This window comes from Thiohalobacter thiocyanaticus (genome assembly GCF_002356355.1).
GTDB classification, from domain to species: Bacteria; Pseudomonadota; Gammaproteobacteria; order Thiohalobacterales; family Thiohalobacteraceae; genus Thiohalobacter; species Thiohalobacter thiocyanaticus_A.
The window spans coordinates 967,357-1,890,102 of record NZ_AP018052.1 but is presented as its reverse complement, the minus strand read 5'-3'; the positions used below and the strand labels follow the sequence as shown (position 1 = coordinate 1,890,102).

General features: G+C 63.7%; 822 protein-coding genes, 15 tRNA genes, 2 other RNA genes, 3 pseudogenes, 1 CRISPR repeat array and 1 riboswitch (2 of these 844 cut by a window edge). Of the genes and pseudogenes, 279 read left to right on the top strand and 563 right to left on the bottom strand.

Annotation, left to right across the window (positions count from 1 at the left end; all coding sequences use genetic code 11):
• The 4 genes from mrcB to CFK21_RS08670 form a co-directional block, all read right to left on the bottom strand.
• Positions 1-1,707, bottom strand: the 5' portion of a protein-coding gene (mrcB, locus tag CFK21_RS08685) for a penicillin-binding protein 1B (RefSeq protein ID WP_096366290.1). The gene continues 627 nt to the left of window position 1, outside the view; only the first 1,707 of its 2,334 coding nucleotides appear in the window; its start codon is at positions 1,705-1,707; its stop codon lies beyond the left edge, outside the window.
• An 82-nt stretch (positions 1,708-1,789) separates the two neighbouring features.
• Complete coding sequence (locus tag CFK21_RS08680; protein ID WP_157745548.1) at positions 1,790-3,352, bottom strand: hypothetical protein; 1,563 nt, start codon at positions 3,350-3,352, stop codon at positions 1,790-1,792.
• A 22-nt stretch (positions 3,353-3,374) separates the two neighbouring features.
• Entirely contained in the window at positions 3,375-5,093 is a 1,719-nt protein-coding gene (locus tag CFK21_RS08675) for a vWA domain-containing protein (RefSeq protein ID WP_096366288.1), read from the bottom strand.
• 193 nt (positions 5,094-5,286) lie between these two features.
• Positions 5,287-5,943 (bottom strand): thiopurine S-methyltransferase, encoded by a 657-nt coding sequence (locus CFK21_RS08670; protein ID WP_096366287.1) that lies wholly within the window; start codon positions 5,941-5,943, stop codon positions 5,287-5,289.
• Between the two features lie 159 nt (positions 5,944-6,102).
• Between CFK21_RS08670 and CFK21_RS08665 the strand changes: the two genes are divergently transcribed.
• From CFK21_RS08665 to CFK21_RS08640, 6 genes are all read left to right on the top strand, one after another.
• Positions 6,103-7,584 carry an FAD-linked oxidase C-terminal domain-containing protein gene (locus CFK21_RS08665; protein WP_096366286.1) on the top strand — a complete coding sequence of 494 codons (1,482 nt, stop codon included), beginning with the start codon at positions 6,103-6,105 and terminating at the stop codon, positions 7,582-7,584.
• The gene (gene glcE / locus CFK21_RS08660) at positions 7,584-8,642 is read left to right on the top strand and encodes a glycolate oxidase subunit GlcE (protein WP_096366285.1); all 1,059 of its coding nucleotides are present in this window, start codon (positions 7,584-7,586) and stop codon (positions 8,640-8,642) included. Before CFK21_RS08665 ends, glcE begins: the two co-directional genes overlap by 1 nt.
• Positions 8,642-9,859, top strand: a complete 1,218-nt coding sequence (gene glcF, locus CFK21_RS08655) for a glycolate oxidase subunit GlcF (RefSeq protein WP_096366284.1) — start codon at positions 8,642-8,644, stop codon at positions 9,857-9,859. The genes glcE and glcF overlap by 1 nt, the downstream gene beginning before the upstream one ends.
• A 102-nt stretch (positions 9,860-9,961) precedes the next feature.
• Entirely contained in the window at positions 9,962-11,311 is a 1,350-nt protein-coding gene (locus CFK21_RS08650) for an FAD-dependent oxidoreductase (protein WP_096366283.1), read from the top strand.
• The gene (locus CFK21_RS08645; protein WP_096366282.1) at positions 11,298-11,861 is read left to right on the top strand and encodes a L,D-transpeptidase family protein; all 564 of its coding nucleotides are present in this window, start codon (positions 11,298-11,300) and stop codon (positions 11,859-11,861) included. Before CFK21_RS08650 ends, CFK21_RS08645 begins: the two co-directional genes overlap by 14 nt.
• Positions 11,862-11,948: 87 nt before the next feature.
• Entirely contained in the window at positions 11,949-12,230 is a 282-nt protein-coding gene (locus CFK21_RS08640; protein ID WP_096366281.1) for an Lpp/OprI family alanine-zipper lipoprotein, read from the top strand.
• 39 nt (positions 12,231-12,269) lie between these two features.
• Here the strand turns inward: CFK21_RS08640 and CFK21_RS08635 are convergent, their stop codons facing one another.
• The 6 genes from CFK21_RS08635 to smc all read right to left on the bottom strand — a co-directional run bounded on the left by CFK21_RS08635 (position 12,270) and on the right by smc (position 22,480).
• Entirely contained in the window at positions 12,270-13,187 is a 918-nt protein-coding gene (locus CFK21_RS08635; RefSeq protein ID WP_197702933.1) for a L,D-transpeptidase family protein, read from the bottom strand.
• 45 nt (positions 13,188-13,232) lie between these two features.
• Positions 13,233-13,565, bottom strand: a complete 333-nt coding sequence (locus CFK21_RS08630) for a PilZ domain-containing protein (protein WP_096366279.1) — start codon at positions 13,563-13,565, stop codon at positions 13,233-13,235.
• Between the two features lie 22 nt (positions 13,566-13,587).
• Positions 13,588-15,942 carry a DUF1631 family protein gene (locus CFK21_RS08625; RefSeq protein WP_157745545.1) on the bottom strand — a complete coding sequence of 785 codons (2,355 nt, stop codon included), beginning with the start codon at positions 15,940-15,942 and terminating at the stop codon, positions 13,588-13,590.
• Between the two features lie 224 nt (positions 15,943-16,166).
• The gene (gene ligA, locus CFK21_RS08620) at positions 16,167-18,200 is read right to left on the bottom strand and encodes an NAD-dependent DNA ligase LigA (RefSeq protein WP_096366277.1); all 2,034 of its coding nucleotides are present in this window, start codon (positions 18,198-18,200) and stop codon (positions 16,167-16,169) included.
• The gene (gene zipA, locus CFK21_RS08615; protein WP_096366276.1) at positions 18,197-18,955 is read right to left on the bottom strand and encodes a cell division protein ZipA; all 759 of its coding nucleotides are present in this window, start codon (positions 18,953-18,955) and stop codon (positions 18,197-18,199) included. The genes ligA and zipA overlap by 4 nt, the downstream gene beginning before the upstream one ends.
• A gap of 18 nt (positions 18,956-18,973) precedes the next feature.
• Complete coding sequence (smc, locus tag CFK21_RS08610; protein ID WP_096366275.1) at positions 18,974-22,480, bottom strand: chromosome segregation protein SMC; 3,507 nt, start codon at positions 22,478-22,480, stop codon at positions 18,974-18,976.
• Positions 22,481-22,712: 232 nt separating this feature from the next.
• Between smc and queF the strand changes: the two genes are divergently transcribed.
• Genes queF through cysZ form a run of 3 tightly spaced genes read left to right on the top strand, consistent with a single transcriptional unit; the run spans position 22,713 to position 25,129 of the window.
• Positions 22,713-23,102 (top strand): preQ(1) synthase, encoded by a 390-nt coding sequence (gene queF / locus CFK21_RS08605; RefSeq protein WP_096366274.1) that lies wholly within the window; start codon positions 22,713-22,715, stop codon positions 23,100-23,102.
• Between the two features lie 4 nt (positions 23,103-23,106).
• Positions 23,107-24,372 (top strand): FGGY-family carbohydrate kinase, encoded by a 1,266-nt coding sequence (locus CFK21_RS08600; RefSeq protein WP_096366273.1) that lies wholly within the window; start codon positions 23,107-23,109, stop codon positions 24,370-24,372.
• 13 nt (positions 24,373-24,385) lie between these two features.
• Positions 24,386-25,129, top strand: coding sequence for a sulfate transporter CysZ (gene cysZ, locus CFK21_RS08595; protein ID WP_096366272.1), 744 nt, complete (start codon positions 24,386-24,388; stop codon positions 25,127-25,129).
• An 85-nt stretch (positions 25,130-25,214) separates the two neighbouring features.
• On the opposite strand, the gene CFK21_RS08590 is transcribed toward cysZ, so the two are convergent.
• Together CFK21_RS08590 and CFK21_RS08585 are read right to left on the bottom strand one after the other, a co-directional pair.
• Positions 25,215-26,384: a pyridoxal phosphate-dependent aminotransferase gene (locus CFK21_RS08590; protein WP_172844326.1), complete on the bottom strand. Its 1,170-nt coding sequence runs from the start codon at positions 26,382-26,384 to the stop codon at positions 25,215-25,217.
• Positions 26,381-27,175: an HAD-IA family hydrolase gene (locus tag CFK21_RS08585; protein ID WP_096366270.1), complete on the bottom strand. Its 795-nt coding sequence runs from the start codon at positions 27,173-27,175 to the stop codon at positions 26,381-26,383. The genes CFK21_RS08590 and CFK21_RS08585 overlap by 4 nt, the downstream gene beginning before the upstream one ends.
• A gap of 217 nt (positions 27,176-27,392) precedes the next feature.
• Here CFK21_RS08585 and dksA point away from each other — a divergent pair, with 217 nt between their 5' ends.
• On the top strand, positions 27,393-28,094 hold the full coding sequence (gene dksA, locus CFK21_RS08580; protein WP_096366269.1) for an RNA polymerase-binding protein DksA: 702 nt from the start codon (positions 27,393-27,395) through the stop codon (positions 28,092-28,094).
• A 115-nt stretch (positions 28,095-28,209) separates the two neighbouring features.
• Positions 28,210-29,118, top strand: a complete 909-nt coding sequence (gluQRS, locus tag CFK21_RS08575; protein WP_096366268.1) for a tRNA glutamyl-Q(34) synthetase GluQRS — start codon at positions 28,210-28,212, stop codon at positions 29,116-29,118.
• Between the two features lie 28 nt (positions 29,119-29,146).
• Here gluQRS and CFK21_RS08570 read toward each other — a convergent pair whose 3' ends face one another.
• Positions 29,147-29,620 carry a DsrE family protein gene (locus tag CFK21_RS08570; protein WP_096366267.1) on the bottom strand — a complete coding sequence of 158 codons (474 nt, stop codon included), beginning with the start codon at positions 29,618-29,620 and terminating at the stop codon, positions 29,147-29,149.
• Between the two features lie 254 nt (positions 29,621-29,874).
• Between CFK21_RS08570 and acs the strand changes: the two genes are divergently transcribed.
• The 3 genes from acs (at position 29,875) to CFK21_RS08555 (ending at position 34,405) form a co-directional block, all read left to right on the top strand.
• Positions 29,875-31,812, top strand: coding sequence for an acetate--CoA ligase (gene acs, locus CFK21_RS08565; RefSeq protein ID WP_096366266.1), 1,938 nt, complete (start codon positions 29,875-29,877; stop codon positions 31,810-31,812).
• 33 nt (positions 31,813-31,845) lie between these two features.
• Entirely contained in the window at positions 31,846-32,631 is a 786-nt protein-coding gene (locus tag CFK21_RS08560; protein ID WP_096366265.1) for a response regulator, read from the top strand.
• Positions 32,632-33,037: 406 nt separating this feature from the next.
• Positions 33,038-34,405, top strand: coding sequence for a WD40 repeat domain-containing protein (locus CFK21_RS08555; RefSeq protein ID WP_096366264.1), 1,368 nt, complete (start codon positions 33,038-33,040; stop codon positions 34,403-34,405).
• Between the two features lie 72 nt (positions 34,406-34,477).
• Here the strand turns inward: CFK21_RS08555 and CFK21_RS08550 are convergent, their stop codons facing one another.
• From CFK21_RS08550 to rimP, 8 genes are all read right to left on the bottom strand, one after another.
• A complete protein-coding gene (locus tag CFK21_RS08550; RefSeq protein ID WP_096366263.1) occupies positions 34,478-35,104 on the bottom strand; it encodes a putative ABC transporter permease in 627 nt (208 codons plus the stop codon).
• A gap of 176 nt (positions 35,105-35,280) precedes the next feature.
• Positions 35,281-37,368 carry a polyribonucleotide nucleotidyltransferase gene (gene pnp, locus CFK21_RS08545; protein ID WP_096366262.1) on the bottom strand — a complete coding sequence of 696 codons (2,088 nt, stop codon included), beginning with the start codon at positions 37,366-37,368 and terminating at the stop codon, positions 35,281-35,283.
• A gap of 58 nt (positions 37,369-37,426) precedes the next feature.
• Positions 37,427-37,699: a 30S ribosomal protein S15 gene (gene rpsO / locus CFK21_RS08540; protein ID WP_096366261.1), complete on the bottom strand. Its 273-nt coding sequence runs from the start codon at positions 37,697-37,699 to the stop codon at positions 37,427-37,429.
• Between the two features lie 114 nt (positions 37,700-37,813).
• A complete protein-coding gene (gene truB, locus CFK21_RS08535; protein ID WP_096366260.1) occupies positions 37,814-38,731 on the bottom strand; it encodes a tRNA pseudouridine(55) synthase TruB in 918 nt (305 codons plus the stop codon).
• A gap of 163 nt (positions 38,732-38,894) precedes the next feature.
• Entirely contained in the window at positions 38,895-39,266 is a 372-nt protein-coding gene (gene rbfA, locus CFK21_RS08530; protein WP_096366259.1) for a 30S ribosome-binding factor RbfA, read from the bottom strand.
• Between the two features lie 37 nt (positions 39,267-39,303).
• Entirely contained in the window at positions 39,304-41,841 is a 2,538-nt protein-coding gene (infB, locus tag CFK21_RS08525) for a translation initiation factor IF-2 (RefSeq protein WP_096366258.1), read from the bottom strand.
• Between the two features lie 113 nt (positions 41,842-41,954).
• On the bottom strand, positions 41,955-43,460 hold the full coding sequence (gene nusA / locus CFK21_RS08520) for a transcription termination factor NusA (RefSeq protein ID WP_096366257.1): 1,506 nt from the start codon (positions 43,458-43,460) through the stop codon (positions 41,955-41,957).
• Positions 43,461-43,498: 38 nt separating this feature from the next.
• Positions 43,499-43,963, bottom strand: a complete 465-nt coding sequence (gene rimP / locus CFK21_RS08515) for a ribosome maturation factor RimP (protein WP_096366256.1) — start codon at positions 43,961-43,963, stop codon at positions 43,499-43,501.
• Positions 43,964-44,574: 611 nt separating this feature from the next.
• Here rimP and CFK21_RS08510 point away from each other — a divergent pair.
• The gene (locus tag CFK21_RS08510) at positions 44,575-45,162 is read left to right on the top strand and encodes an AP2 domain-containing protein (RefSeq protein WP_096366255.1); all 588 of its coding nucleotides are present in this window, start codon (positions 44,575-44,577) and stop codon (positions 45,160-45,162) included.
• A 164-nt stretch (positions 45,163-45,326) separates the two neighbouring features.
• Here CFK21_RS08510 and CFK21_RS08505 read toward each other — a convergent pair whose 3' ends face one another.
• Both CFK21_RS08505 and CFK21_RS08500 read right to left on the bottom strand, forming a co-directional pair.
• Complete coding sequence (locus CFK21_RS08505; RefSeq protein WP_096366254.1) at positions 45,327-48,425, bottom strand: efflux RND transporter permease subunit; 3,099 nt, start codon at positions 48,423-48,425, stop codon at positions 45,327-45,329.
• Entirely contained in the window at positions 48,422-49,519 is a 1,098-nt protein-coding gene (locus CFK21_RS08500) for an efflux RND transporter periplasmic adaptor subunit (RefSeq protein ID WP_096366253.1), read from the bottom strand. The genes CFK21_RS08505 and CFK21_RS08500 overlap by 4 nt, the downstream gene beginning before the upstream one ends.
• Positions 49,520-49,663: 144 nt before the next feature.
• On the opposite strand from CFK21_RS08500, the gene CFK21_RS08495 reads away from it, so the two are divergent.
• Positions 49,664-50,296 carry a TetR/AcrR family transcriptional regulator gene (locus CFK21_RS08495; protein ID WP_096366252.1) on the top strand — a complete coding sequence of 211 codons (633 nt, stop codon included), beginning with the start codon at positions 49,664-49,666 and terminating at the stop codon, positions 50,294-50,296.
• 115 nt (positions 50,297-50,411) lie between these two features.
• Positions 50,412-52,376, top strand: a complete 1,965-nt coding sequence (locus tag CFK21_RS08490) for an SLC13 family permease (RefSeq protein ID WP_096367554.1) — start codon at positions 50,412-50,414, stop codon at positions 52,374-52,376.
• Positions 52,377-52,503: 127 nt separating this feature from the next.
• Here the strand turns inward: CFK21_RS08490 and CFK21_RS08485 are convergent, their stop codons facing one another.
• Genes CFK21_RS08485 through CFK21_RS08475 form a run of 3 tightly spaced genes read right to left on the bottom strand, consistent with a single transcriptional unit; the run spans position 52,504 to position 54,019 of the window.
• Entirely contained in the window at positions 52,504-52,803 is a 300-nt protein-coding gene (locus tag CFK21_RS08485) for a tetratricopeptide repeat protein (protein ID WP_096366251.1), read from the bottom strand.
• A gap of 11 nt (positions 52,804-52,814) precedes the next feature.
• Positions 52,815-53,258: a nuclear transport factor 2 family protein gene (locus CFK21_RS08480; RefSeq protein ID WP_096366250.1), complete on the bottom strand. Its 444-nt coding sequence runs from the start codon at positions 53,256-53,258 to the stop codon at positions 52,815-52,817.
• 2 nt (positions 53,259-53,260) lie between these two features.
• Positions 53,261-54,019 (bottom strand): SDR family NAD(P)-dependent oxidoreductase, encoded by a 759-nt coding sequence (locus tag CFK21_RS08475; protein ID WP_096366249.1) that lies wholly within the window; start codon positions 54,017-54,019, stop codon positions 53,261-53,263.
• Between the two features lie 83 nt (positions 54,020-54,102).
• Here CFK21_RS08475 and CFK21_RS08470 point away from each other — a divergent pair, with 83 nt between their 5' ends.
• The 7 genes from CFK21_RS08470 to CFK21_RS08440 all read left to right on the top strand — a co-directional run bounded on the left by CFK21_RS08470 (position 54,103) and on the right by CFK21_RS08440 (position 60,879).
• Positions 54,103-55,008 (top strand): MerR family transcriptional regulator, encoded by a 906-nt coding sequence (locus tag CFK21_RS08470; protein ID WP_096366248.1) that lies wholly within the window; start codon positions 54,103-54,105, stop codon positions 55,006-55,008.
• Between the two features lie 172 nt (positions 55,009-55,180).
• Positions 55,181-56,473, top strand: a complete 1,293-nt coding sequence (locus tag CFK21_RS08465; protein ID WP_096366247.1) for an NAD(P)/FAD-dependent oxidoreductase — start codon at positions 55,181-55,183, stop codon at positions 56,471-56,473.
• Between the two features lie 40 nt (positions 56,474-56,513).
• On the top strand, positions 56,514-57,245 hold the full coding sequence (locus CFK21_RS08460) for a DUF1365 domain-containing protein (protein WP_369801192.1): 732 nt from the start codon (positions 56,514-56,516) through the stop codon (positions 57,243-57,245).
• Entirely contained in the window at positions 57,242-58,468 is a 1,227-nt protein-coding gene (locus CFK21_RS08455; RefSeq protein ID WP_096366245.1) for an SAM-dependent methyltransferase, read from the top strand. Before CFK21_RS08460 ends, CFK21_RS08455 begins: the two co-directional genes overlap by 4 nt.
• Positions 58,465-59,835, top strand: coding sequence for an MFS transporter (locus CFK21_RS08450; RefSeq protein ID WP_369801264.1), 1,371 nt, complete (start codon positions 58,465-58,467; stop codon positions 59,833-59,835). The genes CFK21_RS08455 and CFK21_RS08450 overlap by 4 nt, the downstream gene beginning before the upstream one ends.
• Complete coding sequence (locus CFK21_RS08445; protein WP_096366244.1) at positions 59,774-60,328, top strand: DUF3833 domain-containing protein; 555 nt, start codon at positions 59,774-59,776, stop codon at positions 60,326-60,328. Before CFK21_RS08450 ends, CFK21_RS08445 begins: the two co-directional genes overlap by 62 nt.
• The gene (locus CFK21_RS08440) at positions 60,325-60,879 is read left to right on the top strand and encodes a chalcone isomerase family protein (RefSeq protein WP_157745542.1); all 555 of its coding nucleotides are present in this window, start codon (positions 60,325-60,327) and stop codon (positions 60,877-60,879) included. The genes CFK21_RS08445 and CFK21_RS08440 overlap by 4 nt, the downstream gene beginning before the upstream one ends.
• A 211-nt stretch (positions 60,880-61,090) precedes the next feature.
• On the opposite strand, the gene CFK21_RS08435 is transcribed toward CFK21_RS08440, so the two are convergent.
• The 3 genes from CFK21_RS08435 to CFK21_RS08425 form a co-directional block, all read right to left on the bottom strand.
• The gene (locus CFK21_RS08435; RefSeq protein ID WP_096366242.1) at positions 61,091-64,843 is read right to left on the bottom strand and encodes a translocation/assembly module TamB domain-containing protein; all 3,753 of its coding nucleotides are present in this window, start codon (positions 64,841-64,843) and stop codon (positions 61,091-61,093) included.
• The gene (locus CFK21_RS08430) at positions 64,840-66,573 is read right to left on the bottom strand and encodes an autotransporter assembly complex protein TamA (RefSeq protein WP_172844279.1); all 1,734 of its coding nucleotides are present in this window, start codon (positions 66,571-66,573) and stop codon (positions 64,840-64,842) included. Before CFK21_RS08430 ends, CFK21_RS08435 begins: the two co-directional genes overlap by 4 nt.
• A 94-nt stretch (positions 66,574-66,667) precedes the next feature.
• Positions 66,668-67,309, bottom strand: a complete 642-nt coding sequence (locus CFK21_RS08425) for an adenylate kinase (RefSeq protein ID WP_096366240.1) — start codon at positions 67,307-67,309, stop codon at positions 66,668-66,670.
• A gap of 175 nt (positions 67,310-67,484) precedes the next feature.
• On the opposite strand from CFK21_RS08425, the gene CFK21_RS08420 reads away from it, so the two are divergent.
• The 3 genes from CFK21_RS08420 (at position 67,485) to CFK21_RS08410 (ending at position 72,107) form a co-directional block, all read left to right on the top strand.
• Positions 67,485-68,156, top strand: a complete 672-nt coding sequence (locus CFK21_RS08420) for a TVP38/TMEM64 family protein (RefSeq protein ID WP_096366239.1) — start codon at positions 67,485-67,487, stop codon at positions 68,154-68,156.
• A 118-nt stretch (positions 68,157-68,274) separates the two neighbouring features.
• On the top strand, positions 68,275-70,998 hold the full coding sequence (locus tag CFK21_RS08415) for a cation-transporting P-type ATPase (RefSeq protein ID WP_096366238.1): 2,724 nt from the start codon (positions 68,275-68,277) through the stop codon (positions 70,996-70,998).
• Complete coding sequence (locus CFK21_RS08410; RefSeq protein ID WP_157745539.1) at positions 70,995-72,107, top strand: acetate/propionate family kinase; 1,113 nt, start codon at positions 70,995-70,997, stop codon at positions 72,105-72,107. The genes CFK21_RS08415 and CFK21_RS08410 overlap by 4 nt, the downstream gene beginning before the upstream one ends.
• Positions 72,108-72,336: 229 nt before the next feature.
• Here CFK21_RS08410 and CFK21_RS08405 read toward each other — a convergent pair whose 3' ends face one another.
• On the bottom strand, positions 72,337-74,727 hold the full coding sequence (locus CFK21_RS08405) for a phosphoketolase family protein (protein ID WP_096366236.1): 2,391 nt from the start codon (positions 74,725-74,727) through the stop codon (positions 72,337-72,339).
• 183 nt (positions 74,728-74,910) lie between these two features.
• Here CFK21_RS08405 and CFK21_RS08400 point away from each other — a divergent pair, with 183 nt between their 5' ends.
• Positions 74,911-75,561 carry an MlaC/ttg2D family ABC transporter substrate-binding protein gene (locus tag CFK21_RS08400; RefSeq protein ID WP_157745536.1) on the top strand — a complete coding sequence of 217 codons (651 nt, stop codon included), beginning with the start codon at positions 74,911-74,913 and terminating at the stop codon, positions 75,559-75,561.
• A gap of 17 nt (positions 75,562-75,578) precedes the next feature.
• Positions 75,579-75,899: a hypothetical protein gene (locus tag CFK21_RS08395; RefSeq protein ID WP_096366234.1), complete on the top strand. Its 321-nt coding sequence runs from the start codon at positions 75,579-75,581 to the stop codon at positions 75,897-75,899.
• 58 nt (positions 75,900-75,957) lie between these two features.
• Here the strand turns inward: CFK21_RS08395 and CFK21_RS08390 are convergent.
• The 23 genes from CFK21_RS08390 to rlmE all read right to left on the bottom strand — a co-directional run bounded on the left by CFK21_RS08390 (position 75,958) and on the right by rlmE (position 98,535).
• Positions 75,958-76,034, bottom strand: a tRNA-Met gene (locus CFK21_RS08390).
• 54 nt (positions 76,035-76,088) lie between these two features.
• Positions 76,089-76,421, bottom strand: a complete 333-nt coding sequence (locus tag CFK21_RS08385; protein ID WP_096366233.1) for a DUF2818 family protein — start codon at positions 76,419-76,421, stop codon at positions 76,089-76,091.
• A 69-nt stretch (positions 76,422-76,490) separates the two neighbouring features.
• Entirely contained in the window at positions 76,491-77,930 is a 1,440-nt protein-coding gene (gene nuoN / locus CFK21_RS08380) for an NADH-quinone oxidoreductase subunit NuoN (RefSeq protein WP_096366232.1), read from the bottom strand.
• Between the two features lie 93 nt (positions 77,931-78,023).
• Positions 78,024-79,538, bottom strand: coding sequence for an NADH-quinone oxidoreductase subunit M (locus tag CFK21_RS08375; protein ID WP_096366231.1), 1,515 nt, complete (start codon positions 79,536-79,538; stop codon positions 78,024-78,026).
• 39 nt (positions 79,539-79,577) lie between these two features.
• Entirely contained in the window at positions 79,578-81,566 is a 1,989-nt protein-coding gene (gene nuoL / locus CFK21_RS08370; RefSeq protein WP_096366230.1) for an NADH-quinone oxidoreductase subunit L, read from the bottom strand.
• Between the two features lie 3 nt (positions 81,567-81,569).
• Positions 81,570-81,875 (bottom strand): NADH-quinone oxidoreductase subunit NuoK, encoded by a 306-nt coding sequence (gene nuoK, locus CFK21_RS08365; RefSeq protein WP_096366229.1) that lies wholly within the window; start codon positions 81,873-81,875, stop codon positions 81,570-81,572.
• Between the two features lie 189 nt (positions 81,876-82,064).
• Complete coding sequence (locus CFK21_RS08360; RefSeq protein ID WP_096366228.1) at positions 82,065-82,670, bottom strand: NADH-quinone oxidoreductase subunit J; 606 nt, start codon at positions 82,668-82,670, stop codon at positions 82,065-82,067.
• A gap of 63 nt (positions 82,671-82,733) precedes the next feature.
• Positions 82,734-83,222, bottom strand: coding sequence for an NADH-quinone oxidoreductase subunit NuoI (gene nuoI, locus CFK21_RS08355; protein ID WP_096366227.1), 489 nt, complete (start codon positions 83,220-83,222; stop codon positions 82,734-82,736).
• A gap of 18 nt (positions 83,223-83,240) precedes the next feature.
• Positions 83,241-84,251, bottom strand: a complete 1,011-nt coding sequence (gene nuoH / locus CFK21_RS08350; RefSeq protein ID WP_096366226.1) for an NADH-quinone oxidoreductase subunit NuoH — start codon at positions 84,249-84,251, stop codon at positions 83,241-83,243.
• A 7-nt stretch (positions 84,252-84,258) separates the two neighbouring features.
• Positions 84,259-86,655: an NADH-quinone oxidoreductase subunit NuoG gene (gene nuoG, locus CFK21_RS08345; protein ID WP_096366225.1), complete on the bottom strand. Its 2,397-nt coding sequence runs from the start codon at positions 86,653-86,655 to the stop codon at positions 84,259-84,261.
• Positions 86,652-87,944, bottom strand: a complete 1,293-nt coding sequence (gene nuoF, locus CFK21_RS08340) for an NADH-quinone oxidoreductase subunit NuoF (protein WP_096366224.1) — start codon at positions 87,942-87,944, stop codon at positions 86,652-86,654. The genes nuoG and nuoF overlap by 4 nt, the downstream gene beginning before the upstream one ends.
• A 106-nt stretch (positions 87,945-88,050) precedes the next feature.
• Positions 88,051-88,557 carry an NADH-quinone oxidoreductase subunit NuoE gene (gene nuoE, locus CFK21_RS08335; RefSeq protein ID WP_096366223.1) on the bottom strand — a complete coding sequence of 169 codons (507 nt, stop codon included), beginning with the start codon at positions 88,555-88,557 and terminating at the stop codon, positions 88,051-88,053.
• Positions 88,558-88,688: 131 nt separating this feature from the next.
• Positions 88,689-89,942, bottom strand: a complete 1,254-nt coding sequence (locus tag CFK21_RS08330; protein WP_096366222.1) for an NADH-quinone oxidoreductase subunit D — start codon at positions 89,940-89,942, stop codon at positions 88,689-88,691.
• Between the two features lie 100 nt (positions 89,943-90,042).
• The gene (locus tag CFK21_RS08325; protein ID WP_096366221.1) at positions 90,043-90,792 is read right to left on the bottom strand and encodes an NADH-quinone oxidoreductase subunit C; all 750 of its coding nucleotides are present in this window, start codon (positions 90,790-90,792) and stop codon (positions 90,043-90,045) included.
• A gap of 25 nt (positions 90,793-90,817) precedes the next feature.
• On the bottom strand, positions 90,818-91,294 hold the full coding sequence (locus CFK21_RS08320; RefSeq protein WP_096366220.1) for a NuoB/complex I 20 kDa subunit family protein: 477 nt from the start codon (positions 91,292-91,294) through the stop codon (positions 90,818-90,820).
• Between the two features lie 40 nt (positions 91,295-91,334).
• Positions 91,335-91,691 (bottom strand): NADH-quinone oxidoreductase subunit A, encoded by a 357-nt coding sequence (locus tag CFK21_RS08315; RefSeq protein ID WP_096366219.1) that lies wholly within the window; start codon positions 91,689-91,691, stop codon positions 91,335-91,337.
• Between the two features lie 365 nt (positions 91,692-92,056).
• Positions 92,057-92,141 (bottom strand) — tRNA-Leu (locus tag CFK21_RS08310).
• Between the two features lie 32 nt (positions 92,142-92,173).
• Positions 92,174-92,587 carry a preprotein translocase subunit SecG gene (gene secG / locus CFK21_RS08305; RefSeq protein WP_096366218.1) on the bottom strand — a complete coding sequence of 138 codons (414 nt, stop codon included), beginning with the start codon at positions 92,585-92,587 and terminating at the stop codon, positions 92,174-92,176.
• A gap of 10 nt (positions 92,588-92,597) precedes the next feature.
• Positions 92,598-93,356, bottom strand: a complete 759-nt coding sequence (gene tpiA, locus CFK21_RS08300; protein ID WP_096366217.1) for a triose-phosphate isomerase — start codon at positions 93,354-93,356, stop codon at positions 92,598-92,600.
• Positions 93,357-93,492: 136 nt separating this feature from the next.
• Entirely contained in the window at positions 93,493-94,845 is a 1,353-nt protein-coding gene (gene glmM / locus CFK21_RS08295; RefSeq protein ID WP_096366216.1) for a phosphoglucosamine mutase, read from the bottom strand.
• Between the two features lie 13 nt (positions 94,846-94,858).
• Complete coding sequence (gene folP, locus CFK21_RS08290; RefSeq protein ID WP_096366215.1) at positions 94,859-95,689, bottom strand: dihydropteroate synthase; 831 nt, start codon at positions 95,687-95,689, stop codon at positions 94,859-94,861.
• 203 nt (positions 95,690-95,892) lie between these two features.
• Entirely contained in the window at positions 95,893-97,815 is a 1,923-nt protein-coding gene (ftsH, locus tag CFK21_RS08285; protein WP_096366214.1) for an ATP-dependent zinc metalloprotease FtsH, read from the bottom strand.
• A 99-nt stretch (positions 97,816-97,914) separates the two neighbouring features.
• Entirely contained in the window at positions 97,915-98,535 is a 621-nt protein-coding gene (gene rlmE / locus CFK21_RS08280) for a 23S rRNA (uridine(2552)-2'-O)-methyltransferase RlmE (protein ID WP_096366213.1), read from the bottom strand.
• Between the two features lie 152 nt (positions 98,536-98,687).
• Here rlmE and CFK21_RS08275 point away from each other — a divergent pair, with 152 nt between their 5' ends.
• Positions 98,688-98,984, top strand: a complete 297-nt coding sequence (locus CFK21_RS08275) for a YhbY family RNA-binding protein (protein ID WP_096366212.1) — start codon at positions 98,688-98,690, stop codon at positions 98,982-98,984.
• A gap of 4 nt (positions 98,985-98,988) precedes the next feature.
• Here CFK21_RS08275 and CFK21_RS08270 read toward each other — a convergent pair whose 3' ends face one another.
• The 9 genes from CFK21_RS08270 to hrcA form a co-directional block, all read right to left on the bottom strand.
• Entirely contained in the window at positions 98,989-99,456 is a 468-nt protein-coding gene (locus CFK21_RS08270; RefSeq protein ID WP_197702932.1) for a DUF4149 domain-containing protein, read from the bottom strand.
• Positions 99,457-99,481: 25 nt separating this feature from the next.
• Positions 99,482-99,958 carry a transcription elongation factor GreA gene (greA, locus tag CFK21_RS08265; RefSeq protein WP_096366210.1) on the bottom strand — a complete coding sequence of 159 codons (477 nt, stop codon included), beginning with the start codon at positions 99,956-99,958 and terminating at the stop codon, positions 99,482-99,484.
• On the bottom strand, positions 99,955-103,182 hold the full coding sequence (gene carB / locus CFK21_RS08260; protein WP_096366209.1) for a carbamoyl-phosphate synthase large subunit: 3,228 nt from the start codon (positions 103,180-103,182) through the stop codon (positions 99,955-99,957). Before carB ends, greA begins: the two co-directional genes overlap by 4 nt.
• Positions 103,183-103,372: 190 nt before the next feature.
• Entirely contained in the window at positions 103,373-104,515 is a 1,143-nt protein-coding gene (carA, locus tag CFK21_RS08255; RefSeq protein ID WP_096366208.1) for a glutamine-hydrolyzing carbamoyl-phosphate synthase small subunit, read from the bottom strand.
• A gap of 308 nt (positions 104,516-104,823) precedes the next feature.
• Positions 104,824-105,633 (bottom strand): 4-hydroxy-tetrahydrodipicolinate reductase, encoded by an 810-nt coding sequence (dapB, locus tag CFK21_RS08250; RefSeq protein ID WP_096366207.1) that lies wholly within the window; start codon positions 105,631-105,633, stop codon positions 104,824-104,826.
• Between the two features lie 162 nt (positions 105,634-105,795).
• On the bottom strand, positions 105,796-106,947 hold the full coding sequence (gene dnaJ / locus CFK21_RS08245) for a molecular chaperone DnaJ (RefSeq protein WP_096366206.1): 1,152 nt from the start codon (positions 106,945-106,947) through the stop codon (positions 105,796-105,798).
• Positions 106,948-107,203: 256 nt separating this feature from the next.
• Complete coding sequence (dnaK, locus tag CFK21_RS08240; protein ID WP_096366205.1) at positions 107,204-109,141, bottom strand: molecular chaperone DnaK; 1,938 nt, start codon at positions 109,139-109,141, stop codon at positions 107,204-107,206.
• Positions 109,142-109,230: 89 nt separating this feature from the next.
• Entirely contained in the window at positions 109,231-109,833 is a 603-nt protein-coding gene (gene grpE, locus CFK21_RS08235) for a nucleotide exchange factor GrpE (protein ID WP_096366204.1), read from the bottom strand.
• Between the two features lie 190 nt (positions 109,834-110,023).
• Positions 110,024-111,082 carry a heat-inducible transcriptional repressor HrcA gene (hrcA, locus tag CFK21_RS08230; RefSeq protein WP_096366203.1) on the bottom strand — a complete coding sequence of 353 codons (1,059 nt, stop codon included), beginning with the start codon at positions 111,080-111,082 and terminating at the stop codon, positions 110,024-110,026.
• Positions 111,083-111,289: 207 nt separating this feature from the next.
• Here hrcA and CFK21_RS08225 point away from each other — a divergent pair, with 207 nt between their 5' ends.
• Positions 111,290-112,165, top strand: coding sequence for an NAD(+) kinase (locus CFK21_RS08225; RefSeq protein WP_096366202.1), 876 nt, complete (start codon positions 111,290-111,292; stop codon positions 112,163-112,165).
• A gap of 142 nt (positions 112,166-112,307) precedes the next feature.
• On the top strand, positions 112,308-113,957 hold the full coding sequence (gene recN, locus CFK21_RS08220; RefSeq protein WP_369801190.1) for a DNA repair protein RecN: 1,650 nt from the start codon (positions 112,308-112,310) through the stop codon (positions 113,955-113,957).
• Positions 113,958-114,133: 176 nt separating this feature from the next.
• Here the strand turns inward: recN and fur are convergent, their stop codons facing one another.
• Positions 114,134-114,499 carry a ferric iron uptake transcriptional regulator gene (fur, locus tag CFK21_RS08215; protein ID WP_231971596.1) on the bottom strand — a complete coding sequence of 122 codons (366 nt, stop codon included), beginning with the start codon at positions 114,497-114,499 and terminating at the stop codon, positions 114,134-114,136.
• 175 nt (positions 114,500-114,674) lie between these two features.
• On the opposite strand from fur, the gene CFK21_RS08210 reads away from it, so the two are divergent.
• On the top strand, positions 114,675-115,112 hold the full coding sequence (locus CFK21_RS08210; protein ID WP_157745530.1) for an outer membrane protein assembly factor BamE: 438 nt from the start codon (positions 114,675-114,677) through the stop codon (positions 115,110-115,112).
• A gap of 263 nt (positions 115,113-115,375) precedes the next feature.
• Here the strand turns inward: CFK21_RS08210 and CFK21_RS08205 are convergent, their stop codons facing one another.
• Genes CFK21_RS08205 through CFK21_RS08195 form a run of 3 tightly spaced genes read right to left on the bottom strand, consistent with a single transcriptional unit; the run spans position 115,376 to position 117,536 of the window.
• Complete coding sequence (locus CFK21_RS08205) at positions 115,376-115,705, bottom strand: RnfH family protein (protein WP_096366199.1); 330 nt, start codon at positions 115,703-115,705, stop codon at positions 115,376-115,378.
• Positions 115,692-116,135, bottom strand: coding sequence for a type II toxin-antitoxin system RatA family toxin (locus CFK21_RS08200; protein ID WP_096366198.1), 444 nt, complete (start codon positions 116,133-116,135; stop codon positions 115,692-115,694). The genes CFK21_RS08205 and CFK21_RS08200 overlap by 14 nt, the downstream gene beginning before the upstream one ends.
• Before the next feature lie 24 nt (positions 116,136-116,159).
• Complete coding sequence (locus CFK21_RS08195) at positions 116,160-117,536, bottom strand: sodium-dependent transporter (protein ID WP_096366197.1); 1,377 nt, start codon at positions 117,534-117,536, stop codon at positions 116,160-116,162.
• A gap of 118 nt (positions 117,537-117,654) precedes the next feature.
• Here CFK21_RS08195 and smpB point away from each other — a divergent pair, with 118 nt between their 5' ends.
• The 3 genes from smpB to CFK21_RS08180 all read left to right on the top strand — a co-directional run bounded on the left by smpB (position 117,655) and on the right by CFK21_RS08180 (position 120,019).
• Complete coding sequence (smpB, locus tag CFK21_RS08190) at positions 117,655-118,143, top strand: SsrA-binding protein SmpB (protein WP_096367552.1); 489 nt, start codon at positions 117,655-117,657, stop codon at positions 118,141-118,143.
• Positions 118,144-118,246: 103 nt separating this feature from the next.
• Positions 118,247-118,638: a transfer-messenger RNA gene (gene ssrA / locus CFK21_RS08185) on the top strand.
• Positions 118,639-118,801: 163 nt separating this feature from the next.
• The gene (locus CFK21_RS08180; protein ID WP_096366196.1) at positions 118,802-120,019 is read left to right on the top strand and encodes a tyrosine-type recombinase/integrase; all 1,218 of its coding nucleotides are present in this window, start codon (positions 118,802-118,804) and stop codon (positions 120,017-120,019) included.
• A gap of 715 nt (positions 120,020-120,734) precedes the next feature.
• Here the strand turns inward: CFK21_RS08180 and CFK21_RS08175 are convergent.
• The 5 genes from CFK21_RS08175 to CFK21_RS08155 are packed head-to-tail and all read right to left on the bottom strand — an operon-like array spanning position 120,735 to position 130,080.
• A complete protein-coding gene (locus CFK21_RS08175) occupies positions 120,735-123,836 on the bottom strand; it encodes a type III restriction-modification system endonuclease (protein ID WP_096366195.1) in 3,102 nt (1,033 codons plus the stop codon).
• 19 nt (positions 123,837-123,855) lie between these two features.
• Positions 123,856-125,850: a site-specific DNA-methyltransferase gene (locus CFK21_RS08170; RefSeq protein ID WP_096366194.1), complete on the bottom strand. Its 1,995-nt coding sequence runs from the start codon at positions 125,848-125,850 to the stop codon at positions 123,856-123,858.
• Complete coding sequence (locus tag CFK21_RS08165) at positions 125,843-126,586, bottom strand: DUF4391 domain-containing protein (protein ID WP_096366193.1); 744 nt, start codon at positions 126,584-126,586, stop codon at positions 125,843-125,845. Before CFK21_RS08165 ends, CFK21_RS08170 begins: the two co-directional genes overlap by 8 nt.
• The gene (locus CFK21_RS08160; RefSeq protein ID WP_096366192.1) at positions 126,583-129,855 is read right to left on the bottom strand and encodes a helicase-related protein; all 3,273 of its coding nucleotides are present in this window, start codon (positions 129,853-129,855) and stop codon (positions 126,583-126,585) included. Before CFK21_RS08160 ends, CFK21_RS08165 begins: the two co-directional genes overlap by 4 nt.
• A 30-nt stretch (positions 129,856-129,885) precedes the next feature.
• On the bottom strand, positions 129,886-130,080 hold the full coding sequence (locus CFK21_RS08155) for a ribbon-helix-helix protein, CopG family (RefSeq protein WP_096366191.1): 195 nt from the start codon (positions 130,078-130,080) through the stop codon (positions 129,886-129,888).
• A 206-nt stretch (positions 130,081-130,286) separates the two neighbouring features.
• On the opposite strand from CFK21_RS08155, the gene CFK21_RS08150 reads away from it, so the two are divergent.
• The 8 genes from CFK21_RS08150 (at position 130,287) to CFK21_RS15355 (ending at position 137,571) form a co-directional block, all read left to right on the top strand.
• On the top strand, positions 130,287-131,414 hold the full coding sequence (locus CFK21_RS08150) for a hypothetical protein (RefSeq protein ID WP_231971482.1): 1,128 nt from the start codon (positions 130,287-130,289) through the stop codon (positions 131,412-131,414).
• Positions 131,411-132,178 carry a hypothetical protein gene (locus CFK21_RS08145; protein ID WP_096366189.1) on the top strand — a complete coding sequence of 256 codons (768 nt, stop codon included), beginning with the start codon at positions 131,411-131,413 and terminating at the stop codon, positions 132,176-132,178. Before CFK21_RS08150 ends, CFK21_RS08145 begins: the two co-directional genes overlap by 4 nt.
• A gap of 143 nt (positions 132,179-132,321) precedes the next feature.
• Positions 132,322-132,519: a helix-turn-helix transcriptional regulator gene (locus tag CFK21_RS08140; protein WP_096366188.1), complete on the top strand. Its 198-nt coding sequence runs from the start codon at positions 132,322-132,324 to the stop codon at positions 132,517-132,519.
• 196 nt (positions 132,520-132,715) lie between these two features.
• Positions 132,716-133,603, top strand: coding sequence for a toprim domain-containing protein (locus tag CFK21_RS08135; RefSeq protein ID WP_096366187.1), 888 nt, complete (start codon positions 132,716-132,718; stop codon positions 133,601-133,603).
• Positions 133,600-135,123, top strand: a complete 1,524-nt coding sequence (locus CFK21_RS08130; protein ID WP_096366186.1) for a YfjI family protein — start codon at positions 133,600-133,602, stop codon at positions 135,121-135,123. Before CFK21_RS08135 ends, CFK21_RS08130 begins: the two co-directional genes overlap by 4 nt.
• Positions 135,124-135,797: 674 nt before the next feature.
• Positions 135,798-136,433: a hypothetical protein gene (locus tag CFK21_RS08125; RefSeq protein ID WP_231971481.1), complete on the top strand. Its 636-nt coding sequence runs from the start codon at positions 135,798-135,800 to the stop codon at positions 136,431-136,433.
• A 42-nt stretch (positions 136,434-136,475) separates the two neighbouring features.
• Positions 136,476-137,090 (top strand): hypothetical protein, encoded by a 615-nt coding sequence (locus CFK21_RS08120; RefSeq protein ID WP_096366185.1) that lies wholly within the window; start codon positions 136,476-136,478, stop codon positions 137,088-137,090.
• Between the two features lie 319 nt (positions 137,091-137,409).
• A complete protein-coding gene (locus CFK21_RS15355) occupies positions 137,410-137,571 on the top strand; it encodes a hypothetical protein (protein WP_172844278.1) in 162 nt (53 codons plus the stop codon).
• Between the two features lie 103 nt (positions 137,572-137,674).
• Here CFK21_RS15355 and CFK21_RS08115 read toward each other — a convergent pair whose 3' ends face one another.
• From CFK21_RS08115 to sbcB, 6 genes are all read right to left on the bottom strand, one after another.
• Entirely contained in the window at positions 137,675-138,199 is a 525-nt protein-coding gene (locus CFK21_RS08115; RefSeq protein WP_096366184.1) for an FKBP-type peptidyl-prolyl cis-trans isomerase, read from the bottom strand.
• A gap of 27 nt (positions 138,200-138,226) precedes the next feature.
• Positions 138,227-138,619, bottom strand: coding sequence for a hypothetical protein (locus CFK21_RS08110; RefSeq protein ID WP_369801189.1), 393 nt, complete (start codon positions 138,617-138,619; stop codon positions 138,227-138,229).
• Positions 138,620-138,763: 144 nt separating this feature from the next.
• On the bottom strand, positions 138,764-140,632 hold the full coding sequence (gene aprA, locus CFK21_RS08105; RefSeq protein ID WP_096366183.1) for an adenylyl-sulfate reductase subunit alpha: 1,869 nt from the start codon (positions 140,630-140,632) through the stop codon (positions 138,764-138,766).
• Positions 140,632-141,114 (bottom strand): adenylyl-sulfate reductase subunit beta, encoded by a 483-nt coding sequence (gene aprB, locus CFK21_RS08100; RefSeq protein ID WP_096366182.1) that lies wholly within the window; start codon positions 141,112-141,114, stop codon positions 140,632-140,634. The genes aprA and aprB overlap by 1 nt, the downstream gene beginning before the upstream one ends.
• Positions 141,115-141,141: 27 nt before the next feature.
• The gene (locus CFK21_RS08095) at positions 141,142-141,930 is read right to left on the bottom strand and encodes an adenylyl-sulfate reductase (protein ID WP_096366181.1); all 789 of its coding nucleotides are present in this window, start codon (positions 141,928-141,930) and stop codon (positions 141,142-141,144) included.
• A 558-nt stretch (positions 141,931-142,488) separates the two neighbouring features.
• Positions 142,489-143,946 carry an exodeoxyribonuclease I gene (sbcB, locus tag CFK21_RS08090; protein WP_096366180.1) on the bottom strand — a complete coding sequence of 486 codons (1,458 nt, stop codon included), beginning with the start codon at positions 143,944-143,946 and terminating at the stop codon, positions 142,489-142,491.
• 161 nt (positions 143,947-144,107) lie between these two features.
• On the opposite strand from sbcB, the gene CFK21_RS08085 reads away from it, so the two are divergent.
• Complete coding sequence (locus CFK21_RS08085) at positions 144,108-145,769, top strand: sensor domain-containing diguanylate cyclase (protein WP_172844277.1); 1,662 nt, start codon at positions 144,108-144,110, stop codon at positions 145,767-145,769.
• 99 nt (positions 145,770-145,868) lie between these two features.
• Here the strand turns inward: CFK21_RS08085 and CFK21_RS08080 are convergent, their stop codons facing one another.
• Positions 145,869-148,103: an NADP-dependent isocitrate dehydrogenase gene (locus tag CFK21_RS08080; RefSeq protein ID WP_369801188.1), complete on the bottom strand. Its 2,235-nt coding sequence runs from the start codon at positions 148,101-148,103 to the stop codon at positions 145,869-145,871.
• 221 nt (positions 148,104-148,324) lie between these two features.
• Between CFK21_RS08080 and CFK21_RS08075 the strand changes: the two genes are divergently transcribed.
• The 6 genes from CFK21_RS08075 (at position 148,325) to CFK21_RS08050 (ending at position 152,939) form a co-directional block, all read left to right on the top strand.
• A complete protein-coding gene (locus CFK21_RS08075; protein WP_096366177.1) occupies positions 148,325-149,290 on the top strand; it encodes a calcium/sodium antiporter in 966 nt (321 codons plus the stop codon).
• A 171-nt stretch (positions 149,291-149,461) separates the two neighbouring features.
• Positions 149,462-150,481 (top strand): sodium:calcium antiporter, encoded by a 1,020-nt coding sequence (locus CFK21_RS08070; protein WP_096366176.1) that lies wholly within the window; start codon positions 149,462-149,464, stop codon positions 150,479-150,481.
• Between the two features lie 134 nt (positions 150,482-150,615).
• Positions 150,616-150,819 (top strand): YgaP family membrane protein, encoded by a 204-nt coding sequence (locus tag CFK21_RS08065; protein ID WP_096366175.1) that lies wholly within the window; start codon positions 150,616-150,618, stop codon positions 150,817-150,819.
• Between the two features lie 69 nt (positions 150,820-150,888).
• The gene (locus tag CFK21_RS08060; protein ID WP_096366174.1) at positions 150,889-151,386 is read left to right on the top strand and encodes a ferritin-like domain-containing protein; all 498 of its coding nucleotides are present in this window, start codon (positions 150,889-150,891) and stop codon (positions 151,384-151,386) included.
• 87 nt (positions 151,387-151,473) lie between these two features.
• Positions 151,474-152,127: a peroxiredoxin gene (locus tag CFK21_RS08055; RefSeq protein WP_096366173.1), complete on the top strand. Its 654-nt coding sequence runs from the start codon at positions 151,474-151,476 to the stop codon at positions 152,125-152,127.
• Between the two features lie 77 nt (positions 152,128-152,204).
• The gene (locus CFK21_RS08050; RefSeq protein WP_096366172.1) at positions 152,205-152,939 is read left to right on the top strand and encodes a ZIP family metal transporter; all 735 of its coding nucleotides are present in this window, start codon (positions 152,205-152,207) and stop codon (positions 152,937-152,939) included.
• 176 nt (positions 152,940-153,115) lie between these two features.
• On the opposite strand, the gene CFK21_RS08045 is transcribed toward CFK21_RS08050, so the two are convergent.
• Positions 153,116-153,685 carry a MarR family winged helix-turn-helix transcriptional regulator gene (locus CFK21_RS08045; RefSeq protein ID WP_231971480.1) on the bottom strand — a complete coding sequence of 190 codons (570 nt, stop codon included), beginning with the start codon at positions 153,683-153,685 and terminating at the stop codon, positions 153,116-153,118.
• 137 nt (positions 153,686-153,822) lie between these two features.
• On the opposite strand from CFK21_RS08045, the gene CFK21_RS08040 reads away from it, so the two are divergent.
• A complete protein-coding gene (locus tag CFK21_RS08040; protein WP_096366170.1) occupies positions 153,823-154,305 on the top strand; it encodes a cytochrome P460 family protein in 483 nt (160 codons plus the stop codon).
• 51 nt (positions 154,306-154,356) lie between these two features.
• Here CFK21_RS08040 and CFK21_RS08035 read toward each other — a convergent pair whose 3' ends face one another.
• From CFK21_RS08035 to CFK21_RS07995, 9 genes are all read right to left on the bottom strand, one after another.
• Positions 154,357-155,943 (bottom strand): inorganic phosphate transporter, encoded by a 1,587-nt coding sequence (locus tag CFK21_RS08035; protein WP_231971479.1) that lies wholly within the window; start codon positions 155,941-155,943, stop codon positions 154,357-154,359.
• Between the two features lie 85 nt (positions 155,944-156,028).
• Complete coding sequence (locus CFK21_RS08030) at positions 156,029-159,265, bottom strand: bifunctional diguanylate cyclase/phosphodiesterase (protein WP_096366168.1); 3,237 nt, start codon at positions 159,263-159,265, stop codon at positions 156,029-156,031.
• Between the two features lie 252 nt (positions 159,266-159,517).
• Positions 159,518-159,958, bottom strand: a complete 441-nt coding sequence (trxC, locus tag CFK21_RS08025) for a thioredoxin TrxC (protein WP_096366167.1) — start codon at positions 159,956-159,958, stop codon at positions 159,518-159,520.
• 58 nt (positions 159,959-160,016) lie between these two features.
• On the bottom strand, positions 160,017-160,847 hold the full coding sequence (locus tag CFK21_RS08020) for an arsenite methyltransferase (RefSeq protein ID WP_096367549.1): 831 nt from the start codon (positions 160,845-160,847) through the stop codon (positions 160,017-160,019).
• A 126-nt stretch (positions 160,848-160,973) separates the two neighbouring features.
• Entirely contained in the window at positions 160,974-161,627 is a 654-nt protein-coding gene (locus tag CFK21_RS08015; protein ID WP_096366166.1) for a TIGR04282 family arsenosugar biosynthesis glycosyltransferase, read from the bottom strand.
• A gap of 204 nt (positions 161,628-161,831) precedes the next feature.
• The gene (locus CFK21_RS08010; protein ID WP_096366165.1) at positions 161,832-162,560 is read right to left on the bottom strand and encodes a TIGR04283 family arsenosugar biosynthesis glycosyltransferase; all 729 of its coding nucleotides are present in this window, start codon (positions 162,558-162,560) and stop codon (positions 161,832-161,834) included.
• A complete protein-coding gene (gene arsS / locus CFK21_RS08005; RefSeq protein ID WP_096366164.1) occupies positions 162,508-163,467 on the bottom strand; it encodes an arsenosugar biosynthesis radical SAM (seleno)protein ArsS in 960 nt (319 codons plus the stop codon). The genes CFK21_RS08010 and arsS overlap by 53 nt, the downstream gene beginning before the upstream one ends.
• 209 nt (positions 163,468-163,676) lie before the next feature.
• Positions 163,677-164,639: a VTT domain-containing protein gene (locus tag CFK21_RS08000; protein WP_096366163.1), complete on the bottom strand. Its 963-nt coding sequence runs from the start codon at positions 164,637-164,639 to the stop codon at positions 163,677-163,679.
• Positions 164,636-165,493 (bottom strand): sterol desaturase family protein, encoded by an 858-nt coding sequence (locus CFK21_RS07995; RefSeq protein WP_096366162.1) that lies wholly within the window; start codon positions 165,491-165,493, stop codon positions 164,636-164,638. Before CFK21_RS07995 ends, CFK21_RS08000 begins: the two co-directional genes overlap by 4 nt.
• Positions 165,494-165,595: 102 nt before the next feature.
• Between CFK21_RS07995 and CFK21_RS07990 the strand changes: the two genes are divergently transcribed.
• From CFK21_RS07990 to CFK21_RS07980, 3 genes are all read left to right on the top strand, one after another.
• The gene (locus CFK21_RS07990) at positions 165,596-166,261 is read left to right on the top strand and encodes an ArsR/SmtB family transcription factor (RefSeq protein ID WP_096366161.1); all 666 of its coding nucleotides are present in this window, start codon (positions 165,596-165,598) and stop codon (positions 166,259-166,261) included.
• 42 nt (positions 166,262-166,303) lie between these two features.
• Positions 166,304-166,690, top strand: coding sequence for a hypothetical protein (locus CFK21_RS07985; protein WP_096366160.1), 387 nt, complete (start codon positions 166,304-166,306; stop codon positions 166,688-166,690).
• Positions 166,691-166,944: 254 nt separating this feature from the next.
• Positions 166,945-167,424, top strand: coding sequence for a DUF411 domain-containing protein (locus CFK21_RS07980; RefSeq protein WP_096366159.1), 480 nt, complete (start codon positions 166,945-166,947; stop codon positions 167,422-167,424).
• Positions 167,425-167,514: 90 nt separating this feature from the next.
• On the opposite strand, the gene CFK21_RS07975 is transcribed toward CFK21_RS07980, so the two are convergent.
• The 5 genes from CFK21_RS07975 to katG (CFK21_RS07955) form a co-directional block, all read right to left on the bottom strand.
• A complete protein-coding gene (locus CFK21_RS07975; RefSeq protein ID WP_157745528.1) occupies positions 167,515-169,359 on the bottom strand; it encodes a hypothetical protein in 1,845 nt (614 codons plus the stop codon).
• Between the two features lie 319 nt (positions 169,360-169,678).
• Positions 169,679-170,716 (bottom strand): DUF2235 domain-containing protein, encoded by a 1,038-nt coding sequence (locus CFK21_RS07970; protein ID WP_096366157.1) that lies wholly within the window; start codon positions 170,714-170,716, stop codon positions 169,679-169,681.
• Positions 170,717-170,822: 106 nt separating this feature from the next.
• Positions 170,823-171,209 carry a hypothetical protein gene (locus CFK21_RS07965; RefSeq protein ID WP_096366156.1) on the bottom strand — a complete coding sequence of 129 codons (387 nt, stop codon included), beginning with the start codon at positions 171,207-171,209 and terminating at the stop codon, positions 170,823-170,825.
• A 64-nt stretch (positions 171,210-171,273) separates the two neighbouring features.
• On the bottom strand, positions 171,274-172,677 hold the full coding sequence (locus tag CFK21_RS07960) for a hypothetical protein (RefSeq protein WP_157745525.1): 1,404 nt from the start codon (positions 172,675-172,677) through the stop codon (positions 171,274-171,276).
• Between the two features lie 263 nt (positions 172,678-172,940).
• Entirely contained in the window at positions 172,941-175,097 is a 2,157-nt protein-coding gene (gene katG / locus CFK21_RS07955) for a catalase/peroxidase HPI (RefSeq protein WP_096366154.1), read from the bottom strand.
• A 267-nt stretch (positions 175,098-175,364) separates the two neighbouring features.
• Here katG (CFK21_RS07955) and CFK21_RS07950 point away from each other — a divergent pair, with 267 nt between their 5' ends.
• The gene (locus CFK21_RS07950; RefSeq protein ID WP_096366153.1) at positions 175,365-176,090 is read left to right on the top strand and encodes a glutathione S-transferase; all 726 of its coding nucleotides are present in this window, start codon (positions 175,365-175,367) and stop codon (positions 176,088-176,090) included.
• A 60-nt stretch (positions 176,091-176,150) separates the two neighbouring features.
• Here the strand turns inward: CFK21_RS07950 and CFK21_RS07945 are convergent, their stop codons facing one another.
• The 3 genes from CFK21_RS07945 to uvrA form a co-directional block, all read right to left on the bottom strand.
• A complete protein-coding gene (locus CFK21_RS07945; RefSeq protein WP_157745522.1) occupies positions 176,151-176,855 on the bottom strand; it encodes a hypothetical protein in 705 nt (234 codons plus the stop codon).
• A gap of 114 nt (positions 176,856-176,969) precedes the next feature.
• Positions 176,970-177,209 (bottom strand): hypothetical protein, encoded by a 240-nt coding sequence (locus tag CFK21_RS07940; RefSeq protein ID WP_197702931.1) that lies wholly within the window; start codon positions 177,207-177,209, stop codon positions 176,970-176,972.
• 46 nt (positions 177,210-177,255) lie between these two features.
• Complete coding sequence (gene uvrA, locus CFK21_RS07935) at positions 177,256-182,931, bottom strand: excinuclease ABC subunit UvrA (RefSeq protein ID WP_096366150.1); 5,676 nt, start codon at positions 182,929-182,931, stop codon at positions 177,256-177,258.
• Positions 182,932-183,216: 285 nt separating this feature from the next.
• Here uvrA and CFK21_RS07930 point away from each other — a divergent pair, with 285 nt between their 5' ends.
• Together CFK21_RS07930 and CFK21_RS07925 are read left to right on the top strand one after the other, a co-directional pair.
• Complete coding sequence (locus CFK21_RS07930) at positions 183,217-183,606, top strand: hypothetical protein (protein WP_096366149.1); 390 nt, start codon at positions 183,217-183,219, stop codon at positions 183,604-183,606.
• 228 nt (positions 183,607-183,834) lie between these two features.
• On the top strand, positions 183,835-184,785 hold the full coding sequence (locus tag CFK21_RS07925) for a PDC sensor domain-containing protein (RefSeq protein WP_096366148.1): 951 nt from the start codon (positions 183,835-183,837) through the stop codon (positions 184,783-184,785).
• An 8-nt stretch (positions 184,786-184,793) separates the two neighbouring features.
• Here the strand turns inward: CFK21_RS07925 and CFK21_RS07920 are convergent, their stop codons facing one another.
• The 3 genes from CFK21_RS07920 to CFK21_RS07910 all read right to left on the bottom strand — a co-directional run bounded on the left by CFK21_RS07920 (position 184,794) and on the right by CFK21_RS07910 (position 187,984).
• Entirely contained in the window at positions 184,794-185,921 is a 1,128-nt protein-coding gene (locus CFK21_RS07920) for an NAD(P)/FAD-dependent oxidoreductase (RefSeq protein WP_096366147.1), read from the bottom strand.
• On the bottom strand, positions 185,918-187,210 hold the full coding sequence (locus tag CFK21_RS07915) for an SAM-dependent methyltransferase (RefSeq protein ID WP_096366146.1): 1,293 nt from the start codon (positions 187,208-187,210) through the stop codon (positions 185,918-185,920). Before CFK21_RS07915 ends, CFK21_RS07920 begins: the two co-directional genes overlap by 4 nt.
• A gap of 93 nt (positions 187,211-187,303) precedes the next feature.
• Entirely contained in the window at positions 187,304-187,984 is a 681-nt protein-coding gene (locus tag CFK21_RS07910; protein WP_231971477.1) for a class I SAM-dependent methyltransferase, read from the bottom strand.
• Between the two features lie 132 nt (positions 187,985-188,116).
• On the opposite strand from CFK21_RS07910, the gene ahcY reads away from it, so the two are divergent.
• The 3 genes from ahcY to CFK21_RS07895 all read left to right on the top strand — a co-directional run bounded on the left by ahcY (position 188,117) and on the right by CFK21_RS07895 (position 191,203).
• The gene (gene ahcY, locus CFK21_RS07905; protein WP_231971476.1) at positions 188,117-189,370 is read left to right on the top strand and encodes an adenosylhomocysteinase; all 1,254 of its coding nucleotides are present in this window, start codon (positions 188,117-188,119) and stop codon (positions 189,368-189,370) included.
• Between the two features lie 126 nt (positions 189,371-189,496).
• The gene (locus CFK21_RS07900; RefSeq protein ID WP_157745519.1) at positions 189,497-190,009 is read left to right on the top strand and encodes a GNAT family N-acetyltransferase; all 513 of its coding nucleotides are present in this window, start codon (positions 189,497-189,499) and stop codon (positions 190,007-190,009) included.
• 30 nt (positions 190,010-190,039) lie between these two features.
• Positions 190,040-191,203, top strand: a complete 1,164-nt coding sequence (locus CFK21_RS07895) for a M20 family metallopeptidase (protein WP_096366143.1) — start codon at positions 190,040-190,042, stop codon at positions 191,201-191,203.
• A 56-nt stretch (positions 191,204-191,259) separates the two neighbouring features.
• Here CFK21_RS07895 and CFK21_RS07890 read toward each other — a convergent pair whose 3' ends face one another.
• From CFK21_RS07890 to prsT, 4 genes are all read right to left on the bottom strand, one after another.
• A complete protein-coding gene (locus tag CFK21_RS07890) occupies positions 191,260-192,210 on the bottom strand; it encodes a glycosyltransferase family 2 protein (RefSeq protein WP_096367547.1) in 951 nt (316 codons plus the stop codon).
• 21 nt (positions 192,211-192,231) lie between these two features.
• Positions 192,232-193,083: a sulfotransferase family protein gene (locus CFK21_RS07885; protein WP_096366142.1), complete on the bottom strand. Its 852-nt coding sequence runs from the start codon at positions 193,081-193,083 to the stop codon at positions 192,232-192,234.
• Positions 193,084-193,272: 189 nt separating this feature from the next.
• The gene (gene xdp1 / locus CFK21_RS07880) at positions 193,273-194,001 is read right to left on the bottom strand and encodes an exosortase-dependent surface protein XDP1 (RefSeq protein WP_157745516.1); all 729 of its coding nucleotides are present in this window, start codon (positions 193,999-194,001) and stop codon (positions 193,273-193,275) included.
• A 242-nt stretch (positions 194,002-194,243) separates the two neighbouring features.
• Positions 194,244-197,039, bottom strand: a complete 2,796-nt coding sequence (prsT, locus tag CFK21_RS07875) for an XrtA/PEP-CTERM system TPR-repeat protein PrsT (protein WP_096366140.1) — start codon at positions 197,037-197,039, stop codon at positions 194,244-194,246.
• Between the two features lie 323 nt (positions 197,040-197,362).
• Here prsT and CFK21_RS07870 point away from each other — a divergent pair, with 323 nt between their 5' ends.
• From CFK21_RS07870 to CFK21_RS07860, 3 genes are all read left to right on the top strand, one after another.
• Positions 197,363-197,587, top strand: a complete 225-nt coding sequence (locus tag CFK21_RS07870; protein ID WP_096366139.1) for a DUF2970 domain-containing protein — start codon at positions 197,363-197,365, stop codon at positions 197,585-197,587.
• Between the two features lie 202 nt (positions 197,588-197,789).
• A complete protein-coding gene (locus tag CFK21_RS07865) occupies positions 197,790-198,116 on the top strand; it encodes a c-type cytochrome (protein WP_096366138.1) in 327 nt (108 codons plus the stop codon).
• Between the two features lie 26 nt (positions 198,117-198,142).
• Positions 198,143-198,490 carry a c-type cytochrome gene (locus tag CFK21_RS07860; protein WP_096366137.1) on the top strand — a complete coding sequence of 116 codons (348 nt, stop codon included), beginning with the start codon at positions 198,143-198,145 and terminating at the stop codon, positions 198,488-198,490.
• Between the two features lie 68 nt (positions 198,491-198,558).
• Here CFK21_RS07860 and CFK21_RS07855 read toward each other — a convergent pair whose 3' ends face one another.
• The 6 genes and pseudogenes from CFK21_RS07855 to CFK21_RS07830 all read right to left on the bottom strand — a co-directional run bounded on the left by CFK21_RS07855 (position 198,559) and on the right by CFK21_RS07830 (position 204,175).
• Positions 198,559-199,062, bottom strand: coding sequence for a DUF1269 domain-containing protein (locus tag CFK21_RS07855; protein ID WP_096366136.1), 504 nt, complete (start codon positions 199,060-199,062; stop codon positions 198,559-198,561).
• A 120-nt stretch (positions 199,063-199,182) separates the two neighbouring features.
• Positions 199,183-201,022: pseudogene (recQ, locus tag CFK21_RS07850) on the bottom strand (DNA helicase RecQ).
• Positions 201,023-201,056: 34 nt separating this feature from the next.
• The gene (gene egtD / locus CFK21_RS07845; protein WP_096366135.1) at positions 201,057-202,028 is read right to left on the bottom strand and encodes an L-histidine N(alpha)-methyltransferase; all 972 of its coding nucleotides are present in this window, start codon (positions 202,026-202,028) and stop codon (positions 201,057-201,059) included.
• Positions 202,025-203,323 carry an ergothioneine biosynthesis protein EgtB gene (egtB, locus tag CFK21_RS07840; RefSeq protein ID WP_096366134.1) on the bottom strand — a complete coding sequence of 433 codons (1,299 nt, stop codon included), beginning with the start codon at positions 203,321-203,323 and terminating at the stop codon, positions 202,025-202,027. Before egtB ends, egtD begins: the two co-directional genes overlap by 4 nt.
• A 167-nt stretch (positions 203,324-203,490) precedes the next feature.
• Complete coding sequence (gene arfB / locus CFK21_RS07835; protein WP_096366133.1) at positions 203,491-203,907, bottom strand: alternative ribosome rescue aminoacyl-tRNA hydrolase ArfB; 417 nt, start codon at positions 203,905-203,907, stop codon at positions 203,491-203,493.
• 19 nt (positions 203,908-203,926) lie between these two features.
• On the bottom strand, positions 203,927-204,175 hold the full coding sequence (locus CFK21_RS07830; protein WP_096366132.1) for a hypothetical protein: 249 nt from the start codon (positions 204,173-204,175) through the stop codon (positions 203,927-203,929).
• 74 nt (positions 204,176-204,249) lie between these two features.
• Between CFK21_RS07830 and CFK21_RS07825 the strand changes: the two genes are divergently transcribed.
• From CFK21_RS07825 to CFK21_RS07815, 3 genes are all read left to right on the top strand, one after another.
• Positions 204,250-204,663 carry a hypothetical protein gene (locus CFK21_RS07825; protein WP_096366131.1) on the top strand — a complete coding sequence of 138 codons (414 nt, stop codon included), beginning with the start codon at positions 204,250-204,252 and terminating at the stop codon, positions 204,661-204,663.
• Between the two features lie 185 nt (positions 204,664-204,848).
• Complete coding sequence (cspE, locus tag CFK21_RS07820; protein WP_096366130.1) at positions 204,849-205,055, top strand: transcription antiterminator/RNA stability regulator CspE; 207 nt, start codon at positions 204,849-204,851, stop codon at positions 205,053-205,055.
• Between the two features lie 145 nt (positions 205,056-205,200).
• A complete protein-coding gene (locus tag CFK21_RS07815; RefSeq protein ID WP_096366129.1) occupies positions 205,201-205,680 on the top strand; it encodes a DsrE family protein in 480 nt (159 codons plus the stop codon).
• 1 nt (position 205,681) lies between these two features.
• Here the strand turns inward: CFK21_RS07815 and CFK21_RS07810 are convergent, their stop codons facing one another.
• Together CFK21_RS07810 and CFK21_RS07805 are read right to left on the bottom strand one after the other, a co-directional pair.
• The gene (locus tag CFK21_RS07810) at positions 205,682-206,530 is read right to left on the bottom strand and encodes a DUF3014 domain-containing protein (RefSeq protein ID WP_096366128.1); all 849 of its coding nucleotides are present in this window, start codon (positions 206,528-206,530) and stop codon (positions 205,682-205,684) included.
• A gap of 65 nt (positions 206,531-206,595) precedes the next feature.
• Positions 206,596-206,844, bottom strand: coding sequence for a hypothetical protein (locus tag CFK21_RS07805; RefSeq protein ID WP_197702930.1), 249 nt, complete (start codon positions 206,842-206,844; stop codon positions 206,596-206,598).
• A gap of 161 nt (positions 206,845-207,005) precedes the next feature.
• Here CFK21_RS07805 and CFK21_RS07800 point away from each other — a divergent pair, with 161 nt between their 5' ends.
• The gene (locus tag CFK21_RS07800; RefSeq protein WP_096366127.1) at positions 207,006-207,299 is read left to right on the top strand and encodes a hypothetical protein; all 294 of its coding nucleotides are present in this window, start codon (positions 207,006-207,008) and stop codon (positions 207,297-207,299) included.
• Between the two features lie 3 nt (positions 207,300-207,302).
• On the opposite strand, the gene CFK21_RS07795 is transcribed toward CFK21_RS07800, so the two are convergent.
• From CFK21_RS07795 to CFK21_RS07760, 8 genes are all read right to left on the bottom strand, one after another.
• Positions 207,303-208,292 carry a hydrolase gene (locus CFK21_RS07795; protein ID WP_096366126.1) on the bottom strand — a complete coding sequence of 330 codons (990 nt, stop codon included), beginning with the start codon at positions 208,290-208,292 and terminating at the stop codon, positions 207,303-207,305.
• Between the two features lie 22 nt (positions 208,293-208,314).
• A complete protein-coding gene (locus tag CFK21_RS07790) occupies positions 208,315-208,944 on the bottom strand; it encodes a hypothetical protein (RefSeq protein ID WP_096366125.1) in 630 nt (209 codons plus the stop codon).
• A 145-nt stretch (positions 208,945-209,089) separates the two neighbouring features.
• Complete coding sequence (locus CFK21_RS07785) at positions 209,090-210,274, bottom strand: pyridoxal-phosphate-dependent aminotransferase family protein (protein ID WP_096366124.1); 1,185 nt, start codon at positions 210,272-210,274, stop codon at positions 209,090-209,092.
• A gap of 80 nt (positions 210,275-210,354) precedes the next feature.
• Positions 210,355-211,845, bottom strand: coding sequence for a S8 family peptidase (locus tag CFK21_RS07780; RefSeq protein ID WP_096366123.1), 1,491 nt, complete (start codon positions 211,843-211,845; stop codon positions 210,355-210,357).
• Positions 211,846-211,982: 137 nt separating this feature from the next.
• A complete protein-coding gene (locus tag CFK21_RS07775) occupies positions 211,983-213,989 on the bottom strand; it encodes an ABC transporter ATP-binding protein (protein ID WP_096366122.1) in 2,007 nt (668 codons plus the stop codon).
• A gap of 302 nt (positions 213,990-214,291) precedes the next feature.
• Positions 214,292-215,704, bottom strand: coding sequence for an ABC transporter permease (locus CFK21_RS07770; protein WP_096366121.1), 1,413 nt, complete (start codon positions 215,702-215,704; stop codon positions 214,292-214,294).
• On the bottom strand, positions 215,701-216,678 hold the full coding sequence (locus tag CFK21_RS07765) for an ABC transporter permease (protein WP_096366120.1): 978 nt from the start codon (positions 216,676-216,678) through the stop codon (positions 215,701-215,703). The genes CFK21_RS07770 and CFK21_RS07765 overlap by 4 nt, the downstream gene beginning before the upstream one ends.
• Positions 216,678-218,867: an ABC transporter substrate-binding protein gene (locus CFK21_RS07760; protein WP_096366119.1), complete on the bottom strand. Its 2,190-nt coding sequence runs from the start codon at positions 218,865-218,867 to the stop codon at positions 216,678-216,680. Before CFK21_RS07760 ends, CFK21_RS07765 begins: the two co-directional genes overlap by 1 nt.
• A gap of 132 nt (positions 218,868-218,999) precedes the next feature.
• On the opposite strand from CFK21_RS07760, the gene CFK21_RS07755 reads away from it, so the two are divergent.
• Complete coding sequence (locus CFK21_RS07755) at positions 219,000-219,785, top strand: enoyl-ACP reductase FabI (RefSeq protein ID WP_096366118.1); 786 nt, start codon at positions 219,000-219,002, stop codon at positions 219,783-219,785.
• A gap of 232 nt (positions 219,786-220,017) precedes the next feature.
• On the opposite strand, the gene CFK21_RS07750 is transcribed toward CFK21_RS07755, so the two are convergent.
• The 14 genes from CFK21_RS07750 to CFK21_RS07685 form a co-directional block, all read right to left on the bottom strand.
• Positions 220,018-221,313, bottom strand: a complete 1,296-nt coding sequence (locus tag CFK21_RS07750; protein ID WP_096366117.1) for a dicarboxylate/amino acid:cation symporter — start codon at positions 221,311-221,313, stop codon at positions 220,018-220,020.
• A gap of 8 nt (positions 221,314-221,321) precedes the next feature.
• The gene (locus CFK21_RS07745) at positions 221,322-223,241 is read right to left on the bottom strand and encodes a SurA N-terminal domain-containing protein (RefSeq protein ID WP_096366116.1); all 1,920 of its coding nucleotides are present in this window, start codon (positions 223,239-223,241) and stop codon (positions 221,322-221,324) included.
• A 432-nt stretch (positions 223,242-223,673) separates the two neighbouring features.
• Positions 223,674-223,750, bottom strand: a tRNA-Asp gene (locus CFK21_RS07740).
• A gap of 6 nt (positions 223,751-223,756) precedes the next feature.
• Positions 223,757-223,832: transfer RNA gene (locus CFK21_RS07735), tRNA-Val, on the bottom strand.
• Positions 223,833-224,109: 277 nt separating this feature from the next.
• Positions 224,110-224,382 carry an HU family DNA-binding protein gene (locus CFK21_RS07730; protein WP_096366115.1) on the bottom strand — a complete coding sequence of 91 codons (273 nt, stop codon included), beginning with the start codon at positions 224,380-224,382 and terminating at the stop codon, positions 224,110-224,112.
• Between the two features lie 463 nt (positions 224,383-224,845).
• A complete protein-coding gene (gene lon, locus CFK21_RS07725) occupies positions 224,846-227,293 on the bottom strand; it encodes an endopeptidase La (RefSeq protein ID WP_096366114.1) in 2,448 nt (815 codons plus the stop codon).
• 284 nt (positions 227,294-227,577) lie between these two features.
• Complete coding sequence (clpX, locus tag CFK21_RS07720; protein ID WP_096366113.1) at positions 227,578-228,849, bottom strand: ATP-dependent Clp protease ATP-binding subunit ClpX; 1,272 nt, start codon at positions 228,847-228,849, stop codon at positions 227,578-227,580.
• 116 nt (positions 228,850-228,965) lie between these two features.
• Complete coding sequence (clpP, locus tag CFK21_RS07715) at positions 228,966-229,604, bottom strand: ATP-dependent Clp endopeptidase proteolytic subunit ClpP (protein WP_096366112.1); 639 nt, start codon at positions 229,602-229,604, stop codon at positions 228,966-228,968.
• A gap of 14 nt (positions 229,605-229,618) precedes the next feature.
• Entirely contained in the window at positions 229,619-230,926 is a 1,308-nt protein-coding gene (gene tig, locus CFK21_RS07710) for a trigger factor (protein ID WP_096366111.1), read from the bottom strand.
• 114 nt (positions 230,927-231,040) lie between these two features.
• Positions 231,041-231,125: transfer RNA gene (locus CFK21_RS07705), tRNA-Leu, on the bottom strand.
• A gap of 150 nt (positions 231,126-231,275) precedes the next feature.
• Positions 231,276-231,351: transfer RNA gene (locus CFK21_RS07700), tRNA-Lys, on the bottom strand.
• A 94-nt stretch (positions 231,352-231,445) separates the two neighbouring features.
• Positions 231,446-231,521 (bottom strand) — tRNA-His (locus tag CFK21_RS07695).
• A 65-nt stretch (positions 231,522-231,586) separates the two neighbouring features.
• Positions 231,587-231,663: transfer RNA gene (locus CFK21_RS07690), tRNA-Arg, on the bottom strand.
• 5 nt (positions 231,664-231,668) lie between these two features.
• Positions 231,669-231,745 (bottom strand) — tRNA-Pro (locus CFK21_RS07685).
• Between the two features lie 215 nt (positions 231,746-231,960).
• On the opposite strand from CFK21_RS07685, the gene folD reads away from it, so the two are divergent.
• The gene (folD, locus tag CFK21_RS07680; protein WP_096367545.1) at positions 231,961-232,821 is read left to right on the top strand and encodes a bifunctional methylenetetrahydrofolate dehydrogenase/methenyltetrahydrofolate cyclohydrolase FolD; all 861 of its coding nucleotides are present in this window, start codon (positions 231,961-231,963) and stop codon (positions 232,819-232,821) included.
• Positions 232,822-232,973: 152 nt separating this feature from the next.
• Here folD and CFK21_RS07675 read toward each other — a convergent pair whose 3' ends face one another.
• From CFK21_RS07675 to gltX, 4 genes are all read right to left on the bottom strand, one after another.
• Positions 232,974-235,397, bottom strand: coding sequence for an EAL domain-containing protein (locus CFK21_RS07675; RefSeq protein ID WP_157745513.1), 2,424 nt, complete (start codon positions 235,395-235,397; stop codon positions 232,974-232,976).
• Between the two features lie 97 nt (positions 235,398-235,494).
• Positions 235,495-235,893 (bottom strand): DUF2892 domain-containing protein, encoded by a 399-nt coding sequence (locus CFK21_RS07670; protein WP_096366110.1) that lies wholly within the window; start codon positions 235,891-235,893, stop codon positions 235,495-235,497.
• Between the two features lie 190 nt (positions 235,894-236,083).
• The gene (gene cysS, locus CFK21_RS07665; protein ID WP_096366109.1) at positions 236,084-237,469 is read right to left on the bottom strand and encodes a cysteine--tRNA ligase; all 1,386 of its coding nucleotides are present in this window, start codon (positions 237,467-237,469) and stop codon (positions 236,084-236,086) included.
• 22 nt (positions 237,470-237,491) lie between these two features.
• The gene (gene gltX / locus CFK21_RS07660; protein ID WP_096367543.1) at positions 237,492-238,967 is read right to left on the bottom strand and encodes a glutamate--tRNA ligase; all 1,476 of its coding nucleotides are present in this window, start codon (positions 238,965-238,967) and stop codon (positions 237,492-237,494) included.
• Between the two features lie 283 nt (positions 238,968-239,250).
• Here gltX and CFK21_RS07655 point away from each other — a divergent pair, with 283 nt between their 5' ends.
• The 3 genes from CFK21_RS07655 (at position 239,251) to CFK21_RS07645 (ending at position 241,290) form a co-directional block, all read left to right on the top strand.
• On the top strand, positions 239,251-239,736 hold the full coding sequence (locus CFK21_RS07655; RefSeq protein ID WP_096367542.1) for a peptidylprolyl isomerase: 486 nt from the start codon (positions 239,251-239,253) through the stop codon (positions 239,734-239,736).
• A gap of 42 nt (positions 239,737-239,778) precedes the next feature.
• Positions 239,779-240,504, top strand: coding sequence for a UDP-2,3-diacylglucosamine diphosphatase (locus CFK21_RS07650; protein ID WP_096366108.1), 726 nt, complete (start codon positions 239,779-239,781; stop codon positions 240,502-240,504).
• Positions 240,505-240,582: 78 nt separating this feature from the next.
• Positions 240,583-241,290, top strand: a complete 708-nt coding sequence (locus CFK21_RS07645; protein WP_157745510.1) for a thioredoxin family protein — start codon at positions 240,583-240,585, stop codon at positions 241,288-241,290.
• 111 nt (positions 241,291-241,401) lie between these two features.
• On the opposite strand, the gene CFK21_RS07640 is transcribed toward CFK21_RS07645, so the two are convergent.
• From CFK21_RS07640 to CFK21_RS07630, 3 genes are all read right to left on the bottom strand, one after another.
• Entirely contained in the window at positions 241,402-242,100 is a 699-nt protein-coding gene (locus CFK21_RS07640) for a hypothetical protein (protein ID WP_157745507.1), read from the bottom strand.
• Entirely contained in the window at positions 242,097-242,912 is an 816-nt protein-coding gene (locus tag CFK21_RS07635; RefSeq protein ID WP_096366106.1) for a ferritin-like domain-containing protein, read from the bottom strand. The genes CFK21_RS07640 and CFK21_RS07635 overlap by 4 nt, the downstream gene beginning before the upstream one ends.
• A 92-nt stretch (positions 242,913-243,004) precedes the next feature.
• A complete protein-coding gene (locus CFK21_RS07630) occupies positions 243,005-244,228 on the bottom strand; it encodes a glycerate kinase type-2 family protein (RefSeq protein WP_231971475.1) in 1,224 nt (407 codons plus the stop codon).
• Positions 244,229-244,395: 167 nt separating this feature from the next.
• On the opposite strand from CFK21_RS07630, the gene CFK21_RS07625 reads away from it, so the two are divergent.
• On the top strand, positions 244,396-244,755 hold the full coding sequence (locus CFK21_RS07625; RefSeq protein ID WP_096366104.1) for a hypothetical protein: 360 nt from the start codon (positions 244,396-244,398) through the stop codon (positions 244,753-244,755).
• A 111-nt stretch (positions 244,756-244,866) separates the two neighbouring features.
• Here CFK21_RS07625 and CFK21_RS07620 read toward each other — a convergent pair whose 3' ends face one another.
• The 11 genes from CFK21_RS07620 to CFK21_RS07570 all read right to left on the bottom strand — a co-directional run bounded on the left by CFK21_RS07620 (position 244,867) and on the right by CFK21_RS07570 (position 255,862).
• Positions 244,867-246,084 carry an O-succinylhomoserine sulfhydrylase gene (locus CFK21_RS07620; RefSeq protein ID WP_096366103.1) on the bottom strand — a complete coding sequence of 406 codons (1,218 nt, stop codon included), beginning with the start codon at positions 246,082-246,084 and terminating at the stop codon, positions 244,867-244,869.
• Positions 246,085-246,330: 246 nt separating this feature from the next.
• On the bottom strand, positions 246,331-247,845 hold the full coding sequence (gene purF / locus CFK21_RS07615; RefSeq protein ID WP_096366102.1) for an amidophosphoribosyltransferase: 1,515 nt from the start codon (positions 247,843-247,845) through the stop codon (positions 246,331-246,333).
• Between the two features lie 14 nt (positions 247,846-247,859).
• On the bottom strand, positions 247,860-248,351 hold the full coding sequence (locus tag CFK21_RS07610; protein ID WP_369801184.1) for a CvpA family protein: 492 nt from the start codon (positions 248,349-248,351) through the stop codon (positions 247,860-247,862).
• A gap of 97 nt (positions 248,352-248,448) precedes the next feature.
• Positions 248,449-249,069, bottom strand: a complete 621-nt coding sequence (locus tag CFK21_RS07605; protein WP_096366101.1) for an SPOR domain-containing protein — start codon at positions 249,067-249,069, stop codon at positions 248,449-248,451.
• A 3-nt stretch (positions 249,070-249,072) separates the two neighbouring features.
• Positions 249,073-250,350 carry a bifunctional tetrahydrofolate synthase/dihydrofolate synthase gene (gene folC / locus CFK21_RS07600; RefSeq protein WP_096366100.1) on the bottom strand — a complete coding sequence of 426 codons (1,278 nt, stop codon included), beginning with the start codon at positions 250,348-250,350 and terminating at the stop codon, positions 249,073-249,075.
• 177 nt (positions 250,351-250,527) lie between these two features.
• Entirely contained in the window at positions 250,528-251,388 is an 861-nt protein-coding gene (accD, locus tag CFK21_RS07595) for an acetyl-CoA carboxylase, carboxyltransferase subunit beta (RefSeq protein ID WP_096366099.1), read from the bottom strand.
• 74 nt (positions 251,389-251,462) lie between these two features.
• Positions 251,463-252,290 carry a tryptophan synthase subunit alpha gene (trpA, locus tag CFK21_RS07590; RefSeq protein WP_096366098.1) on the bottom strand — a complete coding sequence of 276 codons (828 nt, stop codon included), beginning with the start codon at positions 252,288-252,290 and terminating at the stop codon, positions 251,463-251,465.
• The gene (gene trpB / locus CFK21_RS07585; protein ID WP_096366097.1) at positions 252,287-253,495 is read right to left on the bottom strand and encodes a tryptophan synthase subunit beta; all 1,209 of its coding nucleotides are present in this window, start codon (positions 253,493-253,495) and stop codon (positions 252,287-252,289) included. The genes trpA and trpB overlap by 4 nt, the downstream gene beginning before the upstream one ends.
• A 4-nt stretch (positions 253,496-253,499) precedes the next feature.
• The gene (locus CFK21_RS07580; protein WP_096366096.1) at positions 253,500-254,126 is read right to left on the bottom strand and encodes a phosphoribosylanthranilate isomerase; all 627 of its coding nucleotides are present in this window, start codon (positions 254,124-254,126) and stop codon (positions 253,500-253,502) included.
• 112 nt (positions 254,127-254,238) lie between these two features.
• Positions 254,239-255,018, bottom strand: a complete 780-nt coding sequence (gene truA / locus CFK21_RS07575) for a tRNA pseudouridine(38-40) synthase TruA (RefSeq protein WP_172844275.1) — start codon at positions 255,016-255,018, stop codon at positions 254,239-254,241.
• Positions 255,019-255,151: 133 nt separating this feature from the next.
• Complete coding sequence (locus tag CFK21_RS07570) at positions 255,152-255,862, bottom strand: hypothetical protein (protein WP_157745504.1); 711 nt, start codon at positions 255,860-255,862, stop codon at positions 255,152-255,154.
• 108 nt (positions 255,863-255,970) lie between these two features.
• On the opposite strand from CFK21_RS07570, the gene CFK21_RS07565 reads away from it, so the two are divergent.
• A complete protein-coding gene (locus CFK21_RS07565; RefSeq protein ID WP_096366094.1) occupies positions 255,971-256,732 on the top strand; it encodes a class I SAM-dependent methyltransferase in 762 nt (253 codons plus the stop codon).
• Between the two features lie 5 nt (positions 256,733-256,737).
• On the top strand, positions 256,738-257,130 hold the full coding sequence (locus tag CFK21_RS07560; RefSeq protein ID WP_096366093.1) for a hypothetical protein: 393 nt from the start codon (positions 256,738-256,740) through the stop codon (positions 257,128-257,130).
• 113 nt (positions 257,131-257,243) lie between these two features.
• Here CFK21_RS07560 and CFK21_RS07555 read toward each other — a convergent pair whose 3' ends face one another.
• From CFK21_RS07555 to leuC, 6 genes are all read right to left on the bottom strand, one after another.
• Positions 257,244-257,456 (bottom strand): hypothetical protein, encoded by a 213-nt coding sequence (locus CFK21_RS07555; RefSeq protein ID WP_096366092.1) that lies wholly within the window; start codon positions 257,454-257,456, stop codon positions 257,244-257,246.
• Between the two features lie 188 nt (positions 257,457-257,644).
• Entirely contained in the window at positions 257,645-260,146 is a 2,502-nt protein-coding gene (locus tag CFK21_RS07550; RefSeq protein WP_172844274.1) for a FimV/HubP family polar landmark protein, read from the bottom strand.
• Positions 260,147-260,271: 125 nt separating this feature from the next.
• Positions 260,272-261,294 (bottom strand): aspartate-semialdehyde dehydrogenase, encoded by a 1,023-nt coding sequence (locus CFK21_RS07545; RefSeq protein ID WP_096366090.1) that lies wholly within the window; start codon positions 261,292-261,294, stop codon positions 260,272-260,274.
• A gap of 144 nt (positions 261,295-261,438) precedes the next feature.
• Positions 261,439-262,515: a 3-isopropylmalate dehydrogenase gene (gene leuB, locus CFK21_RS07540; RefSeq protein ID WP_096366089.1), complete on the bottom strand. Its 1,077-nt coding sequence runs from the start codon at positions 262,513-262,515 to the stop codon at positions 261,439-261,441.
• 139 nt (positions 262,516-262,654) lie between these two features.
• Positions 262,655-263,296, bottom strand: a complete 642-nt coding sequence (gene leuD, locus CFK21_RS07535; RefSeq protein WP_096366088.1) for a 3-isopropylmalate dehydratase small subunit — start codon at positions 263,294-263,296, stop codon at positions 262,655-262,657.
• Between the two features lie 139 nt (positions 263,297-263,435).
• The gene (gene leuC / locus CFK21_RS07530) at positions 263,436-264,836 is read right to left on the bottom strand and encodes a 3-isopropylmalate dehydratase large subunit (RefSeq protein ID WP_096367538.1); all 1,401 of its coding nucleotides are present in this window, start codon (positions 264,834-264,836) and stop codon (positions 263,436-263,438) included.
• A 105-nt stretch (positions 264,837-264,941) separates the two neighbouring features.
• Here leuC and CFK21_RS07525 point away from each other — a divergent pair, with 105 nt between their 5' ends.
• From CFK21_RS07525 to CFK21_RS07510, 4 genes are all read left to right on the top strand, one after another.
• Positions 264,942-265,817, top strand: a complete 876-nt coding sequence (locus CFK21_RS07525; protein WP_096367537.1) for a LysR family transcriptional regulator — start codon at positions 264,942-264,944, stop codon at positions 265,815-265,817.
• Positions 265,818-265,890: 73 nt separating this feature from the next.
• Positions 265,891-266,736, top strand: coding sequence for a phosphate/phosphite/phosphonate ABC transporter substrate-binding protein (locus tag CFK21_RS07520; protein WP_157745501.1), 846 nt, complete (start codon positions 265,891-265,893; stop codon positions 266,734-266,736).
• Positions 266,733-269,192 carry an EAL domain-containing protein gene (locus CFK21_RS07515; RefSeq protein WP_096366086.1) on the top strand — a complete coding sequence of 820 codons (2,460 nt, stop codon included), beginning with the start codon at positions 266,733-266,735 and terminating at the stop codon, positions 269,190-269,192. Before CFK21_RS07520 ends, CFK21_RS07515 begins: the two co-directional genes overlap by 4 nt.
• A 97-nt stretch (positions 269,193-269,289) precedes the next feature.
• Positions 269,290-270,342 (top strand): class I fructose-bisphosphate aldolase, encoded by a 1,053-nt coding sequence (locus tag CFK21_RS07510; protein WP_096366085.1) that lies wholly within the window; start codon positions 269,290-269,292, stop codon positions 270,340-270,342.
• A 218-nt stretch (positions 270,343-270,560) separates the two neighbouring features.
• Here CFK21_RS07510 and CFK21_RS07505 read toward each other — a convergent pair whose 3' ends face one another.
• The 3 genes from CFK21_RS07505 to aroC all read right to left on the bottom strand — a co-directional run bounded on the left by CFK21_RS07505 (position 270,561) and on the right by aroC (position 273,319).
• Entirely contained in the window at positions 270,561-271,727 is a 1,167-nt protein-coding gene (locus CFK21_RS07505; RefSeq protein ID WP_231971473.1) for an MFS transporter, read from the bottom strand.
• Positions 271,728-271,809: 82 nt separating this feature from the next.
• Positions 271,810-272,196 (bottom strand): response regulator, encoded by a 387-nt coding sequence (locus CFK21_RS07500; RefSeq protein WP_096366083.1) that lies wholly within the window; start codon positions 272,194-272,196, stop codon positions 271,810-271,812.
• A gap of 19 nt (positions 272,197-272,215) precedes the next feature.
• Complete coding sequence (gene aroC / locus CFK21_RS07495; protein WP_096366082.1) at positions 272,216-273,319, bottom strand: chorismate synthase; 1,104 nt, start codon at positions 273,317-273,319, stop codon at positions 272,216-272,218.
• A 274-nt stretch (positions 273,320-273,593) separates the two neighbouring features.
• On the opposite strand from aroC, the gene CFK21_RS07490 reads away from it, so the two are divergent.
• Positions 273,594-273,794, top strand: a complete 201-nt coding sequence (locus CFK21_RS07490; RefSeq protein WP_096366081.1) for a hypothetical protein — start codon at positions 273,594-273,596, stop codon at positions 273,792-273,794.
• A gap of 151 nt (positions 273,795-273,945) precedes the next feature.
• Here CFK21_RS07490 and hemN read toward each other — a convergent pair whose 3' ends face one another.
• The gene (gene hemN, locus CFK21_RS07485) at positions 273,946-275,334 is read right to left on the bottom strand and encodes an oxygen-independent coproporphyrinogen III oxidase (protein WP_096366080.1); all 1,389 of its coding nucleotides are present in this window, start codon (positions 275,332-275,334) and stop codon (positions 273,946-273,948) included.
• A 312-nt stretch (positions 275,335-275,646) separates the two neighbouring features.
• On the bottom strand, positions 275,647-276,576 hold the full coding sequence (gene prmB, locus CFK21_RS07480; RefSeq protein ID WP_096366079.1) for a 50S ribosomal protein L3 N(5)-glutamine methyltransferase: 930 nt from the start codon (positions 276,574-276,576) through the stop codon (positions 275,647-275,649).
• 106 nt (positions 276,577-276,682) lie between these two features.
• On the opposite strand from prmB, the gene CFK21_RS07475 reads away from it, so the two are divergent.
• The 7 genes from CFK21_RS07475 (at position 276,683) to CFK21_RS07445 (ending at position 281,289) form a co-directional block, all read left to right on the top strand.
• Positions 276,683-277,345 carry an SCO family protein gene (locus CFK21_RS07475; RefSeq protein ID WP_157745498.1) on the top strand — a complete coding sequence of 221 codons (663 nt, stop codon included), beginning with the start codon at positions 276,683-276,685 and terminating at the stop codon, positions 277,343-277,345.
• Positions 277,342-277,809 carry a copper chaperone PCu(A)C gene (locus CFK21_RS07470; RefSeq protein WP_096366077.1) on the top strand — a complete coding sequence of 156 codons (468 nt, stop codon included), beginning with the start codon at positions 277,342-277,344 and terminating at the stop codon, positions 277,807-277,809. Before CFK21_RS07475 ends, CFK21_RS07470 begins: the two co-directional genes overlap by 4 nt.
• A complete protein-coding gene (asd, locus tag CFK21_RS07465; RefSeq protein WP_096366076.1) occupies positions 277,809-278,693 on the top strand; it encodes an archaetidylserine decarboxylase in 885 nt (294 codons plus the stop codon). The genes CFK21_RS07470 and asd overlap by 1 nt, the downstream gene beginning before the upstream one ends.
• A 55-nt stretch (positions 278,694-278,748) precedes the next feature.
• Positions 278,749-279,549, top strand: a complete 801-nt coding sequence (gene suhB / locus CFK21_RS07460; protein ID WP_096366075.1) for an inositol-1-monophosphatase — start codon at positions 278,749-278,751, stop codon at positions 279,547-279,549.
• A gap of 288 nt (positions 279,550-279,837) precedes the next feature.
• The gene (locus CFK21_RS07455; RefSeq protein WP_096366074.1) at positions 279,838-280,071 is read left to right on the top strand and encodes a hypothetical protein; all 234 of its coding nucleotides are present in this window, start codon (positions 279,838-279,840) and stop codon (positions 280,069-280,071) included.
• Positions 280,072-280,235: 164 nt separating this feature from the next.
• A complete protein-coding gene (locus CFK21_RS07450) occupies positions 280,236-280,571 on the top strand; it encodes a hypothetical protein (protein ID WP_096366073.1) in 336 nt (111 codons plus the stop codon).
• A 103-nt stretch (positions 280,572-280,674) separates the two neighbouring features.
• Complete coding sequence (locus tag CFK21_RS07445) at positions 280,675-281,289, top strand: cation transporter (RefSeq protein WP_096366072.1); 615 nt, start codon at positions 280,675-280,677, stop codon at positions 281,287-281,289.
• 215 nt (positions 281,290-281,504) lie between these two features.
• Here CFK21_RS07445 and secF read toward each other — a convergent pair whose 3' ends face one another.
• The 5 genes from secF to queA all read right to left on the bottom strand — a co-directional run bounded on the left by secF (position 281,505) and on the right by queA (position 287,298).
• Complete coding sequence (secF, locus tag CFK21_RS07440; RefSeq protein ID WP_096366071.1) at positions 281,505-282,437, bottom strand: protein translocase subunit SecF; 933 nt, start codon at positions 282,435-282,437, stop codon at positions 281,505-281,507.
• Positions 282,438-282,446: 9 nt separating this feature from the next.
• Positions 282,447-284,312: a protein translocase subunit SecD gene (gene secD, locus CFK21_RS07435; protein WP_096366070.1), complete on the bottom strand. Its 1,866-nt coding sequence runs from the start codon at positions 284,310-284,312 to the stop codon at positions 282,447-282,449.
• A 215-nt stretch (positions 284,313-284,527) separates the two neighbouring features.
• Positions 284,528-284,869, bottom strand: coding sequence for a preprotein translocase subunit YajC (yajC, locus tag CFK21_RS07430; RefSeq protein ID WP_096366069.1), 342 nt, complete (start codon positions 284,867-284,869; stop codon positions 284,528-284,530).
• Positions 284,870-284,933: 64 nt separating this feature from the next.
• Positions 284,934-286,049 carry a tRNA guanosine(34) transglycosylase Tgt gene (tgt, locus tag CFK21_RS07425; RefSeq protein WP_096366068.1) on the bottom strand — a complete coding sequence of 372 codons (1,116 nt, stop codon included), beginning with the start codon at positions 286,047-286,049 and terminating at the stop codon, positions 284,934-284,936.
• 196 nt (positions 286,050-286,245) lie between these two features.
• Positions 286,246-287,298: a tRNA preQ1(34) S-adenosylmethionine ribosyltransferase-isomerase QueA gene (queA, locus tag CFK21_RS07420; protein ID WP_096366067.1), complete on the bottom strand. Its 1,053-nt coding sequence runs from the start codon at positions 287,296-287,298 to the stop codon at positions 286,246-286,248.
• Between the two features lie 140 nt (positions 287,299-287,438).
• On the opposite strand from queA, the gene CFK21_RS07415 reads away from it, so the two are divergent.
• Both CFK21_RS07415 and glgP read left to right on the top strand, forming a co-directional pair.
• Positions 287,439-287,525, top strand: a tRNA-Leu gene (locus CFK21_RS07415).
• Between the two features lie 142 nt (positions 287,526-287,667).
• Positions 287,668-290,229 (top strand): alpha-glucan family phosphorylase, encoded by a 2,562-nt coding sequence (gene glgP / locus CFK21_RS07410; protein ID WP_096366066.1) that lies wholly within the window; start codon positions 287,668-287,670, stop codon positions 290,227-290,229.
• Between the two features lie 195 nt (positions 290,230-290,424).
• Here glgP and malQ read toward each other — a convergent pair whose 3' ends face one another.
• The 3 genes from malQ to glgC are packed head-to-tail and all read right to left on the bottom strand — an operon-like array spanning position 290,425 to position 294,898.
• Positions 290,425-291,906 carry a 4-alpha-glucanotransferase gene (malQ, locus tag CFK21_RS07405; protein WP_096366065.1) on the bottom strand — a complete coding sequence of 494 codons (1,482 nt, stop codon included), beginning with the start codon at positions 291,904-291,906 and terminating at the stop codon, positions 290,425-290,427.
• A gap of 15 nt (positions 291,907-291,921) precedes the next feature.
• Complete coding sequence (locus CFK21_RS07400) at positions 291,922-293,640, bottom strand: glycoside hydrolase family 57 protein (RefSeq protein WP_096366064.1); 1,719 nt, start codon at positions 293,638-293,640, stop codon at positions 291,922-291,924.
• Positions 293,630-294,898, bottom strand: coding sequence for a glucose-1-phosphate adenylyltransferase (gene glgC, locus CFK21_RS07395; protein ID WP_096366063.1), 1,269 nt, complete (start codon positions 294,896-294,898; stop codon positions 293,630-293,632). The genes CFK21_RS07400 and glgC overlap by 11 nt, the downstream gene beginning before the upstream one ends.
• A gap of 189 nt (positions 294,899-295,087) precedes the next feature.
• Here glgC and glgB point away from each other — a divergent pair, with 189 nt between their 5' ends.
• The 3 genes from glgB to CFK21_RS15205 all read left to right on the top strand — a co-directional run bounded on the left by glgB (position 295,088) and on the right by CFK21_RS15205 (position 298,611).
• A complete protein-coding gene (gene glgB, locus CFK21_RS07390; RefSeq protein WP_096367536.1) occupies positions 295,088-297,271 on the top strand; it encodes a 1,4-alpha-glucan branching protein GlgB in 2,184 nt (727 codons plus the stop codon).
• A 351-nt stretch (positions 297,272-297,622) separates the two neighbouring features.
• On the top strand, positions 297,623-298,417 hold the full coding sequence (locus CFK21_RS07385; protein WP_096366062.1) for a DUF3108 domain-containing protein: 795 nt from the start codon (positions 297,623-297,625) through the stop codon (positions 298,415-298,417).
• Positions 298,418-298,449: 32 nt separating this feature from the next.
• Complete coding sequence (locus CFK21_RS15205) at positions 298,450-298,611, top strand: hypothetical protein (protein WP_157745495.1); 162 nt, start codon at positions 298,450-298,452, stop codon at positions 298,609-298,611.
• Positions 298,612-298,753: 142 nt separating this feature from the next.
• Here CFK21_RS15205 and amrS read toward each other — a convergent pair whose 3' ends face one another.
• Positions 298,754-299,848 carry an AmmeMemoRadiSam system radical SAM enzyme gene (gene amrS / locus CFK21_RS07380; protein WP_096366061.1) on the bottom strand — a complete coding sequence of 365 codons (1,095 nt, stop codon included), beginning with the start codon at positions 299,846-299,848 and terminating at the stop codon, positions 298,754-298,756.
• A gap of 138 nt (positions 299,849-299,986) precedes the next feature.
• Here amrS and amrB point away from each other — a divergent pair, with 138 nt between their 5' ends.
• Both amrB and amrA read left to right on the top strand, forming a co-directional pair.
• Positions 299,987-300,778, top strand: a complete 792-nt coding sequence (amrB, locus tag CFK21_RS07375; protein ID WP_096367535.1) for an AmmeMemoRadiSam system protein B — start codon at positions 299,987-299,989, stop codon at positions 300,776-300,778.
• A complete protein-coding gene (gene amrA, locus CFK21_RS07370; protein WP_096366060.1) occupies positions 300,765-301,337 on the top strand; it encodes an AmmeMemoRadiSam system protein A in 573 nt (190 codons plus the stop codon). Before amrB ends, amrA begins: the two co-directional genes overlap by 14 nt.
• A 19-nt stretch (positions 301,338-301,356) precedes the next feature.
• Here the strand turns inward: amrA and CFK21_RS07365 are convergent, their stop codons facing one another.
• The 4 genes from CFK21_RS07365 to CFK21_RS07350 form a co-directional block, all read right to left on the bottom strand.
• Entirely contained in the window at positions 301,357-301,917 is a 561-nt protein-coding gene (locus tag CFK21_RS07365) for a carboxymuconolactone decarboxylase family protein (RefSeq protein ID WP_096366059.1), read from the bottom strand.
• Positions 301,918-302,141: 224 nt separating this feature from the next.
• On the bottom strand, positions 302,142-302,729 hold the full coding sequence (locus CFK21_RS07360; protein WP_096366058.1) for a TetR/AcrR family transcriptional regulator: 588 nt from the start codon (positions 302,727-302,729) through the stop codon (positions 302,142-302,144).
• A gap of 32 nt (positions 302,730-302,761) precedes the next feature.
• A complete protein-coding gene (locus tag CFK21_RS07355; RefSeq protein WP_096366057.1) occupies positions 302,762-303,337 on the bottom strand; it encodes a DUF2452 domain-containing protein in 576 nt (191 codons plus the stop codon).
• 195 nt (positions 303,338-303,532) lie between these two features.
• Complete coding sequence (locus CFK21_RS07350; protein ID WP_096366056.1) at positions 303,533-303,958, bottom strand: hypothetical protein; 426 nt, start codon at positions 303,956-303,958, stop codon at positions 303,533-303,535.
• Between the two features lie 91 nt (positions 303,959-304,049).
• Between CFK21_RS07350 and fliK the strand changes: the two genes are divergently transcribed.
• The 3 genes from fliK to CFK21_RS07335 all read left to right on the top strand — a co-directional run bounded on the left by fliK (position 304,050) and on the right by CFK21_RS07335 (position 306,316).
• Positions 304,050-305,399, top strand: a complete 1,350-nt coding sequence (gene fliK / locus CFK21_RS07345; protein WP_157745492.1) for a flagellar hook-length control protein FliK — start codon at positions 304,050-304,052, stop codon at positions 305,397-305,399.
• On the top strand, positions 305,396-305,674 hold the full coding sequence (locus CFK21_RS07340) for an EscU/YscU/HrcU family type III secretion system export apparatus switch protein (protein ID WP_096366054.1): 279 nt from the start codon (positions 305,396-305,398) through the stop codon (positions 305,672-305,674). The genes fliK and CFK21_RS07340 overlap by 4 nt, the downstream gene beginning before the upstream one ends.
• A gap of 156 nt (positions 305,675-305,830) precedes the next feature.
• Positions 305,831-306,316 (top strand): DNA polymerase ligase N-terminal domain-containing protein, encoded by a 486-nt coding sequence (locus CFK21_RS07335; protein WP_157745489.1) that lies wholly within the window; start codon positions 305,831-305,833, stop codon positions 306,314-306,316.
• A gap of 164 nt (positions 306,317-306,480) precedes the next feature.
• Here CFK21_RS07335 and CFK21_RS07330 read toward each other — a convergent pair whose 3' ends face one another.
• The 38 genes from CFK21_RS07330 to CFK21_RS07145 all read right to left on the bottom strand — a co-directional run bounded on the left by CFK21_RS07330 (position 306,481) and on the right by CFK21_RS07145 (position 347,149).
• Complete coding sequence (locus tag CFK21_RS07330) at positions 306,481-306,885, bottom strand: DUF2802 domain-containing protein (protein ID WP_096366052.1); 405 nt, start codon at positions 306,883-306,885, stop codon at positions 306,481-306,483.
• On the bottom strand, positions 306,882-307,067 hold the full coding sequence (locus tag CFK21_RS07325; RefSeq protein ID WP_096366051.1) for a hypothetical protein: 186 nt from the start codon (positions 307,065-307,067) through the stop codon (positions 306,882-306,884). The genes CFK21_RS07330 and CFK21_RS07325 overlap by 4 nt, the downstream gene beginning before the upstream one ends.
• A gap of 10 nt (positions 307,068-307,077) precedes the next feature.
• Positions 307,078-307,554: a chemotaxis protein CheW gene (locus CFK21_RS07320; protein WP_096366050.1), complete on the bottom strand. Its 477-nt coding sequence runs from the start codon at positions 307,552-307,554 to the stop codon at positions 307,078-307,080.
• 273 nt (positions 307,555-307,827) lie between these two features.
• Positions 307,828-308,574 carry a chemotaxis protein CheW gene (locus tag CFK21_RS07315; protein WP_157745486.1) on the bottom strand — a complete coding sequence of 249 codons (747 nt, stop codon included), beginning with the start codon at positions 308,572-308,574 and terminating at the stop codon, positions 307,828-307,830.
• Positions 308,571-309,395, bottom strand: coding sequence for a ParA family protein (locus tag CFK21_RS07310; RefSeq protein WP_096366048.1), 825 nt, complete (start codon positions 309,393-309,395; stop codon positions 308,571-308,573). Before CFK21_RS07310 ends, CFK21_RS07315 begins: the two co-directional genes overlap by 4 nt.
• A 162-nt stretch (positions 309,396-309,557) precedes the next feature.
• Positions 309,558-310,643 (bottom strand): protein-glutamate methylesterase/protein-glutamine glutaminase, encoded by a 1,086-nt coding sequence (locus CFK21_RS07305; protein ID WP_231971578.1) that lies wholly within the window; start codon positions 310,641-310,643, stop codon positions 309,558-309,560.
• 17 nt (positions 310,644-310,660) lie between these two features.
• Positions 310,661-312,766: a chemotaxis protein CheA gene (locus CFK21_RS07300; protein WP_096366047.1), complete on the bottom strand. Its 2,106-nt coding sequence runs from the start codon at positions 312,764-312,766 to the stop codon at positions 310,661-310,663.
• Between the two features lie 40 nt (positions 312,767-312,806).
• Positions 312,807-313,562 carry a protein phosphatase CheZ gene (locus tag CFK21_RS07295; RefSeq protein ID WP_096366046.1) on the bottom strand — a complete coding sequence of 252 codons (756 nt, stop codon included), beginning with the start codon at positions 313,560-313,562 and terminating at the stop codon, positions 312,807-312,809.
• A gap of 21 nt (positions 313,563-313,583) precedes the next feature.
• A complete protein-coding gene (gene cheY, locus CFK21_RS07290) occupies positions 313,584-313,976 on the bottom strand; it encodes a chemotaxis response regulator CheY (protein WP_096366045.1) in 393 nt (130 codons plus the stop codon).
• A gap of 265 nt (positions 313,977-314,241) precedes the next feature.
• Positions 314,242-314,970 (bottom strand): RNA polymerase sigma factor FliA, encoded by a 729-nt coding sequence (locus CFK21_RS07285; protein WP_096366044.1) that lies wholly within the window; start codon positions 314,968-314,970, stop codon positions 314,242-314,244.
• Positions 314,967-315,806, bottom strand: a complete 840-nt coding sequence (locus CFK21_RS07280) for a MinD/ParA family protein (protein ID WP_197703026.1) — start codon at positions 315,804-315,806, stop codon at positions 314,967-314,969. The genes CFK21_RS07285 and CFK21_RS07280 overlap by 4 nt, the downstream gene beginning before the upstream one ends.
• A 28-nt stretch (positions 315,807-315,834) precedes the next feature.
• Positions 315,835-317,133 carry a flagellar biosynthesis protein FlhF gene (gene flhF / locus CFK21_RS07275; protein ID WP_096366042.1) on the bottom strand — a complete coding sequence of 433 codons (1,299 nt, stop codon included), beginning with the start codon at positions 317,131-317,133 and terminating at the stop codon, positions 315,835-315,837.
• A 45-nt stretch (positions 317,134-317,178) separates the two neighbouring features.
• Positions 317,179-319,287, bottom strand: a complete 2,109-nt coding sequence (gene flhA, locus CFK21_RS07270) for a flagellar biosynthesis protein FlhA (RefSeq protein WP_096366041.1) — start codon at positions 319,285-319,287, stop codon at positions 317,179-317,181.
• Positions 319,288-319,461: 174 nt separating this feature from the next.
• Complete coding sequence (gene flhB, locus CFK21_RS07265; protein WP_096366040.1) at positions 319,462-320,604, bottom strand: flagellar biosynthesis protein FlhB; 1,143 nt, start codon at positions 320,602-320,604, stop codon at positions 319,462-319,464.
• A complete protein-coding gene (gene fliR, locus CFK21_RS07260; RefSeq protein WP_096366039.1) occupies positions 320,604-321,389 on the bottom strand; it encodes a flagellar biosynthetic protein FliR in 786 nt (261 codons plus the stop codon). Before fliR ends, flhB begins: the two co-directional genes overlap by 1 nt.
• 9 nt (positions 321,390-321,398) lie before the next feature.
• Positions 321,399-321,668 carry a flagellar biosynthesis protein FliQ gene (gene fliQ, locus CFK21_RS07255; protein WP_096366038.1) on the bottom strand — a complete coding sequence of 90 codons (270 nt, stop codon included), beginning with the start codon at positions 321,666-321,668 and terminating at the stop codon, positions 321,399-321,401.
• A 9-nt stretch (positions 321,669-321,677) separates the two neighbouring features.
• Complete coding sequence (gene fliP / locus CFK21_RS07250; RefSeq protein WP_096366037.1) at positions 321,678-322,424, bottom strand: flagellar type III secretion system pore protein FliP; 747 nt, start codon at positions 322,422-322,424, stop codon at positions 321,678-321,680.
• Positions 322,421-322,861 carry a flagellar biosynthetic protein FliO gene (gene fliO / locus CFK21_RS07245; RefSeq protein WP_096366036.1) on the bottom strand — a complete coding sequence of 147 codons (441 nt, stop codon included), beginning with the start codon at positions 322,859-322,861 and terminating at the stop codon, positions 322,421-322,423. The genes fliP and fliO overlap by 4 nt, the downstream gene beginning before the upstream one ends.
• On the bottom strand, positions 322,858-323,292 hold the full coding sequence (gene fliN / locus CFK21_RS07240; RefSeq protein ID WP_096366035.1) for a flagellar motor switch protein FliN: 435 nt from the start codon (positions 323,290-323,292) through the stop codon (positions 322,858-322,860). The genes fliO and fliN overlap by 4 nt, the downstream gene beginning before the upstream one ends.
• A gap of 20 nt (positions 323,293-323,312) precedes the next feature.
• Positions 323,313-324,320 carry a flagellar motor switch protein FliM gene (gene fliM / locus CFK21_RS07235; protein ID WP_096366034.1) on the bottom strand — a complete coding sequence of 336 codons (1,008 nt, stop codon included), beginning with the start codon at positions 324,318-324,320 and terminating at the stop codon, positions 323,313-323,315.
• A 9-nt stretch (positions 324,321-324,329) separates the two neighbouring features.
• Positions 324,330-324,878: a flagellar basal body-associated FliL family protein gene (locus CFK21_RS07230; RefSeq protein WP_096366033.1), complete on the bottom strand. Its 549-nt coding sequence runs from the start codon at positions 324,876-324,878 to the stop codon at positions 324,330-324,332.
• A 292-nt stretch (positions 324,879-325,170) separates the two neighbouring features.
• Positions 325,171-325,719 carry a DUF2058 domain-containing protein gene (locus tag CFK21_RS07225; protein ID WP_096366032.1) on the bottom strand — a complete coding sequence of 183 codons (549 nt, stop codon included), beginning with the start codon at positions 325,717-325,719 and terminating at the stop codon, positions 325,171-325,173.
• A 61-nt stretch (positions 325,720-325,780) separates the two neighbouring features.
• Positions 325,781-326,458: a spermidine synthase gene (locus CFK21_RS07220; RefSeq protein WP_096366031.1), complete on the bottom strand. Its 678-nt coding sequence runs from the start codon at positions 326,456-326,458 to the stop codon at positions 325,781-325,783.
• Positions 326,459-326,473: 15 nt separating this feature from the next.
• Positions 326,474-327,787, bottom strand: a complete 1,314-nt coding sequence (locus tag CFK21_RS07215) for a DEAD/DEAH box helicase (protein WP_096366030.1) — start codon at positions 327,785-327,787, stop codon at positions 326,474-326,476.
• Positions 327,788-328,085: 298 nt separating this feature from the next.
• Entirely contained in the window at positions 328,086-329,906 is a 1,821-nt protein-coding gene (locus CFK21_RS07210; protein WP_096366029.1) for an AAA family ATPase, read from the bottom strand.
• Between the two features lie 143 nt (positions 329,907-330,049).
• Positions 330,050-331,477, bottom strand: a complete 1,428-nt coding sequence (locus CFK21_RS07205; protein ID WP_096366028.1) for a P-loop ATPase, Sll1717 family — start codon at positions 331,475-331,477, stop codon at positions 330,050-330,052.
• A gap of 414 nt (positions 331,478-331,891) precedes the next feature.
• Positions 331,892-332,536 (bottom strand): DUF6338 family protein, encoded by a 645-nt coding sequence (locus CFK21_RS15200; protein WP_157745483.1) that lies wholly within the window; start codon positions 332,534-332,536, stop codon positions 331,892-331,894.
• Positions 332,537-332,913: 377 nt separating this feature from the next.
• Positions 332,914-335,040 carry a putative bifunctional diguanylate cyclase/phosphodiesterase gene (locus CFK21_RS07195; protein ID WP_172844273.1) on the bottom strand — a complete coding sequence of 709 codons (2,127 nt, stop codon included), beginning with the start codon at positions 335,038-335,040 and terminating at the stop codon, positions 332,914-332,916.
• A 246-nt stretch (positions 335,041-335,286) separates the two neighbouring features.
• Positions 335,287-336,513 carry a flagellar hook-length control protein FliK gene (locus CFK21_RS07190; RefSeq protein ID WP_096366025.1) on the bottom strand — a complete coding sequence of 409 codons (1,227 nt, stop codon included), beginning with the start codon at positions 336,511-336,513 and terminating at the stop codon, positions 335,287-335,289.
• Between the two features lie 207 nt (positions 336,514-336,720).
• Positions 336,721-337,176 carry a flagellar export protein FliJ gene (fliJ, locus tag CFK21_RS07185; RefSeq protein ID WP_096366024.1) on the bottom strand — a complete coding sequence of 152 codons (456 nt, stop codon included), beginning with the start codon at positions 337,174-337,176 and terminating at the stop codon, positions 336,721-336,723.
• A gap of 176 nt (positions 337,177-337,352) precedes the next feature.
• The gene (gene fliI, locus CFK21_RS07180) at positions 337,353-338,726 is read right to left on the bottom strand and encodes a flagellar protein export ATPase FliI (protein WP_096366023.1); all 1,374 of its coding nucleotides are present in this window, start codon (positions 338,724-338,726) and stop codon (positions 337,353-337,355) included.
• Between the two features lies 1 nt (position 338,727).
• Positions 338,728-339,360, bottom strand: coding sequence for a flagellar assembly protein FliH (locus CFK21_RS07175; protein ID WP_096366022.1), 633 nt, complete (start codon positions 339,358-339,360; stop codon positions 338,728-338,730).
• 114 nt (positions 339,361-339,474) lie between these two features.
• Entirely contained in the window at positions 339,475-340,491 is a 1,017-nt protein-coding gene (gene fliG / locus CFK21_RS07170; protein WP_096366021.1) for a flagellar motor switch protein FliG, read from the bottom strand.
• Entirely contained in the window at positions 340,484-342,076 is a 1,593-nt protein-coding gene (gene fliF / locus CFK21_RS07165) for a flagellar basal-body MS-ring/collar protein FliF (protein WP_096366020.1), read from the bottom strand. The genes fliG and fliF overlap by 8 nt, the downstream gene beginning before the upstream one ends.
• A 133-nt stretch (positions 342,077-342,209) precedes the next feature.
• Positions 342,210-342,557: a flagellar hook-basal body complex protein FliE gene (gene fliE / locus CFK21_RS07160; protein WP_096366019.1), complete on the bottom strand. Its 348-nt coding sequence runs from the start codon at positions 342,555-342,557 to the stop codon at positions 342,210-342,212.
• Positions 342,558-342,636: 79 nt separating this feature from the next.
• The gene (locus CFK21_RS07155; protein ID WP_096366018.1) at positions 342,637-344,013 is read right to left on the bottom strand and encodes a sigma-54-dependent transcriptional regulator; all 1,377 of its coding nucleotides are present in this window, start codon (positions 344,011-344,013) and stop codon (positions 342,637-342,639) included.
• Positions 344,010-345,206, bottom strand: coding sequence for a sensor histidine kinase (locus CFK21_RS07150; protein ID WP_172844272.1), 1,197 nt, complete (start codon positions 345,204-345,206; stop codon positions 344,010-344,012). The genes CFK21_RS07155 and CFK21_RS07150 overlap by 4 nt, the downstream gene beginning before the upstream one ends.
• A gap of 485 nt (positions 345,207-345,691) precedes the next feature.
• Positions 345,692-347,149, bottom strand: coding sequence for a sigma-54 dependent transcriptional regulator (locus CFK21_RS07145; protein WP_096366016.1), 1,458 nt, complete (start codon positions 347,147-347,149; stop codon positions 345,692-345,694).
• Here CFK21_RS07145 and CFK21_RS15350 point away from each other — a divergent pair.
• Positions 347,063-347,425 carry a hypothetical protein gene (locus CFK21_RS15350; RefSeq protein ID WP_172844219.1) on the top strand — a complete coding sequence of 121 codons (363 nt, stop codon included), beginning with the start codon at positions 347,063-347,065 and terminating at the stop codon, positions 347,423-347,425. The two genes, CFK21_RS07145 and CFK21_RS15350, sit on opposite strands and share 87 nt — an antisense overlap.
• Before the next feature lie 74 nt (positions 347,426-347,499).
• On the opposite strand, the gene CFK21_RS07140 is transcribed toward CFK21_RS15350, so the two are convergent.
• The 19 genes from CFK21_RS07140 to CFK21_RS07050 all read right to left on the bottom strand — a co-directional run bounded on the left by CFK21_RS07140 (position 347,500) and on the right by CFK21_RS07050 (position 368,792).
• Positions 347,500-347,802 (bottom strand): flagellar protein FliT, encoded by a 303-nt coding sequence (locus tag CFK21_RS07140; protein WP_096366015.1) that lies wholly within the window; start codon positions 347,800-347,802, stop codon positions 347,500-347,502.
• Positions 347,803-347,980: 178 nt separating this feature from the next.
• The gene (gene fliS / locus CFK21_RS07135) at positions 347,981-348,394 is read right to left on the bottom strand and encodes a flagellar export chaperone FliS (protein WP_096366014.1); all 414 of its coding nucleotides are present in this window, start codon (positions 348,392-348,394) and stop codon (positions 347,981-347,983) included.
• Positions 348,395-348,485: 91 nt separating this feature from the next.
• A complete protein-coding gene (gene fliD / locus CFK21_RS07130; protein WP_096366013.1) occupies positions 348,486-350,513 on the bottom strand; it encodes a flagellar filament capping protein FliD in 2,028 nt (675 codons plus the stop codon).
• Between the two features lie 234 nt (positions 350,514-350,747).
• Entirely contained in the window at positions 350,748-351,170 is a 423-nt protein-coding gene (locus tag CFK21_RS07125) for a flagellar protein FlaG (RefSeq protein WP_231971577.1), read from the bottom strand.
• 72 nt (positions 351,171-351,242) lie between these two features.
• Entirely contained in the window at positions 351,243-352,697 is a 1,455-nt protein-coding gene (locus tag CFK21_RS07120; RefSeq protein ID WP_096366011.1) for a flagellin N-terminal helical domain-containing protein, read from the bottom strand.
• A gap of 397 nt (positions 352,698-353,094) precedes the next feature.
• Positions 353,095-355,650, bottom strand: coding sequence for an EAL domain-containing protein (locus CFK21_RS15585; RefSeq protein ID WP_172844271.1), 2,556 nt, complete (start codon positions 355,648-355,650; stop codon positions 353,095-353,097).
• A gap of 402 nt (positions 355,651-356,052) precedes the next feature.
• Entirely contained in the window at positions 356,053-356,973 is a 921-nt protein-coding gene (flgL, locus tag CFK21_RS07110) for a flagellar hook-associated protein FlgL (protein WP_096366009.1), read from the bottom strand.
• Between the two features lie 6 nt (positions 356,974-356,979).
• Positions 356,980-358,935: a flagellar hook-associated protein FlgK gene (flgK, locus tag CFK21_RS07105; RefSeq protein ID WP_096366008.1), complete on the bottom strand. Its 1,956-nt coding sequence runs from the start codon at positions 358,933-358,935 to the stop codon at positions 356,980-356,982.
• A gap of 3 nt (positions 358,936-358,938) precedes the next feature.
• Entirely contained in the window at positions 358,939-360,036 is a 1,098-nt protein-coding gene (flgJ, locus tag CFK21_RS07100) for a flagellar assembly peptidoglycan hydrolase FlgJ (protein ID WP_096366007.1), read from the bottom strand.
• A gap of 117 nt (positions 360,037-360,153) precedes the next feature.
• Positions 360,154-361,284: a flagellar basal body P-ring protein FlgI gene (locus tag CFK21_RS07095; protein ID WP_096366006.1), complete on the bottom strand. Its 1,131-nt coding sequence runs from the start codon at positions 361,282-361,284 to the stop codon at positions 360,154-360,156.
• 144 nt (positions 361,285-361,428) lie between these two features.
• A complete protein-coding gene (gene flgH, locus CFK21_RS07090) occupies positions 361,429-362,097 on the bottom strand; it encodes a flagellar basal body L-ring protein FlgH (protein ID WP_096366005.1) in 669 nt (222 codons plus the stop codon).
• A 145-nt stretch (positions 362,098-362,242) separates the two neighbouring features.
• The gene (gene flgG / locus CFK21_RS07085) at positions 362,243-363,028 is read right to left on the bottom strand and encodes a flagellar basal-body rod protein FlgG (protein ID WP_096366004.1); all 786 of its coding nucleotides are present in this window, start codon (positions 363,026-363,028) and stop codon (positions 362,243-362,245) included.
• 13 nt (positions 363,029-363,041) lie between these two features.
• Positions 363,042-363,782, bottom strand: a complete 741-nt coding sequence (gene flgF / locus CFK21_RS07080) for a flagellar basal-body rod protein FlgF (RefSeq protein ID WP_096366003.1) — start codon at positions 363,780-363,782, stop codon at positions 363,042-363,044.
• Positions 363,783-363,796: 14 nt separating this feature from the next.
• Positions 363,797-365,050: a flagellar hook protein FlgE gene (flgE, locus tag CFK21_RS07075; protein WP_096366002.1), complete on the bottom strand. Its 1,254-nt coding sequence runs from the start codon at positions 365,048-365,050 to the stop codon at positions 363,797-363,799.
• A gap of 13 nt (positions 365,051-365,063) precedes the next feature.
• Positions 365,064-365,750, bottom strand: a complete 687-nt coding sequence (locus tag CFK21_RS07070) for a flagellar hook assembly protein FlgD (protein WP_096366001.1) — start codon at positions 365,748-365,750, stop codon at positions 365,064-365,066.
• A gap of 28 nt (positions 365,751-365,778) precedes the next feature.
• Positions 365,779-366,195, bottom strand: coding sequence for a flagellar basal body rod protein FlgC (flgC, locus tag CFK21_RS07065; protein ID WP_096367533.1), 417 nt, complete (start codon positions 366,193-366,195; stop codon positions 365,779-365,781).
• Positions 366,196-366,197: 2 nt separating this feature from the next.
• Positions 366,198-366,593 carry a flagellar basal body rod protein FlgB gene (gene flgB / locus CFK21_RS07060; RefSeq protein WP_096366000.1) on the bottom strand — a complete coding sequence of 132 codons (396 nt, stop codon included), beginning with the start codon at positions 366,591-366,593 and terminating at the stop codon, positions 366,198-366,200.
• A 300-nt stretch (positions 366,594-366,893) separates the two neighbouring features.
• The gene (locus CFK21_RS07055) at positions 366,894-367,754 is read right to left on the bottom strand and encodes a CheR family methyltransferase (protein ID WP_231971576.1); all 861 of its coding nucleotides are present in this window, start codon (positions 367,752-367,754) and stop codon (positions 366,894-366,896) included.
• 81 nt (positions 367,755-367,835) lie between these two features.
• Positions 367,836-368,792 carry a chemotaxis protein CheV gene (locus tag CFK21_RS07050; protein WP_096365998.1) on the bottom strand — a complete coding sequence of 319 codons (957 nt, stop codon included), beginning with the start codon at positions 368,790-368,792 and terminating at the stop codon, positions 367,836-367,838.
• A 142-nt stretch (positions 368,793-368,934) separates the two neighbouring features.
• Here CFK21_RS07050 and flgA point away from each other — a divergent pair, with 142 nt between their 5' ends.
• From flgA to CFK21_RS07020, 6 genes are all read left to right on the top strand, one after another.
• Positions 368,935-369,639 carry a flagellar basal body P-ring formation chaperone FlgA gene (gene flgA, locus CFK21_RS07045; RefSeq protein WP_157745481.1) on the top strand — a complete coding sequence of 235 codons (705 nt, stop codon included), beginning with the start codon at positions 368,935-368,937 and terminating at the stop codon, positions 369,637-369,639.
• 102 nt (positions 369,640-369,741) lie between these two features.
• Positions 369,742-370,056 (top strand): flagellar biosynthesis anti-sigma factor FlgM, encoded by a 315-nt coding sequence (flgM, locus tag CFK21_RS07040; protein WP_096365996.1) that lies wholly within the window; start codon positions 369,742-369,744, stop codon positions 370,054-370,056.
• Between the two features lie 16 nt (positions 370,057-370,072).
• Positions 370,073-370,555 (top strand): flagella synthesis protein FlgN, encoded by a 483-nt coding sequence (locus tag CFK21_RS07035; protein WP_096365995.1) that lies wholly within the window; start codon positions 370,073-370,075, stop codon positions 370,553-370,555.
• 50 nt (positions 370,556-370,605) lie between these two features.
• On the top strand, positions 370,606-371,352 hold the full coding sequence (locus tag CFK21_RS07030; RefSeq protein ID WP_096365994.1) for a flagellar brake protein: 747 nt from the start codon (positions 370,606-370,608) through the stop codon (positions 371,350-371,352).
• Between the two features lie 73 nt (positions 371,353-371,425).
• Positions 371,426-371,502 (top strand) — tRNA-Arg (locus tag CFK21_RS07025).
• A gap of 71 nt (positions 371,503-371,573) precedes the next feature.
• Complete coding sequence (locus CFK21_RS07020; RefSeq protein ID WP_096365993.1) at positions 371,574-373,301, top strand: chloride channel protein; 1,728 nt, start codon at positions 371,574-371,576, stop codon at positions 373,299-373,301.
• Between the two features lie 31 nt (positions 373,302-373,332).
• On the opposite strand, the gene CFK21_RS07015 is transcribed toward CFK21_RS07020, so the two are convergent.
• The 12 genes from CFK21_RS07015 to CFK21_RS06960 all read right to left on the bottom strand — a co-directional run bounded on the left by CFK21_RS07015 (position 373,333) and on the right by CFK21_RS06960 (position 385,357).
• Complete coding sequence (locus tag CFK21_RS07015) at positions 373,333-373,701, bottom strand: response regulator (RefSeq protein ID WP_096365992.1); 369 nt, start codon at positions 373,699-373,701, stop codon at positions 373,333-373,335.
• Positions 373,679-375,571, bottom strand: coding sequence for an ATP-binding response regulator (locus CFK21_RS07010; RefSeq protein WP_096365991.1), 1,893 nt, complete (start codon positions 375,569-375,571; stop codon positions 373,679-373,681). Before CFK21_RS07010 ends, CFK21_RS07015 begins: the two co-directional genes overlap by 23 nt.
• Before the next feature lie 89 nt (positions 375,572-375,660).
• On the bottom strand, positions 375,661-376,041 hold the full coding sequence (locus CFK21_RS07005) for a YgaP family membrane protein (protein ID WP_096365990.1): 381 nt from the start codon (positions 376,039-376,041) through the stop codon (positions 375,661-375,663).
• Positions 376,042-376,151: 110 nt separating this feature from the next.
• Positions 376,152-378,350 carry a GTP diphosphokinase gene (gene relA, locus CFK21_RS07000; RefSeq protein WP_096365989.1) on the bottom strand — a complete coding sequence of 733 codons (2,199 nt, stop codon included), beginning with the start codon at positions 378,348-378,350 and terminating at the stop codon, positions 376,152-376,154.
• 195 nt (positions 378,351-378,545) lie between these two features.
• On the bottom strand, positions 378,546-379,469 hold the full coding sequence (locus CFK21_RS06995) for an AEC family transporter (RefSeq protein ID WP_096365988.1): 924 nt from the start codon (positions 379,467-379,469) through the stop codon (positions 378,546-378,548).
• A gap of 34 nt (positions 379,470-379,503) precedes the next feature.
• Complete coding sequence (locus tag CFK21_RS06990; RefSeq protein ID WP_096365987.1) at positions 379,504-380,118, bottom strand: ABC-type transport auxiliary lipoprotein family protein; 615 nt, start codon at positions 380,116-380,118, stop codon at positions 379,504-379,506.
• A gap of 2 nt (positions 380,119-380,120) precedes the next feature.
• Positions 380,121-381,056 (bottom strand): MlaD family protein, encoded by a 936-nt coding sequence (locus tag CFK21_RS06985; RefSeq protein ID WP_096365986.1) that lies wholly within the window; start codon positions 381,054-381,056, stop codon positions 380,121-380,123.
• Between the two features lie 9 nt (positions 381,057-381,065).
• Complete coding sequence (locus tag CFK21_RS06980; protein WP_096365985.1) at positions 381,066-381,896, bottom strand: ABC transporter ATP-binding protein; 831 nt, start codon at positions 381,894-381,896, stop codon at positions 381,066-381,068.
• Between the two features lies 1 nt (position 381,897).
• Positions 381,898-382,686 carry an MlaE family ABC transporter permease gene (locus CFK21_RS06975; RefSeq protein ID WP_096365984.1) on the bottom strand — a complete coding sequence of 263 codons (789 nt, stop codon included), beginning with the start codon at positions 382,684-382,686 and terminating at the stop codon, positions 381,898-381,900.
• 210 nt (positions 382,687-382,896) lie between these two features.
• Positions 382,897-383,226, bottom strand: a complete 330-nt coding sequence (locus CFK21_RS06970) for an STAS domain-containing protein (protein WP_096365983.1) — start codon at positions 383,224-383,226, stop codon at positions 382,897-382,899.
• Positions 383,223-383,651, bottom strand: coding sequence for an ATP-binding protein (locus CFK21_RS06965; RefSeq protein WP_096365982.1), 429 nt, complete (start codon positions 383,649-383,651; stop codon positions 383,223-383,225). Before CFK21_RS06965 ends, CFK21_RS06970 begins: the two co-directional genes overlap by 4 nt.
• The gene (locus CFK21_RS06960; protein WP_096365981.1) at positions 383,648-385,357 is read right to left on the bottom strand and encodes an HDOD domain-containing protein; all 1,710 of its coding nucleotides are present in this window, start codon (positions 385,355-385,357) and stop codon (positions 383,648-383,650) included. Before CFK21_RS06960 ends, CFK21_RS06965 begins: the two co-directional genes overlap by 4 nt.
• 186 nt (positions 385,358-385,543) lie before the next feature.
• Between CFK21_RS06960 and CFK21_RS06955 the strand changes: the two genes are divergently transcribed.
• Complete coding sequence (locus tag CFK21_RS06955) at positions 385,544-386,038, top strand: CDP-archaeol synthase (protein ID WP_197703025.1); 495 nt, start codon at positions 385,544-385,546, stop codon at positions 386,036-386,038.
• A gap of 85 nt (positions 386,039-386,123) precedes the next feature.
• Here the strand turns inward: CFK21_RS06955 and CFK21_RS06950 are convergent, their stop codons facing one another.
• The 5 genes from CFK21_RS06950 to CFK21_RS06930 form a co-directional block, all read right to left on the bottom strand.
• Positions 386,124-387,110, bottom strand: coding sequence for a metallophosphoesterase (locus tag CFK21_RS06950; RefSeq protein ID WP_197703024.1), 987 nt, complete (start codon positions 387,108-387,110; stop codon positions 386,124-386,126).
• Between the two features lie 3 nt (positions 387,111-387,113).
• Positions 387,114-387,806, bottom strand: a complete 693-nt coding sequence (locus CFK21_RS06945; RefSeq protein ID WP_096365980.1) for a rhomboid family intramembrane serine protease — start codon at positions 387,804-387,806, stop codon at positions 387,114-387,116.
• A gap of 13 nt (positions 387,807-387,819) precedes the next feature.
• A complete protein-coding gene (locus tag CFK21_RS06940) occupies positions 387,820-388,230 on the bottom strand; it encodes a CDGSH iron-sulfur domain-containing protein (protein WP_096365979.1) in 411 nt (136 codons plus the stop codon).
• A gap of 149 nt (positions 388,231-388,379) precedes the next feature.
• Complete coding sequence (locus CFK21_RS06935) at positions 388,380-389,456, bottom strand: PA0069 family radical SAM protein (RefSeq protein ID WP_096365978.1); 1,077 nt, start codon at positions 389,454-389,456, stop codon at positions 388,380-388,382.
• 133 nt (positions 389,457-389,589) lie between these two features.
• Positions 389,590-390,369: a response regulator gene (locus tag CFK21_RS06930; RefSeq protein ID WP_096365977.1), complete on the bottom strand. Its 780-nt coding sequence runs from the start codon at positions 390,367-390,369 to the stop codon at positions 389,590-389,592.
• A gap of 209 nt (positions 390,370-390,578) precedes the next feature.
• Here CFK21_RS06930 and CFK21_RS06925 point away from each other — a divergent pair, with 209 nt between their 5' ends.
• Together CFK21_RS06925 and CFK21_RS06920 are read left to right on the top strand one after the other, a co-directional pair.
• Positions 390,579-390,962 carry a DUF6394 family protein gene (locus CFK21_RS06925; protein WP_096365976.1) on the top strand — a complete coding sequence of 128 codons (384 nt, stop codon included), beginning with the start codon at positions 390,579-390,581 and terminating at the stop codon, positions 390,960-390,962.
• A gap of 10 nt (positions 390,963-390,972) precedes the next feature.
• Positions 390,973-392,691, top strand: a complete 1,719-nt coding sequence (locus tag CFK21_RS06920) for a potassium channel family protein (RefSeq protein ID WP_096365975.1) — start codon at positions 390,973-390,975, stop codon at positions 392,689-392,691.
• A gap of 6 nt (positions 392,692-392,697) precedes the next feature.
• Here the strand turns inward: CFK21_RS06920 and CFK21_RS06915 are convergent, their stop codons facing one another.
• The 3 genes from CFK21_RS06915 to msrA are packed head-to-tail and all read right to left on the bottom strand — an operon-like array spanning position 392,698 to position 394,339.
• The gene (locus CFK21_RS06915) at positions 392,698-393,153 is read right to left on the bottom strand and encodes a putative signal transducing protein (protein WP_096365974.1); all 456 of its coding nucleotides are present in this window, start codon (positions 393,151-393,153) and stop codon (positions 392,698-392,700) included.
• Complete coding sequence (locus tag CFK21_RS06910; RefSeq protein WP_157745475.1) at positions 393,153-393,689, bottom strand: DUF488 domain-containing protein; 537 nt, start codon at positions 393,687-393,689, stop codon at positions 393,153-393,155. Before CFK21_RS06910 ends, CFK21_RS06915 begins: the two co-directional genes overlap by 1 nt.
• Positions 393,686-394,339 (bottom strand): peptide-methionine (S)-S-oxide reductase MsrA, encoded by a 654-nt coding sequence (gene msrA / locus CFK21_RS06905; protein ID WP_096365972.1) that lies wholly within the window; start codon positions 394,337-394,339, stop codon positions 393,686-393,688. Before msrA ends, CFK21_RS06910 begins: the two co-directional genes overlap by 4 nt.
• 145 nt (positions 394,340-394,484) lie before the next feature.
• Here msrA and CFK21_RS06900 point away from each other — a divergent pair, with 145 nt between their 5' ends.
• The 3 genes from CFK21_RS06900 (at position 394,485) to CFK21_RS06890 (ending at position 397,519) form a co-directional block, all read left to right on the top strand.
• Positions 394,485-395,147: a HEAT repeat domain-containing protein gene (locus CFK21_RS06900; protein WP_096365971.1), complete on the top strand. Its 663-nt coding sequence runs from the start codon at positions 394,485-394,487 to the stop codon at positions 395,145-395,147.
• Positions 395,125-396,600 (top strand): cryptochrome/photolyase family protein, encoded by a 1,476-nt coding sequence (locus CFK21_RS06895; protein ID WP_096365970.1) that lies wholly within the window; start codon positions 395,125-395,127, stop codon positions 396,598-396,600. The genes CFK21_RS06900 and CFK21_RS06895 overlap by 23 nt, the downstream gene beginning before the upstream one ends.
• Before the next feature lie 175 nt (positions 396,601-396,775).
• Positions 396,776-397,519 (top strand): ferredoxin--NADP reductase, encoded by a 744-nt coding sequence (locus CFK21_RS06890; protein WP_096365969.1) that lies wholly within the window; start codon positions 396,776-396,778, stop codon positions 397,517-397,519.
• Between the two features lie 99 nt (positions 397,520-397,618).
• On the opposite strand, the gene CFK21_RS06885 is transcribed toward CFK21_RS06890, so the two are convergent.
• The 5 genes from CFK21_RS06885 to rtcA all read right to left on the bottom strand — a co-directional run bounded on the left by CFK21_RS06885 (position 397,619) and on the right by rtcA (position 400,907).
• Positions 397,619-398,362, bottom strand: a complete 744-nt coding sequence (locus CFK21_RS06885; protein ID WP_157745472.1) for a spermidine synthase — start codon at positions 398,360-398,362, stop codon at positions 397,619-397,621.
• 4 nt (positions 398,363-398,366) lie between these two features.
• On the bottom strand, positions 398,367-399,188 hold the full coding sequence (tcdA, locus tag CFK21_RS06880; RefSeq protein ID WP_096365967.1) for a tRNA cyclic N6-threonylcarbamoyladenosine(37) synthase TcdA: 822 nt from the start codon (positions 399,186-399,188) through the stop codon (positions 398,367-398,369).
• 18 nt (positions 399,189-399,206) lie between these two features.
• Positions 399,207-399,404, bottom strand: a complete 198-nt coding sequence (locus CFK21_RS06875) for a hypothetical protein (RefSeq protein ID WP_096365966.1) — start codon at positions 399,402-399,404, stop codon at positions 399,207-399,209.
• 125 nt (positions 399,405-399,529) lie between these two features.
• Positions 399,530-399,736, bottom strand: a complete 207-nt coding sequence (locus CFK21_RS06870) for a hypothetical protein (protein WP_096365965.1) — start codon at positions 399,734-399,736, stop codon at positions 399,530-399,532.
• A gap of 130 nt (positions 399,737-399,866) precedes the next feature.
• Entirely contained in the window at positions 399,867-400,907 is a 1,041-nt protein-coding gene (gene rtcA, locus CFK21_RS06865) for an RNA 3'-terminal phosphate cyclase (protein WP_096365964.1), read from the bottom strand.
• Positions 400,908-400,996: 89 nt separating this feature from the next.
• Here rtcA and greB point away from each other — a divergent pair, with 89 nt between their 5' ends.
• Positions 400,997-401,497 carry a transcription elongation factor GreB gene (gene greB / locus CFK21_RS06860; RefSeq protein ID WP_096365963.1) on the top strand — a complete coding sequence of 167 codons (501 nt, stop codon included), beginning with the start codon at positions 400,997-400,999 and terminating at the stop codon, positions 401,495-401,497.
• 3 nt (positions 401,498-401,500) lie between these two features.
• Here the strand turns inward: greB and CFK21_RS06855 are convergent, their stop codons facing one another.
• On the bottom strand, positions 401,501-402,355 hold the full coding sequence (locus tag CFK21_RS06855; protein ID WP_157745468.1) for a hypothetical protein: 855 nt from the start codon (positions 402,353-402,355) through the stop codon (positions 401,501-401,503).
• A gap of 138 nt (positions 402,356-402,493) precedes the next feature.
• On the opposite strand from CFK21_RS06855, the gene CFK21_RS06850 reads away from it, so the two are divergent.
• The 3 genes from CFK21_RS06850 to CFK21_RS06840 all read left to right on the top strand — a co-directional run bounded on the left by CFK21_RS06850 (position 402,494) and on the right by CFK21_RS06840 (position 404,952).
• Positions 402,494-403,429, top strand: coding sequence for an ATP-binding cassette domain-containing protein (locus tag CFK21_RS06850; protein WP_197703023.1), 936 nt, complete (start codon positions 402,494-402,496; stop codon positions 403,427-403,429).
• A 1-nt stretch (position 403,430) separates the two neighbouring features.
• Positions 403,431-404,210, top strand: a complete 780-nt coding sequence (locus CFK21_RS06845) for an ABC transporter permease (protein WP_096365961.1) — start codon at positions 403,431-403,433, stop codon at positions 404,208-404,210.
• A gap of 322 nt (positions 404,211-404,532) precedes the next feature.
• Positions 404,533-404,952, top strand: a complete 420-nt coding sequence (locus CFK21_RS06840) for an NUDIX domain-containing protein (protein ID WP_096365960.1) — start codon at positions 404,533-404,535, stop codon at positions 404,950-404,952.
• A gap of 50 nt (positions 404,953-405,002) precedes the next feature.
• Here the strand turns inward: CFK21_RS06840 and CFK21_RS06835 are convergent, their stop codons facing one another.
• Both CFK21_RS06835 and CFK21_RS06830 read right to left on the bottom strand, forming a co-directional pair.
• Complete coding sequence (locus tag CFK21_RS06835; RefSeq protein WP_096367529.1) at positions 405,003-405,923, bottom strand: alpha-E domain-containing protein; 921 nt, start codon at positions 405,921-405,923, stop codon at positions 405,003-405,005.
• 2 nt (positions 405,924-405,925) lie between these two features.
• A complete protein-coding gene (locus tag CFK21_RS06830; protein WP_096365959.1) occupies positions 405,926-407,383 on the bottom strand; it encodes a circularly permuted type 2 ATP-grasp protein in 1,458 nt (485 codons plus the stop codon).
• Positions 407,384-407,509: 126 nt separating this feature from the next.
• Here CFK21_RS06830 and CFK21_RS06825 point away from each other — a divergent pair, with 126 nt between their 5' ends.
• On the top strand, positions 407,510-408,247 hold the full coding sequence (locus tag CFK21_RS06825; RefSeq protein ID WP_096365958.1) for a peptidase: 738 nt from the start codon (positions 407,510-407,512) through the stop codon (positions 408,245-408,247).
• Between the two features lie 15 nt (positions 408,248-408,262).
• Here CFK21_RS06825 and CFK21_RS06820 read toward each other — a convergent pair whose 3' ends face one another.
• Positions 408,263-409,312: a zinc-binding metallopeptidase family protein gene (locus tag CFK21_RS06820; RefSeq protein ID WP_096365957.1), complete on the bottom strand. Its 1,050-nt coding sequence runs from the start codon at positions 409,310-409,312 to the stop codon at positions 408,263-408,265.
• Between the two features lie 189 nt (positions 409,313-409,501).
• Here CFK21_RS06820 and CFK21_RS06815 point away from each other — a divergent pair, with 189 nt between their 5' ends.
• On the top strand, positions 409,502-409,705 hold the full coding sequence (locus tag CFK21_RS06815) for a hypothetical protein (protein WP_096365956.1): 204 nt from the start codon (positions 409,502-409,504) through the stop codon (positions 409,703-409,705).
• Positions 409,706-409,811: 106 nt separating this feature from the next.
• Positions 409,812-409,888 (top strand) — tRNA-Arg (locus tag CFK21_RS06810).
• A gap of 4 nt (positions 409,889-409,892) precedes the next feature.
• Here the strand turns inward: CFK21_RS06810 and CFK21_RS06805 are convergent.
• Complete coding sequence (locus CFK21_RS06805; protein ID WP_096365955.1) at positions 409,893-411,113, bottom strand: tyrosine-type recombinase/integrase; 1,221 nt, start codon at positions 411,111-411,113, stop codon at positions 409,893-409,895.
• Between the two features lie 401 nt (positions 411,114-411,514).
• Between CFK21_RS06805 and CFK21_RS06800 the strand changes: the two genes are divergently transcribed.
• Together CFK21_RS06800 and CFK21_RS06795 are read left to right on the top strand one after the other, a co-directional pair.
• Complete coding sequence (locus CFK21_RS06800) at positions 411,515-412,399, top strand: hypothetical protein (RefSeq protein WP_096365954.1); 885 nt, start codon at positions 411,515-411,517, stop codon at positions 412,397-412,399.
• Positions 412,400-412,422: 23 nt separating this feature from the next.
• Positions 412,423-413,457, top strand: a complete 1,035-nt coding sequence (locus tag CFK21_RS06795; RefSeq protein ID WP_096365953.1) for a DUF4236 domain-containing protein — start codon at positions 412,423-412,425, stop codon at positions 413,455-413,457.
• A gap of 22 nt (positions 413,458-413,479) precedes the next feature.
• Here CFK21_RS06795 and CFK21_RS06790 read toward each other — a convergent pair whose 3' ends face one another.
• Positions 413,480-414,316, bottom strand: a complete 837-nt coding sequence (locus CFK21_RS06790) for a hypothetical protein (RefSeq protein WP_157745465.1) — start codon at positions 414,314-414,316, stop codon at positions 413,480-413,482.
• A 206-nt stretch (positions 414,317-414,522) separates the two neighbouring features.
• Between CFK21_RS06790 and CFK21_RS06785 the strand changes: the two genes are divergently transcribed.
• From CFK21_RS06785 to CFK21_RS06735, 11 genes are read left to right on the top strand one after another with little or no spacing between them, the layout of a single operon-like run.
• Complete coding sequence (locus CFK21_RS06785) at positions 414,523-415,539, top strand: PP2C family serine/threonine-protein phosphatase (RefSeq protein WP_096365951.1); 1,017 nt, start codon at positions 414,523-414,525, stop codon at positions 415,537-415,539.
• 3 nt (positions 415,540-415,542) lie between these two features.
• The gene (locus tag CFK21_RS06780; protein ID WP_096365950.1) at positions 415,543-416,868 is read left to right on the top strand and encodes a hypothetical protein; all 1,326 of its coding nucleotides are present in this window, start codon (positions 415,543-415,545) and stop codon (positions 416,866-416,868) included.
• On the top strand, positions 416,865-417,950 hold the full coding sequence (locus tag CFK21_RS06775; protein WP_096365949.1) for a protein phosphatase 2C domain-containing protein: 1,086 nt from the start codon (positions 416,865-416,867) through the stop codon (positions 417,948-417,950). Before CFK21_RS06780 ends, CFK21_RS06775 begins: the two co-directional genes overlap by 4 nt.
• On the top strand, positions 417,947-419,260 hold the full coding sequence (locus CFK21_RS06770; protein ID WP_096365948.1) for a PP2C family serine/threonine-protein phosphatase: 1,314 nt from the start codon (positions 417,947-417,949) through the stop codon (positions 419,258-419,260). Before CFK21_RS06775 ends, CFK21_RS06770 begins: the two co-directional genes overlap by 4 nt.
• Before the next feature lie 5 nt (positions 419,261-419,265).
• Complete coding sequence (locus CFK21_RS06765; RefSeq protein ID WP_096367528.1) at positions 419,266-419,847, top strand: 3'-5' exonuclease; 582 nt, start codon at positions 419,266-419,268, stop codon at positions 419,845-419,847.
• A complete protein-coding gene (locus tag CFK21_RS06760) occupies positions 419,844-420,353 on the top strand; it encodes a hypothetical protein (protein WP_096365947.1) in 510 nt (169 codons plus the stop codon). The genes CFK21_RS06765 and CFK21_RS06760 overlap by 4 nt, the downstream gene beginning before the upstream one ends.
• A complete protein-coding gene (locus CFK21_RS06755; protein WP_096365946.1) occupies positions 420,350-420,619 on the top strand; it encodes a hypothetical protein in 270 nt (89 codons plus the stop codon). The genes CFK21_RS06760 and CFK21_RS06755 overlap by 4 nt, the downstream gene beginning before the upstream one ends.
• Positions 420,616-421,140 carry a hypothetical protein gene (locus CFK21_RS06750; RefSeq protein ID WP_096365945.1) on the top strand — a complete coding sequence of 175 codons (525 nt, stop codon included), beginning with the start codon at positions 420,616-420,618 and terminating at the stop codon, positions 421,138-421,140. The genes CFK21_RS06755 and CFK21_RS06750 overlap by 4 nt, the downstream gene beginning before the upstream one ends.
• Positions 421,137-421,592 carry a hypothetical protein gene (locus CFK21_RS06745; protein WP_096365944.1) on the top strand — a complete coding sequence of 152 codons (456 nt, stop codon included), beginning with the start codon at positions 421,137-421,139 and terminating at the stop codon, positions 421,590-421,592. Before CFK21_RS06750 ends, CFK21_RS06745 begins: the two co-directional genes overlap by 4 nt.
• Before the next feature lie 7 nt (positions 421,593-421,599).
• Positions 421,600-422,379 carry a metallophosphoesterase gene (locus CFK21_RS06740; RefSeq protein ID WP_096365943.1) on the top strand — a complete coding sequence of 260 codons (780 nt, stop codon included), beginning with the start codon at positions 421,600-421,602 and terminating at the stop codon, positions 422,377-422,379.
• 8 nt (positions 422,380-422,387) lie between these two features.
• Positions 422,388-422,840: a GNAT family N-acetyltransferase gene (locus CFK21_RS06735; RefSeq protein ID WP_197703022.1), complete on the top strand. Its 453-nt coding sequence runs from the start codon at positions 422,388-422,390 to the stop codon at positions 422,838-422,840.
• 87 nt (positions 422,841-422,927) lie between these two features.
• Here CFK21_RS06735 and CFK21_RS06730 read toward each other — a convergent pair whose 3' ends face one another.
• The gene (locus tag CFK21_RS06730) at positions 422,928-424,424 is read right to left on the bottom strand and encodes a hypothetical protein (RefSeq protein WP_096365941.1); all 1,497 of its coding nucleotides are present in this window, start codon (positions 424,422-424,424) and stop codon (positions 422,928-422,930) included.
• A 417-nt stretch (positions 424,425-424,841) separates the two neighbouring features.
• On the bottom strand, positions 424,842-425,315 hold the full coding sequence (locus tag CFK21_RS06720; protein ID WP_157745462.1) for an MbcA/ParS/Xre antitoxin family protein: 474 nt from the start codon (positions 425,313-425,315) through the stop codon (positions 424,842-424,844).
• Between the two features lie 235 nt (positions 425,316-425,550).
• Here CFK21_RS06720 and CFK21_RS06715 point away from each other — a divergent pair, with 235 nt between their 5' ends.
• The 4 genes from CFK21_RS06715 to CFK21_RS06700 all read left to right on the top strand — a co-directional run bounded on the left by CFK21_RS06715 (position 425,551) and on the right by CFK21_RS06700 (position 427,711).
• Positions 425,551-425,877 carry a hypothetical protein gene (locus tag CFK21_RS06715; protein WP_096365938.1) on the top strand — a complete coding sequence of 109 codons (327 nt, stop codon included), beginning with the start codon at positions 425,551-425,553 and terminating at the stop codon, positions 425,875-425,877.
• Positions 425,878-425,882: 5 nt separating this feature from the next.
• The gene (locus CFK21_RS06710) at positions 425,883-426,236 is read left to right on the top strand and encodes a helix-turn-helix domain-containing protein (RefSeq protein ID WP_096365937.1); all 354 of its coding nucleotides are present in this window, start codon (positions 425,883-425,885) and stop codon (positions 426,234-426,236) included.
• Positions 426,236-426,565: a hypothetical protein gene (locus CFK21_RS06705; protein WP_096365936.1), complete on the top strand. Its 330-nt coding sequence runs from the start codon at positions 426,236-426,238 to the stop codon at positions 426,563-426,565. The genes CFK21_RS06710 and CFK21_RS06705 overlap by 1 nt, the downstream gene beginning before the upstream one ends.
• A gap of 81 nt (positions 426,566-426,646) precedes the next feature.
• Positions 426,647-427,711, top strand: a complete 1,065-nt coding sequence (locus tag CFK21_RS06700) for a GIY-YIG nuclease family protein (RefSeq protein ID WP_096365935.1) — start codon at positions 426,647-426,649, stop codon at positions 427,709-427,711.
• Positions 427,712-427,760: 49 nt separating this feature from the next.
• Here CFK21_RS06700 and CFK21_RS06695 read toward each other — a convergent pair whose 3' ends face one another.
• The 9 genes from CFK21_RS06695 to CFK21_RS06660 all read right to left on the bottom strand — a co-directional run bounded on the left by CFK21_RS06695 (position 427,761) and on the right by CFK21_RS06660 (position 435,762).
• The gene (locus CFK21_RS06695) at positions 427,761-428,357 is read right to left on the bottom strand and encodes an MbcA/ParS/Xre antitoxin family protein (RefSeq protein ID WP_197703021.1); all 597 of its coding nucleotides are present in this window, start codon (positions 428,355-428,357) and stop codon (positions 427,761-427,763) included.
• A gap of 63 nt (positions 428,358-428,420) precedes the next feature.
• A complete protein-coding gene (locus CFK21_RS06690) occupies positions 428,421-428,804 on the bottom strand; it encodes a type II toxin-antitoxin system death-on-curing family toxin (protein WP_096365934.1) in 384 nt (127 codons plus the stop codon).
• 6 nt (positions 428,805-428,810) lie between these two features.
• Positions 428,811-429,620, bottom strand: a complete 810-nt coding sequence (locus CFK21_RS06685) for an antitoxin Xre/MbcA/ParS toxin-binding domain-containing protein (protein ID WP_096365933.1) — start codon at positions 429,618-429,620, stop codon at positions 428,811-428,813.
• Positions 429,621-429,628: 8 nt separating this feature from the next.
• Positions 429,629-429,832 (bottom strand): antitoxin Xre/MbcA/ParS toxin-binding domain-containing protein, encoded by a 204-nt coding sequence (locus CFK21_RS15645; RefSeq protein ID WP_096365932.1) that lies wholly within the window; start codon positions 429,830-429,832, stop codon positions 429,629-429,631.
• A gap of 123 nt (positions 429,833-429,955) precedes the next feature.
• The gene (locus tag CFK21_RS06675; protein WP_096365931.1) at positions 429,956-430,180 is read right to left on the bottom strand and encodes a hypothetical protein; all 225 of its coding nucleotides are present in this window, start codon (positions 430,178-430,180) and stop codon (positions 429,956-429,958) included.
• Between the two features lie 239 nt (positions 430,181-430,419).
• Complete coding sequence (locus CFK21_RS15195; protein ID WP_157745459.1) at positions 430,420-430,782, bottom strand: DUF7673 family protein; 363 nt, start codon at positions 430,780-430,782, stop codon at positions 430,420-430,422.
• A gap of 1,265 nt (positions 430,783-432,047) precedes the next feature.
• Entirely contained in the window at positions 432,048-433,346 is a 1,299-nt protein-coding gene (locus CFK21_RS06670; protein WP_096365930.1) for a site-specific integrase, read from the bottom strand.
• A gap of 892 nt (positions 433,347-434,238) precedes the next feature.
• Positions 434,239-434,508, bottom strand: a complete 270-nt coding sequence (locus CFK21_RS06665; RefSeq protein WP_096365929.1) for a hypothetical protein — start codon at positions 434,506-434,508, stop codon at positions 434,239-434,241.
• Between the two features lie 579 nt (positions 434,509-435,087).
• Entirely contained in the window at positions 435,088-435,762 is a 675-nt protein-coding gene (locus CFK21_RS06660; protein WP_096365928.1) for an SOS response-associated peptidase, read from the bottom strand.
• Between the two features lie 180 nt (positions 435,763-435,942).
• On the opposite strand from CFK21_RS06660, the gene CFK21_RS06655 reads away from it, so the two are divergent.
• Positions 435,943-436,281, top strand: a complete 339-nt coding sequence (locus CFK21_RS06655) for a hypothetical protein (RefSeq protein WP_157745456.1) — start codon at positions 435,943-435,945, stop codon at positions 436,279-436,281.
• Positions 436,282-437,250: 969 nt separating this feature from the next.
• Here the strand turns inward: CFK21_RS06655 and CFK21_RS15190 are convergent.
• From CFK21_RS15190 to CFK21_RS15185, 8 genes are all read right to left on the bottom strand, one after another.
• Positions 437,251-438,672, bottom strand: a complete 1,422-nt coding sequence (locus CFK21_RS15190; protein WP_157745453.1) for a HEPN domain-containing protein — start codon at positions 438,670-438,672, stop codon at positions 437,251-437,253.
• A 96-nt stretch (positions 438,673-438,768) separates the two neighbouring features.
• Positions 438,769-440,088, bottom strand: a complete 1,320-nt coding sequence (locus CFK21_RS06650) for a TRAFs-binding domain-containing protein (protein WP_096365926.1) — start codon at positions 440,086-440,088, stop codon at positions 438,769-438,771.
• A gap of 12 nt (positions 440,089-440,100) precedes the next feature.
• Positions 440,101-440,493 carry a TIR domain-containing protein gene (locus tag CFK21_RS06645; RefSeq protein ID WP_096365925.1) on the bottom strand — a complete coding sequence of 131 codons (393 nt, stop codon included), beginning with the start codon at positions 440,491-440,493 and terminating at the stop codon, positions 440,101-440,103.
• 131 nt (positions 440,494-440,624) lie between these two features.
• On the bottom strand, positions 440,625-441,500 hold the full coding sequence (locus CFK21_RS06640; protein ID WP_197703020.1) for a DUF4231 domain-containing protein: 876 nt from the start codon (positions 441,498-441,500) through the stop codon (positions 440,625-440,627).
• Between the two features lie 20 nt (positions 441,501-441,520).
• A complete protein-coding gene (locus CFK21_RS06635; RefSeq protein WP_096365923.1) occupies positions 441,521-442,120 on the bottom strand; it encodes a TIR domain-containing protein in 600 nt (199 codons plus the stop codon).
• A 348-nt stretch (positions 442,121-442,468) separates the two neighbouring features.
• Positions 442,469-443,140: an endonuclease I family protein gene (locus tag CFK21_RS06630; protein WP_096365922.1), complete on the bottom strand. Its 672-nt coding sequence runs from the start codon at positions 443,138-443,140 to the stop codon at positions 442,469-442,471.
• 570 nt (positions 443,141-443,710) lie between these two features.
• Positions 443,711-444,277, bottom strand: coding sequence for an SOS response-associated peptidase (locus tag CFK21_RS06625; RefSeq protein ID WP_096365921.1), 567 nt, complete (start codon positions 444,275-444,277; stop codon positions 443,711-443,713).
• A 209-nt stretch (positions 444,278-444,486) separates the two neighbouring features.
• Positions 444,487-444,657 carry a ribbon-helix-helix protein, CopG family gene (locus CFK21_RS15185; protein ID WP_157745450.1) on the bottom strand — a complete coding sequence of 57 codons (171 nt, stop codon included), beginning with the start codon at positions 444,655-444,657 and terminating at the stop codon, positions 444,487-444,489.
• 128 nt (positions 444,658-444,785) lie between these two features.
• Here CFK21_RS15185 and CFK21_RS15180 point away from each other — a divergent pair, with 128 nt between their 5' ends.
• Positions 444,786-445,700: a hypothetical protein gene (locus CFK21_RS15180; protein WP_157745447.1), complete on the top strand. Its 915-nt coding sequence runs from the start codon at positions 444,786-444,788 to the stop codon at positions 445,698-445,700.
• 197 nt (positions 445,701-445,897) lie between these two features.
• Here CFK21_RS15180 and CFK21_RS06620 read toward each other — a convergent pair whose 3' ends face one another.
• From CFK21_RS06620 to CFK21_RS06560, 15 genes are all read right to left on the bottom strand, one after another.
• Positions 445,898-448,741, bottom strand: coding sequence for a DEAD/DEAH box helicase (locus tag CFK21_RS06620; protein ID WP_096365920.1), 2,844 nt, complete (start codon positions 448,739-448,741; stop codon positions 445,898-445,900).
• A 3-nt stretch (positions 448,742-448,744) separates the two neighbouring features.
• Positions 448,745-450,175, bottom strand: a complete 1,431-nt coding sequence (locus tag CFK21_RS06615) for an EH signature domain-containing protein (protein WP_157745444.1) — start codon at positions 450,173-450,175, stop codon at positions 448,745-448,747.
• On the bottom strand, positions 450,175-450,951 hold the full coding sequence (locus tag CFK21_RS06610; RefSeq protein ID WP_197703019.1) for an OmpA/MotB family protein: 777 nt from the start codon (positions 450,949-450,951) through the stop codon (positions 450,175-450,177). The genes CFK21_RS06615 and CFK21_RS06610 overlap by 1 nt, the downstream gene beginning before the upstream one ends.
• Positions 450,935-452,443, bottom strand: coding sequence for an anti-phage ZorAB system protein ZorA (gene zorA / locus CFK21_RS06605; RefSeq protein WP_096365918.1), 1,509 nt, complete (start codon positions 452,441-452,443; stop codon positions 450,935-450,937). The genes CFK21_RS06610 and zorA overlap by 17 nt, the downstream gene beginning before the upstream one ends.
• A gap of 72 nt (positions 452,444-452,515) precedes the next feature.
• A complete protein-coding gene (locus CFK21_RS06600) occupies positions 452,516-453,571 on the bottom strand; it encodes a hypothetical protein (protein ID WP_096365917.1) in 1,056 nt (351 codons plus the stop codon).
• A 3-nt stretch (positions 453,572-453,574) separates the two neighbouring features.
• Entirely contained in the window at positions 453,575-454,525 is a 951-nt protein-coding gene (locus CFK21_RS06595; RefSeq protein ID WP_096365916.1) for a 5'-nucleotidase, read from the bottom strand.
• 2 nt (positions 454,526-454,527) lie between these two features.
• Entirely contained in the window at positions 454,528-455,571 is a 1,044-nt protein-coding gene (locus tag CFK21_RS06590; protein ID WP_172844269.1) for a restriction endonuclease subunit S, read from the bottom strand.
• Positions 455,572-455,636: 65 nt separating this feature from the next.
• On the bottom strand, positions 455,637-457,229 hold the full coding sequence (locus CFK21_RS06585) for a type I restriction-modification system subunit M (RefSeq protein ID WP_096365914.1): 1,593 nt from the start codon (positions 457,227-457,229) through the stop codon (positions 455,637-455,639).
• Positions 457,229-458,890 (bottom strand): DNA recombination protein RmuC, encoded by a 1,662-nt coding sequence (gene rmuC, locus CFK21_RS06580; RefSeq protein WP_096365913.1) that lies wholly within the window; start codon positions 458,888-458,890, stop codon positions 457,229-457,231. Before rmuC ends, CFK21_RS06585 begins: the two co-directional genes overlap by 1 nt.
• A 135-nt stretch (positions 458,891-459,025) precedes the next feature.
• The gene (locus CFK21_RS15395; RefSeq protein ID WP_197703018.1) at positions 459,026-459,898 is read right to left on the bottom strand and encodes a type I restriction-modification enzyme R subunit C-terminal domain-containing protein; all 873 of its coding nucleotides are present in this window, start codon (positions 459,896-459,898) and stop codon (positions 459,026-459,028) included.
• Positions 459,899-459,909: 11 nt separating this feature from the next.
• Positions 459,910-462,417: a type I restriction endonuclease subunit R gene (locus CFK21_RS06575; protein ID WP_197703017.1), complete on the bottom strand. Its 2,508-nt coding sequence runs from the start codon at positions 462,415-462,417 to the stop codon at positions 459,910-459,912.
• 52 nt (positions 462,418-462,469) lie between these two features.
• Entirely contained in the window at positions 462,470-463,987 is a 1,518-nt protein-coding gene (locus tag CFK21_RS06570; RefSeq protein ID WP_096365912.1) for a sigma-54 interaction domain-containing protein, read from the bottom strand.
• 119 nt (positions 463,988-464,106) lie between these two features.
• Complete coding sequence (locus tag CFK21_RS15175; RefSeq protein WP_157745441.1) at positions 464,107-464,928, bottom strand: hypothetical protein; 822 nt, start codon at positions 464,926-464,928, stop codon at positions 464,107-464,109.
• Positions 464,916-466,862: a DUF2779 domain-containing protein gene (locus tag CFK21_RS06565; protein ID WP_096365911.1), complete on the bottom strand. Its 1,947-nt coding sequence runs from the start codon at positions 466,860-466,862 to the stop codon at positions 464,916-464,918. Before CFK21_RS06565 ends, CFK21_RS15175 begins: the two co-directional genes overlap by 13 nt.
• Before the next feature lie 121 nt (positions 466,863-466,983).
• Positions 466,984-468,000, bottom strand: coding sequence for a helix-turn-helix transcriptional regulator (locus CFK21_RS06560; protein ID WP_096365910.1), 1,017 nt, complete (start codon positions 467,998-468,000; stop codon positions 466,984-466,986).
• Between the two features lie 104 nt (positions 468,001-468,104).
• On the opposite strand from CFK21_RS06560, the gene CFK21_RS06555 reads away from it, so the two are divergent.
• From CFK21_RS06555 to CFK21_RS06540, 5 genes are all read left to right on the top strand, one after another.
• Positions 468,105-468,494, top strand: a complete 390-nt coding sequence (locus tag CFK21_RS06555) for a hypothetical protein (protein ID WP_096365909.1) — start codon at positions 468,105-468,107, stop codon at positions 468,492-468,494.
• Positions 468,495-468,618: 124 nt separating this feature from the next.
• Positions 468,619-469,542: a hypothetical protein gene (locus tag CFK21_RS06550; RefSeq protein WP_096365908.1), complete on the top strand. Its 924-nt coding sequence runs from the start codon at positions 468,619-468,621 to the stop codon at positions 469,540-469,542.
• Positions 469,520-469,945, top strand: coding sequence for a hypothetical protein (locus CFK21_RS15170; protein ID WP_157745438.1), 426 nt, complete (start codon positions 469,520-469,522; stop codon positions 469,943-469,945). The genes CFK21_RS06550 and CFK21_RS15170 overlap by 23 nt, the downstream gene beginning before the upstream one ends.
• 104 nt (positions 469,946-470,049) lie before the next feature.
• A complete protein-coding gene (locus CFK21_RS06545; RefSeq protein WP_172844268.1) occupies positions 470,050-472,176 on the top strand; it encodes an AAA family ATPase in 2,127 nt (708 codons plus the stop codon).
• 941 nt (positions 472,177-473,117) lie between these two features.
• Positions 473,118-474,107 (top strand): protein phosphatase 2C domain-containing protein, encoded by a 990-nt coding sequence (locus tag CFK21_RS06540; protein ID WP_157745435.1) that lies wholly within the window; start codon positions 473,118-473,120, stop codon positions 474,105-474,107.
• Between the two features lie 54 nt (positions 474,108-474,161).
• Here CFK21_RS06540 and CFK21_RS06535 read toward each other — a convergent pair whose 3' ends face one another.
• The 7 genes from CFK21_RS06535 to CFK21_RS06505 form a co-directional block, all read right to left on the bottom strand.
• Entirely contained in the window at positions 474,162-475,367 is a 1,206-nt protein-coding gene (locus tag CFK21_RS06535) for a DUF4268 domain-containing protein (RefSeq protein WP_096365903.1), read from the bottom strand.
• A 556-nt stretch (positions 475,368-475,923) separates the two neighbouring features.
• A complete protein-coding gene (locus CFK21_RS06530; protein WP_096365902.1) occupies positions 475,924-476,598 on the bottom strand; it encodes an SOS response-associated peptidase in 675 nt (224 codons plus the stop codon).
• Positions 476,599-476,997: 399 nt separating this feature from the next.
• Positions 476,998-482,789: direct repeats of the CRISPR family, unit length 28 nt; unit sequence TTTCTAAGCCGCCTACGCGGCGGCGAAC.
• 97 nt (positions 482,790-482,886) lie between these two features.
• Positions 482,887-483,825: a type I-F CRISPR-associated endonuclease Cas1f gene (cas1f, locus tag CFK21_RS06525; RefSeq protein WP_172844321.1), complete on the bottom strand. Its 939-nt coding sequence runs from the start codon at positions 483,823-483,825 to the stop codon at positions 482,887-482,889.
• Positions 483,822-484,418, bottom strand: coding sequence for a type I-F CRISPR-associated endoribonuclease Cas6/Csy4 (cas6f, locus tag CFK21_RS06520; RefSeq protein ID WP_096365900.1), 597 nt, complete (start codon positions 484,416-484,418; stop codon positions 483,822-483,824). Before cas6f ends, cas1f begins: the two co-directional genes overlap by 4 nt.
• On the bottom strand, positions 484,418-485,554 hold the full coding sequence (gene csy3, locus CFK21_RS06515) for a type I-F CRISPR-associated protein Csy3 (RefSeq protein ID WP_096365898.1): 1,137 nt from the start codon (positions 485,552-485,554) through the stop codon (positions 484,418-484,420). Before csy3 ends, cas6f begins: the two co-directional genes overlap by 1 nt.
• 29 nt (positions 485,555-485,583) lie before the next feature.
• Positions 485,584-486,579, bottom strand: coding sequence for a hypothetical protein (locus tag CFK21_RS06510; protein WP_096365896.1), 996 nt, complete (start codon positions 486,577-486,579; stop codon positions 485,584-485,586).
• Positions 486,579-488,000 (bottom strand): hypothetical protein, encoded by a 1,422-nt coding sequence (locus tag CFK21_RS06505; protein WP_096365894.1) that lies wholly within the window; start codon positions 487,998-488,000, stop codon positions 486,579-486,581. Before CFK21_RS06505 ends, CFK21_RS06510 begins: the two co-directional genes overlap by 1 nt.
• Positions 488,001-488,145: 145 nt before the next feature.
• On the opposite strand from CFK21_RS06505, the gene CFK21_RS06500 reads away from it, so the two are divergent.
• Positions 488,146-488,979, top strand: coding sequence for a WYL domain-containing protein (locus CFK21_RS06500; RefSeq protein WP_096365892.1), 834 nt, complete (start codon positions 488,146-488,148; stop codon positions 488,977-488,979).
• Positions 488,980-488,983: 4 nt separating this feature from the next.
• Positions 488,984-492,160, top strand: a complete 3,177-nt coding sequence (gene cas3f, locus CFK21_RS06495) for a type I-F CRISPR-associated helicase Cas3f (protein ID WP_096365890.1) — start codon at positions 488,984-488,986, stop codon at positions 492,158-492,160.
• 850 nt (positions 492,161-493,010) lie between these two features.
• Here cas3f and CFK21_RS06490 read toward each other — a convergent pair.
• The 4 genes from CFK21_RS06490 to CFK21_RS06475 are packed head-to-tail and all read right to left on the bottom strand — an operon-like array spanning position 493,011 to position 498,430.
• Positions 493,011-493,670, bottom strand: coding sequence for a DUF6064 family protein (locus CFK21_RS06490; RefSeq protein ID WP_157745432.1), 660 nt, complete (start codon positions 493,668-493,670; stop codon positions 493,011-493,013).
• 16 nt (positions 493,671-493,686) lie between these two features.
• Positions 493,687-494,046 (bottom strand): DUF3147 family protein, encoded by a 360-nt coding sequence (locus CFK21_RS06485; RefSeq protein WP_096365886.1) that lies wholly within the window; start codon positions 494,044-494,046, stop codon positions 493,687-493,689.
• Between the two features lie 52 nt (positions 494,047-494,098).
• Positions 494,099-497,206, bottom strand: coding sequence for an efflux RND transporter permease subunit (locus CFK21_RS06480; RefSeq protein ID WP_096365884.1), 3,108 nt, complete (start codon positions 497,204-497,206; stop codon positions 494,099-494,101).
• A gap of 12 nt (positions 497,207-497,218) precedes the next feature.
• On the bottom strand, positions 497,219-498,430 hold the full coding sequence (locus tag CFK21_RS06475) for an efflux RND transporter periplasmic adaptor subunit (RefSeq protein WP_157745429.1): 1,212 nt from the start codon (positions 498,428-498,430) through the stop codon (positions 497,219-497,221).
• Between the two features lie 60 nt (positions 498,431-498,490).
• Here CFK21_RS06475 and CFK21_RS15165 point away from each other — a divergent pair, with 60 nt between their 5' ends.
• Positions 498,491-498,724 (top strand): hypothetical protein, encoded by a 234-nt coding sequence (locus tag CFK21_RS15165; RefSeq protein ID WP_157745426.1) that lies wholly within the window; start codon positions 498,491-498,493, stop codon positions 498,722-498,724.
• 68 nt (positions 498,725-498,792) lie between these two features.
• Here the strand turns inward: CFK21_RS15165 and CFK21_RS06470 are convergent, their stop codons facing one another.
• A complete protein-coding gene (locus tag CFK21_RS06470; protein ID WP_096365880.1) occupies positions 498,793-500,010 on the bottom strand; it encodes a TolC family protein in 1,218 nt (405 codons plus the stop codon).
• 122 nt (positions 500,011-500,132) lie between these two features.
• Positions 500,133-500,507, bottom strand: coding sequence for a hypothetical protein (locus CFK21_RS15160; protein ID WP_157745423.1), 375 nt, complete (start codon positions 500,505-500,507; stop codon positions 500,133-500,135).
• A 402-nt stretch (positions 500,508-500,909) separates the two neighbouring features.
• On the opposite strand from CFK21_RS15160, the gene CFK21_RS06460 reads away from it, so the two are divergent.
• The 3 genes from CFK21_RS06460 (at position 500,910) to CFK21_RS06450 (ending at position 504,245) form a co-directional block, all read left to right on the top strand.
• On the top strand, positions 500,910-501,794 hold the full coding sequence (locus tag CFK21_RS06460) for a chromate resistance protein ChrB domain-containing protein (RefSeq protein ID WP_231971574.1): 885 nt from the start codon (positions 500,910-500,912) through the stop codon (positions 501,792-501,794).
• A 44-nt stretch (positions 501,795-501,838) separates the two neighbouring features.
• Positions 501,839-503,221: a chromate efflux transporter gene (chrA, locus tag CFK21_RS06455; protein ID WP_096365874.1), complete on the top strand. Its 1,383-nt coding sequence runs from the start codon at positions 501,839-501,841 to the stop codon at positions 503,219-503,221.
• Between the two features lie 85 nt (positions 503,222-503,306).
• Entirely contained in the window at positions 503,307-504,245 is a 939-nt protein-coding gene (locus CFK21_RS06450) for an MBL fold metallo-hydrolase (protein WP_096365872.1), read from the top strand.
• 73 nt (positions 504,246-504,318) lie between these two features.
• On the opposite strand, the gene CFK21_RS06445 is transcribed toward CFK21_RS06450, so the two are convergent.
• From CFK21_RS06445 to dsrA, 5 genes are all read right to left on the bottom strand, one after another.
• Complete coding sequence (locus tag CFK21_RS06445; protein ID WP_096365870.1) at positions 504,319-504,735, bottom strand: type II toxin-antitoxin system VapC family toxin; 417 nt, start codon at positions 504,733-504,735, stop codon at positions 504,319-504,321.
• Complete coding sequence (locus tag CFK21_RS06440; RefSeq protein ID WP_096365868.1) at positions 504,722-504,958, bottom strand: FitA-like ribbon-helix-helix domain-containing protein; 237 nt, start codon at positions 504,956-504,958, stop codon at positions 504,722-504,724. Before CFK21_RS06440 ends, CFK21_RS06445 begins: the two co-directional genes overlap by 14 nt.
• Before the next feature lie 848 nt (positions 504,959-505,806).
• The gene (cfa, locus tag CFK21_RS06435; RefSeq protein ID WP_096365866.1) at positions 505,807-506,988 is read right to left on the bottom strand and encodes a cyclopropane fatty acyl phospholipid synthase; all 1,182 of its coding nucleotides are present in this window, start codon (positions 506,986-506,988) and stop codon (positions 505,807-505,809) included.
• Positions 506,989-507,278: 290 nt separating this feature from the next.
• The gene (dsrB, locus tag CFK21_RS06430; RefSeq protein WP_096365864.1) at positions 507,279-508,352 is read right to left on the bottom strand and encodes a dissimilatory-type sulfite reductase subunit beta; all 1,074 of its coding nucleotides are present in this window, start codon (positions 508,350-508,352) and stop codon (positions 507,279-507,281) included.
• Positions 508,353-508,405: 53 nt separating this feature from the next.
• Positions 508,406-509,644 carry a dissimilatory-type sulfite reductase subunit alpha gene (gene dsrA, locus CFK21_RS06425; RefSeq protein ID WP_096365862.1) on the bottom strand — a complete coding sequence of 413 codons (1,239 nt, stop codon included), beginning with the start codon at positions 509,642-509,644 and terminating at the stop codon, positions 508,406-508,408.
• Between the two features lie 681 nt (positions 509,645-510,325).
• Here dsrA and CFK21_RS06420 point away from each other — a divergent pair.
• Positions 510,326-510,949 carry a CBS domain-containing protein gene (locus CFK21_RS06420; RefSeq protein WP_172844267.1) on the top strand — a complete coding sequence of 208 codons (624 nt, stop codon included), beginning with the start codon at positions 510,326-510,328 and terminating at the stop codon, positions 510,947-510,949.
• 71 nt (positions 510,950-511,020) lie between these two features.
• On the opposite strand, the gene CFK21_RS06415 is transcribed toward CFK21_RS06420, so the two are convergent.
• On the bottom strand, positions 511,021-511,809 hold the full coding sequence (locus tag CFK21_RS06415) for a DUF3050 domain-containing protein (protein WP_096365858.1): 789 nt from the start codon (positions 511,807-511,809) through the stop codon (positions 511,021-511,023).
• 200 nt (positions 511,810-512,009) lie between these two features.
• Here CFK21_RS06415 and CFK21_RS06410 point away from each other — a divergent pair, with 200 nt between their 5' ends.
• Both CFK21_RS06410 and CFK21_RS06405 read left to right on the top strand, forming a co-directional pair.
• On the top strand, positions 512,010-512,666 hold the full coding sequence (locus CFK21_RS06410) for a c-type cytochrome (RefSeq protein WP_096365856.1): 657 nt from the start codon (positions 512,010-512,012) through the stop codon (positions 512,664-512,666).
• Entirely contained in the window at positions 512,663-513,580 is a 918-nt protein-coding gene (locus CFK21_RS06405) for a c-type cytochrome (protein WP_096365854.1), read from the top strand. Before CFK21_RS06410 ends, CFK21_RS06405 begins: the two co-directional genes overlap by 4 nt.
• Before the next feature lie 18 nt (positions 513,581-513,598).
• Here the strand turns inward: CFK21_RS06405 and CFK21_RS06400 are convergent, their stop codons facing one another.
• Positions 513,599-514,450: a class I SAM-dependent DNA methyltransferase gene (locus CFK21_RS06400; protein ID WP_096365852.1), complete on the bottom strand. Its 852-nt coding sequence runs from the start codon at positions 514,448-514,450 to the stop codon at positions 513,599-513,601.
• Positions 514,451-514,642: 192 nt separating this feature from the next.
• On the bottom strand, positions 514,643-515,389 hold the full coding sequence (locus CFK21_RS06395) for a TylF/MycF/NovP-related O-methyltransferase (RefSeq protein WP_096365850.1): 747 nt from the start codon (positions 515,387-515,389) through the stop codon (positions 514,643-514,645).
• A gap of 231 nt (positions 515,390-515,620) precedes the next feature.
• Here CFK21_RS06395 and CFK21_RS06390 point away from each other — a divergent pair, with 231 nt between their 5' ends.
• Positions 515,621-516,514 carry a sulfotransferase domain-containing protein gene (locus CFK21_RS06390; RefSeq protein ID WP_096365848.1) on the top strand — a complete coding sequence of 298 codons (894 nt, stop codon included), beginning with the start codon at positions 515,621-515,623 and terminating at the stop codon, positions 516,512-516,514.
• Here CFK21_RS06390 and CFK21_RS06385 read toward each other — a convergent pair.
• Entirely contained in the window at positions 516,508-517,770 is a 1,263-nt protein-coding gene (locus CFK21_RS06385) for an O-antigen ligase family protein (RefSeq protein ID WP_157745420.1), read from the bottom strand. The two genes, CFK21_RS06390 and CFK21_RS06385, sit on opposite strands and share 7 nt — an antisense overlap.
• 224 nt (positions 517,771-517,994) lie before the next feature.
• Here CFK21_RS06385 and CFK21_RS06380 point away from each other — a divergent pair, with 224 nt between their 5' ends.
• Entirely contained in the window at positions 517,995-518,969 is a 975-nt protein-coding gene (locus CFK21_RS06380) for a sulfotransferase domain-containing protein (protein WP_096365844.1), read from the top strand.
• 268 nt (positions 518,970-519,237) lie between these two features.
• Here the strand turns inward: CFK21_RS06380 and CFK21_RS06375 are convergent, their stop codons facing one another.
• Both CFK21_RS06375 and CFK21_RS06370 read right to left on the bottom strand, forming a co-directional pair.
• Positions 519,238-519,609, bottom strand: a complete 372-nt coding sequence (locus CFK21_RS06375) for a DUF6746 family protein (protein ID WP_172844266.1) — start codon at positions 519,607-519,609, stop codon at positions 519,238-519,240.
• Between the two features lie 130 nt (positions 519,610-519,739).
• Complete coding sequence (locus CFK21_RS06370) at positions 519,740-521,872, bottom strand: TonB-dependent receptor family protein (protein WP_096365842.1); 2,133 nt, start codon at positions 521,870-521,872, stop codon at positions 519,740-519,742.
• 237 nt (positions 521,873-522,109) lie between these two features.
• On the opposite strand from CFK21_RS06370, the gene CFK21_RS06365 reads away from it, so the two are divergent.
• The 4 genes from CFK21_RS06365 to CFK21_RS06350 are packed head-to-tail and all read left to right on the top strand — an operon-like array spanning position 522,110 to position 524,430.
• Positions 522,110-522,826 (top strand): MotA/TolQ/ExbB proton channel family protein, encoded by a 717-nt coding sequence (locus tag CFK21_RS06365; protein ID WP_096367524.1) that lies wholly within the window; start codon positions 522,110-522,112, stop codon positions 522,824-522,826.
• Complete coding sequence (locus tag CFK21_RS06360; protein ID WP_096365840.1) at positions 522,780-523,211, top strand: ExbD/TolR family protein; 432 nt, start codon at positions 522,780-522,782, stop codon at positions 523,209-523,211. The genes CFK21_RS06365 and CFK21_RS06360 overlap by 47 nt, the downstream gene beginning before the upstream one ends.
• A 5-nt stretch (positions 523,212-523,216) precedes the next feature.
• Positions 523,217-523,618, top strand: a complete 402-nt coding sequence (locus CFK21_RS06355; RefSeq protein WP_096365838.1) for an ExbD/TolR family protein — start codon at positions 523,217-523,219, stop codon at positions 523,616-523,618.
• On the top strand, positions 523,618-524,430 hold the full coding sequence (locus CFK21_RS06350; protein WP_096365836.1) for an energy transducer TonB: 813 nt from the start codon (positions 523,618-523,620) through the stop codon (positions 524,428-524,430). The genes CFK21_RS06355 and CFK21_RS06350 overlap by 1 nt, the downstream gene beginning before the upstream one ends.
• A 46-nt stretch (positions 524,431-524,476) precedes the next feature.
• Here the strand turns inward: CFK21_RS06350 and CFK21_RS06345 are convergent, their stop codons facing one another.
• Entirely contained in the window at positions 524,477-525,418 is a 942-nt protein-coding gene (locus tag CFK21_RS06345; protein ID WP_197703016.1) for a hypothetical protein, read from the bottom strand.
• A 154-nt stretch (positions 525,419-525,572) separates the two neighbouring features.
• Between CFK21_RS06345 and CFK21_RS06340 the strand changes: the two genes are divergently transcribed.
• The 6 genes from CFK21_RS06340 (at position 525,573) to CFK21_RS06315 (ending at position 532,172) form a co-directional block, all read left to right on the top strand.
• Positions 525,573-526,574: a sulfotransferase domain-containing protein gene (locus CFK21_RS06340; protein WP_096365832.1), complete on the top strand. Its 1,002-nt coding sequence runs from the start codon at positions 525,573-525,575 to the stop codon at positions 526,572-526,574.
• A gap of 4 nt (positions 526,575-526,578) precedes the next feature.
• Positions 526,579-527,727: a mitochondrial fission ELM1 family protein gene (locus tag CFK21_RS06335; RefSeq protein ID WP_096365830.1), complete on the top strand. Its 1,149-nt coding sequence runs from the start codon at positions 526,579-526,581 to the stop codon at positions 527,725-527,727.
• A 173-nt stretch (positions 527,728-527,900) separates the two neighbouring features.
• Complete coding sequence (locus tag CFK21_RS06330) at positions 527,901-528,872, top strand: hypothetical protein (protein ID WP_096365828.1); 972 nt, start codon at positions 527,901-527,903, stop codon at positions 528,870-528,872.
• Positions 528,869-529,846, top strand: coding sequence for a diacylglycerol/lipid kinase family protein (locus CFK21_RS06325; RefSeq protein ID WP_197703015.1), 978 nt, complete (start codon positions 528,869-528,871; stop codon positions 529,844-529,846). The genes CFK21_RS06330 and CFK21_RS06325 overlap by 4 nt, the downstream gene beginning before the upstream one ends.
• 223 nt (positions 529,847-530,069) lie before the next feature.
• Positions 530,070-531,035, top strand: a complete 966-nt coding sequence (locus CFK21_RS06320; protein ID WP_096365826.1) for a hypothetical protein — start codon at positions 530,070-530,072, stop codon at positions 531,033-531,035.
• A gap of 192 nt (positions 531,036-531,227) precedes the next feature.
• Positions 531,228-532,172: a hypothetical protein gene (locus CFK21_RS06315; protein ID WP_096365824.1), complete on the top strand. Its 945-nt coding sequence runs from the start codon at positions 531,228-531,230 to the stop codon at positions 532,170-532,172.
• A gap of 114 nt (positions 532,173-532,286) precedes the next feature.
• Here CFK21_RS06315 and CFK21_RS06310 read toward each other — a convergent pair whose 3' ends face one another.
• Positions 532,287-533,372, bottom strand: coding sequence for a mitochondrial fission ELM1 family protein (locus CFK21_RS06310; RefSeq protein ID WP_197703014.1), 1,086 nt, complete (start codon positions 533,370-533,372; stop codon positions 532,287-532,289).
• 131 nt (positions 533,373-533,503) lie between these two features.
• Between CFK21_RS06310 and CFK21_RS06305 the strand changes: the two genes are divergently transcribed.
• Positions 533,504-534,424 carry a sulfotransferase domain-containing protein gene (locus CFK21_RS06305; RefSeq protein ID WP_197703013.1) on the top strand — a complete coding sequence of 307 codons (921 nt, stop codon included), beginning with the start codon at positions 533,504-533,506 and terminating at the stop codon, positions 534,422-534,424.
• A gap of 92 nt (positions 534,425-534,516) precedes the next feature.
• Here the strand turns inward: CFK21_RS06305 and CFK21_RS06300 are convergent, their stop codons facing one another.
• From CFK21_RS06300 to CFK21_RS06290, 3 genes are read right to left on the bottom strand one after another with little or no spacing between them, the layout of a single operon-like run.
• Positions 534,517-535,182, bottom strand: coding sequence for a 2OG-Fe(II) oxygenase (locus tag CFK21_RS06300; protein ID WP_096365820.1), 666 nt, complete (start codon positions 535,180-535,182; stop codon positions 534,517-534,519).
• A 31-nt stretch (positions 535,183-535,213) separates the two neighbouring features.
• Complete coding sequence (locus CFK21_RS06295; RefSeq protein WP_197703012.1) at positions 535,214-536,104, bottom strand: nucleotidyltransferase family protein; 891 nt, start codon at positions 536,102-536,104, stop codon at positions 535,214-535,216.
• A 7-nt stretch (positions 536,105-536,111) separates the two neighbouring features.
• Positions 536,112-537,260 carry an N-acetyltransferase gene (locus tag CFK21_RS06290; protein ID WP_172844265.1) on the bottom strand — a complete coding sequence of 383 codons (1,149 nt, stop codon included), beginning with the start codon at positions 537,258-537,260 and terminating at the stop codon, positions 536,112-536,114.
• Between the two features lie 195 nt (positions 537,261-537,455).
• Between CFK21_RS06290 and CFK21_RS06285 the strand changes: the two genes are divergently transcribed.
• From CFK21_RS06285 to CFK21_RS06270, 4 genes are read left to right on the top strand one after another with little or no spacing between them, the layout of a single operon-like run.
• Complete coding sequence (locus CFK21_RS06285; RefSeq protein ID WP_096365816.1) at positions 537,456-538,457, top strand: lysophospholipid acyltransferase family protein; 1,002 nt, start codon at positions 537,456-537,458, stop codon at positions 538,455-538,457.
• Positions 538,458-538,464: 7 nt separating this feature from the next.
• On the top strand, positions 538,465-539,100 hold the full coding sequence (locus tag CFK21_RS06280) for a sterol desaturase family protein (protein ID WP_096365814.1): 636 nt from the start codon (positions 538,465-538,467) through the stop codon (positions 539,098-539,100).
• Positions 539,101-539,153: 53 nt separating this feature from the next.
• Positions 539,154-540,101 (top strand): lysophospholipid acyltransferase family protein, encoded by a 948-nt coding sequence (locus tag CFK21_RS06275; RefSeq protein ID WP_096365812.1) that lies wholly within the window; start codon positions 539,154-539,156, stop codon positions 540,099-540,101.
• A complete protein-coding gene (locus CFK21_RS06270) occupies positions 540,098-541,234 on the top strand; it encodes a mitochondrial fission ELM1 family protein (protein WP_096365809.1) in 1,137 nt (378 codons plus the stop codon). Before CFK21_RS06275 ends, CFK21_RS06270 begins: the two co-directional genes overlap by 4 nt.
• Before the next feature lie 292 nt (positions 541,235-541,526).
• Here CFK21_RS06270 and CFK21_RS06265 read toward each other — a convergent pair whose 3' ends face one another.
• From CFK21_RS06265 to CFK21_RS06230, 8 genes are all read right to left on the bottom strand, one after another.
• The gene (locus CFK21_RS06265; protein ID WP_096365807.1) at positions 541,527-543,236 is read right to left on the bottom strand and encodes an ABC transporter ATP-binding protein; all 1,710 of its coding nucleotides are present in this window, start codon (positions 543,234-543,236) and stop codon (positions 541,527-541,529) included.
• A 282-nt stretch (positions 543,237-543,518) separates the two neighbouring features.
• Positions 543,519-544,586: an LPS export ABC transporter permease LptG gene (lptG, locus tag CFK21_RS06260; RefSeq protein WP_096365805.1), complete on the bottom strand. Its 1,068-nt coding sequence runs from the start codon at positions 544,584-544,586 to the stop codon at positions 543,519-543,521.
• 3 nt (positions 544,587-544,589) lie between these two features.
• Positions 544,590-545,696 (bottom strand): LPS export ABC transporter permease LptF, encoded by a 1,107-nt coding sequence (gene lptF / locus CFK21_RS06255; RefSeq protein WP_096365803.1) that lies wholly within the window; start codon positions 545,694-545,696, stop codon positions 544,590-544,592.
• A gap of 64 nt (positions 545,697-545,760) precedes the next feature.
• Positions 545,761-546,729 (bottom strand): metallophosphoesterase family protein, encoded by a 969-nt coding sequence (locus CFK21_RS06250; RefSeq protein ID WP_096365801.1) that lies wholly within the window; start codon positions 546,727-546,729, stop codon positions 545,761-545,763.
• Positions 546,730-546,789: 60 nt separating this feature from the next.
• Complete coding sequence (spt, locus tag CFK21_RS06245; protein WP_096365799.1) at positions 546,790-548,004, bottom strand: serine palmitoyltransferase; 1,215 nt, start codon at positions 548,002-548,004, stop codon at positions 546,790-546,792.
• A complete protein-coding gene (locus CFK21_RS06240) occupies positions 548,001-548,267 on the bottom strand; it encodes an acyl carrier protein (RefSeq protein ID WP_096365797.1) in 267 nt (88 codons plus the stop codon). Before CFK21_RS06240 ends, spt begins: the two co-directional genes overlap by 4 nt.
• Positions 548,257-549,222, bottom strand: a complete 966-nt coding sequence (locus CFK21_RS06235; RefSeq protein ID WP_096365795.1) for an NAD-dependent epimerase/dehydratase family protein — start codon at positions 549,220-549,222, stop codon at positions 548,257-548,259. Before CFK21_RS06235 ends, CFK21_RS06240 begins: the two co-directional genes overlap by 11 nt.
• Positions 549,219-551,009, bottom strand: a complete 1,791-nt coding sequence (locus tag CFK21_RS06230) for a fatty acyl-AMP ligase (protein ID WP_231971572.1) — start codon at positions 551,007-551,009, stop codon at positions 549,219-549,221. The genes CFK21_RS06235 and CFK21_RS06230 overlap by 4 nt, the downstream gene beginning before the upstream one ends.
• A 436-nt stretch (positions 551,010-551,445) precedes the next feature.
• On the opposite strand from CFK21_RS06230, the gene CFK21_RS06225 reads away from it, so the two are divergent.
• Entirely contained in the window at positions 551,446-555,051 is a 3,606-nt protein-coding gene (locus CFK21_RS06225; protein ID WP_096365791.1) for a S8 family serine peptidase, read from the top strand.
• 52 nt (positions 555,052-555,103) lie between these two features.
• On the opposite strand, the gene CFK21_RS06220 is transcribed toward CFK21_RS06225, so the two are convergent.
• Positions 555,104-555,844 (bottom strand): hypothetical protein, encoded by a 741-nt coding sequence (locus CFK21_RS06220; protein WP_096365789.1) that lies wholly within the window; start codon positions 555,842-555,844, stop codon positions 555,104-555,106.
• Positions 555,845-555,972: 128 nt separating this feature from the next.
• On the opposite strand from CFK21_RS06220, the gene CFK21_RS06215 reads away from it, so the two are divergent.
• Positions 555,973-556,839 (top strand): LysR family transcriptional regulator, encoded by an 867-nt coding sequence (locus CFK21_RS06215; protein WP_096365787.1) that lies wholly within the window; start codon positions 555,973-555,975, stop codon positions 556,837-556,839.
• A gap of 134 nt (positions 556,840-556,973) precedes the next feature.
• Here the strand turns inward: CFK21_RS06215 and CFK21_RS06210 are convergent, their stop codons facing one another.
• Positions 556,974-557,291 (bottom strand): TusE/DsrC/DsvC family sulfur relay protein, encoded by a 318-nt coding sequence (locus tag CFK21_RS06210; RefSeq protein WP_096365785.1) that lies wholly within the window; start codon positions 557,289-557,291, stop codon positions 556,974-556,976.
• Between the two features lie 311 nt (positions 557,292-557,602).
• On the opposite strand from CFK21_RS06210, the gene CFK21_RS06205 reads away from it, so the two are divergent.
• Positions 557,603-558,211, top strand: a complete 609-nt coding sequence (locus CFK21_RS06205; protein WP_096365783.1) for a CBS domain-containing protein — start codon at positions 557,603-557,605, stop codon at positions 558,209-558,211.
• 168 nt (positions 558,212-558,379) lie between these two features.
• Here CFK21_RS06205 and CFK21_RS06200 read toward each other — a convergent pair.
• Positions 558,380-558,470, bottom strand: a tRNA-Ser gene (locus CFK21_RS06200).
• Between the two features lie 315 nt (positions 558,471-558,785).
• Here CFK21_RS06200 and mltF point away from each other — a divergent pair.
• Positions 558,786-560,183: a membrane-bound lytic murein transglycosylase MltF gene (mltF, locus tag CFK21_RS06195; RefSeq protein ID WP_096365781.1), complete on the top strand. Its 1,398-nt coding sequence runs from the start codon at positions 558,786-558,788 to the stop codon at positions 560,181-560,183.
• Here mltF and tadA read toward each other — a convergent pair.
• The 3 genes from tadA to CFK21_RS06180 all read right to left on the bottom strand — a co-directional run bounded on the left by tadA (position 560,180) and on the right by CFK21_RS06180 (position 561,889).
• Positions 560,180-560,653 (bottom strand): tRNA adenosine(34) deaminase TadA, encoded by a 474-nt coding sequence (gene tadA, locus CFK21_RS06190; RefSeq protein ID WP_096365779.1) that lies wholly within the window; start codon positions 560,651-560,653, stop codon positions 560,180-560,182. The genes mltF and tadA overlap by 4 nt on opposite strands.
• A 278-nt stretch (positions 560,654-560,931) precedes the next feature.
• Positions 560,932-561,453 carry a hypothetical protein gene (locus CFK21_RS06185; RefSeq protein WP_096365777.1) on the bottom strand — a complete coding sequence of 174 codons (522 nt, stop codon included), beginning with the start codon at positions 561,451-561,453 and terminating at the stop codon, positions 560,932-560,934.
• 7 nt (positions 561,454-561,460) lie between these two features.
• Positions 561,461-561,889, bottom strand: coding sequence for a hypothetical protein (locus CFK21_RS06180; protein WP_157745416.1), 429 nt, complete (start codon positions 561,887-561,889; stop codon positions 561,461-561,463).
• 92 nt (positions 561,890-561,981) lie between these two features.
• Here CFK21_RS06180 and CFK21_RS06175 point away from each other — a divergent pair, with 92 nt between their 5' ends.
• The 4 genes from CFK21_RS06175 to CFK21_RS06160 all read left to right on the top strand — a co-directional run bounded on the left by CFK21_RS06175 (position 561,982) and on the right by CFK21_RS06160 (position 564,681).
• Positions 561,982-562,797, top strand: a complete 816-nt coding sequence (locus tag CFK21_RS06175; protein WP_096365773.1) for an MBL fold metallo-hydrolase — start codon at positions 561,982-561,984, stop codon at positions 562,795-562,797.
• Positions 562,798-562,939: 142 nt separating this feature from the next.
• Positions 562,940-563,419, top strand: coding sequence for a DUF302 domain-containing protein (locus tag CFK21_RS06170; protein WP_157745413.1), 480 nt, complete (start codon positions 562,940-562,942; stop codon positions 563,417-563,419).
• A gap of 24 nt (positions 563,420-563,443) precedes the next feature.
• Positions 563,444-564,046, top strand: a complete 603-nt coding sequence (locus tag CFK21_RS06165) for an aminotransferase class I/II-fold pyridoxal phosphate-dependent enzyme (RefSeq protein ID WP_096365769.1) — start codon at positions 563,444-563,446, stop codon at positions 564,044-564,046.
• Between the two features lie 2 nt (positions 564,047-564,048).
• Complete coding sequence (locus CFK21_RS06160) at positions 564,049-564,681, top strand: class I SAM-dependent methyltransferase (RefSeq protein WP_096365767.1); 633 nt, start codon at positions 564,049-564,051, stop codon at positions 564,679-564,681.
• Between the two features lie 50 nt (positions 564,682-564,731).
• Here the strand turns inward: CFK21_RS06160 and CFK21_RS06155 are convergent, their stop codons facing one another.
• Together CFK21_RS06155 and CFK21_RS06145 are read right to left on the bottom strand one after the other, a co-directional pair.
• Positions 564,732-565,673, bottom strand: coding sequence for an MBL fold metallo-hydrolase (locus tag CFK21_RS06155; protein ID WP_096367520.1), 942 nt, complete (start codon positions 565,671-565,673; stop codon positions 564,732-564,734).
• Positions 565,674-566,019: 346 nt separating this feature from the next.
• Complete coding sequence (locus tag CFK21_RS06145; protein ID WP_096365765.1) at positions 566,020-566,466, bottom strand: hypothetical protein; 447 nt, start codon at positions 566,464-566,466, stop codon at positions 566,020-566,022.
• A gap of 83 nt (positions 566,467-566,549) precedes the next feature.
• On the opposite strand from CFK21_RS06145, the gene speD reads away from it, so the two are divergent.
• Positions 566,550-567,365, top strand: coding sequence for an adenosylmethionine decarboxylase (speD, locus tag CFK21_RS06140; protein ID WP_096365763.1), 816 nt, complete (start codon positions 566,550-566,552; stop codon positions 567,363-567,365).
• 305 nt (positions 567,366-567,670) lie between these two features.
• Here the strand turns inward: speD and guaA are convergent, their stop codons facing one another.
• A complete protein-coding gene (gene guaA, locus CFK21_RS06135; RefSeq protein WP_096365761.1) occupies positions 567,671-569,248 on the bottom strand; it encodes a glutamine-hydrolyzing GMP synthase in 1,578 nt (525 codons plus the stop codon).
• 236 nt (positions 569,249-569,484) lie between these two features.
• Positions 569,485-570,945 carry an IMP dehydrogenase gene (gene guaB, locus CFK21_RS06130; RefSeq protein ID WP_096367519.1) on the bottom strand — a complete coding sequence of 487 codons (1,461 nt, stop codon included), beginning with the start codon at positions 570,943-570,945 and terminating at the stop codon, positions 569,485-569,487.
• Positions 570,946-571,108: 163 nt separating this feature from the next.
• Here guaB and xseA point away from each other — a divergent pair, with 163 nt between their 5' ends.
• From xseA to CFK21_RS06115, 3 genes are all read left to right on the top strand, one after another.
• Positions 571,109-572,500, top strand: coding sequence for an exodeoxyribonuclease VII large subunit (gene xseA / locus CFK21_RS06125; RefSeq protein ID WP_096365759.1), 1,392 nt, complete (start codon positions 571,109-571,111; stop codon positions 572,498-572,500).
• A gap of 147 nt (positions 572,501-572,647) precedes the next feature.
• Positions 572,648-573,478 (top strand): peptidoglycan DD-metalloendopeptidase family protein, encoded by an 831-nt coding sequence (locus CFK21_RS06120; protein WP_096365757.1) that lies wholly within the window; start codon positions 572,648-572,650, stop codon positions 573,476-573,478.
• A gap of 130 nt (positions 573,479-573,608) precedes the next feature.
• Positions 573,609-576,863, top strand: coding sequence for a sensor domain-containing protein (locus CFK21_RS06115; protein WP_096365755.1), 3,255 nt, complete (start codon positions 573,609-573,611; stop codon positions 576,861-576,863).
• 115 nt (positions 576,864-576,978) lie between these two features.
• Here the strand turns inward: CFK21_RS06115 and CFK21_RS06110 are convergent, their stop codons facing one another.
• The 3 genes from CFK21_RS06110 to CFK21_RS06100 form a co-directional block, all read right to left on the bottom strand.
• Complete coding sequence (locus CFK21_RS06110) at positions 576,979-577,992, bottom strand: dihydroorotate dehydrogenase-like protein (RefSeq protein ID WP_096365752.1); 1,014 nt, start codon at positions 577,990-577,992, stop codon at positions 576,979-576,981.
• Position 577,993: 1 nt separating this feature from the next.
• Positions 577,994-581,614 (bottom strand): pyruvate:ferredoxin (flavodoxin) oxidoreductase, encoded by a 3,621-nt coding sequence (gene nifJ, locus CFK21_RS06105; RefSeq protein ID WP_096365750.1) that lies wholly within the window; start codon positions 581,612-581,614, stop codon positions 577,994-577,996.
• A gap of 90 nt (positions 581,615-581,704) precedes the next feature.
• Positions 581,705-582,352 (bottom strand): arylesterase, encoded by a 648-nt coding sequence (locus tag CFK21_RS06100; RefSeq protein ID WP_096365748.1) that lies wholly within the window; start codon positions 582,350-582,352, stop codon positions 581,705-581,707.
• Here CFK21_RS06100 and CFK21_RS06095 point away from each other — a divergent pair.
• Together CFK21_RS06095 and CFK21_RS06090 are read left to right on the top strand one after the other, a co-directional pair.
• Complete coding sequence (locus CFK21_RS06095) at positions 582,351-583,040, top strand: ABC transporter ATP-binding protein (RefSeq protein WP_096365746.1); 690 nt, start codon at positions 582,351-582,353, stop codon at positions 583,038-583,040. The two genes, CFK21_RS06100 and CFK21_RS06095, sit on opposite strands and share 2 nt — an antisense overlap.
• Positions 583,040-585,538: an ABC transporter permease gene (locus CFK21_RS06090; RefSeq protein ID WP_096365744.1), complete on the top strand. Its 2,499-nt coding sequence runs from the start codon at positions 583,040-583,042 to the stop codon at positions 585,536-585,538. Before CFK21_RS06095 ends, CFK21_RS06090 begins: the two co-directional genes overlap by 1 nt.
• A 104-nt stretch (positions 585,539-585,642) precedes the next feature.
• Here CFK21_RS06090 and dauA read toward each other — a convergent pair whose 3' ends face one another.
• The 19 genes from dauA to efp all read right to left on the bottom strand — a co-directional run bounded on the left by dauA (position 585,643) and on the right by efp (position 603,580).
• A complete protein-coding gene (gene dauA / locus CFK21_RS06085) occupies positions 585,643-587,355 on the bottom strand; it encodes a C4-dicarboxylic acid transporter DauA (protein WP_096365742.1) in 1,713 nt (570 codons plus the stop codon).
• Positions 587,356-587,402: 47 nt separating this feature from the next.
• On the bottom strand, positions 587,403-588,821 hold the full coding sequence (gene der, locus CFK21_RS06080) for a ribosome biogenesis GTPase Der (protein ID WP_096365740.1): 1,419 nt from the start codon (positions 588,819-588,821) through the stop codon (positions 587,403-587,405).
• A gap of 131 nt (positions 588,822-588,952) precedes the next feature.
• Positions 588,953-590,101, bottom strand: coding sequence for an outer membrane protein assembly factor BamB (gene bamB, locus CFK21_RS06075; protein WP_096365738.1), 1,149 nt, complete (start codon positions 590,099-590,101; stop codon positions 588,953-588,955).
• Positions 590,101-590,757 carry a YfgM family protein gene (locus CFK21_RS06070; RefSeq protein WP_096365735.1) on the bottom strand — a complete coding sequence of 219 codons (657 nt, stop codon included), beginning with the start codon at positions 590,755-590,757 and terminating at the stop codon, positions 590,101-590,103. The genes bamB and CFK21_RS06070 overlap by 1 nt, the downstream gene beginning before the upstream one ends.
• Positions 590,758-590,767: 10 nt before the next feature.
• Entirely contained in the window at positions 590,768-592,048 is a 1,281-nt protein-coding gene (hisS, locus tag CFK21_RS06065) for a histidine--tRNA ligase (protein WP_096365733.1), read from the bottom strand.
• 39 nt (positions 592,049-592,087) lie between these two features.
• Positions 592,088-593,086, bottom strand: a complete 999-nt coding sequence (locus tag CFK21_RS06060) for a helix-turn-helix domain-containing protein (RefSeq protein ID WP_096365731.1) — start codon at positions 593,084-593,086, stop codon at positions 592,088-592,090.
• A 7-nt stretch (positions 593,087-593,093) separates the two neighbouring features.
• The gene (pilW, locus tag CFK21_RS06055; RefSeq protein ID WP_096365729.1) at positions 593,094-593,837 is read right to left on the bottom strand and encodes a type IV pilus biogenesis/stability protein PilW; all 744 of its coding nucleotides are present in this window, start codon (positions 593,835-593,837) and stop codon (positions 593,094-593,096) included.
• Complete coding sequence (gene rlmN, locus CFK21_RS06050) at positions 593,834-594,943, bottom strand: 23S rRNA (adenine(2503)-C(2))-methyltransferase RlmN (RefSeq protein ID WP_096367518.1); 1,110 nt, start codon at positions 594,941-594,943, stop codon at positions 593,834-593,836. The genes pilW and rlmN overlap by 4 nt, the downstream gene beginning before the upstream one ends.
• A gap of 51 nt (positions 594,944-594,994) precedes the next feature.
• Positions 594,995-595,426 (bottom strand): nucleoside-diphosphate kinase, encoded by a 432-nt coding sequence (ndk, locus tag CFK21_RS06045; protein ID WP_096365727.1) that lies wholly within the window; start codon positions 595,424-595,426, stop codon positions 594,995-594,997.
• A gap of 120 nt (positions 595,427-595,546) precedes the next feature.
• Positions 595,547-595,747, bottom strand: coding sequence for a Fe-S cluster assembly protein IscX (iscX, locus tag CFK21_RS06040; protein WP_096367517.1), 201 nt, complete (start codon positions 595,745-595,747; stop codon positions 595,547-595,549).
• 86 nt (positions 595,748-595,833) lie between these two features.
• On the bottom strand, positions 595,834-596,325 hold the full coding sequence (locus CFK21_RS06035; RefSeq protein WP_096365725.1) for a Fe-S cluster assembly transcription factor: 492 nt from the start codon (positions 596,323-596,325) through the stop codon (positions 595,834-595,836).
• A gap of 66 nt (positions 596,326-596,391) precedes the next feature.
• Entirely contained in the window at positions 596,392-597,219 is an 828-nt protein-coding gene (gene cysE / locus CFK21_RS06030; RefSeq protein ID WP_096365723.1) for a serine O-acetyltransferase, read from the bottom strand.
• Between the two features lie 72 nt (positions 597,220-597,291).
• Positions 597,292-598,032 carry a tRNA (cytosine(32)/uridine(32)-2'-O)-methyltransferase TrmJ gene (gene trmJ, locus CFK21_RS06025; protein WP_096365721.1) on the bottom strand — a complete coding sequence of 247 codons (741 nt, stop codon included), beginning with the start codon at positions 598,030-598,032 and terminating at the stop codon, positions 597,292-597,294.
• A complete protein-coding gene (locus CFK21_RS06020; protein WP_096365719.1) occupies positions 598,025-598,654 on the bottom strand; it encodes an ABC-type transport auxiliary lipoprotein family protein in 630 nt (209 codons plus the stop codon). Before CFK21_RS06020 ends, trmJ begins: the two co-directional genes overlap by 8 nt.
• Positions 598,651-599,583, bottom strand: coding sequence for an MlaD family protein (locus CFK21_RS06015; RefSeq protein WP_096365717.1), 933 nt, complete (start codon positions 599,581-599,583; stop codon positions 598,651-598,653). Before CFK21_RS06015 ends, CFK21_RS06020 begins: the two co-directional genes overlap by 4 nt.
• 11 nt (positions 599,584-599,594) lie before the next feature.
• Positions 599,595-600,368 carry an ABC transporter ATP-binding protein gene (locus tag CFK21_RS06010; RefSeq protein WP_096365715.1) on the bottom strand — a complete coding sequence of 258 codons (774 nt, stop codon included), beginning with the start codon at positions 600,366-600,368 and terminating at the stop codon, positions 599,595-599,597.
• Positions 600,368-601,495 (bottom strand): ABC transporter permease, encoded by a 1,128-nt coding sequence (locus tag CFK21_RS06005; protein WP_096365713.1) that lies wholly within the window; start codon positions 601,493-601,495, stop codon positions 600,368-600,370. Before CFK21_RS06005 ends, CFK21_RS06010 begins: the two co-directional genes overlap by 1 nt.
• 329 nt (positions 601,496-601,824) lie before the next feature.
• The gene (epmA, locus tag CFK21_RS06000; RefSeq protein ID WP_096365711.1) at positions 601,825-602,793 is read right to left on the bottom strand and encodes an EF-P lysine aminoacylase EpmA; all 969 of its coding nucleotides are present in this window, start codon (positions 602,791-602,793) and stop codon (positions 601,825-601,827) included.
• A 217-nt stretch (positions 602,794-603,010) separates the two neighbouring features.
• The gene (gene efp, locus CFK21_RS05995) at positions 603,011-603,580 is read right to left on the bottom strand and encodes an elongation factor P (protein WP_096365709.1); all 570 of its coding nucleotides are present in this window, start codon (positions 603,578-603,580) and stop codon (positions 603,011-603,013) included.
• A gap of 34 nt (positions 603,581-603,614) precedes the next feature.
• Between efp and epmB the strand changes: the two genes are divergently transcribed.
• Together epmB and CFK21_RS05985 are read left to right on the top strand one after the other, a co-directional pair.
• A complete protein-coding gene (gene epmB, locus CFK21_RS05990) occupies positions 603,615-604,628 on the top strand; it encodes an EF-P beta-lysylation protein EpmB (protein WP_096365707.1) in 1,014 nt (337 codons plus the stop codon).
• Between the two features lie 155 nt (positions 604,629-604,783).
• Complete coding sequence (locus CFK21_RS05985) at positions 604,784-606,583, top strand: hypothetical protein (RefSeq protein WP_096365705.1); 1,800 nt, start codon at positions 604,784-604,786, stop codon at positions 606,581-606,583.
• A gap of 142 nt (positions 606,584-606,725) precedes the next feature.
• Here CFK21_RS05985 and CFK21_RS05980 read toward each other — a convergent pair whose 3' ends face one another.
• A complete protein-coding gene (locus CFK21_RS05980; protein ID WP_096365703.1) occupies positions 606,726-607,247 on the bottom strand; it encodes a GNAT family N-acetyltransferase in 522 nt (173 codons plus the stop codon).
• Between the two features lie 191 nt (positions 607,248-607,438).
• Here CFK21_RS05980 and CFK21_RS05975 point away from each other — a divergent pair, with 191 nt between their 5' ends.
• The gene (locus CFK21_RS05975) at positions 607,439-609,529 is read left to right on the top strand and encodes an EAL domain-containing protein (RefSeq protein ID WP_096365701.1); all 2,091 of its coding nucleotides are present in this window, start codon (positions 607,439-607,441) and stop codon (positions 609,527-609,529) included.
• 248 nt (positions 609,530-609,777) lie between these two features.
• Here CFK21_RS05975 and CFK21_RS05970 read toward each other — a convergent pair whose 3' ends face one another.
• Both CFK21_RS05970 and htpX read right to left on the bottom strand, forming a co-directional pair.
• Complete coding sequence (locus tag CFK21_RS05970; protein WP_096365699.1) at positions 609,778-611,025, bottom strand: DUF1015 domain-containing protein; 1,248 nt, start codon at positions 611,023-611,025, stop codon at positions 609,778-609,780.
• Positions 611,026-611,105: 80 nt separating this feature from the next.
• Positions 611,106-611,993, bottom strand: a complete 888-nt coding sequence (gene htpX / locus CFK21_RS05965; RefSeq protein WP_096365697.1) for a protease HtpX — start codon at positions 611,991-611,993, stop codon at positions 611,106-611,108.
• A gap of 163 nt (positions 611,994-612,156) precedes the next feature.
• On the opposite strand from htpX, the gene CFK21_RS05960 reads away from it, so the two are divergent.
• Genes CFK21_RS05960 through CFK21_RS05950 form a run of 3 tightly spaced genes read left to right on the top strand, consistent with a single transcriptional unit; the run spans position 612,157 to position 618,261 of the window.
• Positions 612,157-613,692 (top strand): adenylate/guanylate cyclase domain-containing protein, encoded by a 1,536-nt coding sequence (locus CFK21_RS05960; protein WP_096365695.1) that lies wholly within the window; start codon positions 612,157-612,159, stop codon positions 613,690-613,692.
• Positions 613,689-614,744: a tetratricopeptide repeat protein gene (locus tag CFK21_RS05955; protein ID WP_096365693.1), complete on the top strand. Its 1,056-nt coding sequence runs from the start codon at positions 613,689-613,691 to the stop codon at positions 614,742-614,744. The genes CFK21_RS05960 and CFK21_RS05955 overlap by 4 nt, the downstream gene beginning before the upstream one ends.
• A gap of 13 nt (positions 614,745-614,757) precedes the next feature.
• Positions 614,758-618,261, top strand: a complete 3,504-nt coding sequence (locus tag CFK21_RS05950) for an EAL domain-containing protein (protein WP_096365691.1) — start codon at positions 614,758-614,760, stop codon at positions 618,259-618,261.
• A 358-nt stretch (positions 618,262-618,619) separates the two neighbouring features.
• Here the strand turns inward: CFK21_RS05950 and CFK21_RS05945 are convergent, their stop codons facing one another.
• From CFK21_RS05945 to CFK21_RS05885, 13 genes are all read right to left on the bottom strand, one after another.
• On the bottom strand, positions 618,620-623,212 hold the full coding sequence (locus CFK21_RS05945; protein ID WP_096365689.1) for an RHS repeat-associated core domain-containing protein: 4,593 nt from the start codon (positions 623,210-623,212) through the stop codon (positions 618,620-618,622).
• Positions 623,213-623,448: 236 nt separating this feature from the next.
• The gene (locus CFK21_RS05940) at positions 623,449-623,685 is read right to left on the bottom strand and encodes a hypothetical protein (protein ID WP_096365687.1); all 237 of its coding nucleotides are present in this window, start codon (positions 623,683-623,685) and stop codon (positions 623,449-623,451) included.
• A 72-nt stretch (positions 623,686-623,757) separates the two neighbouring features.
• Positions 623,758-626,010, bottom strand: a complete 2,253-nt coding sequence (gene parC, locus CFK21_RS05935) for a DNA topoisomerase IV subunit A (protein ID WP_096365685.1) — start codon at positions 626,008-626,010, stop codon at positions 623,758-623,760.
• Between the two features lie 247 nt (positions 626,011-626,257).
• Positions 626,258-628,150, bottom strand: coding sequence for a DNA topoisomerase IV subunit B (gene parE, locus CFK21_RS05930; protein ID WP_096365683.1), 1,893 nt, complete (start codon positions 628,148-628,150; stop codon positions 626,258-626,260).
• 24 nt (positions 628,151-628,174) lie between these two features.
• Complete coding sequence (locus CFK21_RS05925) at positions 628,175-628,747, bottom strand: CNP1-like family protein (protein WP_157745410.1); 573 nt, start codon at positions 628,745-628,747, stop codon at positions 628,175-628,177.
• 79 nt (positions 628,748-628,826) lie between these two features.
• A complete protein-coding gene (locus CFK21_RS05920) occupies positions 628,827-629,408 on the bottom strand; it encodes a DUF3501 family protein (protein WP_096367516.1) in 582 nt (193 codons plus the stop codon).
• 236 nt (positions 629,409-629,644) lie between these two features.
• The gene (locus CFK21_RS05915) at positions 629,645-630,988 is read right to left on the bottom strand and encodes a heterodisulfide reductase-related iron-sulfur binding cluster (protein WP_096365679.1); all 1,344 of its coding nucleotides are present in this window, start codon (positions 630,986-630,988) and stop codon (positions 629,645-629,647) included.
• 272 nt (positions 630,989-631,260) lie between these two features.
• The gene (locus CFK21_RS05910) at positions 631,261-631,680 is read right to left on the bottom strand and encodes a rubrerythrin family protein (RefSeq protein WP_096365677.1); all 420 of its coding nucleotides are present in this window, start codon (positions 631,678-631,680) and stop codon (positions 631,261-631,263) included.
• A gap of 166 nt (positions 631,681-631,846) precedes the next feature.
• Complete coding sequence (gene katG, locus CFK21_RS05905; RefSeq protein ID WP_231971571.1) at positions 631,847-634,108, bottom strand: catalase/peroxidase HPI; 2,262 nt, start codon at positions 634,106-634,108, stop codon at positions 631,847-631,849.
• Between the two features lie 311 nt (positions 634,109-634,419).
• Positions 634,420-638,751 (bottom strand): calcium-binding protein, encoded by a 4,332-nt coding sequence (locus tag CFK21_RS05900; protein ID WP_096365672.1) that lies wholly within the window; start codon positions 638,749-638,751, stop codon positions 634,420-634,422.
• Between the two features lie 25 nt (positions 638,752-638,776).
• Complete coding sequence (locus CFK21_RS05895) at positions 638,777-639,208, bottom strand: hypothetical protein (RefSeq protein ID WP_157745407.1); 432 nt, start codon at positions 639,206-639,208, stop codon at positions 638,777-638,779.
• A 167-nt stretch (positions 639,209-639,375) separates the two neighbouring features.
• Positions 639,376-640,653 (bottom strand): HlyD family type I secretion periplasmic adaptor subunit, encoded by a 1,278-nt coding sequence (locus CFK21_RS05890; RefSeq protein WP_172844262.1) that lies wholly within the window; start codon positions 640,651-640,653, stop codon positions 639,376-639,378.
• A gap of 31 nt (positions 640,654-640,684) precedes the next feature.
• The gene (locus CFK21_RS05885; RefSeq protein WP_096365666.1) at positions 640,685-642,847 is read right to left on the bottom strand and encodes a type I secretion system permease/ATPase; all 2,163 of its coding nucleotides are present in this window, start codon (positions 642,845-642,847) and stop codon (positions 640,685-640,687) included.
• A gap of 282 nt (positions 642,848-643,129) precedes the next feature.
• Between CFK21_RS05885 and CFK21_RS05880 the strand changes: the two are divergent.
• The 7 genes and pseudogenes from CFK21_RS05880 (at position 643,130) to folE2 (ending at position 648,087) form a co-directional block, all read left to right on the top strand.
• Positions 643,130-643,397, top strand: a pseudogene (locus CFK21_RS05880) (BrnT family toxin).
• Positions 643,387-643,617, top strand: a complete 231-nt coding sequence (brnA, locus tag CFK21_RS05875; protein ID WP_096365664.1) for a type II toxin-antitoxin system BrnA family antitoxin — start codon at positions 643,387-643,389, stop codon at positions 643,615-643,617. Before CFK21_RS05880 ends, brnA begins: the two are co-directional and overlap by 11 nt.
• A 104-nt stretch (positions 643,618-643,721) precedes the next feature.
• Positions 643,722-643,955, top strand: a complete 234-nt coding sequence (locus tag CFK21_RS05870) for an exodeoxyribonuclease VII small subunit (RefSeq protein WP_096365662.1) — start codon at positions 643,722-643,724, stop codon at positions 643,953-643,955.
• Positions 643,942-644,847, top strand: coding sequence for a (2E,6E)-farnesyl diphosphate synthase (gene ispA / locus CFK21_RS05865; protein ID WP_096365660.1), 906 nt, complete (start codon positions 643,942-643,944; stop codon positions 644,845-644,847). Before CFK21_RS05870 ends, ispA begins: the two co-directional genes overlap by 14 nt.
• A 76-nt stretch (positions 644,848-644,923) precedes the next feature.
• The gene (gene dxs / locus CFK21_RS05860; RefSeq protein ID WP_096365658.1) at positions 644,924-646,825 is read left to right on the top strand and encodes a 1-deoxy-D-xylulose-5-phosphate synthase; all 1,902 of its coding nucleotides are present in this window, start codon (positions 644,924-644,926) and stop codon (positions 646,823-646,825) included.
• A 46-nt stretch (positions 646,826-646,871) separates the two neighbouring features.
• On the top strand, positions 646,872-647,255 hold the full coding sequence (queD, locus tag CFK21_RS05855) for a 6-carboxytetrahydropterin synthase QueD (protein ID WP_096365656.1): 384 nt from the start codon (positions 646,872-646,874) through the stop codon (positions 647,253-647,255).
• Positions 647,256-647,268: 13 nt separating this feature from the next.
• Positions 647,269-648,087 carry a GTP cyclohydrolase FolE2 gene (gene folE2 / locus CFK21_RS05850; protein WP_096367515.1) on the top strand — a complete coding sequence of 273 codons (819 nt, stop codon included), beginning with the start codon at positions 647,269-647,271 and terminating at the stop codon, positions 648,085-648,087.
• A gap of 90 nt (positions 648,088-648,177) precedes the next feature.
• On the opposite strand, the gene CFK21_RS05845 is transcribed toward folE2, so the two are convergent.
• The 11 genes from CFK21_RS05845 to CFK21_RS05795 form a co-directional block, all read right to left on the bottom strand.
• Complete coding sequence (locus CFK21_RS05845) at positions 648,178-648,864, bottom strand: flagellar brake protein (protein ID WP_172844260.1); 687 nt, start codon at positions 648,862-648,864, stop codon at positions 648,178-648,180.
• A 58-nt stretch (positions 648,865-648,922) separates the two neighbouring features.
• Positions 648,923-649,438, bottom strand: coding sequence for a phosphatidylglycerophosphatase A family protein (locus tag CFK21_RS05840; RefSeq protein WP_096365652.1), 516 nt, complete (start codon positions 649,436-649,438; stop codon positions 648,923-648,925).
• Between the two features lie 128 nt (positions 649,439-649,566).
• A complete protein-coding gene (gene thiL / locus CFK21_RS05835; RefSeq protein ID WP_096365650.1) occupies positions 649,567-650,544 on the bottom strand; it encodes a thiamine-phosphate kinase in 978 nt (325 codons plus the stop codon).
• 7 nt (positions 650,545-650,551) lie between these two features.
• Positions 650,552-651,052 (bottom strand): transcription antitermination factor NusB, encoded by a 501-nt coding sequence (nusB, locus tag CFK21_RS05830; RefSeq protein ID WP_096365648.1) that lies wholly within the window; start codon positions 651,050-651,052, stop codon positions 650,552-650,554.
• A gap of 1 nt (position 651,053) precedes the next feature.
• The gene (gene ribH / locus CFK21_RS05825; protein ID WP_096365646.1) at positions 651,054-651,530 is read right to left on the bottom strand and encodes a 6,7-dimethyl-8-ribityllumazine synthase; all 477 of its coding nucleotides are present in this window, start codon (positions 651,528-651,530) and stop codon (positions 651,054-651,056) included.
• Positions 651,531-651,594: 64 nt separating this feature from the next.
• A complete protein-coding gene (gene ribBA / locus CFK21_RS05820) occupies positions 651,595-652,698 on the bottom strand; it encodes a bifunctional 3,4-dihydroxy-2-butanone-4-phosphate synthase/GTP cyclohydrolase II (RefSeq protein ID WP_096367514.1) in 1,104 nt (367 codons plus the stop codon).
• A 74-nt stretch (positions 652,699-652,772) separates the two neighbouring features.
• Positions 652,773-653,429, bottom strand: a complete 657-nt coding sequence (locus CFK21_RS05815; RefSeq protein WP_096365644.1) for a riboflavin synthase — start codon at positions 653,427-653,429, stop codon at positions 652,773-652,775.
• Positions 653,430-653,748: 319 nt separating this feature from the next.
• Positions 653,749-654,822, bottom strand: coding sequence for a bifunctional diaminohydroxyphosphoribosylaminopyrimidine deaminase/5-amino-6-(5-phosphoribosylamino)uracil reductase RibD (gene ribD, locus CFK21_RS05810; protein WP_096367513.1), 1,074 nt, complete (start codon positions 654,820-654,822; stop codon positions 653,749-653,751).
• Positions 654,823-654,871: 49 nt separating this feature from the next.
• Positions 654,872-655,375: a transcriptional regulator NrdR gene (gene nrdR / locus CFK21_RS05805; protein WP_096365642.1), complete on the bottom strand. Its 504-nt coding sequence runs from the start codon at positions 655,373-655,375 to the stop codon at positions 654,872-654,874.
• Between the two features lie 78 nt (positions 655,376-655,453).
• The gene (gene glyA, locus CFK21_RS05800; protein ID WP_096365640.1) at positions 655,454-656,710 is read right to left on the bottom strand and encodes a serine hydroxymethyltransferase; all 1,257 of its coding nucleotides are present in this window, start codon (positions 656,708-656,710) and stop codon (positions 655,454-655,456) included.
• Positions 656,711-657,104: 394 nt separating this feature from the next.
• On the bottom strand, positions 657,105-657,566 hold the full coding sequence (locus CFK21_RS05795) for a DUF5615 family PIN-like protein (RefSeq protein WP_096365638.1): 462 nt from the start codon (positions 657,564-657,566) through the stop codon (positions 657,105-657,107).
• A 76-nt stretch (positions 657,567-657,642) separates the two neighbouring features.
• Here CFK21_RS05795 and ettA point away from each other — a divergent pair, with 76 nt between their 5' ends.
• Positions 657,643-659,307 (top strand): energy-dependent translational throttle protein EttA, encoded by a 1,665-nt coding sequence (ettA, locus tag CFK21_RS05790; RefSeq protein WP_096365636.1) that lies wholly within the window; start codon positions 657,643-657,645, stop codon positions 659,305-659,307.
• A gap of 404 nt (positions 659,308-659,711) precedes the next feature.
• On the top strand, positions 659,712-660,560 hold the full coding sequence (locus CFK21_RS05785; protein WP_096365634.1) for a LysR family transcriptional regulator: 849 nt from the start codon (positions 659,712-659,714) through the stop codon (positions 660,558-660,560).
• A gap of 11 nt (positions 660,561-660,571) precedes the next feature.
• Here CFK21_RS05785 and CFK21_RS05780 read toward each other — a convergent pair whose 3' ends face one another.
• From CFK21_RS05780 to dapA, 8 genes are all read right to left on the bottom strand, one after another.
• On the bottom strand, positions 660,572-660,748 hold the full coding sequence (locus tag CFK21_RS05780; protein ID WP_157745404.1) for a PA3496 family putative envelope integrity protein: 177 nt from the start codon (positions 660,746-660,748) through the stop codon (positions 660,572-660,574).
• A gap of 74 nt (positions 660,749-660,822) precedes the next feature.
• Positions 660,823-661,464 carry a sulfite oxidase heme-binding subunit YedZ gene (locus CFK21_RS05775; protein ID WP_096365630.1) on the bottom strand — a complete coding sequence of 214 codons (642 nt, stop codon included), beginning with the start codon at positions 661,462-661,464 and terminating at the stop codon, positions 660,823-660,825.
• A complete protein-coding gene (locus CFK21_RS15510; protein ID WP_096367512.1) occupies positions 661,442-661,666 on the bottom strand; it encodes a GDCCVxC domain-containing (seleno)protein in 225 nt (74 codons plus the stop codon). The genes CFK21_RS05775 and CFK21_RS15510 overlap by 23 nt, the downstream gene beginning before the upstream one ends.
• Positions 661,666-662,598, bottom strand: coding sequence for a protein-methionine-sulfoxide reductase catalytic subunit MsrP (gene msrP / locus CFK21_RS05765; RefSeq protein ID WP_096365628.1), 933 nt, complete (start codon positions 662,596-662,598; stop codon positions 661,666-661,668). The genes CFK21_RS15510 and msrP overlap by 1 nt, the downstream gene beginning before the upstream one ends.
• Before the next feature lie 280 nt (positions 662,599-662,878).
• Positions 662,879-666,775: a phosphoribosylformylglycinamidine synthase gene (purL, locus tag CFK21_RS05760; RefSeq protein ID WP_096365626.1), complete on the bottom strand. Its 3,897-nt coding sequence runs from the start codon at positions 666,773-666,775 to the stop codon at positions 662,879-662,881.
• Positions 666,776-666,965: 190 nt separating this feature from the next.
• Complete coding sequence (locus CFK21_RS05755; protein WP_096365624.1) at positions 666,966-667,721, bottom strand: MBL fold metallo-hydrolase; 756 nt, start codon at positions 667,719-667,721, stop codon at positions 666,966-666,968.
• 22 nt (positions 667,722-667,743) lie between these two features.
• Complete coding sequence (gene bamC / locus CFK21_RS05750; protein ID WP_197703009.1) at positions 667,744-668,871, bottom strand: outer membrane protein assembly factor BamC; 1,128 nt, start codon at positions 668,869-668,871, stop codon at positions 667,744-667,746.
• 33 nt (positions 668,872-668,904) lie between these two features.
• On the bottom strand, positions 668,905-669,783 hold the full coding sequence (dapA, locus tag CFK21_RS05745) for a 4-hydroxy-tetrahydrodipicolinate synthase (protein ID WP_096365622.1): 879 nt from the start codon (positions 669,781-669,783) through the stop codon (positions 668,905-668,907).
• A gap of 155 nt (positions 669,784-669,938) precedes the next feature.
• On the opposite strand from dapA, the gene CFK21_RS05740 reads away from it, so the two are divergent.
• The 4 genes from CFK21_RS05740 (at position 669,939) to CFK21_RS05725 (ending at position 673,603) form a co-directional block, all read left to right on the top strand.
• Positions 669,939-671,024, top strand: coding sequence for a galactose-1-phosphate uridylyltransferase (locus CFK21_RS05740; RefSeq protein ID WP_096365620.1), 1,086 nt, complete (start codon positions 669,939-669,941; stop codon positions 671,022-671,024).
• Positions 671,021-671,551: a glycine cleavage system protein R gene (locus CFK21_RS05735; protein WP_096365618.1), complete on the top strand. Its 531-nt coding sequence runs from the start codon at positions 671,021-671,023 to the stop codon at positions 671,549-671,551. Before CFK21_RS05740 ends, CFK21_RS05735 begins: the two co-directional genes overlap by 4 nt.
• 10 nt (positions 671,552-671,561) lie before the next feature.
• Positions 671,562-672,026 (top strand): peroxiredoxin, encoded by a 465-nt coding sequence (locus CFK21_RS05730; RefSeq protein WP_096365616.1) that lies wholly within the window; start codon positions 671,562-671,564, stop codon positions 672,024-672,026.
• 173 nt (positions 672,027-672,199) lie between these two features.
• Complete coding sequence (locus CFK21_RS05725; protein ID WP_096365614.1) at positions 672,200-673,603, top strand: PhoH family protein; 1,404 nt, start codon at positions 672,200-672,202, stop codon at positions 673,601-673,603.
• 178 nt (positions 673,604-673,781) lie between these two features.
• Here CFK21_RS05725 and CFK21_RS05720 read toward each other — a convergent pair whose 3' ends face one another.
• From CFK21_RS05720 to CFK21_RS05680, 9 genes are all read right to left on the bottom strand, one after another.
• Positions 673,782-674,858 carry an AI-2E family transporter gene (locus tag CFK21_RS05720; RefSeq protein WP_096365612.1) on the bottom strand — a complete coding sequence of 359 codons (1,077 nt, stop codon included), beginning with the start codon at positions 674,856-674,858 and terminating at the stop codon, positions 673,782-673,784.
• Between the two features lie 10 nt (positions 674,859-674,868).
• Positions 674,869-675,249: a Crp/Fnr family transcriptional regulator gene (locus tag CFK21_RS05715; RefSeq protein WP_096365610.1), complete on the bottom strand. Its 381-nt coding sequence runs from the start codon at positions 675,247-675,249 to the stop codon at positions 674,869-674,871.
• A gap of 120 nt (positions 675,250-675,369) precedes the next feature.
• The gene (locus CFK21_RS05710) at positions 675,370-676,281 is read right to left on the bottom strand and encodes a selenium metabolism-associated LysR family transcriptional regulator (RefSeq protein WP_096365608.1); all 912 of its coding nucleotides are present in this window, start codon (positions 676,279-676,281) and stop codon (positions 675,370-675,372) included.
• A gap of 203 nt (positions 676,282-676,484) precedes the next feature.
• Entirely contained in the window at positions 676,485-679,700 is a 3,216-nt protein-coding gene (locus CFK21_RS05705) for an efflux RND transporter permease subunit (RefSeq protein ID WP_096365607.1), read from the bottom strand.
• Positions 679,697-680,725 carry an efflux RND transporter periplasmic adaptor subunit gene (locus tag CFK21_RS05700; RefSeq protein WP_231971569.1) on the bottom strand — a complete coding sequence of 343 codons (1,029 nt, stop codon included), beginning with the start codon at positions 680,723-680,725 and terminating at the stop codon, positions 679,697-679,699. The genes CFK21_RS05705 and CFK21_RS05700 overlap by 4 nt, the downstream gene beginning before the upstream one ends.
• Positions 680,726-680,930: 205 nt before the next feature.
• Positions 680,931-682,109 carry a methyl-accepting chemotaxis protein gene (locus tag CFK21_RS05695; protein WP_096365603.1) on the bottom strand — a complete coding sequence of 393 codons (1,179 nt, stop codon included), beginning with the start codon at positions 682,107-682,109 and terminating at the stop codon, positions 680,931-680,933.
• A gap of 183 nt (positions 682,110-682,292) precedes the next feature.
• Complete coding sequence (locus CFK21_RS15580) at positions 682,293-683,057, bottom strand: methyl-accepting chemotaxis protein (RefSeq protein WP_255534312.1); 765 nt, start codon at positions 683,055-683,057, stop codon at positions 682,293-682,295.
• Positions 683,058-683,608: 551 nt separating this feature from the next.
• Positions 683,609-684,520, bottom strand: coding sequence for a hypothetical protein (locus CFK21_RS05685; RefSeq protein ID WP_096365599.1), 912 nt, complete (start codon positions 684,518-684,520; stop codon positions 683,609-683,611).
• A 174-nt stretch (positions 684,521-684,694) separates the two neighbouring features.
• On the bottom strand, positions 684,695-686,137 hold the full coding sequence (locus tag CFK21_RS05680) for an OmpP1/FadL family transporter (protein ID WP_096365597.1): 1,443 nt from the start codon (positions 686,135-686,137) through the stop codon (positions 684,695-684,697).
• 267 nt (positions 686,138-686,404) lie between these two features.
• Here CFK21_RS05680 and CFK21_RS05675 point away from each other — a divergent pair, with 267 nt between their 5' ends.
• Complete coding sequence (locus CFK21_RS05675) at positions 686,405-687,796, top strand: OmpP1/FadL family transporter (RefSeq protein ID WP_096365595.1); 1,392 nt, start codon at positions 686,405-686,407, stop codon at positions 687,794-687,796.
• 174 nt (positions 687,797-687,970) lie between these two features.
• Here CFK21_RS05675 and CFK21_RS05670 read toward each other — a convergent pair whose 3' ends face one another.
• Positions 687,971-688,201 (bottom strand): sulfurtransferase TusA family protein, encoded by a 231-nt coding sequence (locus CFK21_RS05670; protein ID WP_096365593.1) that lies wholly within the window; start codon positions 688,199-688,201, stop codon positions 687,971-687,973.
• 211 nt (positions 688,202-688,412) lie between these two features.
• Positions 688,413-688,766: a rhodanese-like domain-containing protein gene (locus CFK21_RS05665; RefSeq protein ID WP_096365591.1), complete on the bottom strand. Its 354-nt coding sequence runs from the start codon at positions 688,764-688,766 to the stop codon at positions 688,413-688,415.
• Positions 688,767-688,924: 158 nt separating this feature from the next.
• Between CFK21_RS05665 and CFK21_RS05660 the strand changes: the two genes are divergently transcribed.
• The 7 genes from CFK21_RS05660 to CFK21_RS05630 all read left to right on the top strand — a co-directional run bounded on the left by CFK21_RS05660 (position 688,925) and on the right by CFK21_RS05630 (position 696,242).
• Entirely contained in the window at positions 688,925-690,367 is a 1,443-nt protein-coding gene (locus CFK21_RS05660; RefSeq protein ID WP_096365589.1) for a M48 family metalloprotease, read from the top strand.
• A gap of 373 nt (positions 690,368-690,740) precedes the next feature.
• On the top strand, positions 690,741-691,115 hold the full coding sequence (gene soxX, locus CFK21_RS05655; protein ID WP_172844258.1) for a sulfur oxidation c-type cytochrome SoxX: 375 nt from the start codon (positions 690,741-690,743) through the stop codon (positions 691,113-691,115).
• 38 nt (positions 691,116-691,153) lie between these two features.
• Positions 691,154-691,618 (top strand): thiosulfate oxidation carrier protein SoxY, encoded by a 465-nt coding sequence (soxY, locus tag CFK21_RS05650; RefSeq protein ID WP_369801248.1) that lies wholly within the window; start codon positions 691,154-691,156, stop codon positions 691,616-691,618.
• A 49-nt stretch (positions 691,619-691,667) separates the two neighbouring features.
• Positions 691,668-691,982: a thiosulfate oxidation carrier complex protein SoxZ gene (gene soxZ / locus CFK21_RS05645; RefSeq protein WP_096365583.1), complete on the top strand. Its 315-nt coding sequence runs from the start codon at positions 691,668-691,670 to the stop codon at positions 691,980-691,982.
• Between the two features lie 59 nt (positions 691,983-692,041).
• A complete protein-coding gene (soxA, locus tag CFK21_RS05640) occupies positions 692,042-692,878 on the top strand; it encodes a sulfur oxidation c-type cytochrome SoxA (RefSeq protein WP_096365582.1) in 837 nt (278 codons plus the stop codon).
• A gap of 206 nt (positions 692,879-693,084) precedes the next feature.
• Entirely contained in the window at positions 693,085-694,848 is a 1,764-nt protein-coding gene (gene soxB / locus CFK21_RS05635) for a thiosulfohydrolase SoxB (RefSeq protein WP_096365581.1), read from the top strand.
• A 296-nt stretch (positions 694,849-695,144) separates the two neighbouring features.
• Positions 695,145-696,242 carry an MBL fold metallo-hydrolase gene (locus CFK21_RS05630; RefSeq protein ID WP_157745401.1) on the top strand — a complete coding sequence of 366 codons (1,098 nt, stop codon included), beginning with the start codon at positions 695,145-695,147 and terminating at the stop codon, positions 696,240-696,242.
• A gap of 252 nt (positions 696,243-696,494) precedes the next feature.
• On the opposite strand, the gene CFK21_RS05625 is transcribed toward CFK21_RS05630, so the two are convergent.
• From CFK21_RS05625 to metE, 9 genes are all read right to left on the bottom strand, one after another.
• A complete protein-coding gene (locus CFK21_RS05625) occupies positions 696,495-697,007 on the bottom strand; it encodes a hypothetical protein (RefSeq protein ID WP_096365579.1) in 513 nt (170 codons plus the stop codon).
• Positions 697,007-699,073, bottom strand: coding sequence for a TonB-dependent receptor (locus tag CFK21_RS05620; protein ID WP_197703008.1), 2,067 nt, complete (start codon positions 699,071-699,073; stop codon positions 697,007-697,009). Before CFK21_RS05620 ends, CFK21_RS05625 begins: the two co-directional genes overlap by 1 nt.
• Positions 699,074-699,366: 293 nt before the next feature.
• Complete coding sequence (locus tag CFK21_RS05615; protein WP_096365578.1) at positions 699,367-699,678, bottom strand: DUF3325 domain-containing protein; 312 nt, start codon at positions 699,676-699,678, stop codon at positions 699,367-699,369.
• A complete protein-coding gene (locus tag CFK21_RS05610; protein ID WP_096365576.1) occupies positions 699,671-701,218 on the bottom strand; it encodes a PepSY-associated TM helix domain-containing protein in 1,548 nt (515 codons plus the stop codon). Before CFK21_RS05610 ends, CFK21_RS05615 begins: the two co-directional genes overlap by 8 nt.
• Before the next feature lie 7 nt (positions 701,219-701,225).
• Positions 701,226-701,498 (bottom strand): hypothetical protein, encoded by a 273-nt coding sequence (locus CFK21_RS05605; RefSeq protein WP_096365574.1) that lies wholly within the window; start codon positions 701,496-701,498, stop codon positions 701,226-701,228.
• Positions 701,499-701,667: 169 nt separating this feature from the next.
• Positions 701,668-704,067, bottom strand: coding sequence for a TonB-dependent receptor domain-containing protein (locus CFK21_RS05600; RefSeq protein WP_096365572.1), 2,400 nt, complete (start codon positions 704,065-704,067; stop codon positions 701,668-701,670).
• Between the two features lie 257 nt (positions 704,068-704,324).
• A complete protein-coding gene (locus CFK21_RS05595; protein ID WP_197703007.1) occupies positions 704,325-705,281 on the bottom strand; it encodes a FecR domain-containing protein in 957 nt (318 codons plus the stop codon).
• The gene (locus CFK21_RS05590; RefSeq protein WP_096365568.1) at positions 705,278-705,790 is read right to left on the bottom strand and encodes a sigma-70 family RNA polymerase sigma factor; all 513 of its coding nucleotides are present in this window, start codon (positions 705,788-705,790) and stop codon (positions 705,278-705,280) included. The genes CFK21_RS05595 and CFK21_RS05590 overlap by 4 nt, the downstream gene beginning before the upstream one ends.
• A 253-nt stretch (positions 705,791-706,043) precedes the next feature.
• On the bottom strand, positions 706,044-708,350 hold the full coding sequence (gene metE / locus CFK21_RS05585) for a 5-methyltetrahydropteroyltriglutamate--homocysteine S-methyltransferase (protein WP_096365566.1): 2,307 nt from the start codon (positions 708,348-708,350) through the stop codon (positions 706,044-706,046).
• A gap of 101 nt (positions 708,351-708,451) precedes the next feature.
• Between metE and CFK21_RS05580 the strand changes: the two genes are divergently transcribed.
• The 3 genes from CFK21_RS05580 (at position 708,452) to CFK21_RS05570 (ending at position 713,897) form a co-directional block, all read left to right on the top strand.
• Positions 708,452-709,342: a LysR family transcriptional regulator gene (locus CFK21_RS05580; protein WP_096365564.1), complete on the top strand. Its 891-nt coding sequence runs from the start codon at positions 708,452-708,454 to the stop codon at positions 709,340-709,342.
• Between the two features lie 36 nt (positions 709,343-709,378).
• A riboswitch (cobalamin riboswitch) is annotated at positions 709,379-709,599 on the top strand.
• A gap of 139 nt (positions 709,600-709,738) precedes the next feature.
• The gene (locus CFK21_RS05575; protein WP_369801261.1) at positions 709,739-712,591 is read left to right on the top strand and encodes a ribonucleoside-diphosphate reductase subunit alpha; all 2,853 of its coding nucleotides are present in this window, start codon (positions 709,739-709,741) and stop codon (positions 712,589-712,591) included.
• Between the two features lie 109 nt (positions 712,592-712,700).
• Positions 712,701-713,897 carry a ribonucleotide-diphosphate reductase subunit beta gene (locus CFK21_RS05570; RefSeq protein ID WP_096365560.1) on the top strand — a complete coding sequence of 399 codons (1,197 nt, stop codon included), beginning with the start codon at positions 712,701-712,703 and terminating at the stop codon, positions 713,895-713,897.
• Between the two features lie 63 nt (positions 713,898-713,960).
• Here the strand turns inward: CFK21_RS05570 and CFK21_RS05565 are convergent, their stop codons facing one another.
• The 10 genes from CFK21_RS05565 to CFK21_RS15390 form a co-directional block, all read right to left on the bottom strand.
• Positions 713,961-715,748, bottom strand: coding sequence for an ABC transporter ATP-binding protein (locus CFK21_RS05565; protein WP_096365558.1), 1,788 nt, complete (start codon positions 715,746-715,748; stop codon positions 713,961-713,963).
• A 62-nt stretch (positions 715,749-715,810) separates the two neighbouring features.
• Positions 715,811-716,134, bottom strand: coding sequence for a DUF2470 domain-containing protein (locus CFK21_RS05560; protein ID WP_096365556.1), 324 nt, complete (start codon positions 716,132-716,134; stop codon positions 715,811-715,813).
• A gap of 22 nt (positions 716,135-716,156) precedes the next feature.
• Positions 716,157-717,005, bottom strand: a complete 849-nt coding sequence (locus tag CFK21_RS05555) for a heme ABC transporter ATP-binding protein (RefSeq protein WP_096365554.1) — start codon at positions 717,003-717,005, stop codon at positions 716,157-716,159.
• Entirely contained in the window at positions 717,002-718,129 is a 1,128-nt protein-coding gene (locus tag CFK21_RS05550) for a FecCD family ABC transporter permease (RefSeq protein WP_096365552.1), read from the bottom strand. The genes CFK21_RS05555 and CFK21_RS05550 overlap by 4 nt, the downstream gene beginning before the upstream one ends.
• Complete coding sequence (locus CFK21_RS05545) at positions 718,122-719,012, bottom strand: heme/hemin ABC transporter substrate-binding protein (protein ID WP_157745398.1); 891 nt, start codon at positions 719,010-719,012, stop codon at positions 718,122-718,124. Before CFK21_RS05545 ends, CFK21_RS05550 begins: the two co-directional genes overlap by 8 nt.
• Positions 719,013-719,047: 35 nt before the next feature.
• The gene (locus tag CFK21_RS05540) at positions 719,048-719,626 is read right to left on the bottom strand and encodes a HugZ family pyridoxamine 5'-phosphate oxidase (protein WP_096365547.1); all 579 of its coding nucleotides are present in this window, start codon (positions 719,624-719,626) and stop codon (positions 719,048-719,050) included.
• An 18-nt stretch (positions 719,627-719,644) separates the two neighbouring features.
• Positions 719,645-720,571, bottom strand: a complete 927-nt coding sequence (locus tag CFK21_RS05535; protein ID WP_197703006.1) for a hypothetical protein — start codon at positions 720,569-720,571, stop codon at positions 719,645-719,647.
• An 83-nt stretch (positions 720,572-720,654) separates the two neighbouring features.
• Positions 720,655-722,697 carry a TonB-dependent hemoglobin/transferrin/lactoferrin family receptor gene (locus CFK21_RS05530; RefSeq protein ID WP_096365544.1) on the bottom strand — a complete coding sequence of 681 codons (2,043 nt, stop codon included), beginning with the start codon at positions 722,695-722,697 and terminating at the stop codon, positions 720,655-720,657.
• Positions 722,698-722,708: 11 nt separating this feature from the next.
• Positions 722,709-724,952, bottom strand: a complete 2,244-nt coding sequence (locus CFK21_RS05525) for a PKD domain-containing protein (RefSeq protein ID WP_172844257.1) — start codon at positions 724,950-724,952, stop codon at positions 722,709-722,711.
• A gap of 146 nt (positions 724,953-725,098) precedes the next feature.
• Positions 725,099-725,818: a DNRLRE domain-containing protein gene (locus CFK21_RS15390; RefSeq protein ID WP_096365540.1), complete on the bottom strand. Its 720-nt coding sequence runs from the start codon at positions 725,816-725,818 to the stop codon at positions 725,099-725,101.
• Positions 725,819-726,443: 625 nt separating this feature from the next.
• Here CFK21_RS15390 and hemP point away from each other — a divergent pair.
• The 3 genes from hemP to CFK21_RS05505 all read left to right on the top strand — a co-directional run bounded on the left by hemP (position 726,444) and on the right by CFK21_RS05505 (position 728,041).
• Complete coding sequence (gene hemP, locus CFK21_RS15150; protein ID WP_157745395.1) at positions 726,444-726,629, top strand: hemin uptake protein HemP; 186 nt, start codon at positions 726,444-726,446, stop codon at positions 726,627-726,629.
• A gap of 131 nt (positions 726,630-726,760) precedes the next feature.
• On the top strand, positions 726,761-727,738 hold the full coding sequence (locus CFK21_RS05510; protein WP_096365536.1) for a ChuX/HutX family heme-like substrate-binding protein: 978 nt from the start codon (positions 726,761-726,763) through the stop codon (positions 727,736-727,738).
• A gap of 15 nt (positions 727,739-727,753) precedes the next feature.
• Positions 727,754-728,041, top strand: a complete 288-nt coding sequence (locus tag CFK21_RS05505; RefSeq protein ID WP_096365534.1) for a hypothetical protein — start codon at positions 727,754-727,756, stop codon at positions 728,039-728,041.
• 371 nt (positions 728,042-728,412) lie between these two features.
• Here the strand turns inward: CFK21_RS05505 and CFK21_RS05500 are convergent, their stop codons facing one another.
• Both CFK21_RS05500 and CFK21_RS05495 read right to left on the bottom strand, forming a co-directional pair.
• Positions 728,413-728,883, bottom strand: coding sequence for a Dps family protein (locus CFK21_RS05500; RefSeq protein WP_096365532.1), 471 nt, complete (start codon positions 728,881-728,883; stop codon positions 728,413-728,415).
• A gap of 35 nt (positions 728,884-728,918) precedes the next feature.
• Positions 728,919-729,626: a 2,3-bisphosphoglycerate-dependent phosphoglycerate mutase gene (locus tag CFK21_RS05495; protein ID WP_157745392.1), complete on the bottom strand. Its 708-nt coding sequence runs from the start codon at positions 729,624-729,626 to the stop codon at positions 728,919-728,921.
• Positions 729,627-729,756: 130 nt separating this feature from the next.
• Between CFK21_RS05495 and CFK21_RS05490 the strand changes: the two genes are divergently transcribed.
• From CFK21_RS05490 to CFK21_RS05480, 3 genes are all read left to right on the top strand, one after another.
• A complete protein-coding gene (locus tag CFK21_RS05490; protein ID WP_096365528.1) occupies positions 729,757-730,716 on the top strand; it encodes a LysR substrate-binding domain-containing protein in 960 nt (319 codons plus the stop codon).
• A 124-nt stretch (positions 730,717-730,840) separates the two neighbouring features.
• On the top strand, positions 730,841-731,056 hold the full coding sequence (locus CFK21_RS05485) for a DUF2061 domain-containing protein (RefSeq protein ID WP_096365526.1): 216 nt from the start codon (positions 730,841-730,843) through the stop codon (positions 731,054-731,056).
• A gap of 122 nt (positions 731,057-731,178) precedes the next feature.
• On the top strand, positions 731,179-731,454 hold the full coding sequence (locus tag CFK21_RS05480) for a hypothetical protein (protein WP_157745389.1): 276 nt from the start codon (positions 731,179-731,181) through the stop codon (positions 731,452-731,454).
• Between the two features lie 71 nt (positions 731,455-731,525).
• On the opposite strand, the gene CFK21_RS05475 is transcribed toward CFK21_RS05480, so the two are convergent.
• The 13 genes from CFK21_RS05475 to CFK21_RS15145 all read right to left on the bottom strand — a co-directional run bounded on the left by CFK21_RS05475 (position 731,526) and on the right by CFK21_RS15145 (position 740,940).
• A complete protein-coding gene (locus tag CFK21_RS05475) occupies positions 731,526-731,942 on the bottom strand; it encodes a glutamate-ammonia-ligase adenylyltransferase (protein ID WP_096365522.1) in 417 nt (138 codons plus the stop codon).
• Positions 731,943-732,014: 72 nt separating this feature from the next.
• Positions 732,015-732,596 carry a rhodanese-like domain-containing protein gene (locus CFK21_RS05470; RefSeq protein ID WP_096365520.1) on the bottom strand — a complete coding sequence of 194 codons (582 nt, stop codon included), beginning with the start codon at positions 732,594-732,596 and terminating at the stop codon, positions 732,015-732,017.
• Positions 732,597-732,660: 64 nt separating this feature from the next.
• Positions 732,661-733,278: a cytochrome b/b6 domain-containing protein gene (locus CFK21_RS05465; RefSeq protein WP_096365518.1), complete on the bottom strand. Its 618-nt coding sequence runs from the start codon at positions 733,276-733,278 to the stop codon at positions 732,661-732,663.
• Complete coding sequence (locus CFK21_RS05460) at positions 733,275-734,957, bottom strand: tetrathionate reductase family octaheme c-type cytochrome (protein ID WP_157745386.1); 1,683 nt, start codon at positions 734,955-734,957, stop codon at positions 733,275-733,277. The genes CFK21_RS05465 and CFK21_RS05460 overlap by 4 nt, the downstream gene beginning before the upstream one ends.
• Positions 734,957-735,913 (bottom strand): SLAC1 anion channel family protein, encoded by a 957-nt coding sequence (locus CFK21_RS05455; RefSeq protein WP_096365514.1) that lies wholly within the window; start codon positions 735,911-735,913, stop codon positions 734,957-734,959. The genes CFK21_RS05460 and CFK21_RS05455 overlap by 1 nt, the downstream gene beginning before the upstream one ends.
• A 31-nt stretch (positions 735,914-735,944) precedes the next feature.
• Entirely contained in the window at positions 735,945-736,238 is a 294-nt protein-coding gene (locus tag CFK21_RS05450) for a cyd operon YbgE family protein (protein WP_197703005.1), read from the bottom strand.
• Positions 736,239-736,254: 16 nt separating this feature from the next.
• Positions 736,255-736,371: a cytochrome bd-I oxidase subunit CydX gene (cydX, locus tag CFK21_RS05445; RefSeq protein WP_096365512.1), complete on the bottom strand. Its 117-nt coding sequence runs from the start codon at positions 736,369-736,371 to the stop codon at positions 736,255-736,257.
• Between the two features lie 16 nt (positions 736,372-736,387).
• The gene (gene cydB, locus CFK21_RS05440) at positions 736,388-737,530 is read right to left on the bottom strand and encodes a cytochrome d ubiquinol oxidase subunit II (protein ID WP_096365510.1); all 1,143 of its coding nucleotides are present in this window, start codon (positions 737,528-737,530) and stop codon (positions 736,388-736,390) included.
• A 12-nt stretch (positions 737,531-737,542) separates the two neighbouring features.
• Positions 737,543-739,147, bottom strand: a complete 1,605-nt coding sequence (locus tag CFK21_RS05435) for a cytochrome ubiquinol oxidase subunit I (RefSeq protein ID WP_096365507.1) — start codon at positions 739,145-739,147, stop codon at positions 737,543-737,545.
• 10 nt (positions 739,148-739,157) lie between these two features.
• On the bottom strand, positions 739,158-739,361 hold the full coding sequence (cydP, locus tag CFK21_RS05430) for a cytochrome oxidase putative small subunit CydP (protein ID WP_096365505.1): 204 nt from the start codon (positions 739,359-739,361) through the stop codon (positions 739,158-739,160).
• An 18-nt stretch (positions 739,362-739,379) separates the two neighbouring features.
• Complete coding sequence (locus tag CFK21_RS05425) at positions 739,380-739,586, bottom strand: hypothetical protein (RefSeq protein ID WP_096365503.1); 207 nt, start codon at positions 739,584-739,586, stop codon at positions 739,380-739,382.
• A 30-nt stretch (positions 739,587-739,616) separates the two neighbouring features.
• The gene (locus tag CFK21_RS05420; protein WP_157745381.1) at positions 739,617-740,210 is read right to left on the bottom strand and encodes a Tll0287-like domain-containing protein; all 594 of its coding nucleotides are present in this window, start codon (positions 740,208-740,210) and stop codon (positions 739,617-739,619) included.
• Positions 740,197-740,940 carry an MBL fold metallo-hydrolase gene (locus CFK21_RS15145; RefSeq protein ID WP_157745380.1) on the bottom strand — a complete coding sequence of 248 codons (744 nt, stop codon included), beginning with the start codon at positions 740,938-740,940 and terminating at the stop codon, positions 740,197-740,199. Before CFK21_RS15145 ends, CFK21_RS05420 begins: the two co-directional genes overlap by 14 nt.
• A gap of 200 nt (positions 740,941-741,140) precedes the next feature.
• Here CFK21_RS15145 and CFK21_RS05415 point away from each other — a divergent pair, with 200 nt between their 5' ends.
• A complete protein-coding gene (locus CFK21_RS05415; protein WP_096365499.1) occupies positions 741,141-742,478 on the top strand; it encodes a sigma-54 interaction domain-containing protein in 1,338 nt (445 codons plus the stop codon).
• An 83-nt stretch (positions 742,479-742,561) separates the two neighbouring features.
• Here CFK21_RS05415 and CFK21_RS05410 read toward each other — a convergent pair.
• The 17 genes from CFK21_RS05410 to nudB all read right to left on the bottom strand — a co-directional run bounded on the left by CFK21_RS05410 (position 742,562) and on the right by nudB (position 756,053).
• Positions 742,562-742,637, bottom strand: a tRNA-Lys gene (locus CFK21_RS05410).
• Positions 742,638-742,693: 56 nt separating this feature from the next.
• Complete coding sequence (locus tag CFK21_RS05405; RefSeq protein WP_096365496.1) at positions 742,694-743,920, bottom strand: YeeE/YedE family protein; 1,227 nt, start codon at positions 743,918-743,920, stop codon at positions 742,694-742,696.
• Between the two features lie 70 nt (positions 743,921-743,990).
• Positions 743,991-744,680, bottom strand: coding sequence for a 7-cyano-7-deazaguanine synthase QueC (gene queC / locus CFK21_RS05400; RefSeq protein WP_096365494.1), 690 nt, complete (start codon positions 744,678-744,680; stop codon positions 743,991-743,993).
• Between the two features lie 5 nt (positions 744,681-744,685).
• A complete protein-coding gene (gene queE / locus CFK21_RS05395; RefSeq protein WP_096365492.1) occupies positions 744,686-745,366 on the bottom strand; it encodes a 7-carboxy-7-deazaguanine synthase QueE in 681 nt (226 codons plus the stop codon).
• Positions 745,367-745,426: 60 nt separating this feature from the next.
• A complete protein-coding gene (ybgF, locus tag CFK21_RS05390) occupies positions 745,427-746,218 on the bottom strand; it encodes a tol-pal system protein YbgF (protein ID WP_231971568.1) in 792 nt (263 codons plus the stop codon).
• Positions 746,218-746,760, bottom strand: a complete 543-nt coding sequence (pal, locus tag CFK21_RS05385; RefSeq protein ID WP_096365490.1) for a peptidoglycan-associated lipoprotein Pal — start codon at positions 746,758-746,760, stop codon at positions 746,218-746,220. Before pal ends, ybgF begins: the two co-directional genes overlap by 1 nt.
• 45 nt (positions 746,761-746,805) lie before the next feature.
• A complete protein-coding gene (gene tolB, locus CFK21_RS05380; RefSeq protein ID WP_096367506.1) occupies positions 746,806-748,104 on the bottom strand; it encodes a Tol-Pal system beta propeller repeat protein TolB in 1,299 nt (432 codons plus the stop codon).
• Between the two features lie 15 nt (positions 748,105-748,119).
• Positions 748,120-749,133: a cell envelope integrity protein TolA gene (tolA, locus tag CFK21_RS05375; protein WP_231971567.1), complete on the bottom strand. Its 1,014-nt coding sequence runs from the start codon at positions 749,131-749,133 to the stop codon at positions 748,120-748,122.
• A complete protein-coding gene (gene tolR / locus CFK21_RS05370) occupies positions 749,130-749,564 on the bottom strand; it encodes a protein TolR (RefSeq protein ID WP_096365488.1) in 435 nt (144 codons plus the stop codon). Before tolR ends, tolA begins: the two co-directional genes overlap by 4 nt.
• Before the next feature lies 1 nt (position 749,565).
• Positions 749,566-750,252, bottom strand: a complete 687-nt coding sequence (tolQ, locus tag CFK21_RS05365) for a protein TolQ (RefSeq protein ID WP_096365486.1) — start codon at positions 750,250-750,252, stop codon at positions 749,566-749,568.
• A complete protein-coding gene (gene ybgC / locus CFK21_RS05360) occupies positions 750,253-750,672 on the bottom strand; it encodes a tol-pal system-associated acyl-CoA thioesterase (RefSeq protein ID WP_096365484.1) in 420 nt (139 codons plus the stop codon). It abuts the gene before it with no gap.
• A 122-nt stretch (positions 750,673-750,794) separates the two neighbouring features.
• Positions 750,795-751,853 (bottom strand): Holliday junction branch migration DNA helicase RuvB, encoded by a 1,059-nt coding sequence (gene ruvB, locus CFK21_RS05355; protein WP_096365482.1) that lies wholly within the window; start codon positions 751,851-751,853, stop codon positions 750,795-750,797.
• A 207-nt stretch (positions 751,854-752,060) separates the two neighbouring features.
• Positions 752,061-752,672: a Holliday junction branch migration protein RuvA gene (gene ruvA / locus CFK21_RS05350; RefSeq protein ID WP_096365480.1), complete on the bottom strand. Its 612-nt coding sequence runs from the start codon at positions 752,670-752,672 to the stop codon at positions 752,061-752,063.
• Entirely contained in the window at positions 752,669-753,184 is a 516-nt protein-coding gene (gene ruvC, locus CFK21_RS05345) for a crossover junction endodeoxyribonuclease RuvC (protein ID WP_096365478.1), read from the bottom strand. The genes ruvA and ruvC overlap by 4 nt, the downstream gene beginning before the upstream one ends.
• A gap of 17 nt (positions 753,185-753,201) precedes the next feature.
• Complete coding sequence (locus CFK21_RS05340) at positions 753,202-753,957, bottom strand: YebC/PmpR family DNA-binding transcriptional regulator (protein WP_096365476.1); 756 nt, start codon at positions 753,955-753,957, stop codon at positions 753,202-753,204.
• Positions 753,958-754,064: 107 nt separating this feature from the next.
• A complete protein-coding gene (locus tag CFK21_RS05335) occupies positions 754,065-755,489 on the bottom strand; it encodes an OmpP1/FadL family transporter (RefSeq protein ID WP_096365474.1) in 1,425 nt (474 codons plus the stop codon).
• Positions 755,490-755,606: 117 nt separating this feature from the next.
• Entirely contained in the window at positions 755,607-756,053 is a 447-nt protein-coding gene (gene nudB, locus CFK21_RS05330) for a dihydroneopterin triphosphate diphosphatase (protein ID WP_096365472.1), read from the bottom strand.
• A gap of 197 nt (positions 756,054-756,250) precedes the next feature.
• On the opposite strand from nudB, the gene CFK21_RS05325 reads away from it, so the two are divergent.
• The 5 genes from CFK21_RS05325 (at position 756,251) to CFK21_RS05305 (ending at position 763,057) form a co-directional block, all read left to right on the top strand.
• On the top strand, positions 756,251-756,838 hold the full coding sequence (locus CFK21_RS05325) for a lytic transglycosylase domain-containing protein (RefSeq protein WP_096365470.1): 588 nt from the start codon (positions 756,251-756,253) through the stop codon (positions 756,836-756,838).
• Between the two features lie 319 nt (positions 756,839-757,157).
• Positions 757,158-758,840, top strand: coding sequence for an NADH-quinone oxidoreductase subunit 5 family protein (locus CFK21_RS05320; RefSeq protein ID WP_096365468.1), 1,683 nt, complete (start codon positions 757,158-757,160; stop codon positions 758,838-758,840).
• 1 nt (position 758,841) lies between these two features.
• The gene (locus tag CFK21_RS05315; protein WP_096365466.1) at positions 758,842-759,594 is read left to right on the top strand and encodes a hypothetical protein; all 753 of its coding nucleotides are present in this window, start codon (positions 758,842-758,844) and stop codon (positions 759,592-759,594) included.
• On the top strand, positions 759,591-762,707 hold the full coding sequence (locus tag CFK21_RS05310; RefSeq protein WP_096365464.1) for a DUF2309 domain-containing protein: 3,117 nt from the start codon (positions 759,591-759,593) through the stop codon (positions 762,705-762,707). Before CFK21_RS05315 ends, CFK21_RS05310 begins: the two co-directional genes overlap by 4 nt.
• Positions 762,704-763,057 carry a P-II family nitrogen regulator gene (locus CFK21_RS05305; protein WP_096365462.1) on the top strand — a complete coding sequence of 118 codons (354 nt, stop codon included), beginning with the start codon at positions 762,704-762,706 and terminating at the stop codon, positions 763,055-763,057. The genes CFK21_RS05310 and CFK21_RS05305 overlap by 4 nt, the downstream gene beginning before the upstream one ends.
• 211 nt (positions 763,058-763,268) lie before the next feature.
• On the opposite strand, the gene rlmD is transcribed toward CFK21_RS05305, so the two are convergent.
• From rlmD to cysM, 5 genes are all read right to left on the bottom strand, one after another.
• Complete coding sequence (gene rlmD, locus CFK21_RS05300) at positions 763,269-764,609, bottom strand: 23S rRNA (uracil(1939)-C(5))-methyltransferase RlmD (RefSeq protein ID WP_096365460.1); 1,341 nt, start codon at positions 764,607-764,609, stop codon at positions 763,269-763,271.
• A 5-nt stretch (positions 764,610-764,614) separates the two neighbouring features.
• A complete protein-coding gene (locus CFK21_RS05295) occupies positions 764,615-765,391 on the bottom strand; it encodes a 3'-5' exonuclease (RefSeq protein WP_096365458.1) in 777 nt (258 codons plus the stop codon).
• Positions 765,392-765,500: 109 nt separating this feature from the next.
• Positions 765,501-766,076 carry a YdbL family protein gene (locus tag CFK21_RS05290; protein WP_096367504.1) on the bottom strand — a complete coding sequence of 192 codons (576 nt, stop codon included), beginning with the start codon at positions 766,074-766,076 and terminating at the stop codon, positions 765,501-765,503.
• 54 nt (positions 766,077-766,130) lie between these two features.
• Positions 766,131-768,149: a hypothetical protein gene (locus CFK21_RS05285; protein WP_157745377.1), complete on the bottom strand. Its 2,019-nt coding sequence runs from the start codon at positions 768,147-768,149 to the stop codon at positions 766,131-766,133.
• 53 nt (positions 768,150-768,202) lie between these two features.
• A complete protein-coding gene (cysM, locus tag CFK21_RS05280; RefSeq protein WP_096365454.1) occupies positions 768,203-769,093 on the bottom strand; it encodes a cysteine synthase CysM in 891 nt (296 codons plus the stop codon).
• Between the two features lie 116 nt (positions 769,094-769,209).
• Between cysM and CFK21_RS05275 the strand changes: the two genes are divergently transcribed.
• From CFK21_RS05275 to CFK21_RS05265, 3 genes are read left to right on the top strand one after another with little or no spacing between them, the layout of a single operon-like run.
• Positions 769,210-771,258, top strand: coding sequence for a TonB-dependent receptor plug domain-containing protein (locus tag CFK21_RS05275; RefSeq protein WP_096365452.1), 2,049 nt, complete (start codon positions 769,210-769,212; stop codon positions 771,256-771,258).
• A 21-nt stretch (positions 771,259-771,279) separates the two neighbouring features.
• The gene (locus CFK21_RS05270) at positions 771,280-772,194 is read left to right on the top strand and encodes an ABC transporter substrate-binding protein (protein ID WP_096365450.1); all 915 of its coding nucleotides are present in this window, start codon (positions 771,280-771,282) and stop codon (positions 772,192-772,194) included.
• A complete protein-coding gene (locus CFK21_RS05265; protein WP_096365448.1) occupies positions 772,191-774,878 on the top strand; it encodes an ATP-binding protein in 2,688 nt (895 codons plus the stop codon). The genes CFK21_RS05270 and CFK21_RS05265 overlap by 4 nt, the downstream gene beginning before the upstream one ends.
• A gap of 85 nt (positions 774,879-774,963) precedes the next feature.
• Here the strand turns inward: CFK21_RS05265 and acpS are convergent, their stop codons facing one another.
• The 15 genes and pseudogenes from acpS to rpoE all read right to left on the bottom strand — a co-directional run bounded on the left by acpS (position 774,964) and on the right by rpoE (position 786,473).
• The gene (gene acpS / locus CFK21_RS05260; RefSeq protein WP_197703003.1) at positions 774,964-775,356 is read right to left on the bottom strand and encodes a holo-ACP synthase; all 393 of its coding nucleotides are present in this window, start codon (positions 775,354-775,356) and stop codon (positions 774,964-774,966) included.
• A 5-nt stretch (positions 775,357-775,361) separates the two neighbouring features.
• The gene (pdxJ, locus tag CFK21_RS05255; RefSeq protein ID WP_096365446.1) at positions 775,362-776,102 is read right to left on the bottom strand and encodes a pyridoxine 5'-phosphate synthase; all 741 of its coding nucleotides are present in this window, start codon (positions 776,100-776,102) and stop codon (positions 775,362-775,364) included.
• The gene (gene recO, locus CFK21_RS05250) at positions 776,095-776,607 is read right to left on the bottom strand and encodes a DNA repair protein RecO (protein ID WP_096365444.1); all 513 of its coding nucleotides are present in this window, start codon (positions 776,605-776,607) and stop codon (positions 776,095-776,097) included. Before recO ends, pdxJ begins: the two co-directional genes overlap by 8 nt.
• A 71-nt stretch (positions 776,608-776,678) precedes the next feature.
• Positions 776,679-776,813: pseudogene (locus CFK21_RS15640) on the bottom strand (recombination protein O N-terminal domain-containing protein); the annotation flags it as partial.
• A gap of 200 nt (positions 776,814-777,013) precedes the next feature.
• Positions 777,014-777,916 (bottom strand): GTPase Era, encoded by a 903-nt coding sequence (gene era / locus CFK21_RS05240; protein ID WP_096367502.1) that lies wholly within the window; start codon positions 777,914-777,916, stop codon positions 777,014-777,016.
• A gap of 16 nt (positions 777,917-777,932) precedes the next feature.
• The gene (rnc, locus tag CFK21_RS05235) at positions 777,933-778,634 is read right to left on the bottom strand and encodes a ribonuclease III (RefSeq protein WP_096365442.1); all 702 of its coding nucleotides are present in this window, start codon (positions 778,632-778,634) and stop codon (positions 777,933-777,935) included.
• A complete protein-coding gene (locus CFK21_RS05230; protein WP_096365440.1) occupies positions 778,631-779,005 on the bottom strand; it encodes a DUF4845 domain-containing protein in 375 nt (124 codons plus the stop codon). Before CFK21_RS05230 ends, rnc begins: the two co-directional genes overlap by 4 nt.
• 21 nt (positions 779,006-779,026) lie before the next feature.
• The gene (gene lepB, locus CFK21_RS05225; RefSeq protein ID WP_096365438.1) at positions 779,027-779,836 is read right to left on the bottom strand and encodes a signal peptidase I; all 810 of its coding nucleotides are present in this window, start codon (positions 779,834-779,836) and stop codon (positions 779,027-779,029) included.
• Positions 779,837-780,068: 232 nt separating this feature from the next.
• Positions 780,069-781,874: a translation elongation factor 4 gene (gene lepA, locus CFK21_RS05220; RefSeq protein WP_096365436.1), complete on the bottom strand. Its 1,806-nt coding sequence runs from the start codon at positions 781,872-781,874 to the stop codon at positions 780,069-780,071.
• A gap of 96 nt (positions 781,875-781,970) precedes the next feature.
• Entirely contained in the window at positions 781,971-782,222 is a 252-nt protein-coding gene (locus CFK21_RS05215) for a glutaredoxin family protein (protein WP_096365434.1), read from the bottom strand.
• Positions 782,223-782,274: 52 nt separating this feature from the next.
• Positions 782,275-783,708 (bottom strand): DegQ family serine endoprotease, encoded by a 1,434-nt coding sequence (locus CFK21_RS05210; RefSeq protein WP_096365432.1) that lies wholly within the window; start codon positions 783,706-783,708, stop codon positions 782,275-782,277.
• An 82-nt stretch (positions 783,709-783,790) separates the two neighbouring features.
• Complete coding sequence (locus CFK21_RS05205; protein WP_096365430.1) at positions 783,791-784,294, bottom strand: SoxR reducing system RseC family protein; 504 nt, start codon at positions 784,292-784,294, stop codon at positions 783,791-783,793.
• A gap of 18 nt (positions 784,295-784,312) precedes the next feature.
• Positions 784,313-785,317 carry a MucB/RseB C-terminal domain-containing protein gene (locus tag CFK21_RS05200; RefSeq protein ID WP_096365428.1) on the bottom strand — a complete coding sequence of 335 codons (1,005 nt, stop codon included), beginning with the start codon at positions 785,315-785,317 and terminating at the stop codon, positions 784,313-784,315.
• 3 nt (positions 785,318-785,320) lie between these two features.
• The gene (locus CFK21_RS05195; protein WP_157745374.1) at positions 785,321-785,878 is read right to left on the bottom strand and encodes a sigma-E factor negative regulatory protein; all 558 of its coding nucleotides are present in this window, start codon (positions 785,876-785,878) and stop codon (positions 785,321-785,323) included.
• Between the two features lie 19 nt (positions 785,879-785,897).
• Positions 785,898-786,473, bottom strand: coding sequence for an RNA polymerase sigma factor RpoE (rpoE, locus tag CFK21_RS05190; protein ID WP_096365424.1), 576 nt, complete (start codon positions 786,471-786,473; stop codon positions 785,898-785,900).
• Between the two features lie 184 nt (positions 786,474-786,657).
• On the opposite strand from rpoE, the gene nadB reads away from it, so the two are divergent.
• A complete protein-coding gene (nadB, locus tag CFK21_RS05185; protein WP_096365422.1) occupies positions 786,658-788,292 on the top strand; it encodes an L-aspartate oxidase in 1,635 nt (544 codons plus the stop codon).
• A gap of 72 nt (positions 788,293-788,364) precedes the next feature.
• Here nadB and CFK21_RS05180 read toward each other — a convergent pair whose 3' ends face one another.
• From CFK21_RS05180 to CFK21_RS05160, 5 genes are all read right to left on the bottom strand, one after another.
• Positions 788,365-788,631 (bottom strand): acylphosphatase, encoded by a 267-nt coding sequence (locus CFK21_RS05180; protein ID WP_369801260.1) that lies wholly within the window; start codon positions 788,629-788,631, stop codon positions 788,365-788,367.
• Positions 788,631-789,356: an efflux RND transporter periplasmic adaptor subunit gene (locus CFK21_RS05175; RefSeq protein ID WP_096365418.1), complete on the bottom strand. Its 726-nt coding sequence runs from the start codon at positions 789,354-789,356 to the stop codon at positions 788,631-788,633. The genes CFK21_RS05180 and CFK21_RS05175 overlap by 1 nt, the downstream gene beginning before the upstream one ends.
• A gap of 2 nt (positions 789,357-789,358) precedes the next feature.
• On the bottom strand, positions 789,359-790,690 hold the full coding sequence (locus CFK21_RS05170) for a TolC family protein (RefSeq protein ID WP_096365416.1): 1,332 nt from the start codon (positions 790,688-790,690) through the stop codon (positions 789,359-789,361).
• Positions 790,691-790,784: 94 nt separating this feature from the next.
• Positions 790,785-791,342: a thioredoxin family protein gene (locus CFK21_RS05165; protein ID WP_096365414.1), complete on the bottom strand. Its 558-nt coding sequence runs from the start codon at positions 791,340-791,342 to the stop codon at positions 790,785-790,787.
• A gap of 11 nt (positions 791,343-791,353) precedes the next feature.
• Positions 791,354-791,818: a TlpA family protein disulfide reductase gene (locus CFK21_RS05160; RefSeq protein ID WP_197703002.1), complete on the bottom strand. Its 465-nt coding sequence runs from the start codon at positions 791,816-791,818 to the stop codon at positions 791,354-791,356.
• 224 nt (positions 791,819-792,042) lie between these two features.
• Here CFK21_RS05160 and CFK21_RS05155 point away from each other — a divergent pair, with 224 nt between their 5' ends.
• On the top strand, positions 792,043-793,641 hold the full coding sequence (locus tag CFK21_RS05155; protein ID WP_096365410.1) for a PilZ domain-containing protein: 1,599 nt from the start codon (positions 792,043-792,045) through the stop codon (positions 793,639-793,641).
• A gap of 49 nt (positions 793,642-793,690) precedes the next feature.
• Here CFK21_RS05155 and CFK21_RS15500 read toward each other — a convergent pair whose 3' ends face one another.
• Positions 793,691-794,434 (bottom strand): LysM peptidoglycan-binding domain-containing protein, encoded by a 744-nt coding sequence (locus CFK21_RS15500; protein WP_231971566.1) that lies wholly within the window; start codon positions 794,432-794,434, stop codon positions 793,691-793,693.
• Positions 794,435-794,612: 178 nt separating this feature from the next.
• The gene (locus CFK21_RS05145; RefSeq protein ID WP_231971565.1) at positions 794,613-794,936 is read right to left on the bottom strand and encodes a DUF4398 domain-containing protein; all 324 of its coding nucleotides are present in this window, start codon (positions 794,934-794,936) and stop codon (positions 794,613-794,615) included.
• A 194-nt stretch (positions 794,937-795,130) separates the two neighbouring features.
• Between CFK21_RS05145 and arsC the strand changes: the two genes are divergently transcribed.
• From arsC to CFK21_RS05130, 3 genes are read left to right on the top strand one after another with little or no spacing between them, the layout of a single operon-like run.
• Positions 795,131-795,484: an arsenate reductase (glutaredoxin) gene (arsC, locus tag CFK21_RS05140; protein ID WP_096365406.1), complete on the top strand. Its 354-nt coding sequence runs from the start codon at positions 795,131-795,133 to the stop codon at positions 795,482-795,484.
• Complete coding sequence (gene wrbA / locus CFK21_RS05135) at positions 795,484-796,083, top strand: NAD(P)H:quinone oxidoreductase (RefSeq protein WP_096365404.1); 600 nt, start codon at positions 795,484-795,486, stop codon at positions 796,081-796,083. The genes arsC and wrbA overlap by 1 nt, the downstream gene beginning before the upstream one ends.
• A 2-nt stretch (positions 796,084-796,085) precedes the next feature.
• Positions 796,086-796,433 (top strand): DUF2069 domain-containing protein, encoded by a 348-nt coding sequence (locus tag CFK21_RS05130; RefSeq protein ID WP_096365402.1) that lies wholly within the window; start codon positions 796,086-796,088, stop codon positions 796,431-796,433.
• A 100-nt stretch (positions 796,434-796,533) separates the two neighbouring features.
• On the opposite strand, the gene hda is transcribed toward CFK21_RS05130, so the two are convergent.
• From hda to CFK21_RS05110, 4 genes are read right to left on the bottom strand one after another with little or no spacing between them, the layout of a single operon-like run.
• Positions 796,534-797,244 carry a DnaA regulatory inactivator Hda gene (gene hda, locus CFK21_RS05125; protein ID WP_197703001.1) on the bottom strand — a complete coding sequence of 237 codons (711 nt, stop codon included), beginning with the start codon at positions 797,242-797,244 and terminating at the stop codon, positions 796,534-796,536.
• Positions 797,244-798,299, bottom strand: a complete 1,056-nt coding sequence (locus CFK21_RS05120) for an AI-2E family transporter (protein ID WP_096365400.1) — start codon at positions 798,297-798,299, stop codon at positions 797,244-797,246. The genes hda and CFK21_RS05120 overlap by 1 nt, the downstream gene beginning before the upstream one ends.
• The gene (locus tag CFK21_RS05115; RefSeq protein WP_096365398.1) at positions 798,296-798,859 is read right to left on the bottom strand and encodes a CDP-alcohol phosphatidyltransferase family protein; all 564 of its coding nucleotides are present in this window, start codon (positions 798,857-798,859) and stop codon (positions 798,296-798,298) included. Before CFK21_RS05115 ends, CFK21_RS05120 begins: the two co-directional genes overlap by 4 nt.
• An 8-nt stretch (positions 798,860-798,867) precedes the next feature.
• Positions 798,868-799,920 carry a DUF2066 domain-containing protein gene (locus CFK21_RS05110; protein WP_096365396.1) on the bottom strand — a complete coding sequence of 351 codons (1,053 nt, stop codon included), beginning with the start codon at positions 799,918-799,920 and terminating at the stop codon, positions 798,868-798,870.
• Positions 799,921-800,037: 117 nt separating this feature from the next.
• On the opposite strand from CFK21_RS05110, the gene purM reads away from it, so the two are divergent.
• The 3 genes from purM to CFK21_RS05095 all read left to right on the top strand — a co-directional run bounded on the left by purM (position 800,038) and on the right by CFK21_RS05095 (position 802,928).
• Positions 800,038-801,087, top strand: coding sequence for a phosphoribosylformylglycinamidine cyclo-ligase (gene purM / locus CFK21_RS05105; RefSeq protein ID WP_197703000.1), 1,050 nt, complete (start codon positions 800,038-800,040; stop codon positions 801,085-801,087).
• Between the two features lie 15 nt (positions 801,088-801,102).
• Complete coding sequence (gene purN / locus CFK21_RS05100) at positions 801,103-801,759, top strand: phosphoribosylglycinamide formyltransferase (protein WP_096365394.1); 657 nt, start codon at positions 801,103-801,105, stop codon at positions 801,757-801,759.
• A 371-nt stretch (positions 801,760-802,130) separates the two neighbouring features.
• Complete coding sequence (locus tag CFK21_RS05095; protein ID WP_096365392.1) at positions 802,131-802,928, top strand: DUF3108 domain-containing protein; 798 nt, start codon at positions 802,131-802,133, stop codon at positions 802,926-802,928.
• Positions 802,929-803,016: 88 nt separating this feature from the next.
• On the opposite strand, the gene hisC is transcribed toward CFK21_RS05095, so the two are convergent.
• The 9 genes from hisC to CFK21_RS05050 form a co-directional block, all read right to left on the bottom strand.
• Positions 803,017-804,108: a histidinol-phosphate transaminase gene (gene hisC / locus CFK21_RS05090; protein ID WP_096365390.1), complete on the bottom strand. Its 1,092-nt coding sequence runs from the start codon at positions 804,106-804,108 to the stop codon at positions 803,017-803,019.
• 11 nt (positions 804,109-804,119) lie between these two features.
• The gene (gene hisD / locus CFK21_RS05085; RefSeq protein ID WP_096365388.1) at positions 804,120-805,421 is read right to left on the bottom strand and encodes a histidinol dehydrogenase; all 1,302 of its coding nucleotides are present in this window, start codon (positions 805,419-805,421) and stop codon (positions 804,120-804,122) included.
• 196 nt (positions 805,422-805,617) lie between these two features.
• On the bottom strand, positions 805,618-806,259 hold the full coding sequence (gene hisG / locus CFK21_RS05080; protein ID WP_096365386.1) for an ATP phosphoribosyltransferase: 642 nt from the start codon (positions 806,257-806,259) through the stop codon (positions 805,618-805,620).
• Positions 806,260-806,347: 88 nt separating this feature from the next.
• Positions 806,348-807,607 carry a UDP-N-acetylglucosamine 1-carboxyvinyltransferase gene (gene murA, locus CFK21_RS05075; RefSeq protein WP_096365384.1) on the bottom strand — a complete coding sequence of 420 codons (1,260 nt, stop codon included), beginning with the start codon at positions 807,605-807,607 and terminating at the stop codon, positions 806,348-806,350.
• Between the two features lie 6 nt (positions 807,608-807,613).
• Entirely contained in the window at positions 807,614-807,859 is a 246-nt protein-coding gene (locus tag CFK21_RS05070) for a BolA family protein (protein ID WP_096365382.1), read from the bottom strand.
• Between the two features lie 88 nt (positions 807,860-807,947).
• A complete protein-coding gene (locus tag CFK21_RS05065; protein ID WP_197702999.1) occupies positions 807,948-808,253 on the bottom strand; it encodes an STAS domain-containing protein in 306 nt (101 codons plus the stop codon).
• A complete protein-coding gene (gene mlaD, locus CFK21_RS05060; protein ID WP_096365380.1) occupies positions 808,250-808,726 on the bottom strand; it encodes an outer membrane lipid asymmetry maintenance protein MlaD in 477 nt (158 codons plus the stop codon). The genes CFK21_RS05065 and mlaD overlap by 4 nt, the downstream gene beginning before the upstream one ends.
• A 1-nt stretch (position 808,727) precedes the next feature.
• Positions 808,728-809,510, bottom strand: a complete 783-nt coding sequence (mlaE, locus tag CFK21_RS05055) for a lipid asymmetry maintenance ABC transporter permease subunit MlaE (RefSeq protein ID WP_096367497.1) — start codon at positions 809,508-809,510, stop codon at positions 808,728-808,730.
• Positions 809,511-809,523: 13 nt separating this feature from the next.
• Positions 809,524-810,357: an ABC transporter ATP-binding protein gene (locus tag CFK21_RS05050; RefSeq protein ID WP_197702998.1), complete on the bottom strand. Its 834-nt coding sequence runs from the start codon at positions 810,355-810,357 to the stop codon at positions 809,524-809,526.
• A 163-nt stretch (positions 810,358-810,520) separates the two neighbouring features.
• On the opposite strand from CFK21_RS05050, the gene CFK21_RS05045 reads away from it, so the two are divergent.
• The 17 genes from CFK21_RS05045 to mgtE all read left to right on the top strand — a co-directional run bounded on the left by CFK21_RS05045 (position 810,521) and on the right by mgtE (position 823,654).
• The gene (locus tag CFK21_RS05045) at positions 810,521-810,706 is read left to right on the top strand and encodes a hypothetical protein (RefSeq protein WP_096365378.1); all 186 of its coding nucleotides are present in this window, start codon (positions 810,521-810,523) and stop codon (positions 810,704-810,706) included.
• A 42-nt stretch (positions 810,707-810,748) separates the two neighbouring features.
• Positions 810,749-811,735, top strand: coding sequence for a calcium/sodium antiporter (locus tag CFK21_RS05040; protein ID WP_096367495.1), 987 nt, complete (start codon positions 810,749-810,751; stop codon positions 811,733-811,735).
• 12 nt (positions 811,736-811,747) lie between these two features.
• Positions 811,748-811,942: a heavy-metal-associated domain-containing protein gene (locus tag CFK21_RS05035; protein WP_096365376.1), complete on the top strand. Its 195-nt coding sequence runs from the start codon at positions 811,748-811,750 to the stop codon at positions 811,940-811,942.
• Entirely contained in the window at positions 811,942-812,913 is a 972-nt protein-coding gene (locus CFK21_RS05030; RefSeq protein ID WP_096365374.1) for a KpsF/GutQ family sugar-phosphate isomerase, read from the top strand. Before CFK21_RS05035 ends, CFK21_RS05030 begins: the two co-directional genes overlap by 1 nt.
• A 219-nt stretch (positions 812,914-813,132) precedes the next feature.
• Positions 813,133-813,654 carry a 3-deoxy-manno-octulosonate-8-phosphatase KdsC gene (gene kdsC / locus CFK21_RS05025; protein ID WP_096365372.1) on the top strand — a complete coding sequence of 174 codons (522 nt, stop codon included), beginning with the start codon at positions 813,133-813,135 and terminating at the stop codon, positions 813,652-813,654.
• Positions 813,651-814,229, top strand: coding sequence for an LPS export ABC transporter periplasmic protein LptC (gene lptC / locus CFK21_RS05020; RefSeq protein WP_096365370.1), 579 nt, complete (start codon positions 813,651-813,653; stop codon positions 814,227-814,229). Before kdsC ends, lptC begins: the two co-directional genes overlap by 4 nt.
• A gap of 64 nt (positions 814,230-814,293) precedes the next feature.
• Positions 814,294-814,749 (top strand): lipopolysaccharide transport periplasmic protein LptA, encoded by a 456-nt coding sequence (gene lptA, locus CFK21_RS05015; protein ID WP_157745370.1) that lies wholly within the window; start codon positions 814,294-814,296, stop codon positions 814,747-814,749.
• Between the two features lie 5 nt (positions 814,750-814,754).
• A complete protein-coding gene (lptB, locus tag CFK21_RS05010; RefSeq protein ID WP_096365366.1) occupies positions 814,755-815,480 on the top strand; it encodes an LPS export ABC transporter ATP-binding protein in 726 nt (241 codons plus the stop codon).
• Between the two features lie 94 nt (positions 815,481-815,574).
• Positions 815,575-817,095 (top strand): RNA polymerase factor sigma-54, encoded by a 1,521-nt coding sequence (locus CFK21_RS05005; RefSeq protein WP_096365364.1) that lies wholly within the window; start codon positions 815,575-815,577, stop codon positions 817,093-817,095.
• Between the two features lie 38 nt (positions 817,096-817,133).
• The gene (gene hpf, locus CFK21_RS05000; RefSeq protein WP_096365362.1) at positions 817,134-817,463 is read left to right on the top strand and encodes a ribosome hibernation promoting factor; all 330 of its coding nucleotides are present in this window, start codon (positions 817,134-817,136) and stop codon (positions 817,461-817,463) included.
• Between the two features lie 47 nt (positions 817,464-817,510).
• Positions 817,511-817,984 carry a PTS IIA-like nitrogen regulatory protein PtsN gene (gene ptsN, locus CFK21_RS04995; protein WP_096367494.1) on the top strand — a complete coding sequence of 158 codons (474 nt, stop codon included), beginning with the start codon at positions 817,511-817,513 and terminating at the stop codon, positions 817,982-817,984.
• A complete protein-coding gene (gene hprK, locus CFK21_RS04990; protein ID WP_096365360.1) occupies positions 817,981-818,913 on the top strand; it encodes an HPr(Ser) kinase/phosphatase in 933 nt (310 codons plus the stop codon). The genes ptsN and hprK overlap by 4 nt, the downstream gene beginning before the upstream one ends.
• A complete protein-coding gene (gene rapZ / locus CFK21_RS04985) occupies positions 818,910-819,758 on the top strand; it encodes an RNase adapter RapZ (protein WP_096365358.1) in 849 nt (282 codons plus the stop codon). Before hprK ends, rapZ begins: the two co-directional genes overlap by 4 nt.
• Positions 819,755-820,153 (top strand): PTS sugar transporter subunit IIA, encoded by a 399-nt coding sequence (locus CFK21_RS04980; RefSeq protein WP_096365356.1) that lies wholly within the window; start codon positions 819,755-819,757, stop codon positions 820,151-820,153. The genes rapZ and CFK21_RS04980 overlap by 4 nt, the downstream gene beginning before the upstream one ends.
• Before the next feature lie 15 nt (positions 820,154-820,168).
• On the top strand, positions 820,169-820,438 hold the full coding sequence (locus tag CFK21_RS04975; RefSeq protein ID WP_096365354.1) for an HPr family phosphocarrier protein: 270 nt from the start codon (positions 820,169-820,171) through the stop codon (positions 820,436-820,438).
• Between the two features lie 13 nt (positions 820,439-820,451).
• Positions 820,452-822,194 carry a phosphoenolpyruvate--protein phosphotransferase gene (ptsP, locus tag CFK21_RS04970; protein ID WP_096365352.1) on the top strand — a complete coding sequence of 581 codons (1,743 nt, stop codon included), beginning with the start codon at positions 820,452-820,454 and terminating at the stop codon, positions 822,192-822,194.
• 98 nt (positions 822,195-822,292) lie between these two features.
• Positions 822,293-823,654: a magnesium transporter gene (gene mgtE, locus CFK21_RS04965; RefSeq protein ID WP_096365350.1), complete on the top strand. Its 1,362-nt coding sequence runs from the start codon at positions 822,293-822,295 to the stop codon at positions 823,652-823,654.
• 153 nt (positions 823,655-823,807) lie between these two features.
• Here mgtE and CFK21_RS04960 read toward each other — a convergent pair whose 3' ends face one another.
• Together CFK21_RS04960 and CFK21_RS04955 are read right to left on the bottom strand one after the other, a co-directional pair.
• Entirely contained in the window at positions 823,808-824,314 is a 507-nt protein-coding gene (locus CFK21_RS04960) for a DUF302 domain-containing protein (RefSeq protein WP_096365348.1), read from the bottom strand.
• 82 nt (positions 824,315-824,396) lie between these two features.
• A complete protein-coding gene (locus CFK21_RS04955; protein WP_096365346.1) occupies positions 824,397-825,149 on the bottom strand; it encodes an MBL fold metallo-hydrolase in 753 nt (250 codons plus the stop codon).
• A gap of 190 nt (positions 825,150-825,339) precedes the next feature.
• On the opposite strand from CFK21_RS04955, the gene CFK21_RS04950 reads away from it, so the two are divergent.
• Positions 825,340-826,689, top strand: coding sequence for a TrpB-like pyridoxal phosphate-dependent enzyme (locus CFK21_RS04950; RefSeq protein WP_096365344.1), 1,350 nt, complete (start codon positions 825,340-825,342; stop codon positions 826,687-826,689).
• Positions 826,690-826,823: 134 nt separating this feature from the next.
• On the opposite strand, the gene CFK21_RS04945 is transcribed toward CFK21_RS04950, so the two are convergent.
• Together CFK21_RS04945 and pmbA are read right to left on the bottom strand one after the other, a co-directional pair.
• Positions 826,824-827,150, bottom strand: coding sequence for a glucosamine--fructose-6-phosphate aminotransferase (locus CFK21_RS04945; RefSeq protein WP_096365342.1), 327 nt, complete (start codon positions 827,148-827,150; stop codon positions 826,824-826,826).
• Positions 827,147-828,511 (bottom strand): metalloprotease PmbA, encoded by a 1,365-nt coding sequence (gene pmbA, locus CFK21_RS04940; RefSeq protein WP_172844256.1) that lies wholly within the window; start codon positions 828,509-828,511, stop codon positions 827,147-827,149. The genes CFK21_RS04945 and pmbA overlap by 4 nt, the downstream gene beginning before the upstream one ends.
• Positions 828,512-828,613: 102 nt before the next feature.
• Between pmbA and yjgA the strand changes: the two genes are divergently transcribed.
• Positions 828,614-829,183, top strand: a complete 570-nt coding sequence (yjgA, locus tag CFK21_RS04935) for a ribosome biogenesis factor YjgA (protein ID WP_157745368.1) — start codon at positions 828,614-828,616, stop codon at positions 829,181-829,183.
• Between the two features lie 52 nt (positions 829,184-829,235).
• Here yjgA and CFK21_RS04930 read toward each other — a convergent pair whose 3' ends face one another.
• The 19 genes from CFK21_RS04930 to leuS form a co-directional block, all read right to left on the bottom strand.
• Positions 829,236-829,568 carry a hypothetical protein gene (locus CFK21_RS04930; protein ID WP_096365338.1) on the bottom strand — a complete coding sequence of 111 codons (333 nt, stop codon included), beginning with the start codon at positions 829,566-829,568 and terminating at the stop codon, positions 829,236-829,238.
• A 148-nt stretch (positions 829,569-829,716) separates the two neighbouring features.
• Positions 829,717-832,431: a cation-transporting P-type ATPase gene (locus CFK21_RS04925; protein ID WP_096365336.1), complete on the bottom strand. Its 2,715-nt coding sequence runs from the start codon at positions 832,429-832,431 to the stop codon at positions 829,717-829,719.
• 245 nt (positions 832,432-832,676) lie between these two features.
• Positions 832,677-833,180, bottom strand: a complete 504-nt coding sequence (locus CFK21_RS04920; protein WP_096365334.1) for a cytochrome P460 family protein — start codon at positions 833,178-833,180, stop codon at positions 832,677-832,679.
• 78 nt (positions 833,181-833,258) lie between these two features.
• Entirely contained in the window at positions 833,259-833,777 is a 519-nt protein-coding gene (locus CFK21_RS04915; RefSeq protein WP_096365332.1) for an ion transporter, read from the bottom strand.
• A 77-nt stretch (positions 833,778-833,854) separates the two neighbouring features.
• Entirely contained in the window at positions 833,855-834,259 is a 405-nt protein-coding gene (locus CFK21_RS04910) for a hypothetical protein (RefSeq protein WP_197702997.1), read from the bottom strand.
• Between the two features lie 629 nt (positions 834,260-834,888).
• Positions 834,889-835,374, bottom strand: a complete 486-nt coding sequence (locus CFK21_RS04905) for a PEP-CTERM sorting domain-containing protein (RefSeq protein ID WP_096365330.1) — start codon at positions 835,372-835,374, stop codon at positions 834,889-834,891.
• A 362-nt stretch (positions 835,375-835,736) separates the two neighbouring features.
• Positions 835,737-837,185, bottom strand: coding sequence for a metalloprotease TldD (gene tldD, locus CFK21_RS04900; RefSeq protein WP_096365328.1), 1,449 nt, complete (start codon positions 837,183-837,185; stop codon positions 835,737-835,739).
• 202 nt (positions 837,186-837,387) lie between these two features.
• Positions 837,388-838,188, bottom strand: a complete 801-nt coding sequence (locus tag CFK21_RS04895) for a carbon-nitrogen hydrolase family protein (RefSeq protein ID WP_172844320.1) — start codon at positions 838,186-838,188, stop codon at positions 837,388-837,390.
• Between the two features lie 20 nt (positions 838,189-838,208).
• Positions 838,209-838,481, bottom strand: coding sequence for a hypothetical protein (locus CFK21_RS04890; protein ID WP_096365324.1), 273 nt, complete (start codon positions 838,479-838,481; stop codon positions 838,209-838,211).
• 124 nt (positions 838,482-838,605) lie between these two features.
• Positions 838,606-842,409 carry a YhdP family protein gene (locus tag CFK21_RS04885; protein ID WP_096365322.1) on the bottom strand — a complete coding sequence of 1,268 codons (3,804 nt, stop codon included), beginning with the start codon at positions 842,407-842,409 and terminating at the stop codon, positions 838,606-838,608.
• A 33-nt stretch (positions 842,410-842,442) separates the two neighbouring features.
• The gene (gene rng / locus CFK21_RS04880; RefSeq protein WP_096365320.1) at positions 842,443-843,894 is read right to left on the bottom strand and encodes a ribonuclease G; all 1,452 of its coding nucleotides are present in this window, start codon (positions 843,892-843,894) and stop codon (positions 842,443-842,445) included.
• A gap of 222 nt (positions 843,895-844,116) precedes the next feature.
• The gene (locus CFK21_RS04875; protein WP_096365318.1) at positions 844,117-844,698 is read right to left on the bottom strand and encodes a Maf family protein; all 582 of its coding nucleotides are present in this window, start codon (positions 844,696-844,698) and stop codon (positions 844,117-844,119) included.
• Between the two features lie 12 nt (positions 844,699-844,710).
• On the bottom strand, positions 844,711-845,181 hold the full coding sequence (gene rlmH / locus CFK21_RS04870; protein WP_096365316.1) for a 23S rRNA (pseudouridine(1915)-N(3))-methyltransferase RlmH: 471 nt from the start codon (positions 845,179-845,181) through the stop codon (positions 844,711-844,713).
• Between the two features lie 14 nt (positions 845,182-845,195).
• Positions 845,196-845,516, bottom strand: coding sequence for a ribosome silencing factor (gene rsfS / locus CFK21_RS04865; RefSeq protein ID WP_231971589.1), 321 nt, complete (start codon positions 845,514-845,516; stop codon positions 845,196-845,198).
• 76 nt (positions 845,517-845,592) lie between these two features.
• Positions 845,593-846,216: a nicotinate-nucleotide adenylyltransferase gene (gene nadD / locus CFK21_RS04860; RefSeq protein ID WP_096365312.1), complete on the bottom strand. Its 624-nt coding sequence runs from the start codon at positions 846,214-846,216 to the stop codon at positions 845,593-845,595.
• A gap of 34 nt (positions 846,217-846,250) precedes the next feature.
• On the bottom strand, positions 846,251-847,534 hold the full coding sequence (locus CFK21_RS04855) for a glutamate-5-semialdehyde dehydrogenase (RefSeq protein WP_096365310.1): 1,284 nt from the start codon (positions 847,532-847,534) through the stop codon (positions 846,251-846,253).
• 201 nt (positions 847,535-847,735) lie between these two features.
• The gene (gene holA, locus CFK21_RS04850; RefSeq protein ID WP_096365308.1) at positions 847,736-848,770 is read right to left on the bottom strand and encodes a DNA polymerase III subunit delta; all 1,035 of its coding nucleotides are present in this window, start codon (positions 848,768-848,770) and stop codon (positions 847,736-847,738) included.
• A gap of 2 nt (positions 848,771-848,772) precedes the next feature.
• Positions 848,773-849,282 (bottom strand): LPS-assembly lipoprotein LptE, encoded by a 510-nt coding sequence (locus CFK21_RS04845; RefSeq protein WP_096365306.1) that lies wholly within the window; start codon positions 849,280-849,282, stop codon positions 848,773-848,775.
• Positions 849,283-849,357: 75 nt separating this feature from the next.
• The gene (gene leuS / locus CFK21_RS04840; protein WP_096365304.1) at positions 849,358-851,982 is read right to left on the bottom strand and encodes a leucine--tRNA ligase; all 2,625 of its coding nucleotides are present in this window, start codon (positions 851,980-851,982) and stop codon (positions 849,358-849,360) included.
• A 268-nt stretch (positions 851,983-852,250) separates the two neighbouring features.
• Between leuS and CFK21_RS04835 the strand changes: the two genes are divergently transcribed.
• Positions 852,251-852,772, top strand: a complete 522-nt coding sequence (locus CFK21_RS04835) for a zinc ribbon-containing protein (RefSeq protein ID WP_096365302.1) — start codon at positions 852,251-852,253, stop codon at positions 852,770-852,772.
• 116 nt (positions 852,773-852,888) lie between these two features.
• On the opposite strand, the gene CFK21_RS04830 is transcribed toward CFK21_RS04835, so the two are convergent.
• From CFK21_RS04830 to gnd, 11 genes are all read right to left on the bottom strand, one after another.
• Positions 852,889-853,926 carry a hypothetical protein gene (locus tag CFK21_RS04830; RefSeq protein WP_096365300.1) on the bottom strand — a complete coding sequence of 346 codons (1,038 nt, stop codon included), beginning with the start codon at positions 853,924-853,926 and terminating at the stop codon, positions 852,889-852,891.
• Entirely contained in the window at positions 853,923-855,434 is a 1,512-nt protein-coding gene (gene lnt / locus CFK21_RS04825) for an apolipoprotein N-acyltransferase (RefSeq protein ID WP_096365298.1), read from the bottom strand. Before lnt ends, CFK21_RS04830 begins: the two co-directional genes overlap by 4 nt.
• A 53-nt stretch (positions 855,435-855,487) precedes the next feature.
• On the bottom strand, positions 855,488-856,366 hold the full coding sequence (locus tag CFK21_RS04820) for an HlyC/CorC family transporter (RefSeq protein WP_096365296.1): 879 nt from the start codon (positions 856,364-856,366) through the stop codon (positions 855,488-855,490).
• A gap of 263 nt (positions 856,367-856,629) precedes the next feature.
• Positions 856,630-857,112 carry an rRNA maturation RNase YbeY gene (gene ybeY, locus CFK21_RS04815; protein WP_096365294.1) on the bottom strand — a complete coding sequence of 161 codons (483 nt, stop codon included), beginning with the start codon at positions 857,110-857,112 and terminating at the stop codon, positions 856,630-856,632.
• The gene (locus tag CFK21_RS04810; RefSeq protein ID WP_096365292.1) at positions 857,109-858,092 is read right to left on the bottom strand and encodes a PhoH family protein; all 984 of its coding nucleotides are present in this window, start codon (positions 858,090-858,092) and stop codon (positions 857,109-857,111) included. The genes ybeY and CFK21_RS04810 overlap by 4 nt, the downstream gene beginning before the upstream one ends.
• 35 nt (positions 858,093-858,127) lie before the next feature.
• Positions 858,128-859,492 carry a tRNA (N6-isopentenyl adenosine(37)-C2)-methylthiotransferase MiaB gene (gene miaB, locus CFK21_RS04805; RefSeq protein WP_096365290.1) on the bottom strand — a complete coding sequence of 455 codons (1,365 nt, stop codon included), beginning with the start codon at positions 859,490-859,492 and terminating at the stop codon, positions 858,128-858,130.
• A gap of 129 nt (positions 859,493-859,621) precedes the next feature.
• Positions 859,622-859,972: RNase P RNA component class A (gene rnpB, locus CFK21_RS04800), an RNA gene on the bottom strand.
• Positions 859,973-859,986: 14 nt separating this feature from the next.
• Entirely contained in the window at positions 859,987-860,493 is a 507-nt protein-coding gene (locus CFK21_RS04795) for a hypothetical protein (RefSeq protein ID WP_096365288.1), read from the bottom strand.
• A gap of 43 nt (positions 860,494-860,536) precedes the next feature.
• Entirely contained in the window at positions 860,537-862,180 is a 1,644-nt protein-coding gene (pgi, locus tag CFK21_RS04790) for a glucose-6-phosphate isomerase (protein WP_096365286.1), read from the bottom strand.
• 129 nt (positions 862,181-862,309) lie between these two features.
• Complete coding sequence (gene zwf, locus CFK21_RS04785) at positions 862,310-863,791, bottom strand: glucose-6-phosphate dehydrogenase (protein WP_096365284.1); 1,482 nt, start codon at positions 863,789-863,791, stop codon at positions 862,310-862,312.
• Between the two features lie 30 nt (positions 863,792-863,821).
• Positions 863,822-864,730: a phosphogluconate dehydrogenase (NAD(+)-dependent, decarboxylating) gene (gnd, locus tag CFK21_RS04780; protein ID WP_096365282.1), complete on the bottom strand. Its 909-nt coding sequence runs from the start codon at positions 864,728-864,730 to the stop codon at positions 863,822-863,824.
• A gap of 71 nt (positions 864,731-864,801) precedes the next feature.
• Here gnd and glgA point away from each other — a divergent pair, with 71 nt between their 5' ends.
• From glgA to CFK21_RS04765, 3 genes are all read left to right on the top strand, one after another.
• Positions 864,802-866,253, top strand: a complete 1,452-nt coding sequence (gene glgA, locus CFK21_RS04775) for a glycogen synthase GlgA (RefSeq protein WP_096365280.1) — start codon at positions 864,802-864,804, stop codon at positions 866,251-866,253.
• 304 nt (positions 866,254-866,557) lie between these two features.
• Entirely contained in the window at positions 866,558-869,365 is a 2,808-nt protein-coding gene (gene ppc / locus CFK21_RS04770) for a phosphoenolpyruvate carboxylase (RefSeq protein WP_096367491.1), read from the top strand.
• Between the two features lie 185 nt (positions 869,366-869,550).
• Positions 869,551-870,702, top strand: coding sequence for a hypothetical protein (locus tag CFK21_RS04765; protein ID WP_096365278.1), 1,152 nt, complete (start codon positions 869,551-869,553; stop codon positions 870,700-870,702).
• A gap of 193 nt (positions 870,703-870,895) precedes the next feature.
• Here the strand turns inward: CFK21_RS04765 and dcd are convergent, their stop codons facing one another.
• Complete coding sequence (gene dcd / locus CFK21_RS04760; RefSeq protein ID WP_096365276.1) at positions 870,896-871,462, bottom strand: dCTP deaminase; 567 nt, start codon at positions 871,460-871,462, stop codon at positions 870,896-870,898.
• A 97-nt stretch (positions 871,463-871,559) separates the two neighbouring features.
• Positions 871,560-872,651: an iron-sulfur cluster carrier protein ApbC gene (apbC, locus tag CFK21_RS04755; protein ID WP_096365274.1), complete on the bottom strand. Its 1,092-nt coding sequence runs from the start codon at positions 872,649-872,651 to the stop codon at positions 871,560-871,562.
• Between the two features lie 249 nt (positions 872,652-872,900).
• On the opposite strand from apbC, the gene metG reads away from it, so the two are divergent.
• The 7 genes from metG (at position 872,901) to CFK21_RS04720 (ending at position 880,247) form a co-directional block, all read left to right on the top strand.
• Positions 872,901-874,958, top strand: coding sequence for a methionine--tRNA ligase (gene metG, locus CFK21_RS04750; protein WP_096365272.1), 2,058 nt, complete (start codon positions 872,901-872,903; stop codon positions 874,956-874,958).
• Between the two features lie 149 nt (positions 874,959-875,107).
• Positions 875,108-875,686, top strand: coding sequence for an electron transport complex subunit RsxA (rsxA, locus tag CFK21_RS04745; protein WP_096365270.1), 579 nt, complete (start codon positions 875,108-875,110; stop codon positions 875,684-875,686).
• Between the two features lie 5 nt (positions 875,687-875,691).
• The gene (gene rsxB / locus CFK21_RS04740) at positions 875,692-876,267 is read left to right on the top strand and encodes an electron transport complex subunit RsxB (RefSeq protein ID WP_096367490.1); all 576 of its coding nucleotides are present in this window, start codon (positions 875,692-875,694) and stop codon (positions 876,265-876,267) included.
• Entirely contained in the window at positions 876,260-877,876 is a 1,617-nt protein-coding gene (gene rsxC / locus CFK21_RS04735) for an electron transport complex subunit RsxC (protein WP_096365268.1), read from the top strand. Before rsxB ends, rsxC begins: the two co-directional genes overlap by 8 nt.
• Before the next feature lie 4 nt (positions 877,877-877,880).
• A complete protein-coding gene (rsxD, locus tag CFK21_RS04730) occupies positions 877,881-878,915 on the top strand; it encodes an electron transport complex subunit RsxD (RefSeq protein ID WP_096365266.1) in 1,035 nt (344 codons plus the stop codon).
• Positions 878,912-879,571: an electron transport complex subunit RsxG gene (rsxG, locus tag CFK21_RS04725; RefSeq protein WP_231971564.1), complete on the top strand. Its 660-nt coding sequence runs from the start codon at positions 878,912-878,914 to the stop codon at positions 879,569-879,571. The genes rsxD and rsxG overlap by 4 nt, the downstream gene beginning before the upstream one ends.
• Positions 879,564-880,247 carry an electron transport complex subunit E gene (locus tag CFK21_RS04720; protein ID WP_096365264.1) on the top strand — a complete coding sequence of 228 codons (684 nt, stop codon included), beginning with the start codon at positions 879,564-879,566 and terminating at the stop codon, positions 880,245-880,247. Before rsxG ends, CFK21_RS04720 begins: the two co-directional genes overlap by 8 nt.
• Positions 880,248-880,257: 10 nt before the next feature.
• Here CFK21_RS04720 and CFK21_RS04715 read toward each other — a convergent pair whose 3' ends face one another.
• The gene (locus CFK21_RS04715; RefSeq protein ID WP_172844255.1) at positions 880,258-883,110 is read right to left on the bottom strand and encodes an EAL domain-containing protein; all 2,853 of its coding nucleotides are present in this window, start codon (positions 883,108-883,110) and stop codon (positions 880,258-880,260) included.
• A gap of 182 nt (positions 883,111-883,292) precedes the next feature.
• Here CFK21_RS04715 and nth point away from each other — a divergent pair, with 182 nt between their 5' ends.
• From nth to CFK21_RS04690, 5 genes are all read left to right on the top strand, one after another.
• On the top strand, positions 883,293-883,940 hold the full coding sequence (gene nth / locus CFK21_RS04710; protein WP_096365260.1) for an endonuclease III: 648 nt from the start codon (positions 883,293-883,295) through the stop codon (positions 883,938-883,940).
• 197 nt (positions 883,941-884,137) lie between these two features.
• Positions 884,138-884,458 (top strand): HvfA family oxazolone/thioamide-modified RiPP metallophore, encoded by a 321-nt coding sequence (locus CFK21_RS04705; protein WP_096365258.1) that lies wholly within the window; start codon positions 884,138-884,140, stop codon positions 884,456-884,458.
• A gap of 69 nt (positions 884,459-884,527) precedes the next feature.
• Positions 884,528-885,340 carry an HvfB family MNIO-type RiPP peptide maturase gene (locus CFK21_RS04700; RefSeq protein ID WP_231971563.1) on the top strand — a complete coding sequence of 271 codons (813 nt, stop codon included), beginning with the start codon at positions 884,528-884,530 and terminating at the stop codon, positions 885,338-885,340.
• The gene (locus CFK21_RS04695; protein WP_096365254.1) at positions 885,333-886,112 is read left to right on the top strand and encodes an HvfC family RiPP maturation protein; all 780 of its coding nucleotides are present in this window, start codon (positions 885,333-885,335) and stop codon (positions 886,110-886,112) included. The genes CFK21_RS04700 and CFK21_RS04695 overlap by 8 nt, the downstream gene beginning before the upstream one ends.
• Before the next feature lie 130 nt (positions 886,113-886,242).
• On the top strand, positions 886,243-886,836 hold the full coding sequence (locus tag CFK21_RS04690; RefSeq protein WP_096365252.1) for an HvfX family Cu-binding RiPP maturation protein: 594 nt from the start codon (positions 886,243-886,245) through the stop codon (positions 886,834-886,836).
• A 65-nt stretch (positions 886,837-886,901) separates the two neighbouring features.
• Here the strand turns inward: CFK21_RS04690 and ppx are convergent, their stop codons facing one another.
• Complete coding sequence (gene ppx, locus CFK21_RS04685) at positions 886,902-888,413, bottom strand: exopolyphosphatase (protein ID WP_096365250.1); 1,512 nt, start codon at positions 888,411-888,413, stop codon at positions 886,902-886,904.
• Positions 888,414-888,706: 293 nt separating this feature from the next.
• Here ppx and CFK21_RS04680 point away from each other — a divergent pair, with 293 nt between their 5' ends.
• Positions 888,707-889,024: a PilZ domain-containing protein gene (locus tag CFK21_RS04680; RefSeq protein WP_096365248.1), complete on the top strand. Its 318-nt coding sequence runs from the start codon at positions 888,707-888,709 to the stop codon at positions 889,022-889,024.
• Positions 889,025-889,088: 64 nt separating this feature from the next.
• Here CFK21_RS04680 and CFK21_RS04675 read toward each other — a convergent pair whose 3' ends face one another.
• The 7 genes from CFK21_RS04675 to CFK21_RS15490 all read right to left on the bottom strand — a co-directional run bounded on the left by CFK21_RS04675 (position 889,089) and on the right by CFK21_RS15490 (position 894,765).
• Positions 889,089-890,060, bottom strand: coding sequence for a PstS family phosphate ABC transporter substrate-binding protein (locus CFK21_RS04675; RefSeq protein WP_096365247.1), 972 nt, complete (start codon positions 890,058-890,060; stop codon positions 889,089-889,091).
• Positions 890,061-890,177: 117 nt separating this feature from the next.
• The gene (gene phoR / locus CFK21_RS04670; protein ID WP_096365245.1) at positions 890,178-891,512 is read right to left on the bottom strand and encodes a phosphate regulon sensor histidine kinase PhoR; all 1,335 of its coding nucleotides are present in this window, start codon (positions 891,510-891,512) and stop codon (positions 890,178-890,180) included.
• A 3-nt stretch (positions 891,513-891,515) separates the two neighbouring features.
• Positions 891,516-892,205, bottom strand: coding sequence for a phosphate regulon transcriptional regulator PhoB (gene phoB, locus CFK21_RS04665; RefSeq protein ID WP_096365243.1), 690 nt, complete (start codon positions 892,203-892,205; stop codon positions 891,516-891,518).
• Between the two features lie 270 nt (positions 892,206-892,475).
• Complete coding sequence (locus CFK21_RS04660; protein WP_096365241.1) at positions 892,476-892,883, bottom strand: CBS domain-containing protein; 408 nt, start codon at positions 892,881-892,883, stop codon at positions 892,476-892,478.
• Positions 892,880-893,230 carry a P-II family nitrogen regulator gene (locus tag CFK21_RS04655; RefSeq protein ID WP_096365239.1) on the bottom strand — a complete coding sequence of 117 codons (351 nt, stop codon included), beginning with the start codon at positions 893,228-893,230 and terminating at the stop codon, positions 892,880-892,882. Before CFK21_RS04655 ends, CFK21_RS04660 begins: the two co-directional genes overlap by 4 nt.
• A gap of 3 nt (positions 893,231-893,233) precedes the next feature.
• Positions 893,234-894,028 (bottom strand): DUF1538 domain-containing protein, encoded by a 795-nt coding sequence (locus tag CFK21_RS15495; RefSeq protein ID WP_096365237.1) that lies wholly within the window; start codon positions 894,026-894,028, stop codon positions 893,234-893,236.
• Positions 894,025-894,765, bottom strand: a complete 741-nt coding sequence (locus tag CFK21_RS15490) for a DUF1538 domain-containing protein (protein ID WP_096365235.1) — start codon at positions 894,763-894,765, stop codon at positions 894,025-894,027. The genes CFK21_RS15495 and CFK21_RS15490 overlap by 4 nt, the downstream gene beginning before the upstream one ends.
• A 240-nt stretch (positions 894,766-895,005) precedes the next feature.
• Between CFK21_RS15490 and CFK21_RS04640 the strand changes: the two genes are divergently transcribed.
• The 3 genes from CFK21_RS04640 (at position 895,006) to nadC (ending at position 898,237) form a co-directional block, all read left to right on the top strand.
• Positions 895,006-895,533: a retropepsin-like aspartic protease family protein gene (locus CFK21_RS04640; RefSeq protein WP_096367488.1), complete on the top strand. Its 528-nt coding sequence runs from the start codon at positions 895,006-895,008 to the stop codon at positions 895,531-895,533.
• Between the two features lie 267 nt (positions 895,534-895,800).
• The gene (locus CFK21_RS04635; RefSeq protein WP_096365233.1) at positions 895,801-897,162 is read left to right on the top strand and encodes an alanine/glycine:cation symporter family protein; all 1,362 of its coding nucleotides are present in this window, start codon (positions 895,801-895,803) and stop codon (positions 897,160-897,162) included.
• 238 nt (positions 897,163-897,400) lie between these two features.
• Positions 897,401-898,237, top strand: a complete 837-nt coding sequence (gene nadC, locus CFK21_RS04630; protein WP_096365231.1) for a carboxylating nicotinate-nucleotide diphosphorylase — start codon at positions 897,401-897,403, stop codon at positions 898,235-898,237.
• An 87-nt stretch (positions 898,238-898,324) separates the two neighbouring features.
• Here the strand turns inward: nadC and CFK21_RS04625 are convergent, their stop codons facing one another.
• A complete protein-coding gene (locus tag CFK21_RS04625) occupies positions 898,325-899,710 on the bottom strand; it encodes an MBL fold metallo-hydrolase RNA specificity domain-containing protein (RefSeq protein ID WP_096365229.1) in 1,386 nt (461 codons plus the stop codon).
• A 143-nt stretch (positions 899,711-899,853) separates the two neighbouring features.
• Between CFK21_RS04625 and CFK21_RS04620 the strand changes: the two genes are divergently transcribed.
• Together CFK21_RS04620 and CFK21_RS04615 are read left to right on the top strand one after the other, a co-directional pair.
• Positions 899,854-900,741 carry an HDOD domain-containing protein gene (locus CFK21_RS04620; RefSeq protein ID WP_096365227.1) on the top strand — a complete coding sequence of 296 codons (888 nt, stop codon included), beginning with the start codon at positions 899,854-899,856 and terminating at the stop codon, positions 900,739-900,741.
• 17 nt (positions 900,742-900,758) lie between these two features.
• A complete protein-coding gene (locus tag CFK21_RS04615) occupies positions 900,759-901,934 on the top strand; it encodes a sensor domain-containing diguanylate cyclase (protein WP_096365225.1) in 1,176 nt (391 codons plus the stop codon).
• A 145-nt stretch (positions 901,935-902,079) separates the two neighbouring features.
• Here the strand turns inward: CFK21_RS04615 and CFK21_RS04610 are convergent, their stop codons facing one another.
• The 11 genes from CFK21_RS04610 to CFK21_RS04560 all read right to left on the bottom strand — a co-directional run bounded on the left by CFK21_RS04610 (position 902,080) and on the right by CFK21_RS04560 (position 915,571).
• Entirely contained in the window at positions 902,080-902,826 is a 747-nt protein-coding gene (locus CFK21_RS04610; protein WP_157745365.1) for a VPLPA-CTERM sorting domain-containing protein, read from the bottom strand.
• Between the two features lie 259 nt (positions 902,827-903,085).
• On the bottom strand, positions 903,086-906,175 hold the full coding sequence (locus tag CFK21_RS04605) for an efflux RND transporter permease subunit (protein WP_096365221.1): 3,090 nt from the start codon (positions 906,173-906,175) through the stop codon (positions 903,086-903,088).
• On the bottom strand, positions 906,172-907,356 hold the full coding sequence (locus CFK21_RS04600; protein ID WP_096365219.1) for an efflux RND transporter periplasmic adaptor subunit: 1,185 nt from the start codon (positions 907,354-907,356) through the stop codon (positions 906,172-906,174). Before CFK21_RS04600 ends, CFK21_RS04605 begins: the two co-directional genes overlap by 4 nt.
• Positions 907,357-907,586: 230 nt before the next feature.
• The gene (locus CFK21_RS04595) at positions 907,587-909,179 is read right to left on the bottom strand and encodes a sigma 54-interacting transcriptional regulator (protein ID WP_231971561.1); all 1,593 of its coding nucleotides are present in this window, start codon (positions 909,177-909,179) and stop codon (positions 907,587-907,589) included.
• 98 nt (positions 909,180-909,277) lie between these two features.
• Positions 909,278-909,499 carry an FmdB family zinc ribbon protein gene (locus CFK21_RS15635; RefSeq protein WP_096365217.1) on the bottom strand — a complete coding sequence of 74 codons (222 nt, stop codon included), beginning with the start codon at positions 909,497-909,499 and terminating at the stop codon, positions 909,278-909,280.
• Positions 909,500-909,531: 32 nt separating this feature from the next.
• Positions 909,532-910,185, bottom strand: coding sequence for a beta-class carbonic anhydrase (locus CFK21_RS04585; RefSeq protein ID WP_096365215.1), 654 nt, complete (start codon positions 910,183-910,185; stop codon positions 909,532-909,534).
• A 271-nt stretch (positions 910,186-910,456) separates the two neighbouring features.
• Positions 910,457-911,677 (bottom strand): alginate export family protein, encoded by a 1,221-nt coding sequence (locus CFK21_RS04580; RefSeq protein ID WP_096365213.1) that lies wholly within the window; start codon positions 911,675-911,677, stop codon positions 910,457-910,459.
• A gap of 187 nt (positions 911,678-911,864) precedes the next feature.
• Complete coding sequence (cynS, locus tag CFK21_RS04575; protein ID WP_096365211.1) at positions 911,865-912,305, bottom strand: cyanase; 441 nt, start codon at positions 912,303-912,305, stop codon at positions 911,865-911,867.
• A gap of 50 nt (positions 912,306-912,355) precedes the next feature.
• On the bottom strand, positions 912,356-913,279 hold the full coding sequence (locus CFK21_RS04570) for an ABC transporter ATP-binding protein (RefSeq protein WP_096365209.1): 924 nt from the start codon (positions 913,277-913,279) through the stop codon (positions 912,356-912,358).
• 10 nt (positions 913,280-913,289) lie between these two features.
• A complete protein-coding gene (ntrB, locus tag CFK21_RS04565; RefSeq protein WP_172844254.1) occupies positions 913,290-914,120 on the bottom strand; it encodes a nitrate ABC transporter permease in 831 nt (276 codons plus the stop codon).
• Positions 914,120-915,571, bottom strand: a complete 1,452-nt coding sequence (locus CFK21_RS04560) for an ABC transporter substrate-binding protein (protein WP_096365205.1) — start codon at positions 915,569-915,571, stop codon at positions 914,120-914,122. The genes ntrB and CFK21_RS04560 overlap by 1 nt, the downstream gene beginning before the upstream one ends.
• Positions 915,572-916,116: 545 nt before the next feature.
• Here CFK21_RS04560 and CFK21_RS04555 point away from each other — a divergent pair.
• The 3 genes from CFK21_RS04555 (at position 916,117) to CFK21_RS04545 (ending at position 919,119) form a co-directional block, all read left to right on the top strand.
• Complete coding sequence (locus CFK21_RS04555) at positions 916,117-918,003, top strand: sigma 54-interacting transcriptional regulator (RefSeq protein ID WP_197702996.1); 1,887 nt, start codon at positions 916,117-916,119, stop codon at positions 918,001-918,003.
• A 67-nt stretch (positions 918,004-918,070) separates the two neighbouring features.
• Complete coding sequence (locus tag CFK21_RS04550) at positions 918,071-918,619, top strand: ferritin-like domain-containing protein (RefSeq protein WP_096365200.1); 549 nt, start codon at positions 918,071-918,073, stop codon at positions 918,617-918,619.
• A 167-nt stretch (positions 918,620-918,786) separates the two neighbouring features.
• Positions 918,787-919,119, top strand: a complete 333-nt coding sequence (locus CFK21_RS04545) for a YegP family protein (RefSeq protein ID WP_096365198.1) — start codon at positions 918,787-918,789, stop codon at positions 919,117-919,119.
• A gap of 100 nt (positions 919,120-919,219) precedes the next feature.
• On the opposite strand, the gene CFK21_RS04540 is transcribed toward CFK21_RS04545, so the two are convergent.
• The 3 genes from CFK21_RS04540 to CFK21_RS04530 all read right to left on the bottom strand — a co-directional run.
• Positions 919,220-919,295: transfer RNA gene (locus tag CFK21_RS04540), tRNA-Thr, on the bottom strand.
• Positions 919,296-919,498: 203 nt separating this feature from the next.
• Complete coding sequence (asnB, locus tag CFK21_RS04535) at positions 919,499-921,523, bottom strand: asparagine synthase (glutamine-hydrolyzing) (RefSeq protein WP_096365196.1); 2,025 nt, start codon at positions 921,521-921,523, stop codon at positions 919,499-919,501.
• A 245-nt stretch (positions 921,524-921,768) separates the two neighbouring features.
• Positions 921,769-922,746, bottom strand: the 3' portion of a protein-coding gene (locus CFK21_RS04530; protein ID WP_096365194.1) for an aspartate/ornithine carbamoyltransferase family protein. 99 nt of this gene lie beyond the right edge of the window; only the last 978 of its 1,077 coding nucleotides appear in the window; its start codon lies beyond the right edge, outside the window; its stop codon occupies positions 921,769-921,771.

Genomic DNA, 922,746 nt, shown 5'->3' with positions numbered 1-922,746 from the left:
CAGCAGCGAGGGCAGCGGCCGGATGTCGTCCGGATAGCCCATCCGCCGCAGGGTCTGGATGATCGGTTCCAGCCCGATGTCCAGCCCCATCCGGGCGGTGGGTACGTTCAGTGATTCCACCAGGGCATCGATCAGCAGCACCTCGCCGCGGAACTGCTTGTCGTAGTTGCGCGGCTGCCAGGCATCGCCCACCGGCATGTCCAGGGTGAGGGGGGCATCCTGCAACCGGCTGGCCAGGCTGTAGGCGCGTGAATCCAGCGCGGTCAGGTAGACGAAGGGCTTGATCAGGGACCCCACCTGGCGCCGTGCCTCCAGTGCCCGGTTGAAGCCGGCGGCGTGCGGGTCGCGGTCGCCGAGCAGGGCCAGCACCTCGCCGTTCTGGTAGCGGGTCACGATCACCGCGGTCTGCAGGGCCCCGGCCTCGATCCGGTAGCCGCGCTCCAGCTGCCCCAGCCGGGCCTCGGCCTGAGTCTCGACCGTACGCTGCAGCAGCGGATCCAGGGTGGTGAAGATGCGCAGACCCTCGGAACGCAGATCCTCCTCGCGGTAGTCGCGCTGCAGCTGGTGGCGCACCAGTTCCAGGAAGGCGGGATGGGCGTTGCTGGCCAGGCGGCGTTTCTCCACCACGCCGAGCGGCCGGGCCTTGAGCCGGGCGGCCTCGGCGGGTTCGAACCGGCCCTGTTCGGCCAGCAGGTCCAGCACCAGGTTGCGCCGCTCCCGAGCCCGCTGTGGATGGCGACGCGGGTCGTAATAGGACGGCCCCTTGACCATCCCCACCAGCAACGCCATCTGCTCCGGGGCCAGCGCCTCCAGCGCGCGACCGAAATAGAAGCGACTGGCCAGACCGAAGCCGTGGATGCTGCGCGCCCCGTCCTGGCCCAGGTAGACCTCGTTGAGATAGGCCTCGAGGATTTCATTCTTGTCGTAATGCAACTCCAGCAGCAGGGCCATCAGGGCCTCGTTGCCCTTGCGCACCAGGGTCCGTTCCCGGGTGAGGAAGAAGTTCTTGACCAGTTGCTGGGTCAGGGTGCTGCCGCCCTGCACCACTCCGCCGGCGCGGATATTGGCGAACAGGGCGCGGGCGATGCCGCGCAGCGAGATGCCGCTGTGCTCGTAGAAACCGCGGTCCTCGGTCACGATCAGGGCAGCGGTGAGGAACTCCGGCACCGCGTCCAGACTGACCAGGATTCGGTCCTCGCCGTGGGTGGGGTAGATGCTCGCGATCTGCTCAGGTTCCAGGCGGACGATCGGCACCGCCCGACCGCCGGCCAGTTCATTGATGCCACTGATGCGGTCGCCGGCGAAATCGATGCGCAGGCGCCGCGCCGGCTCTTCGGCATCCCAGAAGCGGAAGCGTTGGGTATGCAGGTGAAACCGGCTGCGGTCGCGCGAGAACTCGCCCGGATGGCGCAGGGCCGGCACCTGCTGGTAACCCACGCGTTCCAACGCGGCGGCAAACCGTGCCGGGCTCAGTTCCAGACCGGCATACAGTTCCAGCGGCTGGGCATAGACACGCGCCGGCAGCGCCCAGCGCTGGCCCTCGAACTTGGCCCGGATGGTCGCATCCAGATAGACGCCATACCCCGCCGCCACCACCAGTACTGCCAGCAGCAGCCGGAACCAGGGAAAACTGCGCTGCGGGCGCTTCTTGCGGGATCGGGATGCGGAACCTTTGCGGGAGGATGTTTTCTTGCGGCGGCTTGCCATGCCTGCTGATCCGTCTTGCAACAGCGGGCAAGGGTACGTCAGGCGCAATCCGATTGCCAGATTGACTCGCCGGTGCTGAGACTCAGTTCTGTTTCCGGCCCGACAGCAGGGCGTCGATGTCCTCGTCGCTCAGGGTCGCGTCCCCGTCGCTGTCGAGGTCGATGTCCTTCAGGGTATTGATACCGGCGTGGTTACCTTCCTCGTCGGATGCGCCGGTATCGTCTGCTGTACCGCTTGCCGTGCCCGGCGCCGGCGACTGTTCCGGCGGCGGTTCGTCGGCTGTGGACGCGGTGGCTTCCAGCAGGGCGTCGATATCCTCGACCGCTGCCGTTTCGGGCTCTGCCTGCGGTTCAGCAGCGGTTGCGGGCGCGGCATCCATGTCATTCAATCTCTCATCCGCGTCAACGGTCTCGATCCCGTCCCCGGCCGCCATCGCTGCGATATCGGGATCTGCGTGCGTCTGCACCTGCGTGTCATCGACGGGTTCGGGATCGGGGCTCGGCTCGCTTGCCGTTGCTGCGGCCTCCGACTCTGCATTCAGCACGTCTTCTTCCTGCGCCGCTTCGACACCGGCCCCGGGCTGCGACTCGCGCTCGGCGTCGGCGGTCGTATCCTGCACCCCCAGAAAGTCATCCAGCTGCGACTGCAGCGACTGGATCTGGTCACGCAGCATGCTGTTCTCGTCCTCGAGCACCATGACGCAGGTGCCCAGTTCCTGGTTCGAGCGCTGGATCTTTTCCATGGCGTCGCGCAACTCCACCGAGGTTTCCTTTTCGCCGACGGACTGTTTGAGCATGGTCTGCAGCCGGCTGATGGTCTGCTGCTGGCTGCCGACCAGATTACGCAGCATGTCGGAATCCGGACTGGACTGATAACCGCCCGCCTCCGTTCCCGATGCTGTCGACTTGCCCATCACTTCGAGCGAACGTTCGAGTTCGAGACTGCTGGCCTCGGCGTCCTGGAGCCTGGCGATGATCTCGCGCATCTCCTCGGACTCGCCCATTTCCTGCTCCAGCAGCTGGCGCAGTTCGCGCATCACGTCCTGCTGGTTGCCGACCACGGTGCGCAGGTGCGACAGCTGGCTTTCCAACTGCTGTTCGCGTGCCAGTGCGTCGCTGTCGGCATCCGGTTCGCTGACGGGCTCCGTTTCCGCCGTCCCGACTGCGGCCGGGGTGAAGGTCGCCAGCAGGCTATGCATCTGCTCCACGATATGCCGGCGCCGCGCCTGCGGATCCTGGCGCATGTCCTGGGTATCCAGTTCCAGTTGCAGGAACTGGTGGCGCGCAGCCAGCATCTGGCGCACCTGCGCCTGCTCGTCAGCGGAATCGGACTCGGGGTCGGCTGCGCTGCCGGACTCCGGCGCTGCATCCGAGCCCAGCATGACGCTGGAGGCATCCAACTCCTCACGCAGGAAATCGGAAAAGCTCCGGCTCTGGTCAACGGCGGCGGCGTGTGTGGACGCTGCATCTGCAACCGGTGGCTCGGACGCGGTGGCCGGTTCGCCGCGCTGCTGCAGCGAGGCAGTGAGGTGGGCAATGGTGCGGTTGTTCCGGCGGTTGCGCACATACAGCCAGCCGGCCACGACGGAGACCAGCAGCAGGACCTCCAGGATGGCGAGCATGCCGTATATGTGCAGTTGTATCATGGCATCGGCCTGTTGCGATCAGTCAGTCCTTTGCAGGACCCTCGTCCTGTTCGTCCGCGTCTGTGTCTGACTCGGTATCCGCCTCGCCGCGGGCGGCGGCCTTGCGGCGACGGCGTCTGCGCCACCAGATGAAACCGCCGATCGCCGCGCCAATGATGACATTGGCCAGGACGAACAGACCCAGAATCAGGCCCAGGCCGGGCCCGGTCTGTGTCTCCGCCTTGTCTTCCGCTTCGGGTGCCGGATCGATGATCTCCTCCTGCAGGGCCGGCGGGATTCCGGCCTCCGGCTCCGGTTCCGGTTCCGGCTCGGCCTGAGATTCAGGTTCAGGCTCGGGTTCGGGCTCGGCGGCAGGCTCGGGCTCTGCCTCGACGGCGGGCTCGGATTCGGGCTCGACTGCGGCTTCCGGTTCAGGCGTCGACGACGTTGCCCCTTCCGGCAACGGCGGCACCTCCACGAACAGGGATTTCTCCCGCGTGAACGTCTGGCCGCTGGCAATCAGCCGGATGCGATGCGAGCCCGGCCGGGTGAATTCGAAGTCCTGCAGGAAACGGCCCGGATCGGCTGCTGCATCGGCAGCGAGCGACAGGTGCCGCGACTCCCCTTCGGGCGGAATGATCTCCATCCGGAAGGTGGTGTGATCGAGGATCTCGGCCGCCGTGATCGGCTCGCCGCCCTGCTCCAGCCAGGCCCGGGCCTGCATCTGTTCACCGATGGCGGGCTCAGTGACATCGAGCCGGCCTTCCAGACGCATGTCGGTCACCACGTAGGCGCGGTTGTCGGCGCCGTCGGAGACCAGCCGCCAGGTACCGGCCGGCGGCTGGTCGATGGTGATCATGTCGAAGCCGTCGGATTCATGCCAGCGCACGGCCGGGCCTGCGACCTCGGGCCGGATGACACGCGCATCGGGCATGATCAACTTGATCTCGGAGCCCGGCGTGTGCTTCGAGGCCACCACGGTGACCTCCTCGATGGCGTCGTCGACCAGGAATTCGCCGCCCTCGATCGGCAGCATGTCGGGTTTCTTCGCACTCTCGAACAGGGTACTGAAGACGCGGTGCAGTTCGCGGTCATTCGAGGCCAGGCGTGAAATGCCGTCGGTGCCGCTGGCGATGGTACGCAGCAGGGGCATGTCCGAGGCCTCGGTGAAGGCCAGGGTGTAGACCTCGATGCCGGCTGCGCGCAATTCGCCGATCATGTCCTCTTCGATGGCACGGGTGAGCGCCTGGTCCTGGTCGAAGTCGCCCGTGTCCATCCTGCCGTCGGACATCAGCAGCAGCAGGCGCCGCCGATCCTCGCCGTCCGCCGCGTCCAGCATCCGGCGGCCGGTTTCCAGTGCGGCATGCAGGTTGGTATAGGCGCCGAGGGCGGAGACCTTGTCGACGGCCGCGAACAGCTGCCGGTGATTGGCCTCGGTAGCCGGTGTGAGGTGGGCGACCGGGTAGCCCTTGTCGCTGAAGCTGATCACCCCCACCCGGTCGTCATCGCCCAGCAGGGAGATGAACATGCGCGCGGCGGGAACCCGCATGCGCCGGGGATCGGTCTCCTTCATGCTGCCGGAACTGTCGATGATCAACACTGCATCGACGCCGGCGCTCGACCCGGCGGCCACGAAATCGCTGTCGGCGGCCGAGGCCGTCATCGCCAGCAGCCACAGACCAGCCGCCAGCAGCAGGGCGCCGGCGCGGCGGCGGAACGGGGACGGGGCAGCGGCCGGACGGCCGCTCAGGCTGCGCTCCATAATCTCGATCCTTTCTCTATCCCTGACGTAACACCATGTTTTACAGACTATTCGACCCTTTCCAGCAGCGGCCGGATCCAGCCGGCCGTCGCTGCGGACGGGACTAATGCCTATAACGGCCGTTAGCTGTCAGAACTTAGCAGAAAGGCAATACAACGGGCTGTTTTCGTGAGAAAAGCGCAGAGGCCGGCTGTCAGGCGAGGGGCGCCAGCCGATAGACGCGCTCCTCCAACCGGGTCAGACCGCGTTCGCGGAAGCGGGCGTTTTCGGCCAGCACATCCAGCACGTCCAGCGGACTGATCCGGTGGCTGGCCGCGTAGAGTTGTTCGACCTCCCCGGCACTGACGGCGAAGGGCGGTCCGTCCATTTCGTCCTGATCATAGTCCAGTGTGACCAGCAGCACGGGACAGGCCGGGGCCAGCCGTTGCAGCTGGCGGGCATAGCCCGGACGCATGGCCGGCGGCAGGGCAATGAGTGAAGCACGGTCGAACACGGCATCCAGCGGGCCGAGTTCCTCCGGTATCAGATCGAAATAGTCGCCTTCCATGAGGGTGATCTCACCGGCCTGCCACAGGCGGAAGCCGTCCGTGTCACGGACCTGCGGCGTCAGGTCGTTCTCGTCGAAGAAGGCGCGCACGGCCCGTTCGCTGATCTCGACCCCGGTCACCCGGTGGCCCTGAGCGGCCAGCCACAGCAGGTCCAGCGTCTTGCCGGCCAGCGGCACGAACACATGACTGTCCGGCGCCAGGCCGAGTTGCGGCCAGAAACGCTGCAGGTGCGTGTTGATCTCGTCCTGATGAAAACCGATCTGGTTGTTGTCCCAGCGCTCGAGCCAGAATTGAGGGTCCATGTGACGTCCTGTGTCCGCTCAGTGAAATGATGATGCATTGTCCGGCGCCGCGCATGCCGGGGCAAGCCTGCGGCCCGGCAATAACCCGGACCGCCGAAGGTTAATCTCCCGGACATAAATGTTAAAGTTGCATGTATCCCGACCGGATCAGCAGAGCCGATGTCCACAGCCGCCAGCACAGTTGAACGTCCTTCCCGCGCCCGCATCATCGCCGATCTGCAGGCGCTGCTGGGCGATGCCGGTCTGCTGCACCTGCCCGAGGACCTGCATCCCTACGAGTGCGACGGCCTGTCCGCCTACCGGCAACTGCCGCTGGCAGTGGCGCTGCCGGAGACGGTGGAGCAGGTCCGGGCCGTGCTCGGCTATGCCAGCAGACATGCCATCCCGGTGGTGGCGCGCGGTGCCGGCACCGGCCTGTCGGGCGGTGCCCTGCCCCACACCGAGGGGATCCTGCTCAGCCTGGCGAAATTCAACCGCATCCTCGACATCGACCCGCGCAACCGCACCGCGCGGGTCCAGCCCGGGGTGCGCAACCTGGCCATTTCCGAGGCGGCGAAACCCTATGGTCTCTACTATGCGCCCGATCCCTCCTCCCAGATCGCCTGCAGCATCGGCGGCAATGTGGCGGAGAATTCCGGCGGCGTGCACTGCCTCAAGTACGGCCTGACCGTGCACAACCTGGTCGAACTGGAAATACTCACCATCGACGGCGAGCGGCTGCGCATCGGCAATGCCGCACCCGATGCGCCCGGTTACGACCTGCTGGCGCTGATGACCGGCTCGGAGGGCATGCTCGGGGTCATCACCGAGGTCACCGTCAAGCTGCTGCCGATTCCCGAACGCGCCCAGGTCATCCTGGCCGCCTTCGACGACGTCGCCCGGGCCGGCCATGCGGTCGGCGCGATCATTGCCGCCGGCATCATTCCGGCCGGACTGGAGATGATGGACCGGCTGGCCATCCGCGCCGCCGAGGACTTCGTGCATGCCGGCTATCCCGAGGTCGAGGCCATCCTGCTGTGCGAACTGGACGGCACCAACGAGGAGGTCTCCGAACATATCAGCCAGGTGCGCCGGCTGTTGCAGACGCATGGTGCGGTGGAAGTACGTACCGCCACCGACGAGGCCGAGCGCGCCCGCTTCTGGCAGGGGCGCAAGGCCGCCTTCCCGGCCGTGGGCCGGATCTCGCCGGACTACTACTGCATGGATGGCACCATCCCGCGCAGCCGCCTGGCCGAGGTGCTCACCCGCATCGGCGAATTGTCACGTGAGTACGACCTCGCCGTGGCCAACGTCTTTCACGCCGGCGACGGCAACCTGCATCCGCTCATCCTCTACGATGCCAACAACCCGGGCGAGCTCGAACGCACCGAAGAATTCGGCGGCCGCATCCTGGAGTTGTGCGTCGAGGTCGGCGGCACCATCACCGGCGAGCATGGCGTGGGCATGGAGAAGATCGACCAGATGTGCGTCCAGTTCCGGCCGCTGGAGCTGGCGCAGTTCCACGCCATCAAAGCGGCCTTCGATCCGGCCGGCCTGCTCAATCCCGGCAAGGCCGTGCCCACCCTGCACCGCTGCGCCGAGTTCGGCGCCATGCATGTGCATCAGGGCCAGCTGCCGCACCCGGAACTGGAGCGCTTCTGATGTGCGACATGACGGTCGAACTGGCAGAGCGGGTGCGGACTGCCGCCGACAGCGGCATGCCACTCCACCTCCATGGCGGCAACACCAAGGCCTTTCTCGGCCATCCGGTCAGGGGCGAAGCCCTGTCGCTGCACGATCACAGCGGTGTCCTGCACTACGAGCCGAGCGAACTGGTCATCACCGCCCGCGCCGGCACGCCGTTGCGCGAGATCGAGGACCTGCTCGCCGCCGAGGGCCAGATGCTGGCCTTCGAGCCGCCGCATTACGGTGACACCGCCACGCTGGGCGGCACCCTGGCCGCCGGCCTGTCCGGCCCGCGCCGGCCCTGGGCCGGGGCGGCGCGTGATTTCATGCTGGGCTGCCGGCTGCTCAATGGCCGCGGCGAGGACCTGCACTTTGGCGGCGAGGTGATGAAGAACGTCGCCGGTTACGATCTCTCGCGGCTGCAGGTCGGCGCCCACGGCACCCTGGGCGTGATCCTCGAAGCCAGCCTCAAGGTGCTGCCGCGGCCCGAGACGGAACAGACCCTGGTGCAGGAACGCAGCGAGGCCGAGGCCATCGAACTGATGAACGACTGGGGCGGCGATCCCCTGCCCCTGTCGGGCGCCTGCTACGACGGCGATCATCTGTACCTGCGTCTGAGCGGCGCCGAGACCGCGGTGAAGGCGGCGAGCCGGAAGCTCGGCGGCGAGGCGCATCCCGATCCCGACCGCTTCTGGCGCCGACTGCGCGAGCAGGAACTGAGCTTCTTCCGCCATCAGGCACCACTGTGGCGCTGCGCGGTGGCACCGGCGAGTCCGCCGCTGGGCCTGGACGCGGCCCAACTGATCGACTGGGGCGGCGGTCTGCGCTGGCTGGCCAGCCGCCAGCCGGCCGAGCGCATCCGCCGTCAGGCAGCCGAGGCCGGCGGCCACGCCACCCTGTATCGTCACGGTGATGAGGCGACAGCGCGCTTTCATCCGCTGCCACCGCCCATGCTGGCCCTGCACCAGCGCATCAAGCGTTCGCTGGACCCGCAGGGCATTCTCAATCCCGGCCGCATGTACCCGGAACTCTGATGCAGACGCGCCTGCCCGAAACCCTGCTCGCCACCGCCGCCGGCCAGGAGGCCGATCGCATCCTGCGCAGCTGTGTGCACTGCGGCTTCTGCACCGCCACCTGCCCGACCTATCAGTTGCTGGGCGACGAGCTGGACAGTCCGCGCGGCCGCATCTATCTCATCAAACAGATGCTGGAAGGCAACGAGCCCGGCAGCCATACCCGCCTGCACCTGGACCGCTGCCTGACCTGCCGCGCCTGCGAGACCACCTGCCCCTCGGGGGTGAACTATCACCGCCTGCTCGACATCGGTCGCGAGGAGCTGGACCGGCGGCTGCCGCGGCCTGCCGCTGAGCGGCTGCTGCAACGCGCCCTGCGCCTGGTTCTGCCTTATCCCAGACGCTTCCGCCCCCTGCTCGGACTCGGCCGGGGCTTCGCCCGGCTGCTGCCGTCCGGACTGCGGCACAAGCTGCCGCCGGCACAGGCCGTGCCCGCCTGGCCGACCGTCACCCATTCGCGCCGCATGCTGGCCCTGGCCGGCTGCGTGCAGTCGGTCGCGACCCCGGCCACCAATGCGGTCACCGCCCGGGTGCTGGACCGGCTCGGCATTCAGCTCATCGAAGCACCGGCGGCGGGCTGCTGCGGCGCCATGAGCCATCACTTCGCCGCCGCCGACGAGGCACGCGCCATGATGCGGCGCAACATCGATGCCTGGTGGGCGGACATCGAACAGGGCGCCGAGGCGATCCTGGTCACCGCCAGCGGCTGCGGGGTCTTCGTCAAGGAATACGGCAAGCTGCTGGCCGACGATCCGGCATATGCCGAGAAAGCGGTCCGGGTCAGTGAACTGGCAAAGGATCCGGCCGAGGTGTTGCAACAGGAGGATATCGGGGCATTGGACATTGACGGCGGCGGCCGCCGGGTGGCCTATCATCCGCCCTGCACCCTGCAGCACGGCCAGCAGCTGCCGGAGATCGTCGAGGGCATCCTCACCCGGCTGGGCTACCAGCTCACGCCGGTGGCGGACAAACACCTGTGCTGCGGCTCGGCCGGCACCTACTCCATCACCCAGCCCGAACTGGCCGCGCGGCTGCGCGACAACAAGCTGGCCGCGCTCGGAGCCGGCCGGCCCGAGCTCATCGCCACCGCCAACGTCGGCTGCCAGCTGCATCTGCAGACCGAATCTGAGCAGCCGGTGCGACATTGGATCGAATTGCTGGATGCCGATGCGGGCTGATTCAGCATCCGGATCCGCATTGGTCAGGGATTGCCGCGGCGCTGCGCGCCTCGCAATGACGCCACATTTGGAATTTTTCCAATAACCATATCCAGGCAACGCATGTCCAACGATCAATACGACCTGCTCATCATCGGTGCCGGCATCTCCGGCACCGCCCTGCTGTACCTGGCGGCCCGCTACAGCGATATCGAGCGCATCGGCATCCTGGAGAAGTATGCCGCCCCGGCGCAGGTCAACACCCTCTCCAGCAACAACAGCCAGACCCTGCACTGCGGCGACATCGAGACCAACTACAGCCTGGACAAGGCGCTCAAGGTGCAGCAGGCCGCGCGCAAGCTGGCCAACTACTGTCTTGCCCAGCCGGACCGCGAGCATCTGATCTTCAAGTATCCCAAGATGGTGCTGGGCGTCGGCGAGACCGAGTGCGCGGGGCTGCGCAAACGCTTCGACAGCCTCAGCCCGCACTATCCCGCGCTGCGGCTGCTGGAGAAGCAGGACATCGCCCGCATCGAGCCGGCCGTGGCCACCGGCGCCGACGGGCACCTGCGTCCGGAACCGCTGCTGGCGCTGGGGTCGACCGATGAATACACGGCGGTGGACTTCGGCGCCGTATCGCGCTCCTTCCTGCGCCAGGCCCGGGCCGTGCCCGGCAAGCAGGTGGATGTGCGCTACAACGAACCGGTCACGCAGATCGTCATCGAAGACGGCGGCCTGCGGGTGGACAGCGGCCAGGCCTGCTACCGCACCCGCGCGCTGGTGGTCTGCGCCGGCGGCCACAGCCTCAAGCTGGCGCAGGATCTGGGCTATGGCCTGGAGTATTCCTGCCTGCCGGTGGCCGGCAGCTATTACTTCACCCCGCAGATCCTCAACGGCAAGGTCTATACCGTGCAGAACGACAAGCTGCCCTTTGCCGCCATCCACGGCGATCCCGACGTGATGGTGCCGGGCAAGACCCGCTTCGGCCCCACCGCGCTCATCCTGCCCATCCTGGAGCGCTACAACTACCGCACCCTGCCGGATTTCCTGCGCGTGCTGCGCTTCGACCGCCGGGTGGCCCAGGTGCTGTGGGATCTGCTCAAGGTCCGCGATATCCGCCACTACATGGCCAAGAACCTGCTGTTCGAGGTGCCGGTGCTGCGCAAGGGGCTGTTCCTGCGGGACGTGCGCAAGATCGTGCCGGGTCTGCGCTATGGCGATCTCAGCTTCGCCCGCCGTTTCGGCGGCATCCGCCCGCAGCTGATCGACAAGCCCAATGCGAAGCTGTTGATGGGCGAGGCCAAGATCGACACCGGCCAGGGCGCGATCTTCAACATGACGCCCTCGCCCGGCGGCACCTCCTGCCTGGACAATGCCGAGAAGGACCTGCGCAGCCTGGCGGACTTTCTGGGGGCGGCGATCGACGCCACGGCCCTGACCGCCGAACTGGACGCCCCGGGTGAGCCGGCTTAGGCGCGGCTGCGCGGGGCTGCTCTGCCTGCTGCTGACCGGCCTGGCCGCGGCCGAAGCGCCGGAGCGGCCGCCGGTCTGGCTGCGGGTGGATACCGACCGCCTGGAACTCCATGTCATGCACAATGGTGAGCGGCTGCGCACCTACGACAATATCGCCATCGGCCGTTACGGCACCACCACGGCCAAGCGTGCCGGCGACGGCATGACCCCGCTGGGCGAGTTCCACATCGTGCGCATCGCCCCGCGCACCGACTTCCACCGCTTCTACGGCCTGGATTATCCCAACCTCGCCCATGCCCGCGCCGGGCTGCAGGCAGGCCGTATCACAGCGACGCAGTTCGAGCGCATCCGCCAGGCCCTGCAGCGGGGCATCGAGCCGCCGCAGCATACGGCCCTGGGCGGTTACATCGGCATTCACGGGCTGGGGGATGGCGACCCGGCGGTGCATGCCGATTTCAACTGGACCGAGGGCTGCATCGCCCTGACCAACGAACAGGTGGATGATCTGGCTCAATGGATCGACAAAGGCGTGAGGGTGGTCATTGAATAGCCACGGGGCTTGGATATACTGCGATGTGAGACCCGTTCACCACAGAAGGTTTCTTTCACCCACCCCTCGTCACAGGGAGACGCGACAATGAAACAAACGACACGAACCGGCGCCATCCTGCTCCTCGGCGCCTTCGCCCTCGGCGGCTGCGCCAGCACCGGCGAAATCGATCAGCTGCGTTCCGATATCGAACGGGCGCAGAGTACCGCGGACGCCGCCGCCGCCGAGGCCGCCGCGGCCAGGAGCGATGCGGCCGCCGCCCGCACCCTGGCCGAAGAGGCCCAGGACGACGCGGCCGCCGCCAAGGCCAAGGCCGAGGAGACCGACGCCAAGATCGACCGCATGTTCAAGAAGTCCATGTACAAGTAAGACGGACCGCCGCCCTGCCGGCCTGTGCAGGGCGGCGCCTCATTCCGGGAGCGAGACCGCGACCGGATAGCCGCTCGGATTCTCCACCGCCTGTTTGATCCGCCTGCCGCTCAGGCGCACCGGCGGGCGCCCCTCGGTCGCCGCCTCGATGGCATCCAGGGCAATGGACAGCAGCTGATCACGCCCGGGCCGGTCCTCCTCCAGCGGGGGATGCACCTCCAGGTACAGGGTTCCCAGCAGCCACCCCGCCTTCACCGTCTGGTTGACGATCCGCACCGGCGTGCCGACCGGCACCTGTTCATACAGGACAGCAACATCCTCCGGGTACATGCGGATACAGCCGTGTGTGACCCGCATACCGATGCCCCAGGGCTTGTTGGTGCCGTGGATGAGATAGCCCGGCACGCTCAGGCGCAGCGCATGCTGGCCGAGCGGGTTGTCGGGCCCTGCCGGCACCACCTCCGGCAGCGGTTCGCCGCGGGCCGCGGCCTCCTCGCGGATCGAAGCGGGCGGATACCAGGCCGGATCGGTCTGTTTGCGGATGATCTTCCAGCTGCCCAGCGGGGTGTTCCAGTCCATGCGCCCGACGCTGACCGGCCAGGTCCGCACTACCCGCCTTTCACCGCCGGCTGCCGGTGGATAATAGTAAAGGCGCATTTCGGGCACATTCAGTACCAGACCTTCGCGCTCGCCGGCCGGCAGGATGAAACGGGTCGGCAGGGTAACCGCAGTGCCGTCTCCCGGCAGCCAGCGGTCCACGCCGGGATTGGCCAGCAGGATCTCGTCGTGGCCGAGTTGATGTCGGCGGGCGATATCCAGGAGGGTATCCTCATGGGCAGCCTCGATCACCTGGACCCGGCCGACCAGATCCACGTCCTGCGGCGGCAGGGGGAAATCCTGAGCGCGCCCCATCAGCGGCGACAGCAGGAGCAGGGAAAACAGCAGCAAACCTTTCATGTTCGACAGCATAGCGGGACACATGCCTGCGCACGCGCATGCACGTCAGAGTTCGTCCAGGTAGCGCTCCAGGCTGGCGCTGTGGCCGGGCTCGATATCGATGATCCGCAGTCCGGCCCACCAGGCCCCCGGCTGTTCCGAGGCCTGGCACCAGAGGGATTCCACCCCGAGGCGCAGTGGTTCCCCGCTCCGGGCGGCAGCGCCGAGTTCCAGTTCGCACTGGTAGACGGCATTGGCCGGCAGCGGCTGCTCGCAGAAGATCATCATGCCGCTGGTCGAGAGGTTCAGCAGGGTGCCGAGTTCCTGGCCGGTATTCAGGTCACGGACCCGGACCCCGGCGGGAACGGCCTTGCGGGCATGTTGGCGTTTCTCTTCCATTAACGGCTCCGTCAGCCAGATTTCATCGATTGGTCGGGTTCTTATCGGCGATCCAGGACAGGACCGTATCCATGACCCGGTCGACGAAGGCCCGGGTGTCCTGCTGCACGATCCGGGCGGTGTCCGCGGCCAACCGCCGCGCCAACTGGTCGCGCGAATACTCGGCGGCCTTCACCCCCATGGGATCGACGAACAGGTAGCGTTTGCTGAGCTTGCTGTACCAGGCCAGACGCAGTCGCCGCGGCCGGCTGTCCGGCTCGATGAACTGGAACCAGGTGCCGTAATCGATCTGCTCCAGGTGCTCGGCATGGGTCTGCTCCAGGGCCGAGAGCCGGGTTTCGGGCGAGTCCGTCCCGGCCTGCTCGGGCAGGGTGAGATCCAGCACCTCCAGCCGGACCGGCGTGGTTGCGGGAGCGGCCTGGGGATCGCAGGCCGCCTCCTGCCAGGCCTGGATGCGTTTCATCAGTTCCGGCGTATCCTTGCGCCCGTATTCGCTCAGTTCACCCAGCGAGTCGCGGATCGCCGTCTGCATTCGCGGCAGCCGTGCCCGACGGCGTTCGCACTCGGCCTCGGATTCGGGGGGTTCGATACTGTCGACGATATCCTGCAGCACCCGGGTGGCCAGCTTCCAGGCCGGGTTGGCCTCGCCGTCATGCTCGCGCAGGAGGATGAACATCAGCTTCTCCGCCCAGACCTGGGTCAGATGAACGGCGGCCTCCTCGGGCAGATGGCGTTCGGCGACGATGCGGGCGATCTCGGCGTGCGCGCGCCGCCGTGCCTGCCCCAGCCGCTCCTGGCCGTTGGCCGCCTCCACGGCGCGGCTCTCGATGATCCCGGTCTTGTGTTCGAGTTCCTCGATGTGCGAACCAAGCCCCTGCTCCAGGTCCTGGAACAGCTGTGGGTCCTGCGCGTAGTCCTGCATGATCCGCTCCACGGTTTCGCGCAGGCAGGGAAAGATACCGCGCTGCAGATCATCTTCGACCACCCAGTGGGCGCCGGCATCGACCATCCGGTCCAGCAGTCGCCGCGCCGGATGCTCGTTGCGCATGAAGAAGGCCTTGTCCAGCAGTCCGATCTTGAGATAAGGCGTGTGCAGCCGACTGAGCAGCGCCTTGACCGCATTGGGTAGACGCTCCTCGGCCAGCATGCGCTCGAACAGCAGTCCGACCAGGTCGATGATGTCGGCGTCCTCGGGATCCAGCGCCGCCTGGTCCACTGCGCTTTCGATCTGGCGCCGCTCGGTGTCGATGACCGTCTGCAGATGGCCGAGCAGATCGGCATCCACTTCCAGGTTGGTGATCAGCTGGTCCAGATCCTGGGCCGCGCCACCCCCCTCGGCATAGGTCTCCTGGATGCTCTGGGCCGACTGCACGATGCGGCGGCGGCTGGATTCGCGCTGTTCCGGCGGCAGCTGCCGGCTGTCCGGTTCTGCCTCGCCGCGATGCGAGGCCACGCCACGGCGCAGATCGGTGAGCAGATCCAGTTCCTCATCGGAAAGCATCGCATTGCCCGTGCCGCCGCCGGACCCGCCGTGACCGGCCGACCCGCGGCTGGCAGGTGGGTGCATGCTCTCCTCGCCGGCGGCACCCGCCGGGGCGTCCACCACCGAGAAACCGCTGTCGGCGCCGCGGCCACCCTGCGCCTCGCTGGCTGCGGGCGGCGCTGTCGGCCGCGCCTGTCGGGCATCATGATGCTTGCGGATCTCGTAGCGCAGGTTGGGCAGGATGCCGGCGCCGACCAGCCGCCGGTTGTATTCCTCGTAATAGGCCTGCAGTTCGCGGATGACATGGCGGTCATAGAGTGCGAACAGGATCAGCAGGACGGGTTTTTCCATCTCGATATCCTGCAGCGCGTCGGCGAAGGCCTGGGCCAGCTGCATCGGTCCGCCGGGCTGGACCGGCTCCGCCACCCGGTCACCGCCATTGACGACGGCCAGGCGCTGGTCGAGGCCGTAGAGGGCATCGGCATAGGCGGCATTGGCCTTGGCGACGAGGTTCCTGACCGGCAGTTCGTATTCGATGGCCTGCTTGTCCACCAGTGCCAGCTGCTGCATCTTCAGGCCGGCCAGGCCGCTGCCGCCGGTGGCCGGCAACCGTCCCTGGATGAAATTCTCGAAGCCGGCATCGACCGCCTGCAGGTAGCGCTCGGCGAGCCGGTCCTGGTTGCGCTTGACCAGGTTCATGGTGTCGAAATACTGCAGCTGCTTCTGGTTGTCACCGGCCTTGTCGGCGGCTTCCAGCAATGCGATTTCCGCCTGCTCGAGCAGGGCGTGGATGAGCGGCGCGAGATGCGAGCGGGTCATGCGCCGGCAGCTTTCCATCAGCTTGCCGAACTTGCCGCCGAGCGGAGTGGTGCGCCCCTGTGCTGTACTTGTCATTATTCGTCCGGTTCCATTCATGCGTGGCGGGCATCCCGGCCCTGATCGTCATCCTACATATTATGCGCCCCCGGCCCTGGCGGGCCAATGGCAGGATCATCCGGGGGGTGCAACGGGTTCCGGGCCCGGGCAGAGGCCGGAGGCTGCCAGCGGCCGGGGAGCGATCCGCACGGCACGAACCGCCGCTGCCCCTTCGCGTGCGGAGATGCGCAGGCGCGGTGTGCTCACCTGCCCTGTTCCAGTTCCTCCAGCCGTTTCAGGAAGGCGGCCTCAGCCAGCACCTCGACCCCCAACTGCTCGGCCTTCGTGAGTTTGGAGCCCGCCTCGCTGCCGGCGACAACATAGTCGGTTTTCTTCGACACGCTGCCGGTCACCTTCGCGCCCAGCGCCTCCAGCCGCTCCTTCGCCTGGTCACGGGTCATGGACTCGAGCGCGCCGGTCAACACCCAGGTCTGCCCCTTGATCGGCAGTTCTGCCCGGCGCTTGATCTTCTGCGCCGGCGGTTCGATCCCGTGGCGGCGCAGTTTGTCGATCACCTGGCGGTTATGTTTCTGATTGAAGAAAGTGGCGATCTCGCGCGCCACCACCGGGCCGACATCCGGCACCTCCTGCAGTGCCGCTTCATCGGCCTCCATCAGGCCATCCAGACTGCCGAAGTGCGCGGCCAGGCCCTTGGCGGTGGCTTCTCCGACCTCTGGGATACCCAGTGCATGGATGAAGCGCGGCAGCGAGACCGTCTTGCTCCTGTCCAGGGCCTGGATCAGGTTCTGCGCCGACTTCTCGGCCATGCGATCCAGGCCGGCGAGCTGCGCCTGTGTAAGCGCATACAGATCGGCGGCATCCTGCACCAGGTCGCGCTCGACCAGCTGCTCGATCAGTTTGTCGCCCAGGCCGTCGATGTCCATGGCGCGGCGCGAGGCGAAGTGGATCAGTCCGGCCTTGCGCTGGGCCGGGCAATGCAGTCCGCCACTGCAGCGCAGGGCGGCGGCGCCCTCGTCGCGCACCACATCGGAGTGACACACGGGGCATCGCTTCGGCAGGCTGATGCGCTTCGCACCCCTGGGGCGTCTGGCCTTGACCACGGCAACCACCTGCGGAATCACGTCACCGGCGCGACGCACCACCACGGTATCGCCCAGGCGGATATCCTTGCGCTCGATCTCGTCCGGGTTGTGCAGGGTGGCGTTGGTGACCGTCACCCCGCCGACGAATACCGGCTCCAGCCGCGCCACCGGCGTCAGTACGCCGGTGCGCCCGACCTGCCATTCCACCTCGCGCAGCACAGTGTTGACCTCCTGGGCCGGGAACTTGCGGGCAATGGCCCAGCGCGGGGCGCGGGAAACGAAACCGAGCCGTTCCTGCAGGTCGCGGCGATCGACCTTGAACACGACGCCGTCGATATCGAAGTCCAGGGATTCGCGCCGGCGCTCCATATCCTGATAGTACTCGTGACAGCCATCCAGCCCCTTGACCCGGCGGATCTCGGGATAGATGCGCTGACCCCAGGCCTTCAGCTGCTCCAGCACATCGATGTGGCGGTCGGGCAGTTCGGCACCCTCGACCCGTCCGGCGCCATAGCAGAAGAATTCCAGCGGCCGCTTCGCCGTGACCTTCGGATCGAGCTGGCGCAGGCTGCCGGCCGCGGCATTGCGGGGGTTGACGAAGGTCTTGCCGCCTTCCCGTTCCGCCGCTTCGTTGAGCCGCCTGAAGCCGGCGTGGGTCATGTAGACCTCGCCCCGTACCTCCAGGCGTTCCGGATAATCCCTGCCGACCAGCTTCAGGGGGATGGAGGCGATGGTGCGCACGTTGGCGGTGATGTCCTCGCCGGTGGCGCCGTCGCCGCGGGTCGCGCCGCGCACCAGACGGCCCTTTTCGTACAGCAGGCTCACGGCCAGCCCGTCCAGCTTGGGCTCGGCGGCGTATTCGATCGCCTCCTCGGTTTTCAGGCGCTCATGGATGCGGCGATCGAAGTCCTCGAGCTCCTGGTCGGAGAAGGCGTTGTCCAACGACAGCATGGGCAGTTCGTGGCGCACCGTGCCGAAGGCGGCCACCGGTTCGGCGCCGACCCGCTGGGTGGGCGAATCCGCGGTGACCAGTTCGGGGTGGTCGGACTCCAGTTCCTGCAGTTCGCGCAGGAGAGCGTCGTATTCGGCGTCAGATATCTCGGGGGCGTCGAGGGCATAGTAGAGATAGTTGTGGTGACGAATCTGCTCGCGCAGCCGCTCGACCCGTTCCCGCAGCTTGTTCGAGGCGCTCATCGGCCGGCGTGCTTGAGTTTCTGCCGGCGCTCGAACTCGGCCACCTCCTCGCGCAGGTTGTCGATGCGCTGGCGACTCAGGGGACTGCGGGTCTCGTCGCGCAACTCGCCGCCGAGGATGTCGGCAAGCCTGTGCGCGGTGTCGTCCAGATCGTCAAAGGCCTTGAGCGAATCGATGGGAGCCGGCAGCTGCAGGAACAGGCTCAGGCCCGGGGTGGTGAAGTGCCCCAGCGCGGCGGGATCGAAGGTGCCGGGCTCGGTGAGATTGGCGATGCTGAACACCGGTCGGCGGAAGCTGCCGGGCGCCATGCGGTGATAGATCTGCATGTCGCCGTACTCCAGCCCCAGTTCGGTGAAGGCGCGGTCCATGTCGTTGCCGCTGAAGGGCTCGCCGCGCGGGGCAATGAGATAGAAGACGATGATCTTCTCCACCGCGTCGGGCGGGTGCGCCGGCGCCGCAGCCGGGCCGCCCTGACGTTCTTCCTTGATGGCGGCGCTCAGTTCCTCCAGCTCCTGGTCGATCGCATCCGGCCAGGCCCGGGGTTCCGACTCCGCCGGGGGCGGCTCGACCTGGCTGAAGGTTTCGGATTCCAGCGCGGAATCGCCGCCGATATCGAAATCACCGGGCTCGGGCTGGGTATCGGGTTCGACCCGGGGCTCGACCCGCGGCGTCCGGGTGGGGCGACGCGACCAGAGGTAGACCCCTCCGATCACCAGCACTCCCACCCCCAGCAGTATCCAGCGCAAGGATTCCATGCACTACCCCTTCCGGACTCACATGGCCGCCATCTGCGCGGCCTCGTCGATGTCGACCGCCACCAGGCGCGAGACGCCCGGCTCGTTCATGGTCACGCCGATCAGCTGGTTCGACAACTCCATGGTGATCTTGTTGTGGGTGATGAAGATGAACTGCACCCGCTCGGCCATCTCCCGCACCATGTCGCAGAAGCGCCCGACATTGGCGTCGTCCAGCGGCGCATCCACCTCGTCGAGCATGCAGAAGGGCGAGGGGTTGAGTTCGAAGATGGCGAACACCAGCGCCACGGCGGTCAGCGCCTTCTCGCCGCCGGAGAGCAGGTGGATGGTGCTGTTGCGCTTGCCCGGCGGCCGGGCCATGACCGCCACACCGGTATCCAGCAGATCCTCGCCGGTCAATTCCAGGTAGGCGTGACCGCCGCCGAACAGGCGCGGGAACATGGCCTGCAGTCCGGTGTTGACCTTGTCGAAGGTCTCCTTGAACCGGGTGCGGGTCTCGCGGTCGATCTTGCGAATGGCATTCTCCAGCGTCTCCAGCGCATCGGTCAGATCCTTGTGCTGGGCATCCAGATACTCCTTGCGCTTGGACTGCTCCTCGAATTCCTCGATTGCCGCCAGGTTGATCGGCCCCAGCCGCTGGATGCGGGTCTCGAGCTTCTCCAGCTCGTCTGACCAGGCTTCGATGCTGGCCTGCTCCGACAACTCCTGCCTGAGGGTTTCCAGCTCGTAGCCGGTCTCGTTCAGTTGCTCCAGCAGGGTCTGGCTGCGGGTCTTGAGTTCCTGCCAGGCCATGCGCTGCTGGCCCAGTTCCTCGCGCAGGCGCTGGCTGTCCTGTTCCTTGCGCTGGCGGTTCTGTTCCCGGCTGCGCAGGTTGTGCTCGATCTCCTCCACGGAGCGGCGGGCGGCCTGCAGTTCCTTCTCCACCTCGCTGCGCTGCGCCAGCAGCCGTTCCAGTTCCTGCTCCTGCTCGCGCAGCGGCGCCTCGCCGGCGGCGATGGCCTGCTGCAGTTCCTCGGTGCGCTGGCGCAGGTGGGTCTGCTGGCCCTGCATGCGTTCCAGGTTCTCGCGGGTGCTCTTGAGCGCGGTGCGCATGGACTCGACCTGGATCGCCAGGCCATGGGCCTCGTCACGGTCGGTCTGGGCCTGCTGGCGCGCCGTCTGCAGGGCTTGGCGGTAACGCTCGCGGTCGGCCTCGCGCTGCTCGCGTTCGCGCGCCAGGGTATCCATCTGCGCCATGGCCTCGTGCAGGCGGCTGCGGGCCGAGCCGTGGGTGTCGGTGTCGTTCTGCTGCTGGCCGCGGATCTCGCCGGCTTCCTTGTCCAGGGCTTCGCGTCGATTGTGGATCTGTTCCTGGCGCGAGCGCTTGGAACTCAACTGGGCGCGCAGATCGCTGTGGGCGCGGTGCGCCTGGTTGACCCCGGTCTGCAGTTCGTCGCGCTGCTGTTCCAGGCCGTGCAGTTCGTCGCGGGCCTGCTGCAGAGCGGTCTGCTTGTGCTCTATTTCCTCAACCAGAGTCTCAAGAGTCTTTGACAGATCATTGATTTCCTTCTCTCTTTCCAGGACACCCGCCTGGGCATCCTGATCCCGGCTCAGGCGCAGCCAGCGCGCGCCCAGCCAGATGCCGTCACGGGTGATGACCGACTGATCCGGACCAAGCTGCGAGCGCAGCGCCAGGGCCTCGGGGAGACTGTCCACGGCCTGCACCCCATCGAACAGGCCATCCAGGGCCCAGGGCGCACTGACCCTGGCCACCAGCGCCCGGTCACCGGCGGGCGCGGTGCCGGTGTTCACCGAGGTGTCGAACAGCGTCAGGGAACCTTCGCCCAATTCCTCCAGCGCCTGGGCCGGTCGGGCAAGGTCGTCCACGCACACGGCCTCCAGATAAGCCCCCAGCACCGTCTCGACCGCGCGCTCCCAGCCGGGCTCGACCTGCAGCTGCTCGGCCAGGCGTGGCGCCTCATGCAGGCCGCGCGACTCCAGCCAGGCTGCGACCGCACCGCCCTCCTTGCCCAGGGCCGCCTTCTGCAGCGCCTCCAGCGACACCAGCCGGCCGCGGGTCTCCTGCTGACGGCTGTGCAGGGATTCCAACTCCTGCTGACGACCTTGAAGTTGTTCTCTTAGCTCGTTGATTCGGCTGCGCGCTGAATCGAGTTCCGCCTGTTTCGTTTCGACCGCCCCGGCATGCTCCGCCTCTTGGCTCGAAATAGCATCAATTTCATGCTGTAACTGACTGTCATAAAGACGGTTTTTCTCTTCCTCAATCCGGGAAAGGCGCTGTTCGTACTGGGTCAGTTGGCGCTCCAGCTGATCGATGCGGGCGCGCTCCACCTGGGCCGTCTGCTGCGGCTCGGCGGCACGCTGGTTGAAGTCTTCCCACTCGGTCTGCCACTGCTGCATCGCCTGCTCGGCCTGCTGCAGCGCCTCGCGCGATGTCTCCGCCCTGGCCTGAAGCTGTTCCAGTACCGGCTGCTTTTCGGTGAGTTCGGCGTCCAACTCCTCCAGGCGCCTGCTGTCGACGCTGATGTGGGCCTCGACCTCGTTCCAGGCCTGCTCGGCCTTCTTCAGTTCCTCCTGCTGGCGCTGGCGGCTTTCCTTGCTGTGCTGGATGGCCTGTTCCAGCCGGGCGATCTCGGCACCCAGGCCATAATAGCGGCCCTGCACCTCGTTGAAGGTCTCGTTGGCCTCGACCAGGGCTTCACGCGATTTCTCGATCTCGGCCTCGATGTGACGCTGCTCGGCGACCACGCCTTCCAGGGCCGTCTCCTGCTCCTTGATGGCGCGCTCCTTGTCGGCGAATTCATGATGCAGGGCCGAGTACTTCAGCGTCAGCAGTTCCGCCCGCAGCCGGCGTTCCTGCTGCTTGAGCTCCTTGTAGCGTTCGGCGGTGCGCGCCTGGCGCTGCAGCTTATCCAGATATTTCTCAATTTCCTCACGCAAGTCATTGAGTCTACCCAGGTTTTCATGCGTATGCCGGATCCGGTTCTCGGTCTCGCGGCGGCGCTCCTTGTACTTGGAGATACCGGCGGCCTCTTCCAGGAAGATACGCAGTTCCTCCGGCTTGGCCTCGATCAGGCGCGAGATCATACCCTGTTCGATGATGGAGTAGCTGCGCGGCCCCAGGCCGGTGCCGAGGAAGATATCGGTGATGTCGCGACGCCGGCAGCGGGTGCCGTTGAGATAGTAGTTGGACTGGCCGTCGCGCGAGACCTGACGCTTGATCGAGATCTCGTTGTAGTGCGCGTACTGGCCGGTGACCTTGCCCTCGCTGTTGTCGAAGATCAGTTCGACGCTGGCATGCCCCACCGGCTTGCGGGCGTTGGAGCCGTTGAAGATGACATCCGCCATGGAGTCGCCGCGCAAATGCTTGGCCGAGGATTCGCCCATGACCCAGCGCACGGCGTCGATGGTGTTGGATTTGCCGCAGCCGTTGGGGCCGACGATGCCGACCAGGTTGGTCGGGATATGGATGGTGGTGGGGTCGACGAAGGACTTGAAACCGGCCAGTTTTATTTTGGTCAGACGCATCGGGGCAAGATACAGGATTCAGGATTCTGGATACAAGCTGACCCGGCACGGTCCGGGACTCCTTCCCGACGGTGGCGGCATCAGCACGGAATGGCGGGCAAACAGTCTGGAGCCCCGCCGCGCAAGTGCGGTATCCTACCACAATCGTCGGGGCCGGAACCGTGCACCGTCGAGCCCTGATCACCCCGGAGCCAGGCTCCGGCCACAGCAACCCGATCCCGTATCCCGACCCATGCCGTCCCAGCCCAGTAAAGACCTCGAAACCTTCGATAACCCACAGCCCGAACGCGACTACACCATCCGCATCCGGGTGCCCGAGTTCACCTGTCTGTGCCCCAAGACCGGTCAGCCGGACTTCGCCACCCTGGACCTGGAATACGTGCCCGAGCACAAATGCGTCGAGCTGAAATCACTCAAGCTCTATGTCTGGTCCTTCCGTGACGAGGGCGCCTTCCACGAGGCGGTGACCAATCGCATCCTCGACGATCTGGTGGCGGCCATCCAGCCGCGCTTCATGCGACTCACCGCCGAGTTCAACGTGCGCGGCGGCATCTATACCACCGTGGTGGCCGAATACCGCGCCGAGTACTGGCAGCCCGCCCCGCCCGTCAGCCTGCCCTGATCCGATGCCCCATGCCCTGGGCATCGACTTCGGCACCTCAGGTGTGCGCGCCTGCGCAATCGATTCTGATGGCAGCATCCTGGCCGAGGCGCGGACCGGCCTGCCCGCGCCGCAGCGCGCCGGCACGGCTGTGTCACAGGATCCCGGCCAGTGGTGGCAGGCCCTGGAGCGGGTACTCGATGAACTCGCGGCCCGCAGCGCCCTCGCGCGGGTCGAGCGGGTCGCCGTGGACGGCACCGCCGCCACCCTGCTGCTGTGCGCCCCCGACGGCACACCACTGACCCCGGCCCTGATGTACAACGATGCCCGTGCGGCCGACCCGCTGGCACACATCGCCGCCGCCGCACCGCCCGAGGCTCCGGTACACAGCGCCAGTTCGAGCCTGGCCAAGCTGCTGTGGCTGCGTGAGCGGTATCCAGTGCAGGGAGCACGCGCCCTGCACCAGGCCGAGTGGATTGCAGGGCGGCTGAGCGGGCGTTTCGATCAGGGCGACGAGAACAACGCGCTGAAACTGGGCTACGATCCGGTGCGGCGGCGCTGGCCGGAATGGCTGCAGCGGCTGGGGTTGGACGCCGGGCTGCTGCCGGCGATCCAGCCCGCCGGGACGCCGCTGAGGCCGCTGCTGCCGGACCTGGCCCGACGCTGGGGATTTCCGACGGCGGCGACCATATGCGCCGGCACCACCGACAGCACGGCCGCCGTGATCGCCACCGGCGCCAGCCGTCCCGGCCAGGCAGTGACAGTGCTGGGCTCGACCCTTGTGCTCAAGGTGCTGTCCCCGCAGCCGGTATTCGCCCCGGACTATGGCATCTACAGCCACCGGCTGGGTCAACTCTGGCTGGCGGGCGGCGCGTCCAATGCCGGCGGCGCAGTGCTGCGGCAGCACTTCAGCGAAGCCGATCTGGCTGCATTGACCCCGCGCCTGCGACCCGATCGCCCCACCTGTCTCGAATACTATCCTCTCCCCGCCCCCGGCGAGCGTTTCCCCTGGAACGATCCCGGACGCATGCCCAAGCTGCATCCGCGGCCGACGTCGGATCTGAAATTCTTCCAGGGCATACTGGAAGGGCTGGCGCGCATCGAACGCAGCGGCTATCGGCGACTGCGCGACCTGGGCGCCCCCTGGCCGACGCAGGTGCTGAGCAGTGGCGGCGGGGCGGGCAATGCACCCTGGCGGGCCATCCGGGCGCGACTGCTGCAATGTCAGGTGAGCCTGGCCCCGCAGCAGGAGGCCGCCTACGGCAGTGCCCGGCTGGCACAGGGACTGTAAACGGAGCGACACCATGACCGACTTCCCCCGCGGCTTCGCCTTCATGCTCGAAGGCCTGCGCCTGATCCAGCGTCCGCGCCTGCGCCGCTTCGTGCTGGTGCCGCTGCTGGTCAATCTGCTGCTGTTCGCCGGACTGCTCTACGCGGCCTATGGCTGGTTTCAGCAGTTGATGGCAATGGTGACGGGCTGGCTGCCGGCCTGGCTGGACTGGCTGCAGTACCTGCTGTGGCCGCTGCTGGCCATCAGCGCCCTGTTGATCATCTTCTACAGCTTCACCCTGGTGGCCAACCTGATCGCCGCCCCCTTCAACGGCCTGCTGGCCGAGGCGGTGGAGAAGCACCTGACCGATCAGCCCCTGCCCGGTGGCGAGAGTTGGAAACAGTTGCTGAAGGAACTGCCGGCCACCCTGCTGGCGGAGGTGCAGAAGCTGCTGTATTTCGTGCTCTGGGCCATCCCGGTGGGGCTGACCTTCCTGATCCCCGGGCTCAACCTGTTCGCGCCCTTTCTGTGGGCCCTGTTCAGCGCCTGGATGCTGGCCCTGGAATACCTGGATCCGCCGCTCGGCAACCATGGCCTGCTGTTCAAGGCGCAGCGGGCGCGCGCCCGCGAGCGGCGACTGCTGACCCTCGGCTTCGGCACCGGGGCGATGCTGATGACCATGATCCCGGTGCTGAACTTCATCGCCATGCCGGCGGCGGTGGCGGGGGCGACGGCGTTGTGGGTGAAGGGGATGAAAGATCTGGATCAGGCGGAGTAGGATGGGTGGAGCGCAGCGCAACCCATCATCGCAGGGCCGGGCCAGGGACCATGATGGGTTGCGGCGCGAAGCGCCTCCACCCATCCTACGCCTGTCCGCAGAGAAACCGCCGCAGCCGCTCAACCCCCTCCTCCAGCGCCTCCAGCGAGGTGGTGTAGGCGAAGCGCACATGCTCACCGGCGCGGTGATCGCCGAAGTCGATCCCGGGCGTGAGGGCCACGCCGGCCTCCTCCAGCAGCCGCTGCGAGAATTCGAAGCTGTTCCCGGTCAATGCCCTGCAGTTGGCATAGAGATAGAAGGCACCTTCGGGGGTGACTGGAATATCGAAACCCAGTTCACGCAGCGCGGGCAGCAGGAAATCGCGCCGTTGTCGGAAGGTCTCCCGGCGCTGTTCCAGGATTGCCCGCGTCTCGGGTGAGAAGGCGGCGAGTGCGGCGTGCTGGGAGAGGGTCCCGGCCGCCAGAAACAGATTCTGCGCCAGTACGTCCAGGTCGGCGGCATAATCGGCCGGGACGACCAGCCAGCCCAGGCGCCAGCCGGTCATGCCGAAGAATTTGGAGAAACTGTTGATGACGAAGATGTCCTCGCCGAACGCGAGCGCGGTGATGTCCTCGGCGTCATAGGTCAGGCCCTGGTAGATCTCGTCCACGATCAGGGCCGCGCCGCGGTTCCGGCACAGTTCGGCCAGTTCCGCCAGGGCGGCACGCGACAGCAGCGTACCGGAAGGATTGGCCGGCGTGGCGACCAGCAGTGCGGCCGTGTCGGCGCGCCAATGTGCCGCAGCCAGTTCCGGGGTGAGCTGATAGCCATCGGCCGCCCCCACCGGCACCGCCCGCACCACGCCCTCGACCAGCCGCACCAGGTTGCGGTTGCAGGGATAACCGGGGTCGGAGAGCATCACGCCCATGCCCGGATCGACCAGCGCCGCCAATGCCAGTTGCAGCGCACCCGAGGCACCCGGCGTGATCAGGATGCGGTTCGGATCGACGTCGACGCCGTAGCGCTCGCGATAATACCCGCTAACTGCCTGCCGCAGCGTGGCCAGCCCGCGTGCGGGCGTATAGTGCACCCGTCCGTCCTCCAGGGCCTGACGCCCGGCTGCGACAATCGGCTGCGGCGTGGCGAAATCCGGCTCACCGATCTCCAGATGCACGATATTCCGACCGCTCGCCTCCAGTTCACGCGCTCGCTCCAGCAGGCGCATGACATGAAACGGGCGGATGTCCCCCAGGCGTGCGGCCCGCGGCGGCATCAGGGGGCCTCGGCGCGTCCCGGCGCAGCGCTCCGGCAGGCGCGGTGCAGTCGCCGCAGCAGGGCGACATCGACACAGTCGGCCTCGCCCGCCTCGCCTGCCAGCAGCCGGAACGGCTGACCGGGTTCGCCCAGCTGATCCACCACTAGGGCGGCGCCGCTGAAATCCTGCCCCCGGGTGTAATGGCTGACCGTGATCAGGGTGGGGATGTCGGCCGCCAGTGCCGAAATCAGGCCGTTGTGCGAGTCCTCCAGGGCCAGACAGGCCTGCGGGCTCAGTTGCATGGCCTCGAGGGTATAGTGATAGATATCCGGGGCGGGCTTCTTGCTGGGAACGATGCCACCCGCCGCGATCAACTCGAACCAGTCCTCCGCATCCGGTGCGAGACTCGCCTTGAGCAGAGCGATGACGTTATCCGGTGTGGTCGTGGTGGCGATGGCCAGCCGCAGTCCGGCGGCGCGGGCCTCCTCCAGCAGCCGCCGCACCCCGGGGCGCAGCGGCACCCCGCCCCCGGCAACACGTTCGGTATAGATGCGGGTCTTGGCCTTGTGCAGATCGGCGATCCAGGCATCCAGGTCGGCGGGCGGACTGAAGGCAGGCCGGTATTTCTCCAGGAAGAAACGGATACGCTCGCGCCCGCCGGTCACGCCCAGCAGATCACCATAGGTGGCCTGATCCCAGTGCCAGTCCAGTCCGGCCGCGGCGAACGCGGCGTTGAAGGCCTCACGGTGGACCTCCTCGGTCTCGGCCAGGGTTCCGTCCACATCAAACAGCAATGCCTGTAATTCCGTCATCGAATGGGCTTCTCCAGGATATGAAGGCGGCCAAGCTTACCCGAGCCGGGGCCGGTTTTCATCGTCACGGCCCTGCAGGCGGGAAAATCGCCCGTCTGCGGGCTTGACTCGGGCTCCCTGTATCCCGAAACTTACCCGCTTGTAGTTTTTCGCCGTGACGGTCCGTCGGCGTTGAACCGGGACAATCCGCAGTCACCGATCCATGTAGGAGAGCTGGATGGCTACCAAGAAAAAGGCCACCGCCAAGAAGAAGGCGGTTGCAAAGAAGGCAGCGAAAACCGCAGTCAAGAAAAAGGCCGCGCCCGCCAAGAAGGCCGCGGTGAAGAAAAAAGCAGCGGTCAAGAAAGCTGCCGCCGGGAAAACGGCTGCCAAAAAGAGCGCAGGCAAGAAGACGACGGCAAAGAAAGCCACGGTGAAGAAAAAGGCCGCGGTGAAGAAGGCTGCGGCGAAAAAACCGGCAGCCAGAAAGGCGCCCGCGGCAGACAAGGTCGGCGGCAAGGGTACCACGCTGATCGAAGAGATCGCGCCCTACCAGGAAGCGGCCGGCGAGGAGTACATGAACGAGGACCAGAAGTCGCACTTCCGCGACCTGCTCTGGGCCTGGAAACGTGAACTGATGGAAGAGGTCGACCGGACCGTGCATCACATGCAGGACGAGGCGGCCAACTTCCCCGACCCCAACGACCGTGCGACCCAGGAATCCGAGTTCAGTCTCGAGCTGCGCACCCGCGACCGCGAGCGCAAACTGATCAAGAAGATCGACGAGGCGCTGGACAAGCTGGATCATGACGAGTACGGCTACTGCGAATCCTGCGGCATCGAGATCGGCATCCGCCGACTGGAGGCCCGTCCCACTGCGACGCTGTGCATCGACTGCAAGACCCTCGACGAGATCCGCGAGAAGCACATGGGCAAATAGGTCCGCAGGCGCGTATGCTGGTTCCGGAATCGTCCCTGTTCCGTCCGGACAGGGACGGACCGGAGCGGCCCGGCGTCAGTTCCCTCCCTTCGCATGGGTTGGATAGAATCCCCCCATGAACCACATCCCCTATCGCGGCCGCTTCGCACCCTCTCCCACCGGGCCGCTGCATATCGGCTCCCTGATCGCCGCCATGGCGAGTTATCTGGATGCCCGCAGCCGGAGCGGACACTGGCTGGTGCGCATGGAGGACCTGGATCCGCCGCGCGAGATGCCGGGGGCGGCCGACAGCATCCTGCACACCCTTGACCGGTTCGGTTTCGAATGGGACGGGCCGGTCTGGTATCAGAGCCGGCGCAGCGAGGTCTATCAGGCGGAACTCGAGCGGCTGCTCGCCGGCGGGCAGGCCTTTCACTGCGGCTGCAGCCGACAGGACATCCTGCAGGACGCCCGTTTCGGTGCCGAGGGGCCGATCTATCCGGGAACCTGCCGCGAGGGCCTGCCGTCAGGCAAAAGGCCGCGGGCGGTGAGGCTGCGGGTTGCGGATGCGGAAATCGGCCTGCAGGACCGGCTGCAGGGGCGCATCTGCCAGAACCTCGGCCGGGAGTTGGGTGACTTCGTCATCCGCCGTGCCGATGGCCTGTTTGCCTACCAGCTCGCCGTGGTCATCGACGACGCCGACCAGGGCATTACCGATGTGGTGCGCGGCAGTGACCTGCTGGGCTCGACGCCGCGCCAGTGCTGGCTGCAGACCCAACTCGGCCTGCCGCGGCCCAACTACATGCACGTTCCCGTCGCGGTCAATGCCGCGGGTGACAAGCTGAGCAAACAGACCCATGCGCCGGGACTGGAGGACGCCGATCCCGTGGAAATGCTGTGGCGGGCCGCCGCCTTTCTGGAACTCAGCCCGCCTGAGCGGCTGCGGGCAGCGTCGCTGAGCAGTTTCTGGGACTGGGCCCTGAATCACTGGCAGGTGGACAGGCTCAGGGGAATCCTGACAAAGCCGGCGCCGGATCAGATCTGATCCGGGCGTCGGACCGGCAGCCCACCGCTCAGGGTTTGATATAGGTAAAACCCTGTTGCTGCAGATGTGATACCTCGGCCACGCCGCTGGGCACGATATCCTCTTCGTTGACGTAATGCAGATCGGCGGCAATATCCACGTTGCGTCCGCGCACGGTGTTGTTGCAGACGTTGAATTTCACCCCCTGGCCGCGCAGCCCATCGATACGCGCTGCCATCTTCTGATCGGCGTTGCCGATTCTGAACTTTTCCAGCCGTTCGCCGGCTTCGGGGGTCAGCAGCAAACTCAGGCCATTGCCGTGCATCACGACACGCACATCCAGATTTTCAGCGCCAACCGCATTGATGTGGTTCTGGATATTGCGCATGGCAGCTGTCTGCAGCTTTGGATCATCATAATTGATGTGATAGACCACCTTCTGCTTTTCATAGTCCCCGGCCAGGCCTGCTGTGGAAAGCATCCCCAACAGGCCGGCCAGCACGGCGGCAATGATGTGTTTCATGATCTCGTTCCTCCTGACGCGGTGTAGATGAATCTGTTTTCGATGTTGCCGGCACTCCCTCACTAGAGATCCGGCAGCCGGTTTTTATTCCGGCTGCGTGTTCGCGTTGTCGTGCAGCCTCACCGCCATGACTCCACATGTACGGCCGCTCTGGGCTAGAATGGTGGCCTGCCCGTCGCGCGCGGGACTGGAAGCGGCCGCCGCGCCCTGATCAAGCGGCCGGCGCAGGCAACCCATCGGCACCAGGAGGCTCTATGTCGGATATCAAGGTCCATCCCGTTCCGGATGACTTCGCGGCCAACGCCCTGATCGACACGGCGCAGTACGACAGCATGTACCGCCGTTCGATCGAGGATCCCGAGGGCTTCTGGTCCGAACAGGCCGAACAGTTCCTGACCTGGTTCAAGCCCTGGGACAAGGTGTTGGAATGGGACTATCACCAGGCGCATATCCGCTGGTTCGAGGGCGGCAGGCTCAATGCCTGCTACAACTGCCTTGACCGCCACCTGGACAGCCGCGGCAACCAGACCGCCCTGATCTGGGAAGGCGACGATCCCGCCATGGACAAGACGCTGAGCTATCGCGAACTCCACACAGCCGTGTGCAGGTTCGCCAATGCGCTCAAATCGCGGGGAGTGAAAAAGGGCGACCGTGTCTGCATCTACATGCCCATGATCCCCGAGGCCTGCATCGCCATGCTCGCCTGTGCGCGCATCGGGGCGGTGCATTCGGTGGTCTTCGGCGGCTTCTCGCCGGAATCGCTCAAGGACCGCATTCTGGATTCGGACTGCCGGGTCGTTGTGACCGCCGACGAGGGTGTGCGCGGCGGGCGCCACGTGCCGCTCAAGGCCAACGCCGACAAGGCGCTCAACGCATGCCCCGATGTGCACACGGTATTCACCGTCAAGCGTACCGGCGGCAATGTGGACTGGCATCCGGAACGTGACGTCTGGTACCACGAGGAAGTGGCCGAGGCCTCCGCCGACTGTCCGGCCGAGGAAATGGATGCCGAGGATCCGCTGTTCATCCTCTATACCTCGGGTTCCACCGGCAAGCCCAAGGGCGTGCTTCACACCACCGGCGGCTACCTGCTCTATTGCGCCATCACCCACAAGTACACCTTCGATTACCATGACGGCGATATCTACTGGTGCACCGCCGATGTGGGGTGGATCACGGGCCATTCCTACATCGTCTACGGTCCGCTGGCCAATGGCGCCATCAGCCTCGTATTCGAAGGTGTTCCCACCTGGCCGGATGCCTCGCGTTTCTGGCAGGTGGTGGACAAGCACCGGGTCAACACCTTCTATACCGCGCCAACCGCCATCCGCGCCCTGATGCGCGAGGGCGAGGCGCCGGTGCAGGCAACCGAGCGCAGTTCGCTCAAGCTGCTCGGGACCGTGGGCGAACCCATCAACCCGGAGGCCTGGGAATGGTATTACAACGTGGTGGGCGACGGCCGCTGCCCGATCGTGGATACCTGGTGGCAGACCGAGACCGGCGGCCACATGATCACCTCCCTGCCCGGTGCCATCCCGATGAAACCCGGCTCGGCCACCCGCCCCTTCTTCGGCGTCGTGCCGGGTATCGTCGACAACGAGGGTAAACTGCTCGAAGGCGAATGTGAGGGCAGCCTGGTCATCACCCGCCCCTGGCCCGGCCAGATGCGCACCGTCTACGGTGACCACCAGCGCTTCATCGACACCTATTTCAAGGCCTTTCCGGGCTACTACTTCTCCGGCGACGGTGCCCGCCGCGACGCCGACGGCGACTACTGGATCACCGGCCGGGTGGACGATGTGCTCAATGTCTCCGGCCACCGGCTGGGCACAGCCGAGGTGGAAAGCGCACTGGTGCTGCACAAGGCGGTAGCCGAGGCCGCGGTGGTCGGTTATCCCCACGATGTCAAGGGTCAGGGCATCTACGCCTATGTCACCCTGGTCAAGGATATCGAGCCCAGTGACGAACTGCGTCAGGAACTGGTGGACCTGGTCCGCGAGGAAATCGGCCCCATCGCCAAGCCTGATGTCATTCAATGGGCGCCGGCCCTGCCCAAGACCCGTTCGGGCAAGATCATGCGCCGCATCCTGCGCAAGATCGCCGCCAATGAACTGGACACGCTGGGGGATACCTCCACCCTGGCCGATCCGGGCGTGGTCGACGAGTTGACCGCAAACCGCGCCAATCAGTAGCTGACAGATCAACCACCCGGAAAGGGCCGCTGCATGGATATTACCCAGCTGTATGTACTGCTGGTCGAGCCATCCACCACCCAGCAACGCATCGTTCGCGACTGGCTTCAGGATTTCGGTATCGAACACCTGAGTTGCGCAGGCACGGCCGGCGAGGCGCTTACCCAGATCCAGGCAAAACGCCCCGATCTCGTCGTCAGCGCCATGCATCTGGCCGACCGGACCGGCACCGAACTGCTGCAGGAGATGCGTGGACTGTCCGCTGCGGAAGAGATCGGCTTCATCCTCATCTCCAGCGAGACCGGGTTTCGCTACCTGGAACCGCTGCGCCAGGCCGGTGTGACCGCCATCCTGCCCAAGCCCTTCGACCAGGAACAGCTCAAGCGCGCACTCTACTCCACCCTGGACTACCTGGAGCCTGGCACACTGCAACTGGGACACTACAGTGCCGAGGAGCTCAATCTCCTCCTGGTCGACGACATGCAGACCGGCCGGCGCTTCATGCGGCACATTCTTGAGCGGCTCGGCATCGAAAAAATCGACGAGGCCGCCAACGGCCGCGAGGCACGCGAACTCATCGACCACAATTTCTACGACCTGATCATCAGCGACTATTACATGCCCGAGATGGACGGCCAGGCACTGGTCGATTACATCCGCAACCAGAGCAGCCAGCCGGGCGTGCCGGTACTCATGGTCAGTTCACGCACCGATGAAAGCCGTATCGCCGCACTGCAGCAGAGCGGCGTATCGGCCGTATTCGACAAGCCCTTCGATGTCGAGACCCTGCGCCGCATGATCGAGACCGTGCTGGCCTGATCCCCGTCCGGGGCCTGCCCGACGAAATTTTGATGCCTGTCCGGACTGACCTCCAGGCTCAGCTTCAGCCGCCCCCGCTCGCCCTCTCCCACCATCCCTGCCCTGCCCGTGGTCCTGCCCGGATCGGAACGGCTGCAGGGTGGAAAAAACATAACACTCTGTTTATTAGAAATTAATCCTAACTCTGCGGCGCCTGCAACAGGGGCGTTGCAGCGCCCTGCCTGTCCTGTGTTCAAGTCGTCAGGAGAAATGCCGCTACCTGAACTAGAATCAGATGTCAAGGATTTGGCGCTCAAATCGCCCCGGCCGGGACAACCTGAAGGAAGTGTCAGTGCCGAGCACAACAACAACCGGAACTCAACGCACACGGGACCCACGGGCCCCTCGACCAGAGCGAGCTTTTATTATGAATGGCCTGAAATCTCTCTTTATTGTCAGCTTCGCCTTCGTCAGCCATCTCAGCCTCAATCAGGCCCATGCCGGCGCCGAGGACATTTATGCCGTACAGTTCTCCGCCGATGGCAGGCATCTGGTGACGGGTGGCTCCGGCGGCAACAGCCTCGAATATGACGAGAATTTCAGTGGCGGCATCAAGCTGTGGGATGTAAGCAGCGGCAAGCTGGTCAAGGCCTTCGGTCAGCAGGCGGATATACAGACCATCTTCGGTGAGCAGCACGGCCGGGTCGGCAAACGCCGCTGGAACATCCACAGCTTCAAGGACATCGTCGTCTCCGGCAACTATCCGGACGGCAAGGTGGTACTGCTGCCGAGCTCGCTGGGCCGGATCCAGGATCGCACCGACGTACAGCTGCCGGATCTGATCGGCGGTTATTTCAATCTTGACAGCAGGCAGCCGGCCCGCATCCCCTTGAGTGCCAAGCATCAGGCCAGCGGCTGCGATGCGGAAAACGCCTATGAATTCGTCGGCCCCGTCGCCGCCTCTGACAACGGCCGTTATGCCGCCGTCGTCGTCAACACCTGTAAGTCCGAAAACGACCGTCCGGTGCCCATCGCCCAGTACGATTCCACCCTGCATATCGTCGACCTGCAGGACATGAGCATCAAACGCACAGTGGAAAAGCTGGACTCGGGGATCTACGCCATCGGCGTGGCGAATCACGGCGAGCGTGTCGCCTACGTGGGTCGCGACCAGTTCGCCGTACTCGACCTGAAAGATCAGGACAAGCGCGTCATCGAGGAATATCCCGATGCGGTGTATCAGGTACCACGCCAGTTCAGCACCCTTTACTTCAATGAAGAGGCCACCCGTCTGGTGTCCCTGCACTTCATCTATGACATCGAAACCGGTAACGAGAAAGAGCTGGCCTGGAGTGAGAATTCGGCCGTCAACAAGGGCCGCACTTCCTCTGTCAGTGTCTCGCCCGATCTCAACTATTTCGTGCTGGTCAAGCCCAAGCGCTCCTTCATCACTTTCGACGAGAAGGGTCTGCCGCGCTCCTACGGCAAGGCCGACAAGGTCTTCGTGGTGGACGTCCAGACCGGCGAAGAGCGGGAACTGCAGGTAACCGACGCCCGCACCGAGGGCAAGCGCTGCGCCACCGATGTCTCGCCTGACAGCCGCCGCGTCGCCGTGGCCTGTGCCGGCGGTCTGATCAAGGTCTTCGACGCCAGTTCCGGAAACCTGGTGTGGGAACAGCGCAACGTAGGCTACAAGCGCCATGATCTGGACAAGAACCTGATCAAGGTACAGCATGATGCGCCGGCCCGGCCGCTGTATTCATACATCCAGACGATGCACACCCGGATGAACTGATCCCGGCGGTTCGCGGGGAACCGAAAATGCGGCTGATCGCTCAGCCGCATTTATTATTGCTGCGTTTTCGCCCTACCAGGCATAGGCACTGGATACCACCAACAGCCCCATTAAATACACAATCCAGGGCCACCGGTAGAACCGAACCCGCATGAACCAATCCAGAATCTTCATCCCCAGATAAATGAATACCATATATATCGGAATGACCTGAACCGATGTCAGGTGGAATAATTCGCCCGGAAGATAGTAGGCGTAGTATTCGCCCAGAAGCAGGAGAAACAGAAGATTGCCGCAGACTTCGTAGAACAGGGGGGCGTCAAGGCCTATCACGATCGCATAGATGCGGTCTCTGTTGAATTGCTTCGGCAAGCGTTTTGCCAGCACCTGCCGAAAAAAATACAGATGCACACCATAGACAGGCCAGATGATGAATGCCAGCAGGGAGATGTCGCCGTCATACAGGGGGAGGATCCGGTATTCCCACAGTTTGCGGCCAACCAGGGCTTCATAACCGGAATTAACCAGAATTTCGCAAGTTACCGCAACAAGAAACACGGTAGCGGCATACAAGCCGACTTCCAGTGCATCGATACGAAAGGGGCCGCGCATCAAGCGCCGGTTCAACACCCAGGAAAACCCGAGAAAGATCAGGCCGCACAGGATACCGATCAGGAATACATGGGTATCAGTCTGCATTTTTGTTACCCCGGTTCACACAGAAAAAGGGGACCTGAGGGCCCCCTTTCCTGAGACAGCGATCGCCTTACCGACGTCATTCAGACAAAGCGCGTCAACTCCGATATTTCGAATACACCGTTGGGAGATAGCCGCGGCGCTGTCATGCGCTGCGCAATGACGCAGTCCCGCTTATATTACTCGTTGACGGCCTTCATGCTCAGGCGGATGCGGCCCTGCTTGTCCACTTCCAGCACCTTGACCCTGACCACGTCGCCCTCACTCAGCTTGTCGCTGACGTTCTGCACGCGCTCCTCGCAGATCTGGGAGATGTGCACCAGGCCGTCCTTGCCGGGCAGGATGGTCACGAATGCGCCGAAGTCCATCAGCTTGACCACCTTGCCCTCGTAGATCTTGCCCACCTCGACGTCGGCGGTCAGCTGTTCGATGCGCTTGCGCGCTTCCTCACCGGCGGTGGCATCGATGGAGGCGATCTTCACGTTGCCATTGTCGTCGATGTCGACGCTGGTGCCGGTCTCCTCGGTGATGGCGCGGATGGTGGCACCGCCCTTGCCGATCACGTCGCGGATCTTGTCCGGATTGATCTTCATGGTGATGTAGCGCGGCGCGAACTTGGACATGTCCTCGCGCGGCGCGGAGATGACCTTGTTCATCTCGCCCAGGATGTGCAGCCGGCCCTGATGGGCCTGTTCCAGCGCCACCTCCATGATCTCGCGTGTGATGCCGTCGATCTTGATGTCCATCTGCAGCGCGGTCACGCCATCGCTGGTGCCGGCCACCTTGAAGTCCATGTCGCCGAGATGATCCTCGTCGCCCATGATGTCGGTCAGCACGGCATAGTTGTCACCTTCCTTGATCAGGCCCATGGCCACACCCGCCACCGGCGCCTTGATCGGCACCCCGGCGTCCATCATCGCCAGGCTGCTGCCGCACACGCTGGCCATGGAACTGGAGCCGTTGGATTCGGTGATCTCGGAGACCACGCGGATGCTGTAGGGGAAGCCTTCCTGGGGCGGCATCACTGCGGCCACGCCGCGCTTGGCCAGCCGGCCGTGGCCGATCTCGCGGCGCTTGGGCGAGCCCACGCGGCCGGTCTCGCCCACGCAGTAAGGCGGAAAATTGTAATGCAGCATGAAGTGCTCACGGCGCTCGCCCTGAATGGCGTCGATGATCTGGGCGTCGCGAGCCGTGCCCAGGGTAGTGACCACCAGGGCCTGGGTCTCGCCGCGGGTGAACAGGGCCGAGCCGTGAACGCGGGGCAGCACGCCGGTGCGGATGGTGATCGGGCGTACAGTCTTAGTGTCGCGGCCGTCGATGCGCTTCTCACCCGCCAGGATGCGATCACGTACGATGCGTTTTTCCAGCTTCTCGATGGCGGACTGCACGGCGGCCTCATCGAAGGCCGGATCGGCACCCTCGCCGCACAGCTTCTGGACGATCTCCTCGCGCACGGCATCCAGACGGCCGTAGCGATCCATTTTCTCGGCGATCTGGTAGGCCTCGGTCAGCGCCTCCCTGCCGGCGGCGGCCACGGCATCGGCCACGTCGGTATCGGTAGCGGCCGCGGTCAGTTCCCAGACCGGCTTGCCGGCCTCGGCCTTGAGCTCGTTGATGGCGTTGATGGCCGCCTGGAACTGTTCGTGGCCGTACATGACCGCCCCGAGCATGGTCTCCTCGGACAACTCCCTGGCTTCGGACTCGACCATCAGCACGGCATTGGCCGTGCCGGCCACCACCAGGTCGAGTTGGGACTCTTCCAGCTGGCTATGGGTCGGGTTGAGTACGTAGTTGCCGTCGATGTAGCCGACCCGGGCGGCACCGATGGGGCCGTTGAAGGGCAGACCGGAGATGCTGAGCGCGGCGGAGGTGCCGATCAGGGAAGGTATATCCGGGTCGACTTCGGGATTCAGGGAGAGAACAGTGGCGACGACCTGGACTTCGTTGGTGAAACCTTTGGGAAAGAGCGGACGGATCGGGCGGTCAATGAGGCGGGATACCAGAGTCTCGTTCTCGCTCGGCCTGCCCTCGCGCCGGAAGAAACCGCCCGGGATCTTGCCCGCCGAATAGGTACGTTCCTGGTAGTCCACCGTCAGCGGGAAGAAGTCGCGCCCTTCCATCGCCTTCTTGTTGCCGACCACGGTGACCAGCACCACGGTCTCGTCCATGTTGACCATCACGGCCCCGGTGGCCTGGCGGGCGATCTCGCCGGTCTCCAGGGTTACGTTGTGCTCACCGAACTGAAAGCTCTTTTTGACTAAACTCACGGGCAGATCCTGTTTTGGCGGTTGTTCGCTGGTATCGCGCTGTTGTTCCAGTGGACGGTCAGCGACGCAGACCCAGACGACTGATCAGGTCCTGGTAACGCTTGGTGTCCTTGCGCTTGAGGTAATCCAGCAGCTTGCGGCGCTGATTGACCATGCGCAGCAGACCGCGGCGGGAATGGTGATCCTGCTTGTGAGCGGAGAAGTGGTCCTGCAGGTGGGTGATGCGCGCGGACAGCAGCGCAACCTGCACCTCGGGCGAACCGGTATCTTCCGGCGCCTGCTGGAAATCCTTGACGATTTCGCTCTTCTGTTCAGCCGACAGTGATGACATCTGTTTACTCTCTCCCAAAAATACGGATGTATCGAAGCCGCGTATTGTAACTTCCCCCCAGAGGGGCCACAAGTTCCAATCGCGGCAGAAACTTAGCCCACTCCGGAGGGCAGTTCAGCGGGCACCCATCAAGCGGCGGGGGGCGACCCGGCCGTCATCCAGGATCTGGCCCATGCCGAGGAAGCGGTCGCCATTCTGGTACATGCGCACCCATCCGCTGGTGGGGGCATGCGGCACCTGCACCGGCTGGCCCTGACGCACATAGTAGGCGGCATCGTCATTGAGCCGGACATCCGGCCACTGGGCCAGGGCGCTCTCGATCGGTAGCAGGAGCGCGTCCAGATCCTCGAAACCATCTTCAGACAGTTCCTTAAGCTTTTCCAAAGTCACCATTTTTTCGCTGTCATACGGCCCCACGCCCAGGCGCCTCAGGGCGGCGACGTGGGCGCCGCAGCCGAGCGCCTCACCGATATCCTCGGCCAGGGTGCGCACATAGGTGCCCTTGGTGCAGTGGACATCGAGGTCGAAGAAAGGCAGATCCATCGATTCGAGGATCAGCTTGTGAATGGTCACATGCCGGGGTTCACGTTCGACCTCCACCCCCTGACGGGCCAGCTTGTACAGCCGCTGCCCCTGGTGCTTGACGGCCGAGTACATGGGCGGAATCTGGACGATCTCGCCGCGGAAGCCGGCCAGCACTGACTCAAGGCGGGCAGCGTCGATGCCCTCGACCGGCCGGGTCTCGGTCACCTCGCCCTCGGCATCGCCGGTGGCGGTCTTCTCGCCCAGCTTGCAGCGCACCTGATAGTGCTTGTCGGCGTCCAGCAGAAAGCCTGAGGCCTTGGTCGCCTCGCCCAGGCAGATGGGCAGCAGGCCGCTGGCAAGCGGATCCAGGCTGCCGGTATGCCCGGCCTTGCGGGCCTTGAACAGTCGTTTGACGCTCTGCAACGCCTCGTTGGATGTGATACCGGTGGGCTTGTCCAGCAACAGGATGCCGTTGACGTTTCTGCCCTTGGGACGATGACGCGCCATCGTTGTCTCTACCTCGGCTGTGAATGATTCATGAAACTTGATCGTAGGTCGGGTTAGCACAGCGTAACCCGACATTTCTGCGGCCAACGTCGGATTACGCCCTGCGGGCTGATCCGACCTACGCTACTTTGGTGGATTACGTGGCGATTTCCCACAGGCCCTGCTAGTCCCGGTGCCGGGCCTTGTCCTCGGTCACGGCCTGCTCGATCAGCGCATCCAGGCGGCTGCCGCGTTCGATGGACTCGTCATAGACGAAATGCAGTTCGGGAACGGTGCGGGTCAGCATGCGCCGGCCCAGTTCCCGACGCAGGAAACCGGCGGCCCGTCGCAGCACCTCCAGCGACTGACGCTGCACCTCGGCATCACCCAGTACCGTTATGTAGACCTTGGCATGGCTGAAATCGCGCGACACATGGACTGCCGAGACGGTGGTCATACCCAGGCGCGGATCCTTGATCTCCTCGCGCACGAGCATGGCCAGTTCTCGCTGGATCTGTTCGCCGACACGGCGGGTTCGTGGATAGTCTTTGGGCATAGGCGTACAACGGGCACCGGCGGCGGCCGCGGACGGATCAGACCGTGCGGCTCACCTCGGTACGCTCGAAGACCTCGATCTGGTCGCCGGGCTTGACATCATTGTAGTCCTTCACGCCGATGCCGCACTCGGTGCCGGCCCGCACCTCGCTGACATCGTCCTTGTGGCGGCGCAGGGACTCCAGCTCGCCCTCGTAGACGACCACGTTGTCGCGCAGCACGCGGATGGGCGCGCTGCGCCGGACCACACCCTCGACCACCATGGAACCGGCGATGGCACCGAACTTGGAGGAACGGAACACGTCCTTGACCTCGGCCAGGCCGATGATCTCCTCGCGGATCTCGGGCGAAAGCAGTCCGCTGATGGCCTTCTTGACCTCGTCGATAGCGTCGTAGATGACACTGTAATAGTGCAGGTCGACGCCCTGCTCCTCGACCAGCCTGCGGGCGGCGGCATCGGCACGGACATTGAAGCCGATCATGATGGCGCCGGAGGCGGCGGCCAGGTTGACGTCGGACTCGTTGATGCCGCCGACGCCCCCGGAGACCACCTTGACCCGGACCTCGTCGTTGGACAGTTTGGTCAAGGCATCGCGTAGCGCCTCCAGGCTGCCCTGAACGTCGGCCTTGAGCACCAGGTTGACGTCGCTGACCTCGCCCTCGCTCATCTGATTGAAGACCTCGTCCAGACGCGCCTGCTTCTGGCGGGCCAGGCGGGTGTCGCGGGACTTGTCCTGGCGGAAGCTGGCCACTTCGCGCGCCTTGCGCTCGTCCTTGACCACCATGACATCATCGCCGGCGTTGGGGGTGCCGGACAAACCCAGCACCAGCGCCGGAATGGTCGGACCGGCCTCTTCGATCTGCTCACCCTTCTCGTCGAACATGGCACGCACGCGGCCATACTCACTGCCGCTCAGGATCACGTCGCCCTTGTGCAGAATGCCGTTGCGCACCAGCACGGTGGCGACCGGACCGCGCCCGCGGTCAAGGCTGGATTCGATGATCACGCCATTGGCCGGGCAGTCGATGACCGCCTTGAGTTCCATCACTTCGGCCTGCAGCAGCACCGCCTCGAGCAGCTGGTCGACGCCCTCGCCGGTGTGGGCGGAGACATTGACGAACTGGGTGTCGCCGCCCCAGTCCTCGGGAATGACCTCGTGCTGGGCGAGTTCGTTCTTGACCCGGTCCGGATCGGCCTCGGGCTTGTCGATCTTGTTCACCGCCACCACCAGCGGCACGCCGGCGGCCCTGGCGTGCTGGATGGCCTCCTCGGTCTGCGGCATGACGCCGTCATCGGCAGCCACCACCAGGATGACGATATCCGTGATCTGGGCACCGCGGGCGCGCATGGCGGTAAAGGCCGCATGGCCCGGTGTATCCAGGAAGGAGATGCTGCCCTTGTCGGTGTCGACGTGATAGGCACCGATGTGCTGAGTGATCCCGCCGGCCTCGCCCGCAGCCACCTTGGTACGGCGGATGTAGTCGAGCAGCGAGGTCTTGCCGTGATCGACGTGGCCCATGATGGTCACGACCGGAGCGCGGGAAACCCGTTCGCCCTCGACCTCGGTCTGCACCAGTTCCTCCTCGATCTCGTTCTCGCTGAGCAGCTTGGGCTTGTGGCCCATTTCCTCGACGATGAGCTGAGCGGTTTCCTGGTCAAGCACCTCGTTGATGGTCGCCATCACGCCCATCTTCATGAGTACCTTGATCAGCTCGGCGGCCTTGACCGACATCTTCTGCGCCAGTTCGGCGACCGTGATGCTCTCGGGGATGCCGACCTCACGCACAATCGGCGCGGTCGGCTTCTCGAAGCCGTGCTTGTCGGAACTGCTGAGGGAAACCGACCTCTGGCGCGATTTCTTGCGCCGCTTGCCGCTCTTGTCGGCGGAGACGTGCAATTCCTCGCGGCCGTACTTGCGGCTCTGCTTGCGGTCTTCATCCGCGGCCGGCTCGGCATGGCGCTTGTGCTTGGGCTGCTTCTTGCCCTTGCCCTTGTCGGCTTCCGGCGCGGCCCCCGGCTTGGCCTCGGCGGCCTGCTGGCGCGCCTGTTCCTCGACAATGCGCTGAGCCTCGGCCTCGCGCGCGGCCGCTTCCTCGGCCTGCTTGCGCTCGGCCTCCTCACGGGCCTGGCGCTCGGCCTCTTCCTTCGCCTTGCGTTCTTCCTCGGCCTTGCGTGCGGCGGCCTCCTCGGCCTCCTGACGGGCGCGTTCCTCGGCCTCGGCCTGCAGCCGCTTCTCCTCTTCCTCCAGGATGTCGCTGCGCTTGACGTAGGTGCGCTTCTTGCGCACTTCGACCGTGACCGTCTTGGTCGTGGTGGTGCGACCCTGGGCCGAGGGGACCTTCAGTTCACTGTGGGTCTTGCGCTTGAGCGTGATCTTCTTCGGCCCGGACTCTTCCTGCTTGCCCAGCTTGCCGTGGCTCTTGCGCAGATAGGCCAACAATTCCATCTTCTCGTCGTCGGAGATGGTGTCGTCCGCGCCACCCACACTGATCCCGGCGTTGCCGAGCTGGGTGAGCAGGCGGTCGACCGGAATCCCGACGACTTCAGCGAATTGTTTGACTGTGACTTCCGACATAATTTCTCTCTTCTCCCGAACGGTCATGGCGCCATGACCGGCTCCCTCACCCCGACCCTCTCCCTGAGGGAGAGGGGGACAGAGAGCGCGCTGCGCGCGGTTCTATTGCCTGGTTAACCCTGCTGCTCTTCCGCGAACCAGGGAGCGCGCGCGGCCATGATCAGGGCACCGGCGCGATCTTCGTCCATATCCTCTGCGATTTCCTGCAACTCGTCGACGGCAAGCTCGGCCAGGTCCTCCTGGGTGCACACACCCTTGGCCGCCAGCTTGTAGGCCAGATCCTGATCCATGCCCTCCAGATCGAGCAGATCCTGAGCCGGCTCGGTGTCCGGCATCTGCTCCTCGCTCTGGATCGCCTTGGTCAGGAGCACGTCACGGGCACGCCCGCGCAGCTCCTCGACGATCTCCTCGTCGAACTCCTCGACCTGAACCAGCTCCGAGGCCGGCACATAGGCGATCTCGTCGATGCTGGAAAAGCCTTCCTGCACCAGGATGGCGGCGATCTCCTCGTCGACGTCCAGCTGCTCCATGAACATCTGCTGCAGCTGCTGGGCCTCCTGCTCGCTCTTCTGCTCGGCGTCTTCCACCGTCATCACGTTGAGCTCCCAGCCGGAAAGCTGGCTGGCCAGGCGCACGTTCTGGCCGCCGCGGCCGATGGCCTGCGAGAGCTGCTCCTCGGCCACCGCGATGTCCATGCTGTGGGTATCCTCGTCCACCACGATCGAGACCACCTCGGCCGGCGACATGGCGTTGATGACGAACTGGGCCGGATTCTCGTCCCAGAGAATGATGTCGACACGCTCGCCGGCCAGTTCATTGGACACGGCCTGCACGCGCGAGCCGCGCATGCCCACGCAGGCGCCGACCGGATCGATGCGCGGATCCAGCGAGCGCACCGCGATCTTGGCGCGCAGGCCGGGATCGCGCGCCGCGCCCAGGATTTCGATCAGTTCCTGGCCGATCTCCGGCACCTCGATAGTGAACAGTTCGATCAGAAACTGCGGCGCGACGCGGCTGACGAACAGCTGCGGGCCGCGCGGCTCGGAACGCACATCGACCAGGAAGCCGCGCAGGCGGTCACCCGGGCGAACCGACTCGCGCGGGATCATCCACTCGCGCGGGATGAAGGCCTCAACGCCCTCGCCCAGATCCAGGTGGACATTGCCACGCTCGACCCGCTTGACGGTGCCGTTGACCAACGTGCCCTTCTTGTCCTCGTAGGCCTCCACCACCTGCGCCCGCTCGGCCTCGCGCACCTTCTGCACGATGACCTGCTTGGCGGTCTGGGCGGCGATGCGGCCGAATTCCTCGGACTCGATCGGCTCTTCTATATAGTCGCCCACCTCGATGCCCGGCTGCAGCTGCTGCGCGCGGGTGTAGAGCACCTGGTAGTCGGGGGATTCGAAATTCTCATCCTCGTCGTCGACGACCAGCCAGCGGCGGAAGGTCTCGTAGTCCCCCGTCCTGCGGTCGATTGCCACGCGCGCATCGATGCCGCCGCCGTGACGCTTCTTCGTGGCGGACGCCAGCGCCGCTTCGATGGCCTGGAAGATGATTTCTTTATCGACGCCCTTCTCGTTCGAGACGGCGTCGACCACCATTAAAATGTCTTTGCTCATGACTGCCTGTCTCCGACTGGCTACCCGAGTCGAAAAAATTACCCCTGAAATTCAGGGACCAATCGTGCCTGCTCGATCTGATCCAGCGGTAGGCACACTTCATTGCCCTTGTCGTCGACGATGACGACATCCTCCTGCCGCAGTCCCTGCAGCAGGCCGGTGAACTTGCGCTGCCCGCCCACCGGCAGACGCGTACGCAGCTTTACCCTGTTGCCCCGGAAGCGCTCAAAGTCCGCGGCCTGGAACAGCGGCCGGTCAAGCCCCGGGGAGGAAATCTCCAGGCTGTACTGGCCCGGCACCGGATCCTCCACGTCGAGGATGCCGCTGACCTGATGACTCACCGCGGTGCAGTCGTCCAGCGTAATGCCGGCCTCACTGTCTATATATATACGCAGCACGCTGTGTTTGCCGCTGGGGTGATACTCGATCCCCACCAGCTCGTAACCCAGTGCGCGCACCGCAGGTTCCAGCAGTTCCCGCAGCTTGAACGGATCATTGCGCATCTTTTCGCCGTGGTCGCCTTGCCCTGTCCGCACCGTTCAACCGGCACACCGCTGTCGCAAACAAAAAATGGGCCTACGGCCCACTCCAGGTGCCGGCCTGTTCCTGAATACAAGATAGCAGGCGCGGATATGAAAAGACCCCGAGAACGGGGCCACCTTTCACCTCAATCCCGGCTGCCAGGCTCGACAACCAACGCGGATTATAAAAGTCTCTGCAATGACTTGCAAGACAACAGCTTAGGATAATCATCCCGGCCCGGGCGTCGGGCACGACCCCAGCCGGTGCGGTTTATACCAATACAATCATGGCGTTATGGATCCTGACGGCCGCCCCGGGCGGGGGCGTCGTGGATACACCGTCCCCACGCCCGGCGACACGGCGGCGACATGTCCGGTCACAGCGGCCGCGTCGACGGCACATCCCTCCACCCATGCATGCGACACGCATGACATGAGCGCAAGTTACATCATTACCCATATCCTGTTATAATTGAGCGCTTTCACTCTAACAACAATAAATTGATCCCGATGCGGGTGCGCACGGGGCACAGGGATGGAGACAGAAAGAATATTTTGCAGTTGTCAAATCAATTCAAGAGGCCGACAAATCCATGCCTTCAATCAATACCGTCATCAAGCAACTCGGAGACACCTACCTCACCATCGCCGACTACCACAACTCCAAGGGTGTCTGGGTACGCATCGTCAAGAATGGTGAGCTGCTCGAACCGGCGTTCTTTTCCCTGGCCCAGTATGGCTCGTTCGACAAGGCCAAAAAGGCCGCCATCCGCTACCGCAACCAGCTGGTGCGCAAGTACAACGTGATTCCGCGCAAGCTGCGCGCGGCCGGGCCCTATGCCAACTATCGCGAAACCGATCCGCGCAACTTCACCGGCGTTGTGGGTGTAGGTCTGCAGCTGCACGAGAAGGACGGTTACTACCATGCGACCTGGAAGGCCCAGTGGTACCGCAAGGACACCGGCCTCAAGACCCGCAGCCTGTCGATCGCCAAGCACGGTTACAAGACAGCCTTCCGCACCCTGGTCAGGAAGCGGTTCGAGGAAACCGGCCAGGACGTCAAGCGCCTGCCGAGCGCCCCCGATCGCAAGGCGATGGCGGCGCACCTGAAGGAGCGCCTGGGTCCGAAATGGCGCAGTCTGATCAGCCCCAAATGGGACCAGTGGTGGGACGGGCGTTGAGCGCGTTCTGACATCCCGTGATAAAAAACGGCCCGTCATTCGACGGGCCGTTTTTTTGTGGAGCGGTTTTGGCTGTTTTCAAGCGTAGGATGGGTGGAGGCGCCTGCGCCGCAACCCATCAATTTCAACCGCACTGCGATGGGTTGCGCGTCGCTCCACCCATCCTACGATTCCTGCGTCTGCTCATCCGGCAACGTCTCGGCGGCCTCCTTTTTCGCCGCGGCCTGGTGGTCGCGCGCCAGCAGCAGGTAGACCGCCGGCACCACGTACAGGGTGAACAGGGTGCCGATGCCCAGGCCGGTGGCGATCACCAGGCCGATGTGCAGGCGGCTGACCGCACCGGGACCGGTGGCGAACAGCAGCGGCAGCATGGCCATGACCATGGCCAGGGTGGTCATGATGATGGGCCGCAGGCGGATGGCGGCGGCCTGCTCCACCGCCGCGCGCCGCGACAGCTTGTCGCGGATCTGCAGCTGGTTGGCAAATTCCACGATCAGGATGCCGTTCTTGGCGATCAGGCCGATCAGGGTAATCAGACCCACCTGGGTGTAGATGTTCACCGTCGCCCCGCCCACACCCAGAGTCATGAAGATCAGGGCGCCGGCAATGGACATGGGCACCGACACCAGGATGATCACCGGATCACGCCAGCTCTCGAACTGGGCGGCCAACACCAGGTAGATCACCAGGATGGACATGAAGAAGGTCAGGATCAGCGCGCTGCCCTGCTGGGTGAACTGGCGCGACATGCCGGTGTAGTCCCAGCCGAAGTTGCGCGGGAATTCCTCGGCGGCGATGGTCTCGAGACGGTTCAGCGCATCGCCCAGGGTCACGCCGCCGGCCATCACGCCCTGCACGGTCACGGCATTGAGCTGCTGGTGCTGGGTGCGCTGACTGGGCTCGACCTGCTCGCTCAGGCTGGCAAAGGAGGCCAGCGGCACCATGTCGCCGGAGGCCGTGGGTATGTAGTACTGCTTTAGGTCCTCCGGCTCGAGGCGGAACTCGCGCGCCACCTGGGGGATGACCTTGTAGCTGCGCCCCTCCAGATTGAAGCGATTGACATAGCCGCCGCCGAGCATGGAGCCGAGATTGGCGGCGATGTCCTGCATGCGGATGCCCAGGTCCGCCGCCCGGTCGCGGTCGATGACCAGGTTGACGCGTGGCCGGCTGAACTCCACCGTCTTCTGCAGGAAGATGAAATCGCCCGATTGCATGGCCCGGCCGATCAGCGTATCGGCCACCTGGTCCAGCTGCTCGTAGCCGGCATCGGTGGTGATGACGAACTGCACCGGCAGGCCGCCGCCCGAGCCGGGCAGGCTGGGCCGCGGGAAGACCGCGGTCTGGAACCCGGCGATGCCCGCCAGCTTGCCCTGCACCTCCGGCTGGACCTGCATCTGCGAGCGCTCGCGCCGGGTCGGGGGTTCCATCTTGAAGCCGCCGAACACGGTGCTGGCATCGCGCCCGAAGCCGAGGATCAGGAAGCTCTCGTGATACTCCGGAACGGACTCGAAGGCCTCCAGGATCTGGCGGGTGTAGATCTCGTTGTACTCCAGCGTGGCGGTCTGGGGGGCACGGGCCTGGAAGAACAGGATGCTCTGGTCCTCGGTGGGCGCCAGTTCGTTGGGCGTGGTGACGAACATGAAATAGATGCTCGCCAGGATCACGCCGGCGAAGGTCAGCACCACCGGCAGATAACTCAGCGCACCGTGCAGGCTGCGCTGGTAGCTGTCGGCCAGCCAGTTAAAGAAGCGCTCCACGCGCTGTTCGAAGCGCCCGGACTGGCCGTGGGGCTTGAGCACACGCGAGGAGACCATGGGCGAGAGCGTCAACGCGACCACGCCGGAAATGAGCACCGCCCCGGCCAGGGCGAAGGCGAACTCGGTGAACAGGGTGCCCACCAGTCCGCCCATGAAGCCGATCGGTGCGTACACCGCCACCAGGGTGGTGGTCATGGCGATGATGGGCAGGGCCAGCTCGCGCGCCCCCTTGAGTGCGGCTTCGATCCGACCCGACCCCTCCTCGATGTGGCGGTGCACGTTCTCCACCACGATGATGGCATCGTCGACCACCAGGCCGATGGCCAGCACCAGCGCCAGCAGGGTCAGCAGGTTCACCGAAAAGCCCAGCATCAGCATGATGATGCCGGCGCCGATCAGCGACAGTGGCACGGCGATGGCCGGGACGATGGCCGCCCGGATCGAGCCCAGGGTCAGGTAGATGACCACCAGTACGATCAGCACCGCCTCGCCGATGGTCTTGAACACCTCGTTGATGGAATCCTCGATGAAGACACTGGCATCGTAGGGGATGTGGGCCTGCAGGCCCTCGGGCATCTGACTGCGGATCTCCGGCATGACATCACGCACCAGGCGGGCCACATCCAGCGGGTTGGCCCCGGGCGCCTGTTCGATGCCGATGAAGATGGCCGGCTTGCCCTTGTACCAGTTGGTCGAATCGTAGTCCTCGGCACCCAGTTCGGGGACGGCGATGTCGCCCAGCCGCACCAGGCTGCCGTCCTCGGAACGCACCACCAGATCGCGGAAGTCCTGCGCCCGGCTGATGTCGGTGTTGGCGCCCAGATCGATGGCCACATAGGCGCCCTTGGACTGACCGACCGCCGCCAGGTAGTTGTTCTCGCGCAGCACCTCGGCGACCGTCCGGGCCGAAACCCCGAGCGCGGCCATGCGCTGCGGATCCAGCCAGATGCGCATGGCGAATATCTTGTTGCCGAGCAGTTCCGCCTTGGCCACGCCCGGCAGCGCCTGCAGCTTGGGCTGCACCACCCGCAGCAGATAGTCGGTGATCTGCGAGGGTGACATCTCTTCGCTGTAGTAGGCCATGTACATCAGCGCGGTGGTGTCGCCGGTGGTGGAGTCGATCACCGGATCCTCGGCCTCGGCCGGGAGCACATTGCGCTGGCTGGCCACCTTGGCCTGGATCTCGGCCACAGCGGCGTTGGCGTCGTAGTTCAGCTCCATGTGGGCCTCGATCACCGAACTCCCCTGGGTACTGCGGGCGAACAGATAGTCAATGCCGTTGGCCTCGGCAATGGCCTGCTGCAGCGGGGTGGTGATGAAGCCCTTGACCAGTTCGGAACTCGCACCGGGATAGGTGGTGGTCACGGTGACCACGGTGTTCTCGGTCTCGGGATACTGGCGTACCTCGAGCAGCCCGAGTGAGCGCAGGCCGATGACCAGGATCAGCAGGCTGACCACGCTGGCCAGCACCGGACGATGGACGAAGATATCGGTGAAGCGCTTCATTTACCGAACTCACCGGTCATTTCGGCCGAATTGTCGATGGTCACGGCCTGGCCGTTGCGCAGTTTGACCTGGCCGGCGCTGACCACCCGGTCACCGGCTTCCAGACCGCGGGTGATGCTGATGCGGCCGTCGCGCACCTCGCCGGTCTGCACCTGGCGGGTCTGGACGGTCAGGCTGCCGTCCTCCTGTTCCTGGATCAGAAACACGCTGCTGCCGTAGGGGTTGTAGACCACGGCCTGGCGCGGCAGGGTCAGGACCTCCTCGATCTCGGGCAGCCAGACCTCCACCTCGGCGAACATGCCGGGACGCAGGCGCTGATCGGGATTGGGCAGGGTGGCGCGTACCCGGATCTGGCGCGAACCCTGATCGATGCGCGACTCGAGCGCGCTGAGTGTGCCCTCGAAGGTCGCGTCGGGATAGGCCTGCACCGAGAGGGTCACGGTCTGGCCGGGTTCGAGATCGTCCAGGTAGCGTTCCGGCAGACTGAAATCGGCGTAGACCGGATCCAGCGCCTGCAGACTCACCACCGGATCTCCGGGGGTGAGGTACTGGCCCGGGTCGATCCGGCGGATACCCAGGCGGCCGGCAAAGGGCGCGCGCAGGGTCATCTTGTCCAGCCGCGCCCGCTGGGCGGCAACCGCGGCGGTGGCCTCGTCCAGGCTGGCGCGGGCCGCGTCCAGGTCGGACTGGGAGACGCTGTTCTCGCGCCGCAGTCGCTGGTTGCGCTCGAACTGCAGTTGCGCCAGTTTGCGCTGTGCCACCAGCCCCTCGAGCACAGCGCGGTCCACGCTGGCATCGAGTTGCAGCAGGACCTGGTCGGCCACGGCCGCCTGGCCCGAATCGAACCCCAGCGACTCCACCACGCCGGCAAGCTCCAGGGTCAGGTCGATGCCCTGGGATGCCGTCAGGCTGCCCACGGCCTGCAACTTCGGCTGCCAGCGCTGACGCTCGACCTCGGCGGCGGCCACGGTCGCCGGCGGCGGCGGCTGGGTCGCCTGCTCGATCATTTTCTGCATCTGCAGGTATTTCCAGCCGAAGATGCCGCCGAACAGGACGGCCAGCAACAGCAGGACGATGATCAGTCGCTTGATCACGGCATCACCTCATTTCCATTACAGGGCGCGGCGGCCGGGGCGGCCACGCATGAACGCGTATTCTGGACGACTTGGACTGGACGGTCCAGTCCAAATCTGTAAAAATTCCTGCCAACTTCATTGCCCACTCGATTGTGTCTCCCGATGTCCCGTACCCCTGCCCTCCAGTGCTCTCCACCGGCCGCCACCGAAAAACAGCTGGCCATCATCCAGGCGGCCACGCAGATATTCCTGGAACAGGGCTACGACCAGGCCAGCATGGAACGCATCGCCCGCGCGGCAGGGGTATCGAAGCAGACCATCTACAACCAGTTCGGCAACAAGGAGGCCCTGTTCCGGGCCATCATCACCCAGCGCTGCAGTGAACTGCTGGACACACTGCTGTCCTCCTCACCCGACGAGGACGGCATCGAGCGGATCCTGACCCGATTCGCCACCCTCCTGCTCGACAGCCTGCTGGAACCCTCGGCCCTGGCCCTGCACCGGCTGATCGTGGCCGAGAGCCGGCGCCTGCCGCGGGTCGGCCGGCTCTATTACGAATCCGGCCCCGAACGCGGCAACCGGCGGCTGGCCGAATACCTGCAGACCCTGTGCGAGCGCGGAATGCTCGACATCGAGGACCCTGACCTGGCCGCCCAGCAGTTCACCGGCGCCCTGCTCGGCTCGCTGCGCACCCGCGCCCTGGTCCTTGAGGAAGCGATCCCGCAGGCCGAGATCGATCGGGTGGTGCGGCACACGGTGCAGTGCTTTCTGGCCCTGCACCGGCCCTGCCGCTGATCCCGAACAGGCGCCACATCTGTCATTCCACGTTCCGGCTGGTAGAATTACGCACCTTTGCGCAGGCTCCACCCCGGTCGCCGGCGCCTAACCAGCCCAATCCCAAGGTGTGAACGTGAGTGAAAGCCTCAGTCTGAACAAGAAACAGATCATCGCCGCTGTCCTGTTCCTGGCGGCGGGTGTCTATATCGCCGGCGCGGTGCCCTCGGTGGAAATCGCCTGGGTCTGCGCCTTCCTGCTGCTGACCATCTTTCTGTTCGCCTTCGAAGTGGTCGGTGTGGACGTGGCCGCCGTCTGCGTCATGGTACTGCTGGGTCTGAGTTCACTGTTCGCCCCCCTGATGGGTCTGGAGCAGGGCCTGGTCGACCCGAATAAGCTGTTCACCGGCTTTGCCAGTAATGCGGTCATCTCCATCATCGCGGTCATGATCATCGGGGCAGGCCTGGACCGCACCGGCATCATGACCCAGGTGGCCGGCTTCATCCTGCGCGTCGGCGGTTCCACCGAGGCCCGCGTGATCCCGCTGATCTCGGGCACGGTCGGGATCATTTCCAGCTTCATGCAGAATGTGGGCGCGGCCGCTCTGTTCCTGCCGGTGGTCTCACGCATCTCGGCCCGCACCGGCCTGCCCATGTCGCGTCTGCTCATGCCCATGGGCTTCTGCGCCATCCTCGGCGGCACCATGACCATGGTCGGCTCCAGTCCAGTGATCCTGCTCAACGACCTGCTGCTCACCTCCAACAAGGGCCTGCCGCCGGACCAGCAGATGGAGACCTTCGGGCTGTTCGCCATCACCCCCATCGGCATCGCCCTGGTCACCACCGGCGTACTCTATTTCATCCTGGCCGGGCGCTTCGTGCTGCCCTCGGACAGCGCTGCCGGCGAGGAAGGTCGCAGTCGCGGCGAGGACACCAAGCGCTATTTCCAGGAAGTCTACGGGGTGGGCTACGACATCGTGGAGGCAGAGGTGCCCGCCAACTGCCCGCTGGTGGGACACGACCTGGACCAGATGGAACACGACTACCGGGTAAGGGTGATCGCCCTCGACAAGGGCGACGGCATCCGCGTCGGCGCCGCCGGCGTGGACCGCAGCCTGGGCATCGAACCCGGCACCCGGTTGGCCCTGCTCGGCACGCGCGAGGCGCTGGACAGTTTTGCCGGCAAGCATCAACTGCGGGTGCGGGCGGATCTGGACCGTTTCAGCGAGGTGCTGGTGCCGACCAAGGCGGGTATCGCCGAGATCGTCATTCCGCCCGGCTCCAAACTGATCGGTCAATCTGCCCGGGAGCTGTGGCTGCGCAAGACCTACGGCCTGTCACTGCTGGCCATCCACCGCGGCGGCAAGACCCTGAGCCGCGAAGGCGAAGGCGTACGCGACATTGCGTTTGAGTCCGGCGACACCCTGGTGGTACACACCACCTGGGCGGATCTGGCGCGACTGGAGCGGGATCGCAACTTCGTTATCGTCACCACCGAGTATCCGCACGAGGAGGAACGTCCGCACAAGGTGCCGCACGCCCTGCTGTTCTTTGCCATCACGCTGGGACTGGTCCTGTTCACCGACCTGCGGCTGTCGGTGGCGCTGTTGACCGGGGCCATGGGTATGGTGCTCTCCGGCGTGCTGTCGATCGACGAGGCCTACCGCGCGGTGAGTTGGAAGACGGTGTTCCTGCTCGCTTCGCTGATCCCGCTGGGGCTGGCAGTGGAGACCAGCGGCACCGCCCGCTACATCGCCGAGGAGGTGGTGGCCCGGGTCGGCGAGGCCGCGCCCTGGATCATCCAGGCCGCCATCGCCGTGCTGGCGACCTTCTTCACCCTGGTGATGTCCAACGTCGGCGCCACCGTGCTGCTGGTGCCGCTGGCGGTCAATATCGCCGTCCAGGTCGGCGCCGATCCGGCCATCTACGCCCTGACCGTGGCCATCGCCACCTCCAACTCCTTCCTCATCCCCACCCACCAGGTCAATGCCCTGATCATGGGGCCGGGCGGCTACCGGGTACCGGACTTCATGCGCGCCGGCGGCATCATGACGGTGCTGTTCCTGGTGGTGTCGCTGACCATGCTGAATGTGGTCTTCTGACAGATGTGATATCAACGCAGAGGGCGCAGAGACACAGAGGCGCAAAGGACTATAAATCATAAAACCTCTGCGACTTTGCGTTCTCCGCGCTTGAGTCGCACCATCTGCACATACCCGCCAAACCGGCTCAGAATTCGATCCGCCGAATGTAATCGGGCGTGTCGCACAGGCGCCGGGCCTGCTGGAAATCCGTCTCCGACATGTCGCGCGCGACGATGTTGCGCAGGATGTTCGCCTCGGCATCACCCTGAGCGCAGGCCTGGCTGAGCCAGAAGTAGGACTTGGCTTCGTTGATCGCCACGCCCCGACCCTCGGCGTAGCTCAGGCCCAGCGCATACTGGGCATCCACATCGCCCGTCCTCGCCCGCTCGAACAGGCGGCGGGCGTCGTCGGGATCGTTGCGCAGCAGTGACATGCGTTCCAGCATCGTGATGCCTCTCAGGTGGTTGCGCTCAACCGGCGCTGCAGCAGGGCCAGCAGCCCACGCAGCACGGGTATGTGGCGATAGATGGCAGCCGGATCCCAGTAATCGTGATGGGCCGCCACGCGTCCGGCAGCGTCGAAACGGACGCGGGACATGCCCTCGACCTCGAGCGGCCGTCCGCCGGCCAGGCGGCGGGCGGAAAAGCGGAACCGCCACAGGATACAGGCCCAGTCGTCCCGGCAGGCCCAATGCAGGACCTCGAAGCGGGGGTTATCCAGCTGTGCGAACATGTGCCGGTAGATCGCGCGGATCGCCGGTGTGCCACGCACGTCGTTGAAGGGATCCCGGAAGTGGGCGTCCGGGGCGTAGAACTCGTCCACACGCTCCAGATCGGCCGGGGCAAGCTCCGCATAGAACTCAGCCAGGGCAGCAGTCAGGTGCTCGATGTCCTGTGCCATGTCTACACCAGCCTGCGCGTCAGCGCGAAGAACAGACGATACGGCAGCATCCGCAGCAGGCCCAGCATCAAGGCCAGACGCCGCGGAAACCGGATCTCGAAGCCCGGGTCGTCGAGATGTTCAAGGATGGCTGCCGCGGCGGTGGCCGGTTCCAGCAGCTGTGGCATGGTGAATTCGTTCTTTTCAGTCAGACGCGTTCTGACGAAACCGTGATTGATGACGCCGAGATGGATTCCCGCCCGGGCCAGTTCCGGGTGCAGCGATTCGGCCAGATTGATCAGGGCCGCCTTGGTCGGGCCGTAGGCCGCGGCATGCGGCAGTCCCGCATAGCCCGACAGGCTGGCATTGATCAGGATGCGGCCACCGCCGCTGGCGCGCATCATCGGTACCACGGCGGCCAGGCAGTTGACCGCGCCGAGGTAATTGATACGGGTGATGCGCTCGAACACGGCAGGGTCGAGCTGATCCATGCCGGCGGGTTCGTAGTCGCCCACATTGTAGATGACCAGGTCGGGTACGCCGACCTGGTGCGCGATGTCCTGCGCGGCCGCAGCGACGGCATCAGCCTCGACCACGTCCACCGGCAGCACCCGGACATCCCCGCCCCGCTCCGACAGCGTGTCCCGCACCGCCTCCAGGCGCTCGCGCCGCCGCGCCGAGATCACCAGCCGCTCGCAGCGGGCCAGCAGCCCCGGCGCCAGTTCCGCCCCAATGCCGGAACTGGCGCCCAGCAGCCAGATTGTCGAACAGGTGTTGGCCATGCCGGTCGCTCCTTGGCACTGTGCAAAACTGGTGTATAATTATCGTACAAGTATTGTACAAGTCAACCGGCACGGGACACGGCATGGAAACCCAAGCGCACTACTACCCAATCCGCAATGTGGCCGAGATCACCGGCGTCAACCCCGTCACCCTGCGCGCCTGGGAGCGCCGTTACGGCCTGTTGCAACCGCACCGTACCGACAGCGGACATCGCCTCTACAGCGACGATGACATCCGTCTCATCCAGCAGGTGACGACACTGCTGAACGAGGGTCAGTCCATCAGCCAGGTGGTACGCAGCCTCAAACAGGGCGCTCCCGAAGCGGCCGGCATACGCGAGGACAACGCCGACATCTGGGAGACGCACCGCGCCCGGATGCTTGAGGCGATCGGCCGCTTTGACGAACGCACCCTGGAACAGGCGTACCAGGAAATCCTCGGCCTCTACCCCATCGATACCGTCAATACCCTGCTCATCCGCCCACTGTTGCAGCATCTGGGCAACTGCTGGAAGCAATCGGATACCGGCATTGCCCAGGAACATTTCTTCACCGCCTACCTGCGCAAGAAGCTAGGCGCCCGGCTGCATCACAGCAACCTGCAGAGCCATGGTCCGCGACTGATCCTGTGCAGTCCCTCGGGTGAGCACCATGAGCTGGGTATGCTGCTGTTCGCGGTCACCGCGGTCAGTCACGGCCTGCGGCTGGTCATGCTGGGACCGGACATGCCGCTGTCGGAACTGACCGCGGTGGCCGACGCGACCGCAGCAGAAGGCGTGATCCTGTCCATGTCCACACGCCCGTCGAAGAAGGTCGTCGAGCAGGAACTCCCGGCCCTGATCGGGGCATTGGACATTCCCCTGTTCATCGGCGGTCAGTATGCGGTCACCCATGCCCGTGAACTGGCCGCTGCCGGCGCGGTGCCGGTCGGCACCGATGCCCTGCCGGCACTGCGCAGCATCCGCGCCGGGCTCCACTCCGGCACCTGAGCGTCTCCGCCAGGAAAATCACCACATAAACAACAAGCAGAAGGCTGAATACCGATTGTGTTGAAAACGTGACATTTCCCCGCCCCTGAATCCGTTGCATCCCGGCAATATCTGTACAATACTTGTACAAAGACTTCGTATTTAGTCAAATACTTGTACAGGTGCAAGTGCAATGAAGGATCGGATTGCGGTGATCGGCGCCGGTGTGGCGGGTCTGAGCACAGCCTGGCTGCTACGGGAGCGCTACGATGTCACCCTGGTGGAGCGCAATGCCTACATCGGTGGCCACACCCATACCGTGGAGGTGGACAGCAAGGCGGGCAGCGTGCCCGTGGACACCGGTTTCATTGTCTACAATGAGCCGAACTACCCCCTCCTGACCCGGCTGTTCGACTGGCTGGGGGTGGACACCCAGCCCACGGACATGTCCTTCTCGGCGTCCATCGACGCCGGCAGCATCGAATACGCCGGTAGCAGTCTGCAGACGCTGTTCGCCCGCCCCGGCAGCCTGACCGATCCGCGCCATCTGCGCATGCTGCGCGAGATCCTCGACTTCAACCGCCGGGCCACCCGCCAGCTGCAGCAGACCTCGTCCCTGACCCTGGGCGGTTTCCTCGAACACCAAGGTTACGGTCGCGAACTGCGTGACCACTATCTGCTGCCGATGGCGGCGGCGATCTGGTCCTGCCCGCTGGAAGCCATGCTGGCCTATCCCATGCACAGCTTCAGCCGCTTCTTCGCCAATCACGGCCTGCTCAGCCTGCGCAACCGGCCGCAGTGGCGCACGGTGAGCGGCGGCAGTTATCTCTACGTCAAGGCCATGCTGCGGGATCTCGGGCAGCGGGCCGTGCGGGACTGCCCGGTGGAACAGATCCGGCGCGGCGATGACGGGCGCTGGTCCCTGCACACCGCCGACGGCGAACTCGGCAACTTCGATCAGGTCGTGCTGGCCTGTCACGCCGACGAGGCCTGGGCCATGCTCTCCCCCGGGTTGCGCGCCGCGCGTGCGCCGCTGGCCGGCTTCCGCTATCAGGAGAACCAGGCGGTGCTGCACAGCGACAGTCGCCTGATGCCGCGGTTGCGCCGGGTCTGGTCGGCCTGGAACTACCGTTCCGAAGTTGACACCTCCGGCAGCCGCGCAGTCTGCGTGACCTACTGGATGAACCGGCTGCAGCGACTCGACAACCCACAGCCGTATTTCGTCACCCTCAACCCGCTGCAGGAGCCGGCGCCGGACACCGTGCATGCCCGCATGGTCTATCACCATCCGGTCTATGACAGCGAGGCCCTGCGCCGGCAGCCGCAACTGCAATCGCTGCAGGGCCGTGACGGCCTGTGGCTGTGCGGCTCCTACTTCGGCTACGGCTTTCATGAGGACGCCCTGCGCTCGGCGGTGGAGGTCGCCGACCGGCTGGGTGTGCAGCCGCCCTGGGTGACCGGGCTTGATCGTCGAGGCGCGGCCTGACATGGTGACCGCGGCGGGGTGCATCTATGCGGGCGAGGTCATGCACCGACGTTGTTTTCCCGCGGCCTACCGGTTCCGCTACCGGGTGTTCAGTCTCTACATCGACGTCGATCGCATCGACGCGGCGGCCGCGCACTGTCGGCTGTTCTCGCACAATCGCTTCAATCTGTTCAGTTTCCACGACCGCGATCACGGTCCGCGCGACGGCAGCAGCCTGCGCGCCTGGGCCGAACGCCTGCTGGACGCTGCCGGTCTGCCGTCTGCCGGCACCCGCATCCACCTGCTGTGCTTCCCCCGGCTGCTGGGCTATGGCTTCAATCCGCTCAGCCTGTGGTATGTCGAAGCCGCCGACGGCGGGCTGATCGCCATCCTGTGCGAGGTGCACAACACCTTCGGCGAGTCCCATACCTACATCCTGCATGCACAGGGAGCGCAGCTCGCCTGGCCGGTCACGGGCGAGCACGACAAGCGGTTTCATGTCTCGCCCTTCATCGACATGCAGGCGCGCTACCACTTCCGGCTGTCGCGCCCGGACGCGCGCCTGCAGTACGTCATCCGGGAATATCAGCAGGGCCGGCTGCTGCTGGCCGCGGTGCAGACCGGCCGGCGCCGCCCGCTCAGCGACCGCACCTGGCTGGCACTCGCCCTGCGCATGCCGCTGATGACCTTCAAGATCATGGCCATGATCCACTGGCAGGCCCTGAAGCTGTGGCTGCGACGGGTGCCCTTCCATCCCAAACCCTCACCGCCCCGCAAGGAGTTCAGTTCATGACCACAGAAAAGGTGCTGCGTCTCGAACCGCAGCTGCAACAGCTTCCCGTCGCATTGCGGCTGCTGCTGCCCCTGCTGCGCGCCATCCGCATCGGTTCCCTGCGTCTGGAACTGGCCGACGGCCGCCGGTTCGATTTCATCGGTGAGCAGGAAGGACCCGCCGGCGTGATGCGACTGCAGCGTCCGGCGCGTTTCAGCCTGCGGCTGATCGCCAATGCCGGCATGGGCCTGGCACAGGCCTATCTGCGCGGCGACTGGTCCAGCACCCGGCTGGCGGACACCCTGCAGGTCCTGGCGCTCAATGAACGTCACATGCGCGCGGCCTTCCCGGGGCGCCAGACGCTGGCGGGGCTGGACCGGCTGCAGCACCGGCTGCGCGCCAACACCCGGCGCGGCAGCCGCCGCAACATCCGCCGGCACTACGACCTGGGCAACGACTTCTACCGGCTCTGGCTTGATCCCGGCATGACCTACTCCGGTGCCCGCTTCGCCCGGCCCGACGAGGCGCTGGAGGCGGCCCAGACGCGCAAGTACGCCGAGTTGCTGGACTCGCTGCACGCCGCACCCGGCGATCACATCCTCGAGATCGGCTGTGGCTGGGGCGGCTTTGTCGAGTACGCCGGCCGCCGCGGCCACCGCGTCACCGGCATCACCCTGTCGCCGGCCCAGTATGAGTATGCCCGCGCGCGCATCGCGGCCGCCGGCCTGAACACGCGCGTCGAGCTGCGGCTGCAGGACTACCGGGATGTACGCGGCCGCTTCGATCATGTGGTTTCGATCGAGATGTTCGAGGCCGTCGGCACCGAGTACTGGCCGGATTTCTTCACTTCAGTGTTCAACTGCCTGCGCCCCGGCGGCCGTGCGGCTCTGCAGGTCATCACCATCGACCCGGCCGTCTTCGCGCGCTATGTGCGGCGCGCCGACTTCATCCAGAAATACATCTTCCCCGGCGGCATGCTGCCCTCGGTACCGGTGTTCGCCGCCCACGCCGCCCGCGCCGGGTTCCAGATCAGCCGCTGCGAGTTCCGGGGCGAGGACTATGCCCGCACCCTGCGCCACTGGGACCACCGCTTCATGCTCAACCGCAACCGGGTCCGGGAACAGGGCTTCGACGATCGGTTTGTCCGCCTCTGGCACTACTACCTGGCCTATTGCGAGGCCGGCTTCATGACCGGACGCATCGATCTGATGCAGACCACCCTGATCCGGCCGCCGTGCCCCTGACCCTGCCGCACTGGCAGCGCACCCTGCTGGCCTACGGCGTGACCGGGCTGCCGCTGGCCGCGCTCGGGCTGCCGCTGTACGTGTTCCTGCCCGCATTCTACGCCGGCCTGCCGGAGGTGGGACTGGCGGCGGCGGGCATTGCCATCCTGCTGGCGCGCTCGCTGGATGTGTTCACCGATCCATTGATCGGCTACTGGTGCGACCGCAGTTCCCAGGGTTCGCGCCTGCTGCGGCCGCTGATGCTGGCCGGCACCCTGCTGCTGCTGTTCGGCATCAGCCGTCTGTTCATGCCGCCGGCCGATGTCGGCGGCGCCTACCTGTTCCTGTGGAGCCTGGTCAGTTACACCGGCTGGACCCTGATCACCGTGCCCTACCTGGCCTGGGGCGCGGAGTTGACCCAGGCCTATCATGCACGCACCAGTGTGACCGTCGCGCGCGAGGCCTTCACCATCCTCGGCACGATGCTGATGATCGCCCTGCCCCTGCTGACCGGACACACGGATCAGCTGGCCCGGTTGATGCAGAACGCGGCCTGGCTGCTGTACCTCCTGCTGCCGACGGCGGTGCTGGTCACGCTGGCGGGCACACCGGCACCGGGACCGCGACGGGCCACCGCGCCCGGTTATCTGCGGGCACTGATGGAGGATCCCCTGCTGCGGCGGCTGTCGCTGGCCTTCTTCAGCAACAGCATGGCCAACGCCATCCCCGCCTCGCTGATCATTCTGTATGTGGAAACGGTGCTGCAGGCCGGGGCTTCGCTGCCGCTGTTTCTCGGCGCCTACTTCTTCAGCGGCCTGGTCGCCCTGCCCCTGTGGCAGGCGCTGGCGCGCCGCCTGGGCAAGGCCCGCACCTGGGCCCTGTCCATGCTGCTGGCCAGTCTCGCCTTCCTCGGCGTGCTCGTGCTGGGGCCGGGGGACGTCGCCGCCTTCACCCTCATCTGCCTGCTCACCGGCGCCAGCCTGGGCATCGACATGGCGCTGCCGGCCTCGATCCAGGCCGATGTCGCCGAACAGCAGCGGCTGGTGTCCGGTCAGCACCGCACCGGCACCCTCTTCGGTCTGTGGAGCCTGCTCACCAAGCTGGCGCTGGCGATGGCCGTGGGCATCGCCTTCCCCCTGCTATCGCTGTCCGGATTCGAATCGGGACAGCCCGCGACAGCGACACAGACACTGTGGCTGACGCTGCTCTATGCCCTGCTGCCGGTGATCATCAAGCTCTACGCCACCTGGCTGGTGTGGCGGCTGCCGTTGACCGAGACCAATTTGCTCACCCTGCGCGACAGCGCCCGTTCCCGGGAGGAGACCGATGACAAGATTGCCCGTACTGATTCTGATCGCCTGCAGCCTGCTGCTGAGCGCCGGTTGTAGTCACATGCAGGCACAGGACTATCAGGGTCAGCAGCCGCCGCTGGTGCTGGAGGAGTATTTCCTGGGCGAGCTGCAGGCCTGGGGCATGTTCCAGAACCGGCGCGGCGAAGTGAAGCGCCGCTTTCGCGTCGATATCGACGGCCGTATGGAAGGCGACGAACTGGTGCTGCAGGAGGACTTCGTCTATGCCGACGGCGAGCGCCAGCAGCGCATCTGGCGCATTCACCGGCTGGATGAACATCATTACGAGGGCCGGGCCGACGACGTGGTCGGGGTCGCCCGCGGGGCCCAGTACGGCAATGCGCTGAACTGGGAATACAAACTGCGGCTGGAAGTGGGCGGGAAACACTATGTCGTGCACTTCGACGACTGGATGTTCCTGCAGGACGAGCGGGTGATGATCAACCGGGCCACCATGCGCAAATGGGGTATCCGGCTGGGCGAGGTCACCCTGGTGTTCGTGAAGACCGATCCCGGGACGACCGCACCATGAAAACTGTCGCCATGTTGTATCTGTGTCGTCTCCGGACCTGGCTGGCCGGTCTGCTGCTGGCCCTGGCGACACCGGCGCAGGCGGAGGCGCCATTGCCGGTCGCGGTCGAGGTCGGGGAGGATCGCCTGTCACTGATCCGGCAGGATACCATCCGTTATGCCGGCCTGTTCCGGGTCTACAGTCTCGGTGTCTACGCCCCCGCGCCACAGCCGCTGCCGCAGCTGCTAGCCGCCGATGCCAGCACCTGCATCGAGGCCCGCTACCATCGCGACCTGGAGCGGGAAATCCTGATCGAGGCGGCACACCATATCCTGGAACGGCAGCACCCGACGCCTCGACTGCAGGCGTTCAGTGACGGACTGGCGCGGTTGCACGCGGCCTATGTCGATATCCGGGCCGGCGACCGCTACCGTCTGTGCCGCCTCCGGGACAGCGGCCTGACACTCGACCACAACGGCCGGCAGGTGCTGTTCCAGCCCGACCCGGAACTGGCCCGACTGTATCTGGGCATCTGGTTGGGGCCGGGCGGGATTCTGGACGACAATGGCTGATATCCAGCCGGGGGGCAGCGGTCACTGCTGAAACTGATGCTATAAACGCAGAGGGCGCAGAGGCGCTGAGACGCTGAGCATTATGAAATGGAATGAAGCCCAACCTACGTCTGCCGGAAATGCTGGCTTATCCCGGCCTACCCTTTATTTTATGACCTTTGCGTCTCCGCGCCTCTGCGCCCTCTGCGTTGCTCTCTCCTAACGTCAAGGATCAGCGTTCGATGTTGAACAGCAGGTCCACCCCGGACTCCACCCCGAGCTCGCTTTCCAGGGACCAGCGCCGGCTGAGTTCATAGCGCAGGTTCAGCGTGCTCAGGTGCTCGAACAGGCCCACGCTGTAGTTCACGTACAATCGCGGCGAGAGATACTTGCCCAGCACCAGCGAGGTGTCCTCCGCCGTTCCCCCGCTGCCACCGCCGCTGACGCTGACCTCGTCCAGCCCCAGGGTCTCGCCGATCTGCCCGGCCAGGGCGTTACCGCCCTTCACCCCCATGGCGGTGGCGGCCCGCATCAACAGCTGACCCTCGGCGCCGCTCGCCCCGGCCATGGGCCGGCCCAGCATCAGATAGGACAGGACATCGCCCTCGGCCATGGCCGGACGTGAAAACAGTTCCAGCTGCGGATCCTGCAGGAAGCCTCCGAGCCGCAGGCCGGCGGTGACCTCGTCGATCTGGCGCACGGCGGTGGCGTCCAGCGCCGGATTGTCCACCGGTCCCCCGCTGTAGATGACCCGGCCCTGGGTGATGTCGAGCGTCTGGCCGTAGGCCGCATAACTGCCGTCGACCACCTGCAGTTCACCCCGGGCGCGGGTCAGCTGGCCCGGCTCGTCGATCAACTCGATCCGGCCGGCGAGGCGGCCGGTCAGGCCGTAGCCCTCGAACATGACCGCCTCACCCAGACTCAGCGTCACCCGCGTATGTACCGACCAGCGCGGCGTCTGCTGTGCCTCGCCTGTGACCACAACCACGTCGCGTGACGGTCCGACCGCGCCGCTGAAATCACGCGGTGCCAGCCGCGCCTCGGGGACGTGGACACGGCCAGCAAGATCGATTCGCGGCGGCTGCACCTTCAGCTCCAGATCAGGTGAGACCGGCAACCGCGCCTCCGGAATATCCAGCACCAGGAAGTCCTCGCCCTGAACGCCAAGCTGCAACCGCCAGTCCGGCAACCGGGTCAGATCCAGAGTGCCGTCGAGCCCGATGCGGCCCGCGCCGGAACGCGCCCCGCCCCGCAACCGCAGCTGTCCGTCGGCAGCCGAGTCCAGTTGCAGCCCGATGTCCTCGAGATGAATGCCGGCCGCCGGCACCCACAGGGCGGCCTCATGCAGCCGCGCGCCGAGTTGCAGTTCCGGGGCGAGCAGACGGCCGGCGATGCGGCTGTCGATGTCCAGCTGTCCCTGCACCCGGGTCAGGGCGGGAACGAAGAGTTCGATCACCTCGAGCCGGCGGACCTCACCCTGCAGGCGGCCCGCCATGCGCTGCTGATCCAGCGCCGCCCCCGGCCGGAAACCGGGCAGGGTCACCTCGGCGGTCAGACGATCCTGTTCCAGCAGTCCGAGCCGGGCATCGGCCTGCAGACCCGCGGCATCCAGCCGCCAGTCCACGGTAGCCGCGCCGTGCGGGAGTTGTTGTCGGCCCTCGCCCTCACCCCAGGCCACCGTCCCGGCCGGCAGATCAAATCTGCCCTCGCTGCGCAGCCGGCCCTCCGTCTGCTGCGCAGACAGCCGCGCCGACAGGGTCGAATCGAACACGACCCCGACCGGCAGCCAGGGCTGCAGCCGGTTCAGGGGCAGACCGTCCAGGCGCACATCGGCCTGCCAGTCGCTCCAGGCCTGCGCGGCATGGCCTTCCAGGCACAGCGCGGCCGCCGCCTGCTGCCAGCAGACGGGATCGACCCGGGCGGCCTCGGGCCCCAGGGTCATGGCCACGGCCTCTTGCAGCGTCCAGGTGCCGGTCTCCGGCAGGGTCCAGTCGAACCGGGCGATGCGCCCGCTCCAGTCCGGTGCCTGCCAGTTGCCATTCAGCGTCAGTTGCAGGCCATGCGACGGTCCGTCCGCCTCCAGTTGCAGGCGGTGATCGGCCAGACTGCCACTGAGTTCGGCGCTGACACTGGCCAGTTCGCGCGCCTGCCACTGCCAGTCCCGGCCCTGGAGCTGGAACTGCAGGGGTGCATCCGGACTGCCCAGTCCGGCGTCGAAGCCGAGCTCGGCCTGCGCCATCATCAGGTCGGCGCGCTCCAGCGCCTCCAGTCGCAACTCACCCGTGAGCCGGCTCTGCGGCCAGACACCCCGCAACCGGCCCTGACCCGCCACCGCACCCCGGATGCCCGGCAGGGTGTCGGCCAGTTCGGGGAAGTCCAGCCACCAGCGCATCCCGTCCGCCTCGTGCGGTCCACCGTTCAGGGTCAGCCGGTTCTCGCCCGTGCGCAATGCGAGATCGGCGAAGCGCCAACCGTCGGGGCCGAGGGCAAGGCTGCCGCTTCCGACCAGCGGCAGGCCGCGCAACTCGCCGTCCAGTTGCTGCAGCGCCACGTTGGCTGTCAGCGCCTCACCGCGTACCTCGCCGCCGGACTCCAGCGTTGCCGACAGCCGTCCCGGCCAGTCCGGCCAGTGGCGGCCGGGGTCGATGTCCTGTGCGCTGAGGCGCAGGCGCCAGTCCAGCGCATCGGCCCAGCCGATACGACCCTCCCCCTGCACCTGACCGTCCAACAGCCCGGCGCGGAAACGGTCCAGGGAAAATCCCTCTGCATCGCCACGCCCCTGCAGGGCGAGTTGCGCCGCCGGCACGGCCTGTCCGGCCAGAGCCGTCTGCAGTTCGAGCGTGAAATCCTGCACGCCGCCTTGCCAGACCAGCCGGCCGTCGGCAGCGCTGAACACCGGGGTCAGCGGTGGCCAGGCCAGGGTCGGCCAATCCAGTTCCAGCCGGCCGCTGGCAGTATCGAGCGTCCAGTCGGCGTTGACCTGCAGCCGGCTCCCGGCCAGCTGGAGTTCGGCCGTCTCCAGGTGGTAATGGTTCCAGTCGCTGTGGCGCAACCGGCCCTTGAGACTCAACGGTTGCTCCTGCAGATCGGGATGATCGCTGACCAGACTGGCTTCAAAACGCGCCGCGGAGAGATCGCCACCGGCCTGCAGCGTCAGGCCCAGGGCATGTGCAGGCAGCCCCGGGGCGAAACGCTGCAATGCTGTCATCGGCAGGGACAGATCCAGCGTCCAGTCTGGAGCACGCAGGGGCTGACGGATCTGAAGTGCAAGCCCGGCCGGGGCCGGCTGCTCCAGGCGATGCGTCAGCACCAGCAGCTCCGGAGTGCCGCGCAACGCGCCGGCACCGGCATAGGCAGGCAAATCCGGCAGGGCCGCGTGCCACTGGAAATCGAGTTGGGTCTGACTGCCGGAGTCCAGGGCAATGCGGCCGCTGGCCTGCACCGTCACGCCGGACAGCGCCAGTTCCAGCTGCTGCAACGTCACCCTGCTGCCGGCAGCGTCTGCGCTGAACTGCAGCCGTTCAATACGTTGCCCCGCGCCGTCGGCCGGTATGAACTCCATGCCGTTGAGTTGCACATCGCGTAGCCTGATGCGCAGCGGCAGCCGGATATCGGGCAATGCGGATTGTTCCGCAGCGGCAGAGGGCGTTCCGGGCGTGAGCGCCGGGGCCAGGCGTAATCCGTCCAGATGCAGCCGTTCCACAGCCAGGGTCATGTCGGCCAGGGCCGTGGGCGACCAGTCGAAATCGAGCCGTTGCAGGCGATAATCACCGGCGGCGCCGCGGAAGTGCAGACCATGGATCTGCAGCGGTCCGGCCAGGCGGCCGCTCACCTCCTTCCAGCCTAGTTCACCCGGCACCAGCCGGGCCGTCAGCGCCAGGCCGGTGCGCAGACCGCTGGGGGTCAGGGTCAGCCACAGCAATGCCAGCAGCAGCAGGAGCAGCAGACCGCCGACGAGCCAGCCGATGCGACGCAGTGCCGTCACAGGTCCGGCCCCAGGGTGATGTGCAGGCGCAGCGGGTTGTCCGGACGGCTGACCGCCGAAGCGATGTCGACGCGCAGCAGGCCCACGGGTGATTCCCAGCGCACGCCGATGCCGGCGCCGGTTTCCAGTTCATCACCGAAATCGTCGAAGGCGTTGCCGGTATCGACGAACACCGCGGCACGCCACTTGCCCTTGATTCTGTGCTCGTATTCCAGGCTGCCGATCAGCAGGTGCCGGCCGCCGACCACTTCTCCGCTGGCATCGGTCGGACCCAGCTTCTGATAATCGAAACCGCGCACGCTGCGGTCGCCGCCGGCGAAGAAACGTACCGAGGCCGGCAGCACATCGAAGTCCGACATCCAGGTGGTGCCGAGCTGGCCGCGGGTGAGAATGCGTCCGCGTGAACCGAGGGGAAGGATGTACTTGGCGCCGACGACGAGTTGCAGGAAGCGGGTCTCGGAGATGATTTCCGGGGTCGCCCCGCGCAGTTCCAGCTGCGCCCGCCAACCATGCCGGGTGATCAGGGGATCGTCGGCCTTGATGTAGGTCCAGGCCACGCCGGGCATCAGCAACCGGGTACTGCCCTTCTGATCGCCCAGGCGGAAATCCTCATCCAGGAAGGTCAGCGACAGATTCTCGCGCAGTCGTCCCCGGACCCGGCTCAGATTCGCCGCCAGGGTGCGGGAGTCACTCTCGATCGTCGCGCTGTCCTCCTGCTGGACCGCGGCGGCGAAGCTCAGACGGTCGGTGCGTGGATTGCGCACCGGAATACCGTATTCGACATGCGCCCCCTGACGGATCTCGGAGGCCCGCAGTTCGCTGGACAGGGTGTGGCCGCGGCTGTTGATGCGTCGCACCTCCCAGCCCAGCTTGCCACGCACGCCTGTATCGGTACCGAAACCGATGCCCGCGGTATAACGGTGGCGCTTGCGCGGCTCCAGGCGGACTTCGATCGGAATGGCGTAATCCTGCGCGGCCTCGCGCTGATCGACTACACTGACCGATTCGAAGTAGTCACTGTCGAGCAGGGCACGCTGCAACTCGAGCAGCTTGCGGTCCGAATAGGGCTCACCCGGAGCAAAGCTGAGATACCGGCGCAACAGGGTTTCGCGCAGCCCGGCCGCCTCGAAGCTGATCTCACCGAAGCGATAGCGCCGGCCGGTGTCCAGCTGCAGCAGCACCGTCGCGCTGCCGGCGGCCGGATCGATGCGCAACTCGTGACGGGTATAGGCGGCGTCCAGATAACCCAGTTCCAGTGCCTTGCCGAGCAGGGATTTCTTCAAGGCCTCGTAGCGGGCATGCACGGCCACCTCGCCCAGGCCGAGCAGCGGGTCATCGATCAGCGCCTGCAGATCCTGTGCTTCGCGGCCCGGCCCCTGCAGTTCCAGCGCCAGTTCACGCACCCGGACCGGTTCGCCCGGATCGATGCCGAAGCTGGCCTGCCAGCCCGCCTCGGTACGCCGCAAACGGGACTCGATCCGCGGACGGTAATAACCGAAGGGTTCCAGCGCGGTCCGGATCTCCCGTTCGGCCAGGTTGAAATAGCGCCGCACCCGCACCTCGGAGGGTGCCTCGCGGTCCTTCAGTGTGGTCAGCGACAGCAGTGCCAGGACGTTGGCGCGCAGGCTGTCCTGTTCCAGGCCCTCGATACGTATATCGATTTCCGCGGCCGGCAGCAGTTGCGGACACAGCATCAGGAGCAGGAGGATGAAAAACCGGCGCACGGACATGGGCCGGATTATACTGGATGCGGTATTGCGGGCACCTCGGGAAACAAAAACCCCCGCATCAGGGCGGGGGTTTTGAGACAGCCGGAAGCGGGAATCAGCCGGCGAGCCTGGCCTTGATGGTCTTGACCACCTCATCGCTGGAAGTGGCGTTCACATCCAGCAGCAGGCCTTCGTTGCGGTAGAACTCGACCAGCGGGGCGGTCTTCTCGTTGTAGACGTCGAGGCGGTTGGAAATGGCCTCCTCGGTCTCGTCGTCACGCTGCACTACGCTGCCGCCGCACTTGTCGCACACGCCTTCGACCTTGGGCGGTGCGCTCTTGACGTTGTAGATGGCACCGCAATTGGTGCAGGTGCGCCGGGTGGTCAGACGATCGAGGATGACCTCGCGCGGCACTTCCAGATTGACGGCCATGTCCAGCTTGATCCCCAGCTTGTCCATCAGCGCCTTGAGCTGCTCGGCCTGGGGAATGGTGCGCGGGAAGCCATCGAGCAGAAAGCCGTTGGCGCAGTCCGGTTCCTGCAGGCGCTGTTCCATGATACCCATGATGAGTTCATCCGGGACCAGGTCGCCCGCCTTCATGTAGGCCTCGGCCTGCTTGCCCAACTCGGTGCCCTCCTTCACGGCGGCGCGCAGGATGTCGCCAGTGGAGATCTGCACCGAACCGTCGATGTCGGTCAGCATCTTGGCGACCGTGCCCTTGCCCGCACCGGGCGCGCCCAAAAGAATCAGCTTCACGGAATTCCTCCTTCAACCTGTCGAATCGTTTCCCCGGGCAGGCGCCCGGCGTGGGCGGCAATTGTGCGCGACTCGCCCGGCAGGTTCAATCCATGAGCATTTCTTTAGCAGGCATAGAAGATATTGATGGCCCGGGCCTGTATACTGAGCCGCCCGAATTCGCCTGCGAGGCCGCATGCCGCTACGCCATTCCCATCGCTGGCTGATCCTGGGCCTGGTGCTGCTGGCACTGGTCCTGGCCTGGCGCCTGACACCGCTGTCGGAGTGGGCCGATCCGCAGCGCCTGCTCGGTACGCTGGAGGCGGTGCGCAACTTCGGCTACGGGCCGCTGGTGGTGATCGTGCTGTTCGTGATCGGCGGTCTGCTGATCATGCCGATTACGGCCCTGATCGTGGCGACCATACTGACCTACGGCGCCCTGGCCGGCTTTGTCTATGCCCTGCTGGGCGTGATCGCCAACGCCGCGTCCGGCTACGCCGTCGGTGCCCACCTGGGCCGGCGCGGCATCCGCCAGTTGGCCGGGGACCGCATCAACCGGGTCAGCGCCCGACTCGGGGAGCGCGGTATCCTGACCGTGTTTCTGCTGCGGGTGGTCCCGGTCGCCCCCTTCAGCATCATCAACCTGGTGGCCGGCGCCTCCCATGTCACTTTCAGGGACTATCTGCTCGGCACGCTGCTCGGCATGACGCCGGGCATGCTGGCGATCGCCCTGCTGATCGATCGCATCCTGGCCATTATCCGCAATCCCACGCCGCGCACCCTGGTCGTGTTCGTCGCAGTGGTGGCCATACTCGCCGTGGCGGCGCTGCTGCTGTCGCGCTGGGCGCATCGGCACCGCAAGCCCTGACTCCGCCCGGCGTCGAGCTCCGTCCGGGGCGCGGAAGCCGACGGTTCACCGCCCGTATTATATTGGTTAGACTGCATGCGGAATGACTCCATTCCGTCAGCAGGGAACCAATCCACGCATGGCCGAGCCCGCCTCCCCCACCACCGACTGGCATGCCCGCGAGCCGCAGGCCGCCTTCGAACATTTCCGCTCTGACCCCGCCGGTCTGGACGCGCAGACGGCGCAGACACGACTGGAGGAATACGGCCGCAACGAGCTGCGCCCGCCCGAGAAGCAGAGCCGGGTGCAACGCTTTCTGCTGCAGTTCCACAATCTGCTGATCTATGTGCTGCTGGCGGCGGCCCTGGTCACCCTGCTGCTGCAGCACTGGGTGGACAGCGGCGTGATCCTGGGGGTGGTGCTCATCAACGCCCTGATCGGCCACATCCAGGAAGGCAAGGCGGAAAAGGCCCTGGATGCCATCCGGCGCATGCTGTCGCAGCAGGCCATGGTCAAACGCGGCAATGCCTTCATCACCCTGCCCGCCACCGAGGTCGTGCCCGGCGACATCATCAGCCTGCAGTCCGGCGACAAGGTCCCGGCCGATGTACGCCTGTTCAAGGTCAAGGATCTGCGCATCGACGAGGCGATCCTCACCGGCGAATCGGAGGCAGTGGAAAAGAACACCGGGGCGGTGGCGGAGACAGCGGTGCTGGGCGACCGCAGTTGCATGGCCTATTCCGGCACCCTGGTCACCTACGGCCACGGTCAGGGCCTGGTGGTCGCCACCGGCGAGCGGACCGAGATCGGCCGCATCAGCGGCATGCTGGGACAGGTCGAATCGCTGACCACGCCCCTGCTGCGGCAGATGGCGCAGTTCGCGCGCTGGCTGACCGGCGCCATCCTGGTGCTGGCCACGGCCACCTTCGTCTACGGCGTCGGCTTCCAGGCCTATTCCGCCGCCGACATGTTCCTGGCCGCGGTCGGCCTGGCCGTGGCCGCCATCCCGGAGGGCCTGCCGGCCATCATGACCATCACCCTGGCCATCGGCGTGCAGCGCATGGCCCGGCGCAATGCCATCATTCGCCGGCTGCCGGCGGTCGAGACCCTGGGCTCGGTCACGGTGATCTGCTCCGACAAGACCGGAACGCTCACCCACAACGAGATGATGGTCCAGGAGATCGTCTGCGACAACAAACGCTTCGAGGTCAGCGGCTCGGGTTACGACCCGCACGGCGGCTTCAGTCTGGACGAGGCGACGGTCGACCCCGACGCCGAGGCCGAGCTCAGGGAACTCATGCGGGCCGGCATCCTGTGCAACGACAGCAGCCTGACCCGGGACGAGCAGGGCTGGCACATTCACGGCGATCCCACCGAGGGCGCCCTGCTCACCCTCGGCCGCAAGGGCGGGCTGGATCCGGCGTATCAGCATGAACAGTGGCCGCGCACCGACGTGATCCCGTTTGAATCCATGCACAAGTTCATGGCGACCCTGCACCACGACCACGCCGGCCACGCCTTCATCTATCTCAAGGGCGCGCCGGAGCGGGTGCTGGAGATGTGCACCTGCCAGCGGGTCCGGGGTGAGGACATCCCGCTGGACCACGACGAGTGGGCCCGCCGCACGCACGCCATGGCCGCACGCGGCCAGCGGCTGCTGGCACTGGCATACCGCGGCGCCGCGCCCGAGCAGCGCGAGTTGCGCTTCGAGGACGTCGACGGCGGCCTCACCCTGCTCGGGGTGGTCGGCCTGATCGACCCACCGCGCGAGGACGCCATCCGCGCCATCCGGACCTGCCGCAGCGCGGGCATCAGGGTGAAGATGATCACCGGCGATCATGCCGTCACGGCGAAGAGCATCGGCGAACAGATGGGGATCGGCGACGACATCCAGGCGATCAGCGGCGCGGACCTGGACCAGTACGACGACGCCCAGCTGCAGCGGACAGCGATTGAAGCCAGCGTGTTCGCGCGCACCAGCCCGGAGCACAAGCTGCGCCTGGTCTCCACGCTGCAGGCCGACGGTGCGGTGGTGGCCATGACCGGCGACGGTGTGAACGACGCCCCGGCCCTGAAACGGGCCGACGTCGGTATCGCCATGGGCATGAAGGGCACCGAGGTCTCCAAGGAGGCCTCCGAGATGGTCCTGGCCGACGACAATTTCGCCTCCATCGCCCATGCCGTGGAGGAAGGCCGCACCGTCTACGACAACCTGAAGAAATCCATCCTGTTCATTCTGCCCACCAACGGCGGCCAGGCCCTGGCCATCATCGCCGCCATCCTGGGCGGCTACATGCTGCCGATCACGCCGGTACAGATCCTGTGGGTGAATATGGTCACGGCCGTGACGCTGGCCCTGGCCCTGGCCTTCGAGCCGGCGGAGAAGGACGTCATGCAGCGGCCGCCGCGGGATGCGCGCGAGCCGCTGCTCACAGGCTTTCTCATCTGGCGCATCCTGCTGGTGTCGGTGATCCTGGTCAGCGGCAGCTTCGGCCTGTTCATCCTGGAACGCAATGCCGGCGTGCCGATCGACACCGCCCGCACCATCGCGGTCAACACCCTGGTCAGCTTCGAGATCTTCTATCTGTTCTGCGCCCGCTATCTGCTGGCGCCCTCGCTCAACTGGGAGGGGCTGACCGGCAATCGCTATGTGCTGATCGCCGTGGGCGTGCTGATCCTGCTGCAACTGGCCTTCACCTATCTGCCCCCGATGCAGTACCTCTTCGGCACCGCCCCCATCGATCCGGGCACCTGGGGTCGGATCCTGCTCATTGCACTGAGCGTGGTGGTGATCGTGGAACTGGAGAAATGGATCATCCGCCGCTACCTGAGCCGCCGGCAGCGGCGCACGCCAGCAGCATGAGTCGGATACTGGCCTTCAATGCCGGCAGTTCCTCGCTGCGCAGCGCCCTGTACCGGATCGAGGCCGGAACCGCGCACTGCCTGTGGCAGGATCACCGGGAGCAGCCGCCCGAGCAGCTGGGGCAACAGCTGGACAGCCTGCTGGCGGCAATCCCCCTGCCGGTGGACGCCGCGGTCCACCGGGTGGTGCACGGCGGCCCGCAGCTGTGGCAGCCGGCCCGCATCTCGGCCCGGGTCGAACAGGCCATCGAACAGGCCGGCGAACTGGCGCCGCTGCACAATCCGCACGCCCTGGACCTGCTGCGCCGGGTGCGTGCGCAGCTCGAGCCGGAACTGCCGCACATCGCCTGCTTCGACACCGGCTTCTATCACGACCTGCCGGCCGTGGCCGCGACCTACCCGCTGCCGCATGGGATCAGCGCGGAGCAGGGGCTGCGCCGTTACGGCTTTCACGGACTCGCGCACCAGTCCATGCTGGCCGGACTGTCCGCCTGCCACAGCGCGGCATCCATGCCGCGACGGGTCATTTCGCTGCAGCTCGGCGGCGGCTGTTCCGTCACCGCTTCGCTGGACGGCCGGGCACTCGATACCTCCATGGGCTTCACCCCGCTGGAGGGCCTGATGATGCGCACACGCTGCGGCGATATCGACCCCGGTCTGCTGTTCCATCTCAAGCGCAGTCTGGGCCTGTCGGACGCCGGCCTGGAATCCCTGCTCAATCACGACAGCGGCCTGCTCGGCGTCTCGGGCCGCAGCGGCGACATGAAGACCCTGCTGCAGGCGGACGACGCCCCGTCGCGCCTGGCGGTGGATCTGTTCTGCTACCGCGCCCGCAAGTATGTCGCCGCCTACACCGCCGTGCTGAGCGGCGTGGATGCCATCATGTTCGGCGGCGGCGTGGGCGAGAACGCCGCGCCGGTGCGCACCGGCATCCTGGAAGGCCTGGAGTATCTGGGCATCCGGCTGGATCCGGACCTCAATTCAGCCGCACTGGGTGAACGCCGGCGCATCAGCGCCGACGACAGCCGGGTCGAAGCGTGGGTCATGCCCGTCGACGAGGAGGCGTTGATGGCGCGGCAGGCGGCGGAGTTGCTGGATCAGGGAATATGAGCCGCGAATGAACACAAATACACGAAGAAAACTCTGATTATTACCCTTTCCGTCATTCCCGCGCAGGCGGGCATGACGAATCAATCAGAGGTTCCTTGCATCAATGAAAGCAGCACGCAGGTCGGGTTAGCGTAGCGCAACCTGACAACCCGCAGCATGTTGGGTTACGCCCTGCGGGCTAACCCAACCTACAAGACTTGCATCCTGCAATCTGTCTCTTGCATCCCCGTCAATACGGCCACTCCCACTCCAGCACCTCGGGCAGGTCCTGGCCGTAACGCCGGATGTATTCCCGGTGCTCGATCAGCTTGTCGCGGATCACCTGCCTGGCATGGGCGGCCAGGTAACCCAGTCGCGGCACCCGGTCGATCACGTCACTGGCCAGATGGAACCGGTCGATGTCGTTGCGCACCGCCATGTCGAAGGGCGTGGTGGTGGTGCCCTCCTCCTTGTAGCCGCGCACGTGCAGGTTGGCGTGATTGGTGCGCCGGTAGGTCAGCCGGTGGATCAGCCAGGGATAGCCGTGATAGGCGAAGATGACCGGCTTGTCGGTGGTGAACAGGGTGTCGAATTCCCGGTCGTTCAGGCCGTGGGGATGCTCGGTGTGATGCTGCAGCGTCATCAGGTCCACCACGTTGATCACGCGGATCTTCAGGTCCGGCACCAGTTCGCGCAGATAGGCCACCGCCGCCAGGGTCTCCAGCGTGGGCACATCGCCGGCGCAGGCCATGACCACGTCCGGCTCCGCGCCCTGATCGTTGCTGGCCCACTGCCAGATACCCACGCCGGCGCTGCAGTGCTTGATGGCGGCGTCCATGTCCAGCCACTGCGGCTGTGGCTGTTTGCCGGCGACGATCACGTTGATGAAATTGCGTGAGCGCAGGCACGTGTCGGTGACATGGAGCAGCGTGTTGGCATCCGGCGGCAGGTACACGCGGATGACATCGGCCTTCTTGTTGACCACATGGTCGATGAAGCCCGGGTCCTGGTGCGAGAAACCGTTGTGGTCCTGGCGCCAGACATGGGAGGTGAGCAGATAATTCAGTGAGGCGATGGGGCGGCGCCAGGGGATCTCGCTGCCGGCAACCTTGAGCCACTTGGCGTGCTGGTTGAACATGGAATCGACAATGTGGATGAAGGCCTCGTAGCAGGAGAACAGACCGTGGCGGCCGGTGAGCAGATAGCCTTCCAGCCAGCCCTGGCAGGTATGCTCGCTCAGGATCTCCATCACCCGCCCGTCGGGCGCGAGATGCTCGTCCTCCGGCAGGCGCGGCTCCATCCAGGTGCGGGCGGTTTCCTCGAACAGGGCATCCAGCCGGTTGGAACTGGTCTCGTCGGGGCCGAAGACGCGGAAGTTGGCGCGCTTGCGGTTGGCGCGCATCACGTCCCGCAGCAGCTGTCCCATCACCCGGGTGGCCTCGGCCCGGGTCCGGCCGGGTTCCTCCACCATCACGGCATAATCCCGGTAATCCGGCAGGCTCAGGTCCCGCAGCAGGCTGCCGCCGTTGGCATGGGGGTTGGCCCCCATGCGCCGCTCGCCGGCCGGCGCCAGTGCGGCCAGTTCCGGCAGCAGTTCGCCCTGCTCCGTGAACAGTTCCCGCGGCCGGTAGCTCAGCATCCAGTCCTCGAGCAGCTGCAGGCGTTCCGGATGCCGGTCCAGACCGGTGATAGGCACCTGGTGGGCACGCCAGAAATCCTCGACCTTCCTGCCCTCGACCTCCTTCGGCCCGGTCCAGCCCTTGGGACTGCGCAGAATGATCAGAGGCCAGCGGGCACGCCCCCGCTCGCCACCATCGCGGGCCTGCTGGCGGATCTGCCGGATCCGCTCCACGGCCGCGTCCATGGCGGCGGCCATGGACTGATGCATCGGCTCCGGCTCGCAGCCCTCGACAAACAAAGGCTCGTAGCCATAGCCGGTGAACAGGCTGGCAAGCTCGTCGCGGCCCATGCGGGCGAACAGGCTGGGATTGGCGATCTTGTAGCCGTTCAGATGCAGAACCGGCAGTACGGCGCCGTCCCGTGCGGGATTGAGGAACTTGGTCGAATGCCAGGCCGCGGCCAGCGGGCCGGTCTCAGCCTCGCCGTCGCCCACCACGCAACAGGCGATAAGTTCGGGGTTGTCGAACACCGCACCGAAGGCATGCGCGAGCGAGTATCCCAACTCACCGCCCTCGTGGATCGAGCCGGGTATTTCGGGCGCGACATGACTGGGAATGCCGCCCGGAAAGGAGAACTGCCGGAACAACTTGCGCATACCGTCGGCATCGGGGGTGACATCGGGATAGAACTCGCTGTAGCTGCCCTCCAGCCAGGTGTTGGCCACCAGCGCCGGCCCGCCGTGGCCCGGGCCCGTGATGAAGATCATGTCCAGATCATCGCGCTGGATGACCCGGTTGCAGTGCAGATAGATGAAATTCAACCCGGGTGTCGTCCCCCAGTGGCCGAGCAGGCGCGGCTTGACGTCCTTCAGTTCCAGGCTGCGGGCCAGCAGGGGGTTGTCGAGCAGATAGATCTGGCCGACCGACAGATAATTCGCCGCCCGCCAGTAGGCATCCAGACGGCCCAGTTCCACGCCCCCCAGCGGGCGGGTTTCAATAGTTGCGTACGCGGGGATGGACATGTCGGCTCCTGTCAGGGCCCGTTGGCACTGCCGCGGGGATGGATGCGGCAGGACTACCAGAAAGATAACCGCTGTCCGGGTGATTGCAAGCGCCCCGCCGGACGCTCGCGGGCGCTATCCAGTCCGGCCCGGGACAGGTACACTGGCCACGCAGTATTGGAATCACGAGGGGATGAAACATCCATGACAGGGCTTGCTGCCGCCATGAAATATCCGGGTACTCTCATCATACTGCTCGCTGGACTGCTGCTGTACCAGGCACCGGCGGGTGCCGCCGAGGCCGAACTCCGGAACGAGCAGGATCCGCGCGAACTGGTAATCCGCGTATCCAACAGGATGGTCGATGCCCTGCGCGAGCAGCGCGAGGCCATTCGCCAGGACGACGCCATCGCCTATCGGCTGGCCGACCAGATCGTGGTGCCCCATATCGATTTCGAGCGCATCGCACGCTGGGTGCTGGGCAAGCACTGGCGCAGCGCCAGCGAAGCGCAGCGGGCGGCCTTCATGGAAGGTTTCAGGCAGCACCTGATGCGCACCTATGTCAGTTCCATGATCACCTATACCGACGAGATTCTCGCGCACGCCGACGAGGTCAGCTACCCTCCCCTGCGCAATCCGAACGGCAGCGATCAGGTGACGGTACGCAGTCGCATTTCCCTGCCCAAGGGAGGCACTGCCCAGGTCGACTACACCATGGTCAAAACCGCAGCGAGCTGGAAAATCGCGGACCTGGCCATCGACGGCATCAGCCTGGCACTCACCTATCGCAAGGAATTTTCGGCCCAAATCAGCCGCAACGGGCTGGATGCCCTGATCGCGGATCTGAAGCAATAGACAGGGAGAGGACACACATGCCCGCTCACCCCGCCATACTTATCTGGGAAGGCAAGGAGACAATTCGGGAAACGCTGGGATTGATCGACCAGCGGACCCCGCTGGAACTGCAGTTGCCGCCCGATACGCACTTCGCCCTGTGCAGTCACCTGGCACCCGCGGGAAGCCGGGCGGAATCGCTTGACCTGGACGGCGGCCACGAACTGGTGGAGCGGGCTGCACAAGTCGGCGTCCTGGCGGCGCTCGCCGAACTCATCGAGCCGTTGCGAGAGGCCGACGCCACGGTGCATATCGTCAGCCCGAGCCCTGCGATTCAGATCGATTTTCCCGAGGACTGAACAGACGGCTGCCGGCCGCAGCTGTGCGGCGGAACCAGAACGGGCAAGAAAGGGAAAGTGGTAGCGGGGGCAGGATTTGAACCTGCGACCTTCGGGTTATGAGCCCGACGAGCTGCCAGACTGCTCCACCCCGCAACAGAGACAACGCATTCTAATGACAAGGCCGATGCTTTGCAAGCCCGCCGCAGATTATCGCCGCCTGCGCCTGGCCTTTTCCAGATGCGCCTTCAGGTCATAGCGGTAGATGAAACCCGGCAGCGCGAACACCATGAACAGGCACAGGGTCACCACGTAGAATTCCCAGTCCTGGACGTGGATACCCCCGGTGCTCTTCTGTTCCAGTCCCAGGGCGATGCCCCCGGCAACAAAATACAGCACCAGCCACTCCATTAAACAGAACCAGGCCGGCTTGGTCTGGGGTCCTGCGGGCAGCAGGAAGAATCGGCGTTCTGTCAGCCAGGGGAGATTTGCCGCCAGGAAGGCGACCAGGATGAGCAGCCAGGAGAAATGAATATCAGACATGCGGGTTCCGGCAGGCTATTTGCGCTGTGGGAGATTGTACCGGAAACCGGCGGCCCGCGGCAGACCCTGTCAGCCCGCCATTGCGGCCATGCAGGCACCCATCAGAGCACCGGGAAACAACCCCAGCAGGAGTATGGCCAGACCATTGACGCTGATGGCCACATGCATGTCGGTCCCGTATTGCAGCGGCTGGGTATCCACCGGCTCATCGAAATACATCAGCTTGACCACCCGCAGGTAGTAGAAGGCACCGATGATGGAGAAGAACACCGCGGCCAACGCCAGCCACAGCAGGTCGACACCAACCACCGCCTGAATCACGGCCAGCTTGGCGTAGAAACCCACGGTCGGCGGCACACCCGCCATGGAGAACATCACCAGCAGCATCAGAAAGGCATGCCAGGGGCTGCGGGTATTCAGGCCCTTGAAGTCCTCCAGGGCGTCGGCCTCGAAACCGCTGCGGCTGAGCAGGATGATCATCCCGAAGGCCGCCGCTGCCATGATGGCGTAGGTGATGGCGTAGAACAGCGCCGAGGCATAGCCCTCCACCGTACCGGAGAGAATGCCCAGCAGCAGAAAGCCCACATGCGAGATGGTCGAATAGGCCAGCATGCGTTTGAGATTGGCCTGGGCGATGGCAATGATATTGCCCACGGCCAGGGACAGCACCGCCAGGATGGCCAGCATCCCGCTCCAGTCGGCCTGCACCCCGCCCAGGGACTCGGCCAGCAGGCGCATCGCCATGGCGAAGGCGGCGATCTTGGGTGCACTGCCGATAAAGAGAGTCACACAGGTTGGCGCTCCATGGTAGACATCCGGAATCCACATATGGAACGGCACGGCTCCCAGCTTGAAGGCCAGACCCAGGACGACGAACGACAGGGCGAAGATCAGCGCCAGATCCAGTTCCGCCATGGCACGGATATTGGAGGCCACCTCGGCGATGTTCAGACTGCCGGTGATGCCATAGAGCAGCGACATGCCGTAAAGCAGCATGCCGGAGGCCAGCGCGCCGAGAACGAAATACTTCATCGCCGCCTCGGAGGCGACGCCGGAATCGCGGTGCAGGGCCACCATGGCATAGAGTGACAGCGAGAGCAGTTCCAGGCCCAGATACAGAGTCAGATAACTGTGGGCGGAAATCATGATCATCATGCCCAGTACGCCGAACAGGCCGAGTACGTAATACTCGCCCTTGAACAGGTCGCGTTGGCGCAGATAATCCTTGGAATAAAGGAATACCGCGAATACCACGATCATCACAAAGGCCTTGGCCAGCGACGCCATCGGATCAGCCACGTAGGTGCCGAACATGGCCGTACGCGATTCGCCGTCCGCCAGCGCAATCACCAGCGCCAGGGCGCCGAACAGGGTCAGCTGCGACAGGCCATAGGTGATAACCCGGTTGCGCTCATGGATGAACAGGTCCAGCACCAGCACGATGCAGGCCATGCTGAGCACGAAAATCTCCGGCAGCAGCAGTTGAAAATCCATTGGTTCTATTGGCATACCCTGTTCCAGTCAGAATGGCCGCATGACATCGGCATCATCGTTACACAATATACTTTGCGTGCTTGTTCGCGTTTGCGGTTGAAGCGTTTATTACAGCTTCGACACCATCACATGCGCCAGCAGGTTCTCCAGCGTGGCATGCATCAAATCCACCAGCGGCGCCGGCCACAGGCCCAACAGGAGCACGGCCGCGGCCAGCACCCCGAGGATGAAAAATTCACGCCGGTTCACGTCCTGCAGCTCGGCGACCCGCTTGTTACCCACCTCGCCGAACACCACCCGCTTGACCAGCCACAGACTGTAGGCCGCGCCCAGGATCAGGGTGGTGGCCGCCAGGAAGGCGTACCAGAAATTCGCCTTGAAGCTCGCCAGGATCACCATGAACTCCCCGATGAAGCCGGAGGTGCCCGGCAGACCGGAGTTGGCCATGGCGAACAGCACCATGAAACCGCCGAAGATCGGCATGGTATTCACCACCCCGCCGTAGTCGGCAATCTCGCGCGAGTGCATACGGTCATAGAGCACGCCCACGCACAGAAACAGCGCCCCGGAAATAAAGCCGTGCGATACCATCTGCACCATGCCGCCTTCCAGTCCCAGCAACGCGCCCTGTACCGTGCCGGTGTTCTCGAGAATGCCAAAGATCAGGAAGAAGCCCAGGGTGGCGAAGCCCATGTGGGCGATGGAGGAATAGGCGATTAGCTTCTTCATGTCCTGCTGCACGATGGCGACAAAGCCGATATAGACCACCGCGATCAGCGACAGACCGATGATGAGCCAGTCCAGTTGCTGGCTGGCATCAGGCGTGATCGGCAGACTGAAGCGCAGGAAACCGTAGCCGCCGATCTTGAGCATGATGGCCGCCAGGATCACCGAACCGCCGGTGGGCGCCTCGACGTGCGCATCCGGCAGCCAGGTATGCACCGGCCACATCGGCACCTTGACCGCGAAGGCCAGCAGAAAGGCGATGAAGATCAGGATCTGCTCGGTTATACCCAGCGGCAGCAGGTGGAAATCCAGAATACCGAAGCTGCCGGACTGGATGTACATGTAGATCAGGGCGACCAGCATGAATACCGAGCCGAAGAAGGTATAGAGGAAGAACTTGATGGTGGCATAGACCCGGCGCGGCCCGCCCCAGATACCGATAATGAGGAACATCGGGATCAGCATGCCTTCCCAGAACACATAGAACAGCACCGCATCGAGAGCCGCGAACACACCGATCATCAGGCCTTCCATGATCAGGAAGGCGGCCATGTACTGGGCCACGCGCTTCTGGATGACCTCCCAGCCGGCCAGCACCACCAGTACGGTGGTGAAGGTGGTGAGGATGATCAGGGGGACCGAGATCCCGTCCACGCCCAGGTGATAATTGACGTTGAAGGCCGGGATCCAGGGCCTGAGCTCTTCGAACTGCATCGCCGCCGTACCGGTCTCGAAACCGGTGAACAGGGGGATGCTGAGCAGGAAGGTCAGCAGTGATGCGACCAGCGCCAGGCTCCGCGCACCCCAGGGTTCCCGGTCGCCGGCCGCGAGCACGGCAATGCCGCCCAGGATGGGCACCCAGATCAACAGGCTCAGTAATGGCAGTTCTGACAACATTCAGGTTTCCTTGATTCTTCTTCTGCCGGCGGCCGGCACTCAGCGCATGAATACCGTCCAGCTGATCAGGGCCAGCAGGCCCAGGATCATGGCGAAGGCATAGTGGTACAGGTAACCGGTCTGCACATGGCGCGTGAAGGCGGCAACCCAGCCCACCACGCGGGCACTGCCGTTGACGATCAGGCCGTCGATGATGATGCGGTCACCCAGGTGCCACAGGGCATGGCCGATGCCGCGTGTCCCGCCCGCGAACACGGTCTGGTTGAAATCGTCGGCATAGTATTTGTTGACCAGCAGCCGGTGGAGCCAGGAAAAATTGCGCTGCGCGCGGTCGGCGAGCCCGGGATTGATCATATAGATGTACCAGGCCGTCAGCACCCCGGCCAGCGCCAGGTAGAAGGCCGGATTGGCGAACGCATGCAGCGCGAAAGCGACGGTGCCGTGGAAATGTTCGCCCAGTTGCGCGAGGCCATCATGCGCGGGCGCCACATGGATCACCCCGTCGAAATAGCTCCCGAACAGAATCGGTTCCATCCAGTAGCCGGCAAAGATGGAGGGAATAGCCAGCAGCACCAGCGGCAGGGTCACCACCCAGGGTGTCTCGTGCAGGTGCTCGCGGGTATGCGAGTCCATCCGTGGCTTGCCGTGAAACACCAGGAAATACATGCGGAAGCTGTACAGGGCGGTGACGAATACCCCGGCCAGCACGGCAACATAGGCAAAATCAGAGCCGGGGATCTGGGACAGGTGAACCGCCTCGATGATGCTGTCCTTGGAAAAATAGCCCGAGAAGAACGGCGTGCCGATCAGCGCCAGCGAACCGATCAGCGAGGTCAGCCAGGTAATGGGCATGTACTTGCGCAGCCCCCCCATATTGCGCATGTCCTGGTCGTGGTGCATGGCGATGATGACCGACCCCGCCCCCAGGAACAGCAGCGCCTTGAAGAAGGCGTGGGTCATGAGATGGAAGATGCCGGCGGCATAGGCCGAGGCGCCGAGCGCGACCGTCATGTAGCCGAGCTGCGACAGGGTGGAATAGGCCACCACCCGCTTGATGTCGTTCTGCACCAGGCCCAGAAAGCCCATGAACAGAGCGGTAATGGCGCCGATCACCAGCACGAAGCTCAATGCCGCCTCGGACAGTTCGAACAGGGGCGACATGCGCGCCACCATGAAGATGCCGGCCGTGACCATGGTGGCGGCATGGATCAGGGCCGAAATGGGTGTCGGGCCTTCCATGGAATCGGGCAGCCACACGTGCAGCGGCACCTGGGCCGACTTGCCCATGGCACCGATGAACAGCAGGATGCAGATCACCGACATCAGTGACCAGGCATGGCCGTCGAAGATCTCGATATTGACGTCGGCCAGCGCCGGCGCAGCGGCGAATACATCCCAGTAGTCCAGACTGTTGAAATACATCAGGATGGCGGCGATACCCAGCAGGAAACCGAAATCGCCCACGCGGTTTACCAGGAACGCCTTGAGGTTGGCGAAGATGGCGCTCGGCCGGTTCGACCAGAAGCCGATCAGCAGATAGGAGACCAGCCCGACCGCCTCCCAGCCGAAGAACAGCTGCAGGAAATTGTTGGACATCACCAGCATCAGCATGGCGAAGGTGAACAGGGCGATATAGCTGAAGAAACGCTGGTAGCTGTTGCGCCCCGCCAGGCTTTCCCTGGGCCAGTTGTGGGCGTCGTCGGCCATGTAGCCGATGGTGTAGATGTGCACCATCAGCGAGACGAAGGTGACGACATTGATCATCAGCACGGTCAGGTTGTCGACCAGAAAGCCGATCTCGAAGCGGATGCCGTCGGAAACCATCCAGGTATAGACGCTGTCGTTGAAGGCAGCGGCACCGTCGATGACATGATGCTTGAGCACGACCAGCGACAGCAGGAAGGCGATGCCCACACCGCCGATGGTCACACTGTGGGCGCCGGCACGGCCCAACCGGCCGCCGAACAGCCCGGCCAGGATGGCCCCGATGAGCGGTGCGAGCGGTATGGCGAGATAAACGAGTTCCATGCCCTACCCCTTCATGCTGTCGAGGTCATCGACATTGATGGTCTGACGATTGCGGAACAGCACCACCAGGATGGCCAGCCCGATTGCCGCCTCCGCAGCCGCCACGGTGAGAATGAAGAATACGAACACCTGCCCTGCCGTGTCGCCGAGGAAATACGAGAAGGCAACGAAGTTCATGTTCACCGCCAGCAGCATCAACTCGATGGCCATAAGCAGGATGATGACGTTTTTGCGGTTGAGGAAGATCCCCGCCACGCTCAGGCTGAACAGGATCGCCCCCAGAACCAGATAGTCAGATAATTCAATCATTTTTCGTATTCAGACCATTAAACCGCTAAGGCGCGCCAAGGCGCTCGAAGTCATTGTTTGCTGCATAACTTTTTGATGCCGTCTTGCATATACTGATCATTCAAATTCAGCTGACAGCCATCTCCGGAGCCCCCGCCTCAAACAGGGCCAGGTCCATCCGTACACGCCGCATCTGCGTCTGCAAGCCAATCAATCCCTGGATTCCGATTTCATCTTCACCACCCGCACCCGGTCCTCGCGCCGGACCTTGATCTGATCGGCAGGATTGAGGTACTTGGTATCCGGCCGCCGACGCAGGGTCAGCGCGATGGCGGCGACGATTGCGACCAACAGGATGACCGCGGCGATTTCGAACGGATACACATAATCGGTATAGAGCACGCTGCCCAGTTCTCGGGTATTGCTGTAATCGGCACCATGGCGCGACGGCGCCGGCATGCGCTCGTCGCTGAAGTAGTGGGAGCCGACGACGAGCAGCATCTCGACCAGCATCAGGATCGCCACCGGCAACGCCACCGGCAGATAGCGGGCGAAGCCTTCCTTGAGCGGCGCGACATTGATATCCAGCATCATGACCACGAACAGGAACAGCACCATCACCGCGCCGACATAGACCAGCACCAGGGTGATGGCGAGGAACTCCGCCTCCAGCAGCAGCCACAGGCCGGCGGTGGTGAAGAAGGCCAGCACCAGGTGCAGCGCGGCATGCACCGGGTTGCGCACCGTGATCACGCGTACCGCCGCGAACACCAGGATCGCGGCGAATACATAAAAGATGAACTTCTCGAATGTCATAGTGGGTTTATTGCCTTATTGTTACCTTCGCGCGCCTTATTCGCCTTCGCGTTTCAACGCCTGTCACCGATACAACGCGTCCGCCGTCCGATCGGCGGCAATCTGGTCCTCGTACTTATCGCCGATGGCCAGCAGCTTTTCCTTGGTCATGATCTGCTCGCCGCGGTTTTCGAAGTGGTATTCGAAAATGCGCGTCTCGACGATGGAATCCACCGGGCAGGACTCTTCGCAGAAACCGCAGAAGATACACTTGAACAGATCGATGTCGTAGCGGGTGGTGCGCCGGGTACCGTCCTCGCGCGGCGCGGCCTCGATGGTGATGGCCAGCGCCGGACAGACCGCCTCGCACAGTTTGCAGGCGATGCAGCGCTCCTCGCCGTTGGGATAGCGGCGCAGGGCATGCAGGCCGCGGAAGCGCGGCGACTGCGGAGTCTTCTCCTCCGGGTACTGGACCGTAATCTTGCGCGCGAACAGATAGCGCCCGGTCAGTCGCAGGCCCATCAGGAGTTCCCACAGGAACAGACTCTTGACGTAATGTTTCAGGGCTTGCATATCAGGTCACCATTCATATCAATCGAACCAGGGCCCGACGCCGGCGACGATCGCCGCCCCCTCCACCAGCAACCAGATGATGGTGATGGGAATAAACACCTTCCAGCCCAGCCGCATGATCTGGTCGTAGCGGTAGCGGGGAAAGGTGGCGCGGAACCACAGGAAGAAGAACAGGAACACGGCCGTCTTGGCCAGGAACCAGATGATGCTCGGTTCGCCGATGACCGGCAGCGGCTGGAACGGCGACAGCCAGCCGCCCATGAACAGCAGCGCGGCCAGCGCCGAGATCAGGATCATGTTGGCGTACTCGGCCAGGAAGAACACCGCGAAGGCCATACCGGAGTACTCGACGTGGAAGCCGGCCACGATCTCGGACTCGCCCTCGGCCACGTCGAAGGGCGCGCGGTTGGTCTCGGCCACGCCGGAGATGAAATAGATCAGAAACAGCGGCAGCAGCGGCAGCCAGAACCAGTGCAGGATGCTGCCGCTCTGGGCCAGCACGATGTCGTTGAGATTGAGGCTGCCGCCGGCCATCAGTACCCCGACCAGGGCAAAACCCATGGCGATTTCGTAGGCCACGATCTGGGCCGCAGAGCGCATGGCACCGAGGAAGGCGTATTTGGAGTTGGAGGCCCAACCGGCAATGATCACACCGTAGACTCCTACCGAGGTCAGCGCCAGTACGTACAGCAGGCCGGCATCGATATCGGCCAGCACCATGCCGTTGTCGAAGGGAATGACCGCCCAGGCCGCCAGCGCCGGTCCGATGGACAGAATGGGCGCGATCACGAACAGGAAGCGGTTGGCATGGGTGGGGAGAATGATCTCCTTGAACAACAGTTTCACCGCATCGGCAATCGGCTGCAGCCAGCCGCCGGGACCGACCCGGTTGGGGCCGATGCGGACCTGGATCGCACCGATGATCTTGCGTTCGGCGAAGGTCAGATAGGCCACGCACAGCATCAGCGGCGTGACGATGCCGCCGATGAGGAACAGGATCCAGCTGACTTCCTTGATTGCTTCCATCATTAACCGATCACACCCAGTTCAGTTTAACGCCGCCGAAATTCGCCCCCAGCTCGCGCGTAGCCGGACAGCCGGCCGGAATCCAGGCCGCACCCTCGGGCACCTGCTCATCCAGCACCAGCTGCAGTACGGCCTGCGCCTCGCCCTGCTCCACCCTGACCTGGGTGGCGGAGCCTAGATTCAGCCTCGCGGCCTGCGCAGGGTTGAGCCGCAGTTGGGCGTCGCCACCGTCGGTCGCCGCCTGCAGCGCGGGCGCCCGCCGCACAATGCCGTCGACGGCATAGATGGGCACATCGCCGATGCGCTGCAGGCCGTCCGGCGCTGGTGCCAGCACCATCTCGCCCGGCACCCGCTCGTTGCGCGGCCGGCGGTCTGCCGCCTGGCTGCGCAATTCGTCGCGCACTTCCTCGGAAGACATGTAGTCGAAGTCCTTCAACCCCAGCAGATTGCCCAGTACCCGCACGACCTTCCAGCCCGGCCGGGCCTGACCGCGCGGCGCCACAGCACCGGCGAAGCTCTGCCAGCGCCCTTCCACATTGACGTAGGTGCCTGAGGTCTCGCTGTAGGGGCTGATCGGCAGGAGCACCCGCGCGCATTCGCGCAGGCTGTCGGAGACATAGGCCGTGAAGGCAACCACTGTCTCGGCCTGAGCGAACGCCCCGCGGGCCTGCTGCGCATCGGCAAAATCGAACTCCGGCTCGCAGCCGTACAGCACATAGGCCGAGCGCGGCGTCTCCAGCATGCCCCGCGCATCGAGACCGGTGCTGTCACGGTCACTGCCGGCCGGACCGCGGTGCGGCAGCACCCCGGCGAGCCAGCCTCCGGCGCCGTTGCCGCCGTCCGAGAGCAGGCTCAGGGTCGCGCCGCTCAGTTCACAGATGAAGCCCGCCAGCGCCCGCAGGGCATTGGCCGAAGGATGTGCAGCGGCAGTCGAGCCCAGCATAACGGTGGCCGGCCGAACCTCGCTCAGGCGTTCGGCGATGCGCTGATGGACTTCGGCCGGGCTGGCCTGGGCGATCACGCCATGCAGTTCGGACGGGGCCGCCTCCTGTTTGAGGGTCAGCAGGGCAGCGGCCACACCGGCCAGGTCATCGACCATCGCATGCGGGGCATGGATCAGTTTTTCCACCAGATCGAAATTGAAATCATAATCGACCGGATTGATGGCCATAATGCCGGCGCCATTGAGACAGGCCTTGCGCAGGCGATGGCCGAGAATCGGCTGCTCCTTGCGGATATTGGAACCGACCAACAGCACCGCCTGCTGTTGCTCCAACTCCTCGATGCGCTGGCCCAGCCAGGGGAACAGGGGCAGGCGATCCTGGTCGCTGAAATCGCTCTGGCGCAGGCGGTGATCGATATTACTGCACTCGAGCTGTTCACTCAGGCGGTTGAGCAGATACATCTCTTCCACTGTGGCCGTCGGCGAAACCAGCACCCCGAGCTGCGCGGCGCGTTCGCCGCTGTAGACCCGCAGCATATCGGCGACTGCCTGCAGGGCGGTCTCCCAGTCGGTCTCCTGCCAGTCGCCGTCGCGCCTGATCATGGGCCGTTCCAGGCGCTCCGGACTGTTCAGGCCCGCGTAGCCGAAGCGGTCACGATCCGACAGCCAGACCTCGTTTATCTCCTCGTTCTCACGCGGCACCACGCGGAGCACATCGCCGCGGCGGGCGTGCAGATAGAGATTGGAACCGACGCAGTCGTGGGGTGCCACACTGGCGTGCTGGGTAAGTTCCCAGGCCCGGGCGCGGAAACGGAACGGCTTGGAGGTCAGCGCCCCCACCGGGCAGACGTCGATGACATTACCCGACATCTCGGAACTGACACCCTGCCCCACATAGGCGCGGATGGCCATGTTCTCGCCGCGGCCCACGCCGCCGAGTTCCTTGAAGCCGCCGATGACATCCAGGAAACGCACACAGCGGGTGCAGTGGATGCAGCGGGTCATATCGGTGGCGATCAGTGAGCCCAGATCCTCGTCCTTGACCACGCGCTTCTTCTCGGTGAAGCGCGACACGCTGCGGCCGTAGCCCAGGGCGACGTCCTGCAGTTCGCACTCTCCGCCCTGATCGCAGATCGGGCAGTCCAGCGGATGATTGATCAGCAGGAACTCCATCACCGACTTCTGCGCCTCGCGGGCGTAGTCGGAGTCGGTCCAGATCTTCATGCCGTCGGCAACCGGGGTGGCACAGGCCGGCAGCGGCTTGGGCGCCTTCTCCACCTGCACCAGGCACATGCGGCAGTTGGCGGCGATGGGCAGCTTCTTGTGGTAGCAGAAGCGCGGCACGGTGATGCCGTGTTCATCGGTGATCTCGATGATCATCTGGCCCTTGCGCGCCGGATAGGTCTCGCCGTTGATCTCGACGTTGATGGCGTCCTCGGGCGGGATCTCGGGCTTCGCGCTCATGCCGCCTCTCCCGTGGTGTCGGTTACCATGGAGCGCTTGTGTTCGATCATGTAGGCGAACTCATGGCGGAAATGCTTGAGAAAACTCTGCACCGGCCAGGCCGCGGCGTCGCCGAAGGCACAGATGGTGCGGCCCTCGATCTGGCCGGCAGCGGCGTCCAGAAGTTCCAGGTCCTCCGGCCGGCCCTTGCCCGCGTAGATCCGCTGAATCACCCGGTGCATCCAGCCGGTGCCTTCGCGGCAGGGAGTGCACTGGCCGCAGGACTCGGCATAGTAGAAGCGCGAGATACGCAGCAGCGCCTTGACCATGCAGGTGGAGTCATCCATCACGATCATGCCGCCCGAGCCCAGGGCCGAGCCGTGCTGGGCCAGCGAGTCGTAATCCATGGTGCACTGGGTGATGATCTCCGCCGGCAGCACCGGCATGGAGGAGCCGCCAGGGATCACCGCCTTGAGTGCGTGCCCGGTGCGCACGCCTCCGGCCATTTCCAGCAGATCGTTGAAGGGGATGCCCAACGGCACCTCGTAGTTGCCGGGTCTGTTTACATGGCCGGAGACGCTGAACAGCTTCTCGCCGCCGTTGTTGGGCTTGCCCAGGTTCAGGAACCACTCCGCGCCGTTGCGCACGATGGCCGGCACCGAGGCCAGGCTCTCGGTGTTGTTGATGGTGGTGGGCCGGCCGTAGAGGCCGAAGTTGGCCGGGAACGGCGGCTTGAAGCGCGGCTGGCCCTTCTTGCCCTCCAGGGATTCCAGCAGTGCGGTCTCCTCGCCGCAGATATAGGCACCGGCGCCGATATGGGAATAGAGATCGAAGTCGAAGTCCGAACCGAGAATGCCTCGGCCGAGATAACCCGCCTCATAGGCTTCCTTCAATGCGGCCTCGAAGCGCTCGTAGGGTTCGTGATGGAACTCGCCGCGCATGTAGTTGTAGCCCACACTGGCCCCGATGCAGTAGCCGGCGATCGCCATGCCCTCGATCAGGGAATGCGGGTTGTAGCGCAGGATATCGCGATCCTTGCAGGTGCCGGGCTCGGATTCGTCCGAATTGCAGACGATGTATTTCTGCACCGGGGCATTGCGGGGCATGAAGCTCCACTTCACCCCGGTGGGGAAGCCGGCGCCGCCGCGTCCGCGCAGGGCGGATTGCTTGATCTGCTCAATCACGTCCTCGGGCGGGGTCTTCTCGCGGAGTATCTTCTGCAGCGCCTCGTAACCCCCGACCCTGAGATAGTTCTCCAGCGTCCAGGGCTCGTCGAATTGCAGCGTCGTGAAACAAACCTGGTTGACCATAATCAGATCTCTATCCCCGCGAAAAACACGGATCTGCCATATGCAGTCATGCTTTTCTGCATTTCTGGTGCCTGTCCGTGCTTTCCGTGTATTCCGTGGCCATCAATCATTCGAGTTCATCCAGAATCCGGTCGATCTTCTCGACCGTCAGATTCTCGTGATAATGCCCGTTCACCGCCATCATCGGGCCGCCGGCGCAGGCCGCCAGGCATTCCTCTTCCAGCTTCAGGTAGATACGCCCGTCCGGGGTGGACTCACCGCGCCGGATGCCCAGCTTCTGCTCCACATGGGCGATCAGGTCATCGGCGCCGCACAGCATGCAGGAGATGTTGGCGCAGATGGCCACCGTGTTGCGGCCCACCTCACGGGTCTCGATCATGGAATAGAAGCTGGCCACTTCGTAGACCGACACCGGCGCCATGTCCAGATAGGCCGCCACTGCGTCCATGTGTTCGGGCCGGATCCAGCCCTCGCGCGCCTGTACCGCATGCAGCGCAGAAAGCACCGCGGAGCGCTTCTGGTCCGGCGGGTATTTCGCCAGCCAGTGGTCGATCTCCGCCCTGATCTCTGGGGGGATTTCGTATTCCGCTTTGTTGGTTTCAGTCACAGTCATAAAAGCATCTGTAGCATTGTAGGTCGGGTTAGCCCGATAGGGCGTAACCCGACGTTTCCGCCGTGGTTGTCGGATTACGCTGCGCTAATCCGACCTACAAGGCTGCGTCTCTGCGTTGAACATATCAACTCTCACCGGTCAATTTCACCGAACACGATGTCCTGGGTGCCGATGATGGCCACCACGTCGGCCAGCATGTGCCCGCAGGCCATTTCATCCAATCCGGCCAGGTGCGCGAAACCGGGGGCACGGATCTTGACCCGGAACGGCTTGTTGGCGCCGTCGGAGATCATATAGACGCCGAACTCGCCCTTGGGATGTTCGATGGCGGCATAGGCCTCGCCCGCCGGCACGCAGAACCCTTCCGTAAACAGCTTGAAGTGATGAATCAGGGCCTCCATGTCCGCCTTCATCTCCTCGCGGTGCGGCGGGATGATCTTGTAGTCGTCGATGATCACCGGACCGGGATTCTCGCGCAGCCATCGGATGCACTGGCGGATGATGTGATTGGACTGGCGCATCTCCTCGATGCGCACCAGGTAGCGGTCATAGGAGTCGCCGCGCACACCCACCGGGATATCGAAATCCATCCGGTCATAGACTTCATAGGGCTGCTTCTTGCGCAAATCCCACTCGATGCCGGAGCCGCGCAGCATCGGACCGGTGAAGCCCAGTTGCAGAGCACGCTCGGGCGAGACTACGCCGATGCCGACCGTACGCTGCTTCCAGATACGGTTGTCGGTAAGCAGGGTCTCGTACTCATCCACGCACTTCGGGAAACGCTCGGTGAAATCCTCGAGGAAGTCCAGCAGCGAGCCCTGGCGGGTCTCGTTCATCTTCCTGACTTCGGCCTCACTGTGCCACTTGGAGGCCTGGTACTGCGGCATGCGATCCGGCAGGTCGCGGTACACCCCGCCCGGACGGTAGTAGGTCGCATGCATGCGCGCGCCGGAGACCGCCTCGTAGCAGTCCATCAGGTCCTCGCGCTCGCGGAAGGCGTAGAGGAACATGGTCATGGCGCCGATATCCAGCGCGTGCGCCCCGATCCACAACAGGTGGTTGAGGATGCGGGTGACCTCGTCGAACATCACCCGGATGTACTGGGCCCGTTCCGGCGCCTCGATGCCGAGCAGCTTTTCGATGGCCAGCACGTAACCATGCTCGTTGCACATCATGGACACGTAATCGAGCCGGTCCATGTAGCCGATGCTCTGGTTGTAGGGCTTGCTCTCGGCCAGCTTCTCGGTGGCACGATGCAGCAGGCCGATGTGCGGATCGGCCCGCTCGATGACCTCGCCGTCCATCTCCAGCACCAGGCGCAGCACGCCGTGCGCCGCCGGGTGCTGGGGACCGAAGTTCAGGGTGTAGTTGCGTATTTCAGGCATTTGCTATCGCTTCGCAAAGTCGCAGGATACAAGTGACAAGATACAAACCGCTTTCATGACCTGTCTCCCACATCCTGTATCTTGTATCTGCATCACCGGACTATACCGATTCCGCCTCCGGTTCCGAATCCTCTGCAGGTGGCTCATTCCGCCTGCGTGTCTCTGTACGGATCACCTTCGGTACCAGCACCCGCGGTTCGATGCTGACCGGCTCGTAGACCACCCGCTGCTTCTCGGCGTCGTAGCGCACCTCGACGTTGCCGCTGAGCGGGAAATCCTTGCGGAAGGGATGACCGATGAAGCCGTAGTCGGTGAGGATCCGGCGCAGGTCCGGGTGGCCCTCGAAAATGATGCCGTACAGATCGAAGGCCTCGCGCTCGAACCAGTTGGCGCTGCTCCAGATGTCGATCACGGACGGGATCACCGGCAGGCCGTCGTCGGGGGCGAAGCAGCGGATGCGCAGGCGCTGATTCTTGCTCACCGACAGCAGTTGGTAGACGGCGGCGAAGCGCCGCCCCCCCGAATCCTCGACGGTGTCGACCGACAGTTCCTGGTGCAGGAAGGCCAGCCGTCCGGCGGTGGAGGCATCGACGCCACGGCTGAAGCCGTGGCCGCTTGCCTCGCGGGTCTCCCACTCGGCATCGCCATAGCCGAGATAGTCCACGCCGCAGACGTCGATCAGCTGCTCAAACCGCAAGTCCGCCTCGTCGCGCAGCGCGGCGCAGACCTCGAGCAGGTCTCCGGGGGCGACCTCCAGCGTCAATTCATCCAGATCGAGGATGGATGACTCCAGCCGATCGCCGAAGCGTTCGTCGATCTGCTGTTTCAATGTCTCGATGCGTCCGGCCATGCCATGCACTCGTCATGGATCGCGCTCAGCGCGCGATCGTGTTGGTCCGCTTGATCTTGTTCTGCAGCTGAATGATGCCGTAGAGCAACGCCTCGGCCGTGGGCGGACAGCCCGGCACATAGATGTCCACCGGCACGATGCGGTCGCAGCCACGGGTGACGGAATAGGAATAGTGGTAATAGCCACCGCCATTGGCGCAGGAGCCCATGGAGATCACCCAGCGCGGCTCCGACATCTGGTCGTAGACCTTGCGTAGGGCCGGGGCCATCTTGTTGACCAGGGTGCCGGCCACGATCATCACGTCCGACTGGCGCGGACTGGGCCGGAACACCACGCCGAAACGGTCCAGGTCGTAGCGCGAGGCACCGGCCTGCATCATCTCCACCGCGCAGCAGGCCAGACCGAAGGTCATGGGCCAGAGCGAGCCGGTACGGGCCCAGTTGATGAGCGCGTCCGCCGTGGTGGTGACCACGCCCTGCTTGAGAATGCCTTCGATGCTCATGATTGCACCCGCCTCATCGAATCAAGCCACCCATAACCGCCTATTCCCACTCCAGCGCCCCCTTCTTCCATTCATAGATGAAGCCGATGACCAGGATGCCGAGAAACACCGCCATGGCGAGGAAACCGAACAGGCCGATGTCCTCAAGTACGATGGCCCAGGGAAACAGGAAGGCGATTTCCAGGTCGAAGATGATGAACAGGATGGCAACCAGGTAGTAGCGCACGTCGAACTTCATGCGCGAGTCCTCGAAGGCCTCGAAGCCACACTCGTAGGGGGAATTCTTCTCGCTGTCAGGCTTGTGGGGACCGAGCAGGAAACCGACCGCGATGGCGATGGCACCGATCACGACACCGATACCGATAAAGACGAGTATCGGTAGATAGTTTTCCAGCATCGCCTGCCTCCGACTGTCTCAACTTTTTGCTTGCCGACGCGATTGTCTGTTGTTGTTACCGCAGTAGCACCGACCCGGGAGGCCAGCGCCATGCATGCGCCGTTACAAAAGAATGGCTAGGCAGTCTAGGCAGATTACCCAGGAGTGTCAAGCAAGGAAAACGCCGAAAATATTTTCAATATTAACCAGTTATACCAAAAAATTAATTTTGGCTGGCATAAGTCGGGGCGGTTTGTAATAAATCCCGTCAGTTGGCAGCAGGTTTTGTCACAAGGACATGTCAGCGCTGCTCCGCCATGGACGGCCCGCAACGCAGCAGGCCCCGCATAAACGGGGCCTGTCACGATTCATCAACATGGATTATATGGTGCCGAAGGCCGGACTCGAACCGGCACGGCTTGCGCCACTACCCCCTCAAGATAGCGTGTCTACCAATTCCACCACTTCGGCAATGATTGCTGCGCCGTCCGCAAACGGCATTGTTACTGCGGCAGATCGTCGGCCGTCTGCTCTCCCTGCGCGGGCATGTCCATGGCCGGGACATCGGCCGGCGCGCTTTCCTGCGGCTGCGACTGTTCCATCGGGGGCAGATCCTCAGGTGCTGCCTCCCCGGCGGCAGGGACGGGGCTGACCTGCTCTGCCACGCTGGAAGGTTCGCGCTCGCCCATCACGAAACCCGTGGACAGGGCGAGGCTGTTGAGGAAGAACAGGGTCGCCAGCACGGCGGTGATCCGGGTCAGAAAGGACGCCGAGCCCTGGGAACCGAATACCGTTGAGGAGGCCCCGCTGCCGAAGGCCGCGCCGGCATCGGCGCCCTTGCCATGCTGGAGCAGGATCAGTACGACCAGCCCGATGGCAATCAACACCTGGACAATAATAAGAATGGTATACATCAATATTCCTGAATCAAATCTTATCCGGCGCGGTGCAGATGCCGAGGAATTCCCCGGCCTGCAGGGAAGCGCCGCCGATCAGGCCGCCGTCGATGTCTGCCATGGCGAACAGTTCGGCGGCATTGGCGGCCTTCACGCTGCCGCCATAGAGAATCCGGATCTTGTCAGCCACACCGGCATCCAGTCCGGCCAGCTTGGCGCGGATGAAGGCGTGCACCTCCTGGGCCTGTTCCGGGCTGGCGGTCTTGCCGGTGCCGATGGCCCAGACCGGCTCGTAGGCGATGACGGCCTCGCCCAGGGCGGCGATACCCTCGAGTTCGATGACGGCATCCAGCTGGCGTCCGACCACGGCTTCGGTGGTGCCGGCCTCGCGCTCCTCCAGCAGTTCGCCCACGCACAAAATCGGGGTGAGGCCGAACCTGCGGGCGGCGGCGAACTTGCGAGCGGTGAACTCATCGCTCTCGCCATAGATACTGCGGCGCTCGGAGTGGCCCACGATGGCATAGCTGCAGCCGACGTCGCGCAGCATCGGGCCGGCCACCTCGCCGGTGAAGGCGCCGGACTCCTCGTCGCTGATGTCCTGGGAGCCGACGGCCACCGGGCTGTCGGACAGCATCTGCACAACCTGCGGAATGTAGACGAAGGGCGGGCAGACGGCGACCTCGGCGGTCCTGACCTCGCCCAGACCGGCCTTGATGCCCTCGACCAGCGTGGTGATGCTGTCGAGGTTGCCGTTCATCTTCCAGTTCCCTGCCACCAGCGGTTGCCGCATGCCGTGCCTCCGATACCTTTACCTGACAAAACGGGGCGCTAGCTTAGCGACAGACCGGGAGAAAATCAATTAAAAACGCGGGCTACGGACCTGCCATCGCGGCGGAATCAGCGGGTTTCGCGGCCCTGGCCGAGACTCAACTCGCCCGGGCCTTGCCCAGGACATCGGCAACCACCTCGGCCAGGACCCGGGCCTCGTGCGCCACCAGTTCGGGGTCCTCGCCCTCGACCATCACGCGGATGACCGGTTCGGTGCCAGAGGGCCGCAGCAGCACCCGGCCGCGTTCGGCCAGACGGGCCTCGGCCGCCCGCACCGCGGACTGTACCGCTTCCGAATGATCGGGATTGGCCTTGTGACTGATGGGCACATTGATCATGTGCTGCGGGTACTTGGTCAGGTCCGCGCGCAGTTCGGCCAGGGCGCGGCCGCTGCGCACCATTTCGTAGAGCACCTGCAGGGCCGAGACGATACCGTCGCCGGTGCTGGTACGGTCCAGGCAGATGATGTGGCCGGAAGACTCGCCGCCCAGCACCCAACCCTGCTGCTGCAGCAGTTCCAGCACATAGCGGTCGCCGACACGGGCGCGCTGCAGCGGGATGCCGATGGCCTGCAGGGCGTGTTCCATGCCGAGATTGGTCATCAGGGTGCCGACCACGCCGCCATTGAGATTGCCGGCCTCGTGGCGTGACCGGGCGATGATGTAGAGCAGTTCATCGCCGTCGAGCTCCGTGCCGGTATGGTCGACCATGATCACCCGGTCGCCGTCGCCGTCGAAGGCGATACCCAGGTCCGCCCCCTCCTCCCGCACGGTGCGGATCAGCTGCTCGGGCCGGGTAGAACCGCAGTCACGGTTGATGTTCAGGCCGTCCGGTGTATCGCCGATGGCGATGACGTCCGCACCCAGTTCGTCGAACACTGCCGGCGCGACATGGTAGGTGGCGCCGTTGGCGCAGTCGACCACCAGCCTGAGCCCGCGCAGGCTCATGCTCATGGGCACGGTGCTCTTGCAGAACTCGATGTAGCGACCGGAGGCGTCGCTGACCCGCTCGGCCTTGCCCAGCCGGTCGGAACTGACCGTGGCCATCGGCTTGTCCAGCTGGGCCTCGATCTCCAGTTCGATGGCGTCCGGCAGCTTGGTGCCCTCGGCGGAGAAGAATTTCACCCCATTGTCGTAGTAGGCATTGTGCGAGGCGCTGATGACGATGCCCGCACAGCAGTGCAGGGTGCGGGTGAGATAGGCGATGGCCGGGGTGGGCATGGGCCCGAGCAGGCGGATGTCCATGCCGGCCGCCGACAGGCCCGCCTCCAGGGCGGACTCGAACATGTAGCCGGAGATACGCGTATCCTTGCCGATCAGCACGCTGTCGCAGCCGTCGCGGCCCAGCACCCGGCCCACGGCCCAGCCCAGCTTGAGCATGAACTCGGCGGTGATCGGCGCCTCGCCGACCCGCCCCCGGATTCCGTCGGTACCAAAATACTTGCGTGACATCCCCTGCTCCTTGTTATTCGGCCTGCTCGACGGCGGCGCACATCGCCAGCGCCTGCACCGTGGGCGCCACATCGTGCACCCGCACGATGCGCGCCCCCTGCATCACGGCGATCACGGCCAGCGCCACGCTGGGCTGCAGGCGCCGCTCCACCGGCAGGTCGAGCAGCTTGCCGATCATGGACTTGCGCGACAGCCCGACCAGTACCGGTACCCCTGAATCGACCAGGTCGGGCAGGTGCTTTAGCAGACTGAGATTATGCGCCAGCGTTTTGCCGAAACCGAAGCCCGGATCGACCAGCAGCCGCGCGCGGGCCATGCCCGCGGCCTCCGCGGCCGCAACACGTTGGCGCAGAAATCCGGCCACGTCCGTGACCACGTTCTCATAGCGGGGATCTGCCTGCATGGTGCGTGGCTCACCCTGCATATGCATCAGGCACACCGCCGCCCCGCCCTCGGCGGCCGCTTCCAGTGCGCCCGGGGCCTGCAGGGCACAGACATCGTTGATGATGTCCGCCCCGGCGGCCACCGCGGCCCGCATCACCTCCGGCTTGCTGGTATCGACCGACAGCAGGGCATCGACCTGTCCGTGCAGGGCCTCGATGACCGGGATCACCCGCGTCAGTTCATCCTCGATGCTGACCGGATCGGCCCCCGGGCGGGTGGATTCGCCGCCGATGTCGATGATGTCCGCGCCCTCGGCGACCATCTCCCGGGCCCGGGCCACGGCCTGTCCGGCGGCCAGAAACGCGCCGCCGTCGGAGAAGGAATCGGGCGTGACGTTCAGAACCCCCATCACCCGCGGCCGGCTCAGGTCCAGCCGGCGGTTTCCGCACTCAAGCTGCATGGAAGTTTACCAATAATTTATTCAACGCAAAGACGCAGGGACGCAGAGGGCGCAAAGTTACAAAAAATATAATTCTACATGAATTCATTGCGCTCTCTGCGACTTCGCACCCTAAGGACATAAACGCCTCTGCGTTTAAAAGATTGATGCAGTTAAAATAAAACGCCCCGCCAAAGCGGGGCGTGATGCGGGTGGCAGGGGCCTCAGTGCTGGCCGGCGGGATCGCCGATCGGGCCGCCGCTGTCCTTGCGGCCCTTCTCCGGCTCGTCGCCGGTGGCCGTACCCGTACCCGCTGAGGGCGGCGGGTTGTCCGACCATTCACGCGGCGGACGCACCTCGCGCCGTGCCATCAGATCGTCGATCTGGTTGGCGTCGATGGTCTCGTACTTGATCAGCGCCTGGGCCATGGCATGGAGGATGTCCATGTTCTCGGTCAGGATGGACTCGGCCCGCTTGTAGTTGTTGTCGATGATGGAACGGATCTCCATGTCGATGGCATGCGCCGTGTCATCGGAGATGTTCTTGTGCTGGGTGACCGAATGGCCCAGAAAGACCTCGTTCTCCTCCTCGCCATAGGACAGCGGTCCCAGCCGATCGGACAGACCCCAGCGGGTGACCATGTTGCGCGCCAGCTCGGTCGCACGCTGGATGTCATTGGAGGCGCCGGTGGTGACCTTGTCGGCGCCGAAGATGAGAAACTCGGCCAGGCGGCCGCCGAACAGGCTGGAGATCTGGCTCTCCAGGCGCTGCTTGGTAAAGCTGTGGCGGTCATCCTCGGGCAGGAACAGGGTCACGCCCAGGGCGCGTCCGCGCGGGATGATCGAGACCTTGTGCACCGGGTCGTGCTCCGGCACCAGACGGCCGACGATGGCGTGGCCGGCCTCGTGATAGGCGGTCAGACGCTTCTCCTCCTCGCTCATCACCATGGAGCGGCGTTCGGCGCCCATCATGATCTTGTCCTTGGCCTTCTCGAAGTCCTCCATGTCCACCACGCGCTTGTTGGCGCGGGCGGCGAACAGCGAGGCCTCGTTGACCAGGTTGGCCAGATCGGCGCCGGAGAAACCCGGGGTGCCGCGGGCAATGATCATGGGCTCGACGTCGTCGGCCGCGGGCACCTTGCGCATGTGCACCTGCAGGATCTGGGCGCGGCCGCGCACATCGGGCAGCGGCACCACCACCTGGCGGTCGAAGCGGCCGGGGCGCAGCAGCGCCGGGTCGAGCACGTCGGGCCGGTTGGTGGCGGCGATGACGATCACGCCCTCGTTGCCCTCGAAGCCGTCCATTTCCACCAGCAGCTGGTTCAGCGTCTGCTCGCGCTCGTCGTGGCCGCCGCCCAGACCGGCGCCGCGGTGACGGCCCACGGCATCGATCTCATCGATGAAGATGATGCAGGGGGCGTGCTTCTTGGCCTGCTCGAACATGTCGCGCACGCGCGAGGCGCCCACGCCGACGAACATCTCGACGAAGTCGGAACCGGAGATGGTGAAGAACGGCACCTTGGCCTCGCCGGCGATGGCCTTGGCCAGCAGCGTCTTGCCGGTGCCCGGCGAGCCGACCATCAGCACGCCCTTGGGAATCTTGCCGCCGAGCTTCTGGAACTTGCCCGGGTCGCGCAGGAACTCGACCAGCTCCTCAACCTCTTCCTTGGCCTCCTCCACGCCGGCGACATCGCTGAAGGTGACCTTGATCTGATCCTCGCCCAGCATGCGCGCCCGGCTCTTGCCGAAGGACATGGCCCCGCGGCCGCCCGCACCGCCCTGCATCTGGCGCATGAAGAAGATCCACACCGCGATCAGCAGCAGCATGGGGAACCAGGAAATGAAGATCTGGGTCAGCACGCCCTGCTGCTCCGGAGGCTTGGCCTCGACGGTGACGTTGTTGGCCAGCAGGTCGTCGATCAGCTTGGGATCATCGGGGGCGTAGGTGGTGAAGCTCTCGCCGCTGGCGAGCTTGCCCTTGACGGTATGGTTCTGGATGACCACGTTCTGGACCTGGCCGGATTTCACCTGGGCGATGAATTCAGAATAGCCGATGCTGTTGGTCTGCTGGGTCGGCGGGCCGAAGTTGTTGAACACCGCCATCAGGACCACGGCGATGACGACCCAGAGCAGAAGATTCTTGGCCATGTCGTTCAAAGTGGATTACCTCGACTCATCTCAGCTGGCCCCTGAAACCCCGGCAGCCACCCGGGTTAATCGGACCATAAAACAATGGGTTTGACCTTACTACAGTTTCCGGCCTGCGGCCAGCAGATAGACCTCGCGCGAACGCGGCCGTGAAGCCTTCGGCTTGCGCACGATCACCTTGCTGTATCGACCCCGCAATCCGCGCACAAGTTCATCGAACCCTTCGCCCTGGAACACCTTGGCCAGGAAGGTGCCGCCTTCGCGCAGCGTCTGCTCGGCGAAATCGACTGCCAGTTCAACCAGATACATTGCACGGGGCTGATCCACGGCCTCCATCCCGGAGATATTGGGGGCGATGTCCGACATTACAAGGTCCACCGGCGTGTTTCCGACCAGTTCCAGAAACCGCGCATACACCTCGTCATCGCGAAAATCGCCCTGCAGAAAATCCACGCCGGCGATGGGTTCGACGGGCAGGAGGTCCATGGCCACGACCCGGCCCGTTTTCCCCACTTTCTGCACGGCATACTGCGACCAGGCCCCGGGCGCCGCCCCCAGGTCCACCACCGTCATACCCGGCTTGAACAGACGGTACTTCTCGTCCAGTTCCTGCAGTTTGTAGACGGCGCGCGAGCGCCAGCCCTCGCGCTGGGCGCGCAGCACGTATTCATCGTCGAAATGTTCCTTCAGCCAGCGGCGGCTGCTCTTGGTGCGGGACATGACTACAGGTTCCAGGCACAGGCTTCATGGACCGGGGTATCGACAGCAAAGCCCTCGAAATTGGCGGATGCCGCATGCATCCATGTTCATCCGTATGCGTCCGCGGCTATAATGCCGCCCCAGACATAGAATCCGACACAGGCAGACAGTCCATGCATCTCACCCAGTCCCAGCTGCGCCATCTGCGCGGCCTCGGCCACAAGCTCAAGCCCGTGGTCACCGTCGCCGGCAGGGGGCTGACCGAAAGCGTGATCGAGGAGATCGATTCCTCGGTCGCGCACCACGAGCTGATGAAGATCAAGCTCAATGTCGGCGATCGCGAACTGCGCGACCAGTTGCTGGAGGAACTGTGCCAGCGGCTGAAACTGCGGCTGGTTCAGCGGGTCGGCAACACCGCGCTGGTGTTCCGCCGCAATCCCCAGCGCCCGCGGGTGGAACTGGGGAAGTAATCCCCTATCCGCGCCGTATGCCGAACACAACCAGCCCCAGCCCCAGCAGCGACTGGATCAGATAGAGAAAGGACGACAGTCCGTGCAGACGGCCAAAGCGTGCCGCCGCCTCGCTGCCCGCCACCAGACCGCCGGCCTTGAGCTCCTGCATCAGCGGACTGATGGCGAAGGCATTGACCAGAATCAGCGCCAGCATCAACACCAGGGTTAGCGCCCGCCAGTCCAGTCCCGGGCGCGCCTGCATCCGGTTCGATATCAGCAGCAGCGCACCCGCCGCCAGCCCGAACCAGTTCAGCGCCCGGAACATCTCTCCCGCCAGCTGCCCGGCCAGGCGGGTGTCATCGAGTTGATGAAACAGGAGCGGCACGGCCAGGTAGCCGATCATCCACAGGCCGCCGACCCACAGGGTCAGGATGATGCGTTCGGCGATGGCGATCTTGGCCTGCATGGGAGCGGAGGGATTGGCTGTCACGCGCAGCAGCGGGCCGCACTAGATCTCAGACATACCGCACTTCGAGGATCTCGTAGTTGCGCTCGCCGCCGGGGGTGGAGACGGTGACCACATCGCCTTCCTGCTTGCCGATCAGTGCCCGGGCGATGGGCGAATTGACCGACAGCAGACCGGACTTGATGTCGGCCTCGTCCTCGCCGACGATCCGGTAGGAGAATTCCTCGCCGCTGTCCTCGTCGGCCAGGTCCACGGTGGTACCGAAGATCACCTTGCCGGTATTTTCCATGCTGGTGACATCGATCACCTGGGCGTGGCTGAGCTTGCCCTCGATCTCCTTGATCCGGCCCTCGATGAAACTCTGCTGCTCGCGCGCGGCGTGATACTCGGCGTTCTCCTTGAGGTCACCGTGCGAACGCGCCTCGGCGATGGCCTCGATCACCCGGGGGCGCTCCACGTTCTTGAGTTGCTTGAGTTCCTCACGCAGCTTCTCGGCACCGCGTTTGGTCAGTGGCACCTTGCTCATTCGATCATCCCCAGTTCCCTGTGCAGATCCTGCAGCCGGTTGACCTCGGCATTGTCGATGGCGTCCAACGCCATGACGATGGCCTCGGCATGGGCCATGGTCGTGCTGACATGCACCTTATGATGCAACGCCGTGCGGCGGATGGTAAAGGAGTCGGCGATGGCCTGCTTGCCCTCGGTGGTGTTGACCACGTAGCTGATCTGGTCATTCTTGATCATGTCCACGATGTGCGGCCGGCCCTCGATCACCTTGTTGACGATCTCGCAGTTGATGCCGGCGGCGGTGATCTCGCGGGCCGTACCGCGGGTGGCCACCAGGGAGAAGCCCTTGTCGGCGAAGCCCCTGGCGAGCGCCACCACGTCGGGCTTGTCGGTATCGCGCACACTGATGAAGATCTTGCCGCTGCGCGGCAGCACCACGCCGGCGCCGAGCTGGGCCCGGCCGAAGGCCGCGCCGAAGGTGCGGCCCACACCCATGACCTCGCCGGTGGACTTCATCTCCGGGCCGAGGATCGGATCCACGCCCGGGAACTTGATGAAGGGGAACACCGCCTCCTTGACCGAGAAATAGGTCGGCACGGTCTCCACCAGCGCGTCCTGATCGGCCAGCGAGCGGCCGGCCATGCAGCGGGCGGCGATCTTGGCCAGCGGCCTGCCGGTGACCTTGGAGACATAGGGCACGGTGCGCGAGGCGCGCGGATTGACCTCGATGATGTAGATCTCCTCGCCCTTGATGGCGAACTGGGTGTTCATCAGGCCGATCACCTTCAGTTCGCGCGCCATGGCTGCGACCTGTTCGCGCATGCGCTCCTGGGCTTCCAGGCTCAGGGTATAGGGCGGCAGCGAACAGGCGGAGTCGCCCGAGTGCACGCCGGCCTGCTCGATGTGTTCCATGATGCCGCCGATGAGCACATCCTTGCCGTCGCAGATGGCGTCCACGTCCACCTCCACGGCATCGTCCAGGAAGCGGTCCAGCAGCACGGGGGAGTCGTTGGAGACCTTGACCGCGTCGTTCATGTAGCGGGCCAGGTCCTCCTCCTGATAGACGATCTCCATGGCCCGGCCGCCCAGTACGTAGGACGGGCGCACCACCAGCGGATAGCCGATCTCGGCGGCCAGCCGGAGCGCCTCTTCCTCGGTGCGCGCGGTGCGGTTGGGCGGCTGCTTGAGGCCGAGCCGGTTGATCATGTCCTGGAAGCGCTCACGGTCCTCGGCCAGATCGATGGAATCCGGCGAGGTGCCGATGATGGGCGCGCCGGCCGCTTCCAGGTCGCGCGCCAGCTTGAGCGGCGTCTGGCCGCCGTACTGCACGATCACGCCCTCGGGCTGCTCCTTCTCGATGATCTCCAGCACGTCCTCCAGGGTCAGCGGCTCGAAGTACAGCCGGTCGGAGGTGTCGTAGTCGGTGGAGACCGTCTCCGGGTTGCAGTTGACCATGATGGTCTCGTAACCGTCCTCGCGCATGGCGAAGGCGGCGTGCACGCAGCAGTAGTCGAACTCGATGCCCTGGCCGATGCGGTTGGGGCCGCCGCCCAGCACCATGATCTTCTTCCTGTCCGTCGGCTCGGCCTCGCACTCCTCCTCGTAGGTGGAGTACATGTAGGCGGTGCCGGTGGCGAACTCGGCGGCGCAGGTATCCACCCGCTTGAACGCCGGGCGCAGACCGTGCTGGTGGCGCAGTTCGCGCACCGCGGATTCCTTCACCCGGGCCAGATGCGCCAGCCGGCTGTCGGCGAAGCCCTTGCGCTTGAGCCGCCACAGGGTGTCGCGGTCGAGGCCGTCGATGCCCTTGTCCTGCACCATCGCTTCCAGCTGGATGATCTCCTCGATCTGCTCCAGGAACCAGGGATCGATGGCGGTGTATTCATGCACCTCGTCCAGCGACATGCCGAAGCGGAAGGCGTCGCCCAGGTACAGGATGCGTTCCGGGCCCGGCTGCTTGAGTTCGCTGCGCAGTCTGTCCTTGGTGTCCTCGTGTGCCAGATCGAGCTTCTCGCTCAGGCCGTCGATGCCGGTCTCCAGGCCGCGCAGGGCCTTCTGGAAGGATTCCTGGAAATTGCGCCCGATGGCCATGACTTCGCCCACCGACTTCATCTGGGTGGTGAGATAGGCCTGGGCCTGCGAGAACTTCTCGAAGGTGAAGCGCGGGATCTTGGTTACCACATAGTCGATCGAGGGCTCGAACGAGGCCGGGGTGGCGCCGCCGGTGATCTCGTTCTGCAGCTCGTCCAGCGTATAGCCCACGGCCAGCTTGGCGGCGACCTTGGCGATGGGGAAACCGGTCGCCTTGGAGGCCAGCGCCGAGGAACGCGATACGCGCGGGTTCATCTCGATGATGATCATGCGGCCGTTGTCGGGATTGATGGCGAACTGCACGTTGGAGCCGCCGGTCTCCACCCCGATCTCGCGCAGCACCGCCAGGGAGGCGTCGCGCATGATCTGGTATTCCTTGTCGGTGAGCGTCTGCGCCGGGGCGACGGTGATGGAGTCGCCGGTGTGGATGCCCATGGGATCCAGATTCTCGATCGAGCAGACGATGATGCAGTTGTCCTTTCTGTCCCGCACCACCTCCATCTCGTATTCCTTCCAGCCGAGCGCGGATTCCTCGATCAGCAGCTCGTTGGTCGGGGACAGATCCAGGCCGCGCTCGCAGATCTCAATGAACTCTTCCTTGTTGTAGGCGATGCCGCCGCCGCTGCCGCCCAGGGTGAAGGAGGGCCGGATGATGGTCGGGAAGCCGATCTTCTCCTGCACCTGCATGGCCTCTTCCATGCTGTGGGCCATCTCCGAGGTCGGGAAGTCCAGGCCGATTCTGCGCATGGCCTGACGGAAGCGGTCGCGGTCCTCGGCCTTGTCGATGGCGTCCTTGCTGGCGCCGATCATCTCCACGCCGTACTTCTCCAGGATGCCTTCGCGGTCCAGGTCCAGGGCGCAGTTGAGCGCCGTCTGCCCGCCCATGGTGGGCAGCAGGGCGTCCGGACGCTCCTTTTCGATGATCTTCTCCACCGTGCGCCAGTCCACCGCCTCGATGTAGGTGGCACCGGACATCTCCGGGTCGGTCATGATGGTGGCCGGATTGGAATTGACCAGGATGACCCGGTAGCCCTCCTCGCGCAGGGCCTTGCAGGCCTGGGCCCCGGAGTAGTCGAACTCGCAGGCCTGGCCGATCACGATGGGGCCGGCGCCGAGGATGAGAATGCTTTCTATGTCGGTACGTTTGGGCATAGTTCAAATCAACCGCCAAGGCGCCAAGTACGCCAAGGACATATAGGGTTAAAAATCGTGTTCGTCAGCCGGCGCAGCGTCATTCCCGCGCAGGCGGGAATCCATATACCGCCGCGGTTACTGGATCCCCGCCTGCGCGGGGATGACGGCGTCTTTGGTGCAATAGCCAATATTCCTGACCGTTGTGTAATCACTTGGCGCCTTGGCGGTTCGATTCAATCAGTTCAATGAAATGATCGAACAGTGGAGCAACGTCGTGCGGGCCGGGACTGGCCTCCGGGTGGCCCTGGAAACTGAACGCCGGCTTGTCGGTGCGCTGGATGCCCTGCAGGCTGCCGTCGAACAGGGAGCGATGGGTCGCCTTGAGGTTGTCCGGCAGGGTCTGGTCGTCGACCGCGAAGCCGTGGTTCTGGCTGCTGATCATGACCGTACCGGCCTCGAGATCCTGCACCGGATGATTGGCGCCGTGGTGGCCGAACTTCATCTTGGTCGTCTTCGCCCCGCTGGCCAGGGCCAGCAGCTGGTGGCCGAGGCAGATGCCGAACAGCGGCACATCGGCGTCGAGCAGCTCGCGGATGGCGCCGATGGCATAGTCGCAGGGCTCGGGATCACCGGGGCCGTTGGACAGGAACACGCCGTCGGGCTTGAGCGCCATCACCTCGGCGGCCGGGGTCTGCGCCGGCACCACCGTCAGGCGGCAGCCGCGGTCGGCCAGCATGCGCAGGATGTTGCGCTTGACGCCGAAATCATAGGCCACCACATGATGCGGCAGATCCGCGGCCGGGGCCGGCAGACCGTCCTCCAGGCTCCAGGTGCCCTGGGCCCATTCGTAGCGCTCGGCAGTGGTGACCTCGCGCGCCAGGTCCATCCCCTTCAGCCCCGGGAAGCCCTTCGCCGCCTCCAGGGCGGCGGCCTCGTCGGGCTGGTCACCGGCGATGATGCAGCCGTTCTGGGCGCCCTTCTCGCGCAGGATGCGGGTCAGTCGCCGGGTGTCGATGTCGGCGATGCCGACCACGCCGCTCTCACGCAGATAATCGCCCAGTGAGCGCTGCGCACGCCAGTTGCTGTAGCGGGTCGGCAGGTCGCGCACCACCAGCCCGGCGCTCTGGATGCGCGCCGATTCCTCGTCCTCGTCATTGATCCCGGTGTTGCCGATGTGGGGATAGGTCAGCGTGACGATCTGGCGGGAATAGGAAGGGTCGGTCAGGATTTCCTGATAGCCGGTCATGGCGGTGTTGAAGACCACCTCGCCCACGGTCTGGCCGTCGGCGCCAATGGATTCGCCCCGGAAGACACTGCCGTCTTCGAGAACCAGTATGGCGGGTTTCCTCAAGGAAGCCTCCGTTCCTGTGGCGTGGATATGGAAAGCGGGAGCACTCCCCGAGCCTCCCGCTGGCAATCATTTCGTGTTGCAGTCACCGGACCAGAACAGCCGGCTGGAATTGAGACCACATTTTAGCCGATGCCCTCTCAACTGTCTAATCGAGTGGGGTTATTTCCCGCCCCGGTGTGGTGTGCGGACAGTGGCGGGATGCACGCAGAGGACGCAGAGGCACAGAGGCGCAAAGATCTTGAAAAAAATATAACAACTCTGCGCCTTAGCGTCTCTGCGTCCTCTGCGTTCCCATCACTGAACGGAACTCAGTCCTTCAATCCCAGCACGTCCTGCATGTCGTACAGCCCGGCCGGGCGGTCGGCCAGCCAGGCCGCGGCGCGCACCGCACCGCTGGCGAAGGTCATGCGGCTGGAGGCCTTGTGGGTGATCTCCACCCGTTCGCCTTCGCCCGCGAACATGACAGTGTGCTCGCCGACGATGTCGCCGGCGCGGATGGTCTCGAAGCCGATGGTGCGGCGGTCGCGCTCGCCGGTGCGGCCCTCGCGGCCGTAGACGGCGCATTCCTTCAGATCCCGCCCCAATGCTTCGGCCACCACCTCCCCCATGCGCAGGGCGGTGCCGGAGGGGGCGTCGATCTTGTGTCGGTGATGGGCCTCGATGACCTCGATGTCGACCGTATCGCCCAGCACCCGGGCGGCCAGGTCCAGCAGCTTGAGACAGAGATTCACCCCGACGCTCATGTTGGGGGCGAAGACAACGGGGATGTCCCGGGCGGCCCCGGCCAGTTCGGATTTCTGATCATCGCTCAGGCCGGTGGTGCCGATGACGATGGCCCGGCCGGCCGCGCGGCAGGCACGGACATTGGCCAGGGTCGCCTCGGGTATGGTGAAGTCGATCAGGACATCGAAGCGCTCCGCCTGCGCGACCAGGTCGTCGGTCACGTTCACCCCGAGTTCACCGACGCCGGCCAGCACGCCGGCATCCGAGCCCAGGCTGGGGTGGCCGGGCGCCTCCAGGGCGACGGCGGGCTGCGTGCCCTCGGTGTTGTGGGCGGCCTCGATCAGGTGCCGGCCCATGCGGCCGGCGGCGCCGGCGATTGCGATTCTTGTTGTCATTTAACCACCTGGATCCTTCCGTCAATTGCGATGCCCAGACCCGAAGGGTGGGGTACCCATGATGAAACCCGAAGGGTTTCTATGGGTCAGGCGAAGCAATCTCGCGACGCTACCGCCGCGGTTGATTTCAGAGATTGCTTCGCATGCGCTCGCAATGACAACTTACAGTTTGATGCCCTCGAAGAACTTCTTCACCCCGTCCAGCCAGGAGTGCGACTGCGGGTTGTGGTGGCTGTCGCCCTTCTCGTCCATGGTGGACTCGAAATCGCGCAGCATCTGCTTCTGCTTTTCGTTGAGATTGACCGGTGTCTCCACCATCACCCGGCACATCAGATCGCCCACGGGACCGCCGCGTACCGGCTTCACGCCCTTGCCGCGCAGCCGGAACAGCTTGCCGGACTGAGTCTCGGTCGGGATCTTGAGCTTGACCTTGCCTTCCAGGGTCGGCACCTCGAGTTCACCGCCCAGCGCCGCGGTGACGAACGGGATCGGCACCTCGCAGAACAGGTGGTTGTCGTCACGGGTGAAGATGGGATGTTCCTTGACCCGGATCTGGACATACAGATCGCCGGGCGGCCCCCCGTTCTCCCCGGCCTCGCCCTCGCCGGCCAGGCGGATGCGGTCGCCGGTGTCGACACCGGGCGGCACCTTCACCGACAGGGTCTTGTTCTCCTGCACCCGGCCGTGGCCCTGGCAGGCGGTGCAGGGGTCGCTGACGATGGAGCCGCTGCCGTGACAGCGCGGGCAGGTCTGCTGCACCGAGAAGAAGCCCTGCTGCATACGCACCTGACCGACACCGCCGCAGGTGGTGCAGGTCTCGGGCTTGCTGCCCGGCTTGGCCCCGTTGCCGCCGCACACCGTGCAGCCGACCATGGCCGGCACCCGGATCTTGACCGTGGTGCCGGCAACGGCCTCCTCCAGGGTCAGATCCAGGTTGTAGCGCAGGTCGGCGCCGCGGTAGACCCGCTGGCCGCCGGGGCCGCGACCGGCGCCGCCGCCGAAGATGTCGCCGAACACGTCGCCAAAGATATCGGAGAAGGAGGCACCGCCGCCGCCGAAGCCGCCGCCCGCACCGCCGCCCATGTTGGGATCGACGCCGGCGTGGCCGAACTGGTCATAGGCGGCACGCTTGCGTGCATCGCTCAGAACCTCGTAGGCCTCCTTGACCTCCTTGAAGCGATTCAGCGCCTCCTCGTCGTCGGGATTGCGATCGGGATGAAACTTCTGGGCCATGCGCCGATAGGCCTTCTTGATGTCGGCCTCGCTGGCGTTCTTCTGCACACCCAGAATTTCGTAGAAATCTTTTTTTGCCATTATTCAGAGACTCGAAGTTTGGAGTCCGGGAACAGAAAATCCCTGTCATCCCGACGCAGGCCGGGTTCCAGTAATCGCTGCGGCACCTGGATTCCGGCCTGCGCCGGAATGACGGCCGGGAAGTCGTGGCTGTCACTCATATGCAAAACCCGAATATTTCAGCATCCCCTCTCGGGGAAACAAACACAAACGGGACCGGTGAGCCGACACAGCCAAGGTCTCGACTCTCCAGTCCCATTACCCCCTAACCCGGGGATTACTTGTTGTCTTCCTTGACCTCTTCGAACTCGGCGTCGACCACATCGTCGCCGGACTCAGCGCCGCCCTGGGCCTGCTCGCCCGCGGCCTCGGCGCCGGCCGCGCCGGCCTGACCGCCCTGCTCCTGGTAGACACGCTGAGCGAGTTTACCAGAGACCTCGGCCAGTGCGGCGGTCTTCTGCTCGATGGCCTCCTTGTCGTCGCCGTTCATGACCTCCTCGACCGCCTTGATCGCGTTCTCGACCTCGGTCTTCTCCTCGTCCGTGACCTTGTCGCCGAGATCCTTCAGCGACTTGCGGGTCGCATGGATCATGTTGTCGGCCTGGTTGCGGGCATCGACCATCTCGTGGAACCTGCGGTCCTCTTCCTTGTGCGCCTCGGCGTCCTTGACCATGCGATCGATCTCGTCGTCGTTGAGACCGCTGGAGGCCTTGATGACGATGTTCTGTTCCTTACCGGTGCCCTTGTCCTTGGCCGAGACGTTGAGGATGCCGTTGGCGTCGATGTCGAAGGCGACCTCGATCTGCGGCACGCCGCGCGGCGCCGGCGGGATGTCGCTCAGGTCGAAGCGGCCCAGCGACTTGTTGTCGGCGGCGCGGTCGCGCTCGCCCTGCAGCACGTGCACGGTCACCGCGGTCTGGTTGTCGTCGGCGGTGGAGAACACCTGCGTGGCCTTGGTCGGGATGGTGGTGTTGCGCTCGATCAGCTTGGTCATCACGCCGCCCAGGGTCTCGATGCCCAGCGACAGCGGGGTGACGTCGAGCAGCAGCACGTCCTTGACCTCGCCGCCCAGCACGCCGCCCTGGATGGCCGCGCCCACGGCCACGGCCTCGTCCGGGTTGACGTCCTTGCGCGGCTCCTTGCCGAAGAAGTCCTTCACCGCCTCCTGCACCTTGGGCATGCGGGTCATGCCGCCGACCAGGATGACGTCATTGATATCGCCGACCGACTCGCCGGCATCCTGCAGTGCCTTCCTGCACGGCTCGATGGTGCGGGCGATCAGATCCTCGACCAGCGATTCGAACTTGGCCCGGGTCACCTTGACGTTGAGGTGCTTGGGTCCCGAGGCATCCGCCGTGATGTACGGCAGGTTGATGTCGGTCTGCTGGCTGGAGGACAGTTCGATCTTGGCCTTCTCGGCAGCCTCCTTGAGACGCTGCATGGCCAGCGCGTCGCCGCGCAGGTCGATGCCGCTGTCCTTCTTGAACTGCTCGGCCAGATAGTCGATCAGACGCTTGTCGAAGTCCTCGCCGCCGAGGAAGGTGTCGCCGTTGGTGGACAGCACCTCGAACTGGTGCTCGCCGTCGACGTCGGCGATCTCGATGATGGAGATATCGAAGGTGCCGCCGCCCAGGTCGTAGACCGCGATCTTGCGATCGCCCTGGGCCTTGTCCATGCCATAGGCCAGCGCGGCCGCGGTCGGCTCGTTGATGATGCGCTTGACCTCCAGACCGGCGATCTTGCCGGCGTCCTTGGTGGCCTGGCGCTGGGAATCATTGAAATAGGCCGGCACGGTGATGACCGCCTCGGTCACGGCTTCGCCCAGGTAGTCCTCGGCGGTCTTCTTCATCTTCTGCAGCACGCGCGCGGAAACCTCGGGCGGGGCCATCTTCTTGCCCTTGACCTCGACCCAGGCGTCGCCGTTGTCGGCCTTCATGATCTTGTAGGGGACCAGATCGATGTCCTTCTGGACCTCGTCGTCCTGGAAGCGGCGGCCGATCAGGCGCTTGATGGCGAACAGGGTATTGGTCGGGTTGGTCACCGCCTGGCGTTTGGCCGCCTGGCCGACCAGGACCTCGCCGTCCTCGGCATAGGCGACAATGGACGGCGTGGTGCGGTCACCCTCGCTGTTCTCGATGACGCGGGCCTTGCCGCCCTCCATCACCGCCACGCAGGAGTTGGTGGTGCCCAGATCGATTCCGATGATTTTTCCCATAGCTGTTCTCCAAATGGATCTTGTCTGTGTTCCCTGATTGCTCAGTTATCCGATGTCTGCCCCACTAGATGTGGGCGATTCCCGTCGTTTCAAGCACGTTCATCGATTTGCGGCGAATCCTGGGCCGGGGCCCGCGACACCATCACCATGGCCGGGCGGATCAGCCGGTCGTTGAGGGTGTAGCCCTTCTGGATGACGGTGACCACGGTGTTGGGCTCGACATCGCTGCGTTCCTGCATCGACATGGCCTCGTGGTATTCGGGATTGAACTTCTGGCCCTGGGGATCGATCTGCTGGATCCCGAACCGGGCCATGCTGTCGGCCAGCATCTTCAGGGTGAGCTCGGAACCCTCCCTCAGCTTGACCGGGTCGACCTCGTTGCCCTCGCCGGCGGCGGCTATACCCATCTCCAGGCTGTCCCTGACCGGCAGCAGGTCGTTGGCGAATTTCTCCAGGGCGAACTTGTGGGCATTGGCCACGTCGCGCTCGGCGCGCTTGCGCAGGTTGTCCAGTTCGGCCTGCAGGCGGATGCACTGATTCCAGTGTTCGTCGGCCTTGTTGCGGGCATCCTCGAGCAGGGCCTGCATCTCCTCGGGCCGGGCCCCGGCGTCGCCCGGCGCCGCGGCCGCAGGTGCCTCCTCGTCGCCTGCGTCCGCATTGGCCTCGGTCGTCACCTTCTCCTGGTCGGACATAAATAATCTCCGTAATTCAGATTGTTAAATAATATTCGTGAAATTCTACATTAAATTAGGATGCCGACGACAGCCACGCCGTCTGCCGAAACTGCGGGCCCCTCAGCGCAGCCCTTCTATGCCCCTCGGGTACTCACACAAGGGAGGGGCAAAATGCCTCGCTGCGCGGGCTTTGCGTCCTATTTGGGGATCAGTTCCTGGAATTCAAGGCCGCGCCCAGGAGACGGGCGGTGGCGTCGACGATGGGGATGATGCGGTCGTAGGCCATGCGGGTGGGCCCGATCACGCCCAGCACCCCGATGACCTCGCCCTCGACCGAATAGGGGGCGGTCACCAGGCTGCACTCGTCCAGCACCTGGTAACCGGACTCCTCACCGATGAACAGCTGCACCCCGTTGGCGCAGATGCACTTATCCAGCAGGTGCAGGATGTCACGTTTGCGGTTGAAGGCCTCGAACAACTCGCGCAGCTTCTCCACGTCGGACAGCTCGCGGAACTGCATCAGGTTGGTCTGGCCGGCCAGGACATAGTCCTCCTCGTCGCTGTCCTCGCCGGAGAACACCTTTTCGGCCACCGAGACCACCGACATCATCAGGTCGTTCATGTCCTGGCGCGCCTGCTGCATCTCGTCGATCAGGTGGGTGCGCACTGCGTGGATGTCCTTGCCGGCGAAGTGGGCATTGAGGAAATTGGAAATGGTCTCCAGTTCCGAGGCACTGAAGGTGCGCTCGGTCTGGATGATGCGGTTCTGGACCTCCTTCTCGTTGATCACCAGGATCACCAGGATCCGGTTCTGCGACAGCGGCAGGAAGTCGATCCGCCGCAGCGCGACGTGCTCGCGCCGCGGCAGGGTCACCACCCCGGCCATCCGGGTGATGTCCGAGAGCAGGTTGGAGGCGGTCTCGATCAGGCGCCCGGAATCGGTCTCCTCGGCCCACAGTTCCTGGCGCAGCTGCTCGACCTGCACCGAGTCCAGCGGCTGGATGTTGAGCAGGCTGTCGACGAACAGGCGGTAGCCCTGCACCGTCGGGATGCGGCCGGCCGAGGTATGCGGCGCGGCGACGAAGCCCATCTCCTCCAGGTCGGACATGACGTTGCGCACCGTGGCCGGACTCAGGTCCAGACGCGAGTCCCGCGCCAGGGTACGCGAGCCGACCGGCTCACCCTCACGGATATAACGGTCGATCAGCACCCGCAGCAGGTGCTGGGCGCGTTCGTTCATCAACTCGGTGGGAGGCTGCCTGCTCATGTGTGGTCAGGGGGTGGCTAGGGTTGGATTCGATCTTAGCACTCAATGAAAAGGAGTGCTAAGTCCTTGACAGGCTAGCAACCCGCTGCGCCCGGGTCAAGCCGGGACAATGGCGAAAATTTCAACATGATTAGGATGTTGGCGCCGGCGAGCATTGCCGCTGGCGGGGTGCTCGTGCTACTGTCGCCAGCATTCAAGGGGGAAGCAATGCACAACGAATTTTCCCGGATCGGCCTGATCAGCAAAACCGGCGACCCGCGGGTGCGCGACACCCTGCACCGGCTCATCACCTACCTGCGCGGACGCGGGCTGGAGATCCTGCTGGAGGCCGACATGCGCGAACGCATCGACACCGGCGACCTGCCGCTGCTGGAGCGCCCGGCCCTGGCCGGCGCCTGCGACCTGGCCATCGTGGTCGGGGGCGACGGCACCATGCTCAACGCCGCCCGCGACCTGGCCCCGGCCGGCGTGGCCCTGATCGGCATCAACCTGGGACGGCTGGGCTTCATGACCGACATCCTGCCCGAGGACATGACGGATGATCTGGACCGGATCCTCAGCGGCCAGTACCGCGAGGAATCCCGCACCCTGCTGCATGCCCGCGTCCTGCGCGGGGACCAGGTGGTCAACGCAAGCGATGCACTGAACGACGTGGTGGTGCACAAGTGGGATATCGCCCGCATGATCGAACTGGAGGTGCACATCGACGGCAACCTGCTCAGCACCCAGCGCGCCGATGGTCTGATCGTGTGCACCCCCACCGGATCGACCGCCTATGCCCTGTCCGGCGGCGGGCCCATCCTGCACCCGCGGCTGGATGCCTTCGGTCTGGTGCCCATCTGTCCGCACAGCCTGAACAACCGCCCCATTGTCATCGACGATGCCGCCATCATCGATATCGGTCTGCACGGGGACGATACCCAGGCCCAGGTCACCTGCGACGGCCAGGTCAATTTCACCCTGATGCCAGGCGATCGGGTACGGGTATGCCGACACGAACACCAGCTGCGCCTGATCCATACGCCGGGCTATGATTATTTCGGCATCCTGCAGCGCAAGTTCGGCTGGGGCGTGCATTCGTGAGTGTTTGCAATCACCCAGTGAAAGAATCACGTCATTGCGAGGAACAAAGTGACGAAGCAATCTCCAGACGTTACAGCCGACGTAAAGGGATTGCCGCGCTGCGCTCGCAATGACGAACGCTGAGCACGCTTCTGTGACGCCTATGCTGACCCACATCCACATCCGCGACTTTGTCATCGTCGACGAACTGGAACTCGATTTCCGTGCCGGCATGACCGTGCTGACCGGCGAGACCGGTGCGGGCAAGTCCATCCTGATCGACGCTCTGGGCCTGGCACTGGGCGACCGTGCCGACACCGGCGTCATCCGCCACGGCTGCGACCGGGCCGAGGTGGCGGTGCTGTTCGACCTCGGCGCCCTGCCTGCACTCCAGCAGACGCTGGAGGAAATGGATCTCGCCGCCGGCGGCGAATGCCAGCTGCGCCGGGTGATTCTGCGCGAGGGCCGCTCGCGCGCCTATATCAACGGCAGCCCGGTGCCGGTACAGCAACTCAGGGCCATCGGCGACCGTCTGGTCGATATCCACGGCCAGCACGAACACCAGTCGCTCATGCAGCGCGACACCCAGCGCAGGCTGCTGGACAGCTACGCCGGCCACACCGACGCCATCAGTCGGCTGGCCGCGGCCTACCGCCAGTGGCGCGAGCGCAGACAGGCCCTGGATGAACTGCAGGACGCCGCCCGTCAGCGCGACGATCGGCTGGACCTGCTGCGCTTCCACCTCGACGAGCTCGAACGCCTGGCGCCCGCCCCCGGCGAGTGGGAGGCGATCGAGGCCGAGCACCGGCGCCTGGCGCATGCCGGCGAACTGATCGAACGCTGCAACCAGACCCTGGGCTGGCTCTATGACGACGAACTCAGCGCCGACGGCCTGCTCAGCCAGGGCGTGGATGCGCTGGAACGCTTCGAGACCGTCGATGACCGGCTGAAAGGCGTACTGGAACTGCTGGGCACGGCTCAGGTCCAGACACGCGAGGCGGCCGACGAACTGCGCCGCTTCCTGGACCGGCTGGAGCTGGACCCGGAGCGGCTGCAGTATCTGGAGAGCCGCATCGCCGCCCTGCAGCAGCTGGCACGCAAGCACCGGATCGAGCCGGCGGCGCTGCCACAGCTGCTGGAGGATACCCGCACCGAACTGGCCCGCCTGGAACAGGCCGACCAGAACCGCGACGCCATGGCACAGGAAATCACCGCACTGGAGCAGGCCTGGCGCGAGCAGGCCCTGGGGGTGCGCAGGCAGCGGCGCAAGGCGGCCGCCGATCTGGGCCAGGCCATTACCGAGGGGATGCAGGAACTGGGCATGCCGGGTGGGCGCTTCGAGGTGCAGGTCGAAGCGCTCGAGGACGAGCAGCCGAGCCGACATGGCCTGGACCGGATCGAGTTCCGGGTCAGCGCCAACCCGGGCCAGCCGCCGCAAGCCCTGGCCAGGGTCGCTTCAGGCGGCGAACTCTCCCGCATCAGCCTCGCCATCCAGGTGGTGGCCAAGGATGCCGCCACGACCCCCACGCTGGTATTCGATGAGGTCGACAGCGGCATCGGCGGCGCCATTGCAGAGGTGGTGGGCCGCCAGCTGCGCGGCCTGGGCGAACGCAGCCAGGTGCTGTGCGTGACCCATCTGCCGCAGGTCGCCGCCCAGGCCCACCAGCACTACCAGGTGCACAAGCTCACCGGCGACGACAGCACCCGCACCCGCATCCGTGCGCTCAGCGACACCGAGCGCAGCGACGAGATCGCCCGCATGCTGGGGGGATGGAGATCACCGATTCCACCCGCCGGCACGCCGAGGAGATGATCGCGCGGGCGCAGCAGGGAGAAGCGAAGAAAAAGAAGGGAAAGAAGAAAACGGCGCAGCGGAAATAACAATCCTCGTCATTGCGAGGCGCGAAGCGCCGTGGCAATCTCGTTCGGGCTACCGCCACCGTTAGGAGATTGCTTCGCGTTGCTCGCAATGACGAGGGAGCAAGGAGTTTAACCCTCCTTGCGGCACTTCTCGCACACCCCGTAGATGTACAGGCTGTGGTCGGTCATTTCGTAACCGGCCTTCTCGGCGATCTTGTGCTGGCGTTCCTCGATGACCTCGTCGACGAACTCGTCCACCCGGCCGCATTTGACGCACAGGATATGGTCATGATGCTCGCCCTGGGACAACTCGAACACCGAATGCCCGCCCTCGAAGTGATGGCGCGTGACCAGGCCGGCGGTCTCGAACTGGGTCAGAACCCGGTAGACCGTGGCCAGGCCGATATCCTCTCCGGCCTCCAGCAGGGCCTTGTAGACATCCTCGGCACTGAGGTGACGCTGCTCGTTCTGTTCCAGAATTTCCAGGATCTTCATCCTGGGCAGGGTGACCTTCAAACCGACTTTGCGCAGATCCTGTGATTCCACCTGGCTGTCCTCATGCCGTGTCCGTGAATCGCCGCCACAATTGGGTTATCATGCCGCGCACAACGCCCAGACGTGACCGGTATTTTTGATACTTATGCGAAAGCTTCTCATTTCTTCAACCGTTTTGACAAGCCTGCTGATCAGTGGCTGCGCCGGCGTCGAGCGCCTGCCGTTCGTGCACCGCGTCGACGTCCAGCAGGGCAACGTGGTCGAACAGTACGACCTGAACCGGCTGGAGCCGGGCATGGACAAGCGCCAGGTCCAGCTGATCCTGGGCACGCCGATGGTCGACGACACCTTCCACGCCGACCGCTGGGATTATGTCTACTGGATGCAGCCGGGTCGGGGTGAACGCGAGAGCTACCACGTGAGCCTGCGGTTCGAGAACGACCGGTTGAGCGAGATCACCGGCGACCTGCGGCCGGATCCCGATGCCCCCGGCGCCGAACCGCCGCAGAGCACCACGGTCACGGTACCGCCGCAGCAGCGCAAGCCGCGCGGGCTGCTGTCGCGCCTGTGGCAGTGGATCACCTTCAGCCAGGACGACGAACTGCCGCGCTAGCAAAACAGGCGAAGTCCTGATGGCGCCTGCTCAAGGGTATAACACCGTCATCCCGGCGCAGGCCGGGACCCGGAAACCGCCGCGGCCCATGGATTCCCGCCTGCGCGGGAATGACGGTGGATAGGTCGCAGGCTGGAATGAGGACCGCCAGGCCCGTTTCCGGCAGCCACCGGGATTGCCTGGAACGCTGCGCTTAGCCCGGTCTGCGAACTTCCATCCCACCTCCCCTGGCGGGAGAGGGCCAGGGTCAGGGGATATGAAAATCACCCTTCCTTGTCCAGATCCCCGCCGCCCTTCTTCATCTTCTTGCCCGCCGCCGCGCGCTGTTTGCGCACCTCCTTGGGATCGGCGATCAGCGATCGGTAGATCTCCACCCGGTCGCCCTCGCGCAGTTCGGTGTCCGGCTTGTTGAGCTTGCCGAAAATACCCAGCTGCTGCTGTTCCAGGTCGATCTCGGGGAACTGTTCCAGGATGCCGGACTGCTCGATGGCCTGGCGCAGCGTGGTCCCGCGCGCCACCTCCAGCGGCAGAATCACCTGCTGGTCCGGGCGGGCATAGGCCACCTCCACCTGGATGCGGTCAGCGCTTTCCATAGACCTGCCGTGCGCGTTCATGGAAGGCATCCACCAGGGTATTGGCGATCTGGTTGAACACCGGCCCCACCATCATCGACAGCATCCGGTTGGCGAACTCGAACTCCAGGTCCAGCGACACCTTGCAGGCGGTCTCACCCATGGGGTCGAACTGCCAGAACCCCTCCAGACGCTTGAACGGGCCCTCCACCAGCCGCATCTCGATGCACTTGTCCTGCTGGTGGCGGTTATGGGTGGTGAAGGCCTTGTGGAGGCCGCCTTTGCTGATCTCGACCCGGGCCTTGAGCTGGTCCTCGTCCGGACGCTCCAGCACCCGCGAGGCGCTGCACCAGGGCAGGAAATCGGCATAGGTGTCGATATCGCTGACCAGGGCGAACATCTCGGCCGGGGTATAGGGCACCAGGGCACTGCGTTGAATGGAGGTTGTCATGCGAACGGCTGAATCTGCTTGTGCTCAGGGTGTAAGGATACCTGTTTTGTTCAGCAGAATCAGTCCGATCGCCACCGGTGTGACATAGCGCACCAGCACCCGCCACAGGGTATAGCCCATGCCGTTGGCCAGACCCAGTTCGCCGCGGCTGGACTCGCGGGTCATGATCCAGGCCGCGAACACCGAGATCAGCAGCCCGCCCAATGGCAGCATCACATTGGAGGTCACCCAGTCGAACAGATCCAGGAAGCCCTTGTCGAAGAAGGTGAAGCGCGCATCGCCCGACCACAGGTTGAGTGACAGCAGCGCCAGGATGCCGCACAGCCAGGCCATCAGTCCGGTCAGCGCCGCGGCCTTGACCCGCTGCATGCCGCGGTTCTCCACCAGCCAGGCCACCACCGGCTCGACCAGGGAGATGGCCGAGGTCCAGGCCGCGAACACCAGCAGCACGAAGAACAGGAAACCGACCAGCGCTCCGCCCGGCATCTGGCCGAAGGCGATGGGCAGGGTCTGGAAGATCAGCCCCGGCCCGGCCGAGGGCGCGAGTCCGTACTCGAACACCAGCGGGAAGATGGCCAGCCCGGCCAGGATCGCCACCAGGGTGTCCATCAGGGCAATGATGGCCGCCGTGCGCGGGATGGAGGCTGTGTGCGAGAGGTAGGAGCCGTAGATCATGATCGCGCCCATGCCCAGGCTGAGGCTGAAGAAGGCCTGGCCCATGGCGTTCAGTACCACGCCGCTGGTGATCTTGCTGAAATCGGGCGTGAACAGGTAGTTCACCGCCTGCTCGAACTGGCCGGTGTTCATGGCATAGCCGACCATCACCACCAGCAGCACGAACAGCGCCGGCATCAGGTAGCGCACCGCCTGCTCCAGGCCGCTTTTCACCCCGCGCGAGACCACGATGGTGGTCATCACCATGAAGATGGTATGCCAGGCCAGCAGCCGCTCGGGATCGCTGATGAATTCTTCGAAGATGGCCGCCACACCCTCCGCGGTCGCCCCGTTGAACACGCCGCTGACGGTGCGCAGCGCATAGGCCAGAGTCCAGCCGGCGATCACGCTGTAGAAGGACAGGATCAGGAAACCCGCCGCCATGCCCAGCCAGCCCACGTACTGCCAGGCCGGGCTGCGCCCCTCTTCCCGGGCCAGGGTACGCATGGTGTTGATCGGGCTCTGGCGGCCGCGCCGGCCCAGCATGATTTCGGCCATCATCACCGGCAGGCCGATGGCGGCCACGCAGACCAGATAGAGGATCACGAAGGCACCGCCGCCGCTCTCGCCGGTCACGTAGGGGAAGCGCCAGATGTTGCCCAGTCCCACTGCCGAACCGGTCGCGGCCAGAATGAAGGCCAGGCGCGATGACCACTCTCCGTGGATCGACGTACGGCGTGCAGGCATGGACTTCCCCCTTGGATGTATTGTTTCCGGCAATTGTCCGGAAAAACGGCCGCTTACACAATAGACCGGGCTATGATTCTCATGGCCGGCGCCCGCGCCTGCCCGTATAATGCGCGTCATGGCCAAGAGTAAATCCAACAAAACAGGCAGCGGCGGCAGCACCATCGCCCTGAACAAGAAGGCGCGCCACGACTATCACATCGAGGAGCGCTTCGAGGCCGGCCTGGCCCTGGAGGGCTGGGAGGTCAAGAGCCTGCGTGCCGGCAAGGTGCAGCTGACCGAGAGCTATGTCATCGTCAAGGACGGCGAGGCCTTTCTCTTCGGCTGCCTGATCACCCCGCTGCTGACCGCCTCCACCCACATCCATCCGGATCCCACCCGCACCCGCAAGCTGCTGCTGCACCGCGAGGAACTGGACAAGCTGATCGGCGCCGTGGAGCGCAAGGGCTACGCCCTGATACCGCTGGCCATGTACTGGAAGCGCGGCCGGGCCAAGCTGGAGATCGGCCTGGCCAAGGGCAAGAAGGCCCACGACAAGCGCGCCGCCATCAAGGAGCGCGACTGGGCCCGGGAGAAGCAGCGGATCATGAAATCCGGTGCCAGGTAAGGGAACTTTCCCGGCAAACCCCTGTCTTATGTTCTGAATGCGGCAGATCCGGCCTTGAAAAACCCGCTGATTGGCCGCATATTAGGGAAGACACACCGAAATCGGGGGCGACCTGGTTTCGACGTGGGTTACAAAACCTGAGGTGCATGCCGAGGATACAGATTCCCTCGTAAATCCATCTGTACAATCATAGTTGCCAACGACGACAACTACGCACTCGCCGCTTAAAAACCGGTAGAATGCCGTCTGACTGGAGCCGTGCCTGTGCGTCCAGAGTCCTTTATACCTTCGGGTAGACGGGACATTCAGGCGTCGATTCTCACAGGATCGCGATGAAGCTCGTCCGGGGCAGATTCGTTAAACTCCAACCGGAATCGCTGTTGGTCTTCCCTGCCCGTCGGGTAGCCGGCAGTTAAATACAAAGGCGCGGATAAGCATGTAGAGCCGATGGCGGAGGACCTGCGGACGCGAGTTCGATTCTCGCCGCCTCCACCAATTCAACATCCAAAGCCGTCCTAGGACGGCTTTTTTATTGCCTGATTTCAACGAATTACCTGCAATTCCGGTCCATGGAGGCCCTACAGCATCCATTGACATCCGGGGGCAACTGGGGGCAGCATTAGGGGCAACAGCACAACAAGCACAGGGAGTTGCCCCCATGCCCCTCACCGATACCGCCATCCGCAACGCCAAAGCCGGCGATAAGGCCCGGAAGCTCTTTGACGGCGGCGGGCTGTATCTGGAAGTTGCCCCCAGCGGGGGCAAGTGGTGGCGGCTGAAGTACCGATATGGGGGCAAGGAGAAGCGGCTCTCCCTGGGTGTCTATCCCGATGTATCCCTGAAGGATGCCCGTGATCGGCGGGACGAGGCGCGCAAGCTGCTGGCCAATGACATCGACCCCAGCGAAAACCGCAAGGCCACCAAGGCCGCGAAGGTGGAGCGAGCGGCCAACAGCTTCGAGGCGGTCGCCCGCGAATGGTACGCCAAGCACTCCCCCAACTGGTCAGCCAATCACGGCGACCGAATCATCCGCCGCCTGGAGCGCGACATCTTCCCGTGGCTCGGCGGCAAGCCCGTCGCCGACATCACCGCCCCGCAACTGCTGGAAGTCATTCGTCGAATTGAGCAGCGCGGCGCCCTGGAAACCGCGCATCGTGCCCTTGGCAATTGTGGCCAGGTGTTCCGCTATGCCGTGGCGACCGGCCGGGCCGAACGTGACCCCACCGGCGATCTGCGCGGCGCGTTGCCACCGGTCAAGGGAACGCATTTCGCCTCCGTCACCGAGCCCAAGAAAGTAGCCGAGGTATTACGCGCTCTGGATGGGTATGAAGGCACCCTCCCCGTGCGCTGCGCCCTGCGCCTTGCGCCGCTGGTGTTCGTCCGCCCCGGCGAACTGCGCCATGCCGAATGGGCCGACATCGATCTGGATGCAGCGGAGTGGCGCTATACGGTGAAGAAGACCAATACACCGCATATCGTCCCCCTCTCCCGCCAGGCCATGGACATCCTCCGCGAGCTGCATCCCCTCACAGGCAACGGCCGATACGTTTTCCCCAGCGCCCGGAATCCCAGGGGCGACAAGCCCATGAGCGATAACGCCATCCTCGCAGCCATGCGACGCATGGGAATCAGCAAGGAAGAAATGAGCGGCCACGGCTTCCGGGCGATGGCGCGTACCATCCTGGATGAAGTACTGGGCTTTCGGCCTGACTTCATCGAGCACCAGCTCGCCCACGCCGTGCGCGATCCGAACGGACGCGCCTACAACCGCACGGCCCACCTACGGGAGCGGCGGAAGATGATGCAGAAGTGGGCGGACTACCTCGACAAGCTGAAAGCCGGCGCCGAAGTCATTCCGATGAATCAGAGCGCCTGAGCGAAGCCCCCAGGGAGCCCCTTGGGGGCGGACGGGCAGGCGGGCGGGGGGTCAAGAACAGGCGGAGGCAACTTACACATAATGCAAATTATGCGGCGAAGCGGACAGCACGCCTTTTGTGCTGCGCATAATTCCCAGCATTATGTTCAGTTGCCGACACCGACCCTGGCTGGGCAGGGCGCACCGAACCTTTACCGAAGCCTGAGATAATTGCGGGCGGGAAAGCGCAGCGCCGTGCGGGGGCGCGGCAGGCCGGGCGAATGCCGGGCCTGCCAGTGCCACCGCGCAAGCGGCAACGAAGGGAACCAACGAAGGGAACCAACGAAGGGAACCAACGCTGACCGAAGCCACCGAGCCGGTTGCAAAGCATCCGGCAGCGGTAAATCCCGGCACGGCGCAGCCCGCTGCGGAGCCGCAAGCCCTTGGCCCCGTCTTTTGGGGCGAAGGGTGCCGTGGCGGAGTGCGGGCGGGAACGAAGGGGCCAGGCGTCGAACGAAGCCACGGAGCCAGTCTGCCGGAGCTTGCGGAGGCAGTCTGGCGGCCCCGAATCCTGGCACGACGCAGCCCGGCGCGGCGCTTGCCGCGTAGCTTGCAAGCGGCGTGACGGGCGGTCCGAAGCCCTTAACCCCGGCCTGATGATCTGTGCGCCGGGCAACTGAATGTTCGATGCCGGATCGGACGGAGGTTCCGTTCACCGGCGAAGCGAAACCCTCGATCAGGTACTGGCAACCCGTCCAACCACATCCATCAGCCTTGCGTAATCCGTGACGACGTCATACTTGACGCGGTCTTCAGTGATCCTCTGACTGATTTCGGTGAAGAATTTACGGGCGCATTCGATCTTCGTTTTCTCGATCTCACGCAGCTTCATCGAGGACATCGTCCCCTTAGTCTCTGCCACAAAGTAGATGTGCCTCACAGTGCCGGCCTTGAAGGATATGGCCCAATCTGGGTTGTAATCACCGACCGGGGTTGGAATCAGAAAGCCGCGCGGCAGCTTGGCGTAGACGACGACTTCGCTACTCGTATCCAGCTCTTTGACGAATTCCCTTTCCACGTCAGAGTCCGTGATCGCGTAGTCGTAGACGTGGTTCTTGAGTTTCGCCGTAGCGCGCGAAAAGTCCTGCGCGGTCTGGTTAGCGGTAAAGATGTCAGCGTCATAGCGCTCATCCACCTCATCGTAGGCCAAACGTTCGATAACCATGGATGCCTTCTGCTCAGCAATGATACGCGAGGCCTCGGAAATAAACTGTTCGGGGTTTTGTTTGAACTGTCCGAACACTGCGGTCTGAATCCGGCCCAGGATCGTCGCGGCCGTGTCTCGAGTGAGCTCCGCATTCGCTGCAACTTTGCCGATCAGGTCGTACCTCACGACAGAATGAATTGAGTCTCCGTACTCGGTCGTGGTCTCTTGCACCTCAAATCCGTCACCACGCCGCAGCTGCTCATCAGTCAAGCCATCGTTCTGAACACCTGCCTGCACGGTGTATTGTAGAGGGGTGACGCGCAGCTCCTTGTCCAGCGCACTGACGCACTTCCTGATCAGTTCCGCTGAATCGAACTCGACCCGGTACACCGCCTTGCGATTGATCCGCGCCCACAGCTCCTGGAACTCTTTCTTCTCGAAGTTCGTATTGAGAGGGTTGGTTTTGGGTTTACGCCCGTCATCCACCTTCGGAATTTGCGCGTCGCTGAACACGCTGTCGATCAGTTGGAAGACCTGCTCCGCGTGGGGCTTCAGCTCTTCGGGCAGCTCCGCAAGCGTCCCGGCGGCCTTGGCATCATGGTAGGCACTGACGATATGGTCGGCATCGTCCGTGTAGTCATTCTTCAGAAGATAGCGATAGATCTGCTTCGCCATCGCGGCGGTTACTTCGGTCGTTCCCTGGTCCGTGGTAATCGTCTTACCCGTAAAATAGGCTTCCGTCGCCTGGCGCGGACGCGATGACAAAGTCTCCGAAATCTCTTGCTGCAGTCCCGCCACAAAGTCCTTGTAGCTTTCGCTCGCCACCACCGTCAGCACATTGATGTCGTGCACAACGGCCGGATGGTCCATACGATCGCCGTGCTGGTCGACGCTCAGGCGCAGCCCCCGGCCAACTTCCTGGCGACGGGAAATGGTGTTGTCGCTGTGCTTGAGCATGCACATGACGAACACGTTTGGATTGTCCCAGCCCTCGCGCAACGCGGAATGGGAGAAGATGAACCGGGTCGGCTCGGCAAAGTCCAGCAGGCGTTCCTTGTCCTTCAGGATCAGGTCGTAGGCGTCAACATCATCGGAATCGACCGAGCGAGCGCCGACCGCCGGGTCCTTGAGCCGGTTGGTTTTCTTGTCGATCGAGAAGTAGCCGTTGTGCGTGCTGCCCGGTTCGATGTTATCCAGGTACTTCCGATACGTTTCGTTGTCGATCGTCAGCTCCGACAGATACTCATCCTTGAGCAGGGCGTACTCCTCCTCGAAGACCCGGGCGTACTCACCTTTCTCATCGGCCTGGTCATAGTCGCGGTACTTGGCCACCTCATCGATAAAGAACAACGACAGCACCTTGATGCCCTGGGCGAAGAGCTGCTTTTCCTTGTCCAGGTGCGCCTTGATGGTCTCGCGGATCTGGATGCGCCGGATGTCGCGCTCGGTGACATCGCCGCTGGCCTCGCCGGCCTTCAATACAGCGCCATTGGTGAACTCCACCGTATCGTTGACCGCATCGATCTGGCTGATGGTGAATCCCCGGTACTGATCCAGTTCGCCCGATTCGACGAACAGGTCATCACGGAATTCCAGTCGGCGCAGCTGCCGCTTGATCTCGCCCGACTTCAGTTTCACTTCCAGCTCGACACGGGCCACGGGGGCCTTCTTCGAGATGTCGATGCCCTCCAGATAGAGGTAGGCATTGGTCCCGGCCAGGCCACGAGTCTGAATGCCCCGCACCGCGATTTTCTTCACCAGCTTTTGGTTGTAGGCATCGAGGGCGTCCAGCCGGTGCACACGGTTATGCTGGGCGCGGTGTGTGGCCGAGTAGCGCAGGATGAACAGCGGCTTGAACTTGGGCAGGGCCTCCATGGTGGCCTTGCCCTCCATTTTCTGGGGCTCATCCAGAATGAGGATCGGGCGGTTGGAGGCGATCACATCAATGGGCTTGCGCGACTGGAAGTCGTCCAGCTCATCGTAGATCCGGCGGTTGTCCTTGCCGCGCGCGTTGAACGCCTGGATGTTCATGATCATCACGTTGATCCCGGCATCCGAGGAGAAGCTCTCCACCTCATGCAGGCGCTTGGAGTTGTAGATGAAGAATCGCGCCTTCTTGCCGTAGCTCTCGGTAAAATGCTCGGCGGTCACCTGGAAGGACTTGTACACCCCTTCACGAATGGCGATCGACGGTACTATGATGATGAACTTCGACCAGCCATAGCTCTTGTTCATCTCGAAAATGGACTTGATGTAGCAGTAGGTCTTCCCCGTGCCGGTCTCCATCTCCACATCGAGATGAACGCGAGTGGCGGCCAGCGCGTCCTTCTTGTAGGCCGCTGGCGCCGCCACTCGCTCGCCCTTTTTGTTGAAGGTCGTGAAATCGGTCAAGGACGACGATACCGACAGGTTCTGCCGCCGCTGGACCTTCTGGATGTTCTCCAGAATTTGTGCCTCGGACAGCGCAATATCGGCATTCTTGAACCCTTCCTCGAAGGCGCTCGCCTGCGCCGTGCGGCCCGGGTCGATGCGGTAGCTCAACCCCGACGTCATGGGCTGGCCGGCGAAACAGCCCACCACATCGTTAACGGCGTTGGTCTGGTAGGGCTGGACCTTGAACTTAAACTTCATAATTATTCCCTCGCCGCCCTCAAATCGACTTGACTTCGGTAGTGGGCGAGAGCTGGCGGAAGACCTGCTCCACATTGATCTTGACTGCGTCCGAGACGAAACCGTTGTCGCGGAAGACCACGCGCAGGGGCTCGTGGCCGGCCAGTTCTTTCACCAGTTCTTCCGTGACGCCCTGGTCAAAGCAGGCGACCAGGGCGTTGTCGTCGACGAAGAATACGGTCTTGCCCTGCACCGTCTCCCGGCGAACGGGCAGCGTCAGGTCCACGCCCCAATCAACCAAGACCTGGAACAGCAGGTCCTCGGCGGTGCGGTCCTCCTTCACGTTATCGACCATATCGAGCAGGTCGGACTGCTTCAGCTCGTCGGGGCGATAGTAGACGTCCTTCATGTTGGAGGTATCTATCTTGAGCACCCGGAAGCCGACATCGCGGTTCCAGTCGGCGTGGCAGTCGCCGCCCTCAATTATTCTCTTGCCGGCGCGGCGGATGCGTTCGCGGCTGACCTCGGGAATGGTCTTGAAGCCGGCTTTGTATGCTTCAGACTTATCGTCCGCGGTCTCATCGAGCTGAACCATGATGAACCTGCGGTTGCCACCGTCGGCGGCGTTCTGAAGCATGACTGAATGGGCTGTAGTTGAAGAGCCGGCAAAGAAATCCAGAATGATGTCATCTCCCTCAGTCATCATCTCGATGACTTCTTGTAGCACCAGTTCATCCTTGGGGAAGTTAAACAGGTCGCCCCCCATCAGTGCGCGCAGGCGTTTCGAAGCGGCCCGACCGTCCTGATAGAACACGCTGTAAGGCGTCTGGTACTCACTGTCCTTGAGGTATTTCTTTATGCAGGGTACCGACTCCTCGGTTTCGCCGAAGTGCACCCTATTATCGCGAATCCACTCTTCCATCTTATTAGAATCAGGCGTCATCCAGCCCCGCGCTGGAACTTTTACAGGTCGCTTGGTAACCGGATGCATAACCTCATACTTGGGGCCGCCGCCACCGGGCCAAGAGATATCAGCCGCAAAGTAAATTCCACGATTATCAATATTGCTATAGTGCTTATGCGCCTTGGCGGGATGGCCATCCGCAAGCTGCCGATACCATTCTTTCAATCCCTCAGTCATCGCTTGGTAATCGTTGCCATGCCGCCGCTTCAGCCGCTCATACTGAGCATAGATTTCATCCAGCCCCTTTTTGCGTTGGCGCCATACGACTTTGTTTTCCCGTAGGTACTCCGCGTCACGCGCATAGCAAACGATGTACTCGTGAGAGACTGACACAAGCCGCGAATCATTCTTTCGCCCAGCCGCCCATACCATATCGGCCACGAAGTTGGCCTGGCCGAATATCTCGTCCATAATCAAACGCAGGCGTGGCTGCTCACCTTCGTCGCAGGAAACAAAAATGGCTCCATCGCGCTTCAGGAGGTTCCGGGCTAGCCTTAGGCGCGGCGCCATCATCGTCAGCCAGCTGGAGTGAAACCGCCCATTTCCTTCCGGATTTGCTACCAAGCGGGCTCCCTCCTCGCTCCGCTCACCTGCAGCAAGCTCCTGCGTCACCTGGTCAGAAGCAAAGCTATCGCGATAGAGGAAGTCTTTTCCCGTGTTATAGGGTGGGTCGATATAGATAAGCTTAATCTGCCCAAGATAGGTGTCCTGAATCAACTTGAGCGCGGTAAGGTTGTCGCCCTCAACAAACAAGTTTTTGGTGGCTTCGAACTGTAAACTTTCCTCCGGAGCTGGCCGCAGCGCTTGGTCAATCGGCGCATTCGCCAGCGCCAGCGCCTCTCGCTTCCCCGGCCAGTCCAATCGATACCGCTCCTGCCCCCCCTCCACGATATGGTCGCTCAGTTCCTGACGCAGGTGATCAAAATCCACCGCCAGACGCAGCTTCCCGGTCACCTCGTCCCGGGCCTCGGTTACGCAGCCGGGGAACAGCTCGCGAATCTTGGCGATGTTGTCCTGACTCAGATCGGGGCTGTGCATTTTCAGCTTGTCGAGGGTCGGTTCTTCAGCCATGTTGCTTATTTCCTTCGATGGTCGTTTCTCGCAAGGTGTCGAGTTCCGCCTTCAACGCCCGTAGCTGGCGGTTGAGCTCGACCTTGCGGTTGAATTGTTTTTCCCGCTGAATGCGGGCTTCCAGTCGCCGGCACTCGCGTTGCTTTGCTGTAATGCGGCTGTGGCGCTCCATAAGGGCCACCATAGACTCGCCCGGCCGAGCCTGGATGGGGAGCAGTTCGCGCAGAAGCTGCTCATAAAGCCGGGACAAATCCAGCGCCACCGGCAGCGGTGTTCGGAGTGTGTCCGCCGGAAGCCAGTCAGTGGCAAAGTAGTCGTCAAGCACCCACTTGCTGGCATCGGCCTCACTGGGCCGCTTGTAGGTGGCCGCTACCCGGATAGCATCACGGGTTGCGCCGTCCTCGCGGCTGCTGGTCAGCTCAAAGATGATGGGAAAGCCAATAGCACGGTCGATGCACTTCAACACATCCACCGGCAACTCATCGGTGACACCGGCCGGCTTCAGCGCTACACGGAATATCTGAATTTCCGGCACTGCCTTGCTGCCCTTCAGGTTCAGCGTTTCCTGTGCCAACTTGTACTGCCAGGTGATTCGGGCCACCTGGCTGGTGAGCTTATCGCGCACGCGCCGACCCGGCGCACCAGACACCACGATGCGATTCTTGGGCACCACCCGGCCCACCCGCGCGCGCTCGGGGTAGTCGATGAGTGCCGGATGGCCTGTTTGCTCGGTCATCGCGCCTCCTGCACCACGATGAAAGACAGCAGTTCGAAGTCATCCAGCCCGGCAATGGGGTTGGTGAGAGCGCTGGTGCGTGATCCGGTGAACAGGCTGTCCAGGTCCTTTTCATCCTGCACCTGAACGATGCTGCGGATGGCCTGGTCCAGCAGGTCGGAATAGAAGCCCATGTTGCGGCCGTCGTCGGTGGCCTGGTTAAAGGGTTGGCAGGCGGCCTGGATGGGGTCACCCCGCCCCCGGCACGCGGCGCGGGCCAGGTCCAGCAGAGGCTTTACTTCGGTATGGTTGGCGATAATTTCGCCGTCATTGGCGATATAGACCAGGTAGAACGGGTGCAAGCGGTTCTGCTGCTGGATGTTCACCGCATGGTTGCGGTTACGCAGGGTGAAGATTACCCCCGGCACCAGGCCACGGTCGCTGTCCGCAGGGACCGCGGCGTGCAGGCCGCTGGGCAGGTTAGCCAGCTCGCCGTGGGTCTTGATGTAATTGAGCAGGTCCATGCGGAAGTCGTTGAGCCCCAGGTCGGTGATGGAAACGCCGGTCTTGACGTCTTCCATGTCGATCACCTCTTCCTGGAGGCGGCGGAGCTGCTCCTTGCGGTAGGCGATTTCACTGGCCTCGGTATCGAGCAGATTGTCGTCACCCGTCGCGGTGGCATCGACGATGACCATGCGGTTTTCGACCCGTTCCTTGAGGTTGATGTACTCGTCCAGGCTGATGTCCGGCCAGTAGTTGACCAGCTGGATGCTGGCGTTGGGGGAGCCGATGCGGTCGATGCGCCCAAAGCGCTGGATGATGCGCACCGGGTTCCAGTGGATGTCGTAGTTGATCAGGTAATCGCAGTCCTGAAGGTTCTGCCCTTCGGAAATGCAGTCGGTGGCGATCAGGAGGTCGATCTCGTTGGACTCGTCCGGCAAGACATAGTGTTTGTCCTTGGCATTGGGCGCGAACAGGGTCAGCAGGGACTGGAAGTCGTAGCCCCTGCCCAGCGTTGATTTGGGCGCATCAGAGCCCGTCACGATGGCGCTGTGCAGGCCGTGCGCTTCGAGAACCCCGGGCACCAGGTGGCGGTAGAGGTAATGGGCGGTATCCGCGAAGGCCGTGAAGATGATGACCTTGCGATTGCCGGGATTGATGGGCGCGTTGATCTTGTCGTTGATGTGCGCCTTGATGTGTTGCAGCTTGGTGTCGTCCTCCGGGGTGACTTTTTGCATCTCGGCCAGCAAGGCCGCAATGATGCTCAGATCCGCCTCAAGGTCCCGCTCCCAGGACGGCAGATCCATGTCGGCCAGGCTGATGCGCACCTTGCCGCCGATGGACTCATCGTCTGCGGCCAGGAATTCTTCGTCCTCCGGTTCTGCATCCGCAAAGCCGGCCGTGACATCCGCAAAGCCAGGGTCGCGGCCGGTTTTCTTGTAGGTCGCGATTTTCTCCAGGGTGCGGGTGTGGTTGTCCTGGAGCTTTTGCAGGGTGATGCGGAAGGCTTCTACCGAGCTTTCCAGACGTTTGAGCAGGTTGGTGGTCATTAGCGCCTGGAGGCTGCGCTCACGGTCGGCCTGCTTTAGCCGACCACCGCCGCTGGAGACCTCGGTATCGTAGAGCGCCTCGTACTTCGCCAAGCGGCTAGGCAGGATGTAATTCACCGGGGCATAGACGGCGAGCTTGACCGTGGACAGCTGCGTGTAGATCTCGTTGAACCCGATCACGTCGCTGCGCTGTGTCAATGGCGGGTGAAAGGCCAGCGGTTTGAGACGCTCCGGGAAGGTGCCGATTTCCGTCGTGTCGTAGAACTGCTCGATGTGCTTCCTGGAGCGGGCGATGGTGACGCTGTCCAGCAACTCGAAGAAGTCAAAGTCCAGCGCATCCAGAATGGCGTCTGCCGTGCGCTCATCCGGCGGCAACCGGGACCAGGCGTTGAAGGCGGTCTGGGCGCGGCGGAAGATTTCCTCGATGTCGGTCTCCGTCCTCAGCTTGGCGCTAAGCGCATCGGATTCGCCTTCATAGGCCAACGCGAGCTGATTGCGCAGGTCGGTAAAGCGATTGTTGACCGGCGTTGCGGAGAGCATCAGGACCTTGGTCTTGACCCCTTCACGAATCACCTTGTTCATCAGCTTCTGGTAGCGGGTCTCCCGATCCTTGAAGACGTCGTTGTTGCGGAAGTTGTGTGATTCGTCGATCACCACCAGGTCGTAATTGCCCCAGTTGACCCGATCCAGGCGGGTGCCGAAGGATTCTCCGCTGGTGCGCTGAAGGTCCGTATGGCAGAGGACCTCGTAGTTGAACCGATCCTTCGCCAGTGGATTGGTGGTGAGGTTCCGGTTGTAGTTGAGCCAGTTGTCCGCCAGCTTCTTGGGGCAGAGCACCAGCACGGAACGATTGCGCAGCTCGTAATACTTGATAACGGCCAACGCCGTAAACGTTTTGCCAAGGCCCACGCTGTCAGCCAGGATGCAGCCGTTGTAGGTTTCCAGTTTGTTGATAATGCCAGTCGCCCCGTCCCGCTGGAAGCTGTAGAGCCTGTTCCAGATCAGGCTGTCCTGATAGCCGGTGCGGTCGTTCGGCAGGACGTCCTCGCTGATGTCTTCCAGAAATTCGTTGAAGATGTTGTAGAGCATCAGAAAGTAGATGCGCTCCGGTGAATTTTCCTGGTAGACGGAAGCAATGTGGTCGCAAAGCCTCTCGGTCACGTCCTCGATTTTTTCCGGATCGTTCCAGATCTGATCGAATAGCCGAAGAAAATTTCCGGTGTAAGTGGGATCGTCGAACCTGTTCACGAAATTCGAAACTGCGTCGCCTTGCTGGTAACCCAGGTCGACGGCGGTGAAACCATAAAGAGGTTGATAGACGGCTTCTCCGTTTCCCGTGTTGACGCAGGCGAACTGTTGCATCGGTGCTTTACTACGATTGGAGCGGAAGGCTGCCTTGCGCCGCATCCAATCGGCGCACTCCCTGGCGATAGCCCGCTGCGTCAGCTTGTTCTTTAACTGTATCTCGAACTCGCTACCGTAGAAGCTCCGTTCCCGCTCTGCCTTGGGGATATGAAACTCGCGCCGAACCTTGCGACCGCTATCCGTCACTTCATCCGGGACGAAGGTCGGTGATGTAAAAATGAACTCCAGGGATTCGATGGATTCCAGCTGCTCCTTCAGCTCTGCGAATGCGTAGATTGAGAAACAGGACGCGGCGATCTTGAGCTTCGCGCCGGGCTTAATGGTCCGCCGCAGATCATCCCCGAGAAGCTCATTGATATTGTCGATCAGTTTCATGGCAGGCATCTCCCGGCGGCGGTTGCGCTTTTAATCCTTGCCGCTATCACGAAGCAGTTCTCGCTGCTCCGGAATAGTGATGCCATTGCGCCCGCAATAGTCCCGGATTAGCACTTCCACCATGTTGGCGATGGAACGATGCTCACGGTTCGCAGCCTCGCGCAGCGCCTCTTTCAGGCCCGGCTCGATGCGGAAGGTCAGGGTCGTAGTCTTGGCGGTGGCCATCTTCGCCCTCGGATTGGTAGACTGAGAATGTACTGCAATGTACAGTAAAATCCAGCATAATCCAATGGGTGTGGCCACAACCCGCAGGAGGCGTCTCGATGACCCGGCATTACTCGACCCGCAGCTTCTTCCGGCAGGTGCCCAATGCCTTGCTGGCCCGGTACTTCCAGGGCCGAGGGCTCCTAGCCGACCTGGACTTTGGCGCCATGAAGGAGACCAAGCCGGATGCGCTGTTCGACGCCTGGCTGGTGCTGCCCGAGGATGAACGCAAGGCCATGGATGCCGAGTTCCAGGACATCTTTGAACTGGGCTGCGAGAAGGGTTTCCGGGCCATCATCGACGAGGCGCGCTGGCAGATGCAGGCGGAGCAGGACAAGCTGATGGATTTCATCGAAACCCTGTCGGCGCTGCCCAATCACTACCATCGGGCGATGGTGACCTACCTGGACCATGGCGAGTGCTGGAAAGGGGCCACCCGCTTCTATCACGCCGACACCCTGCCCTACTGGCGCAAGCGCAAGAACATGGGCCACAAGCCGGCGGCGGTGGACGAGGCCAGCCTCCGCCAACTGGCCGACCAGATCCGCAACTACTTCCACCATACCGAAGGCCGGGGCAACAACTGCGTGGTGGAGCCCTACCGCCGGGGCGACCTGGATTACTTCTTCGCCTATCCCGAGGACTACTCCCAGCAAAGCATCGAGTGGGTGGACGGCGAATTTGGCCGCCGCCCGCACAACCCCGCCTTTGAGGTGATCTTCGTTTACTCTCAGAAGGAAGGCACGCTGGACCTGAACTTCCGTGGCCCGAAGAAGGCGGTGGAGCCGTTGCAGGGAATGTTCGCCACGGCGATCCTGAAACTGGACCAGTTGCCACCCGACCCGAAGGACGAGCGCGTCTACGACCTGAGCCCTCTGCTCCACAAGAGCTTTGATTTCACCTACGCGGTGGGTAGTGGCATTGAAAGCGTCGCGGTGAAAAAGCTGCGGCTCTCCTCACGGGTGAACAAGGGCGACCGCATCACGCTGGAGGCGGATGCCTCCCAGGACCCGGATGCTGTCTATACCTTGCTCGACAAGGTTGGAAAGTCCGTGCCGCTGCATCTATATAACGTCACCCAGGTGGAGCTGTCGGCCTCGGTGGTCGTAGACAACGACAAGCCCGCCAAGTCGGTCACCATTCGCATCACCCACCCCAATTCCTGCTCCCTCAAGTATGACGAACTGGACCTGAAGCTGCGCGACATGCTGGAAGCCTCCGGGATCGAGCCCAAAGAACCGGAGCAAGAAGAAGCGGCGGAAGCGGCTGAAGCGCTTGTGCCCGGTGGGGTATGAGCCCGGAATCCGTCCTGGTCGAACTCCTTGGGCGCGTCGGCGCGCAGAATGGCGCGGCGATCCTCATCAGCGATCATGAGCTGAACGGCTGGCCGGCCGAGGCCGTTAAGGCGATGACGAATAGCGGCTTGATGAAGAAAGCCCGCCCGGCCACTAGTGTGGCATGTCCCGGCTGCGAGCGGGAATGCATCATGCCCGTGCATGTCCTGACGAATCCAGGAAACGATCCGCGTGCATTCATCGTTTGCGACAAGCGCAGCGATATAAACCGCGTGCCGGTGCCAGCAGGCGACTTGGCGCAATGGCAGGTATCCGCCGAATCGATCGCCGCCGTGGTGGCAAACCTGCTTGACCTGCATCGCTCCGGAACCGGCGACACCGATGCCGCCCGCTGGGAAGTCGGGTTACTCAAGGGAAAGAAGCACGCCAGCCACGTTGTGTTGACGACCGAAGGCGCGCTCACCCTGAACCTGGCCGGTCATTCCATCGAGCTCACCGAAGTGCTCACACTTGAGGGCAATAACTTCAAGGTGGACAAGCGGCGGCTGACCCGATTGGTCGATCAACCCGTCGCCGGGGCCGGGGATACCGAATCGGCAACCCAACGCCGGGAACGTCTCAAGAGGCGCGTGGACGAACTCAAGGCCAAGGGCGTCAAGGCATTCCTGAAGACCGTCGCCGAAGAGGAAGGGATTTCCGTCACCCGCGTGAAACAGCTTTTACAGGAGGAAACCGAGCCAAAGAAACCCAGCCTGGGCTGGTAACGCCGACAGGGGCTAGCTCGTACTGTCGCTGAAATCGCGCTGCACTGCGGCCTGGGGCGGCATTCCACGAGACAGCTTGAAGGACAGTCCCCTAGCTCGTTCGCAATGGAGCCATGTTCAACAACGCCTCAGGAGGCGCAAACATGGCTACCGCAATCCTCAGACTTCCCGCCGTCAAGGCTCGCACCGGCCTTTCTCGCTCCACCATCTATCTGCGTATTTCGGAAGGCAGCTTCCCGAAGCCCGTCTCCCTCGGCGGCCGTGCCGTGGGTTGGGTAGAGGCGGAGGTGAATGCCTGGCTGAACCGGCAGATCGAGGCCAGCCGTAAGGCTGCACGGTAAGGGGAGGCCAGAGCGATGACCAGAAACAGAAAGGGCCGCGCTGGCTGGCACCAGGCGACCCTGAAGACTTCTAAGCACACCTGTCATTCTACCGGCATCGGTTGCCGCGTAAAAGCGGCCGTCGTCACCCTGGCCGTTTGGGGCTGGTTCCCCATCGGACTGGCGCAGCGGATCAACCGCATGGGAGGTACGCACGATGAATAATGCGATCTCCCAATTCCGCGACGCTATGCGATCCGCCGGGCTGGAGCCGCCGGACGTTCTGGAAGCGGGCAAGCTGTATCGCTTCCCCGGCGCCGGTAAACGCCCGGCCAACCGGGCGGGCTGGTGCCTGTTGTTCGATGACGGGCTGGGTGGTTGCTTCGGAGACTGGTCCTCCGGTCTCTCGAACACCTGGCAGGCGAAGCGCAACAAACCCTTTTCACGGGCCGAACGGACCGCATTCGCGCGCCGGGTGGAAGCCGCGAAACAACAGACCGAGGCTGAGCAGCGCGCCCGGCAGACCGAGGCGGCGAAACGTGCCGCTGCAATCTGGAACGCGGCAACCCCCACCCCAAAGACGCACCCCTATCTTGCCCGCAAGTGCATCCAGCCGCACGGCGCGAGGATTCACAAAGGCGCGTTGACGCTGCCGGTAATGGACTTCACTGGGAAGCTGACCAGCCTGCAATTCATCGCCACCGATGGCGGTAAGTTGCTGCTCTCCGGCGGGCGCAAACGGGGCTGCTTCATTCCCGTGGCAGGTGAGATGGGAAACCCCGCCCGTGTCCTCATCTGCGAGGGCTGGGCCACCGGCTGCACCCTGGCCGAGGACGAACCCACCGCGCTGGTACTGGCGGCCATCGACGCGGGCAACCTGGAACCGGTTGCAATGGCTGCCCGCCGCCGTTGGCCATCCGCCGAACTGGTGATTGCGGGGGACGATGACCGGCTGACGGCGGGGAATCCCGGCGCCACCAAGGCCAAGGCCGCCGCTATTGCATCGGATGCGCTGCTCGCCCTGCCCCAGTGGCCGAAAGACGCACCCGAGCACCTGACGGACTTCAACGATCTGGCCGTGTGGCTGGCGCGAGGTGAAGCATGAGCGCCGACCTGCTGAAGACCGCCGCGCCACCGCCCGAGGATTGGCCGGAACTGGTGCCGCTGGATGCGCCCAATCTTCCCCGCCTCGATCTCGTACACCTGCCCGGCTGGGCCGGCGACTACGCCCGCGCCATTGCGACCGATACCGAGACGCCACCGGAACTGGCGGCCGGGATGGTCCTGGTCGCCTGTGCCACCGCTGCCGCCCGCCGTCTGCGGGTGATGGTGAAGCCGGGTTACTTTGAGCCCTGCAACCTGTGGGCCGTGGTGGCCCTGCCGCCTGGCAACCGCAAGAGCGCGGTGCAGTCCGCCGCGACCGCGCCGCTGGTCGCCTGGGAAAGGGATCAGGCTGCCATCCTTGAGCCTGAGATCAAGCGCATCACCAGCGAACGCAAGACCTTGGAAGCCCGCGCCAAAGAGAAGCGCAACAAGGCCGCCAAGGAGAAAGACAACGGCAAGGCGGCGGAGCTTGCGCGGGAGGCGGCCGACATCGAGGCCGAACTTCCCGACATCCCCATGCAGCCGCAGATTTGGACATCAGACGCCACCCCGGAGCGACTGGGCGCACTGCTGGCCGAGCATGGCGAGTGCATGGCCTGGCTGTCGTCGGAGGGCGGCGTCTTCGATCTACTGCAAGGCCGCTACTCCAACGGCATCCCCAACCTGGACCTGGTGTTGAAAGCCCATAGCGGGGACGCGGAACGCGTGGACCGGGGGAGCCGTCCGCCGGTCTTCCTGAAAGGCCCGCGCCTGAGTATCGGCCTAAGCCCACAGCCGGATGTGTTGCGGGGACTGGCGGCTAAACCGGGATTCCGGGGCCGGGGACTGTTGGGGCGGTTTCTTTATCTGCTACCGCCATCCCCGCTGGGCTATCGCGCCTTGCAGTCCAAGCCCGTTCCGGAAGGCGTGCGCGACGCCTATGCGGCCGGCCTCCGCGCCATGCTCGATTGGGAACCCGTCACTGACGAACATGGCGAGCAACGCTCCCACCTGCTGCGCCTGAGTGATGAAGCTTATGCGGAGTGGTACGCCTTCGCTCAAGCCATCGAGGTGCAGATGCAACCGGGTCGGGAGTTGGAGCACTTCACCGATTGGGCAGGCAAGGCACCGGGCGCGGCGGCACGGCTGGCCGGGGTATTGCACGGCATCAAGCACGCCCACGGCACACCATGGGAGGCCGCCATCACCGCTGAAACCATGACCGCCGCGTTGGAGATCATGGCCGTTATCACCCGTCACAGTCTGGCGGCACTGGACATGATGGGCGCCGATCCCACCATTGCCGCCGCCCGCCTGGTGTGGGACTGGATCGAACGGGGCCGGTTGGACCGCTTCACCGTGCGCGAAGCCTTCAACGCCCTGCGCGGCACCTTCCCCCGCGTCGCCATGCTACGCGAAGCCCTGGATGCGCTGGAAGAGCGTGGCTACCTGGAGGTAACCGAACCACTGCGAGACGGACCGGGCCGCCCGCCCTCGCCCATAGTGCGGGTCAGGCCAGAGATTGCGAGGGCTTGGCGATGAGCTGGCGCGAAACCCTCGGTGTTCCCGCTTCAACGGAAACCCTCTATACGCACAATTCGCAGAATGCGCAGAACCCCACCGAGCAGGGCAATTGTGCGGATAGTGCGGATTCTGCGTATAGGGATTCAGAACAGGAAAACTCCAAGCTACTGGAGGCACTGGCCGACGCCTGCAACGGACTCGACATCACGCCCCCGAGGTAAAGGAAGCACTCGCAGCGGAAGACATCGAGGACTGGGGTAAAGGCGCGGTCAGTGCCGACACGCTCGCCGCATTCGCCCGCTCACTTGTGCAGCGCCGGGAAATGGATCAGGACAAACGCCCGGAGCACTACACCGAACAGGCCACCTGCAAGCACTGCGGCCCGATCTGGTTGTGGTTCTCCGGCGAAGTGCTGGGCTGCCCCTGGTGCTGGAATCGGGCAGCGGATAAACCGATACAGCGACCCTGCTCCGTCCGCTGCGCCGACTGCATCCACTTTGAGCGAATCGACCATCCGCACCTTGGCCACTGCGCCAAAGGCGAGCCGGAGGCTATCGCCGGATTGTGGGACACGGACCGGCGATATTGCGAACGCTTTTTACCAAGGCCACAGCAAACCCGTGACGACCAACCAAGGCCCACAAGGGCCGAAACAAAAAGGTGAATTTCCCAAATGATTTCGGTTAAAAAATATGGAGGTGAACATGGGTGGCATGGGTAGCGGACGGCATTGGTACTGGGGAGCAAAGGACACCACCGACGATTACCGCTCCATCGACGTGCGGCGTTGGAAACGGGATGGCCTGCTCGTGCCGCACCAATCCTTCGGCTGGCAGTGGTCGCGCCTTGGCGAAGTAGTCGCCTCCATCCGCGTGCTCACCGAACCGGGCCGCGTGATCCTCAACTACCGGCACCGAAGCGGCGGCGAGGACTGGAAAGACGAAAGCTACCCCGTCTATCTCGACTGGACCGCCTGCCACCTTGGCGGGAAACGACCCTGGTTCCTCTGCCCTGCCCGTGGTTGCGGTCGGCGCGTGGCGATCCTCTACGGCGGCGGCATTTTCGCTTGTCGTCACTGTTACCAATTGGCCTATCCCAGTCAGCGGGAAACCTGGGACGACCGAGCGGTAAGGCGTGCCGACCGCATCCGCGACAAGCTGGGATGGGAGCCGGGCATCCTCAATGGCGAAGGCTGGAAGCCCAAGGGGATGCACTGGAACACCTTCGAGCGGTTGACCGCGCAGCACGATGCGTTTGTGCAGATTTCGCTGGCCGGCATGGCGGCGCGGCTGAATCTGCTGGGCGAATCGTCAGATGATTGGGTGTAAACTCGACTGAGAATTTGTTGCATTTACCCGACGGTCAGAGACATGGCAAAGCGTAAATCGTTCGAAGACATTCTGACGACTGAATTCCGGTGGCCCACAGCAGGCGACAAGCCGTTTGTCGTTGCCGACGATCCGTTCGACAACGCGAATATTGCAGATAATGAATTCACCCGATTGGTGCTCATGATGACGGGCTACAAGGAGGCAGCCGACTTGATGGTGGAGAGGTCAGCGAACGATCGCCCGGCGCGGGACACACTCGTCTTTCCAATCATTTTCAACTATCGGCAGTTTTTAGAACTTACCTTGAAATACCAGTTGGCGACATATGGTCCAGCGGTCGGTATACGCGCCAATTGGGAAACCCATGACCTTGCTGCCCTCTGGAGCGAATTCTTGGCGATGCTGGAACGCTACGGCACCGAAGATCCGGATGAAGCTGATCCGGTAGTCGGTGAAATTATCCTCGAATTCGCAAAGATCGACCCTCGCTCGTACTCCTACCGATACCCAGTCGATCGCAAAGGCAACCCCGTTCCAGTGGCTTATAGCGATCTGCACCTACCAACGCTTGCGGACGTCATGAAGGCAGTGGATGGCTACTTTACTGGGTGCGATGGCTACCTGGACCAACTGCGCGCCGCCAGTCCCTCCTAGCCTTGCTCTCGTAGGCGTAGATGTCCCTCGGTAACCGATGACCCTGGGGGCAGCTTTGGGGGCATCTTCATAATTGCAATCATATAGTTATTCATTAAAACAATATGTTATGCGACGTTTTCGGTAGTCGCCGCCCACCAAACACAAAGGGCCACCCGAAAGGGTGGCCCTTTTGCTTTCGCTGAATATCAGTGGGCTGGAATTGCCGGCAGGATACGCACTGTAGACATTGGCAAATGATGCATGCTGCGGTAGAATTGGGAGTTTGAGATAAGTGGTTTATTCAACTGCCGTTTCTACTGCCCAGAGGAGATGAATTATGAGCGACGCACCCAAGACCCGACCCAAGGTTCCCGAAGGCAAGTCCCGTTATCTGATCACCCGTCAGAAAGAGCCGAATGAAAAGGGTTACGTGGGCTACGACACCATCTGGGAATCGTTCCAGAAAGAGCAGGCATACCAGACCCCGAAGCGCCCCTGAAACGAAGCGCCGCGCGACCCCTTACGGGCGCGCGGCCACTCGTTCTTTCACTTCCTCAATCTCTACCGTCCCCCGGCAACCGATCAGGCAGCCATAGACGACTTCAGATCGGCACCTGCTTGCCGGCCCCGGACAGATCCGGCCCCTTTTCCACCTTACCGCCGAACTCGATCTCTTCCTCAGTCGCGTCGCGGACTGTCAGGACCTCGAGCTTGAAAATCACCTGCCGCCCACACAGGGGATTGTTGCCGTCGATGGTAATGTAATCGCCGGCGATACGCGTCACCAGGAAGCTCTTGGTCTGCCCCCTGTCATTCTCCATCAGGATGGCCGTACCGACCTCGCGGTACTCCTCAGGGACGTTATTGATGTTTTCGGTAATGACCAGGGATTCATCTCTGGGGCCGTAGAGCTGATTGCAGTCGATCGGCACCTCGATCGTGTCGCCTGCCGCCCTGCCTTCCAGCTTCTGCATGACGGCCGGGGCCAGTACCTCATTGACGCCCTGCACGTAGCCCAGAGGGTACTCGATTTCGGTTAAAACACTGTCGGTCTTGACGTCGATGACCTTGTATTTAAGTTCGACGTATTTACCGTCCGTGATGATGTCCTTGCTGATCTCGGTCATGATGGTCTCGATAAAGCTGGTAACATTCTAGAAGATGGAGGCACCGAAAATTCTGACTTCGCCGTCCTCGTAGCCGAGCACCATACGCCCCAGCCACTCACCTTCCTTCTTGGTGCTTCTGACACGGTACAGACATGTGACATGCTCGCCGCGGCGGATAAAGCCCAGGAAGTCATAATTCGGATCCAGGCTGCGCGTCAGTTCACTCTTGACAAACTGCTTGCCCACCTCGACTTCGTTCAGGCCGAACAGCAGGTTGTAGGAAAACTTCTTGATGAATTTACCGTACTGTCCCTTGTTCGAATACTCGATCAGTTCTTCCCACATGGGATGAGCGATCGCCTGCAGTTCCTCATCGGTATGGTCCAGGATATTTTTGAAGTCCTGTCCTTCTGTGGATGCTTCAGTCGTCATATTCATCTGTCCACCGAGTCAATAGATCGTTGTCGCCGTAATAACGAAAAAAGATCAACAGCTGTTGATCTTTTCAGGTCCGGCCGGAAAACCGAGGGATCTCTACCGTTCGTAGAGATCCCTCGCATTACATCCCTGTCGTATGTGTGACTACTCGTCCTCACCCACCAGGTGATAACAAGGCGCCTTCTCCATGGTGTATTCCCCGGTCTTCGGGTCGCGACGGGAAACGGTCAACACGTGCCAGTTCTCGTCATCCACCTTGAGTGCGTCGCCGCGGTAGTAGTAGCCGGGCCAGCGGGTTTCCTTACGGAACAGGGTATGCTGCATGACGGCCTCGGAGGTGAGAAGACGATGCTTCAGCTCCCATGCACGCAGCAGTTCATGGACATCCTCTGCAGCGATCTTCTCAAGATCCTCTTCCAGAATCTTGAGCTTCTTGAGGCCGATGTGCAGCAGCTTCTCGTTGGTCATGTAGTTGACCGTTACGCCGCCGGCATACTCATCCATCAGCTTCTGCAGGCGATCCAGGCCCTGACGCGGATTGATGTAGTTGGGATTGACCGTACCCGCAGTGATCTCGTTGCGGTAGATACGGTAATGCTCCATCGGCTTGTAGATCTCTTTCCTGCGATCTTCGATCTGCTTCTCGGACACGACGATACCTTCAGCCTTACCGTCGTCGATGTACCTGCAGGCAGCCTTGGCGGCCAGACGGCCTTCGGTGAAGGAACCCGAGGAGAACGCGTGCGGAGTACCGCCGACGGCGTCACCGGCACCGAACAAACCTTCGACCGTGGTCATGCGGTTATAGCCCCAGAAGTACTCCTCCGGAGAGATATCTTCCGGACCTGAGCACCAGGCGCCGCAACCGGTGGCGTGCGAACCCATGACATAGGGCTCGGAGGTCGTCAGTTCCGGGTTCTCGTTCTTCGGATCCACGTCGGTGGCCGCCCAGAGCACTGCCTGACCGACGGTCATACCCAGGAAGTTGTGCCAGCCGATTTCTTCCAGATGCGGGTCCTGGAAGGCTTCCATGGTCACCATGTGAATCGGACCACGACCGGCGTTGACCTCGCTGATCAGCGCATGGTTACGCAGGCAGGTCGGGATCGGGCGGTGGGTCCGGTGAGACGCTTCCGGATCCAGATATTCCTTGCCGACCATCTCCTGCAGCTGCGGCCACCACTTGGATTCGTACTCTTCACCCAGGCAGTTCTGGGTGTAGGTCTTGAGGTGCAGGAAGTAGGCACCCACCGGACCGTAACCGTCCTTGAAGCGAGCCAGTACGATGCGGTTCTCCATCTGGGTCATCTTGGCGCCGGCGCCGATCAGCAGGCCGTAGGCCGAACCCGAGGACCAGGGGGCGTACCAGACACGGCCGGCACCCTCACCGACTGAACGCGGCTTGTAGATGTTGGAGGCGCCACCGGCGGCGACGATAACGGTCTTGGACTTGAACACGTGGTAGTTACCGGTGCGGACGTTGAATCCGACAGCACCAGCGACACGGTTGTCCTTGGACTCGTCCATCAGCAGATGGGTGACGCAGATACGGTTGAACACCTTGTCGGCCGACTTCTTCGCGGCTTCCGCGACGATCGGCTTATAGGACTCACCGTGAATCATGATCTGCCAACGGCCTTCACGCTGATAGGCACCGGTCTTGGGATCGCGCATCAGGGGCAGACCCCACTCTTCGAACTGGTGCACGGCGGAGTCCACGTGACGCGCCATGTCGAACAGCAGATCCTCACGCACCATGCCCATCAGGTCGATGCGCGCATAGCGGACGTGATCTTCCGGGTTGTTCTCCCCGAAACGGGTTCCCATGTAGCAGTTGATGGCGTACAGCCCCTGCGCTACAGCACCGGAACGATCGATGTTTGCCTTCTCGGCGATGACGATCTTCTTGTTCTGTCCCCAGTACCTGGCTTCCCATGCAGCACCGGTACCACCGAGGCCTGCGCCGCAGACCAGGATATCGATATTGTCTTCAACGATTGTTTCGTAAGCCATCAGTAGTACACCCCTGCTTTCATTTTCAGGCCATTTGACTTGAGGGTGTGTATATCACCATCGTCGAGCCGTATGTATTTGGGTTCGTTGAACAGCAGCTGGCTGTCGCGCTGCTCCTGTGTAGGCGCCGACACATCGGCAAGCTGAGGGATACAGGTTCCCCAGGGCTTGGTCGTGATGGGCGCCAGCAGATCGATGTCTTTCTGGCCGTTGCGGAACTTGATGCGCCAGGCGATAACGCCCTTCTCCTCGTCACGCTTCACTCGGACCGAGTGACCCAGCGGGGCGAAGTCTGCATAGCCCCGAACGTCGATTGCCTGATGCGGGCAGGCCTTGACGCAGGAGTAGCACTCCCAGCACATATTGGGTTCGATGTTGTAGGCGCGACGGGTGACCTTGTCGATGTGCATGATGTCTGACGGGCAGATATCGACACAATGACCACAACCGTCACAACGAGTCATATATACAAAAGTTGGCATGAAATACTCCTTACTTTTGAAAATTAATTAGTAGTGACGAGGGGGTTCGCGGTTGATACCGAGCCCCATATTGGGCGGGTTGCTGCCCATGTATTCCGGGATATCAGGATACCGTTTCTGGACGGCGGGATCCGACAGATCATAGTCATCAGGCAGATTCTCACGCGAACCGTCCGCCTTGATGCACTTCTTCTGGTAAGCCGCAGCAGGCTTGAAGAACATGTGCGCGAACTTGGACCAGTAGACGCTGCCGAACAGTACCGTGGCGCTGGCGATGAACAGCACGAAGAACAGCGTATTCACTGCGCCGCCGCCCATGGTGAAGGACCAGAGCAGTGCGAAGGTCGAGGTGGCGAGCAGGCCGACAATGAAGATGTCGCCGCGACCGTTGAAGTTGTACCACTTCACGCCTTCAGAGAAGAGATCGACACGGATGGCGAACCAGAACCAGTAACCGCCGACGGCGAGGGACAGCGCGCCCAGGTGCCACAGCAGCGGCCAGATGCCGGCCTCGGCCGACGTTGCATAGCCGAAGATCAGGACGGCGGTGCTGACGACAAAGACGATGAAACCCCACATGGTGAGCAGGTGCGAGGCACGACGACGGGGATTCTTGAACTCCGACGAGGTCAGGACTTCGCTGGCGACAGTCTGCATCGCGAGCGAGGCCTTCTCGCCTCCGCTCAGGGTGCGCTTGGCACTTTTCTCTGCCTGCTTGGCATTCTCGAAGAAGTACTGGGCACTCTTCTTGTGCATCATGTCAAGAATGGTGCCAACGGCAACCAGAATGACCATCAGGATGACGTACCCCTGCATGATGGAAGGAGAAATAAATGCCGAAACTTGCGCAAGTTCGGCGAAGGGGTTGTTCGCGATCATGGACTCGAGTCTCCTCAGCTTATGTTTCTGTGGCCCGGAGTGTGAATGGATTTAAACGCCATTACAACAAGTTAAGATTTCTGGGACCATAAGTATTTCTGATTACAGGCCCAGCTGTATGTTGTCATCTGCAGGCATTGACGGCCTCGGCCATGCCGATTCCGTAACCCGATGTGATCCGAAAAACGCTGCAGCGACGCTGCGCACGTGCCGTGGAACCATCGCGGCGGTCAGAGAGCGCCCCAAATGATAACTGTTTTCATTTCCTGATCGGCTGCTCTGCCTGCCGCCGCCTGGCATTCCAGGCAGAAAAGTCCGGATCCGCAAAGTGTAGTCCGCCCCACCTGTATCAGCGAAGGAATCCACACTAAGCCGCGCATTTTAACAGCGACCACGCCGGATGACTATGGGTAAAATCGATCAAAAATAGCATATTAAATTTACTTTGCCCTCCCATGAATTACGATTATGGGAAGTCGGCGCGAACCGCCGGCCTCAGACCCGGCCCTGGACGAAGCGTTCGAGTTCCCGACCGAAGGCCGCCACCTCGTCGAGCAGCGCCTGCTTGCCGGCATCATCTGTCAGTTCGGCGCGCAGCTGATCCAGTTCCTCGCGAAAGCCGCTGAAACTCAGATGCCCCGCCTCGCCCTCCAGCAGACGGGCACGGCAATGCGCCAGCCAACGGTCCTGGTCCTCGGGCCCGAGTGTTTCGGGATAATTGCGGGCACGATAGCGAAACAGCATCTCGCCCAGACGTTCATCGCTGAAGTTCCAGCCCTGACCATCAAGCTGATCGGGTGGCGTCTGGTGGACCCGCTCCATCAGGGCCTTGTCCTTGTCGTCGAAGAAGCCGCCGGCATAGATCATCAGATCGGGATCACTGACAGGCTCGAACTCGCGCGGTTCGAAGATCTTCGCCAGCTTCTTCTGTACCTCCTTACGCGCGTCCAGCAGCCGCTGGCGGTTCCGGCGGCAGGCCATGAGGTCGATGTTGAGCCGTGCCGCGGCCTCGCCGGTCAGGGTCGAGGTGGGTGCGATCACCGGGCACTTGTTCACCAGCAGCTGCTTGAGCGCGGGCCGCTCCACCCCCTCGGGCAGATCCTCGCTGGCGGTATACAGGCGCTCGGTCAGCGTCTTCACTCCATGATCGAGCAGCAGCGAGGGATCCTGCGACAGATCGAATACGATGATGCTGTTCTTGTTCACCGGGTGAGCGGCGACGGGTACCACCATGCGGGTATTGCCGTGGTCGCTGCCGTACATGCCCGAGGTGTGCAGGATAGGTGTCATCTCCTTGAGATCGATGTACTTGAGTACTGCCTGCTTGCGCCGCAGCTGATAGAGAAAGTCATACAGCTTCGGCTGTTTGTTCCGGATCAGCTGCGCCATGGCCAGGGTGGCATGAACATCGGCCAGGGCATCGTGCGCCTGTTCATGGGCGATGCCGTTGGCGACCGTGAGTTCCTCCAGCTTGTAGCTGGGGCGGGCGGCATCCTCGCGTTGCGGCCAGACGATGCCCTCCGGTCGCAGGTCATGACAGGCACGCACCACGTCGATCAGATCCCAGCGCGAGTTGCCGTTCTGCCACTCGCGGCCATAGGGATCGTAGAGGTTCCGGTAGAGGGTATTGCGGGTGACCTCGTCATCGAAGCGCATGGAGTTGTAACCCACGCCGCAGGTGCCGGGCTGCGCGAGTTCGGCCAGGATGCGGGCGATGAACTCCGCCTCGGGCAGGCCCTGCTCCAGTGCCTGCTGCGGGGTGATGCCGGTGATGAGCGAGGAGATCGGGTGCGGCAGGCTGTCCGGTGCCGGCCGGGCGAGGATATTGAGCGGTTCGCCGATGATGTTCAGTTCTTCGTCGGTACGGATGCCGGCGAACTGCACCGGGCGGTCGCGCCTGGGATCCAGACCGAAGGTTTCGTAGTCGTGCCAATAGAGAGTGTTCTGGGTCATGAAACTGCCTTGATGAAAGCCGGGGCGACCTTAGCACGGCGCCTGACCGGGGAACCAGCCTGTGCGGAAAGATGTACCCGGCCATTATCCACAAAAGCAATGCGTATTACAGACCGTTGTCTGGTCCGCCATCGGTACACCGGCTAGAATGGACAGACATAATGCGTAACATAATTGCAAGACCCGCCGCATTGTGCGTATCACTGCTCCTCCTCGTCGCTGCAAGCCACGCCATACCTGCAGTTGCCGAATCACAAGCCCCGGCCCAGCCGATCGAAACCGTCGAGGTCACGCCGCCCTGGGTGGTGTCCCTGCAGTTCGCACTGGGACTGCTGCTGGCAGCGATCTTCCTGGCCGTGTATCTGCGTGCCCTGCGCAGCGAACGCACCCTGCTCGCGGCCCGGCTCAGGACCCGCACCCGGGAACTGGAGGGACGCGGCCGACAGTACCAGGCCCTGTTCGACAATGCCGCCGTATCGGTCATGGTCCATGATCCGGACAGCATGGAAGTCCTGCAGGCCAGTGAAAAGGCCCTGGCCAGCTACGGCGTGGACAGTGTCGAGGCGCTGAACCATGCGGCCTTCGTGAGCCGCGCCATCTGGTCGGAACCGCCCTATTCGCTGCAGGAGGCCAGGGAACTGTTCCAGCGCACACGCGAGGCAGGGCCGCAGCGCTTCGAATGGCGTACCCGGCGCCTCGACGGCAGCGAGATCTGGGAAGACGTCTTTCTGCAGCTGGTGCCGGTGGGCGGCCGCGAGCGGATTGTCTCCACCGCGGTCGATATCACGGCCCGCAAACGGGCCGAGGCGAAGCTGGTGCGGCAATTGGAAATGGAGGGACAGGTACGCGAAATCTCGCTCCGGCTGCTCAACTGCGGCGTGGGAGGCACCGGTGACGGTATTACCAACGCCATCACCCGGCTGGGCGAGAACATGGCAGCCAGCCGCTGCAGCCTGCTGGATTACAGCGACGAGACCGGCGGCTTCGACCTGTTTCTGCAGTGGTGCGCCCCCGGCACTGGGCCACTGAAGGCCGACTTCCATATCCCGGCCGTGGTGGTCGCGCCCTATCAGACCCGGCTCATTCGCGGTGAGGCCGTGATCGTCAGCCGCGACCGGGCCGGCAGGGACAGCATCGAATACTCGCTGCTGGAGGCCGGCGGCGCTCAATCGGTGCTGTGCCTGCCCATACTGCGGGACGGTACGCTGGAAGGGATACTGATCCTGTCCTTCCCCGAACCGCGGCCGAGCCTGCGACCCGCCGAGATCAGACCGCTGCAGGTGAGCGCGGATCTCATCGGCGCAGCGCTGGCGCGCAAGCGCCTGGCCGGGGAACTGGAGCATCAGGCCAGTCACGACGTACTGACCGGCCTGAACAACCGGCGCAAGTTCGAGGAACTGCTGCTCCAGGAGATCGAGCGCACCAACCGTTACCAGCGGCCCTTTGCCGTGATCATGTTCGATATCGATCACTTCAAGCGCATCAACGACCGCCACGGCCATGATGTCGGCGACGCCGTGCTGAGCGAACTGGCCGCCATCGTCAGGGAGCAGGTCCGGGACACCGACATCCCGGCCCGCTGGGGCGGTGAGGAGTTCATCGTCCTGTTGCCCGAAACCGGGATCGAGGGCGCGGGCCGGGCCGCAGAGGGACTGCGCCGACGCATCGCCGGAACACTGTTCACCGGCGCCGGCCGCGTCACCATCAGCCTCGGGGTCACCCAGTACCAGCCCGGCGACAGCCTCGACAGCCTGGTCAAGCGCGCCGACGAGGCGCTGTACCGGGCCAAGGAGGAAGGGCGGAATCGCGTGGTAGTGACTTAGCTGTCATCGCGAGCGCAGCGTGGCAATCCCACACCGCAGTATCAGCCGGCAGGAGATTGCTGCGTCACTTCGTTCCTCACAATGACGGACGTGTAACTGTCATTTAAGTTGATCGATAACGGTATTGAGCGTCGCACTGGGCCGCATCACCGCCGCGGTCTTTGCCCTGTCGGGATGATAATACCCCCCCAGATCCGCCGGCGTTCCCTGCACTGCGTTCAGCTCATCGAGAATCGTCTGCTCGGCTTCCTGCAGCCGCTGCGCCACCGGAGCGAAGATCTCCTTCAGCCCGGCATCCTCGTCCTGCGCCGCCAGCGCCCGGGCCCAGTACAGGGTCAGGTAATAATGACTGGCCCGGGTGTCCGGTTCGCCGACCTTGCGCGAGGGCGACTTGTTGTTGTTGAGGTAGTCGCTGTTGGCCTGATGCAGGGCCCGGGCGATCACACCGGCGCGGGCATTGTCCTGCTTGCGGCCGTACTCCTCCAGCGCCACCGCCAGGGCCAGGAACTCGCCCAGCGAATCCCAGCGCAGGTGATTCTGCTCCAGCAGTTGCTGCACGTGCTTGGGCGCAGAGCCGCCGGCGCCGGTCTCGTACAGACCGCCGCCGGCCAGCAGCGGCACGATGGAAAGCATCTTGGCGCTGGTGCCCAACTCCAGGATGGGGAACAGGTCGGTGAGATAGTCGCGCAGCACGTTGCCGGTGACCGAGATGGTGTCCTCGCCGCGCCGCATCCGCTCCAGGGTGTAGCGGGTGGCCTCGGCCGGCGTCATGATGCGGATCTCCAGCCCGTCGGTGTCGTGCTCCTGAAGATACGCCTCGACCCTGGCGATCAGATTGGCGTCGTGGGCGCGCTCCGGGTCCAGCCAGAACACCGCCGGCTGACCGGTGAGCCGGGCGCGGGTCACGGCCAGCTTGACCCAGTCGCGGATGGGCAGGTCCTTCGTCTGGCACATGCGCCAGATGTCGCCGGCCTCGACCGCATGCTCGAGCAGCACCCTGCCCTGCGTATCGATCACGCGCACCGTGCCGGCGGCCGGGATCTCGAAGGTCTTGTCGTGCGAGCCGTACTCCTCGGCCTTCTGCGCCATCAGACCCACATTGCTGACACTGCCCATGGTGGCGGGATCGAAGGCGCCGTGCTGTTTGCAGAAGTCGATGGTGGCCTGGTAGACGCCGGCATAGTTGCGGTCCGGGATCATGGCCAGGGTGTCATGCTGGCCGTCGTCCGGTCCCCACATCTTCCCGCCGGCGCGGATGGCCGCGGGCATGGAGGCATCGATGATGACGTCGCTGGGCACATGCAGGTTGGTGATGCCGCGACTGGAATCAACCATGGCCAGCTCGGGCCGGCTTTCATACACCGCCTGGATGTCGGCCTCGATCGCCTGACGCCGGTCCTCGGGCAGTTCCTGCAGTCGGGTATACAGGTCCGCCATGCCGTAGCGTGGATCGACGCCGAGCTGTTTGAAGGTCTCGGCATGCTTGTCGAACACTTCCCTGAAATAGACGCTCACCGCATGGCCGAAGATGATGGGGTCGGAAACCTTCATCATGGTGGCCTTGAGATGCAGCGACAGCAGCACGCCGTCCCGTTTCGCCTGTTCGGCAGCCTGTTCGAAGAACTCACGCAGGGTGCCGCAGTTCATGACCGAGGCGTCGATGACCTCGCCCGCGCCCACTGCGACCTTCTCCTTCAGCACCTGCGTGCCGCCGTCCTCGCCGACCAGTTCGATCTTCACCCCGCCGGCGGTGTCGATGACCGCGGACTGTTCGCTGCCGTGGAAATCCCCACTCTCCATCGAGGCCACGCGGGTCTTCGAGTCCGCGGACCATGCGCCCATGCGATGCGGATGCCGGCGGGCATATTCCTTCACCGCCCCGGCCACGCGCCGGTCCGAGTTGCCCTCGCGCAGCACCGGATTGACCGCGCTGCCCAGCACCTTCGCGTAGCGCGCCTTGATCTGCTCCTCTTCGGCATCGACCGGTTCGTGCGGATAGTCCGGCAGGTCATAACCCTGCGCCTGCAGTTCGCGGATGGCGGCATTGAGCTGAGGGATGGAGGCACTGATGTTGGGCAGCTTGATGATGCTGGCTTCCGGCGTCTTTGCCAGTTCACCCAGTTCGGCCAGGGCATCGGGACGGCGCTGGGCCTCGGTCAGCCGCTCGGGGAAGGCGGCGATGATGCGCCCGGCCAGCGAAATGTCGCGGGTCTCGACCCGGATGCCGGCCGCCGATGTGAAGGCCTGCACCATGGGCAGGAAGGAATGGGTCGCCAGGGCCGGGGCTTCGTCGGTCTCGGTGTAGATGATGCTGGGATCGGACATTGAGGGCATTCCTGATTACGGGTGAATGGTGGGGCGGACCCGGTGCAGCGCGCATTATATTTCAGCCTCGGTGGGTGCACTAGCCCGGATGGAGTTGTCGCCGAGACGGCAGCTGTTATGATGCAGCCTGGACTGCAGACACCGTCATTCCCGCGCAGGCGGGAATCCATCAGCCGCCGTGGTTGCTGGATCCCCGGCTACGCGGGGATGACGCCCTTGAGTGACCCTGTATGACTATCCCCCTGCTCGCCGTCATCGCCGGTTTCGCCCTGCTGATCTGGAGTGCCGATCGCTTCGTCGCCGGCGCCGCGGCCCTGGCCCGGCACTTCGGCATGCCGGCGCTGCTGATCGGCATGGTGGTGGTCGGCTTCGGCACCTCGGCCCCGGAGATGGTCGTCTCGGGCCTGGCCGCGGCCCAGGGCAATCCGGGCATCGCGCTGGGCAATGCCTACGGTTCCAACATCACCAACATCGCGCTGATCCTCGGCATCACCGCCCTGCTCAGTCCCATCGCCGTACATTCGCAGGTGCTGCGCAAGGAGCTGCCGCTGCTCGCCGCCGTGACCGCCCTGGCCGCCTGGCAGCTTCATGACGGCAGCGTGAGCCGGACGGACGCCCTGGCGCTGCTGGCGGTGTTCGTCCTCATCATGGGCTGGAGCATCCGCCAGGGGCTGCGCGGGCGCAGCGACGCGCTGGGTGCTGAAATGGATCAGGAACTGGCGGCCCACCCCATGCCCCTGCCACGGGCGCTGCTGTGGCTGGGCATCGGCCTGCTGGTGCTGATCGCCAGCTCCCGGCTGCTGGTCTGGGGCGCAGTGACCATCGCCCAGCAGCTCGGCGTGAGCGATCTCGTCATCGGCCTGACGGTGGTCGCCATCGGCACCTCGCTGCCGGAGCTGGCCTCCTCCATCATCGCGGCGCGCAAGGGCGAGCATGACCTGGCACTGGGCAACATCATCGGCTCCAACCTGTTCAACACCCTGGCCGTGGTCGGCATCGCCGGCGCCATCGCCCCGCTGGCGGCGGGACCGGAGGTGTTCTCCCGCGACATGCTGGTGATGGGCGTACTGACGCTGTCGCTGTTCGTGTTCGGTTACGGCTTCCGGGGACCGGGCCGGGTCAATCGCTTCGAAGGCGGCGTGCTGCTGGCCTGTTATATTGGGTATACCGGCTGGCTGGCGTATGGTCTGCTGTAGCGCCAATGATGGGTTGCAGGATGAGTGCAGTGCGGTAGGTCGGGTCAGCGGAGCGTAACCCGACAACGCGAAGTCGGATTACGGCCTGCGGCCTGATCCGACCTACGCAACTTCGCTCTGCTCAGCCCAGCCTACAATCAAAACACGACGCAATAAGCTGAGACCCCCCGGATGTTCGAATCCCTGACCGCCAGCATCATCGCCTTCAGCGCCGCCGCCCTGGTCATCGTCACCGCCGGCAGCCGGCTGGCGCGGGTGGCCGACGAGCTGGCCGACCGCACCGGTCTCGGCGAGGCCCTGTTCGGCATCTTCCTGCTCGCGGGCGTGACCTCGCTGCCTGACTTCGCCGCCACCCTGAGCGCGGCGCTGGACGCCCGGCCCGACCTGGCCATGAGCAATGTCATGGGCAGCATGGCGGTGAATCTGGTGTTTCTCGGCATTGCGGACGTGGTCTACCGCAAGGCCAACCTGGAACACGCGGCCGCCTCCCCCACCACCCTGATGCTGGCGGCACTGCTGATCGTGCTGCTGACCCTGCCGCTGCTCGCGATCGCCACGCCACCGGTGGCCCTGGGCGGTGTGCATCCGGTCACCCCCATTATCGTGGCCGCCTACCTGTTCGGCCTGCATCTGGTCATGCGGTCAGAGGAACGTCCCATGTGGTTCCCGCGGCACACCCGCCAGACCGTGCCGGACAAACCGGTACATCACCGCCGCGGCGGACTGAGCCTGGCCTGGCTCAGCTTCATCGTCCTGGCCGCGGTGACCGGCCTGGCCGGCTGGGTCCTGATGGAGGCCGCCAAGGTCATCAGCGATCAGTCCGGGTTGTCCGAAACCCTGGTCGGCGGCCTGTTCACCGCGGTGGCCACCTCCACGCCCGAACTGGTCACCACCATCGCGGCCATCCGGGCCGGCGCGCTCACGCTGGCGGTAAGCAACATCTTCGGTACCAACTGCTTCAACATGCTGGTCGTGGCCGCCGCCGACGCGGGCTACCCCGGCGGGCCCATCTATCACGACATGGCGCCGGTGCAGATGACCTGGGGCCTGGTCAGCATCCTGATGACCGGCATTCTGCTGCTGGGGCTGGTGCGGCGCGAGACCTATGGCATCGGCCGGATCGGCTTCGAGAGTGCGCTGATCCTGACCATTTACGCAGCTGCGCTGGCGATCATCATCGCGGGTGGCTGACCCCCCCGGAACAAGCAGCATCCGCGCCTGTCGGCACCGCCCCCCCCTGACAAGCCACCGGATATGGGCTATATCTCAGCCTACCGGATCGGCATGGCGGATCCGGATGGCTGTCTTAAGCAGGGAGAAACAGGATGTCAATCGACCGTATCGTGCTTGCCTTCGCCGGTGCAATGGTGCTGCTCAGCCTTGTCCTGGCCCAGTTGCACAGTCCGTACTGGCTGTGGCTGACCGCCTTCGTGGGCGCCAATCTGCTGCAGTCGGCCTTCACCGGCTTCTGTCCGCTGGCGCGCATCGTCAGGGCCCTGGGCGCGAAACCCGGGCAGGCCTTCCAGTAATCCGTCTCGGCAGGCGTTCAGCTGACGCAGGTCAGCGCATCTGCAGGCTGCAACGCCTATCCTGTATTCATGGATATCCTGACCGAAGCCGAAATCCGCACCCTCCACGAGGCACTCGACGATGAGTATCGCGCCTGGGCGACCTACGACCAGGTGATCCGGGATTTCGGCGAGGTCAGGCCGTTCAGCAACATTCGCGAGGCCGAGGCCCGTCACATTGAGGCCGTACGCTCCCTGTTCCTGAACCATGGCCTGCCGGTGCCCGCCAATCCCTGGCCGGGCCGGGTGGAACGCTACGCCAGCCTGCAGGAGGCCTGTGCCGCGGGCGTGGCCGCCGAGATCGCCAATGGCGAAATGTACGAGCGCCTGCTGCAGACCACCCACCGCGAGGACATACTTGCGGTGCTGCGCAATCTGCAGGCGGCCTCGCAGCAGCGTCATCTGCCGGCCTTCCGCCGCTGCGCAGCAACCGGCAACGGCCAGGGACATAGCCGGAACAGAAGCCACGGCCGCAGCGGATGTCGACAAGGCGACAACAATAGGTATCGCCTATCAGATAAATTGTAACAATCGATTTAACAGAAGTTCACGGCCGCTCTATAGTAGCAACCGTGTTCAACGAATCATGCAGTAATTCAGACAAGGAGACCCCTCATGAGCAATGACACCGAAACCCAGTCCTACGGCATGCCCCACATAAACGAACCGGCCCCGGACTTCGAGGCCAAGACCACCCACGGCGTGAAGAAGCTGTCCGATTACAAGGGCAAGTGGCTGGTGCTGTTCTCGCACCCGGCCGACTTCACCCCGGTGTGCACCACCGAGTTCATGGCCTTCGCCCAGGCCTATCCGGAGTTCCAGAAGCTGAACTGCGACCTGCTCGGCCTGTCCATCGACAGCTACTACTCGCACGTGGCCTGGGTGCGCAACATCAAGGAGAAGTTCGGAGTCGAGATCCCGTTCCCGATCATCGAGGACCTGAGCATGAAGGTGGCGAAGGCCTACGGCATGATCCATCCGGGGGCGGCCGACACCTCCGCGGTACGGGCGACCTTCATCATCGACGACAAGGGCATCCTGCGCGCCATGGTCTACTACCCGATGACCAACGGCCGCTCGATTCCGGAGTTCGTGCGCCTGGTGTCGGCCCTGCAGACCTCGGACCAGAACAAGGTCGCCACGCCGGAAGGCTGGCAGCCGGGCGATAAGGTCATCGTGCCGCCGCCCGGAACCGCGGATGATGCCGAGAAGCGCATGAACGAAGGCTACGAATGCACCGACTGGTACTTCTGCAAGAAGGCGATCTGATCCGCCACAACCAAGCCGCCCCGATCCGGGGCGGCTTTTTGATTTGCCGCCGCAGCCCGACACGATAAAGGCCAGTGATGGAAAACAGCTTCTGGACTGCCCTGATCGCAAGCAGCCTTGCCGCCCTGGTGACGAGCCTGGGCATCTATACCATCCGACGTTTCACCGCCTGGGGACATCGCAACACCACCTACTTCATGTGCTTCGCGGCGGGGGTGCTGGTATCAGCTTCCTTTCTGCACATCATCCCGAAATCCTTCTCAATGAATCCTCAGGCACCCTTCTGGCTGCTGGCCGGGTTCCTGGGACTGCACCTGTTCAATCGATTCGTCACTGCCTTCGTCTGCGAACGCGATCCCGAGCGGAAGGACTATGCCATCGGCCTGATCCCCATGCTCGGCATCGGTTTGCACTCCCTCATTGACGGCTTTATCTACTCCATCACCTTCACTGTCAGCATCCTCACGGGCTACCTGGCGACCCTGGGGATGGTGCTGCACGAATTTCCGGAAGGCATCATCACCTATCTGCTACTCGTACGCGGCGGCATCGCCGAGCGCAGGGCCGTGCTCCTGGCGTTCCTGGCGGCTGCGGCAACCACGCCGCTGGGCATGCTGGTCTCCTATCCCTTCATCAGCGCGATTGACCGGGATATGCTGGGCGCCCTGCTGTCGCTGTCCGCCGGCGCCCTGGTCTATGTCGGCGCCACCCACCTGCTGCCCCGGGCGGAACAGGAGCACAGGCGATACAGCCTGGTTGCCCTGGCCGGCGGTGTGTTCGTCGCAATGATCATCGTCGCGTCAAAAGCCTGAACGGGCGCCCTGGCGGAAACGGTTGCGACGCATATGGAAACCGTAGCGTTCTATTACCGGCAACTCGTCAGTCAGGAGGCAATCGCGCCCTGACTTAAACCAAACAGCCTCCGCGAAACCCGGGGCGGTTCATCACTCCTGTACGGACATGCGTCTGTCGCGCTGACCGCCCCGGTCTAGCTTTCCTGTCCACCCGCCTGCGACCACTCACGACACAACCGCCCGGTCTGCTCTTCGGCAAGGGGCTCACCGGTCAGGCCGCAGCTGGCATTCTCCGGGCTGCCCTGGAAATGCACACACTGACGACAGATACCGAAGGCCCGCTGGCCATTGAGGCGCTGCAGTTCTGCCAGCAGCGACCGCAGCCCGATCTCGAGCGCCTCGCCTCCGGCATCGGCCGCGGCCAGTGCCGCATCCAGCCGCTGCGCCCAGCTGCGCTCGAGCACCGCCCTGCCCGCCCGGGTCAGTTCCAGGTGGATGCGTCGGCCGTGTTTCGGGTCCGGCCGCTTGACCAGCAGGCCCTTGCGCTCCAGTACCGCCAGGGACTGGGACACGGTGCCGCGGGTAATACCGAAGTATTCGGCGATGGCAATGGGCAGATCGCTGTAGCGGTTGGCCTGGGCCAGGTAGCCGAGCACCTGCACATGGATGGGCAGCAGGCCGTGACGGGCGGCGTCCTCACGCACGGATTGATGGATCAATGCACCCAGGCGTTCGAGCAGTAAGGCAGAGAGGTTCATACTCATAATGTATCGCCTCAAAGCATTTATTGACAAGCAGGCGCGTCGGGTCAATACTTCATTTTGTATCGACTCGATTCATATAATCTGTATTAAGTTAATACTATAGTTAATTGTTTATTATATATAAAGGAGGGATTATCATGATCCGTACTGCACTCTCACTCGCCATCCTGGCCGGAATCAGTTCAGCCCCCATCCTCGCGGACGACAATGGCGTGCCCTATCCCGAGGACTACCGCGACTGGCACCACGTCAAGAGTATGGTGATCGAGGAAGGTCATGATCTGTACGAGGCCTTCGGCGGCATCCATCATCTGTACGCCAATGATGCGGCACTGGAGGGCTATCAGGCAGGCAGCTTCCCGGACGGCGCGGTCATCGTGTTCGATCTGCTCGAGGCCGAGCACGGGGGCAATGCGGTCACCGAGGGATCACGCAAGGTGCTGGGGGTGATGCACAAGGACAGCGGACGCTATGCCGAAACCGGCGGCTGGGGCTTCGAGGGCTTCGCCGAGGGCGACCGTGGGCGACGTGCCGTGGGAAAGGAGGCCGACACGGCCTGCTTCCAGTGCCACACCTCGCAGCGCGACCATGATTATGTGTTCAGCCGGCTGCGGAAGTGAGCCCTTTGCCGGACTGAAGCATCGGGGCGGCCCGGACGAATCTGTCGCGGGCTAGAGCCCCGGATCCCACCAGGTGGTGATCCGGAACAGCAGTGCGGCCAGCACGGCGGTGGCGGGGACGGTGATGACCCAGGCGGCGACGATGCGCAGCACCATGGAGCGCTTCACCAGTTCGCTCTTGTAGGCCTTCTTCATCGCCTTGCGTTCCTTCTTGGCAAAGACCAGTGCGTCCGGATCATTGGCCTTGGCGCGGCGCTTCATCTCCGCCAGCATCACCCGCTTCTCGGCCACCGGGGCCATCTCGAAGGCCTTCATATAGGCTTCGACCGCGGCCAGATCACTGCCCTTGTGGCCGGCATGGATGATCTTCTCCATCTTGGCGTAGTTGGTCTTGAGGTACTCGCGCAGGAAGCCCACGCCGAACAGGGCACCGATGGTGACATGGGTAGTGGAGACCGGCATACCGAGTTGGGCGGCCAGGATCACGGTCAGGGTTGCGGACAGTGCGATGGCAAAGGCGCGCATGCGGTCCAGTTCTGTGATCTCCTTGCCTACGGTCCGGATCAGTTTGGATCCGTACAGCGCCAGCCCCGCCGCCAGGCCAAGCGCGCCCAGCACCAGAATCCACAGCGGCGCCGGCGCCTTGCCCGCCACCTCGCCGGTGCGAATGGTCTCGTAGATGGCCGCCAGCGGGCCGATGGCGTTGGCTACGTCGTTCGCCCCATGGGCAAAACTCAGCAGCGCGGCGGCGAACACCAGCGGCCAGGTGAACAGCTGGTTGACCGCCTTCTTGTCATTGTTGCCGGCCGCGGCCGCCCGGCGCAGCGGCGTGCGAATCAGGGCAAATACCACAGCGGCCACCACCAGGCCAACACCCACGGCCTGGCCGATGGGCAGACGCAGGATCGCGCCGAGGCCCTTGATCAGCATGAAGGTCGTGAAGGCCCAGGCCATCAGGGCCACCAGCCAGGGCATGATGCGTCCCGCGGCCTGATTCATGTCACGCCGGTAGGTGATGCTGCGCTTGATGAAATACAGGATGGCCACGGCGATCACACCGCCCAGCAGCGGCGAAATCACCCAGCTGGCCACGATCTTGCCAATGGTGACCCAGTTGACCAGGCCCCAGCCGCCGGCCGCTACACCGGCGCCCATGACCGCACCGATGATGGAATGAGTGGTGGAGACCGGCGCGCCCAGGGCGGTGGCCAGGTTCAGCCACAGGGCCGCGCCCAGCAGCGCGGCCAGCATCAGCCAGGCGAAATCGGACACCTGGGCGATCTGGGACGGATCGATGATGCCGCCCTTGATGGTACTCACCACCTCGCCGCCGGCGATGATCGCGCCCAGGGCCTCGAACACAGCCGCGATCACAATCGCCCAGCCCATGCTCACGGCCTTCGAACCCACCGCCGGGCCCATGTTGTTGGCCACGTCGTTGGCGCCGATGTTCATGGCCATGTAGGCGCCGACGATGGCCGAGGCGACCAGCAGCAGCAGGCCGGTGCCGCTCAGCGTGGGCAGATGCCCGGCGTGCCAGATGCCGAAGGCGAACACGCCGATCATGAAGACCAGACCGGCGGTCAGCCGGAAGTATTCAGGACTGCGTATGGCAGCGACTTTGGTATTTGCTTTCAAACGCCTGCTCCCAGGAACGGTCGGGACACAGGCGCATATTACAGAATTATGGCAGTGAAGACACGGGGGTGGTCGCGGCGCCGGCCTAGTCCATCCGGGCGGCGGCAACGATGAAGCGGGACTCGAACTCGCGGGCAGCCATGGGACGGCCGAACAGATAGCCCTGGTAGGCATCGCAGCCGTAGCGCTCCAGGTAGACCTTCTGCTCGGCGGTCTCCACGCCCTCGGCGATGACGTGCAGGTTGAGCGAGTGCCCCATGGCGATGATGGCGCGCACGATGGCCAGATCGTTGGCCGAATGCGCCAGGTCGCGAACGAAGGAGGTGTCGATCTTGAGCTGGTCCAGCGGCAGGCGCTTGAGATAGGACAGCGATGAGTAGCCGGTACCGAAATCATCCATGGAAAAGCCCAGGCCGAGCCGGCGCAGACCGTCGATCTTCTCGATCACGCCGGCGATGTCGTCCAGGACCACAGACTCGGTGAGCTCCAGCTTCAGACCGCACGGATCCGCGCCGCTGCGTTCGATGATCTCCTGCAGCCGGCGGATGAAATCATGCTGGTGGAACTGCCGCGCGCTGATATTCACCGCCAGACTGAAACCCCGCTCCGGGCACTGCTGCTGCCAGGCTCGCAGCTGCAGACAGGCGGTTTCCAGCACCCAGTAGCCGAGCGGCACGATCAGCCCGGTATCCTCGGCCAGCGGAATGAACTCGGCCGGGGAGACCGGCTTGCCCGGTTCCGGGATCCAGCGCAGCAGTACCTCGGCGCCCAGCAGCCCACCCTCGCGGTCGATCTGCGGCTGGTAGTACAACTCGAACTCGCGCTGTTCCAGCGCCCGGGACAGCGCCGTCTCCATGCTGGCGCGCTGCTCGACCTTGTGCTGCATGTCGGGATTGAAGAAGCGGATGGCATTGCGCCCGGCCGACTTGCCCTCATAGAGGGCGACGTCGGCCTGCTTGAGCAGTTCCTCCTGGCTCGACTCCCGCCCCTGGAACAGGGTCACGCCCAGGCTGGCGGTGAGACGGTAGTCACTGATTCCGGCCAGGCTGTAGGGCTGGATCAGGCCTTCATGGATCTTGGACGCGACCTCGCTGACATAGCCCGCGGCCTGATCACGGTCCTCGGCCAGCGCTTCCAGCAGCACCACGAATTCATCGCCGCCCAGCCGCGCCACGGTATCGGAGTCCCGTACCTGGCGCCGGATGCGGCGACCGACCTCGATCAGCAGTTCGTCACCGGCATGGTGCCCCTGAGTGTCGTTGAGCAGCTTGAAGTGATCCAGGTCGAGGATCAGAACCGCCCCGTGCTGGCGGCTGCGCTCGCTGGTGGCCCGGGCGTGTTCGAGCCGGTCGAGGAACAGGCGTCGGTTGGCGAGCTGGGTCAGCGGATCATAGAAAGCCAGCTGATGGATGCGCTGCTCGGCCGCCTTGCGGTCCGAGATGTCGGTGAACGAGCCGATGTAGTGGGTCACCTCACCGGCCGTGTCGTGCACCACGCTGATGGTCAGCCATCCCGGATAGATCTCGCCGTCCTTCTTGCGGTTCCAGACCTCGCCCTGCCAGTAGCCCTGACGGAGGATGTCGCGCCACATCCGCACGTAGAAGCGTGCGCTGTGGCGGCCGGATTTGAGGAGCTCAGGCGTGGTGCCGATCGCCTCCTCTGCCGTATAGCCGGTAATGCGGGTGAAGGCCTGGTTGACCTGCTCGATGCGCAGATCCCGGTCCGTGATCATGATGCCGTTCTCGACCTCGAAGGCGGCCGCGGCGATGCGCAGCCGGTCCTCCGTGCGGCGGCGCTCGGTCACATCCCGGATCACTGCCGCATAGCCGAGCAGCTCGCCCTCCTCGCTGCGCAGCGGCGTGCCGATGGTCTCGCCGACGAAATCCGTACCATCCTGTTTCCGGTACACCATCTCGTAAGGGGATTGTCTCGTGTGCGCCCCGCTGTGGTAGTGCAGCCGCCCCTGCTCACTGAAATCGTTTTCGTCGGCATAGAGCATCCGGGTCGGTTGTCCCTGCAGTTCCTCCAGCCGGTAGCCGAAGGTCTGCTCGAATCCCGGGTTGATCCACTCGATGCGCCGTTCGGGATCGGCCAGCACGATGGCGTCGGGGAAGCCGTCGGCAATGGCATGGAAACGCGCCTCGCTGCGGATCTGGCGCAGCCGGCGGCGGTGGTTCTCCACCCCGAAGCCGATGTCGGCCGCCATCTCGTCGAGCAGTGTTATTTCGCGTTCCTTGAAATAACCGGGCGTGTCGGCGTAGATGTTGAACACCCCGAAGACCTCGCCCTCGCAGACCAGGGGAAAGGCGGCAGAGGCCCCGAAACCGACCTGCTCAGCCCGCTGCAGCCAGGGCCGGGTATCCCGGTTGGCGCTGAAGTTGTTGTTGATCTGATGTCGGCGTTCGCGGAAGGCGCAGCCGCTGGGGCCGCCGCCTTCGGGCCGGCCGGCATCGACCGAGACCTGCAATCCCTGGAGATAATCCAGTTCCCCGCTGGCGGCAGCCACCTGCAGCCAGCCGTCGGCATCGGGCAGGCCGATCCAGGCCAGTCGGAAGCCGCCGTACTTCGCCGCGATATCGCACACCTGCCGGAACAACTCATCCTGGTTGCTGAAGCGCACGATCGCCTGATTGGTCTCGCTGAGGGTGGCATACAGCCGGTTGGTATGGGCGATCTCGGCCTCGTTGCGCTTGCGCCGGCTGACATCGGTGTGGGTGCCGAGCATGCGCAGCGGCTGGCCCTGGTCGTCCCACTCCAGCACCCGGCCACGGTCATGAATCCAGATCCAGTGGCCGTCCCGGTGGCGCATCCGGTGTTCGATGTCGTAGTAATCCAGTTCGCCGCGCAGATGGCGCTGCAGGGCATTACGCGCCCGTGGCAGGTCTTCGGGGTGGACGCGGTCTTCCCAGGTCCTGATGGTGGTGGGCATCAACTCATCCAGGCGGTAGCCGATCAGCTCCGCCCAGCGCTCGTTGAACACGGTCCGGCCGCTGGGGATGTGCCACTCCCAGGTCCCGACCCGGGTGCCCTCGATGATCCCGGCCAGGCGCTCGCGCTCGGTGGTGAGCGCCTGGAGCACGCTGACGGTATTGCGGTTCTCGTGCCGGATCAGGGCATAGATCAGGAGTGCAGACAGCAGCACATAGGCCAGCCCCTTGAGGTTCTGCAGACTGTGCAACATGTCTGCATCCACGGCGATCAGGCGCACCAGCCAGTCGCTGGACAGGATCCAGGCAATGCCGAACAGGGCGTAATAGAAGGTCACCCGCAGGGCACTGCGGCTGCGGCTGAAGCGGCGCTGGTCGGTTGGCGGACTCTGCATATCGTGGCGCTCGCCGGTGCTCTGTCCCTGGCGGACATGATTTCCATAAAAATCAGTTCATTAACTTCCAGCACGGAGAGCCGGCCTGGGTGCCCGGCAGTGTCCGCCACGCCCCGCTGGAAATGCATCATACAGGGCGTCTGCATGTCATGTAACGGCCGGGATTTGTGGAATTTGATCCGCGTTTCGGAATGAAACCCGGCGATCGGACCGGTCCGGCGGGACAGTACCGACCGGGGCAGCGATCAGCTTTCAGCGGGGGAGGTGGTGTTTCACCCAGCGCACGATATCGGCCGCGCCCATCGCGCCGGGCTGGCGGGCCAGTTCGCGGCCCCGGGCGAACAGGGCCAGGGTGGGAATGCTGCGGATGCCGAAATGCGCGGCCAGTGACTGCTCGACCTCGGTGTTGACCTTGGCCAGCCGCAGCTGCGGTTCGAGCTGCCGCGCGGCCTGGGTGAACTGCGGCGCCATCATCTTGCACGGCCCGCACCAGGGGGCCCAGAAATCGACCAGCAGCGGGATGTCGCTGCGTTCGAACTGCTTCTGGAATCCGGCCTGGGTCAAGTCGACCGGTTCGCCGGTGAACAGCGGCCGGTGGCATTTACCGCATTTGGGCCCCTCGCCCAGGCGCATGGACGGGATGCGATTGACCGATTGGCAATGCGGACAGACGAGATGCAGTGCTTCAGGCATGGCGAAAATCCGCTGTCGATAACTCCATGCCGATCAGATGGGGATCGGCCTGTGATTTTCAAGATCCCTTCACCTGTCCGGCCTGGGGCTTGACTGCCTCGATGGTCGCGGACAGCACATAGTCCTCCACCCTGCTGCCGGGCACCCAGTCGCGGATGAACTCGCGCGACGCGTCCTTCGGCTCGATGCGGATGTCGGCGAAACCCGCCGCCGCCAGTATCGCGGTCAGTTCCGCGGCGGTGGAGGCGCCGGACACACAGGCCGAGTGCAGCTGCAGATCCTGTTGCATCGCCTCCGGCAACTCGGTGCCGGCCACCACGTCGGAGATGGCCAGACGCCCGCCCGGCCTCAGCACCCGGAAGGCCTCGCGAAAGACCTGCGCCTTGTCCGGTGACAGGTTGATCACGCAGTTGGAGATGATGACATCGACGCTGCCATCACTCACCGGCAGGTGCTCGATCTCGCCGAGGCGGAATTCGACCTGCGAATAGTTGCCCTTGCGGGCATTGGCGCGCGCCTTGGCCAGCATCTCGGGCGTCATGTCCACGCCGATCACCCGGCCGGAGGCACCGACCTCGGCCGCGGCCAGAAAGGCATCGAAGCCGCCGCCGCTGCCCAGGTCCAGTACCGTTTCGCCCGGCTGCAGACTGGCGATGGCGCGCGGGTTGCCGCAGCCCAGGCCCATGTCCGCGCCTTCCGGGACGCTCTCGAGGTCGGCCTGACTGTAGCCCAGTCGGGTCGAGATCAGGGCATTGATGGCGGCATCGTCGGACACCCCGCAGCAGCTCGACTCCACCCCGCAGCAGTCGCCGGCCTCGCTGGCCTCGGCCACGGCGGCATAGCTGCTGCGCACGGCGTTGCGGATATCATCGGATCGTTGTTCGCTCATGGCCATTACTCCTGTTCGGTATTAACAGAATGTAGGATGGGTGCAGGCGCAGGGCGCCGAAACCCATCGTCGGCAGTCTGCGCCATGATGGGTTACGCCTTGCTTCACCCATCCTACGTCACCCCGTTACCAGACCAGATTTCCGCACAATTCCGGCCTGTCGCGCTGCAGCCGCAGCCAGTCCTCACGGGTATCGATATCATACAATGCATCCAACTCCTCCCACGCCAGGCCGGCTGCGCGGCAGCGGTCGCGGGTCTGCGCCATGACTTCTGCCGTACCCCAGTCGATATTCCGGAAGGGCGCCGGATCGGCACGGCAGGTACCCACCAGACCGTAGCCACCGTCGATGGCCGGTCCGAACACCCAGGGCACGCCCGCCTGCAGCCGCGCGGCGGCAGCTTCAATATAGGCCGGATCGATACCGGGGCAGTCGCTGCCGATCAGGATCGCGAAATCGGCGTGTCGCAGTTCGGCCGCCAGGGCATTGCCCATGCGCTCGCCCAGGTCACTGCCCTGCTGCGCCCGGAGTTGCAGGGCATGACGTGCGGCCAGGTTCTGCAGCCAGGGTGAATCGACATCGGGCCAGGCATACAGGCAGGCCGGCATCAGGGCAGCCCCGCCTGCCATGCCGGCCAGGTACGCGGTCATGGCGCAATGAATGTCAAAGGCCGCCTGTTCGCCCATCTCGGCCGCCAGGCGGCGCTTGACCCGGCCGCGCACCGGGCTGCGTGCGAACAGCAGCAGGCGGGCACCCGGGTATCTGGCTGTACGACTCATTCCGGGCGACTCGCCTGACTGACCACCAAACCCGGGAAATCCACGAACCGTATTCCTCGAGGAAACTTCTGATTGATTCCTTCTTCGTCATCCCGGCGAAGGCCGGGATCCAGAGGCATCAGACACCTGGATGCCGGCCTTCGCCGGCATGACGGATTGATCAGAGCTTCCTTTGTGGATTCAGTGGGTTTCGCAGCCATATCCTCAAGTGTAAAGCCGGGCCAGGCGCTCGGGCGCCAGGCCCAGGAAATAACCCAGACGCAGGCTCCACATCAGCAGGATGATGCGGACCACTCCGCCCTGCTCCCAGCGCCGGCCGGAGGTTTCGATGCACTGACGCAGGCACAGCGGCGGACTGATGCGTTTAAGCGCCCGGCTCAGTTCGATGTCCTCCATCAGCGGCTGATCGGCATAGCCGCCGATGTCCAGAAACGCAGCGCGTCGCACAAAGATGCCCTGATCGCCGGTGGCAATGCCGGTCAGGCGCGAGCGCAGATTCATCATCCGGGCCACCCACCCCAGCAGAGGGGCACGGCCGTTGATGCGCACATCGAATCGTCCCCACGCCCGGTCCGGATCGGCTTGCATTGCCTGCAGCAGCGCCGCGGCATGCCCATGACCGAGCCGGGTATCCGCATGCACGAACCAGAGAATATCGCCGCCCGCCGCCCGCGCACCGGCGTTCATCTGCCGCGCCCGGCCCGGGGCGCTCTGCAGCGCCGCATCGATATACGGGCGGGCCAGTTCGAGCGTGGCATCCTGACTGCCGCCGTCGACCAGTATGACCTCATGGCCCTGCCCACGCAGCGGCTGCAGCGCATCGAGCAGACCGACGATACCCCCGGCCTCGTTCAGGGCCGGGATGATGATGGACAGCCGTTCAGCCACCCAGCGCCCCGCCGCAGCTGCTGCCCTGCCCTGCCGTGCAGCCATAGCAGTGATCGGCCACGGCAATGGGGCGGGCGTCAAGGTCCCGGCCGATCAGTTCGGACAGATGGGTCGGGCGATCGTCTCCCAGGGCGAGCCCGAGCATCTGGTTGAAATCGCAGTCGTAGACGTAACCCTGCCAGTCGACGCTGATCAGACTCCGGCACATCACCGTATTCAGGTTGTCCGGACAGTGCGCCGACTTGAGCAGGGCCATGTAATCCTCGAACCCGTCATGCGAGATCAGGGTGCTGCCGAAGCGGGCGATGGGCATGTTGGTCAGCGCATACAGGCGGTTGAATACCACGCCCTCGCGTTCAGCCAGTTCGCGCCGGTAATCGGCCTCCAGACCGGCCTGCGGCGGTGGCAGCCAGGGACCGACCGGGTTGTACATCAGATTGAGTTCCAGCCCGCTGTCGGGCTGCCCGTAGCCCAGGGCGTTCAACCGCCGCAGGCCGCGGATGCTGGCGCCATACACGCCCTTGCCGCGCTGGTTTTCCACGTTCTCTTCCAGATAGCAGGGCAGCGAGGCGATGATGCCGACCCGGTGTTCGGCCAGGAAGTCGGCCAGATCCTCCTGGCCGGGCTCCTCCAGGATGGTGAGGTTGCAGCGGTCGATGACCTCCACCTCCAGCGCGCGTGCCACACTGACCAGTTCGCGGAAGCGGGGATGCAGTTCGGGTGCGCCGCCGGTCAGATCCAGCTGCCGCACGCCGCTGGCCTGCAGGAAGGCCACCACCATCTGCAGAGTGGTACCGTCCATCATCTCGCTGCGGGTGGGACCGGCATTCACATGACAGTGCAGACAACTCTGGTTGCACTTGTAGCCGAGATTGACCTGCAGGGTCTGCAGCGGGCCGCGGCGGATGGGCGGGAAATCTGTTTCGCGCAGTAATGGCAGGGTGGCGTGCATGCCGGTCGGACTCCTGAAGGCTATGAGTTTGCGTGTTGGACAGTGGATTGTCAGTAAAGTGCCACCGTCTCTATACATCCATGCAGGTTGGGTTAGACGCGCAGCGTCGTAACCCAACACATCTCGCCGGTTGTCGGGTTACGCTTCGCTAACCCGACCTACATGCTGTCATTGCGAGAGCAACGTGACAATTTCATATGGACCAGCCATCACTTCTCCACAGGATAACCCTGCTGATTCCAGCTCACCATGCCCTTGCGCACCACATGCACATCGGCAAACCCCTGCTGGACCAGCAGCCGGGCCGCGGCGGCCGACATGCGGTCGGTGCGACACACGGTCGCCACCGGGCGCTCCTGGTACTCACCGAGCTCATCCAGACGCTGCGGCAGTTCCTCCAGCGGGATATTCACCGCACCGGAGATGTGGCCCAGCTCACCGTGATAATCCTCCGGTTTGCGCACATCCAGCAGCAGCAGATCCTCTCCGGCATCCAGCCGTCGCTTGAGTTCATCCGTGGGCAGCAGTTTGCCCTTGCGGATGATGGCGATCAGCCGCGGCAGGAAGGCCACCACCGCCAGCAGCGCCAGTGCCAGCAGCCCCTTCTGGATCAGGCCCTCGCCGCCGGCCACCGCCTCGCGCCCGGCATAGCCGAGGTAGGTATAGGCCAGCGCGCCCGGCAGCATGCAGATCCAGGTGGCAATGAGGTAATGCAGGAACCGGATGCGGGTCAGCCCCAGGGCGTAGTTGAGCAGGTTGAAGGGAAACAGCGGCACCAGGCGCACGAAGGCGACGAAGCGCCAGCCCTCGGCCTCCACGCCCTGGATCAACTGCTTCAGCCGGCCGCCGGTGCGCCGCGCCACCCAGTCCGAGGCCAGGTAGCGTGCCACCAGGAAGGCCAGGGCCGCGCCCAGGGTGGCGCCGGTCAGGTTGTAGAAGGTGCCCAGCACCGGCCCGAACAGGGCGCCGCCGGCCAGGGTCATCACCGAGCCGGGCAGGAACAGCACCGCGGCGATGGCATACAGGGCCATGAAGGCCAGCGGCGCGACCGCTCCGGCCTCGCCGATCCAGGCCTCCAGCGCGGCCACATCGAAGCGGTCGCGGTAGATCACTGCCAGGGCAATGCCGGCTGCCAGCAACGCCAGCAGCAGGAGACGGCCGGTGGACTTCATTCGCCCTCCCCCCACTTGCGCCGGTTGATGGCATAGCCGGCAGTGCCGCGGCTGAAGGGAATGCTCAGCAGCCCCGGCAGCCAGCTGCACCATTTGTCCTCGCGGAAGGTGCGGATACCGATGGTCATGCCCTCGTGGCCGGCGCGCGGCTGGTCGCGGTAGGTGCCCAGCAGCCGGTCCCACCAGGGCAGGTTGAAGCCGAAGTTGCTGTTGGTCTCGTCGTCCTCGATCGAATGATGCACCCGGTGCATGTCCGGCGTAACCACGAACCAGCGCAGTGCCCGGTCCAGCGCAACCGGGATGCGCACATTGCCGTGATTGAACATGGAGGTGGCGTTGAGCAGCACCTCGAACAGCACCACGGCCAGGACCGGCGGACCCAGCACGACGATCACGCCGAACTTGATCAGCATGGACAGCAGGATCTCCAGCGGATGGAAGCGCAGGCCGGTGGTGACGTCATAGTCCAGATCGGCATGATGCACCCGGTGCAGGCGCCACAGCGCCGGGACGGCATGCACCATCACATGCTGCAGCCAGATGAAGAAATCCAGCGCCACCACCGAGGCCAGCACTGCCAGCCAGAAGGGAACCTCCAGATAATTGAACATGCCCCAGCCCTGGGCCTGGGCGAAGGCCGCCATGCCCACGGCCGCGGCCGGGAACACCAGCCGCAACAGCACCGTGTTGAGCACCACCAGACCCAGATTGTTGGACCAGCGCACCGATTTGCTGTGGCCGGGCATGCGCCGCGGGGCCAGAATTTCCCACAGCGCCATCAAAGCGAACACACCGACGAAGAACCCGAGGCGTATCTGCGCCTCGTAGGCCAGTATCCAGCTTTCGCCTGCCATGGTCCGATCCTCTCGCTTGCATCCGGCCGGCGCCGGAGATATTCTGGTAATATTATTCAATTGATCTATTGAATACAATATACGCCACCCGGGATCGCGTCAATGAGCTTCAACGTCAAACATGCCCTGTTCACCCAGTTCGCCCGCGTCGGCAAGGTCCTGGGCAACGCCCACCGCCTGGCCCTGATTGAATACCTGGGCCAGGGCGAGCGCAGCGTGGAGGCACTGGCGCAGGTCGCGGGTCTCAGCGTGGCCAACACCTCGCAGCACCTGCAGCAACTGCGCCAGGCCGGGCTGGTGGAAACCCGCCGTGAAGGCCAGCGCATCTACTACAGGCTCTCCGGCGAGGACGTGGTCGCGCTGCTGGACGCCATGCGCCGTGTGGCCAACCGCCACCTGGCCGAGATCGACCAGCTGGTCGATACCTATCTCACCGTCAAGGACAGCATGGAACCGGTCGCGGCACAGGAACTCATGAAGCGGCTGAAACGCGGCGAGGTCACTGTGCTGGATGTACGGCCCGAGGAGGAATATGCGGCCGGCCATCTTCCAGGCGCGGTCAATATCCCCCTGGACTCGCTGGAAAAGCAACTCGCCGCCCTCCCCGCTGACCGGGAAGTCATCGCCTACTGCCGCGGTCCCTACTGCGTGCTCTCCTACGACGCCGTGGCCGAGTTGCGCCGGCGCGGCTACCAGGCCCGGCGGCTGGAGGAAGGCTATCCCGAATGGCGCAGTGCCGGTCTGCCGGTGGAGGAAACCCGGCACTGATTTCGTGGTCCAATCCGGTAATGACAGCCAGCGGAGGCGGCCATGCATCACTCAGCCGACAAACTGATCTTCGTCTACAACGCCGACAGCGGCCTGTTCAACACCGCCACCGACATCGCGCACAAGATCCTGTCGCCGCAGACCTATTCCTGCGACCTGTGCACCCTGACCCACGGGCATTTCCGGATCCGCAAGGAGTGGGTGGCCTTCCTGGAATCGCTGCCGCTCGAGCAGGAATTCCTGCACCGGGATGAATACCGGGCCCGCCACGGCGGGGCGGAATTGCAACCGCCGGCCGTGCTGCTGGATACCGGCGACGGCCCCGAACTGCTGCTGGACCGCCAGGCCATCGCTGCCTGCCGCGACCTGGCCGCGCTCAAGCAGCGCATCCGTGCCGGACTCGATGCGCAGCTGGCGGCGACCGCGTGAATGCATCGAGCCATACCCGGCCGTTCAGGCTGAGGCCTTCGCTTGCGTGATTCCTGGGCAGGCAGGACAAAAGCGCGCAGCGTGTTGAACGCCCGAAGGGCGGCCCTTTATGCCCTTCAGGGTAGTAGGGCGAGCGCAGCGAGTAATCCAGTCACCGCGGCGGCCTGGAATAACGACCGGGGCAGTACCGTCACAGACGCAACCGGATGACGCCAGCTTCGCTGGCTGATCAGAAAGCTGAAAGGAAACCCAATATGTCGACACCCATCCGAACCCTCGCCGCCCTGGCCCTGACCACCGCCCTCGCCTTCCATCCGGCACTGGCCGAACAACTGGACCGGCTGGTGGTGCACAAGAGCCCGACCTGCGGCTGCTGCGGCAAGTGGATCGATCACATGGAAGCCAACGGCTTCGCCGTCACCCCGATCGACGTGGCCGATCTCGGCCGGATCAAGCGCGAGCACGATATCTGGCCCGCCTACCGGTCCTGCCACACCGCCGTGGGCGAGCAGACCGGCTACATCTTCGAAGGCCATGTCCCGGCCCGGATCGTGGCCCGCTTCCTCGCCGATCCGCCGGCAGACGCCAAAGGCCTGAGCGTCCCGGCCATGCCGGTGGGCAGCCCCGGCATGGAGGTCGGTGACAAGTTCATGCCCTATGAAGTATTGCTGCTGCAGAAGGACGGCGGGAGCCGGGTCTATGCCCGGATCGATTCGCCCGACGATCAGTACTGAACCAGCCTGGCCCTGGAGCGGGAATGAGCCATGTCAGATTCACCACTTCCCAGTCCAGGGCCTTGCATACGGCAATCACGATCGACACAATCACCTTTCCGCCTGATCCTGTAATTCGAACACCAGATTCACCGCGGTTCCGGCTTCGTATTCCCACGAATACACACGATCGACCACGCCATCTCCATCGAAGTCCTGGCTCTCCGTCAACTGCATACCGTTCGCGTCATAGGTGCGGGTCAGGATATAATCCTTGTCGCCATCGGCATCGCGGTCCTCCGACTCCTCGATGAAGTTGCCAGCCGCATCGTATATATAAAACTCGACCGTCTCCAGCACACCGTCGGCATTCCCGTCATACTCCTCTCGCACCCGCCGCCCCTGGGCATCGTAGATGTAGCTATCGATCTCATCAGCCACGCCATCACCGTCATGATCCTCAGTGTAGGCGGTCACGCCCCGGGGATAAGAAGCATTGGCATACGCATATTCATCAATCCGCTCGGCCACGCCGTCGGCATCAGTATCGTCCGCGAACTTCATCAGGTTACCCAGGGCATCGTAATCATACCGGGCGATACGATCCACCTGTCCATCGCCATCATTGTCCTCCTCCAGACCTGTAGCGTACCCGGCATCGTCATAGAAATAATTAGCAATATAATCCCAGGCCCCATCAGCGCCTGAATCGTGCTTGTAAACACTGGTAGCCCCGGCCGCTGTCAGTATGACTGCTCCGATGAAGTTCCAGTCCCCGTCCGCATCCGTATCAATACGTTCTCCGGTCCGGGTGCGCGGATGGTCGCTGTCCGAGAACTCGTACACCTCGATGCGATCCCAGACACCGTCACCGTTCGAGTCAAGACGCTCACGGATCAGATTGCCGAAGGCGTCATAGGCAAAATCCTCTGCTCTTTGCGCAGTTCCGTCACAACCGTCATCGCGACTTTCACTTTCCAGCTTACCGTCCTCACCCCAGACGTAGAAGCGACACTGATCGTCTATGCCATCGCCTTCATAATCCTCGGCCGTTCTCACCAGGCGGTCCTGAGCATCATATTGGTAGGCCATCTTCCAGTCCCCGCGATCGCGTTCCAGAATCCGGCCGTTCTCGGCATAGGTGGTATTCATAATGGTGTCGAAGACACCGTCGCCGTCATTGTCATCGCGTTCTATAACGAGACGGCCATCCTCGTCATATTCATACTCTTCCCGCTTGTCTGCCACGCCGTCATTATCATCATCCTCCTCATAGGCAACAGGACGGGCAGCAGTGAAGCCCACCCCCTGGGCGGCGGAGAAATGGGCCAGAGCCTGAGCGGGAGAGGGAATCCGCGTGCTCGCAAGCAGACCGGCGCCCACCCCCATCTGGACAACGTGTTCGAGTTCGGAATCCCGGTGGAAATCATTCGGTGACTGCGCGAAGTCGATCTCGGTATGCTCTAGCAGTTCCAACATACCGGATTCGATGGATATCCCGTTCTCGGGATTGCCATCACTGTCCAGTGCCTGCAGGAGCACCAGCTGGTTGATCGCCTGGATGGCGCCGGGCACCAGCTGCTCCAGGGTTGCCCCTTCAGGTAGCCTGATTCGCGGGCCGCTATTTTCCGGGATCTGCCGCAATAGGGAATAGATCGCCTGTTGGCTGTCCGGCACGCTCGCATCGGGAAACAGATCAAAAGGTGTCATGGTGGCTCTGGCCTGACCACCACCCAGCACGACAGCGCCAAGGGTGAAGGTGATCTCCTCACCCGGCAGGTAGAGAAAGCTGCCGTCGGCGCCGGTCAGGCCGGACTGGGTTGCGGTGCTATAACCTACGCCTGCAACCGGAGAGTCAACGAAATAGCCGGTTGACGGACCGGAGGCATCGCCCCCACCACCACCGCAGCCAGCAAGCAGATACAAACACGGAAGGAATAGACGGTTTTTATTCATTTTTCACCACTGTGTATAGTCTGTTGGCTTATGTGGACATCAAAGCCCGACTGGAAGCCTCGGGTTCCAGGCTATTCGTACATCCCGAATAACACAGCAAAGCTGCAGACAGTATACCTCTTCAGTTGCTGATGCCCGGTTAGCGACCCCTTGAGAAATTACTTGAACTGAACCATATAATAATATTTGAAAAATATATTATATGTTCAGATGCCGGAAATAATCCGGAGGTGTCGTATCAGTTACTGACACGGGACAAACGGCGATTTCAGGGATATCTCCGTCACCGCCGAAGGCTACACGCCGGGACCAGGCAGGCTCATTCAGCCATCTCATCCGGCCAACCGAACTCGTCCAGGTACTCCACCAGGTTCTGCGGCCGGTAGTCGGGGTCACCCTCGTAGCGCTGGCGCACCGAACTGTGGATCAGCACCTCACCCTTGCCGTGGTCGATGGGACGCAGGTATTCCTGCCGCAGCCGGTAGAACTTGCGCCGGGAATCGTGCACCGTGGCGAACGGGCTGCCGTGGATCTGCTCGCCCAGGTGGGGTTCGACGCTGAGGCCGGCCTGGGTGGCCTCGTTCACCATCCACACCAGCGGGACATCGGACAACACCCTGCCGTCCGCATCCGGCTTGTAGCTGCCGCCGACATTGCTGTGCGCGCCGGCAAACCACACCTGCCGGATGTCGATATCGGCGCGCGGTTCCCAGACCGTGGGCATGAAATCGATGCGACGCTCGTCGATCGCCATGGCGTGGCGGGCCACGCGGACATTGCGGCCGAGCTTGGTGTCGTAAAATTCGTCCCTGTCGTCGAACAGGCCCAGGAAGGAGATCGGGATACCCATCGCCCCCACCGTGTCCCAGACGCCGACGAACTCCACCTCCCGGGAGGGGTGGGAATGCGCCTCCCGGAACTCGATCGATTTCTCGCCATCGGGCTTGTAGGCCCGGGCCGGATTCTTGTAGTGATCGAAGGCCTGCTGAATCAGGTGCGCCACCGGTCGGGTGACGATGCCGATATTGTTGATCAGACCGCACAGGCAGCGGACGGTGTAGGCGCCGCGGCTGAAGCCGAACAGGTACAATTCGTCACCGGGCTTGTAGTTCTGCACGATATAGCGGTAATCGTCCATGATGTTCTTGTGCAGGCCCTTGCCGGTGGCCCCGCCGACGACCGGGTCGTAGTAGGAGCCCACGCCCCAGTCGTAGAACACCTGCTGCGGCACGCCATCGGTGCCGACGGGCGCAATGGCCCGGGCGAGTTTCAACACATTGGTGGGAAAATCCTGGGCGAGGTCCTTCTCCGGACGGTTCCAGGTGCCGTCCGCGCAGATCACGATTCTCTTTTTCATTGCATCAATCCCTGATGGCCTTGCGACAATAGGCAGTGACCGGGGGATTAAAACCGAATCAGCACCGTTTGTCACCGCCCATACGGACCTTCCCTGCCCGCCGGACTCAGCCGCCGAGCCTGTTCAGCACATGGTCGATGACCCGGCCGTGCTCCTCCTGCGGGCTGAACATGACGATGTCGGTATCCTCCTCGGCGCGCACACTGTGGCCGGGCGGCCAGTAGAACAGATCCCCGGTCGTCGAGGTCTCCTCCTCGCCGTTCTGGTAGATGGCCGTGATGCGGCCGCCCACCACATAGCCCCAGTGCGGGGACTGACAGGCATCGCCCTCCAGACCGTGCAGCAGTTCGGTGATATCGGTGCCGGCGCCGAAGGAGAAATACTCCGCCCCCATCCGGCCGTAGCCGGACACATCGCCGAAATCGGTCTGCTGGCGCGCGGTCGCGCCCGGGACGTCGATCCGCACCGGTATGTCTTCGCGTGCTATGCGCATGCTTGCTCCTCCTTGCTGGTGTCGATTCATGTCAGCGTCAGCTTTTTCCGTGCCTGAGGCAGGGTCATTCCATGCATCTGGGCAGAGTCCCGCACAGCCAGGCCGAATAGCTGATTCGGGTATAGGGCACGTTGAGATTGCGCACAAGATCGGTGTACTGCGTCTGTTTGGCCTCGATGCGCAGCTGGGTGTCGTCGATGGTCTGCTTGTCCCGGTCCTGATGCCAGACCATGTACCAGCGAACGTCGGGATATCCCTCCAGCGTGTGCGGTTCACCCAGGCGCTCGAGCACATAGGCTTTCACAGCATCAGGGCCATCGAAGGTGCTCGCGCTGACGCTGATCCTGCCCACCCGCCCCTCGTAGGCCACCAGCGAAACTTTGCCTGACTGCACGCTCTGGATGCCGAGCCGGGTCTGGTAGGCCCGGGATTCCGCCGGCGTCATTGTGCCGGGAAAGGGTACGGTCTCGCCCTTCTCCAGTTCGGCGAAATCCAGCCAGTACTGGTACACCCCCAGCTTGTGCAGACTACCGCCCTTGTCCTTGAGCCGGAACCCCGCCTGCTGCACCGCCTCGATCGCGGCCTCCAGCGGCATGCCGAGGCGAACGCCCACCAGCCGCGTCTGCGTGACATCGGCGCCGCCCTGCAACGGAGGCGGCAGCAGTTCGATCTGCGAGATATCCGGCACGTCGAGGGACTGGGAAGCGACGACCCGGGACTCAGCCGGCGCAGAGGGCTCCGGCTGCTCCGTCGTCGTCGGCGGTGGAGTCGCCCGGCGATCCGGCGACTGCGATGCGACCGCACGGCTCTGCGCGTCCTTCTGCGCTTCGACATCCGCCCTACCCGGCACCCTGTCAGCACTGGTCCCGGCAACGCCCCCGCCGCTGCCCAGCTGCGCCTGCAGGGCCTCGATATCCCGCTGCGGCAGCAGGCCGTGGATATTGGTCAGCCCCATCAGCGGCCGCATGAACTCGCGCGGCACATTGCGCAGTTCACGCCGGATATTGGTTCCGCGCAGGGCCTGCTGTGCCAGTTCGATCGCCGCTGCCCTGCCTTGCGATTCGGGTGCGGCCAGGAGACCGGCGACGGCCTGCTCCGCCTCGCCGCGGCTACGGTCAAACTGCTGGACATAGCCGGTCAGCCGCATCATGGCCCCGCTGGCGGTCGCCAGGGTCCGGGCAGCGGCAGGGTCGCCGTCCTGCAGAAACTGCTGGCGGCACGTGCGCATCCACTGGCTGAGATTGCGGAAATCCTCCATCGACCAGCGGGTTACCGACTCGCCGAACAGCGGCATCAGGACCTCATCGCGGCTGATGCCGGGAAACTGATAACGGGGAGTGACCTGCCACTGCTGCTTCTGATCATGCTGCGCCGCCCACGACAGGAGTTGCGTGCAGTCCGGCTCGGTGATCCCGGCATGCAGGGGAATGCTGCACAGCAGCAGATACAGGCTGACGACATATTTCATGCTCACCGCCTCCTCGGCGCCATCCCGGGGTTGATTCAAGTATAGAAGCGGATTCCGAGGCTTCTACATTCAGGGGCGGCGGGCATCGGGTCATTCTGATGACCGGGCTGCGCCAAGGCAGGCTCCGGCCGGGATTCAGATGCATGTAAGAATCAAATATGGAGTGGGCGTCGAACCGCAATCATTATCATTCGTCGCCGCCCTTGTCCCTTCGAGACATCGCCGCGCCGCGATACGGTGCGGCACGGCGACGTTCAGCGGGCTCAGGCCAGATCGAAGCGATCTGCATTCATCACTTTGGTCCAGGCCTCGACAAAGTCCCGAACGAACTTCTCCTGGTTGTCGTCCTGCGCATAGACCTCGGCATAGGCACGCAGGATCGAGTTGGAGCCGAATATGAGATCCACCCGCGTGGCCGTCCATTTGACCTGATCCGTCCTGCGGTCACGAACTTCATACAGGTTATTGCCGGCCGGCTTCCAGGCGTAACTCATATCGGTCAGATTGACGAAGAAGTCATTTGTCAGAGCCCCTTCGCGATCGGTGAACACACCGTGGCGGCTGCCGCCGTGATTGGTGCCGAGCACCCGCATACCACCCACCAGCACGGTCATCTCCGGCGCGGTCAGGCCCATCAGCTGGGTGCGATCGAGCATCATTTCCTCGGCGCTGACGATATAGTCCTGCTTGAGCCAGTTGCGGTAACCGTCGTGGAGGGGTTCCAATGGCTCGAATGATTCGGCATCGGTCATCGCGTCAGTGGCATCACCGCGGCCGGGCGCGAAGGGAACGCTGATGTCGAAGCCGGCAGCCTTTGCCGCCTGCTCAATGCCAACGTTACCCGCGAGGACGATGACATCCGCCAGGCTGGCGCCACTGTCGGCCGCGATCGGTTCGAGCACATCCAGCACCCTGCTCAGGCGCTGGGGCTCATTACCTTCCCAGTCCTTCATCGGGGCCAGGCGGATGCGCGCGCCGTTGGCACCGCCGCGGTTGTCGGAACCACGGAAGGTTCTGGCGCTGTCCCAGGCAGTGGCAACCATGTCGCTGATGCTCAGACCGCAGGCGGCGATCCTGTCCTTCACGGCCTGGATATCGTAGTCCGTCCTGCCCGCCGGCACCGGATCCTGCCAGATCAGATCTTCATCGGGCACATCGGGACCGATATAGCGCGCCTTCGGCCCCATGTCGCGGTGCGTCAGTTTGAACCAGGCCCGCGCGAAGGCATCATTGAACGCAGCGGGATCCGCGCGGAATTTCTCCATGATCCCGCGGTAGACCGGGTCCATCTTCATCGCCATATCGGCATCGGTCATGATCGGTTTGCAGCGGATCGAAGGGTCTTCCACATCAACGGGCATGTCCTCTTCCCGGATGTCGACCGGTTCCCACTGCCAGGCGCCGGCAGGGCTCTTCACCGATTGCCACTCATGATCGAGCAGCATATCGAAGTAGCCCATGTCGAACCGGGTGGGGTCGGACGTCCAGGCCCCCTCAATGCCGCTGGTGACCGTATCGCGCCCGACGCCGCGCCGGGTGTGGTTGTTCCAGCCCAGGCCCTGCTCTTCCACATCGGCGGCTTCGGGTTCCGGACCCAGCAGCGCCGCATCGCCGTTGCCGTGAGTTTTACCCACGGTATGACCGCCGGCGGTCAGGGCAACGGTTTCCTCGTCGTTCATGGCCATGCGCTCAAAGGTAACGCGAACGTCATGGGCGGTCTTCAGCGGGTCAGGATTGCCGTCCACACCCTCGGGGTTGACGTAGATCAGCCCCATCATCACCGCGGCCAGCGGGTTTTCCAGATCGCGCTCGCCGGAATAGCGGCTGTGAGGATTATCGCTGGGGGCGAGCCATTCCTTCTCCGAGCCCCAGTAGGTGTCCTTTTCCGGGTGCCAGATGTCCTCTCGGCCAAAACCGAACCCGAAGGTCTTCAGGCCCATGGACTCATAGGCGATGGTGCCGGCATAGGCGATCAAATCGGCCCAACTCAGCTTGTTGCCATATTTCTTCTTGATCGGCCAGAGCAGACGCCGGGCCTTGTCCAGGTTGGCGTTGTCCGGCCAGGAGTTTAGCGGCGCAAAGCGCTGGTTGCCGGCACCGGCACCCCCGCGGCCATCCTGCATACGGTAGGAGCCGGCCGCGTGCCAGGACATGCGGATCATCAGGCCGCCATAGTGACCCCAGTCCGCCGGCCACCAGTCCTGGCTGTCGGTCATCAGGGCATGCAGGTCTTTCCTGAGGGCGTCAAAATCGAGTTTTCTGACCTCATCCCGATAGTTGAAGTCTGCCCCCATCGGGTTCGTCTTGCGGTCGTGCTGATGCAGGATGTCGAGGTTCAGCGCCCTGGGCCACCAGTCCATGTTCGACATGCCGATCTCCGTTGCGCCACCGTGCATCACCGGGCATTTGCTTTCAGACATTGGGCACCTCCTTATTGGGAATTTCGCTGTTTATTACCGGCCTGGCAGGCTGGCATGGCAGAGTGTGGACAGGATTCGATAAATTGACTCCGAATGAAACAGGCCGTTACTGCCCATTGCAGACGGCTGGCACGAAGGGTACGGCAATAACAAGAATGGCCGCGTGGCATGCCCCCCTGACTGTTGCCGGGATTAAGGAAAGTATAGAACCGGATCGCGGCTGATCTATATTCATGGATGCCACCCAGTCGGATTCAAGGAGACAGCATGCGCTACGAACTCTTCTACTGGCCCGCCATCCAGGGCCGCGGTGAATTCGTGCGGCTGGCACTGGAGACAGCCGGCGCCGACTATGTCGATGTGGCCCGCGAGGGCGCCGCCGGCATGCAGAGGATGCTGGACCTGATGCAGAGCCCGGAGTTGAAACACCCACCTTTCGCCCCGCCCTTCCTGCGGGCCGGCAGGCTGGTCATCGCTCAGACCGCCAATATCCTGCACTACCTGGGGCCGCGGCTGGGCCTGGCGCCCGATTCAGAGGCCGGCCGGCTGTGGGCACACCAGCTGCAGCTGACCGTGGAGGATTTTCTGGTGGATATCCACGACACCCACCATCCCATCGGCGCAAATCTCTACTACGAGGATCAGAAGCCCGAGTCACGGCGCCGGGCGAAATACTTCCGGGAGGAACGCGCCCCGGAACTGCTGGGCTATTTCGAGGGCGTACTCCAGCACAACGGCGGCCAACGCGGCTGGATGCTCGGCCGCAGTCTCAGCTACGTGGATCTGTCCATGTTCCAGCTCGTGGCCGGTCTGCGCTATGCCTTTCCGAAGCTGATGGCGGGGATCGAGCCGGATATCCCCGGCCTGGTCGCCCTGCATGACCGGGTGGCCGGACGACCGAATCCGGCGGCCTATCTCACCACGCAGCGGCGGCTGGCTTTCAACGAGGATGGGATCTTCCGGCATTATCCGGAACTGGATAAGCAGTCATGAAAACCGCTGGCCCATGTGCCCGCAAGATTTCCGCAGCCTGACTGCCTCCCTCGATCCGCCTTATTCGAATGGATTATCGGAAAACAGGATGCTGAGATATGGCGCATACGTCAGTACTGCACCCTGCATCCCCTTCAGGTCATTGAACGCGGCCGCCACCTGCACCAGACACGATTCATTCCGAGGCTCTGCTTTCAGTGCCTCCAGGGCAGAGAGCAGGGGTTTGATATCGTCGGCAACAAGATAGGTTTCCAGCATCTGAATCGCGTGCTCAATCCTCTCTGCATCAACAGCCTGCACCTTGACCCGCAGTCGAATATCATGGGATTCCTCGAATTCCGGCGGTTCATGATGATGATTCCCATCGAATTCGCCGGAATGAGAAGCTGCCTTTACCCCGGCGGCAACGCTGTATTCTTCCAGCACCCGCCGCTTCAGCGCCTCGACAAAGGCATCGAATTCCTCGGGGTTCGGCTGGTTCAGCAAAAGCGACAGCACCGGCTCGTTTGTATCGCGACCATGAAACTCAAGACATGCCTGGTTGACGACGGGGTTGGGGTTCAACATCGACAGCGACACCGTCAATTTTTCCTTATTGAATGGCGTCTTTATCCGCACATGAATGGCATCATCGATTATCTCGAATTCCCGGGTGCCTTTCAGAAAGCGTTTTTGTGTCAGCTTCATGCTCATGGTGATGTGATGATCTACCTGAATATCCGGTTCAATGGTGTCGGTTGAAATGACACAGGGGCGCGGCGGCAAAATGCAATCCCGATGATCCACCACCAGGCCCGCAGCTCGATAGCGACCGATTTCGGCAAATCGGAGATTGCCATGTCGCCGCGCTCCCCGCAATGACGGCCTGATGCTGATCGGCTATGTCTTCTGCTTCGCCACCCACTGCACGTGTCGCCTGATCTGGTCGTCCCGCTGCAACTTCTCCAGGGTGTTCAGTTCCTTCGCCAGCGTCATCTCGTCGTGGGCATTGTGGATGCCATTGTGACAGAGGCGGCAGACATGGATGCCCGCGGCGAGCTGCTCCCGGCTGTAGTGCCTGACGAAGTGATTGCGGCGGTGGACCTTGCGCGGGATGAGGTGATGGAAGGTCAGGGGCACGGCGCGGCCACAGAGGGTACAGGTTCTGGAGGAGTTGTGAAATGGCTTATCCACCCAGAAAATCCTTGAGGAAGCGGGCAGTGTGGGATTTCCTGCTGGCACTGAGGGATTCCGGTGTGCCCTGGGCAACGACGCGGCCGCCGCCCGCGCCGCCTTCCGGGCCCAGGTCGATGAGCCAGTCGGCCTCGGCGAGCACATCCAGGTTGTGTTCGATCACCACCACGGTGTGGCCGGCACCGACCAGGCGGTGCAGGACCTGGATGAGCTTTTCGACGTCGGCCATGTGCAGACCGACGGTGGGTTCGTCCAGGATGTAGAGGGTGCCGGGGCGGGTGGCCGGCTCGGCCGCGTCGGTTCTGGCCTTGGCCAGTTCACTGACCAGCTTGATGCGCTGGGCCTCGCCGCCGGACAGCGTCGGACTCTGCTGGCCCAGGGTGAGGTAGCCCAGGCCGACGTCGTCCAGCAGCTGCAGGGCACGGTGGATCTTCGGGTGGGCCTTGAAGAAATCCACGGCCTCGCGCACATCCATGGCCAGCACCTCGCCGATGCTCTTGTCCTTATAGAGGACCTCCAGCGTCTCGCGGTTGAAGCGGGCGCCATTGCACACCTCGCAGGGCACCTTCACGTCCGGCAGGAAACTCATCTCGACCTTCTTGAACCCCTGCCCCTCGCAGGCCTCGCAGCGCCCGCCCTTCACATTGAAGGAGAAACGGCCCGGGCCGTAGCCGCGCAGGCGTGCCTCGGGGGTGCCGGCGAACAGCCTGCGGATGTCGTCCCAGAAGCCGATGTAGGTGGCCGGGCAGGAGCGCGGGGTCTTGCCGATGGGAGTCTGGTCCACCTCGAGCACACGCTTGAGATGCTCGATGCCCTGTATATCCCTGCAGCCGATCAGTGCCGGCGTCTTTTTGCCTTTGGCTTTGCCGCGCTGCAGCAGGGCGTGCAGGTTGGTCTGCAGCACCTCGCGCACCAGGGTGGACTTGCCGGAGCCGGAGACACCGGATACGCCGATCAGCCGGCCCACGGGGAAGCGCACATCCAGGTTCTTCAGGTTGTGCAGGCGCGCGCCCTGGATCGCGATGAAGGCGTCGGCCCCCTTGCCCTTGATACGCACCGGGCGGCGTTCACTCAGCGGGTGCCTGAGCGGATGGGCGAGGAACCTGCCGGTGAGCGAGGCCGGATTTTTCATCAGCTGATTGACGGTGCCGGCGGCGACCACCTCGCCGCCCTGCACCCCGGCGCCGGGGCCGAGGTCGATGACATGCTCGGCGCGGCGGATGGTGTCCTCGTCGTGCTCCACCACCACAATGGTGTTGCCCTTGCCCTCCAGCCGGCCGAGGGTATCGAGCAGCATCTGATTATCGCGTGGATGCAGACCGATGGTGGGCTCGTCCAGGATGTAGCACACCCCGCGCAGGTTGGAGCCGAGCTGGGCGGCCAGGCGGATGCGCTGGGCCTCGCCGCCGGACAGGGTCGGCGCGGCGCGGTCCAGGGTGAGATAGCCCAGGCCCACGTCCTGCAGGAACCCCAGGCGGCTGCGCAGCTCGGGCAAGATGTCGCGGGCGATCTCGGCCTCCCGGCCCTTCGGGCGCAGCCGGTCGAAGTGCTTGCCGGCGTCACTGACGGTCAGACCGGCCAGTTCGGCGATGGAGCTGTCACGATAGTAGACCGCCAGCGCCACGGGGTTGAGCCGCTGGCCCTCGCAGGCGGGGCAGGCGCTCTCTTCGCCTTCCCACCAGTCGTTCCACCAGGTTTCTTCCCCGGTCTGTTCCGCGTCGAAGCCGGCCAGACGCAGGCCGGTGCCGTAGCAGGCCTGGCACCAGCCATGTTTGGAGTTGTAGGAGAACAGCCGCGGGTCCAGTTCGTCGAAGCTGCGGCCGCAGCCGGGGCAGGCGCGGTGGATGGAGAAGGTCACGCCCCTGCTGCTGCCGGGGCCGCTGTCGGGCAGCAGCTGGATGACGCCCTTGCCCAGGTCCAGGCCGAGCTGGATCAGCTCGCGCAGTCGGCCTTCCAGTTTGGGCGCCACCTTCACCTCGCCCACCGGCAGTTCGATGTCGTGCTCCTTGTAGCGATCCAGGCGCGGCCAGTCGGCGGTCGGAGTGAGTTCGCCATCGACGCGCAGGTGTTCATAGCCGCGCGCCAGCGCCCATTTGGCCAGGTCGGTGTAGTAGCCCTTGCGCGCCACCACCATTGGAGCGAGCACCCTGATCGATTTGTTGCGATAGTCGCGCATCACCCGGGCCAGGATGGAGGCCGGGGTCTGCGGCTCCACCGGGATCATGCAGTCGGGGCAGTACTGGGTGCCGAGCTTGACGAACAGCAGGCGCAGGAAGTGATGGATCTCGGTCAGCGTGGCCACGGTGGACTTGCGCCCGCCGCGGCTGGTGCGCTGCTCGATGGCCACGGTGGGCGGGATGCCGAGAATGGCGTCCACGTCGGCACGCGCCGCCGGCTGCACGAACTGGCGGGCATAGGCGTTGAGCGATTCCAGGTAACGGCGCTGGCCCTCGTTGAACAGGATGTCGAAGGCGAGCGTGGACTTGCCCGAGCCGGACACGCCGGTGATGACGGAGAACTTCCCGCGCGGGATGTCGACGGTGACGTTCTTCAGGTTGTGTTCGCGGGCATGGCGGATCTCGATGTGGCGGGAGGCGGCGGGCGCCGCTTTATTCGCCGTGGTTTCGAGGTCGGTCGGGACGCGGGCCTGGGCGAGGCTGGCGGCGTAGTCGAGTAAGGCCAGGCCGGTATGGCTGGCCACCCGTCCTTTCCCGTCATCCCCGCGCAGGCGGGGATCCAGGCTTCCGCAGTCTGTGGATCCCCGCCTGCGCGGGGATGACGGAGCATTGAGGTCAGCGGTCCTCATTAACGCCTGCGGCGTCCCGGCGAACACCAGCTCGCCGCCGCCCTCCCCGCCCTCGGGACCGATGTCGATCACCCAGTCGGCGGCGCCGATCACATCCAGGTTGTGTTCGATCACCACCAGCGAGTGGCCCTCGGCCTGCAGCCGGCGGAAGGCCTGCAGCAGCTTGTGGATATCGTCGAAGTGCAGGCCGGTGGTGGGCTCGTCGAACAGGAACAGGGTGCGCGGTGTACCTTTGCTCTTGTTCCTGCCCCTGCCCTTCGCCTTGCCGCCGGTCTTGGCCAGATGGCCGGCGAGCTTCAGGCGCTGGGCCTCGCCGCCGGACAGGGTCGGCACCGGCTGGCCCAGGGTGAGATAGTCCAGCCCCACGGCGGCCAGCGGCTCCAGCGCCTGCTGCACGGCGGCGTCCCCGGCGAAGAAGTCCAGCGCCTCGGTCACGGTCATGGCCAGCACATCGGCCACCGAGACCGCGCCTTCCCGGCTTCCGGCCGGCGGCGGCAGCCGGATCTCCAGCACCTCGGGGCGGTAGCGGCTGCCGTCGCAGTCGGGGCAGCGGATGTAGACGTCGCTCAGGAACTGCATCTCCACGTGTTCAAAACCGTTGCCGCCGCAGGTGGGGCAGCGGCCGTCGCCGGAGTTGAAGCTGAAGGTGCCGGGTTTGTAGCCGCGCTCGCGCGCCTCGGGATGAGCAGCGAAGCGTTCGCGGATGGCGTTCCAGGCCCCGACATAGCTGGCCGGGTTGGAGCGGGTGGTCTTGCCGATGGCGGACTGGTCCACCAGCACCACTGCATCGATATGCTCATGGCCGCTGATGGCCCGGTGCTCGCCGGGCGGGTCCACCGGGCTGCCCTTGAGCTTGCGCAGGCCGTTGTAGAGCACGGTCTGCATCAGGGTGGACTTGCCCGAGCCGGACACGCCGGTCACGCACACCAGCCGGTTGAGCGGCAGGCGCACGTCGATCTGTTTCAGATTATGCGCGGCGGCGCCCTGCACCTCGATGCAGGGGCCGTCCGGCTCCGGCGGCGACGCGGCGTCCTCGTCATCCACGACGGACTTCTCGCCGCGCAGGTATTGCGCGGTGAGCGAACGCCTGTTGCGCAGCAACTGTTTCGGCGTGCCGAAGAACACCGCCTCGCCGCCGCGCTCGCCCGGCCCCGGGCCCATGTCCAGGATGCGGTCGGCGGCGAGCATGATCTGCGGGTCGTGCTCGACCACCAGCAGGGTGTTGCCGGCATCGCGCAGCCGGCGCAGTACGCCGGTCATGCGGTCGATGTCGCGCGGGTGCAGGCCGATGCTGGGCTCGTCCAGCACGAACAGGGTATTGACCAGCGAGGTGCCAAGCGCGGTGGTGAGGTTGATGCGCTGCACCTCGCCACCGCTGAGGGTGCGTGACTGCCGATCCAGGGCGAGATACCCGAGGCCGACCTCGACCAGGTAGCCCAGGCGCGAACGGATCTCGGCCAGCAGCAACTCGGTGGCCTCGTCCAGTGGCTTCGGCAGTTGCAGCTGCTCGAACAGGCGCAGGACGCGGTCCAGCGGCAGCAGCATCAGGTCGTGGATGGTCAAGCCGGGCAGCTGTTCCAGCCGCTCGCGGGACAACTGCATGCCGGGCGGATAAAAGCGCTGATCAGGGGTGAGTGCGTTATCGGTATTGCCCCGTGTACCCAGCCGCCACAGCAGCGGTTCCGGCTTCAGGCGCGCGCCGCGACAGGCGGGGCACTCGTTGTAGGCCCGATAGCGCGACAGCAGCACCCGGATGTGCATCTTGTAGCTTTTGGTCTCCAGCCAGGCGAAGAAGCGCTGCACGCCGTACCAGACACCTTCGTCCCAGTCGCCCTCGCCCTCGATCACCCAGCGCTGCTGCTCCTCGGTCAGCTCCTGCCAGGGGATATCGGTGGGGATGCCGCGCCTGTGCGCGAAGCGCATCAGATCACCCTGGGCCTCGATGTAGCTGTCGGTCTGCCAGGGCTTGATCGCGCCGTCGGCCAGGCTGCGCGCGGGATCGGGGATGACCAGGTTGTAGTCGATGCCCTGGGTGCGGCCGAAACCGCGGCAGGTCTCGCAGGCGCCGACCGGGGAGTTGAAGGAGAAGCTGTTGGGGATCACCGGCGCATAGTGGATGTCGCAGTCGGCGCAGTGCAGTTCACTGGAATAGCGCCAGGCGGTCTGTGCATTACCCGCGTCATCCAGCGGCTGGATGTTCACATGCCCATGGCCGTGCTTGAGCGCGGCCTCCAGCGCCTCGGTGAGACGCTCGCGTTTTGCGGGCTCCAGCCGCAGCCTATCCTGCACCACCTCCAGGCGTTTGCCCTCAAGACGCTGGATGCGGGTATAGCCCTGCTGGCCGAGCAGGCCCTCGACCTCCTCCAGGCTGAAGTTGTCCGGAACCTGAATGGTGAAGCTGATGCTGGCGCGCGAGGCCGAGGCATCCGCGCGCTGCAGCAGGCTGTCGGCAATGCTCTGCGGCGTGTCGCGGCGCACCCGGGCACCGCAGCCGCGGCAGTACAGCTGCGCGGCGCGGGCGAACAGCAGCTTGAGGTGATCGTTCAGCTCGGTCATGGTGCCGACCGTGGAGCGCGAGGTGCGCACCGGGTTGGTCTGGTCGATGGCGATCGCCGGCGGGATGCCGTCGATGCGGTCGGCGCCGGGCTTGTCCATGCGGTCCAGGAACTGGCGCGCATAGGGCGAGAAGGTCTCCACATAGCGGCGCTGGCCCTCGGCATAGACGGTGTCGAAGGCGAGCGAGGACTTGCCCGAGCCGCTCACGCCGGTGACGACAATGAACTCGTTCAGAGGCAGGTCGAGGTCGAGATGCTTGAGGTTGTTCTGGCGCGCGCCGCGCACGCAGATGGCGGGTTTTGCCACGTCGGTGTCCGGTTGGTGGAGTGGGTATTGAGAGTCGGATTTTACCCGTTTTCAGAGCACAACGTCATCGCGGGCGGGGCGTGGCAAGCCCCCAACGCAGACTCGATCGGCAAGAGATTGCCGCGGCGCTTCGCGCCTCGCAATGACGATCAATTGACCAAACTACAGGGAACAGGGTCGGCGATAAACCGATACCGCGTGGGGTTATGGAACTTCCCTGTTGCCGAGGGCTTCTATACTCGTGAGACTGCAAGCGCAAAGCGGGTCCCCCGCGAGGAGGCTGTCATGGAGCACACCCCCGGTTATCGTGTTTTCGCCTACTGGATGCTGGCCGCAGGCGCGGTGCTGGCGTTCATCTCCGGCCTGGCGCCGCAACCGGCCATGGGCCATGAACTCTGGGTCAGCGTGATCCTGGCCGGCCTGGTACCCTATATCGTCTACGCCATGACCTTCCCGCATCTGCGCGGCTCCGCCCTGACCGTCCCCGGCGCCGCCCTGGTGCTGATTCATGCCGGACTGGTCGCCAACCAGCGTTTTCTCAACTTCAACGGCTACGAGGACGGCCTGATCTACACAGTACCGCTGGTGCTTGCCGTGATCATGGCGGGGCTGGTGGTGTGGGCGCTGCTGAACCGGGATCCGATGGGCCGGCCCTGGCATCCGCTGCATCACTGATGCCTGCCTCAGCGACAGAGGCGGCCGGGCGCACCGGCCGGCCTGAACAGCGATAAACGTCATTCCCTGCACAATCAGGGCGCATACCACGCCCTGATTGCACCTCTACCGTCCCGGCCTCCACACACCGAGTACTGCAGGCCCCTGTTTTTCCCCACAGTCGGGATCAGGCACGAATAGTGCCTGACAAATGCAGATTGTCACGGCGGCGGGGAGAAGCCAGACACCATGGACGAATTGAGGCAGGAGGTCTCGGCCAAGAAACGCGCCATAGCGGCATTGATTGATGCGCCCCTGAATCAGCTGGCCGATTGCTGCAGGCCGGTATGGGATGACAACGACGCGCTGGATCGGTGTCTGCATCAGGCTCTGGAATCACTGCCCTACTGCAATCATCTCTATGCCATCGCACCGGATCTGAAGCAGGTGTCCTCCAACGTCGGTCATGGCCGCATCGATTCGGACAAACGCGAGCAGGACCTGGCCGACCGCCCCTACCTGGAATCCACCCTGCCCTACCGCGGCTTCGTGTTGTCGAACATCTATCTCGACCGGCTCGACCACGAGCCCTGCATCACCGCCGTGCAGGCAGTGAGCGCGGATGAGCGGCTGCTGGGCTTCGTGCTGGCGGACTTCCGGCTGCGCGACCTGCCGTTGACCACACCCGTCACCGCGCTGCTCCGCCGGCAGCAGCAATTCAGGGGCGATCCGGCCATCCGCGGCGGGATCTTCGCTCAGGAACGCACGCAGAGTTTCCTGGATGAACACATTCAGGCCACCCACGCGATGGCACAGACGCTGATGCAGGGACACGGCGTCTTTCATCTCAAGCTGCACTACTCCAGTTCCCGGGTCACGCTCTGGCTGCTGAACGATCCCTGGTCCTATCGCGTGCACGGAGTGGAGGAGATCCTGGACCCGGAGATCTGCCTCGCCTATCCGCCCTGCAGCTATTCGCAACGGGCCAGTGTCGCGGCGGACCGGATCGAGGCGGTGTTCGAACAGTTCCGGGCACTGCGCACCCTGGACACCAACATCTATCTGCGCTCGGGCTCGCTGAACCTGATCAACGGCATGGTGGGGCTGACCTTTTCCTGCGACGGGTCGTATTACATCCCGGTGGATGAGTTCATTCGCCGGAGTCTGGGATTCTGGCTCGGGACGAGCCATGCGGGATAGGGCCTGGCTCAGGCCGCCGTGCGCAGCGGCGGCTGATGCACATGGAGGAACCAGCGATCCAGCACCACGTGGCGGGTAAACCAGCGGTTCTTCAGCAGCGGCGCGGCCAGACGCTGACGCAGGCCGTCGGGGATCATGCTGTAGTCATTCGTCTCCAGCGGTCCGAAACGGGCCTCCAGCCGCTGGCGATAGGGCGCGAGACGGGCGACGCTGTAATCGCCGTCGGCCTCGCGCAGGGTCTGCGCGGCCAGCACGGCGGACTCGATCGCCGGCCGGATGCCCTCCCCGCTCTGGGGATAGGCCAGGCCGGCGGCGTCGCCGATCAGCAGCACACCGTCGTCGATGAGCGGCCGGTTGCCGTGGGCATAGAGCAGGTAGGCATGACCCTTGAAGCGATGATCGATGTCCGCGGGAATGCGCCCGCTGGCCTTGAGCCAGTCCATGAAGGCGTCGATGTGCTCGGACAGCCGGTGATTGTCCTCACGGCCCAGGCCGATATTCAGGTAATCCCCCTTGCGGAAGATCCAGCCGTAGCCCTTGAGGTCACGGCAGAAGTACAACTCCGGCCGGCGCGCATCGACCCGACAGGCCTGACGCTGCGCCGGCGTCATCTCGAACTCGATCTCCTTGGCCGCGACCACCGGCTCACCGCTGCCGACGCGGGCGCCGAGTTGTTTCGCCACCGGGCAGAAGTGGCCGCCGGCTCCGATCACCAGCGGCGTGCGCAGACGGTCGTTGATGAGCCATTCACCCTCGCGGCGCTCCATTTGCTTCAGTGGCTCGCCGAGCAACAGTCGGGCATCGCTGCGCCGGAGCAGATAATCGTCGAACTCGCAGCGGCGGATGCCATAGCTGACCACCTCCGCATAGTCGACCTCCACCGCATCACCGCCGATCATGCCGCTGCGGAAACTGCTGATCGGCTGCAGTACCCGGCCGTCGGCATAGTCGTCGCGATCGATCTCCAGGGTCTGGAGCACCAGCGGTGTGACCCAGCCGGCGCACACCTTGTCCCGCGGGAAGGTCTTCTTGTCCAGGATGACGACATCCAGCCCGGCGCGGCGCAACTCGCGGGCGCAGGTCGCCCCGGACGGACCGCCGCCGACGATCAGGGCGTCGCAGCGTTCCCCGCTCATGCCGGCTCCCGGTAGATATAGTCGCGGGTCCAGGGCAGTTCGTTGCTGCCGTGGCGGTTGAACACCACCTGGAACAGCTGCAGGGCGCCGCTGGTGAAGGCGGCGATGGAGCCGGCCAGGTACAGCCGCCAGGCGCGGACGAAGGTGTCATCGAACATGTCGCGCACGCGGTCGGCGTTGGCATCGTAACGCTCCAGCCAGTGCTCCAGGGTGCGGGCGTAGTGCAGACGGATGTTCTCCACGTCCAGCACCGACAGCCCCCAGGGTTCGAGTATTTCGGTGATCTCGCTCAGGCTGGGAGGATAGGCGCCGGGGAAGATGCGCCGTTCGATCCATTCGTTCATGGGGCCGGGAGCGTCACGGCCGATGGTGTGGATCAGGCCGCGGCCATGGGGCGCCAGCACCCGATCGATGGTCTCGCCCAGGGCGCCGTAGTTGTCCACGCCCACGTGTTCCAGCATGCCCACCGAGACAAAGGCGTCGAATTCGCCCTGGATGGCACGGTAGTCGTCCTCGATGAATTCGACCCGGTCGTCCAGCCCTTCGGCGCGGGCCCGCTCGCGGGCAAAGGCCAGCTGTTCGCGGGAGATATTGTAGGCCTTGACGTGGACACCGTAGTGGCGCGCCATGTGCAGTGCCAGCGCGCCCCAGCCGCAGCCGGCCTCGGCCACCCGGTCGCCGGGCTGCAGCCGCAGCTTGCGGCAGACATGGTCCAGCTTAGCGGTCTGCGCCAGCTCCAGACCGGCTTCGGAATGCGGATAATAGGCACAGGTGTAGACCATGTTCTCATCCAGCCACAGCCGGTAGAAGTCGTTGCCGATGTCGTAGTGATGGGTGATGTTCTGGCGGGCGCGGTCCTCGGTATTGCCCTGACGCCGGGCCAGCAGGCGCACCAGCCGACCGCGCAGGCCGTCGCGGCGGACCTTGTGCAGATGGCGATAGACCACATCCAGAAACTCGGCCAGGTTGCCCTCCACCTCGATGCGCCCGGCGCTGTAGAGCTCGCCGAACTCGTAATGGGGGTTGCCCAGCAGCTTCTGCAGGGCACGACGGTCATGGATGTGCAGACGGGCGACCGGTTCGGTCCGGCTGGAGGCATACTCGGAGCCGTCCCACAGCCGGACCGCCACTGGCGGCTGTCCGGCCAGGTCGAACAGGCGTCGCACCAGCCAGTTGCCGGACTGGCGCGCACTCTCGCCGGCGTTGTCCACCTGAGTGATACGGGGACGTTCAGGGGTCCCGTTGCCGGCTGGGTAAGAATCCTGAGCCTGATCCCGCTTGTTCAACATATCGACTCCTCGACATCGTTTCCTTCCGGGTTTACCCAAAATCCGCTGCCGGTGCAAGTCCTCGCCGTTGCTCCGCTCCGCCGCCGCCGGGGTCTACTCGGCCCGTGCCGCGGTCTGTGACAGGGGCGCGGCCATCGACATCGGCATATCCATGCGGTTGCGCGCATGCAACAGCATCCAGTAGCCGAACAGGTTCACCGGAATACGTTCCACCAGATCGAGGCGGGTCTCCCACAGGAATTCCTCCAGCGAGAAATCCGGCCGCCAGCCCAGGCGCCGCGACAACGGCGCCAGCAGCCGCTCGATGCCGCCGAGCACCGGGTTGGCACTGGAGAAGTGGTTGAGAATGAACAGATCGCCCCCGGGCTTGCATACCCGCCCCATCTCCTCGATCAGGCGCGCCGGCCGGGGCGAGACGGTGGCGACGTACATGGCGGCCACCTTGTCGAAGCTGGCATCATCGAAGCTCATGTCCTCGGCATCCATCAGTTCCAGCCGGACCCGGGACTGCATGCCCAGGCGCCGGCAGCGCCGTTCGGCCCGCTCCAGCATCTCGGGCGAGAGATCGATGCCGACGATCTCCACGTCGGCGGGATACATCGGCAGCGACAGCCCCGTGCCCACGCCCACCTCCAGCACCCGGTCGCCCGGTTGCAGGTCCATGCGCTGGACCAGGGTGGTACGTCCGGCGTGAAATACCCCGCCGAACAGCAGATCGTAGCCGGCGGCGTAACGCTTGTAGCTTTTTCGTATCGCCTCGATATCCAATGTCATCCCCTTCCGCTAGCTGGCCAATTCAGGCGCGTGTCGTGTCTCCGGACAGACACCTGACGCAGTACATACTATCTTAACCTAAGAAAAAAATGGACAATCCGTCATTATTTCCAACCCACCATGGTGTCATACATGGCAGATATCAAGAACCCCGACCTGGCCGCCGGCGGCCGCGAGCGCATCGCCTGGGCCGCCCGGGAAATGCCGGTGCTGCGCCAGCTGAGTGAACGCCTGGGCCGCGAGCGCCCCCTGGCCGGGCTGCACATCAGCGGCTGCCTGCACATCACCACCGAGACCGCCAACCTGGCCCTGGCCCTGCAGGCCGCCGGCGCCGAGGTCGTGCTGTGCGCCAGCAATCCGCTGAGCACCCAGGACGACGTGGCCGCCGCCCTGGCCGGGGATCACGGCATCCCGGTGTTCGCCATCCGCGGCGAGTCCACCGAGACCTACTATGGCCATATCAATGCCGCGCTCGATCACCGCCCCGTCATCACCCTGGACGATGGTGCCGACCTGGTCAGCGAGATCCACAAACGCCGACGGGACCTGATCGACAGCATGCTCGGCGGCACCGAGGAAACCACCACCGGCGTCATCCGGCTGCGGGCGATGGCCGCCGAGGGCGCGCTGAGCTACCCGGTGATCGCGGTCAACGACGCCCAGACCAAGCACCTGTTCGACAACCGCTACGGCACCGGCCAGAGCACCCTGGACGGACTGATCCGGGCCACCAACATCCTGCTCGCCGGCAAGACCTTCGTGGTGTGCGGCTACGGCTGGTGCGGCCGCGGCATCGCCATGCGGGCAAAGGGCCATGGCGCGCATGTGATCGTCACCGAGGTCGAGCCGTTGCGGGCGCTGGAAGCGGCCATGGACGGCTTCCGCGTCCTGCCGCTGCGGGAGGCGGCGGCGATCGCCGATTTCATCGTCACTGCCACCGGTGACAAACACGTGGTGGACCGGACTCACTTCGAACGCATGAAGGACGGCTGCGTACTGGCCAACTCGGGCCACTTCAACGTGGAGATCAACATCCCCGCACTGGAGGCCCTGGCGGTCGAGCGGCGGCGGCCGCGGGCCTCGGTCGAGGAATTCTTGCTGGCCGACGGCCGGCGCCTGTGCCTGCTGGCCGAGGGCCGGCTGGTCAACCTGGCCGCGGCCGAAGGTCACCCCTCGGCGGTCATGGACATGAGCTTCGCCAACCAGCTGCTGGCAGTGGTGCACCTGGCGCAACACGGGCGCGAACTGGCAGCGCAGGTGCATCCGGTTCCCGCGGAGATCGACCGCGAGGTCGCCCGGCTCAAGCTGGCGGCCATGGGCATCGACATCGACAACCTGACCGGGGAACAGCGCGACTACCTGAGCTCCTGGCAGGAGGGAACCTGAAGCATCCTCCAGCATCGCGGGAGCGGGCGTGTCCACCTGGCCAGCCGGAACATCCATGCTGACAGAACTGCGGCCCTCAGGTAGGCTGCGACTGTCACTTCGAACCGCAACAAAGGCATCATGACCATGTCCACCGATCCCGCCGCCGCCCTCCATATCCGGGAAATGGAACTCGAGGATCTCTCCACCGTCTACGCCCTGGGCGAGCGTGTGTTCACCGCCGACAAATGGCCCAGCCTGTACCGGACCTGGGACGAGTACGAGGCGGTCGGGCTGTTCTCCTCTGATGGCGAGTACTGCCTGGTTGCCGAGCGTGACGACCGGGTGGTCGGCTTCGCGCTCGGCACCCTGATCAACAAGCGCAAGAGCGCCTGGACCTACGGCTACCTGATGTGGCTGGCGGTGGAGCCCGACCTCAAGCGCAGCGGCATCGCCTCGCAGCTGGTCGACGCCCTGACCGAGACCTTCATCCGGACCGGCGCCCGCATGATGATCGTGGACACCGACGCGGCCAACGCGGCCGCCATCGCCTTCTTCCACCGTCACGGCTTCGGCAACGAGGACAAGCACGTCTACCTGAGCAAGAACCTGACCAGTCACCCCGATTATCAGCGCCTGCGCGATGAAGGCCTGGACTGAAGCCGCCACCGGACAGCGAGACCCTGGATCATGACGCAGTCACTGAAAGACATACTGGAACAGATCAACGATGACCGCCTGGTCGAACTGCTGACCGAGGCCGTGGCCCAGTACAGCCCCTCCTTCGCCGAGGAGCCGGCCATGGAGGTGTTTGCCTCGCAGCTGGCGCAGGCCGGCATCAGCTACCTGCGTCAGCCGGTGGAAACCCCAGGCGGCACCATGGGCGATGCCCGCGCCAATCTGATCGTCCAGCTCGGCCCGACCCCGCCGGCCTTCATGTGGGTCGGGCATGTCGACACCGTACCCATGATCGACGAGGAGGAGCAGGCCCTGCGCCGCGAGGATGACGTCCTGCACGGCCTCGGCACGGCCGACATGAAGTCCGGCTGCGCCGCCATCGTCGAGGCGGTGACCGCGCTGCACGAGGCCGGCGCGGAATTCAAACACGGGCTGTGCATCGCCCTGGTGGTGGGCGAGGAGGAATACGGCGACGGCGCCGAGGCCCTGCTGCAGGCCCATACCGCGCCGCTGGTGGTCATCGGCGAACCCACCGGACTCACGCCCTGCATCAATCACTACAGCTACTACGAGTGCCGGCTGAGTGCGCGCGGCACCCGCGCCCATGCCGCACTGCCCGAGGTCGGCGCCAGCGCCATCCACGCCATGCTGGAATGGATGCAGCAGCTGCTCCAGGTCGGCAGCGAGGCCGAGTTCGCGCGCCAGCTCACCATCAATCCGCGCGAAATCCGCGGCGGCGCCGATCAGTTCGTGGTAGCCGAGGACTGCGAGGCCGCCATCGACATCCATGCCCCGCCGGGAGTGGACCGGACCGAGGTCGACGGTCTGATCGAGATGGCGATGCTGCGCGCCCGCGAGACGCACCCGACCTGCCGGCTGGAGTACGAGAACATCTTCTGGGGCCCCGGCTACGCCAATCCTGCCGACCATCCCCTGCTGACGCCGTTGAGCGCAGCCTATGGCGCCTGCGGACTGGCCTGGGAGCCGGTGGCCTTCCGCTCGCATTCCGACGGCAGCCTGTTCCACCAGAGCGGCGCGGTGCCGGTGATCTGCGGTCCGGGCCGGCTGGAGGTCGCCCACACCCGCGGCGAGCATGTGGCGCTGGAGGAAGTGCGCCGCGCTGCGCGGCTGTACACGGCCATGATCTACGAGGCCTGCGTGAAGCAGGAGGGGTGAAGCGCAGCGTAACCCATCATGCCGATTGCGATGGGTTGCGCTGCGCTTCACCCCTCCTACGCCCGGCCTTTGACGCCGCGCAGCACCGACAGCAGGTCACGCAGTGCCGTCGGACCGGGGGATTCGATCAACTCCGGCAGGATCGCCCTGATCGCCTCCGCGCGCCGCCCCTGGCGCAGCAGCGCCGTGGCCCAGTCGCGCCGTACCCGCCGCACCAGGGCCCTGAGCGCCCGGCCCACACCGGGATCCGCATCCCGCAGATCTGACCGCAGCCGGGTGAAGGTGACCACGGATTCGGCCTGCGCCCGCAGGCTGTCGGAACGGATCGCCCCGGTGTCATGTACGGTGTATACCGCCATCGGCGCGGTGATCACGCCGACGGCCCGGGCGCGGGCACACAGCTGGACGATGCAATAGACGTCCTCGCCCACCGCAATGCCCGCAGGGAAACCGCCGACCGCCTCCATCAGCGGCTTGGGTACGCTCAGGCAGCGGACGTCGGAGAACTGGTGCTCGATGAACTGCAGGATATCCTCGCCTTCCATGATGACTTCACGCCGGCCGCCGGCCTGCTCCAGCAGCCGCTGACCGACCGCGGTGCCTGCCATGCCGGTGCCGAGCGGCCTGCCGGTCTCATCGCGGTGTTCGAAGTTGCCGACGTAGAAATCCAGCCCCGGATTGCGTTGTATCCATTCGGCATGCCACCTCAGGCGGTCGGGCAGGTACAGATCGTCGGCATCCAGAAAGGCGAGCCAGTCGCCGCTCGCGGCGCGGATGCCATGATTGCGGGCGGCGGATACGCCGGCGTTGGACTGATGGATGTAGCGGACCCGTTCGCCATAGGCCAGGATGCGGTCGGCGGTAGCGTCGCTGGAGCCGTCGTCGACGATGATCAACTCGTGTGCCGGCCAGCTCTGCGCCAACACGGAATCGATGGCGGCAGCAATGGTCGCCTCGCTGTTGTAGGCGGGGATGATGACCGAGAACCGGGGGGAATGGTCGGGCATGGGCATGGGCATGCGCTCGGCTCAGCCGTAAAGGGTCTTCCACTCGGGGAAGTCGCAGCCGAGCAGTCGGCGGAGTTCCTCGGTCTGTTCACGCTGGATCGGACGCAGGTAGTCCACGGCCGCCCGGCGGTCGACGTCGGCGCGATCGACCTCCTTCTGGGACAGCCTGACACCGAGCCTGCGCACGCCCGCCGGGACCCAGGGGCCGACCCGGTCCCACAACCGGGAGTGGCGCAGCCGGTGCAGCAACCCCCTGCCGCTGACCTGCTGGACGCGTTCGGCAGTGACGTTTTCGCGCTTGGCCGGATCCGGCGGCACGAAATCGGGGTCCACGCCCAGCCAGGCGAATACCTGCTGCACCGTAGTGAGCGGATCCGACTGCAGCGCCTCGAAGGTCAGGGTGAGAATGCGCTCTCCCGTGAAGGCGTCGAGATAGGGCCGCAGCTGGCGGGCGTAATGGCTGACCTCGAGGTAGTGCGGCTCCTCGCGCAGCGCCGTGAGCATGTCCCGGCGCTCGGCCCGGTGCGTGACCATGTGCCAGTAATGGCTCAGGGTGCGCTCGACCGGATCGCGCATGATGTAGATGAAGCGCGCCTGCGGATTAAAGGCCCGGATCCTCTCCACCACGCCGGCAAACCGCGGCAGCTTGCTGTAGTCGGTACTGGATTCGCCGATGACGGGGACATCGCCGGCCGCGGCAAACAGCTTCAGGTAGGCCGCCTCGCTCTCCCAGTAGCGGCGCTCCCACATCTCCGGCCAGTAGCGCCTGAGCTGGTCCGGGTCCAGGAAATAGCACGGCTCCTTCGGCTCGCACATGAACACCTGGGGATGCATGGCGAGCAGCGCATGCAGGCTGGTGGTACCGGATTTCATCGCCCCGATCAGAAACAGGTTGGGCTGGACGGCACGAACAGCATCTGGGATGTTTGATATCACAATCAGGGATTTCTGCAGCAGGCAATCTGCCGGGAGTATAAACCGTTTGAGGGAGGAGATTCAGGTTTCCTGACAACAAAAAAAGAGGGCCGGAGGCCCTCTTTCACGACCGCTGCCGGTGCGCAGTCACATCACTCGACGGCGACGAGCACGCAGCATCAACGGCAGCCCCGCCATCAACAGCGCCAGGGTTGCCGGTTCCGACACGGTGCTCGGGGGCGTGGTGCCGGCCAGCGAGTAGATCTTGAAGTAGTCGTTGCCGATGTAATTGCTGCTGCCGCTCCAGAACGCCGGGTTGAGTGCGCCGATCAACCAGTAGCTGGACTTCACGGTCGTGGCGGCAAGGTTGTGGACATAGTGCTGGCCATCGTATGCCACCGACGGGCCGGTGGAATTCTGGACCAGGGTCCAGCCGCTGCTGGCCAATTCGCCGTATTCATAACCGGCCAGCCCCGGAGCCCCGGCACCGGTATAGGCAAGTACCGAAATATCGATGTCGCGATAGCTTCTGCCGCCCCAGCCGGTGACGTCGATCTGGCTCAGGGTCACTTCCTGGCCCTGGAAACTGAACAGGACCGAGTCGAAACGTCCGGAGTTGTCCACACCGTGCTGACCGTCACCATCGGCGTTGTACACGCCCAGGCCGTGACTGTAGTCGCGCAGACTGGCACCCGCCAGGTCGGTGTTGCCGCCGCCGGCCGTATTCGCCCAGGCGCTGACTTCGACCTGAGAGCCGTCCGAGCCCTGAAACATCATGCTGTTGCCATAGGCGGTACTGCCACAACCGCTGACGCAGTTGATACTGCCGCTGTGGTTGGCGAACTGCCACACCCCCGCCACAGCCTGTGCGCTCATCAGCGACAACACTGAACCCAGTACAGATGTCACGATCAAGGATTTGCGAAATGCCATGTTGGTCACCTGCTGCTGATTGATTGTGTCGGCATTCCTGTCCGGAAAAATGACATAAGGGCTCCATTCTTATGCTTTGAATATTTTTAAGCAATAATCCAGCCACATCTACTTCAGCTTGAATTTCAACTGGTTGAAGAATACCCCCCAGGAAGCACCGGGAGTATTGTTAAAATTACTGACACTCAGGAGTCAGCAGCATGATCAAGCGCCTGCAGCCGCATCCGGGCATCGTCGCGACCGGGAAAGGTTGCCGCGCCGGCGAGGGCCGCCTGGAACTCGCGCCGGGCTTCCCGATTTCTACCCTGCTGCTGCAGCGCCACGGCAATGTGGTAACGGATTTCGGGATTCCCGGCGGCACGGGCGTGCGCATGGCGCAGGTAGGGCAATGCCTCACCGGACTGCCCCCGGTTCACCAGGATCCAACCCAGTGTGTCATTGAGCATGGCGGAATCCGGATCGAGAGCATGGGCGCGTCTTGCCGTAGCCAGGGCCCGATCATCGCCGAGTTCGAGATAGGTGTTGGCGAGATTATTGAGCACCAGCGGCGGATTGAAGCCGTCCGCGACCAGGGTTTCATAGGCCGCAGCAGCCCGGGCATGGTCACCGAGCCGCAATAGTCCGTCAGCCAGCGCAAAGCGCACCAGGGAGGCCTGCGGCCGCCGTTGCAGCCAATCTTCCAGCAGCGCCACCCCGGCTTGCAACCGGTCCTGCGCCAGCAGCACCCGGTACTGCGCAACGACAAGGCGCGGGTCCTCTTCCCGCACCAACCCGGCACGATAGGATGCCAGTGCAGCTTCAACCTCACCACGGGCATGGTGAATATCGCCTGCCAGGCGGTAGCCCTCGCTGGAATCCGGGTTGGCCTGCTGCAGCGCCTGGGCCTGTTCCATCGCCAGTATGTATTTCCCGCCCTGAAGATAAAGTTCCGTCAGCATAACCCCGGCGCGGAGGAACTCAGGACGCTCCGCCAGGGCCTTGCGCAGGGAAAACATGGCCGCGGCCTCATCCTTCGCCTGCAATTGCAGTTGTGCAATACGGAACATCCAACCGCTGTCAAAACCCGCGAGCTTTGACATGCGGTCGAGATTCACTCTGGCCAGGTCTGCGCTCCCCTGGGCCAGGTGGCTACGCACCAGCGCCTGCAGCACCGGCAGGCTGTCCTCCATCTCGTCGGAAATCGCCGTTGCCACTTCGGTTGCCGCGTCGGCACGACCCAGTGAAAGGTAGAGTCCGACCAGTTCCAGTGCCCCGTCGATCGAGCGTCTGTCGTGCGCCACAGCCTTGCGCAGCCAGGCGATTGCCGCTTCGGATTGACCCATGGCGCGCTCCAGCCGCGCCATTTCGATCAGTGTCAGCGTATGCTCGGGGTCTGTCCGGAGAATATCCTCGAAAATCGACCGCGCCTGTTGATAGTTCTCCTTTCGCACCGCGAGCTTGCCCAGATTGATCCGGGCAGGCATGTACTTCGGGTCATGTTCGAGTATGGCGTTGAAAGTCGCACGCGCGTCCGTGAAACGGCCGGCTGCAAGTTGAGCGGCGCCCAGCAGGTTCCGCAAACGCTTGTCGTCAGGATCCTGCTGCAACAGCTGCTGCGCCAACCGGATCGCAGCCTGGGGGTCATTGCGCCGCAGATGCAGGACGACCAATGTCATACCAGCACTGCTCGCCAGGCCACCGTTGTCCAGCAGTTCCTGCAGGTTCGCCATCGCCTGCTCGTCGCGCCCGGTGGCAAGACTGACAAGCGCGTGCTGCATTCTTGCCTCTGCGCCTTCGTTGTCATGAGCCATCGCCTGCTCCAGGTATCGCTCAGCCTTGTCGTAGCGACCCGTCTTCACCAACGCTGTTCCCAGCATGGTCAGGCTCTGGTAATCCGCAGCACCGCTCATTATCAGAGGCTCCAGCACATCGATGGCTTGTGTGTACTCCTCGCGCTGAACGTGGATACGCGCCAGCAATTTGCGCGCGCTGGTCTGATCGGGATAGAGCTTGACCGTCTCGCTCAGATCACGATAGGCCTCTTCCCAGGCACCGCGGCTGAAGTTAACCAGGCCGGACAGGAGCAGACTGGCCCCGTCGCTGACAAGTTGCTCACGCGGCATCTGGTTGAGCACCTGCCCCGCATCGGCCAGGGCCTGCTGGGCCTCGCTCGCGTTGCCGAGTCTGCCATGGGCAACGGCCAGCATATAGTTCGCGCGAGGATCGTATGGATGCTGCTCGCGCAGGGTTTCGAGATCCTTCACGGCCGACGCGTAACGCTCGAGATCGATATAGACACCGGCCCGTCCCATCCGCGCCGCCAGATGGCCGGGCACATACTCCAAGGCACGGCCGTAATACTTCAATGCCTGTTCCAGCGCACCGGCGGCATACTCGATCGAGGCGCGTACCTGCCAAACGTCCGCGGCGCCGTCGTCGAGTTCGAGAGCACGCGCAACGTAGCCCCGCGCCTGCTCGACCTGACCCAGTTGCAGTTCGGCAAGGGCCTGGCCGAGCACAGGCTCTATAGCTTCGGGCTGCAGTCTTACAGCATCGGCGAAAACATCGCGGGCCGCCTCGGGCTGACGTGTTTCAAGATGGATATGGCCATGTACGACCAGCAGTTGCGCCTGCACTACAGCGGGGAACCGCTCCGGATCTGCAAGCCCCAATGCCTCCTGATATTCACGCTGTTGCTTCAGCGCGCGCGCCCACGCAACCGTGGTCAGAGACGGGTCCGCACCCAGACGATCCGCGATGCGGAGTTCCTTCTCCGCGCCGGCGGCATCACCGGTTTTCAGATAGGCCTTGCCAAGCAGCACATGGGCGGAAAGGTTGTCAGGGTGTTTCTGGAGAATATTCTTGAGCAGGATGACAGCGGTCTGTACATCATCGTTATTATAGGCCGATAGCGCTGCTTCATAATCGGCACCGACTGGAGCGACCTCAGCTGCGGCAGTCGCCAGCCAGCAAGCGGACAACAACGCCAGTAAGAAACGCATGTGGATATGCACTCCCGACTCTCCTCAAACCCGATTCAGAAAAACGTTGGCTTCTACCATACCTGATTTTCGGCCATCTCCGGGAATCTTGAATGCATGGCTGGCATTACCGGCCGCCCACTGCGAGCGCGGGCACAGTGCGACCATCAGACACTGCGCCTGCATGCGCCACAGAAATCAATAAGCATAATCTAATATTCCATCATGTCGCTGTAGTCCGCCTTCGGCGGACTTACATGAACTCCCCAAAGTCGATAGACTGAGCAGACGCATGCAGCGATTGACCACACAGCTTTGTGATGCGACTGCAATCAGGAGCCTTGATGTCCCGAACAGATGATCATGATTCAGATCCCCCGCCCCTGCGCCGCGTGGTGTTCAGCGTACTGGCGAGTTTCTTCGGCGTGCAGGGCAGCGGCCGGCACCAGGAGGATTTCACCCGCGGCCGCCCACTGGTCTACATCGCAGTGGGACTGGTGGCCACCCTGGCGTTCATTCTCACGATCTGGTTCGTCGTGCAGGGGGTGCTCAGCGCGGCGGGCGCATAACGCGACCCAAAACCTGGATTATGGGGCTACAAGCACCTGTTATCATCGCCGTGCAAAAGCGTGATATTGAGACGATTTTGTTTATAATCGGGCGAACACCGGCCGGAACCGAAACCAGAACAAGACGCCTTTCCGACGCGCCCGGTCCGAGCCTCACAAAATAAACACAAACCACCAACCCGTAACCACGAGAGCGAGGACTATGAAGACAAAGCATCTATCAGGGCTGCTGATGCTGGCTGCCGCCGGCTGCCTGCCGCTGGGTGCGGCCGCCGCGGGCGATCCGGTCGCCGGCAAGGACAAGGCCTTCACCTGCATGGGCTGCCACGGCGTTCCCAGCTACAACAACGCCTACCCCACCTTCCACGTGCCGAAACTCGGTGGCCAGCACGCGCAGTACATCGTCGACGCGCTGAAGGCCTATCAGGACGGCCAGCGCCCGCATGGCACCATGCACGCCCAGGCCGCGTCGCTGAGCGAGCAGGACATGCAGGATATCGCCGCCTATTTCTCCCAGCTTGGGAACTGATACCGATTGCACCGAGGAGTGAACCGATGAAAGCCCTGTCTTATATTGCATCCGCCTGCCTGCTGACCGTGGCAGGCGCCGCGCAGGCCGGCGGCGATCTGGAGCGCGGCCGGGAGATCGCGGAAAAGACCTGCCAGGCCTGCCACGGCGTGGACGGCAACAGCGACAATCCCATGTACCCGCGCCTGGCCGGTCAGCATGCCGACTACCTGGCCTACTCCCTGGCCCAGTACCAGAGCGGCGAGCGCAAAAACGCCATCATGGCGCCCATGGCCGCCGGCCTGTCCGAGGCCGACATCGAGGCCGTCGCGGCCTGGTATGCCACCCGCAGCGGACTGGTGGCACCGAAGGATCCGCGCACCCTGGAACGCTGATCCCGGCTCGGCCGCACCCGACGGGGCCCCGCCATGGCGGGGCCTTTTTTATGTGCTGCGTCGGAGAATCAGGGAAAGGCGGGAATGGTGGGCTCGGTACCGCCGTAGCCGGCCTCGGGATGATGCTTGCGCACCGATGCCTCGATCTCGTGCACACGGCCCTTGGGGACATCCACCATCAGCAGGATCTGTCCCTGCGCCAGCGGCTGTTCGAAGCGCCGCATCTGGCTGTTGGGCACATCCAGGCCGATCATGCCGCCCGCCCAGGCGCCCATGCCGGCACCGACCAGGCCCATGGCGAGGATCGCCCCGCCGGTGATCACCACCTCCGGCATCAGCAGGGCCACCAGTCCGGCGACGATGCCGGTCGCTCCGCCGAAGGTGATGCCGCGTTCAATGCCGGGAATGAAGTCGCTGCGCTGGGCCAGCGAGGCGCGGGGCAGGTCACCCAGTTCGCTGTCGTCCCGGGCCATGACATGTATATGACGATCGTCGATTCGCTGCAGCAGCAACTCCTCGACCGCCTTGTGAGTCACTTCCAGGTCAGGCAGGAGAAAATAGAGTCGTCTCATCGTCCACCTCCAGTAAGTGTGCGGACAGACAGATACGCCCGTTACCCCAAGCCTAGTTCAGAACAGCCGGCTGACAATGCCCGGCGCATGAATGATTGAATGACCGGTGATCATATTTTCTTATGACGTCTGCGCCTCACACCAGGCGCTGATCGTCTGCAGAAAGTCGCTGCCGTAACGCTCGAACTTGGTCTGGCCGACGCCGCTGATGGCCAGCAGCGCCTCGGCGTCACGGGGTTTGGCACGCGCCATCTGGATCAGGCTGGCGTCGCCGAAGATGATGTAGGGCGGCACGCCCTGGGCCTCGGCCAGGCGTTTGCGCAGGGCGCGCAGTTCCTCGAACAGGGCCTCGTCATAGGGACCTTCCGCGGCGGCGGCACGCGGACGCTTGCGGCTGCGTTCGCGCACCCGCGGCCGGGCCAGTTCCAGGTTCCGCTCACCGCGCAGCAGCGGCCGGGCACGTTCGGTGAGTTTCAATACCGAGTAGTTGGCGACGTCCTGGGTCAGGTAGCCCAGGTGGATCAGCTGGCGCACGATGGACACCCAGTCCTGTTCGCTGGTCTCGCTGCCGATGCCGTAGGTGGAGAGACGGTCATGACCGAGTCGGCGGATGCGTTCGTTGTCCAGTCCGCGCAATACATCGACCACATGCTTGATACCGAAGCGCTGGCCGACCCGGTACACGCACGACAGGGCCATCTGCGCCGGCACCGTGGCATCGAAGCGCTCGGGCGGATCCAGGCAGACATCGCAGTTGCCGCAGTCCTGCTCCAGGCTCTGGTCGAAGTAGTGCAGCAGGATACGCCGGCGGCACACGCCGCTTTCGGCGAAGTCCACCATGGCATTGAGCTTGTGCAGCTCGATGCGGCGCTGGTCGGGATCCTCGGTATTGTCCACCAGCCGACGGGCGGTGACGATATCCTGCTGGCCGTGCAGCAGCAGCGCCTCGGCCGGCAGGCCGTCGCGCCCTGCCCGCCCGGTCTCCTGATAATAGCCCTCGATGTTGCGCGGCAGGTCGTAATGGACGACGAAGCGCACATTGGGCTTGTCGATGCCCATGCCGAAGGCTACCGTGGCAACCACCAGGTCGAGCCGGTCGCGCAGGAAGTCCTCCTGCACCCGGCGGCGCTGCTCGCCCGGAAGGCCGGCGTGGTAGGCGGCGGCGCGCAGACCGCGCTCGGCCAGCCGCTGCGCCACCTCGTCGACCCGCTTGCGGCTCAGGGCATAGACGATGCCGGCCTGCTCCGGACGCGTCTCCAGAAAGGCCAGCAGCTGCTCGAAGGGCTTGTGCTTCTCCAGCACGGTGTAGCGGATGTTGGGCCGGTCGAAACCGGTGACGTGCTCGCGTGCGCCTGTCAGTCTGAGCACCCGCAGGATATCGGCGCGGGTCTGGACATCAGCGGTGGCGGTCAGCGCGATGCGCGCGCGGCACGTCCGGAAAATGCTCGGCCAGCCCGCCCAGGCGGGCATATTCAGGCCGGAAATCATGCCCCCACTGGGACACACAATGGGCTTCGTCGATGGCGATCAGGGCCAGCGGGATCTCCTGCAGGCGTTCCAGGAAGCCCTCGCTCAGCAGCCGTTCCGGGCTGACATAGAGCAGGTCCAGCTCACCGGCGTGCAGACGTGCCAGCACCTGGCGGGCGCTGTCACTGTCCAGGTTCGAGTTGTAGCCGGCCGCGGCCACGCCGTTGGCCTGCAGGGCGGCGACCTGATCCTGCATCAGTGAGATCAGGGGCGAGACCACCAGCGCCGTGCCGGATCGCAGCAGGGCTGGGATCTGGTAGCACAGGGACTTGCCGCCACCGGTGGGCATGAGTACGAAGGCGTCCTCGCCGACGGTGAGCTGCTCGATGATGCGCTGCTGGTGAGGACGGAAATCGGTGTAACCGAAGGTGTCACGCAGGACGCGGCGGGCCGCCTCGGCCGGATCGTCGCGGGTGTGGGGCTGCGGGTCCATCCGCCTCATTCTACCCGATCGGGATCGGCGCCGCTCAGGCGGCCACCTCCAGGCAGTGTACGCTGAACAACTGATCGCGATCGGTCCAGACCGCCAGCGGCGCGAAACCGGCCCGGGCCGCCAGGGTCTGAAAACCCTCCACGCTGTACTTGTAGGAGCATTCGGTATGGATGCCCTCGCCGGCCTCGAACCGGAAACGTTGACCGTCCAGCCGCACCTGCTGCAGGCAGTCGCTGATCAGGTGCATCTCGACCCGACCGTGCCCGGGGGCGTAGAAGGCCCGGTGGTGAAAGTGCGCCAGGTCGAAATCCGCGCCCAGCTCGCGGTTGATACGCACCAGCAGGTTGCGGTTGAAGGCAGCGGTCACACCGGTAGCATCGTTATAGGCGGCGTTGAGGATGGCCGGGTCCTTCTGCAGGTCCACGCCGATCAGCAGCCGGCCGCCCGGACCCAGGGCGCGGGTGACATGCGCGAGCAGCTGCCGGGCCTGGTCCGGCTCGAAGTTGCCGATGCTGGAGCCGGGGAAGAAAGCCGCGCGCGGCAGCCCTTCCGGCAGTGCGGGCAGCGCCAGGCCCTGTGAATAATCCACGCAGGCGGCGTGCACCCGGATAGCGGGATAGTCACGGGCCAGTTCACCGGCGGACAGCAGCAGGAACTCTCGTGAGATGTCCAGCGGCATGTAGAGTGCCGGCCGCAGGGCGTCGAGCAGCAGCCGGATCTTGCGGCTGCTGCCCGAGCCCAGTTCCAACAGCACACCGCCGCGGCCGAGCAGTTCCGCCATCGCCTCGCCGTGCGCCTCCAGCAAACCAAGTTCGGTGCGGGTGGGATAATACTCCGGGGTATCGGTGATGGCCTCGAACAACTCCGAGCCGCGCTGGTCATAGAAGAACTTGGGCGGAATACGCCGCGGGCGCTGTGCCAGGCCATGCAGCACCTCCGCACGCAGATCCTCTGCCGGCGGGTGCATATCATGGAATTGCACGGCAGATTCGTGCGGCGGATTCATTCCGCATCCTCCGCCAGTCTCAGCCCCATGAACTGCCAGCGGTCATGGGGATAGAAGAAATTGCGATAACTGGGCCGGACATGGTCTGCCGGTGTGACGCAGGAGCCGCCGCGCAGCACCTGCTGATTGCACATGAACTTGCCGTTGTATTCACCCAGTGCGCCGGCCGGGGCCCGGTAGCCGGGATAGGCCGTGTAGGGACTGGAGGTCCATTCCCACACATCGCCGTAGAGTTGCTGCAGACCCGGCGCCGTGGCGATGCCCGGATGCAGCCGGCCGGCCTCGCGCAGGTTGCCGGCCACGGGCCGCTGCGCCGCGGCGACCTCCCATTCCTGCTCGCCGGGCAGGCGCTTTCCGGCCCAGCGGGCAAAGGCATCGGCCTCGTAGTAGCTCACGTGACAGACCGTCTCATCGGGATTGAGCGGTCTGAGGCCGCCGAGCGTGTACTGCCACCAGTCGCCATCCTGCTGCAGCCAGTACAGCGGCGCCCGCCAGCCCAGACGCTGCACCGTCGCCCAACCGTCGGACAGCCACAGTTCGGGCCGGCGATAGCCGCCGGCATCCATGAAGGCGAGGTATTCGGCGTTGATCACCGGCCGGCTGGCCAGGCGCCAGGGCGCGATGTAGACCCGATGCCGGGGCCGTTCGTTGTCGAAGGCGTAGCCGTCGCCGCCGCAGCCGATCTCCTGCACGCCGCCCGGATATTCATGCCAGTCCAGCGGCGCGGCGCGGCCTTCGGACCGCGGCAGCTCCTCGCGATAGGCCGGCAGCAGCGGATTGACCCAGAAGTTGTGCTTGAGATCGGTCAGAATCAGTTCCTGGTGCTGCTGCTCGTGGTTGAGCCCGATGGCCAGCCGCAGCGCGATATCCGGCCAGTGTTCTGCCTCCGCCTGATCGATCAGGGCCTGCATGTGTTCATCGACCCAGGCCCGGTAGCGATACACCGTGTCCAGGTCCGGGCGCGACAACAGCCCGCGCCGCGCCCGCGGGTGGTAGCCGTCGAGTTGCTCGTAATAGGAATTGAACAGGTAGCGGAAGCGCGGATTGAAGGGCCGGTAGGCGGGCAGGTATTCCTGCAGCAGGAAGGTCTCGAAGAACCAGCTCACGTGCGCCAGGTGCCACTTGGGCGGGCTGGTCTCGGTAATGCTCTGCAGCAGACAGTCTTCCGGCTGCAGCGGCCGGCACAGGGTTTCGGTCATGGCCCGTACCGCGCCATAGTCGTGCCGTGCCTGTTGCCGATCCAGCAGGGGGAGGCTGCTGCCGGCATCGCGTTCCTGCGTCAGGGTCTGACTCATGCCCGTTCCTTCAGTCGTTTCCTGCAGCGCCGTGCGGGAATCACGACGCCGGGACTGTCCCGGAGAGTGCCATGACGCCATGGCGGCTGCAAACGCAGGCGCAGAAAAGACAGGGTTATTGCAGTCCGCGCAACAGGCGCCCGCATGCAGGCATGCATTGAGGATAGTTAAACATCCAGTTTGCGCCGCAGCGCCTTGTCCTGGCCCCGGCGTTTCTTGGCTTCCAGCCGGCGCTGGCGCGCACTGCGCGAGGGCTTGGTGGGGATTCGCCGTTTCGGCGGCGTGAGCGCGCTGCGAATCAACTCGCGCAGGCGCTCCAGGGCCTGGGCACGGTTGCGCTCCTGGGTGCGTGCGGCCTGGGCCTTGATCACGAGCACCCCGTCGCGGGTTATGCGGCGGTCGCGGCGGGCGAGCAACCGCTGTTTGCAGGTCTCGGGCAGCGAGGAGGCGGGGATATCGAAGCGCAGATGAATGGCCGTGGCCAGTTTGTTCACGTTCTGGCCGCCGGCGCCCTGGGCCCGCACCGCGCTGATCTCGAGTTCCTCCTCCGGCAATGTCAGCTCGGGCGTGATCTGCAGGTCCATGGCACAGCTGCGGCCGGACTCAGTCCTTCCGCGGCCCCCCTTCTGCCGGCAGCCCCTGCAACAGGCGCTCGACCTCCTCCAGTTCCTCGGCGGTGCTGCGGGCGATGGCCGCCAGCACTTCGGCGTTCTCCAGTTGCTGCGCACGCTCCCCCGAATCGGGATCCAGGCCGGCGGCATAATCCTGCTTTATCGCATCGAGACGCTCACGCAGGGCCTCCCTGCGCTGCAGCAGCCCGTCGCGGTCGGTGTCTTCGGGATCGATCGGCATGTTCCCCTCCCAGCCTGGCGTGCAAATCTGCTAGGCTGTTGTCCAACTGAAACCATCCATGAGGATAAGCGACCATGCAACAGGATGAAAGCCTCGACAGCCCGCAGATGGACGCCGCCGATCTGTATCGCGAGGAAGTGATCACCGACCGCCGGGTGGGCAGTATCCGGGTGCTGACTCCCGTCACCGCCGAGGGCGCCACCGATCCCGGACGCACAGTGGTCTATGTGGGACAGGCACAACTGATGACCCCTGCCGGGGCTCTGCCATTGAACTTCGAGATCCCTGCCGCCACCCTGGCTGAGGCCGTGGACAAGTTCAGCGAGGCGACCGAGCAGGCCGTGGAACGCACCATGCAGGAACTCGAGGAGATGCGCCGCGAGGCGGCTTCCTCCATTGTCCTTCCCAAAGGTGGCGGTGAGGGCATGGGCGGTCCCGGAGGCGGATTCGGCGGCGGCATGCCCGGCGGCGGCTTTCAGCTGCCCTGAATGCACATCCGGAGCGGATGACAGCAACATGACAAAACCGGCGCTTTTTTACTGTACATATGCGGATGCTGGGGTAAACTGAAATTGATTGCATGAACTCAGGTGTCTGGCTTGCGCCCTCCCCACGCCGTCTTCCTCGCATGCAATCTGTCATCATCGTCAGTCAAGTGCTAGAGGTATGTTTCATGGCTACAGGTACTGTGAAGTGGTTCAACGAATCCAAGGGCTTCGGCTTCATTACTCCCGAGGACGGCGGTTCGGATGTCTTCGTGCATTTCTCGGCGATCCAGGGCAAGGGCTTCAAGACCCTGCTCGAGGGTCAGTCCGTGACCTTCGATGTCGAACAGGGGCCCAAGGGACCGCAGGCCGCGAACGTCGTGGCCCAGGGCTGAGCTCGCTGCAGCGGCAATGAGCATGCAGACCCCGCGCTAAGGTGCGGGGTTTGTTTTTTCCGGCGTGGGAAATGCGGGGCATGCATTGAATTCCGGGGAGCGGTAATATGCGGGGTCTGACGACCCATCCGCACAAGGAGCTCACATGCGCGCCCTGATCCTGTTTCCCCTCCTGCTGATCTGCAACCTCGCCGTCGCCGCCGGCGACAATGCCCCCTGGGGCACGGCGGCCGATAACCAGCTCGAGATCGAGTATGCACCGCACAAGGTGCTCTACGATGTCAGCGCCGGCAGCATGGAACAGTTCGAGGGTGTGCTCGATCGTGCCAGTTATCTGAATAATGTCTACGGCGCCGATCCGTTCGATGCCTCCATCGTGCTGGTCCTGCACGGCGGCGAGATCGACTTCTTCGCCCTGGAGAATCACGACCGCTACCGGGAACTGATGCGCCGCGCCCAGAGCCTGACGGTCGGCGGAATCATCGAGTTCCGCATGTGCCGCATTGCCGCGCGGGGCCACGGCTATGCCCCGAAGGATATACACGGCTTCGTGCAGATGGTGCCGATGGCGGATGCCGAGATCGTGCGCCTGCAGCAGGAGGAAGGCTACGCCTACATGCGCTGATTCACTCGATCTCGAGCCGGGTCAGGCGCGCACGGATCTCGCGCAGTTTCACCTTCACCCGGCGGGCATTGTCCGGTCCGATACGGATCAGTGTCTTCTGCCCGGCTGACAGCGCCTCCAGTTCGGGATCGGCGTACTGATACAACACATGCGGGCGCGCCAGCCGGATCGGGTCGCTGACCTCGGGCGTGGCCAGCAGGTGATCGATCACTTCCACCAGGCGGTCGTTGAAGTAGGCGTCGGGATAGCCGAGTTCCTCGTAGGCGGCCTGGAACAGCGGGTAATAGCGGATATAGAGCCCGGCGAAGGTCGCGGTATCCAGGGATTCCAGCAGACGGACATGGGGGATGTAGCGGCGGTAGTTCTCCGGCCGGATGAAATATTCATCCTCGCCCGCGCCGGCCCGGACCAGAAACCGCTCCGGCGCGGTCTGTACCGCCAGCTGCTTCAGTGGCAACCTGGTCCGCGGCAGATTGTCGACGGTCACCACCAGACGCCGGATGAAACCGTCGATATTGAACAATCCCAGGGCATCGCCGGCGGTGAATACGGTCTGCAGGGCCTGGGCGGCCAGCGGATCGCTCTCGCCGAGTGCGGGCAGTGGCGGCGCGGGCTCCGGTCCCGGCGCCGGCGCGGCCCCCGGCGGCGGCTCCATCCCGCCGCCGTCACCGGCATCCAGGGCCGACGACGGCTCCGGCACCGGGTACTCTGGAGCCGGGGGTTCGGCTTCCTGTATGGAGCGGGCAGGTTCGGGAGCGGGGGTGAGCGTCTGCGGCGGCGGTTGCTGCCAGAAATACAGTGCGCCCAGCACCACCAATACCACCACAATCGCCAGGATTGTCCTGTTCATATACCCCCGCCGGCTGGATCCATGTCAGGGCATTGTGCCTGATCCATCGGCCGGGGAAAATCCCGCTAACTTGCACCCGCCTCCAGTTGGCGCAGGCAGTCCAGTATCTCGTCCAGCAGATCATCAGACTCGCCGGGCGCCGGCATGTTCTCCTCCTCGGCGATCTCCAGTTCGCGGGCATCGTATTCCCAACGCCGCAGGAGTTCGATCTTCTGTGCATCATTCAGATCGGCCCGCGCCATCAGTTCGCGGGGACGGCGAAAGACCGCGGTTGGATCGAGTCGGGCGGTTTCCCATTGAGCCGCATCCATCATGTCCACCTCCGTGATTGAAATGCATGTCAAGCATAGTCGAGTTTCCAGACTGGAGTCGGCGGCTGTCGGATTCAACCCGCCGCCGGACGGGGGCTTGAAATCGGCCCGTCTCGAACAATACTTCCGGTCAGGCAGCGTGCTGACAGGCAGAGGGAAGACACATGAACCACACCGACCAGCTGATCGAACAGCACATCCGGGAGTACGAGGCACGGCTCAAGCGCATTGACGAACTCATGGCCCGGGCCGGAAGCAAGGGCGTCACACCTGCCACACATGCAGAACTGGCCGAAATCCGGGACCAGCGCCAGGCGCTGGCGGGCAAGGTCGAAACACTCAGGCAGACGCCACAGGAGCAGTGGGAAAAGGACGAGATCCGTCAGGCCGGGCCGATGGCGGTCTGGGACGTGGTGGCGCAGAAGCTCGAGCACCTGCTCGAGCGGCTGGAGAAGTAAGCCTCAGGGCAGCAGCAGACGTGGGCGCAACCAGGCCAGGATACGCTGCTCGGCCCAGTAGACCGGCCGCCAGGGGAAGCGTCCGGCGACGAAGCCGACATGACCGCCGTGCGCGGACAGCGCCAGGGTCACGCCCGGCCCCAGATCGCCGGGGTCCGGCACCGTATCGGGATACATGAAGGGGTCGTCACGGGCATGCAGGATCAGGGTCGGTGTGACGATGGCACCGACAAAGCCGGCAGCGCTGCAGCGACGGTAGTAGTCAGCGGCATCGGCAAAGCCGTTGAGCGGGGCGGTGATGCGGTCGTCGAAGGCGCGGATACTGTCGATGCCATCCAGATCCACCTCCAGCACTGCCGCCCGGTGCCGGCAGCGGCGGCGATAGGAGAATTTCAAGCGATTGAGGAGATATCTTCCATATATCCTTGAAATCCCTTTATTCATTCGCTGTACCGCAGCCTCCAGCCGGAAGGGGACCGACACGGCCACGGCGCACTCCAGACCACTGTCCGCGCCGCTTTCGCCCAGGTGCTTGAGCAGCAGGTTTCCGCCCAGGGAGAAGCCCACCGCGGCCCGTGGCGCGCAATCACGCGCGCGCAGCCAGGCCAGCACCTCGCGCAGATCGTCGCTGGCGCCGGAATGGTAACTGCGGGCCAGGCGGTTCGGCTCCTCACTGCAGCCGCGCAGGTGCATGAACCGGGCGCGGCAGCCGGCCGCGGCCAGGGCATGCAGGAGGGGGGTGGCGTAGTGGGAGCTCAGCGAGCCTTCCAGCCCGTGGATGATCAGCACCCCCGGTCCGGATTCCGGACCGCAGGCGGCCAGATCGATGAAATCGCCATCGGCGAGTTCGACTCGCTCGCGGGCCAGCGCAAGGCGCCGGGGCCGGCGCGCCAGCACCGGCCACAGGGTCTGCAGATGTGGCGATGGCAGCCACCAGGCCGGCCGGAAATCGGCCTGGTGGCGTCCCGAGGCGGTCTCAGTCGACCGGTCCATGCCGGGACGGGGAGTTGCGTGCTTACTGCCCGCCCATGACCGAGTTGCGGATCTCCATCATCTGCTGCTGCTTGTTCTGCATATCCTGCAGCAGCGACTCGGTCCTGGAATCCTCGGATTTCATCGCGGTCAGCATGGCCTGGTTCAGTTCCTGGCGGGCCGACTGCACCTGTTCCTGCTGCATGACCTGCTGCTGGGCCTGCTGGAATTCCATCACCGCCTGGCGATATTCGTCGTAGTGACCGCGGCGCTGATCTTCGGACAGGTTCTGGTCCTGGACCTTTTCCTGCAGGGCCTGGATCTGTTCGAATTCCTGCTCGGGCTGATGGCCGTTGGCGCGCATCTGCTCCATCACCAGCTGCTCGAAATCCTCCTGCTGCTGCGCCAGTTCGGGCCGTGCCTCCAGGGTCTTCTCCTGGATCGCGCCGAGTTGCTGCTGCAGTCCCTGCAGTTCGGCCTGCAGTTGCTGGAAACGCTGCACCTGCTGAGTCTGTTCCGGGCTGAGTTGCTGTTGCTGTTGCTGCGCGCCCGGAGCCGGTGACTCGGCGCGCACACCGGCGCTGCCCAGCGCCCCCGCCAGCACCACGCCCGCGGCCAGGGCCGGCAGCAGTTTGCGCAGTGACTGACTGAAATCGGAAACAAATGCCATCATGCTCTACCTCATGGTCGATTACAGCCTGTCACTGTAACAGCCTGCCCGACCGGCTTGTCAAATGAATGGCTCACAGATCACGCGGCCGCGGATCCCGCCGTCGGCAGCCGGCGCCGGCGCCTGTAGGCCAGTGCCTCTCGCGGTGTCAGTCCTGCCCACGGTAACAGGCCATGGCCGCCTCGACCGCCCTGCCGGCGTCGATCTTCGCGCCCATATCGCTGAGCACGGCATCCATCGCGCCCAGGCAGGTCAGCACGTTGGTGCGGTTGCAGGCAAAGCCCATCAGCCCCACCCGCCAGACCTTGCCGGCCAGGGCCCCCAGGCCGGCGCCGATCTCCAGGTTGTACTCCGTCAGCAGGCGCGTGCGCACGGCGGCGTCTTCCACCCCCTCGGGAATGGTGACGGCATTGAGCTGGGGCAGGCGCTCGCCTTCCGGGACCACGAAGTTCAGTCCCATGGCCTCGAAACCGGCCTTGAGCGCCTCATGATGCTTGCGGTGGCGGGTCCAGGCATTCTCGATGCCCTCCTCCTGCAGCAGCACCAGGGCCTCGTGCAGGGCATACAGGGTGTTGACCGGTGCGGTGTGATGATAGGCACGTTTGCCGCCCGAGCCCCAGTAGCCCAGCACCAGGTTCAGATCCAGGAACCAGCTCTGCACCTTGTGCCGGCGGTTCTTTACCACCTCCAGGGCGCGCTCGCTGAAGGTGACCGGCGACAGGCCCGGCACGCAGGACAGGCATTTCTGAGTGCCGGAATAGACGGCGTCCAGCCCCCACTCCCCGACCTTGAGCTCGCAGCCGCCCAGCGAGGTGACGGTATCGACGATGGTCAGACAGTCATGCCGGCGGGCCAGTTCGGCCAGGGCCTTGGCGTCCGACATGGCGCCGGTGGAAGTTTCGGCGTGAACGAAGGCCAGGATCTTCGCATCCGGATTGGCCTTGAGCGCGTCCTCGACCTTGTGCACGTCCACCGCCCGGCCCCACTCGTCTTCCACCATCACGGGGGTGGCGCCGCAGCGTTCGACGTTCTCCTTCATGCGGCCGCCGAACACGCCATTCTGGCACACGATGACCTTGTCGCCCGGCTCGACCAGGTTGACGAAACAGGTCTCCATACCGGCCGAACCGGGCGCGGAGACCGGCATGGCCAGGTCATAGTCGGTCTGGAAGGCATAGCGCAGCAGGCCCTTCATCTCGTCCATCATCTGTACGAACATCGGATCCAGATGGCCGATGGTGGGCCGGCTCATGGCCTCCAGGATGCGCGGGTTCACATCGGACGGACCGGGACCCATCAGGGTACGAACGGGGGGATGAAAGGACTGCGTCATGGTGACCTCGACTGCTGGAATAATTGACTCAAAGGCTCGGGATTCTAGCACCCCGGGCCGGGGGAATACACACAGCGACGTTACGGATTGGAGGCACGCCGCCCGGCCAGACGGCCCACCAGCAGCAGCGTCAGCAGCAGTGTCAGCCCGAGGTCATGGCGATCCTGTCCTGCGAGCATGCAGCCCCCGCCGCCGCTGTCCACGGCGGCCGAGCCGGACTGCGCGACCTGCTGCAGGGCGGCATCCAGATCCAGGATGCCGGCCCCGCAGATCGTCGTGGCGCAGGTGCTGCCCCCGGGGAAGGGCTGCGCCGAGTTGATCAGCAGGCTGGTCACGGTCGCGGGTGAAACATCGCCATCCACGGCGCGCATCAGTGCCACCGCCGCACTGACCTGCGCCGCGGCCATGCTGGTACCGTTGAAGGCCGCGTAATCATCGAACTCCGCTGTGATATCGCCCGTGTTGTGAAGGGTCAGGATCGATTCGAATCCCTCCCCGCCGGGGGCGGAAATCTCGATCTCCGCGCCGTAATTCGAATACCCGGCCCGATCGCCGGTGCGGGTGGTGGCCGCCACCGCGATCACCCCCGTACAGTTGGCCGGCAGCACACTGCTCATATCCGGCATGCCCTCGTTGCCGGCCGCCGCCACCAGCACCACGCCGCGGGCCCGGATCTGGTCGATGATGTCCTGGATGACGGGATCGCAGGAGCCGCTGCCGGCAAAGCTGAGATTGATCACATCGGCCGGGTTGGGATTGTCGGGGATCGGGTTGTCCGCCTCGTCCGTGACCGGCAGCCCGGCCGCCCAGCTCATGCCGGTGAGGATGTCGACGAAGTCCCCGCCGCACCTGCCGAAGGCACGCACCGGCAGCAGCCGGGCGCGATGATCCACGCCGACCACGCCCAGGGTGTTGTCGGCCGTCGCCAGCATGATGCCGGCCACCAGCAGGCCGTGCCAGGAACTGTCTGCCGCATCGTTGCCGTTGCCGCATTCATCCTGGGCCACCGCGTCGCCGGGGTCGGTGGGGTCGGCGTCCATGCCGTCGCCGTCATTGGCCATGAAGGGGTCGGAGACGAAGTCGTATCCGGGTAGCACGCGGCCGCTGTCCAGATCCTCGTGGCCGAGGATGCCGGTGTCGACCTGGGCGATGACCACGCTGCTGCTGCCGCGCGTGCGATCCCAGGCCTCCTGGGCATTGATGCCGTAGGTATCGAACAGATGCCACTGATTGGGATAGAGGGCATCGTTGGGCACGAACTGCGGCTGCAGGCGGCCGCCCGGCAGCTGTGCATACATCACCTCCGGCAGTGAATCGACCTGCACTGCCAGATCCGCGGCCCCGGTGCGTGGCAGGGCGGGAGTGAAATTCAGCACCAGGGTATATCCGAGACGGCGCTGAATGACGAAATCGCGCGCGAAACGCTCGCCGATCCGCTGCAGGAATGCGGTCTCATCGACGCCCTCCTGCAATCGCAGCAGAAGCCGATCATGGGTCTCCGCGGCCAGGGCGGACAGGCTGAAGCCGGCCAGCAGTACCGGCAGCACCAGACGTTTCCAGATTTCAATCACAATGCTTCTCCGGGTTCAACGACATCAATCAACTCTGTGCATGTCGGGTACTGCGCGATCGTGTGACAGAGACAGCCCTGCTTGTGCGCCGGTTCGCGCACATCCGTAGTGTATATACCACCGGCGCCGGGTTGCGACTATTCCAGCAGCCAGCAGCGGGCCCAGTGCTCCGATCCCCGCTCGAAGCGCTCGGGATAGGCCCGGCGGCAGCGTTCCATGGCCTGCGGACAGCGGGGGTGGAAATGACAGCCGGCCGGCGGATTCGAGGGCGAGGGAATATCGCCTTCCAGCCGGATCACCTCGCGCCCGCCGCCGGCATCGAGGGTCGGTACAGCCGAGAGCAGCGCCTGGGTGTAGGGGTGCTGCGGATCGGTCAGCACCCGGTCGACCGGCCCCTCCTCCACGATGCGGCCCAGGTACATCACGGCCACGCGGTCGGCGAGATAGGCCACCACTGAGATGTTATGGGTGATGAACAGGTAGGCCAGGTCAAGTTCCAGCTGCAGTCGCTTGAGCAGATTCAGGATCTGCGCCTGGACCGAGACGTCCAGCGCGCTGGTGGGCTCGTCGCAGATGATCAGCCGAGGTTCCACCGCCAGGGCGCGCGCCACGCAGATGCGCTGACGCTGGCCACCCGAGAACTCGTGCGGATAGCGTCGGGCATGTTCGGGGCGCAGCCCGACCTGATCCAGCAGTTCAGCCACTCGCCGCTCGCGCGCAGCCGTATCCGGCAGCAGGCCCTGCGCCACCATGCCTTCCTCGATGATCTCCCCGACCTGCATGCGTGGGTTCATGGAGGAGAAGGGATCCTGGAAGATGATCTGGAATTCGCGGCGCCGGCGGCGCAACGCCTCGCCGCGCAGCCGGGTCAGTTCGTCGCCGTCGAACCGCACGCTGCCGGCGGTGGGACGCAGCAGCTGCAGAATGGACTTGCCCACCGTGGTCTTGCCGCAGCCCGACTCGCCCACCAGCGCCAGGGTGCAGCCGCTGGGGATACGGATATCGACATCGTCCACGGCATAGACATGCCCGACCGTGCGCTTGAACAGCCCCTTGTGGATGGGGAAATGCACCTTGAGTCCGCTCACGTCAAGGAGCTCGCGCGGCGCGGCCGTGCGCTTGCCCAGCTTTTCGGACGCGGCGACGGCTGCGGCCGCGGCCGGATGTGGATGGTTCGGATCGTACAGATGGCAGCGCACTCCCCGCCCGCCGGTATCCTCCAGCCAGGCGGGCTCGAGCTCGCGGCAGGTCTGCCAGGCGGATTCACAACGCTCGGCAAAGCGGCAGGCATGGAAACGCTGGTTCAGGGGCGGCACGGTGCCGGGAATCACGGTCAGCGGCCGGTCGCGCTTGTCCATATCCGGCAGGGCGGCGAACAGCTTGCGGCTGTAGGGATGGCGCGGTTCCTCGAAGAAGGCCCTGCGGTCGGCCTGCTCGACGATCTGGCCGGCATACATCACCGCCACCCGGTCGGCCATCCCGGCGACCACGCCCAGGTCATGGGTGATCAGCAGCATGGCCATACCGGTCTCACGCTGGATATCGCGCATCAGCTCCAGCACCTGGGCCTGGATGGTGACATCCAGTGCCGTGGTCGGCTCGTCGGCGATCAGCAGGTCCGGCTCGCCGGCCAGCGCCATGGCGATCATCACCCGCTGCTTCATGCCGCCGGAGAGCTGATGCGGGTATTCGTCCACCCGGCGGGCGGGATCGGGGATCCCGACCAGGTCCAGCAGCTCGACGGCCCGGGCCGTCGCCGCCCGTCCCTGCAGACCCTTGTGCGCGGCCAGCACCTCGCCGATCTGACGGCCGACCGTCATCACCGGGTTGAGCGAGGTCATGGGCTCCTGGAAGATCATGGCGATGCGCCCGCCGCGGATGCGGCGCATGCCCACCTCGGGCAGCGCCAGCAGATCCTGCCCCTCCAGCAGCACCTGCCCGCCGGCGATGTGCCCGGCCGGCTGCGGCAGCAGCCGCAGCAGCGCCAGCGCGGTCATGGATTTGCCGCAGCCGGATTCACCCAGCAGCGCCAGGGTCTCGCCGCGATCGATCTCCAGGCTGATCCCGTCGACGGCGCGCACCGCGCCCTCGCCCGCGCCGAAGCGCACCTGCAGATCCCGGACTGTGAGCAGCTTGTCGGACATTATTTACCCAGTAGTGAAAGGATTTCCATTACCACAAAGTGCACAAAGGACATCAGAATACATAAAGCCCGTTTTCCGTCTCCCCGTCATCCCGGCGCAGGCCGGACAAAAGCGCGGAGCGCGTTGAACGCCCGCAGGGCGGCCCGAAGGGCGAGCGAAGCGAGTAATCCAGTAACCGCAGCGGCATCTGGATTCCCGCCTGCGCGGGAATGACGGCTTCGTGAATTTTGCGATGAAATCAAGTAAAGCAGTGTCTTTGTTTCCTTCGTGCCCATTGCGTTCCCGTCACCAGGCCCCGGACATCACCCACGCTGCTCCCGCAGCCGCGGGTCGAAGGCATCGCGGACCACATCGGAAAACAGGTTCGCCGCCAGCACCAGGGTGAACATGAAAATGAAGGCGGCCAACAGCGACCACCAGACCATGGGTTCGCGCGCCATCTCCAGGCGGGCGCGGTTGATCATGTTGCCCCAGCTGTTCATGGTCGGATCCACGCCGACGCCGACATAGGACAGTACCGCCTCGGCCAGCACCAGGCCGCTGAAGTCCAGCACCACGGCGATCAGCACGATGTGCATCACATTGGGCAGGATGTGGCGCAGGATGACCACGAAATTCGGCACGCCGAAGGCGGTGGCGGCCTGGATATAGTCCAATTCGCGCAGTTTCAGGGTTTCTCCGCGCAGCATGCGGCACAGACCGGTCCAACTGGTCACGCCGAGTATGATGCACAGGAACAGCAGTCGCAGGTCGGCCCGCTCGGCCATGGTCTCGAACAACTCCGGATGGGTATCCATGTAGACCTGCATCATCAGCACCGCGGCGGCGATCAGCAGCACCCCGGGGATGGAATTCAGCGTGGTGTAGAGATACTGGATGACATCATCCACCCAGCCGCGGAAATAGCCGGCCATGATCCCGAGCAGGACGGCGAAGGGCAGCATGATGAGAGTGGTCAGGGTACCGATGACCAATCCGGTGCGGACGCTTTTCAGGGCCTGATAGAAGACATCCTGCCCCACCTTGTCAGTGCCGAAAACGTGGTAGGCCCCGGCCAGGTTGATGCTGGCGAACAACAGCCAGAGCAGCGCACCCAGGGTCAGCAGGAGTGTGGGCAGCGGCAGCGCCGTGCCGCCGCGCAGGCTTCTGCCCAGTGCCGGGCCCAGTCCCTGCCGGTAGCGCCTGGCCACCAGGGCGGAGGTGATGAGCAGCACCAGCCCCATGCCAGCCAGGGTCTGCAGCGTGGCCAGCCCGAGACGGCGGGCGATGTCCGGTCCCCGCTCGTTTACCGGGTCGGCCAGGTGCGCCGCGCCATATTCCAGCCGCGGGTAATCCCGGACCTGGCTGCCGTCGGGGCGCTCGATCATCTCCTTCATGTACAGCCAGGCCGAGAACGGCGCCGAATAGGTCTTCTCCACCTGGGTACGCAGCGGTCCGACCAGTTTGTCGAACAGGCTCAGCACCTCGCCGGAATAATGCACCTCCTCGCCCGCCGCCTGGTCCGGAAGGGCCTCGCGGAAATGCAGCGAGTCCAGCAGCCCGATCAGAACGAAGGCCAACAGCACCACCAGCGCGGACATGCCCATGCGGCTGCGGATCACCCGCTGCCAGGGCTCGCGCAGGTGGGGCTTGCGGCGCATGTAGAGACCCGTGAAGACGATGACCGCCACCAGCAGCCAGATCAGCGCATCGGTCCAGAGGATCACCGGCTTCATGACAGGCGTATCCTCGGGTCGACCAGGGTGTAGGAGATATCGGTCAGCAGCAGGCCGAGGATGTAGAGCACCGAGCCTAGGAAGACCATGGAACGCACGATGGCGAAATCCTGATTCTGGATGGCATCGATGGTGTAGCTGCCCAGGCCCGGGATACCGAAGAAGGACTCCATGATCAGACTGCCCATGAACAGCAGCGGCAGGATGACCACGATGTTGGTCAGCACCGGGATCATGGCGTTCTTGAGCACGTGGCGGAACATCAGGCGCGGCTCGCTGGTGCCCTTGGCGCGCGCCGTACGGACATAGTCGCGGCCCAGTTCCTCCAGGAAGATGGCACGGTAGAAGCGGCCATTGCTGCCGATGGCGGCGACCACGCCGATCAGCACCGGGAGAATGGTGAACTTGAGCGCCTGCCAGCCGGTATCGAAACCGGAAATCGGCACCAGGTGCAGCATCTTGCCCACCAGATACTGACCGCCGATGATATAGAACAGCGCCGAGATCGACATCAGGACAATGCACAACACCACGCCGCCGATGTCGATGTAGCTGCCGCGGAAAAAGGCCAGCAGCAGCGCGAAGCTCAGATAGACCGCCAGCCCGATCAGCAGGGTCGGCAGGGCGATCAGCAGGCTCGGCCACATGCGCTGGCGGATATCATGGCCGATGTCACGGCCGCTGTCGGACTGACCGAACTGGAAAGCGAACAGCTTGACCGACTTCTCAAAGAAGATGGTATCGGTCAGGCTATCGACCCCGTCCGCCGCCGCATTGTACAGCAGCGGCCGGTCATAGCCGTGTTCGGCCTTCCAGGATTCGATCGCCTCAGGCGTGACCCGCTTCATGCCCAGGTGCATGCGCGCCATGTCGTCGGGGGTGTTGACCACGAAGAACAGGGCGAAGGTGATCAGGTTGACCCCGATCAATATCGGCAGGGCGTAGAGGACGCGGCGGAAGATGTAGGCCAGCATCAGTCCTGCCTTCCGCGCATGTACATGCGCCGGCGGTAGCCGATCACAGCCGGCACGGTTGCCGCCACGAGCAGGATGCCAGCCAATACCAGCGGCCACAGCATCGGCGAGTTCCACTCCCGTCGCAGACGCTGGCGCAGTTCGGTGTCAATACGCTTGTACTTGAGTGTGTTGCGCGCCATCAGATTGGGTTTGTTGTTCTTCAGCCAGGCATGATGCAGACTGAAGCTCTTGGGATAAAAGCCCCAGAGCCAGGGACCGTCACGGCGGGCAATGGCCAGCATCTCGTCGATCAGCGCCTGACGCTGCGGACCATTGTCCATGTTCTTCATCCGTTCGAACAGCCGGTCGAATTCCCCGTTGCGGTAATTGGCCGCATTCTCGCCGTTCTTCTCCGCCTTGCTGTTCTCGCCATAGAGCAGGAACAGGAAGTTCTCCGGATCCGGGTAATCGGCATTCCAGCCCCACTGGAAGATCTGCGCCGTGCCGTTGCGCATCTTGTCCTGGAAGCGGTTGTAGTCGGTGGCGCGGATCACCAGCTGAATATCAAGTTTATCGAACTGCTTGCGCAGCCAGTCCATGCGCGCCTTGTCGTCCGGCCCGCCGCCGGTGGTGTCGAAATACAGCACCAGTGGGCTGCCGGTTTCGGCGTCGCGCCCTCCGGGATAGCCGGCCTCGGCCAGCAGGCGTCTGGCCGCCTCGATCGGTCTGCGCTGCGGCTCGCCGTCGATCCAGTCATAGACATGGGGATTGATGCCGGCCTCGCCGTCACGATGGCCGAAAATCCCCGGTGGGATCGGCCCCTGCGCCGGTACGCCGCGGCCATTGAGGAAGATGGAAATGAACTCCTCGTAATCCATGGCGATGGCAATGGCGCGGCGCAGTTTGCGGGCGCGTTCGCTGTCACCGCCCACCACCGGATCGAGCATGTTGAAGCCCATGTAGAAGATGGAAGTAGCCACCGCAGTCTGCAGCCTGATGCCCTTTTCCTGCATGTCCTGCGTAAGCCCGACCTCGCCGCCCTCGCCCACCTTGATGGCCTGGTCGAAACTGTCGGAACTGATGCCGGAACTGTCGTAATATCCCTGCAGGAACTTGTTCCAGTAGGGAATCTGTTCCTTCTCCAGCTTGAACACTGCCTTATCGATGAAGGGAATGGGCTTGCCGGTGTCCTGCAGCAGCCCCGCCTCGCGGTCGCCGGGCTCGCCCTCGGCAGGATAGGTCTCGCCGCGGAAATTGGGATTGCGCTCCAGCACCATTTCCAGGTTCGGGTTGTTCACGGTCAGGCGGTAGGGGCCGGTGCCCACCGGATACCAGTCGAGTGTCAGGTTGCGTGACTTCATACCGGGCTGGGAGAAGAAATAGTCCACCTCCCACGGCACCGGCGCAAAGAAGGGCATGGCCAGCCAGTAGACCATCTGCGGATAGCGTCCCTTGATGCGGATGCGATAGGTATAGCGGTCGATGGCCTCGACTCCCGGCAGCGGATGTTCGCGCAGGTCGAGATAGAGACCGTCATTGTTCCCGTTGCTCTGCTTGAGTTCATTCCAGACCCGCCCCAAGGTGTCGGCATAGTCGGCCAGACCCACGATGTACTCGCTCATCAGGCCCAGGATCGGCGAATGCAGCGCCGGGTGGGCAAGGCGCTTGATCTGGTAGACGAAATCCGACGCCACCAGTTCCCGGCTCCCGGTATGCGGGAAATCCTGCAGGGCGTGACGGCCTTCCATCTCGCCCGGGCTCAGTTCATGGTAGAGGTACTCGCCTGCCTCATTTGCGGCAAAGGCCGGGTGCGGTTGATAGCGTATCCCCGGCCGGATTCTGATGCGGTATTCACTGTAGGCCACGTCCCCGGCCGGCGCATCCGCGGGCAACTCATTGCCTGCAGCATCCAGATACACGGGTTCGGGAACGGTCTCGGCCGAGCGCGGGATCAGCTCGTAGGGACGCTTGAGATAGTGGTACTGCAGCGGCGGCTCATAGATCTGGCCCAGGAACACCACCTCGTTGGAACTGTAGGAACGGGCCGGGTCCAGGTGCTTGGGACGTTCCTCGAAGGAAGAGTAGAGAATGTTCTCGGCCTGCTCGCCGGCGGGATAGGGACTGTTCCAGGGCTGCTCATCGCAGCCGGACAGTAGCAGCCAGCAGAGTGCGAGCAGGCCACCGAGCTGTTTTATCGGTATTGTCATGGACTTGCATTATAGCGATGTGCCAACCGGATGCAGCAAGCGATTTTGCCTCCGGCATGACCGCCCTTTCCGTGACCGGCGTTTTTCGGTACCTTACCGGGTTTCCCACATGGACATACGAAGGACAGGGTTATGGGATTTCTCGCCGGAAAACGCGCACTCATCGTCGGCCTGGCCAGCAACCGCTCCATCGCCTGGGGCATCGCCCAGGCCATGCAGCGTGAAGGCGCGGAACTGGCCTTTACCTACCAGAACGAAAAGCTCCAGGGCCGGGTCGAGAAAATGGCTGGCGAACTGGGCTCGGACATCACCCTGCCGCTGGACGTGAGTTCGGATGAGCAGATCGACAAGGTCTTCACCGAACTGGGCAAGCGCTGGGACGGCCTGGATATCCTGGTCCATTCCGTGGCCTTTGCCCCCAAGGAGGCGCTGGAAGGCAGCTTCGTCGACAGCGTGACCCGCGACAACTTTGCCACCGCCCATGACATCAGTTCCTACAGCTTCGCCGCCCTGGCCAAGGCGGCGCGTCCGCTGATGGCCGGCCGCAACGGCGCCCTGCTCACCCTGAGCTACCTGGGGGCGGTGCGCGCCATGCCCAGCTACAACGTCATGGGTCTGGCCAAGGCCAGCCTGGAGGCCAACGTGCGCTTTCTGGCCTACAGCCTGGGCCCGGAAGGCACCCGGGTGAATGCCGTCTCGGCCGGCCCGATCCGCACCCTGGCCGCCTCCGGCATCGGCAACTTCCGCAAGCTGCTGGAGTATGGCGAGCAGAACGCCCCGCTGCGGCGCAATGTCAGCATCGAGGAAGTCGGCAACGCCGCCGCCTTCCTGTGCTCGGACCTGGCCAGCGGCATCACCGGCGAGATCACCTATGTCGACGGCGGCTACAACATCGTCGGCGCGCCGGAGATGGAATAGAGGGGTTGTGAACGATTGCGGCTTCAACGCAGAGGACGCAGAGACGCGAAGGCGCAGAGTTTTTCAAAGATAAAGGTACTTGCTTCAGCTGCGTCATCCCCGCGAAGGCGGGGATCCAGCGTCTGACTATCCTGCGCAATACTGGATTCCCGCCTTCGCGGGAATGACGGAAAGAGTAATTTTCAGAGTTTCCTTAACGGCATTTTATCTTTGCGCCTCCGCGTCCTCTGCGTTATGCCCGCCGTGCCTGACCGTCCTCATCCGCAAGAATCCCCTCCTCCCCTTCCAGCCGGCCGATCACCACCGCGGCGCAGGAATCGCTGAACACGTTCACGCTGGTGCGGCACATATCCAGGATGCGGTCCACGGCCAGGATCAGGCCGATGGCCTCGGCCGGCAGGCCGATGGCGGCGAGGATGATGGTGATGGCGACCAGGCTGGCGGCGGGGATGCCGGCCACACCGACCGAGGTCAGCAGCGCGATCACCACAATGGTGAACTGCTGGGCGAAACTCAGATCCAGTCCGTAGGCCTGGGCAATGAAGATGGCGGCGACGCATTCATAGAGGGCGGTGCCGTCCATGTTCACGGTCGCGCCCAGCGGCAGCACGAAGCTGCTGGTCCGCCGTGAGACCTTCGCATTGTCCTGCACGCACTCCATGGTAATGGGCAGGGTGGCCGAGGAGGAAGCGGTGGAGAAGGCGGTCAGCATGGCCGGCGCCACGGCCCGGTAGTGCCGGCCCGGGCGCACTCGGGCAATGAGCATCAGGATCAGCGGCAGGGCCACGAAGGCATGCAGCGCCAGCGCCGCCAGTACGGTCAGGGCGAAGCTGAGCAGCGGCACGAAGGCCCCCAGACCGGTATCGGCCATGACCCGGGCCACCAGGGCGAACACCCCGATCGGGGCAAAGCGCATCACCAGGTCGGTGATGCGCATCATCACCTCATAGACGCCCTGCCAGAAGGTATACAGGCTCTCGGCATAGGGCTCCTCGATGCGGGCCATGAAATACCCGAACAGCAGGCTGAAGAAGATCACACCCAGCATCTGGCCGTTGTTGGTGGCGGCATCGATGACGTTGGGTGGGACCATGCGCAGGAATACATCGGCAATATCCCCGGCACCCCTGCCGGTCACCTGCTCCAGTTCTGCATCCGCGGCCTGCAGGCCGATGATGTCGCGTGCCGGTTCGCCGTCGACGATCCCGGGAGTGATGAGATTGACCAGGGCCAGGCCGATGAGGATGGCGATCAGGCTGGAGGCGAGATAGTACAGGAGGGTGCGGCCGCCGAGCCGGCCGAGGCTGCCGCCCTGCCCCACTCCGGCGATGCCGGAGATGATCGAGGCCATGATCAGCGGCACGATCAGCATCTTCAGGGCATTGAGAAACAGCGTGCCCAGAAAATCATAGACGGCGTAGAAGCTGACGCCGGCGATGCCGGCCTCCGTGCCGCTGAGCTGCCCGGCGATCACCGCCAGGATCAGGGCGATGAGGATCTGCCAGTGCAGGGCGAGGCGGGTCGGCATTCAGGCGATCAGTCTTCGATCAGCTGCTCGTTGAGTTCGATCTCGGCCCCGGCCTTGAGCTGCTCGACCAGCGCCTGGGCCTCGACCGAGCCGTACAGCTGCAGCAGATTACGCCGGAATCCCTGACGCTCGTTTGCGCCCACCGCCTGCAGGTCGGGCTCCTGCACGTCCCGCAACTCCAGCACGATATAGTTGCCGCTGCTGTCGGCGAATCCCTCGCGGGTCACGCTGCCGTCGGCATGGCGCGGCAGCTTGAAGGCCCGGGCGGCAATAGTCGGATCCACCCGGGGATCGCCACGCCGGATCGCGCCCGGCGTCTCCAGGTCGACATCCGGCTGCGAGGCCAGAGACTCCAGATCGGCCTCGCCGCCTTCCAGCTGCCCCAGCAGGGCCTCGCCCCGCTCCTGCAGCTGCTCGGCGGCCTGCTCGCGCGCCAGGCGCTGACGGATATCATCCCTGACCGCTTCCAGCGGCTGCGGCTGCGACGGCTGGTGTTCGGCCACCCGCACCACCAGCACATGATTGGGTTCGACCTCCAGCGGCTGGCTGTTGTTGCGCTGATCCAGCACGTCCTCGCTGAAGGCGGCAGCCAGCACCTGCTCGTACTGCCCGATACCGGCGCCACCGGTCTCGGTGATCCAGTCGCTGGTCCGGATCTCCAGGCCCAGTTCGTCGGCGGCAGGCTGCAGTGAATCCGGAATCTCGAAGGTCAGCTGCGACAGCCGGTCGGCGATGTCATAGAAGCGCTGCTCGGCCTCGTCCTGGGTGGCGCGACGGTACAGTTCATCGCGCATTTCCTCGAAGCCCGGCACCTCCTTGGCACGCACGTCGGTCACCTCGATGACGTGAAAACCGAAGGGCGTGCGTACCGGTTCGCTGATCTGACCCGGTTCCAGCGCAAAGGCCGCCGTCTCGAACTCGGGCACCATGAAGCCGCGGCTGAAGAAACCCAGATCCCCGCCCTGGGCGGCGGAACCGGGATCGTCGGATTCGGCCCTGGCCAGTTCGGCAAAATCGGCGCCTTCCTGCAGCTGCTGACGGATGGCACGGGCACGGTCGCGCGCCGCGGCCTCGGCTGCCGCGCCGGCATCCTCGGGCAGTTCGATCAGGATATGCCGCGCACGCAGCTGTTCGTCGCCGGCAAGACGTTCCTTTTCTGCCTCGTACAGTTCGCGCAGACGGGTCTCGTCGATACTGATCTCCTCACGCAGACCTTCCAGCGTGAGTTCGATATAGCTCAATCGAACCCGTTGCGGTTCCACGAACTGCCCGCTGTTGTTCTCGTAATAGGCGGCAATCGCCTCCTCGCTGACCTCGACCTGCTCGAGCCGCGGTGCCAGCGACAGGCGCAGGAAGGCAATCTCGCGCATCTGGTTCTGCAGGCGCAGCCCCTGGGTGACGGCCGCATCCGTGACGATGCTGGAGGTGGAGACACTGTTGACCAGTTGGTTGATCAGCAGCGAGCGGCGCAGCTGGTGCTCGTACAGCGATGGCGACATGCCCTGCTGGGACAACAGGTTCTTGTAGCGTTCGGGATCGAATTCGCCGTCGACCTGGAAGCTGCTGTCGGCATGGATGCGGGCGGCAAGATAGCTGTCACTGATGCTCAGGCCGTAATCATCGGCAGCCTGCAGCAGCAGTTCCTCCTCGACCAGGCGGTCGAGCACGGCACGCTTGAACTCCGGGGTACTCAGGATGGCACGATCGAAGCGTTCGCCCAGCATGGCCTGCATGCGATTGGCCTGCTGGCGCAGCCCCAGACGGTACTGGTCGGTGCTGATCTCGGTATCATTGACCTTGGCCGCGTAGGTCTGGGCACCGCCGCGCAGATAGGAGTCCACCCCCCACAGGGCAAAGGTGACGGAGATCAGGCCGACGATGACCCAGGCGATGATGCCGGTAACGCGGTCGCGAATGGCTTGCAGCATGATGTATTCCCGGATTGATTATCCAAAAAAACATAATAGCCACGGAATACACGGAAAACACTGAAAAAATTAGCACTCCGTCATGCCCCTGGCGTCAAAGCCGGCATGGAGGTGGAACCATACTGGTTTGCGCAAAGGGCAGTATAAATCGCTGCGATCAGGCCTCTACGTCGTCCGTGAAAGAGGGAATCCAACCACGTCGGTTTCTGGATTACTCGCTGCGGGCGTTCAACACGCTACGCGTTTTTCCGGTCTGCGCCGGAACGACATGCAGCGGGCCAGACAGAGCCGCTATCTAAGTTTCTGCCCTTGTATTTCCGTGCTTTCCGTGTATTCCGTGGCCATCAATGATTTTCAGGCTTATAAAGCGGCACACGAAGTGGGCAACTGTACAAACAAAAAGGGCGCCTCGCAAGGCGCCCTTCGATGTAGTGGCGGACCGGACGGGACTCGAACCCGCGACCTCCGGCGTGACAGGCCGGCATTCTAACCAGCTGAACTACCGGTCCGCAGTTTGGTGGGTGCTGAGGGGATCGAACCCCCGACCCTCGCCTTGTAAGGGCGATGCTCTCCCGGCTGAGCTAAGCACCCTCAAAAGCAGATGGCACTCCGGTTCGCCCTATTTTGCTTTCTCAGAGCCCTCCCAATCAACCAAGGCAAGGCACAGTCCGCAGGGAATGGCTCATCCCTTTCCAAGGGCTGTAACACAGCCTTGGTTGATTGGGAGGGCTCCCTTCGGGCGACACGAGAAACGGCCATCTGCTGCGTTGCACACACTTGAAAGGGGATCCCCTTCCGGCGCGCGTGCGCCTTGCATCTCGCCGTTTCTCGTGTCGCTGAGAATGCAAAATAGGGCGAAACGAAGTGCTTAGTTTACGGCATCCTTCAGCGCTTTTCCAGCCTTGAATGCGGGCGCCTTGGAGGCGGCAATCTGGATGGTCGCGCCGGTCTGCGGATTGCGGCCCTGGCGGGCGGCGCGCTCGCGAACCTCGAAGGTACCGAAGCCGACCAGGCTGACCTGCTCCCCCTTCTTCAGGGCACCTGTCACGGAATCCAGCACGGCATCAACCGCGCGGGTGGCATCGGCCTTGGACAGGTTCGCGGCATCGGCAACGGCGTCAATCAGTTCAGCTTTATTCATAATCTACCATTCCCCCTTGGATTTGGGATGTGATGAGAAAGAAATCGAGAGCGGCCAGTTTTAGCCCGCATTTCTCACCGCTAATCTACTGCGACCGCCGATGCAGTTGTATCTGCAGCGCGTACTCGCTCCAGCCGGCTTGACGTAGTGTCAGCTACGCCGGCGCCGTCCTGCACTGCGTGCGCCCTGCATCTACAACTGCATCGACGCCCTCGCGACGATCCGCGGTAAGAAATCCGGACTTAGACTCGCAATCCGTAATCGGATATGCCGGAGTCGGATATAGTCGATATGAGATTACAAATATCGTGGCACGCGGCTTTTATACAAGGCCGCTTCGGAACTGTCAATAAAGGTATTCCCGTTTTCCGCTGCGGCGTTCGGTCTGTTGTGCAGGCGCAAAAGAGAAGCGCGTCGTCAAAAAGACAACGCGCTTCGTTTTACATTGACTTATCTACCGGAGTTAATGTGCCCTGACACGCGAGCCCTTGGGCTTGCTCTTGGACTTTTTCTTTTCCGGCAGCGTTTCCTGCTCGGCTTCCGTCTCGGAGGTGCGCGGAGTCGGCATGTGATGCAGCGCCACTTCCAACACCTCGTCGATCCACTTGACCGGAATGATCTCCAGTTTGTCCTTGACGTTTTTCGGAATCTCCGCCAGGTCCTTCTTGTTTTCCTCGGGAATCAGCACCGTGGTGATACCGCCGCGGTGTGCGGCCAGGAGCTTCTCCTTCAGACCGCCGATCGGCAGTACCTCGCCCCGCAGGGTGATCTCGCCGGTCATGGCGACATCGGCCCGCACCGGGATCTCGGTCAGCGCCGAGACCAGCGCGGTGCACATGCCGATACCGGCACTGGGACCGTCCTTGGGCGTGGCGCCCTCGGGCACGTGCACGTGGATATCGAATTTGTGGTAGAACTCGGGATCGATGTCCAGCATGTCGCAGCGGCTGCGCACCACCGTGGTGGCGGCCTGGATGGACTCCTTCATCACGTCGCCGAGCTGACCGGTATGGGTCCAGCGACCCTTGCCCGGCACGACCGCTGACTCGATGGTCAGCAGTTCGCCGCCGACCTCGGTCCAGGCCAGACCGGTGACCTGACCAACCTGATCGTTCTCCTCGGCCCGGCCGTAGCGGAACCGGCGCACGCCCAGGTACTTGTCCAGGTTCTTCGGCGTGACACTGACGGTCTTGTCGCCATCGCCCTTGAGCAGCAGCTCCTTGACCACCTTGCGGCAGATCTTGGCCACCTCACGCTCCAGGTTACGCACTCCGGCCTCGCGGGTGTAGTAGCGCACCGCGTCGCGCAGGGCCGCCTCGCTGACCTTGATCTCGTTCTCCTTGAGACCGTTGGCCTTGATCTGCTTGGGCAGCAGATAACGCCTGGCGATGTTGATCTTCTCGTCCTCGGTGTAGCCGGGGATGCGGATCACCTCCATGCGGTCGAGCAGCGGCCCCGGGATGTTCAGCGAATTGGCCGTGGCCACGAACATCACGTCCGACAGGTCGAAGTCGACCTCCAGGTAGTGATCGGCGAAGGTGTTGTTCTGCTCGGGATCCAGCACCTCCAGCAGTGCCGAACTGGGATCGCCGCGGAAGTCCATCGACATCTTGTCGATCTCATCCAGCAGGTACAGCGGGTTGCGCACGCCGACCTTGGACATGTTCTGCACCACCTTGCCCGGCAGCGAACCGATGTAGGTCCGCCGGTGGCCGCGGATCTCGGCCTCGTCGCGCACGCCGCCCAGCGAGGTGCGCACGAACTTGCGATTGGTGGCGCGGGCGATGGAGCGGCCGAGCGAGGTCTTGCCGACACCGGGCGGGCCCACCAGGCACAGGATCGGGCCTTTCAGCTTGCGCACGCGCTGCTGTACGGCGAGGTATTCAAGGATGCGTTCCTTGACCTTCTCCAGGCCGTAGTGATCCTCATCCAGGATCTTCTCGGCATTGGCCAGGTCATGACGGATCTTGGTCTTCTTCTTCCACGGCACCGAGACCAGCCAGTCGATGTAGTTGCGCACGACCGTGGCTTCGGCTGACATCGGCGACATCAGCTTGAGCTTGTTCAGTTCGGCCTCGGCCTTCTCGCGGGCTTCCTTGCTCATGCCCGCCTTTTCGATCTTGCGCTGCAGGTCCTCGATCTCGTTGGGCGCGTCCTCCAGTTCACCCAGCTCCTTCTGGATGGCCTTCATCTGCTCGTTGAGATAGTACTCGCGCTGGCTCTTCTCCATCTGCTGCTTGACGCGGCCGCGGATGCGCTTCTCGATCTGCATGATGTCGATTTCGCCCTCGATCAGCCCCATCAGATGCTCGAGGCGCTCGCGCACGGAATCGATCTCGAGGATCTTCTGCTTCTCCTCGAGCTTGAGCGACATGTGGGCGGCGATGGTATCGGCCAGGCGGCTGGCATCCTCGATCCCGGACAGGGAACTGAGGATCTCCGGCGGCACCTTCTTGTTCAATTTCACATACTGATCGAACAGGGTCATGAGCGAACGCATCAGGACCTCGACCTCGCGTTCGTCCTTGATGGTATCGCCGACCCGATCGATCGCGGCGGAGAAATATTCGTCGGTTTCGACAAAGGACTTCACCCGGGCGCGTTCGGCGCCCTCGACCAGCACCTTGACGGTGCCGTCGGGCAGCTTCAGCAGCTGCAGGATGCTCGACAGGGTCCCGATCTCGTGGATATCGTCGACCTGGGGATCATCGACCTCGGCGCTCTTCTGAGCGACCAGCAGGATCTTCTTGTCGCTCTGCATGGCCAGATCCAGCGCCTTGATCGATTTCTCGCGGCCCACGAACAGCGGAATCACCATGTGCGGATAGACCACGACGTCGCGCAGCGGCAGCACGGGAATCGCGGTAGTGGTGGATTCGCTCATCTCGGTTGTCTTGTCGTCTTGCTCCATGCTGGAGTTCCTCTCATCGGAGTGTGTCGTCACGTCCCTTTGCCCGGGTGGCCTTCCTGGCCGTCTGGATCAATATGCGGCCGGCGGGGGATGTATTCAATCCCGGCGCTCACAGGGAATTACGCAATATTCGCGCCAGACAGGGAAATGGGTGATTGGCCCCGGATGGGGCAGCGGCAGAGTCGAAAATGTGTGCCTTTTGAGCCACTTTCAGACGTGCCCTGGTGACTGCGGGTGAATGACGCGGCGCCGGAAGCCCGGCACCGCGCAAGGGTCAGGCGGTCTCAGTCGGAGACCGCGCGCTGCTCGGAGGAGTCGTAGACGATGTAGGGCTCGGAGTCACCGGTGATGACGCTCTCGTCGATGACGACCTTGCTGACGTTTTCCATCGACGGCAGGTCGTACATGATATCGAGCAGCACGCTCTCCAGGATGGTGCGCAGACCGCGGGCACCGGTCTTGCGCTCCATGGCCTTGCGCGCCACGGCCCGCAGGGCATCCTCACGGAACTCGATCTCCACGCCTTCCATGTCAAACAGCTTGTGGTACTGCTTGGTGATGGCGTTCTTGGGCTCGGTCAGGATGCGGATCAACGCGTCCTCGTCCAGTTCCTCCAGGGTGGCCACCACCGGCAGACGACCGACGAATTCCGGGATCAGGCCGTAGTGGATCAGATCCTCCGGTTCCACGTCGGAGAGGATCTCGCCGACGTTGCGACGGGTGTCCTTGCTCTTGACCGTGGCGGAAAAGCCGATGCCGCCCTTCTCGGAACGGTCCCGGATCACCTTGTCCAGGCCGGCGAAGGCGCCGCCGCAGATGAACAGGATGTTGCCGGTGTCGACCTGCAGGAACTCCTGCTGCGGATGCTTGCGTCCGCCCTGGGGCGGCACCGAGGCGATGGTGCCCTCGATCAGCTTCAGCAGGGCCTGCTGCACACCCTCGCCCGAGACGTCGCGAGTGATGGACGGATTGTCAGACTTGCGTGAGATCTTGTCGATCTCGTCGATGTAGACGATGCCGGTCTGGGCCTTGTCCACGTCGTAGTCGCACTTCTGCAGCAGCTTCTGAATGATGTTCTCGACATCCTCGCCGACATAGCCCGCCTCGGTGAGCGTGGTGGCATCGGCGATGGTGAAGGGGACGTTGAGCAGGCGCGCCAGGGTCTCGGCAAGCAGGGTCTTGCCCGAACCGGTGGGACCGATGAGCAGGATGTTGCTCTTGGACAGTTCCACCTCGTCCTTGCGCTGGCGGGCCTCCATGCGCTTGTAATGGTTGTAGACGGCGACCGAGAGCACCTTCTTGGCCCGTTCCTGACCGATGACGTACTCGTCGAGGACCTCATCGATCTCCTTGGGCTTGGGCAGCTTGCTGCCGCCCGTCGTGGATTTCTCCTGCATCTCCTCGCGAATGATGTCGTTGCACAGCTCGACACATTCGTCGCAGATGAAGACGGACGGCCCGGCAATCAGCTTGCGCACTTCATGCTGACTCTTCCCGCAGAAGGAACAGTACAGCAGCTTGCCATCATCCCCCTTGCCGGTTCGATCGTTGCTCATATTCGACCCTCTATACGCCCACGGCGTCGTTCAGTGCATCTCACAGGGACCATTCAACACCTTCTTGCCCGGTATGACAAGCAATCCCTGCGCCAGTTCAGGGTTTTTCCGCTGCCTCAGTCCTCGCTGGCACGGCGCTCCAGCACTTCGTCGATCAGGCCGTAGTCACGGGCCTGTTCGGCGCTCATGAAGCGGTCCCGGTCGGTATCCTGCTGGATCTGCTCGATCGGCTGGCCGGTATGGTCGGCCAGGATGCTGTTCAGACGCTCGCGCACCAGCAGGATCTCGCGGGCATGAATATCGATGTCGCTGGCCTGCCCCTGGAAGCCGCCCAGCGGCTGGTGGATCATGACCCGGGAATGCGGCAGGCAGTAGCGCTTGCCCTTGGCGCCGCCGGCCAGCAGCACCGCGCCCATGCTGGCCGCCTGGCCGATGCACATGGTGCTGACATCGTTCTTGATGAACTGCATGGTGTCGTAGATCGCCAAGCCCGCCGAGACCGAACCACCCGGAGAATTGATATAAATGTGGATATCCTTGTCGGGGTTTTCCGATTCCAGAAACAGCAGCTGTGCGACCACCACGTTGGCCATGTAGTCCTCGACCGGGCCGACGATGAAGACCACCCGCTCCTTGAGCAGACGCGAGTAGATGTCATAGGCGCGTTCCCCCCGCGCCGTCTGCTCGATCACCATCGGCACCAGATTCAGCGCCCGTGCATGCTGGGCGCCGCCGTTCATAGTCGTATCGGTCATGTGGAAGATTTCCTTTAGCTGTTCGCAGCCTGTCTGAGTTCGATCAGTTCCTCGAAAGAATAAGGCTTTTCAACGACTTTCGCCTGCTCCAGGATCCAGTCCATGACCTGCTCCTCAAGCACCAGGGTCTGGGCGCTGGACATGGCCTCCTGGTTGCCGTAGTACCACTGGATGACCTCCTGGGGGTCCTCGTAGCCGGCGGCGATGGTCTCGATCAGGCTGCGCATCCGGTCCTGATCGACCTGGATGTTGTTGGCCTTGACCACCTCGCCGATGAGCAGGCCCAGCAGCACCCGGCGTTTGGCCTTGTCCTGGAACAGTTCGCGCGGCAGGTTGAAATTCTGGCCCTGCTGGCCCAATTGCATCTGCATGTCCTGTGCCAGGCGGTCGGTCTCCTCCTCGATCAGCGCGGCGGGCACCTCGATCGGGTTCTTCTCGATCAGCGCCTCGAAGGCCCGATCCTTGAGCACCGCCTTGCGGGCATTCTCCAGTTCGCGCTCCATGTTCTTGCGCACTTCCTCACGCAGGCCCTCGACCCCGCCCTCGGTCACACCAAGCGTAGCGGCGAAGTCCTCATCGATCTCGGGCAGCTTCTGCGCCGAAACCTGCTTGACCTTGACGTCGAAGCTGACCGCCTTCCCGGCGAGCGCCTCGCTGTGGTAATCCTCGGGGAAGGTCAGATCGAGCTGCTTCTCCTCGCCCGGCTTGAGGCCGACGAGTCCGTCCTCGAATCCGGCGATCATGCGGCCGGAGCCGATCTCGATCGTCATGTCGCTGCCCTCGCCGCCCTCGAACGGCTCGCCGTCCAGGGTCCCCCTGAAATCGATCACCACCTGGTCGCCCTGCCCGGCGGCGCGCTCGACCGGCTCCCAGGTCGCGCGCTGACGGCGCAGCTTGTCCAGCATCGCGTCGACGTCGGCAGCGTTGATCTCGGTGGCCGGTTTCTCGATCTCCACCCCCTCGAGCGAGGCCAGTTCAACCTCGGGATAGACCTCGAACACAGCGGTGAATTCCAGGTTCCGGCCCGGCTCGATCTCGCCGGGTTCGATGCGCGGCCCGCCGGCCGGACGCAGCCCCTCCTGGTTCAGGGCCTCCTGGTAGCTGGAGTTCATCAACTCGCTGGCCACCTCCATCTGCACCTGACGGCCGTAGCGCTGGCGCACCACCTTGAACGGCACCTTGCCGGGGCGGAAACCGGAGATGCGTGCCGTCCGTGCCAGCGACTTGAGGCGACTCTCGATCTCCTGATCCAGCCGCTCGGCCGGCACCTCAACCTTCATCCGCCGTTCGAGCGGCCCTGAATTCTCGACTGAAACCTGCATTTTTTACCTCTATTATCAACCTGCCTCCCGGGCCGTACCGGACCGGGGGCAGTGTCTCTCAGATCCCGGCTCTGCGAGCCTGCCTTCTTTGCGGGACGTCACGTTCCGCCCATCTGGTGCGAAAGGAGAGACTCGAACTCTCACGGGTTACCCCACTGGAACCTAAATCCAGCGCGTCTACCAGTTCCGCCACTTTCGCGCAGACAGCCCCGGAACGGATCCCGGAACTGTTACCCTCAGACCGCGGATTATAGCGTGCCGGGCAGGCCGCGCGAACCCTATAAATATTGATGAGAATACGAAAAATTTCCGTGCGGGACGACACGCTGCGTGTCGGGGGAAGGGAAAATGGTGGGCCGTCAGGGACTCGAACCCCGGACCAAGTGATTAAGAGTCACCTGCTCTACCAACTGAGCTAACGGCCCAAATTCCGCTGGAATTATACCGGCGCGCACGCGCCCCGACCAGTCTTTCAATGAACTTTTTAATCGTTCCGGCCGGTATCGGCCGGTCTGATATTGGGGTGGACGATGGGAGTTGAACCCACGACCGCAGGAGTCACAATCCTGTGCTCTACCAACTGAGCTACGCCCACCATTGATCTGGCCCCGGTCCGACAACGGGATCGGCGGCCCTGCACCACCACACGGGTGTGGCAGATGGTACCCCGGGAGGGAATCGAACCCCCGACCTAGGGCTTAGAAGGCCCTTGCTCTATCCGACTGAGCTACCGGGGCGCTGTTGGTCGGGGTAGAGGGATTTGAACCCCCGACATCCTGCTCCCAAAGCAGGCGCGCTACCAGACTGCGCTATACCCCGGTAAGCCGGCTCTCCCGGCCTGTATCGCGAGTCCGGCCCGGCGGGCCTGCCTCCACTGACTGAATCCCGGCCGGGGCAAGGGCGCAGATAATACGCCGCCCCCACCATTGGCGTCAATTCGCCGACCGCGCCAGGGCAGGACTCTGCCTTGATGGCACGCGCGAGCGCGTGCGAGAATGCCCGGCTTTCCCGGCTGGTTGAACAAGGACACACCGATGGCTGCGCAGTTGATCGACGGCAAGGCGATTGCGGCAAGCGTTCGCGGCGACATCAAGTCGCGGATCGATGCCCGACTGGCCGCCGGCAAGCGCCGCCCGGGCCTGGCCGTGGTGCTGGTCGGCACCGACCCGGCCTCCCAGGTCTACGTGCGCAACAAGCGCCGGGCCTGCGAGGAGGCCGGCGTGCTGTCCCAGGGCCACGACCTGCCGGAGTCGACCACCGAGGCCGAGTTGCTGGCCCTGATCGACCGCCTGAACGCCGATCCCGAGATCGACGGCATCCTGGTCCAGCTGCCCCTGCCCCCGCACATCGACACCGAGACCGTGGTCGAGCGCATCCGCCCGGACAAGGATGTCGACGGCTTCCACCCCTACAACCTCGGCCGCCTGGCCCTGCGCATCCCCATCATGCGGCCCTGCACACCCTATGGCGTGATGACCCTGCTGCGCGAGATCAATGAGGGTTTCTATGGCCGTCGGGCCGTGGTGGTGGGCGCATCCAACCACGTGGGTCGGCCGATGGGGCTGGAACTGCTGCTGGCGGGCTGCACCGTCACCACCTGTCACCGCTTCACGCAGCACCTGGACTGGCACGTCGGCCAGGCCGACATCCTGGTGGTGGCCGTGGGCAAGCCGGGGCTGGTACAGGGGGAATGGATCAAGCCGGGGGCGACCGTGATCGATGTGGGCATCAACCGCACCGAGGACGGCAAACTGATCGGCGATGTCACCTTCGATGCGGCCTGCGAACGCGCCGCCTGGATCACCCCGGTGCCGGGCGGCGTGGGGCCGATGACCGTCGCCACCCTGCTGCAGAACACCCTGCTCGCCGCCGAGCGGTTCCACGACAGCGACTGAGTTGTTTCTCCTTCACCGCCGTAGGATGGGTGGAGCGTAGTGCACCCCATCGTTAACCGGCATGAAGATGGGTTACGTCGCAGGTTTTGTAGGATGGGTGAAGCGCAGCGTAACCCATCGGTACCCGACGTGAAGATGAGCGCCGCGCAGATTCAGCCGCAGTCGCGTGCCGCCACCTGGCTGAGCCCGCGCGAGGCCAGCAATTCGTCCAGGGGCCGCGGCCGGCCGATACCATAGCCCTGCGCATAATTCACACCCAGCGCCTGCAGCGATGCACGGATGGCGTCGTTCTCGACGAACTCGGCAATGGTCTGGATGTTCATTACATGGCCGACATTGTTGATGGCCTCGACCATGGCATGATCGATGGGATCCTCCACCATATCGCGCACGAAGCTGCCGTCGATCTTCAGGTAATCCACTTCCAGGTTCTTGAGATAGGCGAACGAACTCAGTCCGCTGCCGAAATCATCCAGCGCGAAGCGGCAGCCCAGCGTCTTGAGTTGCTTGATGAAGCGCGCGGCCCGGCGCAGATTGGCGATGGCCGCGGTCTCGGTGATCTCGAAGCAGAAACGGCTGGCGGGCACGGGGGAGTCGGCGATGCGGCGAAGCAGATAGCGCAGGAATTCATCCTCACCCAGCGAACGACCCGAGATATTGATGGTCCAGACCGCCTCGCGCAGCGGTCCGCGCTCAATGGTCGCGGCGGTATCCAGCACCCGGTCGATCACCCAGCGGTCGACCTCGGGCATCATGTTGTAGCGCTCGGCGGCGGGAATGAAGGCCATGGGCGGAACCTCCTCGCCGCTTTCGTCGCAGATGCGCAGCAGGATCTCGTAATGCACCGGCAACGAGGGATCGCTGACCGGCTCGATGACCTGGGAATAGAGCACGAAACGGTCTTCCTCGATGGCCTTGCGAATGCGGGCCACCCAGCGCATCTCGCCCTGACGGCGCTTGAGTTCGTGGTCGTCGGGCTTGTAGACGTGGATGCGGTTGCGGCCGCTGTCCTTGGCGGCATAACAGGCAACATCGGCAGCACTGTAGATCTCGGTCATGTTGTGAATCGAGGCATTGACCGTGACCACGCCGATGCTCACCCCGATCTCGAAGCTGTGTTCCTCATGCACGAAACGGAAGTCGCGCACCGTCTTGCGCAGATCCTCGGCAACCCGCCGTGCCTGTTCCAGCGTACAGTGCATCAGCAGTACGCCGAATTCATCGCCGCCGAGACGGGCGAGAATGTCGGCATCGCGGATGCGTGATTGCAGCAGGACGGCGATCTGGCGCAGCAGCTCATCGCCGGCGATATGGCCGCAGGTGTCGTTGACCAGCTTGAACTGATCGAGATCGAGGTAGCACAAAGCGTGCTCGTCCCCGCGCAGACGCGACTCCTCGATGGCCTCCTTCAACCGCTGCTCGAACTCGCGGCGGTTGTACAGACCGGTCAGCGCATCGTGAGTGGCCTGATAGGACAGCTGGCGCGCCAGCTTGCGGGCATGGCCGACGTCGTGGAACACCATCACCGCGCCGATGATCCCGCCACTGCGGTCACGGATCGGGGCTGCAGAGTCGGCAATCGCCACCTCCTCGCCGTCGGCACGCACCAGCACGGTATGATCGGCCAACTCCAGGATCTCGCCGCACTTCAGGCACTGATCCACGGGGTTTTCCACCGGTTGGCGGGTGTTCTCATTGATCAGCTGCATGATTTCGCTGAGCACCTTGCCCTGCACCTCGTGCAACTGGTAGCCGGTCAGACGCTCGGCCACCGGATTCAGATACTCGATGCAGCCGGCCTCGTCGGTGGTGATCACGGCATCGCCGATGGAATGCAGCGTGACCTCGACCCGCTCCTTTTCGTGGTACAGGGCCGATTCCGACTCGCGCACCCGCGCCAGCGCATCCTTGAGTTCGTCCTGCTGCACCAGCAGGTAATCCAGCGCCTTGTTGAAGAACTTGCCGAGAAAACCGAACTCGTCCTGACGGGTCTCGTCGAAGCGTGCCTGCTCGTCGCCGACGGTGAAGCGCTGGGCCGTGGTCACCATGCCGAGGAAGGGCTGAGTCAGCAGACGCTGGAGTATCCACTGGAGGATGAAGCCGAAGGCGGAGAACAGAACGCCCATGGTGATGAGCAGTTCCTTGCGCAGGCGTGCGACCTCGGCCTCGACCGACGGCAGGTACATCACCACACGCTGCAATCCGCTGCTGACGGGGATGCCGTCCGGGGTCTGCAGGGTCTGTTCATGGTAGTGGGACTCGCCGCTGATGCGGCCGAACCGCAGCAGCCGGTTCTCCAGAACGATCTCGGCACCCAGCAGGCCGTGCGCATCGATCAGCGTATCGATGCGGGGTGACAAGACCTCCGGCGAAGCCGCCTCCTGCCGGACCAGCAGGTCGGCCACCGCCTCGGTGAAGCGGTTGCTCTGCAGGGCATGGCGACCGCGGATGTTCTCCTCCAGCGTGCGCATCTGGAACAGGGTCAGAATCAGGCCGACAAAGACCGTGCCCCAGAACACGATACCGGTAATCTTGGTGGGAAGGCGCGCGCGCAGTTGTTGAGTCGTATCCTGCATGGTCTCTATCGCGGCCTCTCAGATCGTGGGCACGACTGCGCTCCGGAAAGCCGGGTGGGCGCGGACCTGTACAGCGAAGCGGACAGCGGCAGACGGCTCAACGAAAACCCGCGTATTTGAGCGAAATCAGCACCGGACACACCCCGCTGATCCCCGCCCCCAGGATGGCGAATCCCATGAACCAGGGAAAGAACCACAGCATTTCGGCGAACACGAAAACCGACAGGATCAGGAACAGCGAGACCACGATGCGCCAGGCCCGCTCGGCATCGAAGGGCAGCCGGCAGCGATGCTGGCTGGCCGCGAAGTCATCGCACTCGGACGCGCCGCTGCCGTCATTGCCGGCCAGGCGCCCCAGCACCAGCGGCAGCCGCAGGTTGGTCACCCCTTCCAGCAGCATCACCACGATGAGCGCCAGGATCAGCCCCTGGAACTCGAAGTACAGCGCCACCAGCAGCAGCGTGCCCAGCAGTGCACGATAGCTTCGATCGGTCATGTGCCTCCGCCTGCTCAATGCCCGGCCGATTCCCGGCTGGGCCCTGTGAATGTAACTTTATGTTTTTTTGGTATAAAGCTTCTATCTTTGTATAGCGGCGGGGGCCGGGAAATCTTGATGGAACGGGTCTAAATCAGAACGGGGGCGGGGAGCGCGCAACCGGACACTGTCGTGGCAATCGCCGCCCGGATCAGGCGCGGCGCCAGCTGGTGCCTTCAGGGCCATCCTCGAGCAGCACACCCCGGGCCTTGAGTTCATCTCGGATGCGGTCGGATTCGGCCCAGTCCTTCTCCGCCCGGGCCCGGCGGCGCTGCTCGATCAGTGCCTCGATCTGCCCGGCATCCAGTTCGTCCTCCCCCGTCGCGCCGGCCCCGCGCAGGTAGTCCTCCGGATCGGCCTGCAGCAGACCGATCACCCCGCCCAGGTGACGCAGGGTGGCAGCCAGCACGGCGGCGCGTTCGGGGGCCTCGCGCTTGGCCCGATTGAGCTCACGCGCCAGTTCGAACAGCTGGGCGATGGCCTCGGGGGTGTTGAAATCGTCGTCCATACGGGCACGAAAATCCGCCACTGCCTGTGCGCCCGGCCCGCCGGCCGGGCTGACGCCGCGCAGGGCGGTATACAGCCGGTCCAGGGCGCCCCGGGCCTTGTGCAGATTGTCCTCGGTGTAGTTCAGCGGACTGCGGTAGTGGCTGCTGAGGATGAAGAATCGCACCACCTCGGCCTGGAACTGTGACAGCACCTCGCGCACGGTGAAGAAGTTGCCCAGCGACTTGGACATCTTCTCCTCGTCGACCTGCACGAAGCCGTTGTGGATCCAGTAGTTGACGAAGTGGCAGCCGGTCGCCGCCTCGGACTGGGCGATCTCGTTCTCGTGATGCGGGAACTTGAGATCCATGCCGCCGCCATGGATATCGAAATGCGCACCCAGGCACTCGGTGGACATGGCCGAACATTCGATGTGCCAGCCCGGCCGGCCCGGTCCCCAGGGCGAGTCCCAGCTCGGTTCGTCCGGCTTGGCCGCCTTCCACAGCACGAAGTCCAGCGGATCGGCCTTGGCCTCTTCGACGTCGATGCGGGCACCGGCACGCAGCGAGTCAGGCTTCTCGCCGGACAGGCGGCCGTAGGTCTCGAACCGGCTGACATCATAGTAGACGTCGCCGTTGCCGGCCTGATAGGCATAGCCCTTCTCGACCAGGGTGGTGATCATGTCGATGATGCCCTGCATCGACGTGGTTGCGCGCGGCTCATGATCGGGCGGGAGCACGCCGAGGGCGGCACTGTCCTCGTGCATGGCGTCGATGAAGCGCCCGGTGAGATCCTGAATGGTCTCACCCTTGTCGTTGGCCCGCTGGATGATCTTGTCGTCGATGTCGGTGATGTTGCGCACATAGGTCAGCTCAAAGCCCAGTTCGCGCAGATAACGCGCGATCACATCGAACACCACCAGCACCCGGGCGTGGCCCAGATGACAGTAGTCGTAGACGGTCATACCGCAGACATACATGCGCACCCTGCCGGGCTCGATGGGCGTGAAGACCTCTTTCTCTCGGGTCAGGCTGTTGTAGATCTGCAGCATGCTGGTTCCTGTCGCTCCGGTGTCAGTCGTGATTGCACAGGGCCGCGGCCCGGCGCAGGCGGCGCTGGATGCGGGGCTTGCCCAGCAGCTCCCACAGCCGGCCAAGTTCGGGGCCGTTGCGCCAGACGCCGCCATGTTCGGGGTCATACAGTTCGCCGGTCATCGCCGCGCGCAGCGGCATGAACAGCTGTTTGCCCTTCACCCCGGCCGCCTGGCCCACGGCCTTGCTGTAGGTTCTGAAATCCTCATGGCCGGCGTTGATCTCGGCGTCGGCGGCCGCGAAGAAACCGCGTCCCGCGGCCTCGATGACCTGCTGCGCATCCGGATCATATTTGTCCGTTTCGGCGAACAGATTCGCGGCCCAGACAAAGGCATCGACCGGCATCTCGATATTGTCGCGGATCGCCTGCACGAAGGCGATGGTCTGCTCCTGCGGCACGAAATCGCCCAACGTCCTGCCGTGCAGGAAACGGTGCGTCTGCAGCCATTCCCACAGCTCGGCATCGGTCGCGTGCTGGATGGCCTCCTTCTGCCAGTGCAGCAGCTGCTGCGGATCGTGCCGGGCCGGGGCCCGGCCCAGGCGTTCCAGCGCAAAACCCGCCGCCAGTTCATCGAGGCTCAGATACCCATCCTGCTCATAGGTATGTCCGAGCCGGGCCAGGTGATTGCACAGGGCCTCGGGCAGGTAGCCGGTCTCGCGCAGCTGGCGCAGGCTCTGGCTGCCGTGGCGCTTGGACAGGGGCGCGCCGTCCTCGCCCACGATCATGGCGATGTGGCCATAGGCCGGTGCCGGCAGCTCCAGCACGTTCAGGAGCATGAGCTGGCGCGGCGTGTTGGTCAGATGATCCTCGCCGCGCAGCACATGCGTCACCCCCATCAGGGCATCATCGATGGCATTGCTGAAGAAGAAGGCCGCGCTGCCGTCGGCCCGGCGGATGATGAAATCCCCGATCTCCTCGCTGCGAAAGCGCTGCGCTCCCCGCACACTGTCATTGAATTCGATGGTCTGACCCGGCGGCACCCGGAAGCGCAGGGTCGGCCGCCTGCCCTCCCCCGCGCGGCGCGCGCGTTCGTCGGCACTGAGCCGGGCGCAGGTACCGGGGTAGCGCGGCGGCTGGCCGGCGGCCTGCTGCGCCTTGCGCGCGATGGCAAGCTCCTGTTCGCTGCAATAGCAGGGGTAGGCCAGATCGGCCGCAATCAGCCGGTCATAATAATGCTCATAGATCCCCGCCCGCTCGGACTGGACATAGGGCCCGGCCCCGCCTTCCACCCCCGGCCCTTCCTGCCAGTCCAGGCCCAGCCAGCGCAGATCACGCTGCAGCTGTTCGCTGTGCTCGGAACGACTGCGCTCGCGGTCCGTGTCCTCGATGCGCAGCAGGAAAACACCCCCGTGATGTCGGGCATAGAGCGCATTGAACAGGGCGGTGCGGGCGTTGCCCAGGTGCATCTCCCCCGTGGGGCTCGGGGCAAAACGGGTTTTGACGGCGGGCTGGCTCATGCGGCCGGAATCATAGCCCATATGAGGTTCCAGGTGCCAGATACCCGGTTCCCCGACCGGCACCAGTAATCTAGCCCCGCCACGGGTCCGTTTCCGCAGGCCTCCCTGGCTGTTCCGGGTTTTGCCCCGCCGGGAAAGCCGTTATCATCCCCCTTCCAACCGCCGCAACGAGCACGCCATCATGCTGAAACGACTGTTCCGATTCTGGCCGGCCCTGCTGCTGCTCGCCGGCTTCAACCTTCACGCCGCACCCGACCAAGGAGCCGAACCCGTGACCGTACGCATGCAGACCACCATGGGCGACATCGTCCTCGAACTCGACGCCGACAAGGCCCCCGTGACCGTGGAGAACTTCCTGGAATACGCCCGTGCCGGCTTCTACGACGGCACCATCTTCCACCGCGTCATCCCCGGTTTCATGATCCAGGGCGGCGGCTTCGAGCCCGGCATGACCCAGAAGCAGACCCGTCCCCCGATCAAGAACGAGGCCGACAACGGCCTGAAGAACGTCGAGGGCGCCATCGCCATGGCCCGCACCCCGGACCCGCATTCGGCCTCGGCACAGTTCTTCATCAATGTGAAGGACAACGACTTCCTCAACTTCACCTCGCCCACGCCGCAGGGCTGGGGCTACTGCGTGTTCGGCAGAGTGACCGAGGGCCTGGACGTGGTGCATGCCATCGAGCAGGTCGCCACCGGCAGCAAGGGCGGTCACCAGGACGTGCCGCAGGAAGACGTGGTGATCGAGAAGGTCACCGTCGAGGAATAGGCTCCACGCGGCCGCCGTGCGGCGGCCGCTCCCCTCTCCCACATGAACACCCTGTTCATCTCCGACCTGCATCTGGATCCGCAGCGCCCGGAGATCCTGGCGCTGTTCACCCGCTTTCTGGACGCACTGGACGCCAGCCAGACCGAGGCCCTGTATATCCTCGGCGATCTGTTCGAGGCCTGGATCGGCGACGACGAGGACGCAGCGGCCTGTCAGGCGATCAGCGACCGGCTGCGCTTGGTGAGCGAACGCGGCATCGTGCTGAACATCATGCACGGCAACCGTGACTTCCTGCTCGGCCCCGCCTTCGCCGAAGGCTGCGGCGCCCGGCTCATCGACGACCCCGCCCGCATCGACCTCTACGGCACCCCGACCCTGCTGATGCACGGGGACACCCTCTGCACCGATGACCTGGAATACCAGGCGTTCCGCCGCCAGGTGCGCGATCCCGACTGGCAGCGGCAATTCCTGGCCCTGCCCCTGGCCGAGCGCCGCCGCATGGCCGCCGGTCTGCGCGAGACCAGCCGCGAACAGACCGCCGCCAAGCGGCCCGAGATCATGGACGTCAATCCGGAGGCCGTCATCACGGCCATGCGCGAGGCCGGCGTGCAGACCCTGATCCACGGCCACACCCACCGTCCCGCCGTGCACGAATTCGAGCTCGACGGCCGCCCTGCCCGGCGCATCGTGCTGGGCGACTGGTATGACCAGGGCAGCGTATTGAAGGCTTCTCCGGCAGGCCGGGAACTGCTGACTTTGTTTGAATAACCGCTGTTTCAGGCACACAGAACCACGATGCGGACGCACGGCTGCGTTCAATTAACAATAAAGCACACACCCTTGCCCATGAAAATCACAAACAAATACATGGCCCTGGTCTTTCTGCTTCTGATCGCCAATTCAGCAATTGCCCAACCCCCCTCCTGGTCCGACTGGCGCCATGGCTACCTGGGGCATTCGCGGGCGCACGCTGCTGCCGAGCGCTCCAGCGCGCCGCTGGTGGTGTATTTCCATGCCGACTGGTGCGGCTGGTGCCGCAAGCTGAATACGCGCTATCTGCGCGAGGGCGAGGTGCGCAGCACCCTGTCGGGGATGCAGAAGGTGGAACTGGAGCCGGAAAAGGGGGCGAGCGAGAACAAGCTGTTCAGGCAGTATGGCGGGTCGGGATTCCCATCCTTCCATGTGCTGGTGCCGGCCAGCGGGGAAAGGCCGGTGAAGCTCTCCCCCTTCAAACGCTCCGGGGAGTGGTCGCCGGCCCGCTTCGCCCAGGCCATCCGCGAGGCCGCCAGCGGTCAGTACAATCGCTGGGCCCATCGATTGGAGCGCAACGGCGATCGGGACGGCGCCCTGAAGGTGCTGGAGGCCGCGCTCGAATACGATTCAGGCAATGCCTATGCCTTCTACCTGCAGGGACTGATTCATCACAAGACCGGCCATGAACAGCGGGATGTGGCGTCGCTGCGCCGGGCAAAGGCGGCCTACGAGCGGGCGCTGGCGCTGGATCCCGGCCATCGCGGCAGCCGGGAGGGGCTGGCGGCGCTGCGTGATCTGTAGTGACGCAGGCAGGCGTAAGCCTGAAATGCGTAACCCGGCACCATTGCGACCCGTCGGGTTACGCTGCGCCAACCCGACCAGCGTCGGACAGAGCCGCAGGAGCAGTCAGAGTCATTCCAACTCCACCCGCTGGTAATCTTCGGGCAGTGTAAACAATGAAGCCGGGACGGTCCGGTCCTGTTCGTAGTTGACCAGCACCTGGGTCCGCCCGCCCTCATGCGCCCACTGTACCGGCAGGCCCTCGTCCAGGTAGCGGGTCGCGCCGTGCACATAGTTGGCATAGAAACAGGGGCTGCGCATGGACTCGGGCGTCAGCTCCAGGTCGCGGAACTGACGCGCGGCCAGGATCTGCTGGTACTGGCGCAGCGCGGCGGTGACATCGGGCAGCAGGGCCGGCACCACATGGGCGGTCATGCACAGTTCATTGTCGGCGATGACATCGACCCGGCTGACCGACTCGCCGCCGATGCTCGGCGCCTCGGCATCCTTGCGGACCCGCACCTCGATCTGCGGCGAACCCTCGACCGCCGTGATCTCGCTGTCGGCGATGGTCAGGATATTCCGGCTCTGATGATTGACGTTGTGGAGCACGCCCGCCGCGCGGTCGACCAGCAGGAAATTACCCCCATCCTCACCGTCGTCCAGACGCAGAAAGGCCGGGGTGACCAGGATGCGCACCGGATAGGGCGCAATGCCCTGCTCGCTTTCCTGGTAGTGCAGAATGGTGGCGTTGTGAGTGGTCCCGGCGCCGGCCGGGAGCTGCCACAGAAGACCGGCGAGCATGCCACAGAGAAATACAGTTCGTTTCATGTGAAGATCCTGTCCAGCGCCTCCAGCCCGGCCAGTTCCGTGTCGCTGAAACCGGCCTGCCGGCGCGCCTCGAGATGAAAGGGGCCGCGCACCCCGCCGGGGATGTATTCACGGATCAGGGCCTGGAACCGGGCCTCGGGCTCGACCCCGCACCGGGCGCAGCAGTAACGGTACCAGCGGGTACCGATTTCAACATGCCCGATCTCGTCGTGCAAAATGATTTCCAGCAGCGCCACGGTGCGTTCGTCGCCGGCCTCGCGCAGGCGCTGCATCATGCCGGGCGTGACATCCAGCCCGCGCGCCTCCAGCACCCTCGGCACCAGCGCCATGCGCACCAGCACGTCGTGCGCGGTTGCCAGCGCCATGGACCAGAGGCCGTTGTGGGCCGGAAAATCGCCATAGTCATACCCCAGTTCCTGCAGCCGCTCGCGCAGCAGACCGAAATGGTATGCCTCCTCGGCGGCGACCCGGGCCCAGTCACGGTAATAATCCGGTGGCATGCCGGCAAAGCGGGCCACCGCGTCCCAGGCCAGGTTGATGGCATTGAACTCGATGTGGGCGATGGCATGCACGAGGGCGGCCTGGCCTTCGGGACTGCCCAGCCGACGCCGCGGCAGGTCGCGCGGCGGCACCAGTTCGGGTCGCGAGGGCCGACCGGGTGCATCCTGCGCCTGTCCCGCCGCCGCCGGCTCCACGGCCAGGCGGCCGGCCTGCAGGGCGTCGAAGGCGTCCCGGCTCAGACGGCACTTGGCGGCGGGATCGGACTCGGCCAGACAGGCGCGGGCGGCGGTGATCAGACAGGCATCGGGCATGCCGGCATTATATCAACAAGCAGGGTGCAATCCGTCACGACGCGGACCCCTCCGGGGCGGCGACGCGAATTGCTGCGGCACGCACTGATGAGTCAGCCGGCGGCGGCCCCCTTCCAACCGATCACCAGGTCCATGACGTTGGTCCCGGTGGGGCCGGTGACGATCAGATCGCCGCTGGCCTGCAGAAAGGTGCCGGCATCGGCGGCGGTCAGGGCCGCGTGCGCATCCAGGCCCTCGATTTCACCCCGCTCGACCGTCCAGCCATCGACCAGCGCGCCGGCGGCGTCAGTCGGCCCGTCGCTGCCGTCGGTGCCCGCGGCCAGCAGCAGGCAGTCGGGATGGCCGGCCAGTTCGAGCGCCGCCGCCAGGGCCAGGTGCTGGTTGCGTCCACCCGCCCCCGGTGAGGCCGGCAGTCGGACCCTGGTCTCGCCGCCCCAGACATGCAGCCCCGGCGGCCCTGAACACAGTTCCCGCGCCAGGCGGCGGCCGGTGTCGGCGGCCTCCCCCCTCAGACGTTCGGAATGCCGATGTACCGGCAGTCCCTGCCCCCGGGCAGTCTCGACCACCGCCGCCAGCGCAGCGTCCAACCGAGCCAGGATGCGGCAGTCAATGCCGGCGAAATCCCCCTCCCCGGCCATGGCCGGCGGCGTGGCCGGCAACCGGCCGCGCAGCGCCTCCGGCAGCGCGATGTCCTCCAGCCTCATACCCGCGGCCGGCGGCGGCACCAGCAGGCCCGAGCCGATGCTGGCCGGGTCGTCGTCCGGCACGTCACTGATCAGGCCGCAGGCCACGCGCCGCCCGCGCAGATGGGCGGCCAGTCGGCCGCCCTTGATCCGGGAAACGGATGCGCGCACCCGGTTCATGGCCGTGATGTCCAGGCCGCTGCCCAGCAGCCAGTCATTGAGCGCCACCAGATCCTCCAGGCTCACACCGGCGGCCGGCACTTCGACCAGGCTGGAGGTGCCGCCTGAAATCAGGAACACCCACGTCTGTTCGGCCGGCGCCTCGGCAATGAAGGTCAGCAGCCGCGCGCCCGCCGCCAGACTGGCGGCATCGGGCAGCGGATGGCCGGCCTCGCGGCATTCGATGCGCGGATCGGCGCAGTGCCCGCTGCCGCTGTAGCCATGTTTGGTAATGGACAGGGCCGCGGCCAGACGCCCACCCAGGGCCGCCACCGCGCCGTCCAGCATGGCCTCGGCGGCCTTGCCGATCGCCACCAGCCGCACCGGGGCCGTCGCCTCGAACCCGTCCAGCCAGCGCCGTGTTACGCCCTCGCCGCAGACCCGCTCCAGCCCGGCCCGGTAGCATTCGAGCAAATGCGTTCTGATATCTTTATCCCTTTTATTCAATATTTTAAAAAATATTATTAAAGTACTTTAAAGGAATTGAATCCGCGCTGCCACCGCCCCCTGTCGAAGCGCTTTGACAGCCGCACCGGCCTGGTGCAATCTGCAGAAAAATCGGATCACGGGGAGGCAGGGCCATGGCAGCGCAGGAACATCGGCTCGAAGTGTATGAACCCTACGATTACACCGGCACCAACCCCATGCCACTGTCCGGCGTCGGCACGCTGCGCGGCGGCAACGGCGCCTTCTATTATCTGCTGGAGCCGGCCGCCCCGCTGGAGTTGAACGGCGAGCGGATCGACCAGTTGCTGGTGCTCCCGCGCTATACCGGCGATCCCATGTGCAACATCGAGGAAGGCAGTTGCACGGTCAATATCGAATACGTCATCCCGGGCGCCCGGCTGCAACCCGACACCCCCTTCTCCTACAACGACATCAAGCACTGGGGTGTGGGCAAGATCACCCGGGCCAACGGAAACGGCAACGGCAAGGGCTGATCGACTTCACAGATCGGTCTGAAACGCTTAGCGTAGGATGGGTGAAGCGAAGCGCAACCCATCACAATCCGTCATGACGATGGGTTACGACGCTGCGCGCCTCCACCCATCCTACCCGGCCACTGCATCCAGCCCGCGGGCCAGATCGGCCTGGATGTCGGCGATCTCCTCCAGCCCCACTGCCACCCGGATCAGACCGTCGCCGATGCCGGCGTCATGCCGCGCCTCGGGGGTGAGACGGCCGTGGGTGGTGGTCGCCGGATGGGTGATGGTGGACTTGGTGTCGCCCAGGTTGGCGGTGATGGACAGCAACTCGGTGGCATCGATCACCTGCCAGGCCGCCTCGCGACCACCCTTCACATCGAAGCTCACGATGCCGCCGAAGTCCTGCTGCTGCGCGCGCGCCAGCGCGTGCTGGGGATGGGATTCCAACCCCGGATAGTAGACCCGTTCGATGGCCGGATGTGTCTCCAGCCAGCGCGCCAACTCAGCGGCATTGGCGCAGTGGGCCTGCATCCTCACCTTGAGCGTCTCCAGCCCCTTCAGGAACACCCAGGCGTTGAACGGGCTCATGGTCGGCCCGGCGGTGCGCAGAAACCCGAACACCTCCTGCCCCACCCGCTCGGCATCGCCCACCACGGCACCGCCGATGCAGCGACCCTGACCATCCAGGTACTTGGTGGCCGAATGAATGACGATGTCCGCGCCCTGATCGAGCGGGCGCTGCAGAATGGGCGTGCAGAAGCAGTTGTCCACTACCAGCAGGCAATCATGGGCATGGGCGATGTCGGCCAGCGCACGCACGTCCCCCAGTTCAGTGAGCGGGTTGGAGGGCGTCTCCAGAAACAGCATCCGGGTCTCGGGCCGGATGGCGGCCTCCCAGGCGGCGTTGTCCGAGAGTTCGACATAGCTCGTCTCGATGCCGCAGCGGGCCAGATAATTGTTGAACAACACCGTGGTGGTGCCGAAGATGCTGCGCGAGGAGACGATGTGATCGCCGGCCCGCAGCAGACCGAGACAAGTGGCCAGGATGGCCGCCATGCCCGAGGCCGTCGCCACACAGGCCTCCCCGCCCTCCATGGCCGCCAGCCGATCCTGGAAGGTGCGCACCGTGGGATTGGTGAAACGCGAGTAGATGTTGCCCGGCTCCTCCCCGGCGAAGCGGGCCGCGGCCTCGCGGGCGCTGCCGAAGACGTAGCTGGAGGTCGGAAAGATGGCTTCGGCATGCTCGCCCTCCGGCGTGCGCACCTGGCCGGCACGCACCGCCAGTGTGGCCAGGCCGTAATCCCTGTCCTTATCCTTATCCTTGTCGTTGTCATTATTGTTCATGGGCGTGCCCTGCAAGATCACATCCGTAGGTCGGGTTAGCGCAGCGTAACCCGACATATGTCTGCGTCGGGTTACGCCCTATCGGGCTAACCCGACCTACGCGCTTACTCAAGCCAGATAACGCTCGTCATTGCGAGGAACGAAGTGACGTGGCAATCTCCAACCGGTTGATTCTGCTGTACGAGATTGCCACGCTTCGCTCGCAATGATGACCTAGCAAGCGTCATTCCGTACTGTCCCCGCATTTCAACTGGTATTGCGCATTTCGATCACCTCGGCGTCATCGGCGTCGCGGCGTTCCTGCTTGGCCATGTCATTGCGCCGGCACTGCAGGTTCTCCAGGTACTCCGGGGTGACATCGCCGGTGACATACTCACCATTGAACACCGAGCAGTCGAACCGCGTCAGCCGTGGGTTGGTCTTGTTCACGGCCCGGATCAGGTCGTCCAGGTCCTGGAACACCAGCCGGTCGGCGCCGATCTCGCGCGCGACTTCCTCGTCGCTGCGGCCGTGAGCAACCAGCTCGTCAACCGTCGGCATGTCGATGCCATAGACGTTGGGAAAGCGCACCGCCGGTGAGGCCGAGGCGAAATAGACCTTGTTGGCGCCGGCTTCGCGCGCCATCTGGATGATCTGCTTGGAGGTGGTGCCGCGCACGATGGAGTCGTCCACCAGCAGCACGTTCTTGCCCTTGAACTCCAGCTCGATGGCATTGAGCTTCTGACGCACGGATTTCCTGCGCTGTTGCTGCCCCGGCATGATGAAGGTGCGGCCGATGTAGCGGTTCTTGATGAAGCCCTCGCGGTATTTCACCCCCAGGGTGTTGGCCATGTTCAGCGCCGAGGTGCGACTGGTATCCGGAATCGGGATGACCACGTCGATGTCATGATCGGTCCATTCACGCTGGATCTTGGCCGCCAGCCTGTCGCCCATGCGCAGCCGCGCCTTGTAGACAGAGACGTCGTCGATGATGGAGTCGGGCCGGGCCAGATAGACATACTCGAAGATGCAGGTGGCATAGTCGGTCTTCTCGGCGCACTGGCGGGTGAACAGCTGTCCATCCAGGGTGATGAACACGGCCTCGCCGGGCGCGACGTCGGCGATGACCTCGTAGCCGAGCACGTCCAGGGCCACGCTCTCCGAGGCGACCATGTACTCCACGCCCCGCTCGGTTTCGCGCTTGCCGTAGACCAGCGGGCGGATACCGTAGGGGTCGCGGAAGGCCACCACGCCGTAGCCGGTGATCATGGCCACGGCGGCATAGGCGCCCCTGCAGCGGCGGTGCACGCCGCGCACGGCCTCGAATACGTCGTTCTCGTCGATCTTCAGCCGCCCCTGGCTGTGCAGTTCGTGGGCGAAGACGTTGAGCAGGATCTCGGAGTCCGAGTCGGTGTTGATGTGGCGCAGGTCGTCCTCGAACAGATAGCGCTTGAGTTGTTCGGCATTGGTCAGATTGCCGTTGTGCGCCAGGCTGATGCCATAGGGCGAGTTGACATAGAAGGGCTGGGCCTCGGCACTGGACTCGCAGCCAGCCGTCGGATAGCGCACATGGCCGATGCCCATGTTGCCGAGCAGACGCAGCATGTGGCGGGTATGAAACACGTCGCGGACCAGACCGTTGTCCTTGCGCAGGTACAGCCGATGGTCATCACAGGTCATGATGCCGGCTGCGTCCTGGCCCCGGTGCTGCAGCACCGTGAGCCCGTCATAGAGGGCCTGGTTCACCCGTTCCCGGGCGACGATACCGATGATTCCACACATGTGACGCTCTCACCTCAGAACTGAATGTTGTCGGCGATGTCCGGCGGCAGGAACTGTCGCAGCCACAGGGCCAGGGTCTCGGCATGCGGCATCAGTACCGAGTCGTTCCACCAGGGATCCTGCGGCAGCATGGTCAGCCCACCCAGCAGCACCAGCACGGCGACGATCACCACGCCGCGCACCACGCCGAACACGACGCCGAGCATGCGGTCGGTGCCGGACAGGCCGGTCTTCTTCACCAGCTGGCTGACCAGGTAGCTGACCAGCGCGCCCAGCAGCAGCACGATCACCAGCAGGGCGACGAAGGCCAGGGCATGGCGGATGGAAGGCGTATCCACCCAGCGCGTCAGCCAGCCGGAGAACTCGGGGGCAAAGGCCAGCGCGATCCAGATGGCGGCCACCCACACGGCCAGCGACATGGCCTCTCTGACAAAGCCGCGCCACAGGCTGATGCCGGCCGACACGGCGACCACCACCAGCATGACCACATCCACCCAGGTCAGCACCGGCTGTCACCCCGCCTCAGGCAAATACCGGATTGTGCCGGGCGGCGGGACCGCCGGCGCTCAGGAACCGCTGTTCGCATCCGCGCATTCTAGCAAATCAGGGGTATTCTGCGACCAGTCCTTTCAGATCAAAGACCTTGGCAATTTCGCCCTGGAGTTTCTCGGCGGCGGGGCGCTCCGACACCGGGCCGACCCGCACCCGCCAGGTGGTACCCGCACCGGTACTGGCCGACTCGACAAAGGCCTTGTACCCCCTGGCCTGCAGTTGATCCCGCAGCCGTTCGGCATTGGCCTGCTGACTGAAACTGGCCACCTGCACCACCCAGCCGCTGGCCGGCGTCGATGCGGCGGCGGACGACGGGGCCGGCGACGGCTCGGCCGCAGGCGCGGGTTCGGGCGCTGGCTCGGGTTCGGGCGCTGGCTCGGGTTCAGGCGTCGGCTCAGGTTCCGGCTCGACCGGTGCGGGCGCAGCGGTCTCGGGCAGGGGCGCCTCCGGGACCTCGGCTGCTGCGGACGCGGAATCGGATTCGGCCGGCGGCGGCGGCAGCACCAGCGGCTCCAGCCGGTCCTTGACCTTGTATTCCGGTGCCGGCGGCAGATTACTGCCGATCGGCCCCATGCCGTCATCCGGTCCTTCCAGGATCATCGGGATGAAGATGGCCGCCAGCGCCACGATGACCGCCGCGCCCACCAGACGCTGTTTGAGTTTTTCATCCATGCCTTACCCCTTCAATGATTCAAGCAGCTTCAGTACCTCCCCCACGGTCAGGAAGGAACCGAATACCAGGATCCGGTCGTCCGGCCGGCTGTCGGCCCGCGCCGCGTGCCAGGCTGCAGCCACGTCATCATAGCCGGCGGCCGCCGCGTCGGCCTCCACCAGCAGCGGCAGTACACTGTCGGCGTGACGGGCCCGTGACCCGGACAGACTGCCAACATACCAGCAATCCACCCCCGGCAACAAAGGCGCAAGCACGCTGCGTACATCCTTGTCCGCGAGTCCGGCATAGACCGCCCGGGTACGGCCTGCGGCCGGATGCACCGCCAGCCAGTCCGCCAGCGCCGCTGCGGCCTCGGCGTTATGCGCCACGTCCAGCACCAGCTCGATGCCGTCCTGCGTCAGGTGCTGGCAGCGGCCGGCCAGTACGGCCGTAGCCAGCCCCCCGGCAATGGCCGCACGCGCTACCGGCAGTCGCGACTGCAGGCATTCCACGGCCATGAGCGCGGCAGCGGCATTGTGCAGCTGCACGCCCCCGCCCAGCGCCGGCAGCGGCAGTTCCTGCCAGGTGCACTGCAGCGACCACCAATCCCAGTAACCGTCGCGGGAGCGGCGGCTGCCGAAGGCCCGGTCCAGGGCATACCAGTGAGCACCACGCTCGGCCGCGGCCGCGGCCAGATCGGCTGGCGGGTCGGGGTCGCCGCAGATCGCAGGACGGCCAACGCGGAAAATGCCGGCCTTCTCGCGTGCGATCAGGTCGCGTGTCTCGCCCAGCCAGTCCATGTGATCCAGACCGATGGAGGTGACGACAGCGACATCGGCGTCCAGGATATTGACCGCATCCAGGCGCCCGCCGAGGCCGACTTCCAGCAGCGTGACATCGACCTGTGCCCGCGCGAACAGCCACAGCGCGGCCAGGGTGCCGAACTCGAAATAGGTCAGGCTGATGTCGCCACGCGCCGCATCGACGGCCGCGAACGCGGCCATGATGTCGGCATCCGCGGCCTCGCATTGTTCAATGCGGATACGTTCGTTGTAGCGGATCAGGTGAGGCGAGGTATAGAGCCCGGTGCGATAACCGGCGTGACTGTAGATGGCCTCGAGATATGCCAGCGTCGAGCCCTTGCCGTTGGTCCCGCCCACGGTAACCACCGGACATGCCGGTTGCAGCAGGTCCAGGCGATCGGCCACGGCGCGCACCCGGTCGAGTCCGAGTTCGATCTCGCGGGGGTGCAGGGTCTCCTGCCAGCGCAGCCAGTCGGCGAGGGAGTCGAAGCGCGTCACTGCGGTGCCTGGCCCCGGAGGGTGGGGTACCCGTAATGGAGCTCTGGGGGCTGGCTTGAGCGCAGCGCGGCAATCTCGTAACACCGCCTCATCCGTTGCGGGATTGCCACGTCGCTACGCGCCTCGCAATGACGTAAGACTTTCATTCAGGGGTGGAAGCGGCTGATGCAGGAGATTCTAGGATGCACTGCGATGCATAAAGATGGCCAGTAACCGGGCGACCCTGTCGCGCATCTCGCGCCGGTCAACGATCATGTCGATCGCCCCATGCTCCAGCAGGAATTCGCTGCGCTGAAAGCCTTCCGGCAGGGTCTCGCGCACGGTCTGCTCGATCACGCGCGGGCCGGCGAAGCCGATCAGCGCATTGGGTTCGGCAATGTGCACGTCGCCCAGCATGGCCAGGCTGGCGGACACGCCGCCCATGGTCGGGTCGGTCAGCACCGAGATGAAGGGCAGTCCGGCCTGCCGCATGCGTCCCAGCGCGGCACTGGTCTTGGCCATCTGCATCAGTGAGAACAGTGCCTCCTGCATGCGGGCGCCGCCGCTGGCGGAGAAGCACACCAGCGGCAGTTCGTTGTCCAGGCAGTGGTTCACGGCGCGCACGAAGCGCTCGCCCACCACCGAACCCATGGAACCGCCCATGAAGGCGAAGTCGAAGGCGCTGGCGACCAACGGCAGCCCCTGCACCTGACCCTGCATGACGATCAGCGCATCGGACTCACCAGTGGATTTCTGCGCCTGGTTGAGCCGATCGCGGTACTTCTTGCTGTCACGGAATTTCAGGATATCGACGGGTTCGATGCCGGCAAACAACTCCTCGCGCCCGGCCTCGTCCAGGAAGGTCTGCAGCCGGCGGCGGGCACGGATGCGCATGTGATGGCCGCACTTGGGGCAGACCTCCAGGTTGCGCTCCAGCTCGGCACGGTAGATCACCGAACTGCAGGCGTCACACTTGGTCCACAGCCCTTCCGGCACGGTACGCTTGTTACCGCCTTCGGTGCGGATGCGCGTGGGCATCAGTTTCTCGAACCAGCTCATGTATAACTCTCGATATCCAGTTGTCAGAGGTGCGGACGGCGCCCGGGACCGGCGGGGTCACGCAATCCCCGGCTTCACGAGACGGCAGCAGCCGGCTGCGTAGCGTCCATGGCAGCGCGCATGGCGCGCAGTTCTTCGGCCACCTTCTCCCTGATGACCTCGGGATGCCCGCTCGCCTCGGCGATGTGGCGCACCAGCGCACTGCCGACGATTACGGCATCCGCGGCCCGACTCACCCGTGCGGCCGATTCGGCATCGCGGATGCCGAAACCCACCCCGATGGGCAGCGCTGCGATGGATTTGAGATGGCCGACCTTCTCGGCCACCGCGTCCACGTCCAGCCGGGTGGCACCGGTCACGCCCTTGAACGAGACATAGTACAGAAAACCGCTGGCCTGCTCGGCGATGCGCGCCACGCGCGCATCGGTGGTGGTGGGCGAGAGCAGGAAGATGGGATCGATGCCATGGCCCTTGAGTTCGCCGGCCAGTTCCCCCGCCTCCTCCGGCGGCAGATCCACGGTCAGCACCCCGTCCACCCCCGCCTGCTGCGCGGCGGCGGCGAAGCCGGCGTAGCCCATGGCCTCGATGGGATTGAGATAGCCCATCAGCAGCACCGGGGTCTCGTCGTTGTCACGGCGGAACCCGGCCACCATTTCCAGTACCCGGCGCAGGCTCACATGATGCTTCAACGCCCGCTCGCAGGCGGCCTGAATGACCGGCCCGTCGGCCATGGGGTCGGAAAAGGGGACGCCCAGTTCGATGATGTCGGCGCCGGCCTCGACCATGGCATGCATCAACGGCACGGTGCTGTCGGGGTCGGGGTCACCGGCGGTGATATAGGGGATCAGCGCCTTCCTGCCGGTCTGGCGCAACGCCTCGAAGCGGCCCTCGATGCGGCTCATACCTCGATCCCCTCGTGCGCCGCGACGGTGTGTATGTCCTTGTCACCGCGCCCGGACAGATTGACGATGATGATCTGGTCCTGCGCCATGGTCGGCGCCAGCTTGGTGGCATAGGCCAGGGCATGACTGGATTCCAGCGCCGGGATGATGCCTTCCATGCGGGTCAGATCGTGGAAGCCCTGCAGCGCCTCGCTGTCGGTGACGGCCACATAACGGGCACGGCCGCTGTCCTTGAGCCAGGCATGCTCGGGGCCCACACCGGGGTAGTCCAGGCCGGCGGAGATGGAATGGGTTTCGGTGATCAGGCCGTCGTTGTCTTCCATCAGGTAGGTGCGGTTGCCGTGCAGCACGCCCGGACGGCCGGCGCACAGGGGCGCGGCATGGCGACCGGAGTCTAAGCCGTCGCCGCCGCCCTCGACCCCGTACAGGGCCACGTCCCTGTCATCGAGGAAGGGATGGAACAGCCCGATGGCGTTGGAGCCGCCGCCGACGCAGGCGATCAGGGCATCCGGCAGCCGGCCGGCCTGCGCCTGGATCTGTTGGCGCGCCTCACGGCCGATCACGGCCTGGAAGTCGCGCACCATGGCCGGATAGGGATGCGGCCCGGCGACGGTGCCGATGATATAGAAGGTGTTGTCGACATTGGTGACCCAGTCGCGCATGGCCTCGTTGAGTGCATCCTTGAGGGTCTTCGAGCCGGATTCCACGCCCACCACCTCGGCACCCAGCAGGCGCATGCGGTAGACGTTGCTGGACTGGCGCTTCATGTCCTCGGCGCCCATGTAGATGACGCATTCCATGCCCAGCCGCGCGGCGACGGTGGCGGTGGCCACGCCGTGCTGGCCGGCGCCGGTCTCGCCGATGATGCGGGTCTTGCCCATGTGGCGGGCCAGCAGGGCCTGGCCGACGGTGTTGTTGATCTTGTGCGCGCCGGTGTGGTTGAGATCCTCGCGCTTGAGGTAGATCTGCGCCCCGCCCAGGTGCCGGCTCCAGCGCTCGGCGTGATACAGCGGCGAGGGCCGGCCGACATAGTAATGCAGGTCGCGGTCCAGTTCGGCCTGGAAATCGGGATCGCTCTTCAGCGTTTCGTAGGCCTGGCGCAACTCCTCGATGGGCTCCATCAGGGTCTCGGCAACGAAGCGCCCGCCATAGGGCCCGAAGTGCCCGTTGGCATCGGGCAGGTCGGTGAAGTGCAGCGGCGCCATGGCCTCAGTCGGTGTTGACACGGTTGACTCCTTGGATGAAGGCGGCGATCTTCGCCGGATCTTTGATCCCCTTGTCCTGCTCCACGCCGCTGCTGACATCCACGGCATAGGGACGGGTGCTGCGCACGGCCTGCTCCACATTGCCGGCATCCAGCCCCCCGGCCAGGATCAGCGGTCGCGGCCGCTCGGGCGGAATGCGGGCCCAGTCGAAGCGCTCGCCGCTGCCGCCCGGCACGGCCGGGTGCCAGGCATCCAGCAGAATGCCGGCGGCCCCGCGCCAGGCCTGCATCGCCGCAGCCACATCCATCTCCGGGTGCATGCGCAGGGCCTTGATGTAGGGATGCCCCAGGCCATCACAGAACTCCGGCGTTTCGTCGCCGTGGAACTGCAGCAGGTCCAGCGGCAGTGCCTCGAGGTGTGCACGCACCGTCTCGGCAGCGGCATCCACGAACAACCCCACCTTGCACACGAATGGCGGCAGCGCCGCGATGACAGCCCGGGCCTGCTCGATGTCAACCGCGCGCGGGCTGCGCTCATAGAACACCAGCCCGATGGCATCGGCGCCGGCGGCCGCAGCGGCCACACCGTCGTCGGACCGGGTGATACCGCAGATTTTAACGCGCACGCGCATGCACAGGCTACCGGATTCTCGCTGGGGTGAAACCCGCAATCCTGTCACAACTGCAGGGGAATTGCAGCTTTTTGCAGCCCGCAGGCACGAAAGCATTCAGATGTGGGTCGGATCAGCCTATGTCCGGCAGCACCGCCTCCCCGGGCAGAGCGAACTCCGATGGATATGCCACCTTGACGAAATACAACCCACCGGCCGGCGCCGTGATGCCGCTGCGCGAGCGGTCGCGGCCGGCCAGCAGTCCGGCCAGCCAGTCCACCGGCTGCTCGCCCCGACCCACCGCAATCAGGCTGCCGGCGATGTTGCGCACCATATGGTGCAGGAAGGCATTGGCCTCGATGTCGAGCAGGATCAGGTCGCCCCGGCGCTGCAACTCCAGCCGGTGCAGGGTACGCACCGGGTGTCTGGCCTGGCAGGCCAGGGCCCGGAAGGCGGAGAAATCGTGCTCGCCCAGCAGCGGACGGGCGGCGGCCTGCATGGCCTCGACATCCAATGGACGATGCTCCCAGCACACCCGCTTACGCAGCAGGGCCGGGCGATGACCGCGGTTGAGGATGAGGTAGCGGTACTGGCGTGCCGTGGCCCTGAACCGGGCGTGGAAATCCTCGCTGATCGGCCGCACCCAGGTGATCGCGACCTCCGGCGGCAGATTGGAATTACCGCCCAGCAGCCAGGAGCGCATACTGCGCCCGGCATGGGTATCGAAGTGCACGACCTGGGCAGTGGCATGCACACCGGTGTCGGTACGCCCGGCACAGACCACGCTCACCGGATGATCCGCCACCTTCGACAGGGCCTGTTCCAGCGCGGCCTGTACGCTGGGGGCGTGGCTCTGGCGCTGCCAGCCGTTGAAGGCGCTGCCGTCGTATTCGATGCCCAGGGCGATGCGCATCAGGGTTTCTCTCCACGGCAGCGACGGGAACGCGGAGAACGCAAAGGCGCAGAGACACAGAGAAGTCCCTGTGGCGCTGTCTGCGAACCGGGGCGGGAAAATGCAACCAGAGGCTTGAGGGCGCTCATGCCATTCATTCCACTCCGACCCACCAGGGCATGAGCATGACCAGCGCGATCCCGGCCGGCCAGGCCCATTCCCACCAGGCCGGGCGCGCCTGCACCGGGATCTCCAGCGCCACCGGCGGGTCATTTTCCGCCGCCTTCAGCACCCGCTGCCACAGACCCGGCAGCGCCGCGGCGAAGGCACGCCACTGGCGCAGAGGCGGCAGTTCCGCCTGCCATGTCCGGATCAGCTCCTGCGCCTGCGGCACCCGCTGCAGGGTGAGCACGATGCGCACATTCAGCCGGCGGGCATCCAGCCCGAGGCGCTGCAGCGGCCGGGTGAGCCAGGCCAGCCCGGTCAACAGCTGTTCCCGCGGCGTCGTGGTGAGCAGCAGATAGACCGCCAGCACCATCCCCAGCAGAATCACCGCCCGCACCCCACCTGCGGCCAGTCCCTGCCAACTCGGCGACAAGGTCCCCAGTACCGGGATCAGCGCCTCACCCGGTGTGAGCCAGCCGTAGACGAACACCAGTGCGAGCAGCAGCCAGCGCAGCCGTCGCAGCGCCTGTCCGGCCCCGGGGATGCGCAGCGAACCGCGCGCCGGCCAGGACAGCAGCACGAACGCCGCCAGGCCGGCCAGACCCAGCAGCAGCGCCGGCCCGCGGGCATGCGCCAGCCCGGCAGCGAATGCCAGCAACGACAGAATACGGATGGCAGGGGACGGGGAGGCGATGGACATGAAGGAATTCTACCCGCACCGACCCTCCCTGGGCCATTATTCCCCCAGGTTGATTTCCAGCCGCAGGATCGGGAAGATCACGCTATTCCGAAGCAACTGAGACGAAGCATGAGCCAGTCGAAGATCAAGACCGACGAGAAGAAACAGCATTTTGACGATATCTACGTTGCCGAGACCCCCGTTCCCTTCAAGGAGCGCATTCTGGATGCGCTGGACTATATCTCGGACGACTTCAACCGCCGGATGTTCGACCGTCTGATCCTGCCCTGGGTGCAGGAAAAGGCCGGCCGCGGCGAGACGGTGCGCTATGTCGACCTGTGCGCCTGCTTCGGCAACACCACCATGGCCACCGTCTACGGCATGGACTACGAGGCCATCCGCCACAACTGGCGTGACACCGACGCCTGCCGGAGGATCGAGGCCGAGCGCCGCTTCCCGGCCCATACCACCGGCATCGACATCTCCGGCAACGCCATGGCCTACGGCCAGAGTTGCGGCCTGTTCGACGACACCGTGGTCGCCGATCTCAACGCCCCTTCCGCCGAGGCGAAACAGGCGGTGGATGCGGCGATGGAAAACGCCGACGTGGTGATCTCCACCGCCTCGCTGGTCTATCTCGAAACCGATGTCATCAAGGCGCTGATCGACGCCTTCGCCCGCGCTCCGCGTGAGGGCTACATGCTGGTCAACTTCCTCAATCCCTTCAGCCTGGACAAGGCGGACGAGACCAAGCGCCTGTTGCTGGAGCGCCTGGAGTTCGTCGGCAGCATGGCCACCCGCCACCGCCGCATGTCGCCGCTGGAGCAGGAGAACTACCCCGGTGAGGAGTGGTCGCTGCTGGAGATCTGGGTCCTGCGTCGCAGGCCCTGAGACCGATGACCGCCGGCAGAGAAGTCCTCTATTCCATTATCGAGTCGCCGGCGCACCCGGACTTCTCGCAGCTGTATCGCCGTCTCGGGATCGCGCAGATAAAGCTCAATTCCCAGCGCAAGGCGATCAACGAACTGAAGAAGAACCCGCCCGACTGGGTCGTGGCGGAGTTCTTCTACGGCTACGGCAACAACTACGCAGGCGTCAATGTCTGCAACCTGGATGTCTTTCTGTACAGCCTGCAGAAATATGCTCCGGAGGCGAAAGTGATCGTACTGGTGGAAAAGCCGGAGGCGCAGTATGTACCGCGGCTGGCCGAACTGTTTACGCTGCATGCGGTGCTGACATTGCCGGTGGAGGAAAAAGACATGCAGGCCGCACTCGATACATTCTCATAGGTTGTCAGGTCATACGCGGCATCGGGATGCACGCCAGCCAAAGCCGACAGCCACTGATCCCGGCATGAAAAACCCGGCCGGGGCCGGGTTTGGAAATCGGCAAACAAAGCCCGTCAGTTTTCGGTGGCTTCTTCCACCTTGTCGCCGGCCTCTTCCATGGCATCGCCCATTTCCTCGCCGGCTTCCTTGAGCTTTTCAGTGGTGGCTTCCATGGACTCGTCGATCTTCTCACCGGCCTGTTCCGCCGGACCCTGGCTCTCGCCGCAGCCGGCCAGGCTCAGGCCGAGGGCGATCATCAGCACGCTGAGCATATTCTTACTGTTCATGGGTGACTCTCCTTGTTTATTCATTTATGGGGTGAAGCGCGCAGAGTTTCGTAGCTGTTGCCGGGGAATGCAAGGGGCGGCATCACAATTTCCGCTCCGCCGCCGGTGCAGTCCGGCTGCAGAGGCTGGAAAAGAACAAAGCCCGGCGGGTGCCGGGCTTTGCTATCTACAGTGACCCGCCGTCGGCGTCAGACGACTTCCTTCATCAGTGTCTCCGCCTCGGACTTCTGGGCCTGGTTGCCCTCTTCCATAACTTCTTCCAGGATGCTGCGTGCACCTTCCGGATCGCCCATCTCGATATAGGCACGGGCAAGGTCGAGCTTGGTGGAGACCTCATCGCCGGCCTGCAGTTCACCCTCGCCGACTTCGACTTCCTCCTCGGCTTCACCGACCGGCGCGGCCGCCTCGTCAGTCTCGCTGAGATCGAACTCAAGCATGTTTTCGTCATCGTCGGCCAGACCCGGCACCTTCTCCTCGGCAGGTTCGACTCCTTCCGTTTCAGCCCTGTCTCCGGGAGCGAAGCTCTCCAACTCGCCCAGATCGAAATCGAGCGAGTTGTCCTCCTCGGCTCCCGCCTCGGATTCGGCAGTGGCCGTCCCGGCTTCGTCCAGGCCGGTATCGCTCGTGTCCATACCACCGAGGTCGGTCAGTTCCGGCTCGGCTGGCGCGGGCGCCTCGACCGCACCGCCGCCTGCCAGATACAGGCTGTTGCCGGGGTTGAGTTCGCGTCCCATCTCCACCACCCGCTGCCAGGCGGGATCCTCCTGGTTCTCCAACCGGGCCAGCAAGGCCTCGGCCTCGGTATCGAAGGCACTCTGGTTCCGGGCGGCATGGAAGACTTCCAGCAGCTTGAGCCGGTAGTCGGCGTTGTCGGGATCGTTGTCCAGCGCACCCCGGATCAGTTCCTCGGCCTGCTGGTAGCGGCCGTAGGCAAGGTAGACGTCCGCCTCGGCGATGGGATCGGCCTCGGCCTCGTTCTGCAGGGTACCCATATCGCTGACGGAAAAATCCGTGAACAGCGAGGAGTCAGACTGCGGCCCCCCGGAGGCCGCCGGCGCCGGCGCCTCTTCCTGCGGCTCGGCCGCCGCCGCCTCGGCTCCGCCGGCAGCGGCACCGACGGCAGTCGCCGCGGATGCACTTCCCGCGCCGCCCTTATCCCCGGGCTCGGCCAGAATGCTTTCCTTGAACTCGGTTGTGGCCATGCGGCGCTTGCGTGCCCCGAGCCAGGCCAGGATCAACAGCAGCAGGGCAACGGCACCGGCGCCGGCCTGCCACAGAGGATTGGTCAGGAAACGGCTGAGCAGGCCTTCTTCGGCCGGGGCCGGGGCGGGCTGGCGGATATCCTCCTGCAGGGCGGGCGGCGCGGGTTCGGCCTGGGCCTCCGGTGCCGCGTCAGCCGGCGCGGGTTCCACCGGCTCGGTCCCGGCGACCAGTTCATCCGGCGCCGCGGCAGCCGCGGTTTCATCCGTCATCTGTTCCTGCGCAGGCACGGGGGATTCCTCTCCCGCGTCAGCGGCAACTGCCTCTTCGCCGGCCAGCGAGCCCTGCATCCGGGCCAGTTCGTCATCACTGAGCTGGACCAGACGATGCAATTGGGCGATCTGCTGCTCCAGGTCGGCCAGCCGCTCATTGAGGTCCTGGTTCTGCTGACGCTGAGCTTCGAGTTCCTCCACGGCCAGTGCCAGTTCCGTACGCACCTGCTCCACTTCGGTGCCCGCGCCTGCCTCGCCCCCGGCACCGTCGGCAGCGGCGGCGGCATCGGCTGCATCGGGAGTGACCAGCTTGAGTTGGGCATCAGCGCCTGCGGTCGCGGCCGGGCCGGCCTCGTCGGCGGACACCGCCGGCTCCGCTGTTTCCGCGGCCGGTGCCTCGCGCTCGACCTTGCCGACGGCCGGTGCGGCGGCTGTCTCGTCACTGCGACCCTCGCGCCACAGCCGGTGATGCCGGCTGACCTCGGTCCGGGCCTCGGCCTGGCTGATGGAGGTAAACTCCTCCCGCGACGGTACGCGCAGAACATGTCCGGCCTTGAGACTGTTGACGTTGCCGTGCTGGAAAGCCTCCGGGTTGGCACGCACCAGGCCGAGCATGGTCTGCTGCATGCTCACCCCGGCATCGGGACGTACCTTCTCGGCGATGTTCCACAAAGTGTCGTTGCGCTGCACCGGTCCGTACTCGGAACCGGTGAAGATCGCTTCCCGGCGGCCTGAGTCGGCAGGCCGGGAAGGCGCCGGCGCCGGGACGGCCTGGCGGGCAGTGGTCGGCGCGGTGGCTGCCGGCGCCGGGGCCTCGGCGGGCATAAGTGCGGGCGGATCGATCAGCATGGTGTACTCGCGCACCAGCTGTCCGCTGGCCCAACTGGCCTGCACCATGAAATCGAGGTAGGGCTCGCGCACCGGCTCCTGACTGGTGACCTTGATCACGGCGGTGCCGTCGGGCCGGGTGGTGACAGCGAACTTCAGCCGGGTGTGCAGGTAGATGCGTTCGACCCCGGCCTGTGCATAGGCCTCGGGCGAAGCCAGCCGGACCTTGAGTTGATCGACCTCCTCCGGCGTGGCCGACAACAGGGTGATCTCGGCGTCCAGAGGCTGATGCAGGGCGGAGTTTAGCTTGATTTCACCCAGTCCCAGGGCGTAGGCATGACTGGCGAAGGCGCCCAGCATGGCCGTGACTAAGGCCGTTTTCCTAACCATTTTGCTTCCTCTCATGTGCCCGAGGACCCGTCCTGTGCTGGATCCCGTCGTTTTGGTGTTTGTGGAGAAATATCCTGCAACTAGTCGTTCTTTCTCGGAATTTCTTGAGTCCGCCCCACTATAGCCTAGAGGTGGTCTCTGACCAACAACTCCGCGATCTGGATGCTGTTCAGGGCGGCACCCTTGCGCACATTATCGGCGACCACCCACAAATCTAAACCGCGCGGATGCGAGATATCCTCACGGATACGCCCGACATAGACCGGGTCGTGATTGGCCCCTTCAGTGACCGCGGTGGGATAACCGCCGTCGGTGTGTTCGTCCAGCACCACGATGCCCGGCGCCTTGCCCAGCAGTTCGCGGGCCCGGGCGGCGGTGAGCTTGTCGCGGGTCTCGATGTGCACCGCCTCGGAGTGGCCATAGAAGACCGGCACCCGCACCGCGGTGGGATTCACCTGGATGTTCTCATCGCCCATGATTTTGCGGGTCTCCCACACCATCTTCATCTCTTCCTTGGTGTAGCCGTTGTCCATGAAGGCATCGATGTGCGGCAGGCAGTTGAAGGCGATCTGCTTGGGATAGACCCTGGCCTCGATGTCCTTGCCGTTGAGCAGCTGCGCGGTCTGGGTCGCCAGTTCCTCGATCGCCTCCTTGCCGGTGCCGGAGACGGCCTGGTAGGTGGCGACATTGATGCGCTCGATACGGGCGGCGTCATGCAGGGGCTTGAGCGCGACCAGCATCTGTATGGTGGAGCAATTGGGATTGGCGATGATGCCGCGATTGGTATAACCGGCCACGGCTTCGGGATTCACCTCGGGCACCACCAGCGGGATGTCGTCGTCATAGCGGAACTGGGAGGTGTTGTCGACCACCACACAGCCGGCGGCCGCCGCCTTGGGCGCATACTCCTTCGACACCGAGGCGCCGGGCGAGAACAGGCCGATCTGCACCTGCGAGAAATCGAACTCCGCCAGGTCCTGCACGGTGAGGTGCTTGTCGCCGAACCGCACCTTGCTGCCGGCCGAGCGGCTGCTGGCCAGGGCATACACCTCACCCACCGGGAACTTGCGCTCGGCCAGGATCTCCAGCATCACCTCGCCCACGGCACCGGTGGCACCGACGACAGCGACATCGAATGTCTTGCTCATGTTCTGACTCCTAAAAATACCTGATAGCCACGGAATACACGGAAAGCACGGAAAAATGTTTTTGTTCTCCGGCGCCGCGCGCAGCGCGTGCGCCGGCAAACAATCGTCCGTGTTTTCCGTGTATTCCGTGGCTATTGTTTGTATTCAATTCAACTCCGCAACCACGGCATCGCCCATCTCGGCCGTGCCCACCTGCTGCTTGCCGTCCTGTATGATGTCGGCGGTGCGCAGGCCCTGGTCCAGCACCCGGCCCACGGCGGTCTCGATGGCATCAGCCAGATCGCCCCGGTCCAGGCTGAAGCGCAGCATCATGGCCACCGACAGGATGGTCGCCAGCGGATTGGCGATATTCTGACCGGCGATATCCGGCGCCGAACCGTGGATCGGCTCGTACATGCCCTGGCCCTGCTCGTTGAGCGAGGCCGAGGGCAGCATGCCGATGGAACCGGTCAGCATGGCCGCCTCATCGGAGAGGATATCGCCGAACATGTTGGTGGTGACGATGACGTCGAACTGCTTGGGCGCCCGCACCAGCTGCATGGCGGCATTGTCGACATACATGTGGGAGAGTTCAATGTCGGGCCGGCCGGCAGCCTCCGCCGTCACCACTTCACGCCACAATTCTGTGCACTCGAGCACATTGGCCTTGTCCACGGAACAGACCCGGCCGGCACGTTTGGCGGCGATATCGAAGGCCACCCGGGCGATGCGCCGGATCTCGGACTCGGAATAGACCAGGGTATTGAAGCCCTCGCGCTCGCCGTTCTCCAGTTCACGCACGCCGCGCGGCTGGCCGAAGTAGATGCCGCCGGTCAGCTCGCGCACGATCATGATGTCCAGTCCGGCGACCACCTCGGGCCTGAGGCTGGAGGCCTCGGCCAGCTGGGGATACAGGATGGCCGGGCGCAGGTTGGCGAACAGTCCCAGCCCGGCGCGCAGCCCCAGCAGGCCCTTCTCCGGGCGCAGGGCGATCTCCAGCGGCTCCCACCTGGGCCCGCCGACCGCGCCCAGCAGGATGGCGTCGGCGGCTTTCGCCCTGTCCAGGGTCGCATCGGGCAGCGGCGTGCCGGCGGCCTCATAGGCCGCGCCGCCGACCAGCCCTTCCTCGATCTCAAGTTCCAGCCCGGCGGCGGTCCTGAGATGGTCGATGACCTTCATCGCCTCGGCGACGATCTCCGGGCCGATGCCGTCGCCCGGCAGTACCAGCAGTTTCTTCATGATCTATTTCCTGTGTTGGCCACGTTCGTAATGGCCACGGAAAACACGGAAAGCACGGACAGAGATTTTGTTCTCCGGCGCCGCGCATAGCGCGCGCGCCGGCAGGCAATTGTCCGTGTTTTCCGTGTATTCCGTGGCGCTCTTATGATTGAAACAACCAGGGCGCCTCCTGTCTGCGCCGCTCTTCATAGGCGCAGATCTCGTCGGCATGCTGCAGGGTCAGGCCGATGTCGTCCAGACCCTCCAGCAGGCAGTGCTTGCGGAAGGCATCGACCTCGAAGCCGAATTCATCCCCGTTCGGGGTGATCACCTTCTGCCCGGCCAGATCCACGGTCAACTCGTAGCCCGGCTGCGCCTCGGTCTCGCGGAACAGCCGGTCCACGGTCTCCCCCGGCAGGATGATGGGCAGGATGCCGTTCTTGAAGCAGTTGTTAAAGAAGATGTCGGCGTAGCTGGGCGCGATCACCACCCGGAAGCCGTAGTCCAGCAGCGCCCAGACCGCGTGCTCGCGCGAGGAGCCGCAGCCGAAGTTCTCCCGCGCCAGCAGGATGCGCGCACCCTTGTATCTGTCCTGATTGAGGACGAAGTCCGGATTCAGCGGCCGGTTGCTGTTGTCCTTTCCGGGCTCGCCGTGATCCAGATAGCGCCACTCGTCGAACAGGTTCGGCCCGAAGCCGGTGCGCTTGATCGACTTCAGGAACTGCTTGGGGATGATCGCGTCCGTGTCCACGTTGGAGCGGTCCAGCGGCGCGGCGATCGCGGTCAGTGTTTCGAATTTTTCCATGGTGCCAAACCTCTTTATAAGAGCGCCACGGAATACACGGAATGCACGGAAAAAGTTTTGTTCTCCGGCGCCGCGCGTAGCGCGTGCGCCGGTTAAGCAATTGTCCGTGTATTCCGTGTATTCCGTGGCGCTCTTGATCTCATGTCCGGATATCCACGAAGTGCCCGTGCACCGCCGCGGCCGCGGCCATGGCCGGGCTGACCAGGTGGGTGCGTCCGCCCTGGCCCTGGCGGCCCTCGAAGTTGCGGTTGGAGGTCGAGGCGCAGCGCTCGCCCGGCTCCAGCCGGTCGGCGTTCATTGCCAGGCACATGGAGCAGCCCGGCTCGCGCCATTCGAAGCCGGCCTCGAGGAATACCTTGTCCAGCCCCTCGGCCTCGGCCTGCTGCTTGACCAACCCGGAGCCCGGCACCACCAGCGCCTGCTTGATGTTGGCGGCCACCTTGCCGCCGCGGATGGCAGCGGCGGCCTCGCGCAGGTCCTCGATGCGGGAGTTGGTGCAGGAACCGATGAAGACGCGGTCGAGTTGAATATCCTGGATCGGGGTGCCCGGCTTGAGATCCATGTAGACCAGGGCCTTTTCCATGCCGCTGCGCTTGACCGCACTGTCGGCCTGCGCCGGGTCCGGCACCACGGCGTCGATGCCGACCACCATCTCGGGCGAGGTGCCCCAGGTAACCTGCGGCACCAGCCCGGCGGCATCCAGCACCAGGGTCTGATCGAATACAGCGTCCTCGTCCGAGACCAACTCGCGCCAGGCCGCCACGGCCCGGTCCCACAACTCGCCCTTCGGCGCAAAGGTGCGCCCGCGCATGTAGTCGATGGTGGCATCGTCCACCGACACCAGCCCGGCGCGGGCACCGGCCTCGATGGCCATGTTGCATACCGTCATGCGGCCCTCGACCGACAGGCTGTGGATGGCCTCGCCGCCGAACTCAATGGTGTGGCCGGTGCCGCCGGCGGTGCCGATGCGGCCGATGATGGCCAGCACGACGTCCTTGGCGGTCACCCCGGCTGGCAGCCGGCCGTCGACGCGGATCAGCAGGTTCTTCGCCTTGGTCTGGATCAGGCACTGGGTGGCCAGCACATGCTCGACCTCCGAGGTGCCGATGCCGAAGGCCAGGGCACCGAAGGCACCGTGGGTGGAGGTGTGCGAATCGCCGCAGACCACGGTCATGCCCGGCAGGGTCGCGCCCTGCTCCGGCCCGATCACATGGACGATGCCCTGGCGCGGGTCGTTCATGCGGAATTCCCGGATGCCGTATTCGGCGCAGTTGCTGTCCAGGGTCTCGACCTGGATGCGCGAGACCGGGTCACTGATGCCGCCGCTGCGGTTGGTGGTCGGGACATTGTGATCCGGCACCGCCAGCACCGAGCCGGTACGCCAGGGTTTGCGCCCGGCCAACCGCAGGCCTTCGAACGCCTGCGGCGAGGTGACTTCGTGAATGAGGTGGCGATCGATATAGAGGAGCGCCGTGCCATCCGCGTCCTGCCGCACCACATGCGCATCCCAGAGCTTGTCGTAGACTGTCTTGCCTGTCATGGCCATCTTTCTCCTGTGATGAGGCCGAGTCTAGGCAGGAATATGAGATAACACAAATTCATATTATTCATGTAAACTATTCCTATTTGGAATTAATATATGTCACTGGATATCGCCGGTCTGCGCGCCTTTCTGGCCGTGGCAGAACATGAATCCTTCTCCGCGGCGGCGGCCGAACTGCACCTGACTCAGCCGGCGGTGAGCAAGCGCGTCGCCGCCCTGGAAGCAGCGATGAAGGTGCGGCTGTTCGACCGCATCGGCCACCGGGTGCTGCTGTCCGAGGCCGGCGAGGCCCTGCTGCCGCGCGCCCGGCGCATTCTGCTCGATATCGAGGACAGCCAGCGCGCCATCGCCAACCTCTCCGGCCGGGTCGAGGGGCGACTCTACCTCGGCACCAGCCATCACATCGGTCTGCACCGCCTGCCGCCGGTACTGCGCGAGTTCATCGAGCACTACCCGGAGGTGCGGCTGGAACTGCGTTTCCTCGACTCGGAGGCGGTGTGTGCGGCCGTGGTCAGCGGCGAACTGGAACTGGGCGTGGTCACGCTCCCGGTCGAACCGCCGCCTGCACTGGCCCTGGAGCCGGTCTGGGACGATCCCCTGTCGGTGGTGGTCGGTCGTGACCATCCTCTGACCGGCCGGGACCGGGTGGACATGGCCCGGCTGGCGGCAACCCCGGCGATCCTGCCGGGCCCGGAAACCTTCACTCGCCAGATCATCGAATCCGGATTCGCCCGCCGCGGTCTCAGGATTGAGGCCGAACTGTCGACTAACTACCTGGAGACCATCAAGATGCTGGTGGCGGTCGGGCTGGGCTGGAGCCTGCTGCCGGACAGCATGCTGGACGACCAGCTCAGTGCCCTGACGGTCCCAGGACTGGCTCCGCATCGACGGCTGGGCATCATTCACCATCGTGAGCGTACCCTGTCCAATGCCGCGCGGGCCATGCGCGCGGCCGTCAGCCGTCACCGCGACCCCTGATCACGCCTCAGCGTGACGGGGGCTATACTGACTTGCATGGTTGTGTGTTCAGCTGCCCATGAGGTTCACAGGTATGCGTTTTCTGCTCATTGTGCTCGGCCTGGCCATGCTGGCCTGCCGACCGGCGGCGGCAGCCCCCGGCTACCAGTTGGCCATCGTCAACCCCGCCTCCCCTTCGCGCCTGCATGCGGTCTGGGAACCCCTGCGCCAACACCTGTCGCAGGAACTTGATGCGGAGATCGAGCTCGTCTTCCCCAAGGGCATCGATCAGGTGGAAAAGCTGCTTGGGCACAACGAGATCGATTTCGTCTATCTCAATTCCTATCTGTTCTACCTGCTCAAGGGCAAGGGCAAGCTCGCTGCCGTGGCCCAGATGCGCAACCTCGACGGGATGACCACCAGCCAGGGCAGCTTCATCGTCCGCGCTGACAGCGGCATCCGCAATGTGGACGATCTGCGCGGGCGCAAACTGGCGCTGATCAGCCCGCTCGGGGCCGGCGCCTACCTGGCGCCGCGCGCCTATCTGAGGGATTTCGGGATGGACATCCACACCGACCTGGATCTGGTATTCACCGGCGATCTCAAGAAATCCGTCTATGCGGTCCTGCTGGGTGATGCCGCCGCCACCACCATGTGCGCAGTCAGTTACAAGATTCTGGAGCACAAACTCAATTTCAAGGAACTGAGCATCATCGACAGCACCCGCCCCTTCCCGGAGCCGCTGGTCGCGGCTTCCACCCGGCTCGGGCCGGAACCCATCGAGGCCTGGCGCCGCGCGCTGCTGAAACTCTCCCAGACCGAGTCAGGGCGCGCCGCCCTGCAACCGCTGGCTGACATCAAGGTACGGGATTTCATCGAGTACGACCCGGCGCTCGAAACGCTGACCCGCAACCTGATGCAGTACACGCCGGCACCGTGACGCAGAAATACCGCTACAACCTGTTTCTCAGGCTCATTACCCCGATCGCCCTGCTCCTGCTGGTGATTGCGGCCGGGCTGACCGCAGCCGTGATCACGGAATCCAACCGCACCATCGAATCCTTCCGGGCACTGCAGGCCGCCTCGCACGCCCGCACCCTGGCCAGCGGCAGCATGGACGCCATCCTGACCCGCGACTACACCCTGCTGGAGAACTGGGTCCATGCCGCCATTCCGGGCGACGATTACGCCTACGCCTATATCGCCAATGACGGCGGCCTGATCCTGGCGCATACCAATTTCAGTTTCGTCGGCAAACGCATCACGCTGCAGCGGCCGGCCGCAATGCAGCAGATCGAGACCCGCTACGACGAACGTTCCGTCACCGAGATCGTCCAGCCGATCGAACTCGGTGCAGGCTTTCTCGGAACGGCCCATGTCGCCTATTACCAGAGTCACGGCCTGGCACTGCTGCCCAATCTCGCCAGCAACCTGCTGGCACCGCTGCTGGTCGCGCTGCTGCTGTTCGGTCTGGCACTGTATGCCATCGCCCGACGCACCACCGATCCGATCCACGTCCTGACCCGGACCATCGCTTCCAGTTCGCTGAACGACCTGAAGCCGATACCCGCCAGCATCACCACCCAGAAGAATGAGATCGGCGAACTGGCCTCGACCTTCCAGGACATGCAGTCCGACCTCAGGAACAGTTATGACCGGCTGCGGGATGCCCTCGAGCAACTGGACCGGCAGAAAACCCATCTGGAGACCATGCTTCATTCCATCGGCGATGCCGTAATCACCACCGACAACGCCGGCCGGGTGGAGTATCTCAACCCGGCCGGCGAGGCCCTGCTGGGCTGGCATCAGGACCAAGTCCAGGGTCAGCATATCGGCGAGATCTATCATGGCGAACAGGACCAGAGACAGCTATGGGAACTGCTCGAGGCCCAGTGTCTGAAGGGCGGTGCCGTCATGCCCCGCAGCGAGCAGCCGATCGTCAACCGCCAGGGCGAGCGCATCTTCATCGAACAGTCCGCCGCCCCGATCCGCGACGCTGCGGGGAACATCAACGGTCTGATCATCGTCGCCCACGACGTCACCCGTGAGCAGATCCTGCAGCAGGAACTGCTGTACAAGGCAAGCCATGACGACCTGACCGGACTGCGCAACCGGGTCGAGTTCAACCGCCAGCTGCAGGAGTTCATCAACAGCGCCAAACTGGACCACAAGGAACACGCCCTGCTGTTCCTGGATCTGGATCAGTTCAAGCTGGTCAACGACACCTGCGGCCATACCGCCGGCGATGAACTGCTGCGCCGCGTGGGCCACATTCTCTCCGGGGAAATCCGCCGCCACGACATCCTGGCCCGGCTCGGCGGGGACGAGTTCACCATCATCCTCGCCGACTGCAGCCTGGCGGAAGCCGAGCCCATCGCCGAAAAAATCCGCCGCGCCATCGAAAGCTTCATATTCATCTGGGACAACCAGCGTTTCAATATCACAACGAGTATCGGACTGGCGCCCATCACAGCCGACAACCTGAATCAGCAGAAGCTGCTGAGCCTGGCCGACGCAGCCTGCTATGCCGCCAAGCACAACGGCCGCAACCGTATCTACCGCTATGACGAAAACGATTCCCTGCTCAACCAACACTACGGCGAGGTGAACTGGATCAGCCGCATCAACCAGGCCATTGCCGAGGACCGCCTGGCACTGTATTTCCAGACCATCGAGCCGATCAACGCCCGGGACGCCGGGCAGCATCTGGAAATACTGGTACGACTGCAGGACGAAACCGGGCGGTTGATCCCGCCCTCGGCCTTCATCCCCGCCGCCGAACGTTACAACCTGATGCCCACGGTGGACCGCTGGGTGGTCTCCCGCACCTGTCACTGGTTCGCCCGCCATCCCGAAATCCTGGGGCAGGTCGGAGTGGTATCGGTCAACCTGTCGGGCGAAACCCTCAATGACAGCGGCTTCGCCGATTTCGTGCTCCAGCTGTTCGGCGAGTGCGGCATGGACGGCAGCAAGCTCTGCTTCGAGATCACCGAGACCACCGCCATCGGCAATCTCATCGTCGCCCAGGAATTCATGGCGCGCATGCAGGCGATCGGCTGCCGTTTCGCACTGGATGACTTCGGCACCGGCATGTCCTCCTTCGGCTATCTCAAGACCCTGCCGGTGGATTTCCTGAAGATCGATGGCATCTTCATTCAGAACATCGCCTCGGACCCGATCGATTACGCCATGGTCCGCTCCATCAACGATATCGGTCACCTGCTCGGTCAGCAGACCATCGCCGAATTCGTGGAAAACGCCGATATTCTGAAACGGCTGCAGGAGATCGGGATCGACTACGCCCAGGGGTATCATTTCTCCCGACCGGTACCCCTGGAGGATCTGCATCGGCTGGTCAGTCCGCTGCGGGCAGACACCGGGCGGCCGTCGTCCTGAAATCCGTGCGGCCGCCGTGATTGATCCACGTCAGCGACAACCGGCGCCAGGGCATGCCACAGTACTGTGACTGCACGCGCCGACAAGGAGGATCGAGATGAGCACGAATATCCAGGACATCCTGGCCGAAGAGGCCGAATCCCTGCTTGCCTACCGCTGCACCGGCATCCCGCGCGAGCGGCTGCATGTCCCGGGACCGGATTTTGTCGACCGCATCGTCAGCCTCAGCGACCGCAACCCGCGCGTGCTGCGCAACCTGCAGAGCCTGTTCAATCAGGGTCGCCTGGGCGGCACCGGCTACCTGTCGCTGCTGCCGGTGGACCAGGGCGTGGAGCACTCGGCCGGCGCCTCATTTGCCCCCAACCCGGACTTCTTCGACCCGGAGCACATCGTCGAACTGGCCATCGAGGGCGGCTGCAACGGTGTGGCCTCCACGCTCGGTGTGCTGGGCGCGGTGGCCAGGAAATACGCCCACAAAATCCCCTTCATCGTGAAGCTCAACCACAACGAACTGCTCAGCTATCCGAATCAGTACGATCAGACCCTGTTCGCCCAGGTCGACCAGGCCTTCGAACTGGGCGCGGTGGCGGTGGGCGCCACGGTGTACTTCGGTTCGGAGGAATCCCGGCGCCAGATCCTGGAGGTGAGCGAAGCCTTCGCCCATGCCCACGAACTGGGCCTGGTGTGCGTGCTCTGGGCCTACCTGCGCAACAGCGCCTTCAAGCACGAGGGTACCGACTACCACACCGCGGCCGACCTCACCGGCCAGGCCAATCACTTGGCGGCGACCATCGAGGCCGACATCATCAAGCAGAAGCAGGCCCTGGGCAACGGCGGCTACACGGCGCTGGACTTCGGCAAGACCCACCCGAAGGTCTATGACGAACTGACCAGCGAACACCCCATCGACCTGGTGCGCTACCAGGTAGCCAACTGCTACATGGGCCGGGTGGGCATGATCAACTCCGGCGGCCCCTCCGGCAAGGACGATCTGCACCAGGCCGTGCGTACCGCCGTGATCAACAAGCGGGCCGGCGGCATGGGCCTGATCTCCGGGCGCAAGGCCTTTCAGAAACCGGTGGCCGAGGGGGTGAAGCTGCTCAACGCCATCCAGGACGTGTATCTGTCGGATGAAGTCACGATCGCGTGACGAGTCTTAAACGAGAGTATATTTTTCGTCGTTGCGAGGCGCGCAGCGCCGCGGCACAAGCGAGCTTGCGAGCGAAGAACGCCCGTAGGGCGGCCCCGAAGGGGTGAGCGCAGCGAATAATCTCCGTCGGTTTACTGCTTCCGAACGAGATTGCTTCGCTACGCTCGCAATGACACGGTCATTTTTACCCATGAGTATCCGCTGCTGACTCCAGTCGCTCAGGTGATGTCCGCCTCGCGCCAGGTGGTGCGCAGTACGGCATAGCTGATCAGCACCGCCAGCAGGCTCATGCCGGCGGCGGCGATATAGGTGGACTGGGCGCTGACCCCGTCCCACAGATAGCCTGCGGCCAGGCTCCCCACCGCCCCGCCGGCACCGAAGCTGAGACTGCTGTACAGGGCCTGGCCGCGACCCTGACTGCGGCCGGTGAAGTACTGGTGAATCAGATGGATCGCCACGGCATGGTAGAGGCCGAAGCTGGCCGCATGCAGGGTCTGGGCGAACAGGATGATGCCGAGTCGCTCGGGGAAGAAGGCGATCAGGAGCCAGCGCAGTGTGGTCAACTGCAGGCCGACGAACAGCAGCCGCCAGGCACCGATGCGCGGCAGCCAGCGATGAATCATCAGGAACACCCCGATCTCGGCGATCACCCCCAGCGCCCACAGCTGGCCGATTACGCTGCGGCTGTAGCCGTAGTCCTCCAGGTAGAGGGTGAAGAAGGTGTAATAGGGCCCGTGGCTGGCCTGCATGAGAAAGCAGATCACCAGCAGGGCGAGTACGTCACCGCGCTTGAGAATCCGCCGCAGGCTGGTGGATTCATCGGCATGGGTTCGACCGCTGGCGTCGCGCGTGACCAGGCTGGACAGCCAGATCGCCACGAACAGCCCCATCACCACCAGCGGCATGATCCCGATCCCCTGGCTGTCGAGCAGCCGGCCGAGCAGGACCACGCTCAGGATGAAGCCGACCGACCCCCACAACCGGATCATGCTGTAACGGTGGGAGGCCGCCCCCAGGTGTGACAGGGTCACCGCCTCGAACTGCGGCAGCGAGGCGTTCCAGAAGAAGCTGAAGGCGATCATCACCAGCGCCAGCCACTGGAAGGACGACCCCAGAAATATGCCGGCAAAGCAGACGATGGACACAAGCGAGGCCGTGCGGATGATGCCCATGCGCCGGCCGGTGTGGTCGGCGATCCAGCCCCAGATGTTGGGTGCGATCAGCTTGGTGGCCATGAGGATGGCCATCAGTTCACCGATCTCGGTGGCGCTGAAGCCGAGCGACTTCAGATACAGCCCCCAGTAGGGCACCAGCGCGCCCAGCGAGGCGAAGTAGAACAGGTAGAAGCTGGAGAGCTGCCAGTAGTGTCCGGTCCGTGGCGTCACTGGCGACTGCGGTCCTGTGGTGGGCTGACGGGCATGGACGGGCATTATACCCAAAACACCCCCCGTCGCAGGGGGCCGGAAATCAGGCCTCGATCCAGAGTGTGCGGAGCTGGTCGGCCAGGGTCATGGGGTCGAAAGGCTTGGGCAGCAGACCGATCGCGCCCAGGCTGCGGTAGTGCTCCAGTTCCCGCGCCTGTACCCGCGCGGTCATGAACGCCACCGGGATATCGCGGGTGTCGGGCTGCTCGCGCAGCCGGCGCAGGGTTTCCGGACCGTCCATGCCGGGCAGCATCACGTCGAGCAGGATCAGGTCCGGCCCCCAGGCCGCAGCACGCGCCAGCGCCTCGTCTCCACTGCTGCACACTTCGACCTGGAAACCGCCGACCTGCTCCAGCGCCAGCCGGGCCACGGCCTGGATGTCGGGCTCGTCCTCCACGTAGAGGATGCGCTGCAGGGACTGGGGATCCATCAACGCGCCCGCGGCGGTCTCACTCGCTCCGACCGGCCGGAATGCGCGGCGTCTCCGAGGTCACGTCGGCATTCTGGGCCCGGTGGCGCAGGGCGTGATCCATGAGCACGATCGCCAGCATGGCCTCGGCAATCGGGGTGGCGCGGATACCCACGCAGGGATCGTGACGGCCGGTGGTCACCACCTCGATCGGCTCGCCGTGCACATTCACTGACCGGCCCGGCAGACGCAGACTGGAAGTGGGCTTCAATGCAATGCTGGCGACGATGTCCTGGCCGGAGGAAATCCCGCCCAGCACGCCGCCGGCGTGGTTGCTGAGAAACCCCTCGGGGGTGATCTCGTCGCGATGTTCGGTGCCCTTCTGCGCCACGCTGGCGAAGCCCGCGCCGATCTCCACGCCCTTGACGGCATTGATGCTCATCAGGGCATGGGCGATATCGGCGTCCAGCCGGTCGAACACCGGTTCGCCCAGGCCGGGCGGGACGTTGGCGGCCACCACCGTGACCTTGGCCCCCACTGAATCCCCTGACTTGCGCAGGGCATCCATGTAGGCCTCCAACTCCGGCACCATGTCCGCATCGGGCCAGAAGAAGGGATTGGTCTCGACAGCGTTCCAGTCGAAGGCGCGCGGAACATTCTCGCCCAGCTGACTGAGATGGCCGCGGATCTCGATGCCGTAGCGGCTGCGCAGGTAGCGCTTGGCGATGCCGCCGGCCGCCACCCGCATGGCGGTCTCGCGGGCAGAGGAACGGCCGCCGCCGCGGTAGTCGCGGATGCCGTACTTCTGCTGGTAGGTGTAGTCGGCATGCCCCGGACGGAACCGGTCCATGATGCCGGAGTAGTCCTTGGACCGCTGATCGGTGTTCTCGATCAGCAGGCCGATGGGCGTGCCCGTGGTCCTGCCCTCGAACACCCCGGAGAGGATGCGCACCGCATCGGCCTCGCGACGCTGGGTGGTGTGGCGCGAGGTACCGGGCTTGCGCCGGTCCAGATCATGCTGCAGGTCGGCCTCGGACAGTTCCAGCCCGGGCGGACAGCCGTCCACGATGGCGCCCAGCGCGGGCCCATGGCTCTCGCCGAAGCTGGTGACGGTGAAGAGTTTGCCAATGCTGTTTCCGGACATGGCGGTTATTGTAACGGCAAGTGCGGGCGGCGTCTCGGGTTTTGAATGAGCAGGCAATCCATTCCGGCCACGAAACCCACGAAATCCACGAAAAATGTGACGGGGAAATGCCCGGGCAACTCCCCTGCGACTCAAGCACTGGGCATTTACAGTCAGTTCCTGTTCGTGGGATTCGTGGCCATCAAGGGGGTTTACTCTAAAGCCACCCGCAACCGGGTCGATAGCCCATATGCAACAAAAACAAGATGACCCACCGATTCGAGGGAGGCACACAGTGACCTACAAGCATGCGCACTACGGCGAGCGTATCGGCAGTTACATGGGCGAGCCCATCTTTGCATTGATCGATGCGCCGGAAGGCCGCTTTGTATTCGACCGGCTCGCCCGCTATGTCGATGACGGCTACCCGCTGGACCAGCTGAGCCGTGGCGAGGTGATGTCACCGGCGGGGGTGGTGTACCGGCTGGCGGACTGAACCTGCAGGTCGGGGCAGCACCGTAGGATGGGTGGAGCGCATCGCAACCCGTCCATGTGATGGGTTGCGGCGCAAGCGCCTCCACCCATCCTACGCAGATGCCACCCGTAGGATGGGTGGAGCGTAGCGCAACCCATCGAGACGGGATGGTTCAGATCACTTTGGAATAGCGCCCGCCGCGGCTTTCGCGCAGGTAGCGGTCGAACTGCATGCAGATGTTGCGGATGAGCAGGCGGCCGCGCGGCAGGACCCGGATAGCGGCCGCATCCAGTTCGATCAGGCCGTCGCGGACAAAATCCCCCATGCCTTCCAGCTCCGCCGCGAAGTAGTCGCGGAAATCGATGCCGTGGTCGCGTTCCACCGCGGCGAACTCCAGTTCGAAGTGGCAGATCAGTTGGGTGATCACGGCCCGACGCAGCTTGTCGTCGGCGTCCAGCTCCACCCCGCGGAACACCGGCAGGTGACCGGCGTCGATGCGCGCGGCGTACGCCTCCAGGTCCTTCAGGTTCTGGCTGTAGCTGTCGCCGATCATGCTGATGGAGGTCGCCCCCATGGCCACCAGGTCGCACTCGGCATGGGTGGAATAGCCCTGGAAGTTGCGGTAGAGGGTACCGTTGCGCTGGGCCACGGCCAGCTCGTCATCCGGTTTGGCGAAATGATCCATGCCGATGAAGACATACCCCGCCTGCCCCAGCCGCTCGATGGTGTGACCCAGGATGGCGAGCTTCTCCTCGGACGAGGGCAGATCCCCGGCATTGATCTGGCGCTGGGTCTTGAACATCTCCGGCAGGTGGGCGTAGTTGAACACCGACAGCCGCGCCGGGTCCATGTCGATGACCTTGTCCAGGGTGGCGGCGAAGCTCGCCACGCTCTGGTGCGGCAGGCCGTAGATCAGGTCCACGCTGGTGGAGCGGAAGCCCTCGGCGCGCGCGGCCTCCAGCACGGCGCGGGTCTCGGCCTCGCTCTGGATGCGGTTGACCGCCTTCTGCACCGTCGGATCGAAGTCCTGCACCCCCAGGCTGATGCGATTGAAACCCAGCTCGCGCAGCACGCCGATGGTCTCGGCGTCGGCCTCGCGCGGATCGATCTCGATGGAGTACTCGCCGCTGTCGTCGTCCAGCAGCCGGAAGTGCTCGCCGGTGGCGCGCATCAGGTCGCGCATCTGCTCATGGCTGATGAAAGTGGGCGTACCCCCGCCCCAGTGCAGCTGCTGCACCGGGCGATCAGCATCGAACAGCGCCCCCTGCAGGGCGATTTCCCGGAACAGGTGCTCCAGATAGGGCACCGCGTGTTTGCGGTTCTTGGTGATGATCTTGTTGCAGGCGCAGTAGAAGCAGACCGTGTCGCAGAAGGGGATGTGGAAATACAGCGACAACGGCGGCTTCGGCCGCTCGGCATTGGTCGCCACCGCCCAGCGTTTGAAATCGGCCTCGGTAAAGGCCTCGGTGAACTGCACCGCCGTCGGGTAGGAGGTATAGCGCGGCCCGCTGGTGTCGTAGCGGCGGATCAGTTCGGAGTCGAATTCGAGTGTCTGTTCCATGGCGGCAAGTGTAGACGATCCCGGTTGCGGTGTGGGATGACCTTGATCAAATGCGGGCGCCTGACGTAGGTGGCAAGAACGCAGAGGGCGCAAAGGCGCGGAGGCGCAAAGACTGAATAATCATGAAAAACACACACCCATCCGGCTTTTTCATGTCATTGCGAGCGCAGCGCTGCAATCTCGTACCGATGAATCAGGCGGTTGGAGATTGCCACGGCGCTGTGCGCCTCGCAATGACGAATTGATCGGAGTTACTTTAATAACCTTGGCGTCTCTGCGCCTTTGCGTCCTCTGCGTTCCCACCACCGAACCTCAGGAAACCAGCGCGTCGAAGTCGGCCTGGTGCGCCTGCAACTGGGCGGCGTCGAGCAGGAACACGCCCTGGCCGCCGCGTTCGAATTCCAGCCAGGTGAAGGGGACCTGCGGCAGGATCTCGATCAGCGCCGGTTCGCTGTTGCCGACCTCGACGATCAGGATGCCCTGGTCGGTCAGGTGCCGGCGCGCCTCGCGCAGGATCCGCAGCACCAGGTCCAGACCGGTCTCGCCGCCGCTCAGGCCCAGGGCCGGCTCGTGGCGGTATTCCAGCGGCAGGCCGGCCATCTCCTCGGCATCCACATAGGGGGGGTTGCTGACGATGACATCGTAGACCTCGCCCTCCAGGGCGGCGAAGAGGTCGGACTGGATCACCCGCACGCGGTCCTGCAGGTGATGGCGTTCGACGTTGATGCGCGCGACCTCGAGTGCCTCGGCCGACAGGTCGGCGGCATCGACCCGGGCATCCTCGAGGTAATGGGCGCTGGCGATGGCAATGCAGCCGCTGCCGGTGCACAGGTCCAGGACCCGTTCGACCGACTCGGCCGGAATCCAGGGCTCGAAACCGGTCTCGATCAACTCGGCGATGGGTGAGCGCGGAATCAGTACCCGTTCGTCGACGTGGAAGGACAGGCCGGCGAACCAGGCCTGCTCCACCAGGTAGGGCACCGGGATGCGTTCGAGGTAACGCTTGCGCAGCAGCTCCAGGACCCGGTGGCGCTCATCCTCCGCCAGCACCGCATCCAGGTAGGCCGGCGGCAGGTCAGGCGGCAGCCGCAGGGCGTTGAGCACCAGGTAGGCGGCCTCGTCCAGGGCGTTGTCGGTCCCGTGGCCGAAGCACAACTCGTGCTCCTCGAAGCGGCTGGCAGCCCAGCGGATGTAGTCACGCACCCGGGTGAGGGTGGTGATAATGGATTCGGCGTTGTCCATGCCGGACCTCCCGGTGTCTCGATCAGGCCGCGATGATACCCCATGGCGAACGGCATTTCTCACTGCGCCTGTTCCCTTTTGGGGCCGCTGTGGGATAATTCCTGCCATGTCCGACTCCAATCCTGCACTGCACCACCGCCCGCTGTTCCTGTTGCTGCTCCTGGCCGTGCTGGCCGGCGGCCTGTACCTGGGCTGGCAGCAGTTCGCGCCGCCCGCCCCGCCCCGGCTCAGCGACCAGGTCACCCGCCTGCCGCAGCCGCGGCCGATCGCGGACTTTGCGCTGATCGATCATCATGAACGGCCCTTTACCCTGGCACGCTTCCAGGGCCAGTGGAGTTTCGTCTTCTTCGGCTATACCCACTGCCCGGATGTCTGCCCCACCGCCATGCTGGACCTGAAACGCACACTGGAAGCGGTGGCGGCCGCCGAACCGGCCGTGGAACCGCCGCAGGTGGTGTTCGTGACCGCCGACCCCGAGCGCGACACGCCGGCACAGCTGGCCCGCTTCGTGCCCTACTTCAATCCCGACTTCATCGGGGTGACCGGCCCGCAGGACCAGCTTGACCAGCTCAGCAGCCAACTCAGCAGCCTGGCGGTGAAGGTGCCCAACCCCGACAATCCGGACAATTATCTGGTCGATCACACGGCCTCGATCCTGCTGCTCAATCCCGACGGTCGGCTGGAGGCGATTTTCACATCGCCGCACAACCCCGACACCATGGCTGCGGACTACCGCGAGTTGGCCCGTTATTTCAAGGAAAGTTCATGAAGTCGCTGCTGCACTCCCTGGTTCTGCTGTGCCTGCTGGCCCCTGTCGCCGCCGTCCAGGCCGATCAACTGCGGGTGGAGGATCCGTGGGTTCGCGCCGGGCCGCCCACGGCACGGGTCATGGCCGGCTACATGACCCTGTACAACAGCGGCGCCCGCGAGCGCGAGATCGTGCGCGTCACCAGCCCGGCCTTCGCGCGGGTGGAACTGCACCTGAGCCGGATCGAGGATGGCATGGCACGCATGATCCCGCAGGAGGCGCTGCGGGTACCGGCCGGCGGCCGGCTGGAACTGACCCCGGGGGGCTACCACCTGATGCTGTTCGATCCGCTCGCCCCGCTGCAGCCCGGTGACCCGGTGGAGTTGAGTCTGCACGATGCGGCGGGCCAGGTCCTGAATGTCCGTGCCACGGTCCGCCTGCCGGGCGGCCGGGACGCCGACCACACGCACCATCATCACGACTGATGGCCAGGGACATCGACCGTCAGGCCGGCGCCTGGGACCATCTGCGCGCCCTGCCCCAGTACCTGCTGCCGCACCACGCGCTGTCACGGCTGATGCTACGCCTGACCCGGGTGCGCACGCCCTGGGTGAAGAACCTGATCATCAACCGCATGCGGCATCACTTCCGCATCGACATCCGGGACGCGGTCCAGCCCGACCCGTACGCCTATCCCAGCTTCAACGCCTTCTTCACCCGCGCCCTGCGTCCCGACGCCCGGCCGCTGGCGGGCGACGACGCCACCCTGATCTCCCCGGTCGACGGCACCGTCAGCCAGGCCGGGCGCATCGAGGTCAACCGGCTGCTCCAGGCCAAGGGCCGTCGCTTCACCCTGGAGACCCTGCTGGGCGGCGACATCGAACTGGCCCGGACCTTCGCCGATGGCGACTTCGCCACCCTGTATCTGTCACCGCGCGACTATCACCGCATCCACATGCCACTCGAGGGGCGTCTGCTGAGGACGATCTACGTCCCGGGTCGCCTGTTCAGTGTCGCCCCCTACACGGTGCGCAGCGTCCCGCGCCTGTTCGCCCGCAACGAGCGTCTGGTGTGCCTGTTCGACACCCCGGCCGGTCCGCTGGCCATGATCCTGGTCGGCGCCCTGTTCGTGGCCTGCATCGAGACCGTCTGGGCCGGCGTGGTCACACCGCCGCACGGCCACCGCATCCGTACCAAGCCGGCCCCGGACAACCCGCCGGTGGAACTGGCGCGCGGGGCCGAGATGGGCCGCTTCAACATGGGCTCGACCGTCATCCTCCTGTCTCCCCCGGGACGGATCGACTGGACCGCCGACCTCCGCCCCGGCCGGCACCTGCGCATGGGCGAGGCGCTCGGGCAGTTGCGGTAAAAATCTGGTATCCTGTGCCGCCACATCGAAACCGCACGCAACAGGCCCGGCAGTTATGCATCCCATGCTCAACATCGCGACGCGCGCAGCGCGCGCCGCCGGCGATATTATTGTTCGCTACGTCGACCGCCTGGATGAGCTCAACGTCGCCAGCAAGGAGCGCAACGACTACGTCTCCGAGGTCGACCGCCGGGCCGAGGACGCCATCATCCGCATCCTGCGCAAGGCCTATCCCGACCACGGCATCCTGGCCGAGGAGTCCGGAACCCAGGCCGGCAGCAATGACGAATACCAGTGGATCATCGACCCGCTGGACGGCACCACCAACTTCCTGCACGGCTTTCCCCAGTTTGCGGTCTCCATTGCCCTGAGCCACAAGGGCCGGCTGGAACAGGGCGTGGTCTACGACCCCCTGCGTCAGGAGCTGTTCACCGCCAGCCGCGGCAGCGGTGCCCAGCTCAACAACCGCCGCCTGCGCGTGGCCCAGCGCAAGGGCCTGGAAGGCGCCCTGCTCGGCACCGGCTTTCCGTTCAAGACCCACGAACATCTGGAGGCCTATCTGGGGATGTTCCGCGACCTGCTGCTGGAGACCTCCGGCATCCGCCGACCGGGCTCGGCCGCGCTGGACCTGGCCTATGTCGCCGCCGGCCGCCTGGACGGTTTCTGGGAACTCAAGCTCAATCCCTGGGACATGGCCGCCGGCGTGCTGCTGATCCAGGAGGCCGGCGGCATCGTCGGCGACTTCACCGGCGGGCACCGGTTCATGCAGAGCGGCAATGTGGTCGCGGGCAACCCCAAGGTCTTCGCCGCCATCGTCAAGAAGCTCCGGCCGCATCTGACCCCTGAAATGGGCTGAGGCCGGGGGCATAAGAGCTTAAGAGCGCCACGGAATACACGGAAAGCACGGACATGATTGAATCAAGGCTGAGCAATCCGTAGGTCGGGTTAGCGCAGCGTAACCCGACAGGTACGGCGCCAGTGTCGGGTTACGCCCTGCGGGCTAACCCGACCTACGGGTTGCCATCATCGAAATATCATTGTTCCGTGCTTTCCGTGTATTCCGTGGCGCTCTTGAAACATTCAAGTTCCGCCCGCTCGGGCCGATCTGAGGGACAAGTCCCGCAGACAATGGAAACCGGCCGCGATGAAAGTCTCCGTCTCCCCCCGCTACCATACCGATCCCCGGAACCTGGAACTGGAACTGACCCTGCGCGACATGTTGGCCGGCATGGAGGAGATCTACACCAGCGAGGCACTGGCTTTCAGCGACTGCGGCATGGAGATCCTGTCCATCGAGCCGCCCGCCGTGGAGGCCCAGGCTGCGACGGCCGAACCGGTAAACGCCCCCTGCATACTGCCCTTCCGCCGCAGCGCCTGAGTCGTCCCCTCAGCAGGGCCATCGCCCTGTCATCGCAATAACCCCATGTTTTATATGCCCGTTTCGCCTGCGGGTTTTTTGTGTTATACAGGTTGCAAGTGGATATCAATTCCCGTGCATGACACGGGATCAGCATATAAATCCACGCAACGCGAGGGGACACGATGAAAAAAACACTGCTGGTGCTGTTCACCCCACCCTTTGCCGCCTGCCGTTACGGCTGTGCCGGCTGCTGCGCCGCACCCATCGGCGTATTCTGGATCGCCGGCATCGTCGGCATTCTCTATGGCCTGATCTGGGGCGGGCCGACCGAGGGCAGCGGCGGCCAGACCGCCCTGCTCGGACTGGGCCTGTGGATACTGGCCTCGGTCTGGGCCGCGTTGACCATCCGCGGTGCCGACGAGGACAAGTGCCAGAATCGCAGCAGCACCCTGTGCAGCAAGATCCTGCCCGGCCTGGACGAACACGACCCCATGGACGAGGTGCGCAAGGCGCGCTGAGCCGGGCATCGTCCCCGGGACGGATTGCAACCGCCCCACCCTTCTGCCAACCTGCGGCCACACCCGGCAGGGATGCCTGCCGCTTGCCTGACCGTCCTGCACGATGAGTGGCTGCTGCGACAACGATTGTTCCCTGGATGCCCGACAGACACGGCAGCGCCGCACGCTGCGGATCGTGCTCGGCATCAATGCGCTGATGTTCCTGGTGATCGCGGGCGCCGCCCTGTATGGCGGCTCATCGGCACTGCTGGCTGACAGCCTGGACAACCTGGGTGACGCGCTGACCTACGGCCTGAGCCTGTATGCCGTCAGCCGCGGGGCGGCAACCAAGGCACGGGTGGCGCTGTTCAAGGGCTGGCTGATCGTGCTGGCGGGCGGCGTGGTGCTGGTCCAGGTTGTCTATCGCATCTTCGTTCCCGGTCTGCCCCTGTTCGAGGTCATGGGCGCCTTCAGCCTGCTGGGGCTGGCAGCCAACTCCCTGTGCCTGTACCTGCTCTGGCGTCACCGTCACGAGGACGTGAACATGAGTTCGGTGTGGGAATGCTCGCGCAACGACATCGTGTCCAACCTGTCGGTGTTCGCCGCCGCCGGCGGGGTCTGGCTCACCGGCACCGGTTGGCCGGACACACTGGTGGCACTCGCGCTGGTGATCTTTCTGCTGCGTTCGGGCTCGGGCGTGATCGCCTCGGCCCGGCGGGAACTGCACGCCGCGGCCTGAATCAGATACTGAAACATAGCCACGGAAAACACGGAAAGCACGGAAAATATAAGAGCAAGTGCGTAAAGCGGCTCCGCCTGGCTTGAGATCCGTCATTCCGGCCTTCGCCGGAATGAAGAAATATCATTAAAGAGGATCAGCCTTAGACAGAATAACGTCCGTGCTTTCCGTGTTTTCCGTGGCTATTTTTGTATAAATTCTATACTCAGGCCAGTCTACGGCTGGTCGTCGACCTGCGCGCCTTCCTTCTTGACCGGCATCAGGTCCTGCTTGCTCACCCCGAGCAGCAGGGCCACGGTACTGGCGACATAGATGGAGGAATAGGTACCGACGAGGATGCCCACCAGCAGCGCGAAGGCGAAGGCATGGATGACCTCGCCGCCCAGCACGAACAGGGCGACCACCACCAGCAGGGTGGTCAGCGAGGTCATCAGGGTGCGCGACAGGGTCTGGTTGATGGAGGTGTTCACCACCCCGGTCGGGCTCTGCTTGCGGATCTTGCGGAAGTTCTCGCGGATGCGGTCGAACACCACGATGGTGTCGTTGAGCGAGTAGCCGATGATGGCCAGCAGTGCGGCCAGCACGGTGAGATCGAACTCCATCTGCGTGACCGAGAACATGCCCAGGGTGATGGTCACGTCATGGATCAGCGCGACCACCGCGCCGACCGAGAAGCGGTACTCGAAGCGCAGGGTGACGTAGACCAGGATGCCGATCAGGGCATAGAGCATGGCCAGCCCCCCCTTCTCGATCAGTTCCTCGCCGACCTGGGCGCCGACGAACTCCACCCGGCGCATCTCCACCCCCGCATTGTGCTGCTGCAGCAGACCCAGCAGCCGGCTGCTCAGCTCGGCCTGGCTCTCCGCGCGCGGGGCCAGCCGGATCAGCACCTCGCGCGAGGAGCCGAAGTACTGCACCTGCGCGGCCTCGAAACCGCCCTCCTGCAGCACGCTGCGGATCGGCTCCAGTTCCTGGGGCTGGGGATAACCGACCTCGACCAGGGTGCCGCCGGTGAAGTCGATCCCGAGACTCAGCCCGCGGGTGGCGAGCGAGCCGATGGCCACCAGGATCAGCAGCAGCGAGAAGGCAAAGGCCAGCTTGCGCTTGCCCATGAAATCGATCTTTGTCTGTCCGCTCAACAGTCGCATGGCAATGCCTTATATGGAGAGTTTCTGCAGCCGGCGGCTGCCGTAGACCAGGTTGACCAGCGCCCGGGTGCCCATGATGGCCGTGAACATTGAGGTCACGATGCCGATGGACAGGGTCACGGCGAAGCCCTTCACCGGTCCGGTGCCGAAGCTGAACAGCACGATGGCCGCGATCAGGGTGGTGATGTTGGCATCGGCGATGGTCGAGAAGGCCTTCTCGTAGCCCGAGTGGATGCTGGACTGCGGGCTGTTGCCGTTGCGGATCTCCTCGCGGATGCGCTCGTAGATGAGCACGTTGGCGTCCACCGCCATGCCCACGGTGAGCACGATGCCGGCGATACCCGGCAGGGTCAGGGTGGCCTGCAGCATGGACAACACGGCCACGATCAGCACCAGGTTGAGCGTCAGGGCCACGTTGGCGACCAGGCCGAATGCCTTGTAGTAGATGGCCATGAAGATCAGCACACAGACAAAGCCGATCAGCACCGACAGCTGCCCCTGCTCGACGTTCTCGCGGCCCATGCTGGGGCCGACGGTGCGTTCCTCGATGATCTCGATGGGGGCGGCCAGCGCGCCGGCGCGCAGCAGCAGGGCCAGGTCGCGTGCCTCGTTGGTACTGTCCAGGCCGGTGATCTGGAAGCGGCGGCTGAGCTGGTCGCGAATGGTGGCGATATTGATCACTTCCTTGATGGTGCGCTTTTCCTTGACCAGTTCGCCGTCGACCTCGCGGGTATCGACCTTGTTCTCGATGAACAGCACCGCCATCGGCCGGCCGATGTTGTCGCGGGTGGCGGCCTGCATCTGGTTGGCGCCGGCGCCGTCCAGATTGATGAACACGGCCGAGCCGCCGGTATCCTGATCGAAGCCCGAGGAGGCGTTGGTGATGCGGTCGCCGGTGACGATCACGCGGCGTTCCAGCAGCACCGGCTGGCCGTCGCGGGTGCGGTAGAGTTCGGTGCCGATCGGCGCACGGCCGGTCTCGGCGGCATCGTAGGGATCGTGCTTCTCGTCCACCAGCCGGAATTCCAGGGTGGCGGTCGCGCCCAGGATCTCCTTGGCCCGGGCGGTGTCCTGCACGCCCGGCAGCTGCACCACGATGCGCCGGTCGCCCTGCTGCTGGATCACCGGCTCGGCCACGCCCAGTTCGTTGACGCGGTTGCGCAGGGTGGTGATGTTCTGCTGCAGGGCGAAATTGCGGATCTCGCGCAGCTGGGCCTCGGGAATGCGAGCCACCACCTGGTGGTCCTCGCCGCTGGTTTCGGCGGTGAAGTCCAGATCGCCGAACTCGTCCTCGAGTTCGCTCAGCGCGGCCTGCTGCTCCCCGGCCGTGCGGAAGCGCGCGACGATCGTATCGTCCTTGCGCCCGATGGTGATGTAGCGGATGGGGTCGTCGAGCCGGCGCAGGAAGCCGCGGAAATCGTCGACATAACGCTGCTCGGCCTGGGCCACGGCCGCCTCCATGTCCACTTCCAACAGGAAGTGGACACCGCCGCGCAGATCCAGCCCCAGGTACATGGGCTTGGCATTGAGCGCGGTCAGCCATTCCGGTTCCGCGCTGGCCAGATTCAACGCTACGACGAAATCACCGCCCAGCGCCACCTGCACCAGATCGGCCGCCTCCAGCTGCTCCTCGGTGCGGCGGAAGCGCACCAGCAGCCGCTCATCGAGCACCTCAACCGATTTGGGCTCGATGCCCTCCTCCCTGAGCGTGGTGCGCACCAGATCGGCAATGCCCGCATCCACCTGCTCGCTGCGGCTTGCGGAAACCTGGATCGCCGGATCCTCGCCATAGAGATTCGGCAGGGCGTAGATCACGCCCACCAGGGCGATGACCAGTATCAGCAGATACTTCCAGAGCGGATAGCGGTTAATCATGGAACAGGGTCATCCTCGGGAACTGCTTGCAGCGCAGTTGTATTATTGAGACTTGTATAAGTGCCTGGAGCCCCTCGTCATCCCGGTGAGTGCCGGGATCCGGAAACCACTGCGGTCCATGGATTCCGGCCAGCGCCGGAATGACAACCTGGGGAAATGATTATCAGGCACTGATCCGGATTTTTCTAAGTTGACAGTTCCGACACGGCACCGGATCAGGCGTCCTTAACAGTGCCCTTGGGCATCAGCGAGGCCACGGCATGACGCTGCACCTTGATCTCGACATTGTCGGCGATCTTCAGGGTGACGAAGTTGTCGCCCACCTCGGTGATCCTGCCCAGCACGCCGCCGTTGGTGACCACCTCGTCGCCCTTGCCCAGGGCCTCGACCATGGCCTTGTGTTCCTTGACCTTCTTCTGCTGCGGACGGATGAGCAGGAACCAGAACACCACGAAGATCAGGATCAGCGGCAGAAAGCTCATCAGGGGATCGGGCTGACCCGCCGGGGCCTCCTGGGCCCAGGCCGGGCTGATGAAGAAATCGAGCAGAGTATCCATCTGTAAATCCCTGTTGCGGTTATGAATCGGCTGCGCCCCCCCAAAGGGGACAAAACCGCGCGCATTATGCCATAGATGGCGCCGCCGGGTCGCGTCTGGCGTAGAAATCGGCCACGTAGGCCGCCAGTTCACCGGCCGCGACGGCCTCCCGCAGGCCACGCATGAGTGTCTGATAATAATACAGATTGTGGATGGTGTTCAGACGACTGCCGAGGATCTCGTTGCACTTGTCCAGGTGATGCAGGTAGGCGCGGCTGTAGTTGCGGCAGGTGTAGCAGCCGCAGTCCGGGTCCAGCGGGCCGGTGTCGCGGCGGCTGGCGCTGTTGCGGATCTTGACCGTGCCGCGGTGGGTGAACAGGTAGCCGTTGCGGGCATTGCGGGTGGGCAGTACGCAGTCGAACATGTCCACCCCGCGCCGCACCGCCTCGACGATATCCTCCGGCCGACCCACCCCCATCAGATACCGCGGCCGGTCGGTCGGCAGGATCGGGGCCAGCGCGTCGAGGATACGGATGCGTTCGGCCTCGGTCTCCCCCACCGACAGGCCGCCGATGGCATAACCGTCGAAGCCGATGCCCTGCAGCCCGGCCAGGGACTGCGCGCGCAGTTCCGGGTACATGCCGCCCTGAACGATGCCGAACAGCGCAGCCGGGTTGTCGCCGTGCGCCGCGCGCGAGCGCTCGGCCCAGCGCAGCGACAGTTCCATGGATTCACGCGCCTGCTTCTCGTCCGCCGGGTAGGGGGTGCATTCGTCGAAGATCATGACGATATCGGCCCCCAGCTCGCGCTGCACCCGCATGGACTCCTCCGGCCCCAGGAACACCTTGCTGCCGTCGACCGGCGACTGGAACTGAACACCCTGCTCGGTGATCTTTCTCATCTCGCCCAGGCTGAACACCTGGAAGCCGCCGGAGTCGGTCAGAATCGGCCCGTTCCAGTGCATGAAATCATGCAGGTCGCCGTGCCGGCGGATGATCTCGGTGCCGGGGCGCAGCATCAGGTGGAAGGTATTGCCGAGAATGATCTCGGCGCCTGTATCGCTGACCTCCTCCGGGGTCATCGCCTTGACCGTGCCGTAGGTGCCCACGGGCATGAAGGCCGGCGTCTCCACCGTGCCGCGGTCGAAGGTCAGCCGGCCGCGGCGGGCCTGGCCGTCGGTTGCGATCAGTTCAAACTGCATCGGATTACCTGATTCGGCTCATGAAAATCTTCGCCACCAAGGACACAGGGGCACGAAGAGAAAATTCCTGATTCATCCGTCATTGCGAGGCACGAAGTGCCGCGGCAATCTCGTTCGGCGTTCCGCGCTACGGAAAGAGATTGCTTCGCTTGCGCTCGCAATGACGGGCGTTGTTCTTCTCTGTGTCCTTCGCAGCTCATCTTTTTGAATGCTCCAGCGCCAGCCCCTCCCGGCTGAGCAGCATCGCATCGCCGTAGCTGAAGAAGCGGTACTCCTGTTCCACCGCATGGCGGTAGGCCTGCATCACGGGCTCATAGCCGGCGAAGGCGCATACCAGCATCAGCAGGGTCGACTCCGGCAGGTGAAAATTGGTCAGCAGCAGATCCACGACCTTGAATTCATAGCCCGGCGTGATGAACAGCCGGGTATCGCCGGCGAAGGGCTGCAGCTGCCCGCTCGCGGCCGCGGCCTCCAGGCTGCGCACCACAGTGGTGCCCACGGCCAGCACCCGGGCGCCGCGCGCATGCGCTGCCCGCACCTGGTCGACCGCCTCCTGCCCGACCTCGACATACTCGGCATGCATGTGGTGGCGACTGAGATCGTCGACCCGCACCGGCTGGAAGGTACCGGCCCCCACATGCAGCGTGACCCGCGCGGTCTCCACCCCGGCCCTGGCCAGGCGCTCCAGCATCGCCGCATCGAAGTGCAGGCCGGCCGTGGGCGCGGCCACCGCGCCGGGCACCCGCGCGAACAGGGTCTGGTAACGCTCGCGATCCTCGGCGGCATCGGGCCGCTGGATATAGGGCGGCAGCGGCACATGGCCATGGACCTCCAGCCACTCCATCACCGTGCGCCCGGTCGGGAAGCGCAACCGGAACAGTTCGCCCTCCCGGTCCAGCACCTCGACCTCCAGCCCCGCTTCCAGCTGCAGCCGTCCGCCCGGTTTCGGCGACTTGCTGGCCCGCACATGGGCCAGGGCGGTGCGGGCGTCAACCACGCGCTCGATCAGCACCTCCACCCGGCCGCCGCTGGCCTTGGTGCCGTGCAGCCGGGCCGGGATGACCCGGGTGTCATTGATCACCAGCAGGTCGCCCGGGCGCAGATAGTCCGGCAACCCGGCAAAACCGGCATCCCGGCAGCGGCCGCTGGCGCCATCGAGGACGAGCAGGCGACTGCCGCCGCGCTCGGCCAATGGCGACTGCGCGATCAGCTGGCTGGGGAGAAGGTAGTGGAAATCACTGCGTTGCATGGCGCGGCATGGTACCACAGCCCGTCGTTCTCCAGACCGACAGCAGCACGGTCTGTATGCCCGCAGCCCGGCTTCAGGCCGTGTTGCCCCGACTGGCCGATGCCGTATACTACGCCCTTCCGGCTAGCGCCGGACGCCCTGCCGGGATGGCGGAATTGGTAGACGCAGGGGACTCAAAATCCCCCGGTGGCAACACTGTGAGAGTTCGAGTCTCTCTCCCGGCACCACACCCCCCTTGCCAACCCTGACCCGATGCGGATCTGGCATAGTTGCTGCACATACCCAATAATCGTCACCGGAGCGACGCCTTTTTGCGCCACTTCGGTGCAGCCCATCGTCCCCGACCGATACAGGAACTGATACCAAGCCATGGCTGGAACGCGCTACTCGATCGAAGTCCAACCCACCCTGCCCAAACGCCTGGCGCGGCTGCAGGAGCTCGCCGACGATCTGTTCTACAGCTGGGACCGGCCGGTGCGCGGCCTGTACTACCGGCTGGATCCGCAGCTGTGGGATGACTGCGGCCACAACCCCAAGCTGTTCCTGCGCCGGGTGGCCCAGGAGCGCCTGGACGCCGCCGCCGAGGACCGGGTGTACATGGAGGACTATGCCCGCACCCTGTCGGCCTACGACAGCTACAACAGCGAGGCACCGCGCAAGGAGATCAAAAAGTACCTGGATCCGGAACAGAACGAACTGGTGGCCTATTTCTGCGCCGAGTTCGGGCTGCATGAGTCGCTGCCCATCTACTCCGGCGGCCTGGGCATCCTGGCCGGCGATCACTGCAAGGCCGCCAGCGACCTGGGCATCCCCTTCGTGGCGGTGGGCATGCTCTACCGCCAGGGCTACTTCAACCAGACCATCGACGCCCACGGCAACCAGATCGCCCACTACACCCCGACCCGGTTCGAGAACCTGCCGCTGCGCCCGGCCCTGGTCAACGCCCAGGAGCTGCATGTGTTCGTCGATCTGCCGGGGCGGCGGGTGATGCTCAAGGTGTGGGAGGCCAAGGCCGGTCACATCACCCTGTATCTGCTCGACTCCGACCTGCCGGAGAACCAGGAGGCCGACCGCGCCATCACCTACCAGCTCTACGGCGGCGACATCACCACCCGCATCCAGCAGGAGATCGTGCTGGGCATCGGCGGGGTGCGCGCGCTGCGCGCCCTGGATCTGCACCCGACGGTCTGGCACATCAACGAGGGCCATGCCGCCTTCCAGGTACTGGAACGCTGCCGGGAGATGACCCGTCAGAACGACATGGATTTCCACAGCGCACTGGAACAGGTCGCTGCCGGCACCGTGTTCACCACCCATACGCCGGTGCCGGCCGGGCACGACATCTTCGATCATCAGTTGATGAAGACCTACTTCAGCGACTATGTGAAGGACCTGGGCCTGAATCTGGACGAGTTTCTCGCCCTCGGCGACAGCCCCAACAACCACCACGGCTTCAACCAGACCGCGCTGGCGCTGCGCGCCTCGCGGTTCCACAACGGGGTCAGCCGCATTCACGGCGGCGTGGCCTCACACATGGAAAGCTACATCTGGCCCCAGGTGCCGCCGGCGGAAAGCCCGGTGCGCTACGTCACCAACGGCGTCCATGTCCCGACCTTCCTGGCCAGCGACTGGGCCAATCTCTACGATATGCGCTTCGGCCGCGGCTGGCGCAACGAACTGCTCAACGTGGACTACTGGGAACGCATCGACGCCATTCCCGACCACAGCTTCTGGAGCCTGCGCCAGAGCATGAAGTCGGAACTGATGAGCGACGTGCGCCGGCGCATGACCATCCAGCACAAGCGCAACGGCCTGTCCGACGCCCAGATCGATCGGCTGACCCAGTACCTGCTGCCGCAGGAAACGGATATCCTCACCATCGGCTTTGCCCGGCGCTTCGCCACCTACAAGCGCGCCGCCCTGCTGTTCTCCGATCCCGAGCGGCTGGCGCGCCTGCTCAACGATCCGCAGCGCCCGATGGTGCTGCTGTTCGCCGGCAAGGCACACCCCAACGATCAGCCGGGCCAGCACCTGATCCAGGTGATCAACGAGTTCTCGCGCCGGCCGGAGTTCGCCGGGCGCATCGTCATGGTCGAAGGCTACGATATGGCGCTGGCACGCAAACTGGTCACCGGGGTGGATGTCTGGTTGAACACCCCCGAGTATCCGATGGAGGCCAGCGGCACCTCGGGCCAGAAGGCCGGCATCAACGGCGTGATCAACCTGAGCGTGCTCGACGGCTGGTGGGGCGAGGGCTACAACGGCGAGAACGGCTGGGCCATCACACCGCACGGACCCCAGTACGACGCCGCCTATCGCGACCAGGAGGAAAGCAACGAGTTGCTGGACCTGCTGGAACACCAGGTCATTCCGCTCTACTACGCCCGCAACGGCCACGGCTATTCCGAGGGCTGGGTGCGGATGTCCAAGGCCTCGATCAAGTCCATCATGCCGCAGTTCAATTCCCAGCGCATGGTGATGGACTATGTGCGCGACTTCTACGCCCCGGCCGCGCGCCAGTGCCGCAAGCTCGCGGAAGAGGAGTTCAAGGGCGCGCGCGATCTCGCGGCCTGGAAGCAGAAGATCCTGTCACGCTGGGACAAGGTGGCCGCACGCCGCGTCGACGCGGCGGCCGAAGCCATCGCCTCCGGCGAGACCTGCGACATCAAGGTGGCGGTCAATCTCAACGGCCTGGCCCCCATCGACATCAAGGTCGAATGCGTGGTGGGCACCGAGGACGAGCACGGCGAGTTCAGCTCCTATGCCTGCTACGAGTTCGAGCCGGCAGGTGCCAACCAGCAGGGCGAGTCCGTGTTCAGCCTGAACTTCAAGCCGCCGCTGGCCGGGCTGCAGTTCTACAAGATCCGGCTCTATCCCTCGCACTGGCTGCTCAGTCATCCGTTGGAGGTGGGCCGGATGATCTGGTTGTAATCGTGCAGGATGGGTGCAGCGAAGCGCAACCCATCGCATCAGGATCCGCTGATGGGTTGCGGCGCAGGGCGCCTTCACCCATCCTACCTTCAGGTCTGGCCGTAATCGGGTAGGATGGGTGGAGCGCAGCGCAACCCATCGCACCGAGCCAGGCTGACGGGGTTCGGCGCAGTGCGCCCTCACCCATCCTTGCCCTCAGGCCCGGCCGTAGAGTTCCAGCAGCGCGCGGATGCGCCCCGGCAGTTCCGCGTCGATCCAGTCCCACTCGAAGCGCCACTGCCAGTTGCCTTCGCGCACACCGGGCTGATTCATGCGGTGCGCGCCGTCCAGACCCAGCCAGTCCTGCAGCGGAATCACACTCAAATGGGCCACCGAGGCTATCGCCGCCCGATTCAGCGCCCAGGGCATGTCCGTTGCCTCCGGCCCGAGATAAGCGGCCAGATGTTCATGCGCGTTCTCATCCAGACTGGCGTACCAGCCCAGGGTGGTGTCGTTGTCGTGAGTACCGGTGTAGACCAGACTGAGCGGAACATGGTTGTGCGGCAGGTAGGGATTATCCGCGCCGCCGCCGAAGGCGAACTGCAGGATCTTCATTCCCGGCAGATGGAAATCGTCACGCAGCCGCTCCACCGCCGCGTCGATGGTGCCCAGGTCCTCGGCCACCAGCGGCAGGTCGCCGAAGCGCGCCAGCATGTGCTCGAAGAACTCCGCCCCCGGCCCTTCCACCCAGCGGCCATCGATGGCGGTCTCGGCCGCGGCCGGGATCTCCCAGTAGGCTTCGAAGCCGCGGAAATGATCGATACGGATCAGGTCGAACAGATCCCGCTGGGTATGGATGCGTTCCCACCACCAACTGTAGCCGGTCGCAGCCATCTGCGCCCAGTCATACAGCGGATTGCCCCAGCGCTGTCCGGTCTCGGAGAAATAATCCGGCGGCACGCCGGCCACCACTCTCGGGTAACCGTCTTCCTGCAGCAGGAACCCCTCGCGGTTGGCCCAGACATCGGCGCTGTCGTGAGCAACGAAAATGGGAATATCGCCGAACAGCAGGATATCCCGCTCGTTGGCATAGCGGCGCAGATCGTGCCACTGGCGAAAGAAGACGAACTGCTCGAACACGACCTGGTCGATGGCCTCCCGGTGCTCGGCGCGAAACTGTTCCAATGCCCGCGGTTCACGATCACGCAGCGGCCCCGGCCAGTCCAGCCAGGCCGCCCCGTCCCGGGTGTCTTTAATGGCCTGATAGCAGGAGAAGTCGGGCAGCCAGGAGGCGTGGCCATCAACGAACTCGCGCAGCGCCTCCCGGTCGGCATCGCGGGCATGGCGCATAAAACCCGCGCGGGCCTGACGCAGGCATGCGAACCGATTGGCTTCGGGATCGACGGGATCGGCCTCGGGCGCCGCGTCCAGCCAGCCCCAGCGATACAGCAGTTCCAGGCTGATCAACTCCGGCGCCCCGGCATGCACCGAAGTGGTCTGGTAGGGTGAACGGTCCTCATGGGTCGGCCCCAGCGGCAGCACCTGCCACACCGACAGGCCGCAGTCGACCATGAAGTCGATGAAGTGAAAGGCCGCCGGGCCCAGATCGCCGGAACCGCTGCCGCCGGGCAGTGAGGTCGGATGCAGCAGCACGCCGGCGCGGCGGCGCGTTTCGATGGGATGCTGTATCTGTCTCATGCCCGGGCGTCGGCGTTACTGCTGGCCCTGGCGCATCACCCCGCCGCGGGCCGGGCCCTCGCCGTCGCGTGCACCGAAGGAAAAGGCATGGGCCAGGTACTCCGGCGGCGTCTCGCCCAGCAGCTGGTAGAGGTTGGCCAGCTGCAGCCGGAACAGGGAGTCGAAGTCCTGCACCGAGTCCGAGGGATTGTAGTCGCCGAACCACCAGAACCAGTCGGAACCCTCGCAGATCGCCAGTTGCAGTTCAATCTTCTCCCGCTGCTCCGGACTCGGCCCGCCCCCGGCCAGTACCCGGTCCACCGCCTCCTTGGCCTCGATCAGCATGTCCCAGCCGCGGTTCTTGTCCGGATCGCCGATCCAGGTGGAGAAACTGCCGTAGACCCAGCTGCCCGCCACCAGGGATTGCAGTTCGCTCACCTCGACATCGCGCTCCAGACAGTCGCTGAAGGTGGTCAGGTTGATGTCGGGATGCGCCGCCAGCTGCGAGTAGAGCGCATGGAGAAAGTAGAAACCGTTCTCCGGATAATATTCCCAGGCGTTCTCTCCATCGAGAATGATGCTGACCACATGCCGCTGCGGATCCGGGGAGGCGGCTGCGATGTTCTCCAGGTGATGGACCAGGTTGGCCACGGCATCATCGGCATGCCAGTCGGAATAATTGAAACCGACGGCATCCGACAGGCCGTCGTCACGGAAGAAACAGGCCAACTCGCCGTCGGGCAGACGCCAGGGCTGGAACAGGGCCGTCTCCCGGGTGTCCTCCCTGTGCTGGTCATCGTGCTGCAGGCTGTTGCGCAGAACCGACTCGCCGGTGGCGGCCCAGCGGATGCCCTCTCGCTCCAGCAGCCGCAGGGTGGCGTCACTGACACCGCCCTCTGAAGGCCAGCAGCCGGCGGGGACGAAGCCGAAGAAGCGTTCGAACACCTCCTTCCCCTTGCGGATATGCCAGACGGCACGCGCCTCGCCGCCGGGGTAGCCCTGGCCGTCGGGCAGCGGCGCCTCGGGCATCGCCTGGCGCGCCGACTCCATCTCCAGCAGCAGCGGCACGATGGGATGGGCATAGGGGCTGAAGGCAAGCTCCAACCGGCCGGCCTCGGCCAGTGCCCGGTAGCGCGGCAGCAGGCCGTCGAGGATCTCGCCGATGACCTGCATCAGTTCGCGCCGATCCTGCAGACTGAAATGATGGCCCTTGTCCTGCAGTCGCTGGATGCGCAGATCCTGGCGCCGCACCGTCTCGCCGGTCCAGGCCAGGTGGTACCAGACCAGCAGGTCGATCAGGAACTGGTCATCCAGATAACCCAGCGCGGCCGGATGCTTGAGCATCCAGCGGGCGACCCTGGCCAGCAGCTTGTAGGCCGGGAAGCGGTCGATCAGGCGCTCCTGGTTGGCCCGCAGACAGGCATGGATCAGCTGCATGCGGGCCTCCTCATCGGCCGGAAGGACGGTCGAACCCAGGGCTTCGAGCAGCGGATCGCTGATGCTCATGGCCGTACCGTCATTGAAGGCGGCGACCTGGCGCCGGTAGTCGTCGAGCTGCTCCAGCAGGATGGGGGCGAAATTGACCACGGCGCGCGCCGCGGGCACCTGCTCCAGGTGCGCGGCCATGTCGACATAGTCCTTGATGGCGTGCAGGTAGGTCCAGGGCTGGAAATAGCGGCCGCTGCCCAGATCGTGATACTGCGGCTGGTGCATGTGCCAGCAGATGACCACATTGATCGGTGCCTTATCTGACATGATGCAGCTCCTGCCCGAGCATGTCGGGCGTCACCAGAACCACGCCTTTCGGCGAGACATAAAAGCGTTCGGCATCGGCCTGGGGATCCTCCCCGATCACCATTCCGGGCGGAATGTTGCAGCCCTTGTCCACGACAGCCCGGGTGATGCGTGCCCCCTTGCCCACATCCACATCGGGCAGCACCACGGCGTCCTGCAGCATCGCGCCGGTGTGGACCTTGACATTGGAGAACAGCAGCGAGTGACGCACCTTCGCCCCGGAGATGATGCAGCCCCCCGAGACCATGGAATCGACCGCCATGCCGCGCCGGTCCTCGTCGTCGAACACGAACTTGGCCGGCGGCAGCTGTTCCTGGTAGGTCCAGATGGGCCAGTCCTCGTCGTAGAGATTGAGTTCGGGGGTGATACCGCACAGTTCCAGGTTGGCTTCCCAGAAGGCGTCCACCGTGCCCACGTCGCGCCAGTAGCCCTGCTTGCCGCTGGTCGGATCCCGGAACGGATACGCCAGCACCCGGTACTTGTCGATGACATAGGGAATGATGTTCTTGCCGAAATCGTGTTCGGAATCATCGGCATCAGCATCACGGATCAGCTGCTCAAAGAGAAACCGGGTATTGAAGACATAAATGCCCATCGAGGCCATCGCCCGCTCGGGCTGATCCGGCATGGGATCAGGGTGCTCGGGCTTTTCCGTAAAGTCCTTGATCCAGCCGGCCTCGTCGATGGACATCACGCCGAAGGATCTGGCCTCCTCCAGGCTCACCTCCAGACAGCCCACCGTCATGTCGGCCTTGCGCTCGACGTGCTCGGCGATCATGGGGCCGTAATCCATCTTGTAGACATGGTCGCCGGCCAGGATCAGCACATAATCCGGGGAATGGGCGCGCAGGATGTCCAGGTTCTGATAGACGGCGTCGGCCGTGCCCTGGTACCAGGAGGTCTCGATGCGCTGCTGCGCGGGCAGCAGTTCGACGAACTCGCCGAACTCGCCGCGCAGGAAGTTCCAGCCGCGGTAGATATGCTGGATCAGGGAATGGGCCTTGTACTGGGTCAGGACGCCGACGCTGCGGATGCCGGAATTCATGCAGTTGGACAAGGGAAAATCGATGATGCGGAACTTGCCACCGAAGGGTACGGCCGGCTTGGCCCGCCAGAGGGTGAGGAACTTCAGGCGCGAGCCGCGGCCGCCGGCCAGGATCAGGGCCAGCGTATTGCGCGTCAGACGGCTGACAAAACGACGCGTGGGCGCGGTGTACATAATCTCTCCTTGTTATTCGTCCTGTGCGGCCGTATCCGGCGAGGCGGCCACATGGGCAACTCCGCCCGCCCGGATACGACATACCCCGATCCAGCTGGTTCCATGTTAACATCGAATCTAAGTGGGAATAATGACATCCGTCACCCCGCGCCCCTGTCACTGAATCAAGTGTAGCTGCAGGTGAACACCATCGATATCACACGGTCTGCGGGACTCCCGTCCGCCGCCGAACTTGGCCGCATCGCCGAAGCCCGGCATCACGACCCCTTTGCCGTGCTCGGGCGGCATGGCGAGGGTGAACAGGCACGGGTTCTGGCCTACCTCCCCGGCGCCGCCGCCGCCCGGCTGGTCGAGGCGGATGCCCCGCTGCAGCCGCTGGACCGGGAAGGTTTTTTCCTCTGGCGCGGTGCGCCCGGCAGCCTGCCGGCCCATTACCGCATCGCCTGGCGGGACGCCGGCGGGCAGGAACACCTGGCGTACGATCCCTACTGCTTCGCCCCCCAGCTGGGCGATTTCGACCTGCACCTGTTCGGCGAGGGCCGCCACTGGCATGCCTATCGTTTCCTCGGCGCCCATCCGCACGAGGTCGACGGCATCCACGGACTGCGCTTCGCGGTCTGGGCGCCCAATGCCGAGCGCGTCAGCGTCATCGGCGATTTCAACCGCTGGGACGGCCGCCGTCATCCCATGCGGGCGCGCGGGGGCAGCGGGGTCTGGGAACTGTTCATCCCCGACCTGGCGCCCGGCGCCCTGTACAAGTACGAAATCCGCAACCGCGAACGCGGCAGCATCCACGTCAGGACCGACCCCTACGGCCAAGCCTTCGAACTGCGTCCCGGCACCGCCGCCCGGGCTTTGGAGACCAGCGGCTATGCCTGGGGCGACGGGGACTGGATGCAGCAGCGTCGCCAAGCCGACTGGCAGGCCGCGCCCATGGCCATCTACGAGGCCCACCTGGCCTCCTGGCAGCGCAGCGAGGACGGCGGCTTTCTCAGCTACGAGACGCTGGCCGAGCGGCTGATCCCCTACGTGGTCGAGCAGGGCTTTACCCATATCGAACTGCTGCCCGTCACCGAGCATCCGCTGGATGCCTCCTGGGGCTACCAGACCACCGGTTACTTCGCACCCACCAGCCGTTTCGGCGAGCCGGACGGCTTCCGCGCCTTCGTCGACCGCTGCCACCAGCACGGCATCGGGGTGATCCTCGACTGGGCCCCGGGGCACTTCCCCAAGGACGAGACCGCCCTGGCCCGCTTCGACGGCAGCCCCCTGTACGAACACGCGGACCCGCGCCGCGGCGAGCACCGCGACTGGGGCACCTACATCTTCAACTACGGCCGCAACGAGGTGAAGAACTTCCTGCTGGCCAGCGCCGTCTACTGGCTGGAGGAATTCCACATCGACGGCCTGCGGGTCGACGCCGTCGCCTCCATGCTGTACCTGAACTACTCGCGCGAGGAAGGCGACTGGATCCCCAACATCTACGGCGGCAACGAGAACCTGGAGGCGATCGACTTCCTGCGCGAGCTCAACCAGATCACCCATGGCCAGCACCCGGGCACCCTGATGATCGCCGAGGAATCCACCGCCTGGCCGCAGGTCACACGCCCGGTGTGGGTGGGCGGCCTGGGCTTTTCCATGAAGTGGAACATGGGCTGGATGCACGACACCCTGCTCTACATGAGTAAGGATCCGGTGCACCGCCACTTCCATCACGACCAGCTCACCTTCGGCCTGCTCTATGCCTTCACCGAGAACTTCGTCCTGCCCTTCTCCCATGACGAGGTGGTGCACGGCAAGGGCTCCATGCTGCACAAGCTGCCCGGCGACGAGTGGCAGCAGTTCGCCAACCTGCGTCTGCTCTACACCTACATGTGGAGCTATCCGGGCAAGAAGCTGCTGTTCATGGGTCAGGAGTTCGGTCAGCGCTCGGAATGGAAATTCGACGCCCCGCTGGAATGGAACGCGCTCGACTACCCACCGCATGCCGGCGTGCAGGCGCTGGTACGCGACCTCAATCATCTGTACCGCGAACTGCCCGCCCTGCATACCCACGAGTTCAGCGCCGACGGCTTCGACTGGATCGACTGTCACGACGCCGACCAGTCGGTGATCAGCTACCAGCGCCGCGCCGGCGAGGCCTTCGCCGTGGTGGTACTCAATTTCACCCCGCTGGTGCGCGAACGCTACCGGCTGGGCGTGCCCGAGCCCGGCTGGTACCGGGTGCGGCTGAATTCCGATTCGACCTTCTACGGCGGCAGCAACCTGGGCGAGGACGGCATGAGCGCCGAGGCCACCCCCTGGATGGGACATCCGTATTCCATCGAACTGACCCTGCCGCCGCTGGCCGGGCTGATCCTGGTGCGGGAGTAGAGTTCAAGAGCGCCACGGAATACACGGAATACACGGAAAACACGGAAAAAACTAAAAGTATGAAACAGGTTGTTGTTTCCCCGTATTTTCCCGTCATTCCCGCGCAGGCAGGACAAAAGCGCGGAGCGCGTTGAACGTCCGCAGGACGGCCCTTTATGCCCTATGGGTAGAAGGGCGAGCGAAGCGCGAGTGACCCAGAAGCCGCAGCGGTCACCTGGATCCCCGCCTGCGCGGGGATGACGAGAGGGCCGAACGGCAACAACCAGGTTTCTCGTTTTTATTTCCGTGCTTTCCGTGTATTCCGTGGCGCTCTTGATCTTTGACCCAATCGATTCAAACCGGAACGTTCGCATGAAACCGGCATTCCTCTGCCTGCTGCTATGCTGCCTGTGTATTACAGCCGCTCGCGCGGAATCCCGCGGCTGGGACGGGAGCTACGAACGCCTGCACTTCAGCATCCACTGGCTGTTCGTTCCGGCCGGCATGGCCATCCTCGAGGCCCGCAGCCCTGCGCCCGGGCGCGCGCGCTTCCGGCTCGAGGCCTGCTCCAACGCCGCCGTCGACCTGGTCTACCGGGTGCGCGACCTGATCCGGGTCGAAAGCCTGCGCACCGACCGCGGTCTGCAATCACTGGGCTACCGGTTCCGACAACACGAGGGCCGGCACCGCAACGCCCTGACATTGGATTTCCTGGAACCCGGCCGGGTACGGCTGACCGATCATCTGGCCACGACCACGCAGGCCTTCGAAGTCGCTCCCGGCACCCTGGACATGGTGTCTGCCTTCTTTACCACCCGCGCCCTGCCGCTGCACCCCGGCGAGACCTACCATCTGCCGGTGGTGGACAAGGACCGGCACTATACCCTCAGCATCGACGTGCTCGGGCGCGAGCGCCTGGACACCCTGCTCGGCGACGACACCCCGACGGTCAAGATCCACCCGCGCCTGCAAAGCGAGGGGGTATTCAAGCGCAGCGGCGAAATGTATCTCTGGCTCACTGACGATGCCCGTCATCTGCCGGTGCGCATGGAAAGCCGGGTCAGGTACGGCAAGGTCATCAGCGAACTCACCGGGATATACAACCAGGCCATCACCACGCCCAGCCGGGGACTGATGTGCGAACGACTGCAGGAAGGTTCACAATAGCGTCATATCCAAGCCGACCGAAGGGGGGGCGCGTGTTCACGGGTGAGGTTCGCTACTGGCCGCTGCTGATGGGCTGGACCATCGTGGTGCTGCTGTATCTGTACGGCTGGCGCCGCCAGGCATTGATCGCCACGGCGGGGATGGCGATCGTCACCTATGCGGTGGTCTCGGTGGGGTTGCGCGGGCATCTGTAGCTGATCAATCCACTCTCCAGTCGGCTGGACTGCAGGCCTTCCGTAGGATGGGTGAAGCGAAGCGCAACCCATCATGCCCGGGTTGACGATGGGTTACGGCGCGATCCGCCTCCACCCATCCTACACTCTGTCTCAGTCTGACTCAGGCATAATCGGCCAGCCGTACCGGCTGGCGACGCGAGCCCCAGTGACCCGGCCCGGCCTCGAACACGCCCGCCACCTTCGTGCCGCACTGATTGCAGTTCCCTTCGGGGGTGATGTTCCAGTCACTCAGCACATACCAGTCGCGTCCGATCAGCCGGTTGCCGCAACTGTGGCAGTAGGTGCTCTCGCCCTCCCTGTCATGCACATTGCCGGTGTAGGCATAGCGCACGCCGTTGTTCATGGCGATACGCCGCGCCCGTGTCAGGGTCTCCAGCGGCGTGGGCGGTACGTCCTGCATCTTCCAGTCCGGATGAAAGGCAGTGAAGTGCATGGGTACATCCGGGCCCAGGTTTTCCACCACCCAGCGGGTCATCTCGTCGAGTTCCCGATCGGAGTCATTGTGATCGGGTATCAGCAGCGTGGTGAGCTCGAACCAGACATCCGTCTCCTGCTTGAGATACAGCAGGGTATCGAGCACCGGCTGCAGGTGGCCGCCGGTGATCTTCCAGTAGAAATCCTCGGTGAAGGCCTTGAGGTCAACGTTGGCCGCGTCCATGTACTGGTAGAACTCCCGGCGCGGCTCGGCGGTGACATAGCCGGCAGTCACGGCCACCGATTTGATCCCGCGCTCGTGGCAGGCACGGGCCACGTCGATGGCATATTCATGGAAGATCACCGGATCATTGTAGGTATAGGCCACGCTACGGCAACCCAGTTCCTCCGCCGCGCGGGCAATGGTCTCGGGACTGGCCTGGTCGGCCAGGGTGTCGATCTCGCGCGACTTGCTGATATCCCAGTTCTGGCAGAATTTGCAGGCCAGGTTGCAGCCGGCGGTACCGAATGACAGCACCGGGGTCCCCGGCAGAAAGTGGTTCAACGGCTTCTTCTCGATCGGATCGATGCAGTAGCCGCTGGAGCGGCCATAGGTGGTCAGCACCACCTCGCCGCCCTGGTTGGCGCGCACGAAGCACAAACCTCGCTGGCCGTCCTTGAGTTTGCAGTAGCGCGGGCACAGATCGCACTGTACCCGGCCGTCTTCCAGGCGGTGCCAGTAGCGGGTCTTTACCACGCCGTCCTGTAATTGCTCCGACATTGTGTCCCTTGCATCCGGGTGCGTATCGTTTCTACTATTATTGTAGATAGTGTCCGCGCGAACGGAATGCAAGCATGCGCTTGCGTCAGTGCGAATGCGATGATCTGCATCAAGCCGGTTGCCGGGGAGGAAATTCCGATGCACAAGCTCCGAGAACCCGCCGTTGCCGGCATGTTCTATCCCGATGACCCGGCCACGCTGCGTCGGCAGATCCAGGCACTGCTGACCGAAGCCGAAGCCGCCGCCACCGGCCCCGCCCCCAAGGCGATCATCGCGCCCCATGCCGGTTATGTGTACTCCGGACCGGTGGCCGCCAGCGTCTACGGCCGGCTGGCGCCCGCCCGCGACCGCATCCGGCGGGTGGTGCTGCTCGGGCCTTCGCACCGGGTGCCCTTCCATGGGCTGGCCGCGCCCAGCAACGAGGCCTTCCGCACGCCCCTGGGCGACGTCCCGCTGGATACCGAGGCCATCGCCGGGCTGAGCGGATTTCCCCAGGTGCAGGTCCGTGACGACGCCCACGCCTGGGAGCACAGCCTGGAGGTACAGCTGCCCTTCCTGCAGACCGTGCTGGGTGAGTTCAAGCTGATCCCGCTGGTGGTGGGGGATGCCGGCTATGCCGAGGTGAGAGAGGTGCTGGACCACCTCTGGGGCGGGGACGAGACCCTGATCGTGATCAGTTCGGACCTCAGCCATTATCACGACTACGACACCGCCCGCGCCCTGGACCGGGCCACCTCGGTGGCCATCGAGGCGCTGGCCCCGGAACGCATCGACTACGACCACGCCTGCGGCCGCACCCCGGTCGGGGGGCTGCTGCTGGCCGCCCGCGCCCGTGGCCTGCACGCCCACACCCTGGACCTGCGCAACTCGGGAGATACCGCCGGACCGCGCAACCAGGTGGTCGGATACGGGGCCTATGCCATCGACTGAATCCCGCTTCAGCGCTGAGCAGCGCCGCGCCCTGATCGACCTGGCGCGGGCCTCCATCCGTCACGGGCTGGATCATGGCCGGCCGCTGCCGGTGGACCCGCAGAGCTTCGATCCTGACCTGCGCGAACCCGGGGCGGCCTTCGTCACCCTGCATCGTGACGCCGCCCTGCGCGGCTGCATCGGCAGCTTGGAGCCGCGCCAGCCGCTGGTCGAGGAAATCAGCCACAACGCCTACGCGGCGGCGTTCCGGGATCCGCGCTTCCCGCCGCTGACCCGGGGTGAATATCCGGACCTGGAAGTGTCCATTTCCGTGCTCGGCCCGAGCGAACCGCTGGAGTTCAGCCACGAGGCCGACCTGCTGCGCCAGCTGCGGCCGGGCATCGACGGCCTGATTCTGGAGGCGGATGGCCGCCGCGGCACCTTCCTGCCCACGGTCTGGGCGTCCCTGCCGGAACCGGCCGATTTTCTGGCCGAACTCAAGCGCAAGGCCGGGCTGCCGCCCGATTACTGGTCGGACCGGCTGCGGATCAGCCGCTACACCACCGAGAGCTTCGGCTGAACCGGCATTGCGCTGCACCTCAGCCCGTCGTCCGCCCCGGCTCCCACGCCTGGCCCGCGAAGGCCGTATCCAGCGGGGTTGCGGCGATGTGGTTGGTGTAGTTGCTCAAGGTCTTGAGCGCGACGATGGTGATCACATCCAGCACCTCCCGCTGCCCATAACCGGCGTCGTGAAACGCCTGCAACTCCGCCTCCGGTACCCAGCCGCGGTGCGACATGACCGCCAGGGTGAAGCGGCGCAGTGCCTCCAGCTTCGCATCGGGCAGTTCGCCTTGCGCACGCAGGGCTTCCAGCACTGCCGGGTCCATCTTCACCCTCTGCGCCAGCGCCGAGTGCGCCCCGACACAATAGGTACAGCCGTTGTCGGCGCTGACCGTGAGCATCACCACCTGCTGCTCCACTGGGTCCAGCCCGGCGTGCTGGAGGATATCGGTAACGGCCGCATAGGCCCGCAGCGCGGCCGGCGACTCGGCCAGCACTCCGAACAGGTTGGGCACGAAACCGTAGGCCTGTTCGGCCTGCTCCAGGATCCCGCGCGAGGCTTCCGGCGCAGTTTGCCTGTCGTGGAGGGTATAGCTCATGACGGATCTCCATGTTGGGTTGCTTCAAGAAAACTCTGATTGATTCCCTTTTGTCATACCGGCGAAGCCGGCATGACGGATTAACCAGGCATGGTCATTCCCGCGCAAGCGGGAATCCATGAACCGTCGAGGCTGCTGGATCACCGCCTGCGCGGTAACTGCAGCCATCGATTCCGGCCCCTGAGTAATATGGACCGTTCAGTCCATATTTGGCGAAAATTTTTTCAGCGCAGTGCCGACAGGGTCACGCCGGCAATGCGCCGGATCGCGGCTGCGCTGGCGCCGGCCTTGGTCAGGCTGCGCAGACCGCTCATGTTGGTGACCAGATAGTCGGCCAGCAGGCCGGCATCCCGCTCGGCGGGGATGTCGCCCTCGGCCTGCGCCCGCTTGATGGCCTGCAGGAACACCTTGCGAAAGCGTGCGGTTCCAGCCTTGACCCGCGCGGCCACTTCGGCATCGCTCTGCCCGAACTCGCTGGCGGTATTCATGACCAGGCAGCCACGGCGGGCATCCTCGCCCTGCACCTCCCCGGCCACCGAGTCGAGCATGCCGGCAATGAAGTCCCATGCCCGCGGCGCGGCCTCCAGCTGCTGCTGCATACCGCGCGCCAGACTGTCGCGGTAGTGATCGATGCAGCGGCCGAACAACGCATGTTTGCTGCCGAAGGCCTGATAGAAACTGCTTTTGGACAGCCGCATCTCGCGCAGCAGATCCTGCAGCGAAGTGGCTTCATAGCCCTGGCGCCAGAACAGCTGCATCGCCGCCTCCAGGGCGGCGTCGGGATCGAATTCAAGGGGTCTTCCGGCGGGCATGCGAAGAATACTGGACCGATCAGTCCCGTATGTCAATCGCGGGTATCGGCCTCGGGGGCGGCCAGCAGACCGCGGGCCTCGTCGTAGCTCAGACCCTCGATGCCGCTTTTCTGCATGGATACCCGCAGCGAGGCCGCCAGCGCGGAGGCGCACACCCGCTGATAGAAAGGCAGGGATGCATCGAACACCGGCAGGGCCTCATCGACCGTCCCGGCATTCTCCAGCCGCTGTTCGAAGGCCAGCTTCTTCGCCTCGATCAGGCGCAGCAGGGCCGTGTCCTGTGCCGCGGCCGCGTCCAGGGTCAGGGTCCAGGTGATGTCATCCTGCAGGGTGCACTCGCCGATCACCTGCCCGTGGGCGGCGGCCGACCACTCATGCGGGGCCAGCATGGACAACCAGAAGCGCTCGCCCTTGCGGTAGAGCCAGTAGCTGTGACCGACCACGGGCCGGAACTTGAAATCGCTTTCCAGCACGAACAGGGAAGTGAACAGTTCACTGGAGATCTGGTCGATGCGTTTGGGCGGCACCGCGATGGCGGCCCGGCTCGCCGCCAGGCTCTCGAGCACCGGCACCAGGCCCTTGCCCTGGGGATTGGGGGTCTTGTCCATGGTTACAGGATTGGGTAGTGGGAAAAATCAAATGCGCCACGGAATACACGGAAAGCACGGAAATCTTATTGTCATTGGGCATGGCGCTTCGCGCCAGCCAATGACAATGCCTGTAGTCATGGGTTTGTCCGTGTTTTCCGTGTATTCCGTGGCGCTCTTCAGGCTCTTTATCTTACCAAGCCGCCCGCCGACGGCTCAAACCAGCAGCAGCGCCAGTCCGGTCAGACCGAACATCAGGGCCGCGGTCGCCAGCGGCCGCCGCACGGCTCCGGCCTGTGGATGCATCAGCGGCATGACGACCCGGCGCTGGCCGTTGCGGCGCTCGATGCAGGGCGGATCCAGCCGCCGGGGCTGGACTCTGGCAGTGCTGCGTTCATCGGCCTCAGCCCGGGCCGCGGCCAGCCGCCGGCGTCCGGCCTCGCTGTCCGCGTCGCGCATCACCTCGGGGATCAGTTCAGGATGATCCCCCAGCTGCCGCCAGTGATGGCGGTCGGGGCTGATTTCGTCGGCCTCCCGCAGCCGGCCGAGCAGGATATAACGGCTGATTTCGCCCCCCTGATAGGGGCCCCGCACCTGGCCGGCACGGCGGGTGAACCAGAACTGTTCGGTGGACGCTGTCATCGGGGTAGGCTTACTCTCTGTTCCAGGGCCTGCTCCCCAATTTAGCGGGCCGCCGGCCGATATATTGAGACAGGCTTCAAGGAATCGACTTATGCAACCCACCGGCCCCGGACTCCCGCCCCTGCCCCCGGCCCCGTCGGGAACGAAGGCCGCCGCCACGGCCGCGACCTGGCGGGTCGGCCAGGTGCTGCAGGGCCTGGTGGTGCGCGAATCCAGCCAGGGCCAGACCCCGCTGCAGATCGGACGCCAGCTGGTCCAGGCGCGCACCGGCAGTCTGCAACTCAGTCCGGGCCAGCCGCTGCGCCTGGAAGTGGTCAGCCTGAGCCGCGACCTGCCGGTACTGCGCCTGCTCGACACCCTGCGTCAGGACACGGTCAGCCAGGCCCTGCGCCAGGCGCTGCCGGCCCAGCGGCCGCTGCCCCAGGCGCTGACACTGCTGAACCAGCTGGCGGCGCTGCCCGATGCTGCCCGCAGCGCACCGCAACTCTCCCGGCTGGTGCGCAGCGTCATCCAGCAGCTGCCCGACCCGGCCCGGGTCGGCACCCCCGAGGGCCTGCGCCAGGCCCTGACCAACAGCGGCCTGTTCCTGGAAGGCAAGCTGGCCCGCGCCGCCGCCCAGGCCGGCAATGCCCGCGCGGCCGCCGGGCAATCGCCACTGCCGGCGCAGACCGCCGTCCAGGGGGATTTCAAGGCCGGCCTGCTGCAGCTGGCCGCCGGGCTGCGCCAGGCCGCCGTTACCACCGGTTCAGCCCGCCCCCCTGCCGCTGCCGGCAGTCCGGCGCCCCCGGTATCGCCGCTGACGGCGGGTGCGCCGCCCCTGGCGGCGGCCCTGGCTGCGGCGGTCGGCAAGGCCGCGCCACTGCCGGCCCTGGAGAGCCTGGCGTCCCTGCGTCCCGGCATGCCGCCGCGGCCGCAGGCCGGGGTCGACGGCCGCACGCTGCGGCTGGACCTGGCCCAGCTGCTGCAGCGCGGGGGCTTGCTGCAGCAGGTGGAGTCGGCCCTGTCACGAGTCAAGCTCAACCAGCTGGCCTCGCTGCCGCAGGAACGCCAGCAGCCGCCGGAATGGCTGGTGGAACTGCCGGTGCGCCGTGGCGAGGATGCGATTGATGTCTGGGGCCTGCGCCTGCGCCGCGAGGGCGGCCGCAGCGACAGCGAGACTGCCCGGAACGGCGCCGGCTGGACCGTAATGCTGGCCTTCGACCTGCCCGGACTGGGGCCGGTGCAGGCCCGCGTCAGTCTGAGCGGGGAACGCCAAATCAGCACCCGCTTCCTGAGTGAACAGGGCGAGCCCCTGCGCCGGCTGAGCGAACACCTGCCCCGGCTGCGCGCCCGGCTGGAGCAATCCGGACTGGTGGTACAGGACCTGGACGTCAAGCGCGGCCGTCTGCGCGAACCACCGGCACCGCCACCTCGCGGCCCCATCCTGGACGACCAGGCATGAGCCGGGACGACACCACACCGAAACCGGAACTGGCTGTGGCCCTGCAGTACGACGGGGAGCGGGCGCCGCGGGTCACTGCCAAGGGCACTGGCGAACTGGCCGAGCAGATCATCGCCCTGGCGCGCGAGCATGAGGTGCCGCTGCAGGAGAACGCCCCCATGGTGGAGTTGCTGTCGAAACTGGAACTGGGTGAAGAGATCCCGCCGGCGCTGTATCTGGCCGTGGCCGAGATCATCGCCTTCGCCTATTACATCAGCGGCAAGGCACCCCAATAGTTGTCAGGCAGCGTGCGGGGAAGGCCGCGCTTATCGCGGTCTGCAGGCCGGCGCCTGCATTCACACTGGACAAGGCGGGCAGTGGATGAAAGAATCCGCCCTCTCGCGCATGCCCCGGGCATGCAGCCGCTTGACTCACTGACGGGGGGCCGCCGCATGAGGAACAAGCCGCTCAGGACCGAGCTTTCCCCACAGGCTCCCGCCACCTCCCCCGGCGAGCCGGGCGCCTCCGGTCTGCACCGCTTCATCGTCCAGCGCCATCCCGGCAGTCCCTGGCACTATGACCTGCGGCTGGAGATCGGCGACGTCATGGTCTCCTGGGCCGTGCCCAAAGGGGTGTCCACCGAACCCGACGACCGCCGCCTCGCCATCCAGACCGGAGATCAGCCGCTCGACCAGAGTGTGTTCCGCGGCCCCCTGCCCGCACCGGACACGCCGGACCCCGCAGTACTGGTGTGGGATACCGGCCATTACCGCAACCTGCGCAGCGACGGACGCTCCATGCGCCAGTCGGTGCAGGACGGGCTGGTGCAGATCTGGCTGGAAGGCGGCAAGCTGCAGGGCGGCTATGCGCTCAAGCGCACCTACCGCGGCCGCCATCCGGGCTGGCAGCTGTTCAAGCTGGACGACACGGCGGCCTGAGAGGCAGTCACGTAGGTCGGGTTAGCGAAGCGTAACCCGACAGTGCTGCAGATGATGTCGGGTTACGCCCTATCAGGCTAACCCGACCTACGGAACTGGATTCCGACCTGCGCCGGAATGACGTACAGGCGTTGCTGAACCCGGCAGGAGAGGTATGAGCGAGTTCAGCCGGCGCGGGCCACGCCGTGCAGCATCACGAGCAGATCGGCCTCGCCGCGGGTCAGACCGCACTGGCGGATCAGCGCCTCGGCATCGGCCCCGCCCTGCACCAGCTGGATGGCCTGCTGGTAGGGCCGGTCGCCGCCCGCGCGCATTTCGGTCTGGCTCTGACGCTCGCTCAACCGGCGGACCCGGTTCTCGACCTGCACCAGATGCTCGCCGGCACCGACCGAGGCGCGGGTCAGGGCGGCCAGATCACCCTGCAGCGCGCTCAGGTCGGATTCCCGCCCGGCCAGCCGTTCCTGCAGGGTCTGCAGTTCACGTCGCTGGCGCCGCTGGGCACGGATCAGCCCGATCAGGGAGACCGCCCAGAGCAGCGCGAGAATGCCGATGCCGATTTCGATGTTCATGCGTATTCGTCTATCCGGTGTCCGTCGTCGCCGTCGCGACGCCTGTCCTGTTTGTCCCGCGAACGGTTTGCGTTCTTGTCGCGGCGCTTGCCCGAGCCGTCACGTTCCTTGATCCGCTCGCCGGGCTGCACCCGCTCGAACGGCGACGGAGATGGAAGCCTTCCAATGTCCGCCATCTTCATTCATCCCGTGCTACAAGGCCATCAGCTCCATCCATTCCTCATCGGTCAGCAGCTTGTTCAGATCGATCAGGATGAGCAGGTTGCCATCGCGGCTGGCAACGCCCTGGATGTACTTGGAGCTCTCGTCATTGCCCACGTTGGGGGCCGAGTCGATTTCGGCGCTGTTCAGATCCATCACCTCGGCCACGGAATCGACCAGGATGCCGACCACCTGGCGCTCGGCCTCGATGATCACGATGCGCGAGGAGTCGTCGGGTTCGCGCGGCGGCAGGCCCAGGCGCAGGCGGGTATCGATAACGGTGACCACATTGCCGCGCAGGTTGATGATGCCCAGCACATAGTCCGGGGCACCGGGCACGGGCGCGATCTCAGTCCAGCGCAGGACCTCCTGGACCAGCATCACATTGATGCCATAGACCTCATCCGCCAGGCGGAAGGTCACACACTGGAAATGCTTGTCGTCAACGCTCTGAGCTGCCTGGTTCATGGTTCGCCTCTGATTCGGATTCCCCCGGGCGGGACCGGGGCTGTCAATCTTCAGTCGTCACAATTGACCCATAACTTGAATTTGCAGAAATCGTGCCAGCCACAGCCAACCTTACCTTCAATCACGTCATCCCCGCGCAGGCGGGGATCCAGCAGCCGCGGCGGTTTAAGGGTTCCCGCCTGCGCGGGAATGACGGCAAGGGTGCCCCGGAGCACCCCTGGCGTTCATTTTTTTCCGAGTAATTCCGTGCGTCTTCGTGGCCACACCCCGCAATCAGGCCGTCTCCGGCCCTTCCTCGGTCAGCATGCCCGCCAGGGCATCGGTATCCAGCAGGGCGCACATGTGCTCGATGACGGTTCCGGCCAGCCAGGGCCGCCTGCCGTTCCCGGTCCGCCACTTCACGTCGTCGCGGCTGAGTGTGATCACGTCGCCGACCGCGTCACAGGCCAGGCCCCAGCGGTTGTCGTCGATCATCACCACCTTGCCCAGGCGGCCGCTGTCCGCCGGCGCCAGCTGCGCATACTGCGCCGGCGGCAGGACGATGGCGGCCACGTCGACCAGCCGGGCCCGCAGGCCATGATACTCACGCAGGCCCAGGAACAAGGGACTGTGATTGGGCATTTCGGTCAGGGCCGCATCGTCCCAGGTCGCCACTCCGCTGAGACGGGCCAGCGGCACCGCCAGGGTCAGGCCGGCGACCTGGAACAGCAGACACTGGAACTCGCCCCCGGCCCAGTCGGGGTGCGCCGCTGCAGCGGGTTGCGCTGCGACTTCCGGAACGGGCGCCGGCTCGACCTCCGGCGCGGCCGGTGCGGGTGAAGGTGCGGCCGGCGCAGCGGGAGCCGGCGCCGGCACGGCGCGGGCCTCGGGCTGCGGTTGCGGCTCGGGTGCGGTTTCGACTTCGGGCGCCGGGGTCAGCAGCGCGTTCAGATAGGCCCCGAGCGCGAGTTGCTGGTCGAGCATGACCAGGTTCTCTTCCGCCGTACGGGTCCGGACCCGGCTCTGGGTGGATGGTTTCATGCCCATGCCTGGTCCTGTACCGGGGGATGGGGAACGGCCGCCTCGCCGTCGCGCTGCAGCAGATGATCCAGCAGCCGGACATAGGCGCGGGCGCCGCGGGCGCTGCGCTGGGACAATGACAACGGTTTGCCGGCCTTGCTGGCCTCGCGGAACTGGGTGTCGACCGGAATCACCTCCGACCACAACCGCTCGGGATAACGCTGGCGCAGTACGTCCAGGGCCTCGCCCGAGGCACGGGTGCGACGGTCGTACATGGTCGGCACGATCAGGTGCGCCGGGCTCTCGCCGCGGGCGCGGGCGATCATCTTGAGGGTATGCAGCATGCGCTCCAGCCCCTTCAGGGCCAGGAACTCGCACTGCACCGGGATGAGCAGCTGATCGCAGGCGGCCAGCGCATTGACCATCAGCACCCCCAGCATGGGCGGACAGTCCATGAACACGTAATCGAAACGCGCGTCCAGGTCCTGCAGGGCGCGGGCGATGACCAGGCCCATGCCCTCCTCCGCGCCGAGCTGCCGGTCCAGGGTGGCCAGGGCGGTCGATGCCGGCAGCAGGGAAAGATTCTCGAACCCGGTCTCGAGCAGCACCTGGTCGTAGCGCGGCTCGGGGCGCTTGTCGGCGCGATCCTTGAACAGGGTGTAGACCGACAACTCGATGCCGTCCGGGTCCTGCCCGAAATAGGTGGTCAGCGAGCCATGCGGGTCCAGATCGATGAGCAATACCCGCTCGCCCTCGCCGGACAGCTGTCCGGCCAGGGTGACGGCGGTGGTGGTCTTGCCCACCCCGCCCTTCTGATTGGCGACGGCCCAGATCTTTTTCATTGCCCTGGTTTCCAGTTGCCGGAATTTCGGAAAACCCGGTTGACGGTCATCCGACCTTTGAATTCTTCCGTCATTCCGGCGCAGGCCGGAATCCATCAACCACTGCGGTATCTGGATCCCGGCCTGCGCCGGGATGACGATGGCGCAAGGTCGACCCTTGCCTTATACAGAACTTGCAAGATGCGGACCGATCTGTCCCAGCGACAGTACCTCGTCGGCCAGGCCGGCATCGGCCACTGCGCCCGGCATGCCGTAGATAACGCAACTCGCCTCGTCCTGGGTCCAGACGCTGGCCCCGCCCTGCTTCAGCGCGCGCGCGCCCTCGCGACCGTCGGCACCCATGCCGGTCAGCACGATCGCCAGCGCCCTGGCGTGAAAGACCCGGGCCACGGATTCGAAGGCCAGGTCCACGCAGGGCCGGTAATGCTGAGCCGGGTCGTCATAGACCCGCAGGCAGACCCGCGGTCCCTGGCTCTCCACTGCCAGCTGCCGGCCGCCCGGGGCGAGATAGGCCACGCCCGGCTGCAGCGCCTCGCCGTCCTCGGCCTCCTTGACCTGGATACTGCACTGCTGGTTCAACCGCTCGGCGAAGGCCGGGGTGAAGCTGGCGGGCATGTGCTGGATCAGCAGCAGCGGCAGCGGAAAACTCGCGGGCAGACGACCCAGCACCTGCTGCAATGCCACCGGCCCGCCGGTCGAACTGCCGATGGCGATCAGCCGGAAGTCGCCCTTGCGCGCCGCAGGCTGCAGCCGCGGCGCGGCCGGCGCCGCCGGGCGGGCGACGGCCGGGCGTGCCGCCGGGGCCTGCTGCATGCGCAGCCCCTCCAGGCCGATGGCCCGCACCCGGTTGCGCAGGGTGCGCTTGGCCTCTTCCTTGTCCCGGGAGAATTCGTCGAAGCGCTTGGGCAGAAAATCCAGCGCACCGGCCTCGAGCGCATTCAGGGTGGCCTGGGCGCCCTCGTAAGTGAGCGAGGAGAACATCAGCACGGCGGTGGGCCGCAGCGCCATGATGCGCCGCACCGCCGTGATGCCGTCCATCACCGGCATCTCGATGTCCATGGTGACCACGTCGGGCTTGAGCGCCAGCACCTGGCGCACGGCCTCCTGGCCGTTGGCGGCAGTGCCGACGACCTCGAGCTTGGCATCCCCCTCCAGGATCTCCACGATGCGGCGGCGGAAGAAACCCGAGTCGTCCACCACCAGGACGCGCAGGCGGGAAGCGGTATTTTCCTTGTTGGCGAGCGACACCCTGTGCCTCCCCGGACTCAGAACCGGCTGGCGTATTTGCGCATCAGACTGGGCACATCCAGGATCAGGGCGATGCGGCCGTCGCCGGTGATGGTCGCACCGGCAAAGCCGGGCATACCGTTGAGCATGGCGGTCAGCGGCTTGATCACCACTTCCTCCTGACCGATGAGTTCATCGACGACAAAACCGACCCGCTGGCTGCCGACGTTGACCAGCACCACATGCCCCTGGCCCTTCTCCTCTTCACTCAGGCTGTAACAGTCCTTGACCAGCCAGGTACGCAGGTAGAACAGCGGGATGGCCTTCTCGCGCATGCGCACCACCAGCTGGCCGTCGACCACGTTGGTCTGCTTGATGTCCAGATCGAAGATCTCGATCACGCTGGCCAACGGCAGGGCGAAGGGCTGGTCGCCCAGCACCACCATCAGGGTCGGCATGATGGCCAGGGTCAGCGGTACCCGGATGCTCAGGCGCGAGCCGCGGCCCAGGCGCGAGTCGATCTCCACGCTGCCGTTGAGCTGGCCGATGCGGGTCTTGACGACGTCCATGCCCACGCCGCGGCCGGAGATATCGGAGATCTCGGTCTTGGTGGAGAAACCGGGGGCGAAGATCAGGTTGTAGGCCTCGTGGTCGTCCAGCCGGGCGGCCGCCTCCTCGTCCATCAGCCCCTTCTCCACCGCCTTGCGCCGCAGCGCGTCGGGGTCCATGCCCTTGCCGTCGTCCTCAATGGACAGCAGGATGTGGTCACCCTCCTGCTCGGCGGCCAGGATCACGGTGCCGGCGCGTGGCTTGCCGGCGGCCTCGCGCTCCTCTGGCGATTCGATGCCGTGGTCCACGGCGTTGCGCACCAGGTGCACCAGCGGATCGGCCAGGGCCTCGACCAGGTTCTTGTCCAGGTCGGTCTCCTCGCCCTGCATCTCCAGATTGATTTCCTTCTCCATGGCCCGGGCCAGGTCGCGCACCACGCGCGGGAAGCGGCCGAACACCTTCTTGATCGGCTGCATGCGGGTCTTCATCACCGAGGTCTGCAGATCGGCGGTGACCACGTCCAGATTGGCCACGGCCTTGCTGATCTCCTCGTTGCTGGCGGCCTTTTCCTGGCCCAGGTTCTGTTTGAGCGTGGCCAGGCGGTTGCGCACCAGCACCAGTTCGCCGACCAGATTCATGATCTCGTCCAGGCGGCGGGTGTCCACGCGCACCGAGGTCTCGGCCTGGGGCGCCGGGGCTTTGGCCGGCGCGGAACGCTCCTCGGCCTTCGCGGCAGGTGCCGGGCGCTCCTGTTTCGCTGCCGGGGCGGCAGCCGCCGGGGCGCTGGCCACGGCGGCATCGCCACCGCCGGCAGGGGCGGCGCCCTGGCCATGCAGCTGATCCAGCAGGGCCTCGAATTCATCGTCGGTAATCAGTTCCCCGCCGCCGGCAGGCGCAGCTTCACCGTCAGCACTGGCGGCAGCCGCAGGGGGCGCAGCCGGTGCCTGGCTTTCGCCCTTGCCCGGCGCGCCTTTGGCGCCGTGCAGCTGGTCCAGCAGGGCCTCGAATTCCTCTTCACTGATCTCGTCGCCGCCGGCGGTCTGCTCGCCGGCCGCCGGTTCGGCAGCAGCGGTCGTGTCAGACCCGGCCTCGGAACCGGCACGGGCGGCATCGAGCATGGCCTCGAACTCATCGTCCGCGGCATCGCCCCCGGCATCACTGACGCCGGCCGGGGCTGCGGGCGTCGACGGCGCGGCATCCTCGGACTGGGGCTTGGCATAGGAGTTGAGCAGCGTGACCAGCGCCGGGTCGGCGGCGCCCGGCTCCTCACCGCCCTGGATCTCGGCGAACATGCCGTTGACCACGTCCACGGCCTTGAGCACGGCATCCATCAGGGTGGCGTCGGCGATGCGCTCGCCGTTGCGCAGGATATTGAACACATCCTCCGAGGTGTGGCAGATGGTGACCAGGTTATCCAGACCGAGGAAACTCGCTCCGCCCTTGATGGTGTGAAAACTGCGGAACACCGCATTGAGCAGGTCCTTGTCCTGGGGACTGCGCTCGAGCTGGATCAGCTGCTCGTTGAGTTGTTCCAGCAGTTCGCCCGCCTCGACCAGGAAGTCCTGGAGTATGTCGTCGTTGGGATCGAGACTCATAGCAATATTCCTTCAGCCTTCCTGTCCTTGCACTGGCGGCTCAAAAGCCCAGGCTGGAGAGCAGTTCATCCACGTCATCCTGGCTGTTGACCACCTCCGTGCCGGCATCAACCCCGGGCACCTGCGGGCCATAGCCCCTGGACATGTCCTTGTCCCTGTCGGCCTCCTCGGGAACGGTGTCCTTGAAATGCTGGCCGGAGATACGGATCAGGTGGACCAGGTTGTCCTCCACCTCGGTGACCAGGTTGATCACCCGGCGGATGATCTGGCCGGTAAGATCCTGGAACCCCTGCGCCATCATTACTTCCGAGAGACTGGCGTTGAGCGTGCCGGCATGGCGATGGGTCAGTTCGAGGAAGCTGTCGATCTCCGGGACCAGGGCCCGGAACTCCTCCAACTCCATATTCTTCTGCCGGAACCGGCTCCACTTGTCATGCAGATCGGTGGCGCGCTGCTGCAGTTCCTCGGCGATCGGCAGGCTCTGATCGACGGCGTTGAGCGTCTTGTGCGCCGATTCCTCGGTCATGCTGATGACGTGATTGAGCCGTTCCTTGGCATCCGGGATGTCGGACTCGGTCAGACTCGCGATGCGCGAGTCGATCTGAAAGTTGTTAAGCGCCTCGTGCAGTTCGCGGGTCAGTTTGCCCAACTCCACGAACAACCCCTCTTCCCGCTTGCGCGACAGGGTATCCAGCAGGTCGTTGACCGCCAGTTCGTTGCCGGCCTCCAGTTCGCTGACCAGTTCGCGGGCCATGGCGATGGTTTCCGGATCGGCCATCATGTTCTGTTCTGTCATTTATATTCCCCGCCGATCTGCTCAGGCCGAAGTACCGAGGCGCTCGAAGATCTTCTCGATCTTCTCCTTGAGCGTCACGGCGGTGAAGGGCTTGACGATATAGCCGTTCACGCCGGCCTGGGCGGCCTCGACGATCTGCTCCTTCTTGGCCTCGGCCGTCACCATCAGCACCGGGAGGCTGGCGAGCTTGGGATCGGCGCGCACGGCCTTGAGCAGATCGATGCCGGTCATGCCCGGCATGTTCCAGTCGGTGATCAGGAATTCATAATCGCCCGACTGCAGCATGGGCAGCCCGGTGGTGCCATCGTCCGCCTCGTGGGTATTGTTGTACCCAAGATCCCGAAGCAGGTTCTTGATGATCCGTCGCATCGTGGAAAAATCGTCCACGATCAAGATCTTCATGTTCTTGTCCAACACGACCTCCCGATAGTCGTCCAGTTGCTGCCGGCGGCTGCCGCCGCCGCGGCATTCAGCCCGTTTTCATCCTGTTGGCCATAGCGGCCGGTACGGCGATTTGCTTAGTTACTCTCGTCATTGCGAGGCGCGAAGCGCCGCGGCAATCTCTTAACGCAGCCTGAGCCGTTTGGAGATTGCCACGCCCCATAGAATCCCTTCGGGCTTCATCATGGGTACCCCACCCTTCGGGTCTGGGCATCGCAATGACGGGCGCGCTGCGCCGTCAACTCTGAACCCACTCACCCATGCGGGCGCGCAGCCGGATCAGGGCCTGGCCGTGGATCTGGCACACGCGCGACTCGGACACCCCCAGCACCTCGCCGATCTCGCGCAGGTTCAGTTCCTCGTCGTAGTACAGCGACATCACCAGGCGCTCGCGCTCCGGCAGGCCGGCGATGGCGTCGGCCAGCGCGCCCTGGAAATCCTCGTGCTGCAGGTTGTCCAGCGGCTCGTTGGGCTGCTCCAGCCCGCGCACTTCCTGCTCGTCGCCGAGCGCGCCCGGGTCCTCGAAACTGAACATGCGTGCGCCGGTCGCGTCCTGCAGGATGCGGTGATACTCGTCCAGACCGATGCCCAGCGCCTGGGCCACCTCGTGATCGCGGGCATCGCGGCCCATGGCGTTCTCGATCTCGCGCACCGCCTCGGCCACCTGGCGCGCCTTGCGGTGCACCGAACGCGGGGTCCAGTCGGTACGGCGGATCTCGTCGAGCATGGCGCCGCGGATACGGATACCGGCATAGGTCTCGAAGCTCGCACCCTGCGAGGGGTCGTAGTTCTTGGCCGCCTCCAGCAGGCCGATCATGCCGGCCTGGATCAGGTCGTCGGCCTGCACGCTGGGCGGCAGCCGGCTCATCAGGTGATAGGCGATCCGTTTGACCAGGGGCGCATGCTGGGTGACCAGCTCGTCCTGTCCACGTTCCTGTGTTGTTGCGTACATGGCGGCTCCGTTCATGGCAGGACCTCCATCTGTCCACTGCTGGAGGTAATCAATCGTTCCACAAAGAACTCCAGATGGCCGGCCGCCCCGGTCGGGATCGGCCAGTTGTCAGCCTTCTGGGCGAGATTCTTGAAGGCCATCGCGGCGCGCGAACGCGGGTAGGCGTCCACCACCGGCTTCTGGCGCTTGATGGCCTTGCGCAGATAATCGTCGTAGGGCACCGCCCCCATGAACTCGAGGGTGACGTCGAGGTAGCGCTCGGTCACCCGCGAGATCTTGTTGAACAGGTCGCGGCCCTCCTGGGCGCTGTGCGCCATGTTGGCCAGCACCCGGAAGCGCTGGGCGCCGTGGTCGCGGTTGAGCACCTTGATCAGGGCATAGGCGTCGGTGATCGAGGCCGGTTCGTCGCACACCACCACGATCACCTCCTGCGAGGCGCGCACGAAGCTGACCACGCTGTCGGCGATGCCGGCGGCGGTATCCACGATCAGGGTATCCAGCGGCTGGCTCAGTTCGCTGAAGGCGCGGATCACGCCGGCATGCTCGGCCGGGCTGAGCTGGGCCATCTGCTGGGTACCGCTGGCCGCCGGCACGATCTGCAGCCCGGCCGGGCCGGGCACGATGACCTCTTCCAGGGTACGGCTGCCGTCGATGACATGGGAAAGATCGTATTCGGGATGCAGCCCGAGCATGACATCGACGTTGGCCAGACCCAGGTCGGCATCCATCAGCATCACGTTCCGGCCGCTGTCCGCCAGGGCCACGGCGAGGTTGACCGAGACATTGGTCTTGCCCACGCCGCCTTTGCCGCTGGTCACCGCAATCACCCGAACCGGTTTGGGCTGAGTCATACTGCGCAGTCCGGCCGCCTGATCCATTCTAGACACGGCCGCTGGCTGCGATAGCGCCGAAACGTTCTGCAAGGGTATCGTCATGGGTTTCCTGTCCGGCTTGTTGTTGGAGGGAAAGCGCACGGTTGACCAGGTTCTGGGCCCGTGCGGGGTGTAGATCCTCGGGCACGCGCTGACCGTCGCCGACATAGGCGAGCGGCAACTGGTGCCCGGCGATAATGGAAATTGCGCCGCCGAGGGCGGCGGCCTCGTCGACCTTGGTCAGGATGCAGCCATCCAGCCGGCCCTGATTGAAGGCGCGCACCGCCTCCTCCAGCACCCCGGCCTGGGTGGTGGCCGACATGACCAGGTAACTGCGGATCGGCAGACCGGCCTCGCGCAGGGTGGTGAACTGCTCGCTCAGGCGCAGATCGCGCTGGCTCATGCCGGCGGTATCGATCAGTACCAGACGCTTGTCGCGCAGGCTCTGCAGGGCGTTGTGCAGTTCGTTGTGATCGCCCGCCACCTGCACCGGTACGCCCAGGATGCGGCCGTAGGTGAACAGCTGCTCATGGGCCCCGATGCGATAGCTGTCGGTGGTCACCAGGGCCACGCTGCGTGGGCCGTGGCGCAGGGCATAGCGGGCGGCCAGCTTGGCCACGGTGGTGGTCTTGCCCACGCCGGTGGAGCCGACCAGGGCGACGATGCCGCCCTGGCTTAGAATGTCGTCGTCGGTCACCGGCAGGCGCTGGGCCAGCAGTGCGAGCGCCCGGCGCCAGCCCTGCTCCGGGTCGGCGGTCTCGCCGGCGGCCTGAGCCAGTTCGGTGCACAGTGCGGACGGCAGGCCCAGCGCACTCAGCCGGCGCAGGATACCGGCCTCGGCCGGACGCCGGCGGTTGAGTTCGCCCCAGGCCAGGTGCGCGAGTTGATTCTCCAACAGGCCACGCATCTCCTGAATCTCGCGCCGCATCTCGATGATGGCCGGGTCGTGGTCCCATTCGATGTCGGCCAGCGGGTTGCGGGCCCGGGTTTGGGATCCGGCGCTCGCCGTGGCCGGCTGCGCCGGTGCGTCAGCCTGCGCTTGAACGGGTGCCTCGCTGTAGCGGGCGCGGGCGTCATAGGTTCCGGCCGTCTCGGGTGCCGGGGCGCCAGGTTGTGCCGCAGCGGCCTCGGGCACCGCGTCGGCACCGCCGCCGACCAGCGATTCGTCGTAGTCGATGGCGGCGATGATCTCAATCCCCTGATCCAGCTTGCGGTTGGACAGGATGACGGCATCCGCGCCCAACTCCTCGCGCACCTTGCGGATGGCATGCCGCATGTCCTGAGCGAAGAATCGTTTTATCTTCATGTTGGTGTCCTCACGCCCGCTTTAAGTCTCTGTGCCGAACCGGTATCAGGCCGGTGCCGCCTGCTGCTGCAGTCCCGCCGGGGCCTGGCCCACGGTGGCGACCACCTTGATCTGCTTGTTGTCCGGCACCTCGTCATAGGCCAGCACATGCAGGCCCGGGATGCTGTGCCGGAACAGCCGCGCCAGCCAGTTGCGCACCGGCGGTGCCACCAGCAGCACGGCCGGCTGTCCGTTCATCTCCTGCTGCTGGGTCCGGTTGGCCAGGGCCTGGTGCAGGTGTTCCGCCAGTCCCGGCTCGAAACCGGCGCCCCCTTCCTGGGTGCCCTGAAGGGACTGTAGCAATATCTGTTCCAGCGAAGGATCCAGCGCAATCACTGGAAGTTCATGCTGCAATCCATTGATATGCTGGACGATGGAACGACCCAGGGCGACCCGCACCGAAGCTGTCAAATTACCGGCATCCTGGGTCCGGCCGGCATGCTCCGCCAGCGTCTCGGCGATGCTGCGCATGTCGCGAATGGGGATGCGCTCCTCGAGCAGGTTCTGCAGCACCTTGACCACCGTGCCCAGCGGCAGGGTGTTGGGCACCAGATCCTCGACCAGCTTGGGCGAGGTCCGGGCCAGGGTGTCGAGCAGCTGCTGCACCTCCTCGTGACCGAGCAGTTCGCTGGCATGCTGCTGCAGCAGGCTGCTGAGGTGGGTGGCCACCACGGTGCTGGCGTCGACCACGGTGTAGCCCAGGGTCTGGGCGTTGTCGTGCTGATCCGGGTCGATCCATACCGCCTCCAGACCGAAGGCCGGCTCGGTGGTGGCGGTGCCGGGCACACTGCCGTAGACCTGGCCCGGGTTGATGGCCAGTTCGCGTTCGGGCTGGATGTCGCCCTCGCCCACCGGCACGCCGTTGAGCGTGATGCGATAGGCGCTGGGGCCCAGATCCAGGTTGTCGCGGATATGCACGGGCTGAATCAGGAAGCCCAGTTCCTGCGACAGCTTCTTGCGCACGCCCTTGATGCGGTCCATGAGCTGTCCGCCCTGGTTGCGATCCACCAGCGGGATCAGGCGGTAGCCGACCTCAAGGCCGATGATGTCCACCGGGGCGACATCGTCCCAACTCAGGTCGCGCGCCTCCGGCGGCGTCTCGGGCTCCTCCGGCGGGGCCTCCTCGGCCACCGGCTGGCGCCGGCGCTGGCTCAGCCACCAGGTGGCGGCGCCGCCGATGGCCGCCAGGGTGAGGAAGGCGAAGTTGGGCATGCCCGGGATCAGGCCCAGCAGACCGATCACGGCGGAGGTCACGCCCAGCGAGGCCGGGTTCTCGAACAGTTGCGAGAGCACCTGGCTGCTCATGTTCTGCGAACTGTTGACCCGGGTGACGATGATGGCGGTGGCGGTGGACAGCACCAGCGAGGGGATCTGCGCGACCAGGCCGTCGCCGATGGTCAACAGGGTGTAGTTGCGCATGGCGTCAGCGAAAGCCATGTCGTGCTGGAGCATGCCGATACCCAGGCCGCCGAGGATGTTGATGAACAGGATCAGGATGCCGGCGATGGCATCCCCGCGGACGAACTTGCTGGCACCGTCCATGGAGCCGTAGAAATCGGCCTCGGCGGTGATCTCCTCGCGCTTGTTGCGGGCCTCGTCCTGACTGATCAGGCCGGCATTGAGATCGGCGTCGATGGCCATCTGCTTGCCGGGCATGGCGTCCAGGGTGAAGCGGGCGCTGACTTCGGAGACGCGCCCCGCGCCCTTGGTCACCACCACGAAGTTGATGATCACCAGGATGGCGAACACCACCAGACCGACGGCGTAGTTGCCGCCGATGACGAATTCGCCGAAGGCCTCGATGACCTTGCCCGCGGCGTCGGTGCCGGTGTGGCCTTCCAGCAGCACCACGCGGGTGGAGGCGATATTGAGCGCCAGGCGCATCAGGGTGGCGATCAGCAGCACCGTGGGAAAGATGCCGAAATCCAGCGGCCGCATGGCATAGATGGTGACCATCAGCACGATCAGCGACAGCGAGATGTTGAAGGTGAACAGCATGTCCAGCCCCAGCGGCGGCAGCGGTACCACCACCATGGCCAGCATCAGCACCAGCAGCACCGGCGCGCCCAGGCCGTTGCGGCCCAGTTCCTTCATCGTGTTCAGTACCTGTTCCATTGCGTCTCGCTGCGTCCGGTTTCAGTCGTTGACAGAAGGCTATGCAACCTTCTTACCAATTTGTCCAATCATTCGTCATTGCGAGCGCAGCGTGGCAATCTCGTAATGCACCGTTTGAGGTACGGGATTGCCACGGCGCTGCGCGCCTCGCAATGACGGAATCCACGGCCCCCATCACTCCGCCGGCGGATGGTAATACTCGTCCGGCACCTCGATATCGCCCGGCTTCGGCGGCCGCGCGCCGCCGTAGGCGGTCGCGGTGCGCAGCTGGAACACATAGGCGAGCACCTGGGCGACGGCGTAATACAGCCCGGCCGGGATCTCCCGGTCGAGATCGGTGCTGAAATAGAGCGCACGCGCCAGCGGCGGCGCCTGGAACAGGGCCACGTTGTGCTCCAGCGCACGCTTGCGGATCTCGGCGGCCACCACTCCACGGCCCTTGGCCACCACGCGCGGCGCCCGCATGGCCGAATCGTCGTACTTCAGGGCCACGGCGAAATGGGTCGGGTTGGTGATGACCACGTCGGCCTCCGGCACGGCCTCCATCATGCGGCGCGAGGCGATCTCGTACTGGGCCTGCTTGATGCGTCGCTTCACCTCGGGCTTGCCCTCGGTGTCCTTCATCTCGTCCTTGACCTCCTGCCTGGTCATCTTGAGCTGGCGCTTGTGATCCCAGAGCTGGAACGGCACATCGATGGCGGCGACGAAGATCAGCCCCAGGCTGAGAAACAGAAAACACCAGAGCAGGATCTCGCCGCCGTTGGCCATGGCCTGTTTCGGGGTCTGCCGGCCCAGGTAGAGCATCTCGTCGAAAAAGGCGTTGAACAGAATCAGCGCCACCAGGGTGACCAGCAGCAGCTTGCCCACGGCCTTGCCCAGTTCCACCAGGCCCTTGACCCCGAGCAGGCGCTTCATCCCCTTGATGGGATCGAGCTTCTCCAGCTTGGGGGTCATTGCCTCCAGGCTGAAGGACAGGCCGCCCAGGGCGATGGAGGAGGCGATCGCCGCCAGCAGGCTCACCAGCAGAAACGGCAGTACCAGGGTCAGTCCCGTGCCGAGCGCGACCTTCATGGCCTGGAACATGGCCTCGACGTTGAATACGTCGCGCCGTTCGAACGACAGCCCCATGTGCATGAGCTGGGAGAACTGATCGATCATGGTCTCGCCGATGATCAGGAAGGTCAGTGCGCCCAGCATCAGCATGGTCAGGGTATTGAGTTCGCGTGAACGCGGAATCTGGCCCTTGCGGCGGGCATCATCAAGCCGTTTGGTGGTCGGCTCTTCAGTGCGTTCCTGTCCGTTCTCGTTCTCCGCCATCAGTCCGCCCCCAGACTGCCCAGCAGGGTGAAGGCGTCATGCAGCAGCACCTGGAACTGCGGCACCAGGTTGGACAGGGTCAGGTAGATGACCACGAAGCCGAAGGTCAGCGTTACCGGGAAGCCCACGCCGAAGATATTGAGCTGCGGCGCGGCGCGCGAGACCACACCGAAGGCGATGTTGGTCAGCATCAGCGCAATCAACGCCGGCACTGCAATCAACACCCCGCCGGCGAACATCTGTGTGCCCCAGTGGGCCAGGGTCAGGAAGGTGTCGCGCGTCAGACCGTGGGCGGCGATGGGCAACTGGTGGAAACTCTCGGCCAGTACGCTGATCAGGATCAGGTGCCCGTCCAGCACCAGGAACAGCAGCGTGGCCAGGGTGACGTAGTACTGGCCGATCACCGGTACATTCACGCCATTCTGGGGGTCGACCATGGAGGCGAAGCCCAGGCCCATGCTCATGGCGATGGCGTGGCCGCCGATGACCAGGGCCCCGAAGACCAGCTGCAGCATGAATCCCATCACCATGCCGATGGCCAGCTGCTGGGCCGAGATCGCCACCGACTCGGCGCTGAGCGGGTCCACCGCCGGCACCGGCGGGATCACCGGCACCAGGATAGCGGCGATCACCACGGCAGTCAGGATCCGCACCCGCTCCGGCACCAGCCGACCGCCGAACACCGGCATCACCATCAGCATCATGCCGATGCGCATGAAGGGCCACATGAACTCGCCGACCCATCCGGCAATCTGACTGGTGGTGAGGAGCAGCGGCGTAGCCATGGTTGCGCCTCAGCCGATCAGGCCGGGGATGCTGGTATACAGGTTGATGGTGAAATCGAGCAGGCTGCGCAGCAGCCAGGGCCCGGCCAGCAGCAGCACCAGCACGATCGCGGCCAGCTTGGGGATGAAGGTGAGCGTCATCTCGTTGATCTGGGTCGCGGCCTGGAACATGGCGATGACCAGGCCCACCGCCAGCGAGGCGATCAGCAGCGGCCCGGCCAGCAGCACGGTGATGTACATGGCCTGCTCGCCGATGGTGATGACGGTATCGGGTGTCATGCGTGGCTCCTAACTCGCAATGTAGAAACTGGAGGCGAGCGTGCCCATGATCAGCGACCAGCCATCGACCAGCACGAACAGCATGATCTTGAACGGCAGCGATATGATCATGGGCGAGAGCATCATCATGCCCATGGACATCAGCAGGCTGGCGATGACCAGATCGATGACCAGGAACGGGATCATGATCAGAAACCCGATCTGGAAGGCCGTCTTCAGTTCGCTGGTGACGAACGAGGGCAGCAGCAGCGAGAAGGGAATGTCCTCGGCGCGTTCGACCGGCTCGGCCCGGGCAATGTCGGAGAAGGTCTCCAGATCGGATTCGCGCGTCTGCGCCAGCATGAAGGCATGGAACGGCTCGGCGGCGCGTGCCAGCGCCTCGTCCGGCGCCAGTTCCTCGTTGAGATAGGGCTTGACCGCCTCGGTGTAGACCTCGTCGAACACCGGCACCATGATGAAGAAGGTCAGGAACAGCGACAGACCGATCAGGATCTGGGTCGAAGGCGTCTGCATGGTGCCCAGCGCCTGGCGCAGGATGGACAGCACGATCAGGATGCGGGTGAAGGAGGTCATCATCATCAGCGCCGCCGGCAGGAAGGTGATCGCCGTCATGATGGCGAGCACCTGGATACTGATGGAATAGGTCTCGCTGCCGTCCGGATTGTTCTCCATGCGGAAGGCCGCAATGCCCGGTTCGGCCAGCGAGGCCACCGGCAGCAACAGCAGCAGCAGGCTGATCAGGCCGCGCAGTCTCATGACCTGTCTCCCCGGCTCAGTGCCTGCTGCAGATTGCGGGCGAAGCTGTTCATGCCGGCGCCCTCGCGCACCGGGGTCTCGATCTTCTCCTCCAGCACATGCAGGGTCTGGACCCGACCCGGCGCCACGCCCAGCACCAGCTGGGTCTCGCCGACCTGGATCAGCACCACCTTCTCGCGCGCGCCCATGGACAGGCCGCCGAGCACGCGCATGGCCCCGGGCACGCCGCCCTGGAAACCGGACATGCGCCGCATCAGCCAGGCAAAGATCAACATGAGGACGATCACCGCCACCAGGCCCAGCAGGACCTGCAGCAGGTTGGACCAGGCCATGGGATCGTTCAGGGACTCGGCGGCCTGCCGGCCCTCGGATGCCTGCAGCGTCAGCGGCCACAGCAGCGCCAGCGTCACCGTGATGCGTGCGGGAAACGACATCATTTCAGCTTCTTCACCCGTTCCGCCGGACTGACCACGTCGGTCAGGCGGATACCGAACTTCTCGTTGACCACCACCACCTCGCCGTGCGCCACCAGGGTGCCGTTGACCAGCACGTCCATCGGCTCCCCCGCCAGCCGGTCCAGTTCCACCACCGACCCCTGGTTGAGCTGCAGCAGGTTGCGGATACTGATCCGGGTGCGGCCGATTTCCATCGCGATGGTGACCGGGATGTCCAGGATCAGATCGAGATTGGCTTCATCGCTGCCGGCCGGCACCGTGGCGCTCTCGAACTGATCGAGTTCCGGCTTGGACACCTGAGCCGCAACTTCGGCCTGGCCGTCACCGCCGCCGGTGTCGTCCTGTTCGGCCAGGGCGGCGGCCCACTCGTCGGCCATCGCATCCTGGTCCAGGTTTTCCTGATCGTCACTCATTACTGTCTCCCGTCACGCACTCAGTTCTTTTCAATTACATTGGATAGGGGAACCATCGCGTTCTGGTTCACCTTGTCGATGATCTTGACTGCCTTGTTGCCATTGGCGCTGCCCAGCCGGCCGCGGAACAGCGGGATGTCCTGCGAACGCAGCAGAATGGTCTCCGGCATGTCGATGGGAATCACGTCCCCAATCTGCATTTCCATCAGCTCGCGGAAGGTGATGGTGGTCTCGGCCAGCTGCGAGGACAGCTCGACCTCGGCATCCTTCATCTCTTCCTTGATGGCGATGCGCCAGCGCTCGTCCACGTCGCTGCGATCGCTCTGCACGCCGGCATCCAGCAGATCGCGAATGGGCTCGACCATGGAATACGGCAGGGTGATATGCAGCGCGCCGCCGCCGCCTTCCAGTTCGATGTGGAAGGTGGAGACCACCACCACCTCGGTGGGACTGACGATGTTGGCGAACTGCGGATTGACCTCGTGGGTCTGATACTCGAACTCGACCGGCAGCACCGGGCGCCAGGCCTGGAACAGATCGTCGAAGGCCCGGTCCAGCATGCGCTGGATGACGCGCTGCTCGGTGGGCGTGAACTCGCGGCCCTCGATCTTGGTGTGGAAGCGCCCGTCGCCGCCGAAGTAGTTGTCCACCGCGCTGAACACCAGTTTGGGATCGAACACGAACAGGGCGGTGCCGCGCAGCGGATTGATCTTGACCAGGTTCAGGCTGGTCGGGACGAACAGGCTGTGGATGTACTCGCCGAACTTGAGCATCTGCACGCCGCCGACCGAGATCTCGCCCTGGCGGCGCAGCATGTTGAACAGCGAAATGCGGAAATAACGGGCGAAGCGCTCGTTGATCATCTCCAGCGTGGGCATGCGCCCGCGGACAATGCGGTCCTGGCTGGTGAAGTCGTAGTTCTGTGCCTCGCCGTCACCGCCGCCGTCGTCGGATTCGGTCTCGATATCACCGCTGCCGACCCCGTGCAGGAGCGCGTCGATTTCTTCCTGTGAGAGCAGATCGTTCACGCAGTACCCCTATTGCATGACAAAGCTGGTGAAGTACAGATTTTCCAGCCGACCCCGGCCGGTCATCTGCTCGAGCACGCTGCGCACTTCCTCCAGCGCGTCCTGGCGCAGCTGCTCCTTGCCCTCACGGGTATTGAGCACCTCGGGATCCTGGCTGCTGAACAGCATCACCAGGCCATTGCGGATGGCCGGGTTGTGTTCCTTGATCCGCTCGATCACGGCCGGATCGCGGTCGGCCACCTGAATGGTGATCTGCATGAAGCGCACGTCGGCTTCACGGCCGAAATTCACGACGAAGGGAGGTTCCAGCGGCTGGTAGATGAGCGGGCCGCCGCTGGTTGCAGGCGCGGCGGTTTCGGCCGCGGCCCCTTCTGCGGCGGCCGCCGGCTGTCCGGCGGCCGACTCGCTCCCGCCCAGCATGCCCATGAAATAGAGTCCGGCCAGCACGGCACTGGAGAGCAGCAGCACCACGACAGCGGCGATGATGACGATTTTCAGCCCGCCGCCGGATTCCGCCTCCGCGGTATCCACGTCCAGATCGAGATCTTCTTCTGCCATGCCGGTACCTTGTGCCTGTGAATGTCTGCACAGGCAAAAGCAAGTCCTGTGCCACGGCCAGGAAGAAAAATTAGTTATTTATATTCAATTGGTTGGAAATGGAAAATCCGGGGTCGACAGAGACTTGACGTTATTCCGTCGCGCCTCCAGCCGGTTTCCCGGCACCGGATCAATGGAAGTGGAATGAGCGGGGAAGCAAATGGGACGGTTGCACCCGGTGCCCGCGTTGCGGGCAGGTTGCAGTCGGAATTTCAGGTGATCAGGGCCCGGGACGGTGCTCCCGGACTGAGCGCTACCACATCAGGTCATCGGGCACCTGGTACTCCGCATAGGGGTCGTCGGCGTCCTCCTGCGGCCGGTCCCCGGCCCGGCTGACGATGCAGGCGGCATCGCGCTGCCCGATCTTCTCCGCCACCCCCGCGGAGACCAGCGCGTAGCCCGCGTCGAAGCGGACGATGACCAGCTGGCCGCGCGCCAGCCGGTCGCGGACGGTCTCGGTGACATGCAGGGTCTTGATCAGGGTACCGTCCTGGAAGTTGTAGGCAACCTCCCCCTCGGCATCCGCCAGCCGGTTCTGATCCACCAGTTGGCGGACCTGGGCCTGGATCGCCCGGCGCTCGGCGGCCGCCTTGCGCTGGCGATTGAGCTCACGATCGCGTTCCGCCGCCTCCGCCGCGGCCTTGCGCGCCGCCCCGGCGGCCACGGCGGCCTCGTCGACCACCTCGACCTTCTGCTTCTGTTTCAGCTTCTGCTGCTTGCGTTTGGACTTGTTCGCCTTTTCCAGCCGGGACTTGTCCACCAGCCCGGCCTTGAGCAACTGATCGCCGAATGAATTGCCCATCGGTCCTGCCTCTGTATTGCCTGATTCATGTATGTGCAAGTATATCCGAGCGGTGGGCGGATCAATCCACCCGCCGGCCGAACCAGAGGACGTGGCGTGCCCCCTTCGCGCCATGGGCGCGCACCCGTACCTCCTCCGCCTCGAAGCCCACCTTGCGCAGCCGCGGCAGAAACTCCGGCGCCTGGCCGGCCGACCACACGGCCAGCACACCGCCGGGGCGCAATGCAGCACAGGCCGCCGTCAGCCCCTCCGTGTCGTAGAGCCAGTCGTTCTCCCGACGGGTCAGGCCCTCGGGGCCATTGTCCACATCCAGCAGGATGGCATCCCAGGCCCGGGGCCCGGCCTGCAGCAGCCGGGCGATATCGCCCTCCTGCACACGCACCCGCGCATCGTCCAGTGGATGCCCGGCCAGATGCGCCAGCGGGCCGCGGTTCCAGGCCACCACCGCCGGGACGAGTTCCGCGACCACGACCCGTGACTGCGCGCCCAACGCCTGCAGCGCCGCGGCCAGGGTAAACCCCATACCCAGCCCGCCGATCAGCACCTGTGCCCGCTGGCTGTCCGCCAGTCGTGCGCAGGTCTGCGCCGCCAGCGCCTCCTCCGAGCCATGGACGCGGCTGCTCATCAACTCGCCCCGCCCCACCAGCTTGATGGAGAATTCATCGCCGCGCTGATACAGCTGCAACTCGCCGCCGTTGCCGGGGATTTGCGCAGTGTCGAGCAGGGTCCAGGGGCGCACGGGGCGGAAAGACTGTTACCGGGCAGCGCCGGGGGACTGGGACGGGCGATTGCGCCGGCGCCGCTTGCGCTGGCCGTCCGCCGGCTTGTCACCGGCACGGGACCCGGCGTTACGGCTGATGGCCGGCTTCTTCTTCACCTTCGACTTATTGCCGGGAGTGGCCCTGGACCTCTGCTCCGGTCGGGGGGCCGCTTTCAGCACCTTCGGCTCGAACGTCGGCATGGGCAGCACCGGGATGGTCTTGTTCAGAACCCGCTCGATATCCTTGAGCAGCTTGGCTTCATCGGCGCCGACCAGTGAAATCGCCGCGCCCTCCTCACCGGCCCGACCGGTACGGCCGATACGGTGCACATAGTCTTCCGGCACATTGGGCAGTTCGTAATTCACCACATGCGGCAGGCGGTCGATGTCCAGGCCGCGGGCGGCGATGTCGGTCGCCACCAGCACCCGCACGCTGCCGTCCTTGAACCCGGCCAGGGCCCGGGTGCGGGCACTCTGGCTCTTGTTGCCATGGATGGCGGCCGCTTCGATGTCGGCCCGATTGAGTTGCTCGGCCAGACGGTTGGCGCCGTGCTTGGTACGGGTGAACACCAGCACCTGGGACCACTGCCCGGCATCGATGAGGTGGATCAGCAGATCGCGCTTGGCGTCCTTGTCGACCCGATACACATGCTGGGTGACGGTCTCGGCGGCCGTATTGCGCCGCGCCACCTCGATCAGGGCCGGCCGGTGCAGCAGGCCGTCGGCCAGACGCTTGATCTCGTTGGAGTAGGTGGCAGAGAACAGCAGGTTCTGACGCTTGTTCGGCAGCAGCTTCATCACCCGGCGGATGTCGTGGATGAAGCCCATGTCCAGCATGCGGTCGGCCTCGTCCAGCACCAGGATCTCAATCGCGGACAGATCCACCGTGCCCTGGCCGGCATGATCCAGCAACCGGCCCGGCGTGGCGACCAGGATGTCGACGCCGCGCTTCAGGGCCTCGATCTGCGGATTGATCCCCACCCCGCCGAAGATGATGGCGGAGCGCAGCTTCAGGTGTGCACCGTAGGTTTCCACGCTCTCACCGACCTGCGCCGCCAGCTCCCGGGTGGGAGTGAGCACCAGGGCGCGCGGCGCCCTGCCCTTGCGCGGCCGCTGGCTGAGCAGCTGCAGCATGGGCAGCGTGAAGGCAGCGGTCTTGCCGGTGCCGGTCTGGGCGCCGGCCAGCACATCGCGGCCTTCCAATATCACCGGCACCGCCTGGCGCTGGATGGGGGTCGGGGTGGTATAGCCCTGCGAATCGATGGCACGCAGGAGTTCGGCCATGAGGCCGAGGGTCTCAAATGACATATTTATCTGCTCCAGGTCCAGCCTACCCGCAGGTTCCGCGGGGCCGGTCAGGGTGGAGTCATGATTGGGTTGAATGTTCGAGGATAAGTCTTTCGGGGAGGGAGACGGCCGCGAAGCTATGCGCCGACCGGATGGCGCTACGTGCCGGGAGTATAATTGAGTTCAAGCGTGAAAGATAGTACCAACGAGAGTTCAGCCACCGACCTGGTGCGAACATTAACGCCAGCCGTAACCGGCGTATTTGCAGTGAGCGTAGCGAGCGAAAAATACGTCCGAGTTTACGGGCTTGTTATACACATTAGGCTTCATGTTCTGCAAACCCCTTAAATAAATCAACGAGTTCTTCAAATGGGTTGTTATCCATTTCCTCCGTTTGTTGAATGTAAAGAGTTTTCAGCCGCCCAGACGGCATGCTTGCTTGGCTGCAAAATGTTTTAAAGATGGCTTTTCCTGGGATATCTGACTTCCATGCTTGAGAGCCATCATTAACTGACTTTTCTAGCTGATCAAACACTTCGGACAAGTGATCTGCGAGTGAATCTCCGTTTAGAGCTTCATTGATTCGGATGGTTTCTACATTACTTTTATCGCGGATAAATTGAATTAAGTCATCTTTGCTCTTTCCTTGGCAACCTTTGACCATGATATCGACATTCCCAGCCATCCTTCTTCTTTCGTTTGCGACAATCAGGGTGGCTGCATACGGGAGATGATTTAAAGCTATTTCAGTGAGCCTTGACTCTATTGCAACAGGATCGCATAACCAAGAATTTGACGGTTCCATCTTGGTGAATACAGCAGCCAGCACATCCGAGTCGAGAAAGTAGTTTTCGAGATGATATTTCGAAAGCGTTCTAAACCTGCCTGGCGCTCTCTCTTCGAACTCGTCACTGTTAACAATGCTGTCACGGTCAGCCAGCATATAAAAGTCGATCCCCCAAAGTGTCTTATTTAGTACAGAATCCGCCACTTTGTCGAACGCGCTGAGATTACCCTTCCCGCCACTAGGCAGTAAGACAAGATTCGGAAAGCGATTTTTTAAAATGTGGGAATACGCTTGCTTATCTAAGCTACCGTCTGTCCCCTCAATCAAAACGATTTTCTTACCTAATGAAACAACGCCGATAGAATGACCAAGTCGGTTCAATGCTTCAGTTGATTCATCATCCGCCTTTAATAACACGGCTTGGTTCTCTTGACCTTCCTTTTTAGGTGTTAAAAATATGACCGTATCATCTAAAGATGATGAGATAATATCTGGAGAATGAGAACACAATATAAACTGATTATTCTCCCCTATGCTTTTCAACGTGCTTATTAGCTTCGTTGATAGCTCGGGATGTAGATGAAGCTCAGGTTCATCAAAAAATATTATGCAATCTGACGGTCTTCTGAGAAGAAAGTCAAAAGCGATATTCAAAACTTCACGCTCACCGGACGACAATGCGTTAATGCCATACTCGACATCGTTGTGTCTAAATCTAAGGGTGTTGGCTTGTAGATCTGCCCTGACTAGTTCCTTCGGCCCCAAGAGCTTTGAAAACGCATCTCTAAACGGCTCTAACGGATCTGAGAATTCCAGATTCATCGAATCATGCCCCTGTTGCCTCAGGCTAATGGCTCGATTTGCGATTGAAGTTTTTTGGTTTTGTATCTTTTTGAAGATTGCGTGCAGCGTGTCTTGAAACCTTCCTGCTAAGCCACCGAATCCGAAATTCCACGATACTTGTTCTTCCCAGGGGTCGGCCATTTCCCACTGAAAGGACAATGGCTTAATATTCTGTATGGTTCTGTTACTTTCGTAATATAGAACGCTTCCGCTAAAATTTCGACGCCTACGATTTTGTTGCAGCGTTGTTCGAAGTAAATTTGAATCTTGCGCATTTTCTGTATTTAAAGAGCGCTTACCCCATGCCTCTTCTTCAGCTTTTGATGTAGATTGAATTTCAAATTTTATTTGTCCTGCATTGGGGTTTTGAAAAAAAGCAATAAATGCGGAAATTAATCTCGTCTTACCAATGCCGTTTGGGCCGGCGATTACGACAAGATCAGACAAATCATTGACGGCGAATAACTCGACGGGCTGAGTGTTTTGCGCATGGATTGACTTTATTCTCATAGCTCCTTGTCTTCTTTTGTATAACGGCTGAGCTAAGTGTGGGATTCCGGGGACAGTATACTCAATTCATATCACTCTCATGATGCGCTAGGGATGGCCTATGGCTATAAATAGGTATACTGTCCCTGGACTCATCTGGACTCCTATGAGGCCCGCTTTTCGCTGATGTTCAATCCTTTGTACAGAGACTGATGAATGTATACCGAGCCCGTGGAGGGAAGCAGAAGATCAGGGTCTTCACAGCGGAAGCGCGCAACACCTGCATTACGCATACGAACACCAATGATTGACGCATCAAATAATCTTTGCACTAATTCTCTATCGCCATGCGATTCAACCAATCGTGGCGCCTTCTCTTTCAACGCAGCGGAAAATTCTTCAATTGAGTCGAAGCGATGCTGAGTTTGCCTAAGAGCTTCAAGCAAATCATCAAAATCGGAGAAAACGCGGCGATATTCTTGTTTCAAATCATCCACCTTCCAAGCACTATATAGTTCTTCCGCGTCGCGGATAGTATCTTTTGCGATCTCAGTTTCCCCTGCGGGCGTGCGCTTTTGGCACAACTGCAAGAATTGAATTATTTCTCTAGGCCGAAGAAAAGTTCGCTTCACCAAGTAGTTGAATGGCGCGATACTTCCGCGCATATCGCCCTCTTCAAATATATCATCGACCGTTAAACCATCAGGCAATCGCGCGTTGACTAGATCTCTAAGCAGATCAACATTCCAACTGATTTCCTCTTCTACTGCTCGATGTTTGTCTTTGTCGTCAAATCGGAGCCCTTGATAGATATCTGATCTAAGGAAAGTAACGACGTGAAGCCCCGTTCCATCGCGATGAGAAAATCGGTCGTTGATTTCTTTTGTGGCCTTCATCAATCCAATGAGAAGGCTCTGTGATACATCGGAGCCATCCCATGAGTCATCCAATCTATCTGCTGCAACAAGTACGCCCACCCGGCCACAAACTTTCTCTACCGCATTAAGAAGCAAGTCAATAACCTGTGGTGTCAGGGGCATCTCCTGCTTTGATCGTTCAAAGCCGACTCCAAATCCGAAAGCCTCAAGATTGAATGCCTCCAACCCTTTCAGCAAACGCTGTGCCGTAGTCGTCGGCGTCGGCGCGTCATCTCCAAAGTTTTTGGCCACAAAGGTGCGAATCTGCTCAAGAGCCTTACGCGCATTTTCATCATGCAAGTCGACAGGCGTTTCTAGCGCCGCGGCTGCGGCATCTACAGCAATGGTAAATTTCCAAGCGTTTGAGTGCGCCTGTTCAGGCAGCAGACCTCTCTCTTCATATTGACGTAGAGCGCCCCAAGCGTACTGATCGGGGGTCATCAAGCTCACCCGACAACCGGGCCCATACCGTTCTACTGCCAATCTTGGAAGCTGTGTAAATATTGACGATTTTCCCGACCCCTTTCGCCCGATGAAGTGAGCGCTGCGAAAACTCAGTGCCTCGTCTACTTGTGGCGTATCAATGAAATAGTCTGCTAACCGGCGATCCGATTCAGCGTCAACGCCCCCGAAGTCGAGATCCTTAATTGTTATACCTAAGTCTTCAAGTCTCATCGTTCAATTCTCACAGATTGTTTCAACTGCGCCCAACGTTTTGGGTAAGGGGTCGAGCGAGTAGCGAGGTCCCAGCGACCGAAGAGAGCGATTTTGACCCGCTCGTTATGGATTCCGGGGACAGTATACTCAATTCATATCACTCTCATGATGCGCCAGGGATGGCCTATGGCTATAAATAGATATACTTTCCCCGGATTCCTATAAATAGATATACTGTCCCCGGATTCCCAGAACCGGCGGCGAAGCCGTCCGGGTTGCGCGCCTCGTTATGCCTTATTTCTTCTTCGGAGGATTAGGTGTTGGCTTTGGCCGCTCATTCGGTTTCTCGTACCGTATCGGTTTAACTTCGCTTTTGACGTTATCTCTTGGATCAGCTGGTTTTTCTAGTTTAGGGTCTTTCATATATCCCTCCTACGCCTTGGCGGTAAGTGTCTCTCCGGGGTCCAATGTGAATTCAAGCAAATCAAGGTTATCTCTATTTACCAGGAACCCGTGGCAATTCGACTCGATATAGTCGGGTTCTTCTATATCGGATTTGTTGTCATTCACCCAAGCAGGGTTGTAAAGGTATACGAAGCCTTCTTCTGGGTCCGTAGAAAACATCGTTGGGTAACCTCTGATTCTCCTCCCATCCTTGAGAGTAACTATCACGTAGCGGTCTTGTGTTTGGAAGGTATCATTCCAGGTGTTGGCACGAGACGTTTTTGTAGTGATCTTTAGTTTACGAAGCACTTTATGAACATGGTCATTAAAATATATGAATCCGACGACCGTAGGTATAAGCCCTACAGTTGATAAAGACAACCAAATTAGGGTTTTGCTAGCAGAGAAATCAAAGGACAAGCCACTTTCCGTAGATGCAACTTGTGCGAGTGGCTCCCAAACGGTAAATGTTGAAACAACGAGGTAGATAACAAAGGTAAAAAGAATTGCATCTAGTATCCTACGCGATATTGATATTTCTCCAAATCTAAAGCACGAATAGAATATTTGACCGGATAGGAATCCCGGCAATAGAAGCAATAGAATATTCAATGCTTCAACTGTAAGTGTCATGTTGTCTCGTCTCTTCTGAAGCCACTCTGGCATAACGGTGTATTAGGCGGAATTCGTATCATTCGCAATAGTGCGGATTCGGCCTATCATGCAATACTTCCGATTCCGCATATCGTGGCGCATTATGTTGGTTATATTTACCCAAAAACATATATGAATCAACAGTATTTCCTTGATTGGCTTGCGTAGCCAGAATAGTAATAAGCTGCTAAATCTACCTTCCAACCGGCTAATTCAGCGACATATTGATGGTAGGTAAAATCCCATTTGGACTGGTACGTAAGTCAGCTATGTGCCGATAACGCACTTTCAAATTTCTTAACAACCACTTCGCAGTATTGGTGGGCAGATACACGCCCTGAAATTCATTGGAGGTATTACTGAATACGGTTGGACCAGCCACCATCCTGAATCCAGCTGGAGAAGCCCTGATCGGACAGCGGCTGGCTGACGTGATAGCCCTGCACGGCATCGCAGCCGAGGGATTCGAGCAGGTTCCAGGCGGTGTCGTTCTCCACGCCTTCGCCCAGCACCTGCAGGCCCAGGTTGTGGCCGAGGTCGATGATGGAGCGCACGATGACGGGGTCGTCCTCGCGGGCGGCCTGTTCGGAGAGGAAGGAGCGGTCGATCTTGAGGGTGTCGAGCGGCAGATGGCGCAGCCGCGAGACGGAGGAATAACCGGTGCCGAAGTCGTCGATGGCCACGCGCACGCCGAGATCGTGCAGCCTGCGCAGCAGTTCGGCGCCGTGGTCCAGATCCTTCATCAGGGTCTGTTCGGTGACCTCCACTTCCAGGCAGTCGCCGGACACACCGGCCTCCTGCAGCGCCCACTCGATGCGCTCCAGCAGTCGCGGGGTCTGGAAGGTGCGGGTGGAGAGATTGACCGAGACCGGGATGGTGACGCCGGCCTGCTGCCAGGCCTTGCACTGGCGCAGGGCGGTGACCAGCACCCAGTTGGTGATGGGTACCATCAGGCCGATCTGCTCGGCCATGTCCAGGAAGCCGCCCGGCGGCACCAGCCCCTGCTCCGGGTGCTTCCAGCGCAGCAGCGCCTCGGCGCCGCACAGTTCATGTGAGGCGATGTCCACCTTGGGCTGATAATGCAGTTCGAACTCGTTGCGCTCCAGGGCGTGACGCAGCTGGGTGGAGAACTGCAGGTGCGCGCTGGAGGCAGCGGCCGCGCCGGGCTCGAAGAAGGCAAACCCCAGTTCATTGCGCTTGGCCTCGTACATGGCGATGTCGGCCCGGCTGAGCAGGGTGTCGAAGTCACCGCCGTGGCGGGGCGCATGGGCTATGCCGATGGAGGTGGTGAAATACAGCGGCTGATCATTGTAGTGATAGGGGCGTTTGAAGCACTCCAGGATCTTGCCGGCGACCTGTTCGCCGGCGCGGACCGGATCCTCCACTGCCGGCATCAGCACGCCGAACTCGTCCCCGCCCAGCCGGGCCAGGGTATCGGAATCACGCAGTACGCCGCATACACGCTCGGCCACCTGGCGCAGCAGTTCGTCCCCGGCCTGGTGGCCCAGGGTGTCGTTCAGGGTCTTGAAATGATCCAGGTCCAGCAGCATCAGCACCACGGCCTGATGCTCCTCGCGCCGGGCCTGGGCCAGGGCCTGGTTGACCCGGTCCTGCCACAGGGTGCGGTTGGCGAGTTCGGTCAGTTCGTCGGTGGTGGCCAGGTGCTCCAACCGTTCCAGCGTCTCATGCTGGCGGTTGATATCCTCCAGCATGGCGTCGATGCGCACCACCCGCCGCCGCTGCTTGAAGGGATACAGGGACAACCGGCGCCAGCTCTCAGACTGCCCCCGCCCCTGCAGCCGCACCTCGACCTCGGCCGGGCGGCCGTCCAGGGCCTGCTGCCAGGCGGCCTCAGCCTTGCTGCGATCATCCTCGTGCACGGCCATCAGGCAGGGGATCGGCCCCTCGCCCTTGCCGTTGCCGTTGCACAGGGCCCTGGCGGCAGGGTTGAGGTAGTGCAGCTGGGCCGCGGTGACATCATAGGACCAGACCTGTTGCGGAATGTTGGCCAGCAGCTGCTGCATGCGTTCGAGCTCGCCGTCCTGCTGCGTGCGCTCGGCCTCCCGGGTCTGCTGCAGGCGATCCAGATGACCTTCGATCATCAGGCCCATGAACAGAAAAACGCGCTTGACCAGCGCGCTCTCCAGGACATTGCGCTCATCGGGCTCCAGCCCGGGCATGTGCGCGATCAGTTGGAGCAGATGATTGAGATACAGCCGGTAGGCGCCGATCAGCCAGACCGGCTTGACGCCGCGCTGCTGATGCAGGTGGCCGATGCGGATCAGGTCGCCGTCTTCCAGCGGCCCGATGATGCGCAGCAGCTGGTTGAGTTGGCTGCGCACCAGGTCGCCGACATCGCCGCCGTCGTTCTCGAAGGCATAGAGGATCTCGGCGATGCTGGGGTTGTCGAACAGATAGTTGTAGTAGGACTCGGCGAACTGCGCCGCGCCCTGGCTGAGCAGGGTCTGATAACGGAGGAGCACTTCCGACTCTGCACTGTCCATCTGCAGCACATAGTGGAAGTCCTTGCGAAGTTCGCGTTCCCGTGAACCGGCTTGCGCGTTCGGGGTGGAATGCGTATTCGCAGTCTTGTTCCGCTGCTTTTTGCTTCCGGCCATCTTCTGGTCTTCGGGTTGTTGTTATTATGGATATACGTTTAAGTTATCACATTTATTCCATCCTGCACACTCTGCATTGACCGTCGCCCGATTGCATTCTGCAACCGGAAGTCAGGCGAACAGATCCAGCGTTCCAGTGGGTAATTGTGTAATTTTTGCCGACATTCCTGACGGATTCTGACCGCCCTCATCCGCCTCGCCCATGCCGGCCATGAACTGCTGCTGCTGCGCCTGGGCCGACGCCTGATCCTGTTCGGCGAAGGAACGGTCGGAGACATTCACGTCGACCAGATCCATGCCGTTGGCAGTGAACATCTCACGCAGCCGCGGCATGGCGGCTTCCAGTGCCTCGCGCGTCATTGCGTGCTGGGCGGTGAAGTGCACCTGGGCCTGCGACTGGCCCGAATCACTGTTCAACGAGACTCGCACCTCGATCGGGCCCAGGTGCTGCGGGTTGAGCTTGATCTCCGCCCCCTGCAGCTTCTGGTTGGCCACCCACATCACCTTCTCGCTCAGGGCATCGCCCCACTGCGAATGCTGCATGGGCAGCGGGATCTGGGTGCCGGGCAGGGCCGGCTGGCTGGCGGTCGGGTTCAGCTGGGCGGTCTGCACCATGCCCTGGGCGGAGGGGGTGAGATTGGGCATGACCTCGGCCGACGCCAGCCGCTGCAGGCCGGACGCGTCCGGGTTGCGTGCGGCGAGTTGAGCCAGCTGGGCCGCGGCCGTCTCCGACCGCTGCTCACCGCCGCGGGCCAGGAACTGGCGGAACAGATCAGTCGACAATTCGGCCTCCTGCAGGGCGTCCTGCGCACCCTGGGCAAGCTGCGGTTGAGCGCCCGGCTGAGTGAGCAGGCGAGCGCCGGCCTCGCCCCTGCCCGGTCGGGTGGCGGCCGCTTCAGCCCCCCTGGCGGGCGCCGCATCAAGCAGCATCTGGGCCAGGGCCAGCGGTGAAACCTCGGTTTCTTCACCGGTTTCGGTTGCAGCCGTCCGGCCTTCGCCGTCGGCCAGCAGGCCGCCGGCCAGTCCGGCCTGCCTCTGCGCATCGCCGGACTCGGCATCGTCGGTGCCGGCCTGGCCGGCCCGGTCCCCGACCGGCAAGTTCTTGCCCTCGGCGGGGTCGGAGCTTTCCCCCCGCCCTGCCGCTGCGGCCTTGCCGCTGTTGTTTGCCCCGGTGTCGCGCTCGGCCTTGCCGGCATCCATGCGCTTGTTCAGTTCGCTGGAAAAACTGGTGGATTTATTATCGGAATCAGAGGCTTCCGACTGCCTCGCCGGGCCCTGGCCGGAGGCCCTGGCGGGGGCGGACTGAACCTTGACGGGTGTTACCGGCAGTTCGGCCATGTGCGTTCTCCTTGGCTAATCAGACCTTGTCCCCTCCATGGGGCAAGTAACGTGCCAACCGGTCAGATCAAGAGCGCCACGGAATACACGGAAAGCACGGAAGTTTGGTTTGTCATCGCCATGACGCTACGCGCCCGGCGATGAAATCGAAGCTTTTGGGTTAAAACCTTTCTGTGTATTGCGTGTTTTCCGTGGCGCTCTTGCACTTCAGGACCGATCCCGGTCCTTGTTGCGCTGATGGCGCTGCAGGGCAAACTCGTCGCTTTCGGACTGGGCCCGGCGTTCGCGGGCCTGGTGTTCTTCTTCGCGGTAGCGGTCGGCCACCTTGTCCAGGGCCTGGGCCCGGGTGCGCGAGGCCAGCCAGTGCCGGCGCTGTTCCTCGCAGGCCTGTTGGCTCCGGGCGATGCGCTCACGCTGTTGATCGATGGCCAGATTGAGGCGGGAGAGAAAGACGCGATAGTCCTGCAGCCGGGCAACGGACAGACCGGTGTTGCCGCTGTGCTCGAACTGGCGGGCATATTCATCGCGATACAGGATCAGCTGATCGAGTTGCTGACGCTGCTGTTCCAGTTCGCGCTGGGCCGCCCCGAGGCGCCGGGCCTGTTCCTGTTCCCGGCGTTCGGCGACATCGACGACCGGTTGGATGCGTTTGGAGCGGGTCATTGAATCTTATTCGTTTTTTGTTGAGCGCGTAGGATGGGTGAAGCACAGCGCAACCCATCGTGGCGGGACCAGGCGATGGGATACGGCGCTCGCGCCTCCACCCATCCTACAACCAGTGTGCCAGGCATAACACGCAGACTGGGTGAAGCGGTAGCGTAACACATCGTCCCCAACGACTACTGGGTCGTGGCCAGGGCATTGCCCAGCAGCTGATCCAGGTCGTCCAGGCTTTCCACCAGCGAGACCCGCTCGTGCATGCCCTGACGCAGGAACTGCATCAGCCGCGGATGGTAGTGGATGGCCTCGTCCACCCGCGGATCCGATCCCTTCTGGTAAGCCCCGACATTGATCAGATCCCGGTTGCGCTGATAGGTCGAGTATATCTGCTTGAAGCGGCGCGCGGTCTGCATGTGGGTGTCGTCGGTGATCTCGGTCATGGCGCGGCTGATGGAAGCCTCGATGTCGATGGCCGGATAATGCCCGGATTCGCCCAGCTCGCGTGACAGCACGATGTGGCCGTCGAGGATGGCACGGGCGGCATCGGCGATGGGGTCGTTCTGGTCATCGCCCTCGGCCAGAACAGTGTAAAACGCTGTTATGGAACCGCCGCCGGGCTTGCCGTTGCCGGCGCGCTCGACCAGCTGCGGCAGCTTGGCGAACACCGAAGGCGGATACCCCTTGGTCGCCGGCGGCTCGCCGATGGCCAGGGCAATCTCGCGCTGGGCCTGGGCGAAACGGGTGAGCGAATCCATCAGCAGCAGCACCTGCATGCCCTGGTCGCGGTAATATTCGGCGATGCTGGTGGCGAGCATGGCGCCGTGCATGCGCATCAGCGGCGAGGTGTCGGCCGGCGTGGCGACCACCACCGAGCGGGCCAGGCCCTCCTCGCCCAGGTTGTTCTGCACGAATTCCACCACTTCGCGGCCACGCTCGCCGATCAGACCCACCACAATGACATCGGCGTTGGTATAGCGCGTCATCATGCTCAGCAGCACACTCTTGCCCACGCCGGAGCCGGCGAACAGGCCCATGCGCTGGCCGCGGCCGACGGTAAGCAGCGAGTTGATGGAGCGCACGCCCACATCCAGCGGCTCGCGGATGGGCGCACGCGCCAGCGGGTTGATCAAGCGGCCGGTGATGGGCATGCGCTCCTCGACCTGCAAGGGACCGCGCCCGTCCAGCGGCCGGCCGGCGCCGTCTAGCACCCGCCCGAGCAGATGCGGCCCCACCGGCGCCTCACAGGCCCGGTTGGTCGGAATCACCCGGGCGTTGGGCGCCAGCCCCTGCAGATCGCCGATGGGCATGAGATAGAGCTTCTCGCCGCCGAAGCCCACCACCTCGGCCTCGATCTCGCTGCCGTCCGGATTGACGATGAGGCAGCGCCCGCCGATGGCGGTCTGGCAGCCGACCGCCTCCAGGGTCAGGCCGACCATGCGCGTCAGCCGGCCCTCGACCACCAGCGGCACGCCCTCGCCCAGGCGCTCGCTGTAGCGCCCCAGGCGCTGCTGCCACAGGGGGTTGCGGTTGGGATCGAGGCTGGCCACGCTCACGTCACTGCTCCGCGTCGTCGGCGCGTTCGCCGCCGAGCAGGCGGGCGATCACGGCATTGATCCGATTCTCGAGCGTGGCATCGATCTGCGATGTCTCCGACATCACCTTGCAGCCTCCGCGGGCAATGACCGGATCCTCGACCACCCGCCAGGTCTGCTCCTCGCTGCTCAGGGACAGATTGGAACGCACCAGTTCGGCGTCCTCCGGATGCAGGTGCAGGCGCACATTGGTCGCGGCCAGCGGCAGCAGCGCCATGGCCTCGCGGATCACGGCCAGGATCTCGCCCGGCTCGGTCCTGAGTTCGCGCCGGATCAGCTGGCGGGCGATCAGTACCACCAGATCGACCAGCTGCTGCTCCACCGTCTCGTCCAGCTGTTCCAGCGGCCGGGCCAGGGTCTGCATCAGATGACCGAGTTCGTGCACCCGCGCCCGGATCTCCTTCTGCCCGGCCGCCAGGCCTTCCCGGCGGCCCTGCTCGAAACCCTCGGCCTGCGCCTCGCGCTGCAGCTCCTCGAGTTGGCGCGCCGTCATGGGCGTACCGGCATCCTCGCGGGCCTGCGGGTCGGAGACGTCCGGCAGGGACCAGCCCTCGATGCCCTGAAGTTGTTCACTGGGAATGACCTTGGTGCTCATAAAAGTACCCGAAACGTCCTGTAGGATGGGTGAAGGCGCAACGCGCCGTAACCCATCATCATGCCGCCCGGCGATGGGTTGCGCTTCGCTTCACCCATCCTACTGCATCTGCGTTTATACATATTCCTCCGCCCCCTTGCCGCCGAGACTGATGTCGCCGGCCTCGGCCATGCGCCGGGCGATGGCCAGGATCTCCTTCTGCGCGGTCTCGACCTCGCTGATGCGTACCGGGCCCTTGGCCTCCAGGTCGTCACGCAGCATCTCGGAGGCGCGTTTGGACATGTTCTTGAAGATCTTCTCCTTGACCCCTTCGTCGGCGCCCTTCAGCGCGATGATCAGCGTCTCGGAGGAGACCTCGCGCAGCAGCGCCTGCACGCCCATGTCGTCGACGTCGACCAGGTTGTCGAACACGAACATCAGGTCCTGGATCTGCTGGCCCAGTTCGGCATCGGCGTCCTTGATCATGTCCATGATCTCGGCCTCCATCGAACTGTCGATGAAGTTCAGAATGTCGGCGGTGGACTTCACGCCGCCCACCCCCGAGGACTGGATGGTGTTCTGATTGCCGCTGAACTGGCGTTCCATGATCTCGTCCAGTTCCTGCAGCGCGGCCGGCTGGATGCCGTCCAGGGTGGCGATGCGCAGCAGTACGTCGACCCGCACCCGCTCGGGCAGGAAGGCAATCACCTCGGCGGCATGATCCGAGTCCAGGTAGGACAGCACGATGGCCATGATCTGGGGGTGCTCCAACCGGATCAGTTCGGCCACCGCGCGCGCGTCCATCCACTTCAGTGATTCCAGGCCCTTGGTGTTGTGGCCGAGCAGGATGCGGTCGACCATGGTGCCGGCCTTCTCCTCGCCCAGGGCGTCCACCAGCACCTTGCGGATGTATTCCTCCGAGCCCACGCCCAGGTTGGTCTGGTTGTCGTAGGTCTCCATGAAGTCGCCGAGCACGTTCTCCACCTGCTCGCGCGAGACATTGGTCATGGTCGCCATGGCCGCACCGACGCGCTGGACCTCCTTCGGGCCCATGTGCTTGAGCACCTGCGAGGCGTTCTCCTCGCCCAGCGACATCAGGAAGATCGCCGCGCGTTCGGCGCCGTTGAGCTTGGTGGGGGTATTCTCAGCCATCGTCCTTCACCCAGTTCTTGACCACCTGTGCAACCCGCTTGGGATCCTGCGCGACCAGGTTGCGGGCGTTGCCCATCTGCTCCTCGTAGGCCTGGGCCGGCCGCGGCAGCGCGCCCTGCCCGGCCGCGGCGGCCAGCGCCTCGGGGCTGCTCATGTCCGCGCCCTCCATGGCCGGCATCATGCCCGATTGCTCAGAGCGGCCGCGCTCGGCCAGGTTGCGCATGATCGGGCGCAGCACGCCGAAGAAGAAGATCAGCACCACCAGCACGCCGGCGGTCTGCTTGAGCGCATCCCAGACCCAGGCCTGTTCCCACAGCGACGGCTCGGGCAGCGGCTCGGGCACCGGCGCTTCCTGGAAGGCGGCGTTGATCACCTGCACGCTGTCGCCGCGGCGGGCATCGAAGCCCACGGCCTCGCGCACCAGGGTGGTGAACTTGTCCAGTTCTTCCTGGGTCCAGGGCTCGCGGGTGGCCGTGCCGTCCGGTCCCGGCACCCGCTTGTCGTCGATCACCACGGCGATGGACAGCTGGCGGATGGTGCCGGTGGCCAGCCTGGTGTGACTGATGGTCTTGTCCAGCTCGTAGTTGCGGGTACTGCGCCGGCTGCTGTTGGACTGGCTCATGCCCGCAGCCTCGGCCTGCGGCCCCGGCGGGGTGTTGGCCAGGGTGCCCGGCACCCCGACCGCGCCGCCGCCCGCCCCCATCTGTTCCTCGCTGACCTGTTCACTGCGCAGCGCCGGCAGATCCGGGTTGTAGGTTTCCTCGGTACGCTCGGTGCGGGTGAAGTCCAGCTCGGCCGTGACCTGGGCACGCACGCCGTTGTTGCCCACCATGGGTTCGAGCAGGCTGAGAATGCGCTGGGTATAGGTCTCCTCCAGTTTCCTGTTATAGGTGAACTGGGTACCGGTCATGGCGAATTCGGAATCCTGCTTCGAGTTGAGCAGGTTGCCGTTCTGGTCCACGACGGTGACATTGCCGGGATTCAGGTGCGGGACGCTGGAGGCGACCAGGTGCACCACCGAGGCGACCTGACCCTCGTCCAGGCTGCGCCCGGCATACATATGCACCACCACCGAGGCGGTGGGCTCCTCCTGACGGCGCACGAATACGCTGCGCTTGGGCAGGGCCAGATGCACCCGTGCCTCCTTGACGTTGCGCAGTGCGGCCACGGTGCGGGACAACTCCCCTTCCAGGGCATGCTGGTAGCGGGCGTTCTCGATGAACTGGCTGGTCCCGAACCCCTGTTCCTCCTTGAGCAACTCGAACCCGGCCACGCCGCTCTCGGGCAGCCCCTCGCCGGCCAGTTTGAGGCGGGCATTGTGCACCTCGCCCGCCGGCACCATCAGCGCGCCGGTGCCCTGATCGATCCTGTGCGGAATGCCGTGCTGCTGCAGCGCGTTCATCACCTGGGTGACGTCAGCCTCGGCCAGGTTGCTGTAGAGCACGCTGTAGGTGGGGGCGCGCAGCCAGAAGAAGGCCGCCACCCCGATCGCCACGCCGGCGGCCAGCACGACCATGAAGGCCATCTGGCGCCAGGCCGGCAGGGCGGCGAAGCCGGTGTTCGATTCAGCGGGTACCAATGCCATTGTTGTCGTCGCTCTGTTATCGGGTCCGGGTTCCCGTCATTGCGAGCGCAGCGTGGCAATCTCGAAAATCAGGCTGTGCCGGTTGGAGATTGCCGCGGCGCTACGCGCCTCGCAATGACGAATCAAATATTAATCAACCACTCAGATTCATCACCTGCTGGTAGGCCTCGACCAGCTTGTTGCGCACCTGCTTCATCGCCTCGAAGGACACGCTGGCCTTCTGCATGGCGATCATCACATCACTCAGGTTGGTGTTCGGATCGCCGGTGACGAAGGCCTTGGACATGTCACCGGAGGCCTGCTGATACTGGTTCACGGTATCGATGGACTGCTTGAGCATGGCGGAAAAGTCCACACCCTCCGCGCCCCCGGCGGCCTCGGGCCCGGCAGCGGACCCGGTGCCGCCGGCGGCGCCGGCCTGGCTGGCCTGGGCCATGACCCGCATCTGATTGAGCAGTTGATTGACGTCGATTTCACTCATGTCCTGTGACTCCGCTACGGATGACTACATTCAGGTTTCCCGGCCCCGGCCCCGGAACAATGCAGAAACCGGGCCAGCTTCAGCCCGGGATGGCGATGCCGGCATCCCGCATCCGCGCCAGCTTGTAGCGCAGGGTGCGCGGGCTGATGCCCAGCTGTTCGGCGGCCGCCTTGCGGCTGCCGGCGCTCTCCAGCGCCTCGATGATCAGCCGATGCTCGCGATTGCGCAGCCCTTCCTTCAGATCCTCCTCGGCCGTCTGCGGCGCCGCCGGGGCAGCCGACCCCGTGCGCGCCGCCGCCGGCGGGGCCTGGATGCCGGCCGGAACGCTCATCTGCTCGGCCTCGAAGTGCAGTTCATCGACCTCGATGCAGTCGCCGCGCATCAGAATCACGGCGCGCTGCAGCACGTTCTCCAGTTCGCGCACATTGCCCGGCCAGTGATAGGCCAGCAGGCGCTGCTCGGCGTCCGGACACAGGGTCGGCACGGCCCGGCCGGCCGGGGTGTGGCGCTCCAGCAGCCGCTGGGCGATGGGCAGGATGTCGCGCGGACGCTCGCGCAGCGGCAGCAGGTGCAGGGGAAACACATTGAGCCGGTAGAACAGATCCTCGCGGAAACGCCCGGCAGCAACCTCCTCGCGCATCACCCGGTTGGAGGTGGCCAGCACCCGCACGTCCAGCGGGATCGGCTGCTTGCCGCCCAGGCGCTCGACCTCGCGCTCCTGCAGCACCCGCAGCAGCTTGGCCTGCAGGCCCAGATCCATTTCCGAGATCTCGTCCAGCAGCAGGGTGCCGCCGCTGGCCTGTTCGAACTTGCCGGCGCGGGCCTGGTAGGCACCGGTGAAGGCGCCCTTCTCGTAGCCGAACAGCACCGCCTCCAGCATGTTCTCGGGGATGGCCGCGCAGTTGATGGCCACGAAGGGGCCGTCGCGGCGCGGCGAGCGCTCGTGCACATAGCGTGCGAACACCTCCTTGCCGGTGCCGGACTCGCCGGTGATCATCACGGTGGCGTCGGTGTTGGCCACCCGCTCGGCCAGCCCGAGCAGTTCACGGGTGCGGGCCTCCTGCGCCACCACACCCTCATCGGCCGCCGCGGCCTCGGGCAGATAGCGCCGGACCAGCTCGACCAGGGCGTTGGCATCGAATGGCTTGAGCAGGTAGTCGGCGGCCCCGGCACGCATGGCTTCGACCGCCTTCTGTACCGTGCCGTAGGCCGTCATCAGCACCACCGGCAGGCCGGGCTGGCTGTCGCGGATGCGCGCCAGCAGCTGGTGGCCGTCCAGTTCCGGCATGTTCACGTCGCTGACGACCATGGCCACGGACTCGCGCGCCAGCAACTCCAGCGCCGCGCGGCCGTCGCCGGCCGCGGAGGCCCGGTAGCCGGCCACCGACAGGGTGTCGCACAGGGCGTCGCGCAGGGCGGGGTCGTCCTCGACGATCAGTACCGTGGCTTCATTCATGCTGAGACTCCTTGCTTGGATATGTCTGCACCGGCCGCACCGCTGGCCAGCGCCCCGGCCAGCGGTGCCGGCGGCAGGCGCAGGCTGAAGGTGGTGCCGGCACCGGCCTCGGACAGGACCGAGATCTCACCGCGGTGAGCCTCGACCGTGGCGCGGACCACGGCCAGACCCAGCCCGGTGCCTTTGGCGCGGGTGGTGAAGAAGGGTTCGAAGATGTGCTCGCACACGTCGGCGGGGATACCCGGCCCGTTGTCGCTGACACGGATCAGCACGGCACCATCGGCCTGCTGCTCAGCCGTAACCCGGATAACAGGTGTCTGCACCGCGGCTTGCCGGGCATTGATGACCAGGTTGGACAATGCGCCCACCAGGGCCGTCTCGTCGCCCTGCACCGGCACCTGCGGATCGCTGCAGTCGCAGTGCCAGTCGACGCCGGCCAGCTGCGGCACCAGCTGCTGTTCCAGGGTCTGCAGCAGGCGGCCCAGCGGCAGCGCCTCCGCCTCCCCGCCCTGCCCGCCGCGGGCAAATGCCAGCATGTCGTTGACCATGCGCTCCAGGTGGCGCAGCCGTTCGACGATGCGCCCGCCCAGCTGCTGCGGCCGGTGGTCGGCACTGTCCATGCTGCTCAGCTGCGAGGCATACAGCAGCGCGGCCGACAGCGGCGTGCGCAGCTGATGCGCCAGCCCGGCCAGCATCTCGCCCATGGCCGACAGCCGCTGCTGGCGGTTGAGCGCCTCGGTCAGGCGGCGGGTCTCAGTGATTTCGTTGATCAGGAGGATACGTCCGGTGCCGGCATCCAGCGGCCGCTCGGAGATGCGGATCCAGCGGCCGTCATACAGGCGGATGTCGTGACCGTCGCTGCCGGGGGCATCGAAGCAGCGCCGGCGGATACTGTCCCAGGTCGCGCCGACCAGCGGCGTGCCGAGAAGGTCCCGCGCCATGGGGTTGCATTCGCTGACACGGTCGTCGGCATCCAGTACCAGCACCCCGCCCGGCAGAGCCGCGATCAGGGTCTCCAGCCGGTCGGCCAGTTGCAGCCGCTCGGAGCGGCTGGCCGCCAGTTCGCGGTTGAGCCCCGCCACCTGCTGCTCCAACTCACGGTAGCTGTGCTCCAGGGCGGACGACATGCGGTTGAAGGCCTGGAAGGCCTCCTGGAGTTGCTGCGGGTCGGGTTGTGCGGATGCTGCGGCCATGCGGGTGTCCGTTCGACGTTGTGCCGACACGGTTGCAACATGCATGCCTGAAATGACTAGTTGTTTTTATTCAGTAGGTTATAAAGGCTGGATAAAAGAGGCGTCAAAACAGCGACGGGGAAATCATTCAAAAGAGCGCCACGGAATACACGGAAAGCACGGAAAATGAATGCTGTTGTAATAGCCGCGATCGTCATCCCCGCGCAGGCGGGGATCCAGATACCGCGCGGTTGCTGGATTCCCGCCTGCGCGGGAATGACGAAAACTGCGCGGGAATGACGAAAGACTGTGCGGGAATGACGAAAGACTGCGCGGGAATGACGAAAGACTGCGCGGGAATGACGAAAGACTGCGCGGGAATGACGAAAGAAGGTAAGTCTGGCTTACGCCCTGCGGGGTTATAACCCGACCTGTGTCACCATTTATCGATCTTGTCCGTGCTTTCCGTGTATTCCGTGGCGCTCCTGATCTTGATCTTTATAAATTCAGGACGCCATCTCGCCGCGCTGCAGGCCGTACTTGCGCAGCTTCTCCACCAGGGTGGTGCGGCGCATGCCCAGGCGCTTGGCGGCATGGGCGACCACGCCGCCGGCATCGTCCAGGGCCTGTTTGATGAAGGACTGCTCCAGATTGCTCAGGTGTTCCTTCAGATCGATGCCGCTGCGCGGCAGGCGTGGTTCCTGGTACTCGATCGGGGGCGGCGTCAGCACCAGTTCATCGCTGAATGCCGGCGCCTGCCCGGATTCCTGCTGCTCGCGCACGCTGGTCAGGGCGGCCTCGGTCTGGAACTTCTCGGGCAGATCGCCCACATCCACCACGCCGAAGGGATGCAGGATGGCCATGCGTTCGATCAGGTTCGCCAGTTCGCGCACGTTGCCCAGCCAGTTGTACTGGCACAGGGCCATGACGGCGCCGGAGGTCAGGCGCACCGAGCCGCGTTTCTCGTGCTCGATGCGGCGGATCAGTTCGTTGACCAGCAGCGGGATGTCCTCCACCCGTTCGCGCAGCGGCGGCATCTCGATGGGGAAGACGTTGAGGCGATAGAACAGATCCTCGCGGAAACTGCCGTCCTTGATGTTCTCTTCCAGGTTGCGGTGAGTGGCCGCGACCACCCGCACGTTGGCCTCGATGGGCTTGTTGCTGCCGACGCGCTCGAAGGTGCGCTCCTGCAGCACCCGCAGCAGCTTGACCTGCATGGGCAGGCTCATATCGCCGATCTCGTCCAGAAACAGGGTGCCGCCCTCGGCCATTTCGAACCGGCCCTGACGGGCGCTGATGGCGCCGGTGAAGGCGCCCTTCTCGTGACCGAACAACTCGGATTCCAGCAGATCGGGCGGGATGGCGCCGCAGTTGATGGGGACGAAGGGTTGATCACGGCGGGAAGAGTAATAATGAATGTTGCGCGCCACGACCTCCTTGCCGGTGCCGGACTCGCCCAGGATCAGCACATTGGCGTCGGAGTCGGCCACCTGCTGGATGTGCTTGCGCACCTGCTGGATGGCGCGGCTGCTGCCGACCAGGCTGCGGAACAGATCCACCGGGCGCTGGCGACCGGCCTCGGTGCGCGACTCGCGGTAGATCTCGGCCTGATGCATGGCATTGGTCAGCTGGGTATAGCGGACCGGCACCTCGATGCGGCCGAGGATGCAGGAACCGGCGTCGATGGCCACGGTCGGCTCCCTGCCCTTCTCGGCCAGCAGGAAGATCGGCAGGTGGCCGTCGAAGTCATGTATGCTCTTAAGGAGTTTCTCCAAGGCATTGTCTGATTTGCATTTGCCCACCAGAACCGCCAGCAGGTCACTGGCATTGTCCACGGCCTCCGCCCAGCGGTCGCAGTCTTCGACCATGACGGGTTCGTGTTCAATGAACTGGATCACCGCGCGCAGATCCTGGCGGCGCCCGGCATCGGCTTCTATTACGAGGACCTTGCCATCAGCAGACATGAAATGATTCCTCCCGAACCGTTTATTGCGCCCGGTTGCGCAGTTCGAGGCGTAGCGACGCACCAGGCTTTGTCAGTGATTGCCGGACCCCTTTCCGGACAATCCGCGCCTAGTAAACCACCGTTCAGGAGAAATGTCAAAATTCCGACGGGAAAGATCAAGAGCGTCACGGACTACACGGAAAGCACGGAAAATGCGACGACAAAAGCTGTCCGGTCTCCGCTCGACTTGAATCGTCGTCATTCCGGCGCAGGCGGAATGACGGAAAATCCCTGAAAACACTTCCGCCTCAGACTCACTACTGTCCGTGCTTTCCGTGTTTTCCGTGGCGCATTTGGGTTTTGTGGCTTTCAGGAATTGGCCGCGTAGGCGGCCGCGCCGCTGCGCCCGCGTCTCAGGCTGTGGAGTTCGCCGCCGAGGCGGTCCCGGTTGCGCTGCAGCAACTCCCCCACCCGGCGGTTGCACTCCAGGATCTGCTCCAGCAGTTGCCGTTGCGGCTGCGTCAGCCCGCTGGCGGCATGGGCCGCGAACCAGCCCTCCAGCCGTTGCCGCTGCCGGCTGCCGGTCTGCTCGACAGCGTCCCAGTCCCCGGCCTCGGCCCGGGCCTGCAGCGTCCGGGTCAGTGCCAGCAGTTGTTCCAAATCATGTTCCATTGCTTAAGCCTCTTTAAGAGCGCCACGGAATACACGGAAGTAAGTCAGGTGAAACCCATGGTCATATCGACCAGCGTCAGGATGACCGGATGCAGATTCATTGCCGGGCGCATAGCGCCTCGGCGATGCCAAGATCAGGTCCGTGTTTTCCGTGTATTCCGTGGCGCTCTTGCTCTTCTCAGCCGCCTACCGCCTGCGGCGGCTGGTCGCCGACCTGGTCCCAGGCCGACTTGATCTCCCGGATCAGCCCGCTGACCTCGTCGAGCAGTGCCACTTCGTTGCGGATGTTGGCCTGCAGCAGCTGGCGTTCCATGTAGTCGTACAGGTCACGCAGATTGCCGGCCAGTTCGCCGCCGGTCTCCAGGTCCAGGCTGCTGCGCAGGCCGCCGACGATGGAGATGGCCCAGCTGATCTGCTCGCCCTTGGCGGCGATCTCGCCGCGCTCCATCGCCCCGCGGGCGGTGGCGATGCGGTCCAGGGCGCCCTGCATCAGCATCTGGATCAACCGATGCGGGCTGGCCGACTCCACCCGGGCCTGGGTGTTGACCTGGCGGTACTGCTGAAGTCCTGCATGGGTGCCGGGGTAGCTCATGGATGTCACTCCGTTTTACTGTCTGCCTGCCGGGCTCTGTGCCCGGCGCCTTGTTGGCATGAGTCTCTCGGGCGTACCGCCCTGTCGCTCACTATCTTCTGTTACGGTTGTTCTGTCCGATGACCGGAATGGTTTCCAGCTGGCGGGTCAGAAAATCACTGGTACCCTGCAACTGGCCGAGGATGCGGTCCATGGCGTTGAACTCGGCCCGGTAGCGTTCTTCGAGGTTTGCCAGCCGCTGGTTCAACTCCAGACGCTCGTCCTCGATCCGGGAAACCCGATCCTGCAGGCTCTCGGTCAGCGGATCGAACAGTCCGGTGTCATCATCCAGCAGTCCGCTGACCAATGTACTGAGTTGATCGGCAAATCCACGGGTAAAGTTGAGCGTGCCGCGATCGCCGGTCGCGCCGCCGGTGATCTCCAGCTTCAGTCCGGCGGCATCGCCGGCGCCGGTCAGGATGCGGCCGGAACCGGTGGCCGCCACACCGCCGATGCTGCCGGCGACATCGACACCGTCGGTGCTGGTCGGCGCGGCGCCGAACAGATCGGTGGCGGCGTTGCCGCCGGCGATTTCGATCTTCGAGGCCGAGCCGTAGCGATCCGAGACCATGCTAAGCACTCCGCCGTTCTCGCTGACCCGGACCGCCACACCGTTGTCCTGAAAGGCCTCGGTGCCGTTGAGTCCGGACTGAATCTGGGCGGCCAGTTCCGCCGCGGTATAGGTGCCGGCGGCCAGGGTGAGGCTGGCACTGATGCCGTCGACCTTCACCGCCAGGGTGTCGTTGCTGCCGGCCGTGATGGTCAGGCCGGCGGCCTGGGAACCGCTCAGCTGCCCCTGCGTGGCCAACTGGGTAATGTTCACGGCGTAGTCGCCCGGTCGGGTATCCTCGCTCGCGCTCAGGTATCCGACTTCGTTGTCAGCGGACTGGCCGAAAGCGGCAAACAGGCCGGTCACGGCCTCCGGGTTGTCCCGGATCGCGGCCTCGAGTGCGCTCTTGTCCAGTTCCAGACCGCCGTTGCTGCCGGTGCGGGTAATGCCGATCTGGGCCAGGATCTGGTAGTTGCTGTCGGCACCCTCCAGCGGTGTGCCGAGCACGCGATTGAGTCGGGATTCCAGTCCGCGCAGCGTGGCATCGCCGTTGAGGATACCGGCGCGGCCGGTCTCCGGGTTATAGGAACTCAGCTGCTTGATGGTACTGGAGAGCTGGTTGTAACCATTGACGAAGGCCTCGACGTTCTTGGTGATGGCGCCGGGATCGCTCTTGACCGTCACAGCAGTGGTGCCCGCGGCCAGCAGATTGAAGGTTACGCCCTCGACCGCCGTATCCAGGGTGTTGCTCGCACTGGTGATGGCAATGCCGTTGAGACTGGCGCTGGCATCCTGCGCGGCCTGGTTCTGCAGCATGAAATTCGTCGTTTCATTGAAGTTCAGCCGCGACAGGCCGGCGGCGTCGGTATCGTTGCCGTCAGCGTCGCTGACGCTGATCTGCATGGCATTGGCCGCGCCGGTATCCTCGGCGGCAAAGCCAAGACGGTAGTTCGTCCCGTCGAAGACGATGGAGGCCTTCACCCCGATGTCGGCGGCATTGACCGCATCCCGGATGCCGGTCAGGCTGCCATCGGTGATCTCCACCGTACGCACGGCCCGGTCGGAATCCCGGGTGAAACCGGTGACACTGTCGGTGCCTTCGTCGTAACCGACCGTGCCGAAGGAAAAGCTCAGGGTGCCGGTCCCGACCACGTCATCGAGGGCGGTGAAATCCGCCCCGGCGGCGGGATCGCTGACCAGGCGCTGGGTCCGGGCCAGGTCGAAGACCTCGAGGTCATAGCTGCCGGCGGCTGCGGCATTGGTGGTGGTGACGGTGGCCACTGCCTTGTCACTGGAACTGGCGGACTTGCTCTGGAAACCGGACAGGCTGGTCAGGCTGTTGAGGCTGGATTGAAAGGCGCTGAAGCTACCCTTGAGGGTGCCGTAGGCACTGATCCGGGCCTGCAGTTCGGCCTCGTTGCGGTCGAGCCGTTGCCGGGCGGGCCGCCCCTCGGCGGCCACCAGCTGGCTGACCAGGCTTTCGATATCCAGGCCGGAACCCAGCCCGGTTGATGTGATACTGCCTGCCATCTGCTGTCTCGTTGTTGCTTAGATCATGGCCACGGAAAACACGGAAAGCACGGACATTTGAAGTAGCCCCGTAGGATGGGTGGAGGCGCCGTGCGCCGTAACCCATCGCCTGGCACGATGGGTTGCGCTGCGCTCCACCCATCCTACCCGTCTATGGCCTGCTTCCCTGTTGTTCCCTTTCGTGCTTTCCGTGTTTTCCGTGGCTATTACGCAGTTAGCAATAAACAGGCCAGCTCAGGCCTGCTCCCGGAACAGCAGACCCTCGGCTGCGTCCTCCTGCGCCTGCAGGCGTCGGGCGCGCTCGATCACGGTCTCCGGCGGGATCTGACGAATCACTTCCTTTGTTTCTGAATCCACGACGGAAATCACTGTCCGTCCCAGTTCGTCGTCGACCTCGAAGCGCAGATCGCGCTGCAGGTTCTGGACAAAATCATTCATCCGGGTCACTGCCTGCTGCAGTGCACCGGCCTCATCGGGTGCCCGTTCGGGCTCACGCCCCTGCTCCTCGACGGCGGCCCCTTGCCTCATGTTGTCTGCCGGCGGCAAGGCCTGGCCGGGGACCACGCTGAGTTCCTGGGCGGCAGCGGGCTTGCGCACCGTGGCAATCTCGGTACGGGCGGGAATCAGGGATGTCGCGATGCTCAATTCGCTGTTCATAATCGGCATGCCTCTGAAACCGGAGTTGAAACCACACCCGGGGCAACGCCCCGGGCGGGTTCACTCACCTCCTTACTGCAGCAGCGACAGGGCCAGCTGCGGCAGGCTGTTGGCCTGGGCCAGCGCGGAGACACCGGCCTGCTGCAGGATCTGGCTGCGGGTCAGGGCGGCGGTTTCGGCCGCGAAGTCGGCATCCAGGATGCGCGAACGGGCGGCGGTCAGGTTCTCGTTGGTCACCCCGATGTTGTCGATGACCGCCTCGAACCGGTTCTGCACGGCACCGAGTTCGGCGCGGGCGCTGTTGATCTCGTTCAGTGCCGTATCGGCGATCTGGATCGCGATCTGGGCGCCATCGGCGGTGGAGATATCCATCTGCGACACCACGTAGGTGTTGGTGGTGGCAGAACCGGCGCCGGTCGCGGCGAAATCGCCCTGGACATCGCTCGCGGCCTGGCCGGTGAACTGGATGCCTTCGGAGCTGGTGCTGGCGATTTCGACACCACCGTAATGGGCAGTAACATCTGCGCTGGCAAAGCCGGCATCTGAGCCCAGAGTCTGACCGTTAAGGGTGCCAGTGAAAGCTTGATTGCTGAGGGTGATATTCTCGCCATTATCAGATGCGAGCGTGATAGTACCGCCACTCTCTGAAGCGGTCAGCCCTGTGATGCCTGCATTCTGAATCGCAGTATTCATGGCTGCAGCAGTCAGAGTATCACCGTTATTCAAAGTAACAGATACTTCCGTCGCCGTAGCATCGCCGACCGCGATATCAAGAGTGTAATCTCCGCCTGCAGTCACAGCAGCAAAGTCAGTGAAAGTTAAGTCCTGACTATTGGTTGCAGAAGCCGTCACGCCGTCGATACTGGCCGCGTTGATGGAGCCAGCGATATCGGCGGCATCGCGACCGGTATCTGCAACGGCCACACCGTTGATGCTCATGCCGGACAGGCCGGCCAGAACAGGACCGCCGGCGCTGCCGGTGTTCACCTCGGCATAGCTGCTGATGTCGGTCTCGCCCAGGACCGAGGTGCTGGCATTGGCGATGGAGTCGATCGACACAGTCTGGTTGGCGTTGGCACCGACCTGGAACGACTGGGATGAGAAGCTGCCGTCGAGCAGGTTCACGCCGTTGAAGGTGGTGGTCTGGGCCACGCGGTTGATTTCCTCAACCAGTTCGGCGACCTCGCCCTGCAGCGCGGCGCGGTCGGAGTCGCTGTTGGTGGCGTTGGCGGACTGGATGGCCAGCTCGCGGACACGCTGCAGGCTCTCGGTCAGGCCGCCCAGCGCGCCCTCGGCGGTCTGGGCCAGGGAGATGCCGTCATTGGCATTGCGCGCCGCCTGGGACAGGCCGCGCACCTGGGTGGAAAAACGCTCGGAAATGGCCAGGCCGGCAGCGTCGTCCTTGGCGCTGTTGATGCGCAGGCCGGAGGACAGGCGCTCCAACGCGGTCTGCTGGGTGCTCTGGGAATTGGTCAGGTTGCGCTGGGCGTTCAGCGAGGCGATGTTGGTGTTGACGATAAGTGCCATGATTCGATCTCCTTGTCCCGGGTGGCGCTGGGTTTGCCACGGGGATTCGGTTGTTGACTAGCGGATATACTTCGAGGCTCGAAATATTCACCGCTCCCAACAGGCATAGCGGGCGGCAGAGACGAATCTTTAGGTTTTTTTGACGCTGTGGTGATATGGCCACGAAATCCACGAAACCTGTTAATTTTTATTGTAAAAGCGCCACGGAATACACGGAAGGCATAAAAAGGGATAATCTGGGCGTGGACCGTAGGTCGGGTTAGCCGGGTAGGATGGGTGGAGCGCAGCGCAACCCATCGGGCCGAGCGATGGGTTGCGGCGCGCAGCGCCTCCACCCATCCTACGGGACCACTTCAAATATCTGTGCTTTCCGTGTATTCCGTGGCGCTCCTGATCCTCACTCACCCACCATCGCCGGGTCCTCGAGCGGGCGGGCGATGTAGTGGCCCTGGGCGTGGTCGACGCCGCAGGCGATGAGCAGCTGCAGGATGTCGCGGCTGTTGACGTACTCGGCCACGGTCTGACGACCCAGACAGTGGGCGATGTCGTTCATGGACTGGACCATGGCCTGGTCGATGGGATCCGAGGCCATGGCCTGGACGAACATGCCGTCGATCTTGATGTAGTCCACCGGCAGCTGCTTCATCTGCGAGAAGGAACTGAAACCGGTGCCGAAATCATCCAGCGAGAAACGGCAGCCGAGATCGCGGATGCTGTTGATGGCGCGCCGGGCCGCGCCCATGTCGCAGATGGCGGCGGTCTCGGTCACCTCGAAGGTAACGCAACCCGGATCCACGCCGTGCTCGCCGATCAGCCGCTGCACCCGGGCCGGCCAGTCGCGGTTGCACAGGGTATGCCCCGAGACATTGATGGAGAAGCAGGCCTTGCGGAACACCCGGTTCATTTCGCCCAGCTTGAGCAGGGCATTGCGCAGCACCCATTCGTCGATTTCCGGCATCAGGTAGAAGCGTTCCGCCGTGGGGATGAAATTGTCCGGGGCGATGGCCTCCCCGTCCGGCCCGCGCAGCCGCAGCAGCACCTCGAAGCAGGCGTGGCAGGAGGCCGGATGGCCGGCGAACCAGTTCCACAGGCTGCCGTCCGGGAGCCGGTCGGCGTCCAGACCGCTCAGGGGCATGATGGGCTGGTAGTGCAGCAGGAAGTTGTCCACGCGCAGGGCCTCGCGCAGGCGGTTGGACCAGCCCAGTTCCCGATCCATCAGATCCTTGTGCCGGTCATGCGGATCGTAGACATGGCTGCGGTTGCCGCCCTGCTGCTTGGCCACGTGACAGGCGATGTCGGCCTCGGCCAGGGCCTCGCCGGGCGACGGCGTGCCGGCATCGATCAGGGCGGCACCGATGCTGGCCCGGACCTTGAATGTCTTACCGTGATAGTTGAAGTCCTGCTCCGACACCGCGGCCCGGAAGGCTTCGCTGGCCTCCTGCAGTTCTTCCGGCTCAATGTTACGCAGCAGGATGGCGAACTCATCGCCGCCCAACCGGGCCAGGGTATCGGTGCGGCGCAGGCGTTCCAGCAGCCGGCGCCCCACCTGGATCAGCAGCGCATCGCCGGCGGCATGGCCCTCGGTATCGTTGATGTACTTGAAGTGATCCAGATCCAGGTACAGCAGCGCGCTGGTGGCCCGCTGGCGCTGCTGCCACTGACATTCGGCTTCCAGCTGTTCCTCGAAGTAACGCCGGTTGAACAGTTCGGTGAGCGCATCATGCGTTGCCTGCCACAGCAGCCGCTCCTCCAGGTTCTTGCGCTCGGAGATATCCCGGAAGGCGACCACCGAGCCCTGCTGCTCCCGGGCCATGTAGAGGGGATAGACGGTGCATTCGATGGGCACCGAGCTGCCCTCGCGGGTCCAGAAGCAGGTCTCCCAGCTGCGCAGGATCTGCCGGCTGCCGTAGCTGGACTGCAGCAGGCTGCTCAGCGGTGCGATCGGGGTGCCGTCCTGTTCGGCATAATGGAACAGTTCGTGTGCGGACTGTCCCAGCAGTTCGCGGTTCTCGTCATAGCCCAGGATCAGACGCGCGGCGGGATTGACGAAGGTGATCCGCCCTTCGGCGTCCACGCCGTAGACCCCCTCGCCCACCGAGTTGAGGATGCTCTGCAGGCGCTGGCGCTCGGCCTCGATCGACCTGCGGCCGGCCACACTGCGGCTCATTGCCGCCACCCGGGCCAGGAACAGGGCGTCGTGCTCGTCCTTGAACATGCACTCGGCCGCACCGGCGTTGAGCGAATCCTGGATCACCTGGTCGAGATAGGTGCTGGTGAAGATGGCCGTGGTGATGTGCCGCGTGGCCGGGTCGTCGCGCAGCCAGCGGCACAGCACATCACCGTTCGCACCCGGCATGAAGTAGTCGATGATGGCGATGTCGAAGGCATCGCTGCGGGCCTTGTCGAAACCTTCGTCGACGTTGGCGGCCAGTTCCAGTCGGTAACCCTGGCCGCTGAGCAGCCGGCGGTAGTAGGCACGCACGCTGGGTGAATCGTCCACGAACAGGATCCGGGTGCCGCCCTGGTCGGCCAGCGGCGGTTCCAGTTCCGCCGCACCCGCTTCCCCCGCGGCCCTGAGCGCGTTGAGGGTGGCCACCGCCTCGGTGTGCAGGCGCCAGTCCAGCATGGCGGTATGCGAGCGGCGCACCACCCAGGCCCGGGTGGCGGGTTCCGGGTCGGTGACCATGACCAGCACCGGGACGGCGGCGAGATCCGGCTCCTCCAGCAGGGTGAACAGATCGTCGGCCTCCGGGCGGGTATGCACCGGCCAGCCGATGATCACCACCCCGATACCGGCGGCGCCGGGCGCGGCGCTCAACCGTTCCAGGCCCGCGCTGAAGGTTTCCGCGGCGGCGACGGCAAAACCACTGTCGCGCAGCAGCCGCTCCAGCGCATAGCGCAGCGTGGGCGATTCCTCGATCAGCAGGACAGTCGTGTTGGGATCCGGTGCCATATCCGACCTTTTGCGGGCCTGCATGGCTATCGGTCGGCGGCTGGGCGGGCTTTAACAGATCAAGAGCGCCACGGAATACACGGAAAGCACGGACAGACTTAAACAGGCCGTAGGTCGGGTTGGCCTGCAGGGCGTAACCCGACGCTCCGCGGTACCTGTCGGGTTACGCTTCGCTAACCCGACCTACGGGCCTCTTATTTTTATCCCGGCGAAAAACGTAACCCAACCTGCCGGCTACGTCATTGCGAGTACCCAGAGGGCATAAACGAAGCGTGGCAATCTCGTACAGTAGTATCAATCGGTTGGAGATTGCCACGTCACTCCGCTCCTCGCAATGACGAATCAATCGGAGGTTTCTTTATTTTCGTCCGTGTTTTCCGTGTATTCCGTGGCGCTCTTCAATTATCTCAGGAAATTGAACAGCGACAGTCCCTGGATACGGGTGAAGCTCAGCTGTGCGGCCTCCAGCGCGGCGGTGTGGCGCTGGAGATTGGTCGCGGCCTCGGCGAAATCCAGATCCTGCAGCCCCGAGCGGGTCTGTTCCATGCGCAGGATGGCATCGGCATTCTGCTCGCGCTGCAGGTCGATGGCGCGCTGACGCGCACCGATGGTGCTGCGAGCCCCGCTCATGTTGTCGAGTACCGCGTCCATGTCGTCCAGGATATGCGCCGAGCGCGGCGGGGAATCGAGATCCTGGGGCGTGTTGTTCTCCATGGCGGCGGCAAAATCGGCAATCACCGTGAAGGCACTCTGGGCGTTGTCGGCCGGGGCGGCCATGAAGATATCCGAACCGTTGTCGGTCACCGCGACCTGACGATTCTCTCCCACAGCCAGGAAACGCTGGCCCTGATCGCCGTTGTAACTGACCACGCCGGCGGTCTGGGTGAAGGGTTGGGTCTGGCTCTGGAAACCGCCGAAGATGTATTCGCCGTTGGCGTCACGCGTATTGCCCAGCGCGATCATCTGATCCAGCAGCTGGCGCGCCTCGGCGGCGATGTCGGCACGGCTTTCGGCACTCTGGCTGCCGTTGAGGCCGGTAATGGCCAGTTCACGCAGCCGCTGCATGGCGCTGATGCCGGAATCGAGCGTGGTCTCGGTGAGACCCAGACGCGACTCGGCGCGATCGGCATTGGTCTGGAAGCGTTCCAGCCGCTGCAGGTCCTCGTTGAGACCGACGATGGAGGCGCTGGCCGCGGGGTCGTCGGCCGGCGAGATGATCCGCCGGCCGGTACCGAGTTGGTTGCTGACCCGCGCCAGCTGGGTCTGCTGATCCTGGATGGCCTGCAATCCCTGCAGATAGAGTTGTGAGGTCGAGATGCGCATGTCGTCTTACCTGCCTGTCGCCTGCAGCAGCGTCTGGAAGATGGTGTCGGAGATGGTGACCACCTGGGCGGCGGCCTGATAGGCCTGCTGCCAGCGCAGCAGTTCAGCGGCCTCCTCGTCCAGGTTGACCGCCGAGACCGCGTCATGCCTCGCCTGGGCCTGGTTGGCCAGATTGCTCTGGGTGGTGGCCAGGGTCTGGGCGCGCCGGGTCTTGACGCCGACATCGGCGATCATCTGGCCATAGCTGTCCTGGAAGCTGGCGGAGGCGTTGTTCATGGTCCTGTCGGTCTGCAGGCCGGCCAGGGCCAGGGCATTGCGGTTGTCGCCGCCGCCGCCGCTGTTGGCGCTGATCACGAACTGGTCGGTGTTGGCCGGGGTACCCGAGATGGTGAACTCCAGCCCGCTGATGCCGGTATCGGCCGCGGTGAAGGTATCGCCCGACTGAGAAGTCGGATCATAGTCGAATGAATAACCACCACCACTGAAGAAGGGGGGGATAGTGGTGTCATCGTAGGTCAGGGTGATGGGTAGCGCCGGCAGGCTGCCGGTGACTGTGCCTGAGGAGAACTCGCCGCTGCCCGTATTGGTCGGGATGCCGGTGCCGCTGGTCTGGCCGTCAATGCGCACGGGCGCGGCCGCGGCGATTTCGCGTGGATTGGTGATATTGGCGGCGATGCCATTGCCGCCCTGGCGGGTCGGCCGCAGCAGATAGCTGTCACCGTCGACCGCAGTGCCGGTAACGCTGAGATCGATATTCAGGCCGTGCCCGGTGAAGGTCGTCCCCGGCGTGATCGTGTCGGTGGCCCCGCTGGTGAGATTCTCCAGGGTCCAGGTACCACCATTGTAGCTGAGGCGGAATTCATCCGCGGTCAGCTGATCGATGGTTGCCGTATCGAAAGCGACATCCAGGCTGGAGGAACCCGCATTGGTCAGATTGGAGAATACCTGGTCGTTCGGATCGGTAACGGCGAAGAAATCCGGCAGGCTGCTGCCGGGATTGCCGTCCAGGTCCTGACCGATACGGTGCTGGGCATTGAAGGTCTCGGCGAGAGAAACCGCGATCTGGCCCAACCGGTTCTGAGACGGATCCAGTACCTGCTTGCGGAACTCGATGATCCCGCCCAGACTGCCGCCGCTGATCTTATCCGTGATCAGACTTGAGCCGCCCCCACCGAAGGAGAAACCGATATCCAGCTGCTGGCTGTCCAGGCTGTTGCGCTGCACGCTCAGACTGCCCGCCTTCTGCCCCACCACCAGCGGCTGGCCGTTGCCGATATAGACATTGAGCGTGTGATCGGACTGTTCCAGCGTGGTCACGCCGATCTTCTCCGACAGCTTGAGCACCAGCTGGTCGCGCTGGTCCAGCAGGTCATTGGGCGGCTGCCCGGTACCTGAGCCGAAGGCCAGGGCGATGTCCTCGTTGAGACTGGCGATGGAATCCGCGAGATCGTTGATCTCGGCCACCTGGTTGCGGAACTCGATGCCGATGCGCTCACGCAGACCGTCGAGTTCGCCGTCGATGTGGCGGAAACTGGCCACCAGCGACTCGGCCTCGCTCAGCATCAGTTCGCGCGCCGGGATGGCGGTGGGATCGTCCGCCACCTGCTGGATGGAGTCGAAGAAGTTCTGCAGCGCCGGCGACAGCCCCGAATTCGGATCCGCCAGCAGGTTGTCCACCACCGAGGCGAACTCGGCGTAGGTACGGGAACTGTCACGCGCACCGATGCTGCTACGCAGTTCGCGTTCCAGGAAATCGTCATAGCTGCGCTGGACACCGTCGATCTGCACCCCGTTGCCGATGAAGCCGGCACCGGAACTGTTCGGCGTCTGGGTGCTCAGGTCCACCCGCTGGCGGCTGAAGCCGTCGGTATTGACGTTGGCGATGTTGTGGCCGGTGGTCGCCAGCGCCCGCTGAAACGACAGCAGCGCCGACGAGGCCGTACCGAGAATCCCGCTGGCCATGGGTTAGCTCTCCTGTGCGCGCGAGGGCGCGGCTGATGATGAACCCGGCAGCTGGCCGGCTGCGCCACCCGATTCCCCTGCAGAGGCTAACGGCCCGCCCTCCGCTTGCTTGAGCGCGGCCACCTGCTGGCGGAAATCGGAATGGTTCATGATTGCGTTGATCTTGCGCGCGTACTGCGGATCGGTGGCATAGCCGGCCTGTTGCAGGGCCGCGGCGAAGGCCTCAGCCGAATCGGCCCGCAGGGCCTCGCGGTAGCGTGGCTGTTCCTGCAGGAAACGGGCATAGTCCTCGAAACCCGCGCCCAGGGAATCATAGGCGCGGAAGGCCGCCCGCTCCTGCTGCATGACCCCTTCGCGGAATTCCAGGGTCGGTTTGCTCACCTGTTCACCCGACCAGCGGGCATCGGCCTTGATGCCGAACAGGTTGTTGCTGCTGCGTCCGTCGGGCTGCTGCATGACATGGCGGCCCCAGCCGGTCTCCAGTGCAGCCTGGGCCAGGACGCCTTCCGGCGGGACACCGAGGGCGGCGGCGGCACGCCGGGCATGCGGCCATACCGCCTGGATGAACTCGCGCGGGTTGCCGGGTTCGCGAATAAAGTCACCGCGCAGCGACACCTTCTCTCCCTCTCCCGCTGGCGGGAGAGGGTCGGGGTGAGGGTGCAGGCTGTCCTGCCCGGGCTTGTTCCCGGCCGGTGTGCCCGCCGCTGCCGCCTGCGGACCAAACAGGGTCTCACGCGTGACCGCCGGCACCTGCGGCGGTGCCTGCATACCCGTTTCGCCGGCCGAGCGGGGCTCACCGCCGAGCTGGCGCACCAGCATGTCGGCAATGCCCAGGCCCTTGCCTTTGGTGGCCTCGACCGCGATCTGCTGATCGAACATCTGCTGATAGAACTTGATCTGATCGTTGTTGAGCAGGCCGCCCTCGTCGAAGCTGGTGGCGCGCATGTTCTTGAGCAGCATCTGCACGAACAGGGACTCGAACTGGCCCGCCACCCGGCGCAGGGTGTCGATATCACGGCCGCCGGACTCCACCGCCCGGCTCTTCAGCGCGGCCAGGCCCTGCAGATCCATGAAGGCATTGGCATCGGCGACCTTGTTCATCACGTCACCCCGTGCACCCGTAGGATGGGTGCAGGCGCGCAGCGCCGTAACCCATCGGCTTGGAGCGGTTCCGATGGGTTGCGCTTCGCTTCACCCATCCTACGGTGTGTTTATGATTCATAGCACCACCAACTCGGCGCGCAGAGCGCCGGCCTGCTTGAGGGCCTCCAGGATGGCGACCAGGTCGCTGGGCGCTGCGCCCACGCGGTTGACCGCGACCACGATGTCGTTCAGCGTCACGCCGGGCTCGAACAAGAACATGCGATTGTCCTCTTCCTCCACGGCGACGGTCGTGGACGGTGTCACCACCGTCTCGCCCTCGGACAGCGGCGCCGGCTGGCTGACCTGGGGGTCCTCGGTGATGGTGACAGTGAGATTGCCGTGCGCCACGGCGGCCGGCATCACCCGCACATGCTGGCCGATGACCACCGTGCCGGTGCGCGAGTTGACGATCACCCGTGCCGGCGCCTCGCCCGGATTGACCTCCAGGTTCTCCAGCAGCGAGACGAAGGCCACCCGCTGGGAGCGGTCACGCGGGGCATTGACGCTGACCGCACCGGCATCCATCGGGCGGGCCGAATCCGGTCCGATCAGGTCATTGATGGATCTGGCCAGACGATTGGCGGTAGTGAAGTCCGGGGTATGCAGGTTCAGGGTCAGACTGTCACCCTCCATGAACGGGCTGAGCACCTCGCGCTCGACCGTCGCACCGTTGGGAATGCGGCCGACACTGGGTACGTTGACCGTGATGCGCGAGCCGTCGTTGCCGCCGGCGCTCAATCCGCCCACCACCAGGTTGCCCTGGGCGATGGCGTAGACCTGACCGTCGGCGCCGCGCAGGGGCGACATCAACAGGGTACCGCCGCGCAGGCTGGTGGCATCGCCGATGGAGGAGACGGTGATGTCGATCTTCTGTCCTTTCTTGGCGAAGGGCGGCAGGTCCGCGCTCAGGGTCACGGCCGCGGCGTTCTTGAGCGAGATGCGCTGATCGTCCGGCACCTTGACGCCGAACTGGGCCAGCATGCTCTTCACGCTCTGCACGGTGAAGGGGGTCTTGTCACCGGTGCCGTCCAGCCCGACGACGATGCCGTAGCCGACCAGCTGGTTGTCGCGCACCCCGGCCACCGTGGCGATGTCCTTGACGCGCTCGGCGGCGGCGGGGACGGACACAAAGAGACTCAGAAACAGGACTGTGAGGAATCCCGTGCCGCTGAAGCGGATGCTGGATTTTCTACTGTTGCGGACCATGATGTTTGTTTCCCTTTCACAATCGAATGGCACTGAGTCAGCCGTCATTGCGAGCGTAGCGTGGCAATCTCATAACGTATAACCAGCCATTTGGAGATTGCCGCGTCACTTCGTTCCTCGCAATGACAGGGCCTTACTGTTTTTTCAGAACGGCCAGAAGACACTGTTGAAGAACTGGGCGAACCAGCCCATGGTGTTCGAATCGTGCACAAAGCCCTGGCCGCTGTAGGTAATGCGCGCATCCGCCACCCGGGTTGAGGGCACGGTGTTGTCCGGGCGCACGTCGACCGGACGCACGATGCCCGAAATCTGGATATATTCATCGCCCTGGTTCAAGGTCAGCCATTTCTCCCCGCGCACCACCAGGTTGCCGTTGGGGTGTACGTCCACCACGGTGACGGTGATGTTGCCGGTCAGGCTGTTGCTCTGGCTGCTCTTGCCCTCACCGTCGAACTCGGTGCTGTTGTCCACCGAGGCGCCGAGCCTGCCGAAGGTATCGCCCAGCGCCGTGGGCGTCTCGGATTCCAGCGAGGTTTCCTTATCGGTCTCGGTCTTGGCGTTCTTGCTGGCCTGGGTGCGCTCCTCCAGCACGATGGTGATGATGTCACCGACGCGCCGCGCCTTGATGTCCTCGAACAGATACATGGCAGTGCCCGAGTGGTAGATGGTGCCCTGCGTCTGAGGCGGCGGCGTCTGCGGCTGCGGCATGGGCGGACGGTAATCCGCGCGCGGCCCGGGATGGGTGGCGCAGCCGCCGGCGAGCACTGTGCCCAGCAGCCACAAAACGGGCAAAAGCTTGTGCAATGACTTCATTTCAAGCCTCCACATCCGGATATCCGGAACGACGTCATTGCGAGGCGCGCAGCGCCGCGGCAATCTCCGACTGACTGCATCGACGTTATGGGATTGCCGCGCTGCGCTCGCAATGACGACTCAATATTCACGATTCAAAATCACCTTAGAGATTCTGATTCACGTACTGCAGCATGCGGTCCACCGAGGAGATGGTCTTGGAGTTCATCTCGTAGGCGCGCTGGGTCTCGATCATGTTCACCAGTTCCTCGACGATGTTCACATTCGAGGTCTCAAGCGAGCCCTGGATCAGGGTGCCGGTGCCGTTGGTGCCCGGGTCATTCACCGTGGGGGCGCCGCTGGAAGCGGTCTCGATGAACAGGTTCTGACCGATCGGCTGCAGGCCGGTGGCATTGACGAAATCCGCCAGCTGGATGGTGCCGGCCTGGGTCGGCGCGGCCTGGCCGGAGAGTTGCACACTGACCACGCCGTCGGAGCTGATGGTGACGCTCTGCGCGTTCTCGTCGATGGTGATGGCCGGCTGGATCGGATAGCCGCTGGAGGTCACCAGCTGGCCGTCGCTGTTCTTCATCAGGCTGCCGTCGCGGGTGTAGGCCAGGCTGCCATCCGGCATCAGCACCTGCAGATAACCCCGGCCCTGCACGGCCACGTCGAAGGAGTTGTTGGTCTGCACCACATTGCCCTGAGTGTGCAGCTTCTGGGTGGCAACGGTGCGCACGCCGGTGCCTAGCATCAGGCCCGAGGGCAGCTGGGTGTCCTGCGATGACTGTGCGCCTGCCTGGCGAATGTTCTGGTAGAGCAGATCCTCGAACACCGCCCGATCGCGCTTGAAGCCGGTCGTATTCACGTTGGCCAGATTATTCGAGATGTTGTTCATCCGGGTCTGCTGTGCCTCGAGCCCGGTCATCGCAACCCACATTGCCTTGTTCATAATTCAGTCCTCATTAACCCATTCGCATCAGCTGCGCCGAAGCCGAATCGTTCTCGCGGGCCGTCTCCATCAGCTTGATGTTGGCCTCGAACTGCCGCGACAGTCCGATCATGGTGGTCATGGCATCGACCATGTTCACGTTGCTGTTCTCCAGCGCACCGCTGACCAGCTTGACCTCATTCGAGGCCGGCGCCTGGCCGCCGTCACTCATCCGCAGCAGTCCATTGGTGTCCTTCTGCAGCTGGGTGGGATCGGGATTGACCACCTTGATGCGGCCGACCACGGCCAGCACCGTGGCATCCTGGCCCACCGGCAGCATGGACACGGTGCCGTCGGATGCAATCTCCACCTTCTGCGCATCAGGCAGCAGCATGGGACCGCCCTCGCCCATCACCGGATAACCGGCGCCGGTCTCCAGCATCCCGGTCGGTGAGATGCGCAGATTGCCGGCGCGGGTATAGGCCTCGCCACCGTCCGGCGCCTGCACCGCGATCCAGCCCTGGCCGTCGACGGCGACATCCAGGTCGCGGCCGGTGGGCTGAACCGCACCCTTGCTGAAATCGGTTCCACCCGGTTGGGACTCGGCATAGACCCGGCTGGGAAAGACCTGCCCCTGCAGCTGATAGGCACGCGCCGCCGCCAGATCGGCCTGAAAACCGGTGGTGGTGGCATTGGCCAGGTTGTTGGCGTTCACCGCCTGGGCCTCCATCACCTGGCGGGCGCCGCTGGCGGCCACATAGAGCAGCTTATCCATCCCTGCTTACCTCATTAACGGATGTTGATGATAGTCTGGGTGATGGTGTCGGCAGTGCTGATCACCTGGGAGTTGGCCTGGAAGTTGCGCTGGGCGGTGATCAGCTTGATCAACTCCGCGGCGATATCCACGTTCGAGGACTCCAGCGCCCCGGACTGGATCGCCCCCAGGCTGCCGGTGCCCGGCTCGCCGACCAGCGGCTGGCCGGAGGAGAAGGTCTCGGCCCAGTTGGTGTTGCCGACCTGGCGCAGCTCGCCCGGGTTGGGGAAGCTCGCCAGCGCCACCTTGCCCAGGGCGTTGGACTGGCCGTTGGTGAAGCGGGCCGAAATGACGCCCTCGTCGCTGATGCTGAGTCCGCTCAGCTTGCCCTTGGCGAAACCATCCTGGCTGAGTGAGTTCACGGTAAAGCCGCCGCCATACTGGACCACCTCGGCCAGATCCATGGTGAAGTTCAGATCGGCGGCGCCGTTGCCGGGGTTCTTGGCATCGAAGACGACCTCGGTGCCGGTGAGGTCGCCGCTGCCGGAGACCAGCTGGCCGACGTCGTCAAAGGTGAAATTGAAGGTATCACTGCCGCCGACCTGAACCACGTCGCCCGGGTCCGTACCGTCGAGATACAGACGCGCATCCCAGTCGTTGCTGGCCTGCTTCTGGAAATAGACCGTGGCCGAGTGCTCCACACCCTGGGAGTCGAACACCGAGAAGGAGGTCGAGAAGTTGAAGGTGGTCGCGTCATTCGGGTCAAACGGGGCGGTAATCACCGGATCGCTGGAATCCAGGTTCATGTTGACGCCGATGTCCGAGGTGGCCTGCGGCGCGCCTTCGGTCTGCGAGACCTGAAGATCGCTCAGCGAGCCGGTATTGAAGGTATCACCCGAGGTCCCGATGGGATCGAAGACCTGCAGCCGCTGACCGGCGGAGTTCACCACATAGCCATTGCGGTCGATGTTGTAGGCACCGGCGCGGGAATAGATCTGGCTGCCACCGTCGGAGAGCACGAAGAAGCCCTCGCCGTTGATGGCCAGGTCCAGGGTGCTGCTGGTGAAGTCGATATTGCCCTGGCCGAATTCCTGCGCCACATTGGCCAGGCGCACGCCGCTGCCGATGGCAGTGGCGCTCACGCCGCCGGTGCTGACGGCGAAGACATCGGAGAACTCGGTGCGGGAGGATTTGAAGCCATTGGTGCTGGAGTTGGCGATATTGTTGCCGGTGACCTCGAGGTCGGACGAGGCAGCATTCAAACCACTGAGTGCGATACTGAAAGGCATGGCCGATTCTCCTTTACTGAATCTGGCGAACTTCGGACAACTCCAGGGTCCTGCCGCCGTTGAGGCCGAGCAGCAGACCGCCGGAGCGGTTGATCGTGACGTTTTCCACTTCCGTGGCGATCAGGGTTTCGACAGCTTCGGCGCCCTCGCCGGTATCCGCCGAGGCCTCGATCAGGTAATCCCCCGCGGGCAGGGCCTGGCCCTGGTCATCCAGACCGTCCCACTTGAAGGGCACCGATCCGGCGGCCTGCTGGCCCAGCCCCATGCTGCGCACCAGTTCGCCGGATTGATTGAAGATGCGGACTTCGATGTTGCCGCTGCTTTCGGGCAGTTCAACGCTGCCGCTCAGGCTGCCGCCCGCCTCCAGGCGCCCGACCCCGGTCGGTGCCAGTACCGAGCGGCCGACCAGGCCGGCGGCCTGCAGCGTCTGGCCGGAATGCATGGACTCGCTGAAGCTCTTGAACGAGTCCTTGAGCTCCTGGATCCCGGTGGAGGTGCTGAACTGGGCCATCTGGGTGAGGAATTCACCGTCCTCCATGGGCTTCATCGGATCCTGGTTGCGCAGCTGGGCGACCATCAGATCCAGGAAATCCTCCTGGCCGAGATCGTTCTTCACCTTGGACTCGGCCCGGCGGGCCTCCTCACTGGTACGCAGACCGGCGCCGGTGTAGATGTCCTGCAGACTGGATATGTCATTCATTGACTGACTCCCTGGGTGGCTGCCCTGCTCACTCGCCCATTCTCAGCGTGGCGAGCAGCAGCTGTTTGGAGGTATTGATCACTTCCACGTTGTTCTGATAACTGCGCGAGGCGGAGATCATGTTCACCATCTCGTCGACCATGTTCACATTGGACTGGTACACATAACCGTCCTCGTTGGCCATGGGGTTGTCGGGCGCGTAGCGCATCTGCACCGGTGCATCGCTCTCCACCACGCCGCGGACCTGGACACCCACCGACTCGGGTCCGGTGCCATAGAGTCCTTTCATCATCGCGGCGAAGACCGGCTGACGGGCACGATAGGCACCCTCCTCGGTCGAACTGACGGTCTCGGCATTGGCCAGATTGCTGGCGGTGGTGTTGAGTCGGGTGTTCTGGGCACTCATGGCCGAGCCGGCAATATCGAAGACCTTGAACAGAGACATGATCATTCACCTCTCAGCGTGGACTTGATGCCGCTGAACTTGCGGCCGAGGAATTCCAGCGTGGTCTGGTACATGACGCTGTTGCTGGAGAACTCCGCCTGTTCCTGCTGCATATCGACGGTATTGCCGTCCATGGAAGGCTGCGCGGGAACGCGGTATTTCAGCGGGATGCCGGCATAGGTATCCGCGCTGGTGGAGATATGACCGGACTGAGTGGAGGCGAGCCTGAGCTGCTCGTCGCCGGCGTTGCGCATGACGGCGCGGAAATCGATGTCGCGCGCCTTGTAGTTGGGCGTGTCGGCGTTGGCGATGTTGGAGGCCAGCAGCTCGTTGCGCCGGGCGCGCAGATTGAGCGCTTCCGGCATGGGCCCCAGCAGGGAATCGAGCGATATCGGCATGGCAACCTCAAACTTTAGTTCGTTTGGGCCATGTCTTAGCAATGCCTGTGCCAGCACAGGCGGAAGGCTTGTTTTTACAGGGATTTCGTTTTCGGGAGGGCGGCCGCGGCAAGGGTAAGCGGCAATATTCCGCCGCCGGGCGGCAAAGGGCGGCGCGGATATTCAACGCAGAGGCGCGGGGGCGCGGGACGCGCAGTGGTGTCTAATTGGTCGAAGGTAGGATGGGTGGAGCACAGCGCAACCCATCTGTCCGCCGAACGCGATGGGTTACGGCGCTACGCGCCTTCACCCATCCTACGGTCAACGTCCGGCCAGGCGTCCCCGCTCCAGGTCTTCCTTCAGTTTATATACGGAGCCGCGCGGGGCGCGCACCAGTTCGAAGGCATCGGAGTGCTGGGTGATGGACTCGGACGAGCCGAGAAAAAGATAGCCGCCGGGATTCAGGCAGCGGGCCATGCGGGCGATCATGTCACGCTTGGACTCGGTGGAGAAATAGATCAATACGTTGCGGCAGAAGATCACGTCGAAGCGGCCCAGGGGGTTGTAACTCTGCAGCAGGTTGGCCAGGGTGAAGCGCACCCGGCGCTTGATCTCATCCTTCACCACCCAGTGCAGCCCCTGCTGGGTGAAGTACTTCTGCTTGCGCTCCTCGGACAGGCCGCGTGCCACGGCCAGACCGTCGTAACGCCCGGCCTGCGCCTCCTGAATCACGGTGGGGGCGATGTCCGTGCCCAGGATCTCGGCCTCGCCGAGCTTGCCGGGGTTCTCGGCCATGAACTCCTGCATGGTCATGCTGATGGAGTAGGCCTCCTGACCGCTGGAGCAGGCCGCCGACCAGATCCGCGGCAGCCGCACCCGGCGTGAGGCCAGGTCGGGCAGGATGGTCTGGCTGAGGATGTCGAAGGGGAAGCTGTCGCGGAACCAGAAGGTCTCGTTGGTCGTCATCGCCTCGATGACCTGCTCCTTCAGCCCGCGGCTGAAGGGCTTGCGCATCTGCTCGACCAGTTCACCCAGGCTGTCGATATTGGCCTCGCGCATGAGCCGGCCCAGGCGGCTGAGCACCAGGTAATGCTTGTTCTCGCCGAGTACGATGCCGGAGCTTTCCTCGAGAAAGGCGCGGAAGGCATCGAAATCCTGGGAGGGGATTTTTGCTGTGTTCAAGCGAAGTTCCTTGTCAGGCGGCTGCCGCATCCGGCGGCATGCAGCACCCGCAGCAGATTGTCAGTTCGGCAGGCCGGCGGTTCAGCCGGCGGTGCTCCCGCCCACTTCCTGTCGGGTCTGGTTGACCTGCTTGAGCACCGAGGTGGCCAGCAGGTCGGGCTTGAACTTGGCAATGAATTCATCGGCGCCGACCTTCTCCACCATGGCGTGGTTGAATACCCCGCTGAGGGATGTGTGCAGCAGCACGTACAGGCCCGCCAGTTCCGGCGAGGTGCGGATCCGTGTCGTCAGGGTATAGCCGTCCATCTCGGGCATTTCCACATCGGAGATGACCATGGCCAGGTCGCGCAGCCGGTCGGGATCGTGCTCGGCCCATTGCTGCAGCTGCTCCAGCGCCTTTCTGCCGTCGCTGACCAGGGTGGCATCGATATTGAGTTGGTCCAGGGTGCGCTTGATCTGGTTGCGCGCGACCATGGAGTCATCCGCCACCAGGATATGCGGCCGGCACTCGTGCTCGACCGCCCCGACCCCGGCCAGCACCTCCTCGGAAATGTTCTCGTCCATGCCGATGACCTCGGCGAGCACCTTCTCCACATCGATGATCTCGACCAGCTCGTCGTCGACCCGGGTCACGGCGGTCAGATAGCTGTCCTTGCCGGCCCCGTTGGGCGGCGGCAGGATCTGTTCCCAGTTCATATTGACGATGCGGTCGACCATCCGCACCAGAAAGCCCTGGGTGGAGCGGTTGAACTCGGTCACGATGACAAAGGCCTCGCGCGGCTCCTGCAGCGGCGGCCGGCCGATCGCCATTCCCAGATCCAGCACCGGAATGGTCTTGCCGCGCAGATGCGCCACGCCCCGCACCACCCGGTGGGACTGCGGCACCTCGGTCAGCGCCGGACACTGGATCACCTCCTGGATCTTGAACACGTTGATGCCGAAGCGCTGCCGTCCATCCAGGGTAAACATCAAGACTTCCAGACGGTTGTGTCCGGCAAGCTGGGTGCGCTGATCGACGCTGGCCAGTACGGTGCTCATGCGTTGGTCTCCTTCGAAGGGGGCGGCTTCCTGTTCTCGCCCTGTAGCGGCCCGGCGACGCGCTTTCTTGAGCCTGGTCGGGTTCCGGCACAGCAATTGCATCGTGCAGGAGCAGTTGAGATTCGACACACAGGAGCGGCAGGTGAAAGCGGGTGCCTGGATACTGATGATCGCACTTGGACTGGGCCAGACGGTCGGCGCCGCCCCGGCTGGATTCCAGTCCCACCAGGGCATAGTGGAGACGGCACAGCGGTTCCTGGCCGAACAGGCCGCCGCCGCTCACAGCGGCAAGGTCGAGGCCAGCATCGGCCGCCTGGACAGCCGGCTCCGGCTCAAGCGCTGCGGCGCGCCGCTGGAGGCCTTTCTGCCGGCCGGCGCCCGCCTGAGCGGTAATACCAGCGTCGGGGTACGCTGCCCCGGGCCGACCGAATGGAAAATCTATGTTTCCGGAAAAATTAGTGTTTTTGGCCAGGTGGTGGTGGCTTCGGAACCGCTGCTGCGGGGCGAGGCCGTCGGCGAGGCCCAACTCAGGGTGGTCGAGCGGGAACTGTCCGGCCTGAGCTATGGCTACTTCGACCGCACCGACAAGCTCACCGGCATGCTGGCCGGGCGCGCCATCCCCGCGGGCACGGTGATCACCCCGAACATGCTCAGCGCGCCGCGGCTGATCAACCGGGGTGACCGCGTCACCCTGCTCACCGGCAGCGAGCGTTTCCAGGTGCGGATGCGCGGGGAGGCCATGAGCGACGGCACCCGGGGCGAGCGCATCCGCGTCAAGGCCCTGAACAGTCAGCGGGTCATCGAGGGCTGGGTCGTGTCGCGCGGCGTCGTAAAAGTGACGCTTTAGCGACGGCGGGGAAAAATCGCGCTAAAGTTCTTGAATGTTTTGACGATACGGTTTTCAGTCAGACCCGAATCAACCCAGGAAAACAGCACGCAGGAGGCCACAATGGCAACTGAAATCAACAATATATCCGGCTCGATGGTCGGCAATGTCGGCACCGGCGCCGGCACCCAGGCGGGTCAGGGGACGGCGGAGAACAAGGCCGCCGAGAGCCAGGGCAATCCGGCATCCAGCCGCGACACCGTCAGCCTCACACCCCAGGCGCAGCAGCTGCGGGATCTGGAGAACCGCATCGCCGAACTGCCCGAGGTCGACAGCAACCGCGTCAACGCCATCAGGGACGCCATCGCCAACGGCAGCTACGAAATCGACGCCAACCGCATCGCCGAGAAGCTGATGCAGTTCGAAGGCGCACTCTGAAGCGCCGGGAACCGTCATGCAGCAGGCACTGAAATCGGCCCTGACGCAGCTGTTCGATCGCGAGCAGCACACCCTGACCGCGCTCAACCGGATCCTGGCGACGGAGCTTGAGGCCCTGCAGGCCCAGGATACCGCCGCATTGGAACAGGCCGCCCGCGACAAGGCCGAGCGCATGCAGGAACTCGAAGGGATGGAACGCGACCTGAGCGCCCTGCTTTCCCGCGCCGGCTATGGCAGCGACCGCGACGGCATCGAGACCTGTATTGCCCGCTGCGATCACAGCGGCGACCTGGCCGGCCGCTGGACGCAGCTGCTGCAGTCGCTGCAGCAGTGCCAGGAACGCAACCGCCACAATGGCGCGGCCATCGAGATCCATCGCCGGCATACCCGCTCGGCGCTTGCCGTACTGCGCGGCGAGTCGCCTGATCCGGCCACCTACGCCGCCAGCGGCCAGACCGACAACGCACACACCGGCACCCGGCCACTGGCCAAGGCCTGAATTGCTGCCGTATCATGACCTGAATTCCCACACGCGGGCCGGACATCCCCATGGCGGACGCAATCAGGCAACAAGACCCCTATCGCTCCCAGAGTGAAAGGATCACCCACCCACCGCAAATCATCGCCCTGCTGCGCCGGCTGCATGAAAACAGGATCCTGTTGCGGGTGAAGATCCCCGGCGTGGAACGCCCGTTCAACAGCCTGCTGCTCAATCTCAATCCCCAGCGCAACTACCTGCTGCTCGACGAAATCAATGACGAGGCCGCCCATCGCAAGGCCCTGGAGGCCGGCAGGCTGCGGGTATTCGGTCAGCACGAGGGGGTGGAGATGAATTTCAATCTCGACATCCGCCCGGCGCAGAACCGGCAGGGCGTGCGCTTCTACCAGGCGCCGCTGCCGGAGTGCGTGTACTACATGCAGCGGCGTGCCGACTACCGTGTGCATGTGGCCATGGATATGGAGATCGGCGTGCTGCTGCCGCTCGGCGAGGAACTCCTGCTTGACGGGCAGCTGTACGATGTCTCCATGGGCGGGCTGGGCGCCCGCCTGGACGCGGGCGAGGAAATCCGGAAGGGACTAATCATCCCGGGCTGCCGCATCCAGCTGCCGCAGGATCCGCAGCCCCTGCAGGCCGATCTGGAAGTACGTTTCGTGCTGCCGGATGAATCGCACCAGAGCCTGCGCCTGGGCGGTCGCTTCAGCCGGCTTGCCCCGGAGGACAAGGGCCGGCTGCGCAAATTCGTCACCCAGCTCGAGCGCGAGATGATCCGCCGCCGCACCCGCGGCGATGGCTGACTTGGGTCCGGGTGGGATCCCCGCTACAATAGCCGCCCTGTACCCGGCAATATCATATGGTAACAGGCACTCCGTCTCCGTAGCTCAGCTGGATAGAGCGACGCCCTCCTAAGGCGTAGGTCGCAGGTTCGACTCCTGCCGGGGACGCCATCCACGCCCGCCTCCCCTTCCCCTTCATCCAGCCCCGGGACATCGTAGCCGCAACGGGCCATAATGCCTGCATGCGGGCGGCCATCAGCAAACAGCTTGAACGTTATCGATTGAGCGTGGCGCGTCCCGATGCCGTCCCGCAGCTGGCCCTGCTCGGCATCGTTGCAGGCGTACTCGCGGGACTGACCATCATCGCCTTCCGCCTGCTTGCCGAACGGCTGCAATCCGGACTGCTCACAGGGCAGACCGGGCACTTCGCCGCGCTGGCGCCGGAGCATCGGCTCTACCTTGCCCTGTTCGGCGGCCTGGTCCTCGGTCTGATGTTCCAGTGGCTGTCGCGGGATGCCCGCCGGGTCGGAATCCTGCATGTCCTGGAACGGCTCGAATATCACCAGGGGCGCATGCCCTGGCGCAATGCCGTATCCCAGTTTCTGGGCGGGACGCTTGCCATCATCAGCGGCCAGTCGATCGGCCGCGAGGGCCCCAGCGCCCACCTCGGCGCGGCCAGCAGCAATCTGCCGGCGCAATGGCTGCAGCTGCCCAACAACAGCCTGCGCGTAACCGCCGCCTGCGGCGTGGCGGCCGGCATCGCCGCTTCCTTCAACACCCCGCTGGCCGGCGTGGCCTTCGCCATGGAGGTGCTGATGCTGGAATACACCGTGGCCGGTTTTACTCCGGTGATCCTGGCCACCGTCAGCGCCACCATGCTCAGCCGCCTGGTGTTCGGCGACCAGATCGCCTTCATCGTCCCCACCATCAGTCTGGGCTCCCTGTCCGAACTACCTTATATCATGTTAGCCGGGATCCTGATCGGTCTGATCGGCGCCGCCTTCCTGCGCCTGCTGCAACTGTTCACCCGCCTGCACACCCCACTGCCCGTCTGGCTGCGCTTCAGTCTCGCCGGCGGCGCCGTCGGTCTGGCCGGCATGCTGGTACCGCAGGTCATGGGGATCGGCGATCAGACCATCACCGACACCTTCAACGCCCACTACGGGCTCATGCTGCTGGTGTCGATCCTGATTCTGAAACTGTTGATCACGACCTTCACCATCGGCGCCGGCATTCCAGGCGGCATGATCGGTCCCTCCCTGGTGATCGGTGCCGCCGGCGGCGGCCTGCTGGGCATGCTCGGCATGGAGACGGGGATCAGTACCCCGGACTCCCTCGGCCTGTATGTCCTGGTCGGCATGGGCGCGATGATGGCGGCGATTCTGCAGGCACCGCTGGCCGGGCTGATCGCCATCCTGGAGCTGACCCGTTCTCCCGATGTCATCCTGCCCGGCATGCTTGCCGTCGTTTCCGCCACCGTCACGGCAGGCCTGTTCACGCACCGGGAATCGGTTTTTCACACCATGCTGCGCAACCTGGGCATGGATTATCGCAATGACCCGGTCAATCAGTCGCTGCGCCGCGTCGGGGTCACGGCCGCGATGCAGACCGCCTTCACTCTGCTGCCGCGCCAGGTTGAGCGCGAACGCATCGAGCAGGAACTCAAGGAGGGCCTGCACTGGATCGTGATCAGAGCGCCGGAACAGGCCGACGTGCTGCTGGCAGCCGTGGATCTCGTGCAGGCCCTTACCCGGGATCCGGAGGCAACCGAATTCGATCTCATGGATATCCCGGGCACGCGACTGCAGACGACCGAGATCGACCGCCTTGCCAGTCTGCAGGAAGCCCATGCCAGGATGCGGGACACGGGGGCCGAGGCCCTGCTGGTCACGCGCCAGGTCGCACCGGGGTTGAAACGGGTGGAAGGGATACTGACCGCCGACGGCATCGCACAGACCTACAGGATCTGAGGCCCGCCCGGGTTCACACGGCGGCAGGGAATCAGTCCGGCTGCAGCAGCCGCTCGATCTTCTCCGTCAGGCGGGCGAAATCCACCGGCTTGGTATCGTAATCGTCGCAGCCGGCAGCAAAGGCCCGCTCCCGGTCCTCGGCCATCGCGTGCGCGGTGAGTACCACGATCGGGATGTGGGCGGTATGCACCCCGCACTTGAGCATGCGGGTCGCCTCCCAGCCGTCGATATCCGGCAGGCTCAGATCCATCAGGATCAGTTCCGGTTGCCCGACCTCGGCCATTTCCACACCGGCGCGGCCGCTGACCGCCGTCAGCACCTCATGACCACGGCGGGCAAGGCGTCGGCTGAGCATGTCACGGTTCAGTTCATTGTCTTCAACCAGCAGCAGTCTCGCCATCCGCATCGCCTTTGCCGGCCAGGTCCAGTCCATGCAGCATCGCGACCAGATGCTGTCTGAGATTCACCCCCTTGGGCACTATCGCCGCGCGGTGCTGTTCCAGTTCACGGCGGTCGTTCTCATTGATATCCATGGCAGAGACCACCACCAGAGGCAATGCCGCCGTGGCGGGGTTGCCGCGCAGCCACTTGATGAAATCGAAGCCGTTCATGTTGGGCAGGATGAGATCGGTACAGATCAGATGCGGGCGCAGCGATTCCAGCAGCCCGATGGCCTCGCGCCCGTCGCGGGCCTCGATCACCTCCACGCCCTCCGCCTGCAGGGTGCGCCTGACCAGATCCCGGCTGGCGGCATTGTCATCCACCACCAGGGCCTGGCAGTCGGCCGGAACGGCGGTGATGGGCTCGGGCACCGGGAGCAGACTGTCAGACAGTTCCGGACGCACTGGGGATTCCGGTTGCAGCCGGCTCAGATCCGCCGGCAGGCAGAGGGTGAAGCGACTGCCCCGGCCCGGTTCACTGTCCACCTCGACGCTGCCGCCGAGCTTCTCGCAGATGCGGCGGCTGATCGCCAGGCCCAGGCCGGTGCCGCCATACTTGCGGGTACTGGAGGAATCGATCTGGGAGAACTCCTGGAACAGCCGGTCGAGCTTCTCCGGCGGGATGCCGATGCCGGTATCCTCGACAGTGAAATCGATCCATTCCTGCTCACCCTCCCGACGCCGCGCCAGGCCCAGACGAACATCGCCGTTCTCGGTGAACTTGGCCGCATTGCTCAGCAGGTTCATCAATACCTGGCGCAGCTTGGTCTCGTCCGAGAACATCCGGCCGGGGGACTCCGGCACCTGCACATCGAAACGGTTGTTGTTGTGCGACATCATGGGGTGGATATTGTCGACCACGTCGTTGACCAGGTCGCGCAGCTGGAACATGACCGGGTTGATTTCCATCTTGCCGGCCTCGATCTTGGACAGATCCAGCACATCGTTGATCAACGACAGCAGGTGCCGCCCGGCGGATTTGATCTTGTACAGGTCCGGGGTGAGTTCCTTCACGCCCAGTTCGCCGGCCTCCTCCTCCAGCATCTCGCTGTAGCCGATGATGGCATTGAGCGGGGTGCGCAGTTCGTGGCTCATATTCGCCAGGAAGGCGCTCTTGGCCCGGCTGACCGAGCGCGCTTCCTCGGCGGCCTGTTCGAGTTCGCGCTGCTGGGCCATCAGCCGGTCCAGCATCTGGTTGAAGAAACGCGACAGGTAACCGAACTCGTCCTCACGCGAGATATCCAGGCGCACTTCCAACCGGCCGTCGGAGACCGCGCGGGTGGCGCTCACCAGTTGCTGCAGCGGACGGTGCACGATGGTGCGGATGGACCAGGTCAGGAACAGGCCGAACACGAGCAGGGTGGCGAAGATGCCGATTACCAGCTGGTTGCGGCGCTGCGCGACCAGTGCATCCAGGTCGGGGTGGAACACTTCCAGATCGATGTCCTGCCCGGGCGCCAGCGCCGTTGGCAGATGCCGCTCGATCACGCCGCCCTGCCCGGCATTGCCGACGAAGTAATCCCGTCTGCCGATATGCAGCCCGATGGCGGAAAAGCTGCTGCCCTGCTGCAGTTCGGCCAGACGGCCGGCCAGTTCGGCGTAGCCGCTGTCTGAACCGGCCTTGACCAGGGTGGCCACCTGATAGGCCACACGGTCAGCCTCGGCCTCGAAATCGGCCTGCAGCCGCGATTCCATGTCGCGCAGCAGCCAGGTCGCGACGATGAACACCGCCACGATGATCACCCACATCACCAGGGCGGTGATCTTGACCGCAATACTGGCCTGCCAGTTGCGGGTCCAGTCGTCGGAGACAATGACTTCGTTCACCATCCGGCATTCCGTCCTGAGCAGCAGATTTGCAGATTACCCCAAACGCCGGCAGCAGGCGCTTCGGTGGTGTTAACAGGTATTAACAGGCCCTAACGAAATCCCAGCCAGCGCAGCCCCATCACCATGGGACAGATATTGGTCATCCCGGCCATGAACAGCATGAAGCCGATGAACCAGGGGAAGAACCAGGCGACTTCCGGCAGTCCGACATAGCTGGCCAGCAGGAGGACGAAGACAATCAGCCGCAGCATGCGCTCGGCATCGAAGCCGAAGCGCGGACAGTTGCCCGTGAAAGGATCGCGGTAGTCGGAACCGTAACGCAGCCTGGAGACGATGATGGGAATGCGCCAGTTGGTGAGCCCCTCGAACAGCAGCACGCCCATGTAGATGTAGATGGGCAGCGGCTGCTGCAGATACAGAAGCAGAATCAGGGTGGTACCGAGAATGAACCGGTAGGCGCGTTCGCTCATGAAGTCGCTCGTATTTCCGCTGTGGTTGAACCCCGAACCTGACAGGGGCTGCCATTTTTCTTCTTAGCGGCGAGAGCGCGCGGGGCTTGACCCCCGCGGCGGCGGGCGGGTCAGTGCTGGAGCTCGCGGCGGGCCTCGATCACGTTGGGCAGCTGACCGATGCGGGTAAGCACCCGGCTGAGCTCCTCCAGGTCACTGATCTCGATGCTCAGTTTCATCCTGGCGGCATGATCGTGCTTGTCGGTGACGGTATTCACTCCGAGCACATTGATCTTTTCAGTGGCCAGCACCGAGGTGATGTCGCGCAGCAGTCCCGAGCGGTCGTAGGCCAGGATCTGGATATCGACCGGGTAGACCCGCTGCTGGCTGCCGCCCCAGCTGACCTCGATGAGGCGTTCGTGCTCATGCTGGTACAAGCGCAGTACGTTGGGGCAGTCACGGCGGTGGATGGTCACGCCGCGGCCACGGGTGATATAACCCACGATCGGGTCCTGCGGCACCGGATGACAGCAGCGGGCCATATGGGTGAGCAGGTTACCCACCCCGAGAATGCGCACATCACCGCCCTCCTCGCCGCGACTGCTGGGACGGCTGAGCGGGATGGCCTCTTCTTCCCGGGTAAACAGATCATTGGCCGCGCTGACGATCTGGGTGCTGCCGATGTCGCCCTTGCCGATGGCGACCAGCAGATCCTGCACATTGTCGAAGCGCAGGCGCCGGGCCAGTTCCTCCCAGTTCATGTTGTCCAGTCCCAACCGGTCGAGCTCGCGTTCCAGCACCGCGCGCCCGGCGGCCAGGTTCTTGTCCCGGTCCTGCTGGTGGAACCAGTGGCGGACCTTGGCGCGGGCCCGGGAGGACTTGAGATAGCCCAGGTGCGGACTGAGCCAGTCGCGGCTGGGGGTACCATTGCGGGTGGTGAGGATCTCCACCTGTTCGCCGTTGTGCAGTTCGTAGGTCAGCGGCACGATCTGGCCGTCGATCTTGGCCCCGCGGCAGCGATGCCCGATCTCGGTGTGGATGTGATAGGCGAAGTCCAGCGGGGTGGCGCCCTGGGGCAGATCGACCACCTGGCCCTGCGGCGTGAGCACGTAGACCCGGTCGCCGGTCTCGGATTTGAACCGATCGACGAAATCGCTGGCGGTGGATTCCTCATCCCGCCACTCGATGAGCTGGCGCAGCCAGGCGATCTTCTGCTCGAAACTCTGGTCGAAGCGCCCGCCTTCCTTGTAGCGCCAGTGGGCGGCCACGCCGAGTTCGGCGTGCTCGTGCATCTCGCGGGTGCGGATCTGGATCTCCAGGGTGCGTCCGCCGGGCCCGACCACTGCCGTATGCAGGGAGCGGTAATTGTTCTCCTTGGGGTTGGCGATGTAGTCGTCGAATTCGCGTGGGATGTGATGCCACATGCTGTGCACCACACCCAGCGCGGCATAGCAGTCCGCCACCCGCTCGACCAGAATGCGCACGGCGCGCACGTCGAAGATCTCGTTGAAGCCGACGTTCTTGCGCTGCATCTTGCGCCAGATGCTGTAGATATGCTTGACCCGCCCGCTGACCTCGCCCTGGATGCCGGCGGCCTGAAGTTCATTGCGGATGCTCACCACCACATGGTCGATGTAGCGCTCGCGGTCCAGGCGGCGTTCGTCCAGGTGCGTGGCGATCTCCTTGTAGACGCCGGGTTCCAGGTAGCGCAGCGACAGGTCTTCCAACTCCCACTTGATCTGACCGATGCCCAGGCGGTTGGCCAGCGGCGCATACAGTTCCAGCGTCTCGCGGGCGATGCGCCGCTGACTCGCGGTCTCGAGGTGACGCAGGGTGCGCATGTTGTGGAGCCGGTCGGCCAGTTTGACCAGGATGACGCGAATGTCCTCGGCCATGGCCAGCAGCAGCTTACGCAGGCTCTCGGCATGTTCCTGCGCCTTCTGCGCGGCATCACGGTAGCGGCTGATCTGGCCCATCTTGGTCACCCCGTCGACCAGGCGGGCGATGGCGGGACCAAAGTCGCTACGGACCTCATCCAGTGTGACCGGGGTATCCTCGACCACGTCGTGCAGGATGGCGGCGCAGACGGATTCGTGATCCAGACCCAGCTGATGGACGATCTCGGCCACCGCCAGCACGTGGCTGAGATAGGGCTCGCCCGAGGCCCGGCGCTGTCCGGCATGGGCACGTACGGCATAGTCCACGGCCCGTTCGATCAGGGCGCGGCCTTCCTCGCTGAAGCCGAGGGTCAGGGCGGCACGGTACTGCGCCGGATCGGGATCCTCCCGCCCGGTCGCCGCCTGAACGCTCGTCTGACTCACACTGACCATAGCTGCAGCCACCTTCCTGATTTGCGTAGGTCGGGTTAGCCTGGAAGGCGTAACCCGACATCCTCCGCGGCCATGTCGGGTTACGCTGCGCTAACCCGACCTACACCTTGATAAGAGTAAGATGCCGGTACCCTAACAGGAATTCAAGGCAAGAATCGTTCCCCGGTCAAGCAGGAGAAGGGTACGGAGGCGCCATCAGAACCCTCCCGACGCCCATTGATACCACAGGGGCAGGGTCAGCAGACTCAAAAGTGTCGAAACAGTCACGGTCATGGCATAGAGAGCGCTGTCCAGGCCGTAGCGGTCGCACAGGACGATGCCGATGACCATGCTCGGCATGGCCGCCTCCAGCACCACGGCGGTGCGCACCCAGCCCTCCAGCCCGAGCAGGGCCGTTCCACCAAAGACCAGCAGCGGCATCAGCAGCAGCTGGATGATGACCGGATTGGCCAGGGCCACCACCTCCAGCTGGCCGCGCGCCGGCCAGAACAGGCCCATGCCCAGGGCCAGCAGCATCAGCGGCACCACCGCGCTGGCCAGGCTGTCCAGCACCGAGGCCAGCATCGCCGGCACCGGCACCGCAGCCAGGTTCAGCGCCACCGCGATCAGCGCCGCCCACAGCGGCGGCACCTTCAGCAATCGGGTGAACATGTCGCCGCCGGGACCGCGGTCGCCATAACGCTGCGCGACCAGGATGCCCAGAGTCAGCAGCAGCGGTGTGCAGGCGAACAGGTCGTACTGGATGGCGATGCTGCGGGCCTGGGGGCCGAAGGTGTTCTCCAGTACCGGCAGTCCGAGGTAGGTGACATTGGGAAAGGCGGCGGCCAGCATCAGGGCCGCGCTCTTGCGGCGGGACAGAGCGCAGAGCCGGCACAGCAGGCGGCTCAGCGCCAGCGCCGCCAGCACACCGGTGATCGCCAGGGCCGAGATCTTGAAGGTGGACCAGCCCAACTCGGCCCGCCACAGGGTCAGCAGCACCAGCGCCGGCAGCAGGACATAGAACACCACATCGGTGATGCCGCGACGCAGCTGCTCCGGCGGCAGACCGCCCAGGCCGATGCGGCGCACCCCCACGCCCAGGGCGACGATCACGAACATCTCCAGGATGGTCTGCAGCATCAGGCAATCCCGGCCGGGTGGAACGGCGGCGGCATCAGGGCTGCGCGTCGGCCAGCCGCTGCAGCCACTCCGCGCTGATCTGTTCCAGTGCCTTGTGGAACAGCCCCACCGTGGTGTGAATGGAGCCATCACCCGCAGCGGAGAACAGGCTCCGGCTCAGCTCGCTCGCCGCCAGGCGCTCGCCCGTGTCGCGGTCGTGCAGTTCGAACGCCATTGCCACCTCCACACCGGCGCCCTGCGCGCCCCGGATCTGATCGAAACGTTCGACCCGGGCCAGCAGCCGGTAGCGGGCCGCGCCGGCATAGTCATCCTCCAGCACCCGGTCAGCCAGGCCGGTGGCCGTGAGATAGTCAACCAGATACGCCTGCAGCAGCTGCGGCGGGTGCTCGCTCCAGTAATGGTAATGATGGCGCCGCAGCTGCAGCGGCTGCTCGATCGTGCGATAGACAATGGCGCGGTCCTGGTACAGGGCCGGCGTCTGCACCGGCGCGACCGCCAGCCCGCCGGTCAGCAGCGGCCGATTCAGGCGGTTTTCGGGCTCGGGCCGCGCGAGGCGGTAATAACTGTCCTCGGGCACGGCGGCGGGACCGGCGCAGCCGCCGGCCAGCAGCACCATAAGCAGACAGAACACTGTGACTGTGCTGCGCATCTCTACTCCTCGCCCGTCTGCGGCCGGCTACGGATCAGCAGGCCCGGATTGCCGCGGATCTGGCGGCTGAACTCGTTCATGTTGCGGCTGGCCTGGCGCAGGTCGTGCATGATGGCGTCGATGGCGCGGGCCGAGGCCTCTACCGAGCGGCGCAGACCGACCACGCTGCGGCGCACATCGGCGTCGTTGTCGCGCACCAGGGCATGGGCATCCGCAAGCAGGGCGTCCAGCGCCTGCTGCGAACTCTGCAGGCCGCGGCTCAGGCCGGCCAGGTCGCGGCTCATATCATCGACATTGACCAGGATGCTGTCCACCCGCGTTTCGGTGTCGGCATCCAGGATGGACTCCAGCCGCGCGGCGCTGTTGTCCAGCCGCCCGACCATGGACTCCAGCCCGCCGAGGATGCCCGGCAGCCGGGCCTGCACCTCGCCGCCGATGCCGCTGACCTGAGTGTTCAGATTGTCCAGCAACGGTCGCAGGCTGTCGCGGGTCAGCCCGCCGACCTCGGCCGCCACCTCGTTGAGCACGGCAAACACGTCCTGCGCCGGCGCCCCGGGGATGGCTGCGCCCGGTTCCAGGTGACGCTCGCTCCCGCCCTCCGCGATCTCGATCACGGTATCGCCCAGCAGGCCGGTGGCGTGAATCCGGGCCTGGCTGTCCTCGGGGATCCGCCAGTCGCGGCGGACCAGGACCTCCACCCGGTAGCGGGTGCCCTGCCCGGTCTGCTCCGGCACCAGTCGGTCCACATAGCCGACCTGATACCCCTCGTAGGTGACATGGGTACCCTTGCCCAGGCCGGCGATGTTCCGGAAATAGACATGATAGGGCTCGGCCTGGCCCACCCGGCCGGTGATCTTGTACAGCGCGACGAGCAGCACCGTCAGGCTGATCAGGGTGAACAGCCCCACCAGGAAATAATTGATATTGTCTCTACGCATTTTTATTGATCACTGCCTGGTCAGTCGTTGCAGGTAATCCTCGGCGTCGAGCTGCAGCGCCTCCGGCCGGCGCTGCAGCAGGGCCTGGACACGACACTGGTCCGTCGCCCGCACCGCCTCGGTGGTGTCGGTCATCAGGATGCGACCGCGGTCCAGCACCGTGATGCGGTCGGCGATCTTGAACGCGCTCTCCAGTTCGTGCGTGACCACCACGATGGTGATCTTCATGATATCGCGCAGGCGGATGATCAACTCGTCGAGTTCGGCCGAGACCACCGGGTCCAGTCCCGCCGAGGGCTCGTCGAAGAACAACAGCTGCGGGTCCATCACAATGGCCCGGGCCAGCGCCGCGCGCTTGACCATGCCGCCGGAGAGCTGGTTGGGCAGCAGGTCCTCGAAGCCGGCCAGGTTCACCACCTCCAGCTTCATGCGGGTCATGATGCGGATGGTGTTCTCATCCAGCCGGGTGTGTTCGCGCAGCGGGAAGGCAACGTTGTCCTCCACCGTCATGGAACTGAACAGGGCCCCGCCCTGGAAGGACACGCCGATGCGCTTGCGCAGCGCCAGCAGTTCGCGCTCGCCGAGACGTCCGATGTCCTGGCCGAACAGCCGCACCGTGCCTGCGGCCGGGCGGTTCAGCCCCAGCAGGTGACGCAGCAGGGTGGACTTGCCCGAGCCGCTGCCGCCCATGATCACGTGGATCTCGCCGGCGCTGATGTCCAGGTCGACATCCTCCAGCACGCTCACCTCGCCATAGCGTGCGCCCAGGCCCTGCACCTCGACCACCGGCTGGCCCGGCTGAATGCGTTCACGTGCGCCCGGTTTCGCTGCCGCGTCCATGTCAGCGGCTCAGGAACAGGGTGAAGAGCATATCGGCAATGACGATTGCGGCGATGCACAAGACCACTGAACGGGTGGTCGAATGACCGATGCCGTCCGCTCCGCCGCGGGCCATGAAACCGTTGGTGCAGCCCACCAGCGCGATCAGCACCGCAAACACCAGACTCTTGACCAGGCCCTGCATGACATCAGACACCTCCAGGTAGGCAATCACCGACTCCCAGTAGGTGGCCAGGCTGAAGTGCAGCTTGAGCACACACAGCAGCCCGCCGCCGGTCAGGGCCATGAGATTGGCCAGGATGGTCAGCGCCGGCACCATCACCAGCATCGCCAGCAGGATGGGGGCGACCAGGTAGCGCACCGGGTTCACGCCCAGTACCCGCAGGGCGTCGATCTCCTGCGACATCTGCATCGAACCGATGCGCGCGGCGATGGCCGAACCGGAACGCCCCGCCACCACAATGCCGACAATCAGCGCGCCGAACTCGCGCGTGATCGACAGCGCCAGTCCGGGGATGACCTGGGACTCGGCGCCGAAATCCTTGAGCGTATAGACCCCCTGCAGGGCCATCATCACGCCGTTGGCAAAGGCCAGAATGGCGACGATGGGAATCGCCGCCACACCGATGCGCATCATCTCGGTGACCACGGCGCGCAGCCGCACCGGCTGGCCGCGCAGCGCCCCGGCGACCAGCCAGTACAGGCTTTCGACCAGCAGCAGCGCGGCATAGCCGAACTCGTCGATGCCGCGCGCCACGCGCCGGCCCAGGTTTTCGGTCAGGGCATACACAGGCTATCTCTGGTTAATGGCCACGGAACCACACGGAATGACACGGAAAATTCCAAAAAAAAGCGTAGGTCGAGTTAGCGCAGCGTAACCCGACATGGCCCGGCGCCGGATTACGCCCTTCGGGCTGATCCGACCTATGGGAATGGATTCCGGCCTGCGCCGGAATGACGGGTATTGGTTCGCTGATCAGATCTGTCTCCATAATGCTTTCTAAACCGCCGGACAGGCATCGATGCCGGAATAGACGTCGAACACCGTATCCAGCCGCGCCAGCTGCAGCACCTTCATGGCCGCCTCGCTGACGCCGACCAGGGCAAAGGCCAGCCCGCCCGCACGCGCCTTCTGCAGCCCTTCGACCAGGCTGGCCACGCCGGAACTGTCGATGTAACTCACTGCGGACAGATCCACCAGGGTGGGTCGGCCCTCCTCCAGGCAGCCGAGGATCAACTCGCGCGCCTGCGGCGAACTGTACAGATCGATCTCGCCCTGCAGCGCGACCACGGCGTAGCCCCGGTCCAGATTCACCTCGGCGTGTGTCATCGTCCCTGTCCGTACTCCCGGTAGACCCGCATGCGCATGCGGTTGCCCTCGGGCGAGGGCGAGTACTCCATGCCGTCCAGGATGCTCTGCATGAAGTGCATCCCCAGCCCTCCCGGGCGCAGCTGTTCCAGCGGCCGCGGCCGCAACTGCCCGCGCGCCACGCCCTGGCCCCAGTCGATCAGCTCGAACGCCAGCCCGGCCTCCAGTGCATAGGCCTCCAGCACCACCGGCCCGGGGTCGCGCCCGGCATAGGCGTGCTGGATGACATTGGCGCAGGCCTCGTTGACCGCCAGCACCACGGCATCCCGCTGCTCCGGGGTGAAACCGGCGCCCGCCGCCAGTTCGCGCAGCAGGCAGCGCAGCAGCTGCAGCCGCTCCGGCAGGGCCTCGAACTCGATCCGCAGCAATCGCGTTGCCTGTTTCATTCTGATGTCGTCAAATCCACGGCCAGCAGGGTCAGGTCGTCACGTGGACTGCCGCTGGCGGGGATAACCGCGTCCATGATCCGATGCAAACGCTGTTCCAGTTCCAGATGACGCTCGCGCCGGATCAGCCCGGCCAGCCCCTCCAGTTCCAGCGGCGCCCCCTGGACCTCGGCCTCGATCAGGCCGTCGGTGAACAGGTACAACTCACCGGCAGTGAGGTCGAACTCCACGGCGGGGAACCTTCCCTCGGGCAGTATGCCCAGCGGCGGCGCCAGGGCCGGGAATTCCCGTATCGCCCCGTCCGGCCCGGCCTGCAACGCCGGCAGATGCCCGGCATTGGCCAGTTTTCCCCGGCCGCTGTGAACATCGTAGATACCGATGACCATGGTCACGAACATGCCGCGGATGGCACTTTCGGCAATCTCGCGGTTGAGGGTAGCCAGCAGCATGGAGGGATCCACCAGCACCTTGCCCAGGCAGTGGAACAGGCTGCTGGCCTTGGCCATGAGCAGGGCGGCGTTCATGCCCTTGCCGGAAACATCGGCGATGGCGAACCAGATCTGGTCATTACGCGTCGGGAAATAGTCATAGAAATCGCCGGATAACCGGCGGGCGGAATGATTGACGCCGATAACCCGACCCCGCGGCACCTCGCGCCGGGGCATCAGGCTGCACTGCACTTCGCGGGCCAGGGTCAGTTCCCGCTCCAGTTCATGGGCCATGTGGTTGCGCTCATCCAGAGCGCGTTCCAGTTCCAGGGTCATTTCCTGGAAGCTGAGATTGTCCTCGGCCAGGCGCAGGTTGGCCGCGCGCATGACCTCGTCCAGGCCGGTCTGGTGCGCAATCGGCAGGTTCAGGGCCTGGGCGGCCTCGGCCATGGCCTGGTTGATGTGATCGAGCAATGCATCGGTGACGGCGGACTCCAGGCCCCAGTCGCCGTGCAGCAACTCGCGGCAGCGGTGGATGACGCCGCGGCTGTCGTCTGCGGTATAGACAGCCGCCAGCCAGTCGGCGCTGCGCGCCAGCCGGCACAGCGACTGCACATGCGGTTCCAGTTCCGTCAGCACCGGCGCGTGATGCAGGCCGATGACTTCGTTCAGCTCTTCAGGCAACGCCCACTGCCGCGCCAGGGTCTGCCCGAGTTGGGTGTGGGTCATGCCGAACAGGGTACGTTCTGCCTGCAGGCGCGCCTCGGGATCAAGCGGGCGCAGGCAGATCCATTCGTGGCTGCGATCGGGACGCAGGTAGAATCCGATCAGCAGCCCGAAATCCTGCAGCAGTCCGACGGTGAAGGCCTCGTCGCCGTCCAGTCCGACCTCGCCTGCCAGCAATCGGGCCGCCACGCCACGGCGCAGTGCGTCCTCCCAGAAGGCCTCCAGATCGAAGCCGGGCATCGCGTCCGCGGCCACCGCATCGCGCATGGCCAGACACAGGGACAGATTGCGCAGGTTGCGATGCCCCAGCAGGGATACGGCATGGGCAATGCTCCTGACCTGGCTGCGCAGGGCGAAGAAGGAGGAGTTGGACAGGCGCAGCAGTTCGGCACTGAGCTTGGGCAGACGCTCGATCAACTCGGCCAACTGCGGGTTGTCGATGGCCGGATCGGTGCAGGCCTGTACCACCCGCAGCGCCTCGCGCGGCGGCGCCGGCAGGTCGGAAGGCCGGATCCGTTCCAGTTGCTGCGGTGAAATGGGCTGGCTGTTCATCCCTGAATCTGTTGTATTCTCGTCCCCTACGCCTTTATAGCGTCCACGGCAACACAAACTTGACTTGATATACAATCATTTAGGAAGGTCCTGGTTAATCCGTCATGCCGGCCTGCACCGGGATGCGCAAAAAAAATCAATCAGAGTGTCCTCAGACTTTAACCACGAAGGCTGCAATCGTCCCGCATGGATTCCGTCCTGCCCCCCTCCCTCGCTCTGCTGCTGTTGCTGATGGTGGCCAATGGCGCGCCGATCCTGGCCCAGCGACTGCTGGGCCGGCGCTTCGACTGGCCGCTCGACGGCGGCCTGGTGTTGTCCGACCAGCAGCGGCTGCTGGGCGGATCCAAGACCGTGCGCGGCGTTGTCAGCGCCCTGCTCCTCACCCCGGTCGCGGCGCTGATGCTGGGCGAACCGGCCTGGCTGGGCGGCCTGCTCGCCCTCGGGGCGATGGCCGGCGACGCCCTGTCCAGCTTTGTGAAGCGCCGGCTTGGACGACCGGCAAGCAGCCAGGCCCTGGGGCTGGACCAGATTCCCGAGGCCCTGCTGCCGCTGCTGCTGGTAGGTGAGCACCTGCAACTGGATGCGCTGACCATCACCCTGCTGGTCGTGGCCTTCCTGATCCTGGAGTTGCTGCTGTCGAAACTGCTCTACCGGCTGCGCATCCGCAAACGGCCGTATTAGTGAGGCGTCAGACACGCAGGATGGGTGGAGCGCAGCACAAGCCATCACTGATCAGGCCCCTGATGGATTGCGCCGCTACACGCCTTCACCCCTCCAACGCACTGCTTCCGACCTGCGCCGGCATCAGGGTGTGGAGCGTGACCTCCGGCGGGCAATTGAGCCGCACATCGACGATGCAGGCGCCGGAGCCGGCCGAGGTATAACCCTGCATGCCGTTGTAGCGCCAGGCGCCACGGCACAGGGCACGCGGGGCACGGGCGTTGCACAGTATCGGCCGCCCCCCGGGCAGGCAGATCTGGCCGCCGTGGGTGTGGCCGCACAGCATCAGATCGAAGCCGAGACAGCTGGCCTGGCGGTAGAGCTCCGGCGAATGCGCGAGCAGAATGGTGACCGCCTCATCGGGCACCCCGCCCACGGCCTTCTCCAGATTGTCGGCCCGGTAGTAGTGCGGATCGTCGACCCCGACCAGATAAATACCGTCATCGCCCCGCGCGAAGCGTACCGATTCGTTCAGCAGCAGGTGAATATCCAGCGCCTCGATCCCCGGCACCATGCGGATGCTGTCATGGTTGCCGAGGATGGCATAGACCGGCGAGGCCAGGTGTGTGCGCAGGCGTTCCAGCCCGTGCAGGGCCGCCTCGCAGGGGCCGTGGGTGCGGGCGCGGAAATCTCCCGTCAGCACGCACAGGTCGTAGTCCAGTTCCCGCACCGTCTCGCTCAGCACCGCCGGCATGTCCTCGGCCATATCCAGGTGCAGGTCGGAGATGTGCAGCAGTCGCAGCCCCGCGCAGACCGGCGGCAGATGAGGAATGGCTACACGGTTGTGCCGGACCCGGATGCGGCGGGCGTTGCGCCGCCCACGGCCGTGCAGCAGGCTGGCTCGCAACAGCAGGCGGATCAGGCCGTGCACCGAGTACCAGTTCTCCAGGTGGAAGAAGTTGCGGCCCTGACCGAACACCCGCGCCTCGTAGTCCTGTTCCAGACCCAGCCGCTGGCGGGCATGGACACGACCCAGCCGCTCGATCAGCTGCCGGGTCAGCGCCGGGTCGCTTCGGAATGGCGAGCCGCGCACGGTTCAGCGTCCCGGCCGCTGCCACAGGGGCACGTCGCGGCGTTTGAACAGAGGCACCAGCAGCATGCCGGCGACGAAACCGCCGATGTGCGCGCCCCAGGCCACACCGCCGCCTTCGGCAGCCGTGGTGGCCGAGTTCAACAGCTGAATCACGAACCACAGCCCCAGCACCGCGACCGCCGGCAGGTAGAAGGTCTGGATGATGAAACCGAAGGGAATGGCCACCAGTACCCGCGCATGCGGATACAACAGCAGGTAGGCGCCGAGCACGCCGGAAATGGCCCCGCTGGCCCCGATCATGGGCACGGTGGATTCAGGACCGGGCAAGGCATGGGCCAGCACCGCTGCCAGTCCGCAGACCAGGTAGAAGACGATGAACCGCACGTGTCCCATCGCATCCTCGACATTGTTGCCGAAAATCCACAGGTAGAGCATGTTGCCGATGATGTGCATCCAGCCGCCATGCATGAACATGCTGGTCACCAGGGTCAGTTCGGCCGGAATCAGCTGCAGTTCCGGCGGCAGTTCGGCCAGGCCGAACAGTACTGCCGGCACCGTGCCGAACGCGAATACCGCGGCCTGCTGGGCCTGGCCCAGCGACAGCTGCCAGAAGAACACCAGCACGCAGGCCGCGATCAGGGCCACGGTGATCATCGGCGGCAACGCGGCCGGATTGTCGTCCTTGAGTGGAAACATGCGGGGACGCGGCTCAGTCGGCCTCGAAGCCGCAGGCCTTGTGGCTGGCGTCGCAGAAGGGCTTGCGCTGGGACTGCCCGCAGCGGCACAAGGCGGCCCGGGTCCGGGTGGTGGTGCTGCCCTGCGCGCCCTCGAGGGTCATGGGGCCGCTGGCGATGTACATGGCATTGGCGCGGGCCTGCACGGTCAGCGGCGCGGGTTCCTGATCCGGTGTCTGCGCGCGATCATCCTCGAAGCAGGCATCATCGCTAAATCCGGACTGCTTGTGGCTGCCGTCGCACCAGGGCTTGCGTTGCGACAGTCCGCAGCGGCACAGGCCGATCTCGGCACTGCGTTCCAGCACCCTGCCCTGGCCGTCCTGCAGTTCGATATCGCCGTACAGGATCAGCGGGCCGTTGGGGATGACCCTGATGCGGTTGGACATGTATGACTCCTGTCTGTGTATTCATCACATTAGGTTGAACGGAGGCCGCAGGCCGTAGGATGGGTGGAGCGCAGCGCAACCCATCGCGCGCGGTGTTCGATGGGTTACGGCACAAGCGCCTCCACCCATCCTACGGCCTGACCCGCGAATCAGTCGAACAGCCCCAGCTGCGGGGTCTCCTCCCGCGGCGGCCGGAAGCGGCTGCAGTCCAGCGACGGCGCGCCGGGAAAGTCCAATCGCCGATACGCCTTTCCGAACCGCTGCGCGAGCAGGTCGGCAAAGATCCCGGTGCCGCGCATGCGGCTGCCGAATGCCGCATCGTAATCCCGCCCGCCGCGGCAGTCGCGGATGCGGTTGAGCACATGCTCCGCCTTCAGGGGTTCATGCATCTGCAGCCAGTCGCTGAACAGATCCCTCACCTCGTGCGGCAGCCGCAGCAGCACATAGCCGGCGTCACAGGCCCCGGCCTCATGCGCCGCCTCCAGCAGGGCCTCCAGTTCGGCATCGGTCAGAACCGGGATCAGGGGCGCGACCAGCACACTGACCGGCACCCCCGCCGCGCTCAGGCGGGCGATGGTCTGCAACCGCCGGTGCGGCGCGGCGGCGCGCGGCTCCAGCCGCCGACTGAGCCGGCTGTCGAGCGTGGTCAGGGACACCGCCACCCGGCACAGATTGTCGGCGGCCAGCGGTGCGAGCAGGTCCAGGTCCCGTTCGATCAAAGCGGACTTGGTGACGATGGTCAGCGGATGCCGGCACTCGGCCAGTACCTTCAGGATGCGCCGGGTCAGGCCCAGCCGGCGCTCGACCGGCTGGTAGGCATCGGTATTGATGCCGAGGGCGATGGGTGCGGGCGTATAGCCGCGTCGGCCCAGTTCCCGGCGCAGCTGCTCGGGCGCATCGGGCTTGTGGTAGAGCCGGGTCTCGAAATCCAGCCCCGGTGACAGGCCCAGCCAGGCGTGGGTGGGGCGGGCGAAACAGTACACACAGCCATGCTCGCAGCCCCGATAGGGATTGATGGAACGATCGAAGGGCACGTCCGGGGACTGGTTGTAACTGATCACACGACGACTGCTATCGACCTCGAGCGTGGTGCCTGGGACTTGCTCCGTCTGTGCCAGGCTGTCCCAGCCGTCATCGACGCGCTCGCGGCTGTACTGCTCGAAGCGGTTGTCGGGGTTGCTGCCCGCACCGCGGCCCTTGAACGGGCTGTCGTAGCGGATGGCCATGGTTCAGCCTCCCGGGTGGCCGTGGGGCGGCAGGGTCACGGCAAGGTGACGGGTAGGGGACATCGGGGTTGCACGCTGGGGTTGCCGCATCGGGGCCATTGTAACCCGGATCGGCGTCGGCGCGGACGGGGGATCAGACCGGGCCGGACGGTCCCTTGCCGGTGCCGGCCAGGCGCGTCGCCGGGGACGGGGGCGGTCTGTCGTCCCCGCCCCGGCGCAGCCGGGCGAAGGCACCGTCCATGCTGCGGGTCAGTTCGCGGGTGTAATCCTCCATGACGCCGCGCAGGTGCAGTTCCAGGCGTTCCTGCACCAGTTCGTCGATCATCGCCCCCAGGGCCTGCTCCACCACCGGACGCAGCCGCTGGACCAGGCGCGGGATATCCTCGATCACGCCCTGCTCGGCATCGATCCAGGCGGAGGTCACGGCCAGCTGCAGATGCTCACGGATGTCGCGCCTGAGCTCTTCCCCGATGCGGGTGACCGTGGCGGAATCCGGACGTCCGCTGACGCCACCCCCGGTCTCGTTCAGCGTGGACACATGGTCAGCCTGCTGCAGCCCGTCGAGCAGCTGCGCCAGGCCGCTGGCATCCGGCCCCTTGGCCATGACCGCCACCGCGCCGTGGGCGCGGGCGCGGGCGCTGAAATCCTCGCACAGGTTGGTGGTCATCATCACGACCGGAATGTCGGCCGTGGCGGCCCGGCTGGCGATCTCCAACGCGGTCTCGAAGCCGCTGATCCCGCGCAGGTCATGATCGATGAACACGGCACCGGGGCGCTCCCGGGCGATGGCGGTCAGCGCCTGCTCGCCGGAGCCGGCCTGTTCCACCTCATAGCCGAGGCTGCGCAGCTGCTTGGTCAGCACCAGGCGGGCCGAGGGCGAGTCATCGACGACAAGGACGGTGTGGATGGTCATAGGGCGTTCCCGGGCATTGCCCGCCGGCGGTCTGGCCTTGCCCCCGCCGGCTTGGTTATTTTTCTCCCGGTAACGATAACCAAGCCCGGCCGCATGCGCAACGCGATAACTAACGAATTGATAATCCGCCACAAAACAAATACATTTGACGACACCCCTGGCAGCTCAGGCGCATCACACAAATTTAACCGCCCTTTCCGGAGACCGTGATGAACCTCGAAAAAGTCGTGTTCGCCTTCTTCATCCTGCTCGCCCTGACCCTGAATTTCGGCTTCGTCATGGGTGAGATATCCAATCCCCTGCACCACAACAAGTATGAGTTGTTCGGTGCCCTGGTGGTCAGCCTGGTCGCCACGGTGCTCAAATTCGGTGATCGCACCCACATCGGCGCGGTACTGCTCGCCACCAGTCTGGTGGCCGACCTGCAACTCATCGCGGCGACGCTGGTCTGGTGGTATGCCGAGCAGGTGAGCATGGTCGGACTGACGCCGCAGGTCATGGCCGACATCGTGGGGCTGTCCGGCGGTGCGCTGGTGGCCAACTTCGCCTCCGTGGTGATACTGATCGTCGAGACCGTGATGCTGCGCCGCTGAGGCCGGGGCCATGGAACAGATCGTCTTTCTGGTCTTCCGGCGCATGCGCCGGCCGCTGATCGCCATCATGGCGGCCTATTCCATCTCGGTGCTCGGTTTCATGCTGATCCCGGGGCAGGACGATGCCGGCAACGTCTGGCACATGGATTTCTTCCATGCCTTCTATTTCGTCAGCTTCATGGGCTCGACCATCGGTTTCGGCGAGATCCCCTACGCCTTCACGCCGGCGCAGCGCGGCTGGGCCACGCTCAGCATCTATCTGACCGTGATCAGCTGGCTCTATGGGATCGGCTCGCTGCTCACCATCATCCAGGACCGCACCTTTCGCCGGGTGCTGGAATTCAGCGGCTTCCGCCGCCGGGTCAAGCGGCTGTACACACCCTTTTATATCGTCTGCGGCTATGACGACACCGGCACCCTGCTGGTCGAGGAACTGACCGCACGCGGCATCGGCTGCAGCGTACTCGACATCGACAGCGGACGGATCGACGCCCTGCAGCTGCAGGACCTGCCGATGTTCGTGCCGGGGCTGCGCGCCGACGCCAGCGACTCCGAGGCCCTGGCCGCGGCCGGACTGCGCCACCCCGACTGCCGCGGCGTGATCGCGGTGACCGACGACGACCGCGTCAACCTGCGCATCGCCATCACCTGCAAGCTGCTCAGCCCGGACAAGCAGATGATCAGCCGGGTCCAGACCCGCGACATGGCCGCCAACCTGGCCTCCTTCGGCACCGACTTCATCATCAATCCCTTCGAGACCTTCAGCGACCGCTTCGCCATGCTGTTCCACTCACCCAGCATGTACCTGATCTACGAGTGGATCACCAGCATCCACAATGCGCCGCTGAAGGACTTCGTCACCCCACCGCCCGGTAAGTGGATCCTGTGCGGCTATGGCCGTTTCGGCAAGGCACTGCGCCGCGAACTCGATGTCGAGAACGTGGAGACCCGCATCATCGAAGCCGATCCGGGGCGCACCGAGCCGCCCGAAGGCACCGTCATCGGCCGCGGCACCGAGGCGGAAACCCTGATCGCGGCCGGCATCGAGTCGGCCGCAGGGCTCATTGCCGCCACCGACGACGACAGCAACAATCTGTCCATCCTGATTACCGCCAAGGATATCAACGAGGACCTGTTCACCGTGGCCCGGCAGAACGAACGCCGCAGCGACGACATCTTCGGCGCCCTGGCGCCGGATTTCATCATGCAGCCCAGCACCATTACCGTGCGCGGCATCCTCTCAAGGATCATCACCCCGCTGCTGCAGGACTTCCTGGACATCGCCCGGAAGAAGGACGAGGACTGGGCCAACCTGCTGGTCTCGCGCGTCTCCGGCGTGGTCACCGACCGGGCCCCGGAACTCTGGGCCCAGAGTCTGGATGCGGAACACGCCGGTGCGCTGCACGACCTGCTCGGACAGGGCCGACAGGTACCGCTGTGCCGCATCACCCGCGACCCGCAGGACTGCGAACAGGGGCTGGCCCTGGTGGTGCTGCTGATCAAGCGCGGCGGCGACACCTTTCTGCTGCCGGAGGATGAGTTCGAACTCGAACGCGGGGACAGGCTGCTGCTGTGCGGCGTGAGCGAGGCCAGGCGCCAGCTGGAACTGAGCGTGCAGAACTACAATGTGCTGAACTATCTGCTCACCGGCGAGGATCGTCCCGACGGCCTGATCTGGCGACTGCTGCGCCGTGGGCGCGACGCCGAACGGCCCGACACGGTACAGTGAGCCGGATCATTCCGGCTCCGGCCGCCAGCGGGTGCCGCATACCCGGCACTGACGCAGGTCGCGCCGCGGCGGAAAGATCACGCCCACGATGCCCAGACTGAAAATCACCAGCAGCAGGGTCTGCCAGGAAAACCGGGCGAACGAATCCGCGGCACCGCAGTGCGGACAGGCCGGCGGCGCAACCTCGTCTTCCGGCAGGTCGAGCGTCTCGGCATACTCGCCTTCGCGATCGGCGGCCAGGATCTCCCGCGCCCGGCGGGCATCGGACTCGACGACCTGCAGTTTCACCCCGCCCAGGGCATTGGACAGGAACCAGGCGGCCCAGACATGGTTTTCATGGATCACATAGGCCGGCACGCCCTCGGCCTCCAGCCGGCCGCGGGCGATATGCGCCTGCAGCGGATCGGTGAAGCTGGCCACGGTCTCCAGGCGGTCGTGATCGATGTCGATGAAATCGACCACTACAGCAACTCGCCCTGGGCATGGCGGTCATAGACCAGCCCGGCGGATGTCGGCCGCGCCTCCGGGCGCAGCAGGTGTCCGCGCTGTGTGCCCGGCGCGATCAGGTGGCAGATCTCCACACCCTGATGCATCAAATAATCACTGATCAGGGAACGATGGCACTGCAGCGGATCGCGTTCGGCACACATGATGGCCGTGGGCGCCTGCGCGGACAGTTCCACCAGTTCCGCCACCGCCCGGCGGAAGGCCGACGTATCCATATAGTCGGCATAACCGCGCAGTCCATCGCCCAGCGCCGCGTGCGGCGAATCGGGACGTGCCCGGCGCATCCCGCCCAACCCGCGCCCGGCCCAGCGGTACACCCTGCCCTGCGCCGCCAGCCCCTGCTCCAGACTGTCGGCATTGAAATGCGGAAAGCGCCCGGAGCGCGGCCGGGCGCGCACATCCACCAGGGTCCGGATGCCGGCGGCCTGCAGCAACTCCAGCAGCGCCGCCAGCGTACGGTTGCTGTGGCCGACGGTGTACAACCGGGTCACGGCCCGGCCTGTGCGGGTGTGGGGCAGGCCACGCCGGTACCGCCGTGGCCGCAGTAACCACCCGGATTCTTGGCCAGGTACTGCTGGTGATAGTCCTCGGCGTAATAAAAGGTCGGCGCCGGCAGGATCTCGGTGGTGATCCCGCCATAACCGCGCGCATGCAGCGCAGCCTGATAGGCCTCGCGCGAGGCCTCGGCCAGCCGCTGCTGCTCTTCGCTGCAGGTGTAGATGCCGGAACGGTACTGGGTGCCGACATCATTGCCCTGACGCATGCCCTGGGTGGGATCGTGGCCTTCCCAGAACACCCGCAGCAGCTCCGCATAGTCGATGCGGCGCGGATCGAACACCACCCGCACCACCTCGTTATGCCCGGTCATGCCGGAACATACCTCCCTGTAGGTGGGATTGGGCGTGTAGCCGCCGGCGTAGCCCACCGCGGTGCTGTACACCCCGTCCAGTTCCCAGAAGCCCTTTTCCGCCCCCCAGAAGCAGCCCATGCCGAACATGGCCTGTTCCATCCCTGCCGGGAAAGGCGGGACCAGCGGGTGGCCGGTGACGTAATGCCTCTCGGGCACCGGCATGGCCGCCTCGCGTCCGGGCAGCGCCTCCTCCGGGGCCGGCATCCCGGTCTTGCGATTGAGCCCAAACATGTCTGCCCTCCTGTTGCACTTTGTTCCAAGTCTGACGCAAAGCCCCGGCACTGGCCACCATTCCCCCATGGATGTCGTGGTGTCGCGGCTGTCCTCATCTTTCCGGCTGGTGTAGGGTTATGCCGACATCAACCAGGATAGCCGCATGAACAACACCGTCTCTCCCCCCGATGCCCTGATGGTGCTGGGCAGCCGCTGCCCGCACTGCCCCACCGTACTGCAGGGCCTGAGTGAACTGATCAAGCAGGGCCGCATCGGCCGCTTGGAAGTGATCAACCTGGAACTGCGCCCCGATCTGGCTGAGAAACTGGGCATCCGGGCCGTGCCCTGGGTACGGCTGGGTCCGTTCGAACTCGAAGGCCTGCGCTCGCCGGCGGAACTCAAGCAATGGGCCGAGCGCGCCGGCAGCTCCGAGGGGCTGGCCGAGTATTTCCAGGAACTGCTGAAGGAGGGCAAGCTCCAGCAGGTGGTCGACCACATCCGCCGCGACCCGCCGGCACTGAAGGGCCTGCTGGTGCCGCTGGCCGATACCGAGGCCGAACTGCAGGTCCGGCTGGGCATCGGCGCAGTGATGGAGGATCTGGCCGGCAGCGAGGCCCTGCAGGCCGGGGTGGCGGACCTGGGCGAACTCACCCGGCACGAGCAGGCCCTGGTGCGCAACGATGCCTGTCATTACCTGGGCATGAGCGCCAGTCCGGAGGCCGTGCCCTACCTCAGGGCCCGGCTGGAGGACAGCGACCCGGGCGTGGTCGAGGTGGCACAGGAGGCATTGGAAGTATTGCAGGATGCCGGCATCACCCTCCACTGACACAGCCATCCTCTGGTTCCGCCAGGACCTGCGACTGGCCGACAATCCGGCATTGCGCGCCGCCTGCCGCGATGCCGACCGGCTCATCCCGGTCTATATCCTGGAAACCGATACCGATCCCTGGGCCCCCGGCGCGGCCAGTCGCTGGTGGCTGCATCACAGCCTGTCCGCCCTGGATGCGGCACTGCGCGAACGTGGCAGCCGGCTGCACCTGCTGCAGGGCGAAGCCGGCGCCTGCCTGCAGCAGCTGGTCGCGGCCAGCGGTACCACGGCCGTCTACTGGAACCGACGCCTTGAGCCCGCCGCCATCGCCCGTGACCGCGACATCAAGGCCGAACTGAAACAACGCGGCATCGCCTGCCACAGTTTCAATGCCGCCCTGCTGGTCGAGCCCTGGGACCACCTGAATCAGCAGGGCCGCCCCTATCGCGTGTTCACCCCCTTCTGGCGCAGCCTGCAGCCGCGGCTGGACTCGCTCGCCCCGCAACGCACCCCGTCGCAACTGCCCGGACTGCCGCGCCGGCGCGGACACTCGCTGCAACTCGACGCACTCGGGCTGCTGCCGGAACACGACTGGGATGCGGGCCTGCACGATGAATGGCAACCGGGCGAGACCGGGGCGCACAACCGCCTCCGCACGCTGCTGGAACGACGCCTGCAGCGCTACCCCGAGGCGCGCGACCGCCCCGACGCGGACGGCACCTCGCGGCTGTCGCCGCATCTGCATTTCGGCGAGTTGGGACCGCGCCAGGTACTCGCCCGGATACAGCAGCATGCAGGTGCACGGCGCAGCCCCGGCCTGGTCGGCGCCGGCGAGCAGTACCTGCGCCAGCTGGCCTGGCGCGAGTTCGCCCACCACCTGCTGTATCACTTCCCGGAGACCGCCGAACGGCCGCTGGACAGCCGCTTCAAGGCCTTTCCCTGGCGCAATGACCCCGATTCGCTGCGCGCCTGGCAACGCGGCAGCACCGGCATCCCGCTGGTCGACGCCGGCATGCGCGAACTGTGGCACACGGGGTGGATGCACAATCGGGTGCGCATGGTGGTCGCCTCCTTTCTGACCAAGAATCTGGGCATTCACTGGCTGGAGGGAGCGCGCTGGTTCTGGGACACCCTGGTCGACGCCGATCTCGCTAACAATACATTGGGCTGGCAGTGGACTGCCGGCTGCGGTGCCGACGCCGCCCCCTTCTTCCGGATTTTCAATCCGGTCACCCAGGCGCAGAAATTCGACCCCGACGGCAGCTATCTGCGCCGTTGGCTGCCGGAACTTGCCGCACTGCCGGACAAATGGCTGGCCCGGCCCTGGGAGGCGCCTGCAGCAGTGCTCGCCGAAGCCGGCGTGGAACCCGGCGCGACCTATCCCCGGCCGCTGGTCGACCTGAAGGCCTCGCGCGAACGCGCCCTGGCGGGGTGGGATGCCATCCGCACGCACAACCGACTCACAATGTAGGTCGGGTTAGCCTGCAAGGCGTAACCCGACCTACGTCATGGTCCGACCTGCACCTGCAGAGCAACCGCCGGTCCCGTATAATGGGCGATTGGCCGGAAACACCCGGTCTTTCCAGGGTTGAGTCCGCGCCGGACAGCCCCTATAAAGATGCATTGAAACAAACGCGAGGTGTGCAATGGCCGACTGGCTGAAGGCAACATTGACGGAAAAGGTGCAGTGGAGCGATGAACTGTATTCATTGCGCTTCGAGGCCCCGCTGCCGGAGTTCAAGGCCGGACAGTTCGTCCGCGTCGGACTGGACATCGACGGCGAACGGGTCGGTCGGCCCTACTCACTGGTCAATGCCCCGCATGAATCGACCCACGAGATCTATTTCAACATCGTCCCCGAGGGCCCGCTGTCGCCGCGCCTGGCCGAACTGGAAAAGGGCGACGAGTTCCTGGTCAACTCCGCCGTCAACGGCATGATGACCCTGGACCAACTGCCCGAGCACCGCCACCTGTGGCTGCTCGCCACCGGCACCGCGCTCGGCCCCTTCCTGTCCATCCTCAAGACCGAGGAGCCCTGGTCGCGCTTCGAGCGTCTGGTGCTGTGCCATTCGGTACGCACGCCCGATGACCTGGCCTACCAGGACACCATCATGCAGCTCCTGGAACAACACGGCGATCAGCTCGACTTCGTGCCGCTGGTCACCCGCGCCGAACACAAGGGCGCGCTCAAGGTGCGCATCCCGGCGGCGCTGGAATCCGGCGAACTGGAGCAGCGCATCGGGCTGGAACTCAAGGCCGACGATGCCCATGTCATGCTGTGCGGCAACTCGGACATGATTCAGGACACCCAGCAGCTGCTCGAAAGCCGCGGCATGAAGCGTCATCGCAAGCGCGAGCCGGGGCACATCACCACCGAGAAGTACCACTGAGTCATTTCCCGATACAGACAGTAGGATGGGTGAAGCGAAGCGCAACCCATCGCGGCGCGGCAAAATGATGGGTTACGGCGCGATGCGCCTCCACCCATCCTACCCAAGCCGGCTCATGCGGTATTCCAGCCGGCTGCGGGCCGGGTCCAGTTCGGGCAGGGTCTTAAGCGTGCGTCTGAGATCGCGGCTGCTGGCGGAGAACTTGAGCCAGGCGCCGACGGCGTTTTCCAGCCGCGGATGGGTGAATTCGAACGCCGAACGGTAGCGGGCGCGCAGCCGCGGTGCGGCGGTGAATCCGCACTGGCGCAGGTCGGCCCGGCCGGGGAAGTTCATCACCAGCAACCCGCGACGGGTCAGGTGGGAGTCGAGCAGCCGCAACCAGGCCGGAGTGGCACTGACCGCGCGGGCCGGTTCCCGGTCGACTTCCATGAACAGGTCGTCGATGATCAGGTCGAAGGCCTCACCCTCGTATCGCAGCAGCCAGTCACGGGCATCGGCCTGCACCAGCTCGACGCCTTCAGTGTCCAGATCGAAAAAGCGCCGCGCCAGCTGCAGGTGCAGGCCATCGAGCTCCACTCCGGTCACGGCGGCGAACCGGGCATGACGGCGCAGCAGGTTGATGACGGCACCGCCGCCCACGCCCAGCACCAGCACCCGTTCGAAGCGGCGCTGCGGCTGCAGCAGGGCCGGCAGGAGCAGCAGGTCCCACACGCTGCCGGTCAGGGCCTGGCGCGGATTGTACTGGGTATGCAGTACACCATTGGTGTAGAGCCTGCGGGTGCGCCCGGCACTGCGCACCTCATAGTCGACGCCGGCGCGCCGTCCCCGCCAGATGACCGCCACCGGCTCAGTCGCCGCCGGCGGCCGACACGCTGCCGGCGCCACTGGCAGCGCCGGCATGCCTCAGCACGCGTTCCAGCACCCGGGCCGCGGCGGCAAATCCGAAACCTGCGGTCACTGCCACCGACGAGCCGTAGCCCATTTCACAGTCCAGGTGCACCCCATGGACGCCGGGCTTGGCCGTGCACACGCTTCCGTCCGCCCGGGGATAGACCGCCTGTTCGGTGGAGAAGACGCATTCGATGCCGAAACGGCGCGACGGGTTGCGGGTCCAGCCATACTCGGCACGCAGGCGTGAACGCACCTTGGCGGCGAGGGCGTCGTTCCAGGTGCGGGTGAGATCGGCGATGCGGATGGCGGTGGGATCGGTCAGCCCACCCGCGCCGCCGGTGGTGATGACAGGGATGCGGTTGCGCTTGCAGAAATAGATCATGTCTGCCTTGAAGCGGATGCTGTCGATGGCATCGATGATATAATCGTAGCCGAGCGGCAGCAGTTCCCACAGGTTGCGGCTGGTAAGGAAATCATCGACCACTTCCACCCTGCACCAGGGATTGATCTGCCGCACCCGCTCGGCCATCACCTCGACCTTGGACCGGTCCAGCGTGTCGCTCAGGCTGTGCAGCTGGCGGTTGACGTTGGAGGGGCTGATGTCGTCATGATCGATCAGGGTCAGCCGGCCGACGCCGGTGCGCGCCAGCGCCTCCGCGGCCCAGGAACCCACGCCGCCCAGGCCGACCACGCACAGGTGCAACTGCGGGAGACGGGCGAAGGCGGCCGCGCCGTAGAGGCGGCGCACGCCGCCGAAGCGTTCCTCGTAACTGTCCATACGATCATACGGCCCGGTTCAGGCCGCCGGTGGCGGTGGCGGCACCTCGGTCGGACTGTCGGGCGGCACTTCCACCGGCCCGCTCGGTGACGGCTCCTCCGGGGGCTGGTCCGGCGGGATACCGGGCGGCACCTCGGTGGGCGGCTCCTCCGGCGGGAAGCCGGGGGGAATCTCGGGATCGCCGGCACGGCTCGGATATAGGCTGGAAACCTGCATACTGCACCTCCTGTACACAGGATAACCCGGAACCGGCCCTGCCGGCATCCCGGGACCCTGGTGTGATGATTCAAACAAAAAAACGCCGCCCCGAGGGGCGGCGCCGGTTGCGGCGGATGCAGGCTTCACTCCCGGATGATTTCCGGGTAGAACACCTTTTCCGGCTCCTTGGCCTGCAACTCCGCGGCCTTCTTTCTGGCCTCGCCGTAGGTCATCTCGCCGTCAAGCGCACCGCGTTCGAACTTGTATTTATATTTCCAGCCGATGCGATAGCCGGTGTCTTCGTCACGATGTTTCAGGGGATCCGCCTTGAGTGTATAGGTACCAGACATATGACCTCCTCGTTCATACAGTCATTGACCGGACATCAGGGAGAAAACCATGTACGCCCTGCCCGGAAAGGCGGGGACGACTTGGTTGAAATCAAGTGCGATCCAACTATATATCACGGCCTGCCGGACGTCACTCCAGACTGATGAGGACGTGCCCCTTGTCTGTCGGTCGGACCTGGAAACGCCGGCCGGTGAAAGCGGCAATAACCTCGATCTGAGTAGTGGTATGAGCGCTGGGCTCGAGGCTGCGGAAGCTGCCCTGGCCGGCCAGAGCCATTGGCAGCAGCAGCTGGTCCGCCAGCCAGGGACCGACCGGAACGTCTTCGTCCAGGTAGGTCCGCACCTGGTCCACCAGGCTCTGGGCAACCGTCTCGGCAGGCACGCCCTTCTCACCCAGCACACTGAACACCTCGGTGATGTGTTCGCTGTAGACACTCACCCAGACTGCGTTGCCGGTACTGATGCAGTCCTCGACGCGATGGGCCTGCAGACCGCCGGCATGCACCGCCAGGCCGGACTGGAGCACGGCCAGCTCCCGCTCGGCGATTTCCAGCGGCAGATTGGCGACCAGCGCCTGACCGTCCAGGGTCAGCACCTTGCCGCGCCGCGGGATCTGCAGTGGCCACAGATGCACGGCCGGGCGGATATGGACCCGGATGCGGCCACCGCCCTCCGGGTAGAAGCCGGGACGCACCAGTTCGGCCTGGATCTGCGGCCCCATGCGGTTGATCATGGGCAGATAGGCCTGGTTGAGGTATTCGAAGGTCGGGGCCAGGGGATTGTGGGTGCCGCCGTCGAGCGTGAGGGTGGAGTCATCCTCGCCCAGCATCAGCGCCGGCAGCAGGGTCTGCAGCAGCAGCCCGGTGCTGCCGGCGGTGCCGATATCGAAGTGATAGACCCCGGCCCGTACCGGGCCCGGCGCGAAGCTCAGCGCGGTCGAACCGGGTGCATCGCCCTCGACAACGGCATCGCTGATCGCCGTGGCGGCACGCACTGCGGCCAGATGCTGCGGCTGCAGTCCGGGGCGCTTGCGGCCAATGCGGATATTCTCGATACGAAACGGTCGCTGCAGACAGAGCGAGAGGGACAGTGCGGTGCGCAGCACCTGCCCTCCGCCCTCGCCGATGGAACCGTCCAGGGAAAGGGGTTGTGCGACTTCAGGCTGGTTCATGTCGGAACATTGTACCGGAGTGCGGACCGGGTTACAGCCCCGACCGCAGCCGCTACAATCTCTTCACTCTTCATTCTGCACGGCCCGCCATGTCACGTTACCGTCCACCGCAGCCCAAAGGCACGCCCTATATCACGCCTGACGGTTTCGCCCGCCTGCAGGACGAACTCAAGGGCCTGTGGCAGCGCCGCGCGGAGGTGACAAAGGCGCTTGCTGCGGCCGCGGCCGAGGGCGACCGTTCGGAAAACGCCGAGTACATCTACCGCAAGAAGGAACTGGCCGGCATCGACCGGCGCATCCGTTATCTGCAGAAGCGCCTGCCCGAACTGCGGGTGGCGGGACAGCCCCCGAGCGATCCGCAGCGCATCTTCTTCGGGGCCTGGGTGACGCTCGAGGACGAGACCGGCGGGGAACATACCTATCGCATCGTCGGCGGCGACGAGTTCGACCCGGCCCGCGGCTGGATCAGCATCGACTCGCCCATGGCGCGTGCGCTGCTCAAGAAGACCCTGGACGACGAAGTGGAGGTACAGACCCCGCAGGGGCTGCGGCGTTATTACGTCAACGGCATCCGCTATCCCGAATCCTGAGCCTCACCCGGAACCGGTCCACAGCCAGCGGCCGAGCCCCCTGGCCAGTTTCGCCAGCAGCCACAGGAACAGCAGCGGCAGAATCACGGTCTGCAACACGAACACCACGATCAGGTCGATGGTGTGCTCACTGACCCGGGCCACGGTCGCGCGCAGTTCCGCCGTGCGCGCCTCGATGTCCAGCGAGCCCACCATCGAATCGTAGGCGCGCTGGGCGCGTTCCAGCAGGCCCGGTGCGCCCTCCTCCTCCAGCCGCTGACGGGTGGATTCATTGATGCGACCGATCCGCTCAGTGCTCTGTTCGAGCTCGATGGTGGAGGCGGCATAGCGTGGCTGCAGGAACAGGCCGTACACGCCCTCGCCGGCCAGTGCAATCAGCGGGATAGCGAAGCGTATCACCAGCAGCAGCAGCGTCAGCTGCAGCAGACGCTGCGGCCAGTCGCCGACCCGGCGCGGACGCCACCAGAGCAGGATCAACCCCAGCGCGGCCACCAGGGTGACCAGCCAGGTGGTGCCGGTCCAGGCGGTGATGTCCAGCAGTACCCGCTGCAGGCCCAGCGAGGTCGAACTGACCAGCATCACCCAGGAGAAGCGCTCGATCAGATCGTTGGCCGGGTCCAGGATCTGCCCCGGAGCGAAGTTGACCCCCACCCCGGCCGGCTGGAAGGCCACCTCGGTCCCCTGAGCAACCGAAATGACGCCATTGAGCCCGCGGGCAATGCCGAAGGTCACCAGCGCCCGCTTGAAGCCGGCCTCGGTATAGTCACGCCCGGCCGCATCCAGCCAGCCGCCATGCGCCAGTCCCAGCAGGAGCAGGATGCACAGGCTGAGCAGCGATTTGCGGAGCATGGACGGCATCGGCACCTCAACCCGGGACAGTTCAACAACCCCGAGGTTAACATGCCGCTCCCGCCCCTGTATTGCGACAGCTTTCACCGTTCTGGTGGATTCGGTATGCTCACGAGGCTTCATGCACAGGCAGAGACCATCCAGACGATGCCCCTTCCCCAAGCCGACATGCCGGCCGCGCCCCTGGTCCGGGCCCGCGGGCTGAGCAAGCTCTACGACCACCACTGCGCCGTTGACGGGATCGATTTCCGCATCCCGCGCGGCAGGTGCTTCGGCTTTCTCGGCCCCAACGGCGCCGGCAAGACCACCACCCTGCGCATGCTGATGGGCCTCACCCCCATGAGCGCGGGCGAACTGACGGTATTCGATCTGCCCCTGCCGGCAGCGGCACGCGAGGTGCGGCGCCGGGTCGGCATCGTGCCCCAGGCGGACAACCTGGACCCGGATTTCAGCGTGGAGGAAAACCTGCAGGTCTACGCCAGCTACTTCGGTCTGGGCGGGGCCGACACCGAGGCCCGCATTCAGCGCCTGCTGGAGTTCGCGGCCCTGACCGAGCGCCGTCGTGCCAAGACCGAGACCCTCTCCGGCGGCATGAAACGCCGTCTCACCATTGCCCGGGCCCTGATCAATGATCCCGAACTGGTGATCCTGGACGAACCCACCACCGGCCTCGATCCCCAGGCCCGGCACATCATCTGGGGCCGATTGATGGAACTGCGCCGCCGCGGCACCACCCTGGTGCTGACCACCCATTACATGGAAGAGGCCGAGCGCCTGTGCGACGAACTGGTGATCATGGACCAGGGTCGCATCCTCGACCAGGGCACAGCGAACGAACTGATACAGCGCCACGTGGAACCGGAGGTGATCGAGATCCGCGGCCGGGGCGAACTGCTGGAGCGGCTGCAGCCGGAGCCGGACTGCCGCATCGAACAGATGGGTACCAGCCTGTACTGCTATACCCACAGTTCACGCGATCTGATGCAGCGGTTGCAGTCGGACCCCGAGCTGACCTTCATGCACCGGCCCGCCGGTCTGGAGGATGTCTTTCTCAAACTCACCGGCCGGGAGCTGCGCGACTGATATGTTCGACTGGCGACTGCCCAGCCTGCGCCGCGACGCCCTGACCGTGCTCAGGCGCAACCTGCGCGTGTGGCGCAAACTGCTCGGCCCGGCCGTGGCGATGAACTTCGGCGAGCCGCTGCTGTACCTGCTCGGCTTCGGCTACGGGCTGGGCATCTTCATCGGCCAGATGGCGGACATGCCCTATCTGACTTTCCTCGCCTCGGGCATCATCGCCTCCTCGGCCATGACCACGGCCAGCTTCGAGGGCATGTATTCGGTGTTCACCCGCATGGTGCCGCAGCGCACCTACGAGGCACTGCTGGCGACGCCGCTGGAGATCGACGACATCCTGGCCGGCGAAATGCTGTGGTGCGGCACCAAGGCGCTGTTCAGCGGCATCGCCATCCTGGCCGTGGCCAGCCTGCTGGGAGTGGTCAACGGCTGGCAGGCCCTGCTGGCCCTGCCGGTGGTGTTTCTCACCGGCCTGTGCTTCGCCGGACCGGCCATCATCATGAGCGCGCTGGCCTCCAACTATGATTTCTTCAACTACTATTTCGTACTGGTGGTCACGCCCATGATGCTGCTGTGCGGGGTCTTCTATCCCATCGACAGTCTGCCCGCGCTGATGCAGGGCATTGTCCAGGTGCTGCCCCTGACCCATGCCGTGGCCCTGACCCGACCGCTGGTTGCCGGCCAGGCGGTGACCGACGTCGGCCTGCACCTCTCCGTGCTGGCTGCGTATACCCTGGTCAGCTACTACCTGGCCGTGGTGCTGGTACGCCGGCGGCTGCTGGTGTAAAAAGAAAGAGCGCCACGGAATACACGGAAAGCACGGACAAATCCGAGTGTGTCACTGTAGGTTGGGTTAGGCGCGGTAGCGCCGTAACCCAACGGGCCTTGGTCTGAACGTTGGGTTACGCCCTACGGGCTAACCCAACCTACAATACTGTTTGAGATTCCCCGTCATTCCGGCGCAGGCCGGAATCCAGAAGCCGCCGTGGTCAATGGATTCCGGCCTGCCCTGGAATGACGAGTCCCAAGTCAGGCGGAACCCCTTCAGTTTTTTACAATCATATTTTCCGTGTATTCCGTGGCCATTTTCAAGAATGCAAGGACGCCCGATGAAGCCCTATCTCTCCGCCGGTGTGGTCGTGGTCCGCAAAGCCCCGGAGCAGTTGCTGTACCTGCTGCTGCGGGCCTACAACTACTGGGATTTCCCCAAGGGCAAGGTGGAGCCGGACGAGACCCCGCTGGCCGCTGCCATGCGCGAGGTGAACGAGGAAAGCGGCATCACCGATCTGCAGTTCGACTGGGGCGAGCCCTGGGTCGAGACCCGGCCCTACGGCCGGCCGCTGAAGATCGCCCGCTACTACCTGGCCCGCACCGGGACCGAACACATCACCCTGGGGTTCAACCCCGAACTCGGGCGGCCCGAACACCATGAGTACCGCTGGGTCACGGCCGGGCAGGCGCGGCGCCTGCTCACCCCGCGGGTGTTACGGGTATTGGATTGGGCGGAGGGGATTCTCAACACCCGATGATGACAGTTCACCTGCAGGGGGCAAGGCCGCTGCTGCAGACAAGCCCGGAATCAGAAATAGGTCTCAGTGATGCGCTGATGCACCTTCGCCAGCCCCAGCTGCAGGTCATCGATCAGACCATGCAGTTCATCCTGCGCCAGCTTCTCCGGCTTCACCCGCAGCACCTTGCGCTGCAGCGTGCCCAGCGCCTTGAGCGGCTTGTCGTTATGCGGCAGGTTCTGCAGACAGTTCTCCACCTCGCAGCTGGTGTGCACAAAGGCACGGGGAAAACGTCGTTCCTGCAGCAGGAAGCGCAGCACGTCCGGCCGGCGGACCCGGATACGCATGGTGCGCCGGTACATCTGGTAAGCAGTGAGCGATTTCAGCACCGACATCCACTGGATGTTCTCGAACGGGGTCAGATCCTCATGCGTCTCGGGCAGCAGGGTGGCGGAACGCACGTCGATGATGCGGGTGGTCATGTCGGCACGTTCCAGGTTGCGCCCCATGCGCAGGAAGTCGTAGCCCTCGTCGTGGGTCATGGTGCCGGCCAGCAGACCGGTGATGGTCTGCGCGCCGAGGATGATCCGGCGCAGGTAGTCATAGCGATTGCGCTGGGCCAGCGACTGGCCGGCATCCTCGCGGGCACTGAGATAGAGTTGATTGACCTGCTCCCAGGCCTCGCGCGGAATGATGTCACGGATAGTCCGGGCATTTTCCCGCGCCAGACTGAGCGAGGTCAGTATGGAACTGGGGTTGTTGAGGTTGGTGATCAGGAAGCGGATCACGCTGCGCTCGTCGGCCTCATGATAGTGCGCGTTGAACACCTCGCGCGTACCCATGATGTCGATGATCGGCTCCCAGCCCAGCCGCACCCGCCTGGGCAGATCGAGCAGCAGATTGGTATTGACGTTGATCAGGCGCGCGGTATTCTCGGCCCGCTCGATATAGCGCGCCATCCAGTAGATGTTCTCGGCGACGCGGGAGAGCATGGTCATGAGGACGCCTCCGTGTCGACGATCCAGGTATCCTTGCTGCCGCCGCCCTGGGAGGAATTGACCACGGTGGATCCCTTGCGCAGCGCGACCCGGGTCAATCCGCCTGTCGTCACATGGGTCTGCTGCCCGCTGAGGATGAAGGGCCGCAGATCCAGGTGGCGCGGCTCGACCCGGTTGCCGACCAGGGTCGGTGCCGTGGACAGGGTCAGCATGGGTTGGGCGATATAGTTGCGCGGGTCACGCCGGATCAGGCGGGCGAACTTGTCGCGCTCCTCGTTATCGGCCTGGGGCCCGATCAGCATGCCGTAGCCACCGGACTCGTTGGCCGGCTTGACCACCAGCTTGTCCAGGTTGTTGACCACGTAGTCGCGCTCATCCTTGTTGACGCACTTGTAGGTTGGCACGTTGGGCAGCAGCGGATCTTCATCGAGATAATACTTGATGATTTCGGGGACGAAGGCGTAGACCACCTTGTCGTCGGCCACGCCGGCGCCGGGGGCGTTGGCCAGGGCCACCTTGCCCGCCTTCCAGGCCCGCATCAGGCCCGGCACACCCAGCATGGAATCCGGATCGAAGGCCTCGGGATCGAGGAACAGATCATCGATGCGGCGGTAGATCACGTCCACCCGGGACAGGCCCTCGATGGTGCGCATGTAGACGCAATCATCCTTCTCCACCACCAGGTCGCGGCCCTCCACCAGCTCGGCACCCATCTGCTGGGCCAGGTAGGCATGCTCGAAATAGGCCGAGTTGTACACCCCCGGCGTGAGCACCACGATCTCGGGTGCGTCGCCCGGGCGCGGCGACAGCGAGGCCAGGGTGTCGTAGAGTTGGGAGGGATAGTCATCCACCGGCAGGATGCTGTACTGCTCGAACAACTCGGGGAAGATGCGCTTCATTACCAGGCGGTTTTCGAGCATATAGGATACGCCCGAAGGCACGCGCAGGTTGTCTTCCAGTACATAGAAGGCGCCGTCCCGGTCGCGCACCAGGTCCGAGCCGCAGATGTGCGCCCAGATGCCGCGCGGCGGCCTGATGCCGATGCACTGTTCGCGGAAGTTCTTGGAATCGGCCAGCAGTTCGGCGGGAAAGACCTTGTCCTTGACGATGCGCTGCTTGTGGTAGAGGTCGTCGATGAACAGGTTCAGCGCATGCACGCGCTGCTTGAGGCCGGCCTCCACCCGGAGCCATTCGTGCCTGTCGATCACCCGCGGGATGATATCGAAGGGCCAGGCCCGGTCGATGGAACCCTCCTCCTCGGTGTAGACCGTGAAGGTGATGCCCATTACGTGGATGGCCAGTTCGGCAGCGGCCTTGTACTCCTCGATCTCCTGGTCCTTGAGACCGCGCAGATACTGGCACAGGGCCTGGGCCGCGGGCCGGGGCCGGCCACTGGCCCGGATCAGCTCGTCATAGAGCCCCTTGACCTTGTAACTTCCCCAACGTATCGCCATGGCATCCTGCTGTTCCGATTGGGATCGGCATCACATTAACCCGCTGCAAACAGCGATTGCAAGCCCGTTGGATTGTATCGATAATTCGAACGAAACCCGCCCCAACCCTGCACCAGGAAAGCACACGTGACCTACTGTCTTGCGATAAAAGTGAACAAGGGCCTGGTCTTTGCCTCCGACTCGCGCACCAACGCGGGAGTGGACTATGTCACCACCTACGGCAAGATGCACCGCTTCGTCTGGCCCGGCGAGCGCGTCTGCATCCTGCTCAGCGCCGGCAGCCTCGCCACCACCCAGGCGGTGGTCAACCTGATCAACAAACACCTGGAGGACGAGGCCGAGTTCAATCTGCGCACGGCTGAGCACCTGTACGAGATCGCGCACTATGTGGGCAAGCTCAACCAGCGCGAGCAGCATCTGCACGAAAAGGCGGTGGAAAAATCCAAGATCAATGTGGAGGCAAGCTTCATCGTGGGCGGCCAGATCGCCGGCCGGGCGCCGGAGATCTACCTGGTCTATCCCCAGGGCAACTACATCAGCGCCTCTCCGGAGACCCCTTACCTGCAGATCGGCGAGAACAAGTACGGCAAGCCCATCCTGGACCGCATCATCGGCCAGGAGACCAGCCCGGAGGACGCCGCCCGCTGCGCGCTGGTATCGCTGGACTCGACCATGCGCAGCAACATCTCCGTCGGTCCGCCCATGGAACTCGCCATCTATACGGCTGACAGCCTGGAAGAGCCGCGGCATATGAGCCTCAAGCTGGCCTCGCCCTTCTACAAGACGCTGCAGAAACGCTGGAACGAGGGCCTCAAACGCGCCTTTAACCGGCTGCCGCGTTTCGACTGGGAGGACGGCAAATGACCTGCGGTCCCCGCCTCAGGCAAAGGCGGCGCCACACTGACCCTGCACCACCTGGTGCACGAAGCGCAGCTTCTCCAACGCCCGGCCCGAGAGCACGAAGGGATAGGCATCCTCCAGCCCCATGCTGCGGTTCAGGGCGTTGAGCGCAACGCCAAGATAGGCCCAGTCCGAGACCAGATCCTCGAACCGCTCTCCCGTGTCCGCGCCCATGCGGAAACCGTAGTCCTGGGCCGTTTCCAGGGTATCGGTCATATGCAGATAGTGGGCCCAACTCTCGGCCCAGTCCTCCCAGGGATGGGCACTGGCATAGGCGCTGACATAGTCCTGCTGCCAGTCCGGCGGCGGCCCCTGCTCGTAGTAGCGTCCCAACGCGCTGTGGTAATCCGCCTGCTCATCACCGAACAGGGCATGAAACTCATCCAGCCAGGTGCCGCGCCGGACCAGCAACTCCCAGTAATAATGGCCGATCTCGTGCCGGAAATGGCCCAGCAGGGTGCGGTAGCGTTCGTTCATGCGCTCGCGCATCCGTTCCCGTTCGCTGGGCTCTGCCTCCATGATATTGATGGTGATGATGCCGGTACTGTGCCCCGTGATGACCTGCCGCTGGGGCGTAACGGCATTGCTGAACTCATTGTCCTGCTCGGGATCCTCCATGAACTTGAAGGCCAGCCCCCGCTGTGGATCGCTGCTGCGATCCACCACCGGCAGGCCCAGCTGCAGCAGGGTATAGAGCAGACGCCGCTTGGCGGTCTCGATCCTGGCCCAGAGGGTGAGGTTGTTGCCCTCGCTGAGATTCGGGATGACCCGGTTGAGTCGACAGGACACGCAGAAGGCATTGTTCTCCTGCGCCGGCACCATCCAGTTGCAGACATTGTAGCGGCTGTAGTTCGCGCACTGGCGGTAGAGGCCGCCATCGGCCAGCGCCGTCCAGTTGCCGCTGGCCGCGGGCTCCAGCGCGGTCAGAACCCCGAGTCCGGGCAGAAAGCCCAGTGACCGCTCGCACACCAGGCAGCGGTTGTTCTCGAAGTGCAGCCGGTTACCGCACACACAGCCGAAGGTCTTCAAAACGCCAGCCTCTCCCTCTTATTAATCAATGAGTTGAATGAGACGCACAGGACTGCCGACCTCGACCCGGGAACCAAAACCCTGTTCTGCCCAAGGGAACTGGGCAGGATCCTCGATGACATTTTAGAGTAATGGACCCCGTAAAGACATGCCTGCTTCGAGGCACCAACGAGCAAGGAGGTAAGTCAAATGTCCGAACAGCAAACCCTGACCCTGAAACCCGCTCAGCACGACAAACTGGGAGTCGTTCACTGCGGCGTGACCCGCCCGGGCGTGGTCGCCTGTGCCGGCGAGCTCAAGGATATCGGCGACGGCGAGCAACTCCACATCGACCGTGCCGACATCGACATCAAGCGCGACGGCGACGAATACACCTTCACCCGCAGCCACTGAGCGCCCGGCAGGCGGGGCGGACAGTCCCTGCCCGCCCCGCCCGCTTTCCCCCGCCCCGACCGGCTTGCACTCGGCCGTCTTTTTCCGGATAATTCCCGCCTTCAACGCGCCCGTAGCTCAGCTGGATAGAGTACCTGGCTACGAACCAGGCGGTCGGAGGTTCGAATCCTTCCGGGCGCGCCATCTTTCAAGCACTTGCAGCACCAGTGACATCGCGATTTTCCGACTGTGTGCTGTGTGTGTTGTGAACCAGATAGAGCGCCGGTTTCTCGGCCGATTCCACCAGTCTCTCCACCATGCCGACCATGGTCATCGTCTCCGCCGCCGAGTAGTGCGTGGTGATGTCATGATTGACATGACCGAGCAGGTCCTTGCGATCCTCGCGGGACACGCCCGCCTCGCGCAAACGGGTGGCAAAGGTATGACGTAGATCGTGCACCCTCAGGTGCATATTCTCCCCGCGACAGTGCTCCAAACCCACTTCCTGCCGTGCCCGTTTCCAGGCCGTGTTGTTGAGCTTGGTGAACGGCTTGGCAATGCCCCCCTTGTCGGTCCTGCCCCGGAAGACAAAGACAAACTCGGGATGATCGCCGCGGACCGTCTCCACGATTTCACGTGCCACACTGTTGAGGAAGATCCGCCGCGGCCGGCCATTCTTGCTCATCGGCAAATCGAACACCGACCAGCCATTGGGCAGCTTGACCTCGTACTGCCAGCGTAACCCGCCAATCAGTTCTCCCTTGGCATCCCGCTCAGGCAGAACCTCATGCTCGCGGCACCCTGTCATGGTGATGAACCAGGCCACCAGGTAGGCGTGCATGGGCAGGCGCCGAAACATCTCCCGCTGCTGCTGGTGCGTCAGCGGGTAGCCTCCGGACTCGCCCTTGGTAACATCGCCGAAGCGACCCGGCCGTCGCGGCAGCAGCTTGATCCTCGGCGGATGCTGGATCCAGCTCATGCCGTTGTCCTTCCACTCGTAAGCGGCCAGGTTCAGCATGTGTCGAAGCACCTCCAGGGATCGATTGACGGTGTTGTTCTTGCAGGTCTTCAACCGCGCCTGCCTGAACGCCGCCAGATCCGGGTGGTCATTGTGCATCTCGGCCAACGGAACGTGTCCGAGTGCCGCGACCAGCATGTCACAGTGATAGACATCCGACTGGTTATTCCGGCCATCGATGCTCATCAGCTTGGCTGCGGCATCTTCAACCGTGAATGGGTAGCGTAACCCGTGTATGAGACGCTCGAGTTCCTCCTGTTCACGTTTCTGACAGTATTGCAGGGCTAGTTCGTAATTCTCGCAGCCCGTGCTTTCGCGTATGACAACTTTCTTCCTCCGGTACTTGACTGTTTTGTTGATCTGCCAGTACGGGGAGTTACTGCGTTTTGACAATCCGGGATACTTTCGCATGTTTCCTCCATGGGAATATTGCGGTCGTGACCGGACTGTCCGCTGCGCCTCAAATACTCCTCGAGTGCCCAGTCCAAATCAACCTTTCTGTAGAACACCCCCCGCTCGCCGAACCGGATGTCCGTCGGGATCAGGGGCTTGATGTATCGATTGAACAGGGTCTCACCCATGTCGAAGTACGCCGGCGCCCGACAGGCGCGGATGAGGCAGGGCTTGATATGACCCGTATCACCACCGTCAGATTTCATGCTAACCACCTGTAATTCAGAAGATTTCCAAACATTTCACTCAAACACGGCACATCATTTGTCCGTGCTTGTCTTGATTTATCGTTTGGGTTTTAATTATATTAATATCAAATATATATATTTTTTCGGATACTTGACTTCAGGTGGTCATAAATGGGATTCAACATTGATCTGCAACTGCTGGAACATGCGAACTGGCCGGATGACCTGGTCGGGGCGATCGGCTTGATAAAAATGGAAGCCGCGGATGCTGCATTCGTTCCAACCAAGGCGCGAAAGTTACTGACGCGCCATGTCCATCCCCTGCGCCCGGGGCTTGGAATACCGCAGCGCCTGAGACCATTTGCGCTGTCATGGAGTGACTTGAGAAAGCTGGGAGTGGAGATACAGAGAAAATCGGAAGACTGGATGTCGACATGCATCGGGGAGCTACTCATCGAGATGCCCGGCTACGCAAGAACACAGCGCACTCGAGCCTCACGTGCCAACCCCTATTGCGACTTGTGCTGGAGGCCCGCCCTGCGTAATCGAAAATACTGCCCGGAACATGACCCCCAGCATAACGATAGCGCCTATCGGGCAGCGCGTAGAGTGGTCTACTGCGCACTGCCCGAGCACCATGACAACATCGATGCTGGAGGGAGACGTATCAACAACCTCGATGCTCGCATGAAGTTACAGAGGCAGAAAAGACACGCAAAAGAAAACGATCACTGGGAATCAGCGATCGCAGGCAACCAGCCACTCGGCCAATGGCTCGAACAATATCGCCCGTGGCTGTACAGCCATTTGCCTGATCAGGCCAAACGGGATATGGACGCCAAACGCCTGCTGAAATGGCTGGACGCTAAAGATACCCTACCCAGAAGTCTGGCCCAGGCGCGAGAAGATCTTCACAGCGAAATCCTCAGCGATCCTGACCAGCTTACCGGAATAATAAGGCGCGCAGATGCCTGGTTCTGGCTAAGCGAACAGTACAAACGGTACCATCCCCATGGTGGCCGGAGGCACACTCAATCCAACACGTTGAAGAACTAGCGGCACAGCAGACAAGGAATCCCATGGGTTTTCGATTCTGGCGACGCATACAGTTGCTACCCGGCATAACGCTCAACCTGAGCAAGTCAGGCGGCTCGCTTTCCTTCGGTCCGCGGGGCGCGAAATTCACCGTCGGGCCCCGCGGTAAACGCACGACAGCGGGTCTGCCGGGCACCGGGCTGTTTTACACCAGCCAGATGCACCAGGGTAGCGGACGGCAGCGCAACCGCCCTGCCCCACCGCCGAGCGTCCCGGCCCGTGACCGGCTGGACCTGAACTTCTTCCAGCGCCTGTTCACCCCAGCCGGCGAGGAGGCGCTGGTCGACGGCTGCCGCGCCCTGGCTCTGGGTGACGAGGCGGCCGCCCTGAAGCATCTCCGCCAGGCCACCTCGCTGGCCGACGGGGCTTTCCTGGCCGGTTTTCTCGCGCTGAAGCACAAGAACTTTGATAACGCCATCGCCTGGCTCAACCAGGCCGTTGAGAACAGCTCACGACTCGGACGCTATTTCGCCAAGTACGGCATGGCCGCCACATTGAGCCTGCCCATCACCGAGGAGGTCACCGCGCACCTTGGCCCAAACCGGCGCGGCGTCTGGCTGGGGCTGGCCGAGGCCCATCAGGGCAGGGGCGAGATCGAAGCCGCCATCGCCTGGCTGGAGCAACTACGCCGCAAGGACCCCGAGGATATCGTTGCCCGCCTGTCGCTGGCCGAACTGCTGCTGGAGCGCGACGCGGATGATCGCAAAACCGGTCACCGGGTCGTCAAGCTGGCGCAGGGCATCGACAATGAATCCGAACTGCATGCCACCCTGCTGCTGTACAAGGCCCGCGCCCTGCGTGGCCTGGGCATGCTAACACCCGCCCGGGATGCCCTCACTCTGGCCCTGCGGCGCAAGAAGGACCGGCCGGAGGACCTTCTGCAAGCGCTGCGCTTTGAGCGGGCTGAGGTCTATGCCGAACTGGGCCACAAGTCACGCGCTCGCCGCGAATGGGAAAAGCTCTATGCGGGAAACCCGGATTATGCCGGTGTGGCCGAGCGGCTGGGGATCTGCCCATGACAGAAAATGCTCGTTTTCCTCCTCAGAATGATTCGAATCTCAATCCCGACGCCCTGGCCATGATCTCATTCTCCACTTCCTCCCAAGCCACTTTCATATCAGCATAATCATCATGCCCAGGCCGGGCAGGAATGTCCGGTGCAGACAGGAGTCCCGCGTTGATTGCGGCCCTCTCCAGGTCATCCAATGCTATTCCGGCGCTCATTAACGCGCCATCGGCAACAGGTCGGATGATGCCGTACCGGCTGAGCCAGTGGCGCTCCGGAGTCTGTTCTTCCAATTTCTCCACGGGTTCTGCACGCAAGGCAGCAAGAGACAGCGCTGCCGCAACACGGACCAACGTCTGAAAACCGGAACCGCCGGCGATCCGTATCAGGGCATCCACTGTACTCCAGTGTCGTCCATATTCAGATCGCAGCATGTGCAGCAAGTCATGCCCGGGGTGGGCAGGTTCCTGGGAATTGAGCCACCTCCTCCAGCCTGCTTCGATCGCTTTCGTATTCCGTCTCAATGCTGGCCACAAGGGGATGGCAACACCTACCTCCGACTGCGGTCCGACCTTCAGGAGATCCGCAATCATGGAATACTTGCGCCGGCGCAGTCCCTTGTCGATTGCTGCCACTGTGTCAGGTCCAGGAGAACGCTTGCCATGCTGGTACATGGAAATAGCGATGGGTTGAACGAGGACATCCAGCGCTTCGGAACAGAAATTGGTAATGCCATTAATGCCACGCGAATTGACTCCAGGACGCCGGTGGTATTCACAACCAATGGCATCGCTCGCCGAGGCAAGCGCGTGGAGCCAGCTCTTGGCAGCAAGCACATCAATATCGCTTCGTTTTTTTCTGCCTGGTTTCATGCGAGGAGATCTTCACTCAGGTTACTTACTTGCCCATTTCTGGAGATATCCGCATTACCACGAAACATTATATCAAGATATATCGTAAAAATATAATTTTATTTTTATTTCAGTGATTTTAATATATTTTTCTCTGGATTATCCTGTGTTCTCGATTCGATCTTGCGGCGTCGGTCACCTATCCCAATCCGAAGGCGATAATCCATATGGAATTTCATGTCTACCAAAACCGGGGCCAGCGCCCGCTCCAGGAAGACCGCTACGTGGTCACGCCACTATTCGACGGCACCCTGATTGCCGTCCTCGACGGCCACGGCGGCCCTGGCATTGCCGAGGATTGTGCCCTTGCGCTGCCGGGACTGCTCCAGCGCGCACTCGAGGAGCTGGATCGGGATGAGACCCCGCCGACCGCAGCCTTCCGCCGGGTGATCGCCGAGCTGGTGGCCCGCTATCCCAGTGCGCGGGATGTCTGGATGAATGACACCGGCGGCACCACCCTCTCGGCGGCCTTCATCGAGGATGACCGGATCACCACCGCCGTCCTGGGCGACAGCCCGATTCTGCTGCGGATCGACGGCGAGGACTGGATCGCGCCCGCGCACAATGTCGAGCTCAATCCCAAGGATGTCGCCCGGATTGAAGCCGCCCATCAGGACCAGATCATGCGGGGTGAGCTGCATATCGACTCATCGCATCTCCGTCTCGCCTCCTGGACCGCGTTGGCGCTGACACGAGCAATCGGTGACCGGGATTTCGCCCGCTACCTGATCCGGGAGCCGGAGGTGGAAACGCATCCGCTCACCCCAGAGAGCGAGTTCAACCTGATCCTGGCGACGGACGGGATTCAGGTCAGCACGGATTCCGAGACACTGGAGGCCCACTACACCGATCTGCTCGATCGGGTCGCCGCCGGAGGCAGCGCCGCTGACCTGGGACGGCAGCATGCCAATGACCCGCGGACCTCGGACAATCTGACCATCATTACCGCTTGCCGTCATGGGGACGGCGGATCACTCAGGCTGCCGCTGCACGAACACCAGGGGATGAAATACGCGCGGGTGAGCGACCTGCCCCGGTCCGTACGCGAATCGCTGAATCAGTTTCTACTCGCGTCGGCAGTCCCATCGGTACCGGGAGTGCCGGATGCGGCCTATCCCCAGGATGTGCTCAGCTGGGAGCGCCAAAACGGCATCAAGGTGCAATTCGATGAAGGTGAGGCATGAGAAATGCTCCATAACGAATACAAACTGGACGTCTACTCCACCATTGGCCGACGGCCGATTCAGGAGGATTACTATGTCGCTCAGCCTGTCAGCCTCGGGTTTCTTCTCGGCGTATGCGATGGCCACGGAATTGGGCTCGTCTCTGGTCACGTCGCCGCCCGACTCCCGCTGTATGTCGATCAGGGTCTCAGTCGTGAACTGCCGATCCAGAAAAAAGCGGATGAAGCGCAGTTTCAGGCGATTCGTGAGGAGATGAGTGATGCCGATACGAAGGCTGCGCTGGAGGCGCATCCCGGGTATGCGGTTGCGCGGGAGCGTCAAGAGGATGATGAAATATTTCCCGTGTATGACAGCGTGCCGGCCACTGAAGATGATATCCGCGGCAACTATGCGTATAGCCGCCTTGGCGAACTGAGACGCGAGCGCCAGGATACGGACCCGCTCTATGAGATCCATGATGCGCTGCGGGATACCGTCGCGCAGTTGATCGAGGATATGCGGGGCAAGAAAGAAATAGGTACGACCCTGTCGTTGGCCTATATCCGCGTCGTAGACGACAAGCTCCACGTCCACACGGCCCAGCTCGGGGATTCGATGATTCTCATACAGCCGCCGGACGGTGAGTTAATCACGACGGCGGCGCATAACGCTGCGACGCATGAGGCGGATCGGGCTGAGATCCAACGCCGGCTCGAGGCCATCGGGGAGTCAGGGGATATCCCGCCGGATTTGAGCTGGGGCTCCCTCAGCGACAGTCGTGTCTGGGCCGGCGTGACCATGGGGTCCTCGAGGGGATTGAGCGTCACCCGCGCGATCGGGGATACGATGTGGGACGGTTTATTGATCCGTGAGCCGGAACTGACGGATCACATCGTGCCCCTCGATTCCCTGGTGGTTGGCGTGACCGATGGTGTGCTTGTCGGGGATGCGGCCAAGGGTGGGAAGCCGGAATGGATTTACCGGGAGATCACGCAGCATCTGCTTGCCGGTGAGTCCGCGCAGGCGATTGGCCAATCCCTGCTCGAGCGCGAAGGAAGCGGGGATAACCTCACTATCGTGGCGTATCGCCAAGCCGAAGACGACCGCCCTGTTGATCTGGAGGTGGATGTCTGGACGGCGCCGAATAGGGATCACTATGTCCTCCTGGCCGACCTCCCGGACGAGATGCGCAAGCGTATCGAGGCGATCACGTTCTTCGTCCCGATCATCGGGATACACGGCGGCGATCATGTCACGCACATCGCGCACGTCGATGGACAAGCGCGAGCATGTCGCCTCAAGCTGGCGCTGCGCTATCACGACCATCCGCACAAGGAAGATGATCCATGAGTATATTCGATCGGTTCTACATGGAGGGGTATCAAGCGACCAACCTGAAACCGCCCCAGGAAGATCGCTGGGTCGCCCAGCCGTTTCACCGCGGGTATTTATTGGCAGTGCTGGATGGCCACATCAATGACGAGGTTTCAGACCAGGCCGCAAACCGGCTAGCGCATTATTTTCAACTGGGATTTGAACGTGAGCTGCCCCACCAGCAGCGGACTGATGCCGCATGGCGTGAGGAATTCCTGGCCGGGCTGACGCCGGAGGCTATTCAGGCGTGGATTGCGGAAAGGGGCTCCCCGTCCTTCGAGTTTGATCTTTGGGAAATGGGGCTCGATACGGCGACAGCGGATGACAACGAAAAACGGGATCAAATCAATCAACTTGCGCAGGACTACATGGCGGATTACGCGCTGGCGGAGCACAGGGGAAAATCGACGATCGACGATTCACTGCGGGCCACGGTCACCCAGCTGGTTGAGGATTTCGGTGATTCCACCGCGGGATCGACGCTCTCCATGGCCTACGTTTATCCGACTGAGGATGCCCTGCACATCCATACGGCGCAGCTCGGAGATTCCGCCATCGTCATCCTGACGCCCGAAGACGAATTGCATGTGACGGCGGATCATTCGGTGCATACCTGCGAGTCGGATCGTGCGGCAATTCAGAATGAAATCGACAGGGCGCATTTTGTGGAAGACCACAGGAGTGTCTTTTATCGCGCCCATTTCACGCCGGCTATGGCGCCAGCATACCTGATGAATGACACCGGCGATCTGGGTGTCGGGCTGGCCATGACCCGCGCCCTGGGAGACAAGGAGCTCGAGGGTTTGCTGATCCGCGAGCCTGACGTGCAGGGATTCAGCGCCCCACGAGGCAGCCTGATCCTGGGCGTGACGGATGGCGTGCATGTCGCCGACACGGTGGAGGCGCGCCATGGCGTGTATCGGGAGATCGCGCAGCGCCTGGTGGCAGGTGAGCGCGCCCAGGCCATCGGAGATGAGCTGGCGCAGCGGCCGGATCATGATGACAACATCACGATCGTGGCACTGCACGATGCCTGCCACATCCGAGGTAACACATGAACACACTCGACTGGCTCACTCTAGCCGTATATCAGGCCACCAACCAGCGTCACAGCCAGGAGGACCGCTGGGTGGCGCAGCCGGTGGAGGATGGCTACCTGTTGGCAGTGCTTGATGGGCATGGCGGAAGCTATGTTGCCGATTTTGCTGCAAGCCGGCTCGCCCATTATTTCCGGATGGCGCTTATCCGGAAGTTGCCTTTGCAGCTTTCCGCGCATCAGGCGCGGCGAGAAAAGATCGAGGCAGCGTTGGGGCCTGATGAGATTGAAGCGTGGATTAAAGGTAGGGATCCCGATTATCTCGATATGGATTTGGGATTCACGGGATATGAAGAGGCGGACGAGGCGGGTAAGCGAGCCATCCTGGACCAAGTTGCCCGGGACAATCTGGTCGATAAACGCATCAAACAGCAGCGTGAAAAAGCCATCAGATTGGATCCGTATCGGGACATTCATGACGCGCTTCGAGATACCGTGACTCAGTTGCAATCGGATTTTAAGAAAAGCCATCGAACAGGTTCGACACTTTCCCTGGCCTATGTCATAACGGAAGAGAACGGATTGCTGATATTTACTGCCCAGCTTGGGGATTCGTCCATCGCGATCCTCTCTCCCGAGGGGGAGTTGCGGGTCACGCCCGATCACTCGGTGCAGACATGTATAGCGGATCGGGAGCGTATTCAGGCACAAATCGATGAAGCGCATGAAAGAAATGATTACGACAGTATCCTGTGTCGCGCCTATATCGGTGATCAATATCTGATGAACGGAGGCGGGGATTACGGGTATGGCCTTGCCATGACCCGCGCCCTGGGTGATACGGAACTCGATGGCTTGTTATTTCGCGAGCCGGAGTTGCAGGATTTCAACGTCCCACAGGACAGCCTGATCCTGGGCGTCACCGACGGGGTCCACAACGCGGGAAACCTGGAGGAGCGCCACGCCGCTTATCGGGAGATCGCCGAACGCCTCCGCGCCGGAGAATCAATGGAGGCCATCGGCACCGAGCTGGTCAGCAGGCAGAACCTGACCGACAACATCACGATGGTCGCCCTGCGCCCTGCGCCTGACCCTTGGCCTATCGTCGGGACGCTGGATGTCTGGCAGGACGGCGAGACGGCCTATGTGCTCACGCAGGGTCTACCCGAGGAATACCGGGATGATATCCGCGTTGCTGGTCTATTTGATTGGCGCGCGCTCATCCAGGTGGACGGTGACGAAGGGGTAAAGCTGTGGGTGATAAAACGGTTCGAACGCCGCAAGGCCCTCCGGTTCGAATACAGGACCCATGACCGGAAGCACAGTGAGTGAATGCCATGTCCAGCCAAAAGGGCAACACCTACCTCATCGTCGACCTGGAGGCCACCTGCACCGATGCAGGGGAATTCCCGCGACATGAGATGGAAATCATCGAGATCGGCGCCGTCGCGGTCGAGGGCAAGGCCCTGGCGCAGGTCGGTGAGTTCGAGGCGTTCGTGCGCCCGGTGCGCAATCCGCTCCTGACCGAGTTCTGCACCCGGCTGACCAGCATCACCCAGGCAGAGGTCGAGGCAGCGGATCCATTTCCCGTGGTCAATGACCGCTTCCGGGCCTGGGTGGGCGGATTCGCCAGCCCGGTGTTCTGTAGCTGGGGCAATTATGATCGCAACCAGTTCCTCCAGGACTGCGCGCACCATCGGGTGCCCTACCCGTTTCCGACGGATTATCACATCAATATCAAAGCCCGGTTCGCCAAGCGCCAGGGCATCGGTAAATCGGTCGGGATGAAGAAGGCACTCCAGCTCGCGGGCCTGCCGCTGGAAGGCACTCATCACCGGGGCATCGACGATGCGCGGAACATGGTCAGACTGATGCCATACATCTTCGGCCAGGCCCGGTTGGGGAGGCAGAAATCATGACGCTGCATCCCCTGCCCCAATTTCTGGACATCGAGGCCAGCTCACTCGGGCGGGATTCCTACCCGATCGAGATCGCCTGGTCGTACCCGAATGGCGAGGTCGAGGCGCACCTGATCGACCCGTATCACATCCTCGACTGGACCGATTGGGACCCGGCCGCGCAGGCCGTCCACGGCCTGTCCCGGCGCTATCTGAGTGAACACGGCGCGGACCCGAAACTGGTGGCCGGACGGATCCAGGCGGTGCTGGCCGGGCAGCCGGTGTACTCCGATGCCCCTGATTATGACCAGGGCTGGCTGGAGACGCTGTTCGGCGATGCCCTGGGTGTACGCAGTCCGGTCCGCCTGCACCCGATCTGGGTACTGTGGCCTGATGCGCGCGGCGGGCGGCTGCATGAACTTTATGACGCCGCCTGGGCCGATGTGGCGGGTCAGCCTCACCGGGCCGGGACCGATGTCCGGCATCGGTTGGCCTGGTACCGGCGGGCGCAGGCGGAGTTCGCATGAGCGCCAAAATCCCTACCACTGGCGTCGCCGAGTACATCACCGACCTGGCGCGCCAGCACAGTGTCCGCTACGTGCGTACAGCGGGTGACGCGATGGCGGATGTCATCACGCGATTGTCTGATGACGAGGTGATAATGGACGATGTGGAATTGCTGTTGCTGGCGTTGGAGCGAGCCGGCGTTATCGCCAGCAAGGATGTTGTGCCGCTGCACGTCAATTATCTACGAGAGAAGTTCTGCCGGGACGAGTTCGGAGGCTCCCGGTGAGCCTGCCCTGCTTCCTGGATTTCGAGGCCAGCTCCCTGAATCCGGGTTCCTACCCCATTCAGGTCGCCTGGTCGCTGCCGGACAGCCGCATCGAGTGCTGGCTCATCTCGCCAGCCGGAATCGAAGAATGGGATGACTGGGATTCGAATGCACAAGCCATCCACCTGATCCCCCGGGATCAGCTGTACACCCATGGCAGGCCGCCGCACGAGGTCGCGGCGCGGATGAACGCCCAGCTCGGCGGCCGGATCCTCTATGCCGACTCGGGCCTGGACCGAATGTGGTGTCAGACGCTGTTTGAGGTGGCAGAACTGAGCCCGGTATTCGCAATCGGAGACTACTGGCGCCTGATTCACGGCCTCATGCCCGCCTCGGTAACCCGTCGCCTTGGCTGGGATGTGCAATGGCGGGAAGCGGCCTGGCAACGCGTCGCCGGCAGGCGGCACGATGCCGGCAACGATGTCCGGCAGATGATCGAGTTATACCGAATGGCGCTCACGCGCCATGGAGGATCGCAGTGAAATTGACAGATGAGATGTTTTTCGAGCGCTTTCCGGCATTCTTCCGAAACAGGGAGGAAATCACCAACCCCAGACTGGTCCATGGGGAGCTGGCGATCGATATGGGGTGGCGACCTATTGTCTGGGCCCTGCTCGAAACGCTTGAAGCCGATTCAGCGGATATGGGGCTTGACCCTGCAAGCCCGGAGTATCCGGCTGTCGCGCAGATCAAGCAGAAATTCGGCGGTCTGCGCGTGTATCTGAGCAGGCTTCCGAAGGGTTTCTACTTTTACATCCAGCATGCAGAGATGTGCAGCTTCCGCACCTGCGAGAAATGCGGCAAACCTGCGCGCCCGGGCTGGCTCAATGGCACCGTGCTGACACTATGCCTCTCATGTCGTAAGGATGAGCGCGAGGCATGGGGCGACGGTGAGTGGACCGAAGCCGGCCACCTGAATCTGTATCCTGAGTAGACCGGACATGAAAATCCAATACGCCTCGGACCTGCACCTGGAATTTGGCGGCCGCAAGGGCGAGTTGCTGCTCGCCAGGACCGACGCCGATGTCATCATCCTGGCTGGCGATATCAGCACAGGCGTCCAGGGCATCCTCTGGGCCGGCGAGCTCGCCCGGGAGCGTGGCGTGCCGGTGATCTACGTCCCCGGCAACCATGAATTCTATGGCCGGGTGCATGAGTACGCCCTCAAAGAGATGCGTGACGCCGCCAAGGAACAGGGCGTCCATCTGCTGGATTGCGATGAGCTGATCCTCGACGGGGCTCGCTATCTCGGTGCGACCCTGTGGACCGATTACCGGGCCGACCCCGAGATCCGCCAGGGCCTCGCGATGCAGGAATGCGAAGACATGATGAATGACCACCGGCGGATCCGGACCCGGATCGGGAATCGGTACCGGAAATTCCTGCCCAAAGACGCCGCGGACCTGCATATCCGGGCCCGCGAGTGGCTGGCAGAGAAGCTCGCCGAACCCCATCCGGGTAACACCGTGGTGATCACCCATCATGGCCCGGCCCCGGCCTGCCAGTGCCCGGAATACCCGGTGGATGCACTGTCCGGCGCCTATTGGTCGGATCTCACAGACCTGTTCAACCCGCAGGCCGCGCAGCTCTGGATCTATGGCCATACCCACGGGAATGTCGATACCTGGGTCAACGGAGTGCGGCTGGTGTCGAATCAGCCGGGGTATCCGGGGGAGACGCCGTCAGGTAAATATAATCCGGGCAGGATGGTAGCTCTATGAGATCGGGAGTGCGCGAAGCCGTGCGAGGCGATCTCGTGCATATTATTGAGCTGTATAGACAGCTGAATCCGCAGGATTCTGTTCTCACAGACGAGACCGCACAAGCTACGTTCGACGAAATAATGGAGAATCACTGGCTACACCTGTTTGTGCTCGAGGACAAGGGCAGAGTCGAGTCAACTTGCTATCTCAGTTGCACGCCGAATCTGACCCGGTCAGCTCGCCCGTTTGGTGTAATCGAGAATGTCGTAACGGATGAGCAGTCTCGAGGACGGGGGTTTGGCAAGCGCGTCGTTAAACATGCGCTCGACGTCGCCTGGGGCCACAGTTGTTACAAGGTAATGCTGTTAACAGGATCTAAGAAAGATACCACACATGACTTCTACCGGTCTTGTGGTCTTTCTGGTAACAAAAAACGCGGCTACGTTATGTATTATGACACAAGTGAAATCCAACGATGAACCGCTGACATTGCTCCAGCCGTATCCCATCGACATCGATGGCGATCTGATCAAGCCCGCCGGGCCTCAGCCCTCAGACGGATAGCGTCAATCAGGATAGAACCAACCATCCAGTTCTGCGCGCGAATAATCCCAGACATCGCTTGCAACGTCATCCCGGATCTCCTGGCGCTCATCAATATACTCGACCTCTCTATCGTCCTCGAACACCCCTCCACCCTCGTCTTCAGTATCATACTCATCATTACCTGAATTGAGAGAACCGAAAAACGAATAATTGACGGTACGCCATTGATTACCGGTAAACACCCCTTCCAGGAACTCGATACTTTCCGGGGATAACCTGACTGATTCACGAACTGCGACAGTCCAGTATTCTACGTTTACGGGATATATCCTGGTGATAATTGAGTTCTGAGCCGCCAATGTCTTGGCGACTGATACCGCCTGCTCTCGAAACCTGGTTACCACGGGATATCCGTTATTCATATCCCACAGAAACTTCCAGGGTTCGTTGTTATCAGTTGGATCATCAGGCTCTGCCGAAGAAACTTCATTACTGGATCCATCGATCCCAAGGTCTTTCAGCAGGAATGCGAATACCTTTTCGATATCCTCTGAATTCCTTGATATCAGGAGCGTTTCGCCCGGCCTGAATCCATTCCCCATATACCAATGTCGCTTTTTTATCCACTCCCTCGAATATTCTGGATCATCAATCATCCCGAGATGTTCCCAGATAATCCACCGGTCATCCTGGGTATGAATCGTAAAATCCGGAAACTTTCGGCTTGTGCGCAGCACACGACGTTTCTTATTGGGGTTCTTCCAGTCTTTCTTGTAAACGTAACCACTGCCTACCCAGGCGCGCTCATATTGATAATCGATCCCCGCATCAAATAGCTTGTTGGCAATAACACGTTCAGCCTCGCTTCGAACAAGCTCGCCACGCTTGTTTTTTAACTTCAACCCCTCATCGAAACCCCAAAGCTCAGGTTCAGTAACGGACTGCTCTGACCGTTCAACAAACGCTTTATGCGCTTCGGCATTATCTGCTGCTTCAATGATCTCACGCCCTGCCTGCACTTCCCTCTCGAAGCAGATCCCGTTTTCAATCATGTAACCTTTTGTGACTAGAGCTTTATGTTGATCTCTTTCGCAACCCTCGTTGATCAGCGAGAGCCCGAGATCCTTGTCGTGGAGATCGGGATATTTTGATAGGTCCGAAAGTATAAACTTGTCTGCATCCTTATCCGGGTAGTAATACTCAAGCATACTTTCAGTGCCTTTGAAGATGCCGCTACCACCGACATGGAAAGGGATCCCCAACAGGGCTTGGCCAAGGAGAGTCTTGGCCAGCGCATCACCATTATCAGCGTGCCGGCGAAGCGCGCTTATCAGTTTTCTGCCGTGAGACTCATGCCGGCTGATTTCTTCCTTGCACGCTTTATCTCTAGCCTCAATCTGCTTTTTCTTATCCAGTTCACCGTAGAAATAAATCGCCAACATCCCCGCAATGAACCCAAAGGGTGGGGCAATTAATGTAAGAGCGGCAACTATAATGATGGAGACAAGTTGATACATGTACCTGGCGCTTCTTCAGTATTTTGCTTATGCCAGAAAACTATTCGCGTTTATGCACTGGAGCTAAATCTTATTCTCCATCCATACCAGGGCATGTCAATGCGTCAATCCTGGCCTGGAGACTATCCTCCGGCCAGCTCACCATCCTCACCGGATCCCGCTTGAAATGCGCAGGCTGACCGTACCAGCCACGCGCATTCCGCGCGGCTGCGATATTTTCACGCCCACAAGCCATCGTGGCTGTCGCGACCCCGACATCGAGATAGTCCCCGATTCCATGCGTCATTTCCATCACATAAGGCGTGACCGCCTCAATATCGCCCCCGGGCGAAAGGAAGCACTTACCCAGGCGGGCAATCAGTGTGACGTCGAGCCGGTAGGCATACAGTGAAGAGCGGAGCTTGCTGTTCGGGTAGTTTAGCCTGGAAGCCCCTCGCTGACACTCTCAAGCACGTCCTCGATCTGTCGGATGCCCTCAGGGGTAGCCAGCCGAAACATTGGCGTCGCCCCTCCCAGCGCCCGATTCGGCTTGTGCAGCCACCGAACCGCCTTCTCCGTCTCAGCCAGCACCTCGCGTGCCCGGTTGGCGAGATTGAGGATGTCATGCAGCTTCCACTCCGCCTGCGAATCGAGTCGGAACGCCTCATCATCCCGGATGCGCGCCTCAATGTTGGTCACTGGCATACTGAGCAGGCTCGCCAGCTCATCCACCGTAAACCGGTAATCCCGCATCAGCACCTCGAGGGGATCGTCGCACACGCCCCCAAATCGATGCTTGACCCGAGTCTTGGCTGCCGTCTCGGGGCTGAACAGGCTCATATTCGCATTCGTTTTCCGGCCCGAGCGGACGGCCTCATGATCGAGCTCCTGGCGCACCCGCTTCATGAGCATGAGCAGGTCCCCGCCCTGGCTACGAAACTCGCGCTGGACTGGAGATCCTCGAGATCCAGTCCGGCAGTTTCTGCGGCCCGACCGGATGACCCGTGGCGGGGGCCTATCGCATACCATTGATTTTCATATGTTAATAAGGTCATCCGAATACCGCCGGCGATGCTCTGATGCCAAAATATCACATATTTGCTATAATTCTCTTCGCACTGACCGATAACCACAGGTAGGGGCGCCGGTGAAAGACTCGTGGGATCAGGATAGTCAGGCGGAATACGAAGCCTGGATCCACTCCAGCGCCACGACCACATCGCATAAGCGCGCCTGCGCCCGGTTGTGGTCGATTCTGAAGCTCGACATTCTCGTCAACGGGCCGGTGGAATTGACGCAGTGCCAGTCGGTTCAGCGGCGGGATGGAAAGACCGTGCAGGTTCACTGCGTGACGCGTACCGCAGTGGCCATGTGTTTCGCGGTATGCGAAGACGAGGTCCACCTGGTCGTAATCGGTCCGTACAATGATTCCCGGCTGTGGAGTGTTGCGAAGCAGCGAGCACAAGCGTGGTGACGGCTATGTCCAAAATCGATTCGGCAATTAACCAGCTCATCCAGGAACCGGAAGCCAAGGAAGCCTTTGATGAACAGGCGGCGATTATTCGCGTGGCTCAGATGGTCAGAGAGTGGCGCAAAGCAGCCCAGATCACACAAACCGAATTGGCGGAACGAGTGCATACCACGCAGACCGCTATCTCGCGACTCGAGTCAAGCGATAATGAAAGCCTGCCGAATCTCGGCACCCTGATCGAGATTGCGCACGCGTGCGACCAGCGGCTTCTCCTGGGCGCGGAAGGTATTAAGCTCGAGTTCGCCGAAGTGGAGAAGAACGAATCGAGCGACCACCATGACGGCAACCTGGTTGCCCTGTAGTGCCGTGCTTTGACTCCAGCGCGATACTAGGTGCGATCCTGTCACTCGTCGGGTCGGTCCTGCTGGTCATTCCGGCATTGAAGGCCAGCGTGTTACTGCGTGACTCGGTGAAATTGTCTCAAACAGCATCCCCCCAAGGCCAAGCCGGTGAACCATCCGGTGGGCAGAAAACCAGTCCTATCGACACTGGCATCCAAATGACAGCCAAAGCGATCGAACGCGATGCCAGGGAATGGACGCCACTCAATCACTGGCTGCTCATCGCGGGCATCGTTTCGGTGGTGGCAGGCGGAACGATTTCGCTGATCGATGCGCTGTGCACGAAGTAGGCGTATTCCCTGACTCTGAACCCACCCCGATGCTGGCGCCCCGCGTTCGCCTAATTCAAATAAACAATAACGGAAAATGTGATGGCTTTCGGATTTATTTATGTGCTGGTTAATGACTCATTACCATACTTAAAAGTCGGCAAAACACAGCGTAGTCCTGAGCAGAGGGCAGCAGAGCTATCCTCTACCGGTGTTCCAACTCCATACAAAGTCGCATATTCCCGTTATGTAGAAAATTGCGATCAGCTTGAGCTTCAGATACACAGGAAACTCAGTTCCAAACGAGTGAGCCACAACCGGGAGTTTTTTACTGAAAGCCTTACAAATGTTGTCGAACTAATAGAGTCTATGGCATCACCACTACAGGAATCTGATGAATTACCGCAAGACTGGAACCCGCTGGACTACATTAAAGATCTTGCATATTCAAGGAAAGAAGAGGAAGAACGATGCATTGACGAAGAAACCCTCTATCGAAATATTGCTTTGAAATACAGAGACAGACTGTTTTCTATTCTCGAACCTGTAAATGGAAGCATAATTTCAGATGGTCTCGAGGTACATTTTGAAGCATACAATGAACATGACGAATTCGGTATATACATTTATTATCGGCTACCAGAATTACCAATCTTCGCTACATTGCATTATATGGATGCTCGCATCAGTTACGAAATGCTTCGATGGAGCGAAGAAGATTGGTTCTGTATACATATCTTCGGTGAATCCAAGTACGAAGATGGAATGATAGGGCTCGATGATGAAAATGACCTACCTGACATAAACGTTATGGCAAAGTCAGTGCTTGATAGATTCGAATGGGCTACTGCATCAGAGGTAGCACAGCGTCGAAATCGATTGATGCCGATACCTGAGTTATTAGAAAAGACCTGGATAAAATATGAGAATGAAAACAACTCTCGCCCTGCACCATCACCCAAGCATGAGCTAATAATAGATTTTCATGAATTATCATGGCCAAGCGAATATGCAAATCAAGCTGCTACTGAGATCGCATCACAATTTAACATACCTGACATAACAGTCCGATCATGGAAGAAAGCTTATTTAGATGAGGATATACCAGAAGAAGTGGTAACCAAATTAAATTCATGGCTGCAAGAGCAGTGGTCTCCCAACCCATAGCTTGCTGGCTTTTCACTAATGAAAAGCGCAGCTATATCGTTCGGGAAGTTTAGCCCGGGAGTCCCTCACTGATTCTCTCCAGCACCGCCTCGATCTGTTGGATGCCCTCACGGGTAGCTAGCCTGGAAAGCGGCGTTTCCCCGTTCAGCGCCAGATTCGGCTTATGCAGCCACCGGGCAGCCTTCTCGGTCTCACCCAGCACCTCGAGTGCGCGGTGAGCGAGATTCCGGATGTCATGCAACTGCCACACCGCCTCGGAATCGATCCCGAATGCCTCATCATCCCGGATGCGCGCCTCAACGGCTGACTTGGAGACATCAAGCAGGCCCGCTACTTCTTCCAGCGTGAACCGGTAATCCCGCATCAGCACCTCGAGGGGATCGTCATCCACGTCTTCAAGTCGATGTTTGATCCGGGTCCGTGCCGCCGTCTCGGGGCTGAATAGGCTCATATCCGCGGCCGTCTTCCGGCCCGAGCGAACGGCTTCATAATCCAGTTCCTGGCGCATCCGTTTCATCAGCATGAGCAAGTCCCCGCCCTGGTCGCGGAATTCGCGCAGGGCCTGGAGATCCTCGAGATCGAGGCCGGCGGCTTCCGCGGCCCGGCCGAGGGCAATCAATTCATCCTGGGAGTGTGAGTCTGTCATTTCGCCTTGCCATGTTTAGTATTTCAAACATTTCACCACCTCACTCCCGGTATGTTTAGAATACTAAACATTTTGCATGTGAGCGCGGATCCAGTCCGCCAGCTCCGGTTCCTCGAGATTGCCGGCAGCCAGGGCCTGGATGACCCGCACCACCTCAGCCTCATCAGCGATCAGCTCCTGGCCGTTCAGCTGGAGGAAGATATCGATGGCGACCAGGGCGGCCCGCTTGTTGCCATCCGGGAGGGGGTGGTTACGGGCCACACCGTAGCCATAGGCCGCGGCCAGTTCCGCCAGGTCCGGCTCACCATAGGCAGCCAGATTGGTGGCGCGCGTCATGGCCGAGTCCAGCTTGGCGTGATCGATCAAGCCACTCGTGCCACCGTATTTCAATAGATCGGTGTGACAGACAGCCAGAGTATTGTCCGGGATCCAGTTCCAGCCGCTCATAACGGCCTACTTCGCCAGCTCACGCAGCGCGTTATCGAACTTCTCGCAGGTCCGGTCGAATGCCCGCATCGCTTCATCGAGCGCATCCTGTTTCGCCTTCAGCGTGGCCGACGGCTCAATCTTGCAGTTCTCGAATAGTTTCGAGTGGGGCACCTCCCTGTCCGGATTTTCGTCGAACCAGCGTGCGAACGCCGCCTGCCGATCGCGCTTAGCTTGATGGTCTGCCTCGGTGATCATCCCCGCGAATGTAGGATGGGCCTCATAATAGTCGTCGACCACCTGCTCGAATGCCTGGCGGAGTGCGTCAATAGTGGCGCCATGAAACGGCCAGATACCAGGAAAGTTTGTGACGTGGCCGTGGTAGCATTGATCTTGTTCATCGAAGTCGATGACGATGATGGCCCTGAAATTCCTGTGTTCCATTTCCATGGTGTCCCCACACTCACCATCCAGATATGCCCGTACATCGTGCAGGTCCTCCATGCGCCCTGTCAGCATCCGCGAGAGCGCGGTCTGCCCCTGAAAGAGGGGTGCATCGTTGGGCTTTTTGACCCACTCGAAGGCCGCACGTCTCGATGGCAGCAGGATGCACAGCGCCTTGTGGATGCCCAGGATGTAACTGATTCGCTTCAGCGTATCCGGTTCGAGCTGGCTGGCCGTATGCTCCGTTCTCCACTCGAAGAAGGTATCCTCGGGAGGGTCTCCGAGCAGTTTCCGCTGCTCCGCACCGCTCAAGCCCCACTGCCCAGTGATGGTGAAGAAGCCCTGGAGCGCGGCGGTCGCGACGCGTTGTGGATCCAGTGTCGATACGTCCATAGTTGTGGTCACATCACTCCATGCTCCAATCGACCGATCAGGTCCAATACCTCCTCGGCACCCGCATCCGTCCTTATATACTCCAGAGGCGTATCACCGCCGAGAGCCCTGGATGGCCGACGCAGCCAACGCCGGGCCATCCTCCTGTCACCTTCAAATAGCTGTATTGCGGCGCGATAGATATAGGCGACTCGGCGCAACCGGTCAGACATGCGCACCTCCTGTGGCACGGCAATTTGGAGTATTGAATATCACGACCTCGACGATTTCAAGACACCGAATTCAATAAGAAATTTCTGATAATGCGCCTTATCAGAAATATTAAACTCTGTTAATTAGAACTCCCGGATTGTATGCAGCGTCGTCTTCAAGTCGTCGACTGGGACGCCTACTTTATCAGCGACCTTCCGAGTCGTATCGGCATCAAAACAATTCAATGACAAAAGTGAGCAGAATTTCCCGGTATGCCCCGACAACTCGATGCGCTTTTCTTCAATATATGCATCGTCATGCCCCTGCTCGATCAGGGCCTCCAGAATGAGTCTCGCGATGTAGTTCATGCCTTTTCTCCTATCCACCTACCCTTCATGCATATTATCTCAATTTCTGAGCCCAAATTCCAATTTTTATATTGTTTTTCAGTATCTTATTGCGTATTATATATAACGTACACCATCGACATATGCGTAATTGATTAATATATATACTCGTCACTTCTGTCATGAATCTCGGATTTTCCCCCTCCAGTAGCGAGACTGGAGGGGGATTAACGTGGTTAAAGCAGCACATTCACTACAGGCTAAGGTGTCAGCTGTACAGGGGCATGCTGGTTCATATTTTCAACAGACCACTCCCGTATAACTGCCGCGTTAGGCACCCATCGGTCAATCGACATCTCAGCGAGGGAGTCCAATGCCATTACCGCAAGCGCAGCTTCTGTCAGCTCTGAATCAAACGCCCGCAATCCATCAAGTGAATATGAATGCGCCTGAGGCGCATAAAGTGCAGTCAACAGTGCTCGTGCTTCCCTTCCACCACCGGTATCGGTATGCCCGACCAGAATGAGCTGTTGCAATGCTGGTATACCCGCCGTACGTATCCGGGTGGCACGCTCAGCGAGAAAGCGGCGTTTTTCTTCAAGTGCTGATTTAATGTCTTTCATGATGATCACCTATGCAGTTTTAGACACACAGAACATGATGAAGGTTTTTCATATGATATAAGACAAGGTCAGAGTGTATGTTTTCCCAATACTAAGATTGGCGGCTGCAACCCGTTAGTATAGCATGGTGGCTCATACCCTCATCACACTTCACCATCCTAAAATAGGAGTACCTCAGCATCTGACCTACCCTATATAATTAAAGCTACCTCTTCATCACATTCCTCATATCCTATTATCTACATCATTCACCACATTGTTACCCTTGACATTGCCCCCAATTGGAAAGGTAAACATCATTCATATACACCAGCGCAAAAATGACCGAATCAGGATTTAATACTAATTAATGCAGTTACTTATAAATATGAGGACGGAAGCCAGTTCAGATGCAGACTATTAAGTGCGAAACCGAAATTCCAAAAATTGGCATGATTCGGAATTATTGCAGAGCGGCTACATGAATCGCCCCGGGTCTGGTAGGCAGGTGGCAACGATATTCTCGCGCTGCGGTTTTCCCTGTGCGTCGGTCTTGACCACTGCAGGCGCTTGTCCGGTTCAGGGCCGAACAGTTCCGTCGCCAACTCCACAATGGCTTACACCTGATCAGTGGCGGTACCTGAGAAACCGGCATCGATCTAGTCTTGCGTATAAGAAATATCCCCCTGTCGAGTTCATAAGGTCGATCCTTTGATCCATGTCCGCGTACATCCGAAGTATTTACACCTGCAGCGAACCGACACGATGGCCTGCAACCGATTTTTCCTCGATTTGACCAGACCCAGTGGCTCACGGGTCCGCGGGTCGAGATTGATCTGGAAGTGCGGGTCCGCTTTCTTACGGGCCGACGCAACGACATCCTGCAGGCGTTTTCCCTATGCAGCGATACTGATCTCGGTCTCTTATTGCACATCACGACGACAGACCCTCTTCAAGTTCAATATGCCATTCCCCGGAGCCGGCCTCGGAGTTTATGAAGGCATGGAATGATGAAAGGTCCAGGTGGAGCGCAGCGCAGGCAGTGTGCGAACAATGCTTTGACCGACCGAAAGGAATGGCTATGCTGTTCACCCGGCCGGCACCGGGGATCCGGGAGCGGCGACAGCCGCAATGCCCTTCACTGATTTTCATTGCGTCGTACCTTTTCGTTTCGTCGTCAGTTTGGGGCTCGGTCTACCCATCCCCGCAGCGCGCTCCCTGGGAAGTGTCGGCGGCAGCCGGGACAGATCAGGCAGCGCTGCGGGGTCCTCGCGCTGAGAGTTAAATCAAATTTTTTGCGCCGTTAGCGGAAAACTTCCGCGTTTAGTTTTCGGGATATGGATTCCGGTCATCACGTTCTGGAATTGCGCCTGGCGGACCGGGTCACGATTCCGAGTAGATTCATCCAGCTTAACTTTCCGGCTGGACCATGACCAGATCACTTTCAGGCCGGATGAGCCTTTCTGTTTTCGGGTCCCATAATGGCGTTGCGTCCGGTCGGTGATATGACCCAGTACCTGGGCAATGGTTTCCTGATCCGTATCCGGATCCGTTTTCATCATCTGCGCCATGGCGTGACGATAGACGTAAGGGGTGACGGTATTACGCATCCGGGGGAATGCATTTTTGCTGAATCGGCTCACCGCCATGCCGAACGCATTGGCGTTAGAGATGTTGACCCGCTTTTCCCCTCCGGCGTCACGCACATGGTCCCGAAGCCAGATGAACTCTGGATGCGCCTCCGGATCTGCCAGGGCGAAAGTGACGGAGCGCACTTTGTGGCCCCTGCCTTCGTCGACCTTCACCCCCTCGATGCGGAAGTAAAGCAGGTCTCCATCGACCAATTTTACCGTGACGCCATTTTTCAATTCCGCCGGCCGGCAACCGCAGCAGGCAATCGCGGCCAGTGGCAGTCGGTATTTTTTCGAGCCGGCCGCCGCTGACCACATCCGGTGACGCCAATCTTTCGGAAGCCTCGGCAGCAATTTCTTCTTCGATCCCCGCTCACCTCCGGTTCGCGGCGGTTCCCGCTTACCGATTTGTTCACGCACGGCGTTGGCGGTCTTGAGCGCGGAGCTTTTTTCACCTTTCGGGAATGCGATCAGGGTGCGCAGGTAGTGGGCGAGCATTTTGGCGGCGTACAGCAGGCCGATCTTGTCCTGCACCTGCCATGCATGCCCCATTTTCTCGAACCACACATTGACGCCCCGCTGCGCATCCCACACCAAGGCGGCGCGCGCGACGCAATATTGCTTGTGGCCGGGATGGTATTTTCCGAGTCGCGGCATATTGGGCACGTCGGACATGCCCATGCGGTAATGCTCGATGTGCCGGACCATACTCTCGTAGCAGCGTACCGTGCTCGGTGACAGCTCACGCGGCTCCTTCTCGACGTATTGGTGCGCGCGCTTGGCGACCATATTCGCATCTTCGATCGTGTTAATGTTGTCCGGATTCAGCAATCGGAATTCTGCATTTTCGGATTTGATGCCGAGGTCGAACTTCGATGCCAATCGGGAAATGTTGCGCGATTGGGTGTCGGATGCCGAATTTGTGTTGATACCGTATTCTGTATTGATGCCCATCTCAGTCGTCCTCGGCCCTGTCATGCCATTTGGATGCAAATGGCCCGTCAGAGCCTCCCGGGGTCGGGCCAATTTTACTCGCGTTCCCGCTCGCAAAATCTGTCCCTCCTCCCATTAATACACGATGTGTATTAATGGTATCGGCGATCTAACCGGGTAGTAAATATTGACAATGGTTTCCCCGGTTAGCTCACACCAGATTCGGCATCTTTTTTAAATTGGGTATCGTTAATGGGTGTTGGCATCGAGCGCAGAATGGTGTTTTCGAGTCTGGAGATCGGCACCGGATCAAGTTCAGCGCCTGGCAAAGTGGCCCGTATTGGCCCACTTCGGGCCCAAAGTGGCCCGTATTGGCCCAGTAAGGTGTTTGATGACGGTGCGCTCTACTAAAGTGGCCCGTATTGGCCCACTTCGGGCCCGAAGTGGGCCAATACGGGCCAGCCAACCGACCGTGCAAACAAAAGCCACGAAGGGCGGCAAGAAGGGGTTGTGTTGTTGACGATCAGAATAGCCAGATTCCGGGATTCGGTATCGGCTCGCTGCGGCTGGCCAGTTTGAGGCCCTTAGAAGGCAGCGAACGATCAGCCAGACGAGATACAACAGCAGGATCAAGTGGCCAAAGGGGTAAACAGTAGGTACACGACAATACCAATCCACGCTTGCTTGTCCGAAAACCCCATTTCTTATCCCAATGGCTTGTTAATTATTTTGCTTGGCGGCGGATCAGATCTAGATCCCGATAGGCTGGTCTCCGCCCCTTCTCCTACTGCGAAAAAAGTGTGTCACGTGGTACATTTTTATTCGATAAGGCATATATTTTTATTTTTTATCAGATAATTACTGCGTAAGCCCGAGGGTCGCCGAAGCGTACCCGGCGCCCTCGGATTTTGGGTCACAGCACGCGCTCGTCCTCAGTCTCGGGCATGTGCTCGCCGCAATACGACCACATGCCACAGGGACCGACACGGCCTGGGGCGCCACATTTCACGCATGTGCGCTCGATGCGCTCTTCAGCGGCTTCGATAATCTGATCGAAAACCGCTTCATCTGACAGGCTGCACCCTTGGTAGTAGATTCTCAATCCGCCGTATTTTTCTTTTACATCAGTGATCTGAGGCCAAGCATCAGTAGGAAGATCCATCCGCTCTGCGGCCTCTTCCATCTGCCGAAATGTGTCCTCGAGAACCTCCGCCTAAGCCGGCGGGCACGCAAAGCCTAACTGCTTGGGAATAAGGCGCGGGTGCCGGGTCCGGATTTCCTTTTTCCTCTTTTCCCATGTTTCCTGTTCATCTTTCGATAGCATCTCTCCCTCCATATATACATATCCACGCCCTACGCACGTATGGATCCACACCCAGCATATTATTCCACGAGATTGGCAACCTCCCGGCCGTCAGCCGGGCCAGGGTAGCGACCTCGGCGCGGAGGATCTGGGAGTGACTGGGTATCGGGTTGCCCGCATCTGCGAACCGGCGACGAAACTCCTGAATCACTGCATCGTTCTCCGGATACGGCATGATCTGGCGCTGGGCCGGCGCCGGCTTGCTCTTGTCCTCACCCCCCACTTATCTTCTGTGGATGCGGAGATTGCAGATGTAATCCCAGGCTGTCAGGAATTTCAGCCACAGCGGACAGACTCCAGACAAGGATCACTGGATACTACTTTTGCGCCGAGCGACACTAGGGTCTGCGATCCGGCTCAATGCCAGGGAAGGCGCAGCCCCCGCTCCGGCGGGGGTTTTCAATTTTGGCGTTCGATCACCCGCGGGCTATCCTCGCGGGTGTAATAGCCCACCGGATACCCTTCCCATCCTTCGTCCGGCGCTGGCTCCAACAGGTCCTGTACTTGCTCAGGATCAGTGACTGCCGGATCCAGCCACTGCGCCCAGGCATCGGGCGGCAGAATCACCGGCATCCGCGGATGAACCTCGCCAACGGCTGCGTTGGCTTCGGTCGTGATGATCGCGCAGGAATCAAACGCCTCACCCACCTCCCCTTCTGGCGGCTCCCAGCGGCCCCAGACGCCGGCCATAAAGAAGGGTTCGCCGTCCCTGCGTCGAAAGTAATACTGCAGCTTGCGCTTCTCACCGGTGTCCTTCGGCTCATAGAAGCCATCAGCGGCGATGAGACAGCGGAAATGCTGGAAAGGAAACCGCCAAAGGCGGCTGGTCGTCAGTGTTTCGGCCTTGGCATTGATGGTGGAGTACCGGGTCTTGGGCTGCTTCTCGAACGGCGGGATGTAGGGCCAGTGCAGGGCGACCAGCTCACGCTCACCGGCCGGATCCAGGCGGAAGGCTAGTACTGACTGGCCCGGCAGGAGATTATACCGAGGGGGCAGCGCGCCGACTTCGCAGCGGGCCTTGGCAAGTTCTGCGAAGGGCTCGGGGGGCGTGGTCCTGGCGAAGCGTCCACACATACTGGGTCATAACCGTTTGATTCTTATTTTGGCCATGGTACCCCACCCGCGCCCCGCTGCCCAGGGATTCCCCGTGGTCCGGATAAACTGTATATTTGCACAGTGTGCATTGCCATCCTGTATTTTCACGAAGGCCAGCGGGTCCTAGCCCGGTTCGGCCATCCGGACGCCGTGCTGCCCGTGTATACGCGCTCAGGCGGGATCCGGCTGCTCGCCTGGGGCGAGCCCCGGCGCCAGGGCGTCTTCCCCCACGGCGGCTGGACCCGCCTGGACACCCTGTATGCCGGGGACTGGGACTACTGGTTCCCCATCCCGGTCCAGCTCCCGATCCACAGCTACATGTACCGGGATCACCGCGGGCGCGGACAGTGGACGGACCCACTCATCAAGGGACATGTCCTCCAGGGGCTTGTGGCTCGGGACGGACCCCAGCGTCGCGTGTATGTCGTGACCCTCCCGCCCAGTGAGGATGCTGAGTCGCCCCTGCAACCCCGGGTTGTAATCCGGTTGAGCCGGTGAGGCCACGGATGGCAGCGGCCATGGGCGAGAAACAACCGCCCTGCAGGGAGGCGCCATCGGCGTGAAGCCATTCCGCGCCCAAATCGATATGATTTTTATATTTTAATACAGCGGGTTATGGGCTGGTGCCAGAAAAGGTAGTCTAAAATACAAATGCTGGCAGCAGCTGTGGAGGCGGCTAACCGCCCGCGTAATCGATGCGCGCAACGAAAAATCAGTCACTTACCAAGGCGGGTGACGCCTCCCATTGGCGCTGGCCTGACGTGCGGACCGCCCCCGGTGCCAGAAAAGGTCGTCTAACTGACAACCGGACTTGGCAACAGGGTGCCCGAAGGGCGGCTGGGCCAGGTAAGGGGAGGCAAACGGCCCCGCCTCTTCCCGGCGGATCTCGAGCCGCGGTCACACGCCGTGACCCTGGGGCCGGTTATTACGATTATTATGGATGTCAGCTACCGACCAATAGCAGAAGTTAACGTGGAGGTGAGGGGTGGCTGACGGCTTTCCGGCAGACGACCCTCTCTACCGCCGGGTTGGGCATGGATGTGCTAGAGTTGGCACGACGCGCTGCATAGAGTCACAAGAGAGCAGAGTTTGACGCCTACGCAATAGATCTTTGCTGCTCCATCGACCAGTGCACCCAACGAAATAATGAAAATCGCAAGAAAAATAATTGGACTGAACCACTTGCTGTTTATAAAGATATTCTTGTAGTAGTCAACAGTCCCTTTCTGTGGTCCCGTGATAGGTTGATTTCCGCGCCCCGTCAGCCAACCACCAATTATTTGACCCGCTGCTGAAATGACGGCAGATGTCACAAGCCTTGTAGCTTCACTTGGAGCCTTCTTTGGTGTTTCGGGCACAGGTGGCTCATTCATCGCGATAGCTCCTTAGAGTGATCCCCAACGATCTAACTATGCTGCGCAAACAAATCGCAGCGTAATTTGCGCCGAACGAGCGCATTGTTTGTTTTTATTTCGCATGATTCACTGGAAAATTCCAACGATACCTTTGGCATCTTTTTGCTTGACTGTGTAATAGCTCTATATTCACTCCGGTAGCCGTCAACATTTCTAGTTCAATAAGCATTTTTAAGAATTCTCTGTACTCCACCAGTTTATTAATGTCTGGAGCAACATTTCCACCGCCTTCAGAATAATGCGTGTAATAATTTCTCGCTTTTACTATAGATCGAATCTTGCTTTTCCAATCTGGAACAAACATACTAAATACATCTTTGTGATTGGAAGACATCATTTTTAGCCGTTTAGCTAGAGAAAATTCATTAAAGTACTCTAGTCTCTGCTTGTATGCCTGCTTTACGTCACTATCCAATTCATGCGGTATCGCAGATTCAAGGGCAGGTAAGACGTCTTCCCGATATTTTTCGTCAGGTATATATGTTCCACCATATCTCCTACGGTGAAATACTTCTGCCGACTGTGCAAGCGACAAGAAGGTAGACTCAATGTATTTGTTGGTTCCATAGAGTGATGAAAAATACAGCGACCTAGAGGGGGATACCTCTGCTGCTACCTTTGCCCATGATTTAAGTATTTGCTGAAAGTTTTCTTTGATTACGCCGTAGGGCATAAGTATTTCTATCGGATGAGGGCGCCTATCCGATTGCGGTTCTTGAACAGAAGAATAGTAAACTTGTAGATGAGGCGATATACTCGTGCCATCTTCTCTTGTCTCTATATCAAAATCCCCTACCAGTGTAACTACTTGGGGCTGATTGTATTCGAGAACGCAGATTGAAAAGAATTGAATCAATTCATTTAGTTTTTCTATATAGTATTCCAGCGACTTTGGGGTATCTTTTTTCAGCGTAACCCAAACGATTTCATTAAACTCTATTTGCTCAGTTAGCGGCCCACCGAACGGTATCTTATCGGTACTAAAGCCAAATTCGATTTTTAGGCCCTTTAAGTATTCAAACCCGAATGTTTCTTTCGCCTTATATCTAATCGTAAATGATCGAAAATCGCCATCATCGTGCTCTACTGATACCCCAGATTCAAAGAACCAGCGCTGTAACCCGGGCCACTTTAAAGACAGCTCGCTAAACGCATTCTCTACCTTTGATTGGGGTACTAATCCTCCGACTAGCACATAATTTGCTAAGACAATCCGTTTTTCTATACCGCTACTTGACCATGATGTATTTAGGTCAAAGCATTTGAGAAGTGTAATTTGTTTTCCATCAGATGTACGCCCGTGCAGTACCTCATATTCTCTCGATTCCGATCTTGAGAACGGGAAATGCCCCGGGCTATCTATAGTAAGTATTAGCTTTGCAACGCCATCGTCGGAAATCAATCGGCCAGCGAGTTGAGTATCTGGGTCATCTGGTGACCACCAAAAGCCTTCAAATTCTGGTAAATCTTTCATATTTAAAATCTAACGCCTGGGCTAAGCCGCCGGTTTGGAGCGCCAGCGGAAAACCGTTCATCTTGAGCCCCCTTGTTGGGTGCTTTTCAATGTAAGTCATTGTCGAGCTTGCTCTAGAGCGTTTTCAATATCCTGAATCCACTCACAATCAGTTCCTCTACTTTCTCGTGCATTCCTTATCATTCTTATGTTATTAGCAGTCGTCTCTGGCTCCCACGTCTCTCGAATCGAGGCTAGAGCCATTCCTAACGCAGCTTGAGCTTTTTCAGATTCTTGGGACAAAACATGCACTTCTAATTCGGTCGCATGATCCCAGTAATCAGGGTTTTTACTGGCTAATCGCCTCTTTACCGAATAGGCTACCACCGGAATAAGCTCGATTCTCCGTGGATCAGGGGGTTCAGTACACTCCATAAGCGTTACCGCATTGATCCCAGGGTATGCATCCCTCCAATCCGCCTCAAAACCTTGCAGGTAGGCATCAATAGCCTTTTTCAAGTAGGCGCTGGCTGCTGGACTTCCATTTCCCTTGGCTGTTATCCACTGATCTTTATATACCCGCCCTAAAATTCCGTTTGTTTCGCTGCTTGGTCCATGATTATCGATAATTTCGATTAATATACGCTCGGCTTCTTTGTGGAGCTTTAGCCTATTCAAGGCAAACCCTAACTGCTCCTGTACAAGGATCGTTTGCTTCAGTGGTGGTGCCATTTTATTAGTCAGATCGACCATTCTCTGCCAATCTTTTACTGCTCTGTAAGACAGGAATAGATCAATAACGATAGCTGGGTCAGCATCGACTACATCAATTTCTTTCTCAATAACATCGATCGCACTACTACCTTCCTCGCGCGCGCATCTTAAACGCCCCTTCATAGATTTCGAATATTCAACCAAATCTCTAAACGAATCTGTCTTTAACCTTTGAAGATCAGGTCGCGGCACATCAGTTAATAATTGATATAACGGACTGTCGTCGGAAGGATCACGGCAGGATTCAAGCCTTTCCCTTAATAGTTTGCGTGCTAATTCTGGCTTTTCTGGACACCCATAGTCGTCTAATTCATAGAGGATTGCTCTCAAAGGTGCCACATCAAAAGGCAGACGCATTCCACTACCGGCAATAGGTACGGTGCTATACGGTCTCACTCCATGCCTAATTCCTAACTCATAAAACACATTCGCATTTGCGGTTGTGAGATCCGCTACGGCATATTCGCACATCATGAGGCGCTCAAACATTGGCTTATGTATGATTCCGCCAATTATCTCTTCGTCAGCTCTTATAGGCTCTAAGTTTGCATCCTCTATTGCAGGCGCAATTATCTGATCATACACAGCGTCGAATTCGACAACACGCCCGGTTTCATCAGATTTCCGCCCGAACGGCATAAGCACAAAACAATAAGGCTTCATCGTACCTCTCCTTCACAGAGTAGCGAGATCTTGAAGCCTCTCCTCGCTCCAGTTGTATAGATTAATCCCGTTATCCTCTAATACCTTCGGTTTAGTACCGTTTGTATTGTTCAAGCGGATAGCGTAGACGGGCTTATTATTTCTTAACGTCATTTCAACTTCTTCACGTACCCATCGACTACGATGGGTTCTCTCACCGACGAACACGATTGTCCGCGAAGTTCCACTCATGGCTTTTGAAATCGCCTGACGGATAACGGCAACATCCTCCGTATTCCAGCGCTTCAATAAGTCTTTAACACGAAAATTTAGATTTCTGTAATTTGGGTTCACAGCCCGGCCCTTGATAGTAAGGACAACTTCACGATCAGCTTCTGTGAAGCTAAAAAAACAAACGTTAGGCATTCCAAATCTCCTTAATGAAGCGGTCTATTTTTTTATCGACGAGCGGATCACGGCCGCCCAACGTTTGGCTCTGCGGCTGGTGAAAGTTGAGGCGAAGCCGGAACTGTTACCAGTCCGACAGCAGCCTATTGTTATACGATTTTCCGAGCAGTCCATTGGGTATGTTCCCTTGAAAATGCCGCCTCACTATTTACAACAAACTCAGATAATTGTTGTTCATTCTTTACAAAAACAGACTCACCTTTAATCAATACGATTTCATGTGCAGCCAGCGCGTACGATGAGTTAAGTTCATTGTACTTCTTCGCTTGAACCCAAGTTAGAACGGCACCGGCCGCGGTGGCGATTACCTCTATTGGTAGTGAGCTAGCTGGCTCTTTAATTCGATAGAGCAACAGAAGGACCGCTACCGAATGCAAAACGATTGAAACAATAAACCAGCGTTTTGCGAGGCGCCTGTTCAACTGCGATTTTTCTGAATACCACATCGACTGATTATCCACCCGATCCCTTACATAAGTTTCTAGCCTCTCTGACCAGGGCAAAGAACGAATGACTTTCATCTTCTCAGAAATCGCTTCACCCAAGTTAGGGGTCCATTCTAATACGTGGGATAAGGATCGATTTTGATCAAGAATTCCCTTGAGATCATTCAAAAGCTCTTTTTGTGCCTGCTCTTCTGGAATGTTGTCATCGTATGGCTCAGATCTCATGATCCAACGCCATGTACGAGTTTTGACAGACTCGGCTACAGCGCGGCCGTTGTACCAAATATCTTCTGGCTTATGCACTTTGAGCCAAACTAATATGCCCAATGTTATTAAAAAGAGTGCGGCAGAAGTGATTGCCCCATAAACACTGGTGAGCCATGCGTATGACACAAAGGCTGCAAGAATCAATAAAAAGAGATAGCATATCAATGCGCTAAAATAATGATTTTGTGCTTTTAAAGACGTACTATCTGCAGAGTTATACAATGCAGGAAAATCCTCTTCCTGCATTTCCATTCTGGTGTCCGTGGGTTCAATCATGAGTTTGCACGGCGCATTGGGCGGCTGAGGTCGTACTGATTTGAAATGCGAGAATCGAATGCATTTTCAATTAGTAGTGGCAAGGTTTTGGTATCTAATTTTTTCCAAGGAACAACGGATAACTTAACCTCTTTACTGAGAAGATTATCAATTATTCTTGCGGGAAGATATGGATAGCGGAGTTCGTATTCAGCACGATTATCAACAGATGTCCAGCTCGTTGTTTCGGGGTAGATCGCGCTTTTCTCATTGTCGTGAGCCGCAGTCCAGTTGTTGCCGGGGTTGGCGCCTGGAAGTAGAACTGCTATGACACCGGATCGTTTGTTGGATTTTCCATCGTACATGCTTGAGTAAACTTCCCAGTCAACATGCTTTCTCCCTTTGGTGCCTTGCCCCACCAAAAGAATTGTTACAGTAGAGTCTCCGAGATACTCGTCGCGGATTTTCTGTCGAATTCTGTCATCCGGCAAATCATCTGAAATATCACGGGTATCTACAGATCCGTCGATAAACATAGGATTGTCCTCATTGAACTTAATCAACGAGTCTTTGTAGGCGATATCGCTACTATGAAAGCTAATGAAAACTTTATGCATGATCTTTGCTCATGACTATGAATTTTTATGTATAACAGTTTTGTTATAAGGAATATATATTATTAGTAATAGTGCAGATTCTGCCTATCATGCAATACTCCCGATTCCGCATATTATCGGTACATCCTACCGGGTATATTCACCTAAAATTATATATGAATCAATAGCATTACCTTGATTGACTTACATCTACCGAATCGTAATAGGCCACCATACTTTACCTTCAATCAACTAATTCACAGACATATTGATAATAGGCGGAAGCCCGTTTCGCCTGGCGCGAAAGTCCGCTTAGTGCCGGATCCGGACCTCCCGCTCCTCCTTCCTTGGCATCTGACATACATGTGATTACGGTCCCTCGAGCTCATCTGCCAGCTCAGGGCTATCGATATAGGGGTTCCGGGTGCCCTGCAGCCTAGCAATAGTGTCATTGCGCCATATCTCGTGGGTACTCGGTGGATCATTACGGTGCCACTCGACCAGCATCTCCTTCATCTCGAAGGGGATGGGAAGATCGTAGGCATCGTGGACATAGAATATGGCGCGGGCGATATCACCCCGAACCTCGGTACGGGGTTCGACTAGGTTGATATCCCGATCAACTTCGAAATCGCAAGCCAACAGATGCAGTTCTTCGCCGGGAACCCGGCCAAACGGCAGGTTCCCGCGAGCGCTGTTCACCCCGCCAAGCGTAGGGAAGAGGTTATGCAGATCTGCCTCGAAGTGGTTAAAGGTCTCACCTTCATCAGGATCATTTCGACAGGCTGATCGACTGCTGCATCCCATCGCTTCAGCTGCCCAGCTGGCGGCATAGACATGCTCGATGTTGAGAGGGGCATGGCCACGGAATGCCTGTCCACAGTAAAGGGTTTCGCCGCCACGTGGATAAAGCTGATCCCAGAACCAGATCTCCCGCGCTTGCCTGTAGGAGTCGATCACAGTCTGTTCTGCGTACGCCAACGGAGTAATCAACAGGGAGATGAAAATACCAATCCACGCTTGCTTACCCGAAAACCCCATTTCTTATCCCAATGGCTTGTTAATTATTTTGCTTGGTGGCGGATCAGATCTTGATCCCGATAGGCCGGTCTCGGGCCTCTCTCCGACTGCGAAAAAAGTGTACCACGTGGTACACCCAGATCTTTGGTACACGAATTACACTATGTATATCAATATTTTACGATGAATCTCTGCGGGTTGTCGAGGCGGTGTCAGTAACCTCGGATTCATGTGGAGGATCTGACTCGACACCCGGGATCGCCCCTGGGGATGGGCTCAGATAGCGAGATGCCACCGGTCTCCGACTGCAAAAAAGTGTGTCAGGTGGTACACTCCTGTTCACTCGGACAGATATTTTATTATTTTATCAATATCTTACTGGACTTGTCCGAGGACAATGGATGGTGAACGTCGCCCTCGGATTTTGCGTTCAGTCACGAGATCAGTGAGCTACAGATCCGTCAGCCGTGCCGTGCCAGGGCGGCGACGCAATCCCAGGCTGTCACCAATATCAGCCTGGCGGACAGACTCCAGATAAGGATAACTGGATACTACTTGCGCGCCGAGCGACACTAGGGTCTGCGAACCGGCTCAATGCCAGGGAAGGCGCAGCCCCCGCTCCAGCGGGGGGGGTTTCCACTTCTGGGGTTCGATCACCTGCGGGCTATCTTCGCGCGTGTAATACCCTACCGAATACCCCTCCCATCCTTCGACAGGCGCAAGCTTAAACAGGTCCTGTAGATGTTCGGGATGCGTGGTCGTCGGATCCAGCCACTGCGCCCAGGCATCGGGCGGGAGAATCACCGGCATCCGCGGATGAACCTCGCCAACGGCTGCATTGGCCTCGGCCGTGATGATCGCGCAGGAATCAAACGCCTCACCGCCCTCCCCTACTGGCGGCTCCCAGCGGCCCCAGAGTCCGGCCATGAAGAAGCGTTCGCCGTCCCTGCGACGGAAGTAGTACTGCGGCTTGCGCTTCTCACCGGTGTCCTTCGGCTCATAGAAGCCATCAGCGGCGATGAGACAGCGGAAATGCTGGAAGGGGAACCGCCAGAGGCGGCTGGTCGCCAGTGTTTCGGCCTTGGCATTGATGGTGGAGTACCGGGTCTTGGGCTGCTTCTCGAAGGGCGGGATGTAAGGCCAGCGCAGCATGGCCATCTCCCGCTCGCCTACGGGATCAATCCGACAGACGAGCGCATTTTAGCCGGGGAGGATGTTGTACTGCGGCGGTAACACGAGAAATTCGAAACGGGCATTGGCGAGCTCAGCGAAACGCACAGGTGTGGTAATTTGGGTAAAGCGACCGCACATACATTCCCTTTCGGAAGCCTCAGGTTCAGGTCAGTACATAGACCGTGAAAATTAAGTCAAGAAGACGGCTCATCGTTTACTTTGAGATATGCCTCAAGCGCCAGCCGCACGACCTCAGAACGAGTCGGAATCTTACCCAGCTCCCCTTTGAGCTGCATGCGCTTCTCATCAATCTTATCCGCCAGGTCCGCACTAATACGGACGTTTATCTGCACTCTGTCTTCCATCGGTGCTGCTCACTGCATGACAATTTGAGAAATCGTACCTGTATACATGGACATTGTCTACAGTATTGACAATGGCAAAATTTTATGTATAATGTGTAGACGTGTTTATTTATTTATCAGGTGACAAAATGATTTCAGAGAAAGTTTCCATGAATCAACAGGGACTTAGCCAGCAGCTAGAATGCCGGATCATAGGCATGCACTTTGAAATGGATCTGGATAGTGGACAGCATATACACCGTCTACGTCTGGAACACATGTCTGGAATGATCAATGCCTATATCAAAGCTGGAGATAAAGTGGCGCCCTTAAAGAAGATCAAGCGAAAGCAGTGGGCATCAGTAGTACTACGGAAACAACCAGCACCAATTGGTAATGTTGATTATCGAATTGTCCAACTTCAACTGACCCATGTCAGGACAAATAATACTACTCCGTCACTGCATACCTCATGTGTAGCAAAAGCGGGAGCAATTACTGCATTAACGACTGGCAGCGCTGAAAATAAGCAAGCCAAGATAAAGCGTCGAAAACTTGCTCCTCCGCCAAGTATAAATGGTAACACCAGTAAATGCAGTGTCTGCGGATCTCCTGATGTTTGGCCAAAGAAACACGGCATGTGTCCGAAGCATTATCGCCGCTGGTACAACAAGAACCATCGTGACGCAAATAAACGCCGTGAACAGGTCAGAGAGTGCTATCGCAGAAATCCTGCTAACGCCCTGCTGAGCTTGTACAAAAGCAAGGCCAAACGCGAAAACCGCGAATTTGACCTTGACCGTGATTGGATCCAATCACGCCTGGATAAGGGAAGGTGTGAAGTGACTGGGCTACCGTTCGCCAAAGGGAGGTTTGGGGAAAAGCCAGGTAAATATCGACAAGACCCATGGGCGATATCGATAGACAGGATCGATAACAGGAAGGGCTACACGAAAGATAATTGCCGGATGGTAGTATGGTCGCTCAACCGCGCAAAAGGCAATTATCCTGACGAGGTGTTATTGAAACTGGCAGCAGCATTGGTTAATCCGCCGTTGCTGTAAGTTTGATAGCGAACTGATACTTCCTTTGATATATAGCGCGAGCTCACAGTTGTGCGGAGGGCTGTGAGGATATAGACCAACTGCAACAGCAGTTCTCGGAGTTGATGCATCGGCGATATTCCGCTGCATAACCGCACAGCCGGGTCAGGCTGAAAATGGGCGCTCTCCGTTTCTTATAAAATTCAACAATAACGGTCTCAGTTAGCCAGCACCGAATCATAGAAATTCTCGAATTCAGATTCCGCCAAGGCTGGTGGAGATAACGCAGTCTGGCTCAAGCTCCGCTTCGACTCCAACAACTCATGCAACTTGACATCGAATGACCCGTCTCCATATCTGGGATGTTCTGCTAGCGGATAATAAACCGTCACAGGACGTTTCTGACCGATTCGATATACGCGATCCGTACATTGATCCTCGACTGCCGGATTCCACCATCGTGACAGATGGATCACATGATTGGCGGCGGTCAACGTCAGACCGACACCCCCGGCCTTCGGCGACAGAATCATCACGTCAAACTGCCCTTCTGGTCCATTCTGAAACTCATCAACGCGGGACTTTCGCTCGGCACCTCCCACCTGCCCACTGATCCGAACCGGGGGCCTGTGAAGACGATAACGCTGCTGGAGATAGGGGATAAGGTATTCCTGGAGTTTCAGCGACTCGAGGAAAACTAGCACCTTCTCCGCCTTATTGCTGATTTCATCCAGGATCTCCACGAGTGCCATCAATCGTGCAGAGGTTTCGACCACCTCATCCGTCACACCCTCATTCCCTATACGCTGGGGCAGAAGCGAACTCATCCTCAAGCCGTGCAGCACTTCGAGCATCGCCCCACGTTTACCCTTAGCCTGCATGGCTTTTGCAAGTGCCGCATCATAAGCCTCAATCTGAGGTGTCGGCATTGGGTGCCGGATGACATTACTCTGTTTATCCGGCAGTCCGTCAAGATGGTGCTCTTTCAGCCGGCGAAGCATCAGTGGGGGCTCACCCTCTTCCTGAAGCATTGTCCGCAATTCAGCCGGGACGTCCGATGCATTGCTGGATGGCACCTCATAGGCATCGTGAAACTCCTTCATGGAGCAGAGGAACCCGGGTGCGGCGGCGTCAACGATGCACCATAGATCCGCAAGCCGGTTTTCAACAGGCGTGCCCGTGAGGAGCAATGTAAAATCGGATTTGAGCGATTTTGCGGCCTCAGTCAGTCGTGCGGCTGGATTCTTGATTTTCTGGGCTTCGTCAAATACGAGAACCCCCCACTCCACGGGCAGGAATAGCGAAATTTTGTCCCGTAGTGTCTCATACGTGGTGAGAATCCACTCAGCGTCCTGCAGCCGTTGTTTTCGTTGCGCGGAGCCAAGGTCTGTCAGTTCCTTTAGATCCTGGCCAAACGCCTTTACCAGGCTGCCCAGTGCGCCCGGCATCAGATGGCTTTCGGCCTCATCAGCCCAGTTTTTCAGCAAACCGGTCGGCGCCACAATCAGATACGGCTTGGACCTGTTCCGCGAATGGCCTGCCATCTCCTTGTGCCAGGCAAGAAAAGCCAGGGTTTGAAGTGTCTTGCCCAATCCCATGTCGTCCGCGAGCAACGCGCCCGGACTGCCTGCTATCCAATGTTGCTGAAGCCAGCGCAACCCCTGTACCTGGTGCGGAAAGAGCGTCGTCGTTTTCAGGCCGACAGGCAGACCACCCGCCTCACCTTCCCTGCGCTGGGATGGAGCCTGGTAGCCGAGCTCATCGATATTGTCGATGAGCACAGGCGCAAGTACGGTCTTTTTATCATGCGGCTCGGTCGTGACATTTTCATCCCCGGCGGGTTTAACGACAAGCCTGGAGAGGGTGTCTGCCACCTCTTCACTGACCGCAATCGTCTGGCCGTCCAGCGTCACCTCCCGCTGGCCGTTTGCAAGCGCCTCCTCCACCTTTTCCAGCGCATCAGGGAGTTCGCCAGCCTTGAGACTGAGTAAGGCATTATCCACCGGGATGGCGATTTCCACTTCTTCAGGTGGGAGCCATTGATTTCCCTTCGGCAGCATATAAACGTTTGCCTTGGGCACCCACTCGCCAATAGCCTGTACCCGTTCACTCAGAAATTCCGGCGTCTCCTCGAACAAATCCTCGAGATCTGTTTCCGCGTCGTCTCCCAGTTCCTCCCTTATGGCGGCAAACGGATTAGCAAGAAAGGCCCTGCGTTGCGGCGCGGGCCGGTCCTGTGCCTTCTTGACCGCGGTTAACGCCTTCTGGACATGCTCGGGCACCAGGACATACCAGCCCCCGCCCAGGGCGTAATGATGCCGCACCGTGTCGAGCTCTCGAAATCGGTTGGCAAAGGTGTCATGGTGGGACTCAGGCAGGATCGCGGAGTATTCAGGTGTATCATCCAAATCGACCTCACTCTGAGACGTACGAGTCAGCAGAACCGGGTCGAATTGATCATCCTCCACCATATTGAGCGTCAGGGCATCCGGGCGGACGATATTCATATTCTTCAGCTGATCCCCCACCACCGCATCCTCGGGAAGCAGCAGCCTGAGTTCAGCCCATCGCGCAAAGCGCTCATCCATATCCTTCGGGGGCGAGGCACGGAAATGCTCAATCCCCTTCACAATCGAATACAGGGGTTCATGCAGCAGATAAGTCTTACCGGCAGCTATCAGTACAGCACCATGTCGCTTCAACCCCATGACGGGGCGGCTGTCGTATGTCACAAAAACAGACTTGAGCTCGAACCCGGGACTGGCGAGCAATCCCTGACCGCGTATCTGCAACCGGTAAGGTGCCGGCTCGGGGAGCCCGAGCTGAGCCGCTTCGTCATCATCCAGGTCAGCAACCGCGTCGTGGCGCAGGAACAGGCGGTCCTGGCCCTGCGGCTGCGCAATGCCATCCTCCATACGAGCGAGCAGGGGACCCGGTGTGCCCTGACCCGATGAAAGGTCGATTGAGTGCATGCCCCATTGATCCAGTGGAACCCGCTTGCCTTCCGCCTGCAGCTGAAATTCAACTCCATCATCTTTCACATGCCATGCAAGTTCTGCCATCGATCAGCCCCTGAGATACTCACGTGCGGAAACTGACGCACCGGTTTTACGCCTGACATAACCGGCTAGATTCGATTGCCAGGTCCCGTTCTCGGCTCCCATGTGAGCCCCGTCATGTCTTGGCTGGTTCATGAGTTCCTGGCGCGAATAGCTGCGCTGATACAGACGTGGGCAGTGCCGGTCATCCATCTGCCATACGCGATATTTTCCTGTGTGATTCCATTCGGTAATAACCAGATCATCAATCCGCATCAGCAACACCGCATGATTCGCCTTTGTCCCGTTTCCGGAGACGGTTCCATAGCCGTCCTTGGTTGCCTTGAACCGCTGCCTGGCCAGACGTTCAGCACCCGAGGCCAGCGCTATCCAGGCATCCCGAATGTAGCCGTGACGGAGATACGCCATCCAAAATGCGCGGCGATACCGCCAGTGTCTGTCAACTTCCCGGTCCGTATCCGACAACGCATTGAGGAGGCGGAAAAAGTCTTCCATTGTCTCCTCAACCAGCCATTGCATCATGACCGCGCGGGCAGCGTCACTCACTCCGTACCATTCACCCCGATGGGTACGGGGGTCACCGACATGCTCAAGCAGAAAGTCCCGGATGACGCGTTGCTCGGAATCCGACGGATCTCGCTCCGAAAAAGGCATCAATACGGATTCTATGAGTTGATTTCTGTAGCGAGGGAACCGAAACGCGGCTCCTGCGGGCTGCCGGACAATCGAAAATCGGAACAGCCGCTGCAGCAATGCCTCAGCGTTGTCGGAATCTTTGAGCCACTGGCCGATATGATCCAGCAGCGCGGCATAGGCATACTCAATCAGCCCCCGTACGGCACAGTCTCCAGTAAGGCCGGCCTGCTCCAGTACTTGCTCAGGCTCTCTCTCAGCCTGGGCGAGTTGTTCGGCGAGTACAGTCGGGGCATTTTCCTCAAGCAGTCCGAACTTGTCGACCTGCTCCTTGACAACACGCAGACGGACACCGTCGATATCACTGACCATCTGGCCCAGCGCTTTCCGTACGGGATTGAAATAATCCTCTTGTGCCGGGTACGCGGCGAGAAACGCCCTGATTATAGCGATTACCGTCCCCTGCATTCGGTCACCATAGACACGCCGGAAATAGGTTTCGATAAAGCGTCGCTCGCTGGCGAAGGCCGTTTCACCATCAGCCGAACCCGGTTCAAACAGCAGCCAGGCACCACGCCTTATCAAGGACCGGGGTGCGTCATACAGTTTCTTTGGAGATGGGAGCAGCGCACGCAGCCGGGTTCTTACTGCATCCAGCTCCCACTGCGGCGGATCTCTGGGCTCAACCCGGGCCAGTTTCCAGCGCGCCTCACGAATCGCTGTTTCGAGCGCCGGTGCGGGCCAACTCTCGCTATGCGGCGACGTGACAACCCGGCTTGACAGGCTTTCCTTCAGGCCGGCCACTACTTGACACCCGCCTCTCTCATTTTCTGCACCAGCTGGTTATCTTCATTGGGCGGTGTCATGATGAAACGCAGGTCAATTCGGCGGTTCGCGCTATCACCAGTGGGTACCTCGTGACGGCGAACCGGCCTGCCCTCACCATAGCCACTGACACTGAATACGGGCTGATCCTTCTGATTTGTCAGTCCGGCCAGTACCGGGTTGTCATCCACGAGTTCGTGATAGGTGAAAATCGCCCTTGCCGCGGACAGATCCCAGTTATCGTCATATTGTGCGCTTCGAATAGGCACGTTGTCCGTATGGCCTTCTATGAATACCGAATCCAGACGCCCCCGGTAATCCTCATCGCAGCTGGCTGAATCGATCCCTTCGGGCAGGTCTCCGGCGGTATAGCACGGGAGGATATCGGACAGCACCTCACCGATCCGGCTCAGTTTCATTAGTTCCGATTCTTTCAGCCACGCCCTGCCCGTCGGGAAGAGAATGGCATTCTCGGTCAGCCTCAGCACGCCGTGCCGCTCATCTATTTCAACATGAATATCGTGCCTCTCGAGCGCCTGCTGGATCCGTTCAAGCATTTCCGCTCGCACCCGCTCGGCATTGGTATACCGTTGATTGATTTCCTTGAATTCGGCGCTGGCTTGCTGGAAATTGATCACGAAGGCCATCAGCGTAATCATGAAAACAAACAAAAGCCCCGCCATCATGTCGCTGACGGAGATCAGATAGCCCGCCCCGTCATCCTCGAATGTGGTATGTTCAGCCGGCCGTTTCACCACTGGCCTCCATCACTTCGCGCAGTTCTTCGATCCCCTCGCCTAGCTCCTTCACTGCGCCGGAGAGATCACGGACGATACTGCTGGCATGCGCATCGAGCTGTTCAACGAATTCACGCATCGATGAGGTGTAGCGAGAGAGGCCGTCGTCAATCTCCTGGAAGGTTCTCCCCAGGGAATTATCCACATCCTCGAACCGGCTCTGGTAGTCATCCCATGCGGCCTTGACGTTCTCCTGCAACTCGGCGAGATTTTCAACCGCCTGTCCGATCGAATCCGTCGATCCGGTCACCTTCAGCGCCGCATCCTGCAGGGCGGCACTGCCTTCCTGTACCCGGTCGGCCGCGGCAACGAGGGGATCCGCGGCCCCGGTGAGATGCTCGTAGGCTTCCTGGATCTCGTTTACCAGCTCACCAGTCCGGTCCAGGATCTTGGCGGTATCACCCGTGATGGTGCCGATATCCTTGGCCACCTCCGAGAGTTCGTTGACACTTGTCACCAGATTGTCATTCAGGCTCCGGACGGTCTCGGCGAACGCCTCCATTTCGGTACCGGCAGCACCCTGGATCGAGTCGGAAAACTGACTGACCACCTCCTTGAGCATGGCCTCATTGGATGCCCCCTGATCGGCCCGCAAGCCCTCAACCGCCGAAACCAGGCGCTCCATCGCCTCCGACATCGGGGCCTTGACCTGCTCCTCCAGCACCTTCGAGATCGAGAATGCCAGATCATTAGAGAAGGCTGCGAAGATGCTCGTTTGTTGCCGGGCTTCCTTCAGGCTCTCCCGCGCCAGGTGCTCAGGGGTCACCCGGGACAGACGATTATCCAGCTCGTTGACCCATTCATTGATCAGCCGGTCGAACCTGTGTACCCAACGCTTTTCCAGAGCGGAGAACAACAGGGAAAAGAACAATCCGACAATCGAAGTCATGAAGGCCAGGGATGCGCCGCCGAGCAACCGCTCCAGCGCCTGCTTGGCCTCCTCCACGCCACCGCCAAGGCCGTCACTGGCGAGGTAGATACCGGCGACTAGCCCAACAAAGGTGAACATGATGCCCATGCCCGTCAGGATATTCGGGACGGCACTGTACCAGCGCAGATCCACGATGGGCTGCAGGATCGTCTGCCGGGAGAAATAGGCATCGGCATCCGCGGTATTCCTGACCACATCGGGGCCGTCGTCGAGGTCAGGGTCGGGCAGCAGCAGGGTTTCCGAAAACTCATGCCAGGCGTGCTGAAGCATGGATGACTTTTTTATCGCTTCATCAAAGGCATAGTATTCAGCCGCAAAGCCTTCCTCGCCCTCTATTGACTTGAGCCGATCACAGGCTTGCTTGAACTCCCGAACCGTCGGCGCTATACGAGCACGGAACCGCAAATAATTGTAGAGGGCGACGAGCGCGATCAGTATACAGATGAGCGCCACGCCCTCGAGGGTGACGATGGCATTCGCCAATCTGTCCAATAATTCCGCCAGATGCTTGGTAGACATAGTTTAAACTTATAAAATAAAGGGGATTTTTGCCACGACGACCTGTCCAGGCCCTTGGGACGGGCACACCTCTCATGTATCGGCGTCGATTTCGCTCGCTTCAGGAAATTTGAAGCCTGCATTAGGTATAAAAGTATTCACGCCATTCCCTGGCTGCAGCCCCTTGACCTGCGCACAGATCGCCTCGATGACAGGCTCGTCCAGGGTAACCCATATGACCGCGCCGCTGCGATGCTGGTAGGCGACCGGGCGGGGCAGCGGCTGCGCCTCCTCCAGCACCCAGGCATAGACCCACTTCTCCACCTCGCCGCTGCGAAGCTGGGCTTCATCGATCCTGTGCTTGTCCAGCGCGGCCAGCCGCTCGTCTAGTGAGAGCGGCCCCAGCACATCCACGATCCTCGTCACCCCGACCACCGTCCCGCTGCCCTTCCTGATTAGGGCGATCCAGCCCCGCGTGGCGGTCCGGGAAGAGCGCATCTCCCAGATCTTTTCGCCTTCCAGGATGCGCTCGATGTGCGGCGAGTCGATGACCAGACCGCTTTTCAATACCCCCTCGGGCCGCGTGGCCAGGGTGCTGGTCCGGCTTTCGGCGCGCTGTACCACCTGTGCGGGGATGTGTGCCTGCGGATCCGTGATCGGCATACCCGAACTCTCCGATGCCTGGGCAGTGGCGGCTGGCTCTGTTTCCGCAGTGGCATGTGACTTCCGTTCCGAAAGACAATCCAGCAACCGGCCCAGCGCCTCGAGGTCCCGGGCGTCGTAGCAGATACCGGCGGGCTCGTCGGCACCTTCCCGCACCGGGAACGCCTGGTAATTCGAGCTGGCGAAATATTCACTACCCGTCTTCCGATTGCGGGCCTGGGTGATACCGTTCTCACTATCCAAACAGTCAGGCTGGGCCGCGTCGGGGTGGATGACCACCCTGAAATACTTCGGCATCCCGCCACCATCCACGGACATACCCTGCCTGGGAATGTAGAGGGTATCGCCAGTGCGGCGGGAGACGAACATCAGGACCTTCACATAGCGGTCCCTGCCGTCCTTCCTCAGCTGCACCTCCCAGCCGGCGCGTTCGACCTGTGCAACGATCTGGTCACGGACCTGCCTGCTTATTTCTGTTATTGGCATGCTTCAATCCTGTTCTGATGATGTGAGTTTGAGGTAAGGCACCTGTCCCGCCGGGACCGTACGCGAAGCGGGGTCCACGTGCGCCGGCTGGTCATCGAAGAAAAGGTGTGTCCTGAATGCCTGCAGGACCGGCGCTTTCGGCAGGCCGCCAAGGAAGAAGGCTTCGTCCACATCCACGTTCCACGCGCGCAGAGTGCGGATGACCCGTTCATGCGCCGGTGCATTGCGGGCGGTGACCAGCGCGATGCGCACCGGCCGCTCTTCCGGCGGGAAGCGGCCGTTCATCTTGGCCAGGGTCTTGAGAAGCTTGCCGAATGGGCCTTCGGGGAGCTCCTTTTGGGCGTTCTCCCGCTCGTGATCGACGAATGCCTGCACTGCCGCCTCGTGTCCGTCTCTTGCCTTCACCTCCTGAAAGACGCGTTCCGCCTCGTCGGAGAACAGTACGGCATCCCCATCGAAGGCCAATCGGATGACATCCCGGTCCGGCTCGTAACCTTCTGGCGGCTCCTGGATGACGGCCGCCGCCACACCGGCATTGACCGCCTCCTGGACATCCTGTTCGGATTTGGACAGAAACAGGTCAACGGAATAGGCGTCGAGATAGGGCGCAAGCGAGGCACCGCTGACGAAGGCGGCGCGGGTGATATGCTCATCCAGGCCGTAGGATTTGATGCCGTTGAATATGCGCAGGCCCATGCCAGCATCGTTGCGCGAAAGGATGATGACTTCGACCAACGGCGGGCGGCCCTGTTCACGATACTGGTTGAGCTTGAGGATGGCCTCGACCAGGTGGAAGGCCGTGCCCTGCTTCGGCGGCACGTCCTCGTGGTCGATCTGATAGGCGCGATAGGCATCCAGACCCTGCTCCTCGAAGATACGGTTTTCTCCCTCGAGGTCAAAAAGGGAACGGCTAGAGATGCCAATAACCAACGTATTTTTCAAGTCCACCGACATAACTAACCTCGGAAGACTTTAGAGGTAAGTGATTGAAATACTCTGTCGATATTATATCTAGAATCCGAATACCTAGACCCGATTTCCTTCATCGAAGAAATGATGTCCACAAACTTATCCTGCAGCTCCACTGGCGGCACCGGAATCGGAATCCTATTCATCTGAGCCTGATTTAATTTTGGCTGAGCGCTACCTGAAACATAATCAGCAATGGATTTTCGATTAATCGTATACATCAAATACTCCAATCTTGCATGCTCAGTCTCTCCTAAAACATGCGCGTGGTTATTAACCCAGTATTTTCCCTCCGCAATAAACGCGATCGGTGTAGAGCGTGCCAACAGATTTGCACCGTCCTCGCCTATTAACAAATTCCGCCCTTCAAACAAATAGTCGTCGACGTAATCAATGATTCCACTCGCTCCATAGTATGGATATTCACCAGCCATTTTCTTTCTATCCGCCGCCTTTACAGGAACACGCTTACCATCCAGGTTCTGGACCAACCCACCAAGCGACTTAACCGCCCAACCCATTGGGTTTCTCGTCGGATCTCCAAACATATCGAGAAAGACAGCGCGAAGGAATTGGTCGGCAAGCTGGATGGCCTGCTGGCGTTTGCGGCGCAGGCTGTCGGCCTTGTCGAGGATGGCAGCGATGCGTTTTTGTTCTTTCAGGGGTGGCAGGGGAATTTTATGCTCCCAAAAAACCTTCATATTTACACGAGGCATTTTGGCCCCAGCCACCTGGGCACTTACCCAATTCACAAATGGACGGGAACGCAAATAATAGGCTAGGTACTTCCTATCCAAGCGCTTCTCATCAGGCAATAACGGAACCAGCTCCGTAGTAGCCAATCCCGGCTGATCTGGAAGAACCACTTTGTTCAGATATGGGCGAAGTTTTGAGTACAGTACATGTCTTTCGTCAAACCAGTGCGTTGAATTCTTCGCCGCTGCCACAGGCGCAGATATTTTTTCTAGGATTTTACCGGTCCCCGACTCGATTTGATCAAGATTGAGAGTCCATACGGATTCATCGGGCACCCTCGTCTTCCTTCTCACAGGGGATGCTGGACATACTTCACTTAATGCAACGAACTCTTGCGCTGTCACAACATCGCCTCCAACTCATCCATCTCCCGCATAATCTCTTCCTCCAGCGTCTTCATACGCGCAAGGATCTCCTTCGGCGGCTCGTACTCCTCCTCCTCATACACCACCTCCTTATAGCGGTTGATGGAGAGGTCGTACTTGTTGGCGGCGATCTCCTCGGCGGGCACGACGAACGCCTTGCGGGTGCGGTCGGCGTATTTGTCCGCACCCTTGTTTTTGAGTCGCAGCTCCCGGTATTCCAGCCACTGGTCGAGGCAGTCCGGGAGGTTGTTCTTTTCCCGCTCTTCCTCGCTCAGCTTCGCGGCCGGCATGGGGCCGAATCTGTCCTCGGGCACCAGCGGGGTGCGCTTGTCGTCCAGGCTGCGGCCGTCGGCGGTGAGGTCGTAAAACCAGACCTGGTCGGTGCTGCCACCCTTGGTGAAGATGAGGATGGCGGTGGAGACGCCGGCGTAGGGTTTGAACACGCCGCTCGGCAGGCTGACGATGCCTTCGAGCTGGTTGTCCTCGATCAGTGTCTTGCGCAGCTGCTGGTGGGCATTGGAGGAGCCGAACAGCACGCCGTCCGGCACGATGGTGGCGCTGCGGCCCCCGAGCTTGAGCATGCGCAGAATATGGGCGATGAACAGCAGTTCGGTCTTCTTGGTTTTGACGATCTTGAGCAGGTCGGGGTTGGTGCTGGTCGCGTCGATGGCGCCCTTGAACGGGGGATTGGCCAGCACCACGTCGAAGGCGTCCTGCTCCTTGTCCGGCCAGTGCTCCTTGATGGACTTGTTCAGGGAGTCCTGGTAGTGGATGTTGGGCGCGGCGACGCCGTGCAGCAGCATGTTCATTGCGGAGACGCGCAGCATGGTGGTGTCGAAATCGAAGCCCCAGAACATGTCGTTGGCGATGTGCTGGCGGTAGGGCTCGAGCAGATCGCCGGTGTAGTGGGTGTTGCCCTCCTCGTCCTGGAAGGTGCCCTGCTCGCTCGAATATCTGCGCATCAGGTATTCCATGGTCCGGGCGAGGAAGCCGGCGGTGCCGCAGGCCGGGTCGCAGACCGTGTCTTCCGGCTGCGGGCCGACCATGGCGACCATCAGGTCGATGATGTGGCGCGGGGTGCGGAACTGGCCGTTGATGCCGGCGGTGGTGAGCTTGGAGAGCAGGTACTCGTAGATATCCCCCTTGATGTCGGTCTGGCCGAGGGGGAGCTTGTCCACCATCTCCACGGCGGCGACCAGCAGGGACTCGCTCTTGATCTCCATTTCCGCGTCGGCCATGAATTCGGCCACGTCGCTCTGCCCCATATGAATGGTGCCGAAGTGCGGATAGACCTTGTCCCGCAGATGGGCGCGCATCTCGGTGCCGGGCAGGTTCTTGAAGTTCTGCCAGCGCAGTAGCTGGCCCTCCTTCGTGTCCGGAAACAGCCGCTCGAACGGTTTTTTGGTGCGGGCGGCCTTACGCTCGCTGGCCTGCTCCTGCATGTCGAGCAGGCGGGCGAACATGAGGTAGGAGATCTGCTCGATGACCGTGAGGGGGTTGGTGATCCCCCCGGTCCAGAACTTCTCCCAGAGCTTGTCGATGTCGTTTCTCAGGGTACCGGTGAGCATCAGGCGTCCTCGCTGTCGGACTGCTGGGTTTCGGGCTGGGTTTCAGACTCAGTGTCCGGCTCGTCATCGCCGGGCTGCGCGATGGCCTTGAGGTCGTCGTCATCGAGCAGCGCGGTTTCCACGACCGTGGCCGGGAGCTCCTTCTTCACGCGCACGCCGAGGTCCACGAACTTCTGTACCGAAGAGCTCAGGCTGCGCGAGCCGGTGAGCGTGTTGTTGGCGTCGTCGTAGGTCTTCTGCGCGGTGGCGAGCTGGTTGCCCAGCCGATCCATCTTGTCCACAAAGATGCGCAGCTTGTCGTAGACCTTGCTGGCCTGGTCCGCCAGGGTGCGGGCATTCTGATTCTGACGCTCGATGGACCAGAGATTGGCGATGGTGCGCAATGAGGCCAGCAGGGTGGTGGGCGTGACCACCACGATGCGCTTCTCGAATGCCGAATTGAACAGCTCCGGGTCGTACTGGAAGGCGGCGACGAAGGCCGGCTCCACCGGCATGAACATGAAGACGAAGTCCGGCGAGTTGAGCCCCTTGAGCTTGGGGTAGTCGCGCGCGCTCAGGTCGCTGATGTGCTTGCGCACAGACTGCACATGCTGCTTGAGGAAGCCTTCGCGCTCCTCGTCCGTCTCCGCGGCCACATAGTCGTTGTAGGCCACCAGGGAGACCTTGGAGTCGATGATGACATGCTTGCCCTCAGGCAGGTGGACGATGAAATCGGGCCGCCAGTTCTTGTGCTCCTCGTCCTTGAAGTTGGCCTCGCGCTCGTACTCGGTGCCCTTCTGCAAGCCGGAGCGGTCGAGGATCATCTCCACCTGGATTTCGCCCCAGCTGCCCTGCAGCTTCTTGTCGCCCTTCAGGGCCTTGGTGAGATTGGCGGCCTCGTCGGTGATGCGGCGGTTGAGTTCGTGCAGCTTGGTCAGCTCGGTGCGCAGCGATGCCTGGCTCTGGGTCTGGTTGGTGTGCACCTCCTCGACCCGCTTGCGGAAGCCCTCGATCTGATCCCGGAAGGGCTTGAGCATGGAGTCGAGCGATGCCTGACTCTGCTCCTTGAATGCCTTGCCCTTGGCCTCGAGAATCTCGTTGGCGAGGTTCTGGAACTCCTGCTTGAGCGCTTGCTTCTGCTCGTCGAACTGGGCGAGCTGCTTGTCGAAGGCGGCCTGCTTCTCATCGAGGCTGGTCCTGAGGGTAGCGAGCTCCTCCCGGGCCTTGCTGCGATCGGCCTCGACGGCCTCCCTGGCCTTGCGCGCCTGCTCGAGCTCCTGCCTGAGCTGGGCGATCTGCTCATTGCGCTGGGTGACGTTGCTCTGCTCGGCCTTGACGCCGGACTCGGCCCGGGCAAGCGCCTGCTCCAGCTCGGACAGGCGGGTACGGGCTGACTCATGCCTTTCCGTCAGCGCCTTGAGTTCCGCGTCTCGCTGGTTGGCGCTTTGCTGCGCGGCATCGCGCTGCTGGGCGGTCAGGGCATGCTCGGTACGCAGGCTATTAAGGGCAATCTCGAGTTCGGTGTTCGCAGTCGTTTGGGCCGACAGACCCTCTTCAGCCGCCCGCAAGCGGGCATCGAGGGCGGTCTCGGTGCGGGCCGCGCGGCTGCGGCTGACGAGATAACCGAGCACGGCCCCGATCAGCAGGGCAACAGCGGCAAAGGCAAAGGTTTCGATGGGCATGAAAGCGTCTCCTGGTTCAGCGTTTGCCTTGTTATATCAATTCTTATGCCAAAGCAGGAATGACTTAAATATCATATAATTATCAATTTTACCGCAGGCGCGAATTGTAATATTTGTTACCGAAAATAACAAATCTTACTGATCGTTCGGCATTGCCGGGCTGTGGGCGGACTCCGGCCTGACGAAGGGTTTCAATACCTCGATCAGGTCTTCGATATCCGATTCGGAGAATACCCCATCCAGGCCCTCATTGGAGACGCTGGTGAAGGGCTGCTCATACAGCTTGTCGATGGTAATCGAACCATTGTCGCTGATGTACCCCTTGAGCAGATTGAGGAACTGGACCTGGAGGTGGGTCAGCCTGGGATGCGCATGAAGGAAGCGGGTGAAATGCGCCTCCACCGCCGCCGGATCCATCCCGATCAGCTCGCGGATGGTGGCCTGTAGCCCGCTGGCTGTGCGGCCATAGAAATCATTGAGTATCCCCAGGTCCACCCCCGGATGCTGGGTGAGGATACTGGAGGTCAGTTGATCCAGCTCTTCCGGCTGTACCGACTCGTTGCGGCGGATTTTCTGCAGTACGGGGTTGTTGGCGATCATATCGCTCAGGATCGTTTTGAGCCGGCGCCGGTACTGCAGGGCCTCGGATTGCGACCCCAGGTATTGAGGACGCTCCTGCTCCCGGATTTCGGCGCCGTCCCGCACCCGGGTGGTGTCGATACCGGAGGAACTCACGCCCGCGCGCTGGCGGTACTTCATGATGCCGCGCAACTCATTCCGTACCCATTCTAGATCCTCAAGGCTGACGCCCTGCCAGAATGCTGCACTGCGGAGCCGGTCGATCACGGCATCCTTCTGACGCACGGCCTGGATGTTCACGGCGAGCTTGCTGACTTCGTCGAGTAGCAGCTGTTTGAGGTCGTCGAAGCAACTGGCCGATTCGGTAAAACAGACTTCGAGATCGGCAACCAGCCGATCGAACGCTATGGCATCCTTGTCACGCAACACGCGATTTCCCATCAGGGGGCAATAACCTCGGCCAGGCGGTGCTGGGTATCGGCATCCATGCGCTCGATGGTATCGGTCTGCTGCAATTCGTGGACGGTACGCAGTTCGCGGCGCACCGCAATGCTCTTCTCGGGCAGATCGTTCAGATCCTGGCGGATGAGTGCTGTGGCCAGATCGAAGGCTTCTCGATGATTCTGCCTGAGCGCGGCCTGCGCCAGGCGCAGTCGTGTTTCGAACAGGTGCTGGAGCAGAGATTTGCCCTGCTGCTCGTCGGCCTCCTGATACTCCTCATCGAAGTAGGTGAAATTGGAATAGTGATCGAAAATCAGGAATTCGGACTTGTGCTCGCCCGGCCCGAAGAGATTCTCGCACAAACGCGTGCCGCGGCCGATCATCTGCCAGAATTTGACCAGCGACCGAACCGGTTTGGCAAAGACGAGGTTGACGACCTCGGGAACATCGATACCGGTATCCAGCATATCGACCGAGATCGCGATACGGAAATCATTATCCGCCTGCTTGAATTCATCGATCAAGGCTTCCGCGCGGGGGATCTTGTTATGGATCACCTTGCAGACACGGGCGCCGTACTGGGGATACAGCTTCGAAAAGAGTTTTTCGAGGTGCTCTGCATGTTTCTGGCTCTGGGCGAATATGATGGTCTTCCCGACCAGTGAGCCGGTGGCGTCCTTGATGCCGTTCTGCATCAGGTTTTCGAGAATAATGCGGTCGGTCTCGACACTGAAGATCTTCTTGCCGATATCCTTGCCGGCGATACTGGTGATCTCCGCCTTTTCCTCGCCCAGATCTTCCTCCAGCTGGCGCTTCTGCTCGTCACTGAGTTCAGTGTAGTGAATGCCGTCTCGTAGAAACTCGGTGGTCAGATCCTTGACCCGGAACGGCGCCAGATAAGGCGGATCATTGTTGACCGCGTCTTCCAGACTGAAATTGAACGTGGGATCCTGATCCTCGCATTCGAAGAGATCATAGGTATTGCGCGCAACGAATTTCACAGGGGTGGCCGTGAGGCCGATCTGCAGTGCATCGAAATATTCAAACAGATCGCGGTATTTGTTGTAGATCGAGCGATGGGACTCATCCGCGATAATGAGATCGAAAAAACCAACGTCGAGCTGATGAAAGCGATTCATCATGCCGGGGTAGGTGGCAACGTAGATGCGCGCCTCGGTGTCGATTTGGTTGCGCTCGCCGATTACACAGCGCGGCTCAGAGGGCAGATAGGTCTTGAAGGCATCATCCGCCTGACGCCGCAATTCCTTGCGGTCACACAGAAACAGAATGCGTTTGGCCCAGCCACTGCGCGTGAGCAGTTCGCTGATGGCGATGGCCACACGGGTCTTGCCCGTCCCTGTTGCCTGCACGAGCAACGCCTTGCGACGCTGTTGCTGGAAACGACTGGCAACTGCCTTGACCGCCTCGATCTGGTAGGGGCGACCCGCAATATTCACATCCGGGTTGTGCTGCTCCAGATCCGGCTGGCGGTAATGACGCTGGTACAAGAGATACTTGAGACTGTCGCGGCTGTAAAAGCCGTAGACAGGGCGGTAGCTGTTGTACAGCTGGTCGTCCCAGATAAAGGTCTCGTAGCCGTTTGAGTAGAAAATAACCGGGCGCTGGCCTGTCATTCGCTCCAGGCCATCGGCGTACATGCGCGCCTGTTCCCTGCCCTTCTGCAGGCCCTCCTCACTGGTACGCTTGGCTTCGACCACCGCAAGCGGCTTGCCATTGCCGCCCCACAGGACGTAGTCCGCATAGCCGGTACCACTGCCCGTCGCCTGATATTCGACCGGATGCTCGAGTGTCACCTGCGTCTTGTCGTTGACCGACCAGCCGGCCTGCGCCAACAGGGCATCGATCATCATGCGTCGGGTCTGCGCTTCATTCCATTGTAGGGCATCGACGACCCGGTGACTCTGCTGGCGTGACTGCGCCTGGTGGGACTCACTCGTCTTCTCGGCGGCCGCCCTGGCACGTTCCTGATCGAGTTGATCAAGCAGTTGATCCACCTCCTCCGCCTTACTTTCAAGGGCAGACCTGTAATGGGCAACCGATTGCTTGAGCTCATTCAGCTGCGCTGTTGGGTCGGGGACATCCTGGAAGGGCGCGATGGCTTCCCGACTGAGACCGTGATAACGCATGCCCATATAGGAGACGAGCTGATGTGCGATCTCCAACCCCTGACTGGCGCTCCGTATATCCCCCTGAGCACCGTGCGCCGCATCATTACCGTTCACACGGAGAAAATTAATCCTATGAATCAGCGACCTATCGACAGAGGCCGCAAAAGCTGGGTGTTTGACAAGATCATAGAAGGTCGCGTTCGGCAAAAAGGGGAGACACTCTTCCTTATGGATGATCTTGGTTAAGGCCTCGGCCATGGCACGCATCCGGATCAGCGCGCTGCCGGGGTCGATATACAGCAGAGCCTCCGCATACCTGCCCAGATCGGCCAGTGCGGGCCGGTGCGGCCGGATAAATTCGAAGTTGATCGATTGCATTGCGAGTCAATAAATCACCGTCCCCTTGCGTAGCAGGAGACATGCCAAATCATCAGTCGATTCCGTATTTCTTCATCTTATTCGTCAGCACCGGCTGGCTACGGAGACCGAGCAGCTTGGCGGCCCGGGTCTTGTTGCCATCAGCCCTGGCCAGGGCCAAGGGAATATAATGCCGCGCCACATCCGCCATTAATTTCTCTAAATCAATAGGTTGACTTATTCCACCCAGCGTAGCGCGATTGGATTGGCTGGGCAATACCAGCAACGCATCCTCGACTTCATGACAGGTAAGAGTGGCACTGTCATTCCAGACGGCGGCCCTGAGCAGAGTCGCCCTGAGTTCCCGGATATTTCCCGGCCAATCATGCGCCATGATAACGTTTATTACATCATCATCAATTTTCTTACGCCTATACCCAGGCTGGTCGGAAAGCTCAGAATTAATGGACTCCATCAGTGTCTCGATCAGGGCTGGAAAATCCTCCGGACGGTCACGAAGCGCAGGGAGTTTGATCACACCGACAGCCAGGCGATAAAACAAATCCTCCCTGAAGCTACCCTCCCCAACCTGTTCAGCCAATTCCCTGTGCGTAGCGGCAACAATACGAAAGTCACTATGTCTCGGCTCGGAGGCGCCCACTGGTATGAACGTGTGTTCCTGCAGGGCTCGCAACAGTTTCACCTGCACTTTGATGGGTAACTCTCCAACCTCATCCAGAAACAGTGTTCCACCATCGGCTTGAGCGAAGAATCCATCATGATCTTGCATTGCGCCGGTAAAGGATCCTTTCTTGTGGCCGAACAGCAGCGATTCAGTAAGGTCATGCGGGAGCGCACCACAATTCACAGCAACAAACGGCCCCTCCCGCCGAAAACTTGCATCGTGAATAGCTCGAGCAAAAAGCTCTTTACCAGTGCCGGTCTCGCCCAATAGCAATATCGGTACATCGCGTACCGCGATTTTACGGGATTTTTCAATTGCACCATGCAGCTCTCCTGCACTGGTAATCCTCGCGAACGCCTTGTCTGCAGCCTCTTCGCTATCAAGAAGCCGGTTGAGCCGTTTATCAGATCGACGAGTCGCCTCAAGGCTGAATCGCGCCTCTATCTCGAACGGAAGCTCAACCTCCTGTACGACCTGCTTTCCCTCGGAATTTTGCCAGGACTGTATGCAAATCGCTGGAAATCGTGTCTTTACCAATAGGATCCATACAGCTGCCATCGCAGGCGTACCAGGACTCAGATGCACTACGCGTTGTGCCAGAGGGTATTTCTGCTCCAGTTTTGCAAGCTCACTGGAAACAGCAGGATAAATTTCGGCATATGACGTTGGGGAGGTAAGCCGGAAACGTCGACTCGATATACTCGTGGCGCTGTCTACTCCAGCCGAAAGCCAATCTAAATACGGGAGAGCCTGGCTTGTTTTATAGTTATATATCAGATGGATATGATTATATGAATTACCCGACTGCTCGGCATCCCTAATTGCGGCCATGACAGGCCCCGGGGAGTTACCAGTGACAGCATCCAAATCATGCTGACCTATCCAGCTAACAAGGACTCTTTCCATACAAGATTGATTCCATTAATCATATCAAACAACCCAAGATGGATATTAGTTGCTGTAACTGCGCTCCACACAGCAATAACTATGCACATACATATAGAACTCAATCATCACTATGGATTTTAGCGAACAATTCTGCCAACCATAAAAAGAGCGTCGTCGAGATCGCGCATACTAATATTTTCCCGACCCGGATCATTATTTATCGTATCTACGACTTGCCGCAGAATTCTTCCAGTCCTCCAGCACCACTCCTCATGATCATTTTTTGAAGACCTAAGACATTCGAACTTGTAAGGAGGTTCACTTGGGTTCCTGGGATGCCGTGCCCTGCTTCCCCTTTGGGTATACCCCCCACCCCAGCGAAACGCCAATTCTTCTGGGACCTCACAGGGCCTTGGGGCAAGTTGCTTAAGATACCTGCGTACAAGGAGCCCCATAGCGGCACCAACTCGCCCATCATATATAGGAATGTTATCTGGATCCGCCAACGCATATACCTTAGTCAGGGCCGAGTTCATTACGAGATCCTCGTTATCGAATCTTTCCCAGTCGTCATGTGAGGGACCTTCTTTCAATAGCTTTACACCCTTACTTATCTTCTCACGAAGCACCCCATTCTCACATGACTCTCTGAACCATGCCGAACTAACACCTTCAACCCCACCCCACTCAAGTATTTCCAGGCAAACATGGTGTAATTTGTGATTATTAAGAGACGCATCGACTAGGCATTCTTGCAGCCTTCCAGACAGATCATCAAGCTTTTTATTATTCTCCTCCCGAGTCAGTTTACCCCATTTATATTGTTTGCAAGCGTTATTTAGTGAAGTGCACTTCCATTCGGGCTCACCCTTCGGCGGCTGATATGCATGGTCAAATTTATTCCAAGCCTGTACAATAAATTCTACAAGCCCAACTTCGTGATCTGTCATTTTATCCATTTCGATATTGCCTCGTAAATCATTACCATTGCCAAAGTATCAAGCTCACAATAGCGCTTAAGCTGAGCCTCAATCCGCTGCCGTTCATCTTGGTTGAGATCAGGGTTCTGTAGCTGGGCGTAGGCAATAATGGCGGCGCCACCATTGGCCACGAATTTATCATAGCCTGTATATTCGTCTTCGGCCTGATCTATTGCTCGTGCAACCTCATCATCCAGGAAGATAGGATCGAGCAAGCGGTAGGGATCGATAATTTCCCCACTCTCTTCCCTGAGCCAGGTCCAGCCGGGTGAGTAATTCAAGCTGGGCATTGCCTCGGTGCCGTAAATCGGTTGCCCATAGTGTTCCTCTAGCGAGTCAGACATTGCCAGGATGGCAGGGAGAACCTTCTTAATCGAGCTTCGGCCGTTCGTACCCTTTATGAATACCGTTCTGGAAACAAGCCGTCCGAGATCTGCCAGGCGGCCTGATTCACTGTTCACAAGGGAGTCGATAAATTCACACAGAATGTCCTTATCGGGCTCGTTACGATCTATGCATTGTTGTTTCACTTCCTTCAGAACGGTTCTTTCATGGTCCCACCAATGAACTACAGTGCCAGAGTTCCCCACTGCATCACGTAATGCACGTACGACAGAGCTATTCGGCCAGGTTCCAGGCGTCGCAATCAGACACTCATTAGCATGGCGAAGCTGGCCATCTGCATCAAGCTGATGATGCGAAAACTGAAAAAGAATCATGTCGTTGGGTCGACAGCCGGAATGAAATGGAAGCGCTGGACGGGATGTCTCGAAATCGATGAAGTGCAATGGATACTCCCAGTCACCAAACACTTGTCTAAGGGTATCCATTTCAAGGTGAATTTGATCGCCTTCGCCCCTCGCCTCCATGATCTGCAGGAGATGCCGGTCACTCGTAGAGATTTCTCCAGGTTTCTCCTTGATGGTCAGTTGCGTCTCATCAACATCCTTCATTAACAATATATTATTGGCAATCAGATCATCGACCTTGCGAAATTGATACAGCCCGAATACGGAGTCACTTCTTGACCATGTCGCCTTGAGTGGAGTGTAGGCTTCCTCCATGCAGGCAGCCCAGCCACTGATATTGTCAAGGGTTATTTGCTCTGGCTCACAGTAGAATTCACAACTTTTACATTGCTTTCCAATATAGGGAGGGAATGTTTCACCAGCTTCGAGCTTATCGCCAAGCCAGTCCACCAAGTTTACGAAGTCCATCTCACCGGCGGGCGTCTCGACTGGGTTGGATCGCAGAATTCCAACTTCGTCAGTCACATCGTGCTGACGAAGAAGAGACGGCTGCTGCATAGAAATATCAAACCCATCCCTTATACTCACGTTCAGCCGGCCTCTATCCCGTGTTACGGTTAGGGAAGAGCCCAGGCCATCAATGCTCGATTTCACCGATGTATCCAGAAGCATGAGATGAGGCGTCACTGTCCATTCCGGGTGCGCCCGCTCCAGAACCAGGAGCTGGTAGGCTACGTCGTACAAGTATGGGCGCCACTCACTCTTTATCGGATTATTTTTACCGCGGAAGCTACTTTCCCTGGAATTAAAACCTTTCGCCTTCACTTCGATCAGGTCGATCAGGTTGCCACGCTTAACCAGTATATCGACGCGGATGACGAGATTCCCATGGCGGAACGTCGGCTCGTAAAGGATGACGTCATTTTGTTCGATCAGTTTCTGGGTATTTTTTATTTGTTCCTCGACAGAGGGGGTGGTAATTTCAATACCACCTGGATACATCAGCTTGGCAAGCGCACCCACCTGATGGCCCCCTTCGGCTAGTCCCTGAAGGAATTCATCCTCGCTTTTTGCGTTAGCGTAATTCTTATCAGTGGCATAGTTTAGCTTTCTGGGGCATTCCAGTGCGATCTTGAACCGGCTTTTTGTCAATGTCGTACTCATACAGGGTATTCCTAATGATGTCGGTCAATTAATCCTGCGCCGCCCGAATATACTCACTTTCCACATCCAGTAAATTCACTGAGATAAATGACCTCGCGAAGCGCGGATCTGAGGCCGTTTATTATCGATACAATTCTGCCATCCTATGAGTCATTGTCTTCATAGACTCGCGCAATACATCGGGCTTCATGATCCTGACTCGATCTCCCAGCCCAAGCAACCACCACTTCAACTCTACTGTCTCATTCACCGTGGCCTTGACGATCAACCCGTCCTCGGTCTCACTGATCCGCTGGTCGTTGCTCAGTTTTGTCTCGATGACATGATTCCTGGCTGACTCATGCATCCAAAGCTCAAGGCCGATCGCTTCACCACTCTCGGGAAACCCGAGCTCATGCTGGACAAAATCATCCAGCTTGAAGGAACGTGGTACGCTGGACGATGCCTCCAGATGCTGAACAGATTTCACCCGGTGCAGCGCCCAGCGCCGCGTCTTGCTATCACCGTCAATCCTGCCTATCAGTTCCACTGAGGTATTTCTGTGGATCAAGGCATAAGGGTGAACGGGATAGCTTTTCACATCAGATGCGTGCCGGGATCCTGACCAATAACTCATCTCAATCTGCCTGTCGTCCAGGAGGGCCTGTGAGACGACCTCCAGTACACCAGGCTCCAGCTCAGGGGGAATCAGCCGCAGGCTATGGGGAACGACACGGATCTTGTCGCGCCAACGCCCGGCCCGCTTCGCGCTGGTCTTTCGCAGGACTTCCTCAGCCGCATAAAAATTTGGCTGCATATAAGCCATCGTTTCCGCTGGTAGCAAAGGCTCCAGCAAATCTTTCACCATCTGGAAGGTCAAGGCTGTGTGGCGACCCATTTTGGGTATGCCGAGTAACTCGCGCCCGTACCAGGACCAGCGCCAGGGCTTGGGCTGGTCCTCGTCACAGGAAATCGGAAACCCGACGTGGTCCTCCGCCCCCTGAAGTGACCGGAGATCCCGCTGGATATTCCGCTCACTGACCTCGATCCCGTGGTCATTCCAGAGCCGCCTCTGGATTTCCTCAACCGTGATGCCGCCCTCCTCCTCCCTAGGCAGCATCTGTAATATCAATAACTTGCGTGAAAATGCGTCAGCCATGGCCCAGATTCCGGAAATTTCCCTCCATTTTTCTGGTTGTAGCGACAGTTTTTGTCGCAACTGAACGATACAGTCTCGACACGTTCACGGGAGACAGGTGGGGTATGAAACTGACGACTCGACAGAAGCACGAAATGGGCGTGAAGATGATCAGCGGGTATCTGGGTCAACGGGAGATTAACCACACAGTGGTGGACAAGGATCCGAATATCGATATCCACCTTCCGGATCACAACAAATCAATTAAGGTGATCTGTAATCACTCAAGATCACCCTCAGTCAAGGTTGGGAAGGATTTTGAACCTCTGGAGGGTGTGCTTTACCTTGTGGTTGCTCCCACGGACAAAAACAACCTGGGTTTCACATGCCGTGGCGGTGAAAGGGACGAAATCGAACAGTCACTGATATCGTTCATGACACCCGGGGCCCCGAAGAATATCGACGTGAAAAGTCTACCCGGGATCAATATCGATAGACACGTCCAGAATCGCTGACATACTCACCGGGGAGGGGGGGCTTCCTCTCCCCCTGTAAGCGGTTGTCATTGATAGTCACGTAGACCAGTGCACACTCCCTGCGCATCAGGGTCTTCAATTCAGACACCATGATAGGATCACTATGCCTGTACGCGAAACCAATTATCAGGACGAGGAACTCTCTGTAACCAAGGCGGAAGAATTAATCGAGTGCGGAGATGATTTGCGTCTCGTGCTTGGTCGTCTGGACTGCAATGCGGCACGCGCCCTCGAGGCGTTCAAGGGTAATTCGATATTTATAGACGGCCATCTTCCACTACTCGATCACTGTTCGGCTGAGTCACTGATCGCACTTGGTGGCAACGGCAAGCTCAAACTACACTGGGTGGCCGCTGGCCAACACAATGGCCATCTGGACAAGACTACGGTTCTGAACCTTGCGCGATTCGCTGATAGCGTCAGTCTGGATGGGATTGATGCGCTGGATGTCCAGGATGCCCACATTTTGCAATCTTTCAATGGCACCCAGCTACTCCTGTATCCAAGGTCTATGTCTCCTGAGGTGGCCGATCTTATATCCAGGGCCAGCCCAGCTCTTATATTGGTCAGCATCCCGGAGATTTCCCCTGAGACAGTGCAAGCACTCGCCAAAAGCAGAGCGTGGGATGAGTTTCAGTTATACCTCGAGGACAGCGCGCTCAGTCCCAGCATTGCCTCAGCACTGTCCAGCATCTATGCCGAACATCTCACTCTTGCCTGCACGCATGTGGATGCCGAATCAGCCGCCCAACTGGCCGGTTTTCATGGCACGCTCCGACTCCAATGCCCCACTATCGCCGCGGATGCAGTAAAGATACTCACGGCCTCTAGCGCCGGTCTGGAGTTATCCCTGAATGGCACCACACTCGAGCGAGATCTCGCCGAGGCAATTGCAAATGGCGCCAATCCCTTTGTTCATCTCTACGGTATCAACTCCCTGGGGGCCGGCACCGCGGATGTGCTGAATTCAACGGATAAGGAAGTCTACATCGAGACCAACCTAGGTGAAGTTCTCGATTTCATCTGACGCCTACCTTGCTGCCGAACCAGAATCACGAGGAAACATCGCCATGGGAGAAATTATTGATCTCAACAACGCCAGGGAATCCCGCCGGCAGCCTTCCCACACGCGCACGCCAGACTGCGAATCCAACAACGCCGATAATGCTTCATTGGACAGTGCCACCGTTCAACCCGGGATGGTGATTTTGTTCAACCTGTTGCAACGCGGTCAGGCCGTCCGACTTCCTGGTGGAGCGGTCTACCGGCTGCATGGCAGTCAACTCGAAGCGCGGAGGTCCGAATGCTGGCAACCGGCACAAATCGGTGTCAATGAACTGCTGAGCCAGGTCTGTGGGCTATCGCGCTCCCAGTGGCGGCAAATCCTCGAATCCAGCGACTGTATTCCTCATCAGGATACGCCGATATAAAATTCACTCTACCCACCCCTGTAACGACAGAATGTGTCGCAGCTATCCGCATAATACTCTCCTTGAAATCAGCCTATATCTGACATGTGGCGATGGGGAGAAATATGCACAAAGTCGATCTTTCAGATAACACGCCTACCGAGTCACACTCCTTCAAAACCCTCCTGGAAGAATACCGCGTCCCGATCCAACGCTGGATGCTGCGTATCCTGGTGGATCTACGGGGCTATCATGCGTTCGGCACACTCTGCGGACTCGGCATCGACAGCGATATCATCTTCCATACACTCGAACTCGACCACCTGAACGACCGCGACGTGAAACAGCCCCAGATTCGGGAGGCATTCACAGAACGACAGCGCCAGATCAATACCCTGTCGCCTGAAGTCGAAGGCACTCTCGACCGCAATATCCACTGGCTTGCTCAGCGCCTGAAGCTCACCGACACGGAGCAGAAGATCCTGGGGTTTCTGGTCCTGACCCGGAACGTCAGGGCACTCTCTGAGACCCTGGACAGCCTCGGGGATCTGGATCAGAGCCGTGCCGAGCGGGCATTGGCCACGATCCTGGAACTTCCGCTCAAGGCTATTACAGACAGCTTGCGCCCTGATGCGACGTTGATTGCTGCCGGCCTCATGCGGGTGCCCAGCGGGGAGCAGCGGCCCCTGTACCGGAAGCTGCAACTGCTGGGGCGACTGAGTGAGGCGCTGCTGCATGAACACAGCTCCCCCGCCCTGCTGTTCCGGCATTTTTTCCAGGAATCGACCCCGCCCACACTGACGCGGGAGGATTACCCCCATGTGTCACAGGACATTACCCTGATACACGGTTTTCTGACACGGGCACTGGCACAGGGTCTGACCGGAGTTAACGTTCTGATCCATGGCCCACCGGGTACCGGCAAGACACAGCTGGCTCGGGTCATGGCCGAGTCTCTTGGGGCCCGCCTCTATGAGGTCGCGATTGCCGACCGGGGAGGCAAGTCACTGCCGGGGATCGCGCGTTTTTCTGCCTACCAGCTGACACAAAATCTGCTTGCCAATCAGGATACGGGCCTGGTTCTGTTCGATGAAATCGAGGATGTCTTCCCACCGCAAGGCTTCAACCTCTTGAACCTGATGGGCGAAGAGACCCCGGGCAAAGCCTGGGTCAATGACCTGCTCGAGTCCAACCCTGTTCCCACCTTCTGGCTGAGCAACCATATCGACCAGATTGATCCCGCGTATCTGCGGCGCTTCGACTATGTATTGGAACTCGGGGAACCCCCTCAATCCGTCCGCGCACAGGCGCTGAAACAGTATCTGGCCCCCTACCCGGTGCGCGGCCACTGGCTGGACCGCGCCGCGGCCACCGAGGCTCTGACGCCGGCACATGTCGAACGTGCCGCCCGGGTGATCGACCATCTGACGGGTGAGCCGTCCGAAGTCGTCGAACAGGCGCTGGATCGGATCTTCGGCAATACCCTGGAAGCCATGGGCAGTCGCTATTCCAGCCCAGCGTCCCAACCAGCAGGCCCCATGACCTATTCCCTTGACTACCTTAATCCTGATGAAGATCTGGAGTCACTCGCACAGGGGATGCGCCAGGCGGGACAGGGTCGATTATGCCTGTACGGCCCGCCGGGGACAGGAAAAACCGCCTTTGGTGACTATCTGGCAGAGGTGGTGGACCGGCCCTGTATCCACAAGCGCCTGTCAGATCTGCTCGGGCCCTACGTCGGGCAGACGGAAAAAGCCATTGCCAGCGCCTTCACCGAGGCGCGCCGCCAGTCAGCCGTGCTGATGATCGACGAAATCGACAGTCTGCTGCACCAGCGCCAGCTGGATGGAAAATCCTGGGAGATCAACCAGGTCAATGAATTCCTGACCCAGATGGAGGCATTCGAGGGAATTCTGATCGCCACTACCAACATGATGGAGGGACTGGATACAGCGGCCCTGCGCCGCTTCGATCTGAAAATCCGCTTCGACTACCTCGTCCCTGACCAGGTCCGGCGGTTGCTGGAGCACCTTGCTGAGGAGATAGCTGAAGCCGCGCCCGATGATGACGTCCTACAGCGACGTATTGCCCGGCTGTCGGCCGTGACGCCGGGGGATTTCATGACTGTCGTGCGTCAACTCAGGCTTCGGGGCAAGGCAACGACACGTCAGGCGCTGGTGGACGGGCTGGAGAAGGAGATGGCAGCAAAGCGGCCGCGATCCAATCGCCCCATTGGATTTGTCCGGAACTGACCGGTAAGACAGAAGAAAGGGGGGACATCCGAGTCCCCCCTCCATTCTCAACCGATCATCCGATTCAGATATTGATGCGCCTGAGGAGAACCCCGGTCGACCGAGTGAAACAATTGTACCCCCTTGCGCTTACCCGCATGCTGTCGCGAAGGACACAACGCCCCGCTCGGTCGATATCGACATCCGATATCAGAACAGAAACAGACACGACTCGGAATCCAGACACTCATCGATTTACCCATTCATACCCCCCATGCGATTGAATGAGGTGCCATGGTATCGCCTACCTGCGACAGAAACTGTCGCAGGTAGGCGTATGATGAAGTGGAATCTGGATTGGCTACCGCCCCAGATGTATTTAAGGACGACTGCATATACTGAGTTCGGCATAGACACAGGAGAATGACAATGGAGGATGCTCTTCTGGATTTCCTGCTACGTCATTTCAGCGCCTGGACACTCCTGGTGTGGTGGTTCGTGGGAAGTATAATCATGGTCACGCTGATGAGTGACCGAATGGATACATTACTCATTGCACTATGTCTGTATGTGCTCTCCATGTGGAAAATATTCGGCGTTATATGAAAAACGCCGCCTGAACTGATCGCATTACCATTACTTTGAACTTGATAGAATACGGATTATGGCTAAGGCAATTCTGAAAATGGCTCCCGGTGTCAATTGCTGGGACAACCTGATGCTTGTCGTCCAGTGTGAGGAGGTAAATCTCTGTCGAATCGTCAGGTTAAAGGATCGCCACACGGCACTTGAACTGTATCGTCAAACCGCAATTGCATATTACGACCATCACTGCGGAAGGCTTGTGATCAAAATTGATGGACTGGATTATCCGATGCCATGCAGGGCCTGGATGGCCGTATACAGCTGCATGGATCAGTGGTTTGAGGATTACGTTTTGGCGGTTGAGGGGGTATAAAGGCATGGGTTTTATAGACCGACTGTCACTGGATGTTTTTCAGTCAATTAACCAGCGCGCCTACCAGGAAGATCGCTGGGTCGCGCAGCCGGTTGCGGACGGTTATCTTCTGGCGGTACTCGACGGCCATGGGGGTGCGGACGTAGCCGATCTGGCCGCAAGCCGTTTGACCCATTACTTCAGATTCGGGCTGCAACAGAAACTTCCGGAAAAGGTCGTATCCGAGCAGGAGGGTCAAGCACCCTCAGAGCAACATCTGATAAATAATATCGCAGGAGTACAGGTTACCACTGACCCGGCACAGAACGACCATGGCCGGAATCACCGTAATGCCATCGCACCGGATGATTATGCTGCCAGGGTCCATGAAGCTCTACGCGCCACCATTGCGCTGTTGGTGACCGATTGCGCCCACTACAAGCATGTAGGTACCACCTTGTCGATAGCTTACATCATTTCCGCCGGCGATAATCTTAAGGTATTCACAGCTCAGCTGGGGGATTCAGCAATCCTGGTTCAGACCCCTGAGGGCATACTGCATGCCACGACGGCCCAGTCCGTAATGACATGCCAGAAGGATCGAACCACCATCACGCAAGCGCTCCAGGCAACACAGGCGCGGGACAACCCACCCTTCTGGCATAGGGCCGCCAGTCTGGGCGATCAGTATCTTATGGTTGGCCCCACTGATGAGGACACGCTCGGAATCGCCGTCACCCGAGCCATCGGGGATAGCTGCTTCAATGGTTTGATGATCCGAAGCCCCGAGATTAAGGACTTTACTGTACCGCCTGATAGTCTGATTCTAGGTGTAACCGACGGCGTTCATACCAATGGAACGAAGGACAACCGGTACGCGGCGTATCGCACAATCGGGCAAGACATTCAGGCAGGAAAAACCGTTAAGGATATCGGAGATACAATGGCCGGCCTTCCTGACCTCATTGACAATATCACTATTGTCTCCCTTCGCCTCACAGAGACCACCCATTGAGAGCAATTCCATCGTACCGACGGATTCCATTTTCGGCTCGAATCGAATTGGGTTTTATTGGTTTGAATCAATTTTCTTTAAACGTGGCCTGAATGTATTAACAAATCGATTTATTCTATCGCGGAAGAATGCAAGCAAGTCCTCTCGATTATTCTCGTCAAAAATATCACTCACTCTGACCGACGACAATATCCTGTGCTTGCCTTCGTAGGATTGCCACTCCACTTCAATACCTAATGCACGATCGATTTCTTCTTGCTCAGCTTCCAGTAGTCTATATACGCGATCCGCAAGCTCACCGCGCGTAAATGTAAGAAAAACCCCGGCTTCGTTTTTACTCTTCAAGAAATAGCAGGTAATCCAAGATTGCCCACCTTGCAGCGGCATGGAAAAATAAATATTACCCACTGCATTGGCTTTGGGTATTGGCTGACCCGCATCATCGAGCTTCAATGTGGATAGCAATTCTTTCCAAAATCCGAGATAGAAGTTTTGCCAATCATTTAATTCACGAGCATTCTTTTCTTCTTGGCTTTCATCCATGACAGTCAAGTTATCGGCAGGAACTTCCACTATTAACCTCTTGAATACCTCTGTCTTGGCCAAGACATGAGGCTGTATAAGATAGCCACCGTTCATCTGGTATACCATGACCTCTACCAGCCCGAACGTGAAGTGAAGTGCATGATAGCCCTGAAGATATTCTGCTATGTTGCTGACACCCTCTCTAATACCGTCACCGGCGACTAGCAATAGGAATCGTCCCAGCCTGAGTGACTGAGAGACCTCATCTACAAATTGGCTCTCATCAAGCTCTGGAAATCGCTCTGCAACAATGTCATAGAGCACATTCCCTTTTCGCTTCGTTGCTTTTGATACCTCGCGCTGAAGATCCTCATAAGACCATCGGCTAAGCTCAGTTGCATAGTCAAGAATCTGACCAACCACTTTCCGCCTGGATTCTGGATTACGCCATAGTTTGGCTTCAAGTATGACAAGTTGCCCTCTAGGGGTGGCGTACAATATGTCAATATATCCGACCGATGTACTTAGTTCTCGACAGATCGGAACCAGGTCAGAATATGCGCTATCAACCTCATTTACAGGCAAGCAGCCGGGCTCCTGGAATAATACGTTTTGAAGCCAAACCTCGTTGTACTCATTTTCCTTTTCCGATGAAGTGAGCGGCACCCTCTTTAAGGGAACCACCCCTCCTCCATCAGACACATGTACCGGAACAGCATATTGATATTGATTCATACCTGCGTGTTTCCTTTATAGGACGATCTGTCAAAACCCAGAAGTTGAATATCTATATTCAAAACTCACTCGCGACTAACGCATACTGTCTGTTGTCGTCTAGACGGTTTACATAGTCATAAATCTCACGCAGTTGATCCTGCAAGTAGGCATTATTCCTCCATATCAAAGCCTTGCTAGTATCGGTATATGATGGATCACATGCGTAACAATACGCGATAAATTCTAGAATTTTCTTCTTATTCACAACGGCAACCCACCCACCAAAATCTACCTGCGTACAACTTACTCCAGCCGTTGCAACCCACTCGTGGAATGCACCATTATAAGCTCCTTTAGGAGGCGGGAAGAACGGACTTTTCCGGGCAGGAAGATTGCCATTCCAGTCTCCGCCCTCCCTCGCGAATCCAGGATCTTCCAAACTCCCAATGTATATGTCACATGCTGTCATTCTTTAATAACGGATTCAGTCAACATGTTTTGCGCCGAGCGACACTAGGGTCTGCGATCCGGCTCAATGCCAGGGAAGGCGCAGCCCCCGCTCCGGCGGGGGTTTTCAGTTTTGGCGTTCGATCACCTGCGGACTGTCCTCGCGGGTGTAATAGCCCACCGGATACCCTTCCCATCCTTCGTCCGGCGCTGGCTCCAACAGGTCCTGTACTTGCTCAGGGTCCGTGACCGCTGGATCCAGCCACTGCGCCCAGGCATCGGGCTGGAGAATCACCGGCATCCGCGGATGAACCTCGCCAACGACTGCATTGGCCTCGGTCGTGATGATCGCGCAGGAATCAAACGCCTCACCGCCCTCCCCTCCAGGCGGCTCCCAACGCCCCCAGAGTCCGGCCATGAAGAAGGGTTCGCCGTCCCTGCGTCGGAAGTAATACTGCGGCTTGCGCTTCTCACCGGTGTCCTTCGGCTCATAGAAGCCATCAGCAGCGATGAGACAGCGGAAATGCTGGAAGGGGAACCGCCAGAGGCGGCTGGTCGTCAGGGTTTCGGCCTTGGCATTGATGGTGGAGTAGCGGGTCTTGGGCTGCTTCTCGAACGGCGGGATGTAGGGCCAGCGCAGCAGGGCCATCTCCCGCTCGCCTGCGGGATCAATCCGACAGACGAGTGCTTTTTGGCCGGGCAGGGTGTTGTACTGCGGCGGTAAGTCATCGATATCATTTCGACCCTCCACCAAGCTGGCAAAGGTCTCGGGGGGACTGGTCCTGGAGAAGCGGCCACACATGGCTGGGTCCTCCTGATCCGAAGAAAACAACCGGAAATATACAGAAATTCTGCCAGATATCCCAGTACTACATACTGTATATTTTTACGGTGATTGTCGCTGTGAAATACCCCTATCTCGGCCGAGACATCCGAGTCCATTTCTCTGTGCCCGGCATCTGTCTGCCGGTGCGCACCCGTTCATGCGGATTCCGGATGGTCAGTTGGGGACGACGCGAAGGCGAACCGGAAGGATTTCCCCTGGGGTACTTGTGCCTCGCTGGAGGCCATCCAGGCCGGTGAATGGAAGTACTGGTTCCCGATCCCGGTCCAGCCTCCACTCACCCAGCTCCTCGAGCGTAAAAGCCGGGCACGCAGTGGCGGCCCACCTCCCGCAGCTCCGAAAGCCCGGTGTCACGCGTTTCTAAGCCACCTGTGCGGCGGCGAACGCCACCGTGGACCACACCAACGGCACCTTCAATTTTTAAGCCGCCTACGCGGTGGCGAACTGCTTGAGGTAGCGGCAGTCGGTACGCGGGTATTCCTAAGCCGCCTACGCGGCGGCGAACTGGACCGTCCCGAAGACCGCCTGGTCGGGGATTTTCTAAGCCACCTACGCGGCGGCGAACTCACCAATGCCGGCTTCACCGTTATCTATATCTTTCTAAGCCGCCTACGCGGCGGTGAACCCCATAGCAGGCTTCCGCTCATTCTCGGGCGATTTCTATGCCGCCTACGCGGCGGCGAACTACGGACGATTTATCTGGAGCCTGATCCTATTTTTCTAAGCCGCCTACGCGGCGGCGAACACAAACTTCGCCCGTTACCCCGAAATTGACCGTTTCTAAGCCGCCTACGCGGCGGCGAACATGAGGCGATCACCAGCGAGAAGGGCGACCACTTTCTAAGCCGCCTACGCGGCGGCGAACAAGCGGGTCATTCAGTTCCCTCCCGCCTCAGCTTTCTAAGCCGCCTACGCGGCGGCGAACAGCTGATTACTCGACTGCACAAGGTAGTGACATTTCTAAGCCGCCTACGCGGCGGCGAACTTCTTCTTCTGTGGCGTTGGGCAGGGCCTGCATTTCTAAGCCGCCTACGCGGCGGCGAACTCCAGCCCCAGTCCATGTCCATCGGGGATTTTTTTCTAAGCCGCCTACGCGGCGGCGAACGTTATCGCTGGCCCCATCTGTCGAGGGGGTCATTTCTAAGCCGCCTACGCGGCGGCGAACATGGAGATCGCCTACCTGACCGCCGCCCGGAATTTCTAAGCCGCCTACGCGGCGGCGAACGACCTGGAGGAGCTGATCGCTTTCTTCCATGTTTTCTAAGCCGCCTACGCGGCGGCAAACGCCGGCATCCATTGGCGGTTTCAACTGATACGTTTCTAAGCCGCCTACGCGGCGGCGAACACCCTGATCCATTGCCATGCCATCGTCGGCAATTTCTAAGCCGCCTACGCGGCGGCGAACGTCCAGGTCTCTTCCCGCAGTATCGGGTCTGTTTTCTAAGCCGCCTACGCGGCGGCGAACCATAGTCCGTTTCGCCAGTCCACTCGGTACGCTTTCTAAGCCGCCTACGCGGCGGCGAACGCACCGGATAGACCGGCTGGAGTCCTACCATTTTTCTAAGCCGCCTACGCGGCGGCGAACGGGCCGTTCTACCTGTTCACCGGGGCTGTGGTGTTTCTAAGCCGCCTACGCAGCGGCGAACGATGTCGCGCTGCGGGTCCAGATACTGGTGCATTTCTAAGCCGCCTACGCGGCGGCGAACTCCCATGCGCTTATCAATATCCCGGTGGAGTGTTTCTAAGCCGCCTACGCGGCGGCGAACGCGCTCCGTACTGAAATAAAGTCCACGCACAATTTCTAAGCCGCCTACGCGGCGGCGAACTAACTCCATCTCCCGTTCATGCTGCGACTTCATTTCTAAGCCGCCTACGCGGCGGCGAACGCCTCGCGTGGCGCTCTGATGCTTACCGGCGCTTTCTAAGCCGCCTACGCGGCGGCGAACCCCCGGGGAACGATCAGGTGGTATTTGTCATATTTCTAAGCCGCCTACGCGGCGGCGAACGAGTAGCCCCGGTTGCACATATCCGCCTGAATTTTCTAAACCGCCTACGCGGCGGCGAACGTCCGCGTCCTGGTCCTCAAGGGCCGCCAGCATTTCTAAGCCGCCTACGCGGCGGCGAACGCCTACCAGCCAGAGCCGGGGCACTACCCGGTAGTTTCTAAGCCGCCTACGCGGCGGCGAACGCCGATCCAGTTCGACGCAGGCACACTCAAGCTTTCTAAGCCGCCTACGCGGCGGCGAACGATCACAGACAAGCGTATCTGCCCACGGTGTGTTTCTAAGCCGCCTACGCGGCGGCGAACGATGACAGCCGGTTTGCATCGACGGCCCCGCTTTTCTAAGCCGCCTACGCGGCGGCGAACGTCAGGACCGAGCTGATCGACTTCTTCCGGGTTTTCTAAGCCGCCTACGCGGCGGCGAACTGACCGCCCGCCCCCGGTGCGCTTGACTGGTATTTCTAAGCCGCCTACGCGGCGGCGAACGAGTGCTTCGGCGGTGGGTGGTTTATTGTGGTTTTCTAAGCCGCCTACGCGGCGGCGAACATCTCAGAGCGTGGCCGCGCACTCGCCAATCTTTTCTAAGCCGCCTACGCGGCGGCGAACGGTGAAATCGAGTTCATGAAGCGGGACATGATTTTCTAAGCCGCCTACGCGGCGGCGAACGGGATCAACTACGAGACACTGGCGCTCATTGATTTCTAAGCCGCCTACGCGGCGGCGAACGGTCAGGGCAGAGAACGAATCAAGCTGCTTCATTTCTAAGCCGCCTACGCGGCGGCGAACGACCTCCTGGATCAGGTTGGCCTTCTTCTCCATTTCTAAGCCGCCTACGCGGCGGCGAACATTCTGATGTCAGGCCATGGGTGTGGTCCTATTTTCTAAGCCGCCTACGCGGCGGCGAACCTCATCCGAGAGTGAATCCCAGTCGGCGATAGTTTCTAAGCCGCCTACGCGGCGGCGAACGCCACGGTACGGATGGCACTGCCGTGGTCCTCTTTCTAAGCCGCCTACGCGGCGGCGAACGACACATTTACCATCGGCGGCACCACCTACACTTTCTAAGCCGCCTACGCGGCGGCGAACCCTACCAGCCATGCCCGTGGCACCACTCGGTATTTCTAAGCCGCCTACGCGGCGGCGAACGACCCGCTGGAGCTGGCCCTGCAGCAGCAGGATTTCTAAGCCGCCTACGCGGCGGCGAACTAAAGCGGGTCATGTTCCCTCCCGCCGAAGCGTTTCTAAGCCGCCTACGCGGCGGCGAACGACCGCAACACGCCCCGCTGGCTCGACGATATTTTCTAAGCCGCCTACGCGGCGGCGAACATCCGTGACCGGCTGCTGGCCGCGTCCGATGTTTTCTAAGCCGCCTACGCGGCGGCGAACACGTCGTCGATGAGGGCCAGACCCCACGGGGTTTTCTAAGCCGCCTACGCGGCGGCGAACTGATACCGTGCTTAAGCGCCAGGCCTGAGCGCTTTCTAAGCCGCCTACGCGGCGGCGAACGTGGAGATCCCGGAGCTGCAGGCCTTCAACAATTTCTAAGCCGCCTACGCGGCGGCGAACAATCTGCGCCCTCGCCTCGTCCGGGTCCTTGATTTCTAAGCCGCCTACGCGGCGGCGAACATCATGAGTCTGCCGTAGCGCGTCCTCAATCATTTCTAAGCCGCCTACGCGGCGGCGAACGCCTTGGAGGCTGAGCGGGCCAAACAGAAGGATTTCTAAGCCGCCTACGCGGCGGCGAACGCGATGGCCCCGTCACCCTCCTGCGCCTCGATTTTCTAAGCCGCCTACGCGGCGGCGAACTGTCGTGGGGGCCTATATCGGATTCTCGACGTTTTCTAAGCCGCCTACGCGGCGGCGAACCATCGACACATGGCTGCTGGACTGGGGCGAATTTTCTAAGCCGCCTACGCGGCGGCGAACACATCACCGTGTTGCTGGTGCTGATAAGCACATTTCTAAGCCGCCTACGCGGCGGCGAACGGCATCATCGGCGCAGGACTCGGTATCCTGGCTTTCTAAGCCGCCTACGCGGCGGCGAACGTCCCTCGATCCACCGCGCAGCTGCTGGATCCTTTCTAAGCCGCCTACGCGGCGGCGAACCTGTTGCTGGTCGGGGTGGTCGCCGGGGTGCTTTTCTAAGCCGCCTACGCGGCGGCGAACGATCTCCGCGATCGTCACTTCGTCGATCGGACTTTCTAAGCCGCCTACGCGGCGGCGAACCGGACCCTTTGGCCCTGTAGGCAATTTGTGCATTTCTAAGCCGCCTACGCGGCGGCGAACGACTTCAATTTCCTGAATTCGACCCCGCAGTCTTTCTAAGCCGCCTACGCGGCGGCGAACGTCATCGAACCGGCCCCGGATCTGGTCCATCATTTCTAAGCCGCCTACGCGGCGGCGAACGGATCCAGCGGCGTATAGAGCGCGCCGGCTTTTTTCTAAGCCGCCTACGCGGCGGCGAACGTGGACCAGGGCGGCGGCGTGACCCGGATCACTTTCTAAGCCGCCTACGCGGCGGCGAACCTCTCCAACGCCCTGCGCCGGATGGCTGCCGATTTCTAAGCCGCCTACGCGGCGGCGAACGGCAACATCGGCGGCCTGGTGTCCTGGCTCAATTTCTAAGCCGCCTACGCGGCGGCGAACACGGGTTCTGATCGGCTTGGATGGATTCATACTTTCTAAGCCGCCTACGCGGCGGCGAACGTACGGAGTCATTCCCTGGACCGGACCCGAAATTTCTAAGCCGCCTACGCGGCGGCGAACTGTCCGCTGGGTCTCAGGGAGGTCATCGAACCTTTCTAAGCCGCCTACGCGGCGGCGAACAACATCCGGCCTGTGAAGCGCATACCGCAGCATTTCTAAGCCGCCTACGCGGCGGCGAACGGTCCACACCTCACGCAGGGCGTGGCAGCAGTTTTCTAAGCCGCCTACGCGGCGGCGAACGTGAAGGTAGCAGAGCTTTCCGGCGCGGAGCTTTTCTAAGCCGCCTACGCGGCGGCGAACGCGTAGCCATGCGGCCAGATGCGTTCGATCCATTTCTAAGCCGCCTACGCGGCGGCGAACCTGCACATCGGTTGCGGCGCGGCCGGTATCGATTTCTAAGCCGCCTACGCGGCGGCGAACGACCGACCCGGCGGATTCCGGGATCTCAGATATTTCTAAGCCGCCTACGCGGCGGCGAACGGCCTGATTGAAGCCGATAAGAAATTCACAGGTTTCTAAGCCGCCTACGCGGCGGCGAACACACCGACGACCTGCAGGTCTCGAACGCAGACTTTCTAAGCCGCCTACGCGGCGGCGAACATGGAGGCCCTGGGCGGGGTCAAGACGACCTTGTTTCTAAGCCGCCTACGCGGCGGCGAACGGGAACGAGAGCCTGAAGTCCCACTCGGCGTATTTCTAAGCCGCCTACGCGGCGGCGAACAAGGGCCGCCGTGGAGGCGGGAAGAAATACTATTTCTAAGCCGCCTACGCGGCGGCGAACACGCATTACAGTCCAAGATACCCTTGGATTCATTTCTAAGCCGCCTACGCGGCGGCGAACATATGACGGAGACGCGATCAGCGAGGCTGAATTTTCTAAGCCGCCTACGCGGCGGCGAACTTCATGGCCCTGCCGGACCCTGATACCCAGCATTTCTAAGCCGCCTACGCGGCGGCGAACGCCAGCCTGGAGGAGTGCAACAGCCGCATGGATTTCTAAGCCGCCTACGCGGCGGCGAACGCTCTGCCACCTTCATGGGGCCTCCTTCTCGGTTTCTAAGCCGCCTACGCGGCGGCGAACGATCAGATCGACTGCCTGGTGCTGCTCATGCGTTTCTAAGCCGCCTACGCGGCGGCGAACGATCCCCGGCTACCTGCAAAACGAGGCCAACATTTCTAAGCCGCCTACGCGGCGGCGAACCAGAAGCACTACATGGCCGGGGATCGCGCAGATTTCTAAGCCGCCTACGCGGCGGCGAACGAACACCTCAAGAAGCGCATCGGCAATCGTCTTTTCTAAGCCGCCTACGCGGCGGCGAACGGGGATGAGCCCCGATACCCCAACCCCGAGAATTTCTAAGCCGCCTACGCGGCGGCGAACGGAGCAAGGTGGATGAAATGATCATCCTGGAATTTCTAAGCCGCCTACGCGGCGGCGAACAAGAGAATTTTCCCAACTTTTTAAATAACATCAACGGGTTACATGAATTAACCCGGTGCAAGGATTCGTTAAGCGTGAACTCTGTAACTTACTGATATCAAATATATTTCGATGATACCGATTTCAGAAAGGGTATCAATATATCCAGGACTTCATACTGTATGGCGCGCTCGATGACCGTGGCCCGGAATGCTTGATCTTTTACCTTTCGCCTGGCCGCATCGAAAGCCGCTGGCATAATCAACCAGTCCTTCACGAGGTCGGCGACATCGAATACCAATGCGCCCCGGCGCGTTTTCCCGTGAAGCACTGGGAACGCATAGTTTATCCCAAGCACATGAAGCGCCGCGGCTGCATACCCGTAGGCAATGTAATTTCCGTGATCGAGAAATGAATTCGCTCTCCGGTTTTTCTCGTCACCCGACACTTCACCTGGGGTACGCGAAAACTTTATTGCTGATGCGTTAGCGTGCAACGCATACAGCTGCTTTGCATACCGAGCCTCTGCGGTCAGAAGCTCAGTTACATTAGCGCACTTGTCGATGGCAAAGCTGAAGTCATCCGTTAAGGCGCCTGGGAGTTCGAATTCGCTTATCTTCGGATAAAACGCCTGGCTGAGCTCGATGCGGTACCTCAGAAAATCCTTGGCCGCGGAAAGCCTGGCGTCTTCATCCAACCAGAACCTGACCCAGTTCTGCATATATTCCGTGGGCCGGTATTCATCCTGCGGCGTGATGAATACCGGATCTACAATACCATGCATGGGCGATCCACCCGACCCGGTGAAGCCAATAATCACATTGGACTCTGCCAGCATGCGGACCGCGGCATCCGTAATGGAGCTACCCTTGCCCAGCAGGATAAACGCCGTATTCTTGTCCGGGATATTGACGATCTGCTCGACCGGGTTCGAGCTCTGGGTCATGTAGACGACGCGGTCATCTTTCTGCAGAACGCGAACGTGCTCCAGATAGAACACGTTCGCGCGTTTGGACAGCATGACCGCCTGGGGTCGACGTTGATTCCCCATACTCAGAAATCGGGCACGGAGAAATACCGTTCAGCGCCGGGCTGACCAGAAGCGAGGCCGTAGCTGTTCGGGGTGCCATCGCATGCGGAATCGACCTCGACCTTTTCGATGTGAACCCGGATCGGCGAACGTGTGCTCAGGCTGGTGAACCGCAGGTACGGCAGGGCGTTGAGGCGATCACGTTTCTCCTCGATCGCAGCCAGCTCCTCTTCACTGTACGCCCCATGACGCCCTACCCCGCTCTCGCGGCGCTTCTCCCGCCGATTGGCGCGGGACGGCAGGGCTTTCGCCTTGATGCTGCGAAAGACCGCATACCCATGTCCCTCCGGTACCTCGGCGATACGCCGGATCTTGACGAAATCGTCAACGCCATCCCGCTCGATGTGATCCTGCAGGGTCTCGAGGAGCTTTGTGTCCGACGAGAATACGCGCACCACGCCGCCCGGCGAGAACCCTTTCAGGCCGGGGAAGCCAAGGGCATACGCCCCGGCCTTCCCAGCACAGTGCAAGCGCTGCACCACGGTCGAGATGATCACCGGCATGGAAACCTCAGTGCCGGCTCTCGCCTCGATATCGAAGTAGTGAGTCAATGACGGCATCACTCACCCTCCTTTTCCTTGCCGCTCTCACCGTAAACACCGCCCCGGACCATGATCCCGATCAGGTAGGCCAGCTCGGGATCGAAGGCGTCCTTCTTTTCCTGGGCCTTCAGCGTCATATCCTTGATGCCGGTATAGCTCAGAAGGTCGTAGGCGCTGGCGCCGGAACCGGGCTTGCGGTGAAAATCGCCGTCGGATAGGCTGGCGCCGTTGGGCTCGATGGAGATCGGATACTCGGGATCCTCGGCATACCAGGTATCGATGGTGCGAATCGCGTTGCCGATCTTCTGGTCGCGCAATGCGGCAACCCCCATGACCACAGTGTCGGCAAAGCCTCGGACTTCGTCATCGCTCTTGCCGCGGGTCAGGCGCCGGAGGTGCTGCGGATCCAGGGCATCGATCTTGTACAGCGGACGACCGAACCCCTTGGGTTTGCCCTGGGTATAGTTCTGCGAGGGATAGACTTCCATCAAGCCCATACCGCTACCCATGATGCGACCTTCGACAGTGATGGCGCGATCGCCCGAAATACTGCCGGAAAGGCACTTCATCAGGTAATCACCCAGCTCGCGCTCACTCTCGGTATAGTCGTCGAAATGCTTCGTGGAGGTCGCCTCGGCGCTGATCGCCTTGTCAGCGAACGCCACCTTGATGGTCGGCTTGCCGTACACGCGGTTACGCCACATCCAGCGGCCATTCAGAATATTGCGGGCATACCGGCGGCAGACTTCGCGCAGAGTCTCGCTGTCTTCCAGATAGTCGACCAGACCGGACTCGCCATTGCCGCGGACCGATTTGATATAGTCACTGTCGTTGCAGGAAAAGACCGAGTCCCGCAGCTCGGCGGGTCGAATCGAGAATTTGATCGCCAGCCCGGCGGCGTGCTTATCCAGTTTCGCGGACTCCGTGATCTGGATGTTCGAGACGCTGTCACCCGCCTTCGTATGCGCCTCCTGCGTGCCCAGGATCCCACGGATGCCGTGGCGAACGACTGGAACGGGGACATATTCATACTCTTCTCCCTCGACCGCTTCATTATCAGGCACCAGGCTGAACATCATGCCATCGGTGATATTCAGTAACCTCTGCAGGGCCACGACCGAGGGTGCATTCACAACTGCTTTCTTCTTCGCCATGATTCATACTCCTTACAAAATTAAAGTGATTACTGCTGCTGAATGACGCAATATGGAATATCGCCATCATTGTCCCAATTGAATTCCCAAAAGATGTTGCGGTCGGAATTCATGACCTCGTAAACATTCTCCAGGCCGACCAGGCCGACCATCGCTTCCGCCGGAGCCGCCGGAATTTGCTCACCATCGGGCCCGAGACGCGCCCCCTCCCGCGGCTTCAGATCGCCCAGTAACGCGTAGCCGAGAGTGGCCGGCATGTATTGCACGTACCCTAAGCGGGTAGCTGAGTCCCCGGATTCCTCCAGATCTTCCGCTTCAACCTCAACGTCATTATTCCCGGAGACTGACGCTTCGGCGGGCGACCCCATCTCGGTGGCCCCATCCCCGGCCACCTCCTCGGTAATGGCGTTGTCCCGGGAGAACATGGCTTCGACAATATTCGCCCCCGTTTTCAGACGGGATTCCACCTTATCTCTGGCATCCATGAAGAAGCGCCCCGGCGGGAGGCGGCTGGGCAAGTCGTTCTCATAGATCCGGATGCCGCCGATGTCATCGATTGATCCGCCCGCAAAACGCATGGTGCGAACCAATTCTTCCGCCTCTTCGCTGTCGAACCCGGAAACCTTCAGGATAAGGGAGACGACGCATGAAGCCGTCACCGACGGCTGGGACGCGACGGAGAAGGGGGAGACGCTTCGGCTCGAATAGTCGCCACCCATATCGCTGCCGACATTCTTGCCTCCAATGCAATACCCGCAGGCGCCCCGTTTCGAAACAACATGTTCATTGACGTATGCGCCACCGCCTTTGCTCACGCTCGGTATCGCATCCGTGTCCATGCGAGCCTCATGCAGGATCATCGAGACCCCATGCAACTTGAACCCGTATTCAAGTTTGCCGTTCATCCTCTCAATCAGCGCATGGCTGAACATGTAGGTGGCAAACACAGGCGCCGGAGAGACAATAGTGGGAGTCTGCATCGCCTGAAATCCCCGAACACTCATATTATCGATTACGACATACATTATGCTGCACCCCACTTGAGTTTTCGTTCTCCGATCATTTTGACCGACCGCTCAATAATCTCGGCGGTCACATCATTGATCGGAATATGGTTAGACGATGCGCCCACGGTCATCCGCTCAAGGGTCTTCACGATCCGTGCCGCCATATTATTGGCGTGCTCCTGTGGGACATAGCCTTCGATGATGGCGCGATCCAATGCCTTGTGCCCCTTGAACCCATTGCCATCATCAAGCTTGTCCAGGGCGTGCTTGTGCTCGACGCACGCTTCCATCGCACGTTTCAGCTGCCTGAATACATCGTTGATGATCGGGGCGAGTCCGGATTTGAGATGGATCTCGATGGATTTCCCCGTCACCCGATCCGTCTTGTAATGGCCGCCGCTGCCGATATTCCTGGCATACGTATTCAGAAGATCCCTTGAAATAATCGGGATAAACCCACGGTAATAAATGCGATAGGCCGTTTGCGCGCCGCGCGAGGAATTCATCGGCGGTGGGAAAATGAGTGATGTGCTGATCTGGATGTGCGACGAAACGTTCTGGACGTTTGCGCCGCCGATCTGGTTGGCTGCACGGCCCGCGTTAAGCCTGGCTTTCTGCTCCATCGAATAATACTTATCGATGATATAGGCGGCGACGCCGGCGCTTCCCATCGGGATCAGGTTGACATACCCGCCCTCAGTCGAGGGGAGCACGATTTGACGCATCCGCGGGTCGATCGATTCCATTCCGAAATCACCTGTCGGATGCTGGGATCGGAGTTTTTCGACGTACTCGACCTGCTCGTCCGTATACTGGTCGCGAACCTCTGGGTCCTGCATGATCTTGATGATCGTATTCGCACCATTACCCATAAGATCGGGCGGCACAGGGATGTCGTTCTGGATGCTTGGAGTAAACAGATAGGGAAGATTTGATTTCCGTTCAGGCGAAACGTAGACGAAACCGCCAGCATTGGAATTGGTAATCTTCCCGTTGAAGTGGCATAGCCGAGGATGCGCCGGGTCGGGTGCTGTCGCCCGACAGTAGCGGTCAATCTCCCGGGACATCCCGTCGACAGTCAGGATATCCTCCTCCGAGGCAAGCAACCTCTGCTTCAGGGCCCGCGTATTGCTGTTGAATATCCGCGGCCAGGCAAATAGCCCTGCATGATCCCGGAACACCAACTCGATGGCCGCGGTGCGCAGAAATTCATCCATCGGGCACTCGGCCGACACGACCTTCTCGATCAGTTGCCCGATATTCTTCGAATTCGGGGTCGGGGCCTTGATCTTGCGCGCCCTGAGACAGGTGACGGCTGCCGCCCCGATCAGCTTGTCACGGTCGGTCGGCTTAGCGTCGGCCGAAAATGGGAGCTCTCGCGCCTGGCGCAGGAGCGCCGGCTCGGCTTCAGAGGATAGATCTTGCTGGTTCGAGTTCATGCCACATACCCATATCTGCTTCAGGATGATGTATACGATAACGCCCCATCGGAGAGAAAGTAAATACCTTGTTACGCCTAGACATAGGACTTATTGAATTGTATAATACATCTTAATCCTATTAATCGGCGTTTTTTGAGACATAATGATGGAAGATCGGATACTGTTTATCCTTCGGCGCACATACTGGGTCGGCAATACACGGCGACAGGATCTCGTTGATGCGTTTAACCTGAAAAATCCCCAGCGCGCTTCAGAAGCCATTGATAAAGCACTAAAATTATATGACAAATACCTGGAGCGCTGGGGTGCTCGCGGGGGCGTGACATGGCGCGACGGCGTACTCCCTCCACCCGAAGCGGCTCCCGGGAAGATTTTTGCCTTGCTGCAGCAGGGCGCCCCCTTCCACGAAACCGGGATACGCACGAATACAGAACTCCCCGTGAGGCTTCAGTATCGAGAGGCGTACCGGCCCGACGATGAAAGCCTGGAAATGATTATGCGCGGCATCCTCGAGCAGAAGCTCACCCGCGTCCTTTACGTTGGGTTGCGTCGACGGGAAGTCGCGCGCTGGCGCTGGATCGTGCCGCGTTCGCTGGAATTCACCGGACGGCAGTGGCGGTTACTGGGGTTCGACCTCTCAGATGATACTGAAACTCTGAAATCCTATGTGCTGTCGCGCATCCAGGATATCCAGTACGACACACCACCACGGGGGCAATCTGGTCGTGTTCAGCAGTTGCATGAACGCCCACTGGATTACAAAGGCGGCGTTTACAAAGTCGATCTCAATGACAATCTGACCCCTGACCAGAGAATCGCAATCAAACAGGAACTGGGTATCACCGGGACCAATCTTCAAATTTCAGATCGCGATGTTTACGAGTTCATGCGGCTGTACGGTGACGCTGAACCCTCCTCAGAAATTGTGTGGCCGCCCGTGACAGGCATCAGAAAGCTCGAGACTCGGAAGGACTGAAAATATGCACGCTCTGTTTATCTCCAACAGTGAAGGCAGCGCGCTGAAGAGAACGCGGTCGGTTCTGGATCGGTATGCAACCCGGATCGGGGCGCAAACCTGGGAGACCCCGATTACACGGGAAGCCCTCGAAGAAATCCAGAATGCACTGAAAAATAAAGCCACCAAAAACATGTCGATTGCCTGCTATATCAACGATTTCACGCATGGGATGAAGTTGGCCTGGGTCGTGGGCAATCGCAATGACTACGACAGTAATGGGCGATACGCGATGGAAACCCACCAGAAACCGCCTTATATCCCTTACTACATCCGACTCGCCTCGAAGCTGGCAAAGACCGCCGGATATTGCCACGATTTCGGCAAGATCCCGCTGAAGTTTCAGAGCAAGCTCGTACCCGGCAAGAAAAAAGGCGCCCCCCCTGAATCCAGCCAAAAGGATCCTGTCCGTCATGAATGGCTGTCAGAGCGGATGCTCACCTACATGCTGACGCATGGTCTGTCCCCTGACGCGCTGGAGGCCGGCTTCAATGCGCTGAACCCCATGTCAGGCGGACGGAAGTCAAAAGATGCGATGGTCGTACCGCCTTTTCGGCATCTCGTAACATGCCAGGATGCGCTCAAATTCTGCGTAGTATCACACCACAGGCTGTTTTCCTCTGCCTCGACAGATCACGATGCCCCACCGGAATCCCACGGAGCTTATAACCATGTCGACAAAAAGAAATATGCGGACGGATCAGCGCATTCGGTAGCGCAGTACCAGGTAAAAGAAGGCGCCTCGATCACAGAAGCATTCAGCAAGACCGAAATCTTTAATAATGTTGAACGAATACTCGGGGAGCTGCAGGAGGCGACACCCGACAATGACCCGGAATACTGGCACGGGTTGGCGCTGATTGCCCGGGCCGCCCTTATTCTGGCCGATCACGAGGTTTCGTCTCAGGAAAATCCCGACAAGAAGGCCATTTTCCACGCCAACTCGTACCGGCCCGCAGGCAAGACGAAATCCGTTCTGAACCAGAATCTGGTCTGGCATCTTGAAAATGTCGGCGAAACCGCCGGCAGGTACGCCGCTGTGTTCTCCGGCTATGAACTCCCCGGGATCCAGCATAACGATATCGAGACGCTATCGCAGGGCACGGATAACAAGCGCTTCAAGTGGCAGGACACCGCAGCCGCCTTCATCCGGGAAAATTCAGATCAACCCTCGCTGATTTTCAATATCGCCAATACCGGCGCCGGCAAGACCCGGGCGAACATGAAATTCGCCGAGGCCGCAAGGGATGAACGCCACCCTTTCCGCGTCACCTCCGCCTTCAACCTCAGAACGCTGACGCTGCAGACGCGCGACGCCTATAAGCATGAGCTCGGCCTGAGTGATGAGGCTCTGGCCTGCATTGTCGGGGACGAGACAACCGTCAAGCTCCACGATACAAAATGGGCATCCGATGATGATGAGGGCTGGAGCGACCCCCAGAACCGGGAAAAAGAAGATGCGGAAGATGGGGCGATGGATGTCGAATACAATGTCGCCTGGCAGGGCCGCATACCCGGCACCGTCGCTGAAATCGTCAAAAATGAGAAAACCGGGAAACTCATCGCGGCGCCCACGCTGGTCTGCACCATGGACCAGATCATTGCCGCCGGCGAGCCGGGGCGCCAGGGCATCCATGCGAAGGCGCTGACCCGAATCGTGTCCAGCGACCTGATCCTGGATGAGATCGATTCCTACGATCCGAAGGCGCTCATGGCGGTTCTCCGGGTCGTGCATACCTCTGCCATCTTCGGTCGCAATATTATTGTCTCCAGTGCAACATTGCCGCCGATCCTCGCAAAAGCACTCATCAGTGTATGGCGGCAGGGTCTGCGGATTCACGCCAAACTGAACCGGAAAAATGCGGATGACACGACCGGCAATATCTTTGCGATCGCCGACCGGGTTGCGCCGGCCATTATTCACGATGCGGATGAATATCGGGTCTTCGCGCATGATAACGCATCCAGTGCTGATCGCATCACAAAGCGATTCAGGATAGAAGGCGTCATCAACCAGGAGGATTTCCTGAATAAATCCGTCAAGTGCGCGCATTACCTGCATTCATGCAACCATTCAGCGCACGGCGATAAACGAGTATCCATCGGACTGGTCCGCGTTGCCAACATCAAGCAGTGCCTGAAGGTGGCGAACTATATTCGCGCACGCGCTGATTCCGCCCCTGACTCGACTGTCTTTGTCACGGCGTATCACTCGAAGGAAATCATCGCCCGGCGCGCGCTCAAGGAAAAGTCGCTGGATCTCATCCTGAACCGAAAGAAGGATAGTGATACATGGTGGAATAACTCAGAAGAGACGCGCGCCATTGTTGAGTCCACCGAAACAAGGAATATCGTATTCATTGTCGTTGCCACCCCTGTTGAAGAGGTCGGGCGTGACCATGATTTCGACTGGGCGGTGATCGAGCCGTCGAGTATCGGGTCAATCATCCAGACCGCGGGCCGCGTGAACAGGCATCGGCGCCTGGATCTCTCGCAAAGTGATTCGCCCAACATCATCATCCTGGACAGGGCATACCATCATCTCAGCTCTGATCCGAAAGATAAAAACAAGATATACAGCCAACCCGGCCATCGGATCCGGGATGGCGTCAAGACGCATTGCGAAGGCGATGAGATACTTCCCGTCTCCAGCATGATGCCTAGCAGCGGAGTTATCAGCACATCGCTTATCTTCTCAGATGACCGGTGCCGCTTTGCGATCGAGGATGAAAGGGGTATCGAATATGTAATTCAGGGCGGGCTACAGGCGATCCAGGATAACTTTTCCTGGATGAATGACTGGATGTACAAAAAATTCCGGCTCAGGGATGAGCTGTCACAGATCAGCCTGCGCTATGATATCAAGGAAGAAAAACTGAAGTGGCTGACTTTTAATGTGCGCAATGGGAAGTCAGAAGCGATGGAAAACGACATAACCGGCCGCGTCCCTGAATATGAAATCCCCGGAAACACTTTCTTTTCCTGGGGTGTTGAGGATGCGGTCCAGGAAATCATGAAAATGAATGGTGGTGGCGATATCAAAGAGGATGATCTGACACGGTTGTCACTTGAACTGTACGAAGCAACCGATCGCGACATTTCCATTGACTGGGCGGGTGTTGTTGTTGAACGCGATAAATGAATGACACCCAGTTCTTCAGCCCTAAGTAGCCTCCTACTTAGCGGCTGATATTTAATAGTCGCGATTTAAGCTGACAATTAGCGGCTCCAAGGAAGTCACGCACCGGCAGGGTGTGTGTATCAGTTTCACACAGACCCGCTTGCGGTACTGGCATCGTACGCTCTGCGCCTGCACCGTTTCCAGGCGGCACTCTCCTGCCGCTGATCAGAGTCAAGCGCACCAGCGCTGCCGACCGCTGTTACATCATCGATCGGTAAGGTACGATGATGAACGGCATCAGGCGGCAGAAAAGGTTTGCTATATGCTCAATCCGGGTGTGTTCCACATGTGCTGCGCACATATGGCGATATACCAACTTTCAACGACTTAGGTAGGTGTGTGCAGCGGACAGCCCGTACCACAAGCCATTGGTTTTAAAGGTTATTCAGTTCGCTGAAGTCGGCTACGAACCAGGCGGTCGGAGGTTCGAATCCTTCCGGGCGCGCCAGATACGAAAAAGGCTCACCCCTGCGGTGGGCCTTTTTCATGTTCGGTGGACCCGGAGGCCGATGAGAACCTCCCCAGGTTCGAGCCGAGGCCGGCCGAGACAACGCGCAGCGAACGCAGTGAGCGAGCGGCCCCCTTGAGGGGTGAGCCGCGCCAGCGGCGAATAATGCTTCCGGGCACTTCAGAATCGCCTCCGGCGCTTCATCAAGTACTTCCTGAACTCGCTGTGTTCGTTCTGGTCACGCGCCATCTTTATAATCAATAAGTTACCAAATAAACTCTTTCTCCGCTTCCCTTCAGTACTCGTCGTTCCCAATGCAAGCTGTTGATTCATCGTCCTCGTGACCTTCAACCGACCATCTGGTCATTTACCAAGTGATCGAATGCTGCGAGCAAAGCGTCTGACATCAAGACTGTAAACCGCGAGCAGGATGGCTGCAGCGAACAACATCAGGTCCGGCCATACTCTGAACAGGAACACCGCGGATCCCCCGATCACCGCCCATATTATCGGTATCACGGCAACAGGACGGACCTGCTCTCTCGGCACCATGAGCAGGGCACCGATGGTAATCAGTGTGGTTGGGCAGGGTATGCCGAATACAGGCAAAAGCGGATACTCCATGCCGGCAACCGGTGTAATGAAGGGATAAGCCAGTCCGCTGAGGATGAACAGCCAGCCGATGGCCGACCAGCCATGGGCTGCGGGAACAAAAACGAGTTGTCGTTTGAACAAACCATACCAGGCCAGAAGCCCTGCCTGCAGAAGAAACAGAGCACCGAACAAGGGCGCGGCGGGGTTGATTTGCGCGAAGTACAGCCAGTGATACGCCACGCCCGCCCATCCCCAGTGGACGACCAGCAGCAGCACAACCCACCGACTCAGTTGTGAACCTCCGGAGTGGAGCCGTAAGAAGACGAAAGCGGTCACGGCCCACAGAAAGATCAACAGCGGCAGGAAGCGGCTATTGAAAGCCGCGAACACCTCCAGGAACCCGGCATGACTGAACGGCAGCTCCATCATGCTCCCCGCCATGAGCCTATTTGTTCAGCATACCCGGACTGACATCCTTGAACAGGATCAGCACCAGCAGATAACAGCCGAACATGACCGCGATCGACACTCCCAGGCTGAGCCAGAAGTTCCACCCCTGCTTGAGCAGGATGGGCAGACAGATAAAGAGAGACAGCGACGGCAGCACCATCCAGAAGATATCCCGTGCGAACAGCTCGACTTTGACCGCCGACCGGGTCTCGACATAGAGCCAGACCATGGCCAGCACCGAGACGATCGGGATCGACGCGACCAGACCGCCCAGCAGCGTGCTGCGCTTGGCGATCTCCGACGCGGCGATGATCAGCGCCAGTGTGATGGTGATCTTCAGTCCGTAATAGAGCATGCCGTCCTCCGCGCCGCCCTTCCCTTCTTCACCGGTTCTGCCTGAACTATAGTCAGGTATTTCCGCTCTGGAAGCCCTTAACCACCGACCCGAACCTCAGATACAGGGCCGGCACCACAATCATATTGAGGAAAGTCGAACTCAGCAGTCCGAACAGAATCACAACGGCCATGGGCGCCTGGATCTCTGAGCCCGGCTCACCTGCGCTCAGTGCCAGTGGCACCAGGGCGAGACCGGTGGCCAGCGCCGTCATCAGGATCGGGATCAACCGCTCCATGGCGCCGCGTTTCACGGCAGTGAAGACGTCGGTCACCTCGCCGGAGGCGATAAGATTCTGAATGTGGGCGACCATCATCACGCCGTTGCGCGTGGCGATACCAAACAGGGTGATGAAGCCGATGATCGAGGCGACGGACAGGATGCCGTCCATGGCATACACCCCGACCACCCCGCCGATGAGCGCCAGCGGCAGGTTGACCATGATCAGCGCCGCGTCACGCGCGGAATGGAAGGCCACGAACAGCAGCAGGTACATGCCGATGATGACCGCCGTTCCCAGCACCAGCAGCGTCCGGGTGGCGGATTCCGCGCTCTCGAACTGACCGCCGTACTCGACATGGTAACCGCGCGGCAGCTCGACATTCGCCTCCACGCCCTGTCGGATATCCTCGACCACGCTGTTGAGATCCCGGCCGGCCACATTGGCCATGATGACGATCTTGCGCTGCACGTTCTCGCGGCTGATGGTGTTGGGCCCCAGATCGTAGCGGATGTCGGCCAGCGCCTGCAGCGGAAGCTGGGCGCCTTCGGGCGTGGTGATGAGGGTCTCACGGATGGCATCCATGTCGGCCCTGGCCTCGTCCCGGAAACGGACGACCAGGTCGAAGCTCGCCCTGCCCTCCAGCACCCGGGAGACGGTGGTGCCGAAGTAGGCCGTGCGGATCGCCTCGGCCACATCCTCGATGTGCAGGCCGTGCCGGGCGATCGCCGAACGGTCGAAATGGATCTTCAGGAAGGGGATGTCGGCCTGCTGCTCGACACTGACATCCACCGCGCCGGGTACGGTCTCGGCTTCGCCCTTGATCTGCTGCGCCAGGGTGCGCAGCTCATACAGGTCCTGGCCGAACAGCTTGACCGCGATATTGGCCCGGGTGCCGGAAAGCATGTGATCGATGCGGTGCGATATGGGCTGACCGATGATGATGTTCATCCCCGGGATGCTGCCCAGATCACTGCGCAGCGCGGCCAGCAGTTCCGCCTTGCTGCGCTCGCCCATCTCCAGGGTCACCTCCATCTCCGAGGCATGGATCCCCTGGGCGTGCGGGTCCAGTTCCGCCCGGCCGGTGCGCCGCGCGGTGGCCACCACCTCCGGATGCTGCAGCAGGGTGTTCTCGACCCGTCGCCCCAGGGCGTCGGACTGCTCCAGCGAGGTCCCGGGCAGGGTGACGGCACTGACGGTCAGGCTGCCTTCGTTGAACTCCGGCAGGAAGGATTTGCCCGCCACCATGATTGCGTAGAGAGCGGGAATGAGGGCGGCCACGGCCAGCACGCTCACCGTCTTCCAGCGGCGGACGCTCAGGTTGAGCAGCTTTTCATACAAAGACTTCATCCCGCGTGACAGGCGAGATTCGTGGCCCTTGCGCACGGTCCGGGAGCGACTGAGCCACCAGTAGCTCAACACCGGCGTGACCGTGATGGCCACCACCAGCGAGGCGGCCAGCGAGACCACGTAGGCGAAGCCCAGCGGCTGCATCAGGCGGCTCTCCACCCCGGAGAGGAAGAACAGCGGCAGGAACACCAGCATGATGATCAGGGTGGCGAAGACAATCGAGCTCTGGATCTCGCGTGTCGCGTCCAGCACCACCTGGAAGCGGGAGCGCTGGCGCTCCTCTTCAAGCAACGCATTCTCGCGCAATCGTCGCACGATATTCTCGACCACGATGATGGCGTCATCCACCAGCGCGCCCAGGGCGATGGCCATGCCGCCGAGCGTCATGGTGTTGAGGGTGCTGCCCATGGCCTTCAGTGCCAGCACCGCCGTAACCAGCGACAGGGGGATGGCGATCAGGGTGATCAGGGTGGCGCGGAGGCTCACCAGGAACACGAATACGATCGCGATCACCAGGATGGCGCCGTCGCGCAGGGCCTCCATGAGGTTGTGGATGGACACGGAGATGAAATCCGCCTGCCGGAACAGATGGGTGTCGATCCGCATCCCCTCGGGCAGTGATGCCTGCAGGTCGCCCAGTACCCCGTCCAGGCGTTCGGTCAGCTCCAGGGTATTGGCATTGGGCTGTTTCTGGATGCCGATGACAATGGCTTCCTTGCCGTTGTAGCCGGCTGTTCCCCGCATCGGCGCCGGTCCGATGTCGACCTCGCCGAGGTCACGGATCAGCACCGGCTGCCCGTCGCGCCGCACCACCAGGGTCTCGGCGATGTCCTCGGTACCCTGCACCCGGCCCTCGCCATGGATCAGAACCTCCTGGCCGCCATCGACATAGAAGCCGGCCGAGACATTGTGGTTGGTGCGGGCGGCGGCCTCGAGCACCTGATCCACGCTGACCTCGTAGGCGGCGAGTCGGACCGGATCGAGCCGGACCTGGTACTGCCGGGTCTGGCCACCGTTGGGAATCACCTCGGCCACCCCGGGCACCGCCAGCAGCCGCGGGCGCACCGTCCAGTCGGCCGCGGTCTTGAGCTGCATCGGGTCATGGCGATCCGAATGCAGCGCGATGAACATGATCTCGCCCATGATGGACGTGACCGGGGCCAGCACCGGGCGCGGCAGATCCTGCGGCAATGAGCTGCTGGCCAGCTGCAGCTTCTCGTTGACGATCTGACGGGCCTGGTAGATGTCGGTGCCCCATTCAAACTCGACCCAGATCACCGCGATGCCGATGCCGGTGGACGAACGCACCCGGCGCACGCCCGAAGCGCCGTTCATGGCGGACTCGATCGGCCGGGTGATCAGGCTTTCCACCTCCTGCGGCGCCATGCCGTGAGCCTCCGTGACCACGGTCACGGTGGGCGCAGTCAGATCGGGGAAGACATCGACGGGCATGCGCAGCGACTCATAGCCACCCCAGAGAAGCAGCAGCAGTGCAGCGGCGAAGATCAGCAGGCGGTTGCGCAGCGACCAGTCTATGGTTTGTTTGATCATGCCGCCCCCCCCTCAGTGCGCGTGGCCGTGCCCGGCCTCGGCCGGGCTGGAGGCAGCGAGCTTGACCAGATAGGCACCCCGGCTCACCACCCGTTCCCCGGGGGCCAGTCCACTGCGCACCTCGACGTTGTCGCCGTCGCGAATGCCCAGTTGCACCACCCGCCGCTCGAAGGTCTCGCCGCCGAGCTCGACATACACGACCGGCACGCCGCTGTCTCGCACGACGGCGGACACGGGCACGGCCAGGCTGTTCGCCTTTGTGCCGGTATAGATATGCGCCTGCGCCAGCATGCCGATGTGCAGCTGCTGTCCGGGGTTGTCGAACTCCAGGATCAGGGGCGCGGTACGGGTACGTGAATCAATGACCTGACTGAAGGCCACCAGCCGGCCGTTGGCGTCATCACCGGCGGTCTCGATCACCAGCGGCGAGTCACGTCCCGGCAGCGGCACCCAGGCGCCGTCCGCGCCGTGCAGTTTCAGAATCTCGTTTTCGGGAATCCGGGCCTCCAGCCACAGCCGCCGGGTATCGATGATATGGAACACCGGCCGCCCCTTATGCAGATAACTGCCCTCGGTGGCGAGCACCTGCGCGATGACGCCGTCGATGGGCGAACGCAGCGCGGTGCCGCTCACGTCCCGGCCCAGGCCCTGCAGCTCGCGTCCGAGCGGCGAGCCAACCACGGCCAGGACCTCGCCCTTGCGCACCTGCGTACCCACGGTCGGAAAGCGGCCTCCGCGGCGGGCCAGCTGGCCGTCGTGCGGCGCGCTGAGCTCGGCCTCACCGTCGTCGGCGGCCCGGACAGTCGCCACCGCCCGGATGGACTCGCGCAGGGTGCGCTGCACCACCGGCGCCGTGGCGAAGTCGACCTGCCACTGCTGCTCCTTCAGGTAGCTGATGGCCCCGGCCGGCTCCTCCTCCCTCTGTGGCGGGATGTCTGCCTTGTCCGGGTAGACGGTATGAGTCCCGAGCCGGTGCACGCTGGTCTGCCGGGGCGATTCGAGGATGACCGTCACCTCCCGCTCGGCGGCGTACAGGGGGACGACCACCGGCCGGAAAATGCCGGGGATGGAGGGCGACTTCACGGTGAATTCCTCCTCCGGCAGGTCTCCGCCGTGCAGCAGCACGCTCACCCTGCCCCCGGCCACCGGGCGGAAATCGTCCAGCCAGGTGAAGTGCGCCGCGAACGGGGATTCATTGCCGACGCTCAGCACGGGAAACTCCACGAACAGTTCCGTGTGTTGCGAGAAATGCGTCACCACCTCGGCGGGAATATCGGAGTCGCCATGGCCATGCCCCCCGGCCCCGGCGTCGTGAGCCGCATGATCCGCGTGATCGCCGGTGGCGGCGTGGTCGTGGCCGTGATCATTGTGATCATTTTCCATGCCGTGATCGGCATGATCCGGCTCAGCGCCATGATCATGATCGCCGTGATCGTCATGTCCCGTCGCGGTGTCGTGTCCGGCATGATCGCCGGCGGAGCCATGATCGTGGCCGTGACCGTTGTTATCCTGATCTAGCGCGTGACCGCTCGTGAACGTGAACAAGCCCGCGACCAGCAGGGCCGCGAGAATAGAATGCTGCCGGTTCATTGCTCGGCACCTCCGGTCAGATAGTCGAGTTCGATGTGGGCAAGGCGCGCCTTGTATTCCAATTCCAGCGCTGTCAGTTCAGCTTCCAGCGCGCCGCGATAGGCATCGAGCAGTTCCAGGATGCCGATCTCACCGGCGCGGTAGTACGCCTGTGCGACTTCGATCAGTTCCGCGGCGGCCTGAACGGCCTCGGCACGGAACTCACGGGCACTGTCCCGATAGTGCGTGACCCGGGTCCACAGGCGTTGCAGATCCGCCATCGCCTCATCCCGCGCCAGGGCGTATTCACTGCGCGCCAGCATCTCCCGCGCATGGGAACGGGCCTGGCCGGCCTGGCGCCGGTCGAACACGGGCAACGGCATGGAGGCGCTGAGCACCAGGCCGTTATCGGCGCCGCGGTCGCTATCCTCGCGCCTCACGCCCAGGCCGACGGTGACATCCGGCAGGCTGCGGTTTTCCGCCTGCCGTTGCAGCGCATAGGCATCCGCCTGCGTCCGGAGACGCTGCAGCTTCGGGTGGGCCTCCAGCGCGTCTGCCAGACGCGTCTGCGGAACCGTCTGTTCCGGGACCAGCTTACCTGCCAGAGCAGCATAGCCCTGCGCCTCGCCACCCAGCAGGGCCATGAGTCGCTGCCAGGCCGAGTCAAAGGCTACGTCCGTATCGCTGACCTCGGCCTTCAGGGCCGCGCGCTCGCTTCTGACCCGCTGGAAATCGTAGAGCACCACGTCGCCCTCGCGTCGGCGGCGATCGAGTGTATTGCTCAGCAGACGGATATCCTCCCGGGTGCGTGCATAGGCGGTGCGCCGCTTCTGCTGATACAGGGTCGTGAAATAACGTTCGCGGATCTGCCGCTTCAATTCCGCCCGCCAGGCCCGGGTGCCGTACTGTGCCGCTTCCAGATGGCGGTCCGCTGCCCTGATCTGGAGGGCCCGCCGTCCTGCCACATCGAAGCGCTGCGACAATTGCAGCGTGTGCTCGACCTGGTCATCCGCGTTGTTCAGCGATTCCCGCTCATAGCTCAGTTCGGGATTCGGGCGCGTACGGGCACTCAGCAGGTCGCCCTCCGCCTGTCTGACATCGCCCGCGGTGCGCATATCCACCGCACTGCGCGACAGGCCGATACGGATGGCCGCGTCTTCCGTGAGAACGCCCTGCTGCCCTGCCGCCGTCATGGCGCACAGCAACAGGCCGAGCATTCCAATGGCGCGATACATGATTCGCCTCCAGTTCGTTCATACCGATATGCGCCAACCCGGGCATATCATGGATCAATTCAGACCGCGGTAAAGCGGCAAGAGAGAACGGCAACCGCAAGGTCGCCAGCGGGATCAGGGGGTCAGAGCGGCGGTGCGCGGAGCGGGGGTCTGAAACGCAGGAGTGGATCATGTGGCGCGGGGCCACGCAGAAGGGGTCGATGACGCAGGCGCGGCAGGCGCTGCAGGAACAGCGCCACCAGAATCAGGACCAGGCCGGCAAACAGCCCGGACTGCTTCACCTGGGTCGCGGTATCCGTTGATGAAGCTTCGTCATGGTCCGCGCCCTGATGTCCGGGCTGTCCACTGTCGAGCGCGTGGGAATGCGCGTGGGAGTGGTCCTGGCCATCGTGGATATCAGCCGCGATATGGAAATGCGGGGAGAACAACTGCGCAAGCATCATCATCAGCACGATGCTGATAATGACGCGGCACTTGTTGTATTCCAGGAATCGCATGAGCGACTGTCATCTCCATTCTTTGACGTCGGCATCCTAGCGTACATCCATGAGCATTGAAAGCCTGTAACGATGTCGGCACCTGTCCGACAAACCATCATCACCAATGTTACTCAGAATTCCAGCGTTATCGGTGTCCTGGTTGGATACGTCGAAGGCAACGCAGTTCTCGTAACAGGGATTCCCACCCGGCACACCCACAGTCTCTTTCAATGCTGAGCACTCGCCGATCAAATTTCAGGCTCAGGCACATAGAACAGACATCCCTGAACTACGATGACCGCATTTTTGTTGTAATGTTCATACTCCATATGTAACATTCTTTACATGAAACAGGAAGACACTCCCAAGTGGTTGCTTTTCCTAGCAACTTTATCCGGCCCGAACGCTGGGACTCCGCGCGTGAGGCTATGGCGTGCGCTCAGGGAACTGGGTGCCGCCACCCTGCGCGATGGCGCCTCTCTCATGCCCTACTCGCAACCGTACCAGGCAAGCCTGGAAACTCTCTGCAGCGGTGTCATCGCCGACGGTGGCACCGCCTGGCTGTTTGAGTTAGCCGAACAGGCCGCCCCGGTTGAGAAGGAGATGCAATCACTGTTCGATCGCACCGAAACCTATCACGAACTGGTAGCACAGCTCTCGAACCTGCAGCATGAAACTCAGCACAGCGACGAGGTGACCGCTCGCCGTCATCTGCGCCAGGCCGAGCGGCAGCTCGAAGCCATTGCCCGGATCGATTTCTTTCCCGGCGAAGCGTATGCCCGGGCCAGGCAGGCACTCCAGGAGCTGACCGATCTGATCAACCGCATCTTCTCTCCCCGGGAACCCCTGATGGAAAGCGGCTGCATCGAGCACCGGGATATCAAGGCATATTCCGGCAGGACCTGGGCCACGCGCCGGAATCTGTGGATCGATCGCGTGGCAAGCGCCTGGCTTATCCGCCGTTTCATCGATGCCGAAGCACGCTTTGTCTGGCTGCAACGACCGGAGGACTGCCCGGACGAGGCACTGGGGTTTGATTTCGACGGTGCGGTATTCACCCATGTGGCTGACAAGGTCACTTTCGAGGTTCTGCAGACGAGTTTCGGTTTCGATCAGGACCCGGGCCTGCAGGGACTGGGCCGGCTGGTTCATTATCTGGACGTAGGTGGTCGCCCTGTCCCGGAGGCGGGCGGCTTCGAGGCCGTACTGGCCGGACTGCGCGGCAGCGCGCCCGATGACGACGCCCTGCTGGACTCGGCCACGCTGGTTCTGGATGCACTTTATCGGCACTACACCGGTCGCTGAACTTATATCACTTCCATACCCACCAGACACCGGGGCCACAGACCATGACGGGTTCCTACGAAGCGAATACTGACCAGGACGCCACACGGCAACCTCCTCCGCCGGTTTCACTCATGACCGCCTTTCTCTACTGGCTGAAGCTCGGTTTCATCAGCTTCGGCGGCCCGGCGGGGCAGATCTCCATGATGCATACCGAGCTGGTGGAGCGGCGTCGCTGGATCAGCGAACACCGGTTTCTGCATGCCCTGAATTACACCATGGTACTGCCGGGACCCGAGGCTCAGCAGCTCGCCACCTATATCGGCTGGCTCATGCACGGCACCCTGGGCGGCATCATGGCGGGAACACTGTTCGTGCTGCCGTCCCTGGCGATCCTGATGGGACTGACCTGGGTCTATCTGGTCTATGGTGATACGCCGCTCGTGGCGGGAATCCTCTACGGGATCAAGCCTGCGGTAACCGCCATCGTGGTATTCGCCGCCTATCGCATCGGCTCCCGGGCTCTGCGCAATGGCGCACTCTGGGCGTTGGCGGCGGCAGCCTTCATCGCCATCTTCGCGCTGAACGTCCCCTTTCCCTACATCGTTCTGTCGGCGGCCATCATCGGCTACATCGGCGGACGTGTCGCACCCGACAGATTCAGGACCGGCGGCGGCCACGGCGCCTCTGCCGGCAGCTACGGCCCCGCGCTCATCGACGACAGCAGCCCAGTGCCGCACTGGGCACGATTCAGCTGGAAATCCACGGCCGTACACTTCATGGCCGGTCTGGCCATCTGGATCCTGGCGGAAGGCGCGCTCTACCTGGCTTACGGCTGGCAGGGGCCGCTGACGCAGATGGGCTGGTTCTTCACGAAGGCCGCGCTGGTGACCTTCGGCGGCGCCTACGCGGTCCTGCCCTATGTCTATCAGGGCGGCGTCGAGCACCATCAATGGCTGACGGGTACCCAGATGATCGACGGATTGGCGCTGGGCGAGACCACGCCCGGGCCGCTCATCATGGTGGTGGCCTTCGTGGGCTTCGTGGGCGGCTGGACGCTGGAGATCTTCGGCCCGGACAGCCTGTTGCTTGCCGGTGCGGCCGGCGCCTCGGTGGCGACCCTGTTCACCTTTCTGCCGTCGTTCCTGTTCATCCTCATCGGCGCGCCGGCGGTGGAGGCCACCCGCCACGATATCAAGTTCACCGCGCCGTTGACCGGCATCACGGCGGCGGTGGTCGGCGTGGTGATCAACCTGGCCGTGTTCTTCGCCTGGCATGTATTGTGGCCTGAGGGCACGCAGGCCGCTCCCTTCAGCGGACGGTTCGAATGGTTTTCCCTGCTGATCACGATCGGCGCCTTTTTCGCACTGTGGCGCTACAAGGTCGGCATCATTCCGGTACTCGGGATCTGTTCCGCGGTCGGCCTGGTCTATTCCTTACTGGTCTGATGCCGTGAATTCCTTTCTCACATGCGAATTGCATACAGATGGAGCCCAGACCTCCTTCATTCATCAACATAAACAGGTGACAATCATGCGACTCACTCGCCTTTGCGTATTTCTCCCCCTGCTGTTCCTCGCGAGCACGCTGACGGCAGAGATCCTGCCACCGCCGCAGCAGGTTGCCCCTCACAGCTATGCCTGGATCGGCCCCTATGACCCGCCCGCCGTTGAAAACCGCGGTTTTCGCATGAATCTCGGCTTTGTCGTGGGCAGCGAGGCCGTGGCCGTCATCGACAGCGGCTACAGCAGTGAAATGGCCAGGGAGATGCTGTCCCACATCCGGGATGTCACCGACCTGCCCGTGCGTCATGTCATCAATACCAATTCGCAGCCGCATCGCATACTCGGGAATCCGGTATTCCGCAACCAGGGGGCGGAGATCATCGCGGGCCGGGAAGCCATCCCCCGCATGCTGGCGGAAGGCGCGGCCATGGCCGCCACCGCTGAACGGGTTCTCGAGCTGCCTGAAGAGAGCATCCACGCGCCCGCGCGTCCGGACATCGCAGTGGAAGAAACGATGGAACTCGATCTGGGAGGACTTTCACTTGAGATCACACCGGTCGGCACCACTCACACCGCGGGCAGCCTGATCGTTCGGGTGCCGGCCGACAATGTCATCTACACGGGCGATGTGCTGTATGCGGGACGACTGCTTGCCGTGCTGTCCGAGAGCCATGTCGGGGACTGGATTGCCGCATACGAGCGGCTCAGGGACTATCCGAAAACCACCCTGTTCGTCCCCGGACATGGTGAGCCGGGCAAGCTGTCAGAGTTCGAGATGCCGACCTACGACTATCTCGTCACCCTGAAACAGCACATGGACAACGCCGTCGATACCGGGACCTATATGCAGGACGCGATAGACAGCCTGGACCAGTCCGCCTGGCAGCATCTGGAGAATTTCGACCTGCTGTCCGGCCGTAACGCCCATCGCACCTATCTGGAACGTGAGTCGGCTGCGTTTGAATGACGCGTCGGCTCAGGCGTAACCAGGCGTGAGGGAATTGCAGCGAATCATCCTGTAACAAGATATACCCCGACCTTCAACGGAAGGGATTCACCACTTCCAGGCCGGTAGCACGAAAATCCTTGTGATTGCGTGTGACCACCTTAAGCTCGTAGATGAGTGCGGTGGCGGCAATGAATTTATCCAGTGCATGCTCAGGATGGGGGACTCGCAAGCGCCCCCAGAGCTGGGCAATATCCGGTGTAATATCGAGGATACATTCCTGATATTCGGCCATCAGAGACGTCAGCCATCGTTCCAGCAGGTGTGCCTGAGGCGCATCACCACGATGACGGATCAGTTCCACGCCCCGCCGCAGTTCGCCAACGGTGACCACCGAGATAAACAGGGGCGCCTCATCGGCAACCGACTGTTCGAAGAAGGCCCTCACGCCGGGGTTGGCATTCTGCCGCTTGCGCAGCTCACTGATGACGTTGGTATCAATCAAAAACATGCGGCAGACAATCTGTGTCCTCGGCCCGCTCGAAGTCTTCATCCTCCCCGACTTCGGGAATGGCGGCCAGCGCTTCCGCGAAGCTTCGGCCACGGGGTCGCAGTAACACCGCCTCCAACAGAGTGCGATGCTCGGCTTCAGCGCTGCGCCCGTGCCGTGCGGCACGCTGCTTCAGAGCAGCTACGATCCGCGGATCGAGGTTCCGGACCACCAGATTGGCCATTGCTGCATCCTCCCTAGCTCAATGATTGCATTGATAGCATAATTATCATGCATTCCCGATTTTCGCAATCATTGATTGCAGCCAATCAGGGGATTGTGTGTGCGCCAGCTGTGCGATGCGCATAGAGCCCTATAATGACTTTCAATGACTTAGCTGTAGTGTGCAGCGGACAGCCCGTCATACAACCAATTGATATTAATGACTATTCAACTCACTTCGGTCGGCTACGAACCAGGCGGTCGGAGGTTCGAATCCTTCCGGGCGCGCCAGACACAAAAATAGCTCACCCTTGGGTGGGCTTTTTTTGTGTCCGGGGTGCCCGGAGGCCGATGAGAACCTCCTCAGGTTCGAGCCGAGGCCGGCGCAGCCGGCCGAGACAACGCGCAGCGAACGCAGTGAGCGAGCGGCCCCCTTGAGGGGTGAGCCGCGAAGCGGCGAATAATCCTTCCGGGCGCGCCAGATAAAGCGGAAAAGGCCACCTTCGAGTGGCCTTTTTTGCTTTATGAGGGATGTTTCAGCAGGATTCGAACCTCCGACTCATATACTGTTCGACAAGCACCGGAGGTGCGCAGAACGGCCGAAGGCCGGTAATCCTTCCGGGCGCGCCGGATATGAAAAAGGCTCACCCCTGCGGTGGGCCTTTTTCATGTCGGGATATCCGGAGACCGATGAGAACCTCCTCAGGTTCGAGCCGAGGCCTGCGAAGCAGGCCGAGACAACGGGCAGCGAACGCAATGAGCAGCCCCCCTTGAGGGGTGAGCCGCGCAGCGGCGAAAATCCTTCCGGGTACTCGAGAATCGCCTCGAGTCAGGAGGCGGTTTCACACAAGCCGGTGCGGACGGGCGCCTCTACCAACGGATCGAACGGTAGACCTGCTCGCGTTCACGTTTACTGAGAACAAGCTGCCACAGCTGCCCCTGACCGGAGCGGAAAAATCCGGCACAACTCATCAAATAATATTTCCACATCCGGTAGAAGCGCCTGCCGTATCTCGCCTCCAGGGCAGGCCATGCGGATTCGAAGTTCTGCCACCAGGCCATCAGGGTGAGATCGTAGTCCTGACCGAAATTATGCCAGTCCTGGATGATGAACCGTTTATCCAGAGCCGCCGCGATTTCATGCGCGGACGGCAACTTGCCATTGGGAAAGATATACCGGTCGATCCAGGGATCGACGGTCTTGCTGGTGGCGTGGATACCGATGCTGTGCAGAAGAAACAGTCCGTCGTCCTGCAGCAGGCGCCAGGCGATATCGAAATATTCCTGGTAATTTTTCGGACCCACGTGTTCGAACATGCCCACAGAGACCAGTTTGTCATAGCGGCCCTGAAGATTGCGGTAATCCATCAACTCGATTGTCACCGGCAGGCCGGCACAACGCTCCTGCGCAAGCTGCTGCTGCTCACGCGAGACCGTTACCCCCGTGACTTCCACGTCGAAGTATCTGGCGGCATGACGTGCCAGACCGCCCCAGCCGCAACCGATGTCAAGCAGCCGTTCCCCCGGTTGCAGCTTGAGCTTGCGACAGATCAGATCGTTCTTGTCATGTTGGGCCTGATCCAGAGATTGGGCATTGAGCCAGTAGCCGCATGAATAGCTCATGCTCGGATCCAGCATGGCAGTGAAGACGTCATTGCCGATGTCATAATGCTTCTCGGCCACCTGGAAGGCCCGTTGACGTCGCTGCAGGTTGAGCAGACTCTGGCGAGCCGCTTCGGCGATGAGCTTGATCCTGGCCCATCCCGATAGACGTTCGTCGGCATCGGAACGCAGCAGCCGCGTGAACAGTTCATCGAGCGCCTCGGCCTCCCATAACCCGTCCATATAAGCTTCTCCGAAGCCCAGCGATCCCTGCGTCAGGACCCGTCGATAGACGTCGGTATCAAGTACCTGGATGTCCCAGGGGGCACTACCGTTAATCGTCACCTCCGCTTCTGCAAGGAGATTAGTCAGTACCTCAGGCGCACCGACCTCGGTGCGGGAAACGAAACCTGTCCAACGGTTGAGGGATGGTTTTTCCTTGCTGAGCATATCTCAAATACCTCGTGACCGGTGATTCGGATATCGTGTGCAGTGGTCGCAAGCAGAACGGCAGAACTCATCAGTGGCACGAGAAGCATCCGCACCCTGTGTGAAAATTACCGACATCGGAGAACCTGCAAACGCTTACACAATAATATTCATTTAAGTTATTTGTTTTACTGCAGCTATACAATCAATATTTATTGGTAACGGATATCGAAAACTGCAATACAAAGGCGCTTTGCAGGTCAGGGAATACTGTCAGGTCGGCGCCAAGTCTCGCCGACCTGACATGTGCCTTAGAACCGGATATGCGTGGAATGATTGAGTGTGTATTTTGCTCCGGTCCAGTTATCGACATGAAAACGTGTGAACGGAAGCTCTGTCAGTTGAAAGAATCGCTCCCAGCCTATGCGTTCTACCCATTCTCCAACACGCTCCCAGTCTTTTGCATTTTCCTGGTAACAGCGCAGGATCTTTTTCAGGACGGCGGCCACTTCTGGCCATCTCGGGGGTTTGTTTGGCAACCCGGCCGCAACCAGCTTCATCATGCTGGGTTTGGACCTGGCATTTGAGTTCTTTCCACCTATCCAGATCGCAAGCTTTGAGTTCTCGGGATCGTTGATCTGCATTGGTGGGCATGGCGGATAACAGGCTCCGCAGCAGACGCACTTGCGCTCGTCCACTTCCAGCGAAGGTTTTCCATTCACCATAGCCGGTCGTATTGCCGCTACCGGGCATCTGGCTACAACAGCGGGTCTTTCACAGACATTCGAAACCAGATCATGATTGATCATGGGTGGTTTGGTGTGCTGGATATTGACCGCAATATCCGCCTGGCCGCCGCAATTGATCTGGCAGCAGGATGTGGATATATGAACGCGGTTAGGCATGCGCTCATTGACGAATTCATCATACAACTCGTCCATGAGGGCCTTGACCACGCCTGATGCATCGGTGGCTGGGATATCACAATGAAGAAATCCCTGGGTATGAGAGATCATCGACACCGAGTTACCCGTGCCCCCCACCGGAAACCCTTCTGCCGTCAATTTATCAATGAGAGGGACGACCTTGCTCTCTTCACTCACCATGAACTCGATATTGCTGCGGATTGTGAACCGGACATGCCCCTCAGCGTACTCGTCTGCAATTTGACACAGTTTACGGATGGTGCCCGTATCCATCTGTCGCTGCGTGCCTGCGCGTACTGTCCAGATGTGTTCATTGTTGTGCGAAGCATGATGCAGCACACCGGGACGACAGCGCTCATGCCAGTCCCATTGCCCGTAGTTCCTGCGCATCACGGGATGCATGTATTTGAAGGCATCCGGAACCCCACTTTCTATGGCTTCACGAAACTGCTCACTCATAGCTTACTCCTTTCAGTACTGGACGGAGGTGTTTACTCTGTTTCCGAAAGACATCAGGCACTGCTGCCTTCCGCCTGTCTCTGACGCCACTTCTCCGCTTCCTCCTCCCACGTATCCATCCTCACAAAGGAGTTGCTGCGAGGCTGGGCGACCATGGCGGGGTCCACATCCACACCGATACCCTCCAGAAAATTCGCCAGTCCAATTCGCTCTATGGTCTCGCCGAGTCGTTCATGCTCGAGCCCGTTTTCGGCCCAGAAGTCAATGATGGTCTCCGCCAACTCGACAAGCTCGTCGTAATCCTTCTGTGATTCCAGTTTCCTGAAAGGAATAAGCACCGTACCGAAAAGATCACCGATCTTGAGTGTGCGCTTTCCGCCGACCAGAATTGACACACCACGATCAAGCCCGGGTGAAAGCGCCTTCGTCATCACATTGATGCAATGCATGCAACGGACACAGTTGCTGTTGTCCACCTCGATGGTGTCATCCTTATTGAGTTGAATGCATTTTGTTGGACAGCGTGATATAACGTTGTTCAAGATGTAATCACGGCCCTTTTCCTGAACGAACTTCTTTACTTCGTCCTGTTTGATTCTTATGTCGTCACGCCAGGTACCGATTACGGCCATATCCGCCCTCTGGATCGAATTCATACAGTCATTCGGGCAACCCGAGAACTTGAACTTGAATTTATAGGGGAGCGCAGGCCGATGCAGGTCATCGGTGAACGAATTCATTACCTGGCGATGCGCAATCGCCTCATTGAAGCAGGAATGCTCGCAGCGCGCAGCCCCGACACACGACATTGATGTGCGCACAGAAGGGCCTGCACCCCCCAGATCGAACCCCAATTCGTTTATCGCATCAAATGCTGCCTGGATGTTGTCGCTCGTACAGCCCTGAAACATCATATCGCCGCTCTGACCATGCAACGCCAGCAGTCCAGAGCCATGCTCGTCCCAAACGTCACAGAATTTACGCAGAATATCCGTGTCATAATGCATCCCCGGTGGAGGCATGACACGCAGCGTATGGAACTCAGATGATGCCGGAAACTTATCCGCCACCTCGGAGAAGCGCGGTATAATGCCGCCACCATACCCCCTGACAGTGACGGTCCCACCCTTCCAGTACCCCTTTACGTTCTGATACGAATGCTCAAGCTGACCCAGCAGATCGGCCATCATGGGCTTATCGTTGGCCAGCCGCTTGAACCCGGTTACAAAACTTGGCCAGGGGCCGCTTTCCAACTGATCCAGATTTGGTGTTTCATGAAGCTTTTTCGTCATGACACATACCCTCACGTTGACGTCGCATTATGTCCAGCCGACTCAGGTAAAGCATTTATCTGTGTTATTAACAATAACCAATCAACCTATTAAGTTAATATCTATTATTGGTTAGGCGTAATGGTTTATATGGGATATGAGGTCGTCGCCATCATCATTCCCCATACCTTGTATCGTCGTTTTCGCCAATAACCCCTGCCCTTCAACGTCGCGATGCCGGCCGACTATTACAGCGACACTGAAAGTCCGTCCGCTTCATTCTTATCGGCCTGATAAATTGAACACAAACGATAATTTTTGCCCACTCGTATCGAGCACATCGATACATCGTCGGATTTGACAATGGTCATGTACAGGGGAGGATCTGCGTATTGACTGACGGCCACAAACTACAGAGGGCAGTATCAGCTTCACATGATTGACTGGGATTTCATTCAGCAGCAATCCCGGAATTTAAGGCGAACGATTCTCTGCATGATTCAGACCTCAGGATTGAGATCATCATCGACAAGGCAGTATCGCCGTCACCTATAGCGACATTCGAAATATTCTTCTTGTAACGTCTCAGGATGTATCGCTAGTATTTATTAGATGCGACATGAATCGACTGCTTTCTTGTCCTTGAAATCATGCTGCCTATACCACGCAAAGTTCGTCACCGCTGAGGATATTGCGCGAATCATGTACAGCACACGACTGACAAGAGAAGATTTTGATCATGCCCTGGCGGGCATGGGAACCTACATTGACGTAACGGTGGACGATCTCATGGAAATCTCTAATCGAGCACACATACATGCAAGCATCAGGGAAAAGGAATCCTTGCTGGTTGAACGTCTGATGACTTCATCCTTGCATACAGTGCGACCTGAAACCACGCTTTCCACGGCCGCCCATGCAATGGTTACCATGAGGATTTCCGGCCTTCCCGTGGTCGATCAGACCAATAAGCTGATCGGAATTATCACTGAAGCAGATCTGTTGCGTGCAATCGGCGTGCCCAGCCATCACCCCACGCACAATCTCTGGCAAACGCTCGAGGCCATGTTCACGCACCACGCCGAGATTCAATCGCCCGAAGGAAATGTGGCTTCATTGATGACTACGGACATCCTCACCATACGTCCCGAGCACACATTGCATGATGCCCTGGATATCATGAAGAAGAACCGGATCAAGCGCATTATTGTTATAAACGACGCTCAGGAACCTGTCGGCATGATCACGCGCTCGGATCTCGTAAGGGTATTTTTCGATAAGATCCGGACCAGCGGCGACGATTATCCAACCCCTTCCGGGAACTGAGGCCCTGGGTTCGACTCCTGATCCATCACTTCAGCCCGGCCAATCCATCTGTAATCGAATAATTTCAGCCTTCACGCCTGTCTCGCTCGGGCGTCGCCGCCCTCCAACGCGTCCAGGACGCCATCCCAGAATGCCAGCCGGGCCTGCACAGCCTCCCGGGCGGCGACAACTGCTTCCTTGCGTTCTTCATCACTGTGGCACAGGCCGTTGAGCAACCGCAGGGACAGGGGACCGTGGGAACCCTCGTCCAGATGAATATGACGCTCCAGATAATAGTGGAAAATCGGGGCGTCCTGTCGACCGATACCTGAGCGCTCGAGTATAGCGCGGAACATGTCGGGGATAATGTGTTCGCGTCCCAGGGCAAGGGCAGCAGCGGCCTCATGCGGCTTGCCGGACGCGAGGAACCTGAAGGTGGTCCCTGTGAAGGCACGTGCTGGAGACGGCACCGAGGACAGCGCCATCGCCGCGTCTACACCCTGCTGACGCACGGTATCCACGAAGGCGAGGATCGGTCTGGTATCGGCGCCGATCTCCTCCATGGCCTGGCAATAGAGCTCGAAGTGGCTGGTATAGCCGACGCCACTGCCGGGCATGGCCTCGTCGCACTCCTCGCCCAGCACCATTTCGTTGATGAAGCGCCGGACATCCCCGTCGCCCACCGGCACCCAGGGGAAACCGGCAGGCGCGACCACGGCCTGCAGGGCCTTGGCCACCGACATGAAGTCCCACACCGAGTAGACATGGTGTTCCATGAAGACGCGCAATTCATCCACCCCCTGTATGGCGGCGTAGATGGGGTGCTGATCCAGTTCGTTGCGCAGTGACTGGATGATGTCCTCGGCAATGGGTAAGGTCATGGCATGATCCCTGTTCTGTACACACAGACGGTCGGGAAATCTAACAGCCGATCAATGCCCCTTCAACCTTCAGATATGGGCGGTTTTGCCCCCCGGGAATACCAGTGATCGCCAGGCTGATAATCTGCATCTATACTATATGTTCAACTCAAACCAGGTCGGGCATTGTCGAGCCCGCAGCAGCACGGAATGATCATGCCATGTCCAGACGATTCCCTACCCTTTTCCTGCTTGGTCTGATCCCGACATCCGCACTGGCTTTGGGCAACGCGGACGCGGGCAAGCGCATTGTCATGCAGGGCAACGATCAGGGCACCACGGCCTGCGTGAGTTGCCACGGAGCCGACGGCGAAGGCAACCCCGCGGCGGGATTTCCGCGTCTGGCAGGCCTGAGTGACAAGTATCTCAGCAAGCAGCTGCGTGACTACCGCCAGGGCACGCGAAGCAATCCGGTCATGCAGCCGATTGCCGCCGCGCTGGAGCAGCAGCAACTGCTCGATGTCGCTGCCTACTATGCCGGTCAGGTACCCACGAACACTGCAGATGATGCTGCTCCGCCGGATGGCGGGCGGAAGCTGGCGCTGCGCGGTGACTGGGACAATACCATCCCGGCCTGCGTGAGTTGCCATGGACCGGGGGGCCACGGCGTGGATCCCTATTTCCCCGCCCTGGCCGGCCAGCACGCCAGCTACATCCAGTCCCAACTCGAGGCCTGGCGCAAGGGCAGCCGCCACAACGATACCAACGACCTGATGCGCGTTGTGGCCGAACGCCTGAGTCAGACCCAGATCCAGGCGGTATCGGAATACTTCGCCGCACAGCCTGCCGTCAAACCCGCGCCGGGAGCCGAACAATGAATCGATCCCTTTACCTGATCGCCGTCCTTCTGCTGTGCAGCACCGTACTCAAGGCCGGACAGGCGGACGACGAACAGGCGGAACTGCCGGACACGCCGGCAGGCGCACCCGCCTTCACGCCCCCGGCCGAATCCGAACTGCCGGACGGCCCCTTCGGCGAGATGGTGCGCTACGGCCGCGACCTGTTCGTGGACACCCAGCAGCTGCGCGGCAGATTCGTGGGCAACGGCCTGAACTGCGTCAATTGCCATATCGACGCCGGCCGCCGCGCCGACTCCGCCCCCTTATGGGCCGCCTACACCATGTATCCGGCCTATCGCAGCAAGAACGACCGCGTCAACACCATGGAACAACGCATCCAGGGCTGCTTCCGCTACAGCATGAACGGGGCGCCGCCGCCCTCCGGCAGCCGTGAACTGTCCGCCCTCCTGAGCTATCACTACTGGCTGGCGCAAGGGGCGCCGGTCGGTGTGGCGCTCGCAGGCCGCGGCTACCCGAAGCTCGATGATCCGGCCAACCCACCCGATATCAGCCGCGGCCGGCAGGTGTTCGAGGCGCAGTGCGCTTTGTGCCACGGCGAGGACGGCCAGGGCCGCAAGGCCGAAGGTGTCTATGCATTTCCGCCGCTGTGGGGCACGGACTCATACAACTGGGGGGCGGGCATGCACCGCGTCAACACCGCGGCCGCCTTCATCCATGCCAATATGCCGCTGGGCAGACCGCAATCACTCAGCGTGCAGCAGGCCTGGGACGTCGCCGCCTTCATCAACAGCCACGAGCGGCCGCAGGACCCCCGGCATGATGGCGATCTCGAGGAAACCGACGCGACCTTCCATGCGCACCAGTGTCATTACGGCGACGAACTGAATGGGCAGCCGCTTGGCAGCCGGGCGCATCCCAATCCGCTTCAATAGCTGGCGACGATGCGCGGTTCAGGCGGACTTTTGCAGCACCAGCAGGCGGTAATTCTTGTAGCGCTCGAACACTGCCTGGGTACGATAGCCGGACAGGTATTTGAACCGTAGCTTCTCCCAGCGCTTGCGCAGTACCCAGCCCAGCAGCCGCGTTGCCCACGGATGACGGCCGCGCAGATAGACCCCGGTGGTTTCCGCCGCCGGAATGATGCGCTCCCTGAGCACCTCGTCGAGCAGGCCGATGGTCGGGCTGACGCGCGTCGTGATGTCCACGTCTCGCAGCAATTCGAAGGGTGAGGCCGCCAGGGCAGCACGAAAATCGGAAAGGGGGTGACCACCGCCGAAGCTGCGACTCTCGGGGGTGCCGTCACCGGCGGCCGCGGTCTTGAAGAAATCGCTGACGATCACCCGCCCGCCCGGCCGCAGCAGCCGGCCGAGACGCTCGAATACGTCATCCAGACGGATGTACTGGAAACTCTCACTGAACAAAGCAACGTCATATTCCCCGGCGAGGGCCCCGATATCGAGCGCTTCGAAGGTCGATTCAAACAACCCCGCCGCCGTATTACCCGTATCCGTCAACCGCTGGCGCACCATGCCGGCGAGCGCTGGCGATGGCACGAGGCCATCGGCGGCATAACCCTGCTCCCGCAGCTGCACCAGCATGTTGCCGACTCCGCAGCCGATATCCAGCAACCGCGGAAATTCATCGGTCGGCGGCAATGCCTCCAGGATCATATCGGTGTAGTTCTGCAGGGCGCGCGGGAGGTTGGCAACAGTAACCTCCAGATCGTCCCACAGACCATAGTGAAGATCCTCGACAGCAAGCAGCTGTCGGGCCAGGATCAGACCGTATTCACGTGAATGCATGGACACTTACTTCCCCGGCACGGGACGTCCGTCCACCAGCTGGCATGAATAGGGGCCATCCATGAATTGGCGTTCACTCATTGAATACTCAGCCTGGTTGCGGTCCGCGCTGCGGAAGATCGGCGCGATCACTTTATGCTAATGGAGGTCATCCAGCGGCTGGACCAGCAGGATTCATGAACTGATCAGCTGTCAGTCGCGTTTTATTATCAGTCCTTGCCCGGTGGGAAGATCCAGTACGCACTCACCTTTATCCTGCATGTAATCAAGAACAGCCTTGCGCGCACCCGGACAGGTAGTCAGCCCATGGTCGTCCAGCAGGACGACACCCCCTGCAACCAGTCGGGGATAGAAAAATTCGATCGAGTCGTATGTAGGCTGATAAAGATCAACATCTATATGTACGAAACGGAACACCTGATCCTCAAGGCCTGCAAAGGTATCGGGTATCCAGCCGATCCTGAGTTCGGCCTGTTCGAATTTATCGAAGGCCGCTTTGGCCAGAGTACCGTCGTGCGCAAGATCGCCTGCCGACCAGGCGGAACCGCCGGTCGCCATCCGGTCGACCTCAGCAGGCGCGGGGAGACCGGAGAAGGCATCAAAACCATAATGCCGGTCGGTTGACGCAAAGGTCCCCTCAAGGGCTTTGCAGATAAGCGCAGAACCGACCCCACGGGCGACACCGCATTCGGCGGTACTCCCTCTCAGGCCCCGGACATAGCGAGCAAATTCTATAAGTACAAAACGCCGGTCAAGTTTCCTGACCTGCGGCCGACGCAGGGTGGGATCATCCACCATGTAGGGGCGGTACGGATCGAGCCAGGACTGGTCCGCAATCCAGAGTATCTGGGGTTTATACAGATAACGGTTCCCCCAGACTGCTATCCGTTCCACAAGTTTGTGCTGAAGTCTTTTGAGGGGATTTTTTTCAAATCGCATAGCTGATCATCGCCGTGCCTATTTATGGAATTCCTGTAGCCAGACGAGTAGAATACAGTTTTTTTCCGGCGGTGGTAACAGTGGGAAATCCCCCCACCTGGCACCTGATCCTGCGCGAAAAAATGCCGGGGTTGATTTGATATATTTGCCTGGTATTGAACCCGCAGAACAGGCACCCGGGCCGCGAGGCCTCATGACTCTTCCGTTTGATTAAGCTGGTCGCCGAAAACAATGAAGCCTGCATCTCTTGTCCTAGCGAAATTCACACGCAAGCGACTTCTTCCCCGCCTCCCCGTATCCCAGAAACAGAAACTCCTGGCCGAGCGCCGCCTGCGGGGCAAGGAAGACTACAGCAAATTATCCCTGTCGGATGTGGTAATCGTTTCGCACGAGAAGAGCGGGCGCACCTGGTTGCGCGTCATGCTCAGCCGGTTTTATCAGCAGCGTTACCATCTACCTGAAAACAAGCTGCTGAATTTCGACCGCCTGCACCGGCTGGAACCCAGGGTCCCTGTGGTTTTCTTCACGCATGACAGGCACCTGGGGCATTACACCGGCAACTGGGACAATGAAGAACTGTATCGCCCCACCCCGACAATTCTACTGGTTCGTGATCCCCGCGATGTCGTTGTGTCGTTCTACTTCGACTGGAAGTACCGCATGAGCGAACACAACCGCCGGCTCTATTCGCTGCCCTCCGATGACATGTCGATCCATGAATTCATGATGCAGCCGGAATCAGGCTTGCCCGCCGTCATCGATTTCATGAACCGCTGGCATGAACGGCTCGAGCGCATGCACAACCTGAGCATGTTCCGCTATGAAGACCTGCGTACCGATACCGTGACCGGCCTGAAACAGATACTCCATATTCTTGGCGCCGAACCTGAGCAGCAGGAGATCGAGGACGTCGTCGCCTATGCGGAGTTCGAAAAAATGAAAAAACGCGAACAGTCGGGGCAGACCCGCGACAGCCGCATCTGCGCCACCGATCCCAGCAACCCCGACTCCTTCAAGGCCCGCCGGGCCAAGGTCGGCGGCTACCGCGACTACTTCAACGATGAGCAGATCCGCGAAATCGATGCGCTCGTCGCCGAGACCCTGAGCCCGGGCTACGGCTACTGAGCCGGCCTGCGCCCCGTTGCCGGGGCAATTCCGGCGTACAGGGCACGGCTGACGGCCAGGGCCCCGAACGAGATCAGGAAAAAGTGCCCGCGCTCGTCATCGTGGCGGATCTGGAACAGACCGGCGAGCAGAAACAGGGCCATGGCGGCCAGCAGAAACAACAACAGCGGGAAATCCCGCTCGTCACGCCTGCCGGCGGGCCAGAAAGTCTTCAATGCCGTGACCACCCACAGCAGGAACAGCACCAGGCCCACCGCGCCCAGTTCCACCAGCAATTGCAGATACAGGTTGTGGTAATGCGTCAATGACTGCTTGATATCCAATTCGCTTATCAGCATCCTGCTGGTACCCGCACCCCAGCCGAACCAGGGACGTTTGCCGATCAACTCCCGGGCCTGTTCCCACAGCGGCGCACGGTAGCGCAGACCGGAACCTTCCAGGCCAGCGCTGTCATCCGCCAGCATGGCCAGAAATCCGCCTTCCACCCTGGCAAGCCGCTTGTCGACGATATCGGCGTTGTACACTATGGCCGTACCCAGCATTCCTGCCCCCGCCAGCAGCAGCAGCAGTGTCCGGCCGCCCCGGCCCCGGCGCCAGCCATGCCAGACCATGGCCAGCAGCAGGGCCGGCAGGATCACCGCCAGGGCAAACCAGACCGCCCGGGTCTGGCTCCAGAGGACAACAATGGCCAGGACCACCACCAGCAGCAGGGCCGGCGGGACCAGCCATAGCGGGCGGCCCCGTCCTGTCAGCAGGAGGATCAGCACGCCGATCAGGCCGGCGCCGGCATACAGGGCGGCGCCGTTGCCCATGCCGAACAACTCGCGCCTGCCACCCATGACCACTTCCAGGCGCGACCAGTCGAACCCGACGGCCAGTGACAGCACCAGCCCGGCCAGCCCGAGACCCAGCACCCAGCGGATACGCCGGGGACCGGCACCAAGCCAGTAGGCCACAACGAGAGAAAATGCGCCGCCGGCCAACAACAGGTCGAAACCGGACTCCAGGATCTCCGGCCGCCATTCGGCACTCCCCTGCCGCCAGGCCAACAGCCAGTTCACCGTGATATAACCACTCAGCGCCAGTGACACCCAGACGAATGGGCGGCTGCGTGCGCGGCGCCAGAAGTCCCGCCCCCGCAGGGACAGAGCCAGCAGCATCAGCAGCAGCCCGGCATAGAAAACCCCCTGATTGGCAAAGCCGCCAGCCGCAAACAGACCGAGGCCGGCCACTCCGATCCGGCTACTCCAGTCCATTGGGACAGGAATGCTTGTAGGTGCAGTTGCGTTCAAGCCACCACCCGCAGGGGTTGTCCCGCCCCGAGCAGCCGGCTTGCGGCCGTTCGCAGAGGCAGAGTGAGGGAATCGGGCGGATTCTACCCGAGCCGGACCCGCCGGACCACTTGAACAGCGGTCATGCAATCCGTTCCCGGCTCGGTTAGAATGCTGTATTGCTTGAGACCCACGATTTGCGGACATCCATGACCAGCACCTTCGCAGCCCTGCGCGCCTCGCTCCCCCAGGCGAGCAAAACCCTCTGGAAGAAAACCAGCCGGCGTCTGCTCAAGCTCCGGCTCGACCTGACCGGGGCCGATGAGGACGAGCGCATCCGGGCCGAGCGCCGGCTGCGCGGCCGGGAACAGTATCGCAAACTGCGACAGGCCGATGCCGTGGTCGTTTCCTTCGGCAAGAGCGGTCGCACCTGGCTGCGGGTGATGGTCTCGCGCCTGTACCAGCAACTCTACGGGCTGCCCGAGAACGCCCTGATCGGGTTCGATAACTTCCACAACATGGACCGCCGGATCCCGCGCATCTTCTTTACCCACGACAACTACATCGGCGACTACACCGGGCATGTGGACTCCAAGGCGGATTTCTACGACAAGAAGGTGCTGCTGCTGGTGCGCGACCCGCGCGACGTGGCCGTCTCCCAGTTCTTCCAGTGGCAGCACCGCATGCGCCCGGAGAAAAAGGCGCTGAACCAGTACCCGCCGCACGGCGAGCAGTGCAGCGTCTACGAGTTCGTCAGGCACGAAGGCGCCGGCCTGCCCAAGGTGATGGAGTTCATGAACCTGTGGGCACGGGAGATGGACAAGGTCAGGGAATTCGCCCTGGTCCGCTACGAGGACATGCGCGCCGACCCGCACGCGACACTCAGCCGGGTAGCAGAATTTCTGGAGATCCCGGCCACTGCGGAACAGATTCAGGAAGCGGTGGACTACGCCTCCTACGAGAACATGAAGAAGATGGAATCGGCCCAGAGCTTCCGCCTCAGCGGCGGCCGCATGGTGCCGCGCGACCGCAACAATCCGGACAGCTACAAGGTCCGCCGGGCCAAGGTCGGCGGCTACCGGGACTACTTCGAGGACGAACAGGTTCGCGAGATCGATGCGCTGATGGAAGCCACGCTCGACCCGGTGTTCGACTACCGGGCCGGCGAAGACCCGGCGGTCTGAACAACCTTGCTCAGACGAATGGCGCTGATTTCAGTTTATCCGTCATTCCGTCATTCCCGCGCAGGCGGGACAAAAGCGCGGAGCGCGTTGAACGCCTTTATGCCCTATGGGTACGCAGGGCGGCCCGAAGGGCGGGCGCGCCCGAACGAAGTGACAAAGTGCCCTTGGGGTGAAGCGAGTAATCCAGCATTTGCAGGCTCTGCCAGACACTGGATCCCCGCCTGCGCGGGGATGACGCAGCGAAAGTCAGTGCCATCCCCGTCTCAGACTATTTGATGATCTGACGCGAAGTTTCCAGGTAATCCCGGCCTTTCGACTGCACCGTTTCCGCATCGGCGTTCTCTGACGCCAGATGCACCTCTTCCAGCACCTCGGCCAGCTCCTCCACTTCTTCCTCGAGCCTTTCCAGCGCGTTTTCGAGGGTATAGGTGATCTGGTGGATCTCGTGCAGGTCGCGCGAACTCAACTCCCCCTGGCCCAGAATCGTTTCCAGACGCCGGTTGTACTCGGAGAAATTGGCCACGGCCTGTTCCAGCGTCTCTGCCGGCTCGCCCTCATAGTGACCGGGACGATCATCCGCGAATGCCGGCACAGACACGGCCAGGGCGGAGAACAGTACTGCCATTTTCAGGGTTTTCATCACATCTCCTTGTCTGCAATCAGAAATATCGGTCACACGATACCTGAGCCCGGCAGGTTGCACATGCCAGGCAAAAAGAGCGGGGCAGACACCTGGGCTGCCCCGCGTTCACGCTCACAACACGGCTGCCTCAGAACCGGTGACGCAGTCCGACCGAGAAGGTCTGCGGCTGATTCGGCCGTGCCCCGTCCGGCAGGCGGGAGACGATCTTCTGTTCGTCGAACAGGTTCTCCACCCGCAGGAAGACATCGGTGTCCCGTCCCAGCGGATACTGGCTGATGAAGTCCACCACGGTCAGCGATTCGGTTTCGTCGAAGCGGCTGCCGCTGTTGTTGCAGCCGGCCACCACGCACATCTCATCGATGTATTTCACCACAGCGTAGTTGTTCCAGCCACTGGGATGCTCCAGACCCACGCGCAGGCTGAGCATATTCTCCGGCACATCCTTGAGCTGATCACCCTCGCTCAGGCCCGAGGTCGCGTTGTCCTTGCTGATCTCGGCGCTGGTGTAAGTGTAGGCCAGATCGACCGGGATCAGGAAACGTCCCTGATCGAAATCGGTGGACAGCTGGAATTCCAGGCCCGCGATCTCGGCCTCGCCCGTGGTGAAGGTGCCGGAGGTCGCGCCGTTGCTGCAGGGCGAGCCCACCGAGCAGTTCTCCACCTTGTTGGTGAAGTCGCTGTAGAAGCCGATAGCCTCGGCGAACACCCGGTCGCCGAAGTAACGCACCCCGGCCTCCCAGTTGTCGCTGGTCTCAGGATCCTCGTTGGCCTGGGCGCCGCCGCCGAGCGGGGAGAAGCCGCGGTGCACGCCGGCCAGCACCTGCCAGCGATCGGCCACATCGTAGGTGAAGGAGGCGCCGGGCAGCCACTCATCGCTCTCGTTGCCGCGGGTCGAATCCACGGTGGTCCGGCCGACATCCGCATACTGCACCCGCGAGGTCTCCACGTCCTCGTAGCGCAGGGCCAGGTTGAGTTTGAAGCGATCGGTCACCTGCCACTGATCCAGCGCCCAGAAGCTCATCGCCTCGCCGGTCTCGAAGCGGTTGTCACCGCCCGTCGGCAGGACGGTGTTCTGGAATACCAGCGAGCCGTTGACCTGATCATAGATCTCCACGGGCTGGAAGCGGTCCATCTCATCTTCGTGATAACGTCCGCCCAGCGAAACCTGGTGTGCGCCGAGGTCGATGTCGAAGTTGAGCTGAATGCCTTCGGAGACGTATTCACGGTTGTTGTTCTTGTAGGACAGTCCGGCAACATCGACCGTGCCGTCCAGGATACCCTGGGCGTTGGCATCGCCGGCATTGGCCGCGTCGATATAGGCACCACCGCCGGAGAGCTTGAACCAGTTGCGTTTGAACTTGTTGCGGTAGATCGTCGCGGTACTCTTGACGTTGTCGGTCCAGTCGAACTCGTGGGTCAGGTTGATGCCGGAGTGGGTGTTGTCCATCTGGTCGATGCTGGACAGGCCGTAACGCCGGTTGGGGTCGCGATCGAAGTCGGCATCGGTCAGCCCGAGGTAGGTCTCGTTGGAAATCTCTTCCGAGTACTGCAATTTGAGCTGTAACGCCTGGCGCTCGCCCTGCCAGCGCAGCTTGCCGACATAGTCCTCGATGTCGAAGCCGCTGTCGCCGTTGCTGCGATCGATGTCCTTGAAGCCGTCGCCGTTGCGCTGCACCGTCTCGACCATCCAACTCCAGGGGCCGGCGACATCGCCGTAATGGGCATGCACGTCGGTGGAGCCACGTTCGTCGAGCACGGTTTCGACCATGCCCGAACGCTCGGTCGGAATCGGAGTCGACAGCAGGTTGATCACGCCGCCGGTGGTCTGCGGACCATAACGCAGCAACGGCGCCCCCTTGAGGATCTCGACACCGGTGATACGCATCATGGTCGGGAAATAATAGGCGGCGGGATTCGAATAGGGGGCGGGGGCGATCGGTACGCCGTCCTCCATCAGGGTGATATTGCTGCTGCGCTCGGCCGTGGCGCCGCGGATACCGATGTTCGGGCGCAGGCCCTCGCCATCCTCTTCACGGGCATAGATACCCGGCACTGTCTTCAGTACCTGGTGGATGTCGGTGGTGCCCTCGATCTCGAGTTGCTCCTCGGCCACGACTGCGCTGGAACCGGGCAGAATACGCGCCTGCGAGGTGTCACCGATGATCTCCACGGGCGACATGGTGACCGCCTCGTCGGCAGCGCTCATGCCCGGCAGCAGACAGCTACCGATCGCCAGTGACAGAAAAGAACGCTTGAACATGAAGTTATCTCCCTATCAATTGTATTAAAGTTTACGATAATGAGAAGCTTTATCAATTGCGGATGATATTTCGTCGTACTCGTGAGGTCAACACCCTGTCACGTCGGATTGGCAAGGGGGATTGTACGAGCCGGGATATACTGTATAATCGAAATCATTCTCATTAGTCTTAAATAAACCCGGCAGGCGCATCGGCGCCGAGGACTTGCTGCTGCGATGAACGATGAAACCCTGACAATGACGTCCCCGGTTCCGTCCGGGATCTACGAACAACTGGCTCAGCTGCTCCAGGCGGGTGGACCGGTGGTGGCCATCCTGCTCGCCATGTCCGTGATCGCATTGACAATCATCCTGCTGAAACTCTGGCAATTCCAGGCAGTGCGCACCGGCGAGCGCCGCACCGCTGTGGAGGCGCTGCGGCTGTGGAAATCCGGCCGCATCGGCGAGGCGCTGACGCACACCGAGGGCAGTCGCAATCCGGTGGTCCAGGCCCTGGCCCGCGCCATGCGCGGGCAGCACCGCGGCCTGCTCGAGGCGAAGGTGCGCGAGGAGGTCCTGCGCTACGGCGGGGATGTACTGGAAACCCTGCGCGGCGGCTTCCGGCCGCTGGAGGTGATCGCCTCGCTGGCACCGCTGCTCGGTCTGTTCGGCACCGTACTGGGCATGATCAAGGCCTTTCAGCAGCTGGAGGCCGCCGGTAACCAGGTCAATCCGGCAATCCTCTCCGGCGGCATCTGGGAGGCCCTGCTCACGACGGCCGTCGGTCTGGCCGTGGCCATCCCGACCGTGGCCCTGCTCAACTGGCTGGAACGCCGGGTCGACCGCCTGGCTCACGATATGGACAACCTGGTCACGCAGGTCTTCACCGAAGACCTGTCCGCCGAGTTGACCTCCGAGGAAGAGACGCATGCTCCGGCCCGCCTCCGCCCTGCCGCCGTTTCAGCTGGCGAATAACGCGCGCCGGCGCCGCGCCCTGATCAGCCTCACGCCGCTGATCGATGTGGTGTTCATCCTGCTGGTGTTCTTCATGCTGACCTCAACCTTCCTGGACTGGCGTCCGATCGAACTGAACGCACCCGGTCCGACCGCCGCCAGTGCCGAGGCCGGTGACAGCCTGCTGATCGAGATCCGTACGGATGGCCTGCGTCTGGACGACGAGCCCGTCACTCCGGCGGAACTGCGGCGCCGGATCGAGTCGCAGCTGGCGCACCACCCGGATCAGCGCGTGCGGCTCAAGCCCACTGCTGGGGTCGCCCTGCAGCGCACGGTGGATGTAGTGGGTCTGCTCACCCGGGCCGGTGCCGTCAATCTCTCCCTGATCCGCGACCGCCAGAGGTAGGCAGCATGCGTTTCGACCCCCCACGGCCGCGCAGCGACGAGGAGCGGATCCTGCCGCTGATCAATATCGTGTTCCTGCTGCTGATCTTCTTCATGGTGGCCGGAAAACTCGCCGCCACCGACCCCCTCGAAATCGACCCGCCGCAATCGGCCCTCGAGAGCGAGGCCGGGCCACGGGAGTTGCTGGTGCTGCTCGACGCCGAGGGCCGCCTGGCTCTGGACGGCAAGGTCATGGAGGAATCCGCACTCAAAGCCGCTCTGCAGAAACGCCTGTCCGAGGACGAGATACGGATCCGACTCAAGGCCGACGGCCGGGCCGAAGCGACCCGCGTGGTCGCCCTGATGGAACTGCTGCAGGATGCCGGCGCGCAGAAGGTCAAGCTGCTGACGGTCGCGGCAGGCGGTTGATGCGGATCACCCGTCGACACTGGACGGTGGCATTGATCACCGCGGTCCTGCTGCATGCGGGGATTGCTGCTGTGTTGCTGTGGCAGGAACCGGAGTCCGGCGCGCTGGATGTCGGGATCGGAGGCATCGAGGTGTCCCTGGGGCCGGCAGGCGGGGTACCGGAACAGCCGCAGCAGACGTCAGAGGAAGCGCCGGTGCCCGAACCCGAGCCGCAGCCCGAACCGGAGCCCGAACCGGAGCCCGAACCGGAACCCGAACCGGAACCCGAACCGGAACCCGAACCGGAACCCGAACCCGAACCCGAACCGGAACCCGAACCGGAACCCGAACCCGAACCGGAACCCGAACCGGAACCGGAACCCGAGCCGGTCCGTCAGGCCGTGCAGCCGCAGCCTGAACCGGTGCAGCAGACAACACAGCAGCCGAGCGTGAGCGCGGACACTGCCGCCCCCGCCAGCACCACTGCCACACCGGAGGGGGAAGAGAGTCCCCGGGACAGCGCCACCCGTGGTGGCTCACCCGGCCCGAGCGCCGACTACATGGCCCGCCTGAAGGGCTGGCTCGAGCGCCACGAGCGCTATCCCCGCCGCGCCCAGATGCGGCGCCAGGAAGGCACCGCCCTGCTCTACTTCGTCATGGATCGGGAAGGCCGGATCATCGAGTACCGGCTGCAGGAAAGTTCAGGCCACACCCTGCTGGATCGCGAGGTGGAGGCGATGATCAAACGGGCCGAGCCACTGCCGGGAATCCCGGACGACATGCCGCAGTCACGACTCGAACTGGTGGTACCGGTGGCCTTCTATCTGCGCTGAATGCAAGCGCGCGGGGATGACGTGACTGCGGCAGTATCAACAGGTCTTAGTGGCCACTGGCCCGGGCCAGCGGCGGGGTGCGATCCAGCAGTTCCAGCGCATCGTGGCGCAGATGGTTCTTTGCCATCTCCTGGCGCAGCAGGTCTTCGCTGATCACACCCTGATCCAGGCACTCGCGCACCAGCCCGAAGAAGAAGGCCTCCTGGTTCGGATCCGGATGGGCCCGGTAGCGCCCGGCCAGGCCGTAGTCGCCGAACAGCGCCCGACGCGCGCGTCGGAACCAGTGTTTGGGCGGAAACAGGCGGAAGGAATCGGCGGCGCGAAAATCCACCGGCAGCCCGGTCTTCCAGGGCTGAGTCTTGCGCTTGGTGTTGTGCAGCATCTTGGTGTTGGCATCGAGATGATCGAAGTCGTTCCACTCGGGCTCGAACAGGCCGATGGTCTCCGGATCCTCGTATTTCAGGCACACCCAGGGCATGTAGTCGCGCGTGCCCTCGAACATGGCGTGGAACTGTTCCTCGAACTTCCAGTGAGTCAGCTTTGCGTTGTCCATCAGCATCACGCTGGTGGCCAGGCAGCCGCGCTTGCCCTTGTTGCCGGACTTGGGCCGGCACATGACGGCCTTGCCTTCCATATCGCGGGAGAACAACTCCCAGATGTCGGCCAGGGCGAAGATGTCCGGGTCGATGACAATGGAACGACCCTGATAGTCCATCAGCTGCGGCGGCAGGAAGCGGGTCGGGGTGAAGGACTGCAGGTCGTCGCGGACCCACTGGCGCCACTCGCCGTCGCGCAGGTACATCTGCCCTTCGTGCTCGCGCAGGATGGGAAAATCGTCGTAGTGCATGATGCGGATATCGAAGCGGTCATTGTGCTTCGAATTGCGCCGCAGGGCATACTGCGCCACCAGGGCGCCGAGATGCTGCTTGTCATTGGCCTGGATGAATACGCAATGCTCCATGCCGGATTCCTCGCTAGGGACTGCCACAATCTACTCATTTTATAGGTCAGCCCCCTCGAAACCAAGCCGCATCTGCCCTCCGCATGGCCCCGGCTTTTGGCCGGGAGCGGCAAAGCGCGTATAATCCCAGCCACCTTCATCCCCAGCCGGGGCCAGTATTTTTTTCATCCGGAACAACAGCATGAGCTTCATCAACCCGCTGCGCCGCATCGGCAGCGACAACGCCCGCAAGGCCGCCATCATCACCACCACGGCCGTGCTGCCCCGCTCCCTGCGCGTGGCCCGGCGCAAGGCCCGGCTGGGCGCGCTGGAGGTGGACATCGCCCGGCGTTCCTCGCTGATCATCATCGCCCATCCCAAGAGCGGCAACACCTGGCTGAAGGTCATGCTGACCCGGCTCTACAGCAAGCGTCACGGCATCCCGGAAGAGGACTTCGCCCGCTACCCGGCGCTGGCCGACGCCAATCCCGAGATCCCCCGCTTCGCCGCCACCAACGGCTGGTACAGCTATGAACGCGCAGTGGGCGACAAGCTGCAGCCGGGAGCCCCGGATTCCGAGCTCAGACACAAGCCGGTGGTACTGCTGGCGCGCAATCCGTTGGACATCGCCGTGTCCTGGTATTTCCAGTTCACCAAGCGCCAGTCGAGCCATAAGCAGGAACTGATCAATGCCGAACTGAGCCACCCCGTGGATCGCACCAACATCGGGATGTGGGAGTTTGTGCGCGAGAGCGAAATCGGCCTGCCCTCGCTGATCCGCTTCCTGAACCACTGGGATGCGGCGCTGGATTCACTGGACCACACTCTGCTGACCTCCTACGAGGCGCTGCGACGCGAACCGGCGCAGGTGCTGCGCCAGATCACCGAACTGATGGGCGACCGCTTCAGCGACGAGGAAATCAACGAGGCGGTGGAGTTCGCCTCCTTCGACAACCTGCGCAAGCTGGAAAGCGAAGGCTTCTTCCGCTCGGGCGGCCTGACCCTGCGCAACGCCGGCGACCCGGAAAGCTTCAAGGTGCGCCGGGCCAAGGTCGGCGGCTATCGCGACTACTTCAGCGAGGCACAGGCACAGGAACTGGAGCAGCTGGTGCGCCGGGAACTCTCGCCGCGCCTGCAGGCACTGTTCGGCCTGGACCAGCCGCAGGAGGACACCCCGGCGGCGCCGGCCGCGGCCGGGCAGTAAGGTCTTGTCCTCTCAGGGTCGGGCGCCGCGCATCTGGCGGGTCCTCGGCGACAAACGCGGGGACAACGGCCAGGTCGAGGTCATCGCCGAGGCCCTTGCCCGGCAGCGCGGCTGGACCTCCGAGCTCCGCCACCTGGAGATGCAGCCCAGATACGTGTTCGGCAAGCCGCGCGTCGGTCCCACCCTGTATCATCTGGATCCGGAACGCTCCGACGCCCTGACACCGCCCTGGCCCGACCTGATCCTGACCAGCGGCCGGCGCCCGGCCAATGCGGCGCTCTGGATCAAGCAGCAATCCGGCGGCCGTTCGCGCATCGTGCTGGTCGGCAAGCCCTCGGGCTGGATGGCGCACTTCGATCTGATCATCACCAGCGCCGAGACCCTGCCCGCACCCTTCCCCAATGTCATGCACATCGGCCTGCCGTTGATGCAGCTCGATCCGGCCCGGCTCGAGGCCGGACGCGCCGAATGGGAGCAGGCCTTCGCCGCCCTGCCCCGGCCCCTGGTGGCCTTTCTCATCGGCGGCCCGACCAACCCCTTCGTGTATAACAACACCGTAGTACGCCGACTCCGCGACCGTATCGACCAGGTACTGGCCAGCGGCGGCACGCCCTACCTGGTCGGCTCGCGCCGCACCCCGCCGCGCTTCATGCAGCGGCTGCGCCGGGATCTGCCCGCGGCGGTGCAGGTCTATGACTGGAACGACCCGCAGGATGGGAATCCCTATGCCGGCCTGCTGGCCCTGGGCGATCGCTTCGTGGTCACCGGCGACAGCATTTCCATGCAGGTGGAGGTGGCCCGGCTGGGCCGGCCGCTGGAGATCCTGCCTCTGCCCACCGGCTGGTTCGGCGGCATCGACAACGCCCGCCGCCGTCTGGCCGCCTGGCTGTTTCAGCCAGTGCGCGCTGACAATTCAGGAGAGCAGGCCCGGATCGCGACGGCCCGTGCCCTGTACCACCTGCGGCTGCTGCAGCAGACCCGTCACTTTCCGCGCTTTCACCAGATGCTGGTCGATCAGGGGCTGGCCCGCTGGGCAGGCGATGACGCCGATGCGGCCGGCGCCCACGGCGGACCGGACCGCGCCGGCGAGCAGACCGAACAGGACCTGCAGCGTATCCTGGAGCGCATCGACCGGCTGTTGCCGGACAGATGAACCGTCAGCTGCTTACTCAAGCGTCAGGAGATATGGCTACAGTTTCATAGCGTCATTCCCGCGAAGGCGGGAATCCAGAAAGTTCGCACTGCTGGATCCCCGCCTTCGGGGGATGACGGCATCTAAGGGGTAACATGTTGTTGAAGCGCACACAGACACGTCGGATCCCGGACATGCGCTGCACCCTGGCAGGCCTGCTGCTGACCATGGCCGTCCCGACACCTGCTCTGGCCGGCGGTGAGCCCCGCCTGCCGCGACCCGAAGCGGTCACACCCACCGCCCCTGCGCCACTCCCGGCGGTGGGCTGGCAGGCCATCACCCTGAGCGCCTCCAACCTGCTGGGGTCGGCCGTCTCCCGGCTGCGCCTGTACACGGTCGCGCCTGACGAACTCCCCGTCCAGGTTGCGCGCGGCACCCTCCCTGCCCCGGGCAATCCGCTGCTGGTGCTGCTGGCCGACAACCGGGTGGGACGGCAGAACCTGGAACGGCTGTCCGTCTGGTACGATCCCGCCGGCGGCCTGGTGCAGCGCTGCCGGGTCGGCTTCGGTCGCCGCGACAGCCGGGCCAAGTGCTACCGGTACGAAGCTCGCAGTCTGCTGCGTGAGCGCCGGGAGAGCGCCGTCACTGCCGCCGAGGTCGAGGCCCAGCCGGACTGGCTTCACGACGGCGCCAGCAGCGCCCTGACACTGGCCCGTGACTGGCCCGTGTCCAGTGCGGGGCGGCTGGCGCTGCCGCAGGCCATTCCCCGGACAGCCGGTCTGGTCTCGCCCACCCTGCTGCTGCCGCTCGCCAGTGCCGCCTCCCTGCACGCCGCGGGTGACAGGGAAACCTATTATGTGCACACCGACCACGATTTCTTCCGGGTCGTGCTGGAGGTCAGCGGTCACGAACGCATCGAGGTCGACTACCGGCGCGAGACCGCCGCTGGCGAGCAACCGGTGCGGGGTCAGGTCGAGGCGCTGGTAATCCGGCTGCAGGTCAATCCCCTGGGCGAGCCGGAGAACGGCTTCGAACTGCTGGGCCTGCGCCCGCCCCTGACCCTGCTGCTGGATCCCGCCACCCGCCTGCCGCTGGCCCTGCGCGGTGACGCCCCGCGCCTCGGCCCGGGCGAAGTGCGACTGGAAGCCGCACGGCTCAGCCGATGAAGCCGACACGCGCCGTCCTGATCAGCAATCCGGCCAGCGGCAACAACCGCAGGGCCTGGGCGCGGCTGCAGCCCCGGCTGGCGCACTATCCGCAGCTCGAGCAGCACATCACCCGCACGGTCGAGGAGGCCGAGACACTCATCCGTCGACTGGCCGACAGCGACATACAGGTGCTGGCGATCAACGGCGGCGACGGCACCCTGGCCTGCCTGCTGGGACTGCTGCTGCAGCACTGGCCGCAGCAACGCCGGCCCGCACTGATCGTCCTTCCCGGCGGCACCGCCAATATGAGCGCCGGCGATGTGGGCGCGGCCGGCTCGCCGCGCAAGGCATGGAAACGGTTTTTCCGCTGGCTGGACCGCGGCTGCCCGCTGGACATCCCGACGCTGGAACGGCATATCATGCAAGTGGAGGGCCTGACCGACGGCCGCATCCACCACGGCATGTTCCTGGGCACCGGCGCCATCATGCAGGCCACCCAGTACGCCCACAGCAGGGTGCATGCACGCGGCCTGGGCGGTGATATCAGCCTGGGGCTGACGCTGGTGCGTACCCTGTGGGGCCTGGCCCGGCGTGACCCGCGTTTCTATCAGCCGACCCCGGTGGCGCTGCGACTTCCCGACAGCAGCATCGACCGCCCGGAAACCCCCATGCTGATCCTGGCCGCCAGTACCCTGGAGCGGCTGTTCCTCGGCATCCGGCCCTTCTGGGGCAGCGGCGACGGCGCGGTGGGCCTGACCACCGTCCGCGCCGGGGCGAGGCATTTCCCGCGCGCCTTCGCCTCCATCCTGCGCGGCCGGCCCAACCGGCATGTGCAGCCGGAACTGGGCTATGAGAGCTTCCACACCCGGCGTCTGGAACTCGACTTCGATGGCATGCTGAACCTGGACGGAGAACTGCTGCAGACCGCCCCTTCCACAGGACCGCTGACAGTCACCGCCCGCGGGCCGTTCCGGTTTCTGCGGCTGACATGACCTGGCTGTTGATCTTTGCGTATTCCGTGGACATCGTAGGTCGGGTTAGCCCGACAGGGCGTAACCCGACGCGGCTTGCCGCTATGGGTCGGGTTACGCTGCGCTAACCCGACCTACGCGACTCAGCGGGCTGGAGTATTGGCTACAACACCGAAATACACCGTCATTCCCGCGCAGGCGGGAATGGGGATATCAGAGTTTTCTAGGGCATAATGAATCCCGCATGGCTGCCTCTACATTCCAATCCGCCTACCCCGAACCCGCCGGTCCCACTGTTGCCGACTCGCCGCCGCTGGCGGCCCTGCTCGACGCCCTGCAGACCCGCTTCGGCGATGCGCTGCAGGCGGTGGTGTTGTACGGCTCCTGTCTGCGCAGTGCGGATTTGCTGGAAGGCGTGGTCGACCTGTATGTCCTGATCGACGACTACCGCAGCGCCGAGCCTCGTCTCCTGCGCCGTCTCGCTATCCGGCTGCTGCCGCCCAATGTCTATTACCTCGAAGCCCCCGTGGACGGCAGCACGGTGCGCTGCAAGTACGCTGTGCTCAGCCTGGAGGCATTCGACCGCGGCACCGGGCCGCGCCGGTTCGAATCCTATCTGTGGGGCCGCTTTGCCCAGCCGGTCAAGGTGATCTACAGCCGCACGCCGCAGGTGCGCGCACGTCTGCACGCGGATTTCCTGCAGGCCGCCGAGACCCTGCTGCGCCGCGCCCTCCCCGCCCTGCCGGCCGAAGGCACGCTGGATGACCTCTGGGCAGGCGCCCTGGCGCTGAGCTATGCCACCGAACTGCGCACCGAGCGTCAGGGGCGTGCCGGCGAACTGGCCGGACACGGACAGGCCTTCTACACCGTGATAACGCAGGCACTGGCCGGGCGGCTGGCCGACGGCCTGACCCTGTTGCCGCCAGAGACCGAGGCCGGGGTATACAGGTACCGCGCACACGTCCCCCCCGCGGCCCGGCGCCTGGCCCCCTGGCAGTGGCGGCTGCGGCGGGGACTGGGCAAGCTGCTGTCCGTGGCGAGGCTGGTCAAGGGCCTGTTCACCTTCGAGGGCGGCCTGGACTATCTGGCCTGGAAGCTGACGCGTCATTCGGGCCAGACGATCGAGGTACCGGAGCGGGTTCGCCGTCGGCCTCTGATCCACGTCTGGGCCTGGGGCTGGCAGCTGTACCGCCGCGGTGTCTTCCGCTGACGGAGACTTCTGTTCACAGCGGCTGCATAACCAGAATTTTTATTTATACACAATAACTTTGCGTCTCCGAGTCTCTGCGTCCTCTGCGTTGAGGTCGCCATGCTGAGTCGAATCATTTTTGATCTGCGCCATGACTCGCCCCCGGCCGATGCGGTATAGTGGCACCACGCAACACGCAGGGTATTGAGCATCATGAAGAATTACGGGGTATTCATTCAGACCAATCACAAGCAGATCGTCGGCGCCATCGTCGCCGAGCATGCACTGCGCCGTTATTCCTCTCACAACGACGAGTTCGACGTCCACATCATGGACACCCGCGACTACCCCTTCTTCCAGGCGCGCGAGGGCCAGAGCTATCTGCGCGACGGGGTGCAGCGGGTGTGGCTGAACGACGACCTGCAGTCCTTCACCCCCACCCGTTTCATGCCGCCGCAGTTGATGAACTATCAGGGCCGGGCCGTGGTCATCGACCCCGATATCTTCGCCTGCACCGACATCTGGGAGTTGCTCAGCCGCGATATGCAGGGCAAGGCCATCATGTGCCGCATGCGCTCCGGACCCAAGGGCTTCATCGACCGCTGCTATGCCAGCAGCGTGATGCTGCTCGAGAACAGCCGCCTCACGCACTGGAAGCCGGAGGCGCAGTTCAATGCCATGTTCGACGCCGGCTACGATTACCAGCCCTGGATCTGCCTGAAGAACGAGGACCCGGAGAGCATCGGCTTCTTCGAGAAGGAATGGAACGACTTCGATACCTTCTCACCGGCGACAAAGATGCTGCATACCACCCGACGCAAGACCCAGCCCTGGAAGACCGGCCTGCCGGTGGACTGGCGCCCGTCCGAGCGCTTCCGCCTGTTCCCGCCGGCCGCCTGGCTGCTGCGGGCCCGGCGTCACCTGTTCGGCGAGTACGGCCTGATGGGCAAGTACAAGGCCCATCCCGATCAGAACCAGGAACGCTTCTTCTTCGGCCTGCTCAAGGAGTGCATCGCCCAGGGCAGGATCAGCGAGGAATTCCTGCGCGAGGAGATGGCGCGCAGCCATGTCCGCCACGATGCCTTCGAGGTGCTGGCGCGCACCCCGGACCTGCCGCCGGCGCCGGCGCATCCGCTGAGCACGCAGCAGGCGGCGTGAACTGTCTTAACCACCATTCGTAGGTCGGGTTAACGCAGCGTAACCCGACATCTCGCGGTCCGTGTCGGATTACGCCCTCGCGGGCTAATCCGACCTACGCAGTTCCACCCACTCCTACGTGATGCCCATCATCAGCCGCACCCGCTGGGCCGTGCGTTCAAGCTCGGCGCCCGAGTCGGCTTCCACCGCCCGGTACCAGTCCTCCCCCTGAGCGATCAATTCAGGCGCCTGCTCCAGCCAGCGCGCCCGGCCGGCATCCACCAGCGCCTGCTGGATGCGCCCCACGTCGCGGCGCATGCGCAGCGGCGCCAGTCGCATGGCCAGGCGATGGCTGAGCGGCTGGTGCCGGAAATTGCGCGCACGCAGCCACCAGGTGCCGGGCGGGTCTCCCGGATCGAACAGGTACAGCGGCCGTCCCATAGCCGCGGCTTCGGCCAGCATGGACATGCTCTCGCCGGTGACCACGAAGCGCTCGCCAAGCCCGAGATAGGCCAGGTAGGGATTTTCCCTGTCGCTGTTGTCCAGGTCCCACCAGTAGGTGGCCGCCGGCACCTTGAGCGCGTTGCGGAAGGCCGCAGCGGCGGCCGCCGACGTGCGCCGGCTGTCGGTCACCAGCACCGAGCCGCCGGTCTGCGCCACCAGCCGGTTCACGCCCTCGGCCAGCCGCCGTCCCTTGTCCGGCGTGAACACGAACGGACCACTGTCGCCGCCGATCAGGACCGTGGTGAGGGGGTGCGGCAGTGCCGCAAGCTCGGGTTGCAGCCGGCGCGCGGCTGCCGCGACCCGATCGGAACGCACCCGATGCAGCGGCAGGGTGTTGTGCAGGACGTTGTCGCGCTCGGGGAGAAAGTACTGCGGCGTGGTCACGATGAGGTCGTAGCAGTCCAGCGGTGCCCAGGGCCGACCGATATGGACCAGCCGCGTGCGGCCGCCGGTGCGGCGGCGGATCCAGCGCGCAACCGGCTCGTTGCGCCGGCCGGCGCTGATGACCATATCCGGCCAGGGAGGTGAAAGCGGGCTGGAGGCGCGGCGGTCGATGCCGGCCAGGGTCACGCGCAGCAGCAGGTGCGGCAGCAGTTCCCAGCCGCGCGCCTGAATGCGCTTTTCCTCATACGGCCAGCCCAGTGCCTCGGCCAGTGCCAGCACCTGGTTGTTGTCGCCCGCCTTTCGCCCCAGCAGCACCCAGACAGTCTTTTCCATTATCGCGCCGGATCGTTCGCGTGAGCGCAGCGCACCCGGGCGCCCGCATGAGAATCTGTGCTATCATACGCGGCCTGTCGCCGGGGCGAAACAGCCCCATTCAGCACGGATACCACGCTCCAATGCCCGACATGTCCTACAGAGAAATGGGGGCCGTGGCCTCGCGTCACCTGGCCCTGGCCACACTGTTTTTCCTGCCGCAGGAAAAACGCATCGCGCTCGAGCGGCGCCTGCGCGGCAGGGAGGAATACCGCAAGCTGCAGGCGGCCGACTGGGTGCTGATGTCCTGGGGCAAGAGCGGCCGCACCTGGTTCCGCGTGATGCTGTCGCGCTTCTATCAGCTGCGCTTCAACCTGCCGACGGATCACATGCTGGAGTTCGACAACTACAACCGCCTCAACCCGGCCGCGCCCAAGGTGCTGTTCAGTCACAACAACTACATGCGCGATTACCTGCGCAACTGGGACAACCTGGAGCATTTCCGCGGCAAGCAGGTGGTACTGCTGGTGCGCGATCCGCGCGATGTGGCCGTCTCCCAGTACTTCCAGTGGCGCTACCGGATGCTGCCGCGCAAGAAGCTGCTCAACGATTACCCGCCCCACGGCACTGAGGTCGATGTGTTCGACTTCGTCAGCAACGAACAATGCGGCATTCCGCGCATCGTCGACTATTTCAACGGCTGGGCCGCGGCCATGCCGATGCTGGGCGATGACCTGCTGCTGATCCGCTACGAGGACATGCGCAGCGATCCGGCCGCGATCATGCGCAAGGTGTTCGATTTCACCGGCACGCCCGGCAGTGCCGGGGAGATCGCCGCCGCGGTGGAATACGCCGCCTACGACAACATGAAGAAACGCGAGGCCGGGAAAGACGGCATGCGGGCCAGCGGCCAGCGGGTAAAACCGGGGGACGAGAACAATCCGGATTCCTTCAAGGTGCGGCGCGGCAAGGTGGGCGGGTACCGCGACTACTTCACGGATGAGCAACTCCAGGCGGTCGACGCCATGGTGGAGCAGCATCTGGACCCGGTGTTCGGCTACTGCCGGACGTAGGATGGGTGAAGCGCAGCGCAGCCCATCACCACAGAGGCCGGCCGGACAATTGATGGGTTACGGCGCAATGCGCCTCCACCCATCCTACCCGGCTACTTGGCGGCGCCGCGCAGCCCCTGGGCCAGGCGCAGGATGCGCTTGCCGGTATGCGTACCCATGCGGGCCAGACGCTGAGCCTGGCGCGCCACCGGGCCGGAACGCACCCAGTTGACCTGCACCATGCGGCGCTCGCCGTCGAAGCGTTTGTAGCCGTGATAGCTGTTGCCGCTGCGCTTGAAGGCCAGCAGGGTGCCGCCCAGCGGGGTGACCTCGGCGGCAAAGTCCTCGATATCGTGCTTGCTGCGCAGCAGCCGCAGCTTGCCGCCCTCCTGATGCCATTCCGGGTTGAAGTACAGCAGCACCGTGATCACCTTGCTCCAATGGTCGGTGTGGATGTTGCCATCGCTCATCTCGGAGTACTTGCGCACGGTGATGGTCTTGACCGTGCGGCTCAGATCCACGCCGAACTTGCGCGCGATCAGGCGTTCGAACTCGGGGCTGTCCAGGTCCTGCAGCACCCGGGCGAAGGCCGGACCATACTCGAGGTCCTCCGGGTTGAAGTTGGCCGGGATATCGATGTAGGGGTAATCGGCATTGACCCGTTCCAGTTCCCCGGACGGGATCACGCCCTCGGCGACCATGAAGCTGAACGGCTCGGTCTGCAGCGGGGTGTCCTCCACCGCCTGGAAATTGAGAAGTCGGGTATCTGTCTCGGTCATGATCGAGGTCTCGTTACTGAACGGATAGCTGTCAGGGCTGCTGCATCAGGCGATGTTCGCGGTCTGGTTCCTGCGCCGCGGTTTCATCGGCATAGCGCTGCACCAGATCGTAGTCGGCCACCGAGTCCACATCCACGGCGGCGTTGGCATAGGGCAGGATCACCGCCCCGAGTCGCAGTCCCAGGTGACGCGACAGGCGTTCCAGGGCGGCATCCAGCGTCAGCAGGCCGAGCCGGTAGCGGATCACCGCCCACCAGCCGAGCAGGCCGATCACCAGCAGCGGCTTCTTGCGCTGGTTCTCGATCCGACGCCAGAAGTCGGCGGCGCGCCGTCCTTCCGGCGTCATGAAGGCAAACAGGTTGCAGCCGCAGTAGTTGCCGTCGCGGAAGCGCAGCACGGTCTTGCTGATGTCCGGATAGACCGATTTGACCAGTTCATACGGCGCCAGTCCGACGAGTACGTCACACTGCCTGGCGGCGCTTTCCTGGCAGAAGCGGTCGACGATCTCGCTGGTCAGCAGGGGATGGTCGGCCGTGGTGATCAGTACCGGGTGCTCTGCCGGCAGCGCGGACAGTTCCCGATAGGCGCTGGTGCTGGGCGAGGCCTCCGGCGGCGACCAGTTCAGGCGCTGCTCGGCGATCTCGCGCGCCAGTTCGGCGTCGCTCTGCACACAGGCCTGCTCCGGCCCGCTGAGCCGGATGGGCCCGACCGTATCCGCCCCGCGCAGGGCGCTGATGACCCGGTGAATCATGGGAACGTCGCTGATGCGCAGCAGGGGCTTGCAGGCGACCCCGGAGTGCTCGCGCAGGGCATCGCGCCGGGTCCGTTCCCCGGCCAGGATCACGCAGGCGAAACGCGCGGAGACGGCCGCTCCGGTCGGGTTGGGTTGCGCCTGCTGGCGGTCTGAGGGGTGATTGTCCACGCCCGGCTCACAATGACTTCTGGTAGACCCGGTAACGCTTGTAGATCCGGCTGCCGATCGCTTCGATGATGTGCCGCATACCGGCATTATCCTCCAGTATCCAGCCCATCTCAACTGTCTCCACCCCGCGCCGGATCATGGCCTTGCGCACCGCATCGATGACCAGAAAGGCCAGGGTCGGCCCCAGGCGCGAATACTGGTGCTCGCGCCGCACGCCCATCAGCGCCACCCGGCAGGTGCGGGGCCGCCGGACCTTGAGCCGCCACAGCAGCCGCGCCCAGCCCAGCGGCAGCAGCCGTCCGTTCAGGTCGCGGATGGCCTCGTTCAGATTGGGCAGAGCGGCGATGAAGGCCACCGGGCGCTCATCGATCTCGGCGATCTGGATATAGTCGTGGTCCAGCAGCAGGCTGAGCATCTTCGCCACTTCCGCGAACTCGGCGCGGGTGAAGGGCACGAAGCCCCAGTTGCCGGACCAGGCGTCGTTGAAGATGTCGCGCATGGCCTCGAAGTCGGCGGCCTTGCGTTTGCGGTCCAGCGGCCGTATCCGCACCCGGCGCAGGGCCTTCTGCGCCAGCTTCTCCATCACCGCCGGGGCGGTGAAGTCCGGCTGCACCGTGTAGGTCAGCAGATCCTTCACGCCGGTGAAGCCCTGCTCTTCCAGCCGTTTCGGGTAGTAGGGCCGGGCGTGTCCCATCATGATGTAGGGCGGAGCGGCGAAATTCTCCACCAGCAGGCCGATTTCCTCGTTGATGGAGAGGTTGTAGGGGCCGCGGATCCGGGCCGCACCCTGCTCGCGCAGCCAGTCGCCGGCCGTCTCCAGCAGGGCAGCGAACAGGGGCGCGTCGTCCTCGGCCTCGAGCATGCCGAAATAGCCGAGCCTGTCGCCCTCGACCGGCGGCTGCAGGCGGTCCAGCTGGGCGGTGATCCGGCCCACCGGCCGGCCATCGCGGTAGGCCACCCATGCCCGCACCCGGCTGTGCTCGAACAGTGGATGGTTGCGAAACACCCGCTCGCGCTGCTCGAAATGCAACGGCGCCACCCAGGCCGGGTCGTCGGCATAGAGACGGTGCGGCAGCTGCAGGAAATCCCCTATTGTCGTCCGGTCACGCGCCTCGCGGATGTCCAGATTCCCGCTGCTGGTCTGGGTGTGCGCCATACCGCTCCTTTGCAATGTCCCCACCCGACAAGGCGGGGTTTGGCGAATCAATCCCGTCATCATACCGTAACCCCTGGACCGGAACCCAGCACCGGCGCGCTGTTTGATCTTTCCCGCCCCCTCCGGCACACTGCTTTTCCCTGGTTTTTCCCTACCCTATGTCAGGCCCGCGGGACGGGCAGGAAACACTCACACTTGGCCAAGTTCATCCTCGGCAATGCGCTGCGCAAGAAGGCACTGCACAACGGCCCACTGCGCCACGCGCTCTGGCTGCTCGACCTGCTGGTGATCGGCCTGCTCTACGGACTGTTCCGGCTGCTGCCGGTGTCCTGGGCCTCCCGCACCGGCGCCTGGCTGGGGCGGCGTATCGGCCCCTGGTTCAAGAGCCGCTGCCAGCACATGCGTGCCAACCTGGGGCTCGCCTTCCCCGACAAGTCCAGCGAGGAAATCGAACGCCTGCTGCCGGAGATCTGGGGCAATGGCGGTGCCGTCCTGGGCGAGTTTCCGCACCTGGCGCGGATCGTGGACCCGCGTCACGATTATCTGGACATCCGCTTCGAGCAGGACATCCCCACCTACAGCGACCCGACCCGGCCGGCCGTGTTCGTCACCGCCCATATCGCCAACTGGGAGGCCGCCGGGGCCTCGCTGCACCGCTACGGCGTGCCGCTGGTGGCCCTGTATTCCCCCCTGGCCAATCCCTGGCTGGAGAAGCTGCTGCGGCGTTCGCGCCAGGCGCTGGGCTGTGAACTGATCTCGCGCGACGCCAGCATGCGCCCCTTCGTCCAGGCCCTGAAACAGGGCCGTTCGGTGGCCATGATCATGGACCGGCGCATCGATCAGGGTACGCCCATCCCCTTCTTCGGCGCCGACAAGCCCTCCTCCACCCTGGCCGCGCGGCTGGCGCTGAAATTCGGCTGCCCGCTGGTGCCGGTGAAGATCGAGCGTCGTGACGGCCCCCGTTTCCGGGTGACCTTCCTCCCGCCCCTGCAGCCGGCCGCACCCGACGCCGATCAGGAGGCGCAGGCCCGGGATCTGACCCGGCAGATCCACGGGCATTTTGAGCAGTGGATCACGGAACGGCCAGGGGCCTGGTTTTGTTCGAAAAAAATCTGGTCCAGTGCTATACTTCGCAGCCGTCAGGGTGGCAATGTTACCCTGTCGCCAGACACCGATCCGCACGCAACCCACAGGTAACACCGCCATGCCGGCCAACCGCCCAGCCAGTGCCCAGTCGCGCGAGCAATCCATCCGGCTGTTCGACAACCCAGTGCTGGAATCTCTCAGCCACGTGCATCCCATCATGCCGCTGCTGGTGTGGCTGCCCGTGGCGGCCTGGCTGCTGGTGCGCGCTGTGACCGTGCACGGGATCGGCCCTGTCGGCCTGGCCGGCATCGGCATCGCCGGGCTGGTGACCTGGACCTTTGCCGAGTACAGCCTGCACCGCTTCCTGTTCCACTATCCGGCGAAGAGCCGCCTGGGCCAGCGCTTCGTGTTCCTGTTCCACGGCGTGCATCACGACACCCCCCAGGACAAGACCCGGCTGGTGATGCCGCCGGTGGGCGCGGCCCTGATCCTGGGTGTACTGTGGCTGCTGTTCAGCAGCGTGCTGCCCCATCCCTGGGCCGAGCCCTTCACCGCCTTCTTCCTGCTGGGCTATCTGGTCTACGACTATATCCACTACGCCACGCACCACTTCCCGATGCGTCACCCGCTGCTGCGCTTCCTCAAGCGCTACCACATGCAGCATCACTTCGCGGCTGAGGGCGGGCGCTTCGGCGTCAGTTCGCCGCTGTGGGACTGGGTGTTCGGCACCTACCATCCGCCGCGTGGGCGCTAGAGTTCCCACCGCGGGACCCTCGTTCCACCCGCACCGCTAGCTGAAAACCGGCGATGCCCAAGTATTATCTGCTGCCCAAGCGCCTGGCCAAGAAGGCACCCTGGACCCAACAGCCGGTGTGGCTGCTCGAGGCCCTGGTGTTCTACGGCCTCTACGGCCTGATCCGACTGCTGCCCTTCCCCCTGGCGGCCGCCTTCCTGTCACGGCTGTTCGGCGTCATCGGCTACCACAACACGAAGAAGCGCCGCGTGGTGCAGCGCAACCTGGCAGTGGTACTGCCGCAACTCACCGAGGCCGAACGCGACCCCTTCACGCGCCAGGTCTTCCGCACCACCGGCCTGGCAGCCGCCGAACTGTTCCTGCTGGACCGGCTGTGGCGGCGCCGGGAGCGCTATCTGGAATTCGATGTCCATCCCGAGGCCATGCAGGCGTTCGAGCGGCGCGAGGCCATGGTCTTCGCCACGGCCCATGCCGGCGCCTGGCAGCTGACCAACCTGATCAGCCGCGAATACGGCCTGAGCATCTCCATCCTCTACGCCCGCGAGGCCAATCCCTGGCTGCGTCGGTTCTTCCAGGCGCGGCGCCGCGCCTTCGGCTCGCGCCTGGTGCCGACCGCCGGCGGCGTGCGTGAACTGATGCGTGAACTGGCCGACGGCCACAGCGTGGGCGCGGCCTTCGACACCCGCATCGATTCCGGCGAGATGATCCCCTTCTTCGACGTACCGGCGCCGACCAATACCACACCGGCGCGGTTGTCGCTGCGCGGCTATCCGCTCATTCCCATCCGCTGCGTGCGGCTGCCGCGGCACCGCTACCGCATCGAGGTGCTGGCGCCGCTCAGACCCGATCCGGCCCTGGCCGATCGCCATGCCCAGGTCAGCGAGCTCACATTGCGATTGAACCGCCTGTTCGAGGACTGGATCCGGGAGTCGCCCGGCGACTGGCTGTGCATGAAGCGGCGCTGGCCCAAGCAGTCGCCGGCAGGCGAATCCGCCGCATGAAGCGGGACAACCCAGTGGCCGCGCAGGTCTGGATCGTGGACGCCTATCGCGCCGGCGAACAGACCCAGCTGCGCGCCCTGGCCGAGGCATTGGCGCTGCCCTGGGAACGCAAGTCGCTGCACTACCGCAAGCGGGAGATACGCACCAATCTGTTCCGCGGCCGCGATCTGCATGGTGTGGATCGGTCCCGCTCCGATCCGCTCAGCCCGCCCTGGCCGGACCTGGTGCTGTCGGCCGGCATGCGCAACGAACCCGTGTGCCGCTGGATCCGCGACCAGTCCGGCGGCCGCACCCGCATCGTGTTCGTGGGCCGACTGTGGGCGGACCCGAAGCATTTCGATCTGATCATCACCACGCCCCAGTACCGGGTGCCGGAGCGGCCCAACGTCCTGCGCAACGACCTGCCGCTGCACCGGGTGCATCCCGACACCCTGGCCGCGGCGGCCGAACACTGGGCACCGCGACTGGCGCACCTGCCGCGGCCCTACATCACGGTCAACATGGGCGGCAACAGCGGTCCCTACGCCTTCGGCCGGCATGCCGCGCAGCGCCTGGTACGCGATGCACTGGCACTGGCACGGGCGCGCGGCGGTTCACTTCTGGTCAGCTCCAGCGCCCGTACCCGTCCCGCGGCGATCGCTGCCTTTGCCGCCCAGTCCGAGGTGCCCATGCAACTCTATCGCTGGCAGCGCAACGACCCCGACAACCCTTATCTCGGTTTTCTGGCCCTGGCCGACGAACTGATCATCACCGCCGACAGCATCTCCATGCTGTCCGAGGCCTATGCCACCGGCAAGCCGGTGCACATGTTCGACCTGGGCGTGGGACGATTCAGTATGCGCCGGGACATGCACCTGGCTGCCGGTGACACGGCCGCGGCGCGGGCGGTGATCGAACGGGATGCCGGGAAGCAATGCGATATCGCGCCCGGCGCGCTGGCCTACCGGGCGCTGATGCGCTGGGGCTGGAAGCACCTGTCGCGGGACATCAGCCGGGTGCATCTGGAGCTGATCCGCGCCGGCAAGATGGCCTGGCTGGGCGACCCGCATCCGGGATCGCAGGCGCACCAGTCGAGTGATATGCAGCGGGCGCTGGGGCGGGTGCGTGCCCTGCTCGAAACCGCCCCGGCCTGAGGCGTAGGCCGGAATAAGGCCCGAGGGCCGTTTCCGGCATCATGCTGAACTGCCGGGAACGCTGCGCTTATCCCGGCCTACGTCTGTAACCGTTGACACATTCATCCGTCATCCCCGCGCAGGCGGGGATCCAGAAACCGCTACGGCCAATGGATTCCCGCCTGCGCGGGAATGACGGAAAAGGGAATCACAGTCCGCAGGTCGGGTTAGCGCAGCGTAACCCGACAATCTGGGAGATGTTGGGTTACGGCGCTATCGCGCCTAACCCAACCTACGCATGTAGAAGCATCTTTCAGGCCTGCAGTTCCACCCGCCCCCGCGGCGCCAGCCGGTAGACCCGGTCGGCCGCCTCGGCCAGCGCCGGGTTGTGGGAAATGGCCAGGATGGTCAGGCGCTGGCGCAGTTCGCGCAGGGTGGCGACGATCGCCTGCTCGCTGGCCGGATCCAGGGCACTGGTGGCCTCGTCCAGGATCAGCAGCTGCGGCCGGTTTATCAGGGCCCGGGCGATGGCGATGCGCTGGCGCTGACCGCCGGACAACCGACCGCCGCGCTCCCCCACCTGGGTATGCATGCCCTCCGGCAGGGCCTGGACGAAGTCCCAGGCGCCGGCATCCTGCAGCGCCTGCACCACCTGCGCTTCATCGATCTGCGGATCACCCAGGCTCACGTTGTGCAGAATGCTGTCGTGCAGCAGTACCGTCTCCTGCGGCACATAACCGATCTGACGTCGCCATTCCCTGAGGTCGAACTGTTCCAGCAGCGTGCCGTCGACCCGCACCCGGCCCGAGTCCGGGCGCAGCAGGCCGATGACCAGGTCGATGATGGTGGTCTTGCCCGAGCCCGAGGGTCCGATCAGGGTGGTGATGCTGTGCACCGGGATCTCCAGGTCCAGGCGGGAAAAGACCTCGTGTCCGTCGTAGGCGAAACCCACCTGTTCGAACCGGATGCCCTGGTGCAGCACGGGCTCCGTACCGCCGCCCAGCGACTCCTCCGCCCGGCGGGCCTGGTCGATGGTATCCAGCAGTGACCAGTAGGCGCTCTCGCCCTGCATCAGCTTCTGGTACTGCTTCTGCACCTTGCCCAGAAAGCTGAAGGCGCGTCCCAGCGCCACCACCAGCACCATCACCGTGGCCAGGCCCATGGAGAACTGTTCCAGCGCCAGATACACGCCCAGCGCAATGAAGGCGGTAAACATCAGGTCCTGGGCGGAATTGAGCGCGGCGGCGCTGAACACCTGCCGGCGCAGCGCCTTGTTGAGCTTGTTGGTCTCCAGGTTCAATACCCGGTCGGCCAGATCCTCGCGCGCCATCGCCTTGAGCGGCTTGACCGACTGCAGGGTGTCGGTCAGACGCGACATCAGCGATATCATCAGCTGGGTCTGTCTGCGTCCGGCCCGGCGGGTCATGCGCACCAGAAAGTGCGAGCCGCCGATGATCAGCACGCCGGCCAGCAGGCTGGCCAGGGCGGCCTGCCAGGACACGGCCACCGCCACGCCGGCATAGACCAGCGACTGGATCAGGAAAGTGATGGCGGTCGCGCCGTTGACGTAGGCATCGGAAGCGCGCTGGGCCTCGGAGGCCATGGTGTTGGTGAGCTTGCCCACCGGCTGGTGCAGGAAGAAGGCCCAGCGGCTGCGCATCATGTGACGCAGCACGTCCAGGCGCAGATCCGTGGCCAGCTGCGCTGCGGTATACCCCACCTGGCGCTGGGCCAGCAGCAGCAGCAGGGCCTTGAAGGTCGAGGCCACCACGATCAGCAGCAGCAGCGGCCCCAGGGTCGGCGGAATGCCCAGCCAGTCGAGCAGTTCCAGCACCATCAGTTCCAGTTCGCCCGGCGGCTCCTGCGGGCCACTGCCGGGCTGGTTGTGATACAGCGCCACCTTGAGCACCGGCAACAACGCCGACAACCCGAGCCCCTCGGCCAGCCCCGACAGCAGCAGCGCCACCAGCATCAGGAAACTGGCCAGCGGATAGGCACGGAACAGATTGAGCATCAGGCGCATAAATGGATCCCGGGGGCGACACGAAAGGCGGCATTATCCCCGTTCCCCCGCGGGCACTCAAATGCTGCGGGTGCGAATGGTCTCTACATAGACTGGATCTCTGTCTGTTCGTCATTCCCGCGAAGGCGGGACAAAAGCGCGGAGCGCGTTGAACGCCCAGCGGGCGGCCCGCAGGGCGAGCGCAGCGAGTAATCCAGGGCCTCGCGGAGCCAACAGACGCTGGTCCCCGCCTTCGCGGGGATGACGAAGCTGAAGCAAGCCTTCCTCAGTCCCCGGGCCCACTCACCAGCGCAGCCGGCGCAACAGCACCAGGGCCGCGAGAAAGATGCACAGCACGGGGAACGACGCCGTGCCCAGCGGCGGGAGATGATAGATCTGGCCCAACGCAACCAGGATCTGCGAACCCAGGTAGAACAGCACCCCGACCAGCACCCCGGCCGCCAGCTGACGTCCCATGCCGCCACGCTGACTGCCGGGTTTCACCCCCAGGCCCAGTGCCAGCAGCGCCATGCCCACCGCGGCCGGCGGCAGCAGCAGTCGATTCCACAGGGCCAGGGCATGGGCATGCCCACTCTGGCCGCTGCGCTGCAGGTAGTCCTGATAGGCATAGAGCACGCTGGGCGGCATGCTGTCCATGCCGAGCAGCAGGCGCTGCAGTTCATCGCGCGACCACAGCTGGTCGTGACTCAGTTCGGGCACGCGTTGCACCTGCAGGGTGCCGCTGTCCCAACTGCGCACCAGTGCATCCTCCAGACGCCAGCGCCGTCCCTCGATCACCTCGGCGCGTTCGGCATGAATGGCGCGCAGCAGCCGGTGGTCGGGGGCGAACTCGAAGATGTCGATATCGCCCGGGGACCGGTTGAGTCCGAGACGGCCGAGGCGATAGTAGGTCAGCCCGCTGCGCGACCACAGGCTCTGCCCCGGCTCCAGGGTGTTGTTGCCGCGCGCCTCGCTGCGGATCTCCTCGCCCCACTGATGCAGCGGCGCGGTAACCCATTCCATCGCCCCCCACAGCAGCAGGCAGAGCACGAGCAGCGGCATCACCAGCAGGCGCAGCAGCCGGGCCTTGCTCACCCCGGCGCTGCGCAGAACGGTCAGTTCATTGAGCTGTTCCAGCCGGGCAAAGGCGGTCAGGGTGCCGACCAGCATGATCACCGGCGCGAGTGTGAGCAGTTGCTGCGGCAGAGTCAGCAGGACGTGCAGCACCACCTTGCCGCTGGTGTAGCGGTCGGTGACCCGCTCCAGTTCCTCGATCAGCCGCACCAGCAGCAGCAGCACGCCCATCACGGTGGCGAACAGCGCCCAGCCCGCCACCATGTGTCCGGTGAGATAACGTCTCAGCGTGCGCATGGTTCAGTGCGCCTCCTGCAGCGGGCGCCGCCGCAGCTGCCGCAACCGTTCCGGCGCCATCAGCGCCAGCAGCAGCAACAGCGGCGGCAGATAGGCGATCCACAGCCCCGGCATCGGCGGCAGCGCACCCTGTTCGACCAGGGTGCGCACCAGGCTGACCGCGGCGAACAGCAGCAGGTAGACCAGCAGTGCGACCAGATTGTGGCGCAGGCGCGATTCGCGCGGCCGGGAGCGCGCCAGCGGAAACGCCAGCATCGTCAGCAGGAAGGTGGCCAACGGCGTGGACAGGCGCCACTGGTATTCGGCGATGTCCTTGGGCTGATCGGAATTGCGCAGCACGGCCGTGGGCTGCGCCTTGCTCTTGTATTTCTGCCGGGCCTGTTCGGCCGCACCCCACACGATGCTCATCTCGCGAAACCGCAGCGACAGGTCGGATCCGCCCTCCGGCCCCAGCAGATAGCTGTAGCCATCCTGGAACACCAGCACTGCCTCGCGGCCCGGATCGAAGCGCGGCAGCCGGGCACTGTCGGCCCGGATCAGTTCCTTGTGCACCACGCCCCGGTCATTCTCATGGGTCCGGAACAGGAACACGCCGCGGTGCAGCTTTTCCTGCTCGGCGCGCGCGTCGGCGATGAACATGTAGCCGTCCACATCCAGGGTGACGAACTGGCCGGCGGCCAGTTGACCGGCATCCAGGCGGCTGATGGCGCCGGCCTCCAGGCGGTAGATGCTGTCATAGGCCCAGGGCCGGCCGAAGATCGACAGCAGGCCCGCCAGCAGGGCGGCCAGCACGACGGCCGTGGCCACGCTGCGCATCAGGCGCAGCGGCGAGACGCCGGCCGAGACCAGGGCGGCGATCTCGCCGTTCTGGTACAGCCGCCCCAGGACCAGCAGCACGGAAAAGAACAACGCGGTGGGAAGAATGACCTCCAGGGTGGTCAGGCTGGACAGGCCGACCAGCTGCAGGGCGGTGGCAGTATCGATCAGGCCGTCGGCGGCCATGGACAGGTTCTTCGACAGGCTGAAGCCGACATAGATCAGCAGGAACAGCCCGACGCCCAGCGCCAGGGGACGCAGGATCTCACCTACCAGATAGCGGTCGATCAGCACGGCAGCGGTTCGGGGACGGTCTCGGCCACAAAGGCCCTACTCTAACACGTCGACAGGGTGCGGCTCAGGCCGGGGCTGCCGGGACAGCGGCCGCCGCATGGGCGCGCGGCAGAGGCGTGGTGATGCGCTCGGCACACACTACCCGGCCGTCCTGCGGCTGCCAGCGCCGCACCTCCAGTTCCAGGCTCCAGCCGTGCGCCGCGGGCCGGATACGGTACAGGTGATAGGCGGCGTATTCTGCCTGCGCCGAGGAGGCCGAGGGCACGCCGATCACGGGCGCGGCACCGTCGCGGGTCTCCAGTTGCAGATGATGGCTCCGGTGGCCGTGGCCGTGGATGACCAGTTCCACGCCTTCGCCGGCCAGCAGCCTACACAGGGCCGCGCCGTCGAGCAGGCGCTTGCGTGACTTCACTGTGCCGGCCAGCAACGGGTGGTGCAGGATCAGGACCCGGCACAACCCCTCGGACCGGGTCTGCCGCAGCAGCCGCGTCAGCCGCTCGCGCTGGGCGCTGCCGACCTCGCCCACGGCACGACCGGCGGGCGAGGCGATGGCGGTGGACAGTCCGATCAGGGCCAGCGGACCGCGCCGGCGCAGCGTGGGGAAGGCCGTATCGAGGTCCGCGTCCGGGGCCGCGTCCCCGCGCCAGTAGGGTTCCCACCAGGGGGCGCCGCGCTGCCAGGCGCCGGCCACGGTGGCGTCGTGATTGCCGGGGACCACCAGCAGCCGCTCGGGCGCGGCCAGCCGGTCCAGCCAGTCCCGGGCCTGGCGGAATTCATCTTCCAGACCCAGGTTGGTGAGATCGCCGCTGACCGTGATCCAGTCCGGCGCCTGGGCCCTGAGATCCGCGACCAGCGCGGCCAGCGTCTCGGGCCGGTAGCGCTGCCGCCGTTTTGTATACCAGGACAGCAGGCCCAGCAGGCGCTTGTTGAACACTTGGGTCAGGGGGATCCGTGCAGGCAGCGGCAGGTGCGGGTCCGACAGCTGGGCCAGCACCGTGCCATGGGAACTTTGTGTAGACGCGGAATCGGGCATCGCCACGGGAGCCTCGGCGCGGCGCCCGCGGGACGGACAGGCGCGCCGCCGGTCGGGGGTTCAGGCCTGCCCGCTGCAGCAGGCGCCGGCGAAGGCCGTGCGCGAAATGGCCTCGCCGAAGGCGGTCACGATGGTGTCGATCTGCTCCGGGCTGTGGCCCGCGCTGACACTGCAGCGCAGCAGCGAGGCACCGTCCGGCGAAGCCGGCGGCACCACCAGGTTGACGTACACGCCGGCCGCCAGCAACTCGTTCCAGATGCGCGCGGCCTCGTCGTGCGAAGCGACCCGCACCGCGACCACCGGGCTGGGCTCCGCCCCCAGGGTGCAGCCCAGATCCTTCAGGCCGCCATAGAGCCGGGCGACATTGGACCAGAGCGTCTCGCGCAGTTCGGGATGGCTGCGGATGTGATCCAGCGCCCAGTGGGCGGCGGCGATGTTGACCGGGCTGGACGAGGCGGTGAAGATGTAGGGACGGCTGCCGTAGCGCAGCAGATTGAGTTGCTCGTGGCGGCTGACACAGTAGCCGCCCATCGAGCCCAGGCTCTTGCTGAAGGTGCCGGTAATGAAGTCCACCCGGTCCAGGATGCCGGCGGCTTCACTCACACCGCGGCCCTGCTCGCCGTACACACCCAGCGAGTGGGCCTCGTCGACCATCAGATAGGCGCCGAATTCCTCGGTCACCGCCAGCAGTTCGGCCAGCGGGGCGATGTCGCCCAGCATGCTGTACAGGCCTTCGGTCACCACCAGCGCACCGCGGGCATCATCGCCGAGGCGACGCAGGCGCTTGCGCAGATCCTCCGGATCATTGTGGCGGAAGGGGAAGAAGTCGGCCCCGCTCAGGCGGCAGCCGTCATAGATGCTGGCGTGGCTGTGGGCGTCGATCACCACCTTGTCGCCGGGGCGCAGCAGTCCGGTGAGGATGCCGAGATTGGCCTGGTAGCCGGTGGAGAAGATCATGGCCGCCGGCATGCCGTAGAACTCGGCAAAGCTGCGTTCCAGCGCCACGTGGCTGGCAAAGCTGCCGTTGGCCATGCGCGAGCCGGTGGTGCCGCTGCCCTGTTCGCACAGGGCCTGATGGGCGGCCTCCAGGATGCCCGGCTCGAAGGTCAGGCCGAGGTAATTGTTGGTACCCGCCAGGATGGTGCGCCGGCCCGCGATCTCGGCCTCGGTCGCCGACAGCATGCGTTCCATCACGATCCGGCCGGGATCGGCGTCGGCCTCGTTCAGGGCGCTGCGGATGTGTTCAAGTTCGGCGAATCGCTTTGAGATACTCATGAGTTCTCCCTGATCAGACGCTGGACCTGGGTGGCGAGATCCTGCACCGTGCGGACGTCCGACATCACGTTCAAGGGCACGATTATATCGAATCGGTCCTCGATTTCCTGTAACAACTCCATCACATTGATGGAATCCAGTCCCATGTCCGCCACCAGATCGGTCTGCTCCTGCAGGTCGATATTGCGGGTGGGAAACCGCTCCAGCATTCCGTACAGCCCCTGCAGGATTTCCTGGTACTGATTCCCGGTGTCAGTGGACATTGGACATACCCTCGTTGGTGCGCGGGCCGGAAGACCCCAACAGCGGCTGCAGCCCGTCGCGCAGCCGGATCGCGGGACGCCAGCCGGTATCCCGGGTCAGCGCCGTGTTGTCGCATACCCAGTCGGGGTGGCGCAACTCCCTGACCTTGCCCGGGGTCAGCATGGGCTGGTAGCGCAGCAGCGTGGCGGCAGCCAGGTTCAGTCCGGCCAGACCGCGCAGCAGCAGGCCCGGCACCAGCAGCCGCCGGCCGGGGCGGCGCCCGGCCGCGGCCGCCACAATGGCGGCGATATCCCCCCAGCTGTAGCCGCCGGGGGTGCCGTCGTGCAGTTCGTAGGTGCCCTCGGCCTCGCCGGCGAGCAGCTTGGCGACCGCGGCCGCCAGATCATTGACGTGCAACAGGGAGGCGCGGGCCCCGGCCCTGCCGAGTACCGGCGCCAGGCCCCGGGCCATGGTCTGGAACAGCGGGAGCAGTTCGCGATCCCCCGGGCCATAGACCGCAGGCGGGCGCAGTACGGCACAGCGCATGGCCGAGCCGGCCGCCAGCCCGGTCAGCCGGGACTCGCCTTCGCGTTTGCTCGCGGCGTAATGCGACAGCCCGGGTTCCCGGGCGGCGAGGGAGGAGATCAGAATGAAGCGCGGCGGCTCGGGCCGGGCCAGCGCCAGTCGGGCCAGGCGCTCCACGCCGTCGGCATTGACCGGGCGGAAATCCCGGGCGGCACGGCCACGCACCTTGCCGGCCACATGCACGACCGCATCGACATCCTCCAGCAGCCGCGTCAGCGCCGCCTCATCGCCGAGGCCGCCGCTGACCGTCTCCAGCGCCCCCGTCAGGGTGTCATCCAGACCGCGTCTGTGGACCAGGGCCCGTACCCGCCATCCCGAGCGGAGCAGAGTTTCGACAATGGCCTGTCCGACGAAGCCTGTGGCACCCGTGACGGCGACCGTTCCCGTCATGCCAGACGCCGGGCCCGGTCCCTGTTCGCTTCCACGGGAGGCGCCGCAGCTGTACCGGGGCCGTTGACCACGTTCGCCTGCGGCGGCGTGGCGGCCTCTGCGGCACGCCGCGCCAGGAATTCCTGGCGGGCACGCGAACGCGCCAGCTTGCCGGAGGAGGTACGCGGCAGGGTACGCGGCGGCACCAGTTCGACCACGCACTCGATGCCGAACTCGGCCCGGACCTGACCCTTGATGTTCTTGACCAGCAAATCCCGCCTGGCCGGGTCACGCTCGCGGCACTGCACCACGATGGCGGCGGTCTCGTGCTGATGCTCATCGGTCACGGCGAAGGCCGCTGCATCGGTGAAGCGCACGCCCGGCTGCTGCTTGGCCAGGTATTCCAGATCCTGCGGCCAGATGTTGCGGCCGTGGACAATGATCATGTCCTTCTTGCGTCCGGTCACCACCAGGTTGCCGTCGACCAGGTAGCCGACGTCTCCGGTATTGAGCCAGCCGTCGGCGCTCATCACCTCGCGGGTGGAGGCCTCGTCCTCGAAATAGCCGCTCATCACGCTGGGGCCGCGCAGGTGGATGCTGCCGACATGGCGTTCCGGCAGCGGGTTGCCGTCGTCATCGCGGATCGAGACCTCGAAGGTGGGCAGCAAGGGACCGCAGTCGACATACTTCGCCACCCGGACACCCTCGCGCTCGGCCGCCGCCGGATCCACCGGCCGGGCCTCATGCGCCTGCTGCAGCTGTTCGGCGTCGATGCAGTCCACCGCCATCTCCTCGCCCAGCGGCGCGAAGCTGATGGCCAGCGAGCACTCGGCCATGCCGTAGCAGGCCACATAGGAACGCGGATCGAAGCCGGCCGGGGCCAGCGCTTCGGCAAAGCGCTGCAACGGCTCGGGGCTGATCAGCTCAGCACCGACGCAGGCCACGCGCCAGTTGCTCAGATCCCACTTCTCGGCATCGCTGGCGCGCACGCGCATGGCGGCCAGGTCGTAGCCGAACGGCGGTGCCGAGGTGATGGTGGCGCGGTTGCGCGACATCAGTTCCAGCCACTGGCGCGGACGCATGGCGAAATCCCGGGTACCGAGAAAATCCACCGAACGCTGGGTGGCCATGGGCATGATGATGAAGGCGACCAGCCCCATGTCGTGATAGAAGGGCAGCCAGCTGCCGAAGCGGTCCTGGTCGTTGAGCTTGAGTCCGTTCAGCGCCATGTCGTTGATGTTGGCCAGCACGGTGGTGTGATCGATCACCACGCCGCGCGGGAAACGGGTGCTGCCGGAGGTGTACTGGATGTAGGCGGTATCCTGCGGCTCGGCGCCGGGGAGCTCGCCGGCAGCGGGTTCGAGCGCATCGAATACATCGGGCGTACCCACGCAGCGCAGTTCGAGGCCTTCGGTGGCCTCCTGCAGAAAGCTCAGCCATTCCTCGGGCGCCATGGCCGCTTCGGCGCGGCAGTTCTCGAGCAGCTTGCGCAATTGATTGACGAAGGCCTGATGGCCCCCGATGTGCACGGTGGCCGGCAGCGGCACCGGCACCAGACCGGCGTACTGGCAGGCCCAGAAGAAGCGCACGAAGTCCGGCGTGGTTTCGGCCACCAGCGCGACCCGGTCGCCCTTCTTCATCCCGAGGCCGAGCAGTCGACGGGCCAGCGCCAGGGACTGTTCACGCAGTTCCCCGTAACTCAGGGCACAGTAAAGCTCGCCCCGGCCATTGTAGAAGTTCACGCCGGTTTCGCCGCCGGCGGCATAATCCAGGGCTTCGCACAGGGTCGAGAAAGTGGAGGGTCGCAAAGCTAGATCATGCGAACTGCCTGTCGGCTGCATTACGTTATCCTTTTCCGGTTTCGGAAGCGTCTTGAAATAAGGTTACTTACTGGTCCAATTGGCAAATACTAATACAAGACTGCCAGTTACCCCAAAAGTTTCAACGAATTTATGAAACAGTTTGCCCATCATCGTCACATATAAGCGCCAATGATACGACGCCGGGCAGGGTAATTTCAAATCTCTCCTTTCCGGGCCCTCCCGGCCCCGCATCCGGCCTTCCGGCCAGGGTCGGCCCTAAAGTAACACCTCGCGGGTCCGGGAATCGCGCCCCGGGTCGCAAAATCCCCGCTCTGTGACCGGGTTCACATGCCTATGGGGCATAAATCCAACCGGTTTCACACAGGTGTTGGCCTTCCCGCCCGATAAGCCTGCCAGTAACCACATCTGCAGGTGATTGTCCGTGTTCCTGAACCCCAGCAATGCCGCTTTCCCGTTTCGTTTCGTCGCCCTTGCCGCCCTGCTGTTCGCCGCTATATCGCTGCCGAATCAGCCCCGGGCCGCCGAACTCGGCGCCTCCGCCCCGCCACAGACGGTCGCCGGGCAGATCATCGTGCGCGCCGCCGACGGCGTCAGCGCCGAGGCATTCGCCGACATTCTGGACTTCTACGACGCGCGGCTGCGCCAGCACATCGACCCCATCAATACCCGGGTGCTGCGGGTTCCACCGGGCTTCGAACAGGCTATCGTGCAGGAATTGGGCCAGGATCCCGGAATCCAGTTCGCCGAACGCGACCAGAAGCTCAGTATTCAGTCGCTGACCCCGAACGATCCGAGGTATGACGAGCAGTGGCACCTGGAGACCTTCGAGGCCGAACGCGCCTGGCGCCACTCGCAGGGCAGCGGCATCACTGTCGCCGTGCTGGATACCGGTGTGCATGCCGGCCATGCCGATTTCGGCAATCGGGTACTGGCCGGCTGGAATGCCGTGGACCAGAGCAGCGACAGCAGCGACATCAACGGCCACGGCACCAAGGTGGCCGGCGTCATCGCCGCCGTGGCCGACAATGGCATCGGCATCGCCTCGGTGGCACCGCAGACCCGCATCCTGCCGATCCGCGTCAGCAACGACGCCGACGGCGGCGCCTATCTGAGCGACATCGCCCGCGGCCTGACCTATGCCGCCGATGCCGGCGCCCGGGTTGCCAATATCAGCTACAACGTCAGTGACAGTCCGACCGTGGCCAACGCGGCCGAATACATGCTCGAGCGCGGCGGTGTGGTAGTGGTCGCCGCCGGCAACGACGGCATCGACCCCGGCTACAGCGACAGCCCCTTCATGATCACGGTCTCGGCCACCACCAGCAGCGACAGCCTGGCCAGCTGGTCCAATTACGGTGCATATATCGACGTGGCCGCACCGGGACAGGGCATTCTGACCCTGACCCGCAGCGACGGCTATGCCAAGGCGAGCGGCACCTCCTTCGCTTCACCGGCCACCGCCGGGGTGGTGGCATTGATCCTGGCCGCCGATCCCGATCTGACGCCAGCCGAGGTGGAAACCCTGCTGGAGGAGAATGCCGATGATCTGGGCAGTGCGGGCTGGGATGCCCGGTTCGGCCACGGCCGGGTCAATGCCGGCCGGGTGGCGGAGCAGGCCGCCGGCGACAGCAGCACGCCTGACACCCAGGCGCCGGTGGTCACCGCCCCGGCGGCGGTGACGGTCGAGGCCACGGGCGCGCTGACCAGCGTGGTGCTGGGCAATGCCAGCGCCCTGGACAACATCGACGGCAGCCTCTCCGCTGTGCCCGACACTACCGGCCCCTTCCCGGTCGGCAGCCACACCGTCACCTGGCGCGCCACCGACAGCGCCGGCAACACCGGCAGCGACAGCCAGAGCGTGACCGTGCAGGACACCACCGCACCGCAGGTGCAGGCACCGGCGGATCTCACCGTCCAGTCCACGGGCAGCGCCGTCAGCGTGGGTCTGGGCACTGCGTCGGCAACCGATCTGGTCGACGGCAGCCTGAGCGCCAGTCCGGACCAGACCGGCCCCTTCGCTCTCGGCACCCACACCGTCACCTGGCGCGCCACCGACAGCGCCGGCAACACCGGCAGCGATACCCAGACCATCGTGGTGACCCTGAACGACGTCACCGCACCGGTGGTGAGCGCCCCGGCGGATATCACGCTCGAGGCCAGCGGCAGCCTGACCGCCGTGGCGCTCGGCAGTGCAACGGCCCTGGACAACATCGACGGCAGCCTGAGCGCCAGCGCGGACCGCAGCGGCCCCTTCCCGGTCGGCAGCCACAGTGTCACCTGGAGCGCCACCGACAGCGCCGGCAATACCGGCAGTGCGACCCAGATTGTCACCGTGCGCGACACCACACCGCCCGCGCTGAACCCGCCCGCCACCCGCACGCTCAACGCCACCGGCTACCTCACCGACGTGAAGCTGAATGCGCCGATCGCGAGCGATTTGGTCGACGGTGACATCACCGCCGTGGCCGACCGCATCGGCCCCTTCACCAGCGGCCGGCATAACATCGTCTGGACGGCGACGGATGCAGCCGGCAATCACCGTCAGGTGGTGCAGACGCTCAAGATCCGTCCGCTGGCCGAGTTCGCGGTCGATCAGGTGGTCGGCGAAGGCGATACGGTCGAGGTCCGGGTGCTGCTCAGCGGCGATGCGGCCGACTACCCGGTGCGCCTGCCCTACCGGGTCGGCGGCAGCGCCACCCCGGGCCAGGACCATGATGCCAGCGACGGCACACTGGAAATCGCCGCCGGCCGCAGCGCCGCGCTGAGCTTCAATGTCAGTGCCGACGGTGCCGTGGGCGAAGGCGACGAGACCGTCCTCTTCACCCTGGATGCGCCGGACAATGCCGTGCGCGGCGGGCGTGCCAGTCACACGGTCACGATCCGCGAGGAGAACCTGCCGCCGCGGGTCGATCTGGAGATCCGTCAGGGCGGCCGGACCACCACCACCGTCTATGCCGATGCCGGCACGGTCCGCGTCAGCGCCGAGGTCGTGGATCCCAATCCCGACGACAGCCACCGCTTCGACTGGAGCCTGACGGACAACACCCTGGTCTCCACCAGCGGCGTGGACACAGACGAGTACAGCTTCGATCCTCAGCAACTGGCACCGGGCATCTATACCCTGCGCCTGACCGTGGAGGATGACGGCACACCGAGCGAATCGGTCACGGTGCAGGCCAGCCTGCGGGTGGCGCAGCAGACCCCCGACCTGCGCGCAGACGAGGACAGCGACAACGATGGCATCGACGATGCCAGCGAAGGCCCCGGCGACAGCAAGGGCAACGGCATTCCCGATTTCCTCGATGCCCTGCCCGACCGGCACGTGCTGCAGTCCCGGGCGCGGGTCGCCGATCGGGACCTGCTGGTCACGGAAGCGGGCCTGCGCCTGCGCCTGGGCACCACGGCACTGGCCGCGGGCCGGCACGCTGCCGGCGTATCAGTGGCCGACATCACCAACCACGGCGGTGCCAGCGGCACGGCTGCCCTGGCCGTGGAGGACGACAACCACAGCTATCCGGGCGGCCTGTTCGACTTCGAACTGACCGGGCTGACGCAGGCCGGCCAGTCGGTCCGGGTGGTCATTCCCCAGCTGGCGCCGATCCCCACCGGGGGCGTCTATCGCAAATACATCGCCGACCAGGGCTGGCAGGACTTCGTCACCAATGCCCGCAACAGCCTCGCCTCCGCGCCGGGCGGCAACGGCAGCTGCCCGGCACCGGCCAGCACCACCTGGCGCGAAGGGCTGCATGCAGGTGACCTGTGCGTGCGGCTGTCGATCGAGGACGGCGGTCCCAACGATGCCGACGGCCGCGCCAACGGTCAGGTCCTGGATCCCGGCGGAGTGGCGGCACCGGCAGCAGGCGGCAGCGGTGGCACCAGCGGCGGCGGCAACAGCCTGAGTGACAGCGGCGGCAGTGGCGGCGGCTGCAGCCTCGGCCGGAGCGGCACCCAGGATCCTCTGTTTCCGCTGCTGGCGCTGCTGGCCGCGGCCGGCCTGAGGGGGTCACGCCGCCGGCAGCCCCGCTGAAACCCGCCGGAGTACCGGCGAGCGGGCGCCCCGCCGTGCGCTTTCACCCGCTTCAGCGCGGTGCATCTTCACGGCGCTGGCAGCCGCGCTCCAGTTCCATCAGATGCGGCAGCAACTCCGAGTGCTTCTGGACATGGAAGATGTAGCGCGGCACGTCCCGCTGCGTGCTCTGGGCCATGAAGGGCTCGCCCCAGAAACTGAGCAGCGCCTCTGCGCCCCCGCTCTGACGATTGTCCGCCAGGATGAAGGACACGTTCCTGTCCAGGTCGCACCAGCGCGGATCGCGCACCTTCGACTGCCCCGCGCAGGCGGCGATCCGGGGCTGGATCTTCGCCTCCCACAAGGGTTGCTGTGACGCGTCAAGCACGAACTGAATGGAACTGACATGCGGGTTCTCGATCGCCGGGCGCAGCAGCGCGTCGAACAGTTCATCCGGCACATACATCGACAGACAGACATTGAACCAGACGCTGTCGCCGCTCATGTCGCGCGCGAAGCGCTCGCTCACGCTGCGCAGCTGGCGCGGACCGACCAGCACGATCTCGGGCCGGGTGAGCCCGGCCTGGATGCGCCGCACAGCATGGGCGGTATGGCTGACCTCCTCGGCAGTAAGCTCGTTATTGCGCGTGTGGCGCATGAAGTTGACGAACAACAGCCCCAGCAGCGCCAGCACGATGGGCAGGATGACCGCTTCGTCCACCACATGCAGCAGGTGCAGTACAATCGCCGCCACCGCTGCCAGGATGCCGGCAATGGCATCCCATTCGTAACCGAGAAATCGTTTCAGGTTCATCGCAGACGCCAGCCTCTGGTCGTGGTCGATCGGTCGCTCGAGAAGAACGATTTATAAATAGATATTAAATACATATTCTGTAAAATATACTATTTGCGAGTCACCCCCGAATTCAACCAGGCATCGGCATGGACTTCGAACAGGTACGCACCTTCCTTTCCGTCGCGGCCAACGGCAGCTTTCTCGAAGCGGCCAAACGGCTGCACGTCACCCAATCCACGGTCAGCGCCCGGATCCAGAACCTGGAGGATTATCTGGGCACCCGGCTGTTCGTGCGCAACCGCGCCGGCGCCAGCCTGACCCCGACCGGGAAGCGTTTCCTGCGTCACGCCAAGTCCCTGCTGCTGACCCTCGAGCAGGCGCGTCATGATGTCGGCCTGCCCGGCCGCTTCCGCGCCAGCATCACGGTCGGCGCACGCATCGCATTGTGGGAGGGCTTTCTGCCGCAGTGGGTCGGCCACATGCGCGAGACCGCGCCTGATATCTCCATCCGCAGCGAGATCAGCTTCGAGGAGGATCTGATGCGCCGGCTGGTCGAAGGCACGCTGGATATCGGCCTGATGTACACCCCGCAGCACAGCCCGGGTCTGGAGGTCGAGCACCTGTTCGACGAGCGCCTGGTGCTGCTGACCACCAACCCGGAGCAGGCCTGGCCGGGGCCGGACTACATCTACGTCAACTGGGGACCGGCCTTCTACGCCCAGCACCGCGACAACTTCCCCGACCTGGAACGGCCGGCGCAGACGGTCAATATCGGCTGGTTGGGGATCCAGCTGATCCTGTGCAACGGCGGCTCCTGCTTCGTGCCCATCCGTATGGCCGAGGCCTTCATCGACTCGCAGCGGCTGTTCGTGGTGCCGGACAGCCCGGAGTTCAAGCTGCCGGCCTATATGGTCTACCCGCGTGAAAGCGAGGCCGAGGTTGTCAGTCAGGCCCTGGCCGGGTTGCGCCTGTTTGCCGAGACCGAGCGCCACAAGTCCAGTCCCGGGGACTGAGCCAACAGGCCATCGTTCAGAAGCCGTCGGGGATTATCGAGAATAAAAGGGGGCCGCCGCGCCCTGGCTAAGTCGGCTAGAACTTGAGGAAGACGGCGAAGCGACCCAAGGGGATGACACCGACACCTGCCGCTTCAGCCGGTGCTCCAGGCGCGCGGCCGCTTCATGCCGGCCAGGCGGCAGGCCTGCTTGACATAGCCGTAGGGGAACAACTCGAACAGCCGGGCCTTGGCGCTGCGGCCATAACCGAGTTCGCTGGCCAGAAACCTGATGACAAAGCGGGCATCGGCCGCGATTCCGTTATCGGCATAGTACTGGCGCATGAACTCGAACACCTTCCAGTGATCCGGCTCGAGCTCGATACCCTCCTCCTCGGCCATGGCGCGTGCGATGTCCTCGTTCCAGGCGGCCGGCTCGATCAGATAGCCTTCCTTGTCCAGTTCGGTTGCCATCGGAATTTTCAATGCGGTGGCTGTCATGTCTGCCTCTCATGTCTGGTTGATATGCTTATTTGATATCAAGCCGTTCAAAAGATAACAAACGATATTATTTGCTATTTATTATGCAAATATCCGATATTAAACACCTGATTCGCCCTGACACTGCCGGACAGGACATGGACACCTGACCGGATCGCCATCCATCCCCGGTATTCCGGGATAACGCTATTTTCGATACCTGAATGCGGTTTATTTCGTTTGTCAGCGACCTGTTTCGGCGGCAACATAAAGTTGCATCCACCGGCATGTGAGGAGTGTGACGCATGTCCAGAAATCCGCCATCCAGACCCACCCGAGAGGATTTTCGCCAGGCCCTGAACGACATGGGCACCTACATTGATGTGAGTATCGACGACCTGATGGAGATCACGACCATGGCGGAACGCCATGCCCGCCAGCGCGAAACCGAGGCCTACCGGATCGACACCCTGATGTCGCAACCTGTCGTCACCGTGCATCCGGAGACTTCCCTGGCCGAGGCCGCGCATGAGATGGTCACCCGCCGCATCAGCGGCCTGCCCGTGGTGGATGCAGACGGGCGGCTGGTCGGCGTTCTTACAGAGGCCGATCTGCTGCGCGCGCTCGGCGTACCTTCGCATCATCCCACGCATAACCTGTGGCAGACGCTCGAGGCCATGTTCGCGCACACCCTCAGACCCCAGCCACCCGAGGGCAGCGTCGCCGCCCTTATGGTGACCGACATCGTGACAGTCAGCCCCGATCAGACCCTGCACGAAGCGCTGGACCTGATGAAGAAGCACAGGATAAAACGGCTGATCGCGGTGAATGAACAGCGCCAGCCCGTGGGCATGATCACGCGATCCGACCTGGTGCGGGTGTTCTTTGACAGGATCCGGGGGCACTCAGAGTGAGCGGAGACCCCCGGCCAGCAGAACGTCCCGCCCGGATGCCGCCACCGTCTCAGGGCCACTGAACGCGTCATCCCGGCGCTGGCGCGCCTTCGCGGTCGAACACAGGGTTCTCATCAGGGCCTCTCTCTCCGCCATATAAAAAGGGCCCCGGTTGGGGCCCTTTTTATATGGCGGAGAGAGAGGGATTCGAACCCTCGGATGGACAGAATCCATCAACGGATTTCGAGTCCGCCCCGTTCAACCGCTCCGGCATCTCTCCGAATGAACTGCACTGTTTCCATCCCGTTATTGTTGATTTACAACCCTGATTTCGGGGCGTCCTTCCAGCCCGGCTTACAGCCGGGCGTTCACCCCGCTGCGAAGCGCCACCGGCGCTTCGGTCCGGGTTCACCCACCCCGTTCAACCGCTCCGGCATCTCTCCGAACGAACTGCACTGCTTCAATCCCGGATTCGGATTCTGCTGTATAGCAAGTGGAGTGGTATTCTATCGCAAAAGCGCCAGGAGCTCTAAACGTTGACATCCGCAGACCGCTATAGCTGATAGGCCGGTTGCCGGCACCTAGCCTGATGCCCATGACCCGACGCATATATATCCTTCTGTTTTTGATCGCGATTGCCGGCTGTTCCGACGAGCGCAGCCTGCTCGAGGAAATCCAGGCCTCGGGCGAGGTGGTCATGGTGACGCGCAACAGTCCCACAAGCTATTACCTGGGCGCGGATGGACCCACCGGCTTCGAGTACGACCTGGCCCAGGCGTTCGCGGATCATCTCGGTGTCAGACTGAAGGTGGTGGTGCCGGACGGTTTCAACGACATCCTGCCCATGGTGGCCAGCGGCGAGGTCCATTTCGCCGCTGCCGGGCTGACCATCACCGATGTACGCAAGCTGATCGTGCGCTTCGCGCCGAGCTATCAATCCATCATCCCGCAACTGGTCTACCGCGCCAACACCACACCGGAACCGGCCGACCTGGACGACCTGAACGGGATCCTGGAAGTCCTTGCCGGCAGCAGCCACGAGGAACGGCTCAAGGAACTCAAGGCCACGGAATATCCCGGGTTGAGCTGGCGCGCCAATGCCGAACTCGACAGTGAGGAACTGCTGCGCCTGGTCTGGGAGCAGGTGATCGATTACACCATCGCCGATTCCAATGAGATCGCCATCCAGCAGCGCTTCTATCCCGAACTGCGCACGGCCTTCGCCATCAGCGATCCCCAGCCGCTGGCCTGGGCCTTTGCCCGTGGCCCCGACACCAGCCTGTACAATGCTGCCAAGCAGTTTTTCTTCGAACTACGCAACAGTGGTCGGCTGGCCCAACTCATCGAGCGCTATTACGGTCATGTGCAGGACTTCGACTATGTCGGCACCCGACGTTATCTGCGCCATATCCAGACCCGCCTGCCTGATTACACCGAGATCTTCCAGCAGGCGGCCAGAGATCACGACATCGACTGGCGCCTGCTCGCCGCGGTTGGCTATCAGGAATCGCACTGGAGACCGGACGCCCGTTCTCCGACCGGGGTGCGCGGCATCATGATGCTGACCCTCAACACGGTGAAATATCTGGGGCTGGACGATCGGCTCGACCCGGTGCAGAGCATCCACGGCGGGGCGGAATATCTGCGGATGATGAAGGAGAAGATCCCCGAGCGCATCCCGGAGCCCGACCGTACCTGGCTGGCCCTAGCCGCCTACAATGTCGGCTTCGGCCACCTGGAGGACGCGCGCCGTCTGACCGAGGCCAACGGCGCCGACCCCGACCGCTGGGTGGACGTGAAGGAACACCTGCCGCTTCTCAGCCAGAAGAAATGGTACAAGCAGACCCGGTTCGGCTATGCCCGCGGCCACGAGCCGGTACAGTACGTGGAAAACATCCGCAGCTACTACGACATCCTGGTCTGGTACACCGAACGCGACCAGGAACCGGTGCCCTCACCGCCGCAGTGGATAAGCGACTTCCCGGCGCTCTAGTCGCGCCGGTCGCGAAAAAACCCCTTCAACAGTGCCGCGCACTCGCCTTCCAGCACCCCGCCGGTGACCTCGACCCGGTGGTTGAGCCAGGGCGCGCTGAACACCTCCCAGCGGCTGTCCACCACGCCGCGCTTGCTGTCATGGGCACCGAACACCAGCCGCGCGACCCGCGCATGGATCATGGCCCCGGCGCACATCAGGCAGGGCTCGAGGGTGACATACAGGGTGGTGTCGGGCAGACGGTAATTCTGCAAGGCCCGCCCGGCGGCGCGCAGGGCCTGGATCTCGGCATGGGCGGTGGGGTCGTGCCCGGCGATGGGCCGATTCCAGCCCGCGGCGATGAACTGCTCCTGTTTCACCAGCACCGCGCCGATGGGCACCTCGCCGGCCGCGGCGGCGAGTTCGGCCTGCGCCAGGGCCTGGCGCATCCAGTATTCGTCGCGGTTATGCGATTCGGCTTGTCCGTTCATGCCTGCAGTCTCTCCCGCGGCCTCTGCCTCACGACGGTTAACGGGGCTGATGAATTATTCATACACAATAATTTATATCCTCCCGAAGACCTGGAAGCATGAAAAGCACCTCCCCAGAAACTTCGTGTCCGGAATAGCCAAACAGCGGGAATCGATCCCGTAGAGGCTCATGACCAGAGATCGAAATCATATTCTATTGTGTAGTGAATACTTTAACCAGACTTGACGCAGTTCCGGACTGGCCTGTTCTGGCGTGACGTGCAAGACGACAGAGTAAATCAATCTGAGGGCTCGCCCGGGTTTTCGAGTTTCTCCATCAGCACACCATTCGCGATGGAAAACCCTAGCAGATACAGACACAGCACCAGAGTATAAGCGAGCCCGAAGTAGTGGATCATGAGGGGCAACAGCGGAAGCTTGACCGCTCGGCTGTAGAGAAACACCGCAGCCAGCGGTGCGCGCATACCTTTATCGCGCAACTCCCGCAATAGTGGATACCAGGCATAAACAGGTCCACTGGCGAGCACGCCGCCAACAACAGCCAACAACCAGGCGTTCACACCCGCCGTCCTGCCAAGATGACGCTTGATCCATGCTGGTTTGAACAGGAGGTCCGCCGCCAGCAGCAGAAAGAACACCATCACTACTGCCGGCAACGCGCTCAGCATTACTGTCGCAGAGAAGCGGAGCGCCTGACCGGTCGTTTCGGTGTCAATGACTCCGGTGATACCGTAGGCTGTGAGCACCAATAGCAGGAACAACCAACCGCCGAACCCCGTTTTTTTTCTTCGGCTCGGCATTACCGCTCTATCCGATGTATCTCAATGACCAGACGGAGAGAAGGGCGACAGCGATTGCGCTGAAGAAGCTGATCACATTGCGGCAAAACGCAAAGCGTGCGCCCAGAAGCAGGGCCTCGACGGGCAGCTGAACCAGACCAACGGTAACCCAGCTTACGATGAGGGCGGTTACGGCGACAAGGCTTACGCCATTATCGAGCAATTCCCCGCCAAGCAGGTAACTCGCCAGTGGATGCCCGGCTGCCATACTTCCAACCGACGCCCCGATAAGAGCATCCAGCGTGTTGCTGCTACCGAAGAAGCCGGCATAAAGCCGCTCCGGAAACAGCGTGAGTACAAGACTTGTCAATAACAACATCCCCGTGAAAATGGGTAGCAGATTGACGAATGTCCGCACTGTCCTCCTGAAACTCCTTGTCATATCAAGTTCCGGCATATATCTACCCTGTCATCTCACTTGTTTCCTACTAGAATAGGAATTATTCGGATTCGAAGCAGAATAATGGACCAAAGCAGGGTTTTCCATGTATGTACATTTCGAGGAAAATCGCCCTGACGCTACTCTTCGGGTGGGCTCTTATCGTGACAGAATCCAGCTTTGCAGCAGGCGAGACTGTCCAGACCCAATGGAACCAGGTCAGAATCCATGTCGTTTTCAATAATTTGCCCTACAGGGCAGGACTTCAGACCGGGTGGGGCTTCGCCTGCCTGATTGAAGGTCCGGACAAGACGGTCCTGTTTGACACGGGCGGGAATGGCGACATCCTGATCTCGAACATGCAGCAACTCGGTCTCGACGCCAACGCGGTCGAGGCCGTCGTGCTATCCCATATTCACGGCGACCATACAGGCGGTCTGGACGGATTCATGGCACACAACCCTGATGTCACCGTGTATGTGCCTGAATCGTTCCCGGCCTCGTTCCAGCGAGAGGTCAGACGCCTCGGCGCTGCGGTTGAAACCGTGGACGAACCACGACAGCTCCTGGCCGGAATACATACGACCGGAGAGATGAACCATGGCATCGCGGAACAGGCCCTTATTGTAGATACCCAAAACGGTCTTGTCGTTATCACCGGCTGCGCACATCCCAACGTGGCGGATATGACGGAGCGGGCGCAGTCCTATCTGGGCAGGAATGTTTACCTGCTGATGGGCGGATTTCATCTGGACAGCAGTACTGACACCGAGGTGAAGGCTATCATCGATCAGCTGAAAGCCCTGGGTGTGAGAAAAGTCTCACCAAGCCATTGCACGGGGGAGAGAGCCATCAATCTGTTTCGTGAAGCCTGGAAGAGTGATTTCGTCGATGGCGGACTGGGTGCGGTTATCAGCGTGCCATAGTCATCTGTGCTGCTTGCAGCTGTTTTTCCGATCAATGTTTTTTCCACGACCAACAGATAAGACATTACCATGCGCATGCATTGAAAATGCTGCATTTATCAGCAATATCCACATCAGCCGCGATAGCCATAAGGAGTTGAATATGCGCCAAATGAACTTGCTATACGGATTCATCGGCCTGGTAATAGGCATCATTATGACCGGCGTTTCTGCTTATGCCGTTATGCCCGACCTCATGATTCTTGAGGATGAGAGCAGATATGGATTTGATGAAACAGTACGAATGATGCACGAGGAGACGGAGAAACAGGGGTGGAGTATTCCCGTTGTTCATGACTTACAAGAAACAATGAAAAACTTTGGAAAGGATGTACGCAAGGTTAAGGTGTTCGAGCTTTGCCATCCGGCACATGCTTACAAAATCCTCTCCCAGGATAGCGAGCGCATAGTTGTCTCAATGATGCCTTGCCGGGTCGCAATCTATGAACGCGCTGACAACAAGGCGTATATCTCGCGGATGAACTCCGCTCTCATGGGCAAACTCATGGGCGGTATAGTCAGTGAGGTGATGGATGATGCTGCCAGGGAAAGTGAGATGATCATTGCACCATTATTAAAATAGCGCTTCGAAAACGGAAAACCGGAAATGACGTCGATACAGGAAAAAGGTGGCGGCAGTTTCGATATGGTACCGTTACCCGATTTTCTGCGCCGTCATCACGACACATGCTTCCTGGTGAATGAAGCCCTCACCGGGCTCGCTGGCGAGTCGGTCGCGGGCCTGTTACCCGATCATTCCGATCTGCTCGTCACCCGCACTCCCTCCAAGGCCCACAGTCTGGCTGGGTTTCACGTCGGCGATGCCATTTCACCGGTAGGCCTGACCGGCGACCTCAATTCACACAACAACGCCTATTCCCTGACGCGGCCCGGACAAGCGGCGGCAATGGCAACCCCTCAGCAAGAAAACAGGATCCGTGATCGCGTCAAACAACTGGGCGCCTGGACTGAAGACCTGGCTGCGGAACTGCGCACCCTCGATGTGAGCACCCATCCAACACCGGCGTATTTCTTTCTCGCAGACTTCGCGCCACATGATTCGGCCAACCTGGCAGATAAGCTCCGTGAATCGGGGGTTTTCGTCAAACCCTTGAAAGATCGGGATCTGGGTCCGGATTTCATGCGCGCTACCACAGCGCTGCCGCAGGAAAACGCGCGAGTCATCGCCGCAGTGCGGGGGCGGGTCTGATTATGCCAAGAACCGCACCGTTCGAGTCTCATCACTACCGTTATGACGAATGGTTCGAACGCCACGCTGCGGCCTACCACTCGGAGTTGCTGGCGGTGCGCGCCCAGCTGCCCTGGCGCGGATTGGGTTTGTCCATCGGAGTCGGCACCGGTCGGTTTGCCGGACCGCTGGGCGTTCAGATCGGCATCGACCCCGCCTACGCCGTGCTGGACTACGCCGCGAAACGGGGCATCTCCACTGTGCAGGCGGTCGCCGAAGCGCTCCCCTTCGCTGACGGTCTGTTCGACCACGCCCTGTGCGTGACCACCATCTGCTTCGTGGATGATGTCAGTGGCATGCTGAGCGAGGCCCGCCGCGTACTCAAACCCGGCGGTGTGTTGGTAATCGGGTTCATCGATCTCACCAGCAGCCTCGGTCAGACTTATATGACCCAGCAGGCCGAGAATGTATTCTACCGCGACGCGACTTTTTTCTCGGCAGCTGAAGTAGAGCAACTGCTGACGGACACCGGTTTTACCGGGCCCGACTGGGTGCAAACCCTGTCAAAGCCGCTGGGGAAGATACGCGATATCGAATCCTTGAGCAGCGGCTACGGTCAGGGTGCGTTTGTCGTGGTGCAGGCCAAACGGCCGTAACTGCTGCCCACAGGATCAGCGCACAAAACATAGCAGCCAGCCACACCCCTTCACCTTGCCTTCCAGAGAGAGAGGTACTGGTCAAAGTAGCTATCAAGATCCACTTTACCCTGAGCATAATCCTCGTTCCAACCGTCCGGCACAGGCATTTTCTTGTACCACTGCTTTCGTTCCGCTTCCAGTAATCGCCGCGGGTGACGCATGTAATCGGCGGCACAATAAACCTGCCTTCCGACGGTTTCTGATAGCGCATCCAGCCAGCTTTCACCTTTCTGACTGCGCATCAGATGATGGTCAAGAATGACGACATCAACATGTTGTGCCAGTCGCACTGCGTTCCGCCAAGCCGTGTCTCGCAGGGCATTGCTTAAACGATCGAGGTAGAGTGGAGGCCCGGCCGCCAGGACAATATCCGGCCGCCAGTCGATCAGCAGATCGATCGTTGAAGCATCCAGCAGCTGGATGTCCGAGGCATGCACGAATACTTCGCCCCCCATTTCCACCCGCGTCATCATCACTGTGCCCATGTTGCCGTCAGGCGCACCATGCGGGACAGATTGCGAAAAAGACAGCCCATCCACCGTTCTCCCTTCCGCGACCTTCATATTGCTCCCCAGCAGATCGAGCACATCATGAAATCGTCTGCGCATCACCCCCGTGAGGTCGTAGCCGGATTTGCTCCAGGCGCGCAAACCCCTGAAACTGTGAGGCAGGCTGCACACCGATAGTTGATACGGATTTGCATCCATCAGCGGCACATGATCGGCATGAAAATGGCTGAACACCACGTCGGTGGCATCTTCCAGTGCAGCAAGAATTCTATCCCGTACCTGCCGCCCCACGGCGATCTGCACGGGATGGGGTCGCAGACCGTAGCGGACGTAACCCAGCGCAACGCCAGGGTCGATGACAATACGCCGGTTGGGCAATGTTACCCGACAACAAAGACTGCGAACTCCCAGGGATTCCGCGCCAATGATTTCAAGGCCCATACCTCCCTTCCCCATCTACGCCTCCCTTGGACAAAGGCGCACATGCACCGCCAACCAACCGATATTTCCTATAGCGCCGACAATCGGATCCATGTGTGAGACCAGGATATCGTCGCCGACGCGGGTCAGGGCCACATCCTCTCCGAAGGAGGCGCCCAGGATCACATCAGGATCTTCGCTTATAGTGCAGGGGAATACGCAACGCCGAAGAACCTCCAACGATAATTTGGACATGAGCCGAACCTCGTGCTCCGTTGCGGCAACGCCGCGCGGTTCTATACTTTCAATCAACTATAGACATTCTGAAGCAGCATCGCGAATCCTGTATGCATCGCTTCTCGACCCGTTATGCCGAGGCGAAGCCCTCCGGCACATCGCGCAGAATAAGGCCGAAGGCCACCAGCCAGGCCGTCCTCACCAGACTCGGTGCGAATGCACCATGTTGTTCCACCAGATGGGTATGCGGGATCACCCAATGCAAAACCGCCATGATCAGCAAACCGAGGAAGAAGGCTGCGATCGTGCTACCCGGGCCAGCCTCGCCCATTGCCTCCGGCATCATCTCAATAAAGGAGACCAGCAGCATGATACCGGCGCAGAACCCGACACCAAGAACAACGGCTCGCTCATTCCTGCCGATGTAGATCGCCAGGGTCACACTCACCAACGCGATGATCAGGGAGCCCGCGTACAGCAGCAGGAGGCGATGCAGGGAATGTGGATGGATTTCCACATACAGCCCCATGCCCAGCGCGGGCGGAAGCTTACCTGCCTGCCCCAATACGATATGCAATGTCTATCCTTATTATGGCGGTCCGTTAATAGCACTGACATAACAGGATCCAGCCTTCTTATACACACAGACGGAAGGAAGAAATGGTTGCGCGTCATGCCAAAAAGATCAAGCTGTATGGATTCAATAACCTGGCCAAGACCCTGAGCTATAACGTCTACGATATCTGCTACGCGAAGGCCGAACGACACCGTGCCGAGTATATCGAATATATCGACGAGGCCTACAATGCCAAACGTCTGGCCGAGATACTCACCACGGTCGCCGAACTTATCGGCGCCAATATCCTGGATATCTCGCATCAGGATTATGAACCGCAGGGTGCCAGCGTGGTCATGCTGATCTCCGAGGAGCCTGTTGTTTCCGAGCGGCTCTCGCATGACAAGGCCGAACATCCCGGACCCTTGCCCGAGACCCTGCTTGCTCACCTTGACAAGAGCCACATTACTGTTCACACCTACCCGGAAAGTCACCCTGAAGGCGGAATCAGCACCTTTCGCGCCGACATCGATGTCGCAACATGTGGGCGAATCTCGCCGCTTCGCGCCCTGAATTATCTGATCCATGCCCTCGAGTCAGACATCGTGACCCTGGATTATCGGGTGCGCGGGTTCACGCGCGATATACGCGGGAGGAAGCACTTCATCGATCACGACATCACTTCCATCCAGAACTTCATTGCCCGGGACGTCATTGATCGCTACGGCATGATTGACGTGAATGTATACCAGGAGAACATCTTCCATACAAAGATGCTGATCAAGGAGTTCGATCTGGACAACTACCTGTTCGGGCACGGCCGCGACGACTACTCAGCCCGGGAACTACGCGAGATCGAACGGCGCCTGAGGCGGGAGATGGCCGAGATCTACTACGCACGCAACCTGCCCAGGATGTAATTTCAGCCCGAGTGGAATCACGCGCATAGCTGCACCACCCCGGAAGACACCTGCAGTTCGATTGGTCATTGAGAATCAGGCTGCACCCGGAGCATCTAACATCATCGATTCAGACGGCAACCCCAGATGGAGATTGTTGGCGCGCATGCGCTCAATATCGTGCGCACCGGTTTCATGGACTTAATCAGGATATCGCGCGTTTTCTATGGCGCTCACCCTCAGGGCGCGCTACACGCCTGGTTGGTCATTGATCTACAGGCTCAACGCACAAGTTTTATTGTTAGTAAACAGCGCCTGTAACCAGCCTATTCCCACTCTATGGTGGCCGGCGGCTTGCCGGAGATGTCGTAGGTCACGCGCGAGATGCGTGGTATCTCGTTGATGATGCGCCGCGAGACATGATCCAGGAATTCGTAGGGCAGATGCGCCCAGCGCGCGGTCATGAAGTCGATGGTCTCGACCGCGCGCAGCGCCACCACATAATCGTAGCGCCGGCCGTCGCCGGTCACGCCCACCGAACGCACCGGCAGGAACACGGCGAAGGCCTGGCTGACCTTGTCGTAGAGGTCGTGCTTGCGCAGCTCGTCGATGAAGATGAAATCGGCCAGGCGCAGAGTGTCGGCGTATTCCTTCTTCACCTCGCCGAGAATGCGTACCCCCAGACCCGGTCCGGGGAAGGGATGGCGGTAGACCATATCGAAGGGCAGGCCCAGTTCGGTGCCCAGCTTGCGCACCTCGTCCTTGAACAGATCGCGCAGGGGCTCGACCAGCTTGAGCTTCATCTTCTCCGGCAGGCCGCCCACGTTGTGGTGCGACTTGATCAGGTGGGCCTTGCCGGTCTTGGAACCGGCGGACTCGATCACATCAGGATAGATGGTACCCTGGGCCAGCCAGTTGGCATTGCTCAGCCTGCCGGCCTCCTCGTCGAAGACCTCGATAAACAGGTTGCCGATGATCTTGCGCTTCTGTTCCGGATCGTCAACGCCCTTGAGCGCCTTCAGGAAGCGCTCCTCGGCATCCACCCGGATCACCCGCACGCCCATATGTTCGGCGAAGGTGGCCATCACCTGGTCGCCCTCATGATGGCGCAGCAGGCCGTTGTCCACGAACACGCAGGTCAGCTGGTCGCCGATGGCCCGATGCAGCAGCGCGGCCACCACCGAGGAGTCGACCCCGCCGGACAGGCCCAGCAGCACCTCGTCCTCACCCACCTGGGCACGGATACTCTCGATGTGATCCTCGATGATGTTGCCCGGCGTCCACAGGGCGTCGCAGCCGCAGATCTCCAGCACGAACCGGCTGAGGATGCGTCCGCCCTGGCGGGTGTGCGTCACCTCGGGATGGAACTGCACCCCGTAGAAGCCGCGTTCGTCGTCGGCCATGCCGGCCATCGGCGCGCCGGCGGTGCTGGCCATGAGCTTGAAACCCGGCGGCATGTCGATGACACGGTCGCCGTGGCTCATCCACACATCCAGCAGACCATGGCCCTCGGGGCTGGTATGGTCCTCGATGTCCTTCAGCAGACGGGTGTGGCCGTGGGCCCGCACCTGGGCATAACCGTATTCGTGATGCTCGGCATTCTCCACCCTGCCGCCCATCTGGAAGGCCATGGCCTGCATGCCGTAGCAGATGCCCAGCACCGGCACGCCCAGTTCGAACACCTGCTGCGGCGCCCGCGGCGAGGTCTCGGCCGTGACCGTTTCCGGCCCGCCGGACAGGATCACGCCCCTGGGGCTGAAGATGCGGATGTCCTCGGCCGCCATGTCGTAGGGATGGATTTCGCAGTAGACGCCGATTTCGCGCACCCGGCGGGCTATCAGCTGAGTGTACTGCGAGCCGAAATCAAGAATGAGAATGCGGTGGGCGTGGATGTCTGTGGTCAAGGTTCTGGGCTCTGAATACTAGGGTTCTGGGAAGGGATCAGGTACGAAGGACGCTCCCCCTGGTCTCGTCATCCCCGCGAAAGCGGGGATCCAGGCCTTGTTTATCCTGCCAGGCACTGGATTCCCGCCTGCGCGGGAATGACGGGTAAAGTGAAATACTGTCTGTAAATGCCATGTGTGTCAGGCAGCCAGGGACAAGGGGCGGACAGGTTTTTTATTCAGCCCGGTCCGGCGACTTAAACACGATAATTCGGCGCTTCCTTGGTGATCTGCACGTCATGGACATGCGACTCCTTCATGCCGGCGCCGGTCACGCGCACGAACTGCGGCTTGGTGCGCATCTCGTCGACGGTGCGGCAGCCGGTGTAGCCCATGCTGGAGCGCAGCCCGCCCAGCAGCTGGTGAATCACCGGGTTGAGCGGACCCTTGTAGGGCACCCGGCCCTCGATGCCCTCCGGCACCAGCTTCTCGGCCTCGTTGCCCTCCTGGAAGTAGCGGTCGCTGGAGCCCTGCTGGCCGGACATGGCGCCGAGCGAGCCCATGCCGCGGTAGGACTTGTAGGAGCGGCCCTGGAACAGTTCGACCTCGCCCGGGGCCTCCTCGGTGCCGGCGAACATGCTGCCCACCATGATGGAATAGGCACCGGCGGCGATGGCCTTGGCCATGTCACCGGAATAACGGATGCCGCCGTCGGCGATCAATGGCACCCCGGAATCCTTCAGCGCGGCGGCGACATTGGCCACGGCGCTGATCTGGGGCACGCCCACGCCGGCCACGATGCGGGTGGTGCAGATCGAGCCCGGGCCGATGCCGACCTTGACCGCGTCGGCGCCGGCCGACTTCAGGGCCAGCGCGGCCTCGGCGGTGGCGATGTTGCCGCCGATGACCTGGACGTCGGGGAAGTTCTGCTTGACCCACTTCACCCGGTCCAGCACCCCCTGGGAATGGCCGTGGGCGGTGTCGACCACGATCACGTCCACCCCGGCGGCCACCAGGGCCTCGACCCGCTCATCGGTGCCGGCGCCGACACCGACCGCGGCCCCGACACGCAACCGACCCTGGTCATCCTTGCAGGCATTGGGCTTGTCGGAGGCCTTCTGGATGTCCTTGACCGTAACCAGGCCGCGCAGGCGGAAATTGTCGTCCACCACCAGCACCTTCTCGATGCGGTACTGGTGCAGGAGTTTCAGGATCTCGTCCTTCTCCGCGCCCTCCTTCACCGTGACCAGCTTGTCCTTGGGCGTCATGATGCTGGAGACGGGGGCATCGAAGCGGGTCTCGAAACGCACGTCGCGGTTGGTGACGATGCCGACCAGATCCTCGCCGTCGACCACCGGCACACCCGAGATGCGGTGCGCCCGGGTCAGTTCCAGCACATCGCGAATCGTGGCATTGGGGCTGATGGTGATCGGGTCCTTGATCACGCCACTCTCGAATTTCTTGACCAGCCTGACCTCGGCGGCCTGCTGCTCGGCGTTCATGCTCTTGTGCACGATGCCGATGCCGCCCTCCTGGGCCAGCGCGATGGCCAGCCGGCCCTCGGTGACCGTGTCCATGGCTGCAGAGAGCAGCGGGATGTTCATGCGGATGTCGCGCGTCAGCTGGGTGGAGAGATCCACGTCGCGCGGCAGCACATCGGAATGGTCGGGCAGCAGGAGGACGTCGTCGAAGGTCAGGGCTTCTTCAAGGATGCGTATCATGGAGGGGGTCCGTGCCATAGTCAGCTCATCAAGGGCGCAATTATAGGTTTTGCGCCACGGCCGGTAAACCGCAATCACGCTTTTGCCGGCCCGACCGGGCAGGAACAGTCCCTTGTTTCGCGGTGTGTTTTCCCCTGCCCGGCTGCGGTATGATCGATCCATGCAGCGCCCTGACCTTCCACCCCCGTCCCCTGCCCTGCCCGGGGACGAACGCGACGTCTTCACCGTCTCCCGGCTCAACGCCGAGGCCCGCGACCTGCTGGAGAGCCGTTTCCCGCTGATCTGGGTCGAGGGGGAGCTGTCCAACCTGGCCCGGCCCGGCTCCGGGCACTGGTACTTCAGCCTCAAGGATGCCCGCGCCCAGGTCGGCTGTGCCATGTTCCGCGGCCGCAACCGCAATGTGCGGTTCCAGCCGCAGGAAGGCATGCAGGTGCTGGTCCGCGCCAGCGTCTCCCTGTACGAGGCCCGCGGCAACTACCAGCTGATCGTCGAGCACATGGAGGAGGCCGGGGCCGGCGCCCTGCGCCGGGCCTTCGAGCAGCTGCGCGACAAGCTGGACGCCGAGGGCCTGTTCGCCGAGGCGCACAAGCAGCCGCTGCCCGCCCTGCCCCGGCGCATCGGCGTGATCACCTCCCCCACCGGGGCGGCCATCCGCGATATCCTCAGCGTGCTGGGCCGGCGCTTTCCCGCCATCCCGGTGCTGGTCTATCCGGTCCCGGTCCAGGGCGAGGGGGCGGGCGCGAAGATCGCCGAGACGATCGCCCTGGCGGATGCCCGCCGGGACTGCGACGTCCTGATCCTGGCCCGCGGCGGCGGCTCGCTGGAGGACCTGTGGGCCTTCAACGAGGAGGGCGTCGCCCGCGCCATCCATGCCTGCCGGCTGCCGGTGGTGACGGGTATTGGCCACGAGATCGATTTCACCATCGCCGATTTCGTCGCCGACCGGCGCGCCCCCACCCCCTCGGTGGCGGCCGAAATGGTCAGTCCCAGCCAGGACGACTGGCGGCTGCGCCTGCGCGACCGGGAACAGAAACTGACCCGGCGGATCACGCAACAACTCGAACGCCGCCGCGAACGCCTGGCCTGGCTGGAGCAGCGGCTGCAGCGCCAGCACCCGGGCCAGCGGCTGACCCAGTGGAGCCAGCGCCTGGACGAACTGGAAGGCCGCCTGCAGCGCAGCCAGCAGGTCCGGCTGCGCCACGCCCGCAGCCGGCTGAGTGAACTGGCCGCCCGCCTGCATCGCCACAACCCGGTGCCGAGGCTGGAGGCGGCCCGCCAGCGTCAGACCGGACTGGCCCATCGTCTGCACCTGGCCATGCGCCATCAACTGCAGCGCGAGCGCGAGCGCCTGACCGGCCTGATGCGCCAGCTCGACACCGTCAGTCCGCTGGCCACGCTGGAGCGCGGCTATGCCATCGTGCGCCTGGGGGCGGATGGCCGTATCCTGAGATCGGTGGAAGGCCTGCAGACCGGTGATATCATCGACGTGCGACTGGCGCGCGGGCGGCTGACCACAGAGGTCAAAACCGTCCACGGAGATGAAGATGCATGAATTCCATGTGCGGATCAGGTCGGCACCGTATGATCCGACAGGATCGCGGATGTTGGGTTAGCCTGAAAGGCGTAACCCGACACCCTCGCTGTGCGCAGCGCTGATCTGCGCTACCGTGCATGACAAACCCTTGGATACATTGTTCAGATGATGCGCATATTTCTCTTGTTGTTCAGCCTGCTGTTCAGCCAGGCCCTGGTCGCTGCCCAGCTGCCGAAGGCCGATCCGGTCCCCGGCGGGATGGCGGTCATTCCCCTGCCCGAGTTGACGCAGCCGCCGCGGGTGACCTTCAACGGCAACCGCACCCTGACCGTCCGGCACGACAATCGCTGGCACGCCCTGGTCGGGCTGCCGCTCGGCCTGGAACCGGGTGAGCACCGGATACAGGTGGCAGACGCCAGCGGCGAGCTGCCCATCGCCTTCACGGTCCAGCCCAAGGAATACGAGGCCCAGTACATCACGCTCAAGAACAAGCGCCAGGTCAACCCCAACCCGGATGATCTCAAACGCATCCGCAGCGAAACCCCGCGCATCCGCTCGGCACTGCGGACATTCAATTTCGCCGAGGATGTCCAACTCGATTTCATCTGGCCGGTCGACGGCGAATTGAGCAGCCCCTTCGGCCTGCGCCGCTTCTTCAACCAGCAACCGCGCAAGCCCCACAGCGGCCTGGACATCGCCGCGCCCGAGGGCACGCCCATCCGCGCACCCGCCTCCGGCGAGGTCATCGAAGTCGGTGATTTCTTCTTCAACGGCAACAGCGTGTTCATCGATCACGGCCAGGGGCTGGTGACCATGTACTGCCACCTGCACCGCATCGACGTGAAGGCCGGCGACCGTATTGCCCAGGGCGATATCATCGGCACGGTCGGCAGGACCGGCCGGGTCACCGGTCCGCATCTGCACTGGGGCGTCAGCCTGAACGACGCCCGTATCGATCCGCTGCTGTTCCTCCCCACCCCCACCCCCACCCCCTGAGCAGCGCGTCACGGTTCCCGCAGCTGATTGCCGCTGTAACTTTCCGCCAGGGGAATTCTTGACTAGACTGCTGAAGTAAGTATCCGCAAGGCGCAGCATTCATTCAGCGTCCCGCAGAGGGAGCGGTATCATGTCCAGCAGTCTGTTCCGCACACCGCCGGGTTCCGCAGCCAGTCCTGAAGCGGCGGAACTGCGCTCCATCATCGACAATCTCACCGATGCCTATTACCGGACCGACATCGACGGCCGCATCCTGCTCGCCTCGCGCTCGGTGGAGGCCCTGAGCGGCTACCGGCTCGAAGAAATCATCGGCCGCAACATAACCGAGTTCTATCTGGATCCGGCTGCACGAACGGCATTTCTCCAGGCATTGGCCGACAACGGCGGCCAGGTCCAGGGCTACGAGGCCGGCCTGCGCAGGAAGGACAGCACCGAACTGTGGGTAGCGACCAGTGCCCATTTTATCTATGACGACACGGGCAAGGTCGCCGGAATCGAAGGGACGGTACGCGACATTACCGAACGCCACCAGGTCGAGGCAGCGCTGCGCGAGAGCCAGCAGCGCTACAAGGCCCTGTTCGACAACGCCACAGACAGCATCCTGTTGACCCGGGACGACCATTTCATCGACTGCAACCCGAAAACGCTGGAGGTCTTCGGCTGCACCCGGGAACAGGTCATCGGGTGCGACCCGGCCCGCTTCTCACCCGAATTCCAGCCCGACGGCGGCCGCTCCGAAGAGATCTCCCGGGAACGAATGGCTGCGGCCCTGGCCGGGACGACCCAGCGCTTTGAATGGCAGCACCAGCGCCTCGACGGCAGCCTGTTCGACGCCGAGGTCACGCTGAACCGTGTCGATATCGAGGGACAACCGCACCTGATCGGCATGGTGCATGACATCACCCGGCGCAAGCAGATCGAACGCGACCTCCAGCTCAGCCGCCGCAACCTGGCCGAGGCCCAGCGCATCGCCCATGTCGGCAGCTGGGAGTGCGATATCGCCACCGAGCAGATGAACTGGTCCGACGAGATGTTCCGCATCCACGGCCTGAAACCCGGCAGCCGCGCACCCGGGTATGCTTTGCTGGCCGAACTCATCCATCCCGAGGACTGGCCGGGCGTGGAGGAGGCGATCAATGCCGCCGTCCGTGGTGAATCGCACCTCGACAGCGAATATCGCATCCAGCGTCCCAGCGGTGAAGTCCGCTACGTGTATGCGCGCGGCGAACTTGTCCGCGACCTGCAGGGGCAGCCGGCACAGATGGTGGGCACCATGCAGGACATCACCGAACACATCCAGTCCCTGGCCGCACTGAGATCCAGCGAAGAGCGCTTCCGCGATCTGGCCGAGAACATCAACGAGGTATTCTGGCTGGTGTCACCGGACTGGCTGCAGGTCCACTACATCAGTCCGGCCTACGCAGCGGTCTGGGGCGCGAGCACGGATTCACTCTATGCCAGTCCCATGTCCTGGGCGGACAGGATTCACGGCGATGACCAGGACAGCATCAGGGCCTTCATGGACAGTATCGATCTGGATCAGGAGGAAATCGGCTTCCCCGAGTTCCGCATCGTACGTCCAGACGGCGGGATACGCTGGATCTCGACCCGGGCCTATCCGGTGCGGGATCAGGAGGGACGGCCGGTGCGTGTAGCCGGCATCGCCGAGGACATCACCGAACGCAGGCAGGCCGAGGAGCAGCTGCGTCAGTCTGCGGTGGCCTTTGACAATACCGCCGAAGGCATCCTGATCCTGGATACCGAACGCCGCATCCTGGCTGCCAACCGCGCCTTCACCGAACTGACCGGCTACAGCGAGGACGGCATCCGCCTGCAGACCCCGGAACAGCTGGAGCCGGCACTGGATACGGCGCCCGGCAACGGCGTCGACTGGCAGACCGTGGAACAGGCGCGCCGCTGGCAGGGCGAAGCCTTGCTGCGCCGCGTCAATGGCGAGTTGTTCCCGGCCTGGCTGACGGTCAGCATGGTGCTCGACAGCAACAACCAACCCGCCAACTACGTCTACATCTTCTCCGACATCACCACCATCAAGCGCTCGCAGGAGAAACTGGATTACCTGGCCCATCATGACCCGTTGACCGACCTGCCCAATCGGCTGCTGCTCAGCGCCCGCCTGGAACACGCCATTCAGCATGCCCGGCGCGAACACCATCAGATCGGGGTACTGTTCATCGACCTGGACCGGTTCAAGAACATCAACGACAGTCTCGGCCACAGCATGGGCGACGAAATCCTTACAGAGTCGGCCCGCCGGCTCAGGGGCCTGCTGCGCGACGAGGACACCGTGGCCCGACTGGGCGGGGACGAGTTCATTGTCATCCTCGACCAGGTCCGCCACAGCCAGGACGTGATCGCACTGGCGGGCCGCATCATGGAACTGTTTCGTCAGCCCTTCGTCTCCGGCTTGCATACCCTGCACGTGACCGCGAGCATCGGCATCAGCATCTATCCCGAGGACGGCCGCGACACCGACACCCTGATCAAGAACGCAGACGCCGCCATGTACCGCGCCAAGGGACATGGCCGGGACAACTTCCAGTTCTACACCCAGGAACTGACCAATACCGCATTCGAGCGCATCCTGCTCGAGACCAGCCTGCGCCGGGCCCTGGACGAGGAGGACCTGGTGCTGCACTACCAGCCGCAGATCTCGCTGATCGACGGCCGCATCATCGGCGCCGAGGCCCTGATCCGCTGGAACCATCCGGACATGGGCCTGATTCCGCCCAATCGTTTCATCCCGCTGGCGGAGGAATCCGGGTTGATCCTGCCCATCGGCAACTGGGTACTGGAAGCCGCCTGTGAGCAGGCGCGTTACTGGCAGGACATCGGCCTGCCGCTGGAAAAGATCGCGGTGAACATTTCCGGCGTCCAGGTACTGCGCAGCAATATCCTCGAAGCGGTCAAGCGGGCACTGAACTACTCGCGGCTGGACGCACAGAGCCTGGAACTGGAAATCACCGAAAGCACTCTGATGCACGAGGGTGGCCAGACGATTGCTTCGCTGGAATCACTGCGCACCATCGGCGTGGAACTCGCCATCGACGATTTCGGCACCGGCTATTCCTCGCTGAGCTACCTCAAGCGCCTGCCCATCGACCGGCTCAAGATCGACCGCGCCTTCATTCACGAGGCCGCCGTGGACAACAATGATGCAGCCATCATCCGCGCCATCATCGCCATGGGCCACAGCCTGCAGCTGAAGATCGTGGCCGAAGGCGTGGAAACCGAGCAGCAGAGCCGGTTCCTGCAGGAGTTGGGTTGCGACGTGGCCCAGGGTTATTACTACGGACGGCCGGTGCCGGCGGACGAGTTCGCCCGGCTGTTCAGTCCGTCGACTGACGACAGGCGAGAAGAATCGTAGGTCGGGTTAGCCCGTAGGGCGTAACCCGACGCGGGCCGTTCCCTGTCGGGTTACGCTGCGCTAACCCGACCTACGGACTTTGCGTCCTCTGCGTTCCCGGCGCCACACATTCCCATCACCGCCACACGCCGCGCGGCGCGGCATGGGTCTCCAGCACCTTCACGTAATTGGCGCGCTCGTAGGCGGCCGGATCGATGGCATTGCGGTAGCTGACGCAGCCGCGCATCTGGCGGATGGAGTTGTATTCATTTTCCTCCATCCAGTCGAGCATACCCTGACGGATCCGCTCCAGTTCCTCCGGGCCCTGTTGCAGCAGCACACTGCACAGCTGCACCACGTCGGCACCGGCCATGATGGCCTTGAGGCTGTCGGCGGCGGTATGAAAACCGCCGCTCACCGCCAGGGCGAGGCGCGTGCGGCCATGCAGGATCGCTGCCCAGTGCATGCGCAACAGCGCTTCGTGCGGCGAGGACAGTGTCAGGCTGGGCACCACTTCGCGGGTCTCCAGATCGATGTCCGGCTGGTAGAAGCGGTTGAACAGGACCACGCCGGCCGCGCCCGCCGCCTCCAGACTGCCGACCAGATGGCCGACCGAACTGAACTGGGAAGAGAGCTTCATCGCCACCGGCAGGGATACCTGTTCGCGCACCGCGTGCAGCATCCCCACGTAGCGGCTTTCCACCTCGGCGGCCGACTGGCTGATATCGGCGGCGACGTAATAGACATTCAACTCCAGGGCATCGGCGCCAGCCTCCTGCATCAAGCGGGCATAGCGCACCCAGCCATCATCGCTCACGCCGTTGAGGCTGGCGATCACGGGGATATCGAGCATCTGCTTGAGCCGGGTCAGCTGCTCCAGGTAGGCATCAACCTCGTTGATATAGCTGTCCGGCTGGGGCAGGAAGCTCTCGGCCTCGCCGAAACCGATCGCCTGTTCGTGCAGAAAGCGTGCGGTGGCCTCCTCGGCGTGCTGCACCTCCTCCTCGAACAGCGAATACATGACCAGCGCACCGGCGCCGGCATCCTCCAGCCGGCGGGCGCTGTCCAGGTCCCGCGACAGGGGCGAGGCCGAGGGCACCAGCGGGCTTGCGAGTTCCAGACCCAGGTAATCCGTGCTCAGGTCCACCATCTCAACCCTCCTCCCCGGTATCATCGTCCTGCTGGAAATCCGGCGACTCGGGCTCCTCCCAGGAGATTCCGGCCAGCTGCTTGTAGTGATGATAGCGCGCCAGCGCCTCTTCCTGTGACTGTTTGAGGAAGGCCTCGGCCGCCTCCGGATGGGTGCGCCAGAGCATGTTGAAGCGGGTCTCGGATTCAACGTACTTGCGGTATGGAATGCTCGGCTCGCCGGAATCCAGATGCAGCGGATTCCTGCCTTCGGCGACCTTCCTGGGGTCGTAGCGGAACAGGATCCAGTGGCCGCTGTCCACCGCCAGCTGCTGCTGGCGGTGATTGTGCGACAGGTCCACACCGTGGGCGATGCAGGGCGAATAGGCGATGATCAGTGACGGCCCCGGGTGGGCCTCGGCCTCGAGGAAGGCGCGCAGGGTGTGCACGTCCTTGGCGCCGTAGGCCACATGGGCCACATAGACATTGTCGTAGGCCATGGCCAGCATGCCCAGATCCTTCTTCACCGCCGGCTTGCCGCCGGCGGAGAACTTGGCCACCGCGCCGCGCGGCGTGGCCTTGGAGGTCTGGCCGCCGGTGTTGGAGTAGACCTCGGTATCCAGCACCAGGATATTCACGTCGCGCCCAGCCGCCAGCACATGGTCCAGGCCGCCGTAGCCGATGTCGTAGGCCCAGCCGTCGCCGCCGATGATCCAGACACTCTTCTTCACCAGGTTCTCGACCACCCGTTCCAACTCGCGGGCGCGCGGATCATCGATCAGGTCCAGCTGGCGACGCAGCCGCGCCACCCGCTCGCGCTGCTCATGGATGCCCGCCTCGTCCGACTGGTCGGCAGCGACAATGGCCGCGACCAACTCCGTATCCAGCGCCTCGCCCAGGGCGTGCAGCAGATCCAGGGCATGCTCGCGCTGCTGGTCGATGGCCACCCGCATGCCGTAGCCGAACTCGGCATTGTCCTCGAACAGGGAATTGGACCAGGCCGGTCCGCGGCCCTCGCCGTTGGCCGCCCAAGGGGTGGTCGGCAGATTGCCGCCGTAGATGGAGGAGCAGCCGGTGGCGTTGGCCACCAGCATGCGGTCGCCGAACAGCTGGCTGGCCAGCTTGATGTAGGGCGTCTCGCCGCAGCCCACGCAGGCGCCGGAAAACTCGAACAGGGGCTGGAACAACATCGAGCCCTTCAGGGTGCCGACCTTGACCTCACGCCGGTCATATTCGGGCAGGCCGAGGAAGAATTCCCAGTTTCCCTTCTCCGGCGCGCGCAGCTCGTCGATGGGCGCCATGTTCAGCGCCTTGCGGCTGGCATTGGACTTGTCACGGATGGGGCAGATATCCACGCACAGACCGCAGCCGGTGCAGTCCTCGGGCGCGACCTGGTAGGCGATGTGATACCCCTGCGGATAGTCCTTGCCCTTGACCGGCATGGACTTGAAGCCGGACGGCGCATCCTTGAGGTATTCCTCCGGAAACAGCTTGCTGCGGATCACGCCGTGCGGACACACCAGGGGGCACTTGCCGCACTGGGTACACAGGTCCGTCTCCCATACCGGTATCTCCAGGGCCAGATTGCGTTTCTCATAGGCCGCCGTGCCCAGGGGGAAGGTGCCGTCACTGGGCATGAAGCTGACCGGTACCTCGTCGCCCTTGCCGGCGATCAGCCTGGCGGTGAACCGCTGCACAAAATCAGGCGCCGACTCCGCCACCGTGGCCGGACGCTCGAAGTCGCTGCTGACCGTCTCCGGCACCGTCACCTCGTGCAGATTCTCCAACGCCATGTCGATGGCGCGGAAGTTGAATTCGACAATGCGCGAGCCTTTTTTGCCATAGGTCTTCTCCACCGCCTCTTTGATGGCGGCAATGGCCGCGTCGCGTTCCAGCACGCCGGAGATGGCGAAGAAGCAGGTCTGCATGACGGTGTTGATGCGCGTACCCATGCCGGCCTCCTGCGCCACCCGGTAGGCATCGATGCAGTGGAAGCGGACCCGCTTGTCAATCATCTGCTGCTGCAGCCGGCGCGGCAGGCTGTCCCAGACCCGCTCCGGCGGCTCCGGACTGTTGAGCAGAAACACCGCACCCTCGGCGGCCTTGTCCAGCAGGTCGTAGCGTTCCACAAACACCGGCTGATGACAGGCCACGAACTGCGCGGCACCGTCGTCGATCAGGTAGCTGGAACGGATCGGCTGCGGACCGAAGCGCAGGTGCGAAACCGTGACCGCGCCGGATTTCTTGGAGTCGTAGACGAAATAGCCCTGGGCATGGAGATCCGTCGACTCGCCGATGATCTTGATGGAGTTCTTGTTGGCACTGACGGTGCCGTCCGAGCCCAGGCCATAGAAGACCGCCTGCACCGCATCCCGGTGGGCATCGGTGCGATAGCCCGGATCCCAGTCCAGCGAGGTATGGCTGACATCATCATGGATGCCGATGGTGAACAGGTGCTTCGGTTCGGGTTTATCGAGTTCGTCGAACACCGCCCGGACCATACCAGGCGTGAACTCCTTGGATGACAGGCCGAAGCGGCCGCCGATCACCCGCGGCAGGGCAGTGAATCTTCCGCCACCGCTGCACTGATGCCGGGCCAGCGCGGTGATCACGTCCTTGTACAGCGGTTCGCCGTCGGCGCCGGGTTCCTTGGTGCGGTCGAGCACGGCGATGGCCTTCACCGTCGGCGGCAGGGCGGCAATGAGCGCCGCGGGATCGAATGGCCGGTACAGCCGCACCCGCAGCACGCCGACCTTTTCGCCCTGAGGTTCGAGATACTCCACCGTCTCCGCTACCGTCTCGGCACCCGACCCCATCAGCACGATCACCCGTTCGGCATCCGCCGCGCCTGCGTAGTCATAGAGGCGATACTGCCGGCCGGTCAGTTCGGCAAAGCGGTCCATGCACGCCTGCACGATACCGGGAAAGGCATCATAGTAGGGGTTGACCGTCTCCCGGCCCTGAAAATACACATCCGGGTTCTGCGAACTCCCGCGCAGCACCGGGTGCTCCGGCGACAGGGCGCGGGCGCGCTGGGCAGCCACGGCCTCGCTGTCGATCAGCTCGCGGATAACAGCCTCGTCGACGACCGCGATCTTGGCCACTTCGTGCGAAGTGCGGAAACCGTCGAAGAAATGCAGTACCGGGATGCGGCCCTTGAGCGTGGCGGCATGGGCGATCAGCGCCAGATCATGCGCCTCCTGTACCGAGGCCGAGGCCAGCAGGGCAAAGCCGGTGCTGCGCGCGGCCATCACGTCGCTGTGATCGCCGAAGATGGACAGGGCCTGCACGGCCAGTGAGCGGGCAGCGATATGGAACACCGCCGGTGTGAGTTCGCCGGCGATCTTGTACATGTTGGGCAGCATCAGCAGCAGCCCCTGGGAGGCGGTAAAGGTGGAGGCAAGCGCCCCGGCCTGCAGCGCACCGTGAATGGCGCCGGCCGCCCCACCCTCGCTCTGCATCTCGACGATGCTGGGAATACTGCCCCAGATGTTGGTTTTACCCGCGGCCGACCAGGCGTCGGCCAGTTCGCCCATGGGTGAAGCCGGGGTGATGGGGTAGATGGCGCAGACATCGCTGACGGCATGGGCGATGCGGGTGGCCGCCTCGTTGCCGTCGACGGTCAGCATGGTAGGAGCCGGCATGTGTATTCCCCCTGGATATGACACCTTGTGCACAGCATAGTGTCAGCGGTCGGCAGCCGCCACAGCCGATGCGGCGCCGCTTGACCGATATCAATCGCCGGACGAATGCATCACCGGATCGTGCGTGCGCTCGAGTTGGTGAAGCAATGCCGGCCAGGCATTATCCAGCAGCTGCGGCTGGGCGCGGGACGTGGGATGGATGCCATCGGCCTGCATCAGCCCGGGCTCCAGCGCCACACCGTCCAGCAGAAAGGGCACGCCGGTCACGCCGGGACGCGCACCCAGTTCGACAAAGATGCGTTCGAAGGCCTCGGTATATACCGGCCCGTAATTGGGGGGCAGCTTCATGCCCAGCAGCACCACCCGGGCGTTCTCCTGCCGGGACAGCGCGATCATCCGGGCGAGGTTGTCACGCGTCTCCCGCATGGCCAGGCCGCGCAGACCGTCGTTGCCGCCCAGTTCGAGAATCACCACATCCGGCGCATGGGTTTGCAGCAGTTCGGGCAGCCGGGCCAGACCGCCGGCCGTGGTTTCGCCGCTGATGCTGGCATTGACGACGCGGTGCGGATACCCTTCCAGTTGCAAGCGCTGTTGCAGCAGATGTACCCACCCCTGCTCCAGTTCCATGCCATAGGCGGCACTGATGCTGTCGCCCAGCACCAGTATGCGCGGCGCTTCCGCCCGCGCCGCAGCGGCTGCGATCAGCAGCATGCACAGCAGCAATTTCAGGAGACGCATGAAGGCACAGGCAAGCGAAGAATTCACGGCGACCATCCGGGCTGTAGGACTGGACAAGGAAGTGACGACCCCCAAGGGGACGCTGTCCATCCTGTCGGATATCACACTGCAGATCAACCGCGGCGAGACAGCGGCCGTGGTCGGCGCCTCCGGCTCCGGCAAGTCCACCCTGCTCGGCCTGCTGGCCGGGCTGGATCTGCCCAGCCGCGGCCACGTCTGGCTCGATGGTGCGGAACTCACGGCCCTGGACGAGGATGGACGCGCACGCCACCGTGCCGGCCGGGTGGGCTTCGTGTTCCAGTCCTTTCACCTGCTCGATGCCATGAGCGCGCTGGAGAATGTCATGGTGCCGCTGGAACTGCTGCAGGTTCCGGATGCCGGGGCCCGCGCCGCCGACTGGCTCACGCGGGTCGGCCTGCAGGATCGGCTGGATCATACCCCGGCCCAGCTCTCGGGCGGTGAACAGCAGCGCGTGGCCATAGCCCGCGCCTTTGCGATCCAGCCCGGCATCCTGTTCGCCGACGAGCCGACCGGCAATCTGGACAGCCGCACCGGCGCCCAGGTCGCGGAACTGCTGTTCGAACTGAATGCCTCCCACGGCACCACCCTGGTGCTGGTCACCCATGATCCGGTCCTGGCCGGGCGCTGTCAGCGGCGGCTCACGCTGGACGCGGGACGGCTGGTCTGATGCGCCCCGGCCTGGTGTCCCTGGCCTGGCGCTGGCTGCGACGGGAGCGCCGTCACGGCGAGTTGCGCCTGATCCTGGTCGCCACCCTGCTGGCCGCCGCCGTGGCGGCCCTGACCGGGCGCTTCACCGGCCACATCAACGACCGGCTGCTGGCCCAGGGGGTGGAACTGCTCGGCGCCGATCTGATCCTGGACACGCCCGCGCCGCCACCCGCCCCCTGGCTGGAACAGGCCCGCACCCTGGGGCTGCAGGTCAGCCCCGGGGTCGAATTCGCCAGTGTCGTGGTACATGGCGAGCAGGTTCAGCTGGCCAGCATCAAGGCCGCCGCCGCCAACTATCCCCTGCGCGGGCGGATCGAGATCGCCGACACGGTACGCGGCGAGCCCCGTCCCGCACCCGGCATGCCCGCCACCGATGAGGTCTGGGTCGAGGCGCGCCTGTTCGATCTGCTGGACCTGGCCATCGGTGATCGCATCCAGCTGGGACAGCAACAGTTCACCATCGGCGCCGCGCTGGCCTTCGAGCCCAGCCGCGGCGGCAGCTTCTTCAACCTGTCGCCGCACATCCTGATGCACCGCGACGCCCTGCCGGCGACCGGCCTGATCCAGCCCGGCAGCCGGGCTACCTATCGCACCGGGTTTGCCGGCGGGTTGAATGCACTCGACGCCTTCAGGGCCTGGCTGGAGCCGCAGCTGCGTGACAGCCACAAGCTGGTCGATCTGCACAGCGGCCGGCCGGCCATGGGCCGGGCGCTGGGGCGGATCGAGCAATACCTGCATCTGGGCAGTGCCAGCGCCCTGCTGCTGGCCGGCATCGCCATCGCGGTAGCCGCCCGGCGGCATGCCGACCGTCATATCACCAGCAGCGCCCTGCTGCGCACCTACGGCGTGGACGGGCGGCGCATTGTTCTGTTATTCCTGTTGCAGCTGCTCATGCTCGGCCTGATCGCCAGTCCCGCCGGCGCCCTGCTCGGCTGGTTCGGCGGCCAGGGCCTGGTCACCCTGCTCGATCCCGATGCGCCCGCACCGCCGCTGTCGCTGCTGGATCCGGCCCTGCCGATCGCCGCACTGACCGGCCTGGTCACTCTGCTGGGCTTCGGTCTGGCGCCGATCCTGGCCATTCGCACCGTTCCGGCCCTGCTGGTACTGCGGCGGCTGCCCACGCCGATGTCCGCCTCCCGCTGGCTGGCCTATGTCAGTGCCGGCACCGCCCTGCTGCTGCTGATGTGGTATCAGACCGGTTCACTGGTCCTGGTGCTGCGTTTCGCCCTGGGCGCACTGGCACTGGTGGTGGTCGCCGCGGTCCTGTTCCAGCTGCTGCTGGGGCTGGTCCGACGCCTTGACACGCGCCGGCTGTGGTGGCGTTTCGGCGTCGCCAACCTGTGGCGCAGGCGTCGCTTTGCCACCGCCCAGGGCATCGCCTTCGGTCTCATCTTCATGTGCTTCGCCCTGCTCATTGCCGTGCGCCAGGAACTGTTCGCCACGTGGGAGGCGCAATTGCCGCCAGGCACTCCCAATCACTTCGCCATCAACATCCAGCCGCCGCAGGCCGAACCCTTCGCCGCCGCACTCCGGCGCCTGGACATCGACTATGACGCCATCTATCCATTGGTACGCGGCCGCCTGATCGAGCTCAATGGCGCACCCATCCGTCAGGCGGTGAGCAAGGAGACCGACGACCACAATGCGCTGCGCCGCGAGCTGAACCTGACCTGGAGCGAGACCGTCCCCTACGGCAACGAGGTGCTGAGCGGGCACTGGTGGGAAGGCACGCCGCAGCGCAGGGATGTGATTTCGGTGGAATCGCAGCTGGCCGAACAGCTCGGCATCGAAATCGGCGACCGGCTCGGCTTTCTCATCGGCGGCGACACCTTCGAGGCCGAGGTGATCAACCTGCGCAGCGTGGAGTGGGAATCCTTCCGGCCGAATTTCTACATCATCTTCCCGCCCGGCATGCTGGAAGACTATCCCGCCACCTGGATGACCAGCTTCCATCTGCCCGACGAACGGCGCCGGCTGCTGCCGGAACTGCTGCGCGAATTCCCCTCCGTCACCCTGCTCGACGTGGATTATGTGCTGAACGAAGTGCGGCGCCTGTTCGACCAGGGCAGCCGCGCCATCACCGCCATCCTGGTGCTGATCCTGGCCAGCGGCGCAGCACTGCTGGTGGCCACCGTCATCGCCAGCGCCGGCCAGCGGCTGCAGCAGAACGCCCTGCTCCGCGCGCTGGGCACCGACAGCCGCACCCTGCGTCAGGCACAGTTCGCGGAATTCCTGGCACTGGGGTTTCTCGCCGGCCTGCTGGCCTGGCTGGGCACCGAACTGGCCCGCTATGGCCTGTTCAGCCGGGTGTTCGAACTGCCCTACCAGCCCAGCCTGACCCTGCTCGCCGGTGTTCTGGCCGTGACCATGCTCACCCTGGGGCTCACCGGGGTCTGGGCCACCCGCAGGATTCTCACCCGCTCGCCCATGCTGCTGCTGCGCGAAAACCCCGACTAAAAAGAAAAAAAGGGAAAAAAAGGAAAAAAGGGGTCGGCATTAAAAAAGGGGTCGGTGACAAAACGCAATCATTATCATTTGTCACCGACCCCTTTTAAAGAACATCAAGCCGGTAGCGATATTGCCCGTTCACGCGCCTCGGTCAGGCCGCCGGCGAATTCGAGTCGCCCGGCCTGTTCCCGGATGCCGGCGCGCATGAGCTTGTCCTGCATGCGCGGCTTGAGATTGGCGATGATGACGCCGATGCCGCGCTGGTGCAGGTTGCCCAGCAGGGATTCCAGCGCCACGATGCCGGTCATGTCGATCATGGGCACGTCGCTCATATCCAGGATCACGATGCGCACGTCGCTGCTGATGTGGCGCAGGGCGCTGGTCGCCTTCTCGGCGGCACCGAAGAAGAGCGCGCCGTTGATGTCGTAGACGGCGACATGCGGCGGCAATCCGGCCAGGTGCTGGTGCGCCTTCATATCCATCAATTCGGTGCCGGTCAGCGCCGAGATGCGGCGGATGAACAGGATCGCGGCCAGCACCAGACCGGCGGCCACGGCAATGACCATGTCGAAGGCCACGGTGAGGCCGAAGCAGGCCAGCAGTACCACCACGTCGCAGCGCGGCGCCACCTTGAGGATGTGCGCGAAGTGCCGCACCTCGCTCATGTTCCAGGCCACCACCAGCAACAACGCGGCCAGCGCGGCCATGGGCAGCTGACCCAGTACGCCGGCCAGGCTGACCACCACGGTCAGGATCACCAGGGCATGCACGATGGCGGCCACCGGGCTGCGCGCACCGGCGCGGATGTTGGTGGCGGTGCGGGCGATGGCGGCGGTGGCCGGGATGGCGCCGAAGAAGGGTCCGACCAGGTTGCCCAGGCCCTGGCCGATGAGTTCGGTGTCCGGCTGGTGGCGGGCGCCGGTCAGGCCGTCGGCCACCACGGCGCAGAGCAGAGATTCGATGGCGCCGAGCATGGCCACGGTGAAGGCCGCGGGCAGCAGGTCGCGGATCAGCTGCCAGGAGATCCCGATCGGGTTGCCGTCGGCATCCGGCAGCGTCCAGGGCAGCAGCGGCAACGGTGGCGCCTGCGGGATGCCCTGGCGGGTCACGCCGTCGAGCAGGTAGCCGAACTGGGAGTTGATGGTCGCGACCGAAAAGTCGGGCAACAGCCGCCCCAGCGCCCAGGCGGCGAGCGCCCCGAGCAGCAGCGCGACCAGATGACCGGGGATGCGGGTCCGGAGCCGGGTCCACAGCAGCAGCACCGACAGGGTGATCAGCCCGATGACCAGGTCCGGCCAGCGGGCGGTAGGCAGGGCCTGCACCAGCACCACCAGCTTCTCCAGGAAATGCTGCGGCAGTTCGCCGGTGGTCAGGCCGAGAAAGTCCTTGATCTGTAGACCGGCAATGACCACAGCGATGCCGGCGGTGAAACCGATGGTGACCGGATAGGGGATGTACTGGATCAGCCGCCCCATCCTCGCCACACCCATAATGATCAGGATCATGCCGGCCATGACGGTGGTCAGCAGCAGTCCACCCAGTCCGTATTCGTGGGTGATGGGCAGCAGGATGACGACGAAGGCGGCGGTGGGGCCGGAAATGCTGTAGCGCGAGCCGCCGCTGAGTGCGATGATCAGTCCGGCGACGATGGCGGTGTAGAGCCCGTACTGGGGCGGCACGCCGCTGGCGATGGCCAGCGCCATGGCCAGCGGCACGGCGACAATGCCGACGGTCACGCCGGCCATGAGATCGGCGCGCAGGTCGGCGAGGCGGTAGCCCCGGAGCGATGCGATGAGGGCGTTGCGGTTCCAGTACTCGAACATCATGCTGCCTGGATATGAAATGAAGCGATGGAGGGGGTCGTCACGTCCAACTACGGCTTGCGCTTCTTCCGCGCCGCGCTCGACTTGACCTTCTTCATCAGCCGCTTGCGCTTGTGCTGCTGGCGCGGCGTGAGCTTGTTGCGCTTGTCCTTGTAAGGGTTCTCGCCGGTGCGGAACTCGAGCCGGATGGGCGTGCCCACCAGTTGCAGCTGGGTGCGAAAGTAGTTTACCAGATAACGCTTGTAGGCATCCGGGATGGCCTGGGTCTGATTGCCGTGGATCACGATCAACGGCGGATTGTGTCCGCCCTGGTGGGCATAGCGCAACTTGATGCGTCGGCCGCGCACCAGTGGCGGCTGGTGCGCATATACGGCCGCTTCCAGCATCCGGGTCAGTTCCGGGGTGGAGAACTTCGCGGTGGCCGATGCGTAGCAACGCTGCACGGCCTCGAACAGATGGCCCACATTGGTGCCGTGCAGCGCGGAAATATAGAAGAACTCGGCGAAGCTGACAAAGGGCAGACGACGATCCACCTCGGCCTTGATGCGATCGCGTGCATCCGTCTCCAGACCGTCCCATTTGTTGACCGCGATGACCAGCGCCCGGCCGGAATCGGCGGCCAGCCCGGCCAGGGTGGCGTCCTGATCGGTGATGCCGTCATGGGCATCCAGCACCAGGATCACCACATGCGCGGCCTCCATGGCCTGGAGCGCCTTGATGACGCTGAACTTCTCGACCGCGGCATCGATGCGGCTGCGCCGGCGCACGCCGGCGGTGTCGATCAGGGTATAGGCCTGGCCGTCGCGCTCGAACGGCACCAGGATGCTGTCTCGGGTGGTGCCGGGCTGGTCGAAGGCGACCACCCGCTCCTCGCCCAGGATGCGGTTGAGCAGGGTGGATTTACCGACATTGGGGCGCCCCACCAGGGCGATGCGGATGCTGTCGTCGGCGGCCTTGTCCGCTGTGGCCTCCGCCGCTTCGGGCAGGGCCTCGAGTACCGGTTCGATCAGGTCGTGCACGCCGTGGCCGTGCACGGCCGACAGCGGAAAGGCCTGTCCCAGACCCAGGGCATAGAATTCGGCCACGGCGGTATCCGGGTCGGCGCCGTCGACCTTGTTCACGGCGAGATAGACCGGCTTGTGCGTGCGGCGCAGGCGTTCGGCGATCTGCTGATCGATGGGGGTCACACCGCTGCGGGCCTCGACCAGAAAGATGACGGCGTCGGCCTCCTCCACCGCCTGCCAGGACTGCTGCGCCATCAGGGCATCGATGCCGGCCTCCGCGCCGCTCAGGCCGCCGGTGTCGATCACCCGATAGGGCCGATCACCGATCCTGCCCTCGCCGTACTTGCGGTCGCGCGTCAGCCCCGGCAGGTCGGCCACCAGGGCATCCCGGCTGCGGGTGAGCCGGTTGAACAGGGTCGATTTGCCGACATTCGGGCGTCCGACCAGGGCGATGATGGGTAACATTGACAGATTCCAGGTTCCAGGTGCCAGGGCCGAGGAACACACAGTGAGTAGGATGGGTGAAGGCGGGAACGCCGTAACCCATCATTTGCCGCGCCGCGATGGGTTGCGCTGCGCTCCACCCATCCTACGGGCTAGCGCGTGCTTATCCTATACGCCGCCAGGGTGCCGTCACTGGCATACACATAGGCCGTATCCCCGTCCACCACCGGGATGGACAGGATCGGATCGCCGGTCACGCGGGTGCGGCCGACGATGGCGCCATCAAAGCGCGACAGGGCGTGCAGATAGCCTTCCAGGTCGGCCACCAGGACATGATCGTCCAGCGCCGCGGGTGCGGTCAGCTGGCGATGCAGCAGACGCTCGTTCTGCCAGATGGCCGAGCCGTTGCGCCGGTCCAGGGCCCAGACCCGGCTGTCCTGATCGGTGACATAGACGTGGCGGAAATCCACATCCAGACCAACGGCAGAGGACATCTCCCGGTCCCACAGCTTGTTGCCGCTGCTGCCCTCGACAGCGGCCACATGCCCCTGATAGGTCACGGTGTAGACCGCGTTGCCCTGAATGCGCGGCGGCGAGTCGATGTCGACCATACGCTCCAGTTCGGAACGGCCCGCGGGCCGACTGATGGCGGCCTCCCATATCGGCAGACCGCGTTCGAGCTCCACCGCGGCCAGCTTGCCGCTGTCCTGGCCGATGAGGGCGAAGCCTTCGACCAGGGTCGGGGTGGCGGTGCCGCGCAGACTCAGCGCGGGCACGGTGCGGTCGAATACCCAGCGCCGTTCGCCGGTGGCTGAGTCCAGCCCGGTAACATCGCCGTCGACCGACTGCACCACGGCCACGCCGCGATCGGCCTGCGGGGGCGCCAGCACCTCACCGGAGACACGGGCGCGCCACACCTCGGCGCCGTCACGCCAGTCCAGCGCCAGGACTTCGCCTTCGATGCTGCCGACCAGGATCAGGCCGTCACCGGTGCCGACCCCGCCGCTGACCGCCAGCCCGGTATCACGTTCCCACACCGGCTTGCCGCTGGCGGCCTCGAGGGCCATCACCCGGCCCTGGTGATCCACAGCGAAGATGCGCCCACCGTCAACCGCCGGCTGCAGGCGCAGAAATCTGTCATCGGTGCCGGCGCCGATATCACGCGACCACAGGCGCTCGAGCTCGACCTCGGCCTCGAAATCATGCAACTCGGTGGGCGGCTCGGTATTGTCATCGCCGCGCAGCCAGGCGCAGCCGGGCAGCGCCAGCGTCAACAGCAGCAGGGGCAGCAGAACACGCATCAGGCCGCCCCTTCCCCGCCGACGCGGGCGGCATCGTCACGCTTGGCCTCGAGCAGAGAACGTCCCGGGAGATCGTCCGGATAGGCCGCCAGCGCCGCCTGATAGGCCGTGCGGGCCGCGGCATAGTCTTCATGCGCCATGGCCAGATCGCCCTCCAATTCATGATAGATCACGGCATAGCTGCCGCGGTCGGCCACCTCATCGAGCAGGGCCCGGACACGGCCCAACTCGCCCTGGGCGATGTACAGCCGCGCCAGGCGGACACGCGCTGTATGTTTCAGCGGCCCGTCGTCGGCACGCTCGTAGGCCCATTGCAGCTGCGCCCGGGCCGCCTCGGGCTTGTCTTCATCCAGCTGCAGGCGTGCGATCTGCAGCGCGGCCAGCACGGCATAGCTGCTGCCCGCGTATTCGTTGAGCAGGGTCTCATGGGTCGAGGCCGCCGCGGCCGCCTCCCCCCGGGAGACGGCGTTGCTCAACTGGGCGTAGAGGTTGGAAGCCGCCATCGACTGCTGCTCCTGGTACTGCATCCACGCCTTGCCGCCGAACAGCGCAGCCAGACCGAGCATGATTCCGGTCAGCAGGGCACTGCCATTCTCGCGCAGCCATTTCTTGATCGCTTCCGCCTGTTCGTCATCGGTCTTGTAGCCTTCGGCCATGCTGCAGCCCTCACTGGTTTACGATTTCGGTTAGATGGTCGATGAGTTCCGCCTCCGGCAGCACCCGCTGTTCGCCGGTTTCGCGCAGGGGTTTGAGCCCGATCTCGCCGCGTGCGGCCTCCTCCTCGCCCAGGATCAGGGCGTAGCCGGCCTGGCACTTGTCCGCCTTCTTGAACTGGCTCTTGAAACTGCCGCCGCCGCAGTTCATCTGCAGCCGCAGTCCCGGCACCGCATCACGCAGACGCTCGGCCAGCACCGCGCCCTGTGCCAGCGCCGCCTCGCCGGCCACCACCAGGTAGGCATGGGGCGCAGGCGGCGGCGGCACCGCCTCCAGCGTCTCGAGCAGGGCGATCAGGCGTTCCAGTCCCAGGGCAAAGCCCACCGCCGGCGTCGGCTTGCCGCCGAGCCAGCCGACCAGGCCGTCGTAGCGCCCGCCGGCGCACACCGTTCCCTGAGCGCCGAGGCGATCGGTCACCCACTCGAACACGGTACGGCTGTAGTAATCCAGACCGCGTACCAGGCGCGGATTGACACGGTACGCCAGGCCGGCGGCATCGAGATAGCCGCACAGGGCCTGGAAATGATCGCGCGATTCGGTATCCAGATGATCCGCCAGTTTCGGGGCGGCCTCGATGAGGGCCTGCATGTCCGGGTTCTTACTGTCGAGAATGCGCAGCGGATTGCTGTGCAGGCGCCGGCGGCTGTCCTCGTCGAGTTGATCCTGATGGGCCTCGAGGTACTCGACCAGTATGGCCTTGTAGGCGGCGCGCGCCTCCTGGCTGCCGAGTGAATTGACCTCCAGCCGCACCTCACTCAGCCCCAACGCCCGCCACAGGCGCGCGCTCATGAAGATCTGTTCGGCGTCGACATCCGGACCTTCCATGCCGAAGGCCTCCACCCCGATCTGGTGGAACTGACGGTAGCGCCCCTTCTGCGGCCGCTCATGGCGGAACATGGGTCCGGTGTACCACAGCCGCTGCACCTGGTTGTACAGCAGCCCCTGTTCCATGCAGGCACGCACGCAGCCGGCCGTCCCCTCGGGGCGCAGGGTGAGGCTGTCGCCGTTGCGGTCCTCGAAGGTATACATCTCCTTCTCGACGATATCGGTCACCTCGCCGATGGAGCGTTTGAACAGCTCGGTCTTCTCCAGGATGGGCATGCGGATTTCCTGATAGCCGTAGTCCTGGAGGGTGGCGCGCGCCACCGCCTCCACGTGCTGCCAGGTGGAGGTCTGCTCAGGGAGGATGTCATTCATCCCCCGCACGGCCTGAATGTTCGAGCTCTTTGCCATTGTCTATCGGGTCAAATGGGGTGCGCAGGGCGCCACTGTTCAGTCGAGGGTAAACCGGGCCACACTGCCCGGGTCGTAGCCGGTCAGGTCGTAGGGCCGGCCGTCGACACTGAGCTCCACCCCGGCGGCATTGCCCAGTACCACCTGCAGCGGCGGCCGGCCGCTGACCCGATGTTCACTGCCGGCCGGGTACAGCCCCACCAGCAGCGCCTCCCCGGCGCCATCCCGGATCGAGATCCAGCTCTCCTGGTTCAGCTGCAGCCGCACCCGGCGCAGCATCGACGCGGGTTCGGCCGGGGGCGCCGGAGGCGTCGGCTCTGCGGGCGCGACCGCCTCTGCTTCGGGCGGTGATACCTCGGGCAGCGGCAATTCCGGCATGGACGGCGCCGCCGCCGGCTCGGGGGAGGATTCCGGGGCGGATTCCGGGGCGGATTCCGGTACGGGTTGCGGGGCGGGTTCCGGCAGCGGGGTGGTCAGCGTCGGCAGACGAATCGCCGCATCGCCGTCAACGCCCGCCTCCGCCTGCGTTTCGGAGGCGTCCGGCAGCGCGCCGGGCAGTGACGGGGCATCGGTCCCCAGGACTGTATCCGTGTCGTCGCCGCTGAAGCGTTCCCACAGGCCGGGCAGTGTGACCAGGGCCAGGCCGCCGAGCACGGCCAGCACCAGCAGCAGGCCGAGGGTGCGCCAGGGCAGACGGGGCTTCACCAGCGCCCGCTGCGCCGGCGGCGGCATGCCGACCGTACGCAACTCGGGGGATTCGGCCGGCTGGTACAGGGCCAGCAGTTCCTCCTCGTCCAGCCCCAGCAGGCGGGCGTAGGCGCGGACGTAGCCGCGAACATAGATGGGCGCGGGGAGACGCTCGTGATCGTCCTGTTCCAGCGCCACAATGATGTGTTCGTGCAGGTGCAGCTGGGCGGCCACCTCGGCCGGGCTGATGCCCTTGCGTTCACGCGCCTCGCGCAGGCGCGACCCCGCCCCTGTGGCAGCGGCGGTCGGAGCGCCCGGCTCCGGGTCTGTGTGTTCCGGCGTATCGGTCATATCGTTGTCAGGGCTCGCCGAACAGTTCCCTGGCCTGGGGGGAGTCCGGGAAATTGTTCCTGAGCAGCAGACGGTAGCTGGCTTCGGCGTTTCTGTCGCCGAGCTGTTCCTCGGCCCGGACCCCCAGCAACAGGGTCTGTGGCGTGTGGCGGGCCACGGCCTGATAGCGCTGCAGATAGGCCCGCACCTTCAGGTACTGCCCCTGTTCCAGACTGAGCTGGGCCATGCGGCGCAGCGCAATGGGATATTCGGGTTCGGCTTCCAGCGCCTTGCGCAGGTAGAGTTCAGCCTTCTGCAGATCACCCGCCTGGTGGGCGCAGATACCGGCGTTGGCATAGACCAGCTCCGGTGCCTCGTAGAGCGGATCGGAAGCCGCCGCCACGAAATGCGGCTCGGCATCCTCCCAGCGATCCTGGCGGCACAGGAAGGCGCCGTAATTGTTGTGGGCGCGCGAGTCATTCCGGTCAAGCCGCACAGCACGCTGGAAGTGATGATCGGCCTGGTCGATCTGGCCCAGCGACTCGTAGAGCACGGCAATGGCATTGTGCGCCGTTGCAAGCTCCGGGTCCTGGCGCAGCGCCTTCTGGAATTTCTCCATCGCGACCTGGTTCATGCCCTCCTGCATGTACTGCAGCCCGAGCTCCACGTTGTACTGGGCAGCACTCCGGTCCTCGTTGTCCCTGACGCCGGTTCCGGCACAGCCGCCTGCCAGCAGGGTGACCAACAGCAGCGTGAACAGCCCGTGCCTCATCCACGGACCTCCTGCACCGCCACCTCGAGTTGCCGCTCGCGACGGCGGGTGCGGTCGCGGAACTCCCCGGCCAGCTGGCCGCAGGCGGCGGCGATGTCATCGCCGCGGGTCTTGCGGGTGACGGTGACGATGCCGCCGTTGATGAGGATGTTCTGGAATTCCAGGATGCGCTGCGGATCGCTGCTCACATACGCGGTATTCGGGAACGGATTGAACGGGATCAGGTTGACCTTGGACGGCACCCGACGCAGCAGCCGCAGCAGCTCACGGGCGTGCGCATCGGAGTCGTTCACGCCGGCCAGCATGACGTACTCGAAGGTCACCCGCCGGCGGGGCTCGTCGGCCACGTAGCGCCGACAGGCCTCCATCAGTTCGGCGATGGGGTATTTCCGGTTGATCGGCACCAGTTCGTTGCGCAGTTCGTCATTGGTCGCATGCAGCGACACGGCCAGACTGACGTCGCACTCGGCCCTGAGCCGATCCAGTTCGGGCACGATACCGGAGGTACTGAGGGTGATACGGCGTTTGGACAGACCGAAGGCCAGGTCGTCACGCATGATGTTCATGGCCCGCACCACGGCGTCGTAATTGAGCAGCGGCTCGCCCATGCCCATCATCACGACGTTGGTGATGGCGCGCTTGTACTGCACGTCGCCGCCCAGGGCGCGGCTGGCCAGCAGCACCTGGCCGATGATCTCGGCAGTGGTGAGGTTACGGTTGAACCCCTGCTGGGCGGTGGAGCAGAAACTGCAGTTGAGCATGCAGCCCACCTGCGAGGAGACGCACAGGGTGCCGCGCTCCTTTTCGGGGATGAACACGGTCTCGATGCAGTTGCCGTCAGCCAGCTGCAGCAGCAGCTTGCGCGAGCCGTCGGCGGACAGCCGGTCCATGACCACCCGCGGCAGTTCCATGCGGGCCGCATTGTGCAGGCGCTCGCGCAGGGCCTTGCTCAGGTTGGACATGCCGGCGAAGTCGTCGACATCGAGCTGGTAGATCCACTTCATCACCTGCTGGGCGCGGAAGGACTTCTCGCCCATGGCGGCGAAGAAGCCCTCCAGGCCCCTGCGGTCCAGGTCCAGCAGATTGGTTGTGCGCGGGTCGGACATGCCGTTGCCCGGCCGCGGCATCAGCAGACGCCGGGGCCGGATTTCACTCCTTCAGCGTGTGCGCGGGCACAGCTCGTCGGATTTGAAGAAAAACTCGATTTCGGTCTTCGCCGTCTCCGGACCGTCGGAGCCGTGCACGGCATTCTCGTCCACGGTCTCGGCGAAATCGGCACGGATGGTGCCGGGCGCGGCCTCCCCGGGGTTGGTCGCGCCCATGATCACGCGGTTGCGGTTGATGGCATCCTCGCCTTCCAGCACCTGCACCATGACCGGGCCGGACGTCATGAAGTCGACCAGTTCATTATAAAAGGGCCGCTCCCTGTGGACCGCGTAGAAGGCCCCGGCCTGCTCGCGGGACAGGTGCATCATCTTTGCCGCCACAATCCGCAGGCCCTGGTCCTCGAACCGGCTGTAGATCTTGCCGATCAGATTCCCGGCCACGGCATCGGGCTTGATGATCGAGAGGGTGCGTTCCACCGCCATTAACCGAATTCTCCAAGTAACGGATTGATTTTCGCTGGATAATATAACATAAACCCGCGTGGTGACGCGGGTTTGACCGGAAAGGGATACAGTTTACCCAAATCCCCGTGTCACGGGCAATCAGACCGACTCCTCGATCCAGGCCAGCTGGATCGCCTCCAGCGCCTTCTCCCCGCCCTGCCCCGGGTCGTCATCGAACTCGGACAGCTCCAGTATCCACTGGCGCAGTTCAACGAAGTTCACATACTTGGGATCCGCCTCCGGATGCGCCTGGTTCAGCGCGGCCGCAATCGCCAGCGAATCCGTCCACTTCAGCCCCATGTCCATGGTACCTTTTCCCGGCTAGGTGGTTGGGGTATACAGGGATTCCGTGGCGCAGACAAGCCCGCACCGCGCCACGCGTCGGCTCAGGCGCGGATCGGGTCGAAATGGACAGGAATGTCGCCGTTATGGCGCTGCTGAGCCTCGAGTTCCTGGCGTTCGGCAACCTCGAGCACACCACCATTGCGCATCAACTCGCCCAGGGTAATCCGGTCAAGGAAGGTGCGGATCTGGCTGCTCAACTCCATCCACAATTCATGGGTCAGACAGCGCTGATCATTGTGGCAGTTGGCCAGGCCGCCGCAGCGGGTGGTATCGACATTCTCGTCCACCGCCAGGATGACGGCCGAGACGGGGATGTCGTCGGAATCGCGGCTGAGCGAATAGCCGCCGCCGGGTCCGCGGGTGCTGACCACCAGATTCTGCTTGCGCAGGCGGGTGAACAGCTGCTCCAGGTAGGACAGCGAAATACCCTGGCGCTCGGAGATCTCGGCCAGCTTGACCGGGCCCTGGCCGGCATGCAGCGCCAGGTCCAGCATGGCGGTGACGGCATAGCGGCCCTTGGTCGTCAGTTTCATGGCATCGGTCCCTCTGGTCTCTGGGTAAGGGTAATCTTATAACTATCCCATATCCTACTGTTTTTATCAAGTATTCTTCCCCGATCCGGGGCCTTCCTCCGGGGAATCGTCCTGGGGTTCGCTCGGCTCGAGTTCCCGTACCGGGGAAGCGGTCTTGATCTCGCAGGAACCCAGTTCCGGCAACTGCAGATCCGCCACCTCCATACCCAGGCTTTTCAGGCCCTTGCAGACCTCCTCCAGACGCTGATCCATGACGTGGACGTGATCGAGCATGGCGTTGATGGCCGAAGCGACGGGGTCCGGCATGTCCTTGGTCAGGCCGTAGGCATCGAAGCCCATCTTCCTGGCAATGGCGGCCTGGCTCTCGCTGGGCGCGACCCGCTGCTCCACCACCCGTCCCGGCACGCCGACCACCGTGGCCAGGTCGTGGATGTCCTTGAGTACCACCGAGTTGGAACCGATGCGTACGCCGTTGCCGATGCGGATCGGGCCCAGCACCTTGGCCCCGGCGCCGATGACGACATTGTTGCCCAGGCTGGGATGACGCTTGCCCTTGTCCCAGCTGGTGCCGCCCAGGGTCACGCCGTGATAGAGGGTGCAGTCGTCGCCGATCTCGGCGGTTTCGCCGATCACCACGCCCATGCCGTGGTCGATGAAGAAGCGGCGACCGATGACCGCGGCCGGGTGGATCTCGATCCCGGTGAACCAGCGGGTCAGACCCGAGAGCCAGCGCGCGAACCACTTCAGGCCCCGTTTCCACAGGGCATGATTCAGGCGGTGCATGAGCACGGCATGCACGCCCGGATAGGTGGTCAGGATCTCGAAGACATTGCGCGCGGCCGGGTCGCGGTCGAATACGCAGCGGATGTCCTCGCGCAGCTGTTCAAGGGACATGATTCAGATCCGGTCCGTGTCGATATAACCGGCATTGTACCTGCCGGAACGGCGGGGTGACAGCGCAGGGCCTCAGGAACCGGTACCGGTCTTGTCGAGCGCTTTGGCCTGAGCCGCGCTGAGGATACCGCGGAGGATGTTGACCTCGTTTCTGTCCGGCCGGGCACGTGTGAACAGCCGCCGCAGCCGGCGCATCATCTGTCCCGGCTGCTCGGGACTGATGAACTCGAGTTCATACAGAGTCTGCTCCAGGTGCGCGAACAGGCCTTCCATCTCCCGCGCCGTGGCCGGCGGATGCTCCGGGGTCTGCTGCGCCTGCACCGCACTGCCCAACCACTGCGTACGCAGTTCATAGCTCAGGACCTGTACCGCCTGGGCCAGGTTGAGCGAGGCGTAGTCGGGATTGGCGGGGATGTTCACCAGGGCATGACACAGATCCAGTTCCTCGTTGGTCAAGCCACTGCGCTCGCGGCCGAACACCAGCGCCACCGTTCCCTGCCCGGCCTCGGCCAGGGCCCGGGCGGCGCAGGCGCGCGGCTCCAGCAGCGGCCAGCGGATGGCACGCAGACGCGCGCTGGTGCCGACCACCCAGACGGCATCGGCCACCGCCTGGTCGAGCGTCGCCACCACCTGCGCCCCGGACAATACATCCTCGGCGCCCGAGGCGAGCGCGCTGGCCTCGGGATCGGGGAAGGCCGCAGGCGCGACCAGCCACAGATCGCTCAGCCCCATGGTCTTCATGGCCCGCGCCGCCGCGCCGATATTGCCCGGGTGCGAGGTATTGACCAGAACGATACGAATGCGCTCAAGCATCGTCCGGCACTACCTCGTTCAAACGCGCGCGGATACGTTCGAACAGCGCATTGACCGCTGTGCCGGCCGCCGCCGCACCGCCCTGCGGCGAGTCATCCGGCGCCGGGACCTCGGCCTCCATCAGTTCCTGCAGCCGCACCCGGCGTTCGCCCAGATCCACCAGGGTCAGGCGCAGCCGCACCCGGTAGCGGCTGGGCGTGACGGTGAAGTCCTGGACGAATTCCAGTACCTCGATGTCCAGTCGCTGATCGGCGGCGGCCGGCGTGGTACCGTCCACCACGTGCGCATAGGGGCCTTCCCGGGTGAAACGCTCCAGCAGCAGGGCATGCAGCAGCTGCGACGGCGGATCGGCCCAGCGGCTGCGGGCATAGAAATCCAGCTGTCCGGGCTGCCGGCGATAGGTCATGCGGGCGCTGTCCAGCCCGGCGCGCATGCGCGGCGGCGGCAGCAGCAGGGTCAGCGGCGCACGCGCCTGTGCCGGGAGGGCGTCGGCCGGGGCCGCCTCCAGGGTGTAATGATCGTAGGCAACCGGTGTGCGGGGTTCGGGCAGTACGGAGCAGCCGGCCAGCCACAGGGCCGTGAGCAGTGCAGTCCATACGCCTGTCCTGGCCAGCGCGTTCATTGTCCCTCCTCCCCCGGTCCGAGTGGCCGTGCGGGTTCGCCGTAGAGCAGCCGGCTCGGGTCCTGCTCCAGGTCCCCGACCAGCCGCCGCATGTCGCCCGACAGGCCGTGCAGTTCCTGCATCAGCTGCTGAAACTGCGGCAGCAGCTGATCGGTGACCTGGCCCAGGCCCTGGCCGCCGGCCTCGACCTGACGGCGCAGCGCCTGGCTGGTGGCGGTGAAATCCTCCGCCATGCCTTCCAGCGAACGGCTGCCGGCCTGCAGCCGCTCGAGCAGCGGCGGCAGCGCCTCGCCGGCCTCGGCCGCGGCCTCGAAGAAGCGCGCCGCGTCCCGGCTGCCCCGGGCCAGGGTCTCGCGCTGCGCGGCCAGGGACTCGCTCAGCAGCGCCATATTCTCCAGGGTCACGGCGAAGGCCTCCCGGTTGTCGGCATCCAGCAGTGCATGCAGATCCCTCGCCACCCGGTTCAGGTTGTCGGCCAGTTCCGAGAGCGTGTTGTCCAGGCGCGAGAACAGCGAGGGGCCGGTATCGATCACCGGATACTCCTGACCCGGCGCGGCGGTGAGCAGCGGCGAGGAGACCTTGCCCCCGGCCAGTTCCACCGAGGCGATGCCGGTCAGGCCCTGCACCTTGAGCGTGGCGAGGGTATCGATACGGATCGGGATCTCGCTTTCGATGTCGACGGTCACGATCACCCGTTCGGGGTCGGTGGGATCCAGTTTCAACGCCCGCACCTTACCGACCTCCACTCCGTGATAACGCACCGGCGCATCCCGGTACAGCCCGGAGACGGATTCGGTCATGTGGATCTGATAGGTGCGATAGTCGGTGGTGATGTCGCCGAAGGCCAGCCACAGGCTCAGCCCGACGCCCGCCGCGCTGAGCACGATGACGAACAGCCCTACCAGAACATACTGTACCCGCGTCTCCATCCGGGAATGCCCTAACCCCTGTCTGCGCGGGCGCGGCCGGCGCGCGCGCCCTCGAAATACTGGCGCACCGCAGGATGCTCCACCGCGGCCAGTTCCGCCATCGGCCCCACCGCCACGATGCGCCTGTCCCCCAGTACCGCCACCCGGTCGGCCACCTGCCACAGGCTGTCGGGGTCGTGGGTGATCATCACCACCGTCAGTCCCAGCCATTGTTTCAACTGCAGCAGCAGGACGTCAAAGCCGTCGGCACTGCTCGGATCCAGACCCGACGTGGGCTCGTCCAGAAACAGCAGTTCCGGATCCAGCGCCATCGCCCGGGCCAATCCGGCACGCTTGATCATGCCGCCGCTGAGTTCGGCAGGATAGCGGTGCGCCGCCTCGGCAGGCAGCCCGACCTGGCGCAGCTTGAGGTAGGCCAGCTGGTCGATGAAGGCCGGATCGAAATCCGTGTGCTCGCGCAGCGGCACCCCGATATTCTGCAGCAGGGTCAGGCTGCTGAACAGGGCGCCGTGCTGGAACAGCACCCCGAAGCGCCGCCGCAGGGCCTGGCGCTCGCGCTCCCTGGCGCGCAGCACGTCCACGCCCAGCATGCGGATGCGCCCGGCACTGGGCCGGTGCAGCATGATCATTTCCTGCAGCAGGGTGGTCTTGCCGCTGCCGCTGCCGCCGACCAGCGCCAGCACCTCGCCCCGGCGCACGTCCAGATCCAGCCCTGCATGCACGACGAAGTCGTTGAAGCGCGTCTCCACCTGCCGCAGTTCAATGACGGTGTCAGACCCGGACATCAGATATTGAGCCAGCTGAACAGGATGGAGAACCAGGCATCGGCCACGATCACCAGGAAGATCGACTGCACCACCGACAGGGTGGTGTGATGGCCCACGCTGGCCGCGCTGCCGGCCACCTTGAAGCCCTGGAAGCAGCCGACCAGCACCACGATCAGGGCGAACACCGGCGCCTTGCCCAGACCCAGCAGGAAGGAACGCAGGGTCACGGCCTCATTGAGGCGGTCGAGGAAGGGCACGAAGCCCAGCCCCAGCTGCAGCTTGGCCATCACCATGCCGCCCAGCACCCCCATCACGTCGGCGAACACCGACAGCAGCGGCAACGCCAGGCACAGGGAAATCACCTTGGGCAGAACCAGGAGCTCGAACGGCGAGATGCCGATGGTGCGCAATGCGGCCACTTCCTCGGTGACCTGCATGGTGCCGATCTGGGCGGTATAGGCGGAACCGGTGCGTCCGGCGACGATGATGGCCGCCAGCAGCGGCGCCAGTTCACGCAGCATGGACAGGCCCACCAGGTCGGCAACATAGATGTTGGCACCGTAGAGGCGCAGCTGTACCGCGCCCTGGTAGGCGATGACCACACCCATGAGAAAGGACAGCAGGCCGACGATCCCGAGCGCGCGCATGCCCGCGTTTTCCATATCTGCCAGCACCGCCTTCCAGCGGATGCGCCAGGGCCGGGCCAGCGCCTGCAGCAGGACCAGGAAGGTCTCGCCGGCGAAGGACAGCAGTTCGAACAATTCCTGCAGGGCATCGAGACTGGATTTGCCGATGCGGTGCAGGCCGCGCAGGGGTTTTGGCGGGGCGGGCACCGGCGGCTCGGCCAGTTCCTCCAGACGGGTCAGCAGGTCGAGGTGATGGTCTGCAAAGCCGGCGGTCACGACCCGGCAGCCCTGGTTGCGCCAGCGTTCGAGCAGCGAATGCAGCAGCCAGGCGCCGGCGGTGTCCATGGCCAGGATGGCCTCGCCCTGCAACATCAGCCTGCCCGAGCCGGGAGCGGCCCGCCGCTCCAGTTCCCGGCTCAGGCGATCGACGCCGTCCACGGTCCAGCGGCCGTGACAGCGCCAGGTCCCGGCATCGACCTGTTCCAGGCCGGCGGCGTCGGAGTCGGGGGCGGCGTGCATGCGGGCAAGTCTACTCAATTTGCGGGTGAGGCGTCAGGAGTGAGGAGAATACCGGACCCTGGCTGTCACCCCCCTCCACCCGTCATTCCCGCGCAGGCGGGACAAAAGCGCAGAGCGCGTTGAACGCCGGTATGCCGGCCCTTTATGCCCTTCAGGGTAGTAGGGCGAGCGCAGCGGGTAATCCAGAATCCGCCGCGGTCACTGGATCCCCGCCTGCGCGGGGATGACGGAGAAGCAGAACCGGCTGCAGCGGGGTCCGGGAGCCACAGCCCCACGCCGGGTCAGGCAGTACCGTCCCCTTCCATAACACTCCTCGACCCCCTCACACCTCACGCCCGCCCCCACGGAAACGCCAGCACCGCGTCGATCTCATCCACGCCCGCGGCCCGCATCAGCAGCCGGTCCAGCCCGACCGCCACGCCGGCACAGTCGGGCAGGCCCTGATCCAGCGCAGCCAGCAGATGCTCATCCAGCGGCACCGGCGCCAGGCCCTGGCTGACGCGCGCGGCGTTGCCGGCCTCGAAACGGCGGCGTTGCTCAACGGCGTCGCTCAGTTCATGGAAGCCGTTGGCGATCTCCACCCCGTCCAGATACAGCTCGAAACGCTCCGCCACCGGCGGCGAGCCGGGGCGGACGCGCGCCAGTGCGGCCTGGCTGGCCGGGTAGTCGTACAGGAACACCGCCGGCGGCAGACGCGGCTCGATCACCTGGGTGAGCAGCAGATCACGCCAGGGGTCGGGGTCATCGGCCGGCATGGCCTCGGGCACCGGCACGGCGTGCTCAGCGAGCACCCGCTGCAGCGGCGCGATGGCATCATCCAGTCCGTCGATGCCGGCATACTGCAGAAAGGCCTCGCGGTAACTCAGCCGCTGCACCGGCGGCAACTGCCCGAACAGCCGCTGCAGCAGCAGCTCCAACTCGTCCATCAGCGCCGCGGCATCGAAACCCACCCGGTACCATTCCAGCAGGGTGAATTCCGGGTTATGGCGCCGGCCGCGCTCATCGGCCCGGAACACCCTGCAGATCTGGTAGATCGAGCCCGAGCCGGCGGCCAGCAGCCGCTTCATGGGGAATTCCGGCGAGGTGTGCAGGTAAGCCGGCACCGCCTCCGGCCGCGAGACCGGATGCACGGCAAAGCTCTCTAACTGGGGAGTGGGCAGACCGGCATGCGACAGCAGCGGCGTCTCGACCTCCAGCACGTCGCGTTCGGCGAAGAAGTCGCGGATGCGGGTGAGCAGCTTCGCCCGCAGGCGCAGCAGGTCCAGGCCGGCGGCGGGCTGCCAGGGGCTCTCGTTCATTGATGCTGCCGGGTCAAACCCCGGAAAACCCTGTCAGCGCAAAGCTACCTGTCATTGCGAGGCGCGCAGCGCCGCGGCACAAGCGAGCCTGCGAGCGCAGAACGCCCGCAGGACGGCCCCGAAGGGGTGAGCGTAGCGAATAATCCCCAACCGGCTGATGCCAAATCACGAGATTGCCGCGCTGCGCTCGCAATGACAGGATCTCATCAGAGTTTCCCTATTCCTTGGCGCGGGAGATGTATTCACCGCTGCGGGTATCGACCTTGAGCAGATCGCCCACGTCCACGAACAGCGGCACCTGCACCACCGCACCGGTCTCCAGGGTGGCCGGCTTGGTCGCGCCGGTGGCGGTATCGCCGCGCACGCCGGGATCGGTCTCGGTGACCTGGAGGGTGACGTGGTTGGGCGGAGTCACCGAGATCGGCTCGCCGTTCCACAGGGTGACCACGCACACGTCCTGTTCCTTGAGCCAGTTCTTCGCATCACTGACGGAGGATTCGGAGGCACCGACCTGCTCGAAGCTGTTGGGGTCCATGAAATACCAGAATTCGCCGTCGCTGTAGAGGTACTGCATGTCCACGTCCAGCACGTCCGCCGCCTCCAGGCTCTCGCCGGACTTGAAGGTCTTCTCCCACACCCGGCCGGTCTTGAGGTTGCGCAGTCTGGTACGATTGAACGCCTGCCCCTTGCCGGGCTTGACGAACTCGTTTTCAATGATGGTGCAGGGATCGCCGTCCAGCATGACCTTCAGGCCGCGCTTGAACTCGTTGGTGCTGTAACTCGCCATAGGAACCTTCCACTTCCAATCCGGACCGGAAATCATGAATAAACCGGCGCGTATCATACCGCGAACCCCCCAGCCAAAGCACGCCCGCGACTGGCAGCAGGCGCTGGCGGCGGCGGTGGACGGCCCCGCCGAACTCGACCGGCGGCTCGGGCTTGAGCCGCGCCCCGCCGCCGGGGCCGCCCGGGACTTCCGGGTCCGGGTGCCCGAGGCCTTCCTGGCCCGTATCCGTCCCGGCGATCCGGACGACCCGCTGCTGCGTCAGGTCTTCCCCGACCCGCATGAGGACGAGCCCCGGCCCGGCTACTCCACCGACCCGCTGGCCGAGCAGCAGGCCATGGCCGTGCCGGGGCTGCTGCAGAAATACCCGGGCCGGGCCCTGCTCACCCTGACCGGCGCCTGCGCCATCCACTGCCGCTACTGCTTCCGCCGCCATTTCCCCTACGCCGAGGCCAGCCCGCGCGGCGCCCGCTGGCAGGCAGTGCTGGACTACCTGCGGGCACATCCGGACGTCGAGGAAATCATTCTCAGCGGCGGCGATCCCCTCACCCTCAGCGACGCGCGGCTGGCCGCCTGCGTCGCCGACCTGGAAGGCGTAGCGCAGCTGCAGCGCCTGCGCCTGCATACCCGCACCCCGGTCGTGCTGCCCGAACGGGTGACGCCGGCACTGCTGGACTGGCTCAGCGGCACCCGCCTGCAGACCCTGGTGGTGGTGCACGTCAACCATGCCAATGAACTGGACGCGGCCGCCCGCTCCGCCCTGGCGGCACTGCGCGGGACCGGCGCCCAACTGCTCAACCAGGCGGTATTGCTGGCCGGGGTGAACGATTCGGTGCAGGCACTGGAACAACTCGGCAAGGCCCTGCTGGCCGCTGGGGTGCTCCCCTACTATCTGCACCAGCTCGACCCGGTCCAGGGCGCGGCACACTTCGCCGTCAGCGATGCCCGGGCGCGGGAACTGCTCGCCGCGCTGCAGGCGCGGACCTCAGGTTACCTGGTGCCGCGGCTGGTGCGCGAGGTCCCCGGGGCGGCCGGCAAGACCCCGCTGTGACGGCCCCGCCGGCCACCGGCACAGATGGCATTTCCCCTTCGTTGGGAAATGACATATTATTTTTCTAAACAGATGCTTGGCATAGGCGCGCCGCTTCAGGAACCGGGGGTGCCGCCGACAACAATAACCAGGCCAGCCGAGAAGAGAAGGGAGCCATGCAACCGCACCTGCCCACGCGTACGCCGCCGGGAGCCACCAGTTTCGATACCCGCCCTGCCCAACTCGAGCACTGGATCAACCAGCTGCCGATCCTCAATACCGGGGAGACGACCCGCCAGCTGTTCTCCGCGCTGATCGAAATGAACCAACTCGACATCGGCGCCCAGCAGCGGTTCCGGGCACTGGAGTTGCTGCGCCCGAGCATCATCAACGTGCTGCTGGCCATGCAGAAACACTATGTGGGGCAGCCGCTGCCGCTGGCGGACAAGGGGCGCAAGATCCTCGAGCTGAGCGAGGCCCTGCTCAACCAGCTGGCCACCGGATACCGCATCTGTGTCGCCGACGAGGATGCCAGGAGCGTCCTGCGCAAGGACAAGAAGCTGCTCACCACCGCCATCCACCGGGCCCTGAGTGCGTTGAGCGAGTCTCTGCTGCGCGCCTACCTGGTCTATGCCCCCTGTCCGTCCGGGCTCTGGCGTACCGTCCATCAGCTCTACACCCTGGCCGAGGAACGCTCGCTGGTTCACGCCCCGGTGCGGCTGGATGATGACGAGGCGGTCGCCGATACCATCAGCGGCGCTTACAAGCAGCTGCTGCTGCTTGCCCTCACCTCGCCCTACCGGCTGCGCCAGGGCGAGGTCGGCGCCATCTACGCGGTCCTGCGCCAGTGGGCCGAACATGTCAGCCTGGAGGACTACGTCCAGCCCAGGAGTCCGGATCAGATCTTCATCACCAGCCTGGACAGCGACGACCCGCCCACCTATCTGGTGCTCCGGCACCAGAACTACCATCGCCGCAACTGCCGGCTGCTGGATACCGCGGAACTGGCCGAGGTCACCCGGGCGGAACTGGACGCGCTGCAACAGAACGGCGCACGCAGCACCAGTCTGCAGGCCGGGACGCTCCGACGGCTGATGCTCGCCTGGGGCGTGATGCCAAAGCGCCGTTACAGTCGCAGCGAGCAGGGGTCGAAGGCCAGGGTCGCCATCGGGCTGAGCGCGGTACACCACTTCATCAGCGGCGGCGAGAATTTCGATGCCGGCACCGGCGGGCTGGAGGAACGGGCCCGGTTTACCGCCAGCGAGCCCGTCAGACAGCGCGATGAAGCACCCGACGTGTGGGATCTGCGTGCCACCCAGCGCTGGCAGACCGATGAATTCACGGTCCGCATGTTCGAACTGGCCGAGGATGCAGATGAGCCGACAGCAGACGCACCCGAACCCACCGCGGCCGACACCGAAGCCGCATACAGCACCCATGTCTGGCGCCTGGTCAATGCCAGCGCCGGCGGCTATTGCCTGCTGTGGGACAGCCGCGACAGTACCGATGCCCAGGTCGGTGAGTTGATCGGAATCCACGAGACCGTTGACGATGACACCGATCCCGCTCAGCTGGCCCTGGGCATCATCCGCTGGATGAAATGCCCCCCGGGCAAGGGGGCCGAACTGGGCGTGCAGATGCTCTCGCCCGGGGCCGTGAGCGTGGCCACCCGGGTCATCCGCGCGGGCCGGGAGATGCACTTCATGCGCAGCCTGCTGCTGCCCGAGATCCGGCAGATCAACCAGCCCGCCAGCCTGATCACCCCCACCCTGCCCTACCAGGCCGGGGATCAGGTCGAACTCAATTCCCACGGCAGACTGGTGCGGGTGAAGCTGAACAAGCTGCTGGAGAACACCGGCTCCTTCTGCCAGTTCCAGTTCACCGCCCTGGAAGACAGCGAACGCGCAACCGAACCCGACCCGGAGCATACGACCATGTCGCCGGCCGATTTCGAGTCATTGTGGAAGGAAATCTAAGGACCTCTGATTTATTCGTCATTGCGAGCGAAGCGTGGCAATCTCGCACTTCAGAATCAATCGGTTGGAGATTGCCACGTCACTTCGTTCCTCGCAATGACGAGCATTATTTGGCTTAACTTAAGTGCCATTCATTCCTGAATTAATAAATCGCTTCGAATACCGCCGGATAGACCACCCGGCCGCCGCCGGCGAGCGCTCCCGACACCAGTTCCATGGCGGTAACGGCATCCTCCGGGACCGGCAGGTTGGTGCTGATGCTGAATTCGCTGCCGGGCTTGAAACCGAAGCGTTCGTAATAGTCGGGCCGGCCGGCGATGACAATGGCGGTATAGCGCATGTCGCGGGCGCGGTTGACGGCGGCCTGCATCAGGGCCACGCCGATGCCGCGATGAGACTGCGACGGGACCACCGACATCGGGCCCAGCACCAGCACCGACTTGCGCCCACCCTCGCCTTCCAGCGCGGCCTTGGACAGCAGCAGGTGACCGACAATGCGGCCGTTGATCTCGGCCACCAGCGACAGATCGCGGATGAAATCCGGTGACCTGCGCACGGCGTCGACCAGCTGTGCCTCGGCATCGCCCTCGAAGGCGCTGAGGTTGACGACATCGATGGCCTTGACGTCTTCAGGGCTTTCCGCGCGGACGATGACTTCTTCCATCCGAATCACTCCCCTTGTTCTCGCTTGTCCTGCCTCTACCTTAGCACGCCGCCGCCGGCAGGGGCATCCATTGGCCGCAGAAATGCCGCACCGCCGGCGGTCAAGAGAATTCACATTCCTGCCGATAAGGGGTAGCTTAGTAGGTGGCCGCCCGGGCCATATTGCCAACGGACTGACCTGCCGGAGGGAGCGTGACTGGCAACGAAGATGTACTGCGCCTGATCATTATCGAGGAATCCCAGAACGACGCCGAGGCCATTGCCAATATCCTGCGCAATGCCGGCCACGTTGTGCGCTACCACTATGCGGACAGCCTCGAGGCCACAGCCGAGGGGCTGGAACAGCAGCTGCCGGACCTGATCATCCTGGCCCAGGCCCAGGAGGCGGTCACGATGAACGGCCTGCGGGAACTGCTGGACCAGCACTGCCCGGAGACCCCTGTCATCTTCATCGGCGACACCGCCGAGGAGACCCAGATCATCGCCGCGCTGGAGACCGGCGCGGCCGACCTGGTCACCTATGATCAGCCGGATCATCTGCGTCTGGTGGTGGCGCGTGAGCAGGCCAACCTGCTGATGCGGCGCGAGCTGCAGCACTTTCGCATCTGCCACGAGGAAAGCGAGAAGCGCTGCCGGTCACTGCTCGACAGCTCCCGCGACGCCATCGCCTATGTGCATGACGGCATGCATATCTACGCCAATCAGTCCTACCTGGAGATGTTCGGTTTCGATGACCTCGAGGAGATCGAGGGCCATCCCATCATGGACATGGTCGCCCCCGACGACACCACCCGCTTCAAGGAATTTCTGCGTAACTACAACAAACAGGAGCAGAAGGTCGACAACCTGGAAGTGCAGTGCATCAGCGTCCCGCGCGGCAATTTCAAGGCAGTGATGGAATTCTGCCAGGCCTCCATCGAAGGCGAGGTCTGCACCCAGATCGTGATCCGCGATCAGGCCAGCGGCGATCCGGAACTGGCGCAGAAACTGCAGTTTCTCAGCAAGCAGGACATCCTCACCGGCCTGTACAACCGCCAGTATTTTCTCGAGGAAGTCGAACTGGCCGCCTCCGACGCCCAGGCCGGCAGTGCGGAGTCCTACCTGTTGTATGTCCTGCTGGATAATTTCAAGGGCGTAAAGGACACGGTCGGCCTGGTCGGCAGCGACATCGTGATCAAGGACATCGCCGATCTGATCCGGGACAAGCTGGGCGAACAGGGCCTGGCCGCACGCTTCGGCGACAACTCCTTCACCCTGCTGCTGCGCCAGGGCGATCTCAACGCCGCCCAGGCGCTGGCCGAGGCCCTGCGTCACGCCATCGAGGAGCATATCTTCGACATCGAGGGACGTACCCTGACCATCACCTCGAGCATCGGCATCAGCCCGGTCACGGAAAATGTACCCGATGCCCACGAGGCGATCTCGCGTGCCGACCTGGCCTGCGAGGTGGCCCGTTCGGCCGGCGGCAACCGGGTGCACCTGCACAATCCGGTCACTGACGAGCAACTCGGGCGGGAACGCGAACAGCAGTGGAAACAGGCCATCATTGACGCGCTGGAGCAGAACCGTTTCAGCCTGATGTATCAGCCCATTGTCAGCCTGCAGGGCGATCCCGCCGAGCGCTACGAGATCCTGCTGCGCATGCGCGACGGCGACGGCGAAGAGGTCCCGCCGGGGCAGTTCCTGCCGGTGGCCCGGCAGACCGGCCAGATCGTCGATATCGACCGTTGGGTCATCGGGGAAGCGGTAACGCGGCTGGCCGAACGGCGGCGCGAGGGCCACGACACCATCTTCTTCGTCAAGCTCTCGGGGCCGACCCTGGAAGATCCGGAACTGCCCCTGTGGATCAATGAACAGCTCAAGAACGCCCACCTGCCGGGCTCGGCCATGGTGTTCGAGATCGCCGAGAAGGAGGCCGCCGACCATCTCAAGCATACCAAGGCCTTCACCAAGTCAATGGAAAGCATCCATTGCAAGACCTCGCTGGAGCATTTCGGCGGCGGCCCCAACTCCTTCCAGCTGCTCAAGCACCTGGCGGTGAATTTCCTCAAGATCGATGGCGCCTATATCCACAACCTGGCCTCGGACGAGAACAACCAGGCCATGGTCCGTTCCATCCTCGACATGGCCGCCTCGATGCAGAAGGAATGCATTGCCGAGTTCGTCGAGGACGCCAGCAGCCTGACCGTGCTGTTCCAGCTCGGCATCCCCTTCATCCAGGGCTACTTCCTGCAGGAGCCGCACCCGGGGATGGACTACGACTTCACCGAGGAGTCGATCTAGGTCCCCCTCGAGCCGGGTGAAGCTAACGCAGAGTGCGCAGGATGGGTGAAGCGCAGCGTAACCCATCGCTGTGGCGGCGGGTGATGGGTTACGGCGCTACGCGCCTTCACCCATCCTACTCGCTGCGTTAATGCCGCCTGCGTGACTAACGGCTCTCCAGTGACGTAGGTCGGGTTACCGCAGCGTAACCCGACGGACCGCGGCGGGTGTCGGGTTACGCCTTACAGGCTAACCCGACCTACAGCTGTCTAGCGGCTTTCCAGCAGATGCGACACCAGGCCGTCGGCCAGCTTGGGCTCGAACCAGGTGGACTTGGGCGGCATCACCTCACCGGCGTCGGCCACCGCCATCAGTTCGGACATCGGCGTGGGATACATGGAAAACGCCACCACCATCTCGCCGCTGTCCACCCGCTTCTGCAACCCGTCGAGGCCGCGGATGCCGCCGACGAAGTCGATGCGGGAATCGCGGCGCGGATCGGTGATGCCGAGCACGGGGTCGAGCAGGTTGTCGGCCAGCAGGCTGACGTCCAGACGCTTGACCGGATCATCCTTCGGAATCAGATCCTCGCGGATGTTCAGCCGGTACCATTTTCCGCCCAGGTACATGCCGAACTCGGCCGGACCCGCAGGCTTGACCGGCACCTCGCTGGGCGCGACCTCGAACGCCTTGCCCACCGTGTCCATGAACTCCTCGGGCGACTTGCCGTTGAGATCCTTCACCACCCGGTTGTAGTCGAAGATGGCCATCTGTTCGTGCGGGAAGATCACCGACAGGAAGTAGTTGTAGGGCTCCTCGCCGGTGTGGTTCGGGTTGGCCTCCCGGCGCGCGGCGGCCACGCGCGAGGCCGAGGCCGAGCGGTGGTGGCCGTCGGCGATGTAGAGGTTGGGCATGGCGTCGAAGCGCGCGGTGATGTCGTCGATGAGCTTCTGATCCCGCACTACCCACAGCTTGTGACCGATGCCGTCGTCGGCGACGATGTCGACATCCGGCGCGCCGCTGGCACCGGCTTCCAGCAGGGCGTCCACCTCGGCCTCGGAACGGTAGGCCAGCAGCACCGGACCGGTCTGCGCGTCCAGGGCGTCGATCTGGCGCACCCGGTCGTCCTCCTTGTCGGGGCGGGTGAACTCGTGCTTGCGGATGCGGTTGCTGTCGTAGTCCTCGACCGAGGCCACGGCGACCAGACCGGTCTGGGTATGATCGTCCATGTGCAGACGATAGATGTAGTAGCAGGGCTGCTCGTCCTGCACCAGCACGCCCTCCTGGCGCATGCGCTGGAAGTTCTCCGCGGCCTTGGCATAGACCTCGGGGGCGTAGGGGTTGGTGTCCTCGGGCAGGTCGATCTCGGGCTTGGAGATGTGCAGAAAGCTGTAGGGCCGGCCTTCGGCACGGCTGCGCGCCTCGGCGCTGTTGAGGACGTCATAGGGTGGGGCGCAGACATCGCCGGCGCGGCCATCGACGGGGCGCAGACCGGCAAAGGCTCGGATCAGACTCATTACGGCTTCCTTATGCTTGCTCGTGGAAGCCGCGTATTGTACTGGATCGGGCCGGGAGTTTCAGGCCCGGCCCCCGAAGCCTATTGCTGCGCGGCCTTGAGCGCGGCAATGCGCTCCTCCAGCGGCGGGTGCGACATGAACAGGCGCTTGAGCCCCTGGCCGATCTGCCCGGAGATGCCGAAGGCGGCCATCTGGTCCGGCAGGTGCGGCCGGTCCACGCTCTGGCGCAGCCGCTCCAGGGCGGCGATCATGGCGCCGCGCCCGGCCAGCTGTGCGCCGCCGGCATCGGCCCGGAACTCGCGCCGGCGCGAGAACCACATGACGATGGCGCTGGCGAGTATCCCCAACACGATCTCGGCGATGATGGCCGTGATCCAGAACGCCGGTCCATGGCCGCGTTCGACCTTAAATACCACCCGGTCGACCAGATGGCCGATCACCCGGGACAGGAAGATCACGAAGGTGTTGACCACGCCCTGGATCAGGGCCAGGGTGACCATGTCGCCATTGGCCACATGGCTCACCTCATGGGCCAGCACCGCCTCCGCCTCCTCCCGGCGCATGCCGCGCAGCAGCCCGGTACTGACCGCCACCAGCGAACTGCGTTTGCTGGGACCGGTGGCGAAGGCGTTGATATCCGGCGAGTCGTAGATGGCCACCTGGGGCATCGGAATGCCGGCCTGGCGGGCCTGGCGCTGGACGGTTTCCAGCAGCCACTGTTCGGTAGCGTCCCGCGGCCGCTCGATGACCTGCGCACCGGTCATATGGCGCGCCGTCCATTTCGAAATCATCAGCGAAATCAGCGACCCGCCAAACCCGATCACGGCGGAGAAGATCAGCAGGGCATTCAGGTCCAGCCCCACGCCCTGCTCGTCCAGGATGCGCTCCACGCCCAGCAGACGCAGGGTGATGCTGAGCACGACAATGATCGCCAGGTTGGTGGCAAGAAACAGAAAGACACGTTTCATCTGTGGGTTTCCTCAGCCGGTGACCGGCAACAAAAACAAACCTGCACAAAAATCCCAAGTATAATGGCGTTATAATTGCATCGATGCATACCGCGATGGCGTCTTCTCAATCGGGGCGCCCGCCGATATTTTCAAGTCAGACACGGGATTGCGCCAGTCGTTCATGTCCAGGAACCCGACAGACAAACAATCGCCTCAGCGCCCCCGGCGTCAGGGAGCCGTCGCCCGCGCCTGGCGCCGGCTGCGGCGTGCCCTGCCCAGCCACATCCCGATCGCCTACAAGCTCTCGTTCGTGATCTCCATCCTGATGGTGACCTGCATCGGCCTGCTGGCCAGTCTCGTGGTCCAGCACCAGAACCAGATCCTGCGCCAGCAGGTCGACGAACTGGGCCGGACCCTGGCCCACCAGTTCGCGCGCTCCGCCGCCGAGCCGCTGCTGGCCGACGACGCCCTGGCGCTGGATGTGCTGACCACCAACCTGATCCAGGATGACAATGTACTGGGCACTGCCATTCTCAGTTCCAAGGGCGAGATCCTGACCCAGGCCGGCATCACCCCCTTCGACCGGCCGGAGGACCAGACGGCCCCGGACCCCAACCGGCTGCGCGGCTATGAGTGGCAGAGCCGGGATGCCGGCCAGCCCCATCCCTACGATCTGGTGGCCTTCACCAGCGCGGTACAGGTGCAGGACGTGGTCGCCGGGCATGTGGTCATCACGCTCAACCGCACGCCCTGGGAACAGTCCCTGTTCACGGCCAACCAGCACATCATCCTGGCCAGCCTGATCGTGGTGCTGATCGGCTCGGTACTCACGGTCGCATTGAGTCGGCGCCTGTCCCAGCCCATCTATGACCTGATCCACGCCAGTCAGGCCCTGGACGAGGGGCTCTATCACCTGCGCTTCCCGGAACGGCGCAAGGACGAGTTGGGCAACCTGATGTCCTCCTTCAACCGCCTGGCCGAGGGCCTGCACCAGAAGAACCAGGTCGAGCGCACCCTGTCGCGCTACCTCTCGCCGCATGTGGCGCAGGAGATCCTGGCACGCGGCACCCGTCTCGGGGGTCAGCGCGTCGATGCCACCGTGCTGTTCGCCGACATCGTCGGTTTCACCGAGATGTCCGAGCGCATGGCACCCGAGGCCGTCGCCCAACTGCTCAACCAGTACTTCGCCCATATCTTCCGCGCCACCGACGCCAACCATGGCATGATCGACAAGTACATCGGCGACTGCGCCATGCTGGTGTTCGGCGTGCCCCAGTCCGATCCCGATCATGCCTTCAACGCCGTGGCCTGCGCGCTGATGATTCAGCGTCTGGTCGAACTGGAGAACCAGGCCCGCGCGCGCCGCAGTCAGCCGCCGGTACGCTTCCGGCTGGGTCTGAACAGCGGCGAGATGCTGGCCGGTAACATGGGCGCGGACGAACGCATGGAATACACCGTGGTCGGCGACAATGTCAATCTGGCCTCACGCCTGTCGACCTGCGCCGAAGCCGGCCAGGTGCTGGTCTCGGAATCGGTCTATGCACGCGACGAGGTGAAGAATCGCGTGACCGCCGAGCCGCACGAGGCGGTCAAGCTGCGCGGCATCTCGCGGCCTGTGATGACCTATCGGATTACCGGCCTGAAGCCGGAATACCGTGATGGCTTCGAGCGCCAGCTCGAGTTGCTCTGGCACCAGGGGCGGCTGCAGAGCGCATGAAGCGGACGTTGTCTCTAGTGGTACTGCTCGTCGTGCTGGCAGGCTGCAGCCTGACCCCGCCGCGGCAGACCGGCATTCTGGCCCCGGTGACCCGCGCGGCCGACGAATACGAACAGGCACGCGAGCGCTATGCCGATGACCCGGCCATTGTCGATCTCTACCGCGAGCGGCTGGTCGAACTGGCCCTGACCCTGGCCCAGCACCGGCGCCAGGAGGGCGAGTGGTATGCCGCCGAGCGCACCCTGCACCATGCCCTGGCCACCCTGCCCGGCCATGCCCGGCTCGAGCAGGCGCTGGAACAGACCAACCTGGCCCGCCAGGCCCGGCTGCAGCAGGTCCGGGATCAGGCCCTGGCCGCCGAGGCCGAATATCGACTGGCCCGACGCTCGACCCTGCAGGAACAGACACGGCTGCAGGAGCAGGATTACCTGCATGACTGGCGCGTCAACCGCAACGCCAGCCGCCTCGAAGCGCTGGCCGAGCCGCTGCACAACTGCGCTCGACGCAACCTGGAACGCAACGCCCTGCCCCTGGCCGAACGCTGCCTGGTGCTGGCCGAGCGCATCCGCGGCGAGGCCTTCGTGGAGGATACCCGCCAGGCCCTGCAGGCCCGTCTGACCCCGCCGGAACAATCAACCACGGTGGCCGGGTCCGAGCCCAGGCCCACGCCCCCGGCCAGGAACAACAATCGCAAGGCGAAGGAAGCCGAGTTGCGCGCCGGCCTGACCCAGGCGATGAACGCAGGCGACCTCAGCCACGCCCGCGCCATCACACACCAACTAATCGAACTCAAGGGCCAGACCCCACAGCTGCGCGACCTGCAACGCTCGCTGGACACCGCCATCCAGGTCCAGATCGACAGTCTGCACAAGCTGGCCAACGAACATTACCGCCTGCAGCGCTACCAGGAGGCCAAGTCCGCTTGGGAGGAAGTATTGAAACTCGACCCCGACGACCCTCAGGCCCGTGCCCTGATCGAGCGTGCCGACCGGGTTATCCAGAAGCTGGAATCCCTGCACCAGGAAGACGGCAACGGCCCCAATCCGCGCTAGCCTCACGTACCCGATGGAACCAGACGCGATCCAGCGCAGCTATGCCCGCCGGCACCCCATGAACGACTGCATCATGGCATTGCTGGCGACATTGCACGGCTGTCTGTCCCGCCGATTCGCCGGCGGGCAGCTCCGCCGTCTGGCAGCCCCGATCATGCTGGTGCCGCTGTTCTGGCTCCTTGCCGGACCCGAGGCGCACGCCCATCAGGTCAAGGCCCAGCCGGCGGACAAATCCACACAGAGCTCGCTCGACCTCAGTCCGGACGAGGTCCGCTACCTGGAACAACTCGGGGAAGTGCGCGTCCCCCTCATCCACGACCAGCCGCCGCTCAGCTTCGTCGAGAACGGCGCCGCGCGCGGCTATCTGAACGAACTGCTGGACGTGATCGCCGACAAGCTCGGGCTGGAGGTTCAGCGTCAGGATGCCAGCTACGCCGAATCGATCCGGGCGCTGCGTGACAACCGGGCGGACCTGCTCAATGACTATTCCAGTTCCGACGATCGCTCGGGATATCTGCTCGAGACCACGCCGGTCCTGACCTCGCCCTTCGTCGCCGTCGGCCGCGTCGGCGCTGAAACCGTCCGCAGCATGGAGGATCTGCGCCAGACACGGTTGGTGCTGGTCGCTGACTTTCAGCAGACCCGTGCCATTCAGGAACATTATCCCGAGCTGGATACAGTGCTGGTCGACCGGATCGACCAGGCTTACCGCGCCCTGCGAGCTGATGATGCCGACTACTATATCGACAATGCCACCCATGCCGGCTACTACCTGCATCACCATATGATCACCGATCTGAAGATCGCCGGCGAAATCCCGATGCAGGAAATCGGCAGGCTCAGGTTTCATTTTGCGGCATCCGACAATCACCCCCTGCTGCATTCCGCCATCCAGAAAACCCTCGGACGCATGCTGGAGAACAAGGAACTGCAGCATCTCAAGGACCGATGGCTCTACAGAACCGGATCAACCCGGGAACTCTCACTCAGCAGCGAGGAGCGCAGCTGGCTTGCCGCGCACCCCGAGATCCGGGTTGCACTCGACCCCGACTGGGCACCGGTGGAGTATCGCAGCGAAGCCGGCGTCTATGACGGAATATCGCTGGACTACCTGACCCGCCTGGAACAGCGCCTGGGCATAGACTTCGTGATCATGGATGGGCTTACCTGGCAGGAAGGCGTGGATGCGCTCAAATCACATCAGGCCGACATGTTCGCCTCTGTCGCGAAAACGCCACAGCGCGAGGAATACCTGCGGTTCACACGTCCCTACCTGGAAATGCCCATCCGTATATTCGCCAGGGACGACACATCCTACATCGGCGACCTCAATAACATCTCGGACAGGCGCATCGCCGTGGTGGCGGGCTACGCAATCCAGGACTGGCTGAGCAACGATCATCCCCACCTGAATCTGGTGCCCGTACCGACCCCGGCAGAGGGTCTGCAGCGGGTGGCCAGCGGCGATATCGACGCCTTCATCGGCAACGTGGTCACAGCGACCTACTATATCGGCAAGCTGCAGATCGATAATGTGCGCGTGGCCGGCGACACTCCCTATGCCAACGCCCAGGCGATGGCCGTACGCGACGACTGGCCGATCCTGGCCGGCATCCTGCAGAAGGCGCTCGACGCGATTCCGGCCGAAGAAAACAGGGCCATCTACAACCGCTGGATGTCCATCCGCTTCGAGCACACGCCTGACTATCGTCTGCTATGGTGGCTGGCGATTGCGGCCACACTGGTGCTCTCGGCCAGTTTCTACTGGAATCGGATACTGGATCGTCAGGTCAAGGCGCGCACCGCCAGACTGCAGGAAAACGAAACCCAGATCCGCAATCTTCTGAACGCAAAGAACTACATCCTCGAAGGCACCAATGCCGGCACCTGGGACTGGACCCTGGCGACGGGCCAACTCATGATCAATGAGCGCTGGGCCGAAATGACCGGGTATCAGCCCGCCGACCTGGAACCCATGAGCATCGACAAATGGCTCGCAAGCGTGCACGAGGTGGACAGGGAGGAAGTCCAGTCCGCGCTGGACGATCACTTCAACGGCAGGAACCGCTACGTCGATGTCGAATTCCGTCAGCGACACCGGGACGACCACTGGGTCTGGCTCAACGCCCGGGGCAAGGTGGTTGAATGGGACGACCAGGGCAGACCCGTACGCATGAGCGGGACGCTCCTGGACATCACCCAGCGCAAGCAGGCCGAGGAAACGATCCTCCACCAGGCACATTTCGATGCCCTGACCGGACTGCCCAACCGCTTCCTCACCCTGGATCGGCTGTCCCAGCTGCTGCTGGATGCCAGTCGTCGGGATGAGAAGGTCGGCATCCTGTTCATCGACCTGGACGACTTCAAGAAGATCAACGACACCCTGGGGCATGACACCGGCGACCGTATCCTGGTCGATGCCGCACAGCGTCTACGCGGCGCGATCCGCGGCGTCGACACCATCGGCCGTCTGGGCGGCGACGAATTCATCGTACTCGCGGGCAGTCTGCATAGCGACGACGATGTCATTCAGGTCGCCGAACAGATCCTGGAAGGCTTCCGTTCACCCTTCCGCCTGGACGGCCGCGATCTGATGCTCACTGCCAGCATCGGCATCTCGCTGTATCCCGATGATGCCGACAGCGCGCTCAAGCTGCTGCAGAATGCCGACTCGGCCATGTATCACTCCAAGGCCCACGGCCGCAACACCTATGCCTTCTTCACCGAGGCCATGAACGAAAGCCTGTCACGCCGGGTAAGTCTGGAGGACAAAATGAACGGCGCGCTGGAACGCGGCGAGTTCCATCTCCATTACCAGCCAAAGGTCGATCTGGTCACCGGGCGTACGATCGGCGCCGAGGCCCTGCTGCGCTGGAACAACCCGGAACTCGGCAGTATCTCTCCGGCGGAGTTCATCCCCATCGCGGAACAGACCGGGCTGATCGTACCCATCGGCGAATTCGTACTGACCAAGGCATTGGAAACCGCCGCCCGTTGCCGCGACCGCATCGACCCAGCTTTCTCCATCGCCATCAATCTGTCGCCCAGACAATTCCGCGACCCCGGTCTGGTGGATTTCTTCACCCGCGCCATCGAACAGACCGGCATGGACTGGCACAACATCGAAATCGAAATTACCGAAGGCGTGCTCATGACCGGCCTGTCCTACATCGACGAGGCCCTCACGACATTGAGCGAGAAAGGCCTGTCACTGGCCATGGACGACTTCGGTACCGGCTACTCATCGCTCAGCTATCTGCGCCAGTTCCCCTTCACTGTGCTGAAGATTGACCGCAGCTTCGTCCAGGAAATCACCCGCAACAGCAACGACCTGGAACTGGTCCGCGCCACCATCGCCATGGCTCACAGCCTGGGCCTGAAGGTCGTCGCGGAAGGCGTGGAAACGGAAGACCAGCTGAACCGTCTGAAGGAACAGGGCTGCGACTACGCCCAGGGCTACCTGTTCGGTCGGCCGGTCAGTGCTGATACGTTGCTGGAGAAGCTTCAATCATCCTAAAAGGGGTCGGTGAAAAAACGCAATCGTTCTCATTTGTCACCGACCCCTTTAATTAAGATCTTAGGAACGAGTACAAACCAGAATAGATAAGCGCAGACAACGACCATTGTCAGTCCAAGCGTAACTATGAGTGATTCCGGTGCCAAGGGTTTTACAACGTCATATACATAAAACCACCAAATAGCGGAAAAAGGAAACGTGCATACCACAAATAGCCAAAACGCTAATATGGCCTCGTCACCACCAATAGTAGAAAAGTAAGCTAATGCTATGCTTAGCATTAGCCACGTTATTCGAATTCTTATATATGTCACTTTGCTTGCCAATTTATCTGCCCCCGAATCCGTTATGCTAGGAGTTAGTTCGCTCGACATTGTGCAAGGCACGTAGATAGGTTGGTGGAGTTGTAGGTCTGACAATTCTGACCGGCACTGAGGTCAACACTGTAGTTGGGAATATCTTTGTTTAGCCATTGATCTACAATGCATCGATCAACGCAATCATTCTCCTTGTTTACAGCATCACAACTTTTAGGATCAAAATTCTCTTCCTCTTTCAGGAGTCCTGGGCTGTCTATCGGATTTCCACTGGGTACAAGTCCTCGACAATGGAATCCAGAAGACGTATCGCCAACACATTGGAATTCGTGAAATAACGGCCCAGGCTGGATGGTAATCGGTAAGTGATCAAGCGGGCTTAAATTCCTCCTGCACTGCAGAGTATCAAGCCCAAAAGCGTCGGTGAAGATTAGAGGATTTCCTTCCGCATAAAGATATGTATTCAACCCGCCCGCAAGCCCAATCGGATCGCTGGTCATATACCGCCCTGTATCCGGATCGTAGTACCGGTGGTAGTTGTAATGCAGCCCGCTTTCAGCATCGTAATACTGCCCCGGAAACCGCAGATTGAACACCACCTCCCGCCCATCCCCATCCGGGTCCTCGTTGACCGTGGCCCACCCGAACGGCGTATGGGTCACCGACCAGACTTTGGTGCCGGTCTCATCGGTCAGGGCCTTGGGAGTGCCCAGGTCATCGTTGTGGATGTAGTACAGGTTGGTGTCGTAGACGCTCGCCTGGCAGGTGCCGGTATTGATGCATCCGATCATGGCATTCATATCCTGACTGTCGTTAACTCCGTCGCCGGTCAGATCATAGACAGAATCCGGGCCGCTCGATGAACTGTAGTGCAGGAAGTACCACTCGTAGAAATCCTCCAGGGTGATCACGCCGTCGCCGTCGAAGTCCCCGTTCAGGATAGCCTCATCGCTGGCCGGTACGTGTTCGAGCATGGCCAGGGGTTTGCCGTTGAGGTAGATGTACTCACGGGTGACCTGTCCAGTGGGGCCGGTCTCGGCCAGCAGTTCCCCGTTGAGGCCGCAGATGTAGCTGCGCTTGGGACCCTGGCCGATCGCGCCCGGAACCTTCACCAGCCGATAGACCCGCTGCCCGAGGCCGTTGTACCTGTAGTCGGCCGTGTTCGTAACTGACGCGAGACGGTTGTCCGGGGTGTAGGTCAGCGTCATCCCGCGCAATGCGGTGGTATTGCCGTTCGCGTCCAGCACAATGGCCTGGCTGTCCCCGTCAAGTTGCGCCAGTCGGTTGGTCTGGGGGGTATAGCCGTAGGTCGTTATCTGGCTATCAACTTCCATTCGGGTCCGGTTGCCATTGCGGTCATAGGCATAATCGCGGTTGCCGAAATATCCACTGCTGGCGGTGTCGATCCGATCCAGAGCATCATAGGTGAAGGTTGGACTTTCCGAACCCGCGTAGGCAACCAGGTTGCCGTTGGCATCGTAGCTGCTGTAGGGGTTGATCCACTGGTAGTAGGGGCCGGAGTATCGCCACGCCGGACGGTAAGCCTGATCATAGCCTTCATAGTACTGCTGGCCGTTGCCGAACACACCGTTCATCAATTCACCGAAGGCGTGGTAAATGCCGTTCTGTAACAACGGAGTGGCGATGCCGTTGTACTGAAGCTGGACGGCGGTGATATTACCGCTGGCGTCGAACACATAGTCCACCTCCGCGCCGCTGGGATAACGGATCCCGGAGACGCGGCCGGTCGCATCATAGATGTAGGACACTGAACCTGCCGCGATCTGAATCCCGGGCCAGGTCACCACCGCCTGGTCGGCCTGAGCGACTTCACCGAAGGCGGTATAACTGTAGTCGAGGCTGGTGTCGGTGCGTGTCATCCGGCACAGCCGCCCCTGCCCGTTGGGGCAGGTGTCGTAGACGTAGCTGACGTCGCTCTCCGTCCCGGGGCCGTCGACGGCGGTGAGGCGGTTCAGGGCGTCGTAACTGTAGGTGAATTCCTGGCCCTTGGCGTCGGTTTTCCCGATCAGGTTGCCGGCGGCATCGTAGCGGAATGTTGTCGTGCCGGTGTCGGGGCTGGTCTGGCTGACCAGATTCCCAAGGTCGTCGTAGGCGTAGGTCGTGGTACCGTCATTGGGGTCGGTAACGGTGGTCAGGTTGTCCTGAACGTCATATGCATAGGCCGTGGCCGCACTGGCTGTGGCAGGGTCGCTGCCGACGACATTCTGAACGGTACGAGTCAGGCGATGCAAGGCGTCATAGCTGTACTCGGTTACCGCACCGCGACCGTCGGTCTGGCGGTTCAGGGTACCGTCGGGGGCATAGTCGTAGTCGACCGTTTCGTTGACCTGAACGCTGGAATTGAGCTGATTGTAGATGTCGAAAGCCTGGGTAAGCTGTTTGCGCAAATAACCCCCCATATCATGGATGCTTTCGGCCTCGCGGTTGCCTTCGGTATCCAGGGTGTATTCGATGTAGTTGCCCAGGCCGTCGGTGATGCGCACCAGCCGGCGGGCATCATCGTAGCCCAAGGTGAGCGTGGTGGCCTCGGGGGTTCCGTAACCCTGGGTGATGCTTTCGACCTCTCCTGTCGCCAGATAGGTCCAACGGGTCTTGCGCTGTTCGCCACTGGTTGTATCGGTCACCACCAGCTGTTTCAGCCTGTCATTGCCCGGATAATAGTAATAGTTGAGCCGCAGGGCACCCCGGTGCTCCTTGCGCAGCTTACCGGTCGCGGTATATCTCAGATTGCGGCGCTCCAGGACGCCATTGGCGCCCTCGACCTCCTTGAGCCGGCCGCGGTCCTCGCCATAGGCCGGGTCGTTGGGATAGTAGCGGTAATGCGTCATATCACCGACGTCGGTGCGCGGACCGTCGATGAGGCTGAGTTGGTGCAGGGGGCCGTTGTACTCGTAGCGGGTGGTGCGGGTGACTATGCTGCCGTCTGGAGCATAGCCGTTGACCGTTTCGGTCAGGCGGTTGCCCCAGTCGTCGTAGGTGTAGCGGGTAACCTTCTGCGCACCAGGGTAGACCGAGGGTTCGAGGATTTCGGTGATCCTGTTGTAGAAGCGTGGGTCATAGTCGTACTCGATCAGGCGCTCTTCCGGCGTGCCGACGGCTTCGATCTTGTAGCCGTACTGACCCTTGGCGTCGTAGTCGCCGTACTGGGTGGTGAGGCCGTTTTCGGTTTTGGACAGCAGGTTGTTGTTGGCGGGGTCGTAGGTATAACTGGTATCGCCGCCGTTGGCGCAGGTGCTGCAGCCGGGGCCACTGATGCCGGTGACCAGGGCCGTGCCCAGATTGACGTCGGTGGTGTAGGTGGTGGACTGACCGCGGGAGTTGGTGACAGTGCGGGTGCCGGTGATGTCGTCGTAGGTGATATCGACGCGTTGGGCGTTTCCGGCGTGGTAGCTAGCCTTGGCGCGGCCGTCGGCGTAGTACTCGTAGGTGGCGTAGCGTATGCCGCGTTCGTCAGTGATGCCGGTCAGGGCGTGCGGCCATCGTGAATTCTCATAGTGATACTGCAATATAGTACCATCTGAATTATAGACATACTCCAGATTACCGTTGACATCATAAGCATATTGCCACGCAATGCCGGAATCACCCGCCACAGATGCCAGTCTTTGCTTGTCGTCATAACTGAGCGCGAGACTCCTCCCCAGCGCCTCATCTACAACTTGAGAAACCCGGCCATATTCCCGGTGCACCGTAACAATGCTTCCGTCAATATATTCAATATGCGTCAGAAGCTTGTCTTTATTGTAATATTCAATAAAACCTTCAGCGGAATGGAATTCCCAGCCAGTCCCGGTTTTATTCAACTCCATGCTGACATCCGCATCCGGCAGCCATACATCACCTGACTCATGAAACTGCAAAACCTTTCCATCCGGACGAAACAAAAACGCCGTCGCCGAACTTCCGCCATGAACAACCAAGGACCTGTCGTAACTATGCCGCCATTTTGTTCCCAGCCCGCCGCTGAACACATAAGGACTACTGTTGTAATATCGAACGAATTCAAGTTTTGAACCAGGCCGAATCGAATAATCCTTTCTCTTGTAGAATTTGCTTCCAGTCGACGGGTTTATTGGGTTACCCACCCGTCCACCCCCGCAATCATCAGGCTTACCCTGATTTTTTGCCATATCGAATCCGCACTGATATTCAACCAGGCACAGAAGTTCGTCATGGCGCAATTCGCCTTCATCGCAATACGCATCCACCGGCACATTGGCTTCATCGCTGCGTCTGCTATACCCCTCCCTGACCGGGTCCGCCTTTGCGCCCACCAACCTTTTAGACAATGATCCCGGAGCGACATAAAACCATAAAGTTCTATCATAACGCGTCATAGGACCTGTCTTTCGCCATCTGAATCTGTAATCAAACGCTTGCTCTACATCAGATATGACATTACTCATGTACTCATAGCCGTCCGCATAAAACCATGGCCCGCCACCGGGATAACCCCAGTAACTGCTCGGCTCGATTTCCGCCACGTAGATCGGAACCAGTTCTTTTTCAGGATAAAGGTAGGACTCGCACGTTTTCGCAAACGAATACTTTCCCGGAAACGCCGCAAGGAAAACACATGACATGAGTATATTGACGCGCTCCATCGCATTCATGATTTTATTCCCTTTATTGCGCCGGTCGTTCCGTGACCGGGCAGAAGATTTCAATGCATCAGACGGGGACCTCAGGGACAGGCATGGTGCAATATCATCTCGCCTGAAAATAATATTATGCTGTCGGTAACGCGATCCTACATCTTCAGTTTGAATTTTACTGTAGTATTATTACGCTCGTTTATGTAATTCCTGTATTACAAATTCATGCCTGACAGTCTGCGGAACATCGAGCATCAAGCCTGGCTGTCAACCTTCTCCAGCACCTGACTCGGCCAGTCGCCGGAGCGGTAGTAGTCGAAATGCGCCTGCATCTGCTCGAAGGCGGTGTCGCGTTCGGCTTTGGTGGCGTACCAGCGCTCCCAGTGCCAGTCCTCGCCGAGCAGGTGCGGGAGGGCCATGGGGTCGCCTTCGGGGAGGCGGCCGCGGATGCCGTATTTCCTGGATGGCTGGTTGGTGGTGTTGGTGGTCATGATGGTTTTCCCCTCTCCCTGGCCCTCTCCCACGATGGGGAGAGGGGACTTACTGGTTGGCCAGGTGGTTGCTTATTTTGGTTCGGTGGTGATGCCTGTGACCTTCTGGAAGCCGCGGGGCAGTTTTCTGCCGCGCTGGCCGCGTTCGCCGAGGTACTCCTCCAGTTCGGACGGCTTCAGGCGCAAATGGCGCTTGCCGGCTTCCACGATCAATTCGCTCTTCGCCGGCACGCTCGCGATGCCGAGCAGGTACTCCTCGCGGGCGGCGGCCTTCTTGGCCGGGATGCCGAGGATCTTGTTGCCCTTGCCCCGCGCCATGCGCGGCAGGTCCTGCAGCGGGAACACCAGCATCTGACCGGTGCTGTTGATGGCGGCCAGCTGGTCGCTGTCGTAATCGGTCACTGGGACCGGCGGCAGCACCTTCGCGCCTTTCGGCACATTCAGCACAGATTTGCCGTTCTTGTTCTTCGCATACAGGTCCTCCAGCTTCGCCACGAAGCCGTAGCCGGCGTCGCTGGCGATGAGGTATTCGTCCTGCGCATCGCCCAGCATCAGGCCGGCGAAGGTGGCGCCGTCGGGCGGATTGACGCGACCGCTCAGCGGCTCGCCGTGACCACGGGCCGAGGGCAGGTTATGCACCGGCAACGCATAGGTGCGGCCGGTGGAGTCGAGGAACACAGCCAATTGATTGCTGCGGCCGCGGGCGCTGGCGAGATAGCCGTCGCCGGATTTATAGGTCAGGCTGGTCGGGTCCATTTCGTGGCCCTTGGCGGCGCGCACCCAGCCCTTCTCGGACAGGATCACGGTCATCGGCTCGGTGGGGATCAACGCGGTCTGGTCCAGGGCCTGGGCGGCCTCGCGCTCGACCAGGACGGAGCGGCGCTCATCGCCGTATTTCTCGGCGTCCTCCTCGATCTCCTTGCGGATGAGGGTTTTCAGTCGGCGGTCCGAACCGAGGGTCTTCTCCAGCCAGTCCTTCTCCTCCTGCAGCGACTTCTGCTCATCGCGGATCTTCATCTCCTCCAGCCGGGCCAGCTGACGCAGCTTGGTATCGAGGATATAGTCCGTCTGCACCTCGGTGAGCTTGAACCGCTTCATCAGCACCGGCTTGGGCTCGTCCTCGCTGCGGATGATGGCGATCACTTCATCGATGTTGAGGAAGGCGATCAACAGGCCTTCCAGCAGGTGCAGGCGCTTGTCGACCTTGTCCAGCCGGTATTTCAGGCGCCGGCGTACGGTGGCGGTGCGGAACTCCAGCCATTCGCCCAGGATCTGCTTGAGGTGCTTGACCTGGGGCCGGCCGTCGTTGCCGATCATGTTCAGGTTGATGCGGTAGCTGCGCTCCAGGTCGGTGGTGGCGAACAGGTGCGACATCAGGGCCTCGACATCGACCCGGTTGGAGCGCGGCACTATGACCAGGCGGGTGGGGTTCTCGTGATCGGACTCGTCGCGCAGGTCCTCCACCATAGGCAGCTTCTTGGCCTGCATCTGCTGGGCGATCTGCTCCAGGATGCGCGAGCCTGCCACCTGGTGCGGCAGCTCGGTGATGACGATATCGCCCTGATCCAGTTCATAGCGGGCCCGCACCCGCAGCGAACCGCTGCCGGTCTCGTAGGCCTTGCGCAGTTCATCACGCGGGGTGATGATCTCGCCGCCGGTGGGGAAGTCCGGCGCCAGGACGTCCTCGCACAGTTCGGCGAGCGTGGTCTTGGGCTTCTCCAGCAGCTTCACCGCGGCGGCGGCCACCTCGCGCAGATTGTGCGGCGGGATGTCGGTGGCCATGCCCACGGCGATGCCGGAGGCGCCGTTCAATAATATGTTCGGCAGCCGGGCCGGCAGCAGTGAGGGTTCGTCCATGGTGCCGTCGAAGTTGGGCACCCAGTCCACCGTGCCCTGCCCCAGCTCGCGCAGCAGCACCTCGGCATATGGCGCCAGCCGTGCCTCGGTGTAGCGCATGGCGGCGAAGGACTTGGGGTCGTCCGGCGAGCCCCAGTTGCCCTGCCCGTCCACCAGCGGATAGCGGTAGGAGAAGGACTGCGCCATCAGCACCATCGCCTCGTAGCAGGCGCTGTCGCCGTGGGGGTGGAACTTGCCCAGCACGTCGCCCACGGTGCGGGCGGACTTCTTGAACTTGGCCGTGGCCGACAGCCCCAGTTCGGACATGGCGTAGACGATGCGCCGCTGCACCGGTTTCAGCCCGTCGCCGATGTTGGGCAGGGCGCGGTCGAGAATGACGTACATGGAGTAATCCAGGTAGGCCTTCTCGGTGAACTCCTTCAGCGGCAGGCGTTCCACGCCCTCGAAATTCAGTTCGTCGTTTTTCATGATAATAGTCGTTTAATAAAAATCATTAGCCACGGAATACACGGAAACCACGGACAAAAATAATGGCAGGAACTGCTGAGGGTCTGCCCAACTTCATACCCGTCATTCCGGCGCAGGCCGGAATCCATTGACCGCAGCGGTTTCTGGATTCCGGCCTTCGCCGGAATGACGGGGAACGTCTAAGAAGACTCAGACTCAATCTTAATCATGTCCGTGTTTTCCGTGTATTCCGTGGCGCTCTTGATCTTCACGGCACATCGGCCAGGTTGCCCTTGCGCTCCAGCCAGGCGCGGCGGTCGGGGACGCGCTTGCGCGCCAGCAGCATGTCCATCAGGGCATTGGTGTCGTCCCCCGCCTCCAGCACCAGCTGCACCAGGCGGCGGGTGTCGGGGTTGATGGTGGTCTCGCGCAGCTGCATGGGGTTCATCTCGCCAAGGCCCTTGAAGCGCTGCACATTGACCTTGCCCTTGAGCTTTTCGGCGGCGATGCGGTCCAGCACGCCCTGGCGCTCGGCGTCGTCCAGGGCATAGAACACCTGCTTGCCGACGTCGATGCGATACAGCGGCGGCATGGCCACATACACATGCCCGGCCTCGACCAGCGGGCGGAAGTGGCGCACGAACAGGGCACACAAAAGCGTGGCGATGTGCAGGCCGTCGGAGTCGGCATCGGCCAGGATGCAGATCCTGTTGTAGCGCAGGCCCTTGAGCTCCTCGGAGCCGGGATCGACGCCGATGGCGAGCGCGATGTCGTGCACCTCCTGCGAGGCCAGCACCTCGGCCGGGTCCACCTCCCAGGTGTTCAGGATCTTGCCGCGCAGCGGCATCACCGCCTGGAACTCGCGGTCGCGCGCCTGCTTGGCCGAGCCGCCGGCCGAGTCGCCCTCGACCAGAAACAGTTCGGTGCGTTTGGGGTCGCTCGCCGTGCAGTCGGCCAGCTTGCCGGGCAGCGCCGGGCCGGAGGTGACCTTCTTGCGCACCACCTTCTTCCCTGCGCGCAACCGGTTCTGGGCCGCCTGGATGGCGAGCATGGCGATGCGCTCGCCGGCCTCGGTGTGCTGGTTCAGCCACAGGCTGAAGGCGTCCTTGACCACGCCGGAGACGAAGGGCGCGCATTCGCGCGAGGACAGCCGCTCCTTGGTCTGGCCGGAGAACTGCGGGTCCTGCAGCTTGACTGAGAGGATATAGCTGCATTTGTCCCAGACATCCTCGGGCGCCAGCCGCACGCCGCGCGGGGCCAGGTTGCGGAAATCGCAGAACTCGCGCAGCGCCTCGGTCAGCCCGGTGCGCAGACCGTTGACGTGGGTGCCGCCCTGGGCGGTGGGGATGAGATTGACATAGCTCTCGGCCACCGGCTCGCCACCTTCGGGCAGCCAGCACAGGGCCCACTCGGCGGCCTCGTGGCTGCTGGCCAGATCGCCGGTGAAGGGCTGCTCGGGCAGGCGTTCGGTCACGCCCAGGGCCTCGGTCAGGTAATCCTGCAGCCCGCCTTCATATTGCCATTCCAGTTTCTCGCCGCCGGCCTCGTCGTGCAGGCGCACGCGCAGGCCGGGGCAGAGCACGGCCTTGGCCCGCAGCACGTGCTTCAGGCGCGGCAGGGAGAATTTCGGGGAATCGAAATACTTCGGATCGGGCCAGAAGCGCAGGGTGGTGCCGGTGTTCTGCTTGCCGACCGTGCCGATCGCTTCCAGCTCGGAGACCTTGTCGCCGCCGGCGAAGGCCATGTTGTATTCCTTACCTCCGCGCCGGACCCAGACCTCAAGGTGCTTCGACAGGGCGTTGACCACCGACACGCCCACGCCGTGCAGGCCACCGGAGAACTGGTAGTTCTTGTTGGAGAACTTGCCGCCGGCATGCAGCCGGGTGAGGATCAACTCCACCCCCGGCACGCCCTGTTCGGGATGCACGTCCACCGGCATGCCGCGGCCGTCGTCGCTGACCTCCAGCGAGCCGTCCTTGTACAGGGTGACATCGATGCGTTTGGCGTGACCGGCCACGGCCTCGTCGACGCTGTTGTCGATCACCTCCTGGGCCAGGTGATTGGGACGGGAGGTATCGGTGTACATGCCCGGGCGCTTGCGCACCGGGTCGAGGCCGCTCAGGACCTCGATGGAGGCGGAATCGTAGGCTTGCTGGCTCATGGGAAACGGATCAGGCAGTCCTTGTCAGGGGTCATCGTAAAACAGCGGTGCACCGTAGCGGACCCGCTTGCGGATCTCGTCCTCGGACAGATACCCGACGCCCGGCTCGCAGAAATAATGCCGGTACAGAAAACGCCGGAAACGGGTGGTCCCGCCGGCGTCCAGGGCCTGCCAGTCGTCACCGCGCATGCGCTGCCAGCGTTCTGCGCTGGTGGCATAGGCATAGGTACGGTACTGGGCGGTGTTGCAGCGCAGCCCCTCATAGAACAGGTTGCCGGCGCCGCTGGGGGACTGGATGCGCAGCAGGTAACGTATCACGCCGTCTTCGTCGACGCGGATGGAGTCGGGGTCGAGCTGGAGCTCCAGGGATGTATTCGGCAGCTGAGACGGCAGGGCACGGAACTGATCGGCCTCGGGAAAGGGCGGCAGCCGGACCTCAAGTTCCTTCCATTCCTGGTCTTCATCCGGTTCGACGTACTGATGCTGGGGATAGACGTCCTCGTCCACAGCCTGGGCGGTCACGAAGATCCCGGGCAGGAACAGCGCCAGCACGGCGGCGGCCCGGCGGGCGATACGCGGAATTCGATGACTGTTCACGGCGTCTCCGGTCGGCATGGTGGCGACATTGTACAGCCCACGAAGCTGACAAGGCCACAACGCCGTGGGAGAGCCAGTGTCAGTCCAGATCTGCGGCCAGCGACCGGGCCACGGCCGACGGCAGTTCGACCTGGTGCGGAAATTCGGGATGATCGATACCGGCACTCACCCCGGCGCCGTTCCTGATGGCGTCGACCATTTCGGGAGTGAGCTCGAAACGCAGGAAATGCACCGATGAGGTCTTTTCCTCGGTCTCGCGCTCGAGGTCCTCGTCGGCGATGGCATAGACCGCCGGGTGCTCGCCCACGCGCACCCAGACCTTGTCCTCGACCCCGACCAGCCTGGCCAGGAGCTGCTTGCGCTCCTCGGGATCCGACACCTCGATCATGAAGGTGGCCTTCCAGTTGCTGCCGTCGGGGATGAGCGGGTTGTAGGCGGCCAGTTCATCCTCGATGCCTTCGGCCTCGAAGATGCGCTCGGCCCGCAGCATCTCCTGGATCTGGTACTGCATGGTCAGGCGGTCCTCGAAATACAGGGTGGCGTTCGGCCCCAGGGCGACCTTGCGGTGTTTCTTGTGCGCGAGCACCTTGCTGCGGAACTCAGGACGCACTTCCGAATATTTCTCCAGTGAATAGAGATCGTCGCGGGTCAGTTTTTCCATCATGGTTACCTTCCGGTTACGCTTCATTCAGGCTTTTGTAGATTTTTCAGCCACGGATGAACACGAATTAATTCAGGAAACCTCTAATAATCCGTCATTCCCGCGAAGGCGGGAATCCAGTGCCTGGCAGAGCTGCAAACGCTGGATCCCCGCCTTCGCGGGGATGACGCGGCAGAAGTAGTGCCATTCGGTTCTGATCCGTGTTTATCCGTGGCTCATACACCTCCACGGTCAATTCATGCGCCCGGCAATCCGTAGGCCTTGCGCAGCAGGGTCAGCGGATGCTCCGGCCCCTGCCCCGACTGCAGGCCGTTCTCGATCTGGTGGCCGGCCATCGGGCAGTCACTGCTGTAGTGGTCGGCCTCGGCCTGTTTGACCCGGTTGACCACGGGCTTGACGATCTTCATCGAGGTCTCGTGGAACTCGGACTTGACCGCGTAGGTACCGTCGTGGCCTGAGCAGCGCTCGATGGCCTGCACCTCGGTATCGGGCACCAGCTGCAGCACGTCGCGGGTCTTCAGACCGATGTTCTGCACCCGCAGGTGGCAGGGCACCTGGTAGGCGATCCTGCCCAGCGGCTGTTTGAAGTCGGTATCCAGCTTGTCGTGCTTGTGCCGCAGGTAGAGGTATTCGAAAGGGTCGTAGATGTTGTCGCGCACCTTGGCGACATCCGCGTCATCCGGGAACATCAGGGGCAGTTCCTGCTTGAACATGAGCACGCATGAGGGCACCGGCGCAACGATGTCCCAGCCCTCGTCGATGAGCTTGATCAGCTGCGGGATGTTGGCGTCCTTCGCCTTCTCCACCGCCTCCAGGTCGCCCAGTTCCAGCTTGGGCATGCCGCAGCACTGTTCCTTTTCCACCAGCCGCACCGGAATGCGGTTGTGCTCGAACACGGCGATCAGGTCCTCGCCCACATGCGGCTCGTTGTAGTTGCCGTAGCAGGTGGCGAACAGGGCCACTTTGCCGCGGGTCGGACCGGCCGCCTCCGCCGCATTGTGTTGCGACTGATGCCCCTTCGCCCGCTTGCGCAGGGTTTTGCTGTGATACTCGGGCAGCAGGGCGTCGGGATGCACGCCCAGGGTCTTGTCCAGCAGCTTGCGCGCCGCCGGCATTCGGTTGGCCTTGTTGACCACACCCGAGACCACCGGGATGCCGGCCAGACGACCGACCAGATCGGTGGAGGTAAGCAGCTTGTCGCGTGGCCGGGTCTTGCCCTGCTTATGCTTGACCGCCTTGGCCCGCAGCATCAAGTGAGGGAAATCCACGTTCCACTCGTGCGGCGGCACATAGGGACACTTGGTCATGAAGCACATGTCGCACAGGTAGCAGTGATCGACCACGTCCCAGTAGACCTGCTTCGGCACCCCGTCGAGCTCCAGGGTGTCGGATTCGTCGATGGCGTCGAACAGGGTGGGAAAGGCATTGCACAGGCTGAAGCAGCGGCGGCAGCCGTGACAGATGTCGAACACCCGCTCCAGTTCGCTGAACAGGGCGGACTCGTCGTGGAACTCCTCACTCTTCCAGTCCAGCGGATGTCGCTGCGGCGCTTCCAGGCTGCCTTCACGTGGTGTGCTCATGCGTGTCTCCTACAACCCATGTCGTGTTGGGCTACGGTGCTTCGCATCCGACCCAACCTTTACACAGCAGTCAGGAATATTGGCTGCAGCACTCAAGACGCCGTCATCCCCGCGCAGGCGGGGATCCAGTAACCGCGGCGGTATATGGATTCCCGTCTGCGCGGGAATGACGCCGTGCCAGTGTAGCCATATATCCTGATCCCTGAGCAATAATAAACGGGGCCGGTTGATACCGGCCCCGGATGGTGCTTCTTCAGCCGAGGCCGGCCGACTCAGTCGTCGAGGTTGTCCAGCGCCTTCTGGAAACGATTGGCGTGGGAACGCTCGGCCTTGGCCAGGGTCTCGAACCAGTCGGCGATCTCGTCGAAGCCCTCGTCGCGCGCGTCCTTGGCCATACCCGGATACATGTCGGTGTACTCGTGGGTCTCGCCGGCGATGGCGGCCTTGAGGTTTTCAGAGGTGCCGCCGATGGGCAGGCCGGTGGCCGGGTCGCCGACGGCTTCCAGGTACTCCAGGTGGCCGTGCGCATGGCCGGTCTCGCCTTCAGCGGTGGAGCGGAATACGGCGGCGACGTCGTTGTAGCCCTCGACGTCGGCCTTGGCCGCGAAGTACAGGTAACGACGGTTGGCCTGGGACTCGCCGGAGAAGGCGTCCTTCAATGCCTGTTCGGTCTTGCTGCCTTTCAGTTCCATAGTGACTTCCTCCTGTTCAGGTGTATGAGCAGTTGCCCTGAGTTTAGACTCTGTCTAATTAACGGGTGACTCTAGTCCAACTCCCGTCGCGAAGTCAAGCGGACGGCCCGCCCGGCTCGCAGGGACGCTGGAGGCCGGACGGCCTCCAGCGCGGGAGCGGCATCGATCACATATCGAAGCGGTCCAGGGTCATGACCTTGGCCCAGGCGGCAACGAAGTCCTCGACGAACTTCTCCCTGCCGTCGTTGGCGGCGTAGACCTCGGCCACCGCGCGCAGTTCGGAGTTCGAACCGAAGATCAGGTCGACCGGCGTGGCGGTCCATTTCAGTTCACCACTGGCGCGGTCGCGGCCCTCATAGATGCCTTCGTCACCGGACTGCGACCACTTCGTGTCCATGCTCAGCAGGTTGACGAAGAAATCGTTGCTCAGCGTGCCGGGCCGGTCGGTGAACACGCCATGGTCGGCGCCGCCGGTGTTGGCGTTCAGGGCGCGCATGCCGCCGACCAGCACGGTCATTTCCGGCACCGTCAGCGTCAACAGGTCGGCGCGCTCGACCAGCATCTCGGCCGGCGACCCGTAAGCACCTTCAGTGTAGTAGTTGCGGAAGCCATCGGCCTTCGGCTCCAGCACGGCGAAGGACTCGACATCGGTCATCGCCTGGGTGGCATCGGCACGTCCGGGCGTGAACGGCACCTCAATCTCATGGCCGGCATCCGCCGCCGCCTTCTCGATCGCGGCCGCACCGCCAAGCACGATCACGTCGGCCAGGGAGATGCGCTTGCCGCCGGACTGGGCGTCGTTGAACTCGCTCTGGATGCCTGCCAGCGTCTCCAGTACCCGGGCCAGTTCGTCCGGGTTGTTCACTTCCCAGCCCTGCTGCGGCGCGAGACGGATGCGCGCGCCGTTGGCGCCGCCGCGCATGTCGCTGCCGCGATAGCTGGCCGCCGAGGCCCAGGCCGTACGCACCAGTTCGGGCACGCTCAGGCCGGAATCGAGAATGGTGGCCTTCAGCCGTTTGATGTCGGCGGCATTGACCAGCGCGTGATCGACTTCCGGCAGCGGATCCTGCCACAGCAGCTTTTCTTCAGGAACGTCGGAGCCGATGTAGCGTGCCCGCGGCCCCATGTCGCGGTGGGTGAGCTTGAACCAGGCGCGGGCAAAGGCGTCCTCGAACTCCTTCGGGTTTTCGAGGAAGCGCTTGGCGATCGTGCGATAGGCCGGGTCCTCCTTCAGCGACAGGTCGGTCGTGAGCATGATGACCGACTGCGTCCTGCCCTCGACGTGGGGATCGGGCGCCATGGCGGAGGCCGGATTGCCCTTCGGCACCCACTGGATCGCACCCGCGGGGCTGCGGGTCTGTTCCCATTCGAAGTTGAACAGGTTCTGCAGGTACATCATCGTCCAGCGCGTGGGGGCCGCGGTCCAGGGGCCTTCCAGGCCGCTGGTGATGGTGTCCTCGGCATTGCCCTTGCCGCACTTGTTGATCCAGCCCAGGCCCTGATGCTCGAGCGCCGCTGCGGCAGGTTCCGGACCGACGCAGTCCTGCGGGCTGCGCGCGCCGTGGACCTTGCCAAAGGTATGGCCGCCGGCGATCAGGGCCACGGTCTCTTCATCGTTCATGGCCATGCGGCCGAAGCTGGCGCGGATCTGTTTGGCGGCCGCGATCGGGTCCGGGTTGCCGCCGGGGCCTTCCGGGTTCACGTAGATCAGGCCCATCTGCGTGGCCGCCAGCGGGTTCTGCAGCTCACCCTTGTCGTCGAAGCGCTCGCGTCCCAGCATTTCGGTTTCCGGTCCCCAGTAGACCAGATCCGGCTCCCAGTCATCGCTGCGCCCGCCGGCGAAACCGAAGGTCTTGAACCCCATGTCCTCCATCGCCACGGTGCCGGCCAGCACCATCAGGTCGGCCCAGGAGATGCTGCGGCCGTACTTCTGCTTGATCGGCCACAACAGACGCCGGGCCTTGTCCAGGTTGGCGTTGTCCGGCCAGCTGTTGAGCGGGTCGAAGCGCTGCTGACCGCCGTCGGCGCCGCCGCGGCCGTCCGCCACGCGGTAGGTGCCGGCACTGTGCCAGGCCATGCGGATGAACAGCGGGCCGTAATGGCCCCAGTCGGCCGGCCACCAGTCCTGCGACGTCTTCATCAACGTCTTGAGATCGGCCTTGACGGCATCCAGATCCAGGCTGGCGAAGGCCTCGGCGTAATCGAAATCCTCGCCGTAGGGATTGGACTGCGGCGAATGGGCGCGCAGCTGGGAGAGATCGAGTTGCTCCGGCCACCAGAACTGGTTGGACCTGGGTTCGGCCTGGGCACCGACCGGGCCAGACAGCACCGCCGCCGAGGTCGCGATTGCGACTGCAATCGCCAGAGCGGTCGCCCTGGGCGTCCGGCTGTAAGAAAAGGGGATACTCTTCATTCTCTGGGTGGACATGGGTGTTTTCCTTCTGTTTGTGTGTGCGCTGAAGTTATGACAAGATTTAGAATCTTTCTAATTTTGGAGTTAATCTAATTAATGCCTTCAACCAAGTCAAGCAGGCATTGGAACCACCCGCTCAGCGACGTCGACACACGAGATCAGAACACAGGCTTATCCAGCATGGTCGGCCTTAGGGAGATATGCAGGCCATTCGGAAAATCATGATTATTCATATGCTTGGATTATTGCAGGAGTATCGGCCCGGGAAATCCAAGATCAGCCTGTCATGCCGGCCTGATCGACATGACGGGTTGATCAGCACAGGGTCAATTCCAGGCCGCCGCCAGGGCAGGCTCAAGCTGGGTCTGTAATTGCGCAGACAGATCAAGCTCACCGGCGGCAGGGGGTGCAAAAGCGGCCATGGCCTGTACCAGTTGATCGACCTGGTCATTGAACAGCAACTGACCATCCCCGGCCAGGAGTTGATCCAGCTGGTAGGCCTCGCCCTGGTACCAGTTCTGTACCCTGACCTGGTCCGCAGTGCCGATCACCGAGACCAGAAGGTCCTGATCCTCACGCGCAAACCAGAGTTGGTCATGGGCAATGTCATGCCCGAATTCCAGGCTGTCAATTGTCACCCCATGGGCAACCGGGTCGGCATCCTGGGGATTGTAGTCGACGATCCGATCGCCTCCCCCGCCACGGTTGAAGGCATAGCGGTCGTTGCCGGCACCGCCGACCAGGCTGTCGCTGCCAGCGCCACCCTCAAGGAGGTCATCCCCCACACCGGCATTGAGCGTGTCATTGCCAGCGGCCCCGAACAGCCGATCGTTGCCGCTGTCTCCGTTGAGCGTGTTCCAGTGGTCACTGGTCGCAGTCAGCACATCATCACCCTCGCCGCCCAGCAGGTAGTTGAACCGCCCCGAGCCACCTGTCAGAGTATCGTTGCCGTCGCCGCCGGAAAGCAAGGTAGCCTTGGATCCGGCGGTCAACGTATCGTCACCGCCCTCCCCATAGAGATAATCGACACCGCCGGCGAAATCGCCCTCATTGGTTGAGGCACCGCCGGTGAAGGTGTCATTACCGTCACCGCCGTGGAGAAAGTCGGTTCCCTGTCCAGCAATGAGAATATCGTTACCGGAATTACCATTCAGGTTGTCATTGCCCTTACCACCGAACAGGACATCATTCCCACCAGCACCATCAAGACTATCATTACCGTCCGAACCCGCTAATAAATCGTGGTTCGCAGTACCCGTCATGACATCGTCCAACTCACCGCCCACCTGAAGCCTTGAGGCATCGAACAAGACGTTGTTAGTGAATTCGAAATTTTCGATAACATAATCACCGCTGGAGTGAAACCAACTCTCGATTGTAACCCGCTCAAAAGTGCTATTACCGAGCTGATCCAGGACTGAAATCACCAGATCGTCACCGGCACGGTGAATATCGATATCCGACGGCAATATATCCGTGCCGAACAAAAGGGTGTCATCGCGGAAGTAGGACGCGCTGTATCGATAATGATCCGAAAAATCGTTGATCACATCCTGGCCATCACCACGGCTGAAGATATAGGTATCACCCGCTGCACTACCCTCCAGGCGATCGTTGCCTGCTCCGCCGGAGAAGATCGAGGCATAATTGTTCCGAGCGCTCGTAAAGGGATCCGATCTATCAGCACGTATCAGATCATCCCCGGCACCACCATCAAGACGGTTATCGCGGGAATAGACGTTAACCTCGATCGTATCATTCCCTGCCTCACCGTAGACGGAACTGACCCGATTCGATCTGTACGAAGTGCCGTTGAGGGTTATCCGATCATCACCAGCACCTCCATGAACAATATCGGATCCACCCGCATCGGTAATCACGTCGTGGCCATCGCCACCGTAAATCACATCATCAAAAATACCGGCAATGATGACATCGTCTCCATCCCTGCCATCGAACTCAAGCGGCGTATTCCAGCCCTCAATCACATCATCAGCATCGCTACCCCGCATCGCCAGTGCGTGGATATCGTCAATCCCCAACACAACCCCATCAGAGAACTCAAAGCGCTCGATGGCATAATCCAGGCTCGATTTGATCCAATTCTCGATCGTGATCTGATCGGTTGCAGCCGAATCATCGGGATCGATGATATCGATCACCATATCATCACCCAAGCGCGAGACAGAGAAGTCCAGGGGCTGAATACCCGCACCAAACACGAGCGTGTCGTCACGAAAATTTGACGTTGCATATTGATAATGATCCGCAAAATCGCTGATCACATCCTGACCGTTGCCGCGGTTGAAAATATAGGTATCACCCGCCGCACCACCCTCCATACGGTCGTTGCCAGTACCGCCAATAAAGGTCGAAGACAAATCGTAGTAAGCACTCTTGAAAGGGTCAGATCTGGCGACGCGAATCAAATCGTTCCCCGCGCCGCCATCGAGCAGATTACGACGGGAGAAGGCCGTCATAACAATAGTATCGTCCCCCTCCTCGCCATAGACGGTATTGGTTCGATTGCGCGTCGATGAAGTCCCGTTCAGGGTTATCCAATCGTTTCCGGCACCACCGTATACTGTATCCGAGCCTGTCGTATCAACAATCACGTCATTCCCGGCTCCACCATAGACCAAGTCGTCATGAGCGCCGGTTGTGATAGTATCGTTACCATCATCAGCCAGTATGATATTATTGCCATCCATACCATCGATGACATCATCGCCTGCCCCGGCACGTATTGCATCTGAACCTGATGTTCCGAACATGACGTCATTCATGACTGTGCCTTCCGCCTTCAACACATCATGCGCTTCGATATGCCACGCAAAGAATTCATGATGGCGGAGGGGCTCGAATGACAGATCCCGCGCTGCCTGAAAACCCTCAACCGATCGCACGAATTCCCGCAGCACCACATCCGTCCCGATCACATTCTGTTCAAAACGCGCCTCAAGCTCTCCTGCCAGAGCCCCAAGATTCCCTTTTATGGATTTCGTCTCAGAATCCCATTCATAGGAGATCAGATCGTATAGTCCCTCAAGGTGCGTCTGCCTCATCAAATTGGAATACATCAGCTCGAACATTCCATCGCATGATTCCAAGAGCCGCTCAGCCGCCCTTTCGGGAGGATTTTCCCCTCCGGCAAATTCCTGCCCAAAGAATCGCTCGAGAACTACAAGCTTACGCGCGTCGATTTCACTGCCACGGCTGTCAGGCAGGCTCTCCTCCGCCCCCGTCCATCGGAACAGTATCTGCTCGAAGAGTATATTGCGGGCCTGAGGATCTGTTTCCACAACAAAGCTTTCAACCAACCCCTTCAATTCGCCGTCAGTATCCCGCACGATCGCCTGATGGAGATCGTGAACATTTCCGAAGCCTTTCAAGTCAGGCAATGCAGAGACATCATCAGGAACATCCAATTCTTCGGTCGCAGCTGTGAAGGTCTCATCCGTCTGGAACCAAACATCCGATGCCGCGCCAATGGTGCCATCACTACGGCCAAAGCTGCCGAGCTGCTTGTGATGATTACCTTCAGCGTCCATCAGACTTGATTCGGAATAGTCGGTATGGATTGCAGTGATGTGCAGAGTATCCAGGCCAATCAGTTCATCAGATGCTGACTTTCCGTCCCCGTCAGCGTCTTGCCATACACGGAGTTCGTGCCATACGGAATCATTGAGATCGATCTTCCCGTCTGCATTTTCATCCAGAGCCGCCAACGCCTCGAAACCATTGGATGCAAGGCCACCGTCTACAAGGCGGCTTTGATTTCCAAACAATTCGCTTCCGTCATTGATGCGACCATCGCCATTTCGGTCCAGAACCAGGAGACCATCGTCCGGTCCCACCCAACCTGTCTGCTCGGCAAACCCATTGCCGTCGTGATCGAAGTTCACACCACTCTCGATACTCATGGTTTCTACACCGTCACCATCCAGATCCAGGATGATGGGGGAGCCCAGTGTCTGCGCCGAGGCAAACAGGTTGCGCAGTCGCTCAATCACAGGATTGAAGAAGTCACCGACCCCACGGGCAATATCATTCATAGTATCCGACACATCCTCACCCACATCAGAGATTGCATTGCCGAATTGTTCAACCCCATCCTCAAAGTTGCCGCCAACACCCTCGAAGAAGTCGGTCAATTCATCACCCGCCTGCCTGACGATATCCTGGATCTGCTCGATCAACTGAGCTGCGGCCTTGGCAATATCATCATCACCGCCTGACTCCGCCAGGGCAGCAATGCCGAGCGCTGCCGAGGCTATGACTCCTGTCGCTGCCACAGCAATCCCGCCAGCTGTAGCACCCACGGAAACAACACCGACAGCACCCACCAGAGCCAAGGTATCACTTGCCAGCGATATCCAAGTTCGGTCTGATACATACCCAGCTCTATTTCTTTCATCAAATGCTTGCCGTATATTATTTGCAGCAGATGCCACGACCAAACTTGGAGCCGCACCTTTAAAGGACTTTCCCGCAACCGCCGCGAACGATTCCATAGCGCTCAACCCGCCAATAGCTGCTCCGGAATACTCCCCCTCTTGCGCATTTCTTACGGTATTCGCAATCGTCACAGGACTTGTTTTCAGAGAAACAACGTCCTTAATCATCTCAACTGTTTTCATATCGAGTTTGCCAGCCATGGCCTATCTCCCTTATTTTTCAGAATTAATCATTGAGCTCAGATTTACGGTTCACCCACCACACCCTTAACAATGGAAAAACAGCGATACTTCCCAATATCCCTACAACCCATGGATCATATTGATCCTTACCTTTCTTACGATTTGGCTTGATATTTTTGTAATCTACAACATACTGATTGCCAGACTGGACCTGATAAATTACATCCCTCATACCGAAAATTGATATTTGCCTCTGGCTCCATACCCTTACATTGCTACCAGCCAAGTTTTCCTGTTCCTCTGTATAAATCGTCCAGTCGTATTTTTTCAACTCACCATCATTGGTACGCAGATACAATTTGTCGCAACAGCCACGCTTTACATCCCCGACCTTCTCGACCACGCCGGACGCCATATCCATCTGATCAAGGTCCAGCACTGGATTCATGGCCTCTATCCCCCAGGTCAGCGCCATGATCGCGAACCAGCCGGATATCAAATACCAGGCAACCGAAGTCCTGCGCCTCATGGCCCTTACCACAAAAACCTGATACAGGTGCGTATCACGCACCGCTGCAGAGACTCTCTTCCCGTACCCCCTTGACCTGTCATTCATACGCATATCTCTTTACTCATGATGGTTCAGCGCTCCCTCAGTCCCTCATCGGCATATCTCAGCAGTGGGGAAAGCAGGTATTCGATCAGTCTCCGGGTACCGGTCTTGACTTCCACTGTGACTGCCATACCGGGACTGAGACTTACCTGCCGACCGTTGACAGGGAGTGTAGTCTGCTTCATCAGTACCCGCGTGGCGTAGACAAGGCCGCGCTGCTCGTCCTCGACGGCATCGCTGGAGACATCAAGGATTTCGGCGCTGATGACGCCGTACCTGGTGAAGGGGAAGGTCTCGATCTTGATCTCGGCTGGCTGGCCCTCATGGACGAAGCCAACATCCCGATTCATGATCCATGCCTCGACCTCCATGGAGACATCCCGCGGAACGATTCTCATCAGTTCCTGAGCTGGTGTAACGACCCCGCCCAGGGTATGCACGGCAAGCTGCTGAACCACACCGTCAACCGGAGAGCGAAGTTGCTGGCGGCGATTGCGGCTGGCGGCCTTATTCAGTTCCTGGCGCAACCGGGCAACCTGGATTGCGATCTCTTCACGGCGGGCCATGATCCCGGTTTCGAACTCTGCCCGCCCGCTCTGTGCCTGCTGTTCAAGTTCCTCGATCGCCGCAAGCCGGCTGCGGCGCTGTTCACGCAGGGCCGCCAGATCCTGGCGTTGCTCGATGCGTTGCTGTTCCAGTTCCAGCCAGGTCGTCTTGGCGGCCAGGCTGCGGTCGACCAGGCTTTTTATCGCTGCGGCACGCTTTGCGATCAGCGGCAGAGTGGATTCCAGCTTGGCGATGTTCTGGTCGATGGCCGCGACTTCCGCGCTGCGGCTGTGCCGGGCACTGGCCAGGGCGGACTGTCGGGCCTGATGGGCATTCCATTCACTGTGCAGGCGCGCTTTGTTCTGCCGGGCGGTGAGGCTCGCCTGGGCCTGCGTCAGGCCCATCCGACTCTCGAGCACCGCCAGCAGCGCGGCCAGTCGCGCCTGTTCCCGCTCCGCCGCGGCCAACTCCGTTTCCAGCCGGCTCTGGTCGGCACGGGTACTGGTGGGATCCAGTTCGATCAGCAGGTCACCGGTCATGACCGACCTGCCTTCATGTACATGAATGGCCTGGATCCGGGCCAGTTCCTGCGGCTGGATGACCTTGACCCGGTCGCTGGGTACGATCTTGCCCTGGGCGGTAGCGACGATGTCCACCCGACCAATGACGGCCCAGGCAATGGCGAGGGTGAAGAAGATTATCAGGATCCAGACGATGGCGCGGCCCAGGGGCGAGGGCGGACGCTCCTGTATCTCCAGCACGGCGGGAAGAAAATCAATTTCATGCCGTTTCCTATTCATGAGAATTCACTGTCTTCCCGGATATACCACGCTGAAGAGCATGGAGTCGGGCATACATCCCGTCGCGTTGGATCAGTTGATCGTGGGTGCCCTGCTCGGCGATCCGGCCCTGTTCCATGACGATGATGCGGTCCGCCTGGCGCACGGCGGACAGGCGGTGGGCGATGATGATGACGGTGCGACCCCGACAGATGCGGCGCATGTTGAGTTGGATGATGCGTTCGGATTCGTAGTCCAGCGCGCTGGTGGCCTCGTCGAAGACCAGGATGCGGGGATTGGTGACCAGGGCACGTGCAATCGCGATGCGCTGGCGCTGACCACCGGAGAGGTTCGCGCCCTGTTCCTCGATACGCGTGTCGTAACCCTCCGCTAGTCCAAGGATGAAGTCGTGGGCGCCGGCGAGCTTTGCAGCCTCGACCACCCGCTGCATCGGCATGCCGGGGTCGCTGAGGGCGATGTTGTCGCGCACGCTGCGGTTGAACAGCACGTTCTCCTGCAGCACCACGCCCACATGCCGGCGCAGCCAGGCGGTATCCACCATAGCCAGGTCCACGCCGTCAACCAGTACCCGGCCCTGCTCGGGAATGTACATGCGCTGCACCAGGCGGGCGAGCGTACTCTTGCCCGAGCCGGAACGGCCCACCACGCCGATCACCTCGCCGGCGGGGATGTCCAGACAGACATCGTGCAGCACCTCGGCGCCGTCGGGGCGATAGCGGAAGAAGACATGATCGAAGCGGATATGGCCTTCCAGCCGCTGCAGCGAGGAGCGTTGCTGGTCATAGCCAGGCTCGGTCGGGGTGTTGAGGATGTCTCCCAGGCGCTGGATGGAAACGCCGGCCTGCTGGAAATCCTGCCATACCTGGACCAACCGCAGGATGGGACCACTCACCCGTGCGGCCAGCATGTTGAAGGCGATCAGCTGCCCCACGCTCAACTCGCCGTTGATGACGGCACGTGCCCCGATCCACAGGATCAGCACGATCACAACCTTGTTGATGAAACCAGCCACCTGGCTGGCGATGTTGCCCAGGTTGGTAGCCCGGAAGCTCGCGCTCACATAGCCGGCCAGCTGCTCCTCCCAGCGCCGCTGCATCTGCGGCTCCACTGCCATGGCCTTGAGCGTCTCCACCCCGGTGACGGACTCCACCAGAAAGGCCTGGTTCTCTGCGCCGCGATTGAACTTCTCGTTCACCCGCGCCCGCAGCAGCGGGGTGACGACCAGCGACAGCAGTACATAGAAGGGGATGGAGCCCAGCACGATCCAGGTCAGCAGAGGACTGTAGTAATACATCACCGCCAGGAACACCACGGTGAAGAACAGATCGATCACCAGGGTCAGCGCCGAGCCGGTGATGAAGTTGCGGATGTTCTCCAACTCCCGCACCCGCGCCACCGAGTCGCCGACCCGGCGGGCACCGAAATAACTCATGGGCAGCGCCAGCAGATGCCGGTAGAGCTTGGCGCCCAGCGCCACGTCGATGCGGTTAGTGGTGTGCGAGAACACATAGGTGCGCAGACCGGTAAGCACCACCTCGAACAGCGACACCGTCAGCAGCCCCACCGCCAGTACATCCAGGGTGGTCAGGCCCTTGTGCACCAGCACCTTGTCGATCACCACCTGGAAGAACAGCGGCGTGACCAGGGCGAACAGCTGGATGAAGAAGGAGGCCGCCAGCACCTCGGTGAACAGGCGCCGGTGCTTGCGGATGGCGGGCAGGAACCACTTGAATCCAAAACGCGTGCGTTCATCCAGGAGCTTCGCACGCCGGGCAAGCAGGATCAGCCGTCCGGACCAGGCCTGCTCGAACAGTTCGTGCGGCAGGCTCTGGGGACGCTGTTCCAGGGGATCCTGGATCAGGGCCCGGTCCCGCTCCAGGCGGGCGATCACGAGCCAGTGGCCGTCCCGGTGTTGGGCAATGGCAGGAAAGGCGGTCCGGCCCAGACGCTTCCAGTCGCTGTCTACCGCCCGCGCCTTCAGACCCAGGAAACGCGCCGCCCGCAGCAGATCGCCTTCCACCAGCGGCTGATCCGAGCGGCCATAGCGATGGCGCAATTGTGCCGGCTCCGCAGCCACGCCCAGTACGCGGGCGGCCAGGGCCAGGCACACTGCCCCGGTATCCAGCTGTTCGGTTTCGTCGACCTTGTGCGGCATTGTTATTCTTGCTGCTGATGGACTATCCCTGTCCCGGCCGTATTGCGGCCTCCGCCCGACTATACCCTGCTTACCAGGCCGGGGATCAAGCGGCCAAGCCCTTAATAAGGCTGAAAATCCTGTAAGCCAATGCTGACAGAGGCGGTTGCCTGATGCAGGCGACCTTCAGTGTTATTGCGTTACCATCATGTCACGGTCCCTGTCTCAGTTTGATGCGGGAATGCCAAGCCTGCCCCCGTGATGCGCTTGAAATACACACCATAAAGGTATATTTTATATACCATGTTGGCATTTGAGTTCGATGAGCGGAAAAGTCGGGCCAACCAGGAGAAACACGGGATCGATTTTATCCAGGCCCAGGAACTCTGGCGTGATCCCGACCTGCTCGAAATTCCGGCGCGCACGGAGGACGAACCGAGATCCCTGGTCATATATAGCCCGACTGCAGGGTAAACACTGGTCTGCGGTCATCACCTACCGCAGCAAGCACATCCGGATAATTTCCGTACGTCGTTCGCGGCCTGAAGAGGTGGCCTTGTATGAAAGCTAAGAAGTTTGATGCGGATTTTGATAACGGCAAGGACGTGACGGCGGCGCTGGACCAGAGCAAGGCGCGCCGCCCGCAGCAGAAGCAGCGTCGGGTGAATGTGGATTTCCCGGACTGGATGATCGAATCCCTGGACAGGGAGGCCAGTCGGCTGGGCGTGACACGCCAATCCATCATCAAGGTCTGGCTGGCCGAGCGTCTCGAGCAACAGACGTCCAAGTAAAAAAGGCTGACAATTGAGTTCGGCGCACACGGCAGGCCCGCATTGACCGCCCCGCCCCGTCACGCTACCGTAGCCGGCTCCCAGACTAGGACACCCGCACCGCCGTGGCACGCAAAAAGGCACAACCCGATTTCGAGAAGACCCTGGCCGAGTTGGAAGGCCTGGTCGAGAAGATGGAACAGGGCGACCTGTCCCTGGAGGCCTCGCTGGCCTCGTTCGAGCGCGGCATCGAGCTGATCCGCACCTGCCAACAGGCGCTTTCCGAGGCCGAACAGAAGGTCGAACAGCTCCTGGACAAGGACGGCGAGCCCGTCCCGCTGGAACGTGAAGACGACTGACGGCGGCTTTCCGGGGTTCCTGGCGGACTGCCAGCGGCGCATCGAGGCCGCACTGGCCGCGCGCCTGCCCGGCGAAGACATCCACCCGCAATCCCTGCATCGGGCGATGCGCTACGCCACTCTCAATGGCGGCAAGCGCATCCGCCCGGTGCTGGTCTATGCCGCCGGTCAGGCGGTAGGCGCCGCCCCCGGGGCGCTCGACGCCCCGGCCTGTGCGGTGGAATTCATTCATGCCTATTCCCTGGTCCACGACGACCTGCCGGCCATGGACGATGACGACCTGCGCCGCGGCAATCCCACCTGCCACAAGGTCTATGGCGAGGCCGAGGCCATCCTGGCCGGGGACGCGCTGCAGGCGCTGGCCTTCCACACCCTGGCCCACGACCCTGATATGGCGGCCGATGCCGCCGCCCGCCTGCGCATGATCGAGCAGCTGGCGCTGGCCGCCGGTTCGCGCGGCATGGTGGGCGGCCAGTCCATCGATCTGGCCGCGGTGGGCCGGGAGCTTTCCCTGCTGGAACTGGAGGACATGCACATCCACAAGACCGGGGCCCTGATCCGGGTCAGCGTGCTGCTGGGCGCGCTCAGCCGCCCGGACTGCCCGGAGCCGCAGCTGCAGGCGCTGGACCGCTATGCCAAGTGCCTGGGGCTGGCCTTCCAGATCCAGGACGACGTGCTCGACGTCGAGGGCGATACCGCCGTGCTGGGCAAGACCGCCGGCAGCGACCAGGACCGCAACAAACCCACCTACCCCGCCCTGCTGGGCCTGGCCGAGGCCAAGCAGCGGGCCCGGGAGTTGATCGACGAGGCCCGGGAGGCGCTGGACGGGTTCGGCCCCGGGGCTGCGCCGCTGCACGGCCTGGCCGACCACCTGCTGCGCCGCAGCCACTGATCTCCCCCACCCGCGGTATTCTTGAATCACCCCGGCGGAGCCCGGATAATGCAACGTTTATATTGGTAGCTGCCTGATGCCCTACTCCAAGCCCTATCCCCTGCTCGAGCGTATCGACTCCCCGGCCGACCTGCGCCAGCTGCCGGAGTCCGAGCTGGCGCCGCTGGCCGACGAGCTGCGCCGCTTCCTGATCGCCTCGGTGAGCAAAACCGGCGGGCATCTGGCCGCGGGGCTGGGGACGGTGGAACTGACGCTGGCCCTGCACTATGTCTACAACACCCCGGACGACCGGCTGGTATGGGACGTGGGCCACCAGAGCTACCCGCACAAGATCCTCACCGGCCGGCGCGAGCGCATGGCCAGTCTGCGCCAGCGCCACGGCCTGGCCGGCTTTCCCAAGCGCGACGAAAGCCCCTACGACAGTTTCGGCGTCGGTCACTCCAGCACCTCCATCAGCGCGGCCACCGGCATGGCCATTGCCGCCGCCCACAGCGGTTCGGACCGGCGCGTGGTCGCCATCATCGGCGATGGCGCCATGACCGCCGGTCAGGCCTTCGAGGCGCTCAACCACGCCGGCGACCTGGGCGCCAACCTGCTGGTTATCCTCAACGACAACGACATGTCCATCTCGCCCAACGTGGGCGCATTGTCCAACTACTTCGCCCGCCTGTTGTCGGGGCGCATGTACTCCAGCATGCGCGAGGGCGGCAAGAAGGTGCTGCGCAACCTGCCGCCCGTGGCCGAGTTGGCCCGGCGCGCCGAGGAACACATGAAGGGCATGGTGGTGCCCGGCACCCTGTTCGAGGAGATGGGCTTCAACTACATCGGCCCGGTCGACGGCCATGACGTCACCGGCCTGGTCAAGACGCTGCACAATGTCCGTGCCCTGAAAGGGCCGCAGCTGCTGCACATCGTCACCCGCAAGGGCAAGGGCTACAGTCCGGCCGAGGACAATCCCTGCGCCTATCACGGCGTGGGCAAGTTCGATCCGCACACCGGCACCGACGCCGGCGGCGGCAAGCCCGGCGCCCCCACCTACACCCAGGTGTTCGGCGACTGGCTGTGCGACATGGCCGCGGCCGATCCCGAACTGGTCGCCATCACCCCGGCCATGCGCGAGGGCTCCGGGCTGGTGGAATTCTCCGAGCGCTTCCCGCAGCGCTATTTCGACGTCGGCATTGCCGAGCAGCATGCCGTCACGCTCGCCGGCGGCATGGCCTGCGACGGCCTGCACCCGGTGGTGGCCATCTATTCCACCTTCCTGCAGCGGGCCTATGACCAGACCATCCACGACATCGCCCTGCAGAACCTGCCGGTAACCTTCGCCATCGATCGCGCCGGGCTGGTCGGCCCCGACGGCCCCACCCATGCCGGCGCCTTCGATCTGAGCTACCTGCGCTGCATCCCCAATCTGGTGGTGATGACCCCGGCCGACGAGGCCGAATGCCGGCGCATGCTCAGCACCGCCCACCGTCACGCCGGACCGGCCGCGGTGCGCTACCCGCGCGGGCGCGGCCCCGGCCTGGCCGTGGAGCCGGATCTGGACACCCTGCCCATCGGCCGCGCCGAGTCCCGTCGCGAGGGCGGCCGCATCGCCCTGCTCGCCTTCGGCAGCCTGCTGGCGCCGGCACTGGAGGTCGCTGAACAGCTTGACGCCACCGTGATCAACATGCGCTTCGTCAAACCGCTGGATGAAGCCCTGCTGCGCGAAGTCGCTTCCAGGCACGAGCGGCTGGTGACCCTGGAGGAGAACGCCGTCGCCGGCGGGGCCGGTGCGGCGGTGCTGGAATGCCTGCAGGCAAACGGCGTGCAGCGGCCGCTGCTCCAACTGGGCCTGCCCGACCGCTTCGTCGAGCACGGCACCCGCGAGGAGTTGCTGGCCGAGTGCGGGCTCGACGCCGCCGGTATCCTGGAGGCAATAAACCGTTGGCAGGCTGATGAAAATTGCGCAGGCCGTGCGGATCGCTTAGTCTGCTGAGGGCTCGAGCCCGGCAATTTCCACACTGATTCAGGTATCTCATCCCGTGCCAGCCCGTTATACACTCAAGGTTCTGACCGAATTCGCCTCGGCGCATACGCTGCGGGAATATCCCGGCGCCTGCGCGCGCATGCATGGTCATAACTGGAAGGTCGAAACCGAGGTCGACGCCAGTGCCCTGGACGAGGTCGGCATGGGCGTTGACTTCAAGGTGATCAAGAATGCCGCCCGCCGTATCGGCGAGCGCCTGGATCACCGCTACCTGAACGAGATAGAGCCCTTTACCGAGGTCAACCCGACAGCGGAGAACATCGCTGCCTACTTCTACCGGGAGCTGGCCGCGGAACTGAACAACGACAGGATACGCATCCGTTCGGTCACGCTGTGGGAGACCGACCGTGCCTGTGTGCGATATACAGAGGACCAGTGAAACGATGAGCCAGATGAAACCCGCCTCCGCCAAGGTCAGCAAAGAGATCGAGGATGTCCAGAGTTCCCCGGACACCCGGCATATCGCCATCGACAAGGTCGGCATCAAGGATATCCGGCATCCGGTGCGGGTGCGTGACCGCTCCGACGGCGAGCAGCACACCATCGCCAACTTCAACATGTACGTCAGCCTGCCTCACAACTTCAAGGGCACGCACATGTCGCGTTTCGTGGACATCCTCAACCGCCACGAGAAGGAGATCACGGTCAAATCCTTCAAGGACATGCTGGGCGAGATGACCGAGCTGCTTGACGCCGAGTCGGGCCACATCGAGATGAATTTCCCCTACTTCGTCATGAAGGCCGCGCCGGTGTCCGGCGTGCAGAGCCTGATGGACTATGACGTCAGCTTCATCGGCGAGATCCATGACGGCCAGCCGCAGATGAACATCAAGGTGGTGGTGCCGGTGACCAGCCTGTGCCCCTGCTCCAAGAAGATCTCCGACTACGGCGCGCACAACCAGCGCTCGCACGTCACCGTCAGCGTCCGCACCACCGGCTTCATCTGGATCGAGGAACTGATCGAACTGGTCGAGCAGGAAGCCTCGTGCGAACTCTACGGCCTGCTCAAGCGCCCGGACGAGAAGGCCGTCACCGAACGCGCCTACGACAACCCGAAGTTCGTCGAGGACATGGTGCGCGACGTCGCCGCCCGCCTCAACGCCGACGAGCGCGTCAGCTCCTACGTAGTGGAATCGGAGAACTTCGAGTCCATCCACAACCACTCGGCCTACGCCATGATCATCAAGGACGAGGAAAGCGAACAGGCCTGAACCACCCGGTGACCGGCAGCGAAGCATCAGCTGCCCTGAATCCCAGCCTCTTAACCTCAGCATGCCCGTTGCGGGCATGGATCTTCGCAATCACTGCATGTCCTGATTCTGCATCTGCTCGAACACGTAGCCATGCAGCAGGATGGTATCCATATGCTCGATAAGCTGGAATTCGACTCCGTACTGATAACGCCCTGAGCCTTCTGCCGTCTCCGCGGCTTTCGCGGAGCGGATAATCGCAGGCATCTTCAGATATTTCTCGGTACCGGCGATGGGTACGCGGGCGGTCATGCTGATCAGGTCGCCGGCTCCGCCCAGCGGACTATCGCTGGCCACAAAGGCGCCGGCCGTGCTGATGTCCAGAATCGTACCCCGGCTGTCCAGGCTCTGGGTGGGGTCCTCGGGTGAAGGATGGGAGACTATAACCGGCAGCTGCGTCTGTACCCGCACGGCCTTGCGCACCACAATGCGCTCCAGTTCATCCGGGTAGGCCAGGTGCAGATGCGGATAGGGGCGCATGCTGTTGTGGATGATGCGGCTGTTGAAACCGTAGCAGGTGTTGCCGGAGAGCATGCGCACCACCAGCGGCTGGCCCTCGCGCACCAGCATCACCTTGCCGTCGATGCGCGGGGTGGTGATCACCAGACTGGCATTGGGCAGGTAGCCGATTACCTTGGCAGCGTACTTGCGCTGCTCCTGGCTGACGAACTGCACCTGCAGCACATCGCCGACGCCGAGCTTGAGATCCACGACCTGATCTGCTTCCGCCTTTGCCATGAACGACTGTCCTTTGCCCTGCCCGCCCGCCCATGGGGCCTCCCGTCGGGCAATATCACTACAGTATCGGCAGGCCGACGGCATTTCCTGAGGCCGGCAGCCAGCCGACGGCGGCCGCAAGCCACAGGCAGAGGCCGGCGAACACACCTGCCAGCACATCGTCGATCATGATGCCCAGCCCGCCCTGCACATGCCGGTCGAGCCAGCGGATCGGCCAGGGTTTGAGGATGTCGAACAGGCGGAACAGGACGAAGCCGATAAGCAGGGCCGGCCAGCTCGGCGCCACGGCGGCCAGGGTGATCCACAGCCCCACCACCTCGTCCCAGACGATGGCGGAATGGTCATGCACTCCGAGCGCCCGGGCGGTATATCCGCAGACCCAGACCCCGAGCAGAAAGGCCAGTATCACAACCAGCAGATAGAGAGGCAGCCCCAGCCCGGCGATGAGCGGGTAGAGAATGGCACCGGCCAGGGTCCCGAAGGTGCCGGGGGCAACCGGCGCCAGGCCGCTGCCGAAGCCCAGCGCCAGCAGATGGCGGGGGTCCTTCAACCAGTGGAGGGTGGGTTGTTTCATTTCTTTCTCATCAGCGACATGCCGGGCGCGCCCCTGTGGCAGACACGCAGTAGGATGGGTGGAGGCACCGTGTGCCGCAACCCATCAACAGGTCGTACCACGATGGGTTGCGCTGCGCTTCACCCATCCTACGATTGCGGCGCAAAATGCTGATAGCCTTTTCCATGCGCCTGATAGCCGCCGCCATCGGCATGCTGCAGCACCAGACCTTCTCCCGCGGTGATCCGGCCAATCCGGGTCAGGGCGATGCCCAGAGTCTCCGTCAACATGTTGATTTTTGGCTCCTTTTCCCCGGACACAGTGAAACAGAGTTCGTAGTCATCGCCGCCGGCCAGGGGCCAGTCGTACCAGGCCACGTCATCGCCCGTCACCAGTTGCGTCAGCGCCGGATGTCGGGGCACGGCATCCACGTCGATTTCGGCACCCGCACTGCTGGACCGGCACAGGTGGCCGAGATCGGCCAACAGGCCATCGGAGATGTCGATGGCCGCGCTGGCCAGTCCGCACAGTGCCTGCCCCAGAGCGAGTCGCGGTTCCGGATAATCCAGCCGGGCCCGGCATGCCTGCCTTGCCTCAGAGTCTGCCGGGCTGTCGGACGATGCGAGCGCGGCCGCGGCCGCGCCGAGGCCGCCACTGATATAGATCGCATCGCCGGGCCTGGCACCGCTGCGCGTCAGCGCCTGGCCTTCCGGCACCCGACCATGCACCGTCACCGTCACGCTCAGCGGGCCGCGGGTGGTGTCACCGCCGATCAATGCGATTTCCGAGTCACGCGCCAGTCGGCCGAAGCCCGCGGCGAAGGCCGCGAGCCAGGCCTCATCGGCCTCGGGCAGGGTCAGGGCCAGCAGCGCCCAGGCCGGCTCGGCACCCATGGCGGCCAGATCGCTGAGGTTGACCGCCAGTGCCTTGTGGCCGATGGCCCGGGGATCGGTGCCGGCAGGGAAGTGCACGCCGGCGACCAGGGTATCGACCGCGATGACCAGTTCCTGCCCGGGCGGGACACTGACCACCGCGGCATCGTCGCCGATACCCAGTCGGATGTCGTCGCGGTCCGGGGTCAGCCCGGCGAAATACTGTGCGATGAGATCGAATTCGCCGATCGGCATGGCGGTCTCAGGCGCCGCCGCCCGTCCCCGGCAGGCCGCCCCCGGATTCACCCCGGGGATGCTCGACCCCGCGCAGCTGCCGCGCGACCTGATCGAGCACACCGTTGACGAAGGAATGGCCCTGCTCGGCGCCGAACTTGCGCGTCAGGGCGACGGCCTCGTTGATCACCACCTTGTAGGGGATGTCGATGCGATGCATGAGTTCATAGGTGGCAATACGCAGGATGGCGCGCTCGACCGGATTGACCTCCTCAAGCGGGCGATTCAGGGCCGGCGCATAGCAGGCGTCCAGTTCCGTGGCCCGGGCGATGACGCGTTCGACCAGCTCGCGGAAGTAGCCACGGTCGGCATTGCGCAACTCGGCCTCGTCCTGTTCGAACTGGGCCAGGATGTCATGGGCATCCATGGCCGTGAACTGCCATTGATACAGGGCCTGCATGGCCAGCCGCCGGGCCCGGCTGCGGGCGGCGTTGGGATGAGACCTGCCGGTCGCCGGGCGTGCGGCCATCTCAGGTCTCCAGATTGCGCAGCAGGTTGATCATCTCGATGGCCGACATGGCCGCCTCCACGCCCTTGTTGCCGGCCTTGGTGCCGGCGCGCTCGATGGCCTGCTCGATGGTGTCCACCGTCAGCACGCCGAAGGCCAGCGGAATATCGTGTTCCAGACCCACCTGGGCCAGCCCCTTGGTGCACTCGCCGGCGACGTATTCGAAATGCGGGGTGCCGCCGCGGATGACCGCCCCCAGAGCGATGATGGCGTCATACTGTTTGCTCGCCGCCAGGCGCTTTGCCACCAGCGGCATCTCGAAGGCGCCGGGCACCCGCACGATCTTCAGATCGCGCCGCTCGGCGCCGTGGCGCACCAGGCAGTCGACGGCACCCGCGAGCAGGCTGTCGACGATGAAGCTGTTGAAGCGCGCCACCAGCAGGGCGATGCGCGCGTCCTTGACGGTCAGGCCGCCTTCGATTTCGGTGATGTCGGTCATGTTCCACTTATCCTTCGGTTATACATTCGTCATTGCGAGCGAAGCGTGGCAATGACGGAACAATTCAATCCGGCTCCACGTATTCGACCACGTCCAGGCCGAAGCCGGCAATGCCATGCATCTTCTTGGGCGCGCTGAGCACCCGCATGCGGGTCACGCCCAGGTCAGCCAGGATCTGGGCGCCGATGCCGTAGGTGCGCAACTCCTCGCGCTGGCGGCGCGGCTCACCCAGGCCGCCCTCGGCATAGGCGCGGATGCGGTGGATCAGCGCCTGCGGGTCGTCCGGTTTGCCCAACACGACCACCACGCCGCTGCCCTCGTCGGCCACCCGCTGCAGTGCCCGGCGCAGCGGCCAGCCGCAGTCGGAAGTGGTCGCACTCAGCAGGTCGCACAGGGCACCCTGGACGTGTACCCGCACCAGTACCGGCTGATTGTAGTCCGGTTCGCCGCAGACCAGTGCCAGGTGCGTATCGCCGTCGATGCAGTCTTCGTAGGCGATCAGCCGGAACTCGCCGAATTCGGTCGGCAGCATGCATTCGGCCGCGCGCTCCACCGTCGTCTCGTTCTCGATCCGGTAGTGAATGAGATCGGCGATAGTGCCCATCTTCAGGTCATGCTCGGCGGCGAACTTCTCCAGATCCGGCCGCCGCGCCATACTGCCGTCCTCGTTGAGGATCTCGACAATCACGGCGGCCGGTTCGGCCCCGGCCAGCCGGGCCAGGTCGCAGCCGGCCTCGGTATGGCCGGCGCGGGTCAGCACACCGCCCGGCTGGGCCATGAGGGGGAAGACATGCCCCGGCTGGACGATGTCGGCGGGTTTCGCCTCCGGCGCCACCGCCGCCTGCACGGTACGGGCGCGGTCGTGGGCGGAGATGCCGGTGGTCACGCCCTCGGCGGCCTCGATGGACAGGGTGAAGGCGGTGCCGTGCTGGGCAGTGTTGTCGCGCACCATCAGAGGCAGCGCCAGCTGCTCGCAGCGTTCGCGGGTCAGGGTCAGGCAGATCAGGCCGCGGCCGTATCTGGCCATGAAATTGATATCCTCCGGACGCACCCGGTCGGCCAGCATCAGCAGGTCGCCCTCGTTCTCGCGGTCCTCGTCATCCATCAGGATGATCATCCGGCCCTGCCTGAGATCGTCGATGAGTTCCTGTGTGGTGTTCAGGGACATATTGGTTGTGGTGTCCACCTGCATTCAGTCCTTACCTGTCATTGCGATGCTCAGCGCGGCAATGACGGAAAAAGTCATTTGATAAATCCATGCTCGGCCAGAAAGGCAGCGCTGATCCCGCTGCCCGGCTCGGCCGCCCGCTCGCCCAGCAACAGCCGCTCCAGATAGCGGGCGATGATGTCCACCTCCAGGTTCACCCGGGTACCGCTGCGGTACCCGCCGATGGTGGTCTCCTGCAGGGTGTGCGGCACGATGTTGAGATCGAAGGCCGCGCCCTCGACCGCATTGACCGTGAGACTCACTCCGTCGACGCAGATCGAGCCCTTTTCGGCGATATATTTTGCCAGACCCGCGGGCGCCTGTATGCGAAAACGCTCCGAACGGCCCTCGGAGCGGCGCTCGAGCACCGTACCGACGCCGTCCACGTGGCCGCTGACCAGGTGACCGCCCAGCCGAGTGGTCGGGGTCAGGGCCTGTTCCAGGTTCACCCGGCTCCCGACCGTAAGGTCGCGAAAGCCGGTACGCGCCAGGGTCTCGCCGGAAACATCGGCCCAGAAACCGTCGCCGGGCAGTTCCACCACCGTCAGGCACACGCCGTTGACGGCAATACTGTCGCCGGGTGAGACGTCATCGAGCGCCAGCTTACCGGTGCGGACGCGAACACGGGTATCCTCGCCGCCCGGCTGCAGCGCGGCAATCTCGCCGATGGCCTGGATGATGCCTGTGAACATGGGTCGGTTCTCTCTTCAAATTCTCAAATGGCCACGGACTACACGGAAAGCACGGACAAACCAAAATTTCATGGCATCGTAGGTCGGGTTAGCCCGAATGGGCGTAACCCGACGTTGCCGCCGTATATGTCGGGTTACGCTGCGCAAACCCGACCTACATGGCTAAACCGTCATTCCCGCGAAGGCGGGAATCCATTATCCGCTGTGGTTCCTGGATCCCGGCATTCGCCGGGATGACGGGCAACCTTCCAGGCATTTGCAAGGTCTCAAGAATTTTGATTCGTCCGTGCTTTCCGTGTAGTCCGTGGCCATTCCCAAATCACTTCAACCGGGCGCGAATGCGCCAGTCCGGTCCCACCGCGCGGATATCCTCGATCGTCAGTGCCACGCGGTCCGCCATGGTGGCCAGACCCGGCAGATGAAACAGTCCCCGGGCTGCATCGCCCAGCAGTTGCGGGGCCATATAGATTATCAGCTCATCCACCAGCCCGGCCTGCAGCATCGCCCCGGCCAGGGTCGGACCGGCCTCGACCATGACCTCATTGAGCTCACGCTCACCGAGCAGCCTCAACGCGGCGGGCAGATCCAGTCGATCATCGCGCACCGGCAGCACCGCCACCTCGGCGCCGGCGGCCTCCAGCGCCTGGCGCCGTGCGGCATCGTCGCTGGCGGTCAGCACCAGAGTCTGACCAGGCTGACTGAGCAGCTTCGCCGTGGGCGCCAGGGTGAGCCGCGTGTCCAGTACCACCCGCAGCGGCTGCAGCAGTTCGGAGTCATCCATCCCATCCGGTCGTGCCGTGAGCGAGGGGTCGTCCGCCAGCACGGTACCGCTGCCCGTGAGGATGGCCGAACTGCGCGCGCGCAGCCGGTGCACATCGGCCCGGGCCGCCGGCCCGGTGATCCACTGACTCTCGCCCGAGGCCAGCGCTGTGCGCCCGTCCAGGCTCATGGCCAGCTTGCAGCGTACCCAGGGCCGGCCGTTGCGCATGCGCTGAATGAACCCCGGATTGAGCGCGGCGCTTTCACTCGCCAGCACCCCGGATTCGGTGACAATGCCGGCGGCCTCGAGCCGGGCCAGGCCCTCGCCCGCCACCTGCGGGTTCGGGTCCTGCATCGCCGCCACCACCCGGTCGACACCGGCCCCGATCAGCGCCTCGCTGCAGGGCGGCGTGCGGCCGTGATGACTGCAGGGCTCCAGCGTGACATAGGCCGTCGCTCCCCGGGCGCGCGCGCCGGCCGCCCGCAGGGCATGCACCTCGGCATGGGGCTGGCCGGCACGTTCATGCCAGCCTTCGCCGACGATTTCGCCGTCCTTCACCAACACACAGCCGACGCGGGGATTGGGATCAGTGGTATACAGCCCCCGGCGCGCCAGCTGCAGGGCGCGGCTCATGTAACGGATGTCGTCGGCGTCCGCCACCTGCGCTGAGTACGTCACAACCCTACTTCTCATCCGGCAGCAAGGGGATCTGGTCGCGCTTCTCCTCCGGCGAGGGTTCGTTCTCCAGTCGGTCGATCTCCTCGCGGAAGGCCTTGACGTCCTGGAAGCTGCGATACACCGAGGCAAAGCGCACATAGGCGACCTGGTCCAGGGCGCGCAGCTCCAGCATGATCCACTCGCCGACCTGGCGCGCGTCCAGCTCACGCTCACCGGAGGCACTGATGTGCTTCTGGATGCGCTCGATGGCCGCCTCCACCTGCTCGGTGGCCACCGGCCGTTTTTCCAGTGCCCGCAGGATGCCGGCGCGCAGCTTGTCCTCATTGAACGGCTCACGGGTGCCATCGCGCTTGACGATGCGCGGCATCACCAGCACCGCCTGCTCGAAGGTGGTGAAGCGTTCGCCGCAGCTCAGGCACTCGCGCCGACGCCGCACCTGCGCGCCCTCGTTGGCCAGGCGCGAGTCGATGACCTTGGTTTCAATGGCTCCGCAGAAAGGGCAGTGCATGTTCGTCAGGCACAAGTCGCAAGATGCAGGATGCAAGCATGAGCAAGCGACTTGCCTCTTGCATCCTGCATCTTGAATCTATTGTTTATATACCGGAAACCGCTTGCACAGTTCCAGCACCTTGGCGCGCACCTCAGACTGCGCCGCCTCGTTCTCGACATCATCGAGGATGTCGCAGATCCAGCCGGCCAGTTCCTTGGCTTCCTTTTCCTTGAAGCCGCGGGTGGTCATGGCCGGGGTGCCGATGCGGATGCCGCTGGTGACGAACGGCGACTGCGGGTCGTTGGGCACGGCGTTCTTGTTGACCGTGATGTTGGCATTGCCCAGGGCGGCGTCGGCGGCCTTGCCGGTGATGCCTTTGTCGATCAGGTCGACCAGGAACAGGTGGTCATCGGTGCCGCCGGAGACGATTTTGTAACCGCGCTCGATCAGGGTCTCGGCCATGGCGCGGGCATTGTTCACCACCTGCTGCTGGTAGTCCTTGAAGGCCGGCTCCAGGGCCTCCTTGAAGGCCACTGCCTTGCCGGCGATGACGTGCATCAGTGGACCGCCCTGGGTGCCGGGAAAGACCATGGAGTTGAACTTCTTCTCCAGGTCCGGATTGGATTTCGCCAGAATCAGGCCGCCGCGCGGGCCGCGCAGGGTCTTGTGGGTGGTGGTGGTGACGACATCGGCCACCGGCACCGGGTTGGGATAGATGCCCGCGGCGACCAGACCGGCCACGTGCGCCATGTCCACAAACAGATAAGCGCCCACGGAATCGGCGATCTCGCGGAAGATGTTCCAGTCCATGACCCGTGAATAGGCGGAAAAGCCGCCGACGATCATCTTCGGCTTGTGCTCCTGGGCCAGCCGGCGGATCTCGTCATAGTCGATCTCGCCGGTCTCGGGGTTCAGGCCGTACTGGACAGCGTTGAAGATCTTGCCCGAGAAGTTGACCTTGGCACCGTGGGTCAGGTGGCCGCCGTCGGCCAGGCTCATACCGAGGATGGTATCGCCCGGCTGCAGCAGGGCCAGATACACTGCGGCATTGGCCTGGGAGCCGGAGTGCGGCTGCACGTTGGCGTAATCGGCACCGAACAGCGCCTTGGCGCGATCGATGGCCAGCTGCTCGGCGATGTCAACATGTTCGCAACCGCCGTAGTAGCGCTTGCCGGGATAGCCTTCGGCGTACTTGTTGGTCAGTACCGAGCCCTGGGCCTGCATCACGCGGGGGCTGGTGTAGTTCTCCGAAGCGATCAGTTCGATGTGCTCTTCCTGGCGCGTCTCCTCGGCCTGGATGGCATTCCAGAGCTCGTCGTCGTAACCGGCTATCTTCATGTCTTTGTCAAACATCGCTTACCTCTGAGTTGCTGAAAATCGGGGCCCGCGCGTGCGGTTGTTCGGCCCGGTCGAGATGCCGGGCGGGCGGGTACTCAGTCCCTAATCCCCGGCAAAGCCGCTTTCAGAGCCTCGCATGGCCTGGGATGCAAGGCGTATTCGCGCCGGCATAGCCATCTATGCCAAGCGGATGCAACGCTGCAGGGCAGGCCATGCGAGGCTCCCGACGGGCGCGGCTGTGTATCTGTCCAGGCTGCGTTGCCGTCCCTTGCTGTAGAAATGCTACAGCGGCAGTCCGGCGCCTTGCTGGACAGATACACAGCCACGCTGAATGTGGCTTTGCCGGGGATTAGGGACTGCCGCCCATGATAACAGGATTCGGCGTCGGTTTCCGCTCCGGGCGACCGTCTCACCCCCTGATTTTGCGGGTAAAATCCTCCAGCCGGTGACGCATCCTGCGGACATGGCTGCCTTCCCAGTAGAGCCGGCCGCAGGCCGGGCACTGCCACAGGGCCTGGTCGCGAACATCGACCGGCACCGCCTCGCGCCGGGCCTCCGGGACCGGCTCCAGCGGCCGGTTGCAGAGCAGACAGCGGCTGAAGGGGCGGTACTGCCAATCGATAGACAGCCGGGCTGACAATTCTACCACACAGTCATCAAGGGAATTGGCCTGCAGATGTCTCACTGTCTCGTCGGCATGACGGAATTCGAGCAGTTTGCGATCCCGCGTAACCAGCCAACGGCCCTCATGCCGGGCTCGCTCGATGATGTCGCGGTCGCTTTCGTCCGGGCGCGGCAGTTCGGTGTCATAGCCGGCCGCACGCAGCCAGCGCGCCAGACCCTTGAGCATTGCATCGCACAGCAGCTTCATTTCCACCCTCTTTCAGAGCCCCACACCAAGCCCCTATAATAAGCGGCTTTCCAGCCACCAGATCGAAGCACTCATCATGGCCCAATACGTCTACACCATGAACCGCGTGGGCAAGGTCGTCCCGCCCAAGCGCTGGATCCTCAAGGATATCAGCCTGTCCTTCTTCCCCGGCGCCAAGATCGGCGTGCTGGGCCTGAACGGCTCCGGCAAATCCACCCTGCTGCGCATCATGGCCGGCGTGGACACCGAGATCGAGGGCGAGGCCCGCGCCCAGCCCGGCATCAACATCGGCTACCTGCCGCAGGAACCCCAACTGGACCCGGCCAAGGACGTGCGCGGCAATGTCGAGGACGGCCTGGGCGAGGTCGCCGAGGCCCAGACCAAGCTGGAAGCGGTGTATGCCGCCTATGCCGAGCCGGACGCCGACTTCGATGCCCTGGCCGCCGAACAGGCGCGGCTGGAGAACATCCTGCAGGCTGCCGGCGGTCACAACCTGGAGCACAAGCTGGAGGTCGCCGCCGAGGCCCTGCGCCTGCCGCCCTGGGAGGCCGATGTCACCAGACTCTCCGGCGGCGAGCGCCGCCGGGTGGCCCTGTGCAAGCTGCTGCTGTCCAACCCGGACATGCTGCTGCTGGACGAGCCCACCAACCACCTGGACGCCGAGTCGGTGGCCTGGCTGGAGCGTTTCCTGGCCGAGTTTTCCGGCACCGTGGTGGCCGTGACCCACGACCGCTACTTCCTCGACAACGTCGCCGGCTGGATCCTGGAACTGGACCGAGGCCACGGCATTCCCTTCGAGGGCAACTACTCGGCCTGGCTGGAGAACAAGGAAAAGCGCCTGGAGCAGGAGAAGAAGGAACAGGCCTCGCGCCAGCGCGCCATCAAATCCGAGCTGGAGTGGGTGCGTTCCAACCCCAAGGGCCGGCACGCCAAGAGCAAGGCCCGCCTGCAGCGCTTCGACGAACTGCAGTCGCAGGAATTCCAGAGCCGCAACGAGACCCAGGAGATCTACATCCCGCCGGGCGAGCGTCTGGGCGACCTGGTCATCGAGGCCAACGGGGTGAAGAAGTCCTTCGGCGACCGGCTGCTGATCGATGACCTGAACTTCAAGGTCCCGCCGGGCGCGATCGTCGGCATCATCGGCCCCAACGGCGCCGGCAAGACCACCCTGTTCCGCATGCTCACCGGCGCCGAACAGCCCGACGGCGGCGAGATCCGCGTCGGCGACACCGTGCACCTGGCCTATGTTGACCAGTCACGCGACGCGCTGGACGGCAACAAATCGGTGTGGGAGGAAATCTCGGACGGTCAGGACATCATCAAGGTCGGCCGGTACGAGACCCCTTCGCGCGCCTATGTCGGCCGCTTCAACTTCGCCGGCTCCGAACAGCAGAAACGCGTCGGCGATCTGTCCGGCGGCGAACGCAACCGCGTGCACCTGGCCAAGCTGCTCAAGAGCGGCGGCAACGTGCTGATGCTCGACGAGCCCACCAACGACCTGGACGTGGAGACCCTGCGCGCGCTGGAAGAGGCGCTGCTGGCCTTCCCCGGCTGCGTACTGGTCACCTCGCACGATCGCTGGTTCCTCGACCGCATCGCCACCCACATCCTCGCATTCGAGGGCGACAGCCACGTGGAATGGTTCGAGGGCAACTACGCCGACTACGAAGAGGACCGCAAGCGCCGCCTCGGCGACGAGGCCGATCAGCCGCACCGCATCAAGTACAAGCGGCTGGCGTGAGGGGCTTCATGCCCGGGTGGCCTTTGAGCCACGGATGAACGCGGATAAACACGGATCAAATAGTGGCTGCCGTAGGATGGGTGGAGGCGCCACAGCGCCGTAACCCATCGGGTATCGGCCAATGATGGGTTACGCTTCGCTTCACCCATCCTACCTTGCTGTTGCGCTGGTAACGCACAGGCGCGAACAAGCCAGAACCATCGTTTCGCGGCTGCCGTAGGATGGGTGAAGGCGCTGCGGCGCCGTAACCCATCAGGGGCGTCTCGTACAATGATGGGTTACGCTTCGCTCCACCCATCCTACCTTGCTGGCGTGATGTTCGATGCCTTTGCGCTGTTAATGCAGAGGGCGTTTGTATCGCCGAACCTTGCCGCCCCTCCACCGATCTGTGATGATCCCTGTCGATGGACATCGACCTGCTCAAGACCTTTCTGGAAGTCGAACGGGTGCGCCACTTCGGCCGCGCATCGGAGCGGCTGTACATCACCCAGTCGGCGGTCAGCGCCCGCATCCGCCAGCTGGAGGAACTACTGGGCGTGGAGCTGTTCACCCGCAAGCGCAATGACATTCAGCTCACCCCGGCGGGACGCCGGCTGAAGCAGCACGCCGCCGCCATCATCAACCAGTGGGAGCGTGCCCGGCAGGAAACCGGGCTGGGTGAAGCCTTCCGTGACGCACTGGCCATCGGCGGGCTGGCCGACCTGTGGCCGACGGCGCTGGAGAACTGGCTGGTGCGTCTGCAGCAGGCGCTGCCCGACATCGCCCTGCGGGGCGAGGCCGGCGCCGGGGATGAACTCGTCCACCGGCTGCTGAACGGCGCACTGGATATCGCCTGCGTCTATGATCCGCCGCAGGTATCGGAGTTCACGGTACGGTCGTTGGGCGTGATGGAACTGGTACTGGTCGCGACCGGAACCGACCTGAGCGCTGCCGAAGCGATGGCAGAGAACTACATCCTGGTTGACTGGGGCACGGCCTTTGCGCTGAGCCATGCCCACCACTTCCCCGATCTGCCGGCGCCGGCGGTACACCTGGGCCAGGGGCTGCTGGCGCGCGACCTGCTGCTGCGCCGGCCCGGCGCGGCCTACCTGCCGCGCCAGTGGCTGGAGACGGATCCGCGTTGCGCCGGGCGGCTGCATGTGGTCGCCGACGCCCCGGTACTGGAACGGTCCTGGTACGCCCTCTGGCGCGAGGGCACCGCACGTCAGCCCCTGCTGGACACGGCCATCGAAAATTTCCCGACACCGGGCTGAGGAGGACAGCCTCAGCCCCAGGGATCTTCCAGCATCTGCCGCAGGCGGCGCTCCTCCTGCATGTCCTCGATGCGGCGGCGCCGCTTCAGGTCCACGCCGCGGCCGCCGCCGGCCCCGGCCTGGCTGTCCAGCCCGCCTTCCTCGCTGTCGAGCTGATTGAAGATGTCCTCGAGATCCAGATTCTGCATCGCATTGCCCTCGGTTTCGGCGCCCCGCAACGGCGGGGAATTTGCGATGCTATCTAAGGCCGGACGGAAGAAAATTAAAGCGATTTATTTTCGCCCTGACGATTCATTCTGTTTGTCGATGCGGGCAGCCGCAGCATCATCAGTCCCAACCAGACGGCGCCGTAGAGCAGCGGCTCGCGCACATCGGCCTTGACCAGCCAGTAGTAATGCACCACGCCGAGCAGCGCGATGGGATAGACCAGCCGGTGCAGCCGCTTCCAGTTGCGGCGCAGCAGACGCTGGCTGACCTGATTGGAGGTCAGGGCCAGCGGCAGCAGCAGGGCGTATGCCGTCATGCCAAGCGTGATGAAAGGCCGCTCCAGGATGTCGGCCAGGATCTCGGACCAGAGAAAGAACTGGTCGAACCAGAGATAGGTCATGAGATGCAGGCTGGCGTAGAAGAAGGCGAACAGCCCCAGCATGCGCCGCAGCCGCAGCGGCCACTTCCAGCCGGTGAGCCGCCGCAGCGGGGTCATGGCGAGGGTGATGAGCAGCAGGCGCAGGGTCCAGCTGCCGGTGGCAGCGGTGATGTCCTCGATGGGGTTGGCGCTGAGACGGTCGGTGACGGCCTGCAGGATCAGCCAGGCCAGCGGCAGCAGGCAGAGCAGAAACGTGATGACGCGCTGCCAGAACACGGGAATACCGCCCCGGGGACTAGCCCCCGCTACAGCAACCATCGCCGGCCTGGATGGGCGGACAGGGGACCGTGCCATAGGAGCAGAACAGGCAGCAGTCGCCCGGGCGCGGCCGCAGCAGCGCGGCGCAGCCGGAACACTCGTGATACCACAGGCAGTAATTGTCGGGCATGGTGAGCGTTTCCCGATGCCCGCATTCGGGACAGGTCAGGGTGGATCGGTATTCAATGCCTGCCTGCCGCATCAGAAATGCTTCCTCAGATCCATGCCGCGGTAGAGGTCCGCGACCTCCTCCTCGTAGCCGTTGAACATCAGCGTGGGCCGCTTGAGGAACTCGCCGATGCGTCGCTCCCGGGCCTGACTCCAGCGTGGATGGTCCACGTTCGGATTGACGTTGGAATAAAAGCCGTACTCATCCGGCGCGGCCCGCATCCAGCTGCTCACCGGCTGCTGCTCGACGAAGCGAATCTTCACAATGGACTTGATGCTCTTGAAGCCGTATTTCCAGGGCACCACCAGACGGATGGGCGCACCGTTCTGATTCGGCATCACCTTGCCATACAGCCCCACGGCCAGGATCGTCAGCGGATGCATGGCTTCGTCCATGCGCAGCCCTTCCACGTAGGGCCAGTCGAGGATGCGCCGGCGCTGGCCCGGCATCTGTTCGGGGTCGTACAGGGTCTGGAACTCGATGTATTTCGCATTACTGACCGGCTCGAGGCGCTTGATCAGATCGCGCAGCGGGAAACCCACCCAGGGGATGACCATGGACCAGCCCTCCACGCAGCGCAGCCGGTAAATGCGCTCCTCCAGGTCATGGGGCTTGAGGATGTCCTCCAGGGCGTAGGTGCCGGGTCGGGCGCACTCGCCCTCCACCGTCACCGACCAGGGATCGATCTGCAGCCGGTGGGCATTCTCGGCCGGGTCGCCCTTGCCGGTACCGAATTCGTAGAAGTTGTTGTAGGTGGTCACGTCCTCGAAGGGCGTGAGTGCCTCGTCGGTGCTGAACCGGCTCCCGGTGATCGCGTCGGGGAGGCTCACCTTCGCCTCGCTCAGCCGCGCCCAGGTGCCGGTCAGGCCGGCGCCGAACACGGCCAGCCCGGCCTGCATCAGGCGGCGGCGTTCACGGTAGACAGATTCGGGGGTGATGTCGCTGGGCAGGATCCGGTTGGGCATGGCGGTATTCCCTCGGGTGTCGCAGGCGCCAGGCCCTGGTGATGGTCAACGCAGAGGGCGCGGAGACGCAGAGAATTGATATTTCAGACCATTGTCCGCAGATGCCATGGCATAGCGGACAGCCTGCTTTGTTATTTGTCACCGAGCCGCGGATAAAGTTCACTTACGCAGGATGGGTGAAGCGAAGCGGAACCCATCATTGACCGGAACCTGATGGGTTACGGCGCTACAGCGCCTTCACCCATCCTACGGCAGTCAATAACATACGAGGACAGTGTTTTCAGTCCACCCACACCCGGGCGTTGCGGAACAGACGCAGCCAGGGCGCGTCCTCGCCCCAGTCATCGGGGTGCCAGGAATGCTGCACGGTGCGGAACACCCGCTCGGGGTGAGGCATCATGAGGGTCACGCGGCCGTCGCGGCTGGTCACGCCGGTGATGCCATGGGGCGAACCGTTGGGATTGAAGGGATAGGTCTCGGTGGCGCGGCCGTAATGATCCACATAGCGCAGCGCCATGCCACCCTGCTCCAGCAGCCGCTCACGGTCGCCGGCACGATCGAACTCGGCCCGGCCCTCGCCGTGGGCCACGGCCACCGGCATGCGCGAACCGGCCATGCCGCGCAGCAGGATGGAGGGCGAGTCGCTCACCTCGACCAGCGACAGCCGGGCCTCGAACTGCTCACTGGTGTTGCGCACGAAGCGCGGCCAGTGCTCGCTGCCGGGGATGAGTTCCTTCAGCCCGGCCAGCATCTGGCAGCCGTTGCATACCCCCAGGGCGAAGCTGTCGCTGCGCGCGAAGAAGGCGCTGAACGCGTCGCGCGCACGCGGATTGAACAGGATCGACTTGGCCCAGCCCAGGCCGGCGCCGAGCACGTCGCCGTAGGAGAAGCCGCCGCAGGCCACCAGCCCGCCGAAGCCGGCCAGCGACACCCGCCCGGCGATGACATCGCTCATATGTACATCGACGCAGTCGAAGCCGGCGCGATGGAAGGCCGCCGCCATTTCGATCTGGCCGTTCACGCCCTGCTCGCGCAGGATGGCCATGGCCGGACGCACGCCCCGGTTGATCCAGGGCGCGGCCACATCCTCGGCCGGATCGAAGCTGAGCTCGGCGTGCAGGCCCGGGTTGCCGAGATCCAGCAGGGCATCGAATTCCTGCCGGGCCGTTTCCGGATTGTCGCGCAGCGCCTGGATGCGGTAGCTGGTCTCGGCCCAGGCCCTCTGCAGTTCCACCCGGGAGGCGTTCAGCAGTTCACGGCCGCCGTGATGCACCACCAGGCGATCATTCGCCTCCAGGGTACCGATGCGATGGCTGTAGCGCCCCAAGCCCTGCTGATGCAGCAGTTCACGCACCGCGGCTGCATCCGCCTGCCGCACCTGGATCACGGCGCCCAGTTCCTCATTGAACAATGCTGCCAGCGGCTCGGTGCCCACGGCATCCAACTCGATGGCCAGACCGGTGCGGCCGGCGAAGGCCATCTCGCACAGGGTGGTCAGCAGGCCGCCGTCGGAACGATCGTGGTAGGCCAGCAGCCGGCCCTCCCGGTTCAGTGTCTGGATCGCGCCGAAGAAGGCCTTGAGCGCGTCCGGATCGTCCAGGTCCGGGGCATGGTGGCCGACCTGTTTGTAAACCTGGGCCAGCGCCGAACCGGCCAGGCGATTGCGGCCCTTGCCCAGGTCGATGAGGATGAGTTCGGTCGCGCCCTGATCGGTGCGCAGCTGCGGGGTCAGGGTGCGGCGCGCATCCTCGACCGGCGCGAAGGCGGAGACGATCAGTGACAGCGGCGCGGTCACGCTGTGTGGTTGCCCGTCCTGCTCCCAGACCGTCTTCATGGACAGCGAATCCTTGCCCACCGGAATGGCGATGCCCAGCCGCGGGCACAGTTCCCGGCCCACCGCCTCGACGGTGTTGAACAGATTGGCATCCTCACCCGGGTGCCCGGCCGGGGCCATCCAGTTGGCCGACAGGCGCAGCTGCGACAGTTCGCCGATGGCCGCGCCGGCGAGGTTGGTGATGGCCTCGCCCACCGCCATGCGCCCGGAGGCCGGGCCATCGACCAGGGCCACCGGGGTACGCTCGCCCATGGCCACGGCCTCGCCGGTGAAGGCGTAGTGATCGGTGGTGGTGACAGCGGCGTCGGCCACCGGCACCTGCCAGGGCCCGACCATCTGGTCGCGCGCGACCAGGCCGGTGACGGTGCGATCGCCGATGGTGATGAGAAAGGCCTTGCTCGCCACGGTGGGCAGGCGCAGCACCCGCAGGGCGGCTTCCAGCGGATCGATCCCGACGGGGTCGAAGTCGGGCTTGCGGAAGGTGCGATGATGCACGTCCCGCAGCATCCGCGGCGGCTTGCCCAGGATCAGCCCCAGCGGCACCTCCACGGGAGCATTGTCGAACTCGCCGTCGCCGACGATCAGGTCCTGGTCCTCGGTGGCCTCGCCCACCACGGCATAGGGGCAGCGTTCGCGCTCGCACAGGGCCTGGAAGGCCTCCAGGTGCTCCGGCGCGACGGCCAGTACATAACGCTCCTGCGACTCGTTGCACCAGATCTGCATGGGCGTCATGCCGGGTTCGTCGACCGGGAAGTTGCGCAGCTCGAATCGCCCGCCGCGGCCGCTGTCGTTGACCAGTTCCGGCAGGGCATTGGACACGCCGCCGGCGCCGACGTCGTGGATGGACAGGATGGGATTGTCCGCGCCCATGGCCCAGCAGCGGTCGATCACCTCCTGGGCCCGACGCTGCATCTCGGGGTTGCCGCGCTGCACCGAGGCGAAGTCCAGATCCTCGGCGCTCACACCACTGTCCATGCTGGAGGCCGCGCCGCCGCCCAGGCCGATGAGCATGGCCGGTCCGCCCAGCACAATGATCTGGGCGCCGGGCGGGATATCCTGCTTGTCGATATGCTCGGGGCGGATGTTGCCGTAGCCGCCGGCCAGCATGATGGGCTTGTGGTAACCGCGGATTTCCTCGCCGTCCGGACCCGGCACCTTCTCCTCGAAGCTGCGGAAGTAGCCGCACAGGTTGGGCCGGCCGAACTCGTTGTTGAAGGCCGCCGCGCCCAGCGGCCCCTCGATCATGATGTCCAGCGCCGAGACGATGCGCCCGGGACGGCCGTGATCGGTCTCCCAGGGCTGTTCGAAGCCGGGAATGCGCAGGTTGGACACGGAGAAACCGCACAGCCCGGCCTTGGGCTTGCCGCCGCGGCCGGTCGCGCCCTCGTCGCGGATCTCGCCCCCGGCGCCGGTCGCCGCCCCCGGAAAGGGCGAGATGGCGGTGGGATGATTGTGGGTCTCGACCTTCATCAGGATGTGCGCCGGCCCGGTGTGCTCGCTGTAGCGGCCGTCGGCATCCGGATACAGCCGCCGCCCTTCCCAGCCCTCGATCACGGCCGAGTTGTCGTGATAGGCCGACAGCACCCCGTCGGGGCTGGCCCGGTGGGTCTCGCGGATCATGTCGAACAGGGATTCCTCGCGCGCCTTGCCGTCGATCACCCAGTTGGCGTTGAAGATCTTGTGCCGGCAATGCTCGGAATTGGCCTGGGCGAACATCATCAGCTCGACGTCGCTGGGATTGCGGTTGAGCGCATTGAAGCTCTCGACCAGGTAGTCGATCTCGTCTTCCGACAGGGCCAGGCCGAGTTCACGATTGGCGGTCTCCAGCGCGGGCCGGCCGCCGCCGAGGATGTCGACACGCTCGAAGGAACGCGGGTCGGCGCTGCGGAACAGGCCCTCGGCCTCTTCGAAGCTCTCCAGCACCGACTCGGTCATGCGGTCGTGAATCAGTTCCAGGAAGCGCCGGCGCGGCTCACCCTCCAGCGGCCGGTCACCGGGGGTGAGCACCTGGTAAGAGATGCCGCGCTCGATGCGGTGAACCCGGTCCAGGCCGCAGTTGTGGGCGATGTCGGTGGCCTTGGAGGCCCAGGGCGAGATGGTGCCCAGACGCGGGACCACCAGAAACAACTGGGCGCCGGCGGGCACGGCCGGCGCGCGCGGGCCGTACTCCAGCAGCCGTTCCAGCCGACGCTGCTCGGACGCGTCCAGGTGCTGTTCCAGATCGACGAAATGCTGGTAGCGGGTGTGCAGGACCTCCAGTGCGATGCCCGCCTCCCGGGCGCGCTCCAGCAGCTTGTCGGTACGGAAGGCGGAAAGTGCCGGGGCGCCGGGCAGGTGCAGCATGGAGGCCTCTGGATCTGCGGGTTCGGGAAGCGGCAAATGATACTGAAACAGCTGCTCCGGGGCCAGTGAGGCTGGTGCGGAGAAGGGTAGGATGGGTGGAGCAAAGCGCAACCCATCATTGGTAGGTGGTCCGTGATGGGTTACGGCGCCACGAGGCGCCTCCACCCATCCTACGCCGCCCGGTGGGGGATCACTCCAGCGTGCGCCAGTCGAACCCGCCGTCCTGGCAGGCCAGGCTGTAGTCGAGCCTGCCGTCGAAGGCGTCCAGCTGTTCGCGCACCCGCTCGGGGGCGTTGTTCTTCTCGCTCAGGTGCGCGGCCACCAGGTGTTGCAGCGGGCCCAGTTCGATCTGTTCCAGCAGTCGCCGGGCCTGGTGATTGTTGAGGTGGCCATAGTCGCCACCGACCCGGCGCTTGAGGGCGGGCGGGTAGCTGCCCCGGGCGAGCATCTCCGGATCGTGGTTGAACTCGAGCACCAGGGCGTCACAGCCCTGGAGGGTGGAAACGATGTGCGGCGTCAGGCTGCCGCAGTCGGTGAGCAGACCGAGTCGGTGACGGCCGCTGTGGAACAGGAACTGGCAGGGTTCGCGGGCATCATGCGGGACCGGATAGGGCTGGACCTGGATATCGCCCACATGAAAATCGGTGTAACCGGCGATCGCATGCAGCGGCGGCAGATCACCCTCAGGCAGGGCGGCGGCGGTGCCGTGCGTCATCCAGACCGGGATGGCGTGGCGGCGGGCGAAGGGCAGCACGCCGCGGATGTGGTCACTGTGTTCATGCGTGACCAGGATGGCCGAGAGTTCTTCCGGGCTGCGACCCAGCCGCGTCAGACGCTTCTCTGTCTCGGTGATGGAGAACCCGCAGTCGACCATGAGGCAGGTCGAGCCGGCCTCGACCAGCATGGCGTTGCCGCGGCTGCCGCTGCCCAGGGACGCGAAACGCATGACCGGAACCGGCTCCCCTCCCCTACTTGAGCTGTTCTTCCAGCAGCGTCAGGATGCGGGCCGCGGTCTGCGAATTGTCGCGCCTGCCTTCCAGGTCGCGCACGATCACGTTGGTCTGCGCCCCGCTTGCGAGCAGCTGGATCTGGTACTGGGCCTCGCGGTCAATCGGCTCGTCATCGCTCCAGAAGGCCAGCCGCGAGAGCAGACCCTCGCCCTCCTGCTGCTTGAGCGGATCATTGTAGCGCACGTAATAGATGCCCTCGGAACGGTTGCGGTCCTCGACAGTGAACCCGACCCGGTCCAGCGCCAGGCCGGTACGGCGCCAGGCGCGGGAGAAGTCGTCGGCCAGCCGCAGTTCGACCTCACCGGTGTTGGTACGGATCAACTGGGCGCGCACCGCCGGGGTTTCCTGCGACTGCTGCGCCATGCGGGTCCTGGCGCGTTCTTCTTCCACGCCCATGTAGACCATCAGCCGCTGCAGCATTTCGGCCTCCAGCGCCGGATCGCTCGGACGCGGCTTCCAGACAGTGTTGCCGTCCTGGTCCGGTGTGCCCTCGATCACCTCTTCCACCCCCTGGTGGGTCAGATAGACCTCGGTGACGCCGGGTTCGCTGCCGCGCTCGAGACGCACCCGGAACTTGTCGCGGGTCGACGCCGAATAGGCGAAATCCATGACCTTGCCCAGGGTACGGCGAATCGGTCCCTGCGGAATGTCGGCGCGATTCTCGGCCCATTCGGTCTCCAGGATGCCCACACGCGGATCCTCCACCGTCAGCAGGAAACCATTCTGAACCCAGAAATCGCGTACCCGCGGCCAGACCTGTTCGGCCGGGGCCTGCACCACCAGCCAGCGCTGCTCGCCATCCTGGCGCACCTCGATATTCTCCGACCGGGGCAGCACCCCGGCCTCGGACGGCCGGGTGGTGCGGGCCTCGGTCTCGTACTCGGACAGGGTCGCCGAGGGGATCACCAGGCTGTCCTCGATCTCGCTGGAGCGCAGGTCCGGGGGCAGTTCCAGGGTGGGCTCCTGGCGGCTCTGTTTGTAATCGGCTTTTTCCCCCGGCATGTATTCCCGGACCGTGCTGCAGGCGGTCAGCATCAGGGCGGCCGTTACAGCGGCCAGGCTACGCGAGGCAAGAGACAGTTTCATGTAAGCAACCCGAGTTGAATGATAAGTCATGCTTCAGTCCACAACGCCGGCCCGGCGCAGGGCTTCGGTCACCTGCTCGCGGTAGGGTTCGGACAGCGGCGTGAGCGGCAGCCGGATGCCGGCCGGGATCAGGCCCATCCTGTACAGTGCCCATTTGACCGGGATGGGATTGGCCTCCAGGAACAGGGCATGATGCAGCCCGTCCAGCCGGTCGTTGATGCGCGTGGCCGCGTCCCGGTCACCGCCACGGGCGGCCACGCACATGGCATGCATGTCCGCCGGCGCCACATTGGCGGTGACCGAGATCACGCCCTGCCCGCCCTGCAGCATGAATTCCATGCCGGTGGGGTCGTCGCCGCTATACAGGTCGATGCGGTCACCGCAGCGTTCACGCAGGTCCCGCAGCCGGTCCAGATCGCCGGTGGCATCCTTCAGACCGACGATGTTGGAGATGTGCGACAGCCGCTCGACCGTGTCGGGCAGCATGTCGCAGGCGGTACGTCCGGGGACATTATAAAGGATCTGCGGGATCGGCACGGCCTCGGCGATGGCCTTGTGGTGCAGGTACAGCCCCTCCTGGGTGGGCTTGTTGTAATAGGGGGTGACCAGGAGGCAGGCATCGGCCCCGGCCTGCAGGGCGCATCGGGTCAGGCTGATGGCCTCGGTGGTGGAGTTGGCGCCGGTACCGGCAATGATCGGGATGCGCCCGGCCGCCAGTTCCACGGTGCGGCGGATCACCTCGCAGTGCTCGTCCTCGTCGAGGGTGGCGGACTCCCCGGTCGTACCCACGGCCACGATGCCGTCGGTGCCATGTTCGATATGAAATTCAACCAGTTTCGCCAGGCTGGTGTAGTCGACCGCCCCGTCCTCGTGCATCGGGGTCACCAGCGCGACCATGCTGCCATGGAACATGCAACTCACTCCGCAAGCCTGTGTCGGGACCCGGGTCGGGATACCCCTGAAACCGCCACATACTACTGGTCCGCCCCGGTGCTGACAAGGCGACGACGCCGTAGTGGCAATGCACGCCGGCTCTAAAGTATTCTTGGCCGAAAAGGTGAGAGAATATGAGCGAAGAAGAGCAAGCCCCCCTGCGCGAAATCCGCATCAACCCCATCGTTCCGAGTGAGTCCGTTCTGGTGGCCACCGCCCGCGCCATGCGCCCGCGCAAGGACGAGGAACCGGCCCCGCGCGACACCCGCCGTCACGTCGAGCGCTGTCCCTTCTGTCAGGGCAACGAGGCCATGACCCCGCCGACCATCATGGCGGTGCCCAGCGAGGAGAACTGGCAGATCCGCATGGTGGAAAACCTGTACCCGGTGCTGGGCGAGACCGCCGGCGGCGGACTCACCTTCGGCCTGCAGCAGGCCATCGACGGCTATGGCCGCCACGAGGTGATCATCGACAACGCCGTCCACGGCATCGCCATCCACGAAATGACCGAAGAACACCTGGCCCTGCTGTTCGGTGTCTACCGCGACCGCATGGCCCAGCTCTACGCCTCCGATGCGCGCATCCGCTACGTGCTCGCCTTCAAGAACTTCGGCCCGGCGGCCGGCGCGAGCATCGCCCACACCCACAGCCAGATCATCGCCATGCCGGTTGTGCCCGAGAACCTGCACAACGAGCTGCTCAACAGCCGCGCGCATCACCGGAAATACCACCAGTGCATCTTCTGTTCGCTGATCGATGAGGCGCTGACCTTCGAGGCCACCATCTACGACCGCGTCTCGGGCGAGATCCGGCGCAAGATCAACGTCGGCCAGTACGTGGTCGAACGCGGCGAGCATTTCATCGCCATCAAGCCCTTCGCCAGCCGCTACGAATGGGAGGTGCATATCCTGCCGCTGCAGCACGACAGCGACTTCCTCAATATCACGGACGCTCAACGGGCCGATCTGGCACGGGTGATGCGCCGCACCATGGCGCGGCTCGATGCGGTGGTCGGCGGCGTGCAGTACAATTACTTCCTGCACTCGCTGCCGCGCAGCGAGGCCTATGCCGACTGCCAGTCCGGTTTCCACTGGCACCTGGAGATCTGCCCGCGGACCAGCATCCCGACCGGCTTCGAACTCGGCTCGGGGCTGTTCGTCAATACCATCAGCCCGGAAGACGCCGCCCAACAGCTACGTGAGGTCACCCTGGAATCATGAGCACCCATCTCGTCATCTCCGCCCTGGGCGCCGACCAGCCCGGCATCGTCGACGAACTGACCCGTTGCATCTACGATTACGGCGGCAGTGTCGCCGACAGCCGCATGACCGTGCTGGGCGGGGATTTTGCCGTGATGCTGCTGGTGACCGGAAACTGGAATTCCATTGCCAAGCTCGAGGACCAGCTGCCGCAGCTGGGCGAGAAGCTCGGCCTGACCGTGAGCCTGCGCCGCACGGAGGAGCGCCAGTACAGTCGCGACACCCTGCCCTATGTGGTCGAGGTGGTCGCCATGGACAATCCCGGCATCGTGCACAACCTGGCCCACTTCTTCTCTGCCCGCAACATCAATATCCAGGACCTGAACACCAGTAGCTATGCCGCTCCCCACACCGGCACGCCCATGTTTGCCGTGCATATGACGGTGCAGATCCCGGCCAAGCAGCACATCTCCAGCCTGCGGGAGGAATTCATGGATTTCTGCGACCAGCTGAACCTGGACGCCATCATCGAACCGGCCAAGGGCTGAAGGAGGCAGCATGAGCGTCACCGTCGGCAAGAAGGTCCGTGACTTCACCCTGCCCATGACGGGCGACCAGACCTTCAAACTCTCCGATTGCAGGGGAAAGAACGTGGTGTTGTATTTCTACCCCAAGGACAGCACACCGGGCTGCACCACCGAGGGTCAGGACTTTCGCGACAGTTACAGCAAATTCAAACGCCAGAAAACCCTGATCTTCGGCATCTCGCGCGACAGCCTGAAAAGCCACGATAACTTCAAGGACAAGCACGAGTTCCCCTTCGAACTGCTGTCCGACACCGAGGAAAAGGCCTGCAACCAGTTCGACGTGATCAGGGAAAAGAACATGTACGGCAAAAAGGTGATGGGCATCGAACGCAGCACCTTTCTCATCGACGAGCAGGGGGTACTCCGGCAGGAGTGGCGCAAGGTCAGGGTCAAGGGCCATGTCGATGAAGTCCTGGAAGCGGTGAAAGACCTTTGACAGGAGTTGATTGTCCACATTGAACACCACAACGCTCAGGCCTGAATACGTCATTCCGGCGCAGGCCGGAATCCAGAAGGATGATCCGCGTGTGCGGTTGCTGGATCCCGGCCTGCGCCGGGATGACGGACAATCACACCTGTCACCACTGATAAAACCGAAGCCTCTTTCCTATGCCAGATAAACGCCTGTTCGTGCTCGACACCAACGTCCTCATGCACGACCCGACCGCACTGTTCCGGTTTCAGGAACACGACATCTTCCTGCCCATGGTGGTACTGGAAGAGCTCGATGCCGGCAAGAAAGGGGTCACCGAAGTGGCCCGCAACGTGCGCCAGGTCAACCGCTTCCTCGATGAACTGACCTGCGATGCGGCACATGAAGACATCGAGCGCGGACTGCAACTGTCACAGCGCCCGTTCGACACCAATGGCCACGGCCTGGACGCCTCCGGCGTTCTGTACCTGCAGACCCGCAGCCTTCCCTTCGAACTGCCTGCCGCTCTGCCCGGCAATGTCCCGGACAACAACATTCTCGGCACCGCCCTGGCCCTGCAGCAGGAGCAGTCCGATGCACGGGTTACGTTGGTATCCAAGGACATCAACCTGCGCATCAAGGCGGCCATCCTCGGCATTCATGCCGAGGACTACTACAACGACCAGGTGCTGGATGACGTCAATCTGCTCTACAAGGGTATGGCCGAGCTGCCGGGCGATTTCTGGGACAGAATCGGCGATCGGATGGATTCCTGGCAGGACAACGGCCGCAGTCTGTATCGCATCAATGACGCGATGACACAGGACTGGCACCTGAACCAGGGCGTCTACCTGCCGGGCGATAACGAGTTCGAGGCCATGGTGCGCGAACGCGACACGGACAGCGCCGTCGTCGAGGTACTGCGCGACTACCGCAAACCCAATCACTCGGTCTGGGGCATCACCGCCCGCAACCGGGAACAGAACTTCGCGCTCAACCTGCTGATGGACCCGGATATCGATTTCGTCACCCTGGTGGGACAGGCCGGCAGCGGCAAGACCCTGCTGACCCTGGCCGCTGCGCTCACCCTGACGCTGGACGAAAAGCATTTCAGCGAGATCATCATGACCCGGGTGACGGTCCCGGTGGGCGAGGACATCGGCTTTCTGCCCGGCACCGAGGAGGAGAAGATGACGCCCTGGATGGGCGCGCTGATGGACAACCTGGAAGTGCTGACTCAGTCGGATGCCGCCGGCGAATGGGGGCGGGCCGCGACCAACGATCTGCTGCACCGGCGCATCAGGATCCATTCCCTGAACTTCATGCGCGGACGCACCTTTCTGAACAAGTTCCTCATCATCGACGAGGCTCAGAACCTGACCTCCAAGCAGATGAAGACACTGATCACCCGCGCCGGCCCCGGCACCAAGGTGGTGTGCCTGGGCAACGTGGCCCAGATCGATACCCCCTACCTGACCGAGACCACCTCCGGCCTGACCTACGTGGTCGACCGGTTCAAGGGCTGGGGTTACGGCGGGCACGTCACCCTGCGCCAGGGCGAGCGTTCACGGCTGGCGGATTACGCCTCGGAGAATCTCTGATCTTCTGCGGCATGAACGCAGAGGGCACAGAGACACGGAGGCGCAGAGATATAAATAACGTAGATTGTAGGTTGGGTTAGCCCGTTAGGGCGTAACCCAACAATGCGCGGCCTGTGTTGGGTTACGTCGCGATTGCGACTAACCCAACCTACCTGATGATTTTTTCGTTTCCTCTGCGTTACTCACCGCCACTGCCAACCGCCTCGGGCTCGGATTCCCTGCGCGGCCAGGCCTTAAGCACGGCCTGCACCAGGGTGGCCAGCGGAATGGCGAAGAATATGCCCCAGAAGCCCCAGATGCCGCCGAATACCAGCACCGCGACGATGATCGCCACCGGATGCAGGTCCACCACCTCGGAAAACAGCAGCGGCACCAGCACATTGCCGTCCAGGGCCTGGATCACGGCATAGGCCGCCAGCACGTAGAAGAACTCACTCCCCCACCCCCACTGGAAGTAGGCGATCAGCGCAATCGGCACCGTCACCACGGCCGCGCCGATGTAGGGGATGATCACCGACAGACCGACCAGGGTACTGAGCAGCACGGCATACTGCAGACCCATCAGGGTGAAGGTGGCATAGGTGACGCCGCCGACGATGAAGATCTCCCAGATCTTGCCGCGAATGTAGTTGCCGATCTGGGCATTGACATCGTGCCAGACGGCGGTGGACAGATGCCGCTCGCGCGGCAGGTAGGAGGCCAGCCAGCCGATGATGCGGGCCTTGTCCTTGAGAAAGAAGAACACCAGCACCGGCACCAGGATCAGATACACCAGCAGATAGATCAGGCTGACCAGCGAGGCCACCGACAGCGACAGCACCTGCTGACCCATGCTGCCCAGTTCGGTTCGGATCGCCGCCATGAATTCGCGGATCTGCTCGTCGGTGACGAAGTTGGGATAACGCTCGGGAAGCTTGAGCAGCATCGCCTGGCCGCGACTGACCATGTCTGGCAGCTGTTGCACCAGCTGGGTGAGCTGGAAGGAGAGTCGCGGGATGATGCCGAAAAAGGCGAACAGCAGGAACAGCATGAAGGCGATGAACACCGCCAGCACGGCCCAGGTTCGACCGATATGCCGTTCCAGCGGCATGACCAGGCCGTCCAGCAGATAAGCGATCACCACGCCGGCCAGTACCGGAGCCAGCATCCGCCCCATGGTCAGCACCACGGCGAAGCCGACAATCAGAAACAGCGCGAGGATGACGACCTGCGGGTCGGAGAAATAGCGCCGGAACCAGTTGCGGATGATGTCCATGGGCGGGGATTCAGGACCAGCGCTCGAGATAGGCCTGGTAGTGCTCCTCGAATACGGTCTCCAGCCGGTCGATCACCTCCTCGGCCGCCTTGCCGTACATAACATGCTCGGTCACCAGCGGCGAGGTCTCGTTGAGCAGCTTGTTCTTGTCCAGCATGTAATAGCTTTCGGACAGACGCTTGACCGCCTTGATGACGGATTCGGACTCCGGCCGCGGGATCGGTTTCGGGGTCTCGGGCGACAGCGGTTCGGCCGGCTCGGTCGCCACGGGCAGCGCGGGTCGGGTCGCCGGCTGGCCCGCGAGGAACTCGGCGTAACGGATCAGGGCGTGGCGGTCGGCCTCGCCCAGTTCCCGGAACAGTTCCGTCAACCTGGCTTCATCTGCAGACATGTTCTCTCTTAAGCAGCTTCCAGAACCTGTAGGATGGGTGAAGGCGCGCCGCGCCGCAACCCATCAGCACATGCCGCGCCATGATGGGTTGCGCTTCGCGCCACCCATTCTACAGCCCGATCACTCCCAGTCGTCCTGATGCGTCTTGCAGTAATGGCGGGCGAATTCCAGCAGCTCGTCCATGGCCAGGTGCCGGAACTTCTGCTTCTGGTGCACGAAGGAGAAAGGCCGCTCCAGTCTGGGCTCGAGCTGCAGGGCAACCAGGGTCTGGAGCTTCAGTTCCTTCTGAATGGTCGCGCGGGAGACGATGGACACGCCCATCGCCGCCTCCACTGCGCCCTTGACCGCCTCGGGGCTGCCCAGCTCCATGCAGACGCTGATATCGGTCATATTCACCCCGGCCTGGCCCAGGTACTCGCTGATCACCTCGCGCGTGCCGGAGCCTTCCTCGCGGCAGATGTAGGGGTACTTCAGCATGTCCTCGATCTTGACCACCTTGTTCTTTGCCAGCGGGTGACTGGGCGGCACGATCGCCACCAGTTCGTCCATGCGGCAGATTTCCACCACCAGGTTCTTGTTGGTCACCGGGGCCTCGACCACACCCAGATCGATGATGTTGTTCTCCACCATGGAGACGATGCCATCGGTGTTGGATACGCGCAGCTGCACATTCACGTCCGGGTACTTGTTGCGGAAATCCCCCAGCAGCGCGGGCAGCATGTACTCGGCAATGGTGGTACTGGCGCCGATCATGACCACGCCGCTGATATCGCCGGTCATCTCGCGAACGGCGTTTTCCATGTCGTTGTACAGATCGAAGATACGATCGGAGTATTCGAACACCCGGCGGCCGGCTTCGGTCAGACTGATACGGTTGTGGGTGCGGTCGAACAGGCGGGTGTTGAAATGTTCCTCCAGCTGGCGGACCTGGAAGGTCACGGCCGGCTGGGTCATGTGCAGCGTCTCCGCCGCCTTGGTGAAACTCAGCAGACGCGCCACTGTGTGAAAGACCTGCAATCTGCGATCAGCCATGACTCTCTCTGTACTGCCTTATCCGGGGTTGAAGCTGCAGGAAGTGACGGGGAAACCGCCCCTCGGTGCGAATGGCAGGCTGCGCCGCGCACCCCATCCTTCCCGCGCTATGCAATTGTTTTTGAAGCATCTGCCATTTTCAGGCGGGTGCCAATCCTAGCAGCAAACGAGAGAATATAAAATATATTAATGTGGCTATCCGCTCAGGGCGCGGCATGGCGGCGCCAGCGGGCGGCATAGTAGAGCACGGGGATCACCACCAGGGTCAACAGAGTGGAGACAAACACGCCGAATATCAGCGAGATAGCCAGGCCGCTGAAGATGGGGTCGTCGAGGATGAAAAAGGCCCCCAGCATCGCCGCCAGACCGGTCAGGACGATGGGCTTGGCCCGCACTGCTCCCGAGCGCAGTACCGCCTCTTCGAAGGCCACCCCGCGCCCGACCTCGTGGTTGATGAAATCCACCAGCAGGATGGAATTGCGCACGATGATGCCCGCCAGCGCGATCATACCGATCATGGAGGTGGCGGTGAAGGGCGCGCCCAGCAGGGCGTGGCCCGGCATCACCCCGATCACGGTCAGCGGGATCGGCGCCATGATGATCAGCGGCACCAGGTAGGAGCGGAACTGGGCCACGATCAGCAGGTAGATCAGCAGCAGCCCGACCGAATAGGCGATGCCCATATCGCGGAAGGTCTCGTAGGTGATCTGCCACTCGCCATCCCACTTCAGGCTGTATCTATAAGGATTCTCCGGCTGGTCGATGAAATGCTGCTCGATCGGCTCGGGCCGGCCCAGGGTGTTGTCCTGCAACTGGCCGACGATGTCGAACATGCCGTACAGCGGACTGTCCACGCCGCCGGCCACATCAGCGGTGACATAGACCACCGGCAGCAGATCCTTGTGCTGGATGGCGCGCTCGCGCAGCCCCTCGCGCACCTCGACGATGTCGGCCAGACGCACGCTGCGCCCCCCCTCGCCGATCAGCTCCATGGCCAGCAGCCGTTCCAGCCGGTCCTTGTCCTGCACCGGCAGTTCCAGCCGCACCGGAACCGGATACTTGTCGTGTCCGGTGTGCAGGTAGGTGACGTCCTCGCCCGACAGCGCGGCGGTCATGGCCTGTACCACGCCGGACTGCGCCAGGCCGAAGCGCGCCGCCCGGCTGCGGTCGACGGCCACATAGAACTGGGGGGCGGCGGCCTCGACGCTGTCGTCGATATCGACCACATGCGGCGTGTCGGCGAAGACCTGCTTCAGTTCGCCGGCCAGTTCGATCTGGCCTGCATAGCTCAGGCCATAGATCTCGGCTACCAGCGGCGACAGCACCGGCGGTCCGGCCGGCATCTCCACCACCTTGACACTGCCCTGGTAGCGCTCGGCGATGGCCGCGAGCATGGGGCGCACCGCCAGGGCAATGTCGTGGCTCTTGCGGCTGCGCTCGGCCTTGTCCCGGAGATTGACCTGAATATCGCCCTGGTGCGCTTCGCTGCGCAGATAATACTGACGCACCAGACCATTGAAATTGATGGGCGAAGCGGTGCCGGCATAGATCTGGTAGTCGGTGACCTCGGGCACCTGTGAGAGCGCCGCACCCATCTCGTCCAGCACCCGGGTGGTCTGCTCCAGTGTGGTACCCTCCGGCATGTCCAGCACGACCTGGAACTCGGACTTGTTGTCGAAGGGCAGCATCTTCAGTACCACCCACTGGTTCACCGCCATGGCCAGCGACAGCACGATCAGCACCAGGGTGATGATGCCCAGCAGCAGGCGCTTCATGCGGCCCTGACGACCGCGCAGGAAGGGGCCGACGAATCGACTGAAGAAGGCGTACAACCCGGCCGGCACGCCTTCGCCGCCCTCGCCCGCGCCATGGCTGCCGACCAGCTTGTAGCCCAGCCAGGGCGTGACCACGAAGGCCACGGCCAGCGAGATCAGCATGCCGATGCTGGCATTGATCGGGATCGGGCTCATGTAGGGCCCCATCAGGCCGGTGACAAAGGCCATGGGCAGCAGTGCGGCGATGACGGTCAGGGTGGCGAGGATGGTCGGACCGCCCACCTCGTCCACCGCCAGCGGGATGGCCTCCTTGAGCGAGCGTCCGCCCATGCTCATGTGGCGGTGGATGTTCTCCACCACCACGATGGCGTCGTCGACCAGGATGCCGATGGAGAAGATCAGCGCAAACAACGAGACCCGGTTCAGGGTGAAGCCCCAGGCCCAGGAGGCGAACAGGGTGATGGCCAGGGTGATGATCACGGCCAGGCCGACAATCACCGCTTCGCGCCAGCCGAGCGCGATCAGCACCAGGCCGACCACCAGCGCAGTGGCGAAGGCCAGCTTCTTGATCAGGGTCTGCGCCTTGTCGTTGGCGGTCTTGCCGTAGTCGCGGGTGAAGGTCACCTCGATATCATCCGGGATGAAGGTGCCGCGCAGTTGCTCGAAGCGCTGGATCACGGCGTTGGCGATATCCACCGCATTGGTGCCCGGCTTCTTGCCGATGGCCAGGGTCACGGCGGGGAATTCGCCTGCGGCCTCGATGCCCTTGTCCGCGGCCGCGACGCCGGTGCCGAAACGCACGTACTGCTCCGGCTGATCCGGCCCGTAGCGCACCTCGGCCACGTCGCGCAGGTATACCGGCTGGCCTTGGTGCATGCCGACCACCAATTCGGCGACCTGCTCGGGGTGGCTGAGAAAATCGCCGGCCCGGACCGGGATCTCGCGGTTGCCACCGACCAGCATGCCGCTGTCGCTGGAATGATTGGCCGCGGTCAGGGCACGGCGCAGCTGAGCGACATCGATGTCATAACCGGCCAGCTTCGGCAGGTCCAGCAGCACATGCACCACCCGGTCGGCGCCGCCGATGGTGGCGATCTCGCGGGTGCCGGGCACCCGCTTGAGTTCGGCCTCCAGGGCATGCGCCACCCGCTGCAGCTCGTAGGCGCCGCGGTTGCGATTCTTCGTCCACAGGGTCGCGGTGACGATGGGGACATCGTCGATGCCCTTGGGCTTGATGATGGGCTGCAGGGTGCCGAGATTCGGCGGCAGCCAGTCCTGATTGGAGAAGATGGCGTTGTACAGGCGCACGATAGCCTGGGTGCGTTCCTCGCCGACCTCGTACTCGACCGTCAGCACCGCCTGGTTGGGGCGGGAGACGGAATAGATGTGCTTGACCCCCTCGATCTCGGACAGCACCTGCTCGGCCGGGGTGGTGACCAGCTGCTCGACCTCGCGCGCGGTCGCCCCGGGAAAGGGAATGAAGACATTGGCGAAGGTGACATTGATCTGGGGCTCTTCCTCGCGCGGCGTGACCAGCACCGCCAGCACCCCGAGCAGGAAGCCCAGCAGGGCCAGCAGGGGGGTGATCTGGGTATCGAGAAAGGTCCGGGCAACCCGTCCGGAGAAGCCGAGCCGTTCGCTCACTGGCCCGCCTCCGTCTGGCGACGCTTGAGTTCGACCACGGCCTGGACCGGATCGGTGATCACCCGTTCCCCCTCGCTGAGCCCGGCACTGATGCCGATACGATCGCCCTCGTAGGGATGCCCGGTGCGGATCTGGCGCAGACTGATACGGTCCTGCCTGTCCAGCACATAGACGCCGGTCAGTTCACTGCGGTGGACCACCGCCGCAGCGGGGATGGTCAGCAGTTCCTGCTCCCCGACCACGAAGCCGACCTTGACCAGCATGCCGGGGTAGAGGCCGTAGCCGTTGGCCGAAGGCAGGTCGACACGCACCCGGAAACCATGGCTGGCACCGTCGGCGTAGGGATAGACCGTGATACTGTCGCTGGCGACCTGCTCGCTTTCCTCCAGCCCCCATCGGATCTGCGCCTGCGCGAGCGCCCGCACCTCATGCACATAACGCTGCGGCACGCTGACCAGCGCGCGCAGCTGCTCCAGCGAGATGCCGGTCATCAGGGGCATGCCCTGGCTGGCCATCTCGCCGACCTCGGCATGGCGTTCGACCACGATGCCGTCATAGGGCGCGCGGATGCGGGTATAGCCGACTTGTTCCTGCGCCGCCTCCAGCGCGGCGCGCGCACTTTCCAGCCGGGCCCGGGCCGAATTGAACTCGGAGGTCGCGCGGTCCATCGCGGCCTTGGCGACCAGCTTGCGGGCGTAGATCTCCTTGATGCGATTGTATTCGTCACGGGCCTCGGAAAATCGGGCCCGGGCCTCCTCCACGGCTGCCTCGGCCTGGCGCAGGCGGGCCTGCTGCTCGGTATCGCGCAGTTCCACGATGACGGCGCCGCGCTCGACATAGTCGTCGACATCGAAATGGATCGCCGTGATGCGCCCGCTGGTCTCGGCCGACACCGTCGCCTGGTGCACCGCCTCGATCGCACCGTCGAACCACTGCCGGTAGGGGACTGTGCTGCGCTCCACCGGCGCGGTGGGCAATTGCGCCAGCGCTGCCTGTGCGAATACGCCCAGAGCCAGTATGAACATTACTCTCATTCGCTGCTTCTCCATCACCCACCAGGTAGGTTGGGTTAGGTGCGTAGTACCGTAACCCAACATGCCGCTACTTGTCGGGTTACGCTGCGCTAACCCGACCTACATGTATCACTAATTTACCTGTGTGTCCTGAAAACGACAAACCCGCCTTAAGGCGGGTCGTCGGAGAATCGTACCGGGTTTGACGTGGATCAGTTCACATCCGGAAGCGCCCCATCAGACCCTGCAGGGTGGCGGACAGCCGCGCCAGTTCCTCGGAGGCCGAGGCCGTCTGCTGGGCCCCGGCGGCCGTCTTGTCGGCCACATCCCGGATATTACCCACATTGGCGTTGATCTCGCCGGCCACCGCGCTCTGTTCCTCGGCGGCACTGGCGATCTGGGTATTCATGTCATTGATCTGGGAAACGGCCGCGGCAATGCCACCCAGCGACTCGGCCGCCTTCTCCACCTGCTCGGCACTCTCACGGGCCATGTTCTGAGCTTCCTGCATGACCTTCACCGCATCGGTCGCCCCCACCTGCAGACGCTCGATCATCTCCTGGATTTCCTGGGTGGACTGCTGGGTACGGCTGGCCAGGTGGCGCACCTCGTCGGCCACCACGGCGAAACCCCGTCCCTGCTCGCCGGCGCGTGCGGCCTCGATGGCGGCATTGAGCGCCAGCAGATTGGTCTGCTCGGCAATGCCGCGGATCACGTCCAGCACCATGCCGATGTTCTCGGATTCGGTCTCCAGCTTGTGGATCACGCCGCCGGCGCGCTCCATTTCGTTGACCAGGTTGTCGATCCCGCCCAGGGCCTCGGTGGCCACGAGGGCGCCGCCCTTGGCATCGGCATCGGCCTGCTGGGCGTGCTGGGCCGCATTGGCCGCGTTCTGGGCCACATCACCCACGGTGGTGGTCATCTCGTTCATGGCCGAGGCCACATGTTCGATTTCGGACTGCTGCTGCTGCACACCACGGCTGGCCTCATCGGTCACGGCCGACATCTCCTCGGCCGCCGAGGCGAGTTGGGCGGTCGCGCCGCTGATCTCACCGATCACGCTGCGCAGGTTGTCCGCCATCTGATTGAAGCTGGTAATGATCTCGCCGATCAGATCATGACTTTCCATGGTGCAGGTGTGCGAGACATCGTTCTGGGCAATGGCATTGGCCACTTCGGAGATGCGCCGCAGCTTGCTGAGCAGGATGGTATTGACCAGCCAGTAGTTCACCACCCCCAGTACCACACCGGCCGTCAGGCAGCCGGCCACGAACCAGGTGAACATGCCGTCCTTCCAGTCCACGAAGAACTGGGCGAAGACCGGGAAGGCAGCCCCCATGAGGATGCCGAAGCCTACGCAGGCGATGAGCAGATTACGCAAAATGCTCGGTTTCATAACGTACCATCCATCAATCGTCTCTGAATCCAGGTCATTATCCCCGGCGGCATTGCAGAAGTTCCGCCGCAGGGACCCCCCTCTTCCACCCTGAACGTCCTACCCACGGAATAATTAGCAACATCCAGGCCATTTTCAGGCGCCCGCTTCACTTGCGGGTCGATTCCCAGCCCGGCGGCCGACTCAAAGCGCGGTCTGGATCTGCTCAATCTGTCCGATCACCGCCTGCAGTTCGCTTTCGACCAGCTGGGCATTGTCGGCCTGGTTCTGGTTATTGCGCACCACCTCGCGAATGGACTGCACTGCGACGCTCTGCTGCTCCGCGGCACTGGCGATGGTGGTATTCATGCCATCGATGGTCTGGACATAACCGCCGATCTCGGCCAGCGACATGGTGGCGTTTTCCAGCATCTCCTCCACCACGCCGGCCTGACTGGTGCCCTCGCCCATGACCTTGACGGCTTCATTGGCGCGGCCCTGCAGGGCCTCGATCATGTCCTGGATTTCCTGGGTGGAGGACTGGGTGCGGCTGGCCAGGTGACGCACCTCGTCGGCCACCACGGCAAAACCCCGCCCCTGCTCGCCGGCCCTTGCCGCCTCGATTGCCGCATTGAGGGCCAGCAGGTTGGTCTGTTCGGCGATGCCGCGGATCACGTCGAGCACCGCACCGATGTTCACGCTCTCCTGGCTCAGGCGTTCCACCGCCTCGCCGGCCTTGCCGATCTGATCGGTCAGGCTGGACATGGAACCCAGCGCATTGGTCATGGTGACCTTGCCGGTCTCGGATTCGTTCAGGGCCTGATGCGTGGACTCGGCCGCCGAGGCGGCATTGCGGGCGATCTCATCGACGGCCTGCACCAGTTCGTCGACCGCCACGCTGGCCTCGTGCTGGCCGCTGTCATTGCCGCAACTGCTGACCGTCGTGATCAAGCCCTGCAGCTGCCCCATGGCGCCCTGCAGGCTCGCCGCCACATGTTCCAGCGCAGCTTCACGTTCGGCGATCCGGGCATCGACCCGGTTGAAGGCCTCGACCATGGCGGCATCACGCTGCATGGCCGGGCTCAGCCGGGCCGCCTCGCCGCCGGCCAGGGCCGCCAGCGCCTGTCCCCAGGCCTGATCACGCCGCCTGCCGGCGCGCAGCACCAGCAGCGGCGGCAGAGCGGCCAGCGCCCCGATCGCCAGGTACCAGCCGCCGGAACCGCCGAGCGCGAGTGCATCCAGCACCCCTGCCACCATCAGCACCCCGGCGGGGAGCCAGACTGCGGCACCTTTCAACTTCTCTATCCAGGTCTTGACCATGACCGTTGCGTCCCTCTTGATTGATTCCCCCTCATTCACGTCGGGCCTGTCCCGCTCGACGCGTTACCCCTGTAGCGTCCCGGCGCTTTAAAACTTTACCCGGGAAAAGTCAATGGCAAGTCCCCCAATACGGGACACGGACACAAAAAAAGCCCCGCTGTCGCGGGGCTTTCGAGCTGAATCCGGCTCCGGATACCGGCCTATTCGTTCACGGCATCCTTCAGGGCCTTCTCGATGGCCGCCGGGCTGGGCATCAGTTTCATGAAGCTGTTGGAGCCCATCATCTTCAGATCCGGGAAATGCACCGCCATGCGGAAGCGCATGTGCAGCGCGACGACCTTGTTGCCCGTAATCATGATCTCGTAGGGCAGATAGGCGGAGTTCTTCAGTTCGCCGAAGTCGACCACCGACATCTGGAAGGCGTCATCCATGTACTTGTCGCCGTCCTCTCCGGCCGCCATGGAGACGCCGATAATGGTGACATCCTTGCCGGGCATGTCGATGCGATACAGCGGCTCGACGCCGTCATCCTTCTGCAGATTCTTCTCCACGGCAGCCACGGCGGCCCGGTGGGAACTGTGCTCGGCGAGTTCATACACATCCGGGAAATATTCCATGCCGAAGGTGTAGTGGTACTTGCGCAGCTTGCGCTCGCTCAGGCCGTCTTCCGAGCCGAACTCCTGAATCCGACCCAGCGCCTGCGCCAGCGCCTCGGAGGTATTGGAGAAATCGCTGCGCAGGCGGTAGGCGTGGGCCATGTACACGGGGTTGACGTAGGACACCTGCAGTTCGTTGCCGACCTTGACCACAGCAGCGCGCTGCGCCATGGCGAAACCACCGTACTCGGTCAACACAGCCACGCTCTTGATGGCATCGCTGGTAAATATGATGACATGCGAATCCTCGAATGGCACATAGTCACCGACGACCTCGAAGCCGGCGTCACGCAGCGATTCCTTGACCTCGGCGACCTTCTCCTCCATGTCGCCCGGTCCACGTTCGGCCAGCACGAAGGGCTTGAACTTGTCCGCCGCCTGCACACTGGCGGCAAACGGCAGCAGGGCGCAGACCGCAATCAGCAGCCCCTGCTTCAGATAGTTGAACATTCTCATTATTGCCTCCTGTCCCTCATTCCCAAGGTGGTTGTCTGCCTTGTCGGCAGACTGTTGTAAAACGTTAGTTATTTAGCCCTTAACAGGACCTGAACGCAACAGGGGCCATGTCACCATGGCCCCTGTGCCGGCGTGTTCCCTACGCCATCCCTCTCCTGTTTCGATCCGGCTGGCTCAGAACTTCATGCCGTAGCTGATCTCGAGGGCGTTCTGGTACATGCCGATCTCGGTGTCATAGCTGAAGCCGGCAAAGCCGCCGGTGCCGGCGAACCTGTAGTCCTGATCGGTATTGAGGGCGTGCATGTAGCTGACCGACAATTCCTGATAGCGGCTCGGATGGTAGGTAAAGCCGGCCGTGACATGGGTCTGGACCACGCCGGGCGCCAGAATATTGAACAGGTTCTGGTCGTCGTCGATCGGGTTCTCGCCGTAGTTGATGCCGCCGCGGAAGGTCCACTTCTCGTTGTAGCGGTGGTTCACGCCGACCTTGATCACGGTGATGTCATCCCAGCCGAAGCCCCAGCCGTCGTCATCGCCCAGGCGACCGGCACCGGCGTAAGCGCCCGTCTGAAGCACCTGGCTCAGCGCCCCGAAGAACTCGTCAGCGGTCGGGCCGTCATTGGCAATGGAATCCACATCGCCGTACATGATGTGCTGCACGTCCACGGCAATGGTGGTCTTGTCGGTGGGCGAGAAGGCCAGGCCGACGCCGAACTGGGCCGGGACGTCGAAATCGCCCTGCTCGGCGAACAGGCCTTCATAGTCGCTGAACTTCTGCATGTAGATCTTGGACGAGGCCTGGGCACCCAGGGTCAGGCTGTCGCTGATCTTGCCGGTCCAGCCCACGCGCAGACCCGCGCCCCAGGCATCGTCGTCGCCGTTGTTGGTGACGCTGGTGGGATCGCTCGACAGGGGCTGGAACAGGCCCAGACCGTAGGCGCGGAAACGCTGGTAGCCGATCAGCAGCGAGCCGCCCACCGAGTGGTTTTCATTCAGCTTGGTCGAGACGGTGGGGGCGATGATGACCTGGGACAGGTTCACACCCAGCGAGGGATTGAGGTTGGGGTTCATGCCGATCCCCTGCAGCACGGCATCCGGCACCGTGCCGCCCATGCCCACGATCATGCCGGCGAAGCCCGAAGGCACACCGCCGCAGAAGGCCGAGCCGTTGCAGCCGATCGCCGGCGCAAATGCATCCGTGAACAGGTTGGAATTGTAACGGGTGTTCATGCCGCCGTTGGCAGTGATGCTCAGGCCCGCGGTGATGTTGCCCATATCCATGGCGAAGCCGGCATGCGGGATGGCGAACAGGGTCGCGCCGCTGTCGACCTTGCCGGTATCGGTACCGCCGATTGCGGTCGCGTCCAGCTGGGCCTCACGCTTGGGACTGAACAGTTCCACACCGAAATCCACCCGGTTGCCGACAAAGGACAGGCCGGAAGGGTTGGTGGCCGGGGCCAGGGAGTCTTGGGCGTAGGCGATGCCGGCACCGGCCATGCCGCGATTCTTGGTGCCGTAGCCGATCTTGAAGTAGCCGTTGGTGGCGTAGGCGGCCGGGGCGGCCAGCGCCGCGGCCACGGCGAAGCTGACGAGTGAAGCCTTGAACGTGCGTACCATTTTGATTCTCCCTCCTGGCGGAATCCAGATATGTTGTTTTCTCGCGACAAGCTATTGCGGCGATTGCAACAGAATGTCAAGCTAGGCCAAAATTGTCAAACAGGAATGAACTAAGCAAGGAACATGCCTGTTTAATCTGAAGATTCGTTTGTTGCAGAATCGCAACAAGTATTCGGACGAGGCAGGCGGCGCACTCAAGCAACCTATGCCGCTGTGCGAGTTCTGCACGGCTCAATGCCAGACCATGACACGGGAGAGAGAATCAAGATGAACCGGATCGCCAGAAAACCGTCTGCCACCCCGCTGATCGGCGCCATCCTGATGACAGGCGCCTGGAGTTCGGCCCAGGCCGCGGGCTTCGCCCTGATCGAGCAGAGTGCCAGCGGCCTGGGCAATGCCTATGCCGGCGCCGGCGCCAGTGCCGAGGATGCCTCGACGGTATTCTTCAACCCCGCCGGCCTGACCCGGCTGGAAGGGCGGCAGCTGGTGGTGGCCGGTCACATCGTGCGCCCCAGCACCGAGTTCTCCGGCACCGCCACGGACCCCCTGGGAAATCCGGTGGCCACAGGCGGCGATGGCGGCGATGCCGGTGGCGCGGCCCTGGTCCCGAACCTCTACTACGCCATGCCGCTGCGCGAGGACCTGGTGTTCGGTGTGGGCATCAACGCGCCCTTCGGCCTGGCCACCGAGTACGACGATGACTGGGTGGGCCGCTACCATGGCATCAAGTCCGAGGTCACTACGATCAACATCAATCCCAGCCTGGCCTGGCAGGCCACGCCGAAACTGTCTCTCGGTGCCGGCGTGAGCGCCCAGTACATCGAGGCCGAACTGACCCAGGCCATCGACCAGGGCAGCAGCTGCTATGGCGGCGTGATCCAGGCCAGCCTGGCCGGCGGCGCCAGCCAGGCGGCTGCCCTGGCCGCGGCCCAGGCCACCTGCGATCCGCTCGGCCTGACTCCGCAGGGGGCCGACGCCCTGGCCGAGGTCAAGGGCGATGACTGGAGCTTCGGCTTCAACCTCGGGCTTCTCTACGAGGTGCAGCCGGGCACCCGCATCGGCCTGGCCTACCGCTCCAAGGTCGAGCAGGACCTGCAGGGCGATGCCAGTTTCAACAATGCCCACCCCTTCTTCACCGGCCAGGACCTGTTCGTCCCGACCGATGTCAATGCCGGGGTGGATCTGCCGGAAAGCGTCTCGCTGAGCCTGTCGCACGAGCTCAACGACCGTTGGACCCTGCTGGCCGACTACACCTGGACCCGCTGGGAGCGTTTCGAGGAACTGCGCATCGAGTTCGATTCCAGCCAACCCGACTCGGTCACCCCGGAGAACTGGTCGAACAGCGATCGCTATTCGCTGGGCGTGAACTACCGGCACAGTTCCAGCCTGACCCTGCGCGCCGGCGTGGCCTTCGATGAGGAGCCCATCCCGGACGCCCAGACCCGCACCCCGCGCATCCCCGGCAATGACCGCCGCTGGCTGGCCGTGGGCGCCTCCTACAGCCCCAGCCGGACCATGCGGGTGGATGTCGGTTACGCCCATCTGTTCGTCAAGGATACGGACATCGACCATACCAGCAGCACGGCCGGCACCATCACCGGCGAGTATGACAGTTCGGTGGATATCCTCAGCGCCCAGCTGGTGTGGAACTTCCAATGAGCCGATCAGCGTAGGATGGGTGGAGGCGAGTAAGCGCCGCAACCCATCGTTCCGGACACCCGATGGGTTGCGCTACGCTCCACCCATCCTACGCCACCAACAAAAAAGCCCCGCTGATGCGGGGCTTTTTTTGCTGCCGTTGCCGGCAGAGAACGTGAACCGCTGTGAGCCGGCTCAGGCCTTCTTGATCAGGAAGTGGTACTTGCCGCCATCTTCCTTGGATTCCATCAGCTCGTTGCCGGTCTGCTTGGCAAAGGCCTCGAAATCCTTAACCGAACCCGGATCGGTGGCGATGATATGCAGAACCTTGCCGCTTCCCAGGCCAGCCAGCGCCTTCTTGGCACGCAGGATGGGCAGCGGGCAGTTCAGGCCGGATGCATCCAGTTCCTCGTCGAAATTTGCCATGTATGAGTACTCCTCTGAATTACACTCAAGTATAAACGAAGGTGAATCGGTAACGATCACGGTCAGCGCGAACTTCAGACTGACGGGTATCCAGCAATTTTGAAGTACGCACTTATACGGGATGATCCGTATAAACGCAAGTCCGGCCCGACGCCGCCGGCGCAGCGGACCAGGGAACTTAGCGGCACCCTAGCAGCCCGTCTGAAGCGGCTCAAGCATAGGCGGCCTGGCGCGTCGGCGGCGCCAGCGGCTGCCCTGTACGCACCCAGTCGATGATCCCGCCACGCAGATTGATCAGTTCTGCGCGGATGCCCTGGCGGGCGAGAAACTGGCAGGCCTGCGCCGAACGCGCCCCGCTGCGGCAGTAGAACACCAGGGTGCGGCGCTCATTGCGGAACTGGTCCAGTTGCAGCGGCAGCAGGTGCAGCGGCAGTGCCTCGCCGCCGGCGATCATGCCCTGGGCCATTTCCTCGGGCGAACGCACATCCAGCAGGCGCACGGATTCCCCCCGGGCCTCCAGCAGTTCGGCCAGGGACGCGGCATCGATCTCCTTGATTCCCAGCATGCGGATCAGACCTCCTCTATATATTAGTTAATAATGATATTCTGAATATATTGCCAACTCTGCCGGCAGGCCGCAAGCTGGTCGCCGTCCACTGCCGTGAACGCCTGTCCGTTTCCGGTGTCAGAGTAAGGGATACGATTCCCGGATCCATGACGTTGATGTTGCGAAATCTGCTCGGCCTGCCCCTGCTGGCCCTCACCACCGCGCTCACCCCTGCCCTGGCGGACGACCCCCTGCAGCTGCCCGAGATCGGCGATCCGGCCAGCCAGGTGGTCAGCCCGCAGAAGGAACAGGAACTGGGCGAGGCCTTCTATCGACGGCTGCGTCAGACGGTCCAGTTCGTCGACGATCCCGAGATCGTCAATTACCTGCGCAGCCTGGGCAACCGCCTGGCCGCGCACAGCAGTGAGCCGGGCCGGGCTTTCACCTTTTTCATTGTCAGGGAAAGCTCCATCAACGCCTTCGCTGCACCCGGCGGCTATATCGGAGCCCACAGCGGTCTGATCCTGGCCGCCCAGCGCGAAAGCGAACTGGCCGCGGTCATGGCCCATGAAATCGCTCACGTGACCCAGCGTCATCTCGCCCGTGCCTACGACAGCGCCAGCCGCATGAACCTGCCCACGGCGGCCGCCATCCTGGCCTCCATCCTGATCGCCACCCAGAACAGCGAGGCCGGCCAGGCCGCGCTGATGAGCGTGCAGGCCGGCAGTATCCAGCAACAGATCAACTTCACCCGCGGCAACGAGAAGGAGGCCGACCGCATCGGCATGCAGACCCTGCGCGACGCCGACTTCGACCCCGCCGGCATGCCCGGTTTCTTCGACCGGCTGCAGCAGCAGAGCCGCTACTACGGCACTCCGCCGCCGTTTCTCAGCACCCATCCCGTCACCAGCGACCGCATTGCCGACGCCATGGCCCGCATTGACCAGATGGGGCGCAGCGCGGTGGAGGAGTCACTCAACTTCTACCTCATCCGCGCCAAGCTGCGGGCGGCAACGCTGGAGCCGGGCGCGGCGGTCGATTACTTCAGCGACATCGGCAGCGACCGCCTCCCGCCGGCCGCCCGTGATTACGGCCTGGCCCAGGCCTATATCCTGGCCGGCCAGGCGGACAAGGCGATACCGCTGCTGCGCGCCCTGCACGAGGCCGATCCCGACCGTATCGCCTACCGGATTGCGCTGGCGCAGGCCCACAGCCGCGAAGGCCAGACCCGTCGCGCGCTCGACACCTACCAGGCTGCCATTACGCTGTACCCGGGCAATCCTGTCATCAGTCATTACTATGCCGAGGCGCTGGTGCATGCCGGGGAGCACCAGCCGGCCTACGACCTGCTCAACCGGCAGGTGCGTCAGCACCCGGACGCAACCGACCCCGAACTGTACCGGCTGCTGGCCAAGGCCGCCAGCGGCCTGGACCGCCCGGCCGAGGCCTACGAGGCCATGGGCGAGTACTATTACCGCAACGGTCAGACCCACGCCGCCATCGAGCAGTACGAACTGGCCCTGCAGCAGAAACCGCAGGACTTCTACTCCAGTTCGCGGCTCGAGGCCCGGCTGGCCCGGCTCAAGCGCGAAGCCCTCGCCGAGCGGGAACAGGAATGACCCTGTCACGTTCAGGCCGCATTCAGGCGGCAGCAGCCAGAATCGTATTCACGGGACGAAAGGTGTGGAATATTTCTCTGTGCCGTCTCGTCCTAAGGGGTACGCAGGCGCACGCATACGCAAGTGATGACCCGGACCGCCGGTGATGAAACAGGTTGTTTCATACCGCGACACGAGACTGCAGGAGGATGGTCCGTGCCAGGCGACATCCGATTGACGCGATTGACGACAGCGGCTTTGACTCTGTATTTTCATGAGTCTATATTCGATTGTCGGAGCATCGAATCATCCCCAACCCAGGGGCTTGGTTATGCTGGCACCCTGACGTTACATGACATCAACACACAACACCCACACCACTGAGGAGGCACAGATGCGGCAAGGCAAAAGCATCATAACGTCCGCCGCTTCCGTTGCGATCTTGCTCGGAAGTATGTCACTGGCACCGATCGGAAGCGCATCCGCCGAGGAGGCTTCTGTCATCGAACAAGGCAAGCAGATTGCCTTTGACCGCAAGAAGGGCAATTGTCTTGCCTGCCACCAGATCGAAGGCGGCGATCTCGCCGGCAACATCGGCCCGCCCCTGATTGCCATGAAGGCGCGGTTCCCCGACAAGTCCAAGCTGCGCGCCCAGATCTGGGATTCCACCAAGATGAACCCCAACTCGATGATGCCTCCCTTCGGACGCCATGACATCCTGTCCGAGGACGAGATCGACAAGGTGGTTGAATTCATCTACACGCTTTAACAGGATACAGTCCAGTTAGGAGAAACGTCGTGACGAACATGAAACGCAGAACCCTACTCAAAGGCTCACTGGCAGCAGGCGCCGTGGGCATTGCCGTCGGCAGCGGACTGCTCGCACCGCGCACAGTCCTGGCCGCCTGGCCCAAGGATGCCTTCAAGGCCACCTCAGTGGACGATGCCCTTAACGCGCTGGTAGGCCAGAGCCAGCTCGAAGGCAGCGACAAGATCGAGATCAAGGCTCCCGACATCGCCGAGAACGGCGCCGTGGTGCCGATCTCCGTCGAAACATCGATTGACGGAGTCGAGAGCATCAGCATCATTGCGGAAAAGAACAATACTCCGCTGACTTCCGCTTATGTGATGAGTCCCCGCGCGGAAGGCTTCGTGGCCACCCGCATCAAGATGAGCGAGACCTCCAGCGTCATCGCCGTGGTCAAGGCCGGCGGCACCCTCCACAGCACCGGCAAGGAAGTCAAGGTCACCATCGGCGGCTGCGGCGGCTGATCAGCGACCCTACTCAGCGGATATTTCTTACGAAACGAGGTTTAGTACAATGGCAAACACGATCAAGATTCGCGCCAGGCTTTCCGGCGACACCACGACGGTGAAGGCCCTGATCAGCCACATTATGGAAACCGGTCTGCGCAAGGACAGCAAGACAGGCAAGACGATCCCTGCGCACTACATCCAGGAAGTCGTCTGCGAGCACAAGGGCGAAACCGTCATGACTGCGCAGTGGGGCCCCGCCATTTCCAAGAACCCTTACCTCTCCTTCCGGTTCAAGGGCGCCGAGAAAGGCGACACCCTGACCCTGCGCTGGGTTGACAACAAGGGTGAGAGCGACTCCATCGAAACCAAAATCGCATAATGATGACGGGACCGCGCCGCTGGTGCGGTCCCGGCTGATAACCGAAGGAGGCAGCATCAATGAGAAAAATCCTAGCAGCGGTTGCCGCAGCAGGCATGGTGGCGATGGTCCCCCAACCGGCCAGCGCCACTCCGCAGGAAGATCTGAAGGAATTCCGGACCTATTTTGAAAAGCGGTTCCCCGACGTCCCCATGAATGATTACGTCAACGGCGTTTATGCACTCGATGAGGCATCGCGGGAACAGTGGGAGGCCATCGAGGACTTCCCGCCCTACGAGATCGATATCTCCGCGGGCAAGGAGATGTTCAACACCCCGTTCAAGAACGGCAAGACCTACGCCAGCTGTTTCGAGAACGACGGCAAGGGCATCCGTCAGAACTATCCCTACTTCGACACCAAGAGCGGTGAGGTCGTCACCCTGGAAGGCGCCATCAACGCCTGCCGCGTGAAGAACGGCGAGGAACCGCTGGGCTGGAAAAAGGGCAAGATCGCCCAGATCTCCGCCTACATGGCCTATACCTCGCGTGGCAATGAGATCGACATCGAGATCCCCGATGACGAACGCGCCATGGAGGCCTACGAGCGCGGCAAGGCGCATTTCTATGCCAAGCGTGGCCAGCTCAACATGGCCTGCGCCGACTGCCACGTCTACAACGCCGGCAGGAACGTCCGTGCCGATCTGCTGAGCCCGGCCCTGGGCCATGTGACGCACTTCCCGGTGTACCGCTCCAAGTGGGGCGAGCTCGGCACCCTGCACCGTCGCTACGGCGGCTGCAACAAGCAGGTCCGCGCCAAGCCGTTCCCGGCACAGAGCGACGAGTACAAGGCCCTGGAGTACTTCCACACCTACATGAGCAATGGTCTGGAAGTCAATGGTCCCGGTGCCCGCAAGTAAGCTGATAACCTGATCAGCCAATCAGCCCGGTTTGGTTCGCCAAACCGGGTTTTTTGTTTAAAATTGAATCATCCTGATGGAATAACCCGTCGGCCGGGCACGTCCACTCTGGAACGCCCCCTGTAGCTGTAGAAACGGCGGGCTGCGACACCGTACCTGCCTCGCGCCGGTCTACCCTTTTCCACCTTGTACACTGGAGGTTATCGATGAGTCTGTCACGCCGCGAATTCCTGCAGATGCTGGCCATCGCCGGCATGTCGGGGATCCATCTGTCCGGCTGCGAATCCGGATCGTCCACCCAGAAGCAGCCCGGGGGCGTGAAACCGAACGCGGCATCCAGCGACCTGTACGACATCCCCGCCTTCGGCAATGTCTCGGTGATGCACTACACGGACTGCCACGCCCAGCTGCTGCCGATCTATTTCCGCGAACCCAGCATCAACCTCGGCATCGGTGACATGCGGGGGCGTCCGCCGCACCTGGTGGGCGAGAAATTCCTGGAGTACTACGGCATCAAGCCCGGGACCCCCGAGGCCCATGCCTTCACCTATCTGAACTTCGAGGAAGCCGCCCGCACCTTCGGCAAGGTCGGCGGCTTCGCTCACCTGTCCACCCTGGTCAAGCGCATCCGCGCCCAGCGCCCCGGCTCCCTGCTGCTCGACGGCGGCGACACCTGGCAGGGCTCGGCTACCTCGCTGTGGACCAACGCCCAGGACATGGTCGACGCCCAGCTGCTGCTCGGCGTGGACATCATGACCCCGCACTGGGAAATGACCTACGGCGCCGAGCGCGTCATGGAGATCATCGAGAACGATTTCCAGGGCAGAATCGAATTCCTCGCCCAGAACGTGGTGGACAACGACTGGGGCGACCCCATCTTCAAGCCCTACTCGATCCGCGAGATCAACGGCGTGCCGACCGCCATCATCGGCCAGGCCTTCCCCTACACCCCGATCGCCAACCCCGGCTACATGATCCCCGACTGGAGCTTCGGCATCCGCGACGAGCGCATGCAGCAGATGGTGGATCAGGCCCGCGGCGAGGGCGCCCAGGTGGTGATCGTGCTCTCCCACAACGGCGCCGACGTGGACATCAAGATGGCCTCGCAGGTGCGCGGTATCGACGCCATCATGGGCGGCCACACCCACGACGCCATGCCGCAGCCGCTGGTGGTCAGCAACAGCGGCGGCCAGACCCTGGTCACCAACGCCGGCTCCAACAGCAAGTTCCTCGGCGTGCTGGACCTGGATGTGAAGAACGGCAAGGTGCGCGACTTCAAGTATCACCTGCTGCCGGTCTTCTCCAACCTGCTGGAGGCCGACGCCGAGATGAGCGCCCATATCGAAGCGGTACGCGCGCCCTACAAGGACAAGCTGGCAGAGGAACTGGCCGTCACCGATACCACCCTGTACCGGCGCGGTAACTTCAACGGCACCTTCGACCAGCTGATCTGCGACGCCATGATCGAGGAGATGGGCGCGGAGATCGCCTTCTCGCCCGGCTTCCGCTGGGGCACCAGCCTGCTGCCCGGCCAGCCCATCACCTTTGAGGACCTGATGACGCAGACCGCGCTGACCTATCCCTCGACCACGCTCAACAACATGACCGGCGAGCGGATCAAGGTCATCCTGGAAGACGTGGCCGACAACATCTTCAACAAGGATCCCTACTATCAGCAGGGCGGCGACATGGTCCGCGTCGGCGGTCTGAAGTACAGCATCGACCCCACCGCCACCATCGGCAACCGCATCTCCGACATGGAGCTCAACGGCAAGCCGATCGATCCGGACAAGGAGTACGCGGTGGCCGGCTGGGCCAATGTCAGCGAGCCGCTGGACACCCGACCGATCTGGGACGTGGTGGCGACCTACCTGCGCAATCAGAAGACGGTCAGTGTCACCGAGCTGAACACGCCGAAACTGAAGAACGTGGCCGGCAACCCCGGACTGGCGAAGACCTTCCAGCAGTAAGCCGCAGGGCTTCTTCACGCACCGCAAACGGCCGCATCCGCGGCCGTTTTTTTATGTGCGGCAGTGACAGGCTGACATGCCCCTGCATGAAAAGCGGTTTTACGGCTGCTATCATCGGGGTCAGACAAGAATGGCACTTAGATAACCGTCATTGCGAGCGCAGCGTGGCAATCTCGTACTGCAGAATCAACCGGTTGGAGATTGCCACGTCACTTCGTTCCTCGCAATGACTGGCATGATTCGGGTTAACTAAGTGCCATTCGGGTCAGACAATGATTGTAAATGTGGAGATGGACATGCCCGGCTATCAGGTACTGGTGCGTTTGTCGCAGGCGCTGATTCTGAGCGGCGCACTCGCCGCTCCGGCCCTGGCCGAACCCGACGGCAGCCTGCAGAACCCCGGTTCTGCCGAGCGCCATCCCGACAACCGGCTGCCGCCCAATGCCATCGATACCGACACTCTGCCCCGCATCGTCATCGATGCTGACGCCCCGGACGACAGGCCCCTGCCCTATTACCAGCTGGCGCCCGACACCTATTTCCTCTATGGCAATATCGCTCAGGTCAACGAGCGCAACCGTGGCTTCAACGGCAACGCCGGCTTCGTGGTCACCACCGAAGGGGTAGTGGTCATCGACAGCCTGGGCACGCCGGAACTCGGCCATCGCCTGATCGCCACCATCCGCAGTGTCACCGACCGGCCGATCCGCTACCTCATCCTCACCCACAGCCATCCGGACCATGCCTACGGCGCCGCCGCCTTTCGCGAACTCGACGCTGAAGTCACTGTCATCGGCCATCCCGGCATCCTCGACTACCTCGGCACACCGGTGCTACAGGAATCGGCCGATTACCGCCGTGACATCCTGGGCGCGGACATGCGCGGCTTCGAGGGCGTTGCGCCCGATGTACTCATCGACCGACCCCGACTGGGCATTCCGTATTCACTCGAACTGGGAGATGAACGCTTCGATATCTACAATGCCGGCAAACACCACTCCTATGGTGATCTGGTGGTGCACCAGAGCGGAGAGGACATTCTGTGGATCTCGGATCTGGCCTTCAACCAGCGCACCACCTTCATGGGCGACGGCAACAGCATCCAGGCCCTCGAGGCGCAGGACTGGCTGCTGCAAACCTTCCCGCACGCCCGCCTGATGGTGCCTGGCCACGGCAGCGCCCAGACCCCGCCCTTCCCCATGGTCGAAAAGACCCGCGCCTACATTCAGCGCCTGCGTGACGAAATGGCCGCCGCCATCGACGACGGCCTCACCCTCAGCGAGGCGGTGGAGCAGTCGCATTTCACGGACTGGGCTGACGTACCCCTGTACGAGGAGAACCACAGGCGCAATGCCAATTTCGTCTATCTGGAAATGGAGATGGCGCTGTTCTGAGTCGCGTCTCAGGCGGTTTTCGCACAAATCGCCGCCAGCGTCGGCGTTCACAAGTCCACGGTCAGCCGGGAGATACGACGTAAGTCTGGCCTGAAGGGTTACCGGCCCAGGCAAACTCATGAACTGGCATTGAATCGCCGCCACACCAGGGCCGCATTGCGCACTACCAGCGAGGACCGGCGCTTGCTGGAGTGCCCGCTGCGCAAGGACTGAAGCCCCGAACAAATCAGCCTCCGGCTGGCCCATATGTGTTCAAGGCGAGGTCGGAGGAGGCATAACGGTATAGCCGGAATGGCAGGCGATGCACGTGTTCATCAGGTTGCTGAGTTGACGCAGGCTGTGCTCAGGGTCGCCCAGGGACTCGGCATCCAGGGCGATGGCATCCATTCCCTGGTGTACGGAAAAGCCCAGCTGCCTGAACTCCGCAGGCAGCTTGCGCAGTAGTCCCGCACGGATCTCCGGCGGGATGTTGCGAACCCCACCCATGCCCATGCGGCGTGCATGCTCGGCAACACGCTCCATGTCGCCATCGAGACCGGCCTCGGTGATGACCTGGACCGCGGCAAGAAGGTCGCGCATTTCGGCCAACACATAATCGCGCTCGGCGGGTTCGAGCAGCAGTCGCATCCGTCCGTCGCTCGAGGGGGTCTCTGCGACACGGCCTGGCAGCAACAGCAACGCCAGGACGCCCGCGAGCATGAGTGCCAGAATACCGGAGAGCAGTGGCCAGCCGAAACGTTGCACAAAGCTGCGATTGCCGTTCATCAGAAACTCCCTTTCCAGATGAGATGAAAGTTACGGCCCGGCTGCTTGATCTCATCTCCGGAAATGCCCTCGGTGAGATGCTCGTGATACCGCTTGTCATTGAGATTGGTCACCGCCAGACGCAGCGACTGCTCCCGCGCATATTCCCAGGTGACACCAACGTCCAGGGTGGTGAACCCGGGTGTGGGATCCTCGGTGGCGTTGCTGAAAGTGGTGGCGACCCGGTCCTGACGGCGCACCAGGCGCAAAACGGCATCGGCCGTCCAGCCGGCGTACAAGCGGCCATTCCAACCGAGCGAGACTTCGTCGGCCGGCATCTGGTACAGGGGCTCGTCGAGATCATCGTTTTCACCGCGCAGACGCGAGTAGCCCAGGGACAGCCAGTGGCCCGGCAGTGCCTGCCAGTGCAGTTCGGCCTCCAGCCCGGTGATAGTGACGCTGCCCAGATTGACCGTACGTTTTACGGGCCGGCCGCTCATGATCTGGTTGGTGGGCTGTCCGGTGATGTAATCATTGATGCGGTTATAGTAGGCGGAGAGATTATAGCTGAGAGCCCCATCAGCACCCTTGACGCCGATCTCGACCTGGTGGGCGATTTCCGGTTCGATACGCGGGTTGCCGACATGGAAAAATCCATCGCCCCGGGGAGAGGACTCGAAGCGTTCACGCATATCCCCGGCACGGAAGCCGCGCGACAGACTGGCATAGGGGCGCAGCAGTGGTGAAACGCGGTAGCTCGCGCCCAGGTTGCCGGAGATGGCACTGTCGCGACTGTCCAGGCCTGTGGTCACCCGCGGGTTACCCACCGCCGAGGCATCGCCTTCCACCTGATCGTAACGCAGGCCAGCGAGGACATTCAGATCACCGAACAGCATGTCATCCTGCACATAAAAGCCCAGCGCTTCAATGCGCCCATCCTGAAAGGGATCATTGCGTGCAAAGGGGAAGTCGGGTGGATTGGTCATGTCGCGCAGATCACGCTCCGGCGAGGCCTCCATGCGCCAGGCGTTTGCTCCGACGGAGATCAGGTGCGCCGGGTGAGCCAGCCAGTCTGCCCGCACATCCAGCCCATCGCTATCAAAGCTGACTTCGGTCTCGGCGAGGTTGAAGTCCTGCGGCTCGACAAAGGAGAAGATCCGGCGCTGCAACTCCTGCCGGTAGAGCCGTAAATCCAAATTTAGCGGTCGCTCACCCTCCCCCTCGAAACCATAGCCCACCTCGACCAGCCGCCGGCGGGTCTGAGGAGAATGGATGACCGACTGGTCGATCAGCGGATGCGGGTGTGGCTTGCTAGAACCGGGGAACCAGATATCCCGGTCTTCCTGCTGCTGCAGCGAGAAACGCAATTGCTGGGCTTCGTCCAGGCGGTAACGATACTGGCCGATATAGGCATCGGAGTCATAGCCGGTACGCGGGACCCTGCCCCCGGGGGAGTCGTAATCATCGATGCGTGCCAGCGAGACGCCCAGCATTACGGCATGATGGTCCTGAGAAGCATTCATCACGCCGGTACCTCGCAGTCCCTGATTAGCGCTTTCATAGGCGGCGCTGGCAGCGAAGTCATGGCCGGGCAGGAAGCGGGCCTGAGGCAGCAGCACATTGATGGCCTCGCCCAGCGCCCCCGTACCATAGAGCACCGAGGCCGGGCCCTTGACCACTTCTACACGCTCGGCCAGATCAAGTGACATGAACGAGGCGATCGCCCCGGCCGGTTGCGCTGAATTCAGCCGCATGCCGTCGACCAGCAGAACCACACTTTCCTTTTTCAGACCGCGGATGACCGGATTCTGACCGTGAGCGCTGTCGGAGGTGGCCGCCAGGCCTGGCCGGCCACGCACGGCTTCACCCAGGTTATCGGGATTGCGGCGCCGAATTTCCTCCCGATCGATGATCATGATAGACGCAGGGGTGTCGAGCACGCCGGATTCATAACCCTTGGCGGTAACAGACACCGCATCCAACGCGATGGGTCCCTCCTCAGCCAGCACCGGGGCTATCATCAAGGCAACAAAGGGAAACATCGACAGAATACTGCCCAGGGTTTCGATGCCAGAACGCTTGCACACAGGACAATCTCTCTTTGCTGAAGAATGATGATATTGTTATACGAATTATTATTATTCGCATGATTATTTGTATTTGATATAGATCAAAGTCATCGAACCGGGGAATGGCGCAGCGCGTAGGCTGGGTTGAGTGGAACGAAACCCAGCATCCCGCCGACCTGTGACAGACCGAGATTGCCGGAATTACGCCTCGGCTCCATCCCAACCGACGTGTGCGTACCCGGCCTCGAGCGTAGGCTGGTTTGAACGTCGCGATACCCGGCATCCGGTCCGGGCAACAAACCGCAGCGCCATTAGCGAAAGGGGGCGAGCCACCGCAGCCAGCCGGGCTGCCAGGCAAGGATGAACACCACGGCCATGGCGGTGAAACTGATCGCGATGGCCCACAGCAGGGCACCGAAGGCCGGGCCGTCGCGCAGCAGCGCAAGCACCAGGGCGGTGCCAAGCAGCGCCGCGCCTGCAGCGCGCAGCCACAGCATCTGCCGGCATCCGGGCAGTCTCAGGCCGACCGCCTGCCGCCAATGCCGGGCCTGGCTCAGCGCCAGCCAGGCCCAGCCAAGCCAACTGGCGCCGAGTAGCGTCGCCAGCAACACCGGTTCAGCCACGCCGCTGCTCCCGACCCGCCGTCGTGACCCGCCTGCCCGGTCGCAACCGCCGGGTCATCCAGGCCGCCAGCGCCGCGGCTGTCAGCAGCATCAGGTCGATACCCGCGACGGCCCCGTCACCCGCGGCCAGGGTGCGAAGCAGATGATCCCCGGTAGTGACGGCATTCAGGGCCACGGCCAGCAGGGCCAGGCCGGCAATGGCCAGGCTCTGCTCACGCCAGGCGCGGCCGCCGCGCCATGCGGCCTGTATCAGGGCGGCCAGCCAGGCCAGCAGGAATACCCATACCTCCAGGGCGGCGCGCTCGACGCCGGCCACGGTCGCTTCGCTCGGCAGCAGCCGGTTGGCAACAAAGAAGGCCAGGGTGGCGATCATAATGCCGGTCACCGACCCGATGGTCAGCCCCTCGACCAGACGCACCCCGCTGCGTCCCTGCCGGGCATGGCGACGGCGCCGGGCCTCCAGCCAGAAGATGAAGCCGGTGGCGATCATTACGCAGCCGGACAGGCCACCGAGAAAATACAGCCAGCGCAGCGGCCAGTGATCGAACTGAATGAAATGCATTCCGGCGATGAAGCGCTGGGCCCGCATCAGGGGCGCAGCCTCGAACCGGTGCAACAGCTCGCCGCTGACACCGTCGAAGTACAACTGATCGCGATTCATGCGCACCATCCGCGACGTGCTGCGGCGCAGCTCGACATAGGCATTGGCATCCCCCGGGTGCCAGATGCGCAGCTGGCCCGGACCGTCGCCCCCCCAGGCCGCCCGTGCGCGCGCCAGCATGGGTCCCAGTGGCGCCAGCTCGGCCGATTCGCCACTGGCCGGCCGTCGGTAGCGGCCGAAGCCCTCTTCGACGAAGGTGGCGTTGGGCGCGCTTGCCTCGCTGTAGGCCAGGGTCGCGGCCTGTGGGAAATAGATATTGAAGAAGATGATCAGGCCCGACAGGGTCACCACGAAGTGAAACGGCAGCGCCAGCACGCCTGTGAGATTGTGCAGATCGAGGTTGGCGCGCTGCAGCCGCTTGCGCGGGCGGAATACGAAGAACTCGCCGATCAGCTTACGGTGGATCACCACACCGCTGACCAGCAGCGCCAGCATCGCCATGCCGGCCAGACCCACCAGCCAGTAGCCGAGATCGTTCCATTTCAGGTGCAGCGAGTAATGAAAGGGAAAGAAGAAGCCGGAACCGGCCAGCGTGTCCAGTGTGGCCAGGGGCCGGCCGGTGCGGGGATCCAGATCGCGGAATACCAGCTCACCGGCGGCATCGGTATAGAACAGGCGCAGCTGTGCCGCCCGTTCGGACGGCAGCATGAAGCGCAAGTTGGGCGCGTCAGGCGCGATGCGCCGGGCCGTGGCCAGGGCCGGCTCCAGCGCGACAGTATCGGCGGGCGCCAGCCGGGTGGCCGGCATCATCCAGCGGTCGATCTCCTTGTCGAACACACTCAACGTGCCGGTCCAGAAGATAGCCAGCAGCAGGGCACCCAGCACCAGGCCGGCCCAGGTGTGCAGCCAGCGCATGGATTCGCGGAAGGAACGGTGCATCATTCAATCAGGCGGAATGCAGCAGCACCATGACCAGGGCCGCGATGCCGCCGCCCCCCAGCACCAGCCACAACCTGGGCAGCCGGCGCTCGGCGAAGGCCCAGAGCAGGACCAGCAGGTAGACGACAAACCCCAGCATGGCCGACAGCACCACAGCCTCGCTGCGCGCCAGCAGGCCGCTGAGCGCCCGGGCCAGCAGCATGGTGAGCAGCACGCTCAGGCCGTAGCCGCCGGCAAGTGCAAGGCCGATCTGCTGGGCGAAGACGAGACCCTGTTTCATTCTGCGGTTCATGCGCACTGTGTAGCATCCGATGGTTTTCCATGCCGTCATCCCGGCGCAGGCCGGGATCCAGGAGGGTTGACCGCCCGGATTCCGTCCGACAGCGAGGTCGCATCAAGACTCCCTGGGCCAATTCCCTGCCTCGCTGTCCTGATGCTGCCAGCCGCGTTCAGAAATCGAGCTCGTAGCTCAGGGTGAAGGTGCGCCCGCGGCCGGCGAAGTACTGGTTGTCGCCGTCGCGTGCGGTCTGCGAGTAATAGGAGATGTACTCCTCGTTCAGCAGATTCTCGATGCCCAGGCTGGCCCGGCCTACCGGCAGGCGGTAGCTGAGCGAGGCGTCGACCAGGTCATAGCCGTTGAACTCGCGCAGGTTGGCGTTGGTCTGGTCGCTGAAGGTATTGTCGAAGTAATGGCTGAGCTGCACGTGGCTGGACATGCGGTCGTTCCAGTCCGCGCGCCACTTGAGCGTAAGACGCTCGGGCGCGACATTGAACCCGGTCAGGTCGGTGTCGACCTCGCCATCGCCGTCGGTGTCGGATTTGCCTTCGTTATAGCTGTAGATCAAATCCAGGCTGTGGGCCTCGTTGACCCGCAGGCTGCCGCTGACGTCGACGCCCTGGATCTCCACCTTCTCGCGCTTGCCAACGAAGGTCGTGCCCACCTGGGTCAGGCGCTCGCCGAAATCGGAGTCCGATTCGTAGTAGCTGATCTCCAGATCGAAGCGCTCGCCGCTCAGACGGGTGCCGATCTCGCGGTTGTCGGTCACGATCGGCTGCAGCTTCACCAGGGTATCCACGTCCTGACCCGGCGTGCTGATGCCGCGCAGCGCCCGGCCGACATCCGGGATGCCGAAGCCTTCGGAATAATTGGCGAACAGCTGGATCCTGTCCGTCGCCTGATACACCACGCCGAGGTTGTACAGCGGCTCCTTGAAGTCGGGACTGCCGCCATCGACCTGGACCAGGTCCTGGGTGACGTTGCTGCGGTCGATGGTGCTGTAATCGTCGACATCGAGTTTCGCGTATTCGTAGCGGGCTCCCGTGTGCAGTGACAACCCGTCCATGACCCGGATATTGCCCTGCACGAAGGCGGCGGCGTTGTGCAGGACCGATTCGGGCACATAGGTGCGCCCGGTCTGCGCCAGCACCTGTTTGGTGGTGTCCTGGAGCAGGTCGATGCCGGTGGTGAGCTTGAGACGGTCATCGAACAGGCCGGCGCGGGTCAGGGTGAACTTGCCGCCCAGCTTGTCCGACTCGGTGCGGGTCTGGTCGAGTTGGCTGTTGCCCATGGCATCCGTGTAGGGGAAGGCCGTCGGGTGGGTGCCGAACTGGGCGCGAAAGCGCTGATAGTAGAGCTGCGCCTTGAGCTGGTTGTCGCGCCAGTCTAGGTGCTTGTAGGAAAGGTTTGCCGTGGTTGCCTCGTTGAAGGGGGCGTCGTTCGGCGGGGTGGCCTCGCGCGAGGTGGTGGGGATGCCCCGGGTGCGGTCGCCGGCCACGGCGATATAGTCGTGATTGCTCTCCAGTTCGAAGCGGTTGAGGGAGAATTCCAGATTCTGGTTGTCGTCCAGCCAGTAGCCGACCTTGCCGAACAGATCAAAGCTGGTGGAGTCCTGGATCTCGCCCGAGATCTCGTCGATGCCGACGGTGCGGTCCTCGCCGTCGTAGAAGATGCCGCGCTCCTGCACCGAGGCCGCGGCCAGATAGTCCCAGTCGCCGCGCAGGCCGCTGACCTGGTAGTCCAGCTTGTAGCCCAGGCCCTCGGAGTGGAACTCGTTGTCGGCGGTCATGCGTACGGCGGCGTGCTGGTTGAGCTCACCGGCCTCGGCCCGCTTGGTCACATAGTTGATGATGCCGCCGGTCGCGCCCAGGCCATGCTCGGCGCTGGCACCGTGGATCACCTCGATGCGCTCGACCATGCTGAGATCGATGGTGTAGCCGTCGCGGGCGCTGTCGCGCAGCGGATTGGACTGGGGCACGCCGTCGATCAGGATCAGGGCATCGCGGCCGCGGAAGGTCTCGCCGGAATTGGTCAGCTTCTGCCGCCCCGGGGTATAGCCGGGGATCAGGTTGCTGAGGATCTGGCCGCGATTGGTGCTGTGCTGCAACTGCTCCTCGATCTGCTCGCGGCCGATGACGGTGATCTTCTGCGGCGTCTCCCCCTTGACACTGTTGCCGCGGGTGGCGGTCACCGCAATGGTGGACAGTTGCATCGCGCCCGCGCCGGATGCCGGCTGCAGCATCACCGTATCGGCATCGGTAAAGCGGAACTCCAGGCCGCTGCCGGCCAGCAGCTGGCGCAGGGCCTGCTCACGGCTGTATTCACCGTGCAGCCCGGGGCTGCGCTTGCCGGCGGTCAGGCTGGCATCGCTGGACAGCAGCAGCCCGGCCTCGGCGGCGAAGCGGCTCAGTGCCGTGCCCAGCGGGCCGGCCGGGATAGCGTAGCGCTGGGTGGCCTGATACTGGGCACCGGCTGCGTCGGGCGACGCGGCCAGGACGGCCGGGGACAGCGGGATCAGGGCAAGGCTGACGGCCAGGGCCAGCGGGCGGCTGCGGCGGTTGAGCGTTTGCATGCGGGACTCCTTGATTCGAATTGCGTTCTGAGAGGGTGGTTTTCCTCTCTGCCCCGCGAGCCGGAAAAAGGGGAACCGCATCGCAATGACACATGCTTAAGGTCATTGCGAGGAACGAAGTGACGCGGCAATCTCTGACCGGCTGATTTTGCGGTATGAGATTGCCACGCTTCGCTCGCAATGACAGCTGAGCAAGCGCCATCCGAACCGGATCGTGATTTTTTCTTGAGTAGGCATTGCACGCGCATTGAACTGTCTCAGCGCGCCTGTACGCTGACCCACCAGGGGGTGATGCGCGTCACCCGGACCGGCAGGCTGGCCTCCAGGGCCGCGAGAACGCGGTCGGTATCCTCCAGTGGATAGGCGCCGACCAGTTTCAGGTCGGCAACCCCGGCATCGCAGCGGATCACGCCCACCCGATAGCGCTCCAGTTCGGCGAGAAACGCGCCCAGCGCCAGGTTATCCGCCACCAGCATGCCGCGGGGCCAGGCCGCGTCCTGCGATGTCAGCGGCGTGCTCGCCGACACCTGCCGGCGGGTGAAGGTCCGCACCCGGCCGGCCGCGATCTCACTGGTCCCGGCGCCCTGCCGGGGTGTGACCGCGACCCGTCCGGCGCTCACCGCGACCCGGGCCCGGTGTTCCTCCAGCCGCACGCTGAAGCGGGTGCCCAGGGGCGACGCTGGGCCGTACGGTGTGTCGATGCGCAGCGGCCGCGGATCGGCGGCGGTCGCGAGATGGACCTCGCCGGCCAGCAGTTCCAGCCGGCGTAGCGCCGGGGTGTAATCCAGATGCACGGCCGTGTCGGTGTTGAGCCAGAGCCGGCTGCCATCGGGGAGTTCGATTTCGCGGATCTCGCCGGTGGCGGTGTGCAGCCGGGTCAGTCCCGCCGTCGGCGCCATCTGCCGCCAGGCCAGCCAGCCCACCGGTGCCACCAGGCCCAGCCCGACCACCCCCTTGAGGAAGCGGCGCCGACTGCGACCGGCCGCTTGCAGCGCCTGACGCGCCGGCTGCGCGGGCAGGCTGCGGAACTGGTGGTCGATGCGCTCCACCCGCGCCCAGGCCTGGCGATGCGCCGCACTCGCCTGCAGCCACTGCCGCCAGCGCTCGCGTTCAGTGGCGCTGACTTCCTCGCCCTGCAGACAGGCAAACCATTCGGCGGCCTGCTCCAGGGCGTCCATCGGGTCCACGCTGCTGCCTGCATGGCGTTGTGTCATGCCGCCAGATCCAGATCCGCCTGCAGGCATTGCAGCATGGCCCGGGCTATGTACTTCTTGACCATACGCTCACTGACCCCGAACTCGGCGGCGATGTCGGCATAGCGCACGCCCTCCAGCCGGGACAACAGAAAGGCCTGGCGGACCTGCTCCGGCAGGTCCCGCAGGGCGGCATCCAGGCGATACAGGGTCTCCACAATGAGGTGATGCACCTCCGGCGAGGGCGCGAGCGCTTCCGGCTGCCGGCTCAGGGCGTCGAGATAGGCCTGTTCGATGTCACGCCGGCGCCAGTGGTTGGCCAGCAGCCCCTGGGCGATGCGGGTCAGATAGGCCCGCGGCGAATCGATCCGGCTCAGGTCCTCGTCGCGGCTGAGCAGCCGCAGGAAGGTATCCTGCGCCAGGTCAGCCGCGGTCTCGGAGCAGCCTGCTCGCCGACGCAACAGCTGCTGCAGCCAACTGTGATGCTGACGGTAGAAGTCCGCCAGATGCTGTTCGTAAGTCCATGACATGGCGCTGGTATCAGGTGTTGCCTATGACATTCCCAGCAGACTATACAATAAAAATAATCTAAATGATAATCGTTATTGTTAGTAGAAAGAGCGGGCAGCAGGACGGCAGCCGCCCCACCCGTCACATGGCCGTGCTGAAGGCCTGGCTGGAGCGCCACAAGGTACAGCTCTGCCGAGATGCAGCAGGAGCCACCTGAACTGATGGCAACTGCCGCTCCCGGCACTGACCGCAGCAACGCCGGCATGCACCCGATCAGGACCCGGTCGTCCGGATATCCTGTCCCTGCATCCGCCTGAGTTGCCTGGCGGCCGTGACCATGTTGCGCAGCGAATCCTCCACCTCGGGCCAGCCGCGCGTCTTGAGCCCACAGTCGGGGTTCACCCACAGACGTGCGGCGGGGATGCGCTGCGCCGCCTTGCGCATCAACTCGACCATCTGCGTCACCTCCGGACGGTTCGGAGAATGGATATCGTAGACCCCGGGGCCGATCTCGTTCGGGTAATCGAAGTCGTGGAAGGCATCCAGCAGTTCCATATCGGAGCGCGCCGTCTCGATGGTGATCACGTCAGCATCCAGATCCGCGATGGCCTCGATGATGTCGTTGAACTCCGAATAGCACATATGGGTATGGATCTGGGTTTCGTCCCGCACGCCGCTGGCGGCGATGCGGAAGCAGCGGGCCGCCCAGGCCAGGTAGCCCGTCCAGTCATCGCGGCGCAGCGGCAGACCTTCGCGCAGAGCCGGCTCGTCGATCTGGATGACGCCGATGCCCGCGGCTTCGAGATCGGTGACCTCGTCACGCAGCGCCAGTGCGACCTGCAGGCAGGTCTCCTCGCGCGGCTGATCATCACGCACGAAGGCCCATTGCAACATGGTCACCGGCCCGGTCAGCATCCCCTTCATGGGCTTGTCGGTCAGCGCCTGGGCGTAGCGCGCCCACTCCACGGTCATGGGGTGAGGGCGCACCACGTCGCCGAACAGGATCGGCGGCTTCACGCAGCGTGAGCCATAGGACTGCACCCAGCCATAGCGGGTGAAGGCATAGCCTTCGAGTTGCTCACCGAAGTACTCGACCATGTCGTTGCGCTCGGCCTCGCCATGCACCAGGACATCCAGGCCATAGTCCTCCTGCTGTCTGACCGCATAGGCGATCTGCTCGCGCATCTTGTCGTCGTAGGCCTGCGCGGTGATACGCCCGGCCTTGAAATCGCGCCGTGCGGCGCGGATCTCGTCCGTTTGCGGGAAGGAACCAATGGTCGTGGTCGGAAAGGCCGGCAGGTTAAGTCGCTGATGCTGCACCCTGGCGCGTTCGCTGTAGGGGTGCTGGCGCTGAGACATGCGAGCGTCGACGCGCGCCATCCGCTCGCGCACCTCGGGCCGGTGCAGTCGCTGCGACCGCGCCCGGGAGTGGACCGCCGCATCGCTGGCCTGCAGGGCGGCCACGGCGGCCTCGCGACCACGGTCCAGGGCCTGTTTGAGCGCGCTGACCTCCTCGACCTTCTGCGTGGCGAAGGCCAGCCAGGACCGCAGTTCGGCATCCAGCCTGTCTTCCTGCCCCAGGTCCACCGGCACGTGCAGCAGCGAGCATGAAGGCGCGATCCACAGACGCTCGCCCAATGCCTCCCGCAGCGGCTCGAGGCGATCGAGCGCGGCGCTGAGATCGGTGCGCCAGATGTTGCGGCCGTCGACGCTGCCCACGGAGAGCACCTTGTGCGGCGCCAGCCAGTCGGCCACGGCAGCGACCTGTTCCGGGGCGCGCACGGCGTCGATGTGCAGGCCGGCGACGGGCAGGTTGGCAGCCAGACACAGGTTGTCCTGCAATGCACCGAAATAGGTGGTGAGCAGCAGCTTCACCGGAGCGCTCTGCAATCGATGATAGGTCGATTCGAAGGCCTTGTGCCAGGCGGCGGGCAGGTCCAGGGTCAGGATCGGCTCGTCGATCTGCACCCAGTCGGCGCCGAGCCCGGCCAGCCGCTCCAGCACCTCACCGTAGACGGGCAGCAACTGCTCGAGCAGCGCCAGGGGCGCCGCGCGGGTGTCCCGCGACTTCCCCAGCCACAGAAAACTCAGGGGCCCCAGCAGCACCGGCTTGACGGGGATGCCCAATGCCCCGGCCTCCTCGACCTGTTCGAACAGGTGCTCCGAGGACAGGGCGAAACGCGTATCGGTCTCGAATTCCGGGACCAGGTAGTGATAGTTGGTGTCGAACCACTTGGTCATTTCGCAGGCCGCGGCCGGTGTGCCGGTCGGGGCGCGGCCCCGGGCCATGCGAAACATCGTATCCAGATCGACCGGACCGCCCGCATGCCCGAAGCGGCGCGGCACGACGCCGAACATCACGGCATGGTCCAGGACCTGGTCATAGAGCGAGAAGTCGCCCACGGGAATGAGGTCCAGACCGGCCGCCTGCTGGAGCTTCCAGTGCCGCTCGCGCAGTTCGCGCCCGGTCCTGAGCAGAGTGTCGCGATCGATCTCGCCGCGCCAGTACTGTTCGGTGGCGAATTTCAGTTCGCGCCGATGGCCGATACGGGGAAAACCGAGATTATGCGTCGTGGTCATGGTGTCTTCTGCCTCTTGTTCTGAATGAGGCCGCGGAGTATGGTGCCCGACACTTAAATGAATCAATCTCAATATTTTCATTATTTAATTGAATTTTATTCATGACGATCGAGATCCGGCACCTCCGCACCCTCGCCGCCCTCGCGGCCAGCGGCAGCCTGGCGCAGGCGGCGGAGCGAGTGCATCTGACCCAGTCGGCACTGTCTCACCAGCTTCGCACCCTGGAGGATCACTACGGGGTGACGCTGCTCCATCGCGGCAGTCGGCCGATCCGCCTCACTCCGGCCGGCGAACGTGTGCTCGCGCTCGCGCAGGAAGTCCTGCCGGCGCTGGAGCAGGTCGAACACAGTCTGCTGGGAATCGCTGCCGGCCGAGTCGGCCGCCTCTATGTCACCATCGAATGCCATGCCTGCTTCGACTGGCTGCTGCCACTGCTGGAGGACTTCCGCCAGCGCTGGCCGGAAGTCGAGATCGACATCCGCACGCCGGACCACTTCGATGCCCTGCCCGCACTGATCGATGGCGACATCGACCTGGTCATCACCTCCGACCCCATCGAGCGGCCGAGGCTGGAGTTCCAGCCGTTGTTCGACTATCGCGCCCTCCTGGCCATGCCGACCGACCATCCGCTGGTTGAACGCGACTGGATCCGCCCGCAGGACCTGGCCGACCAGGCACTCATCACCTACCCCGTCCCGCAGCAGCGGCTGGATATCTTCACCCACTTCCTCGATCCGGCCGGTGTGACGCCGGCGCAGGTCCGCCAATGCGAACTGACCGCCGTCCTGTTGCAGTTGGTGGCCAGCCGCCGCGGCCTGGCTGCGCTGCCCGACTGGGTCCTGCGCCCGGCTCTGGAAGCCGATCGCCTGGCGGCCCGGCCGCTGGGCCCGCAAGGCATGGGCGGGCGCATGTACGCGGCCGTGCGGACCACCGAGGCCGAACTACCCTGGCTGGCAGACTTCATCGCCCTGGCGACGGCGGCCGAAAGATAGATCGCCACCCGCTTGAACCCCGCCCGATTATCTCCTATATTGGGCTTCACCTCCGGTGCGACCACTAGATATTGTGGTTGCGGCAACAGGGAACCCGGTGAGAATCCGGGGCTGTCGCGCAGCGGTATGGGGGAACGACGCCACAGGTGCAGCACGCACAGGCACTGTCCTTCGGGATGGGAAGCCGTGGCACAGGTGAACGGCAACCGCCGTTCGAGCCCCCGAGCCCGAATACCTGCCGGAGTGGATTCCACACGAATCCATGCACCCGGGTCTCGCGCCAAGGCCTCAGGGTGGCAGAGCCGCCAGATTTCCCGATCCCGGCCCGCCAGCCTCGCCCGCGCGTCTCCCGCTGTCATCGACACACTGCCACCACGCAGAGAGGGGGAGAGCATGCTGACAACCACCACCGCAACCGAATCGCCGACGCCGGCGGCCGCCCGGCGGCCGGAACCGGAACCGCCGACGCCAACCGGCTACCGCGTCATCCGCCGCAATGGCAAGGTCACCGCCTTCGACCGCAGCAAGATCGCCATTGCCATGACCAAGGCCTTCCTGGCCGTGGAAGGCGGCACCGCCGCGGCCTCCAGCCGGGTCCACGAGACCGTCGAGCAACTGACCGACCAGGTCATCGACGCGCTGTTCGGACGCGTGCCGGGCAGCGGCACCGTCCACATCGAGGACATCCAGGATCAGGTCGAACTGGCGCTGATGCGCGCCAGCGAGCACAAGACCGCCCGTGCCTATGTCCTGTACCGCCATCAGCAGGCCGAAAGACGCGCCGCCGGGCGCGCAGCGAGCGCGGGCCGGCCGGCCGAGGACGAGGCCGTACTCACGGTTACGCTCGATGACGGCAGCACCCGGCCGCTCGACCTGGCCCACATCGAAACCCTGATCGAGGAGGCGACCGCCGGGCTCACGGACGTGGACGCGGCCGCGGTGTTGCAGGAAGCCCGGCGCAACCTCTTCGACGGCATGCATGAGCGGGATGTCGGCCAGGCACTGGTCATGGCCGGGCGCATGATGATCGATCGCGAAGCCGACTACAGCCACGTCGCCGCCCGCCTGCTGCTCGACAACCTGCGGCGTGAGGCACTGGGCTTTGTAGGCGGCGGCAGCGCCCGGGTCACCCAGGCGGAAATGGCCACGCGCTATCCCGACTACTTCAAGGCCTGCATCCACCGCGGGGCGGAACTGGAACTGCTCGACAGCGAACTGACCCGCTTCGACCTGGATCGGCTCGGCGCCGCGCTCAAGCCCGAGCGCGATCTGCAGTTCACATATCTGGGTCTGCAGACCCTCTATGACCGCTACTTCATACACCATGACAAGACCCGCTTCGAACTGCCGCAGGCGTTTTTCATGCGTGTGGCCATGGGCCTGGCCAGCAACGAGATCGAGCGCGAGGCGCGGGCGATCGAGTTCTATGATCTGCTTTCCAGCTTCGACTTCATGAGCAGCACCCCGACCCTGTTCAACTCCGGCACCCTGCGCCCGCAGCTCTCCTCCTGCTATCTCACCACCCTTCCCGACAACCTCGACGGTATCTATTCCGGCATCCGCGACAATGCACTGCTGTCCAAGTTCGCCGGCGGTCTGGGCAACGACTGGACGCGGGTGCGCGGCATGGATGCCCACATCAAGGGCACCAACGGCAAGAGCCAGGGCGTGGTGCCATTCCTGAAAGTCGCCAACGACACCGCGGTGGCGGTCAACCAGGGCGGCAAGCGCAAGGGGGCCGTATGCGCCTATCTGGAGACCTGGCACATCGACATCGAGGATTTCCTGGAACTGCGCAAGAACACCGGCGACGAGCGCCGCCGCACCCATGACATGAATACCGCCAACTGGATCCCCGACCTGTTCATGAAACGGGTGGCCGAGGCGGCCGAGTGGACGCTTTTCTCACCCGACGAGGTGACCGATCTGCACGATCTCACCGGCCGGGAATTCGAACAGCGCTACACGGAATACGAAGCGAAGGCCGCGCGCGGCGAGATCCGTGTCTCGCGCCGGGTCCAAGCTGTGGAATTGTGGCGCAAGATGCTGTCCATGCTGTTCGAGACCGGTCATCCGTGGATGACCTTCAAGGACCCCTGCAACCTGCGCTCGCCGCAGCAGCATGTCGGCGTCGTGCATTCCTCCAACCTGTGCACCGAGATCACACTGAACACCTCGGATGACGAGATCGCGGTATGCAATCTCGGCTCCATCAACCTCGCGCGCCACGTCGGCGCCGACGGCCTGGATCCGGACAAGCTCGAACGCACCATCGGCACCGCCATGCGCATGCTCGACAACGTCATCGACTACAACTACTACTCGGTCCCGCAGGCGCGACGCGCCAATCTGCGCCACCGCCCGGTCGGGCTCGGCCTGATGGGGTTTCAGGATGCCCTGTATCAGCTCGACATCCCCTATGCCTCGATGGAGGCGGTGGAGTTTGCCGACCGCTCCATGGAAGCGGTGTCCTTTCATGCCATCAAGGCCTCGACCGACCTGGCCGAAGAGCGCGGCCGCTACCCGAGCTTCGACGGCTCGCTGTGGAGCCGGGGCATACTGCCCATCGACTCCCTCGCCCTGCTGGAGGAGGGACGCGACGGCTATCTGGATGTGGACCGCGAGTACACGCTGGACTGGGACAGCCTGCGCGAACGCGTCCGTCGCGTGGGCATGCGCAACTCCAATACCATGGCCATCGCCCCGACGGCGACCATCTCCAACATCTGCGGCGTGGGGCAGTCGATCGAGCCGACCTATCAGAACCTGTTCGTGAAATCCAACCTCTCGGGCGAGTTCACCGTCATCAACACCTACCTGGTGCGCGATCTCAAGGCGCACGGCCTGTGGGACGAGGTGATGGTCAACGACCTCAAGTACTACGACGGTTCGGTGCAGAAGATCGGCCGCATCCCGGAGGCGCTCAAGGCAAAGTACCTGAGCGCCTTCGAGATCGATCCGCGCTGGCTGGTCGAGGCTGCCGCCCGTCGGCAGAAATGGATCGACCAGGCCCAGAGCCTGAATCTGTACCTGGCCGAGCCCTCGGGACGCAAGCTCGACAACCTCTACAAGCTGGCCTGGGTGCGCGGGCTGAAGACCACCTACTACCTGCGTTCCATGGGGGCGACCGGGGTGGAGAAGCACGGCGCGGCGCCGGTCAGCGGCAGCATCACGGCAGCAGGCAGCACCGGCGCCGAAACCGCCAGCGCCTGTTCGATCCTCGACCCCGACTGCGAGGCCTGTCAGTAGGCGGGGAAACCCGCGCTCATCTCTGCCCGGCGCCATTGCGAGCGGCACGCTGCGCGCCTCGCAATGACGCAACATCACATTACGCAATTGCCCGAAAGAGGAGAACACGATGCTCAACTGGGACGACCCGCTCACTCAGGCTGGCCCGCAACACACGCCGCCGACCCAACCCGGCAAATTCAATCCTCAACCGGGATCGGCACACCCCGCCGGCACGGCGTCGGATGCGCATCCCGCCCCCGTCGAAGGTGCGCATGCGCGCACTACCGACACGGCCCTGCCCGGCATCACCCCCAGCGACCTCAAGCCGATCAATCCGGAAGACAAGCGCGTCATCAACGGCCACACCGACATCAATCAGCTGGCGCCGTTCAAGTACCCCTGGGCCTGGGACTATTTCATCAATGCCAACAAGAATCACTGGACACCGCTGGATATCGGCATGGCGCAGGACGTGCACGATTACCACTATTCCCTGACCTCGGAAGAGCGCCACGTCTACGAGAATGTTCTGGCCTACCTGACCACTTCCGATATCCTGGCCATGCGCAACATCGGCCTGGCGGTGATGGAGAAGATGTCGGCGCCGGAGTTGCAGATCTACCAGGCCCGCCAGGTGTACGAGGAATCCCTGCACACCTGGACCTATCAGCACTGCATCGAGTCGATCGGCCTGAACCAGGGCGAGATCTACAATCGCTATCGCGTCATCCCCGAGCTCAACCACAAGATCCGTATCGCCAATCAGCGCCTGGACACCGTGATGCGGCCCGATATCGATCTGCGCGAGCCGCAGGCCCTGAACGACTTCGTCATGGCCTATGTGTTCTTCGCCGCGGTGTTCGAGGGCACCTGGTTCTACAACGGTTTCACGCCGGTGTTTGCCCTGCAGCGACGCGGCCTGATGAAAGGCACGGCGGAGCAGCTGCAATACATCATGCGCGACGAGGTCCTGCACGCCTCCTTCGGCCTGCGCGTGGTCAAGCAGATCCTGCATGAAGAAAACATCCGACTCGATCCGCAGGCGGTGCGCGAGATGTGGGACGAGGCCGAGGCCGCCGAAACCGCCTATGCCCGGTTCCTGCTGCCCGAGCCCATCCTCGGTTATTCCGCCGACGCGCACATCGAGCAGTTCCGCTTCATCGCCAATCGCCGCGCCCGCAAGCTGGATCTGGACGACCCCTTCCCGGGCGCGGAAAACGCCCTGCCCTGGCTCGACGAGCAGGCCAATCTGCGCAAGGAGAAAAACTTCTTCGAGACCCGGGTCACGGAATACCAGACCGGCGGCGCCCTGAACTGGGACTGACGGTCTACGCCTGTCCCATGGCGGTGGCAGACGGATGTCTGCGACACCGGGCCGAATGAACCGCTAGGCGTACAACCGGCTGTACAGTCCACCCGCTTCGATCAACTCCCCGTGCCGGCCCTGCTCCACGATGCGGCCGGCCTCGAACACCAGCACGCGGTCGGCGCGGCGCACCGCGCTCAAGCGGTGGGCGATGATGAGCACGGTGCGTCCGGCCAGGAATTCCTCCAGGTCGTCGAGCAGCCGGGCTTCGGTCTCGGTATCGAGCGCGGAGGTGGCCTCGTCCAGGATCACCAGCTGCGGATCGCCCAACAGCATGCGGGCAATGGCCAGGCGCTGACGCTGGCCGCCCGACAGGCGCAGGCCCTGGCGGCCCAGTTCGGCATCGAGCCCGCCCGGCAGCTCCCGTACCACCTCCGCCAGCTGCGCCCGCTCCAGTGCCTGCCACAGCTGCGCATCGTCATACTCGCGCCCGAAGGTGAGATTACCGCGCACGCTGTCGTTGAAGATGGCCGGGTGCTGCAGCACGGTGGCGACATGCTCGCGTACGACATCCAGGCCGATATCGGCGACCGGCACATTGTCGAAGCGGATGGTGCCGGCCGTGGGCTGATACAGGCCGAGCAATGCCTGTACCAGCGTGGACTTGCCGCCGCCGCTGGCGCCGACCAGCGCCACCCGCTGGCCGGCCGGGATGTCGAGACTGATGCCGTCCAGAATCGGCTCTTCATCACGATAGGCGAAATGCAGATCCTCGATGCGTACGGCCACGCCGCGCTTGTCCGTGAAGGGATTCTTCCGCCCGGCATAGCCAGGCTCCGCGCGCAGGCCGAGGAAGCCGTTGATGCGCTCCAGCGCGGCACGGGCGCCGTAATAGGCATACTGGATGCCGAGGATGTCCTGCACCGGCGTCATCATGTACCAGAGGTAGGCGAACACCGCCATCATCTGGCCGATGCTCAGGTCGGAATACACCACCATCAGCATGCTCGCGGCGCGGAACAGATCGAACCCGAGCAGGAAGATGAAGAACGACAGCCGGCCGGCAGCATCGCTCTTCCAGGAAAAGGCGGCCGAGTCGCTGCGCACGCGCGCGGCCCGATCGATCACCCGCTGCAGGTAATGCTGTTCGCGGTTGGCCGCGCGGATCTGCTGGATCGCATCCAGGGTCTCGGTCAGGGCACCCTGGAACTGCTCGAAGGCCTGGTTCTCGCGCCGCTTGAGGTGCTTGACCCGGGTGCCGAGCTTGACGCTGAACCAGATCACCATCGGGTTCAGGAACAGGATCAGCAACGCCAGCTGCCAGTGCAGCCACAGCAGCACCGCGGTCACGCCCACCAGCGACAGCACTGCGATAAGGAACCTGGCCACCGCCATGCCGATGAAGTTGTCGATCGAATTCAGGTCGGTGACGAAGTAGGAACTCACCGCACCGCTGCCGCGGGTCTCGTATTCGCTCATGGAGATGCGCCGCAGCCGCTGCAGCAGATCGCGGCGGATGACGAACACCACGTCCTTGGCGATCAGACTGAACTGGCGCGTCTGCCATACGTTCAGCAACACCGAGACGAAGCGCAGGGCGACGGTGAGCAGCAGGATGGCGCCGATGTAAAGCACCGGCCCGTGCCAGGCGGACGGGAACAGCTGGTCCATCCAGCCCACCAGCGTACCCGGCTGTTCCAGCAGCACCTCGTCGACCAGCAACGGAAGCATCAGCGGCAGCGGCACGCTGGCCAGCACCGCCAGCACGGCGATGGCATGGGCGGCGACGAGCTCGCGGCGATGGCGCAGGACCAGCGCCAGGACCCGGGACCAGTCGTAGCCGGCGGTGGCAGAGTTATGGGTAGTCATGCAGCGTCCATAGGGCAGGCGACATCATCGATTCTACCCCATGTCCCTGGCCTGGACCGCCGTCAATGCGGCGCCGGCACGGCCAGCCCCAGCCGCTGCCGCGCCACCTTCGCCATCTCCACCAGCACGGGGCGGATCTGTGCCTTGCCGGTGAGCGGTTCGGTGAAGGGAATCCGGCCCAGGACCCGGCCCTGGTCGGTGTGATATTCCACCGACATCGCATCGCGGTCAATGTCCAGCAACCGCGCCGCGGTGGCTGCCTGAACCCCGAGGAAGGCATGCACATAATTGAGCACGGCATCGGCATGATCCTCATTCATGTGTTCGATCATGCGCGCCTTCTCCTCGGCGGCGAGAAAGTCGGTGTCCGTCTGCGTCTGGCTCATGCTGTCGCTCCTTTACCTGTCACTATGAATTGATCGCCGAAGGCCACGCCGCCGGCGTGGTCGGCGCATCGGCCCTGTCCGTCTGCGGCCGGGCGATCAGCACCGGCTGTTCCGGCACGGTGGGATGCGGCAGACGCAGCAGCGGGATGCCGAACACCTCGCTAAGGAACGCCGGCTGCATGACCTCGCCCACTGGCCCCTGGCGCCGGAGCCGGCCCTGCTGCAGTACCGCCACCCGGTCGGCATAACCGGCCACCAGATTGAGATCGTGCAGAATGGCCAGCACCCCGATGCCCTGCTCACGGGCAAAGCGGCGCGCCACCCCGAGCACATGATGCTGATGCACCAGATCCAGCGCCGAGGTCGGCTCGTCCATCAGCAGATAGCGCGGGCCCTCCGTTGCCGGCTCCCAGATCTGGGTCAGCACCCGCGCCAGCTGCACCCGCTGGCGCTCACCGCCGGACAGGGTGGTATAGTCGCGCCCGGCCAGATGCTGCACATCGGCGGCGGTCAGCGCCGCGTTCACGATGTCGGAATTGTGCCCGGCCGGGGCGCCGGCATGCGGGCTGCGGCCCATCGCCACCACCTCGCGCACCCGGAAGGGAAAGTTGAGGCTGGAGTGCTGCGGCAGTACCGCCCGCATCCGCGCCAGACTCCGGTGCGGCCAGTCGGCCAGCGCCCGGCCATTGATGCCGATCCGCCCCGCGGCCGGCGTGGTCTCTCCCGCCAGACATTTCAACAGGGTACTCTTGCCGGCGCCGTTGGGTCCGATCACCGCCAGCACCTCGCCGGGGGCGAGCCGGACACTGACGCCGTGCAGCAGGGCGCGCGCGCCGGCGTATACCGAAATGTCGCTGGCCTCAAGATTCATAATCCGCTCCGGTTGCGATAACGCAGCAACAGCCACAGGAAGAAGGGGCCGCCCAGCAGCGCGGTGATGATGCCGATGGGCAACTCGGCCGGCGCGACCAGGGTGCGCGCCAGCAGGTCGGCCAGCAGCAGCAGGGCCGCACCGAGCAGGGCGCAGGCCGGCAGCAGCAGGCGATGATCCGGACCGAACCACAGCCGCAGCAGATGCGGCACCACCAGGCCGACGAAACCGATCAGCCCGGCGAAGGCCACCGCGCCGCCCACCGCCAGCGCCACCAGCAGGATCAGCACTGTCTTGATCCGCTCCAATGGAAAGCCGATATGGCCCGCCTCGGCCTCGCCCAGCAGCACCGCATTGAGTGCCGGGGCGAAGGCCGGAATGGCCAGGATCGCGATCAGGCAGGCCACGGCCACCAGCGCCACCTGGTCCCAGGTCGCCCCGCCGAGGCTGCCCATGGACCAGAAGGTCAGGGTGCGCAGCTGGGCATCGTCGGCCAGGTAGGTCAACAGGCCGGTCGCCGCGCCGGCCACGGCATTGATGGCGATGCCGGCCAGCAGCAGGGTGGCGACGTCGGTGCCCGAATTGCCGCTGGCCAGGCGATAGACCAGCAGGGTCGCGCCCAGGCCGCCGGCGAAGGCCGCCAGCGGCAGCGCCACCATGACCGAATCCTCCAGCACGCCCTGCAGCAGGACATCACCCAGAACGATGACCAGGACCGCGCCCAGCACCGCCCCGCTGGAGACGCCGATCAGGGCCGGGTCGGCCAGCGGGTTGCGGAACAGACCCTGCATCGCCGCGCCCGAGACCGCCAGCGCGGCGCCCACCAGCATGCCCAGCACCATCCGCGGCGCCCGGATGCCCATCAACACCGCCTGCTGGTTGGCCTCGTAACTCCAGGGCAGGCTCAGCCCCAGGCCGTCGCCCAGAATGGCCAGCACCTGCAGCGGGGCGATCGCCACCGCCCCCTGGCCCAGCGCCAGCAGCGTCACCAGGCCAAGCAGCAGCGTCAGCCCCAGCAGCGGCCAGAGCAGGTGCCGGCCGGGACGCCGGTCCGCTGCCTCCCGGGGCTGCGGCGGGCGGGTCGCCGCCGGTACACCGCGCCGCAGCACCCGCGCCTCACTCATGCGCGGTCCCCGCCAGGTCCAGTTCCGGATGCAGCAGGGTCGCCAGGTCTTGCAGGGCCTGCGGCTGGCGCGGCCCGAACCCGAGCAGATAAAGCCCGTTCATGGTGACAATGCGCCGCTGCCGGCCCGCCGGGGTCAGCGCCACGCCGGGCATCTCCAGCACCCCCTCGACACCGCCCAATTGCTGCAGGGTGGCATCGGACATCAACAGGATCTCGGGCGCGGCGGCGACTATGGCCTCGGCGCTGATGGGTTTGTAGCTGGCGAAGCCATCCAGCGCGTTGTCCGCCCCGGCCAGGCGGATCATGGTAGCGGCCGCGGTGTCACGGCCTGCGGCCAGCGGCGAGCCCCGGCCGATGTCGAGCAGGAACAGCACCCGCGGCCGGGCCTCGATCCCGGCCAGCCGCTGTGTCACCCGCTGCTGGTGCGCGACGATGCGTCGGGCCAGCCGTTCGCCTGCGGCCTCGAGTCCCAGGGCCGAGGCAACGCCGCGCACCTTGTTCGCGATCACCCCGGGCTCGGGCCTGTCGGGCAGGCGCACGACCGTCACCCCGGCCTGACGCAGCTGCTCGATCACATCGGCCGGACCCGCCTCATGCGTGGCCAGTACCAGGGTCGGTGCCAGCGACAACACGCCCTCGGCGGAAAGATTGCGCTGGTAGCCCACCTGCGGCAGCGCCTGCGCGGCCTCCGGCCACAGGCTGGTGGTGTCCACCCCGACCAGCCGCTCGCCGGCGCCCAGGGCATAGACGATCTCGGTGATCGAGCCGCCGACGCTGACGATGCGCTGCGCTGACGGTTCAGCCGCCGTGAGCGCACCCGCCCGCATGCACAGCGCCAGCAGCGTCAGCGCCAGTGCCTGTTTGAGTGTCATCATCTGCATATCGCCTTCCTCTGCCGCCATCCGCACCGCTGCCTTCAGGCACGGGGCGCGGTGGAGTCCTCGTCCTGCCATTCGTCCATACGTTCGTCCACTTCCCGACGTTCGCTGCGATGACCGACGTCGTTGAGATGGCGCACCTTGTCCAGGTTCTCGCCCTCGATGACAAAGGCCTTGGCAAAACCCGCAACATAGGTGGCCCGCAGCGGATGCAGCCGATACAGATGGAAATCCTTCAACTCCCGCAGGGTGTCGATCAGGGTGCCGAACTTGCCGGCGAAATGTTCCAGCACGGGGCGGAAGGTTTCATCATGACGATCCACCTCCCGGGCCTCGCACTGGTAGGTGACGCGACGGCGCGCGAACAGATGCTTGCTGTCGGATTCGTTCTCGATGAACAGCACGCTGACTTTGCCGTCCTCCCTCAGATTGCGGGTATGCGAGGCCAGCTCACTGACGAAGATGAAGAAGTCGTTGCCCTGGCGGACATAGGCCGCATAGCTGGCGTTGGGCTCGCCCTCCGGGCTGACGGTGGCCATCAGCAGGGATTCGAAATGCTGCGAGAATTGTTCGTACTCGCTGCGCACGACTTCAAGGTCTGGTTTGGATGCAGCCATGGTGTCTTCCTCCGGATCTCAATGTTTGTCAACAGTGGTTTTTCGCCGTGCCGCGGTCAGCGCCATGAGCATGATGCCCGAGCCCATCAGCCACAGCGCCGGCGGCAGCGGCACGGCCCTGACCTCCCAGCCGATGTCCTGCAGACCGGCATAGTCCAGATCGGTCGGATACTGGCGCATCCCGGCTGGAGTGGATGGATCCAGCAGGGTCTCCTGCGGCTGACCGGCGTAATGTCCGGTCACGCCCTCGGCCCAGTGGGCGCCGCCGACGGGCACCGGCCCGCCATAAGCGGCCATGGCGGCGGCGCCCAGGAACAGCCCGCCCTGCTGCTGCGCGGCCCAGGAATCGGCCGGGCCGTAGCCGAGGATGTGACCCAGTTCGTGCACCGCCGTGGTCAGAAAGTCACTGCGGCTGGCATCCAGGCCCGCCTCGGTCGCGCCCCAGTGCCAGCTGGCATCGCTGTTGAAGGCTATGGCGCCGCCCCAGACGCCATAGTCGGTGGCGCCGGGACCGTACGTGTTGCTCTGGCCGCGGCTGGTGACGGCGTCGACGAACCCGGCCGAGCCGGACACGCCCTCCAGGGTCCCGGTGGTGGCATAGCCCAGTACGCCCGCCCCCATGGCCGCGCCGCCGACAAACACCCGCAGTGTATCGGCCGCGACGAACAGATTGTCTTCCCGCACCTGGCCGCCGCCCAGGTTGGATGGGTTGTGAAACCACACACTCCAGTGGTCGTCCACGCTCGGCGCGATGGGCGCCAGGCTGTCCCGGACCCCGGCGAAGAAGCCGGCCGCCTGCTCGAGTCGGTCGCGACGTTCCTGCGCAGAGAAAAAACCCTGGTCGTAGCGATAATCGAACTGAATGGTCAGGGCCTGGGTGGAACTGCTGGCCACAACGCCGAGCAGCAGTGCCGTGCGAATCAGTGTTCGTCTGTATGTGTTCATCGTCTTCCTTTCATGAGGTTCCTGCATCCCGGCCTGCGGGCTGTTTCGGTCAACGCGGGCCCCCGCCGTCACCCGCAACGGCTTCAGAACTGCAGACTCAGGCTCACTTTCACATTGCGCCCCACTGCCGGCAGCGTACTCAGGTGCGGCCGGTATTCCTTGTCGAACACATTGTCGACACCGAGATTGAGTTGCATGTCGTCCACGGCCTGCGGGACCAATGGCAGCCAGGTCAGGTACAGGTCATGCACACTGTAGCCCGGCGTCTCCGGCGCGCCCGTGGGCACGCGGTCCTGGCGCTGATGGAAGGCGCCGCGCCACCCCACTGACACGCCCCAGGATGCGATATACTTGCGCAGATTGAGCGTAAGCGAATGGCCGGGGATCCCGGACAGCGGCTCGCCGTCGGTCCGGTTGTCGCCATGGGTGACGGTCAGCGCCAGGCTGGCATCCAGGTCCAGCGTGGGCGAGTAATAGTCCGCCTCCAGTTCGGTGCCGCGGATACGCGCCTCGCTGATATTGTCGAAGGTGCTGACCGTGGTGGTGACGATGCTGTCGATGAAATCCTCGTACTCGTTGCGATACAGACTGGCGCGCAGCCGCAGCCGATCGCGCGGCTCGAGCAGGTCATTGCGGCGGATGCGCACCCCCGCCTCCAGGCCATGGGCGAGGCGCTCCGGGTCCAACTCCGGATTGGGCTGGAAGTTGTTGGCGCCGAAGTGATTGCCGGAAATGTAGAACTCCTGGAAATTGGGCGCGCGGAAGGCCTGGGAATAGTTCAGGGTCAGATTCATCCAGTCAGTGGCCTGGTAGACCAGCCCGAGCCTGGGCGAGACATGATTCGCCGTGGTCTCATCAGCCACCCCGATCGCCCGGGCCCGATCGGAACGGCTCTCGTAACGGTCATAGCGCAGACCGGGAATCAGCACCCAGTCACCGAGGCGGGTACCATCCAGGTCGATCTCGTCCTGGAGATAGATGCCGACGAAATCGGCCATGGCATCGGGGAAGGCATCATTGCTGCTAGTTCCCTCACGGCTGCTCATCCGGTCGCGATAGTATTCAAGGCCGTAACTGAAGCGGTGTCGGATGTCGCCGCCGTGTTCCAGGCGCGAGCTGTTGCGCAGTTCCAGGCCGCGGGTATCGAAATCGATGGCATCCAGCCGGCCATTGGTTCCGATGCGTTTTTCCCGCAGCGTCTGCTCGGTGTTGTAGGCGGACAGGTCGAAATTCAGCCAGGGGTCGTCCGGGCGCTCGTAACGCCAGGTCAGGCGATCGATGCTGACCTCGGTCTCGCGATCGGTCAGCACAGCGGTGGCCGAGGTGCGGGTATCGGCCTGGGCCGGAACCTCGCCGGTATCGAAGCTGTACTGACGGGACAAACTGATGTGCTGAAACGGGGTCGGCGTCCACTTGAGCTTGGCCAGGCCGGCCCAGCTGGCCTCGGCGGAATCGTCCAGCACCTCGCCGCCACCGAGGCGGATGTCATCCGCGCTGCGGCGTGTCACGCTGGCCAGGTATTCCAGCCCGCCGCCGACATCCAGCCGGCCGAAGGCAATGCCCGTGCCCAGCTTGTCGCTGTTGGCGTCCTGGAAGCCGGTCTTCAAGCGCACACCGAAGCGATCGCCCGGCATGAGGAAGTCCGAGGCATCCTTGGTGGTCATGGCGATCACACCGCCCAGCGCACCGCTGCCGTACAGGGCCGAGCCGGGACCTCGCATCACCTCCACGGACTTGAGCAGTTCGGGTTCGATGAACACCCGACCCTTGTGGCCGGAGGTGAAGTTCTGCCGGGCGCCGTCCACCGTGATCAGGATGCGGCTGCCGCTGAGACCACGAATGTTGGGCTCTTCGGCCACGGCGCGCGGTCCACCGCCGAAGCTCACCCCGGGCACGTCCTTGAGGGCATCGCTGAGTTTCTGCACCTGCTTGCGCTCCAACTCCTCCAGGCCGACGCGGCTGACCGCCTCCGGAGTCTCGAACAACGAGCGCTCGGTCTTGGTGGCGGTCACGCTGATCTCGTCCAGCGCATAGGCATCGCCCTCGGCGCGCACGCCCACGCCCGGCAGACACAAGCAGACCCCGCTCAGCCAGACCAACAGCCGGAACCGCGTTGCGCCAGTCATTGCCCTGCCCGTCACGGAGCGGCCTGCAGGATGATGTAGGGCCGGAAGTTGTCCGCGCTGCAGGCGCCGCTGCTGGACTCCGCGTCGCAGAACACCGCGACCGGGATGGAACCGTTGTCGGCGCGCAGCACCGGATAGGCCTCCTGACTCAGGGCCAGGCCTGCCCCGGTAGTGCCGGCGTTGACCCAGTGCTCGACATGCGCCGTGATATCCACGCTGTGCCACTGCCCGGTCGTCGCCTGAGTCAGGGTGGCGACCGGGGCGCCGGTCTCGTCGATGTCGGCCCAGTCGATGGCACCGGCCTCATCCCAGTTGCGGGTCTGCAGCAGCACATCGGTCTTGACCGTGGCCGTGCCCGGGGTGAAGGGATTGTCTGCATCCGCATCGCCTGGGCAGGCAGCGACCAGACCGCCGAGTTCGCACACGGAATACAGCCACAGGGTCGCGGTGTAGGTGCCGGGACCGCCGGCCAGCGCCGCGGCGTTGAGCAGACTGTCGTCGAAGTCCAGCAGCGCCTTGCCGCCGTGTTCCGAGGAATGGTTCCAGATGTTGAAGCCACCACTGTCGCCGGTGGCATCGGCCTGATTGCCCAGGAACTCGTAGACATAGGTGTCGCGGGTCGTCGGCCAGCCCACCAGCACCGCCAGACCGTCGCTGCCGCTTGCCCCGCCATCGTCCATCACCGTAAGCGAGGCATTGTAAGTGCCCGGCAGGGTGTAGGTATGGGCCGGTGGAACGGCGACGAAGGCATGGGCGCTGCCGTCGCCGAAGTCCCAGTCGTAGCCGGTGATGGCACCGTCGGGATCGCTGCTGGCCGCGCCGGTGAAGGTCACGGCCAGCGGCGCGGCGCCCTGCAGGCGGTCAGCCTGCGCCGCGGCGGTCGGCGAGGCATTGTCGGAGGCATTCACCGTCACGGCGGCAGTGTCGGTAGCGCTGTTGCCGCTGTCGTCGGTCACGGTGAGGGTGAAACTGTAACTGCCGGCCGACAGCACCAGCTGCGGCTGGGCCACATCGTCCGGATCCGCGCCGGTGCCGATCCAGACATAGCTGACGATCTGGCCGTCCGGATCGGCCGAGGCCGAGCCGTCCAGGGTGACGGTGGTGGAATTCTCCCCGCTGGCCAGCTGCAGCGTCTGATCGGCGCCGGCATCGGCCTGCGGCGCCTGCGCGCCGGGCTGAGCCACGGTGATGGTCCTGCTGACCGTGGCCGCGGCCGCAACACCGCGGGTATCGGTGACAGTGAGGCTGGCGGTGTAGGTGCCCGCCTGGGTATAGGTATGGGCGGGGTTGCGCACCTGCGCCGTGCCACCGTCGCCGAAATCCCAGTGCCAGTCGGCCGTGCCCTCCACCCCTTCGGCACTGCCGGTGAAATTCACCGTCAGCGGCGCCGTGCCGGTCAGGCTGTCGACCTGGATCCGGGCCTGCAATTGCTGCGCGCCGGGCTGGGGGATTTCAAAGCCCGGGGTCAGGGAAACATACCGGAAGGCGATCGTCCCGGGCTCGGCATCGCCCTCGTTGCGGCCGTAATAGCCCAGCATCTGCAGCGCGAACTCGATGCCGTCGCTGCTGCGCACCACCCAGGTATCGTCGGCGGGGCGCAGTACATGCCCCTCCGACCCATAGTAATCATACCAGCCCAGGATGGGATCGCCGTCGCTGCCGTCGGCCGCAACCACCACACCGCTGCCCTGGGTGAGCAGGGCATAGGCGGCCTCGTCGGGATTGAGGTGACTGCGATCCACTTGGTCATTGGCCAGACAGTAATCGGCCTTGTCCGCATCGTCGTGTCCGGACGCGCAGACCGAGAAAAACAGATTGTCGCCGAGTTTCAGCAACTCGATATCGGATAGCTCGTTCAGGGAGCGGTCGCTGACAAAACCCGTGGCGGGCGCGGCCATGACATCGAACAGTGCGGTATTCTGCAAGCCCGCCGCTGCGACGCCGGCAGTGCCGCTGACACCGCCGTTGAGCTTGACCCTGAACCGGTTGAACGCCAGGTCCCATTCGGTATTGGCCTGAGGGTCCTGGAGGGTGACGACGCTGTAGGTATCCAGGTCATAGTAGACCCAGACGTCATTTTTCGTGGCGTCCAGCACCTGCACCGCTGCGCCATCGGCATCGAAGTAGGCATTGTCAGGCAAGGCCGCAGCTTCGGCCGGGGACAGTGCCTCTGACTCGGTATCCTCAAGGCCGCTGTCAATGCAACCGACAAGCAGCAGTGCCAGTTGCGGGGCAACAAGCCATCGCATCTTCATCGTCATCATCAGTCGTACGCGTGTTTGTCTTTGATTAATTGAGGCGGGCGCCTGCGACTACCGCGCCATTGCCTACGGCTGCCGTCATGCCCCGCCGGCGGCCCTCCCTAGCCACTGCTCGCATCCATGCGACTGACTGGGGAGGCTTATGCCGCCACGGCCTGCCTGCGGCGGCGGGCGACGCCGACCAGACCGACCAGACCGGAGCCGAACAGCCATACAGCGGCCGGCACCGGCACGGCCGAGACCTGCACATCGACATAGGGATGGAAATTCGCATCGGCGTAGTCACTGGACAGGAACTGCGCCACGGCCATCGAACCGGCATCGTTGCGCACCACCGGATAGGCCTCCTGGGACAGAATGATGCCGTCGCCGGTGCTGCCATTGCTGCGCCATTCCTCTACCAGGGAGGTGATATCGATGCTCAGCCACTGATCAACCGCATTGCTGATGGTGAAGTCGGCGTATTTGCCACCTTCGTTGATGTCACTCCAGGCCAGACCGGCATCGTCCTCGCCCCAGGCACCGTTCTGCGCCAGGACATCCGTGGTAACGGCGGCATTGGGTTCACCGGCGCAGGCACTGACGAAACCGCTCGTATCACAGACGGAAAACAGGTTCAGCGTGGCGGTGAAACCACCGGCGGTAAGACTGGGCAGATAGGCATCGAGGCCATCGAAGTCCATCAGGCCGCGCATGCCATGATTGGATTCGTGATTCGCCACCAGGACATTGCCGCCGGGCTGATTGCCGAGGAACTCATAGATGTAGGTATCCGCGGTCGCGGCGAAGCTCACCGCAGCGGCATTCGTGGACAGACCGACCGTGACGGACGCCAGCAGCAGGGATTGCAGTTTGTTCATAATCGAGACTCCTTCGCTATGTTTGTTGTTACGGTTATTGCTTGCGTGTCGGTGAAGGCTGGCTGGCCACGCCGCAACGGCGTGGTAGCTGGCAACCCGGGATTGACGCCAGGACGCGATGCATCGCGGCAGAGCGCGAAGCACAAACACGTGCCTGCGCGCTTCCGAAGCCGGAAACACGTCAGTCCTGTCTATCGCTGGCTGCCTTGGCCCGGACGGGCGAGGTGGCTGGCTCGATTGCCCATACCGGCAATCATTCCCGCCGGGGCGGCGGGTGGCACCGGGCGGCGTTTGCGAGGCGGTTAGTAACAAAACCGGAGCCTGAAACACCGTACCGGGCCGGACAATAAAGTTAATGATAATTGTTATTGTTCGTATGTCAACCCCCCCCCGGGGAGCGTAGCTTATTGATCGATGGTCCGGATTGCTGAAAAAGTCGCACCGTAGCTAAGTACAGCCCGGGGCCACACGGGGATTGACATCTTAATGATAATCGTTATCATTACGATCCATGCGAGGTCGACCGTTGCAGCGTCAGGCGTTCGCAGCGCCACTCCCGGCTGCACCGAGCCACCGCAACCCTGGATTAGACATCTGTTCCGGCATCCTTTCACGAGGCTCAATAATGAATGACAAGAAGCAACCCGACTCCGAACACTCGCCTGCTCCGGCCACTTCAGGCAAAGCAGCGTCGGCACGCATCAACAGCGTTGACCTGTTCAAGGGCAATCGGCATCTGGTAATCGAACATGGAGATGAGGAATACCGCCTGCAACAGACCAGCAACGGCAAACTGATTCTGACCAAGTAACACTGCACTGCAACCACAACCCCGCCAGCCAGCCTCCCAGCCCGTCCGGGGCAGGCGAGCAAGCCCCGTAAGCAAGCTTCAATGCAAACCAAGGTACAGGGTATGTACCGCAACTGTTTCAAGGAGACATCATGAATCAACAGGTCATGCTCGATGGCATTCGTCCGATGATTTCACTGCGGGAGGCGCTGGCACATCAATTCACAACCCATCCGGACCGCAGCCTGGCGGCAATCGCAGCCCGGCTCGGCGTGAGCGAAGTACAGTTGCTGACAGCGGCCTGCGGCCGCCATGTAACCCGGCTTGCCTGCAACCGTCGTGAACTGCTGTCCGACCTCGCCTGCCTCGGGCCGGTGTGCGCCATTACCGGCAACCGTCAGGCCGAGCAGGAGCAGGTACTGGAGTATCGCCTGCTGCGGCTGAGCGGTGACCGCGGCCTGCTGCTGGCCGGCGACTACGAACTGGATCTCGATTTCGCCAACTGGCACTACGGCTTTGCAATCACGCGACCTGTGCGGCGGGGCGTGGAGCACAGCCTGCATTTCTTCGATGCACATGGCCGCTGCAACCACCGCATCCGACTGACCAGCACCAGCGACGCCTATGCCTACCGGATGTTCGTCGCCGCTTACCGCAGCACCGACCAGAGTCCGGAACTGCTGCTGCCGCGCGGACCCTCAACGGCTGGTGATCAGCCGGCATTGTCGGCGGGCCGCGCCGGTGGCTGCCACAGGTGCATACCGGTCGCGCAGTTGTCGGAACTGCTGCACTCGCTGGTCGATGTCGATCTGTGTATCAGCTTCACGGTCGCCAATGCGGGCACCGTACACACCTGGCGCGGCATGGTCGATGCCGTTCGCTGCGAAGATGGCCGCTTGATGCTGCAGGCGGCTGACTACTGCCTGGTCCTGGAGCAGGCGCAGATCGCAGGGGCCCGTCTGCCGTGCCAGGGCAGCACCCTGGAGTTGTATGGCGCCGACGGCGAAACCCTCGCCACCCTGGGCGGCCCGCTGGGCCGCTACCCGTCCCAACTCGATGTCTGGCAGCGTCTCCTCGCCGCTCTGCCTGTCGATCCGCCCGCCCCGTCGGGCTGCCAGTCACATTACTGAGAGGAGGTGCATTGCATGAACAGGCCTTCGACCAACACAGCCGTCACCGCCGAGCACCCACATCGCGACGTCCTCGAAGCGGCCCTGATGTATCTGATGACACGCTACACCCAGAAACCCTGCCCCGGCCTGGCCCGGGGCATCATGCATCATCTGCAGATGCTGCTGGCGCATCCCGACCTGGCGGATTCGCCGGTGGATCGATCCGCCTATGAATCCCTGCTCAACGACTGGGGGTTGATTGCCTTCGAGCACAACTGTCCCGTACATGCGGCAGGCGCCGCGGGACAATCCATGCACTAGGAGTCGGCCAATGAATCTGCGAACTCAGGGGAACTTCCCCCTGCACAGAATCTTCGATCCCGTACTGCTGCTGATCGCGTTCGTTCTTGGCGCGTTACTCGCGGGATTCCTGTTTGGGCACCGGATCTGGGAAGGTGGGATTCAGTCCCTGGCGTTATAGCCAGCCCCGCCACACGGAAAAACAAACCGGGACCGAGTGGCACCGGCATATGCTCAAATGCAGGGTGGGTTAGCGTAGTTTTCGCAACCCACCGTACGTTGCAACGCAACACAAAATTCTTTCAAAATATGCCTGTCGGCCCAGGTGGCGGGTTACGGCGCAAACAACGCGCCTAACCCACTCTACATCAACATTCCTCAGCTGCGTCGGATTACTGCAGCGCCCGCAGCATCCAGGCCGTCTTCTCGTGCACCCGCATGCGATCGGAGACCAGCGCGGCCGTGGACTCGTCATCGGCCTCCTGGGCAAGCTTCAGCGCCTCGCGGCAGGTCCTGACCACCTGCTCGTGGCCCTGGGTCAGGATCTCGACCATCTGCTTCGCCTCGGGCACGCCCTCGACCTCCTTGATGGAACTCAGTTTGGCGAAGGCCTTGTAGGTCCCGGGCGCGGCCACATCCAGCGTGCGGATGCGCTCGGCGATCTCGTCCACTGCAGTGGCCAGCTCGGTGTAATGCTCCTCGAACATCAGGTGCAGTTCGCGGAACTGCGGCCCGGTGACATTCCAGTGGAAGTTGTGGGTCTGCAGATAAAGGGTGTAGGAATCGGCCAGCAGGCGCTTCAACCCTTCCGCGATTCGGCTACGGTCCTTTTCCTTGATGCCGATATCGATCTTCTTACTCATGGTTCTGCCTCCTGTTGTCAGTAAGTCGACTTGCTCTATGCGGACCTGCGCGCATCCGGTTCGGTATTCAGATAGCGCCAGTCCAGCGGCCGCGCCGCGGGATCGAACCGGTACAGTATAGGCGTAGCGGTCGGAATCTCGAACTGCTCGACCTGTTCCACGCTCATCCCCGCCAGTTCCATGATCAGCGCGCGCAGGGTATTGCCATGGGCGCTGATCAGGATACGCTCGCCACGACGGATGCGCGGGATGATCTGCTCCTGCCAGAAACCGACCACCCGCTCACGGGTCCGGGCCAGGTTCTCCACGCCGGGCAACCGCTGCGGGTCCACATCCGCATACCGCAGGTCATGCGCCGGGTGCGCCGGGTCGCTGCGCAGCAGGGGCGCAGCGCTGTCCGTGTAGCCGCGGCGCCAGCGCCAGACCTGGTGCGCGCCGACCCGGGCGGTGGCCTCGGCCTTGTCGAGCCCCTGCAGAGCGCCGTAATGGCGTTCATTGAGGCGCCAGTCCTGCACCCGCGGCAGGCTGTCCTGCCCCAGACGCGCCAGCAGGATATCCAGGGTGGCGATGGCCCGCTGCAGCCGGGAACTGTAGGCGGCATCGAAGCGATAGCCGTGGATCCGCAGACAGTCGCGGGCCCGCTCCGCCTCGGCCACGCCGGCCGCGGTCAGCGGCGGATCCGCCCAGCCGGTGAAACGGTTTTCCCGGTTCCACTGGCTCTGGGCATGGCGGATCAGGATCACGCTCCTGTCCTGATTGTGTATCGTCTGTGTCGTCATGGTGGTAAGGATAGCCCCGCACCATTGATCTGTATAATCGTTTGTTTATAATATATTGATCGTTACAGACGATCATAAAATCCGGGTACCCGTTATGAACCTGCGTGACCTGAAATACATCATCGCCGTCGCCGAGACCCACCATTTCGGCCAGGCCGCCGAACGCTGCTTCGTCAGCCAGCCCACCCTCAGCGGCCAGATCAAGAAGCTGGAACAGGAACTCGGGGTGGCCATCTTCGAGCGCACCAACCGCTCGGTGGAGATCACGCCCATCGGCAGCGAACTCCTGACCTATGCCCGCCGTATCCTGGAACAGGCCGAGGCCATGCAGCAACTGGCCCGCGCCCATCAGGACCCGCTCGCCGGCCCGCTGCGCATCGGCGCCATCCCCACCATCAGCCCCTACCTGATGCCGCTGATCCTCAAGCCCCTGCGCCAGCAGCATCCGGCCCTGAAGCCGGTATTGTCCGAGGAGTTGACCGATGTGCTGCTGCAACGGCTGCATGATCACGAAATCGACACCGCGCTGCTGGCCACACCGGTCGAGGACCGCGATTTCGAGGTGATCCCGCTGTACGACGAACCCTTCTGGGTCGCCTATCCGCGCGAACACGCCTTTTACACCCGCGAGCGCATCCGGCTGCGCGACCTTGATCAGGAAAACCTGCTGCTGCTGGCCGAGGGCCACTGCCTGGCCCAGCAGGCCATGGAGGTGTGCCGGATCAAGGAACGGAATGACCAGGGCGATCTGGCCGATCTGCGCGCCGCCAGCCTGGAGACCCTGATCCAGCTGGTCGGGGCCGGCTACGGCGTGACCCTGGTCCCGGCGCTGGCCATGGGTGGTGCCTGGACCAGCGGCAGCGGCGTGGTGGCCCAGCCGCTGGATATTGCCGATGCCTCGCGCCGCGTCTCGTTGGTGTTGCGGCGCAGCTTTCCGCGCCGCGCTGCAGTGGAGGCCCTGGCCGCAGTCATTCTGAGCCACCTGCCCAACACGGTACGGCTGGTGCGTGGCAAGGCGACGGGAACAGGCCGCAGTCGGCAGCGCAGGGCCTGACTGCCCGCCTTATCAATATGTATTATCTATCGTAGTAATAATAATAAACGTTTTTACCGATAAGATTGACTGCCCCATACTGTCCCCAGGATCAGAACAACTACTGGCGGGGAGAGAAACCATCATGACCAAGACCCTGAGTTTCGCGGCCGTCCATTTCAGTGTGGCCTTCAGCGTGGGGTATCTGATGACCGGCAGTCTGGCTGTGGGCGGCGCCATCGCGCTGGTCGAACCGCTGGTCAATACCCTCGCCTACCATATCCACGAGCAAATCTGGAGGCGCCGGGAGAATGGGCGTGGGGCGGTTCAATCCCGCAACGGGCTGCAACTCCGCGCCTGACCCTGGTGCCGGGCATCGCGGGCATTGACATTTAGATAATAACGATTATCATTTGCATCATGGTGGGAGGCCGCCCGTGAACTGCGCCTTCCCCCGCAACGCCCGATACGGAGGATATGCCCATGCAAGCCATGCTCACCCTGCCCGAGGCTGCGGCAGCCGGGTTGGATCGCCCGCCCCGGCGCGACCTGCTGGAAGCCGTCCTGCTCTACCTGATGACCCGCCACGCCCTGCAGCCCAGCCCCGGCCTGGCCCGGGGCGTGGTCCACCATCTGCGCCTGCTGCTGGCGCATCCCGATCTGCAGCACACGCCGGTGGATCGTTCCGCCTACGAGACGCTGCTGAGGGACTGGATACTGCTGGCCTGCGATCACCGGGGCAACCAGCTGTCACATTGATACCCCGAAACACCGAGGCAGCTGAGCAGCGGCAGGAATCGAACTGAGCCGAGCGGACACTCCGGACCGCCTTACGGCGGCGGCACAATCCCCTGCCGACGCAGCCAATCCACATCCAGTTCCCAACGGATACGCTGAATCGAGGCATGCGCCCTGACCAGTTCACTGGCACGGGCCTGATGTTCGGCCAGCGTCTGCTGGGCCTGCTGAAAGGCGGGATCATCCGTTGCGACGCCCGCGAGGCCGGGGTCGATGGCATGGATCATGTCGCGGACCGGCAGCTGCGCCGAACGCGGCGTACCCATGACCGCGGTATGGTCCTCGATGCGCAGGACGCGAAAGGGATAGGGGTAGGCGGCCAGGATCGGATCAGCGGCCAGGCGGTCATTCAGCTCCCGCACCGCAGCCGGTTGATACAGGAACAGGACCAGCAGGGCCGCCACCGCCAGGCCGAGCACCAGCGCATAGATCTTCGTGCCGCGGTACACGTTCCTAGCGGCCGCCCGGTGGCGGAGGCGGGACCCGCATGATGCGGGTTTCGCCATGCAGGATGTCCGCGATCACTTGTCCAGGCCGTACATGACGTCCCGTTCCAGCTTCCAGCCCCAGGGCAGACCTGAATTCTTCCAGCCATTCACCACCCGGGCCCCCTGATGCTCGCCTGACTTCGCCTTGCCGCCCTCGAAGCCGTCAACCATGCTGTAGACATTGGCATAGCCGAGTTCGTACAGGGCATCGGCGGCCGGTGCGCTGCGCGTGGAGCCGGACCGGCACATGAAGACCAGGTGCGCCTCCTTGCCGATGCCGAGCGCGTCCAGTCGGGACGTGACCTCGGCGGCAAAATCCGGGTTCACGTAGCCGCCATAGCTCTGCTTGTTCTCGTTCCAGCGCGAACTGTCCATGATCTTCCACGGCACGTGCACATCGACCATCTGGGTATAGCCGGTGAAGTTGAGCTCGATGGGATCGCGCACATCGATGAGTACCACCTGACGGTCACCCGGGTTGCGGAGCATTTCATAGGCTTCAATGGCATCCACATACAGCCCGGCGCGGGTACGCATGCTCTCCTTCTCCGGCGCCTCGGCGGCGAAGAGACTACCGGTCACGGCAATCAGCAATCCTGCCAGCAGGCGTTTCATATGTCATCTCCTCTACTGTGATCATGAATTTCGTTCGGGCCGCCCGCTCATCCGGGACGGCCATTCAGGAATTCTTCCCGGGCGTCTTCGTCTCCTCGATCTCTTCGTAGCCGGTGATCATAGCCTTGACGTAGGCATAGAAAGGCTTGCCGGTGAGCGCGAGATAGACATGGGCAATGAAAAAGACCAGCATGGCGATTGCGGCCGCGGTATGCACCATGGCAACCTGGCCCAGGCGCAAACCCTCCAGGCCCAACGCCGGCCAGTCGGTGTAGAACAGATACAGCAGTCCGGATACCCAGATCAGCGGCGATATCACCAGCTTGAAGCCCAGATAGGCCAGCCGCTGCAGCGGATTGTGCTTGGCACTGAGCGACTTCTTGTAGGGTTTTTCCTCGTCACGGAACATGCCGATGGAGTAGTAGCGGACCATGGCCATCAGTTTCTCTGTCGTCGGGATATAGTGGCGCCACTCACCGGTGGTCAGATGCCAGAAGATGGCGAAGGCCCACAGTACGATCAACGACCAGGCCAGGATGATATGCAGGTTCACCGCCTGTTCGAAGCCGAACAGATGGTAGACGGCGTGGATCTCGAACCCGGTGACCATCAGGGCGATGATCAGCGCCGCCTGGGTCCAGTGCCAGAAGCGTTCGAACCGCTTGTAGATCATCACCTTCATGACGGCTTCCTCAGGCTGATCAGAATCCGTCCCAGCAGATGGAGCAGTACGCCGCCCAGGGTGCCGAGCACGGCGATCAGACCGATCCGGTCCAGCCAGGGGAAGGAATCCCGCCCCGGCATGTAGAACCCGCCCAGGCCGGCCAGTCGCCCGTCCGGCGCGTGGCAGGCGGCGCAGTTCAACGCATCCTTGCCGGGTGCGACCATGTGCGTGATCGGCCAGTACATCTCGTTTTTCACAAAGCCGAATTCACCGCTGAACTCCTGTCCGGCCTCGCCGGTCAGCACGGCCTCGTGCTGACCGACCTCCAGCGCCTTGATCCAGTCATAGTTGCTCCACAGCGAGGTCTTGTCCTCGGGTCCGTAGACATGGGTGGCCAGCAGGCGGTTGGTCTGTTTGTCATAGGGCTGCTTGCCGACCATGCGCTTGAACGGCCAGATGCGGGCATCGGGATCCTCGTAGCTACCCTGGATACTGTTCACCGAGACGGTCTCGGTGGGGTCGATCTCGTTATCCAGCAGGGTGTAGCGGATCTGGCCGTCGAACCAGTGGTATTCCGGCACCACGTTCTCGCCATGCTCGAAGTAGCCCTTGTGGCTCATGTAGCTGGGATGGCCGTGCTCGTCGTACTCGACTACCCGGATGGGCCTGCCCTGCTCGTTCAGCACCAGTTCCCCGGCCTCGTCGCGCTTGAGCTTGAGGGTGGCCTGGGACCAGTCCCATAACGTCTTGGTGGCCACGCCGCCGCGGGCGAAACTCGGGATATGGCAGGCCTGACAGGAGACCTTGTTGACGTGGTCATTGAGCTTGTTGTTGACATTGGCCGGATGCGGCCGGGTGCCGTGGCAGGACTCGCAGGAGGCGCGCCCGCCGTAGGCCCTGCCGGGGATGTCGATGCCGTGCTCGTCGCGCGCCTGCATCGAATAGTGACTGCCGGCGACGTCATGGGCCTCGGCGGTGTGGCAGGTGGCACAGCTGAAATCCAGCCCCGCGGCGTCCATGTGCACGTCCAGCGATTTGTCAGGCGCGATCAGGGAACTGTCCAGATCGCCGTGTTTGACGCCGTCGGCACCGCCGCCATAGAAGTGACAGTTGCCGCAGGTGAAGCGGCTGGTCCTGCCGACATTCTGCGCAACCAGGGCCAGGTCCACGGCCCTCAGCGGCTTGTCGTTCTCGACCACGATCTCGCCATCGCGGGTGATGTCGTGATAGGCGGGATGTCCGGCTGCGGCCGAAGGTTTGACATAGGTGCGGGTGGTATCGTGGCAGACCAGGCAGTCGACATTGCGCTCGGAGCTGAAATCGAAGTCCCTGTCCTCCCAGCCGTAGCCGATGTGGCAGGAGGTGCAGCGCTGGTAATTGGAGCGCAGACTGCCGCAGAAGACATTGATCTCGTGTTTCTTGCCCAGCAATTGGCCGGTGACGGGATGCTTGTATTCCCAGGTCCAGTGCGTGGTCTGGTGCAGTTGCTTGGCGGCCTCGGTATGGCAACTCAGGCAGGCCTCGGTGACCTCGGGTGCTGTCTTGAACTCGCGTTTGAGGATCTTGAAGGCGCCGTGATCCGCCGTGCTGCTTGCATCACCGCCTGCTGTCTGCAGATCGGCATGACACAGGCCCGCCAGCCCGAGTCCGATCAGGACCGGGAACACGATTATCCGCATGTGGCGTCGCAGCCGCATCAGTGCCCTTCCACGCATATCTGCTGGCGGGACACGGCCACCAGGGTCCGTGCCAGAAGATAGAGTATGACGAGATCCAGCACTACTACCATGACCCAGGACAGGAAAGTGAAGAACACCGAGGGCACATGCGCCTGCATGATCAGGGTGGCCACGGTCATCGCCGCGAGCGGGAACGAATAGGCCCACCAGGACAGGTAGAAGGGCAGCCGCACGAAGCGGGGCAGTTCCTTGAACAGCAGCAGGGTCAGAAACAGGGCGCCGTAATAGAGCACGCGGGCGAAGCTGTCGATATCCCCGGTCAGCTTGATATAGGAAATGAAACCCACGGCCGGCGGCGCGATCAGGATGAACAGGGTCGGCAGCAGCTTGTCGGGCAGCGGATTATGGAAAATCATCCGGTAGACGATGATGGTGAACAGGACGATCCAGAACAGCAGCCCGATACTGAAGAAGAACCAACTCAGCTCCGCGCTGGCATGCGCCACGCCGGCCACCGGCACCAGGATGTTGCCCACCACCGGGATGAACCAGGCGGGGCTGATGTGGTTGATATCGAAGTTCTGCTTGTGGATCCAGGCGCTGAGCACATACAGGGTGAAGACGAGGTGCAGACCGGCGCCCACCGCCCACAACCAGAACGACAGCGCCGGCTGACTGGACAGAAAGGCCACGCTGAGCAACACCAGGCTGACGCTGAAGGTCGCACCGAAGCTCATCTTGACCGGGTGCGTCAACTCGGTGACGACCTCGGCCCGGTGTCGGAACAGCTTGGCGGCATACAGGCCCGTCAATGCTATGAACACCAGCGCGCTCAGAACAGCCACCAGCAGGCCGAACGGGTGCAGCGGTGCCCACAATTCGCCGGCACGCTGCAGGGCGATGGCCAGACCGGCCAGCCCCATGACGCTGGAAAAGAAGGAGACCGGCAGATTCTGCAGGCGTGTACTGGTCATGGTGTTGTGTTCTCCGGCTGCGCTCATGTCGTCACCCCAGCCACAGCCACAGGCAACCGCCTGCCATCAGAAGCCAGGCCGCGTAGGGGCCCAGGACAAGGCGCCATAACGGCATCCGCGGCACGAATCCGACGCCATGGACGAAACCGGCCGCCACTCCCCACATGATGAGCAGGAGCAGGGTGTGATTCAACTCCCCCTGCGCGCCGAACACCACGGTGGGCAGGAACAGGATCAGGCCGCTCAGGCCGCAGGCCAGCGCCAGGGACAGTCCCCGCGCTGCGCCGCCGTAGATCCAGGATGCTCTACTGTCACCATTCATCATCCGATTCCCGGACTGCTCAGCTGTCGTTACCATTGTCTTCATCCAGGCACTGCTCGGCCTCCAGCCACATCACATTGATCACACCGAAGGCGCAGGCCAGCAGCACGCCCAGGATCCAGGTGAAATACCACATCGTTGTATCCTCTCTCTCAATAGGCCGAGTGGGTGTTGTCCTGAATGTGTCTGATCGTGACCCGCCCCCACATGGCGCGGTAGGTCCAGGCGGTGTAGGCCAGGATGAGGGGCACGAAGATGGCCGCGGCCCAGAACATCACCGTCAGGGTCAGATGACTGGAGGGCGCATCCCACACTGTCAGGCTGCTGTTCATGGCGGTGCTGGACGGCATGATGAAGGGAAACATCGAGAACCCGGCAGTCAATATGACTCCCGTCATGCTCATCGCACTGGTCACGAAGCCCCAGCCTGGCCGGTTCCTGGCGGCGAGCAGAATGGTCAGCGCCGCCCCGGCAAAGCCGGCGACGGGGGCGAGCAGCATCCAGGGATACTGGCGGTAGTTGGTCAGCCAGCTGCCCACACCGACGGCGACCTCCTTGGCCAGCGGGTTGGGCAGCGCATCGCGGGCCGGCATGGAGACGATCTGATAGCCGTCCAGACCGATGGCGACCCACAGGCCGGCCAGGGCAAAGCCGGCGATCAGCACAGTCCCGGCCAGACGCGTGGCGCGCGCCGCGCGTGCGGCGACGATGTCATCGGCCCGCAGGTGCAGCCAGACCGCGCCATGCATCATCAGCATGGACAGACTGACCACGCCGGACAGCAGCGCGAAGGGATGCAGCAGTCCGAAGAAGGAGCCGGTATAACGCGGCTGCAGGAACTCGTTGTGCTCGAAGGGCACCCCCAGCAGCAGATTGCCGAAGGCCACACCGAACAGCAGGGCCGGCACCGCACCGCCCACGAACAGGCCCCAGTCCCAGGTCCGGCGCCAGCGCGGATCCTCGATCTTACTGCGGTAGTCAAACCCGACCGGGCGGAAGAACAGCGCGAACAGCACCAGCAGCATGGCGATGTAGAAGCCGGAGAAGGCGGCCGCGTACACCGCCGGCCAGGCGGCGAAGATGGCGCCGCCCGCGGTGATGAACCAGACCTGGTTGCCGTCCCAGTGCGGCCCCACCGTGTTGATGATGACGCGACGCTCGTCGTCGCTCCGGCCGAGGAAGGGCAGCAACGCACCCGCGCCCATGTCGAAGCCGTCGGTGATGACAAAGCCGATGAGCAGCACCCCGACCAGCACCCACCAGATGAGCTTGAGCGTTTCGTAATCGATGATCATATCCTGTTCTCCTCAGTCCGAATCCCGGGCCGCCATCGGCTGGGTAACCAACGCCGGCGCACTGCCTCCGGAGTGCTCGAAATGGTAGCGTCCGGTATGCAGCGAGCTCGGCCCCAGCCGGGCAAAGCGGAACATCAGGTAGAGCTCCACCACCAGCAACAGGGTGTAGAAGCCGATGAAGCCGGCCAGTGAGAACCACAGGTCGCCCTCCTGCAACACCGAGGTGCTCAGATAGGTGGGCAGCACCTCGCCGATCGACCAGGGCTGACGGCCGTATTCGGCCACAATCCAGCCGGTCTCGGCCGCGATCCAGGGCAAGGGTATCGACCACAGCGCCAGGCGCAGCAGCCAGCGCTTCTGGCCGGCGGTGCGCCGGGCGCAGTAGTAGAAACTGGCCGCGAAGATGAACAGCATGAGAAAGCCGGAGGCCACCATGACGCGGAAACTCCAGAACAGGGGCGCGACCCTGGGGATGGTGTCTTTGACCGCCTGCTGGATCTGTGCCTCGGTGGCATCCACCACCTCCGGGGTGTAGCGCTTGAGCAGCAGGCCGTAGCCGAGATCGTCCTTGACCGCCTCGAAGGCGGCCTTGTCCGCCTCGGTATAGTCACCCGAGCGCAGCTTCTGCAGCAGGGCATAGGCCTGCATGCCGGTGCGGATGCGCTGCTCGTGCTGCACCATCAGATCCTTGATGCCGGTGACCTCTTCATTGACCGAACGGGTGGCGATCAGGCCCATCACCCAGGGGATCTTGATGGCGCCATGGGTAACCATCTCCTCCTGATCCGGGAAGCCGATCAGGGTGAAGGAGGCCGGCGGTTCATGCGTCTCCCACTCCGCCTCGATGGCGGCCAGCTTGACCTTCTGCACGTCGCCGAGCTCGTAACCGCTCTCGTCGCCCAGGACGATGACCGACAGGATGGAGGCCAGGCCGAAGCCGGAAGCCACGGCGAAGGAGCGCCGGGCGAAGGCCAGGTCCCGGCCCTTGAGCATGTAGTAGGCCGAGATGCCCAGCACGAACATGGACCCGGTGACATAACCGGCCGCCACGGTGTGGACGAATTTGACCTGCGCCACCGGATTGAACAGCAACTCGGCGAAGTTGGTCATTTCCATGCGCATGGTCTCGAAGCTGAACTCGGCACCGACCGGATTCTGCATCCAGCCGTTGGCCACCAGGATCCACAGGGCCGACAGGTTGGAGCCCAGCGCGGTCAGGAACGTGACCAGCAGATGCTGGCGTTTGGTCAGGCGGTCCCAACCGAAGAAGAACAGGCCAATGAAGGTGGATTCGAGGAAGAAGGCCATCAGGCCCTCGATCGCCAGCGGCGCGCCGAAGACATCCCCGACATAATGCGAGTAATAGGCCCAGTTGGTGCCGAACTGGAATTCCAGGGTGATGCCGGTGGTCACCCCCAGGGCGAAGTTGATCCCGAACAGCTTGCCCCAGAAACGGGTCATGTCCTTGTAGATCTCCTTGCCGGTCATGACATAGACCGACTCCATGATCACCAGGATGAAGGACAGCCCCAGGGTCAGCGGCACGAACAGGAAGTGATACATCGCGGTCAGGGCGAATTGCAGCCGCGACAGTTCGACGACGGATTCAGCAACCATCAGCAGTTCCTCAGTCGGACAGCGTCGGCCCGGCCTGTGCGGCCGGACCGGCGATGTGTGCAGCGATATCCGATTGTTGCGGCAGGGCGTGCTCAGGCACGCGGAAAAAGGCCCACCAGAGCGCGGTGAGCAGTACCAGCTTGACCGCCAGGACCACCGCCAGGTGTCGCACCAGGGGGTTGGACCAGATCGGGCTGTCAGCCTGTGCCTGCATCACGCGCGCCTGTGAGTATCAACCGTCCAGCGTGTCGCGGTCAGCGGCGCCGCTGTTATTGGTCTCATTGTCGTCGGTGGTTGCCTGACTCACCGGGCCGGCGACCACTTCGCAGTTGCTGTCGAAGTCATCGAAGGTCCAGGGAATATAGTCAACGGAATTGCCTTCCGCCAGCGCAACAGACGAACCGCTCAGTGCCAATAACAGTGCCAGTGTCTTCTTCATGCTGTCTCTCCTGATTAATGAAGTATTGAATCAATCCAGCGGCTGCTTGATGCTCACCGCACCGCGCAGTTCGCCGACTTCGTAGCCCACGGCCTTGTCGTGGGGATAGGCCGCCGTGATCCGCTCCATGACCGGAGCCGGGATCTGCGACTTCTCGCCATGGCAGACCAGGCACTGCGGAGCGGTGCCTATGGCCTTGGCAAAGCGCAGGTAGCGTCCGCTGGGCTCCTCGACGACCTCGAAGTGCGCCATGGTGTCGTACTTCTCGCCGGCGGCCGCGCGCTCGGCGAAGTCCTCCAGCACCTGCGCCTCCCACACATCGGGCGTACCCAGCATGGGATTGCGCACCCGGGTGCCGACACGGGTGATCTTCCAGCCCTTCTCCAGCGAGTGGCGATTGGCAATGGCCGGCGCCAGGTCGCGGCACACGGCGATGGCGGCGGTCGGACCGCCGGCCTTCATCTCCTTCATCATGGCACCGCCGAGTTCCTTGACGAACGCCGCAGTGGTCGCCTTCGCATCGGCAACGCGGGCCTCGATGCCGGCCTCATCGGCGGCCTGCACGCCAAGAGGCAACAGGGCAGCCAGTGCCAGTGGCAGGATGAGTCGTTCAGATATCTGCATGGTGGTTTCCTTGTTCAGTGGGTTTGTGGGTTGAGAATTCAGGTGTTGCGTCATACCGGCATTCGCGGTTGATCCGCAGCCGCTGCGCGGCAGTGGCGGCGAGGCTCCGTCGATCGGCGCGCCTGGCGGCAATGAAGTCAGCGCGCTGGCTGCGACGGTTGAGTCCGGCATTGATCTGGCGTTCCTGGGCGATGCTGCTCACGCGCCTGCCCTCGACCACCCTGCCGGGGTAGACCAGCAGATCACCGGGCAGGCGGTAGAGTTGGTCCATGACGCTGCTGTAGAGGCGCTCCGGGTCGGCATCACTGCGACAGGTGTCGCCGGCCGCGCCGACCAGGAGTGTGTGTCCCGTGAACAGACGGTCGCGCCAGCGATAGACCATGCTGCAGGCGCTGTGGCCGGGCGTGGCGATGGCGATGAGGGTCTCCTCGCCCAGATACAACTCGTCGCCATCCTGCAGGCGCTGGTCGATGCAGCCGGCATCGGCGCAGTCGCTCATGGCCACGCGGGCGGCCGCGCTGTCCCGCAGCCAGGGCGCGGCACTGACGTGCGACTCGTGCAGATGGGTCTCCAGCACATAGCGCAGCGTCAGCCCGGACTCGTCGAGCGCGGTCCGATAGCGTTCCAGCGCCGCCAGGTCAGGGTCGATCAGCGCGGCCGCGCCGGTCACCGGATCCGCCAGCAGATAACTGAGTTCGCCCTCAGTGGCTTCGAATTGCCGGAAAATCATGAGAAAGCACTCATCGCCTGCCTGTGTGTCACTCTGACCAGACATTTGCAAGCGATGTGCCACTACACAGTTATCAATCTATCTTTATGATTATTAAACATTATAATTTATGACCCTCAGACAGAGGACATACCAGAATGCCATTTATGGCAGTTGTGTTATATAATGACTGCCGTTATTGTCATTATCGCCCTGTTCCCATGAGCTCCAGGAAAACACGCGCGCTCAGCGATCGCCTGGCCCCCGAGATCACCGGTGTTTTGAACTGCATCGAGGAACCGGCCATCGCTTTGGATACGGACTACCGCATCCTCGCCGCCAATGAGGCCTATCGGCGGACCTACGGCGACGGCAGGCCCCTGCACGGGCGCTTCTGTTACGAGGTATCGCATCATTACAACGTCCCCTGCGACCAGGCCGGCGAGAGCTGCCCCATGGCCAACTGTCTCGGAAATGGTCAGGCCCAGCGGGTACTGCACCTGCATCACACGCCCCGGGGCGAGGAACACGTCGACGTCATGACCCGGCCGGTGCGCGATGAGCAGGGCCGGATCAGCTATGTCATCGAGGTCATACGGGAGATCAGGGCGGCGAGCAGTCATGCCCGCCCGGAAGGGATGGTCGGCCGCACGCCGGCCTTCAATCGCATGCTCGAACTGGTGCAGCGCGTCGCGCCCGCCGACACGGCAGTCCTGCTGCAGGGCGAATCCGGTACCGGCAAGGAACTGGTGGCCAAGGCAATACATGAGGCCAGCCCGCGCGCGGACCAACCCTTCGTGGTAGTGGAGTGCTCGGGGCTGACCGAGTCGCTGTTCGAGAGCGAGCTGTTCGGTCATGAGCGCGGCGCCTTCACCGGCGCCCATGCCCGCCGGATCGGCCTGGTCGAGTCGGCTGCGGGCGGGACCCTGTTTCTGGACGAGGTGGGCGACATCCCGCTCAGCCTGCAGGTCAAGCTGCTGCGGCTGCTGGAAACGGGCACCTATCGCCGCGTGGGCAGCACCGAACCGAAGCAGGCCGACTTCCGCCTGATCACTGCCACTCACCGCGATCTCGAGGCAATGATCGAGACCGGCGACTTCCGCCGCGACCTGTATTACCGCATCGGCGTATTCCCCATTCCCCTGCCCGCGCTGCGCGACCGGCGTGATGACCTGCCTCTGTTGATCGAATCGCTGCTCACCCGCATCGCCCCGGACCGACAGCTGCAGTTATCGGACGCCGCGATGGAATGCCTGGCGGCCTATCCCTTTCCTGGCAATATCCGGGAACTGCGCAATCTCCTGGAGCGGGCCACACTGCTGACGGATGACAGTCTGATCACGCCCGAGCACCTGCCGGAGTATTGCTGCGAAGGCTCCCCAACCGGGACGCCGGCCACACCCGATGATGAGACCATCCTGCCGCTGGAGCTCGTCGAGCAACGCTACCTGGCGCAGGTCGCCGCACGCTTCCAGGGGGATCGGGATACACTGGCGCGGAAACTCGGCATCAGCAAGCGCACCCTGTTCCGCAAGCTGCAGCAGTTGCAGGCTTCATGAGCGCAGGGGTTTCTTTCATGCAGAAAGGGAGAAGTGTTGAGACAAAAAAATACGGCGTCCACGTGGATCGTGGACGCCGGAGATGGTGGGCCGTGAAGGACTCGAACCTTCGACCAGCCGGTTAAAAGCCGGATGCTCTACCAACTGAGCTAACGGCCCCGTGGGGCGAGCGCCGAATCATACAGCAGCCCGCCACCGCAGGCAAAGACGGCGTGCTACATCGCCTCCAGCCGCCGCATGCCCTTGGGCAGCAGATGAAAGTCCACCAGCGAGGTGATCAGCGCCTTGCCGAAGCTGGCCTCGGCTTCGTAGAGCATCTTGTAGTACTGGATCTTCATGGTCAGGGCGCTGCCCAGCACGATGGCGCCGAAGGCCAGGAAGGAGCCCAGCGCCAGGGTCGAGGCCCCGGTCACGCCCTGACCGATGGTGCAGCCCATGGCCAGCACGCCGCCCACACCCATCAGCAGACCGCCGAGGATGTGGCGCACGGCATCGCCGATGCCGTTGAACCATTCGAAACGGAAGCCGCGGCTGAGGATGGCCCACAGGAAGGAGCCGACCACCACGCCGGCCGCGCCGACCAGGGCGAAAGTCACCAGCCGCTGGGCGAAGCCGCCGTCGATGTAGTGCAACAGCTGGCCGCTGGGGGCGACGAAGGTGTAGGACTGCACCCCGGTGGCATGCGGCTTGACGTCCAGCCATTCGATCTCGGACAGCCACTCCTGCCCCATCGGACCGGCGGTCACGGCCCAGGCCCCGACCACGGCCAGGCCGACCACGGCGCCGCCCAGAAGATTGTCGAAGCTGCCGCGGAACTCGGCGGCGCGGAAGCACCAGGCTGCGAACAGCAGACCGAGCACAGCCGCCAGGGTGATATATGCCGCGCGGGTGTCCTCCATACCGGCCAAGCCGCCGACGATGCTGCCCAGGTCCTGGCTGTTCATGCCATGCTCGGCCAGGTTGACGGACAGCGGGTTCATCCACTGCAGGAAGACATAGTGATCGAAGCTGGTGTAGATCATGATGTAGGCGGCAATGCCCATCATCAGCAGCACCACGATGGACTTGATGTTGCCGCCGCCGATGCGGATGAAGGTCTTGTTGCCGCAGCCGCTGCCGAGCGTCATGCCGATGCCGAACAACAGGCCACCCAGGATATAACGCGGCCAGGCAAACATCGGGGTGCGGTAGGGGGGCTGCGCCGTGTCGTTGCTGGCCGTCATGCTGATGTCGGTGTAGCCGAACAACTCCAGCGCCAGCACGCCCAGGATGGCCACCGCGATGGCGAACACCCAGGCCCGCAGCCGGCCGGTGTCGTTCATGTTGACCCAGTCGGAGACCGCACCCATGGTGCAGAAATTGGTCTTGTTGACAACGGCGCCCATCAACACGGCGATGCCGAAGCCCCACAGCAGGATTTGATTACCCAGAGTCAGTTCCATCTCTTGCTTGCCTCTCGATCTTGAAGGGTTTTCCACCGCCGGCCGCAGCCGCCGGTACAGTCATGGAGAATCAGGTCCGGTATCGGGTCGGGTCCGGCACGCCGGCAGCGGCGAACCCCGCGGCCCGCAGGCGGCAGGAGTCGCAGCGACCGCAGGCCCGTCCCTGCGCGTCGGCGGCGTAGCAGGATACGGTCAGGCTGTAGTCCACGCCCAGGTGCAGGCCTTCCTGAATGATGCGCGCCTTGCTCCATTCCAGCAACGGGGCCCGGACATGGAAGCGATCGCCTTCCACCCCGGCCCGGGTGGCTAGATTAGCTAGACGCTCGAAGGCCGCGATATATTCCGGCCGACAGTCAGGATAACCAGAATAATCAACGGCATTGACGCCGATAAACAGGTCCCGCGCCCCCAGCACCTCGGCCCAGCCCAGCGCCAGCGACAGGAATACCGTATTCCGGGCCGGGACGTAGGTCGACGGGATCCCCGCCGCGGCCGTCTCCGGCACCGGGATGTCAGGGTCCGTCAGGGCCGAGCCGCCGAACTGGGACAGGTCGAGCCTGACCACCCGATGCTCGGCCACGCCCTGCGCTTGCACAATTCGTACCGCCGCTGCCAGTTCGGCGGCATGGCGCTGGCCGTAATCCAGGCTCAGGGCGTGACATGCATAGCCCTGCGCCCGCGCAATGGCCAGCACGGTGGCCGAATCCAGCCCCCCCGAGAGCAGTACCACGGCCTTGCTGTCTGTTCCGGATTGCACCATCTGTTTCAGCGCCCCGGCACATCGCCCCAGAGCAGCTTGTGCAGCTGCACCTGAAAACGCACCGGCAGTCGGTCGGCCAGGATCCAGTCCGCCAGTTCACGCGGCTCCAGCTGCCCCCAGGCCGGCGAGAACAGCACCTGGCAGATGGCCGGAATGTCATACTCGGTGAGCTTGTCCCGGGCCCATTCATAATCGGCGCGGTCACACAGCACGAACTTGAGTTGATCGGCCGGGCTCATGTGTTCCAGTACGCAGTAGCGGTTGCGCCCGACCTCGCCCGAGCCCGGGGTCTTGAGATCCACCACCTTGACCACGCGCGGATCGATGCGGTCGATGTCCAGCGCGCCGCTGGTCTCGAGCGAGACCCGGTAGCCGGCATCGCACAGTTGCGTGAGCAGCGGTCGGCAGGCCTTCTGCGCCAGCGGCTCCCCGCCGGTGACGGTCACGTACTGCGCACCGTACTGTTCGACCCCGGCCAGGATGGCGTCCAGGTCCATCCATTCACCGCCGTGGAAGGCATATTCGGTATCACAATAATGGCAGCGCAGCGGACAGCCGGTCAGGCGCACGAATACGGTGGGCCAGCCCACCGTATCCGCCTCGCCCTGCAGGGAATGGAAGATCTCGGTGATACGCAGACGCGACGCGGCGGCCTGAGCGAGCGTGGGGGTGGAAGGTTCGGGCATGCGGCCATTTTACCGCATCCGGCCGGGCGGCGGCAGATCCAACCGGCCGGACGGCCCGGCCTAACGGCCTTCCCGGTTCAGCCGGGCCAGCCGCTCCTCGGCCAGGCGCGCCGCGGTGGTGCCGGGATAGTCCGCTATCACGGCATCCAGCGCCTGGCGCGCGGCCTGCCAGTCCTCCATCTCGTAATGGATGAAGGCAACCTTCAAGCGGGCATCGGCCACCTTGTTGCTGTCGGAGTAGGTCTCGACCACCTGCCGGAACTCCTCCAGCGCCCGGGGGAACTGCCGGGTCACGTAATAGGACTCCGCCAGCCAGTACTGGGCATTGGCGGCATAGGCACTGTCGGGATGGGCCTGGAGGAACCCGCTGAAGGCCTCGGCGGCCTGCATGTAGCGGCCCTCGCGCAGTATATCCAGCGCCTGCTGGTACTGCTGGCGCTGGTCGACGCCGGCAGCGGCATCCATGACCGCATCCGCATCGCCGGCTTCACCGGCGTCAGGGGCAGCAGACGGCGGCGAAGGCTGGTCCGGCGCACCAATACCGCCTGCACCGGCTGCCGGCGCGCCGCTCTCCAGTTGCTGCAGTCGCCGGTCCACATCCATGTACAGATCGCGCTGACGCTTCTTGAGCTGCTCCAGGGTATGCCCCTGGACCTCCACCTGCCCGCGCAGTTCCTGCACCTCGCGCTGCAGCTGTTCCAGCCGGGTCAGCATCTCCATCAGACCGCGGCTCTGCATCAGCTGCTCCAGCCGCTGCACCCGCTGGTCCAGATCGCCGTCGCGGGCCTGGACCGCGGGTGCGGTGGCCAGTACGGCCGTCAGTATCAGGGTGATCGGCGCACGTCGCATCATCACTGATCCATGTAGACGATTTCGACCCGGCGGTTACGACTCCAGGCCTGTTCGTCATGCCCTTCCACGGCCGGCTTCTCCTCGCCGTAGCTCACGGTCCTGATCTGGTCCGGCGTCACCCCCTGGAACTCGAGCATGCGGCGCACCGACTGGGCTCTGCGATCACCCAGACCGATGTTGTACTCGCGCGAGCCGCGTTCGTCGGCGTGGCCTTCCAGCACCACCTGCTGCTGCGGATTGGCGGCCAGGTAACGGGCATGGGCGGAGACGAGCTCGCGATCCGCGGCAGCCACCTCGCTGGAGTCGAACTCGAAGTAGATGGTGCGGGTGGCCAGGGGGCTGCTGGGGTCATCCAGCGCCAGGCCGCGCAGGTCCCCGTCGGCACCCAGGCCCCTGGCCTGTGCCCCCTCCATGCCTTCGGCACCCGCCGCGGCACTGCGATCCTCCACGGCCACATCGCCGTCGGCACGCTTGTCCATGGTCCCGCAGCCGCCCAGCAGCGCCAGGGCCAGAATCCCGATCAGTCCATTCCTGATGTGCATTGCATCGACTCCTCTTATTCAATCACGTTGATGTTGTTTGTCAGATCATTCGAGAAAGGGCGACCAGGCCGGTTCGCGCACCTCGCCCTCCTGCAGCCGCAGCCGCTGGCCCACCCGGCCGTCGACCGAGGCCGCCGCCAGCACCCCGCGTCCGCCTGCCTCGGTGGCATACAGAATCATGCGGCCATTGGGCGCGAACGAGGGGGACTCGTCCAGCCGGCCCTCGCTGACCAGGGTCAGCATGCCCCGCTCCAGGTCCTGCACCGCCACCCGGTAATTACCGCGGCCGTCGCGGTGCAGCAGCGCCAGGCGCTTGCCGTCAGGGGCGAAATCCGCACTGGCATTATAGCCGCCCTCGAAGGTCAGGCGTTCGGGCCGGCCGCCGTCGACCGCCAGCCGGTAGAGCTGCGGACTGCCCCCGCGGTCCGAGGTGAAGACCAGACTGCGGCCGTCGGGGGCCCAGGCCGGCTCGGTATCGATGGCCGGATGCCGGGTCAGGCGCCGCAGACGGTCGGAGTCCAGCGACAGGATATAGATTTCGGCGTTGCCGTCCTGTGACAGGGTTAACGCCAGCTGCCTGCCGTCCGGCGACCAGGCCGGGGCACCGTTGATGCCCTGATAGGAGGCGACCTTGCGCCGCTGCCCGGTGGCCAGTTCCTGGACATACACCTCGGCGGTTTCCTGCTCGAAGGTGACATAGGCCAGGCGGCGGGCGTCCGGCGACCAGGACGGCGACATCAGCGGCTGACGCGAGCGCAGCACGGTGCGCGGGTTATAGCCGTCGGAGTCAGCCACCTGCAGGCTGTAGCGGCGTTCATCGCCGCTGCCGGTCACGGTGACGTAGGCGATCCAGGTGCGGAAGGCACCGCGCTCGCCGGTCAGGGTCTCGTAGACGATGTCGGCCACCCGGTGCGCGGTCTCGCGCAGGCGCTCGCCGCTGGTGGGAAAGCTGTAGCCGGTCAGCTGGCGACCGCGGAAGACATCGAACAGACGGAATTCGACGGTGTAGCCACCGCCCTCACGCGGCACGATACGTCCGATGACCAGGTTGTCCACGCCCACGGCGCGCCAGTCGCGGTAGCGGATATCCTCGGGACGGGCCGGCCGGGACAGCATATCGGCCCGGGGCAGCGGCGCGAACTGACCGCTGCGGGCCAGATCCGCGGCGACGATCTCCGCCACGTCCTCGGGCGGCGCCCCCGGGCCGTTCCAGGCGAAGGGCACCACTGCGATCGGCAGCGCGCCTTCGATGCCGGAGGTGATCTCGATGGTCAACTCGGCCCGGGCCGGCTGCAGCCCCGACCAGAACAGCAGCAACAGGAAGACAGCGATAATCCTCTTCATCATGACCTCAGTGCATCATCCGGGTGAAAAGCGGAATTTCAGATTACGGAAACGATCGAAATACTGGTTGTCGGGCGGCAGCGGCAGCGGGCTGGAGCGCCACACGGCAGCCTCCACCGAGCGGTCGAAGGCCGCGTCGCCGCTGCCGGTGACGATACTCACGCGGGTAACCTCACCGCCCGGGATCAGACCGACCTGAACGACACAGGTCAGGCCCTGGCGGCTGCCCGGCGGCTGGATCCAGTTGCGCTCCACCTTCTGCTGGATGGCCGCCACATAGCGGCTGACCACGCGCTCGGCCTCGGCCGCGGCCAGCGCCTGGCGCTCCGCCTCCAGCTGCTGCTGCAGGGCCTGTTCGGCCTGGCGCCGGGCCTCTTCCTCGGCCTTGCGCCGGGCTTCCTCCTCGGCCTTGCGGCGGGCTTCCTCCTCGGCCTTGCGCCGGGCCTCCTCTTCAGCCTTGCGCCGGGCCTCCTCTTCGGCCTTGCGTCGGGCCTCGGCTTCCGCCTTGCGCCGGGCCTCCTCTTCGGCCTTGCGTCTGGCCTCGGCTTCCGCCTTGCGCCGGGCCTCCAGTTCTGCCAGACGCTTGCGCTCCTGTTCCTGCTTGCGGACCAGCGCCTGCTGCTGCTGTCGGAGTTCCTCCAACCGCCTGGCCTCGGCCTCCTGCTGGCGCTTGAGTTCGGCCTGACGCGCGGCCTCGGCGGCCTGCTCCTGTTTGAGCTTCTCCAGCCGCTGTTGTTCCGCCTGGCGGGCGGCTTCGGCCTGACGCCGCTTCTCCTCGGCCTCGCGCAGCCGGGCCTCGGCCTCGGCCTGTTCGCGTTCCTCGGCCGCCTTGAGCTTGTCCAGTTCGGCCTGGACCTGCGCCTCGTCCATCGCCACGGCTTCGATCACCGGTTCACTGGAGGCCTGCAGCTGCGGTTTGGGGGTCCAGTCCAGGCTGACAGCCAGGAAGGCGACCAGCACCAAGTGCACCAGCAGGGCATAGATGAAGGCCTGCGGCGTCTCCCGGAACAGTTTCCACAGGGCTCTCAAGGCGAGGCCGCCTCCGGCGGTTCCGTAACCAGCCCGACATTGGGGGCGCCGGCCTGCTGCAGCAGCACCATGGCACGGACCACCGTGCCATAGGCCACGCCGGAATCCCCCCGCACCAGCACCGGGGTATTCGGCTTGTTGCGCAGCACCGCCGCGCTGCGCTGGACCAGGGTCCCGGCATCGATCGGCTGATCGGGATCATCGCCCACGTTCAGATAGAAGTTGCCGCCGGCATCGACCGTCACCTGCAGCGGCTCCTCGCTGTCCTGCGACAGCGGCTGGGCATCGGCGCTGGGCAGCGAGACATGCACACCCTGGGTGAGCAGCGGCGCGGTGATCATGAAGATCACCAGCATGACCAGCATAACATCAATGTAGGGCACCACATTGATTTCGGCCATCGGCCGCTTCTTGTGCCGCTGACGCGCCATGTCAGTCCTTCCTTGCCGTCAACGACTGGCGGTGCAGCAGGGCGACGAATTCCTCCAGGAAATTGTCGTAGCGATTGGCCAGCCGCTCGACATCGTTGGAGAAGCGGTTGTAGGCAATGACCGCGGGGATGGCAGCGAACAGGCCCATGGCGGTGGCGATGAGGGCCTCGGCAATACCGGGGGCGACCATGGCCAGGGTGGCCTGATGCACATTACCGAGCGAGCGGAAGGCATTCATGATGCCCCACACGGTGCCGAACAGGCCGATGTAGGGGCTGGTGGAACCGACCGTAGCCAGGAAGGACAGCCCGGCCTCCAGCCGGTCCTCCTCCCGTGAGAGCGCCACGCGCATGGCCCGCTGGGCCCCCTCGACCATGGCACCGCCCTCGACCTGAGGCTGCTTGCGCAGGCGGCTGTATTCCTTGAAACCGGCCTCGAAGATGTCGGCCATGCCCTCGTTGTCCTGCTCACGGGCCGCGACCTGCTGGTACAGGGCGGCCAGCTCACCTCCGGACCAGAACTGCTGCTCGAAGTCCTTCGCATCGCGCTGCGCCGCGCCGAGCTTCTTCCATTTATGGAAGATCAGGGTCCAGGACAACAGCGACAGGGCAACCAGCAGCAGCATCACCAGCTGCACCACCGGGCTGGCGCCGAGTATCAGATGCAGCATCGACAAGTCCGTCGACATTCAGATCTCCTTCGCAATGTAATCAGGTATGGCGCGGGGCCGGAAACTCCCGGCATCCAGGCAGGCAATGCGGACCTGTCCCGTGCACAGGGGCGTTTCACGCCTGCCCGCCTCCAGCACCAGCTGCTCGAATTCCAGGCTGGCCCGGCCTGCGGCCACGACCCGCGCACTGACCTCGAGTTCCATGTTGAAACGCGCCGGGCGCAGATACTCGATGTTCACAGAACGTACTGCAAAGATGATGCCTGCCTCGCGCTGGAGCCGGTCCTGCTCGAAGCCCAGACTGCGCAGGTATTCGGTGCGCGCGCGTTCCATGAACCGGAGGTAGTTGGCGTAGTAGACGACGCCGCCGCTGTCGGTGTCCTCGTAGTAGACGCGCACCGGCCAGTAGAACACGGCTTGTGTTGTTCGCTGCTCCATCAGACAGGCGTTATCAGAATAGATTCCTTATCACACTTTCCGTCATTTCCGCGCATGGGGAATCCAGATATCGCTCAGACATGGATACCCGCCTTCGCAGGCAACCGGCGCCTGCCCGCTGTTCACGCCGGATCGTCGAACAGCGACAGCGAGGCCTCGGCCCGGGCGGTCAGGGATTCCGGCGGGGTGATGCCGAAATGCAGATAGGCATGGCGCGTGGCGATCCGGCCCCGCGCGGTGCGCATCATGAAGCCCTGCTGGATCAGGTAGGGCTCGATCACATCCTCCAGCGTGCCGCGTTCCTCGCCGATGGCCGCCGCCAGGCTGTCGATGCCGACGGGGCCGCCGTCGAACTTCTCGATCAACGCGCCGAGCAGCTTGCGGTCCATGATATCGAAACCATGGCTGTCGACGTTGAGCAGTTCCATCGCCTGCTGCGCCACCGCGGCATCGACCCGTCCCTGCGCCTTGACCTGGGCGTAATCGCGTACCCGCCGCAGCAGCCGGTTGGCAATGCGCGGGGTGCCGCGCGAGCGCCGGGCCACCTCCTCGGCCCCGGCCGGGTCCATGTCCACGCCCAGGATGCCGGCCGAACGCTGCACGATGCGGGTCAGGTCCGCAATGCTATAGAACTCAAGCCGCTGCACAATGCCGAACCGGTCACGCAATGGCGAAGTCAAAAGCCCGGCGCGGGTGGTCGCACCGACCAGGGTAAAGGGCGGCAGATCCAGCTTGATGGAACGCGCCGCCGGCCCCTCGCCGATCATGATGTCGAGCTGGTAGTCCTCCATGGCCGGGTACAGCACCTCCTCGACCACGGGGCTGAGGCGGTGGATCTCGTCCACGAACAGGACGTCATGCGGCTCCAGGTTGGTCAGCAGCGCGGCCAGATCGCCGGGCTTCTCCAGCACCGGGCCGGAGGTGTGGCGCAGGTTCACATCCAGTTCGGCAGCGATGATGTGGGCCAGGGTAGTCTTGCCCAGGCCGGGCGGGCCGAAGATCAGCACATGGTCCAGCGCCTCGCCCCGGCCCCGCGCCGCGCCGATGAAGATCTCCATCTGCTCGCGCACCTGCGGCTGGCCGACATAGTCGGCCAGGCGGTGGGGTCGGATGGCGCGGTCGATACGCGCCTCCTCGGGCGAATCCACGGCGGGCGAGATGATGCGGTCAGTATCTGTCATGATGGCGGGATTCAGGTTTCCGGCACGATAGCGCGCAGGGATACCGCTGACAAGCGGTAGCAACAAAGACTCAAAATATCGTCATTCCGGCGCAGAATACGTAGGTCGGGTTAGCGCAGCGTAACCCGACATGGTCCGCGAAACCTGTCGGGTTACGCCCTCAGGGCTGACCCGACCTACGGTTATGCCCCGTCGATTCCTGTGCATTCACCCCTTCTGCGTCGTCGCCCGCAGGGCCTGACGGATGATCTCCTCGGCCGGCAGATCGCCGGCCTCGATGGCGCGCACCATGCGGCTGGCCTCGGGCGGCTTGTAGCCCAGGGCGATCAGGGCGCTCACGGCCTCCTCCACCGGCCCGGCCGGGGCCGGGGCCAGCCCCGCCTCGCCACCAGCGGCCGCCTCCGGCGCAGCGCCGAAATCCTTCAGCCGGTCGCCCAGATCGACCAGCAGCCGCTCGGCGGTCTTCCTGCCGATACCGGGCACCCGGGTCAGGGCGGCGGCATCCCGGTCATTGATGCAGCTGATCAACTCGCTGAGCGTCATGCCGGACATGATCGCCAGCGCCAGGCGCGGGCCGACGCCGTTGATACGGATCAGATGGCGGAACAGATCACGCTCGGCCTGGCGGCCGAAGCCGAACAGGATCTGGGCGTCCTCGCGCACCAGCAGGTGGGTGTGCAGGGTGACCTCGCTGCCGGTCTCGGGCAGGGCGTAGAAGGTGGTCATGGGCGCTTCGACCTCGTAGCCCACGCCCTGGACATCGACCAGCAGCCGGGGCGGCTGCTTGGCCAGCAGCTGACCGCGCAGACGGCCGATCATCTGAACCTGCCTCCACGCGCGCCCGCGGCACCCGGGATCCGCCCCAGGGTGGCGCTGACATGGTGATGGCAGATGGCAATGGCGAGCGCATCGGCCTGATCGGCCTGCAGCGGCGCGCTCAGGCCGAGCAGCAGTCCGACCATGTGCTGGACCTGCTCCTTGGCCGCGCCGCCGCGCCCGACCAGGGCCTGCTTGACTTCGCGCGGGCTGTACTCGGCCACCGGCACCTCGGCCTGGAGGGCGCCGCAGATGGCCGCACCGCGGGCCTGGCCCAGCTTCAGCGCCGAGTCGGCATTGCGGGAGACGAACACCTGCTCGATCGCCACGGCCTCGGGGGCATAGTCCTGCATCAACTCACCGATGCCGAGAAAGATCGCGCGCAGCCGGGCGGGAAAGTCCTCCCCCTGGATGCGCAGGAAGCCGCTGTGCACATGGCGCATGCGGTTGCCCTCGGCGTCGATGAGGCCGAAGCCGGTCTGGCGGGAGCCGGGGTCGATGCCGAGGATGCGCATGGCGGCGGGGCCGGCGTTCAGGAGGCCAGCCGGTCCAGCACCTCGTCCGGGAAATCGGCGTTGGTGTAGACCTCCTGCACGTCGTCCAGATCATCCAGCATGTCGATCATGCGCAGCACCGTTTCGGCGGTGTCGGCATCCACGGCGCTGAGGGTCTCGGGCCGCATGGTGACCTCGGCGTTGTCGGGCGCGAGCCCGGCAGCCTCGATGGCATCCTTGACCCGCTGATACTCCTCCGGCGAGGTGAGCACCTCGATGGAACCGTCCTCGTTGGTCACCACGTCGTCGGCCTCGGCCTCCAGGGCGGCTTCCATCACCGCGTCCTCGTCGACGTTCTCGTAGAAGCTGATCACACCGGTCTTGTTGAACAGGTAGGCCACCGAGCCATCGGTGCCGAGGTTGCCGCCGAGCTTGGTGAAGGCATGGCGCACCTCGGAGACGGTGCGGTTGCGGTTGTCGGTCAGGCAGTCGACCATGATGGCCACGCCGCCGGGGCCGTAGCCCTCGTAGCGCACCTCCTCGTAGCTGGCGCCGTCGTCCAGTTCGCCGGCGCCGCGCTTGCAGGCCTTTTCGATGGTGTCCTTGGGGATATTGGCGCCGAGCGCCTTGTCCACGGCCAGCCGCAGCCGCGGGTGGGTGCCGGGGTCGGAGGTCCTGCCCTCACGCGCCGCGACCGTGATCTCGCGGATGAGCTTGGTCCAGACCTTGCCGCGCTTCTTGTCGTTCGCGGCCTTCTTGTGCTTGATGTTGGCCCACTTGCTGTGCCCTGCCATGACTGCCTCGTGCTGATTTCCCGGACATTTCAGATGCCGGGCATTCTAGCACGGACCGGGACGGCAGCGGGACCGGGCCGGTGGCGCTCGCCGCCGGCCGGAAGGGCTCAGAAACGGTGGCTGTAGAGGAACTGAAAGCTGGTCTGGCTGTGGCGCGAAATCACCCCGCCGCCGCTGGTCTCCTCCACCTCGGGGGCGTACTGCAGCGAGAAATCGATGCTCTGGACCCGATTGAAGGCATAGCCGAAACCGGCGGTGTAGTGCTCCTCCACGATCGCCGGGAACAGGGCATTGAGGTAGGTGTTCGGCACCGGGTTGTCGGACAGGTTGGCCCCCGCGCGCAGGGTCAGCTTCGGGCTCCAGCGCCAGGCGCCGCCGAACTGGTAGACCACCTGGTCGTCCCAGCGCTGGAACAGGGACACGTCCATGCCCCGGCCGGCGAAGGCGGCGGCGCGCGGATCGCCCTGAACAGCGTCGGCGGTGAAGCTCATGTCGAAGCTGTCCATGGTGCCGGCCCACTCGATGCGCTTGATGTCGCCGGTGAAGAACCAGTCGTCGCTGGCCTGCCAGGCCACGCCGATGCCATAGATCTCCGGCCATTGGAAGTCGCGCACCTTGACCTCGCCGCTGACCGGGATGGACTGGGCGGCACCCATCATCTCCACGCCGAAGCTCACGTCGGCGCCGGAGGTCTTCATGTCGCTGAGTCGGGTCTCGCTGTGGTAGGTCGCGCCCAGGCTCAGCCGGTCGCTGACCCGGAACACCGCACCGAGCTTGCCGGCGTAGCCGTAGCCGCGGGCCTGACCGGTGAAATCACTGCCATTGCTGAAATCGAAGTAGGCATAATCGACCCGGGTGATCGCCCCGCTGCCGACGAAGCCATTGAAGGTGGAGACCAGGCCGCTGCCGTCATCGCCGGCGGTGCCGAAGTTCCGGGTGGTCACCAGGTCGGTGAACTGGGCGCCGCTCATGGCCATTCTCAGGTCCAGCCCGGCCCAGACGAAATCCAGGCTGCCGCCGATGACCAGGCGTTCATTGACATCGAAAGCCAGCGGCAGGATGACCCGGCCCACGCTCAACTCGGTGCGGTTCTCCAGGTCGGACTGGATGCCGACACCGGCCGCCGGGTTGCCCAGGAAGGAACCGGCGTCGTACTCGGTGCCCATGCCGCCCTGGCCATAGACGCCGATACCGTAGGTGAGCCCATTGTGCTTGCGCACCCAGCCGGCGGCGGGCATGGCATAGGCAGTGCCGTCGGATTCGGCCACCCGGCCGCCGGCCTCGGCCTCGACGTCGGGGCCGAGAAAGCCGAAGAACAGATCCAGGCGGTCGCCGGAGCGCATCAGCCCGAGGGTGGCCGGGTTGTTCATCATGGCGGCGGTGCCGTTGTCATAGGCAAAGGCCGCCCCGCCCATGCCCGTGGCGATGGGGCCGTAACCTTCCATGTTCATGCCGTTGGTGGACCAGGCCGCAGGGGAGAAGACGGCCGCCAGCGCGGTCAGCAGCAGGGCGCGCGCGAATCGCTTACTCATTGTTTACTCCAACTATTATTTCGCTTCGAGGGGGGAGAACAGGCTCCATAAAGGACCCGGCCGCGGGACCGGGTCAGCCCTTCATCGGCGCCGGCCGGGCAAGCTTGAGGGGGATTTTCAGGCCGGTGCGGCCGGACGAAGCAGCCGCCGGATGGCTTCACGATTGGTCACGGAACCCGCCCGCAGGGCGGCCTCCGCTGCCGGCAGCCAGCACCAGGCACGGTGCTCGGCGGGATTGAGCCGGATCGGCGGCGGCGCCGCATAGCACACAGCGAAGACGTACTCGCGGTTCTCGCTCACGTCCGGGGCATAGCGTTCGCGCCAGGGCGGCAGAATGGGGAACCGGCTCTGCAGGCGGCAGTCGTGCAGGGCCGCCCCCGGCACCAGGCCGGTCTCCTCGTGCAGTTCGCGCAGGGCCGCGGCGGCGGCCGACTCCCCCCATTCCAGGCTGCCGGTAACCGACTGCCAGAAGCCGGGCGGCTCCAGACGTTCCAGCAACAGCACCTCGCCGGCGGCGGTATGCACCAGCACCAGGACGGATTCGGGGCGTTTCCAGTCGGACATCAATAACGCCTGCTCAAACCGGTTGACGTATCAATGGCAGCGCGAACCATTCCCGTCATTCCGGCCTGCGCCGGGATGACGGGAGTTGCAGATTTCTGCTGAAGCCGATCCAGTCGGATATATCAAAACCCGGGGATCGCTGCCGATACTGAGAATAGCTTGCCAAATGTGCGCCTTTGCAAACAGAATTTCCCGATATGAAACTGCGGCTGCAAATCCCGAGGCTCGTCCTCCTCCTGATACTGGCATTCAGCCAGACGGCCCAGGCGGCGACCCAGGCCCGGCCCGATGCCGAGATGCGCAGCCACCTGGCCCGGGCCATCGCCAGTGCCGAGAGCTTCGAGGACCGGTTCGAGGCCGAGGTCTGGTTGTCGGACATGTCCGGCCGCCTGCAGCGACGCTGGCGAGACGTCCCGCCGGAGGAACGGCTGGACATCCTCAGGATCGCGCATCAGGAGGCCACCCGGGCCGAACTGCCGCCGGAGCTGGTGCTGGCCGTGATCCAGGTCGAGAGCAACTTCGACCGTTTCGCCATCTCCCACGCCGGCGCTCGCGGCCTGATGCAGGTCATGCCCTTCTGGCTGGAGGAACTCGGCCGCCCGGAAGACAATCTGTTCCAGATCCGCACCAACATCCGCTACGGCTGTGCCATCCTGAAACATTACCTGGAGCGCGAACGCGGCAACCTGCAGCGGGCGCTGGCCCGCTACAATGGCAGCCTGGGTCAGACCTGGTACCCCGACCGCGTGTTCCGGGCGCTGAACCGGCACTGGTTCCGCAACTGATCCCAGGCAGATCCAGCCGCTTCCCGCGCCGCCATCCGGCAGCGCCGGCTTCCGTCCAGGGGCCGCCGATCCATTTATCCTTCCGGCCGTTTCCGGCCAACTCATTGCCTTAAAGCAATCTGTTCTATTCGATTTATCGATTATTTGCCAACCCCGCCACCCCGTAGACTCCATGGGGAGCCTTGGTGTGGGTCACGGATATGAACCACCTTTCATAAATCGGAGGCAAGGCAGACCCAGCGTTTATAACGTATATAACAAGGGATGCCGCCGCCGGATGGCACCGCTTGCCGCCCCTGACGGAAGTTGACGCAGGCTTATGGAACGACTCATCGTGCTGGTCGCAGCCCTGCCGCTGTGTTCCGCCCTGTTGATTCAGCTGCTCCCCCACCGCCCCGGGTGGCGGGCCGCCCGGCTGAGCGTGACCTGCACCGCCCTGAGTTTCCTGGCCGCCGCCGCCACGCTGTGGCTGGCACTGGCCGGAGGGGACGCCGTCGCCCTCACCCTCCCGGGCGCCGCCTGGGGCAGCCTGCTGTTCGATCCACTCAGCACCCTGATGATGCTGGTCATCGCCGGCATCAGCCTGATCGTGCATGTCTATTCGGTCCGCTACATGGCCGAGGAACCGGGCTATGCCCGGTTCTTCCTGCTGCTCGACCTGATGACCGCCGCGCTGCTGGTCATGGTCGCCGCGGGTGATCTGATCACCCTGCTCATCGCCTGGCACCTGGTCGGGATACTGCTCTACTTCCTGCTCGGCCACGACACTCGCAGCCCTTCCGCCTGGCGCTACAGCTTCTGGACCCTGCTGACCTACCGCATCGGCGACCTGCCGCTGGTGCTGGCGGCCGGCCTGCTTCATCACGCCTACGGCACCTGGTCGCTGCCGGAGTTGTTCACGCGCATCACGGCCGATCCCGGCAGCCATTATTTTCTCGGCCTGGAACTGCTGGACGTGGTCGGGGCGCTGATCGCCCTGGCGGCCTTCGCGCGCTCGGCCCAGTTCCTGCTCCATACCTGGCTGCCCTATACCATGGACGGCCCGACGCCGGTGTCGGCCCTGATGCATGCGGGCATCGTCAATGCCGGCGGTTTTCTCATCAACCGCTTCGCCCCGGTGTTCATCCATACCGGCGGCGTGCTGCACTGGATCTTCCTGGTCGGGCTGGTGACCGCCGTGATCGGCTCGGTGCTGATGCTGACCCAGAACGACATCAAGAAGTCGCTGGGCTATTCGACCATGGGTCAGATGGGCTTCATGATCATGGAATGCGGTGTCGGCGCCTTCTCGCTGGCCATCTATCACCTGATCGCTCATGGCCTGTTCAAGGGCACCCTCTTTCTCGGCGCCGGCGGCGTGATCCACGCCGCCCGCCACGACGACGGCGTACCCAAGGACGACCTCTACACCTTCGTGGTGGAACGCCGCCCGGCGCGGCAGCGCAAGCCCTGGCTGCTGATGGCCGCCATCACTCTGGCTGTCCCGGTCAGCATCCTGGTGGTCGCTCACCTGCTGGTCGTGCAGGACTACTTTCAGAAACAGGGCGCGATCGTGCTGCTGTTCTTCGGCTGGATCACCGGCGCGCAGCTGATCTTCGCCACCTATCGCATGCGCAGCCAGAACCTGTGGCGGCTGGTGGGCCTGAGCGTGTTCTCCTTCACGGTGGTGGTCGTCGGCTACATCCTCATCAGCCACGCCTTCGACCTGTTCCTCTACCCCGATCCGGCCTTCCGCCAGCAGCTCTATGCCGCCGCCGATATCGACCTGCTGCGCTTCGACATCCTGGTGGGCATCGTCACCGCAGTGATCGTGCTCGGCTGGCTGCTCACCTACTATGCCGAACGCAACGGCGGCCGCCGGCAGCGCCGCAGCGGCCGCGGCTGGCTGGTCTTCTATGCCCTGGTCTCGCGCGAGTTCTACCTCAGCGACCTCTACGCCTCGCTGACCCGGGGCCTGTTGCAGGGCGCGGCACGGCTGAACGTCTGGCTGAGGTGGGCCTGACATGGATGCCGCGATCTATCTGCTCGCCGGACTGTTCCTGCCGCTGTTTCCGCTCAGCATGGCATTCAACCTCCTGCTGCGGCGTCTGCGCCGGCCGGCGGCGCGCACCCTGATCCTGCTGGTCTGGCCGCAGATCGGCCTGGCGCTGGTGGCCACAGCGCCGTCGCCGCCCGACTGGCTGCTCTACTGGGCGCTGCTGACCTCGGCCCTGTATGCCTTCCGGGCCCTGACTCTGCGCGAACTCGGACTCTGGACCGGCTTTCTCGCCAGTTCGCTGTGGGCGCTGCTGTGGCTGGTCCTGGCGCGGCCCGGCGAGGTGCCTCCGGCACTGCACGGACTCGGGCTGAGCGTCCCCCTGGTACTGCTCGGCCTGCTCGGCGCCGGGCTGGAGCAGCGCTTCGGCGCCGCCTATGCGGGCCTGCACGGCGGCCTGGCGCAGCGTCTGCCGCGCCTGAGCGGGGTGGTGGTGGTGGTGGTGCTGGCCGTCATCGCCATGCCCCTGTTCCCGCCCTTCTTCACCCTGCTGACACTGACCCTCGCCACGGCCGCGGCCGCCCCGGGCATCGCCCTGGCCCTGGTCACTGTCTGGCTGTTGTGGAGTTGGGCGGCCGCACGCCTGCTGCAGGGACTGGTGGTCGGCCCCGGGGACGGGAACGGGGCGGAGGACCTCAGCCGAACCGCCACCTGGGCCTACGCCGCCGTCCTCGGCCTGCTGGCCGGTGCCGGCCTGTACCTGCTGGGAGGTCTGGCATGAGTCTGTCGCTGGGACAGCGCCTGCGCATCCGCGCCATGACCTATGTGGCCGGCGAGCCCATTCCCTTTTTCTGGCCGATGCGCGCCTTCATCCATCACAACCCGCTGCACGGCCTGGAACATCTGCCCTTCGAAGAGGCCGTGGCGCAGGGCGCCCGCCTGTTCCACTGCCGCTGCCAGCTGCCGCGGCGCCAGTACCAGGCCTATCTGGCCGCGGACCGGATCGATCGGGAGCGGCTGCAGGCGGCGGTGACGGCCTTCGCCGCCGGGCGGGAGCCGGTCCCGGGAATCGATCTGCAGGCCTGGTGCATGGCCCTGCTGACCCGGATCGAGCAGCCGGTGACGGCGGCCGGCCCGCTGGCCGACCCGACCGGGACCGCGGCCGCGCTCGCCGGTACCCGCCCCGCCCCGGAGGCAGACATCGATCCGGCCATGCTGGCCGACCGGCTGTGCAGTACGCTGCTGGGCGAGACCCCCGTCTACGAGGCCGTGGATGCCCTCTTCGGCACCGGCATCGGCGCGGAACTGGACGAACTGGTGATCAAGAGCTGCCTGGACTTCTTCGACGAGGGCCAGTCGGTGTGGGGCATGCCGCTGCGCAGCCGCGGCTTCTTCACCGCCTGGCGCGAGGTGGCCAGCCGCAACGTCCGGCTGTTCCTGCGCGGCATGCACATCAAACGCATCCTCGCCGTCGACGAGACCCCCGAGGGCGTGATCGATTACGTGATGCGGACCCTGGGGGTCGCGGAACAGCACTGGAGCGCCTATTTCACCCGCGAACTGGCGCGCCTGCACGGCTGGGCCGGCTTCATCCGCTGGCGCTCCAGCGCCCGCCATTATCACTGGGGCCAGCGTTACCCCGGCGATCTGGTCGATCTGCTGGCGGTGCGCCTGACCCTGGCGCTGGCCCTGCTGCAGGAGCGCGGGCGCCGGTTCGGCGTCACCTCCGCCCCCGCCATCCGGGAACTGATCGAGACCCGTACGCCGGAGGCCTGGCTGCGACATGAACTGCACACCGGCCGGATACTGCCCGACCGGGCCCAGCAGGTGGAGGAGAGCCTGGCGCTGGGCGGCGCACGGCGGATCGAGGCCGTGTTCGGCGAGTATGTGCGCTGCCAGCGCACCCGCGAGGCCGAACGGCAGGCGCAATCCCTGCGCTCTCTGGCCGAGCAGACAGACGACACGCAGGCATTGGAACGGCTGGACACCGGCCAGCTCGACGCCCTGGTGCAGCACCTGCGCGAGTTCGAACGCCGGGAGGGTATGCTGTGGCTGCGGGCCATGGAGGCGCACGCCATGCACAGACTGCTCTCAGGGATACAGCTGGCACCGCCGCCGCCGCGCGACAAACGGCCCTTCGTGCAGGCGCTGTTCTGCATCGACACCCGCTCCGAGCGCATCCGGCGCCAGTTGGAATCGATCGGCGACTACCAGACCTTCGGTATCGCGGGCTTCTTCGGGGTGCCGGTCAGCTTCATGGAACTGGGCAAGGGCAGCGAGACCCATCTGTGTCCGGTGCTGCTCACGCCAAAGAACCTGGCGCTGGAGATGAGCGTCGAGGGCCCGCGCGATCTGAATGCGGTCACGGCCATGGAGAAGGCGCTGCACGAGCTCAAGGAATCCGTGCTCAGCCCCTTCGTCACGGTCGAGGCCATCGGCCTGCTGTTCGGCTTCGACATGATCGGCAAGACCCTGCTGCCCCGGCACTACAACCGCTGGCGCAGCCAGCTGCACGAACACAAGCCGCCGACCCACCTGCTGCTCGACAAGCTCGACCGCGACCAGGCCGATTCCATCGTGCGCGCCGTCCAGCGTGCCGTGATCGTCAAGGCGCTGGAACAGGAGTTCCAACTCACCGCCGAACGTATCCCCGACACCCTGGTGCGCGAATTGCGCGAGGCGGCCCTGGGCCGACAGCCGGACGCCCCCGAACTGGCCAACGCCCTGGGGTTGGACAGCGCCGCCGCGCAGGCCTTCATCCGGCGCCTGCGCGAGGTCTACCGCATCGATCCCGCCTTCGCCCGGCTGCAGCTGGAACGGCTGGCGCGCATCGGCTTCTCCCTCGATGAGCAGGTCGGCTTCGTCAGCCAGGCGCTGCGCTCGATCGGCCTGACCCGTGACTTCTCCCGCTTCATCCTGCTGGCCGGCCATGGCAGCACGTCGGAAAACAATCCCTACGAATCCGCGCTCGACTGCGGGGCCTGCGGCGGCAACCACGGCCTGGTCAACGCCCGCGTGCTGGCCCAGATGGCCAACAAGCCGGAGGTACGTCAGCGCCTGCGCGCCCACGGCATCGAGATCCCGGACGATGCCTGGTTCATTCCGGCCCTGCACAACACCACCACCGATACGCTGGCACTGTACGACCTGGACCGTCTGCCTTCATCCCATGTGGTCTATCTCGACCGGCTGCGCAAGGGCCTGACCGCGGCTTCGCGCCTGTGCGCCCGGGAGCGGCTGCCGGCACTGCAGGGGGCAACCCGACGGCGCGCAGTGCCGGAGCCGGCCGCCGCCCAGAGGGCCGTCCAGCGCAACGCCATGGACTGGTCGCAGGTGCGGCCGGAGTGGGGTCTGTCGGGCAATGCCTATTTCGTCATCGGCCGCCGCGACCTGACCCGCGAACTGGCACTGGAAGGCCGCGCCTTCCTGCACTCCTACGATTACCGCCTGGATCCGAAGCGCCGGCTGCTGGAGAACATCCTCACCGGACCGCTGGTGGTGGGTCAGTGGATCAACATGGAGCATTACTTCTCCACGGTAGACAATGAATGCTTCGGCAGCGGCAGCAAGGTCTACCACAACGTGGCTGGCCGCTTCGGCGTGATGACCGGCAACCTCAGCGATCTGCGCACCGGCCTGCCGGCCCAGACCGTGCTCGAACAGGGCCGGCCCTATCATCAACCGGTACGGCTGATCACCCTGATCGAGGCGCCGTTCGAACACGCCCGGCGTGCCGTCGACGACGTGACCGCGGTCAAGCATCTGGTGCGCAACGGCTGGATCCGGCTGCTGGTGATCGATCCCGAAACCGCGGCCGTTACCCTGTACGACGACGGCGAGTGGCGTGAGCAGACCCGCCTGACCCACCCCCCCATCCCGGAGGAGTCGACATGAGAAACCTCAACTTCAGCCCGCTCAAGAAGCTCGAGATCATCCTGGGCGGCGAGCATCAGGGCTTTGCCACCGACCTGCTCGACCGTGCCGGGGTGAAGGGCTACACCATCATCAACAACCTCTCGGGCAAGGGCAATCACGGCTTCCACGAAGGCCACTTGATGTTCAACGAGGACGACGTGCTGATCATGATCATCGCCGCCGTGCCCGAGTCCCTGGTCAAGCCCATCCTGGAGGGCTTCGCGCCCTTCTACAGCGAGCATTCGGGGGTGGTGTTCATCTCCGACATCCAGGTCACGCGGCTGGTCAAGTTCGGCGGCGGGGAGGATTCGAGCCCGCCGGGATCCTGAACGACGGGGGTTCAGGCCGGCTCACATCGCATCAGCCTGCAGGCCGGGCTCCAAAACCGCGGCGGCGACTGGATCCCCGCCTGCGCGGGGATGACGGTGGGGATGGGATGCAGAACCCGGTGGGTCGGGTTAGCGCAGCGTAACCCGACACTCACGGCGGGAAGGTCGGGTTACGCCCTCTTCGGGCTGACCCGACCTACGATTTTTTATGTCACTCCGGCGCAATAAACAGCGCAATGGACTCGACGTGCGCCGTATGCGGGAACATGTCCATCACCCCCGCGGCCGCCAGCCGGTAGCCGTACTCGTTGACCAGCAGACCGGCATCGCGCGCCAGCGAGCCGGGATGGCATGAGACATAGACGATGCGCTGCGCCCCGCGGGCGGCGATCAGCGGGATCATCTCCTTTGCGCCGCTGCGCGGTGGATCCAGCAGTACCCGATCGTAGCCGCGCGCGAGCCAGGGCTCGCCGGTCACCTCGCCCGCCAGGTCGGCGGTGAAGAATTCCGCATTGTCGATGCCGTTGGCACGCGCATTCTCCCGCGCCCGCGCCACCAGCCCGGCCTCGCCCTCCACGCCCGTCACCCCGGCGACACGGCGCGCCAGCGGCAGGGTGAAGTTGCCCAGGCCGCAGAACAGATCCAACACCCGGCTGTCCGTCTGCGGCTGCAGCAATTCCAGGGCGTGCGCGATCATCCGCTGATTGATCGCGGGATTGATCTGGGTGAAGTCGGTGGGGCGGAACTGCAGGGTCACCTGGTGATCATCCAGGTCATAGCTCAGCGCACCGGCCGCCGCTGCGGACTCGGGCCAGAGCAGCGTCACCGAATCCGGCCCCTTCGGCTGCAGATGGATCTGCATGTCGTATTCCTGCCCGAAGGCCTTGAGACTGGCCAGGTCGGACTCGCTCGGCGCCTCCAGTACCCGGAACACCAGGGCGGTGACGCGGTCGCCGACCGCCACCTCGATCTGCGGCACCGCGGCCCTGATCGACAGGGAATCGATCAGCAGCGCCAGGTCCCTGAGACGGTAACCGACATCGGGATGCAGCACCTCGCAATTGTCGATGCGGGCGACGAAGGGCTTGCGCTTTTCCCGGAACCCGACCAGCACCTCGCCCTTCCTGCGCACGTACTTCACCCCCAGGCGCGCCTTGTGCCGATAGCCCCAGACCGGGCCGGTCAGGGGCGGGAGCACCGTCTCCGGCTCCACGCCGCCGATACGCTTGAGATTATCCAGCAGCACCCCCTGTTTGGCCCGGATCTGGGCCGCGGGATCCATATGCTGCAGACTGCAACCACCGCACACAGCGGCCGCGCTGCAGCGCGGCACCACCCGCTCGGACGCCGGTTCGAGCACGGCCTCGACCCGGCCTTCGTCATAACTGCGGTGCTTGCCGGTATAGATGAAGGTGACCCGCTCGCCCGGCAGGGCACCGTCGATGAACACGGCCTTGCCGTCCAGGTGTGCGACCCCGCGGCCGTCGTGGGAAAGCGAATCGATATGCGCCGGAACCGGATCCGGCGGCAGTGACTTTCTGCGCCGTGCCATGGGCGTCAGTCCGCCGGCCAGGCCGACAGGAAGGCACTGAAATGCGCACGGTCGCCGGCCTTCAGGTACTCGCGCAGCCGGGTGAGTTCTGCATCGTACCCGGGCCGCAGGAGGTGTCCGCGCATGAGTTCGAACCGCAGCCACACCAGATAGGTGTTGAGCACGTCCGTCTCGCAGTAGTCGCGAATGGCGCCGGTGTCACCGGCCAGGAAACGCGCCCAGACCTGCGCGCCGTCCATGCCCAGTTTGCCGGGAAAACCGAGCAGGCTGGCAATCTCCCCCAACGGCGCATTGGCGCGTGGCTGATAGCCGGCCAGCACGTCCATCAGATCGGTGTGGCGGCTGTGGTAGCGGCTGAGGTAATTGTTCCACTTGAACTCGCGGTCCTCCTCGCCGGCATCCCAGTAACGCGGTGCGCTGACACCGTGCAGCAGGGCCCGGTAATGGAGTACCGGGAGATCGAAACCGCTGCCGTTCCAGGACACCAGCGTCGGGGTATCGCGCTCGATGCGATCGAAAAAGGCCCGGATCAGATCGGACTCCGGGCTGTCAGGACTGCCCAGCGATGAGACCTCCAGCGTCTCGCCACTGCGCCGCACTGCCGAGATGGCAACGATGCGATGCAGATGCAGGCGCAGGAATTCGCTGCCGCCGGTTTCCTGCGCCCGCAGATGGAACAGGGCCTTGGCGACGTCCTCGTCGCTCAGACCGTCCAGGCCATGCAGCCGACGGCCACCGTCCAGGTCGGGGACGGTTTCTATATCGAACACCAGTACGTTCATTTGGATAAAACCTTAACGCGGAGGCGCAGGGGCGCAGAGAACGCAAAGATCATCAATATAAATGCATAAATGGTTTCTTTGCGTCTCTGCGCCCTTGCGTTGAAGGGGTTTATTTCTGTTTCCAGCTGCCGCCTGCGTCCTGATACCACCAGCCCGAAGGCGCGTTGTCGACCCAGCGCCGGGCGAAGGTGGCGCGGATCTCGTCCTGCCACTCGGGATGGCCGTTGACCCGCGCGATCTCGGCATACAGGGCCTGACGGTCGCGGTTCTCCTCCGCCACCAGCTGCTGCACCCGGGCGCGGTCGCGCAGGGCGACGGCATTCATATCGCGGATACGCAGTTCGCCATTGGCGGCGATGCCTACCGCACCCTGCTGATAGAAGGGTTCGAGCTGCTGGTGGCGGGCCTTCATCTGCGCCCGCAGCCGGTTGATGGCGGGCGACTGCACATTGATGTCGGCCGCGGCCGCGGCCGGCGTCACGGCCGCCTCGAGCAGGGCGACCCAGAGCGGGCGGTCGGATTCAAGGCGGCTGTCGGGCGCCGGCGCCGGCTGCTCCTGCGCAGGCGCCTCCTCGCGCTGCGGCACGCCATAGACATCACGGATGATGCGATCGGCAGCCTGCTCGGCGGCGGCGGCCGGGAAATAGACATTGATGGTCACGCAGCCGGCCAGCAGGGCCAGCAGCAGCCAGACAGGTGCTAACAGGATTCTTTGCATACCTTGACTCCCCGATCTTCATTACTGGATCTGCGGCGCCCCGCCTGCGGTCGCCGCCTTGAGCCGTTCCACCAGGGCCGGCCAGTCCACCGTATCGGCATAGCCGATCACGTTGATGCGCGGCGGCAGCCGGGTGCCCCTGACCAGATAATAACCCTGTTCGGCCGGCGCCACACCGCCCATCTCGCATATCCCGTTGCGCAGCCGGCAGCGGATGCCGAGACGATCATACGGAAATTCCTCGAACAGGCCCAGAAAGGTCTGCGACAGCGCCTGACCGACACCGCCGCCGATCCGCGACAGGTTGTCCACTGCCCGCTGGCTGATGCGATGCCGGCTGGTATCGTCCGCGGGCGTGACCAGGGCGGCGTCAAAGGCCAGTGGTTCCCAGTTCTGCAGCCACAGTTTGCGGATATGCCCATCCAGCCTGCCTTCGATTCTACCGAAGGCGAAGGTGCCGGTCAGTTGTTCCAGGTCGATATTGTCGATCTCGATATCGGCCTGCAGCTGCGGCACCAGCCCCAGGGGCTGATCCAGGCGCAGGTCCCGTAGCCGGACCGCACCGTCGAACACCCGCACCAGCAGCATGCCGCCGACCTCCACGCGGCCCTCGGCATAGCGAAGCTCCGGGATCACGCCGGACAGCTGCCCCTGCATCGGCGGCCACTCCAGGGCGGTGGTGAGCCGCTGCATCGACACCGGCGTGAGAATGGCATCGATCTGCCAGCGCATGGCTCCGCTTCCCGGATCGGAGAGTTCCCATTCCTCGATCAGCAGCCGGCCGTCCAGCACCTCCACCTCGGCCGGTTCCAGCAGCCGGTACTGGCTGCCCTGGCTCTGCAGCCGGAACCCGGCCGCCCCCAGTTCGAGTCGATACAGGCTGCCGCCCTCCCAGCCGATGCGCAGGGTGCGCGGCCTGTCGTCCCGGCCCCAGGCCAGGTTGCCGGCCAGGCCTTCCAGGCTCAGGCGCTGGGCGGGATCCTCCAGCGCCACTGCATTGAGCACGACGTCGACGCTCTCCAGCCGGTCATCGCGCAGACTCAGGCTGCCGCTGATCCGACCGCGGGCAGCGAGATCCGAGAAGGCGGTGCCGGCCAGCCAGGGAGCGGCATAGGTCGGGAAGAACCCGGCCAGTTCGAGCCGCTGGATATCGACCCGCGCCTGCTGCAGCAGGGCGTCGGCAGCCGGGCTCAACTCGGCTTCCAGCGTCGCGACCAGCAGGTCGGGCTGCAGCAGTTCGACCCCGGACACCCGCACCCGGCCCGCGTCAGGGATCAGGTGATACTGTCCCGATGCCTGCAGCGGCTGCACGGCGAAGTCGGTGTAGACGGGATCCAGATACAGGCCGCCCTGATCCAGGGCGAGATCGAAGCTGCCTTCATAGTCGTTGCCCGTGCGCTGTGCGCTCAGGGACAACTCGCCGGCAAGGGCCTCACCCGCCGCCAGCCCGCTGGCATTGGAGAAGGCAACCTGGCCGACCTGCAGATCCAGAACGAGACGCTGCAGCAACGCGGCCGCGCCTGCGGCCTCGGCCTGCAGATCCAGCCGGCCTGCGCCGAAGCGGTAGCCTTCCGGCAGCCAGGGGGCAGCGAGTGCGGCCAGCGTCTGCGCCGCCAGGTGCTGGCCCTCCACCCGGGCCCGCCAGCGCCCGGCCGTGTACTCCAATTCGAGCCGCACCCGCCCGCCGGCATAGGCGACCGGTCCCAGCTTCAGGGTGAGGCTGTCCCGGTCCGGCGCATGATCGAGCGTGAAGGGTCCCTGCAGAGGCTGGCCACGCCAGTCGGCAAGGGCAAAGCGGCCTTTGCCGCAACGCAGCCGCACCGCCTCCTCCAGCGCCAGCTCGTCACACTGCAGCCGCAGCCCCTGCAGGCGCTCCCCGCTGGGAATGTGTTCCAGCCGTTCGATCTCGATCCGGCCGGCCAGGCGGCCGGAAGGCAGGAATTCGATTTCCGTGCTCAGACCGGTGATTACCAGGCCCCGGCCTTCCAACCCGGGCAGATGCAGTTGCAGCTGCTCGATGGCAACGACGCACAGGGGCATCAGCAGCAATACAAGGAAATACCAACGGCGCTGGCGCAGGAGCGGGCGCACCGTCAGGCGGGGAAGACTCCGGTGGAGAGATAGCGGTCGCCGCGGTCGCAGATGATGCTCACGATCACGGCGTTTTCGACCTGGCGCGACAGTTCCAGCGCCGCCGCCACCGCACCGCCCGAGGAGATGCCGCAGAAGATGCCCTCGCGCGCGGCCAGGGCCCGGGTGGTCTCCTCCGCGCTCGCCTGCTCGATATCGATGATGCGATCGACCCGTGCCGGATCATAGATGCGCGGCAGATACTCCGGTGGCCAGCGGCGGATTCCCGGGATGGAGGAACCCTCGGTCGGCTGCACCCCGACGATCTCCACCCCCGGACTCTGCTCCTTGAGATAGCGCCCGGTACCCATGATGGTGCCGGTCGTGCCCATGGCACTGACGAAGTGCGTGATCTCCCCGCCGGTGTCGCGCCAGATCTCGGGACCGGTGCTTTCGTAATGGGCGTCAGGGTTGTCCGGGTTGGCGAACTGGTCCAGCACCCGACCGCGGCCCTCGGCCTGCATCTGCTGCGCCAGATCGCGCGCGCCTTCCATGCCCTCGTCGCGGCTGACCAGCACGATCTCGGCGCCGTAGGCCTTCATTACGGCGCGGCGTTCCAGGCTCATGTTCTCGGGCATGATCAGAACCAGGCGATAGCCCTTGATGGCGGCGGTCATGGCCAGCGCAATGCCGGTGTTGCCGCTGGTGGCCTCGATCAGGGTATCGCCCGGACGGATGTCGCCGCGCTGTTCGGCGTGGCGGATCATGGCCAGCGCGGGACGGTCCTTGACCGAACCGGCGGGGTTGTTGCCTTCGAGTTTGACCAGGACGGTATTGGTGGATTCACCGACCAGGCGCTGCAACCGCACCAGTGGCGTGTTGCCGACAAAGGCCTCGAGCGTGGGGTAGTCCATGTGCAATCCGGTTTCGATGTGGACAGTCGCATGACGGATTTTGACCCCTGACACAAATAACTGCAACATAACGTGGACAGGCCGGATCCAGATAAGAACAACACGGGAGTCAGAAGATGTACAAGGCCTTTTTGCGCGGCGTTTTGCTGCACGCCTCAGCCTGCGCCATCCCCTCCGTTGCCACGGCCGAGACCGCCGACGAATACTACCAGTCCGGTTTTCCTGTGGTGCTGTCGGCCACCCGTCTGGCCCACCCCCAGTACGAAGCGCCGGTGGCCATGACCGTCATCGATCGGGCCATGATCGAAGCCAGCGGCGCAGTGGACATTCCCGATCTGCTGCGTCTGGTCCCCGGCTTCCAGGTCGCGCGCGCCTCCGGCCACACCATCACCGCCACCTATCACGGCCTGTCCGACCAGCACGCCCGACGCATGCAGGTACGCATCGACGGCCGTCCGGTCTACAGTCCGTCGATCGGCGGCGTGCGCTGGACCGATCTGCCGGTGGCCATCGAGGACATCGAACGCATCGAGGTGGTGCGCGGTCCCAATGCCGCCGCCCTCGGTTCCAACTCCTACCTCGGCGCCATCAACATCACCACCCTGCATGCCAGCCAGACACCGCGGTTCAGTGCGAAGGCCCAGACCGGAAACAAGGGCTTTCGCCGCGGCTTTGCCCGCTACAGCCACAGCCGGGACGCACTGGACTATCGCCTGAGCCTGGCCCGCCGGCTCGACGACGGCTTTCAGGAATTCGTCGATCAGGACTCGGGCGCGCGCCTGCAGCGTCACGACAGCATGCGCACCAGCATGGTGAATTTTCGCGCCGACCACGTCGCCGCCAACAACGATGCCTGGGAACTCCAGTTCGGCTATGCCCGGGGGCCGCGCGGGGAAGGCATGAGCGTTCACCACGACCCCGACCGCACCCGCGAACTCACCAGTCACTACCAGCAGCTGCGCTGGCACCGCAGCGAATCGCCCGACGACAGCTGGACCCTGCTGGCCTATCACAATTACATGGATCACAACGAGATCACAGTCACGCCGCTGTCCAGCCTGTTCGGTGTGCCGCCGGCCCAGGTCATTGCCCTGTTCGGCCGCGACGATCCCATTGCGGTGGATTTCTCGGTCCTGGAGCAGCGTTTCGGGATCGAGCTGCAGCGCAGCCTGCGGCTGCACGCACGGCTGCGCAGCACCTGGGGAGTGGGGTTGCGCGAGGACCGGGTCAAGGGACGGGTGCTGTTCAACCGCGATCACCGGATCGAATCCTCGCTGCAGCGCCTGTTCGGAAACCTGGAATGGCGGTTGCGCGACGACCTGGTCGCCAACCTCGGCTTCACCCTGGAACATACCGAGTTCGCCGGCACCCTGTTCTCGCCGCGACTGGCGGTCAACTACCAGTTCCGCCCCCGCCACGGGATGCACCTGAGCCTGTCGCGCGCCCTGCGCCACCCCAGCATCCTGGAGACGCATGCCGATCTGGCCGTGCGCCTGAGCGACGGCACCCTGATCGATCAGATCATGCTGGGCAACACCCGCGTCGATCCGGAGCGTCTGCACGCCTATGAGATCGGCTACCTGGGACAGTTTCCCGAACTGCACACCACGGTCGACCTCAAGCTGTTCCACAAGGATATCGACGACCGCATCACCGCGGTCAAGGACAAGGCCTTCCCTGAACCCCTGCCCAGCCCCTCGGCCAACCTGTTCACCAACAGCGGCCGCATGAGCATCAACGGCGCGGAAGTCTCCATCACCTGGCGGCCGGCCTACCGCACCCTGGTGGGCATCAATCACAACTACACCCGGGGCAAGGGCCAGGCGCTGAACCTGATCAACGGCCCCGGAGTGGAGTACGAGGATCTCGGCGAGGACATCCCGACCCACACCAGCAGCATCTTTGCCATGCACCGGCTGTCCGGGGACTGGGACCTGAGCCTGCTATACTACCGGGTCAGGGCGATGAAGTGGCTGGGCGACGGCGACCGCGTCCCCGGCTACGACCGGCTCGATACCCGAATCAAAAAGGGCTTCCGTATCAACGGTCAGCGCGCTCATGTGGCGCTTACCTGGCAGAACCTGCTGGACGAATACATCGATTTTCGTCAGGAAAACACCTTCGATACCCGCGTCTATTTCGAGGTCGGTCTGTCTCTGAACTAGGGCGACCATAACAGCCACAACATGCGCCTGATCCTGCCCATCCTGCTGCTGGCCGTATCGCTGTGCCAGGACGCATCCGCAACCGCGGACAGAGTCATGCTGTTGAGCAGCCTGTTGGAATCACATCATACCCGCTTCCGCGACGTCCTGGCCCGGGCGCTGGCGCCCGTTGAACTGGATGAATACCGGCTGCCAGCGTCCGGCACCCGCTCCCCGCCGGCGCCAGACAAGGCGACGCTGATCATCGCCGCCGGTGCCCGGGCCTGTGAACTGGGACTCGCCCAGGCACAGCGCCCGGTCCTGTGCAGCTTCATCACCGAGGCCGCCTATCGACGCCTCAGCGACCAGGCGCGCGCACCGCGTCACAGTGCCCTGTTCCTGGACCAGCCTCTGGCGCGGCAGTTGAATCTGGCCCGACTGCTGCTGCCACCCGACGGCGAACTGGTTGTACTCGTATCGCACCCCCACAGCGCTGGCGAAGCCCTGCGGGCGACCGCCGCCAGGCGCGGGATCGACCTGACCCTGCTGCAACTGGCGCCGAACCAGAACCCGGCCAGCCGCATCCAGCAGGGCATGGACCGCCACCAGATGCTGCTGGCCCTGCCCGACCCGACAGTCTACAACCGCCATACCATTCACGGCATACTTCTTACCACCTATCGCAAGGGCATCGCCGTGATCGGATTTTCAGACTCCTTCGTCAAGGCCGGCGCCATCGCTGCCGTGCACAGTACGCCCGAGGACATGGCGCGTGCGAGTGCCGACATTGCCAGCGCGTTTCTGGCCGGCGCGGAAACCGGCCTGCCCGCACCCGCACACCCTTCCCGGTTCACCGTCACGCTCAATTACAGGGTGGCCCAGACACTGAGCCTGGTTCTGCCGCCGGAGGCGCGGCTGCACGATCAGCTTCGCGACATGGAGGCGGGAACCCGATGACACTGCACAGCATCCAGTCCCGCATCCTGATCAATGCGATCATTCCAGCCGCGCTGCTGGCCCTGATACTGGGGTACTACTTCATCGACAGCCGGATCACCCAGGCCCGGCACACCCTCATCGAGAGCGGCAACGCCATCGCCCGTTATCTCTCCTCCGGGGCCGAATACAGTATCTATACCGGCAATCACGAGGTCCTCGAGCAGCTGGCCCGGCGGGCGCTGTCCGACCCCAAGGTGGTACACGTCGCGGTCAGGGACCGCCATGGCGAAATCCTGTTCGAACAACGGGAACCCGGCAGTGAACAACTGCCCCGGGACAAACTGATCAGTCTCGAGCATGCCATTGAACCGCCGAATATCCCGATACATGACTACCCCGAGGCCGGCACCCGGACCGAGGCCGTGGCGCCCATGGGTCGGATATTCATCGATCTGTCCATGCAGTCCGTACTCAGCGCGGAAAGCGAAATCCTGATCAACGGCCTGATCTTCACCCTGCTGATCCTGGGCGCGGCCAGCCTGCTGGCCGCGCATCTGAGTCGCGCCATTTCCCACCCCATCACCCATCTTACCGCCACCGTCCAGGAACTCGGCCGCGGCAACCTCTCCGTGCGTGCACGCACCGTCGGTACCGGGGAACTGAGATCGCTGCAGGAAGGCATCAACGCCATGGCCGGGACGCTGGAAGACACCCAGAAGGACCTGGAACGTCAGATTCAGTCCGCCACCCACGAACTGCGCACTACGCTGCAGCGGCTGGAGCGGCAGAATGTGGAACTGGAACAGGCACGGCAGGCAGCGCTGCAGGCCGTGCGCGACAAGTCCGAGTTTCTCGCCAACATGAGCCACGAGATCCGCACCCCGCTCAACGGCATGCTGGGCTTCATCGACCTGCTGCTGCACACGCCGCTGTCGGCCGAGCAGCGCGAGTACGTCACCACGGTACGCAAGTCGGCCACCAACCTGCTGGTGATCGTCAACGACATTCTGGATTTCTCCAAGATCGAATCCGGCAATCTGCAGATCGAGCACAGTCCCTTCGATCTGCGCGAGGCGCTGGAGGATTCCATGGACCTGATGGCCCCGCTGGCCCACGCCAAGGGACTGGAATGCGTATTGCTGGTCTATGCCGACGTGCCGCTGCATCTGTACGGGGATTCCACCCGCATCCGCCAGGTGCTGCTCAACCTCATCGGCAACGCCATCAAGTTCACCCGTCAGGGCAGCGTGGTGGTGCGGGTCATGCTGGATGAACCGCTGACCGCCGACAGCGAACAGGCCGGCATCCGGGTCCAGGTCAGCGACACCGGCGAGGGCCTGTCACCCGAACAGCAGGGGCGGTTGTTCACCGCCTTCTTCCAGTCCGACAGTTCGCCCACCCGACGTCACGGCGGCACCGGCCTGGGCCTGTTCATCTCCAAGCGGCTGGTGGAACTGATGGGCGGCAGTATCGGCGTCAACAGCCTGCCGGGACACGGCTCCACCTTCTGGTTCCGGCTCACCCTCAGTACCCAGGGCGAGGTCCCGAGCACCGAGCCGGCGCTGCCACCGGCCAGCGGTACCGTGCTGGTCTGCGACCCGTTCCCCCTGGCCCGGCTGGCCCTGTGCCATCCGCTGGAATCCTGGGGCCTGCAGGTCATCGAGGCCGATGACCCCGACGGTCTGCTCCGACTGCTGGACAGCACGGATACGCCGCGTCCCGACTTCATCGCCCTGGGCCTGCCGCCGACCCGGGAAAGCCAGGCGGAAATCGAGCGCCTGCTTGCACTGCTCAGGCCCTACGCCATCCCGGTGCTGCTGCTGCTCAATACCATCGAGAAGGAACGGCTGCAGCGTGCCCTGACACTGGGTGCAGCCCAATGCCTGGCCAAACCTGCCCGGCGCGATTCACTGCGTCTGGCAGTTTGGAAACTCATGGGCTGGCCCGAAACCCGCCACAGTGCACTCACGGACAGGCGCAAGCAGCCACGGCCCCAGCCGCCCCGGTTGGAGGGCGGCCGGGTCCTGATCGCCGATGACAACGAAATCAATCGCCGACTGACCGAACTGCAGTTGCAGGCGCTCGGCATCCGGGTCGACCAGGCGGCCGATGGCATCCAGGCGTTGGAACTGGCCCGGCAGCACAGCTACGATCTGATCATTCTCGATGTGCATATGCCCAGGCTGACCGGTGGCGATACCGCCCGCAAGATCCGCGCGACCCCCGACAACCCCAACCGTTCCACACCGATCATTGCTCTGACCGCCGACGCCCTGATCCATCTGGAAGCCGATGCGGATATCAGCGCGCTGGTCCAGGAAGTCCTGATCAAGCCGGTCACCGAGTACCGTATCTGGGAAAGTGTGCGGCGCTGGACCCGCGCCACACCTGCCGCGCCCGAGCCCGGCGCAGAGGAACGTGTCGCCGCGGTCAAACGGGAACTGGTGGAGCGTTTTCGCGGTGAAGCCGGACAGTGGCAAACGGCCCTGCAGCACGCCTTCGATGCGCATGACTGGCAGAACCTGCGGGAACAGGCGCACAAGCTCAAGGGCTCGGCGGTATATTGCGGCCTGCAGGCGCTGGCTGCGGCAGGGGAAGGCCTGCAGTCAGCCTGTGAGGCCGACGATGCACCGGCGATCGAAGCGGCACTGGCGCAGTGCCAGCAGGAACTGGAGCAGTTCGGGAACCGGGAGCCAACGTAGGATGGGTGGAGCACAGCGCAACCCATCGCCGTCCGGCGGCCGGGTGATGGAGTACGGCGCTGTGCGCCTTCACCCATCCTGTCTGCTATTTCCCGTCCGCCAGCAAAATCACATAGGCGATGGCATAATCGCGCTCGTCGGCGATGGAGACATGGCTGGCCGTCACGGCATTGGTACGAGCCAGCGCCTGGGCCGCGCCCCGGTAATGCAGTTCCGGCCGCCCCCTGGAGTCATGACCGACCTGGATATCCTGCAGCCTGAGCCCGTCCCGGAAGCCGGTACCAAAGGCCTTGGCCACCGCCTCCTTGACGGCAAAGCGCTTGGCCAGCAGGGCCGCCGGCCGCGCGCAGGCGTCGAACTCCTGCAGTTCCGCCGCGCTGAGTATGCGCTCGGCGAAGCGCCGGCCGAAACGCGTCAGCGCCTGCTCCATGCGGGCGATACTGACGATATCGGTGCCGATGCCATAGATCAGAGCCATCGGGTTCAGCGCCGCGCCGCGACCATCAGCCGCTTCATCTCGCGCACCGCCTCCTGCAGGCCGGTGAAGACGGCCCGGGCCACGATGGCATGACCGATGTTGAGTTCGCGAACGGCCGGCAACGCCGCGATCGGCTGTACATTGTGATAGTGCAGTCCGTGGCCGGCGTTGACCTGCAACCCGGCCCGCACGCCGGCATCGACCGCCGTGCGGATGCGTTCGTATTCGCTCTGCTGCGCCGCCCCGGCGGCATCGGCGTAATGACCGGTATGGATCTCGATGCAGGGTGCGCCGGCCGCCGCCGCGGCCTCGATCTGGGCCGGTTCGGCATCGATGAACAGCGACACCCGTACCCCGGCGGCGGCCAGCCGGGCACAGGCCTCCCGGATTCGCTGCGGCTGGCCGGCGACGTCCAGCCCGCCCTCGGTGGTCAGTTCCTCGCGCCGTTCCGGCACCAGGCAGCAGTCCTGCGGCCGGATGCGCTCGGCGATGGCGAGCATCTCCTCGGTCACTGCCATCTCCAGGTTCATGCGCGTCTGCAGGATGCCGGCCAGCATCTCCACATCGCGTTCCTGGATGTGGCGGCGATCCTCGCGCAAGTGCAGGGTGATGCCATCGGCGCCGGCCTGCTCGGCCTCGATCGCCGCCTGCACCGGGTCGGGAAACCGGGTACCGCGGGCCTGGCGCAGGGTGGCCACGTGATCGATATTCACGCCCAGCAGAATATCCTTGGGATGTTCAATCATGTCCGCTCCGCCCCTGTCCTTCCAGATCGATGAGAAATTCGCGTGTCTTCAGCGGCCGCTCGCCCAGATACTGTCCCAGCACCTGGCGCAGCAGCGGCTTGATTTCACGCAGATCCTGCGCATTGTCACAGGCCTCGGCCGCCAGTGCCAGCAGGGCCCGGCCGCTGATCCCGCCCTGCCCCTGCATCCGTTCCAGCCCCTGCTCGGGAAGGTAGCGGTAGCGGCAGCGGGCCTCGATCGGCTCACCGGACACGTCCGACTCCAGTACCAGCGCATACCCCAGGGCCTCCAGCAGTCGCTTCTCGAACACCCGCAGTACCGCCTCCAGGGGCTGGAGCGCGAAGCTGCCGAGCGCCTGAACGTAGGCATCGAAGACCTCGGGATGCGGATCCTGACGCTGCAGCAGTCGCAGCAGGAGCTCATTGAGATAATAGGCCGCGAACAGGGCCTGGCCACGAAGCTCGGGCGAGCGCCCGGCCACCTCCATCCGGCGCAGGCTGAACAACTCTCCGCGCCCCCCCAGGAACACAGCAGCGGCAGGAAGGGACGCAGCAGGCCGCGCAGCGGCGAGCGCGCGCTGCGCGCACCACGCGCGACCACGCCGATGCGTCCATACCCGGGCGTAATGAGCTCCAACAGCGCACTGGTATCACGCCAGGCCCGGTGATGCAGGATATAGGCGGGCTGCAGCTCGACGCTGTCGACGGCCATGGCGGAGTCACCCCGAAAATATAATTAGCCACGGAAAATAAGATATATGAGGCATTGCCGGCTGGGTTAGGCGCGACGGCACCTTAACCCAACGCATACGGCCTGGATGTTGGGTTATGCCCTACGGGCCAACCCAACCCGCGAAGGTTACGAAATTGTATTGTATCCGTGCTTTCCGTGTTTTCCGTGGCTATCCTGTTTCATTCATCGATGCCAAGGCTGCGCAGGGCACGCTCATCATCCGCCCAGCCGCCCTTGACCTTGACCCACAGCTGCAGGAATACCTTGCTGCCGAACAGCCGCTCCATGTCCAGTCGCGCCTCGCGGCCGATCTGCTTGAGCATGGCGCCGCCCTTGCCGATCACGATGGCCTTCTGCGAATCGCGCTCCACCCATACCAGTCCATGGATGCGCAGCAGACCGTCGTCGTCCTTGAACTGTTCGATCTGCACAGTCAGACCGTAGGGCAGCTCCTGACCCAGGCGACGGAACAGCTTCTCGCGAATCAACTCGGCCGCGAGAAAACGCTCGCTGCGATCGGTGATCTGCTCCTCGGGGAAATAGGGCGGCCCTGCGGGCAGGCGCGCGATCACGCACTGTTCCAGTCGCTCCAGATTCTCCCCGCGCGCGGCTGACAGGGGCAGGATTTCGGCGAAATCATGCCTGCCCGCCAGCGTCTGCAACTCCGGCAGCAGTTGAGCGCGATCCGCCACCCGGTCGATCTTGTTGACCGCCAGCAGTATCGGAACGCCGGCCTGACGCAGACGCCGCAGCACCAGTTCGTCCTCGTCGGTCCAGCGTCCGGCCTCGATCAGGAATACGGCCAGGTCCACGTCAGCGATGGCATCGCTGGCGGCGCGGTTGAGCGCCCGGTTGAGCGCGCGCTTGCCGCCGCGATGCAGGCCCGGGGTATCGATATAGACCACCTGGGCCTGCGACGTGGTCTTGATGCCGAGAATACGGTGCCGGGTCGTCTGCGGCTTATCCGAGGTTATGCTTATTTTCTGTCCGAGTATGCGGTTGAGCAGGGTCGACTTGCCCACGTTCGGCCGCCCGACCAGCGCCACCAGGCCGCAGCGGAAATCGCCGGAATCCGTATTCATGCCTGCCGCGCCCTCATCATGCATCCGACTCCTGCACCTCGGTCTCCACGCCCAGCGCCTGCAGCATGCCGGCGGCGGCGGCCTGTTCGGCCTTGCGCCGGCTGGAGCCGCGTCCGCGGCTGCTGCGGTCCAGCCCGGCGATCCGGCATTCGACCTCGAAGGTCTGGGCGTGCGCCTTGCCGGAGACCTGGATCACCTGATATTCGGGCAGTTCGATGTGGCGGGACTGGAGGTATTCCTGCAGGCGGGTCTTCGGATCCTTGAGCGCGGCGGCCTCCGGCAGCGACTGCAGTCGCGGCTGATAGAGCTGCAGCACCAGTGCGGCAGCGGTATCGAAACCGGCGTCCAGATAGACGGCACCGAGAATCGCTTCCAGGGCGTCGGCCAGGATGGAATCACGCCGGAAGCCGCCGCTCTTCAGTTCGCCCGAGCCCAGTTGCAGATACTCCCCCAGTTCCAGTTCACGGGCGATGCCGGCCAGGGTGGGTTTCTTCACCAGGGTCGCGCGCAGCCGGCTCAGGTCACCTTCACTGGCTTTGGGATAGCGCGCGTAGAGGGCATCGGCGATGACCATACCGAGCACCGCATCCCCGAGGAATTCCAGTCGTTCATTGTTGAGATTGCCGGCGCTGCGATGGGTGAGCGCCTGTTGCAACAGGGCCGGGGTGGTGAATTCATGACACAGCCGCCGGGCCAGTGCTTCCAGTGGCGGCGTCAATTGCGAATCAGCTCCACGCTTTCGTCGAATTTGGTCACGGCATCCACGTTACCCAGCACCGGCACCCTGATTTCATACTGGGCGCGTACCGTCACCCGGCCCTTGTCGTTGGTAACCGTCACATCCCGGGCCTCGATGCGGGTGACATCGTTGATGATGAAACGCCGGTCAATCAGCTTGCGGATTTCAGCCGGGGACTTGCGGGTAATATCGGGCTCGTTCTTGAGCGAGGCCAGGGTCTCGGCGACCTTGAAGTTCTCCAGATAGTTGGGCAGCAACCGCAGTGTCAGCAACACGAAGAACGCGATCAGTCCCAGTACGATGATCCAGCCCAGCAGCGTCATGCCCTGCTGTCGTTGCGGATAATGCATATTACTCCCCCTCGCCCCTTGTCAATGAATGGAATCGCCGATGCGGCTCCAGGTGACGCGGTTGTTCACGCCATCCCAACTCATCCAGATAATGAAGGCCTTGCCGACCAGATTCTCCTCCGGCACCAGACCGAAGTAGCGGCTGTCCTTGCTGTTGTCGCGGTTGTCTCCCATCATAAAGTAATGCCCTTCGGGGATCATCCATTCGCCCTCGATGTTGGGATAGCCCGGCCGCACCAGGATGCGGTGCTCCACCTCGTTGAGCCGCTCCAGCCGCTCGCTGGCACCGGTGCTGGCCAGTCCTGCACCTTCCGCGATATAGGTGCCCAGGACCTGCTGCGGCATCCTTTCGCCATTGATATATAGGATTTTATCCCGATAGGCAACCCGGTCCCCGGGCAGCCCGACCACGCGCTTGATGTAGTCCACGGAAGGGTTGTCGGGGTAGCGGAACACCACTACGTCGCCCCGCTCCGGTTCTCCCAGGTCCAGGAATCGGGTATTGACCACCGGCAGGCGCAGACCGTAGGCGAACTTGTTGACCAGGATGAAGTCACCCACCAGCAGGGTGGGCATCATGGAACCGCTGGGGATGCGGAAGGGTTCGGCCAGGAAGGAGCGCAGCAGCAGCACGACCAGGATCACGGGAAAGAAGGCGCGGGAGTATTCCACCAGCACCGGCTCCTTGAGCACCGCCTCGCGGCGCTCCGGCTCCGCGACGGCCTCGGCGGCCTGTCTGCGCTTCGGCCTCCACAGCCAGGCATCGAGCAGCCAGATCAGACCGGTAATGAAGGTGGCCAGCACCAGGATCAGCGGAAAATTAAAACTCATGACAATGACTCATGTTTGTATTTCTGGTTGTTACGTCCAAAAGCTTTACAACGCAAAGGCGCAGGGACCGCAGAGTTTTTTGATTTTACACAGTGGTCGGAAATATTGGCTATAAGACCAGAAACGCCGTCATCCCCGCGCAGGTGGGGATCCAGCACCCGCGGCGGTTTATGGATTCCCGCCTGCGCGGGAATGACGCTGTGCACTCTGCGCCTCCGCGTTGAGGTTTTCTTCAACCCTTCTTGCCCACATGCAGCACTGCCAGGAAGGCCTCCTGCGGGACCTCGACCTTGCCGAACTGCTTCATGCGGCGTTTGCCGGCCTTCTGCTTTTCCAGCAGCTTGCGCTTGCGGCTGACGTCGCCGCCGTAGCACTTGGCGGTCACGTTCTTGCGCAGTGCCTTGACCGTGGTACGGGCAATGATCTGGTTGCCGATGGCGGCCTGGATGGCCACATCGAACATCTGCCGCGGAATCAGTTCCTTCATCGCATCGGCCAGTTCGCGGCCCTTGTAGGGGGCATTGTCATGATGGACGATCAGCGACAGGGCATCCACCCGCTCACCGTTGATGAGGATGTCCAGCTTGACCAGCTTGGCGGCCTGGAAGCGCAGGTGATGGTAGTCGAAGGAGGCATAGCCGCGGCTGACTGATTTCAGCCGGTCGAAGAAGTCCAGCACCACCTCGCTCAGCGGCATCTCGAAATTCAGCGACACCTGCTTGCCCAGATACTGCATGTTCTTCTGCACCCCGCGCTTCTCCACGCACAGGGTGATCACCGCGCCCAGGTAATCCTGGGGTACCAGGATATTGGCGAGGATGATGGGTTCGCGGATCTCCTCGATCTCGTTGGGCGGCGGCAGCTCCGCCGGATTGTCCACCTGCAGGGTCTCGCCGCGGGTGGTCAGGACTTCGTAGATCACGGTCGGGGCAGTGGTGATCAGGTCCAGATCGTACTCACGCTCCAGCCGCTCCTGCACGATCTCCATGTGCAGCATGCCGAGAAAACCGCAGCGGAAACCGAACCCCAGGGCCTGGGAGTTCTCCGGATCGTACTGCAGGGCGGCATCGTTCAGGCGCAGCTTCTCCAGGGCATCGCGCAGGTCCTCATAATCATCGGAGCTGACCGGGTACAGTCCGGCGAAGACCCGCGGCTGCATGTACTGGAAGCCCGGCACCGGTTCGGCGGCGGGGTTGTCGGTCAGGGTCAGGGTATCGCCCACCGGCGCACCGTCGATGTCCTTGATGCCGGCGATGACATAGCCCACATCCCCGGCGCTGAGGTGGTCGGTATCCTTGCGCTTGGGAGTGAAGATGCCGACATTGTCGACCTGGTGGCTGCGTCCCGTGGACATCACCGTGATCTTCTGCCGCGGGCGCAGGGTGCCCTGCTTGACCCGCACCAGCGAGATCACGCCGACATAGTTGTCGAACCAGGAGTCGATGATCAGGGCCTTGAGCGGCGCCTCGACATCGCCCTGGGGCGGCGGAATGCGGGCGACGATGGTCTCCAGCACGTCCTCGACGCCGACACCGGTCTTGGCGCTGACATGCACGGCGTCGTGGGCCTCGATGCCGATGATGTCCTCGATCTCCTGAGCCACGAGCTCGGGCTCGGCTGAGGGCAGGTCGATCTTGTTCAGCACCGGCACCACCTCCAGGCCCTGATCGATGGCGGTGTAGCAGTTGGCCACGCTCTGCGCCTCCACGCCCTGGGCGGCATCGACCACCAGCAGGGCGCCCTCGCAGGCGGCCAGCGAGCGCGAAACCTCGTAGGAGAAATCCACATGCCCCGGGGTATCGATGAAATTGAGCCGGTAGATCCGGCCGTCGCGGGCGGTGTAGTCCAGGCTTACGCTCTGGGCCTTGATGGTGATGCCGCGCTCGCGCTCCAGGTCCATGGAATCGAGCACCTGCTCGGCCATTTCACGTTCGGTCAGGCCACCGCAGACCTGAATGAAACGGTCGGCCAGGGTCGACTTGCCATGGTCGATATGGGCGATGATGGAAAAATTGCGGATATGACTCAGATCTGCCACGGGGTTCTCGATGCATATGCCCGCCGGACGGGCACAGGGACATTGCCGGCAGCCGGACGGACCGGCCAGTTCATATAAGCATTTGAAGTCGCGGGATTATACACATTCATCCGGGCGGCAGATAGCGCGCAGCGCCGCCGGATCGAGAAAATACTCGCAGATGAGCCGGTCGTCAGCCGTGGTCAGAACCGGGACGCGCGTGCCCCAGCGCTCGACCAGGGCGGGATCCCGGTCGATATCGATCACTCTGAGCTCGAATCCCAAGTCCGGCTGCAGGACGCGCAGTTCCTGCTCCAGGTCCTGGCACAGGCCGCACTCGGGGCGGGCATAGAGGATCAGACGGGTCATGGCCGAAACCCGGTGCGGCCCCGGGGCGAACCGGGACCGCACCGGCGGCGGCTTACTCCGGAATGCGGATGGCCAGGAACAGGGGACCGCTGCGGCGCTGAATCAGCACCGGCACCGAACTGCCCTTATCCATGTCCTTGACCAGCTGATTGAAGTGATCGACACCCTTGACCGTCTCATTATTGAAACGCACGACGATGTCGCCTTCGCGCACGCCGGCGCGTGAGGCCACCCCGGACTTGAGCTCCTTGATCATCACGCCGCCCTCGCCCAGCTCCAGCTGCTCACGCAACTCGGCCGGGACCGCGGCCACCACCAGGCCCAGACGGTCGCTCTTGCCGGTCTGGCTCGCGGCCGGTTCGGCCGCGGCCTGCTGATCGTCCTCGAGCTCGCCCAGGGTCACCTGCAGGGTGCGGCGCTTGCCCTCACGCATGATCTTCATCTCGGCCTGCTCGCCCACCGGCGTACTGCCGACGATGTGCGGCAGACTGCTGGAACGGATCACGGGTCTGCCGTTGAACTCCAGAATGATGTCGCCGACCTGCAGCCCGGCCTTGGCCGCCGGACTGTCCGGGACCACCTTGGACACCAGCGCGCCCTGCGGCTTGTCCAGCCCGAAGGACTGGGCCAGTTCGCGGGTCACCTCCTGGATCAGCACGCCCAGCCAGCCCCGGCTGACCCGGCCCCGGGTCTTGAGCTGTTCGGCGACATCCATGGCGACCTCGATCGGAATGGCGAAGGACAGGCCCATGTAGCCGCCGGTGCGGCTGAAGATCTGGGAGTTCACGCCCACGACCTCACCGTCCATGTTGAACAGCGGCCCACCGGAGTTGCCGGGGTTGATGGCCACGTCGGTCTGGATGAAGGGCACATAGTTCTCACTCGGCAGGGCCCGGCCCTTGGCGCTGACGATGCCGGCGGTGGCCGAACGCTCGAAGCCGAAGGGCGAGCCGATGGCCAGCACCCACTCGCCGACCTTGAGTTCCTCGGACTTGCCCAGTTCAGCCACGGGCAGCCCCTGCGCCTCGACCTTGAGCAGGGCCACATCGCTGCGGGGATCGGTCCCCACCACCTCGGCAACCATCTCGTCGCGGTTGTTGAAACGGACGATGATCTCCTTGGCGTCCTGGACCACATGGTTGTTGGTGAGGATGTAGCCGTCTTCAGAGATGATGAAGCCGGAGCCGAGCGACTTGGCCTCGTGCTCACGCGGCTCGCCGCCTTCGCCCTCGAAGAAGTGGCGGAACAGGTCACCGAAGGGGCTGTCTTCCGGCAGGTCGGGCATCTCCATACCCGGCGGCAGCTGCATGCGCGGTTCCTTCACCACCTGGGTGGTGCTGATGTTGACCACCACCGGGCTGTTCTGTTCGACCAGTCCGGAAAAATCCGGCAGTGATGACGACCAGGGCGCCGCGGCGGCCTGGGTCAGTCCCATCAATCCGAGCAGCGCCAGGCCATTCAGCCAGGATGCAATCTTGTATTTCATACCCACTCCCGTAATGGAATCATCACTCTCGTTATATGACATCAATCTACATCGCCCGGCCTGAAGCCGGGCTGAACAGTGTTCAACCGGGCGTTGGATGCGAGCCGGACCGGGACACGGCCGACACCGTATCGATCCCGGTGCCAACCACACCGAGTATGACCGGCTGATAGCGCCGGTCATCGCGTATTCTGCAGGAAAACCGGCGCAACCAGTAGAAACCCAGCCCGCCGCCGGCCAGCGCGCCCAGCAGCGCCGGCCATTCCTGCAGGATGCCCAGACGCGCGGCCAGCACCTCGCCCAGCAGCCCGCCCAGGAACAGGCACAGCAGCGGCAGCAGATAGAGCGCCAGGGACCCGCGCAGGAAGGCACCCTCCTCGATGCCGATACGCACTGATTGTCCGGGCCGCACCCCCACGGGGTCGATGGCCCGTACCCGGCTGCGTCGATTGCCCAGTACCTGCGCCAGCACCGAGGTGCCGCAGCCCTTGTTGACCGCGCACTGCCCGCATACCGACTGGCGCCGGGTCTCGACCCAGGCCACACCGTCGGCGACCTCGAGCACCAGTCCCTGTTCCTCGATCATGGCCGCTGTCCCGCTGCTTCACTCACTGCGTCGCACTCCCAGCGCCAGGCGCTCGGCCGTCACCGCCGGCACCTCGCCCACCACGATGACATGATAACCCTCCAGGGCCCGGCCCATGGCGTTGACCGCGCCCATGTTCGACAGGCCCTGCAGCCCGGGTGGGGTATTCTCATCGCGCGCCTCGATGTAGACCGAGACCGTGGCCAGACCATCGCCGAAGACCCAGTGCTCGACCCTTTGGCCGCTGACCGGCATGCCGTGCCAGTTGTGGCCGCGCAGTTCGAAGCCGGGCGGGAGCCAGGCGAATTCCCAGCCGCTGTCGGCATCCGCCGGAATCTCCTGCGCCGCGGCCGCCGGTCCTTCGTAACGGGTGAAATGCTCGCCGCCGAGCTCCGGGCGCAGGTCGGCATCATCGATCTGTTTCACCACCTCCAGCCGGGTGAACATCATCTGTTCCAGGGCGGCACCGGAAGCCGTGACCAGTTCCGAGCGCAGCGGCAGGGCATGCTCACTGTCGAGCCAGAAGCGGTAACCATAACGATAATCGTCGCGCGGCTCGATCACCACCACCTGGCTGCGGCGCTGCAGCATACGGTCGCTGTCCCCAAGGCTGAAGCGGTAATGTCGGCTGAGTTGTTCCAGATCGCGCGGCAGGGCCGCGAAGGGGCCGCGCGGCAGACTGCGGTCCACCATGACGGCCTTGCTGTCGGAGAGGATGCAGGTCACACCCTCCTGGTCGCGGATGACCTCGCGCGCCGCCCCGCTGAGGGCGAACAGCCTCTGGCGGCTGTCCTCGCCGCCGCGATGCATGATGCGCATGGCATCCAGCTTGCCGTTGTGCTGGTAGACGAAGGTACCGCGATAGTTCAGATCCTGGATGGCATTCGACATCCGGTCCAGCCAGGCGAATGCCTCACCGGCCGCCGCTGGCGGACTGAACAGCGCCGTTGCCAGCAGGGCCAGGGGCAGCAGCCGCGCGGCGCGCGCCCTGGCGATGGACGGGACGCGGGAGAAGCGGAGCATGCGTCAGTGCTGCTCCCGGTCATAGCCCACAATGCGCACATGCGGGGCGACCACCGGCATGCCGTTGCGGGCGGCGAATTCATTGTGATTGACCAGGTACTGATTGAGACGCTCGCTCACCATGGCCTGCTGTCCCTGCCACTGGCTGGTGTCGACCCGGCGATAGTCTTCCGCGACCGGCGCCGAGCCGGCATCGGCCACCTGGACGCCGCCGCCGGGCGTGGGCGCGTCAGGCTGGAACATGACCACGGCCAGCACCGCCACCGAGGCGGCCACGGCCAGGCCGGCGAGCGGCCGGGTCCAGCCCGCCAGCCGCGGCCGGGCGGCGCCACGATCATGCGCGGACTCGGGTTCCAGCGCCGCCATCACCCGATCACTCAGGTCGGGCTCCACCTGCTCGGGCAGGTGATTGCGCAGGGCGTCCTGGATCAGCGTGTAGCGGCTCCACGTCTCGCGCAGGGCGGGATCGCTGACCATGCGCGCCAGCAGCAGCGAGCGTTCCTGCGGCGGCAGGGCGTCGTCCACCAGCGCAGAGATCTGTTCCTTAACCTGGTCTGTCATGGTGTTACCTCTCCTGCCTTCAGCCCAGCAGGGGCTGCAGGCGTTTCTCAATCGCCTCCCGGGCCCGGAAGATCCGGGAGCGGACGGTACCGATCGGGCAGTCCATCGCCCGGGCGATGTCCTCATAGCTCAATCCCTCGAGCTCGCGCAGAATAATCGCCGTCTTCAGATCCTCGGGCAGCGCCTCGATGGCGTCATTGATGGTGGCCTGGATCTCGTCCCTGAGCAGCATCCGCTCCGGGGTGGCGTATTCCTTCAGACCCGAGTCACCGGCAAATTGTTCCGCATCTCCGGCATCGATATCACCGCTGGGCGGACGCCGGCTCTGGGCCAGCAGGTGGTTCTTGGCCGTATTGATGGCGATCCGGTAGAGCCAGGTATAGAAGGCGCTGTCACCCCGGAATGACGGCAGCGCCCGGTAGGCCTTGATGAAGGCCTCCTGGGCGATATCGGTGGCATCCGCCGGATTGGAGACGTAGCGGCCGATCAGCTGCACCAGTTTATGCTGGTATTTGCGGACCAGGAGATCGAAGGCCTGCTTGTCGCCGCGCTGGACGCGCTCGACCAGTAACTGATCCCCGTTCTGTGCCGTCATCCGGGCTCCTTTACCGCCGGGCCTTGCCCCACCGGGGCTTGTGGACAGGAAGAATCAAGAAAAGTTCGCTTGCGGCAGTAGTTTAGGTTATGTTTAGCGGATTGGATGATGCAACAGCCGGGGTCTGTGAAGGGGCGTCAAACCCGAGCCACCTTACCCGATTTCAGGCGATAATCAAAGACGCATGCAGCAACAATACGACTATGACGTGCTGATCGTCGGCAGCGGGGCGGCCGGGCTGCGCCTGGCCCTGGAACTGGCCGACGAGGCCCGGGTCGCGGTGCTGGCCAAGGGCAGCATCACCGAGGGCAGTACCTATTACGCCCAGGGCGGGGTCTCGGCCGTGCTTGACCCCAGCGACAGCTTCGACAGCCACATCCAGGACACCCTGAACGCCGGAGCTGGGCTGTGCCACCCCGAGGTGGTGCGCTTCACGGTGGAGCGGGCGCCGGCCGCCATCCAGTGGCTGATCGACCATGGCGTGGACTTCACCCGTTACCCGGGCGGCGACAACGCGTATCACCTTACCCGCGAGGGCGGCCACAGCCACCGTCGAGTCATCCATGCCGCCGACGCCACCGGCCGGGCCATCGAAACCTCGCTGGTGGCGCGGGCGCGGGAACATGCCGGGATCGCGCTGCTGGAACGCCACATCGCCGTGGATCTGATCACCACCCGCAAGCTGGGCCGGGGCGGGGCCAATCGCTGCCTGGGCGCCTATGTGCTCAACCGCGACGCCCAGCGGGTGGAACTGTTCGCCGCCCGCTGCGTGGTGCTGGCCACCGGCGGGGCGAGCAAGGTCTACCGCTACACCAGCAACCCCGACACCGCCACCGGCGACGGCATCGCCATGGCCTGGCGCGCCGGCTGCCGGGTGGCGAACCTGGAGTTCAACCAGTTCCACCCGACCTGCCTGTATCACCCGCACGCCAAGTCGTTCCTGATCACGGAAGCGGTGCGCGGCGAGGGCGGACGGCTGCTGCTTCCCGACGGCGAATCCTTCATGCAGCGTTTCGACCCGCGCGGCGAACTGGCCCCGCGCGACATCGTCGCCCGCGCCATCGACCACGAGATGAAGCGTCTGGGCGTCGATCACGTGCTGCTCGACATCAGCCACAAGCCGGCGGCCTTCATCCGCGAGCACTTCCCGACCGTGCATGCCCGCTGCCTGGAATTCGGTTTCGACATGACCCGCGAGCCGCTGCCGGTGGTGCCGGCCGCGCATTACACCTGCGGCGGGGTGATGACCGATCGCGACGGTCATACCGATGTGGAATGCCTCTACGCCATCGGCGAAACCACCCACACCGGCCTGCACGGGGCCAATCGCATGGCCAGCAACTCGCTGCTGGAATGCCTGGTATTCGCGCAGGCGGCCGGCGCGGACATCCGCCGCCGGCTGGCACAGAACCCGCCGCCGGAGCGGCTGCCGCCCTGGGACGAGTCCCGGGTGACGGATTCGGACGAGGAGGTGGTGGTCAGCCACAACTGGGACGAACTGCGCCACTTCATGTGGGACTATGTCGGCATCGTGCGCACCAACAAGCGCCTGCAGCGGGCGCGCCGGCGGGTGGAACTGCTGCAGCATGAAATCCATGAGTACTACAGCAACTTCCGGGTCTCCAATGACCTGATCGAACTGCGCAACCTGGTGCAGGTCGCCGAACTGATCATCCGCTCGGCCCAGGCGCGCAAGGAATCCCGCGGCCTGCACTACACCCTGGACTATCCGGAGACCGACACCCGCCGTCCGCCGCACGATACGGTACTCACGCCGGAGCCGCAGCCGGATTCCCGCCTGGCGGGGGTGCGACTGTAGGATGGGTGAAGGCGCCTGCGCCGCAACCCATCGAAGACCATGCGCGATGGGTTACGCTGCGCTTCACCCACCCTACCCTGTTCTGAACCCCTCCTGCTCCAAGGGCTCGACCTCATCGCATTCCACCGCCGTGACCCGGGCGCCGGCCGGCCCCTCCCACAGCCACTCCACCAGGACTCGCACCGCATCGACCGGGCCGCTGACCAGCACCTCCACCCGGCCATCGGGCAGGTTGCAGGCATGACCGCTGAGTCCGAGTTCGCGCGCCCGGCGTTGCGTGGTAGCGCGAAAGAACACGCCTTGCACACGGCCACTGACATAGCAGCGCCGTGCAATCATCATGGCCGGTTCACCCGTGCCGACTGGCCCGGCTGCAGGCCGGCATCCTGCGCCGCGCTGATCCCGACCAGCACCGTGTCCGTATCGGCCCGGATGACCCGGCCATCGTAGCCGGCGTCACCGACCTGCACGCGCACAGGCTCGCCCGGCCGGTAGCGGCTGTCGGCCGGGGCACGCACCTGCCAGCGGCCCGCCGGCTGCAACTCCAGCAGCGACGGCGCCCGATCGCGGCTCACGACCACCTGGCCGGGATAGGCATGCAGGCTCAGCACGCGCCCGGCCGACGGGGCCTTGAGTACGCTGCGCTCCAGTTCCCAGGCCGCCCGGGTACGCACTGCCTGGGCCTCGGCATGGGCCGCCTCGGCGGCCAGCATGGCGTTTTTCGCCAATTGCAGATCGCGTTCCGACATCACGGTACGGTCATACAGTTCCTGGGCCCGCTCCCATTCGCGCAGCGCCTCGGCGCGCACCTCCTGCTGCTCGGCCAGGACCGCCTCGGCGCGGCGCAGTTCGGCGCGGAAGACGCGATCATCCAGCGCCAGCAGCCGGGCGCCGGCCTCGACCTGATCGCCCACGCTCACATGCACACTCTCGACCACACCGGAGACAGGCAGACTGAGCACCTGCGCCGGCCCCGGCTCGAGCCGGCCTTCGAGTTCCTGTGCCCCTGCGCCGGGCGCCGTCAGCAGCGCGACCGGAATAATCATCCAACGGTAAAGCTTCATACTCACTCTCCGCTCTCCTCCCCGGGCGCGCGGCCCTGCGCAGACATGGGTTCCTGCCCCCGCAGGGCATCCAATTCGGCCCAGGCCAACAACAATTGATAATCCACCTGCGCCGCCAGCAGCCGGGCCCGGGTCGACTCGACCATGGCATCCCCCAGATCGGTCTCGACCTCCAGTTCGTAAAGCGAGCGGCTGCGATCCAGATACAGGTCGCGGTAATCCTGGCGGGTCCAGGCCTCGTCACGTTGGGCCTGCAGCACCCGGATGTGTTCATACAGTTCGACCAGACGCTGGCGCAATTCGAGTTGACGCCGGGCCAGTACCGCCCGGGCCTGTGCCAACTCACCCCGGGCGCGTGAGACCTCGGCCTTGACCGTTCCTCCCGTGAGCAGCGGGACCTCGAGGATCACCGAGGCGCGCCACTCGTCACGGGAACCGAAATCCTTGGCATACTCAGCGGCCTCGACCTCACCGGTGAGGATTGGCCGGCGCCCGGCACGCGCGGCCTCGAGTTGCTCCAGGCCGGCCTCGACCTCGGCACGCGCGGCCCGGATGGCGGGGTTGCTGTCCAGCACCCGGGTCTGCAGCGCCTGCAGTTCGGGCAGCTCGCGCTCGATTGCATCCAGCGGCGGCGGCGTCAGGTCACCTGCCAGCTGCCCGGGCCGCCCCATGGCCTCCGCCAGCCGTACCCGGGCGGTGCGCTGTTCGGCCTGGGCGCGGTAACGCCGGATGCGCACCTCCTGGTAGCGGGTCTCCTGCTCCAGCAGCTCGACATCGGAGACCTGACCCAGCTCGTGACGGTCGCGTACCTCGTCCAGATTCACATAGACGATGGCCATGGCCTCGTTCTCCACCAGGAAGGCAAGATCGGCCAGCAGCACATCGAAATAGCGGGCAATGATCTCCAATCGCTGCTGGTAGGTGGCATCCAGGTAGGCCAGTTCGCGGCCGGCGTGACCGGCCGCGGCGGCCGCCACGGCGGAGCCGGTGCGACCGAAGTCATAGAGCCGCTTGCTCAACAGCACGCTGGCGCGGGAATCGTTGCTGCCGGGCTCGGGCGCCAGCGGCGAAGGCTCGACATAGCGGCCTTCGGCAAAGGCCGAAGCCCGCAGGCCGGTCACCGCCTGTGCCGCCTCCCGCTCGGCCAGGGCGAGTTCGCGTTCGGCCTCGGCCAGTTGCAGATCGGGATGTCCGGGGTGGGCCGCCGCCAGGGCGGCCTGCAGGGTAAGCGGTGCAGGCAGGGGCGGCAGGGCATCGACCTCGCTCTCGCCGGTCCACGCCGGCTCGACGAGCGCCATCAGCAGCAGCCCCAGCAGGGGACGGGACAGGTACACGCGAAAAGGATCCAACAGGCAGTTCACTGGTGGTTTCAATGCGGCTTATGCTGGCATGTATGCCCGGGCAGCGCAAACACCGCGGGCATGCGTATCAGCCGCCACGCGCCTCGCTGCGGCGTTCGCGTTTGTAGCGGGTGAAGGGCATTTCCTCATAGACGCCTTCGATCACGTACTCGCCCAGCCACATGAACTCCCGGGCATCGCGGGTCGCGCCGGTATAGCGGGCCACCGGTTTGCCTTCGAGGTCGAAGAAGACAAACACCGGCGTGGCCCGGACCCGATACTCTTCAAAGGCGAAGTCCTTCATCGCCATCTCGCGGCCGTCGAAGCTGCGGATCTTTATATCGCCCTCGATGTCGACCGGGAAGATCAGAAAGTGTTCCTTGTAGTAATCCTGCACCGACGTCCGGTTGAGCACCATCTCCTTCATGCGATGACAGAAGGGGCATTCATCCATTTCGAAGAACAGCAGGATGCCGGACTTGCCCTGATCCCGGGCCAGTTGCAGTTCCTCTTGAAAGTCACCGAATGTCTGATCGAAAAAATACTCACCGGGATCGCGCAGCTGTTCATTCGCACTCGACAGAGCCGGCGCCAGCAACAGCGCGATGGCGAAAGACAGCGATCTCAACCAGTACAGCTTCAGCATTGCCTCATCCCTTATTGTGTTTCCAGCCGCGCGGAAGCCCGCTCGGCCTGCTTGCGTTTGATGTAGTCTTCAAGCACCTCGTCGGTGATCCCGCCGACCTGACGCGCGACCGGCTCGCCTTCCGGCGAGATGATGTAGGTGGTGGGCAGTCCGCCCACATCCAGGCGCTCGTGTGCCGGCCGCATGTCCTCGGCCTGAAGGATCGGGTAATTGATGAAGTACTCCTCGGCGAAGGCACGCAGCTGCGGCGCCGGAATATCCTCGTAATTGATGCCGATGACCACTGCGTCAGTGGCATGATGGCGGGCATGGAAGTCCACCAGATCCGGGATCTCCTCCAGGCAGGGCGGACACCAGGTCGCCCAGTAATTGACCACCACCCACTTGCCGCGGAACTCCGACAGGGTGCGGGCATTGCCGTCCAGATCCTGCAGCGAAAAATCGACCGGGCCGTCTGCGACGGCCGGCGCCGTCATCAGCAATCCCAGTATCGCCAACAATCCTGATACAAATCGCATATCCAAATCATCCTGACAGTTGCTCGGGATCGACGCGCCTGCCGCGCCATCTCCCTGAAAAGACGCACCAGAGCGGCAAAAGTTTCCATTTTTCTGCCGGCCGGGCTGACTTATACCCCGCACACGCTTGAAAGGCTACCGACAAATACTGAATAATTCATCAAATTACCCTCGGAGATCCCATGTTCCTGACTGTGCCGCCGCAATCCCCGCTGCCGGGTGTCGACACCCGTGCCGGCGCGGTCCGCAAATGGATCGATCAACTCCCCTACACCAACTCCCTCGATACCGCCCACCAACTCATCACCCGGCTGCGCGATCTGCACCATCAGCCACTCGAGGCCGCCCACCGCCACGAACTCCTGCAGTGTTTCCTGGAGGCATTTCAGCGTCTGCATGAACCTTTGCGCCGGCCGCTGCCGGCCACCACGGAGGACCCGCTGGCTGCCTCGCGGCTGCACAGCCTCGACCGCCTCACCGAGGAGTTGTTGATCGGGTACAAATACGTCATCAACGATGCCCAGCAGGAACGGCGCCTGCTGCGCAGGCCCAGACACCTCCACCAGTCCGTGCCCCTGGCCATGCACCTGATCGCCCTGCTGCTGGCCACCCGCTACCAGAGCTACCTGCCCACCGACACCCAACTCTGGCGCGAGGCAGGCACCCTGCTGCATTACTCCCGGGAACACGCACTCGGTGCGCAGCCGCTGGCCAGCCCTCTGCCATTTGCCGAACACCGGCTGGACGCCGCCGCCAGCTACGCCCTGATGGCCTTCATGCGCCTGAGCGACCCCTTCCGTCTGCCGCACGGTACGCTCTGGGACTGCTTCGGCTTCCTGGCCGCCCAGATCCGGCGCTGCGGCCTGCAGGCCCACCCTGAACCCCCTGACAGCCCGCAGGCACGGGCCGTGTGCATCGACTGTGAACCGGCCGAGTGGCGCCAGACGCCCCCCCCGGATGCCGACCCCGCCCGCTGGTATTGGCTGGACCCGTCGCCGCTGCTGGCAGCCATCCAGTCAGGCAGCCTGGCCCTGGAGCAGGGCACAACGCCGGCCCAACTCGGCCTGTCCGAGGCCATCGGCCGTCAGGACGCCAGGCATCTGCTGCAACGGCTGCAGATCCAGTTCCGGGACCCGCCGCAGCGTCGGCTGGAGCGTTTCGAGTCCGGGCAGACCGTCCAGCTGGCAGTGGGGCTGGAGGCCTGCTTTTATCTGCATAACCGCGGGGTATCCTTCGACCCGCGCGATTATCTCGAACCCGAGGACGAGGACGCGATCGACATCGGGCAGGCGCCCGGCACCTACCCGATGGCGGGGTCCGACAGCCTCCAGGCCTATCGCTGCAATGTACTGAATCGCAGCGCAGGCGGCCTGGCCGTGGAACTACCCGGTGACGGCCCGCCCCGGATCCGGGTCGGGGAACTGCTGGCGGTCAGTCTCGCCGACAGCGACGCCGGCGATCCGCAGTGGCTGATCGCCACGGTCAGATGGCTGGTCCGTCAGCCCCGGCAGCGCGAACTCGGATTGCAATATATCGCGCGGGAGATCACCCCTTGCGCCCTGCGCCTGGAACGGGAAGGCCGGTTGCCGCCGCAACCGGCACTGGAGACCAGCATCGTCCACCAGGATACCCGTTACCAGCTGTTGATCGCCGCCCGGGGCCTGTACCGTCCGCAGCGCAGACTGGAACTGCTGCGTGGCTCGCAGCGACAGCAGATCGAGTGCACCCAACTGGTGGAATCGACCGGACTGTACGAGCGTTTCCGTTACACCATCGCATAAAAAAACGGGGCCTTGCGGCCCCGTCTGCGAGTTGATCGCAACGCCGGCATTACCGGACGCGCAACCCCCCGAGGTAGTCACGATCGGAGGCTTCCACCTCGCCGATCGACCAGGTACCACGGGTCTTGGCATGGTTGACCGCGGCATCCACTTCGGCGGCGGAGGGATTGCGATCGATCGAGAAGGCCTGGCCGGGATAGATCAGATCGGCATCGTGGATCTTGTCGCTGTTGGCCTTGTAGATCAGCGGCCACTGGTACGGGTTGTTGTAGATCTCCGGCCTGGAGGAAATGCCCCACAGGCTGTCCCCGCGGACCACCGTGTACTGGATATTGGCCGAACGCACCTCGGCCAGCAGGGCGCTGAGGATGTCATAGGCACGCTTGCCCTCACCCTGGGTGATGGCGGTCGCGCCAGTGTCCATGCGCTGCTTCTGATCACCGCTCAGGCTGTAGCGCCGCAGCTCGGTCAGCATCGGCTTGGCCTTTTCCAGGTAATACTGGTTGACGGCGTCCTCGGCCTGCTCACGCGCCTTGTTGGCCAGCTTGATGGCGGTGGCGTCATCGCCTTCCTTCGCGGCCTTCTCGGCAGCGGCATAGAAGTCTTCCGTATCGCGCCAGATCCAGTCGAGCGCCTTGGCGTTGTCCATGGCGGCGCTGGCGGCATCCAGCGCCTGGGTGACAGCCGCACTCGGGCCGGTCGGCTCCTGCTTGGGCTGGGTGGCGCAACCGGCAATCAGGCCGACAGCGAGCAGGGATATGGACAGGTACTTGGCGGGGAGCATGAGTCTCATAACTGACATCTCCAGAAACTGGGTTTGGATTTATTGGTGATTGATTCCATTGACGAAATCACTGCCGAATGAAGTTACGCGTGCTCGACATGAATGTCAATCTAGCCCAAACGGCCGGCGGATTCCATGCACTGACGCAGAAGTCCGTTCCCTGTCGAGACGGATGAGACAACCGGTTTTATTCCCGCGATTGCCGCTCGATCCGTTCCAGCGCCAGTTCCCGCGCTTCCCGGGCAGCGGCCCTGGCCAGTTCGGCCTGCACCCGCGCCCGCTCATAGTCGTGCGCCGACAATGCCTGTTCGGCCCGGCCCAGATAGGCCCGGGCATTGGCCAGGGTATCGCCGGCATATTCCACCGCCCCGGCTTCCTCGGCCGCCAGCAGCGCCTGGCGGGCATCGCTCATTTCCTGGACCGGCGCCGTGGCGCAACCGGTCAGCAGCAACAGCAGCAGTGCCGGCAAGGCATGGACGCAGCGCCCGGACAGATACCGGAGTTTCAGCACGAATTCATCCATCGACCTGGGTCGCCCGGGCGTCGGTGTTGCGGGGACGACATCATTGAACTGCCTGTTTTCAGGGCCTGTTTGCGCTGCAAGCTACACCGGGCACCGGGAAGCGTCAAGCCGACCGGCAGTGGCTTTGTCAGGTTCATGGGCTGTAGAATCGGCAGCCGGCACGCAATCCTGGACACAGCATCATGGCCAAGCAGACAGTGATTTATCACAATCCCCGCTGCAGCAAATCACGCCAGACCCTGCAGTTGCTGGAGGAACGAGGCATGCAGCCGGAAGTGGTGGAATATCTCAAGACACCGCCCGATCGCGCCGAATTGAAACGCATCCTGAAGCTGCTCGGCAGATCACCGCGCGAACTCATGCGCACACAGGAGGCCGAGTACAAGACCAGCGGTGCGGACAATCCCGATCTGGACGACAATGCGCTGATCGACATCATGCTCGAGCATCCGAAGCTGATCGAGCGCCCGATCGTGGTCACCGGCACCGGCGCCGCCATCGGTCGGCCGCCCGAGAGCGTGCTGGAGATCCTCTGATGATCGAAATACTCGTGCTGTACTACAGCCGCCATGGCGCCACTGCCGCCATGGCCCGGCAGATCGTGCGCGGCATCGAACAGGTACCGGGTGTACAGGCGCGCCTGCGCACGGTACCGGCCGTATCCACAGTGTGCGAGGCCCGCGAGGACAGTATTCCGGCCGAGGGCCCGCCCTATGCCAGCCATGACGACCTGCGTGAATGCGCGGCGCTGGCGCTGGGCAGCCCGACCCGCTTCGGCAACATGGCCGCGCCGCTGAAATACTTTCTCGACAGCACCAGCAGCCTGTGGCTGGAAGGCCGGCTGATCGGCAAGCCGGCCGCGGTATTCACCTCCACCTCCAGTCTGCATGGTGGCCAGGAGACCACCCTGCTGTCCATGATGCTGCCGCTGCTGCATCACGGCATGCTGGTGCTCGGCCTGCCCTACAGCGAGAGCGAACTGCTGAATACCCGCACCGGCGGCACGCCCTACGGGCCCAGCCACCTGGCCGGCGCGGACAGCGATCTGCCGCTGAGTGAATCCGAAACCGCCCTGTGCCGGGCCCTGGGCAGGCGGCTGGCGGAAACCACCCGGCGGCTGCAGACCGGCGCCTGAGCATGACGCCCGCCCTGTGGCACCGGCTGCTGCTGGCCGGGCACCTCGGCACCCTGGCCGTACTGGTGGCCTGGTACGGCTGGCTGTCGCCCTCGCCGCAGCTGCCGACCGCGCTGGTGCTGCTGGTGCTGGGGGTGCCGCTGTTGCTGCCCCTGCGTGGCCTGCTGCACGGCCGCCGCTATACCGCGGCCTGGAGCCTGTTCCTGGCCATCGCCTATTGCGCCCACGCCCTGGTCGAACTCTACAGCAGCCCCGATGACCGGCTGTATGCCGGGATCGAACTGGTGACCACCCTGACCTGGTTCGTGGCCGGGATCGGATATATAAGAGCCACCAGGGACGAGCTATAACGCAGGTCGGGTCAGCCTGTAAGGCGTAACCCGACCTGCGTACTTCACCGCTGCGAATCGGGCAATGATGGGTTACGCTGCGCTGCACCCATCCTACACCTCACGTCTCACGCCCCAGCACCTGCTTGATGAACGGAATGGTCAGGCGCCGCTGAGCCTGCAATGACACTGTATCCAGCCGCTCCAGCAGTGCGCACAGGCTGGCGAGATCGCGCGGATAACGTTTGATCAGGTAGCCGGCGACCTCCTCCGGCAGTTCCAGGCCGCGCTGGCGGGCGCGCAGCTGCAGGACCTGCACGCGGTCGGCATCGGCCAGTGGCCGCAGGCCGAACACCAGCCCCCACTGCAGGCGCGAGACCAGGTCGGGCAGGACGAAGCCACACTGGTCCGGACGGGCGCACGCGGCCAGCAGCAGGCGGCCGCCCTGCTGCTGCACCCGGTTATAGAGGGTGAACAGGGCCTCCTCCCAGTCCTGCTGCGCGGCCACGCGGTCAATGTCGTCCAGCGCCAGCAGATCCACGTCTTCCAGCCCTTCGGCCAGCAGCTGCGGCGACGGCAGTCCCGGCCCGGCCAGCGACAGGTAGAAGGCCTGTCCGCCCGCCTCGTTGACCCGCTGGGCGGCGGCCATCAGCAGATGCGACCTGCCCTCGCCCGCCCGGCCCCAGAGAAAGAAGCTGCCGGCGGCCGCCTGCTCGACGAAGGCCTGCAGCTGCTGCACCGGCTCGGTGTTGGGTCCGGGATGAAAATTCGCAAAGCGGGCGCGGTCCGGCAGCCGCAGCTGCAGGGCGAGTTGCTTCAGGGTGGTGGCCATCAGGCTTCCCGGTACAGGTCGCTGTCCAGGTAGTGCGCGCGCAGTTCGCGCACCCCCACCATGATGACCGCGGCGACCGGCAGGGCCAGCAGCACCCCGACGAAACCGAACAGGGCCCCGCCGGCCATCACGGCGAAGATCACCGCCACCGGGTGCAGACCGATGCGATCCCCCACCAGATAGGGCGTGAGCAGGAAGGATTCCAGCAGCTGGCCGACGCCGAACACGGCCAGCACCCCGATCAGCGGCAGCAGTTCCTGGAACTGTACCAGGGCCGCCCCGCCGGCCAGCAGCACGCCCACGATCACACCCAGGTAGGGGACGAAGCTGACCAGCCCGGCGATCATGCCGAACAGCAGCGCCAGATCCAGCCCGACCCAGTACAGACCGATGGCATAGACCGTACCCAGCGCCAGCATCACCAGCAGCTGGCCGCGCAGGAAGGCCGAGAGGGTGCTGTCCGCCTCCCGCGCCAGATGGGCGATGCGCGGCTCCAGGGGACGGGGCAGCAGCTCATGAATGCCGGCGACCAGTCGGTTCCAGTCCCGCAGCAGGTAGAAGGTCACGACCGGGATCAGCACCAGGTTGGCCAGTACCCCGAAGATCACCAGGCCGGAACTGGACAACGCCTTGAACAGCCCGGCGGCGAGTCCGCCCGCCTGCTGCCAGTGCGCGGCCAGCGCCTCGCGCAGGCGCTGGATATCCAGCCCGCCGCCAGGCTCGCTGTCGACCAGCCCGGCCACCAGCGGCAGCAGATGGCGCTGGCCCCAGTCCAGATAGCCCGGCAGGCGCTGGACAAAGGCCCGGATCTGGGATTCCAGCACCGGGACCAGGATCAGAATGGCCAGGATCAGCGCCCCGAACAGCAGCACGAACACCAGGCTGACGGCCAGGGGGCGCGAGAGCCGCCCCGCCAGGCGGTTGACCAGCGGATTGCCCAGATAGGCCAGCAGCGCCGCGCTCAGGAAGGGCGTGAGCACCGGGCCGAGCAGGTAGATCAGCCCCGCCCCGAGCAGTGCCAGTGCCAGCAGCAGCCAGACGCGTTCGTGCCTCATGGGAAGCGCCCCGTGCCGTGTTTGCTGTTCCAGGCGCGCCAGCCCCAGATCCAGATATAGTCCGCCCCGCTGAGCACGGTGGTCGCCAGCACCGTGTAGACCAGATAGCCCAGCCAAGCCGCCGGCACCAGGCCGATCTGACCGCCCAGCGCGATCAGCACCAGCAGGATCTGGGCCAGGGTGTTGATCTTGCTGATCACCGAAGGCTCGGCCTCGAGCGCGGCAATGCGCACGTGATAGACCGCCGCCCCGGCGAGAATGATCAGGTCCCGCGCCACCACCACGGCGACCAGCCATACCGGGATCACGCCCAGCCCGCCCAGGGTGATATAGCAGGACACCAGCAGCAGCTTGTCGGCCAGTGGATCGAGCAGCCCGCCGAGACGCGTGGTCCAGCCATAGCGCTTGGCCAGGAAGCCGTCCAGCCCATCGGAGAACCCGGCCAGCAGAAACAGCAGCAGCGCCGGCCCGAACTGCCCGCGCAGCAGCAGCAGCACGATGGGCGGCACCAGCAGGAACCGGAACACCGTGATCAGATTGGGAATCAGGCTGAGCCGCATCGCTTGCCTCAGGGCGCAGTCAGCCGGTAGGCGGGTTCCGGGGCAGCGGGGTCGCGCGTCAGTACCCGGCCGATATCCAGCAGCCGTTCCAGCGTCTGGCGGTCACCGTCCAGGGCCAGCAGCAGATCGATCGCATCGCCATCCACCGCCAGCACCTCCACATCGCGCACCGGCGTGAGTTGGGCCAGGTAGTCCAGGGTGCGGGCATAATCCTCGAGCGTGGCCACGCCGCGGATGCGGATGCGTTCGACCTGCTCGGCCGTGCCCAGTGCCCGCACGGCCAGGCGCAGGGCCAGGCGGTCGGCGGCCAGATGCAGTCCCTGGGCCAGGGCCGCTGCGGCCGTGTCACCGACACTGTCCCAGTCCAGCCGGTCCCGGCCCATGTGCAGGGTCCAGCGCCCGCGCCAGCCGCCGGCGCCGGCCTGCAGCCGGCCCTGCAATACCAGTTGGGAGCGGTAGCGCTGCGAGGCGGCGAGCACGGTCTCCTCGAAACCGCCCCAGACGTCGGCGTAACCGACCCGGGCCTGATCCTCCAGATCCAGCAGCGGGAACAGCAGCGTCAGGCCGCGCTCGCGCGCCACGCCCATGGCCGCCGCATACAGCGGATGGTCGCTGTCGGCGCCGATCAGACGGCGCTGATCACCGCCCACGGCCAGCCACAGCAACAGCGGCGGCCGCTCCCGCCCCCAGACCGGCAGGCCGTTGGCCCGCAGTACCCGTTCCACGGCGGTACCGTCGAAATGCACATTCAGTTCCAGTGCGGCGTCCGCTGCCGGTGCCGCGTCCAGATAACGGAACTGCTGAACATACTGTTCCGGCTGCGCCAGCAGCGGCTCGATCCCGACCAGGCGGGCGGCATCGCGCTCACCGGTCACCCGGACCAGCAGCTGCTGCATGGCCTGGCGCAGCGCCTCGGCCCGGGCCGGCGAGGAACGATCCGCCACCGGGACCTGGACCGCGTACATGCGCTCGGCGGCGCCGGCCGCGCCGGCCAGCAGGAAGGCGATCAGGCCCAGCGCCAGCAGCCGGCGGCAGCCACACATCAGACGGTATCCGCTCATGGTGTTGTATCTATCGTCTCGTATTGCGGTGCGATTGCGCGGTACAATAGCACAAATGCATTCGCCGCCCGCCCCCCCCCGGCAGGCCGCGCATACCCGTACTTGGAGATCGCCGCAGTGAGTTCCCGTTCCCCCGAAGGCCCGCTCAGCTACAAGGACGCGGGCGTGGACATCGACGCCGGCAACGCCCTGGTCGAACGCATCAAGCCCGCCGTCAGGGCCACCCACCGCGAGGGCGTGCTCGGCGGGCTCGGCGGTTTCGGCGGCCTGTTCGAACTGCCCTGGGACAGGTACCGCAACCCGGTGCTGGTCTCCGGCACCGACGGCGTAGGCACCAAGCTCAAGCTGGCCATCCAGACCAACCGGCATGACGGCATCGGCATCGACCTGGTGGCCATGTGCGTCAATGACATCGTGGTCACCGGGGCCGAGCCGCTGTTCTTTCTCGACTATTACGCCACCGGCCATCTGGATGTCGATACCGGCGCAACCGTGGTGGCGGGCATCGCCGAGGGCTGCCGCCAGGCCGGGGCGGCCCTGATCGGCGGCGAAACCGCCGAGATGCCCGGCATGTACACTGAGGGCGACTATGATCTGGCCGGCTTTGCGGTCGGTATCGTGGAGAAGGATCGCATCATCACCGGCGAGACCGTCCAGCCGGGCGACGCGCTGCTGGCACTGGGGGCCAGCGGCCCGCACTCCAACGGCTATTCGCTCATCCGCCGCATCCTCGAACGCACCGGCGCCGACCTGACGCAGCCGCTGGGTGCCGGCACCCTGGGCGAGGCCCTGCTTGCTCCGACCCGCATCTATGTCAAATCCCTTCTGGCCCTGCTGGAACAGGTGCAGGTGAAGGCCCTGGCGCACATCACCGGCGGCGGCCTGCCGGAGAATCTGCCGCGGGTGCTGCCGGCCGGCTGCCGGGCCGTGCTGGATGCCGGCAGCTGGGACTGGCCAGAGGTATTCCACTGGCTGCAGGACGGCGGCAACGTGGCCGAGGCCGAGATGTACCGCACCTTCAATTGCGGTGTAGGCATGGTGCTCGTCGTCCCCGCTGACCAGGTCGACACCGCATTGACGCTGCTGGCCGGGACGGGCGAACAGGCCTGGCGCCTGGGCGGGATCGTCGCCGGCGAGGGCGCGGCCGCGGTCGAATTCAGCCGCTGAGCCGGTCGTATCCCCATGCCTGTCCGGACCGACAAGCTGCCTGTGGTCATTCTGATTTCCGGCCGTGGCAGCAACCTGCAGGCCATCCTCGACCAGGCCGCCGGCGGCACCCTGCCGATCGAAATCCGCGCTGTGATCAGCAATGTCCCCGGCGCCTATGGTCTGGAGCGCGCCCGCCAGGCCGGGATCGAAACGCAGGTGCTGTCCCACAAGGGCTTCGCCGACCGCGAAGCCTATGACCGCGCCCTGATCGAGTTGATCGACGGCTATGCCCCCGGACTGGTGGTGCTGGCCGGCTTCATGCGCATCCTGACCCCGGCCTTCGTCCGCCATTACGCCCGGCGGCTGCTCAACATCCACCCCTCCCTGCTGCCGCGCCACCGCGGGCTGAACACCCATGCCCGGGCGCTGGAGGAAGGCGATGCGGAACACGGCGCCAGCGTGCACCTGGTCACCGAGGAACTCGACGGCGGACCGGTGCTGATCCAGGCGCGGGTGCCGGTGCATCCCGGCGACGATCCCGACACCCTCGCTGCCCGGGTACTGGAACAGGAGCATCGCCTCTACCCCGAGGCCATCCGCTGGTTCGCCGCAGGCAGGATCGACTTCGACGACGAACAGGTGCACCTGGACGGCCGGCCGCTGACCGAACCGGTGCAGCTGCAGCCATAGGCATATCGGCCAGAACCAAAGAGCGCCACGGAATACACGGAAAGCACGGACTAAAAAAATGCCGGGAACGCAGGTCGGGTTACGCTGCGTCAACCCGACCTGCAAATCTGAATCGGGTTTCAGCCATCCCGTCATTCCCACGGAGGCGGGAATCCGGAACGGGGCGGGCAGAAAGGCGCTGGATCCCCGCCTTCGCGGGGATGACGTCCCAACAGGTGGTCCGGCATCAATGTCGGATTACACCCTGCGGGCTGATCCGACCTGCGGTTTATCCACATCGAATCATCATTTTTCCGTGCTTTCCGTGGCGCTCTTGAGCCCGCCCCGAGCGCAACCTGACAAAACCCGACGGGCCGCATACACTCAGGCGAATGAAGCCGCGTCCACGTCACAGCCTTTCCCGTGCCTGCCTGCCGCTGTGGTTGTGGCTTGCGCTGCTGCTCCCGCCGACCGCGACCGCGGATGAACTGCCCTACCCCGCCTTCACCGCCCTGTATCGGCTCTATGTCAACGGCATCGCCATCGGCCACCAGGAAATCACGCTGGTGGCAGACCCCGACAGCGGCTATCGCTACAGCGCCAAGACCGATTCCATCGGGATCGCGGCCTTTCTGCGCGACGATTCGCTGCGCGAACTGAGTCGCTTCAGCTATGATCGGGGAGGCATCCGGCCGCGGGAATACGAATACCATCATCATCGCCGCGACCACGAACGGCATGTCCGCATCAGCTTCGACTGGGAAGCGAATCAGGTGGTCAATGAGGTGCAGGGGGAAGGCTGGCGGATGGAGGTGCCCGACGGCGCCCTGGACAAGTTGGTGGTACAGCTTGCGCTGCTGCTGGATCTGCAGCGGGGCAAGCGGGAACTGGAGTATGCCATCGCCGACGGCGGCCATCTGAAGACCTTCCGCTACCAGCTGCGCAGGCAGGAAGGGCTGCACACGCCGGCGGGCAGATTCCATACGCTGAAACTGGAACGATTGCGCGCAGACCAGGACCGTACCACCTACCTGTGGGTCGCGCCCGAACTGGATTACCTGCCGGTGCAGATCAAACAGATCGACCAGGAGGATGGGACGGAATATCTGAGTCGGCTGCTGACGCGGGATCTGTTGCCGGATGAACAGGAATCAGGGGTCAGGGGGCAGGATAAGGCTAAAGAGCCCTAGTCAGGTCTGTGTACACTGGATCCCCGCCTTCGCGGGGATGACGGAGCCGAAGCAAGTACCATACATTCCGGATTCCTGATCCCTGACCCTACAGATCCAGAATCTCCTGCATCGCCGCGATGAAGGCGGCGTTCTCCTCCGGCGTGCCCACCGTCACCCGCAGGCAGTCGCTGAGCATGCCGCCGGCGTGACTGAGGTTCTTGATCAGGATGTTGCGCTCGCGCAGACCGGCGAAGATGGCGTCGGCCTCGCCGGCGGCGGTGCGGAACAGGATGAAGTTGGCCTCCGAGGGATAGATCGTCAGGCTGGGCATGGCGGCCAGGGCGTCATGCAGCTGTGCGCGGTCGGCGCGGATCTGCCCGGTCTGCTCGTCCAGTACCTGGCGGTGATCGAGGGCGAATTCGGCACTGGCCTGGGTCAGGACATTGATGTTGTAGGGCAGTCGGGTCTTGTCGATCTCGCCCAGCCATTCGGCGCGTCCGGCCAGCAGCCCCAGACGCAGACCGGCCAGCCCCATCTTGGAGACGGTACGCATCACCAGCAGGTTGTCATAATCGGCCAGCGCGGCCATGAAGCTGTCGCTGGCGAAGGCGGCGTAGGCCTCGTCCAGCACCACCAGCCCCGGGGCGGCCTGGATGATACGGTGGATATCCCCGGCGGCGAACAGGTTGCCGGTGGGATTGTTGGGATAGGCCAGGAACACCAGCGCCGGCTGCTGCGCCTCGATTGCGCTCAACATGGCCGGGGTATCGAGTGAGAAATCCGCCTGCAGCGGCACGCCGGCGAAACGCAGGCCCGCCACCTCGGCGATCATGCGGTACATCACGAAGGTCGGCTCCGGCGCCATGACGACCCGGTCGGGGCCGGCAACGGCCAGCGCCAGCATCTGGATCAGTTCATCGGAGCCGTTGCCCAGCAGCAGGTCCATGCCCGCAGGCACCTCCATCTCGGCCAGCAGGCGCTGTCTGAGGCTGGCGGCGGCCGGATCGGGGTAGCGGTTGAGACTGACGTGGCGCAGCCGTTCCAGCCAGGCACCGATCATCTCCGGCGGCCAGGGATAGGGGTTTTCCATCGCGTCCAGTTTGATGCAGTTGCCCGGATCCGGCACGTGATAGGCGGACAGCGCCCGGATCCCGGGGCGGATGAGCCGCTCAACCTGTTGTGAAAGCTCCTCGCTCATACGCCGGTCCGCTACTTCTTCACCCGGTACGCGGCCGAGCGGGCATGGGCGCTCAGTCCCTCGCCGGCGGCCAGTTCGGCCGCGGTCTGCCCCAGCGCCGAGGCCCCCTCGGCCGAACAGTAGATGATGCTGGAGCGCTTCTGGAAGTCGTACACCCCCAGCGGCGAGGAAAAGCGCGCCGTGCGCGAGGTCGGCAGCACATGGTTGGGCCCGGCGCAGTAGTCGCCCAGGGCCTCGGCTGTGTAACGGCCCATGAAGATGGCCCCGGCATGGTGGATGTTCTCCGCCAGCGCCTGCGGATCCGCCACCGACAACTCCAGATGCTCGGGGGCGATGTAATCGGCCACTCGTGCGGCTTCGTCCAGGTCCCGGACCTGGATCAATGCCCCGCGGCTGCCCAGCGAGGTGCGGATGATGTCGGCGCGGCCCATCTCCGGCAGCAGTTTCGCGATACTCTCGCGCACCCGTTCCAGAAAGTCCGCGTCCGGGCTGATGAGGATGGCCTGCGCGTCCTCGTCATGCTCGGCCTGGGAGAACAGATCCATGGCGATCCAGTCGGGATCGGTCTGGCCGTCGCAGATGACCAGGATCTCGGAGGGGCCGGCGATCATGTCGATGCCGACCGCGCCGAACACCATGCCCTTGGCGGTGGCGACATAGATATTGCCCGGGCCGACGATCTTGTCCACCTGCGGCACCGTCTCGGTCCCGAAGGCCAGCGCAGCCACGGCCTGGGCGCCGCCCAGGGTGAACACCCGGTCCACCCCGGCGATGGCGGCGGCGGCCAGCACCAGGTCGTTGCGCTCGCCGGCCGGTGTCGGCACCACCATGATCAGTTCGCGCACGCCGGCGACCTTGGCCGGAATCGCATTCATCAGCACCGAGGAGGGATAGGCCGCCTTGCCGCCGGGCACATACAACCCGACCCGGTCCATGGGCGTGACCTTCTGGCCCAGCACGGTGCCGTCGGCCTCGGTATAGGACCAGGATTCCAGCTTCTGATGTTCGGCATAGGCGCGGATGCGCCCGGCCGCCGTCTCCAGCGCGGCGCGGCGCTCGGCGGGGATGCGCTCGAGCGCGGCCTGCAGCGCGTCGGAGGGCAGTTCCAGTTCGGCCATGCCCGCGGCCTGCATGCGGTCGAAGCGGTTGGTGTACTCGACCAGGGCGGCATCACCGCGCTGACGCACATCCCGCAGGATCCCGCGCACGGTGGTGTTGACCGCGTCGTCGGACACGCCTTCCCAGGCCAGCAGGGCATCGAGCTGCGGCCAGAAGTCGGCGTCCTGCGTGGAAAGCTGCTTGATCTCGACCATAGCGGTTGACTCGAAAGTTAGGGAACCTCTGATTAATTACAAAATACCCGTCATTGCGAGCAAAGCGTGGCAATCTCGTAATGCAGAATCAACCGGTTGGAGATTGCCACGTCGCTGCGCGCCATAGAACCCCTTCGGGCTTCATCATGGCTACCCTACCCTTCGGGTCAGGGCATCGCAATGACGGGAATGACCCTCAGCTGTTGCGTTGTTCCACGGCCTCGCGCATCAGTCCGATGAAGTCGTTGACGGCGGCGTGCTTCATCTTCATCGCCGCCTTGTTCACCACCAGGCGGGAACTGATGTCGGCGATATGCTCCAGCGGGACCAGTCCGTTGGCCTTGAGGGTATTGCCGGTATCGACCAGGTCCACGATCAGGTCCGACAGCCCGACCAGCGGCGCCAGTTCCATGGAGCCGTAGAGCTTGATCACCTCCACCTGCCGGCCCTTGCTGGCATAGTGGTTGCGCGCGCTCTGCACGTACTTGGTGGCGATGCGCAGGCGGCCGGTGGTCTGGTCGCCGCCCGGCCGGCCCGCCACCATGAGCCGGCAGCGGGCGATCCTCAGATCCAGCGGCTCGTACAGCCCCTGGCCGCCGTGTTCGAGCAGGATGTCCTTGCCGGCAATACCCAGGTCCGCGGCGCCGTACTGGACGTAGGTCGGCACGTCGATGGTGCGGATGATGACGATCTTGACCTCGGGCCGGGTGGTATCGAGGATCAGCTTGCGGCTGGTCTCCGGATCGTCGATCAGTTCGATGCCGGCATGCGCCAGCAGCGGCAGCGAATCCTTGAAGATGCGGCCCTTGGAGACGGCGATGGTCAGTGGTTCGGTCATTGCGTCAGACTCTGTTTCACTATATGGATCGGGCTGATTCCGGGTGAGGAGTGAGGAGGAAACCCATTCTTACACACTCCTCACTCCCTCACCCCGGCACCCGCCGGATGCGCCCACCCAGCTGGGTCAGCTTCTCCTCGATGCATTCGTAGCCGCGGTCGATATGATAGATCCGATCCACCAGGGTATCGCCCTCGGCCACCAGACCGGCCAGCACCAGACTGGCCGAGGCGCGCAGATCGGTCGCCATCACCGGCGCCCCGGTCAGCCGCTCCACGCCGCGGGTGATGGCGGTGTTGCCCTCCACGCGCACGTCCGCGCCCATGCGCTGCAGTTCCTGGATGTGCATAAAGCGGTTCTCGAATACCGTCTCGGTCACGGTCCCGGTACCCTCGGCGATGGCATTGAGCGCAGTGAACTGGGCCTGCATATCGGTCGGGAAGGCCGGATAGGGCGCGGTGCGCACATTCACCGCCTGCGGCCGCCGGCCTTCCATGTCCAGTTCGATCCAGTCCTCGCCCAGGGTGAGCCTGGCCCCGGCCTCGCGCAGCACCTGCAGCACCGCGTCCAGCACCTCCGGGCGGGTGTCCTTGAGCTTGACGCGGCCCCGGGTGATGGCGCCGGCAACCAGGTAGGTGCCGGTCTCGATGCGGTCCGGCAGCACCCGGTAGTCACTGCCGTGGAGGCTATCCACGCCCTGAATGTGGAGGGTGTCGGTCCCGGCGCCCTCGATCTGCGCGCCCATGCTGATCAGGCACTCGGCCAGGTCGATGACCTCCGGCTCCCGCGCGGCGTTCTCGATCAGGGTCTCGCCGCGGGCCAGCGCCGCGGCCATCATCAGGTTCTCGGTCCCGGTCACCGTGACCATATCCATTACCAGCCGGTTGCCGTGCAGCCGCTCGGCCCGGGCGCGGATATAGCCGGCCTCGACATCGATCTCCGCCCCCATCGCCCGCAGCCCCTTGATATGCAGGTCCACTGGCCGCGAGCCGATGGCACAGCCGCCGGGCAGCGAGACATCGGCGCGGCCGTAGCGGGCCAGCAACGGACCCAGTACCAGGATGGAGGCGCGCATGGTCTTGACCAGGTCGTAGGGCGCCTCGAACGAATGAATGGTGCCGGGATCGGTCTCGATGACCATGCGCTCGTCCACCACCAGACGCATCCCCAGCCGGCCGAGCAGTTCCATGGTGGTGGTGACATCCTGCAGATGCGGGACGTTGCTCAGCCGCATCGGACCGTCGGCCAGCAGGGTGGCCGCCAGGATCGGCAGCACCGCGTTCTTGGCGCCGGAGATGCGGATCTCGCCGTCCAGGCGGCCGTCACCGGTGATGATCAGTTTATCCACGGAGTTTTACTGCGCTGACTGCTTCTCGGCCCACTGCTCGGGGGTGTAGGTCTTCAGCGCCAGGGCATGGATCGCGCCCTGGAAGCCGTCGCCCAGGGTTTTGTAGACGGCCTGGTGCTGCTTGACCATGTTCAGGTCGGCGAAACCGGGGCTGATCACGGTCGCCTCGAAGTGGTCACCGTCACCGGTGACAATAACCTCGGCATCCGGCAGGCCCTTTTCGATCAATTGTTTGACTTCCTCGGCTTGCATGACGTTGGCTCCGCTTTGCTGGTACAAGGCGGGCCATGATAACGGCTTTTGAAGGTGAAGGTAATGGCACCGGGGATCCCCGGCCGGTTCAGTCCCGCGCCAGCGGCAGGATCTCGTCCAGGCTGCTGACCCGGGCGATGTCCAGCATCTGGGCCGGCATGTTGAGCAGGCGCAGTGCCTTGTCCAGCCGCCTGGCCTCGCGCATCCACTCGATGAGCAGGGCCAGGCCGGCGCTGTCGGCCCGCTCCACCCCGCTCAGATCCACATCCAGTGTGCCGGCCGAGGCGAACAGCGGCGCGGCCTGTTGCTGCAGCGCCGGCACGGAGTAAAAGCTCAGATCGCCCTCCACCCGCAGCCGGGCGTCGCCCTCGGGACGGATGCGCGCCTGACTCACTTCTCAGCGCCTCCGCTGGCCTGGCTGTAGAGGAACTGGCCGATGATCTGCTCCAGCACCAGCGCCGACTGGGTCAGGCGGATCTCGTCACCGTCCTCCAGCACCTCCATCGCCCCGCCGGGCTCGAGCGCCACGTACTGCTCGCCCAGCAGGCCGGCGGTGAAGATCTGGGCCGAGGTATCGTCGGGGAACTCGGCGTAGTTCTCATCGATGGCCAGCTGGACCACCGCCTCGAAGCTGGTGGTGTCGTACTCGATGCCGGTGACCCGGCCCACCCGCACCCCGGCCACCGAGACCGGCGCGCGCACCTTCAGTCCGCCGACATTGTCGAACCGGGCCTCCAGGGTATAGGTGCCGTTGCCCTGGCCCAGGGTACTGAGGTTGCTGACCTGCATGGCCAGCATGAACAGGGCCGCCAGGCCCAGGGCCACGAACAGGCCGACCCAGATTTCCAGCACACGTGTACGATCCATATCAGACTTCCCCGAACATCAATGCCGTGAGAACAAAATCCAGCCCCAGCACCGCCAGCGCCGAGTGCACCACCGTGCGGGTGGTGGCCCGGCTCACCCCCTCCGAGGTGGGTACCGTATCATAGCCTTCGAACACCGCGATCCAGGTCACCACGAAGCCGAACACGATGCTCTTGATGACGCCGTTGTAGATATCCTTCTCCAACTCCACGGCCGACTGCATCTGCGACCAGAAGGCGCCTTCATCCACCCCCAGCAGGTTCACCCCGACCAGATAGCCGCCGTAGACGCCCACCGCGCTGAAGATGGCGGCCAGCAGCGGCATGGAGATGAAGCCGGCCAGGAAGCGCGGCGCGATCACGCGCTTGACCGGATCCACCGCCATCATCTCCATGCCGGAGAGCTGCTCGGTGGCCTTCATCAGGCCGATCTCGGCGGTGAGCGCCGAACCGGCGCGGCCGGCGAACAGCAGCGCCGTGACCACCGGCCCCAGTTCGCGCACCAGCGACAGGGCCACCATCACCCCGAGCGATTCCTCGGCGCCGTAATCCACCAGGGTACGGTAGCCCTGCAGTCCCAGCACCATGCCCACGAACAGCCCCGAGACCAGGATGATCAGCAGCGACAGCACGCCGACGGAGTAGATCTGCTGGACCAGCAGCCGCAGCCGCGGCAGCAGGCTGGGCAATCCGGCCAGTACATGCAGCAGGAACAGGTTGCCGCGGCCGAGCCGGCCGAAGAAGTCCAGCCAGACGCGGCCCAGCCGCTGCAGGGCATCGAGCAGTCGCGTGAACACCTCAGCCGGCCTCGTCCAGCAGATCGTCGAGGTAGTCGCGCCCCGGATAATGAAAGGGCACCGGCCCGTCGGGCAGGCCGCGCATGAACTGGTTCACCCAGGGCGAGTCGGAGCGGTTGAGCGCCTCCGGCGGGCCGTGCTCGACCACCTTGCCGTCGGAGACGACATAGATGTAATCGGCGATCGAGGCGGTCTCCTGCACGTCATGGGAGACGATGATCGAGGTCAGACCGAGGGCATCGTTGAGCAGCCGGATCAGCTGCACCAGTGCGCCCATGGAAATGGGATCCTGGCCGGTGAAGGGTTCGTCGTACATGATCATCATCGGATCCAGCGCAATGGCGCGGGCCAGGGCCACGCGCCGGGCCATGCCGCCGGAGAGTTCGTTGGGCATCAGCTCGCGGGCACCGCGCAGGCCCACGGCCTGCAGCTTCATCAGCACCAGGTCGCGGATCAGCCGCTCATCCAGCGCGGTATGCTCACGCAGCGGGAAGGCGACATTGTCGTACACCGACATGTCGGTGAGCAGGGCCCCGCTCTGGAACAGCATGCCCATACGCTTGCGCAGCTCATACAGTGCGGTGTGCCCCAGCTTCGGGACTTCCCGGCCGTCGACCCGGATGCTGCCGGCATGGGGCTTGAGCTGGCCGCCGATCAGCCGCAGCAGGGTGGTCTTGCCGGTCCCGCTGGGTCCCATGATGGCGGTGACCCTGCCGCGCGGAATATCGAGATCGATACCGTCGAAGATCCAGCGTCGTCCGCGCGCAAACCGCAGACCGCGGACCTCGACCAGGCTGGCGGCGGTTGTCTGCTGTTGTTCTTGTGTTTCGCTCACGGGTTGTGGCAGCCCTGTTGATGTCGTCAAGTCAGACGCAATTGCGGATTGTACCAGCAGAAATTCGCTGGCGAATCTACCACGCCGGCCGCTCGCTGTCGCCTCCGCTGCCCCGAGCACTGCGCTTCAGGTATGATTGACCGCCATTACGCGGGATGGTTGCATGTCCAACATCGTACAGTTCAAGCGCCCGAAGGCCGCCGAGAAACACAAGGGCAATACCCTGTGCCGACGCGGCTTTCACAAGTGGGAGCCGGTCAAGGGGACGCCCTTCGACGTCGACAGCGGGCGGCTGGTCACGCGTTATCGCTGCGTGCGCTGCGGCGCCACCCGGACCGAAGCCCGCTGAACCGGGACAATCCGCAGACTCAATGAGGTTGCGTAGACAATGATGTGGCAGTTCCTCCTGGCCGTGATCGGCGGCTTCGCGCTGCTGGTCTGGGGCGCCGATCGCTTCGTGGTCGGCGCCGCCGCCACCGCTCGCAACCTGGGCGTGGCGCCGCTGATCATCGGCCTGACCATCGTCGGCATGGGCACCTCGGCCCCGGAGATGCTGGTCTCGGCCATGGCCGCCTGGGACGGCAATCCCGGCCTGGGCATGGGCAACGCCATCGGCTCCAACATCGCCAACGTCGGCCTGATCCTCGGGCTGACCGCCCTGATCGTGCCGCTGCAGGTCTCCTCCATCACCCTGCGGCGCGAGTTTCCGGTGCTGCTGGGCATCATGCTGGTGGCCTTTATCCTGGTCGCCGACGGCGACCTCAACCGTCTCGACGGCGGCCTGTTACTGCTGGGCATGGGCCTGATGCTGGTGTGGCTGGTCTGGCTCGGCCTCAACAGCCGCGGCGACGGCGTCGATCCACTGCTGGCCGAATACACCGAGGAGATTCCGGTCGGCATGGCCATGCCGGCGGCGCTGGGCTGGCTGGCCCTGGGTCTGGTGGTGCTGCTGGTCAGTTCCCGGGTGCTGATCTGGGGGGCGGTCGGCATCGCCGAGGCGATGGGGGTGTCGGACCTGATCATCGGCCTGACCCTGGTCGCGCTTGGCACCAGCCTGCCGGAGTTGGCGGCCTCCATCATGAGCGCGCTCAAGGGCGAGCACGACATCGCCCTGGGCAATGTCATCGGCTCCAACATGTTCAACCTGCTCGGCGTACTGGGCCTGCCGGGCCTGATCCACCCCAGCGCGGTGGAGCCCGAGATGCTCAGCCGAGACTTTTCCGTCATGGCCGGCCTGACCGTCCTGCTGCTGTTTTTCGCCTACAGCTACCGGCGCCGGGCGCGGCATGTGAACCGTATCGAGGGCGGCGTGCTGCTGCTGGTCTATCTCGGCTACATCGGCCTGTTATACTGGAGCCTCGCGCCTCAGCAGATATAAGGCATCGAAATCATGGAAATCGAATTCAGCGTCAGCAACGTCAAGTGCAACGGCTGCGTGAAGACCATCGAGGATGGCCTGCGCAATGAGCCCGGGGTCGAGTCGGTCCAGGCCGGCCTGGACGGCAGCGTGAAGGTCAGCGGCAGCGATCTCGACCGCGCCGCCCTGGCCGCCCGGCTGGCCGAGCTCGGCTATCCGGAAGCCTGATGGACGCGGCGAAACTGAAGGCCCTGGGGCTGGCCGTCATCGAGACCGAGACGGCCGCGCTCGACGCCCTGCGCGCACGCATCGACGAGCACTTCGTCGCCGCCTGCCGGTTGATGCTGGAGTGCCACGGCCGCGTGGTGGTGCTGGGCATGGGCAAGTCCGGGCACATCGGCGGCAAGATCGCCGCCACGCTCGCCAGCACCGGCACCCCGGCCTTCTTCGTCCACCCCGGCGAGGCCAGCCACGGCGACCTGGGCATGATCACGCCCCGGGACGTGGTGCTGGCCATCTCCAACTCGGGCGAGACCCAGGAACTGCTCACCCTCCTGCCCATCATCAAGCGCCTGGAGGTGCCGCTGATCGCCCTGACCGGCAATCCCGCCTCCACCCTGGCGCGCGCGGCCAACACCCACGTCGACGTGGGTGTGGATCGCGAGGCCTGTCCGCTGGGGCTGGCGCCGACCTCCAGCACCACCGCAACGCTCGCCATGGGCGACGCGCTGGCCATCGCCATGCTGGAGGTGCGCGGCTTCACCGCCGAGGACTTCGCCCTGTCGCACCCCGGCGGCAGCCTGGGCCGGCGCCTGCTGCTGCGCATCGACGACATCATGCATACCGGCGAGACCATCCCGCAGGTGCGCAGTCACGCCCCCATCACCGAGACCCTGCACGAAATGACCCGCAAGGGGCTGGGCATGACCGCGGTGCTGGACGACCAGGACCGGGTCATCGGCATCTTCACCGACGGCGACCTGCGCCGGGCGGTGGACCACAACGTGGACCTGCACAACACCGACGTGGCCTCGCTGATGACGCCCGACTGCATCACCGTCCGCCCCGGCCTGCTCGCGGCCGAGGCGCTGGCCATCATGGACAGCCGCAAGATCAACGCCCTGCTGGTGGTCGACGAGGAACAGCGCCTGGTCGGCGCCCTGGGCATGCACGACCTGCTGCGGGCGGGGGTGGTATAGCCGGACGCAGCGCCCCTGGCGTTGGGCCCTTTTATCAATTCCGCGTCATTTCGATGTCCATACCCGCAGGATGGGGTACCCATGGTGAAGCCCGAATGGATCCTGCGGGAGCAGTAACGAAGCAATCTCACAAGGCTTCCTGAGCATTACGAGATTGCCGCGCCGCTTACGCGGCTCGCAATGACGACGATTTCATTAACGGATCAGAAGACCGACATCATGCAGGACATCATCGCCAAAGCCGCCAACATCAAACTGGTCATCTTCGACGTCGACGGCGTACTCACCGACGGCTCGCTGTTCTACGGCGACGACGGCCAGGAGTACAAGGCCTTCAACTCCCGCGACGGCCACGGCATCAAGATGCTGAAGAAACACGACGTCGAGATCGGCATCATCACCGGGCGCACCTCGCAGGTGGTCGAGCACCGGGTGCGCAACCTGGGCATCACCCATGTCTACCAGGGCCAGCTGGACAAGCTGCCGGCCTTCGAGGAGTTGAGCCAGCACCTCGGGATAACGCCGGAACAATGCGCCTATGTCGGCGACGACGTGGTGGACCTGCCCATCATGACCCGGGTGGGCCTGGCCATCGCGGTGCAGGACGCCCATCCCTTCGTCAAGAAGCACGCCCACTGGATCACCCCCAGCGGCGGCGGACGCGGCGCGGCGCGCGATGTGTGCGAACTGCTGATGGAGGCGCGCGGCGTGCTCGACCGGGAACTGGAAAGCTATCTTTGATCCGTCAGCGACACTGGCCGGTCATGCTCCTGCTGGCGCTGCTCGCCGCCTTGAGCGGGTGGGTCTATCGCCAGGCCACCCAGCCTGTCTCCCCGGAGACGGCGCCGACAGTCCGCCACCCGGATGCCTACGCCACACGCGCGCGCCTGTCGGGTTATACCCCCGACGGGCGGCTGGAGTATCGGTTGTGGGCCGAGCGCATGGAGCACTTTCCCGGTGACGACAGCACCGAACTGCAGCGGCCCTATGCCGAGTTGTACCGCATCGACGCTCCACCCTGGCGCATCAGCGCCCATCACGGCTGGGTCGCCAGCCAGGGCGAGGAGATCCGCCTGCGCGGCGAGGTCGAGATACAGCGCGACGGCTCGCCGGCCAACCGGCCGGTGACGGCCTGGTCCGACAGCCTCGACCTGTGGCCGGGGCGCGACTACGCCGCCACCGATGATAAGATCACCTATATCAGCGACGACCTGCGGGTCGAGGCCGTGGGCATGCGTGCCCGGCTCGACACCGGGGAACTGGAACTGCTCTCCGGCGTCCGGGGCGTACACACCCCGGCCCGGACCACCCGATAGGATGACGACCATGTTCAGCCGGCTGTACCGCCTTACCCTGTCCCTGCTCGTGCTTGGATGCGCGATGAACACGCCCGTCCAGGCACTGTCCAGCGACCGCGATCAACCCATGCACATCGAAGCCGACCATGCCGACATCAACGACCAGACCGGCGTGCATGTCTACACCGGCAACGTGGTGGTCACCCAGGGCAGCATGCGGTTGACCGCCGACCACCTGACCCTGCAGATCGAGGCTGGCGAGATCGTCGAGGGCGTCGCCCTGGGCGAGCCCGCCACCTACAAGCAACGCCCGGACAACAAGGATGAGGACGTCTTCGCGGAGTCCCTGCGCATGGAATACTACGCCGGGGACGAGCGCATCGTGCTGATCGAACAGGCCGAAATCACCCAGGCCGGCGACGTCTTCCGCAGCCAACGCATCGTCTACGACGTGGCCCGCGACGTCGTCAATGCCGGCGAAGGCAAGGGCGACCGGGTACGCATCATCCTGCAGCCGCGCAACTCAGGGGAAGAGTAGACCGCATGCCGCGCCTGATCGCCACCGACCTGGTCAAACGCTTCAAGTCCCGTACCGTCGTCGACCGGGTCTCGGTCGAGGTCGCCAGCGGCGAGGTGGTCGGCCTGCTCGGGCCCAACGGCGCCGGCAAGACCACCTGCTTCTACATGATCGTCGGCCTGATTCCCTGTGACGGCGGGCGGATCGAACTCGACGGCCAGGACCTGACCGCGGCCCCCATGCATGTGCGCGCCCGCCACGGCGTGGGCTATCTGCCGCAGGAAGCCTCCGTGTTCCGCAAGCTCAGCGTGCGCGAGAACCTGCTCGCGATCCTGGAGACGCGCAAGGGGCTGGACCGTGCCGGCCGCGAGGAGCGCCTGCAGGCCCTGCTCGCCGAACTGCATATCAGCCACCTGGCCGAACAACCCGGCATCAGCCTGTCCGGCGGCGAACGGCGGCGGGTGGAGATTGCCCGGGCGCTGGCCGCCGAGCCACGCTTCATCCTGCTGGACGAACCCTTCGCCGGGGTCGACCCCATCTCGGTCGGCGATATCCAGCAGATCGTCAAACACCTGTGCGACCGCGACATCGGGGTGCTGATCACCGACCACAACGTGCGCGAGACTTTAGGAATCTGCGATCGGGCCTATATTCTCAATGAAGGCGCCGAGATTGCGGCCGGCAGCCCGACCGAGGTGCTGGCCAACGCACAGGTAAGAACTTGTTATCTTGGCGAAAATTTCAGGCTCTAGCCAATCCCGGCCGATCAGTGGCACAATTAATGCTTGTTAGGGTAGACTCCGCCATTCCGCCAATGCCGCCACGCGAGTCCCGACACACAACTATATGAAACAGTCGATACAGCTTCGTCTTGGCCAGCATCTCACCATGACACCCCAGCTGCAGCAGGCCATACGCCTGCTGCAGCTGTCGACCCTGGAACTGCAGATGGAAATCCAGCAGGCGCTGGACTCCAATCTGATGCTCGAGGCCGTCGACGGCACCGAGCCGGAGACCCAGACCGACACCGAGGACAGCCGCAGCGAGGCCGAAGCCGAAACCGCCGCCGAAACCGCCACGGAGGCAGCCGAAACCAGCGCCGAAACCGAGTACAGCCAGGCCGATTCCGACCTGGGCACCACCGCCACCGACATCCCCGAAGACCTGCCGGTGGACACCGGCTGGGACGACATCTACGACTCCGGCGCGACCAGCTACAGCGCCCCGGCCGGCGACGATGACCGCGACTACCTGGAAACCCACAACAGCGGCAGCGAGAGCCTGCAGGAGCACCTCACCTGGCAGATGGAGATGTCGCCTTTCACCGACACCGACCAGGCCATCGCCACCGCCATCATCGACTCCATCAATGACGACGGCTACCTCGGCATGCCGCTGGAAGACATCCACCAGGGCCTGCTGGAAAGCCATCCGGAACTCGAGCTCGACGAGGTCGAGGCGGTACTGCACCGCATCCAGCACTTCGACCCCATCGGGGTCGGCGCCCGCTCGCCCGGCGAATGCCTGGAGATCCAACTCAAGCAACTCGATCCCGACACGCCCTGGCGCGATACCGCATTGAAACTGATCCAGCAGCACCTGGATCTGCTGGGCGGGCGCGACTACCAGCAACTGATGCGCCGCCTCAAGCTCAGCCAGGAGCAGCTGCAGCAGGTCATCGGCCTGATCCAGACACTCAACCCGCGGCCGGGCTCGGCCATCTCCACCGCCACCGCCGAGTACGTCATCCCCGATGTCTTCGTCCACAAGGACAAGAAGGGGCAGTGGCGGGTGGAACTCAACCCGGACGCCGTACCCAAGCTGCGCATCAATTCCCAGTACGCCGGGATGGTGAAACGGGCCGACAACAGCGCCGACAACAATTACCTGCGCAACCACCTGCAGGAGGCCCGCTGGTTCATCAAGAGCCTGCAGAGCCGCAACGAGACCCTGCTGAAGGTGGGCCGTTGCATTGTCGAGCGGCAGCGCGCATTCTTCGATTATGGAGAAGAGGCGATGAAGCCGCTGGTGCTGCGCGACGTGGCCGAGGCGGTGGAGATGCACGAGTCGACCATCTCGCGGGTGACCACCCAGAAGTACATGCATACCCCGCGCGGTATCTACGAGTTCAAGTATTTCTTCTCCAGCCATGTCGGCACCGCCGACGGCGGCGAATGTTCCGCCACCGCCATACGGGCCATGATCAAGAAGCTGGTCGCGGGGGAAAACCCCGCCAAACCCCTGAGCGACAGCAAGATCGCCGATCTGCTGTCCGAGGAAGGTATCAACGTCGCGCGGCGCACGATCGCCAAATACCGCGAGGCGATGGCCATTCCGCCATCCAACGAGCGCAAGCGCCTCGCCTGAACCCATATACACATCATCCGCACTTAAGGAGTGGCACCATGCAAATCATCCTCACCGGTCACCACGTTGACATCACCGACGCCCTGCGCGACTACGTCAACAGCAAAATGGAGCGCCTGGAACGGCACTTCGACAGCGTGACCGATGTCCATGTCGTACTGAGCGTGGAGAAGCTGCGCCAGAACGCCGAAGCCACCATCAACGTCAACGGCGGCAAGATCTTCGCCGACAGTACCGACGAGGATATGTATGCGGCCATCGATGCCCTGGTCGACAAGCTCGACCGGCAGGTGGTCAAGCACAAGGAAAAGCTCAAGGATCATCACCGCGCCGAAGGCAACAACGTCAAGACATCCACCGCGGAATGAACCCGGCGCCGGGCGTCAGCGCCCGGCAGGAGGACACAGCGGAGACCATGAACATCACCGAACTCATCAGCCCGCAGCGGGTCGTCGCCGGGCTCGGCACCACCAGCAAGAAACGCGCGCTGGAACAACTGGCCGAACTGCTCGCCGGCCACGCGCCCAGCCTGACTCCGGAGGAGATCTTCGACAGCCTGATCGGGCGCGAACGCCTGGGCAGCACCGGGCTGGGCCAGGGCGTGGCCCTGCCCCACGGCCGTCTGGCCGGCCTCAGCGAGCCGGTCGGCGCCTTTGCCAGCCTGGACCCGGCCATCGATTTCGATGCCATCGATCACCAGCCGGTGGATCTGATGTTCGCGCTGCTGGTGCCGGCAGAATCCACCGACGAACACCTGCAGATCCTGGCTGACCTGGCCCGGCGTTTCAGCGACAAGACCTTCACCGACGATCTGCGCCGCGCCGCCACCGGCGAGGAGTTGTACCAGCGCTTTCTGACCCAGGACGCCCGGCAGCGCGAATCGGCATGAGCAGGCATCTGACCGTGGGCGAGCTGTTCGATGCCCTGCAGCGGCGCCTCGGTCTGGCCTGGGTCAGCGGTGACCGCGAACGCCCCCTGCACTTCGACAGCACCGACGACGCCCAGACCGGCTCCCTGGTCGGACATCTTAATTTCATCCACAACCATTGCATCCAGATCATCGACCGGATCGAGCTGGCCTATCTGGACGATCTGGAGCCCGACCGCCGGCGCGAGGCACTGGCTCACCTGTTCAGCCCGGTGACCGACGCCGTCATCCTCGCCCACGAGGCACCGCCGGCCGACCTGCGCAAGGCTGCAGCGGCCAGCGGCACTCCCCTGCTCACCTCCACCCAGCACGGGCCGGAACTGATCAATCACATCGAGTACTACTACACCCATTACCACTCCACCAAGCTGGTGATCCACGGGGTGTTCATGGAAGTGATGGGCATCGGCCTGCTGATCACCGGCGACGCCGCCATCGGCAAGAGCGAGCTGGCGCTGGAGCTGATCAGCCGCGGCCACCGCCTGATCGCCGACGACAGCCCCGAGTTCGCCCAGGTCGCCCCGGATATCCTCAGCGGCAACTGTCCGCCGGTGCTGCGTGACTTCCTGGAGGTGCGCGGCCTTGGTATCCTCAACATCCGCGCCATGTACGGCGAGAGCGCGATCAAATACAGCAAGTACCTGCGCCTCATCATCCACCTGCAGCAGATGAGCGACGACGAACTGCGCCAGATCGACCGCCTGCGCGGCAGCTATCACACCCGGCGCATCCTCGAGGTGGAGGTACCCGAGATCACCCTGCCGGTGGCGCCGGGCCGCAACCTGGCAGTGCTGGTCGAGGCCGCCACCCGCAAGCATATCCTGACCATGCGCGGCCACGACGCCGGCGAGGAACTGATACAACGACAGCGGGAACAGATGCAGCCTTGAAACTGATCATCGTCAGCGGGCTGTCGGGCTCGGGCAAGAGCGTGGCCCTGAACACCCTGGAAGACCTGGGCTACTACTGCGTGGACAACCTGCCGGTGGCGCTGCTGGAACCGCTGGCCCGGGAGTTGACCGCCGCTCGCCAGACGCGGGCCGCCGTGGGCATCGACGCCCGCAACCACCGCCAGGACCTGTCCCGCTTCCGCGACATCCTCGCCGGGCTCGAGACCCAGGATATCCAGGTCGAGATCGTCTTCCTGCAGGCCACGGACGAGACCCTGCTCAAGCGTTTCAGCGAAACCCGCCGCAAGCACCCGCTGACCAGCACTGACACCACCCTGGCCGACGCCATCCGCGGCGAGCGCAACCTGCTCGAACCGATCGCGAGCAGCGCCACGCTGCACATCGACACCACCCATACCAATCTGCACCAGCTGCGCGATCTGGTGCAGGAGCGGCTCTCCGACACCCGGCCCGACGCGCTGTCGCTGCTGTTCAAATCCTTCGGCTACAAGCACGGACTGCCCGACGATGCCGACTTCGTCTTCGACGTACGCTGCCTGCCCAACCCGCACTGGGTCCAGGGCCTGCGGCCGCTCACCGGCCGCGACCAGGCGGTAATCGCCTACCTTGAGGATCAGCCGCCGGTGGATGCCATGTTCCAGGAACTTTGCCGCTTCCTCGACGACTGGCTGCCGGCCTTCGAGAAGGAGAACCGGCGCTACCTGACCGTCGCCCTCGGCTGCACCGGCGGCCAGCACCGCTCGGTATACATGGCGGAAAGGCTGGGCAAACACTTCGCCGGCCGATATCCTTCCGTGCTGGTCCGTCACCGGGAGCTGTCATGAGCGTCGGTCTGCTGATCATCACCCACGGCGAAATCGGCAAAATGCTGCTGCATACCGCCACCCACATGCTCGGCGTGTGCCCGCTGGAGACACGCGCACTGAAGGCGAGCTTCGACTGCGACCCCGACGCGATACTTGCCAGCGCCATCGAATCCGGCCGCGAACTCGACACCGGCATGGGCGTACTGATCCTCACCGACATGTACGGCTCCACCCCCAGCAACATCGCCACCCGGGTGCAGGAACACGTCAGCGCCAGTGTGGTGTCCGGCATCAACCTGCCCATGCTGGTGCGGGTGCTGAACTACCCGCGCCTGAGCCTTCCGGAGTTGGAAGAGAAGGCCTTGTCAGGCGGGCGCGACGGCGTGCTGCTGTGCCACCCGCAGGAACACTGACCCCAGGATGATGCAATGCAGAAAAAAGAACTCACCATCATCAACAAGCTGGGGCTGCACGCACGTGCCGCGGCCAAGCTGGTTACCCTGGCCTCGGAGTTCGACAGCAACATCCAGATCGCCCGCAACGGCCAGCAGGTCAACGGCAAGAGCATCATGGGCATCATGATGCTGGCCGCTTCCAAGGGCACCACCCTGGAGGTGAGCGCCGAGGGCAGCGATGAGACCGAGGCCATGGCGGCCATCGAGAAGTTGATCGGGGAGCGTTTCCATGAATCGGAATAAAGGTGGCTGACAGGTGACGGTGCAGCTTTCCGGCATCGGCGTCTCCCGCGGCATTGCCATCGGCAAGGCCCATCTGCTCGAACGCGATCACCTCGACGTCACCGAATACCGTATCAACGCTGACCTGATCGACGCCGAGGTCGAGCGCTTCCGCCGCGCGCTGGGCGGCGCCCGCGAACAGCTGCGCGGCATCCGCGGCCGTATCCCGCCCGACACCAGCGCCGATATCGTCGAGTTCATCGATACACACCTGCTGATGCTGGAGGACTCCACCCTCACGGTTGCCCCGGAGCTGCTCATCCGCAAGCAGGGCATCAACGCCGAGTGGGCGCTCAAGCAGCAGCGCGACGCCCTGGTGCAGGTGTTCGAAGCCATGGACGACGCCTACCTGCGTACCCGCAAGGACGACATCGACCATGTAGTCAGCCGTATCCAGCGCCTGCTCGTACACGACGAGAACGTCCAGGACCTCAGCGCCATCGATCACCTCAGGGGCACCATCGTGCTGGCCGACGAACTGACGCCGGCCGACGTCGTACTGCTCTATCACCAGGGTGTAGCCGGCTTTGTCACCGAGTACGGCGGGCCGCTCTCCCACACCGCCATCGTCGCCCGCAGCCTGCGCATCCCCACCATCGTCGGCGTGCACAATATTCACCGCTACATCCAGGACGGCGAGACCCTGGTCCTGGACGGACAGGAGGGCATGGTGCTGGCCGGCGCCGATGCCCTCATGCTCGAACACTACCGGCAGCGCCAGCACCAGGACCAGGAGCGTGCCCATACCCTGGTCAAGACCCGCCTGGAGCCGGCCTGCACGCTGGACGGGGTCTGCGTGCGGCTGTTCGGCAACATCGAACTGACAGAGGACGTCGAAGAGATTCTGGATGCCGGTGCCGAAGGGGTGGGCCTTTACCGTACCGAGTTCCTGTACATGAACCGCGAGGACACACCGGACGAGGACGAGCAACTCGAACACTACCGGGAAGTCATCGAGCAGATGCAGGGTCGGCCGCTGACCATCCGCACCCTGGACCTGGGCGCCGACAAGGCACTCGACACCGAGGCTGCCCATCACTGCACCAATCCCGCCCTCGGCCTGCGCGCCATCCGCCTGTGTCTGCACGACCCGGGGCTGTTCCGTCCCCAGCTGAAGGCGGTGCTGCGGGCTGCGGCCCTGGGCCCGGTTCAGATGATGCTGCCCATGCTCTCCAGCCTGGGCGAACTGCGCCAGACCCTGGCCCTGATCGATGAGGTCAAACATGAACTGACCGTCGAGGGCAAAGCATTCGATCCGGCCATGCCGGTCGGCGGCATGATCGAGGTGCCCGCGGCCGCACTGGCAGCGGACATGTTCGCCGCCGAACTGGATTTTTTGTCCATTGGGACCAACGATCTGATTCAGTATACCCTGGCCATCGACCGGGTCGACGACGAGGTGAATTATCTCTACGACCCCAGTCATCCGGCGGTGCTGTACCTGATCCGGCACATCATCCAGGCCGGTGTCCGCCATCAGGTGCCCGTGTCCATGTGCGGCGAAATGGCCGGCGACCCCCTGTACAGCCGGCTGCTGCTGGGCCTGGGACTGAACAGCTTCAGCATGCAGGCCTCCTCTCTGCTCGAGGTCAAGGACCTGATTCGCCATACCCGGCTGGACCGGATCACGGAACCGGTGGAGACCCTGATGCACACCTGGGACCCGGACCGGCGGGCCGAACTGCTCGAGCAGATCAGGAACCTCCTATGCACGTGATACCGGCCGTGAAAAAACCTGCGACAGGATGACGCCCGCCGACCGACCCTGCTAAACTGCGGCGGAATCAAAGTCTTGCCCCCCAAGGATCCCGCCGCATGGCTGACAGCCACAAGGAAACCGCCCAGGCCCAGGACCATCTGCACAAGGTCTCGGACGCGCTGGCCTCGGGCGCGGCCAGCCGGGTGCGGCGGCTGATCCACAACCTCCGCCCGGCGGAAATCGCCCACGTCCTCGAGTCCATCCCCAAGGACCCCCGCATCATCCTGTGGGAACTGGTCGATCCCGATGACCGCGGCGAGGTGCTGCTGCATGTGGGCGACGAGGTCCGTTCCGGCCTGATCAAGGAGATGGAGGCCGGCGAACTGGTCGCGCTGACCGAGAACCTCGACACCGACGACCTGGCCGACCTGCTGCAGGACCTGCCGGGCACCGTCATCCACGAAGTGCTGCGGTCCATGGACCTGCAGAACCGCCATCGGCTGGAATCGGTCCTGTCCTATTCCGAGGACACCGCCGGCGGCCTGATGAACGTGGATACCATCACGGTCCGGGCCGATGTCAGCCTGGACGTGGTGCTGCGCTATCTGCGCCTGCGCGGCAACCTGCCGGACCTGACCGACAGCCTGATGGTGGTCGACCGCAACGATCGCTATCTCGGCCTGCTGCCGCTGTCCACCCTGCTGACCATGGACCCGGAACTGAGCGTGGCCGAGGTGATGGTGCGCGACGTCGAGGGCATCCAGGCCGAGACCACGGCGGTGCAGGTGGCCAAGCTGTTCGAGGACCGCGACCTGATTTCCGCCCCTGTCATCGACCAGAACGGCCGGCTGGTGGGCCGCATCACCATCGACGACGTGGTCGACGTCATCCGCGACGAGGCCGACCACTCACTGATGAGCATGGCCGGCCTGAACGAGGAAGGCGACATCTTCGCCCCGGTCTTCTCCAGCACCCGGCGCCGCTCCATCTGGCTCGGCATCAACCTGATGACCGCCTTTCTCGCCTCCTGGGTGATCGGCCTGTTCGAGGCCACCCTGCAGCAGATCGTCGCACTTGCCGTGCTGATGCCCATCGTTGCCAGCATGGGCGGCATCGCCGGCAGCCAGACCCTGACCATCGTCATTCGCGGCCTGGCGCTGAACCAGATCGGCAAATCCAACTCACGGCTGTTGATGACCAAGGAGCTGGCCGTGGGCGCGCTCAACGGGATATTGTGGTCGGTCGTGGTCGCGGTGATCGCCGCGCTCTGGTTTCAGAGCGCACAGGTGGGCATCATCATCGGTGCGGCCATCATCATCAACCTGGCCGTCGCGGCGCTGGCCGGCTTCAGCATTCCGCTGGTGCTGCAGCGCATGGGCATCGACCCGGCGCTGGCCGGCAGCGTGCTGCTGACCACCGTCACCGACGTGATCGGCTTCATGGCCTTTCTGGGACTGGGGACGGTGTTCCTGCTGTGATTTCCACACAGGTTGGGCTGAGCCACGCGAAGCCCAACCTACAATGGTTTGTCATTGCGAGCGCAAGCGTGGCAATCTCGTAATGCAGAGGCGATCGGTTGGAGGTTGCCACGGCGTTTCACGCCTCGCAATGACAGAGAAATCAAGGGTTCGCTAGAACGCCCCCTTCGCCCCCGCCTCCATGATCCGCAACAGCTTGTCGTTGATGCCCCGGGCCATTTCCTCCATGTCAGGCGGCAGCGGGGTGTTGTCGATGAGCAGGTTCAGGTCCAGCATCATCAGCCAGGTCTTACCTTCCGAGTCCTCCACCAGGGCGATGCGGCAGGGCATGTAGGCGGCGAAGATGGCGTTGTGCATGACCATGCGATGGGCATCGCCGGGATTGCAGAACTGCATGATGTGCAGCGGCCCCGAATCCACGCCCCGGGCCTTCAGTTCCTCGGACACCGGCTGATGCGCAACAATCTTCATGTTCAGTTCGGCCGCCTTGGAACGCATGAAGTCCATGGCGTCATCGACGCTGACCCCTTCCTCCAGCGGCATCTTCACCACGGTCTGGGAAATATCGAAACGCTGGATGCCGTTGTCGGCGGCCTCCTCGGCGTGAGCGGAAAACGCCAGGCCCAGCGTCAGCAACAGGCCAGTCAACAGATGTCTCATCTCGGCTCCTTGTCGGAATGGTTATGGATCGATCTTAGTTGATCCCGGCGGATGCGCAACAGCGCGCAGCGCGGACACTGCATCAGCCCTGGTCGTGGCGTACACAGGGCGCCCGGTACTCCTCCGGCACGTTCGCCGGACAGGCGCCGCATTGCTGGTTGCCGGGCACGGCGAAGTCGATCTTGCGGGGATAGGGCAGGTCCATGTTGTCCATGATCTCGACGAACTCCTCCAGCGTCTTGCCATTGCCCAGACGAGGATTGCGGTTCTTCTCCTGACCGATGGTGGTGATCTGGCGACCCTCGTAGTCGTGGCAGGGATAGACCAGGGTCTCGTCGGGCAGGGTGAAGAACTTGTCATGGATGCTGCGGTAGAGGGTGGCGGCATCGCCGGACTGGAAATCGGTGCGCCCGCAGGCCTCGATCAGCAGGGCGTCGCCGCTGAACAGCATTTTGTGGGTGCCGCTGTCGATCAGGTAGGCATGATGATGGTCGGTGTGCCCCGGCGTGAACAGGGGGTGGATTTCGATATTGCCCACCCGGAAGGGCTCGCCCTCGCGTACCCCGATATCGGTGCAGGGCAGCTGATCCACCGCCGGGCCGACGATGTGGCTGCCGGTCAGCTCCTTCAGCCTTCTGGCCCCGGTCAGGTGATCGGCGTGGATATGGGTATCCAGGGTGAAATCCAGTTTCAGTCCCAATTCCTGCAGCACGGACAGGTCCCGCTCCACCGTGTCCAGTACCGGATCGATCAGGGCGGTCCTGCCCGTATCCGGGCAGTGCACGAGATAGGTATAGGTGGATGAATCCGGTTCGATCATCTGGCGAAACAGCATGCAGCCTCCTTTCGGGGTGATTACGTGGACTCTACTGGCGTCTATAAGGGGAATGGCCGTAAAATACAAGCTTCACCACAATAAACAAGCGGTTAATAACAAGTGCAGCAAGTCCCGGCTTGACCCGGGTCATTCCGTGCCCGGCGCCCGGGCGCTTTAATTGCCACCGGATATTCAGGGAGAAGCCGCCATGCAGACCAAGATCCTGCTCGACGAGAAAGACATCCCCACCCACTGGTACAACGTCATCGCCGACATGCCCAACCCCCCGGCCCCGGTACTGGCGCCGGACGGGAGTCCGGTGCCGCCGGAGGCGTTGCTGGCCATCTTCCCCGAGGCCCTGGTCGAGCAGGAGGTCAGCGACAAACGCTGGATCGAGATCCCCGAGCCGGTGCGCGAGATCTATCAGCTGTGGCGGCCGTCACCCCTGTGCCGCGCCCACCGGCTGGAGGCGGCGCTGGGCACACCGGCGCGCATCTATTACAAGTACGAGGGCGTCAGTCCTGCCGGCTCGCACAAGCCCAACACCGCCGTGGCCCAGGCCTGGTACAACAAACAGGCTGGCATCAAGCGCCTGGCCACCGAGACCGGTGCCGGTCAGTGGGGCTCCTCGCTGGCCCTGGCCGGGCAGATGTTCGGTCTCGACATCCGGGTCTACATGGTCAAGGTGAGTTACGAGCAGAAACCCTTCCGCCGCTCCATGATGCAGACCTGGGGCGCCGAGGTGCTGGCCAGCCCCACCGACCGGACCGAGTCCGGCCGCCAGATCCTGGCGGCGGACCCCGACTCGCCCGGCTCGCTCGGCATCGCCATCTCCGAGGCGGTGGAAGAAGCCGCCTCGCGCGAGGACACCAACTATGCCCTGGGCTCGGTGCTCAACCATGTGCTGCTGCACCAGACCGTGATCGGCCTGGAAGCCAAGAAGCAGTTCGAGCAGGTCAACGACTATCCCGACGTGGTGCTGGCCCCCTGCGGCGGCGGCTCCAACTTCGGCGGCGCGGCCTTCCCCTTCCTGGCCGACAAGGCCGCCGGCAAGCAGGTGCGGCTGGTGGCGGTGGAACCGGCCTCCTGCCCCACGCTCACCCGCGGCCACTATGCCTACGACTTCGGCGACACCGTGGGCCACACCCCGCTGATGAAGATGTACACCCTGGGCCACGACTTCGTCCCGCCCGGCATCCACGCCGGCGGTCTGCGCTACCACGGCGACTCGGCCCTGGTCTCGCAGCTCTACCACGAGGGTCTGATCGAGGCGGTGGCGGTGAAACAGCTGGCCACCTTCGAGGCCGGGGTGCAGTTCGCCCGCGCCGAGGGCATCATCCCCGCGCCGGAGTCCAACCACGCCATCCGCGCCGCCATCGACGAGGCGTTGAAGTGCAGGGAGAGCGGCGAGGCGAAGGCGATCTTCTTCAATCTGTCCGGTCACGGCCACTTCGACATGGCCTCCTACGACCGCTACTTCAGCGGCGAACTGGAGGACTACGAATATCCGGAAGAGCAGATCAACGCCGCACTGGAGCGGCTGCCGAAGGTGGGTTAAAACGCCCCGAAGCCTGACATGGACACATGATCCATGCAGGTCGGGTCAGCCGCAGCGTAACCCGACACAAACGCGGGCCATTGTCGGGTTACGCCCTTTCGGGCTAACCCGACCTACGAGATCGATCGAAGAATTCAGGAGACAGAAAGGATCTCGGCTTTCCCGTCGGACCTGTCGATTACGAGTTCAAGCTCGCAATAGGCGGGCTCACTCGCCGGGTCATCGCCGCAGCTGCAGCCGGCCAGGATCTGCTGGAAGAACACACCCACCCGCAGACGCAGGGCAGCGTCCGCTTCCGCCTGCCGGATCAGGGTCAGCGTCAGCCCCCGGGTATCGGCGTGCCCTGTATCCGTAACGAGGGGGAGGGAATCCGGCCCCAGGGCGCTCAGTTCATCCTTCAATACCTCGGCAAAGTCCGTCCGACCCCAGGCCGCCAGGCTGGCGGTCAGCCGCGGCTTCACTCGCCCGCCACGGTCATGGACTCGATCAGGATCGAGCCGGTGCGGATGTTGCCGCGGGTTTCCAGGTCGTTGCCGATGGCGACGATATTCATCAACATCTGCTTGAGATTGCCGGCCACGGTGATCTCCTCCACCGGGTACTGGATCCGGCCGTTCTCCACCCAGAAGCCGGCCGCGCCGCGCGAGTAGTCGCCGGTGACCAGGTTCACGCCCTGCCCCATCAGTTCGGTCACCAGCAGGCCGGTGCCCATCTCCCGGATCAGGTCGTGGATGTCCTTATCGCTGGTATCCACGCTCAGGTTATGCACGCCGCCGGCATTGCCGGTGGTCTCCATGCCGAGCTTGCGCGCCGAATAGCTGTCCAGGATATAGCCCTGCAGCACGCCGTCGGCGACCAGGTCGCGCGCCAGCGTCGCCACGCCCTCGTTGTCGAAGGGCGCGCTGCCCAGCGCCCGCGGCAGGTGGGGCTGCTCGTAGACATGCATGAAGTCGGGGAACACCTGTTTGCCCAGGTGATCGAGCAGAAAGCTGGACTTGCGATACAGGTTGCCGCCGCGGATCGCACCGGTGAAGTTGCGCAACAGGCCGGTGGCCACCTCAGCGGCAAAGATCACCGGCACCTGGCGGGTGCCCAGACGACGGCCGTCCAGCCGCCGCACGGTGCGCTCGGCGGCCATGCGGCCCACGGCGTCGGCGTCCTCCAGCTCCCCGCTCAGGCGCGAGACCGTATACCAGTAGTCGCGCTGCATGTGCCCGCCCTGTTCGCCGATCAGCGCGCAACTCAGGCTGTGACGGCTGCTGGGGTAGCCGCCGAGAAAACCGTGGCTGTTGCCGTAGACCCGCAGACCCTGATGGCTGTTGACCGTCGCCCCCTCGGAATTGGTGATGCGCGGGTCGGTGTCCAGACCGGCGCGCTCGCACTCGCGGGCGATGTCGATGGCCTCATCCGCGGACAGATCCCAGGGATGGTAGAGGTCCAGGTCCGGCACTTCGCGCGCCATGCGCTCGGCCGGGGCCAGGCCGGCGGCGGTGTCCTCGCTGGTATAGCGGGCGATGTCGCAGGCCGCCTGCACCGTCTCGCGGATGGTCTCGGGGCGGAAGTCCGAGGTGCTGGCCGAGCCCTTGCGCTGACCGAAGTAGACGGTCAGGCCCAGGCCGCGGTCGCGGTGGAACTCCAGCGTCTCGACCTCGCCCTTGCGCACCGTCACGCCCAGGCCGACATCCATGGACACGGCCGCCTCGGCCGCGCAGGCGCCGGCGGCACCGGCCTGTTCCAGGATCTCCCCCACCATCCGTTCCAGACGGCCGATATCAGGCAGGGTGGTATCGTGGGTCGCGGGCTCGGGATTCTGCTTGCTCATGAAGGACTCTCTACGGATTCACCAGACGGCCATGGTAAAGGAATGTCCGTCCCCGCCCAAGACCGGCCGTGGCATACCCTGCAGCGTGCCGGGTATGCTATCTTGAATCCATCCCTGTACCGCAACCCGCCCGCCCCCATGCACAAGCAACCGGACCCGGCCCCAGAGCAGGAAAACGACGAGGGCCCCAGCAAATCCCAGCTCAAGCGTGAGGCCCATGCCCTGCTGGAACTGGGCCGCACCCTGGTCGAACTGCCGGAAGGGCGGCTGGCCGCCCTGCCGCTGGACGACAAACTGCGCGACGCGGTCCAGCTTGCCCGCCGCATCCACGCCCGCAGCGGGCGCAAGCGTCAGATCCAGTACATCGGCAAGCTGCTGCGCAACGGCGACCCCCAACCCGTGATCGATGCCCTGGCGGCCATCCAGCAGGAAGACCGACGCGCCGCACGCGCCTTCCACCAGCTCGAGGACTGGCGCGAACGTTTCATTCACGAGGGCGACGACGCGGTGGGCGACTGGCTGGCGCAGTATCCCGATAGCGATCGCCAGCACCTGCGTCAGCTGATCCGCCAGGCACAGAAGGACTACAGGGAAAACAGAACAAAGGGACCGCGCGCGCTGTTCCGGTTTCTGCGTGAGGTGGCGGCATCACACACCGCGGACGAACCCTGAATTACCCTCTCCCAGGGCGGGAGAGGGCGAAGGGACAGCTGGAGAATCAGATTCAGTCGCGACTGTAGGGTGCGGCACCGGGCTCGGAGATTTCGCTCTCCTCCGGCGGCGACAGCCGGCCCTCGCCTTCGAAGGCGCTGAACTCACTGCTGTCGAGATGACCGTCCTGGTTGGCATCCGCCTTGTCCCAGTTGGCCTCCAGACCCTTGTGCGCGCCGGCCTCCTCGGCACTGATGTAGCCGTCACCGTCGCGATCCAGGGTCTCGAAGGTCATCGCACCCATTTCGTTCTCATCCGACATCATCGCCTTCTCGCCGGCGGAAGCGGTTCCACCCAGCACCAGCAGCGCGGCTGCCAGCCCGGAGATCATCGTGTATCTGGACATTGCCTTTCTCCCTGTTATTGGGTTGCCAAGGTCTTGCACGAAGGAAGTATAGCCGGCCGCTGCAAGCCTGCCGGGCGGGAACGGGGCCGGCGGGCGGAGAATCGCCGGAAGCTGATATAAATCAACCGGCGCGGCCTGCCGGCAGCCGTCACGGCACCCGGCGCCGCAGCCGCCGGAAAACGGCCTTCTCCAGTTCCACCAGCGCGAACAGCACCGCCCCGAAGGCCAGGATGATGCCCCATTCCCCCCAGCCCAGGGCGGCGGTCCCGAACAGGAACTGCAGCGGCGGGGCATAGGTGAACAGGCCCTGCAGGATGACCAGAACGCCCACGGCGATGAGCACGGCGCGGCTGCCCAGCAGGCCGGTGCGGTTGAACACCGGCTCCAGGATGTAGCGGCTGTTGAACAGGTAGACCAGCTCGCCCATGACCAGGGTGTTGATGGCCACGGTCCGCGCCACCTCCACCGCCGCGCCCTGCCACTCCAGCCACAGGAAGTGGCCGAAGGTCCCCGCCAGCAGCAGCGCCGAGACGAAGACCACGCGCCAGATCAGGAAACCCGACAGCACCGGCGTACCGGGCGGCCGCGGCGGGCGGCGCATGACCCCGGGCTCGGTGGGCTCGAAGGCCAGCGCGAGTCCCAGGGTGACGGCGGTGACCATGTTCACCCACAGCACCTGCGCCGGCATGAGCGGCAGGGTCATCCCCAGCAGCACCGCGGCCATGATGGTGAAGCCCTCGCCGCCGCTGGTGGGCAGCAGGAACAGGATGGCCTTGCGCAGGTTGTCGTAGACGGTGCGGCCCTCCTCCACGGCATGAGCGATGGAGGCGAAGTTGTCGTCGGCGAGCACCATCTCGGCGGCCTCGCGGGCGGCTTCGGAGCCCTTGATGCCCATGGCCACCCCCACATCGGCACGCTTGAGCGCCGGGGCGTCGTTGACCCCGTCGCCGGTCATGGCCACCACCTGGCCGTTGGCCTGGATGGCGCGCACCAGCCGCAGCTTGTGTTCCGGAGTGGCGCGGGCGAACACGTCCACCTCCCGCACCGTCTGCGTCAGCCGGGCATCGGAGAGCGGTTCCAGTTCATGCCCCGGCATGACCCCGCCGCCGGTGCGGATGCCGAGCTCGTCGGCGATGGCCCGGGCGGTGACCGCATGATCGCCGGTGATCATCTTCACCCGGATGCCGGCCTCCTGACACTGCCTGACCGCCTCGATGGCCTCGGCCCGGGGCGGGTCGATGATGCCGCACACGGCCACCAGGGTCAGGCCGCCGTTCTCAATATCCGAAAACTCCAGCGTGCGCTTGTCCGCGTCCACCTCCCGTACCGCCAGCGCCAGCAGACGCTGGCCGCGGGCGGCGATGGCGTTCATGCGCTGCTCCCAGCGGTCACGCTCAACGGTCCGGTCGCCGGCACGGGTGCGTTCCCGCTCGCACACGGCCAGCACGCGTTCGGGCGCGCCCTTGAGCAGAATAAAGCCGCGCTGGTCCCCGTAATGGCGGTGATGCAGGGTGACCATGAACTTGTAGGCGGATTCGAAGGGGATCACGTCGTCGCGGGGGTAGCGTTCGCCGGTCTCGACGGGATCCAGACCGCCCTTGCGCGCCGCGGTGACCAGCGCGCCTTCCGTCGGGTCGCCCTCCAGCTCCCACACGCCGTCGCGCTGATGCAGTTCGGCATCGTTGCACAGCAGAATGCCGCGCAGCGTCTCGGCCAGCACCGGGTGATCCTCGGGGTCCACGTCATGGCCGTCCCGGTTGAAGCCGCCGTGGGGCTCGTAGCCCACACCGCTGACCTCGAAGGTATCCTCGGCGGTGACAATGGTCTTGACGGTCATCTCGTTGCGGGTGAGCGTGCCGGTCTTGTCGGTGCAGATGGTGGCGACCGAGCCCAGCGTCTCCACCGCCGGCAGGCGCCGGATGATGGCATTGCGCGCGGCCATGCGCTGCACGCCGATGGCCAGGGTAATGGTCATGATGGCGGGCAGCCCCTCGGGGATGGCGGCCACCGCCAGGCTCACCGCCGCGAGAAAGGTGTCCAGGAACGCGTAGTCCCGCACCCAGTAGCCGAAGGCGAAGGTGAAGCCGGCCAGCACCAGGATGGCCAAGGACAGCCAGCGTCCGAATACGCCGATGTCGCGCAGCAGCGGCGTGGTGAGGGTCTCCACCTCCTCGAGCAGGGTGGAGATGCGCCCGATCTGGGTGTCTGCACCGGTGCCGACCACCAGCCCCCGCCCCTGGCCGAAGGCGACCAGGGTGCCGGAGAACGCCATGCAGCTGCGATCGCCCAGATCCGCCTCCGCCCCGACCGCTGCGGTCTGCTTGTCCACGGCCACCGATTCGCCGGTGAGCAGCGCTTCGTCGATGCGCAGGTTGTGCGTCCGCAGCAGGCGCAGATCGGCGGGCACCTTGTCGCCCGCCTGCAGGAACACCAGGTCGCCGGGCACCAGTTCCTCGGCAGGCACGGTGCGCCGCTGACCGTCGCGCAGCACCAGGGCCCGGGGCGAGAGCATGCCGCGGATCGCGTCCAGCGCCTGCTCCGCCCTGCCCTCCTGGATGAAGCCGATGATGGCGTTGATGAACACCACGCCCAGGATCACCCCGGTGTCCACCCAGTGGCGCAGGAAGGCGGTGCCGACCGCGGCGGCGATCAGCACGTAGATGAGTACATTGTGGAACTGCAGCAGGAAGCGTCTGAGCGGGCCGGTGCGCTCCGGGGCCGGGAGACGGTTGTAACCGTAGCGCTCCAGGCGCGCGCGCACCTGTGTGTCCAACAGGCCCTGCTCCGTGGCGTCGAGCCGGGCCAGGGCTTCATCGCGTTGCAGGCTGTGCCAGGCAGGTGTGTCCGGCGGGGCATCGTTCATGATGGGGGCATTCCAGGCTCACATCAGGTGTAGCTGAAGCATACACCCGTCGCGATCAGGAGGCAGTCCGGGGGGCGAAAAAAAACGTGGCACCGACACCGGCTCCGGCTGAAATCCTGAAGCCGCCGTGGCATATGGATCCCGGCTGGTGCCTGTGCCGGCGTAGGCCGGTACCGGAATGACAGTAACTGGCGGTTTGTATCTGGCGCATCCGGCCCCTGTTACTCAAGGCCTGGAATGTTCGCTTACCTGAGCGGTGGAAACGGCGCCGGATCCGTGAATACCCAGTTACGCTCCTTCACCGGAGTATGGCATGAGATGCAGACCTGCATGCCGCCGTCGAAGGGCTTCTGCTCCAGCCCCACCCAGCGCGCCCAGCCCCAGCCATGGGTGTCGGCGTATTGCCCGCTGTCCCGGAACATGAACTCGGCATGGACGAACTCACCGGGTGCGGTCGCCGCCTCCCAGTTCTCGAGTTGGACATCCTTCCACACCACCTTGCCCAGAACGGCGCCGTCAGGCCAGGGATCGGTCTGCCCCGCACGCGCCGCCTGCACCGCCGCCGCGTTGCCCAGGATCACCCGCAGGGTGTTGTTGTCGGTGCGATGCGAAACCGCGATGGTCGACCATTCCTGCCAGCCTTCCGGGTAGGCGATGCCGTGCGAAGGCCCGGGAATATCGCCGGCCGGGGACAGCCCCGGCAGCGTCATGACCAGCGCGGGGACCAACAACCGTGCCGTGTATTTCATAAGCGCACCTCGCATATGGGTCAGTTTCGTTGCGGGACCGGACATCGAGTATAGTACGGGCAGCGTGGGCAGGAACCCCTATTTCTGCTCGTCTGCGTTGGCGGGTTCCGCCGACCCGATGTATTTTTCCTTCAGCCGTTCGACATGACCGATCAGGCTGTCGACGGTTTCCTTGAGCAGATCGAGCTCGTCCAGCGACAGATCGTTCAGCTGCTCCAGGTTGTACTCGATGGCGTCGATGATCTTCCGGTGCGGCCGCTGCATGGGACGCATGAAGTAGCTGGTCACCGTCGCCACGATGGCGCCGAAGAACAGCACCGACCCGATGACGATCCAGATCCCGCCGATGAGCTGCGCCGCGCCGGAGGCAGGCGTATCGGCAATCCCGGCGGTGGAAAAGGCCGCCACGCCCCAGTACAGCGCCTCGCCGAACGAACCGATGGGCGAGCCGCGCACCCCCTGCTCCGCCAGGTACACCCCGGCGGAGAACAGCAGCCACAGCAGCACCAGAAGAAGCACCATCCTGATCAATGGCGTATGAACGACGACATCCCTGACGAACCGGCGCAGCCGGGTCTGCCTCTGCTTCAGGCTCATGCAACACTCCCGTCAGCCAGAATGAGTACAGAGTTCTATAGCAGAGACCGCAGGGAAGAAAAGCATCCGGGAATAACTCACACCCAGCGCCGGAGCCTGGCCCCCGCATACGGCGCCGCTGCCGTGACCAGCAGCACAAGAGGCCAGAGATTGCCGTCCCTGAAGGTGTAGGCGTCGAGCAGTTCCGGCCAGGGCCGGCTCTGGATGAGACGCCCGAACGCGAACTCGAAGACCAGGGTCAGGCAGAGCCAGCCCAGGCCGATGGCGATATAAGCTGTCGCCGGCAACCGCCCCAGCCAGGGCAGCGAAAGGTATGCAACCGCAAGGATCAGAACGGAGAGCAGAATACCGCTGAGGATGAGCGCCAGGGGCTGGTCCAGCATCGGGAGAAGGACGGCTTCGCGCAGCAGGCCATTAAAAACCGCCAGGACGAGGATTCCCATCCAGATCACCAACGCCCTGCCGGGGATACCAAGCATCATGACCTGCACACATCAGGGTTATGAAATCAACAGGCTCAATATCAGCGGCAACTGCACCCTGAGCCGGTTTTTCGCCGCAACACTATGTCGTCGTAGAATTCCGAACCGCATTGAGTGCATCGATAGTAGTTGCGCGGCCGTTTCCAAAGGTAGGCACCGAGACCACCGCAGACAGCGACGATCAGACCCGCCCAGATCAGATGAGATTCCCAGAGCGGTTGCGCAATCAGCAAACCGCCCAGAAGAAAAACGGCAAAATACCCGATCCCGGCAAAAGGGCTCAGAGAAGGCCGCTTTGTCGACAGCCATAACGTGTCCGGCTCAATTTTACCGATGCAACTCAATTCGGCATTACATGTCCTGCATTTTTTCATGGCGGTATGACGACTCCGGCGATGGGTCGGGATGGAATCACCCCGGAGACCCGGGAAGCTCTCACACGTACTGGCGCGAGACAGGCCATCAGTCAGAATATTAGCAGTAAATATTCTCCGGCTCCGGAGATCGTATCGATTTCGACGATTCTGCAACACCAGGCTCACCCCTGAAGATCTGCCGCAACCTTATGTCAGGCATAAAAAAAGCCCCGATTCACACCGAGGCTTCTCGCAACCATGCAACATGGTTGATTAAACCAATTTCTTTCTCCTGGAGAGGCCGAGACCTGCCAGGCCGAGAGCCAAGAGCGCAATACTCGCAGGCTCTGATACCGTAGCAGTGTAGTCGGTAGTGCTCCAGGTAACATCACGGTAATCGCTGTAACCGGTGAACTGCACATAGTAAGTATCGGCAACCCATAATGCACTTGTCGCCGTTGTAAGCGAATCACCGCCACCCCCTGTGACCGTCCAATCACCTCCAATCAGCCCGAAATAAGTGACACCTGTGTCACCTATAACATCCGCAGGAGTAATTGAAATACCGCTGAGCGGATCATGCCAACCATAATCATAGAACTGTGATGCCACCAAGCTTGTGTCGGCAGCCAATACAGCATCGTCAACGACGAACCACCCTAATTCACCTGAGCTGATTGATTCAGCAGTTATTTGAATCAAGCCTGCGTTGGCGAAACCAGAAACAAAAAGCCCCAGAAAAGCCATGATATTTTTCATTATAAGTTTCCTTTTTTTACTTGATTTTGAAATGCTGAATCACGATTCACGCAAAAATAATACCATAATTATAACTAATTGAGTTTCAATAACTATGATCTCAACTTCCACAGTTGATGTAAATTTTTCTGACAGTCGCATCAGGCTGCCTGGCGCTGAATTCAGCGGCGAGTCTACGCATCCGCCGGGGTTTCCTGTTGGATGTTCGGCTCCTTTCCGAAGGACAAATCCCTCTCAAGTCTCAGCGACTTATAGCCCCCTAACCCAGGATATGGACTAGCGGTTCGTTCAAACCCTCGATACCCGACGCAACAGGCTTTAAACGAAACGTCCATGCAGGGTTCCACCCTTGGCGGAACCCCTCATGACGCGCTCGTCCCGCCCACGGTCAGGCCCGCTACCCGCAGGGTGGGCTGGCCCACGCCGACCGGCACGCTCTGGCCTTCCTTGCCGCAGGTGCCCACGCCCATATCCAGCGCCAGGTCGTTGCCGACCATGTCCACGCGGGTGAGCACGTCAGGGCCGTTGCCGATCAGGGTCGCGCCCTTGACCGGGGCGGTGATCTTCCCGTTCTCGATCAGGTAGGCCTCGCTGGCGGAGAAGACGAACTTGCCGGAGGTGATGTCCACCTGGCCGCCGCCGAAGTTGACGGCGTACAGGCCCTTGTCCACCGAGGCGATGATCTCGGCGGGATCGTACTTGCCGGGCAGCATGTAGGTGTTGGTCATGCGCGGCATGGTCTGGTGGGCGTAGGACTCGCGCCGGCCGTTGCCGGTGGGCGCCACGCCCATCAGGCGGGCGTTCATCTTGTCCTGCATGTAGCCCTTGAGCACGCCGTTCTCGATCAGGGTGGTGCACTGGGCCGGCACCCCCTCGTCGTCGATCTGCAGCGAGCCGCGGCGTCCGGCGAGGGTGGCGTCGTCGACCACGGTGCACTGCTCGGAGGCGACCTTCTCGCCGATGCGCCCGGAGAAGGCCGAGGTGCCCTTGCGGTTGAAGTCGCCCTCCAGGCCGTGGCCGATGGCCTCGTGCAGCAGCACGCCGGGCCAGCCGGGGCCGAGCACCACGGTCATGTGGCCGGCCGGGGCCTCGACCGCCTCCAGGTTGGTCAGCGCCTGGCGCACCGCCTCGCGGGCGTGCCACAGGGCACGGCCGTCGGTGGTGAGGATATCGAAGCCGCCGCGGCCGCCGCCGCCGGAGCTGCCCTGCTCGTAGCGGCCGTTCTGCTGGGCGATGACGCTGACGTTCATGCGCACCAGCGGGCGCACGTCGGCGGCGAGGGTGCCGTCGCTGGCGGCGACCAGCACCACCTCGTGCACACCGGCCAGGCTGACCACCACCTGATCCACGCGCGGGTCCTGGCGCCGGGCCTCGGCATCGATCTCCTTGAGCAGGGCCACCTTGTCGTCAGCGCTCAGCGTTTCCAGCGGGTCCAGCGGGCGGTACAACTCCGACACCCCGGTGGGTTCCCAGGCGCGCACGGCACCGCTGCCGCCGGGGCCGGCGATGGCGCGGGCCGCGCCCGAGGCCTGCATCAATGCCGGCAGCATGATTTCGTCGGAATAGGCGAAGCCGCTCTTCTCGCCGCTGATGGCGCGCACGCCGGCGCCCTGCTCCACGCTGTGGTTGCCTTCCTTGACGATGCCGTCCTCCAGCACCCAGGACTCGAAGCGGGTGGACTGAAAGTACAGGTCGGCGAAGTCGATGCTGTGGCCCAGCATGCTGTCGAGCACGGTGCCGAGATCGTTGTCGCCGATGCCGGCCGGCTCCAGCAGGAAGCGGCGGGCGGTGTCGAGTGGGGTTTGACTCATGGAGGTGTCAATCCTGTTGTTGCAAATGGACCAGTGATTTGTCGGGTTACGCTGCGCTAACCCGACCTACGTCCTGTCTCCCGTCATTCCGGCGCAGGCCGGAATCCAGTAACCGCCGTGGTATCTGGATCCCGGCCGGAGCCTGTGCCGGCGCAGGCCGGTACCGGGATGACGGGCTAGAGAGGTTCCAAACTTTATGGATTCATACTTCACTGCACTTGATCCGGCGATGCTCGATGCTTGGAAACAGCCGCCGGGTGGACTCCAGATAGCCGCGGTCAAGCTTCGCCATGATCACGCCGGGGCCGCGCGGCAGGCGCTTGAGCACCGTGCCCCAGGGATCGACGATCATGGAATCGCCCCAGGTCTCGCGCCCGTTCAGATGATAGCCGCCCTGGGCCGAGGCGATCACATAGCACAGGTTCTCGATGGCGCGGGTGCGCACCAGCACATCCCAGTGCGCCTTGCCGGTCAGCGCGGTGAAGGCCGAGGGCACGGCCAGGATCTCCACGCCCCGGTCCAGCATCACCCGGTAGAGTTCGGGGAAGCGCAGGTCGTAGCACACCGACAGGCCCAGCCGGCCGAAGGGGGTGTCGACCACCGTGATGTCATTGCCCGGTTCGATGGTTTCGGACTCGGTGTACTTCTCGCCGCTGCCGACCACCTCCACGTCGAACAGGTGCATCTTGTCGTAGCGCGCGACCTGCTCGCCCTCCGGGTTGATCAGCAGGCAGGCGGCGCGGATCCTGTCCGGGACCGAGGCCTCGAGCGGAATGGTGCCGCCGACCAGCCACAGCTTGTGGCGCCTGGCCTGACGGAACAGGAACTCCTGGATCGGCCCCTCGCCCGGCGCCTCGCGCTGCTCGACCTTGTCGGTCTCGTGCACGCCCATGATGGCGAAGTTCTCCGGCAGTACGACCAGTTCGGCACCCTGCTTCGCCGCCTCCTCGATCATGCGCTCGGCCTCGAGCAGATTGGCGTTGACGTTGGGCCCGGAGGCCATCTGGATACTTGCCACTTGCGTCACTGCGACGGCTCCATCGAATCGGCCGCTTGGCCGGTTAGCAATTCGACACCCAGGGCGGCAGCCTGTACCCCGCCCGGTGCCAGTTCAATCCGCGCGCCCGGCACCCCGAGCGCGATCAACCAGCTGCGCAGTTCATGCGCCCACAGCCCCCCGGCCTCGCCGCCGGGGTAATGGATCTGCAGGCGGCTGCCGGGCTGCTCGTCCAGCCCCAGCACCAGTTCGCGCAGGCGCTCATCGGCGAGCAGATCCGCCCCCTGACGCGGCCGCATCCATTGCTCCGCCGACATAACATACATGGGGGCGGCGGGGACGGCGGCAAAGGGAAGTATCAGAAACAAAAGGGTTATTGCCGTTCTCATGGGTGCAGCATATCACAGGCCGGGGCAGGGCCGGTCATGGCGCGGTCCCGGCCGGGGCCGCCCCGGGCTCTTCCCGGTTCAGACGCCGGAACACTGGATCCTCCCAACTGCCGGTCACCGCATACTGGTAGCTGGCCATTTCCTCGAACTGCCGGCCCAGCAGCCGATCGGCCAGGAACAGGGCCGCGCCCACGGCCGGGCCGCCGGCGATGGCGCCGGCGATGGGCAGGCCGCCGGTGACCTCCGGCGTGACCGTGACCAGCTGGTCGTAGTCCTGCTCGGCCAGGCCGATGCGGCCGGAGATATCGATGCGTGCCGACGGCCCCTGGATGACCAGGTCCTGGGTATAGGCGTTGGAATCGATCAGGGTGAAGCTGCCCTCGATGCGGTCGAAGGCGAAGCCGCGCTTGAACAGGTCGGAGAAATCCAGGGTGAGCCGGCGCGGCAGCGCATGCAGGTTGAGCAGGCCGAACACCCGCCCGGCGCCGGGCTCCAGCTTGACCAGCTGCCCGGGACCGATGCGCAGATCGAGCGTACCCTCGACCGCCTTGAGGGCGAAATCCATGGGGGCGCCGGGCCAGTTGGCGTTGATCTGGCCATGGGTCGCGCCACCCTCGACATTGCCGCTGTAGCCGAAGGCGGTCAGCATCCGACCCAGGTCGCTGCCTTGCAGTTCGATATCGAAGCGCGAGGCCTCGCGCCCCTGGCGCAGGGTCCAGTTGCCCTGCGCCGAGAGCCTGAGCCAGCCGCCCTCGATGCGGATGGATTCCACCTCCATGCCGTAGGCCAGCGGCTGACTGCGCAGCTGCACCCGACCCAGGTCGAGGCTCCCATAGGTCAGGTCCCGGATATCGACATCCAGCGGCGGCAACCGGGCCGGATCGAGGTCCGCACCGGCCCCGTCGATGCCGCCGCGCGCCAATACCAGGCGATCCAGGTCCAGATCCAGCGGCAGCGGGGAATCGCCGCGGGGCACGGCGATCCGCCCGGCGATGTCCGGACCGTCGACATCGATGCGCCAGGCGCCGAGCACCGGCCGGGCCTGCAGGCTGACGTCGGCCAGGCTCTGATTGAACAGCCTCAACCGGCCCACTTCGAGCGCGGCCTCGCGCAGGTCCAGCGCGGGCAGCGCCGCGTCCTTGCCGGCGGCTGCGAACACCGCGCGCCAGGCCGGCACCGACAGGGTATCGAAGCGGCCATGCAACTCCAGCCCGGGGCCGTCGGGCAGTTCGGCCGCGCCGGCATCGAAGCGCAGCATGGCGCGGCGCAGCTGCAGCGGCCCCTCGGCCGCATCGCTCAATTCCAGCGCAGCATGCAGGTCACCCAGGCGCAGGTACAGCGGCCCGCTGCCCTGTGCCTGGATCCGCGTCTGCAGCCGCAGCGGCAGGGTTGCATCGGCGGGCTTGGACAGGGGCGACGGCAGATCGATGCCGATGCCTTCCAGCTCGGACTCGATCCACAGCGGGTAGCCTTCGGCCTGGCGGCCGACATCCAGCTGGATACGCCAGTCGGACTGTCCCGTCAGGTACCGCGCCAGCGGCGGATGCACCCGCCCCAGCCGCTCCAGCAATGGCAGGCGGCCGGCCAGCCGGACCCGGGTCAGGCCGGGCGTGTCCGGATGCGGTGCCAGATCCAGACGCACCGGTGTCTGCCACAGCCTGGCCTGGAGCCCGCTGCCGCTGACCCGGGTGTCGGTGAAGTCGATGCGCCCGTCGAGCGCCTCCAGGGCCAGGTCCCGCGCGGGCAGGACCAGGCGGTTGTCCTGCAGCTCAAGCCGGCCGGCCACTCGCGCCGGACCGCCATGCGTACGCCGCAGGGGCAGGTCCAGGTCCAGCGCCAGCCCGGCCTGGCCGTCGGCCTGCAGCTGGCCGAGGTCATAACCGCGCCGGGCCAGGGGGCTGTCCTGCACGAAGCGCAGCATGTCGGCCAGCGGACCGCGCACCTGCCCCTGGACGCGCAGGCGGCTGCGCTTGAGGTCGGGGATATCGGCGCTCACTTCCGCCAGGCGGGTCCCGAGGATGGCACCGTCGACCGCCTCGATGTGCATGCCCTGGTTGATGAAGACCAGTTCGGCGTCGAGTTCCTCGATGCGGTGCCAGTCGGGGTGATAGTCGAGGATGGCGTCATCCACACGGGCGCGGATCTCCATCCGGCCCGCGCCCTGTGCGAAGGGGAAGTCGGCCAGCCGGCCGTGGAAATCGACCCGGCCCGTGGTGATGCGGCCGCTGACGATGGCCCGGTCCAGCCAGCGCACCGTCTTCTCCGGCATGATGCCGGCAGGCAGGTAGCGTCCGGTCGCGGCCGCATCGCCGCGTTCGATCTCCGCCTGCAGGCTCAGGTGCGGTGAAGCGCCATCGCGCGACAGCTGCAGGCGCAGCTGTCCGCGGGCGCCGAGATCGGCATTGGCCAGGGCGAAGCGTTCGCTGTAGAGCTGCAGACCGTCCGGCTCCTGCTGCCAACGCAGCCGCCCGGCCAGGCGCCCGATCGGGAGGGCATCGCGGAACAATGCCGGCGCGGCCAGACGGCCATCCGTCAGTTCCAGTTCGATTTCCCCCCGCTCCGGGCTGCCGATCAGACTGGCGTTCAGCCCGCTCAGGCCCGGAAGGCGCACCTGCGGCTGCCAGGCCAGCGCTTCCAGTCGGGCCTTGAAGCGCAGGTCATGCCAGCGCCCGCTGCGGCGTTCGCCCCCCAGCTGCAGATCGCGTACCCAGCCCTGCGGACTCAACGCCGTAAGATCCAGCGACGTGCCGGCGGCCTCCCCCAGCAGCGGCAGTACCGGCTGCAGCAGTTCCAGCGGCAACGCATCCAGCGCCAGCTGCAGCCGACGGCCATCAGCGTCCGGCGGCGCCATGGCCAGCGTCAGCCCGGTGCGCGGCCAGCTCCGGTCGGCCTGGATGAGTTCCAACGCATCCAGGCTGAGCCGCCAGGCCGCACCGGTGCGATTCCATAGCAGCCGGGTCGCCAGCCGGTTGCCGGCAAGCAGCGGGGCGGCCCGCTCGCGGCTGGAGAGCACGGGCAGGTGGACGGCCAGTTCACCCTGCGCGGCCTCGATCCGCCCCCCCGTCAGCGTGAGCCAGAGGCGCGCATCCAGCACCCCGCCGGCATACCAGCGATCGGACAGGTACCAGCCGAGCCACTCACGCAGCATGAAACCCTGCGCATTCAGATACAGGCGGCCATGCCAGCGTTCGCGCTGCCCGGGCGGCAGCACCAGGTCCGCCTGCAATTCCAGCGTCTGCCCGAGGGCGGCGGCCGGCCTGGCCTGAAGGTGTAACTGATGCCGCTCACCGCGGTTGCGCATGCGCAGGGCGATGTCGCGGAACACCACCCGCGGATGCCCCAGGTAGCGGTCTTCCCAGCCCAGGGTGACATCCGTCAGTGCGATCCGCGGCTGTTCGGCGGCCAGCGTAAGCGGATTGAGGATGGGGGTGGCATGTTCACGCCCGCGCAGCACGATGCGTCCGTCCTCGCGTCGGATCAGGTTCAGTTCACTGCCCTGCAGGGCGATGCGATTGCTGACCAGCCGGCCCTGGCGCCAGGAACGCCACAGGTCGATGCCGATGCGCAGTTCCTCCAGCCGCAGCAGCACCTCCTCGCCGCTGCGATCGTAGAGGCGGGTGTTGAGCAGCCGCAGGTCCGGCCCGAGACCGTGCCAGCCGAGGTCCAGCCGCTCGATGCGCACCGGATGATCGACCCGCTGGGTGAGCCACTGCTGGAGTTCGTCGTGATAGTCATCCAGCAGCGGCAGCACCAGTCGGGCGATACTGAGCAGCAGCGCCGCAAGGATGAGCAGCGCGGCGACGCCATACCATACCAGCCGCGTGGCCCGTTTCAGCATGCAGGGAGATCCCGGTTCCGCAGCGTCCCGCCACTACATGAGCACGACGTCATATTGTTCCTGGGTATAGAGGGATTCGACCTGGAACTTGATCGGTTTGCCGATGAAGGATTCCAGTTCCGCCAGGCTGGTGGACTCCTCGTCCAGCAGCAGATCCACCACCTCGTGCGCGGCCAGCACCAGCAGCTGTTCGGCATCGTACTGGCGCGCCTCGCGCAGGATCTCGCGGAAGATCTCGTAGACCACGGTCTCGGGCGTCTTCAGCGAACCCCGACCGTTGCAGGTGGGGCAGACGCCGCACAGCACATGCTCCAGGCTCTCACGGGTGCGCTTGCGCGTCATCTGCACCAGGCCGAGGCTGGAGACCTCGCTGATGTGGCTGCGGGCGTGGTCGCGTTCCAGGTGGCGCTCCAGCGCGCGCAGCACCTGGCGTTTGTGGTCCTCGTCGGACATGTCGATGAAGTCGATGATGATGATCCCGCCCAGGTTGCGCAGGCGCAGCTGGCGGGCGATGGCCTGGGCCGCCTCCAGGTTGGTCTTGAAGATGGTCTCTTCCAGGTTGCGATGGCCCACATAGGCGCCGGTGTTGACGTCGATGGTGGTCATGGCCTCAGTCTGGTCGATGATGAGATAGCCGCCCGACTTCAGCTGCACCTTGCGATCCAGCGCGCGCTGGATCTCGTCCTCAACGCTGTAGAGATCGAAGATGGGCCGCTCGCCCGGATAGTATTCCAGCCGTTCGACCACCTCGGGGACGAACTGCTCCCCGAAACGCACCAGGCTGGCATGGGTCTCGCGCGAGTCCACCCGCACCTTCTCCACCTCCACCCCGACCAGGTCGCGCAGGGCGCGCTTGCTCAGGGGCAGGTCCTCGTGGACCATCTCGCCGGCACCGGCCTGGCGGCCGCGTTCCTGGATCGCACCCCACAGCCGGCGCAGGAAGGCCATGTCCGAACGCAGCGCCGCATCGGGCACACCCTCGGCGGCCGTGCGCACGATATAGCCCAGCCCCTCATCACCGGCATCATCGAGCACCACCTGCTTCAGGCGCTGGCGCTCGGTCTCATCCTCGATCTTCTGCGACACCCCGACGTTGGTGGCATAGGGCATGAACACCAGATAGCGCGAGGGGATGGTGATATGGGTGGTCAGGCGTGCGCCCTTGGTGCCGAGCGGGTCCTTGATCACCTGCACCATGAGCTCCTGGCCGTCGCGCAGCAGCTGGCTGATGGTGCTCGCCCCTTCGGACTCGGCATCGCGGGTCGCGATGTCGGAGGCATGCAGGAAAGCGGCCCGTTCCAGGCCGATGTCCAGAAACGCGGCCTGCATCCCGGGCAGCACCCGGCACACCACGCCCTTGTAGATGTTGCCCACCAGGCCCAGGCTGCGTTCGCGCTCGATGAAGACTTCCTGCAGCACGCCGTTCTCGACCATGGCCACGCGGGTCTCCTGCGGCGTGACGTTGATCAGTATCTCTTCACTCATGCAGTTTCCATTGAATCAAAACCCCTTTGCCACGGAATCACACGGAAAACACGGACAGTATCCGTTTTCCCGGCTGCTTCCATACCCGCACCGAACCTCGTAGGTTGGGTTAGCCCGGAGGGCGTAACCCAACATTCAGGCCGCGTTTGTTGGGTTACGGCGCTAATGCACCCAACCCAACCTACAAGGTTGTGTTTTTCACGGCGATTCCGCAGCGGTTCTTTACGAATCTCCCAACTCGAGCAGCGCCACGCCGGCCTCGCGCAGCAACTCCGCGGTCTCGAACAGGGGCAGACCCATTACGCCAGTGTAACTGCCCTCGAGACGGCTGACGAACATGGCCGCCCGCCCCTGGATGGCATAGGCCCCGGCCTTGTCGGCCGGCTCCCCGGTGGTCCAGTAGGCCGCGCACTCGGCGGGTTCCAGTTCACGAAAGCGCACCCGGTTACGGTTCAGGCGCAGCGCCTCGCGCCCGCCCACGACCAGGGCCACGGCGCTGAGCACCTCGTGTTCGCGCCCGGACAGCTGCGCCAGCATGGCCATACCGTCGGCGCGGTCGGCCGGCTTGCCCAGGGGCCGGCCGTCGAGGCTGATCAGGGTATCGGCACCCAGCACCGGCAGTTCAGCAACGGTTTTTGCTGCCAGGGCACGTGCCTTGTCCAGCGCCAGTCGACAGACCAGCGCCTCGACCGGCTCGCCCGGCAGCGGCGTCTCGTCGATGTCCACCGGCACGGCACGGTGGGGCACCCCGAGCTGGTTCAGCAGTTCCCGGCGGCGGGGCGAGGCGGACGCCAGCAGGATCATGAGTATCCCCCCTCAGGCCCGGTGATAGGGATGGCCACTGACCAGGCTCCAGGCGCGATAGAGTTGCTCGGCCAGCACCACCCGCACCAGCGGGTGCGGCAGGGTCAGGGGCGAGAGGGACCATTGCAGCTCGGCACGTTCACGGCAGGCGGCGGACAGGCCGTCCGGACCGCCGACCAGCAGCGCCAGGTCGCGTCCATCCTGCAGCCAGCCGCGCAGCCGGTCGGCCAGCTGTTCGGTGTTCCAGGCCCTGCCGCCGACCTCAAGGGCGATCACCGTCGCATCCCGGGGCACCGCCGCCAGCAGGCGTTCGCCCTCCTCGCGGCGGATGCGTTCCAGATCGGGGTTGCGGCCGCGTTTCGCAGGCGCGATCTCGACCAGTTTCAGGCGGCATTCATGCGGCAGACGCCTGGCATATTCGCTGAAGCCCGCCTCCACCCAGGCCGGCATCCGGGTGCCGACGGCCAGCAGATGAATCTGCATCAGGGCCTACCGCGTCATACGCTCTGCAGATGGGTGGCGGCCTCGCCCTCGCCGCCGGCGCTCCAGAGCTTCTCCAGGTTGTAGAAGGCACGCGCCCGCGGCAGCATCACATGAGCCACCACGTCGCCCAGGTCGACCAGGATCCATTCGCCGCTGTCCTGGCCCTCCACGCCGATCGGGCGCAGGCCCTGCTGCTTGGATTCATCGATGACGTTCTGGGAGATGGACCGGACGTGGCGGTCGGAGGTTCCGCTGGCAATGACCATGTAGTCGGTCACCGAGGTCAGTCCGCGCACATCGATGATGCTGATGTCCTGGGCCTTCATGTCCTCCATGGCCTGAACGACGAGGGTCTTGAGGGATTCGGTGGAGAGGGTTTCAGTCACGCGGTTTACCTGTGGGCTTGGGGATTCAACAATACAGACGGTTGGCCTGCAGATATTCGAGCACGGCATCGGGCAGCAGATAACGGCTGCTGCGCCCGGCGGCCTGCTGGGCGCGAATGGCGGTGGCGGAAATCGCCAGCGAGGTGACCTCGATCTGATATATAAGACCGGCCGGGCGGCTTTTCAAACGCGCGGCATCATCCACGCCCCGCTCGGTCAACAGCCGGGCCGGCGCGCCCGCCGGACGCCCCCCGCCCGGACGGGCCATCACCAGCAGGTGCGCCAGTTCGGTCAGGCGCTCCCAGCGGTCCCAGCCGTCCAGGCCGCCGAAGGCGTCCTCGCCCAGTACCAGACCCAGCGGGCAGTCACCGTGCTCGGCGCGCAGGGATTCCAGGGTGTCGACCATATAGGAGGGACCGGGGCGCTCCAGTTCACGCCCGTCCAGCACCAGCCGGTCCTGCCCCTGCAGGGCCAGCGCGAGCATGTCGCGGCGCGCCTCGGGGGAGGCCTGCGGTGGATCACGATGGGGGGGTTCCCGGGCCGGCAGCATCAGCATGGCCTCCAGGTCGAGTTGCTCCTGCACCTCCAGGGCGGTGCGCAGGTGACCATAGTGAACCGGATCGAAGGTGCCGCCGTAGACGCCGATCATGCCTGGCCGTCGGAACTGGGCATCGTGGACTGACTCAACTGCGCACCTGGCCGTCGCCCAGGACGACGAACTTGAGCGTGGTCAGGCCCTCCAGCCCCACCGGGCCGCGGGCATGCAGCTTGTCGGTACTGATGCCGATCTCCGCGCCCAGCCCGTATTCGAAGCCGTCGGCGAAGCGGGTGGAGGCGTTGACCATCACCGAACTGGAATCGACCTCGCGCAGGAAGCGCCGGGCGCGGGCATAGTCCTCGGTGACGATGGCGTCGGTGTGCTGCGAGCCATGGGCGGCGATGTGGTCCATGGCCGCGTCCAGATCATCCACCACCCGCACGGCCAGGATCGGCGCCAGGTACTCGGTGTCCCAGTCGGCGTCGCTGGCGGCGCTGATGCCGTCGAGGACGGCGCGGGTGCGCTCGCAGCCGCGCAACTCCACGCCCTTTTCCCGATAGGCTCGCGCCAGCCGCGGCAGGATGGATTCGGCGATGTCCGCATGCACCAGCAGGGTCTCCATGGTGTTGCAGGTGCCGTAGCGCTGGGTCTTGGCGTTGAGCGCAATGGCATAGGCCTTGTCCGGATCCGCGCGGTCGTCGATGTAGACGTGGCAGATCCCGTCCAGGTGCTTGATCACCGGGATGCGGGATTCCTCGCTCACCCGTTCGATCAGGCCCTTGCCGCCGCGCGGCACGATGACATCGACACAGTCCTTCATCCGCAGCAGTTCGCCCACGGCGGCACGGTCGGCGGTCTCGATCACCTGCACTGCCGTACCCGGCAGGCCGGCCTGGCCCAGGCCGATGCGGATGCAGGCGGCGATGGCCTGGTTGGAATGCAGCGCCTCGGAGCCGCCGCGCAGGATGGCGGCGTTGCCCGACTTCAGGCACAGGGCGGCGGCGTCGGCGGTCACATTGGGCCGGGATTCGTAGATGATGCCGATCACCCCGAGCGGCACCCGCATGCGTCCGACCTGGATACCGCTGGGCCGGTAATTGAGATCGCTGACGGCCCCGACCGGATCGGGCAGCGCAGCGATCTGGCGCAGGCCCTCGGCCATGGCGGCAATCCGGTCATCGGTCAGTTCCAGCCGGTCCAGCAGGGCCGCGTCCAGGCCGCGTTCGCGCCCGGCCTCGAGATCACGGGCGTTCTCAGCCTTGAGGGTATCGGTCGCGGCCTCGATGGCCTCGGCGATGGCATGCAGGGCATTGTTGCGGGCCGCGGTGTCGGAGCGGCTGAGCAGCCGGGCGGCGGCACGGGCCTGCTCGCCGACCCGCTGCATGTAGGTCGCAACGTCGGGGGCAAGGGATTCGGGGGTGGCGTTCATCCTGCGGTACGGGGTCCTGTCTGCTGCTGGAAAAACCAATCCGCCACGGAATCGCACGCGTTTCCAGCTGTAGGTTGGGTTAGGCGCGCCAGCGCCGTAACCCAACGAATGCGGTCTGAATGTTGGGTTACACCCTACGGGCTAACCCAACCTACGGCATTCGACCTGTCCGTGCTTTCCGTGTATTCCGTGGCCATGATCTCAGGCGGTCTTGCCCTCGGTCAGCCCGAGCGGCCGGCCCGCCAGATCCAAGGCCAATTGTACCAGTTCATCCCAGGGGTTGCCCGCGGCCTGACCCTTTATGATGCGGTCGATGCGGGCGCTGCGACGCAGGAAGCCGTACCAGGCCGGCAGCCGGTGCCGCTGCAGGGCCTGGCCGATCACCGCCTGGCGGTTCTTCCACACCCGGAACCGGCCCTGCACCGCAGCCAGCGACTCACCATGGGCCAGGGCCCAGCCCATGGCCTCCAGGCTGCGCAGTTCGCGGGTCAGGGCCCAGTTCACCAGCACCGGCTCCACCCCCTCCTGCTGCAGGCCGGCGAGCATGCGCACGGCGCGTTCGCCCTGGCCGGCCAGAACCGTGTCGACCAGGCCGAAGACATCGAATCGGGCGCTGTCGGAGACCGCCTCGGCGACCCGGGCCGCATCCAGCTGCTCGCCGGGGTAGAGCAGCGCCAGCTTGTCCACCTCCTGGGCCGCGGCCAGCAGATTGCCTTCGACCCGCTCGGCCAGCATCTGCACCGCCTCCGGCTCGGCGGTCAGGCCCGCCCGCTGCAGGCGCTGGCCGATCCAGCGCGGCAGCTGGCGGCCATCGATCGGCCAGGCGGCCAGCGACACGCCGGCGTCCTCCAGCGCCTTGAACCACTTCGCCCGGCGCTGGGCGGCCTCGAGCTTGCCGCAGATGACCAGCAACAGGGTATCCGGGGGCAGGGACCGGGTGTAGGCCGTCAGGGCCTTGCTGCCGGCGTCTCCGGGCTTGCCGGAGGGGATGCGCAGTTCCAGGATGCGTCGGTCGGCGAACAGCGACAGGGCGCTGGCGGCCTCGCCGAGCCGGCCCCAGTCGAAACCGGACTCGGCATGAAACACCTCCCGATCCACATAGCCCCCGGCCCGGGCTGCCGCGCGGATGGCATCGGCCGCCTCCTGCGCGACCAGGGTCTCCTCGCCCCAGAGCAGATAGACCGGCGCCAGTCCCTGCTTGAGATGGGTGGCGAGTTGTTCGGGCCTGAGTTGCATGGTCAGCCGTCGCTGCCGAGGGCCTGCAGCCGCAGCATCAGCAGCTGAGTGATGTCGCGGCGCATCTCGGCCCGGATCTCGCCTTCCTGGCTGCCGCTGGCCAGGGGATCGAAGCGGTCGTAGAGGTACTCCCGGGCCAGTTCCAGTTCCTGGGGTTCGAGCAGCAGCCGCCCGTCGGTGGTACGCACGCTGAACACCAGCCGCTGGATCAGTTCGTATTCCTGCACCTTGCCGCCGGCCTGCACCGACAGCACCCGGCGGCCGGCCTGGTTGGTGATGATATCCAGGATGGCCGTGGCCTGTTCCGCGGATGGCACCACCTGCACGCCGGATCCTTCCAGCAACCGGCGCAGGTCGCGGCCCAGATCGCTGTACTCGCTCAGCCCCTGTATCTGGGTGCGCGCCATTTCGGGTGGCAGGTTCGCCTGGCCGCGCAGCTGGAAGCCGCAGGCGGACAGGGTCAGGGCCAGCAGCAGGACTAGAACGGTCGGCAGGTGATGGGATCGGGTCATGGAAGATCCTGTTTATCAGCGTGAAGGCCGTAGCTCGGGTTACGCTGCGCTAACCCGAGCTACATCATTCCTCGTTCAGACAACAATGTTGACCAGCTTGCCCGGCACCACGATGGTCTTGCGGATCGGCTTGCCCGCGGTGAAACGCTGGACATTGGCATCAGTGTGCGCCGCGGCCTCGACACCGGCCTTGTCGGCATCGGCCGGCACCTGGATGCGGGCGCGGACCTTGCCGTTGACCTGCACCACCAGCTCGATGCTGTCCTGTACCAGGGCCGCGGCGTCGTGCCGCGGCCAGGGGGCGGCGAGAATCTCGGCTGCGTCGGTGCAGCGAACGCGCGGCCACAGTACATGGCAGATGTGCGGCACCACCGGTGCGAGCAGCCGCAGCAACATGTCCACGGCCTCGTACTGCAGAGCGAGATCGCCGGGCGCCTCGCTCTGCTCGTCGATCTCGCCCAGGCTGTTGACCAGCTTCATGCAGGCCGCCACCACGGTGTTGAACTGGTACCGCCCATAGTCGCGCGCGGCCTGCTCCACCGCCTGATGGATGGCGGTACGCCGCTGCTGGCGTTCCGTGTCCAGGCCGCTCCAGTCGAAGCCAGCGAGGAAGGCGCGGCGCTCCTCGGGCGTATCGTACTTCGCCAGGCGGAAGGCCGGGCGCATACCCAGCGCCCACAGCCGCTTGAGGAAGCGATGGGCGCCGGCCACGCCCTCGTCGGACCACTCCAGCGATTGCTCGGGCGGGGCGGCGAACAGGGTGAACAGACGCACCGTGTCGGCACCGAAGCGCTCGATCAGCGCCTGTGGATCCACGCCGTTGTTCTTGGACTTGGACATCTTCTCGATGCCGCCGATCTGCACCGGCCCGCCGTCGCGGCCCAGGCGGGCGCCGGTGAGCTTGCCCTTGCCGTCGCGCTCGACCTCGACCTCGGCGGGATTGAAGAAACGTTTCCGGCCGTCCTCTTCACGATAATAGGTCTCGGCCACCACCATGCCCTGGGTCAGCAGCCGTTTGAAGGGTTCGTCCGAGCGGATCAGGCCGGCGTCGCGCATCAGCTTGTGATAGAAGCGCGAGTACAGCAGATGCAGGATGGCATGTTCGATGCCACCGATGTACTGATCCACCGGCAGCCAGTAGTCGGCACGCGCGTCCAGCATAGCCTGGTCGTTGTCGGCGCAGGCATAGCGGGCGTAGTACCAGGACGACTCCATGAAGGTGTCGAAGGTATCGGTCTCGCGCTCGGCCTCGCCGCCGCACTGCGGGCAGCTGGTGCGGGACCATTCCGGCATCTTCTTCAACGGCGAGCCGCTGCCGTCGAACTCGACCTGTTCCGGCAGCACCACCGGCAGCTGGTCCTCCGGCACCGGCACCGCGCCGCAGTCGGGACAGTTGATGATGGGGATGGGACAGCCCCAGTAACGCTGGCGGGACACACCCCAGTCGCGCAGCCGGTAGTTGACCGTGCGCCGGCCGCGGCCCTGCGCCTCGATGTAGTCGGCGATGGCGCTGAAGGCCTGATCGAAGTCCAGGCCGTCGAACTGTCCCGAGTCGCGCAACACGCCCTTCTCGGTCCAGGCCGCCTCACTGACATCCGCCTGCGAGCCGTCGGCGGAATGAATCACCTGTTTGATGGGCAGACCGTACTTGCGCGCGAATTCGTAATCGCGCTGGTCGTGCGCGGGCACCGCCATCACCGCACCGGAGCCGTAGCCCATGAGCACGAAGTTGGCCACCCACACCGGCACCGGCTCGCCGCTGACCGGGTGCAGGGCCGTGAGGCCGGTCGCCACGCCCTTCTTTTCCATGGTCTCCAGCGCGGCCTCGGAGGTCTCGGTGTGGCGGCATTCCTCGATGAAGGCGGCCAACTCGGGGTTGTCCTGCGCGGCGCGCACGGCCAGGGGGTGCTCGGCGGCCACGGCCACGTAGGTCACGCCCATCAGGGTGTCGGGACGGGTGGTGTAGACGCTCAGGCGCTCATCCGCACCGGCGATATCGAACTCCAGTTCCAGACCCTCGGAGCGACCGATCCAGTTGCGCTGCATGGTGCGCACCGCCTCCGGCCAGCCCTCGAGCCGGTCGATCTCATTGAGCAGTTCCTCGGCATAGTCGGTGATGCGCATGAACCACTGCGGGATGTCGCGACGCTCGACCAGGGCGCCGGAACGCCAGCCGCGGCCGTCGATGACCTGCTCGTTGGCCAGCACCGTCTGGTCGACCGGGTCCCAGTTGACCGTGGCCATCTTCTTGTAGACCAGGCCCTTTTCATAGAGTCGGGTGAACAGCCACTGCTCCCAGCGATAGTACTCGGGTCGGCAGGTAGCCAGTTCGCGCGACCAGTCGTAGCCGAAGCCCAGCCGTTTGAGCTGCTCGCGCATGTAGTCGATGTTCTCGTAGGTCCAGGCCGCCGGCGGCACCCGGTTCTGCATGGCGGCATTCTCGGCCGGCAGGCCGAAGGCGTCCCAGCCCATGGGCTGAAGCACGTTTCTGCCCTGCATGCGCTGGTAGCGGGCGATCACATCCCCGAGGGTGTAGTTGCGCACGTGGCCCATGTGCAGGCGGCCGCTGGGATAGGGAAACATGGACAGGCAGTAGAATTTTTCCCGCCTGGGGTCCTCGACAACCCGGAAGCTGTCGTGGGTTTCCCAGTACTGCTGCGCCTCGGCCTCGACCTGCCCGGGTTGGTAGTGTTCGTCCATTGCTTTCCTGAAAATACGGTCACTTGAATGGCCGCAAAGGATACCTGATCCGTGGCGGCTCTTCACCTGACCGGAAATCTGTTCCAAACTAGCATCAGCACTGAATAGCGCTTCCCCTGACCGCGTCATCCCCGCGCAGGCGGGGATCCAGCCTCCACCGGCTCCGCCGGGTCATGGATGCCCCCGGGCGGGAATGACGGAGAGGATGGAATCCGGCTCAGGCAAGTGCCATTCGGACCCGTCCCTGTTACTACGGAGAAAACCCGACATGTCAGATTCCCAGCCCTCCGGCCCCGGCGAAAAGCTTGTCCAGGCCTACCACCGCATGATGGACCGGGTCCAGGCCGCCATCGACGAGGCCGAGGAACACGCCATCCCCACCCTGGAGCAGAACCTGGAGCGGGCCAAGGAACGCGCGATCGAACTGGGCGAACTGACCCGCGAGGAGGCCGAACGGGTGGCCGCCTACCTGAAACGCGACATGGAAGACGCGGCCAGCTACCTGGAGCAGACCGGCAACGAGTTCGGCGCCTGGCTGAAATTCGACATCGGCCAGATCGAGCGCCGGCTGTTCGAGAAGATGCTCACCGTGGCCGACCGCACCCGCATCGAGCTGGCCGAGTTCGAGGCCCGTATGCACGAGGCCCAGACCTACCACACGGGCGAGGTCACCGGCCCCGGGGTGCTACGCTGCGAATCCTGCGGCGAGGAACTGCACTTCAGCGAGCCGGGGCACATCCCGCCCTGCCCGAAATGCTATGCCACCAGCTTCGTCCGTGCGAAGCAATAAAAGGCGGTTCCGTAGGTCGGATTAGCCCGCAGGGCGTAATCCGACGCCCGCTGCAACGCTCCGCCGCCTGTCGGATTACGCTGCGCTAATCCGACCTACGGGACTGCATAAAGGATTCAGTCCGGCACTACCCGCTCCAACTCCTGCTGCAGAGCGGTCGCGTCCAGCCGCTCGAAGTCCTCGTGATTGGAGACGATGAACCCGCCGGCGAGCTCGAACCAGGTCAGGCCGCTGCTCCAGGCCGGCACCTCCACCGTGCCCTGCTTGCGACGCGGAAACAGGTAACTGCCGCCGGGGACGAACAGGGCATTGAAGGGCTGTTCATCGGCATGCAGCCCGGTCAGGCAGTCCCAGCTTTCCTCGCGTCGCGCGCAATAGCGCACCTCGGCCGGGTACTCCATGTCGCCGCCGTGATGCGCCCACTGTTCACGCATGACCGGCATACCGTCCGGTTCGACGAAACCCTGCACATGCAGGTGGTTCACCGAGGCGTAGGCACCGTAACTGTTATACCCGAACAGCATCCCCGGAACCGCCTCACCCAGTTCCGCCGCCAGCGACCAGACATAGTCGTGATCCTCGCGGGTAAGGAACTGCGGCTTGCCGGCATTGCGGTCCAGCACCCACAGGCCGTGCAGCGGCGCAAAGGGATACTTGTTGTAATACAGGTCCACGCGCCGCCCCAGCAATTCCCCCGCCCAGAAGCATTCCTTCTGCAGGAACGGCCGATTGAAATTGAAGGCGTTGGAATTGAACGGGGAGATGATTTCCTTGGGCACCTCGGTGGTGATGCGCCGGGGCCGGAAGGAACGCAGGTGATTGAACTGCAGACGCCAGGGACCCTCGTCGCGAAAACGGGTCGGCTGCAGGCCTTCGAAGCCGATCAGGGCCATCTTGAGAAAGACCAGCAGATCCTCCTCGATCTGCTCGCCGTCGCGCCCGCTGGCGAAACGCTCACGCAGATCCTCCCGCAGGCGGTCAAACCGGCTTTTCAGCGGCGCCTTCAGTTCGGCGTAGATATCGGGGTCGAACGTGGCGTTGGCCAGCACCAGGATGAAGGGGCCGAGCCCTTCATGCTGCAGCATCTGTTTGAGCCCGTCAGTGAAGGCACCGGCAAAGGCGTCGTGATGTTTGAGAAAATCGGCTGCGGTCATGGTTCCGGCTTGTACCCGTTGCGGACAGCATACCCGAGCGCCAGCATGCCGGCGACCAGCAGCAGCACGGGCAGGTCACCGCGCTGCACATAAGGCGTCGCCCCCTCCCGGGGCTGGGCCGAGGCCCGCACCACGGCGACCTCGAACTGAGGGCCGCGCTCCCGCAGCCGGCCGCGGTGATCGATCACGGCCGAGATCCCGGTATTGGTGGCGCGCAGCAGTTCGCGGCCGGCCTCCAGCGCCCGCATCCGCGCCATCTGCAGATGCTGGTGCGGGGCCAGCGAGTCGCCGAACCAGGCATCGTTGCTGACATTGACCAGCAGTCGTGCCTCGGGCAGGGTCGCGAGCAATTCGGTTCCGAAAATGATCTCGTAGCAAATCGACACGCCCACCGGATGCCCGGCGACCCGCAGCAGCGGCTGCTGCGCCCCGCCGGAACTGAAATCGGCCACCGGCAGCGGCATCACCTGCAGCAGGGTGCCCAGCCACTGGCGCAGCGGCAGATATTCACCGAAGGGCACCAGGTGACGCTTGAAATAGAAGCTGTCCTCAGCACCCACTCGCATGACGGCGTTGTAATAGGCCCACTGCTCGCGATCCAGCACCGGGATGCCGGTCAGAAATTCGCTGTCGGCCTGCCGGCTTTCGCGGCGCAGCTGGCGCAGAAATCCGTCCTCGATCTGGTGATAAAAAGCCGGGATGGCGGTCTCCGGCCAGACCACCAGATCCACTTCCCGTGCAGGATCACTCCACTCCCGGCGACTCAATTCAAGATAGCGCGCCAGCGTGGCCCGCTGCCAGGTCTCCTGCCACTTGCGGTCCTGGGCGATATTCCCCTGGACAAGGCTGACTTCCAGCGGTTCACCGACGGCACGGGTCCAGTCGTGATGTCGCAGCAGACTCCCGCCGAGCCACACCCCCATCACCAGCGCCAGCAGCAGCACACGCTGGCCGGTCCGCCGGCTGCGGATACCGGCCGCCAGGGCACCCGCAGTCACCAGCAGCAGCAGCCCGACGCCATGGACACCCAGTACCGGCGCATAGCCGGCCAGGGGCGTATCGAGTTGAGTGTAGCCGGCCAGCAGCCAGGGGAAGCCGGTGAACAGCCATCCGCGCAGCCATTCCGACAGCACCCAGGCCGCCGGTGCCGCGAGCAGGTAGCGCGGCCAACCGACGAGTGGCGCCAGCCACACTGTCAGCCAGGCGGCCAGCGCGGGAAACAGGGCGAGAAAGGCCACCAACAGCGCGGCGACCAGGATCGCGGCAACCAGGGGCGTACCGCCGAACACGTGAATGCTGATATGGACCCAGCTGACCCCGACGCCGAAACAGCCGAGGCCGAACAGGTAGCCCAGACCCAGGGCGCGGCGGGGGCGCCGCTCCGGCAACAGGGCCAGCAACAGGGCCGGCAGAAGGATGGCCAGGGGAGCGATGGAAAAGGGGGCAAAGGCCAGCGGCAGCGCAGCGCCGGCGGCCAGCGCCAGCAGGGATATCCACCAGGGCCGCATACCCGCTCCCCCTGCGGACGGTCGCGCGTCTGTGCCGCCCGGCTCAACCGGGTTCATGCCCCGCCCGGCCCCGTCATGACCGGGGTATCGGCTTCCTCCCGGATATCCAGGGCCAGCAGATGGATGCGGCGGTTATCGGCGCGGGTGACCTTGAACACGAAACGTCCCATCACCACCGACTCACCGCGCTTGGGCAGGTGACCGAACTCGTGCGCGACCAGGCCGCCGACGGTGTCGAATTCCTCGTCGCTGAAGTCGGTGCCGAAATACTCGTTGAAATCCTCGATCGGAGTCAGCGCCTTAACCATGTAGCTGGTCTCGGAGCGCTGCAGGATGAACACGCCTTCCTCGATGTCGTGCTCGTCGGCGATCTCGCCCACGATCTGCTCCAGCACGTCCTCGATGGTGACCATGCCGGCGACACCGCCGTACTCATCCACCACCACGGCGATGTGGTTGCGGCTGAGACGGAATTCCTTGAGCAGTACGTTCAACCGCTTGCTTTCGGGGATGAAGACCACCGGCCGCATGCTGTCGCGGATGCTGAACGCCTCCTCCGGCTGGATACGATAGCGCAGCAGGTCCTTGGCCAGCAGGATACCGACCACTTCGTCGCGGTTCTCGCCGATCACGGGAAAGCGGGAGTGGCCGGAGTCGATGATGGTCGGCAGGATCTCCTCCAGCGAGGCGTCGCGGCGCACCACCACCATCTGTGCCCGCGGGATCATGATGTCGCGCACCTGCATCTCGGAGACCTGCAGGATACTCTCGATCATGGCCAGGGCATCGGCATCCAGCAGGTTGCGCGCCTGGGCATCGCGCAGCAACTCCACCAGTTGTTCACGGTCTTTCGGCTCCCCCAGCAGCACCTGGCTGATGCGCTCGAACCAGTTGCGCTGGGTGGAACCGTTGCTAGATCGGTCTTCGCTCATTGTCGTTTCAGGTCAGGGAACACATGACAGCTCATCCAGGGGAATAAACTGTGATCTGATCCCTTAAAGTCAAATGCGCCACGGAATACACGGAAAGCACGGACAAATAAAAATTGTCCCACCATATGTAGGTCGGGTTAGCCCGCAGGGCGTAACCCGACATTGGCGCCGAACCTGTCGGGTTACGCTGCGCTAACCCGACCTACCAAGCAATAATGAAATTGTCCGTGCTTTCCGTGTATTCCGTGGCGCTCTTGAACACTTCACTCCTCCCGGTAAGGGTCGGGATAGCCTAAGCGGCGCAGGATGTCGGTTTCAAGCCTTTCCATCACCTCGGCCTCGGCCGCTTCGAGGTGATTGTAGCCCTGCAGGTGCAGCATGCCGTGCACCACCATATGGGCCCAGTGGGCCTCGGCGGTCTTGCCCTGGCCGGCGGCCTCGCGCGCAACCACCGGGGCGCAGATCACCAGATCGCCCAGCAGCGGCAGCTCCAGGCCGGGCAGTTCGGCGGCGTCGACCGGGAAGGACAGCACATTGGTGGGCCCTTCCTTGCCCCGATAGGCCTGATTCAGTTCGCCGCTCTCGGCCTCGTCAACCAGGCGCAGGGTCAGTTCCGCGCCCCCGTCGCCGCGCCAGGCGGCCTCGGCCCAGCGCTGGAAATCGGCCGCGGACGGCACATCGCCGGCGCCGGTCTCGATCTGCAGGTCCAGCACCAGGGCCGGTTGCGATACCGCGGCCGCGCTCACGCGCCCTCTCCGCCCGCCGGGTCCTGGCGGGCATAGGCGGCGACAATGCGCTGCACCAGTGGATGGCGCACCACGTCGCGGGCGCTGAAGAAGGTGAAGCTCACGCCCTCGACCTCCTTGAGCACGTCGACCACGTGGCGCAGACCGGAGACGGTGCCTCGCGGCAGGTCCACCTGGGTGACGTCGCCGGTGACCACGGCGGTGGAGCCGAAGCCGATGCGGGTGAGGAACATCTTCATCTGCTCCACCGTGGTGTTCTGGGCCTCGTCCAGGATGATGAAGGACTCGTTCAGGGTGCGCCCGCGCATGAAGGCCAGCGGGGCAACCTCGATCACCTGGCGCTCGATCAGTTTGCTCACCTTGTCGAAGCCCAGCATCTCGTACAGGGCGTCGTAGAGCGGGCGCAGGTAGGGGTCGACCTTCTGCGCCATATCGCCGGGCAGGAAACCCAGCCGCTCGCCGGCCTCCACTGCCGGGCGCACCAGGATCAGGCGCCGCACCTGCTCCTGTTCCAGTGCGGCAACGGCGCTGGCCACGGCGAGGTAGGTCTTGCCGGTGCCGGCCGGGCCGATACCGAAGCTCAGATCGTGGTCACGGATGCAGGCCAGGTACTGGCGCTGGTTCGTCCCGCGGCCATGAATGGTGCCGCTGCGGGTGCGGATGCGCACCTCGGCGACCTGCTCCGCCTCGGGCTCGGCCTCGAGTTCGGCATTGGCCTGCTGCAGGGCAAGATGCACCTCGGCCGGGGTCAGGATCCGGCCCTCGGCCTCGGCATAGAGATGGCGCAGTACATCGCCGGCAACCTCCGGGGCCCGGCCCTCGCCGATGACATGAAACTGGTTGCCGCGGTTGTTGATCTCCACCCCCAGCCGGCGCTCGATCTGGCGCAGGTGCTGATCGAACTGACCGCACAGACTGGCCAGCCGCTCGTTGTCGGGCGGTTCCAGCAGGAAATCACAGGCTTTGGGTTTCTGGGTCAAGACGGTCGGTATGCAATGACAGGCAGGGGCGGGCGTTACATCCAGTTGGCGACATCAGCGGCCGTGTCTTCGGCCAGCGCGACGAACTCGCCCCGCAGCGAATTGGGCAGCGCCTCGGTGATGCGGACGTTGACGAACCGACCGGGGAGATCGGCCGCGCCGTCGAAGTTCACCACCCGGTTGTTCTCGGTGCGCCCGGCCAGCTGCGCCGGATCCCTGCGCGAGGGTCCCTCGACCAGGATACGCTGCACCGTCCCGACCATATCGCGGCTGATCTGCGCAGCCATCTCGCTGATGCGCTGCTGCAGCCGGGCCAGGCGGGCCTTCTTCGTGGCCATATCGACATCGTCGGGCAGCGAAGCGGCCGGCGTGCCGGGACGCGCGCTGTAGATGAAGCTGAAGGAATGATCGAAGCCGATGTCCTCGATCAGCTGCATGGTGGCCTCGAAGTCGGCATCGGTCTCGCCGGGAAAGCCGATGATGAAATCCGAGGACATGCTGATGTCCGGCCGCGCCTCGCGCAGCCGGCGGATGATGGCCTTGTATTCGAGTGCCGTGTGCTTGCGTTTCATCTGCGCCAGGATACGGTCCGAACCGCTCTGCACCGGCAGGTGCAGGTGGCTGACCAGTTCGGGCACCTCGGCATAGGCCTGGATCAGGCTGTCGCTCATCTCCAGCGGATGCGAGGTGGTGTAGCGGATGCGCTCGATGCCGTCGACGGCGGCCACATAGCTGATCAACAGGGCCAGGTCGGCGGTCTCGCCGTCGTGCATAGGCCCGCGGTAGGCATTGACGTTCTGGCCCAGCAGGTTGACCTCGCGCACGCCCTGGGCGGCCAGGACGGCGACCTCGGCGATGACGTCGTCGAAGGGCCGGCTGACCTCCTCGCCGCGGGTGTAGGGCACCACGCAGAAGCTGCAGTACTTGCTGCAGCCCTCCATGATGGAAACGAAGGCGGTCGGGCCCTCGGCGCGCGGCTCGGGCAGGCGGTCGAACTTCTCGATCTCGGGGAAGGAGATGTCCACCACCGGCGCCCGTTCGCGGCGCACGGCGGTGAGCATCTCCGGCAGGCGGTGCAGGGTCTGCGGCCCGAATACCAGATCCACATAGGGCGCGCGCTCACGCAGGGCCTCGCCCTCCTGGCTCGCCACGCAGCCACCGACGCCGATGACCAGTTCCGGGCGTTCGGCCTTCCAGGTCTTCCACTGCCCCAGCTGGGAGAAGACCTTCTCCTGCGCCTTCTCGCGGATGGAGCAGGTGTTGAGCAGCAGGACATCGGCCTCCTCGGGCCGGTCGGTCTTGTCCAGGCCATGGGAGGCCGCCAGCACGTCAGCGATGCGCGCCGAATCGTACTCGTTCATCTGGCACCCCATGGTGCGGATGTAGACTTTGCCTGGCATTGATACTCAACGTATCCGGGTAAAAATTGACCGTCATTGCGAGCCGCTTCAGCGGCGTGGCAATCTCGTTATGCGGCAACGTGGACGAGATTGCCGCGTCACTTCGTTCCTCGCAATGACGGGCGAGTCAAATCGAGCCGGCCTGTAAGCCGGGTTCTGTCGGGGACAGTCATTCCTCTGGAACAGCCGTCACCGGCTGTCTCAAGCGACCTACCCGGAGGCGATGCGGGCCGCATCCTGGCCTCCCTATTTGGTCTTGCTCCGGGTGGGGTTTACCCTGCCGCGGCGTGTTGCCACCCGCGCGGTGCGCTCTTACCGCACCTTTTCACCCTTACCTGTGCCCGTGGGCCATCGGCGGTGTGTTTTCTGTGGCACTTTCCGTAGGCTCGCGCCCCCCAGGCGTTACCTGGCACCCTGCCCTGTGGAGCCCGGACTTTCCTCGAGGATCCCGTGGATCCCCGCGACTGCCCGGCCGACTCGAACCGCGAAGTATATCATTTTTTGCGGGGGCCGGACCGGCCGGCCCCGCGGCGGTAGGTCAGCCGGCCGATCAGGCGGTTGAGCGGATTGTCACGGCTGAGAAAACCCAGTACCGGCGGCCGGCGAATGCCCATCTGCCGGCGCAGCTGGCGCAAGCCGGCGTGGGTACGATCGGCCCGCAGGCCGCGGACAATGGCCTCGCAGGCCTGCTTGCGGTGCTGCAGGTGCAGTTCGGCCTTGGCCAGGTACTCGTGGACATCGCCGTCGTAGCGCTCGGCACGGGCGGCGCTCCGGCACAGGTTCAGGGCAGCGGGGTCATTGAGCAGCGCCCGGGCATAGCCGCGGGCGGCAGTATAGAGGTTGCTGTAGACGTCATCCGGTGCGGACTGCTGCTCGGCTGTCTCGAAGCAGGCGGCCGCGGCGGCGGCGTCGCCGGCCGCCAGGTGCCGGCAGCCCTGCTCGTATTCCGGATGCCGTCGAACTGCCCCGTGTACCGCGGACCAGGGATCCTCCGTATTCATACCCCTCCCCTTCTGCTGTTCCCATTATTATCCTGATCGGTTGCTACGAACATAACTGTTTATAGTAATTAATCAATCCGTTGGTGGATGCGTCGTGAGCGGTAACCGCTCCGTCCGCCTCCAGTTCCGGCAGGATGGCGCTCGCCAGCTGCTTGCCCAGCTCCACGCCCCACTGATCGAAGGAATTGATATTCCAGACGACGCCCTGGACGAAGATCTTGTGCTCATAGAGCGCGATCAGGCTGCCCAGGGTGCGGGGGTCGAGCCGGCGATAGAGCAGTGAATTGGTGGGCCGGTTGCCGGGGAAGACCTTGTGCGGCAACAGCCGCTCCAGCGCCTCGCCGCTCAGCCCCTGCGCCTCCAACTCCGCCCGCGCCTCAGCCTCGCTGCGCCCGCACATCAGGGCCTCGGTCTGGGCGAAGAAATTCGACAGCAGGATGCGGTGATGCGCGCCCAGCGGATTCGCCGGCTCGGCCGCAGCCAGGAAATCGGCCGGGATCAGCCGGGTGCCCTGGTGGATGAGTTGATAGAAGGCATGCTGGCCGTTGGTCCCCGGCTCGCCCCAGATCACCGGGCCGGTGGCATGGTCCACGGGCTCGCCGTCACGGTTGACCCGTTTGCCGTTGCTCTCCATGTCGCCCTGCTGGAAATAGGCCGGAAAGCGGTGCAGGTACTGATCGTAGGGCAGGATGGCATGGGTTTCGGCGCCGAAGAAATTGATGTACCAGATGCCCAGCAGCCCCAGGATCACCGGCAGGTTGGTCTCGAGCGGCGCCGTCCGGAAGTGCTCGTCCATGGCGTGGGCACCGTCGAGCAGTTCCTCGAACCGCTCCATGCCGATGGCCAGCGCGATAGGCAGACCGATGGCCGACCACAGCGAGTAGCGCCCGCCGACCCAGTCCCAGAATCCGAACATGTGCGCTGTATCGATGCCGAACTCGGCCACCTTGTCGGCGTTGGTGGAAACGGCCACGAAATGCCTGGCCACGGCTGATTCATCGCTGAGCTGCTCCAGCAGCCAGGCGCGGGCGGTACGGGCATTGGTCAGCGTCTCCTGGGTGGTGAAGGTCTTGGAGGCGATGACGAACAGGGTGGTCTCGGGGCGCAGCGGGCGCAGCGTCTCGGCGATATGGCTGCCGTCGACATTGGAGACGAAGTGCACCTGCGGCCCCTCGCGGGTCCAGGGCTTCAACGCCTCGGTGACCATCAGCGGGCCCAGGTCGGAGCCGCCGATGCCGATGTTGACCACGTCGCGGATGGGCTCGCCGGTGTGTCCGCGCCAGTCGCCGCCGCGCACCGAATCGGTAAAGCGGCGCATGCGCTCGAGCACGGCCTTGACCGCCGGCATGACATCCTCGCCATCGACCTCCACGGGACGGTTGCCGCGATTGCGCAGCGCGATGTGCAGCACCGCCCGATCCTCGGTCACGTTGATGTGCTCGCCGGCGAACATGCGCTCGACCCAGGCCGGCAGCCCGCGCTCGCGGGCCAGGTCCATCAGCAGCTTCAGGGTCTGCTCGGTGATGCGGTTCTTGGAATAGTCCAGCAGGATGTCGCCCAGGCGCAGTGAGAACTTCTCGAACCGCTGCGGATCGGCTTCGAAGGCCTCGCGCATCTGGAAGTCGCGCATGGCCTCGTAATGCGCATTCAATGCCTGCCAGGCGGGGGAACGGGTAAGCTCGGTCATGACATTCAGTCCTTGACGACAACCAACAGCGTGGGATCACGTAGGATGGGTGAAGGCGCATAGCGCCGCAACCCATCGACTCAACGCGTCATGATGGGTTGCGCTGCGCTCCACCCATCCTACCCGGCTTCAGCCATCCGTCTCCAGCCTATTGCGCCAGTCCTGGTCCTCGCGCAGGAACAGGCGGTTGGCCTCGGGCGGACCCCAGCTGCCGGCCGGGTAGGTGTGGATGTAATCGCGTTCCATGGCCCAGACCTTGAGCAGCGGGTCGACCACCCGCCAGGCCCACTGAACCTCGTCGTAGCGCAGAAACAGGGAGCTGTCTCCCTCCATCACGTCCAGCAGCAACGCCTCGTAGGCATCGATACCGGCCTCGGCGAGGCCACAGCTGGCGGCATCCAGGCGCTGGGTTTCGGTCAGCAGCTCCAGCCCCGGCTGTTTGACCTGCAGTTCCAGGCGCAGACAGTCGTTGGGCTGGATATTCATCAGCAGCCAGTTGGGTTCCAGCCGATCGATGTGGGTCTCGCGGAACAACTGCTGCGGCGGATGCTTGAAACGGATGCTGATCATGGAATTGTTTGCGGCCAGGCGTTTGCCGGTACGCAGGTAGAAGGGCACATTACGCCAGCGCCAGTTGTCGATGAACAGCCGCAGGGCACAGTAGGTCTCGGTGCTGCTGTCGGCGGGTACGCCCGCCTCTTCCAGATAACCGGGCACCTTTTCACCGCCCACCGAGCCACGGGTGTACTGGGCCCGAAAGGCGTGAGCGTGCACCGCACTCTGCGCAATGGGACGGATGGAACGCAGCACCTTGACCTTCTCGTCGTGCAGGGAGTCCGCATCCAGACTCGCCGGCGGCTCCATCGCCACCAGCGTGAGCATCTGCAGCAGGTGACTCTGCACCATGTCGCGCAGCGCGCCGGCGGCGTCATAGTAGCCGGCACGCTGCTCGATGCCGCGCGACTCGGCGTGGGTGATCTGCACATGGTCGATGTAGTTGCGGTTCCACAGCGGTTCCAGCATCAGGTTGGCGAAGCGGAACACCAGAATGTTCTGGATGGTGCCCTTGCCGAGATAATGATCGATGCGGTAGAGCTGGTGCTCGCCCCAGTCCCGGTGCAGGCGCCGATCCAGGATCTCGGCGCTTTCCAGATCCGAGCCGAAGGGCTTCTCGATCACCACCCGGCGCCAGCCGTCGGCCCCGTTGTTGAGGCCCACGGCGGCCAGTTCATGGCTGACCACACCGAAATCGGCCGGGCTGATGGCCATGTAGAAGGCGATATTGCCCGGATAACGGCCGCCGCTTTCCAGCCGCTCCTTCAGCCTGGCGTAGATGGCGGTGTCATTGAGGTCGCCCTGAAAGAAATCCAGCCGCTCACTGAAACGGGCGAACAACTCCGCATCCAGCCCGCCGCGGGCGCGTGACTCCAGGTCCTGCTGCACCACCTTACGCCAGCCCGCATCGTCCCAATCGCGTCGCCCCACCCCGAGCACCCGCATGTCCGCGGGCAGACGGCCCGCCTGCTCCAGGTGATACAGTGCCGGCAGCAGCTTGTTCTGCGCCAGGTTGCCGGTGGCGCCGAAGATGACAAAGGTGCAGCTCTCGGTCATGTGTCGTCCTGTCTGTCCGCCAAAGCTGATTCAGCGCTTCTCCACCGCATGGCCGCCGAAGGCATTGCGCATCATGGCCAGCAGGCGGTTGGCATAGCCGGTCTCGTCCTGGCTGGCAAAGCGCATGGCCAGGGCCAGGCTGATCACCGGCAGGGCCACGCCCTGGTCGATGGCCTCGACGGCGGTCCAGCGGCCCTCGCCGGAATCGGCCACCACCGGCGCGATGTCGGCCAGGTCCTGGTCCTGCTGCAAGGCCTCGGCGCTCAGATCCAGCAGCCAGCTGCGCACCACCGAGCCGTGGCGCCACAACTCGCTGATCTGCGCCAGGTCCAGCCCGAATTCCTCCTTGCCCCTGAGCAGGGCCAGGCCCTCGGCCAGGGCCTGCATCATGCCGTACTCGATGCCGTTGTGGACCATCTTGGTGAAGTGCCCGGCCCCCACCGGGCCGACATGGGCCCAGCCACGGTCCGGCGCCGGAGCCAGCGCTTTCAGGGCGGGGGCAAGCGCCTCGATGGCGGCCGCCTCGCCGCCGACCATGAGACAATAGCCGTTGTCCAGACCCCAGATGCCGCCCGAAGTACCGGCATCAACGAAGTGGATGCCCCGTTCGGCCAGCCGGTCGCCGCGACGCTGGCTGTCATGGTAGTTGGCATTGCCGCCGTCGATGACGATATCGCCGGCCTCCAGCAGATCGGACAACTGCTCCAGATGGGATTCGGTCACCGCGCCGGCGGGCAGCATCAGCCAGACCAGCCGCGGCGCGGCAAGCCGGCTGACGGCATCGGCCAGGGAATCGGCCGGGATCAGGCCTTCCTCGGCGGCCAGGGTATCGACGACCTCCCGGCTGCGGTTGTAACCGACCACCTCGATGCCGCCGCGACGCAGGCGGCGGGCCATGTTGCCGCCCATGCGGCCCAGGCCGATCATTGCCAATCGCATAACTGGCGCTCCTCTTGCATTATTTACCCCTGCGGATGAAACCGAACCGCCAACCGAGAAGGCAGACCGTGATGAAGATCCTCTTCGCCAGCAGCGAAGTTCACCCCCTGATCAAGACCGGCGGCCTGGCCGACGTCTCCGGAGCACTGCCCCGGGCGCTGAAGAACCAGCGCCACGACGTGCGCCTGGTACTGCCCGCCTACCAGAGCGTGACGCAACAATTGCCCGGGGTCAAAACCCTGGCCCTGATCCAGCCCCCGGGCTGCACGGTTCCGGTGCAGCTGCACGAAACCCGGCTGCCCGACAGCCGCCTGCGGGTCTGGCTGGTGGATATCCCGGAATACTTCGACCGCCCCGGCAATCCCTACCTGGGCCCGGACGGGCAGGACTGGCCGGACAATGCCCAGCGCTTCCACGCCTTCGCCCGCAGCGTGGTCGAACTGGCCCTGGACCGGGCCGGCCTGGACTGGCAGCCCGACCTGGTGCACTGCAACGATTGGCAAACCGGCCTGGTGCCGGCGCTGCTGAGCCTCGAGCCGAAGCGGCCGGCCACCGTGTTCACCATCCACAACCTGGCCTACCAGGGACTGTTCGCATGGGAGACGTTCCGCGATCTTGGCCTGCCCGGACACTGGTGGTCCCTGCATGCGCTGGAATTCCACAACCAGTTCTCCTTCATCAAGGGCGGGCTGGTGTTCGCCGACTGGATCACCACCGTCAGCCCGACCTACGCCGAGGAGATCCGGACCCCGGCCTTCGGCTGCGGCCTGGAAGGCCTGCTGCAGATCCGCGCGGACCGGCTGCGCGGCATCCTCAACGGCGCCGACTACCGCATCTGGAATCCGAACCAGGACCCCCACCTGCCGCACCCCTACAACGGCCGCTCGCTGGCCGGCAAGGCCGCGAACAAGGCCGCGCTGCAGCGCGAGTTCGACCTGCCGGAGCAGGCGCAGATTCCGCTGCTCGCCCACATCGGCCGGCTGGTGGCCCAGAAAGGCATCGACCTGTTGCTGGACTGCCTGCCGCAGGTGCTGGCCGGGGAGGCGCAGCTGGTGCTGCTGGGCAGCGGCGAGCCGGAACTGGAGGCCCGGCTGCAGGCGCTGCAGGCCGAACACCCGGACAAGATCGGTCTGCGTCTGGGCTATGACGAGGCCCTGGCGCACCGCATCGAAGCCGGCGCGGACATGTTCGTCATGCCCTCGCGCTTCGAACCCTGCGGACTGAACCAGCTCTACAGCCTGCGCTACGGCACCCTCCCGGTGGTCCGGCGCACCGGCGGCCTGGCCGACACCGTGATCGACGCCGACGCGACGGCCCGCGCTGCAGGCACGGCGACCGGTTTCGTGTTCAACGAGGCCACACCGGCGGCCCTGGCCGAGGCACTGCGTCGCGCCCTCCACCTGTATCCGCAGACACAGGCATGGAAGCAACTGGTCCAGACCGCCATGCGCCAGGACTTCAGCTGGAAGCGCAGCGCGGCCGAGTATCTGCAACTCTACGAAACCGCCCTGGGCGGGCGGTGATCCTATCCGGCCGTGGTAATGGAAACGCAGAGAACGCAAAGACGCAGAGGCGCAAAGTTATTGAAATCAAAGAATCTACATAAGCGTGCAGGCACGTAGGTCGGGTTAGCGGCAGCGTAACCCGACAGGCACGAGGACAGGCGTCGGGTTACGCCCTGCGGGCTAACCCGACCTGCATACCACACCCGGCAATTCTCTGTTTTCTCCGCGCCTCCGCGTCCTCTGCGTTGATGCCGCCCCTGTCAGCCGGAGACCACTCAGGTATAATGCGCGTTCTTTTGGGCAGCAGACGGCGATGTGGGCCATGATCGATCAACCCCGCGACAAGGAACTCCGCGCCCGCGTGCGCCTGCTGGGCAGCCTGCTCGGCAACGTGCTGCGCGATCAGGAAGGCGGTCAGGTGCTGGACGCGGTGGAGACCCTGCGCAAGGGCTTCATCCGCCTGCGCAAGGTCGACGACCCGAAGCTGCGCAGCCGCCTGATGCGGATGATCGACCAGCTCAACCCGGCCATCCTCACCCACGTGGTGCGCGCCTTCAATGTCTACTTCAGCCTGGTCAATATCGCCGAGCAGGCCTTCCAGCACCGCCAGCGCCGGCGCGAGGTCAGCACCGGCAAGCGCCTGTGGCTGGGTTCCTTCGACGACACCCTGCGCCAGTTCCGCGAGCAGGGCATCGGCCCGGACCAGCTCCAGACCCTGCTCGACCGGACCCTGTACCTGCCGGTGTTCACGGCCCACCCGACCGAATCCAAGCGCCGCACCATCATGGAGGCGCTGCGCCGCATCTTCGTGGTCAGCGAGCAGCTCGACCAGCGCCTGAACCGGGAACAGCGCCAGGAGGTTATCCGGGAACTGGAGAGCCAGATCCAGATCCTGTGGAAGACCGACGAGGTGCGCACCCACCGTCCGCGGGTGGTCGACGAGATCCGCCACGGCCTGTTCTACTTCCGCGAAAGCCTGTTCGAGGCCATCCCTACGCTCTATCGCAACCTGGAGAAGTCCATCCGCCGCACCTACGGCGAGGAATTGGAAGGACAACCGGTCAACACGCCGACCCTGCTGCGTTTCGGTTCCTGGATCGGCGGCGACCGGGACGGCAATCCCTTCGTCAAGCCCGAAACCACCGAGATGGCGCTGCACCTGCACATGCGCGAGGCGGTGATCTGCTACATGCGCCGGCTGGACGCGCTGCGCCACCTGCTGACCCATTCCAGCAACCTGATCACACCGACGCCCGAGTTCAGCGCCGCGCTGGCCGAGGACGTCAAGCGCTACGGCGACAGCGCATTCCGGGACCATCCGCACCGCTTCGAGCACGAACCCTATCGGCGCAAGCTCTATGTCATGCGCTACCGGCTGCGTCAGAACCTCACCCTGCTCAATGCCAAGCTGGAGGCGGACGAGACGGACTGCCCCGGCTGCGAGGACCGCTACCTTCACGAACAGGAACTGCTGAGCGATCTGTGCCTGATCCGGGATTCGCTCGTCAGCCACGGGGATGCCCGCATCGCCGATGGCAAGCTGCAGGACCTGATCCGGCTGGTGGAGACCTTCGGCTTCTTCCTGCTGCAACTCGACATCCGCCAGGAATCGACCCGCCACACCGAGGCCGTGGCCGAGATCCTGCAGGCGCTCGAGGGCGCCGACTACAACGCCCTGGACGAGGCCGGCCGGCTGCAGTGTCTGGCCGAGCGGATCGCCGCCGGCGCGCCGCCGCGGCTGGCGCCGGACAGTTACAGCGAATCCACCCGCGAGACCCTGGCGGTGTTCGACGTTATGCAGCGCATGCAGGACGAGATCAGCCCCAACGCCTTCGGCAATTACGTCATCTCCATGACCCACACCGCCAGCCACGTGATGGAGGTGATGTACCTGGCCTGGCTCAACCGCCTGGCCGGAAGGAACAACGGCGACTGGCACTGTCGCATCCGCATCAGCCCCCTGTTCGAGACGATCGAGGACCTGTCCCACGTCGAGGAGGTGCTGCAGGCGCTGCTCAACAATGCCACCTACCGCGCCCTGCTCGCCGCCTCCGGCAACCAGCAGGAGATCATGCTGGGCTACTCCGACTCCTGCAAGGACGGCGGCATCGTCGCCTCCAGCTGGAACCTGTACGAGGCGCAGAAGAAGATCATCCGCATGACCACCGAGCTGGGCGTGGACTGCCGGCTGTTCCACGGCCGCGGCGGCACCATCGGCCGCGGCGGCGGTCCCACCCACGAATCCATCCTGGCGCAGCCGCCGGGTACGGTGCACGGCCAGATCAAGTTCACCGAGCAGGGTGAGGTGCTGTCCTACAAGTACAGCCAGCTCGAGACCACCGTCTACGAGCTGACCATGGGCCTGACCGGCCTGATGAAGGCCAGCCGCTGCGTGGTCCAGGAAGTCCCCCATGATCGCGAGGACTACCTGGGCATCATGGACGCCCTGACCCGGACGGGTGAGGCGGTCTACCGTGAACTGACCGACCGCACCGAGGGCTTCCTGGACTATTTCTACGAGGTCTGTCCGGTCGACGAGATCGGGCTGCTCAACATCGGCTCCCGGCCCAGCCACCGCAGTAAGGCCAACCGTTCCAAGTCATCGATCCGCGCCATCCCCTGGGTGTTCGGCTGGGCCCAGTCGCGCCATACCCTGCCGGCCTGGTACGGCCTGGGTTCGGCACTGGAACAGTGGCGCAACAACGACCCCAACCGGCTGGCCAAGCTGCAGACCATGTACCGGGAGTGGCCCTACTTCCGCGCCCTGCTCAGCAACATCCAGATGTCGCTGTTCAAGGCGCAATTCGACATCGCCCGGGAATACACCCGCCTGGCCCATGACCCGGATCAGGCCGCGCACATCTATGACACCATCCGCGAGGAGTTCCGACGCACCCTGACCCAGGTCCTGAACATCGCCGATATCCAGCTGCTGCTGGAGGAAACGCCCTCGCTGCACCTGTCGCTGAGCCGGCGCGACCCGTACCTGGACCCGCTGAACCACATCCAGGTCACCCTGCTCAAGCGCTACCGCAATGAGTCGCTGGGCGAGGCCGACCGTGAGGCCTGGCGCGACCCGCTGCTGCGTTCCATCAACGCCATCGCCGCCGGGATGCGCAATACCGGCTGACTCTTTGCCACACTGCATAAGGGGTTTCTAAAGCCGGGCGCCCACCTTCCGATAAGTGGAATGTGAACTACATTTGACATTCCGACACCCCGCACCCGTGTCCGGAGGCACCCTGGCGCATGGCCCGGCGCATCATCCACAAGCAGGGAGTAGTACAGCCCACCGCATCCGACTGAGCGCAGATCATGACAAATCTGCTGCTCTGGCTACTCGGTCTGCTCGAAATCATCATCGTCCTGATGGTGATCGTGGGGGTGTTGTATCGCCAGAATCAGCGCCTGCAGCGCGCGCTGGGCAGCGGTCTCGGTGGTGAGGCCGGCGCTACCGCCACCGACTGGAGTGAATTTCTCCAGGCCCAGATCAACCGCACCCGCACCCGCCTCGGGCAGATGAGCAGCGACGGCGTCAGCTCGCCGGCCGGTATCCGGCTGCTGCAATTGCGCCTGCGGCTGCTGGAGGCCGAACGCGCCGCCTGGGACCGCAGCACCCCCGACCATGAGTTGTTCTGGGACACCCTGCTCCAGGCCCTGCCCAGCCCACCCGGGGACGATACCGCCAGTGCCATCGCTGTCAGGGAGGAACTGATCCAGTCCCTGCAGGAGCGGGTCGAGCAGTACGGCAACCGGGTCGAGAACCTGGAGACCTTCAAGACCATGTTCTTCGACCTCAAGCAGAAGTTGAGCGATTCCCAGGAACTCAATCTTCAGGTCCACGAGGAGATCACCCGCACCATTCCGGTCGAGATGCAGTCGCCCGAAATGCAGCAGATGCTCGAGCGGCTGCGGGCGGAAAACATCTCCATGGGCGAGATGCTGGAACACGTGGACAAGCAGCTGCGCAGCATCATGCTGCAGGCCGGCGTCAGCAACCGCAGCGGACTGCCGCCCCGGCCCGAGGACAAGGGCGCCGTGGAGAGCATGTCCGATATGGTCATGCACATCGAAAGCGAGATGGCGCAGGTCCGCGACATCATCGTCGGTCAGAAATCGCGCATCAACGAACTGATGCTGGAGATCGACTCGCTGCAGCTCGAACTCAACGACAAGAACCGGCTCCGGCAGGCCTTGCAGCAGCTGGCCCGGAAGAATGCCGACATGGCCCAGACCATGGACCGGCTGGAGCAGGAAAACCGCTTCCTGCAGGAACACATCTCGATCCTGCACAGCCAGGAGCTTTTCGCCGCGGAGCAGTCCAGCGAGAAGATCCGGGAATTCGAGAATCAGCTGCTGGCCAAGGAGAAGGCACTCAACGCGCTGGAGCGCAAATACGCCGCCATGGAAGGGCAGTACCTGTCGGTATTCAACGAGAACGAGCGCCTGAAGCAGAAATCGGCCTGAAACTACTGGACCGCAAAGGCGCAGAAGGCGCGCGAAGGGATAAACCCGATCATGGCCAGATAGCGGACGTCACTGCCGTTACCGTCATTGCGTTAAGGTATTGAAGCGGGCGTGGAGTGGTTTTATGAAACCATTTGTTCGCGCCTTCCGCGCCTTTGCGATTCAGGTGTTCTGACGCTTCACATAACCAGGCTCAGGCCTTGGGCAGGGTCACCCCGCGCTGGCCCTGATACTTGCCGCCGCGATCCCGGTAGGAGGTCTCGCAGACCTCGTCGGATTCCAGGAACAGCACCTGGGCCACCCCCTCGTTGGCGTAGATCTTGGCCGGCAGCGGGGTGGTGTTGGAGAACTCCAGTGTCACATGACCCTCCCACTCCGGCTCCAGCGGGGTGACGTTGACGATGATGCCGCAGCGGGCGTAGGTGGACTTGCCCAGGCAGATGGTCAGCACGTTGCGCGGGATGCGGAAGTACTCCACCGTGCGCGCCAGGGCGAAGGAATTGGGCGGGATGATGCAGACGTCGGATGTGACATCGACGAAGCTGTCGGCGGAGAAGTCCTTGGGATCGACGATGGCCGAGTTGATATTGGTGAAGATCTTGAACTCTTCCGAGCAGCGGATATCGTAGCCGTAGCTGGAGGTTCCGTAGGAGATGATCCGCTCGCCCTCGTGCTCACGCACCTGGCCGGGCACGAAGGGCTCGATCATGCCTTCCTGTTCCGCCATGCGGCGGATCCACTTGTCGGATTTGATACTCATGTTGTTTGACTTCTCTTGCGATACGAAAAGACCGCCCACAAAAAACCGGCCCAGAGTATAACCTCCGGGCCGGTCCTGTGGCGACTTCCCCTGCCGATCAGTTGTTCTGGATGACGATCTTGGGGAACTTGGCCGCGTAGTTCTTGGCCTGGGTCGACAGCCGGGCCGCGGTGCGCCGGGCGATGTCACGGTAGATCTGGGAGATGCGCGCCTCCGGCTCGGCCACCACGGTGGGCTTGCCGTTGTCGGTCTCTTCGCGGATGCGGATATCCAGCGGCAGGGCGCCGAGCAGGTCGACATCGTACTGCTCCGACATGCGCTGGCCGCCGCCCTCGCCGAAGATGTGCTCCTCGTGACCGCAATTGCTGCAGATGTGGATGCTCATGTTCTCCACGATGCCCAGCACCGGCACCTCGACCTTCTGGAACATCTTCAGGCCCTTGCGCGCGTCCAGCAGGGCGATGTCCTGGGGGGTGGTGACGATGACCGCGCCGCTGACCGGCACCTGCTGGGCCAGGGTCAGCTGGGTGTCGCCGGTGCCCGGCGGCAGGTCGATGACCAGGTAGTCCAGTTCCGCCCAGTTGGTGTCGTTCAGGAGCTGCTGCAGCGCCTGGGTGACCATGGGGCCGCGCCAGATCATCGGCGTCTCCTCGTCGACCAGGAAACCGATGGACATGGCCTGGACGCCATGGGCGACCATGGGCTCCAGGGTCTTGCCGTCCTTGGACTCGGGCTGGCCGTGCACGCCCAGCATGCGCGGCATGCTGGGGCCGTAGATGTCGGCGTCCAGTACGCCCACGCTGGCGCCCTCGGCGGCCAGGGCCAGGGCCAGGTTGACGGCGGTGGTGGACTTGCCCACGCCGCCCTTGCCGGAGGCCACGGCGATGATGTTCTTGATGCCCTTGATCGGCTCCACGCCCTTCTGCACGGCATGGGAGACGATGCTGGTGGAGATGTTCACGGTCACGTCGCTGACGCCCTCGACCTTGCCGGCCAGTTCGGCCAGGCCGGTCTTGAGCTCGTCCTCGTAACCCTTGGCCGGGAAGCCCAGCACCACGTCGATGGTGACCCTGCCGCCGTCAACAGCGATGTCCTTGATGCACTTCGCGCTGACCAGATCCTTTTCCATGTAGGGATCGACGTAGTCTTTCAGCGCGGTCTCGATTTGCGCCTGGGTTGCCTCAGCCATATCCGTTCAACCTCCGAATGCTTCTGGATTCAGGCGCCCGGCTGTCCGGACACCCCGATGATCTGGCCGCGTATTCTACCCAAAATGCCGGGGACCTGTCTCTGGCTCCCGCCCGCCGGCACCGGTTGCGGCCACGCTGGCGGGCTAATATGTCATAATTCGCCCTCGCTCGCGCTATAACCCAGAATGCACAAGGTTTTGAGGGCGTTCCGCACCGGGCGGAGCGCCCCGCCGCACCCAGAGGTACCCATGTCAGACAGCCCGCGCCGAATCCTGGCCACCAGTGCCCTGCCCTACGCCAACGGACCGATTCACCTGGGGCACCTGGTCGAGTACATCCAGACCGATATCTGGGTGCGGTTCCAGAAGCTGCGCGGCCACCAGTGCTGGTACGTCTGCGCCGACGATGCCCACGGCACCCCGATCATGCTGCGCGCCCGGGCCGAGGGCGTCAGCCCCGAGGCGCTGATCGCCCGGGTCGCGGAAGAACATCAGGCCGATTTCGCCGGCTTCTCGATCGGTTTCGACAACTACGGCAGCACCCATTCGGAGGAGAACCGCGCGCTCGCCAGCCGGATCTACCTGGCCAACCTTGAGGCCGGCCACATCCACACCCGCACCATCCAGCGTCCCTTCGACCCGCAGGAGCAGATGTTCCTGCCGGACCGCTTCATCAAGGGCACCTGCCCGCGCTGCGGCGCCGAGGATCAGTACGGGGATTCATGCGAGGTGTGCGGCGCCACCTATGAACCCTCCGAGGTGAAGAACCCGGTCTCCGCCCTGTCCGGCGCCACCCCGGTGATGAAGAACACCGAGCAGTATTTCTTCGACCTGGGCCACTTCGAGCAGTCGCTGCGCGCCTGGACCCATGGCGGCCAGCTGCAGCCGGCCATCGCCGCCAAGCTCAACGAGTGGTTCGAGGGCGGGCTCAAGGACTGGGAGATCTCCCGCGACGCCCCCTACTTCGGTTTCGAGATACCGGATGCCCCCGGCAAGTTCTTCTATGTGTGGATGGACGCCCCCATCGGCTACATGGCCAGCTTCAAACAGCTATGCGAGAAGGCCGGCCTGGACTTCGATGACTGGTGGCAGAAGGACTCGGAGACCGAGTTGTATCACTTCATCGGCAAGGACATCGCCTATTTCCACACCCTGTTCTGGCCCGCCATGCTCGAAGGCGCCGGGCTGCGCCGCCCGACCAAGGTGTTCTGCCACGGTTTTCTCACCGTGAACGGGTCCAAGATGTCCAAGTCCCGCGGCACCTTCATCAAGGCGCGCACCTATCTCGATCACCTCAATCCCGAGGCGCTGCGCTACTATTTCGCCGCCAAGCTCTCCGACGGCATCGACGACATCGACCTCAACCTGGAGGACTTCATCCAGCGGGTGAACTCGGACCTGGTGGGCAAGTACGTCAACATCGCCAGCCGCGCGGCGGGCTTCCTGACCAAACACTTCGACGGTGAACTCGCGCCTGCGGCCCAGTTCGGCGACGAAGACTACTGGCAAGGGGTCAAGGGCGGCGAACACCTGATCGCCGAGGCCTACAAGAACCGCCGCTACGGCGAGGCCATGCGCCGGATCATGCAGATCGCCGACGAGGTCAACGAGTACTTCGATGCCGAAAAGCCCTGGATCCTGGCCAAGGACGAGAGCCGACGCAGCGAGCTGCAGCGGGTCTGCTCGCGCACCCTGCACGCCTTCTACGTCCTGTCCATCTATCTCGCCCCGGTGCTGCCGGCGACCGCCGCCCGCGTGGCGCGCGAACTGTTCGGGCTGGACCGCGACCTGTGCTGGGACGATCTGGAGCAGGTCCCGACCCGGGTCAATGCCTTCAAGCACCTGATGACCCGCATCGAACCGAAGGAGGTGGAAGCCATGCTCGAACAATCGCAGGCGGATATGGCCGCCGAGCCCGGAAAACAGGCGGAACAGGCCACCCCGACCGCCGACAGCCCGCTGGCAAAGGATCCCATCGCCCCGGAAATCGCCTTCGACGATTTCGCCAGGGTGGACCTGCGCGTGGCCCGCATCGCCCGGGCCGAGCAGGTCGAGGGGGCCGACAAACTGCTGCGGCTGACCCTGGACCTGGACGGCGTGACCCGGACCGTGTTCGCCGGCATCAAGTCGGCCTACGCGCCTGAGCAGCTGGAAGGCCGGCTGACGGTGATGGTGGCCAACCTGGCCCCGCGCAAGATGCGCTTCGGCGTCTCCGAAGGCATGGTACTGGCAGCCGGCCCCGGCGGCCGCGACCTGTTCATCCTCAATCCGGACAGCGGCGCGCAGCCGGGCATGAAGGTGAAGTGATTGATCTGAATCAGTGCGCCCCGCCCCACCCGACGGGCAGGCTCGTTATAATAGCGGGCGACCATACCCCTGAATCGCTGCGGTATTGGGCCTGAAACCCCAGCCGCAGTCACTGTTATCCACCCGCGGCAGCCTTTACCCTGTACGCTATGACCGAATACCTCCTGATCCTGATCAGCACCGTCCTGGTGAACAACTTCGTCCTGGTGAAGTTCCTCGGGCTGTGCCCCTTCATGGGGGTGTCGCGCAAACTGGAAACGGCCACCGGCATGGGCCTGGCCACCACCTTCGTGCTGACCCTGTCCTCGATCTGCAGCTATCTGGCCAATGAATACCTGCTGGCCCCGCTGGGGCTGGAATACCTGCGCACCATCACCTTCATCCTGGTCATCGCCGTGGTGGTGCAGTTCACCGAGATGGTGGTGCACAAGACCAGCCCGCTGCTGTACCAGGTACTGGGCATCTTTCTGCCGCTGATCACCACCAACTGCGCGGTGCTGGGCGTGGCCCTGCTCAACGTGCAGCAGCACCACGGTTTCATGGAGTCGGCCGTCTACGGCTTCGGCGCCGCGGTCGGCTTCTCCCTGGTGCTGATACTGTTCGCCGCCATCCGCGAGCGGGTGGCGGCGGCCGATGTGCCAGCGCCCTTCCAGGGGGCGTCCATCGCGCTGATCACGGCCGGGCTGATGTCGCTGGCCTTCATGGGCTTCACGGGGCTGGTCAAGTGACGGGCATCCTCAGTGCCGTGCTCGCCCTGGGCGTGCTGGCCGCCCTGTTCGGCCTGCTGCTGGGCTATGCCGCCATCCGCTTCAAGGTGGAATCCGATCCGGTGGTCGACCAGATCAACGCCATCCTGCCCCAGACCCAGTGCGGCCAGTGCGGCTTCGCCGGCTGTCGCCCCTACGCCGAGGCCATCGCCGCCGGCGAGGCCGAGATCAACCAGTGCCCGCCCGGCGGCGAGGCCGGCATCCGCGCCTTGGCCGACCTGCTGGGACGCGACTTCATCCCCCTGAACGAGGCCGAGCATGGCGAGCACAAGGGCAGGCGCGTCGCGGTAATCGACGAACAGGTCTGCATCGGCTGCACCCTGTGCATCCAGGCCTGCCCGGTGGACGCCATCCTGGGCGCGGCCAAGCACATGCACACGGTGATCGCCGAAGAGTGCACCGGCTGCGAACTGTGCATCGAGCCCTGCCCGGTGGACTGCATCGACATGGTGCCGGTGCCGGAGGACATCAATCAGTGGAAGTGGCCCGCGCCGGACGAGCGCCGCATCGATATCGCCGAGCGGAGTGCCGCCGATGGCTGACACCGAGCGCAAACATGAACGTCTGGACCTGTCCCGCCTGCATCATTTCCACGGCGGGCTGACGCTGCCCGACTGCAAGGCGGCGGCGACGGCGACGCCGGTGCGCACCCTGCCGGTACCGCCGCGGCTGATCCTGCCGCTGCAGCAGCACATCGGCGAACCGGCCCGGGCGGAGGTCGAGGTCGGCGACCGGGTCAGGAAGGGCCAGCTGATCGCCCGCGCCGAGGGCTATGTCAGCGTGCCGGTGCATGCCCCGACCTCAGGCCGGGTCATCGACATCGGCGACCATCCCGTGCCCCACCCGTCCGGACTGAGCGCGCCGGCCATCGTCATCGACAGCGACGGCGACGACACCCCGGTCGCCGGCGAGCCCCACGCCGACTACCGCAGCCTGGATCCGAGCGAGTTGCGCAACCGCATCCGCCGCGCCGGGATCGTCGGCATGGGCGGCGCCGGCTTCCCCACCTTCATCAAGATGAATCCGGGCCCGCACAAGCCGATCGACCTGCTGGTCATCAACGGTGCCGAGTGCGAACCCTACATCAGCTGCGACGACATGCTGATGCGCGAGCGCCCGCGGGAGATCATCGAGGGCGCCCACATCCTGATGCATGCCCTGCGGGTATCCACCTGCGTGATCGGGATCGAGGACAACAAGCCCGAGGCGATCGCCGCCCTGGACCAGGCCCTGGCCGCCGACCCCAGGCTGGGCAACATCCGGGTGGTGGCCATCCCCACCCTGTACCCGTCCGGCGGCGAGAAGCAGCTGATCCAGATCCTGACCGGGCGCGAGGTACCCAGCCAGAGTCTGCCGGCCGACATCGGCGTGGTCTGCCAGAACCCGGCCACGGTGGCGGCGGTCTATCATGCCATCCACCACAACGAGCCGCTGATCTCACGCATCGTCACCGTCACCGGCGCCGGTGTGCGCGAGCCGGCCAACCTGGAGGTGCGCATCGGCACCCCCATGCATCACCTGATCGAGGCCTGCGGCGGCTACAGCCCGGGGGTGGACCGCATGCTCATGGGCGGGCCCATGATGGGCTTCGCCCTGACCAGCGACGCCCTGCCGGTGATCAAGACCACCAACTGCCTGCTGGCCACCACCCGCGCTGAGCTGCCGCCGCCGCAGCCGCCGCTGCCCTGCATCCGCTGCGGCGAGTGCGTACGCGTCTGCCCGGCGCAGCTGCTGCCGCAGCAGCTGTACTGGTACGCCCATGCCCGGGATTTCGACAAGGCCCAGGACTACAACCTGTTCGATTGCATCGAATGCGGCTGCTGCGCCTATGTCTGCCCCAGCCAGATCCCGCTGGTGCAGTACTACCGCTTCGCCAAGACCGAGATCTGGGCCCAGGAGCACGATCGCATCAAGGCCGACATCGCCCGCCAGCGTCACGAATCCCGGCAGGAGCGGCTGGAGCGGGAAAAACGCGAGCGCGCCGAACGCCTCAAGCAGAAGAAGAAGGCCGTGCGCGAGGGCGATGACAAGAGCAAGCAGGCCGCCATCCAGGCCGCGCTGGAGCGGGCACAGGCGAAGAAGCAGGTGACCGGCACCGAGCGTCAGGCCGCGGACGCCAGCACCGCCCCGCCCCCGGACAGGAACGACTGAGACGATGGAATTCCGCACCTACAGCTCGCCCCACCTGTCCGGCCCCGCGCACGTCGGCAGGCTGATGCGCGGCGTCATGCTGGCCGCCGTCCCGGGACTGCTCATGGCCTGGTGGTTCTTCGGCTGGGGCGTGCTGATCAACCTGGTGCTGGCCCTGGCCACCTGCATCGGCGCCGAGGCCGCCGTGCTGCGTCTGCGCCGGCGTCCGGTGCGCGCCACCCTGGCCGACGGCAGCGCGGCCCTGACCGCCCTGCTGCTGGCACTGACCCTGCCGCCCTTCGCCCCCTGGTGGATACCCGTCATCGGCGGCCTGTTCGCCATCGTCATCGCCAAGCAGCTCTATGGCGGACTCGGCTACAACCCCTTCAATCCCGCCATGGTCGGCTATGTCGTGCTGCTGATCTCCTTCCCGCGCGAAATGACCCTGTGGGCCCCGCCGCAGGCCCTGGCCGAGGTGCAGCTGTCGCTGGTGGACACCCTGGCCTGGTCGCTGCTGGGCAGCCTGCCCGCCAACGTCAGCGTGGACGCCATCAGCATGGCCACGCCCCTGGACACCATCAAGACCCAGCTGGGCCTGGGTCTGACCCTGACCGAGATCCAGGCCGGTCCCCGCTTCGGCGACATCGGCGGCTATGGCTGGGAGTGGGTCAATCTGGGCTTTCTGCTGGGCGGGGGCTGGCTGCTGTATCGCGGCACCATCCAGTGGCAGATCCCGGCCGGCGTGCTGGGCGGACTGTTCGTCATGGCACTGCTGTTCTATGCCGTCGACAGCGATACCTACGCCTCACCGCTGTTTCACCTGTTCAGCGGCGCGGCCATGCTGGGGGCCTTCTTCATCGCCACCGATCCGGTTTCGGCCAGCACCACGCCGCGCGGACGGCTGCTCTACGGCGCCGGCATTGGCATCCTGATCTACATCATCCGGGCCTGGGGCGGTTACCCCGACGGCGTGGCCTTCGCCGTGCTGCTGATGAACATGGCCGTACCGACCATCGACTACTACACCCAGCCCCGGGTCTACGGCCAGGAGCGCAAGTGAGCAGCTACCGCCACATCCTGCTCACCGGGGTGCTGCTGTTCGCCTTTGCCGCCATCGGCACCAGTCTGGTGGCTGTCACCTACCAGCAGAGCCGGGAGCAGATCGAGCGCAACGAGCGTCAGGTGCTGCGTCGGCATCTCAACCAGGTGATCAACCCCGAACGCTACGACAATGCGTTGCTGGAGGACCGCATCGAGGTCCGTGACCCGGCCTTCGGGATCGACGAACCGGTGACCGTCTACCGGGCGCGCATGCAGGGGATGCCGGTGGCGGCGGTGTTCTCCACTGTCGCGCCGGACGGCTACAATGGCCGCATCCGGCTGCTGGTGAGCATCGACGTCACCGGCGTGATCACCGGCGTACGCGTGCTCTCGCACCGGGAAACGCCGGGGCTGGGCGACGCCATCGAGGCCGGGCGTTCCGACTGGATCCAGGGCTTTGTCGGGCGCAGCCTCGGCGATCCGCCGGCGCAGCGCTGGACCGTCCGGCGCGACGGCGGCGCCTTTGACCAGTTCACCGGGGCGACCATCACGCCGCGGGCGGTGGTCAACGCCATCCGCCGCACACTGCTATACTTCGACGCCCACCCGACGGAGGTCTTCGCCCGACCCGAGGCCGCCGGCCGGACACCCAGCGACGAGCCCGACGATGACTGACACCAGCTATCCCGAAATCGCCCGCAACGGCCTGTGGAACAACAACCCGGCCCTGGTACAGCTGCTGGGACTGTGCCCGCTGCTGGCCGTGACCACCACCTTCATCAACGGCCTGGGGCTGGGCATTGCCACCACCCTGACCCTGATCATCTCCAACTCGGTGGTCTCCGCCATCCGCAAGCTGGTCCGGCCCGAGGTGCGCATCCCGGTGTTCGTGCTGGTGATCGCCTCGACGGTGACCGTGATCGAGATCAGCATGAACGCCTGGTTCCACGACCTGTACCTGATCCTCGGCATCTTCATCCCGTTGATCGTCACCAACTGCTCCATCATCGGCCGGGCCGAGGCCTTCGCCTCCAAGAACCGGCTGCGCGCGGCCTTCACCGACGGGCTGGCGATGGGGCTGGGCTTCACCGCCGTGCTGGTCACGCTCGGGGCGCTGCGCGAGATCGTCGGCAAGGGCACCCTGTTCGCCCAGGCCCATCTGATGTTCGGGGAGTTCGCGGCCAACTGGTCGCTGACCCTGGTCGAGGATTATCGCGGCTTCCTGCTGGCGGTACTGCCGCCCGGGGCCTTCATCGGCCTGGGGCTGATCATCGCGGTGAAGAACATCATCGACCGGCGCCGCGCCCGGCGACCGCTGCGCGCGGCGGCCGGCGAGGCCGCCACGGCCTGATGCCGCGATACTACAGCGGCTCGCCCGCCGGCGGCAGCAGCTGCGGCCAGGCCACACCGTAGCCCTGCACGTAGTCCACCCCGATCTCCTGCAGCACCGCGCGGATGGCCTCGCTTTCGACGAACTCGGCGATGGTGCGGATGCCCATGACATGGCCGATGTCACGGATGGCCGTGACCATTGCCCGGTCGACCGGATCATTGAGGATGTCCTTGACGAAGGCGCCGTCGATTTTCAGGTAATCCACCGGCAGTTCCTTCAAATAGCCGAACGACGACATGCCGCTGCCGAAATCGTCCAGGGCGAAGCGGCAGCCCAGCTGTTTCAGTTCCCGGATCAGGCGGATGGCCGCACTCAGGTTGGTGACGGCAGCGGTTTCGGTGATCTCGAAGCACAGCATCTGCGCGGGCACGCCGCTGGCCCGGATACGACGGACCAGGAAGCCGTGGAACTCCTCGTCGCTGAGCGAGGTGCCGGACAGGTTGATGGAACACAGCGCCAGTTGCTCCCGCACCCCGGGGCTGGCCTGCAGCCAGTCCAGCACGGCATTGACCACCCAGCGGTCGATGGCCGGCATCAGGTTGTAGCGCTCCGCCGCCGGCAGGAAGGCGCCCGGCGGTATCATTTCGGCGCCGCGATTGCACAGCGCGACCAGCATCTCGCAATGCAGCCCTTCGGCAGCGCCGCTTGTCGGCTCAATAATCTGATAGCGCAGGCAGAAATGGTCCTGCGCCAGCGCTTCCTGCAGACGGGAGACCCACTGCATCTCGCCGTGACGCTGCGCCGTCTCCACATCGTCGCGCTGGTAGAGGTGGATGCGATTGCGTCCGGCCTCCTTGGCCATGTAACAGGCGGCATCGGCCTGGGCCAGCGCCGTACCGACATCGCGGGTGGAACGGTCAATGGCGGCCAGGCCGATACTCACGCCCAGCGAGAAGGTCTTGTTCTCCCACATGAAGCGGAATTCCTGCACAGTGCGCGCCAGTTCCTGGGCGATACGCAGCGCCTCCCCGGTCTGGCAATCCTCCAGCAGCACGCCGAATTCGTCGCCGCCCAGCCGCCCCAGCATATCGGTGTGGCGGATGCGCTCGTGCAGCAGGGTGCTGAGCTGGCGCAGCAGTTCATCGCCGGCGACATGGCCGCAAGTATCGTTGACCACCTTGAACTGGTCCAGATCCAGGTAGCACAGCACATGCTCGCTGCCGTGGCGGTTCGACGCCTCGAGCGCCCGGCGCAGGCGCTGCTCGAAGGCATGGCGGTTGACCAGGCCCGTCAGGGCATCGTGGGTGGCCAGGTAGTCCATCCTGCGGTTCAGTTCGCGCGCTTCGGTCACGTCCCGGAACACCACCACGGCACCGGTGACCTGATCGTTCTCGGCGGTCGGATAGGCCGAGTACTCCACCGGGAAACACTCGCCGTCGCTGCGCCGCAGCAGTTCGGCCTCGGAACGCCCTCCACGGCCGCTGGCCATGACGCTGAACACCAGCGCGTCGTCGTCGGCCGCCGCCGCCTCGCCGTCCGTTTCGCATCGGATCAGCGTCTGGATGGGCTGGCCCAGCACCTGGTCCCGCTCCAGTCCCAGCATGCGCAGCGCTGCGCTGTTGATGAAGGTACAGCGCCCCTGACGGTCGATGCCGTAGATGCCCTCGCCGGCCGACTCCATCAGCAGCCGGATGTGGGCGTTGAGGCGCCGCAACTCGTCCTCGGTCGCGCGGGTGCGGGTCAGATCGCGCAGGGCCATCAGGACGGCACTGATCTCGCCGTCCGAACCCCGGATCATGCGCACCATGATCTCGATGGGACGGCCGAACCGGTTGTCGGGATGATCGGCCTCCAGGGTCACCAGCGTGTCCCGCCGCCGCTGCCGGGCCTGGCACACCGGGCAGGGCACCGGCTCACCGTGGGGATGCATGATATCCATGATGCTGCGGCCGAGGGCGGTCTCGGCGGTCAGGCCGGTAAGTTCGTAGAAGGCGCGATTTGCACGCACGACGCGGTCATCGAGGTCCACCACATACACAGCGTCCTCGAAGAAATCCATGATGTGGTCCCACTGGGCACGCGAATCCTGCAGCGCCTTTTCCGCCTGCACCCGGTGGGTGATATCCAGCGTGGTGCCGATCAGGCGGGCCGGTCGGCCCTCGGCATCGAAACTGACCCGGCCCTGCTGCAGCACGTGGCGCTCGCCGCCATCGGCCAGCGCGACCCGGTGCTCGACCCGATACAGATCCGCATCCCCCTGCAGGGCACGTTCGATCTCCAGCACCATGGTCGCGCGGTCCTCGGGGTGCACCGCGTCCAGGAATTTCTGGTAGCTGGGTCGGACCGCGCCGGGCTGATATCCGAGCAGCCGGTATTCCTCATCCGACCAGGCCGCCATGCCGGTGCGGACATCGAGCTCCCAGCTGCCCAGGTGCACCAGGGCCTCGGCCTCGCTGTGGCGCAGTTCGCGACGGCGCAGCCGGGCAATGGCATCGTGATAGTCGGTGATGTCCTGGCAGATGCCGACCATCCGTTGCACCCGCCCCTGGCGGTCCCGGATCGGACTGCCCGCCAGCAGAAACCAGCGCGGTGTCCCCGCCTCCGGCAGGCTGCGGTACTCCACATACAGGGTCTGACCGCCGCCCAGGGCCGCCTCGATTGCGTCCACGACCCGCTGACGGTCGGCCGGATGGAGTTGGCCGAGGAAGGATTGGTACGTGGCGGGGCCGGGGCGGCCCCCGTCCCGGGCCGACCAGCGCATGCGGCTGCTGGCCGGATCCCAGTCCCAGGTCTGGATGTCCGCCGCCGCCAGTGCCGGGGCCAGTGCACTTTCCTCCGGGAAGGCATGCAGGTTGGAAAAATAATCCGATTCCGTACTCATAAGTCTGCCAGCCGGACCGCCGCCGGGGCGATGTGTATGCGGCCCTGCCCGAGTCGTCTGAATCAGCCGGGGCTCTATCAAAAATAGACGAATTCTTGACGGCATTCATTCCCGATCATCGCAATCCATCCCGGCTCCAGTACAATACCGTGCAACAGCATCTTGAAATCAATGAGTTAAAAATGAACAAGTCCAAGCGCGAGGCCATTTTCAAGCGCTTCCAGGAAGCCAACCCCGACCCGACCACCGAGTTGCATTACGGCAACCGTTTCCAGCTGCTGATCGCGGTGATCCTCTCCGCCCAGGCCACCGACCGCAGTGTGAACCAGGCCACGGCCGCCCTGTTTCGCCAGGTCCGCACCCCTCAGGCCATGCTCGAACTTGGCGAGGCAGGTCTGAAGCGGCACATCAGGACCATCGGCCTGTACAACAGCAAGGCCAGCAACATCATTGCCACCTGCCGCATCCTGGCCGAGCGGCACGGCGGCCGGGTACCGGGCGAGCGCGAGGCACTCGAGGCCCTGCCCGGCGTGGGGCGCAAGACCGCCAACGTGATCCTCAATACTGCCTTCGGTGAACCGACCATCGCCGTCGACACTCATATATTCCGCGTGGCCAACCGCACCGGCATCGCCCCCGGGAAGACCGTGCTGCAGGTCGAAAAAAAACTGCTCAAGGTCGTGCCCGAACCCTATCTCAGGAACGCGCACCACTGGCTGATCCTGCACGGTCGCTATACCTGCACCGCACGCCGGCCGCGCTGTCCGGGCTGTCTGATCCATGATCTGTGCGAGTACCGGCACAAGTCAGAGCCGGTCGAAAGGCCCTAGTGGACTGATCGGTCCATATTTACGATAATCCGGGAACCGTGACTCCCGGCGGCTGTCTTCACTGAAAGTGGCCCGAAATCCGATGGAACCTTTATCCGCCATCGCGGGTCACATGCAATGCAGTTCCGGCCCGGCCGGCGCTGAAGACCCGACCGGCTCCCATGAGCCGGCACAACAAGACAACTGGAGGTACGACCATGTCACAGCATTCCAACCGCAAGCCCCTGTCACTCGCCATCGGCACCGCCTTTGCCGCCAGCCTCGCCGCCGGCAGCGTCGGCGCAGCGGAAAACCCCTTCCAGCAGGCCGAACTCGCCTCCGGCTATATGGTGGCCGATGCCCACGAGGGCAAATGCGGCGAAGGCAAGTGCGGCGGCAAGAAGGACAAGGACCGCGAGAACTGCGACAAGGACAAGAAGGGCAAGGCCGAGGGCAAATGCGGTGAAGGCAAGTGCGGCGGCAAGAAGGACAAGGCCGAAGGCAAGTGCGGTGAAGGCAAGTGCGGCGGTAACCAGTAACGGACTGGCCCCGTGAGTTCGGCAAGCTATCCTATCACCGGCGCCGGACTGGGACTGCGGCGGACCCTGATGGGTCCGCTCGCGGACCATTCCCCCGAACAGGTGCACTTCATGGAGGTGGCCCCGGAGAACTGGATCGGCGTGGGCGGCCGCTTCGGTCGACAGCTGCGCGAATTCACCGAGCGCTATCCCTTCGTCACCCACGGCCTGTCGCTGTCACTCGGCGGACCCGCACCGCTGGATGAGGCCCTCATTCACAAGACCAGGCGTTTCCTGGATGAACACAGGATACGCTGCTGCACCGAGCATCTGAGCTATTGCAGCGACGACGGGCATCTCTATGACCTCATGCCCATCCCCTTCACCGAAGCCGCCATCCACCATGTGGCGCAGCGCATCCGCCGTACCCAGGACATCCTGGAACGCCGCATCGCGGTGGAAAATGTCTCCTACTATGCCGCACCGCAGCAGGAGATGAGCGAGATCGAATTCATCAACGCCGTCCTGGAGGAGGCCGACTGCGACCTGCTGCTGGACGTGAACAACATCTACGTCAACAGCGTCAATCACGGCTATGACCCCGAGGCCTTTCTCGCCCGGGTCGACCCCGGGCGCATCGCCTACATCCATGTCGCCGGCCACTACAACGAGGCCGAGGACCTGATCGTCGATACCCATGGTGCCGATGTCATCGATCCGGTGTGGGCGTTGCTGGACAAGACCTACGCCCGCTTCGGCGTCATCCCGACCCTGCTGGAGCGCGACTTCAACATACCGCCGCTGCCGCAGCTGCTGGGTGAACTGGACCATATCCTGGACCTGCAGCGCAGACACGCCGGGGCTCAACCGGCCTCAGCCCCGGCCGGAGCCGAGCATGGCTGAGACCGGTGATTTCCAGGCCACCCAGTTCGCCTTCGCCGCGCATATCCGCGATCCGGCGCATCAGCCCGCACCCGCCGATGTGGAAGATCGGCGCATGGCGATCTATCGCGAATTGTTCATCAACAACATCAGCAGCTTTCTGGCCGGAACCCTGCCCGTGCTCCACCAACTGCTGCCGGAGGCGCAGTGGCAGGAGATGATGCGCGACTTTCTGGTCCGGCACCGCTGCCATTCGCCCTATTTTCTCGATATCCCGCGCGAGTTCCTGACCTATCTGGAACACAGCCGCGATGCCCATGCCGGGGATCCGCCCTTCCTGTATGAACTGGCCCATTACGAATGGGCAGAGCTGGCGCTGTCGGTCGCCGACGAGCAACTCCCCCCGGCGGCCGGCATCACTGATGCCGGACTGCTCGATACGCCGCTGCAGGTCTCGCCGCTGGCCTGGCCCTTCAGCTACCGCTTTCCGGTCCACCGGATCGGCCCCGATTACCAGCCCGACGCACCACCGCCGGCACCGACCTACCTGCTGCTGTATCGCGATCCGGACGATGAGGTACGCTTCATCGAACTCAATGCGGTGAGTGCGCGGCTGCTGGCGCTGCTGCTGGAGCGTGCCGGCGACCCGGGCTACACCGCCCGCCAGGCGCTGGAACAGATCACCGTCGAACTCGGGCACTCCGAGCCCGACGTGGTCATTACCGGCGGCCGCGGCATCCTGGCCGACTGGCAGCACCGGCGGATCCTCCACAGCCCCCACACTACAGACTGATATCGGAATACCCATGCCTGGCTCCGATCCCGATTCGTCTTCCATAAATATGGACCGGACAGTACAGTATTTGCAGGGGTGCGCATTCCCTGCCTGTCGTCACGCAACCCGTAAAACAAGGAGAACAGCCATGCTGCAACTGATGCTGCGTCTGCAGAACCTGCTCGACCGTACCCGCGCCCTGGATTTCATTGCCCCGCTGGCCCTGCGGCTGTTTCTCGCGCCCATTTTCATCCTGGCAGGCAGCAACAAGCTGGCAAATGTGGACAATGTCGCCCAATGGTTCGCCTGGCTCGGCATGCCGGCGCCGGAACTGATGGTCTACCTGGCCGTCCTGAGCGAACTGGTCGGCGGCATCCTGCTCCTGATCGGCCTCGCCACCCGCTGGGCCGCCATTCCGCTCATGTTCACCATGATCGTGGCCGCCGCCACCGCACACTGGGACAATGGCTGGCACGTACTGCCGGAAACGGAACTGACCGTACCCTGGGAGTGGCGCACGGACCTGATCGAAGACGCCGTGGAGCGGCGTGATATGGCCCGGGATATCCTGCGTGAACATGGCAATTACAGCTGGCTGACGGAGGCCGGCAGCATTACCGTCCTGAAGAACGGCATCGAATTCGCCGCCACCTATTTCATCATGCTGCTGGTGCTGTTCTTCACCGGCGCCGGCCGCTACGCCAGTCTGGATTTCTGGATCGCCCGCAGGATCGGGCGCTGAAGACGGCATGCAGACCGGACGGTGCCGGCACCGTCCCCAGGCAGTGGCCACGGGGAGGCAAGGCTTCAGGTGAAATCAAGCCGCAGTCCCACCGCGGCCAGGTAGTTCTGTTCCTCTTCCAGTCCGGCACGGGTCAGAGGATGGGCCTCCAGCCAGCCGGAGGGAAACTGCAGCGAGATACCTTCGGGGGCACAGACCAGTGCCAGATCAGCGGGCAGCCGGTCCGACCGCCCCCGCTGCAACAGCACCGCCAGACGCAGCAGCAGGGTGATGTAGAGCATCTGCGGCGGCTGTGATTTCCACAGTTCCTTGTTGAGCTTGCGCCGGTGCCCGCGCACCAGACTGGCCAACCGGGCCTGCTCGCCGAGCGAGAAGCCGGCCATATCCGAATGCTGGATCAGGTAGGCGCCGTGCTTGTGATACTGACTGTGCGCGATGATCAGTCCCACCTCGTGCAGGCAGGCCGCCCAGTGCAGCCACTGCTGCCATTGCTCATTCAGGCCCCAGCAGCCCCGGACCTGTTCGAAGAAGGCCAGTGCCAGCTGCTCCACCCGCTGGGCATGTTCGGTATCCACCTGGTAGCGCTGCGCCATCGCCGCGATCGTCGCCTCGCGGATATCCTCGTGGCGCATACGTCCCAGCAGATCCAGCATCAGGCCTTCGCGCAGCGCACCGGTAGAGACGTTCATGCGTTTCATCTTCAGCACCTCGAACGCGGCAAACAGAATGGCAAAGCCGCCCGCCAGCACCGGGCGGCGCTCGTCGGACAATCCCTTCAGATTCAGTCGGTCGACATGGCCGGCGGCAAGCAGCGCCTTGCGCAGCCGCTTCAGCGCCTGATAAGTGATGCCCTGCTCCGACCAGCCCTCATTGATGACGATTTCCCGGATCGCCTTGATTGTCCCCGAGGCCCCCGTCTCGCTCTGCCAGGACAGACTGCGAATCCGCGCCCGCACCGGCCGGAATTCCAGCTGAGCGGCCAGGACGGCGCGGCGCATGCCTTCCTTGGTGATCTCCCCGTCCGGGAAGAAACGCTGGCTCATGGAGACACAGCCCATATAGAGGCTTTCCATGTACAGGGGCAGAAAACCCTCACCGACGATCAGTTCGGTGCTGCCGCCGCCGATATCCAACACCAGCCGCCGTCCCGGCTCCGCGGCCACGCTGTGGCTCACGCCCTGGTAGATCAGGCGCGCCTCCTCCACACCGGAGATGATCTCGATCGGATGACCCAGGGCCTGGCGGGCCTGTTCCAGAAAGGCGCCGTCGCGGTTGGCGCGGCGCAGGGTGTTGGTGCCGACCGCCCGCACCGCGCCGGAGGGAAATTCGCGCAGGCGCTGGCCGAAGCGCTCCAGGCAGGCCAGGGCGCGGGCGCGCGCCTCGTCGCTCAGACGGTGCTCGGGGGTCAGGCCCGCGGCCAGGCGCACCGGCTCGCGCAGCCGGTCCAGCACCTTGAGCTGCCCGTTGTCCTGGCTGGCGACGATCATGTGGAAGCTGTTCGAACCGAGGTCGACGGCAGCGATGGTATCGGCCTCGGCCGCGGGGGCGGAGGGATTCTGTTCGGCCTCAAACGGCATGCCTGGTCCCTTTACGATTCCGATGCCGCATCATACCGTCATCCCGGCGGTCGAGGCCAGATTGGGCAATCCCCGGCGGCTGATGGACATACCCCGCAAGCCGGCTAGAGTTAAGGACAGCGGATGCGTGATCCCCGCCCCATGTCCGCCGATGCCCGGCGCCGTCCGGGCCGGCGCAGGCATGACGGACAACCAGACAGGATCTGCGCTGCAATTTCTTAACTTATTGGCATCAAAATTGCTTTTTCATCGATCATTGACAGATTTCCAGCAGACAACAGCCGGGAGGGACCATGCCCATCGAACAACGCTGGAGTGAACGCAAACCGATCGAAATGGATGTCGCCCTGTACTATCCGCCGGTTGGCACCATCATGGGCCGCACCCGGGACATCAGCCTGGAAGGGATGTTCGTGCGCACCCACGGCGCCGAACTGCCGGTGGAAGCGGAACTGCAGGTGAGCTTCGTCTCCGAGGGCCAGACCCGGACGCACGAACACCGGATGCCGGCCTATGTGGTGCACGGCAGCGACGAAGGCGTGGGCCTGATGCTGCGCCACGTCGATTACAGCGACTTCTATGCCCTGCGCTACATGATCACCGCGGCATAAAAGAAAAACGGCCTCCGTCGCCGGAGGCCGCCTACCAGTCGTCCCTGACCGGAGCGTTTGCGTATTACTTGAGTTTTTCCAGCTCCTGCTCAGCCACCTTGGCGGGCAGCGGGTAATAGCCGTCCTTGACCACCACCTGCTGGCCGACCTTGCTCATCACCAGCTTCAGGAACTCACGCTCCAGCGGGGGCAGGGGCTTGTTCGGGTGCTTGTTCACGTAGACGTAGAGAAAGCGCGCCAGCGGATACTTGCCGGCGATGGCGTTGTCCGCCGTGGCTTCCACGAACTCGCCACCGTCCTTCGCTGCGATGGGCAGGGCACGGACGCCGGAGGTCTTGTAGCCGATACCGGAATAGCCGATGCCGTTGATCGAGGTGGTCACCGACTGCACCACCGACGCCGAGCCCGGCTGTTCGTTGACAGTATTCTTGTAGTCACCCTTGCACAGGGCAACCTTCTTGAAGTAGCCATAGGTACCGGAGACCGAGTTGCGGCCGTAGAGCTGCACCGGACGGTTGGCCCAGTCGCCGGTCAGGCCGAGATCGCTCCAGGTGTTGACGTCGCCGGCGGCGCCGCACATGCGGGTGGAGGAGAACACGGCATCGACCTGCGGGATGCTCAGGCCCTCGATCGGGTTGTCCTTGTGCACGAATACCGCCAAGGCGTCGATGGCCACCCGGATCGGCGTGGGCTTGTAGCCGTGGCGGCGCTCGAATGCCTCGATCTCCTTGTCCTTCATCTTGCGGCTCATCGGACCGATGTTGGAGGTCCCTTCGGTCAGGGCCGGAGGCGCGGTGGAGGAACCGGCGGCCTGGATCTGGATGTTGACGTTGGGGTACACGCGCTTGAACTCCTCGGCCCACAGGGTCATCAGGTTGGCCAGGGTGTCGGAACCCACGCTGGACAGGTTACCTGACACGCCGCTGGATTTTTCGTATTCCGTCAGGTTGGGGTCGAGATCGGCGGCGCCGGCCGTGCCCATGACGAAGGCGCCGGCCAGGCCCATGGCCGTAATCAGCTTGCTGAAGGGATGCATTGAATCACTCCTCGGATGGTTGCAGATGAAAATGTGGAAAACCCGATGTCAGACATCATGAGGAGAGATTCTGCGGTCAGAGGATGACACGAGGGTGACGGTTTTGTTACCGCTTTGTTACAGCGATCCGCCGGTGGGTTCCCGGCCTGTGCGCACCACACGCGCGGCCGGGAGGCGGGCCCGGAAAGTGCTGCCTTCGTCCAGCCGGCTGTCTATTTCCAGTCGCCCACCATGACGCAGAAGCACGTGCTTGACGATGGCCAGCCCCAGGCCGGTGCCGCCGCGGGCACGGGAACGGCCGGTATCGACACGGTAGAAGCGCTCGGTCAGACGGGAGAGATGATGCTCGGCGATCCCGATGCCGCTATCGGCAACCTCGAATACGGCATCGCTGTCATCGCAGAACCATTTGACCGTAATCTCCCCGCCCCCCGGCGTATAGCGCACGGCATTGAAGACGAGATTGGAAAACAGGCTGCGCAACTCATTGTCGTTCCCGCGCAGCCACAGGCCGGCATCGGCCTCGAGCCGGATCTGATGATGCTCGGGGCCGCTCAGGCGTCTGGCGTCCTCACAGACCTGGGCCAGCATCGCCGCCACATTGACCGGCTCAGGCTGTTCGCTGACGCGCTCGGTCTCCAGGCGTGAGAGCATCAGCAGATCATCCACGATACGCTGCATGCGCTCGCTCTGTTCCCGCATGGTGGCGATGATCTTCTGCAGTTCCGGCTCCCCGCGGCCACATTCCTCCTCAAGCGTCTCCAGATAGCCGCAGACCACGGTGAGGGGGGTGCGCAGTTCATGCGAGACATTGGCCACGAAATCCCGCCGCATCTGCTCCAGTTGCTGAAGCCGGGTGATATCGCGCGCAATCAGCAGGCGATAATTCTTGCCATAGGGCACGATGCGCAGCGACAGGCGGATATGCTCATCGACCGGCGACGACAATTCGACCGCATCGCCTTCGTATTCCCCACCGCGCAGATACCCGGATAAGTCCGGGTGACGGATCAGGTTGCCGATGCGCTGACCGATATCCCGGGGATAGCTCAACCCGAGCAGGCCGGCTGCCGGCGGGTTCCACCATTCGATCTCGTCGTCCTGTGTGAGCACTGCCGTGGCATCCGGGAGCGCCTCGGTCGCCTCCTGGAACCGCTTGAGCATCTTGCGCAACTTGCGCTTGCGCTTGCGATTGCGCTGCTGCAGGCGATAAATCCCCTGGAAAACATCGCCCCAGACGCCAACCGATTCCGGCGGCTGGAAGCGCCGGCCCTCCTCCAGCCAGCGCTGCAGCAGACGCAGATTGCGCAGCTGCCAGGCAAGATAGGCCAACACGACCAGCAGCAGCAACAGCACCAGAACGACCGGCTGTCCCAGCAGCAGGCCAGTACCCAGCGCCGCCACCAGCAGTGCAGCCACCACCCACGCTTCGTCAGCCCAGGGATTGAACAATGCCTATACCTGTGTCGAGAACCGATAACCGGCACCGCGGACCGTCTGGATCAACCGGTCATGACCATGGGCGGACAGGGCCTTGCGCAGGCGCCGGATATGCACGTCCACGGTGCGTTCCTCGACGTAGACGTTACGCCCCCAGACACTGTCGAGCAAGCGGCTGCGGCTGAACACGCGCTCGGGGTGGGTCATGAAGAAATGCAGCAGACGGAACTCAGTCGGCCCCATTTCCAGGGCCTCACCGCCGACGCTGACACGATGCCCGACGGGATCCAGCATCAGTCCCTCGACCTCCAGGATCTGGTCGGCTTCCTCACCGCGGCTGCGGCGCAGCACGGCCTTGATGCGCGCGACCAGTTCGCGCGGCGAGAAGGGTTTGGTGACATAGTCGTCGGCGCCGGCGTCCAGGCCACGGATCTTGTCCTCCTCCTCGCCGCGGGCGGTGAGCATGATGACGGGGATGGCCGCCGAGAGTTCATCCTTCTTGATCCGCCGCGCCAGGTCGATGCCGGTCATATCCGGCAGCATCCAGTCGAGCAGGATCAGATCCGGCTGCTCGTCGGCGATGGCGACCTGGGCCGCGCCGGCGGTTTCGGCTTCCCGGTACTGGAACCCGGCACGCTCCAGCGCGAAGGCCACCATCTCGCGGATGGCAGGCTCGTCTTCAACTATCAGGACCCTGAAATTCATTTACTTGACCATTTCCTGCATTCTCAGGCATTACAACGCAAGAATATTACAGATAAATGACAGCCTGCGCGGTCAGGAGTCATTGGAACCTCACCCCTGTGTCAAGCTGTGGTCACAGAGTTGCGCCACAGTGCACCGTATCCCGGCATCCGCATGCCCTGCCCATGGCACAACAACTCACGATCGGCCGGGTGACCGAAACCTACCCGCCCGAGGTCAATGGTGTGGCCATGGGCCTGTACAGGAGGCCGCCTCCCGCCAGGCGGCACTTTATTCCGCCTGGCGGAGCAATCCCCGCAGCACCATATCGGTGAAACTCACGATGCCGATGACCCGACCGGCCTCGATCACCGGCGCGCGTGACAGATCGAAGCGCTCGAACAGTCTGGCGCAGTAGCGGATGTCCATGGCCGGGTCGACGCTGACCACGGGCTTGGCCATGATTTCGTAGACGTTGACCCGGTCCGGCGAGCGGTCCTTGGCCAGCACATGCCGGGCAATGTCGGAAATGAGCAGCATGCCGTACTCGTCGTTTTCATGGCGCTTGTCCACGAGCAGGGCCTTGGTCTCGACATGCTTCATCTTCTCCAGGGCTTCGGAGATGGTCATCATGCCGTCGACCATGTCGAACTGCTGCTTCATGACATCCCGTACCTGTATCAGCGGCTGCCGGTTCATAGCTTGTCCTCCACGACTGGACTGAGACTGCGGATCTGCTGGGTGACGCCCACGGCGTCCTCCACATCGACCTGAAAGGCAATGCCCTGGCCGGGCTTGCTCTCGAACTCCCCGACCTCGGCGATCTTCTCCAGGATGGGCCGGCTCAGATGTTCCTCGACCAGGAACAGCAGCACATCGCGCTGGGTTTCGAGGCTCAGGCCGAAGAAGGTCCTGGCCTCCTTCAGCCCCTCGCCGCGGGCATTGCTGATGATGGTCGCGCCGGTCGCCCCGGCCTCGCGGGCGGCATCCATGACGGCGTCGGTCCTGTCATCCTCAATCAGTGCAATCAGCAATTTGAAATGCATCGGTCAATTTCCTCTGGATTCGGAGCCGTGGCCCGCGCGCCGGGCAGAATAAACACTGAGTTGTGCATAGCCCATCACGGTCATGATCGGGAACAGACAGGCGAAGGCCACCAGACCGAAGCCGTCCAGCAAGGGGCTGCGGCCAGGTATCGCCTCCGCCAGTCCCAGGCCCAGCGCTGTCACCAACGGCACCGTGACGATCGATGTCGTAACCCCACCGGAGTCGTACGCTATCGGGATGATACTGCGCGGAGCCAGCCAGGTCTGCACAATCAGCAGCAGGTAGGCCGGGATCATGAAATAATGCAGCGGAAGGCCGGTCACCAGCTTCACCGTGCCCACGATCAGGCCGAGCGCCACGCCCAGGGCCACCACCAGGCGTAGCCCCCACAGGCTGATGGTGCCGCCGGAAACATCACGCACCTTCATGGCCACGGCAATCACCGCAGGTTCGGCGATGCTGCTGGTGAATCCCAACGCCACTGCGAAGATGTAAACCCAATAATAATCCTTCCAGTCTACATCTGCAGGCGGGGTCTGCGCACCGAAGATAAAACTCGCATCGGTCAACTGATCCGCCATCAGGGTACCGAGCGGGAACAGTGCCAGTTCCAGGCCTTCGAGGAAGATCACCAGCCCCAGCGCCACATAGACAAATCCCAGCGCCGTGCGCCTGAGATTCGGGAACGGCCGACGTATGGCCAGCCACTGGAATACCACCAGCACCAGGATGATGGGCAGGATATCCAGTAGCGCCACCAGCAACACCCGCAGGCCTGTATTCAGGATCTCGATCATCCCAGTATCCCGTAGACCATGACAAAGATCATCGGCATCACCGATGCAAAGGCCACCAGACCGAAGCCGTCGACCAGGGGATTGCGGCCGGTGATCGACGATGCCAGCCCGACGCCAAGCGCAGCAACCAGCGGCACGGTGATTTCGGAAGTCGTCACGGCGCCGAAATCATAGGCGATGCCCATGATCTCACGCGGCGCGAAGGGCGTGATGGCGACCATCAGCAGATAGGCGGCGGTAATCATGACATGCATCGGCCAGCCGCGGAGTATGCGCAGCACGCCGACAACCAGCGCCACGCCCACGGCCAGGCCCACAGTGATGCGCAACCCCCAGGCATAAGCATAGCGCGCGGCCTCGCTGTCGGTCACCAGCCCCGCCTCGGCGGCAGCTGCACTGGCCTTGCTGGCCACCGCAATCAGCGCCGGTTCCGCCACCGTGGTACCGAATCCCAGGGCAAAGGCGAACAGCAGCAGCCAGGTGACACTGCCCTTGCGTGCGAAGGCATAGGCCATGTTCTCGCCCACCGGGAACAGCCCCAACCGCAGGCCCTGAACGAACAGGGTCAGGCCCACCACCACCAGCAGGCTCCCGAACAGGATCTGTTCCAGTTCCGGAATGGGCTGACGCAGCACCACCAGCTGAAAGAAGGCGATCACGATGAAGATCGGCGCCAGATCGCGCAGGCTGTCGCGCAGGGTTCGGGCGAAGGCCAGCAGGTGTGGTTTCAAGCTCATCCTCGTCGGTTGCGGCGTTCGCGCCGGGCGATGCGGACAGGCCCTATGACGGCCCTACCGGCACGATTGTACCAGACCGGCCCCGGCCCATCCCGGCGCGCCTGCCGCGGCACGCGTCAGCGCCAGTCGGGACCAGGCAGGATTGTCAGTGAAACGGGATGAGTACGTGTTGACTCAGATCAGCAGACGCGGCGGCCACAGCCGATCGGCATGCCAGCGGTCGCAATGTATAATGGCGGCATGAATCCGCCCTCTCCCTCACCCCCGCGCCTCGGCAAGGGGATGATCATCCTGGCCTGGATCCTGGCCCTGGGTCTGCTCACCTGGCTGTTCAACGGCTACCTCGAGCGTCGCCACAACCCCAACCAGCAGGTGATCAGCCGCAGCGGCCCGGACGGCGCCACCGAAATCGTGCTCAGACGCAACGACTACGGCCACTATGTCACCAGCGGCGAGATCAACGGCCAGCCGGTGCGTTTCATGATCGACACCGGCGCCTCGGACGTCGCCATTCCCGCCGACATCGCCGCCCGACTGGGGCTGGAGCGCGGCCGCGCCGTTCGCTACCAGACCGCCAACGGCTTCACCACCGGCTACCTGACCCGCCTCGACGAACTGGCCATCGGCGATCTGGTGGTACGGGACGTGCGCGCCAGCATCAACCCCAGCTACCGCTCCGAGGACATCCTGCTCGGCATGAGCGTGCTCAGGCGCCTGGAGTTTACCCAGCGCGGCGACCGGCTCATACTCAGGCCGTTGCCCCGATAAGCCGGCATCAGCCCGGCATACAGGCAATAGACTGACATTTGCATAATAAAATCAGCACATACACGTGAAGGCCTGTATTTTCAGATCAATTCCGGTATATCTGCCCCGTGGCTGGAATTCACCCAAAGTGCAGTCCAGCCGGAACCTGCTTCTCGTCATCCCCGCCTGCGCGGGGATGACGGTAGCAGAGGATGACGGTAGCAGGTGTAGCAGGTGTAACAGCCGCAATTTATGCAATGATTGGGTATACAAGCGCGGGATACAGCCATGGAATCCTACACCAATCTGCTGAGTGACCTCAGCGGCATCATCTGGGGCCCGGCAATGCTGGTGCTGCTGGTCGGCACAGGTGTGTATCTCACCCTGGGCCTGAAGTTCATGCCCCTGCGCCGGCTCGGCTACGGCCTGCGCATGCTGTGGCAGGGCCGCAGACCGAGTGACGCGCCCGGCGACATCAGCCCCTTCAACGCCCTGATGACGGCGCTGTCGGCCACGGTCGGCACCGGCAACATCGCCGGGGTGGCAACGGCGATCGCCATCGGCGGACCCGGCGCGGTATTCTGGATGTGGGTCACGGCCGTGGTCGGCATGGCCACCAAGTACGGCGAGGCCGTGCTGGCCGTGCGCTATCGCGAAGTGGACCGCCTGGGCCGCCAGCAGGGCGGTCCCATGTACTATATCAAGAACGGCCTGGGCCGGAACTGGCGCTGGCTGGCCTTCCTGTTCGCCCTGTTCGGCACCGTGGCCGCCTTCGGCATCGGCAACACCATCCAGGCCAACTCGGTCGCGCACGCCGTGGAGACCAATTTCGCCGTTCCGCTCTGGGCCACCGGCCTGCTGCTGGCCGGTTTCACCTTCGCCGTGCTGATCGGCGGCATTCGCCGCATCGGCGAGGTGGCCGGCAAACTGGTGCCCTTCATGGCCGCCGCCTACCTGCTGGGCGGGCTGCTCATCATCGGGCTGCAGATCGACCAGGTCCCTGCCGCACTGACAACCATCGTGACCGACGCCTTCACCGGCTCGGCCGCCGCCGGCGGCTTCGCCGGCTCGACCCTGCTGATGGCCATCCGCTTCGGCGTGGCCCGCGGCGTGTTCTCCAACGAGGCCGGGCTCGGCACGGCCCCTATCGCCCATGCCGCGGCCAGGACCAATGACCCGGTGCGCCAGGGTGTGATCGGGATGCTGGGCACCTTCATCGACACCCTGATCATCTGCACCATCACCGCCCTGGTGATCGTGCTCAGCGGCGGCTGGACCGAGGTCGATGCCGCCGGCGTGCAACTCAACGGCGCGGCACTCACTTCCTATGCCTTCGCCGCCGGCCTGCCGCAGATCGGCGAATACATCGTCACCTTCGGCCTGATCCTGTTTGCCTATACCACCCTGCTGGGGTGGAGCTTCTATGGTGAACGCTGCGCCGAGTATCTGTTCGGGCCGGACATCATCGCCGGCTACCGGGCGCTGTGGATCGTCTGCATCCCGCTGGGTGCAGTGGCCGAACTCCGGCCCCTGTGGCTGGCCGCGGATGTGATGAACGGCCTGATGGCGATTCCCAATCTGATCGCCCTGCTGCTGCTCAGTCCGGTGGTCTTCAGGGTGACGCGGGAGTATTTCGAGCGTGAGGCGTGAGGAGTAAGGAGGAACAAAAGCACAGGCGGTACAAGGGCCGCCAGCCCGGGGCCGGAAATACTGCGTTTACCCCGGCCTGCATCCTCCGTCATCCCGGCGCAGGCCGGGATCCAGGGACCGCAGCGGGTGATGGATCCCCGCCTGCGCGGGGATGACGGCGAAGGTGGGAATGTCCGCCGCCATCCGGCTATTCTCCTCACTCCTCACTTCCACAAACTACCGGAGGCAACGAAACCACATGCGCCTGGAAGCCCTCGACCAACAGGTCCACGCCCTGGTGCGGCGGGTATTGGAGGAAGACGTCGGCGGCGGCGATCTCACCGCTGCGCTGATTCCGGAAACCGCTGAGGCCAGGGCCCGCATCATCAGCCGCGAGCCGGCGGTGCTGTGCGGCCGGGACTGGGTCAATGCCGTGTTCGCCGCCGTCGATGACCGTATCCGCATCGACTGGCTGGCCGCCGACGGCGACCGGGTCGAGCCGGACCAGCCCCTGTGCCGGCTGCAGGGCCCGGCACGCGGCCTGCTCACCGGCGAGCGCGCCGCGCTCAATCTGCTGCAGACCCTGAGCGGCACCGCCACCCTGGCCCGGCGCTACGCCGATACGGCGACCGGCCTGCCGGTGCGCCTGCTGGACACCCGCAAGACCCTGCCGGGCCTGCGTCACGCCCAGAAATACGCCGTGCGCTGCGGCGGCTGCCACAACCACCGGCTGGGGCTGTACGACGGCATCCTGATCAAGGAGAACCACATCGCCGCGGCCGGCTCGATTGCCGCGGCGATCGCCCAGGCGCGGCGCCTGCACCACAGCCTGCCCGTCGAGATCGAGGTGGAGAATCTGGATCAGTTGGAAGCGGCCATCACCGCCGGCGCCGATATCGTGCTGCTGGACAACTTCGACCTGGCCAGACTGCGCGCGGCGGTGGAGTTGAACCTGGGGCGGGTGCAACTGGAGGCCTCGGGCGGAGTGAACCTGGAGACGGTACGCGCCATTGCCGAGACCGGCGTGGACCGGATCTCGATCGGCAATCTCACCAAGGACGTACAGGCGGTGGATCTGTCCATGCGGTTCGATTGATTCAAAGCCCGTAGGATGGGTGGAGGCGCCTGCGACGCAACCCATCACTGGCCGCGTCGCGATGGGTTGCGCTGCGCTCCACCCATCCTACAGTCCCAGTGTCTCGCCCCGCTGCGGCAGCCGCACCTTCGCCCCGCGCTCGCGCAGCGCCCCGGCCAGGCATTCCCGCGGGTCATCCTCGCCATGCACCAGAATCACCGGCGGCCGGCCGGCAATCCCCTCATACCATTCCAGCAGTCCGGCCTGATCGGCGTGGGCCGACAGGCCGCCGATGGTGTGGATCTGCGCCCCGACCCGGATGGTCTCGCCCCACAGCCGCACATGGGTCGCGCCGTCGACCAGTCGCCGTCCGAGGGTGCCGCTGGCCTGGAAGCCCACGATGAGCACATGGCTGTCGCTGCGCCAGAGGTTGTGCTTGAAGTGGTGCTTGATGCGCCCGCCCGTGCACATGCCGCTGCCGGCGATGATGATCGCGCCGGAGCGTATCCTGTTGATGGCCATGGACTGGTTGGCCGTACGCGTCATGCGCAGGTTGGGCAGATCGAACAGTCCGTCGTGGCGGGCGTGGCCGGTGCGGGCCTCGGCGTCGTACAGGTCCACGTGCCGGGAATAGACCCGGGTGGCCTCGATGGCCATCGGGCTGTCGAGAAAGATCTGCCAGCGGTCCATGCCCCAGTCGTGGTAATTCATCTGCATGGCATAGAGCAGTTCCTGGGTACGGCCTACGGCGAAGGCCGGCACCATGACGTTGCCGCCGCTGTTCGCGGCGCTGTCGAGCACTTCGGCCATCTCCGTCCAGGTGGCCTCCCAGGAGCGGTGACTGCGATCTCCGTAGGTGGATTCCATGATGATCTGATCGGCCGTCTCCACCCGGGCCGGGTCACGCAGTATGGGAGCGCCGCGATGCCCCAGATCGCCCGTATAGACCAGCCGCCTGCGCGTCCCGTTCGCCTCCAGTTCCAGTTCCACGATGGCCGATCCCAGGATGTGGCCGGCATCGCGCAGCCGCAGATGCACGCCCGGCAGAATGCGCCGGCGCTGGTCGTAGCGCAGTGTACGAAACGCCCGCATCGACGCCTTGGCCTCTTCCAGGGTGTAGATGGGTTCGACCGGCTTCAGCCCCTTGCGCTGGCGCTTGCGATTCTCCCACTGGGCATCCTTTTCGTTGAGGTAGCCCGAATCCTTGAGCATGATCCGGCACAGGTCGCGGGTGGCGGCGTGGGCGTAGACCGGCCCGGTATAGCCGGCCTTGATCAACAGCGGAATGCGGCCGGAGTGGTCCAGATGGGCATGACTGAGGATGACGGCATCGATGGAATCGAGCGGGAACGGGAACTCCTCGCGGTTGCGTTCCTCCTCCTCGCGGCTGCCCTGGAACAGACCGCAGTCCAGCAGCAGCCGGTGGCGGCCCGTCTCCAGCAGCAGGCAGGATCCCGTGACCTCCCCGGCCGCACCGAAGCACTGCACCTGCATGCCTTCTCTCCTATATCAGCGTATTATAGTTAACTAATTTTACTGCCGGCCGCTGATTCCACAGGCGATTCAAGTTTCTCGCCCAGCGACCGATGCTTATCCAAACACAATCATAGAGTTACCAATACTGCTCAGAGCCTGTCATGGAAAGACCACCCAGTGACCCCCACCATAGCCGACTGCAGGAAATCCTGCATCTCCCGCCGCTCCCCGCAGTGGCCTACCAGCTGCTCAGGGAAGTCACCAGCGAGGATGTCGATATCCGGCGCCTGACCGGGCTGATCGAGCAGGATCCCGGCCTGGCCGCCCGCATCGTCGGCATTGCCAACTCGGCCTATTTCGCCCGCCAGCGCGAGATACACCAGGTCGAGGACGCCATCACCCGGGTGCTGGGACTGAACATCGTGCGCGGCCTGGCCATCGGCATCGCACTCAGCAAGCCCTTCGACGTCAGCGCCTGCCCGGAATTCGAAATCAGCCGCTACTGGTACCGGGCCTTCGTCAGCGCCAACCTGGCCAATGCCCTCGGCCCGCACCTGGAACTGGAGACCGATCTGCGCGAATGCCTGTTCCTGGCCGGGCTGGTGCACAACCTGGGGCAGCTGGTCCTGGTGCATGCCTTTCCCAGCCGCATGGCGGACGTGTTCCGCCAGAAGCAGGCCAACCCCGGGGAAAGTCTGCTGACACTGGAGTCCCAGGTGCTGGCCATGACCGAGATGCAGGCCGGCACCCTCATCGGCAAACGCTGGAAACTGCCGCGCTGCGTGACCCATACCATTCAGTACCGCCACGAACCCAACCTGGCCGGCCGCTACGAGTTGGCGGTGCAGACCGTGGCCATCTGTTCCCGTGCGGCCGAGGCGTTGTATGACGACCCCGACCAGGCGCAACTGCAACTCGATGATTTCGGCGATCATCCTTCCGCCCTCACCCAGGAGATGCTGGATGATATAATGCACAAGGCCAGACACAACGATGCCCAGTACCGGGCCCTGGCCGAATCGATCGGCACCCAGGAGCCGCCTGCCTAAGGACCCGCACGATACTTATGGATCCCACTCCCCTCAGCGACGCCTTCACCGAACTCAACCAGCGCTGCATCAAGCTGGTGGGGGATCTGTCGGCCCTGCGCGCCCTGTCCGACCTGGGCCGGCAGGACAGCGGGGACGAGGCCAGCCTGCTGCGCACCGCCATGCGCATCCTGCTGGAGAACAACGACTTCGAACGCTGCTCCCTGTTCCTGCTGGATGGCGACAGCCTCAGCTGCCGGACCGGTCTGGACTGGCGGGAGACGGTGCTGCCCACCGGCACGGCACACCCGACCCCGCATCGATTCCGTCTCGGCGAAGGCATCATCGGCATGGCGGCGGAAACCGGCAACCTGCAGCACTGCCGCAACTGCCGGGAGGAAAGCCGATTCGTCCATCCCGACCCCGAGCAGCGCACCGGCTCCCTGATCTGCATACCGGTCACGGTCGAGGGACGGGTGATCGGTGTGCTCAATGTCTCTCACGGCCAGCAGGACTTCTTCAGCGAGCACCACGAGCGGCTGCTGGAGGTGTTCTCCAACTTCCTCGGCCAACTGATCGCCAACTGGCGCTACACCCACCAGATGGAGACCGAGGTCACCCGGCGCACGCAGGAGTTGCGTACGGCACTGACCGAGGCCGAGGAACTCAAGCGGCGCTACCAGCAGTTGTCCGTGGTCGACGAACTGACCGGCATCCACAACCGGCGTTTCTTCTTTCCCGAGGCCCAGGCCGCGCTGGCCAATGCCGTGCGCCACCGGCGCGAGTTCAGCCTGATGATGGTGGACCTGGACCGCTTCAAGCAGATCAACGACAGCTTCGGCCACGCCATGGGCGACAAGGTGCTGCAGGTCACCGCTGCCCTGCTCAAGGGCCAGACCCGCGAGGGCGACGTCATCGCCCGCTTCGGCGGCGAGGAGTTCGTGCTGGCACTTCCCGATACCGACCTGGACGGCGCCGTCCGCCTGGCCGAGCGCACCCTCCATTCATTGCGCAACCTGGAATTCAACACCGACCGGGGCGCCCTGCGGGTGACCACCTCCATCGGCCTGAGTTGTCTCGGCGGCCGGGAATCCCCGGACCAGAGCGATCTGCTGGAAACCCTGCTGCGTCAGGCCGACCAGGCGCTGTACTGCAGCAAGAGCCAGGGGCGTGACCGGGCCTGCAGCTGGAAGGATGTGCGTTACCGGATGTGAGAAAAAAGAAAAGAGCGCCACGGACTACACGGAAAGCACGGAAAATCCTGCTGCGTTGCCAGGGCGCTGTGCGCCCGGCAACGTGAACAGCATTTACTCTTGTCCGTGTTTTCCGTGTAGTCCGTGGCGCTCTTGATCTGGGAAATCAGCCGGTGCGGCGGCGGGCGAATGCTGCCAGCCCGAGCAGGCCGGAGCCGAACAGCCAGACGGCGGCGGGCAGCGGAACGACCGCGCTGGTATCGACCGAGATATCGACGCCTGCACCCGTCGCCAGTTTGTTGATGAAGGCCTTTTCACCGGCGGTCAGTGTGTCGGCGGTCAGGATGTTCGTCAGACTGAGCCCCACGTGATCGAAGCCATCCCAGCGGGCGCCGGTAAGATCAACGCTCGTGGAGGCCGCCCAGGTATCGTCGTTGCCGGTACGGTCATCAAGGGGACCGGACAGTGTCAGACTGGAGAGCTCCTCGGTCCCGAACATGGGCACTGGATCATCCCAGGCGAATACCCTCAGGGTGGCGTCCACGTCGACGCTGCTGCCGCTGCCTTCCATCCAATAGATGCCTGTCTCGCCCAGATTGATGCCGTCGAGCACGTAGCCGCTCTTGGCGACGACCTGGACGGTACCCGTGCCAGTGACCTGGGTGTTGCTGCCGTCGCTGGCATAGGCATCGAAGTTGACCGGCGTGGCGAAGATGCTGTCACCGGACGCGGAAAGGGTCCCGTACAGCGGATCGACCTGATTCGCATCGTAGAGGAAACACACCGTAGCGCCTTCCAGCACCGTCAGTCCGGTACTGCTGTAGGTGCTGTCGCAATAGGCGGCGTGGGCGAGGGGGGCATTGAAAGCGGCCAACATGACAGCCAGGGCCGCAATTCGAGGGGTATTGCGCATGATCGGGACTCCTCCGGTCTGGGAATGCATTCCCTTGGTCTGATTATTGACCGAAATGGGAGCAAGACTTGGACCAATTCTTTGGCCTAACAAAAACAACCAGTTAGATATCAACCTACAAAACCATGTCAGACAAACCGACATGACAGTCACTGCCGCATGCCGGCAATAACTCAATTTATGCTTTGAATTCATAAAGATAAAAAACACGAACGGAGAATACATCAATCGTAAAGCCAGCCAACAGCTTCAGGGCGACTCACGCCCTTCCCGCTCCCCGATCCTCCCGCCCATGCACCAGCGAATACACCGCCGGCACCAGCGCCAGGGTGAGCAAGGTCGAGGCGGCCAGGCCGCCGAGCACGGCGCGGGCCAGCGGGGCCTGGGCGTCGGCGCCCTCGCCGATGCCGAGCGCCAGTGGCAGTAGGGCCAGGAGGGTGGTCAGGGTGGTCATCAGTACCGGGCGCAGGCGGCGGCGCCCGGCCTCGAGCAGGGCCGCCCGCGTCGCCTGGCCTTCCCGGCGCAGGCGCCCGGCCTGGTCCACCAGCAGGATGGCGTTGTTGACCACGATGCCGGCCAGCATCAGGCAGCCGATGCCCGACTGCAGGTTGAGGGTGGTGTCGGTCAGGAACAGTGTGACCAGCACCCCGACGGCGGCCACCGGCACCGACAGCATCACCACCAGCGGATCGCGCAGGGACTCGTACTGGGACGCCAGCACCATGTACACCAGCAGCAGGGCCAGCAGCAGCGAGGTCATCAGTTCCGAGTAGGCCTGCTGCTGCTCCTCGAAGGTGCCGGCAACGATCAGGTCATAGCCCACCGGCCGCGGGATCTGTGCCAGCCGGTCCTGCACCTCGGCGGCGACCGAGCCCAGGTCGCGGCCGGCCACGTTGGCGCTGACCGTGACCAGGCGCTGCTGGTCCTTGCGTTCGATGGCCACCGGCCCGGTGCCGCTGCGGGTGTCGACCAGGTTGCGCAGCACCACCTGTCCGCCGTCGGGGGTGAGCAGGGTCAGGTCGAGGATCTCGTCCAGCGAACGCTGCTCGGCATCCTGCAACTGCACCAGGATCCGGTAGCTGTTGCCTTCCACCCGGTATTCGCCGGCGCGCGAGCCGGCCACCGCGGTCTCGATCAGTTCGCTGACGTCACGCGGGCTGAGGCCGAGATCGGCGAGCTTGGCCCGGTCGACCCGGACCTCGCGCTGGGGAATGCCGGCCTCGCGACTGATCTGCACATCGGTGATCCCGGTCACATCTTCGATGCGCTCGACTGTCTGGCGCGCCAGCAGGGCGAGAGTGTCGAGGTCATGGCCGCGCACCTCCACGGTGATGCCCTGTTCGGTGCGCAGGATGCGCTCGAGCAGAAACTGACCCTGGGGGGCGCGCACCCGGATGTCCATGCCCGGCACCGCCCCCTCGAGTTCCCGGCGCAGGGCCTCGGCGATCTCGACATTGGAGCGGTCGCGGGCGGCGGCCGGGGTGAGCGACAACCGGATCTCGCCGCTGGGCGTGGCGCGGCCGCGGGTGCCGGTGCCCATCACGCTGACCACCGAGGACACCGTCTCGGGCACGGCCGCGTAGACCCTGGCCTCCATCAGCCGGGTCTGACGGTCGATCAGATCGAGCCGGGTGCCGACCTCCATCTCCCCGGTTACCCGCACCTCGCCCTCGTCGCTGGGCGGCAGGAACTCGCTGCCGATGAAGGGCAGCAGCAGCAGGCTGGCGGCGAACAGCACCAGGGCGGCGAATACCGTCAGCAGACGTCGGTCCAGCACCAAGGACAGGAAGTCGACATAGGCCTGTTCCAGCGTGGCGAAGGCCGCACCGGCGCGCGCGGCCAGCCGCGCGGTCCAGCCTTCGCCCGGCTGTTGCGACGGACGACGCAGCAGCCGGGACGCCAGCATCGGCACCAGGCTCAGCGCCACCAGCAGGGCGCAGAACAGCGCGAACATGATCACGTAGGCGAGTTCCTTGAACAGCGCCCCCGACACCCCCTGCACGAACACCAGCGGCAGGAAGATCACCAGCGTGGTCACCGTACCGGCGATCACCGCCGAGGCCACCTCGCCGGTCCCGTTCACGGCCGCGGTCTCGTTGTCGTCACCCTGTTCCTGGCGCCGGCGGAAGATGTTCTCCAGCACCACCACGGCGCTGTCGACCATCATGCCCACACCCAGCGCCAGGCCGCCCAGGCTCATCAGGTTGAGGGTGAAGCCGCCGAAGTAGAGCAACGCGAAGGTGGCGATGACCGAGATGGGGATGGCCACCGAAATCACCAGGGTGCTGCGCAGATCGCGCAGGAAGAACAGCAGCACCAGCACCGCCAGCGCACCGCCGTAGAGTACCGATCTGGCCACATTGGCGATGGCGCGTTCGATGAAGTTGCCCTGATCGATGACCGGAATGACCTGGATCTGCGGGAAGGAGGCGTTGACCGCCTCGGCCTCGGCCAGCACCCGGCGGGCAACCTCGACCGTGTTGGCCTCGGCCTGCTTGCGGATGGCCAGACGCAGGCCGCGCTCGCCGTTGACCCGCACAATGCGGGTGAGCTTTTCGTAGGTATCGGTGACGGTGGCGACCTCGCCGAGCGTGATCAGGGCACCGTCACGGCGGGCAATCACGGTGGCGCGGATCTCGTCCAGGCTGGTGAACTCGGCCGGGGCGCGCAGCGTGAGTTCGAAGCGCCCGGATTCAATCTGGCCGGCGGGCCGGTCCAGGTTGGCGTCCTCGATGGCATCGATGATGGTGTTCAGGGCCAGGCCCAGGGCATTGATGCGTTCCGGGTCCAGTTCCACCCGCACCTCGCGGTTGAAGCCGCCCCAGGGGTCGACCTGGGCCACGCCCGGGATGCGGGCGAAGCGGTAGCGGATCTGGTTCTCGACGATCTCGGTCAACTCCACCGGATCCAGCGGACTGGAGATGCCCAGAATCACCACCGGGAAGCTGTCGATATCGAACTTGCTCACCCGCGGGCCGATGATCTCGTCCGGCAGTTCACTGATCTCATCCTCGAGCGTGGCCTGCACATCCAGCGCCACGGCGTCGATGTCGGTACCCCAGCCGAAGCTGACCCGCACGCTGCTCTGGCCTTCGTAGGACAGCGAGGTCATCTCCTCCACGCCCGGCACGGTGGCGACGATCTCTTCCACGATCTGGGTCACGCGCCGTTCCATGACAATGGGATCGGCGCCCTCGTACTCGGTGCGGATGGTGACGGTGGGCAGTTCGAGGTTGGGCAGCATGTCGATCAGCAGCCGGCTGAGCGACACCGCGCCCAGCACCACCACGATCAGGGTGACCATGGTGGTGAAGACCGGGCGGTTTACGCTGGCCCGGGCCAGATTCACTTTGCGGATACCCCGCTGTCGTCGGCGACGCGGATGGAGGCACCGTCCTTGAGCAGCTGCTGGCCCAGCACCACGACGCTTCCATTCGGAACCAGACCCTCGACCTGGACCCGGCCGGCTTCGCGGATGCCCGGCTGCACCGGGACCCAGGCCACCGCCTGCCCGTCGGGCGTGACCCGGAACACCCCATCCCCGCCGTCACGCCGGACCAGCGCGGCCTCCGGCACGATGACTGTCTCCCCGACCCGTTCCAGCACCAGGTCGATACGCGCGAACATGCCCGGCTTGAGCCGCTGGCCGGGGTTGTCGATACGCAGTTCCACCCGCGCCTGACGGGCATTGGCCCGGAACACCGGGGCGATGCGCGCGATCTCGCCGCCGAAGGCCTCGCCGGGCCAGGCGTCGGTGTACAGTTCGGCCCGCTGGCCGGATTGCAACCGGGCATAGTCACGCTCGGGCACATGGAACACCGCAATCAGTGGATCCAGTTCCACGATGCGCAGCAGCGGTGCGTTGGCGGCCACCGTCTCGCCCTCGTCCAGGAAACGTTCCGCGACCTGACGCGTGTCGCTGCCGCCGCTCCAGTCGGCCGTGACCCGGGTGTAGCCCAGGCGGATACGCGCCATCTCCAGCGCCGCCTCGGCCCGGGTGATCTGTGCCCGGCTGACCTCCACCTGCGCCTGACGGGCCTGCTGCCCGGCGCGGGCCACGTCCAGTTCCGATTCCGAACCGATGCCGCGCTGACGCAGCTGCTCCAGCCGCTTCAACTCACGCTCGGCCAGCGCGAGCTGGCTGCGTGCCTCGGTCAGGTTGGCCTGCGCCACCGCCAGATCGGCCTCGGCCTGGGCCACCTCCTGCAGGTACTCGGCCGCCTCCAGCCGCGCCACCACCTGGCCGCGGGTGACGCTGTCGGCGAGCCTCACCCCGATATCCTCGATCCGGCCCTCGATCTTGGATGCCACGACGAACTCGGCATTGGCATCCAGACTCCCGGTGAAGGTCCGGCGCAGGGCGATCGGGCCCTGCTCGATCGGGGCCACCTCGACCGGCACCGGTCCCCGCCCGTCGCGCCGGGCCTCGGCAGGCTCATCACCCGGCAGCAAGCGTTGGGTGATCATCACGGCCAGCCAGGCCGCCGCCAGCAGCAGCAGAAGCGGGAATATACGGCGTTTCAGGGACATGGATTCAGGTTTCGGGCGACGGGAAAAAGACAACCAAACAGGGCGCGCTGCAGCGCCGAACGTATGAAAATCATGATGATCAGGATTCCAGGGCTCGCAATGACCGGATCACGACGCAATGACGTTACCATCCTTGCGCATCATGCACCATAGACCGGCGACTTCCCGACAGGTTCAACCGCAGGGAACGTTGATTTCAGGATGAAACCAGAGGCGGGAGGAGACCGGAATCAGCCGGGCATACGGAATTTTGCGGCGCTGATGCCCAGTTCCCTGAGTCTCATGTGAACAGCGCGCGGCGTCACATCCATCGCCCGTGCCACAGCCGTCACATTGCCGTTGTAGCGTTTCAGCGCATCGACGATGAACTCGGACTCGGCCTGCTGCACCGCCCGCTGACGCACCTTCTTCAGACTGTCCATGGCACCCCGAAACGTATAATCCGCTCCGGAACCCGCCACTTCCACCCGCTCGATGACCGGGCCGCGCGAGAACAGGAAGGCACGTTCCAGTCCGTTCTCCAATTCACGCAGGTTGCCCGGCCAGTCGTACTGCATGATGGCGGCCCAGGCGTTGTCATTGAGCGTCTTCGTCGGCATGGCGTGCTTTTCCGACAAGCGGCCCAGGAAATGCTGCACCAGCGGCGGGATGTCATCGATGCGTTCACGCAGCGGCGGCAGACGGATCGGCACCACGTTCAGGCGATGATACAGGTCGCGCCGGAAGTTCCCCAGCTGCACGGCACGATCCAGATCCTGGTTGGACGCCGCAATGATGCGCACATCGGCATGCAGCGTATGCCGGCCGCCGACGCGTTCGAAGCGTCCGTCCTGAAGCACGCGCAGCAATCGCGCCTGCGCGGGAATGGGCAGGCAGTCGATCTCGTCCAGAAACAGGGTTCCGCCATCGGCACGCTCGAAACAGCCATGGTGCACATTGTAGGCATCGGTGAACGCGCCCTTCTCGTGCCCGAACAGGGTGCTTTCGACCAGGTTCTCAGGAATGGCGCCGCAGTTCACCGCCAACAGTTCACGGACGGAGCGCGGACTCATGGCATGGATGGCGCGCGCTATCACCTCTTTGCCCACCCCCGTCTCCCCCGTCACCAGCACTGTCGCACAGGTGGGGGCAACGATCTCGACGGCCTCAAGCGCAGCCCGCATGGCCGCTGATTCAGCCACGATCGACGGCGGCAGGCGCGGTTGCTCGTCCCGACTCGCACTCGGTTCGGGACACCAGGTCTCGCGCAGCCTGGCCTCGATCCGGGATCGCACCTGCGCCGTGTTCGAGCGCGAGACAATGGTCCGGCCCTCGCAGCGGTACTCCTCACCCGGCTTGTCTTGCGCGACCTCCGGATCGATGTAGACACAGACATCGCAGCAGTCATGATTGGTGGCGATGCGTTTGCGCAGCTCCACCTTGGCATAACCAAAATTGCGTGCGGCGATCCCGCCAAAGACACTGGCCGTCATACGGCACAACTCCGGCGCGGAACGCACGCTCTCGCCGAAGGGACAGCGCGTGTTCACGACGCGCACCACGCCCGGTTCGGATGAGGCGCGCGAGAAATTCCCGCCGATCTGATTCTTGAGGTTGATGATCACATCGGCATATTGCTCCGGCCCAATTGCCTGCTGGTAGCCGAGCGTGGTGCGCGCGCTCTCCTCCAGGCAATGACTCGCGGCCAGCCCGACCTGTTCGATGTAGTGATTCATGCCGGCATCCGGATCGGCACAGCCCCGCGCCCCGACCTTCAGGCTCTGGGTGATGAAGGCCTGTAGAAACGACACCGGATTCAGTGGCTTGGTGGAATTGCCTGACATACCCGCCTCCCGCGGTCGATCCGTGTCCCTGCAACTATAGTTCACCGGATCGCCCGGCGCCGGGGACGCAGCCGCATCCCCGGACTGCAGCGGTTGATTCAATGACAGCAGGGACAGCCGGGGCCATGGCGCGGGGACTCGAGCGAACGGGCGGCCTGCTCCCGCCCCTGCGCCATGCGCCCATGCACCGCAGGGGCGGACACCAGGATCCGATGCACGGTTCCGGCGCAGTGCGGACACGGCGGCGGCGGCGCAGCCAGGGAATGGCGGCATTCGAACTGCAACCCGCAGCGGTCACAACAATAGTCGTAAAGGGGCATGATCCATCTTCCTCATCGGTGGTGATACCGGATCAACTCCAGCGTCCCGGCTGCTTGTCCTTGACACCGAACTGACCGGAGGTGACATCGGTGCGGGCGCGGGCCTCGGCCTCCTGGGTGGGTGCGCGCAGACGCCGGGTCTCCACCTCCCAGACCCAACCGCTGACCGTGACATCCTTCGGGATCAGGGGGTGATTCCTGAACGTCTCCACCGTCTTCATGCAGGTCACATCGACATCGTCCATCATGCCGATCCATTTGGCGAATCCGCCCTTGTCGAGCTTGAGTTCGGGCAGAGTGGGATCAAGCGTCAGGTTGTCCGGGTCCACACCCTTGTCACGCAGGGCCGCCTCCAGGTCCTTGGCGTTGGCGGACAGCATTCCACACTGGGTATGCTGGACGATGACGATCTCCCGGGTTCCGAAGAAATTGCAGGTCAGCATCGCCGAGCGGATCGCATCCTCGGTCACGATGCCTCCGGCATTGCGAAAGCAGTGCGCATCACCGCCGCCGACCGGGGTGTCGACCCGTATCCCCAGCGCTTCATCCACGGGCAGGCGCTCGTCCATGCAGGCAAGCACCCACAGACGCCGGTTGTTCGGGCCATCGGGCCCATAGCGCCGGCGCGTGGCCCAGTGATCAAACTGTTCGGTACGTTGGGTCAGTTCGTCCTTCAATGTAGCCATCTCGCACTCCTTAGTGTTGTTGGGCTGAAACGCGGCGGAAGATCCGGCCACGCCCGGCACGGAGTACGCATCATGCGTGCCACCGACAGTCGAGTTAAAAATCAACTCGTTACATCAACACAGAAGGGGCACAGCGAAGCCAGCGGACAGCTGCAGAGGCAGGATAATGAGGAGGATCAAGGAGTTGAGACGACAGAAGGAAAACTTCCCGGCGCGAAGCAATACTTCGCACTGAGGCAGGGGGAAGCCACCCCCTGCTCAGCTGCGTGGTCTAGAAACTGACCTGCCCCCAGACCCAGAACTTCTCGGTGTCCACTCCGAAGCCGTCGGCATCATAGTCGGCGTACTTGATGCCGGCGCTGTAGTGCTTGCCGAAGGATTTCGCCGCCAGCAGGTTCAACTCGGTGCCGTAATCGCCGCCACCGCCCTGCTCGGCCTGGTAGTCGTGGTAGACCGCCAGCAGTTTCGTCCCCATGAGCTTGCCGCCGACCTGGATATAGGTGTCCTCCAGTCCCGCCGCCGGCGTGTTGAGGAATACATCGGCCCAGCCGTTGAAGGCGTGCTTGGTTGCCAGCGGGGTCTCGAAGCCGCTGAAGCTGTCCCCGCCCAGCACCTCATGGCCGATCTTGCCGGTGATGCCGCCGACCGTCGCACCGAGGATGAAATGCATGTACTCGGCATCGATGTTGCTGCTGCCGTCTTCGTAGTCGGACTGTTCGGCATACTCGGCACGGTAGAGCAGCCTGAAGCCGTCCAGATCATAACCGCCATCGACATAGGCACCCAGCGTCTGGCTCGAGGCCGCCCGCGCCGCGGCACCACCGTTGTAGGCGAGGAAATAGCCGTAGGCACCCAGTGTCACCGACTCGAAGCCGGTGTAGCCAAGATTGACGATGTGGTTGTTCATGTCCACATCGGCGCCGAAGATATTCTGCACGTTATCGATATAGGCGTAATTGAAGGTCAGTCCCGGCAGGGCCTGACTGGTCAGGCGCAGTGCGTCGTAGGTCTGTTCCCGCTGACGCCAACCGACATTGCCGACGAAGCGCGCATTGTCCAGGATGATGCGCTGGCGACCGAACTTCGCGGTTGTCTCCGGCAGCAGGCCGCTGTAGCCGAGATATGCCTGGTTGACCTCGGTGCCGTCCGGGTCGCCGATCACCGAATACCCCGCCTTGCCGTTGCCGCCGGGCCCGCTGTTGAAGTCCTCGATCAGCGCCGAGCTGTTCTCCATCTCGACGTAGGCGTCGAAACCCTTGTAGCCGCCGGTGTTGTAGCCCAGGCGCGTGCGCAGGGTCAGGCCGTCGGCCGAGTCCAGGGCATTGTCCTGATCGACCGACTCATAGCGCAGGCGCAGATCGGCCTTGACCTTGCCGCCCGCGAGCGCTTCGGTAAAGGTTTCAGCCGTCGCCGGACCTGCTGCACAGGCGGCCGTGACCAGTGAGGCGACAATGAACCCGGACCCGGAATTGCCGGAAATGGATGTCTGCATGCTTGTTGTGCTCCGTTTGTCCTTATGAATATCTGATTAATCCGTCATTGCGAGGAGCGAAGCGACGTGGCAATCTCTAACCGATTAATTCTGCTGTATGAGATTGCCACGCTACGCTCGCAATGACGGGGTAATCGAATTGATCGGGTTTCCTGTTTAGAAATCGTCAGCCCACTACAGAACCGGCTCACCAGCTCTTGTAGGGCAGAAACTTGCCGCTCATGGTGACCCGCACCCGGTCACCGGCCGGGTTTTCCTCCTTGTCGATATCCATGGAGAAATCGATCGCGCTCATGATGCCGTCGCCGAATTTCTCATGGATCAGTTCCTTGATGGTCTCGCCGTAGACACCGACGATCTCGTACCAGCGATAGATCACCGGATCGGTGGGAACGGCCTGATCCCAGCGCTTGTGCGGATACTGCTGGAGGGCGGTGGACACCACCCCCGGCAGTCCCAGGACATCGATCAGCTTGTCGGCCGCCTCCGCCTTGAGGCTGTTCATGCCCAGGCAGGCGGAGGTCAGAAACACCGGCGCCAGCCCGACCTTCCCGGCCAGATCCTCCCAGCCCATGCCTGATTTGCTTTTGGCCGTCATGATGGCCTCGGTCATTTCCAGCTTGTTCATTGCGTACTCCTGTTGCTCAGTTATCAGTGTTTGTCGCTACAACCGGTTCATCATGCATGGCACCGCTGCATGGCGGCCTGTCGATAGATATCCTGATCAGCCGCCGCAGACACCGGCTCGCGCGTCGGATCGACAATGCGCGGGTACCTGCCAACCTGCGCCTCGGCGCCGGCCGCCGAACCCGAGAGCTCCTTCGAGCGGTTCACCAGGAAATCCACCAGGTGGTTGCGGATCTTGTAGTAATCAGGGTGGTGGATGATGTCGGTGCGGTTGCGCGGCCGATCGATGGAGACCTGCACCGACTCGGCCACCCGGGCCTGCGGGCCGTTGGTCATGAGCAGGATGCGGTCGGCGAGCAGGATGGCCTCGTCGACATCATGGGTGATCATGAACACGGTCTGCTGGGTCTCGTTCCAGATCCGGACCAGTTCCTCCTGGATCATGCCGCGGGTCAGCGCGTCCAGGGCGCCGAAGGGCTCGTCCATCAGCAGCAGCTGCGGCTGGGTGGCGAAGGCGCGGGCAATACTCACCCGCTGGCGCATACCGCCGGAGAGCTGTGAAGGCTTGCGGTGCTCCACCCCCTTGAGCCCGACCAGCTCCAGGAACCGCAGGCTGTGGGCGTTCACCTTCTCCCGGCTCCAGCGCGGCCAGCGTGCACGCACGGCGAAGGTGATGTTGCTCAGTGCGCTGCGCCAGGGCAGCAGGCTGTAGTTCTGGAACACCACCCCGCGCTCCAGGCTGGGGCCGGCCACCTCCCTGCCGTTCATCACCACCACGCCGTCGCTGGCCTCGTCCAGTCCGGCGAGAATATTGAGGATGGTGGACTTGCCGCAGCCGGAATGGCCGATGATGCAGACGAACTCGCCCTTGTCGATGCCGAAGTTGGCATCCTCGAACACGGTCAGGGATTCACCCCTGCCCGGCGCGGGATAGCGCTTGGCAAGGCCCTGGACTTCCACGAAGTGACTGCTCATGTCTGTGCTCCTATTCCTGGTATTCGACCAGACGATTGACGCTGGCCAGTGCTGCATCCAGCAGCATGCCGACGATGCCGATCATCAGGATGGAGAAGATCACGCTGGTCAGGTCGAGATTGTTCCACTCGTTCCACACGTAGTAGCCGATGCCGGTGCCGCCGACGAGCATCTCGGCGGCCACGATCACCAGCCAGGCGATGCCGATGGAGATGCGCATGCCGGTCAGGATGGTGGGCGCTGCGGCCGGCAGGATGACCTGGAAGGCGGTTTTCAAGTGCCCCAGTTCGTGGGTGCGGGCCACGTTGACCCAGTCCTGGCGCACATTGGCCACTCCGAAGGCGGTGTTGATCAGCATCGGCCAGATGGAACAGATGAAGATGACGAAGATCGCCGAGGCCTCGGAGTCCTTGATGATGAACAGGGCCAGCGGCATCCACGCCAGCGGCGAGATGGGCTTGAGCACCTGGATGAAGGGATTCAGCGCCTTCTGCATCAGTGGGGACATCCCCACCAGAAAGCCGATGGGCAGCGCCACCAGCGCGGCCATGAAGAACCCCGTGAGCACCCGGTACAGCGAATACCCGAGCTGGATGCCGATGCCCTTGTCATTGGGCCCGGCGTCGTAGAAGGGATTGCCCAGTTCCTCCATGGCCAGACTGAACACGGCCGAGGGCTGGGGGACGCGCGCCTCCTGCGAGGCGCCGCCCATCAGCTTCTCATATTCGGTCAGCGGCTGGGTGTCGCCGGGCGGGGCATTGAGGCCCTCCCAGATCCCCAGGAACAGGGCCAGCAGCACCACGGAGACGATGGCGGCACGGAACTTCAGCGAATGGATCATCAGCTCCTCCGGATGGCAAAGCTGTTGATGTACTCTTCGGGCCTGGTGTAATCGAACTCCTTGCCCATGATGGTGTAGTTCTCATAGGTCTTCGCCGGCGGCTCGTAGCCGAGCTCCTTCATCACCTTGGCCGTCTCGCCGGCGACATACACCTCCTCGGCGATCTGCTGGTAGTTCACATCACCCTTGATGTAGCCCCAGCGCTTCATCTGGGTCAGGATCCATACGCCCATGGAATGCCAGGGGAAGGGATCGAAGTCGATGCGATCCGGCACGTTCTGCACATTGCCCAGGCCGTCGGCGAAACGTCCCGTCAGCACCTGCTCGATCACCGGCACCGGCTGGTTGAGGTAGTTCTTGGGCGCGATGGCCTCGGCGATCTCCTTGCGGTTCTCCGGCTTGGCCGAGTAGTGGGTGGCGTCGATGATCGAGCGCAGCAGCGCGCCGTAGGTATTGGGGTGGGTTTCGGCGAACTCCTGCGAGCAGGCGAAGGCGCAGCAGGGATGTCCTTCCCAGATATCCTTGGTCAGGGTGTGAATGAAGCCGACCTTCTCCCACACCGCGCGCTGATTGAAGGGATCGGGCGAGAGGTAACCGTCCAGGTTGCCGGCACGCAGGTTGGCCACCATCTCCGGGGGCGGCACCACCCGGATCTGGATGTCGGTGTCCGGGTCCAAACCGTGCTCGGCGACGTAGTAGCGCAGCAGGAAATTGTGCATGGAGTACTCGAACGGCACGCCGAATTTGAAGCCCTTCCACTGCCTGGGATCGCGCTTGTCCTTGTGGTCGTTGTGCAACACGATGGCCTGGCCGTTGATGTTCTCCACCGCCGGCATGATGAAGGGCTTGGCGGTGGAGCCGGCGCCCATGCTCATGGCCAGCGGCATGGGGGTGAGCATGTGGGCAGCGTCGTATTCCATGGACAGGGACTTGTCGCGCGCCACCGCCCAGCCGGCAGTCTTGATCACGCTGACATCCAGGCCGTAGCGCTCATAGAAACCCATCGGATGCGCCATGATGATGGGCGTGGCGCAGGTGATGGGCACGAAGCCGACATCGAGCTTGGTCTTTTCCAGCTTGCCTGTACTCATGGTCTCCTTGATCGCCGCCTTGGCCGCCTCCATGGGGAACACCGAACCGAGCAGTGCCGCTGCCGTGCCCGAGCCCAGCAGCCCCAGGAAGGAACGCCGGCTGATCTCGCTGTGACCGAACACCGAACGCACTACCGCGCTTTCGATGGCGCGGTCCATCACCGCCTCTTCCGAGGCCAGCGTCTCGGTCTGTATCAGCGATTCCGGCGCCGTACCTGCAGCGGCCGCGCCCGCTGCCAGCGGCAGCTGTCCCTCTTCCCGCGTATCGCGATCGGCTGTGCAGCGGCTGCAGGTACAGCCGGCTTCGTGCCTGAGGCTGAGATCGGGATTGAAGGGATCGTTCAGGCTCTTGTAAGTCATGGGTCCAGTCTCCTGTCTGTCACTTGTTGGTGCCGCTATCGAAACCGTTGCACGCCGATGGTGCGTTCATGTCACCGCGTGATGGGAAATTCCCCGAATCTGCGGCGCACACGAACCTGCTTGACACAACACAGAGCAGGGGGCGTGCCAACTCATTCAGAAATCAATAAGACGCTGAAATAGAAATAACTTCCGGATTGACATCAATAATGTGACTGCCGCGATATTTCGTAGCGATACGAAGTTTCGCAGCAGATGCCACGAGGCTTCGTAGTTCTGGCACCGATCTTGGAATGGAAACAGAAAGGCCGTAGGTCGGGTTAGCGCAGCGTAACCCGACAAACACCAAACCCATATCGGATTACGCCCTGCGGGCTGATCCGACCTGCGCAGCTGCCACTGGATTCCCGCCTGCGCGGGAATGACGGTGGCAAGAGAAAGCCCCGTAGGTCGGGTTAGCGGAGCGTAACCCGACAGACATTGAACCAATGTCGGATCAGGCCCCTCCGGGCTGATCCGATCCACGCAACTGGAAACAGAAGATCGTGCATACGCCTACCGAATCGGTACTCGACCACCTGAGCGAAGCGATCCTGGTGATCGACCCCGGGCATGACCGGATTGTGCGCGCCAACTCCCAGACCCATGACCTGCTGGGTTACAGCCAGGAGGAACTCAGCGACCTGCGTCCCAGCCGCCTGTTCATGCCGGATCTGGCCGAGATGATCGCCTTCACCCAGGCAGTGCTGCACCGGGGACACAGCTGGACCAATGAACTGCATGTCCGTACCCGCCACGACGAGCTGGTGCGGCTGGAGATATCCGCCAGCCTGATGCAGGCAACAGATACCGAACTGTTGATCTGTATCCTGCGTGACCATGACCGCCAGGAGCGCCTGCGCCGGGTGAACGAGGCCAATTCCCTGCACCGTGAGGGACTGGAGCGCTGGAAGAGCATCGAACTGGTATTCAGCGAGTTCGAGCGCCAGAACCAGCTCATTCTCAATGCGGCCGGCGAGGGCATCTACGGTGTCGACACCGAGGGGCGGACCACCTTTGCCAACCCGGCAGCCGAACGGATGCTCGGCTGGAAGGCCGAGGACATGATCGGCCGGAACATCCATACCCTGATCCACCACAGCCATGCCGATGGGTGCTGCTATCCTGCACACGAATGCCACATCTTCGCTGCCTTCCGCGACGGCAAGGTCCGGCATGTGGACAACGAGGTGTTCTGGCGCAAGGACGGCAAGGCCATCCCGGTGGAATACACCAGCACCCCCATCATGGAGGAAGGCCGCATTGTCGGCGCAGTGGTGATCTTCCGTGACATCAGCGAGCGCCGCCAGGCCGAGGAACGGCTGCGCGCCGCGCTGGACCAGGTACAGCAACTCAAGCGCAAACTGGAACTGGAAAACGCCTACCTGCAGGAAGAGTACCTGGCTGAGCACAACTACAAGGAGATCGTCGGCCGCAGCCCGGCTATCCACAAGGTAATCCGTCAGATCGAGCTGGTCGCGCCGACGGATGCGGCCGTGCTGATCACGGGTGAGTCCGGCACCGGCAAGGAACTGGTCGCCCGTGCGATCCATGACAGCAGCGACCGGCATGACCGGCCGATGATCCGGGTGAACTGCGCCTCCATTCCCCGGGAATTGTTCGAGAGCGAATTCTTCGGTCACATCAAGGGCGCCTTCACCGGCGCGATGAACGATCGCGCCGGCCGCTTCGAACTGGCCGACGGCGGCACCCTGTTCCTCGACGAGGTCGGCGAGATCCCGCTGGAGTTGCAGGGCAAGCTGCTGCGGGTACTGCAGGAGCAGCAGTTCGAACGCGTGGGCGAATCCGTCACCCGGCGGGTGGACGTGCGCATCATCGCCGCCACCAACCGCGATCTGCAGCGGGAAGTCGCCGAGAAGCGCTTTCGCGAGGATCTCTATTTCCGCCTCAACGTCTTCCCCATCGAGTCCATCGCCCTGCGCCAACGCGCCGAAGACATCCCGCTGCTGGCCGCACACTTCCTCCGGCTTGCCGCCCAGAAATTCGGCAAGCCCGAGGTACAGCTGACCCACGGCGACATCGAACGCCTGCAGGCCTATCACTGGCCCGGCAATATCCGTGAACTGGTCAACGTAATCGAGCGCGCGGTGATTCTTGCCCACGAGGGCCGCCTGCACCTGGACATCAACACCGGTGAGACCGCCGCACAAGCCGCGCCGGCCCGGCCCAACGGCGTCGGCCGCGTCCGCACCCGTGATGAGCTCCGGCAGCAGGAACTGGAGAACATCATCGCCGCCCTGCGCCACTGCAACGGCAAGGTCTTCGGCCGGGGCGGCGCGGCTGAACTGCTGGAGATAAAACCGACCACACTCGCCTCGCGCATCAAGTCCCTGGGCATCAACCGGCACCGATTCGTGGTCCGGCAGGGGTGAGACGGGCTTGCTTCCGGATTGATCAGGGTCAATGCACGCCGCGACCGGCGGTTTACATTACAGACCCATGTCTCGTAAAAATCAGGAATCCGCCCTGTCGCCGGCCCAGGAAGCGCTCGCCCTGGGCATCGCCATCGAGCGGCACAATGCCGCCCACTTTCAGGAGTGGGCCTACCGCTTCCGCGCCTATGACCCTGCCGTAGCGGAATTCCTGTCCGCCCTGGTCGAGGAGGAACAGGAACATGAACGTCAGCTGGCCGCGCTGTATCGCGACAGCTTCGGCGAGAACGCACCGATCCCGGAACGGGAACCCCCGACCGAACTGCGGAAATACATCCCCGGCTTCGCCGCTTTCGGCGAACACTTCCTGATCGCAGAGACCTGGGCCGCCTACAATCTGCTGACCGCGGCCCTCGACATAGAGCGCTTCACCCGCGATTTCTACACCGAACTCCTGGCGCATACCCGGGATCCCGCGCAGGCCGAAATCTACCGGCAACTGGCCGCCTTCGAGGAAGAGCATGAGCGCGCCTTCGAGGAACGCCTGGCCAGGCTGGAACGGGCTCCGACTGCGCCAGCCGACCGCCAGCGTGATGCCAGCAGTAGCAGCGAATAAGCCTGAATTGCCGTCGCAGGACCTGCCTGAAAAACTCCTCTTTCCCTGATCTCCATCAAACAGACCGGACACCAGACCACTGGCAATAGGCAATGGCTGGTCTAACCTTCTAATGGGGTGTCCGTCCACGCGCCCCCTTGTTGACTCATCGCTAAGGAGGCGAAACCATGTCGGTCAGGTTCGAAATCTCGAAAAATGAAAAGGGCGAATATCACTTCAAACTGCTGAACAATGACGGCAAAACCCTGCTGCGCAGCGAGGGATACAATGCCAAATCCGGATGCACCAACGGCATCGAATCCGTACGCAAGAACGCCGGCAATGACAGCCACTACGACGCCAAGACCGCGTCCGACGGGCGGGCCTACTTCAACCTGAAGGCGGCCAACGGCCAGATCATCGGCACCAGCCCCATGTTCGCCGACACTGCCGCACGCGACGCCGCTGTCGCCGCCACAAAAACGGAAGCCGCCGGAGCAGCCGTGGATGACAAAAGCTGAAAGGCCGCCCGCCGGTCAACCGCCGTTCGACGACTGATGGGCATGCCGGGCGGCGATGACAGACACAAAAAGGCCACCGTAAAGGTGGCCTTTTTGTGTCTGGTGCCGGAGAGAGGAATCGAACCCCCGACCTACTGATTACGAATCAGTTGCTCTACCGACTGAGCTACTCCGGCGGCGGCGGCAAGTATAAAAGATGCCGCGCGCGGGGTCCATTTTGGTTTTCAGGGGTTTAGGCTCGGTCACAGGTCGCCGTTGAGCTTGGCGGCCTCTCCTGGCTCCCCCTCACCCTGGCCTTCTCGAGGCTCACGACGGGTCTCCTGACGCCAGCAGTTGAGCCATGGAGATTGCCACGCTGCGCTCGCAATGACGGGACCTTTCAGGCCGCCCAGCCGAGTTCCTTCGCTTTGGCACGGGCCTGGGCGGGGACATCGGTCTGCACGAAGTGCTTGTGCAGGACCTGGACGCCGATCATGTGGTTGATGACGGCGTCGAGCTGCACCTGGGTGGAGGCGCTGGTCTCGGGGTCCTCGTGCTTCTCGAACAGGGCGCGCACGCCGGCCGGATCCAGGATGCCGGCCTGCTCGATGGCCTCGTCGGAGAGGTAGCGGTCGGCCAGGGCCTTCATGGCCGCCCATTTCTTCGGGTCGGTATGCGCGGGCGGCGCCATGAAGGCGAACTTCTCGCGTTCGTACAGGACCTTAGGCAGCAGGCCGCGCATGGCCTCGCGCAGGACGTACTTCTCGGTGCGGCCGCGGATGCGCATGGTCACGGGCAGCCGGGCGGCGTACTCGGCCAGGTGATGATCCAGGAAGGGCGGGCGCGCCTCCATGGAGTTGGCCATGTCCACGCGGTCACCGCCCCAGGTCAGGATCTGGCCTTCGAGCATGGTCTTGATCCAGACGTACTGGGCCTTGTCCAGCGGGTGGCGGCCTTCCAGCATGTCGCCGTCCAGCGCCTCGGCGATGGCCGTGCCGGGCCGATAGCCTTCCACCTCCTTGCGCAGTTTCGGGTGCAGCAAGGGCGCGACATGCTCCGACGCCGACAGCCAGGGCTGCAGGCAGCTGGGGGTGAAGCCGACCAGCTTGTCCAGCGCCGGATCGTCGTACTCGTCCTCGGCCAGCATGGCGCCGGAGAACAGCTTATTGGATTCGGCCAGCATCTGCTGCATGACGGCGCGCTCGGCCTCGGGCAGGGTGTCCAGGCCGTGGCGGAACAGGTCCATACGGAAGGCCGGGTAGCCGCTGAACAGCTCGTCCGAGCCCTCGCCGGTGACCACCACCTTGTAACCGGCCTGGTTCACGTGCCGGCTCATCAGCAGCTTGGCCACGCCCAGGGTGTTGTAGATGGTGCGCTCGGCGTGCCACAGGGTCTCCTCGAAGTTGTCGTAGAGGTGGCCGGCGTTGAGCATCATGATGTCCTGGTCGGCGCCGACCGACTCGGCCATTTCGCGGGCGATGGCGGACTCGTCGTAGTCGGCGTCGTCGAAGCCGATGGTGAAGGCCTTGACCGGCGACTGCTGGGTGGCGGCGGACATGCCCAGGATGGCGCAGGAGTCGATGCCGCCGGACAGATAACAGGCCACGGGCACGTCCGCCTCCAGGCGCAGCTGCACGGCCTCCAGCAGTTCCCGGCGCACGCCTTCGATATATTCATCCTCGTCGTAGTCGTCCTCGAGCTGGGCGCCGCGTTCCTCCATGGTGGGGAAGTCCATGTCCCAGTACTTGAAGTCGCGGATCTTGAACTTGCCGTGGGCGCGCTCGACGATCACCGCGTGCCCGGGCTTGACCTGGTGGATGTTGTCGAAGGCGGTGCTGCCGGGCACCACCGTCTGCATCAGCTGATGGTATACGCCTTTGGCATTGAAGCGGCGCTGCACATCGGGATGGGCGAACAGGACCTTGAGCTCCGAGCCGAACACGAACTGGCCGTTCTGCTCGGTCCAGTACAGCGGCTTTACCCCGAAGCGGTCGCGGATCAGGATCAGGCGGTCGCGCTCCCTGTCATACAGCGAGATGCCGAACTCGCCGCGCAGGTAAGGCAGCATATCCTCCAGGCCCTTCTGCGGATACAGGTGCAGCACCATCTCGGAGTCGCTCTTGGTGCGGAAGCGCGCGCCGCGCGAGGTGAGATCGGCGCGGATGCGCTTGTAGTCGTAGAGCTCGCCGTTCATGGCCAGCATCAGGTTGCCGTCCTCGGAGACGAAGGGCTGTTTGCCGCGGTTTTCGTCCAGGTCGATGATGGTCAGGCGCGCATGGCTGAAGCCCACGCCGCGGTCCTGCATGACGTGATAGCCGAAGCCGTCGGGGCCGCGGTGATACTGGATGGCGGCCATGGCCACCAACTGGTCGGGGTCGATCTGCTTATCCGGATCGGCGTGCATGTAGCCGGCGATTCCACACATAGTCTTGAGACCTTCTTTAAAGAGTTAACCTAATTTTGCATAAAATCGGATGCAGGCTGGATCAGGTGCGCAGCACCGTAACCCAACATGCCGCGGGTTGTCGGGTTACGCTGCGCTAACCCGACCTGCGTGCTTCACTCGTCATTCCGGCCCTGGCCTGCGCCAGGACAGGCTCCAGCCTGAATCCATAAGCAGCGGCGGTTTCTGGATCCCGGCCTGCACCGGGATGACGGAATACTGAGGCATTATGTCGACAGGTCCATCACCTGGTAGATGCGCTGGGTGATGGTGGTCAACAGTGCCATGCGGATATAGACCGCGCCGCGGGCCTGGGCGAAGTACCAGTTGTGCGGTGTGGCGTCCAGGTCGGTGGACAGTTCCTCGCCGCGCGCCAGCGGATGCAGGATGATCGACCCGGGCTTGAGCGGCGAGTTGGCGGTGAGCGCCAGTTCCTCGCCCAGGCGCTCGAAGGTATCGCCGACCCAGGCGATGGAGTTGATGTACACCACGTCCAGCCCGGGCAGTTCGTCGTTGAGCCGCCGCGCCACCCGCAGGCTCAGGCCGGCCTGCTCCAACTCCGCCTTCTGACCATCGTCGAAGGCATCCTCGGTATCGCAGATGATCACGATCTCGCTGATGGCCTGCGGAAACAGCGACAGGAACAGCAGCAGGCTGCGCACGGTGCGCATGCGGGCAGGCACGCCGATGATGCCGATGCGGATCCTGTCGGCCTCGGCGACCTGCGCATCCAGCAACTCCGGGCGCCATTTGAAAATCGCATAAACATCGGCCAGGGCCTGGGTGGGATGCTCGTCGATGCCGTTGCCGGCATTGATGATGGGGATGCGCAGGGATTCCAGCATCTCGTAGACAGCGGTATCGCTGCTGTCGCGCAGTACCACCAGGTCGCCGTAGTTGTTGAACATCTCGGCCACGTCGGCCAGCGACTCGCCCTTGGCGATGCCGGTACTGGCCGGATCGGTGATGGACATGATATCGCCGCCCAGGCGATGCCAGGCCGATTCGAACGACAGCCGGGTGCGGGTGCTGGGCTCGTAGAAGGCGCTGATCAGGATCTTGCCGGCCAGCGGCGGCTGCATCAGGTGCGGCGTGGTTTCGTACATGGCGGCCATGCGACACAGCTGGGCCACGGTGCGGCGGTCGAACTGACGGGCGGAGACCACATGCCGGTTGGCCAGATCCACCAGCGGCTCGGGGTCTTC

Coding starts and splice junctions, on each gene's coding strand:
- CFK21_RS07400 (WP_096366064.1), bottom strand. CDS start 293,640: ATGTCAGATAAGGCACCGATCAATGTGGTCATCTGCTGGCACATGCAC.
- CFK21_RS06300 (WP_096365820.1), bottom strand. CDS start 535,182: ATGACCGAGACAGATACCCGACTTCTCAATTTCCAGGCGGTGGAGGAC.
- CFK21_RS07140 (WP_096366015.1), bottom strand. CDS start 347,802: ATGGAACATGATTTGGAACAACTGCTGGCACTGACCCGGACGCTGCAG.
- CFK21_RS07860 (WP_096366137.1), top strand. CDS start 198,143: ATGAAAGCCCTGTCTTATATTGCATCCGCCTGCCTGCTGACCGTGGCA.
- CFK21_RS07145 (WP_096366016.1), bottom strand. CDS start 347,149: ATGTCTGCTGATGGCAAGGTCCTCGTAATAGAAGCCGATGCCGGGCGC.
- CFK21_RS06330 (WP_096365828.1), top strand. CDS start 527,901: ATGCGCTGCACCCTGGCAGGCCTGCTGCTGACCATGGCCGTCCCGACA.
- CFK21_RS08625 (WP_157745545.1), bottom strand. CDS start 15,942: ATGACAAGTACAGCACAGGGGCGCACCACTCCGCTCGGCGGCAAGTTC.
- CFK21_RS04600 (WP_096365219.1), bottom strand. CDS start 907,356: ATGTCCCTGAAACGCCGTATATTCCCGCTTCTGCTGCTGCTGGCGGCG.
- CFK21_RS04715 (WP_172844255.1), bottom strand. CDS start 883,110: ATGAGTACGGAATCGGATTATTTTTCCAACCTGCATGCCTTCCCGGAG.
- CFK21_RS06785 (WP_096365951.1), top strand. CDS start 414,523: ATGGAATTTCATGTCTACCAAAACCGGGGCCAGCGCCCGCTCCAGGAA.
- tig (WP_096366111.1), bottom strand. CDS start 230,926: ATGCAGGTTTCAGTCGAGAATTCAGGGCCGCTCGAACGGCGGATGAAG.
- CFK21_RS08400 (WP_157745536.1), top strand. CDS start 74,911: ATGACAGGGCTTGCTGCCGCCATGAAATATCCGGGTACTCTCATCATA.
- CFK21_RS06625 (WP_096365921.1), bottom strand. CDS start 444,277: ATGGCCATGCTGCGCTGGCCTTACATCCCGCCCTTCGAGAAGCAGCCC.
- CFK21_RS08010 (WP_096366165.1), bottom strand. CDS start 162,560: ATGGCTGCACGGCAGGGCAGGGCAGCAGCTGCGGCGGGGCGCTGGGTG.
- CFK21_RS07050 (WP_096365998.1), bottom strand. CDS start 368,792: ATGAGCACCGTACTGGCCAGCGTCGATCAGCGCACCCAGCTTGCCGGA.
- hrcA (WP_096366203.1), bottom strand. CDS start 111,082: ATGAGCAGGCAGCCTCCCACCGAGTTGATGAACGAACGCGCCCAGCAC.
- CFK21_RS15165 (WP_157745426.1), top strand. CDS start 498,491: ATGGCCATGCCCCCCGGCCCCGGCGTCGTGAGCCGCATGATCCGCGTG.
- CFK21_RS06900 (WP_096365971.1), top strand. CDS start 394,485: ATGAACAACACCGTCTCTCCCCCCGATGCCCTGATGGTGCTGGGCAGC.
- CFK21_RS04660 (WP_096365241.1), bottom strand. CDS start 892,883: ATGAACCGGCAGCCGCTGATACAGGTACGGGATGTCATGAAGCAGCAG.
- amrS (WP_096366061.1), bottom strand. CDS start 299,848: ATGTCGGAGCAATTACAGGACGGCGTGGTAAAGACCCGCTACTGGCAC.
- CFK21_RS07450 (WP_096366073.1), top strand. CDS start 280,236: ATGAAAAAAACACTGCTGGTGCTGTTCACCCCACCCTTTGCCGCCTGC.
- CFK21_RS07800 (WP_096366127.1), top strand. CDS start 207,006: ATGAACCACACCGACCAGCTGATCGAACAGCACATCCGGGAGTACGAG.
- CFK21_RS04910 (WP_197702997.1), bottom strand. CDS start 834,259: ATGATGCTTGGTATCCCCGGCAGGGCGTTGGTGATCTGGATGGGAATC.
- CFK21_RS07895 (WP_096366143.1), top strand. CDS start 190,040: ATGACGCAGTCACTGAAAGACATACTGGAACAGATCAACGATGACCGC.
- CFK21_RS08475 (WP_096366249.1), bottom strand. CDS start 54,019: ATGGCCAACACCTGTTCGACAATCTGGCTGCTGGGCGCCAGTTCCGGC.
- CFK21_RS06110 (WP_096365752.1), bottom strand. CDS start 577,992: ATGGTGGACCTGAGCACGGATTACCTGGGTCTGGAACTCGCAAGCCCG.
- CFK21_RS05950 (WP_096365691.1), top strand. CDS start 614,758: ATGGAACCAGACGCGATCCAGCGCAGCTATGCCCGCCGGCACCCCATG.
- CFK21_RS05955 (WP_096365693.1), top strand. CDS start 613,689: ATGAAGCGGACGTTGTCTCTAGTGGTACTGCTCGTCGTGCTGGCAGGC.
- CFK21_RS07470 (WP_096366077.1), top strand. CDS start 277,342: ATGAAGTCGCTGCTGCACTCCCTGGTTCTGCTGTGCCTGCTGGCCCCT.
- CFK21_RS05030 (WP_096365374.1), top strand. CDS start 811,942: ATGGACGCGGCGAAACTGAAGGCCCTGGGGCTGGCCGTCATCGAGACC.
- CFK21_RS08405 (WP_096366236.1), bottom strand. CDS start 74,727: ATGTCCATCCCCGCGTACGCAACTATTGAAACCCGCCCGCTGGGGGGC.
- rimP (WP_096366256.1), bottom strand. CDS start 43,963: ATGCGCAATGATCCGTTCAAGCTGCGGGAACTGCTGGAACCTGCGGTG.
- CFK21_RS05945 (WP_096365689.1), bottom strand. CDS start 623,212: ATGAATGCGATGGAGCGCGTCAATATACTCATGTCATGTGTTTTCCTT.
- CFK21_RS07355 (WP_096366057.1), bottom strand. CDS start 303,337: ATGGACAAGACCCCCAATCCCCAGGGCAAGGGCCTGGTGCCGGTGCTC.
- hisD (WP_096365388.1), bottom strand. CDS start 805,421: ATGGTCGAGATCAAGCAGCTTTCCACGCAGGACGCCGACTTCTGGCCG.
- CFK21_RS06005 (WP_096365713.1), bottom strand. CDS start 601,495: ATGCACGCCGCCCCCGACTCCGACGCCGCCGGCCTGGAACAGGTCGAT.
- xseA (WP_096365759.1), top strand. CDS start 571,109: ATGCAGCGCCCTGACCTTCCACCCCCGTCCCCTGCCCTGCCCGGGGAC.
- lptB (WP_096365366.1), top strand. CDS start 814,755: ATGCCGCGCCTGATCGCCACCGACCTGGTCAAACGCTTCAAGTCCCGT.
- CFK21_RS06095 (WP_096365746.1), top strand. CDS start 582,351: ATGAAGGCACAGGCAAGCGAAGAATTCACGGCGACCATCCGGGCTGTA.
- CFK21_RS08095 (WP_096366181.1), bottom strand. CDS start 141,930: ATGCAGGGGTACGTCATCCTGATGGTCATTCTGGTTGCCGTTGGCACC.
- CFK21_RS15180 (WP_157745447.1), top strand. CDS start 444,786: ATGATTTCAGAGAAAGTTTCCATGAATCAACAGGGACTTAGCCAGCAG.
- CFK21_RS15580 (WP_255534312.1), bottom strand. CDS start 683,057: ATGGGGCAGCTGCAGGGCTTGATCACGACGGTCAGCAGTTGCGGCAAT.
- CFK21_RS06355 (WP_096365838.1), top strand. CDS start 523,217: ATGCGTTTCGACCCCCCACGGCCGCGCAGCGACGAGGAGCGGATCCTG.
- CFK21_RS06405 (WP_096365854.1), top strand. CDS start 512,663: ATGAATCGATCCCTTTACCTGATCGCCGTCCTTCTGCTGTGCAGCACC.
- CFK21_RS06160 (WP_096365767.1), top strand. CDS start 564,049: ATGCCAAGAACCGCACCGTTCGAGTCTCATCACTACCGTTATGACGAA.
- epmB (WP_096365707.1), top strand. CDS start 603,615: ATGAATAAACCGGCGCGTATCATACCGCGAACCCCCCAGCCAAAGCAC.
- CFK21_RS07765 (WP_096366120.1), bottom strand. CDS start 216,678: ATGCTGGCCTACATCTTCCGCCGCGTCCTCTACGCCCTGCCGATATTG.
- secF (WP_096366071.1), bottom strand. CDS start 282,437: ATGCGACTGTTGAGCGGACAGACAAAGATCGATTTCATGGGCAAGCGC.
- CFK21_RS07640 (WP_157745507.1), bottom strand. CDS start 242,100: ATGAAACGAACTGTATTTCTCTGTGGCATGCTCGCCGGTCTTCTGTGG.
- CFK21_RS08510 (WP_096366255.1), top strand. CDS start 44,575: ATGCCTTCAATCAATACCGTCATCAAGCAACTCGGAGACACCTACCTC.
- CFK21_RS07890 (WP_096367547.1), bottom strand. CDS start 192,210: ATGCCCGACCATTCCCCCCGGTTCTCGGTCATCATCCCCGCCTACAAC.
- fliD (WP_096366013.1), bottom strand. CDS start 350,513: ATGGCAGGCAGTATCACATCAACCGGGCTGGGTTCCGGCCTGGATATC.
- CFK21_RS07755 (WP_096366118.1), top strand. CDS start 219,000: ATGGGATTTCTCGCCGGAAAACGCGCACTCATCGTCGGCCTGGCCAGC.
- CFK21_RS08325 (WP_096366221.1), bottom strand. CDS start 90,792: ATGGCCGGACGCATCGAGACATTGAAACAGCAGATCGACGAACGCTTC.
- CFK21_RS06390 (WP_096365848.1), top strand. CDS start 515,621: ATGAAGCCTGCATCTCTTGTCCTAGCGAAATTCACACGCAAGCGACTT.
- CFK21_RS08465 (WP_096366247.1), top strand. CDS start 55,181: ATGAAGGATCGGATTGCGGTGATCGGCGCCGGTGTGGCGGGTCTGAGC.
- nusB (WP_096365648.1), bottom strand. CDS start 651,052: ATGGCCGCACGCCCGGCGACCGGCAGGTCTCATCCCAACGCCGCCCGC.
- CFK21_RS06740 (WP_096365943.1), top strand. CDS start 421,600: ATGAAAATCCAATACGCCTCGGACCTGCACCTGGAATTTGGCGGCCGC.
- CFK21_RS07360 (WP_096366058.1), bottom strand. CDS start 302,729: ATGCCCGCCGGAAGACCCCTTGAATTCGATCCCGACGCCGCCCTGGAG.
- era (WP_096367502.1), bottom strand. CDS start 777,916: ATGAATACGGATTCCGGCGATTTCCGCTGCGGCCTGGTGGCGCTGGTC.
- CFK21_RS08460 (WP_369801192.1), top strand. CDS start 56,514: ATGCACCGACGTTGTTTTCCCGCGGCCTACCGGTTCCGCTACCGGGTG.
- CFK21_RS15185 (WP_157745450.1), bottom strand. CDS start 444,657: ATGGAAGACAGAGTGCAGATAAACGTCCGTATTAGTGCGGACCTGGCG.
- CFK21_RS06340 (WP_096365832.1), top strand. CDS start 525,573: ATGAGCTTCATCAACCCGCTGCGCCGCATCGGCAGCGACAACGCCCGC.
- ligA (WP_096366277.1), bottom strand. CDS start 18,200: ATGAGCGCCTCGAACAAGCTGCGGGAACGGGTCGAGCGGCTGCGCGAG.
- CFK21_RS06310 (WP_197703014.1), bottom strand. CDS start 533,372: ATGGAAAAGACTGTCTGGGTGCTGCTGGGGCGAAAGGCGGGCGACAAC.
- soxY (WP_369801248.1), top strand. CDS start 691,154: ATGAAACGCAGAACCCTACTCAAAGGCTCACTGGCAGCAGGCGCCGTG.
- CFK21_RS06500 (WP_096365892.1), top strand. CDS start 488,146: ATGATGGAAGATCGGATACTGTTTATCCTTCGGCGCACATACTGGGTC.
- CFK21_RS07175 (WP_096366022.1), bottom strand. CDS start 339,360: ATGAGCACCAAGGTCATTCCCAGTGAACAACTTCAGGGCATCGAGGGC.
- CFK21_RS06220 (WP_096365789.1), bottom strand. CDS start 555,844: ATGAACCTGAAACGATTTCTCGGTTACGAATGGGATGCCATTGCCGGC.
- CFK21_RS08015 (WP_096366166.1), bottom strand. CDS start 161,627: ATGAGTCGTACAGCCAGATACCCGGGTGCCCGCCTGCTGCTGTTCGCA.
- CFK21_RS07635 (WP_096366106.1), bottom strand. CDS start 242,912: ATGCCCGATGCCTGTCTGATCACCGCCGCCCGCGCCTGTCTGGCCGAG.
- CFK21_RS06700 (WP_096365935.1), top strand. CDS start 426,647: ATGGCTTTCGGATTTATTTATGTGCTGGTTAATGACTCATTACCATAC.
- CFK21_RS07885 (WP_096366142.1), bottom strand. CDS start 193,083: ATGAAATCCGGTACCACCAGCCTGCATGCGCTGCTCGCCATGCATCCC.
- nuoE (WP_096366223.1), bottom strand. CDS start 88,557: ATGACTGTGACTGAAACCAACAAAGCGGAATACGAAATCCCCCCAGAG.
- CFK21_RS06100 (WP_096365748.1), bottom strand. CDS start 582,352: ATGCGTCTCCTGAAATTGCTGCTGTGCATGCTGCTGATCGCAGCCGCT.
- CFK21_RS04705 (WP_096365258.1), top strand. CDS start 884,138: ATGTCACAGCATTCCAACCGCAAGCCCCTGTCACTCGCCATCGGCACC.
- CFK21_RS06290 (WP_172844265.1), bottom strand. CDS start 537,260: ATGGCGCACACCCAGACCAGCAGCGGGAATCTGGACATCCGCGAGGCG.
- CFK21_RS07570 (WP_157745504.1), bottom strand. CDS start 255,862: ATGTCCATCGCCTCCCCGTCCCCTGCCATCCGTATTCTGTCGTTGCTG.
- CFK21_RS15490 (WP_096365235.1), bottom strand. CDS start 894,765: ATGAGCTTGAAACCACACCTGCTGGCCTTCGCCCGAACCCTGCGCGAC.
- zorA (WP_096365918.1), bottom strand. CDS start 452,443: ATGTCTACCAAGCATCTGGCGGAATTATTGGACAGATTGGCGAATGCC.
- ribBA (WP_096367514.1), bottom strand. CDS start 652,698: ATGTCCCTGAACACCACACAGGAACTCATCGACGATCTCAGGCAGGGC.
- CFK21_RS08550 (WP_096366263.1), bottom strand. CDS start 35,104: ATGCAGACTGATACCCATGTATTCCTGATCGGTATCCTGTGCGGCCTG.
- CFK21_RS06600 (WP_096365917.1), bottom strand. CDS start 453,571: ATGCCAATAACAGAAATAAGCAGGCAGGTCCGTGACCAGATCGTTGCA.
- queA (WP_096366067.1), bottom strand. CDS start 287,298: ATGCAACGCAGTGATTTCCACTACCTTCTCCCCAGCCAGCTGATCGCG.
- CFK21_RS08060 (WP_096366174.1), top strand. CDS start 150,889: ATGGATATCCTGACCGAAGCCGAAATCCGCACCCTCCACGAGGCACTC.
- CFK21_RS08385 (WP_096366233.1), bottom strand. CDS start 76,421: ATGTCTGATATTCATTTCTCCTGGCTGCTCATCCTGGTCGCCTTCCTG.
- hpf (WP_096365362.1), top strand. CDS start 817,134: ATGCAAATCATCCTCACCGGTCACCACGTTGACATCACCGACGCCCTG.
- CFK21_RS06370 (WP_096365842.1), bottom strand. CDS start 521,872: ATGTTCAAGCGTTCTTTTCTGTCACTGGCGATCGGTAGCTGTCTGCTG.
- fliO (WP_096366036.1), bottom strand. CDS start 322,861: ATGATGTCGTTTCCCGCACGCATCACGGTGACGCTGGCGCTGCTGTGG.
- flgB (WP_096366000.1), bottom strand. CDS start 366,593: ATGCCGATATCGCTCGATTCCCTGCTGGGGCCCATGCCGGAAGCGCTC.
- CFK21_RS05490 (WP_096365528.1), top strand. CDS start 729,757: ATGAACCTGCGTGACCTGAAATACATCATCGCCGTCGCCGAGACCCAC.
- CFK21_RS06710 (WP_096365937.1), top strand. CDS start 425,883: ATGTCCAAAATCGATTCGGCAATTAACCAGCTCATCCAGGAACCGGAA.
- CFK21_RS06695 (WP_197703021.1), bottom strand. CDS start 428,357: ATGACAGACTCACACTCCCAGGATGAATTGATTGCCCTCGGCCGGGCC.
- dnaK (WP_096366205.1), bottom strand. CDS start 109,141: ATGGGAAAAATCATCGGAATCGATCTGGGCACCACCAACTCCTGCGTG.
- CFK21_RS07120 (WP_096366011.1), bottom strand. CDS start 352,697: ATGGCACTTATCGTCAACACCAACATCGCCTCGCTGAACGCCCAGCGC.
- glgA (WP_096365280.1), top strand. CDS start 864,802: ATGAAGATCCTCTTCGCCAGCAGCGAAGTTCACCCCCTGATCAAGACC.
- CFK21_RS08045 (WP_231971480.1), bottom strand. CDS start 153,685: ATGAGTATGAACCTCTCTGCCTTACTGCTCGAACGCCTGGGTGCATTG.
- CFK21_RS05335 (WP_096365474.1), bottom strand. CDS start 755,489: ATGAGTAAGCGATTCGCGCGCGCCCTGCTGCTGACCGCGCTGGCGGCC.
- CFK21_RS06970 (WP_096365983.1), bottom strand. CDS start 383,226: ATGACACACGCCGAGGTGAATCTGGACCGGGGCTACGCCGTGGTCGCG.
- CFK21_RS06175 (WP_096365773.1), top strand. CDS start 561,982: ATGTACATTTCGAGGAAAATCGCCCTGACGCTACTCTTCGGGTGGGCT.
- parE (WP_096365683.1), bottom strand. CDS start 628,150: ATGAGCCAGCAAGCCTACGATTCCGCCTCCATCGAGGTCCTGAGCGGC.
- CFK21_RS04855 (WP_096365310.1), bottom strand. CDS start 847,534: ATGAACGCCACCCCCGAATCCCTTGCCCCCGACGTTGCGACCTACATG.
- CFK21_RS08135 (WP_096366187.1), top strand. CDS start 132,716: ATGAATAATGCGATCTCCCAATTCCGCGACGCTATGCGATCCGCCGGG.
- CFK21_RS08225 (WP_096366202.1), top strand. CDS start 111,290: ATGCACAACGAATTTTCCCGGATCGGCCTGATCAGCAAAACCGGCGAC.
- CFK21_RS07095 (WP_096366006.1), bottom strand. CDS start 361,284: ATGGTCCGCAACAGTAGAAAATCCAGCATCCGCTTCAGCGGCACGGGA.
- CFK21_RS15175 (WP_157745441.1), bottom strand. CDS start 464,928: ATGGATAAAATGACAGATCACGAAGTTGGGCTTGTAGAATTTATTGTA.
- CFK21_RS08675 (WP_096366288.1), bottom strand. CDS start 5,093: ATGGAGCGCAGCCTGAGCGGCCGTCCGGCCGCTGCCCCGTCCCCGTTC.
- epmA (WP_096365711.1), bottom strand. CDS start 602,793: ATGAACGAGAGCCCCTGGCAGCCCGCCGCCGGCCTGGACCTGCTGCGC.
- CFK21_RS06675 (WP_096365931.1), bottom strand. CDS start 430,180: ATGAACTACATCGCGAGACTCATTCTGGAGGCCCTGATCGAGCAGGGG.
- fliQ (WP_096366038.1), bottom strand. CDS start 321,668: ATGACACCCGATACCGTCATCACCATCGGCGAGCAGGCCATGTACATC.
- CFK21_RS06210 (WP_096365785.1), bottom strand. CDS start 557,291: ATGGCAACCGAACTGGACAAGGAAGGCTATCTGATCGAGCCGGCCGCC.
- CFK21_RS04795 (WP_096365288.1), bottom strand. CDS start 860,493: ATGAATACGGAGGATCCCTGGTCCGCGGTACACGGGGCAGTTCGACGG.
- CFK21_RS04955 (WP_096365346.1), bottom strand. CDS start 825,149: ATGCTGTTTCGCCAGATGATCGAACCGGATTCATCCACCTATACCTAT.
- CFK21_RS08315 (WP_096366219.1), bottom strand. CDS start 91,691: ATGCTGGAAAACTATCTACCGATACTCGTCTTTATCGGTATCGGTGTC.
- dxs (WP_096365658.1), top strand. CDS start 644,924: ATGCCCTACTCCAAGCCCTATCCCCTGCTCGAGCGTATCGACTCCCCG.
- recN (WP_369801190.1), top strand. CDS start 112,308: ATGCTGACCCACATCCACATCCGCGACTTTGTCATCGTCGACGAACTG.
- CFK21_RS06965 (WP_096365982.1), bottom strand. CDS start 383,651: ATGAAACAGGCAACGCGATTGCTGCGGATCGAGTTCGAGGCCCTGCCG.
- fliS (WP_096366014.1), bottom strand. CDS start 348,394: ATGAGCTACCCCGGCACCCATGCAGGACTTCAGCAGTACCGCCAGGTC.
- CFK21_RS06800 (WP_096365954.1), top strand. CDS start 411,515: ATGGGATTCAACATTGATCTGCAACTGCTGGAACATGCGAACTGGCCG.
- secD (WP_096366070.1), bottom strand. CDS start 284,312: ATGATTAACCGCTATCCGCTCTGGAAGTATCTGCTGATACTGGTCATC.
- CFK21_RS06835 (WP_096367529.1), bottom strand. CDS start 405,923: ATGCTCTCCCGCGTCGCCGAGAACATCTACTGGATGGCGCGCTATATC.
- lon (WP_096366114.1), bottom strand. CDS start 227,293: ATGGAGCAAGACGACAAGACAACCGAGATGAGCGAATCCACCACTACC.
- CFK21_RS08670 (WP_096366287.1), bottom strand. CDS start 5,943: ATGGACCCTCAATTCTGGCTCGAGCGCTGGGACAACAACCAGATCGGT.
- CFK21_RS06530 (WP_096365902.1), bottom strand. CDS start 476,598: ATGTGTGGCCGCTTCTCCAGGACCAGTCCCCCCGAGACCTTTGCCAGC.
- CFK21_RS06875 (WP_096365966.1), bottom strand. CDS start 399,404: ATGCAGGTTTCCAGCCTATATCCGAGCCGTGCCGGCGATCCCGAGATT.
- CFK21_RS06280 (WP_096365814.1), top strand. CDS start 538,465: ATGCCGGCCAACCGCCCAGCCAGTGCCCAGTCGCGCGAGCAATCCATC.
- CFK21_RS05715 (WP_096365610.1), bottom strand. CDS start 675,249: ATGTCTGCAGATGAAGCCAGGTTGACGGAACTGTTCCGGGAACTGGGC.
- flgF (WP_096366003.1), bottom strand. CDS start 363,782: ATGGATAAGCTGCTCTATGTGGCCGCCAGCGGCGCCCGCCAGGTGATG.
- miaB (WP_096365290.1), bottom strand. CDS start 859,492: ATGCCAGGCAAAGTCTACATCCGCACCATGGGGTGCCAGATGAACGAG.
- CFK21_RS05230 (WP_096365440.1), bottom strand. CDS start 779,005: ATGCATTATCCGCAACGACAGCAGGGCATGACGCTGCTGGGCTGGATC.
- metE (WP_096365566.1), bottom strand. CDS start 708,350: ATGACCACGACGCATAATCTCGGTTTTCCCCGTATCGGCCATCGGCGC.
- CFK21_RS05155 (WP_096365410.1), top strand. CDS start 792,043: ATGTTCCTGACTGTGCCGCCGCAATCCCCGCTGCCGGGTGTCGACACC.
- CFK21_RS04950 (WP_096365344.1), top strand. CDS start 825,340: ATGCAGACCAAGATCCTGCTCGACGAGAAAGACATCCCCACCCACTGG.
- CFK21_RS07445 (WP_096366072.1), top strand. CDS start 280,675: ATGAGTGGCTGCTGCGACAACGATTGTTCCCTGGATGCCCGACAGACA.
- CFK21_RS07560 (WP_096366093.1), top strand. CDS start 256,738: ATGACCGCCGGCAGAGAAGTCCTCTATTCCATTATCGAGTCGCCGGCG.
- nrdR (WP_096365642.1), bottom strand. CDS start 655,375: ATGCACTGCCCTTTCTGCGGAGCCATTGAAACCAAGGTCATCGACTCG.
- CFK21_RS05700 (WP_231971569.1), bottom strand. CDS start 680,725: ATGTTCATACTGGCTCTGGGCGTATTCGCACAGGCAGCGCTGGCGCAA.
- glyA (WP_096365640.1), bottom strand. CDS start 656,710: ATGTTTGACAAAGACATGAAGATAGCCGGTTACGACGACGAGCTCTGG.
- tadA (WP_096365779.1), bottom strand. CDS start 560,653: ATGAACGGACAAGCCGAATCGCATAACCGCGACGAATACTGGATGCGC.
- CFK21_RS15645 (WP_096365932.1), bottom strand. CDS start 429,832: ATGTCTGACCGGTTGCGCCGAGTCGCCTATATCTATCGCGCCGCAATA.
- folD (WP_096367545.1), top strand. CDS start 231,961: ATGGCTGCGCAGTTGATCGACGGCAAGGCGATTGCGGCAAGCGTTCGC.
- nuoL (WP_096366230.1), bottom strand. CDS start 81,566: ATGGAACTCGTTTATCTCGCCATACCGCTCGCACCGCTCATCGGGGCC.
- lptA (WP_157745370.1), top strand. CDS start 814,294: ATGAACACGCCCGTCCAGGCACTGTCCAGCGACCGCGATCAACCCATG.
- mltF (WP_096365781.1), top strand. CDS start 558,786: ATGACCCGACGCATATATATCCTTCTGTTTTTGATCGCGATTGCCGGC.
- CFK21_RS07335 (WP_157745489.1), top strand. CDS start 305,831: ATGAGGAACAAGCCGCTCAGGACCGAGCTTTCCCCACAGGCTCCCGCC.
- CFK21_RS05610 (WP_096365576.1), bottom strand. CDS start 701,218: ATGCACCGTTCCTTCCGCGAATCCATGCGCTGGCTGCACACCTGGGCC.
- holA (WP_096365308.1), bottom strand. CDS start 848,770: ATGCAACTCAGGCCCGAACAACTCGCCACCCATCTCAAGCAGGGACTG.
- CFK21_RS07770 (WP_096366121.1), bottom strand. CDS start 215,704: ATGAAGCCGGTGATCCTCTGGACCGATGCGCTGATCTGGCTGCTGGTG.
- CFK21_RS07975 (WP_157745528.1), bottom strand. CDS start 169,359: ATGAATAAAAACCGTCTATTCCTTCCGTGTTTGTATCTGCTTGCTGGC.
- CFK21_RS05970 (WP_096365699.1), bottom strand. CDS start 611,025: ATGAGTCTGATCCGAGCCTTTGCCGGTCTGCGCCCCGTCGATGGCCGC.
- CFK21_RS07775 (WP_096366122.1), bottom strand. CDS start 213,989: ATGTCCGACAAGCTGCTCACAGTCCGGGATCTGCAGGTGCGCTTCGGC.
- CFK21_RS05130 (WP_096365402.1), top strand. CDS start 796,086: ATGACGCCCGCCCTGTGGCACCGGCTGCTGCTGGCCGGGCACCTCGGC.
- bamC (WP_197703009.1), bottom strand. CDS start 668,871: ATGAAACTGTCTCTTGCCTCGCGTAGCCTGGCCGCTGTAACGGCCGCC.
- CFK21_RS04975 (WP_096365354.1), top strand. CDS start 820,169: ATGCAGAAAAAAGAACTCACCATCATCAACAAGCTGGGGCTGCACGCA.
- aroC (WP_096366082.1), bottom strand. CDS start 273,319: ATGTCCGGAAACAGCATTGGCAAACTCTTCACCGTCACCAGCTTCGGC.
- CFK21_RS04885 (WP_096365322.1), bottom strand. CDS start 842,409: ATGCTGAAACGGGCCACGCGGCTGGTATGGTATGGCGTCGCCGCGCTG.
- dksA (WP_096366269.1), top strand. CDS start 27,393: ATGGCTACCAAGAAAAAGGCCACCGCCAAGAAGAAGGCGGTTGCAAAG.
- rng (WP_096365320.1), bottom strand. CDS start 843,894: ATGAGTGAAGAGATACTGATCAACGTCACGCCGCAGGAGACCCGCGTG.
- ahcY (WP_231971476.1), top strand. CDS start 188,117: ATGGCAGATATCAAGAACCCCGACCTGGCCGCCGGCGGCCGCGAGCGC.
- cysZ (WP_096366272.1), top strand. CDS start 24,386: ATGACCGACTTCCCCCGCGGCTTCGCCTTCATGCTCGAAGGCCTGCGC.
- CFK21_RS08115 (WP_096366184.1), bottom strand. CDS start 138,199: ATGACCGAGATCAGCAAGGACATCATCACGGACGGTAAATACGTCGAA.
- csy3 (WP_096365898.1), bottom strand. CDS start 485,554: ATGGCGAAGAAGAAAGCAGTTGTGAATGCACCCTCGGTCGTGGCCCTG.
- tolB (WP_096367506.1), bottom strand. CDS start 748,104: ATGAAGAGGATTATCGCTGTCTTCCTGTTGCTGCTGTTCTGGTCGGGG.
- flhA (WP_096366041.1), bottom strand. CDS start 319,287: ATGGAACAGGTACTGAACACGATGAAGGAACTGGGCCGCAACGGCCTG.
- CFK21_RS08145 (WP_096366189.1), top strand. CDS start 131,411: ATGAGCCCGGAATCCGTCCTGGTCGAACTCCTTGGGCGCGTCGGCGCG.
- glmM (WP_096366216.1), bottom strand. CDS start 94,845: ATGTCACGCAAGTATTTTGGTACCGACGGAATCCGGGGGCGGGTCGGC.
- CFK21_RS07760 (WP_096366119.1), bottom strand. CDS start 218,867: ATGACAATACCGATAAAACAGCTCGGTGGCCTGCTCGCACTCTGCTGG.
- CFK21_RS05285 (WP_157745377.1), bottom strand. CDS start 768,149: ATGCCCCTGTGCGTCGTTGCCATCGAGCAGCTGCAACTGCATCTGCCC.
- CFK21_RS06585 (WP_096365914.1), bottom strand. CDS start 457,229: ATGCTCACCGGTACCCTGAGAAACGACATCGACAAGCTCTGGGAGAAG.
- CFK21_RS06115 (WP_096365755.1), top strand. CDS start 573,609: ATGTCCAGCAGTCTGTTCCGCACACCGCCGGGTTCCGCAGCCAGTCCT.
- dapB (WP_096366207.1), bottom strand. CDS start 105,633: ATGACAACAAGAATCGCAATCGCCGGCGCCGCCGGCCGCATGGGCCGG.
- CFK21_RS08200 (WP_096366198.1), bottom strand. CDS start 116,135: ATGACAACCTCCATTCAACGCAGTGCCCTGGTGCCCTATACCCCGGCC.
- gltX (WP_096367543.1), bottom strand. CDS start 238,967: ATGAGCCAGCCCGCCGTCAAAACCCGTTTTGCCCCGAGCCCCACGGGG.
- CFK21_RS08560 (WP_096366265.1), top strand. CDS start 31,846: ATGGATATTACCCAGCTGTATGTACTGCTGGTCGAGCCATCCACCACC.
- CFK21_RS06325 (WP_197703015.1), top strand. CDS start 528,869: ATGAAGCCGACACGCGCCGTCCTGATCAGCAATCCGGCCAGCGGCAAC.
- CFK21_RS06505 (WP_096365894.1), bottom strand. CDS start 488,000: ATGAACTCGAACCAGCAAGATCTATCCTCTGAAGCCGAGCCGGCGCTC.
- CFK21_RS06490 (WP_157745432.1), bottom strand. CDS start 493,670: ATGATGGAGCTGCCGTTCAGTCATGCCGGGTTCCTGGAGGTGTTCGCG.
- flhB (WP_096366040.1), bottom strand. CDS start 320,604: ATGGCGGAGAACGAGAACGGACAGGAACGCACTGAAGAGCCGACCACC.
- CFK21_RS07995 (WP_096366162.1), bottom strand. CDS start 165,493: ATGGCAGGCGAAAGCTGGATACTGGCCTACGAGGCGCAGATACGCCTC.
- CFK21_RS07310 (WP_096366048.1), bottom strand. CDS start 309,395: ATGAAAAAGATCTGGGCCGTCGCCAATCAGAAGGGCGGGGTGGGCAAG.
- tgt (WP_096366068.1), bottom strand. CDS start 286,049: ATGCAGTTTGAACTGATCGCAACCGACGGCCAGGCCCGCCGCGGCCGG.
- flhF (WP_096366042.1), bottom strand. CDS start 317,133: ATGAAGATAAAACGATTCTTCGCTCAGGACATGCGGCATGCCATCCGC.
- CFK21_RS07510 (WP_096366085.1), top strand. CDS start 269,290: ATGAGCACGAATATCCAGGACATCCTGGCCGAAGAGGCCGAATCCCTG.
- CFK21_RS06855 (WP_157745468.1), bottom strand. CDS start 402,355: ATGCCGTCCATGCTCCGCAAATCGCTGCTCAGCCTGTGCATCCTGCTC.
- CFK21_RS06670 (WP_096365930.1), bottom strand. CDS start 433,346: ATGGGCATCAATACAGAATACGGTATCAACACAAATTCGGCATCCGAC.
- CFK21_RS07750 (WP_096366117.1), bottom strand. CDS start 221,313: ATGCCGACCCGCCTCGCCCTGCACTGGCAGATCCTCATCGCCCTGATC.
- CFK21_RS07225 (WP_096366032.1), bottom strand. CDS start 325,719: ATGGGCAATTCATTCGGCGATCAGTTGCTCAAGGCCGGGCTGGTGGAC.
- ybgC (WP_096365484.1), bottom strand. CDS start 750,672: ATGGAGCAGCGAACAACACAAGCCGTGTTCTACTGGCCGGTGCGCGTC.
- CFK21_RS07325 (WP_096366051.1), bottom strand. CDS start 307,067: ATGAAGATGGCGGACATTGGAAGGCTTCCATCTCCGTCGCCGTTCGAG.
- CFK21_RS08030 (WP_096366168.1), bottom strand. CDS start 159,265: ATGCAGAGTCCGCCAACCGACCAGCGCCGCTTCAGCCGCAGCCGCAGT.
- CFK21_RS06010 (WP_096365715.1), bottom strand. CDS start 600,368: ATGTCCGGGTCTGACACCGTCATTGAACTGCGGCAGGTGGAGACGCGC.
- CFK21_RS06120 (WP_096365757.1), top strand. CDS start 572,648: ATGATGCGCATATTTCTCTTGTTGTTCAGCCTGCTGTTCAGCCAGGCC.
- CFK21_RS05325 (WP_096365470.1), top strand. CDS start 756,251: ATGAAACTGCGGCTGCAAATCCCGAGGCTCGTCCTCCTCCTGATACTG.
- CFK21_RS05540 (WP_096365547.1), bottom strand. CDS start 719,626: ATGGCTGCATCCAAACCAGACCTTGAAGTCGTGCGCAGCGAGTACGAA.
- CFK21_RS05470 (WP_096365520.1), bottom strand. CDS start 732,596: ATGAAACGCCTGCTGGCAGGATTGCTGATTGCCGTGACCGGTAGTCTC.
- CFK21_RS07830 (WP_096366132.1), bottom strand. CDS start 204,175: ATGCCGATCGATCCCGAAGACACCGACCGCGACGGGCTGCTGCAGCGC.
- CFK21_RS06270 (WP_096365809.1), top strand. CDS start 540,098: ATGAAGCGGGACAACCCAGTGGCCGCGCAGGTCTGGATCGTGGACGCC.
- rlmE (WP_096366213.1), bottom strand. CDS start 98,535: ATGTCCCGCACCAAGAGCAGCCGCCGCTGGCTGAAGGAACATTTCGAC.
- arfB (WP_096366133.1), bottom strand. CDS start 203,907: ATGGACCTGCAGATCACGCCCGAGCTGACATTGCCGGAGGAGGAACTC.
- CFK21_RS06920 (WP_096365975.1), top strand. CDS start 390,973: ATGGAACAGATCGTCTTTCTGGTCTTCCGGCGCATGCGCCGGCCGCTG.
- CFK21_RS07215 (WP_096366030.1), bottom strand. CDS start 327,787: ATGTCATTTGAGACCCTCGGCCTCATGGCCGAACTCCTGCGTGCCATC.
- CFK21_RS05040 (WP_096367495.1), top strand. CDS start 810,749: ATGTGGCAGTTCCTCCTGGCCGTGATCGGCGGCTTCGCGCTGCTGGTC.
- CFK21_RS04835 (WP_096365302.1), top strand. CDS start 852,251: ATGTCAGATTCCCAGCCCTCCGGCCCCGGCGAAAAGCTTGTCCAGGCC.
- CFK21_RS05195 (WP_157745374.1), bottom strand. CDS start 785,878: ATGACAGACCAGGTTAAGGAACAGATCTCTGCGCTGGTGGACGACGCC.
- leuC (WP_096367538.1), bottom strand. CDS start 264,836: ATGACAGGCAAGACAGTCTACGACAAGCTCTGGGATGCGCATGTGGTG.
- CFK21_RS05320 (WP_096365468.1), top strand. CDS start 757,158: ATGGAACGACTCATCGTGCTGGTCGCAGCCCTGCCGCTGTGTTCCGCC.
- lptG (WP_096365805.1), bottom strand. CDS start 544,586: ATGCGCACGCTGAGACGTTATCTCACCGGACACATGGTGGCGGGCTGG.
- ppc (WP_096367491.1), top strand. CDS start 866,558: ATGATCGATCAACCCCGCGACAAGGAACTCCGCGCCCGCGTGCGCCTG.
- trmJ (WP_096365721.1), bottom strand. CDS start 598,032: ATGCTTGAGCGCATTCGTATCGTTCTGGTCAATACCTCGCACCCGGGC.
- CFK21_RS05680 (WP_096365597.1), bottom strand. CDS start 686,137: ATGGTACGCACGTTCAAGGCTTCACTCGTCAGCTTCGCCGTGGCCGCG.
- CFK21_RS06350 (WP_096365836.1), top strand. CDS start 523,618: ATGCGGATCACCCGTCGACACTGGACGGTGGCATTGATCACCGCGGTC.
- dsrB (WP_096365864.1), bottom strand. CDS start 508,352: ATGAGTGAGCAGTTTCGTGAAGCCATAGAAAGTGGGGTTCCGGATGCC.
- lepB (WP_096365438.1), bottom strand. CDS start 779,836: ATGAGTTTTAATTTTCCGCTGATCCTGGTGCTGGCCACCTTCATTACC.
- CFK21_RS07015 (WP_096365992.1), bottom strand. CDS start 373,701: ATGGCGAGACTGCTGCTGGTTGAAGACAATGAACTGAACCGTGACATG.
- CFK21_RS05595 (WP_197703007.1), bottom strand. CDS start 705,281: ATGACACAACGCCATGCAGGCAGCAGCGTGGACCCGATGGACGCCCTG.
- CFK21_RS06850 (WP_197703023.1), top strand. CDS start 402,494: ATGCCCCTTCCCCAAGCCGACATGCCGGCCGCGCCCCTGGTCCGGGCC.
- CFK21_RS08120 (WP_096366185.1), top strand. CDS start 136,476: ATGGCAAAGCGTAAATCGTTCGAAGACATTCTGACGACTGAATTCCGG.
- CFK21_RS07650 (WP_096366108.1), top strand. CDS start 239,779: ATGAACACCCTGTTCATCTCCGACCTGCATCTGGATCCGCAGCGCCCG.
- queC (WP_096365494.1), bottom strand. CDS start 744,680: ATGGTGCAATCCGGAACAGACAGCAAGGCCGTGGTACTGCTCTCGGGG.
- CFK21_RS06845 (WP_096365961.1), top strand. CDS start 403,431: ATGTTCGACTGGCGACTGCCCAGCCTGCGCCGCGACGCCCTGACCGTG.
- CFK21_RS06020 (WP_096365719.1), bottom strand. CDS start 598,654: ATGAACGCGCTGGCCAGGACAGGCGTATGGACTGCACTGCTCACGGCC.
- CFK21_RS04845 (WP_096365306.1), bottom strand. CDS start 849,282: ATGACCCGATCCCATCACCTGCCGACCGTTCTAGTCCTGCTGCTGGCC.
- parC (WP_096365685.1), bottom strand. CDS start 626,010: ATGAAAAACGACGAACTGAATTTCGAGGGCGTGGAACGCCTGCCGCTG.
- CFK21_RS05560 (WP_096365556.1), bottom strand. CDS start 716,134: ATGAGCCAGACGCAGACGGACACCGACTTTCTCGCCGCCGAGGAGAAG.
- CFK21_RS08055 (WP_096366173.1), top strand. CDS start 151,474: ATGAGCAATGACACCGAAACCCAGTCCTACGGCATGCCCCACATAAAC.
- CFK21_RS04960 (WP_096365348.1), bottom strand. CDS start 824,314: ATGAGACATCTGTTGACTGGCCTGTTGCTGACGCTGGGCCTGGCGTTT.
- CFK21_RS05775 (WP_096365630.1), bottom strand. CDS start 661,464: ATGGTTGCTGTAGCGGGGGCTAGTCCCCGGGGCGGTATTCCCGTGTTC.
- CFK21_RS07795 (WP_096366126.1), bottom strand. CDS start 208,292: ATGGACCGGTCGACTGAGACCGCCTCGGGACGCCACCAGGCCGATTTC.
- CFK21_RS06770 (WP_096365948.1), top strand. CDS start 417,947: ATGAACACACTCGACTGGCTCACTCTAGCCGTATATCAGGCCACCAAC.
- arsC (WP_096365406.1), top strand. CDS start 795,131: ATGGCCAAGCAGACAGTGATTTATCACAATCCCCGCTGCAGCAAATCA.
- CFK21_RS07010 (WP_096365991.1), bottom strand. CDS start 375,571: ATGGTGAACGAAGTCATTGTCTCCGACGACTGGACCCGCAACTGGCAG.
- CFK21_RS07500 (WP_096366083.1), bottom strand. CDS start 272,196: ATGGATCCCCAGTCCCTGCAGCGCATCCTCTACGTGGAGGACGAGCCC.
- CFK21_RS05545 (WP_157745398.1), bottom strand. CDS start 719,012: ATGCAGATGATGACACTCAAACAGGCACTGGCGCTGACGCTGCTGGCG.
- dapA (WP_096365622.1), bottom strand. CDS start 669,783: ATGTTCCATGGCAGCATGGTCGCGCTGGTGACCCCGATGCACGAGGAC.
- hisG (WP_096365386.1), bottom strand. CDS start 806,259: ATGACCGAACCACTGACCATCGCCGTCTCCAAGGGCCGCATCTTCAAG.
- flgJ (WP_096366007.1), bottom strand. CDS start 360,036: ATGAACAAGGTCGCCGATGCCAATGCCTTCATGGATCTGCAGGGCCTG.
- CFK21_RS08150 (WP_231971482.1), top strand. CDS start 130,287: ATGAAGGAGACCAAGCCGGATGCGCTGTTCGACGCCTGGCTGGTGCTG.
- CFK21_RS05570 (WP_096365560.1), top strand. CDS start 712,701: ATGCTCAACTGGGACGACCCGCTCACTCAGGCTGGCCCGCAACACACG.
- CFK21_RS04615 (WP_096365225.1), top strand. CDS start 900,759: ATGGATCCCACTCCCCTCAGCGACGCCTTCACCGAACTCAACCAGCGC.
- chrA (WP_096365874.1), top strand. CDS start 501,839: ATGACGGGTTCCTACGAAGCGAATACTGACCAGGACGCCACACGGCAA.
- ettA (WP_096365636.1), top strand. CDS start 657,643: ATGGCCCAATACGTCTACACCATGAACCGCGTGGGCAAGGTCGTCCCG.
- hda (WP_197703001.1), bottom strand. CDS start 797,244: ATGGCCACCACCCTGAAGCAACTCGCCCTGCAGCTGCGGCTGCCGGAC.
- CFK21_RS08455 (WP_096366245.1), top strand. CDS start 57,242: ATGACCACAGAAAAGGTGCTGCGTCTCGAACCGCAGCTGCAACAGCTT.
- CFK21_RS06235 (WP_096365795.1), bottom strand. CDS start 549,222: ATGACGGGAACGGTCGCCGTCACGGGTGCCACAGGCTTCGTCGGACAG.
- clpX (WP_096366113.1), bottom strand. CDS start 228,849: ATGAGCAACGATCGAACCGGCAAGGGGGATGATGGCAAGCTGCTGTAC.
- ftsH (WP_096366214.1), bottom strand. CDS start 97,815: ATGGCCAAGAATCTTCTGCTCTGGGTCGTCATCGCCGTGGTCCTGATG.
- CFK21_RS04980 (WP_096365356.1), top strand. CDS start 819,755: ATGAGCGTCGGTCTGCTGATCATCACCCACGGCGAAATCGGCAAAATG.
- CFK21_RS05720 (WP_096365612.1), bottom strand. CDS start 674,858: ATGGACATCATCCGCAACTGGTTCCGGCGCTATTTCTCCGACCCGCAG.
- CFK21_RS06815 (WP_096365956.1), top strand. CDS start 409,502: ATGTCCGAACAGCAAACCCTGACCCTGAAACCCGCTCAGCACGACAAA.
- CFK21_RS08125 (WP_231971481.1), top strand. CDS start 135,798: ATGGAGGTGAACATGGGTGGCATGGGTAGCGGACGGCATTGGTACTGG.
- ppx (WP_096365250.1), bottom strand. CDS start 888,413: ATGCCGTTTGAGGCCGAACAGAATCCCTCCGCCCCCGCGGCCGAGGCC.
- CFK21_RS05485 (WP_096365526.1), top strand. CDS start 730,841: ATGACCAAGACCCTGAGTTTCGCGGCCGTCCATTTCAGTGTGGCCTTC.
- CFK21_RS04675 (WP_096365247.1), bottom strand. CDS start 890,060: ATGCATCCCTTCAGCAAGCTGATTACGGCCATGGGCCTGGCCGGCGCC.
- CFK21_RS06690 (WP_096365934.1), bottom strand. CDS start 428,804: ATGAGCGGCTGGAACTGGATCCCGGACAATACTCTGGCTGTCTGTCAC.
- nifJ (WP_096365750.1), bottom strand. CDS start 581,614: ATGCCGGCTCCTACCATGCTGACCGTCGACGGCAACGAGGCGGCCACC.
- CFK21_RS06305 (WP_197703013.1), top strand. CDS start 533,504: ATGTCCTACAGAGAAATGGGGGCCGTGGCCTCGCGTCACCTGGCCCTG.
- malQ (WP_096366065.1), bottom strand. CDS start 291,906: ATGAGACAGATACAGCATCCCATCGAAACGCGCCGCCGCGCCGGCGTG.
- pal (WP_096365490.1), bottom strand. CDS start 746,760: ATGCACATCAGGAATGGACTGATCGGGATTCTGGCCCTGGCGCTGCTG.
- CFK21_RS07280 (WP_197703026.1), bottom strand. CDS start 315,806: ATGACTCAGCCCAAACCGGTTCGGGTGATTGCGGTGACCAGCGGCAAA.
- CFK21_RS06250 (WP_096365801.1), bottom strand. CDS start 546,729: ATGCCCGATTCCGCGTCTACACAAAGTTCCCATGGCACGGTGCTGGCC.
- CFK21_RS08075 (WP_096366177.1), top strand. CDS start 148,325: ATGACTATCCCCCTGCTCGCCGTCATCGCCGGTTTCGCCCTGCTGATC.
- CFK21_RS04925 (WP_096365336.1), bottom strand. CDS start 832,431: ATGAACGATGCCCCGCCGGACACACCTGCCTGGCACAGCCTGCAACGC.
- egtD (WP_096366135.1), bottom strand. CDS start 202,028: ATGAATCCGCCGCACGAATCTGCCGTGCAATTCCATGATATGCACCCG.
- CFK21_RS05915 (WP_096365679.1), bottom strand. CDS start 630,988: ATGAGCACACCACGTGAAGGCAGCCTGGAAGCGCCGCAGCGACATCCG.
- spt (WP_096365799.1), bottom strand. CDS start 548,004: ATGAGTATCTCAAAGCGATTCGCCGAACTTGAACACATCCGCAGCGCC.
- CFK21_RS05175 (WP_096365418.1), bottom strand. CDS start 789,356: ATGAAGCTTTACCGTTGGATGATTATTCCGGTCGCGCTGCTGACGGCG.
- CFK21_RS07475 (WP_157745498.1), top strand. CDS start 276,683: ATGTCCGACTCCAATCCTGCACTGCACCACCGCCCGCTGTTCCTGTTG.
- CFK21_RS06760 (WP_096365947.1), top strand. CDS start 419,844: ATGACGCTGCATCCCCTGCCCCAATTTCTGGACATCGAGGCCAGCTCA.
- glcE (WP_096366285.1), top strand. CDS start 7,584: ATGTGCGACATGACGGTCGAACTGGCAGAGCGGGTGCGGACTGCCGCC.
- CFK21_RS05215 (WP_096365434.1), bottom strand. CDS start 782,222: ATGACCCGTCTGATCCTCTATGCCCGCCCCGAGTGCGGCCTGTGCCAG.
- CFK21_RS07285 (WP_096366044.1), bottom strand. CDS start 314,970: ATGAACGGAGCCGCCATGTACGCAACAACACAGGAACGTGGACAGGAC.
- pilW (WP_096365729.1), bottom strand. CDS start 593,837: ATGAGGCACGGGCTGTTCACGCTGCTGTTGGTCACCCTGCTGGCAGGC.
- CFK21_RS04915 (WP_096365332.1), bottom strand. CDS start 833,777: ATGAGCCTGAAGCAGAGGCAGACCCGGCTGCGCCGGTTCGTCAGGGAT.
- CFK21_RS05665 (WP_096365591.1), bottom strand. CDS start 688,766: ATGCTGGGAATCAAGGAGATCGATGCCGCGTCCCTGGCCGAACTGCTG.
- flgE (WP_096366002.1), bottom strand. CDS start 365,050: ATGCCTTTCAGTATCGCACTCAGTGGTTTGAATGCTGCCTCGTCCGAC.
- pmbA (WP_172844256.1), bottom strand. CDS start 828,511: ATGAGCAAGCAGAATCCCGAGCCCGCGACCCACGATACCACCCTGCCT.
- CFK21_RS06170 (WP_157745413.1), top strand. CDS start 562,940: ATGCGCCAAATGAACTTGCTATACGGATTCATCGGCCTGGTAATAGGC.
- fliK (WP_157745492.1), top strand. CDS start 304,050: ATGCAACCCACCGGCCCCGGACTCCCGCCCCTGCCCCCGGCCCCGTCG.
- CFK21_RS15585 (WP_172844271.1), bottom strand. CDS start 355,650: ATGGCACCGGATCCCAACACGACTGTCCTGCTGATCGAGGAATCGCCC.
- aprA (WP_096366183.1), bottom strand. CDS start 140,632: ATGGCTTACGAAACAATCGTTGAAGACAATATCGATATCCTGGTCTGC.
- ribD (WP_096367513.1), bottom strand. CDS start 654,822: ATGAGCCGCGCCCTGCAGCTGGCGCGCCGGGGGCTGTATACCACTGAT.
- CFK21_RS15500 (WP_231971566.1), bottom strand. CDS start 794,434: ATGAGACTCATGCTCCCCGCCAAGTACCTGTCCATATCCCTGCTCGCT.
- tcdA (WP_096365967.1), bottom strand. CDS start 399,188: ATGGACAGTTACGAGGAACGCTTCGGCGGCGTGCGCCGCCTCTACGGC.
- CFK21_RS04720 (WP_096365264.1), top strand. CDS start 879,564: ATGACTGACACCAGCTATCCCGAAATCGCCCGCAACGGCCTGTGGAAC.
- CFK21_RS07910 (WP_231971477.1), bottom strand. CDS start 187,984: ATGACATTGGATATCGAGGCGATACGAAAAAGCTACAAGCGTTACGCC.
- rlmN (WP_096367518.1), bottom strand. CDS start 594,943: ATGTCCGACCCGCGCACAACCAATCTGCTGGACCTGGACCGCAGGGGC.
- CFK21_RS07555 (WP_096366092.1), bottom strand. CDS start 257,456: ATGAACAGTAAGAATATGCTCAGCGTGCTGATGATCGCCCTCGGCCTG.
- CFK21_RS06380 (WP_096365844.1), top strand. CDS start 517,995: ATGACCAGCACCTTCGCAGCCCTGCGCGCCTCGCTCCCCCAGGCGAGC.
- CFK21_RS07625 (WP_096366104.1), top strand. CDS start 244,396: ATGGCAGCGCAGGAACATCGGCTCGAAGTGTATGAACCCTACGATTAC.
- CFK21_RS06660 (WP_096365928.1), bottom strand. CDS start 435,762: ATGTGTGGACGCTTCGCCAGGACCACGCCCCCCGAGCCCTTCGCAGAA.
- rpoE (WP_096365424.1), bottom strand. CDS start 786,473: ATGACGGCACAGAACGGGGATCAGTTACTGGTCGAGCGCGTCCAGCGC.
- nuoG (WP_096366225.1), bottom strand. CDS start 86,655: ATGAGCGCGAAGCCCGAGATCCCGCCCGAGGACGCCATCAACGTCGAG.
- hemP (WP_157745395.1), top strand. CDS start 726,444: ATGAATGACAAGAAGCAACCCGACTCCGAACACTCGCCTGCTCCGGCC.
- CFK21_RS06015 (WP_096365717.1), bottom strand. CDS start 599,583: ATGGAGACGCGGGTACAGTATGTTCTGGTAGGGCTGTTCGTCATCGTG.
- CFK21_RS05180 (WP_369801260.1), bottom strand. CDS start 788,631: ATGATTGCACGGCGCTGCTATGTCAGTGGCCGTGTGCAAGGCGTGTTC.
- CFK21_RS06895 (WP_096365970.1), top strand. CDS start 395,125: ATGCCGGCATCACCCTCCACTGACACAGCCATCCTCTGGTTCCGCCAG.
- CFK21_RS05340 (WP_096365476.1), bottom strand. CDS start 753,957: ATGGCAGGGCACAGCAAGTGGGCCAACATCAAGCACAAGAAGGCCGCG.
- CFK21_RS08395 (WP_096366234.1), top strand. CDS start 75,579: ATGCCCGCTCACCCCGCCATACTTATCTGGGAAGGCAAGGAGACAATT.
- CFK21_RS06960 (WP_096365981.1), bottom strand. CDS start 385,357: ATGAACAGCCAGCCCATTTCACCGCAGCAACTGGAACGGATCCGGCCT.
- CFK21_RS07865 (WP_096366138.1), top strand. CDS start 197,790: ATGAAGACAAAGCATCTATCAGGGCTGCTGATGCTGGCTGCCGCCGGC.
- smpB (WP_096367552.1), top strand. CDS start 117,655: ATGGCCAAGAGTAAATCCAACAAAACAGGCAGCGGCGGCAGCACCATC.
- CFK21_RS05910 (WP_096365677.1), bottom strand. CDS start 631,680: ATGGAACTGAAAGGCAGCAAGACCGAACAGGCATTGAAGGACGCCTTC.
- CFK21_RS08680 (WP_157745548.1), bottom strand. CDS start 3,352: ATGATACAACTGCACATATACGGCATGCTCGCCATCCTGGAGGTCCTG.
- CFK21_RS04905 (WP_096365330.1), bottom strand. CDS start 835,374: ATGAAAAATATCATGGCTTTTCTGGGGCTTTTTGTTTCTGGTTTCGCC.
- CFK21_RS07545 (WP_096366090.1), bottom strand. CDS start 261,294: ATGAGCAAGACATTCGATGTCGCTGTCGTCGGTGCCACCGGTGCCGTG.
- CFK21_RS07340 (WP_096366054.1), top strand. CDS start 305,396: ATGAGCCGGGACGACACCACACCGAAACCGGAACTGGCTGTGGCCCTG.
- zipA (WP_096366276.1), bottom strand. CDS start 18,955: ATGGAATCCTTGCGCTGGATACTGCTGGGGGTGGGAGTGCTGGTGATC.
- cfa (WP_096365866.1), bottom strand. CDS start 506,988: ATGCTCAGCAAGGAAAAACCATCCCTCAACCGTTGGACAGGTTTCGTT.
- CFK21_RS07300 (WP_096366047.1), bottom strand. CDS start 312,766: ATGAGTCTCGATCCCAACGACGACATACTCCAGGACTTCCTGGTCGAG.
- CFK21_RS07930 (WP_096366149.1), top strand. CDS start 183,217: ATGGAGCACACCCCCGGTTATCGTGTTTTCGCCTACTGGATGCTGGCC.
- flgL (WP_096366009.1), bottom strand. CDS start 356,973: ATGCGCATCTCGACCTCACAACTCTATCTGCAGGGATTGCAGGCCATC.
- zwf (WP_096365284.1), bottom strand. CDS start 863,791: ATGACCGAGAGCTGCACCTTTGTCATCTTCGGCGCCACCGGCAACCTG.
- CFK21_RS06315 (WP_096365824.1), top strand. CDS start 531,228: ATGAAGAATTACGGGGTATTCATTCAGACCAATCACAAGCAGATCGTC.
- CFK21_RS07070 (WP_096366001.1), bottom strand. CDS start 365,750: ATGAATGACATATCCAGTCTGCAGGACATCTACACCGGCGCCGGTCTG.
- CFK21_RS05270 (WP_096365450.1), top strand. CDS start 771,280: ATGCGCCTGATCCTGCCCATCCTGCTGCTGGCCGTATCGCTGTGCCAG.
- purL (WP_096365626.1), bottom strand. CDS start 666,775: ATGCTGCACCTGCCCGGCGCCCCGGCACTTTCCGCCTTCCGTACCGAC.
- asd (WP_096366076.1), top strand. CDS start 277,809: ATGGCCAGGGACATCGACCGTCAGGCCGGCGCCTGGGACCATCTGCGC.
- CFK21_RS05165 (WP_096365414.1), bottom strand. CDS start 791,342: ATGCTGAAGCTGTACTGGTTGAGATCGCTGTCTTTCGCCATCGCGCTG.
- CFK21_RS04545 (WP_096365198.1), top strand. CDS start 918,787: ATGTCGGTCAGGTTCGAAATCTCGAAAAATGAAAAGGGCGAATATCAC.
- soxA (WP_096365582.1), top strand. CDS start 692,042: ATGAGAAAAATCCTAGCAGCGGTTGCCGCAGCAGGCATGGTGGCGATG.
- CFK21_RS04585 (WP_096365215.1), bottom strand. CDS start 910,185: ATGGCTACATTGAAGGACGAACTGACCCAACGTACCGAACAGTTTGAT.
- CFK21_RS05550 (WP_096365552.1), bottom strand. CDS start 718,129: ATGAGTGAGGCGCGGGTGCTGCGGCGCGGTGTACCGGCGGCGACCCGC.
- CFK21_RS04640 (WP_096367488.1), top strand. CDS start 895,006: ATGAATCCGCCCTCTCCCTCACCCCCGCGCCTCGGCAAGGGGATGATC.
- CFK21_RS05535 (WP_197703006.1), bottom strand. CDS start 720,571: ATGAACACATACAGACGAACACTGATTCGCACGGCACTGCTGCTCGGC.
- CFK21_RS06240 (WP_096365797.1), bottom strand. CDS start 548,267: ATGTCCACTGACACCGGGAATCAGTACCAGGAAATCCTGCAGGGGCTG.
- CFK21_RS08110 (WP_369801189.1), bottom strand. CDS start 138,619: ATGAATATGACGACTGAAGCATCCACAGAAGGACAGGACTTCAAAAAT.
- yajC (WP_096366069.1), bottom strand. CDS start 284,869: ATGGATACTCTGCTCGATTTCTTCATCAGCCCGGCCTGGGCCCAGGAG.
- folE2 (WP_096367515.1), top strand. CDS start 647,269: ATGAAACCCGCCTCCGCCAAGGTCAGCAAAGAGATCGAGGATGTCCAG.
- CFK21_RS05730 (WP_096365616.1), top strand. CDS start 671,562: ATGAGCGTCACCGTCGGCAAGAAGGTCCGTGACTTCACCCTGCCCATG.
- CFK21_RS05670 (WP_096365593.1), bottom strand. CDS start 688,201: ATGGCAAATTTCGACGAGGAACTGGATGCATCCGGCCTGAACTGCCCG.
- CFK21_RS07210 (WP_096366029.1), bottom strand. CDS start 329,906: ATGAGAATAAAGTCAATCCATGCGCAAAACACTCAGCCCGTCGAGTTA.
- glgC (WP_096366063.1), bottom strand. CDS start 294,898: ATGTACACCGCGCCCACGCGTCGTTTTGTCAGCCGTCTGACGCGCAAT.
- cas3f (WP_096365890.1), top strand. CDS start 488,984: ATGCACGCTCTGTTTATCTCCAACAGTGAAGGCAGCGCGCTGAAGAGA.
- CFK21_RS05005 (WP_096365364.1), top strand. CDS start 815,575: ATGAAACAGTCGATACAGCTTCGTCTTGGCCAGCATCTCACCATGACA.
- CFK21_RS06570 (WP_096365912.1), bottom strand. CDS start 463,987: ATGGAAAGAGTCCTTGTTAGCTGGATAGGTCAGCATGATTTGGATGCT.
- accD (WP_096366099.1), bottom strand. CDS start 251,388: ATGAGCTGGTTCGAGAAACTGATGCCCACGCGCATCCGCACCGAAGGC.
- CFK21_RS15190 (WP_157745453.1), bottom strand. CDS start 438,672: ATGAAAGATTTACCAGAATTTGAAGGCTTTTGGTGGTCACCAGATGAC.
- CFK21_RS06485 (WP_096365886.1), bottom strand. CDS start 494,046: ATGCTCTATTACGGACTGAAGATCACCATCACACTGGCGCTGATCATC.
- CFK21_RS05420 (WP_157745381.1), bottom strand. CDS start 740,210: ATGCAGATATCTGAACGACTCATCCTGCCACTGGCACTGGCTGCCCTG.
- asnB (WP_096365196.1), bottom strand. CDS start 921,523: ATGTGTGGAATCGCCGGCTACATGCACGCCGATCCGGATAAGCAGATC.
- CFK21_RS07985 (WP_096366160.1), top strand. CDS start 166,304: ATGCATCACTCAGCCGACAAACTGATCTTCGTCTACAACGCCGACAGC.
- CFK21_RS08650 (WP_096366283.1), top strand. CDS start 9,962: ATGTCCAACGATCAATACGACCTGCTCATCATCGGTGCCGGCATCTCC.
- rmuC (WP_096365913.1), bottom strand. CDS start 458,890: ATGCCCATCGAAACCTTTGCCTTTGCCGCTGTTGCCCTGCTGATCGGG.
- CFK21_RS07925 (WP_096366148.1), top strand. CDS start 183,835: ATGGACGAATTGAGGCAGGAGGTCTCGGCCAAGAAACGCGCCATAGCG.
- rbfA (WP_096366259.1), bottom strand. CDS start 39,266: ATGCCCAAAGACTATCCACGAACCCGCCGTGTCGGCGAACAGATCCAG.
- CFK21_RS08160 (WP_096366192.1), bottom strand. CDS start 129,855: ATGAAACTGATCGACAATATCAATGAGCTTCTCGGGGATGATCTGCGG.
- CFK21_RS08275 (WP_096366212.1), top strand. CDS start 98,688: ATGCATCTCACCCAGTCCCAGCTGCGCCATCTGCGCGGCCTCGGCCAC.
- ruvB (WP_096365482.1), bottom strand. CDS start 751,853: ATGACAGATACTGACCGCATCATCTCGCCCGCCGTGGATTCGCCCGAG.
- CFK21_RS07960 (WP_157745525.1), bottom strand. CDS start 172,677: ATGAAATATGTCGTCAGCCTGTATCTGCTGCTGTGCAGCATTCCCCTG.
- CFK21_RS08640 (WP_096366281.1), top strand. CDS start 11,949: ATGAAACAAACGACACGAACCGGCGCCATCCTGCTCCTCGGCGCCTTC.
- CFK21_RS06320 (WP_096365826.1), top strand. CDS start 530,070: ATGGCTGCCTCTACATTCCAATCCGCCTACCCCGAACCCGCCGGTCCC.
- CFK21_RS15195 (WP_157745459.1), bottom strand. CDS start 430,782: ATGAAAGACATTAAATCAGCACTTGAAGAAAAACGCCGCTTTCTCGCT.
- CFK21_RS08050 (WP_096366172.1), top strand. CDS start 152,205: ATGGAAAACAGCTTCTGGACTGCCCTGATCGCAAGCAGCCTTGCCGCC.
- CFK21_RS04930 (WP_096365338.1), bottom strand. CDS start 829,568: ATGTCCAGATACACGATGATCTCCGGGCTGGCAGCCGCGCTGCTGGTG.
- CFK21_RS05275 (WP_096365452.1), top strand. CDS start 769,210: ATGTACAAGGCCTTTTTGCGCGGCGTTTTGCTGCACGCCTCAGCCTGC.
- CFK21_RS05985 (WP_096365705.1), top strand. CDS start 604,784: ATGCAACCGCACCTGCCCACGCGTACGCCGCCGGGAGCCACCAGTTTC.
- CFK21_RS07805 (WP_197702930.1), bottom strand. CDS start 206,844: ATGATGGATGCGGCTCAATGGGAAACCGCCCGACTCGATCCAACCGCG.
- CFK21_RS07915 (WP_096366146.1), bottom strand. CDS start 187,210: ATGTTGAACAAGCGGGATCAGGCTCAGGATTCTTACCCAGCCGGCAAC.
- katG (WP_231971571.1), bottom strand. CDS start 634,108: ATGTCCACCCAGAGAATGAAGAGTATCCCCTTTTCTTACAGCCGGACG.
- pdxJ (WP_096365446.1), bottom strand. CDS start 776,102: ATGATTGAACATCCCAAGGATATTCTGCTGGGCGTGAATATCGATCAC.
- CFK21_RS05115 (WP_096365398.1), bottom strand. CDS start 798,859: ATGCGGCTCAGCCTGATTCCCAATCTGATCACGGTGTTCCGGTTCCTG.
- CFK21_RS06510 (WP_096365896.1), bottom strand. CDS start 486,579: ATGTATGTCGTAATCGATAATATGAGTGTTCGGGGATTTCAGGCGATG.
- CFK21_RS05740 (WP_096365620.1), top strand. CDS start 669,939: ATGAGCGAAGAAGAGCAAGCCCCCCTGCGCGAAATCCGCATCAACCCC.
- CFK21_RS07730 (WP_096366115.1), bottom strand. CDS start 224,382: ATGAATAAAGCTGAACTGATTGACGCCGTTGCCGATGCCGCGAACCTG.
- trpB (WP_096366097.1), bottom strand. CDS start 253,495: ATGGCGCCGCTGCACTTCACCGACCTGCCCGATGCCAACGGGCACTTC.
- xdp1 (WP_157745516.1), bottom strand. CDS start 194,001: ATGAGCGCACAGGCTGTGGCGGGGGTGTGGCAGTTCGCCAACCACAGC.
- fliF (WP_096366020.1), bottom strand. CDS start 342,076: ATGGCATTGGTACCCGCTGAATCGAACACCGGCTTCGCCGCCCTGCCG.
- rsfS (WP_231971589.1), bottom strand. CDS start 845,516: ATGGAGGACATGAAGGCCCAGGACATCAGCATCATCGATGTGCGCGGA.
- cysS (WP_096366109.1), bottom strand. CDS start 237,469: ATGCTGCAGATCTACAACAGCCTGACCCGAGAGAAAGAGGTCTTCACG.
- CFK21_RS05455 (WP_096365514.1), bottom strand. CDS start 735,913: ATGACCAGTACACGCCTGCAGAATCTGCCGGTCTCCTTCTTTTCCAGC.
- fliR (WP_096366039.1), bottom strand. CDS start 321,389: ATGGCTACGCCGCTGCTCCTCACCACCAGTCAGATTGCCGGATGGGTC.
- CFK21_RS08585 (WP_096366270.1), bottom strand. CDS start 27,175: ATGACGGAATTACAGGCATTGCTGTTTGATGTGGACGGAACCCTGGCC.
- CFK21_RS06830 (WP_096365959.1), bottom strand. CDS start 407,383: ATGGCGATACGTTGGGGAAGTTACAAGGTCAAGGGGCTCTATGACGAG.
- CFK21_RS06275 (WP_096365812.1), top strand. CDS start 539,154: ATGCCCAAGTATTATCTGCTGCCCAAGCGCCTGGCCAAGAAGGCACCC.
- greB (WP_096365963.1), top strand. CDS start 400,997: ATGTCACGTTACCGTCCACCGCAGCCCAAAGGCACGCCCTATATCACG.
- CFK21_RS05580 (WP_096365564.1), top strand. CDS start 708,452: ATGACGATCGAGATCCGGCACCTCCGCACCCTCGCCGCCCTCGCGGCC.
- fliG (WP_096366021.1), bottom strand. CDS start 340,491: ATGGCTGAGAATACCCCCACCAAGCTCAACGGCGCCGAACGCGCGGCG.
- fliP (WP_096366037.1), bottom strand. CDS start 322,424: ATGAGACTGCGCGGCCTGATCAGCCTGCTGCTGCTGTTGCTGCCGGTG.
- CFK21_RS05045 (WP_096365378.1), top strand. CDS start 810,521: ATGTCCAACATCGTACAGTTCAAGCGCCCGAAGGCCGCCGAGAAACAC.
- CFK21_RS04895 (WP_172844320.1), bottom strand. CDS start 838,188: ATGGCCTCCGGGCCCAACGTCAACGCCAATCTGCTCGAGGCCGAGCGC.
- hprK (WP_096365360.1), top strand. CDS start 817,981: ATGAGCAGGCATCTGACCGTGGGCGAGCTGTTCGATGCCCTGCAGCGG.
- flgG (WP_096366004.1), bottom strand. CDS start 363,028: ATGAACAAGGCAATGTGGGTTGCGATGACCGGGCTCGAGGCACAGCAG.
- CFK21_RS07645 (WP_157745510.1), top strand. CDS start 240,583: ATGAAAATCACAAACAAATACATGGCCCTGGTCTTTCTGCTTCTGATC.
- CFK21_RS15145 (WP_157745380.1), bottom strand. CDS start 740,940: ATGATTTTCCGGCAATTCGAAGCCACTGAGGGCGAACTCAGTTATCTG.
- infB (WP_096366258.1), bottom strand. CDS start 41,841: ATGTCGGAAGTCACAGTCAAACAATTCGCTGAAGTCGTCGGGATTCCG.
- fliN (WP_096366035.1), bottom strand. CDS start 323,292: ATGAGTGACGATCAGGAAAACCTGGACCAGGATGCGATGGCCGACGAG.
- CFK21_RS07580 (WP_096366096.1), bottom strand. CDS start 254,126: ATGCGCGTGCGCGTTAAAATCTGCGGTATCACCCGGTCCGACGACGGT.
- CFK21_RS05295 (WP_096365458.1), bottom strand. CDS start 765,391: ATGAACGTACTGGTGTTCGATATAGAAACCGTCCCCGACCTGGACGGT.
- CFK21_RS08410 (WP_157745539.1), top strand. CDS start 70,995: ATGAGTCGGATACTGGCCTTCAATGCCGGCAGTTCCTCGCTGCGCAGC.
- CFK21_RS05695 (WP_096365603.1), bottom strand. CDS start 682,109: ATGAAACCGAGCATTTTGCGTAATCTGCTCATCGCCTGCGTAGGCTTC.
- tolQ (WP_096365486.1), bottom strand. CDS start 750,252: ATGTCGACGGACTTGTCGATGCTGCATCTGATACTCGGCGCCAGCCCG.
- CFK21_RS08440 (WP_157745542.1), top strand. CDS start 60,325: ATGAAAACTGTCGCCATGTTGTATCTGTGTCGTCTCCGGACCTGGCTG.
- CFK21_RS06535 (WP_096365903.1), bottom strand. CDS start 475,367: ATGAATCAATATCAATATGCTGTTCCGGTACATGTGTCTGATGGAGGA.
- CFK21_RS07970 (WP_096366157.1), bottom strand. CDS start 170,716: ATGAAAAAGAGAATCGTGATCTGCGCGGACGGCACCTGGAACCGTCCG.
- CFK21_RS07350 (WP_096366056.1), bottom strand. CDS start 303,958: ATGACAGCGTCCACCGAACAGTTCTGGTTCACCCGCCGTGCCGGCCAG.
- CFK21_RS08570 (WP_096366267.1), bottom strand. CDS start 29,620: ATGAAACACATCATTGCCGCCGTGCTGGCCGGCCTGTTGGGGATGCTT.
- CFK21_RS04625 (WP_096365229.1), bottom strand. CDS start 899,710: ATGCAGGTGCAGTGCTTCGGTGCGGCCGGGGAGGTCACGGGATCCTGC.
- CFK21_RS05505 (WP_096365534.1), top strand. CDS start 727,754: ATGAACAGGCCTTCGACCAACACAGCCGTCACCGCCGAGCACCCACAT.
- CFK21_RS08320 (WP_096366220.1), bottom strand. CDS start 91,294: ATGAGCATCGAAGGCATTCTCAAGCAGGGCGTGGTCACCACCACGGCG.
- CFK21_RS07855 (WP_096366136.1), bottom strand. CDS start 199,062: ATGAGACGACTCTATTTTCTCCTGCCTGACCTGGAAGTGACTCACAAG.
- CFK21_RS04570 (WP_096365209.1), bottom strand. CDS start 913,279: ATGAGCAGTCACTTCGTGGAAGTCCAGGGCCTTGCCAAGCGCTATCCC.
- CFK21_RS04595 (WP_231971561.1), bottom strand. CDS start 909,179: ATGTCAGGCAATTCCACCAAGCCACTGAATCCGGTGTCGTTTCTACAG.
- CFK21_RS07605 (WP_096366101.1), bottom strand. CDS start 249,069: ATGGATGAAAAACTCAAACAGCGTCTGGTGGGCGCGGCGGTCATCGTG.
- CFK21_RS08080 (WP_369801188.1), bottom strand. CDS start 148,103: ATGCCCTCAATGTCCGATCCCAGCATCATCTACACCGAGACCGACGAA.
- htpX (WP_096365697.1), bottom strand. CDS start 611,993: ATGAAACGTGTCTTTCTGTTTCTTGCCACCAACCTGGCGATCATTGTC.
- flgM (WP_096365996.1), top strand. CDS start 369,742: ATGGCAACTGAAATCAACAATATATCCGGCTCGATGGTCGGCAATGTC.
- CFK21_RS04580 (WP_096365213.1), bottom strand. CDS start 911,677: ATGCAGACATCCATTTCCGGCAATTCCGGGTCCGGGTTCATTGTCGCC.
- nuoK (WP_096366229.1), bottom strand. CDS start 81,875: ATGATTGAATTATCTGACTATCTGGTTCTGGGGGCGATCCTGTTCAGC.
- CFK21_RS05845 (WP_172844260.1), bottom strand. CDS start 648,864: ATGGCAAAGGCGGAAGCAGATCAGGTCGTGGATCTCAAGCTCGGCGTC.
- CFK21_RS07155 (WP_096366018.1), bottom strand. CDS start 344,013: ATGAATGAAGCCACGGTACTGATCGTCGAGGACGACCCCGCCCTGCGC.
- mlaD (WP_096365380.1), bottom strand. CDS start 808,726: ATGGATCGTACACGTGTGCTGGAAATCTGGGTCGGCCTGTTCGTGGCC.
- CFK21_RS06935 (WP_096365978.1), bottom strand. CDS start 389,456: ATGGCCATCCGCTACGACAGCCCGTTCAAGGGCCGCGGTGCGGGCAGC.
- dauA (WP_096365742.1), bottom strand. CDS start 587,355: ATGATGTTCGAGTACTGGAACCGCAACGCCCTCATCGCATCGCTCCGG.
- CFK21_RS04695 (WP_096365254.1), top strand. CDS start 885,333: ATGGCTGAGACCGGTGATTTCCAGGCCACCCAGTTCGCCTTCGCCGCG.
- CFK21_RS07455 (WP_096366074.1), top strand. CDS start 279,838: ATGAAAGTCTCCGTCTCCCCCCGCTACCATACCGATCCCCGGAACCTG.
- CFK21_RS06795 (WP_096365953.1), top strand. CDS start 412,423: ATGGGTTTTCGATTCTGGCGACGCATACAGTTGCTACCCGGCATAACG.
- cydX (WP_096365512.1), bottom strand. CDS start 736,371: ATGTGGTATTTCACCTGGATCCTGGGCGTGCTGCTGGCCTGCGCCTTC.
- CFK21_RS08085 (WP_172844277.1), top strand. CDS start 144,108: ATGCGTAACATAATTGCAAGACCCGCCGCATTGTGCGTATCACTGCTC.
- CFK21_RS08635 (WP_197702933.1), bottom strand. CDS start 13,187: ATGAAAGGTTTGCTGCTGTTTTCCCTGCTCCTGCTGTCGCCGCTGATG.
- CFK21_RS05605 (WP_096365574.1), bottom strand. CDS start 701,498: ATGAAACAGGGTCTCGTCTTCGCCCAGCAGATCGGCCTTGCACTTGCC.
- glgP (WP_096366066.1), top strand. CDS start 287,668: ATGGCTGGAACGCGCTACTCGATCGAAGTCCAACCCACCCTGCCCAAA.
- CFK21_RS15355 (WP_172844278.1), top strand. CDS start 137,410: ATGAGCGACGCACCCAAGACCCGACCCAAGGTTCCCGAAGGCAAGTCC.
- CFK21_RS06645 (WP_096365925.1), bottom strand. CDS start 440,493: ATGCCTAACGTTTGTTTTTTTAGCTTCACAGAAGCTGATCGTGAAGTT.
- CFK21_RS07315 (WP_157745486.1), bottom strand. CDS start 308,574: ATGAAACCATCCACCCAGAGCCGGGTCCGGACCCGTACGGCGGAAGAG.
- CFK21_RS06665 (WP_096365929.1), bottom strand. CDS start 434,508: ATGGAAGAGGCCGCAGAGCGGATGGATCTTCCTACTGATGCTTGGCCT.
- CFK21_RS06060 (WP_096365731.1), bottom strand. CDS start 593,086: ATGACCGATACGCCGGAACACACAGACCCGGAGCCGGGCGCTCCGACC.
- truB (WP_096366260.1), bottom strand. CDS start 38,731: ATGGCGCGTCATCGTCCCAAGGGCAGAAACGTCAACGGCATCCTGTTG.
- CFK21_RS04700 (WP_231971563.1), top strand. CDS start 884,528: ATGGGTCCGCTCGCGGACCATTCCCCCGAACAGGTGCACTTCATGGAG.
- CFK21_RS08505 (WP_096366254.1), bottom strand. CDS start 48,425: ATGAAGCGCTTCACCGATATCTTCGTCCATCGTCCGGTGCTGGCCAGC.
- CFK21_RS06685 (WP_096365933.1), bottom strand. CDS start 429,620: ATGGACGTATCGACACTGGATCCACAACGCGTCGCGACCGCCGCGCTC.
- gnd (WP_096365282.1), bottom strand. CDS start 864,730: ATGCGATTGGCAATGATCGGCCTGGGCCGCATGGGCGGCAACATGGCC.
- hisS (WP_096365733.1), bottom strand. CDS start 592,048: ATGGCAAAGAGCTCGAACATTCAGGCCGTGCGGGGGATGAATGACATC.
- CFK21_RS06480 (WP_096365884.1), bottom strand. CDS start 497,206: ATGATCAAACAAACCATAGACTGGTCGCTGCGCAACCGCCTGCTGATC.
- tolR (WP_096365488.1), bottom strand. CDS start 749,564: ATGGCGCGTCAGCGGCACAAGAAGCGGCCGATGGCCGAAATCAATGTG.
- CFK21_RS05210 (WP_096365432.1), bottom strand. CDS start 783,708: ATGAAATACAAGATTGCATCCTGGCTGAATGGCCTGGCGCTGCTCGGA.
- ruvC (WP_096365478.1), bottom strand. CDS start 753,184: ATGCGCATCCTCGGCATCGACCCCGGCTCCCGCCAGACCGGCTTCGGC.
- CFK21_RS06555 (WP_096365909.1), top strand. CDS start 468,105: ATGAAACTGACGACTCGACAGAAGCACGAAATGGGCGTGAAGATGATC.
- CFK21_RS07385 (WP_096366062.1), top strand. CDS start 297,623: ATGAAACCGGCATTCCTCTGCCTGCTGCTATGCTGCCTGTGTATTACA.
- CFK21_RS06035 (WP_096365725.1), bottom strand. CDS start 596,325: ATGAAACTGACGACCAAGGGCCGCTATGCCGTCACCGCCATGCTGGAC.
- CFK21_RS07980 (WP_096366159.1), top strand. CDS start 166,945: ATGTCGACACCCATCCGAACCCTCGCCGCCCTGGCCCTGACCACCGCC.
- speD (WP_096365763.1), top strand. CDS start 566,550: ATGGTTGCGCGTCATGCCAAAAAGATCAAGCTGTATGGATTCAATAAC.
- CFK21_RS08180 (WP_096366196.1), top strand. CDS start 118,802: ATGCCCCTCACCGATACCGCCATCCGCAACGCCAAAGCCGGCGATAAG.
- fliE (WP_096366019.1), bottom strand. CDS start 342,557: ATGAGTGAAATCGACGTCAATCAACTGCTCAATCAGATGCGGGTCATG.
- suhB (WP_096366075.1), top strand. CDS start 278,749: ATGCATCCCATGCTCAACATCGCGACGCGCGCAGCGCGCGCCGCCGGC.
- CFK21_RS15390 (WP_096365540.1), bottom strand. CDS start 725,818: ATGAACAAACTGCAATCCCTGCTGCTGGCGTCCGTCACGGTCGGTCTG.
- CFK21_RS05480 (WP_157745389.1), top strand. CDS start 731,179: ATGCAAGCCATGCTCACCCTGCCCGAGGCTGCGGCAGCCGGGTTGGAT.
- CFK21_RS04610 (WP_157745365.1), bottom strand. CDS start 902,826: ATGCGCAATACCCCTCGAATTGCGGCCCTGGCTGTCATGTTGGCCGCT.
- CFK21_RS04830 (WP_096365300.1), bottom strand. CDS start 853,926: ATGACCGCAGCCGATTTTCTCAAACATCACGACGCCTTTGCCGGTGCC.
- cynS (WP_096365211.1), bottom strand. CDS start 912,305: ATGAACAAGCTGGAAATGACCGAGGCCATCATGACGGCCAAAAGCAAA.
- CFK21_RS05310 (WP_096365464.1), top strand. CDS start 759,591: ATGAGTCTGTCGCTGGGACAGCGCCTGCGCATCCGCGCCATGACCTAT.
- CFK21_RS08495 (WP_096366252.1), top strand. CDS start 49,664: ATGTCCCGTACCCCTGCCCTCCAGTGCTCTCCACCGGCCGCCACCGAA.
- CFK21_RS05625 (WP_096365579.1), bottom strand. CDS start 697,007: ATGAACGGCAATCGCAGCTTTGTGCAACGTTTCGGCTGGCCACTGCTC.
- CFK21_RS06420 (WP_172844267.1), top strand. CDS start 510,326: ATGTACAGCACACGACTGACAAGAGAAGATTTTGATCATGCCCTGGCG.
- CFK21_RS05200 (WP_096365428.1), bottom strand. CDS start 785,317: ATGCTCCGCTTCTCCCGCGTCCCGTCCATCGCCAGGGCGCGCGCCGCG.
- CFK21_RS04655 (WP_096365239.1), bottom strand. CDS start 893,230: ATGCATTTCAAATTGCTGATTGCACTGATTGAGGATGACAGGACCGAC.
- CFK21_RS05900 (WP_096365672.1), bottom strand. CDS start 638,751: ATGGCTGGCAAACTCGATATGAAAACAGTTGAGATGATTAAGGACGTT.
- CFK21_RS05120 (WP_096365400.1), bottom strand. CDS start 798,299: ATGAGGCACGAACGCGTCTGGCTGCTGCTGGCACTGGCACTGCTCGGG.
- CFK21_RS05500 (WP_096365532.1), bottom strand. CDS start 728,883: ATGAGTAAGAAGATCGATATCGGCATCAAGGAAAAGGACCGTAGCCGA.
- CFK21_RS06780 (WP_096365950.1), top strand. CDS start 415,543: ATGCTCCATAACGAATACAAACTGGACGTCTACTCCACCATTGGCCGA.
- CFK21_RS07825 (WP_096366131.1), top strand. CDS start 204,250: ATGCAACAGGATGAAAGCCTCGACAGCCCGCAGATGGACGCCGCCGAT.
- nuoN (WP_096366232.1), bottom strand. CDS start 77,930: ATGCCAATAGAACCAATGGATTTTCAACTGCTGCTGCCGGAGATTTTC.
- CFK21_RS05205 (WP_096365430.1), bottom strand. CDS start 784,294: ATGATCGAGGAACAGGGACTGGTGCTCGAGGTCGCCGACGGTGTGGCC.
- CFK21_RS06265 (WP_096365807.1), bottom strand. CDS start 543,236: ATGCGCCTGATGCTCAATCTGTTCCGTGCCTATCCGCTGGCCAGTTTC.
- der (WP_096365740.1), bottom strand. CDS start 588,821: ATGTTACCCATCATCGCCCTGGTCGGACGCCCGAATGTCGGCAAATCG.
- CFK21_RS08070 (WP_096366176.1), top strand. CDS start 149,462: ATGTTCGAATCCCTGACCGCCAGCATCATCGCCTTCAGCGCCGCCGCC.
- nusA (WP_096366257.1), bottom strand. CDS start 43,460: ATGAGCAAAGACATTTTAATGGTGGTCGACGCCGTCTCGAACGAGAAG.
- apbC (WP_096365274.1), bottom strand. CDS start 872,651: ATGGCTGAGGCAACCCAGGCGCAAATCGAGACCGCGCTGAAAGACTAC.
- prmB (WP_096366079.1), bottom strand. CDS start 276,576: ATGGACAACGCCGAATCCATTATCACCACCCTCACCCGGGTGCGTGAC.
- CFK21_RS15495 (WP_096365237.1), bottom strand. CDS start 894,028: ATGATCGAGATCCTGAATACAGGCCTGCGGGTGTTGCTGGTGGCGCTA.
- clpP (WP_096366112.1), bottom strand. CDS start 229,604: ATGACCGATACGACTATGAACGGCGGCGCCCAGCATGCACGGGCGCTG.
- CFK21_RS07965 (WP_096366156.1), bottom strand. CDS start 171,209: ATGCGCATAGCACGCGAAGACATACCGGTGCGGATCGACGTCCCGGGC.
- CFK21_RS04680 (WP_096365248.1), top strand. CDS start 888,707: ATGCCCATCGAACAACGCTGGAGTGAACGCAAACCGATCGAAATGGAT.
- CFK21_RS05450 (WP_197703005.1), bottom strand. CDS start 736,238: ATGATGAATGGTGACAGTAGAGCATCCTGGATCTACGGCGGCGCAGCG.
- cspE (WP_096366130.1), top strand. CDS start 204,849: ATGGCTACAGGTACTGTGAAGTGGTTCAACGAATCCAAGGGCTTCGGC.
- msrP (WP_096365628.1), bottom strand. CDS start 662,598: ATGCCCAACCGGATCCTGCCCAGCGACATCACCCCCGAATCTGTCTAC.
- CFK21_RS06650 (WP_096365926.1), bottom strand. CDS start 440,088: ATGAAGCCTTATTGTTTTGTGCTTATGCCGTTCGGGCGGAAATCTGAT.
- CFK21_RS07205 (WP_096366028.1), bottom strand. CDS start 331,477: ATGAGACTTGAAGACTTAGGTATAACAATTAAGGATCTCGACTTCGGG.
- CFK21_RS06545 (WP_172844268.1), top strand. CDS start 470,050: ATGCACAAAGTCGATCTTTCAGATAACACGCCTACCGAGTCACACTCC.
- CFK21_RS05710 (WP_096365608.1), bottom strand. CDS start 676,281: ATGGCTGATCGCAGATTGCAGGTCTTTCACACAGTGGCGCGTCTGCTG.
- CFK21_RS07295 (WP_096366046.1), bottom strand. CDS start 313,562: ATGACAGAACAGAACATGATGGCCGATCCGGAAACCATCGCCATGGCC.
- CFK21_RS05315 (WP_096365466.1), top strand. CDS start 758,842: ATGGATGCCGCGATCTATCTGCTCGCCGGACTGTTCCTGCCGCTGTTT.
- flgK (WP_096366008.1), bottom strand. CDS start 358,935: ATGGCCAGCGGGATTCTCGGTACGGCCTCGTCGGCGCTGCTGTCGTTT.
- CFK21_RS08065 (WP_096366175.1), top strand. CDS start 150,616: ATGTCAATCGACCGTATCGTGCTTGCCTTCGCCGGTGCAATGGTGCTG.
- CFK21_RS05425 (WP_096365503.1), bottom strand. CDS start 739,586: ATGAAGAAGACACTGGCACTGTTATTGGCACTGAGCGGTTCGTCTGTT.
- CFK21_RS08600 (WP_096366273.1), top strand. CDS start 23,107: ATGCCCCATGCCCTGGGCATCGACTTCGGCACCTCAGGTGTGCGCGCC.
- carB (WP_096366209.1), bottom strand. CDS start 103,182: ATGCCCAAACGTACCGACATAGAAAGCATTCTCATCCTCGGCGCCGGC.
- CFK21_RS05600 (WP_096365572.1), bottom strand. CDS start 704,067: ATGCAAACGCTCAACCGCCGCAGCCGCCCGCTGGCCCTGGCCGTCAGC.
- CFK21_RS07520 (WP_157745501.1), top strand. CDS start 265,891: ATGCGTTTTCTGCTCATTGTGCTCGGCCTGGCCATGCTGGCCTGCCGA.
- lnt (WP_096365298.1), bottom strand. CDS start 855,434: ATGCGGCCCTGGTGGATATCCCTGCTGGCGCTGGCCGCCGGCGCTGCG.
- CFK21_RS05415 (WP_096365499.1), top strand. CDS start 741,141: ATGAGCTCCAGGAAAACACGCGCGCTCAGCGATCGCCTGGCCCCCGAG.
- CFK21_RS06450 (WP_096365872.1), top strand. CDS start 503,307: ATGCGACTCACTCGCCTTTGCGTATTTCTCCCCCTGCTGTTCCTCGCG.
- cysM (WP_096365454.1), bottom strand. CDS start 769,093: ATGGACTACCCCACGCTCGAGGCCTTTGTCGGCAACACGCCACTGGTG.
- CFK21_RS07950 (WP_096366153.1), top strand. CDS start 175,365: ATGCGCTACGAACTCTTCTACTGGCCCGCCATCCAGGGCCGCGGTGAA.
- nudB (WP_096365472.1), bottom strand. CDS start 756,053: ATGTCCGACTGGAAACGCCCCGAATCCGTCCTGGTGCTGGTGCATACC.
- CFK21_RS05895 (WP_157745407.1), bottom strand. CDS start 639,208: ATGGCGCTGACCTGGGGGATAGAGGCCATGAATCCAGTGCTGGACCTT.
- nadD (WP_096365312.1), bottom strand. CDS start 846,216: ATGATCGGCGTCTACGGCGGCACCTTCGATCCGGTTCACTATGGTCAC.
- CFK21_RS06945 (WP_096365980.1), bottom strand. CDS start 387,806: ATGTTTCCACTCAAGGACGACAATCCGGCCGCGTTGCCGCCGATGATC.
- brnA (WP_096365664.1), top strand. CDS start 643,387: ATGAAAGCTAAGAAGTTTGATGCGGATTTTGATAACGGCAAGGACGTG.
- CFK21_RS06635 (WP_096365923.1), bottom strand. CDS start 442,120: ATGCATAAAGTTTTCATTAGCTTTCATAGTAGCGATATCGCCTACAAA.
- arsS (WP_096366164.1), bottom strand. CDS start 163,467: ATGCACGCCACCCTGCCATTACTGCGCGAAACAGATTTCCCGCCCATC.
- bamB (WP_096365738.1), bottom strand. CDS start 590,101: ATGCGTGTTCTGCTGCCCCTGCTGCTGTTGACGCTGGCGCTGCCCGGC.
- cysE (WP_096365723.1), bottom strand. CDS start 597,219: ATGTCCCTTGAACAGCTGCGCGAGGACATCCGCTGCGTATTCGACCGC.
- CFK21_RS07230 (WP_096366033.1), bottom strand. CDS start 324,878: ATGGCAGAAGAAGATCTCGATCTGGACGTGGATACCGCGGAGGCGGAA.
- CFK21_RS05630 (WP_157745401.1), top strand. CDS start 695,145: ATGCCCGGCTATCAGGTACTGGTGCGTTTGTCGCAGGCGCTGATTCTG.
- rtcA (WP_096365964.1), bottom strand. CDS start 400,907: ATGAACCAGCCTGAAGTCGCACAACCCCTTTCCCTGGACGGTTCCATC.
- CFK21_RS06995 (WP_096365988.1), bottom strand. CDS start 379,469: ATGCTGCAGACCATCCTGGAGATGTTCGTGATCGTCGCCCTGGGCGTG.
- queF (WP_096366274.1), top strand. CDS start 22,713: ATGCCGTCCCAGCCCAGTAAAGACCTCGAAACCTTCGATAACCCACAG.
- rsxC (WP_096365268.1), top strand. CDS start 876,260: ATGGCTGACACCGAGCGCAAACATGAACGTCTGGACCTGTCCCGCCTG.
- CFK21_RS05465 (WP_096365518.1), bottom strand. CDS start 733,278: ATGAAGGTGATGATCTACAAGCGGTTCGAACGCTTCTGGCACTGGACC.
- fliJ (WP_096366024.1), bottom strand. CDS start 337,176: ATGACCCGCTCCAAACGCATCCAACCGGTCGTCGATGTCGCCGAACGC.
- CFK21_RS15160 (WP_157745423.1), bottom strand. CDS start 500,507: ATGCGATTCCTGGAATACAACAAGTGCCGCGTCATTATCAGCATCGTG.
- cas6f (WP_096365900.1), bottom strand. CDS start 484,418: ATGCCGTCATTGACTCACTACTTCGATATCGAGGCGAGAGCCGGCACT.
- leuD (WP_096366088.1), bottom strand. CDS start 263,296: ATGGAAAAATTCGAAACACTGACCGCGATCGCCGCGCCGCTGGACCGC.
- thiL (WP_096365650.1), bottom strand. CDS start 650,544: ATGCCGATCGGCGAATTCGATCTCATCGCACAGTATTTCGCCGGGCTG.
- CFK21_RS05815 (WP_096365644.1), bottom strand. CDS start 653,429: ATGTTCACAGGCATCATCCAGGCCATCGGCGAGATTGCCGCGCTGCAG.
- CFK21_RS06165 (WP_096365769.1), top strand. CDS start 563,444: ATGACGTCGATACAGGAAAAAGGTGGCGGCAGTTTCGATATGGTACCG.
- CFK21_RS08175 (WP_096366195.1), bottom strand. CDS start 123,836: ATGAAGTTTAAGTTCAAGGTCCAGCCCTACCAGACCAACGCCGTTAAC.
- CFK21_RS06790 (WP_157745465.1), bottom strand. CDS start 414,316: ATGAAACCAGGCAGAAAAAAACGAAGCGATATTGATGTGCTTGCTGCC.
- CFK21_RS06395 (WP_096365850.1), bottom strand. CDS start 515,389: ATGCGATTTGAAAAAAATCCCCTCAAAAGACTTCAGCACAAACTTGTG.
- CFK21_RS07005 (WP_096365990.1), bottom strand. CDS start 376,041: ATGAGCGAACGCGCCTACCGGTTCATTCTCGGTACCACCCTGATTCTG.
- CFK21_RS07675 (WP_157745513.1), bottom strand. CDS start 235,397: ATGCAGGATACGACTCAACAACTGCGCGCGCGCCTTCCCACCAAGATT.
- CFK21_RS08445 (WP_096366244.1), top strand. CDS start 59,774: ATGACAAGATTGCCCGTACTGATTCTGATCGCCTGCAGCCTGCTGCTG.
- CFK21_RS15200 (WP_157745483.1), bottom strand. CDS start 332,536: ATGACACTTACAGTTGAAGCATTGAATATTCTATTGCTTCTATTGCCG.
- CFK21_RS07670 (WP_096366110.1), bottom strand. CDS start 235,893: ATGACCGATCGAAGCTATCGTGCACTGCTGGGCACGCTGCTGCTGGTG.
- amrB (WP_096367535.1), top strand. CDS start 299,987: ATGCACAAGCTCCGAGAACCCGCCGTTGCCGGCATGTTCTATCCCGAT.
- ybgF (WP_231971568.1), bottom strand. CDS start 746,218: ATGATGCGACGTGCGCCGATCACCCTGATACTGACGGCCGTACTGGCC.
- rsxD (WP_096365266.1), top strand. CDS start 877,881: ATGGAATTCCGCACCTACAGCTCGCCCCACCTGTCCGGCCCCGCGCAC.
- nuoF (WP_096366224.1), bottom strand. CDS start 87,944: ATGGTCAACCAGGTTTGTTTCACGACGCTGCAATTCGACGAGCCCTGG.
- dnaJ (WP_096366206.1), bottom strand. CDS start 106,947: ATGGCAAAAAAAGATTTCTACGAAATTCTGGGTGTGCAGAAGAACGCC.
- CFK21_RS05435 (WP_096365507.1), bottom strand. CDS start 739,147: ATGGTTGCTGAATCCGTCGTCGAACTGTCGCGGCTGCAATTCGCCCTG.
- tpiA (WP_096366217.1), bottom strand. CDS start 93,356: ATGCGGCAACCGCTGGTGGCAGGGAACTGGAAGATGAACGGCAACCTC.
- truA (WP_172844275.1), bottom strand. CDS start 255,018: ATGCGCATCGCCCTGGGCATCGAATACGACGGCAGCGCCTTCAACGGC.
- CFK21_RS08470 (WP_096366248.1), top strand. CDS start 54,103: ATGGAAACCCAAGCGCACTACTACCCAATCCGCAATGTGGCCGAGATC.
- CFK21_RS06595 (WP_096365916.1), bottom strand. CDS start 454,525: ATGTCGGTGGACTTGAAAAATACGTTGGTTATTGGCATCTCTAGCCGT.
- CFK21_RS05035 (WP_096365376.1), top strand. CDS start 811,748: ATGGAAATCGAATTCAGCGTCAGCAACGTCAAGTGCAACGGCTGCGTG.
- CFK21_RS06765 (WP_096367528.1), top strand. CDS start 419,266: ATGTCCAGCCAAAAGGGCAACACCTACCTCATCGTCGACCTGGAGGCC.
- ribH (WP_096365646.1), bottom strand. CDS start 651,530: ATGACCGACATCACCGAAATCGAAGGCGGCCTGACCGTCAAGGACGCG.
- soxB (WP_096365581.1), top strand. CDS start 693,085: ATGAGTCTGTCACGCCGCGAATTCCTGCAGATGCTGGCCATCGCCGGC.
- queE (WP_096365492.1), bottom strand. CDS start 745,366: ATGCCCGAACCTTCCACCCCCACGCTCGCTCAGGCCGCCGCGTCGCGT.
- nadC (WP_096365231.1), top strand. CDS start 897,401: ATGCGCCTGGAAGCCCTCGACCAACAGGTCCACGCCCTGGTGCGGCGG.
- CFK21_RS05095 (WP_096365392.1), top strand. CDS start 802,131: ATGAAGCCGCGTCCACGTCACAGCCTTTCCCGTGCCTGCCTGCCGCTG.
- CFK21_RS06155 (WP_096367520.1), bottom strand. CDS start 565,673: ATGGGCCTTGAAATCATTGGCGCGGAATCCCTGGGAGTTCGCAGTCTT.
- CFK21_RS06215 (WP_096365787.1), top strand. CDS start 555,973: ATGGACTTCGAACAGGTACGCACCTTCCTTTCCGTCGCGGCCAACGGC.
- CFK21_RS05735 (WP_096365618.1), top strand. CDS start 671,021: ATGAGCACCCATCTCGTCATCTCCGCCCTGGGCGCCGACCAGCCCGGC.
- CFK21_RS06925 (WP_096365976.1), top strand. CDS start 390,579: ATGAACCTCGAAAAAGTCGTGTTCGCCTTCTTCATCCTGCTCGCCCTG.
- soxX (WP_172844258.1), top strand. CDS start 690,741: ATGCGGCAAGGCAAAAGCATCATAACGTCCGCCGCTTCCGTTGCGATC.
- trxC (WP_096366167.1), bottom strand. CDS start 159,958: ATGCCTGAAGCACTGCATCTCGTCTGTCCGCATTGCCAATCGGTCAAT.
- CFK21_RS06445 (WP_096365870.1), bottom strand. CDS start 504,735: ATGTTTTTGATTGATACCAACGTCATCAGTGAGCTGCGCAAGCGGCAG.
- CFK21_RS05780 (WP_157745404.1), bottom strand. CDS start 660,748: ATGCAGAATCTGGATCTCGAGGACATCTTCAATCAGCTCGACAGCGAG.
- CFK21_RS05565 (WP_096365558.1), bottom strand. CDS start 715,748: ATGACTACCCATAACTCTGCCACCGCCGGCTACGACTGGTCCCGGGTC.
- CFK21_RS15510 (WP_096367512.1), bottom strand. CDS start 661,666: ATGCGGCAGGCAGGCATTGAATACCGATCCACCCTGACCTGTCCCGAA.
- CFK21_RS04620 (WP_096365227.1), top strand. CDS start 899,854: ATGGAAAGACCACCCAGTGACCCCCACCATAGCCGACTGCAGGAAATC.
- CFK21_RS07745 (WP_096366116.1), bottom strand. CDS start 223,241: ATGCTGCAAGCCATTCGCGACCGCGTTACCGGCATCATCGCCTGGGTC.
- nuoH (WP_096366226.1), bottom strand. CDS start 84,251: ATGATGGAAGCAATCAAGGAAGTCAGCTGGATCCTGTTCCTCATCGGC.
- CFK21_RS08040 (WP_096366170.1), top strand. CDS start 153,823: ATGATCCGTACTGCACTCTCACTCGCCATCCTGGCCGGAATCAGTTCA.
- relA (WP_096365989.1), bottom strand. CDS start 378,350: ATGGTCAGTGTGAGTCAGACGAGCGTTCAGGCGGCGACCGGGCGGGAG.
- sbcB (WP_096366180.1), bottom strand. CDS start 143,946: ATGACCCAGAACACTCTCTATTGGCACGACTACGAAACCTTCGGTCTG.
- CFK21_RS08155 (WP_096366191.1), bottom strand. CDS start 130,080: ATGGCCACCGCCAAGACTACGACCCTGACCTTCCGCATCGAGCCGGGC.
- cydP (WP_096365505.1), bottom strand. CDS start 739,361: ATGCAGGCACAGGCTGACAGCCCGATCTGGTCCAACCCCCTGGTGCGA.
- CFK21_RS05590 (WP_096365568.1), bottom strand. CDS start 705,790: ATGTCATGGACTTACGAACAGCATCTGGCGGACTTCTACCGTCAGCAT.
- CFK21_RS07030 (WP_096365994.1), top strand. CDS start 370,606: ATGGCGGACGCAATCAGGCAACAAGACCCCTATCGCTCCCAGAGTGAA.
- glcF (WP_096366284.1), top strand. CDS start 8,642: ATGCAGACGCGCCTGCCCGAAACCCTGCTCGCCACCGCCGCCGGCCAG.
- CFK21_RS05795 (WP_096365638.1), bottom strand. CDS start 657,566: ATGAAGCTGCTGTGCGATGCAATGCTCAAGGGTCTGGCGCGCTGGCTG.
- CFK21_RS07815 (WP_096366129.1), top strand. CDS start 205,201: ATGCGCGCCCTGATCCTGTTTCCCCTCCTGCTGATCTGCAACCTCGCC.
- CFK21_RS06385 (WP_157745420.1), bottom strand. CDS start 517,770: ATGGACTGGAGTAGCCGGATCGGAGTGGCCGGCCTCGGTCTGTTTGCG.
- CFK21_RS04690 (WP_096365252.1), top strand. CDS start 886,243: ATGCTGCAACTGATGCTGCGTCTGCAGAACCTGCTCGACCGTACCCGC.
- CFK21_RS08020 (WP_096367549.1), bottom strand. CDS start 160,847: ATGAGCGAACAACGATCCGATGATATCCGCAACGCCGTGCGCAGCAGC.
- CFK21_RS05960 (WP_096365695.1), top strand. CDS start 612,157: ATGTCCAGGAACCCGACAGACAAACAATCGCCTCAGCGCCCCCGGCGT.
- CFK21_RS08480 (WP_096366250.1), bottom strand. CDS start 53,258: ATGGCACAGGACATCGAGCACCTGACTGCTGCCCTGGCTGAGTTCTAT.
- CFK21_RS04635 (WP_096365233.1), top strand. CDS start 895,801: ATGGAATCCTACACCAATCTGCTGAGTGACCTCAGCGGCATCATCTGG.
- CFK21_RS08665 (WP_096366286.1), top strand. CDS start 6,103: ATGTCCACAGCCGCCAGCACAGTTGAACGTCCTTCCCGCGCCCGCATC.
- ntrB (WP_172844254.1), bottom strand. CDS start 914,120: ATGATCCATTCGCTGAAGTTCCGTGCCGCCATCGTCTCCGTGGTGCTG.
- CFK21_RS07920 (WP_096366147.1), bottom strand. CDS start 185,921: ATGAGCGGGGAACGCTGCGACGCCCTGATCGTCGGCGGCGGTCCGTCC.
- CFK21_RS07655 (WP_096367542.1), top strand. CDS start 239,251: ATGCAGACCACCATGGGCGACATCGTCCTCGAACTCGACGCCGACAAG.
- CFK21_RS04550 (WP_096365200.1), top strand. CDS start 918,071: ATGTCTCGTAAAAATCAGGAATCCGCCCTGTCGCCGGCCCAGGAAGCG.
- greA (WP_096366210.1), bottom strand. CDS start 99,958: ATGAGCAAGGTGCCACTGACCAAACGCGGTGCCGAGAAGCTGCGTGAG.
- CFK21_RS06440 (WP_096365868.1), bottom strand. CDS start 504,958: ATGGCCAATCTGGTGGTCCGGAACCTCGATCCGCGGATCGTAGCTGCT.
- CFK21_RS07900 (WP_157745519.1), top strand. CDS start 189,497: ATGTCCACCGATCCCGCCGCCGCCCTCCATATCCGGGAAATGGAACTC.
- iscX (WP_096367517.1), bottom strand. CDS start 595,747: ATGGGGCTGAAGTGGACGGATTCGCTGGCGATTGCGGCCGCGCTGAAC.
- hemN (WP_096366080.1), bottom strand. CDS start 275,334: ATGGAACAGACACTCGAATTCGACTCCGAACTGATCCGCCGCTACGAC.
- CFK21_RS06375 (WP_172844266.1), bottom strand. CDS start 519,609: ATGAAAACCCTGAAAATGGCAGTACTGTTCTCCGCCCTGGCCGTGTCT.
- CFK21_RS06185 (WP_096365777.1), bottom strand. CDS start 561,453: ATGCCGAGCCGAAGAAAAAAAACGGGGTTCGGCGGTTGGTTGTTCCTG.
- leuS (WP_096365304.1), bottom strand. CDS start 851,982: ATGGACGAACACTACCAACCCGGGCAGGTCGAGGCCGAGGCGCAGCAG.
- CFK21_RS08375 (WP_096366231.1), bottom strand. CDS start 79,538: ATGTTGTCAGAACTGCCATTACTGAGCCTGTTGATCTGGGTGCCCATC.
- CFK21_RS05555 (WP_096365554.1), bottom strand. CDS start 717,005: ATGAATCTTGAGGCCAGCGACATTTCGGTATACGCCGGCGCGCGCGCC.
- metG (WP_096365272.1), top strand. CDS start 872,901: ATGTCAGACAGCCCGCGCCGAATCCTGGCCACCAGTGCCCTGCCCTAC.
- CFK21_RS08415 (WP_096366238.1), top strand. CDS start 68,275: ATGGCCGAGCCCGCCTCCCCCACCACCGACTGGCATGCCCGCGAGCCG.
- CFK21_RS06620 (WP_096365920.1), bottom strand. CDS start 448,741: ATGGCAGAACTTGCATGGCATGTGAAAGATGATGGAGTTGAATTTCAG.
- CFK21_RS06890 (WP_096365969.1), top strand. CDS start 396,776: ATGGCCGACTGGCTGAAGGCAACATTGACGGAAAAGGTGCAGTGGAGC.
- CFK21_RS06400 (WP_096365852.1), bottom strand. CDS start 514,450: ATGCATTCACGTGAATACGGTCTGATCCTGGCCCGACAGCTGCTTGCT.
- CFK21_RS06560 (WP_096365910.1), bottom strand. CDS start 468,000: ATGGCTGACGCATTTTCACGCAAGTTATTGATATTACAGATGCTGCCT.
- ptsN (WP_096367494.1), top strand. CDS start 817,511: ATGAACATCACCGAACTCATCAGCCCGCAGCGGGTCGTCGCCGGGCTC.
- dsrA (WP_096365862.1), bottom strand. CDS start 509,644: ATGACGAAAAAGCTTCATGAAACACCAAATCTGGATCAGTTGGAAAGC.
- kdsC (WP_096365372.1), top strand. CDS start 813,133: ATGCAGGACATCATCGCCAAAGCCGCCAACATCAAACTGGTCATCTTC.
- CFK21_RS05785 (WP_096365634.1), top strand. CDS start 659,712: ATGGACATCGACCTGCTCAAGACCTTTCTGGAAGTCGAACGGGTGCGC.
- CFK21_RS07810 (WP_096366128.1), bottom strand. CDS start 206,530: ATGAACAGGACAATCCTGGCGATTGTGGTGGTATTGGTGGTGCTGGGC.
- wrbA (WP_096365404.1), top strand. CDS start 795,484: ATGATCGAAATACTCGTGCTGTACTACAGCCGCCATGGCGCCACTGCC.
- nth (WP_096365260.1), top strand. CDS start 883,293: ATGAACAAGTCCAAGCGCGAGGCCATTTTCAAGCGCTTCCAGGAAGCC.
- CFK21_RS08195 (WP_096366197.1), bottom strand. CDS start 117,536: ATGCCTGCACGCCGTACGTCGATCCACGGAGAGTGGTCATCGCGCCTG.
- purF (WP_096366102.1), bottom strand. CDS start 247,845: ATGTGTGGAATCATCGGTATCGTCGCCCGGGAACGGGTGAACCAGGCC.
- trpA (WP_096366098.1), bottom strand. CDS start 252,290: ATGAGCCGCATCGAGGGCCGCTTCGAGGCGTTGCGCCAGACCGGCAGG.
- nuoI (WP_096366227.1), bottom strand. CDS start 83,222: ATGCAAGCCCTGAAACATTACGTCAAGAGTCTGTTCCTGTGGGAACTC.
- dcd (WP_096365276.1), bottom strand. CDS start 871,462: ATGAGTATCAAATCCGACAAGTGGATCCGCCGCATGGCGGAACAGGAA.
- CFK21_RS06415 (WP_096365858.1), bottom strand. CDS start 511,809: ATGACCTTACCCATTGCCGAGGACATCATCCAGTCACTGCGCAACGAA.
- CFK21_RS06090 (WP_096365744.1), top strand. CDS start 583,040: ATGCGCCCCGGCCTGGTGTCCCTGGCCTGGCGCTGGCTGCGACGGGAG.
- CFK21_RS06985 (WP_096365986.1), bottom strand. CDS start 381,056: ATGCGTAGAGACAATATCAATTATTTCCTGGTGGGGCTGTTCACCCTG.
- CFK21_RS08485 (WP_096366251.1), bottom strand. CDS start 52,803: ATGCTGGAACGCATGTCACTGCTGCGCAACGATCCCGACGACGCCCGC.
- CFK21_RS05460 (WP_157745386.1), bottom strand. CDS start 734,957: ATGCGGCTGCGACGCCACATGCGGATAATCGTGTTCCCGGTCCTGATC.
- CFK21_RS06720 (WP_157745462.1), bottom strand. CDS start 425,315: ATGCTCATGAAGCGGGTGCGCCAGGAGCTCGATCATGAGGCCGTCCGC.
- purN (WP_096365394.1), top strand. CDS start 801,103: ATGCCTGTCCGGACCGACAAGCTGCCTGTGGTCATTCTGATTTCCGGC.
- CFK21_RS08165 (WP_096366193.1), bottom strand. CDS start 126,586: ATGACCGAGCAAACAGGCCATCCGGCACTCATCGACTACCCCGAGCGC.
- CFK21_RS07035 (WP_096365995.1), top strand. CDS start 370,073: ATGCAGCAGGCACTGAAATCGGCCCTGACGCAGCTGTTCGATCGCGAG.
- CFK21_RS06730 (WP_096365941.1), bottom strand. CDS start 424,424: ATGTATCAACTTGTCTCCATCATTATAGTTGCCGCTCTTACATTAATT.
- fur (WP_231971596.1), bottom strand. CDS start 114,499: ATGAAGATCCTGGAAATTCTGGAACAGAACGAGCAGCGTCACCTCAGT.
- prsT (WP_096366140.1), bottom strand. CDS start 197,039: ATGCGTTTCTTACTGGCGTTGTTGTCCGCTTGCTGGCTGGCGACTGCC.
- CFK21_RS06070 (WP_096365735.1), bottom strand. CDS start 590,757: ATGGCCGAAGGCTACAAGACCGATGACGAACAGGCGGAAGCGATCAAG.
- CFK21_RS06550 (WP_096365908.1), top strand. CDS start 468,619: ATGCCTGTACGCGAAACCAATTATCAGGACGAGGAACTCTCTGTAACC.
- CFK21_RS05660 (WP_096365589.1), top strand. CDS start 688,925: ATGTTGCGAAATCTGCTCGGCCTGCCCCTGCTGGCCCTCACCACCGCG.
- CFK21_RS08360 (WP_096366228.1), bottom strand. CDS start 82,670: ATGACATTCGAGAAGTTCATCTTTTATGTATTCGCCGCGATCCTGGTG.
- pgi (WP_096365286.1), bottom strand. CDS start 862,180: ATGACCGAGCTTACCCGTTCCCCCGCCTGGCAGGCATTGAATGCGCAT.
- CFK21_RS06575 (WP_197703017.1), bottom strand. CDS start 462,417: ATGCAATCGATCAACTTCGAATTTATCCGGCCGCACCGGCCCGCACTG.
- CFK21_RS07620 (WP_096366103.1), bottom strand. CDS start 246,084: ATGAACAATAATGACAACGACAAGGATAAGGATAAGGACAGGGATTAC.
- smc (WP_096366275.1), bottom strand. CDS start 22,480: ATGCGTCTGACCAAAATAAAACTGGCCGGTTTCAAGTCCTTCGTCGAC.
- CFK21_RS06360 (WP_096365840.1), top strand. CDS start 522,780: ATGCTCCGGCCCGCCTCCGCCCTGCCGCCGTTTCAGCTGGCGAATAAC.
- CFK21_RS05980 (WP_096365703.1), bottom strand. CDS start 607,247: ATGGAAGAAGTCATCGTCCGCGCGGAAAGCCCTGAAGACGTCAAGGCC.
- CFK21_RS05685 (WP_096365599.1), bottom strand. CDS start 684,520: ATGAGAATGTTCAACTATCTGAAGCAGGGGCTGCTGATTGCGGTCTGC.
- CFK21_RS07150 (WP_172844272.1), bottom strand. CDS start 345,206: ATGGCCGCAGCATCCGCACAACCCGACCCGCAGCAACTCCAGGAGGCC.
- CFK21_RS06365 (WP_096367524.1), top strand. CDS start 522,110: ATGACGTCCCCGGTTCCGTCCGGGATCTACGAACAACTGGCTCAGCTG.
- CFK21_RS05725 (WP_096365614.1), top strand. CDS start 672,200: ATGCCAGATAAACGCCTGTTCGTGCTCGACACCAACGTCCTCATGCAC.
- CFK21_RS06180 (WP_157745416.1), bottom strand. CDS start 561,889: ATGCCGGAACTTGATATGACAAGGAGTTTCAGGAGGACAGTGCGGACA.
- CFK21_RS07550 (WP_172844274.1), bottom strand. CDS start 260,146: ATGGTTAGGAAAACGGCCTTAGTCACGGCCATGCTGGGCGCCTTCGCC.
- CFK21_RS05265 (WP_096365448.1), top strand. CDS start 772,191: ATGACACTGCACAGCATCCAGTCCCGCATCCTGATCAATGCGATCATT.
- ruvA (WP_096365480.1), bottom strand. CDS start 752,672: ATGATCGGCCGTCTGCGCGGTCAGCTGCTGGCCAAGCAGCCGCCCCGG.
- cydB (WP_096365510.1), bottom strand. CDS start 737,530: ATGATCATCGATTACGAAACGCTCAAGCTCATCTGGTGGGTGCTGGTC.
- katG (WP_096366154.1), bottom strand. CDS start 175,097: ATGTCTGAAAGCAAATGCCCGGTGATGCACGGTGGCGCAACGGAGATC.
- CFK21_RS06940 (WP_096365979.1), bottom strand. CDS start 388,230: ATGTCCAACCGCATCAGGGTCATCCCCAACGGCCCGCTGATCCTGTAC.
- gluQRS (WP_096366268.1), top strand. CDS start 28,210: ATGAACCACATCCCCTATCGCGGCCGCTTCGCACCCTCTCCCACCGGG.
- CFK21_RS06955 (WP_197703025.1), top strand. CDS start 385,544: ATGGATTCCGTCCTGCCCCCCTCCCTCGCTCTGCTGCTGTTGCTGATG.
- efp (WP_096365709.1), bottom strand. CDS start 603,580: ATGGCGAGTTACAGCACCAACGAGTTCAAGCGCGGCCTGAAGGTCATG.
- CFK21_RS06840 (WP_096365960.1), top strand. CDS start 404,533: ATGAAGCCCTATCTCTCCGCCGGTGTGGTCGTGGTCCGCAAAGCCCCG.
- acs (WP_096366266.1), top strand. CDS start 29,875: ATGTCGGATATCAAGGTCCATCCCGTTCCGGATGACTTCGCGGCCAAC.
- CFK21_RS07990 (WP_096366161.1), top strand. CDS start 165,596: ATGAGCTTCAACGTCAAACATGCCCTGTTCACCCAGTTCGCCCGCGTC.
- msrA (WP_096365972.1), bottom strand. CDS start 394,339: ATGTTTGGGCTCAATCGCAAGACCGGGATGCCGGCCCCGGAGGAGGCG.
- CFK21_RS05405 (WP_096365496.1), bottom strand. CDS start 743,920: ATGGAACTGACTCTGGGTAATCAAATCCTGCTGTGGGGCTTCGGCATC.
- CFK21_RS04920 (WP_096365334.1), bottom strand. CDS start 833,180: ATGAAATACACGGCACGGTTGTTGGTCCCCGCGCTGGTCATGACGCTG.
- amrA (WP_096366060.1), top strand. CDS start 300,765: ATGCCATCGACTGAATCCCGCTTCAGCGCTGAGCAGCGCCGCGCCCTG.
- CFK21_RS06805 (WP_096365955.1), bottom strand. CDS start 411,113: ATGCGAAAGTATCCCGGATTGTCAAAACGCAGTAACTCCCCGTACTGG.
- CFK21_RS05510 (WP_096365536.1), top strand. CDS start 726,761: ATGAATCAACAGGTCATGCTCGATGGCATTCGTCCGATGATTTCACTG.
- rlmH (WP_096365316.1), bottom strand. CDS start 845,181: ATGCAGATTCATCTGCTGGCCGTCGGCACCCGGATGCCGGCCTGGGTG.
- CFK21_RS04560 (WP_096365205.1), bottom strand. CDS start 915,571: ATGACTTACAAGAGCCTGAACGATCCCTTCAATCCCGATCTCAGCCTC.
- CFK21_RS07320 (WP_096366050.1), bottom strand. CDS start 307,554: ATGAACCAGGCAGCTCAGAGCGTTGACGACAAGCATTTCCAGTGTGTG.
- flgC (WP_096367533.1), bottom strand. CDS start 366,195: ATGTCTCTGTTCAAGGTCTTCGATATTGCCGGCTCGGCCATGAGTGCC.
- CFK21_RS06640 (WP_197703020.1), bottom strand. CDS start 441,500: ATGGAAATGCAGGAAGAGGATTTTCCTGCATTGTATAACTCTGCAGAT.
- hisC (WP_096365390.1), bottom strand. CDS start 804,108: ATGAGCGAGGAGCTTTCACAACAGGTTGAGCGGCTCATCCGCCCCGGG.
- tldD (WP_096365328.1), bottom strand. CDS start 837,185: ATGAGTCAAACCCCACTCGACACCGCCCGCCGCTTCCTGCTGGAGCCG.
- CFK21_RS05070 (WP_096365382.1), bottom strand. CDS start 807,859: ATGCAAGCCGAGGAAGTCAAACAATTGATCGAAAAGGGCCTGCCGGAT.
- CFK21_RS04875 (WP_096365318.1), bottom strand. CDS start 844,698: ATGATCCTGCTGGCGTCCGCCTCGCCCCGCCGCCGGGAACTGCTGAAC.
- CFK21_RS05160 (WP_197703002.1), bottom strand. CDS start 791,818: ATGACGGCGCCGGCCGTCGCAGACGGCCCGGTCGATTTTTCGCTGCAG.
- nadB (WP_096365422.1), top strand. CDS start 786,658: ATGCAGCAACAATACGACTATGACGTGCTGATCGTCGGCAGCGGGGCG.
- CFK21_RS05840 (WP_096365652.1), bottom strand. CDS start 649,438: ATGAAACAACCCACCCTCCACTGGTTGAAGGACCCCCGCCATCTGCTG.
- CFK21_RS06470 (WP_096365880.1), bottom strand. CDS start 500,010: ATGTATCGCGCCATTGGAATGCTCGGCCTGTTGCTGTGCGCCATGACG.
- CFK21_RS08430 (WP_172844279.1), bottom strand. CDS start 66,573: ATGTCCGTGCGCCGGTTTTTCATCCTCCTGCTCCTGATGCTGTGTCCG.
- CFK21_RS07330 (WP_096366052.1), bottom strand. CDS start 306,885: ATGAACATCGAAATCGGCATCGGCATTCTCGCGCTGCTCTGGGCGGTC.
- CFK21_RS15635 (WP_096365217.1), bottom strand. CDS start 909,499: ATGCCCCTTTACGACTATTGTTGTGACCGCTGCGGGTTGCAGTTCGAA.
- mgtE (WP_096365350.1), top strand. CDS start 822,293: ATGGCTGACAGCCACAAGGAAACCGCCCAGGCCCAGGACCATCTGCAC.
- CFK21_RS06990 (WP_096365987.1), bottom strand. CDS start 380,118: ATGCGCAGCACAGTCACAGTGTTCTGTCTGCTTATGGTGCTGCTGGCC.
- grpE (WP_096366204.1), bottom strand. CDS start 109,833: ATGTCCGACCAGGAGAAGGTGACGACCGAGGCCAATGCGGACGCAGGC.
- CFK21_RS05885 (WP_096365666.1), bottom strand. CDS start 642,847: ATGCCGCACAAGGTCGACGAAACCGAACAGCTGGATACCGGGGCAGTG.
- CFK21_RS08630 (WP_096366279.1), bottom strand. CDS start 13,565: ATGGAAGAGAAACGCCAACATGCCCGCAAGGCCGTTCCCGCCGGGGTC.
- CFK21_RS07125 (WP_231971577.1), bottom strand. CDS start 351,170: ATGAACAGCGAATTGAGCATCGCGACATCCCTGATTCCCGCCCGTACC.
- CFK21_RS06205 (WP_096365783.1), top strand. CDS start 557,603: ATGTCCAGAAATCCGCCATCCAGACCCACCCGAGAGGATTTTCGCCAG.
- soxZ (WP_096365583.1), top strand. CDS start 691,668: ATGGCAAACACGATCAAGATTCGCGCCAGGCTTTCCGGCGACACCACG.
- CFK21_RS05110 (WP_096365396.1), bottom strand. CDS start 799,920: ATGAGCGGATACCGTCTGATGTGTGGCTGCCGCCGGCTGCTGGCGCTG.
- rlmD (WP_096365460.1), bottom strand. CDS start 764,609: ATGGCACGGCGCAGAAAGTCACTGCCGCCGGATCCGGTTCCGGCGCAT.
- CFK21_RS06980 (WP_096365985.1), bottom strand. CDS start 381,896: ATGGACGCGGCAGCGAAACCGGGCGCACGTGAACGCATTCAGCCGGGC.
- folP (WP_096366215.1), bottom strand. CDS start 95,689: ATGCAGCTTGAGTGCGGAAACCGCCGGCTGGACCTGAGCCGGCCGCGG.
- CFK21_RS05920 (WP_096367516.1), bottom strand. CDS start 629,408: ATGGAAAAACTGACCCGCGACGATCTCTATTCACTGGAGAAATATTCG.
- CFK21_RS08140 (WP_096366188.1), top strand. CDS start 132,322: ATGGCTACCGCAATCCTCAGACTTCCCGCCGTCAAGGCTCGCACCGGC.
- CFK21_RS05755 (WP_096365624.1), bottom strand. CDS start 667,721: ATGCGTTTCGCGTCCCTGGGCAGCGGCAGCCGCGGCAACGCCATGCTG.
- CFK21_RS08000 (WP_096366163.1), bottom strand. CDS start 164,639: ATGAAGTCCACCGGCCGTCTCCTGCTGCTGGCGTTGCTGGCAGCCGGC.
- CFK21_RS07790 (WP_096366125.1), bottom strand. CDS start 208,944: ATGATGGCATTTGTTTCCGATTTCAGTCAGTCACTGCGCAAACTGCTG.
- CFK21_RS05525 (WP_172844257.1), bottom strand. CDS start 724,952: ATGAAGATGCGATGGCTTGTTGCCCCGCAACTGGCACTGCTGCTTGTC.
- CFK21_RS05940 (WP_096365687.1), bottom strand. CDS start 623,685: ATGACCACCAACACCACCAACCAGCCATCCAGGAAATACGGCATCCGC.
- CFK21_RS06755 (WP_096365946.1), top strand. CDS start 420,350: ATGAGCGCCAAAATCCCTACCACTGGCGTCGCCGAGTACATCACCGAC.
- CFK21_RS05305 (WP_096365462.1), top strand. CDS start 762,704: ATGAGAAACCTCAACTTCAGCCCGCTCAAGAAGCTCGAGATCATCCTG.
- CFK21_RS05530 (WP_096365544.1), bottom strand. CDS start 722,697: ATGACTGGCGCAACGCGGTTCCGGCTGTTGGTCTGGCTGAGCGGGGTC.
- phoB (WP_096365243.1), bottom strand. CDS start 892,205: ATGAATTTCAGGGTCCTGATAGTTGAAGACGAGCCTGCCATCCGCGAG.
- CFK21_RS08170 (WP_096366194.1), bottom strand. CDS start 125,850: ATGGCTGAAGAACCGACCCTCGACAAGCTGAAAATGCACAGCCCCGAT.
- CFK21_RS07565 (WP_096366094.1), top strand. CDS start 255,971: ATGAGCCAGTCGAAGATCAAGACCGACGAGAAGAAACAGCATTTTGAC.
- CFK21_RS06540 (WP_157745435.1), top strand. CDS start 473,118: ATGGGTTTTATAGACCGACTGTCACTGGATGTTTTTCAGTCAATTAAC.
- CFK21_RS08420 (WP_096366239.1), top strand. CDS start 67,485: ATGCCGCTACGCCATTCCCATCGCTGGCTGATCCTGGGCCTGGTGCTG.
- CFK21_RS08130 (WP_096366186.1), top strand. CDS start 133,600: ATGAGCGCCGACCTGCTGAAGACCGCCGCGCCACCGCCCGAGGATTGG.
- CFK21_RS06775 (WP_096365949.1), top strand. CDS start 416,865: ATGAGTATATTCGATCGGTTCTACATGGAGGGGTATCAAGCGACCAAC.
- CFK21_RS04765 (WP_096365278.1), top strand. CDS start 869,551: ATGACAAATCTGCTGCTCTGGCTACTCGGTCTGCTCGAAATCATCATC.
- flgH (WP_096366005.1), bottom strand. CDS start 362,097: ATGAAGTCATTGCACAAGCTTTTGCCCGTTTTGTGGCTGCTGGGCACA.
- CFK21_RS06565 (WP_096365911.1), bottom strand. CDS start 466,862: ATGAGTACGACATTGACAAAAAGCCGGTTCAAGATCGCACTGGAATGC.
- rpsO (WP_096366261.1), bottom strand. CDS start 37,699: ATGTCATCACTGTCGGCTGAACAGAAGAGCGAAATCGTCAAGGATTTC.
- CFK21_RS08330 (WP_096366222.1), bottom strand. CDS start 89,942: ATGCCTGAAATACGCAACTACACCCTGAACTTCGGTCCCCAGCACCCG.
- CFK21_RS04890 (WP_096365324.1), bottom strand. CDS start 838,481: ATGCGGCCGCGTCAGGGGGCGGATCTGCTCGCCGATGAGCGCCTGCGC.
- CFK21_RS07020 (WP_096365993.1), top strand. CDS start 371,574: ATGCGGGCGGCCATCAGCAAACAGCTTGAACGTTATCGATTGAGCGTG.
- CFK21_RS06410 (WP_096365856.1), top strand. CDS start 512,010: ATGTCCAGACGATTCCCTACCCTTTTCCTGCTTGGTCTGATCCCGACA.
- CFK21_RS07870 (WP_096366139.1), top strand. CDS start 197,363: ATGTCCCGAACAGATGATCATGATTCAGATCCCCCGCCCCTGCGCCGC.
- CFK21_RS05675 (WP_096365595.1), top strand. CDS start 686,405: ATGAACCGGATCGCCAGAAAACCGTCTGCCACCCCGCTGATCGGCGCC.
- aprB (WP_096366182.1), bottom strand. CDS start 141,114: ATGCCAACTTTTGTATATATGACTCGTTGTGACGGTTGTGGTCATTGT.
- egtB (WP_096366134.1), bottom strand. CDS start 203,323: ATGAGTCAGACCCTGACGCAGGAACGCGATGCCGGCAGCAGCCTCCCC.
- CFK21_RS08205 (WP_096366199.1), bottom strand. CDS start 115,705: ATGGAAAGCGCTGACCGCATCCAGGTGGAGGTGGCCTATGCCCGCCCG.
- CFK21_RS07785 (WP_096366124.1), bottom strand. CDS start 210,274: ATGACGCAGTCCTTTCATCCCCCCGTTCGTACCCTGATGGGTCCCGGT.
- CFK21_RS07365 (WP_096366059.1), bottom strand. CDS start 301,917: ATGAGCTATACCCTCCACGACAGGCAAACTGCGCCGGAAGCCTCGCGC.
- CFK21_RS07190 (WP_096366025.1), bottom strand. CDS start 336,513: ATGGCCGAACTGCCGGTAACACCCGTCAAGGTTCAGTCCGCCCCCGCC.
- CFK21_RS04820 (WP_096365296.1), bottom strand. CDS start 856,366: ATGAGCGAAGACCGATCTAGCAACGGTTCCACCCAGCGCAACTGGTTC.
- CFK21_RS08555 (WP_096366264.1), top strand. CDS start 33,038: ATGAATGGCCTGAAATCTCTCTTTATTGTCAGCTTCGCCTTCGTCAGC.
- acpS (WP_197703003.1), bottom strand. CDS start 775,356: ATGGCTCTGATCTATGGCATCGGCACCGATATCGTCAGTATCGCCCGC.
- CFK21_RS06930 (WP_096365977.1), bottom strand. CDS start 390,369: ATGACCATCCACACCGTCCTTGTCGTCGATGACTCGCCCTCGGCCCGC.
- CFK21_RS06870 (WP_096365965.1), bottom strand. CDS start 399,736: ATGTCTGGTACCTATACACTCAAGGCGGATCCCCTGAAACATCGTGAC.
- CFK21_RS06630 (WP_096365922.1), bottom strand. CDS start 443,140: ATGGGGTTTTCGGGTAAGCAAGCGTGGATTGGTATTTTCATCTCCCTG.
- rsxA (WP_096365270.1), top strand. CDS start 875,108: ATGACCGAATACCTCCTGATCCTGATCAGCACCGTCCTGGTGAACAAC.
- ndk (WP_096365727.1), bottom strand. CDS start 595,426: ATGGCGGTGGAACGCACCCTCTCGATCATCAAGCCCGATGCCGTGGCC.